Raw genomic sequence first — 922746 nt, forward strand, 5'->3', positions numbered from 1 at the left:
TGCCGGTGCGGGATTCCCAGGGCGCGCGCGGTGAGCACGTACGGCTTGGTCAGCTCGGTGCGCAGCGCCTCGGTGAGGAACCGGGTCAGCGCCGCGGTCACCGGCAGCGCCAGGCAGATCGCCGGTAGCAGCAAGTACTGCACGGTGATGTCCGGCGCCGCGAGGAAGCCGTCCGGCGGAATGCCCCCCGCGGGCAGCACCGGGATCGCGACGGCGAACAACAGCACCAGCAGCACGCTGGTCACGAAGGCCGGCACCGCGACCGCGACCGTATTGGCCAGGGCCACCACGGTATTCAGCCATCGCCTGTCCCACAGCACCGCGGCGATGCTGACCGACAGGCTCACCACCACGGCCAGGAACAGCGCCGCGCCCGTGAGCACCAGGGTGTTGGTCAGCCCGCGGCCGATGAGGTCCGAGATCCGGCCGCCGATGAGGTAGGACCGGCCCAGGTCCCCGGTCACCAATCCGCGCAGCCAGCTGAGGTATTGGGCCGGCAGCGATCGATCCAGCCCGAGCTGGTGCCGGATGGCGGCGATCGTCGCGGGCGTGGCGTCGGGTCCGGCGAGGGTGGTGGCCGGATCGCCCGGTACCAGCCGGAGCAGCAGGAAGATCAGGACCGAGGCCGCGAACAGGATCGCGATCGCGGACGGCACCCGGCGCAGCAGGTAGCCGATCATGCGAGGAAAGCCTGCGTGAGCACTGTTTCCCGGCGCTTGGTCCAGTCGAGTCCGTGCAACTGCCGGGTCGCGCCGGCCTGGGCGAGCCGGACGCCGATCTCGATCAGGAAGAGGTTGTCCAGCAACTGATCGCTGAGGGCCTGGTAGGCGCGTACGGCGTCGGGTCCGGTGCCGTCGGGCAGCTGCCAGGCCGCGTCGGCCGCGGCCACGTAGGCGGGCGATTCGAAGTGGGAGGTGTTCTTGCGCGCGTTGAAGGGGTAGGCGCTGATGGTGAGCGTGGAGGGCAGGAACTGCGCCCACGAGTGGTCGGTCAGCCACAGGCCCGGGAATTGGCCGCCGATCAGCTGTTTCACGAAGGTGGCATTGTCCACGGGGGTGAGCTCCACCTCGATGCCGATCTCGGCGAGGTTGGCCTGCACGATCTGCGCGCTCTCCTCGTAACTCTTCAGCGCGGTGTTGTAGGTGAGCGGGAGTTTCGGCGGCTTGGGCAGGTCGGCCAGCGCCTGCTTCGCCTTGGCCACATCGCGCGTGTAGCGGGCGTTCCGGTCGGCGTCGAAGGCGGGAGAGCTCTTGGGCCACGGCAGGTTCAGCGGGTAGCCGACGCCGCGGAACACCTCGCTGACTATGCGGTCACGATCGATGGCGTACGCGATGGCCTGCCGCAGCCGTACCTCCGCGAGCGCCGGATGCTGCAGGTTGGCGCCGACATAGAACTGCACCTCGGCGCCGTCGTACCGGATGCTGCGGTAGCCGTCGGTCTTGGCCAGGTTCTCCAGATCGCGGTTGGCGATGGCGTCGGCGAGGTGGATCTGCCCGGTGCGCAGGGCGTTCAGCTGCGCCTGGCCGTCGGTGATGATGGTGAACTCGACCCGGTCCAGGTAGGGGCGCTCGGGCACCCAGTAGTTCTCGTTGCGTTCGAACACCAACTGCGAGTTGGGGATCCGCTGCGCGAACTTGAACGGCCCGGTGCCGACGATCTTGTCGCCGGTGCCCAGCTGGTCGATGGATTCGCTGTCCAGGATGGGTACGGTGTCGAGCAGGTCGAAGATATTGCCCAGCGGATGCTCGAAGTTCAGCACGATGCGATGCGGGTCGCCGGTGTCGAATCCGGTGATGGCCGCGGCCGTACTCTTCAGCTGCGCGGACCATTTCGGGTCGGCGTAGGTGCGCAGCGAGAACTCGACATCCTTCGAGGTGAAGGGGCGGCCGCTGTGGAATTTCACGTCATCGCGCAGGTCCAGGGCGATGGATCTGCCGTCCGGCGCGAGCGTCCACGACTTGGCCAGCAGTGGTTGCGGCACCAGTTTGTCGTGCGGATAACGCACCAGCGATTCGAAGACGAGCCCGACCACGTACGGCGTGGTGCCGGTATTGGTGAGGATGTTCGCGGGCACCAGGTCCAGTGCGACCCCGTACTTCAGGGTGCCGCCGCGCACCGGCTGCGCATTGTCGTCGCCGTTTCCGCGCTGCTGATGGACCGCCGAGGTGCACGCGGCCAGCGCTCCGCCGCCGAAGATGGCCAGGGCGGCGACCGCGGAGCCGCGCAGGAAGCGACGGCGATCGAGGCCGCCGGGGGACGAATTCATCTGGGGATCCTCGAGATTCACGCCGCGACAGGACGGCGGGGTGCGCGGCGCGCTGGGCCGGACCGAGCAACGCACCGGGGGGACTGATACGTGGTGGAGCAACGCTAACAGCGGATCCCGCGCCGATCAGCGGTTGCGCGCAACACGAATGAAACCCTGGCTCGGGCCCGGCCCGGACCCCTTTGCTGGGAGGATGCCTGTTCCACCGAATGCCCGTGGCTACGAGAACTTCTCCGGCGTCGCCGGCCGCACCACCGCCGACTCCACCCCGGAGTGGAGCTACCCGCCGTCCGCGCCCGCGGGGGCGCCCAACATCATCGTGGTGCTGGTCGACGATATGGGTTTCAGCGATATCGGCCCGTTCGGCTCGGAAATCGATACGCCGACGCTGGATCGGCTGGCGGCCGATGGATTGCGGCTCACCAACTTTCACACCACCCCCTTGTGCTCGCCGTCGCGGGCCGCGCTGCTGACCGGAATCAATTCGCACCGTGCGGGTTTCGGGTTCGTCGCCAATGCCGATCCGGGATATCCGGGGCTGCGGCTGGAATTGGCCGATGATGTGCTGACCTTGCCGGAAATCCTGCGCGCCAACGGGTATGCCACGTATGCGGTCGGGAAATGGCATCTGGTGCGGGATGCCACGCTGCATCCGGCGGCGGCCCGGGATTCCTGGCCGACGCAGCGCGGATTCGACCGGTATTACGGGTCGCTGGAGGGTTTGAACTCCTTCTACCATCCGAATCAGCTGGTCTCCGACAGTTCGCCGGTGCAGGTGGACGAGTATCCGGCGGACTACTACCTCACCGACGATTACACCGAGCGGGCCATCGGGTACCTCAAGGACCTGCGCGCGCACGATGCGGACAAACCGTTCTTCCTGTATTTCGCGCATACCGCCATGCACGGGCCGTTGCAGGCCAAGCCGGCGGATCAGGCCAAGTACCGGGGCCGGTACGCGGAGGGCTGGGATCGGCTGCGGCAGAGCCGGTTCGCCGCGCAGCTCGCGCAGGGCTTGTTCCCGGAGGGGACGCAGCAGAAGCCGCGCAATACCGAACCGGGTTACGAAGCGCAGGAATGGGATTCGCTGACGCCTGAACAGCAGTCACGGTTCGAGCGGTACATGGAGGTGTACGCGGGCATGGTCGACAGCATCGACCAGAGCCTGGGGCGCATCGTGGAGACGCTGGAGCGGTTCGGCGAACTGGACAACACCATCATCGTTTTCACCTCGGACAATGGCGGTACCGCCGAGGGCGGACCGGAGGGCACACGCACCTACTTCGCGCAGTTCGCGCAGGTGGACGAGCCGGACTGGGAGCGCGACGTACCACACGACGACGAACTCATCGGCACCGCGAAACTCGGCGTGCACTACCCGCGCGGGTGGGGGCAGGCCTCCAATACGCCGTTCCGGTTCTACAAGGGCCAGACCTTCGCGGGCGGCGTTCGGGTGCCGTTCATCCTGTCCTGGCCCAAGGGACTCGCCCGCGCCGAGAATGATTCCGGCATCCGGCAGGAGTACGTCTACGCCACCGACCTCGCCCCGACCCTCCTGGAGCTCGCGGGCCTACAGCGGCCGCCGGTGCGTAACGGCCTGCCCGCCAAGGATTTCGACGGCGTCTCCGCGGTCGAGGTGCTACGCGACGCGACCGCCGTCTCCCGGCACGTCGAGCAGTATTCGGAAATGACCGGCCACCGCGGCTTCTACCGCGACGGCTGGAAGCTCCTCGCCCTGTACGAGCCCGAACGCGGCATCGACAACCCCCACTGGCAACTCTTCGACGTGCGCACCGACCCCACCGAACTACACGACCTCTCGGAACAACACCCGGAAAAGGTCGCGGAACTCGCCGCCGCCTGGGACGAATCCGCCTGGCACAATACGGTTTTCCCGCTGGTAACCCGCCAAGACCTGGCCAAGCGCCGCCCGGAGGAGGCCCGCTACGGCGAACGCGTCCGCATCCTCGCCGGCACCCCACCCCTGGAGCGCTACCGCTCCCAACGCCTGATCGCCTACCGCGACTTCACCATCGCCGTCGAACTGGACGGCTACCGCCCCGGCGACGAGGGCGTCCTGGTAGCCCACGGCGACCCCCTCGGCGGCTACCTCCTCTACATAGAGGACAACCACCTCCACTTCGGCTACAACGCCTACGGCCGCTACACCACCGTCGAAGCGGGCGAAATCCCCACCGGCAGCAAACATTTGACGGTCTCCGCCATAGTCCGCCCCCACCTCCGCTGGGACTTCACCCTCGGCATAGACGGCGTCCGGGCCGCCCACCTCCCGGACCAGGTCCAACTGGTAGGCATGTCCCCCTGGACCGGCATCTCCATCGGCCTCGACGCCCGCGGCCCCGTCTCCTGGGACCTCCGCGACCGCCACGGCGTCTACCGCTACACCGGCACCCTCCACTCCGTCACCTACCGCCCGGGCGCCATCGGCGTCGACGAAGAAACCCAGCGTGCCTTGGACTCCGAGGCCGAACTGGTCGCCGAATAGGTCAGCCGCCGAGGGAGGTGATGATCTTTTCGATGCGGCGGGTGCGGGTTTCGGGGCGTTTGGCGTCGGTTACGGAGAGGGAGTGTTCCTTGCGGGTGGTGTAGCCGAGTTTGTCGAAGGCTGGGCGGAGGCCCTTTTGGTTCAGGGCCTCCGCCAGGTCGGTGGGGACTTCGACGGTGCGTTCGGCGGTGTCGCGTTCGACGGTGACGGTGACCTTGTCGCCGGGGGACTTGTTCAGTTCGGTTTGGACGGCTTTGAGGATGCCGAGGCAGGGGCCGTTGCCCATGTTGGCTATGGAGCCGGTGTAGGGGATGCCGTCGAAGGTGGCGCGGACGGGGATGCGGCCGCCGCCACCCAGCGCCTCGAGAACGGGAGGCGGAACGGGGATGTACGCGCCACCGCGGTCTGCTTCCTGGATCGTGCCTTCGAATTGCTGCATGAAAGCATGCTATTCCGCGCGGACCTGGGGAGATGGCCCGGCGCCACCGCCGCGGACGTTGCGCAGTCGTTCGGTGTGCTGCTCCTGGATGGCGGTGTTGGTGCGCAGGAAATCGATGACGAGTTGTAGTTGCGCCACATCGTATTTCGCGCCGATGGTGGCCGAGCCCTCCTCGATGAGGGGGCCGATCAGCTCGTAGATGCGTTGTTCGGCGGTGTCGGTCAGCCGGACCACGACCTTGCGGCGGTCCACCGGGTGGGGGCTGCGGACGAGGAGGTCCAGCTTTGCCAGGCGGTCGAGCATGGCGGTGACGCTGCCGGTGGTGAGGGCCAGTTTGATGCTGAGTTCGCGGGGTGACTGCTCGCCCTCGGTGGTGAGGAGTTCCAGGCAGCGCAGGTCCGTCTCGTTGACGCCGAGCAGGCGGGCGGACTCGCGGTCGTAGTCGTCGACCGAGGCCTGGTATGCCTGTACGGCGACGCCCAGGTCAGCCAGCGTCTTTTCCATTTCACTTGACATTCGAGACACTTCCTCGGATTCTCTAGAACTAGCTTGAACATCAAGATACACGGTCTTCAAGAATCATCATAGTCCAGAGAACTCGGGAGCTTCCGCATGTCCGCCACCGCACCCGCCGCCTTCGACGCGGCACCGCCGACCACGCCATATCCGAAGCGCTGGGCGGCGGCGACCGTCATGATCGTGGCCGCCCTGCTCGACATGATCGACGGCTCGATCGTCAATACCGCGCTACCCGCCATCGGGCACGGACTATCGGCCACGCCCACACAGTTGCAGTGGATCGTGTCGGCCTATCTGCTCGGTTTCGCCTCGACGCTGATCATTGCCGGACACCTCGGCGATCGGTTCGGGCGTAAGACACTGTTCCTGACCGGCGTCGGCGGATTCGCCGCCGCCAGCCTGGCCAGCGCGCTCGCCGGCGGGGCCGCGGAACTCGTTGCCGCGCGCGCGATCCAGGGGGTCGCGGCGGCCGTGATCATGCCGCAGGTACTCGGCTCGTTCCGGACCATGTTCGGCGGCGAGGAACGCGGCAAGGTTTTCGCGGTCTACGGCGCGATCGCCGGATCGGCCGTTGCCGCAGGCGTACTGCTGGGTGGCGTACTCACGGACTTGGATCTCTTCGGGTGGGGCTGGCGGACGATCTTCGCGGTCAATATTCCGCTGGCGGTAGTGGTGATCGCGCTCGGCGCGCTGTGGATTCCGGGTGGCGGGGAGCGCACTCCGGGGCGGATCGGGTTGCCGGGCAACATCATTCTCGCCGCATCCCTGGTCGCCGTGGTGCTGCCGCTGGTCGAGGGGCGGGCGCACGGGTGGCCACTGCGGGGCTGGATCTGCCTCGGCGCAGGCGTTTTCGGGTTGATCGCTTTGAGCATCACGCAGTCGGTGCGCGGGACCGAGCATCCGCTGCTGCCGCTCGGCCTGTTCCGGTCCCGGGCGTTCGGTGCGGGGCTGGCCATCCAATTGCTGTTCTACGGTGCCATGTCGGGATTCATGCTGGCCTTCACCATCTGGCTGCAGACGGGCCAGGGCTATTCGCCCGCGCAGGCCGGGCTGCTCATGGTCGCCTTCAGTGGCGGCACTTTTCTGACCGCACCCATGGTCGACGGACTGCTGGCCAAGTACGGCCGCGCTGTTCTGATCTTCGGTGGCCTGGCGTTGGCCGGGGGTTTCTACCGGGTGCAGATCGCCGCCCGGCATGCCGCCGAAATCCACACTGCCGCATGGCCACTCGTCCCCGGACTGCTGGTCGCGGGTGGCGGGCTCGGGCTGCTGATCGTGCCGCTGGCGAACATCGTGCTGAGCGCGGTGCCCGCCGAGAGCGCCGGTGGCGCTTCGGGATTGTTCACCACCGCCCAGCAGTTCGGCGGCGCGCTCGGCGTGGCGGTGATCGGGAATGCGTTCTTCGCGCACGCCGGTAGTGGATTGACGAACGGTATCGCGCACGCCGGGCCGTGGGCGGTCGGGGCACTGCTGGCGTGCGCAGCGCTGTGCCTGGTACTGCCGCGGATCACCGCAGGTCAGCAGGCATCCGAGATTTAGCTTGACAATCGAGTTACTTGTAGTTCAAGATATAAATAGCTCGAAGAGCAAGATACACAACTTTCAAGGGAAGTGGTTCACATGCGAGTCCTCATCATCGGCGGCGGCACCGGCGGCATGTGCCTGGCACACGGACTGAAGCAGGCCGGCATCGAGGTCGCGGTCTACGAGCGCTACGGCTCCCGCCGCGACGGCCTCTACGGCTACCGCGTCGGCATCGACCCCACCGGCAACCGGGCACTCAAGGAATGCCTGCCCGCCGAGCTCTTCGAAACCTTCGTCGCCACCTGCGCCAATACGCCCCGGCACTTCAATGTGCTGACGCAGTCCATGCACGCCACCGCGAGCATCCCGCTGCGCGACGACAGCGACGACGTCAACAGTGAACGCTCGGTCTCCCGCTCCACACTGCGGCAGGTGCTGTTCACCGGCATGGACGACGTGGTGCGCTTCGGCAAGGAGTTCACCCATTACGAACAGCACGAGAACGGCACCGTCACAGCGTTTTTCAGCGACGGCACCAGCGACACCGGTGATGTCCTGATCGCCGCCGACGGCACCCGCTCGGCCGTGCGGCAGCAGTTCCTGCCGCACGCCACGATCGAGGACTCCGGCATCACCGCCATCGCCACCAAGACCGCCCTCACCCCCGAAACCCGCGCCCTGCTCACCGACGAAATGCTCAGCGGCATCAACCTGATCTTCGCCACCAAGGGCCTGATCGGCATGCTGCACGTCATGGAGTTCAAGTGGGACGCCGACGGCAACCCCAAGAACCCCGCCGACGCCGCCCTCCTGGACAGCTGGTCCGGCCTGCAGTTCGACAACACCCGCGACTACATCAACCTCTCGGTGTGGAGCTCCCACAACCACTTCCCCGCCGGCATCGTCGACCAGCGCGGCAAGGAACTCATCGCCTCGCTCCTCGAAGTGACCCGCAACTGGCACCCCGACCTGCGCCGCATCTTCGAACTCTCCGACCCCGAAGCCGCCTTCCCCCTGCGGATCTCGACCTCGGTACCCGTCGAGCCCTGGAAAACCACCACCATCACCCTGCTGGGCGACGCCATCCACACCATGACCCCCGGCCAGGGCGTCGGCGCCAACACCGCTCTCCGCGACGCCGCCCTCCTCGCCCGCGAACTCATCGCCGCCGCCAACGGCGAAAAGACCCTCCTCGCCGCCCTCGCCGACTACGAAGCCGAAATGCTCCCCTACGGCTTCGCCCGAGTAGCCGACTCCCTCGACAACAACGGCACCAGCGGCAAAGACCCCCTCTACAACCCCGCCACCGGCCGCCTGGCCCTCTTCGCCGCCCGCACCTACTTCAGCCTCACCAGCAAAATCCCCGCCCTCCGCCGCAAATTCCTGGAAGACCTCTACACCTACCGCGGCTCCGAGGCCGCCTGAACTTCAGCCATATCTCCACCGCTTCTACCATTCGAATCTAGAATGGTAGAAGCGGTGTCGTTCGTGGCACAGGAGGAGGAATTATGAGCCTGAACATCAAGAACGAACACGTCCATGCCCTCGTCCGCGAGGCGGCACGACGCACCGGCCTGTCCCAGACCGGCGTGGTGGAGGAAGCGATGACCCGGATGCTGCGAGACCTCGACGCCCTCGATCGAAAGGGAACCGATCCGCGCATCGACATACAGCGGCAGGAGATCGCAGTCATCCTCGCCGACCTCGATTCCCGTATGACACCCGAGTTCCGGGCGAGCCTGTCCACCGACGACCTCTACGACGAGGAGGGCATGCCGGCGTGATCGTCGACGCCTCAGCCGTGATCGCGATCCTGCAACGCGAGCCCGAACGTCCCGCGTTCCTGGAGGCGATCACCTCGGCAGAACAGCCGATGATGTCGGTCGTCAACCATCTCGAGGTGGCCATCAAGGTTGACCGCAACCCCGACCCGATCGTCGCCCGCCGCGCGGACGACCTGATCAAGCGCCTTCGCATCGATCTACAACCGGTCACCGCGGAACAGGCCGCCATAGCCCGCGCCGCCTACCGCGACTTCGGCAAAGGCAGCGGTCACCGCGCCCAGCTGAACTTCGGCGACTGCTTCGCCTACGCCCTGGCCATCACCACCGATAAACCCTTGCTCTACAAGGGAAACGACTTCATCCACACCGACATCCGCTCGGCCCTCCGCGAGTGAGGTCAACGGATTTCGCCTGGTCGAAACGTACGCGCAGTTAGGATGAGCGTCATGTCGATAGGGCATGACTGCGAGCCACCCGGACTTCCCGAGTTCATGACGTGGGAGGAACTCGAACAACTACCCGAAGAGGTAGCGGGCCAGATCGAGTTGTGGAATGGACGGGTCGTCTGGGTGCGGCGTGGTCCGGCCGAGCATCAGGACTACACGAACACAATATGGAACGCATTGCGGCGTCATGCTCGAGCATCGATGTCGGAAGATCGCGACCAATGCTGGCGTGCTTCAACCGAGACCAATATCTTCTTCGGGCCCACCGGCAAGTCCGACTTCGTTACTCCCGACTTCCTGATCTACCGGTGCCTGGCCAACCGATACCAGGACATTCGCGGCGACGATGTCCTGCTCGTCGGTGAAGTCCTGTCCCCCAGCAATCGATACAGCGATATCGAGGCGAAGAAGGCTCGCTACGCCGAGGCACGGATTCCCTGGTACTGGGAGGTCACACTCTCACGCGGTGCCGAACCGATCCACGGAATCGACGTCATCCGCGCCTATGCGCTGGAAACCGGAGCCGGACCCCTGCCACCAGGAGTCCGGCCACTGTATCCCGCCAACTACATCCTCATCGACGAGTGGAATCCGAAGAACACCAACGGAATTCGCACAGTCTTCCCGTTCCCGATCGACATCCCGTGGGCGGAACTCGAACCCTGAGCGGGACGTGCCGCCTTCGGTTTCAGGCGGAGTAGTTCATGACGGGGATAGTTCGGGCGACCTTCTGCGGGGCGCCGCCGATGAGGCCGCGCCAGGGGAGGTAGGGCAGGAGGCGGACGTTGAGGTTGCGGAAGCGGATCATGGCTTTGCTGGCGGGGGCGTACCAGGCGCCGGTGCCCTCCGCGAACTGCTGGCAGGCGTCGACCATGGGGCGCAGCTGTCGTTCGTAGGCGGCGAAGGCAACAGCGTGATCGCCTGCGGCAGCGCCTAGTTCGCCGGCCAGGATGTAGGCGCCGACCAAGGATAGGTCGGCGCCCTGACCCGATAGCGGGGAGGCGCAGTAGCCGGCGTCGCCAACCAGGGCGACACGGCCGGTAGACCAGGTGTCCATGTGGATCTGGACCATCGCATCGAAGTAGAAGTCCGGCGAATCATCCAGGTGAGCAAGCAGGTTCGGGACCTCCCAGCCCTGACCGCCATAGGTTTCCGCGAGGATCTTCTTCTGCTGCGGGAGATCCCGGTAGTCGTAGTCGATCGGGTCGGAAGCCCAGGCGAAAACCGCTTTCGCTTCGGTGTTCTCGCGAGCACTGTAGGCCCCGGCGATCTTGCCGGGCGTGTTGTAGTCCAGCTCCCACCGGTCGAGCCCGAGGAAGTTCGGGATCGTGTAGATCGAGATGTAGTAGCCCATATGCTTCGCGAACCGCGATTCCGGCCCGAAAGCCAGTGTGCGCGTGTGGGAGTGGGCACCATCAGCGCCGATGACCAGGTCGAAGGTACGCGGCGCGCCGCGCTCGAAGGTCACCCGCACCCCATCCTCGGCCTTGTCTGAACCCTATAACCGATTTGGGAAACCGTGCAAGACAAGCGTCTAAGGCATATGCGCTACCGAGGGTCGAGCTCTTGGTCGAAGGCTTGCTCGACTCGGGTGAGGAAGTCGGCGATGAGGGTCAGTTCTTCGGGGGTGTAGGTCGAGAGGGCGCGCCGCCAGGTGCCGAGGAGGGGGCCGTAGAGGGGAGCGATTTCGGTGCGGGCCCGGGAGTCGTTGAGGTGGATGAGGATTCGGCGGCGGTCGGACTCGTCGCGGACGCGGGTGACGAAGTGGGCCTTTTCGAGGCGGTCGATGAGGCCGGTCATGGATGCTGTGGTGAGGCCGGTGAGTTTGGCGAGGTCGGTGGAGGTACGGGGGGCGGATTGGAGGAGTTGGAGGACCTGCATGTCGGTGGGGTTGATGCCGAGGCGGGCGGCGGCACGTTGGTTCATGCGCATGGCGCGTTCGGCGGTGCGGCCGATGCCGGACAGGGCGGCATCGATCAAATCGGCCTTCTTCGTTGACATCTCGCTGACCTCTCGGCATCCTGATTACTAGGAAAACTAGTTATTTGGTTTTCCGCAAAGTCAGGATAGTTAATCGAAGGACGGCGGAAGCCATGGTCCGATCACTGATTCCCGCATTTGTTCTGATCAGCGCCGCGCTCATGGGCGGCATACCCACTGCCACCGCGGATTCCGGGAGGGGCGACGCCTATCTCGGGCGGTGGAACTACGACTTCCCCGACCGGGCGAGCATGATCAATTACGCCACCGAGGACATACCGGGCGCTGCGCCCGGGCCGCAGATCGGGGACATCGTCTTCACATCATCGGCCGCGGGGCGGATCACCGGGCGCACCGATGTCGGGTGTACCTGGGAATTCAAGACCACCGTGGACGAGCTGACATTGGATCCGCCCGGACAGACCTGCCACAACCCCACGTATGGATACGCGTACACGACCACGGCTTGGACCGTGCGGGTGCGGGACGACAAGGAGACCGAATCCATTACGGCCGTGAGCCATCACGCGGACAAGGACTACACCTTCGATCTCGCGCACGGAGCACGCACAAAAGCGCGCGAGGATGATCCGGGCGCGGCACAGGCGTTCGAGGGTGCCTGGGGGTATGACGGCCCGCAGCCGGGAAACATCACTGTCGCAAAGAATTACGATGATCGGCTGATTGCCCGGACCGGCGATGGATGCAGCTGGACGTTGATCTCGCGGGGCGATACCGCCAAGCTCGACCCGCCTATCCAGACCTGCACGCAGGGCGATTCCGCTGTGACACTGCGGTTCTGGACCATCGCGGTGGCGGGTGACCACGAACTCTCGACGATGACCGGCACCGATGCCAAGGGTGCGGCCATCGCGATCAGCGGTGATCTCACCCGCCACTGACAGTGGATCAGCCTGCGAGTTTTGCCAGGTTGGGGAAGTTGCTCAGTTCCCAGCCGCCGTCTACGACCATGTCTATGCCGGTGATGTAGGAGGCTTCGTCGGAGGCCAGGAAGAGGGCGGGGGCGGCTATTTGTTCCGGGGTGGCGGCTGCGCCCATGGGGATGCGGTCCAGGAACATTTGTTTGGCTGGTTCGTAGCCCATTACCGCTGCTACCAGGGGCGTGTCGACGAGGCCCGGGAGGACGGAGTTGACGCGGATCTTGTATTGGGCCAGCTCCAATGCCGCGTTCTTGGTGAACATGACTACTCCGGCCTTGCCGGTGGCATACGGGCTGCCGCCCGGCATGGGGACTCGGCCGTCGAGGGAGGAGATGTTGACGATCGCGCCGGCGCCGCGCTCCTTCATATGCCGCGCTTCGTGTTTGGTGCAGAGGAAAACGCTTTTCTGAACCAGATTTACGGTGAAATCCCAGTCGGCTTCGGTCAATTCGGTGATGGCGCCGATGCGGGAACCGCCCGCTGCGTTGAAGGCCGCGTCGAGGCCGCCGAAACGGGTTGCGGCGGTGGCTATTCCGGCTTCCACCTGGGATTCGACCGTCACATCGGTGACTACAGGGATGAAGGAGTCGCCCCATTCGGCGGCTCGTTTCTGGAGGCCGGGCTCGTCGATGTCGAGGCCGACCACCGATGCGCCCTCGGCCAGTAGCGCAGCCGTGATGGCTGCGCCTATGCCGGAGGCGGCGCCGGTCACGACCGCGGATTTGCCTTCGAATCGTCCTGTCATTGCTGAACTTCCGTTCCGTGTCGGCCCGCGCGCAGGAACTCGCCGGTGCGCTCGGTGCCGAGGGTTGCCGCCTTCTTGCCGTTGCCGAAGACGTATTCGCCGTTCACCAGGACCGCGGTGACGGTGGCGTCATTGCGGTTGACCATGCGGGAGAGGCCGTCGAACTCGGGGATGGGGTTTTCCGCGTAGGCGTCCAGGGATTCGTCCAGGTGTTCCGGGTCGATGATCAGGACGTCGGCGCGGTCGCCTACGCGCAGGTGGCCGGTGTCGATGTCGTACCAGTCGGCGAGTTCGCCGGTGAGGCGGTGCACCGCGTGTTCGATTGTCATGAACGGGGTTCCGGCCTGCTGGGCGTCGCGGACTCGGCGGAGCAGGCGGAGGCCGAAGTTGTAGAAGGCCATATTGCGGAGGTGCGCGCCCGCGTCCGAGAAGCCCAGTTGCAGGCCGGGATCGGCGGCCAGCTTGTTCAGGACTTCGGGGCGGTGGTTGGAGATGGTGGTGCGCCAGCGGACCTTCGAGCCGTACTCGACGACCAGATCCAGGAAGGCGTCCACGGGGTGCGCGCCACGCTCCTGGCCGACCTGGCCGAAGCTCTTACCGATCACGCTCGCGTCGGGGCATTCGGTGATCTCGGCGTCGAAGAGGTCACGGTGCCAGACCCGCGGGCCCCACTTCTTCTCGTAGTCCCTGCGGAACCAGCGCCGATACTCCTGATCGGCGAGCAGTTCGCGGCGCTGCTCCAGCTCGTTCGAGAGGTGCAGAGCCGCTGCGCCGGAACCGAATTCCTCGAATACCGGCAGATCGATGCCGTCGGAGTACACCTCGAACGGTACCGGCAGATGCTGGAAGCGGAAATCGCCGCCCAGCCGGTTCAGCACCCGGGCGATACCGGACAGCAGGAACACCACACCCGGAATCGCCTTGATATCGGCGGCCGAGAGCAGGCTCACCTTCAACTTCGGGCGGAAGAAACCGAGCGTGCTCGCCGCCATGGCGATGAGGCTCTGGGGCCGCGCCACATCCGGGCCACCCTGCAGTGCCCGGCCGCGATCCCGCAGAATCCGGTTGAGCCGCCGCCGTTCCCGCGTGGCGGCATAGGTGGACGGCAGCGTGCGCGACCGGCACACCTCACCGTCCAGCTTGTCGAACATGAGCTGCTGCGAGGACATGCCGACGAAACCGGCGTCGAGGGCCTCGATCAGCTTGTGCTCCATGGCCTTCAGCTCGGCGGCGGTCGGCTGCACATCCGGGGTGGTGGCCCGCTCCAGACCCAGCTGCGCCGCCCGGATATCCGAATGGCCGATGAAGGCGGCCAGATTCGGGCCCAGCGGCAGCGACTCCAGCGCCTGCACATAACCGTGCGCGCTGGTCCACGACTTGGTGTCGTCGACCGCGGCCACCACGTGCTTCCGCGGAATCGCCTCGACTCGCCCGAACAGATCCCCCGCATCCTGGCCGGTCACATGGACCGTCGACAGTGAGCAGGATCCGAGCAGGATGGTGGTCATGCCGTGCCGCAGCGATTCCGACAGCGTCGGATCCAGCAGCACCTCGACGTCGTAATGGGTGTGGATATCGATCATGCCGGGCAGCACCCACTGCCCGATCGCGTCGATGATACGCGCGCAATCGGTTTCGTCCAGCGGCTCCGCGCTCACCGCCGCGACCCGCCCGTGCCGCAGGCCCAGATGCCGGATCGCGGACGGCGCGCCCGTGCCGTCGAACCAGCGGCCACCCTTGATAATGGTGTCGTACATGGGTTTTCAATCCCCCAGAGCGAGTTGTCGGCGCAACACCTTGCCGGTCGCATTGCGCGGCAAGGGTTCCGCCGTGATGAGCCAGCGGGCCGGCACCTTGAAGTAGGCCAGCTGTTTGGCCACATGATCGCGCAGTTCGTCCGCGGTCAGCGAATCCGGGGCGTCGACCACGACGATCGCCGCCACTTCCTGCCCGAGATCCTCGTGCGGGACACCGATGACGGCCGATTCCCGCACCGCCGGATGCTCGTCGAGGACATTCTCGATCTCCTGCGGATAGACGTTCTCGCCACCACGCAGAATGAGATCCGACCGGCGACCGGAGATATAGAGCCGGCCGTCCCGCAGTACCCCGAAATCGCCGGTGCGCAACCACCGGTCCGCATCGATGGACGCCGCGGTGGCGGCCTCGTCGTTCCAGTAGCCGAGCATCACATACGGGCTGCGCACACAGATCTCGCCCTCGACGCCGTCCGGCACCGCCTTGCCGTCGGGATCCCGGACCTCGATGGAGACGCCGATCACCGCGCGCCCCACCGTCTCCGCATCCGCGGCCAGCTCGGGCGGTGTCGCCACGGTCGCGGCGGTACCGCTCTCGGTGCAGCCGTAACTGGTGGTCAGGCCCTGCAAGGCCACGGGGAAGTTCTCCCGCAACCGCTGCAGCAGGGCGGGCGAGGACGGCGCCGAATTCAGCGAGAACGCCGTCAGCGAGGACAGGTCGTACTGCGAGATATCCAGGCTCAGCAGGCGATTGGCCAAGGTCGGCACCGCCGCCCAGTTGGTCACCCGCTCGGCCTCCACCAGCCGCAGCACCGAATCGGCATCGTAGGAACCGGACGGGAAGACCACCGCGTCACCGGTGGTGATCCGCGGCACCGCCAGATTGTGCAGGCTGGCGATGTGGAACAACGGCATGGTCGCCAGGAAGCGGCGGCCCGCCGGTGAACCGTCCCACGCGAGACCCCGGAAACCGGCCGCCATCGCGTCGTTGAAACGGTGATAGTCACTGACCGCCACCAGGTTCCGCTGCGTGTGCACGACACCCTTGGGGCGTCCCGTGGTGCCGCTGGTGTACAGGATGATCGCCGGATCATCCTCGCCCACGGTCGCTTCCGGATTGCCGCCCGCGAACTCGGTCAGCAGCGCGGGCAGGTCGCCGTCCATGGTGAGCACCGGAATCCCGGTCCCGGTCTCGGCCAGTAGCGCCGCCCGCTTGGCATCGGCGATCACCACCTTCGGCGCGGTGTGCTCCAGCCCGTAGGCGATCTCGCGGGGCGCCCACCAGGCGTTGTACCCGACCGGGATGGCGCCCAGCCGTTGCGCCGCCCAGAAGGTGAGCACCCATTCCGGCGCATTGGCGGCCAGAATGCCGACCCGATCACCCTTGCCGACGCCGTACCGCTCCCGCAACGCCGCTGCCAGCGCGCCCGCCGCCGCATAGTGTGCGGCGAAGGTGAGACGCCGGCCCGCGGACACCAGATAGTCGCGGTCACCCAGCTCACGCGACCCCTCGAGCAGTTCCAGCAGCGAGCCGGCGCGGTTCCGGAAGACCGGGATGGGCGCGCCCAGCACCTGCTCGACCGTCAGCTCGAACGGCCCGCCCGGCCCGGTCAGGCCCGCGGCGACCTTCGCCGCGAGCGCCTGGAGGTCAACGGCATTCGTCATGAATCAAATCCTCGCGATTCGTCAGGGAATCTTCGCAGCTTGCCCGAGCAAGCCGTGCCCGTGGGCGTGAACGGCCGAAAATCTGGCGCAGGCGTGCAACTTTTCCCGGACATCAGGACTGTCCCCGCACGACGTCGAAAGTGGCCTTCAGATAGGCATCCGCGCGATCGGAGCCGATGAGGCCCGCCGCCATCCGATTCATGGCATAGGCGAACGTGACCCGATGATCCAGATCGTTCACCACCATCGCGCCGCCCAGTCCCGCCCACCAGCACACCCGGCCGTCCGGGACATGCGGGGCCGTCTGCGACTGCGGCAGGCCGTAACCGATCCCGAACCGCAACGGCAGCATGATCGCCAGATCCACGCCGTCGGACTGCTGTTCGAAGATCAGGTCGATGGTCTTGCCCGACAGGAACCGGCGGCCACTCAGCTCACCGCCATTGCTGATCAGCGACTGCAAGCGGGCGATGGAACGCGCATTGCCGTGACCGCCCATGCCGCCCAGCTCCGCGCTCCGCCACTCCGGCGTACCGACCTCCGCGAAATCCAGCAGCGGCTGGAACAGCGTCTTGAACATGACACTGTCCTGCGGCAGCAGCGACTGATCGAACTCCGGCAGCTCCGGCGGGATCAAGGTGGCGATACGGCCGAAATCCTCGGCATCGGTGCCGATATGGAAATCCGCGCCCAACGGCTCGGCCAGCTCCTCCGCGAAGAAGCGGCGCAGCGAGCGGCCCGTGATGCGCTGGATCAGGGCGCCGATGAGATGGCCGTAGTTCATGGCGTGATAGCCCGACGCGGTGCCCGGCTCCCACCACGGGGCCTGCGCCGCAAGGCGATCGGCGGCGGCCTCCGCGTCATAGATATCGGCCAGCACGATCGGGGCTTCCCAGCCGGAGACGCCCGACGTATGCGAAAGCAGATGCCGCACTTCGATATCGGCCTTGCCATTGGCCGCGAACTCCGGCCAATAGTGCGACACCTTCTGATGCACATCCAGTTCACCGCGATCGACCAGCAGCAGCGCACACAATGCCACCATGGTCTTGGTGATCGAGAAGGTATTCACCAGGGTGTCCGCACCCCAGCGCCGCGTCTGCTCCGGATCGGCGTAACCGCCCCACAGATCCAGCACCGGAGCGCCGTCCACCGTAATGGCCAGTGACGCGCCCAGTTCGGCGCCGGAGTCCACCTGCTCCTCGAAAGCCGCACGCACTCCCGCGAATTCGTCGGTACAGAAACCCGCGACGGTGCTCATGCCACGCCCTCGCGCATCTCGGCGGCCACCGCGCGGGCCGGCACCGGCAGCGTATAGCCGTGGTTGGCCGCGCGTTTCGCGCCCCGCGCCATCTCACGCTCCAGATCCCTTACGTACGGCTCGAATTCGAGCTGAATAGTGTGCCGCGGGGAATCGTAGTAGCGGCCCGAACGGGCCGCTTCCGCCTCGCGCATGCTCTCCTTCATCTCCGTCTCCGACGGCAGGCGGTAATTGCCGGTCAGGTAGGCGGCGATCAGCTTCGACTGCTGCTCGGCGAAGTTCACCAGCGTCGGCATCGGCTGGGCCAGACCCAGGAAGAACAGGTTGTCGATACCCGGCTTGATCATCTGCCGGTACAGCGGGAACATATTGCGCTCGTCGGGCAGCAGCTCGGATTCGGCGAAGAACGGGAAGTTGATGTGATACCCGGTGGCGCACACCACCACATCGACCTCCTCGGCACTCCCGTCCGCGAAATGCACCTTGTCGCCGTCCAATCGGGTGATGGCGGGCTTGAAGGTGATATCGCCGCAGCCGGCGCGGTGCAGGAATTCCTCGCTCGCGGAGGGATGCGCCTCGAACGGCAGGTGATCCGGCTTGGGCAGGCCGTAATCCTCCATCTGCCCGCGGTTCTTCACCACGAAGCGCTGCTTCATCTTCAATGCCATCTTGGGCGGAATCCAGGCCGGCATCGACCGCTTGTCGCCGACCTGGCCGTTCACATACTTGGGCAGCACCCAGACGCCGCGGCGAGCGGACAGGTAGAACTTCGAGGCGATGAAGCGCTGGGACAGCTCGGTGGCGATATCCAGGCCCGAATTGCCCATGCCCACCACCACGATCCGCTTGCCGCGCATATCGATCGGATCGAACGGGTCGTTGTAGGCGTGCGAATGCAGGAGGACGCCGTCGAATTCACCCGGATAGTCGGGCAGGCGCGGGTCCCAGTGGTGGCCGTTGCAGACCAGCAGCACGTCATAGGTCTCGGTGCGGCCGGCGTCGGTGGTGACCACCCACAGGCCGTCCGCATCGCGTTCGGCGGAGATCACCTTGTTGCCGAAGATGATTCGATCGCGGATGCCGAAATGATCGACGTAATCCTTGAAGTACTGGTGCAACTGGGTGTGATGCGGGAAGTCCGGCCACTCGTCCGGAGCCGGGTAGTCCTCGAATTGCAGCCGGAATTTCGAGGTGTCGATGTGCAGGCTCTGATAGCAGGCCGACATTCCGTTCGGGTTCTTGAAGTACCAGTTTCCGCCCACCTCGTCCGACGCTTCATAGCAGTCGAAGGGAATCCCGTACTCGGCCAGTCGTTTTGCGACGGTGATTCCGGACGGGCCGGCGCCGATGACGCACACCCGGGGCAACTCACGTGTTTCCAATGTCACTCAATCCTTCTCCGGACGTGATGTGACACACACGCTAACACTCACTAGACAGTGTGTCTAGTGAGTGAACTTCCGTCTATTATTCAAGCGTGACCCGGACCGACGAAGACCAGAACACCCCGCGCCGCACCTCGCTGCGCGACGAACAGAAACGCCTCACCCGCAGCCGGCTCATCGAAGCCGCCACCCAGCTGTTCACCACGCAGGGCTACGCCACCGTGCGCGTCGACGACATCGCCGCCGCCGTCGGCTGCAGCCGCGCCACCTTCTACCTGCACTTCACCGGCAAGCCGGATGTCCTGCGCGCCATCGCCGAACAAGGCACCCTGCCCAGCGTCCAGCACTTCTACGAAGACCTCGACCACGTACTCGACAGCGGATCCCGCACCGAATTCGCGGCCTGGATGCGGCGCGCCATCGACTGGTTCCAGGAATACAAGGACCTGCTCCCCGCCTGGGACGAGGCCACCGCCCTCGAACCCGAATTCCGCGAAGTCGCCCGCGAAGGGATCCTCGCGCTCCCCAATGTCATGACCTCGTACCTGTCCCGGTGGCCCGCCGACCGCCAGGACGAGGCGCGATTGCGGATAGAACTGCTCGTCGCGCAGCTGGAACGGTTCTTCACGCGCTGGGCGATGCAGGGCACCATCGACGTCTCCGCCGACGAGGCCGCCAATGTCCTCACCGACATCTGGTTCCCGGCCCTGCAATCCCCCGGCGCCTGATCAGTGCAGTCCGACCAGCTCCGCCGAGCGGTCGAACATGCTGGTGCGCAAGGCATCATCGCGCCGGGCGGGCACGGCGGGCAGGAAGCGCAGGCCCGGGGTCGAGGTGTAGAACCGGCCGGTGGTGCCGGTGAGCCCCGCGTCCAAGGCCAGCCGGATCCCCATCTGCGCACCCTGCTCCGGCGTGCGGATCAGCGGGGTGTGCGAAAACGTCCGGGCCGCAGCGGAAATGACGCGGCTGCCGCGGATCAGTCCCGAGGCGACCACGCCCGGGCAGAAGCTGTTCACGGTGACGCCGGTCCCGGCGAGCCGGTGCGCCAGCTCCTCGGTGAACAGGATGTTCAGCAGTTTGGAGCGGCCGTAGATCGGCTGGGAGCCGATGGCGCTGTGGCGCAACGGTTCCGCGAAATCCTCGGGGCGCAGGCGCGCGGCGGCGCGATGCGCTTCGGAGGCCGTCACCACGATCCGGGACGGTGCGGCCGCGATCAGCGGGTCGAGCAGCAGGTGGGTGAGCAGGAAGGGGCCCAGGTGATTGGTCGCGGCCATCAACTCGTAGCCGTCGCGGGTCGTGCCGCCCTCGAAACTGTGGACGCCCGCATTGTCGAACAGGATGTCGATCTTCGGGGTGCTCGCCACGATTCGCGCCGCCGCCGTGCGCACCGAGGAGAGATCCGCCAGGTCGGCGAGCACATAGTCCAGGCGACCCGCGGCGCCCGGTTCGGCCGATAGTTCCGCGACGGTGGCCCGGGCCTTCGATTCGGTGCGCGCCACGATCGTGAGATCCGCGCCGCGCCGCGCCATGGCACGGGCGATTTCCTTGCCGATGCCATTGGTGGCACCGGTGATCACTATCTGCTTACCGATGATCGAGCGTTCTTCGTAGCTGGGCACGGTGTGCTCCTCAGTCTGCTGGCCGGACCGGCTTAGATGTCAGTGACATTCAAATGTCGCTGACATCTGAAGCAGTCTAGGCCACCTCACCGGTCGAATCGAGCCCGATAAACTTCCCGGATGCCCACACGGATGAGCCGCCCGCAGTCCCAGGCGCAGACCCGTGCCCGGCTCATCGAATCGGCGGCCACGCTGTACCTGCGCGACGGCTACGCCGCCACCTCGAACAACCAGGTCGCCGAGGCCGCCGGCTACAGCCGCGGCGCGGTCTACTCGAACTTCGCGAGCAAGGAAGACCTCGCACTCGCCGTACTCGACAAACACACCGCCGAGGAATTCGAGGCCGTCCGCCACATCATGGCCACCGGAACCGTCGCCGAACGCATCACCGGACTACGGACCTGGATGGCCGCGACGATCCAGGATCCGCAATGGGCGCTGTTCAAGGCCGAACTCGCCTTCGCCGCCCGGCACAGCCGGACCCTGCCCGCACAACTCGCGGAACGCGATCGGAACGCCCGCCGCGAACTCACCGAACTGATCGAACAGGTCACCGCCGAACTCGAAGTCGCGGTACCCATCCGCCCGCAGGTGCTCGCGGGCTTGATCCTCGCGCTGGGCAAGGGCATAGCGATCGACTGCCTGGTCGAACCGGCGGAACCGCAGAACTGGCTCGACGAGATCTTCACCCTCGTCGAGCCACTACTGACCCTGCTCGCGATCGATCCTTCGGCCGAGCGGCAGCCCTGAGCTCGGCTCAGGCGACGCGCACCGTCGCCAAAGCGCCTGCGGCGGTTCGATACCGATCGGCCAGCAACCGCACCACCGCGGGGTGCGTACCGATCGGATCGGCCACACCATCCGCACCGGCCTCGTGCAGACGCTGATGAAACAGACCGTGCGCCAGCAGATAAGACGCGAGGAAAACCCGCCGCGCACCGGACTTCCGCACGGACGCAACGACTTCCGGAACCCGAGGCGCACCGGTGGCAATGTAGGCAACCTGAACCGGCGCCCCGATCTGCTCGGCCAGCATGGCCGCCGCACACCGGACATCATGCCGCGCACGGGCATCCGAGGACCCCGCCGCCGCGAAGACCACCGCATCCCCCGGCCGCCAGCCCGCGGCCCGCAAGCGCACCCGCATGACCATCGCCAGCATCGGATCGGGCCCCATGGCCGGGGTCACCGCCACCGCCGGATGCGCACTCGCCGCCACTTCCCGCGGCACATCCTGATACACGTGATATCCCGACGCCAGAAACGCCGGAACCACCACCGCCGGAACCGAACCCAGATCACCCAGCACCTCGGCGGGCGCCGGCCCCAGCACATCCACGAAGGCCGTGCGGACCAGCGGCGCCGAACGTAACGATGCCGGTGCTGCCCCGAAAACGGCACCGGCACCCGTCTGTGAACCCTCCGACGTGCGACCCCGCGCGGGAACCGGCACACCCAGTTCCCGAGCCACGGCCTCCGCCAGCTCGGCAATCATCTCCACACCCTTCGCACTCCTGGTGCCATGCGCCACCAGCACCAGCGCCGGCCCGCTCACCACTCCCCCGAACCACGACCACGCACCGGCCCGCCGGGCTGACCCGCCGGCCGCAACGAAACCTCGGGCCGTGCAGCAGAACTGACGACCGGCGAACGGGTCACACCCTGGCCGGACATCGGCAGCGGTGCGGGGAGGACGTGGCGCTGGCCGCTGGGCGGCGTCTGCGGGGGAAGCGGGTGGGTCCCGGGAATAACGGGGGCGTCGAGGGTCGGCGGGCGAGTGCCCGGGGTGCGTGCCGGGTATTCGCGGCGCATACCGGGGACCTGGGGCCGGACCGGAACAGGTTGGCGCGCAGGGGGGCTCGCGAGGGTCGGGCGGGGGTTGTCCATGCACTCGGCGGGGTCGAGGGCCAGGCGGTAGCCGCGTTTGACGACGGTTTGGATGGCTTTGGGAGCGCCCAGGCCGGCGCGCAGGCGGGCGATGGCGGTTTCGACGGCGTGGGTGTCGTCGCCACCGCCGGGGAGGGCGGCCAGGAGGTCTTCACGGGAGACGACGCGGCCGGGCTGGCGGGCCAAGGAGCGCATCAATGCCATTGGCGCCGGGGCGAGTTGGCGGACCTGGCCGTCGACCACGACGCAGGCGCCGCGGACGCTGAGGAGGTGACCCGCGGCGGGGATGCGGTTGGCGCGGCGCGGGAGTTCCTCGGCCACGTGGCGGGCCAGGGCGCCCAGGCGGGCGCGGGCGGGCATGGAGGTGGCGACGCCGAGTTCTTCCAGCGGGGCGGCCGTGATGGGGCCGACGCAGGCGGGGAGGACGCGGGTGCGGAAGGCGTGCAGGACGGCCTCCAGCAGGCCGGTTTCCTTGGCGCGCATGAGAAGTGACGCCACGGCGGGCGCGCTGGTGAAGGTCACGCAGTCGATGGCGGCGGTGACGATGGCCTCGAGCATGCGGTCCATGGGGACACGGTCGTCGGGCGGCACCCAGCGGTAGACCGGGACCGGCACGACATCCGCACCGGCGCAACGCAGTACCTCGCAGAAGTCCGGCACCGGCTCCCATTCGGTGGTCGCACCGTGCAACTGCACCGCGATGCGGACACCCTCGACCCCCTGGGCCAGTAGATGATCCAGCACCTCGGCACTGGATTCCGAAGCGGGAGACCATTCCTCGCGCAGCTCCGCCGCACGGATGGCGCCCTTGGCCTTGGGACCACGCGCCAGCAGGCGGGTGGAAGCCAGTGCGGTGTGCAGCCCTTCGGCCAGCCCCCAGCCCTCCGCGGCCTCCATCCAGCCACGGAAACCGATACCGGTAGTGGCCACACTGATCTGCGGCGGATCCGCCACCAGCCGGCGCGTCACCCGCTCCAGCTCGGTGTCGTCGGACAGCGGAATGATCCGGATCGCCGGCGCCGCCTGAATCGTCGCGCCCCGGCGGGCGAGCAGGGTGCCGAGCTCGTCGGCGCGTCGTGCGGCGGTGATTCCGACCGTGAATCCGGCCAGCGGGGTGCCCGCGTCGACCTCGGTCATGCCGTACCGCCGGTGATCTGCAACGGGTCGTTGGACACCGCGACCACGCCGTCCACCACCCGGACCCCGTACACCGGCAGCGACTGGCTCGCATCATCCAGGCAACGTCCGTCGACGAGCGAGAAAACCTGCTTGAGCAGCGGGGAGGCGATCACCGGCACACCGCCGCGATCACCCACGATGCCGCGCGACATGACCGCCGCCCGGCCGAACGGATCGATATTGCCGACAGCGAAGAGCGTGCCGTCGGTCAGGAGGAAGAGCGCCGCCTGGCGGCCGCCCTTCAGCAGGACCGCCACGCCGCGGCCGGGAATCAGATAATCCAACCGGCAGGCCTGCGTCCAGCCGGTGATGCTGGTGGCGGTGCTTGGTGTGTCGATCACGGTCATCGGTAACTCTCCTCCGAACGCCTTACTTATTGGTACCGACGGCCTGTTTCCAGGCGGTTAAGCCGTCATTTCTCCTGCGTGGCCGGAACCGCGGGCTGCGCCACATCAACGCCACCGGCGTGGACCACGCCGACCGGGATATCCGGAATGCCGAGCAGCACCGGCACCTTGCGCTCGCCGCTCTCGTCGAAACCGATGGTCGGATCGGCCTCCTCGGGCGCGTTCACGAAGGACACGAAGCGCGACAGCTTCTCCTCGTCCTCGAGGACGGCGGCCCATTCGTCCCGGTAGCCCGCGACATGCTCGGCCATGGCGGCCTCCAGCTCCCCGGCGATGCCGAGGCTGTCCTCGCACACGACCGCCTTCAGGTAGTCGATGCCGCCCTCGAGGGCCTCCTGCCACGGCGCGGTGCGCTGCAACCGGTCCGCGGTGCGGATGTAGAACATGAGGTACCGGTCGATGTACTTGATCAGCGTCTCGTCGTCCAGCTCACCGGCCAGCAGCACCGCGTGCTTCGGGCTGAGACCGCCATTGCCGCCCACATACAGGTTCCACCCGTTCTCGGTGGCGATGACGCCGACATCCTTGCCGCGCGCCTCCGCGCACTCGCGCGCGCAACCCGACACCGCCAGCTTCAGCTTGTGCGGGGAACGCAAACCGCGGTAACGCTTTTCGAGCAGCACCGCCATGCCCACCGAATCCTGCTGCCCGTACCGGCACCAGGTGGAGCCGACGCAGGACTTCACCGTGCGCAGCGACTTGCCGTACGCGTGACCGGATTCCATGCCCACATCGACCAGACGCTGCCAGATCAGCGGCAGCTGCTCCACCCGCGCGCCGAACAGGTCGATGCGCTGACCGCCGGTGACCTTCACGTAAAGACCGAAGTCCTTGGCGATCTGGCCGATGGTGATCAGCTGATCCGCCGTCACCTCACCGCCGGGCATGCGCGGCACCACCGAATAGGTGCCGTTCTTCTGCAGATTCGCCAGGAAGTGATCGTTGGTGTCCTGCAGCGCCGCCTGCTCGCCGTCCAGAATGTGATCGCTGGAGGTGGAGGCCAGAATCGACGCGACGGTCGGCTTGCAGATATCGCAGCCGGATCCCTTGCCGTACTTGGCGATCAACGCCGAGAAGGTGCGGATACCGGTCGACTGGATGATGTGGAACAGCTCGGCGCGCGACTGCCCGAAGTGCTCGCACAGCGCCTTCGACAGCTCCACACCGGACTGCTCCAGCAGTTTCTTGAGCATGGGAACGCAACCGCCGCAGGAGGTTCCGGCATTGGTGCAGCCCTTGACCGCGGCGATATCGCACGCGCCATCCGCGATGGCCCCGCAGATCGCGCCCTTGGAAACATTGTTGCAGGAGCAGATCTGCGCATCGTCGGGCAGCGCGTCCGCGCCCAGTTCCGCACCGGCCGGCGAGATGAGCGCGGCCGGCTCGGCGGGCAGCGGACGGCCGACCAGCGGGCGCAGCGCCGAATACTGGGTGGCGTCGCCGACCAGGATGCCGCCCAGCAGGGTCTCGGCATCATCGGAGACAACGAGTTTCGCGTAGGTGCCCTTGGCGGCATCGTGCAGCACCACCGACAGCGCGCCCTCGGTGACGCCGTGCGCGTCACCGAAGCTGGCCACATCCACGCCCAGCAGCTTCAGCTTGGTGGACAGGTCCGCGCCCGGAAACTCACCCGCGCCGCCCACCAGCCGGTCGGCCACCACCTCGGCGGTGGTGTAACCAGGAGCGACCAGGCCGTAGCAGACACCCTCCACCGCGGCGACCTCGCCGACCGCGTAGATATTCGGGTCCGAGGTGCGCAGGCCCAGGTCGGTGACCACACCGCCGCGCGCGCCGATCTCCAGTCCGGCATCCCGGGCGAGCTGGTCCCGCGGGCGGATACCGGCCGCGAAAACGACCAGGGCGGCGCGGATTTCGCTCCCATCGGACAAGCTGACCCGCAGCTGCTCGGCAGCCGGTGCGTCCGTGACGGTTTCGATGGCCGAGGTGCCGACACCGGTGTGCACGTGCAGCCCCAGCCCGGTGACCAGCTGCTCCAGGATGGCGCCACCGCCCGCGTCCACCTGGGCGGGCATCAGCCGCGGGCTGAACTCGACCACGTGCGGCGTCATGCCCAGCAGGCGCAGCGCATTCGCGGCCTCCAGGCCGAGCAGGCCGCCGCCGACCACGATGCCGTGCGCACCCGGCCCGGCCGCCTCGGCCGCGGCGCGAATGCCGTCCAGGTCCTCCAGCGTGCGGTAGACGAAGCAGCCGTCGGCGTCGTGACCCGGCACCGGCGGCACGAAGGCGTACGACCCGGTCGCGAGAATCAGTGCGTCGTAACCGATCACGTCACCGGCGGAGGTGGTCACCTTGCGGGCGGCGCGGTCGATGCTGTCGGCGCGCACGCCCAGCCGGAGATCCACCAGGTCGTCGCCGGTGTATTCGTTGCCCGGCAGCGCGAGCCGCGCGTCATCCCAGACACCCACGTAGGAGGAGAGTCCGACCCGGTCGTAGGCAGGCAGCCGCTCCTCGCCGAGCACGACCACCTGCCAGGCGCCGGCCTCGTCACGGGAGCGCAGCGCCTCGACGAAGCGGTGCCCCACCATGCCGTGGCCGATGACAACCGCGGTCCTGTGTTCGATCGAGTGGGTCATGACGGTCCCTTTCGGAGTGGTCGGGTCAGGCTCGCGCCGACGAAGTATCCACAGTGCCAAGGCTTTCGCCCGCGGCCCGCAATACCAAGGTCTCGGCTTCGACAATGACGAACGTCTCATCGGCGCCGGCGGCCGTCTGATCGGCCGGCCGCGCGCTCGGACGGCGCAGGAACACCATCCAGCAGACCACCGCGCACAGCACATAGAAGGCCGTGAAGACCCAGAAAGCCGTGGTAGCGGACTTGGTGGAGGCGTAGGAGGACCGCAGCACCAGGTTGATGCCGACGCCGCCGAGCGCACCGACCGCGCCGACGAAACCGATGAGCGCACCGGAGGTATTGCGCGCCCAGGCCGCCCTGTCTATCGAATCACCCACCAGCCCACGTGATTCGGCCTCGAACACCGACGGGATGATCTTGGTGACGGCGCCGTTGCCGATACCCGAGATCACGAACAGCAGCGTGAAGCCGACGATCATGGCGACCAGCACCCCGCCCTTCGGGCTGCCCGTACGATCACCCATGGTGCTCGCCAGCGCCACCACCACGGCCGCGGAAGTCATTGCGGCGAAGGTATACAGCGTCACCTTGCTGCCGCCGATGCGGTCCGCCCACTTGCCGCCGTACGGGCGGGACAGCGACCCCAGCAGCGGGCCGATGAACGCGATCTGCGCGGCGTGCAGGGTGGCCGCCGCGACGCTCTCGCCGCCGGCCTTGAAACCGATCTGCAGCACCTGACCGAACGCGAACCCGTAACCGATGAACGAACCGAAGGTGCCGATGTAGAGGAACGCGATGGCCCAGGACCGCGGCACCCGCAACGCCTTCAGCATGAAGGACAGGTCCGCCTGCTGGTTCCGGACATTGTCCATATAGAGCGCCGCGGCGAGCGCGGCCACCACGATCAGCGCCAGATACACGAGGCACACCACCGAGGCATTGCCGTACGCATTGCCCAGCGTCGCGATGACCGCGAGCCCGACCAGCTGCACCAGCGGCACACCGAGATTGCCGCCGCCCGCATTGATGCCCAGCGCCCAGCCCTTGAGCCGCTGCGGATAGAAGACATTGATATTGGCCATCGACGAGGAGAAGTTGCCGCCGCCCAGACCCGCGAATGCCGCCACGATCATGAACGTCGTGTAGGAGGTGCCCGGCTGATTCATGAAGTACAGCGTCAGCAGCGTCGGAATCAGCAGCAGCAAGGCGCTCACGATGGTCCAGTTGCGGCCGCCGAACCGGGCCGTGGCCACGGTGTACGGAATCCGCATGAAACCGCCGACCAGCGTCGGCATCGCGCCCAGGAAGAATTTCCCGGCCGGATCGATATGGAAGGTGGCGACCGGCATGAACAGCACCATGACCGACCAGATCGACCACACCGAGAACCCGACGTGCTCGGCGAACACCGACCAGATCAGATTGCGGCGGGCAATCTCCTTACCGCCGTTCTCCCAGGCCACGACGTCTTCCGCATCCCAGTGTTCGATGTCGCGATTGCGCTTCGGCAGCTGCACGGCGGGCCTCCTGGATTTCGGATGCCCCTAACGTAGGAAACGGGTATTGCCGCAATGCTGCGACCGATGACCGTTTGATCAATGGTTGCTCACCTGCGCCGAACAGGTCCGGTGAGAAGGAAGAAACCTCACCGGACCTGCGCGGGAATTGTGAACTGTGTGATCAGTTCCAGGTGTCTTCGAGCAGCTGCGGCTTGCACGCCAGCCAGCCGCCGGCGAGCAGCACCAATACCGCCACCACCAGGAAGGCGAAGGGCGCCAGCCACCCGCCGGTCATCGAGTGCAGCGCACCGAACAGCAGCGGCCCGACACATGCCACGGTGTAACCGACACCCTGGGTGAAGCCGGACAGGGCGGCCGATCCGGCGCCGGTACGGCTGCGCAGGTTGATCAGCGTCAAGGCCATCGGGAAGGTCGACGGGCCCAGGCCGAGGAACAACACCCACAGCAGCGGCACGCTCATGGGCGCGATGAGCAGACCCGCGAAGCCGGCGAGAAAGAAGACGGCGCAACCGATCACGATCGGGAACGGATTCTTCATGCGGCCCACCACCATCGGCGCGGTGAGCGCCGCGCCCAGGCCGAAGAGCGCGAACAGGCCGACCATGCTGCCGCCGAAGCCCGCGCTCGCGCCCGCCTCGGTGAAGATCGTCGGCATCCACGCGAACAGCGAGTAGGTGATCAGCGAGGTCATGCCGAACATGAGGGCCATGCCCCACGCCAGCGGCGACTTCCACACCTTGCCGGTGGATTCCGGTGCGTCCGCGGGCATTTCGGTGGTGTCCGCCAGGGCGGCGTGCCGCCGCACCCGGAGTACGCCCAGCCAGGGCAGCGCGGCCGCGAAGGCCAGCAGCGCCCACATGCCCAGCGAGATCCGCCAGCCGTGCGCCTGCGCGACCGGCACCGTGATCATGGCCGGCAGCACGGTGCCCAGCTGTACCGCCACGATGTAGAGCGAGGACAGCAGCGCCAGCTTGTCCGAGAAGTACCGCTTGACCAGCGGCGGGATCACCACATTGCCGATGCCCATGCCGGACAGCGCCAGTGCGGAGAAGACCAGCAGTTCCCAGGTGTCGGGGACGATCGCGCGCACGGCCGAGCCGACGCCGGTCAGCAGCATGGCGGTCAGCGCGGTGGCCTCCAGGCCGAGGCGGCTGGTCAGGATCGGGGTGAGCAGGCCCGCCAGGGCGAACATGGCGGTCGGGATCATGCCGAACACGCCGACGACGGCGGTGGAGTAGCCGATGTCCTGGCCGATCTGCTTGGCCAGCGGGGTGAAGGCGGTGACGGCGACACGCAGGGTGAGTGCGGACATGAGGATGGCGGCGAGCACGAGCAGCCGCCCCTCGACGAGGGCGCGCTTGGATCGGATGTGCCCACCGGCCGGGGTTTGTCCGGGGGTAGCGGAGCGGTCCCGCTCGGGGGCCGTCATCGAATTCAGCGTCGCAGTCACCCGAAAATCATAGGATGACCCGATGATGTGATGCAAAGAATGTGAGGCACGGTACGCTGTCTTCCGTGCAACCAGTCCGGCGTACGAGCCTCATCGCACAGGTGACCGAGCAACTTCGAGACGAAATCCGTTCCGGCCGTTGGGCCGTCGGATCGCGTATCCCCACCGAGCCGGAACTCACCGAGCTCACCGGCACCGGCCGGAATACCGTCCGCGAGGCCGTCCAGGCCCTCGTACACGCGGGCATGGTGGAACGCCGGCAAGGCTCGGGCACCTATGTCATCTCCACCTCCACCCTCGGCGGCACCCTCACCGAGTACTTCGCCGACGCCCAGCAACACGACGTCCTCGAACTGCGCCGCGCCCTCGACACCACCGCCGCCGCCCTCGCCGCCCGCCGCCGCGACGAGGCCGATGTCGCCGAACTGGAACGGCTGCTCGAAGAGCGCCGGGTCAACTGGGACACCGACATCGAAGCCGCCATCGAAGCCGACGTGCAACTGCACCGCGCCATCGTGGTCGCCAGCCACAACGCGGTATACCTGGAGTTCTACGATTCGCTGCTACCGGTCATCGAGGCCGTCATCCGCTCCCGCTCCACCCGCGCGGGCGAGGCGTACCACGAGGAACACGAGGAACTGGTGCGCACCATCGTCGACGGTGACTCGGAAGGCGCTGCGCGAGCGGCCAATTGCTTCCTGGCCCGGCTCATCGGGGAATTCCCGGAGCCCCGCTGAAAACCCGGGGTAACCGAACGATCACCACGGCCCGAACCCAGACGTGAGCTGAATTTCCCGCAGCCTTCACGGTAAATCTTGCCGTTGTAAACCCGAGTTCGTAACGTTGACGCGACCGCAACGCCCCTCCCCCGGAATACTTTCCGTGACGAGTAGCAGCGATGAGGGCGGTCGAGGGCTCGAGAGGAAAGCTGCATATGTCAACCGTTGAGGCTCCACCGACGTCGATCACCTATCAGAGACGCGGGCGCTGGATCAACGATTGGAATCCCGACAATAATGAATTCTGGGAAAACGGGGGTAAACAAACAGCCCGCAAGAACCTGATCTTCTCCGTATTCGCGGAGAACCTGGGCTTCAGCATCTGGGTCATCTGGGCCAGCGTCGTCACCGCCATGGGCTCAGCGGGTTTCGACTTCCTGGCCGGACTGGGCAAGGGCAATGCCACCGCGGTCGACAACGCGCTCTGGCTATCCTCCACGCCGACCCTGGTCGGCGCGGCCCTGCGCATCCCCTACACCTTCGCGATCCCGCGCTTCGGCGGGCGCAACTTCACCATCTTCAGCGCGGGCATGCTGCTGCTCCCCACGCTCGGATTGGTCTGGTTCATCAATGAACCCGGCACCCCCATGTGGGTGTTCATGCTGCTGGCCGCGCTGGCCGGCTTCGGCGGCGGCAACTTCTCGTCGTCGATGGCCAATATCAACTTCTTCTACCCCGAAGGGAAGAAGGGCACGGCCCTCGGCATCAATGCCGCCGGCGGCAATCTCGGTGTGGCACAGACGCAGTTGTTCGTGCCGCTGATCATCACGCTCGGCACGCACATCATGGCCAAGGATGCGGGCGGCTACCGATTCGGCATCACACTGGCGGTGCTGGTGTGGATTCCGTTCATTCTCATCGCCATGTTCGGCGCCCTGCGCTACATGGATTCGCTCTCCGGCGCGAAATCCGATGGGACATCGTACAAACGCGCGCTGACCAACCAGCACACCTGGGTGATGGCCCTGCTCTACGTCGGCACCTTCGGCTCGTTCATCGGCTTCTCCTTCGCCTTCCCGACACTGATCAAGGCCGACTTCCCCAGCCTCGCCAAGATCGGCTGGATGGGCACGCTGGGTAACCTGGCCTTCCTCGGCGCCCTGGTGGGCTCGATGAGCCGGCCGTTCGGCGGCTGGGTCGCCGACAAGCTCAGCGGCGCCAAGATCACGCTGTACACGTTCGGCGGCATGGCGATCGCCACCCTGCTCATCATGGCCGGGTTGTCCGCCAAGAACTTCCCGCTGTTCCTGATCGCCTTCCTGTTGCTGTTCGTGCTCACCGGCATCGGCAACGGCTCCACCTACCGGATGATCCCGATGATCTTCACCGCCGAAGCACGACGCCGGGCCTCGGAGACCGGGGACGAGATCGGTGCGGCTCTGATCTCGGCGAAAAGGCAAGCGGGCGCGGCCATCGGCGTCATCGGCGCGGTCGGCGCGGCGGGCGGCTGGGTACTGCAGCAGGTGCTGCGCCTGTCCAACGAGAATTACCACTCGATGAGCCCGGCCTTCTGGGGCTACGCCGTGACCTACGTCGTCATGGGGGCGCTCACCTGGTGGTTCTACCTGCGGTCGTCGTTCGCGACCGACCGTGTGCCGTCACTGGCCCACGCCAACGTCTGACGGTCACCTGGACACGGGTATTCGAGGTCTCGCGCCCTCGGGTGCCCGGAAAGCTGTCGCGCCGAGCGAAACTCATCCGCTCGGCGCGACAGCGCTTTCACCAGCTTGCGAAACGCCTAGAGCGCCAACCGGATCATGTCCGCCGTATGCGCCAGGCCCGGAAAGGCCTCCGGCGTGGAGCGCGGGTGCAGGGCATGCACCGCCAGCCGGAACATGACCGCGCGCACCAGCATCTGCGACCATTCGGGCAGATCACCCCAGCGCTCGAGCAGACCCTCGTCCGCGCCGCCCCAGGACAGCGCATCCACCACGATCACCGCGGCCGCCCACGGCGCGGGACGCCAATACGGGGTGATATCGGTCAGACCCGGCGCGAAAGAGCCGGAGAACAACACGGTTCCGAACAGATCGCCGTGCACCAGCTGCGCGGGCGTCGTCACCGGCTTACGCAGCGTGGACAACTGGGTGATCAGATGCAGGCTGCGGTCACCGTCCGGTGAGGTGGCGGGCAGCATGCCGCCCATCTTGAGACTGCGCAGCGGAACCGCTTCCCACGCGGCCCGATCCGCCGCGGCGAACACATCCACATCCACCCACGGCGCGATCGGCGGCTGCGCCAGGAAGCGCGGGCGCTCCAGCTTCGCGGTCACCTGATGCAGGCGCAGCGAGAGCGACACCACCTCGTCGTGCCGGGGCTCGGGCACACCGTCGAGGTAAGTGTCCGCGCGCCAACCGGATACGACATAGCGGCCGTCCGTGGCCCGCACAGGGCGGGCCAAGCGTAGCCCGTCCACCCGTATACCTTCCCGGACCTTGGCCGACCACGCGGCCCGCGCGTGATCGGTCACCGGGCTCAGCACCACGTCACCGCAGCGCCACCCGCCGTCCCAGTTCCCGAGCGGAACCGGCACTTCCTCGCGCAGCCCGAAGGTCGCACGCACATGCTCCGGAGGTTCCACAGCAGTCATGGTCACGCGCGTCCTGTCCCGCCTCTCCGCGACTCGAGGCCAGACCCGTGTGCCGTGGCCATTTTCGCTGGCGACCGGCGGTTGAACTCGTACCCGATCTATCCGGTACCCGGTGAGTTACCCGAATCGTTACGAAATCAGTCGCCAACTCGGCAATCGTCGCTCAGTATTCGGTGCTCAGCCAGCTTTTCCGGCTTGCGGCGTGTCGTGATCGCCGCAGCCGGAATCAGTACACCGGTAGCGAGGAATCGACCTGGTTGGCCCAAGCGATGATGCCGCCCTGCAAATGCGTGGCATCGGAGAAACCGGCACGCTTGAGCGCGGCCAGCGCCTCGGCCGAGCGGATACCGGTCTTGCAGTGCAACACGATCGGACGGTTCTGCGGCAACTCCGCCAACGCCTCACCGGAGAGGATGCGGTCCTTGGGGATCAGTGTCGCCCCGTCTATACGGACGATGTCCCATTCGACGGGCTCGCGCACATCGATGATCGCGACATCCTTGCCCGCGTCGAGCATCTCCTTGAGCTCCCGTGCGGTGATGGTCGAACCGATCGCCGCGGCCTGACCCTCCTCGGAGACCACGCCGCAGAAGGCGTCGTAGTCGATGAGTTCGGTGATCGGCTGACGCGCCGGGTCGCGGCGCAGCTTGATGGTGCGGTAGGTCATGTCGAGTGCGTCGTAGACCATGAGACGGCCCAGCAGCGGGTCGCCGATACCGGTGATCAGCTTGATCGCCTCGGTCACCATGATCGAACCGATGGACGCGCACAACACGCCCAGTACGCCGCCCTCGGCGCAGGACGGGACCATGCCCGGCGGCGGGGCCTCCGGATAGAGGTCGCGGTAGTTGATGCCACGACCGTCGGGGGCGTCTTCCCAGAAGACCGAGACCTGGCCCTCGAACCGGTAGATCGAGCCCCACACATACGGCTTGTGCGCCAGCACGGCGGCATCGTTGACCAGGTAGCGGGTGGCGAAGTTGTCGGTGCCGTCCACGATCAGGTCGTACTGCTCGAACAGCTCGATCGCGTTCTCGGGTTCGAGGCGAATCTTGTGCAGCACCACATCGATTCCGGAGTTGATCTCCAGAATCGACTCGCGCGCACTGTCGGCCTTGGAGCGGCCGATATCGGATTCGCCGTGAATGATCTGCCGTTGCAGATTCGAGGCATCCACCTCGTCGAACTCGACGATGCCCAGGGTGCCCACTCCGGCGGCGGCCAGGTACAGCAGTGCCGGGGAACCCAGCCCGCCCGCACCGATCACCAGCACCTTGGCGTTCTTCAAACGTTTCTGCCCGTCCACCCCGAGATCCGGGATGATCAGGTGACGGCTGTAGCGGGCGACCTCGTCCCGGGTCAGCTCCGCGGCCGGCTCCACCAGGGGCGGCAGGGACTGATGCGATGACACGTCTGCGGACTCCTCAATCGAATTCGCCGAATACTCGCGGCAGATGTGTGCAACACCGCGGCTCGGGCCGTTCTTCCCCAGCCTATTCCGGCGGGCAGGCGGAATCCGGCCAGGGGTCAGGCGCGGGGGTAGGGCCAGGGGTTGAACTTGCAGGTCTTGCCGTCCATCGGGACGACGCCCTCCGGATCCAGTTTGGCGATGTCGTTGTTCCGGGTGCCGAAGGTCTGCTGCATCATCACCGGCGCCAGGCCGCCGTCGGTCTCACAGGGCTGATGCTGGTGGTAGCCGATGGCATGCCCCACCTCGTGATTGATCTGGTACTGCCGGTAGGAGCCGACATCGCCCTCGAAGGCCAATGCGCCACGCACCCAGCGCACTTCGGACAATACGACGCGGCCGATATCGGCATTGAAACACGAGGAGTCGATGGGGATTTCGAAGCCGCACGCCTTGCGGGTGCTGTCGCGGGAGGTCAGCGAGATCCGGAAGTCCGGATTGCCGTTGTCGATGCGGCGGAAGCCGAAGCGCGGATCATGCGTCCAGGACTTGGGATTCGCGAGGGTGGCGTCGACCATGCGGCCGATGGCGTCGTCCCCGCCGAGGCTGGACGTGTCCACCCCGTCCTCGACCTCGACGGTGTAGGAGAAGACGTGTTCGGTGCCCTGGCCGATCTGCCCGGTACCGCCGGGGACCACATGCCAAGTGCCGGCGGCGGTATCGGTGTAGGGGCCGCCGCCCGGGACCGCGCCCGCGGGCAGGTTCGCGGGGAAGACGCCGTCGCCCTTGGGTGGCAGACCGCCGACGATGCCGGTCGGTTTGTCCGTGTGGTCACTCAGGCGGCCGAAGCCGGGGACACCGGAACCGTTGCCGCCGTGGCCACTGAAGGCGTCCCAGGCCACCAGCACGGTGACCACCAGCAGGACGGGGAGGGCGTAGGCGCGCCAGCCGTAGGTGGAGACGAATCTGCCGAGCCCACTCTGTTTCTTGGTCTCGCGTTCCGGGCGCGGGCGGCCGTTGCCGCCTTCGGGGACCGCGGTCGGATCCCAGCTGGCCCGCAGTGGCTGATGCGGCAGGGGCATTCGATCATCTCCGGGAGGTGGATCCTCGACCAGAGAAGGAACCGACGGGCCGGTCTGCGGTGCGCTGTCCGCGGAATACATACCGAGCGGATCGTAGATCGGCCCGGTGGGTCTACCTCGGCGCTTCACGCCCATCAGACTCTCACAGAATGCCCGCCGCCACGTGGGGCGAGTGTCCGGTCCGGACACCCCTACTCCACTCCCTGCGAGATATCTCACGTGAATGGGGTACACCTCACAAATCGGCACATGTGCTACACAAGTGTGATCGGCCTCGCATAATCGATGCGGCAACCGCACTGTCGTATCAATGCGGATCGGCCACGGCATTGTGCGGATCGACAAGATCCAGCACATCAAATATTCGGAACCAGGATCGGCACCGGACCCCCGAGCGAGTATCGTTCGAGAGATACCCCCGGTGACCTCCTTCCTACCGGGAATCGACTGGGAGATCGGAATGACTGACCTCGTGGACCGGATGACTAGCCATCGCATGTCGTCCGAGGCCATGGCGCCGAGCAAGCGCGGCACCCGCCTGCCCCGCGAGGCGCGCCGCGCACAGCTACTCGCCGCCGCCAGCGAGGTTTTCGTGCTGCGCGGCTACCACGCCTCCGGTATGGACGAAATCTCCCAATGTGCGGGAGTCAGCAAACCCGTGCTGTACCAGCACTTCTCGAGCAAACTCGAGCTGTACCTGGCCGTGCTGCAGAACTACGTCGACGCCCTGGTGTCGAGCGTGCGCCAGGCGCTGCGCTCCACCACCGACAACAAGCAGCGCGTCCGCGCCGCCGTACAGGCCTACTTCGACTTCGTCGACCACGAAACCCAGGGTTTCCGACTGGTTTTCGAATCCGACCTCACCAATGAGCCGCAGGTGCAACGCCGCGTCGAACAGGCCACCGAGGCCTGCGTGGACGCCGTCTTCGACCTGGTCGCGCACGACTCCGGACTGGACCCCTACCGCGCCCGCGTGCTCGCCGTCGGGCTCGTCGGCGCGAGCCAGTTCAGTGCGCGCTACTGGCTGGAGGCCGATCGCCCGATCCCCAAGGAAGAGGCCGTCGACACCACCGTCTCGCTGTGCTGGGGCGGACTCAAGCATGTGCCGCTGCACCCGATCGATTGAGCGATAAGCACTCTCGCTGAATCGAATCGGACAGCGAATCGGACAAAAAGAATTGGCCCGCCGAGAACCTCGGCGGGCCAATCTTGTTCGTCTCTCAGACAGCCGCGAAGCCGACGCGACCCGAGGACGGAGTGCCGATCTCCACATAGGCGACCTTGGAAGCCTGGATCAGGTACTTGCGGCCCTTCTCGTCGGTGAGCGACACGACGCCGCCCTCACCCTGGAAAGCACCGGCGACGAGCGCCTCGACCTCGGCAGGGGTCTGCGAGCTGTTGATCACGAGCTCACGCGGGCTATCCGAAATACCGATCTTGACCTCCACGGCCAACCTCCGAACCTAGAGTCCTGTGCTGTCTTGATCAGGCTAGTCGAGCGTGCCGCGGTACCGGCACAGACGGCCGTGCGCTCTCAGCGAACGAACGGCCGGGAACGGCTAGCCGAGACCGAGCTGCCGCATGCGCTCGGCGTGACTGTCCTGCATGTGCTCGAACAGCGTCGCCACGCCGTTCAGATCACCGGTGGCGGTGAGCACCAGCTCGGTGAGGTCGTCGCGCTGCGCCATCACGTACTGGGCCTGGGTGATGGCCTCGCCCAGCAGGCGCCGGCCCCACAGGGTGAGGCGGTCCCGCTCGGAACGATTCAGGGAGACTGCGGTACGCACCTCCTCGATGACGAACTCGGAGTGACTGGTCTCGGCCAGCACATCCCGCACCACGTCGGCGACCTCGGGAGCCAGGGCGCCGGCGATCTCGGTGTAGAAGTCGGCGGCGATGCCGTCACCGACATAGAACTTGACCATCGACTCCAGCCAGGTGGAAGGGTCGGTGGAGGCGTGATAGGCGTCCAGGGCGCGCACGAACGGCGCCATGGCGTCGAACACGTCCGCGCCGCGATCCGCCAGCGCCTGCTCGAGCGTGTGGAAATGGGCCATCTCATTGGCGGCCATCTTGGCGACGGCCACCTTGCCGCGCAGTGAAGGCGAAAGCTTCGCCTCTTCGGCCAGACGGTAGAAGGCGGAGATCTCGCCATAGGCGAGCACCGCGAACAGATCGGTCACTCCGGGGTGCGCGGCGGCGATCTTGCCGTCAGCAGATTCCGGCTCGGCGCCCAGCGCGGTAGGCGAATTTGCTCCCATGGGTCCCACCCTAGTCCGCCCCGGACGTGCGCATTCACCCATCGGCGACGACACCCGCGGCCTGATCCGTAGGCGCACGGAAAGCCGTGCGCCACTGCGTTTTTCGTACGCGACTCAAGCCTGGTCGCGCAGGAACTTGTCCAGGTACGTCCAGGTGGTCTCCCGGGCCGTGAGAATGCCGAGATGCGAACCCCGGGCAGTCTCGTAGCGCACGTCCGGCGAACCGGTCAGCGTCTCGAGGCCGTGCCGGACCGCGGCGGCCGCGGTGATCACATCGTCGGGGCCGCCGACCAGCAGCACCGGGACCGTCACCTCGGCGACGGCGATCTCGCGCTCACCCAGGTGCACGACGCCCTTGCCGATGTCGTTCTCCAGCATGAAGCGGCTCCACAACTGGTTGTAGAACCGGCCCGGATAACCCGGCAGCGAATTCTGGAACCGGTCGATGGTCTCCATCCGGGCCAGCGTCGCCGTATCCGCGAGATTGCTCGCAATGAAGAAGGGGCGCTTGATTTCTCGCTCCCACGCGGTGGCGCGGTAGGCGATTCGGGTGAGGCGCGCCGAGACGCCGCCCGCGGCGCGGATCGCGGCCGTGGCGGTCCAGCCGCCGTCCAGCCAGGTGAGGGCGCGCAACTCACGCACGCCGACCATGTGGTCGTAGCTCAGCGGGGCGCCGACCGCGGTGATGGAACGAATCGGCAGGGTCTGATCCGCGGCCGCGGTCAGCAGGGCGAGCACGCCGCCGATGGACCAGCCCACCAGATCCACCGGCCGGCCATCGCGATCGGCGGAAACCTGGCGGATGGCCTCGGGCAGAATGTCGTCCACCCAGTCCTCGAAGCCCATGCGGCGGTCGTCGAAGGTGATGTCGCCGTAGTCGACCAGGTAGGGGGCGCGGCCCGTCTCGAGCAGGAAGCGGGCCAGGCTCTGATCGGGGCGCAGATCGAAGCAGAAGGCGGGCGCGGCCAGCGGCGGCACCAGCAGCACGGCCGGGGCGTCGGCGCTCGCGCCGTCGTAGCGGCGCAGCTCACGATGCGGCGCATCGTGCAGCACGGTCGAGGGAGTGGGTTCGGGGTCGGCGATGCCGTCGCCGAAGGTCAGAGCCCACGCGTTGCGTGCTGATGTCACAGCGTTGCGTGCGGCGGTGCTCACGGTGTCTGCCAAGCTCACCCGCACAACTTCGCACATACTGCTACACCTTGTAACACATATGTGAGCAACCCAACTCTCCACACACGCACCCAGCGTTCATCCTGATGCGAATTATGGTGCGCCGCAATCCTTAACGGAGATGCGAAGACCCACGCCCCACTCGCCCGAACGTTCGATTTCCACCCCTACCAGCGCAATAATGCCCGGCAATTACGGTGGCGGAAAACAGGGCGAAGTATGTATCACGCTACAATCTCCGCGGACAGCGAAAATTTCGCCCGAACGAGTTTGCCCTCAACACGGTGAACCCGGGCCGATGGCCGTAGTCCACGGAAAATGTGCGCGCACTCCGATCCGCAGCACTGCACGCCGCGCCAGGTCGATGCCCGGCCCAGGACGATCCCGGAAAGGCATCCCGCAGCGGCGCGAAAACGGATCAGTGGTCGTCGCGGACCGGCCGGTCCGCCCCACACCTCGTGCGCGCGAGATGCGAACACGAGGAAAGGCAAGAACCCTGAGCAAGATCACCGTAGAGCCGGAACCGGGCGTGGCGGACACGCTGCTCACCGCGGAGCTCGACGAAACCCACACCGCCCCCACCTTCGCCGAACTGAATGTGCGCCCCGAAATCGTGCGCGCACTCGCCGAAATGGGCATCGAACGCACCTTCGCGATTCAGGAACTCACCCTGCCGCTCGCACTGGCCGGTGAGGATCTCATCGGACAGGCCCGCACCGGCATGGGCAAGACCTTCGGATTCGGTGTGCCACTGCTGCATCGGATCAGCACCGGTAGCTCCGGCACCATCGCGCTGGACGGCACGCCGCGCGCGCTGGTCATCGTGCCCACCCGCGAGCTGTGCGTGCAGGTCACCTCCGACCTGGAGAACGCCGCCAAGCATGTGAAGGCCGCCGACGGCACGCCGCTGCGCGTCACCGCCATCTACGGCGGCCGGCCGTACGAGTCGCAGATCGAGGCGCTGCGCCGCGGCGTCGACGTCGTCGTCGGCACGCCCGGACGACTGCTGGACCTGGCCGAACAGCAGCATCTGATCCTGGGCAAGGTGCAGGTGCTGGTGCTCGACGAGGCCGACGAGATGCTCGACCTGGGCTTCCTGCCCGATATCGAGCGCATCCTCAATATGGTCCCCGATCAGCGGCAGACCATGCTGTTCTCGGCCACAATGCCGGGACCCATCATCACGCTGGCGCGCACATTCCTGAACCGGCCCACGCACATTCGCGCGGAAGAGCCGCACGATTCGGCGATCCACGACCGCATCGAGCAATTCGTCTATCGCGCACACGCATTGGACAAGAGCGAGCTCGTCGCCCGCATCCTGCAGGCCGAAACCCGCGGCGCCACCATGATTTTCGCGCGCACCAAGCGGACCGCACAGAAGGTCGCCGACGATCTCGCCGAACGCGGCTTCGCCGTCGGGGCGGTACACGGCGACCTCGGGCAGATCGCCCGTGAGAAGGCGCTCAAGAAGTTCCGCGAGGGCAAGATCGACGTGCTGGTCGCCACCGACGTGGCCGCCCGCGGCATCGATATCGACGACGTCACCCACGTCATCAACTACCAGTGCCCCGAGGACGAGAAGACCTACGTGCACCGCATCGGCCGCACCGGCCGCGCGGGCCGCGCCGGTGTCGCCATCACCCTGGTGGACTGGGACGAACTGAAGCGCTGGGCCTCCATCGACGCCGCCCTCGACCTGAAGATCCCCGAACCGGTCGAAACCTACTCCCGCTCCCCGCACCTCTACGCCGAACTCGGCATCCCCGAGGGCATCACCGGTGTGCTGCGCAAGCGCAAGCCGGAACGCGACGAGGACGCCGTCGTGGTCGAACGCGAATCCCGCGCCCCCCGCGACCGCGGCCGCCGCCGCACCCGCGGCGGACGCCCCCTCGACAACGAGGCCGTCGTCACCGAGACCACCGGAACCCCTGTCTCCGAAGGCGATTCGACCGACGAAGACAAGCCCGGCCGTCGCCGCCGCCGCCGTCGCCGCGGCAAGGGCGCCGGCGACAACACCGCCGCGGTCACCAACGGCAACACCGAGACCACCTCGAATACCGAAGCGGCACAGCCCGATCCGGCAATCGAGGACAGCGGCAACACCGAAGGCGGCCGTCGCCGCCGCCGCAACCGCCGTGGCGGCCGCGGCCAGGCCGACACCAACGGCTCTGTCGAGTCGCGCAACAGCGAGGCCGACTCTGCCGGGCAGGCCGAGGTCTCGGCCACCGCTCGCCAGGCCGAGGTCTCGACCGCGGACACGGCAGCGACCGAAATCCCGGCCGTGGCAGCCGATGCCGGTACCGCAGTGGCGAATGCCGCCGGCATCGCAGCGGTGAACTCCGGAAACGCTTCCGCCGAAACGGATTCCACCACCGAGGCCCCGCGCAAGCGCACCCGCCGCACCAGAGGCACGACCGACACCACGAACGGTTCCACCGTCGCGGTGAACGGCACCGACTCGAACGCCACCGGCGTGCAGACCGCACTCTTCTCGCATGCCCCGGACACCCACGCACCGAGCACGACCGCTGCGGCAGCAAACGGTTCGGCCGTCACCGATCCCACCGCAACCGCTGCACCGGCCACCGGCGATTCGGTCGCGACCGGCGAGGCGCCCCGCAAGCGCACCCGCCGAGCCAAGACCTCCGAGCCCACCGGAACGGAAGCCGCGAGCGGCACGGCCACCGAGGCAGCCACCACCGAGGCCGAGGCCCCGCGTAAGCGGACCCGCAGCAAGGCCACCGTCGGCGGTAACAGCACCGCGACCGAGGCGGCCGTCACCGAGGCCACCCCGGTGCCGGCCGGCGCCGAGGCGGTAAGCGCCGCCGAGATCGCAGGCGACGCCCCGAAGGCGGCTCCGCGCAAGCGCACCCGCAAGGCCACGACCGAAGCGAACGACGTCGCGGCCGGTGCTGCGAACGACGTCGCGGCCAAGGCCGCGGACAGCACAGCAAGCGAGGCCACGGCGAAGGCCGCGCCGCGCAAGCGCACTCGCGTCACCGAGGCAGCGGCCGAGACCGTGAACGGCACGGCCGACCTCGCGGCACCTGCCGCAGCCGAGGCCGCCGCACCGCGCAAACGCGCTCGCCGGGCCGCGGGAGCAGCAGATTCGACGACCACGGAAGCATCGGTCGAGGCCGGTGCGGCGGCTGACATCGCCGAAGCCCCGAAGGCCGCACCGCGCAAGCGCACCCGCGGCACCGCCGGGGAGGCCGAAGCTGTGAACGGCGCGGCCGACTCGGATGCGGCTACCGCCGGGCAGGCAGCCGTTGCCGCTGAGGTCGCACCGAAGAAGCGCGCCCGCCGCACCGCGGGGGCACCGGACGCGACGGCCGTTGCCACGGAAGCCTCGGCCACCGTGGATGCGCCGAAGGCCGCGCCGCGCAAGCGGACCCCCAAGGCCGCGACCTCTGCCGCGAGTGAGACGGCCGTGGTGGCGGACGCTGAGCAGGAAGCTGCCGCGGCCCCGCGGAAGCGCGCTCGGAGCACCAAAGCTTCCGCCGCCGCAGACACCGCGGTGAACGGAACTGCGGCCGTGGAGGTTACGGCCGAGGCAGCTCCGAAGAAGCGCGTGAGCCGGGCCAAGACTGCCGAAGCGTCCACCGCCGAGGTGGCGGAGGCCGTGCCGGCCGCTCCGAAGAAGCGCGCGACGCGCAGCGCCAAATCCGCTACCGCGGACGCGGCCCCCGCCGAGACCGTTGCCGAGAAGCCGAAGAAGCGGACTCGGAGCAAGGCCACGGTGAGTGCCGGTGTGACCGCCGACGACGCCGTCGCAGCCTCGGCATAGCGGAAACAATTCAGTCGCCCGCCGCCCCTGCTCCTCGAGCCGGTGCGGCGGGCGATTGCCGTCTCAGGGGTCTGCCGCCGGCGGCGCATCGAAGGGTGGATCGGCTAGTCTCGCTGTCGTGCTCGCACCCGAGCGGCGGACGCGCGCCGATATTCTCACCGCTGTCGCGATCGCTGCTCTGGTGGCTATCGCGATAGTGGTCATCGTGTGGGACAGCGATGTCCGGGGGACGGAGTCGGTGCCTGCGGCGCAGACGCTGGCGGCGCCTGCTCCTGCTACGGCGTTGCCTACCGAGTTGCACGAGTTGTGGCAGCAGGCGGATGGGGTGGCGGGGCGGGCGCTTTCGGTGGGGGCGGTGGCGGTTACCGCGGAGGGCGGGACCGTGACCGGGCGGGATCCGCGGACCGGGGAGCAGGTGTGGAAGTACGCGCGGAAGCTGCCGTTGTGTGCGGCGGAGGTGCAGTTCGGGACGGTTATCGCCACGTATCGGGATGAGCGGGGCTGTAGTCAGACGACGCTGTTGAATGCGGAGACCGGGACTCGGCTGGCCGCGCGATCCAGTTATATGGATGATCATGTGTCGCTGGCGCCGGATGGCACGTACATGCTGGCGCTCGGTGACAATCGGCTGGAGATGTGGCGGTCGGATCTGGTGCGCACGCTCGAATACGGGTATGTCGATGCGCCGGTGAACCCGCATACGCAACCGCGCACCGGATGCACGCTCTTGTCGGCGGCTTCGGCGCCGAGCCGGCTGGCGGTGCTGGAACGCTGCCCCAAGGAGAACGCGGACCGGCTCACCATCCAGAATCCGGCGCCCAAGGACGGCACCGTCCCGGAGGAATACAGTTCGCAGGTGCTCAACGAGCCCGGCGGCGCGGTGAACGGCGCGCGGGTGCTCGCGGCATCGGACAGCCGGACCCTGGTGTATCTGCCCGGAACATCCGGCACCCCACCGGAATTCGCGGTGTACGACGTGTCCGGGAATCTCGTTGCCACCCATGCGCTCACGGCGCCGATGGCCGACAACGCATTGGTCGCGCATATCGCGAACGCCTATTTCGTGTACACCGGCGACACCTTGATCGCGTTGAACTCCACCACTTTCGACCCACTGTGGGGTGTGCAGCATGTACTCGGCACCCCCGCCCTGATGGCCGGCAAGGTATTGGTCCCGGTGCCCGACGGGCTGGCCGCGCTGGATCCCGCCACCGGCACGCAGACCGCCCGAATCCCGGTGCAGCGCAGCAACTATCACAACGAGCCCATCACCCTCGCCACGGTCGGCTCGACCGTGCTGGAACGCCGCGGCCCCACCATGTACGCGCTGGGTTCCTAGCGGCACCACGGCACGCGGCAGGGGGCCGGGCAACGTATGTCACCGTCGTCCGGCATGATCCCTTGCATGAGCGGTGGCGAGTTCCGGTTGGTGTTGTTGCGGCACGGCGAGACGGAGTGGTCCGCGAACGGCAGGCATACCGGTCGTACCGATCTCCCCCTCACCGCGACCGGCGAAGCGCAGGCGCGCGAAGCCGGGAAGATCATCGCCGGCCTGCAATTGCGCGATCCGCTGGTGGTGTCGAGCCCCCGGCAGCGCGCCGTGCACACCGCGGAACTGGCCGGGATTCCCGCCGACCGCACCGACGAGGACCTCGCCGAATGGGATTACGGCGACTACGAGGGCCTCACCACCACCCAGATCCGCGAGCAGGATCCCGGCTGGACCATCTGGAAGGGCGTCGTCCCCGGCGGTGAATCCGCCGCGCAGGTGACCGCCCGCGCCGACCGGATGCTCGCGAAAGTCGAACCCGCACTGCGGGATCGGGATGTGGTGCTGGTCGGGCACGGGCACTTCTCCCGCGCCCTCATCGCCCGCTGGCTGGAATTCGACGTGTGCGAGGGACAGCGGTTCTTCATGTCCACCGCGGGCATCAGCCTGCTGGGCCACGAGCACGACGCCCGGACCCTGCGGGCGCACAACCTCATCGCCCATCTAGACGATCTCTGAAAGGACCCCGATGATCCGCCGCGCCACCCCCGCCGACATTCCCGCGCTCGTGCAACTCGTCTACGACCTCGCCGAATACGAGAAGGCCCGCGACGAATGCACCCTCACCGCGGAGCAGCTGGAGACGGCGTTGTTCGGGCCGCGCGCGGCGTTGTACGCGCATGTGGCCGAATCGGATCAGGGTGTGGTCGGCTGCGCCATCTGGTTCCTGAACTACAGCACCTGGAAGGGTGTGCACGGCATCTTCCTCGAGGATCTGTTCGTGCAGCCGGAGGCGCGTGGGCGCGGCCTGGGCCGGGATCTGCTGGCCGCGCTGGCCCGCGAGGCGGTCGAGCAGGGTTATGCGCGCGTCGACTGGTCGGTGCTCACCTGGAACACGCCGTCGATCGATTTCTACGAATCCATCGGCGCGGAGCATCAGCACGAGTGGACCGGATACCGGCTCTCCGGCGGCGCGCTCGCCCGCCTGGCTTCCCACGCCGACGACTGAGCCGGCGACCGAAAGGTCCGGACAGCCCCGAAAACGCGGCAGTGAGCCATTCAGCGGGCTTTACGAGCTACTGCAGAATCACTGCAGCGGGGCTGTCCCGAAATGATCTATTCGCCCGAGAATTCGTACCCGGCGGCCATCCAGCGGCTCGACGGCGGCGCGAAAAGGCACACCAGTCCGGCGATCGCGATCAGGCCCAGCGGAATCCCGAAGAACGGCTGATGCGAGGTGATCATGTACCAGGCCGGCGGCAGCAACAGCAGATTCGCGATAACGGCGATGGCGCGTCCCCACCGCTTGCCGAGGGACAGCCCGATACCCGCCGCGAGCACCGCGCCGCCGAGAATGGCCAGCCAGGCGGCGGTCCCATAACCGTTCACCACATGCTGGTCGGCGCCCGTCGCCGCGCGCACGATGAAGATGATCGCCACGACCACCCCGACCGCGCCTTCGAGCGCGGTCAGCGCGCCCGCCGCCCGGATGGTGTTCGGCACGACCGCCGCGACATCCTTGCCGCCGTCGTTTCCCTCGGCCACGCCATTCTCCTCAGCCACGCGGGACAGCCTACGACCGTGCGTAGTCGTGTGGTTCTACGAGGGGGAATCTGTGGCGGCCGCCGCGCCCATGATCACCCCGGAGATTCCCGGTCGTTGCGCCCGAACGGTTTACGCCCGACTCGGGCATTCGGGTCGCGGCGAACCTCAGTAGGCTGCTCCCGTGCGGACGTTGCTGATCGTGAACCCGAATGCCACCTCGACCACTCGGTCCACTCGCGATCTGCTTGCTCACGCGTTGGAAAGCCGGACCGAATTGACGGTCGTGCAGACCGAGCATCGGGGACATGCCGCGGAATTGGCGCAGTGGGCCGCGGACACGCGGATGGATTTGATCGTGGTGCACGGCGGCGACGGCACCGTGAACGAAACCATCAATGGTTTTCTGCCGCTGCCGGGTGCGCAACAGCGGGAATGGCTGCCGCGGCTGGGGATCATTCCGGGCGGTTCCGCGAATGTGTTCGCGCGCTCGCTCGGCATCGAGCCGGATCCGGTGACCGCCACCAATCAGCTCATCGATCTGCTGCGCGACGAGGCCGATCGCCGCATCGGACTGGGTGTCGCCGATGATCGCTGGTTCACCTTCAGTGCCGGTGTCGGCCTGGACGCGGATGTGTGCGAGGCCATCGACGCGAAGCGCGCGAACGGTAAGCCCGCGACGCCGACCCGCTATGTGCGCACCACGGTGAAACAGTTCTTCCGCACCAAACGGCATGCCCCGCAGGTACGTCTGACGATTCCCGGTCACGAACCGATCACGGATGTGCACTACGCGTTCGTGACCAACGCGAGTCCATGGACATACCTCGACAACACGCCCGTCGTCACCAACCCGGGGACCAGTTTCGAAACGGGTCTCGGAGTGTTTGCCATGCGCACCATGGGCATCCTGTCCACCCTGCTCCTCACCCGGCAGTTGCTGATCGCCAATGGAGATCCCCAGGGCCACAAATTGTTTCGCGAGGACGACGTTCCGGGCGTGTCGATCGAGTCCGAGCGGCCCATCGGGTTGCAAATCGACGGCGACTTCATCGGCCGGCGCAACATGGTGAATTTCACAGCCGTCCCGGATATCCTCGATGTGGTCGCGCCGAAGCCCTAGCAGGCTCGACACACCTGAGAAACATCGCTGTTGTGCTGCGAAAACCGGCTAGAGCGAGTACAAATGACACGGCAGACTCCCCATGTAGGGGTCTTACAGCGTGAGCTTCCCCACGGTGCACTGTGTATCTCTTGACATCTACGGTGTTCGTGAAAGCATTCACAAGCAACCGTGCGGAAACATTCGAGTCGCACAAGTGAACGGACCACAAACCCGAAGGGCCGCCGTATGCGCGCGCCCTAGCAAAGGAGCAGAGGAATGGACTGGCGCCACAAGGCCATCTGTCGTGACGAGGACCCCGAGCTGTTCTTCCCGGTGGGTAACAGTGGTCCGGCGCTCGCGCAGATTGCCGATGCCAAGCTGGTCTGCGCTCGCTGCCCTGTAACCGCCGACTGCCTGTCCTGGGCCCTGAAGTCCGGGCAGGATGCAGGCGTTTGGGGTGGTATGAGCGAAGACGAGCGTCGGGCGCTGAAGCGTCGCAACGCCCGCACCCGTACCCGTACCGTCGTCTAACACGCTGACGACAGGCGTTACGACCGAAACCCCAGCCTCTCGGTCGCAACGCAATTCGGCCCGGCACCACCACAGGTGCCGGGCTTCACTGTTTCCCGATCAGACCCGTTGCGCGAGGCGACCACTGATTTCGCGAGAATCGGGGTAACTCGTCGGGTACGACCGAAGGTGAGTCGGTGCGTATCCGCCGGTCCGCAACGTAAATGCCATGGACGTTTCTGGTCGGCAAGAGTCGCGGAGAGGCGGATAAGCCGCAGGTTTTCAGCGCACAAATCATTGCGCGGGAATATATTTCAGCGCGCGGACCTGCGACCCAATGGAACTCGCAGTACAGCATCCGTTCCGACATCGGCTCCGGGGTGCAGTCCGATGGAGCCGCCGAGTTCCGCGGTGACCAGGGTTCGGACAATTTGCAGGCCCAACCGGTCGGAAGCCTCGAGGCTGAATCCGTCGGGCAATCCGCGGCCATCGTCGCTGATGATGACGTCGAGCCAGCGCGCGGAACGTTCGGAACGGATTGTCACGGTGCCGTTTTCGCCGGCGTCGAATGCGTGCTCGATGGCGTTCTGCACGAGTTCGGTCAGCACCATTACCAGCGGTGTTGCGCGTTCCGCGGAGAAAACTCCCAGCGAACCGGAGCGGCGGACCTTGATGCGCGCGGTGTGCACGGTGGCGACGTCCGCCATGATCGGCAGCAGGCGGTCCACCACCTCGTCGAGGTCGACTTCCTCGTCAACCGACATGGACAACATTTCGTGCACGGAGGCGATGGAGGTCACCCGGCGAACCGATTCGGTCAACGCCAATCGCGCTTCCTCGTTCTCGGTGCGGCGGGCCTGCAAGCGCAGCAGCGCGGCCACCGTCTGCAGGTTGTTCTTCACGCGGTGGTGGATCTCGCGGATGGTCGCGTCCTTGGAGAGCAGGGCGCGGTCGCGGCGCTTCACCTCGGTCACATCGCGGACCAGCACTGCGGCACCGGCCAATTCGCCGTGCGGGCGCAGGACCAGGGTGCGCAGCAGCACCGTTGCGCCGCGCGCCTCGACTTCCATTCGGCGCCCGGCCTTTCCGGCCAGGGCCGCCTGGATATCGCCGACCACCTCCTGTGCGTCGAAGGGGTCGGTGATGAGGGAACGGGTGGTCAGCGCCAGATCCTGGCCGACCAGATCGTTCTGTAAACCCATGCGGTGGTAGGCGGACAGGGCGTTGGGGCTGGCGTAGACGACGGTGCCCTCGGTGTCGAGGCGGATGAACCCGTCACCGGCGCGCGGGCTGGAGTGCGCGCCGGTGCGGTCCTCCAGTGCGGGCCAGGTGCCGTCGGCGACCATCTGGCACAGGTCGTCCGCGCAGGACATGTACGCGATCTCCAAGCTGGAGCGCATTTTCCGGCGTTGTACATCGGTGTCGCGGCCGAGGATGGCGATCACATCGTCGCCGACGCGCACCGGGATGGCCTCGCGGATCGCGTGCACCGGATGCGGGTGGTAGACGCCGGTGGTCTCGGTGTCGGCGTCCGAGCGGACGATCTCACCGGTGAGCAGGGCCTCGTAGACCTGCGGGTGGGCTTCCTTCAGGGCGCTGGAGCCGACCAGGTCCTCCGGGTGCACGGTGGGTGCGGTGGTGGGGCGGCATTGCGCCACGCACACGATGTCCGCGCCGTCGGCGACCGGACCGGTTCCCACCCACAGCAGCAGATCCGCGAAGGACAGATCCGCCAGCAGTTGCCAATCCCCCACGACCCGCTGCAGATGATCGACGGCGGCACCCGGTAGGTCGGTGTGCTCGGCCAGTAGATCGCTCAGTGTCGACATGCACCCACGCTCCTCAGTTCCCAAGTCGAGGGTATGTTCCCACGGCCGGTGCCCGGAAACGGCCATGCACCGGTCAAGCGACCGGTGCATGGGGGCAAATGCGACAAACCGCTCAGATCAGGAGATGACGGCGATCAGATCCCCGGGCTGCAGGACGTCACCCGGCTTGACATTGATGGACGCCACCGTGCCCTCGGACTCCACGATCACCGGAATCTCCATCTTCATGGACTCCAGCATGACGACCGGGTCGTCGGCCTTCACGGCGTCACCGACGGCAACCAGGATCTCCTGGACCGTCGAGACCATCTCCGCCAGCACTTCCTCAGCCATGCACACCTCTCCGTTCGAGTGACCTGTAGCCCCTGAAGGTACAGCCAACCACACGTGAAAGAATGGCGACCGACTGAAGGGAGATTACCTATGGGTAAGCGTGGACGTAAGAAGCGTGGCCGCAAGAAGAACGCAGCCAATCACGGCAAGCGGCCGAACGCCTGAGCTATCGCTACAAGCTCGAAAACTGCTGAGCGGCACCACTTCCCACCGGGAAGGGTGCCGCTCAGCTGTATGTATACCGTTATTCGGCCGTTTCGATCCGGGTCTCGACGTAGCTCGTCCGGATCTCCATGGTCAGCCGCTTGCGCAAGGCCTCCGGCGCGCGATCGCCGCCGCACTTGCGGTTCAGCAGCGACTTCAGCTTCTCCTCCAGGCCGTAGGCCTCGATGCACGGCGAGCAGCGATCGATGTGCTCCCGCAGCCGCTCCTTGGCGGCTCCGTCGCACTCGTTGTCCAGGAGCAGCCAGACATCGGCGAGCACCGCCGAGCAGTCCAGATCATCCATCTCGTCGCTCACTGGGTTACCTCCTCACGCGCGCCGTTGCCCGACCGGTTGAATCCACGTTCCCGCGCCACGTCCGAAAGCAGGCCCTTGAGCTGCTTGCGGCCACGGTGCAGACGGGACATGACGGTACCGATGGGGGTTCCCATGATCTCGGCGATTTCCTTGTAGGGGAAGCCCTCCACGTCGGCGTAGTACACCGCCATCCGGAACTCCTCGGGCAGCTCCTGCAGAGCGGCCTTGATGTCGTCGTCGGGCAGCGCCTCGAGGGCTTCCATTTCGGCCGAGCGCAGACCGGTGGAGGTGTGCTCGGCGGTGGAGGCCAGCTGCCAGTCGGTGATCTCGTCGGTCGGATACTGCGCGGGCTGGCGCTGCTTCTTCCGATACGAGTTGATGTAGGTGTTGGTGAGGATGCGGTACAGCCAGGCCCGCAGGTTGGTGCCCTCCCGGAAGGAACGGAACCCCTGATACGCCTTGGCGAAGGTCTCCTGCACCAGATCCTCGGCATCGGCCGGGTTGCGCGTCATGCGCAAGGCGGCGCCGTAGAGCTGGTCCAGCAGCGGGAGCGCGTCACGCTCGAACCGCTGTGCCAGATCGACGGCGGATTCGGCGCTGCGCGCACCGTCCTCATCCGCTTCGCCGTGTTCGACTGCGCGATCGTCGCCGTCATCGATGACTTCGTCATCGCGCAGGCGATCGACATTGTCGTCGTCGCTCGTCACACTGATCCCTTCGATCGCCGTAGCAATTGAATCTACCGCGAACAGGGATTCGGCCAGGAAACCGGCCGGTAGCGTAACGAGAGGCTCTTCGACCAAGACGGTCACCGACTCCTCCTTCGTGATGGATGCTGCGCCGGCACGCCGTGGGCCCTGCGGTTGCTGCGAAGCGCGTAACGCATGCAACAGGTGTGGCCCGATCCCTGTTCCCACAGTGTGAAAATCCGCTTGCGGACGGTCTCTAAGGTGAAGGTCATGGCTGCTTCGACTCCGGCGATCAAGGGTTCCACCCCGGCGATCAAGGCGCTCGTGCAAGCGAAGGTAGATCATCGGGTGCACGCGTACGCGCATGATCCGCGAAATGATTCGTACGGCGTGGAAGCCGTCGAGGCGCTGGCCGGCGAGCTCGGAGTTACCGGCGAGCAGATTTTCAAAACCCTGGTGATCGAGCTGGGTTCGGGCGCGCTGGCGGTGGCCGTGCTGCCGGTGCCGACGACGCTGTCGCTGAAGGCGGCGGCCGCGGCGCTCGGCGGCGGTAAGGCCGCCATGGCGGACAAGGCGAAGGCCGAACGCACGACCGGCTATGTGCTGGGCGGTATTTCGCCGCTCGGGCAGAAGAAGCTGCTGCCGACCGTCGTCGACGAGTCCGCGCTGCAGTGGGATCGGGTGCTGTGCAGTGCCGGGAAGCGCGGGCTGGAGATCGAGCTGGCACCCGCCGACCTGGTACGACTCACGGGTGCGGTAACCTCCCCCGTCGCTGTCCGGTGATCACTTACCCGTGAGCTGAGACACCTCCTCCGGAAAAAACTTGCCCTGGGTCAACCATCTGGGAATACTTGCGGCGTACAACTAGTTGATTGCCGCAAGCAGTTGATTGAGACAAGAAGTTGAGATTTGCAAGGAGGTGGGACCGAGATGACCGATGACCCGGCGATCACGAACAGCGCCGACGAACTCGTCGACACCATCGGCTTCCAGATCGGCCGCCTGAGCAAGCTGCGCGACCGCACCAATGCGCAGATCGCCGCCGCCACCAACGGCGAGATCGAGCCCGCCGCGTTCGCCATCCTGTTCCAGCTGATCCACTGCGGCCCGATGCGCTCCGGCGCCGTCGCCGAGGCGCTCTACTCGGACGCCTCGACCATCAGCCGGCAGGTCGCCGCCCTGGTCAAGCGCGGACTCATCGAACGCCGCGCCGATCCCGCCGACGGCCGGGTCAGCGTGCTGGCGATCACCGCGGACGGACGCACCGTGGCGACCCAGATCCTGGTGCGCCGCAACGAATCCCTGAACCAGGTCATGCGCGACTGGTCACCCGCCGAACGGGAGACCTTCGCCGCGTTGCTGATCCGCTTCATCGACGGCTACGAGACCACCCGCCAGCAGATGCTGGCCGAGCTCTCGGCCCACAGAGACCTTCAGTCCTTTTACGCACCATCGGAGAAGAAGCAGTGAGTACAACAACGGAAGTCGCCGAGCCGGAAGTCAATTCCGCCGGCTTCACCCACAAGCAGATCCTGGTGATCATGAGCGGCCTGGTGCTGGGCATGCTGCTGGCCGCCCTGGATCAGACCATCGTCTCGACCTCGATCCGCACCATCGCCGATGAGCTGCACGGATATTCGGCGCAGGCCTGGGTCACCACCGCGTACCTGATCACCTCCACGCTGGCCACCCCGCTCTACGGCAAGCTCTCGGACATGTACGGCCGCAAGCCGTTCTACCTCGCGGCCATCACCATTTTCGTGGTCGGCTCACTGGCCTGTTCGATGGCCTCGTCCATGTACGAACTCGCCGCCTTCCGGGCCTTCCAGGGCCTCGGCGCGGGCGGTCTGATGTCGCTGGCGCTGACCATCATGGGTGACATCGTGTCGCCGCGGGAACGCGCCCGCTACCAGGGCTACTTCCTCGCCGTGTTCGGTACCTCCAGCGTCGTCGGCCCCGTCATCGGCGGCGTGCTGTCCGGCACCAACCAGATCCTGGGCGTCACCGGCTGGCGCTGGGTGTTCCTGGTGAACGTGCCGATCGGCCTGATCGCGCTGGCCGTGGTCACCAAGGTGCTGAAGCTGCCGAAGCGTCCCGCCAACAAGGTCGCCATCGACTGGGCCGGCATCCTCGCCCTGGCCGTCGGCCTGGTGCCGCTGCTGGTCGTGGCCGAACAGGGCCGCGAATGGGGTTGGACCAGTGGACACGCGCTGTTCTGCTACATCCTCGGCGCGCTGGGCATCCTCGCCTTCATCGCCGTGGAAGCCAAGCTGGGCGATGCCGCGCTGATCCCGCTGCGCATGTTCAAGAGCTCCACCTTCGCGCTCGGCGTGGTCATCTCGGTGGTCGTGGGTGCGGCCATGTTCGGCGGCATCACGCTGCTGCCGCAGTACCTGCAGGTGGTGCAGGGCGCCAGCCCGACCAAGGCGGGTCTGCTCATGCTGCCGCTGGTGGCGGGCATGATGTCCGGCTCGATCCTGGCCGGCCAGCTGATCGCCCGGACCGGTCGCTACAAGTGGTTCCCGCCCACCGGCGCGGCGCTGCTGACCATCGGACTGTTCCTGCTGCACTTCGTGTCCGCGGACACCGCGCTGTGGCAGACCATGATCTTCATGGCCATCACCGGCTTCGGTCTCGGCAACCTGATGCAGCCGCTGACCCTCGCCATCCAGAACGCGCTGCCGCCCAAGGACATGGGCGTGTCCACCGCGGCCGCGACCTTCTTCCGGCAGATCGGCGGCACCCTGGGCGTGGCGGTGTTCCTGTCCGTGCTGTTCACCCAGCTGACCGGCAATATCACCACCTCGTTGGAGCACGCCTCGCACGACAAGGAGTACTCCGTCGCCATCCAGAACGCCATGACCGGCAGCAACCCCGTCGACAAGGAAGTCGCCAACGGTCTGGTGAACAAGGATCCGGCGGTCGCGGGCCAGGTGCTCAACGACAGCTCGATCATCCAGAAGCTGGACCCGACGCTGGCGCACCCGTTCAAGGAGGGCTTCGCCAAGTCCATGGACACGGTGTTCCTGTCGGCGACCTTCGTGGCGCTGCTCGGCTTCATCCTGGTGCTGTTCTGGAAGGAAGTCCCGCTGCGTAGCGCGGGCGGCCTCCAGGCGCGCAAGGAAGAGGCGCCGATGGAGCCCGCGATCGGCTGACCAGGTCCGCCTGGCAAACACGGACAATGCCCCCGCTGCTGGTAAGCAGCGGGGGCATTGCTGTAGGTGGGCCACACGCCGGATCCGGGCACGTTTCACAATTCGGGCGATTTTCTGTGAGTTACTTGGGAACGGACAGGGAGTTCTTTGTGAGTCGGCGTGTCCTTCGACCCTAGGATGTGATGCGGTTTATGGCCTCTCATCGGCGTTTTCGCACTACCGTCATAGCCCTCTCCGGGGCACTGCTGATCGCGTCGGCCGCCGGGCCCATAACGGCAGCTACGGCCGCAGCTACACCGTTCGAGGTTGTGCCGGCGCTGAACCCGAGCTTCCCGGACCCGGGACAGGGCAGCGGGCAGCAGCCGAAGAAAGAGGAGCACCTCGACAAGGCCGAGAAGCTCGGTGGCGGTTTGACCACCAAGATTCTCGACCTGATCGCGGACACGTTGAAGTGCTCGCTCAATATCGCGTTGCCGACGGTCAAGTGCAGTTAGACGCTCGAAAGCGCTCGCGGGCCGGTCAGATCAGGGTGATCTGACCGGCCTGTTCGTCCACCGCGCCCAATAGTTCGGGGCCGTTGTTCTTCACGCTGTTCACCAGCGACGGCACCGCGCGCAGGAGAATCCCCGAAACCGCTTCGGCGTCAGGCGTTTCCAGCAGTTGCTCGGGCGCCGGATGATCGGGATCCAGCCAGGCGTCCCAATGCTCGCGCGGCATCGGTAGCGGCATGCGGTCGTGCACCTTGGTCAGTTCGCCGACCGCGTCCGTGGTCAGAATGGTGCAGGAGAGCAGGGGTTTCGCCTCGCCACCGAGGCTGCGGTCGCGCCAGACCGACCACAGGCCGGCCATATAGAGGCGGCCGCCGTCGGCGCGGGACATGAAATACGGCCGCTTGACGGCCTTTCCGAGGGAATCGGATTCGGTCACCCACTCGTACCAGCCGTCCATGGGGACCAGGCAGCGCCGCTTCTTCACCGCGTCGCGGAAGGACGCGGTGGTGGCGGCCTTGTCCGCGCGCGCATTGAACAGCGGCTTGCCCTTCGCCGGCAGGCCCGGTTCGGAGGCCTTGGTCCAGGGTGGGATCAGGCCCCAGCGCATGGCGCGGATCCGGAGCGTGGCCGGGTCGTCCGGGTGGTCGCGGTCGTGGCGTTCGACGACCGTGAGCACCTGGTTGGTGGGGGCCACGTTGTAGTTGGGGTTGAAGCCGGTATCGCCCGTCTCGTCGATGGCATCGAGTTCGACGGCCAGCTTCGCGGGATTCGTCGTGGTCGCATACCTACCGCACATATCGACCATGCTGCCACCGCGGACCGACAATGGAGCGAGATGCGCCGTCGTAAACTGTGACGTACGCATCTGATGGCAATTGACATCAATTGAACCGTGTGAGACGTTCGTCCCATCACACTCTCATCAAGGGACTGCCGCGAACCATGACTGCAACCGAAACCGCCCCGCTCGGTCAGGCCGACACGCTGACCTCCGTCAATCCCGCTACCGGCGAGACCCTCGCCACCTACAAGATCGACGATGAAGCGGCGGTGCGCGCGGCCGTCGCCAAGGCCCGCGGCGCCGCGGCCACCTGGGGTGCGCTCACCTACGCCGAGCGCAAGAAGCATCTGCTGCGCTGGGGCAGCAAATTGGTCGCCAAATCCGACGAGCTCAGCGAGCTCATCCACGCCGAGAACGGCAAGCCGCTGGACGACGCCTTCCTCGAACTCATGCTCGCGCTCGAGCACATCAAATGGGCGGCCGCCAATGCCGAGAAGGTACTGAAGCCGAAGAAGGTCGCGCCGGGCGCGTTCATGGCGAATTTCGCCGCGCACCTGGAATACCGGCCCGTCGGCGTCGTCGGCGTGATCGGACCGTGGAACTACCCGATCTACACACCCAACGGGTCCATCGCGTACGCGCTCGCCGCAGGCAATACCGTGGTGTTCAAGCCGTCCGAATTCTCCACGGGCATCGGCAATTTCTTCGCCGCGGCCTTCGCCGAGGCGAATCCCGAACTGCCGGACGGGGTTTTCGTCACCATCAACGGCTTCGGCGCGACAGGTGCGGCGCTGGTGCAGGCCGGCGTGGACAAGATCGCGTTCACCGGCTCCACCGCCACCGGTAAGAAGATCATGGCCGCCGCGGCCGACAAGCTGACCCCGGTACTGCTGGAATGCGGCGGCAAGGACGCGGTCATCGTGGCCGCCGACGCCGACATCAAGGCCGCCGCCGACGCGGTCGCCTGGGGCGCCACCTCCAACTCCGGGCAGACCTGCGCGGGTGTGGAGCGGGTGTACGTGGACAAGTCGATAGCCGACCAGTTCGTCACCGAGGTGAAGCGGATTCTCACCGATATCAAGCCGGGCTCGGGCGCGAAGGCCTCCTACGGGCCGATGACCATGCCCAGCCAGATCGATATCGTGCGCCGGCACATCGACGACGCGTTGAAGAACGGCGGCAAGGCGGTGCTCGGCGGGCCCGAATCCGTCAAGGGGCCGTTCATCGAACCCGTGGTGATCGTCGATGCCGACGAATCCTCGGATGCGGTGTCCGAGGAGACCTTCGGGCCGACCGTCACCATTCGCACGGTGAACGGTGTGGACGAGGCCGTGGAGCTGGCGAACAAGAGCAAGTACGGGCTCGGGTCGGCGGTGTACTCGAAGAAGCAGGGCATGGAGATCGCGCGGCGGCTGCACGTCGGGTGCACTTCGGTGAACTCGGTGCTCTCCTATGCCGCTATCTCCGGGCTGCCGTTCGGTGGCGTGGGCGATTCCGGTATCGGCCGCATTCACGGCGCGCCGGGGCTGCTGGAATTCTCGCGGCCGCATTCGATCGCGGTGCAGCGCTTCACGATTCCGGGGATGGCATTGCTGTCGTACAGCCGTACCGACCGGACCATGAGTCTGCTGCGCAAGCTGGTGCCGCTGATCCACGGCCGCGCAAAGTAATTCGGACTTTCAGGACACCGGCGGCAGCGTCGGTGGCGTGAAGAAGTCTTCGAGCGGAGTGGGGCCCGTGTAGCGGCGACAGCCGCAGCGGGCCCATTCCTTCAGGCCGTATCCGGTCTTGCGCATGGATTCGGAGTGGCAGTCACCGGATTCCCGGTCGTGGAGCGCCAGGTTGTGGCCGCAGCCGCACATGGCCTGGGCGGGCTGTGCGCTCTGCGCGGATCGGCGGCGGCTGATGCGGCCGGCCACCCAGCCGCCGCCGACGAGTCCGGCGCCGGCGATCAGTGAGATGGGATCGAACACGAGGCCCAGTATACGTACCTATATACGTATACGTCCAGGGTCTCGAATCGGCCCGAATAGGACTCGGAGCCCCAAACGCCCTCGATCGTTTGGGAAGATGGGCTGGTGACTTTCTGGCCCGCGCCCTCCGTCGAAGCTCCCGTCCACGCGACCGTGACCCTGCCCGGGTCCAAATCCATCACCAACCGGGCGCTGATCCTCGCCGCGCTGGCGGATCGGCCGTCCACCCTCACCGGTGCACTCCGCAGCCGGGACACCGACCTCATGATCAACGCGCTGCGGGCCATGGGGACCGGCATCGAAGGCGACGGCAATACGCTCACCGTCACCCCGCCCGCCGAATTCACCAGTGCCATGGTCGATTGCGGGCTGGCCGGCACCGTCATGCGATTCCTGCCGCCGGTCGCCGCACTGGCGCACGGCGATGTGGCGTTCGACGGCGACGAGCAGGCCCGGGTCCGGCCACTCGGCACCATCCTCGACGCCCTGCGCTCGCTCGGCCTCGACATCGACGGCAACACACTGCCTTTCGTGGTGCACGGCACCGGCACCCTGCGCGGCGGGCCGGTCACCATCGACGCGTCGGGCTCCTCGCAGTTCGTATCCGGGCTGCTGCTGTCGGCCGCACGCTTCGAACAGGGCGTCACCGTGAACCACGACGGCGCGCGACTGCCGTCCATGCCGCACATCGAGATGACCGTGCAGATGCTGCGGCAAGCAGACGTCCGCGTCGAGGCGCCGACCGATCCGCGCAAGGCGCAGACCTGGACCGTCTCCCCCGGACCCATCCGCGCCGTGGACTGGGAAGTGGAACCGGACCTCTCCAATGCCACCCCGTTCCTGGCCGCCGCCGCCATCACCGGCGGCGAGGTGAGCATTCCGCACTGGCCGCGGATCACCACCCAGCCCGGCGACGTCATCCGCGAGATCCTGGTACGGATGGGCGCGGAGGCGCGCTTCTTCGAGAACACGCTGACCGTGCGCGGGCCGGGGCGACTGGCGGGCATCGATATCGACCTGCACGATGTGGGTGAACTGACGCCGACCGTGGCCGCCCTTGCGGCGCTGGCGGATTCGCCGTCGCGGCTGCGCGGCATCGCGCACCTGCGCGGGCACGAGACCGACCGGCTGGCGGCGCTGGCCACCGAGCTGAATCGGCTGGGCGGCAAGGTCACCGAGACCGACGACGGGCTGCAGATCGTGCCCGCCCCGCTCACCGGCGGCCAGTGGCATTCCTACGCGGACCATCGGATGGCGACGGCGGGCGCGATCATCGGGCTGAAGGTGCCGGGCGTACGGATCGAGGACATCGGCACCACCGCCAAGACGCTGCCGAACTTCGTGGTGCTGTGGCACGGGATGCTCGCGGGCACCGATGCGGGTCACGCCGGCGGGGCCGGGCAGGCCGGCGGGCCGGGAGCGGGACGCTGAGCCGCAGGGAGTACGACGAGTCCGACGTCCGGGTGCGGCCGGGGAAGAGTTCCCGGCCCCGGACCAAGACCCGGCCGCAACATCTGGATGCCGAAGCGGCCATGGTGGTTTCGGTGGATCGCGGCCGCTGGGGCTGTGTGCTCGACAACGATCCGGACCGGCATCTGGTCGCCATGCGCGCCCGGGAACTCGGCCGTAATCCCATCGTGGTCGGCGATCAGGTGGATGTGGTCGGCGACCTGTCCGGTAAACCGGACACCCTGGCCCGCATCGTGCGGGTCTCCGAGCGGCGAACGGTATTGCGCCGCACCGCGGATGACACCGATCCGTTCGAGCGGGTGGTGGTCGCCAACGCGGAGCAGTTGTTCATCGTGGTGGCGCTGGCGGATCCGCCGCCGCGCACCGGTTTCGTGGAGCGCGCCATGGTGGCCGCGTATGTCGGTGGGCTGCAACCGATTCTGTGTCTGACCAAACACGATCTGGCGGCGGAATCCGAATTCGCCGCCACCTTCGAGGATTTGGATCTCATCATCGTGTACGGCGGGGTCGAGGATCCGGTCGAACCGGTGCTGGAATTGCTGGACGACAAGCTGACCGCGCTCATCGGGCATTCCGGGGTGGGTAAGTCCACGTTGGTGAATCGTCTTGTGCCGGACGCGGATCGGGCGGTCGGCGTGGTGTCCGGGGTGGGTAAGGGCCGGCACACCTCCACCCAGTCGGTGGCGTTGCCGCTGCCCGAGGGCGGCTGGGTCGTCGATACTCCGGGCGTGCGGTCGTTCGGGCTGGCGCACATCACGCCCGACGATGTCATTCAGGCGTTCTCGGATCTGGCCGATGCCATCGAGAACTGCCCGCGCGGCTGCACCCATCTGGGTCCGCCCGCCGATCCGGAATGCGCGCTCGACAATCTTCCGGGTAAGGAATTGCGGGTGGCCGCGATTCGCCGCCTGCTGGTGGCCTTGAATTCCAATGACCCCTGGTTCCGGGGAAACTCCGACGCTTAAGCTAGCTACGAAATAGCTCATTCGATACCTTTTGTGCATAACCGGCACAGAGGGAGGAAATGGGCGCGTTGGCCACGGTGTCCCAGGTACGTGCGACCGACCCGGCGAAACTCCTCGCCGTGGCCACGGCGCTGACCGATCTCAGCGCCGCCCGGCAGACGGTCGTCTCGATTGCCGACGCGGCCACGGCCAATGGCTGCCTGGTTGCCGAGGACGGTCACGTCCGGGCTCCCGACATGGGCGATCCCACACTGCAGTCCGTCGCGAACGACCGCGCCCGCACCTACGATGTCCAACTGATCGCGGCGCTGGCCGCCTTCGACGACCTCGATACCACGCAGGCCGCCACGCTCACCACGGCCGTCACCCGGCTCCGGGACCTCATCGCCCGGCCCGCGAGCGGCGACATCCGCAACAGGTGAATCCGCGGCTACCGGCCGACGACCGGGTGCCGGGGTATCGTCGCAGCCCTCGCCCCGACCACACGCGTACTCCCGAGGAGGATTTCGTGACCACGAGCAGTGCGGACGCGGCACTCACCGAATTGATGCTGCGGGCAGTGGTGATCGAGGAACGGGTGGAGCAGATCCGCGGCAGGGGCGAGGCGGCGGAAGGGCGGATCCGGGCGGAAGTGGATGTACGGGGGACGTTGACCGGCCTGTACATCGCGGACAGCCTGGCCGGATTCGCCATGGATGAGCTGGCGCAGTGGGTGACGCGGGCGCAGTCGGAGGCTTGTACTCGAGCACGAGCGGAGGCGGACGAAATGCAACGGGAGTTGACCGAGAGTTCGTATGCGGCTGCCCTTTTCCACGAGGCCGCCCAGGCCGGGCTACGCGAGGCGGAGACCAAGACCCGGGCAGTCGAGCGGGGCTGGCCGGGAAACACCGCGGGACCACACGACTGGCAGGACGAGTGGGAGCGGGCGCGGTGGCGGCCGTGAAAAATGCGCCGGCGGACCGGATCGTGACCTTGACAACTCGCACCCGGCCGCGCGCCGCGGTGTCGAGCGGTATGGACACATAATTGGGCATGGTTTCCGGCCGAGGTACACGCAAACAACGGAAGGTGCTGCCGGCGATCGGGCGCGCGATCGCGCGGCGGCCGTTCGCCATGCGTTCCGGCCCGGTGGTCAAGGTGCTGGAGCGGGTCAGCCGGCGGTTGACCAAGGGCCGCAAGGGGATTCTGGATGTGGCCGGGATTCCGGCCATGGAGATCACGGTGCCCGGCCGGCGCAGTGGCGTGCCGCGCACCGTGACGCTGTTGTACGTGCCGTTCTCGACGGACGACACGGCGTTCCTGCTGGTCGGGTCGAATTGGGGCAAACCGGACCATCCTTCGTGGTCGGCAAACCTGCTGCACGCGGAACGCGCCGACTTGCACATCCTCGGCGAACGATTCGAAGTGAAGGTGCGGCGGCTCACCGGAACCGAACGCGAACGGGCCTGGCAACGCGCCGTCGAATTCTGGCCCGGCTACGAGATGGAACAGCGATTGGCCGGTGACCGGGTATTCCGGCTGTTCGAACTCACCCGGGCCTGAACCGGGCGTACCGGATTCGGGTACGCCCGGAAATCGCTAGCCTTCCGGCGTGGAAGACCGTGAGCGCAAGCAATTTTCGCCGCTCCTCGACGATGATCTGGGGCCCGGCGCGCCCGTGACCCCCGAGGTGCGGGTGGGCCGCAACGATCCGGCACATGCGCTGCCCGACTGCGTGCGCTGTAATCGGCCCGCCGCCCTGCACCTGCACGCCGTCTGGCTCTCCACCCGCGCCGTCCTCGCCGGCGACACCGACGTCGACCACCTCATCCAGGTCGACGCCTGCGGCGCCTGCGCGGGCAGCGTGGCGGGCATGATCCTGATCAACTGGGACCCGCGCTACTGGGGCGAATCCGTCAACCTCGACTGACCGCCGCAGCGCGGCCGCCAGCGCGAGCACGGCCATCGCCTCAGCGCGGGCGCGGCCGACCACGTCGACGCGGGTGTGGGCGATCGCGTCAGCGCGGTGCGGGCGACCACGTCAGCGGGGCGCGGGCGACCACGCCAACGCGGTGTGGGCGATCGCGGCGGCGGAACCGCGGGGTCAGCGTGGGCGGACTATGCGCATGCCGTTGTCGAAGTCGATGTCCACCAACTCCGCTCGGCGGCTCAGGCCGAGTTTGCCGAAGATGCGGGACAGGTGGTGGCCGACGGTGCGGGGGCTGAGGAACAGTTCGGCGCCGATCTCACGGTTGGTGAGGCCCTGTGCCGCCAGGCGGGCGACGCGGGTCTCCTGGGCCGTGAGCACCGAACCCGCGCCCGGCGTCGCGGCGGGTGCGAGGCGGCGGCCGGTGAGTTCGAGTTCCTGCTGAGCGCGCAGCTCCCATTCGGTGGCGCCCATGCGCTCGAAGGATTCCCGCGCCGTACGCAGATGCTCGGCGGCGTCGCCGCGCCGGCGCATGCGGCGCAGCCACTTGCCGTACAGCAGGTGGATGCGGGCATTGTTCAGCTCCGGCGCGGCACGGCGCGGCGCCAGGGCGCGCTGGAACCAGTGGTCGGCGCGGTCGTCCGCGCTCAGCAGCGCGCGGCAGGCGTAGGCCATCGATATCGCCCAATCCGCGCGGGAGCGAATCGCCCACGCCTGGATGGTTTCCGCGTAGGCGGCCGCCTCCTCCATCCGCCCGACGCGACTGGCCGCCTCGACCATGTCCAGCGCGGCCAGCCGCGCATAGGTCGGATGCCGCGCATCGTGGCCGGGCTGCGCGAGCGTCCGCAGCCGCAGATACGCGGCCTCCGGATCGGATTTGCTCAAGGCGTGGAAGCCGAGATGCCAATGCACCGAGGCGATCAGCGCATGCGCGCGATGCGGCCGCGCGATGGCCAGCGCCCGCTCGGCGCTCTCCAGCACGGTGTCCGAATCACCGCGCAGCGCAGCGATCTTCGCGCGCAGCGTGTAGCACTGCGCCAGCACGTTCGCCGTCCCCACCGACCGCGCCAGCTCGAAGGCCTCGGCCAGCGTCTCCTCGGCCTCCGCCCACCGGCCGTTGGCGAACTGCACGATCGCCAGCTGCGGCAACAGGCACACCGTCGCCGGATGCGCCCCCGCCGCCCGCAACGCGGCCACCGCCGCCCCGAACGGCTCGATGGCCTGACCCCCCAGCCCCCACAACAACACCAGCGGCGCCGGCGGCAACCGCCGCAACACCGCATCGGCCGACCCCATCCCCCGCCACATATCGCCGGGCCCCTCCGGATCCGCCACCCGAGTCACCGTGCCGGACCGCACGATCCGAGCCTCGACGCCACCCGTGACAGCACCGGACGCCGGGACCGAGGCCTCCACGCCACGAATGCTGGTGCCCGGCACAGTGATCCGGGCGCCGACCGGCGTGTCGGAGACAACGGTGGATGCGGCGGCGGCTGTACCGCCGGCTACGGCGGCCACCGCGACGGCCCCGGCGGACACGGACAACTCGGAAACGGGGTTGGGCACACCCGTTTCGGCAGCCATCACGGGTGCCGCGGCCTGCGCGGCCATCTCGGCCACCGCCATCGGCACGGCGGTTTCAACTCCCAGGCCGGGCATCGAGACCGCCGCGGCGGTCTCGGCCGGCAGGGTGCGGCCGGAGGTGTCGGGGAGGTCGGGGCCGAGGGTGAGGTGGATGGGGGGTGGGGGTTCCTCGAGGCCGGCGGCCCAGCGGGCCTGGGCGGCGAATTCGAGGAGGAGGGCGGCGGTTTCGGGGTCGGTGACGAGGGCCGCGTCGCGGTGCAGGAGGGTGGCGGCGCGTTCCGGTTGGCCGGCAACGAATTCCAGCAGGCCGGCCAGGCCGCCGCCGGCGATGGCGAGGCCGGCCGGGGAGATGCGGTCGGCGGCGCGGCCGAGGAGGGAGTCGGCGGATTCGATATCGCCGCCCGCCCAGGCGAAACGGGCCGCGGCGGCCAGGCGGCCGGCGGCCGCGTCCGGTTCCGGGGTGATGGCGGCGGCCTGCCGGAGCATGGCCGCGGCCACCAGGGAGCCGTAGCGGGCGTGCTCGGCGCCTTCCGCGAGCGCGGCGGCCAGGGCTTCATCGGGGAATTCGGCGGCGACGGCGCGATGCCAGATGCGCAGGTCCTCCTCTCCGGGGGCGGTGAGGGCGGCGGCGATGGCGAGGTGGGCGGCGCGGCGTTCGGCGGGGGTGGCGGCATCGTGGACGGCCGCGCAGAGGAGGCGGTCGAGCATGTCGACGCAGCCGTCGCCGACCGCGAGCAAGCGCTCGCGGGCCACGAATTCCCATGCGGCGGTGGTGACTCCGAGCGCACCGGCCGACACCGATACCACGCGGTGGACGCCGCGGGTTTCGGCGGCGACCACGGTCAGCAGGGTGCGCACCGGGCCGGGTAGTCCGGCGACCCGGTCGTGGTAGACGGCGCGCAGGCGCGGCCCGAACAGCATGGATCCGCGGGTGGCGCCGGCGAGTTCCGCTGTCATGCTCGGCAATTCGCGCAGGGCCAGCGGGTTGCCCTGTGCCACTTCGAGGACGCGGGCCACCCGGAGGGCGCCCACCGGCCCGCACTGTTCCTCCACCAGGCGGCGCGCGTCCGCTTCGTCGAGGCCGGTGACGGGCAGTGCGGGGAGACCGCGCCAGACGGTGCCGGCGGGGTCGAAGCGCATGGCGCACAACAGGACCACGGGTGCGGCCGACAACCGCCGCAGCGCGAAGACGAGCGCGTGCGCGGTGGCGTCGTCGACCAGGTGCGCGTCATCGACGATGAGCAGCAGCGGCAGCTCGGCGGCCAGCGTGCTCAGCAGGGTGACCAGGGCCGCGCGGACGAGGAAGGGGTCCGCCGGTCCCGGATCGCTGCCGAGCGCGGCGCCCAGTGCGCGAGCCTGCGGGTCCGGCAGTGCGGCAACGCGTCCGGTGACGGGTAGCAGTAGTTCGTGCAGTGCGGCGAAACTCAGTTCGGACTCCGCGTGCGCGCCGCGACAGCGCAGGATTCGGAAATCGGTGGCTCGTTGTAGCGCATCCCCCAGAATTGTGGTCTTGCCCACTGCCGGTTCTCCGTAAAGGACTGCGGCCGAACCATTGCCGCAACGCGCTGCGGTGAGCATTCGATCCAGTTGGATCTGCTCCTGTTCCCGCCCGTACAGCGCTTCTCTCTCATGCACAAATGGCAATTTATCGCAGCTAACAAGCTGCAATCAAATAACAGGTTTGAAGTCCCCGAAAATGGGTTAATTCCAGGGGTTACACCCCGCCACCGGGGAGTGACCGATACGGTGACCGATTCACCGGCCGATACCGAATGTCACTGCCTCGCTTAATATCCCGGCCAGCAGCAACGGCTGCGATAGACCGGCCGGCGCACGGGACGGAAAAACGGGGAGTCACGCCGAAAGATCGGATCATACGTCGCTATTTGCGACGCACATCACAGCGAATCCACGAAATGCAATGTCGCACGCCGAATCACCGCGCGACCAATTTTGCATGTCCGCAAAGATATAGCAACACGAAATCTCCGGAAACTCCGGCGGTACAGATCGGGCGCCCGGGTGAAAATCACCCGGGCGCCCGAATTTCAGTTCGTACAGTCGGAAATCAGCGGCGGCGCTTCGTCTTCGGAGCCCGATCCTGCTTGCCCGCGGCCCGCGCCGCTTCCCGGCGCTCGCGACGGGTACCGGCATCATCGGAGTCGGCGCCGTACTCGTCACGATCACTGCGGACGGCGGCCTGACCACCCTCGTCCGGACCCGAGTAGGACAGGCCACGCGGACCCGACTCGTCGATGCCCTTGGCACGCAAGGCCGCCGGGGCCGCATTGCCATTGCCGTTGGCCGCGGCCTCATCCGTGGGCAGCGGACGATTACCGACCGGCGACTGCAGCCCGGCGCCCACGTTCACGCCCGCCGGCTGCGGCTGCTGCACCTCGACCTGCAGGTTGAACAGGAAGCCGACCGACTCCTCCTTCAGGCCCTCCAGCATCGCCGCGAACATGTCGAAGCCCTCGCGCTGGTACTCGACCAGCGGATCACGCTGCGCCATGGCCCGCAGGCCGATGCCCTCCTTGAGGTAGTCCATCTCGTAGAGGTGCTCACGCCACTTGCGGTCCAGCACCGACAGCAGGATCTGGCGTTCCAGGTTCCGCATGCTGCCTTCGCCCGCGAGACCGTCGATTTCGTTCTCGCGGTTCTCGTAGGCGGCGTGCGCGTCCTCGAGGATGGCTTCCAGGAGTTCCTCGCGGTCGAGGTCGCCGGGCTCGCCGGTCTGGGCCTCACCGGTGAGATCCTTGTACTCGATCCCGATGGGGTACAGCGTCTTCAGCGCGGTCCACAGCTTGGCGAGGTCCCAGTCCTCCACGTAGCCCTCGGCGGTGGCGCCGTTGACGTAGGCGGTGATCACGTCGGTGATCATCTCCTGGACCTGGCCCTCCATATCCTCGCCCTCGAGGATGCGGGCGCGCTCGGCGTAGATCACCTTGCGCTGCTGGTTCATGACCTCGTCGTACTTCAGAACGTTCTTGCGGATCTCGAAGTTCTGCTGCTCGACCTGGGTCTGCGCGGATTTGATCGCGCGCGAGACCATCTTGGCCTCGATCGGCACATCGTCGGGCAGGTTCAGGCGCGTCATGATGGTCTCGAGCGCCGCGCCGTTGAAGCGCCGCATGAGCTCGTCACCCAGCGACAGGTAGAACCGGGATTCGCCCGGATCGCCCTGGCGGCCGGAACGACCGCGCAACTGGTTGTCGATGCGCCGCGACTCGTGGCGTTCGGTGCCGAGCACGTACAGGCCGCCGGCCTCACGCACCGCCTCCGCGTCCTCCTCGGTCTGCTCCTTGACCCGTTCCAGGGTGGGCAGCCAGCGCGCCTCGTACTCGTCGACGGTCTCGACCGGGTCGAAGCCCTCGCGGCGCAGCAGGATGTCGGCGATGATGTCCGGGTTGCCGCCCAGCACGATGTCGGTACCACGACCGGCCATATTGGTGGCGACCGTGACCGCGCCCGGCCGGCCGGCCTCGGCCACGATCTGCGCTTCCTGCTCGTGGAACTTGGCGTTCAGCACGTTGTGCGGGATACCGCGCTTGGTGAGCTGCTTGGACAGGTACTCCGAGCGCTCGACCGAGGTGGTGCCGACCAGCACCGGCTGGCCCTTCTCGTGCCGCTCGACGATATCGTCGGCGACGGCCGAGTACTTGGCCTCTTCGGTCTTGTAGATGAGGTCCGACTGGTCGGCGCGGATCATCGGCTTGTTGGTCGGGATCGGCACCACGCCCAGACCGTAGGTCTGGTGCAGCTCGGCCGCCTCGGTCTCGGCGGTACCGGTCATGCCGGACAGCTTGTCGTAGAGACGGAAGTAGTTCTGCAGCGTGATGGTGGCGAGGGTCTGGTTCTCCGGCTGGATCTCCACGCCCTCTTTGGCCTCGATGGCCTGGTGCATGCCCTCGTTGTAGCGGCGGCCCACCAGGATTCGGCCGGTGAACTCGTCGACGATGATGACCTCGCCGTCGCGGACGATGTAATCCTTGTCGCGGGTGTACAGCTCCTTCGCCTTGATGGCGTTGTTCACGTAGCTGACCAGCGGCGAGTTCGCGGCCTCGTACAGGTTGTCGATACCGAGCTGATCCTCGATGAACTCGACGCCCGCCTCGTGCACACCGATGGTGCGCTTCTTGATGTCGACCTCGTAGTGCAGGTCCTTCTTCAGCAGCGGCGCGATGCGCGCGAACTCCGCGTACCACTTCGAGGAGGCATCGGCCGGGCCCGAGATGATGAGCGGGGTCCGGGCCTCGTCGATGAGGATGGAGTCGACCTCGTCGACGATCGCGAAGTTGTGCCCGCGCTGCACCAGATCGTCCAGCGAGTGGGTCATGTTGTCGCGCAGGTAGTCGAAGCCGAACTCGTTGTTGGTGCCGTAGGTGATCTCGGCGGCGTACGCCACGCGGCGCTCGGCCGGGCTCATACCGCCGAGGATCACACCGACCTCGAAGCCGAGGAAACGGTGCACGCGGCCCATCCACTCGGCATCGCGCTTGGCGAGGTAGTCGTTGACGGTGACCACGTGCACGCCCTCGCCGCTGATGGCATTGAGGTAGGCGGGCAGCACACAGGTGAGGGTCTTGCCCTCACCGGTCTTCATCTCCGACACATTGCCGATGTGCAGGGCGGCGCCGCCCATGATCTGCACCTTGTAGTGCTTCTGATTGAGGACTCGCCAGGAGGCTTCCCGCGCGGTGGCGAAGGCTTCGAGGAGCAGTTCGTCGAGGGACTCGCCGTCGGCGTAGCGCTCCTTGAACTCCTCGGTCTTGGCCCGGAGTTCGGCATCGGACAGTGCCGAGTACTCCTCGTCCAGGGCGATGACCTCATCGGCCAGGTTCGCAAGCCGCTTGACCGTGCGACCTTCACCAATCCGTAGCAACCTCGAAAGCGTCAGCGCAGGCACGGGTCTTGTAGTCCTCTGGTCGGTTTATTCGGTAGCCCCCACCAAGGCGGGGAACGTGCGCGCGAGCGCGCAACTCACTGCCATGGTAATCCGGAGCCCAGCATAGGTGCTGAAGTGCGCGGGGGATGCTCCGGGCGCTGAGCGGAACCTGTGAAGCCGGGTTCACCGCACGGTTGCCGGCGCGGCTTTGTGAGCTCCAGCGACAATGCAGCGAATGCTGTTGCGTCAGAGGCCGTTTCAGATCCACTGAAGTACCATGTAGGGGTTCGGCGTGCGGCGTCGCGAATGCGCACTCCGGAACAGCGGCCGCCGCGGGCGGCGCGAGGGCTCGGGCACTGGCGCCCATTCATTCCCCCAGGTCGATCGGGTTGCGATAGCTTGCCATCAGACCGGTGGACACCGCCGGAACGCCGACGCCTCGGCAGGGGGACAGACTGCGGGCGCAGGCAGGATTAGGGAGTAGCGGGCAGCGTGATCACCAGACTGACGCCGCAGGACGCGTCGTTCTACCGGCTCGAGTCGAGCAGCAACCCCATGCACATCGGTTCCCTGGCGATTCTGCGCAATGCCGCACCGGCCGGGAATTCGGGCCACGCGCCCCTCGATTACGACGGGCTCGTCAACCTGGTGGAGTCGCGGCTGCCGCTGGTCCCCTTGTATCGGCGCAAAGTGCGGGAGATCCCGTTCGCGCTGGGCCGCCCGGTCTGGGTGGACGACAGCCATTTCGACATCACCTATCACATCCGGCGGTCCGCACTGCCCGAACCGGGCACCGACGAACACCTGCTGGACCTGGTCGCCCGGCTGGCCTCCCGCCCGCTCGACCACACCCGCCCGCTGTGGGAGATGTATCTGGTCGAGGGCCTGTCGGAGGGCCGCACCGCGATCTTCACCAAGACGCATTCGGCGCTGGTGGACGGCGACTCGGCGCTGGAGATCGGGCATGTGATCCTGGACACGTCCGCCGCGCCGCGCGAGGTCGCCGACGACGCCTGGATCGCGCATCGCGAACCCGCCGATCTGGAACTGCTCTTCGGCGCGGTGCTGCACCTGGCCGCGCAACCGCGCGAGGGTCTCGAGGTGGCCCAGCACCATATGGCCGAGGCGTTCTCGATGATCGACGCCACCGGTAAGGCGGTGCGGAAGCTGGTGTCCATGGTGCGGACCGCGGCCATCGGCGCACCGGACAGCCCCCTGAACATCCACACCTCCCGCAATCGCCGCTTCGAGGTGGTGCGCACCGATCTGGAGGACTACCGCAAGATCCGCAAGCGCTACGACTGCTCGATCAACGATGTGATCCTGGCCGTCGTCACCGGCGCGCTGCGCAATTGGCTGCTCTCCCGCGGCCAGGTGCTCACCGAGGCCGACGCGCTGCGGGCCGTCGTCCCCATGTCGGTGTACGCCGAGGGCCCGCACGGCGAGCTGAAACCGGCCGGCGAGGTCACCTCACTGCTGCTGGATCTGCCGGTGGGTGAACCGAATCCGGCGATCCGGATGGAACACATCAAGCACGCCACCGAGGCGCACGCCCGGCATCAGCGCGGCGTGCGCGCCCGGACCCTGGTGCACATGGCCGGATTCGCTCCGGCGAGCCTGCATGCCATGAGCGTGCGCTCGGCGAGTACTTTTGCAGAGCACACGTTCAATCTGGTGATCACCAACGCGCCGGGTCCGCAGCAGCCCATGTACATCGGCGGCGCGCGGATGCTGGAGATGTACCCGGTGTCGCCACTGCTGCGCTTTCAGGCATTGAGTATCGGGCTCACGTCCTATGACGGGCGGGTCTTCTACGGCCTCAATGCCGATCGCGAGGCGATGGCGGATATCGCGGTGCTCGCCGCTTCGGTGCACGAGTCGATGGAGGAGATGCTCGGTGCCTGCGTCCAGTGAGTCGTCCGCCGTATCGAAGAAGCTGCGGGTGTACGTCCCGGCCACCATGCCGATGCTGCGGGAACTGGTCGCCGACCGGGAGCTCCGGGCGATCAACGACACCGCCTTCGCGGTGACGCCGGCACTGCGCGAGGCCTACGCCTCCGGGGACGACGAGGAACTGGCCGAGGTCGCGATGCAGGAGGCCGCGCGGGCCTCACTGCGGCTGCTGGCCGAGGATCAGGCCGCCGACAACAAGCCGATCTACCGGCGCGCGGTCATCGCCGCCGACGTGGACGGGGTGACCCTGAGACCGGATCTGGACGATGCGGTGGTGCGACTCTCGGCCGCCATCCCCTATGACCGGATCGCCTCGATCCATGTGGACCTGGCCGAGGCGGAGGCCGATGTGGCCAAGGCCGTCGATGTGATCGACGCCGCCGATATGGGCGATCCGGATGCCGAATTCGTGCTCGGCGATGCCGAGGATCACCAGCTCGCCTGGTACGCGGCGCAGGAGCTGCCGTTCCTGCTCGAGCTGCTCTGAACAGCGACAACCACGGGTTCCGGACCTCCGGAGCGCCATACCCAACCGCTACCGACGGCGCCGTAACCTACGATGCCGTAACCTGACTGTGACAGGATGCGGTACGACGATAGGAACGGGTTTCCGGATCATGGCTTCGAAGAGTGGCGGGTTCTCCGTGCGTAGCTTGCGCGAGTGGCTGGAGGCTCCGGTGGCCGAGGGCGCCACCGCCGGGCGTACACCCCTCGACGCGCTGCGGGGAGCCGCGGCACGTATCACCACTCCCCTGCTGCCCGACGATTACCTGCATTTGGTGAATCCCCTGTGGTCGGCGCGCGAGCTGCGCGGGCGGATCGTGGAGGTGCGCAAGGAGACCGCCGATTCCGCCACCCTGGTGATCAAGCCGGGCTGGGGTTTCGACTTCAAGTTCGAGCCGGGGCAGTACATCGGCATCGGCATTCTGGTGGACGGGCGCTGGCACTGGCGGTCCTATTCGCTGACCAGTCCGCCCGACTGGTCGGATCCGGAACACAAGGGCAAGCGGCTCATCTCGATCGCCGTGAAGGCGATGCCGGAGGGCTTCCTGTCCAGTCACATCGTGAGCGGTGTGCCGGAGGGCGCGGTCGTGCGCCTGGCGGCGCCGCAGGGCGGTTTCGTGCTGCCGCAGCCGATTCCGCCGAAGGTGCTGTTCGTGACGGCCGGTTCGGGCATCACCCCGGTGATGGGCATGCTGCGCACCATGGACCGCCGCGACGCGGTCACCGATGTGCTGCACATTCATTCGGCGCGCACGCCCGACGATGTCATGTTCGGTGACGAGTTGCGCGAAATGCACGACAAGCACCCGAGTTTCACCGCACATCTGCACCTGACCGGCGAGAACGGCAAGTTCGCGCTCGCCGATCTGGACGAGGTGTGCCCGGACTGGCGGGAACGCGAGACCTGGGCCTGCGGTCCGCTGGGCATGCTCGACGAGCTCGAGAAGCATTGGGCCGCAGCGGGCCTGGAACATCAGCTGCATGTGGAGCGGTTCGAGATCGAACGCTCCGCCACGGCCGAGGGCGGTAAGGTCACCTTCGCGAAGACCGGCCGCAGCATCGAGGTGGACGGCGCGACCACCCTCATGCAGGCGGGCGAGAGCGCGGGTGTCCAGATGCCGTTCGGCTGCCGCATGGGCATCTGCCAGACCTGCGTGCTGACCGTCACCGACGGCCATGTGCGAGATCTGCGCAACGGCAACGAACACCGGGCCGGCGACAAGGTGCAGACCTGCATCTCCGCCGCGGCCGGCGATTGCACCCTGGACGTGTGACACGCGACTCCGCCCGGCAACGGGATCGCGGGAACCACGTGACGCGCACCGGTCGTTGACCGGATACCCTCGATACCAGTCGAGCCCGCCGGAAGCGGCATCAGCGCTCTCACCTCGCGGCCCAATGTCGGGCTACCGCGAAACACGGAAGGACCTCCGGTGGCCATCACCGACATCAAGGCGTTCGCTCATCTCACGGCGGCGGATATAGAGGCACTGGGCCGCGAACTCGACACCGTTCGCCGCGATGTCGAGGTCTCGCTGGGCGAGCGGGATGCCAAGTACATCCGCTACACCATCGCCGCGCAGCGCATCCTCGAGGCGTCGGGTCGTGCCACGCTCTTCGCCTCCAAGAAGCGCTGGGCCTGGCTGACCGGTACCGCCCTGCTCTCGGTCGCGAAGATCATCGAGAACATGGAGCTCGGGCACAACATCAGCCACGGGCAATGGGATTGGATGAACGACCCGGAGATCCACTCCACCACGTGGGAGTGGGATATGACGGGGACGTCGGCGCAGTGGAAGGCCGCGCACAACTACTCGCATCACATGTACACCAACATCCTCGACATGGATGACGATCTGGGCTTCGGCATCCTGCGCATGACGCGCGACGAGGAATGGAAGCCGATCAATCTCGCGCAGCCGTTCGCCAATCTGGTGCTGGCCGCGCTGTTCGAGTGGGGTATCGCGATCCACGATCTGGCTGCCATCAAGGAGCAGATGGGTGTATCGCCCAAGGAGCTCTTCTCCGAGCCCAACAAGGCGTTCTGGCGCAAGGCCGGTAAGCAGGTGGCGAAGGACTTCGTCATCTACCCGGCATTGACGGGTCCGGCGTGGAAGTCGACCTTGAAGGCGAATGCCACCGCGAACCTGATCCGCAATCTCTGGGCATACGCCGTCATCTTCTGCGGCCATTTCCCGGACGGCGCCCAGAAATTCACCGTCGAGCAATTCGAGAACGAGACGCCGGGCGAGTGGTACCTGCGGCAGATGCTCGGCAGCGCCAATTTCCAGGCGGGCCCGGTGATGGCGTTCATGAGCGGCAATCTCAGCTTCCAGATCGAGCATCACCTGTTCCCGGATATTCCGAGCAACCGGTATGCGGAGGTCTCGGTGAAGGTGCGGGAGTTGTGCGACAAGTACGACCTGCCCTACACCACGGGTTCGCTGGGCAAGCAATACCTGCTGGCGTTCCGCACCATTCACAAGCTGGCGCTGCCGGACCGTTTCCTGCGCCGGACCTCGGACGATGCGCCGGAGACGTCTTCGGAGCGGAAATTCGCGGGCATCACGCTGCCGTCCCTGCCGTCGCTGCAGAACAACGAATGGCTGCAGAACAATGAATGGCTGGCCGAACATCACCTGAACGGTGTGGATCCGGTGACGGGTCAGCGGCGCGGGCTGCGGTCGGCGCTGCAGGAGGCCAAGGTGGCCCTGAAGGAGAAGGCGCAGCACGAGAAGGCCGTCCTGCGTGAGGCCAAGGTCGCGCTGCAGGAAAAGGCGCGTCAGGAAAAGGCGCTGCTGCAGGCGAAGGCCGGGCGGGAGCGGCGTTCGTCGCGTATTCTGCGTCGTAAGCGCTAGCAGAGTCGGGTCTCGAAAACAATGCGGTATTCGACACGTTAAAGATTCGATCGCCTGTAACCTACGGAGCCGTAACCTACGGTACTGTAACCTCCATGGCGATCTCGGATGTCAAGGAATACGCACACCTCACCCCGGAGGATGTCGAAGCGATCGGCGCGGAGCTAGATGTCATCCGCCGCGAGATCGAGGCATCCCGGGGTGAATCCGACGCAAAGTACATCCGCAATGTGATCCGCCTGCAGCGTGCGCTCGAAATCAGCGGTCGTGGAGTGCTTTTCTTCAGCCTGTTCCCGCCGGCGTGGCTCGCGGGTGTCGCATTGCTCGGCACGGCCAAGATCATCGAGAACATGGAGATCGGCCACAATGTCATGCACGGCCAATGGGATTGGATGAACGATCCCGAAATCCACTCCACCAAATGGGAGTGGGACAACGCCGGGCCGTCGGAGCACTGGAAGATCACCCACAACTTCCTGCACCACAAGTACACCAATGTGCTCGGCATGGACGACGACATCGGCTACGGCCTGCTGCGTGTCACCCGGGACCAGCGCTGGTCGCCGTTCTACCTGGGCCAGCCGGTGTACAACCTGCTGCTGCAGATGTTCTTCGAATACGGTGTGGCCATTCAGCATCTGGAACTCGGCAAGCTCGCCAAGAAGAAGTGGGCGCCGGGCTCGCCCGAGCGCGTCCAGTTCGAGAAGGACCGCAACCTGGTGCTGAAGAAGATCGGCAAGCAGGCCGCCAAGGACTACCTGATCTTCCCGCTGCTCACCGGTCCGGCTTTCCTGGGCACGCTGACCGCGAATCTGGCCGCGAACGTCGTCCGCAATGTGTGGACCAATGCGGTCATCTTCTGCGGCCACTTCCCCGACGGCGCCGAGAAGTTCACCAAGGGCGATGTGGAGAGCGAGACCCACGACGAGTGGTACCTGCGTCAGATGCTGGGCTCCGCCAATATTTCCGGCGGTCCGCTCATGCACTTCATGACCGGTAACCTCTCGCACCAGATCGAGCACCACCTGTTCCCGGATCTGCCGTCGAACCGCTTGGCCTCCATCGCCGTTCGCGTGCGCGCCATGTGCGATAAGTACGACCTGCCGTACACCACCGGCTCGCTGCCCGTGCAGTACGCGAAGTCGTGGCGCACCATCATGAAGCTGTCGCTGCCCAACAAGTACCTGCGCCGCAGCACCGATGACGCCCCGGAAACCAAGTCCGAGAAGGTCTTCGGCGGCGAGGGCTACATCGACCCGGTGACCGGCCGCTACAAGGGCCTGCGCACCGCGCTGAAGGAGGGCGGTCGCCGCCTGGCCCGCCGCAAGCAGCCGGCCCTGGCGGGCTGACCGCCCGCACCGGAACACGCCGGAAAAGGCTCCGCCGACCGGTCGGCGGAGCCTTTTCCGTACCTGGTTCACTAGGGGACGTGTTATCTGAAGGTCCCGCTGTACCCACCGAGTGTCTCAGCGTCTACGACGCCATCCGCCTGCGCCGCGACGTGCGCGCGGAATTCACCGGGGAAGTCGTAGACGATGCAACGCTGATGCGGATTCTCGAGGCCGCGCATCGCGCGCCGAGCGTGGGTAACTCCATGCCCTGGGATTTCGTGGTGATCCGCGAGCCGGCGATGTTGCAGAAGTTCGCCGATCACGTCGGGGACAAACGCCGCGAATTCCACGAGTCACTGCCCGCGGACCGCTCCGAGACCTTCAATCCGATCAAGATCGAGGGCATTGTCGAGTCCGGCACCGGCATTGTCGTGACCCACAATCAGTCCCGCGGCGGCACGCATGTGCTGGGCCGCGCCTCGGTCCCCGAGACCGGTATCTACTCCACGATTCTCGCCATTCAGAACCTGTGGCTGGCCGCCACCGCCGAGGGTGTCGGCGTCGGCTGGGTGAGCTTCTACGACGAGCCCGTGCTCGCCGATCTCCTGGACCTGCCCGCGCACGTGAAACCGGTCGCCTGGCTCTGCGTCGGCCCGGTCACCGAATTCCAGGCCGTCCCCGACCTGGAACGCTTCGGCTGGCGCAACCGCCGCCCACTCGAGGACGCCATCCACTGGGGTCGTTTCACCGACCGCGCGGACGACCTCATTCCGCGCGGCTGATCACTACGGATCGAACGTCCGCGATGAGCGGGCTCGGACAACCGCGCCGGCACGGCCGTGCCTCGTCGATCGCAGGTGACCGACGAGGCAGGAATTCCGGGGTAGCGGGGTGGTCAGACCCGTTCGAGCACCGCCGAGGCGCCGATGCCGCCGGCGGCGCAGATGCCGAGCAGGGCGGCGGACTTGCCGGTGCGGGCCAATTCATTGGCCATGGTGGTGACCATGCGGGCGCCGGTGGCGCCGAAGGGGTGGCCGAGGGAGACCGAGCCGCCGTGCACGTTGAGGATGGCCGGATCGATTTCGCCGACGGCGGTGTCGCGGTCCAGGCGCTGTTTGGCCCAGTCGGTGGAGGCCAGGGCGGAGACGACGGAGAGGGTCTGGGCGGCGAAGGCCTCGTGGATGTCGACGAAATCGATGTCGGACAGGGACATTCCGGCCTTGTCGAGGGCGCGGGGCATGGAAATGGCCGGGCCGATGAGGACCTGGTCGCGCGGGTCCACGCTGACGAAGCTCCAGGAGCGGAAGGCGGCGAGCGGTTGCAGGCCGAGTTCGCGGGCCTTGTCCTCGCTCATGAGCAGAACCGCGGCGGCGCCGTCGGTGAGCGGGCTGGCATTGCCGGCGGTCACGGTGCCGTGTTCGGCGAAAACCGGTGCCAGCTTGGACATCTTGGCCATGCTGGTATCGCGACGGACCAGGCCGTCGCGCTCGACGGTCACACCGTCCGGGGTGGTGACGGTCAGCACCTCGGCGTCGAAGCGGCCGGATTCGATGGCGTCGGCGGCGCGGTGATGCGAGGTGACGGCGAAGCGATCCTGTTCGACGCGCGAAATATTGTGGATGGCAGCCATTTTCTCGGCGGATTCGCCCATGACCTCGCCGGTGGTGCGCTCCTGGATCTTGGGGCGGCGCGGCATGAGGTCGTAGAAGGGCGCCAATTGGCTTGCGGCGCTCAGGTAGTCCCGGGCCTTGGGCTTGCCCAGCGCGAGCGGGGCGCCGACGTGCACCAGCTTCTGCGGCAGCTTCACCTCGGCATTGGAGGTGGAGTCGCTGCCGCCGGCGATCATGATGTCGTACTCGCCGCGTTCGATGGCGGCGGCCGCGGACACCACGGCCTGCAGGCCGGAAGCGCAGGCGCGGGTGACCGTATAGCCTTCGCAGCCCGGGTCGAGTTGGAGGTCGAGCGCGATTTCGCGGGCGATATTGGGCGCCGCGCTGGGCAGGATGACCCCGCCCCACACGATGGCCTGCACCGCCGCCTTGGCGAGTCCGGTGCGTTCCAGCAGGCCGCTCACCGCGCGATCGGCCAGGTCGATGGAATCCATCCGGGTGTAGTCGGTGAATGCCCGCACGAACGGAGTCCGTGCTCCGGCGACGATGACGGCTCGTTTACTCACGAGTCAGTTGTAACTGATACGCGCTGTCACAGCAAGTCTTCGCGCAGTGATCCGGCCGACCGCGGCCGCAGTGTGTCGAGCGACCGGGGCCTTGGGAAAGCCCCGGTCGGAAAGGTGATCGATCCTGTTCGGGCGCCTGCTTTATGCGAGCCGGATGAGGCCGTAGTCGAAAGCGTGGCGGCGATAGACGACCGACGGTCGGTCGGTCTCCTTGTCCATGAACATGAAGAAATCGTGGCCGACGAGCTCCATCTGGTAGAGGGCGTCATCGACCGTCATGGGGATCGCGGGATGGGTCTTGGTGCGCACCACGTGGCCGGGACCGGCATTCTCACCGTCCAGGTCATCGGGCGAGTGCTGGTGGGCAGCGACGGCTCCGTTCGGACCGAACAGGGCTTCGTCGATGAGTCCGGCCGTCGCTTCGGACACCGAGATCGGTGTCTTGTCCCCATGATGTACGCGACGGCGATCCTTGAGCCGGCGCAACCGGCTCTCCAGCTTCTCGACCGCCTGCTCGAGAGCGGCGTAGAAGCTGTCGGCGCACGCTTCGGCCCGGACGACAGGGCCCTTGCCGCGTGCGGTGATTTCTATCCGCTGGCAGTTCTTGCGTTGACGACGATTGCGTTCGTGCGTGAGTTCCACGTCGAAGAGGTAGATGGTGGGGTCGAAGCGTTCCAAGCGGGAAAGCTTGTCCGCGACATGGATTCGGAAATGGTCGGGGACACCTCCCTCGCCCAGGGTCCGCCCCTTGACCACGACGTCAGCGTGGTTGTCCGTAGTGGAATCGTCTTGGATGAACTCGTCATCCAGCAGCACCGCAGTCTCTGCGTTCTTCGCTGAAGGTCGTGAAGAAGTCGTCACGCGTACCTCCCGGATCTGGCCGCACAAGCCGCTCGTGCGGCGGGATTGAAACGTGTGCCGATCGATGAATTCGCTCGGCACTGATGGTCCGAGGCGCCACCTCCAAACTTGCGGTTCGGGTGTCTGATCGCGACGCTAGTACGCCAGCGACCTGTCCGCCAGTGTTCACGCAAATTTCGAAGAATCAAGCGACACAAGTAACCAGCACGGCACGAACCGTCACATTCGCCCCAGCCAGCGCACGCACCGATTCGCTCACTGTGGCACCGGTGGTCAACACGTCATCAATGAGTACTACCTCGGCATTTGCCGAAAACCGGGCGGTATCCGGACAGGGCGGGGCTACGATGATCCGCCCGCGCAGATTGTGCTGGCGGTCGCTCGCCCCGAGGCCGACCGAGTCCCTCACTCCTGGTCGCATGTGCAACATGCGTATCAGTCGGCAATCGACCAGCCAACTCGCCGCGACGTTCGCCGCACGCACCACCGGATCGCCGCCGCGCCGCCGTGCGGCCGCCTTCCGGCTCGGCGCCGGGACCAGAATCAACGGCCGCGCGGTATCGCGCAAACTTTCCAGCCCCCTGGCCAATGCGGCGCCCAATGGCCCGGCCAGATCGCGCCGCCACTGTTCCTTGGCGGCCAGCACCGCGCGCCGCGGCGCACCCCGATAGGCGGCCAGCGCCCAGCACGGCACCCCGGGATCGGCGCGCGGCCGCACCCGCCGCGGCGGACCCGCCAGTGCCCGAGCGCAATCCGCACACCACCCCGTGCCCGCCGCCCCGCACCCGCCGCAGGCGCGCGGCAAGATCAAATCCAGCAGCTCCCCCACGCCCCCGCTGCGGCTCCCCGCCCCTCTCGGCATGTCATCCCCCATGCCACTCAGTGTGCGCCCGCCTGCGGGTCAGTGGAATGGCAAAGCGCCCCAACACCGCAACCTCGCACCCCCGCACACATCGACAGCGCTGTGCGGGCAAGTCCGTTAACCCGGCAGCACCGGGATGGCGTTGGCGCCGAGGCCGGGGACCTCGCGCCAGTAGTATTCGCCGCCTTCGGGATTGCGGGTCAGTTCCAGGACCGCGCGGGAGTCGGCGACATACTCGCCGTCCGGTGAGGCGGTGACGATGCGGACCGGCGGGGTGAGGTTCTGCGTTGTCTGCGAGCGATATTCGGAGCCGTCCACCAGGACGCCGGCGACCGGGTCGACATTGCCGTCGCGGCCGATGATGACGCGTTCGTCGCTGAGCCAGTCGATGGAGACCGCGGGCGTGCTCAGCCCGATGGCGAGCGGGACCGGGGAGGTCAGCGAGTACTTGCCGTTGGGCTGCGGCGCGACCGTGGCGACGTACACCTTGCCGTTGGCGACCAGGGCGACGCGCGCGCCGGAGGGTGAGATGCGCAGTTCGGTGATGGGCCCGCGCGGTGTGCTGCTGTTGGCGGCGGCCGCGGTGAGGTCGGAGATGTCCACGTCCTGGACTGACACATTGCCGGTGCTGCGGTCGTGCACGGCCCGGATCACCTTGTCGCCGTCCACCACCGACCAGGCCGAACTGCCGTCGGCGGGCCAGGTCGGCCGGGTGAAGGTGCCGCCGGTGGCGACCGGGAAGCCCTGCCCGTCATAGGTTCCGATGATCAGGGTGCGTTCGGGTTCCGGATCCGGCCGGCCGGACCGGGCGACGGCGGCCACCAGCTGCCCGTCCGGTGAGAGCCCCACCGTCTGCAGCGTGTGGGTGGTGCCGAAGAAGCCGGGGGCGGCGGTGATTCCGGTATCGGTGATGGCGACCAGCGAGCCGTCCCGGATCGCGTGCAGTCCGGCCTTGTTGCTGGCGATGGCGTCGGGCCCCATCTGCTCGACGTCGGTGCGGTTGATGCCGCCGGGGAAGCGGTCGTCGAGGGGTTTGCCGTCACCCTGCAGGACGTAGGGCCCGAGCACCTCCGCCCCCGCGAGGGTGAGCACCACCTGGGTGGCGAGCAGTTCCCGGGTTTTCGGGTCCAGGGTGGCGGCGCCGGTGAAGTCGATGGCGACCCCGCCGCCGCCGACGCCGATATTGGCGGTCTCGCCATTGGCCTTGGTGACGGGTCCGTGCAGGGACACCGCTCCGGACAAGGGATTCCGTACGGCGGGCGCGAGTGCCGCGTTCGGGCCCTGGGCGAGCATGCCGAGCAGCTTGTCGGTCAGCTGTTCCTTGCCCGCGGAGATCCAGCGCAGGTCGGGGACCATGGCATTGCTGTTGAGGTTGGGGAAGAACAGCGAGAACCGCTTGTAGGACTTGGCGAATGCGGTCTGTTCGATGAGCACGCCGGCGGGCAGGTCGTCGACGCGCCACTGGCCGTCGACCTTCACCATCTCGACCTTGTTCTCCAGGGTGCCGTCGCTGGCCCGGTAGGAGCCGTCGGCGGAGAGTTCACCGATCTTGCGGGCGCGGATGACGAAGGTCGCGTTGTCGGAGCTCCGAGATTCGCGCAAGGTGTCGGGCGTGTCGACGATGGTGGTGCCGGCGGCGTCGTCCCAGCGCACATTGGCGGCGGGCGAGAGGTATTGGCGCGCCGCCTGATGCCGGTTGGTGGGGTCGGCGGTGGCGGCGAAGAAGTCCTGCAGCAGCTGTTCGGGTTCCCGCCCGGCGATGGGCGGGGTGGGGCCGAGGCTGGCCGGCTGCCGGTCGATGGTGCCGAGCGCCTGCGGAGCGGACGAATCGGGCAGGCTCGCGCAGGCGGTCAGCCCGAGCAGGCAGCAGACCACCGCCAGCGCCCGCGCCGGACGCGATACGGGAAGACTCATGGCTTCCCGTCCTCCGTGTCCGCGAGCACACTCTCGCCCGGAGATTCGTCGTCCGGCCCCGGTCCGTTGCCGGACCCGGTAGTGGCATGGCCGGATTCATCCGCTGCCGCGGATTCGGTGCTGTCACCGGTGCTTTCACCGGCGAGTTCGCCATTGGTCTCGCCCACGAGACCGCCGTGGTCCTCGCCGACAAGGCCGCCGTGATCCTCGCCCACGAGACCGCCGTGATTCTCGCCGACAAGGCCGCCGTGGTCTTCGCCGACGAGTCCGCCATAGCTCTCGCCGCCGAGATCACCGTTGTTCTCGGGCGCGAATACGCCGGTGCCGGAGATGAATCCGAGGGTCGGCGGATCGTAGGCGAGGGGCGGTTCGGGCGCGCCCTCCACGGTGGGGCCGGCCTCGAGGGCGGGCAGCTCGTTCGCGGCGGCGAGGGCCGCGAGGGCGTCGGCGCCGCCGATGTCGAGGGCCAGCTGTTCGGGTACGACCGCGCCGCGCTGCTTGGGCGGTTCCAGGGAGAGCGGGCTGGGTCCGAGTTTGCGGCCGCGGACCAGCGGCAGCGTGAGCCGGAAGCTGGCGCCCACCCCGATCTCGCCCCAGGCTTCGAGTTTGCCCTCGTGCAGGTTGGCGTCCTCGACACTGATGGACAGGCCGAGTCCGGTGCCGCCGGAGCGGCGCATGCGGGAGGGGTCGGAGCGCCAGAAGCGGTTGAAGACGAGTTTCTCTTCCCCAGGCCGCAGGCCCACGCCCTGGTCGCGCACCACGATGGCGACGGCATTGGCGTCCACGTCGCCGCGCATGCGCATGAGGACGGGTTTGCCTTCGCTGTGGTCGATGGCATTGGCGAGCAGGTTGCGCAGTACCCGTTCGACGCGGCGCGGATCCACCTCGGCGACAAGGGGTTCCTCGGGCAGGTCGACGACGAGTTCGACGCTGGATTCCTTGGCGAGGTGCCGCACGGTGGAGACGGCGGCCCGCGCGCACATGCGCACGTCGAGGGATTCGACCTGGAGTTCGGCGACACCCGCGTCGTGGCGGGAGATTTCGAGCAGGTCGTTGAGCAGTCCCTCGAAGCGGTCGAGTTCGTTGACGAGCAGTTCGGCGGAGCGCGCCAGCGCCGGGTCCAGGTCGTCGCTGGATCCGTGGATGAGGTCGGCCGCCATGCGCACGGTGGTCAATGGTGTGCGTAGTTCGTGGCTGACGTCGGAGGTGAAGCGGCGCTGCAGATTTCCGAACTCCTCCAATTGGGTGATCTGGTTGGAAAGACTTTCGGCCATCTCATTGAAAGACATGGCCAGCCTGGCCATGTCGTCCTCGCCGCGCACCAGCATGCGCTCTTTGAGTCGTCCGTCGGCGAAGCGACTCGCGATGCGGGCGGCGGATCGGATGGGCAGCACGACTTGCCGGGTCACCAGGGCGGTGATGGCGGCGAGCAGGACCAGTAGCACGATGCCGCCGATGAGCATGGTGCCGCGCATGAGCGAGAGGCTGCGCTGCTCGTTGGTGAGCGGGAAGATCAGGTAGATCTCGAGCGAGTCGATATCGGTGGCCGGGCTGCCGATGATGAGCGCGGGCCCGCGGTACCCGTCCGGATCGGAGACCGTCGCGAACTGGTAGCTGACCTGGCGTTCCTTCACGAAGTGCCGCAGTTCGGGCGGGACTTCCTGGATGGGCCCGGCGGTGATCTCCTGCTGGCTGTCGCCGATCATGGCCAGCGCGGAGTCGTAACTGCCTGCGGCGCCGCTGGATTGGGTCCCGCCGTTGCCGGCGAGGGCACGGCGGGCGTCCTCCAGGCGGCCCTGCTGGGTGCCGGAGTCGTGGACTCCGGTGAGGTTGTTCTGGACGGTATTCCGGGCGCGCGCCATCTCCTCGACGGCCGCGTTGATCTTCGCGTCGAGCAGCCTGTCGGTGATCTGACTCGTGAGCACGACGCCCAGAATCGTGATCACGATCAACGACAGGGTGAGGGTGGACACGACGACGCGCAGTTGCAGCGAACGCCGCCAGACGTGGCCCAGTTGTTCACCGACATTGCGGAACCAGGCCACCACTACCGCCAGCCACCGCTGAACGCGGTTTCTGGAACCAGCGATCACGGCGGTCCGGCCTTGTACCCAACACCTCGTACGGTAAGCACGATCTCAGGGTTCTCGGGATCCTTCTCCACCTTGGCGCGCAACCGCTGCACGTGCACGTTGACCAGGCGGGTATCGGCGGCATGCCGGTAGCCCCAGACCTGTTCGAGCAGCACTTCGCGGGTGAACACCTGGCGTGGCTTGCGGGCCAGCGCCACCAGTAGATCGAATTCCAGCGGGGTCAGCGAGATCTGCGCGCCGCCGCGGGTCACCTTGTGCGCCGGCACGTCGATGACGATGTCCGCGATGGACAGCAGTTCCTGTGGCTCCTCCTCGGTGCGGCGCAGGCGGGCCCGCACCCGAGCAACGAGTTCCTTCGGTTTGAACGGCTTGACGATGTAATCGTCGGCGCCACTTTCCAAACCCAGGACGACGTCGACCGTATCGGTCTTCGCCGTCAGCATCACGATGGGTACTCCCGAATCGGCTCGCAGCACCCGGCATACGTCGATGCCGTTCATGCCGGGCAGCATGAGGTCCAGCAACACGAGATCCGGACGCAGCTCCCGGACCGCGGTCAGCGCCTGCGTGCCGTCACCGACGACGTGGGGGTCGAAACCCTCACCGCGCAAGACGATCGTGAGCATCTCAGCGAGTGCCATATCGTCGTCGACGACCAGAATCTTCGGCTTCATAACTACTATGTTGTCACCTCTCGCGCTCCGATCGGGCCGCCACGCCAACAGTCGTGACCTGTCGGCGCACATCCAACCCTATCCGGCAACCAATTCCGCGAGCCGCGCCGCGAGTGTTGCCGGATCGTCACCGCCCATTTGCTTTTCTGCAGAGGACGCTGCCTTATCCGTAGTGGACCGATATATCCACCACGGTCCCCGCCAGTTCGTTTCGGCGAGTTCACGGTAGACGTTTCCGGTCCGCCGCTGTAGTCCCCCGTCTTTTTCGTAGGCGTCCAATGCGCGTGCGGTGTCGGCTGCTCCGCGTAGCCGCGCGCGTTCTTCCGCCACATCGACCGGGACATCCAGGAGGATCTGGACATCCGGGACGGGGAGCCCGAAACGTTCATACTCCAATTCCCCGACCCAGGACACTATTTCGCCGTGCGCGTCCTGCTCCAGCCGGGCGGCGGAGTAGGCGGCATTGGAGGCGACGTAGCGGTCGAGTAGCACGATGTCGTTGTCCGCCAGCAGTTTCGACAGGTGATCGCGCGCATCATATCTGTCGAGGGCGAACAGCAATGCCATGCCGTTGACCGAGGCGGCCACGTCGCCGTGTCCGCCGCGGAGCGCTTCGGCGGCGAGATCGGCATGCACCGAAACGCCGTAGCGTGGGAAAGCCAGGGTGGCCACGCGCAGGCCGCGGGCGCGCAGGGCGGTGACGACGGCCTCGGTGAGCGTGCGTTTGCCCGCGCCGTCGAGGCCCTCCACCGGAACCAGTACACCCATGCCCGCGAGGGTACCGAACGATACCCACAACCCGGCGCCGGGAGTCGGTATGTCACATACGTCCGGTTTTTCGTTGCCCTTGGATTGCTATAGTCCGGGCCATGACTTCCACAGGCGCTAAGTCTCGGCAGTTCAAGCGCGCTTTTGTGATACTCGGAACAGCAGTAGCTGTGGTCGGATTGGCCGCCTGCAGCAGCAATTCGAACGACAAGAGCTCCGCATCCACCCCCGATCCGACCCGCCCCTTCGATCTGCAGGCGCATCGCGGCGGCCGCGGCATGACCATCGAAGAGTCCCTGCCCGGTTTCGCGAAAGCCATCGAACTCGGCGTGTCGACCCTCGAACTGGATATCGTCCTGACCAAGGACAGTGTGCCGCTCATCTGGCACGATCCCAGGATCCAGACCGAGAAGTGCAGCGATACCGCCCCGGCCACGCCGGACGATCCGCAGTTCCCGTACGTGGGCAAGCTGGTGCACGACCTGACCTACGACCAGGTGCACACCCTCGACTGCGGCAAGAAGCTCACGGGATTCCCTGACGCGCAAGAACTTCCGGGCAACAAGATCGCCAAGCTACCCGAGCTGTTCGATCTGGTGAAGACCTACCCGAATGCCTTCGACACCCTCCGCTACAACGTGGAGACCAAGATCGAGGCCGCGCACCCGGAACAGTCCGCCGCCCCACAGGAGTTCGTGGACGTCATCCTCGGCGCGATCAGTGAGGCCGGCGCGACGGGCAAGGTGGAGATCCAGAGCTTCGACTGGAGCAGCCTGCCGCTGGTGAAGGCGAAGAACCCGAGCATTCCGACGGTGGCGCTGTACGACGATTCGACGTTCAAGGCGGGCAGTCCGTGGCTCGGCCCGATCCGCTACGAGGATCACGCCGATGACCCGCTGGGCGCGATCAAGGCGCTGGGCGCGAACATCTCCTCGCCGTCCTATGTGAATCCGTGGGACAGCGAAGCGAAGGTGGGCGACAAGGATTTCAAGCTCACCACCACTGTCGATTACGTGAAGAAGGCGCACGGCCTTGGCCTCCAGGTGATTCCCTGGACGGTGAACGACAAGCAGACCATCGGGCTGGTACTCGATCAGGGTGTGGACGGCATCATCACCGACTACCCGAACCGGGCCCGGGAGGTCATGCAGGAGAAGAATTACCCGCTGCCGAAGTCGTTCCACAAGTGAACTGATCGACCCCCGCCACAACGTCGGGGCCGGCCGCGTATCGCGGCCGGCCCCGATTTTCTTATTTGAAATACATCCACTTCAGTAGCTGTGTAGGGTGCGTTCCACCACTCCCCCTGCAAGGAGCGAACACCTGATGAAACACCTTCTCGCGCATCATCTCCCCCGCGTCGCAGTGGCAGGCGTCGCGGTGGCGGCGGGCCTCACGGTGGCCGGTACGGCCGACGCGGCGCCGGTCGCCCTGGATCCTGCGCCCGTCGCCGCCTCGACCCCGAGTTCGGGTTCCTCGAGCGGCGGCGGCTCCGGCTCGAGCGACCTGGCCACCCTGATCCCCGCCGCGCTCTGCGTGGTTCAGGGCGGCACCTGGGTTCCGGTCATCAATCTCTGCCTGAAGTAGCGCACCGGAGAACAAGATTCGGCCGGTCACGGCAGTGACCGGCCGAATCTTCTTGTATTACAGGCGTTCTCCGCTCAGTAGCGGTAGTGCTCCGGCTTGTACGGGCCCTCCACGTCCACGCCGATGTACTCGGCCTGGTCCTTGGTGAGCTTGGTCAGCGTGCCGCCGAGCGCCTCGACGTGGATGCGAGCGACCTTCTCGTCCAGGTGCTTCGGGAGGCGGTAGACCTCGTTGTCGTACTCGTCGGGCTTGGTCCACAGCTCGATCTGCGCGATCACCTGGTTGGAGAAGCTGTTCGACATCACGAACGAGGGGTGGCCGGTGGCGTTGCCCAGGTTCAGCAGGCGGCCTTCGGACAGCACGATGATGGACTTGCCGGACTCCTTGAACGTCCAGAGGTCCACCTGCGGCTTGATGTTCAGGCGCGAGGCGCCGGAACGCTCCAGGGCGGCCATGTCGATCTCGTTGTCGAAGTGGCCGATATTGCCCAGGATGGCCTGGTCCTTCATCGCCTTCATGTGGTCGAGAAGGATGATGTCCTTGTTGCCGGTGGAGGTGATGACGATATCGGCCTGGCCGATGGCGTCCTCCACGGTGACGACGTCGTAGCCGTCCATGAGCGCCTGCAGCGCGTTGATCGGGTCGATCTCGGTGACCTGGACGCGTGCGCCCTGGCCCGCGAGGGATTCCGCGCAGCCCTTGCCGACATCGCCGTAGCCACAGATCAGCACCTTCTTGCCGCCGATGAGCACATCGGTGCCGCGGTTGATGCCGTCGATGAGGGAGTGGCGGGTGCCGTACTTGTTGTCGAACTTCGACTTGGTGACCGAGTCGTTGACGTTGATGGCCGGGAACACCAGCTCACCCGCGGCGGCGAACTGGTAGAGCCGCAGCACGCCGGTGGTGGTCTCCTCGGTGACGCCCTGGACCGAGTCGGCGATCTTGGTCCACTTGCCCTTGTCGGCTTCCAGGCTGGCGCGCAACAGGTTCAGGAAGACGGTGTACTCGGCCGAGTTGTGCTCGTCGTCCGGCGGGACCACGCCGGCCTTCTCGAACTGCGCGCCGCGCAGCACCAGCATGGTGGCGTCGCCGCCGTCGTCGAGGATCATGTTGGCCGGCTCGCCGGGCCAGGTGAGCATCTGCTCGGCGGCCCACCAGTACTCCTCGAGGGTCTCGCCCTTCCACGCGAAGACCGGGGTGCCCTGCGGCTCTTCCTCGGTGCCGTGCGGGCCGACCACGATCGCGGCGGCGGCGTGGTCCTGGGTGGAGAAGATATTGCAGGAGGCCCAGCGCACTTCGGCGCCGAGCGATACCAGGGTCTCGATGAGCACCGCGGTCTGCACGGTCATATGCAGCGAGCCGGAGATGCGCGCGCCCTTGAGCGGCTGCACCTCGTGGTATTCGCGGCGCAGGGCCATCAGGCCGGGCATCTCGTGCTCGGCGAGCCGAATTTCCTTGCGGCCGAACTCGGCCAGTGACAGGTCCGCCACCTTGAAATCGATCCCGTTGCGGACGTCAGGGGTCATCTTGCTGGACACAGCGGTCGTCATCTGCCTCTCCTGGTCGGCTTTTGCCCGTAAGGCTAGTAGGTGCCGCCCGGGTTCGGGCACGCACGTCTAACGTGCGTACAGCGTACGCACGTTGGACGGTATTTGTCGATCAGGCAGTGGCACCCGTCGGTCAAGCGGCGGCGTCGAGGTTTCCACTGCCGGCCAGGATCCGTTCGCGCTTGCGCGGCTGGATATTGGCCTGGCTGAGATCGCCGCGGTAGTGGTCGAGCAGGCGCGCGTCCATGACGTACCGCCACAGCGGCGGAATCAACGCCAGCAGAATCATGGTCGCGTAGCCCGCCGGTAGTTGCGGTGACTCCTCCGAGGACCGCAGCGTCTGATAGCGGCGCCCCGGGTTGGCGTGATGGTCGCTGTGCCGCTGCAGATGGAACAGGAAGATATTGGTGACCAACCGGTCGCTGTTCCAGCTGTCGCGCGGCGAGCAGCGCGCCCAATTGCCGTTGGGCCGCTTACGCCGTAGCAACCCGTAATGCTCGACGTAATTGACCGTCTCGAGCAGCGCCGCACCGATCACGGCCTGCAGCAACAGATACGGCAGGATCCGCACGCCGAACAGACCCACCAGCACCCCGAACAACACCACGGTCATAGACCACGCCTGCAGGATGTGGTTCTGGACACTGAACCAGCCTTTGCCCCGCCGGCGCAGCCGGTCGTGCTCCAGATGGATAGCGGACCGGAAGCCACCGATCACACTGCGCGGCAGGAACTCCCACAGCGACTCACCCATGCGCGCGCTGGCCGGATCGTCCGGCGTCGCCACCCGCGCGTGGTGCCCCTTGTTGTGCTCGACGAAGAAATGCCCGTAAGCCGACTGCGCCAGTGCAAGTTTCGACAGCCAGCGTTCCATGCTCTCGACGCGGTGGCCGAGTTCGTGGGCGGCGTTGATGCCGATGCCGCTGACGAACCCCAGGGTGGCCGCGAGCCCGAGCTTGTCCAGGACGGACAGGTCATCGCCGGCCCACATGACGGCCGCGATCATCAGGCCGATCAGTTGGATCGGCAGGAAAAGGTATGTACACCAGCGGTAATACCGATCGTTGGTGAGTTGTTCGTAATCCTCGTCGCGCGGATTGGTGCCGTCTTCCCCGACGACCCAGTCCAGCACCGGAATGACGATCAGGACGATGATCGGACCGATCCACCAGAACACCTTGCAATGGGTATGCAACACCAGCTGTGAGGGCAGCAACGCACAGCCCGGAGCGATGAGACCCAACATCCACAGGTGACGTTTGGGATCCGGCGAACCAGATCGTTTGCCAACCTTTTGCACGTTTGCCCCGCTAATTAGAAACCACTACAACTTCGCAGGTAGATATGTACAGACTTTATCGTCGTTACAACACCGATTGAGCGAGCAAGGTGGCGGCCGTTACAAGATGAGCGGTCGGTTCCTGCGTCACCGACCGTGTGGCCCCAATCACCCCACCTCACAGGCAAACCGGTGGCTTACCCCAAATCAGCGCAACCACACGTAGCGCACCTGCGGCCGCCCGGTTCGACCGTAGTCCGTTCTGCGATCCACCACGCCGTCTTCCGCCATACGTTCCAGGTATCGCCAGGCGGTTACTCGCGAAACGCCGACGGCGCGCCCGGCCTCGCCCGCGGACAAGCCGCCCGGCGCCGCGCGCACCGCCCGCGACACCTCCTCCATCGTCTGCGGCGCAATACCTTTCGGCGAGGTCACGCGCGGGTCCGGCGTGCGCAGCATCCCGAACGCGCGATCGATCTCCTGTTGTGACACCGCCGTCTCCCCCGCCGGCAGCGCCGTCCGGTACTCGAGATAGCGCTCCAGCTTGTCGCGGAACGCCGAAAAGGTGAACGGCTTCAGCAGATACAGCACCACGCCGTGCGCGACGGCGGAACGCACCATGGCCAGATCCCGCGCGGAGGTGACCGCGATGAGATCCGGCCGGGGCCGCAGGCCCGCCAGCGCGGCCGCCACCGCGAGGCCGCTCATATCCGGCAAGCCGATATCCATCAGTACCAAATCGATGGGCGCACCCGAAGATTGTGACCTTTTTGCGACCGCAATTGCGTCTCGTCCGGTGTGGACCACTCCGATCACCTCGAAACCGGTCAGTCGATTTACATAGGATCGATGTGCCGCGGCAATCTTCGGCTCATCCTCCACGATCAGCACTCGGATCATCTCGAAAACCTCACGATCACCGCGGATTCCGGTTCCCGCTGCGCCAGCAGTTCGCCGCCGTGCCGGGCAACCAGGCGGCGCACCAGCGCCAGCCCCAGCCCGTGATGGTCGGTCTTGGTGGAATAGCCGCGCTCCGTGGCCCGGGTGAACACCTCCTGCGACATGCCCGAACCACTGTCGGCCACCCGCACATACAGATCCACGCCACCGCTCGCACCCTCGGTCCGGCGGACCGTCACCTCCACCCAGGCATCCTCGTCGTGCCCGACCGCGTCGAGCGCGTTGTCGATGAGATTGCCCAGCAGCGTGACCATTTCGTGCGGGGTCAGCGGATCGGTGGAATCCACCACGGTGTCCCCCGTGACGGTCAGCTCCACGCCGTACTCGGCCGCCTGCTCCACCTTGCCCAGCAACAGCGCCACCACCGCCGGCTCGGCCACCACCCCGGTGAGCCGGTCGATGAGCGCCTGGGAGAGCTCGAGTTCCGCCGTCGCGAAGTTCACCGCCTCCCGCGGCCGGCCCAGCTCCACCATGGTGACCACGGTGTGCAACCGATTGGCGGCCTCGTGCGCCTGCGCGCGCAGCGACTCCGCGAACCCGCGCACCGAATCCAATTCGCCGAGCACATCCCGCAATTCGGTGTGATCGCGCAGGGTGAGCACGGTGCCGATGCGCCGGCCGTCGTGCTCCACCACGTCCTGGTTCACCACCAGCACCCGGTCCGCGGTCACATGCATCTCGTCGCGCACCACCTCGGTTCCCATGCCCTGCAACGACACCGGCAGCTCCGCGCGCGTCACCGGGCCGTCCGGCAGGTCCAGCAGGACGCGCGCCGGATCGTTGACCAGCTCCGCTTTCTCGCCGCTGCGGTCGAACACGATCAGGCCCTCGTGCACGGAATGCAGGACGGCGTCGTGATGCTCGTAGAGCGCGCGCAGTTCGGCGGTGCCCAGCCCGTGCGTCTGCCGCAGCAGCCGGCGCCGCAGCAGCATCGAACTCAGCGTCGCCACCGCCAGGCCGATGGCCGAGGCGATGAGAATGGCCGGCAACTGCTGCCACACCTGATCGCCGATGTGCGGCAGCGTGACCCCCGCCGACACCAGCGCCACGATCTTCCCGTTCGCGTCCCGCACCGGCGTCACGGCGCGAATGGAGGGACCCAGTGTGCCCGTGTAGGTCTCGGTGAAGGTCTGCCCGGCCAGCGCGCGATCGATATTGCCGCTGAAGGACTTTCCGATTCGATCCACATCGGTGTGCGTGAAGCGCGTCCGGTCCGGGGCCATCACCACGATGAAGTCCACATCGGCGGCCTTGCGGATGGCCTCGGTCACCGGTTGCAGCGCGGCGGTCGGATTCGGGCTCTGCACGCCCGCGAGCGTCCCGGGCGTCTGCGCGACGGCCAGCGCGATATCGGTGACCAGCACCCGGGTGGCGTCGTCCTGCACCCGGCGGGTCTGCCACACCGCCAGACCGGCCCCGGCGATGATCACCACCGCCAGCACCAGGACCTGCACCAGGAACACCTGCCCTGCCAACGTCCGCCGGGCGCGCGTTCTCCGACCTAGCAACTAACCCTCCATGAACAAAACTTACGTAACAGTGACCCGCGTCACCCTGCCAGACATTATTTCCCGGACAGCAAGAAGTTCCGGAGGCAAACCCACGATGAGCGAAACAAACAAGCGGCGTGACCGTACCCATTGGCTGTACCTGGCCGTCATAGTGGCCGTGGTAGCCGGTGTACTGGTCGGCTGGCTCGCTCCCGGGTTCGGTAAATCCGTCGGTGATCTCGGCACGCTGTTCGTGAACCTGATCAAGATGATGATCTCCCCGGTCATCTTCTGCACCATCGTGCTGGGCATCGGCTCGGTCCGCGCCGCTGCCAAGGTCGGCAAGGTCGGCGGCCTCGCCATCGGCTACTTCCTGATCATGTCCACCGTGGCCCTGGGCATCGGCCTGGTGGTCGGCAATCTGCTGCACCCCGGCACCGGCCTGAACGTGGCCGCGCACGCCAAGGAGATCAGCAAGTACGCCAGCGACGCCAAGGCGGCCGGCGGCAGCTGGCAGTTCCTGCAGGACATCGTGCCGACCTCCATGCTGTCCGCGCTCACCTCCGGCAAGGTGTTGCAGACCCTCTTCGTGGCGCTGCTGGTCGGCTTCGGCATCCAGGCCATGGGCAGGACCGGCGAACCACTGCTGCGCGGCATCGGGCTCGTGCAGAAGCTGGTGTTCCGGGTGCTCACCATGATCCTGTGGCTGGCGCCGATCGGCGCGTTCGGCGCCATGGCGAATGTGGTGGCCCGCACCGGACTCGACGCGGTGAAGCAGCTGGCGTTGCTCATGGTGGCCTTCTACCTGACCTGCATCGTGTTCATCTTCGGTGTGCTGGGCGCGCTGCTGCGGGCGGTGACCGGGTTCTCGATCTTCAAGCTGTCCCGGTACCTGGCCCGCGAGTACCTGCTCATCGTGGCCACCTCGTCCTCGGAATCCGCACTGCCGCGGCTCATCGCGAAGATGGAGCACGCCGGCGTGGAACGCACCACCGTGGGTGTCGTTGTGCCGACCGGGTATTCGTTCAACCTGGACGGCACCGCCATCTACCTGACCATGGCGACCCTGTTCGTCGCCGACGCCATGGGCAAGCCGCTGGCATGGACCGAGCAGATCGGACTACTGCTGTTCATGATCGTGGCGTCCAAGGGCGCCGCCGGGGTGACGGGTGCCGGCCTGGCCACCCTGGCGGGCGGCCTGCAGAGCCACCGGCCGGACCTGCTGGACGGCGTCGGGCTGATCGTGGGCATCGACCGGTTCATGTCGGAGGCCCGCGCGCTCACCAACTTCGCCGGGAACTCGGTCGCGACGCTGCTGATCGGCACCTGGACCAAGACCATCGACGCCGAACGGGTGCACGCGGTGCTCGACCGCAAGATCCCGTTCGACGAGACCAGCATGGTCGATGAGCACGCCACCGAACCCGAGACCGATACGGCCGAACCCGTGCAGGAGGCGGCCGCCAAGAACTTGGTTCCAGCCTGAACCCGCACAACCACCCCCAGGCTGGGACCGATCCCTCGGCATGTTCCCCCCGTCATGCCGGCGGATGAAGGAAACCCTGCTCGGCCCTGCGCCGAGCAGGGTTTCCACTTTTCTGCACAGGCGCCGATCTACACCGGCACGGCGTCGTAATTCAGCGTCGCGGCAATGGCATTCGCCAGTTCCGTCCCCTTCACCTCGAAGTGACGGGAGAAGTAGCCGAGATGCTCACCGTGCTCATGGAAGTGATGCGGGGTGAGCACGGCCGAGAACACCGGCACATCGGTGTCGAGCTGCACCCGCATGAGCGCGTCGACCACCGTCGAGGCCACGAAGTCGTGCCGGTAGATGCCGCCGTCCACCACCAGCGCGCAGCCGGCGATGGCGGCGTACTCGCCGCTGGTCGCCAATCGCTTGACGCGCAAGGGGATTTCGAAGGCGCCGGGCACCTCGATGACATCGACTTCGGTGAAACCGCGCTCCGCGAGTTCCGCGCGGCAGGCCGTGACGGCCTTGTCCACGATGTCGGAGTGCCAGCGCGCGGCGACGAGAGCGATGCGATTCGACGTGGGTGACATGGGAATTCCTCCTGTTCGCTATGTCACCCAGGGCAACGCGAACAGGTGCACCTCACCGTGGTGGGTGCACCGGTGCCGCATTCTCTTTCATCCGGACTGTGACCGTCGGCTCCGGGATCACACCGGAATCTGCTCGACCCATGGCGTGCACGGTCGTCTTACGACAGCCGTGCGTACCGTGGCGCTCGCGGGCTCGTGCCCCCGGAATCGGTCCGGGCGCCATTACCGCCGGTGGGGAATTCCACCCCGCCCTGAGAACGTGTACAGGCCGGACTTTACACCGTCGAGCAGAACCGCGTAACCCGCGCCGGAGTCAGCGCAGCAGCACATCGGAGTCGGCGGGCAAGCCGTCGACCGGCCACCACCGCAGGTCGGTGGACTCCGAACTGCGCACCGGCACAGCGCCTTCCGGAGCCTTGATCTTGAACAGCAGATCCAGATGCCGCGTCGCCACCCCGAGCGAGCAGGTGATGGGATGCGCCTGCGCCCCGTACAAACCCGGCTCCAGCGTGAGCCCCTCGATCCCGGACTCCTCCGTCGCCTCCCGGAAGGCCGCCGCCGCAACGGAATCATCCGATTCCTCGCAATGCCCACCGAGCTGGATCCACCGCCCGACCCGCGGATGCAGCGTCAGCAATACCTCCGACTCGTCGTGCGACAACACGATCGCCGAAGCCGTAATATGCCCCGCCGCGTGCTCCCGCAGGCACCCACGCGGCGCCGACCCCAGAAACGCCAGCATGGCCTCCCGAATCGACTGCTCGAAACCCATTGCCGGATCCCACGTTTCGAGCAACTCCGTAGCCGACTTGTGCAACGACTCCGCGCTCACGCCGATACCCCCGCTCCAGTCGGCGCGCCACGCCGCAGGCCGCGGCCCGGCAGCGGCCGGGCCCGGCCGCTGCCGGAAGCGAAAGCGTCCACGGAGGTCCGCCGACTCACGGCAGCGCGCTTCACAGTTCGACCAGCCCGAAGGCGGAGTCACGCGGCTCGCGCGGAGCCAGCTCCTCCATCGGGTAGCCGATTGCTATGGCACCCAAGGGGTTCCAGTCGGCCTCGAGACCCAGGACCTCGCGGGTGAGCTCCGGGGCGAAGATGGTGGAGCCGATCCAGCAGCTGCCGACGCCCCGCACCGCGAGGGAGACCAGCAGGCCCTGCACGGCGGCGCCGACCGCGACGGTGAACATGGTCTTCTCCGCGGCCTGGCGACGCTCGTCGGGATAGTCGTGCGCGCCGTCGGGGACGCAGAACGGAATGATCACTTCGGGAGCGTCGAAGAGGATGCGGCCGCGGGTGATCCGGCGTTCCACGCTCTCCGGGGTGCGGCCGTCGCCGGTGAGGTCGGTGCGCCACTTGTCGGCCATGGCCTCGAGGAGCTGGTCACGCAGGGCGCGGTCGCGCACCCAGACGAAGCGGACCGGGCGGGTGTGGTGCGGGGCCGGCGCGGTGAGGGCGGCGGCGACCGCGTCCCGGATCAGCTCGGGTTCGACCGGGGTATCGGCGAATTGGCGCACCGAGCGTCGCACCAGCAGCGCCTGTTTCCGGCCGAGGTCGATCGACTCCTCGGTGCCCAGCCAGAACAGGTCGTCCTCGCCGCGGCGCAACAGGTCAGCGGCGGTCGAACCGTCGTCGGTGTATTCCAGGCCGCGCACCACCGCGACCGGGACCCCGCCGAGTTTGCCCTTCACCAGGTCCGCGGCGGCGGCGAGTTCGTCGGCGACGGCGACGAGGGTGACGTGCAGTTCGTTGCCCTGGGCGTCGACCGCGCCGTTGTAGTCGTGCATGGCGCGCAGGCCGGAAGAGCCGATGGCGGCGTCGATCTGGCCGTTGCGCCAGGCGCGGCCCATGGTGTCGGTGATGACGACGGCGACGTTCACACCGAGCCGGTCGGCCAGCGCCAGCCGCAGCGCCTTGGCGGAGCCGTCCGGATCCTCCGGCAGCAGGACGAGTTCGCCCTGCTCCACATTGGAGCCGTCCACGCCGGCCGCGGCCTGCACGATGCCGAGCCGGTTCTCGGTGATGAGGGTGCGGTTCTTGCGCGCGAGTACGCGCACCGACTCCTGCAGCACGAGTTCGCGGCGGGCCGCGTCGCGTTCGTCCGGGTCGGTGGGCGCGGTGACAATGCGGCCCTCGACCTTGCTGACGATCTTGCTGGTCACCACCAGGATGTCGCCGTCCTGCAGCCAGGGAGCCTGTGTCGCAAGGGCTTCGGCGAGGTCGTCGCCGGGCCGGAATTCCGGCAACCCGGGCACGGGCAGAATCCGCAACTCACCCGGGGACGCGTGATCGCCCAGTGTCGTTGTGTCGCTCACGGTTTCACTCCTGCGATATCGAGCGCGGCGCGCACCATCTCGGCGGTGGTGGCCGGGTCGGTCATGAGCAGCGGCACGGCCCGCACCTCGACGCCGGGGATATCGGCGGTGTCACCGGTGTGGACGAGCCAGCCGTCGAGGATACCGGTGCCCGAGCGGCCGCCGAAGTGATTTCCGACGGCCTCGGCGGTGGTCTCCACGCCGATCACCGACAGGCATTCATCGGCCATGCCGCGCAAGGGCTTTCCGCCGATCACCGGGGACAGGCCGATCACCTTGGCGTCGGTGGTGCGCAGGGCGCCCCGAATTCCGGGTACGGAGAGGATGGATCCGACGCTCACGACGGGGTTGGAAGGGGCGAGCAGAACCACGTCCGCGGACTCTATGATTTCGGTCACACCTGGGCCCGGTTTCGCAGCATCTGCCCCAATAGTCACGAATCCATGGGTCTCGACGTTCGCACGATAGCGAACCCACCACTCCTGGAAATGGATCGCGCGACGTTCGCCAGGGTTCTCCGGGTCACCGATAACGACATGCGTTTCGCACCTGTCGTCGGTTGCCGGAAGCAGTTTCACGCCCGGTTGCCACCGATTGCAGAGCGCCTCGGTGACCTGGGAGAGCGGGAATCCCTGACGCAGCATTTCGGTGCGGATGAGGTGGGTGGCGATATCACGATCACCGAGTCCGAACCAGTCGGGCTGAGCCTGATAAGCGGCCAGTTCTTCCTTGGCATTCCAAGTCTCGTTCGCGTGTCCCCAGCCGCGTTCCGGATCGATGCCACCACCCAGGGTGTACATGCAGGTGTCCAGGTCAGGGCAGATACGCAGCCCGTGCATCCAGACGTCGTCGCCCACGTTCACGATGGCCGTGGTGTCGGCGCCGGGGAGAAGTTCGCGCACGCCCAGCAGGAACCGCGCGCCACCTACTCCACCGACCAGTACCGCGATCCGGAGTCCGGTTCCGGGTGCGGTGTCCGCTTGTTCTCGAGTCACATCCGCACAGCCTATGCGGTTCATGCCGGGAGATGCCCGCTGCGTTATTTGCTGCAAATTTGCTGTTTGATCTGCGACAACACTCCCAACAGGGGCCCGAGATGGTAACGGAATAGCTTCGGCAGCTTGACCATCGCCGCTCCCGGCGTGTCTAATCACAGGCATGTCATTCCGGGTCCGCGTGAGAGTGCAAGGCGCGGACGGGTTTTCGAACACGCGTTCGCATCTCCGGGTGACGTGTTCGGGGATGTCCGCGGGACTACATCGCGGTGTTGGGCCGTCGGTGGGATCGGCTCCGACGGAGTAATCATTCTGCGCTAACACACAGTGAGGAGGCGGAGCGATGGCCGATGAGCTGGCCCCGTCAGGCATTCCGGGCGGTGTATCGCAAACCGATTCCACAGCTGGCGCAGCACCTGGCTTCTGCGCCGATGGAAATGGAATCGAGGGGGGTGAACCGATGACGACAGCGCGACCGGGGGGCGGGCAGTGGGCACGCGCCCAATACCAGCCCGAACCACCGCGGCTGAGCTTGATCGTCACCGGTCAGGATGAGATGTTCGACGGATTTTCGCGCGGCAAGGCCATGACCGAAGCCGAGCAGTGGCAAGAACGGGCGCTCTGCGCCCAGACCGACCCGGAGGCGTTCTTCCCCGAGAAGGGCGGCTCCACCCGCGAGGCCAAGCGGATCTGCCTCGGTTGCGAGGTCCGCGACGAATGCCTCGAATACGCACTCGCGAACGACGAACGCTTCGGAATCTGGGGCGGCCTGTCGGAGCGCGAGCGCCGCCGCCTCAAGCGCGGCATCATCTGATGCGGCTTGCTGCGCGCACCGCGCAGCAAGCTGGAACACCAACGGGCACTTACTCTTCGGGCTCGGGGTCGATCACGTCGGGGTCGACGCCGAGGTACGTCGCGAGCTGCTGAACCAGAACTTCGCGCAGCAGATCGACCAAGTCGTCCGGATCTCCCGCCCGCAGCTCCAAAGGCTTGCGGAACAACACAACTCGGGCCCGAGTCGCCATCCCGTAACGGTCCACCCCGGCCGGGATGAGGCGGGACAGCGGCACCGGCCCATCGGCGACGACCTCTTCCGGCCAGGACACCGAATCCAGGTGCAGCGGACGGATTTTCGGCACATCGTCGACCGCGATATCCAGCTTCGTGAGCTGATCGTGCCAGCGCTGTTCGAGGGGCGCGAAGGCCTCCAGCACCAGCCGGTCGAACTGCTGGCCGCGGGTGCGCCGGGCCGGCACCGTCGGCGGCAGCATGGGCCCGCGCACACCCCGCCCGCGGCGGATGACCGACCGCGCGGTGGGCGGCCGCCTCTTACGTGAACGGGTCATACCTTGAATCTAACCCTTACCCCTGGAGGGTGTGCGAACCCAGGGTTGCGGCCCGGTCTCCGAACGGCCGCACCTCGCTCCGGCGGTTGCCTCGCCGTCGCTCCGGCGATCCGGGCGGGGCGGGCCGGGCGGACTCCCGGCCGCTCGGAGCGGGGAATCGCGCGCGTCCCGCGGGCCTTTTCGAGCGTGTCCCGCTACCTCGGAGGCGTCCGTGGGGTTACCCTGCATGGCGTGATTCCCATGCGTCGTTGCTGCCGTCCAGGCTGCAAGAACCCGGCCGTTGCGACGCTGACCTACGTCTACGCCGAGTCGACCGCCGTCGTCGGTCCGCTCGCCACGGTCGCGGAACCCCATTCCTGGGATTTGTGTGAAACACACGCTTCCAGGATCACCGCGCCGAAGGGTTGGGAGATGGTCCGTCACGAGGGCGGGTTTTCCACCTCCACCCCGGACGACGACGATCTCACCGCCCTCGCCGAGGCCGTCCGCGAGGCCGGATTACGCCGCCGCCCACCGGAACCCGACCCGCGCGGCTACACCGACTACAACCCCGCCCCCCAGCGCCCGGCCCGGCCCGGACGCACCGGAAGACGCGGCCACCTACGGGTCCTCCCCGACCCCCCGAGCTGACCGATCGCAGATCGGACAACCACCGTGGATACGTTTCCCGAACCAGTGATTTCGTGAGATGCGGGTAACTCACCGGGTACGTCCGAAATCGGTTCGGCACCCGGCCGCCGGCACGCGAATGGGAGTCTCGACGGCTCTCCGTCCGGCGCAGAAGACACGGAGAGGCGGGACGGCATGCGATGCCCGGAGGCCAGCTATTAGGGTGGTGGCCATGACAGTCGCCCGGTCTGCCGAGTCGGTCCATGCAGTTATCAAGGCGTACGACGTTCGTGGGGTGGTGGGCGAGCAGATCGATGCGGGGTTCGTGCGCGATGTCGCGGGTTCCTTCGCACGGTTGATGCGCGGCGAGGGTGCGCGGCGGGTCGTCATCGGTCACGACATGCGCGATTCCTCGCCCGAGCTGGCCGCCGCCTTCGCCGAGGGCGTCACCGCGCAGGGCTTGGATGTGGTGCACATCGGCCTGGCCTCCACCGACGAGTTGTACTTCGCCTCGGGTCATTTGGACTGCCCCGGCGCGATGTTCACCGCCTCCCACAATCCGGCGAAGTACAACGGCATCAAGCTGTGCCGGGCGAAGGCGCTGCCGGTCGGGCAGGACACCGGGCTGGGCACCATCACCGACGAGGTCATCGCCGGTGTCCCGGCCTTCGACGGCCCGCAGGGCTCGGAGACCGAAGAGGATCTGCTGTCGGCCTACGCGGCCTTCCTGCACAAGCTGGTGGACCTGAGCGGTTCGCGGCCGCTGCGCATCGCGGTGGACGCCGGCAACGGCATGGGCGGCTTCACGGTGCCGGCGGTGCTGGGCACGCTGCCGCAGTACACGATCGAACCGCTGTTCTTCGACCTCGACGGCACCTTCCCCAATCACGAAGCGAATCCACTGGATCCGAAGAACCTGGTGGATCTGCAGGACTTCGTCCGCAAGACCGGCGCCGATATCGGCCTGGCCTTCGACGGCGACGCCGACCGCTGCTTCGTGGTGGACGAGAAGGGCGACCCGGTGTCGCCGTCCGCGGTGACCGCGCTGGTGGCCGAGCGCGAACTGGTCAAGGAACCGGGCGCGACGGTCATCCACAACCTGATCACCTCGAAGTCGGTGCCGGAGCTGGTGAACGAGCTCGGCGGCACCCCGGTGCGCACCCGGGTGGGTCACTCGTTCATCAAGCAGGAGATGGCCGCCACCGGCGCGATCTTCGGTGGCGAGCACTCCGCGCACTACTACTTCCGCGATTTCTGGGGCGCCGATTCGGGCATGCTCGCGGCCCTGCACGTGCTGGCCGCACTGGGTGAGAAGGACCGCCCGATGTCCGAGCTCGCGTCCGCGTATGTCACGTATGCGTCCTCCGGAGAGATCAACTCGACAGTGCCGGATGCGAAGGAGCGAACCATGGCGGTGCTCGAAGCGTTCAACAAGCGAGCGGTCTCGGTGGATCGGCTCGACGGTGTGACAGTGCAACTGCCCGAGGGCGCCTGGTTCAATCTGCGTGCCTCGAATACCGAACCGCTGCTGCGACTCAACGTCGAAGCACGATCGCAGGACGAAGTAGACGCACTCGTAACCGAGATCCTGAGCATCGTCCGCGCCTGACTGGAATAGTGGAATCACAGAGCTTGGATTCGCCAGCGCCTGGTGACCCGATGAGGGGAGGTGGCAACGCCCGATGATCGCTGGGACACCGGTACTCGACCTCGATGACGTCGCCTCGCTGGAGGCGGCGGACGCCGGGGGTATTTTGCGCTCCGCCGCGTCCGGCGGCGCCCTGGTACGGGCGACCGCCGCGGCCGTGGCCGAGAACGCGTTGCACCGTCTGGCCGATCTGCGCCCGCGCAGTCTGGTCCTGATCTCCGGCAGTGGCCGCGCCGCGCGCGCGGCCGGATTGCTGATCGCCGCGCTCGGCGATCGCACCAGCATGCCGGTGGTGTCGGCCACGTCCATCCCGCCGTGGGTGGGCCCGCTGGACGTGGTGCTGGTGGCCGGGGACGACTCCGGCGATCCGCGCCTGGCCGAAGCCGTCGACAGCGCGCTGCGCCGCGGCGCCGAAGTGGTCGTGGCCGCGCCGGACGAGGGTCCGATGCGGGCCGCCGGTGCGGGGCGGGCGATCATGCTGCCGCCGCGCGTGCCGGTGCTCGATCACAATCGCCTGCTGCGTTATGTGGCCGTCGGCATTGCCGTACTGACCGCGCTGGACCCGCATCGCATGGGTCCGCTGGTGCCCGAATTGAGTGCGCTGGCAGACCTGCTCGATGCCGAAGCCCTCCGGGACGGACCGCAGAACGAGGCGTTCCACAATCCCGCCAAGACGCTCGCCACCCGCATGCAGCAACGCAAGCGGCTGGTGCTGTCCGGTGATTCGCCCGCCGCCACGCAGGTGGCGACGCATGCCGCCGAGGTGCTGCTGGCGGCGACCGGGCAGATCGTGACGGCCGCCAACCTGGCGGAAACCATTGCGGCGCATGCTCGTCTGGTGGCAGCCGCGGGAGTGGCGGCGCCGGGCTACGATCCGCTGTTCCATGACGAACAACTGGACGGCCCCGCGCCGGTCGAGCAGGTACGGATCTTCGTGGTGACCGCCGATCCGGACGAGATGGCGGCCCGCCGCCGGCTCGCGGTGTTCGGCGCGGACGCCGGCATGGTGGACGCCGATCTGGTGAACGTGGACGCGGAGGTCGCCGGCACGGCCGCCTTGTCGGGCGCCGCGCAGCCCGGTGAAGAGGGCCGGGTCACCGTGCCGGTCCGTGGCAGTGAACTGGAACAGCTTGCGGTGCTGACGCTTCGGCTGGAGATGGCCGCGGCCTATCTACGACTACTCGGTTCCCGCCCGGCGACGACGCCGGGACGATTCGACGGGGGACACTACTAGTGCACGAACTCGTTGGTGCGCTGCGTTCCTATGCATGGGGTTCGCGCACCGCGCTCGCTCAGCTGTGCGGGCGACCGGTTCCCTCCGCGCATCCGGAGGCCGAACTCTGGTTCGGCGCCCACCCCGCCGACCCGGCCCAGCTACGGATCAACGGCCACGCCAAGTCCCTGCTGGACGTGGTCAATGCCGATCCGCAGCACGAACTCGGCTCGGTCGCGGGCGAATTCGGCGGACGGCTGCCCTTCCTGCTGAAGATCCTGGCCGCCGAGGAACCACTCTCGCTGCAGGCGCATCCCAGCATCGAACAGGCGCGGGCCGGTTTCGCGCGGGAGAACCAGAGCGGGGTCGCCATCGACTCCCCCATGCGCAACTACCGCGACGAGAACCACAAGCCCGAACTGGTGGTGGCCCTGGATCGTTTCGAGGCCCTCGCCGGTTTCCGGGATCCGCGCCAGACCGTGCGCCTGCTGAACGCGCTGGAAGTGCCGGAACTCGGCTCGTACGCGGAACTGCTCGCCGCCCAGCCGGATTCGGCCGGCCTGCGCACGCTGTTCACCACCTGGATCGCGCTGCCGCAGAACACGCTGAGCATCCTGCTGCCCAAGGTGCTCGACGGCTGCGTGCGCTACCTGTCGGAGAAGGACGCCGATGGCGCGCGCAAGAAATGCGATGGCGCGCGCAAGGAATTCATCGCCGAGGTGCGCACCGCGCTGGAACTGGCCGAGGCCTATCCGGGCGATGCCGGTGTCCTGGCCGCACTGCTGCTCAACCGCATCACCCTGGAACCCGGCGAGGGCCTGTTCCTGGCCGCCGGAAACCTGCACGCCTACCTGCGCGGCGTGGGCGTCGAGATCATGGCGAACTCCGACAATGTGCTGCGCGGCGGCCTCACCCCCAAGCACGTGGACGTCCCGGAACTGCTCCGCGTCCTGGACTTCGAACCCCTGGACCTCCCGGTGATCCAGCCGGAAACCCTGGGCGACGGCGTCTTCCGCTACCGCACCCCCGCCCCCGAATTCGTCCTGACCCGTTTCGAACTGCCCGAAGACGCCGCCCCCGTCCCGGTCCTGTCCAACGGCCCCGGCATCGCCCTGTGCACCCACGGCACAGTCCGCCTCTTTCAGGGCGGCCGCCCACTCCGCGTCGAATGCGGCCACGCCGGCTGGATCTCCGCCGCCGACACCGAAATCCACGCCCAATCCATCAACGGCGCAGCCCAACTCTTCACGGCAACGGTCGACAACTAGGTCCCAATCGTCGAGTGGCACACCAGGGACGCTCCTTCTCGATGTTTGCGATCCTCATGTGCCACTCGGCGCCCGGGTCGGGGGGTTTGGGGTGGGAGTGTTTAGGGTCGGTGGGGCGCTTCGGGGTCCGATAGGCTCCCGGCCGGAGTAGTTCGGGCAAAACGGACATCGATGGGTGAAGGAGCGGCATGTCTGCGGGCGGCGGTAAGAAGGCGATCCTGGCGGCGCTCAGTGCGAATGCCGGGATCGCGGTGGCGAAATTCGTCGGCGCGGCGATCACCGGTTCGGCATCCATGCTGGCCGAGGCGGTGCACTCGGTGGCTGATACCGCCAATCAGGGACTGCTGCTGCTCGGGCAGCGGCGGGCGGCGCGGGAGGCGGATCAGCTGCACCCGTTCGGGTACGGGCGCAATCGCTACTTCTACTCGTTCGTGGTTGCGCTGGTGATCTTCGCGCTCGGCTCGCTGTACGCGATCTGGGAGGGCATCCACAAGATCGAGCATCCGGAGCACCTGTCCAACCCCATCGTGGCGATCGTCATCCTCGGTATCGCCATCTGCCTGGAGGGCTACAGCTTCACCACCGCCATGCGGGAATCCGCGCCGCTGCGCGGGAACGCGAGCTGGTGGCGGTTCATCCGCAATTCGCGCAATCCGGAACTGCCGGTGGTACTCCTGGAGGATTCGGGCGCCCTGATCGGCCTCATCCTGGCCTTCGCCGCCATCGCGCTGACCATGATCACCGGGGATCCGGTGTGGGACGGCATCGGCACGCTGTCCATCGGCATCCTGCTCGGCTGCATCGCGGTCATCCTGATCGTCGAGATGCAGAGCCTGCTCATCGGCGAGGGCGCGACGCCCGAGGAGGACAAGGCGATTCGCGAACAGCTGGTGGACGACACCCGCATCGACCGCGTCATCCATCTCCGCACCCAGTACCTGGGTCCGGAGGAGATGCTGGTCGGCGCCAAGGTGTCGATCGTGCCCGGGCTGCAGATCGCGGATATCGCGACCGCCATCGACGACGCGGAAGCCCGAGTGCGACAAGCGGTACCCGCGGCTCGCGTGATCTACATCGAGCCGGATCTGTACCGCACGCCCGCCACGCAAACCCCGTAGGGCTCGCGCGGCGAACCGGGTTACTCCACGCCGAGGGAGACCTCGGTGGACTTGATCAGGACCTTGACGGGCGAGCCGTCATTGAGGCCGAGATCCTCCGCCGCGTCGCGGGTGATGGAGGACGTGATCTCGTCACCGCCGGTCAGGCGGATACGCACCACGGCCATGGCTTCACCCTTGGTGACCGATACAACCGTTCCGTCGAGTTGATTTCGTGTAGACAGTCGCATGGGTTGCACCCTACCGCGACAAACCCGGCAGTCCCGGTCAACGATCAGCAAGGCGGATGACGAAGCGGAGACCCGACCAGACCTCGTCCACGGCGGCGGTCTTGTTGTCGACCAGGCCCTGCGCCAGCCCGTATTCGCGCACCGCGGTATCGCTCAGATCGGTGGGCACCCCGCTCGCCTTCTTCGGCCAGGCCAGCCAGAGTCCGGCGTCGACGGCCATGCGGGCACGCCAGTCCGCGAACCTGCGCGACAGGGTCGCGCGGTCCGGGCAGAAACCGAGGATCACGTCGTACGGGCTCGCACCCGCGCGGCGGTGCAGGGTCGCACCGGGTGGCAGGGCGCCGAGATCGAAATCGGCGGGCGCGCCGGACAACAGCACCAGGCTGCCCTCTTTGATGCCGAGCTTGCGGGGTAGCGGCGTACCCGAGTATCCGGCCATACGCGCAGCGTAACAATCGGATTCGGTGACGGGCCGTCAGATTCGCCAGTGATCGGTGAGCAGTTCGAGCGGGTCGGTGCGGACGTCGAATTCGTGGCGCAGGGCGTGCCGGGCGGCGTGATAACCGTTCATGCCGTGCACGCCGGGGCCGGGCGGGGTGGCCGCGGAACACAGGTAGACGCCGGGCAGCGGGGTGCTGTACGGGTTCCAGCGCGGGGCCGGGCGGAAGACGGTCTGGCGCAGGGTCATCGCGCCCGCGGAGATATCGCCGCCCACATAGTTCGCATTGTGCATGGGCATGGTGGCGGCGGTGTTCACATGCGTGGCGAGGATCAGATCCCGGAAGCCGGGGGCGAAACGTTCGACCTGGGCGGTGACCGCCTCGGTCATGTCCTGCGCCGAGCCGTTGGGGACGTGCGCGTAGGTGTAGAGCGTGTGTTTGCCCTCGGGTGCGCGGGAGCCGTCCACCACGCCGGGCTGGATGGCGAGGACGTACGGGCGGTCCGCGTGCCGGCCTGCGGCCACGGCCTTTTCGGCTGCCACCGCTTCGGCGCGGGAACCGATCAGGTGCAGCGTGCCGGCGCGGTCACAGCCGCGCGCCTGCCAGGGCACCGGACCGGAGAGCGCGAAATCGACCTTGCAGGCGGCGCCGCCGTAGCGGAAGCGATCGAGCAGGAAGTTGTAGCGGGCGGGCAGGGTGGCGATGCGCTGGAATTCGGCGGGCGCGATATCGAGGAGAACGGCTCGCACATCGTCGAATTCGCCGAGCGAGTCCACCCGGTGGCCGGTGATGACCCGTCCGCCATGGGTTTTCAGATCGTCGACCAGCGCGTCGATGATGCTCTGGCTGCCGCCGCGCGGAATCGGCCAGCCGCGCACGTGCGCGAGCGTGCCGAGCAGCATGGACACCCCGGCCCCCGGGAAACTGCGCGGCGGCCGGATGGCATGGGCGGCAACGCCGGTCAGCAGGGCGGGCGCGATGTCCTCGCGGAAGCGCAGATTCCACAGTGGCGTCGCCTGTTCCACGATCCGGCGCAGTACCCGTAGTTCGACGCCCTGGTCCGGGCGCAGCAGGCCGGCGGGATCGATGGGCGGATGTCGCAGATCCGACATGATCAGCCCGACCAGGTCCTCCCACCTGCGCACCAGCGGTCCGAACAAGCGTTGCCAGGCCCGGCCGTCACGGCCAAGTCCGTCCGCGGTGTCCTGTAGATCCCGCCAGGCCAGCCCGGCCCGGCCGCCGTCCAGCGGATGCGCGTAGGACACCTGCGGCGCAAGCAGTTCCACCCCGTGTGCCCGCAGATCGAAGGCGCGGAAGAAAGGAGACGCCACGGCCATCGGGTGGGCGCCGGCGCAGAGGTCGTGCCGGAAGCCCGGCAGGGTCACCTCGGCGGTGCGGCAGCCGCCGCCGATCTGCTCCTCGGCCTCGTATACTTCGACCTCGAGCCCGGCCCGCGCCAGGATCACCGCCGCCGCAAGCCCATTCGGCCCCGATCCGACCACCACCGCGTCCGCCATGAGCCCCAGGGTATGCGGAGTTCCGGGCGGGGCGCCCAAATGATTCCGGGCGGGGCGGCCGAATGATTACAGGCGGGCGCGCAGAAGTCTTGCTTGGAGTGCACTCCAGGTGGCTAGCGTGGTTGGGGTGCGTGGTCCAGTCGGGCCATTACCGATCAAACTCTGAGGAAGGGCCTTATGAGCAAGGTCTGGTTCATTACCGGTGTGTCGCGCGGCTTCGGGCGGGAGTGGGCGCTCGCCGCGCTGGAGCGGGGTGATCGGGTGGCCGGCACGGCCCGCGATCTCACCACGGTGGATGATCTGGTCGCGAAGTATCCGGAGACTTTCCTGCCGCTGCGGCTGGATGTCACCGATCGCGCCGCCGATTTCGCGGCGGTCGAGCAGGCGGCCGGGCATTTCGGGCGGCTCGACGTGGTCGTCAACAATGCGGGCTACGGGCATTTCGGCGCCATCGAGGAGTTGACCGAGGCGGAGGTCCGGGCACAGCTCGAGACCAATGTGTTCGGCGCCCTGTGGGTCACCCAGGCCGCGCTGCCGATCCTGCGCGCGCAGGGCAGCGGGCACATCATCCAGGTGTCCAGCATCGGCGGCATCAGCGCCTTCCCGACGCTCGGCGCGTACCACGCCTCGAAGTGGGCGCTGGAAGGGTTCTCGCAGTCGCTCGCCGCGGAGGTGGCGCCGTTCGGGATTCATGTGACGCTGATCGAGCCGGGCGGTTTCAGCACCGACTGGTCCGGTCCGTCGGCCGTGCACAGCGCCCCGAATCCGGCCTACGAGTCCATTCGTCAAGCTCGTGCGCAGGGCCGTATCAGCCAGCGCCGTGGCGAGCCGACCGCCACCCGCGCGGCCATCCTGGCCGTGGTCGACGCGCCGAAGCCGCCGCTGCGCGTCTTCCTGGGCGCATTGCCGCTGCAGATCGCGACCGCGGATTACGAATCCCGCCTGGCCACTTGGCGTGAATGGGATGCGATCTCCCAGGCCGCACAGGGCGAGTAGCCGCATACGACGAATCATGGTGCGGCGCAGTGCATGTCACTGCGCCGCACCATTGTTTTCAGCGGCCGATGCGGGCCGTCCAGCCACGAACAAGGAGGTCGGCGCGCTGGGCGCGAAAGTCGGGCCGCAGCCGACCTCCCCGGTCGAGGGTGGCGAGGCCGTGCAGGGCGCTCCAGGCGACCTCGGTGAAGGTTTCCGCATCGTCGGGCGGCGCGAAGGGCGCGAAGGTCCGCGCCAGGACGGCGAACGCGTCCTTGAGGGCTTGCGGCGCGTCCGGGCCGAATTTCAGCTCGGTGGGCAGCACGAAGATCGCGTCGTAGAGGGCGGCGCTGTCGCGCGCGAAGGCGAGATAGGCGTCCACGACGATGGCCAGCGCGGCTTCGGGGGTGTCCGCCGTGTCCACGAGTTCACCCAGGGCCGCGGCCAGTTCGGCGCAGCCCTGCTCCGCGACGGCGGACACGATGGCGTCCTTGCCGGCGAAGTGGCTGTACAGCACGGGCTGGCTGTATTCGATGCGTTCGGCGAGTTTGCGCACGGTCACCGCGTCCCAGCCGTCGGTCTCGGCGATCTCGCGTGCGGTGTCGATGATGCGTTGCCGGCGTTCGAAGCGCTCGCGTTCCTTGCGTGTCTGGGTGACTTTCATGAGAAAACTCTAGCACCGCTAGACAAACTATCTATGCATCAGTTAGCGTTGCTTCATCAGTTAGCACCGCTAGATTCTGGAGCACAGCAATGAAGACCTCGCGCATCGCCAATGTCCTCGCTCTCGCCGGCGCCGGTTTCATCACCTACATCGGCGTCCGCTACCTCGCCGACCCGCAGGGCATGGCCCCCGGCATGGGCTTCAAGGCCTACCCGACCGGGCAGGCCGCCGACTTCCTGAACGTGAAGGGCGTCCGCGACGTGGTCTCCGGCCTCGCCGTCGTCGCCCTGCTCGCGGCCCGCGAACGCCGCGCCCTCGGCATTCTGCTGCTGGTGGAGTCCGTCATCCCGGTCGGCGACATGCTCTCCGTCCTGCGCCACGACGGTTCCACCGCAACGGCTTTCGGGGTGCACGGCCTGACCGCGGCGCTGGTCGCGGCCACCGGACTGCTGGTGCTCGGCGAACGCCGCACGGCCGCAGCCGAATCCCCGGCCGTGACCTCCGTCGCAGTGGGATGAATTTCCTTTCGTCCGGCCTGCCCGCACACGAAATGGGCCGCTCCCCATCGGGAGCGGCCCATTCGTCGGTCGGTCTGCTGCTACACGTCGGTGGAGAAGCGGATGCCGCCGTCCGGGATGTCCACTCCCGGCCATACTCGTGCGCCGCGTAGTAGTTCGCACCGGGCGCCGACGATCGCGCCGTCGCCGATCACCGCGTCGCGGACCAGGGCGCGGGGGCCGATCTTGGCGCCGAAACCGATGATCGAACGTTCCACGGTGGCGCCGGCTTCCACGCAGGCGCCGTCGAAGAGGATGGCGCCGTCGAGACGGGCGCCCGCGCCGACCTCGGCGCCGCGGCCGACGACCGTGCCGCCGATGAGCAGTGCGCCCGGCGCCACGCCCGCGCCCGGGTGGACGAGGGATTCGCCGCGCTGGCCGGGCAGGGCCGGGGAGGGCGCGATGCCGCGGACCAGATCGGCCGAGCCGCGGACGAAGTCCTCGGGCGTGCCCATGTCCCGCCAGTACGACATGTCGACGTGGCCCTGGATGTGGGCGCCCTCGGCGAGCAGCGACGGGAAGACCTCGCGTTCCACCGAGACCGGGCGGCCCGCGGGGATCTTCTCGATGTATTCGCGCCGGAAGACGTAGCAGCCGGCATTGATCTGGTCGGTCGGCGGATCCTGGGTCTTCTCCAGGAAGTCGGTGACCCGGCCGGTCTCGTCGGTGGGCACGCAGCCGAAGGAGCGTGGATCGCTGACCCGCACCAGGTGCAGGGTGACGTCGGCCTTGGAGGTGTGGTGCGTCTCCAGGACCGCGTTGAGGTCGGTGCCGCCGAGTACGTCGCCGTTGAACACCATGACGGTGTCGGCGCGCAGTTTGGGCAGCACATTGCGGATGCCGCCGCCGGTGCCCAGGGCCTGGGCCTCGGTGACGTATTCGATGTCGAGTCCGAGTTCGGACCCGTCGCCGAAGTGGTCCTCGAAGACCTCGGCCTTGTACGAGGTGCCGAGGACGACGTGGGTGATGCCGGCGTCCGCGATGCGGGCCAGCAGGTGTTGCAGGAACGGCAGTCCGGCCGTGGGCAGCATCGGCTTGGGGGCGGACAGGGTCAGTGGACGCAGTCGGGTGCCCTGGCCTCCGACCAGGATCACCGCGTCCGTAGACCCGGCGGTACTACCGCTGTTCGCCATCTTCTCCCCTGTGGTCAGGTGTCGGTGAGCCTCAAAGAGACTAATCGGTCGCGTTCCCGCGGCTCAGCCGACAGCCTTGTCGCGTTCACGCAGCGCAGATCGAACCGCAAGCCTGCAACGGATCGCAAGTCCAGCCTTGAGCGCGAGCCGCAGCGGAGCCTGCCACCAGTGCGGGTGCCGGTCGGCCTGGAAGCGGTACGCGCTCGCGTGGTGCGCGGGGAGCATCGTCTCGGGGTGGCGTCCCGCGGCGTGTCCCTTGGCGTGCGTGACCTCGGCCGATGGCACGAACACATTGTGCCAGCCCGCCTTGCCCATGCGGTCACCGAAGTCCACATCTTCCATGTACATGAAATAACGGGAGTCGAATCCGTCGATGGAATCGAAGGCGGCGCGGCGCACCAGCAGGCAGGAACCGGACAGCCAGCCGACCGGACGCTCGGAGGGTTCGGCACTGTCCTGGCGGTAGCGCTGGGTCCACGGGTTGCCGGGCCAGACCGAGCCGAGGATGGCATGCCCGGCGCCGTCGGCGATGCCGGGCACCGAACGCGCGGACGGGTACATGCTGCCGTCCGGTTCGAGGACCATCGGGCCGAGCGCGCCGGCGCGCGGCCAGCGGCGCGCGGCCGCCAGCAGGGTATCGATGGAATCGGTGCCCCAGCGCACGTCCGGGTTGGCGATGATGACGAATTCGATATCGGGGTCGATCTCGGCGACCGCGCGGTTGATGGCGCCGCCGTAGCCGATATTGCCGCCGGTGCGCAGCAGCCGGACATGGGCATTGGCCTCGGCGGCCAGTTCGGGTGAACCGTCCACCGAGCCGTTGTCGGCGAGGATGACCTGTGGTTTCTCGCTGGTTGCGGTGGCCAGGGTGCTGATGAAGTGCTCGAGGTGCTCACCGGGCGAGTAGGTCACCGTGACGACGGCGATGGTCGGCCGTCCGACTTGATCCGAGGGGCTCACGGGGGGCCAGCCTAGTCGGAGATGCCGTGCAGTGCGTCACTCAGTGCAAGTCGCCAATCACGCAGGGGGGCAAGTCCGGCGGCAACCCAGGATTTGCCCGAAAGGACCGAATATGCCGGGCGCGGAGCGGGTCTCGGGAAATCTTCGGTGCCACAGGGCAGTACGCGCTCCGGATCGGCGCCGAGGCCGGCGAAGACCGCGCGGGCCAGCTCGAACCAGCTGCCCTGCCCGCCATTGGTGGCGTGCAGGATCCGGTGCGCGCCCGGAGTCGCCGCCGGGTCCGGGCGGGCCGCCAGTTCCAGCAGGCCCGCCGCGAGATCGAGTGTGTAAGTGGGCGAACCGATTTGGTCGTTCACCACCCGTACGGTGTCGCGCTCACCCTCCAGCCGCCGCATGGTGGCGACGAAATCCGAACCCTGCCCCGAGTACACCCACGCGGTCCGCACGATGTGCGCCGCGGGCGCGATCCGCAGCACCGCTTGCTCCCCCGCGAGCTTGGAGCGGCCGTAGACGGTCGCGGGCCCGGTCGGGTCGTCGGGCTCATACGGATGGTCGGCCGTGCCGGGGAACACATAGTCGGTGGAGACCTGAATCAATCGCGCCCCGGCCGCGGTACACACGCCGGCCAGCACCTCGGGCCCGGTGGCGTTCACCGCGAACGCCCGATCCTCATCCGTCTCCGCCTGATCGACGGCGGTGTATGCCGCGCAATTGATCACGACGGCACCGGGTTTCACCACGTCACGCACGGCGTCGGCATCGGTGATGTCGAGTTCGGCGCGGCCGAGGCCCTGGGCGCCGGGTGCGAGGTGCAGCAGTGCGCGGCCGAGCTGTCCGTGTGCTCCGGTCACCACGAGCGGCGTGGTGATGGGAGTCACGGGGGAAGCGGAAGTCACGGCCGACAGTCTGGCACGACTTCGCGACTCCGCGACTCACGGAGCCTGAGCTACAGCGACATCCTGGCTACCGCGTCTAGCCTGCACCCAGGGGTGGTTCGCGGCGCGTCTCGGTCTGGACTGAGTGGAGCGGGGGAGCGAAGCGGAGGAGCGGAAGGAGGGAAGACCGAGACTTACAGCGCCGCGAACCCGCCCGGAGCGAAGCGGAGGGCAAATAGGCACAGAAAGGACAGTGGAGTTGCCAGAGACCACAAGGGCATCGGTGCCGCTACCGTCACGCCCACCCGCCTCCGGTGGCTCCCGCATGTCCCTCGGCGGCTCGCGGACGCCCTTCGGCGGCCGTCGCACACCCTGGCATCGCAAGTACCCGCGGCGGACGCTGGCGGCGCTGCTCTCCGTGCTGGCGCTGGTGCTCACCGGATTGGGCTGGCACAGCGTGGATCAGCTGATCTCGGGCATCGAGCGGATCGGCAATCTGGGGCTGGGCGGTGAGTCCGACGGCGCGACCGACATCCTCATGGTGGGTATCGACGCGCGGGCCGACGCGCACGGCAATCCGCTGACCGCGGACGAGTTGGCCATGCTGCACGCCGGTGACGATGACGAGGGCGGCCTCAATACCGACACCATCATTCTCATCCGGGTGCCCAATGACGGGCAGTCGGCGACGGCCATCTCGATTCCGCGCGACGCGTATGTGGACATTCCGGGAATCGGCATGGGCAAGATCAATTCGGCCTACGGCGTGACCAAGGCGACTCAGCAGCAGAAGCTCATCGATCAGGGCGTCGTCCCCGCCGAGGCCGACCGCCGGTCCACGCTGGCGGGCCGGCAGGCGCTCATCAAGACCGTGGGCAATCTGACCGGTATCACCGTGGACCATTACGCCGAGGTCGGGCTGCTCGGCTTCGTGCTGCTCACCGACGCCGTCGGCGGGGTGGAGGTATGCCTGAACAATGCGGTGGACGAACCGCTTTCGGGCGCGGACTTCCCCGCCGGTCAGCAGCAGCTCAATGGCGCGCAGGCGCTGAGCTTCGTGCGGCAGCGGCACGAACTGCCGCGTGGCGATCTGGATCGTATTGTGCGGCAGCAGGTTTACATGGCGCAGCTGGTGCATCAGGTGCTGAGCGCCAAGATGCTGACCAGTCCGGGCCGGTTGCGTGATCTCAGCGATGCGCTGGGCCGCACGGTGGTGCTGGACGACGGCTGGGATGTGCTGAGCTTCCTGCACGAGCTGAAGGATCTCTCCGGTGGCCTGGTGAAGTTCGAGACCATCCCGGTGAAGGATCTGGCCGGCTGGACGGACAACGGCGAATCGGTGGTGAAGGTCGATCCGGCCGATGTGCACAAGTTCGTGGCGAAGGCGGTGGGCGACGACTCCGGCGATTCGGGCGTCGACACCACCAGTTTCGCGGTGGACGTCTACAACGCCAGCGGCACCGGCGGCCTGGCCGGGCAGGCGGCGACGGCGCTGGCGGCCAAGGGTTTCCGCACCGGCACGGTGGACAACTGGATCGGCGGCCCGATCCAGACCAGCCGGGTGCTGGCCGGGTCCGGCGGCGACCCCAAGGCGCGCGCGGTGGCGCAGGCGCTCGGCGGGCTGCCGGTGATCTCGGAATCAGGTATGGCGGAGGGGTCGATCCGGGTGGTTCTCGCGAGTGACTACTCTGGTCCGGGTTCGGCGACGGGCAGCGGTACCTTCGATTTCTCCGGTGGCGCCGCGACCGCGATCCCCGTAGCGCCCGCCGCACCCATCGATGCCGGCCAGAACGGACCGAAATGCGTCAACTGACAGAGACCCTCACCGACGCGGTGCTCGACCCCATCCTCGCCCGCGATCCGGCGGGCCCGCGCATCACCTATTACGACGACGCCACCGGCGCCCGGATCGAACTGTCCGCGCTGACGCTGGCCAACTGGGCGGCCAAGACCGCCAATATGATTCGTGACGAGTTCGGGCTGTCCTCCGGCAGCCGGGTGGCGGTGCTGCTGCCCGCGCACTGGCAGACCGCGGCCGTCCTGCTCGGTTGCTGGTGGGCCGGGGTGGAGGTGGTGCTGCACGCCGATCCGGACGCCGAGCTGGCGCTGGTCACCGCGGATCGCATCGCGGAGGCCGGGGATATTCCGGAGGTGGCGGCGCTGTCCCTGGATCCGATGGGCATGCCGGTGCGGGATCTGCCGATCGGCGTGACCGACTATGCGTCGTCGGTGCGGGTGCACGGCGATCAGTTCCATCCGGGCGGCGTGGGGTGCGCGCTGGACGGCGAGTCGGTATCCGAGGTGCTGGACAAGGCTCGCAAATCGGCCGCGCGGCAGGGCTTCACGGCCGGTGATCGGGTGCTGTCGTCGAGTTCGTGGCAGACGCCCGCCGAGGTGATCGACGGTTTCGTGGCGGTGCTGGTCTCGGGTGCGTCGCTGGTCCAGGTCGCCAATCCGGATCCGGCCGCCGAGGAGCGGCGCATCGGCACCGAGCGGATCACCGCGCGGCGGCAAGCCTGAGGTTGGTTTACGAACCTCCTGAGAACCCGATGTGGGGCTGCGGGCACCTACCCAGGTAGGAGCCCTGTTTCCCGCCACGGGATGTTTTTTACCGCAAGGACTTTCCGTACCGTGGAGTTATCCGACGACGAGGGAGTCAGCGATGATGAGCCCGCGATACTGGTTGCGGTGGCTCGCCGAACAGGGCGCGCCCCGATACGTCCTGCGACTCCAGGCTCGCCGCGGCGACCCGTTCGCGGCGCTCATCGGCAGCGCCGCCGGCCTGCAGAACCCCTACCCGCACATCGAGGACCTGCGGGGGCGGGGGCGGCTGTTCCGCAGTCCGCTCGGCTGGGCGACCGCCGACTACGAGCTGACCCGGGCCGTCCTGCGCGACACCACCTGGGGTTCGTACGGGCTCAGCGGTTTCGCCGAGCGCAGCCCGATGCGGCGGGTCTTCGAGGCCGCGCCGCTGCCGGCCAATCCGGTGGAGAAACCGTCCATGCTGGTGAGCGATCCGCCGGAGCACACGCGGCTACGCAAGTCGGTGTCGGCGGCCTTCACGCCGCGCGCGATCGGCCGCTTGCGGGATCGGGTGGAGTCGGTGACCACCGAACTGCTGGACGGGATGCCGTCGGGCGGATCCATCGATCTGGTCGAGGGTTTCGCCGCGCAGGTGCCGATCGCCATCATCTCCGAAATGCTCGGTTTCCCGTACGAGACCCGGGACGAGTTCCTGGCCTGGGGTGACGACATCAGCCCGATGCTGGACATCGGCATCCGCTGGCGGGTGTGGCGGGATGCGGTGCGGTCCATGCAGGCCATGGACGGTTACGCCGATGGGCATATCGAGCAGTTGCGGCGCGAGCCCGGCGAGGACATCCTCAGCGCCCTGGTGTCGGCGGGCGATATGGACGATCAGGAGCTGAAGGCCACCGCGGTCCTGTTGATGGGCGCGGGTTTCGAGACCACAGTGAATCTCATCGGCAACGGCGTGGTGCAGTTGCTGTCGCATCCGGAGCAACTGGACCTGTTGCGCGCCGATCCCGACCTGTGGCCGCAGGCCGTCGAGGAGGTGCTGCGTTTCGACTCGCCGGTGCAGACCACCGCGCGAATGGCCTTGCGCGACACCGAACTGGACGGCAGGCGCATGCGCAAGGGCACCGTCGTGCTGATGTCGCTGGCCGGCGCGAACCGCGACCCGAAGGTGTTCGAGGACCCGAACCGCTTCGATATCACGCGGCCGAATGCCAAGGACCACTTGAGTTTTTCGAGCGGCATCCACGTCTGTCTCGGTGCGGCGCTGGCCCGCATGGAGGGCACCTACGCGCTGCGGTCACTGTTCGACGAGTTCCCGGATCTGCGTCTCGCGGGAGCACCGCGGCGCCGCAGTCTGTTCACTCTGCACGGTTATGCCGCGATGCCGGTGCATCTCGGTGACCGCGCGCACGCCACGGCCGAGCGGTTGTCGGAGCCGAGGGTGTGACGGCATACCGGCGGCCCTTGATCGGCACCGGCCGATAACGCACGGCCGGGTCGGTCACCACGATCCAGTCGGCGGGCGTCCCCGCGGGCATCGTGATACGGCTGGAAATAAATATCATTCGCTTTCCTATTCGCCCAGGTGGACGATCGAGCCGAATTGCTGCTCGTAATTGCTCATGCTGTCGTTGAGGGTCTGCATGAGCCGGAAGATCATGGACGGTGGAAATTTCACCCGCGATACGACTTGTACCGGTTGACGCACTACAGATTTCCCACCGTCGTCGACCGATTGTTCGGTCGGCAGGTAGACGACGAAATCGATGGTGAAATCCGTTCGGTTGTACCAGCAGGTGAATCCGTTGGCATACACTCCTACGTTCATCGCCTCGGGAACGATCACTTCGACATTCACCGGAGGCGGCGGCTCTTCGCTCATCGGTACATCGTCGCTTCGCTTATAGGCACATCGTCGCCTATGGCCGAAAGGGCCACCATCGGTGACCCTTTCGGTACCGTTACGGTTGACTACCGGTTCTGGAGATGCCGGGTCTGCTGCCGCAGCTGGTTCAGCTGCAGCTCCCACTGACCGACGCGATCCTGGGTGCGGGTCGCCTGATCCTCGGCCTGCTGGGCCAGCTGACCGGCCTGATCGGCCTGATCCTGCGCCGACTGGGCCCGCTGCTGTGAGGAATTGGCCTCGGTCTGGGCCTGCTGCGCCTGGTTCTGCGCCCGGTCGGCGTCGTTCTGGGCCTGCTGCGCCTGGTTCTGCGCCTGCAGCGCCTGCTGGCGCGCCTGCTGCGCCTGCTGGTTGGCCTGGTTGGCCTCGCTCTGCGCCAGGTTCGCCTGGTGCTGGACCTGCCGGGACTGTTGCTGGGACTGTCGCGCAAGATTCTGCGCCTGCTGGGCGAATTGACGCGCGCTCTGGGATTCCTGACGCGCTTCGTTCATCTGCATTTGCAACGCATCGATGTCGCGGGTGGTCGGGGCCTGCTCACGCGTGGTTTCGTTGCTCTCTTGTGCCATCTCGAATTCCTTTATCCCGCTGGATATTTCACATCCTCTGCATCAGTGAAGCGGACATGTCCATCCTCCGCTCGACACAAGATCGATGGCAACGAATACGAAACATCGACGAAATACTCCGGAAAATTTACACCGCTGATTCCGTTACAGCTCAGTAGAACCCGACGATTTGATCTCCCCAGACCGAGTTGCGGTCATGATCCGGGTCCACCTCCACGCGGTCGATATTGTCGATGACAAGCGTCTTGCGATCGGCGGCGGAGTAGGGCGGCCAATGCTTGGAACCGTCGATGGCAGCGGGCACGCCGTAGCGGGCGAAGGCCAGCCAGCGGCGCATCATGCGGCCCGAAACATCCTGTGCCGCTTTGCGTCCGCCGAGCCAGAAGCTCGGGTCGTAGTCGAAGGAGCCGAAATTGCCGAAGACATAAGGCAATTCGGTGGCGTGGCCCGCGCCGACACGGGCGGCCTTGAGCATCGGTGTGGCATGGTCGAAGCGATACACCCAGGTCGGCGAGTGCGCCGAATGCGCGTCCGCCACCCAGTGCGAGGGCATGCGGAAGGCCGCGTCGGTGGACATGGTGAGCGCGCCGCGCGGCGTGCTGACCTCGTAGGCGGAGGCGATGTCGGCGATCCGCTCCGGCGACAGGCCGGGATGTTCGGCCGCCACGCCACGCAACATGGCGTTCACCGCATCCGGGGTGACCGGCATGATCGGCGAGCGGAACAGCCGGAACAGGGACGCCTCGTCCTTGTTGGTGCCGATGATGAGCGGCATCCGATGCGAACGGCCCTGCTGGAAACGCTCACTCGGGTATGCGGGCAGCAGTTCGCCGTCCACCACGGGCGCGGCGGCCAGCCGGCCGGGCTCCCGGGTGGGCACCTCGTCGAGCAGCACACCGGCCGCGGACACGATGCGTTCGATCGGCATGTCCAGCAGATCGGCCGCGCGTTCCGGGGGCAGTTCCAGCAGATCGAGGTATCGCTTGGCCACGCCCGCCGCGCGCTCCGGTCCGAAAACCGTTGTGGCGGGCGGGGATTGGGCGATGGCCTGCTGGAACAGGCCCGCCGACAGCGGCGAGGTGAGCAGTGCGGTCACACACCCGGCGCCGGAGGACTCCCCGAAGAGCGTGACCTTGTCCGGGTCGCCGCCGAAGTTGGCGATGTTCTCGCGCACCCAGTGCAGGGCGGCGATCTGATCGTGCAGGCCGAGGTTCGGGGTGAACTCGGCGCCGAGCGCGGACAGGTCCAGGAAGCCGAGGGCGCCGAGCCGGTAGTTCACCGCGACCACGATCACGTCGCCGGTCTCGGCCAGCCGCCGGCCGTCGTAGATCGCCTGGGCGGCGGTACCCAGGCAGAACGCGCCGCCGTGGATCCACACCATGACCGGGCGCGGTTCGTCGGCGGAGGCGGTGGGGGCCCAGACGTTCACCCAGAGGCAGTCCTCGCCCATGACCAGTCCGGAGTCGACGGGTACGAAGCCGGCGCTCTGCGGTGCGATATCGCCGAAGGTCACGCAGTCGCGGACGCCGTCCCAGGGTTCGGCCGGCCGGGGGCGCCGGTAGCGGTTCGGGCCGCCGGTGCTCGCGCCGTAGGGAATGCCCTTCCAGACGCTGACCGCGCCCTCGATACGGCCGCGGACCTCGCCGTATTCCGTCCGGGCGACCGGCCCGCTGTCCTGATCCGACAACATGTCGAAGACTCGAGTGCTCACGCCGACCTCCTCGTACTCCGTAAATCGAGAGTACCGAGTCCATCGGTTCCGGCACTGTGATCGTGATCAGCGCGCCGTTACGGGTCAGTATCGGGTTTGTCGGCGTGGCCGAGCGAGCGACCGGGGGCCACCCGGTCGCGCACCCGCTGTTTGAGGACGGCGATTTCGGGAAAACCGCCGTCCGCCTTGCGTTCCCAGATCTGCTCGCCGTCGACCGTGATGCGGAAGACGCCGCCCTCGCCGGGCACCAGCGCCACTTCCGTAAGGTCGGTGGCGAAGGTGGACAGCAACTCCTGGGCCATCCAGCTCGCCCGGAGCAGCCAACGGCACTGGGTGCAGTATTCGATCGCGACGCGGGCCATGACGGCACCTTATCGCGGGGTGTTCCTACTGGAAGTAGGTGAGTAGACCGAGCACACCGGAGAGCATTCCGAAGGCGTCGGAGACTACGGCCGAACCTGTGCTCATGATGTTCAGGATGTTGAGGGGATTCACTGTCAGCTCCTTCGATCGCGCGATGTCGGGGCCGAGACTGTGGTGCTGACTCCACGGTAGCTCCAGACAAACCTTTCGGTTCGTCGAATTCACCTTGTTACACAAGCCTTTTCACATCGAGTGATCTTGTTTCACATTACGACACAGCGAATTTCCGGCTGTTACCGCTCGCCACGCACTTGTCGGTCCTCTCCGATACAACTTCGAGGGAACCGAGGAAGGGGGAACCGATGACCATCACCGCCTGGACCGCCGAGCAGATCGCGGCCCTCGCACCCGATGCCTCCGCGCTCGCCGCCGCCCGGAAACTGCGCGGCAAGTGGAGCGCGAGCGGGCAGCACGATACCGCGCTGTGGGGGCTGTGCCAGGGCAGTGGGAGCCGCCCGTATCAAACCATCGTCGATCTCTCCGGCCCGGCGTACAAATGCTCCTGCCCGAGCCGCAAGTTTCCGTGCAAGCATGCGCTGTCGCTACTGCTGTGCTGGTCCAGCGGAGAAATCGCACCCGCGGACGCGATCGCCGACTTCGCCGCGGACTGGCTGGGCGGCCGCGCCGTCCGTGCCGCGAAAAAGGCCGCACCCGAAACGGAGTCGCCGCGCACGACCGCGAGCGCGACGGCCGATCAGCGCCGGGCGCGGGTCGCGGCCGGGCTCGCCGATCTCGACACCTGGCTCACCGATCAGATCCGTACCGGCCTCGCCCAGGCGGACCGCTCGCTGACCGCCTTCGAATCCGTCGCCGCCCGCATGGTCGACGCGCAGGCCCCCGGCGTGGCCGGCACCCTGCGCCAATTGTCCAGCGTCGCCTACCATTCCGAATGGCCGCAGCTACTGCTGCGCGAATACGCCCGCCTGCACCTGCTCGCCACGGCCCATCGCCGCCTCGATGCCCTCTCCCCCGCCCTGCAATCCACGGTGCGCGCCCACCTCGGCTACCAAACTCCGGCCGAGTCGGTCCGCACCGAACCCGCCGTCCGCGACACCTGGCTCGTCCTCGGCATCCGCACCACCACCGAAGACAGTCTCTACACCCGCCGGATCTACCTGCGCGGCCGCACCACCGCCCGCTGGGCGCTCCTGGTGGACCACCACTACGGCAGCCCCACCTTCCCCATGGACACTCCACCCGCCGGCTTCCAGCTCGAAGCCGACCTCCACTACTACCCGGGCGCCGCGCCCCTGCGTGCCCTCTGGGGCACCCGCCACACCATCTCGGAACCCTTCACCACCATCCCCCGCCCGGTGTTCGGGAACACCGGCCACAACCCCACCGACTTCGCCGCCTCGACCGGAATCGATACGGCGAGCGAGGCCGGGCGGTCCGGCGGTATCGAGGCGGGGCTGCACGACTACGCGGTCGCCGTGGGGGCCGACCCGTTTCTGCGGTCCTGGCCGGTACTGCTGCCCGATGTCGTGCCGGTGCGGACCGAAAGCGGTTGGTACGTAGCGGAATCCGATGGCGCCGCACTGCCGGTGGCGGTGGCGGACGGGGAGCCGTGGCGGCTGCTGGGGCTCTCGGGCGGGCATCCCGTCACGGTGATCGGTGAGTGGGGCATCGACGGACTGCTGCCGGTCGCGGCCTTCGCTAATGGAGTCGCCGTGAACATCACCGCGACGGAAGGCATGACGGGTCGCTTGCCTGCCGCGGCCGCCGCCGGATCACCCGGCGCGAGTGCCGAACTGGTCTCGGCTGCACTGCTCGGTACGGGCCGGCGCGCGCCCGAGTACTCGGGATTGCCGGTACCGGTCGCCGCAGCAGCCGCACGACTCGGCGCGGGAGCAGAGCCCAGCCCCAGTACACCGCAGCCCCATGGCCCAGCGGCGGAGCCCCATGACGCAGCGGCGGAGCCCCATGACGCAGCGGCGGAGCCCGATGACATTGCCGCCGAGCCCAACGGGGTCGCTGCCGAGTCCGGCGGCGGTGCGGCGGAACAGACAAAGGGCTCCGGCTCCGGCTCCGGCTCCAGCTCCGGCTCCGGCTCCGGCTCCGGCTCCGGCTCCGGCTCCGGACTGCAGGCTGCGGCCGGGGCCCAGGAGGTACAAGCCGATTCCGTCGACGCGGGCGCGGGTACTCGGGCAAATCGGCGGGACACCGCGGCGGTACTGCTTGAATCCGTTGCGCTGCAACACTGTTTCACTCGCGGCGGGATGGTGGCCGGGACGGCGGAGCTGGCTGCGGCGGCCGAGGATGATGGGCGGCTGCTGTTGCCGGAGGCGGCGGCGGGGCGGTTGGGCGCGTTGCTGGCGGATAATTCGCCGTTCCTGGATGAATGGTTCGCGGCCGCGGGCAGGCGGGATTACCGGGCGCCGGATGGTCTGGTGAGCGTGCTGCTGGAGCGGGCCAAGGCGCTCGCCGGGCATCGGGAGGCGTTGTTGCGGCTGGCGGGGGCGCGGGGGCGGTGGCTGGCGGGGCAGCATCCCGGATGGCGGACGCTGGTGCGGGCCGCGGTGGAGGATCAGTCGGTGTGGTCGCACGGGCGGGCCACCGAGCGGCGGATGTGGCTGGCGCAGTTGCGGCGCCGGAATCCGGGGGCGGCGTGGCTGGCGTTGAGCAGTTCGTGGAGCAGTGAGGCGGGGGCGGGGAAGGCCGAACTGCTGGGGGTGCTGGCGGACGGGCTCTCGCTCGAGGATGAGGGATTGCTGGAGGCGGCGCTGGAGGATCGGCGGGCCGAGGTGCGGCGGATGGCCGCGGATCTGCTGGGGCGGCTGCCGGATTCGGCGTTCGCGGGGCGGATGGCGGAGCGGGCGGGGGCGTGGGTGAGCTTCGGGCGGCGGTTGACGCGGCTCGAGCTGACCACCACCGGACCGGGCGTCCTCGACGATGCCGCGCGGCGCGATGGGGTGGGAGATTCGTTCGGGTACACCGCTTACCGGGCCGACGGCGCACCGGATCTGTCGGGTGAATGGCTGCACCGGGTGGCCGCCGCGACACCGCTGACGCATTGGGAGCGCGTGCTCGGCCCGGCGGACAAGGCGGTGCAGGCCGCCATGGCCGAGGGCGTGCGCGGGCCCATGTTCGCGGGCTGGTCGGACGCCGCACTGGCACAGCGGAATCCGGTGTGGGCGCGGGCCCTGTTCGGCGCCTATGCCGCACAGCAGGCGGGCGAGGCGGACAGCGAGAAGTTGCGCGAGCTCTTCGCCATGCAGCCCCTCGAAGATCAGATCCGGCATCTGCGACGCCTGGACTCCAGCTGGCTGGCCGAGATCGAATCGCTGCTCCGCGCCCTGCCGCGGCCGTGGCCGATTCCCATGGCCGAACACGTGTTACGACTACTGCTGGAGCGGGCAGAGCTGTGCGCCGACCGCCCCGGCGCGCCGAGCCTGGTGCCCGGCTCGTACCGGACGCTGTTCCGCGCCGCGTCCGCGCACTTCCCGGTGAGCGTGGCCGGCACCGTCACCGGCATCGCCCGCAAATGCGGAGATCCCTACTGGGAGCAGGCTTTCGACCAGCTCGCCCATGACCTTATCGAACGCAAGACGATGCTCGAGGAGCTGCAATGACCACCGTTCAGGAGCAGGACGCGCTGCTGCGCCCGCACGCCGAACAGGCCTTCGCCGAGGAACTCGCGGCCCTGGCGGCCGCCGATGACCGCCCGCGCCCGCCGTCCTGGCGGCTGTCCCCGTGGGCGGTGGTCACCTATCTGCTGGGCGGCGCCCTGCCGGACGGCACCGTGATCACCCCGAAGTACGTGGGCCCGCGCCGCCTCATGGAGGTCGCGGTCGCCACCCTGGCCACCGACCGGGCGCTGCTGCTCATCGGCGTGCCCGGCACCGCCAAGACCTGGGTGTCCGAGCATCTCGCGGCCGCGATCTCCGGGCAGTCCACCCTGCTGGTGCAGGGCACCTCGGGCACCGCCGAGGAAGCCATCCGCTACGGCTGGAACTACGCCCGCCTACTGGCCGAGGGCCCGAGCGAGGCCGCCCTGGTGGCCTCGCCGATCATGACCGCCATGCGCCGGGGTTCCATCGCCCGGCTGGAGGAGCTGACCCGCATCCCGTCGGATGTGCAGGACGCGCTGATCACCGTGCTGTCCGAAAAGACGCTCCCGGTACCGGAACTCGGCTCCGAGGTGCAGGCGGCCAAGGGCTTCAATCTGATCGCCACCGCTAATGACCGCGACCGCGGCGTCAACGAACTCTCCTCCGCGCTGCGCCGCCGCTTCAATACGGTGGTGCTGCCGCTGCCGGCGGGCGAGGACGAAGAGGTCGCCATCGTGACCCGCCGCGTCGAACAGCTCGGCGCCGCACTGGAACTGCCCGCCGTCCCGGCCGCCGCCGAGGAGGTGCGCCGGGTGGTGCGGGTCTTCCGCGAATTGCGTTCGGGCATGACCGAGGACGGCCGCACCAAGCTGAAGTCGCCGTCCGGCACGCTCTCCACGGCCGAGGCCATCTCGGTCATCACCAATGGCCTCGCCCTGGCAGCGCATTTCGGCGACGGCGTACTGCGCGCACCGGATATCGCGGGCGCGGTGCTGGGCGCGGTCGTCAAGGATCCGGTGGCCGACCAGGTGGTGTGGACCGAGTACCTGGAGGCCGTGGTGCGACAGCGCCCGGACTGGGCCGACTTCTACCGCGCCTGCCGTGAGGTGCACCGATGACCGTGCCGGCCGCGGCGCGGGAGACGAGCGCGGCAGTGGGGGCGGAGACCCGGGTCTTCGGTATCCGCCATCACGGCCCCGGCTCGGCGCGTTCACTGCGCCTGGCGCTCGAGAAGTTCTCTCCCGACGCCATTCTCATCGAGGGACCGGCGGACGCCGATCCACTGATCGGCTACCTCGCGGCCGAAGACATGCGGCCGCCGGTGGCGGTGCTGGGCTATCAGCCGGATCGGCCATCGCACGCGGCCATGTGGCCGTTCGCGGTGTTCTCCCCGGAGTGGCAGGCGCTGTCCTACGCGGTGGAAAACGAGGTGCGCGTGGGCTTCTGCGATCTGCCCGCCGCCACCACCCTGGCCCTGGAGAACGAGCCGGGCGACGGCACCGACCCGCTGGGCATCCTGGCCGCCGCCGGCGGTTACGACGATGCCGAGCGCTGGTGGGACGCCATTGTCGAATCCACCTCGGACGCCGATATTTTCACCGCCGTGAACGAGGCCATGGCGGCGCTCCGCGAGGAGGCCGAACACCAGGCCGAGCCGGCAACGCAGGCCGTACCGGCGGCAGAATCGGAATCCGAGCACACGGCCCCGCCGGAAGGGTCCGGGGCCGGGGCGCAGCAGGATTCGGAGCCGGAGTTGGCGCGGTTGCGGATCGTGGTCGACTCGCACACGCTGCGGCGTGAGGCGCATATGCGGCAGGTCATGCGAAAGGTGTTGAAGGAGGGCGCGCAACGGCTCGCGGTGGTGTGCGGCGCCTGGCATGCGCCGGCCCTGGAGGGCAAACTCGGCCCGGCTGTCGCGGATGCCCGCATCCTGAAGGGCCTGCCGAAGGGGAAGGCCACCCTGACGTGGGTGCCGTGGACGCATTCCCGGCTGGCCGGCTCCTCCGGCTACGGCGCGGGCATCACCTCGCCCGGCTGGTACCACCACCTGTTCACCGAGACCGAGCAGCCGATCGCGCGCTGGCTCACCAAGGTGGCGGGCATCCTGCGCGCCCATGATCTACCCGTATCCAGCGCGCACATCATCGAAGCCGTGCGCCTCGCCGACACGCTCGCGGTGCTGCGCGGACGCCCGCTGGCCGGACTCTCGGAGGTCACCGAGGCCACCCGGGCCGTGCTCTGCGACGGCGACGAGACCATGCTGCGGCTGGTCAGCACCGAACTCGTGGTCGGGGAGGCCATGGGCACGGTGCCGGACGGCACGCCGACGGTCCCGCTGGAGGCGGACCTGCGGGCGCAGATCAAGACGCTGCGCCTGAAACAGCAGGCCCTCGAACGCATCGTGGATCTGGACCTGCGCACCGACGGCGGCGTCGCGAGATCCCGCCTGCTGCACCGGCTCCGGCTGCTGGGTATCGGCTGGGGCCGGCTCACCGACAGTCAGGTGCGCAATACCGGAACGTTCCGGGAGACCTGGTCGCTGCAATGGCGGCCGGAGCTGGCCATTGCCGTGGTGGAGGCGGCCCGCTGGGGCACCACCCTGCAGACCGCCGCGGAGGCGAAAGTCCTGGACACCGTGGCGAATCCGGACGCCACCGTGAGCATCGTGTCCGCGGCCCTGGAATCGGCCCTGCTCGCCGATCTGGGCGGCGCGACCGACGGCCTCATCGCGCGCCTGGAATCCGTTGCGGCCCTGGACCACGACGTCACCCATCTGCTTTCGGCGCTACCGGGCCTGCTGCGCACCCTGCGCTACGGCGATGTGCGCGGCACCGATACCGCCGCCCTCACCCGGGTGGCCGACAGTCTCCTGGTCCGCAGCTGCGCGGGCCTCCCGAGCGCCGTCACCGGTCTGGACGCCGACTCCGCGAATCAGCTGCGTGCCCTGATGGACGCCGCGCACCTGGCCCTTTCGGCCCGCGACAACGAGTGGGCGACCGCGACCTGGCTGGCCGCGCTGCATACGCTCGCCGACCGCGACGACGTGCACGGCGGCCTGGTCGGCCGAGCGGTCCGCCTGCTGTGCGACGCCGAACTCATCGATTCGGAGGAGTCGGCTCGCCGACTATCCGCGGCCCTGTCGGTGGGCCGCACCGCCGCCGACAAGGCGGGCTGGATCGACGGGTTCCTGGGCGGCCGCGGCCTGCTACTGGTTCATGATCGAAACCTGCTGGGCCTCATCGATTCCTGGCTGTGCGGCCTGGAGGAAGATCAGTTCGTCGCGACCCTGCCGTTGCTGCGCCGCACCTTCGGCGCCTTCGACACCGGCGAACGCCAGGCCATCGCACAGTCCGTCCGCCACGGCGGCGCACCCGCGAACACCGGCACGGCGACCACCGGATACGACACCGCGCGCGGCGAACTGGCCTTGTCCGCCGCACTCGAAATCCTGGGAGTGACAGCATGAACGACGACGGCATGAGCGAGGTCGGCGAAAGCCGGTCGCGGCGTTGGCGGTTGGTGCTGGGGGCGCCGGCCGAGGGGGCGCACGGGGGCGGGCTGGGGGCGGCCGATGATGTGGCGATGGATCGGGCGCTGGGGGCGTTGTACGACTCGGATGGGCGGAGCGGCAACAGTGGCCGGCGGTCGGGTGGGCTGGGCGGGTCCGCGCCATCGGTGGCGCGGTGGCTCGGGGATATCCGGAATTACTTCCCGTCCACGGTGATCGAGGTGATGCAGCGGGATGCGGTGGAGCGGCTGAATCTGACCGAGCTGCTGCTGGAGCCGGAACTACTGGAAGCCGTCCAACCCGATGTGCATCTGGTGGGCACGCTGCTGAGCCTGAACCGGGTGATGCCGGAGACCACCAAGGCCACCGCGCGGACGGTGGTGGAGAAGGTGGTGCGGGAGATCGAGCGGCGGATCGCGGCGCGGACCGTGGCCGCGGTGGGCGGGGCGCTGAATCGGGCGGCCCGGGTCTCGCGGCCGAAACTGCGAGACATCGACTGGGACCGGACCATTCGCAAGAATCTCGCGAACTATCTGCCGGAGCATCGCACCGTGGTGCCGGAACGACTGGTCGGTTACGGCCGTAAGGCGCAGGCCGTGCGCCGCGATGTGGTGCTCGCCATCGACCAGTCCGGATCCATGGCGTCCAGCGTGGTTTACGCCTCGGTCTTCGGCGCGGTGCTGGCCACCATGCGGTCGCTGAAGACCTCCCTGGTCGTGTTCGACACCGCGGTGGTCGATCTCACCGAGAAGCTGGCCGATCCGGTCGACGTGCTGTTCGGCACCCAATTGGGCGGCGGCACCGATATCAATCGCGCCATCGCCTATTCGCAATCGCTCATCACCCGCCCGGCCGACACCCTGTTCGTCCTCATCTCGGACCTCTACGAAGGCGGCGTGCGCGCCGAAATGCTGCGCCGCGTGCGCGCGATGAAGGAGGCGGGCGTCCAAGTGGTGGTGCTGCTCGCACTCTCCGACGACGGCGCCCCGGCCTACGATCGCGACAATGCCACCGCGCTCACGGCGCTCGGCGTCCCCGCCTTCGCCTGCACCCCCGACCGCTTCCCAGATCTGCTCGCAGTCGCCCTGGATAGAGGAGACGTCCAGACCTGGGCTCACACCAACGCTGGCCGACCATGACAAAGCTGGCAGAATGTGCCCCTGGTGCTGCCCACTCCGAGAGTTCGCGGCGCGTCTCGTTCTGGACTGCGGCTTGATAGGCCTCCGCCTTGGAGCGGGGGAGCGCAGCGGAGGAGCGGAGGGAGGGAAGAACGAGACCTCCAGCGCCGCGAACACGCCCGGAGCGAAGCGAAGGGCAGATTGAACACAGAACGGGGGCTCGGTTTTGCGCTCTGGTGATGTTTTTGCTGGTTACGTCATCGAACGTGAGCTCGGTCGTGGCGGTATGGGCTCGGTGTACCTGGCCAAGCATCCGCGGCTGCCGCGGCTGACGGCGCTGAAGCTACTGAATCAGGAGATGTTCTCCGACGACGAGATTCGCGCCCGGTTCATCCGGGAAGCCGATCTGGTCGCGCAGCTGGATCATCCGAACATCGTCACGGTCTACGACCGCGGCACCGAGGATGAGCAGCTATGGATCTCCATGCAGTACATCGACGGCGTGAACGCCTCGGCGGTGCCGGCCACCGCCCTGCCACCGCAGCGGGCCGCGCAGATCATCGGTGAGACCGCCAAGGCCCTGGACTACGCGCACGGGCGCAATGTCCTGCATCGCGATGTGAAGCCCGCCAATATCCTGCTGGCCCGTTCCAGCAAGACCGGCGGCGAGCGCGTCTATCTCACCGACTTCGGCATCGCCCGGCTGCGCGACGACACCGGTCACCTCACCCAGACCGGCACGGTCACCGCGACCCTCGCCTACGCGTCACCCGAACAGCTCACCGGCGCCACCCTGGACGGCCGCTCCGACCAGTACTCACTGGCCTGCACCCTGTTCCAATTGCTGACGGGCACTGTCCCGTTCGAGGGCACCAGCCCGGCCGCGGTGATCCGCGGTCATCTGCAGCAGCCGCCGCCCCCGGTCAGTCCGCTGCGGCAGGGCCTGCCGCGCGCCCTCGACGGTGTGCTGGCCCGCGCGCTGGCGAAGCGGCCGGCGGATCGATACCGCTCCTGCGTCGAATTCGCCGCGGCCGTGGAACGCGCCCTGTCGACTCCACCGGTCCCGCCGCGCCCGCCGACTCCCGTACGCCCGCAGCCCATCGTGGCTCAGCAGCCGGTGGTGGCCCCGCGCCCGCCCACCCCGGTGCATCCGCAGCCGGTGATCCAGCAGCAGCCGCCCGCGCGCCAGCCCACGCCGGCGACGCCCCGGCCGCAGGTGGCGCCCAGCCAGCGGCCGGCTTACGGGCCCGCCTACACGAATCAGATACCTGCCACGAATCAGATGCCGTCTGCGAATCAGATGCCGTCGTATCAGGCGCCGACCTATTCGCCCCGCCCCACGCCGCCGGGTTACCCGGTGCCGCAGCGCAAGTCGGGGGCGCCGATCGGCTGGATCGTCTTCGGCATCGTCGCGGTGCTGATCGTGCTGATCATCGTGGTGGCCGTGATCGTCAAGGCCAGTAAGTCGAAGGCCGACGGGCAGCCCGCGCCCGGCGTGGTGACGCTGTCGTTCGAGAGCTACCTGAACCACGACAACGCGTTGGGCGACAAGCCTTTCCGTATCACGCTCTGACGCTCACGCTCCGAAAGCAACAGGGGCCCCACCTTTCCGGCGGGGCCCCTGTTCGCTCTCCTACAGATCCGCGATGGCCGCCAGCGGCGGCGTATGCGCCGCCCGCACCGCCGGCCACAATGCCGCGAGTACGCCCACGACGCCCGAAGCCAGCACCATGATCACGATCTGCCCCCACGGCACGGCAATGGTGGCGATCCCGAGATCCTTGAGCGTGCGCAGGAATCCCTCGCCCAGCCCGATGCCGAGCAGTACCCCCACCAGCGCGCCGAACACGGCGATGAGCATGGACTCCAGATAGATGCTGCGCCGCACCTGTGGTCGTTGCATGCCGACCGCGCGCAGCATGCCGATCTCACGCCGCCGCTCCACCACCGACAGCGCGAGGGTGTTGACGATGCCGAGGATGGCGATGACCACCGCCAGCGCCAGCAGCCCGTAGAGGATGGCCAGCAGGGTGTCGATCTGCTTGCCCTGCGCGCCCTTGAAGTCGTTGCGGTCCTCCACCTGCACGATGACGTACTTCTCGGTGGCCTTCACCAGGTCACCGCGCATGGTGGTCAGGTTCGCGCCCGGCTTCGCCTTCAGCAGCACCAGGAAACTGCTCTGGTAGCTGGGCGGAACGGTCTTCTCGTACAAGGCCATCGGCGCGACCAGCGAACCGAGCAGCTGGGTGTCCTTGTACACGCCCGCGACCGTGACCTGATACTTCTTGAAGTCCAGGCTGGTCACGTCGACCTGCTGCCCGACCTTCCAATTATGTTCGGCGGCATAGGTTTCCGACACCATGATGTCGTTGTCGCCGAGCTGGTCGGTGCCGTGCCGGACGTCGTAGTTCAGCACATCCTTCATCGGCCCCTCGGGCACGGTGCCGGTCACCTGCTTGTCGCCGACCTTCAACGCGATTCCGTGGAACGCCACCACATCCTGCACGCCGGGCACCTGTTGTACCGCCGGTGTGGCGGCCAGCGGGACGCCGATGAGCTGGCCGGGCGGCCCGGCCAGGATGTAATCGGCCGTGACGCCCTTGTCCACCAGATCACTGATGCTGGCCTTGGCCGAGGAACCCAGCATGCCGATGGCGGTCACCAGCATCAGGCCGAGGGTGAGCGCGAAGGCGGTGGCGGCGGTGCGCCGCGGATTGCGGATCGCATTGTTCTTGGCCATCCGCCCGATCGGCCCGAACGGCCGCACCAGGAATCCGAGCCCGGTCAGCACCGGCCGGGACAGCGCCGGCGAAGCGAGCAGTACCGCGAAGATCAGTGCCGCCGCGCCGATTCCGACCACGGTCGCCGCGCCGCCGCCGGTGCCGCGCGCGCCGACCACCACCAGCGCCACACCCGCCACCGCGAGCGCGGCGCCGATCATCGTGCGCAGCCGCAGGGATTCTCCGGCCGAGGCGAACTCCTCGCGCATGGCCTCCACCGGCGGTACCCGGGACGCCCGCCGGGCCGGCGCGTAGGCGCTGGCCACGGTCACCACCACGCCGACGCCCAGCGCCACCAGTACGGTGCGCGGCTCCAGCTGCATGGTGCCGGTCGGCAGGCCCAGTTTGAACGCATTGAGCAGGCCGGACAGCCCGAAGGCCAGGCCCACGCCGGCCGCGAGACCCAGTGCGCTGCCGATCAATCCGACGATCAGCGACTCGCCCACCACGGAACGGGATATCTGCCCGCGGCTGGCGCCGATGGCGCGCAGCAGCGCGAGTTCCCGCAGCCGCTGCGCCACCAGCATGGAGAAGGTGTTGTAGATGATGAACGTACCCACCAGCAGCGCAATGGATCCGAACGCGAGCAGGAAGTAGTTGATGAACTTCAGCGCATTGCCGAGCTGGGCCTTCATGTCCGCACGGACCTGATCGCCGTCCTGCACCTTGTAGTCGGGCAGGGCCTTCTTCAGGGTGTCGCGCAGATCATCGGCTTTCACACCAGGTTTCGCGGCAATGTCGACGTAGGCGACGTGCTGGCCGTCGGTGAACAGCTGGCGGGCCTGCGAGTCGTCGAATTCGAGTGCGATGAATCCGCCGGTATTGGAGGAGATGTCGTAGATGCCGCTGACGGTGACGTCGATATTGCCCTTGGACGGCACCAGCACGGTCGTCTTGTCGCCGACGTGCAGCCCGGCCCGGTCCGCGCCGCCCTTGTTGATGGCGATCTCACCCGGCTCGGTGGGTGGCCCGCCCAGGAGGAACTTGTCCGGCTGGGCGACCGCCTTGTCCGGCGGCAGATACGACTGGCCGATGGTGGGTGCGCCGCCGGTCTGGACGGCGTGCCCGTCCTTCAGCAGCACGACGGGCCCGTTCACCGCCGGTGCGGCGGTGCGCACGCCGGGCGTGGCGACGATCTTGTTCACCACATCCTGCGGAATACCCAGGGACTGCACCTCTTTGGGTGAGACGCGTACGTCGACACCCTTGGCTTGATCGGCGAAGATGCCGTTGAAGGTGTTCTGCAGGGTGTCGGTGAAGATGAACGAGCCGGAGATGAAGGCGGTGCCCAGCACCACCGACAGCACCGTGAGGAACAACCGCACTTTGTGCGCGGCAAGATTGCGCAAGGCAACCTTGCGCATGGGGCTTGCGGCCATCAGATGGTCTCCAGCGATTTCATCTTGTCGAGCACGGAATCGGCCGTAGGGTCACGCAATTCGTCGACGACGGACCCGTCGGCGAGGAACACCACGCGGTCGGCGTAGGAGGCGGCGCGCGGATCGTGCGTCACGATCACTACGGTCTGCCCGAATTCGCTGACGGCCGCGCGCAGGATGGACAGCACCTCACCGGAGGAGTGCGAATCCAGGTTGCCGGTCGGCTCGTCGCCGAAGATGATGTCCGGCTTGCCCGCCAGCGCACGCGCACAGGCCACGCGTTGCTGCTGGCCGCCGGAGAGTTCGCTGGGGCGGTGGGTGAGCCGGTCCCCCAGGCCGAGCCGTTTCACCACCGTGGACAGCCACTCCTCGTCGTGCTTGCGGCCCGCGATGTCCAGCGGCAGCGTGATGTTCTCCAGCGCGGTCAGCGTCGGCACCAGATTGAACGCCTGGAAGACGAAGCCGATGCGGTCGCGCCGCAACTGGGTCATCTCCTTGTCCGAGAGCCGGGTGAGATCGGTATCACCTATGTGGACGCTGCCGCCGGAGGCGGAATCGAGTCCGGCGAGGCAGTGCATGAGGGTGGACTTGCCGGAGCCCGACGGACCCATGATCGCGGTGAACTCCCCCTTCGCGAACTCGGCCGTCACCCCGGCCAGTGCGCGGACCTGCGTATCGCCGGATCCGTAGGTCTTCACCAGATCGGTGGCGCGGGCGGCGACGCCGCCGGCGTCCTGCTCCTGGACGACGGATTCCGAGACGTTCGAAGTCATGGTGTCCAGTGTGTCGAGAACACGCAGGCCGCGCCATCCGGAAAAACCCGGACCGCTGCCCTCAATTCACGGGGGCGCCCTTCCACCAGTTGACGAGGTCGTCGTCGGTGGCGATGAAGCCGGCGCTGTACATGAGATAGCGCACATTCGTGCCGTCGTCGAATTCGGTCACCATGCGCGGCCGGAACAGCTGACTGCCCTGCAGCACATAGTTGGTGTAGTTGTGCCCGTTGGCCGTGACCGACGACTTGGTGTTCGCGGGCAGCGCGGCGATGGCGGCCTGCACATCGGCCGGCGACTCGTAGAGCACGAAACGATAGGCGGCACGGTTGCCGCCGCCGGCGCACTGCCACAGCAGCGTCCAGTCGCCGAGGTCGGGATCGTCGGCGCCGGTGGTCGGCGGCGGCGTGCTCTTGCCGTAGGTGGTGCAGTTCGCGCCCTGGTAGCCGGTTCCGGTGTTGACGTCCTTCTCCGGATCGGCGAGCGGCAGCATCGCCGGGAAGCGCTGGCTGAGGCGCTCGGCGTAGCCGCCGAGGTGGTCGGGTACGGCGGGGGTGGTCGTGGGTGGGGCGGTGGTGGTGTCCGTCTCGTCCGTGGTGGGGACCGGGGTCGCGGGGGCGCTGGGCGCCGCGGAGTTCGAGCGCTGGCCGCGCTCCAGGTAGATGGTCAGCGCGCCGAGGCCGACCACCATGATCGCCAGGATGGCGGCCGTGGTCATCAGGCAGCCACGCAGTTTCGAGCGTTTGCGGCGCGGCGGCGGGACCGGCCGGCGCCGGGTGGGTGTCCCCGCGGGCGGGAAGGGCGCGGTCGGCTGCGCGAATTGGGTTGGCACGGAACGGGATGCGCCCGGTGGCACCTGCTGCAGGCGCGGATCGGACACCGGGCGCGGGCTCATGACGGCGGTGGCGGCCGCGGGGTTCGTCAAGGCCTGTTGCGCGGCATTGGCGAAGTCCAGGCAGTTGGCGAAGCGGTCGTCGGGATGCTTGGCGAGGGCGCGCGCCAGGACCGGGTCCAGGGCCGGCGGCAGGCCGGGGCGCAGCGCGCTGACCGCCGGCGGGGGTGTGCTGAGGTGGCCGTGGATGATGCCGACCGGATGTTCGGCGGCGAAGGGCACGGTGCCGGTGAGCAGGCGGAACAGGGTGCAGGCCAGCGAATACTGGTCGGTCTTGGGATCCAGTGGCTGGCCCGAGAGCTGCTCCGGCGACGCATAGGTCAGCGTCGCGGTGAACGACCCCGTCTGGGTGAGCTTGGTCTGATCATCGCGTAGTCGCGCAATGCCGAAGTCGGCCAGGAACACCCGTTCCTCGCCGTCCATGCGCTCCAGCAGGATGTTCGCGGGCTTCACATCCCGGTGCAGCACGCCGCGGCGATGCGCGAAATCCAGCGCCCGCGCGGTCTCGCCGATGATCCGGATGGCGTGCTGCGGCGGCAGATTCGACGGCTCCAGCACGGACGCGTCCACGCCGTCGATATAGCGCATGGCGATCCACAGCTGGTCCTCATCGATGCCCCGGTCGTACACGGGCACGATATTCGGGTGCTCGAGCCGGGCCACCACATCGGCCTCACGCTCGAACCGCCGACGAACCTCGATGTCCCCGAACAGGTCCCGATTCAGCAGCTTGAGCGCGATCAACCGCGGCAGGCGGGGATGGCGGGCCAGATACACCGAACCCATACCGCCGCGCCCTAGTTCGCGCTCGATCTCGTAACCAGCGAAAACCTCTCCGGCGCGCAGCAAACAGCCAACCCTTTCATCGTGTCCCTCGGAGCGAACCTAGCCGCCTGCCGCGCCAATTGCCACAAGCTCAGTTCAGAGGGGCCGAACGCCACCATTTGAGGACATCGTCGATGCTGCCGACCACACCGTCGGTGTACATCAGGTACTGGGAGCGGCCGGCATCGCCGGTGAAGACGGTCACCATGCGGGGCCGGTTCTGATCGGTCAACTGGTAGTTGGTGTAGGTCTTACCACCATTGGTGTCCTGCGACTTCGTGGTGGGCTGCAGGGCGCTCACCACCGACTGCAGTTTCGCCGTCGACGGGTAGGCGTAGAGCCGGTAGAAGGGATCGCCGTTGCTGTTACCACCGAAGCAGCGCCACTGCACCGTCCAGCCGCCGAAATCGGGTTCGCCGTCGGTCTTGGCGGGCGGCGAGCTCGGGTCGACCAGCCAGCAGCTGGCGCTGTTGTAGCCCTTGTCGCCGTCCTTGGTCTGCGGGACCAGATTCGGGAAGGACTTGCTGACCGTGGACCAGTCGACCGCCGTGGTCGGGGTCTGCGGCGCGGAGGCCGGAGCCGTGGTCGTCGCCGGCTTCGTGGTACTCGAGGTCCCGCTGGAAGAATTACTGCTGCTCCCGCCCACCGCGACCACTACCACGGCAGCCACGACCACCAGCACCACCACCGCGACGATGATCCCGATGATCAGCCCGGCCCTGGACTTCTTCGGCGGCACCGGCGGCCGCCCACCCGCCCCGCCATAGTTGTAGGCGGGCGCCTGCGCGTACTGATTCGACGACGCGGCCTGGCTCGCCGGCGCACTGTACGGCCGCGCCTGCGGATTGGCGGCCGCACTGTACGGTTGCACCCCGCCGCTCTGCCCCGGGACATACTGCCCGGCAGCCGGATTGGAACCGGCACCGTACTGCCCGCCCGCGGAAACCTGTCCGGCAGCCGGGTTCTGGCCGCCGGCATATTGCCCGCCGACGACACTGTGACCTGACGAATACTGCCCGGCCACGGGGGTCTGACCCGGGGTGTACTGCCCCGCAGCCGGATTCACGCCCGGCGGGTACTGGCCCGCGGCCGGGGTCGGATCCGCGGCGGCGTGCCGGCCTCCCGGCGCACTCTGTCCCGCCGCAGGGCCCTGACCGGCAACGTACTGTCCCGCAGTCGGATTCGCCCCGGCGGGATATTGGCCCACCCCGGAAACCTGTCCGGCAGCCGGGTTCTGACCGGCTGCGTATTGCCCACCTGCCACGTTCTGGCCCGCGACGTATTGTCCCCCGGTCGGATTCGAGCCGGCCGGGAATTGCGCGGCGGCCGGGTTCTGCCCCGGTGTGTATTGGCCTCCGGCCACGTTCTGGCCCGCCGAATACTGGCCGGCCGCGGGGTTCTGGCCCGCGACGTATTGTCCGGCAGTCGGATTCGGGCCGGCGGTGTACGGCCCGGCGGTCGGGTTGGGGCCGGCGGTGTAGGGCTGGCCGTAGGTCGGCATGGGTGGAGTGGTGGGCGGGCGGCCGACCAAGGGGAGGGCGGGGGTGCTGGGGGCGGTGAGGGCCTGTTTGGCGGCGGCGGCGAAATCGCTGCAGGTGGCGAAGCGTTCCTCGGGGCGTTTGGCCATGGCCTTGGCGAGGACCATGTCGATGGCCGGGGGCAGGCCGGGGCGCGCGCTGCTGAGCGGGGGCGGAGGCTGCTGGAGGTGGCCCTGGATGACGGCGGCAGGGTTGGTGGCCTGGAACGGGCCCGCGCCGGTGAACAGCCAGAACAGGGTGCAGGCCAGCGAGTACTGGTCGGAGCGGCCGTCCAGGGCGGAGCCGGTGAGCTGTTCGGGCGAGGCGTAGGCCAGGGTGGCGGTGAAGGTGCCGGTCTGGGTGAGGTGGCCGCTGTCGTCGCGCAGCCGGGCGATGCCGAAGTCGGTGAGGTAGACGCGCTCGCCCTTACCGCCGGTGGAGCGGGCCAGCAGGATGTTGGCGGGCTTGACGTCGCGGTGCAGCACCTCGTTGCGGTGCGCGTAGTCCAGCGCCTCGGCGGTCTCGGCCACGATCTGCACGGCGCGTTCCGGCGGCAGCGCCTGCGGGCTCACGCTGGCGGCGTCGATGCCGTCGATGTACTGCATGGAGATCCACAGCTGCCCGTCTTCGAGCCCGCGATCGTAGACGGTGACGATATTGTGGTGGTCCAGCTGGGCGACCAGGTCGGCCTCGCGTTCGAAGCGGGCGCGGACCTCCTTGTCGAAGACCATTTCCCGGTTCAGCAGCTTGAGCGCCGTCAGCCGCGGCAAGCGTGGATGTTTGGCCAGGTACACCGAGCCCATGCCACCGCGGCCGAGTTGCCGCTCGATGACATAGCCGGCGAAGACGTCACCTTCGGACAGCATGACCAGCTCCCACTTCCCACCTCGAAAAACACCGAAACCATAGCAGCAGGCCACGATCCGGGTCCGAGCTCGAATTCTCCTACGTATCCCGCTATGGATCTATCTACGCAGGCCGCGCTTGCGCAACACTGAACGTTTGCTTACGGGGCTTACCTGTCGGGGGTCGGCGATAGGCTGTGGCCATGAAAATAGGTGCCCATGTCCGTTTGGACAGCGATCCGATCGGCTTCGGCGAGCGGCTCGGCGCCGATGTCATTCAGCTGTTCGTGGTGGATCCGCAGGGGTGGGACAAGCCCGCACCGCATCCGCGCGCGGCGGAGATCAAGGCCAGCCCCATCGATGTGGTGGTGCATTCGTCGTATCAGATCAATGTGGCGTCGGTGAACAACCGCCTGCGCATGCCCTCCCGCAACGCGGTGGCCCAGCAGGCGAAGGCCGCGGCGGAGCTGGGCGCGTTCGGCCTGGTGGTGCACGGCGGGCATGTCCGCTCCGACGCCGAGATGGTGGAGGGCTTCGTCAACTGGCGCAAGCTGTTCCAGCGTCAGGCGGAGAAGGGCGGGTTCCCGGTGCCGATCCTCATCGAGAACACCGCGGGCGGAAGTCACGCCATGGCACGGTATTTCGACGATATCGGGCGGCTGTGGGATGCGGTGGGCGAGTTCGGGGCCGGGTTCTGCCTGGACACCTGCCACGCGTGGGCGGGCGGTGAGGAACTGGTCGGCATTGTCGAGCGGATCAAGGCCATTACCGGCCGCATCGACCTGGTGCACCTGAACTCCTCGCGCGACGCCTTCGATTCCGGGGCCGACCGGCACGCCAATTTCGCCGACGGCACCATCGAACCGGAGCTACTGGCGGAGGTGTGCCGGACCGCCGATGCGCCGGTCATCCTGGAGACGCCCGCCGAGGGTGTGGCCGAGGATCTGAAGTATCTACGGGAGCATGTGGGATAGCACTTTTCGATCGGACTGATCCTGAACCTGTTTTGCAGCCTGCCTGCAGTGGTGTGCTCGGTAGGACCCGAAGGGGCGCGCAGCGGCACCCGCACGGGGCGAGCGAAAGGTTTTGTATGTCCGTCGAATACGCATCCGCCAACTCCACCGTCACGGCCGTCAAGCTCGGCAGCAAGATCGGCGCTCGAATCGACGGCGTCCGTCTCGGCGGCGACCTGGATTCGGTGACCGTGCAGGCCATTCAGGATGCGCTGCACGAGCACAAGGTCATCTTCTTCCGCGGCCAGGAGCATCTGACCGAGGACGCGCAGTACGAGTTCGCGCAGCTGCTGGGCGCCCCCACCACCCCGCACCCGACCGTCACCTCCAAGGGCGTCAAGACACTGCCCATCGATTCGGAGTACGGCCGCGCGAACAGCTGGCACACGGATGTGACCTTCGTGGACCGCGTTCCGAAGGCGTCCATCCTGCGCGCGGTGCACCTGCCGTCCTACGGCGGCTCCACCACCTGGGCCTCCACCGTGGCCGCCTACGAGGCGCTGCCCGCACCGCTGAAGGTGCTGGTGGAGAACCTGCGTGCGCGCCACACCAACTCCTACGACTACGCGGCCGACCGCACCGAGACCGAGCACACCGGCGATGCCGCGCTGAACGCCAATATCAAGGCGTACCGCGAGGAATTCCAGTCCACCTACTACGAGACCGAGCACCCGGTGGTGCGGGTGCACCCCGTCACCGGCGAACGCGCGCTGCTGCTCGGCCATTTCGTGAAGGGCTTCGTCGGCCTCACCCCGGCCGAATCGCAGTCGCTGTTCCAGCTGCTGCAGGCGCGCGTCACCCGGCTGGAGCACACCACCCGCTGGAACTGGCAGCTCGGCGATGTCGCGATCTGGGACAACCGCGCCACCCAGCACTACGCCGTCGACGACTACGACGGCCAGCCGCGCCGCCTCACCCGCATCACCCTGGCCGGCGATGTCCCGGTCGGCGTGCACGGCGATGCCAGCACCATCATCCAGGGCAATGCCGAGCACTACTCGATCATCGAGCAGGTCACCCCGAAGGCGGCCTGACCCGAACCCCGCCGCATCGTGCCGTCCTTGCGTGCGTCACGCGGCGGCGGCCCGGCCGGTGCGACGGCAGCCGCCACTCTCGACCGTCGCACCGGCCCTTTCTTCTCGTCCGGCAATCTCTATCGTTCAGACTGTGACCATGGAGATTCGGCCGCTCGACGGAGTGCGGGTACTGGAATTGGGTAATTACGTCGCGGCTCCCACCGCGGGGCGGATACTCGGGGATTTCGGGGCCGAGGTGATCAAGGTCGAGCGCCCGAAAACCGGTGACGAGCTGCGGAATTGGCGGTTGTACGGCGGGGATACCTCGATGCTGTACCGGACCGTGAACCGGAACAAGAAGTCGATCACCCTGGACCTGCGCACCGACGCCGGGCGGCAGATCGTGCTGGAGCTGCTGCAGCACTGCGATGTGCTGCTGGAGAACTTCCGGCCCGGCATGCTGGAGAAGTGGGGGCTCGGGCCCGACGTGCTGAACGAGATCAATCCCGATCTGGTGATCACCCGCATCTCGGCCTACGGGCAGACCGGACCGCTCTCGCAGCGGCCCGGATTCGCGGCGGTGGCCGAGGCGGTCGGCGGGCTGCGGGAACTCGTGGGCGACCCGGATCGGCCGCCGGTGCGGGTGGGCGTATCCATCGGCGATTCGATCGCCGGCATCTACGCCGCCTTCGGCACCGTGATGGCCTTGTTCCAGCGCGAGCGCCGCGACGGCCGAGTCCCGTTGGACCAGCGCATCATCGATGTGGCGCTGAACGAATCCATTCTCTCCGTGATGGAGTCGCTGGTACCCGACTACCTGGCCTACGGCATCAATCGGGAACGGGTCGGCGGGCGCATGGAGGGCATCGCCCCGAGCAATGCGTACCCGACCAGCGACGGCTACTCGATCATCATCGGCGGCAACGGCGATGCCATCTTCCAGCGGTACATGCAGGTCATCGAGCGGCCGGAGCTCGCGGCCGATCCGGAGCTCCAGGACAACGCCGGCCGTTGGCTGCATCGCGAACGGCTGGATGCCTCGATCGCCGAATGGACCCGCGAGCACACTCGTGACGAGGCATTGTGGATCCTGGAGGCGGCGGCCATCCCCTGCGGCCCCATCTATACCGCCGCCGATATCGTCGCGGACGAACAGTACAAGGCACGCAATATGATTCAGCCCTTCCGCGTGGACGTGGGCGAGCCGGAACCGAAGGAGGTCGGCTTCCCCGGCATCGTCCCGGTGATCGGCGGACAGTCGCTGAACATCCGCAATATCGGCCCGGATCTGGGTGAGCACACCCACGAGGTGCTGTCGGGCCTGCTCGGCATGACCGATACCGATATCGCTGCGCTGGAGGTGAAGTGATGGCCGGCGCGATCCTGCGGGATGTGACGTTGCGGGACGGTTTGCAGCTCACCGGGAAGGTGCTGCCCACCGAGCGCAAGGTGGAGATCGTGCGCGAGCTGCTCGCGCTGGGGGTGCCCGAACTGGAGATCGGCTCGATGGCGCGGCCCGATCTGGTTCCGCCCATGGCCAATACGCTCGAACTGGTCGCGGAGCTGACCCCGGAGGAGCTGGCGTGCTGCTGGCTGTGGGTGGCCACGCCGCGGCATGTGGAGAAGGCCGCCGCGGCCGGCGTGCGCAACTTCCAGTACTGCTTCTCGGTCTCGGACGCGCACAACAAGGCGAATATCGGCCGCACCACCGAGGACAGCCTGGCGGCCATGCCGGCCGCGATGCGGTTCGCGCAGGAGGTGGACGGCCGCCTTCAGCTCTGCCTGGCAACGGCTTTCACCTGCCCGTTCGATGGTCCGGTGGATCCGGAGCGGGTGCTGGCCATCGCGCACGATCCGCGAGCGGCGGGTGCGGCGGATATCGTGCTCGCGGATACGCTCGGCCAGGCGTACCCGGGTCAGGTGGGGGCGCTGTTGTCTTCCGTGGCGGCGGAAGGGCATTGGGGTACGCCGGAGCATCGGATCGTGTTCCACGGCCACGACACCTGGGGTATGGGTGTGGCGAATTCCCTTGCGGCCATTGCGGCGGGCGCGGGTGTGGTGGACGGTTCGCTGGGCGGGCTGGGCGGCTGCCCGTTCGCGCCGGGTGCGTCCGGGAACACGTCGAGTGAGGATCTGCTGTTCGCCACGCGCCCGGAGTGGTTCACGCCTGCGGAGCTGGCGGCCCTGGTGCGCATGTCGGAGCGATTGCTGTCGGAACTCGGGGAGCCCAATCGGTCGCGGGCGGCGGAGGGAAGCCGGTCGAAAGCGGCAGCTTTCGAGTGGGTTATCCCTGCACCCAAGTAATTCATCCGTTATTTGCTATCCGGTTGCTCCAATGAATTCGAGCAACCGGATCGTGATTGTCCGGATCAATGCCCGGAGGCGGCGGCGTCGGCTCGCAACTTCAACAGCACCAGACCGGCCGTGCACGCGAGAATCAACCCCGCGACCGTGATTTCGACACGTAGACCGGCGATGCCGAGGACGGCGCCGGTGAGTCCTCCGAGGAAGATCACCCAGGCGACAATGCGGGCCAGGATTGCCGACACCCGCGACGGCTGTGCGGCCGCGGTGGCTCCCCTGCGCGTCGCTGCGCGCAATGGAGTTGTCGAGAATGCACCCATCATCCACTCCTCGATGACGCTCTGCGAAGCACCAAATCGGCAGCGTGGCCGCGAATCGCGGCGCGTCCCTCGGCTATTTTCGAGCGTCTCCCGTGTAACTTTGGACACACATTACGGCTCGGCAACGAAAAGTCCATACGACACGTGGGCAAAACGCGCCGACTTTACTGATTCGATATCTGAATCAGCGCTGTTTGAGATATTTTCGAGGCTTGCGAGAACACCCCGTACGGACGTGATTATCGAACCGAGCATCCGTCTGGCCCCACACCGCAGCCTCCGTTAGGGTGAGCCCACTCGACACGAAACAGGAGTGCCCCCAATGGACGGCAGCAACGCCGCCGCGGATGAGCGCGGCGCCACCCCGCTGCGCCGCCTACCCAAGCCCGTGGTCGGTGTCATGGGTGCGATCGGCGCGGTGTCGCTCGGCCTCGTACTCATCGGCGCGTGCGGCCTGGGCCATCAGGACACCTACGTGGCGCCACCGCCCATGAACGCGGATCTGCAAGCGGCACCGGAGACTTCGAAGGCGACCAGCACGCCCGCCGTCGTCATCCCGCCCTCCCCCACCTGGCGCGTCGCCGCCGACCAGCCGCCCCGCCACAGCTACACCCCCTTCAGCAGCACCACCGCACTCCCCGGCGACCCCGGCGCCGACGACCCCCTGCTGACGACGGCCCCGCGCACCACCTGGACGCGCCCCACGGCCCCGCGCACCACCTCGCGCCCCGAAAGCACCTACCCCACATACCCCTTCACCCCGTCGGACGACGGCGCCGGCACCACCTCCGCGCCCCCGACCACCACCACCGACCAGCCCGCCGGCGACGACGCCCACGGCGGCTGAGCAACCCGCGCCGACGAGCGGCCGGCGATCCCCCGGCCACGGCGCCCTAGTAGGGACTGCGCCCGCGCGATCCGCGAACGGGGCCGGCGGACAAGAGGTTTCGGCCCTGGCGGCCGGTGCCGCCAGGGCCGGCGCTGCTAGAACTCGACGAGCGTGTAATCGCTTACGCGAGAGCTGAGTACGCGCAGGTGTTCCAGGTCGCCGCCGAGGGTGCGGCCGATGGCCGTGAGGCGGGCGACGTAGTGGCTCACCGGGTATTCGGCGGTGATGCCGATGCCGCCGTGCATCTGGATCGCCTCTTGGCCGATGTGGCGGGCGGAGCGGCCGACCTGGAGGCGGGCGCGGGCGGCGACCACCGGGTCGGTGACGTCGTCGGCCAGGGCGGCGGAGGCGTAGCGGCTCATGCTGCGGGCCAGTTCGAGGGACACGTACATGTTCGCGGCCCGCTGGGTGAGGGTCTGGAACTTGGACAGGGTGACGCCGAACTGCTTGCGGGTCTTCAGGTATTCGGTGGTGAGGCGGAGGGCCTCCTCCATGGCGCCGAGCGATTCGGCGCACAGGCTCGCCTGCGCCTGCGCGGTCGCCGCGGCGAGGGCCGCCCGCGCGTCCCCGCCGGAGAGGAGTTCGGCAGGTGCACCGGCGAATTCGAGCTGGGCGCCGCGGCGCTCGTCGAAGGTGCGGAAGGGGGTGCGGGTGACGCCCGCGGCGTCGGCGTCGACCAGGAAGAGGCCGAGGCTGCCGTCGGGGAGGGCGGCGCTCACCACGAACCGGTCGGCGCAGTCACCGTGCGGCACGGGGTTCTTGACGCCGGTGAGCGTGTAACCGTCACCGTTCGCAGCCGCCTTGGTCGCGAGTTCGATTGCGGGCCCGCGGGTTCCGGGTTCCTCGTCGGCGAAGGCCAGCAGCCGCTCGCCGCCGATCACCTCGGGCAGTACCCGCTGCCGCTGCGCAGCGGTCCCGGCTCCGGCGACGAGCAGTCCGGGCACCAGCACCGCGTCCAGAATCGGTTCCGGCGCGAGCCGCCGGCCGACCTCCTCGAGCACGACCATGGTCTCCACGGGTCCGGCGCCGACGCCGCCGTCCTCCTCGCCGAAGGCGAGTCCCAGCACGCCGAGTTCGGCGAGCTGCCGCCAGACGTCGCGCTTCCAGCCGAGTTCGGTGTCGACGGTCTTCAGCAGGCTCTCGGGGTCGTACGCCCGGCCCAGCAGGTCCCGGACCGTATCGCGCAGCATGACCTGTTCATCGGTGAGTTCGAAATCCATGGCGGCAGCTCACAATCCGAGGATGGTGGAGGCGATGATGGTGCGCTGCACCTCGCTGGAACCTCCGTAGATGGTTGTCTTGCGGTAGTTGAGGTACGAGGGTCCGCTGCGCTGCGCCCAGCCGGGCGAGGCGATGCCCTCCGTGTTCACCGGCAGCGCGTCCGGGCCCGCGATATCCAGGAGCAGTTCGGTGGCGGCCTGCTGCAGTTCGGATCCGCGCAGTTTCAGCACCGAGGAGGCCGGATTCGGTTTGCCGTCACTGGAATTCGACACCACACGCATGAGCGTGAGTTCCAGTGCGAGCAGCTCGTTCTCCAGTTCGGCGATACGGGACGCGAACACCGGATCCGCCAGCAGCGTGCCGGTACCCGATTTGATCTGCGCCGCATACTCTTTGGCGACACCCAGCTTGACCTTGGTGCGGCCGACGCCGGTGATGCCGGTGCGCTCGTTGCCGAGCAGGAACTTGGCGTAGGTCCAGCCCATGTTCTCCTCGCCCACCAGCTGGTCGGCGGGCACCCGCACGTTCTCGAAGAACACCTCGTTGACCTCGTGGTGCCCATCGATGAGCTTGATCGGGCGGATGGTGACGCCGGGAGTCTTCACATCGAAGAGCAGCAGCGAGATGCCCGCCTGCTTCTTGACGGTCGGGTCGGTGCGCACCAGGCAGAAGATCCAGTCGGCGTACTGGGCCAGGGTGGTCCAGATCTTCTGGCCGTTGACGATGTAGGAGTCGCCGTCGCGGACCGCGGTGGTGCGCAGCGAGGCCAGGTCGGAGCCGGCGTCGGGCTCGGAAAAGCCTTGGCACCACCAGATGTCGAGGTTGGCGGTGGGCGGCAGGAAGCGCTGTTTGAGTTCTTCGGAGCCGAACTGGGCGATCACGGGGCCGATCATCTGGGCGTTGAAGGTGAGCGGCTCCGGTACGGAGGCCAGCTGCATCTCGTCTTCCCAGAGGTGGCGCTGCATGGGGGTCCAGTCGCGGCCGCCCCACTGCACGGGCCATTTCGGGACGGCGTAACCGTTCTCGTTGAGGATGCGGTGGGTGGTGACGATGTCGTCGCGCGAGAGTTCGAGGCCGTATTTCACGCGGTCGCGGATCTCCGCCGGGATCTTGGTGCGGTAGAAATCGCGCAGTTCGTCGCGGAATTTCACCTCATCGGGTGACAGGGCAAGCTTCATTGCATCTCCCAGCGTTGCTGTGGTGTCGCCTACAAACTTACCCCCCGGTAATGCCCGGGTTGTCGGCCGGATCACACCGACCGGACGGCTCGCCCTCCCGGCTCTCGAGCAGAGCTGGTACGTTGCCGGGAAGCCCAAACCCCGGTATCCGAGTTCGCAGGAGCTGTACGAGTGAACGGCAGGACCCAGACCCGGCGCGCCGCATCGATCGCCGCCATCACCGCCGCCACCATCGTCGGTGTCGCCACAGCCGGCGCCGATGCGCCGAAGACGCCCGCCGAGACCGGCATCGAACAACTCACCCAGGCGGCGGGCGACAATCCGGACGCACAGGCGGCCGTGCAGGCCACCGCCAAGAGCGCCCAGCTGATCGCCGCGGCCAAGCTGCAGGACATCGGATTCACGCCGTTCTCCTATATGGCGCCCACCCTCGGCTGCGGCCATAACATGCCGTTCAGCCTGGCCGCCGCCAATGCCATCACCGCCGGCGGCCCGGACGGCGCGATCGCGGGCCCGCCCGGAACCATGATCGTCCAGGCCACCGTGCAGCAGGACGGTTTCCCGCTCGCCTCCGGGCTCAGTGTCGCCTGGCTGAACGTGAACAACGGCCGCAGCGGCATCACCGCCCTGGACGACCGGACCGACTACAACCTGCCCTCGCTGTCGAAGACCGTCGACTCCGGCCCCGGCACCGTCGTCGCCTCGCTCTGGGGCACCATCGACTACCCGGCCGCCCGCTGCGTGGTGCTCCCCACCGTCGGCCTGTTCACCGTGCCCGACGCCCCGGCAGCCGCCCCCGTGAACCCGGGCGACCCGAACCAGGGCAACCCCGTGAACCCCGGCGGCCCGGTCCAGACCACCACTCCTCCGGTGAACCCCGGCGGCCCGAACCAGCCCGCGGCCCCGACCACCACGAACCAGCCCCCGCTGATCGCGCCCGGCAACTAGCCGGTCACGGACCACCTCCGGTTGCGGACCGCTTCGGTCTCAACCGGAAACGGCCCGAACGATCCCGGCCCGGAAACGAGCAAGGCCCGCACCCTTCCAGTGGAAGTCGGTGCGGGCCTTTGCCATTGGCTGGGAGCCGAGCGATTTCAGCTCAGGAACGCGGCTTGCGGCGATCGAATCGCTTGTTCTCGCCCCGGAACTCCCGGCGCGGCGTGCGGGTCAGCGGGCGCTGTCCGGGCGGGCCCGAATCCAGCTGCAGCTGAATCAGCTGACCGCTGATCCGGGTGCGGCTCAACGCATTCAGCGTCTCCTGGGACAGGTCGGCGGGCAGCTCCACCAGGCTGTGGTCCGGGCGGATGCTGATATGCCCGAAGTCGCTGCGGCGCAGGCCACCCTCGTTGGCGATGGCGCCGACGATCGCACCGGGCGCGACCTTGTGCCGCTTGCCGACCGCGATCCGGTAGGTGGCCATCTCCGCGCCGGTCTGCCGGTGCTGCGAGGGTCCGCTGTCCCGGCGCTCGCGCGGCGCCCGATCACGGTCACGGTCTTCGTAGTCGCGTGAACTGCGTTCGCGGCGTACCGGTTCCGGATCCGGCTCCATGAAGAAGTTGTCGCCGTCGTAGGACCCGACGGCCAGCGCGGCCGCGATGTCCACCAGCGGGATGTCGTGTTCCTGCTCGTAGTCCTCGATGAGCTTGCGGAACAGCGCCAGGTTCGACGACTGCAGGTTCTCGGTGATGGCGTCGCCGAACTTCTGCACCCGCTGCGCGTTCACGTCCTCGACGCTGGGCAGCTGCATCTGGGTGACCGACTGGCGGGTGGCCCGCTCGATGGCGTCCAGCAGCCGGCGCTCGCGCGGGGCCACGAACAGCAGCGCGTCACCCGAGCGGCCCGCGCGGCCGGTACGGCCGATGCGGTGCACATAGGACTCGGTGTCGTGCGGGATGTCGTAGTTCACGACATGCGAGATGCGTTCCACGTCCAGGCCACGCGCCGCGACATCGGTGGCGACCAGGATGTCCAGCACACCCGACTTGAGCTGCCCGATGGTGCGCTCACGCTGCGCCTGCGCGATATCGCCGTTGATGGCGGCCGCGGAATACCCACGCGCGCGCAGCTTTTCGGCCAGTTCCTCGGTGGCCTGCTTGGTGCGCACGAACATGATGATGGCCTCGAAGGGCTCCACCTCGAGGATGCGGGTCAGCGCGTCCAGCTTGCGCTGATGCGACACCTGCACCCAGCGCTGGGTGATGTTGGTGTTGGTCGACGTCTTGGTCTTGACGGTGATCTCGACCGGGTCCTTCAGGTACTGCTTGGAGATCTTGCGGATCGCCGTCGGCATGGTGGCCGAGAACAGCGCGACCTGCTTCTCGGCGGGCGTGTCGCGCAGGATGCGTTCCACGTCCTCCTGGAAGCCCATCTTGAGCATCTCGTCGGCCTCGTCCAGCACGAGGTACTGCAGCTGCGTCAGGTCCAGCGTGCCGCGCTCGAGGTGATCGATGACGCGGCCCGGGGTGCCGACCACCACCTGGGCGCCACGCCGCAGACCCGACAGCTGCACCGCGTAGTTCTGCCCGCCGTAGATGGGCAGCACGTGCACGCCGGGCATGTGGGTGGCGTAGCGGCCGAACGCCTCGGCGACCTGAATGGCAAGTTCCCGGGTCGGCGCCAGCACCAGCGCCTTCGGCGCCTTACCGGTGTCGTGCATGCCCTGCAGCACCGGAATGGCGAACGCGGCCGTCTTACCGGTACCGGTCTGTGCGAGACCCACCACGTCATTGCCCGCGAGCAACGGCGGAATCGTGGCCGCCTGAATCGGCGACGGCGACTCGTAGCCGACATCGGCGATGGCCCGCAGGATGCGGTCATCGATGCCGAGATCTGCGAAGGACGGGCCGGAAACGTCCCTCTCGTCGTCGCTGGGAACGCTGTCGGCCGGTGAGGTACTCATATTGACCAGGAGTTTACTGCCTGCTAGGTGTCGCACCGACCATCGGGCCAATACCCTGGAGGTCGTGCAACCGGACAACCCGCCCGCGTCCCCTTCCGCGACGCCCGTCGGTTCGGCTTCCGGCCTGGGCCGCACCGAACCAGTTCCCGTCCGTAATTACGTCACCGGCGCCGTCACCACCGCCGAACCCGGCAGCTCGGGCGCGGTCACGACGGCGATCCACGAATCCGCGCCACGGGAAGTGGTGGCCGCCGGGATCGCGCCCGCCGGTGCGGTGGACGTGGCGGTGGTGCAGTTCGGTCCCTACACCGATACCGTGGCCAATCTCACCGCACTGCGGGCGGAAGTCAAGGCCGCCAGCGAACTGGGAGCGAAAGTGGTCGTCGCACCCGAGTACTCCATGTTCGCGACCAAGCGGCTGGATGAGCGGGTGGTGGCCGCGGCCGAGCCGCTGACCGGCCCGTTCGTCACCGGATTGCGCGGTATCGCAGCCGAATTCGGGGTGCATGTGGTGGCGGGCGTGGTGGAACTGCCGGGCGGGGACGAACCGCCGGGACGCATCTTCAACACCCTGGTGGCCGCTTCTCCCGCCGCCGAGTTCGCGGCGGTGTACCGGAAGGTGCACTGCTACGACGCCTTCGGCTTCAAGGAATCCGATTTCGTGGTTCCCGGTCCGCTCGACCAGACGCCCGTGTTCACCGTGGACGGTGTGGTGTTCGGCATGCAGACCTGTTTCGATCTGCGCTTCCCGGAAGGAATTCGGCGGCTCGCCGCGGCGGGCGCGCATGTGCTGCTGCTGCCCGCGCAGTGGATTCCGGGTCCCGGCAAGGTCGATCAGTGGACGACGCTGCTGCGCGCGCGGGCCATCGAGAACACCATGTACGTGGCGGCCGCCGACCATGCGGAGCCGCGGGGCTGCGGTGCGTCGATGATCGTGGCGCCGACCGGTGCGGTGCTGGCGGAGCTGGGCGATGCGCCCGGTATCGCGACCGCGCACCTGGATCTCGAGCATCTGGACGAGGTGCGCGCCACGAATCCGAGCCTGGCCCTGCGCCGCTACACGATCCGTGGCGAATAACGCGGGGCGCGGACGAGCCGGCGCGGAAAGCGGGTAAGTCCTGCGGAGATCGGGTCAGTCCGGTGAGTGGCCGGACTGCAGATATCGTTCGATATCCACCAGGGAGCCCCATTCGACCGTTTCGTCGTCCCGGACCAGTTCCCACCCATAGGGCGCCTCGTGCTTGCGGCGGAGCGACAGACCGGCTGCCTCGGCCTGCGCGGTCAGCTCCTTCAACCACGTTTCCCACGAACGGGATTCGCCGCCCGCCACACGTGTCTCCTCCCGCTCCGCAACCAAACCTTACGACGATGCCCGGTGATCAGGTACGAACTCCGGACAAGCAGGCACGAACTGGTTCCACCAACATAGCGACCCGGCGCGCCCCGCGCTCGCCGCACCGATCCGGCAACGGCCGGGCCCGCCCGCCCCGAACCCGCCGCGGCACCCCGCCGGACGCCCGCGGCAACTAGACTGAACTGCAGTGTTCTATCCGGACCGGGGGGTCGCCGGGCGCGCGCTGGGTGGGGTGCTGGGGCACCTGCGCGCGGCGGACCCGCTGCTGCTGGGACTGCCCCGCGGCGGCGTTCCGGTGGCCGCGGCGATACGAAATGTCATAGGCGGCGATCTCGATGTGCTGCTGGTGCGCAAGCTCGGCGTGCCGTGGCAGCCGGAACTCGCGATGGGCGCCATCGGCGAGGACGGGGTGCGGGTGCTGAACGTGGATGTCATGCGGCACACGGGGGTTACCGTCGAGCAGCTGGCCGACGTCGAGGCGCTCGAACGCGCCGAACTCGAGCGGCGGCGCGGCGTCCTGCGGGCCGACGCGCCCATCCCGCTGAAGGACCGCACGGTGGTGATCGCCGATGACGGCATGGCGACCGGCGCGACCATGGCGGCCGGTGTCGAGATCGCGCGGCTGCACGAACCGCGGCGGGTGGTGGTCGCGGTGCCGGTGTCCTCGGTGGAGGCGCTGCATCGCCTCCGGGCGCTCGCCGACCAGGTCGTCTGCCCGCTCGTCCCACGGTCCATGGGCGGCGTCGGCGCCGTGTATCAGGACTTCCATCAGCTGACCGACGAGGAGGTCGTCGGCTACCTGCGGCCGGGCGGGATCAGCGAATCTCGTTGAGGCCCTTCAGGTGCCGCTGCGCCAGCTCGGCATAGTAGGTGGGATTGGTTCGCACCCAGACCTCCGCCGGCGTACCCGCCAGGGCCTTCTTCACGACCGCGGGTGACCCCGCGGCCAGCACGCCGTCCGGGATCTCGGCGCCCGGCGAGACCAGGGAATGCGCGGCGACCATGGTGCCGCTGCCTATCTTCGCCATGTCCAGCACCGTGGTGCCGTTGCCCACAATGGATTCCGCGCCCAGCGTGGCGCCGTGGAACACCACCGAATGCGCGATGGTCGCGCCGGGGCCGATCTCCACGGGCACGTTCTCCGGCCCGTGGATCACCGAATTGTCCTGCACATTGGCGCCTTCGCGAATGATGATGGGCGCCAGGTCGGCCCGCAGCACCGCGCCGTACCAGACCGAGGCCCGCGCCTCGACCCGCACATCCCCGATGAGGACGGCCGTGGGCGCGATGAACGCGGTCGGATCGACGGTGGGCCGCTTGCCTTCGAATTCGTAGAGTGGCACGCCCTCCACCGTGCCATATCCGGCACGTCCCGCACCCGGCAGAGACGAATCAGTCGGTAACCAGTTCCCGCACCCACGCGGTGACATCCGCCGTGGCCCGGGCCTGCGCCGGCTCGTGCAGGATGTCGTGCCCGGTATCGGGGTATTCGTGGAATTCGGCCGATACCGCGCGGGCCCAGTCGCGCACCGGATCCAGCGGGGCGCGACGGTCGTCGCAGCCGTGCAGGATCAGCAGTGGGAAGCGTTCGGGGAGAATCGGTCCCGTCCAACCGGATTCACCGACCTCCGCGCCCAGCGCCCGGATCCGCGCCGCGCCGACACCCGCCGGAGCCATCGCCCCCGCGGGCGAAAGCCGCCCGGCGCGCACGGGATTCGCGCCGCGCGCCGACTTCGGTTCCCGGCCCTCCAGCGCCGCCTTCGGCGTACCGGACAGGATCAGTCCCGCATACCGCGGTTCCGGATGCGACGCGATCACCGCCAGCGCGGTGGCCGCGCCCAGCGAATGACCCATGAGGATCAGCGGCACCCCGGGGCGGATGGGATCGAGGAAGGTGTGCGCGTCGGCGGTGAGTTCGGCGAGCGTGCCGGGCCGGTCCGGGTCGCCCTCGCTGAGACCGTGGCCGGACGTGTCCAGGGTCCACAGTTCGATGTGTTCGGCATTCAGGGCGCGGGCGAAGCGGTGGTAGTGGGCGCTGTGCTGGCCGATCCCAGGCAGGAGGGCCAGTGCGGCCACCGGATGTTCGACCGGCCACCTGCGGTGGTGGAGCCGTCCGCGGGCGCCATCGAGATAAGGCATCCGGCGATTGTGGCAAATCGTCGCGTCAGATTGGGACCCTTCGTCGGGCGACCGGTGAGTAGTACGCGAATCCGCAGGTGCCCTCGGCCCCGTCAGATTCGTGACGCGGCCGGGGGCGGAATGTGGAACGGCCGGATCCGGATTCCGGGCGACCGCATCAGCCTTGCGGTGCCGCGACCACCGCCCGCACCAGGTGCGGGCCGGGCCGCTGCGCGGGACTCCAGTCGTCCAGATAGCGGGTGAGGAGCATGTCCGGAGCGACATCCTCGACCAGTTCCAGGCCCGCCTCGTGTAGTTCCGTCGCAATATCCTCGGGCGTGAAGAAGCTGACCCATTCCTCGCCGATCGCCGCCAGGCGGCGCATGCGCGCCTCCGCCCGGGCGCGCTCCTCCGGAGTCCCCGGCGTCCACGGCAGGCCGTAGTCGAAGACGAGTCCGGTGCCGGGCGCGAACCCGGCGATCGTGCGCAACGTGCCGGCGATGGCCGGGCGGGTGAGATAGACGGTGACACCCAGCCAGATGAAGAACGCCGGCGCCTCCACATCGAAACCCGTTGCGGGCAGCACATCTTCGAGCTTCTGACGTTCGAAATCGACCCCGGCATAGATCACCGACGCCGGGATCGGGATCTGTGCCTCGGCCAGCCGCTGCCGCTTCCACTCCTGGGTATCCGGGTGATCGACCTCGAAGACCCGCAGCTCCGGGTGCGGATTGCGGTAGGCGAAGGTATCCAGGCCCGCGCCCAGGAACACCACCTGGCGGACACCTGCCCGGTAGGCGTCGGCGAGCGCGTCCTCGGCGTAGCGGGAGCGCGACGCGATGAACATGCGCATCCGCGCCGCCACCGCCGGGTCCTGATCCACATGCCCCGGCGCGAGTCCCTCGGGTCCGCCGGCCGGTTCGGCCACCGCGACGGCGAGCGGATCCCGGAAGACGCTCGCGGCGTCCAGTACCTGATGTTCGGCGCGATACCGGGCAGCCCCGGAGGCGGTGCGGCTGGGTCCACCGTTCTGCATGAGCAATCCCTCTCGTCGTCACCACACTACGGCGACACGCCGAAATGGTCGATGGCGTTTCCCGCCCGCGACCGGCCGCGCGGGCCCGCCTCCGCCGCGCCGCACCCACGAGTCGCGTTGTCCCCCAACATCGCCCGCAAAACCCGCCCTGACGTGCGGCTGCACCTGCCCGCACCGGCGCACCCGCGGATCCTCCCCGGCGCCACATCCCACGGCCCGCAGTCATTACGCTGTTGCGCGACTCGGCCACGCAACGATGCTCCGGCCGGGGGCGGGTGTCACGCGGAGAGACACAGGAGGGCCGCGGTTGATTCTGTTCGGTGATCGTGTCGTGTGCAGCACCGGTGACCTGGTCGCGGCAGCGCGCTGCGAGTTCGCGCTGCTGCGCGCCCTCGACGCCGAATTGGGACTGGTGCCGCCGGTCGAATTCGAGGCCGCACCACATCCGCAACCCGCGCCCGAACCGGACGCCGCCGTGGAACAGCGCCTGGCCGATCTACGAGACCGCTACGGCACCGGCGCCGTCCGAATCCGCGTGCGGGATGCCGCCGCCGAGGCGGCAGCAACCCGCGCAACGGATGCGGCGGCAGCCCTCGCGGTGCTGCGGGCGGCGCACGAGCAGACGCTCGAGGCGCTCGGTGCGGGCGCCGATGCGGTGGCGGGCGCGGTGGCGGTGGACGGTGGGTTCGCCGCACGTTGCGATTTCCTGTTGCGTGATCACACTCCCGAGGCGCACGACTATCTGCCCGCGGCCGTCGCCACCCGGGCCACGAAGATCACCGCACTGCTCGGTCTCGCCGCCATGGCGGAGGCCCTGCGGCACAGCGGTTTCCGGCCCGCGCCGCATGCCCGGTTGTGGGTGGACGGGGCGCCGCGAACCTATCTGCTGTCCGATATCGCGGTCGTGCACCAGGCCCGGCGAGCACGCTTGGACCTGATCGTCGACACCAAACTCGGTGAACTGCTGCCCGTCCAGTGGGGCGACCGCCGCTTCCTGGCCTGCGGTGGCTGCGCTGTCTGCTCCGCCGAACTGCAGACCCGCCGCGATCTGCTGCTGGTCGCCGGCATGCGCCCCGCCACCCGCGCCCAGCTCCGCGACGCCGGCATCACCACCGTCGACCGCCTGGCCGCCGCCGAGGCCACGGTCGCGGGCGTCCCGGCCCCCGCCTTCGCCACCCTGCGCCGCCAGGCCGACCTACAACTCCAGCGCGAACGCACCGGCCACCCCACCCACACCCTCGCCGACGCCACCGCCCTCGCCGCCCTACCCCGCCCCACGGCCGCCGATCTTTTCCTGAGCGTGCGCCCGCTGACGGGCCCGCCGACCGCGGACCTCGGCGAACTCCCGGGTGATCTGATCATCACCATCCGATCCGCCAAGGCATCCGTCCGGCACCTGGAAACCGCTGCGCGAGTCGCCGATTCGCCCGCCCACCATCCAGCCGATGGCGTTGGGACCTCCGCTTCGAGGACGCATCCGGAGGCGGCGGGACGCGTAGCCGAGTCCGGATACCTCGACTCGATCGAAACCGGAGATATCGCGGCCGGGCACCCCGACGACCCGGCGGGTGGCGGTGCCTCACGAACCCGGGCGGATCGCGGTCAGTCGGGGCAGGAGGCGGAGGCGACCGATCGGGCGGCGGTCACGACCGCGGAGCTACCGGTGTTCGGGGCGGAGTTGCAGACTCGGGCATTGGGTTTCGAGCCCGCGCCCGCGGCGGAGTGGGCGGTTGCGGTGCGGCGGTTCGTGATTCGGGCCGAGTGTCGGGCGGATGCGGAGGGCGGCGGGGCCGGGCCGGGGGGCGGGGATGACGGGGATGCGCTGCTGGAGTTTCTGGTGGAGCGGCAGCGGGAGCGGCCGGAACTGCGGATACATCATTATCGCGGGGCGGTGCGGTGGCTGTTGAGCCTGCTGGGGGAACGACGGTCCGACGGTGAGGATCTGGTGGCGGAACTGCTGCCCACACTGGTCGATCTGTATCCGATCGTGCGGGCGGCGTTGATCGTCGGTGAGCGGTCCTATGACCTGCATCAGTTGCCGCCCAATCAGGGGGAATCCGAACAGGGCGCGGAAGCCGTACTGCGGCTGCGGGATTGGCTGCTGAGCCAGGGCGCGGAACACGGGGTGCAGCCGGTGCGGCGGTGGGCCTACGACTACGCCGAGACCGGGCCCGAGGAAATCGAGGCGGCGCTGCGGGAATTCGCGGAGAGCGAGCCGGAACCCTGCGAGGCGCAGGTGGCGGCGGCCTTCACGGCGGCGGCGCTCGGTTATCACCGGCGGGAGCGGCGGCCGCTGCGCTGGGCGCACGACGACCGGCTGGACCATCCGGTGGACGAATGGGCGGATACACCGGGCGTCCTCGTGGCCGACTGGAGCACCGTCGACACCGGCTGGCACAGCACCGGCCGGGGCATGCGCCGCTACCTGACGCTGACGGGCCGCCTCGGCACCGGAAACGCCCCCGCGCCGGGCACTCCCGTGCTCACCCTCTACGACCGTCCCGCGCCCGGCATGTCCGCCGCCCCCGGTCAGCGCGCCGTCGCCTACGCCACCGTCCTCGGCTGCACCCTGGACGGCAGCTTCGCGGACGCCGTGCGGCTGGTGGAATTCCTGCCCGGCGAGTGCGCGCCCTATGACGAACTGCCCACCGCCATCGCCCCCTGCCCGCCGGGCACGGACGTGTATCTCGAAGAGGCGCTGGAGGATACGGCGCACCACCTGCTGGTGACGCTGCCCCAGGTGCCGGAGACGGCGGTCTTCGACATTCTCTGCCGCCGCCCGCCCCGGCTGCTCGCCGGTGACGCGCTGCCCGAGGTGTTCGGCGATCACGCCGCCGCCGTCACCGCGGCCGTCCTGGATCTCGCCGATTCCTATGTGGCAGTGCAGGGTCCGCCCGGCACCGGCAAGACCGACACCACCGCACGCGTGGTGGAGCGACTCGTCACCCGCTACAAGTGGCGCGTGGGCGTGGTGACACGCGCGCACGCGGTGGTCGAGCACGTACTGGACGCGGTGGTCGAGGTGGGCGTGCTGCCCGAACTCGTGGCCAAAGCGGACGCGCGGTCGGTCGCGCCGGAATGGCTGCCCATCGAACCGGCCCGGTACGCGCGGTTCCTCGACAATGCGGTGAACGGCTGTGTGGTCGGCGGCCTGCCGCGCGATTTCACCGATACCGACCGCGTTCCCCGCGACAGCCTGGACCTGCTGGTGATCGTGGATGCCGGGAAGTTCCCGCTGGCCGACGCCGTCGCGGTGGCGGTGTGCGCCCGGAACCTGCTGCTGGTCGGCGATCCCGCACCGCTGGACGGGTACGGCGTGCATCCGGAGGCGGTCGACGAATCGGTGCTGGGCCGGGTGGTGGGCGCGCATCGCACCCTGCCCGCCGGCTACGGCTACTTCCTGGATCGCACCTGGCGCATGCATCCGCGCATGAGCGGCCCGGTCTCCCGGCTGCGGTACGACAATCGGCTGCGCTCCAATGAAACCGTCACCCTGGCAAGGGAACTCGACGGGATTCCACCGGGCGTGCGGACGGTGACCGTCGAACACCACGGCAACAGCACCGAATCCGCCGAGGAGGCGCGGGAGATCGTCCGCCAGGTGCGCACGCTGCTGGGCCTGCCGTGGCATACCGGCGCGGTGACCCGCCGGCTGCATCCGCACGACATTCTGGTGGTCGCGCCCTATCACGCACAGGTGGCGCGCATCCGAACCCTGTTGTCGCGGGCCCGGATCGAGGATGTGCTGGTCGGTACGCCCGATCACTTCCAGGGCCGGGAGGCCGCGGTGGTGCTGGTCTCCATGACCACCTCCGCGCCCAAGGACGCGCCGCACGGCATTGCGCCGCTACTGTCGCGGCATTGGCTGACCAGCGCCATTTCCCGGGCCATGTGGTCGGCGGTCATCGTCCGTTCGCCGCTGCTGACCGAATATCTCCCGGCCACGACCGCCGAACTCTCGGACCTGGCCGCCGTCCTCCAGCTCGACCGCGTCTAGCCACAGCCGGGCGGCCACCGCCCCGATCGGCTGCTAGCCGAAGCACTGCCCTTCGCCACGGTAGGTGGGAACCGTGGTGCGGCTGCCGTCGCCGTCGACCAGGTGCACCTTCGTGAAGCGTTCGCAGAGTTCCCCGGCCTTGGCGTGCCGGAACCAGACGCGGTCGCCGATGCGCAGTCCGTCCGCGCCGGTGAGCGGGGTCTGCACCTCCCCCGCGCCCTCGGTGCCGATGAGCTTCAAACCCAAGGGCCACACCGGTTTCGGCACGCGCGTGGCGCCGGTGGGCCCGGAGGCGATGTAGCCGCCGGCGAAGACCGTGGCAATGCCCGCGGCGGGCCGGCGCAGCACCGGCAGCGCGAAGTACATGGCGGGCCGATGCGCCAGATTGCGGTAGCCGTCGAAGAGGGTCGGCAGGTAGAGCCCGGATCCGGCGGTCACCTCGGTGACGTCCGGGTCGGCAATGCTGACCTCGATGGATCCGGTGCCGCCGCTGTTCACGATCTCCAGTTCGCCGATGGTGGCGCGCACGGCGTCCACCACCCGGCGGCGGCGCTTCAGGATTTCCATGGCGGACGCCTTCTTCACCAGGCGCACAGCCGGATTCGTATCGGGCAGGCCCGCGATCTGCGCCTCGTAGGTCATGACGCCGACGACCTTGAAACCGCGCCTGCGAGTTTCGGCCGCCAGTTGCGCCGCCTGTTCGGGGGTGCGGATCGGTGAACGGCGCACGCCCAGGTGCAGCGGGCCGATGCGCAGGGAGGCATCCACGTCGAGACATACACGGGGAGCGATGTTTTCGCTGCCGACGGCGGTGCGGATGAAGTCCAGCTGGTCGACGTCGTCGATCATGAGGGTGATGGAGTCGAGCAGTACCTGATCGCTCGCGAGTTCCGCGAGCGCCGCGCGGTCGGCGGTGGGGTAGCCGAGCAGGATGTCGCGGGCGCCTTCACGCACCAGCCAGATGGCTTCCCTGAGCGAATATCCCATGATGCCGGCGAAGCCGCCGGATGCGGTGAGCTTGTCCCCCAGTACTTCTTCCAGGACGGCGCGGCAGCGCACCGACTTGCTGGCCACCCGGATCGGCACGTTGCGGGCCCGCCGCACCAGATCGGCGGCGTTCGCGCGCAGGGCGGTCAGGTCGACCGCGGCCAGGGGCGGGTCGAGATCGGCGGTGGCCGTATTCAGCACCGCGATTGACGACGAGTCGGTCACCAGTTCATTCGACCACGAACTTGGTCAATCGTCCAGTATTTCCGCGCAGATCCCCGCCCTAAAGATCAACCGCTTTCGTGGACAGATACGACACCAGATCATCCATGACGACGAGTGAGATCTCGTCATCGCAATCGGCCAGCCACCGCAAAACCATGCCCTGAATGACCGCGACCAGATACGCCGCGATGGCATCCACCGGCTCCAGCCACTGTGTGGCCGACCGCTGGGCACACAACTCCAGGAACGCGGTCACCTCCGCGTCCAGGCCCCGGAATCCGGCCGCGGCCGCCGGATCCGGTACACAGACCGCCTCGTTCTCCCAACGCCGGCGCAGCATGCTCAGCGTGTTCTCATAAGCCCGGAGCTGCCGGTCCGGGGTGGACTTCAAGATCGGCCACAGCGTGCTCACTCCCGCGTGCAGCAGGATTCGCAACGCACGATTGCCGGTGAAATCCAGCGCCGACGCCGTCTTCTCGATGGCCTCGGTCATGGCCGGACGCACTCCGACCTGGATGATTTCTCCACTTGCGCTCAACGACGACTCCCTTTGGCGAAAAGAACTCGCGCACCTCGCTTGCGCGGCTCGCTCAACGGGTTGCAGATCGGCACTGATCCTCCGAGCAGGACCCGGCATACCCGTTCAACGGGTATCCACGATACGACCTTTTCTGGGTTGGTAACCAGCTTTGATAGCCGATTCCGTACCTAAGGATTGTTTTGTTACCTAATCGGAACAGGCCCGCGATCGAATGGGAATCGTCAGAATAGATCGTTTGCCTGGTAAACACTGCATTAGGACCGTTCGGTATTTTACGAACCAAGATCGCGCAAAACCAGCGACTGTGCCCGAGCGCACAGGGCAAGCCCCATTGCACCTCCGTCACTACCCGACAATTCGCCCGGTCATCGGTCCACTGTCACCCACGCGATACCGTCCCACCGATAGCCTGGGCGGGTGACTGCAGCCCGACCGGACCAATTCCTGATCTCCGGCACCTTCAATTTCCGTGATGTGGGCGGCGCCCGCACCAGCACCGGAGCCACCGTCCGCCACGGCATCCTGCTGCGATCGGCACAGCTCAGCCGGCTCGACGAGAACGGCCTCGCCACCCTCGTCCGGCTCGGCGTCACCGACGTGCACGACCTGCGCGGCCACGCCGAGATCGACTTCATCGGCGCCGACCAGCTCCCCGAATCCGCCCGGCTGCACGTGACGCCCTTCGACCTCAGCATGGGCGAGGCGCCGCCGCACGAGGCCCGCAATGCCGCAACCGCCCTCGGGCACATGCTCGAGGTGTACCGGACCTTCCCCGCCCTCCCCGAAGCCCACGACGCCATCCGCGCCCTCACGGCATCCGTGCTCACCGGCACCGCCCTCGTGCACTGCGCCGCCGGTAAGGACCGCACCGGCTGGGCCGTCGCCACCCTGTTGCGCGCCGTCGACGTCACCGAAGAGGACATCTACGCCGACTACCTGCTCAGCAATGACGCCGTCCCCGTCCTGCGCTCCTTCATGAGCGACGAGACCAACGAGGAACTGTCCGAGGACCTGCTCGGCGTGAAACCCGAATACCTGGCCGCCGCAACCGAATCCATGCAGGCCATGTACGGCGGCCTCGACGGCTACCTCGCCGAGATCGGCCTCACCCCGGACACCCGCGAGCGCCTGCGCGTCCGCCTCGTCGACTGAATCCCTCGTGCGGGCGGGTCACTCCGCCAGGGCGCGGCGGACCAGACCGTCCGGATCGATGCTCACCTGATTACCGGTATGGAACCAGGCTCCCGTGAAACGGGATTCGGTGGTCAGCGGATCGTTCCAATACCGGCGGGTCACATTCGGGCCGCGGCACAGCAGTTCACCCTGCCCCGCCGCGGCTTCCGGACCCCACAGGGCCAATTCGGTACCGCCGAAGGCGAATCCGAGCGCATCCCGGGCGGCGCCGTCCTCACGGGCCAGGCCGATGCCGCTGGTCTCGGTGGCGCCCCACACCGACCACTGCCGGGCCGCGGGGAACACTTCCCGGAGCGTGTCCGCGACCGACTCGGAGGTGGCCGGATCGGTGACGGCGAGTTCGGCGCGATGCCCGGCGCTGCAGACCTGCCGGACCTGCTCGACCCGCAGCCCGGCGAGCCCGGGCAGCAGTCCGGCGAAGATGCGAGGTGTCGCCGACACCATGTCTATTCGTTCCGCCACCAGGATTTCCGGCACCGCCGCGGGATCCGCTGTGAGCACCACGGTCCCGCCGACGGCGAAGGTCGGCAGCAGCTGATCCACACAGCCGCTCGCGTGCGCGAGCGGCAGCAGCACCAGATTGCGCAGGCCCTCGGTGGGCAGTTCCAGCGCGCCGACCACGGAACTGATGGCCGACAACAGGTTCTCGTTGGTGAGCTCCACCCCGCGCGGACCGAGATCGGCGCCGGGACTCGTGTAGCAGAGCAGCGCCAGCTCGCCCAGCGAAGCGCCGTCGTCGATGAAGGCCGCGGCATCCGGCATCGCCTCGCGGTAGCCGGCCGCGCTCCCGCCGCCGTCCAGCACGTAGTCGGCGCAGGCATCGCGAATCACCTGTGCCGCCAGCGCATCCGGCAGCCCGTCGTGCACCAGCACCGGCACCGCGCCGGACAGCAGGGCGCCCAGGAAGGCCTGCACCCAGCGCGCACCCACCGGCATGCGGACCGCCACCCGGTCGCCGTAGCCGATGCCGTGCTCCTGCAGGCCGCCGGCGATGCGGGAAGCGGAATACCAGAGTTCGCGGTAGGTCAGCCGCGGGCCGCCGATCTCGACCACGGCCTCCCGGCCGGCGAAGGTGTGCACCTGAATGTCCAATAGCTCGGTCAGCGCGGGCGTCAGGTTGCCATAGCGCAGGATGCCGTCGGCACCGCGCGCAAGCGGGTTGCCGCACCAGGCATTTCGCGAGTGCGGATACTCCACCAGTAACTGCGACATTCGTCCCTCCGAGTGCCTCGCTGCCTCCAGGCACAGTGACTATATGATGCAGATCACAGCCATGGGCGGATTGTCGGCAAACCGATGCCCGGGTTCACCCCTTCGAAACACAACACGGCCCGGTGCACACCCCTACCGTCGGACCGAATTCCGGTAAAGCCGCACGTAGAAGTGGTTCACCGTCGCTTCTCTCCCCTAACCCCCGCCCCTATGCGCGACACGCCGTAGGGGGTCGATAACGCGTTAGCCGACACGAAGCCCGACACTCCCGAAAACACGTCGGCGCACCAATTCCCCTGCGGCAATAAGAGCAGAATTGCGGTGCCACAGCGGAATTAGTACGCCTCGAACGTCACAGTTACATTGCCGCTTACTTTCCCGTGTAAGTGGCTTTTCCGGGGCCCACTTCCAGGAAACTGCGCACCGCGCCTTTCAGATCTTCGGTAGCGAAGAGTTGTCCGGAGACCTCCGGAGTCACCGAATCCGCATGCGCCACACCGCCCGAACGCCACGCGCCGATGATCTGCTTGGTGGCGGCGTGCGCCCGCGTCGGGCCATCGGCCAGCCGCGCCAGCAGGTCCCGGGCGGCGGTCTCGACCTCCTCGTGCACGGCGTTCACCACACCCCAGCCGGCCAGGGTGGCGGCGTCGTACAGGTCGCCGGTCATGACGAATTCGCGGGCGCGACCGGACCCGGCGCGCTCGGCCAGCCGCTGCGGGCCGCCCATGGACGGAGTCAGGCCGACCACCGTCTCCACCAGACCGAACTTGGCCCTGGGCGCCGCCAGGATGATGTCGCAGGCCAGGGAGATCTCGAAGGCCGCGGTCAGGGTCAGGCCGTGCGCCGCGAAGATCACCGGGCAGGGCAGCGCCTCCAGCGGATGGATGATGCGCGCGAACAGGGTCCGCCACAGCTCGGCGCCCTCGTCGATGGACAACCCGTCGAACACGTGCACGTCGACGCCGCCCGACACCACCTTGCCGTCCGCGCGGATCAGCAGCGCGCGCGGCGGCCGCGCCGACAGCTCCTCGATATCTACCGCGAGCGCCTCCAGCAGGGCCTTGTCGAAGAGATTCAAGGGCGGATGCGCGATGGTGAGGATCGCCGTATCCGCGCCACCAGCGGTGACGGCGCGTTCCAGCCGCGTGGGCTTCGAGTCAGTCATAAGCCCCGAATCTAGGCTGTATTTTTGCCCTCCGCTTCGCTCCGGGGCGTTCGCGGCCCCGAAGTCTCGGTCTTCCCTCCCTCCGCTCCTCCGCTTCGCTCCCCCGCTCCACTCAGTCCAGACCGAGACGGCCGCGAACCTTGCCAGATCTGACAGACTGGGCGGGTGACCACTGCGCAATCGCAACCTGGCAGCTACGTGGAGCCGGGGGAATTCAAGCGGGACACGAACTACATCACCACGCGGATCACCGCGGACGGGCACGACGGGTATCCCGTCGAGGCCGGGCGATATCGGCTGGTCGCGGCGCGGGCCTGCCCCTGGGCGAATCGGACGCTCATCGTGCGACGGCTGCTCGGGCTGGAAGCCGCGCTGTCGCTCGGACTGTGCGGGCCCACGCACGACAAGCGCAGCTGGACCTTCGATCTGGATCCGGGCGAGGTGGATCCGGTACTGGGCATCCACTTCCTGCAGGACGCCTACTTCAAGCGGTACCCGGACTATCCGCGCGGCATCACGGTGCCCGCCATCGTGGACGTGCCGACCGGTCAGGTCGTCACCAATGACTACGCCCGGATGACCCTCGACTTCTCCACCGAATGGGTGGAGTACCACCGGCCCGGCGCACCCGAGCTCTACCCGGAAGACCTTCGGCCCGAGATCGATTCGGTGAACCGCCGCGTCTACACCGAGGTCAACAACGGCGTCTACCGCTGCGGCTTCGCCGGCGACCAGCAGGCCTACGACGCCGCCTACGACCGGCTCTTCACCGCCCTGGACTGGCTGGAGGAACGGCTCCGCACCCAGCGCTACCTGGTCGGCGACACCCTCACCGAGGCCGACGTCCGGCTGTTCACCACCCTGGCCCGCTTCGATCCCGTCTACCACGGGCACTTCAAGTGCAACCGGCAGAAGCTCATCGAGTTCCCGGCGCTGTGGGCCTACGCCCGCGATCTCTACCAGACCCCGGGCTTCGGCGACACCATCGACTTCACCCAGATCAAACAGCACTACTACATCGTGCACACCGATATAAACCCGACGCGGATCGTGCCCAAGGGGCCCGAACTGTCGAACTGGCTCACGCCGCACGGCCGGGAAGCGTTGGGCGGCAGGCCCTTCGGCGACGGGACCCCGCCCCCGCCGCCGGCGCCCGCCGAGATCGTCCCCGCCTCGCACTCGGCGCTGAGCGCACCCGAGCACGCCGACTGAGGTCACTCCGCCTGCGCGCCCCCGTAGGTGCCGAAGCTCCAATAGACGCCTTCGGGGTCGCGGCAGACGAAACCCCTCGACTCGTAATCGGTTTCATCACGCAGTTCCCTGGTGATGTTCGCGCCCGCGGCCTTTGCGCGGGCATACGCCGCATCCGGATCGGCGACGACGATATAGATGGAACCGGCGCCGGGCGGCTGACACGACAGGGCCATATCCTCCCGGTATTCGCCGAGCATGACGCCGCCACCGCCCGGCCAGGACAGTTCGGCATGCACCACGGTGTCACCCTCGGAGTAGCGGGCGGCGGTGGTGAAACCGAACGCCTGCTCGAGGAAGGCGATGATGGCGCGCGCATCGCGATAGACCAGAGTCGGCCAGATCACGGCGCCCTGCTGCGTGAAACGGCCCGAAGGGCCGGTCTGTACTGAGGTTGTTTCGGTCATGCCTCCACCCTCGCTATTCGGCGGGCTCCAGGGCTTGGACGAATGGGAACTCCTCACGCTCCCGCCACACCGACGGCGGCATACCGGCCAGCTCCCGCCACTCGCGGGCCATATGCGCCTGGTCGTAATAGCCGGACCGCACCGCGATCTCGGACAGCGGCGGCAGCACCGGCGTGCGCAGCATGCGATGCGAACGCTCGAAACGGGCGATGCGCGCCGCATCCTTGGGGGTGACACCGAACTCGGCGGCGAAACGATTACCGAGATGCCTTCGGCTCCAGCCGATCTCGTCCGCGACAGCGGCCACCCGCACCGCCGGATCCGGACCCGACAACAGCTCCCAGGCCCGGGTCAGTTCATCGTCCCAGGGCACCGGATGCAGCTCACGCAACAGGATCTCGTCGAGAATGCCGAAGCGGCGCCGCCACTGCGGCGTCACCGACAGACGCTCCCGCAGTTCGCGGGCCCGCGCCCCCAGCACCTCCGGCAACTCCACGATCCACGAACCGAGCGCCGCGGACGGCACGCCGAACAGGGCCCGGCAGCCCGCCGGCGTCAGATTCAACTGGATGCCGTGCTGGAAACCGTTGTGCGCGACCGTCGCGGGGTGCACGGTCAGCCCGCTGGCCAGCATGTCCCAATGCCCGCCGGGCTGACCGGGCTGCGAGGACACCGGCACGTGGATCGGCTCGTCGATGGTGACGATCACGGTCAGCGTCGACGCCGGCATGCCCACATGCGTGCCTGGTTCGAAACCGTGCAGCCGATAGCCCTCGTACCCCTGTACGAAGGGCCGCAAGCGCGGATGCGGGAGACCCGACGCGCCCTCGGACACACCTGCCACGGGTTTCACCGTAGGCCGATCGGGCATCCGAGGGGAACCTGGTGGTCCGGAACCGCTGTCTGTCGCGGATCGTTGGCCGAGTGCCATAGAGTTTCGGTCGGAGGACCGCACTGAGTAAGGGGTGTCGCGATGTTCAAGGCCGGGCTCGAGAAGACGGTCGTCTCGCTGCTCGACAACGGTGCCCAGGTCCAAGGGCCTGCGGTCACCAGATACGTGGGCAAACTGCGGGACGCGCATCCGGACGAGACGCCCGCGCAGATCCTCACGCGCATCGAGAAGCTCTACCTCAACGCAGTCACCGGCAGCGGTACCGCCGTCGGCGCCACCGCGGCCGTACCCGGCGTCGGCACCATCACCTCGCTGGCCGCCATGAGCGCGGAAACCGCGTTCGTGCTGGAGGCGTCGGCCGTGTTCACGCTCGCCGTCGCGGCCGTGCACGGCGTCACCCCCGAGGACAAGGAACGCCGGCGCGCCCTCGTGCTGGCCGTGGTGCTCGGCGAGAGCGGCATGGACATCGTGGAGAAGAGCGTCGGCCACTCCGCCAAGAACTGGGGCACCCTGCTCAGCAGCAAGATCCCCGGCATCAGCAGCATGAACGACACCCTGCTCAAGCGCTTCCTGGTGCAGTTCCTCGCCAAACGCAGCGCCGTCATGATCGGCAGCGTGATTCCGGCCGGAATCGGCGCGGCCATCGGCGGATTCGGCAACCGCGCCCTGGGCCACCAGGTGGTCGACAATGCCCGCCGCGCCTTCGGCCCACCGCCGCCGTCCTGGCCACGACCACTGATCATCGACGCCGATCCGCTGCCCGCCGTGGAACCCGCGCCCCGGACGAGCCGCCCGTGACGGGCCCCCGGCCGCTCGCCTTCGCCGCCACCGGGCTGAGCAAGACCTTCGAGACCCGCACCGCGGTGGACGACGTGAGCTTCGTGGTCCCCACCCGGACGGTGGCCGCGCTGGTCGGCCCGCCCGGCGCGGGCAAGACCACCGTGCTGCGCCTACTGCTCGGCCAACTGCGACCCACCTCCGGCACCGCGACGGCTGCCCGCTTCACCAACACCGCACCCGCGACCAGCGACGCCGGCACCGCAGTGACCGGCCATGCTTCCAGCATCGCGGACAGCGGCGCGGCGGCCGGCACCCCGGGCACCGCAGGCGCGGGCCGGCCCTCGGGCACCGCGGCAGCCGAACGTATCTCGGGTGCTGCGGCTGCGAGCAGTGGCGCTGCCCTGGCGGGCGACAGCTACGGTGGCGGGCTCGGCTCGAGTAGCATGCCCGGTGCCGACACGGTGGGTGCCGTGCTGACCCCGCGCGGACTGCATTCGCGCCGGACGGTACGTGACCAGTTGCGCGTATATGCCGCTGCCGCAGGCGTTTCCGACGCCCGCGTGGACGAATTGCTCACCCGAACCCGGCTGGACGACGTCGCGGAACAGCGCATCGACCGCGTCACAGAAGGCGTGCGCACCCGGCTGGCGCTGGCCATCGCCCTGCTCGGCGATCCGCAACTGCTGCTCCTCGACGACCCCACCGTGGGCCTCGACGCGGCCGAAACCGCCTGGCTCTACGAGTATCTGAACGCGCACGCCCGCCGCGGCGGCACGGTCCTGCTCACCTCCCGCACCCTGAGCAGCGTCATCCCCGTCGCCGACGAGCTCATCGTCCTCGACACCGGCCGCATCGTCTATCAGGGCAGCCCCGCCCGCCTGCGCCGCAGCCACCCGGACCGTCTGCTGGTCAAGGCCTCCAGCCCGATCGCCCTGGCCACCATGCTCGCCGCCCGCGGCATCACCGACGCCGTCATGCGCCCCGACGGCCGCCTCGCCATCGCCGAAACCTCCGTCGCCCAAGTGGAATCGGCCGCCGCCGCGGTCCGCGTCCAGCTCACCGAGATCACCTCCGAACACATCCACCCCGACCAGGTCCTGGCCGCCCTCACCCGCCCCGCCGGCTCCGCCGTCCGCACCCCCGCGATCTACGGGGCGCCGCGTTGAGGGCCACCCCCGGACCCACAGCCGCTGAACTGCTTTCGACCGCCGCCGCGATGGCAGGACTCGGTGTTCGACGAAAGGATGCTCGATGATCGTCACGGTGCCGCCGGTGGTGGCTCGGGCCGGGAATTCCGAAGTGCGGAAGGTTACTTCGGTGCGGGTGAATCGGGTGGTAGCGCCGGTGGCCGTGCTGGTCGCGGTGGTGGTGTTCGGGGCGTTCGGGCTGGCTTATGAGCCCGGCGGGAAATCCGGGTTCGCACATGCGATCGGGTGGTCGTCGTGGCTGGTGTCGGCGGTGCTCGTGCTGGCCGTGGTGGGGGCCGGGGTTTTCGGAGCCATCGCCTCGGGGCAGGAGTATCGGGATGGGTCGCTGGCGCTGAGTTCGCTGTTCACGCCGGATCGGAATCTGCTGCTGGGCGCGAAACTGGCTGTCACGGGCGGGATTTCACTGGCCACCGTGGTGGTGATGGAAGTGTTCGGCGGGGCGGCCATGCTGCTGGCCGGGCGCAGTAAGCAGCCCGTGGACGGCGGGTTCTTCCTGGTGCTGCTCGGGGTGGCGCTGGCGGTGTTGTGCTGGGCGGTGATCGGCGCGTCGGCCGGATTCCTGTTGCGCTCGCCGATACTCGCGGTGGCCGCCGTGCTCGGCTGGACCATTGTGGAACCACTGGTGTGGATCACGGCCCGCGCCATCGGATTCGGCGGCTTCGCGACCATCCTGCCGGTGTCGGCCACGGTCGGCGCCATCAGTGGCGGCAAGTTCGCCGGCAACGTGTTCATCGCACCGACGCCGGCCGCCATGGTGCTGCTGGTGGTGTGGACCGGGGTGGCCGGTGGCGGCGCCTGGTGGTATTTCACCCGCCGGGACATCTGACCGCGGGATCTTCCCCACCGCAATCACTGACCGGGACTTTCCGCGTTCAGCTCACTCGGTGCGCCCGGCGAATCACTCGGTGCGGCCGGCGAACAGGCGCCGCCACACCTCGTGATCGGTACGCGGGCCGCCCGGGGTGTCCGCGCCGTACTTGCCGATGAGCGCGGGTAGGTCCAGCGGCAGCGAAGGCGCGGTGAGATTCCGTAGTTCTTCCTCGACGGCGTCATCGGGCACCAGCCAGCACACCTCGAACTCGATCCCGTCCGGATCGGCCGCGTACAACGCCTTCGTGGAGCCGTGATCGGAGGCGCCGGTGAGCGCGCCGGCCGCGGTCAATACCTCCCGGATGCGCTGCAGTTCGGCGAGCGTGTCCACTTCCCAAGCCAGGTGGTAGAGGCCGATCCGGCCCGTCCGATGCCCGGCCGACGGATCGGGAGACTTGAACAAACCCAGATCGTGGTCATTGGCCGAACCCGCGGCCTGGAGGAAGACCGCCCCGGGGAAGCCGCCCGGCAGGCGGCGGAAGCCGAGCACCTCGCCGTAGAAGGCGGCCGAGCGCTCCACATCCGAAACGAACAGGACGGCGTGATTGAGGCGCTGAATCGGCATGTGCGCGACTCCCTTCCAGACGGTGGTGATCCGACTTCAGCGGACCACGGCAGCGGGCCGGGGCACAAGGCGACACCCGCTCAGCGCGCACACTTCGCACCCCCGGACGGCCCGCAAGGGTTGTGTTCACGCCGCGCGGAAAGCTTGCGGCGCCGGCCGCGAGCCTTCCCGGTTGTCGTACCCAGGGAACAAACTGGGGTCGGAACGGTTGTAACCAGCTTGGATGATGTCGATTGAGGTGGGTGGGGAGATGAGGGTCCGGGTGCCGGAAAAAGAGGGGTCCGGCTGGCTTCGCCGATTGTGGGAGCGCTGTAGGGAACACCCGTGGATGCTGGCGGGCATCGCCGCCGCCGTGGTGCTGGGCGCGGTCGTCGAAGTGACCGGCCCGCTGCTGGCCAAGCGCGCCTTGGACGGCGCGACCGCCGGCGACACCGGCATCATCGCCGCCATGGCCGTGCTGCTGATCCTGCTCGCCGCCGGCCGCTTCCTGGCCTCCTTCGCCCGTCGCATGATCGCCGGGCGCCTCGCCCTGGACGTGCAGCACGAACTGCGCATCGATCTACTGGGCGCCCTGCAACGCCTCGACGGACCCGGCCAGGACACCCTGCGCACCGGGCAGGTGATCTCGCGATCCATCAGCGATCTGACCCTCGTGCAGGGACTGCTGTCCATGGGTCCCTGGTCCCTGGTCGCCGCACTGCAATTCGTCCTGGCCGCCGGCGTGATGCTGTGGCTCTCACCGCCTTTGGCGCTGGCCGCGCTGCTCGTGGTGCCGGTGCTGGCCGTCGTCGTCTACCGGGTGCGGCCGCGGCTGTACGCGGCCACCTGGTCGGCACAGCAGAGCGCCGCCGATCTGGCCCAGCACGTCGAGGAGACCGTCACCGGCGTGCGCGTGGTGAAGGGCTTCGGGCAGGAGGCCCGCATGGTCGACGTGCTGGAACGGCACGGCCGCAAGCTCTTCGCCGAGCGCATGCGCGCGGCCCGCATCGACGCCCGCTTCAGCCCCACCCTGGCCACCGTGCCGCAGGCCGGACTGGTCGCCGTCATCGCGGCGGGCGGGCTGCTGGCCCTGCACGGCGCCATCGGGCTGGGCACCTTCCTGGCCTTCACCGCCTACGTCAGCACCATGACCAACTCCACCCGCATCGTCTCGTACGTGGTGGTCATGGCGCAGCTGACCCGCGCCGCCGCCGAACGCGTGCATCAGGTCATCGACAGCGCGCCCGAACGCACCGATCCGGAGCAACCGGTCGCGCTGCCCACCGGGCCGCTCGGCATCGATATCGACTCGCTCACCTTCGGATTCGAGCCCGGCCGCCCGGTACTGCACGACTTCGACCTGAACATCGCCCCGGGCGAGACGGTCGCGATCATCGGCCCCGCCGGGTCCGGCAAGTCGACGCTGTCGTTGCTGCTGCCCCGCTTCTATGCCCCCGATGCGGGCCGGATCGCCCTGTACGGCAACGGTTCCCACACCGATATCGCCGATCTGCGCGCCGCGGACCTGCGCGCGGCCATCAGCGTGGTCTTCGACGAGGCGTTCCTGTTGTCGGACACCATCTCCGCCAATATCGCGCTGGCGCGCCCGGAGTCCACCGAGTCCGAGATCCGGGCCGCCGCCGAACAGGCCGCGGCCGACGATTTCATCAAGGCCCTGCCCGACGGCTACGACACCGTGGTCGGCGAACGCGGACTGACCCTTTCGGGCGGTCAGCGCCAGCGCATCGCCCTGGCGCGAGCGCTGCTGGCCGATCCCCGCATCCTCATCCTCGACGACGCCACCTCCGCCGTGGACGCCGTCACCGAGGCCGCCATCTTCCGCGCCCTCCCCGCCGACACCGGCCGCACCACCCTCATCCTGGCGCACCGCGAATCCACCCTCGCGCACGCCGATCGCGTGATCCGGCTCCCCGCACCGGCTTCCGGCCCCGGCGAGAGCGTGCTCACGCTGGACGCCCGCGCACTCGCGACGGAAGAAGCCGCGCTCACCGCGGACGCGGCACGATCGCTGCCCGCAGCCATGCGCGAGGAGCTGCCCGCGGCACTACCCGAGGGGCTCGCCGCGGCAGAGCGCGACGCAGGCCGCGACGCACAGCTCGCAGCAGGGCGCGACGGGCTGCCCGCGGCAACACGCGAAAGACAGCCCGCAGCAGGGCCGCATGCGCAGCCGGCGGCAGCGCGAGATGCGCAGCCGGCGGCCATGACGGATGTGCTGGACGAGCCGGATCGGGATACGCCCGAGGAGGTTCGGCGGGTGCTCGGCGATCTGCCGCCGGCCGCGGAGCAGCCCGGGCTGGCCTATGCCGAACTGCGGCAGCCGGATCCGGGGTTCCGGTTGCGGCGGGCACTGGGGTTGGTGAAGTGGCTGGTGGCGGGGACCATGCTGCTGCTGGCGCTGAGTGCCGTTGCGGGCGTGGTGTTCCCGTCCATCGTGCGGTACGCCATCGATGCCGGGGTGACCCGGCACGACGGGTGGGCGCTCACCCGGGCGACCGTGATCGGCGCGGTCGTCGTGGTGCTGGGCTGGCTGGTGTCGGCGGTCTCGGTGCTGTGGAGCAACCGGGCCGGGGAACGCATCCTGTACGGGCTGCGGGTGCGCAGCTACGCGCATCTGCAGCGGCTCGGACTCGACTTCTACGAGCGCGAACTGTCCGGCAAGATCATGACCCGGATGACCACGGACATCGACGCGCTGTCCACCTTCCTGCAGACCGGTGTGCCCGACGCCCTGGTCAGTCTCATCACCGTGTCCGGCATCGCGGTCGCCCTGCTGGTGATCGACGCCAAACTGGCGCTGGTGGTGCTGGTTTCGCTGCCGCTGCTCACGGTGGGCACCTGGTGGTTCAGCAAGGTGTCGGATTCCGCCTACAGCCAGGCGCGCGAGCGCGCGGCCACGGTGAACGCCGACTTCGCCGAGAATGTCGCGGGACTGCGTGTGGTGCAGGCGAATCGGCACGAGCAGCGCGCGGCCCGGCGGTTCGCGGAGTTCTCCGACCGGTACCGGGTCAGCCGCATGCGGGCGCAGCGCGCCATCGCCCTGTTCTTCGCCTCGGTGGGCGTCTGGGCCGATCTGTCGCTGGCCGCCGTCGTATTCGTCGGGGCGTGGGCGGTCGCGCATCACAGCACCACTCCGGGCACCCTGGTCGCCTTCGTGCTGTACCTGCAGCTGCTGTTCGGGCCCATCCAGCAGCTGTCGCAGTTGTTCGACGGATATCAGCAGGCGCGCGTCGGCCTGCGGCGCATCGGGGAACTGCTGCGCACGCCGTCGTCCATCTCCCCGGACCCGGAACAGCCCGCGGTCATCGACGGCCGGCTGCGCGGCGAGGTGGTCTTCGACAACGTGCGCTTCCGGTATCAGGGTGCGATCGAACCCGCCCTCGACGGAGTGAGCCTGCGCATCCCGGCCGGTTCCAGCCTGGCGCTGGTCGGTGCGACCGGTGCGGGCAAGTCGACCATCGTGAAGCTGCTGGCCCGGCTGTACGACATGCCGCGGCAGGAACCTGTTGCACGTGAGGGGAATCACGAAAAACCGGACAATGTCGAACTGCTCCCAATAGCGGAATCACATGAATCCGCCCACACCCAGGCATATACCGGGACGATCACCGTCGACGGCGTCGATATTCGCGACTACCGGCTCGCGGAGTTCCGCTCCCGGCTGGGCGTCGTACCTCAGGAAGCTCACCTGTTCACCGGCGACATCGCGAGCAACATTGCATTCGGCAAACCATTTGCCACCCCGGCGGAGATCGAAGCGGCCGCCGCGGCGGTCGGCGCGCTGCCGACAATCCAGGCGCTACCGCTGGGAATGCGGCAACCCGTGGGTGAACGCGGCCGCGGCCTGTCCGCCGGGCAGCGGCAGCTCATTGCACTGGCCCGCGCCGAACTCGTGCACCCGGATCTGCTGCTGCTCGACGAGGCCACGGCCGTGCTCGATCCGGCCGCCGAGGCATCGGTGCTGGTCGCGAGCGAATCCGTGACACGCGGCCGGACCTCGGTAATCGTCGCGCACCGCCTGGCCACGGCCGCGCAGGCCGACCGGATCGCGGTCGTGGAACACGGTGAGATCACCGAAATCGGCACTCATGAAGAACTGCTATCGGCGCGCGGCGCCTATGACCGGCTGTGGGCTGCGGCGCGGGCAACGGAAGGAATATTCTCGGCCGAGGACGAGTCGTCACGAGAGAATGTGTCCGCTCGGTGGTAGCCATGCCCATAGGTGAAGAGGGGTGGGCATATCCTCAGAGGGGGCGCATCGGCGCGCATCCGCCGATTACCCGTGCCGGGCACGTCACAAACGTCGCAGCGCGAAGAACGAAATGAGGCGAACACCTGCTGTGAGCAGCTCAACATCCCAGTTCGGACAGAACCAGTGGCTCGTTGACGAGATGTACCAGAAGTACAAGCAAGACCCCTCGTCCGTCGATGAGAGCTGGCACGAGTTCCTCGCGGACTACACGCCGGAGAACTCCGACGCGACTGGCAACAACAGCCAGTCCGCCGCTGCTCCCGCTGCTGCCGCCGGGTCTTCTGTCTCCGCAACGAACCAAGCCCCCGCCCCCACCCCCGCTCCGGTCGTCCGGCCCGCACCCGCCCCCGTCGCCGCCGCGCCCGCCCCGGCACCGGCTCCGGCCCCCGCGCAGGTGCGTGCCCCGCAGACCACCCCGGCCCCCGCCTCCAACGCGGCCCCCACCTCGGGTGGCCCGAAGCCGGCCGCCACCGACGAGACCAAGGTGCTGCGCGGGCCCGCCGCCGCCGTCGTGAAGAACATGTCGGCGTCGCTGGCCATCCCGACCGCCACCTCCGTGCGCGCCATTCCGGCCAAGCTGATGATCGACAACCGGCTGGTCATCAACAACCACCTGGCCCGTACCCGCGGCGGCAAGATCTCCTTCACCCACCTGCTGGGCTACGCCATCGTGCAGGCGATCAAGCCGTTCCCGAACATGAACCGGCACTTCGCCGAGATCGACGGCAAGCCGAACTCGGTGACCCCGGCGCACACCAATCTCGGTCTGGCCATCGATCTTCCGGGCAAGGACGGCAACCGTTCGCTCGTGGTCGCGGCCATCAAGAACACCGAGGACATGACCTTCGCGCAGTTCCACAATGCGTACGAGGACATCGTGCGCCGTGCCCGCGACGGCAAGCTCACCGCCGACGACTTCGCCGGTGTCACCATCTCGCTGACCAACCCCGGCACCATCGGCACCAACCATTCGGTGCCGCGCCTCATGCAGGGGCAGGGCGCCATCATCGGCGCGGGCGCGATGGAGTACCCGGCCGAGTTCCAGGGCATGAGCGACGAGCAGCTGGCCAATATCGGTATCGGCAAGCTGATGACGCTCACCTCCACCTACGACCATCGCATCATTCAGGGTGCGGAGTCCGGTGACTTCCTGCGCACCATCCACAACCTGCTGATCTCCGACGAGTTCTTCGACGAGATCTTCCACGGCATGGGTGTCCCCTACGAGCCGGTCCGCTGGCGCAAGGACATCAAGGAGCGCGGCGTCGACAAGAGCGTCCGCGTCCAGGAACTCATTGCGGCGTACCGCAACCGCGGTCACCTGATGGCCGACACCGACCCGCTGCGGCTGGTGAAGGACAAGTTCCGCTCGCACCCGGACCTGGATGTCACCCAGCACGGCCTGACCCTGTGGGACCTGGACCGCGAATTCAATGTCGCGGGCTTCCACGGCCAGGAGCGCATGAAGCTGCGCGACGTGCTGTCCGTGCTGCGCGACGCCTACTGCCGGCACGTGGGTGTCGAGTACACCCACATCCTGGATACCGAGCAGCTCAAGTGGATTCAGGATCGCGTGGAGCAGAAGCACGCGAAACCCACTGTGGCCGAGCAGAAGTACATCATGTCCCGGCTCAATGCGGCCGAGGCGTTCGAGACCTTCCTGGCCACCAAGTACGTCGGCCAGAAGCGCTTCTCGCTGGAGGGCGCGGAAGCCGTCATCCCGATGATGGACGGCGTCATCGACCAGTGCGCCGAGTACGCGCTGGACGAGGTCGTCATCGGCATGCCGCACCGCGGTCGCCTGAACGTGCTGGCGAACATCGTCGGCAAGCCGTACTCGAAGATCTTCACCGAGTTCGAGGGCAACATGAACCCGGCGGCCACCCACGGCTCCGGCGACGTGAAGTACCACCTCGGCGCGCGCGGCACCTACCTGCAGATGTTCGGCGACAACGAGATCGAGGTCTCGCTGACCGCCAACCCCTCGCACCTGGAGGCCGTCGACCCGGTGCTGGAGGGTCTGGTTCGCGCCAAGCAGGACCTGCTCACCAAGGAAGACATCGTCACCAAGGGTGAAGAGGCGCGCAACTTCTCGGTCGTGCCGCTCATGATGCACGGTGACGCGGCCTTCGCCGGTCAGGGTGTCGTCGCGGAGACGCTGAACCTGTCGGGTCTGCGCGGCTACCGCACCGGCGGCACCGTGCACATCGTGGTGAACAACCAGATCGGCTTCACCACCGCGCCGGAGTACTCGCGTTCCACCGAATACTCCACGGATATCGCGAAGTTCATCGGCGCGCCGATCTTCCACGTGAACGGCGACGACCCGGAAGCCTGTGTGTGGGTGGCGAAGATCGCCGTCGACTACCGCCAGCGGTTCCACCGCGACGTGGTGATCGACATGATCTGCTACCGCCGCCGCGGCCACAACGAGGGCGACGACCCGTCGATGACCCAGCCGTACATGTACGACGTCATCGATACCAAGCGCTCGGTCCGCAAGGCGTACACCGAGAGCCTGATCGGCCGTGGCGATATCTCGCTGAAGGAAGCCGAAGACGCCCTGCGCGACTACCAGGGTCAGCTGGAGCGGATCTTCAACGAGGTGCGCGAGCTGGAGAAGTTCCCGCCGGAGCCCTCCGAGTCGGTCGAGGACGAGCAGCAGCTGCCCGCGAATCTCGTTACCTCCGTGGACAAGACGGTGCTGCAGCGGATCGGCGACTCGTTCGTGAACGTGCCCGAGGGCTTCACCGTGCACCCGCGCGTCAAGCCGGTCATGGAGCGGCGCCGCGAGATGGCGTACGAGGGCAAGGTCGACTGGGCCATGGCCGAGTTGCTGGCCTTCGGCACGCTGATCGACGAGGGCAAGGCGGTGCGCCTGACCGGTCAGGACTCGCGCCGCGGCACCTTCTCGCAGCGGCATTCGGTCATCATCGACCGCAAGACCGGTGACGAGTACACGCCGCTGCACAACATCGGGTCCAAGAGCCCGGGCTGGTTCGCGGTGCACGATTCGGCGCTGTCCGAATATGCCGCTGTCGGTTTCGAATACGGCTACTCGCTGGGCAACCCGGACGCACTCGTGTTGTGGGAGGCGCAGTTCGGCGATTTCGTCAACGGCGCGCAGTCCATCATCGACGAGTTCATCTCCTCGGGTGAGGCCAAGTGGGGTCAGCTCTCCGAGGTCGTGCTGATGCTGCCGCACGGTCACGAGGGGCAGGGCCCGGACCACACTTCGGGTCGTATCGAGCGGTTCCTGCAGCTGTGTGCCGAGGGTTCGATGACGGTGGCGGTTCCGTCCACCCCGTCGAACTACTTCCACCTGCTGCGCCGGCATGCGCTGGACGGCATCCGCCGCCCGCTGGTGGTCTTCACGCCGAAGTCCATGCTGCGCAACAAGGCCGTGGTGTCGGAGGTCGAGGACTTCACGGACAACAAGTTCCGTACGGTCCTGGAAGAGCCGACCTACGAGTCGGGCAACGGTGACCGTTCCAAGGTCAAGCGGGTGCTGCTGACTTCCGGCAAGATCTACTACGAGCTGGTCGCCGAGAAGAACAAGCACAACCGCGACGACGTGGCCATCGTGCGCGTCGAGCAGCTGTACCCGATCCCGAAGTTCCGCCTGAACGAGGCGCTGGAGGGCTACGCCAACGCCACCGACCTCGTCTGGGTCCAGGAAGAGCCCGCCAACCAGGGCGCGTGGCCGTTCTTCGGCCTGAACCTCCCGGAGATCCTCCCGGCCCGGTTCGGCAAGCTGCGCCGCATCTCGCGTCGCGCCATGTCGGCCCCGTCCTCGGGTTCCTCCAAGGTGCACGCCGTCGAGCAGGCCGAGATCATCGAGGAAGCCTTCGCCCCCACCGCGTAGTCTCCCCCGAAACCGCCGCGAGGCCGGAACTCTCACCGAGTTCCGGCCTCGCGCCGTTTCCGGAATTCTTTCGGGCCGAGCGGTCGGGGCGGCGCGTATCCCCCCGCACAGGCCGGTTGCCGGGTGAGTGCTGGAATGGTGGGATGACTTCCGTTCCGCTCGCGCCGCGCCAGGCTCCGCCGCCCACTCGTCTGCGTTCGCTGTTGTTCACGCTGGGGCCGGTGTGGCATCGGTGGCGGTCCGGGGTGCGGTCGGCGGCGGCGTTCGCGATTCCGGCGGGAATGCTGGTGGCGGCGGGGCATTCGCGGTATGCGATGTTCGCGGCGTTCGGGGCGTTCGCGGTGATGTACGGGGACGGGCGGCCGGTGCGGACCCGGACGGGGTCGGTGGCGGCGGCGGGGATCGGGTTGCTCGCCTGCACCGGGACGGGAGCGTTGCTCGGGAAGGTGATGGGCGGGCGGGCCGGGGACGGGGTGGTCACGGTCGTCGTCCTGACGGTGGTCGCGATGGCCGCGGTGTACGGGATCAATGCGACACGGCCGGGGCCGCCGGGGGCGCTGTTCTTCATGATGACCTGCGGCGGCGGGATGGCCGCGGCGAAGGCCGGGGTCGCGCCCGCGACGATCGTGGGGTGTGCGGCGCTCGGTGTGACGGGGGCGGTCGTGGTGACGTCGATCAGCGCGGGCATCGATTACGCGCGGGGTGATCGGATGACGGGGCCGCGGGTGCCCGCGGTGTGGCGGCGGTTGCGGCGGTCGTGGTCGGCGCGGTCGCATGCGGTGACGACCACACTGCGGGTGGGTATTGCCTGTGCGATAGCGGGCGGCATCGCGGTATCGCTGCATTGGCTGCATCCGTATTGGGCGATGCTGACCGCGCTGGTGGTGCTGGCGCAGGGCCCGCATCGGACGGGTGGGCGGGCGCGGGCGATTCACCGGTTCGCGGGCACGGTGGCCGGGCTGGTGTTCTTCGCGGGGCTGTATCAGTTGTCGCCGTCCGGTTACTGGCTGGTGGCGCTGGTAGCGGGGCTCATGTTCGCGATCGAATTGTTCGTCGGGTCGAACTATGCGATCGCGGTCTTCTTCATCACGCCGACAGCGCTTTTCGCGGGCGGGGCGGGCGCCGGTAAGGGCGGCGCCGGGCCCATGATCCGGGATCGGTTCCTGGAGACCATGATCGGTGTGATCGTCGCCGTCATCGCGCTGAGTGTCGTTGCGCCGCGCGCACATCGGCGCACCTTGTATTCCGAGCAGCAGCGGATGCAAACGACCGCCCGGGAGTTGCTGGCGGCCCTGCACGAACCGATGAACGCGCGCGGCCGGTTGTTGTGCGACAAGCTGCGTTTCGATCTGAAGGGTTACGAGAACGCGGGCATCGATTGCGCCCACGACGATGCCCGCTGGATGCACTCGCGTTGGGCGGCGCACGCGGAGCTATTGCACGACGGCCACACCCTCCTCACGGCCGCGGAGGCGGTGCCGATGGGTGTGACGGCCATCGCCCCGGAGCAGGAAGAAACACACTTGCCCGCCGAGACTTCCGCGTCGTATATTCCACGTGGAATATTTGGTGCGGATGATGGAGGTTCACAGTGACCCGTAAGCAGGCGGTACCGGCGTTGACGTCTCTGGCGATCGCGGTACTCGCTCTGCTGGAGGAACGCCCCATGCATCCGTACGAGATGTATCAACTGCTCTCGAGCCGCCACGAAGACGAAATCATCAAGATCAGACCCGGCTCGCTCTACCACACCGTGACCCGGCTGGCAGAGCAGGAACTGGTCGTGGCCGAGGGCACCGATCGGGCCGGCAACCGGCCGGAACGCACCACATACCGGATCGAAACCGCTGGTAGCCAGGCATTGCGCAGCAGGGTGGCGGAAATCCTGCGAGAGCCGGTGAACGAGTACCCGATCTTCCCGGTCGCCTTGGCCGAAGCGCACAATCTGCCCAGAGACGAAGTGATCGCGCTGCTGACCGAGCGCATCACCTGGCTGGAGGGCCGGCTCACCGAACTCACCGCATTGCACGAGTGGGCGGCGAACCGACAAGTACCACGCAGGTACTGGACGAACCTCGACTTCATCCGCCACATCACCGATGCCGAAGTCGCCTGGCTGCGCGGCTTCATCGCCGAACTGGGCTCCGGCGAGCTGGAGTGGGAAGACATCGATCCACACACCGGTGACCGCATCCGCTGCCCCGAGGAAGGCATGGGCCACGACTGGGGCGCGGCGCTCACCGACGAGGACCTCGCCCGGGTCCGCACCGACCACCCGAGATAGGAAACCGAATCCATGTCCACACAACGCAATCCATGGCTGGCGCTGTACGCGCTGGTCGTCGGATTCTTCATGATCCTGCTGGACATGACCATCGTCGCGGTGGCCAACCCGGCGATCATGAAGGATCTGCACGCGGACGTCTCCCAGGTCATCTGGGTGACCTCCGCCTACCTGCTGGCCTACGCGGTCCCGCTGCTGGTGACCGGCCGGCTCGGTGACCGCTTCGGCCCCAAGAACATCTACCTGGGCGGCCTGATCGTCTTCACCCTGGCCTCGCTGTGGTGTGCGGAATCGACCAGCATCAACATGCTGATCGCGGCCCGCGCCGTGCAGGGCCTGGGCGCGGCGCTGATGACGCCGCAGACCATGGCCGTCATCACCCGCACCTTCCCGCCGGACAAGCGCGGCGCGGCCATGGGCCTGTGGGGCGGCGTGGCCGGCCTGGCCACCCTCGTCGGCCCGATCCTGGGCGGCGTGCTGGTGGACTGGAAGGGCTGGCAGTGGATCTTCTACGTGAACGTGCCGATCGGCATCATCGCGTTCGGGCTGGCCGCCTGGCTGGTTCCGGCCCTGCCGACGCATCGGCACAAGTTCGACTTCGTGGGTGTGGCGCTGTCCGGTATCGGCATGTTCCTGCTGGTGTTCGGCATCCAGGAGGGCAATACCCACCATTGGGATACCTGGATCTGGGGCATGATCGCGGCCGGCGTGGTGGTGCTGGGTCTGTTCGTGGTCAATCAGGCGCGCAACAAGGGTGAGCCGCTGGTGCCGCTGAGCCTGTTCAAGGACCGCAACTTCGCGGCCTCCAACCTGGCCATCGCGGCCATGGGCGCGGCGGTGACCGGCGTGTTCGTGCCCGCCTACTTCTACCTGCAGCAGGTGCGGGACATGTCGCCGACGCGATCGGCGCTGGTGTTCGCGCCGATGGCCATCCTGACCGGTGTGTTCGCGCCGTTCATCGGCAAGATCTCGGATCGGATGCCCCCGCGGGTGCTGCCGACCATCGGTTTCGCGGTGTTCTCGGCGACGCTGTTCGGTTTCGCGCAGCTGATGAAGCCGGACGGGTCGATCGCGCTGTTCCTGATCATCGGCGGCATCGCGGGTATCGCGAACGCGTGCATCTGGGCGCCGCTGGCCACCACGGCCACCCACAATCTGCCGGTGCAGCAGGCCGGTGCGGGCGCGGGCGTGTACAACACGACGCGGCAGGTGGGTTCGGTGCTGGGTTCGGCGGCGATCAGCGCGCTGATGTCGTCTCGCATTGCGGCGCAAGGCCTGCCGAGCGGGCCGATCGGTGAGGGCACCGGTTCCGGTGGGCTGAGTCATCTGCCACCGGAGGTCAAGGCAGGCATCCTGGAGAAGATCAGCACCGCGCTGAGCCAGTCCATGTACCTGCCCGCACTGATCCTGATCATCGGTGTCGCGGCCTCGGCCATGTTCGTGGGTCACGCCAAGTCGGCCGGTAAGCAGGACGCCGCGCCGGCCAAGGCCAACGCACTGCACTGAGTCCGGTTGCGCGGCAACCACTCCCGCTGAAAAGCGGACGCCCGCCCGGGTCGGCACCCGGGCGGGCGTTTTGCCGGTGCGGGTGGGCGACCGCGCGGACGTCTCTCGTCAGTGCGCGACGCCGAGTCCCCAGAGGCGGGTCCAGTCGATGCGGATCTCGATGGGCATGTCCATGACGGTCTCCGCGCCGACGGGGGTGAGCCGGCGGTGCGGGCGGTAGCGGTCGAGGACCAGGACGTGGGTCTGGATGGCGCTCACGCGGTCCCGATCGAGATAGATCAGCCAGTACCAAGGGATTCCGGCCAGCGCGTATTCGGCCTGTTTGTCGGTGGTGTCGACGCGTTCGGTCACCGGGGACACCACTTCGATGGCGATCTTCACCCGCGCGGCGGGGATGGGGCCGACATCCGCGGGCGCGCAGGAGAACAGCGCGATATCGGGGCGGCGCACGGTGACGCGCGGTCCGTCCCACAGCAGGATGTCCTGATCCAGGCCGACATACAGCCAGCCGTCGTTGTATCGCTCCATATGCGCCCCGGCGCCCGCCTCGAGCATGGAGGCAATGCGTTGTGCCGCGGTGCGATGCTGCTGCGCGGGCGCTTCGGCGCGCACCACGTCACCGTTCACCACCTCGACGAGACGGCAGAAGTCGCGGGGCAGCTTCTTCCAGACGTCGAGCGTGATCGGTTCGGGCTGCAGGTTTTCCGCCCGCGCCCATTCGAGTACTCCGGACATGCGCGCTCCCTCTGAGTGGGCGACTGCCGCGCCGATAGTAGACCGGGACCGTCGGCAAAACGGCCGTTCGGCACTTTTACTGCTTCTACCGCTGCCTGCCCGGCGTGTCAGCCGATCCGACTCAACTGACACGAACGGTCAGTGACGGATAACCCGACGCGCCATCCGGAACCACGTCCGCGACATCCGCCGTCTGCACCACGCCGGCGCCGTCGGTGGCCCGCACCCAGACCGTGTGCACGCCGGATCCGGTGGCCTCCCAGTCGAATGCCCACTGCCGCCAGGTGTCGATCGACGGTTCCGCGGCCAGCCGCGCGGGCTGCCACTCCCCCTGATCGATCCGCACCTCGACGGCGTTGATGCCGCGATGCTGCGCCCACGCCACACCGGCGATGGTGAGCTTGCTGCCGGCCGGGTAGGTGCCGTGCGCGCGAGGCGTGTCGATGCGGCATTCGGTCTTGATCGGGCCCTGCGGCGACCAGCCGCGCTCGGTCCAATACGACTGTGCGCGATCGAATCTGGTGACCTCCAGCTCGGTCACCCACTTGGTGGCGGACACATAGCCGTAGAGGCCGGGCACCACCAGGCGGGCGGGGTAGCCGTGTTCGGTGGGCAGCGGCTGACCGTTCATGCCGACCGCCAGCATGGCGTCGCGACCGTCGAGCAGCACCGCCAGCGGGCTGCCCGCGGTGAAACCGTCCACACTGCGCGACAGCACCATGTCCGCATCCGGGTGCGGGCCCGCCTCTTTCAGCAGATCGTCCAGCCGATAACCCAGCCAGCTGGCATTGCCGACCAGATCACCGCCGACCGGATTCGACACGCAGGTCAATGTCACCAGCCGTTCGAGGGCGGGACGGGCGGCGAGATCGCCGTACTTCAAATGGATTTCGCGATCCACCATGCCGTGGATGCGCAGCGACCAGTCGTCCTTGCTGACCTGCGGGACGGTCAGCTCGGTATCGATCCGGTAGAAATCGGAGTTGGGCGTGAGATACGAAGAGAGACCCGGAATCCGCAGATCGGCGCCCGCGGGCACCGGCGTGGCCGGAGTGGCCGGCGGCGGCAGCGTGACCTCGGCGCGCTCATTGGCCACCGACCGGGAGCGCAGGCCGATCACCCGGCCGACCAGGCCCACACCACCGCCGACGACGATCGCAATGGCTATGCCGCGCAGCAGTTGCCGGCGTTCGACCGCGAATTCGGTGACGTCCGAACTGCGATCGGCCCGCTCGATCAGGCTGCGCAGCAGGAGAATTCCCGCGATCACACCCAGTATCGAAGGGAAAGCCCACGTCCAGGTGGATTCCGGCCGGGTCAGGGCGGCGATCGTCGACAGCACGCCGAACACCGCGAACAACGCCGACCCGATGGGCCTGCGCGCCCGCTCCACCGCACCCGCGAGAGCGGACAGCAGGAACGCGACCACACCCATGCAGATGAACAACAGCAACTTGTCGTCGGTGCCGACGAGGCCGATGATCCATTCCCGGAACCCGGTGGGCGTGTGATCGATGATCCACCCGCCGACCGCCTGCAACGGAGTGCTGTCCGGGCTGATCAGCACGGACACTATCTCGGCGACGCCGATGACGACGACACCCACGGCGATGCCACTCGCAACCCGCACTCCACGATCGGCCACGAACCGACCCTACTGCCGGAATCGTCCCGTGGACCGGATCGAAGAGTGACAGATCTGTGACGGCACAAAACTCCCGGTCACAGGACCAGAGCAGGGTGTTCACAGCTCCGCGCGACCGGTCGAGTCGATCATCCAGTGCTAGGACGGGGTCCGGGCCGGGGAATCATCGCCGCGCAGGGCGACCAGCGCGACGACCGCCATCACCAACAGGCTGCACCCGGCCACCAGGAAGGCGTGGTGCAGGCCGCTGATGCCCAAGGCCGGACCGGAATAGGCGAGCGCGCCCAGCACCGCCACGCCGAGCACCTGGCCGAGCTGCCGCATCGCATTGTGGACCGACGAGGCCATGCCGGCGTAGTGATGTTCCACCGCCGCCACGGCGGTGGCGGTCATCGGGGTCAGGCAGAGTCCGATGCCGAAGCCGCCGAGGGCCAGCAGCCACCAGATCGAGCCGAGGCCGGTGTCCCGTTGCAGGGTCAGCAGTCCCAGCACCGCGAGGCCGCCGAGCGTCAATCCGGCGACCATCGGCGGCCGCGCGCCGAAGCGGCCGACCAACCGGCCGGAGATGGGTGCGGCACAGGCGAAGGCGATGCCGATGGCGCATACGTCGAAGCCCGCGCGGATGGGCGAATGTCCCTGTAGCTGCTGGAAATACGCACTGAGGTACACGACCAGGCCGACGAACGAGAAGAAGGCCACCATCCCGGCGACATTGGCGACCACGAAGCTCGGATGCCGGAACAGGGTGATATCCACCAGCGGATCGCCATGCCGCCGTTCCCATCCCGCGAACCCGGCCAGCGCGGCGGCCGCCAGGGCGAATGCACCCAGAATCCAGCCCGATGTCCAGCCGTAGTGCTGTGCTTCGATCAGCCCGAACGCCAGCGACGCGACCGCGGTGATCGTCAATGCCGCTCCCTGCCAGTCGAATCGGTCACGCGCCGGGGTGCGCGGCACTCTGGGCACCGCGATGGTGGCGACCACGCAGAACAGCGCCGCCAGCGGCACATTGATGAGCAGCACCCAGCGCCAGCCCGGGCCGTTCACGATGACGCCGCCCACTACCGGTCCGATCGCGAGGGCCAGCCCCGAACTGGTCGACCACAATCCGATCGCCGTCGCGCGTTGCTTCTCGTCGGCAAAGGTGTTGCGGATGATGGCGAGGCTGCTCGGCACCAGCAGGGCGGGGCCGATGCCCTGAATCACCCTGCCCGCCAGCAGTATCGGAATGCTCGGCGCGATCCCCGCGATGAGTGCGCCGACCGCGAAGATGACCAAGCCGGAAAGGAACATGCCCTTGCGTCCATATCGGTCGCCGAGCCCGCCGCCGAGCATGAGCAGACTCGCGAAGACCAGCACATAGGCGTTGACGATCCATTCGGCGGCGGTGGCGCCGGCGTGCAGGTCCCGTGTCATGGTCGGGAGAGCGACGCTGATGACGGTGGTGGACAGGACAGCCAGGAACTGGCCTCCGGCAATGGCGGCCAACGTGATCCACGGATTGCCGACTGTCGCCGTCTCGGTCCGGACCCGCGTTGCGAGAGTGGTCATGCATTGGACGTTAGGCTTGCGAACTCATGCACTCCATGACCAAAATAGTTATCTTCCTATGCCTCTGGAGTTATGAGCATGGACTTGCTACAGCTGCGCTACTTCCGGATGGTCGCGCGTGAAGAGAGCATCAGCCGCGTCGCCGAGCAGCTTCGGGTGGCACAACCCTCGCTGAGCCGCACCATCGCCCGGCTGGAAAACGAGCTCGGCGTACCACTTTTCGACCGGCAAGGCCGACGCATCCGGCTGAACCGGTTCGGCGCGTCCTTCCTGGCCCGCGTGGAACGGGCACTCGGCGAACTCGACGATGCGCGCCAGGAGCTGACCGATCTGGCCGGACTCGACAAGGGATCGGTCGCCATCGCCGCCGAAAACGTCACGTCCATCCGCGACGTGGTCGCCGAATTCCTGCATGCTCACCCCGGTGTCCGAGTGCGGCTGTTCCAGTCCACCGCTACGGTCATGGCGGAGCGGCTGGCCGCCGGAGAGATCGATTTCGGTGTGCTCTCGCAGCAGCCCGCACCCGGGCTCTCGGTACTCGAACTGATGAACGACCAAGTACTGCTTGGCGTTTCACTGGATCACCCGCTGGCCTCGAGGCAGTCCGTGACGCTCGCGGAAATGGCCGCACAGCCATTCCTCACGACCGGTCCGGAGTACTGGCAGCGCATCCTGCTGGAGCGCTTGTGCGCCAAGGTATGCCGCCGGCCCATCATCGCCTGCGAGGGTGACGACCCGACCTCACTGCGCGCCCTGGTGGCCACCGGCCTCGGCGTGGTCCTGCTTCCCACCATGGCCAGATCGATCGCGGGACCGGAGATCACCGGAGTCCCCATCGACGATCCGGATGCCCGGCGTCTGCTCCGGATCGCCTGGAGGGAAGACGCCTACCTGTCCATCGCCGCCCAGCGTTTCCGGGAAATGGCCATCGACCATTTCGCGCGCCGGGCGAGCACGGAAAAGGGCGCCGGTGCCGAAAGCACTGACGCCCTTCAGAACTCGGCTCAGGAGTAGATCGCGTCCACGTCGGCCGCGTATTCCTTCATCACCACATTGCGCTTGAGCGACAGCTTCGGGGTGAGCTCGCCGCCCTCCTGCGTCCAGTCGACCGGCAGGATCCGGATCTTCTTGATCGCCTCGGCGTGCGACACCAGCTTGTTGGTGCCGGCGACGGCGTCATTGATCTCCGCGACCAGAGCCGGGTTCTCGATGAGGTGCTCGATCGGGGTGTCGGCCGGAATGCCGTTGCGTTCCTTCCACTTCGGCAGCACTTCTTGGTCGAGGGTGATGAGCGCGCCGACGAACGGCTGTCCGTCACCGACCACCATGACCTGGCTGATGAGCGGGTTCTGGCGCAGCGAGTCCTCGAGCATGGCCGGGGAGACGTTCTTGCCGCCGGCGGTGACGATGATTTCCTTCTTGCGGCCGACGATGGAGATGAAGCCCTGGTCGTCGAGGGCGCCGAGGTCGCCGGTCTTGAACCAGCCGTCCTCGGTGAAGGCGTCGGCGGAGGCTTCCGGGTTGTTCCAGTAGCCGGCGAAGACGACCGGGCCCTTGATGAGCAGTTCGCCGTCGTCGGCGACCTTGGCGCCGTGGCCGGGCAGCGGGCGGCCGACCGAGCCGACCTTGATGAACTTGGGGGTGTTCACGCTGACGGCGGCGGTGGATTCGGTGAGGCCGTAGCCCTCGTAGATGGTGACGCCGGCGCCGCGGAAGTAGTGGCCCAGGCGGGATCCCAGCGGGCCGCCGCCGGAGACCGCGGAGGCGCACCGGCCGCCCATGGCCTCGCGCAGCTTCGAGTAGACCAGCTTGTCGAAGACCAGGTGCTGCAGCTTGAGCAGGATGTTCGGCCCGCCGTTCTGCAGCGATTCGCTGTACTGGACGGCAATGTCGGAGGCGTAGTCGAAGATCTTGCCCTTGCCGTCGTCGTGCGCCTTCTGCTTGGCGCCGTTGAACACCTTCTCGAACACGCGCGGCACCGAGAGGATGAAATCGGGCTTGTAGGCGCCGAACTGCTCGACCAGGGTGGACCAGTCGGCGGAGTGCGCGGTGGTGACGCCGGCGTCGAAGGCGGCCAGCGCGACCGCGCGGGCGAAGACGTGGGCCAGCGGCAGGAACAGCAGGGTCTTGCGGCCGGGCTGCAGGAATTCGGGCATGGCCGAACGGTCGGCGGCCGACTCCGCGTACAGGTTGGCATGCGAGAGCATGACGCCCTTGGGCCGTCCGGTGGTGCCGGAGGTGTAGATGAGGGTGGCCGGGGACGCGGCCTTCACCTGGGCGCGACGCTCGTGGATGACGCTCTCGTCGATGTCCTTACCGCGCGCGATGAGCGCGGCGACGGCGTCCTTGTCGATCTGCAGCACCTCGTTCAGCGCACCCAGTCCGCCTTCGATTTCGGCGATGGTGGCGCGGTGCTTGTCGTTCTGGACGACGATGAGCTTGGTGGCGGAGTCGGAGAGGATCCAGCGCACCTGCTCGGCCGAGGAGCTGTCGAAGATGGCGACGGTGCAGCCGCCCGCGGCCCAGATGGCGAAGTCCAGCACGACCCACTCGTAGCTGGTGGCGGCCATGATGCCCACGCGATCACCGAGCTCGATGCCGGCGGCCACCAGGCCCTTGGCCACGTCGGTCACTGTCGCGGCGAATTCCGCCGCCGTGACATCGTTCCAGCCGCCCTTACCGTCCGGGGTATTGAAGACCACCAGGTCGGGAGTCTTCTCCGCATGCCGGAACGCGCCGTCCGACATATTGGCGTTCTCCGGGATGGTGTAGGTAGCCGGGACTTCGAACTCTCGCATCGCTGCCCTTCCACAGTGGGTTTACTGGCGGGTAATTTACGCCACGCTCACAGCCAACTCCCGGCGGACCGCCCGAACAGGTGCGCGGGCGGCCCGGCGATAGTTTCCCCCTCTATCCTATTGACCGAGTTTGCGCAGGTCGAAGAGCCTGTCGAAGGAAACCTCCCAGTTCCTTCGTCACCTCGGCGGCAGGGCCGATGAGGGCAGCCTGCAATTGGGCGACATGCCAGAGGCCCTCGGTCTCACTGAACTGCACCGGCACCCCGGCCGCACGCAGTTTCGCGACGAACCGGGTGCACTGGCCGTGCAGCAGTTCGTCCACATCGGCCTGCACATATGTGGGCGGCAGCCCGCGCAGATCCGCGAGTCCGGGCGCGTACCCGGTGTCGTAGGAGTCGCCGTCACCCAGGTAGGCGGCGGCGCAGGCCCGCGACCAGGGCCTGGTGAGGACGAGATCGCTGTCCCGCTCCGGGATTTCGTTGGGATCGGTCCACGGCGCGATCAGGCCGAGCGCCGCGGGCACGAAACCGTGGACGTCCCTGAGCTTTTCGGCGAGCGCGACGGAGAGTCCGCCGCCCGCCGAATCACCGGCCACCGCAATGCGTTCCGGCCGGTAGCCGAAGGCCACCAGCTCCAGGAAGGCGGCCTCGGCGTCCTCGAGGGCCGCCGGGAACGGATGTTCGGGCGCCAGCCGATAGTCCAGAACCTGTACGGGACAACCGGTTTCGCGGGACAGATAACCCGCAAGCCCGCGATGCGTGGCCGGCGAGCCGACCGTGTAGCCGCCACCGTGCAGGTACAGCACGGTGGCGGAATCGGAAACCGGGCCGACCGTGACGCGTTCCGCCGGGCGACCGCCCAGCCGGACACGCTGCAGGTGCAGGCCGCGCGGGCCGCCCTGCGCGACCGCGCCCGCGTTCATCAGGGCCCGCTGCACCGGGAACGGCAACCGGCTGTTGAGCATTACCCGGAACACCGGCCCCAGTACGGTGCGCGCGAGCGGCAGGGGCAGTGTCAGCTGTACCATGACCGGTCCTTACGGCAGGATGCGCTGCTGCACCACGGCGGCGATGCGCTGATAGTAGGAGGCGGTGGTGCGCACGAACAGGTCGAGAGCCTTTGCCTCCCAGCCGATCAGCACGCGGCCGTGACCCTTGCGGACGCCCTCGGTGATGGTCTGCGCGGCCATCTCCGGGGTGTGCATGGCCAGCTTGCTGTCGAAGAGCGCGGCCAGGTTCTTCTGATCCAGGCCGTCGGTGACGGTGGCATTGCGGGCGACGGCCGTCTTGATGCCGCCGGGGTGCACGCAGGTGACCTGGACCGGCTTGCCGCTCATGATCATTTCCTGGCGCAGCGCCTCGGTGAACCCGCGCACCGCGAATTTCGCCGCGTTGTAGGCGCTCTGGCTCGGAACGGCGATCAGGCCGAAGAGGCTGGAGATGTTCACGACATGCCCCGAACCGGATTCGATCAGGTACGGCAGGAAGGCCTTGGTGCCGTTGACGACTCCCCAGAAGTCGACGTCCATGATGCGCTCGATGTCCTTGAACTGGGTATCGAGCACGGTGCCGTGGTGGGCGATGCCGGCATTGTTGTAGATCTGGTTGACCTTGCCGAAATGCTTCTTCACCTCGTCGGCGTAGAGCAGCACGGATTCCCGTTCGGCGACGTTCAGGCGATCGGATTTGATCTCGACGCCGTACTTTTCGCAGCGCCGCACGGTTTCCGCGAGGCCCTCGGTGTCGATGTCGGAGAGCGCGAGCTTGGCGCCGCGGCGGGCCAGGTTCTCCGCCAGGGCGCGCCCGATGCCGGAGCCGGCGCCGGTGATCACGCAGACCTTGTCCTTGAAGTAAGCATCGTTGCTCACGGTTACCACTTTCTGATTGGTCGGGTCAGGCCGAAACGGTTTGATAGGCCGATACATCGAATTTCTCGAGCAGGCTCCGGAATCGGAAGGTGAAATCCGGCCACAGTGTGGTGTTGTTGCCGTGCTTGTCGAGGTACCAGGAGGCGCAGCCGCCGGTGGACCATACCGCGCCCTGAAGCTTGCGCTGCAGTTCGGCATTGAAGGCGTCCTGCGCGTCCTGGCGGACCTCGACGGTGCGCAGGTTCAGCTTGTCGAACTGGTCGATGGCGTCGGCGATGTAGTTGATCTGCGATTCGATCATGTACACCATCGAGGTGTGGCCCAGGCCCACGTTCGGGCCCAGCATGAAGAACATGTTCGGGTAGTTGCGGATGGCCGCGCCCTTGTAACCCTGCTGGCCGACCGCGTCGAAGACCTCGGCGAGGGTGCGGCCGTCGCGGCCGGAAACGGTGTCGTACACCGGGGAATCGGTGACGTGGAAGCCGGTGGCCACGATGATGGCGTCGATCTCGCGCTCGGTGCCGTCCTTGGTGACGATCGAGCCGGGCGTGATCTCCTGGATGCCGTCGGTGACGACATCGACATTGTCGCGGCTCAGGGCCGGGTAGTAGTCGTTGGAGATGAGCATGCGCTTGCAGCCGATGCGGAAGTTCGGGGTGACCTTGCGGCGCAGTTCCGGATCCCGCACCTCGGCGAACAGTTTGGCGCGCGCGATGGTTTCGAGGATGCGCATGGCGGGCGGGAATTTGGCCAGGCCCACCACCTGGGTCTCGCGGGCCGCGTAGATGGCGGCGCGGGAGAGGGCCTGCACGCCCGGAATGTATTTGAACGCCAGCTTTTCCGGGGCGAGGTAGGGGCGGTCCATGCGCGGCAGCAGCCAGGGCGCGGTGCGCTGGTAGACGTCCAGGTGCGCGACCTGGGCGGCGATGTTCGGGACGATCTGGATGGCGGAGGCGCCGGTGCCGATGACGGCGACGCGCTTGCCGGTGAGGTCGGAGTCGTGGTTCCAGCGGGCGGAGTGGAAGATCTCGCCCTGGAAGTCGTTGATGCCCTTGATATCCGGCAGGTTCGGCTCGCAGAGGGCGCCGACGGCGGAGACCAGGATGTCCGCGGTGAACGGGCCCTGGCTGGTCCGGATCTCCCACTGCGAGGTCTCGGCGTTCCAGGTCGCGCCGGTCATATCGCAGTCGAAGATGTGCTTGTCGCGGACGCCGTACTTGTCGGCGACGCCCTGGATGTAGCGCTGGATCTCCGGCTGCTTGGAGAACGAGCGCGACCAGTCCGGGTTCAGGGCGAACGAGTACGAGTACAGCTGTGAGGGCACGTCGCAGGCCGCGCCGGGATAGGTGTTGTCGCGCCAGGTGCCGCCGACATCCTTCCCGCGCTCCAGCACGAGGTAGTCGTTGCGGCCCTGTTTGCTCAGGCGGATGGCCAGACCCAGCCCCGAGAACCCGCTGCCGACGATCACGATGTGGGAGTGCCGGGCAGGCTGGTTGCCGACAGCTTTGTCTGTAACCTTGCGACTCATACAATCGAGCCTAGGGTCTTATTGAGCAGGAGTCAACAGTATTGACTCGCGTTCAGTAAGATTGGGCAGATGACCAAGGAGCGCAGCGTGAGCAGCAGACCGGATGCCGGGGGCAAGCGCGTTCGCCTCACCCCCGAACAGCGCCGCGAGCAGTTGATCACACTCGGCGTCGACATGCTGCGCGAACGCGAACTCGACGACATCTCCATCACCGAGATCGCCGACCGCGCCGGCATCTCCCGCGGACTGCTCTTCCACTACTTCCCCACCAAACAGGACTTCCAGCTGGCCATCGTGCGGCAGGCCAATGCCGACTTCCTGGAACGCACCGCACCCGACCGCGGGCTCGACCTGTACGCCATGCTGCGCGACTCCGTCGAGCGGTACATCGACTATGTGAGCCAGAACAGCTTCGGGTACTACGCGCTGCTGCGCGGGCCCGTGAGCGCACGGCCCGAGATGGCCGAACTCGTCGCCGATGCGCGCAGCGCGACCGCCGACCGCATCCTCGCCGAAGCCCCCATCCCCGCGGACGACCCGGACCGGCCCCGGCTGGCGCTCGCCGTGCGCGGATGGATCGCCTTCGTCGAGGAGGTCGTACTCACCTGGCTGCGCGAAGAACCCGTCAGCCGTGAACAACTCGTCGACATGCTCGTCGACTCACTCCCGGCCCTGGCTCTCAACGCCGACCTCGCGACCGCTCTGCTCCGGCCCTGAGGCGCGGGCCTCGAACTCGTAGCCCGAACGGTCGCCGCGGGACGAGACCACGGTGATGACGGCCGCGGCCAGCATCATGATCGCCGAAACCAGCAGCGCCACATCGAGACCCCGATGGAACGCGGCATAGGTGGCATTGATGACCTTGTTGACGATCGGGCCGAACGTCGCCGACGCGGCGGCATCACCGCCATTGGGCACCTGACCCGTCTCGATGGCATTGATGACCAGCGCCTGGAAACTCGACGGCACGCCGAGCTGATTCAACCTGGTGCCCAGATCGGCATTCAGGAAGGAATTCACCAGCGAACCCAGCGCCGCGACGCCCACCACCGCGCCGACCTGGCGCATCGTATTCGTCGCTGCCGCGGCCATACCCGAATGCTCGGGCGGGACACCCGACAGCACCGCGGACGTCAACGGCACCACCGCGATACCGAAACCCAGTCCGGCCAGCATGAGCGATAGCGACAGCGGGCCGAAATCCGGTGACACACCGAGCATTGCCCGCGTCAGCAGGATCCCGCCCGCACCGAGCACGCACCCGGTGATCATGGGCGTGCGCGAACCACGCAGCGCCACCCAGAAACCCGCGAACAGCGATCCCACGATGATGGCGATCGCCATGGGCGCGAACACCGCCGCGGTACGCCAGCCCGAATAGCCCACCACCTCTTGCAGATACAGCGCCGTGAAGAAGAAGATCGAGAAGATCCCGAAGTAGACGGCGAACGCCACGATCAACGCGCTGCGCACCATCGGGCGTTTCAGGTAATGGAAGTCGAACATGGGGTTGCGCGCCCGGAACTCGGCGAACAGGAAGATCAGGAACGCGACGCCGCCGATCACGAACAAGGTGATCACCGAGACCGCGCCGTATCCCACCGTCTCGCCCGAAATGCCCGCGAAGATCACGCACGCGAGAAACGCCGAACCCGAAAGGAATCCGAGCAGATCCACCGGACCCGGCTGCGGGTCGGCGGATTCCGGCACATAGCGCAGCGCGGCCGCCAGCACCACGACGCCGACCGCGAGATTGAACCAGAAGATCGACCGCCAGTTGAACGCCCCGACCAGCAGGCCGCCGATCACCGGTCCCATCGCCAGCGCCAGCCCCGACACCGCCGCCCACGCCCCCAAGGCGCGCGCCCGCTGCGCCCGGTCCGGGTACACGTGCCGGATCACCGACAGCGTGCCGGGTTCCGAGGCCGCCGCCCCCAGCCCCATGACCGCGCGGCCGGCGATCAGCACCGCGACGGTCGGCGCCAGCGCCGACAGCACCGATCCCGCCGCGAACACCGCCAGCCCGGCGATCATCACCCGTTTACGCCCCCAGCGGTCGCCGAGCGATCCGGCCGTCAACATGAGGCTGGCGAACACCAGCGTGTACGCGTTCACCACCCACTGCAGCGACACCACGCCCGCATGCAGATCCGACTGCACATTCCCCAGCGTGACACTGACGATCGTGGTGTCCAGAAACGTCACGAACAGCACCGCGGTGACGGTGGCCAGCGCGATCCCCGACCGCTGCGCCCCCGTCTCCGAGCCGCGGCCCAACCCTGCGACCCGCATGTCAGCTGGTCGGTGTGGTCGAAGCAGAGCAGGGTGCGGGCGGTTTACCCTGCGTCTCCAGACTGAGCAGGGCGCAGAAGGTGGACGCCGCCACCTTCCAGCTCCCGGACACCTTCACGGCACTGCCCGGCTGATCCTGCAGCGCGGGAGTCCCGTTCAGCGACACGGTGAACACCACGTCCGCATTGTTCGGCCCCGCATCCTTCACGCTGGACACGGTGGCCTTCGTCCCCTTCGCGATAGGCGAATTCGCCTGCCCCCGAATGGTATCCGCGAACGCCTGCCCGTTCTCCAGCAGCGCGATCTTCTGATCCGCATTGGTGCCACCGTCGAAGAACCGCTGATAGGCATCGGTGATCGCAGCCGCCGAAGCACTCTGCGCGGTGGTGGCGAGGGTGGTGTTGTGCGTGGTCTCCGGCTCCTTGGCCGAAACCCCGCAAGCGGCCAACAGCGGCACCGTAAGTGCGCAGGCCGCAAGGGATTTGGATACGACGAACCTCGACATGCCCCGTCCTCCCTTGGTGACAGACCGGCATGAATGATCAACAAAACCCAGGTTACTCGCCCTTACCGACCGCTGGGCCTGGATCGGGCTTACCGTCGTCCCACCGCCACGACTTCGGTGTGGGCGTAGCTGTGCGGCCATTCCCCGGTAACCGACGCGGCCATGAGCGCCGCGGCCAGCGGGCTGTGCGCGCGAACCAGCGCGCGATACAGCCGATCGGTCGCCACCCACCCGTTTCGCGATTCGGACGTAATCATCTCGATCTCCTCCCGATGATGTCGAGGTGCAACCCGAGATTGCCATCCGGCGTAGCAGCCTTCGCCTGAAAAATCAGGTCCTTCAGCAACTTTCGATCAAATGGCCGTAATAATCAGTTAGGGCCCCCAAAGTTGCGTAGCCCCGGCAGGTCATGGACGACGATGTGGCGATTGTGCAGGCACGCCAGGCCCGCCGCGCGCATGTCCTTCATGGCCAGCCCGACCGCGTCGACCCCGGCGCCGACCAGATTGCCCAGCTCCTCATAGGAGAGCTGCACGGTGATCTCGCAGACCTCCGCCCTGCCGCGGCCATCCCGCTCGACCAGGATCTGCCGCCCGTACGACTCCGCGAACTCCACCAGCAGCCGCGCCAGCCGGACCGGCACCGAGCATTCGCCGAAATCGAGCCGCCGCAGATCCGACCACGCGAGCCGGTCCGCGATGGTGCGGCTCAGGATCTGCCAGCCGTCGGGGTGCGTGTTCAGGAAACTCAGGAAGGCCGGTCCCGGAATACTGTGCGCGATAGTCGCGGTGCACACGGTGACGGTGGCGGAGCGCGGGTTGGCCGGCGTGAGCGCGCCGAGCTCCCCCACCACCTCCCCACTGACGCGAATCGCCAAGAGCCGGCCCGTCTCCGAGGCGATCTTCGCGCAGGCCGACACGGTCCGGTCGCGCGAGCGCAGCAGGTAGACCGTCTCCCCGAAGTCCCCCTGCCGGATCAGTACCCGACCGGGCGGGCAGAACGTCTGGGTACCCAGTTTCAGTACGTCACGCCGGGACGCGGGACTCAGCCGAGCCATGAATGTGCGCTCCGGCCAAGCCCAGTCGTCGAGAGCAGGCAGCATCATGAATCCCCCCGCACGCAGTCACCTTCAAAAGTAACCGCCGCGCCGGCTGACCGTCAGAGGCCGTGGTCGTCGAGCCAGGTGCGGGCCACGGAGGAGGGGATGGCGTGGCTGTCCCGGACCTGGTGGATCATGTCGGCGAGGTCGGGGGTGGTGAGTTCGCCTGCCACATAGTCGAGTTTGCGGAGCTGGGTGTCGGACAGGGCGCCCTTGCGGATTACCGCCAGCACGTTGGCCGCACGGAAGGCGTAGTCGGAGTCGGCGATAGGCGTGAGGTCCACGCCGCCGTCCGGGAGGAAGGACGGGGGGCCGGAGAGGACGCCCAGTTGGACTTCGCCGGTGGCGAGGGCCTTCATGAGGTCGGCGTCGGTGGTGTAGGTGACGGGGTGGGTGATCTTGCAGCCGTAGACCGAATCGAGGGGGGAGCGGACGTCACGGTCCAGGTCGAGGGGTGCGCGCATGGCGTCCAGGGCGGGGGCGGTGGAGATGCCGAAGGTGAGGTCTTCGCAGCGCGGAGCGAGATCCTTCAGGGTGGCGGGGAATTCGGTGGTGCGGGTGGTGAGGGCGACGACCGTGGGGCGGAGGTCGGTGCCGTCGGCGGCGTCGGAGACGATGAGGCCCTCGGGGAGAGCGGCATTCAGGGCGCGGGTGACGCTGACCGCGGGGGTGTCGCCGTCGGGTTTGCGGGCGGTGGCAGTGGGGTCCAGGTAGGTGAGGAGGTCGCCGTTCACGTCGCCCGTGGCGACGACGGTGTCGGCGTCCAACGCGGCGAGCAGGTCCTTGCGATTGCCCATACCGGTTTTGACGACCGCGGTGGCGCCGGTGCGGGCCAGCGCTTGCGCGTAGATCTCGGCCAGCACATCGGATTGCGGAGTGCCGCCCGCGCCGACGGCCAGCACCGGGCCGGACTGGCCGCTGCCGCACGCCGCGGACAGCACCGCGACCGTCGCCAATACGACCGCGGACAGCGCGCGGCGCGACCACGCGGAGCCGGTCCGCCGGACATTGCGATCAGTGCGCGCGAAAGGGTCTGTTCTGCCGAACACGCGCAACAGTCTGCCGTCTCGCGGCTCGGAAACGCGAAACCGACCCACGGTAAGCCGCGCACACGGGACAGAACAGGCAGTATGGACAACTGGGTCCGCCGGGGTACATCCGCGCGCACCCGCAAGGCATCCCCGCTCGGAAGGACGACAGTGCACCACCTCATCACTACGCGCACCGAGGGCCGGCGCACCGCCCGCACCGTGCTGCGGATCCTGGCGGCCTCCGTCGCCCTGGCCGCCGCCATGGCGCTCACCGCCTGCGGCAACAGCTCCAACCCGCTGAGCAGCGGCAGCGGCACCTGTTCCGGTGACACCAATAAGCTCACCGTCGGCTCCGCCAACTTCCCGGAATCCGAGACCGTCGCCGACGTGTACGCGGAAGCCCTGCGCGCCAACGGATTCAGCATCGACACCAAACTCAATATCGGCAGCCGCGAAGCCTACATCCCGGCCGTCCGGTCCTGCGCCATCGACCTGATCCCCGACTACACCGGCAATCTGCTGCAGTACCTGGACAAGTCGGCCACCGCCGCCTCCTCCGCCGACGTGGACGCCGCCCTGACCAAGGCGCTCGGCGACCAGCTCGCCGTCTCCACCCCCGCGCCCGGTGAGGACTCCGACGCGGTCGTGGTCACCAAGGCCACCGCCGACAAGTGGAACCTGCACAGCATCGGCGACCTCGCCCCGCACTCGGCCGACGTGAAGCTCGCCGCCCCACCCGAATTCACCGGACGCCCCGGCGGCCTGCCCGGCCTGAAGAAGAACTACGGCCTCGACATCGCGGCCGCCGACTTCGTGCCGATCGACGACGGCGGCGGCCCCGCCACCGTGCGCGCCCTCACCGACGGCAAGGTGCAGGCCGCCGATATCTTCACCACCTCCCCCGCCATCGCGCAGAACAACCTGGTGGTGCTGACCGATCCCAAGCACAACTTCGCCGCCCAGCAGGTGGTGCCGCTGTTCAACACCGCCAAGAAGAGCGACAAGCTCACCAAGGTGCTGAACGCCGTCTCCGCGAAACTCACCACCGCCGAACTGATCTCGCTGAACACCGCCGTCTCCGGCGCGAGCAAGACCGAACCGGCCGCAGCGGCCGAGCAGTGGGTGCAGGCACAGGGACTCGACAAGCCGGTCGCGTAGGCAAGAGGGGAACCGAGCAAGAGGGGAACACGGTGTCCGACATCGAATTCAGCCATGTCACCAAGACGTACCCGGACGGCACCACCGCCGTCCACGATCTGAACCTGCGCATCGAATCGGGTTCGTTCACCGTGTTCGTCGGTCCGTCCGGCTGCGGCAAGACCACCTCCATGCGCATGATCAACCGCATGATCACGCCCACCGAGGGCGCCATCACCGTTGCCGGACAGGACATTTCCAAGGGTGACCCGGTCAAGCTGCGGCTGAACATCGGATACGTCATCCAGAACGCCGGACTGCTGCCGCACCGCACCGTCGTCGACAATGTCGCCACGGTGCCGGTGCTGCAGGGACGGTCACGGCGCGCGGCCCGCACGGCCGCCCTCGAAGTACTGGATCGGGTGGGCCTGGATCGCGGTCTGGCCACCCGCTATCCGGCGCAACTGTCCGGCGGGCAACAGCAGCGCGTGGGCGTGGCCCGGGCGCTGGCCGCCGACCCGCCCATCCTGCTCATGGACGAACCCTTCAGCGCGGTCGACCCGGTGGTACGCGCCGAACTGCAGAGCGAGATGCAGCGGCTGCAGGCGGAACTGCACAAGACCATCGTGTTCGTCACCCACGACATCGACGAGGCCATCAAACTCGGCGACCGGCTCGCCGTGTTCGGACCCGGCGGATATCTCCAGCAGTTCGATCTACCGCAGCGTGTACTCTCGCAGCCCGCAACGGATTTCGTGGCCGGATTCGTGGGGCGCGACCGCGGGTATCGGGAACTGTCCTTCCGGCCCGCGGCAGCCGTTCCCGTGCACGAGCTTCCGCTGATCACCGCCGAACAGGTACCCGGAATCCGTTTGGACAAGGGCGAATGGCGACTGGTCGTGGACGGTTCGAAGCATCCGGTGGGCTGGATCGACACCACCGGCGTGGAGGGCGTGCGGGCCGGGCATCGGCTCGCCGACAGCATCGCCGCGGGCGGATCACTGTTCCCGCCGGGCGGGGATCTGCGGCAGGCCCTGGACTCCGCCATCTCCTCCCCGTCGGAAATCGGTGTCGCCGTGGATGATTCCGGCGCCGTGATCGGCGGCGTCCTGGCCCGCGAGGTACTGCAGCAGCTGTCCCTGCAGCGCACCGCCGAGGACGAGCAACGCAATCGCGCGTTCTTCGAGGAAGCCGACCGATGAAGTATCTCCTCGACAACTTCGGCGCCATCGCGGGATACACCCGCACCCATTTGTATCTGGCGCTGCTGCCGCTGCTGATCGGACTGCTCATCGCCGTCCCGCTGGGCGCGCTGGCGCACCGCCTGCGCTGGCTGCGGCGCGGCACCACCACGCTCGCGAGCATCGCGTACACAATTCCCTCGCTGGCCTTGTTCGTGATCATTCCGCCGATCGTCGGCATCGCCACCATCGATCCGCTGAATGTCGTGATCGCGCTGACCGTCTACTCCGTCGCCCTGCTGGTGACCGCCGTCCCGAACGCCCTGGACTCGGTGCCCGACACCGTGCTGGACGCTTCCGACGCCATCGGCTTCACCCGGCTGCGGCGCGTGCTGACCGTCGAATTCCCGCTCGCCATCCCGGTTTTCATCGCCAACCTGCGGGTCGTGGCGGTCACCAATATCTCGACGGTGACCGTCGGCGCGGTGATCGGCGTGGGCGGGCTCGGCAAACTGTTCACGCAGGGCTATCAGCGCGACTATCCGGACGAGATCCTGGCCGGCATCATCGTGGTCCTGGTGCTGGCCCTGATCGTGGACCGGCTGCTGTACCTGCTCGGCCGCCTCGCCACCCCGTGGCTGCGCACCGGCGGCGCCCCCTGGTCGCGTTTCGGCCCTCGGCGGCTGAAAGGCGCTGCGGCATGAACCTTTTCGTGGATGCCTGGCATTTCCTCACCACCGCGGGCAACTGGTCCGGCCCCACCGGCATCGGCAAGCGGATACTCGAACACCTCTGGTACAGCCTGCTCACGGTGCTGCTCTCGGCGGCCATCGCCCTGCCCATCGGCCTGCCGATCGGCCACACCCGCCGCGGCTCGGCCCTCATCGTCGGCTTCGCCAACGCCATGCGCGCCCTGCCCACCCTGGGCGTCCTGACCTTCGTGGTGCTCGGCCTCGGCCTCGGCCTGTTCCCCCCGATCCTGGCCCTCATCACCGTCGGCATCCCCCCACTGCTGGCGGGCGCCTACGCCGGCATCGCGAACGTCGACCCGACCGTCGTGGACGCCTCCCGCGCGATGGGCATGAAGGAATGGCAGATCCTCCTCCGAGTCGAAGTCCCCAACGCCCTCCCGGTCCTGCTCACCGGCCTCCGTGCCGCCACCCTCCAGGTCATAGCCACCGCCACCATCGCCGCCTACACCAACCTCGGCGGCCTGGGCCGCTACATCTTCGACGGCATCAGCCTCTACCGCTACGACCAGGTCCTGGTGGGCGCCATCCTGGTCGCCGCCCTCGCCCTGGCACTCGACACCATGCTGGCGTTCGCGGTGTGGCTGAGCGCGCCCGGGACCGGCCGTCTGCAGCTCGCCCGCTCCCGGTGACCCGACCTTCAGGAAATCTTCAGCTCGGACGCAGCAGAATGGCCAGGTGCAGCCGGGACGGATACTTGTCATCGAAGACGCCGAAGCGATTCGGGCGGCGGTCGCCGCGGGGTTGAGTGCCGCGGGGCACGAGGTACTGGATCGGGCCCACGGCGGGCAGTTGGAACAGGATCTCGCGCAGTTCCGGCCGGATGTGGTTGTGCTCGATGTGATGCTGCCGGGACGGGATGGGTTCGCGCTGCTGGAGGCGGTGCGGGCGCGGTCGGCGGCCGGGGTGGTCATGCTGACGGCTCGGGACGGGGTCGAGGATCGGGTGCGAGGATTGCGCGCCGGGTCCGATGACTATGTGGTGAAGCCGTTCGAGCTGGTCGAGCTGGTGGCGCGGATCGATGCGCTGCTGCGCCGGATGGGACGGTTGCAGCAGCGGATCACGGTGGGAGACATGGAGATCGACGTGGACACCGGGACCGTGCACCGGGGGACGGCACCGATTCCCTTGACCGCCACCGAATTCAAGCTGCTCGCCTACCTCGCCGCGCATCGGGATCGAGTGGTGACCAAGACGCAGATTCTCACGGCCGTCTGGGGATACGAGAATTTCGACCCGAATCTGGTCGAGGTCAATGTGAGTGCGGTGCGGCGCAAGCTGGAGGAGCACGGGCCGCGGCTGCTGCACACCGTGCGCGGGCTGGGGTACACGCTGCGGATAGGTGACCGGTGAACACGGTTTCGCTGCGGCATCGCGTCACGTGGACATCGGTAGCGGTATCCGGTGCGGTGCTGGTATTGGTCGCGATCGTCGTGCACACCTTGTTCGGGGTGGTGGTGAACCGCAGTGAGACCACCCTGCTCAACGATCGCATCCAGCTCGCGAGACAGCTTGCACAGGAAGACATTTCACCAGCCGAGCTGATCCAGCGAGTGGACAACCGATCGGTGCGGGCGCGGCTCGTGCTCGCCGACAATCGGTCCTTCGGCAGTCTGTCCGTCGAACACGCCGACGAGACCGCGGTCAAGACCCGCCGGATCCAGCTCACCGGCCCGGGCGAAATCGACCACGCCAAACTCACGCTGCAGATCGACACACCCCTGCTGACCCGCGTGCAGCGCCGGCTCACCTGGCTGCTGGCCGCCGCCACCGGGACCGCCATAGTAGTGATCGCCGCGGCGCTCTGGATCGGCGTGCGCACCGCGCTCGCACCCCTGGACGGGATGACCCGGGTAGCCCGCGATATCGCCCGCGGCCGTCGCGGACAGCGACTGAACCCCTCCCGCACCGATACCGAATTGGGCCGCACCGCAGAAGCATTCGACGAAATGCTGGACGAACTGGAGGGCGCGCTCGACACCACCGCCGCCGCGCTGCACCAGGCCGAACAGGCCGAGGCCCGCGCCCGCTCCTCCGAACAACGCATCCGCAGCTTCGTCGGCGACGCCGCACACGAACTACGCACCCCCATCGCGGGCATCCGCGCCCTCGCCGAGGCCGTGGTGCAGCAACCCGCCGACGCCGACCCGGAGGAGATCCAGCGCATGCACCTGCTGCTGGTGCGGGAGGCGCATCGCGCCGGGCGGCTCGTCGACGACCTGCTCGACCTGGCCCGCATCGACTCCGGCCTGCAACTGCGCCGCGAACCCATCGGCCTCTACGACCTCGCCGCCGCGCAACTGGACCGCATGCGAATGCTGCACCCGGACCTCGAGTTCCGGCTCGACGGCACCACCGCCCCGGTGATCGCCGACGCCGAACGCCTCAACCAGATCCTGCTCAATCTGCTCTCCAACGCCTGCCAGGCCATGACCGACGGCGGCGCCGTCACCATCCGCGTCACCAGCGACGACGACCACGCCGAACTCGCCGTGGCCGATACCGGCCCCGGCGTACCGGAAGCCGACCGCGAACGCATCTTCGACCGCCTGGTCCGGCTGGATCAGGCCCGCGACCACCGCGCCGACGGCTCCGGCCTCGGCCTGTCCATCGCGCGCGGCCTGGCCCGCGCGCACGGCGGCGACCTCACCTGCGTGGAACCCCGGAACGGGCATGGTGGCGCATTGTTCGTCCTCCGCCTCCCGCTCACCACGGAACCGCTCTGACCTGGGACCCAGCCAATTGCCAGGCAATTGCTGAAGATCGGCTGAAGAAGCCCGCAGCTTCAGGGCATCTTCAGGTGACGCGGGCAGATTCGATGCGGACAACCCCGTCACGAAGGAGTGAGTAATGAAGCGCACCATCGCCGCCGTCCTGGCCGGCGCCGCCGGAATCGCCACCATCGCCCTGGCCGTGCCGGGCGTGGCGAACGCCGACGCACCGGACTGCAGCCCGGCGGCGCGGGCCGCCGCACGCGCCGACGCCAAGCCGAAGGTGCAGGCCTACCTTGCCGCCCACCCGGACCTGCAGGCCGAACTGGTCAAGATCCACGGCCTGCCGAAGGATCAGCGCAAGGCCGAACGACAGTCCTACAAGCAGGCCCACCCGGACGAATGGCAGGGCATGCGGGACGCCGCCTCCTCCCTGATCACCTTCCGCCAGGCCTGCCACAAGTAACCCGGCCTTCGCGGGCTGCCCCGGCCCAGACCTGCTCGGGCGGACCCGGCTCACCCGGTCTGCCCGCGGCCGATCCGGCCACCGCCCGCCCGGGCGCCGCGACGCACCTGCCGAGCCACCCCTCGCCTGCTCGGCACGCCGGTGCGACTGCCCTCGCAGCCGAGGGTGCGCGGAAACGACCGGCGGGCACCGATCTTCGTGATCGATGCCCGCCGGTCCCGTCTCCGCCGCTACCGGTCCGCCGGGCCGTTCACCAGACCGTGCTGGTGCGCGTACACCACCGCGTGAATCCGATCCCGCACGGACAACTTCGAAAGTACCCGGGAGACATGCGTTTTCACCGTCTCCTCCCCCACGCCGAGCGCGGCCGCGATCTCACTGTTGCTGCGCGCGTCCGCCACCAGTAGCAGCACCTCCCGCTCGCGTGCGGTGAGCTGCTCCAGCTCGGGCGGTTCGGTCGGCGGGGCGATCCCGACCGCCAGCCGCGACGCCAGCCGCCGCGTCATGGACGGATCGATCACCGCATCACCACGCACCGCCACCCGGATGGCGGCGACCAGCTCCTCCGGCGGCAGGCTCTTCAGCAGGAACCCGCTGGCTCCCGCCGACAGTGCGCGATACAGGTTCGCCTCACTGTCGTAGGTGGTGAGCACCAGTACCCGCGTACCACCCGCCGCCACAATGGCTTCCGTGGCGGCCAGCCCGTCCAGCTTCGGCATGCGCACATCCAGGATCGCGACATCCGGGCGCATGCGCGCCGCCGCCTCGATGGCCGCGCGGCCGTCGCCGACCTCCGCCACGCACTCCAGATCCGGATGCGCGTCCACCACCGCGCGCAGGCCGGAACGGAAAACCGTGTGGTCGTCCGCGATCAGGATCCGAATGCTCATGCCGCTCCGATCGGTACCGAAACCAGGATGTCCCAGCTGTTTCCGGTCCGGCCGGCACCGTACTCCACGGTGCCGCCGAACAATTCGACCCGCCGCCGGATACCCTCCAGGCCACGGTGCACGGTACCGCCCGGCGGTACGGTGCCGTTCCGCGCCGGGGCATCGTCCGGGGCCCCTGCGGCAACGGGATTGGTCTCCCGGATCTCGACCCGGGTCGCCCCGTAACCGATGGCCAGCCGCGCCGGTTCCAGCCCGTGCCGCAGCGCATTGGTGAGCATCTCCTGCACGACCCGGTAGAGCATGACGTCCAGCGATTCCGGCAGCACCGGCGGCTCGCCCGAGAACTCCACGCGCACCGGCAATCCCGCATCCCGTACCCGCTGCACCAGATCGTCGATATCGGCCAACCCGGGCTGCCGCTCCCCGGCCTGGTCGCGCCCGTGCAGCAGGTCCAGCTGCCGCCGCAGATCCACCATGGCGGCCCGGCTGCTGGTCTCCACCGCGGTGAGGGACCGCGTCGCCGCGTCGGTATCGATGCGGCCCAAGGCCATTCGCGCCACTCCCGCGTGAATCCCGATGGCGCTCACATGATGGGTGATCACATCGTGCAGATCCCGGGCGATGGCCTCGCGCTCGTCTGTCAGCGCCCGATCCAGCGCGGCCCGATGCTCCTGCTGCCGCAAGCGTTCCCGCTGCTCCAGCTCGGCGATGTAGGCGCCGCGCGCCGCCGTGTACCGGCCGACCAGCCAGGGCACCACACCCGTGCCCACCGTCATGAGCACCAGCCGCCAATCCTTCGACGGCGGACCGCCCATCAGCACGTTCGACGCCGCCGCCCCGGCGGCCAGCAGCACCACGGCCGACACCGACGGCAGGCCCGCCAGCCACGCACCCGCCCGATATCCGGCCACCAGGAAGCCCACATCCGAGACGCGGGCCTGCAATCCGTGCACGTATACGAAGATGCCCGCCGAGACCTTCACGGCCACCTGCAGCACGGTGACCACCAGCGTCGTCGAAGGCGCCGCCGCGAGGGCCAGATCCGCGCACACCACCGCGATCAGCAGTACCGCCGCCAGCACCGGTCCCGCGCCGAACGCCCCGCACATGACCAGCTGCGCGCCGTCCACCAGCGCCGCCGCCACCGCCACCACCATGGATTGGCGGGCGAGCGAGCGGGTGACATCCATGGCGCGACGGTACCTCGCGGGACCCCGCTCCCCCGTGTGGGGGACACGGATTCCGTGAATGCGAATTGCGGTGCGGCCTTCCCCATTCGAGACCGGATGTTCATCAAGGTGAACTACACCGAACTCGCGTGACTCGTCCGCGATGTCCTAATACGGAAATCCAGCGAGCGTGATCGAAATATATTTTCTCGCGGCACTAACCGCCGACCGACCGGAAGACTACGACACGCAGAAAAACTCGGCCCCCGCACGGATTTCCGTGCGGGGGCCGAGTCGGGATCAGCGAGAAATCAGGCGACGCCCTCGGCGCGGGCAGCCGCGCCCACCGCCTCGGCGACGGCCGGCGCCACCCGCGGGTCCAGCGGACTCGGGATGATCTTGTCGACGGACAGCTCGTGCGCCACCACACCGAAGATCGCCTCGGCCGCAGCCACCTTCATGCCCTCGGTGATGCGGCGCGCGCCCGCGTCCAGCGCGCCCTTGAACACGCCCGGGAAGGCCAGCACATTGTTGATCTGGTTCGGGAAGTCACTGCGGCCGGTCGCCACGATGGCGGCGTACTTGCGCGCCACCTCGGGGTGGATCTCCGGATCCGGGTTTGACATGGCGAACACGATGGACTCCGGCGCCATGGAGGCGATGAGCTCCTCGGCGATGGTGCCCGCCGAAAGACCCAGGAACACATCGGCGCCCGCCAGCGCCTCGGCCGCGCCGCCGGTCAGGTTGCGCGGGTTGGACCGCTGCGCCAACTCGACCTTCACCGAATTGAGGTCACCGCGATCCTTGCTCACGATGCCCTTCGAATCGAGCACCACGATGTCCGAAACACCCGCGGCCAGCAGGATGTTCGTGCACGCCACACCGGCCGCGCCGGCGCCCGACACCACGACCTTGAGACCGGACATGTCACGACCCTGCACCGCGGCCGCACCCTTGAGGGCGGCCAGCACCACGATGGCGGTGCCGTGCTGATCGTCGTGCATGACCGGGCAGTCCAGGGCCTCGATGACCCGCTTCTCGATCTCGAAACAACGCGGCGCGGAGATGTCCTCCAGGTTCACCGCACCGAAGCTCGGGCGCAGCCGGATCAGGGTCTCGACGATCTCGTCGACATCCTTGGTGTCCAGCACGATCGGGATCGAGTCCAGGCCGGCGAACTTCTTGAACAGCGCCGCCTTGCCCTCCATCACCGGCAGCGACGCGCGCGGGCCGATATCGCCGAGGCCCAGCACCGCGGTGCCGTCGGAGACGACGACCACCAGGCGCTCGGCCCAGGTGTAGGTCTTGGCCAGCGACTCGTCCTTGTGGATGCCGCGGCAGACCTGCGCCACACCCGGGGTGTAGGCGATGGACAGGTCGCGCTGGGTGTCCAGGGGTGCGGTGAGTTCGACCGAAAGCTTGCCGCCAAGATGACCGGCGAAAATTTCTTCCGTGGTGATGTCGGACAGGTTCGCGGACGGGGCCGTGGGGGCATTCACTGCTTCAGTCACGGATGACACGATTTCACTCCATCTCGGTGCGGACTCAACCGTTTGACGGTTACCGTTCGGTAATAGGAAATTAGGGTTTCAGTGCTCTATTCGGGCGCGCCGGACAACCTCACGACGAACCGTTTCCGTGAAACCCTTGCCACCACATCGTGGCTACGGGACAAAGTAATACGGATCGCGGAGAAGCGTAGCGCGGCACAGCTCGCCGAGCGTGAACCGGACGGGTGGGTCCTGTCGCCGGGGTGATGCGGATCGACCCCGCGAGTCGCGGATCGTGATCACCGAGTCTCCCAGGCCGGGCGGTGGCTGCGGCCGGGATCGAACCATTCTGCCAGTAGCTGCGACGGGGTGCCAAATCGCCCCTCGGGCCGTCTCGCCGCCGCACCATCATCGAAGGGTAGGCGACACGAATCACGCAGAGATGAACGGAAACTCCCCTGTCGGGGAGCCATTCCGGAGAACTGTCACAACACGGTCGCACCGGCCGCGGTGAGGTGTCAGGCAGGGTTGCGCCCGCGCCGGTGCGGCGCCGTCAGGCCGGGGCGGCCTCGGGCGCGGCCGACTCGACGGGGTCCGGGCGCACCCAGACCGTGTTCACGCCACCCGAGAGCAGCCGCAGGCGGAGATCGGTGGTCGCGTCCGGATGATCGGTGCGGCGGTGCATGCCGCGCGTCTCCGTGCGCGCCAGGGCCGAATACTTGGTCCAGCGCGCCACCGCCAGCAGGGCGGCGGCCTGGCGGGCCGGCAGGCGGTCCGCTCCGGAGCCGCCGAGATCGAATTCGGTAGCGGGCCACAGGCCGTCGAGTTCGGCGATGCTGTCGCGCAGGCTGCCGTCACTGCGCCAGTAACTGCGGCGTAGCGGCAGCGTGTGCTCCTGGACCAGGCCGACGACGGCCCGGGGATCGATCCGCGATTTGGCGCTCAGTCCCGCACCGGGCACCGGCCGGGGCTTGGCGAGCTTGCGCCGGGTACCGGCGAAGGCCGCGGCGCCCGCACCCGCCCACACGCCGGACGAGATGGCCCACGCGCCGTTCTGCCCGCCGAAACCACTGACCGCACCGGTGACCGGCTCACGAGTGGTGACGTCACCGGCGCCGTACAGGCCGGGAACCGTTGTCGCGCAATCCATTCCGGCCAACCGCAGACCGCCGGTACCGCGCACGGTGCCCTCCAGCACGGCACGCAGCGGTACCCGGCCGGTCGGGTTCGGGCCGTCGTGATGCAGCAGTTCGGCGCGCACCGCCTCGGGCAGCTCGTCGAATGCCGCGTACACCCGGCGGCCGTCCGCGATGGCGGCGAAAGCCTGTGTGCGCGAACCGGATCCGTGCCCGCACAGCACCGCGAGGGATTCGTCGTAGAGGGTCGCGAAGTGCATGATCTGATCGGAGGCGAACACCACGGGCCCGCGCGAACCGATCGGCCGCAGCGAATTCGCCGTGGGCGACAGCGAATACGCGTTGGAGAACTCCATGCCCGATAGTTCGGCCCCGGCCTCCGCGCCCATGAGCAGCCCGTCACCGGTGTCCACATCGGTGCCGGCGCCGCCGGACAGGAAGGCGCAGCCGCCGGTGGCCACCACCACCGCCTTGGCGCGCGCGGTCCAGTTGCGGAATCCGCCGCGCAGCGAGACCCCCGACGCGCCGGACACCACGCCGTCGCCATCGGTCACCAATTGCAGCGCGGGGTGATGATCCAGAATCCGCACCCCGGCGACCACCAGGCTGCGCCGCATCCGGCCCAGATATTTCGCGCCGTCCAGATAGACCCGCGTGGGCCGCTCGGCGCGTTCCCCTTGGAAGCGGAAGCCGCCCTGCACGAGTTGCCCGACCCGCCGGTGCGTCTCCTCCAGCACCCGGTACATCCATTCCGGGTCGCCCAGGCCGCCGCTGAGGACGAAGTTCCGGTGCACGGCCTCCTCCCGCGCCGCGCCCGCCGGAATGTTCCACAGCGTGACGCTGCCACGCGCGGTGGGCCCGCTGCAGCCGCAGCGCGCCTTGTCGACCACGAGCACCCGGGCTCCGGTCGCCGCCGCCGCGAGCGCCGCCCACGCTCCGGCCGGGCCACCACCCAGCACCAGCACATCCGCCTCTAATTCGGACACATCCGAAATGTTCGGCGAAAGTTCAACTGCTCGCAACCGTTATGCGTATTTCAATTCCACCACTGCGCCCACAGCAGACATCCGGCTATTGCGAAAACGACCACGCATCCACAAACAGTCCGGAAACCACGATGCCGATCCGCATAAACCTGGGCCAGCACCACCCCGATCGCCGCCGCCACATGCCACGCCGCATCCGCCCAGCCCGGCCCCGGGAAGCCCCGCCGCAAACCCATGATCGCCGCCCCGGCCACCACCAGCGCCAGTACCACCGTCCCGCCCGCGACCGCCCCGCTCACCCCGCGCAGCACCCTCATGCGGGCCGCCTCATGCGGTGATCACCGGCACTCCCGTCGCTTTGCCCACTATTTCCTCGAATTGCGTTGGATCGGTGGTGAATTCACCGAGCCTGATGGTCTTGTTCGCGCCGTGGTAGTCCGACGAGCCGGTCGTCAGCAGACCCAGTTCGGCCGCCAGACCCGCCAGCACCGCGCGATCCTCGGGACTGTGATCGATGTGGTCCACCTCGAGCCCGCCCAGACCGTGCTCGGCCAGTTCCCGAATGTGGTCCAGGGCCAGCAGGCGGCCACGCTTGCGGGCCCGCGCATGCGCCACCACGCTCACCCCGCCCGCCGCCGCCACCATCTCCACGGCCCGCCGCAACGGCGTGTCGGCCTTCTCCACGTAGTACCGGCCGTGCGGTGCGAGCAGATCCTGGAAGGCCGCGTCCACGCTCGGCACCACCCCGCCCTCGACCAGCGCCCGCGCCAGATGCGGGCGGCCCGCCGAGGGGCCCGCCGACGCCATCACCCGGTCGGGATCGACCGGCAGGCCGTCGGCGGCCATCTGCTCGGCCATGGACCGCAGCCGCACGATGCGCTCCGCCCGCAGGCGCTCCCGCTCCAGCGCGAACGACTCGTCCGCCGGATCGAACAGGTACGCCAGCAGGTGCACCGGGACCGGCGAGCCGTCATCCCCGTCGCCCACACACGACATCTCCATGCCCCGCACCAGCGTCAGCCCCGGCGGTAGCGCCTCGACCGCCTCGGCCCAGCCGGCGGTGGTGTCATGGTCGGTCAAAGCCACCACGTCGAGACCGGCGGCCGCGGCCTTGCCGATCAGCTCGGCCGGGGTGTCCGTGCCGTCCGAGGCGGTGGAATGGGTGTGGAGATCGATGCGCACACCGTCTATCTTGCCTGTGCCTCTTGTCATGTCGCGGAGGCTGTGCCTCTTGTCATGTCGCGGAGGCTGTGGCTCTTGTCGGGTCGCGGCTGTGCCTCTCGTCGGGTCGCGAGGCCGGGCCGGCGCTAGAGCGAGGCCGCGCCCCGAGCCGGATCGCAGATATCGATATCGGCCTCCCGCCACGCCTCCCGCAAGGCCGACGCCCCGCGCACCCGCACCCACGCCGCCTCGGTCGCGGTGATCGGCGTGACCGTCAGAAACCGCACGGGCTCAGCGGGTTCCGGCAACTCGACCTCCGGAATATCGGCGGCGCCCAGCAATACCGCCGTGAAGGACGCACCGGACCACAGGGGTTCCCCCAGATCCAGCAGCCCATCCGGTTGCAGCACAACACCTTCCACCGCGGGCGCGGCCGCCAGCACACCCAGCGCCCGGGTCAGGCCCGAGCCCGCGCCCACCCCGCCGAGCAGCGTCAGCACCAGCTCCGCGCGCGGCCCGCGCACCGGATCGGCCAGCGCCGCAGCCGGATCCGTCATCGGATGCCGGGAGCCGCCCAGCGTCACATAATGGACCAGTTCACCGTCCGGGATACGCAGGATGTCGATCGGCTCCAGCCCCAGGAAGGTCACCGACGCCACATCCGCGGAATTCACACCGAAATGCCCGAGCACGCCCGCCCGGACCTTGTCCAGCACGTCCATGGATCAGATGGCCAGCCGGGCCAGCATGTCCCGCGCCTGCTCGGCCGTCTTCGGATCGCACAGCACGTCGTATCGGCCCGCCACCAACTGCATGGTGGACGCGAAATCCCGCTGCCCGCGCGTGGCGGCGTACGGAATCGTCGCGGAGATGAGCCCGAAGATGATGCCGCCCACCAAGCCCACGATCAGCGGCCCGAAGGCGCCGCCGGAGGTGAACAGGCTCAGCAGCAGACCCAGGAACAGGCCCAGCCAGGCGCCCGAAACCATGCCGCCGCCAATGACTTTGCCCCAGGTCAAGCGATACAGCACACGCTCGACCTGCATCAGGTCGACGCCGACGATGGTCACGCCCTCCACCGGGAACTGGTTGTCGGCCAGGTAATCCACCGCCCGCTGCGCCTCCGCATAGGCCGGGTACGAGCCGATCGGCCAGCCCGACGGCGGCGTGGGCAGACCCGGACGGTTCCGGTTCGCGTTCCCCATGGGATTCGTCATGACTCCATCATGCTATTTCTCGTCGTCGGACGGGGGATCGAAACACGTGGTTCGCGCCATTCCCGCGGCCCGCCCCTTATCGGCTATGACCTGCGCCATTTTCGCACTGGCCTCGTCGATCATCTCGTCCCCCAGCATGACCGCGCCCCGCGCCCCGCCCGCCGCCGACGTGTGGAAGGCGTACGCGTCCAGAATCTCCTCGGCGCGATCGTAATCCGCCTGCCGCGGGCTGAAGATCTCGTTGCACGCGGTGATCTGGTCCGGGTGCAATACCCACTTGCCGTCGAAACCCAGTGCGGCCGTGCGCGCGGCATTGCGGCGGAAGCCGTCGATATCGCGCACCGCCAGGTACGGGCCGTCGATGGCCTGCAGGCCGTGGGCGCGCGCCGCCAGCAGAATGGCCATGTAGATGTGGTGATACGCGTCACCCGGCTCGTAGCCCTCCGGCTGTTCACCCACCACGAGGGTGCGCATATTGATGGACGCCATGAAATCGGCCGGGCCGAACACCAGCGTCTGCACGCGCGGGCTCGCCGTCGCAATGGCATCGATATTGCGCAACCCGATCGCATTCTCGATCTGCGGCTCGATACCGATCCGGCCGACCTCGAGTCCGTGCGCCTTCTCCAATTGCGTCAGCAGCAGATCCAGCGCCTGTACCTGACCGCCGTCGGTCACCTTCGGCAACAGCAGGGCATCGAGGTGCGCGCCCGCGCCCTCCACCACGGCGATCACATCCGCGTAGGTGTACTCGGTGCTCCAATCGTTGACCCGCACAACACGAATCTGCGAGCCCCAGCCGTCCGAGTTCAACGCCGCGACGATATTCGCGCGCGCGGCCGCCTTCGCCGCCGGCGCGACCGCGTCCTCCAGGTCCAGGAAGATCTCATCGGCGGCGAGGCCTTTGGCCTTCTCGATCATGCGCGGATTGCTGCCGGGGACGGCGAGCACCGAGCGGCGCGAAGTATTGGACGCCGAGCGGCGCGAAGTGTTGGACGCCGAGCGGCGCGAAGTGTTGGATACCGGGCGGCGCGATGTCATGGGTCACTCCTTCGGGGGTGAGAACACGTGGCGCGACATTACGGACGGACGCGACCACTAGCCTTATCACCCATGGCAGCGACGAAGGTATTCGCCGCCCGGGTAGCGGGCTTGGTGGTTTTGGGACCGGACGGCGAGTCCATCGGTCGACTCCGCGATCTGGTGGTCTCCATCCGATACGACCGGCAACAGCCGCGCACACTCGGCATTCTCGTCGAATTGCCCACGCGCAAAAGGATTTTCGTGCCCATGCTGCGGGTACAGAGCATCGAGCCGGGCGCGGTCACCCTCACCACCGGCACCATCAGCGTGCGCCGCTTCGAACAGCGCCCCGGCGAGGTGCTGGCCGTCGCGCAGCTGCTCGACTCCACGGTCCGGGTGGTCGACCCGGAACTGCCGCAGCTACTCGACACCGATGTGGTGGTGGTCGATCTCGGCATCGAGCAATCCCGCACCCGCGACTGGGTGGTGTCCCGGGTCGCCGTGCGTGAACGCCGGCGGCTCAGCGTCGGCTTCGGCCGGCGCGGCGCGGTGCACGTGGTCGACTGGGCACAGGTGCGCGGCCTCACCCAGAACGACCTGAACCTGCCCGGCCAGGACGTCACCTCCCTGCTGGCCCAGTTCGAGGGCATGCGGCCCGCCGACGTCGCACACCTGCTACGCGAACTACCGGGCAAGCGCCGCATCGAGGTCGCCGCCGCCCTCGACGACGAGCGCCTCGCCGACGTGGTGCAGGAACTCCCCGAGAACGACCAGGTGGAACTGCTCGAGCAGCTCGGCGTGGAACGCGCCGCCGACCTGCTCGAGGCCATGGATCCGGACGACGCCGCCGACCTGCTGGGCGAACTGCCCGAGACAGAAGCGGAATCACTGCTGGCGCTGATGGATCCGGAGGACTCCGAACCGGTGCGCCGCCTGCTCGAGCACGCGCCCTACACCGCCGGTGGCCTGATGACCCCGAAACCGGTGGTGCTCACCGCCTCCACCACGGTCGCGGAAGCCCTGGCCCGCATTCGCGACCCCGAGCTGACGCCGGCGCTGGCCTCCATGGCCTTCGTGGTGCGCCCGCCCACCGCCACCCCCACCGGCCGTTACCTGGGCTGCGTGCATTTCCAGCAGTTGCTGCGCGAACCGCCCGCGAGCCTGGTCGGCGGTATCGTCGACAACGATCTGGTGCAATTGCGGCCCGACGCGCCGCTCACCGCGGTGACCCGCTACTTCGCCACCTACAACCTGGTGTGCGGTCCGGTGGTGGACGCGGAGAATCATCTACTGGGCGCGGTCACCGTCGACGACGTGCTCGACCACCTGCTGCCCGAGGATTGGCGCGAGCAGGACGAGGATCAACACGATGTGCACGGCAAGCCCGTGATGGAGGGAACGGGAGGCCGCTCATGAGCGAGCGCATCGAGAAGCTCAGTGCCCGGCAGCGGCTGGAGACACCCGTCGAATCGCGCTTCCGCGGGTTCGACTGGGACGCCGAAGCACTCGCGGGCGCCAGCGAGAAGGTGGCCCGATTCCTCGGCACCGGCCGCTACCTGGTGATCCAGACCGTGATCGTGGTGGTCTGGATCCTGTTGAACGTCTTCGCACTCCGGCTGCAGTGGGACCCGTACCCGTTCATCCTGCTGAACCTGGCCTTCTCCACACAGGCCGCCTATGCCGCGCCGCTCATCCTGCTGGCGCAGAACCGGCAGGACAATCGCGATCGGGTCTCGCTGGACGAGGACCGGCGGCGGGCGGCCCAGACGAAGGCCGACACCGAATTCCTGGCGCGGGAACTCGCCTCGGTGCGCCTCGCGGTCGGCGAGGTGGCGACGCGCGATTATGTTCGGCGTGAGCTCGACGACATCAAGGAAGCGCTGTTCAGGCTGGAGAAGCTGGCGGCGGACGGCGAGGTCGCACGGGTGAAGAAGACCAAGAAGACTACCGAGCGAAAGCGCCCCGAGGTCGCGATTCTGTCGCAAGAAGATAGCGAGTGACCACACAAGTTCGTGACGAATGAGGTGACTGCTGGGTAACCTGGATCACGTTGTTCCGAGCGACCGACCCAGACACTGTCGCAGTATGAGTGTCGTCACCGGGATCCGGCCGCACGACCGAGGGGATTGTGTGGTGGCGAAGAGAATATCTGCACCGGTGACAGCGTCGGCGCTTTTGATTGCGGGCCTGGTCACCGCTGGTTCGGCCACCAACACGACAGTGCACACCGCCGCCGCGCCACAGGCCGCGCCGGAAGCGCTGCTGGCCGCCTCGGCCGCCGGAAACGGCGCGCAATCGGGCGCCGCGCCGTCCTCGGATCAGCTCGTGGGGCTGGTTCCGGCGGCTCCGGACGCCCCCCGCAAACTCAGCGCAATGACCCCGCCCGCCGACGGCGGGCTGCCCGGCAGCGTGCCGTTGCAGAACGTCGCCCTGCCCGGCGGCACCGGCGTCCTCGGTATTCCGGAACTGGTGCTGGCCGCGTATCGCAATGCCGAACTGGCCATGCAGACCTCCGAACCCAACTGCCACCTGCCCTGGTACCTGCTGGCCGGCATCGGGCGCATCGAGTCCAATCACGCGAACAACGGCCACACCGACGCCGCGGGCACCACCACCTCGCCGATCTACGGTCCGGCACTGGATGGGACGCTCGCCGGTAACGAGGTCATCAAGGCCACCGACGGCAGTTATGTGCGCGCCATCGGGCCGATGCAGTTCCTGCCCGGCACCTGGGCCGCCTACGCCGCCAACGGCAAGGGCAGCGGGACCCCCGACCCGAACAATGTCTTCGACGCCGCCCTGGCCGCGGGCAAGTACCTGTGCTCCGGCGGACTGGATCTGGCCGATCCGGCGCAGGAGCTGAAAGCCGTACTGCGCTACAACAATTCGATGGCGTACGCGTCGAACGTGCTCAGCTGGGCGAATGCGTACAAGACCGGCGCCGCGCCCACCCAGGTGAACATCTCGCCGGATCTGATCCCGCCCAACTCGTGGCCGGCCAACGGCGGCCCGGACATCACCGTGGCCTCCGGCAGCCTGCCCGCCGACACCACGACCACCACCACGCAAGCGCCGCAGCCCGCCGCCACCACCCAGCAGCCGACCCAGGTGATGATCACCATCCCGGGCCTGCCGCCCATCCCGTGCGGCATCTTCTGCCCGGCGCCCGCACCCGTGAATCCCTGCCAGCAGGCCACGATTCCGGCGCAACAGGACAAGCCGGACACCAAGCCCGAGGACGCCAAGCCGGCCGACGACGCGAACAAGGCCGCGAACGCCGACGCCGAGCCGCAGGACGGCGTGCAGCCGGGGCAGGCGCAGGAGCAGAAGTTCGGTCCCGACGGCAAGCCGGTCACCCCCGACCCGGCCACCGCCAACTGCACGGTCCAGAACCCGAACCAGCCGCAGAACCAGCCGCAGCCCGCGGTGCAGCCGAACCAGGGTCAGCCGGCCGCGCCCGATCAGCAGCAGCCCGTGAAGACCACCGATCCGGCGCCGATGGCGCCGGCTCCGCAGGCGAACCAGGCGCCCGAATCCGCGCCGACCACAACGGTTCCCGCGCCGGCCATCACGCTGCCGTTCGGTATCACCATCCCGGTTCCGGTGCTGCCCGCGCCGGCTCCGGCCCCGGCTCCGGCGAACTGACACCCTCCGCATCCGGCCCCACCTGCCCTTTCCGGGCGGTGGGGCCGGCCCGTCGGAGTACCTGCATCGCGGCCGCGTAAACGCTCCATCAAGGATTGTCACGGAGTCGTAACGGAAAGGTCTCGAATGCGGTAGCCTTGTTTCACTTGCAGCACCCGGCAACCACCGATGGCAATGGAGGGTCACCACAAAGTGGGACGTCACCGTAAACCCCCGGTCCTGAAAGTTCGACGCGGATCGGTCATCGCACTCGCCGGGCTCGTGCCCACCGGTCTCGCCACCGTCACCGGCGCATCGGACAGCAATCTCGTCGACGCTCTGACTTCGACTGTGCACCACCAGTTCTCGGGCGACTCCGACGAACAACTACCCAGATCGGAGGCGGCCGCCATGCCGGTCGCCGCCCCCGATCCCGTGTTGCACGAAGCGAAACAGGTTGTGCCCGTTGCGCCGCCGATCGTGAAGACCGTGGCCCAGCCCGCCGACCGTGAACGCGCGAACCTCCCCGCCGGCCCGCTCGGAGTGCCCGGCATCGCGATGTCCGCCTACAAGAACGCGGAAAGCATTCTGGCGGCGGAGAATCCGGAATGCCACATGTCGTGGTCCATGCTCGCCGGCATCGGCCGGGTGGAATCCACCCACGGCTACGGCGGCAATGCCGACAGCCAGGGCAATATGATCGAACCCGTCTACGGCCCCGTCCTGGACGGAAGTCTGGCCGGTAACAACGTGGTTCACGATTCCAGCGGCGGCGACCTGGACGGCCTGTCCGGCCCCTACCGCCGCGCGGTCGGCCCCATGCAGTTCCTCCCCGAAACCTGGCGCAAGTACGCCGCCGACGCCACCGGCAACGGCATCTCCGACCCGCAGAACCTGTACGACGCCGCACTCACCGCCGGCAAGTACCTCTGCGACGGCGGCCTCGACATGCGCAACCCGGCCCAGCAGACCCGCGCCATCCTCCGCTACAACAACTCCATGGCCTACGTAGCCAACGTCATGGCCTGGGAGTCCGCCTACGACACCGGCCAACTCCCCAAGCAGGCCGCCCTCCCCCGCATCTGACAACGACCCGGACCTTCGGGGTTTCAGGGGTTTACCCCTGAGAGCCCCGAGAGTCGGGCCAACCTAGACTGGCGTCATGCCAGTGGTTATGGAATCGGATGTGCGGGGCGCGCTCGCGAAGGTGAACGACCCGGAGATCCGGAAACCGATCACCGAGCTGGGCATGGTGAAGAGCGTCGAGATCGGCGACGACGGCAGCGTCCACGTCGTGATCTACCTGACGACCTCGGCCTGCCCGATGAAATCCGCTATCCAGGAACGGGTCACCAAAGCGGTGGCCGACGTGGCCGGGGTCGGCGCCATCACGGTCGGCCTCGACGTCATGAACGACGAGCAGCGCACCGAACTCCGCAAGAAACTGCGCGGCGATGCGGCCGAACCGGTCATCCCGTTCGCGCAGCCCGGCTCGCTGACCCGCGTGTACGCGGTCGCATCCGGTAAGGGCGGCGTCGGAAAGTCCAGTGTCACCGTGAATCTCGCGGCCGCCATGGCCGAACGCGGTCTCGCCGTGGGTGTCCTGGACGCCGATATCTACGGTCACTCCGTACCGCGCATGCTGGGCACCGATCAGCGCCCCACCCAGGTGGAGCGGATGATCATGCCGCCACAGGCCCACGATGTGAAGGTCATCTCGATCTCCATGTTCACCCAGGGCAATACGCCCGTGGTGTGGCGTGGCCCGATGCTGCACCGCGCGTTGCAGCAGTTCCTGGCCGACGTGTTCTGGGGCGACCTGGACATCCTGCTGCTGGATCTGCCGCCCGGTACCGGTGACGTGGCCATCTCGCTGGCGCAGTTGATCCCGAACGCGGAGATCCTGGTCGTCACCACCCCGCAGCTGGCCGCCGCCGAGGTGGCCGAGCGGGCCGGTTCCATCGCCCTGCAGACGCGGCAGCGCATCGCGGGCGTCATCGAGAACATGTCCTGGCTGGATCTGCCCGACGGGACGCGCATGGAGCTCTACGGCTCCGGCGGCGGCCAGACCGTAGCCGACAACCTGACCCGCGCGATCGGCGCGAATGTCCCCCTGCTGGGCCAGATCCCGATCGAACAGCAACTCCGCGAATCCGGCGACGAAGGCACGCCCATCGTCCTGCGCGCCCCGGATTCCGCCTCCGGCAAGGCCTTGCGCGAAATCGCCGACAAACTCGCCGTCCGCCGCCGCGGCCTGGCCGGCATGTCCCTGAACATCGACACCACCCGCCACCTCTGAAATGAACGAATCGGCCGGGCCCGCTGCCATCGCAGCGGGCCCGGTCCTTTTTCTCTCCGGGTTCAGTGCCCCTGTAGCAGGGGCGAATTCGAGGGCCGGTTTCCGCCGGGGTGCGGGGGCGTATCCGGGCGGGGTGCACCTAAGCTCGGGGCATGCTCACGATGCTTCTGTACGTGCTGATCGTCGGTCTCGTGGCGGCGCTGCTGTTCCTCGTGGCGAGCGCGCTGTTCGGCCGCTCGGAGGAGCTGGGGCCGCTGCCGGAGGGCACCACGGTCACCGTGCTACCGGCCGAGGCCATCGACGGGAGTGATGTGCGGGCGCTCCGGTTCCAGCAGGTGTTCCGGGGATACAAGGCGGGCGAGGTGGATTGGGCGCTCACCCGGCTGGCTGCCCGCATCGATGAGCTGGAGCGGGAGCTGGCCGGCGCCCAGGTGCATACGGTGGCGGGTGCGGAGCGGTCGGAGGACGGGGACGGGCCCGAGGGCGATAGCCCGGTGCCGCGGCCGCTGGAGGGGCTGGCGGGGCCGGATCCGGCGCCGCGGCCCGCGGTGGCCGAGCCGGGTGAATCCACCCCTGCTCCGGTCCCCCGGGTCCTGACGGGTGAACCGGAATTGAGCGAGGAGCCGAGCGAGAAATGAGCGCGCCGGATTCGATTGCGGATGGCAAGGTCCGATGTGGTTGGTCGGAGGGTTCGCTGCTTTATCGCGATTACCACGACAGTGAATGGGGACGCCCGTTGCATGGTGATGACGCGTTGTTCGAGCGGATGTGCCTGGAGGCATTCCAGTCGGGTTTGGCGTGGATCACTATTCTGCGCAAGCGCCCCGCCTTCCGCGCCGCATTCGACGGCTTCGTCATCGAGAAGGTGGCGGCGTATGACGAGCGGGATGCGGAACGCCTCATGGCGGATGCGGGCATAGTTCGCAATCGCGCCAAAATCGAGGCCAGCATCCATAACGCGCGGGTTGCCCGCGACCTCGGCGCGAGCCTCGACGACCTGCTCTGGTCCTTCGCCCCGGCCGCCCGGAAACGCCCCCGCAGCATGTCCGATGTGCCCGCTGTCACAGCCGAATCCACCGCTCTCGCAAAAGAACTCAAGCGGCGCGGATTCAAGTTCGTGGGACCAACGACGGCCTATGCGCTCATGCAGGCGACCGGGATGGTAGACGATCACGTGGCCGATTGCTGGGTGAATGTGACTACTTCGTAGACGGCACGACGGTCGGTTTTTGGAACTCAGGTACCCGCCCCGATCCGCGATAGGGAAGAATGGGCGTGGTGTAGCCCGCCACATGCCGGCGGGCTGCCTGGTTGGTGACAACTGGAGTTCCATGAAAGTGCGCAGCAGACCGCGCAGATCTGGAGGGAGCAGAGGATGGCGGCCATGAAGCCCCGCACCGGGGACGGTCCCCTCGAGGCAACCAAGGAAGGGCGTGGAATCGTCATGCGGGTTCCACTCGAGGGTGGCGGGCGTCTGGTCGTCGAGCTGACTCCGGAGGAAGCCGCAGCGCTGGGTGAAGAACTGAAGAGTGTCACCAGCTAGTACCCGAACGTGCCCGTGCCGGTGAGCCTCGACGACCCTCCGGGACGGAGGCTCACCGGCACCGGGTTCACCGGCACCGGACCCACCGGCGCCTCGGTGAATACCCGAGACCCCATCGGTGCAGCCGAGCCGTCCCCTGCGGACGGACTTCTCACCTGCGCCGATCTATTGGCCTGCCCGGAATGCGCCCGGCCCCTCACTCCCGAGGCCCGGACCCTGCGCTGCCCCGCCGGCCACACTTTCGACCTCGCGAAACAGGGCTACGTCAGCCTCCTGACCGGCGCCGCCACCAAGATGACCGGCGATACCCCGGCCATGCTCGACGCCCGCGCCGCCTTCCAATCCGCCGGCCACTTCGCCCCGCTGGCCGAGGCGATCACCCGAACCCTCACCACCGCCCTCGCCGCCGGGCGAATCGACCCGGCCGCCGAGCCGCGTGCGCACCGGCCGTTGCCCGGCCGGGCCGAGTCCGACTCGGCGACGCGGAAATCCATCGCAGCAGGGCCGGCCGATCGTGCTTCGGCGATGCGCGCCACCGGTATCGCCAGGCCCGGCGGCGCGGTGGTCGCGACGTCGGCGGCACGACTGGCTACCGCACTGCTGGCGGCGCAGCGTTCCGACGATGGAGCTTCGACGAGCGGCGCCGGCCATAGCGGTGGCACCGCCGTGCTGGAGATCGGGGCGGGGACGGGGTATTACCTTGCTGCCGTGCTTGATTCGCTACCGCGGGCGCGAGGGATTGCCCTGGATGTTTCGAAGGCGGCGGCGCGGCGGGCGGCACGGGCGCATACGCGCGCCGGGGCGGTGCTCGCGGATGCTTGGCGGGGGCTGCCGGTGCGCGATGGTGTGATGGACGCGGTGGTGTGTGTTTTCGCGCCGCGCAATGCCGAGGAGGTGGCGCGGGTGCTGGGCCGGGGCGGGGTTTTCGTCGTGGTCACGCCGACGCCGCGGCATCTGGGGGAGATCGTCGGACCGCTGGGCATGGTGAGTGTGGATGCGGCCAAACAGGATCGGCTGGCGGAGTCGCTGGGTGCGTGGTTCGAGGCGGTCGAGCAGGTTGCGGTCGAGTATTCGATGTCGCTCACGCATGCGGATATCGCGAATGTCGCGGGCATGGGGCCGTCGGCGCATCATGCGGCGCGGGACCGCGCGGATCGGATTGCGGCGCTGCCGGATCTCATGCCGGTGACGGCGTCGGTGACCGTCGCGGTCTACCGGCCGAGGGCCTGAAACGGCATCAGGTCCAGCAGGTTGCGGACCAGGGGACGTTCGTCGCCGGCCCGGTTGGCTATATATATGGTCGTTTCCGCGTCGCAGTCGGCGAGCGGGATGATGCGGGCCGAAACCGGGGCGGTGAAGGTGGCGCTGCGCGGGGCGACCGTGACCCCGAGACCGGCCGCCACCAGGTACAGGATGATGGTCCAGTTGGTGGCCTCCTGGACGATGCGGGGGCGGCGGCCCGATTTCAGCAGGGGCGACAGGTTCTTCTCGTAGGCGAGTTCGCCTGCGGCGCGCGGAAAGAACACCATCGGATAATCGGCGAGTTCCGCGCCCGAGATGCTGCTGCGGCCCGCGTCGGGATGATCGGCGGGTAGCACGGCGACGAAGGGTTCGGTCATGAGCGGCGCGGTCACGGTGCCGGGCCGGGGATCGGGATCGCGGACGATGGCCAGATCGAGGCCGCCGGTGGCGAGCCGTTCCATGAGGTGGCTGGTGAACCCTTCCACCAGTTCGACCTGGACGAGCGGGAACTGCTCCCGGAAGGCGCGCACGCCGCGCAATGGTTCGAGCGGCAGCACCGACGGCACGAAGCCGAGATAGAGCGTGCCCTGACTGCCCTCCCCGATGCGGGTGATCTCGGCGAGGTCGCGCTCGGCGTGCCCGAGCAGCGCGATGGCGCGTTCCCGCAGCACCGCGCCGGCCGGGGTGAGGGCGACGGTGCGGGAGGTGCGGTCGAGCAGTTTGGCGCCGAGCAGGGTTTCCAGTCGCTGGATCTGCTGGGTGAGGGCGGGCTGGGCGATGTGCAGCCGGGCGGCGGCGCGCCCGAAGTGCAGTTCGTCGGCGACCGCCAGAAAGTATCGGAGGTGCCGTAGCTCCACACCATCAACCATAAGTTGAACATATCAATCCGAGCTATCAAGTATTGGACGTTATGGTTGCAGGCAAGTGATGCTTGTCGGGTGACTCTGATCGAACCGATGTCCACGGCCGCCGATGCTCGCGCCTTCAAGACCCTCAATCTGGAGTGGATCGATGCCCTGTTCGGCGTCGAGCCCGCCGACCTGGTCACCCTCGACCATCCGGAGCGGATCGTCGCGGCGGGCGGGCAGGTGCTGGTGGCCCGCGACGGCGGCGATGTCGTCGGCTGCGTCGCCCTGGTCGCCGAGGAGCCGGGCGTCTTCGAAATCTCGAAGATGGCGGTGACACCGCGGGTCCGGGGGCGCGGGATCGGACGACTGCTGCTGAACGCGGCCGTCGAATACGCCCGCGAGCACGGCGCCACTTCCTTGTTCCTGGCGAGCAATGCCCGTCTGGCCGATGCGGTTCACCTGTACGAATCGGTGGGTTTCGTGCATGTGCCGCCGACGGAGCTGCGGCCCATCCCCTACGACCGCGCCGATGTATTCATGAAATTCGAGCTGCGGGACCGAGTTCCGACCGCCTAGCTCTTACGCACCGAGTCGTAGATCTGCGCGGTGCGGGCCGCGACCTGATTCCAATCGAATTCGGCAATGGCCCGCGCCCGCCCCGCGACACCCATACCCGCGGCCGAAACCTGGTCGGCGGCAACCCGGTTGACGGCGCGGGCCAGGCTCTGCCGGTACTCGCCGGGTGCGTTCTCGTCGTAGTGCACGAGCCGCCCGGTCTCGCCTTCGGCGACGACCTCGGGAATCCCGCCCACATCGGAGGCCACCACCGCGGTGCCGCAGGCCATGGCCTCCAGGTTCACAATACCCAGCGGCTCGTACACCGAGGGACAGACGAAAACCGTTGCGGCCGCGAGTACTTGGCGTACCAGCTCGGTGGGCAACATTTCCTTCACCCAGTACACGCCGTCGCGGGTAGCGCACAGTTCGCGGACGGCGGCGGCGACCTCGGCCTCCATGGCGGGCGTGTCGGCGGCCCCGGCCAGCAGTACGAGCTGGATGTCCGGATCGAAATGCCGTGCGGCGGCCAGTAAGTGGGCGACGCCCTTCTGCCGGGTGATGCGCCCGACGAACGCGGCGATGGGCCGGTCCATGCGCACGCCGAGTTCGCCGAGAATGTCGCGGGAGCCGATCTTGGGCCCGCCGGGATGCCATACGCCGGCGTCGATGCCATTGCGGACCACGTGCACCTTGCCGGGGTCGATGTCCGGGTAGGCGGCGAGTACATCGGCGCGCATGCCGGCGCTGACCGCGATGACGGCGTCGGCGTAGGTGACGGCATTGAGTTCGGACCAGGAGGACAGCCGGTATCCCCCGCCCAGCTGTTCGGCCTTCCAGGGCCGGCGCGGTTCCAGCGAATGCGCGGTCAGCACATGCGGAATCCCGTAGAGCTCGGCGGCGAGGTGCCCGGCGAGCCCGGTGTACCAGGTGTGCGAATGCACGACGTCGGCCGTGCCCGCGGCATCGGCCATGCGGAGCTGTGCGGACATCATCTGCAGGACGGAGTTGGCGGCGTACAACATCGGATCGGGCATATGCACGACCGCATCGGCGCGCGGCACTCCCATACAGTGCACGGTGACATCGCACAGCGCGCGTAGTCGCGGAACCAGCTCGGTGACATGCACCCCCGCCCCGCCGTACACCTCGGGCGGGTACTCGCGGGTCATCATCGCAACGCGTAGTCCGCGCGCTGCCTCCGCGCCGTAACTCACCGGTTCAAACTAGACGCTTGCTCGTCGCGTCTCCAATCGCCACGACGCGCCGCGGGCGACACCCCGCTGAAAGTAAGCGAACACGGGACCCAGCGGACATTCCACGTTCGATTAGTACCGGTAGTTTTGGCGGTGTGAGGAGCCAGCCGCACGTACTCGGGATCGTGCTCGCCGGTGGCGAGGGCAAGCGACTCTTCCCGCTCACCAAGGACCGCGCCAAGCCGGCGGTCCCGTTCGGTGGCGCGTACCGGCTCATCGATTTCGTGTTGTCGAATCTGGTGAATGCCGGTTACCTGCGGATTTGTGTGCTGACGCAGTACAAGTCGCATTCGCTGGATCGGCATATCTCGCAGACCTGGCGGCTGTCGGGATTCGGCGGCGAGTACATCACTCCGGTGCCGGCGCAGCAGCGGCTGGGTCCGCGCTGGTACACGGGGTCGGCGGACGCGATCATGCAGTCGCTGAACCTGATCTACGACGAGGACCCGGAGTACATCGTGGTGTTCGGCGCCGATCACGTGTACCGGATGGATCCGGAGCAGATGGTGCAGGCGCACATCGAATCCGGTGCGGGCGTGACGGTGGCCGGCATCCGGGTGCCGCGCAGCACGGCGAGCGCGTTCGGCTGCATCGATTCCGATGAATCCGGCCGCATCATCGGTTTTCTGGAGAAACCGGCGCATCCGCCCGGCACTCCCGACGATCCGAATGTCACCTTCGCGTCCATGGGCAATTACGTGTTCACCACGAAGGTACTGGTGGACGCGATCCGCGCGGACGCGGACGACGGCGATTCCGACCACGATATGGGTGGCGACATCATTCCGGGCCTGGTGCGTTCGGGTGCGGCCGCGGTCTACGACTTCAACGGCAATGTGGTGCCCGGCGCGACCGACCGCAGTCGCGGCTATTGGCGTGATGTCGGCACCCTGGACGCTTTCTACGAGGCGCATATGGATCTGGTGTCGGTGGATCCGGTGTTCGATCTGTACAACAAGCATTGGCCGATTCGCGGTGCGGCGGAGAATCTGCCGCCGGCCAAGTTCGGGCGCGGCGGGCTGGCGCAGGAGTCGATCGTGGGTGCGGGCAGCATTCTGTCGGCGGCCACGGTCCGTAATTCGGTGTTGTTCTCGAATGTGTTCGTGGAGGACGGCGCGACGGTGGAGGGCAGTGTGCTCATGCCGGGTGTGCGGATCGGGCGCGGCGCGGTGGTGCGGCACGCGATTCTGGACAAGAACGTGGTGGTTTCGGAGGGCGAGATCATCGGCGTGGATCTGGACCGGGACCGGGATCGTTTCGCGGTGAGCAATGGTGGCGTGGTGACCGTCGGCAAGGGCGTCTGGGTCTGATACCTCGCGTTTCGGAGTGGACAGCGCACAGTCCGGGCCCGAAAATCGGTGAGGGAGTGCCGCCTCGAGGCGCGCGGGAGGGATCGATATGAGCCGCAGAGCACGGATCGCAGCGGGCATCGCCTGCTTGGCATTGACGGCGCTGGTGGCGGGCTGCGGGCAGCAGGGTCATGCGGTGCCCGGCGAATTGGATGTCCGCAAGCTGGATACCGGGACCTACCCGGTGAATCGCTATACCTACGACAAGAATTCGGGCGGTAAGGGCGCGTTGCTGGAGGGCATGCGCATGGCCGATGCCGTGGTGCCGACCCTGAAGGTCGATTCCAGCCTGAATGTGGGCCGCGACGGCCAGGTGCTGAGCTCCGTCGACGATGTGGTGAGCGTGAGCCGGCTGTCGTCGTCCGCGCGGCCGATCCTGCAGAATCGCGGCTTCATCGTCGGATTCGCGGCCGGCGGTTCGGATCGGGAGGACATCAATGGCGATCCGGATCCGAACGGCACCACCGTCACGCTGCGGCTGCTGCGTTTCCCCTCGCCCGATAATGCGAAGCTGGCGGCGAAGGAGCTGGAGGACGCCGATTTCAGTGTGGCGCTGAACCAGAACCAGAAGCTGACGCTGCCCGACTACCCGGACGCCTTCTCGCATTGGCGGCCGGGTGTGCCGACCATCGGCGTGACCATGCCGCGCGGTCAGTTCGTCGTCTCGGTGTTCGCGTCGCGGCCGACGGCCGATCAGTCCGATCTGCTGTCGTGGGCGAAGAAGTCGCTGGACGCGGAGGTGCCGGCGGTGGACGCCTTCCAGCCGACCCCGTCGGACAAGCTCGATCAGTTGCCGGTGGATCCGGATCGGATGCTGGCGCGCACCCTGGTCGCCGACCGCGACAACCGCTCCCCGGATCCGGACAAGTTCGCGGTGTACGGCCCGAACTTCCTGATCATGCTGGACGACAATATGGCCCTGCGGTCCCGTCTGGTCTCCGATACCGGCATGGACGAATTGAGCGAAGCGGACGACAGCTTCCTCTTCCGCGTGCGGGATGCCAAGGGCGGCCAGGATCTGGTCGCCGGCCTCATCGGCAGCCTCGGTGAAACCTCCGGAAACGCACCGGACGGGGTGCCCGACACGAAATGCGTGCATCATCCGACGGGTTCCGAACCGTACCGCTGCTATGTCGTCTACAAACGCTATGTCGGCGTGGTGAACAGCGCGACCGAGGCCGATGCGCAGAAGCGGGCGGCAGCGCAATACGCACTGCTCGCCAATAGTCTGTGACCCGGGCCATGATTCGAAAGCCCTGACATGCCCGCGTATTCGGCAGACAATCGGAGGGTCTGTTTCGCGGGGAGGGATCGTCATGGGCCGAAATGCCAGGGCGACAAGGATTGTCGGGCTCATCTGCTTGGGAGCATTATCGGCGGTGGTGAGCGGTTGCGGCGCGCAAGGGCATCCGGTCGCGGGTGAGATCGATGTCCGCACACTGGATGTCGGGAACTATCCGGTGAACGGGTTCCACTACGACCAGGACGCGCAGGGTCACGGTGCCCTGCTGGAGGGCATGCGAATGTCGGCGGCCCTGGTGCCGTCCGTCCGTATCGACCCGTCGTTGAACATCGGTTTCACCCCGACCGTGCACACCAAGGACCAACTCGACGACGTGGTCAAGGTGGACGGGCTGGCCGGCGTGTCCATTCCGGTGCTGCAGAACCGGGGTTTCCTCGTGGATTACTCGGCCGGCGGCTCCGATCGGCCGGAGAGCGATGTATCGCAGCCGAATTCGAACGGGGTCACCATGGTGTTACTGCGGTTTCCCACGACGGATGCCGCCACGCTGGCCTCGCACGAGCTGGAGGACGCCGATTATTCGGTCGCGCGGCAACAGAATCAGCGGCTGTCGATCGATGCCTATCCGGACGCCCTGATCCATTGGCGGCCGGGCGTCAACAACATCGGTGCGTGGATGGCGCGCAAGGACTTCGTCCTCACGCTTTTCGTCAGCACGCTCAGCGCGGATCAGCAAACGCTGCTGTCCATGGTGCGCAAGACCCTGGATGCCGAGGTGCCGGCCATCGACGCCTTCCAGGAAACGCCCACGGACAAACTCGATTCGCTGCGGGTCGATCCCGATAATCTGCTGGCGCGCACGGTGGTGGCGCAACGCAATCCGGCGCGGGCCCCGGATCCATCGAATTTCGCCGTCTATCACGCGAACGACTTCGTCGACGATTCGCAGGACGAGGCGACGCGGCAGCAGCTGGTCGATACCGGCAAGGTCGACGAGGTCGGCGTGGTCGACAACGATGTCCTGCTGCGCACCGGCGATCAGGCGGCGAGCGTGGCCTTGGTGTCGGATCTCGTGGGCCACCTGGGTGATTCGTATGTGGCGGCCGCCGCGCCGCCGAAGGTGCCCGACGCGAAGTGCGTGCAGAACACCGGCGGATCCGCCACGGCCTACCGCTGTTACGTCGCGTACAAGCGCTATGTGGCGGTGCTGAACAGTACTACCGCGTCGGATGCGCAGCAGCAGGCCGCCGCCGAGTACGCGCTGCTGGCCAACAGCATGTAGGCGTTCCGGCGAAATCCGTTGCCGTGGTGCGCGATTTCGCCGGATCAGAAGCGGATGACGTCGGAATCCAATGCGCGCCAGGCGGCGGGCCGGGCGGTGTGGTGGGCGTCGTGGGTGCAGTGCCCGGATTCGTCGCCGGTGCACCCGGTGCAGCCGGAATCCTTTGCGGCTTCGGCGCGTCCGCTCTTCTCGTGTGTGTGGCGGACGGGTTCGTGGGCGTTGCGGCCGGCGCGGCGCAGGCCGGGGCTGTCGTCGCGGAAGCGGTAATCGCGGAAACCGAACGGCTGCAGCAGTGCTCGCAGGAAGTCGGCGCCGTCTTCGGGCATGACCGTGCGGTCCGCACCGGGCAGGTCGACGCCTTGGTGGAACCAGACGCGCGCGACGAGTCCTTCGACGGGGTCCACCGCCCGGAAGGTGGCGCGGCCGGTGGCGGTCAGCCGGAATTCGGCGATCCGGCGCCATTGCCCGGCTTCCTGGAGATACAGGCCTACCACGGCCGGAGTCCGCTGCCCCATGGGAAAACCTTCGATCCTCGAACTGTTCTCGTGGAGTATCCGTGCAGCCCGAGTGGAAACCTCGTTGTGGCCCCGAATCACACCGGGCAGTCGTTACTGCGGGTAGCCGGGAGTCGGGGGTGTGCTGGAAATGCAGAACGGTGCGCAGGGTCCCGGGGTCGGGGAGACCGCGGGCGAGTGCTCATCGAACCGGGCTCCGCTGACCAGCAACAACACCAGCAGGCCTACGGCCAGGATCAGACCGCCGAACACCAGGGCGCCCCACAACCAACCGGCGGGCAGATGCACGCCGAGCATCACGCCTTCGAACATGTCGTCCATTCCTAAACTCATTGCGAATCGTTCCCCTCTGTGGGTACCACCCGGCCAGGGCCGAAATCCAGACCCCAACGCTGCCTTTGCACTGCCCGGGCGGGCGTTTTCGAGTGCACCGTACCGCCGTCGGAGATGCACTGCAGCGCAGGCAAATCGCCAGGAAACGACGCACGGCGCCACCGGATTTCCGGTGACGCCGTGCGAGTGCCCGCGAACGTGATCGACTAACGGAGATCGCGCCGGCGGAATCCGATGAGCCCGGCCGCGATCAGGATCGCGTCGATGATCAGCAGGATGATCAATGGTGTCGCGGTGAACGCCGAACCGGGGATGTGCGGCGCGTGCTCGAACGGATCGAGATCACGGAACCATTGGGGAGAACCGGAAATCGACCCCAGCAGATACACCGCGATGGCGGCCGAAAGCACTCCCCACGCCACCGTGGTCCAGCGCGGCAGCAGCCCGAACAGCAGCAGCGTGGCGGCGGGGAAGAACCACACCGCGGGCAGCTGAACCATTGCGGCGCCCATGGTTTCGCTGAGCTTGCCGGGCACGTCCCCGGCGGCCCGGCCGTAGAGCAGCCCGGCCAGCAGCCCGGTGACCGCCATGGCCAGTGCGGATCCGAGCAGTGCGAAACTCAGATGTGAAGTGGCCCAGCGGATTCGGGATATCGAGCCGGTGAGCACGATCTCGGCGCGATCGGAGGTCTCCTCCGCGTGCAGCCGCAGCGCCGCCGACACCGCGTAGGCCGCCGCACCGATCCCGATGAACACGAACGCGAAAGAGACGAGCGCCTGCTCGAGCGCGGCATTGCCGCCCATGCGCGTGATGACATCCCGGATGCCCTGACTGCTGCCGAGCTCGTTGCCGATCCCGTGCACCACGCTGCCGAGCAGCAGGCCGTACAGTCCGAGCCCGACCGTCCAGGCCAGCAGCGTGCCGCGCTGCAGCCGCCAGGCCAGTCCGAACGGTCCGCCGAGCGCCGGTCCCGCGGCGGCCGCGCCGGGTCGTTCGGCGATCAGGCCCGCGCCCAGACCCCGGTGCGCCAGCAGGTAGTACGCGACTCCGGCGAGTACCACCGCCAGCGCCAGCTGCAGCAGCAGGACCGCGAAATGATCACCGGCATAGGGCCGTACCTGCAGCGCCCACCCCAGCGGGGAGAGCCAGGTGAAGACATTGGTGGGCCCGGCTCCCGCACGCACGTCACCGATGGCGCGCAGCGTGTAGGTCACGGCCAGCACCGCGAAGGCGATACCGCGGGCCAGCCGGGCGCCGGTGCTCAGCTGGGCCGCGACGGCCGCCACCGAGGCGTACACCGCACCGGACCCGGCCAGCGCCAGCCCGAAGGCCAGCGAACCCGAAGCGGGCACATTGCTTTTCGCGAGACTCACGAAGGCGAGCAATCCGATCAGCAGGCAAGCCCCGTAGACCAGCAGCAGCGTCGCGGTCAGGCCCGCGAACCGCCCGATGCGGGTCGAGGCGACCAATTCCTCACGGCCGGTCTCCTCTTCGGCGCGGGTGTGCCGGATGACGGTCAGGATGGTGGCGACGGCGACGAGCACATGGAACATGCCCGCCTTCCAGATGCCGGCCGCACCCAGGCTGGTGTTGTAGATGGGCCCGTACATGGCCAGCTGCGCCGGGCTGGCGAGCACGGTGGCGACGAAATGCGCCAGGTCGGCGGGGGTGTGATAGACCTTCGAGATGCTCTTGATGTAGACCGAGCCCAGCGGCAGCGACAGCACGATGACCCACAGCGGTAGCACCACCCGGTCACGGCGCAGGTACAGCCGCAGCAGCTGGCCGGTGCCCGTGAAATCCGTTGAACGCAGCGGTGATTCGATGACCTGCGGGGCGGCGGCGGTGGCGGCGGTCATTTCGCGGCCTGCTGCAATGCGGATGTCGATGCCGTTCCGGCGGCGGACGCCGGCGCCGCCTGATCGGCGGACGCGTCACCGTTGAGCGAATAGTGCCGCAGGAACAGCTCTTCCAGCGTCGGCGGCTGGCTGACGAGGCTGCGCACGCCGGCGTCGCCGAGCACGCGGATGAGTTCGCCGAGGTGTTCGGCGTCCACCTGGCAGTGCAGGGTGTTGCCCTCGATGTCGATATCGCTGACGCCGGGGATCCGGCCGAGATCGCCCGGGCTGCCGGTCAATTCGGCGGTGATGGAGGTGCGGGACAGGTGCCGCATATCGGCCAGGGCGCCGGTCTCCACGGTCTTGCCGGCGCGAATGATGGTGACCCGCTTACACAGCTTCTCCACCTCGGAGAGGATATGGCTGGACAGCAGCACGGTGGTGCCGCGCGTGACGGCCTCGGCCACGCATTCGTTGAAGGTCTGTTCCATCAGCGGGTCCAGGCCGGAGGTGGGTTCGTCGAGCAGCAGCAGCCGCGCGTTGGACGAGAACGCCGAGACCAGCGCGACCTTCTGCCGGTTGCCCTTGGAGTAGGTGCGCGCCTTCTTCTTCGGGTCGAGTTCGAAGCGGTCGATCAGTTCGGCGCGGCGGCCCTTGTCGATGCCGCCGCGCATACGGGCCAGCAGGTCGATGGTCTCGCCACCGGACAGTGACGGCCACAGCGTGACATCGCCGGGGACGTAGGCGAGGTCGCGGTGCAGTGCGACCGCATCGGTCCACGGATCCCGCCCGAAGACCCGGGCCGCACCCGAGGTGCGGGACAGGATGCCGAGCAGGACACGGATGGTGGTGGATTTCCCGGCGCCGTTGGGCCCCAGGAATCCGTGCACCTCACCTTCGGCGACCTCGAGGTCGAGGCCGTCGAGCGCGTGCACCTGCCCGAAGTTCTTGTGCAGGTCCCGGACTTCGATCACCGGGGCGGCGGGGACGTTCATCGAATCTCCTTGTAGGAAAACGACGTTGGATGGGTTCTTGCCGTGGATGGGTCAATGCCGCTCGTGCTGGATCATGGCCTCCAGCGCGGACGAGTCGGTGAGCAGGCCGTTGGTGTAGATCTCCAGTGCGGGCACCATCATGCGATCGGCGTACTCGCGCAGGGCCTTCCGGAAGTCGACGGGGCCCTCGTGCTCGGCGGTATAGAGCTGCAGGAACATCATCATGCCGCCGCCGTTGTTGGTGGCGATGAAGCGCGCCATGGCCGGGATGTCGCGTTGCGGCTTGATGCTGCCGCCGGCGATGCCCGCGCGCAGGTACTGCTCGGTGTCCTCGACCATGTGCTCGAAGAAGGTCCGGGTGAGCGGGCCGCCCACCTGGAAGCTGCGGACCAGGTAGGCCATCAGCGGTGCGAAGTCCTCGATCTGTCCCAGCTGCTGCATGAGGCTGCCGGGTGTGGGGTTCTCGATGTACTGCATCTTGGCGGTCCGGACCGTCTCACGGACCCAGGCGTCGCAGGCCTCACGCAGACCGTCCTTGGACCCGAAGTGATGCATGACCAGGCCCGGGGAGACGCCCGCCGCGGCGGCGATGGCACGGACCCCCACCCCGAACCCCTCCTGCCCGAACACGGTGATCGCCGCATCGCGAATCCGGGCCCGGGTGGTGAGATCGTCGGTTGAACGCATGTTCAAGATGCTAAACAGTCGTTCAATCGATTGGCAATAGCCAGCCGGGCGTGTCGAAGTGGAATTTATGAATTCCTGACCGCCCGCGGCATCGCGCAGCACGACCCGCGGCACGCGCGGCACGAACAGCCCTGCGAAGCGCGGCATGACGGCCGCGCGGCACCGGGTCGATCAGCCCCGCGCAGCGCGGCACGAACGGCCGCGCATCACCGGGTGGTCAGCCGCGCGAGGCGCAGAGCAGTCCGTCGCCGACGGGGATGAGCACGCTGGTCAGGTCCGGATCCTCGGCGATGGCGCGGGTGGCGGCGCGCACGGCCTGGGTCTGCGGATCACGCTGGGCCGGGTCCGGTACCCGGCCGCCTAGTAAAGCGTTGTGCAGCAGGATCGCTCCGCCCTCGCGCAGCAGCCGCACGGCCTGCGCCACGTACTGCGGGTGCTCCAGCGGTGCGGCATCGATGAATACGAGGTCGTAGGCCCCATCGGCCAAGCGCGGCAGCACATCCAGGGCGCGCCCGTTGATGAGCCGGGTGCGGGCGGGCGTGATCTCCGCGGAGCGGAAGGCCTCGCGAGCCGCGCGCTGATGCTCGGGTTCGGAGTCGATGGTGGTGAGGGTGCCGTCCTCGCGCATGCCGTCCAGCAGCCAGAGCCCGCTGACGCCGGCGCCGGTGCCGACCTCGACCACGGCCCGCGCGCCCAGCAGCTGGGCGTACATGCTCAGCAGCGCGCCGACCGCGGGTGGCACCGGCGCCGCGCCGAGTTCGACGGCGCGTTCGCGCGCGCCGACGAGGATCTCGTCCTCGGCGACGGATTCCTCCACGTAGGCGAGGTTGCGCTGCAGGTTCTGTGCCGCGGGAGTCTGGCTCACGCCCTAGAGGCTAACGGCGCGGGGGCATGATCGCGTGGCAGCGACCGGACGGGCCCGCGATTTTTCTCAGGTGTCCCTCAGCCTCCACATACTGCGGCCTCATCACGACCGACCAGAGTAAGCGTCACGCCAGGCCAGCGATCGTGAATTCGGGCCGGGAAGAACTGATCCAACCGATCGGTTGTAACCGGAACGACGTTCACGGTCCCGAGTAGGAGGTAATCCCATCCACATGGTCGACGCGGCGCGTGAACACGCCAACACTCTGCACCCGCAGATTCAGCCGCTTGCCGGTGACACCGCGCTGAGCGGCGACTTCATCCTGTCCGCCGATTCCGGCGAGACCCTGCCCGCCGCCGAGGCCGGGCCCACGGAAAGCACGGCCGACCTGAGCGGTACCGCGGCCTTCGACGCCAGCGGCGATCGCACCAAGATGCCCACCTGGGACGAACTGGTCCGGGAGCACGCCGACCGCGTGTACCGCCTGGCCTACCGGCTCACCGGTGATCCGCAGGACGCCGAGGATCTGACGCAGGAGACCTTCATCCGCGTCTTCCGATCCCTGCAGAACTATCAGCCCGGCACCTTCGAGGGCTGGCTGCACCGCATCACCACGAACTTGTTCCTGGATATGGTCCGCCGCCGCAATCGCATCCGGATGGAAGCGTTGCCGGAGGACTACGACCGGGTGCCGTCCGACGGTCCCGGCCCGGAGCAGCTCTATCACGACGCCAATCTGGACCCGGACCTGCAGTCGGCGCTGGACGCGCTGGCTCCGGAGTTCCGTGCCGCGGTGGTGTTGTGTGACATCGAAGGTCTGTCGTACGAGGAGATCGGCGCGACGCTGGGCGTCAAGCTGGGCACCGTGCGCAGCCGTATCCACCGAGGACGTCAGGCACTGCGCGAGCACCTCGAGCATAATGGAGTGGAGCGGCGTTTCGCCGCCACCGAAGAGGTCGGGTGAGGGCGGGCCCTGAGCCCGCGCCTCGGCATTCCCGACACAGCTCGAATCGTCCGAAAGGGTGTGTGCAGCGTATGAGTGGCGAGGACAGACCGCCCCGTCGTCCGCCTCGTTTCGCTCCCACCGAGCACCTGGCCAGCGAGGCCATCGTGGCTTATGTGGACGGCGAGCTACGAATGAACGCGTATCTGCGTGCCGCCCATCATCTTTCCGTGTGCGTGGAGTGCGCGGCCGAGGTGGAGGCGCAGCAGCAGGCGCGGATTGCGCTGCGGCAGTCCTCCGATCAGATTTCGGCGCCGCTGCGGCTGCACGACACGTTGAGCCGGATTCCGATGTCCGAGCTCCCGGGCGCGACGCCCGAGCCCGACCGGTCCGCCGATCGCGGCGTGCTGTCGTGGGGCGCGACTTCCTTCGGGCTGCGCCAAGATTCGTTCGACAGCAGACGGTGGACCGCGTGGTGGCGCAAGTAGAGTTCATCGCGTGACCACCGAATCGAAGAACACGGGCCCGGTACCGGGTGAGGGGCCCGACGATACTGCGCAGCGGTCGACCGAGACTGCCGCGACTTCTGATTCGGCGGCCGATCGGGGGAACCTGAGGCCGTCGGACGCACCGGTCCTGGGACCGCGGCCGGTTTATCGGCCGCATGTCGACACGCATACCGCGCGCGCCTTCCGCCGCCCGAGTGGGCAGAGCGGATCGTTCGCGGCGCGACCCAATGGTGTCGCGCCCGCCAAGGCGCCCGAACCGCTCGAGATTCAGAATCGTCCGCCGGATGCCGTGCTGGCCGAGGCGTTCGGCCGGCCGGAGGGTTCCACCGAGCTGCTGGGCCGGGATCCGGAGGCGCAGGCCGAGCAGGCCGCGGCGGCCGGGCCGGCCGATCCGTGGCGGGATCCGAATTCCGCGGTCCGCCTGGGCACTCCGGCCGTCGGTGCGCCCGCTCCGGAACCGCTGGTGCCGGGCCGCAGGCTGGGCGCCCGCGAGGTGTTGTTCGGCCGCGGGGTGGCGTGGCAGGCGCTGGCGGTCCTGGGTGTGGTGGCCCTGGTCATCGGTGTGGCCGGTGGTCTGGTCGGGCGGCTCACCGCCGAATCCACCACCTCCCTGACCTCGCACAAGGTGTCGCTGGCCTCCGCGCCGGCCGGGAACGCCTCGCACAACCAGATCAGCAAGGTGGTCGATACGGTCATGCCGACCGTGGTGACCGTGCGGAACTGGGTCGGCGACACCGGATCCACCGGGTCCGGCGTGGTGATCGACGGCGCGGGCTACATCATCACCAACAATCACGTGATCTCGCTGTTCGCCAATGACAAGACCGGTAAGGCCAAATTGCAGGTGGTCTTCTCCGATGGCAATCGGGTGCCGGCCACCATCGTGGGCCGCGATATCAAGACCGACCTGGCGGTACTGAAGGTCGATGTGAAGAACCTGTCCGTCATCCAGCTCGGCAATTCGAGCGATGTGCAGGTCGGTGACGACGTGCTGGCCATCGGTTCGCCACTGGGCCTGGACAAGACGGTCACCTCCGGCATCGTGTCCGCGCTGCACCGCCCGGTGAAGGTGGGCGGCGAGGGCACCGACACCGACGCCACCCTGGACGCCGTGCAGACCGACGCGGCCATCAACCACGGCAATTCCGGTGGCGCACTGGTGGATATGCAGGGCCGGCTGATCGGCATCAACTCGGCCATCAAGTCCGAGTCGGGCGGTTCGGTGGGTCTGGGCTTCGCGATTCCGATCGATCAGGTCAAGCGCATCTCGCAGACCTTGATCAACGACCCCAGCCACACGGTCCAGCACGCGGTGCTCGGAGTCAGCGCAAAGACCCAGATCGTCTCCAACGACGTGATGAGCGGCGCCGCGGTGGCCGATGTGCAGGCGGGTAGCTCGGCGGCCCAGGCGGGCATCGTGGAGGGCGATGTCATCGTGAAGGTCGGCGACCGTGACGTGACGGGCCCGGAGGAGCTGACGGTGGCCGTGCAGTCGCATCAGCCCGGTGAAACGGTGACCATCAAGCTCATTCGCGACGGACGCGAAGTGGACGTGCCGGTGAAACTCCAGTCGGACCAGAAGTAAACATGTTCCCGCAGGGGTGCGGCGGCGAAAACGCCGGAATCGGGCACAGGTAATCTGGTCCCGTGTTCGGCAATATCAGCTGGGGCGAGATGCTCGTTCTCCTCGTCGCCGCACTCGTGATTCTCGGCCCGGAGCGTTTGCCCGGCGCTGTGCGCTGGACCGCGCATACCCTCCGGCAGGTTCGTGATTACGCGACGGGTGCGACGAACCAATTGCGCGAGGAGCTCGGGCCGGAATTCGACGAGATCCGGAAACCGCTCGAGCAGCTGAACGAACTGCGCAGTATGAATCCCAAATCGATGGTCACCAAACACCTTCTGGATGGCGACGATTCATTCTTGACGGGTAATTTCGACAAGCCTGTCACGCCCCCCAGCAGCGGTTATTCGGATGTTTCCATGCCGAAACCGCAGAAACCGCTGGAGCGCAACGAACGTCCGCCGGTGGATCCGGACGCCACCTGAGATCGAATCCGTCCAGTGGACTTGACGCCAGATCCTGTCCAGCTATCTAGACTGCGCACATGTCGGCCGACGAGGTGGCACGGGTATTCGCGATCGAAGACAAGGTCGAACGCCTGAAAGCCGCCACCGAAGGCGTGGCTGCCGCGCAACAGCAGATCAATGAGCTGACCCGGATACGCCGCGCCGTCATTCGCGAACTGCATGCCGAGGGCTGGACGTTCGCCAGAATCGGTGCGGCCGCGGGACTCTCGCGGGCGCGCATCCATCAGGTCAGCACGCAGGGTCCGGTACCGGAGGGCCTGTTCTTCGGCCACGGTCCGCTCACCATCCTGACCCCGGACGTGCGCAGCACCACGCGATCCATCGCCCTGGTGGGCGCGCCCGATCCGGCGGCGCCGCACCGATTGGTCGAGCTACTGCGGGAATTGGGCTTCCAGGCCCAGGTGCAGCGGTTCCTGCCGGGGCGGCCACTGGACCTGGATCGGGAGGGCCTGATCGTGCTCGGCGGGCCCGAATTGTCGCCCAGCCTGCGCTATCTGGTGGCGGCGGACCCGCGCCTGCGCCGCACCGTGGCCCGCGCCGGGAGAGTGCGCCGCGGTATCGAAGATCGCGCCGCCCGCCGCGTCTACCGGCCGGGCGGTACCGAACCGTACGACATCGCCTATCTGGCGCGGGTCCCACGCCCGGACGGCAAGGGCACGGTCCTGGTCATCGACGGCTTGCACCCGCCGGCCTCGCTGGGCGCAATCCGGCTGCTGGCAACGAGACTCGCGACCCTGCACGAGCGGGCGGGCACCCATCCGTTCTCGGCGGTGGTCGGCGTCCGCTACGACCGGAACACCGGCGAGCCGATCGAGGCCGATCTGCTCACGCCGATCTATCGGCACGACCGCTGAAAAGCAGAGTGGACGGAATGCTGAAAAGCATTCCGTCCACTCTTCTGGAAAGCGATCGGTGAAAAGCCCTCAGGCCGCGGCCGATTCGGGCCGCAGCGTGTTCATGGGCGGCCGGTCCGCGAGTGACACCTCGGTGGACTGCGCCGTGAATTCCCCCGAGACGAGCGGGAACTGGGTCAGCGCCGCACCGGAGTCCGGCACGCCGCTGCGGCCCAGCACGGTGCCCAGGATCTGGCGGCTCATGACGCCCAGGTCCGAGAGCGGGCGGTTGCGGTGCTGCCGCACACCGAGATTCACCTGGCCGATGGCGGGCAGGCCGAGCATGTCGTAGGTGTCGAGCAGCAGCCCGATCTCCACGCCGTAACCCGGTGCGAACGGCACCGAGGTGAGCAGTTCGCGGGTACCCGCGTACTCGCCGCCCAAGGGCTGCAGCACATTCGACAGTTCCGGGCGCAGCGCGGCGAGCAGCGGCCGGGCGACCAGTTCGGTGACGCGGCCGCCGCCGTGGTCGTCCACCGTGGCGCCCTGCCGCAGCGGACGGCGGTAGTACGCCTTGACCAGATGCATGCCGTCCACGGTGAGCAGCGGGCCGAGCAGTTTCGGCACGAACCGCGGATCCGGGTCGATGAGGTCGGAGTCGACGAAGGCGATGAGATCCCCGGAGGTGACGGCCAGCGACCGCCACAGGCATTCGCCCTTGCCGGGGACCGGCTCGAGTTCGGGCACCGCCTCCTCGCGGCTGACCACGGTGGCTCCGGCGGCCGCTGCGCGCTCGGCGGTGGCGTCGGTGGAGCCGGAGTCCAGCACCACGAGTTCGTCCACCAGCGTGCCGAGCAGGGGCCGGATGCTGGCCACCACGTCGGCGACGGTCTCTTCCTCGTCGAGTGCGGGCAACACGACGGAGACCGTACGGTCGCCCTTGGCCTCGACGAGTGCGTCGATGGACCAGTCGGGGCGGTCGAAGGTGTGGGTGCTCGCCCAGTCGGTGGGCAGATGTTTCTTGCTCATGCGAGACCTCGCAGAGTTCGGGCGGGTGGGCGGAGACCCTGGATCGCGGCGATCATGTCCACCACCCGGCGTGTTGCGGCCACCTCGTGCACCCGGAAAACGCGGGCGCCCGCGGCGGCCGACCAAGCAGTCGCTGCCAATGTGCCCTCCAATCGCTCGGACAGGCCGACACCAAGAGTCTCTCCGATGAAATCCTTATTACTCAGCGCCATCAAGACGGGCCATCCGGTTTTCACAAGAACGTCTACTGCACGCAACAATTCGAGCCCGTGGTACGTGTTCTTGCCGAAATCGTGCGTCGGATCGATGAGAATCGAGTCCTTCGCCACACCCGCCGCCGCGGCGTTCTCGGCGGCCGCCACGACCGTCTCGACGACCTCCCCCACCACATCCGCGTACCGCACCCGATGCGGCCGGGTCCGCGGCATCGCGCCCCCGGTGTGGCTGCACACGATGCCCACCCCGAGTTCCGCCGCCACGCCCACCAGATCCGGGTCCGCGCCCGCCCAGGTGTCGTTGATCAGATCCGCGCCCGCGGCCACCGCCGCCCGCGCCACCTCCGCCCGCCAGGTGTCGATGCTGATCAATAGCTCCGGGAAACGCTCGCGGATAGCGGCCACGAACGGCACCGTGCGGCGCGCCTCCTCGGCGGCGTCCACCTCGGCGCCCGGCCCGGCCTTCACCCCGCCGATATCGACCAGGTCCGCGCCCTCGGCCACCGCCCGCGCGACCGCGGCCATGGCGGCCTCGTCGCTGAAGGTCGCGCCCTTGTCATAGAAAGAATCCGGCGTCCGGTTCACGATCGCCATCACCAGCGCCCGATCCGTCGCCACCGGCTTCCCGCACAATGTCGGCAACGGCGCACACATAACTCTCGACTGTACCTACCCCTGTCCCACCCCTGCTGGGCAGCCGACCGGAACCGGGCGCTGACCGGCTAGGAGCCCGTACCGGCCTTGGTGAGCAGTTCCCGGACGCGTTGTTTGTAGATCTTGCCGTTGTCGTCCCGGGGCAGCTCAGCGACGATTTCGAGGTGCGACGGGATCTTGTAGGAGGCGAGCTGCCCGCGCAGGGCGGCGGTGATGCCCGCGGCGGTGAGCTCCGCACCCGGCCGGGGCAGGATGTGCGCGGCCACGGTTTCCCCGAGATCGCCTGTGGTGTCCGGGATTCCGACCACCGCGGCGTCCTCGATGCCGTCCACCGCCAGCAGCGCGGCCTCGATCTCGGCGGGATAGATGTTCACGCCGCCGCGGATCACCACCTCGGAATCGCGGCCGGTCAGGTACAGATAGCCGTCCTCGTCGAAGCGGCCCAGGTCGCCGACCCAGATCATGCCGTCGACCGCGCTGCCGGGCGCGCCCAGGCCGAGATATTCGAAGGCGGGCCAGTATTCGGGGCCGCGCACGTACACGCGGCCGATCTCGCCGGCCGGGAGTTCCTTGCCGTCCGCATCGGCGACGAGCACCGCGGAGCCGTCGGCGGGACGGCCCACACTGCCCGGATGCGCGAGCCATTCGGAGCCGCGGATCCAGGTCAGCGGCCCCGATTCACTGGAACCGTAGAACTCGGAGAGGGCATCGCCGAACCAGTCGATGGCGGCGCGTTTGATGGCCGGCGGGCAGGGTGCGGCAGAGTGGATCAGGTGGGTGAGGCTGCTGGTGTCGTAGCGCTCGCGCACGTCGGCGGGCAGGCTCAGCAACCGGGACAGCATGGTCGGCACGATCTTCGCCTGCTGCACGCGCTGTTCGTGGATGTGCCGCAGGAATCGGGCGGAATCCCAGCGCGGCATGATGGTGATATTGGTGCCCATCCGAAGCGCAAGCACCGCAACGGCATTCGGCGACGCGTGATAGAGCGGCCCGGCCACCAGCATCTCCCCGCCGGGCGTGAGCCCCATGCGCTGCGCGGTCGCTCCCGCGATGGCGAGCAGTTGCTGCGGCGTCATGCGTTCGCGGACAACGCCTTTCGGCCGGCCCGTGGTGCCGGAGGTGTAGATCAGCCCCATGCTGTCCGAGATCGCGCCCTCGAGGTGACCGAGCGGTTCCGCCTGGGCCGCTATCCACTCCTCGAGCAACGGGTGGCGACCGGTCGGCTCGCCCAACTCCCCCGCCAGCCCCGATTCCCCGAGAAGCCCTGCCGGCATACCGATTTCGACGATCAACGGCGCGACCCCCGCCGCCGCGCTCGCCGCCTCCGCGACCGGCACGAACTCGGTGTGCGCGAAAACCAGCCGCACCTTCGCATCGGCGAGCACATGCGCGACCTCGGGCGCCGTCCACCGGGTGTTGACCGGCACCGGATTCCCGCCCGCCGTCGCAATCGCGAGCGAAGCCTCCAGGAACTCGATGTCGTTGCGCGCCATGACCGCAACCCGATCCCCGCGCCCGATCCCCGCCGCCGCGACGGCCGCCGCCAGCCGCCCGGCCCGCTGCTGCGCCTCGGGCTGACTGCGCACCCTCCCCCCGCAGCGGATGACGGGCACGGGCGCGATCGCTGCGTCGTTCATGCCCGCAGTCTTCCACCGCCGCCCCGGGAAGGCCACGCCGCGCCCGGCCCCGTCCCCCTCTACCCGAGGATCCGCCCGGCCGGGCATGCTCGGCCGGGTCGATCCGGAGTTCAGCGTCGAAGTCATATGGCGCCGGGATCGCACACTGCTCGGCCGGTTTTCGGCCGCCTCAGGGCCGGGCCGGCACCGGCAACCGGGACGAAACCGGGCGACCGGGCACGGCGGACCGGACCGACGTGCCGGCGCGGGGCCTAGCCGGTCAAGCCGAAGAAGCCGGAAATCGCTGCGGTGGCGTCGAAGTGGGGTGCGGGGGCGCCGAAGGTCAGGCGGTTGCCGGTGGACGCGCCCGGGATGTGGTGGCCGCCGCCGTCGACGGTGTAGAAGGCGACGGGGGCGGCGCCCGCATAGTCGGTGCGGTGCACGGGTTTTCCGGTGGTGTCGAGGCGGCTGTCCGTCGGCGCGGTGGTGATGCCGTTGCGGCGGGCGAAGTAGGCGGCGGTGTCGGCGGCGGAGAGGTGCTCGCCCTTGGGGAAGAGGCCGCGGAGGCTGATGACGCCGCCGGTGTAGGGGGCGAGGGGATCGGCGGTCCCGTGAATGGTGAGGACGGGGACGGGGCGTCGCGGCGGTTCGGTGGTGGCGACGGTGAGATTGCCCGGGGCGGGCTGGTTCACGGCGATGAGGGCGGCGCCCGCGAGCAGTTCGGGCGCGTCGTGCAGCAGGCGGATGGTCATCTGGCCGCCGAGGCTGTAGCCGATGGCGTAGACGCGGGCCGGGTCGATCGGCTGCCGGGCCGCGATCTCGTCGATCAGGGCGCCGAGGAAGCCGACATCGTCGACGCTCTTGGCGCTCGGGTAGAGGATGGCCGCGGTGCGGGCGCCGTTCCATTCGCGCACGGCGTCCGGATAGGCGAGCACGGCGCGGCCGTCGCGGGCGAGGGTGTCGAAAGCGCCGCGGGTGAAGCGGTGGAAGGATTGCGCGTTCTCGAAACTGCCGTGCAGGGCCAGAATCAGCGGTGCACCCTCCTGGACCGGGTCGGTGTGCAGGAGGGTGTAGGTGCGGTGGCGGCCGTCGTGCACGAACTGCCGGCGGGTGATGATCTGCCCGAATCGCTGCGATTGCCCCGGTTTCCGATCCGCTGCCTGTCTGATTTTCCGCACGCCTGCGAGTCTGACGGCTCCGGTCCACCGGGTCCAGCCGTGCAACCGGTGCGCGCCCGGGACAATGACCGCCATGTGGTTCTTGATCGATGCCGCCGAACCGGCCGCCGTGATCCGGTACGTGCCGGAGGACGGAACCGCGCGGTCGCGTTCCCTGCATCGGGCCTTGCGACCCACTTCCCTTGCGACACTGGCGGGTTCCGCGGTCGCCGCGACCCTGAGCTCCAACGCCCCCGGTGACCGCGAGGTGCCGGTGCGCGGCGAACGCTACCGGGTGAGCACCCGCCCCTTGCCGGGCCCGGACGGCGCGGCGCTCGGCGTGCTGCTGTGGGCGGGCAGCGGCGACGACCCCATGACCGAACCGCCCGCGGTGGACGCGTTCCTGTGGGACGGCAGGCAGTGGACGCTGCGCAATCACGGTGACGGCGGTGCGGTGCTGCCCGCGGGTTTCCCACTGCTGCACGGCGCGTGGTTCCTGAGCCGCATCGTGGAATGCGAGGAACGCGATCGGCTGATCACGGCCGCATTGAACGGGCAGCCGGGTACGCGCTGGTCGGGGCCCATGCGAGTGCTCACCGCGGATGACAAGAAGACCACCCGGGTATTCGGTTTCTTCGCGCATCACGCCGAGCACATGCTGCGCGGTCTGCTGCTGTGCGTCGGGGAGGATCGCGAACCCGGCATCGTGCAGCCGACCTATCACGCGGATGCCGCGGTGGCCCTGCTCGGCGGCACCACCGCGCTCATCGACACGGTGACCATGCAGATCATCGACTGGCTGACGCCGCCTCTGGCGGGTATCGCCTGGCGCCATCATCCGATCGCGCGCGGGACCGAACCGACCGGTTCACGCGAGTTCAATCTGACGACAACACATCTCATCCATCCCGATGACATGAAGTTCTATCTGCAGGTGATGCTGGAATTCCGGGAACAGCGGATCAAAACCGCCCGCGCCATCGTGCGCCTGCTGCGGGTGGACCGTTCCTGGCAACCGGTGGAGCTGTACACCCGTCCCCTGCCGAATGCCGATCCGCGCTTCGTCATCACGCTGTTCCGCCCGGTGGACGACGGCAGCGAGCCCGGTCTGCTCGCTCCGTGAACGCCGGCCGTGCCGTCCTGGTGGACGCCTTGCGATTGCCGGGCGCCCGCGCGGTGTACTAACCTCGGCGCTGCACTCCCTCCAGGGAGTTACGCGAGATGTGCCTGCTCCATTTCGCGTCGCTGGACCGCTCCGCGCGGCTGCCTCGTGCTGCCCGCGCGCAGCGAGGCGCCTGGAGGCGAAGCACCTCGTCGTTCCCCTTCAGGCACGCCGGCCGCGGCCGCCGGAGGGGTGCGGCCGCGGCCAGGTCTTGCGCGCGGGTACTGCCGGAACGCGATTCAGTTGCGCGGCACGCGTCCCGCGGCGACCTCCGCCGCATAGTCCGCGTAGGCCGGGACATAGCCGTCGCCGTGCCCGGCGAGCACGTACAGCGTGCTCCGGTCGTCGGGTGCGAAGCCCTGCTTGCGCAGTTCGACCTTGCGGCTCTTGAACGTCGAGGTCTGTTCCAGTGCGGGCACCACCCGGATGAACAGCGGCACAGCGTAAGTGGGCAGTTGTTCGAAAAGCGCCTTGGCGGTGAGCTTCCCGTCGAACTCGGCGCCCTCGCCGAGGGTGACGGCGGCCATGCCCGCCTTGCCGTCGGCGCCCGGCACGTCCACGCCGTAGACGACTGCCTGGGTGACGGTGTCGATGCCGTCGAAGGCGGCCTCCACCTCGGTGGTGGCCACGTTCTCGCCCTTCCAGCGGAAGGTGTCGCCGAGCCGGTCCACGAAGGCGATATGACCGAATCGCTGGTCGCGCACCAGATCTCCGGTGTCGAACCAGCAGTCGCCGGCCTTGAATCCGTCGCGCACGAGTTTGGCCTCGGTGGCGGCGGAGTCGGTGTAGCCGTCGAACGGGGAGCGGGTGGTGACCTTGGCCAGCAGCAGCCCGACGCCGCCGGGCCGCACCCGGCGCAGCCGTCCGTCCGGATGGCGCAGGGCTTTGCCGGTGGCGTCGTCGTATTCGACGATGGCGAAGGGCAGCGGCGTGAACCCGGCGGTCCTGTCGAGGCTGAAGGCGTTGATGAAGGCGACGTTTCCTTCACTGGCGCCGTAGAACTCGACGATCCGCTTGATACCGAACCGGTTCTTGAATTCGTCCCAGAGTTCGGGCCGCAGGCCGTTGCCGACGCAGAGCCGCACCTTGTGCATGCGGTCGGTGCGCTTGGGCGGCTGGTTGATCAGGTAGCGGCAGAGTTCGCCGATGTAGACGAACGCGGTGGCCTGGTTGGCGATGGCCTCCTCCCAGAAGCGGGAGGCCGAGAATTTGCGGCCCAGTGCGAAAGTCGCGCCGCCGGCGATGACCGAGGACAACGCCACGGTGAGGGCATTGTTGTGATAGAGCGGCAGGCAGCAGTAGAGCGTGTCGCCGCCCTCCAGCCGGACGCCGAGGCCGCCGATGCCGGCCATGGATTTGGTCCAGCGCAGATGGGTCATGACGCTGGCCTTGGGCAGGCCGGTGGTGCCGGAGGTGAAGATCAGGTAGGCGCGTTCGCGGGCCGTGATCTGTTCGGTGACAGCGGGATTCGAGGCGTCGGCGGCGCGGGCCGCGGTGTGCAGTTCCTCGCTCCACAGCACGTTCGGCCGGGGCTCGGTGAGTGTCTCGAGCGCCTCGGCGCATTCCTCGCCGACGACGTCGAGTACCGAGTTCAGCAGTCCGAAGCTGTGCTGCAGCACCGCGTCTCGCTGGTTGTTGTTCAACTGTCCCGCCGTGGCGCCGAGTTTCACGGTGGCGAGCACGGTGAACAGCGTCTCGGGCCGGTTGGTCATGAGGATGCCGACGACGTCGCCGCGTCGCACCCCGCGCTCCTCCAGCACGCGGGCGTAGCGGTTGACCTCGGAATTGGCTTCGCCCCAGGTGTATTCGCGGCCTTCGAAGCGCAGGAACGGCCGGTCCGGATGGCGGGCCGCGCCGCGCTGGAAGTACAGGCCGATGGAGGCCCGGTCGCCGGATTTCACCAGCATGTGCCCGACATTGCGGAGCATGCCCGGAGCTTGCAGGGCCATGCCGGGCAGACTCCGGGCCAGATCGAAAAGGCTCACTGTCGTACGGGCATCCGTGTTCACTGCTGTGCGCTCCTCACCGGGTCGTTCCATGCGACGCTCATCACACCCTTACGGATGCGAACGAGATTGTCGAGTGAGACTAACCGGTTTCAATTCAGCGGCGCAGTGCTCAGCTCGACAAGGCCGCGAAAGCCGCGTCCATTTCGGCGGTGACGACCACCTTGTCCATGGCCTGCCGACCCACGAATCCACTGCCCCGCAGGGTCTCTATCCACTCGAACAAGCCGCGGTAGCGGCCCGCCGGATCCAGCACCACCACCGGCTTCTCGTGCACCCCCAGGTAGGCCCCGGTCCAGGCTTCGAAGAACTCTTCGAGGGTGCCGATGCCACCGGGCAGGGTCAGGAAGGCGTCGGAGCGATCCTCCATGATCTGCTTCCGCTCGCGCATGGAGTCGGTGACAATGAGCTCGTCGGCATCCACATCGGCCACCTCGCGGTGCACCAGCTTCTTCGGGATGACGCCGACGGTCTTGGCTCCCGCCTCGCGCGCCGCCTGCGCGACCGCGCCCATCATCGACACGTGCCCGCCGCCGGACACCAATTGCCAACCGCGGCGGCCGATCTCGGCGCCGACCGCGGCGGCCAGCTCCAGGTCGCGCGGGTCGGTGACGCTGGCCGAACAGTACACACAGACCGAATACGCCTCGCGCTCACTCACCACTGATCCTCCACCGCACCCTCTTCGCGCGCGCGGGCCTCGGCGGCCTGCACGATGATGTTCACAACCTCGTCCACACTGTCGGTCACGTGCAGCAGCCCCAGATCGCCGGGCGCGATCTTGGCGGAGCCGAGCAGCGAGTCCCGCATCCAATCCATCAGGCCGGACCAGTATTTGGTGCCGAACAGGATGATCGGGAAGCGAGTGATCTTGCGGGTCTGCACCAGCGTGACCGCTTCGAAGAGCTCGTCCAGGGTGCCGAAACCGCCGGGCAGGCAGACGAACGCCTGCGCGTACTTCACGAACATGGTCTTGCGCGCGAAGAAGTACCGGAAGTTGATGCCGAGGTCGACCCACTCGTTGAGGTGCTGTTCGAACGGCAGCTCGATACCCAGGCCGATGGAGAAACCGCCCGCCTCGGACGCACCCCGGTTCGCGGCCTCCATGGCGCCCGGCCCGCCACCGGTGATGACGGCGAAGCCGGCATTGGCGAGCGCGCCGCCGATGGCCACACCGGCCTGATACTCCGGCGAATCGGCGGCCGTGCGGGCCGAACCGAAGACGGCGACCGCCCGCGGGATTTCCGCCAGCGCCCCGAAGCCCTCGATGAACTCGGCCTGGATGCGCAGCACGCGCCAGGGATCGGTGTGCAACCAGTCCGCGGGCCCCCGCTCGTCCAGCAGACGAGCATCGGTGGTCCCGATCCCCACCTTGCGATCACGCCGCAGCATTATCGGACCGCGAAACTGCGGCGTCTTGGGCGAACGCGCGCCACCAACCTCGGGCTCAGCAGACATGCTCTACATACTGCCCTTCGCTCCGCTGCGGGCGGGATCGCGGCCCTGAAAGTCGCGTTCTTCCCTCCCTCCGCTCCTCCGCTTCGCTCCCCCGCTCCACTCAGTCCAGAACGCGACGGGCCGCGATCTCCATGGTCAGCTCTTCGCCCCGGTCAGGTAACTGCGCAGCATCGACGTGACCTGGGTGATCTGATCGACCGGTAGGTGCTCGTCGCGCTTGTGCGCGAGGTTGGGGTCGCCGGGGCCGAAGTTGACCGCGGGGATGCCGCGGGCGGCGAAGCGGGAGACATCGGTCCAGCCGTATTTGGCGCGCACACCGCCGCTTCCGTGCGCATGCACGATCTCGATGAGGTCCTTGGCGGCCGGGTTGGACAGGCCGGGCAGCGCGCCGGGGGCGCCGTCGGTGCGCTCGAATTCCAGGTCGAGACCCGAGAAGACTTCGCGCACATGCTCGGTCGCCTGATCCAGGGTGCGGTCGGGGGCGAAGCGGAAGTTCACGTCCACGGTGGCCACGTCCGGGACCACATTGCCGGCGACGCCGCCCTCGACGCGGACGGCGGACAGGCCCTCGCGGTAGGTGCAGCCGTCGATCTCGACCTCGCGCGCCCGATAGTTCTCCAGTCGTTCCAGCACGGGTGCGAGATCGTGAATGGCATTGTCGCCCAGCCAGGCTCGCGCGGTGTGCGCGCGGACGCCGGTGGTGGTGAGCCGGACCCGCAGGGTGCCCTGGCAGCCGGCTTCGATCCAGCCGCCGGAGGGTTCGCCGAGTACGGCGAGGTCGCCTTCCAGCCAGTCCGGGAGTTCGCGTTCGATGCGGCCGAGGCCGTTGAACTCGGCGGCGATCTCCTCGCAGTCGTAGAAGATGAGCGTCAGGTCGTGCACCGGTTCGGCGATGGTGGCGGCCAGGTGCAGGAAGACGGCGTCACCGGATTTCATGTCGACGGTGCCGCAGCCCCACAGCTGTCGTTCCCCGTTCTCGCCGGTCTCGAATCGGCTGGGGACATTGTCGGCGATGGGGACGGTGTCGAGGTGCCCGGCGAGGATGACGCGGGTGGGCAGCCCGCGGTCGGTGCGCGCCAGCACGGTGTTGCCGTGCCGGACGATCTCGAACCCCGTGGTCTGTTCCTGCAGTGCCCGCTGGACGATGTCCGCGATGAGCTGTTCATCGCGGGACACGCTCGGAATGTCCACCAGAGCTGCGGTGAGTGATACGGGGTCGGCGCTCAGATCGATGGTCACTCGATCCACACTAAAGGAGGTATGTCCTCCGTTCTCTCCGCAGTCGTGCAACGGCACGAATCGGCACCGCATGCGGTATTTATTCACAGCCCGGTAACCTGGGGAGCCGTGAGTACTCAGGGAGCATCAGCAGTCGGACTGGCCACCATCACCGCGAACGGGACCGTTCTGGACACCTGGTACCCGTATCCCGAGTTGGGTGAATTCTCCGATACCGGCACCAAGCCGCTGGATCCCGCCGACCTCGAGTACGCCAAGTTCGCCGAGCAGTCCGGCGAGGATGTGGCCCGCCGCGTCTCGGTCGTGGTGGTGCGCACCACCATCGCGGACCTGTCCGCCGCGCCGGTCGACACCCACGACGCCTACCTGCGCCTGCACCTGCTCTCACACCGTCTGATCCAGCCGCACGGCGCCAACCTGGACGGCATCTTCGGCCTGCTGGCCAATGTGGTGTGGACCAACCACGGCCCCTGCTCCACCGAGGAATTCGAGCTGACCCGCCTGAAGCTCCGCGCCCGCGGCCCGGTCACCGTCTACGGCGTCGACAAGTTCCCCCGCCTGGTCGACTACGTACTGCCGTCCGGCGTCCGCATCGCCGACGCCGACCGCGTCCGCCTGGGCGCCCACCTGGCCTCCGGCACCACCGTCATGCACGAGGGCTTCGTCAACTTCAATGCCGGCACCCTCGGCAACTCCATGGTGGAAGGCCGCATCTCGGCCGGTGTGGTGGTCGGCGACGGCTCCGACGTCGGCGGCGGCGCCTCCATCATGGGCACCCTCTCCGGCGGCGGCAAGCAGGTCATCTCCCTCGGCGAACGCTGCCTGCTCGGCGCCAACGCCGGCGTCGGCATCTCCCTCGGCGACGACTGCGTCGTCGAAGCGGGCCTCTACATCACCGCCGGCACCAAGGTGAAGCTCCCCGACGGCAATATCGTCAAGGCCGCGGACCTTTCTGGCAGCTCCAACCTCCTCTTCATCCGCAACTCCCAGACCGGCGCGGTCGAGGTGCGGGCACGCAAGGGCACGGGCGTCGAACTCAACGCCGCCCTGCACGCGAACGACTGACCTCGAAGACCTCGAAACCCCCTGTGCGCCTTGCGCCACAGGGGGTTTCGCTTATGTGAACCGCCGCCCGAACGCCGGACTCGGAGCAGCACCGGAGTCGGCGGAAAACTCACCCTCCAGATACTCGGCGGCAGTCTGCTTCCTCGGACAGGCCGGTCGGCACGGAGCGTGAATCCGCATAATGCCTTCCGCGCGTCCACGATCCAACGGAAAAACGTACCCCCGCTCGCAATCATCATGTATCCAAGCGGCTTTGCCGCTCTCCGGTGTCATGCCAGTACCCACATGGAATCCATCGGGCCCAAAGACCCACGTGGTACAGGGTCGGCGAGTCGTCTCCTCAGACCAGCGGGCGGCCGAAGCGGCGGCGCAGCCGCATATCGGCGAGGTAGAAGTTGTAGGGGAACAAGCGGATCGGGCCGGGCAGCCGGGTCCACACCGCCGAGATGAGGCGCAGCATGCCGGTGAAGAAGCGTTCGTCGCGCGCGCTCCAGGTCATGCTCATCTCGTCGCGCAGGTGCGGGGGCAGCAGCGCGGTGACGATGAACCGGTGCAGGCCACCGAGGGCGAGCGACAGCGGGCGCGGCAGCATCTTCAGATCGGTGAGGTCATTGAAGTATCTGCGGGTGGGCTCGTCGATGGTCTTGGTGGCGAGGTTCTCTTCCCAGTACGCGTAGAACCGGTCGCGCGTGGCCGGCCACATCTCCTCGCGCATCTGCAGGGTGGTGCCGAGCCGCGCACAGTAGCGGTAGAAGGCTTCCGCCATATCGGGATCCATGGGCCCGCGGAGCCGGTGGTAGAGATCGTCGATGCCCCAGTAGAGGCAAGCGGCCACCCACAGTTGGAGTTTCGGGTCGAAGGCGTTGTACTTCACCGGGCTGCCCGGCTTGGTGTGGACCGTGCGGTGCGATTCGTTGACGGCCTCGCGATACGAACGCCGATCCTCTTCATCACCGAGCATCGCGACGGCGATATAGGTGAGGGTGGTCCGCAGCCGCTTGATCGGATGCAGCATGACCTTGCCGCTGTCGACGTCGCTCTCCATGACCCCGTAGCCGACCGGCTTCAGCGACAACTGCATGATCACGTTGGCCGCGCCGCCGAGGAAGGCGGCGACCCCGTCGATGTGTTCGCGGACGGTTTCCGGCGTCAACTCGATGGGCGAGATGCCGACCGGCTGGTACTCATCGGACTTGCGCAGGGGTGCGGTCATCGTTGACACGGCTCCTCGTGGTCACTCCTCACCGCGAGGAGAGTGTGAGAAAGTTCTCGACTCACCTTCTCATCAGGGTCCGCCACTGTCAATGTGCGAAGATTAGTGCCTCACCTTATCGCCGCGACCGGAAAGGGCCCGGAACATGGCCAAGCTGGCCAAACTGCTGCCGCTCGTCCGGGGCTCCGGACCCGAGGACCGCAATCAGGCCAAGGTGCTCGATGCCGCGATGCTCGCCTTCCTCGACTTCGGGATCAAACGCACCAGCATGGTCGAGGTCGCCCGCCGCGGCGGACTCTCCCTCGCCACCCTCTACCGACGCTTCGCCGGCAAGAACGACCTCATCCAGGCCGTCGCCCTACGCCAGGCCCGGCAGTTCATCGAGGACGCCGACACGGCGGTGCAGAGCCAGATCGCCCGCGACGCCAGCGCCGAGGACCAGATCGTCGCCCTGTTCGTCGCCTTCATCGAGGGCCTGCGCGGTAACAAGCTGCTCGACCGGCTGCTCAAGACCGAACCCGAAATGGTGCTGCCGTACCTCACCGTGCAGGGCGCGCCCGTCATCGAACTCGGCCGCGACTACCTGGCCGAATTCATCGCGGGCCTGCAGGCCGAAGGCAAACTGCCGGAATACGATCCGCTGCCCCTGGCCGAGATGATCGCGCGCGCCGCACTGTCACTCGCGCTCACCCCGCAGACCGTGATCCCCATCGACGATGACGCCGCCCTGCGGCGATTCGCCCGCGACCACGTCCTGCCGGGCTTCCGAATCTTCTGACCGGCAGCGGATTTCACACCAGCCGCAGACCCAGCCGGCGCCGCAGGCGCATATCCAGCAGATAGGCATTGAGCGGGAAACTCCGTACGGGTGCCGGCAGCACGCCCTCCGCCGCGCCCACGGTGCGGAGAATGCGAGCGAGCAGCCGATCCTGTCGCGGCGACCAGGTCATGCCCATCTCATCCCGAAGATGTTGCGGCAGTAGCCCGATGACGAAGAACCGGTGAATGCCGCCGAAGGCCGGCCGGAACGGTTTCGGGAGCATCTTCAGATCGATGAGGTCCTCGAAGTACGCCTTGATCTTCGGATCGATGGAGGTTTTCGCGAGGTTCTCCGCCCAATACCGGTCGAAGGCATCGCGATCCGCGGGCCACTGCCCGGGGCGTACCTGCAAGGTGGTGCCGAGCCGGGCGGCGTGGTGGTAGAAGGCGTCCGCGTCGGCCTCGGCCATGGGGCCGTGCATGCGCTCGTACAGATCACGCGCACCCCAATACAGGCAGGCGGCCACCCAGAGCTGCAGGTTCGGATCGAAAGCGTTGTACTTCACCGTACTTCCCGCATGCGAGCGCACGAACTTGTGCACGCTGTCGACAGCTTCGCGGTAGGCGGCGCGGTCTTCGTCATTACCGAGGAGTGCGACGGCCAGATAGGTGATGGTCGTCCGCAGTCGCTTGAGGGGGTGGACCATGACGTTCCCGGTCGCCACGGGGCTCTCCACAACGCCGTAGCCGACCGGTGGCTTCGACAGCTGCATGATCACGTTCGCCGCGGCGCCGAACAATCCGGCCGAACCGTCGAGGAAGCGGCGGGGATCGATCGGCTGTTCGGTCTCGGTGGTTCCGTAGGACTGTGTACCAAAGGACTGTGCACCAAGCGGTCTGGTCATCGTTGACCACTCCCTCGCGTGAGAAGGTTGTACACAGACTTTCTTACCCACTCACCTCGCCTGTCAACCGACTTGGCAACTTCGCATTCGATTCGTGTCCCGCCGCCTCCGGTAGCGTGAACTCGTGTCATACGGGTCGCCACTCCTGCTGAGCTCACTGAATCCGGCCGCCGTCGCCGCCGGTGACGATATTCCGGACGCCGTCACCATCGACGGGGAAACCCTGTCGCGCAGCGATCTGCTCGGCGCGGCCACCTCCGTCGCCGAACGCGTCGCCCAGGCCGAGCGGGTGGCCGTCCTCGCCGAACCGACGGTCACCACCGTGCTCGCGGTGGTCGGCTGCCTGATCGCGGGCGTCACCGTGGTGCCGGTCCCGCCGGACGCCGGAACCGCGGAATTGGCGCACATCCTGCGGGATTCGGGCGCGCAGGCCTGGCTGGGCAAGGCCCCCGAGGGCTCGGAGCTGCCCGTGGTGCCGGTGCGCAAGCATGCGCGCTCCTGGCATCGTTACGCCGAACCCGACGGGAAGACAACGGCTTTCATCCTCTACACCTCCGGCACCACCGGTGCGCCGAAGGGTGTTCTGCTCAGCCGCAATGCCATTGCCGCCGGGCTGGACGGACTGGCGCAGGCTTGGCAGTGGACCTGGAAAGATGTGCTGGTGCACGGACTTCCGCTGTTCCATGTGCACGGGCTGATTCTCGGTCTGCTGGGGCCGTTGCGGATCGGCAGCCCGCTCATCCACACCGGGAAGCCGACCCCGCAGGCCTATGCGGCGGCGCACGGCACCATGTACTTCGGGGTGCCCACCGTATGGTCGCGCGTGACCGAAGATCCCGAAGCCGCACGCGAATTGGCCACGGCGCGCATCCTCATCTCGGGCAGTGCGCCGCTGCCGGTGCCGGTCTTCGAACGGCTCACCGAACTCACCGGGCAGGCGCCGATCGAGCGCTACGGCATGAGCGAAACCATGATCACCCTGTCCACCCGGCCGGATGGCGAACGGCGGCCGGGCTGGGTCGGGACGCCTGTCGCGGGCGTCGAGACCCGGCTGCGGGATGAAGCGGGCCGGCCCGTGCCGCACGACGGCGAGAGTGTCGGCGCACTGCAATTGCGCGGGCCCATGCTGTTCGACGGTTACCTGAACAAGCCCGAGGTCACCGCCGAGAACTGGACCGAGGACGGCTGGTTCAAGACCGGCGATGTGGCGGTCATCGACGCGGGCGGCTTCCATCGCATCGTCGGCCGGGAATCGGTGGACCTCATCAAATCCGGTGGCTACCGGATCGGCGCGGGCGAGATCGAGACGGCGCTGCTGGGGCATCCGGCCGTCGCCGAGACCGCGGTCGTCGGCCTGCCGGATGTGGATCTGGGGCAGCGCATCGTCGCCTACGTCGTACTGCGGGACGGGGCAGGCGATTCCATCGCGCAGCAGTTGATCGACCATGTGGCGAGCGAACTCTCGGTGCACAAGCGGCCGCGCGAGGTGCGGGTCGTGGAGTCACTGCCGCGCAATGCCATGGGCAAGGTCCAGAAGAAACTTCTGGCTTGACCTGAAGCGGGCTCGAGGTTCTACGGTTCTGGCATGATCGCAACACTGAGCGCTGCCCAGATCGACTACTTGAACAGCCAGCGGCTCGGGCGGCTGGCCACCATTCGTCCCGACGGGTCCCCGCAGAACAACCCCGTCGGGTTCCGCTACAACGCCGCCCTCGGCACCATCGACATCGGCGGCCGTGACCTCGGCGCCAGCCAGAAGTTCCGCAACCTGGCCAAGGACGAACGGGTGGCCTTCGTCGTCGACGACATCGCCTCCCTCGACCCGTGGACGGTCCGCTGCCTCGAAATCCGCGGCATCGCCCAAGGGCTGAAGGATGTCGAGCCCTGGTACCCCGGTCTGTCGCCCGAGCTCATCCGCGTCACGCCGGAGCGTGTCATCGCCTTCGGCATGTGACCCGGCCCGCGGCCGATCAGCGTCGCTCGGCCAGGGCTCGGAGGAAGAAGGCGAGGTTGGCGGGGCGTTCGGCGATGCGGCGCATGAGGTAGCCGTACCACTGGGTGCCGTAGGGGAGGTAGACGCGGAGGGTGTGGCCCTCGTCGACGAGGCGGCGTTGTTCCGGGTCGCGGATGCCGTAGAGCATCCGGAATTCGAAATCGCCCGGGCTGCGGCGGCTTCCGGCGGCTTCCACGAGGGCGGAGCGCTTCACCGAGACCTCCACCGCGGGCACCAGGGTGTGCGGTGCTTCCAGGGCCGCCAGGTCGTCGATGAGCGACATGTATTCGGCCACCGCGGCATTCGCCGTGGATTGCTCGGTGGTGTACTCGCCGAGGAAGTCGACGCTGATCATGCGGCCGCTCGCCAGCAGGTCACGCGCGACCGGCGCCGGCTCGCCGCGCGTCTCCCCCGCCACGAACCGTCGCACCACGGCCGCGGTGAGCGGTACGCGGGTGACGGCGTTCTTCATCCGGCCGGATCCCGCCGCGGCGAGGATGACCGGTCGCAGCGGGTTCATCGCGTCTCCATGTGGGGGTAGCGGTAATCCGTTGGCGGGACGAAGGTTTCCTTCAGGGTGCGCGGGGCGACCCAGCGCAGCAGGTTCAGGTAGGAGCCGGCCTTGTCGTCGGTGCCGGAGGCGCGGGCGCCGCCGAAGGGCTGCTGGCCGACCACCGCGCCGGTGGGTTTGTCATTGATGTAGAAGTTGCCGGCGGCGAAGCGCAGTGCGGTGGCGGCCTGTTCGACGGCGTGGCGGTCGCGGGCGAAGATGGCGCCGGTCAGGGCGTACGGGGAAGTGGCGTCGACGGTGGTGAGGATGTCGGCGGAGATTTCCGCGATTCTGCCTTGCAGCAGCGCGCGTTCGCGGCTGCCGGGTGCGTAGGTGTGCACGGGCTCGTTGCCGGGAACCGGGACAACCGTGACAGCGTCCATAACCCAGGCTATCGCGGAGAGTGTCCCGTGGACCGGGACGGACACGCCGGAAACCGGCGGTCCGATTCATACCAAGCGACCCTGACGGGACTCGAACCCGCGACCTCCGCCGTGACAGGGCGGCGCGCTAACCAACTGCGCCACAGGGCCTTACATGAAGAAACGAGGCCCTACGGCCTCGCAACCTCGTAAAAGATAGCACAACCTCGGGTTAACCGAAAATCAGCTGGTCAGGCGTTCAGCCGCGGCCGCGATGCGCTCATCGGTGGCGGTCAGCGCAATACGCACGTGCTCATTGCCGCGCGGACCGTAGAACTCGCCCGGAGCGGCGAGAATGCCGCGCTCGGCCAGCCAGTCCAGGGTGGTCCGGCAGGCTTCGCCGCGCGTCGACCACAGGTACAGGCCCGCCTCGGAGTCGTCGACGCGGAAACCGGCCTCCGCCAACGCCTTCCTCAGCACCTCGCGCCGGGCGCGGTAGCGCTCCTTCTGCTGCGCCTCGTGCACGTCATCGCGCAGCGCGGCGGTCATGGCGGCCTGGATCGGGTAGGGCAGCATCATGCCGGAGTGCTTGCGCACCTCCAGCAGTTCGGCCACCAGCGCCGGGTCACCGGTCACGAAACCGGCCCGGTAACTCGCCAGATTCGAAGTCTTGGACAGCGAGTGGATGGCCAGCAGGCCGGTATGGTCGCCGTCGCACACCTCGGGATCGAGGATGGACACCGCGCGGCCCTCCCAGGCCAGGCCCAGGTAGCACTCGTCGGAGGCGAGCACCGCGCCGCGTTCGCGCGCGAATTCCACCATCTTGCGCAGGTGCTCGACGCCGAGCACCTTGCCGGTCGGATTGGACGGCGAGTTGATGAAGATCAACGCCGGCCGCTCCGGACCCAGCTGGGTGGTGCCGTCCGCGCGCACATACCGCGAACCCGAGAGCAGCGCGCCCACCTCGTAGGTCGGGTACGCGACTTCCGGGATCACGACCAGATCGTCCGCGCCGAGACCGAGCAGTCGCGGCAGTCCGGCGATCAGCTCCTTGGTGCCGATCGCGGGCAGCACGGCCGCCGCATCGATCCCGGTGATCCCGAACCGGCGGCGCAGTGCGTCCACGACGGCCGCGCGCAGTTCGGGTGTGCCGTGCGTGGTCGGATACCCCGGCACCGCCGCCACCGACGAGAGTGCTTCGCGGATCAGCGGATCCACCGGATCGACCGGCGTCCCGACGGACAGATCCACGAGACCGCCGGAGTGCGAAGCGGCCTTCGCTTTCACGGAAGCGATGGTGTCCCAGGGGAAATCGGGTAGGAGACTGCTCACTCGGCCACGCGTGGTCAAAGCGATTCCCTTACTCGCCTTCGGCCATCGGCGGCAGTGCGGCGATGAACGGCGGGTCGTAGTCGACCTTGCCGACCTTGGTGGCGCCGCCCGGCGATCCCAGGTCGTCGAAGAAGTCGACGTTCGCGTTCACGTAGCCGCTCCACTGGTCCGGGGTGTCGTCTTCGTAGAAGATGGCCTCCACCGGGCAGACCGGCTCACATGCACCACAGTCCACGCACTCGTCCGGATGGATGTACAGCATGCGTCCACCCTCGTAGATGCAGTCCACGGGGCATTCCTCGATGCACGCCTTGTCCTTCACGTCAACGCACGGTTCAGCGATGATGTACGGCACTGCCGCTCTCCTAGTCTGTCCTCACACGCGGGATGCTCCGCCCCGCGAAACAGTATCCCGGCTACCCAACGTTACTACCGGTCAGCCTCACCTAACTTCTGGATCGGTGCAGGCTATCCAACCACTAGAGAAACCGGTGGGCGATGCGGCGGCACACCATAGGTGGTAGTGCGCTGCCGGACCGGCCGCCCGATGCCGGTGGCGATCTCCGTCAGTTCCCCGACCGTCTTCGCCGATCCGTGTTCGGAACCGGCCATGCGCGAGATGGTCTCCTCCATCAAGGTGCCGCCGAGGTCGTTGGCACCGCCGTTCAGCATCAACTGGGTTCCCTTGGTACCGAGTTTCACCCAGCTGGTCTGAATATTGTCGATGCGCCCGTGCAGCATGATGCGGGAGAGCGCATGCGCCGCACGATTATCGCGGACCGTCGGGCCGGGACGCGAGGCGCCCGCCAGATACAGCGGTGCGCTCTGGTGCACGAACGGCAGCAGCACGAATTCGGTGAAACCACCTGTCTCGTCCTGAATTCCGCGCAGCACCCGCAGGTGACCGACCCAATGCTTGGGATTGTCCACGTGCCCGTACATCATGGTCGAACTGGATCGGATGCCCACCTTGTGCGCGGTGGTGATGACATCGATCCAGGCCGAGGTGGGCAGTTTGCCCTTGGTGAGCACCCAGCGCACCTCGTCGTCGAGGATTTCGGCGGCCGTGCCCGGAATGGTGTCCAGGCCCGCTTCCTTCAGCGCCGACAGCCAGTCGTGCACGCTCTGCCCACCGCGGGAAGCCCCATTGACGACCTCCATCGGGCTGAACGCGTGCACATGCATCTGCGGGACGCGTTCCTTGATGGCGCGCACCAGATCCGCGTACCCGGTGACCGGTAGCTCCGGATCGATGCCGCCCTGCATGCAGATCTCGGTGGCGCCCTCCACCCAGGCCTCCCAGGCGCGGTCGGCGACATCCTGCGGGCTCAGGCTGAAGGCGTCCGCATCACCCTTGCGCTGCGCGAACGCGCAGAAACGGCAGCCGGTGTAGCAGATATTGGTGAAGTTGATGTTCCGGTTGACGATGTAGGTGACATCGTCGCCGACGGTGTCGCGGCGCAGCTGATCGGCGAGCGCGGCGACGGCCTCCAGCGCCGGGCCGTCGGCGGTGGCCAGCGCCAGGTACTGGTCGTCGGTGAGGCCCGCCGGATCCTGCTCCGCCGCGCGCAGGGCGGACAGCACATCGGAGTCGAACCGCTCCGGTGCGGCGACGGCCAGCTCGTGCACCTGCTCGCGAATGCTCTCCCAGTCGCCGAAGGCACCGAGCGAATCATCGGAAAGGCCGGAGTCGCTGCGGGATTCGGTATTGCGGCCCTCACTGTCGATGGCCGTGTTGAGGTCGATGCGGCCGACGGATTCCCAGTCGTGGTCCGGTTCCTGCCAGGGCAGGCCGGACGGGTTCACGTCGCGGGCCAGACCGGTCGCCGGATCCGTCAGGGCGGCAACATGTTTCGACACGCGCGGGTCGATCCAGGGATGACCGGCCAGCACATACTTCGGGTGCGCGGTGAGCCGCTGGGTCAGCACGTAGCCGGCGTCCGCGGTGACCTGCGCCAGCACTTCCAGATTCGGCCACGGACGTTCCGGGTTCACGTGATCCGGGGTGAGCGGCGAAACGCCGCCCCAGTCGTCCACACCGGCCTCGATGAGCCGGCGGCACTCCTCGAGCGAGACCAGGTTCGGCGGGGCCTGTATGCGCATCTTGGGGCCCAGCAACAGCCGTGCCACGGCGACGGTGGCGAGGAACTCCTCGATATCGGCGTCCGGGGTGTCGCGCATGGCGGTGTTCTGCTTGGCCAGGAAGTTCTGGATGATGACTTCCTGCACATGCCCGAAGGCCTTGTGCACCTTGCGGATCGCCAGGATGGACTCGGCGCGCTCGGTGATGTTCTCGCCGATGCCGACCAGGATGCCGGTGGTGAACGGCACCGACAGCCGGCCCGCGTCGGTGAGCGCGCGCAACCGGACGGCGGGATCCTTGTCCGGCGAACCGTAATGCGCCGCACCGGGTTCGGTGAACAGGCGGGTGGAGGTGGTCTCCAGCATCATGCCCATGGACGGGGCCACCGGCTTCAGCCGCGACAGCTCCTCCCAGGTCATGACGCCCGGATTCAGGTGCGGTAGCAGGCCGGTCTCCTCCAGCACCCGGATGGCCATGGCGCGCACGTAATCCAGGGTGGAGTCGTAGCCGCGCTCGTCCAGCCACTGCCGGGCCTCCGGCCAGCGCTCCTCCGGGCGGTCGCCGAGGGTGAAAAGCGCTTCCTTGCAACCCAGTTCGGCGCCGCGGCGCGCGACGTCCAGGATCTCGTCGGGCTCCATGTAGAGACCCTTGCCCTCGGCGCGCAGCTTGCCGGGCACGGTCACGAAGGTGCAGTAGTGACAGCGGTCGCGGCACAGGTGCGTGAGGGGGATGAACACCTTGCGCGAATAGGTAATGGGCAGAACCTCATCCGCGTATCCGGTGGCCCGCAGTCCGGCGTCGCGTACCCGGCCGGCCGAGGCGCTCAGATCCGCCAGATCGGCGCCGCGCGCCTGCAGCAGCACCACCGCCTCGTCGAGGTTCAGCGTCGCCCCGTCGCGGGCCCGGCGCAGGGCGCGTCGCATGCCGGCGGGCGATGGCGCGCTGGGCGGGACGGGAGGCAGGCTCGGGTTCGGTAGATCCGTCACGCCCTCGATCATGCGCCATCCATCCGGTTGTTCCGACTCGGGTGCCATAGAACGGGCCAACCGGGCGCCGAGGCAAGCTATTCCATCCCGCCTCCCCGAATATTCAGCGGGCGGCTGAGAGCCGCCCACAGTATCGCATCCGCGCGGGTGTAAGAGCCGAACCAATTCTGGGGGTACCCCAGGAGTTACCCCGATTCTCCCGAGATCAGTTGTCGAGTTCCGTTGGGTTCCAGTATTTGAATTTCAGTCGGGATGCAATAGCCTCGCCGGGGACCCATCGCAGACCAGAGGGGAAATTCGTGCTCGCGAAACTCCGGCGCGCCGCCGTCATCGCAGGATTGGGCGGCACCCTCGTGCTCACCCTGGCCACCGGCACCGCCGCGGCCGGCTTCGGGCCGCTGCCGCCGGAGAACCCGGCGCTGGGTCCCACCGGGACCGCGACCATGCACGGAGATTCGGAGAGTTCCGATACGACACCGTTCGCCGGGCCCGGCGCCGGCCCGGTCGACGCCGACTTCCACGAGATGGGCGCGGCCTGCCCGACCATCCTGCAAGGCGCGGACGGGCTGCCGCAGGCGCTGTGCACAAAGATCACCAACCGGGCGCCGACCGTCTTCCTGCTCGACCCGAACACCGGAAACCCGCTCGCCTCCCTCGAACTCACCAAGGGCAGCCTGCTCGGCGGCGTCTACGCCTACCTCGACGACCACGACCGCCTGGTGACCGCCGACGGCAGCCAGAAACTGCTGCGCGTCGGCCACGACCACGGCGGCCCGGGCGGCAGTTGGCGACTCTTCGTGGACACCGCCACCGATATCTCCGACGCGGTCGCCGGCCACTGCGGCGGCGGCGCCTGCGATCACGCCGACTCGGTGTCGCCCGACTATCAGGGGCGGGTCTGGTTCGCCACCGACGAGGCCGCCGCCGGCTTCGTCGATCCCGCCACCGGCACCGCCCGCTCGATCCTGCTCGCACCCGGCGAGATCGTGGCCAACAGCATCTCCACCGCACCCCGGGGCATGGTCGTCGCCACCGACCACGCGCTCTACCTGCTGAACGTGGACGGCGACGGCAACCCGCGGATCGTGTGGCGGCAGGCCTACGACCGCGGCCCCTACCGCAAACCCGGCCGGCTCAGCTGGGGCACCGGCGCCACCCCCGTCTTCTTCGGACCCGGCGACGGCACCGAATACGTGACCATCACCGACAATGCCGTCCCCGACGACAACCTGCTGGTCTACGACACCGCCACCGGACGGCAGATCTGCAAGGTCCCCGCGGTCGACGGCACCGAGAACGCGCCCATCGGCTCCGGCGACAGCGTGTTCGTCGCCAGCACCTACGGCTACCCGTACCCGCAACTCCCGCCGAGCGCCGGACCCAGCGTGCCGCCCAGCGCACCCATCACCGGCGGCATGACCCGCATCGATGTCGACGCGGGCGGCAGCGGATGCCATGTGGTGTGGACCGATACCGTCCCGTCCTCGGCGGTACCGCGACTGTCCCTCGCCGACGGCAAGCTCTACACCTTCACCCGGCACGCCACCGTCCCCGGCGGCATCGCGGAGGTGCTCGACAACTACAGCTACGCCGTCCTCGATCCCGCCACCGGCACGCTGGAATCCGAGCAACTCGTCGGCGCGACCACCGCGCAGGACACCCTCCAGATGGTCGGCGTCATCGCACCGGGCCGAATCCAGTACCAGGGCACCACGACCGGGTTCTTCCGCATCACCCCACGCTGACGGGCACCGGACCGGCGACCACAACTATTGCCGGACACCGGCGATGGTTCGTGAAAGCATGGCAGCCATGTCCCAGCCCCAAGCCCCCGGCGGCATCCTGGCCGAGCCCGCCCGGCGGCCCAGCCCCCGCGCCAAACTGCTGTGGGCATTGACCGCGGCGCTGTCCTGGGTGATACCCGTGCTGGCACTGCTGGTGTGGATGATCGTCGACGCGGACCGGCGCACCGTACAGCTGATCGTGCTCGTAGTCGTGGTCGTGGCAGCGGCATTCAGCATCGGGGTGGTGCCGCTGTGGCGATACGCGGTGCACCGCTGGGAAATCACCGATGAAGCTGTTTACACCCGCACCGGATGGTTCACCCAGGAGAGCCGGGTCGCACCGATCACCCGGGTGCAGACCGTGGACACCTACCGGGGGCCGGTGGAACGCCTGCTGGGACTGGCCACCGTCACCGTCACCACGGCGTCTTCGGCGGGGGCCGTGCACATCAGCGCACTGAACCTCGACGACGCCCGGCGCACGGTCGCACAATTGACGGAGATCGCGGCACAGCATCGGGGGGATGCGACATGAACCAGCAGACTCCGGATCCGACTCTGCGACAGCCGGATATGACACTGCGCCCGCCCGATCCGGCGCTGCCACGGCAGGCACCGGAGGGCCCGCCGCCCACCGGGCCGGACGGGGACGGCTGGCAGCGGCTGGATCGCCGCATGCTGCTGGTGCACCCCATCAACGAGCTCATCCGGTTCATCCCGGTCCTGCTGGCTTCCCTGATCGCCGGTGCGCGCAGCGACAATCCGTCGTGGAGCCTCGCGGTGATCGCGGTGATCATCGTGCTGGCGATCACCCGCTGGTTCACCACCACCTACCGCATCACGCCCGACAATCTCGAACTGCGCACGGGATTGATTCAGCGCAAACGACTCTCGGTCCCCCGCAACCGCGTCAGATCCGTGGACGTCGAAGCCGACCTGCTGCACCGCGCCCTCGGCCTGGCCGTCCTGTCCATCGGCACCGGCCAGCACGCCGACCGGCGAGAACAGTTCAAACTCAACGCCCTCGACGCCGCACTGGTGCCGGGCCTGCGCGCGGAACTGCTCGCCCACACCACGGGCGCGACGGAAAACCCGGAGCCCCAGCCGATCCCGGATTCCGGAACTGCGGGCCCGCATGCCGCCCCGGCAGCACGCGTCGACGGCGCAACCGGCGAAGCGGCCCACCCGCCCGTGGAAATCGCTCACTGGCAACCGAAATGGGTGCGCTACGCCCCACTCTCCCTGACCGGATTCGCCCTGCTCGCACCGATAGTCGGCCTGGCCTTCCAATACGGCATCGCCCAGGTCCTCTTCAAATCCGGCACCGTCCGCGAGGTCGGCGAGAGCGGCGCGGTAGCCATCGCGGGCACGGTGGCCCTCCTGATCATCGGCCTGATCGCGATAGTGAGCCTCGCCGCCTGCGCGCGATACCTGGCCACCTGGTTCGGCCTCCAGGTCCAGGACAACGGCACCACCCTGCATATCCGCCACGGCCTCTTGACAACCCGCCAGACCACCCTCGACCTGGCCCGCCTCCGCGGCGCCACGGTCAACGAGCCCCTCCTCCTCCGCCTGGCCGGCGCCGCCGAACTCGAAGCCATCATGACCGGCACCAGCCCCCGCCAGAAAATCCTCCCCCAAGCCCCGCGCGCCGCCGTCGAACACACCCTCACCCACCTCCTCGACGACACCGCACACGCCGACGCCGCAACCGATTCCGGTCATGGGGCGCGTGTCGCACCGGCGGCGATCACTACCGCATTGGCGCCGCACGGCGCGGCGGCCATGCGGCGGCGGTTCACTCGAACGCTCGTCCCCGTCGCGGTGGTCGCGCTGCTGATGGTGGCAGGAAGTCTTGCGGGAGTGGATATTCCGGTATGGGCCTGGGTTCTCGTGGTGGTGGTCGCGGGTGTGGCGGCGGCGCTGGCCCGGGATCGTTACCGCGGGCTCGGGCATGCCGTGATTCCGGCGACCGCCTCCGGTCCGGCCTGGCTGGTCACCCGCAGCGGATCACTCGATCGGGACCGGGACTGCCTGGAAGCACCGGGCGTCATCGGCTGGACGGTGCGGCAGACCTTCTTCCAGCGGCGAGCCGGGCTGGCGACGGTCATCGCCGCCTCGGCCGCCGGCAAGAAGCGCTACCACGTGATCGATATCCCCCTGGCCGAGGCGTGGCCCCTCATCGAGGCGGTCACCCCCGGCCAATTGGGTTCCACCCCAAGGTGAAACACCGCCGACCGGGAAATGGTGGTGGCTGTCCGCGGCGTGTCCCCACCACCATCTCCCGGTGGTCTTGAAACTGGGTCAGCCCAGGACGGGGAAGTTGGCGCGGATCACGTTCCGGGGGTCGCGGGACTGTTTGATGGCGCGCAGGCGGTCCAGGGTGGCGGCGGGGAAGGCGGCGGCGGCCGATTCGCCGGGGGCCAGGAAGGTGTAGGGCTTGGCGCCGGTGATGTGGTCGGCGAGGGACTCCACCATGGCGGTTTGCTTGGCGCGCACGGCATCCCGGAGGTGCGGGAGGCCGATACCGAGCAGGTAGACCAGGTAGGGCTCGGTGAGTGCGCCGCGGGCGCCGGCGGCGGGCCGGGCCAGGGCGCCGCCGAGGTGGCGGACCTGGATATTGGCCAGGGGTGCGACCGGTTCGCCGGCAAGGACTTTCACGGCCTCGTCGTCGAGGTCGGTGAGCGCCTCGGCGCGGGAGATGGCGGGACTGGGATTGGTGGGCTCGGTGGTGATATCGCCGAGGGCGGCCGGGGACATGGGTGCGCGCTTGTCGGCGATCGCGCCGCCGATGCGATCCAGGGCGGCGGTCAGGGCGCGGCCCTCGGCCGGGTCACCGAGGTAGGCGAGGTCCAGGGCCACCATTTCGGGGGCTTCCGGGAACTGGAAGCGCTGGAACCATACGGACAGCTCGTCCGGTGCCTGAGACGTCAACTCGCGGAAGGCATCCCACACCTCGGGCAGCCGGTCGCCGGGCCACATGATCCGACCGCCGTACAGCGCCGGGGCCGGGAAAAGGTCGAATTCCAGCGCGGTCACGACGGCGAAATCGCCGCCGCCACCGCACAGCGCCCAGAACAGTTCCGGATCGGAGTCGAAGGTGACGCGCAGCGCCTCGCCCTCGGCATCCACGATCTCGAAGGCGCGCACCGCATTCGAGGCCCAGCCGTACTTGCGCCCGAACCAGCCCTTACCGCCGCCCAGCGTGTACCCGGTGACGCCGACGACCGGATTGCTGCCCGCCAGGCCCGTCAGACCGTGTTCGGCGGCCGCCGCCTGCACCTGCCCCCACTGCGCGCCCGCCCCGACCCGCGCCACCCGGGCCGGGGCATCGATGCCGACCGAGTTCAGGTGACCGGTACGCAGCAGGATGGCATTGCCGATATCACCGGTGGCGCCGTGCCCGGTGGGCTGCGCGACCACGGGACGCCCTGCCGCACGGGCGAACCGGACGACCGCCGCCACATCCGCGGCGTTCGCGGCCTCGACGACCGCGGCCACCGGCTGCACCACCGCGATATTCCACGGCTGCGCGGCCTGCTCGAAGCCGTCGTCGCCGGAGACGAGCACGCGGCCCTGGACCTGGCCGCGGAGCTGATCGAATTCCATTGTCCAACCTCGTAAATCGATGTGATGATCGTGATTCACAAGGTTGACGAGGCCCGCGACCCGAGTGTGACACCGTGTGACGGAGGTCTCGGGCGGAGCCTATCCGTGCAGGTCGATCACTTACCGCCGGCCGCGAGCCGCATGGTCGCCCGGTAGTACAGATACAACCCCGCCGGCAGCAGACCGCAGATGAGCAGCAGCATGGTCGGCCAGTCGCTCATCAGCACCACCGAGCCGCCCGGACCGGTACTCGCGCACAGCAGGAAGCCCAGCAGCCACACCGCCAGCGGAATGATCACCACCGGGACGCGATGCGACACCGTAGCCATCCCCAGCACCAGCAGCACATTGATCACCGCGGCGGCCAGCGCCGTCACCGGCACCGGGATGGCGCCCGACGTGATGCTCGAGGCCAGCGGCGCGGCGGCCCGGGCCAGCGTGGACCCGGTATCGCTCGCCATGTGCGCGTGGCCGGCGTAGATCGGCAGGAACAGCACCTCGAGCACCAGCGTCACGAAGGCGTCGACGGTCAGCACGATCCCGATCACCACGCTCAGCAGCCCGCTGAACGGGTTCGGCGCGGTCTCGGTCTTCTCCTGCGTCGCGACCGTCACCGTCACGGCACCGGAGGGAAGCCGAGGAGGGTCAGCAACTGACTCTGCATATCGACGAATCCGTACAGCACCGACAGGTAGAGGTCGTGCTGCGCCTGGAAGAACGGGCGCTGGCTCTCGACGAACGCCACGATGGCGTCCTGGACACTCCAGTTGTACATATCGTTCAGTCTCTCATTCCAGCCCGGCGAAAAGATCATGTTCACGACCGTCGGGACCTGCCGGGCCACGCTCGCCGCGCACCAGAATGTAATGCTCCTCCGGCAGCACAGGCTGCGCGACATCGTTCGACAGCACGAACTCGCGGCCGGACGGCGCCACCGTCACCTGCGTGGCATGCGCCCGCAGGGCGGCGCGTTTCGCGGCCAGCCCCGCCGAGACATCCACCGTCGTGGTCACCGATTCGGTGGGGACACAAGCCAATTCACCGGTGTGCGGCAGCCGCCAGCCGCGCGGCAGCGCACCCGGCAGCTGATCCACCGTGCGCCGCTTCAGGGCCTCGGTGTGCATGGCCAGCACCGCGCCGTCGGTGACGGTCCAGTACACCTTCGGCACCGTCCAGCCCCACTCCGCGGCCGCGTCGACGGCGGCCATGGTGACCTCGTGCGCGCGAATGTGATCCGGATGCCCGTAACCGCCACGCGGGTCGTAACCGACCACCACGCGCGGCCGCAGCTCCAGGATGATCTGCACCAGTGCGTCCACCGCGGCCGCGCCGGAATTCACGAAGGCCCGCGGATTCCGCGCGGACGGCGTGCCCGCCATGCCGGAGTCCCGCCAGCGGCCCGCGCCACCCAGGAAACGGGGGTCGGCGGCGTCCAATTCGGCCAGGGCCCTGGTCAATTCGGCGATCCGGTAGCCACCCAGCTGATCGGCCTGTCCGGCCACCAGCTGCGCGTACTCCGCGCCGATGACCTCGCCTTCCTCGCCGAGCGTGCAGGTCACGACGGTGACGGGCACACCCCGCTTGCGGTACAGCGCGATGGTGCCGCCGGTGGTGATGGATTCGTCATCGGGGTGGGCGTGCACCAGCAGCAGTCCGCCGGTCTCCTGCGGATCGGTCACGGCAGCCGCCGCCAGTTCGCGGCATCGCCGAAGATGCCGGTCTGCACCGCACCGCTCAGCGAGGCACCGTCCACTCGCGGACCGGCCGCGGCGACCTGGGTGTCCTGCATGATGGGCAGCGCCGTCGCCATCTCCCACAGCTTGGGTTCGGCATCGCCGATGGCCTTGGGCACGTCGATGCCCTTCAATGCCTGATCGATCTCCGGCTGCAGGGTCGGATCGCAGACGCCGGACAGATTGGACGGGGCCTTCTTCGCACCGTCCACCACCGTCGAATCATCCTTGCTGCCGGGCGGTTCCACCGGCGGGCAGCCGAAGCGCGAGGCCAGCACGGTCGCCGGATCGGAACCGGCCCGCTCCCAGCCGAGCACGGCGTCGATCCCGGCATCGGTCAGATCCTTGCCGTACAGCTCCGACGCCGACACACTGCGCACGATGACATCGATTCCGGCACTGCGCAATTGGTCCGCCGCGGTGTTCGCCACCGCCAGCGTGGTGACATCACTGTCCACCGTGCCGATGCGGACGGTCAGCGTCTTCCCGTTCTTCACGATCGGACGCGGTTGCGGCGCAGGCGAAGTCGTCGATCCGGAGGGCGGCGTCTCCGGCGCCCGGCCGAACCCGGCCTCGGCCAGCAGCCCGAACGCCTCGTCCGAGCTGATGCGCGGCGGCGCGGTCGGCGCGTAACCCGGATCCGAGGGCGACAACACCTGTGCCCGCGCGGGCTCCACCCAGCTACCGGTCTGCGCGCCGACCGTGGCCAGCAGCGTCGGATCCAGCAGTCCCAGTACGGCTTTGCGCACCCGGACATCGGCCAGGTCACCGGTGCGGCCGTTCAATACCAGCTGCATCTCCCGTGACTGCGCCATGATGGCCGTGCGCACCGACGGGATCGCGGCCAGCTGCGCCTGCAGGGCCACTCCGCCGTGCACGAGCGCCATCTGCGCGTCACCGACCCGCAGCGACTCCGCCACCTGCGCGGGAGTTCCGCCGCGGCGCAACAGGATCTGGTCCGGCACCGCCGGCTGACCCCAGTAGCGGTCATTGCGTTCCAGCAGCAGTTCCTCGCGGCCGCGGTCGGCCTGCTTGATCCGGAATTGGCCGCCGGACACCCGGATGGTGTCCATCAGGCCCTGTTCGAAACCGGAGTCCTTGATCAGATGCTGCGGCAGCAGATCCGTGAACAGTTGCCGCCACGCGGGATACGGCTCGCTCATGGTGACGACCACGGTCTTGCCGCCCGCCGAGGAGCTCACATCCGAGATCAGCCGGTATCCGGCCGGATCCACCACCCCGGGCTGCGTGATCATCTGCTGCCACAGGTATTTGAAGTCCTCGGCCGCGATCGGGGCGCCGTCGGACCAGGAGGCATCGTTCTTGATCTGGTAGGTGATGGTGAACGGTTCCTGCGCGGTCACATCCGCCGACACCATGAACGCCGGATCCATCACCCAATCGATCCCGCCGGGCACACCCGGCGTGGGCTGCGGGCGGAAGGGGCTCGGCAACACCATGGATGCCACCGCCGAGGACGTGGGCGACTGCTGCGACCGCAGATGCGGATTGAACCCGATCCCGATGTCGTCCACCGCCACCGTCACCGACGTCTTACTCGGTTTGGCGGGTGTCGTCTTCGGACTGTCGGTGCTTTCGATGGGCGGCGGCGGGTTCGCGGTGCACCCGGTGGCGACACCCAGCAGCATCGCAACCATAAGCAGCACCGCACGCATCGTCGCGCGCAGCTGTATCATCTGCCCTCCGCTTCGCTCCGGGCGGGTTCGCGGCCCTGGAAGTCTCGTTCTTCCCTCCCTCCGCTCCTCCGCTGCGCTCCCCCGCTCCACTCAGTCCAGAACGAGACGGGCCGCGAACCATCAGCGTGATGGACCCCGGCTGATGGTATGCGAGCCGGGGTGGAAACGGCAGGGAGGGCCCGGCCAGCGGGCCGGACCCTCTCGCGTGTTCCCTACTGAACGGCGCGGTCGCGCGCCTTGCGGCGCGAGAGCTCGCGGCCGCGTTCGGTGGCGCCCAGGATGAGCTTGCGCACGCGCACGATCTGCGGGGTGACCTCGACGCACTCGTCGTCGGTGCAGAACTCCATTGCCGCTTCCAGATCGAGCTGCAGCGGCTTGGCCAGCGTCTCGAACACGTCGGCCGTGGCGGACCGCATATTGGTCAACTTCTTCTCACGGGTGACGTTGATGTCGAGGTCCTCCGAGCGCGGGTTGATGCCCACGACGTGGCCCTCGTAGGTGTCGGCGCCCGGCTCCACGAAGAACTGGCCGCGGTCGGCGAGCTGGATCATGGCGAACGGCGTCACCGAGCCCGCGCGGTCGGAGACCAGCGAGCCGGTGTGGCGGGCGCGGATCTCGCCGGCCCACGGCGCGTACCCGTTGAACACGGCGTTGGCGATACCGGTGCCGCGGGTATCGGTGAGGAAGTCGGTGCGGAAACCGATCAGGCCGCGCGACGGGACGATGAACTCCATGCGCACCCACCCCGCGGAGTGGTTGCTCATCTGCACCATCTTGCCCTTGCGGGCGGCCAGCAGCTGGGTAACCGAACCCAGGTACTCGTCCGGGCAGTCGACGGTCAGCTCTTCGAAGGGCTCGTGGATCTTGCCGTCGACGGTCCTGGTGACCACCTGCGGCTTGCCGACGGTCAGCTCGAAGCCTTCGCGGCGCATCTGCTCGACCAGGATGGCGAGCGCGAGCTCACCACGACCCTGGACCTCCCAGGCGTCCGGGCGGCCGATGTCGAGCACGCGCAGCGACACGTTGCCGACCAGTTCCTGGTCGAGGCGCGACTTCACCATGCGGGCGGTGAGCTTGTGGCCCTGCACCCGGCCGACCAGCGGCGAGGTGTTGGTGCCGATGGTCACCGAGATGGCCGGCTCGTCGACGGTGATGCGCGGCAGGGCGACCGGGTTCTCGACGTCGGCGAGGGTGTCGCCGATCATGATCTCCGGGATGCCGGCGATGGCGACGATGTCGCCGGCGACGGCCTCCTCGCCGGGCTGACGCTCGACGCCGATGGTCTTGAGCAGCTCGGTGATCTTCACGGTCTTGACGCCGTCACCGTGCATCCAGGCCACGTTCTGGCCCTTCTTCAGGGTGCCGTTGTGGATGCGCACCAGGCCGATACGGCCCAGGAACGGGGAGGCGTCGAGGTTGGTGACGTGCGCCTGCAGCGGCTTGGTGGCGTCGCCCTTGGGGGCGGGCACGTACTTCATGAGGACCTCGAACAGCTCGTCGAGGTTCTCGGCGTCCGGCACGTTACCGTTCTCGGGACGCTTGGTGGAGGCCACGCCGGCACGGCCGGAGGCGTAGAGGACGGGCAGGTCGAGGGCCAGTTCGGCGGCCTCGGAGGCTTCGTCGTCGAGGTCGGAGGCGAGGTCCAGCAGCAGGTCGTGGCTCTCCTCGACGACCTCCTCGATGCGGGCGTCGGGGCGGTCGGTCTTGTTGACCACCAGGATCACCGGCAGCGAGGCGGCGAGGGCCTTGCGCAGCACGAAGCGGGTCTGCGGCAGCGGTCCCTCGGACGCGTCCACCAGCAGCACGACGCCGTCGACCATGGAGAGGCCGCGCTCGACCTCACCGCCGAAGTCGGCGTGGCCGGGGGTGTCGATGACATTGATGACGGTGACCGAACCATCGGCGTTGTGCCGGTGGACGGCCGTGTTCTTTGCGAGAATGGTGATGCCCTTCTCGCGCTCCAGATCACCGGAGTCCATCACTCGGTCGACGAGTTCGGCGCGTTCGGCGAACGCTCCGGATTGCCTGAGCATCGCGTCGACCAGTGTTGTCTTGCCGTGGTCGACGTGCGCCACGATGGCGACGTTGCGGAACTCGACAGACGACACGTTAGATTCCTCCTGGTACAGAGTTTGGGAGCCGGCCCGGGCGGTGAACCCGAATACATGCGAGGCGCGTCTCGTCCTTGAGACATGGCGGATCCCACCGGGCATGCGGCCTGTTACACATTACCCGTCGTCCGAAGTCACAGGTTTTGCCCCCTTGAGTTAGGTTAAGCTAACCAACATGGGCAAGGTGAAGGCGAAGCACGTCGCGCGGCTGAAGCCGAAGAAAAAGTGCTGCCGCAAGAAGACGCGCTGCATCAAATGCCCCGTGGTGATCATGCGTATGCAGAAACTCGAGGCCACGGGCTGCTGTGGCAAAGAACTCAAGAAGGGCCTCAAAGCCGCACGCGCCGCGTGAATCCGGAGTAAACCGGCAGCATGAGTAGCGCGCCGTTCTCCGAAGAAGAAATCGCCAAGGCCCTCACCGATCTGCCCGAATGGACCCGCACCGGCGACAGCATCAGCCGCACCGTGCAGGCGCCGTCATTCCTCGCCGGAATCGAATTGGTGCGCCGGGTCGCCGAGGCCGCGGAAGCCGCCGATCATCATCCCGATATCGACATTCGCTGGCGGCGAATCACTTTCACCCTGTCCACGCATTCCGCCGGTGGTCTCACCGGACTGGATGCGGCACTGGCTCGGGAGATCGATCGGCTGTCCGCGCAGAGCTGAGCCTGCCGATGTAGATCAACCACGCGAAGGTCACCAGTACACCGAACACGTCCACCGCGCCCAGCCAGGACAGGATGGCCGGGCGCGGAATGGTCCAGATGGACGATTGCGCGAACCCCAGCACCCACGGCACCCCGATCACCGTGTCGACCAGCCAGAAGCCGGTCAGCACGCGGGCGCCGGGCGCCTTCCGCAGCGGGCCGTACACCAGCCACAGCATCAGCGGCAGCAGCCAGATCCAGTGGTGCGACCAGGAGATCGGCGACAGCATCAGCCCGAACAACTGCACGATGAGCAGGGTGCCGAGCCGATCGTCGGATCGCAGTGTGCGCCAGGCGAAGTACGCGAGCACCGCCGTCACCAGCACGGCCACCAGCCACACCGGCCCGGATTTCACATCGTGGCCGGCGAAGCGGCTGAGCGCGCCGCGCAGTGACTGATTGGTCGCCGAGCCGACCGGGCCGATCCGATTGGCGTCGCCGAGCAGCTCCTCGAAGTACTTGCGGGTCTCCCCCGGCGAGATCAGGTAGGTGAGCCCGATGGTGCCGAAGAAGACCACACCCGACCAGATCGCGCTCGCCCAGCGCCGCCAGGCCAGGAAGGCCAGTCCGGTCACGGCGGGGGTGAGTTTGACGCCGGCGGCCGCGCCGACCAGCGTGCCGGATACCCACCATTTCGTGCTGCGCACCGCGAGCAGGGCCAGCAATACGAGGAAGACATTGACCTGGCCGTAGTCGAGCGTCGAGCGCACCGGTTCCAGCCACAGGCCCAGCGCCGACCACGAGACCGCCACGGTGCGCCAACCCTGTTCGCGCAGAGCGTCTTTCCCGACGATCATCTCCAGCGTCAGCCACACCACGGCACACAGCGCGGCCACGGTCGCCAGCACCCAGCCGACGGCCACCACCGAGAAGGGCAGGAAGTGCAGTGGATAGAAGACGAAGGCCGCGAACGGCGGATAGGTGAACGGGAGCGGGAAGTCGGGGGTCTTGCTCGAATCCGTGTAGTCGTAGAGGTGCCCGCTGCCGAGATTCGCCGAACCGTCCACGTAGACATGGAGATCCACGAAGTTCATGCCATTGGGCAACAGCAGTACCCACGCCAGGCGGGCCAGCACCGAAATGCCGAGAGCCCAGGCGGCCAGACGGAGGTGTCGATTCACGGCGCGGACTTTCAGAGAGGCGGCGGAGGAACCGGCCGGATTTCCGGCGGGCGAGCGGAACGCGTATCAGGGTAATAGCACCGGCGAGTGCGCGAGGCGGCGCGGACCCGCGGCTGTAACATTTGCATCACTGACCACAGTGGTAACACCAATTCCGGTCGACCGTTCGATAGCGTGACGCGATGGAGGACTGCAAGATCACACTGTGGCTGTACAACAGGGCAGCCCGGTCCCTAGAGTGGCGCGGAGCGATGACTCCATCGCCACTAGATGTACCCGAATGGTAAGGACGGCTACACCAGTGCTTCGCACCCGAGGATCGCGGATCGCAATGTCCGCGCTGGCCATGGCAGCCTGCGCCACCGTCGTCGTGCCCACTGCGGCGAACGCCAATCCCGCGCCGGCACAGCAGGTCTCGTCGTCCATCCCACTCGTGCCCGAGGGCGTTCCGGTCGATGCGCTCGCATCCCTGATCCCCGCCATCGTGGGTGCGGCCGCCGGCCCCGCCGATATCGCGGCGCCCGGTCCCGGCCAGACCATTCTCGATCAGGCCAAGCAGATCCTCTCCACTCTGAACCTGCCCCCGCAGGTGAAGACGACGCTGAACGCGATCATCGCCTTCCTCGACGGCAGCAACGGCGGCGGCCCGGACCTCCCCAAGAACGGACCGGTCATCGCCCAGTTCCTGTGGCCGACCATCGGCAAGGGCTGCATCAGCCCGACCGCCGACTCGGTGGGCACCGCGCTCGCGGTCCCCGGTCCGGCCACCCTGCCGCCGCCCGGGCCCGCCGCCGGACAGGCCGGATTCGTGTTCACCGCACTGGGCACCAAGAGCCCGACGCCGGTGCAGAACCCGACCATGACAGTGCAGTGGCTGAACCTGGACACGCGCGCGACCGGCACCATGGACCTCACCGACGCCGCCCACATCAACCCGGGCGGACCGGCCACCCTGTCGGCCATCGCCAATACCGGGTCCGGCCGGGTCGTCGCGCTGGTCTCGGGGTCGCTGACCACGCAGGCGGACGAGGCTTCGCAGCCGATCACCTGCTCGTTCCTGCCGACCATGGGCTTCTTCACCGTCGCCTGACGGTAACCAGGATTTCCGGCCCCCATCCACCCGGCGACAGGCCGGGATGGATGGGGGCCAAATCATTTCCCCGCCCCGGTTCCTGTGGTAGACCGGGAACCATGGCCGCTGTGAAGAATTCTTGGCGGGGACTGCAATCGCGCCGATCGATCCTCTCGATCCGCTCGGAGGGTTCGATTCTGTCTATCGGCTCGGCCTATTCGATCCTGTCCATCGGCAGCGTCGGTTCGGTGCTGTCGATCGGGTCCGCGGGCTCGTTCGGCTCGATCATCTCCTCGGCCTCGTTCGCCAGTCTGGGCTCGGCCTTCTCGGGGCTGTCCCGCTGGTCCATGTTCTCGTGGGCCGGTGACCGCCAGGCCTTCGGCGAGGGCCGCGACTACGACGATCCCGACGACCGCATGCCGCGCCTCACCCTCCGCGTCGTCCCCGAGGAACCCGACCTCGTGAACGACCCGACCTGCCACTGCCAGACCTGATCTCCTTTTTCTACATTCGAGCCCGCTGCCCATCGGGCAGCGGGCTCGAGAGTTCCGAGAGGTCGGCTTACCACCACTGGCCGTACTGGGGCGCCAGTACGGCGTTCACGTCTACGCCGACGCCGTCGAGGGAGCGCTTGTCGATCTCGAACTGGTGCAGGTGGGCGTCGGGGTGGACATAGCCCTTGGGCGAGCCCCAATTGTGTTGCCAGAAGTACGAACACAGGCCCGCATCGCGGATCGAGTCGATGGTGGGCGAGTTGGCGTACACGCCGGTGCGTCCATGTCCGATGACCGTCTCCCAGCCCCGCAGGTAGGGCTCGATCATGGAGTCGAAGTCGTCGTCGCCGGGGTTGTCGTCGATGGAGGCGTAGATCGGTGCGCTGTCCGGTCCGCCGGCCGTCTTGTGCAGCAGCAGACCGCGTGTCGCGTGTTTGACGCCGGCTTCGAAGCCGCCGCGCCAGTCCGCGGTCGGCCCCTTGCCGAACTGGTAGCAGGAGACGACGCTCAGCCCGGCCGCGCGCAGCGCGTCGACTTCCCTTGCGAGCAGCGGTTTTCCCTCCATCCATTCCGCGCCCGGCCGCCGGTCGGAGACGTAGCGGATGACGCCCATATGGCCGTCGCCGCTGATGGATTGGGCGCTGGGCACGCCTTGCGCGTAGTCGAGCAGGGTGCCGAGAGTCTGTTTGGCGGAGGCGGTTCCGGCCGGCAGCGTGAGCCCGGCGCCGACACCGGCTGCGACAGCGGCGGTGCCGGTGAGGAACGCCCGCCGGCTGACATGGGAAATACGCACTACGGAACTCCTTCGCACACTCGCTTGGTCGAACTTGCCGGTCGAGAGACGACGAGGTGAAAACCTCGCGCAACCGGTTGGATCTACATGCGGCGTGCCCGGCGCACCTTCCCCGATGATCAAGATCAGCTACGGGACAGCAGGATCATCAGTGCGCCGGGAGCCCTAACGCGTCCCCATTTCACCACATTCACATTGGAATCGCCAGGCTCACAGGGCCCACAGTCACCACGAGTCCCACAGAGACGCAATCGGACGAACCGAAATGTCAGCGAATGCCGGGCAAGTGACCGGGCGCGGACGCCCCGGACCCCGGTCTCCCGTGCTCTAGACCCGCGTGCCGTTGAGGCGCGCCGCGACGTCGATGGTGCGCCGGGACGGGTCGGCAACCTCGCGCCGCACCACCGCCGCCACCTGCGCCGCGATCTGCTTGCGCATCCCGGCGACCTTGCCGAGGGTGGCGGCCCGCCAGCCCTCCGCGGTCATCTCGAGCGCGATATCCTCGGCCCGCGGCGGCACCGCGTCGATCACGATGAGCAGCGGATCCGCCGCCCGCGCGGTCAGGGCCACCGGCACCTCCACCTCGGCCTTGTACCGATTCGACTGCAGCACATCGACGGTGATGTCGAGGCTCACCGGAATCGTCAGATCGAACCGCACCAGCCCGGCGTCCGCGGCCGCGTCGGCATCGATCGCGGCTGCGCCCTGGTTGCCGGCCTGCCCCGCGGCACCGGCCGATCCACTCGCCGCGGTGCCCACTTGCTCCCCCGCATTGCCGGACTCTGCGGTCCGCGCTGCCGGTGCGGCCGCAAGGCCCGGTCGCGTGGCAGCGGAATCGCCGCCGCCCGGAACGGCATTCACGCCGGCCTGCCGATCCGCTGCCGGTCGCACCTCCGCAATCCGGGGCGGCGCAGGGGTTTCCGGCTTCGACTTCGCCGGGCCGGATTCGGTGATCCGGGGTAGTCGCACGGCGCCCTGCACGGACACCTGCGCCTTGTTACCGGGTCCGGTGCGCAGCGGTCCGACCTCGATCGGCTTGCCCGCCAGGGATTCCACGACTTCCTGCACGCGGTCGACGGTCACGATGCGGCGGAAGAAGCGGTGCCCGAACTCGTCGTAGCCGATCCATTCGTGGGTGGGCCGGCCGCGGTAGGGCGACTCGGTGCCGTTCAGGATGGCTTCCACGTCGAAGGTGCGTCCGCGCTGCGAATCCGGGTCCGCCAGAATGGCATTGATGCGATTGGCGACCTCGCGCTGCACCAGGACGGCGATGGGGTCGAGCAGCAGTTCCCAGGCGGTGCCGATGGCCTGCGCTCGCATGACGAAGCTGACGTCACGGCCGGTGACCGGGGGAATGTCGATGACGATGAGCAGTGGGTCCGCGGTGCGCGCGTGCATGGTGAGGTCGATTTCCACGACCGCTTCCAGGCGTAATCGCTGTCCGCCGAGGGTGACGTCCACGCGTAGCTTGACCGGCAGCATGACATCGAAGTGCACGTGTGGCCCGCGCCTGATCACGGTGGGTTTCCCGATACTGCCCTTGGCCACGAAGCGGGCCAGGCCCGCGGGGCCGATACCGAACGGGCCGATGGTCATACCGCGTCCGGCGACGCCGGCGACCGCCTGTTCGATGCGTGATTCGGTGACCGCCGCCGCCACGAAACGCTCGCCGAATTCGGCGTAGTCGATCCAGGTCGGATGGTCGGACGACGTCATCAGCTACTTTCGTCGGGCGGGAGACCCCTGTCCTGCCGATGAGGGGGCAGCAGGACAGGGATCGATCGGCGATGCTGCCGGGCACCGCCGAAACCCATCGTAGGCGGAAGATCGGCTGAGTCCCACCCTCCACCCCGCGTGTTTCCAGAATGTGGAATCAGCGTGTTCCCAAAACGCCGTAGCCGGCCAGTCCGGAAATGTCGGCGATCCGGTACTTGTGGATCCTGACCTCGCCCATTTCATTCCCACCCACGGTAGTGAGGGTGTTCCCGTCATCTGCCACAACGATATTCGTGTGCTGATGGAACGGACTGGCGTCACCGTACAGCACAACATCCCCTACGCGCGGCTGATATCCGGAGTTCGCTTCCTGCAAACGATTCTGTCCCCGGAAGTACGTCTCCAGCGTGTAGACACCGGGAATCCGCCATGAGCCGGAATTCGGATTGGACAGCGGCTGCCCGGCGTCCCGCATGACCCAGCTGACGAAGTCGGCGCACCAGGCTTCGGCATTGCCCTCGGCGTATTTCGTACCGGGCGGTTGCGCCTGGAATTCGCGCTTCAGTGTGTCGACAATACGAATCTGAGTGTCGTTCAGCCGTGACTCGTCCACGGCCGGAAAGCTGCGTTCCCGCTCCCCCACAATGGCTGCCGACCTGCTTTGCCACCAGCGCATTCCCACCACGCCGCCGACCGCTACCGCCGCAATGACCACGATCAGCGCGGTCCAGCGCAAACGGTGGCGTCGGCGCGGTCTCTCCCGCTGGGTCTCCTGTTCCAGCACGCTCATCCGGTTCCTCCCCGTTCTCCCGGCCGCACGTCGGCCCCCACTCATTCGACGTTCGAGCGCGGTCGCGAGTTCCCGGGCCGCCGCCCACGACCGGATACGGGCAGGCAGCGGCTTGGAACACGGGCGGTTCAGAGCCGCCGGATCAGCCGGGCGCGACCCGCGGGCCCGAGCTGGCCGGCGTCGATCAGGACCGGGCCGGCGGTGAGCCGGGTGAGGTCCTCCCGCAACCGCTCCCGCAGTCGCTGTGCGGCCTCCCGATGGACCGCGGCCCGGCCCGGGTCGCCGAGGTAGTCGGCGAGTTCGGCCAGGATCTCGTCCATCGGGCCCAGCGACGAGGCACCGGTCTCCAGCCCGCATACGGTGCCCGCATAAGGCAGCAGGTCCGCGTAGATGGCGCGGGCGTCCTCGGGTTCGTTGAGAGTGATCGCCAGGCGGGCGCGCACCCCGGTGAACGTGGACCAGAACTGCGGGGCGATCGGCGGCGCCGCGGCCAGTACCTGGCGGGCCGTATCCGGTTGTCCCGCATGCACGAGGGACAGGGCGTAGCCGAAGACGAACAGTTCGGGTTTGAGCGCGACGCGTTCGCGCAGGTCCTCGGCGAACGGCGAGAGGTCGTTCCGCAGCCAGCCCAGCGAGATGGCGACGCCGATGTGCAGCGCATCGGGATTGCGTGACGGTTCGGCCGCGCCCTCCTCCGAATGGGCGACGATCCCGGCGGCGTCCCGCGATCCGCGGTCCAGCAGTCGCAGCACTTCATCGGTATTGCCGCGCAACAGTTCCAGCACCATCCCGAACGGCGCGATGGCGTCGAGCAGGTGCCGGAGCTGACCGTCGGTGGCGTATTCGCCTGCGCAGCGGGCGTGTTCGGCGGCCGCGGTCAGATCGGCGTCGGCCAGGGTGGCGCGGAACAGCAGATAGTGTGCGAGCGCCCGGAATTCGTCGAGCCCGGCCTCGGTGGCCAGGCGCAGCAGGCGACCGGCATGACCGCGCAGCTCGTGCGCGCGCAGGAACCCGCGCGCCGCGAAGTCCGCGAAGGCCTGCGCATTGACGGCCGTGCACAACAGATCCGGGTCACCGAGCGGTTCGGCCAGTTCCACGGCCAGGTCCGCGGCGGCGCGCGCACCCGCCGGATCGTCGAGCGCCCGATCGAAAACCCTCGTGACCTGCACGCGAATCCTTGTGGTCAAGGGCAGTTCGGGATCGGCCAGCGCGATCCGCAAGGGCTCCCGGATCCGCGGATCCGGTGTGTGCCAGTCGTGCACCGACCAGATCAGCGGCGTCGGCCAGCAGGTGGCCGCCTGCGCCAGCAGCGTTGTGCCCCCGAGTGATTCGGCCAGATCGAGGGCCTGCTCCCGCGCGGCCCGGGCTGCGAAATGCTGCCCGTCGTAAGCCAGCGCGGTCACCAACTCACACCGCGCCTCCAGCAGGGCGATGCGATCCGCCCGCTCGGCCGTCGCCGCGGTATGCCCGGCCATATCGTGCAAGGCCAGTACCGACCGCCACCGCCGCACGGCATCCGCCCGCATCCGGCGCTCCACACACCGCCACGCCGCCGCGCGCACGAATCGCAAGGCCACCACGGCGGTTCCGGCATCCGCCCCGAGCGCCGCATGGTGCGCCATGGCGTCGATATCCCGTCCTCGCACCGAGATTCCCACCGCTTCGCCTGTCCTCCGCGCGACCGCGGGCGCATGGGCCTGCTGCCGTACGGCTTCCGGCTCATCCGGCGGGATCACCGCGTCGATCGTCGAGAGACTCGCACTGCGAGGGCCGTTCGGGTCACCGGCCACCGTGTCCGGTTCGCCCAGCGTGTGCCACCCCGCCGGCGACGAAAGACTCGCACTGCGAGGGCCATTCGGGTCACCGGCCACCATGTCCAGCCCGCCCAGCGGGTGCCATCCCGCCGGCGCGGTGGATGCGCCATCCGGTGACGGTGCGGCGGTATCCGAGGCCGCGGTGGCGGGTTCGAACGGGTCGGCCGCGACTTCATCGGCTCCGCGCAGCGCGGCAACGATCTGGTTCCGCCCGCTGGAAACATTCGACGGCGCGGTGCCGGTGGCCGCGGCGACCTCGTCCGCGCCGCGCAGCGCGGCGACGACGCGGTCGCTACCGGGTGGCGTGCCCGCGGGGTCGGTGGCCACCGGCGTGGTGTCCCCCATTGTGCGGCAGAGGAATTCGAAGGCGGACCAGTGCATGCGGGTGCGGCGGAGGAGGGGGATGTCGTAGTAGACGGCTTCGCGGACGAGGGCGTGGTCGAAGGTGATGCGGCCGCTGCGTTCGGCGCGGAGCAGGCGGGCGGTTTCGGCGGTGGCGATGAGGTCGATGACGGTGTCGGGGGTGTGGCCGGCGGAGGCGGCGAGGGTGGTGATGTCGGTGTCCTCGCCCCAGACGGACATTTCGCGGAGGAGTTCGATCACCGGGGCGGGGAGGGCGGCGATGCGGCGGCCGAGTAGGTCGCGGACGCTGTCGGGGAGGCCGTCGGTGGTGCCCTGGCTGGCAACGAGTTTGGCGAGTTCGCGGACGAACAGCGGATTGCCGCCGGTGCGGCGGCGCAGCAGTGCCACGGTGCGGTCGTCGACCTCGGTGAGTCCGGCGGCCATGGCGGCGCGGCGGGTGCCGGCCAGGTCCAGGCCGTCGAGTTCGATGCGGTCGGCGGTGAACAGGGCCAGGGCGGCGGCCGTATCGCGCACGCCGGGTGCGGCTTCGCTGCCGCGCAGGGTGGCGATGATGAGGATGGGCCGGTCCCGCAGCCAGTTCACCACCTGCCGCAGGACCTGCAGGGTGGCGGTGTCGGCGCCGTGCACGTCCTCGAGCACGATGACGATGGGCGCGTCGGCGGAGCGTTCCCGGCAGGACCGCACCACGCGGCGTGCGAGGGTGAACGCGTCTGCGGCGGTGAAGGTTTCCGGATCGGCGGCGTCGAGCCCGGTGAGCACTTCGGCCCAGGCCCAGGCGGGCGGTGCGCCCTCGACCTCCGGGCAGCGCCCGAACACCGTGGTCCAGGACCTTTCGGCGAGTTGTCCCGTAATCGATGCGGCCAGTGTGGTTTTCCCGGCTCCGGCTTCCCCGGCCAGCCATACCAGTCGGGCTTGGCCGGCCGCGGCGCCCTCGGCGGCGGCCAGCAGGGCGGCGCGCTGGGCGGCGTATCCGGTGTCCGGCACGGGATCCGGGGTGTGCGCGGGTTCGGGTCGGCGGATCTCGACCGGGATGGGCACGGAGACGACGGGGGCCTCGGTGTCCACGGAGTGGGTGAGGATGGCGTGTTCGAGGTCGCGCAGTCCGGGTCCGGGGTCGACGCCGAATTCGAGGGTGAGGAATTCCCGGCTGTGCCGCACGGTGGCGAGCGCGTCGAGGGACTGCCCGAGCCGATACTGGGCGACGGCCAGCAGCCGGGCGCATTCCTCGCGTCCGGGGTACTCCTCGAAGATGGGCCGCAGGGCCAGCACCACTTCGGCGGGCCGGTTCATCTCCAGTGCGGCCTGGGCGCGCAGTTCGGCGGCGGTGAGCCCGAGCGCCATCAGGCGTGCGGCCTCCTGTGCCGCCCAGGGCATTCCGGCGAAGGATTCGAAGGCGGTGCCGTGCCAGCAGGCGAGGGCGGCGTCCAGTACCCGGCATTGCTCGATCGGGTCGGGTCGCCCGGCGGGGTCGCGCATGGTGGCCTCGTGCCCGTGCAGGAGCTGCTCGAAGTGCCAGGCGTCGACCTGTTCGGGTTCGAGATTCAGGGCGTACCCGTGGGATTCGGACACGATGACGCGGGAGCGGGCGCGCCGGGGCCGGTCGGGTTCGAAGACCCGCCGCAGGTTGTGGATGTAGACCTGGAGGGCGGCAACGGCTTTGGTGGGCGGATCGCCGTGCCAGAGATCGTCGATGAGTCGTTCGGTGGGCACGACCCGCCCGCCCGCCGCAACCAGCCTGCCGAGCACCGCACACTGCATCGGAGCTCCGGGCGGCACGCGCTGCCCGTCGATACTGATGTGCAGCGGGCCCAGCACCCCGATCCGTGTGACCGCCATGGCGCCGTACGACCCCCGAACCACTTTCGAACCAAACCGAACAGGATCAATATGGCAGAAATTCTGCGAGAGCGACCACACTTGTGATCCGGCTTAACTCGATACGAAGTCGATCCGAAGAGAAATACAGCACACTGCACAGGGTGTTCGACCCCTCCGCTCCACCGGCTGCCGATCTCGCGGTGCTGCACAGCCTTCCGCATCCGGCCTGCCTGCACGATGCGGCCTTCGACGTGGTGGCCGCGAACAGGGCGTTCGTGGAGATCTTCCCGGGTACCGGCGCGGGTGCGAACCTGATGACCGGCATCATGCTCGATCCGATGGCCCGATATCGGCTGGGCGACTGGGAATTCGAGGCGCAGCTGATGGTCTCGACGTTCCGGCATCTGGCGCCGGGCCGGGTCGCGCCGGCGCGGATCGAGGAGATCCTCAACCTGTGCCGCCGCTCCCCCGAATGGGATCGGCTGTGGAACGAGAACGAGGGCGCGGAGGCCCCGCGGGAGCGGACCGTGCTCATGCACGAGCCGGAGACGCGCCGGGAAGTGCGGCTGTACGTGCAGACCTTCCTGTTCGAGTCTCCGCAGCGGCCGTGGTGGCTGCTGACCCTCGTGCCCTTCGAATAGCGAGTGATCAGGCCTGCGCCGCAGGCACTTCGAACCAGCCGTCCTCCGGTTCGGCGTAGCCGTGGTACATGAGCGGTATCCGCCGGTCCACCCCGAAGTGCCGGTAGACGGCGAGCATGGCGGCGCGTACGGCGTGGTCGTGGAAGTCGTCGATCCGGCGGGCGCCGAGCCAGTGTTCGGGCAGCAGCGCGAGCCGCGTCATCTCGTCGGGGTCGTCGGTGTCCAGGCCGAGTGGTTCGGTGTCCGCGATGTAGTGGTCGTGCAGGATCGCGTGCGCCCGATGCGGGTCGTGCAGGCCCGGCCGGAAGGCGAGATACCGGGTGCGAATCGCCGGTGAGGTGTGCTGCGCCTGCAGCCACGAGACGAGGGCGGGATCGGCGCGCGGCGTCCGGCGGGCCGACAGCGGGACCTGCTCGAGCAGGTGCAGCACGCTGCCGCCGCGGACGCGTGGTTCGGGGACGAGGAACAGGCTGAGGACCGGGGATCCGGACATGATGTTCGCGAGGCAGACCTTGGTGTGCATGGGGTCGGGCATGCGGCTGATCCTTCGAGGAAGGGTTGCTGGCTTCATATCCGAGGTCATGCCGGCCGCCGAGTCACCCGACTCGGATCGATCTCCTCGGCGCCGACCTGTGCAACATCGGGAATTATAGTCGCCGAACATGAGTGGGACCGATCGGTCTTCCCCGATCGGTCCGTCGGCCCGCCCGTCGATCGGCGCGCCGCTAGGCGTCGATCAAGCGATCGGCGGTGCCGGCCGGGAGGGCCGCCAGTTGTCCTTCGATGGTGACCCGGACGGCCGGCCATTCCTCGTCGAGGATGGAGTAGAAGGCCGTGCTGCGGACCTCGCCGTCGAGGCCGCGGGAGTGGGCCCGGCGGACCCCGTCGCTGGTGGCGCCGAGGCGTTCGATTGCCATGCGAGAACGGACATTACGGACATCGGCCCGCATGGCAATGCGACGCACGCGCCACACATCGAACGCGTGCTGCAGCAGCAGGAGCTTGGACTCCAGGTTTATGCCCGCCCCACGCGCCCCACGGGACAGCCAGCTATTTCCGATTTCGGCCGCATCCGGGACCGCGAGCAATGGATCCTCGGCCGGCATTCCGTGCACCAGCGGCCACACCACGGGCCCCTGCCAATAGTCGAATCGGGTGAACCGGGTGGACCCCAGCACCCGCCCGCTGGCGACGGCGATGATGGCGAAGGCCAGCGACGTGCCGGCGGCATGGCCGGCCAGCGCTTGCGCCACATAGTCCAGCGCCTCGTCCACTCCGTGCGGGACGGGCGTGAACGCATAATCGTCACGATTCCCGGCCGCTGCCTCCGCGAGACCCGAAGCATGCTGCGGCGCAAGGGGTTCCAGTCGCACCAGGCGACCGGCGAGAGTTACGGGTACAGGCACGATCCCTCGATCTTTCGGAGACGGTCGGGGGCCCGCGTCAGGCATTTGCCGCCCGGCTACCTACTCCGGATTCGACGAACCAGCCCTGGCGCGCCAGTAGCAGCATCGGATAGATGGATGAACGATAGCGGAACAGCACCGCACCGCACCGCAGGCGGAATGTTAATTTCATGCTCCACGCCGCGCGTCGCGATGGCGTGTTTCAGAAGGTCATTCGCCCCGGTCGGGGATGGGTTCCAGCAAATGCATGGCAATCGCCACGCGGGGGTGTACGAACCCGGCGGCGCTACGTGCCGGCGGTATCCGAGACGGGCAGGCTCGCGGTCAGATGATCGAGTATCGGAGCGAGACGGCCCAGCTCCGCGAGATGCAGTTCACTGAGTGCCTCCAGGCGCTGTTCGCCGAGGGGGGTTACCGCCAATCTGACCACGCGCGAATCATATTCGTCCCGGACGCGTTCGACCAGACCCGCTTCGACGGCGCGATCCACCAGACCCACCGCGCTGTGATGCCGCACCGAGAGATGGTCGGCGATCTCGCCGATGGTGGGCTCCCGCTCGTCCGGATGACCCGTGATGGCCAGCAGCAGTTGATGTTGCGCGGGCGTGAGACCGACCCGACGCGCCTGTTCCTCACTCCAGCGCTCGAACCGGCGCAGCGCGGTCCGGAACGTCAGGAGCGTGGTGTAGTCGCGTGGGGTCAGCTTTGACACGGACGAAACCTTACTTGCTCGTATCGCACTACGATATTTAAGTATCGTAGTGCGATATTCGCCCGGAGGAGTGAAGTTCCATGGTCTTGGACGTTCTGGCTTTCTCCGCGGCCGCGGTGGCCCTGGCCGCCGTGGTCGCCATGCTGGCAATCGGCCTGTCCGACCTCTCCAGCCCGCCGACCACCACCGTGTGCCGGCGCTGCTCGCGATGGATGATCGATACCCGCCACCAGCCCGAACCACTCTGCTCCCGCTGCCGCGAACGCCATGTACCCATCCCGGGCTTCGATATCACCGTGCGCCGCAAGGATCCTCACCACGCGCCACAGGGCTGACCCTGCCGCGAGCACCGAACCCGGCACACCCGGCATCCGGAAACTAGGGTGTGGCCATGCGGATTCGACGGTGGCGGCGGGTTTACCTCGCCGCCGAGTATGCGGCCCTGTTCTTCGGCGGCACCACCGCATACAACGCCTACATGCGCGGGAAGCCGCCGATTCCGATACTGCTCGCGCTGGCCGCGGGCGCCACCGTGTACCTGCGGCGGTCGGACGGCTTCGACCGCCAGTCGCTGTGGCGGCCGAAAGCCCTGCGGCCGCAGGCGCGATCGATGGCGGTCACCGCGGTATCGAACGGGCTGGCGCTGACCGCGGCGACCGCGCTGCTGCGCCGGGAGGACCTGTTCGACCTGCCGCGGCGGAATCCGTGGCTGTGGCTGGCGGTCATGGTGCTGTATCCGATGCTGAGCGTGTACCCGCAGGAGCTGGTCTTCCGGTCGTTCCTGTTCCACCGGTACGCACCGGTTTTCGGGGACGGCGCCGGGCTGGTGGCGGCCAGCGCGGCGGCCTTCGGCTACGTGCACATCATCTTCGGCAGCTGGGTCTCGGTCGCGGCCAGCGGCGTCGGGGGCTGGATCTTCGCGGCGCGATACCTGACCAGCCAGTCGCTGTTCACCGCGTCCGTGGAGCATTCGGTGTACGGGATGCTGATCTTCTCGATCGGATTGGGGCGGTACTTCTATCACGGCGCGGTGCCCGCGCGCGGTGCGATTCCGCAGTTGCCCCGGGCCGCCCGGTAATCACCGAGCGCACCTGTCACAAACGGGCGCCGGGCGGCGTCCAATGGCCGACACAGTAGCGATGCGAGAGACGGAGTGCAGTGATGAGCGATGACCACCGGCCGGACCCCGCCACCGAAGCCTTTGTCACGCACCGCAATCTGCTGTTCACCGTCGCCTACGAGATGCTCGGCTCGGCCGCCGACGCCGAGGACGTGCTGCAGGAGACCTGGCTGCGGTGGATGGGCGTCGAGCAGGATACCGTGCGCGATCAGCGGGCCTATCTGGTGCAGATCACCACCCGCCAGGCGCTGAGCCGGTTGCGCTCGCTGGGCCGGCGCCGGGAGTCCTATGTCGGGTCCTGGCTGCCCGAACCGCTGCTGACCACTCCCGATGTGGCCGAGGACATCGAGCTCGCCGAGAACGTCTCGATGGCCATGCTGCTCGTGCTCGAGACCCTCGCACCGACCGAACGAGCGGTGTTCGTGCTGCGCGAGGTCTTCGCACTCGAATACGACGAAATCGCCGCGGCCGTCGACAAGACGCCCGCCGCGGTCCGCCAGATCGCGCACCGCGCCCGCGCGCATATCGCCGCCCGCCGGCCGCGCGGACTCCCCTCCCAGGCCGAAACCCAGGGCGCGCTCGAAGCCTTCCAGCGGGCCGTGCAAACCGGCGACATGCAGGGCCTGCTCGATATCCTCGCACCCGATGTGGTGCTGCTCGGCGACGGCGGCGGCATCAAACAGGCGCTGCTGCGGCCGGTTTCGGGCGCGACCCGGATCGCCCGCCTGCTCACCGTCCAGCAGAGCCGGATGGCCGCCCTGCCCATGGAACCGGCCCTGGTCAACGGCTACCCGGCCCTGGTCCTCCGCGAGGACGGCGAGGTCGACACCGTTATCGCGCTCCGCATCGACGACGGCCTCATCACCGGGCTCTACGCCGTCCGCAATCCGGAGAAGCTGTCGCACATGGACTTCGAAACCACCCTGCACCGCTGAGCCGGATCCCGGTCCTAGGCGGTCAGCGCCGCCTCGACGGTCGCCCGGACCCGGGCCCGCAACCAGCTGTGCGCGGTATCCGCGTGATGCCGGGGATGCCAGGCCATGGCCATCTCGGCGGACGGCAGGTCGAGCGGGATCCGGAAGATGCCGGTACCGGCCGAGATCGAGGCATCCGGAAATCCGGGCGTATGGCAGACCAGTTCGCTGTCCCGCACGGCGATCATCGCCTCCGCGTAGTTCGGGACGGTGGCGACCACCCGCCGGGAGAGCCCGAGTTCGGCGAGCCGCTCATCGATGGGCCCGCGTAGCCGGCCCCGCCGGGACACACTGAGATGCGCTGCCGCAGCATACGTTTCGGGCGTGACCGGCCCGGTCGTGAACGGATGCCCGGCGGCCGCTATCCCGAGCATGGCCACCTCGGCCAGCGGTTCGACGATCGTCTCGGGGTCGGCATGGTCGATGACGCCGATCTCCAGATCGACCCGGCCGTCGCGCAAGGCCGGGGTGCCCTCCAGACTGTCGGGCAGGAATCGCAGCACGATGCTCGGCGCCTCCGCGCGCACCGTGGCGAGCAGCGGGCCCACGATGCCGGCGAGCACCGTATCCGCGGCCTGGATCGCGAAAACCCGTTCCAGCGCGGCCGGATCGGGCCCGCCGTGCGGGGTCAGCAGCGTGCGAGCGTGTTGCAGCAGACCCGCGACCTCACCGCGCAATTCGACTGCGCGCGGCGTCAATACGAGATTCCGGCCCGCCCGTACGAGTAGCGGATCGCCGAGCACCCGGCGTAATCGGCCGAGGGACCGGCTCATGGCGGGCGGCGAGGAATGCAGGCGTTCCGCGGCCAGCGTGACGCTGCCGGTGTCCAGCAGGGCATCCAGGGCGACCAGCAGGTTCAGGTCGAGATTCTCCACGACGGCGTCCCTTCCCGATTCCATCTACTGGAAAGTATCGTGCCCGATCTTGGCATTGCCGATCATCGGGTCGGCTCGCAGAATCGTCTCATGACAACTTCCACATCCGGAACCCAGCTGGCGGTCTTGAGTCAGAGTGGTTGCACCGTAAGCTTTTTCGACCTTGCCACCGGCGAGCGCACCCACCTGATCGACGTGCTGCCCGAGGGTCACGAACTGTGCTTCGACCCGGACCGCCGCATGCTCTACGCCAGCCACACCTACAGCAACGGCTACTACCTCGTACACGAGGCGAAGGGCCACCAGATCTCGGTGATCGACGTCGACACCCATGAAATCGCCGACGTCATCGATATCGGCCCCGAGCACGCACCGCACGCAATGCACCTGGATACGGCCACCGGAACGCTGTTCGTCAGCGTCGAGGAAGGCCCCGCCGGTCCCGGCGGCATCCTCGCACTGGACCCGAAGACGGGGCAGATCACCGCCCGGTTCTCCGCCGAAGCACCGGTCCCGCACTCGGCGGCTCTCACCCCGGACGGCCGGAAGGCGTACACCGCCAACAAGCAGACGCCCTACGTCTCCGTGATCGATACGGCCAGCGGCGAAACGCGCCGAATCGCGGTGCCGGGCAGCGAGGGAATCGCGGTCTCCCCCGATGGCACTCGCGTATTCGTCGCCACTCCAACAATTTTCGCCGAGGGCGCCCACACCATTGAGGTCATCGACACCGCCACGGACGAGATCGTCCACAGTATCCCGCTGACCGCCGCGGCCGGCCCGGTCCACGTCACCAGCGACGGCAAGCTGCTCGTAGGCCAATGGGGCACAACCGATCCCACCGTCTGGGGGAGCTTCGATTCCACCGGCGAGCCGCGTAGTCGAGGTGGATCCCTCGCGATCTTCGACGCGAACTCTTACCAGCCGCTGGGCGAAGTGCCGATCGATTTGGGCCCCATCAATGTCACGGCCACCGCGGACGCCGCCACCGCCTTCGTCGCCAACCTGCAATCAGGCACCGTGACCGTCGCCGACCTGCACACCTACGAGGTGATCACCACCCTGGTGGTCGACCGCGGCGAGCACCTCTCCCCCGACCGCACGATCCCCAACCAGGGCGCGCACGGCCTCGCCCTCATCCCACCCGCACCGGTGGCGAAACCAGCGCGAGGATAGCGTCGGAGAGGTTGGCGAGGCTGCGGTCCGTCAGGGCGGAATCGGGATTCACCAAGTGATCCAACAGGATTCCGTCCATCACGCAGTTGATCAGGTGGGCGAGTTCCCGGGCGGGGCGCGGGGACTCGTGGCCGGTGTGCTCCATGGTCCGGTCGACGATCTGCTCGGTGGCGTCCAGGTGATAGTTGTTCAGGTCGCGCCCCAGGTGTGCGGCTTCGGGAGTGCGCAGGGCGTAGAGGGTGAGTTCGTGCTCGACGCGAGCCAGTGCGGGATCGGCGCTCGCCACGTCCCAGGCGGTCCGGACGAGTTGGTGGATCACCTCGGGCAGGGTCAGCCGCTGAGTGTCCACGGAGGTGTCGAGGTGCGCGGTGATGGTGGCGTTGCCGCGCTGATCGTCCTCGATCAGCGAGGCCAGTACCGCGGCGAGGATCTCGTCCTTGGTGCTGAACACGTAATGCAGGGTGGCCAGGGACAGCCCCGCCTCGGCGGCAATGCGGCGGGTGGTCGCGCCGGCGACGCCATCGCGGGCGATCACGGTGGTCGCGGCCCGGATGATCTGGGCTCGTCGTACGGCCGCCGGTGTGTGGGCCACGAGGGTTCCTTTCGCTGACTGAGTCGGTCGATTGACCGAATACTAACGGCAGGTCAGGGCATACACAAAAGTCGACAGTGATCCACATCACTACTTGGTCATTTGACTTAGTCGATCGACCGACTTTAGGTTGGTGGCATCGCAAGAACCCCACAGACGAGGGAGCCACCGATGACCACCATCAACGCCGCCACCGCCGCCTACGACGCCCACCGCGAACCGGCCGAGCCCGCCAACGGTCCCTTGGTCGCCCGCTGGATCCGCCGCGCCGGCCGCGGCGAACTGAGCATCCGCTGGACCCGCCTCGTCCGCCGAGTCCGGCGCTGACCCCCACCGACATCGAAAACATCGAGCAGACAAGGAAAGCCATGACCTCGCCGACCTACTCCCCCGCGCAGCACGCAGTCCCCGCCTGCTTCTTCGACCCCACCCACGGCGCCGCCTTCGCCATGGCGGCCTGGCAGCCCCCGTACGGCGTCACCCGCCCCATCCCCGTCTGCCCCGGCTGCCAGCAGCGACTGCTCGCCCAATCCCAGCCCGTACCCCCGCAGCCCGCACCCGACCGCCGGGCGGGCGGCTCCGGAATGGGCGACGTAGTCCTCGGCGCCGCAGGAGGATTGGCCGGCGGTATGCTCCTCGGCTCCCTCTTCGACGACAGCGGCTCCGAGGACGACGACTGGCTCTGACCGAGCCCCCGCTCACGCTTCGAGCGACGACCGCCTCTGCTCCAGGAGGACAGCCACGAAGCGGTACAGGGCGAGCAGCGAGATGAATCCGAACATGAACAGGATGACGCTGCCGACGGACTTGTTCACCGGATTCAGGTACAGCGCAAAGGCATAGGACCCGATGACCACGATCGGGGCCGCGTCCACCCAGCTCAGCGGACGCGTCCCCGCTCGGGCGAGCGCGCCCTTGCCGAGGACCGGGATGAGCACGAACGAGATGACGAGGGTGATCAGGAATCCCCAGATCGCCCAGCCGATCGGCAGTTTGGGGTCGCCGAAGAACGAGTCCTGCGCGGGCAGGGCCTTGGACCTGCCGACCCATTCGTAGACCCCGAACTTCGTGCAGAAACCATTGGCGAGGAACGCGATCCAGGCGTGCAGCATGCCGTAGAGCACGCAGTGCCACACCACCTGCCACGGCCGCAGGGAGCGCGGGTCCACCACGATCTTCCCGTCGAGCACCACATTGATGATCACGTAGACCGGCCACAACAGGGCCACCATCCCCAGCGGCACCAGCAGCGGAACGCTGCCGATATGGGGACCCATCATCGCCAGATCGCCGTAGCGCAGATCGCCCCAGATGAACCCGCCGAACGAGATATTGGTCTGCTCGAAGGACCACTCCACGATGGCGGCGATCACGAAGTAGGCCGCGGCGAGCTTCACCCCCAAGTGTTTGAGCATGTGCCCGAACACGGCCACCACCAGCGCCAGCGAGGTGATCGTCTGCGGGATCACCGGCAGGCCCTTGCCGCCGGTCTGGATCCCCGACCAGAGCGTCATCACCACCCACACCACGCAGGCGACGCCGAGGGCCACATCGACCGGATTCACCCGCCGCACTTCACCACTCGTGCGGTTCTCGGTACTCGTGCTCATTCGCCACAGTCCTTCGTTCAGCGGGTCACGTCGAACTAGAAAATTATTCTAGAAGATTTTTCTAGTCAATGGCCGATTCGGTACGGTTCAGGAGTGACCACTGCCCCTACCGCCGGCGTCGCGCGCCGCCGCGCCATCCTCGACGCAGCACTGACGGTCTTCCTGAAGAGCGGAGTGGCCGGTGCCACGGTCGAGGCCCTGCACCGCGCCTCCGGCGCCAGCGTGGGCAGCATCTACCACTTCTTCGGCAGCAAGGACGGCGTGGCCGCCGAGCTCTACCTCGAAACCCTCCGCGACTACTACGACACCTACCTCACCGTCCTGCAAGGCAATTCGACCGCCCGCGGCGGCATCGAAAGCACCGTCCGCACCCACCTGGAATGGGTAGCCGCCAACGAACTACGCGCCCGCTTCCTCTTCCACCACCGCGAATTCGAGATCATCGAAGAATCCCGCCCCGAAATCACCACCCTGAACGACCACTTCTACAGCGAAGCCACCACCTGGCTACACCCCCACATAACCCAGTCCCGCATCAAACCCCTACCCCCACGACTCTGCCAAGCCCTCTGGATGGGCCCCTGCGTCGAATACGCCCGCCTATGGCTGGCCCGCACAACAGATTTCGACATCCTCGGCCCCGCCCCGGTCCTCGGCCAAGCAGCATGGGACGCCGTCAAAGCCTGACCTTGCCCCGAAAACAACCGAGCCCCACCCGGAATCCGGATGGGGCTCAGTGTAATTCGCTGGCGTGCGGGCGAATCCCTATACGTTGAAGCGGAATTCGACTACGTCGCCGTCGACCATGACGTAGTCCTTGCCTTCCATGCGGACCTTGCCGGCGGACTTGGCTGCGGCCATGGAGCCGGCGGCTACCAGGTCGTTGAAGGCTACGATTTCGGCCTTGATGAAGCCGCGTTCGAAGTCGGTGTGGATGACGCCGGCGGCCTTGGGGGCGGTGTCGCCCTGGTGGATGGTCCAGGCTCGGGATTCCTTGGGGCCTGCGGTGAGGTAGGTCTGGAGGCCGAGGGTGTGGAAGCCGGCTCGGGCCAGGGCGTGCAGGCCGGGTTCGGTCTGGCCGATGGATTCGAGGAGTTCGAGGGCGGACTCCTCGTCGAGTTCGAGGAGTTCGGCTTCGACCTTGGCGTCGAGGAAGACGGCGTCGGCGGGGGCGACGGCGGCCTTCAGTTCGGCCTTCTTGGCCTCGTCGGTGAGGACCGACTCGTCGGCGTTGAAGACGTAGAGGAAGGGCTTGGTGGTGAGGAGGGTGAGTTCGCGGAGGAGGTCGGTGTCGATCTCCTTGCGAGCCGCGAAGAGGGTGCGGCCGGCATTGAGGATGTCCTGCGCCTGCTTGGCGGCGTCGGCGACCGGCTTGCGATCCTTCTTGACCTTGGCTTCCTTCTCGAGGCGGACGACCGCCTTCTCGAGGGTCTGCAGGTCGGCCAGGATCAGCTCGGTCTCGATGACCTCGATATCGGAGGTCGGGTCGACCTTCCCGTCGACGTGGATGACGTCGTCGTCGGCGAAGACGCGCACCACCTGGCAGATGGCATCGGCCTCACGGATATTGGCGAGGAACTTGTTGCCCAGGCCCGCGCCCTCGGACGCGCCCTTCACGATGCCGGCGATATCCACGAAGGAGACCACGGCGGGCACGATGCGCTCGGATCCGAAGATCTCGGCCAGCTTGCTCAACCGGGAATCGGGCAGCGGCACCACGCCGACGTTCGGCTCGATGGTGGCGAACGGGTAGTTCGCCGCGAGCACGTCATTGCGGGTCAGCGCATTGAAGAGGGTCGACTTTCCGACATTGGGCAGGCCGACGATTCCGAGGGTGAGACTCACGAGGAAGGGAGTCTACCTGGACCGTCGGCCCGCTCCGTCAGGCCGGTACCGCCCAGAGCGGTCACGGGGATGCTCCCCGGCGGCCGCCGCGAGCGGATTCAGGCGCGCGGGTCGCGGCCCAGGTAAGTCAGCAGTTCGTCGACGACCGGGGTGTCGCTCGCGGGCACGCCCTCGACGATCGCCGCGTAGACGCCGTAATCCCGCAGCGGCTCGATGAGTCCGCGGGCGGCGGTGAGCAGGTGGCCGGCGAGCTCGTCGGTGAGCGGCGCGGGCTGGCCGGTGCCGATCGCGATATCCCAGGCGTGGACGGCGGCGTCGAGGGCGCAGAGCACGCCGGCGATCGGGGTGGGGAGGGCGCCGAACGGCAGTGGGGTGGGGACGGTTTCGGTGTGATCGCCGACGGTGGCCCAGGCGGTGACGGTGGGTTCTATTGCGGCGGTGAGCAATTCGTCAGCGCTGCGGTCGAGTTGGCCGGAGGGTTCGAAGGGGTTCGCGGCGGGACCGTTGCCGATGCCGAGGACCTTGGCGTAGGCGAGCTGATCACCGGCGGCATGCTGCACCACCTGCGTGACAGTCCATTCCGAGCACGGAGTGGTGTTGTCCCACTGGTCGGCGCGAACGCCGGCGACCACGCCGGTCAGGGCGCGATGCGAGGTGGCGAGGACATCACGCCAGACGGGGGCGAGGCGGGCGGCGGGGTCGAGGGTGGCCTGCGGTTCGGTGCTCATTGTGCTTGCCTCTCAGGTGGTTTCGTTTCCCTTGAAACCAAGGTATGCCGCTATTAGGCTAGATTTCTTCCTAATCATCCGGCAGCAGGAAAGGCTGAAATGTGACCTCCACCACAACCAGACTGCTGCGTCTGCTCTCCCTACTGCAGGAACACCCTTACTGCGGTCGCGAGCTGGCCGAACGCCTGGACGTCACCGGCCGCACCCTGCGCCAGGACATCGCCCGGCTGCGCGAACTCGGCTATCCGGTGCACGCCGAACGCGGCCCGATCGGCGGTTACCGCCTCGGCCAGGGCACGACCATGCCGCCCCTGCTGCTCGACGACGACGAGGCCGTGGCCGTCGCGGTCGCCATGGATCAGGCCGCCGACGGCAGCACCGGAATCGCCGGCATCCAGGACAACCTGGAACGGGCACACGCGAAACTGGCGCGCATCCTCCCGAAACGCTTACAGCGCAAGGTGACAGCACTGCGGTCGGTAACCGATGTGGGCCCCGCCGTCACCGGTTCCTGCGAACCCGACGCCCCGATCCCCGCCGAAACCCTCGCCACCCTGGCCGCCGCCATCCGCGCGACGACCACCGTGCACGCGGGCGACCTCGAATGCGAGCCCTACCGCCTGATCAGCTGGCAACGCCGCTGGTACCTGGTGGCCTACAAGCTCGAAACCCATTCCTGGCGTGCGATTCCCGTGGCCGGACTGCCCGCGGTCGTCCTCGGCGACCGGCATTTCGCCGCGCGCCCGCTGCCGGACGAGGATCTGGTCGCCTTCGTGCTGCGCGAGATCGCGAGCATCGGCTGGCTGGTGCACGCCCGGGTCACCGTGCTGGCGCCCGCGGAAACGGTGATCGCGCGCATCAACCCCACGGTGGGCGTGGTCGAACCGCTCGACGACAACTCCTGCCTCCTGCTGACCGGCGCCGACCGCCTGGAGACCATCGCCATCTACCTGAGCATGCTCATGATGGATTTCCGCGTGGACGACCCGCCCGAACTGGTCGCCCACATCCGCACGCTGGCGCGCCGCTATACCGAGGCCACGCCTCAGAGTTCGTCGTAGATGGCGGCCAGATGCTCGAGTACGGACGTCGCGGATTCCAGTGCGGCGGAGTCGTATTCGGTCAGGGAGTCCCGCAGCGCCGCGGTGAGTTTCCGCTGCCGCTGGTGATGCAGTTCGCGTCCCGCATCGGTCAATGACACCTGGACCGAACGCTTGTCGCCGGGCGACGGCGTGCGGGTGACATACCCGGCCGTCACGAGCCCGTTCACGAGCTGAGTCGTTGCGGCGCCGGTGGTTTCGGTGCCGGCGGCGAGCTGCCCGATCGTCATCGGCCCGCCTTCGGCGAGGATGCGCAGTGCGCGTGCGTGAGTCATCGATACCGCGCCGGGCACCCGGGTGGCCCGGCCGCGCAGTCGCGCGTCGGCGGCACTGAGCCGGTAGGCGGCGCGCGCCAACCGGTCGAGCGATTCGCCGCGGGCGGCGTCCGGTCGGGGTTTCGGCATGTGACTCTCTCTCGGCGCACGGGTCTGACTTGACAGCAGCTTATCCTAAGTACTTAATAGATAAGTACTTAGCTAATTGAGAGGAAGCATCATGACCAACCGTTCGACCGCCCAGAGCTGGACCCTGGACATCGCCCTCGCCCAAGGCGGTTTCGATGCCCTGCACCCCGAAGCCAAAGGCACGATGGAGCAACTCGGCCACGACCACACCGATTTCGACAAGGTGTTCGCCCTGGTCAAGAGCGGTGCCATGCTGCCCAAGGCCTGGGCCACCATTGCCGCCCAGGCCGAGGAACGCGCCACCCACCACGAGCGGAACGGCTTCCGCCGCACCGCCTCCGACCTCTACGAACGCGCCGCCGTCATGTGGGGCCGGGCGCAGTATTCGATCCTCGACGCCGCGGATCCCCGCAAAGCGGCCTTCCGCGAGCGGACCGGCCACTGCGTCACCCGGCTGGCCGCACTACGCGACGATCGCGTCCGGCGAGTCGTGCTCGACTTCGAAGGCGGCCACATCTACGGCCTGCTGCACCTCCCGGCGGGCGCGGTGCAGGGCGCGCCCGCGGTGATCCTCGGCCCCGGCATGGACATGATCAAAGAGGACTACATCCACGCCGCCGAGCGCTACTACACCAGCCGCGGCATGGTCGCGCTCTCCATCGAAGGCCCGGGTCAGGGCGAGACCCGAACCGGCGGTCTCACCGTCGATCTCACCAACTACGAGCGCGCCATCGGCCGCTACCTCGACTACCTGACCGAACTGCCCGAGGTCGATCCGCAGCGCATCGGCATGTTCGGCATCAGCATGAGCGGTTACTGGGGCTCCCGCGCCGCCGCCACCGACCGCCGCCTGGCCGCGCTCGCCGCCTTCGAAGCGGTCACCGGCGACTTCCACACCATCTTCGACCGCGCCCAGCCCAGCTTCAAGAACAACTACATGTACATGGCCGGCTACACCGACGAGGAAGCCTTCGATCGGGAACTGACCACCCACCTCCCGCTCGGTGACCTGGTCGAGCACATCACCTGCCCCGTCCTCTACGGCATCGGCGAATTCGACGAACTCACCCGGCTGGAACAGGCCATCGCCAGTTTCGACCGCATCCGCGCCCCCAAGGAACTCCGCGTCTACGAAAACGAATTCCACCCCCTCGGTGGTGTGGCCGCCGAAGCCTTCCGCTTCGCCGCCGAATGGCTGGAGCGGGCGCTGCACGGCGAATTCGCCGAATCCGGCCGCGACATCCGGCATTACGTGCACCGCGACGGCCGCACCACGGACGGCACCGCCCGCCCGATCTGGTGGCTCGACGCCGCTGACGGCCGCTGAACCCCGGCTACCCGATCACAGCGAGGTCTTCGCCGTAGAACGCCATCAACCCGGCCGCCGCGGAAATGGCTGCGACCAGCCAGAATCGGGTGGTCACCATGGTTTCCGGCCAGTGGCCGAGTTCGAAGTGGTGATGCACCGGGGCCATTCGGAAGAATCGGCGCCCTGTCGTGCGAAACACTGCGATCTGCAACAGGACCGAGAAGATCTCCGCGCAGAACAGGGCGCCGACGAGCACCATCAGCAGTTCGGTGCGAGTGGTGATCGACAGCCCTGCCAGCAGTCCACCGAGGGCCAGCGAGCCGGTGTCCCCCATGATGATCTTCGCGGGGGCGGCATTCCACCACAGAAATCCGACGCAGGCCGCGCCGGCTGACGCACACACGACTGCGAGATCCAGCGGATCCCGCACCAGGTAGCAGCCGGCGTGGGCGCGGGTACTGCAGGCATTCGTGTACTGCCAGAACGTGATCAGCACGTACGCGCCCAGGGTCAGCCCCATCGAGCCCGCGGCCAATCCGTCGAGTCCGTCGGTGATGTTCACCGCGTTGGACCAGGCCACCACCAGAAAACACACCAGCAGCAGAAACAGCACCGGTATGAACGACAGCCAGCCCAGATCGCGGACGATAGAAAAGTGCCTGCTTCCCGGCGTCAGCCCGGTGCTGTCTGGAAACCGCAGCGCCAGCACACCGAAAATGATTGCGGCGCCGAGCTGTCCGACATATTTCCCGCGCGCCCTCAACCCGAGGTTCCGTCGCTTGTACAGCTTGATGAAGTCGTCCAGAAACCCGACCACCCCCAGCGCGGTAGCCAGCCCGAGCACCAGCAGCCCGGACGCCGTCACCCCGGGCGCCCCGTACCGCAGCCCGATCAGATGCGACCCGAGGTATCCGGCCCACATACCGGCCACGATGGCGATACCGCCCATGGTGGGTGTCCCCCGCTTGGCGCGGTGGCTCAGCGGCCCTTCTTCGCGGATCTCCTGTCCCAGATGCTTGCGGGCGAACAGCCGAATGAGCATCGGCGTCACCGTGATCGACACCGCGAGCGCAATCATCGCAGCGAACAGAATCTGTCTCATCACTCTCCCCAGAACCCGCCCACCGGCTCCCCCGGCGCGCCTCATCACCCCGATGCATGACTGCACTGGACCGCTGCCAGCCAAGCACATGCTTCGGAGAGTGGCGAACGAGCCGGAAGTGACTAGCCCCTACCGAGATCCCGCGTGATGCCTTCCAGCAGCCATCCCAGCCCGATCTCGAAGCTCTCGTCGGCATCGGGGAAGTCGGCCGGATCCTGCTGCAGGAGTTGGACGAACCGTTCGTGGCCGGCGGCGGTCGCGGCCTCGCGTACATAGGCGGCGCCGGGTGAATCCGGTCCGAGATCACGGCGGGTAGCCGCGTGGGATTCCCGCAGTACGAATCCGGTCGTGTACTGGTCGACCGCATTGATGATCTGCGAGGCGATCGGGATCGGCACGTCCAGTCCATCCAGCGCTTTGTACGACTGCTCGATGTGCAGCAGCGCATTCGGCCCGAGCGCGCCGCGTTTGCCGACGAGTTCGGTGGCCCACGGATGTCGTTTGATCATGGCGCGCTCCCGCCGGGCCACCCGGGAGATCGATTCGCGCCAGTCCTCGGAGAACTCGTTCTCATCGAGGATGATCTCGCCCGCCAGTTCGTCGGCGATCAGATCGATGAGGTCGTCCTTGCTGTCGATATGGGTGTAGAGCGCCATGGGCCCGATACCCAGCCGCGCGGCGACGCGGCGCATGGACACCGCATCGCTGCCCTCTTCACCGGCGATATCCATTGCCGCGGTGACAATTTCATCTCTGGTCACCGCGGGCCGCCGCCGGGGCGCGGAGCGCGCCCAGATCGGGACGGCACGGTTCGCGTCGGCTCCGGATTGCTGCTGGTCCACGGGCCGGAGTCTACCCGCTACAGCGTATGACTTGACAATACATCGTATCGTTTATCCATACAGTGTATCGATAAGGCAGAACAGGGGGCACCGCCATGACAGCAACACGGCCGACACCGGCGGAAACACCGGAAGCACCAACAGAATTCGATCCCGCCCTGCGCAACCTCGTGATCGTGGTGGTCCTGGGCGCGATCATGACCATCCTCGACACCACCATCACCAATGTCGCCGTTCACACCCTCGGCACGCAGTTCCACACCCCGCTGTCCACGATCCAATGGGTGCTGACCGGCTACACGCTCGCGCTGTCCGTGAGCATCCCGCTGTCCGGATGGGCGATCGGACGGTTCGGACCCAAGACCATGTGGATCACATCGCTACTGCTGTTCATCACCGGATCGGTGCTGTGCGGAACGGCCTGGAGCATTGCGAGTCTCATCGGATTCCGCCTGCTGCAAGGTCTCGGCGCGGGCATGATTCTGCCGATCGGGCAGACCATGCTGGCCCGCGCGGCCGGTCCGGCCAGAATGGGCCGCGTCATGAGCGCAGTCTCGTTCCCCGCCCTGATCGCGCCGGTGCTCGGCCCCACAGTGGGCGGGTTGATCCTCGGTCACCTGTCATGGCGATGGATGTTCTTCATCAATGTCCCGCTCTGCGCCATCGCCTTGCTCGCCGCGATCCAGCTGCTCCCGCGCGATGTCGTCGGTGACCGCGCCGGCCGACTCGATGTACTCGGAATGGCCTTGCTGTCACCGGGTTTGGGTGCACTCGTGTACGGTGCCTCGCTCGCGGGCAGCGGCATCGGCCTCACCGATACCCCGGTCCTCGCAAGCGTTCTCGCCGGAATCGCGCTCATCGCCGGGTATGTCGTGCACGCCACCAGGAAGGGCGACGCGGCACTGATCGATATCCGGCTGCTGCGGCGCCGGAATTTCACCGCGGTCAATGCGCTGCTGTTCGTCTACATCGGCGCGCAAGTCGGCCTGATGGCCCTGCTGCCCTTGTACTTTCAGACGGTCGACGGCGAAACGCCGCTGCGCTCCGGAATCATGGTCGCGCCCATGGGGCTCGGCGCGATGGCGACCACGCTGATCGCCGGCAAGCTGACCGACAGGTTCTCGCCGAAACTACTCGTCCGTGGCGGACTGGCACTCGTACTGGCAGGCATGGCGGCCCTCACCCAAACGCACGCGGATACCGGCCCCGCCGTGCTGATCGCCACCTTGTTCGTGATCGGGCTCGGCCACGGCATGCTCATGCCCTCGGCCATGGCGGCCTCCTACCGAGCCCTGCAACCGGCCGAAATCCCGGCCGCCACCACGGCCACCAATGTCGCCATCCGCACCGCGAGCTCCTTCGGCGTCGCCGCGCTGCTCGTACTACTCCAGCGCAATCTCGAACACCACCCGCTCGCCGAGTCCTTCACCCAAACCTATTGGTGGGCATTCGCGATCGCGGCAGTCGCGGTCGTGCCCGCGCTCCTGATCAGGGCAGACCGGCTGCGTGGCGCATTGCGGAGCGGCCGCGTTGGGGTGCGGAGTCGTCGTTGAGGAGTTGGATTTCCTGGTTGATGGACATGGAGATGCCTATGAGGGTGGTGGCTATCTCGTCGGCGGGGCGGTGGGGGGCGGGGGATTCCGCTTGGGCGGCGGTGATTTCGGTGGTGAGGAGGGTGCGCCAGGAGAAGACTGTGGCGCGGAGGTGGTCTCGGATGGGGCCGGGGCGGCCGTCGAATTCGGTGGAGGTGGAGGTTACGAAGCAGCCGCCCGGGAAGGGGCAGTCGGCTAGGTAGGCGATCCAGGCGTCGATGAGGCGGGAGAGGCGGAGGGCGCCGGGCGGGAGGTCGGCGAGGGGGGTCAGGACGGCGGTGCGGAAGATGTGGCTTGCTTGCTCGAGGGCAGCTTGCTGGAGATTCTCGCGGGAGCCGAAGGGGCCTATGACGCCGGCTTTGCTCATGGAGAGGCGGTCGGCGAGGGAGCCGATGGTGAGGCTGTCCAGGCCGATTCGGGAAGCTTCGGCTATGGCGGCTCGGACTATGCGTTCGCGGGTGCGGGCCGCTTCGGCGAAGGAGCTTCTGGGGGACACATGACTATCTTAGCGGTCGGTCGTTCGCTATTCTTTTGGCGAACGACCGGATGCTATCAAGTGGGTGCACTATGAACGATCTGCAGAGACTCGACGCAATGGCCCTGGCGCTGCTCGCGCACGATGTGGTCACTGTTTCCGACGAAGAGCTGAATGCCGCTACACCTTGTACGGGCTGGGCGGTCACGGATCTCATCGATCACATGAATACGCGGCACGAGGCCGTCGTCTCGGCCATCCTCTCGCCGCTCGACGACCATTCGGACAGTCCGCGTGAGGATTTCGCTCGCACGGCCGCGCGCTGGGTGGTCGCGATGGATCAGGCCGGCGAGGTCGTGCACCTCCCGGATCGGGGTCCCATCCCCACCGAGACCGTGCTGGCGGTGCATTTCGTCGACATGCTCATCCACCGCTGGGACCTCGCACACGCGGTGGGCCGGCCTTACCCGGTCCCGGAACGGCTCGCCGAACGCGCACTGCCTATCGCACAGTCGATCACCGGACCGGGCAGTGTGCTCAACGGGCCTGGCGGCGTCTATCAGCCTCCGGTACAAGCGGGTTCGTCACTGCCGGTGATGGACGCCATTGCGGCACTGCTCGGCCGAGATCCGCAATGGGAGCCGCCGAAGTAGACCTCAGCGGCCGCCGAGACCGGACATGGCGATCCCCCGGACGAAGGCGCGCTGGGCCACCGCATAGAGCAGCAGCAGAGGCAGCAGGAGGATTACCGAGGTGGCCATGAGTAGGGGCCAGTTGGTGTTGTATTGGCCCTGTAGGCGGACGAGACCGAGGGTGGCGGTGGCGTATTCGTTGCGTTGGATCATGATCAGGGGCCAGAGGAAGTCGTTCCATACGGTGATCCAGGTCAGGACGGCCAGCACCATCAGGGCGGGGCGCGTGTGGGGTAACAGGACGCGCCAATAGATTTGCCATGAAGTGCAGCCGTCCAGGATGGCCGCCTCCTCCAATTCCGCTGGGAGCGTGGCGAAGAATTGACGCATGAGGTAGGTGCCGAAGGCGCTGCCGAAGAGGCCGGGGACGATCATGGCCCAGGGGGTGTCCATCCAGCCGAAGGCTCGCATGAGGAGGAACTGTGGGATGACGGTGACGGTGAGGGGGACCATCAGGGTTGCGAGGTAGCCGAGGAAGAGGGCCTCGCGGCCCGGAAAACGTAAGCGCGCGAACGCGTATCCGGCCAGGGAGCAGAAGAAGACCTGGCCTGCTGTTACACAGGCCGCGTAGACGACGGTGTTGAGCAGCATGCGCCCGAGCGGGATGAGGTCGAATGCAGCGCGGTAGTTCGACCATTGCGGGTGAGTGGGTAGCGGCGCGAGATCCGTGATGGTGCCGTCGGTTTTCAGCGAGGCCGATACCGCCCACAGAATCGGCGTCAGCGCACACCAGGCCACGACGATCAGGGCCAGATAGACGCCGAACCCGCCCGCCAGGCGACGCCAGGCGGTCGCCCGCCTCACAGCTCCGCCTCCGCCCGCCGCGAGAACCGCAACTGCACCAGCGTGAGCAGCAAGAGGATCGCGAAGATCACCCAGGCCAGCGCCGACGCATACCCGACCTCGTAGAACCGGAAAGCGTTCTGGAACATCATGATTCCCAGCACATAGGTGCCGGTCTCCGGCCCGCCGCTACTGCCGGTCAACGCGTACGCCTGATCGAACGCCTGCACCGAATTGATGACCGTGATCACGAAAACGAACGACAAGGCACCCCGGATCAACGGCACCGTAATGGACCGGAACCGCCGGAACGCCCCGGCCCCATCGATTTTCGCCGCCTCGTACAGATTCTCGGGCACCCCCTGCATGGCGGCCAGCAGGATCACGGTGGCGAACGGCACGCTCTTCCACACGGTTACCAGACTCAAGGACACCAGCGCCCAATCCGGATCGGTCAGCCACGGCACCGGCCCGATCCCTGCCCAGCCCAGCACCACATTCACCAGCCCGTCATCCCCGGCGAGCAGGAACCGGAACACCACCGCCATGGCCACGGTCGACGCCACCAGCGGCAGGAACACCACGACCCGGAAAACCGCCATCCCCGCCAGCTTCCGATTCAGCAGCCCCGCCACCAGCAGACTGATCACCACCGTCGGCGCCAAGGTCAGCACCGTGAACACCGCACTGTTCCGCAAGGCGATATAGAACAGCGGATCATCCGCCACCAGCCGCCGATAGTTCTGCACCCCGACGAACCGCGGCGGACTGAACAGATCCCACGAATGGAAACTCAGATACAACGAGAACCCCAGCGGAAACAACATGAACACCGCCACCGCCGCCACATTCGGCGCGACGAACCCCATCCCGTCCCGCGCCCGCCGCCGCGCCAGCGCCGAGCCCGCGCGGCTCATACCGCCGCCCTGAGCAGCGCATCGATATCGCGGGCGGTCACCCCACCCAGCGAATCCGCCTGCGCCGCACCACGAAGCACCCGATTACAGCCACGTTCGAGCAACGACTCGACCTTCCCCCACACCGGGGTGACAGCCAGCTGACGGGAATTCGCGGGTCCTTCGGTGAAGACATCCAGATTGCGGATATTCCGGTGCGCCGCCGCGAAACCCGGTGACTGCATGGCGGATTCGAGCACCGGCACGAACAGCCCCGACGCCGCGATGATGGCCTGCCCCTCCGGCCCGGTAGCGAACTTGACGAATTCCCAAGCCTGTTCGCGCCGCGGACTGTGCGCCGCAATGGCCAAACCGGTGCTACCCACATCGGTGATCGATCCCGGCCCGCCGTGCGGCCCCACCGGCAGCACGGTCACATCGAAGTCCAGATCATCCAGCCCGGTGAATTCCGAGTACAGCCAGTGCCCGCCCATGAGCATGGCGGCACGGCCACCGCGGAACAGGTCCTGCGCCGAAACCGATTGCTGATTACCGACATTGGGTGCCACCCGGTGCCGGACGGCGAGGTCGGCGTAGAACTGCAATCCTTCCGCGAACCGCGGATCGCCGAGATTGGTGCGGGTCGGCCGCACCGGCGGGCTGAACCACTCCGCGCCATTGTTCATGCCGAAGCAGGCGGCCGAGAAGTACGGCACCCAGGCGTCGCAGAACCCCCACTGCCGGATACGGCCGTCACTGCCGCGGTGGGTGAGCGCCTGGGCGGCGGCCAGGAATTCGGCGAAGGTCCACGCCGCGGCCCACGTGTCCGGGGGCCGGATTCCGGCCTGGTCGAACAGTTTCCGGTTGTAGTACAGGAAGACGCCCGACCATTGCTCGGGTAGCGCATACTGCCCGCCGTCCCATTGGAAGGTCTCGCGCAGCGTGGCGTACCCGTCCTCACGCAGCTCGGCGTCGTATCCGGGTTCGCGGCCCAGGAACTCCCGCAGGTCCACCAGGACACCGCGATCCGCCAGCCCGGCGTACAGCAGCTCCCACGCCATCATCACGTCCGGGCATTTGCCGCCCGCGCAATAGGTGAGCATCTGCTGCAGCGGATCCGGCCCGGACATTATGGTGCGGATCTTGATATCCGGTCGCCGCCTGCGGAATTCGTCGATGATGCGCAGCCGCGCCCGCGCCTCCTCCGGCCGGGCCTGGAAGAAGAAGGTGACGGCATCATCGTCCTCGCCCGCGCACCCGCCGGCCGCCAGCAGACCCGCCGCCGCCGCGGAGCGCAGCAGGGTACGCCGATCGAAGCCGGTGCGCATCGCTTCTCCTCTGGTCGCGGCAGGCTGAGCGGGGCCGATATAGGGGAGCGCGCCCGGAAGATATATCTCCGTGAACTAAACGAACTAATGAGGGCACCGTGACGCAGATCTCCGACCAGCATGGCAGCATACGGGGAGCAACCTGCGACACACGGAAAACACGCGAAGTCGCGGCGATGCCACCACCGGGCGGCACCCACCCCAGTCGCCCGGCGCAACTCCCTCCGGGCCACCCGTACCCGCCGGCCGCGCGATGACACATCGATGAAGGACCGGGCAAAGCCGTTCCAAGCCATGTGACTTCCGCTACGTTCAATCCAAAGTAAAACCCGCAGTACCGCACGGGAGACCTGCCGCATGGCGACCATCGAATATCTCCGGACGGACCCCGACCTACCCCCGGTAGGCGTCGTGGACCGGACGCCCCTGAGTCCCACGAAGAAGGGCATCTTCCTCGTCATTGCCATCCTCGGCGCCATAGCGTGGGCAATCCTCGCGTTCATGCGCGGTGAGAACGTGAACGCGGTATGGATCGTCATCGCCGCAGTCTGCACCTACGTGCTGGCGTATCAGTTCTACGCGCGCATCATCGAATACAAGATCACCAAGCCGCGCGACGACGTCGCCACTCCGGCCGAGGCCCTGGAGAACGGCAAGGACTACATGCCGATGGACCGCCGGGTCCTGTTCGGCCACCACTTCGCCGCCATCGCCGGCGCCGGCCCGCTGGTCGGACCCGTCCTCGCAGCGCAGATGGGCTACCTGCCCGGCACCATCTGGATCATCGTCGGCGTCGTGCTCGCGGGCGCGGTGCAGGACTACCTGGTGCTGTGGGCGTCGGTGAAACGCCGCGGCCGCTCGCTCGGGCAGATGGCCCGCGAAGAACTCGGCGTGGTCGGCGGCATCGCTGCCATTATCGCGGTGCTGGTCATCATGATGATCCTGCTCGCGGTGCTCGGCATCATCGTCGTGAATGCGCTTGCGGCGACGCCGAATCCGAAGACCGGCGTGCTCCAGGGCGGCAGCCCGTGGGGCGTCTTCTCCATCTCCATGACCATCCCGATCGCCCTGCTCATGGGCCTGTACCTGCGCTTCGTGCGACCGGGCAAGGTCGGCGAGGTGTCCATCGTCGGGTTCGCACTGCTGCTGCTGGCCATCATCTCCGGCAACTGGGTGGCCGGATCGGCCTGGGGCAAGGACTGGTTCACGCTGTCCGGCACCAATATCGCCTGGCTGCTGATCATCTACGGTTTCATCGCCTCGGTGCTGCCGGTGTGGCTGCTGCTCGCACCGCGCGACTACCTGTCCACCTTCATGAAGATCGGCACCATCGTGCTGCTGGCGCTCGGCGTCGTGGTCACCATGCCGGTGCTGAAGGCCCCCGCCGTCTCGCAGTTCGCGGGCAACTCGAACGGTCCCGCCTTCGCGGGCAGCCTCTTCCCGTTCCTGTTCATCACCATCGCCTGCGGCGCGCTGTCCGGGTTCCACGCGCTCGTCTCCTCCGGCACCACGCCGAAACTGCTCGAAAAGCAGTCGCAGGCAAGGATGATCGGCTACGGCGGCATGCTCATGGAGTCGTTCGTAGCGGTCATGGCCATCATCGCGGCGTCGATCCTGGACCAGCACCTGTACTTCGCCATCAATACCGGCGGGCTCACCAGCGCGCAGGCCGCGGCCGACAAGGTGAATCACCTGGGCCTGGGCGGCACCCCGATCGACGCCGGCTACTTGAACCAGCAGGCGCACGATGTCGGCGAGACCCAGGTCTACTCCCGCGCCGGCGGCGCGCCGACCCTGGCGATAGGCATGGCGGAGATCATGCACAAGTTCATCGGCGGCACCGCGCTGAAGGCGTTCTGGTACCACTTCGCGATCATGTTCGAGGCGCTGTTCATCCTCACCACCATCGACGCGGGCACCCGCGTCGCGCGGTTCATGCTCTCCGATTCCCTCGGCAACCTGGGCGGCCCGGCCAAGAAGTTCAAGGACCCGTCGTGGTGGCCGGGCGTGCTCGTCTGCTCGGCGATCGTGGTCGCGGCCTGGGGTTCGGTGCTGCTCATGGGCGTCACCGACCCGCTCGGCGGCATCTACACGCTGTATCCGCTGTTCGGCATCTCCAACCAGTTGCTGGCCGCGGTCGCACTGACCGTGGTGCTGGTGATCCTGGTGAAGAAGGGCCTGGTGAAGTGGGCCTGGATTCCCTTGATCCCGTTGCTGTGGGACCTCATCGTCACCATGACCGCATCCTGGCAGAAGATCTTCTCGCAGGACAAGAACATCGGGTATTGGAAGTCGCACGACATCTACGTGACCGCACGCGACGCCGGGAAGGTGCTGGCACCGGCGAAGAACATGCACGATATGGACAAGATCGTCTTCAATACGGCCGTGCAGGGCACGCTGTCCATCGTGTTCGCGGTGCTCGTGCTGATCGTGGCGGTGGTCGGCGTGTGGGTCTGCATCCGGGCCCTGCGCAACGGCGGCGAACCGACCTCCGAGACGCCCGACGAGCCGTCGAAGATCTTCGCGCCCAGCGGCTTCATCGCCTCCAAGGCGGAACGGGAAGTGCAGCAGCAATGGGATGAACTCATTGCCGAGGGCAAGGTCCGCGCACCCGGCGCCCGGGTGGCCGCACACTGATGTCCGACCAGCACGCCCCGCCGACCGCAGACCTGCGGTCGGCGGGGCGCACCCTTTTCCGCGCCCTCCGCGCCGTGATCTGGTGGTTCAACTCGATCCTCGGCGGCAACGACTATCGGCGCTACGTCGAGCACCTGCGACTGCGGCACCCCGGCAGCCACATCCCCACCGAGCGCGAATATTGGCGGGAACGGCATGCCGCCGCGGCGAAGAATCCGGCCAATAGATGCTGCTGAATGGCAGCATGACCGTTTCCCGCGAACATTGATGGCAGATTCCCGCTAGCACGAGAGCCCGGGGGCTGCGATTGTGGAGTCCGTGAGTTCGAACGATCTGGATTTCGAGCGTTGCTACCGCGCCGTGGCAACCCGGGATGCCCGGTTCGACGGGCAATTCGTGACCGCGGTGCGCACCACTGGAATCTATTGCCGCCCTTCGTGTCCCGCCATCACCCCGAAACGAGCCAACGTCACCTTCCTGCCCACCGCGGCAGCGGCCCAGCAGTGCGGATTCCGCGCCTGCCGCCGCTGCCTGCCCGACGCGGCCCCCGGGTCGCCCCTCTGGAACACCCGCGCCGACCTCGCCTCCCGCGCCATGCGGCTGATCGCCGACGGCGTCATCGAACGCGGCGGCGTCCCCGCCCTCGCCGACGCCCTCGGCTACTCCCAGCGCCAACTGACCCGCGTACTGACCAGCGAACTCGGCGCGGGCCCCCTCTCCCTGGCCCGCGCACACCGGGCCCACACCGCCCGGCTGCTCATCCAGACCACCCGACTGCCCATGTCGGACATCGCCTTCGCGGCCGGGTTCGCCAGCATCCGCCAATTCAACGACACCGTGCGCGAGGTCTTCGCGGTCAGCCCGACCACCCTCCGCGACGAATCCCGCCGCCGCAACGGCGACACCCTCCCCGCCACCAACGGCCTGCTCACCCTGCGACTCCCCTACCGGGAACCACTCGATCGAGCCTGGCTGGAATGGTTCCTGTCCGCGCATACCGTGCCCGGCCTGGAACTCTGGGAGCACGACAGCTACACGCGGAGTCTGCGCACGCCGCACGGGCACACCACCGTCCGGCTCTCCGTCCAGCCCGGGCACGTCCGAGCCACCCTCGCCCTGCAGGACATGCGCGACCTCGCCCCCACCGTCGCCCGGCTGCGGCACTTCCTCGACCTCGACGCCGACCCGATCGGCATCGACGAAGCGCTGGCCGCCGCCATGTCGGCACCGCACGGCCCGGTGCCGGGCAATGGGCTGCCCGCTGCCCTGCGCAATGGAATCGCGGCCACGGGCAATGGATTCGCGGCCACGGGCAATGGATTCGCGGCGGGCGCCAATGGGCTCGGAAGTCGTGACAACGGCGCCGCGGGCAATGGGCCGACTGGTACGGAAAGCCGTTCCGCCACCGGGGAACTCGCCGTCATCGGCCAGGCGTCCGGTATATACCGCAACGGCATCCCGCTCGCCGGCGGCATCCGGGTGCCCGGCTGCCTCGACGGACCGGAACTGTTGCTGCGCACCATGATCGGGCAGCAGATCTCCGTGGCCGCCGCCAATACCCACACCGCGCGGCTGGTGCAGGCGCTCGGCGAATCCATCACCGGGCCCATCCCGTACCTGTTCCCCACCCCCGCCGCCATCGCCGAGCACGGGGCCGAGGTACTCACCGGACCGGCGAAACGCATCGACGCCATCGTCGGCGCGGCCCGGGCGCTGGCCAACGGCGAACTGGTACTGCACTCCGGCCGCACCGCCGCCGAACTGCGCCGCGACCTGCTCGCCCTGGACGGGGTCGGCCCGTGGACCGCCGACTACGTCACCATGCGGCTGCTCGCCGATCCCGACATCCTGTTGCACACCGACCTCATCGTGCGCCGTGGCGCCGCCCTGCTCGGCATCGATCTCGCCGACACCGCCCGCTGGTCCCCCTGGCGCTCCTACCTGACCATGCACCTGTGGAAACACGCACTGGCCAACCCCACCTCCGTCCCCGACGGCGCCCCCGGCGCCCGGAAAGCAAGGACAAGCCCGTGACCACCGAAACCCGCACCGGCACCGCAGATTTCAGCACCGTCACCACCCCGGCCGGACCGTTCACCGCCCTCGTCGACCCCGACGGCGCCGTCCTCGCCTCCGGCTGGGTCGCCGACGCCGACTACCTCCGCCAACTCGTCCACCCGACCCTGCGGCCCGCCACCCTGCGCGAACACGGCGACCTCGGACCGATCAGCAAGGCCGTCGAGGCCTACCACGCCGGTGACCTGACGGCCATCGACGCCGTCACCGTCCGCCAGCAATCCGGGCCCTTCCTGGTGCACGCCTGGGAAGTGCTGCGCAAGATCCCCGCCGGCGAACCCGTCACCTACACCGACTTCGCCACCGTCAGCGGCCGCCCCGCCGCCACCCGCGCCGCCGCCAACGCCTGCGCCCGCAATGCCGCGGCCCTCTTCGTCCCCTGCCACCGCATCATCCGCACCGACGGCACCCTCGGCGGCTTCCGCTACGGCCTCCCCATCAAACGCTGGCTCCTCGACCACGAAGCCGACTGACCAGCGCCGACCGACCACATCCCGGCGGAACTGCGGCCCGGCGGAACCACGGCCCGACGGAACTGCGGCCCGACGGAACTGCGGCCCGGCGGGCGAGCACTCGGTCGGCCCGCTACACCGGACCCCCGACCCGCAATCCCGGAATCACGCCGGACTTCCTGGTCGGTGGCCCGGCGTACGCTCGGCAGCATGTGCCGCAACATCCACACCCTGCACAACTTCGAGCCGCCGGCCACCGAGGACGAGGTGCACGCGGCGGCCCTGCAATATGTCCGCAAGATCAGCGGAACCGCCAAACCCTCCCAGGCCAACCAGGAGATCTTCGACCGAGCGGTCGCCGAGGTAGCCGCCGCCACCAGCCGCCTCCTGGGCGGTCTCACCACCACCGCACCCCCGAAAGACCGCGAAGCCGAAGCGGCCAAGGCCCGCGCCCGCGCCGAAGTCCGCTTCGGCCCCCGCTGAACGATCGAGCCGGAGCCCAGACCCGCACTGCGCAGCCCGGCACGCCGGCCGCGCTGTCCAGACCCGCCGTACTCGGAGCCGCCGCGGCGTCCGGGACCCGCTGTACTCTCCGAGCCCCCCGCAACGTCCGGACCCTCGGCCCTGCCAGACCGGTCGGCCCCGGTATCGGCTCTCCCCGCGGCGGCTACCGGACTCGACGCCCACAGCGCTGACCGGTTCGGCTGCCGCGTCGAATGCTCAAGCGCTGAGGGAGGTTTCGAGGTGGGAGCCGGTACGGCCGCGGATGACGTGGAGGCGACTGGGGATGCGCTGGCGCATTTCGTCGACGTGGCTTACTACGCCTACTACGCGGCCGCCGGAACGGAGTTCGTCGAGGACGCCCATCACGGCGTCGAGGGTATCGGCGTCCAGGCTGCCGAAGCCCTCGTCGATGAACAGGGTGTCGAGGACCAGGCCGCCGGATTCGGCCGCCACCACATCGGCCAGGCCGAGGGCCAGAGCCAGTGAGGCCATGAAGGTTTCGCCGCCGGAGAGGGTCTTGGCGGGGCGGATGGCGCCGGTGTAGTCGTCTCGGATGTCCAGGCCCAGGCCGCCGCGGCGACCGCGTGGGCCGGCGGCGTCGGTGTGGACGAATTCGTAACGGCCACCGGACATCCGGCGCAGGCGCACCGAACCGGCCAGCGCCACCTCCTCCAGCCGGGCGGCCAGCACATAGGAGCGCAGGGACATGCGGCGGTTGTTCTCGCCGCGACCGGAGACCACCTCGGCCAGGCCCGCCAGCTCCTCGTAGGCCCGCTGTACCGGGGCGATGCGGTCCACGGCCGCCCACAACTGCGAACACAGTTCCTCGAGCTGCTCGACCCGGCGGGCAGCCTCGGCGTGCGCGGCCACGGCGCGGTTCAGCGTCGCTTCCGCCTGCGCCACAGCGGCTTCCGACTCCTGCAGATCGCCGGGTTCGGTGTCCGCGATGGCTCGGATCTCGGGTTCGGCCAGCACTGCTTCCGCGTGCGCGCGGGCACGATCGGCAGCCACCAGCTCGGCCTCGATATCGGCCTGCTGCTGCGCGGTGCGAGAGGCGGCGTCCACCGCGCGGGCGTACTCGGCGAGCACGGCGTAATCGGGGCCCGACGGGCCCATGACCGGCGCGGCGGATTCCACCAGACCGGCCTCGTAGGAAAGCTTCTCGACTCGGACGGCCGAAACCGCCACCTGTTCACGCGCGCCGATCGCCTCGGCCCGCGCGGTGCGAACGGCGGTAGCGCCGTCCACCAGCTCCGCCAACCGGGCCCGGCGGCGGTCCACGGTGCCGTCCGCGCCCGCGGCGGCGCGGAGTCGCTCGGTGAGCTCGGCCAGGCGGCGATCGGTGGCGACAATGCGTTCCATGGTTGCGCTGCTGCGGCTTTCACTGTCGCGCAGCTCGTCCTGCAACCGCGCATCCTCCGCACGCAGGCGATCCAGTTCAGCGGTAAGACCGTCGACCTGCCCGGCCAACCGGCTCGCCTCCTGGCATCGCGTGGTCGAAGCATCCAGCGCCACAGCCAATTCCGCGATGTCGGCATCGCCGCCCCGCTCCACCAGCACCTCGACGGCCCGCTCCAGCTCGGTCACGAGCCTCCCCCGCTGCTCCCGCGCGGCCTCGGCCTTCCGCTCCGCCGCCAGCGCCGTTTCCTCGGCATCGCGAGACACCGCCTGCTCCGCCGGCTGGGCAGGCTCAGGATGCTCCGCCGATCCACAGACCGCACACGGCTGCCCATCGACCAGCGCACCCGCCAGTTCCGCGGCCATCCCCGCCAGCCGCTGCGCACGCAATGTCAGCGTGTGCTCCCGCGCATCCAGATGCGCCACCCGAGCCGCCTCGAACGCGGAATTGGCCTGCACCAGCTTCTTCCGCTGCTGCTCCAACTCCACGGCGGCCGCCGCAGCCGCCTGCAACCGCCCCCGCTCGGCCTCGATACCCGGCAGCCCCGCCGCCGCGTCCGCGGCCGCACGCAACCGAACCTCCACCCCGGCAATGGCTTCCGGCAACTCCCCGCGCCGCTTGCCGAGCGCGGCCGCCCGCTCCGACAGCTTCCGCTGCTCCTCCCGCAGCCGCCCGAGCTCCCCCGTCAACCGTGTCGCCGACTCCGCATCCGCCCGCACCTCATCCAAGGCCCCGATCTGCGCACTCCACCGCTGCACCGCGGCCTCCAGCCCGCGCGCAGCCGAACCCTCGCCCTCGTGCCGATTCCCGCCTCCGCGCCCCGCGGTTCGCGGGCCCGCGACGGGATTACTTCCGCCCGCGCCGGTTGCACTCGCTGTCGCGGCGGTCCGATCGCCGGAGTTGTCTTCCACGCCCCGGAGGTCGCCGGGAGCGGCGGGTTCCGAATCGGTGAGATGCCACTCGCCTCCGTTCGGCGCCACCGCCGAAGGCGATTCAGCTGCCGGGTCCGGCGGTTCGATGCTCGCGAGGTCGGCGCCAAGGTCCGTGCCGGCGAGTTCTTCTGCGGCGAGATCGCGTGCGGCCCAATGGGTTCCGGGGAGTTCGGCGCCTGCGGGGTGCAAGAGCTGGTCGGCGAGTTGCTCGGCGGCGCGGGTGGCTTCGTCGGTGCGGCGGCGGAGGGCGACGGCGGCGGTGCGGGCCTCGGTGAGGGCGGCGGCCACCGGTTCGGCGCGGCGGGCCAGGTCCAGTTCGGCTTGGCGGGTGGTGCGGTGGGGGGTGGTGGAGGCGTAGTCGTCGAGTTGGGTGCGGGCGGCGGTGCGGCGGCGGTGCAGGTCGTGGAGGCGGCGTTGTTGTTCGGCGGCGGCGCGGAGGGTGGCCGAATCCTTTTGCTGCTGTTCACGTTCGGCAGCCGTCGCGGTGACCGCGGTGCGGGCGCCGGTGAGCAGGCGCTGGGACCAGTCGACGGATTCGAGGGGGCCCGCGGTCTCGGTGGCGGGGAGGCCGGCGGCGACGCCGACCTGGGCGATGAGGCGGTCGATGCTCTGCTTGCGGGAGTCGAGATCGGCGCCGGCGGCGCGGCGCTTGTCGATGAGCCATTGCTCGGCGGTGCCGAATCGTTCGGTGTCGAAGAGCTTTTCGAGCAGCTTTTCGCGCTCCTCGTTGTCGGCGCGCAGGAAGCGTGCGAAGTCGCCCTGCGGGAGCAGCACGACCTGGAAGAACTGGTCGGCGCTCATGCCCAGCAGGCGGATCACCTCGTCCCCGATATCGGGAATCCGGGACAGATGCTGCCCGCGCCCGTCCAGCCATTCCAGCGTGGCGGCCGCGTTCTCCTTCACCCAACCGGTTTTCGCCCGTTTGCTGGGCCGCTGGAACTCCGGCGACCGGGTCAGCCGCAGGCGGCGACCGCCGATGGTGGCCTCCAGCAGCACGCGCGGCGGCGTCTGCTCATCGGCATGATCCGAATGCAGCCACTTGCTCTCGCCGCGCGCCCCCGGCACGCTGCCGTACAGCGCGAACGCGATGGCGTCCAGCACCGTCGTCTTGCCCGCGCCGGTCTGCCCGTGCAGCAGGAACAACCCGTCGGCCCCGAGCTCGTCGAAATCCACCACCGCGGTCTCGGCGAACGGACCGAATGCGCTCAGTTCCAATCGATGCAGCCGCACCCGTCACCCCGTTCCTCATCCACCGACACCCATCCAACAACCGCCGCTACCCCGGCCCGCTGACGACACGCCGACGCACCCCGCCGGGCACCCATTCCCGTCACGCGGATAGCTCGGTGCTGTCCTCGCCCGGCCCGGTCTCCACCGGAACGCGCACCGGGCCGTCCTTTTCGCGCACGGCAGCCGATAGCGCGCGTTCGAGCCAGGTCATTTCGGCCGGGCTCGGAGCGCCGCGGACATCGGTGAGGAAGCTCTGGGCGATCTCGGTATCGCGGCGGCCCTGCACGCGCTCGCGATAGCGCAATTCCGGATTGCCCTCGGGCCGCGCCCATTCCACGTGAACGGCGTGCGGGAAACGATCCCGGAGTTTGCGCAGCGCATCGACCGGGCGGGTGGCGTCGGTGAGAATCACGGATACGTAATCGGATTCGGCGGCGGCGTGCACGGCCTCGGTGAGCAGGTCTTCGAGGGTGCCGGTCAACTGGCTGAGGCCGCGCACCACGGGAAGTTCACGGCGTTCGACCGCGGCGAGACCCGACGAATCCAGATCGACGATCCACACCGCCTTGCGATGCGAACGCTCACCGAACGAATACGGCAGCGGCGAACCGGAATAACGCACCGAATCGGACAGCGTTTGCGGTGAATGCAAATGCCCCAGCGCCACATAATCGATACCGTCGAAAGCCCCCAGCGGCACCGTCTCCACCCCGCCCACGGAAATCGACCGCTCCGAACCGGTGGCCTCACCACCCACCACGAAAGCGTGCGCCAGCACCACCGATCGCACCCCCGGGCGCCCCGCCAGCTCGGCCCGCACCAATCCCATGGCCGCGTCCAGGATCTCGGCATGCGAACGCGCCTGCGGCACACCCAGTTCGGCGCGCGTGATCTCCGGCTCCAGATACGGAATGCCGTAGAAGGCCACCGCACCGTGGTCGTCCGGCACGATCACCGGCCGCGCCACATCGCCGATCCGGCAGCGCAGATGCAAACCGCCCGCCGCCGCGAAACTCCCCAGCGCGCCCAGCCGGGTCGGCGAATCGTGATTGCCGGAGGTAGCCACAATGGTCGCCCCGGCCGCGCGGATCGCCTCGAAACCGCTATTGCACACCGCGATCGCATCCGCACTCGGAATGGACCGGTCGTACACATCCCCCGGCAGCACCACCACATCGACCCGCTCCGCCGCCACCAGTTCCGCAATGGCCGCGAGCGAACACTCCTGATCGGCCAGCAGATCGACGCCATGAAAGGTGCGGCCGATATGCCAGTCGGAGGTGTGCAGGATCCGCATGCCGCAGAACGCTAGGCGATCCCTCCGACAAGCCGCGCCATACCCTGGCGCGTCGCCCGAAACCCGCCGGTGTATTGCGGACCGCCTGCGCTGCAATTCCGACGGATTGTGCCGGGCAGTTGCTCAATTCACTACTTTGTCGGTGCGGTAGGGCACTATCGGCAGCCATGACCGCACCGATGCTGTTCGCGCTGCTTTTGGTGTTCGTTTCGGGCCTCGCCCTGGGCTGGCTGGGCCATGCCGCGCGGGCGGGTCAGCGCGCGGCGGTGGCGGAGGCCCGGCTGGCCGCCCTGCGGGACAACGAACGGCTGCTACGGCAGTCGCTGGGCGCGGCCAGCGAGGATGCGGCGCGCCGGCAGTCGCATGCCATCGGCACCCTGGTGGAACCCCTGCGCGAGGCGGTCGGCTCGCTGGACCGCCACATCCGGGAGGTCGAGCACAATCGCATCAACGCGTATTCCGGCCTGCGCGAACAGGTTGCGGGCATGCAGCGCATGTCACATCAATTGTCCACGCAGACCGGGCATTTGGTGGCCGCCCTGCGCGCGCCGCAGGTGCGCGGCCGCTGGGGCGAGATCCAGCTGGAGCGCGTGGTCGAACTGGCGGGCATGGCCAAACACTGTGATTTCGACACCCAGGTCACTCGCCGCGGCGACACCGTGGTGCGCCCAGACATGGTGGTGCGGCTCTCCGGCGGCCGCCAGATCGTGGTCGACGCCAAGGTGCCCTGCACCGCCTACCTCGACGCCGCGGGCACCGAGGATCCCCGCGAACGCGACGGCTACCTCGCCCGCCACGCCCGCCACCTGCGCAACCACATCGACCAGCTCTCCGCCAAGGAGTACTGGGCCGCCTTCGACCCCTCCCCCGAATTCGTGGTGCTGTTCGTCCCCGGCGATCCGTTCCTGGACGCGGCCCTCACCACCGATTCGGCGCTCCTCGAATACGCCTTCGGCCGCAATGTCATCCTCGCGACCCCCACCACCCTGGTGGCCCTGCTCCGCACCATCGCGCTGGGCTGGCGACAGGAAGCACTGTCGGAGGACATGGCACTGATCCAGCAGCTCGGCCGCGAGCTCTACACCCGCCTCGGCACCACCGCCCGCCACTTCGACCGGCTCGGCTCTCAACTCGGCAAGGCGGTGGACGCCTTCAACCACACCGTCGCCTCGGTCGAGTCCCGCGTCCTCGTGACGGCTCGCAAACTTCACGAACTGGATATCGCCGACCAACCCGTCCCCGATGTCCGCCGCGTCGAATCCTGGCCGCGCGCGGTCGGCTTCACAGATTCCACCGACCACACAGCATGATGTTGCACACAACCGCCGGCCATTGCACAGCTAGCGTCTACAAACACCTGATGGCTCGCGGCCGGCTCGGTCTGGACTGAGTGGAGCGGAGGAGCGAAGCGGGGGAGCGGAGGGAGGGAAGACCGAGACTTCAGGGCCGCGAGCCCGCCCAGAGCGAAGCGGAGGGCAATTAGGCAGAGCGTCGCCTGCCTCGTGAAACAGCGATATGCCTTAGTGTGCTTGACGTGGCAGTTACCCAACGCGAGCGAGACGAGGTGCCTCCGTCGCACCGTTCGATCGTGCCGTCGGTTCCCGGAGTACCCGCCTGGGCCGCGGTGCTGATCGCTGTGACGTGCACCTTCATCGGTTTCCTGCTCGACAATCACAGCGGTAACGAGCTGCACGGAACCTTCGCGACCGGGTATGTGGTGGGCTGCGTACTGGCCGTCCTGGTGGTCCGGTACCGGGCCCTGTTCACCACGATGGTGCTGCCGCCGCTCCTACTTTTCGTAGCGATACCGGTATGCCAGCAGATCATGCTGGGCTCCTCGTCGAGCCTGAAGATCAAGGACATCGTGCTGGATCTGGCCGTCCCGCTGGTGAAGCGATTCCCCACCATGGCACTGGCCACCGTGCTGATTCTGGTCATCGGCGCCGTGCGCATCCTGCTGGACCGCCGCGGCCGCGGCGCCGGCGAGGAAGCCCGCAAACCACGCACCCGCAGCACCCGGCCCGGCAGCACCGCCCGCGGCGCCCGCACCCGTGCTGCCGATCCCAAGGATCCGGCCAGACGACGCTTCCGCGCCGCCGCCGCCGAGGACGACAGCACACCGGACACCGAGACCACCCGCGGCCGCCGCCCCGCCGGCCGGACCGCCGCCGGTCCGCCACGCGTGGGCGCGAACAGCCGCCAGGGCGCCCGTACCGGCCAGTCCGCCGCCGCCCGGCCGTCCGGTACCGACCGGACCCCGCCCGCCGCCGAGGGCGGCCGTCGGCGCCGCCCCGACAGCGCCGAGTCCCAGCCCCTCAACCGCGTCGCGAATCCGCCCGCCGAGGGCGGGCGCCGCCGCCGGCCGGACAGCGCCGACTCGCAGCCGATCAGCCGGGCCAATCCGGCCGTCGAGGGCGGCCGCCGCCGCGCCGAGAACACCGACTCCCAGCCCATCGGCCGGGCCGCCCCCAGCGAAGGCGGCCGGCGCCGCCGCCCGGACAATGCCGCCGGACCCGTCCCCGACTACCCGGGCAGCGTGCCCCAGGAAGGCGGCCGCCGCCGCAAGCCCGACAATGCCGATGGCCAGGTTCCCGGCCGCGGCGCCACCCCGCCCGCCGAGGGCGGCCGCCGGCGCAAGCCCGACAACCCGGACCCGCCACTACCCGGGCGCGCATCGGCCGACCGCAATCCACCCGCCGAGGGTGGCCGCCGCAGGCGCGCCCAGCCCGCCAGCGACCTCCCCCCGCACCCCCGCCCGAATGTCCGCTACCGCGAACGCGATTCGGGCCGCATCGAGCGCTGAAGGCCGCCACTGCGGTGGCAACGGGCCCGCGACCCGGCTATCCCGCCATCCTGCGGCCGCGCCGGGCGATCAACCCGCCACCCCAGTTCCCAGCCCGAAACGACTGCGCCCCTTGCGGATTCCGCAAGGGGCGCAGTCGTGCTTCCGGCCGGAAGCGTTCGTCTCGTGAATCAGGCGCGTGCGGCGCGCAGTTCGCGCGGCAGCGAGAAGACCAGGGTCTCGTTGGCGGTGGTCACCGGCAGCACCTCGCCGAAACCGTGCTCGCCCAGCAGTTCCAGGACACCCTGGACCAGGATCTCCGGCACCGACGCACCCGAGGTGACACCGATCGTGCGCGCGCCCTCGAGCCAGGCCGGATCCAATTCCCGGGCGTAGTCGATCAGGTAGGCCGCCTTGGCGCCCGCACCCAGCGCCACCTCGACCAGGCGGACCGAGTTGGAGGAGTTGCGGGAGCCGACCACGATCACCAGATCGCATTCGGGCGCCATGGCTTTCACCGCGGTCTGGCGGTTGGAGGTGGCGTAGCAGATGTCGTCGCTCGGCGGATCCTGCAGCTTCGGGAACTTCAGCCGCAGCCGGTTCACCGTCTCCATGGTCTCGTCGACCGAGAGGGTGGTCTGCGACAGCCAGATCACCTTGTTCTCGTCGCGCACGGTGACGCTGTCGACGGCGTCCGGGCCGTCCACCAGCTGTACGTGATCGGGGGCCTCACCCGCGGTGCCCTCGACCTCCTCGTGCCCCTCGTGACCGATGAGCAGGATGTCGAAGTCGTCGCGGGCGAAGCGCTTGGCCTCCTGGTGCACCTTGGTGACCAGCGGGCAGGTGGCGTCGATGGTGTGCAGGCTGCGTTCGGCGGCGGCCTCGTGCACGGCCGGCGAGACGCCGTGCGCGGAGAACACCACGAGCGCGCCCTCGGGCACCTCGGCGGTGTCGTCCACGAAGATCACGCCGCGGTCCCGCAGTGTCTCCACAACGTGCCGGTTGTGCACGATCTCCTTGCGCACATAGATCGGGGCGCCGTGCTTCTCGAGCGCCTTCTCCACCGTTTCGACGGCGCGATCGACGCCGGCGCAGTAGCCGCGTGGTTCGGCGAGCAGTACTCGTTTCGGCGCGTCGGCAGCACCCGCCGCGGACCGGACGATTCCGACGTTCAAAGGGATAGCCGAAGACATGACCCCAACAATACTGGGACGCCCCGAAGGTCTGCGGCGCGTCTCCGTTCAACGGGCCCGGTGCGATCCGGAATGCGAACTACGCACAAAATCACATTCCGTGAGATCTCACCTTTGCATCACACGGCATTTCGGGCAGGCTAGGGGCATGTTCCGACCTCCGTTCCTGGCCCGGGTCGCCGCCGGGGCTGCCGTCTATGCCCTCGAGGAAACTCGCCGGCTACCGACCAACGCAATCAATTTCCCGATCACCGCGGTCAGCCAGCTGCTGCAGACCACGATGCACCTGCAGCAGTTCGTGACCAGCCTTGCGCTCAAAGGTGACGCTGTTTTCGACCGTTTGATCAACCAGCCCGAAGAACAGCCCGAGTGGGCCACATTCGACGAGGACGACGTTGACGAGCAAACCCCCAGCGCCGCCCCGCAATCGGTGCGCAATAGCCGTTTCGACCTCTTTACTCCCGAAGAGCCGGTAGCCGAAACTCCGGCTCCGGCGGTTTTCGAACCGGTCGCCGAACCCATTGCGGCCGAACCCGAACCGGTTGCCGAATCGGCCGCGCAGGAGGCTGCCGAATCGGAGACCGCCGAAACCCCGGCCCCCGCAATCACTTCCAAGGCGGCCACCAACGGCCACAACGGCAGTGCCGCGGTCGCGGAGAGCAGTGCCGGGGTGACCGAGCCGGAAGTCGCGGCCCGCTTCGATTACTCCAATATGACCATCGCCCAGCTGCGTGCCCGGCTGCGTCAGCTGAGCGTCGACGATCTGGCCACCCTCCTCGAATACGAGCAGGGCACCCTCGATCGTGCGCCGTTCGTCACCATGCTGACGAACCGCATCGCGACCGTGACGGCCAAGTAGGAAATATCGCCCCGCGGGGCCGGATCGATGGGCACCGATCCGGCCTCGTTTTTCTTTGGCGAGGCGTTGCCCGGGGTGTTCCGCCGACGCTGACACAATCGGGTCGGTGGGCACTGACACAATCGGTGCGGTGAGCACCGAGCAAGGGAGCGGCGAGCAGAACAGCGCTGCGCGTCCCGACAATTCCCCCGAGCATCCCTGGCCCGTCCGCAGTATCGCGGTGAAGGTGGCGCAGTGGATCGATCGGCTCGGCGCGATCTGGGTCGAGGGGCAGATCACCCAGATGAATCTGCGGCCGGGCACCCGGACCGCGTTTCTGGTGCTGCGGGATACGGCCGCCGATATGTCGTTGTCGGTGACCTGCGATCCGGACCTGCTCCGCAATTCGGCGGTGCCGCTGCAAGAGGGCAGCCGCGTCATCGTGTACGGCAAGCTGTCGTTCTTCACCGGCCGCGGCACGATCTCGTTGCGCGTCACCGAGATTCGCCCGGTCGGCATCGGTGAACTGCTCGCCCGCATCGAACGGCTGAAGGCGCTGCTGGCGGCCGAGGGCCTGTTCGATCCGCGGCTGAAGCGCCCGATTCCCTTCCTGCCCAACCGGATCGGCCTCATTACCGGCCGCGCCAGCGCCGCCGAGCACGATGTGGTGAAGGTCGCGACGCAACGCTGGCCCGCCGTGCGCTTCGAGATCCGCAATACCGCGGTGCAGGGCCCGACCGCGGTGCCGCAGATCCTGGAGGCGCTCACCGCGCTCGACGCGCATCCGGAGGTGGATGTCATCGTGCTGGCGCGCGGTGGCGGCAGCGTCGAGGACCTGCTCCCGTTCTCCGACGAGACCCTCTGCCGCGCAATCGTTTCCGCCAAGACCCCGATCGTCAGCGCCATCGGTCACGAGCCCGACAATCCGCTCTCCGACTATGTGGCCGACCTGCGCGCGGCCACCCCGACCGATGCCGCGAAACGCATCGTCCCCGACGCCGCCGCCGAAGCCGCGCTGCTGCAGGAACTCCGGGCGCGCGCCGCCGCCGCCCTGCGCGGCTGGGTGGAGCGCGAATCCCGGGCCCTGGAGCAGCTGCGCTCCCGTCCGGTCCTCGCCGACCCGCTGCGCACGCTGGAGCAGAAGCACGACGAGGTGGAACGGCTGCGCACCGCGGCCCGCCGCGCCATCGACCATGCCCTCACCGCCGAGTCCACCGCCACCCGGCATCTCCGCGAGAAGCTGTCCGCCGTCGGCCCCGCCGCGACCCTGGCTCGCGGTTACGCGGTCGTGCAGAAGGTCATCGGCAAGGACCGCGAGGTGGTCCGTTCCATCGACGACGCACCGCCCGGCACCCAGCTCCGCATCCGCGTGGCCGATGGCGCCGTCAGCGCCGCCGCCCTGGGCTCGCAATCCGCGGCGCCCCGATCCCGTGCTCCCCGAAAGGAATCCACCCCGAATGACTGACGACGATCGCACCGAAATCGCCGCCTTCGGTTACGAACGCGCCCGCGACGAACTCGTCAATGTGGTCAAGATGCTCGAACAGGGCGGCATGGACCTCGACGATTCGCTGGCACTGTGGGAGCGTGGCGAGGCCCTCGCCAACCGCTGTGAGGAGCACCTGGCCGGCGCCCGGAAGCGCGTCGAGGACGCGCTGTCCCATCGTTCCGCGGAGAAGTAGCGGTTACTGCTGCGCCTTCTTGGGCAGCGGCTGAGCGTTGTCGACGGCGGTGGCGAGGGTGGTGAAGATGTCGTGGTTGCCGGCGCCCTTGATGAGTACGCGGACATCGCCGAAGTCGGTGATCCACGCGGGCTCGCTGCCCGGGTCGCCGTAGACGACCCACTTGCGGTCACCGACCTGCTCGGTGCCGCTGGCGTATTGGTTGCCCATGATCTTCTTGGCCAGCGCGTCTTCGGTGGCGTTGGTCTGGGTCAGCTGCATATAGGTGCCCTGCGGGCTGATGAAGCCGACCGTGCTCACGGCGCCGCCGCCCGCGCCGACGATGGTGTCGTGGCTGCCCGAGTTGGGGGTCCATTTGCCGGGCCCGTTGTCCGGCAGGGCGGGCAGGCGTACCGGGAACGACAGCGTCCGCGCATCGTCGGTGAGCGCGGCTTTCGCGTCGAAGTTCGGAATCTGGCCCTGGGTCGGACCTTTCGCCGAGAAGGTGCACTGGCTGGCGATGCCCGCGATGACGAGGCAGATCAGCACCAGGGGTAGCAGCGACCAGAAGAGGTCCTTGTAGTCGTGCTGGGTCCGCGGCTTTTGGTACGACACCCGCTCAGTATCCACTGCCGCCCTCTGCGATCCCGCTCACAGGGCGTACTTCGACTACATCGCGTCGTAAAAGATGGAGTACCAGGGCGGAAGTGAAACGTCAGTACTTGCAGGAGCCCCGAAACCGCAATGCGACAATTTACGCAGCAGTAGACAACCAAGGAGGCACCGTAATGACGGCACCCACACCCGCAACCAGCCGCCGCGAGGCCCCGGACCGCAACCTCGCACTGGAATTGGTCCGGGTGACCGAGGCCGGCGCCATGGCCGCGGGCCGCTGGGTCGGCCGCGGCGACAAGGAAGGTGGCGACGGTGCGGCCGTGGATGCGATGCGGCAGCTGGTGGCGACCGTTTCGATGCGCGGCATCGTGGTGATCGGCGAGGGCGAGAAGGATGAGGCGCCCATGCTCTACAACGGTGAGCTCGTGGGCGACGGCACCGGCCCGGAACTCGACTTCGCCGTCGACCCGATCGACGGCACCACCCTGATGGCCAAGGGCTCGCCGGGCGCCATCGCGGTCCTCGCGGTCGCCGAACGCGGCGCCATGTTCGACCCGTCGGCCGTGTTCTACATGGAGAAGATCGCCGTCGGCCCGGACGCCGCCGATGTCATCGATCTCGGCGCCCCGATCGCGGAGAACCTACGCCGGGTCGCCAAGGCCAAGAACTCGTCGGTCTCCGACCTGACCGTCTGCGTCCTGGACCGGCCGCGCCACGAGCGCCACATCCGTGAGGTCCGCGACGCCGGCGCCCGCATCCGCCTCATCTCCGACGGTGACGTGGCCGGCGCCATCGCCTGTGCCCGCCCCGAGTCCGGCGTTGACGTGCTCATCGGCATCGGCGGCACCCCCGAGGGCATCATCGCCGCGGCCGCCATGCGCTGCCTGGGCGGCGCGCTGCAGGCCCGGCTGGCCCCGAAGGACGAGGCCGAGAAGGAGAAGGCCATCGCCGCCGGCCACGATCTGGACCGCATCCTGTCCACCGAGGATCTGGTCGGCGGTGAGGACGTCTTCTTCAGCGCCACCGGCGTCACCGACGGCGATCTGCTCGAGGGCGTGCGCTACTACGGCGGCGGCGCTTACACCCAGTCGATCGTGATGCGCGCCAAGTCCGGCACGGTCCGCATGATCGACGCCTACCACCGTCTCACCAAGCTGCGCGAGTACGCGTCGGTGGACTTCGTCGGCGACGAGCACGCCACCCCGCCGCTGCCCTGATCGGCGAAAACCTTTGTGTGGCCGGGCAGTCGAGGAGACTGCCCGGCCACACCGCTATTCCCCGGCCGAGTGTGCGGATTGCCTCAGGCGTGGCACCCCCACGCCACCCGGTGCGGGCATAGGGTCGGATTCATGACCGAGTACCGCATCGAACACGACACCATGGGTGAGGTCCGCGTCCCCGTCGACGCGCTGTGGCGCGCGCAGACGCAGCGCGCGGTGGAGAACTTCCCGATCAGCGGACGTGGCCTGGAGCGCGCCCAGATTCGCGCGCTCGGCCTGCTGAAGGCGGCCTGCGCCGAGGTGAACCGCGATCTGGGGCTGCTGGACCAGGACAAGGCCGCCGCCATCATCGCCGCCGCGGCGGAGATCGCCGCCGGTGAGCATGACGAGCAGTTCCCCATCGATGTGTTCCAGACCGGCTCCGGCACCAGCTCGAACATGAACGCCAACGAGGTGATCGCGAGCATCGCCGCCGCGCACGGCGTCACCGTGCATCCCAACGACGATGTGAACATGTCGCAGTCGTCGAACGACACCTTCCCCACCGCAACGCATCTCGCGGCCACCGAGGCCGTGGTCAAGGATCTGGTGCCGGCGCTGGATCATCTGCGGCTGGCCCTGCTGGACAAGTCGACCGAGTGGAAGTACGTGGTGAAGTCCGGCCGCACGCATCTCATGGACGCGGTGCCGGTGACGCTGGGCCAGGAGTTCGGCGGCTACACCCGCCAGGTCACCGCCGGTATCGAGCGCCTGATCGCCACCCTGCCGCGGGTGGGCGAGCTGGCGATCGGCGGTACCGCGGTCGGCACCGGCCTGAACGCGCCGGTGGGTTTCGGCGCGAAAGTCGTTGCGGAACTGGTGAAAGCGACCGGCCTGGACGAATTGTCCGAGGCGCGTGACCATTTCGAGGCGCAGGCCGCCCGGGACGCACTGGTGGAGTTGTCCGGCGCGCTGCGCACGGTGGCGATCAGTCTCACCAAGATTGCCAATGATATTCGCTGGATGGGTTCCGGCCCGCTCACCGGTCTCGCCGAAATCCAGCTGCCCGATTTGCAACCCGGTTCGTCCATCATGCCCGGCAAGGTGAATCCCGTTCTCCCGGAGGCGGTTACCCAGGTGGCCGCACAGGTCATCGGAAATGACGCCGCAATTGCGTGGGGCGGCGGTAACGGCGCATTCGAATTGAATGTCTACATTCCGGTGATGGCACGGAATGTCCTCGAGTCGGTGCGCCTGCTCGCCAATGTTTCCCGGCTGTTCGCCGACCGCTGTGTCAGCGGATTGGTGGCCGATATCGACCGGCTGCGTCAGCTCGCGGAATCCTCTCCGTCAATTGTGACTCCACTCAATTCCGCGATCGGTTACGAGGAGGCCGCCGCGGTTGCCAAGCAGGCGTTGAAGGAGAAGAAGACGATCCGGCAGACGGTCATCGATCGGGGCCTGATCAGCGACAAGCTGCCCGTCGAGGAGCTCGATCGCCGACTGGACGTCCTGTCCATGGCGAAGGTCGACGACCCGAAGAAGTAAACACGGAACAGATTCCCGGTCAGCAATCTATTTTTTTCTTTTCGAAACAGACTGTGAAACGGATCACTGCCGACTCGCGATTTATCCAGTGTCCGTAACACGCGGATGTTCCACGAAAGGAAAGAACCATGTTGCTAGCACTCGCGGGTTTCCTCGCCGCCCTCGGTCTCGCCGGCGCAGCCGGAACAATCTTTACGATCCTTGGGATTCTCTGACGATCATGCGTGGATATGGCGGCCATGGGCCGCCATATCCACGCATGCATGTCCCGGACGCCACCTCGCGGATTACCGCGCACCGGCCATTTCCGGGTAATCGATCAGATCGATATCGTTCTTGGCGTTCTCGGCGTACTTCACCATCAGACCGAAGGCGCGTGAGCCCAGGAACCAGTTGCGCATCTTGATTCCACGAGCAGTCCTCGGGGCCATGAAACGGCCCGGGCTCGCGTCATCGGATTTGCGGGTGTAGCGCTTCATGATCTGCTCGTACCGGGCGAAGGCCGCGGTGTGATCACCGTTCGCGGCGGCCAGTTCACCGGCCAGCACGTACGCGCCGACGACGGCCAGGCCGGTGCCGAATCCGGCCAGGGTGGCGCCGTACGCGGCGTCACCGACCAACGCGACGCGACCGTTCGTGTAATGCTTCATCGACACCTTGGCGAGCGCGTCCAGGTAGAAGCCGTCCAGCTGCGGCAACTCGGCCAGCATGCGCGGCACCTCCCAGCCCATACCGGTGAACTTCTCGGCGACGATACGGCGTTGCGCGTCGAAATCGTCCCGCTCGAAGTCGAGTTCGGGCGAGCTGAACACGTACATCTGCGCCGCCTTCGGGCCACCGGCCATGGCGAACCGCCCGGGGGTGTTGCAGCCCAGCATCTCCGCGCGTTCCCGTACGCCCTCCCGCGCGCCTTCCCAGCGCGAGCCACCGGCGAGGGCGTAGTAGTAGCCCTCGTGCTTCACGTAGTCCGATTCCGGGCCGAAAGCCAGCTTGCGCACCCGTGAGTGGATGCCGTCGCAGCCGAACACGAGGTCGAAGTGGCGGGCGGGTGCGTGCTGGAACTCGACGTAGACCCCGTCCGCGCTGTCGGTGAGCGCGGTGATCGTGTCGCCGAAGAGGTATTCGCAGTCGTTCGCGGTGCGGCTGTAGAGGATCTCGGACAGGTCGCCGCGCACGATCTCGATATCGCCGCCGAGGAAGTCGCCGGTGATCACGCCCTGCCGGGCGCCGGATTCGTCGACCAGAACCCAGTCGGTCTTGCCGGTCTGGCGGCGCTCGATGTCGTCCAGGATGCCCATGCGCTCGAGCACGGTCTTGTGGGTCGTACCGGTGAAGTCGACGGCCTGGCCGCCGGGCCGCAGGCCGGGCGTCTTCTCCACGACGGTGACCTCGAAGCCGTAGCGGTTCAGCCAGTAGGCGAGGGCCGGCCCGGCGATGCTGGCGCCGGAGACGAGGGCGGTGGTCTTGCGCATGTCAGGTGCTCCTTCGACTAACTGCGTCCCAAGGACGCTTTTGATGATTAAAAGAGTATGGTGGACGCAGTTACCTGTCAACTCCCTTATCCGGAAAGATGGCGACCATGCCGGCACCGACCACCCTCGAACTGCTGTGGGGCACCCCGAATCGACCCCGGCGTGGGCCGAAGCCTTCGCTCACCCTGGAGCGCATCGTCGGCGAGGCCATCGACCTCGCCGATGCCGAAGGGCTCGCCAACCTGTCCATGCAGCGCCTGGCCGAACGCCTCGGCTGCGCCAAGATGGGGCTGTACCGCTATGTGCCCGGCAAGGGTGAGCTGCAGGCGCTCATGCTCGACACCACGCTCGGCACACCACCGAAACCCGATGCGGTCCAAGCGATTCCGGGCGTCGACGACTGGCGCACCTATCTGCGCGCGTGGGCGGAACTCTTCTTCGAGCGGGCGCGGTCGCATCCGTGGATGAACGAGCTCGCGGTCGGCATCCGGCCCATGGGACCGAACGAGATCGCCTGGCTGGACTCGGCGGTGGCGGCGATGGCTGGGACCGGGCTCACCGCCGCCGAATGCTTCGACACCGTGGTGCTGCTGCTGGGCCATGCCCGGGGGCTGGCGCTGCAGACCGCCACGGAGCTCGGCGACGATACGGAGGGTCAGCTGGCGCGGGAGCTCGGCACGGTGCTGGCGGCCCAGGCCGAGCGCTTCCCGCACGCGGTCGCGGCCTTCGCCGAGACGATGGGCGGCGACGCCGAGGAGACCGGGCGCGGTAAGGCCCTGGACTTCGGGATCGACCGCATTCTGGACGGTCTGGGCGTGCTGATCGCCGAGCGCGGCGCCGGGGGTGCGAAGTAGGCCGATCCCTATGCCCGGGCGGCGAATCGGCTTAGTCTCGGATCATGTCGGAGCTACCCGAGTTGCAGCAGGACGCCATCACCACCGTCCGGGAGTTCTTCGCGGCCCTCGAAATGATGATCACGGACGAGGCGCTGGAACTGGCCGATCCCGGCCTGGTCTGGAAGAACACCACCCTGCCGGACGTGCGCGGCCGCAAGAACGTGCGCAAGGTGCTGAAGATGCTCGAGCGACCGAGTTTCGGCTTCCGCGCCGATTTCCACCACATCGCCGCGGACGGCGACACGGTCCTCACCGACCGCACCGACTACCTCCGCTGGGGCCCGGTCGAAATACCCTTCTGGGTCTGCGGCACCTTCGTCCTCCGCGACGGCAAGATCGTCCTCTGGCACGACCACTTCTCCTGGGAGGATTTCCTCCGCGGCACCGTCCTGGGCCTCTTCCGCGCCGTCACCGGCCGCTGACCCGACTCGCAGCCACCGAGCAAGGCCGCCGGAGCAAGGCCGCCGGCACCGGGGAGCCGCGGACGGCGTTGGGGCCCAGTACCTCTGAGCAGGCGGGCGGCGATGCCGGCACCGACCACCCTCGAACTGCTGTGGGGCACCCGCGGTCTGGGCTACATCGCCTTCCGCGCTGTGGGACACATCGTCTTCCGCGCTGTGGGGCAGGGCGGTCGGCCGTCGCACACTCTCTGGTCGGTCAGGGGCGCCGTGGGCCGGTGTTCGATGGGCGTTTCGCGCGGTTCGATGGGCGTTTTGCGCGGCGGACGAGGGCGTAGGCGGAGCCGAGGAGCGCGAGGCCGGCCATTGCGCGGGCGGGGGTCAGATAGGTGGGGTTCGGTTGTGGGGCAATGCCTTCGCGGGCACGGCGGCGTTCGGCGGGCAGGTCCCGGTAGCGGGTCGGGAAGAAGCCGTCCAGGTATTCGGTGAGGATATTGCCGGTGCGGCGGGTCGGCAGGCGCATGTCGCGCATGAGGTCGTCGATGTGGTGAGAGAGGTAGGGGCCGAGGAAGTAGCCCTCGGAGCGGGCGGGCAGCACCTTCGCGAGCCATGTTGCTACGCGCAGGGTTTCGCGTTGCATCTCGGGCACCGGCGGAAGGTCGAGTTCGCCGCGGAAGGCCTGTGACAGCCAGTGCGCGGAGATCTCGGCGCCGAGCTGGCAGGCCGTCGAAGAGGCGTAACCGATGAAGCCGAGGCGCTGTTCGGTCGGGGGCAGGATGTGCCGGTAGAGCCGGAAGCGGCCATCGGTACGCACTGCCGCTTCCAATTCCGGTGACAGGAACGACAGCGATTGCCGCCAGCCGGTGGCGAAGACGAGGACATCGGCCGCCATGCGCGCCCCGCTCTCCAGCACGATCTCGGACCCGCCGGGTGTGGCCGCAATGGCATCGCGCCGCAGATCGACCCGCCCGCGCTGCACCATGCGAAAGAACTCGTGCCCCAGCCCGACATTCTCTATCCCGGCCGGCATCGGGTGCTCTGGCACCAGAATTCGCGGAATCGGCAGCAGGATCCGGCACGCGAAGCCGACGAACAGCCAGAGCAGCCGCGGCACGATACGACCCGGACCGTGCAGAAACCGCTCGACCCGATTCATCCGGTGATACGGCAGCAGCATCTCACCGAACCGGCTCACCAGCAGGACGTCCGCCGGACTCCCGCCCGGCAGATAGCGTGGCACCATCCAATGCGGTTGCCGGAAAACCAAGGTGCAGTCGGCCGCGTGCTCGGCGGCCCAAGCGGCACAGTCCAGCGCGGACTTACCCGCGCCGACCACCACGACCCGCTTGCCTGCGAACAGCTCCGGATCGCTGGCCGCACTCGAATGCAACCGCGCGCCGGCGAACCGTTCGGCGCCCGCGATCACCGGCACCCGCGGTTCGGAGAACACCCCCGCACACACCACGACGAAGTCACACCGCAATATCGCCCGCCCGGCCGGTCCTATCACCTCGACCTCGAAGCCCTCGCCCCCATCATCGAAGTCCGCGGGCACGCCGTCAGGTGCTGTCCTCATGCGATCGGATCCCGCACCCGCGCTATCGGACTCGGCGCCCGTGCGGGCGGATTCCACCGCGGTGTCATCGACGCTTGTTCCTGCGCTGCCGACGCTCTTCTCCGCGCGGCCGGAGCCGGCGTCCGGGCCGTCGACTCCGTTGCCGGCGTGCGAGACGCGGACGACTTCGGTGCGGAGCCGGAGCAGCGGTTCCAGATCGAAGCGGTCCATGTAGGAAGCGAGGTAGGCCCGGACGTCGGGTGCGGTCGGGAAGAGCGGTGCGGAGGGCGGGTAGGGGTGGTCGGAGAAGGCGTAGGTGTGGCGGGAGTTGTTGGTGCGGAGGCCCGGATAGGTGCGTGACTCGATCCAGACGCCGCCCGGATGCGCGGCCTTGTCGAGGACGAGGACGTCGAATCCGTCCTCGTGCAGCACTTTCGCGGTCACCAGCCCGGCGATGTCGGCGCCGATGACGATCACATGTTTGCCGCCCGCCATGGCCCACCCCTCCCGGGACCGCATCCGTCGGCGTCAACGCTACGGCACGCGGTCCGGGTGCGGGGTGGTTCGGCTGATCAGCCGCGCAGGTGCTCCAGTTCGGCGCGGGCCTTCTCGCCGTCCTCACCGAAGTCGGTGCGGGAGAAGATATTCCACTGCTCGAGCAGTGGCTTGAATACCAGTTCGGGTTCCTGCTCGGCATCGTAGATGCCGGCCGCGGCGAGTACTTCGTCGCTGGTGCGGCCGTCGGCGAGCTGCACGACCGGCACATGGAAGTCGGCGATGCGGTCGGCGATGGCGCGCACGGTCTGGTCGGGCGCCAGGTCGAGGGCGGCCTCGATCAGGTTGGCGAAGAAGACGGCCTGCAGTTCGTCGTCGGCGGCGAGCCGGTCGGCGATGGCGGCGACGATGACATTGTCGGCGCGGGCGGCGGTATTGCGATGCCGGACGGCGGCGGCGAGCTCCTCGAAGGCGCAGGCGGCGAGCACGTCGAGCAGGTGCATGGCCGGGCGGCGGAAGCCGAGCGTCATGTGCTCCATGCGCATCCGCTCGAGCGCGACCGGGTCCACACCGCGACCGACCATGAGGAAGTTGCGGATCAGGATCTCGTGCCGGTTCTCTTCGGCGGTCCAGCGGCCGACCCAGCGCCACCAGTGTCCGGTGCGCAGGTACTTGCCGAGCTCACGATGGTAGGAGGGCAGGTTGTCGGCGATGAGCACGCTGACGGTGAGCGCCAGTTTCGCGGTCTCGCTGAGCTCGGATTGCCCGGGGTCCCAATCGGTTCCGCCGAGGAACTCGAAGTTACGGCCGTCGCTCCACGGCACATAGTCGTGTGGCTGCCATTCGGCGGCCGCGGCGATATGCCGGGTCAGGTTCGACTCCACCTCCGCCGAGAGCGCTTCCAGCAACTCGCGGTCGGCCAAAACGTTCTGCACGGGAGACAACCTAGCGGCTGCGCGGCAAACGTGGGGACCTTCGATTCGTATTCGCGGTTGCTATGGTCGCGGCCACTGTCCCGCGGTACGGGCAAATCCCGTGGTCGTGCGCGCCTCCGCGGCATGCGGATCCGGGCGCTGTGATTCGGCTGTGAGTATGGTCCGGGACGGCGCGGCGCGGCGTCCCGGACCCGTGCGGGCTACTTCTGAGTGACGGTGGTTTCGCCGTTGACCCAGGTGATGGAGCCGCCGCTGAAGTCGCTCTGCTTGCCACCGGGGATGTCGTATTCGTCGCTGGTCGGGAAGCCGAGCTTCCCGCCGGCGCCGCCGTCGGCCTCCCAGGCCTTGCGAATTTCGCCCCACACCACGTGGGTGCCGTGGGCCGGGCTGCTGTAGATGGCGCCACCGTCGAATTCCTGCACCTTGCCGCCGTCGGGCGCGTCCGTGGCGGGTCCGGTGGGCAGGCCGAGCGGGCTGGTGACGCCGCCCATCTGGTTGTACTTGTCGAGAATGCCGCCGGCGACGGCGATTTCGCCGCCACCGGGGGTGGCGATCTTGGTTTCGGTGGCGCCGCCCGCCTCAGCGCTGGTGGTGGGTGCTTCGGTGGTGCTGTTGGCGGTCATGGAGGTGCTGGTCGCGCTGGACTTGTTGTCCTTGTTGTCCTTGTCCTTGTCGCAGGCCGCGCCGAGCGCGGTCACGAGCGCGAGGGCAGCGATGATGCCTGCGGTGCGTCGAGCGAAGTGGTGCATTTCCATCTCCTCGGGTACTCAGGCGACTACCGGCAAATCTCCGGCGAAGGATACCCCGGGACCCGCGTGAGGAAACGCATCCGCCAACGCAATTCGACCGGGCGGCACGCAGCCACCCGGTCGAATCAGGGCCTATCGGTTAAGCGTTGGGCCCGAACTCCTCCAGCATCTCGGTCACGAGCGCCGCGATCGGCGACCGCTCACTACGGGTCAACGTGACGTGAGCAAACAACGGGTGACCCTTGAGCTTCTCGATCACGGCGGCCACGCCGTCGTGCCGGCCCACCCGCAGGTTGTCGCGCTGCGCCACATCGTGGGTGAGCACCACCCGCGAACCACTGCCCAACCGCGAGAGCACGGTGAGCAGCACATTGCGTTCCAGCGACTGCGCCTCGTCCACGATCACGAAGGAGTCGTGCAGGGAGCGGCCGCGAATGTGGGTGAGCGGCAGCACTTCCAGCATGCCGCGCGCCTGCACCTCCTCCATCACCTCCGGGCTGGCGAGCCCTTCGAGGGTGTCGAAGACGGCCTGCGCCCACGGCCCCATCTTGTCGCTCTCGCTGCCGGGCAGGTAGCCGAGCTCCTGGCCGCCGACCGCGTACAGCGGGCGGAAGACCACCACCTTGCGGTGCGAGCGGCGTTCCAGCACGGCCTCGAGTCCGGCGGTCAGCGCGAGCGCCGACTTACCGGTACCGGCCCGGCCGCCGAGCGACACGATGCCGATGCTCTCGTCCAGCAACAGATCCAGCGCGATGCGCTGTTCGGCCGAGCGGCCGTGCAGCCCGAAGGCCTCCCGGTCGCCGCGCACCAACTGCAGCCGCTTGTCCGGCGTCACCCGGGCCAGTGCGCTGGTGCGCGGGCCGAGCAGCCGGATCCCGGTGTGGCAGGGCAGTTCCCGGGCCTCGTCCAGGTCGATGATGCTGTCGCTGTACAGCTTGTCGACCAGTTCGACGCCGACCTCGAGTTCCACCATGCCGGTCCACCCGGAGGTGACGACATCCTGGGCGTGGTACTCGTCGGCGGCCAGGCCGACCGCGCTCGCCTTGACCCGGAGCGGAATGTCCTTGGACACCAGCACGACCTGCTGTCCCTCGGCCGCCAGATTGAGGGCGCAGGCGAGGATGCGGGAATCGTTTGTGTCCGTGCGGAATCCGACCGGAAGGACGCTGGGGTCGGTGTGGTTCAACTCCACCTGGAGCGTCCCGCCCGCGGTGCCGACCGACACCTGTTCATCGAGCCGACCGTGTGCCAGACGCATGTCGTCCAGCATGCGCAGTGCCTCGCGGGCAAACCATCCCAGTTCGTGGTGGTGTCGTTTGGCCTCGAGCTCGCTGATCACCACCAGCGGCAGCACCACATGGTGTTCGCCGAAGCGGGTCAGGGCCCAAGGGTCGGAGAGCAGTACCGACGTATCCACAACGAAGGTTTTCAGTCCGGAATCTGTGCCGTGCTGGCGAGAAATCGCGGACGACTGCGAGGCGCGAACTCCCGGAGCTGTGGACCGCGGGCTCCCGGTGGAGCGGGCGTCCCTGCTGGGAGCGTTGACGGAGCGTGCATCAGTCACGGTGGGCTCCTTTGCCACCCGCGCGACACCGCGCGAGCGTTCTCGCTGGGCCGGTCAGCCTTGGGGTCGTATGACCCGAGGGCCGGGTGCCGGCCCCCTCGCACTGAGTTGCTCAGTCACGATCAGGACCTCCCGTACGAACCACACCTACGCGGCCCGCACTCCCGACGCTACCGCCGTTTTCGTGATCCGGCTTCCCGACTGGCAGGCGGACTGGTGAAGATCCCGTTAACGGCCATCACCTCTGGGTGTTTCGCCCAATTCACCGGGCCGTTCCGTCACCCGGCTGTGTTGCGGATCACCGGTGGCCGTGACCAGCGACAACGCCCCCGGGGCAGTCGATTCGGGCAGCCGGGCAAGGCCTTCCCGGCGCGCTGCGGCGATGAGTTCGATTCGATACCCCGGCGCAAATCCGACACGGCGTGTCTGCCGATCGGCGTGGTCCGACTCGTGTGGTTCGCGACCGGGTCGCCCGCCCTGCCATTCGCCCATGGCCGCTTGGTGTTTGCTGATGCCGCGCGGCCCCGCGCTCCACTAGAGTCGAGTCCATGGCCGAAACTCAGGATCTCGAGAAGCTCTCCACCAAGGAGCTGCACGACCGCGCCGTGAAACTGGCCGTTCGCCGCGGTGACGTCAAGTTCCTCTGGGAGCTGCTGAAATCGATCCCGGCCGCCGAGGCCGCCGCCGGCGATCTGGGCGAGAGCCAGGCCGACATCAAATACGTGCTGCCCATGCTCGACGACTACGTGCACGCCGGCGAGGGCGAGATCGGCGAGGTGCTACGCCCGATGTACGTCGACTATCTCGGCAAGCACTCCTGAACCTGTTCTGCCCCTGGGCCATCGACGCCCCGCCGGCCCGGCCGCGACGCACCTAGACTCGTGCCATGAACGCCGAATCGCCTGCGGAGCTGGTCGTCTATCGACGGCCAGGTTGCCCGTACTGCGCGCGCCTGCGGAACACGCTCAACCGCCACGGCATCGTGCACCGGGAAGTGAACATCTGGGAGGACCCGGAGGCCGCGGCCTTCGTGCGCTCGGTGGCCGACGGCAACGAGACCGTACCCACGGTCGTGCTGCGCGACGGCGCCACCGAGCGGCACTGGGTGAACCCGGCGCCGAAGGAGCTCATCGCCACCGTGCGCGCCGATACGCCGGCGCTGACCGGTGGTAAGCGCCGGTTTCTCACCTTCTGATCGGTACGACGGTCAGCGCACCGCCGAAGCGATTGCGGCATCACTGATTTCGAGCAGGCGCCGACGCGCCTTCGGATCATCCGCTTACCGCGCGGAGCCGCCTCAGGGCAGCAGCACGATCTTGCCGCGGGTGTGGCCGCGTTCCAGGTCGCGGTAGGCGGCCCGCACCTCGGTGAGGGGGTAGGTCGCGGCGATCGGAACCTCGAGGGTGCCGGCGGCCACCAGGTCCGCGAGTTCGGCGAGCACGTCGATGGTGTCGGCGGCGCCGTTGCCCTCAGCCTTCACCCCGTACTTCGCCACCGCGGCGAAGTCGGCGATGGTGTCGATGCGATCGGGCTTCACACCGAGTTCGATCGCCAGTTCCACGTACCCGACGCCGTGGGTGTCGATGAAGGCGTCCAGTCCGCCCGGTGCGGCGGCCCGGAGACGCTCCGCGAGCCCGTCGCCGTACTCGACGGCGTCGAATCCTTTCTCGCGCAGCCATTCCTGATTCGCCGGACCCGCGATCCCGATCGCGCGCGCACCCCGCGCCCGCAGCAGCTGCACCACCAGATACCCGACCCCACCGGCCGCACCGGATACCCCGACCGTATCGCCCGGCCCGGCATCCACCGCGCGTACTGCCGCGAAAGCCGTTGTCCCGGCGACGAACAGCGCCCCCGCCACTTCCCACGGGACCGCGGCGGGCTTGGGCGTCACCTGATCGGCCGGTACCACGACACGGGTGGCCTGCGACGCACGATCATTGGTGAACCCGAGAACCTCGTCCCCGACAGCGACGCCACCGACTCCCGCACCGACGGCGGCAATCCGCCCGGCGAAGTCGCTCCCCTGCCCGGACGGGAAGTTCGCCGGCCACCGGTCGTGCAGCGCCCCGCCGCGGATCTTGCCTTCACCCGGATTGATCCCCGCCGCGACCACCGTCACGGCCACCTGCCCCGGCCCCGGTTCCACATCCGGAACCTCGACCACATTCAAGACATCGGCATCGCCGTACTCGTCGAACCTGACCGCCTGTGCCATCACGCACCTCTTCCGTTGGGGGTTCCTGTGCAGGGCGAACCCGGATCGCTCGGCACTTATTTCCGGTTTCCGGGCGTATCTTCACCCCGCGAACGCACGAGAGCCCGCCGCGATCGTGAGATCGTGGCGGGCTCTGCGGCTTTCGCGGCGGTATCAGCCGAGCAGCTTCCAGTCCTCCAGGCCGTCGTACAGCGGGAAGGCCTGGGCCAGCTTGGAGACACGCTGACGCAGCGAGTCCAGGTCGGCGGACCCGGTGAGGGCGGCGGCGATGATCTCGGCGACCTCGGTGAACTCGGTGTCGCCGAAGCCGCGGGTGGCCAGCGCGGGGGTGCCGATGCGCAGGCCGGAGGTGACCATCGGCGGGCGCGGGTCGAACGGAACGGCATTGCGGTTCACGGTGATTCCGATTTCGTGCAGCAGATCCTCGCCCTGCTGGCCGTCGAGCTCGGAGTTGCGCAGGTCGACCAGGACCAGGTGTACATCGGTGCCGCCGGTGAGGACGGTGATGCCCTTGGCCTTGGCGTCGGCCTGGGTCAGCCGCTCGGCGATGATCTTGGCGCCGGACAGGGTGCGCTCCTGCCGTTCCTTGAACTCCGGGCTGCCGGCGATCTTGAACGACACGGCCTTGGCGGCGATGGCGTGCATGAGCGGACCGCCCTGCTGCCCGGGGAACACGGCCGAGTTCAGCTTCTTGGCGAACTCCTCCTTGGCCAGGATCAGGCCGGAGCGCGGGCCGCCGAGGGTCTTGTGCACGGTGGAGGACACCACGTGCGCGTGCGGCACCGGCGACGGATGCAGGTCCGCCGCAACGAGTCCCGCGAAGTGGGCCATATCGACCCACAGGTACGCGCCGACCTCGTCCGCGATCTCACGGAAGGCGGCGAAGTCCAGCTGCCGCGGGTACGCCGACCAGCCGGCCACGATCACCTTCGGCTGCGACTCGCGGGCGAGCTTGCGCACCTCGTCCATGTCGACGCGGTGGTCTTCCTTCGACACGCCGTAGGCATGCACCTCGTACAGCTTGCCGGAGAAGTTCAGCCGCATGCCGTGGGTGAGGTGACCGCCGTGCGCCAGGTTCAGACCGAGCAGCTTCTCGCCCGGATTCATCAGCGCCATCAGCACCGCCGCATTGGCCTGCGCACCCGAATGCGGCTGCACGTTCGCGTATTCCGCGCCGAACAGCTCGGTGACGCGGGCCCGCGCCAGATCCTCGACGATATCGACGTTCTCGCAGCCGCCGTAGTAGCGGCGACCCGGATAGCCCTCGGCGTACTTGTTGGTGAGCACGCTGCCCTGCGCCTGCAGCACGGCGCGCGGCACGAAGTTCTCCGAGGCGATCATCTCGAGGGTGTCGCGCTGACGAGCGAGCTCCCCGCCCATCGCGGCGGCGACCTCGGGGTCTAGTTCGGCGAGGGACTGGCTGTTCACAGAAGCGCTCGTCTGGGTCACGCCGCCGAGTGTATTGGCCGCCGGCGTGGACTCGCCGACCAGGGGGTTCTGTATCTCCTGTTGCATCGCAACCTCCGTGCTCCGAGGGCCCGTGAAAACCCAGGGCAGTGCCCGGGGTAGCCAAAGGCTGGGGCCCGGCACCCAGGCGCGCGGTGCGGGGCTTCGGTGCTTCCCGGTGGTCGCTTCCACCTCGAGTACGCCAGTCGCGGTGCAGCCATCCTACATTCGCGCCGCACCGCGCCTGTCGCGGCCGGCGGCTCAGTCCATGCGGCGAACCGCTCCGGGGGTGAGCGGTTCGTCGAGGAGGCGGCGGAAACGCTCGGAACGGTCCTCGGGGTCGGCGGCCCGGTTCAGCCAGTCACCGAGCAGGCGGTAGCCCTCCACGTAGGTGGAGATGTAGGCCCGCCACAGCGGTGAGGAGAGGAAGCGCAGCGACTGCCGCGCCCGGTCCGGAGTGGTGAGACCCCAGCGCTGCAGGAAGTCGGCGACCGTATCGGCATCCTTCCCGCGATCGTGCAGCAGCAGCGCGGCATCCTGGCGCACGCCCAGCAGATTCGCCGAGGCGGTCGAAATCCGTTCCGCGCGTTCCCCGTCGAAGCGCAGGCCGAGGTCCGCGTAGATCTCCTGCGCCCACGCGCCCCAGCCGGGACCCACGATCGATTTCAGGGCCAGGTCCGCCAGCCCCTCAGCCATCAGGCACTGCGGGGTGTTGACCACGAACAGCGTCTGCTCGTCCTGCCCGGCGCCGACAAGTCCGGCTTCCTTGCGGCAGTGCTCGGTGTGGTGGCCGGGATAGGACTCGTGCGCGATCAGGTGCGGCAGCATCGACATGTGCTGCTTCAGATCGGAATTGATGGCCACCTTCGACTGGTAGTCGCCCAGGTAGTAGTTGAACCCGGACCACGGCTTGTCGCCGACCACCTCGTAATGCACCTGCTCGGTCTCGGGCAGCGGGTAGCGCTGCCGGACCAGATCCCGTAGCGCGCTGGAGAATGCGTCCACGCACTCCCGCAGGCGTTCGGGCGGGATCTCGTCGCCGCGCCGGTGCGCGGTCATGCGGTCGAGCAGCGGGCCGTCGCCGGGCAGCACCTCGTTCAGCTGCCGGTGCGCCTCGCGGTAGTCGTCCTCGTCGCCGGGCGCGATGTCGACGTCGAAGTACGCGCTCACCTCCTCGACGAAGCCGATGTCGTCGCCGGCGAACTTGCGGCCGGAACATTCCAGTGCGCGCAGGTGCGCATCCAGGAATTCGGTACGCGGCTCGGGCAATCCGGCCTCGGGCAGTTCCTTGCGCAGGGCGGCGGCCTTGTTCGCGAGATCGCGCGGCTCCGGTTTCGGCGCGTTCTCGATTTCGCGGCGCAGGGCGGGATCGCCGGTGAAGGCGTCGACGAAGCCTTCCTCCAGACGGTCGAAGGCCAGTCCCAGTCGCAGGTATTCGGTGACGAGTGGATGCGCTGCCATGAGAAACGACCCTATGGGATAGGGCCGATCCGGGTATCGGATGGCGTGGAGCACAGTGTGCTGTGCCATATCTCACTCCGGTTACCGGCGAGTAGCAACACCTGGTGTTCACCGCCCCGACGGCCCCGAGCACAATTCGGCTATGGAAGGTGCGTCGACTCGAGGACGTGGATAGTGGCACGGATGAGCGAGCCGAGTCCCTATGTGGAATTCGACCGGAAACAGTGGCGCACCCTGCGCAAGTCGACTCCCCTGGTACTCACCGAGGAAGAACTGACGGGCCTGCGCGGCCTGGGCGAGCAGATCGACCTCGAAGAGGTCGCCGAGGTCTATCTCCCGCTCGCGCGACTCATCCATCTACAGGTGGCCGCCCGGCAGCGACTGTTCGCCGCCACCGCCACCTTTCTCGGAGAAACCCATCCGGACCGCCAGGTGCCGTTCGTGATCGGCGTCGCCGGGTCGGTGGCGGTCGGCAAATCCACCACGGCCCGTGTGCTGCAGGCGCTCCTGGCCCGCTGGGATCACCATCCGCGGGTGGATCTGGTCACCACGGACGGATTCCTGTACCCCACAGCCGAACTCACCCGGCGCGGCATCATGCACCGTAAAGGCTTCCCGGAGTCCTATGACCGGCGCAAACTGCTGCGTTTCGTCACCGAGGTGAAATCCGGTGCGGGCGAGGTCTGCGCGCCCGTGTACTCGCACATCGCCTACGACATCGTGCCGGGCGAATTCCACTGCGTGCGACAGCCCGACATTCTGATCGTCGAGGGCCTCAATGTGCTGCAGACCGGACCGCGGCTGATGGTGTCGGACCTGTTCGACTTCTCCATCTACGTGGACGCCCGCATCGAGGACATCGAAAACTGGTATGTGCAGCGCTTTCTCGCCCTGCGCAAGACCTCGTTCTCGGAACCGGATTCGGCGTTCCACCACTACGCCGTGTTCGACGATTCGCAGGCGGTGAGCGCCGCCAAGGAGATCTGGAACAACACCAACCGGCCGAATCTGGTGGAGAACATCCTGCCCACCCGCCCACGCGCGACCCTGGTGCTACGCAAGGACGCCGACCACACCATCAATCGCCTGCGCCTGCGCAAGCTTTAACCGCTCGCGGCCGCGCAAACTTCGGCCGCTCGCGGCCGCGCAAACTTCAGCCGCTCGCGGCCGCGCAAACCCTAGAGCTTCCAGGCAGCATCCAGCCGGGCCGCCACATCGATATCGGTGGCGGCCTGAATGTTGGGTTTGCAGATCTCGTTCGCAATATAGCGAGCGACGAAACGGCGGATCTCGTGATCCACACTGGCGATGATGCGCAACACCTCACCGCGCCGGGAAGCGCTGGCGACATTGATACGCACATTGCTGGGCTGCGGCTCGTCGATATCGATGATGACCCGCAAAGGGGTTGCGGTGCGGACGGTCAGATGTAGGTGAATCGTGCCGTCCACCCGGAACGGATAGCGGTCCACGGACAGGTCGACCAGCAGATCCACCTGCAGCGGAATCACCAGATCGAACGAGATGAGCTCCAGCGCTTCGCGATTCAATCGGGGCTGCCCGAGCCGCACGGTGGCGGAGAGTTTCGCGAGCTTCCCCGGCCCGGCCGCGATCGGCCCGAATTCGAAGGCCTCCCCGGTGAGTTTCTCGAATGCCCCCGCTATCCGCTCGGGCGAGGCCGCGTATTCGAGGAAACGGCGGCCGAACTCCTCATAGCTGATATACGGCTCAGCGGCCTCATCACGCAGCTCGGTCATACGATCCGACGCTACGGTAGCGACAGCCCCGCGAACCCGGAAGCCATTGCACTGCAACGGAACCGTTGGTATGCCGTGTTCTCGATGATGCGCTATACGCCGAAACGACGGTGCCGCGCCGCGTAATCACGCAGGGCGCGCAGGAAATCCACCCGCCGGAACTCCGGCCAGTAGGCCTCCGTGAACCAGATCTCGGAATACGCGCTCTGCCACAACAGGAAGCCGGAAAGCCGCTGCTCACCCGAGGTGCGAATGACGAGATCCGGATCCGGCTGACCGGAGGTGTAGAGATGCTGGCTGATGGCGTCCACGGTGATGGACTGCACCAGGTCCTCGCCGTGCTCCCCGGCCTCGATCTCCTGCCGGACGAGGGATTGCACCGCGTCGGCGATCTCCTGCCGCCCGCCGTAGCCGATGGCCACGTTCACGTGCACACCGGTGCGACCGCGGGTGCTGTCGGCCGCGTACTTGAGTCGCTTGGCCATGTCCTCGGGCAGCTGACCCAGCGCCCCGACGATGCGGACACTCCAATTCTGTTCGGGCGCAGCCAGTTCGTCGACCACATCGGTGATCACCTCGAGCAGGGTCTCCAGCTCGTCGGCATCGCGCCCGAGATTCTCGGTGGACAGCAGGTAGAGCGTCACCATCTCGATGCCCGCTTCACCGCACCAGCCGACCAGTTCGGCGATCTTGAGCGCGCCGACCCGATGGCCGTGGCTCACATCGGTGAAGCCGTTCTCCCGCGCCCACCGGCGATTGCCGTCGCACATGACGGCCACGTGCCGGGGATGTTGTTTGTCGGCCAGCTGCTTCGACAGCCGGGCCTCATAAATGCGATATGGGAGCCCACGCACTTGACCCACAAGCTTCACGGTCGCCAACCCTACGCTGTTCCGCCTCCCCGAAACTTTGGCGCCCAGCCAAGGAGCGTCGACCGACGGACACGCGTGCCGGCGGTTGGGAGCCGAACCGATCTCGGGCGTACCCGGGGAGTTACCCCGACCGTCGGCAAATCAGTTGTCACCTTCCGCATCGAAAGCCAACCTACGGTACCGTAGGTTACTCAGGAGGTAAGTCTTGTCCGACACCGTGCTCGAAGAACTCACGCCGATCAAGCCCCGCATGCGCGGGTGGATCCACGCGTGGGCCGTGGGCGTCGCCGCCATCGCGGTGATCGTGCTGGTCTCGGTCTCGGCCACGGTGTCCGCGACAGCGGCCTGGTCGACGCTGGTCTACGGCATCACCGTATGCGGCGTGTTCGGCGTCAGCGCCACCTATCACCGGGTGAACTGGCGCACCGCCCGCGCCCGCCTTGCAATGAAACGTGCTGATCACAGCATGATCTTTTTGTTCATCGCGGGCAGCTACACCCCCTTCGCGCTCCTGGGCGTGCGCGGCAGCGCGGGCACCATCCTGCTGTCCATCGTGTGGGCGGGCGCGCTGGCCGGCGTCGCCCTGAAGATGTTGTGGCCCACCGCGCCCCGCTGGGTCGGCGTGCCGCTGTACCTGCTGCTGGGCTGGGCCATCGTGCCGGTCGCGCCGACCCTCATCCACCATGTGGGCTGGGCGCCGGTGCTTTTGCTGCTCGCGGGCGGCATCGCCTACAGCGTGGGCGGCATCCTGTATGCGTCGCGCTGGCCGGACCCGTGGCCGGAGGTGTTCGGGCATCACGAGTTCTTCCATGCCGCAACGGTGGTCGCGGCGCTGTGCCACTACATCGCGATCTGGATGGTCGTGCTGACCTGATCGGCCGCCGTCACCGCGGCCCGATCGGAGCAATAACTCACAAACCTGCCATTCGGTTGGCCACAAACGTGCACTCGGCGCCGAAGAGTCTCTAAAGTCCTGAGCAAAGAGCCGGACGACACACGAGGCACGCGACCGCTATGACCGCACCGACCGTCGCCGCCGCGACGCCCGTCGCCACGCGCGGAGCGGCAGAGCGGTGAGCAGACTCATCCTCTGGGCGCTACGCGCACACTGGGGGCTGTCCGTCGTCGTCATGGCCTGCAATCTCGGCGGCCTCGCGGTCATCACCACCGAACTGTGGCTGATCGGCTTCTTCGGCCGGCTCGGACCCGACTGGCTCACCACCTTCCTGCAAGTGGCCATCTACCCGGCGATCGGCGCACTGGCGGGCATCGTGCTCGCGGTACGGGACCGCGGACACTACTTCGGCTGGCTGGATCAGCGGCGCCCGCCCAGCGAAGCAGAGGCGGAACGGCTGCTGCGGCTGCCGATCTCGATCACCGTGCGCGCCTTGGCCATCTGGATACCCGGCGTGATCATCGCGGCCGCACTGTTCGCGCATGCCACGCAGCCGCGCAACTTCACGGTCGTGCTGTTCATGTTCACCTTCGGCGCGCTGGAATCGGCGGCACTCACCTACCTGATCGTGGACCGGCTCATCCGGCCCACGATTCCGGTGGTGTCCGAGGTGCTGGACGGGACCACGCACTGGAGTTCTTCCGTGCTGACCCGCGTACTGGTGACCTTCGCGGTGACCGGTGCGGTGCCGCTGTTCATGCTGATCACCGTGCTGTCCGATCCCGGCACCGACAGCACCCACCGCATCCGCACCGGCATCTATCTCGCGCTGGTCGGATTGTCGGCGGGCGCGGTCGCCACCGCCACCCTGGCCCGCGCCGTGGCCACGCCCATGCACACGCTGCGCGATGCGCTGGACCGCATCGCGCGCGGCGATCTCGACGTGCGGGTACCGATCGGCAGCACCAGCGAGATCGGCCGGCTCGAACTCTCGGTGAACGAGCTGGCGGTGAATCTCCGTGAGCGCGAACGCATGCGGACCGTCTTCGGCCGGCACGTGGGCACCGAGGTGGCCGAACGCGCGCTGTCCGGAACCGCCAACCTCACCGGCGATACCCGAGTGGTGACAGCGCTTTTCGTGGATGTGACCGGATCGGTGGCGCTGTCCACCGAACTCGCCCCGCACGACTTCGTGGCCAAGCTGAACCGGCTGCTCACCATCGTGGTGGCGGCCACCGAAGAGAATCAGGGCCTGGTCAACAAGTTCGAAGGCGATGCGGCACTGTGCATCTTCGGCGCGCCGATCGCCTTGGACGACAACGCGACTCCGGCCCTGCGCGCCGCCCGCCGCATCCGCGACGCGGTCGCCGCCACCGGCGAACTGGATATCGGCATCGGCCTGGCCCGCGGGCTGGTCTTCGCCGGCGATGTCGGCACCGACTCACGCCTGGAATTCACCGTCATCGGCGACGCCGTCAACGAGGCCGCGCGCCTCACCACCGAGGCCAAGAAGGTGCAGCGCCGCATCCTGGCCAGTCAGGCCGTCATCGATGCCGCCTGCGCGCACGAACGCGATAAGTGGATCCTCCACGACACCATCCACCTCCGGGGTCGCAAGGAGCCCACTCCGTGCTGGACGGACCTGCCGGCCCCCACGCCACCCCGCCACAACGGCACCGCCCCGCCGGCCGCGGCATCCCCGCCGGCCGCGATCCGGGCCCCCGGACCCGGCGCCGATCGGGCTGCCGATCGCTGATCATGCGGCCCGCGCGGACACTGTTGTACTCGGATACGACAACGAAAAATTCAAGGTGAACACAGTTTTCCGACTCTAGAACCGCCCGCATCCGGCGGCAACGGATTAAGCCGCCGAGTCGATCATCAGGGTCACGTCACCCTCGAGGACGAGAACGAGATGGTACCCGCGGGTGATCCGCGACCACGCCCTCCGGCGGGACAGTCACGGTATGACCGATATCGGACTGCACCGAAACCGATCGGAGTCGCCCGCCCTCCGCCCACCCCTGGTGACCCTGGCCTACCGCGCCATCCTCGCCGCCCTGCTGGCCGGCGTCGCCGAAACCATCCTGCACACCGCAATCGCCCTGCGCCACAACGAAACCCACATGGGCGCCCTCACTTCCGGCCTGCTCGCCCGCGCCGCCCTCTACACCCTGGTGCTACTCATCGCCATGCGCATGGCGGGCGGAAACCTCGGTGCCCGAAACCTTCTCGTCTACGGCCTCGGCATCGTCGGCACCGCCTCCCTGATAGCCGAACCCCTCCGAGCCATCGCCACGGCGGACCACCCCACCCACCTCTTCACCGGCTGGACGGCCGAGGGCCTGCTGATCGTCCTGCTCCGCATCGCCCACCTCGTAGCGGTCTGGATCGCGATCCCCGCAATGCTCCGGGCAGGCGACTACTTCCACCCCGAATCGGCTCGTGCCCACACCACGGCCGAAGCACAACCGCAGACGGACCGCGCTACACCCGGCGGGCAGTGACCAGCCCGCCGGAGCGCATGCGGGCCGGTATCCGAGCCCGGCGAGCAGGCCGATCCCGGCGGCCGAAGATCCTGCGCCGCGGTGGTTTTGCAGTCGTCAGCCCCGGCCGGGCGGTAGCAGTGCGGTACGGACATCCGCGGCGTCGGTGACGGGGAGGTCGCAGACCGATCCGCGGCAGACGTAGGCGGCCGACTTGCCTTGTACCGGTGGGCGATCCGCCAGTAGCGGCTGGGAATCCACTGCGCCGGAGACGATCACCGAACCACCCGGGGCGGTCACACGGGCGGCTGCGACGAGGCCGGCCGCTCCGCGCACCGCGTTGTCCTCGTCCACCGAATCGCCATCGCCTGCCGCATCGCCGCTGCCGGTGACGACGGCGACCTGAATGGGGCCGCGCAGAGCGGCTTCCGCGACGGCCAGCCAGTGGCCTGCCGAACGCGGGGCGCGGGCGAGCAGGATGGCGCCGCGTTCGAGAGTTCGATCGGACAGGTCGCGGTAGCGGAGGGACCGGTCGGTGGCGGTCAGGGCGGCAGCGGTGAGGAGGGCGTCGGCCAGGACGGAGGCGCCGGCGGGGGTTGCACCGTCGACGGGGTCGCGGGGGCGGGTGACGAGGGTTTCGGCGTCGTCGGCGGTATCGAACCAGCTGCCGGGCGCTTCCGGATCGGCGAAGCGCGCGATGGCCGTGTCCAGGATCTGCTGCGCGGGTGTGAGCCAATCACGCTCGTTCGAGGCGGACTGGTGCAAGGCCAGCAATCCCAGTGCAAGCCACCCGTAATCCTCCAGCACACCCGGCGCGGCGCCCGCCACCCCGCCGAGCGAGGCCCGGCACACCCGGCCGTCGGCGACGTGCGCGTCCAGCAGGAATTCGGCGCACCGCACGGCCGCCGCCGTCCAGTCCGGACGCAGGTGGGCCGCACCGGCCTCCGCCAGCGCGACGATGGCCATCCCGTTCCAGGCGGTCACCACCTTGTCGTCGCGGCCGGGCTGCGGGCGCAGTTCGCGCGCCGCGGACAGTTCGGACCGAACCCGTTCGAGCCGTTCGTGATTCGCGTCGTCCGGGTCGCGGTATCGGGTCAGCACCGAGGTGCCGTGCTCGAAGGTGCCCGCCGTGGTGACGCCGAAAACCTCTGCCGCCCACGCCCCGTCGTGCGCACCGAGGATCCCGTTGAGCTCCGCGGGCGTCCACACGTAGGTCGCGCCCTCGACTCCGGGAGCGCCCGGCTCCAGATGGGTGTCGGCGTCCAGCGCGGAGGCGAACCCGCCCTGTTCGGTGCCCAGGTCATCGATCAGGAATTGCGCGGTCTCCCGGGTGATCCGGTGCGCCAGCGCCTCCCCCGGCCCACTCGCGGCGGCCCGCTGGGCGTCCTGCCCGCGCCGCGCCAGATGCGAATACACCCGCAGCAATTGCGCATTGTCATAAAGCATCTTCTCGAAATGTGGCACCACCCACGCGGCGTCCACCGAGTAGCGCGCGAACCCACCCCGCAATTGGTCGTAGATCCCGCCCCGCGCCATTGCTTCCGCGGTGAAGGAAACCGCCTGCAGTACACCGTCATCGCCGGTGCGCTCGTACCCCCGCAGCAATCCCTCCAGCAAGGCCGACGGCGGAAACTTGGGTGCACCGCCGAATCCGCCGTACTGCGAATCGATATCCTTCAGCACCGCCCCCACCGCGTGATCGAGCAGCTCCGCACCGATCTCCACCTGCGCATCCGGCAACCCGGCCGCCTGCTGCCGCAACGCCTCCGAAACCTGCGTCGCAGCGGTATCGACTTCCTCCCGCCGGTTCTGCCAAGTGTCGGAAACAGCGCTCAACAATTGCGTGAACGACGGCATCCCGTGCCGGGGCGTCTTCGGGTAATAGGTCCCGCAATAGAACGGCGCCCCCGCCGGCGTGAGGAAGCAGGTCATCGGCCACCCGCCCTGGCCGGTCATGGCCACGGTCGCATTCATATAGACCGCGTCCAGATCGGGCCGCTCCTCCCGATCCGCTTTGATACACACGTAGTTCGCATTCATGAGCGCCGCGGTGCTCTCGTCCTCGAACGATTCGTGCGCCATGACATGACACCAATGACAACTCGCGTATCCGATGGACAGCAGAATCGGGACATCCCGCTCGGCCGCCTCCGCCAGCGCCTCGGCATCCCACTCCCGCCAATCCACCGGATTCCCGGCGTGCTGACGGAGATAAGGCGAAGTGGCGCTGCCCAATCGGTTCATGTCGTCCAGCCTTCCACACCCGGCGGGCACGAACTCCGGTGTGGCGGAATGGAACCCTTTTCTTGACATCGGCCGTCGCAGCGAGCCGGAGAACCTACCACGCAGAGGCAAGCCGAGCAAAGCGCCGTGGTTGTTTTCCATCGATTTTCTCAGTATTCATCTTCGCAACAAGAGCAAACGTGCAGCGTATCGGGGGTGAGCCGACAGCCTGTAAATGCTGAGAGAAAAGCGCTGACAGCTTGTCTATATGTAGAGCCATCCGGGCAGGTCAGGATCAGTCCCGCTGCTGCGCATGAGCCCTACGTACGCAGCTATCCGAAAGAAGAAAGCATGAGGTCGCTCTAGATGAGGAAGATCACCGCGTGCGCAGCACTGGTCGTCGGTGCTGTCAGCATCGCCGCCGCGCCCGCTTACGCCGATCCCGCCGATGCCCCGGCGGCGACTCCGGGAATCGCGACGGTCCCCACCACCGCGTTTTCCAACGTCCCGGCGGAACAGTCCGTCTCGATCAACGGTGTCGACTACACCGTCGACAAGGGCACCGACAGCATGACCTTGAACGCGCCGAACGGCACGTTCAAGACGGTCGGTGACACCCTGGTCATCTCCAACGCCAACGGCGACGCGGTGGACTCCATTCCGTTGTCCTACCGCAAGGACAACACCCAGTTCCCGATCGCGGCCCAGATTGCCGACCACTCGGTAACCCTGACCCCGAACACGGACCCCACCGCCGGCGTTCCGTCCGCACAGCCGGTTTCCACCTCGGTCCTGCAGGGCCTGGTCCCGGTCGCCCAGGCCCAGCCGAAGGACATCACCGAGTCCTTCACTCCGCGTGACCAGCAGGAGCTGTCGGCGTTCGGTTCCCGCGCCACCATCTCCAGCCTGACCGGCGCCGTGGTCGGCGCCCTGATCGGTGCGAGCGTCGGCTGCATCGGCGGCGGTTTGGTCGGTGCCGGCCTCTCGGCTCCGCTCTCCCTGATGCTTGCTGCCCTGCCGGGCGCGGTCATCGGCTGTGTCGCCGGTATCGCCCTCGTCGGTTCCGTCGGTTCGCTGCTGGGCACCATTCTGGTCGGTGGCCCGATGGTGCTGTGGTCCGCGTACCAGTACTTCAGCACCATCTCCTCGCCGTGCTACGGCCCGGGCGCTTACTGCGTCGACCCGGCCGCCCCGGCCGCGCCGAAGTAAATCCCGCAAGAGAAGTACAAACGGGCGGTCCTGCCGATTTCGGCAGGACCGCCCGTCTTCGTATGTTCAGGATGTTCGTGGCCGGGATAAGGGATCCGGTGGGCGAGAATCGCTCAGCGATCCGTTCCGGCCGACAGTTCGTCGGCAATCAGCGCCAGGTGCAGCGAAACTCGGATATCCGGATCGTCCAGGTCCGCGTCCAGCAGTTTCGAGATCCGGTTCAACCGGTCGTAGAACGCCGGCCGCGACATGTTCAGGCTGGCCGCGGCGTCGGACTTGTTGCCCGGGAATCGCAGCAGCGCCCACAACGTGCCGATCAGGCCGGCCTTGTAGCGCTCGTCATATTCCTTGAGCGGCCGCAGTTCTCGATCCACGAACAGCCGCAACCGCTCGTCATCACCGAGCATGGTCAGCAACCCGCGCACGTGCACATCCTCGACGCGGTGCACGACCCGCTCGCGCGAGTCCTGCGGGACCGATTCGGCCACGTGCTGGGCCTCTTTGAGGGTCCGGTCGGCCATTTGCAGGCGCGCTACCGGCCGGCCCGCGGCCAGCAGGATCGGGTATCGCTTGTCGATGGCCTCGGCGAGCTCGTCGATCACCGCGCGATGATCGGCGTCGACCGGCAGCGACAGCAGCGCGCGGATATCGCCGTTCACATTCGCGACCAGCGTCGTCACCCCGAGCTCGTCGGCGGCGCGGACCAGGGCCGCGATCACGTCGTCGGTGAGTGACGCCGGGGGTCCGCCGGGGGAATCGAGCGGGAGTACCGGGCGCACGGTGGCGCCTACGAAGCTACGGCCGAACACGCTCAGCCCGAGCAGCTCACAGTGCTGCGGTAGTCGGGGTGCGTCCGGATCGGCCAGGATTCCGACCAGCGCCTCCTGATGGGCCCGCCGGATCATGCCGCTGCGGTTCTGGTCGTGCATGCGATACATGGCCAGGGCGGCCGCGGCCCGTTCGGCCACCGCGATCGTGCGCGGGCTCGGCGGTTCGGGCGAGGCGATCACCAGCCGGCCCCAGCCGCGATCCCGCCGGCCGAGCCGGGTGAGCAGCCAGCCGTTGGTCTCGTCCCAGCTGGTGCGCCCGGCGAGTTCGACCACGCGGGATCGCACCTGCCAGCGATGCAGGAAGACCGCGCTGTCGTCGGGGCCGGGCCGGTAGTCGACGATGCGGTGCCCGGTGTCCTCCAGTACCACCGCCACGCCCGATAGCTGGGCCACGGCATCGAGAATCTGCCGGGAACCGGCCTCGGCGATGGTCAACTCGGTGAAGGTGTCGTGTACGTGTTGGGTCTCGCGCAGCTCTGCGAGCTGGCGCAGGACATCGGCGGTGACCGGTGTCGGAGTTTCGATCATGAGCGGCAATCCGGGAGCTGGCTGTCTGCGAGTGGCAATACTAACCGGGCGCGGACGCGGCGCGCCCGGTGAGTGTGATCAGGCAGACGATCTTCCGGTGACGGAAACAACACTCTTGATATGGTTACCGTCATGGAGGTGGCGGTCCTCGCGTGTGACGGTGTTTTCGACTCCGGGCTGGCGGCGATCCTGGATGTGCTCGACCATGCGAATGCGGTGAGCGCGCAGAACTCCGGGTCTCCGTCCTGGAATGTCCGGACGATCGGTGTCGGCGCCATGGCGCGGACCGGAGCCGGACATCTGGTGCCCACCGAGCCGCTCGCCCGGGCCGAGACGGTGGATCTGCTGATCGTGCCCGCCCGGGCGGCCCGCGGCCCCGCGGAAGTGCTCGACTTCCTCGATCGGGACGAGTCGATTCCGGTGCGTGAGCTGATCGCCCGAACTCGGCTGCGCGGCATCACGATTGCCTCGGCGTGCGCCGGGACCTTCCTGCTGGCCGAGGCGGGGATCCTCGACGGCCGGCGCGCGACGACGACCTGGTGGCTCGCGCCGGCCTTCCGCGCCAGATACCCCGAGGTCGACCTGGATGAAGGCCGCATGGTCGTCAGTTCCGACGGAATCGTCACCGCGGGTGCGGCTTTCGGGCATGTCGACCTGGCACTGGCGGTCGTCCGGGCGAGCAGTCCCGCGCTGGCCGACGAGGTGGCCCGCTATCTGGTGATCGACGAACGGCCCTCGCAAGCCGTCTACGCCATCCCCAGCGCCTTGGCGCAGAGCGACCCGCTGATCGCGGCTTTCGAGCGCTGGGTCCGGGAACGATTGGCCGAGCCGTTCACCATTCCCCTTGCCGCACAGTCCATCGGGGTCAGTGAACGGACATTGCAACGTGCGCTGCAGCGCACCTTGGGAACCTCGCCTGTGCGTTTCGTGCAGGCGTTGCGGGTCGAGCGGGCTTCCCACCTGCTGCGCACGACCGACATGTCGCTGGAAGTCATTGCGCGGCAAGTAGGTTACGAGCATCCCCACACGCTGCGACTGCTCCTGCGCGAGCGAACCGGTAAGACGACGAGCGCCCTGCGCGGCACCTGATCGGCCGCCGATCGCGGCCCGGCAACCGCATAGCAATCCCGGGACGGCCGCGCCGGCTTTCCGATCCGCCCTGCGTGTACCGGACTCCAGGCCCGTGACCAGCGGTTTCATCAGCGGCGGAAACGGCATCTTCGATATGGATTCCGACAGCCGAAACTGTTTCGTGATTCGTTTCGGGTAGCCGTTCGGAAAACGAAGTGCACACCGTAGTGTGAGCGGTAGTAGAAAGTCGGCCCGAGTCATTCGGATTCGGTAATCCGGCCCACCGGCGGGAAGTGTTCCTATGACCTCTGCACGACAGACCACCCTCCGTCACGAGCAGAGTGAATTCAGCGCGGCACGCGCGGCGGAAAAGGCCGCCTGCGAAAAGCAGAACGCCATGGCCGCCCTCACCGTCGCGAGTCACGCCCTGGATGTCGAGGATTGCGCCTACTTGCTCCGCATGCTCGGCCTGGACGCCTCGAGCGAAGACGAAGAGTAGTACCGCGCCCTCTTCGTGAGGGCGCTCACACCCTGTCACGGGCGCGTGGTGGCCGGCGTCTTGTGGCCATGACGATCACGGAACAGACCACAGTGTTGATCACCGGCGCGAACAAGGGCCTCGGGCGCGAAACGGCCCGGCGACTCGGAGCGCAAGGGTGGACGGTTTTCCTCGGTGCGCGGGATGACGCTCGCGGACAGGCGGCCGCGGCCGAGCTGGCCGCCGACGGGGTGAAGGTGGTCCCGGTCTCCTTGGATGTGACCTCCGACGAGTCGGTGGCCGCCGCGGTGCGACTGGTCCGGGACCACACCGACCGGCTCGACGTCCTGATCAACAATGCGGGCGCACCCGGCACGGCGGTGCCGCCCGCGAACGCGACGGCCGAGGACGTGCATTCCGTCTACGACACCAATGTGTACGGCCCGATCCGGGTCACCCATGCCTTCCTCCCCCTGCTGCAGGTGGCAGACAATCCGCGCGTGGTGATGGTCTCCAGCGCCGGCGGATCTTTCGCTGTCGTCACCGATCCCGGTCAGCCCGTCTCGAAAATGCATGAGCTGGCGTACAGCTCGTCGAAGGCGGCCCTGAACATGTTGACTCTCCGCTACGCGCAGGCCCTCCCGAACATCAAGTTCAATGCCGCCACCCCGGGCGAGGTCGTCAACCACACCTTCGCCGCGACCGATATGAACAACCATATGGGCCGGCTGACCGTCACCGAGGGCACCGACTCGATCATTCGCCTCGCCACCCTCGGCTCCGACGGCCCGACCGGCACCTTCACCGACCGCCTCGGCCTCATCGCCTGGTAATCGCCGGCTCCAGCTACGCCCTCGAGTTAATCCTTGGCAATCCATCAAAGTGAACTGTACTATCAGTTCAGTTAGCCTCACCGATGGTAGCCACTTGGAGACTTGGAGGGCGTGCGATGAGTGTGATCGACCTGGAGCTCGACCCCTTCTACGGGGCGTTTATCGATGGCAAGTTCGATACCGATGCCCGGAATCGTGCGGCTGCGTCGGACCCGGCTACCGGCGAGCATCTCGCCGACGTGGCCAGTTGCGATGCCGCCGATGTCGATCGGGCGGTGTCGGCGGCCGCAGCGGCATTCGAATCATGGGGGCGGACGCTGCCCGAGGAGAGATCCCGGGCGCTGCACCGGCTCGCGGACCTCATCGAAGCCGACGCGGAACGCCTGGCGCGGATAGACAGCCGCGATGTGGGCCGCCATATCCGGGAGATGCGCGAGGACTATCGGATGGCGGTCGAGCAATTCCGGTACTTCGCGTCGATCGTGCTGGCGCACGAGGACTTCGGGCGTCCGATCCCCGGTGGGTACAGCATTGCCAAGCGGGTGCCGCTCGGCGTGTGCGGTCAGATCATTCCGTGGAACGATCCGGTCGTGATGCTGGCGTTCAAGCTGGCGCCGGCGCTCGCTGCCGGAAACACCGTCGTGCTGAAGCCGGATGTGAATGCCTCGCTGGCCACGCTGGAGATCTGCAAGCATCTGTCGGCCGTACTACCGCCGGGTGTGGTGAATGTGGTGCCCGGTACCGGTACCGAAGTGGGGACCGCGATCAGTGGCCATCCGGGCGTGCGGAAGCTGGCGTTCACCGGTAGCACCGAAGTCGGTCGCCTCATTGCCGAGGCCGCGGCGCAGCGGCTGATTCCGGCGACGCTGGAATTGGGTGGCAAGAGCCCGAACATCGTCTTTCCCGATATCGACGACCTCGACGCGGTGGTCGCGGACGCGACGGCGGCGGTGGTGGTGTGCAACGGTCAATCGTGTCTGGCGGGCACCAGATTGTTTGTGCACGAAGACATCTACGACGAATTCGTCCGCAGGCTGGTCGAGCATTTCGCGGGACTGGTCGTCGGCGCACCTCTCGACGAGGACACCGATGTCAGCTGCATGATCTCGGCGCGACAGGGCGAGCGCGTGCTCGCCTATATCGAGACCGGCCGCGCGGAGGGCGCCCGATTGCTGCACGGCGGCAAACGACTGGCGGTGGACGGCTGTCCCACCGGATATTTCATCGAGCCAACGATTTTCGAGGCGACCGCCACGATGCGGATCGCGCAGGAGGAGATTTTCGGGCCGGTGCTCACCGTCATCAGGTGGAACGACTACGAGACGATGATCGCCGAGGCCAACGGTACGAGATACGGGCTCGCCTCCGGCATCTACACCTCGAATCTCAACTCTGCGCTGGAGACCGCCGATCGGCTGGAAGCCGGTTCGGTGTGGATCAACCATTACGCGAATCTGCACGGCGGAACCCCGTTCGGCGGGTTCAAGGACAGCGGCCTGGGCCGGGAGTATTGCCGCGAGACCTTGAACGCGTACTCCCAGCTCAAGTCCATCACCATTCACACTGCGGCGGAAAAGGATTCGTGATGACTTCGACAATTACCCTGGGTGGCGATCTGCGCGTGAATCGGATCGGCTACGGAACCATGCGCCTGGCGGACCCGACGGTCTGGCACGGTCCGGCGGACCGGGACGCGGCCATCGCGGTGCTGCGCGGCGCGGTCGAACTCGGCGTGAATTTCATCGACACGTCCGATGCCTACGCCCTGGGCGACAGCGAGCAGTTGATCGCCGAGGCGCTGCACCCGTATCGCGAGGGTCTGGTGATCGCCACCAAGGTCGGCGTGACCCGCCCGTCTCCGGCGGAGTGGACACCGGTGGGGCATCCCGCTTACCTGCGTCAGCAGGCCGAATTGAGCCTGCGCCGGCTGCGACTCGATCATATCGATCTGCTGCAGTTGCACCGGATCGATCCGCAGGTGCCGCTGGCGGATCAGATCGGTGCGCTGCGCCGGCTCCTGGACGAGGGCAAGGTCCGCCATATCGGCCTGTCCGAGGCCACGGTCGAGCAGTTGCGCGAGGCCGCCGGGATCGCGCCCATCACCAGCGTGCAGAACCAGTACAGTCTCGCTGTCCGCGACCATGAAGCGGTGCTGGATTATGCTGCGGCGCACGGGATCACCTTCATTCCGTTCTACCCCGTGGCCATGGTCGACACGACCGCCGGTAGCCCCGTCGCCACCGTCGCCGCCGAACTCGGCGCCACCCCGACCCGGATAGCGCTGGCGTGGCTGCTGCACAGATCCCCGGCCATCCTGCCCATCCCCGGCACGACCTCGCTCCCCCATCTCCGGGATAACATCACGGCAGCAGATCTGGTCCTGTCCGAGGAGCAGTTCGAACGGCTGTCGGCCTCGTGAACTCCGTGGTCGGCGCGGCCGAGCGGTGGCGGCGGCCGTCGGGTCTCCGTTCGGTCGGATTGGGCGGCATCCGAGTGTCTTTCGTGCCGGACGGGGCGCTGCAGTTGCCGCCGCGCGGCTGGCTTCCCGACAGCACCGACGAGTTCTGGGCGGCCCGGCCGGAATACCTGGATTCCGCCGGCTATCTGGTGGCGGGTATCGGCGGCCTGCTGGTGGAGTGCGGTGACCGCGCGCTGCTGATCGATGCCGGGTTCGGACCCGATTCGCTGCCGCCGGATCCGGGCACTCCGCGCGGCCGGATCTATGGCGGCGCGCTGCTGGACAGCCTGGCAGAGCTGGGCCGCGGGCCGGAGCAGATCGAGGCGGTGGCCTTCACCCACCTGCATCCCGATCATGTGGGCTGGGCCTGGCATCCGGTTCCCGGCCGGGATCGCCCGGCGTTCGACCGGGCCGAATACCTTGTGGCCGAACCGGAATGGGCACGACAGGACCTGCTACCGGCCGCGGGCATCGGGGCCGGTATCGTGGCCGCACTCGCGCCACGCGTCCGCACGGTGACCGATGGCCAGGAGATCTTTCCCGGCGTCCGGGCCCGCATCAGCGCCGGCCACACCGTGGGCCATACCGAGTACGTCGTCACCGGCGCCGAGCGACGGCTGATCGCCTTCGGCGACGCCATGCACTCACCGGTCCAGGTCGGCCATCCCGAATGGTCCGCGGCCGTCGATTACGACCCCGCCGGGTCGGCCGAGCACCGCCGCGGCCTCGGCGCCGAACTGGCGCAGCCGAATACGATCGGATTCGGCGTCCATTTCGCCGATGTGGTGTTCGGCCGGGTCCGACACGACGACACCGGTCCGGCCTGGCAGCCGCTGAACTGAACACTCGGTTCGCTATCGTCGGGGCCGCGGATGAACCGACAGGTATCGAATGGGAGGCCACCGATGGCACGGAAGGTTTCAGCGGCTGCCGCCGAGCACCGGCCACCGGACAGCCCCCGCAGTGCGCGCCTGCACCAGCAGGCGATCGTCGCTACCCAGGAACTCCTCACCGAGGGCGGTTACGGCGCCGCCACGATCGATGCCATCGCCGCCCGCGCGGGCATGAGCAAGGTGACGCTCTACAACCACTGGCCTTCACGCACCGCCGTCATCGCGAATTCGTTCGGCCTCATGATGATCGACGCGCTGCCCATTCCCGACACCGGCGACTTCACCCAGGACCTGACGATCTATCTGAAGAGCATCGTCCGCTTCTACCGCAGCGACCTCGGCACGGTATTCGCCCAGTTGCTCGCCTCCTGCGTGCAGGATCCCGTCGCCTCCGCCTATTTCAACAAATACTTCCTCGACGAGCGCCGGAATACCTTCTCCGCCATCTGGCGTCGCGCCGTCCTCCGTGGCGAAGCAGACGAATCCGTCGATGTGGACGACATGATCGACCTCTTCTTCGGTCCTCTCGTCTACCGCTTGATATCCGGCCACACCGAACTTCTCGAATCGAGCGTCGAGGGACTCGTCCGGGCCGCCGTCGACGGGCTGGGCAAGCGGCGAGACAGTGTGAGCGGCTAGCGACTTCAGGGTGCGGTCGTGTCGTCGAGGGCTTGGTGGGCGGCGTTGTAGCCGGGGATGAAGGAGACTGCCGGGCCGCCGTGGCAGCCGGCGCTGCCCAGGTAGAGGCCGGTGAGTGGGAGGGGGTGGTCGCGGAAACCGGTGGGGCCGGGGCGGTTCGGGCCCATGTACTCGGGGTGGACGAGGCCGTGGCAGTAGTCGCCGCCGGGGGCGCCGAACATGCTGTGCATGTGACGGGGGGTGAAGGTGATGTGGCGGGAGACAACGCGGCGGAAGTCGGGGGCGATGGTGGAGATGCGGTCGATTACCCGTTGGGCCATTTCGGATTTCAGGCGGCCGTAGTCGGCGGGGTCGCCTTCGATGGGGAACCAGAGGGCGAAGGCGGAGGCGGCGTGTTTGCCGGGTGGGGCCACGTCGGGGTCGTTGACCGAGGTGAGTTGCAGGACTACCGCGGGTTCCGCGGGGACGATGCCGCGGCGGGAGTCCTCCCATTGGCGTTGGAGTTGTTCGGGGGTGCTGAAGAGGCCTATCGCCGATTGCATGACGGGGTCGTTCAGTACGCCGTAGGGTTCGGCGAATTCGGGGAGGCCGTCGAGGGCGAAATGCATCTGCAGGTAGCTGCCGCGGTGGTCGGTGCGGGCGAAGCGGGATCGGAGGTCGCCGGGGACGGTGGCCTGGTCCAGTAGTTCACCGACGGTGAGATCCGGTGCGATGCAGGACACCACGATCGGCGCGGTGAGGGTGTCGCCGTGCTCGGTGGTCACGCCGGTGACGCGACCGTCCTCGGTGTCGATGTGCGTGACCTTTGTTCGTAGCCGCACTTCGCCGCCGGCGGCTTCGAACCGCTCGCGGAGGTGGGTGGTGAGTGCTCCGATGCCGCCGCGGATCTTCCGCATCAGGGTGCCGTCGCCCTCGGGCATGGCCAGTCCGAAGGCGAGAGCCATGGCGCTGCCCGGGGTTTCGGGGCCGCGGTAGGTGGTGTTGAGGGCGAGGAAGGACATCATTCCGCGGAGGGCGCCGGTTTTCTCGTTGTCGGGGACGTAGCGGTCGAGCACGTCGGACAGGGAGCCGAAGAGCATGTCGGAGATGGCGGCGCGCTCGAATTCGGTGGTGGCGCAGGCGAACATCTCGTCGTAGGTGCGGGCCGGCCGGCGCACCTCGAAGCGGCCGAGGGCGCGGGCGGGGGCTTGTGCCCAGGTCATCAGTCCGGCCATGCCGGTGAGGACGTCCATGCCGTGGACCGTGGTGACGTGGTCCATCAGTTTCATCGGGTCGGTGTAGTAGATGAACGGCGGATCGCCCTTGCCGAGCATCGAGACCGACATGACCTCGAGGGGGATGGCGGGGACCGCGTCCAATTCCAGTTCGTCGCCGAGTTGCCGCGAGGTGGGGAATTGTTCGGAGCCGGCGATTTCGAATCGATAGCCGTCGATGAGCTCGACGGTGGACGCCATTCCGCCCGAATAATGGTTCGCTTCCAGGCATAGCGTCCGTAAACCGGCGCGCTGCAACACCATTGCGGCCGCAAGCCCATTGTGCCCGGCCCCGATTATTATCGCGTCATACTCGGCCATGAGCGAAGAGTCGCACGTCACACTCGGGATGTCAGGCGAATGCGCACCTTCTCCGTACAGGACCGGCCATGTACCTCATCAGCCTCATCGTCCACGCCGTACTCGGCCTCGCGGTGACCCTCTGGATTCTCGCCGAGAACCGCGGTTTGCTCGGCGCTTATCCCGACGGGAAACGCATCGGCGCACTGGAACTCGCCTACTGGGTGATCGGCCTCGCGTCGGTGATCCTGGGCTGGTATTTCAACGTGCGGTTCGTACTCGAGTACCACCACGACGGGCTCAATCCGCTGTGGGGGGAAGGCGCCAGCTGGGCGCAGTACATCTACCTGATGTTCCCGAACTGGGCGGCCGATTCCGCCGCCCAGGACTACACCATCCTCAATGTGCTGATCCTGCCGGTCATGTCGATCACCGGCGGTTACCGCAAGGGGCTGCCCAAGCCGTGGCTCTTCTTCGTCAGCAGCCTGTTCACCAGCGCCGCATTCGGATTCGTCCTCTACCTGATCATCGCCGAACGGCATCGCCGGATGAACGCCAGTGTCACCAGCCCGGTTGTCCTCCCACCGGCACATTGATCCAGCTGGGTGCGCCGGGGTCGAGCTGAATGTGCTGTGGCCGCAGACCACTTTCGTTGAGCAGCGGCCGCAGCGGCAATCCGCGCGGGAAGTTGCTCGCGAAGACGTCGACGCGGAGCCGATGTCCCGGCTGCAGGACCGCGTCGGTGGCCATGAGGCCCAGATCCAGCTGGGTGGGCTGCCCCGGCACGAGCGGTTCGCGGTCGGTGAGCGTCAGGTACGGGTACGGGTCGGTGTAGTCGCCGCTGGCCGAGCGAGTCGCCTTGTCCTCGTCCACTTTCCGCAGTGAGGCGGTCAGCTGGCCGGAGGTGAGGACGGTGGACGTCCCGTCCGGCCCGACATCGTTGAGAGTGGCGGTCCAGTAACCGTCGGTGGCATCGAGGACGGTGTTCAGGTGCAGGTTCACCGGCCCGGAGATGGTGGTCGGCGCGCCGACCGGGGCGCTGGTGAAGGTCAGGCCGTTGAGCTCCATCGGCCGGGCGTCCTTGGCGCAGAAGTCGAACAGCGCGGTCACGCCCGCGGTGATCTGGGCGGTGTCCCGGGAGCACAGGCTCATCACGCCGGGTGCGACCGTCAGCTGCGCATTGTCGCTGGGCGTGGCGGTGAGGCTGCCGTCGTGAACGCTGAACGCGGTGGTGCCGCTGGGCACGGACGAGAGGTACATGCGGCGGTAATCGACCTCGGCGCGCGGGAATCGGCCGGTGCTGGTCCAGCCACCGCCCTGCTGCCACAGGGTCACCGGGCCGTAGCCGTCGATGCCGTTGTCGATGCCCTTGAGCCACTTGTCGAACCAGGCGCGCTGCAGCACATCGAGTCGCGGCGGGGCGCCGGGCGAACCGAAGCCGCTGCCCGGGTCACCGTGGTAGGTGTCGCCCATGACGAGCTGTTTCTGCCCGGGCGGCAAGGGGATCGCGTCGTAGACGCGCGGTTCGGAGTAGGTGAAGATGTCGTGCCAGCCGCCGGTGATGAAGGTGGGCACCCGAATCCGATCCGGATGCCCGAGCCACGCGGTGCGCAGTGGACTGTCGGTCTCCAGCAGGGTTTTCAGGTTGTCCGGGATCTCCGGGATGCTGTTGATGGTGAGCGCCTCGATGACGTAATCGAAGAACGTCAATGGACTCTGCAACCGATCCGCGAGCCATTTCCAATCGAAATTGCCGCCGAAGATCGAGACGAGATCGGGCGCCATTTTGGTGATGTTCACCGCGAGCAGCCACGGCGGAATGAAGCCGAATCCCAGTGCGCCACCGGTGGCGAGCACATCACGCAGCAGATCGCTGCCGGGTTCCACGGGGAAGATGGCCTTCAGTGCGTCGGGGTGATGCTCGGCGGCCTGCAATTGGTTGATGGCCGAATACGAGATGCCGCTCATGCCGATCTTGCCGTTCGACCAGGACTGTTTACTCGCCCAGTCGATCACCTCCACGGTGTCCTGCTGTTCACGCTCCTGGAAGACCTGCCAGACGCCCTCGGAGAAGCCGGTGCCGCGCACGTCCACCACGATCTGCGTGTAACCGCTCTGGATGAGCTTGCGGTCGGCGGTGAAGAGGCGGGCCGCGCCGCCCGGCAGGGCCTTCAGCAGGTCGCTGAGCCCGCTCATCCCGACGCCGGAAAGGTCGAAGCCGCGCAGGAAGTCGCTCAGCACATCCGGCAGCACCGGTAGCGACAGCGCCGAATCCGCGATGTTGGACACGAGTTTCGTGTACGGCGTCATATTGACGATGGTCGGTGTCGGGGTGTCCACGATATGACCGGCCGCGTCCATGGGCCGGTACACATTGGCCTTCAGCACGGTGCCGTCACTCATGGTGATGGGCACGTCCCAGTCGATGTGCACGCCCGGGTACTGCGGAGCGGCGTCTTCGGTGGCAGTCCAGGACCGGCCCACGTCGCCGCCATCGATCGGTGATTCCGCCGAGGCCACCGGAATCACCGGTAGCAATCCCATGGCGACGGTGACTCCCAGCACCGTTGAGCGCCGTAGCGCCCGGCCGATCCTGCGCAGCGACATTGCCTACTCCCCGGTTGAAAACACTCGCGTACCCATGCTGGCCCAGACAGTAGCCCAGATCACTTTGAGTGCACAACTGTGCTCGGGCACACGAGCACCGGTTCGTTCACGACAGCGGGCGTCGCCGGTGAAATGACCGGGACGGCTTACCGATCCAGGAGCAGCTCAGCGAAACCGGTTGCCCAATCCTGCGCATTCGCATCGTCGTAGAGCTCGAAGGTCTTACCGCGAGCCGCCGGGTGCAGCAGTGCGGCGACGGCCGCCCGCGCCACGGTTTCACGGCTGACCTTGCCGTCGCCGCGGTCACCCTGCTCGAGCCGGTGGCCGGTCGCAGGCGCATCGGTGAGCCAGGCGGGCCGCACGATGGTGTACGGCGCGCCACTGTCCCGCACGGCCTGTTCCCCGGCGGCGCGGGCACGAATGATCCCGGCCAGCTCGGGATGCTGTTCCGCGCGGGTGATGTAGATCTGCGAGAGCAGCACCAACTGGATCTGCCGCGCGCCCGCGAGGCCCGCCAGCCGGGCGATGCCCCGGTTCATCACCGCATCCGCCCCGGCCGCGTCGACCGGTGGTTCGACCGAAACCACCACGCCCGCAATGTCATCAAGCACGCCGACGGGCAGCGGCTGGGCCAGATCGACCGCGACAGCATCGTCACCGCGTGGGCGGCGCGTGCCGATGACGACCGCGTGCCCCTGTGCACGCAGCTGGTCCACGACCTGACGACCGGTCCGGCCGGTGCCGCCGATCACGAGATAAGACATGGTGAAAAACCCTTCCGCACAGTTGATTTCGGATTCGAGCTACCAGGGAATGGGGCGGCCATCCCGGAAGAAGCCGCCGGACGGGCCGGAGTCGGGCAGGGTGGCCGCCCAGACGACGCTCGCGGCGCCCTCCGCGACCGGGCGGCCGCCGGGACCGCCCATATCGGTGGCGACCCAGCCCGGGCAGACGGCATTGACGAGTATCCGGTCCGCGCGCAGTTCGGCGGCGAGCATGCGGGTCAGGGCATTCAGCGCCACCTTCGTGCTGGTGTAGGCGGGTGTGCCGGCGCCCATGGAGGCCAGCGAGGCGATCTCGCTGGAGACGTTCACGATTCGCGGATGGTCGCTGTGCCGCAGCAGCGGCAGAAAACGCTGCACCATTCGCCACGGGCCGTACAGGTTCGTCTCCGCCGCCGTCCGCACGACATCGAGGTCCGCCGTGGACGCCCGCTGCCAGGTGTCGTAGGTGATCGCGGCATTGTTGACCAGTACATCGAGGCGGCCGTACCGCTCTTCGACGAATTTCGCTGCCGCGGCGATGCTTTCGTTACCGGTGACATCCAAGGGCAGCGGCGTCGCCGCCACCGCGTCCGCGGCCTCGCGTGCGGCGTCGGCCGAGCGTGCGGTCAGCAGCACGGTGTGGCCGAGCCGAACCAGTTGCGCGCAGACCTCCCGGCCGATGCCGCGATTGCCGCCGGTGACCAAGGCCACCGCACTGTCTCCGCCCGTAGCAGTCACAGGTGCTTCCTTCCCGGAAAATCGTGCGTCCGTACTCGATTACAGCGTCACAGGCGCCGCGGCCGGGAGCAACGACGGAACCGGACAGCAGCGTGTACCGATTCTCGATGATCGGGCTGGCATCGGCTGACAGTCCGGTGCCAGCGCGACCGGGCACAGTGCGCGCATGACCGGCACAACCGAATGCTCAGCAGCGGCCGCACCCGCCCTGTCGGAACTGGTGACCGACTTCCTGGACCAGGTGTGGAATCAGGGCCGCACCGATCTCGCCGATCGCTATGTGGCCGCCGATCTGATCCAGCACAATCCGTGCCTGCCCGACGGCCGCGAGCCGCTGATCCAGCTCATCGACGGCCTGCGGCAACGTTTCCCGCTGGCCCGCTTCCTGATCCGGCGGATGGCCGCCCAGGGCGATCTGGTCTTCGCGCACAGCCTCTTCACCACCGGACCCGATGATCGCGGGATCGCCGTGATCGATGTGTTCCGCATCGAGCACGGGTTGATCGCCGAGCATTGGGACCTCAGGGAGAGCGTGCCCGATGCGACGGTGGGCGGCCGGGACATCCTCTGAATCACGTCCCGGCCGGGTCAGTTCAGCCGGCGCTGCACGAATTCGGCTATGTCCCTGGTGGATTCAGCGGCCTCGGGGGTGTCGCGCATGATGGGGTAGACGTGCGGGAGACCCTCACCGACGCGGAGGGTCACGTCCACGCCCGCCGCACGGGCCGCCTCGGCGAAGCGCTCCGAGTCGCTGAGCAGCGTCTCGGCGGTACCGACCTGGATCAGCACGGGCGGCAGGCCGGTCAGGTCGGCGAACAGGGGCGAGGCGAGCGGATTCCGGGGGTCGCCGCCCGCCATGTAGGCGCCCCAGGCAGCGCGCAATGCGGCAGCCGTGAAAATGGGGTCCTCGTCTTCGCGTTCGGTGACGGAAGCGCCGGAGACGGTCATATCGAGCGCCGGGGACAGCAGCACGGTGGCGGCGGGGAGCTCCTCGCCCGCGTCGCGCAGCGCGACCGTCAGCGCGGTGATCAGATTGCCGCCCGCCGAATCACCCGCCAGCACAATCGAATTCGCGGGCACGCCCTGATCCTCACGCAGCCAGCGCCAGACCGCGCGCACATCGTCGAGCGGGGCCGGGAACGGATGTTCCGGTACGAGACGGTATTCCGGGAACAGCACCCGCACCCCGGCGGCGCGGCCCAGACGGGCGACGAGCTCGCCGTGACTGTGCAGGGAACCCAGCGAGAACCCGCCGCCGTGGACGTACACGAGGACCCGGTCGGACTTCACGTCGGGCGCATCGACCCAGTAGGCCGGTACTCCCCCGGCCGAAACCTCGCTCACCCGAACGTCTTCCGGGATCTCGTACTCCTTGTCGGCGGGCAGGAAGTTCGCGCGCATCACCGCCAGCGGCACGGGTGTGGCAGGGCGGGCGGCGCTCCGGCGCAGCAGCCCCTCGATCACCTCGCGCATTTCCGGACTCGGCATTTCGTTCCTCCCTCGCGCCGGGGCGTTCGCCGGCCTGTCCGCACCAACCGATACATGCCTGGGAATGTTCCCCGGAATGCGAACGACCCCCGGACCTTTCGGATCCGGGGGTCGCACGAGCAGCGCAGCTAAGCGGAGCCGGAGTTCTCGGCCTTCGGGGCATCTTCCTCGCGCTTGGTGATGCCGTGTTCGGTCCCCTCGTCCGCCTCCTGGTCCGGTTCCGGATTCTCCGGGGAGAAGGTGGCGGGCAGGCCCTTGATGTGCTTGTTCATATTGCGGATGAGCAGCACGGTGCCGGCCAGCAGGACCAGGATGATGACCAGGCCCAGGGGTGAGGCCTTACCGAATTCGGGTCCGGTGGGCGAATTGCTGTCGGCTAAGAGACTGATGATCATCGGTCGGCGTCCTCGGTGTCGGCACTTGCATAGCCCGGAATGACGGCAAAGTCCGGGGTATCGGCGTCGTCGATGCCCGCGAACAGGTCCGTTTCCGGGATGGCGGTCCGGACCCGGGTCTTGACCAGTTCGAATTCCTCGGTGGGCCACAGTCGCTGCTGCATCTCCGTCGGAATGGCGAAGAAGGCCCCGTTGGGGTCGATCTGGGTGGCGTGCGCGCGCAGCGCGTCGTCCCGCTGCGGGAAGTACTTGGCGCATTCGACCTGGGTGGTGACGCGGCCCATGATGTCGCCACGCTCGGTGGCGTAGCGGCGCATGCGGTCCATCCAGTCCTGCATGGGGAACGGTTCGCCGATGCGCTCGTACTCGTCGGCGAAGACCTCGAGCCGGGTGAGGCTGAAACCGTGGTTGTAGTACAGCTTCAGCGGCGTCCACGGTGCACCCGCGTCGGGGAACTTGTCCGGGTCACCGGCCGCTTCGAAGGCGGCCACCGAAACCTTGTGGCACATGATGTGATCCGGGTGCGGGTAGCCGCCCTGCTCGTCATAGGTGGTCATGACGTGTGGCCGGAATTCGCGCACCACGCGCACCAGCCGCTCGGTGGCCTCCTCGAGCGGGACCAGCGCGAAGGAGCCTTCCGGCAGCGGCGGCAGCGGATCGCCTTCGGGCAGGCCGGAATCCACGTAGCCGAGCCAGGTCTGCTGCACGCCGAGCGCCTCGGCGGCCGCGGCCATCTCCTCGCGGCGCACCTCGGAGATGCGGTCCTTGATGCCCGGGGTGTCCATGGCGGGATTCAGGATGTCGCCGCGTTCGCCACCGGTCAGGGTGACGACCAGGACGTCGTTGCCTTCCGCGGCATAGCGCGCGGCGGTCGCCGCACCCTTGCTGGATTCGTCGTCCGGGTGGGCGTGTACCGCCATGAGGCGAAGACCACTCACTTCTCAGTCACCTCACCGATCACAGTGTTCACCTCATGCCGTTTGCCGCGCTTGTTTGAAGTGACAGCCAGGGGATGGCGTCAGATCTGCATTCCCTATAGTTCCATCCGTTCGATGTTTGTTCCGACCTACCCCCCGGGAGCGTCCGCCATGAGCGAAAGACCGGCCGACCGGTACGGTATCGCGCCGCGACGCAACCGCCGCTGGCTGCCGTACGCGCTGGGCCTGGTCGTGATCCTCGCGGGCCTCGGAGTCGCCTATGTGGGCTACAAGAACTTCGGACCACAGGACATCGAACCCGACCGCGTCGGCTACGACATCATCGACGACCACACCATGAGCGTCGACTTCAAGGTGACCCGCAAGGATCCCGGTAAGCCCGTAGTCTGCTGGGTACGCGCCATGAGTGGCGACACCGACGAGGTCGGCCGGCGCGAAGTGCTGGTCCCGGCATCCACCAGCGGCACGGTCCGCATCAACACCACACTGCGCACCACGGCACGGGCCGGCGCGGGCAATGTCTACGGCTGTAGCGATAAGGTTCCCGCCTACTTGCGCGCCGAGTGAAAAGTCCGTTCCGCAACCCGCTTTGATGCTTCTACCAGCACCTTTGCAAATCGTGCTAAAATGGCGCGATACACGGTTCCGGAGTTCGGAGCCGTGTTTGCTGCATTGACGGCCCGGCCTGTCGGAAGCTTCCCCAGGATCGCTCTAGCCGTCCACTGTTGCTGTGCCCATTTCCGGGTGGGACCGGTGACGGGCAAGAGGGAATCCCGGCCTGCCGGGGACAACTACTAGGGAGTGATCGAGATGACTGAGAACGTGACCTGGCTGACACCGGAGTCGCACGAGAGGCTCAAGAGCGAACTCGACGCGCTCATCGCCAACCGTCCGGTCATCGCGGCCGAAATCAACGAACGACGCGAAGAGGGCGACCTCAAGGAGAACGGCGGCTACCACGCCGCGCGTGACGAGCAGGGCCAGCAGGAAGCGCGTATCCGCTCGCTGCAGGAACTGCTGAACAACGCCAAGGTGGGCGTCGCGCCGACCAAGTCCGGCATCGCACTGCCGGGTTCCGTCGTCAAGGTCTATTACGACGGCGACGAAACCGATACCGAAACCTTCCTCATCGCCACCCGCGAAGAGGGCCTGGGCAACGGCAAGATCGAGACCTACTCGCCCAACTCCCCGCTGGGCGGCGCACTCCTCGACGCCAAGGTCGGCGATACCCGCGAATACACCTTGCCCAACGGCAAATCCATGAAGGTGACACTGGTCTCCGCCGAGCCGTACCAGAGCTAGGCTCCCCCGCCTCTCCGCGACTTCAGCGCCCGGCTCAGAGCCGTAGCCCGTTGGGCACGCGTGCCGGCGGCCGCGAACGACACCGATTTCAGTGGTACCCGGTGAGTTACCCGGATCTTGCGAAATCAGTTGTCGCGTACCGAACAAGAACAAAGCGCCGCACCGTTTCCGGTGCGGCGCTTTGTTTTTCATCGGCTGGTGCTAGGCCAGGGCCCGCTCCACGTCGGCGAGGAGGTCGCTGATGTCCTCGATACCGACCGACAGGCGAACCAGGTTGTCGGGGACCTCGAGGGCGGAACCCGCGGTCGAGGCGTGGGTCATGGCGCCCGGGTGCTCGATGAGGGATTCGACGCCGCCCAGGGATTCGGCCAGGGTGAAGATCTTCGTCTTGGCGCAGAAGTCCAGCGCCGCCTGCTTGCCACCGTGCACGCGCACCGAGATCATGCCGCCGAAGCGGCGCATCTGCTTCTGCGCGACGGTGTGGCCCGGGTGTTCGGGCAGGCCGGGGTAGATGACCTGCGCGATCTTCGGGTGATTCGAGAGGAACTCGGCCAGGGTCTCGGCATTGTCGCAATGCCGATCCATGCGCAGTGCGAGGGTCTTGATGCCGCGCATGGTGAGGAACGCGTCGGTCGGGCCCGGTACCGCGCCGGCGCCGTTCTGCAGGAACGCGAACTTCGTGTCCAGTTCCTGATCGTTCGTGATGAGCGCGCCGCCGACCACATCCGAATGCCCACCCAGGTATTTGGTGGTCGAGTGCAGCACGATGTCGGCGCCGAGCAGCAGCGGCTGCTGCAGGTACGGGGAGGCGAAGGTGTTGTCCACCACCAGCTTCGCGCCGCCATTGTGCGCGACCGCGGCGAGCGCGGCGATATCGCCGATGTTCAGCAGCGGGTTGGTCGGGGTCTCGATCCACACCAGCTTGGTGTTCGGCCGCATGGCCGCCGCCACCGCATCCGGATCCGATACCGGCGCCACCGAGTACTCGATCCCCCACTGCGTGAAGACCTTGTCGATGAGCCGGAACGTGCCGCCGTACGCATCGTTCGGAATCACCAGATGATCGCCCGGACGCAGATTCGAGCGCAGCGCACAGTCCGTGGCCGCCATGCCCGAGGCGAAAGCGCGGCCGTACGTACCGGATTCGATGGCGGCCAGATTGGCCTCCAGCGCGGTGCGGGTCGGATTCCCGGTGCGCGCGTATTCGTATCCGCCGCGCATCCCGCCCACGCCGTCCTGGGCGAACGTCGAACTCGCATAGATCGGCACATTCACCGCGCCGGTCTGAGGGTCCGGATCGAACCCGGCGTGCACGGCGCGAGTGGAGAAACCAAGCTGATCGCTCATGCGCACAGCCTAAGGATGTGCTCTTCGAGCTCCTCCGCCGGGGCCGCACCCGGGGATATGGTGAGGCCATGGTCACCGTAGAGGAGCTCTTCGCCATCGATTCCCTGCTCGACGATGAGGAGCGGGATATCCGCGCCACCGTCCGCGCATTCGCGGCGGACCGGTTACGGCCGCATATGGCGGAATGGTTCGAGGCGGGGACCTTCCCGGCCCGGGAACTCGCGCCGGAGCTGGGGAAACTGGGGCTGCTCGGCATGCATCTCGAGGGATACGGATGCGCCGGCACCTCGGCCACAGCGTACGGACTGGCCTGTATGGAGCTGGAGGCCGTGGATTCCGGTGTGCGGAGCATGGTTTCGGTGCAGGGGTCGCTCGCCATGACCGCGATCCACAAATACGGGTCCGAGGAACAGAAGCTGCGCTGGCTGCCGGAGATGGCGGCGGGACGGCTGCTCGGCTGCTTCGGGCTCACCGAACCGGATTTCGGCTCCAACCCGGGCGGGATGCGGACGCGGGCGCGACGCGATGGGGACGACTGGATCCTGGACGGGTCCAAGATGTGGATCACCAACGGGTCGGTCGCCGATGTGGCGGTGGTGTGGGCGCAGTCGCGCGAAGGTGAGCGCGATGTCATCCGCGGGTTCGTGGTTTCCACGGACACACCGGGTTTCAGTGCGCGGGAGATGCATCACAAGCTGTCGCTGCGCGCGTCCATCACCGCGGAACTCTCGCTAGACGGCGTGCGGCTGCCCGCGGACGCCCGGCTGCCCGAGGCGCGCGGACTGGCGGCGCCGCTCGGATGTCTCAGCGAAGCGCGCTTCGGCATCATCTTCGGCGCGCTCGGCGCGGCACGCGATTGTCTTTCCGCCACAATCGATTACGCCCGCACCCGCGAAGTGTTCGACAAGCCGCTGGCCGCCTACCAGCTGACCCAGGCCAAGCTGGCCGATATGGCGCTCGAACTCGGCAAGGGCGAACTGCTGGCGCTGCAGCTCGGCCGGCTCAAGGACCGGCACGAGATCCGGCCGGAGCAGATCAGCGCGGGCAAACTCAACAGCACGCGGGAGGCGATAAAGATCGCCCGCGAATGCCGGACCATCCTCGGCGCCAACGGCATCACGCTCGAATACCCGGTGCTGCGGCACGCGAACAATCTCGAATCCGTCCTCACCTATGAGGGGACGGCCGAGGTACATCAGCTCGTGCTCGGCGAGGCTCTCACGGGTTCCAAGGCCTTCCGCTGACCATCCGGAAGTCCTTACAACGGACCGGCGGCGCAGGCACAACGGCCGCCGGTCCGTGACCGATCCGAACGATCCACGGGCAGGTATGCGCGATATCTCACAGCGGGTCCCTCACGCACGCCCCAAGAGCTAGCATGACCAGGTGTTTTTGCCCGGCTCCGCACTGCTCGTCGTCTCGGCGCGCAAGACCCTGAACCGTCTGCAGCGCACGCACGGAGCCGCGGCCCTGTTGGCCGCCAACGAGTTTCCGGGCCTGGCCGCAGCGATCGACCAGCATGCCGCCGCCATCCGCGACATCCTCGACCTCGGCGTCGAGAACTCCAGCCAGGTCCCGGTCAGCGTCCTGCTAGCCGGCTACGCCCGCGGCCTCCTGGAAACCCTCCACGACACCACCCCCACCCCCCAATCCCCCACCGACTGGCAACAAGCCGACTGGACCCACCTTCGCCTCGCCGCCGTCTGCTCCCTCGCCCGCGGATAGGCACGACTCCGTAACGCGCTGCTCCGCCGCCACACACCGGGCAATCAGCCGCGGAACCTGAGCCCCGGACCGAGCGCCGATCCTGCTCAACGCCACCGGCATTGAGCACTGCGGCCGCGAAAGCCCCACCCACCCCACACCGGCTGACATTCGGACGCAGCCGAACCTCGAGGCATAGGCCCGGCGCAACGGTGCGGCCCGTAATACGGAAGCGCCCCGCGCACGAAAGTGCGCGGGCCGCTTCACTTCTCACCACCCAGCCGCGGGCGTCGAGTGGCACATGAGGGTCGGGGTACTCGCGGTTTACGACCCTGGTGTGCCACTCGGCGGGCGGGGTCAGGGGATGCCGGGGTGGTCGCCTCGATCGCGGGGGTCGCGGTCGCCTCGATCTCGGGGGTCACGGGGGTCGCGGTCGCCTCGGTCACGGGGGTCGCGTTCCGGCGGTTGGGGTTGCATGCCCGGCTGGGATTGCATGCCGGGTTGGGGTTGGACGGGCATCTGGCCGGTGGAGTAGCCGCCGGGTTGGCGGAGGTAGGGCTGCTGGGCGTAGCCGGTGGCGGAGGCCACGGGCTGGTCGGCCCATTTGCCGGGGGGCATCTGCTGGCCGGGCATGGGGTATTGGCCGGGGGGCATGTTCTGCTGGGCCATCATTTGCTGTTGCATCATGGCGCGCTGGCGGGCGGCGTCTTCGCGGCCGCGCTGGTAGGCCTGGGCGTGGCCCTTCACTTCGGGCATCTCGCCTTCGATGGTGTCGAGCCAGCCTTCCCAGCGTTGCTGCATGGGCCGGATGAGGCCGCCGCCGATGCCGATGATGAGGACGCCGGCGATGGTGGCGAGCACCGTGATGAGGATGGGCATCGTCACCGAGGTACCCACGCCGATCTGGTTGAGTGCCGCGATAATGCCTACGCCCCAGATGAATACGGCGGCGACCCGGCCGAGCATGCGGCCGTATTCCAGGCCGCTGAGCATGTTCGCGATCAGGTCCATGACCACCTTGGCGATGGCCCCGGCAATGCAGACGATGACGATGGCCACCGCCAATCGCGGCAACCATGCCACGATGCCGTTCAGCATGGTGCTCACCGGGTTCGGCCCGAAGATGCCGAAGCCGAGCTGCAGGGTGATCAGCAGAACCGTGTAGTACGCCAGCTTCGCGATGAGCGTGGTGGCGTCGTAGCGGCCGCGGGCCAGCATTTCCTTGATGCCGGCGCGTTCCACCAGGCGGTCGAAGCCGAGCCGGTTCAGGATGCGGGACACCAGCCTGGCGACGATCTTCGCCACGAACCACCCGATGACCAGAATCGCCAGGAATCCGACGAACTTCGGCACGAACTGCGCGACGGAACTCCACGCGTCCGAGAGCCCCTGCTGGAAGTCGATAGCCAAACTCGAGGTGTGCATGTACCCCGTCCCTTCGCTATCTGCTCCGGCCGAGTTGCCGGAACTGTGTCCAAGGGCGTTATACCGCTAGTCGATCACCGTTTGCAGCTGTTTGCGAAATAGTTGCCAAATCGCGTGCTCAGAAATTGCCAGCAGGCTCGGCAGCGTCGTCGAGCAAACTCAGTACGCGCTGTTGACGTTATCCATCGAGCCGTAGCGGTGGGCCGCGTAGTTGCAGGCCGCGACGATATTGGCGACCGGATCCCAGATATTCGTGGAGGTGCCGTCGACGTGGTACGCGTTGAACGTCGGATCGATCACCTGCAGCAGGCCCTTGGACGGGATGCCCATGGCCGCATTGGAGTCGTACAGGTTGATCGCCTGAGGGTTGCCACTGGACTCACGCAGCACGTTGCGGAGGATGCCGTCATAGCTGCCCGGGATGCCGCGCTGGGACATGATGTCCAGCGCCTGGCGGATCCAGCCGTCGAGGTTGTCGGCGTAGACCGGCGCGGGCGGCGGGGCCACCGGCGGCGCGGGGGCCGGCATCGGGGCGGGCACGGGGGCCTGGGCGGGGACCAGGACGCGGGGCAGTTGCGCCTTCGCGGGTGCGGCGACGGGCGCCGCGGCCGCCAGGGTCTCTTTCAGCGCCGCGGGGCGCACATCACCCTCGGCGGTGCCGGCGGCGGTGATGATGGAGCCGAGAACTCCGAGAGCCAGAGCGGCGGTGCCGGCAGTACGGGCGGCGGCAACCACCTTGCTACGTCTGGCAGGGTCACGCAGGGCAGTCATGGCGTTCGTGGGCATGGCGAATTCGGATTCCTGTTCGGTTTCGGTGGCTCGCAGGCCGTGAGAAGGCAGCATTCGAGTACGCGGGCACCGGGTGGCGCCCACCTGAGAGCTGATGCTGTTATGCGATATTTTTGTGAGACCCGTTACGGGCCAATGGAATCAGACGCTCCATGGAGGTCAGCGGGTACGCACGCGGCCATCCCGGCCACGCGGCCTCATCGCACCTATGTGGTGATGACGTTCCGCATGTGAAATTCACATCTCCTTGCGCCTTGCAGACTTGTGGTCTGTTTCCGACAAGGTCACAGCTTGATTGCGCAAAGTTAACGCCGTCTGAACCAAAGTTGAACAGACGGTGAACCGGTCCGTTAGGCAACTCCGGGACCTGCATTAATACAAGCGCTGACCTGGCCGTTCAATTGAAACCACGAAGTGTTTCAGATCACAGATGAATTTAGCCCGCCCGCGACGATATACAGAGATTTGCCCGATTTATCGACGTGTAATCGGCGTTTCGCACCCGTTTCACACTGGTCTGGTGATCATTTAGCAAATCCCAAGGGTTAAATGCAGCCCCATTAGTAACATCCGTAACGCTGAATAAAGAATCGGCAACGTAACTCGGCCCCGTATCCGTCTACGTGGCACAAATCCAGTCGTCAGAAACCTCCCTACGAGCCCGGCGACAGCTGCTCGCCGTACCCGTCCTGCTCGCCGGAGCGGCCGTGGCGGTCGTGCTCGGCGTCGTGGCCAAGCACTACGGACCGGGCACCACCGCCCTGCCGACCTGGGGATTCTCCGGGCCGTCCGTGTTCAAGGCCTACCTCAGCAGCGTGATCCTGGTGCTCGTGATCGGCCAATTGCTCACGGCCGTATGGATCTACCGCTTCCGCGCACCCCGCTTCGTGCACCGATACCACCGGCTCAGCGGCGCACTGGCTTTCGCGCTCAGCCTGCCGGTCGGCTTCTATTGCCTGTACACCTTCGGCTTCCAGTTCGGGCCGCAGGTGCCGACCCGCACCTGGGTGCATTCCCTTGCGGGACTTACCTTCTACGGCGCCTTCGCCGCGAAGATGCTCACGCTGCGGCTGCGCAACGCGCCGGGCTGGCTGTTACCCGTGCTGGGCGGCCTCGTGTTCACGAGCTTCGTGCTGGCGTGGACGCTGACCGCCGCCTGGTGGTTCCGCACCATCGGCTTCGGAACCTGATGCGGGCCCGTCGAATCGGCGCAGTACCCGCATGAGCAGCGGCAGCAGCAGCATCATCCCGAGCAGCCGGACGGTCTGCACGCTGGTGATCAGGGGCAGGTTCGCACCCATCTTGTCGGCCGTCGCCAGCACCGCGTTGATACCGCCGGGAGTCGTCGCCAGGTACAGATCCGACAGTGCGAAGTTCACGAAATAGGCCAGCCCCAAGGCCATTCCCGCGACCAGCACGGACAACGCCACGATGGCGACGGCCATACCCGGGATCATGCGCGCCATCTCCCGCACCACCTGGCGGGTGAACCGGGCGCCCACGTCGAAACCGATGAGCACGAACAGCAGATCCTTGAACAGATGCGTGGGCGCGTACCCGTGACTCAGCCCCAGTGCGGTGACCACCGCCGTGACCAGCATCGGGCCCAGCAGCGCGGCATTGGGCATCCGCAACCAGCCGCCGAGCCGAACGCCTATGAGGCACAATGCGATCGCGATCGCCAGGCCGGCGAGCTGGTCACTGCGGCCCATGATCATCCAGTACGGCAGGTCCGGATCGGTGACGGAACCGCCGAGAGTGGCCGAGCTGTAAGAGATTCCGGCCTGATCATCGAGCAGCGCGGCAATGGCCGGGGCGCTCAGCGCGACCAGGGCGACGCGTAGGTATTGCATGAAGGCCACTCGCCGCGGATCGGCGCCGAGATCGTCGGCGGCCGACACCACGGCGGCCGAGCCACCCGCCAGCATCCCCAGCGTCGCGGTCCGGACATCCATTTTCACGGCCCGCGCGAAGATCAATGCGACGACAATGCTGACCACCACCGTGGCGGCCGTGATGGCCAGCACCGGCAGTAGATCCAGGCCCAGCGAAGTCAGCAGCGAGACCTGCAGATAGCTGCCCATGAGCACGCCCAGCATGGCCTGCACACCCGTATTGACCTGCCGCGGAAGCGGCTTCGGCAGGGTGCCCGTTAGCGCGAGCACCGCACCTGTCACGATCGCCAGAATCATCTGCGGCGCGGGCACCCCCACCCGGCCCAGCAGGGCCGCGCCGCCCAGCACGGCGGCTGACAACGCTATCCATGAGATCGCTTGCCGGGGGTTCATGCCTATCGATCTTGCCCGGCGCTCATGAACATTCAGTAACGACGCAGTTATCCTGCCGAACCTGGCCTGTGACGACACCGACCCCCATGCGCCCGGGGCGGCAGAAGTGGCCTGGATCAACATCACTGGACCGGCAGACCCGAATCACTCGGCCGACATGTATCTGGTCACTCGAGCGACAGCGCCGGGCCGGTAATGCGGACCGCCCGCCGGACCATGAGGTCCGGCGGGCGGTTGCGCCGTAGCGGTCGGGAACTAGCCCAGCACGCCGGTGCTGAGGAAGCCCAGCAGGTCGTGGCGGGTGATGACGCCCACCGGCTTGCCGTCCTCGATGACCATGAGGGCGTCGGTGGACTCCAGCAGCTTGGTGGCGGCCGAGATGGGCTCGCCGGCGCCGATCAGCGGGAAGGCCACGCTCATGTGCTTGGAGACCGGATCGGTGAGCTTGGCGCGGCCCTCGAAGACGGCGGACAGCAGGTCCCGCTCGGAGACCGAGCCGGCGACCTCGCCCGCCATGATCGGCGGTTCCGCGCCGACCACAGGCATCTGGGAGACGCCGTACTCGCGCAGGATCTCGATGGCGTCGCGCAGGGTCTCCTGCGGGTGCGTGTGCACCAGGTCCGGCAGTTCACCGGACTTGCCGCGCAGCACATCTCCGACGTGTGGGTCGGCGTTCTTGCCGTCCAGGCGCGAGCGCAGGAAGCCGTAGGAGCTCATCCACTGGTCGTTGAAGATCTTGGACAGGTAGCCGCGGCCGCCGTCCGGCAGCAGCACGACCACGACCGCGTCCGGATCGCGCTCGGCGACCTTCAGCGCCGCCACCACGGCCATCCCGCAGGAGCCGCCGACCAGCAGGCCCTCCTCGCGGGCCAGGCGGCGGGTCATCTCGAAGGAGTCGGCGTCGGAGACGGCGATGATCTCGTCCGGGACGGCCGGGTCGTAGGCGGTCGGCCAGAAGTCCTCACCGACGCCCTCGACCAGGTAGGGGCGGCCGGTGCCGCCGGAGTAGACCGAGCCCTCGGGATCCGCGCCGACGATCTTGACCGTGCCGCCGGAGATCTCCTTCAGGTAGCGCCCGGTGCCGGTGATGGTGCCGCCGGTGCCGACGCCGGCCACGAAATGCGTGACCTTGCCCTCGGTATCGCGCCAGATCTCCGGACCGGTGGTCTCGTAATGCGATTCGGGGCCACCCGGGTTGGAGTACTGGTTCGGCTTCCACGCGCCCGGGATCTCCCGGACCAGGCGGTCGGAGACGTTGTAGTAGCTCTGCGGGTCCTCCGGCGCGACGGCCGTCGGGCACACCACGACCTCGGCTCCGTAGGCGCGCAGCACATTTCGCTTGTCCTCGCTGACCTTGTCAGGGCAGACGAACACGCACTTGTAGCCGCGCTGCTGCGCGACCAGGGCCAGGCCCACACCGGTGTTGCCGGAGGTCGGTTCGACGATGGTGCCGCCCGGCTTCAATAAGCCGTCCTTCTCGGCGGCATCGATCATCTTGACGGCGATGCGGTCCTTCGAGCTACCGCCCGGGTTCAGGTACTCGACCTTCGCGGCCACCAGTCCCGAGTTCGGACCGACGACGGAGTTCAACCGTACGAGCGGGGTGTTTCCGATCAAGTCGACGACATGGTCAGCAATACGCATGCCACACATCGTTGCAGAAAGGTGACGCGAGCCTTCGCGCACGTCGGAGATATCACGATCGCCCGGTTTACCATCGCGGGTATGAGGACGCCGAAAACCGCGTGCACAGCCTTACTACTCGGAACCCTCACGGCCGCGGCCATGATCGCCGCGAGCCCGCCCGCGGGTGCGCAGACCTTCGAATTTCCTTCCGTGCCAAGCCTGCTCCGGGATGGCCTGTGCGGCACGAACATCCGCACCTGGGCAAATACCGATCCGCAGTGGCCGGGCCGGGCGATCATCAATATGCAGGCGCTGCCGGTGATCGGAATCGGGCCCGGGGACTACAGTTTCGCACCGCAGTGCGAGGCTCTGACCACCGTCGCCTGGCGAAATCTGGACACCGGCGCGCAGGGCCGGTACGTGGAGAACATCGTGGCCGGCTTCTACGGCAGCATCCAGTACTCCCTCTTCCAGGACACCGGGCCGGGCCGCATCGATGTGACGGTCTTCACCGACAACGCCAACGTGCCTGCACACAGCAGCTTCGTCGTCCCCCAGTGAGCGATATCCCACAGTTCATCCACTGGGATGTGCCCATACCTGATGTTTGAGGCTCGACACACTCGTCGTAAATTCGAAGTTGGTTCACCCCTGCAAGTAAGGAGTCCTCAATGGCTGAGGCCGTCATCGTTTCGTACGCCCGCTCGCCCATCGGCCGCGCCGGCAAGGGTTCTCTGGTGAGCATTCGGCCGGACGACCTCACGGCTCAGATGGTCCGTGCGGCGCTGGACAAGGTGCCCGCGCTCGATCCCGCCACCATCGACGATCTCATCCTGGGCTGCGGTCAGCCCGCCGGTGAGGCCGGATTCAATATGGCCCGTTCGGTCGCCGTGCAGCTCGGCTACGACACCCTGCCGGGCGTCACGCTGAACCGCTACTGCTCGTCCTCGCTGCAGACCACCCGGATGGCCTTCCACGCCATCAAGGCCGGCGAGGGCGACGTGTTCATCTCCGCCGGTGTGGAGACCGTCTCGCGCTTCCCGAAGGGCACCTCCGACGGCTGGCCGGACACCCACAACGAGAAGTTCGCCGACGCCGAGGCCCGCACCGTCGAGACCGCGGAGACCAACGCCACCTGGACCGATCCGCGCGAGAACAACCTGCTGCCGGACGTCTACATCGCCATGGGCCAGACCGCGGAGAATGTCGCCACCTACACCGGCATCTCCCGCGAGGAGCAGGACCACTGGGGTGTGCGTTCGCAGAACCGCGCCGAGGAGGCCATCAAGTCCGGCTTCTTCGAGCGGGAGATCACCCCGGTCACCCTGCCCGACGGCACCATCGTCACCACCGACGACGGCCCGCGCGCCGGCACCACCTACGAGAAGATCTCGCAGCTGAAGCCGGTCTTCCGCCCGGACGGCACCATCACCGCGGGTAATGCCTGTCCGCTCAACGACGGTGCGGCCGCGCTGGTCGTCATGAGCGACACCAAGGCCAAGGCGCTGGGCCTGACCCCGCTGGCGCGCGTCGTCGCCACCGGTGTTTCCGGCCTGTCGCCGGAGATCATGGGCCTGGGCCCGATCGAGGCGGTCCGCAAGGTGCTGAAGAACGCGAACATGACCATCAACGATCTCGATCTGTACGAGATCAACGAGGCGTTCGCCGTGCAGGTCCTGGGTTCGGCCCGCGAGCTGAACATGGATCACGACAAGCTGAACATCTCCGGCGGCGCCATCGCCCTCGGCCACCCGTTCGGCATGACCGGCGCCCGCATCACCGCCACCCTCATCAACAACCTGCAGACCCAGGACAAGCAGTTCGGTCTGGAGACCATGTGTGTCGGTGGTGGCCAGGGCATGGCGATGATCATCGAGCGCCTGAGCTGATGCGTTTTACCTGAGACGTAATCGACTTCTTTCCCCTCGCACGGAAACATCAAGGGCAGCAAGCCATCCCTGATTTTTCCCGCGAGGGGAGGTGGTGTCCAACGGTCGATCGGTCTCAGGCTCGGCTACAAAAAAGAACGGGCGGGCATCGGAATCCGATGCCCGCCCGTTCTCTTGTCGCGTTGCGATTACCTGTTCTGGAAGTAGGACAGGAGACGCAGGATCTCGATGTACAGCCAGACCAGGGTGACGGTGAGGCCGAAAGCCACGCCCCAGGCGGCCTTTTCGGGCACCTGCGCGCGGATCATCTGATCGGCGGCGTCGAAGTCCAGCAGGAAGCTGAAGGCCGCGACACCGATCACCACGAGGCTGAAGATGATGGAGAAGGTGCCACCGTCGCGCAGGCCGAATCCGCCCGGGGTGAAGAAGGCGGCGACCAGGTTGCCGAGCATGAGCACCAGCACGCCGATCATGGCGCCGACGATCATGCGGGTGAGGCGCGGGGTGACGCGGATGGCGCCGGTCTTGTAGACCACGAGCATGCCGATGAACACGCCGAAGGTGGCGAGCACCGCCTGTGCGATCAGGCCGGAACCGCCGACGCCGCCGAACTTCACATTGGTGAACATGAACGACAGCGCGCCGAGGAACAGGCCTTCGAGCGCCGCGTAGCTGAGCACGATGGCCGGGTTGTTCTGCTTGCGGCCGAAGGACGCGATCATGGCCAGGGCGAAGCCGCCGAGGCCGCCGACGAGTACGAACAGCACGGCCAGCGAGTTGTTGGCCGAGGTGACCGCGTAGGAGATGATCGCGCCGAGGGTCACCACACCGAGCGTGATGCCGGTCTTGGTGACGACGTCGTCGATGGTCATCGGGCGGGTGGTCGGGACCGCGGGCTGGTACGGCTGCTGGCCGTAGCCGGGGTACTGCGGCGGCTGCTGACCGTACTGCTGGTTCGGGAATTGTCCGGCTCCAGGCCCGCCGAAGCCGGCGTAGCCGCCTTGCTGTGGCGTCAGGTTCCGGAAGACCGGGTTCGATGTGGAGCGCACTTGCGGTCCCTTTCTGGAGTCGCGGCGCACGTCGGTCGTGGCCTTTACTGCTACTCGTCCAACGCGCCGTGAACTGCGGGAGTTCCCGAATCACGTGCACACCGGACCTACCGGACTTTACCCGAGCTTTACCGTCGGTGCCCGCCTGTTGACGGCTTGCTAACCGAGGTGCGGCAGCACCTCGTCGGCGATGAGCTCGAGGTGCGCGAGATCACCGAGATCCAGGATCTGCAGGTAGACGCGGCTGGTGCCCGCGACTTCCTCGTAGTGCCGGATCTTCTCGACGACCTGTTGCGGGCTGCCGGCCAGGCCGTTGGCCTTCAATTCCTCGACGTCACGCCCGATGGCCGCGGCGCGGCGCGCGATATCGGCATCGCTCGCGCCGACACAGGCGACCAGGGCGCTCGAGAAGACGATGTCCTGCGGATCCCGGCCCGCGTCGACGGCGGCCTTGCGCACCCGGCCGAACTGGGCGGCGGTGTCCTCGGGCGACTGGAAGGGCAGGTTGAACTCGTCGGCGTACCGCGCGGCCAGGCGCGGGGTGCGCTTGGGACCGGTGCCGCCGATGATCACCGGAATCTTCGGCTGGGTGGGCTTGGGCAGCGCCGGGGAATCCGTGAGCGTGAAGTGCTGCCCCGCGAAGTTGAAGGTCTCCCCCGGCGGGGTGGACCACAGGCCGGTGACGATGGCCAGCTGTTCCTCGTAGCGCGGGAACTTGTCCGCCGGGAACGGGATGCCGTAGGCCTGGTGCTCGGCCTCGAACCAGCCTGCGCCGAAACCGAATTCGACGCGGCCGCCGGACATGTTGTCGACCTGTGCGACCTCGATGGCCAGCACGCCGGGGTGCCGGAAGGTGGCGGCGGTGACCAGGGTGCCAAGCCGGATGCGATGCGTCTCGCGGGCCAGGCCGGCCAGGGTGATCCAGGCGTCGGTCGGGCCCGGCAGGCCGTCGGCGTCACCCATCTTCAGGTAGTGGTCGGAGCGGAAGAAGGCGTCGAAGCCGAGATCTTCGGCGGTCTTGGCGACGGTCAGGAGAGTGTCATAGCTCGCGCCCTGCTGGGGTTCGGTGAAGATACGAAGGTCGATTCGTCCCATGCACCCATTGTTCAGGTCCGGTCGTGCAGCCCGCGCACCGACCGGGTCACCGTGAATTTCTTGTTGCGTCCGAGCACATCGGTGCGGCCGACCATCCGCTCCATGACGCCGCGGTAGTTGAGGTGGGTGTTGTAGACGGTCCACAGCTCCCCGCCGGGCCGCAGGACCCGGCCGGCCTGCTGGAACATCTTGATGGCCGATCCGGTGTGCACGGCCGCGCCGACGTGGAAGGGCGGATTGCAGAGCACGAGATCGGTGCTGTGGTCGGGTATCCCGGACATGGCGTCGTCGCGCAGCACGGTCACCCGGTCGGCAACCTCGTTGGCGACGGCGGTGGCGCGGGTGGAGGCGACCGCGGCGGCGGATTGGTCGGTGGCGGTGACCCGGATGCCGGGCCGCGCCTTGGCCAGGGCGACCGCGAGAATGCCGGTGCCGCAACCCAGATCGATGGCCTCGCGGGCGTCGGGTTTCATGCGCTTGAGGTAGTCGAGCAGGAAGCGGGTGCCGATGTCGAGGCGCGGGCCGGAGAAGGCGGCGCCGTGGGCGACCACTTCCAGGTCGAAGTCGTCGAGCCGGTTGCGTACCGGAAAGCGGGGCTCGCCAACGGTTTCGGGTTCGGCGGCGAGCAGGATGCGGGATTTCTGCCGGCCGCGGCTGGCGCGGACGGCGGCAAAGGATTCGGCGAGTACCTCGTTCATGGCGGGGGTGAGGTATTTGTCGCGGCCGCCGGCGAATACCTCGACGTCCGGCGCCGCGTATCGGGCAATGGCGTCGGCGGTTTCGGAAAGACCGGCGAGGGCGCGGGGCAGGCGCCACAGGACGACGCGCGCATTGTCGAGGAGTTTCGGGCCGAGGTCGTGCACGGTGAATCGATCGGATAAGCCGACAATTCGGGCGTTATTCGCCAATGCCAGCTCGCCGGTGAGTAAATCCTGATGCACGCGTACGCCGGACAGGTCATGTGCGGCAATGGCGCCCAGGGTCAGCGCGCCATAACCGTCGTCGATCACCACGACCCGATCGCCGCCCGCCGCGGCGAGCGACTCCGCTGCCGTATCCAGCAGTAACCGGTCGGCGGCGTCCACCGCGTAGAGGTTCACCGCCTCCACATCCGGATAGCGCCGCAACCGGCTCAGCACGTCTTCCATCTCGAGCACGCCATACAGTGTGCTAGATCATTGCCGCATCATCCTATTCGGCCGGTAATTGACAGCAGATTCTGCGCTGAGCGGGCCCGGCGTTATTCTGCGCCTTCGCAAACCATATGCCGACCTTGAACGGCGCGACCGAATAGCCGGATTGCTAACCCTTCGCCGGAATCTCGGCCGCCGCCTCTTCCGGCGCCCGGACATCCCGCGCGGGCATCATGGCCGAGGCCGCCACCATGATCAGCGCCATTACCGCCACCCCGATGAAGACCAGATGCACCGCCGAGGTCAGCGCCGCCGGCGCCGGATGATCGCCATGACCGATGCGGGAGTTCACCACCGCGCCGAACACCGCCACACCCACCGCGCTACCGATATTGCGGGCGAACATGTTCGTGGAGGTCACCACCCCACGCTCGGACCATTCCGCGCTGGACTGGGCCGCGATCAGCGTCGGACTCGCCACCAGGCCCATACCCAGGCCCACCACGAAACATCCGGCCGCCACCTGCAACAGCGTGGAATCCCGGTCCACCAGCAACAGGGTGGCCGCACCCAGGGTCGCCACCACGCTGCCGATCAGCGCGGTCTTGCGGAAACCTATGCGCAGGTACACCTTCCCGGCCTGCGAGGCCGAGACCGGCCAGCCGAGCGTCAGCGCGCCCACGGTGAGCCCCGCCAGCAGCGCCCCGCTGCCGAGCACGCCCTGCGCGAAGGTCGGCACATACGAGGTGAGCCCCAAGAGCACCGCACCCACCAGCAGCGACACCAGACTGCTCGCCACGATCACGCGGCGCGAGAAGATCCACAGCGGCAGAATCGGATTCGCCGCATGCTGCTCCACCCAGCCGAACACCACCAGTACCGCCGCGCCGGCCACGAACAGGCCGATGCTGATCCCCGAGGTCCAGCCCCAGGCCTGCCCGCCCTCCAGCAGCGCCAGAATGAGCGCGCCCGCGCCGGCGGTGAGCAGTCCCGCGCCGAGGTAGTCGATCCGATGCCGCTGCCGCGGCGCGCTTTCGGTGAACTTGCGCAGGATCATCCAGGCCGCCACCGCCGCCAGCGGCAGGTTGATCAGGAAAATCCAACGCCAGCTGACGTATTCGGAGAAGACGCCGCCGAGCAGCGGGCCCAGCACCGAGGAGGCGGCCCACACGCTGGCGAGATACGCCTGCACCTTCGCGCGCTCCTTGATCGTGTACAGGTCACCGGCGATGGTCATGGACATGGGGCCGACCGCGCCGGCGCCGATGCCCTGCACCGCACGGAAGATGATGAGCCCGACCATGCCGGTGGCGAGCCCGCACAGCAGCGAGCCGAGCGCGAACACCGCGATACCGAAGAGCATCACCGGCTTTCGGCCCAGCATGTCGGCGAGCTTGCCGTAGATCGGGACGGTCACCGCCTGCGCCAGCAGGTAGATGCTGAACAGCCAGGGGAACTGCGCGAAGCCGCCGAGCTGATCGGTGATGGTCAGCACGGCGGTCGCGATGATGGTGGAATCCAGCGCCACCAGCGAGGTGGCCAGCATGAGGGCGATGAGGACCGGCCCGCGCTCGGAGCGCAGGCCGATCGACGATTTCACTTCTGTTGCCGGCACGGCGATCCCTTCATCAGCACGACTCACTCGTTTGAGTCGAACGCCGGGAACGGATCTAAATTCCTGGGACGATCTACGGCCGGATCAGAGTGTGCCTCGCGTTGCGGATCAGAGAGTGGCGGCCAGCTCCCGCAGCACCGGCAGGCTCACCGAGCCCGAGCCCAGCACCACATCGTGAAATGCCTTGATATCGAAGGCCGCACCGAGCCGCTGCTGCGCCTGCGCCCGCTGCCGGCGGATCTCCTGCTGCCCCACCTTGTAGGCGACGGCCTGGCCCGGCATGGCGATATAGCGGTCCACCTCGGTGCGAATCTCGTCCAGCCCCACCGGCGCATTGGTCACCATGAAATCGATGGCCTGCTGCCGGCTCCAGCCCTTCGCGTGCAGCCCGGTATCGACGACCAGGCGGCAGGACCGCCACGAGTCGGCGGCCAGCATGCCGATGCGAGCGAGATCGTCCGGGTACAAACCCATTTCGTCCGCCAGCCGCTCGGTGTAGAGCGCCCAGCCCTCCACGAAGGCGGTATTGGCGAAGGACATGCGCTGGAAGCTGGGCAGCTGGTCCAGCTCGTTCGCGATGGTGAGCTGCAGGTGATGCCCCGGAATGGCCTCGTGATAGGCGACCGCGGCCGTCTCGTACCGATTGCGGCCCTTGGGTTCGTGCTGATTCACGAAGTAGGCGCCCGGCCGGGAACCGTCGGCGGCGGGCGGGAAGTAGTACGCGGCAGGCGCATCCGCGGCCAGGAACTCCGGCACCGGCAGAATGTCGCAGGATTGCCGCGGCAGCCGCCCGAACCAGTTGCCCATCTCCGCCTGTGCCGCGGCCAGATAGCGCCGCGCGTCGACCATGATCTCCTCACCGTCGCCGTAGCGCAGCGCGGAATCCTCCCGCAGCCGGGCGAAGATCTCGGTCAGGTCGGTGAGACCGAACAGCCGGCCGCCGACCTCCGCGTATTCGGCGCGCAGCTTGTCGAGTTCGTCGAGGCCGAGCTGGTGGATCTCGTCCGCGCCGAGATCCGGCAGGGTGGTGTGGGTACGCAGCAGGCGGCGGTAGATGTCCGCGCCGTCCTCGCCCAGCCAGCCCAGGCCCGGCTTGTCGTCGGGGCGGGCGGCGGGCAGCAGTTCGTCGCGCAGCACATTCCGGTAGGCGGTGAAGGCGGGGCGGATGACCTCGCGGGCGACCTCGGCCAGCTCTGCGCGCCACGCGGTTTCACCGTCCCAGTCCGCCGGGCCGGGGAAGGTGACGAAGGGGTCGGTGGCGATGTCGGAGGCCAGGTAGCCGTCCAGCTGATTGAGCGAGCGCTCGATGGCGATGCGGGCCGGGGTGCGCCCGGCGGCCAGCCCGGCGCGGAAACGCTCGGCCGCCTGCGTCAGCAGCGTGCCGAACTGCCGGAAGCGCAGCACCAGCTTCTCGGCGTTCTCGGGTGCGGGGGCGTTCAATTGCGGGGCCGCGGTGAGCAGCTCGGCGTGCACGCCCGTCATCTGATCGGAGGCAAGCTCCACCGGCCGCCATTCCAGATGTGCGACGGCGCCGGACAATTCATTGCGCAGCAGGCTGCGGGTGGTGCGGTCCTGCGCGTTCAACACTGCCGGATCGAGGGCGTCGACCTCGGCGAGCAGGGCCCGGTACTTGCCCAGCTGTCGCTCCTCGGCCTCGACCGACAGATCCTCGATGCGATCGTCGAACCGCCTGTCCCCCAACAGCGTTGCCAAACTAGGCGCGGACTCCAGCAGGGCGTCCCAATACCGATCTGCGAGTGTGATGAGTTCCTCGTGCGCGTCCATGGACTCAATCATGCCCGGGACCACCGACGCCTGCGCGGGACCAGCGCCGCGGCGGCATCGGAATTCGCATGAGGTCCTCGGCCACCACGATCTCGCCGTCGAAGAAGGTCCGGGCCTCCTCCAGGTGATCGTCGAGTGTCCGGTAGCGCTGCGAGAAGTGGGTGAGGACCAGGGTCCGGGCGCCGGCCCGCGCGGCCACCAGGCCCGCCTCGCCGGCGGTCAGGTGGCCGAATTCGGTGGCCAGGTGGCCGTCGGCATCGAGGAAGGTGGCCTCGATGACGAGCATGTCGACGCCGCGGGCCAGTTCGTGCACGCCGTCGCAGAGCCGGGTGTCCATCACGAAGGCGAAGCTCTGGCCGCGCCGCGGTTCGCTCACCTCGTCGAGGGTGATGACGCGGCCGTCCACCTCGACCTCGCCGTCGCGCTGCAATCGGCCCACCACCGGACCGGACAGCCCGAGCTCGCGCAGGCGTTCGGGCAGGATGCGCCGGCCGTCCGGTTCGGTCAGCCGATAGCCGAAGGCCTCGACCGGATGCGAGAGCCGCTCGGTGCGGAGGGTGAACGGCGCGGCGGGCGCCTCGAGCTCGCCCGGCTCGGCGATGGGGTGCGGGCGCAGCTCGCCGGTCTGGTGATAGGCCGTGGAATGGCACAGGCGCTGATAGAACTGTTCCCCTGAGGCCGGGTAGTAGACGTCCACCGGATGCGGTACCCGGTCGAGGCTGATGCGCTGGACGACTCCGGCCAGGCCGAGACTGTGGTCACCGTGGAAGTGGGTGATGCCGATGCGGGTGATGTCGGTCGCCGACACACCCGCGTAGATCATCTGCCGCTGCGTGCCTTCCCCCGGGTCGAAGAGCATCCCTTCGCCATCCCAGCGCAGCAGGTAGCCATTGTGATTGCGCTGCTTGGTCGGTACTTGGCTGGCCGTTCCGAGGATGACCAGTTCGCGCTGTGACACGGCCGTCAGGCTACCGCCCGGTGGTGAGCGCCCGCGTCGGCGAGCCGGGCGCGTCGATAGAATGACCGCCGTGGTCGGACAACAGGCAGCTGGCACCCGGTATCTCCGGGCCCTGGGCCTGTTCGCGCTGCTGGCCGGTTTGGTGGCCATGCACTCGCTGGTCATCGGCATGAATCACGAAGGCTCCGGCCATCGGGAAATGAGCTCGCAGACCGTTGTCGCGGCGGTCATGAGTGAGCATCGGGACATGTCCGCACCGGCGTGTGCGGGCAGCGACTGCGGCAGTGGGCACGCCGGCATGCACGGCTGCCTGTTCGTGCTCTCGGCGCTGCTGTTCCTGCTCGGCCTGGCGCTGCTGGCGTGGGTCGGCCTGCGGCGCGGCGATCGTCCCCTGATGAAGGTTCGGCAGGCACGGCCGCATCGTGCCCGGCCACCTCCGTGGACCGTGCTCACGCTCTCCGAATTGGCGATTCTCCGAATCTGATGGGTCGCGGGTTTCCGCATGCCCTTTTCACGATTCCGATCAATTACCAAGGAGTACAAGCATGTTCAACAGCCGTACGAAAATTGCCCTGGTGGCACTCACGTCTCTCTTCGCGGTGCTCGTCGCGGGATGTAGTAGCAGCAAAAGCGATTCGCCGACCTACAACGACGCCGATGTGAGCTTCCTGCAGATGATGTATCCACATCACGCCCAGGCCGTCGATATGGCGAAGATGGTGCCGAGCCGCTCCCGGAACCAGGAACTCATCACCTTGGCCAAGAGTGTCGAGAACGCTCAGGCGCCCGAAATGCAGCAGATCGCGAAACTGCTGGAATCCTTCGGCAAGCCCGCGCCCAGCGCGACCATGGATCACGCTATGGCGGGCATCATGACGCAGGATCAGATGACGAAGCTGGCGAGCCTGTCCGGCCCGGATTTCGACAAGATGTGGATGCAGATGATGATCGAGCATCATCAGGGCGCGATCGATATGTCGAACACCGAGTCGAAGAACGGCACGAATGCCGATGCGAAGGCTCTCGCGCAGTCCATCGTGACCGCGCAGCAGGGTGAGATCGATCAGATGAACAAGATGCTCGCCCAGAGCTAGGCCCCGAAATGTGAAGGGGGTGCGCCGAATCCGGCGCACCCCCTTTTCGCATACAGCGCTAGCTGCCGATCACCGCGTTCATGATCGTGCCAGCGCTGGTGGCGGTCGCGCCGCCGATCATGGCTCCCGCCACCATCTTCGGCGACTCGAGCCCGCCACCACTCCACTTCTCCCAGGCGAAGCGGCCACCGCCGTAGGTGATGGCGGTGACGCCGGAAAGCATGGTGAACCAGGTGAAGTAGCGGACCAGCTTCATCAGTTTGTCGGCCACCGGAGGCGTCTCCGGGGTCGGGTTGCCGATCTGCGCGAGAACGTGGGTATACGCATCGTGCACGGCGAGGAGCATGCTCACGATCGGTTCCTCTCGGATGCTGAAACGGTGCTGACGGGGCGGAACTTGTGGCACAACTCTCACTATTCAGAGCAATTGAACACCAGTCCGCGGTGTGTCATAGCGAAGACACACCACCAGCACCGAACTCGAGCAGCCGATCAGCTACCTGTTTTGGCCAGTTTCGAATGCCGCCGGCCGTAGGCGAAGTACACCAGGAACCCGATCAGCATCCAGATGACGAACCGCAGCCAGGTCTCCACCGCCAGGTTGAACATGAGCCAGGCACAGGCCAGCACCGACAGGATCGGGACGAAGGGCACCAGCGGCACCCGGAAGCCGCGCTTCAGATCCGGCCGCGACCTGCGCAGGATGATCACGCCGATGGACACCAGCACGAACGCGAACAGCGTGCCGATATTGACCATCTCTTCGAGCGTGCCGAAGTCGACGAAACCGGCCAGCACCGCGCAGATGACGCCGACGATGGCGGTGATGCGCACCGGCGTGCCCTTGGATCCGGTGTGCGCCAGCTGCCGCGGCAGCAGTCCGTCGCGGGACATGGCGAACAGCACGCGGGTCTGCCCCAGGAACAGCACCATGACGACCGTGGTCAAACCGGCCAGCGCGCCGATGGAGATGAGGTTCTTGGCCCATGTGACGCCGTGAATGGCGAAAGCCGTTGCGAGCGTGGCATTGTCGCCCTGCAGATCGGTGTAGGGCACCATGCCGGTGAGCACCAGCGACACCACCACGTAGAGCACGGTCACGATGGCCAGTGAACCCAGAATGCCGCGCGGCACATTGCGCTGCGGGTCCTTGGTCTCCTCGGCGGCGGTGGCGACCACGTCGAAACCGATGAACGCGAAGAACACGATGGACGCCGCGGCGAGCAGGCCGTACCAGCCGAAGTGGCTGTTACCGCCACCGGTCACCAGCTGGAACAGGGTCTGCTGCAAGGTGTGTGACCCGCCGCTCCCGGCATTCGGCTCCGACGGCGGAATGAACGGCTTCAGGTTGGACGCCTTGAAGTAGGTCGCGCCGACCACGACCACCAGCACGATGACCGCCAGCTTGATGGCGACCGCGACGGCCGACACCCGCGAGGACAACTTGGTGCCCAGCGCCAGCAGCACGCCCAGAATCACGATGAGCCCGGACGCGCCCCAGTCGAAGGAGTGCGATCCGAAGTGCCACAGCGGCTGATGCCCGTTCAGCAGCGTGCCCAGATACTGCGACCAGCCCTTGGCGACAACCGAAGCGCCGAGCGCGAATTCGAGGATCAGGTCCCAGCCGATGATCCACGCGATCAGTTCACCGAAGGTGGCATAGGAGAAGGTGTAGGCGCTGCCCGCGACCGGCACGGTCGAGGCGAACTCGGCGTAGCAGAGGGCGGCCAGCCCGCAGGCGATGGCGGCGAAGACGAAAGCCAGCGACACCGCGGGTCCCGCGGTATTGCCGGCCGTTCGCGCGGTGAGGGTGAAGATACCCGCGCCGACCACGACGGCGACGCCGAAGATGGTCAGGTCCCAGGACGTCAGGTCTTTACGAAGTTTGGTGTCCGGCTCGTCGGTATCGCGGATGGACTGCTCGACGCTTTTGGTGCGGAACAGTCCGGTGGTGCGTGCGGGAGGAGGTGCGACGGCTTCCCGCTGGGAGTCCGATGGCGCCACGGTTTCTCCTATGTCTGGCTCTCGGCAACAATGCAGTTCAGCGCCGGTCGGTCACCGTCGGGCTACCGATCGGTACGCCGTCGCTGGTGGCCGGCAGACAGACTCGCTGGTTCCAGCCCCGTCACTGCGCGCGGGCCCCTTGTGGGGTCCGAGTTGTCGGCGTCACACCGAACCGTATCACCCAACTGGTACGAACCAGTCAGCTACTGGATGGACAACATTCACCCGGAGGTCCACGGCGGAAGGTATGCCGAGGATCTCCCGGTCACCACAGGGTTCCCGTTAGGGTTCAAGGTATGCCCTTCGGGGGAGAGCGCACCGGACATGATCCGCAGGCTCTGGATCGCATGCTGGCGCGTGCCCACTGGGTCCGGGTCCGGGAGATGCGCGGCGATTCCACCCCGCTGCTCGAGGAACGCGACCCGGTTGCCGTGCAGGCGCTGCGCGCGGCCCTGCGCATCGCGGATCTGCCTGGGTTCGTCTGTATGTGCTGGGGCGATGTGGCCCTCGACTTCCTGGCCGCCGACGGCCGGCCGGTCACCACCGTGACCCTGCACCACGGATATTCACTGCGCTGGGACGGCTGGCCGCAGGACGCCGTGCTCGCCGACGGCGTGCGTTCCCTGGAGTGGCTCGCGGTCCGCGGCGTCACCGGACCGCTGCGGGAATTCCACGCCGCCGCGCACCGCCAAGCCGAATCCGACCGCATCACCCGCCGCTGGGTGACCGAGATTCCCGAACCCCTCGCGATCTACGCAAACCTGTTCCTGGACACCACCAAATCCGGCAACGGCCTGACAGAAGCCGACCTGATCGAGATCCGCGAACACCTGGCAACCGCCTACCCCGACCCGATCACCCGCATCCTCACCCTCTTCACCTGGTCCGCGGCCGGCACCGGCGCCTACACGGGTTACCCTGTCCACGAACGCATTCCGGGCCAATTCCTCGACCTCGAGGACCGCGCCGACTTCGCCCGCGCCGTAGACCTGGCCGACGATCGAGCCACCACCGGCGCAGTCCGCTACTTGATCAGCTGGCACACCAGAAACCGCATAGCCCACCTACTGACGGCCCTCTCCCCCACCTCCCAGCGCAAAATCCTGCTGCACGCCCGAGACGCCGAATCCCGCCGCTGGCTCCAACGCCGCATCGCCCGACTACGGTGAGATCAGCGATTGGAAAGTCCCTTGCGGGCATCCCCGACTCCGCGGATTAGCCTTAGGGCATGGTCGACTTTCCCCAGCACAATGTGGGCGCGAAGTTCAAGGGCAAGCGGATCGGATACTTCCGGGAGGCAGCCGGGTACGAGCGCTACCGGAGCGCCTATGTGGACGGCTTCGGGCTGTTGCCCGCGGTGCGTGAGTCCGTCGACATTCCCACGCGTTTCGGGACGGTGCGGGCCTATCGGTTCGGGGAGGGGGACGGGACGCCGCTGGTGTTGTTGCCGGGGCGGCAGGCGGCCACGCCCCTGTGGGCGTCGAATCTGCCCTCGTTGATCGGGGTGCGGCCGGTGATCACGCTGGATCTGCTGGGTGAGCCGGGTGCGAGTGTGCAGTCGGAGCCGCTGACCGATGCGGCGGATCAGGCGGCTTGGCTGGATGAGGCGTTGCGGGCGCTGGAGTCGCGGCCGGTGCATGTGCTGGGTGTGTCGATCGGTGGCTGGGCGGCGGTGAATCTCGTTGTGCGGCATCCGCAGCGGGTGGCGTCGGTGGCGATTCTGGATTCGCCGTTCGTGTTCGGCGGCGTGACGTGGAAGATGATCGTGGTGTCGCTGGGTTCGGTGCTGCCGGGCATGCCGGACAAGTGGCGGAATCGGCTGCTGAGCTGGATCGCCGGTGGCGTGCAGGCGCCCGCGGAGCTGCCCGAGGGCCGGCTGATCGCCTCGGGCATGCGGGATTTCGCGGCGTACCTGCCGATGACGGATCGGCCCGCCAAGGACCAGCTCGCCGCGATCGCGGTGCCGTTCCTCGGGATCTTCGCCGGGCGCAGCATCGTGCATCGGGCGAAGAAGATTGCGAAGGTGGCGCGGAAACTGGTGCCGGGTGCGCAGATCGAGGTGTGGCCGGAGGCCTCGCACGCCATCAATGGCGAGTTCCCGGAGGAGATCGCGGCGCGCATGAAGCAGTTCCTCGACGAGGCCGACACCGCGAAGGGCGCCTAGGGCACGAGCACCGCGCGACCGCGGATCTGCCCCTTGTCCAAGCGGGCGAAGGCTTCCGGGCCTTCGGTGAGGTCGTAGCGTTCGACCTCCAGGTGGATTTTGCCCGCCTGCGCGAGTGCGACGCAGGCGTGCAGGTCACTGCGGGTGCCGCCCAGCGACTTTCGCACGGTCGCACCCCAGGGCAGGCCGGGTCCGCCGGCCGGTCCGGCATTGATCTCGGGCGGGGTGCCGCCGCCGATGCCGACCATGCAGTAAGCCCCGTTGGGCGCAACGGATTCCACGGCCAGTTTCGCGGTGGAGTCGATGCCGACGAAGTCGAAGACGGCGTCCGCGCCGCGGCCGCCGGTCAGGTCGAGCAGCTGTTTCGCGGTGTCGTCGCCGGCGAGCATGCCGAGGTCCGCGCCGCAGGCGGTGGCCAGGTCCAGTTTCTCCCGGGTCACGTCGACGGCGATCACGCGCACGCCGCTGATGGCGCGCAGGATCTGCACCGCGACATGCCCGAGCCCGCCGATGCCGATGGCGAGCGCGGTTCCTCCGGGCCGCAATTGCTTCTTGGCCCCGCGAATGGCGTGGTAGGCGGTGAGGGCGGCGTCGGCGACGGGTGCGGCCTGCAGGAAGTCGAGGTCGCCGACCGGCACGAAGGTGGTGGCCGGGATGCGTACGTATTCGGCCATACCGCCTTCGATGGTGAGGCCCGGGCAGGGCGGCATGGCGACGCGTCCTGCTGCGAGGCAGACGTTTTCATTGCCGCTGACGCATTCGCGGCAGACGCCGCAGGTCCAGAAGAGGTAGACCAGTCCGCGTTCGCCGACCTCGCGTCCGCTCACGTCGGAGCCGACCGCGGCGATGGTGCCGGCGATCTCGTGGCCGAGGGTCAGCGGATCGTCGCGCAGTTTGTACGGGAAGTTGACCAGGGTGAGGTCGGAGTGGCAGACGCCGGCGGCGCCGACCTGGATGAGGAGGTCATTGGGCCCGATGTCCGGGACCGGAATGTCGTTGACGGCAATGGTTTCCGGACCGGTCCACTGGAGTGCTCGCATACTGGATTTCCTCACGAGAAATTGTGATCTGCCGCACACCGTAGCATTCGCTATACACTACGTCCAGCGAGTGACGGAATGTCTATCGATCTTCCCGAAAGCTACCCCCAGGACCGAGACTCGAATCTAGGCTGGCGTCCCATGAGTGCTGCTGTACCGCACCAACCACGCATCGCCATCGTGGGCGCCGGCATCTCCGGCATCGCCACCGGCGTCGCGCTGCAACGGGCGGGCTTCACCGAATTCACCATCTACGAGAAGGCCGGCGACTACGGCGGCACCTGGCGCGACAACACCTATCCCGGCCTGTTCTGCGATGTGCCGTCGCGCTATTACCAGTTCACCTTCGCGCTGAATCCCGAATGGTCCCAGCTGTATTCACCGGGCTCGGAAATCAAGGACTATCTGGCCGGGGTCGCCCGCCGGCACGGCCTGCACCACCGCACCCGCTTCCACGCCGAGATCGTCGCGGCCGAATTCGAGGACGACGGCTGGCGCATCACCACCGGCGACGGCGCCGTCGACCACGTCGATTTCCTCCTGTGCGCCACCGGTTTCCTGCATCACCCGAATCGGCCGGATATACCGGGGCTGGACGAATTCGGTGGCACCGTCATGCATTCCGCGCGCTGGGATCACAGCGTGGACCTGACCGGGCAGCGGGTCGGCGTGATCGGCACCGGTTCCACGGGCACCCAGCTGGTGTGCGCGCTCGCCGGTGCGGTGCCGGAACTGGTGCTGTTCCAGCGCACTCCGCAGTGGATCCTGCCGACCGTCAATCGCGCCTATTCGCGCGTCGCCAAGAGCGTGTACCGGTGGCTGCCCGCCCTCGGGCGTCTCCCCTACGCCCTGAATCGCGCCTTCTTCGCGGCGTTTTCGCAGGGTCTGGTGCATCCCGGGCGGATCCGCAGGTTCATCCAGTGGGTGGTGGAACGCAACCTCGCCTCCGTCGAGGATCCGGAGCTGCGGCGCAAACTCACCCCGGACTATCAGGCCATGTGCAAGCGGCTGGTGGTGTCGGACCGGTTCTACACCGCGATCCAGCGACCGGATGTCGACCTGGTCACCAGCGGTATCGAGCGGGTCGAAAAGGATGCCGTGCGCACCGCGGACGGCGTCCGGCACGAGCTCGACATCCTGATACTGGCAACGGGTTTCGACGCGCACGCCTATATGCGGCCGATGGCCGTCACCGGGACGGGCGGCCACACCCTCGACGAGGCGTGGGCGGACGGCCCGCGCGCCTTCGAGGGCTCCATGATGCCGGCCTTCCCGAACCTGTTCATGCTGGTCGGACCGCATTCACCGGTCGCCAATCATCCGCTCACCGCGGTGGCGGAGGCCCAGTCCGCGCGCATCGTGGAATGGTTGCGGCGCTGGCGCGCGGGAGAATTCACCACGATCGAGCCGACCCGGGCCGCCGCCGACCGCTACAACGCCCGCATGCGCGCCGCCGCGCCCGACACCATCTGGAGCACGGGCTGCCGCAGCTGGTACCTGGGCAAGGACGGGCTGCCCGAACTGTGGCCGTGGAGTCCCCGCCGCTTCGAGCAGATGGTCCGGAGCACACCCGAGCTGGTGGATTACCGACTGGGTCAGCGCGTATCGAGCGAGAAGTGAGAAAGCTTTGCTGATTTCCCTGTGGCGCTTCCTGTCCCGGCTGACCGGAACCTGGTGGTTCGCACCCGCGCCGGACTGGCCGCAGGTGCGGCGGCGCGTGGTGACCACCGTCCGCTTCTCGCGCGCCCCACGGGGTGTGACCGTGGCGAACGCGAGCCTGGGCGGCGTCCCCGTCGAAACCCTCACGCCCATCGGCGCACCCGCGGACGCGGCGGTGCTGTACCTGCACGGCAGTGGATTCGTGATCGGCGCGCCGGAGATGGTGCGGCCGCTCACCGGCGCGCTGGCGGCGGCCATGCGGACCACGGTGTACGCGGTGGATTACCGGCTGGCTCCGGAGCATCCGCATCCGGCCGCCGTCGACGACACCCTCGCCGCCTATCGGGCGCTGCTGGATCGCGGCATTCCGGCGGAACGCATTGCGGTGGCCGGTGATTCGGCGGGCGGCACCCTCGCGCTGGATCTGGCGCTGCTGCTGCGCGATCGGGGGCTGCCCGCCCCGGCGGTGCTGGGGCTGATCTGCCCGGTGCTGGATCTGTCCTCGGATTCCGAGGCGCTGCACTGTGATCCGAGCCGGGAGCCGCTGCTCACCCCGGAACTCATGATGATGTTCATGGACGCCTATCTGCCCGGCCGGTCCGAGGAGCAGCGCCGTGCCCTGTCCCCGCTCTATCGGGATATCACCGGACTGCCGCCCATGCTGCTGCACTCGGCGGGGGACGATCTGCTCGCCGGGGATGCTCGCCGCTTCGCTGCCTATGCGGCGAAATCCGGTGCCCCACTGCGGCATCACGAGTATCGCGGGCTCTGGCATGTCTTCCACGCCCTCCCGATCCCGCAGGCCCGGGAGGCGGTCGCGGATCTCGCGCAGGGGCTGAGCGACCGCGTCTACGGTCACCGCACGGGATATCGCGCCACGCCCTGAAGTCAGAGGGTCCCGATGCCGGCGAGGATGAGGTCGATGCCGGCGCGGAATTGCTCGCGGTCGTCGTGCTCGGCCAGCTGCGCGGCCACCCGATGCAGGAACGGGTACTTCGCCGGGCCGAGCCGCGTCCACTGTTCCGCGACACCCGCGAGGAAGGCCGATCGATCGGTCTCGCGGCCGAGCAGCCGGGCGCCCGCGGCGTACTGGCCCGCGAGCCCGAGGATGTAGTTGACGAGCGCGGAGGCCGCGTCGAACTGCGCCGGTTCGGGGACGCCGAGCGCCTGGAGCTGCCCGCCGATGCCGTCGAAGATCCGCAGCACCGCGGGTTGCCATGGCTCGCCGGAGAGTTGGGCGCCCACCCACGGATGTGCGTCGATCGCGTCGAACACCCCGAGGGCGATGGCCCGGATCGCCGCCCGGGGTTCGGCGCCGCCGACGACCCCGGCCAGGGCGCGGGCGATGACCTCCTCGGCGACCGTGGCGAGTAGGTCATTCTTGTTATCGACGTGCCAGTAGATCGCTCCGGCGCCCGTTGCCAGGCGGGCCGCGAGCGCCCGGAAGGTGAGGGCGCTCTCACCCTCGGTATCGAGGATCTCCATCGCGGTCTCGACGATCCGCTGCTTGGACAGCGCGTCCGAGCGTCGTTCGGTGCGCTGTGTCCTGTTCGCCATGAAATCCATCTTGACATGCCTGGAACGTTGTTCCAAACTGGATTCATGGAACGTCGTTCCAGTAATTCTTCGAGAGGAGCAGGACCATGCAGACACCCGTCACGATCGTCGGCGCCGGCCTGGGCGGACTCACCCTCGCCCGCGTCCTCCACGTCCACGGCATCCCCGCGACCATCTACGAGGCCGAGCCCTCCGCCGCCGCCCGCACGCAGGGCGGCCAGCTCGACATCCACGAATACAACGGTCAGCTTGCCCTCGCGGCGGCCGGGCTCACCGAGGAATTCCGCGCACTCATCCACGAAGGCGCCGAGGCGTCACGCATTGTCGACGAGCACGGAAAGGTGCTGCTCGACGACCAGACGGCCGGCAGCCACGGACGCCCCGAGATACTCCGGGGCGATCTGCGGCGCATCCTCATCGACTCCCTGCCCGACGGGACGATCCAGTGGGGGAAGAAGCTCGCCGGTGTCGCGTCCCTCGGAAACGGCCGCCACGAACTGACATTCGCGGACGGCACGACCGTGCGGACCGAACTCCTGGTGGGCGCGGACGGCGCCTGGTCGAAGGTCCGCCCGCTGCTGTCGGATGCGAAACCCGAATACGTCGGCATCACCTTCATCGAGACCTACCTGCACGACGCCGATGAGCGGCACCCCGCGACGGCCGCGATGGTCGGCGCTGGCGCGCTGTACGCGGGCGCCCCCGGCAAGGCGATCAACGCACACCGCGAGGCGGGCGGCATCCTGCACACCTACATCCAGCTGCAGCGCCCCGCCGCATGGATCGACGCCATCGACTTCACCGACTCCGTCGCCGCGAAGGCGCGCATCGCCGCCGAATTCGACGGCTGGGCACCGGAACTCACCGACTTGATCACCGCCGGCGACACCCCGTTGACCCCGCGCCCGATCCACACCCTCCCGAACGAACACCGCTGGACCCGCGTCCCCGGCGTCACCCTCCTCGGCGATGCCGCACACCTGATGCCCCCGTCCGGCGAGGGCGCCAACCTCGCCATGTTCGACGGCTCCCGACTCGCCGAGGCCCTCGCCGCCCACCCGGACGACCTGGAGGCAGCCCTCACCGCCTACGAGGAGCCGATGTTCCTCCGCGCCGCGACCGAGGCCGTCGACGCCCACGAAGTCCTGGACCTCCTGCTCGGCGACCACGCTCCCTTCTCCCTCGTCGACTTCTTCGCCGCCGCCGTGTGAATCCTTGCGAGCGAACGGTGAAGGGCAGCGAGCGGCGGGCGATCACCGGCGGTCAGCCCGAGCGCTCCTGTGCGACGCGGTCATTGCGGGAAGCGCGGCGGTAACTGCCCGGGGCGATGCCGTATTCGCGTTTGAACGCCTTGGCGAAGGCGAATTCCGAGCTGTAGCCGGAACGTTCGGCCACGGCGGCCAGGGGCGCGTCGGTTTCGCGGAGCAGCCGCCCGGCCGCGGTCATGCGCCAGGCGGTGAGGTAGCTCAGGGGCGGTTCGCCCACCACGGTGGTGAAGCGTTTGGCGAAGGCCGCGCGCGAGAGGCCGGCCACGCTGCTGAGTTCGTCGACGGTCCAGGGGTGGGCCGGGTCGGCGTGGATGGCGCGCAGGGCGGGTGCGAGGTTGGGGTCGGTGACCGCGGCGCTCCAGCCCTTGGCGCGGTCGGCGGTCATGCCCTGGTACCAGGCGCGCATGATCTGCAGCAGGAGCAGATCGGTGAGCGCGGCGATGATGCTGTCGCTGCCGGGCCCCGGATCGTCCATCTCGGCGGTCAGCTGGCCGACCGCGATCCGCAGCGCGGGCTGCTGATCGGCCACGGCCAGGCAGATGATCTCCGGCATGCCGGCCAGTAGCGGATGCTGCCGCGTGATGTCGAGTTTGTATGCGCCGCAGGCCAGCACGGTGCGCGGGCCCGGACCGTCCTTGAACAAGCCACAGCCCTCGACGAATTCGTCCCGCGGGCTGTCCACGGACACCCGCTGGTCCACCGATTTCCCGGCGATCGACAGTTGCCGGATGTAAGAGCTGCCGTCGATCCGGTTCTCGTCGAAATCCTCCGGGGCCAGCCGGGCATCACTGCCCAGGGTGTGGCCGCTGCCCTGCCGCAGGAAGACGATATCGCCGGTATCGAGATGCACGGGCGCGCCGCCGTCGTGCGGAACCAGCAGGCAACTGCCGTGCAGCACCACGTGGAATCCGGCGCCCGAGATGGTCGGGAAGCGCATGCTCCAGGGCGCGCGAGCGTCGGTGCGGGTGGACACGGCGGTGCCGGTGCGCAGGGCGGTCAGGGCGTCACTGAATACATCCACGAGGTACCTCGCGCATCGGAAGACGGTGGGACAGAAAGGCGAGCTCTTCGAGCATTCAACAACGTCGGCCGCAAATCTAACGTTGCTCGAAGTTGCACCGGATCGCTCGCAGAAGGAAACGAAACATCATGTCTCTCAACGGAAAGAACGTCATCGTCATCGGCGGCACCTCGGGCATCGGGCTGGCCGTCGCGGCCCGCGCCGCCGCCGACGGCGCCGTGGTCACCGTCGCGTCCAGCAGTCAGGATCGGATCGACGCCGCCTTGAAAGAACTCCCGGACACCGCCCGGGGAGCCCGGCTCGACGTGACCGATGAGGCCGCTATCGCCGAATTCTTCGGCACGCAAGGCGAATTCGACCATCTCGTCTATACCGCCGGTGAGGCGCTGCTGCTCGCACCGATCGATGCGATCAGCGCCGCGCAGGCGGACGCGTTCTTCGGCATCCGCTACCGGGGCGCGTTCCTGGCCGCCAAATACGCTGCGGCACACGTGCGCAGCGGCGGCTCCATCACCTTCACCTCGGGCACCGTGGCCACTCGCCCCGGTCCGGGCACCGCCCTGCCCGCCAGTGTCACCGCGGCCGTGGAGGGACTCACCCGCGCGCTGGCGGTCGAGCTGGCGCCGGTGCGGGTCAATGCGGTGCGGCCGGGTCCGGTGCGGACCACCCTGTGGGATGGCACGGTGCCGGATCCGCAGGCCGTGTACGACGATTTCTCGGGCCGAATCCCGGTGGGGCGCATTGCCGATCCCGATGAGATCGCCGCCGCCTACGCGTATCTGATCGGGAATCACTTCACCACCGGCACCGTGCTCACCGTGGACGGTGGCACCGTACTGGCGTGAGGTGTCCGGCAGCCGGTCAGGCGAAAGCGCGGACGACGAGCGGGACCACGAATTCCTCCAGCATGGTCCGCTCCTCGTCCTCGTCGCGTCCGGGGGAGGACAGCAGGGACACGATGATGCGGGTCAGCCACCGCGCCAGCCGGCCGCGCTCGGCCTCGGTGAGTTCGGTGGAGGTGAACAACGCTGCCGCAATGGATTCGATGACCTCGGAGTCCTGGCTGATGCGGCCCGCCGGTCCGGCCTCACCGGCGCGGAACCAGGCGATGAGCATGGGGTCGGCGCGCACCGCGCGCACCGCGCCGAGCATGGCCGCCACCACCCGCTCCCCCGGATCCGCGATCTCCCCGACGGCGCCGAAGAGCTGCGCGGCGATGCGGCGGGTCTCGCGGTGCACGAAGGCCACCCGCACCGCCTGCCGGTTCTCGAAGTAGCGGTAGAGGGTGGCGCGGGAGCAGCCGGCCGCCTTGGCGATATCGGCCATGCCGACGGCGGTCACGCCGTGTTCGGCGAAGAGCCGGGCCGCCGCGTCGAGGATGCGTTCGGCGGCGAGATCGGCGCGATCGTCGGCCAGCCAGTCCCGGCTCATGGCTGCTCCCTTCGGTTCCGGGCGAGCCTAGGCCACGGCCCGGAACGGGACGGAGACGGGCCAGCGCACGTAGTTGCCGTGCGTCCAGGTGACCAGGTCGAGGTCGACGGTGAAGTCGGGGCAGCGGGCGAGCAGTTCCTCGAGCGCGACCCGGGCCTGCATGCGGGCGGCGGCCGCGCCCAGGCAGTGGTGGTGGCCGTGACTGAAGGTCATGATGCGCTTGGGGTTGCGGCGCACGTCGAGTTCGGCCGCGGTGGGCCCGAATTCGCGTTCGTCGCGGTTGGCTGATCCGTAACAGAGCAGGACGCGGCGGCCCGCGGGGATGGTGACGCCGTGTAGTTCGACATCGCGGGTGGCGGTGCGCGCCAGGCCCTGCACCGGTGAGGTCATGCGCAGGAATTCCTCGACCGCGTCCGGAATGAGCTGCGGGTTCTCGATGAGGATGCGGCGCTGGTCCGGGTCGGCGGTGAGCAGTTGCACCGCGCCGCCGAGGTTTCCGGTGGTGGTGTCGTTGCCGCCGGTGATCATGGTGAAGGCGAAGCCGAGGATGGCGACGAGCCCGTCATTGTCACCGTCCGCGCCCAGGCCGGAGGCCAGCAGGTGCGAGATGGTGTCGTCGCCGGGTTCGGCGCGGCGGCGGGCGATCAGTTCCGAGAAGTAGCCGACCAGTTCGCCGACGGCCGTGAGCGCCTCCTGGCCGCCCGATTGGATGCCGGCTCCGGCGACCGCGCCGCCCACGATGGCCTCGGTCCACTTGTCGAAGTGGCCCCGATCCCGTTCCGGCACACCGAGATAGTGCGCGACCACCATGGTGGGCAGCGGCTTGAACAGTTCGGCGACGATGTCGCCGGTGCCGGCGGACCGCAGTCGTTCGATGCGTTCGATGACGAACTCGCGCACGGCGGGTTCCACCGAATTCACCTGTCGCGGCGTGAATCCCGGGGCGACGCGGCGGCGGAAGTCGGTGTGCTCGGGCGGGTCCATGAAGACGAAGGGCCGGTGCTGGCCGACGCCCGCGGCCTCGAGGCCGATGTAGTCGACGGTCAATCCGGCGGCGGAGGAGAAGGTCCCGGGGTCGCGGGCGGCCGCGTAGACGTCGGCGTGCCTGGTCAGCACGTAGAAGTCGTCGGATTCCCGGCCTTCCGGGACGGCCCGGTGTACCGGGTCGTGGTCGCGCAGTGCGGAATACATGGGCCAGGGGTCGCGCCAGGTCTCGCCGGACCGTAGCTCGAATCGGACCGCATGAGACGCCATTGAACTCATGAACCGACGGTAAGACAAAAGTACTGAAGTGTCTAGAACCTGTTTCAGGTCAGATCTTGCGATACCCCGGATGCACACCGACCGCGAGCCCCTGATCTGCGGCGATACGAGCGAGCAGGGTGGAGAGCTGGCGATGCTCCTCCTCGGTCAGCGACCGGGTGAGGTGCGCTTCATGCTCTTTGGCCACCGCGCCGACCTTGCCCAGCTGTTCCCGCCCCTGTTGCGTCAGATACAGCGCGTGCAGGCGGCGATCGTCGGGATTGGGCCTGCGTTCGATCAGCCCGCGCCGCTCCAGCTCGTCGGCGAATTTCACGAACCGGCTGGGCGGCATGCCGAGCTCGTCGGCGAGCTCCCGCTGACTGCGACCGGGCTGCACGATCAGGATCCGCAGCAGTCCGGCTTGCGCCGGGTTCAGGTCCAGAGCGGCCATCCGCTCCCCGAACCGCATGGCGGCATGCGCTCCGACCTGCGTCAACAGGAATCCGACCGCGTCCGGCATCCGGCGGGGCCCCTCGTTCATATCCACGGCGCAATCGTATCACCGGGTAAACGATAGACACTTGACAATCGTTACAAGTTGTAATCATTATTTGAGCAGTACGGTTCATCGAAACCAAGGATCGCCACCATGAGCACCGCCACCGTCAGCCCCGGCACCAAGCGGCTCGACACCGCCGCCCTCTTCCCCACCGCCGCCTTCGCCGTCCTCACCATCGCCTACGTCGCACTCAATGCCGGCACCCCGCATCCGGACGCCACCGGCGCCGAGGTGCTGGCCTACACCACCGCGCACCACGGGGTCATCGACGCCGGCGCGCTGCTCATCCTGCTGGCGGGCGCGCCGCTGGCCATTGCGACCGCACTGCTGCACCGGGTGCTGGAGACGCCGCCGATCGCGGTCATCGGCGGGGCGCTGGCCTCGGCGGCGCTCACCCTCAGCGCGCTGTTCGCCTGGACCGGCGCCCGACTCCCCGCCACCGCCGCACCGGAACTGGCGCGCAGCATCGCCGATATGGGCTACATGACCGGCGGGCCCGCCTTCGCCGCCGGATTCGGGCTACTGGCCGTGGGCATTTCGATTCCGGTGCTCTTCGGCCGCAACCTGCCCCGCTGGGTCGGCTGGTTCGGACTGGTCATCGCCGTCGCGGCCTTCGTCTCCGGGCTGGCGCTGGTCGCCTCCCCGTTCGGGTTCCTGTTGCCGGTCGTCCGCTTCGGCGGCCTGATCTGGCTGGTCGCCACCGCGATTGCCGCCGCACGGCGCTGAATCTCCGCCGGCCCGGCTCGATTTCCTCCCGCATCACCGAATCTCCACCCGCACTCCATTTTTCGAAAGGTTCACTCCCATGAGCAGCAACTACTCCGACCTGGCCGGCAAGGTCGCCGTCATCACCGGCGGTTCCCGCGGCATCGGCGCCCGGACCGCACGCCTGCTGGCCGCCAACGGGACGAAGGTCTGCGTGGTCGGCCGGGACAAGGTCGCGCTGGACGAAGTGGTCACCGGCATCACCACCGCGGGCGGCACCGCGGTCGCCGCGGTCGCGGATGTCACCTCCGCCGCCGAACTGGCCGCGGCGCGCGAACTGGTCGCGCGGGAGCTGGGACCGGTCGATGTGGTCGCGGCGTTCGCCGGCGGTCAGGGGCATCCGATTCCCAGCGTGCAACTGCCCGAGGAGCGCTGGCGTCAGGTGCTCGACTCGGACCTGACCTCCGTCTTCCTCACCGTGCAGACCTTCCTGCCCAGCCTGATCGAGCGCGGCAGCGGCAGCATCATCACCATGTCCTCGTCCGCGGGACGGCAACCCTCCCAGGCGAATCTGGCCTACGGCGCCGCCAAGGCGGGCGTCATCATGCTGACCCGGCAGCTGGCCGGCGAACTCGGGCCACAGGGTATTCGCGTCAATGCCCTCGCGCCGAGCTCGATCCTGACCGAGAAACTGGCGGCGAACATGCCGGAGGCGGTGCAGCAGCAGGTGGCGGCCATGCATCCGCTGCGCCGGCTGGGGCGGACCGACGATGTGGCCGAGGCCGCGCTGTTCCTGGCCTCGGACGCGTCGTCGTACCTGACGGGCATCACCATCGATGTCGCGGGCGGGCGCATCACCAACTAGACCTGATTACCTTCGAGGACAGATGAATTCGCAGCTCCGGCCCATCATAGGATCGGAGCTGTGTTGTCACAGCACCCGGAAGCGAACCGGATGCACCAGTGGCTTGCCCGAATCATCCAGGTGATGCAGCAGGTACGAACCGGACGGCAGCTGACCCGCCTCGCCCGCTTCCCCGGTCCCGACGGCGGATCCGGCTGCGGCCGAATGTACTTCGGCCGCCGATCCCGCACCGACCGCATGCACCGTCGCCGACTTGCGAGCGGGACCCGCCATGGGCACGACGATCTGATCCCGGGCCGCTCCCGCGGCGAGCGTCACCACACTCAGTGGCGGACCGGAAGGCACGGAGCCGCCGAGGTCGCCGGTATCGGGGTAGAAGGCGAGCCGATGCCTCGGCACCGGCTGCGCCAGCGCGTAACTCACCACCAGATCGCGGCCGGGCTCGTAGATCGCGCGGTCCAGCAGCAGCCGGTCGTACGGCGCGGCATCGTCGGCGGTGCGGCCGGGGGCTCCGGTCTCCACGAAACCTCGTGCGCGCCGCAGGAATCCGGCGTCGGCGTCCACGGTGACGGTCAGGTCGTACCAGCCCGCACCCTCGGTATCGCGCTCACAGGACATATCCCGGCGGGCGGTCTGCCCGGCGCCGACCTCGATCGTCCAGGGTCCGTCCTGCCGGTAGGCATTGGCCACGACGAGGAAGGTGACCGGCCTGGGGCTGCGATTCTCGAACTGCCACAGCAGTTTCCGCTTCGACCCGGTGGCCGGCTCGGCGATCACTTCGAGCGCGCCGCCCGTGGTGGCGAGGTCACCGGTGAAGCGGCGCTGGAAGCCGTCGGGGCCGTAGACGCTGTAGTCGTAGCGCCCCGAGGTGATCGGGAGATCCTGATCCACCGTGCCGCCGCCGGGGATGTCGAGGCGGGTAGGGGTGTAGTCACCGGCGAAGGCATTGGGGTGGATCGAGCACTGCACCGCGCCGGTCCCGGTATTGCGCACCGTGAGCGTGACGGCCTTGGCCCAGCTCGCCCGGCAGCGGGCGTCGAGCCGGTACGGCAATGGCACCCGCGGTTTACTGCCGGACTGCTGCACGGGCAGCCGCTGCAATGCCGGAACCGGTTGCGTCGCACCGATATCCGGCTGGGTGGCGGCCGGCGGCGTGGTAGGCAGGATCAGGGTGCGCCGCGCCCCGAAGTCGAACAGTGACGAGAGGTCGCCGCACATGGCGCGCCGCCACGGGCTGATATTCGGTTCGGCCACACCGGTGACGCGTTCCAGGAACTTCAATACCGAGGTGTGGTCGAACAATTCGGAGCTCACCGCCTGCTTGCTCCACGGCGAGACCACGATGGCCGGGGTGCGGGCGCCCAATCCGATGTTGTGGCCGTAGAAGTATTCGCCCTCCGCACCGCGCGGCGGGGTGGGTGCGGGGATGTGGTCGAAGTAGCCGTCGTTCTCGTCGTAGTTGAGGATGAAGACGGTCTTGTTCCAGACATCCGGGTGTTCGGCCAGCGCCTCGAGCACGCCGCGCACCAGGGCCTGCCCATTGCGCGGGCCCATGACCGGATGTTCGCAATCGACGTACGGCGCCACGATCCAGGAGACCGTCGGGAGCGTCCCGGCCGCCACGTCGGCGCGGAAGGAATCGACCAGGGTGCCGGTGCGCGAGCGCAGCAGGCCGCGTTCCACCAGCGTGCGATCGGAGGGCGCCAGCTCCGCCAGGCCACGCTGCAGGTCTGCGGCGTAAGCGTTTTCGAGGCTCGGGTCGCGTTGCAGGTCGCTGTAGTAGCGGAAGAAGTTCTCGAAGGCGTGATTGCCGCCGCCGTTGGTGTACTTCAGCGCCGTGCGGGCCGCGGTGCGGAAGGGCAGGAAGAAGTCGAGGGTGTTATCGGTGTAGTTGTCCCATTCCTGGTAGACGCGCCAGCCGAGCCCGCGTTCCTGCAGGCGTTCGGCGTAGGTGGTCCAGGGCAGTCCGAAGATGACCTCGTTGAGGTACCGCCCGCCGTCGGGCCCGAGCAGGGCGTCGTAGCGGAACAGGTCCCGGGAGCGGCCGACCATGCCGAGGGCCGCCTGCACCACGGGTTCCGGGACCACGCTGGTCACGCCGTGCACGAAATTGAGGACGGTGTCGATGATCTCGGAGGTCGGCAGGCTGCGGATCCAGGCGAGTTTGGCATCGGAGTCGAACAGTGATGTCTGCAGGTTCTCGGCGAAGTTGTCCAGCGCCAAGGGGTTTCGGACGGTGCCGGTGAACAGGTACATGCGATTGGGGTCGGTGGGCCCGTTGACCGAGCAGTGGTAGCCGTCGAGGAGGGTGAACGCCTCGGCCAGCTGGTAGTAGAACTCCAGGCTGCCGCGTTCGTAGCCGACCATGCAGCCCGCGGTCTTGGCGGCGATCCAGCCGTCGTGGCGGCCGGCGGCGAAGGCGTCGTGGCCGGTGCCGGTGCCGTGATCGGTCCCGTCGATGTTCTCCAGCGCGGTCGTATAGGGCAGCACGTGGCCCGCGCCGTCGGGCTGATGGAAAACCGAGCGGCCACCGGACAGTTGCAGCGCATTGAGATCCGCGTAGCCGCGCACGCCGGCCATGCCGCCGTAGTAGTGGTCGAAGGCGCGGTTCTCCTGCATGAGGATGACGACGTGTTCGATATCGTCCCAGCCGCCCGGCCGGGCCGGTTCGGCCCACGCCTGCACCAGGCTCGGCGGCAGCATCGACATGGCGCCCGCCGCGCCACCCAGCATCGCGGCCTGTTTCAGAAAACGCCTCCGGTCCATGACTCCCCCGGCTTCGAGTCGTGAGCACAAGAACGGCTGATGCCAGGATCGCCGAAGAAACTTGCAGCTCATGACGCCGAGGGGATTCGACAATGAAGCCTCAGTTAATCATTGGCTCCGGGATTTGTGTGTCTGACATGTCCGATTAACTCCCGGTCGCCACTGTTCATTCTCAGCCAGGTTTGAAACGCGGATGGCCGCCCCGAGTACGAACTCGGGACGGCCACCGGTGTCCGGTCGAGGCTACGGATTCAGGTTGTAGACATCGATGCTGCCGATCTTGGTGGAGGTGAAGTTGCCCTTCACCCACGCCGTGATCTTGGCCGCGTCGTTGTCATCGTCATTGCCCATGTGCCAGCCGCCGTTGTCGTCCCGGTTGTGGACCAGGAAATAGCCGATCTCGTGGTCGGCCACGTACTGCTTGAACTGGTCCAGGCTCAATGACGGATCCCGGCCACTGAAACCGCCCACCGCGAGCAGCGCCTTGTCGGTGGTCAATTCGAGCGGGGTGACGTCCTGCGAACCGGATGCGGCCGCGGCCCAGCGGTTACCGGTCGCCGAGATCAGCGCCGCCAGCTGCGGGTCCGGGGCGCCGCCCCGGCCGAAACCGCCACCCTCGTGTTCGGGATTGGGCGGACCGGCGATCGGGCTGCCGCCGATATGCACCTGCGAGATCGTCTCCACCGTGTAGATGGTCGATCCGAGCAGACCGGAAACCAGTGCGAAGAGGCCGATTCCGAGGGCGAAGCGACGGAAGTTGTGCACCGCCAGCAGGAGTACGGCCGCCACGATCGAGATACCGAGCAGCGTCCAGCGCAGCCACGGCAACCAGTCGGGCGTCCGGTTCAACAGCACGACCGTCCACACACCGGTGCCGACGACCATGACGGCGAGGGTGACCCGGGCCGCCCAGTGCTCGCGGCGCTGCCACAACTGGGTCGCGCCGAGGGCGGCCAGCGCCGCCACCGCGGGGCTCAGCTCCATCACGTAGTACGAGTGGAATCCGTGATCCATCGTGCTGAGCACGGCGGCCGTGCTCAACAACCAACCGCCCCACAGCAGGAACGAAGCCCGCACCCGATCGGTGCGCGGCGCGCGGCGGGTCAGCCACAGCCCCGCGATCAGCGCGATGAGCGCGGCGATCAGCAGCCACGAGAACTCGGTCGCGAGTTCACCTTTGAAGAGCCGGGTGAGACCCGGATCGCTGCCGAAACCACCCCAGCCGCCCTTGGGGCCGTGCTGTTGCGGATCGGGCACGGCGGTCGGATCGGGCACGGCCTTCGGCGCCGGATGTCCGCCACCGTTCTTGTTGCCCATGATGCGGCCCAGGCCGTTGTAGTCGACGGCCAGCTGCCAGAGGCTGTTACTGGTCGAACCGCCGATCCACGGCCGCGAGTTCGCGGGCCACAGCGCGACCAGCGCCACGAACCAGCCCGCGGAGAGCACGAGAGTGAGCCCGGCGGTGAGCAATCGGTAGACGCGCATCAGCCAGCCGCCCGCACCGGCCACCAGCACCACCAGGGCCAGGCCCGGCAGCACCAGGAACGCCTGCATCATCTTGGCCAGAAAGCCGAAGCCCATGAGCACGCCCGCCGCGGCCAGCCAGCCGGTGCTCGCCGACCAATACCGCTCACCGGGCGAATCGATCGAGCGCACAGTGCAATACGCGGCCGCGACGATCAGCAGCACCATGAGCGCGTCCGGGTTGTTGAACCGGAACATCATGGCCGCCACCGGAGTCAGTGCCAGCGCGGTGGCCGCGATCAGACCGGCCGCCGGGCCCGCCCAGCGCTTGACCGCGAGGAACAGCAGGCCGACGGAGAGCACGCCCATGATCGCCTGCGGCGCCATCATCGACCACGAGTTGAAGCCGAAGATGCGGCCCGACAGGGCCATGACCCACATGGACGCCGGCGGCTTGTCCACCGTGATGGCGTTCTGCGGGTCCATCGACGCGAACAGCAGCGCCTTCCAGCTCTTGGTCCCCGACTGCACGGCCGCCGCATAGAACGGATTGCCCCAGCCGACTCCACCCAGTCCCCACAGGTAGAGCACCGTTGTCGCACCCAGCAGCCCGAGGATTCCGGGCCGCTCCCAGCGCGGCCGCTCCGGCGGGCCGTCGAGCGCGGCCGCTTGTGGCGGCTCGCCCGGTCCCGCCGGGACCGCCTCTTCCGCGACGCTGGTCATGGTGGTCATCCACAGCCCTTTCCCTTAGTCCGCAGGATTACCCATTCAACCGGCGGAGCGTATGGGCCCGACCTGGCCCGTCACTCCACACCGGCTGGGAGTCGGCTGTGAACCCGCAAGGGTGCTGTGGAAACCAGATATTCAGCGATCCGCCGCCGGCCCGACGCCGGCGAGGTCCGATCGCATCGACGACCCGGATCACGGTGACGGATCGGAATGCACGCCGACCGGTCCGGATGATGCGGCGGGATTCGGATCACGGTGACGGCAATTGTGGTGGCGGGGAGCGTGTTCGACGATCGTCGAACGTATGGCGATCGAGCACGAGTATCGGACGAGGCTGTTCGCGGTGGGAATCGAACTCGACGGGGAGGGCTGGCATCCCGCCGCATGGCGGCGCGCCGGGCACGAACCCGCACGACTGCTCGAATCCCGCACGCTGCGGGAGCGGGTGGCCGCGGCCGAGAATGCCGGATTCACCTTCGCGACCTTCGACGATTCGCTCGCACCACCCGCACACGGACCGGGTGGCAGGCTCGACGCCACCACCCGCGCCGCCTTCGTCGCGGCTACGACGAGCACCCTCGGCCTGGTCCCGGTGGTGGCGGCGACCTACGCCGAGCCGTTCCACGTTTCCTCGCAACTGGCCACCCTCGACTACGCCTCGCGCGGCCGGGCTGGCTGGCTGGTCACCGACGAACCACGGGCGGCGCGCGCCTGGGGGCGGGAGCCACGCGTACTGGAGCCCGAAATCCGCCGCGAGCGCACCGATTCGGTCGAAGTCGCACGGCGACTGTGGGATTCGTGGGAGGACGACGCGGTGGTCCGCGACTACGCCACGGGCAGATTCCTGAACCGCGACAAGCTGCACTACGCCGACTTCATCGGCGAGACCTTCTCGGTGAAGGGCCCCGCCATCGTGCCCCGGCCGCCGCAAGGCCAGGTGGTCGTATTCGGCGACGCCACAACCGGTTCCGACCGCCTCGATGTCGCCGTGGTCACCGCGCCGACCGTACCCGCCGCCTTGGACGCCGCGCGCCGCGCCCGCGCAGCCGGTGTGCCACGGGTAGTGATCGACCTTCGCGTCACGCTGGACACACCCGCCGCGACCGCGGCCGAGCGCCTGGCCGCCCTCCGGACCGGAACGGACAACCACCCCTCCGGCAATCGGCCCGAGACGACAGCGGCCCGCGCCGAGGCCGACGTCCCCTCATCGGGTGCGGTGGCGAATGCCGGGAACGGCAACACGTCCTCCGGCGGCGGGCCTGCCACCGGGGCGCGCGGCACGGTGAACGGCGTGAGTCCCGACGCGCCCGGCGAGCCCGAATCGGGCGTGCGCCTGAACTTTTCGGGCTCGGCGGCAGAGCTCGTCGCGGTCCTCACGGAGCTGGCCACCGAGGCCGACGGTGTGCGCCTGCATCCCGCCGTTCTGGACGAGGACCTGCCCGTGCTGGCGCGCTACGTATTGCCCGCGCTGCTGCGTTCGGGTCTCGCGCATCGTCCCGTGCCGGGTTCCACCCTGCGCGCGAATCTCGGACTGTCCCGGCCCGCCAACCGCTATGTGAAGGAAGCCACCCGATGACCGAGGTCCCCTTCCCCGACGCCACCGTGCATTTCGGCGTCTTCCTGCAGGGCGTCAACCACTCCACCATCTGGTCCGATCCGAGCAGCGGCTCGCAGATCGACTTCGAGACCTTCCGCCGCGTCGCCACCACGGCCGAGCGCGGGCTGTTCGACGCCTTCTTCCTCGGCGAGGGCCTGCGCCTGCGGGAGCAGGACGGGCAGTTGCTCGACACCGATATCGCGGGCCGCCCGGACGCCATCACACAGTTGGCGGCGCTGGCCGGGGTCACCGATCGGATCGGGCTGGTGGCCACGCAGAACACCACCTACAACGAGCCCGCGGATCTGGCCCGGCGGCTCGCCTCGCTGGATGTGCTGTCCGGCGGCCGTGCGGGCTGGAACGCGGTCACCACCGACAATGCCTGGACGGGTGAGAATTTCCGGCGCGGCGGGTTCCTGGATCATGCGCTGCGCTACGAGCGGGCCGCCGAATTCCTGCGTACCGCAAAGGAAATCTGGGATTCCTGGTCGGATACCGCGATCGCCACCGCACGGCGCAGCGGGTCCTGGGCCGAGCCCGGCGCGGTCCGCACGGTCGAGCGGGACAACGAGCATTTCCGGGTCGCCATCACGCCGACGGTGCCGCGCAGCCCGCAGGGTCATCCGGTGATCTTCCAGGCCGGCGTCTCGCCCACCGGACGGGATTTCGCCGCGGCGCATGCCGAAGTCATCTTCTCCCCCTTCGGAACTCACTTCGATCCGGCGCTGGATTTCGCGAACGATATCCGCGCCCGCCTGGTCGCCGCGGGGCGTCCGGCGGATGACATCCGCATCCTGCCGGGCACGCAGATCGTGCTCGCCGAGCAGGAATCCGAGGTCGAGGAGAAGAAACGCTGGGTGCTGGAACAGCAGATCACCGGTGCGACCGCGTTGTCACTGGCCGGACAAGTGTGGGGCCGGGATCTGTCGCATCTGGATCCGGACGGTCCCTTGCCGGCGGAAGAGCCGGAGTCCTCGGTGATTTCGGGAACGCGGGGTGCGCAGCGGGACGGTCACGATCGGTCCGAGGTGGCGCGGCAGTGGCGGGCGCTGGCCGAGTCGAAGCAGCTGACGCTGCGGCAGGTGGCCATCGAGACCACCGCTCGTTTCGGTTTCGCGGGCACGCCGGGTCAGGTGGCCGATGAGCTGACGCGGTGGGTGCGGCACGGGGCGAGTGACGGTTTCAATATCACGCCGTACCTGGTGCCGACCGGTCTCGACGAGATCGTGGCATGGCTCGTCCCCGAGCTTCAGGACCGCGGCTCCTACCGCACCGAATACGCGGGGCGAACGCTGCGCGAACATCTGGGCCTGCGCCCGCCGCTCACCCGGCGCTGATTCGAACCACGCGTCCGCCGCTGGTGAAAAACTGCCACCTATCCGGTGTCATACCGCGCGGTTTGTGTCGGCACCGCGTTCAATGAGCCTGTGGTGGAGACGCTGGAGACCCCGAACCCGCAACCCCGCGTGGCCGACCGCCGAGTGCGGAGAGCCCTGCGCGGCGACGCCTTCCGGCTGACCGCGCTGGGCGGGCTCGCCGCCCTGTCCCTGGACGCCCTGTCCAGCGTCGCCTACGGCCCCGAATCGATTGTGCTGGCGCTCATTCCGGCCGGTATCGCCGCGGTCTCCTGGACATTGCCGATCTCCCTGGCCATCACGGCGCTGCTGCTGGTGCTGGTGCTGTCCTATCGGCAGGTCATCGCCGTGCACCCGGACGGCGGCGGCGCGTACGCGGTGGCCAAGAAGGATCTCGGGCGCTGGCCCAGCCTGCTGGCGGCGGCCAGCCTGGTGGTGGACTACACCCTCACCGTGGCCGTCAGCCTGGCGGCGGGCGCGGCCAGCCTGGCCAGCGCCTTCCCGGTGCTCGCGGATCATCTGCTGCTGGTCACGCTGATCGGGCTGGTGGTGCTGACCGCCATCAACCTGGTCGGCATCGCGGAATCGGCCAAGGTGCTGATGGGCCCGACCATCGTGTTCGTGCTCGCCATCTTCGCGGTCATCGTGGGCGGCTTCCTGCATCACGATCCGCTCGCCACCGTGGGCACCGACCTGGGTCCGGTGGAACCCACCGAGGCGGTCGGAATCGTCTTGATACTCAAGGCCTTCTCCGCCGGTTGCTCCTCACTGACCGGTGTCGAGGCCATCGCCAATGCGGTGCCCGCCTTCCGCACACCCGCGGTGAAACGCGCCCAGCACACCGAGATCGCGCTCGGCCTGCTGCTCGGCGTCATGCTGGTCGGCCTCGCGCTGCTGATCCGCCAGTACGACATGGTGCCGCGCGGGGATGTCACCATCCTGGCGCAGCTGACGGCCGCGGCCTTCGGCAAGGGCTGGATGTTCTACGTCACCAATATCGCGGTCACGCTGGTCCTGGTGCTGGCCGCCAACACCAGTTTCGGCGGCCTGCCGGTACTGCTGTCGCTGCTGGCGAAGGATCATCGGGTGGCGCACGCCTTCGCCATGCGGTCGGAACGGCCGGTATTCCGCTACGGCGTGGGCGCTTTGGCGATCCTGTCGCTGATCGTGCTGCTCATCGTGAACGCCGATACGCATCGATTGCTGCCGGTCTTCGCCATCGGCGTGTTCATCGGCTTCACCATCAGTCAGGTCGGCCTGGTGCTGCACTGGCGGCGGGAACGTAGTCCGGGCTGGGTGTGGCGGTCGCTGCTCAATGGTTTCGGCGCGATATTGACCGCCATCGCGGGCGTGGTGCTGCTGGTCGAGAAGTTCACGGAGGGCGCGTGGCTGCTGCTGATCATCGTGCCCGGCCTGGTGGTGCTGTTCGGGCGGACCGAGAACTACTACGGGAGTGTGGCGAAACTGCTGAAGCAGGGCCAGATTCCGCCCAGCCCGGCCCCGGGCACCCGGACCAGTCTCATCGTGGTGCCGGTGGTGACGGTCAACCTGCTCACCGAACAGGCCATCAGCGCCGCGCTGCGGATGGGCGGCGAGGTGGTCGCGGTCGCCGTGGCGATCGAACCCTCCTCCTCGAAACGCCTTGGCGCGCTGTGGAAGAAATGGGATCCGGGGGTGCCGCTGGTGGTGCTGCCCAGTCCCAATCGGAGCCTGGTTGCCACCCTCGTTGGTTATGTCCGCAAACAAACGGACAAGGGCCATCAGGTGACCGTGCTGCTCACCCAGATCGAAACCCGCCGATGGTGGCATCGGTTGCTGCACAATCCCCGCGGCCCCGTACTGACCGCGCAACTGCGGGCCCGCACCGATGCCGTGGTGGCGACGCTGGCAGTGCGCCTGGACTGAACACCCGCTACCCCTCGAGCCATTCGGGCACCCGCCCGGTGGAGTAGCGGGCGTAGGTGTTCTCCGGTGACACCGTGATGATGTCGGCCACCGCGACCAGCTCGGCCGGCACCTCACCACCGTCGAAATGCTCGATGCTGGGCACGATCACGGCCTCCAGCGCGAGGCTGGACACCAGCATGCGCAGCCGATGCAGCGGGCGATCGGTGCGCGGGCCGAACACCACCGTCTTGCGCAGGTCGTAGCCGAGCCGATGCGCCAGCCCCCGGATCCGAGCCTCATCCCATTGCTGCCGCTCACCCGATACGTCGCTCCGCAACCATCCGATGGCATTGGGTTCGGTTGTCATGGCTATCCCTCGGGGCCTTCCACTGCCACTGTCCGTGACGACTTCAACGTTCGTCCGCCCTACCGGATTGATCGAGGCCGGGCAATGGGGAAAGTAATGGGCAAACGCGGGTCATGACAGCACGGCAAATCCGTGGAAGACCTATTCTCGACTGTGGGGTCAGCAGAGAGGCCGCACGCCGTGACCGGACGCAACGAGCTGCTCATCGAGGCTCGCCTGCGCATGGAATCACCAGGGGCGCCCGGACAATCGATGACTCGCCGGGAATTGGCCGACGCCGTCAACGACCAGGTCTTCCGGGTCACCAACAAGCGCGGGGCCGTCGACGAACGGCACGTCGGCAAGTGGGAGCGAGGCGAAACTACATGGCCGAGAAAGCATTATCGAGCGGCATTGCGGGCGGTGCTGAATGTTGCCACGGACGCCGAACTCGGCTTCCGCACGCCGCGCCGGGCAGCGGATGACGAGAGCGTGAACCGCAAGCAGTTTCTCACCAGCGCACTCGCCCTGACCGCGGGCGCGGTGCTGGCGAACAGCGCGCCCACCGAGGGCGAGCTCGTCGAAACCATGGCCGGGCCCACCGCTAACTATCGGCGCATGGAATCCTCGGTGCCCTCGGATCGGCTGGCGCCGGTGGTGGATGCGCATCTGAACCTGGTCGCCGGAGTAGTCCGGGATCGGCTGCGCACCTCCAGCGGCTTCCGCGCCCTGTCCGAAATCGCCGGGCTCGCCGCCTGGCTGGCCGCCGACCGCGGCGACGACGCGGCGGCCCGGCGGCGCTATGTCGAGGCCATCCGGCATGCGGAGCGCACGCATCACCCGCTGCTCGTCTCCTACATGACGGCCAGTCTCGGGCACTATGCGGTCGAAATGGGTGACGGGCGAGCCGGATTGACCTTGCTGCGCACCGCCGCAGCGCAACTCGGGCCCGGCACGCCCGACAGTGCGGGGGCCTGGCTGTCCTCACTGCTCGCGGTCGCCTATGCCGCCACCGGTGACCGCGGCAATGCGCTCGCCGCACTGCGCAAGGCCGAACGATTGGTGGAGCGGCAGCGCGGAGAACCGCAGTGGCCCTGGGTCTTCGCCTTCGACGGACCCAAGGCCGCGCGGTATCAGGCGAGTGCGCTCACCCGGCTCGGCGACCACCGCGCCGCGGCGCTCGCCTTCGCGGCCGCCGACTCCGCGCTCACCGCCGAGAAACCGCGGGCACTGGCCAAGGTGGAGCACGCGCAGGTGCTGGCGCGCAGCGGCGACATCGAGGCCGGGTGCACGCTCGCGGCCGAGGCGCTGATGGTCGGGCTCACCTATCGCAGTGAGCGAATCACCCGCCTGGCCAGGACTTTCCGCGCCGGGCTGCCCGCGCGTACCGTCGAGGCGAGGGCACTGGACGACGCCCTCGCGACCCTCTACGGACGAGACGATCAATGACTCGTGTCGCCATCACCGGGCATCGGGGACTGCCGCCGCCGACGCTCACACTGGTGGAGCACGCGCTCCGCATCGAGGTCGCCCTGCGCCTGCTGCCCGACGGCTCCGGCGTCCCGCTGATCGGCGTGAGCTGCCTTGCGGACGGCCCGGATTCACTGTTCGCGCGCGCCATCCTCGATGCCGGCGGGCAGCTGATCGCGGTCGTGCCCGCCCGCCGATATCGGGAAAGCCTGCCCGCCGACCATCATTCGGCCTACGACCGGCTACTCGCCGCCGCCACCCTGGTCATCGAACTGGATCGTGAGGAGTCGGATTCGCAAGCGCACCAGGCGGGCAGCCTGCGCATGCTCGAAGACGCCGACGAACTGCTCGCCGTATGGGACGGCCGACCGGCCCGCGGCTTCGGCGGCACCGCCGACGTGGTCGCGGCAGCCCGCGAGCGCCGGCTCCCGGTCACCGTCCTCTGGCCCGCCGGCGCCGAGCGCTCCTGAACCACGGCCGCCAGGCGACCTGCGGCCCGAATGTCTCACCGTTGCCTGGCATCCGGTCCGGCGGATGTCCCGCCGATGCCCGACATCTGGGCCCGGCGAATGCCTCGCCGCTCCTGACATCCGGCCCCGCGGATGCCACCGCCCGATCGACCAGGGCGATGGCGATTCGGCTCGACCGGACCGGAAGATCGCCCCCTCGGCCGTTCAGCACCGGATCTTCCGGCTCAGCGCAGTTCGGCGGCGGCCAGCCAGTCCATGATGATGCCCATGGCCTGCGGCAGTTTCGCGCCACCGCAGTGGCCGGCGTCGGGGAGCAGGATCGTCTCGGTGTCGCGGCGGCCCTCGAAGACGAGGGTGTCGTGTTGCGGGACGTGGACATCGTCGGCGCCGTTGATCACCAGCATGGGGGCGTTCCGGTCGCGGTCGAGCAATTCGCGCAGGCCGAAGCCCGACATATGCTGGGACAGTTCGGTGTCGGTGGGTTCGTGGTCGAATCCCAGTGCGTTGCCGATGATTCCCCGCATGCCGAAGGCCCAGGTGCGGTCGGCGGCGAAGCTCTGTTCGACGGGTCCGCCGAGCACGACCGCGGCGTCCACGTCCCCGGCCAGGCCGGAGCGGGCCGAGTAGTAGCCGCCCATGGAGATGCCCAGGTGCGCAACCTTTCCGCTGCCGAGGCCGCGGGCCGTCTCGATGAGCGCGCCGATCACGCCGTAGCCGTCGACGGACATGGGCACGGTGGTCTCGCCGGTGCCGGGGATGTCGAAGGCCAGCACCCGGAGTCCGGTGCGCAGCGCGGTGGCCACGAACAGGTTGTGCAGATCCATCTTCCAGCTGTCGACGCCGCCGCTGGCCAGCAGGACGGGGTCGGCGGCGGTCCAGCCGGGCGGGGTGAGCAGGTGCACCGGCAGGTCGATCTGCTCGCCGCGCCGCGGGATCGCAATGCTGCGCCGTTCGAAGGCGATGCCGAAATCCGGTGCGGCGAGCAGGTATTGCGCGACCTGGGCGGTCTGGGCGGCGCGCTTCGCTGCATCGGCGAGGGTGGGGAATTTGGCCCAGCCGTAGGCGGTGGCGGCCCGCAGGTGAGCGCCGGACGCCGCGTATCCGGCGGCCAGGCGGGACCATTCGTACACCCAGCCGCCGGGCCGGTCGGGCCACATGTCGGTGATCGCGGCGCGCATGGCGTCGGCATCCGCGGCGGCGACGCCGGTGTTCACCATCTGCGGGTATCTCTCGAGGAACAGATCGTGCGGGTCGACGGGCCATTCGTATGCCATCGGATCCTCCTGCGAAGATTTAACGCAATTCAACTTGCGTTAAATCACGGTAGACCCGGGCGGTCGATAACGCAAGAGATCTTGCGTTAATATGAATCGGGTGACCGAGCCCGAGATCCGCCGCCGCACCGGCGGCCGCTCCGCCCGCGTCCGCGCGGCCGTACTGGACGCGACCCTGACGGCCCTGGCCGACAACGGTTTCGACCAGTTGAACATCGCCGAGGTCGCCGCCCGCTCCGGCGTGCACGAGACCACTATCTACCGCCGCTGGAAGACTCGCGAGCAGCTCATGTTCGACGCGCTGCTGGAACACAGCTGGCAGCAGTTACCCATCCCCGACACCGGCGCGCTGCGCTCGGACCTCATCACCTTCGCCCGGTCGATGGACGAGATGGTGAAAACCCCGCTCGGCGCCGCGCTCTCGCGCGCCTGGACCGCCAGCCCGGATAACCCCGCGCTCGACGAATCCCGGGACCGGTTCTGGCGCGACCGGTTACGCGCCGCCTCGGCCATGATCGATCGCGCCATCGCCCGCGGCGAGCTGACCGCGGCAGCCGATCACCAGCTGATCCTCGAAACCGTCACCGCGCCGGTGCATTTCCGAGCCTTGTTCACCCGGCAAGTGATCGACGAGGACTATCTGGAACGGCTCGTCGACCTGCTCTTGAAAGGGCTGCTGTCGCAATGATCCCGAAGCTGGCGCATTCAGGCCTTTGACCAGTTCAACGCGGCGGGTCCGGGCGCCGGTCTGTCGCAGCCGGTCCGACGCCACGTAAGGTCGATAGCGACCGCTTGGCTATCGATCCGGGCGTGCAATACCGCCCTGCGCGACCGATGGTTCCGGAGTCGAAAGCAGGAGAGGACACAAGCATGTCGAACGGTGCGCCCATTGTCGCCGCCATCGATGAATCCGCCGGTTCGGCGGTCGACTGGGCCGCGCAGGCCGCGGCCCTGCACCACGCGCCGCTGCATCTGCTGCGCGTCCTGGAACTCACCCCCGATGACGGCCTCGGCCTCGGCACCGTCCTCACCACCGACGATTACACCCGCCTCGAACAGCACGGCGGCTGGCTCCTCGACGACGCCCAGCGGCAGGCCGCGAAGGCCGCCCCCGGCATAGAGATCACCACCGAACTGGCGCACGGCGCGGTGGCCCCCACCCTCCTCGAGCGCACCCGCACCGCCCGCATGCTGGTGGCGGGTTCGCGTGGCGGCGGCAGCCTGCGCCGCGCCCTCCTCGGTTCGGTCAGCTCGCTCCTGGCCCGGCGCTCCCACTGCCCGCTGGTCATCGCGCGGGACGGCGTGGATCTGCCACCCGACATGCATACGCGCCCCATCCTGGTAGGCGTGGACGGCACCAAAGTCAGCGAACCCGCCATCGCCGCGGCCCTGGACGAGGCATCCGCCCGCGGCGTGAGCCTGATCGCCCTGCACGCCTGGACCGACCCCGAAGACCACCAGGACCCCGAAATGGACGCCCTCGACGACTACGTCCTGGCCGAGAGCCTCGCGGGTTGGCAGGAGCGCTACCCCAACGTCCGCATCGACCGCGAGGTGGTCCGCGACCGCCCCGAACGCTCCCTCCTCGACTGGTCCACCGGCACCCAACTCCTGGTGGTCGGCACCCGGGGCCGAGGCGGCTTCGCCGGCAAGGTCTTCGGCTCCACCAGCCAATCCTTACTGCTCTCCGTCTCCACCCCGATCATGATCGCCCCCACCAAATAGCCTCTCCCCAAAACCGAATTCCGCAGGGACCGTACCCATCGGTACGCTGACCCAGACGCCCCCGTAGCCCAACTGGCAGAGGCAGTGGACTTAAAATCCACCAAGTGTCGGTTCGAACCCGACCGGGGGCACCGACCACTCCGGCGAACGCCCGGGCCGACGGCACCCACTCAGCAACAATCCACGTTGTGCGACAACAGATTTCGGCCCGCGGCGTCGCGAACCCCCAGCGTTACTGATAGCTGTAGAAGCCGCGGCCCGTCTTGCGGCCCAGGTAGCCGGCATCGACCATGCGGCGCAACAGGACCGGCGGTGCGTACTGGGGCTCGCCGAATTCGGCGTGGAGGGATTCGGCGACGGCGAGGGTGACGTCGAGGCCGACGGTGTCGGTCAGGCGCAGCGGGCCCATGGGGTGGGCGCAGCCGCTGACCATGCCCTCATCGATGTCCTCGGCGCTCGCGAAACCGGTCTCGAACATGCGGATCGCACTGCACAGGTAGGGGATCAACAGCGCGTTGACGATGAATCCGGCCTGATCCTTGGACTCGATCGTGCGCTTGCCCAGCACGTCACGGGCATAGGCGGTGACCTTGTCGACGACCTCCCGGTCGGTCTTGAGGGTCACCACGACCTCGACCAGGGGCAGCACCGGCACCGGGTTGAAGAAGTGCACGCCGACCACCCGGCCCGGGTTGGCAGTGGCATTGGCCAGGCGAATGACAGGGATCGACGAGGTATTCGTAGCCAGAATGGCGTCCGCGGCGACGATGCCGTCCAGCTTGGTGAAGAAATCGGTCTTGAGCGACTCGATCTCCGGCGCCGCCTCGATCACCAGCTCGCGATCGGCGAAGTCGTCGATGGACGTGGTGAGCGTGACCCGCGCCCGCGCCTCGTCGGCCGCCGCCTGTTCCAGCCGTCCGGACTTCACGGCCCGCGCGAGCGACTTCTCGATGCGCAGCGTCGCGGCGTCGGCCGCCTCCTGATCCCGCTCGAGCACCAGCACCGAACCCCCGGCCCGGGCGGCCACCTCCGCGATTCCCGCACCCATCGTGCCGCCACCGATTACGCCGATCCGTTCCACAATCTCTCCTCATCCGTCCGACAGCCGTCAGCCCAGCACCGTACCGCCTCGACATGTCGCGGCCGCTGCGGAATCCACCCCGGCTGCCGGCGCGGGGCTACGCCGGTGTGACCGCGCGGACCAGGAGCATGTGCTGCGGGCTCGGGCAGATCAGGCTGTCCCAGGGCAGCCAGAACGATTGGGTGTTGTCGGGCGGGTAGACGCGAAGGGTGCTGGTGCGCAGCGCGGCGCAGTCATTGACCTGCTTGGGATAGGTGATGAATTCGAACTGGGCGGCCCCTCCGGGAGCGAGCGTGACCGGGGCCGGTTCGGGAGCTCCGGAGCCCCGGTCCCGGTCGGCGGGCTCGCCGACCGGGTCGCCGATCGGATCATTGGTTTGCGAGACGCCCGGGAACCCCTGCATGACGCAGGCCCGGGAGCTGTTGTTGATGAACTTCAGGAACCAGTCACCACCCACCGGGCCGCCGTGCCCCTTGTCTAGAATGAGCTGGGCGGACACGCATTCCGGCGGGGCGGTATCGGCGGGAGTCGCCGGATCGGCCACAGCGGGCCCGGTGGTCACGGGAGCTGTGATGGCCACGCCCGCCGCGAATGCGACGACCACCATTCTCTTGAGCCGCATGAGATTCCCCTCGAGTTCGGTACTGCCAAACGTTTCGTATGCAAGCAGCACATCGACCCCTCCGAGCCCCCGTTACGGGTCAGCATCAGCTGAGATCCGCGTAATCGCCTGCATTCCATGGCAATTCGTCACGACCCTGCCTGAAATGCCCTGTTCGCGGTACCTTCGGGCAAAGTGTTAACACCGCCCCTGCCCCTGAAAGTAATGGCCGATCGGATCAGCGGCGCGGTCGTTCGTCTCGTCGGATACGGCGGTCTATCGGGCGGGTACGCGCTGGTCTCGGCGGCGCAGGAGGTCAGCGGTAGCCGTGTCGGCGGGGAGTAAGGCTTTCAAGCGCAGTTCGGAGAGGGAGACGTCGGTGGAGGACGCGAAGGCGGTGAGGGTGGTGATCAGGCATAACTCACCGTCGTCGGTGTGCAGGCGCAGGGGGATCGCGAATCCGTGCAGGCCGGCGTCCAATTCGGTCGGCTGGAGGTAGGTCTCGAGCTCTGCGATGAGCGCATCGAGACCTGGGTCGGGGCTGATACGGGCACGGGAGCGGATCGCCTCGAGTATGTGGCCGCCCCATTCGGGCAGGTTCATCACGCGTTTGGCCACGCCGTCGGGATGCAGGGCGAGGCGGTGCACGTTCACCGGTGGGACCAGGAGTTCGGGTGCGCAGCCCTCGAGGATGATGTCGAATGCGGCATTGTGCTCGATCAGGGTGCCGTAGCCGTCCACTATCAGTGCTGGATAGGGCAGGTGGCCGTCCAGCACGATACGCAGGGCTTCGCGCAATGGGGCCAATTCCGGTGCGTCCAGAGCCAACTCGGTGAAGGCCGGGGTGTATCCGGCAGCCAGGAGCAGTGCGTTGCGTTCGCGGAGCGACAAATCGAGTGATTCCGCGAGGCGCACCACCAGCTCTCGGCCGGGCCGGGAGCGGCCCTGTTCCAGGTAGCTCAGATAACGCTGGGTGGTGTTGGCGCGAATCGCGAGTTCCAGCTGGCTCACTCGCCGCAGCGTGCGCCAGCGGCGTAGTTCGCTGGAGAAGGCACTGAGCGCCGGCGCTGTCGTCATCGAATCATCCTGCCATCCCAGCCTGATCCCGGTTTGCTGCGCGGGCCGGCACGGGTCACCGGGGCGGTGGCGGTGGGTGCTGTGATCCGCGTTTGATTCAGGCTTGATTCACGGTGTGACCGGGTGCATCTTGACTCCGCTGAATCAAGATGATTCGATCTGAATCATCATGTTTCCAGTGAATCAACCGGCTGAGGGCGCGACCGGCGCGGCGATGAGCGCCGCGAATTCGGTTGCGCAGCAGTCGCGCCCGCGCCAGCAGTTGGGTGCGGAGCTGCGCCGGTTGCGGGACCTGGCGGGAATCTCCGGACGGGAGCTGGCCAAACGGGTCGGGATCAGCCAGTCGACGTTGTCGCGGATCGAGGCCGGCCATGTGGTGCCGCCGCTACCGCAGGTGCTCGACTGGGCCGAAGCGGTTGGGGCGGAACAAGATTGTCAGCAATCGTTGCGCGCGCTCACCGAGGCCGCGCACTCCCCCGAGGTGCAGGACTGGGCGGCTTCGCTGGCGGATCGCCCGCATTTGCAGGACGACGTAAGGGCTTTCGAGGAAGACGCGCAAGTGGTGCGGAACTTCCAGCCCTCGCTGGTACCGGGTTTACTGCAGACCGCCGACTATGCGCGCCGGGTGTTCGCCACGTTCGATCCGCCGTACGCGCCCGATGCGCTGGCCGCCGCGCTCGCCGCGCGGCTGGATCGCCAGCGGGTGCTGTACGACCCCGCCAAGCGTTTCGAGTTCTTGATTACCGAAGCGGCCCTGCGGTTTCGGCCCGGACCGCATCGCGTGCTGCTCGCCCAGCTGGACCGGATCATTTCGATCGAGACCCTCGATTCGGTCGGTATCGGGGTGATTCCGCAGGATATCGAGGCGAGCACCACGATTCCGCACGGTTTCGTCATTTACGAGAACGAGGACCACGCGATCGCCTCCGCGGAACCGATCCCGGGAAACATGGTCACGCGTGGCCCCGAACTCGTCGATGCTCATCGCCGCCGCTGGGCGGCGCTGACACGAATGGCCGTGTTCGACACCGATGCTCGCGCATTTCTCGCCGATCTCCGGGACGAAATCCACGGCATCACAACCGATTGACTTGATTCCAGCGGCCGCACGAGGGGTCGGCCGCATGTGGGGGTGGTGGTGTCGCAGCGAACCCGCTGCGACACCACCAGCACATTACTCGCCGAAATCGAATTCGCCGGCCCGCACACCCGAGGTGAACGCTCGCCACTCGGATTTGGTGAACCACAGTTCCGGGCTGTTCCGGTCCTTGGAATCACGGACCGCGATCCGGCCTTCGTAGTACGCGACCTCTACACAATCGCCGCCGCCGTAGCTGAAACTGCTCTTGGCGAACCTCGGGCCGCGACGCTCCCCGCGAATCATATTGCAGCTCATGACATTCATTCCTTCCCCCCGAGGGTCACTCCCCATGACCCTTCATGTGTATCGCTTACGACCAACACAGTGCTATCCGAACCACCAGCTGCGCAACTGAATTCATCCGGTCCTGCTCGCCGGTGCATCGAACTGCTCATACCCGAAATCCTACGGTGACCCACCGACAAACCGAGGTGGTCCGGGAGCCGTCCAGGAGCCGTGGACGACGGTCCGGTCGCGGCCGCCCGGGGTCCGGCGTCCGGCCCCCGAGCGGCGTGCCCGCGGCAAGGTCGTGATCACGGTCCGACCCGAGACGGCCGGATCAGTACTCGCCCTTGATGACGAAGTAGGAGCCGCGGATGGTTCCGGCCAGTTTCGATTTCTGCCGCGCGAACTTGAACTTCGAGGCGAGTTCCGGCGGCACTTCCATCCCGTCGGAGAGTTTGAATCCCACCGCCCGCTTCGAGTCGTCGTCGATGGTATACATCACATTGATCGACAACCCGTTCTCGTAGAACACATACGCCATCCGAATGTTCTCGACCTGAAAGGCCGTGGCCTCCAATGGCTGCGACGCGATGACGATATCCCGTTCCGCAAGAATCCGATTCACCCACTCGATCGTCGACTTCTCTTTGCTCGCCGGCTCCACCGTGAACACATGGTCGTATTTGTTCTTGAAATACCGCGCCTCGTTCGCCCGCAATCCGGCGAGCGCATCGGCGACCGGCGACGATTCCAGTCCCACGGTCGAAACGGTCTTGAAGTCCACGGCATAAGTCATGGCGAACTCCTCAGGGTGTTTGTCCGTTGCTCGAGCATTCGGATACCACTCGGTCTGAAACAGAGTATGCACGTCCGCTTCCTCGATCACCCGCCAGGCGGCACCGGTTAGGGTCGGAGCATGAGTCTCGAACCGCTTGTGCTTCCGTCGAGTGATTGGCCGGATTGGCTTGCCGTGCATGTACTCAGCAGGCTGCAGACCGTGGGAGAGACGCTGGAGCGGCTCGCGAGGGATGCGCCTGGCGACACGCGCGAGGTGCTGACCTTGTGGAACGATGCCGATATCGCGCTGCGTGGGGCGGACACCGCCGCGGGATTGCTGGCTGAGGTGCATCCGGATTCCGAGGTGCGGGCGCTGGCCGAGAAGCTGGTGCAGGATATCGATCGGGTCAGGACTGACCGTAATCTCGACCGTGGGCTGTTCGACGTCGTCGCGGCTACCGACGCGGCCGGGCTGGACGCGGTGACGCTGCGGATGCGTGAGCAGGTGTTGCGGGACTTCCGGCGTAGTGGGGTGGATCGGGACGAAGAGGTCCGGGGGCGGCTGCGGGAGATCTCCGAGCGGCTCACGGTGCTGGAGCAGGAATTCGGGCGGACCATCCGCGACGATGTGCGGACGGTGCGGCTCACGCCGGCGGAGCTCGACGGGTTGCCGGAGGACTTCGTCGCGGCGCATCCGCCGGCGGACGATGGGCTGGTCTCGGTGACCACCGATTACCCGGATTATCTGCCGTTCCGGACTTTCGCCCGCGACGCGGATGCCCGGCGGCGGCTGACGATCGAGTTCGACAGCCGCGGCTGGCCGGCCAATGATGTTGTGCTGCACGAGATGCTGGACCTCCGGGACGAGAAGGCCCGGCTGCTCGGCTTCGACAGCTGGCCGGATTACGACGCGGCCGTGAAGATGATCGGCTCGGGCCGGGCCATCGCCGAGTTCATCGATCGGATCTCGGCCGCCGCCGATACCGCGGGCCGGCGGGATCTGGACGTGCTGCTGGCGCGCCGCCGCGCGGACGAGCCCGCCGCGACCACGGTCGATCGCTCCGAGATCGGCTACTACACCGAGCTGATCCGGCGCGAACAGTACGACGTCGATGCCCGGGAAGTGCGCCGCTACTTCGACTTTCCCCGAGTGCGAGCGGGCCTGCTCGAGGTGACGGGCCGGCTGTTCGGTCTCGAATACCGGCAGGTCGATGTGCCGAGCTGGCATGCCGACGTCACGGCGTACGACGTCTTCGCCGAGGGTGAGCGCCGTGGCCGGATCTATCTCGACCTGCATCCGCGCGAGGGCAAGTACAAGCATGCCGCGCAGTTCGATCTGGTCGGTGGCATCACCGACCGACTACTGCCCGAGGGCGTGCTGGTGTGTAACTTCTCGCGCGGGCTGATGGAGCATCAGCACGTGGTCACGTTGTTCCACGAGTTCGGGCACCTGATCCATCACGTGCTCGGTGGCCGCCAGGACTGGGCAAGGTTCTCCGGCGTGGCCACCGAATGGGATTTCGTCGAGGCCCCTTCCCAATTGCTCGAGGAATGGGCTTGGGACGCAAAGATTCTGAGCACCTTCGCCGTCGACGAGACCGGGACACCCATTCCGGCCGATTTGGTGGCGCGAATGCGGGCCGCGAAGGATTTCGGCAAGGGTATCAACGTCCTCACCCAGATCGCTTACACCGCGGTGTCGTATCTACTACACCGCGATCGGCCCGCGGACCACACCGCCGCGGTTTCCGGCGCCTTGTCCCGCTACGGCCTCATCGCCGATCTGCCGGAGACCCATTTCCAGTCCTCGTTCGGCCATCTGGCGGGCTACACCTCCGCGTACTACACCTACATGTGGAGTCTGGTCATCGCGAAGGATCTCTTCTCGGCCTTCGATCCCGATGATCTCTTCGATTCCGCTGTGGCGCACCGCTATCGAGATCGCATCCTGGCGCCCGGCGGCTCTCGCGATGCCGCCGATTCGGTGACCGATTTCCTCGGCCGCCCCTTCACCTTCGACGCCTTCGCAACCTGGTTGAACGCTATTCGATAATGCCGTTCTGCCGCAGCCCGTTCAGTTCCAGAAGCCATCGTGGACGGTTCGGGCTTCGGGGAGGTCGACCGGGCCCAGGACGGGGAGGGGGCGCTGTCCGGCGGCGAAGACTTGGCGGCACGGGAGAGACATGGTGGGGTTTTCGGGGTCGGCGCCGGTGAGGACGAGGAGTTCGTCTTCGCCGAGGGCGTAGACGACTCGCCCGATATTGCTCCAATAGATGGCGCCGGCGCACATGGCACAGGGTTCGGTGCTGGTGTAGAGGGTGCAGTCGCGGAGGAAGCCGGCGTCGTGGGCGGCGGTGGCGAGGCGGACAAGGTTGGTTTCGGCGTGGCCGGTGGCGTCGCGGGCGGTGGTGACGGTGTTCTCGGCTTCGAGGAGGACTTCACCCGTGGGGCCGGCGAGGAGGGCGCCGAAGGGGTGGTTGCCGTTGCGGCGCGAGCGGGCGGCGATGGCGATAGCGGTGTGCAGGTGGGCGGTGTCGCGGTCGGTCAAGACGGTCGCGGCCGGGGTGCCGGTCATGCGGTGATCTCCTGGTCGAGTGCGGTGGTGCTGGTTGCCGGTGAGTCCGGCCCTCCCACAAGGTAAGTCAGCCGGTGGGCATGCCGATCTGATCGCGTTCGAGGGTGGTGCGCAGGAGCGCGAAGGTTTGCATGGCGGTGGATGTCCGGGTGGTGCCGAGGGTGGGTTCGATCAGTTCGGTGACGCGTTCGGTGAAGGTCTGTTCGGCGGCGTCGGTGAGGCGGCGGCCCTCGTCGGTGAGGACCAGGAGTGAGGAGCGGCGGTCGGCCGGGTTCGGCCGGCGGGCCACCCAGCCCTGACGTTCCAGGCGGTCCATGCCTTTGCTGGTGGCGCCGATGCCGATGGCGAATTCGGTGGCGAGGTCGGCCACCCGGGAGCCGGGGTGCTCGCGGAGGTAGTGGAGGAATTCGTATTGCGAGGTGACGATGCCGTGGCGGTCGCGGAGGCGGTCGTTGAGGGCGTTGTAGAGGCGGGTTTCGCAGCGGACGAGGTCGGTGAAGAGGGTCACCGGGTCGGGGACGCTTGACTTAGATGCCACGGAATATACTGTAGCGGCATCTACTTGCGAAGGGAGCGGCTATGAGCAAAGAACAGCGCGCGAAGATCAATGGGATGTTGCAGCGCACGCCGGCCGATGGGCCGCGCTCGGTGGAATCCATCCGGTCGGGATTCGCGGACATGATGGCCACCATGATCGTCCCGGAGGACATCCGGACCACGGAGACGACGCTCGGAACGCGCCGGACCCTGCTGGTCGAGCCGGTCGGCCCGCAACGAGCCGGGACCGTCCTCTACTTCCACGGCGGCAGCTTCGTGTTCGGCTCACCCGAGACCGCCTTGTCGCTGACGGGAAACCTGGTGGCCAGAACCGGATTCCGGGCATTGTCGGTTGATTATCGGCTCGCCCCCGAGCATCCGTTTCCGGCCGCGATCGAGGACACCGTCGCCGCCTACCGCGCCCTGCTGGACAGCGGCGAGGACCCGGAAACCATTGCGTTCGCGGGGGATTCCGCCGGCGGCGGCCTCACCATCACGACCTGTCTGGCGGCGCGCGCCGCGGGCCTGCCGCTGCCCGCGGCGATCGTGGCCTTCTCCCCCGGCCTCGACCACACCCGGTCGGGCGAGAGCATGGCGACCAAGGACGGCATCGACCCGTTCTTCACGCGCGACGGCCTGCAGGGCACCGGCGAGATGTATCTGGCGGGTCAGGACCCGCATCAGGAGCTGCTCAGTCCCGCGGTGTTCGCGGATCCGACCGGTTTCCCGCCGATGCTGCTCCAGGTCGGCACGAACGAAATCCTCCTTGACGACTCGACCCGCATGGCCGTCCGTGCCAGGGCCGCCGAAGTCGACGTGATCCTCGACGTCACCGCCGATGTACCGCACGTATTCCAGGCGTTCGCGGGCATTCTCGACGAAGCCGATCAGGCCCTGGACCGCGCGGCCCTCTTCCTCACGCAGCACGTGCGGGCATAGATCCGTTTCAGCGGTGGCCGCCGAGCACGCCGTCGAGCAATCGGCGTAGCGCCCATTCGAATTCGGCCGCCGGGTCGGCCGAAACGAGGTGCGGGCGGGCGGCGGTGAGGGCCGGGTGCCGGGCGGGGTCGAGGTCGAAGCCGGGGTGGCCGAGGGGGTGTTCGTTGATTACGTGGCCGATCAGCAGGTGCCAGGTGGCGCGGTAGGCGTGGGCGGCGGTTTCGGGGGTCAGACCGGCCTCGGCGAAAGTGGCCATGGCCGCTTCCGCGAAAGGTATGGCGCTCTCGGTCGCCGACGACGCGTCCACGATCACCTTTGCGGCCCAGGGGTGTTCGAGCAGCAGTCGATGGGCGCCGAGCCATTGGGCGAGCAATCGCTCACGGGGTGTACCGCCGGTCGGCACCGGGAAGGCTTGCGCCAGATCGTCGTTCAGCAGGGCGAGCAGTTCGCGGCGGTCGGTGATGTGCCGGTAGAGCGAGGCTTGGCCGGTGTTCAGTTCCTGCGCCACTCGACGCAGGGTGATCGCGCTCAGGCCGTCGGCGTCCGCGATGCGCCGGGCGGCGATGACTATCGCCTCGCGGCTCAGCGGTTGATCGCGCACCTCACGTCCTTTCTGTCGCCAAGAGCCTAGCCAATCGGCCCGGGAGCTCTTGCGAACGGCGTTCGCATCAAGTTAGGGTGACCTAACGCGAACGTTGTTCGCATCCAAGGAGGTCCCCGTGACGGCTCGAACGGCATCCACCAACCGCGTCGGCGCCATGACGGCACTCGCCCTCGGCGTGCTGTCGTACGGGCTGATGCAGACCATGCTGGTGCCGGCCATCGGCGCGTTGCAGCACGCATTGCATACCGATGCGAACGGCGCCACCTGGGCGGTCATGAGCGCACCACTGCTGGCCAGCGCGATCCTCACCCCGCTGGTGGGGCGGCTGGGCGACCGGTTCGGCCGGCGCCGGATGCTGCTGCTCGTGCTGGCGATCTATCTGATCGCCACGCTCGCCGCAGCCCTCGCGCCGGGCATCGGCGTGCTGATCGCGGCCCGTGCGGCACAAGGGATCAGCATGGCGATCCTGCCGCTGGCGTTCGGTTCGGTGCCGGATGTCCTTGCGCCGGAACGGGTGCACGCGGGGCTGGGCCTGCTGTCCGGCCTGGTCGGTGGCGCGGCCGGCATCGCGCTGGTGTGCGGTGGCCTGCTGGTGGATCACGCGTCGTGGCGATGGCTGTTCGTGGTCGGCGCGGTATTGATCACGGCCGCACTGGTTTTCACCTACCTGTTCGTACCCGAGAGCGCGACCCGCGCACCCGGACGGCTCGATCCGGCGGGCATTGCACTGCTCACCGGCGGATTGTGCGGCATCCTGCTGGCGCTCACGGTCGCTCCGACCGCCGGGTGGCTCTCGATGCCCGTGGCGGCCCTGGCCGTCGCCGGCGTCGCACTGCTGATCGGATTCGCCTATGTGGAGCGGCGTTTGCGGTTTCCGCTCATCGATATGGACCTGGTGCTGGACCGCCGCGCCGGCATCGTCCACCTGGCGGCCGGCACGCTCGGCGCCATCCAGTTCGCCTACTATGTGCTGGTTCCGAAGCTGGTCGAACTGCCCGTCACCGCAGGCGGATTCGGCCGGTCCGTGACCATGGCGGGATTGGTGATGCTCCCATCCACCCTGGTGGTGCTGCCGGCGAGCGCCGCCGCCGGTCGCCTCGTGACGCGCCGTGGCGCACACCTCCCGCTGATCGCGGGGCTGCTGGCCACCGCCGCCGGGGCCGGACTACTGGCGGCCGCGCATTCGGCCCTGTGGCAGCTCGCCGTGTGCGCACTGCCGATCGGCCTCGGTATGGGCCTCGTAATGGCCGCTCTCCCAGCGGAATTGCACCGCACGGTCGATCCCGCCCGCGCGGCGACCGCCAATGGCATCAATACGGTGTCGCGCACCGTCGGTGGCGCGGTCGGCAGCCAGTTCGGCGCCGCCCTGACCATCGGGTCGATCACCACGGGTTTGCCGATCACCTTCTGGGTCGCGGCCGCCACCGGAATCGCCGGAGCCGCAGCCACGCTCACCCTCCGACCGAGACGGTCACCGGCCGGAGCAGGCGCGCACCCTGTCAAATTGGTTGAATCGGCAATGAATTCGGCGCGAGGCGGTCGATGAGCCGGTCGACCGCGGCGAGTGACGACCAGTGGTCGGAACACGTGATCGCGGGGCACTGTTCCGACCAGGCCACGTAGGCGGATTCGGTATCCGACCACCACACGTGAATAGAGGACAGAGATACTCTGGGCAGCTTCGCCATATCGGCCTCCGCGGTAGCGGAACAGAGGAGCGAGCCGCACTACGGGACTCTGGAGGATTCGTGTAAAACAGTGTAGTCTCCGGACGCCCCGATAAGGGCCGCCATACGGAATTCGCACGGCGGCAAGCGGATCGGGCTGTTCAACAACGTGAACCTGTTCAAGTGTAGAATCCTCTGAGAGTCCCGAAGCGCGGCTCGGCCCCCTCCACCTACCCCGGAGCAGCCGACGATCATGACGCATCAGGTGTACGACGACGGCGATGACGCCGCCATCCAGGACTATGAACTGCTCTGCCGGACACTGTCTTTCGCCGATCTCGGCGATCGGCTGGTGCGGCTCATGTTCGATACCGGACCGCGGCTGGACAGCCTTCGCGCGGTATTCGAGCGCGCCTCGGCAACGCCCGAGGAACTACGCGCGGCCGGATCCGCCGCAGGTAGGGTGCTCGGCGACCTCGACAGCGCCATCCGGGAGACCGGTGTGTCCATGTTGGCGATCACCTCTACCGCGCCCGTGGAGGAGCTCACGCGAAAACGGCGGGGAGCGTACCGATTGGACTCGTGAACCGTGGTGCCGGAACCGAATTCGGCCCGGTTTCCGACGTCGGGCTCGGTTTCCGGTGCAAGCGACAGCGATTTCGATGGAGAGGGTAGCGCGGATGCTTCGTGGTCCGGTGCCGCCACGATAGGCTGAGGGAGTGCCCGGATGTCCTTCCCCCAACCCGCGCGTCACACATCGCCGCGACCCGGCCCGGAACTCATCGTGACCGAGCCCGGCTCGCGGCCCCATGACGCATTCGCCGTCGTCGCGATCGCCTCGTCCGCCGGCGGGATCACCGCGCTGAGCGAGGTGCTCGGCGGACTGCCCGCCGAGCTACCGGTGCCGGTGCTGATCGTCCAGCACCTGGATCCCCGGCACAAAACCGTCATCGCCGAGATAATGGCCCGGCGCACCAAGCTGCCGGTGCAGCTCGCCCGCGAGGGCGACCGGGCCGAGGCCGGCACCGTGTACATCGCGCCGCCGAACTACCACCTGCTCATCGGCCCCGATCATGTGCTGTCCCTGTCCAGCAGCGAACTGGTGCATTTCGTCCGGCCCTCCGCGGATCTACTGTTCGAGTCGGTGGCGGGCGCCTACGGCCCGCAGGCCATCGCCTGTGTCCTGACCGGTTCGGGCAGCGACGGCGGCATGGGCGTGAGCGCGGTGAAGGCGCGCGGGGGCACGGTCATCGTGCAGGATCCACAGACCGCGGAATTCCGGAGTATGCCGGATACCGCCGTGCGCGCCGGCGCGGTGGATTTCATCCTTCCGCTCGATGAGATAGCTCATGTCATTGCCGGCCTCGTGCAGGCCGATCAACCGTGACCGAGACGAATCAGGAGCCGATGAGCGAGCCGCTGGGTGAAGCCGAGAACGCCGGACTCGAGGATCTCCTGATCTTCATCCGCGACGCCCGGGGATTCGATTTCACCGGATACAAGCGCTCCTCGCTGGCCCGGCGCATCTCCAAGCGCATGCACGAGGTCGGCATCACCGACCACGCGGACTACCAGGACCGGCTGGAGACCAGCGCGGAAGAATTCCGGTTCCTGTTCAATACGATTCTGATCAATGTCACCAGCTTCGTGCGTGATGTCGACGCCTGGCAGTTCCTGCAGCGCGAGGTCGTGCCGGAACTGATCGCGCAGGTCCCAGCGGATGAGGAGATCCGGATCTGGAGCGCCGGCTGTTCCAGCGGCGAGGAGGCGTATTCGCTGGCGATCGTCTTCGCCGAGGCGCTCGGCATCGACGAATGCATGAAGCGGGTCAAGATCTACGGCACCGATGTGGACGAGGAGGCGCTGCGCGAGGCTCGCTCCGGGCTCTACACCGCCCGCGCCCTCGAACCGCTGTCGACCGAATTGCGCGATCGGTATTTCGAGCCGAGCGGCAACAAGTTCCTTTTTCGTTCCGACCTGCGCCGCCGCGTGATCTTCGGCCGCCACGACATCACCCGCGACGCCCCCATCTCCCGGCTGGATCTGCTGATCTGCCGCAATACGCTGATGTACTTCAATGTCGAAGCGCAGCAACAGATCCTGGACCGATTCCATTTCGCGCTGCGCGAGAACGGCTTCCTGTTCCTCGGCAAGGCGGAGATGCTGCTCTCGGACAGCGAACGGTTCGAGGTCGCCAATATGCGCCAGCGCATATTCCGCCGGCGCGCGGGCCTGGCGCCGCTGCCGCATCAGCCCGCGCCGCTCCGCCTCGATATCGGGGCGGGCCAGGAAGTGCAGGGCGTGGTCCGGAAGCGGCAGCTCAACGAACTGGCTTTGGAGACAGCGCCGTTCGGCATCGTAGCCATCGAGTACGACGGCCGCGTCGCGGTGCTCAACAGCCAGATACGCAGCCAGTTCGGCCTGACGCCGCATGATGTCGGCCGGCCGCTCAGCGAGCTGGAGATCTCCTATCGTCCGCTGGAACTTCGGTCGCTGATCGAACAGGCCACCACCGAACACCGCACCATCCGGGTTGCCGGCGTCGAGCGCCGGCTCGGCCCGGACGAATCCCAGTACTTCGACGTCTCCGTGCAGCCGTTGCGCAGCAGCGACGGCGCCGATATCGGCGTGGTCGTGAATTTCGTCGACACCACCATGACGACGCGGTTGTCCTCGGAGCTGAAGGTGAAGCGCGAAGAACTCGAAACCGCTTACGAGGAACTGCAATCCACGAACGAGGAACTCGAGACCACCAACGAAGAACTGCAATCCAGCATCGAGGAACTCGAGACCACCAACGAGGAACTCCAGTCCACGAACGAGGAACTCGAGACCACCAACGAAGAACTCCAGTCGGGCAACGAGGAACTGGAGACCATGAACGAGGAGATGCGGATACGCAGCAACGAACTCGACGAGACCAGAACGTTTCTCGAGGGTGTGCTGTCCAGCATCGCGGCTGGCGTGGTGGTGCTCGATGGTGAGCTACGGGTGCGCAGCTGGAATCGGGGCGCCGAGGAGCTGTGGGGATTGCGCGCCGACGAGGTACGCCAGCAAGGCTTCTTCACACTGGACTTCGGGCTGCCGACCGGGCCGCTGCGGGAGAGCATCGCGACCGCGCTGACGACCGGCAAGCGGGACGGCCCGGTGGACATTCCGGCCATCAACCGCATCGGCAGGTCCATCACCTGCACGGTCACCTGCTCACCACTGGACGGTACACGCGACGGTGTGGTGCTCCTGATGGAGGAGGTGCAGCCGAACTCCCCGGCTGCGCAGGGGAATTGACCGCTGGACCGCAATCGGACGGGTAGGGTGAATGTTGTGCCGTCGCATCGAGACGTTCACGCAGAGATCGCTCGCGAATGGCAGGAATTCGCCGCAGAAACGCAACGCGCCGCCCGGGCGGCGGAAATCGCCGTGCGTTATGAATCGGATACGCAACACCCGCCGGAATCGATGCGTTTGTTCCGTGAACGAATGGCAGCGTTGCATCGCAGGATTCAGGCCAGGCATCTGGCCTGCGCCAGCTTGCACCGCCGCCACGCCGTGCGCATGCAGGGGTGGCAGGCCGCGGATGACGCCACCCTGCGGCCGGTCTTCATGACCACCGTCGCGGAGGAGCTCGGCATCACCAGCGCCGCGCTGACGCTGTTCGGGCACCGGCACGAGACGCTGCTGGCCTCCGCCTCGGACGCGATCGCGCGGGCCGCGCGCGACCTCGAATTCGTGGTGGGCGAGGGACCGGCGATGGATGCCGCCGAGAGTCGCGAGCCGGTGTTCGCGGCCGGTGCGGAGCTGATCGGCCGCTGGCCGCGCTATGGTCCCGCCATCACCGATCTCGGTGTACACGCGGTGGCGGCCGTCCCATTGATGCCGGACCTGGATCAGCCCGGCGCGCTGTGCGTGTACACGGCGCAGGCCGAGGAATGCCGGAACGTGGTCCCCGCGGCCAGGCTCATCGTGGCGGCGCTGGTGTGCACGCTGCTGGATTCACTCTCCACCCTCGATGACGAAATGCCCAGGCAGGGTGCACTATTCGATGACGCCGAATTCCTCACCTCGATCAATCAGGCGTGCGGGCGGGTGGCGGTGCGCTGCCGATGCGACGCCGATACCGCGCTGGCGCTGATGCGTGCGCGGGCCTTCTCCACCGACACCGCACTCGAGGAGATCGCCCGACAAGTCTTGGAGGACGAATGCCCACTGTGCTGACCGAGCGGCTTGATCCGACGGAGCGGCGAGGCACGTGACCGACGCCCTCGCCGTCGGGATGTCGAAACTGACGACGGCGCTGTTGTCCATAGCCGACCTCACCGATTCACTCGCCCCCGTCTCGGACATCCTCAGCCGGATGCTGCCGGGGCATCCGATCGTCGTCGTCAGGCTCGCCTTCGGCGACGAGCGGCTCATCGGCGTCTCATACGACGGCCGCACGCAGCTCGTCGGCCACACGTCGCTGGGCTATTCCCATCCACTGACGGTCGGGGGCGAGCATATCGGCGCCATAGAGGTGCATCGGAACGACAGCGATGCGGCCGACGAACCCTTGCGGGAAGCCGTCGCTCTGGCGGCCGATCACATGAGCGTGCTCATCACGGTTGCCCTGGACAATCTTCGGCAGACTCGGCTCACGGACCAGCTGCGCGGCGCACTCGCCTCCAGGTCCACGATCGACCAGGCGCTCGGAATCCTCATGGAGCGCAATCGTTGTTCCCGGGATGCCGCGTTCGACACGCTGCGCAATGCCTCACAGCAGCACAACACCAAGGTGGCCGAACTGGCCGCGAGCCTCATCGAAACGGTCACGGGCGCACAGCCCGCCGCCACCCACTTCAACGAACCCGAACCGACCGTGCGCCTGAATCGCGCGAACCGGGGAAAATAGTGGCGTGAAGCGTGACGTCTCCGCCTATCTCGACATCGCGGTACACGCACCGGCCGCACTGCAGCTACAGCTGGCGGTCGCCCGGCAGCCGGGGCTCGAGCTGAACGAATCGCTGGCGCTCACGCTCGACGGGTCCGAGGTGGTGCCGCGCGAGGTGACCGGCCCGAACGGCGGCCGGATTCATGTATTCGACTCCGGTGCAGGCAATTTGCGGGTCCGGTATCGGGCGACGGTGCTGGGCGCGGCGCAACCGGAGCCGGTCGCCGCATACGACCTCGCGGCGTATCTGCGACCGAGCCGATTCGCCGAATCCGATAAACTGCTCGGTTTCGCGTGGAGCGAATTCGGTTGCGGTATAGGTGATCCGGAGATGCCCGCCCGCATCTCGGCCTGGGTCGGCCGGCGCATCCGTTATGCGCCGGGCAGCAGCGGCCCGATGGACGGCGCGGTGGAGACCCTGTTGTCCGGAACGGGGGTGTGCCGAGACTTCTCGCATCTGGTGGTGGCATTGCTGCGGGCGGTCGGGGTGCCGGCGCGGGTGACGTCGGTCTATGCGCCCGGGTGTTTTCCGATGGATTTCCACTCGGTCCCGGAGGTCTACGTGGACGGTGTGTGGCGGGCATTCGACCCCACCGGGCTCGCTCCACGTTCGGCGTATGTGCGAATAGCTACCGGCCGGGATGCTTCCGACATCGCTTTTCTCGCGAACCACGGCAGCGATATCACGGTCAATTGCCTGTCGGTCACCGCATTTATCGACGGCCCCCTCCCGTTCGACGACTTCCGGCTGCCGACTTCGATCCAGTGAGCCGTCTCGAATTACAGTGGGGCGTCGAGGAACTGCGAACGAGGGGCTGAACAGTTGACCATCGGTAATCGCGTGATCGAGCTGCGGGAATCGCCCGTGGCGTTGGCCGACGAGCAGGTCGGCGTGAACGATGCCGTCGCGGCCACGGTGACCCGCGGGGTGGGATCGATGCCCGCCCTGTACGCGATACTGGTGATATTCGGCGTATATGTGACGCTGGCGAACTGGTGGGGCCCGCTGCATCGGCTGGATCCTTATCCCTTCCCGTTTCTGTTGTTCCTCAACAATGTCGCGCAACTCGTCCTGTGCCTGATCATTCTGGTCGGCCAGCGCGTGCTCAGTGCCGCGGCCGACCGGCGCGCGATGCAGACCTACGAGAACACCGAGGCGATATTCCGGCAGGTCGCCGATCTGCAGGCGCATCTGGACCGGCAGGACCGGGTGCTGAGCCGCGGGCTGAGCCTGCTGGAGACCAGCCCGCATCCGTGGATCGAGCAGCATCATGTGCAGGATCCGCCGCTGGCGGCCGACCAGGCGGTCACCCGCAATGACCGGATCGCGGCCTGGCTGACCACGCGGCTGGGCAGCGTGTGGGCGTTCTATCTGGCCGCGGGGACGCAGGTGGTGTGGATCCTGTTGGCCGAGGCCGGGATCCAGCGGTTCGACCCGTACCCGTTCCTGTTCATGTCGTTCCTGTCCACGCTGGCCCAGCTGGTGTTCATGATCGTGATCATGGTGGGTCAGGATGTGCTGGGCCGCACCGGTGACCGCCGGTCCGAACAGACCTTCCTCGACGCGCAGGCGGTGCTGCACGAGTGCCGGCGCATGAAGGTGCGATTGAACGCCCAGGATCGGGTGCTGGACAGCCTCACCGGATACGTCACCGCCCAGGTCACCGAGCAACTGGCGCGGGCGGTGCACGATACGAACGAGCGGGTGGCTCATCAGGCCCGGGTGCACGCCGCCATGACCAGTGGTGCGGCGCCGCCCGATGCCGATGTGCTGCGCGAATGGGAGGAAATCCCGCACGAGTCCCGCGAGACCATTCGGGTGCAGGCCCGCCGGATCGGTGAAAACCTCGCCGTGATCGGTTGTTTCATGGTTCCTGCCGTCGACCCGGACCTGGAGGTCGACTTCGAGGACGCCGAGGTGCGGTTGCTGGCGCGACTCGAATACGACCGCTGGATGGACGAGCGCATCGCCGCGCGGCTCGCGGATGCGCACGAACATCACGACGATGCCGTGCCCCTGCCGTGGGACGAACTACCGGAGGCCGCGCGGGTGCGGCATCTGCAGGCGGCGCGCCGCATTCCGATCATGGTCTCGCGCGCGAGTTTCCAGGTCCTGCGCGGTACGCCGGGCGGTCATACGACCCGGAAGAAGTCAGGCGCTGTCAGGAAGTAACAGTCGACTGCCAGAGCGGGATTACAGACTTGTGGGTCGGAACCGGAACTACCCAGGAGTCGCACCATGATCGGCCTGCTCTTCGTGGTCTTCCTCTGGCTCGTCCTCGGCGTGCCCGCCGTGGGCCTGTTCGGCTACCGGCTGTACCGGCGCGCGGTCGATGCCCGAGGGCTGCGCATCACCGATCCGGCCGGTATCGACGAGTCCGGGTACGTGCACATCGGCGGGCTCAGCCAGTGGATCTCGGTACGCGGTGACGACCGGAGCAATCCCGTCATCGTCGAGATCCCGGGCGGCCCGGGCGCGTCCAGCCATCTCTTCTTGACCCGGACCCGCACGTGGGAACGGCATTTCACCATCGTGCGCTGGGATGTCCGCGGCTCCGGCCGGACCTACGCCGCCGCACCGCACCGCCAGGGCGCGATGACCCTGAACCAGATCTACCGGGACGCACTGGAAGTCGTCGAGGATGTGCGCGATCGGCTGGGCGTGGATCGAGTGATCCTGCTGGCCAACTCCTTCGGCACCAATGTCGGGCTGCGGCTGGCACGCGATCATCCCGAACTGTTCCACGCCTACGTCGGCACCGACCAGCACATCAATGCGGGCGGGCGGGAGCGGACGGCCTACCGGGCGATGCTGACGCGGCTGGGGCGAGCGGGCCGGAAGCAGGAGCTGGCGGCCGCCGTCGCCATGGGACCGGACCGGTCCGCGTGGACGGCTCGCGACTGGTCCCTGTTCAGCAAGCTCGTCATCACCAGCGACTCACTGTCCTACGACACCCTGCGATCCGTGCTGATCCGGTCGCTCTGGTTCTGCCCGCGGCTCGGCCTGCGTGGCCTGCACCGGAATCTGCGCGGCATCGCGTTCTCCGAGCAGCTGCACCCGCAGGCCGTGGCCATCGACGAATGGGCCGAGGGCACCAGTTTCGAACTGCCGGTCTTCGTCTTCCAGGGCGACGGCGACACCATGACCCCGCCCGCCCCGGCGCGCGCCTTCCTGAATGTCGTCACCGCGCCGCACAAGGAGTTCGTGCTGCTCGAGAACGCCGGTCACTTCGCGGTTTTCCGGCAGCCCGAACAGTTCCTGCACCTGCTCCGCACCAAGGTGCGGCCCCTCACCATCGGCGAAAACGCCTGCCTCTGAACCTCAGCGGTCCACGAAACCGGATTCGTAGGCGAGGATCACGGCCTGGGTGCGGTCGCGGGTACCGAGTTTGGCGAGGACGCCGCTGACATGGGTCTTGACGGTCTGCGCGCCGATGAACAACTGATCGGCGATCTCGGTGTTCGAGAGACCACGAGTCATCAACAGCAGCACGGTTTCCTCGCGCTCGGTCAGTCCGGCGCGTTCCAGGGTGGCGCGGGCCCGTGGATTGCCGCGCCCGGTGGCCAGGGCCCGGACGGCGGCCGGGTAGAGCAGTGAATCGCCGGCCGCGACGGTGCGCACGGCATTGGCGATCTCGGCGGGGCGGGCGCGTTTGAGGAGGAAGCCGTCGGCGCCGGCGCGCAGGGCGGCGTAGACGTAGTCGTCGTTCTCGTAGGTCGTGATCATCAGGATCTTCGGCGGCTGCGGGATGGAATGCAGGATGGCGCGGGTGGTTTCGATGCCGTCCAGCAGCGGCATGCGCACGTCCATGGCGATCACATCGGGCCGGAGTTGCCGGATCAGCGGGACGACCGCGACGCCGTCGGCGGCCTCGCCGACGACCTCGATATCGTGCTGGGCGTCCAGGATCGCGCGCAGACCCATGCGTGCGAGCGGCTCGTCGTCGACGAGCAGGACGGTCACGGTCACGCCATCACCTCGCGGATCACCGCACAGCCCGGAAGGGCAGTTCCACCCGCACCTGCCAGCTGTCGTCGCGGGCGCCAGCGTGAGCGGATCCACCGAGGAGTTCGGCACGTTCACGCATACCCCGGAGTCCTGTTCCGGCGCCGGCGGATACGGGCGCGGTCACCTGGTTGACGATGTCGAGGTCGAGCCGGTCCGCGCCGACCCGGACCCGGACGCGTATCGGCACCCGGCCCGCGTGCCGCATGGCATTGGTGAGCGCCTCCTGCAGAATCCGGTAACCCTCCCGCGAGACCGGGCCCGGAAGTTGTTCCAGCGAACCGGAAATGGCCGCGTCGACCGCCGCACCGGCCGAGCGGGCCGATTCGAAGAGCCGCGGCGCCTGTGCCAGGGTGGGCCGTTCGTGCAGCGGCCGATGCGGTTCGCGCAGCACCAGCAGGACCCGATCCAGATCCTCCAGCGCGGCACGGCCGGTGTCCTCGATGGCGGCCAGCGCGCGCTCGGTGAACCGCGGATCGCCGGTCGCCCGCGCGGCCCCGGCCTGCAATACGGCGGCGGTGAGCGCGTGGCCGATGGAATCGTGGAGTTCGCGCGCGATCCGATTGTGTTCCAGCAGTTGCTCGGTGCGTTCTTCGAGGGCCCGCAGCCGGTGCGCCGCCGACGGTCCGAGCAGGGCGCGCGCCGCGGCGGTGACCAGGTCGCCCAGACCGAGGAGCAGCGCGGGGAGCACCGCGATGACCGCCGGGATGAACAAGGCGAACCACCAGTGCGGCTGCTGGATTCGAATGATCGCGTCGTGGGCGGGCAGGTTCCCGGTCGCGGCGCGCAGCAGATCCCGCACGATCAGCGGCACGGGCACACAGGTTCCCAGCAGGAGCGCACTCACGCCGAGCCGCAACTCCAGCCAGAGGACCGTCCGCCACCGATCCGACCAGTCCGCGGACCGCGCGGCCGCGATCGAACCGCCGGGCGCCCCGTGTTCACCGGGCGTCAGGAACAGTTGCGCCTGCAGGCCTTCGGCCAGCCGCACGGCGGGGATCAGGCCGACCGGGATGGCCAGCAGGGCCGGCACGTACCAATGGGTCCGGTCGATGAACATCCACACCGCGACGATCGCGAGCGGCAATACCAGATGCAGCCCGCGGGTATACGTCACCGGACTGCCCAGGCGACGGGTCAGGGAGCTGATCATGACCTCATCGTGCCAGCCGGGCCGGCGGGCGCGGCTCCCCCATTCGGGGGAGACGATCCACCCCGCAGCGGGAGGCCCCGCCGCGATCATTCGGCCAGCCTGGGGGCCATGACCACGATCGAGCTCCGCGAACTGACCAAGGACTACGGCGCGAAACGCGTGGTGGACCGGATCACCTGCACGGTCCGGCCGGGCCGGGTGACCGGCTTCCTCGGACCCAACGGCGCCGGCAAATCGACGACCATGCGGCTCGTCCTCGGATTGGACCGGCCGACCTCCGGTCATGCGACCGTGGGCGGCGAGCCCTTCACCGCCGCGCGCCGGCCGCTGTGCGTCGCCGGTGCCTTGCTGGATCCTTTTGCCGCGCATCCGGGCCGGACCGCCCGCGATCATCTACTGGCGCTGGCCGCCGGAAATCGGATTCCGGCGCGCCGGGCCGAGGAGGCACTGGCCGAGGTCGGTCTCGCCACGGTAGGCGGTAAGCGGATCCGGACATTCTCGCTCGGGATGCGGCAGCGGCTGGGTATCGCCGCCGCCTTGCTGGGCGATCCGCCGGTGCTGATGCTGGACGAGCCGTCCAACGGGCTCGACCCGGAGGGCATCATCTGGCTGCGCACCATGCTGCGCCGGCTGGCGGACGAAGGGCGGACGGTGTTCGTCTCCAGTCATCTGATGTCCGAGACCGCGGCCTTCGCCGACCATCTGGTGGTGCTCGGGCGCGGAAAGATCCTCGCCGACACCGGGATCGGCGCCTTCATCGACCGCTATGCCCAGCCCAGCGTGCGATTGCGGACCAGCGAGAACGGGCTGCTGCGCACGGTGCTGACGGACGCGGGATTCGAGGTGCGCGCCGGTGAGCAAGGACGCTGGCAGGTGCCGGGCGCGCGCGTCGACACCATCGGCCCGCTGCTGGCGCAGGCCGGAGTTCCGATTCTCGAACTCGCCGATGAGGAAGGCACTTTGGAGCGCGCCTATCTCACCTTGACCGCCGGCGCCGCGGAATTCGCCGCACTCGACGCCGAAACGGTGGTGTGACAATGTCTTTCACAGCGGTACTCCGATCCGAATGGATCAAGGCGCGTTCGCTGCCGGTACCGGCGGGCCTGCTCCTGCTGATGCTCGCGGCCACGATCGGGTTCTCACTGATCGGGGCGGCCACCCTCGGCAAGCAGAACGCGGGGAAACCCGATTTCGATCCGCTGCTGATCTCGTTCTACGGCATCAACTTCGGGCAACTCGCCGCCATCTGTTTCGGCGCCGTCTGTGCCGCGGCACAGTTCCGCCACAATGGAACTCGCATCTGGTTCGCGGCGGTGCCGCGCCGCGGCCTGGTGTACGCCGCCACGCTGGTGGTGATCGGCGGCGTCACCCTGCTCGCCGGTCTCGTGGCCGCGGTCGCGTGCTTCCTCGGCGGGCAACCATTGCTGGGCGAACATCGTGTGCCACTGGACGATTCGACGGCCTGGCGTGCGATGGCGGGTTGCGCCGTCTACCTCGCGCTCATGGCATTGTTCGCCGCCGGGCTCGCGACCCTCGCACGCAACGCGACCGCTGCCATGGGCATTCTGGTGCCGATCGTGCTGCTGCTGTCGTTCACGCTCGGGGATGTGTCCCACCACGGTGGTTTCACCGAATTCCTGCCCGACCGAGCGGGACGGCAGGCCCTGGTCCACGCGCCTACCGGCACGCTCGGACCATGGAGCGGCCTGGCCGTCACCGCCCTCTGGGCCGGCGCCGCGGTCTGGGCCGGATGGGAGGGCCTGCGCCGCCGCGACGCCTGATCCGGTCAGTGGTTCGCGCGCAGGTAGATCGGCCGGGGTCCCAGCTTGGTGTTGTTCCACACCAGCGGTTCCGGCTCTACCGCGGGGTGGTCCCGTCGCAGCCAGCCGACCTGCCATTCGGTGCCGGCAATGTCGTAGATGTAGGCATCGGGCCGCTCCGGCACCGTGATTCGCTCGACCGCCTTGGCCCCGTCGAGGCGGAAGGCCAGCTCGGTGAACGCGCTCGCGCAGGGGTAGCGCACGGGACGCCGGTCCTCGTCATAGCCGAAGAGCGCGAACTTCAGGAACAGCAGGCCCAGGAACGAGTACCACTCGCTGGGTTCCGGAGTATCGGGTCCGAGCTGCCAGCAGAAGGTGCGATCGATGCCGCACGACAGGGCGAGGATATTGCGGATCACGATGTCGTCGGCATTGAGCCGGTGGCGTTCGGCTTCCGCCTCGGGCGGGCAGCCGTGCATGAACATCTGCAGCGCGGAAGGCAATTCGGGCATGCGCTCGTACAGCCGCTCCATGGCCGCACGGGCCTCGGGGGTGGTGGTCCGCTGCGCGCGGAAGTCCGCGACGGTCATGGCGTGCCAGGGCCGCATGGGGTCGGTGGCGAGCACATCGGTCAGCTGCCCGAACAGTTCCGGAAACTCGATGAGCAGCGGGCCGTTGTATTCGCCTACCACGACGGGCTTTTCGTAGCCGGCGGCGCGCAGGGCGGCGCGGGCGTTCCCGATCATGACGGGCACCAGGTAGGGGTCGCCGTAGAGGTGGAGGTCGAACAGGTCGTAGTGCTCGCCGCAGGTGCTGATCACGTGCCGGAAGAAGTCGCGCTCGGGATCCGGCTCGTCGAGATCCGCGAAAACGCCCGGCGCGCAGCCACCCAGGACGACCTCCGCCAACGGGTCGGCGGCCTTGACCGCCGCGTGGAAGCGGATGAGATGCCGGACGTAGTCCGCGGCCGAGTCCGCCCAGAACAGCCTGTTGGAGGGCTCGTTCTCGCATTGCCAGTACCGGACCCGGCCGCCGCAGTGCTCGACGAGCGCACGCACCAGCGCGGCGTACCCGGCGGGGTCGTGCGGTGTCGAGGCGGGGAGGAAGTCGGTGGAGCGTGTGGAGCCCCACGGCGAGGCCGCCGTGATGGTGAACCACAGTTCGGTGTCCGCATCGCTCTGCTCGAGTACCGCGTCCACCACCGACCAGTCGTATCGCCCCGGTTCGGGTTCGAGCTGTGACCAGTAGAAGAACACCCGGACCCCGCCGGCCCCGAGCTTGCGCACCAGCGGCGTGAAGTTGTCGGCTTCCTCGACGAGCCCGTACTGGATGCCCCGGACGACGCCCACTCGAATGTCTGAATTCCCACTCATGACAACCGATCCTGGCGACCTCCACTTGCTGCGCTCTTGCACGCCGCTGACACGGCCGTCCGGGCGGGGTGATGGTGTGCGGGCGCTGACACTTGCCAAGCGTTACTCAGGTAGGTAATTTTTTACTCATGCGAGTAACGAGCGACGGGCCCAGCCCGGCCGCCGCAGCCCGGCGAGCACAGATCGTCTCCGCGGCGATCGACACGATCGCCGAATACGGCTATATGGGGTCCTCGTTCGCGAAGATCGCGAAGACGGCGGGAATCAGCAGTACCCGGCTGATCTCCTACCATTTCGACAACAAGAACGATCTGATGCTGGCGGTCATCGACCACATCATCGCCGCGGCCGAGGAATACATGAATCCGCGGATCATGGCCGAATCCGATTACTGGGCCCGGATTTCCGTCTATATCCGATCCAATATGGAGTACCTCGTCGAGCACACCGTACAACTGCGGGCACTGCTCGAAATCAACAACAACGCCCAGACACCGGACGGGGAACCCCTGCTGGCCATGGCATACGCCGACCCGGCGGTGGAGGTGCTGGAGGATGTGCTGCGCGCGGGTCAGGCGGCCGGTGAATTCGCCGAATTCGATCCACACGTCATGGCGGTGACCATGCGGGCCGCCATAGACACCGCGGGAATCCGCTATGCCAAAGGGCTGGAACCCGATCCGGCCGCGTACACCAACCGACTCGTCGAACTCTTCGGCCGCTCGATGCTCCCGCACGGCGATCCGCGGAACGGCGAATCATTCAATCCAGAAGCTCGACAGTAGGAGAGAACCGTGCTCGAGATGCGTGAGATCGAGGCGTTCATCGCGGTCGCGGAGGAACTGCATTTCGGACGGGCGGCGGATCGGCTGCACCGATCGCCGTCGAATGTCAGTCAGGCGGTGCGCGCCCTGGAACGGCGAGTGGGCGCCGAATTGTTCCAGCGCACCAGCCGATCCGTGCGCCTCAGCCCGATCGGCGAGCAGTTGCTGGCCGAGTGGCGGCCCGCGATGCGAAGTCTCTCGATGGGTTTGCTGGAGGCGCGCCGCGCGATCGATCCGGTCGCCCGGCCGCTACGGATCGGCTGTTCGGTCAGCATGCCCGAGGACGTGCGCAGTGCACTGTCGGAGCAGTATCGAATGATCAAGCCGGGCCGCCCCGTGGTCTGGGTGCGCGACCGGGTCTACGACATGTACATGTGGAACGAGGATTCCGGGCACGACCTCGACCTCGCACTGCTGTTGCTGCCGCCCGGCCACACCTCGGTCGACAATCCCTACCTGATCACCGGCCCGGTCATCCGGTACTGCGAGGCCGCGGTGCTGGTGCCGAACGGGCATCCGCTCAGCGGCCGGCCCAGCGTCGACGTCGAAGAACTGGCCGACCACGACATGGCGAATCCCGATGTGGCAGCCTCCCTTTACACCGACTGGGTGCCCGAACGCACCCCGCAGGGCCGGCCGATCACCAGCACCGTCATCGCGACACGTCACCTGGACTGCCTGTTCGAAACCGTGATCAGCCGGTCCGCCGCCCATCTGACCGCGCGCTGGCTCTCGGCCAGCCCGGCCTGGGAACCGATCCGCGACCGCGTCACCCTGGTGCCGCTGACCGGGCTGCCGCCCTTCACCTTGCGCGCCTTCTGGCCCGACAACGAATCCGCGCGGGCCGCAGCGGAATTCGCACGCGTGATCGGGATCGGCGAGCCGGATCTCATCGGCAGCATGCGCTGACCGCCGTCCCGCCCGCGGTGCAGGCGTGCAGTTCGGCCGCCACCGCGGCGACATTCCGCTGCGGCAGGTCGGGCAGCGAGGCGACCGAAGGATAGCCCGGATACCGTTGGCCGATCTCGGTCACCACCGCCTGCTCGGCATCGGGTGACAGAGTGCCGTCCGGCGCGGTGGCGGCGCCGACGAGGCCGCGGACATCGTTCAAATACGTTCGCTGCTGGTCGATCAGGGTCTTCGGGTTCCCGGGCGCACCGTGCCCCGGATAGAGCGTGCTCGCCTCGGGGAACAGTCCGGGCAGCTGATCGAGGTTGCCGAGCATGCCGCAGCAGTGGCCCTCCAGCAGCGCCACGGTGGCGTGATTGCTCACCAGATCACCGCAGAACAACGCGCCGCGCGCGGGCACGTAGAAGGCGTCGGCGGCCTCGGATTCGCCGGGGCCGAAGTGTGCGGTGCGGATGGCGACGCCGTCGACGGTCAGCGCGTCGCCCGGCGCGAAAACCTGGTCGGGCTGGGTGATGGTGTCCGGATAGTCGGCGCCGAGCTGGCTTTTCGTCAATGCGTAGAAGCCGAGCGGGTCGGTGCGCATCAGTGTGGCGGTCGGTGCGGAGGCATACACCGCGGCGGCCGGAAAGGCCTGGCGCAGTGTGCCGATGCCGCCGACGTGGTCCGGATGCGAATGGGTGAGCAGGATCGCGACGACCGGGCGACCGGCGCCCTCGAGCCGAGCGAGCACCTGCCGTGCATCCGACAGCGTCCGCTGCGCATCCACCAGGATCAACCCGGTAGCGGAAGGCAACCAGAAGGTGTTGACCGAACCCGAGCCCGGCGAGGCGTAGTAGCCGATATCCCCGGATTCCGGTGCGGCCGAGGCGGTTCGCCGGTCGCCGGTGCCGCAACCGGCTACCAGCGCGCTTCCGGCCAGCCCCAGCAGGAAGGTCCGTCGCGAATGCATGATTGAAATCGTCGTGTGCCGCGCCATCCGGAACAAGGGTCGATTTCGCGGGAATCGTTCGATGAGACTGCAGGATCCGGCACGAACCGGTCCTTGATCGCGCGCCCGCGAGGCCGGAGGCTGATATATGGCAGGGCTTCTCGCCGTGCTGATATGCAGGATCGATGACCGGAATGAGTAGTTCATGCAGGTAGGACTATTAGGGCCGACGACCGTGGCGATGCCCGGCACGACCTCGGCGGTATTGGTCAGGGGCCCGAAGGTGCGGGCATTGTTCGTCCTGCTGGCCTTGGACGCCGGTCGCGCGGTATCGATATCGCGTCTGATCGACCGCATCTGGGACGAGTGCCCGCCCCGCGCCGCGGACAATGCCCTGCACACCCTGGTCCGGCGGCTGCGCGCGATCGTGCCCGGCGACCTGGTCGAATACACACCCGGCGGTTACCGTCTGGCAATCGATCCGGACGCCGTCGACCTGCACCGCTTCGGCCGCCTGCTCGACGACGGCCGCCGCCACCTCGGTGCCGGCCGCACCCGCGCCGCCGCCGCGCACGCCGACGAGGCCCTGCGACTCTGGCGCGGCCCCGCCCTCTGCGACGTGAACGACACCGCGCACCTCCGCGTCATCTCCGACGCGGCCGCCGACCAGCGCCTGGACGCCATCGAACTTCGGGCCCAGGCCTATCTGGCCCTCGGTCGCGGCGCCGAAGTGCTCCGCGAACTCACCGTGGAGGCGTCCGCCCACCCCTTCCGCGAGATCCTGCACGCCCACCTGATCACCGCGCTGGCCGTCGCCGGCAGAAAACCCGAAGCACTCCAGGCGTACCGCCGCGCCGAGGCCATGCTGCACGACGAACTCGGCATCGCCCCGTCCCCGGTACTGCGGAACGCTGCCGAGCGACTGTCAACGCCGGAACACGAATCGAATATCGTTGAACTGTACGATGATTGGCGCATCGGCCGAGTCGGCTGACACCGGACTTGACACGGTCGGCTAGCCTGGATTCCATGTTCATCTCATGGAAGGGCGGTTTCCGCCCGGGCTGTTGAGCCCCTTCGCGCCGGTGCAGGCACTGGCCTTCGATGAAACTCTCACCTACTCCCAGCGCATGCGGGAATTGGCTCTCGCTGCCCGGCGGGCGGCCGGGGAATCCGAATTGGCAGCGGTGCTGTCGCAATTCGAGGCCGGCGGCGGGGACGGCCCGCGCATCGCACTACACATGGCAATGGCGGCGCATGACGTCGCGTACGTCGAACGGGCGCTCGCCGGTCCGGACATGACCTTACGGCGGGCCGCCCTGCGAGCGGCGCGAACGCTGCCGATCTCCGATGCGGCCATCGTGGCCGCGCTGGCGGACGCGCCGACCGAACTGCGGCGCGCGGTCTACCGGACACTGCGGCACACCGGACGCACCGCGGCAGCCGACGAAATACTCCCTGAAGTGCGCGAACATTGGGGCGATCGGGAGGCGACGGCACTCTTGCCGGCCTGTTCGGCGGCGGTCGTGGCGCGACTGCTGCCGGAGCTGCTGCACTGCGTCGCGGCCTGGCGCGCGATCGGGCGCAGGCACCCGCGCGCACTGCTGACCGCGATCGACCAGGCGCCGCAGGCCGCGAACGACTATCGCTGGTGGCGGCACTATCGGGGCGGTCTCGCGGAGGCCGCGCCACTCGAGCCGGAACATGCGCTGAATGTGCTGGACCGGCACCGGAACTCACAGTGGTGCGGCGAGCTGCCCGCCGTAGCCCTCCGGGCACTGCTCCGCTGCGATGCGGTCCGCACCGCGCGCCTGGCCGCGGTCAATCCCCGCTATCACTCCGACGACGGTCCCACCCTGCTACTGACCCATCGACCCGCGCTACCTGTGGCAACCATCGCGGAATTCATTACCCTGTGGCATTTGCCGCAGGCCCTGCCGAAAGTGCCGCCGAGCCTGCGGGAGCAGGTATTCGACGCGGTAGCGGCCCGGGATTCCCGCCGCGCCGGCGATCTCACGACCATGCCCGCACTGGGCTGGCTGCCGCCGCGGCGAGCGGCTACGGAGGCCGGGCGAGCGCTGGAATGGTATGGGTCCGTATGGCATTCCTCGCGCAGACGGCTCGATGATCCGACAATTCCGCTGACGCTGACCTCGTATCTGCCGTTCGCCGAGGCGGTGGGGCCGCTGCGTGAGGCGGCCTATGGGGGCGACGCCCGGTATCGCGGGCGGGCGCGGGTGCTGCTCATCGAATGCGCTTCTCGCACCGGCGATCCCGCGATACTGCGCGATGTTCTCACCGAGATCGCCGGGCGCACGCGCCAGGATCAGGATCCGCTCCGGGCGGAAGTGCTGGAAGCGCTCTGCTCGCTGCGCATCCGGCTGCTGGAGGACGGTCTCGTTCCGGCGTTCACCGTACTGACCGAGGCCGTGGTACAGGCGCACGACACGTCGGACCGCGGCATGTTCGCGCTGCGGCGGCTCGCCTCGCGGGTCGTGCAGCACGCGGATACGAATACCGTTCCGCTACTGATGGATTGGGCCTTCGATTGCTTTGCGAAGTTGATCGCCCGATTCGAGACCGCCGCCCTGGAGCGCAATCCGGATGAACCGGGTCGCAGTGCGCGGCGACGCCGGCGCCGGGCACAGGCCCGGCCCATTCCGTGGTTCCGGTTCCGACTCGATCGTGTACTGCCACGTGGGGCCGAAACTCGGCTGCTGGCCGCGCTGGAACCGCAGTTGCGGGCACAGCGGGAACGACAGGACACCGCACTCGCCTCGGCGTTGATCCATTCACTGGGGCCACGGGCCGCACGGCTGACCGAGCTGCAGGCGGATCTCCGTGCGGAGGAGGAACGCACGCTCGAACTACGCCGAAGTCATTGGGAACGAGCCTGGTTCGCGGAAACGGCCCGGTGCGACGAGCGCCTGTCACGGCTGCTCATCGAGGACCCACAGGCCGCGTCCTCGCCGGGCAGCCTGTGGCGATCGGTCACCCGGGAACGCAGCGATCTGCTCCTCGTGACACTCGCGGCCTTGCGCCGAACCGAGCCGGGATGGACGCCCACGGTTACCGGGACGCAAGCCGCCCGCTGGACCGTGTCGCAACGTGACGCGGTGCGCAGCGCCGTGACCGATACGGCGAATGATACTGCGCGACCGGTGAATACGCGACTGCACGCGGTGCGGGCGCTTGGCCGGATTCCGGGCAGTCTGCCATCGCTGCACGAATTGGCGGAGCACGAGGACATCGTGATCGCCGAAGCGGCGCTGGACGCCATGGCGCGCATCGGCGGCGCGGAGGTCATGGCGGCACTGCTCGATCATGCCGGCGGATCGATGTCGGCGGCGGCCGTCGCCGCCATGGCCCGCTGCGCCGGCTCCGTGCCGCCGTCGCGGCTCGGGCCACTGCTGGTGGCGGCGGCCGAGCCCGGGCACAAGATCACGGTGCGCAAGCAGTCGGTGCGGCTGCTCGAACGGCATCGCGCGGCGCCCGTGGATGTCCTGCTGCGCCAATGGGATCAGCCGGATCTGCACCGCGATGTGCGGGTCGCGATCGCCGCCGCGCTGCAACGCCGGCCGGAGGATCCGCGCACCCTCGACGCCCTCCTGGAGGCCGCCGTTCCCGGCGCTCCCGAGCTGCTCATCCGCACCCTGTGCCAGACGGGGCCGTCGAACTACGCTCCAGCCGATCGGCCCCGCTATGCGGTGCTAGCGCGCCGGCTGCTCACCGCCTCCACCGATCCGGGCGTCCGCTTCCGCACCACCTGTTCCTTCGCGGTCTGGGCGCACTGGTACGACGGCGGATTCGCCGATCTCATTGCCGCCGTGGGTGATCCGGCCGACCCACGAGGCGAGGACAACCTGACGGTACTGCTGGCACTGCTGGATTCCGGCGTCATCGGCGAAGAGATCCTGCCGGTGCTCGATCGGCTGCTGACCGCGCCGCGCGACGATACGGCGCGATATCGGGTGCGGGCCATCGTCACTCGCGTCACCCGGCCCATCGCAGATCGGCAACGGCAGTTCAGCCCCCGTCAGCAGCCGGCGGACTCGGCGCGCCGGCGCCTGGCCGAGGCGGTGCGGCGGCGGCTCGCCGCGCATCCGCTCTACCTCGAGGATTCGGCGGCCATCGCCCTGGCACTGCTGCCGACGCCCACCGACGCGGCCTCGGCACGGGAGCTGGCGGCCGGGCTGATCGCGCTGGCCGGTGTTCTCGCCGACCGGCCGGTCCACGTCGGGGATCTGGTGCGGAACGGCCTGCACAGGCATTTCACCTGGGGCCGGAGCCTGAGCGACGCCGACCTGATACTCCCGTCCGCTACGGCCCTCACCGACGACCGACTGCTCTCCGCGCAACTGATGGCGATATACCTGATCGAGACATGTGGCCCGACGACCGACTGGGCACCGCCGTGGCGGCGACTACTCGACCGGCTGCGCGACTCCGGCCACATCGAGGTGGAGCAACGCGCCTGGGACGTGCATCCGCGCGCATGAGAGGTGCATCCGCGCGCCCGGCCGGGCGTGACGGTGATGTCTGTTTGCCGCCAGCCGGTGGGGTGGGGTGGTTCCTAGCGTCGTAGGTATGGAAACCGAACTGGCCGAAGAGACCCGGACGACGGGACTGCGGACATCCGTGGTGTGGTTCATGGCGGTCGCGGCCGCATTGGGGACCGCCAGCATCTATCCGTTGCAACCGGCCATCGCGGGAGTGGCGCACTCGTTCGGGGTCTCCACCGCGGCGGTGGGTGCCGCACTGGCCTGCGGGCCGATCGGGTACATGGTGGGGCTCGCACTGCTGGTGCCATTGGTGGATCGGGCCGCGCCGCGGGATGTGCTCGCGGCGCAGTTCGCCGCGCTGGCAGTGGCTTTGGCCTGCTGCGCCGCGGTCGGGGCGCCGTGGGCGCTGGGGCTGGGTGTCGGGATGATCGGGGCGGCATCCTCGGTGGGCGCGCAATTGAGTTCGGTCGCAGGGCGATTCGCCGCGCCGAAGCGGCGGGCGACCACACTGGGGATCGTGACGGCGGGGATCTCGGCGGGAATTCTGGCCGGACGCATTGTGGGTGGCTGGCTGGCCGAGGTGATCGGCTGGCGGCCGATGCTGCTCACCTTCGCCGCCGGATGTCTCGCCATTGCCGTCGCGGCTCGATTCGTGCTGCCCGCCGCGCCGGGGACGGCCGGGACGAGTTACCTTGCGACACTGCGCGGTCTGCCCGGTTTGTATGCCCGGCATCCTGCACTGCGAGTGGCGGCGAGCCGGGGGGCGCTGTGGTTCTTCGCCTTCTGCACGGTGTGGGCCGGTTTGGCGGTGGCCTTGTCACAACCGCCGTTCTCGTACTCCTCGGAGCGAATCGGCATGTACGCCTTCGCCGGACTGCTCGGCATCATCGCCACCCGGATCGCAGGAATATGGACCGATCGGGTCGGTGCGCGGCGGGTCATTCTGGCGGGACTCACGCTCGCGACGGTGTCGACCGCGGTACTGACCAGCTGTTTGTCCAGCGCTCCGGTCACCTTCGTATGCCTCGGACTGTTCGATGCGGGCCTGTTCACGGCCCAGGTGGCGAATCAGAGCACGGTGCTCGCGCTGGACCCGGGCTCGCCCGCGCGCTTCAACAGCGCTTACATGCTCGTCTACTTCGCGGGCGGCAGTCTCGGTACCGCGTTCGGTGCGGCCGCCGTCGGATGGTTCGGCTGGTCCGCGACGGCGGTGATCGCTTTGTGCGCAATAGCTCTCGCGCTGGCCGGCACGGGAGTGGCCGGGCGGGTTCAGGAATCGGTGCGGGTGTAGCGGACGTCGAAGTCGTGCTCCCAGGTGACGCCGCTGTCGTAGGACTTCTGCCATTCGCCGTCGACGGTCGTGCCGTCGGCGGCGACCTCGGCGCGGAACCGCTGGGTGAATTCCGGTGTGGTGCGCGAGATCTGCCAGTGGCGCTCGGCGAAGGTCATGTCGTAGACGCGGGAGAAACCGCGGTCGTCGGTGTACAGGACGGTGTACTCCGGGTGCGCTTCGTCGCGGCCGATGATCCACGTAGCGGTCGGGGTCGATGCATCACCCATGCGCATGACCACCGCCGCACCGGGATCCACCCACTCGACGGCGAGCTTCCCGTGCGCGACCGCGTCGGGGGTGGGCAGGAACGAGGTGCGGGACAGTTCCATATCCCAGTCGCCGATCAGGATTTGCAGATCGGCCAGGGCGGGGTTGGTGGTCATCGTCGGCTCCTTGACGGGTGTTGGAGGATGTACCACTTACGACGGTCTGGGGGCGGGCGATTCATCGGGTCCGCGGTCGTGCAGGTAGGCGAGCACGGCCAGTACCCGGCGGTTGGTGTCGTCGGATTGGGTGAGGCCGAGTTTGGTGAAGATATTGGCGGTGTGCTTGCCGATGGCGCCTTCGCTGATGAACAGGCGGGCGCCGATGGCGGTATTGGAACAGCCTTCGGCCATGAGGGCCAGCACTTCCCGCTCGCGCGGCGACAGGGCGGCGAGGGGTTCGTTGCGGGTGGTGGTAGCCAGCAGTTTGGCGATCACCTCGGGATCCATGGCGGTGCCGCCGGTGGCCACCCGGCGGATGGCGTCGACGAACTGCTCGGCATTGAACACCCGATCCTTGAGCAGGTAGCCGACCCCGCCCAGACCGTCGGCCAGCAGCTCACGGGCATACAGCTGTTCGACATGCTGGGACAACACCAGCACGGGCAGGCCCGGACGATCACGGCGCGCCTGCAAGGCGGCCTGCAAACCCTCATCGGTGAAGGTCGGGGGCAGGCGGACATCCACGATGGCCACCTCGAGGTCCGTATCGCGGAGGGCGCGCTGCAGTTCCGGGCCGGTGGCCACGGCGGCGACCACCTCGAAACCGTGCGCCGTCAATAGGTGCGTCATGCCGTCTCGCAGCAGGAAGAGGTCCTCCGCGAGGACGATTCGCACGGCCGCTCCCCTGTACGCATCACCGATCGGACCTGTCGCACCTCAGGTTACCGGGCCTGCACGGTCGGCAATTCCATGGTCACCAAGGTGGGGCCGCCGGGCGGGCTGTCGACGCCGACCCGGCCGTCGAAACTGCCGAGCCGGCGTTCGATGCCGTACAGGCCGCTGCCGCGGGTGGCGTCGGCGCCACCGGCGCCATTGTCCTGAACGGTGATCCGGAGCAGGGCGTCGGTGCGGCGCAGCTCGATCCGGATCCGGTCGGCGCCGGAATGCCGCACCGCATTGGTGAGCGCCTCCGCGACCGCGAAATACAGGGCCGATTCCACCGGCGCCGCCACCGGCCCGCCCACATCGGCGTCTACCTGCACGGGTATCGGGCTGTCCAATGCCAGGGCGCGTACCGCGTCGACCAGTCCACGCTCGGCCAGCACCGGCGGGTGAATGCCGCGCACCAATCCGCGGAGCTCGGACAGCGCCGCCTCCGACGCGTTCTTGGCCTGCGCCACCAGTGTTTTCGCCGCCGCCGGATCACTGTCGATCAGGGCCTCGGCCGCGCCCAGCGTCATGCCGACCGCGACCATGCGGGCCTGCGCGCCGTCGTGCAGATCGCGTTCGATGCGGCGCAGTTCGGCGGTGAGTGTATCGGTTGCGGCCGTGCGGGTTTCGGTGAGCTGCTCGACCCGGGCCGTCAGCTGTTCCCGCTCGGCCAGCAGGCTCGCGCGCGCGGTCGGGCGCAACAGCAGGGTCAGCCAGCGGCCGTGCAACCGCAGCAAGGGCGGCGCCAGGGCCAGACCCGCCGCCGTCAGGGCCGGGCCGACCAGCAGGGCCGCCCACCCGGATCCGAACGCCTCCCCGTACCACGGCGAGCTCGAACTCCCCAGCGGCACTTCGAGAGCCGGCAGGGTGAGTCCCCAGATGCCGTAGCCGATCATCACCACGGGCAGGAACAACGGCGCCCCGGCGAACGGCTGACAGGCCAGCCACAGCAGATCCCGCCACGTCGACGGATCGAACCACATGGTGCGTGCGCGGGCCGCGAACCCGGCCCACCAGGTCGTCGAGGACACCGCCCGCTGATCCCCGCTGATATCGGACATGCGCGGCGTGGACAGATACGGTTCCGGCAGCTCGATGCCGGACCAGATGGTAGCCAACTGCCGGAACAGATTCGGCAGCCAGCGCGCCCACGCCAGCACCCACATGGCGACCACCGGACCGGCCGCCACCACCGCCACGAAACAGGTCAGGAACTGCGGCACCGCGAGCGCCGAGAGCACGCCCAGGGTCATACAGCGGAACGCCGCCAGCAGTCCCGCCCCGAACCAGCGCCGCCGATCCGCACCGCGTTCGGCCGCGGCCGGCGAGGCCGGAGCCAGCAGCAGACGCGTCCAACGGCCGTGCCACAGCAGCATTTTCGGTGCGATCGCGATACCCGCCAGCACGCCCAGCACACCCAGCGGCATGAGCCATGACCACGGCCGCAGGACGATCGTCACGGCTCCGGAAGCCATCAGCGCGGCCGGCGCGACCGCGAGCGCGCCGCCCGCGAACGGGTCGATCGCCGACCACAGCAAGTCACGCCAGGTGGCCGGATCCGTCCAGATCCAGCGTGAATGCATACCCAGCGAGGCGGTCCGCGCGGTCGGATACGTGGAACCGTCGGGCGCGTGAAACCGCTCGTCCGGGCCCCGGACCGCCTGCGGCCGCAGGCGATACGGTGCGGCGACCGGCACCCCCGACCAGGACAGCGCCAACCGCCGCGCCAGCCCGGCCACCACGCGACCGCGCTCGACGACCAGCGGGAACAGGAAGATCAGCCCGATACATGTCACGCCGATACCCAGCAATTGGGCGGCGCAGGCCAGCAATTCGACCGGGCCCAGCGCGAACCGGGCCAGTCCGCGCCCGGCCGCCCGCACTCCCGTACGCAGCCAGCCCACTCCTACCTCCTCATCCGGCTCCAGTCTGGCGCACCCGGACCCACACCCGCAGTGCCTCTGGGCCCCGGGCAGGGGTGGGGCCAACCCCACCCGAGTGGAGAGCCAAGCGCATACCGGCGGGCGACCGCGGTTCGTAACTTCAGTGGTGCAAGCGATATCCGCCGATCTCCGAGGGGAAACCGATGAACGTGTCCACACCCGCCACCACACCGCAGACCGAGACCGCGGCACCGGATCCACGGCGCGCGCAGATCGCCGATCTCGGGATCAATATGGTCGCTCCGATCGCGCTGTACTACATCCTCCGCGCGGCGGGCATCGACCAATGGCTGGCCGTCACATTGGGCGTGGTCCCGCCCGCGGTCCGCATGGTCTGGACGATCACCACCCAGCGGCGCATCGACATGCTGGCCATATTCACCGCCAGCATCCTGGCCTTGAGCGTGGCCGCGTCCTTCATTACCGGCAGTCCGAGATTCGTGCTCGCCAAGGACGGCTGGATCACCGGGATCGTCGGACTGTGGATGTGCGGGACCCTGCTGCGCACACCGTTCTATTACAAGATGGCGCAGGCCATGACCACCGGCGCGATCCACGAGCGGGTCGAAATCCTGTGGCAGCGTTCGGCCACCTTCCGCCGCGCCATCGCCATCGCCTCGGCGATCTGGGGCGTCGGCCTCATCGCCGACGCGATCATTCGAGTGGTGCTCGCCTATACCCTCCCCGTCGACGACGTCCCGCTGATCAGCGGCCTGCAGTACATCGTGATGTTCGTGGTCCTGCAGGTCAGCAGCACCTGGGTGGTCCGCAATCGGAGGACCAGCGCCAAGGCGGCCGCCGAAGCCGGTATCGAAATCAAGTGACGTCGTCCCGCCACCGCACGCGATATCGTTCCGGCAATCCCCGGAAACCGATCGAAAGGTGCGTCGAGCCAATGGAAGTACGTCGCGTCGTACCGAATGTGCGGTCACACGCCGTCGGCGAGAGCCGGGAGTTCTATGGGCTCCTGGGTTTCGAGGAGGTCATGAATCATGGCTGGATCATGACCCTCGCCGACCGGAACAGCGGGCAGGCGCAGATCAGTTTCATGGCGCGCGACGAGACCGCGCCCGTCATCCCCGATATGAGTATCGAAGTGGATGACGTGGACGCGGCCTATCGGGTGATGTGCGAGAGCGGAGCAGAGATCGTGCACCCGTTGCAGGATGAGGAGTGGGGCGTGCGGCGATTCTTCGTCCGCGATCCGAACGGCAAGGTCGTCAATGTGCTGGGGCATCGGTAGCGCCCGCCGAAAACGGGGGTCGATGACTCGACCGGACTGCGTTAATGTCGTGGCCGAGCGCGGCCTATCTGGCAGCACCGGATCTTAGGGGTCGGCTTTGGGACGCCATCTATTCAGGCGTGCAGCATCTTTCGTGGTTGCCGGGACAGTTTTGGCCACCTGTATGGCGGCCTTCGGGGCGGGGAACGGTCTCGCCGACACCGGTGATCCGATCATCGACTCGAAGAAACTGCTCGGCGATCCCGTGGCCCCGGACGGGTCGAAACTCGTCTCCGGGACCATCGACGGCCGCAATCTGGTGTTGCAGGTGCATTCGGCCGCCATGGACAAGAACATCACCGTCCGGGTGACGCGGCCCAATGACGCCTCCCAGCCGCGGCCGGTGCTTTATCTGCTCAATGGCGCCGGCGGCGGCGAGGACAAGGCCACCTGGTGGCACAACACCGATGTCGGTGACTTCCTCGCCACCAAGGACGTCAATGTCGTGATGCCGATCGGTGGCGCGTTCGCCTATTACACCGATTGGCGGCAGGACGATCCGACGCTCGGCCGCAACAAATGGCGCACCTTCCTCCTCGACGAACTGCCGCCGCTGGTCGATGCGTCGCTGGGCACCAATGGCGTCAATGCCATTGCCGCGAACTCGATGACCGCCACCGCGGTACTGCAACTCGCGGAAACCAAACCCGGCTTCTATCAGACGGTCGCCGGTTACAGCGGCTGCGCGCAGATCGCCGATCCCATCGGGCAGCAGTTCACCAAACTGGTGGTCGAAACCTACGGCGGCGGCGACGTCCGCAATATGTACGGCGATGACAACGATCCCGCCTGGGCCGCCAACGACCCCGTCATCAATGCCGAAAAGCTGCGCGGCACCCGGCTTTTCATCTCCGACAGCAGCGGCCTGCCCGGCCCCCACGACCGCACCGACGACGCCTACATGATGGTTCCCACCCAATCCGGACTGGCCAACCAGCTCATCGTCGGCGGTGTGATCGAAGCGGCGGTCAACTACTGCACCCACAACCTCCAGAACCGCCTCGACGACCTGCAGATCCCCGCCACCTACGACCTCGAACCCACCGGTACCCACTCCTGGGGCTACTGGCGCGACGCCTTCTACCACTCCTGGCCCGTCCTCGCCCAGGGCCTCGGCCTCCCCGAATAACCCACTCCCGCTAGGACTCGGATTCGCCTTGAGACGCCAATCGATCAGGCGTGCACTGTCATTCGTGGTGACCGGCACGATATTCGCCGCATCCGTCGCGGCCGCCGGAGCGGGAAACAGCGCCGCCGATACCGCTGATCCGATCATCGCCGCCAGGAAAGCGCTCGCGGATCCCGTCTCCGCCGACGGCTCGAAGATCGACAGGGTCCTGGTGCACGACGACCAGCACCTCACGCTGCGGGTGTATTCGGCGGCGATGGGCCGCGACATCGCGGTCGAAGTGCAACGTCCCGCCGATACGTCGGCGCCGCGCCCGGTGCTGTATCTGCTCAGTGGAGCGGATGGCAATGAGGGCTCGGCGAATTGGGATGCGGCCAGCAATGTGCTGCCGTTCCTGGCCGGCAAGAACGTCAATGTGGTCCAGCCGGTCGGCGGGGCGTGGAGCTACTACACCGACTGGATCGCCGACGACCCGGTGCAGGGCCGCGCCCCGAAATGGAAAACCTTCCTGGGCGAGGAATTGCCGCCACTGATCGACGCGGGCCTGGGCACCAATGGAATTCACTCCATCGTGGGCATGTCGATGAGCGCCACCTCGGTCCTCGCACTGGCCATCGCCCACCCCGACCTCTACCGCGGCGTCGCCTCCTACAGCGGCTGCAACCAAACCAGCGACCCCCTCGGCCGCGAAGCCATCAAATCCGTCCTGCACTACGGCGACGGCGGCGACCCCCGCAACATGTGGGGCCCCGACGACAACCCCGCCTGGACCGACAACGACGCCGTCCTGCACGCGGACCGCCTGCGCGGCAAGGACCTCTACATCTACTCCGGCAGCGGCCTCCCCGGCCGCTGGGACACAGTAGACAGCCCCTTCCTCCAAAAACCCGGCCCCGCAGGCGTAGCCAACGAAGACATAGTCGGCGGAGCCATAGAAGCAGTAGCCAACACCTGCACCCACAACCTCCAATCCCGCCTGAACAACCTGGGCATCCCAGCAACCTTCAACTTCGCCCCCACCGGCACCCACTCCTGGGGCTACTGGCAAGACGCCTTCTACGACTCCTGGCCAACCCTGTCCCACAGCCTCGACCTGTAAGAGCGCCTAATGCCGGCGCATGCGCGCCGCCTCGATGCGGGCGGCGAGTTCCACCAGGTCGGCGGCGGGGCCGTTGGGAGGTGTGCGGCGATGCCAGATAGCGCGGAATTTCCTTGTCAGGATGAGGGATTCAGCCAGGGGTACTTCACGGAGGGTCCCCGCGCGTAGTTCGTGAGCCACGATCAGGCGGCTGACCACGGCGGGCGCGGCGCCGCTGCGGGCGGTGGTGAGAATCGCCGCGGCCGAGCCGAGTTCGGCCGCGGGGCGGGCGGGGGTGCCGTGCATCTCGAGGGTTTCCCAGATGGTGTCACGGGTTCCGGACCCCTTTTCCCGCCACAGTAGCGGTGTGTCGGCGAGTTCACGCGCGGTCAGGGCACGGCGACGGGTGGCCCAGGGGTGGGTCGGTGCGACGACTACGACGAGTTCGTCGGCGGCCAGCACGCGGCTGCCCAATCCTTGTGGCGGGTGGGGCAATTCGACGAAGCCGAGACCGGCCTCCCGGTTGCGCACCGCGACGGTCACCTGCTGGGAGTTGGCAACGTCGAGCGTCACCGCCAGTTCCGGATGGAGCTTCCGCAATGCGGTGAGCCAATGCGGAATGCGATGGTCGGCAATGGTCGTCGACGCCAGGATCCGCAGCCCCGGCCGCTCGGCGCGGTGCAACTTCTCGATACCGTCATTCAATGCCACCGCCGCCCCCAGCACCGGCCGCGCGAGCTCGACCACGACATGCCCCGAATCGGTCAGCACCGACCCACTGCGCCCACGATCCAGCAGCCGCAGACTCAACCGCCGCTCCAGCGCACTGATCCGCATGCTCGCAGCCGGCTGACTGATGCCGTGCCGTCTCGCTGCCGCCCCGAGGCTGCCCAGCTCCGCCACGGAAACGAGCAGAGCGAGCACCTCCAAATCCGGCGTTCCCGGCGGCAAGAGCATAAGCCCAGCTTATGACGTGGTCGCCACAAGATCACTACCCGCCTACCCGAGCCGCCACCAGGATCATCAATATCCGCCCGTAGCGGACGGAAAACAGCAGAGGAGTACACCGTGACGTTCGTGATAGGCGCCGCCTGCGTAGATGTCCTGGACAAAGCCTGCATCGAAGAATGCCCCATCGACTGCATCTTCATCGGCAACCGCATGGCCTATATCCAACCCGACGAATGCATCGACTGCGGCGCCTGCGAACCAGTCTGCCCAGTCGACGCAATCCACTACGAGGACGACCTCCCCTCGGACCAAGAACAATTCCTCATTGAAAACGCCCGCTTCTTTGCCGAACCTCTGCCGGGACACACCACTCCGCTCGGACATCCCGGTAGCGGAACAAGGCTCGGGGCTGTGGGCGTGGATACGGCCTACGTACGCGACTATCAGTTGTGACGGAGGATTGTGCGCGGAGTCGGGTGCATGGGGATCGGGGCGTCGGGGCCGCCGGTGAAAGAGAATTGGGGGTGGATCGGGGTGGTGGTGGCGTGGGTCAGGTCTAGGTGTTGGGCGAGGGTGGCCAGGGATAGGGCGGCTTCGGTGTTGGCGAAGGCCTGGGCTACGCAGGTGCGTTTGCCGGCGCCGAAGGGGAGGGTGGATTGGCGTTGGGTGGGGGTCAGGTTTTCGGGGAGGTAGCGGGCGGGGTTGTAGATTTCGGGGTTGGGCCAGGATGGGCCGTGGTGGAGGGCGTGCAGGGAGATGGTGAGGGTGGTGCCCGCTTTTATGGGGAAATCGCCCAGGAGGTCATCGGATTTCGCTACACGGCCCAGGCCGACTACGGGTGGGTAGAGGCGCATGGTTTCGGCTATTACGGCTTTCGTCCAGGGGAGGGAATCCAGGTCGGCGGCAGTGGGGGTGCGACCGGCGAGGACGGTGGCCAGTTCGGTGTGGAGTCGGGTGCGGGCTTCGGGGTGTTCGGACAGGAGTTTCCAGGTCCAGGTGAGGGCGGTGGCCGTGGTTTCCATGCCGGCGCCGATGAAAGTCATCAGCTCGTCGTGGATTTCGGCGTCCGTGTAGCGGTGGCCGGTTTCGGGGTCGTGGGCCGCCATGAGGAGGGCCAGGAGGTTGTCGCGGTGGGTGATCGCGCCGCTGCGGTGGTCGGCGATGAGTTGGTCGATGACCTGCTCCACGTGGCGGAGGTCGGCGATCATGCCGGGGGCGATGATTCGGCTGACGGCGCGCATGACGCGCATGGGGAGGTCGTAGCGATCGGTGAGTTCCGCGAGGGCGTGCAGGGGACGAGAGGTGCCTGCGATGAACCCGAAGCCGAAGAGGCCCAGCATCCGGGAGAAGCGGATCTCCGACATGGGCCCCGTCAACTCGACGCCGAACATGGTGCGGGCGACGATATCCAGTGTGAGCCTGTTCATTTCGGCGTTCACGTCGACCGGGTCTCCGTCGGCGCCCATGCGGAGGATGCGGTCGGCGCAGTCGCGGGCCGCGTCGGTGATCGGGCCGGCGAGGGTGGCGATATTGCGTTTGCCGAACACGGGTTGGACCAGGCGGCGATTTCGTTGCCAGCGTTGCTCGTTCGGCTCGGTGACCAGGCCGCGGCCGAATGCCACGGCGAGCATGTCGTATTCGGCGCTCTTGGTGTAGTTGTCCTGGTTGGTGACCAGGACATACCGGGCCAGCTCGGGACTGCGGATCACCACGTAGCGCTGGAACGGCATGCGGGCCACCATGATGTCGTCCTCGCCGGGGAGGCCGGTGCCGTAGAAGTCCGCCAGGGTGCGGTCGCGCCAGCGCGGCACCACCTGGGCGGCGAGCCGCCACGACTGCCACCACGACACACGAGTGCGATGCCAGCGCATCGGCGCGGGCTGCCAACGCGGCGGGTAGAGCGTCCGGTCGGGCGCGATCGACGCTGTCACCATGACGAATCCCCCTTGTTTACATGGGCTTTTGTCGCAGCGTAGGCCGCGGCCACGGGGGCGCACGTCCACCGTTCGAAGGACACCCGGACGGCCGCACCGGGGCTATCGTCGAGACATGACAGCACGCGGCCCGGCGCCCGTGGGGTGGGAATTCTGGTACCGGATCTGGGGCGGCTACGTGGTGGGCGGCCTCATCGCCAGCGCCGTTCTCGCAATCTTGTTGCGGCACGCCTATACCGGCCGTATCTGGCCCGCACTGGCGGCCTTGGCAGCACTGCTGGCCTGGTCCGCGCAGCTCGCGCCCCGCCGCAACAACCCGGACGCGTTCTACTACCGTTCGGTGAACCGGAGATCGGTGACGTTCGTGGCCGGAGCCCTGGTGCTCTATATCGCCGCCGCCTGGTGGTCGGCGGGAGCCATCGCGGCGGTGCTGGTGGTGTACGCGCTGATCTACATGTCGCTACCGGTACGACCGGCGATGCTGGTCGCCGGGGCAATCAGCCTCACACCCCTGATCTGCTCGCTCATCGCACACACGGATATACCGATGGGACTGACGATTTCGCTGGTCGCGGTGGTGTTCAACCCGGCCATCGGAGCGACGATCGCCCTGGCCATCGACCGCGGTGAACAACTGGCCGCACTACTGCACCAGCTGGAAGGCAGCCGCGCCGACGTCGCACGACTGTCCCGGGAAGCGGGTTCGGCGGCCGAACGCACCCGTCTGGCAAGGGAAATCCACGACACCCTCACCCAGGGCTTCACCGGCATCGCGACACTGGCCCAGGCCGTCGAATCGGAGATCGACGCCGACCCCGGGCTCGCGCGGCGGCATATCGCGCTCATCGCGGCCACGGCGCAGGAGAACCTGATCGAAGCCCGCGCCATGGTCGAGTCCTTGACACCACCCGAGCTGGGCGTCGGCCCGCTGGCCGAATCCGTGCGGCGGCGCTGCCGCAAGCTCGCCGACGAGACCGGCATCGACGTAGAGGTGCAGGTGGATTCGACTGTGCCGCAACTCGATACCGCCACTGAAGTGGTTCTGCTGCGTACCGTGCAGGAGGCATTGACCAATGTGCGCAAGCACTCCCGAGCCGACAGTGTGACCGTCGCGCTCATCCGGACCGCTCATGGCGTGCAACTATCGGTGTCGGACAACGGAATCGGCTTCGACCTCGACCACACCGACGGCTTCGGCCTCCCCGGCCTCCGCAGCCGCGCACAGGAGGTCGGCGCCACGGTCACGGTCACAACCGCCCCCGGCACCGGCACCCGGGTGGATATCGTGGCACCCGCATGATCACCGTCCTGCTCGTCGACGACCACCCCGTTGTCCGCGAGGGCATGCACGGAATGCTTTCCCGGGAAACAGATCTCACCGTTATCGGCGAGGCGGCCGGCGGAGCGGAGGCGATCACGGTGGCCACCGCCCTGCGCCCCGACGTCGTACTGATGGACCTGCGCATGCCCGAAGTCGACGGCGCCACCGCGACCGAGCAGATCCTGGCCGCCTGCCCCGGCACCCGGGTGGTCATCCTCACCACCTACGAGACCCACGCCGACATCGTGCGCGCGGTCGAGGCCGGCGCCTCCGGTTACCTGTTGAAGGGCAGCTCACGCGCCGAACTCGCCGCGGCCATCCGCGCCGCCGCCCGGGGCGAGACCGTGCTGACCCCTGCGGTCAGCGCCCGGCTGCGTCACCGGCAGCCACCTCCGCGCGTGGCACTGTCGGCCCGTGAGGTGCAGGTGCTCGGCCATGTCGCGCACGGACTGACCAATGCGGAGATCGGCCGGCTCCTGCACATCAGCGAAACGACCGTCAAAACGCACCTGCAGCGCGCATTCACGAAACTCGACGTCTCGGATCGCACCGCCGCCGTCACGGCAGCCTTGGCACACGGACTGCTAACCACGCCCTGACCAGCGTTTTTGCCACGTCAGGTGGCGTGTCAGGTTGGTGTCAGGCCCGTATCAGGCCGGCTGGCGAAAGTACTCCACATGAACAACACAGCAATCGCAGCCTCGGGGTTGCGGAAAGCCTACGGGGACAAGGTCGTTCTCGACGGTATCGATCTGAATGTCGAGGCCGGCACCATCTTCTCCCTGCTCGGCCCGAACGGAGCCGGCAAGACCACCGCGGTCAACGTCCTGACCACCCTGCTGAAAGCCGATGGCGGCACCGCCTACGTCGCCGGTCACGATATCGCCACCGAGACCAAGGCCGTGCGCAAGGCGATCGGCGTCACCGGACAGTTCGCCGCGGTCGACGACCTGCTGACCGGCGAAGAAAACCTGCGATTGATGGCGGACCTGCACCGCCTGCGGGGTGCGGAGAGCAAGCGAGTCGTCACCAACCTGCTGGAACGCTTCGATCTGGTGGAGTCGGCGGGGAAGATGGCGTCGACCTACTCCGGCGGGATGCGGCGCAAGCTGGATCTGGCGATGACGCTGGTCACCCGCCCCGAGATCGTGTTCCTCGACGAGCCGACCACCGGCCTGGACCCGCGCAGCCGCCGCACCATGTGGGATATCGTCCGCGACCTGACCGCCGACGGCGTCACCATCCTCCTCACCACCCAGTACCTGGAGGAAGCCGATCAGCTGGCCGATCGGATCGCGGTCCTCGACCAGGGCCATATCGTCGCCGAAGGCACCCCCGATGAGCTCAAGCGGCGGATCCCCGGCAGCCACATTCGGCTGCGGTTCACCGCCGGCGCCGAACTGGAAGCGGCGGAACGGATCCTGCCCGGTTCCAGCCGCGACGACGACCCGCTGACCTTGCAGGTCCCCGGCAACGGCGGCACGAAGTCGTTGCGGGACTTGCTGAATCGACTGGACGACCACGGGATCGATGCCGCGGACGTTTCCATCCACACCCCTGATCTCGATGATGTTTTCTTCGCCCTGACCGGCCACGCCACCACCTCCGAGGAAGTCGCACAATGAGCACCGTCACCGCCCCCGCCACCGTCTCCACCTCGAGCGCCCTGTCCACGTCGCTGGCCGATTCGTCGATCATGTTGCGGCGCAACTTCAAACACACCGCCCGCACACCCGTCACCATCTTCAATGCCGCGCTGATGCCGGTCGTGATGATGCTGATCTTCGTCTACGTGTTCGGCAATGCCTTCAATGTCGGCGAGAAGTACATCGATTACGCTCTGCCCGGCATGATCCTGCTCGCCGTCAGCTACGGGCTCTCGTCCACCGCCGTCGCCGTCAACTCCGATATGACCCGGGGCATCATCAATCGCTTCAAGGTCATGGACGTCTCCCGCGGTGCCGTCCTCACCGGGCACGTCATCGCCACCATGGTGACCATCGCGATCTCCGCCGCGACCGTCATCGGCGTCGGCTTCGCCCTCGGATTCCGTTCCCCGGCAACGCTGCTGGACTGGGCCGGCGCGATCGGCATCATCGCCGCCACCGCCTTCGCCACCTCCTGGCTGACCGTCGCCATGGGCCTGTTCGCCAAGACTCCGGAATCCGCGGGCCTGACCACCGTGCCGCTCATCATGCTGCCCTTCGTCAGCAGCGCGGTGGTTCCGGCGCACCAGATGGGCCAGGGCATCCGGCAGTTCGCCGAATACCAGCCCTTCACCCCGATCATCGAATCCCTGCGCGGACTGCTGACCGGGAACCCGTCGGGCGGCTACACCGCCGCCGCGCTGGCCTGGTGCGCCGGTATCGCCCTGGTCGGATACCTGTGGTCGCGGGCCACGTTCAACAAGCGAGCGTGATCGAGACCAATTCATGCCAGCTCGACTGCGCACCCGCCCGCATCGCCTCGGTGAACTCCGGTTCCCCGAGGCGATTTCGCGTTTCCCGCTCGATACGAGCGATATCCGGCTGCGACCGATCCGGCAGGCCCCGCGCCACATCGGCGGCCGCGAGCAGTTGCGCGGCCCGCTCGTACTGTTCCTCCCGCAAGGCCAGATCCGCGATCCCGACGATCATCCGCGCGATCAAGGGCGCATGCCCCGCCTCGGACGCCGCTTCGAAGGCGGCGACACGATGCTCGCGAGCCGTTTCGACACTCTCGGCGAGATAGCCGAGCAGATCATGGTTCATCGCCCGGATATTCGGCCACTTCAAATCCAGCAGGCCGGTCGCGATGCCGAGTTGCCGATGGGCCTCCGCATTGTCGCCCTGCCAGCGCGCCAGCTCCGCCTTCGCAAGAGCCAACTCGGCCAAGGTATTCGGCCAGGCGACCCGTTCCGCACAGCGCTGCGCCTCGGCCATGGTGGCGGCGCTCGACTCCGCGTCACCCAGCAGCCAGTGCAGCTGCGCCTGCCGCGACCGCATGCGGATCAGGTCCTCGATCGCGCCGACCTCGGTGACCACCGCGACCGCCTGCTCGAAAAGCTCGACGGCGGCGGCGAACTCGCCGCGCACGGCAATCCGGTCCGCGGTCTCGGTCAGCGCGAACGAAATCCCCCACCGCTCACCCAGTCCCCGGAATTCGGCGAGCGCCGATTCGAGATAGTCGTCCGCATCCCGCCCCTGCTGACCGAGCACGATCCGCATCTTGCCGAGCAGCAACCGGGCCAGCGCCCGCACCCACGGGTCCTCGTCGGTGAGCATCGGTTCGAACGCGGGCAGCACCGCGTCCGGCCCCTGCATCATGTCCTTCAGCGCGACCACGAACAGCTGCGCCGGGTGCCGGGACCGGCTGTGCAGGCTGAATCCGTACGCCTTTTCGATCCACTCCCCCACCTGGTGCTCGTCACTCGGCCCGGTGGACAGGAAATGCACGACTAACCCGTAGACCGTGGCCAGGGAGTCGTCGTCCGCTTCGCCGGGTGCCTCGGTGGCCGCGGTGATCAACTCCATGCCCTCGGCCTTGCGCCCGCCGAGCCACCAGTACCAGCCGGCCTGCGCCGCGAGCCGCATAGCCCCGGCGCCGTCGCCCGCCGCGACCGCGCCGCGCATTGCCGCGGCGATATTGTCGTGCTCGACCTCGAGCGCGGCGAGCCACTCCAGCTGTTCGGCGCGACGCAGGCGCGGTTCCGCGGTCGCGGCGAATCCGGTGAAGTACGCGAGATGCGCGGCGCGCGCGGCCTCCGATTCGCCCGCCTCAGCCAGCCGATCCCGGGAGTACTCCTTGATCGTCTCCAGCATCCGGAAGCGCGGCCCGCTGTCGCCCACGATGGACAGCAGCGATTTCTCGGTCAGCGAGGTCAGCAGCTCGAGCACCTCCCACTGCTCGACCGGCGTGTCGTCCCCATAGCCCGCCCCCGCGCAGACCTGCTCGGCGGCATCCAGGCCCGCACCGCCGGAGAACACCGAAAGCCGGCGCAGCACAATCTTTTCCGGCTCGGTGAGCAGCTCCCAGCTCCAGTCCACCACCGCGCGCAGGGTCCGGTGCTGCGGCAGCGCGGTCCGGCTGCCGCCGGTGAGCAACCGGAACCGGTCGTCGAGGCGATTGGCCAGCTGATCCAGGGACATGGTGCGCAAGCGCGCCGCGGCGAGTTCGATGGCCAGCGGTATCCCGTCCAGCGCCCGGCAGATCCGCGCCATGCTCGACAGGGTCTGCGCATCGGCCACCAGATCCTTGCGCACCGCACCGGCCCGATCCCGCAGCAGCTGCACCGCCGGCGAGGACTCGATCTCACCCGGATCGGCGGCCGCCGCCGGCAAGGCCAGCGGCTCGACCTGCCACAGCGCCTCACCGGTGATGCCGAGCGGTTCCCGGCTCGTCGCGAGAATTCGCAGCTGCCGGCACTCACCGAGCACCCGATGCGCGAACGCCGCCGCGGACTCGATCACATGCTCACAGTTGTCCAGGATCAACAGCATTTCGCGCTCGCGGATCGCGGCGACCAGCCGGTCGATCGGTTCCGCATCCGCCGTGCCACCGAGCAGCGCATCCCGCAGCCCGAGCGCGGCGAGCGCCGACTGCGCGATATCGGCGCTCGCACCGACGGACGACAGTTCCACCAGCCACGCCCCGTCCGGCAGCTCGCCGAGCAGGGTGCGCGCGGTCTCCAGCGCCAGCCGGGTCTTCCCCGAACCGCCGGGCCCGCTCACCGTGGTGAGCCGATGCTCCCCGACGAGTTTCCGCACGGCGGCGACATCGTCCTGCTTGCCGACGAAGGTGGTCAGCTCGGCCCGCAGATTGGTCTTGCGGTCCTCCTGCTGCTGCACACCCAATTCACCACGCAACAGCGAAACATGCAGTGCCGACAGCTCCGGCGACGGATCCACGCCCAGTTCATCGGCGAGCGCCTCGCGGGCACGCTGGTACACCGTGAGCGCCTCGGTGCCCCGGCCCGCGGCGGCGAGCGCCCGGATCAGCGCGGCGACGAGCCGTTCCCGGACCGGATGCCGGGCCACCAATTCGGTCAGCTCGGTGACCATCTGCGGGCCGCGGCCGAGGCGGATCTCCACCTCGTAGCGGTCCTCCAGCGCGGTCAGGTGCAGGGCCTCGAACCGGGTGACCACCGCCTCGAAGGCGGCGTTCTCCGGCAGCTCGAGGTCCTGCATGGCGGCGCCGCGCCACAATTCCAGGGCCGCGCGCAGCAGCCGGACCCGTTGCAGGTCGTCACTGTCGCGGGCCTGGTCGACGAGCTGTTCGAACCGCACCGCATCGACCGCCTCGGGCGCCACCGTCAGCCGGTAGCCGCCGGCCTGCACCTCGATCGATCCCGCGGGCAGCACCCGCCGCAGCCGGGAGACCAAGGCCTGCAAGGCGTTCGCCGCGTCGGCGGGCGGCTGCTCGCCCCAAATCCAGTCGACCAGCTTCGCTTTCGACACCGCGCGGCCGGGTTCGAGCCCGAGCGCGATCACCAAGGCGCGGAGCCGGGTGCCCGGTACCTCTACCGAACCGCCGTCATCCGCACGAATCTCCAACGGCCCAAGCATCCCGATCTGCACCTGGACCATTCTGCCGTGCACGAGCGCGACTCGTCAGACCGACCGGTCTGCGGATCACCGCCAGAGCAGATCACCGACGACCGCGGCCTCCGAACCCCCATCGGCGAAGATGACCTGACCGGTCACGAAACGGTTTTCGGCACTGCTCAACCAGCAGATGAGTTCGGCCACCCATTCCGGGCGCCCCGGGAAACCGCCGAACGGTTGCGGGGCAGCGGCTTCCACCTGCTTACGAATGTTCTCGTCGGCGAGGAGCGCAGCCGCGGCAGGCGTATCGACGACACCCGGGGCAACGATATTCAGGGCGATACCGGAACCACCCCATTCGGGCGTCGGAGCCTGCCTGCGCACCCAGCGGTTCAAGGCGCGCTTCGCGATGCCGTAGCCACCGGTCGGGCCGCCGGCCGCAGGATTCGCTTCGAGCAGACCGACAGCGACGGCCTCGTCACCGTCGAGGCAGGCCTGCACAATGGGTTCACCCACCGGCTCCAGCGAGGCGGTCGAGGAGACCGCCACCGCGCGGGGCGCTGAACTCTGGGCCAGCAGCGGACGCAGACCCGCCAAGGTGGCGACGGCGCCGAAGTAGTTCGTCTGCAGCGGAGCGGTTTTGCCGCCGCCGGCGATGGCCAGTACCGCGTCGATCGGCCCGTACGCGGTCACCTGGTCCACCAATGACTGCCGGCCCTCCGGCGTGGACAGATCGGCCCGGATATCGGCATTGTCGAGATCGCAGCCGATGACCTTCGCGCCGCGCTCCTGTAGCAGCGCGGCGGTCGCCGCACCGATGCCGGAGGCGGAACCGGTAACCACATATGTCCGGCCGGCAAAACCTGCGTGCGATGTCATCGCATCCTCTCTCTTTCTTGCTATCGCTGGTCGGGGACGTTCCAGAAGTCCAGTTCGTGGCGCATGCCTTGCAGGAAAAGGGTTTCCGCGCGAACCGGCTCGGGAGCCGACTCGTCGAGCATATGTGCGCAGCGACGGGTGAGCGCCGCGAAGGCCGGGTCGGAATAGGTTTCGATCCACCGCCGATACCGAGGATCCGGGGGCATGTTCTCGGCGAGAATTGCGCCGAGGGTCGAATAACCCCACATGCAGGGATAGAGAGCGGCCAGTCCGTCGGCATAAGAAGCGGCCGAATCCAACAGGAAGGCCGTATACGCCCGGCACGGAGCACCTTTCACCGCGCCGTCGAGATCGGCGCCGAATTCCGCGGCGAGCGAACGATGCAACGAGAGTTCATCGTGATAGGTGGCGTGCGCGAGATCCACCAGATCGGCCAGATGCGCATCGGGAGCCTGCCAGGCCAGGCGGGAGAACACCCGGACATAGTCGAGCAGGAACAGGTAATCCTGTTCCAGCCAGGAGCGGAAGACCGGTTCGGGCAGGTCACCGCGCGCGATCCCGGCCACCGTGGGATGGGCCAGCTGCTGCTCGATCAGTGGTCGGCCGGCCTGCTCCAGCCGCGACGAAAGGCTCATGCCTACAGTCAATCAGCAGGCCCCCGGCGATTGCCGGGGGCCTGCGTCGGTTTCGGAATCGCTGATCCCGCAACGGGATCCGTGGTCTCAGTCCTTCACGAGCTCCGGGAGCTCATCCGCCACGACCACCGCCGCCTCGGGCGACTCGGACCGGCTGGGCAGCAGGATCGCCATGGCGATCACCAGCAGCGCCAGCACCGCCGACACCGCGAAGGCGAGCCGCATACCGGTGAGGTTCGCGCTGAGCGGATCCACACCGTGCCGCTCCAGCGTGTTCGCGCGCGAGGACATGATCGTCACCACCAGCGCGGTACCGAGCGCCGCGGCCACCTGCTGCAGCGTGGCCAGCATCGAACTGCCGTGGGAGTACAGATGCATCGGCAGCGCACCCAGGCCCAGCGTGAACACCGGGGTGAAGGCCGCGGCCAGCGAGATCATCAGCAGCACATGCAGCGCCACCAGCTGCCAGTACGGCATGGTCAGCGTGATCTGGGTGAATCCGGCCAGCGCGGCGGCAATGCCGATCGCACCGGGAATCACCAGCACCCGCCCGCCGAAGCGGTCGAACAGCCGGCCGACCGTCGGACCCAGCAGACCCATGGCCAGACCGCCCGGCATGACCAGCAGACCGGTCTGCAATGGCGAGAGGCCGCGCAGATTCTGCAGATACAGCGGCAGCAGGATCATCGAGCCGAGCATGGCCAGGAAGGCCACGGCCATCAGCACCAGCGCCTTGGCGTACGTGGAGGACAGCAGCACCCGCAGATCCAGCAGCGGTGAATCGGTGCGCTGCAAGCGGATCTGCCGCAGCGCGAAGGCGGCGATCAGGATGACGCCCGCGACCACGATCGCCACCGGAGTGGTGATGCTGCCGTCGCCGAAGCGGCTCAGGCCGAACACCAGGCCACCGAAGCCGAGCGCCGAGAGCACCACGCTCAACCAGTCGATCGAACCGGTCTGCGGCTCCCCGATGTTCTCCAGATTGCGCAGGCCGAACCAGGTGACGCCGGCGGCGATGGGCAGCACGAACACGAACAGCCAACGCCACGAACCCAGTTGCAGCACCAGCCCGGAAATGACCGGGCCCATGGCCGGCGCGACCGAGATGGCGAGGGTGACATTGCCCATGACCCGGCCGCGATCGTGCTCGGGCACCACCGTCATGAGCGTGGTCATGAGCAGCGGCATCATCACCGCGGTACCGCAGGCCTGCACCACGCGGCCCGCCAGCAGCACCTCGAACGACGGCGCGATGGCGGCCAATGCGGTGCCCGCCAGGAACACGCACATGGCGAGCGCGTAGGCGCGGCGGGTGGTCACCCGCTGCAGGAACCAGCCGGTAATCGGAATGACCGCCGCCATGGTCAGCATGAACGCGGTCGAAACCCATTGCGCCGTGCGGTCGGTGACGTGCAGATCGACCATCAGGCGCGGGATCGCATTGATCATGATGGTCTCGTTGAGGATCACCACGAAGGTTGCTAGCACCAGCAGCCGGATGACTGTCGGAGTCCGCCGCCCGGTAGGCGCGGCGGATAGTTCGGCGGACATCGGATACCTCCGGGGCGAGAAAGATCGGACTACGAGCGACGCGATGACCGAAGCGCCACATCACATGAGACGGGGATGCCGCGGTCAACTCATCGGTCGCGCGACAGTATTCCCTGTCCCGCAGTAGGAGGGCCATCCGATATTCCGCCCCGGACGGGGCGGTATCCGAGCGAAACCACCTGGTCACCGGCCGGTCCCACCGACCGGGTACACCGGCGGTGAGCCTGGTCACAGACTTCCGGATGGAAAGAATTCTCCTTATATATGGGCGCCGTGCACGATGCATATATGGGTGCCATGCACAATGCGGCCGCCGATGATGGTGCAGACGGGCTGCAAATCGGCCAGCTCGCCCGGTGACGCGGTGGTCGGATCGACGTCCCACAGGGTGAGGTCCGCCAGGCGACCGGGCGTGAGCGCACCACGCAGCTCCGATTCGCCCAGCAGAGCAACGGAATTGGTGGTGTGCAGCGCGATCGCCTCGAGCACGGTGATCGCGTGCTCGAGCCCGCGCACGCCGGTCACGGTCTGCCGGGTGACCATGCCCCACACCGAGCGCATCGCCCCGTACGACCCCACCGGATAATCGGACCCGCCCGTGACCAGCGCGCCCGCATCGATCCACTGCCGCGCCGGGAACAGCGAGCTCACCCGCTCCGGCCCCCAGTAGGTGTCCTCGATGCGGGCGACATCGTGCAGCAGCGGCTGCTGAATGGTGACCGGAATATCCAGGCGCACAGCGCGTTCCCGCAGCGCGGCATCGGTGAGGCCGCCGTGCTCCATCACCAGCGCCCCGGCGGGCAGGGCCGGATGCCGTTGCCGGAGTTCGGCATAGATATCGAGCAGCGTTTCCACCGCGCGGTCACCGTAGGCGTGGGTGCCGATCCGCCAGCCGCGCCGCAGCACGCGGTCCATGGCCTCGGTGAGTTCATCCGGCTTCCAGGTGAGATAGCCGAAGAAGCTGTGATCGCAGGCGTACGGGTCGCGGGTCGCGCCCGCCTCGATACCGCCGTCCAGACCGAACTTCACGCCCCACACCGACAGCCACGGCCCCGGCAGGTACCGCCACTGTTCGAGCCGGTCGAGCAGGGCATCGACGCTGTCCGCGGCGCTGAGGCCGAGGGCCGAGGCCATGGCCCGCACCCGCACCCCGAGCGCGCCCTGCTGCAGCGCCCGGTGCAGGATGTCGAGATCCTCGATCGGCACCATGGCATCCCGTACCAGGCCGATGCCCTTGGCCGCGTAATCCGCGGTGGCGGCGCGCAATCCGTCGATGCGCTGCTCCGGGGTGGCCGCGGGCAGCAGCCGGGCCACCAGTGGAATCGCATTGTCCTGCAACAGTCCGGTGAGTCCGTCGGCGTCGCGGCCGAGGTGCCCGCCCGCCGGATCGGGGGTATCGGCCGTGAGCCCGGCCAATTCGAGCGCCCGATGATTTACGACCACATTGTGGCCGCCGCGCATCAGGTACACCGGGTGATCGACGGTGGCGGTATCGAGTTCGGCCGCGGTCGGGAAACGCCGTTCCGGCAGGTTGATCTCCTGCCAGTTGGCGGTGGTGCGAATCCACTCTCCCGGCGGCGTGCGCCCGGCGCGCTCCCGGATCATGCCGAGCAGTTCCGGAATATCGCGCGCCAGATGCACCGGCACGTCGTGCGCGCTGTTCCCGGCGATGATCAGATGCGTATGCGTGTCGTCGAAGGCCGGCAGCGCCGCGGCCGCCGGGCGGTCGATCACCTCCGTGCCGGCCCCGATCAGCTCGTCGAGTCCGTTCGGTGCGGCCGCCACCGCCACGATCCGGTCGCCGCGCACGGCCAGCGCCCGCTGCGCCGGCTGCCCGGGCATCAGCGTGTGAATCGCGCCCGCGCGCACCACCAGATCGGCTGCCCCGCTCGTCATGGACCACTCCTTCGCTGTCGGATACCGACCCGACGTTACGGACGGCGGCGGGCGCCCGCCAGCATCCGGACGGCCCCTTCTTCCTGCCCCATCGGCCCCGAATCGGCCCGCGGCCGCGCACACCCGGGCAGGCGCCCCGAATGGCCTGATGCCCAGCGCATTCCGGTGCGAGGATGGACAGCGATACGCGAAGAGGAGCAGCCGTGAAAGCGATCATCCAGCACACCGTGGGCGGACCCGAGGTCCTCGAACTCGCCGAGGTCGAGCGACCCACACCGATTCCGTCCGAAGTACTGGTGCGGGTGCACGCCGCCGGAGTCAATCCCATCGATGTCGGGGTGCGTTCCGGGCAGGCGCGATTCCTGGGCGCGCCGCCGTTCATCGTCGGCTGGGACGTCTCCGGGGTGGTCGAGGAGATCGTGCCGGGCGTGACCCGGTTCGAGGTCGGCGACGAGGTCTACGGCATGCCGTTCTTTCCCCGCGCGGCGAGCGCGTACGCCGAATACGTGACCGCGCCGTCCCGGCACCTGGCCCGCAAGCCGCGCAATATCAGCCACATCCAGTCCGCCGCACTGCCATTGGCCGGATTGACGGCCTGGCAGGGCCTGGTCGACACCGCGCGACTCGAACCCGGGCAGCGGGTGCTCATCCACGGCGGTGGCGGCGGCGTCGGGCATCTGGCGGTGCAGATCGCGAAAGCGCTGGGCGCACAGGTCATCACGACGGCGAGCGCCGGAAAGCGGGAGTTCGTCGCCGGACTCGGCGCCGACGAGATCATCGACTATCACATCACGGATTTCACCGAGGTCCTGCGCGACCTGGACGTCGTGTTCGATACGGTCGGCGGCGACAACGGCCCGCGCTCGATCGAGGTGCTGCGACCGGGCGGCATGCTGGTATCCACGGTGGGCCGCAATGACTTCGCGCTGCGCGACCGCACCCTCGCGGCCGGCCGCCGGTTCGCCGGCCTCACGGTGGAACCCGATCGCGTCGGCCTGGAGGCGATGACCGAACTGGCCGAGGCGGGCAAGCTGATACCGCACGTCGAGCAGGTGCTGCCGCTGAACGAGGCCGCCAAGGCCCACGAACTGCTCGAATCCCGCAGCGGGCGCGGCAAGATCGTGCTCACCCTCTGAGCGCGGCGGGTCAGGCCGGGGCGGAGAACGAGCGCCGGAGCAGGTCACGCGCGGCGTCGTCGAAGGCGCGGATGCGAGGTGATTCGGCGGCGGTGCGCCAGACGAGGCCCCACTTCAGCGGCGGCGCATCGCGAATCGGCACATAGACGATATCGGGCCGGACGTGATAGCGCCGCGCCTGCGCGCCCACCGGGAAGACGCCGTGACCGGTCCCCACCAGGGTGAGTATCTCGTCGAAGGTATCCGCGGACCGCCCGAGCCGGACCGGATGACCCGCCGGAGTCGTGCTCGGAGTGCGGTCGGCGCGTAGCGATTCCGGCAGTGTGCCGGGCAATTGGAGCACCGTCATCCGGGCCAGATCCTCGAGCGAAATCGAATGTTCCTGCGCGAAGGGATGATCCGCGGCCACTGCCAGCAGCCGGGGCTCCGAGACGAGCACCGAGCCCTGCGTGAACCCCGGCTCCTCGATCGGCAGGGTACTGAGCGCGATATCCAGTTCGCCCCCGAGCAGCCAGAGCGTGAGCTCACGGAGCCGGACCTCACGCAACTGGACATCACAGTCCGGCAGCCGTTTCCGGAAGAAATCGGAGATCCGGGTCAGCAGCAGTCCACTCGCCGGGCCGTCGAAAGCGACCCGCACCGTTCCGGTCAGCACATGTGCGGCGCCCATGGCGCGTTGCACGACGACACCCACCTGATCCCAAGCGGGCTTCAGCTCCAGGTACAGCTGCTTGCCGATAGAAGTGAGTTCGACCCGGCGAACAGTGCGATCGAACAGCGGAACCCCTATCCGCTGTTCGAGTCTCGTAATGATCTGTCCGACCCTGGCCGTCGATACCTGCAATCGCTCGGCCGTCCGGCCGAAGTGCAACTCCGCAGCCAGGGTCAGGAACGTCTCGATCTCGTACCGCTCCAGCATGCCGTCCCTCCCTTACCGACAGCTCCGCCCGACCGCACTGCGGTCGGGCGGTGTTGCTCGAGACTAGTTGACCAGGGGTCGGTTAGTGCACGCCTTCCATCTGGCGGCTCACGAACGGCGCCAGCAGCCAGACGATCACGCCGACCACGATGGCCACCACACCGGTGATGCCGAAGTAGGCCAGCTCGTTCGACGGGTGATAGAACTTCGACAGCACACCCGACATCGAGGTGCCGATGCCGACGGAGAAGAAGTAGAGCGCCATCATCTGCGCGCGGAAGGCGTTGGGGGCCAGCTTGGTCGTGACGGCCAGGCCGATCGGCGACAGCAGCAGTTCGGAGATGGCGAACCCGCCGAGCACCACGAACACGAACAGGATCGGCACCGACTTGCCGTGCGAGCCCGAGAAGATGGTGAACAGCAGGAAGGCCGCGCCCATGCCGACCACGCCCAGCGCGAACTTGCGCGGCGTGCTCGGCGCACGATTGCCCAACCGGGTCCACAGAATGGCGAACAGCGGCGACAGCGCGATAATCCACACCGGCTCCATGGAACCGATCCAGTTGGACGGTGCGGTCCAGCCGAACACATCCCAGTCGATGCGCTCGTCGGAGTACACCGCGAGCACGGTGAACATCTGCTGGAACAGCGACCAGAACACGGCATTCGCGATGAACAGCGGAATGAAGGCGCGCACCCGGGTGCGTTCCAGGGCATCGACCTTGGGGCTGGTCAGCATGACGGCGAAGTAGGCGATGGAGGCCACCACGATCACGCCGGTGGTGACGTTCGGCAGGCTGGCCAGGGTCAGCAGTTTGGTCGCCCAGGCGGCCGCGACCAGCACGATGACGCCCGCCAGCGCGGCGACGGCCTTGGGGGCCGCGGTGCGCGGCAACGGGTTCGGCACCTCACGGCCGTGCGTGCCGAGATTGCGGCGGAACATCACGTACTGGGTCAGGCCCAGCGCCATACCGACGGCCGCCGCGCCGAAGCCCCAGTGGAAGCCCACATTCGACTGCAGCACGCCGGTGATCAGCGGGCCGGCGAAGGCGCCGGTATTGATGCCCAGATAGAAGAGGGTGAAGCCGCCGTCCGCGCGGGCGTCGTCCTTGTTGTAGAGGGTGCCCAGCAGCGAGGAGGCGTTCGCCTTGAGTGCGCCGGAGCCCAGCGCGATGGCGACCAGGCCTACCGCGACGCCGGCCAGCCCGGGGATCAATGCCAAGGCGATATGACCGGCCATGACCACCACGCCGCCGTACAGCACGGTGCGTTCCATCCCGAGCACGCGGTCGGCAATCCAGCCGCCGAGCACCGTGGACAGATAGACCAGGCCACCGTACGCACCGACGATGCCGGTGGCGGTGGCCTTGTCCATCGCCAGGCCGCCCTCGGTGACCGAGTAGTACAGGTAGTAGCCGAGGATGGTGAGCATGCCGTAGAACGAGAACCGTTCCCACAACTCGACGCCGAACAGATTCGCGAGGCCGATGGGATGTCCGAACAGTGTGCGTTCGGTGCTCGGTTTCGCGTCGTGTGCTACTCCTGACATAACGGAGACCTTCCCATAAGGCGCAATCCGACAGCAACCTCAGAAGTTGACTCTCGTCACATTCCGGGGTGCACGGTTCAGATGTAATGCACCAAACAAGACCGCTCAGTTTGCCACAGGTTCACCACCGGGGGTTCCGGCGATGGAAAGAGCGATACCGTCCAGGATGTCGTGCTCACTCACGATCAGCTCGGAGATACCGGCCCGACGAGCCAATTCATCGGCCAGCACCTCGGTGATCACCGCACCGCCGCCGATCACATCCACCCGGCCCGGATGCATGGGACCGAGCGCGGCCCGCTCGTCGTGGTTCATGGCGATGAGCCGGTCACAGACGGCACGGACCTCGCTCAGCGGAAAACGGGTGAGATGCACCTTCTCCGAATCGTATTCGGGCAGGTCGAGCGCGACCGCCGCCAGCGTGGTCATGGTGCCGGCCACACCGACCCAGGTGCGGGCACGTTCCACCGCCACCACGCCGAAGGCCTGCGCCAGGCGTTCGGAGGCGAAGAAACGCGCGGACGCGACCTCCTCGCGGCTGGGCGGATTGCCGTGCAGATAGCGCTCGGTAATGCGGACACAGCCGATATCGGCCGAGTACGCCGACTGCACACCTGTGCTGTCGCCCAGCACCACCTCGGTGGAACCGCCACCCAGGTCCACGACCACGAAAGGCCCCGCCTCGCTGGCCAATTCGCCGACCGCGCCGGCGAAGGACAACCGCGCCTCCTCGTCACCGGTGATGACCTCGGCCTGCGCGCCCGGCACCACCCGGCCCAGCTCCACGCCGGTCATGGTGAAGAAGTCCTCGCGATTGCTCGCATCGCGGGTGGCCGAGGTGGCGACCATGCGGACCCTGGTCACGCCGTGCTCGATCATGAGATCCACGTAGTCGTGCAGCGCGAGCCGGGTGCGCTCGATGGCCTCGGGATTGAACGCCCCGGTGGCGTCCACGCCCTGACCCAGCCGCACGATCCGCATCTCACGATGCACATCGGTGAGACGCGGTGCACCCGAAGCACTCTCGGCAACATCGGCGATCAGCAGCCGGATGGAGTTGGTGCCGCAGTCGACGCCCGCGATCCGCTCGCTCATTGGAAGCTTCCCTCGTATTTCGGCCAATCGGCCGGGATGGCCTTGCCGCGCAGGCCGTGCTCGGCGGCCAGCGCCACCGCCTCGTCGCCGAGCGGGTTCACCCCCGGGCCCTTGGCCAGCGCGTGCGCGATGAGCACGTGCAGGCACTTCACCCGGTCGGGCATGCCGCCGCCCGCGAAATCGGTGCCCAGATCCTCGATCTCATTGCGCTCGGCCAGGTAGCCCTCGTAGGCGGCGCGGTAGGCGGCGGCCAATTCGGCGTCCTGGGCGAGCCTTTCGGTCATGTCCTTCATGATGCCCGTGGTCTCCAACCGGCTGGCCTCGGCGGTGAGCCGGGGATCGGTCAGGTAGAACAGGGTCGGGAAGGGCGTGCCGTCAGGCAGTTTGGGGGCGGTCTTCACAACGGCGGGGAGGCCGTCGGGGGTGCGGTAGGCAATGGCGAGAACGCCTCGGGGAGCCCGGCCGAGTTGTTCGGCGACGATCTCGAGATCCCGTTCGGTGGGTTGCTCGGGGGCTGTCACCGGGGTGTTCCTTCCTGATTGGGGGCGGGGGCGGGGGCCGGCTGGGGCGCCGGGTTCGCGGGCGGCTCTGCTACAGACTGCGGCGCGGAGATGCTGCGCCACAGTTCCGTGTACCAGGAGTCGGGCGCTCGCGGCTTGGGGGTCTGGGCCGGAATGGCGGCCTGCTCCATACCGGGAACCTGCACGATATAGGGCGTCTCGCCGGGCATCACCAGCCGCAAACGGTCTCGCGCCTCCGCCTTGATGTACTGCGGATCCTGTTGCTGGGCGCGGCGATCGCGCAGACTCGCGACCTCGGATTCCAGCTCGTGCTTCTGCTCGGCCAGGGCGTGGGCGTCGGCGCGCTGCGTGAAATACGTGCGCAGCGGGACGGCCAGCGTGAGCGCGAGACCGCACAGCACGGCGGCCAGCAGCACCGCGCGGCCGGTGGAGAGGCCGAGGATCTTGTGTTCGTGCCGTTCCGTTTTCGCGGCCGGCTTCGACTTGGTCGTGCGGCGCTTGGCGGTCTTGGTCCCGGCGGCGGTCGTTTCCTTCTTGCCGCTGGCCGACCGCGATTTGGATACCGCGGTCGCCTTGGACTTGGCGGACCGCGACGGGCGGCGGTCACTTCGTCCGGCCGGACTCGTACCGCGCGCTCGTCGCTCCGTCATTCACACACCTCGAAACTCAGCCGATCGTTTGACCTTTCGAGTTACCGATTATTCAGCCTTCGACGGCGAAACGGGGGAAGGCCACGTCACCGGCGTAGCGCGCCGAGTCGCCCAGGGCATCCTCGATGCGCAGCAGCTGGTTGTACTTGGCGACACGCTCGGAACGAGCGGGCGCACCGGTCTTGATCTGACCCGAGCCCACGGCGACCGCGAGGTCGGCGATGGTGGTGTCCTCGGTCTCGCCGGAACGGTGGCTCATCATGGTCTTGTAACCGTTGCGGTGGGCCAGGTCGACCGCGTCCAGGGTCTCGGTCAGGGTGCCGATCTGGTTGACCTTCACCAGGAGTGCGTTGGCGGCGCCCTTGGCGATGCCCTCCTCCAGGCGCTCCGGGTTGGTGACGAACAGGTCGTCGCCGACGATCTGTACCTTGTCGCCGATCTGGTCGGTCAGCGAAACCCAGCCGTCCCAGTCGTCCTCGGACAGCGGGTCCTCGATGGAAACCAGCGGGTACTGGCCGAGCAGCTCGGCGTAGAACGCGGTCATCTCGGCGGCGGTGCGCACCGAACCCTCGAACTTGTAACCCTGTCCGGCGGTGTAGAACTCGGTGGCGGCCACGTCGAGGGCCAGCGCGATATCGCTGCCCACCTTGTAACCGGCCTTCTCGATGGCCGAGGAGATCAGGTCCAGCGCGGCACGGGTGCCCGCGACGGCCGGCGCGAAACCGCCCTCGTCACCGAGACCGGTGGACAGGCCCTGAGACTTCAGCACCGACTTCAGCGTGTGGTAGACCTCGGCGCCCCAGCGCAGCGCCTCCTTGAAGGTGGGCGCGCCGATGGGGGCGATCATGAATTCCTGGACGTCCACGCCACTGTCGGCGTGCGCGCCACCATTGAGGATGTTCATCATCGGGACGGGCAGCACATGGGCGTTCGGCCCGCCGACATAACGGAAAAGCTCCAGGCCCGAGGACTCGGCGGCCGCGCGGGCCACCGCCAGCGAAACACCCAGCAGGGCATTCGCGCCCAGGCGCGACTTGTCCGGGGTGCCGTCCAGATCCAGCAGGGTCTGGTCGACGGTGCGCTGCTCCACGGCGTCCAGGCCGATGACGGCCGGCGCGATCTCGTCGAGGACGCCCTCGACGGCCTTCAGCACACCCTTGCCCTGGTAGCGGTCGCCACCGTCACGCAGCTCGACGGCTTCGTGCTCACCGGTGGACGCGCCGGAGGGCACGGCCGCGCGGGTGAGGGTGCCGTCGTCGAGAGCGATCTCGACCTCGACGGTGGGGTTGCCGCGCGAATCCAGGATCTCGCGAGCTCCGACCTGTTCGATGATGGCCACGAAACGACACTCCTTCGGCTGCTGACACGGCAGGTCGCACGGTGAACCCGTGCGCCACCGAGCCTAGCAGTGCCTATTTGGCCCTCCGCTCCGCTCCGGGCGTGTCCGCGGCCCTGCAGCTCGGTCTTCCCTCCTCCGCTTCGCTCCCCCGCTCCAAGGCGGAGGTCTATCAAGCCGCAGTCCAGACCGAGCCGGGCCGCGGACTTGAAGGTTGTGTTCAGGCAAAAGGATCGGCGAGATTCGGCGAAGTGCGTCAGGCGCGCCGCCCCACGCTATAAGCGGCCGCTCGGTAGCGGACCGTGTTCATATATTCTTGCGACTGGTTGTAGGTGAGCAGCGCCTTCTGCCAGCCGGGCGCACCGGTCAGGTCCCCGCCCATGGCGCAGAGATAGCGCGCCGCGGTCAAAGCCGCATCGTCGATATTGTCCGGGTCGACGACGCCGTCGCCGTTCGCGTCCACGCCCCAGCGCTTCCAGGTTTCCGGAATGAACTGGAACGGGCCCATGGCGCGGACGTAGACCGTATTGTCCGGCGTGGACGCATCGGTATCGACGATCTTCGCGCGACCGGGCGAACCATCCAGTGCCAGACCACGAATCGGCGGCGTGACCTCACCGTCGTCGTTCAGATGCGAGCCGCCGTGCGAACCGTGATGGCTCTCGACGCTGGCGATTCCCGCCAAAGTGGTCCAGCGGATACCGCATTCGGGTTTGCTCTGCGCCATGACCGCGGCCGCATACCCGTAGGCCTCCAGGGCGGTGACCGGAATGCCCGTCGAGTCGGATTGCGCCTCGGCCCACGGTTTCAGTTGCAGCGCCGCGCGTCCCGGCGCATCGATATCGATCGGCGGCAGCGGCGCACCCGCGGGCGGCGGCATATCGTCGGGGACGGGGGTGAGATGCATTGTGCCGCAACCCGTCAGCAGCAGTAGCACGGCCGCCGCGCCCAAGAGGCCGGCGCGAGTCTCGGCGCCGCGTAGGCCGGCCGTCATGGAACGCATCACTTCATCATCCAGATAGAACGGCCCGGCATCCACCAGGCGAACGCCGAACGCCGCGAGTCGCCGCGGGGGCCGGGCTCGAGCTAATCTCCGGACTCGCTATCCGATACCTATCGGCTATCAACCGGACACACCATTAGGTAAGCCTTGCCAAACGTCTGCGGACGAACTAGTTTCGCTCAGCGAGCCTGAAATCCCCACGTCACCTCCGAGCCCGGGAAGGCACTCCCTTGGCGAAAAGCGTTCTCTTCGAACGTAAGACGCTTCACCCTTCGGAACTCGAACGACGCACCCTCCCCGACGACGCCGCACACGCGGTCCGCGCCCTCGCCGATGAGATTGCGGTCACAGTCGGCGCGAGCGCCGCGACCGCGGCCACGCTGACGGATCCGGCCCTGCTGCACCACATCGGCGTGCGCGCCGCCGAACTGCCCGCCGCGGTCCGCGAGGCGCTGCGACCGCCGGCGACCAGCGCGGGCGTCACCATCATCGGCCGGTTACCGCTGAGCGACGCGGAACTCGGCCGCACGCCACGGGATTGGCGCACCGCCGCCGCACAGGCCGGGGACGCGACCTACCCCTCCAGCTCGTTCGCACTCGACCTCACCATGCTGCTGCTGGCCCGCTGCGCCGGCGAACCGTTCGGCTGGGAGGGGCAACAGGCCGGACGACTGGTCAACAACATCCTGCCCACCGCCGGGCACGAGCACGAACAGTCCGGCGCCAGCAGTACCACCCTGCTCTGCCCGCACACCGAGGACGCCTTCCATCCCCGGCGCGCCAACCTGCTCATGCTCGGCTGCCTGCGCAATCCCGACCGGGTCGGCACCACCGTCTCCTCGGTACGGCGAGTGGAACTCGATGCGGCACAACGCGATCGGCTCGGCCGCGCCGAACTGCCCATCCTGCCCGACGTCTCCTACGGCAGCGACTTCCCGGACGCCGCAGCGCCGCCCGTCGCCACCCTCGGCGACGACGACGGGCAACTCACCCTGCGCTTCGACCCCGCGTACACCCCACTGGACGACACCGATCACGAATTCCGCGCCGCCTACGACCATTTGCGCGCCGAACTCGAAAGGGTGTGCATCACCGCCGCTTTGACCCCGGGAGAACTGCTGCTGGTGGACAATGACGTTGTGGTGCACGGGCGGGTGCCGTTCACCCCCCGCTACGACGGCACCGACCGCTGGCTCAAACGGGTCAACATCCGGTTGCCACACCGTCGCCGCGCCGCGGCCGAGGCGGCCGAGAACGGGTACGGCCAGCGTGTGGTGGCGCCCTTCCGCACGACCCGAGGTAGTCAACCGTGAATGCCCGACCCACTCCGCTGCGCGTGCTCAGCCGCAGCGACCTCGCCGACGTACCCATCGGACCGGCAGAGGTGATCCGCGCCGTCGAAGAGGCGTATCTCGCGCTGGCGGCCGGAGATTCGGATAACCCGCGCAAACTCAGCGTCGCCCATCCGGACGGATGGTCGGTCGCCTACGCCATGCTCGGCCGCGACGGCCACCGCCGGGTGGTCGCCATGAAGACGTCCTACAAGTTCGACCCGCACCACGACCGCAGCACCAAGCGCTACTACACCACCATCACGCTCTACGACGACGCCACCGGCATGCCCGTCGCCATGATGGACTGCGCCCGCGTCGGCGCCCTGCGCACACCCGCGGTCTCGGCGCTGCTGGTCCGCGAGACGGCGCGCCCCGGGGCGCGCAGCGTGCTGCTCATCGGCACCGGCACCCAGGGCCGCAATGCGCTACCCCATCTGCTGGCCGCCAACCCGCAGCTCAACCGGCTGATGCTGTACGGGACGCATCCGGAGGGACTGGAAGCGGTCTCTCGCGAACTGCGGCACCATCATCCGCGCGCGGAACTGGAGATCGTCGGCGATCCGCAGGCCGCCGCCCGCACCGCCGACGTCATCCTCGCCACCGCCGGCCCCGGCACCAAGGTCGCCATCGAAGCCGAGGACCTGCAACCCGGCGCGACCGTCGTCCTGGTCGGCTACGGACTGGCCCCCTCCACCCTGACCGCGGCCGATCGCGTCATCGCCACCAGCGCCGAGCAGATGGCCCTCACCGGCACCGATATGGCCGGCCCCGACGGCCGATTACGCAGGGTCGACGCCGAGCTACCCCAAATCCTCAGCCGCCGCGCCGTAGGCCGCCTCGGCGCGGACGAACGCCTCTTCGTCTACAACAGCGGCCTCGTCCTCACCGACATCGCCGTCGCCCACGCCCTCGCCACCCGCGCGATCGAACAGGGCCGCGGCACCGAAGTACCGCTCTGGGATTGACCCGCGCCGCCTCGCCCGACGAAAGGAGACCGTCCTGACAGCAATCGTAAGAGCGCTCCCCGCGCCGGGGCCCGATCGCTCGGCGATCACGGCCCGTCCGATGCCGGCCTACCGCGACCCGTGGGAGGAACGCCTACTCGCGGACCCCTGGGCACTGCCCGCCATCGCCGCCGAGATCGGCGGCCCCTTCCATCTCGTCAATCCGGACCGCGTCCGCTCCAATATCCGTGCCTTTCAGGATGTCTTCGTACAGCACCGCCTCGACGGCGCCATCTATTACGGGAAGAAGGCCAACAAGGCCCGCTGCGCGGTGCACGCCTGCGCGGAAACCGGTGCCGGCGTGGACGTCTCCAGCGGCGGTGAGCTCGAAGCGGCGCTCGCGGGCGGTGTGCGCGGTGCCGATCTGGTGATCACCGGCCCCGCCAAATCGACCGAACTGCTGCGGCAGGCCGCGGCGCACAATGCCCTGATCGCCATCGACGACCCGGAGGAACTCGAACGACTCAGCGCCACAGGGGTTTCCGCCCGGATTCTGCTGCGGGTGCTGCCGCCCGGCTCTGCCAGCCGATTCGGCATGACCGACGACGAGCTGCGCAAGGCGCTCACGCTGCTCGCCGGCACCCGGATACGGCTGCAGGGCTACAGCTTCCATCTCACCGGCTACGAGATCGCCGACCGCGCCGAACTCGCCACCGCGCTGATCGGCCGGGTGCTCGAAGCCCGCCGCCTCGGCCACGCCGCCGACATCATCTCCATCGGAGGCGGATTCGGCGTCGACTACGTCCCCGAACAGGCCTGGCACACCTTCCTCGAGGAGGTCAATCCGCTCTGGTTCCACGGCGACCGCGGCTTCGACGCCTCGACCTGCTACCCCTATCACTTCAGTACGCCCGGCCCGGCCATGCTGGCCGCCGTCCTCCGGCACGGCGGTCTCGGTAAGAGGTTGCGGGACCACCACATTCGCCTCGCGATCGAGCCGGGCCGCGCCCTGCTGGATCGCGCCGGCAGCACCGTCTTCACCGTGCAGGGCGTCAAGACCCGCGACGTCGGCGGCACGGCCTACGACATCGTCACCGTCAACGGCAGCAGCCTGAGCCTGTCCGAGCAGTGGTTCGACAGCGAATATCTGCCGGACCCCGTCCTGTGGCCCCGACGCCCCGCGGCCGAGGGCGACGAGGTCACGCCCACCTGTGTCGGCGGCGCCACCTGCCTGGACGACGACATGCTGAGCCGGCGCCGCATTCCGCTCCCGCGCGCCGCGAAGATCGGCGACCTGCTGATCTATCCGAACACCGCCGGATATCAGATGGACAGCAACGAAAGTCGTTTCCACGAGTTGCCCATTCCCCCCAAGATCATCTTGCGAGTGGCCGAAAATGGACGACAATTCCTTTGGGAGCCGGACGCCATCGCGCCTCGCATCTGACAGAATCCGATGGGCTGTACCGAACCCGCCACATCCATGCTCCAAATCCCCGAGGAGAATCCTTAGATGCCGGTTATTGCCAGGCGCGTGTCGGAGTTGATCGGACAGACCCCGCTGTTCGAACTCGCCGTCAGCCCCGAGACCGGATCGAGGTTATTTCTGAAACTCGAGACGATGAACCCGACCGGCGCCGCCAAGATTCGGATGGCACGCGCGATGGTCTTGCATGCGGAACGGAGCAAACTGCTCGAACCGGGCGGGCACATTATCGAATCGACCTCCGGGAATACCGGACTCGGGCTCGCCGTGGTCGCCCGGGAACGCGGATATCGGTTCACCGCGGTCGTCGATCACCACGCGTGCCCGGCCAAGTTGAATGCCATGCACGCCATGGGGGCCGAACTGGTTTTCGTCGATGATGACGGGGACGAGAGTCTGTCCACCTCGGCGCGTGAGGAGCTGGCCGAGCAGATGGCGAAGGATGCGGGGGCGTATTTTCCTGCGCAGCATGACAACCTCGCCAATGGGGTCGGGTATTACTCGCTGGCGGAGGAACTGCTGGCGGATCTCGGCAAAATAGACATTCTGGTTGGGGCGGTGGGGACCGGGGGGTCGCTGTTCGGAACGGCGCGGGGGTTGAAGGAACTCGGGTGTGTGCCGCGGCTGGTGGGGGTGGAGCCGGAAGGGTCGATCGCATTCGGCGGTCCGGCGCACGACTATTGGCAGTCGGGGACGGGGACGCCCGAGGGGGCGGTGCCGGGGGTGCATGTCGATCAGGATCTGTGCCTGATCGATCAAGAGGACCGGATCAAGGTTTCCGACGTGGATGCCTTCGCGACCGCTCGCACCCTGGCCGGCGAGATCGGGCTCATGATCGGCGGTTCTTCGGGTAGTTCCGTCTATGCGGCGCTTACGCGGATCGACGAGTATCCGGACTACTCCACGATTGTCGTGATCATCAACGATGACGGGGAGAAGTACCTGGATACCGTGTTCGACGAGGAATGGATGAGCGATCGGGATCTGATCGACAAGGGCAAGCAGTGGGAGGTGGCGCGGATGCTCGACACGCTGCGGCCGCCGCAGCGGCCCGATCCGCGGGAGATTGCCGTGCTGCGGCACCTGCACTATGCGCTGCCGGACACGTTCGCCATCGAGAACGGGCTGACCGGCGCGACGCTGCACGACTATGCCGATGGTCAAGTGCCGCAGGCCAAGTTGATCCAGCTGCTGCATGTGGTGGATATGCCGATCCACGAGATCAGTGAGGTGCTGGCGGACGAGACCGGGGACGGCGTACGGCAGGCGCTCAAGGCGCACCACGAGCGGCTCGCGGACCAGGCGAGCATGGTGGAGCGGATCATCGCGCAGTTGGAGGGGGCTGCTGTCGAATGATCGGTGCGCTCCGGCAATCCGATGGGCGGCAGCTGACCGCCCTGGCCACGCCCATCGCCTTGACGCAGTTGGCTCAGGTTGCGGTGTCCACCACCAATATTGCGCTGATGGGAACGCTGGGCGTGCGGCAGGTGGCGGCCGGCGGGCTGGCGCTGGTGCTGTTCAACCAGATTCGGACCATGTGCGTCGGATTGATCACGGGCACCGGCAATCAGGTTGCGACAGTGGTCAGCCGGGCGGAGAAGCAAGGAGACACCGTCGAGCGCGAGGTGCGGGAGGTGGTGCGATCCAGTTTCCTGATCGCCACCCTCGCCGGATTGCTCGGCGGCGCACTGCTCATCGGGCTGGGCTGGTCGCTGCACTGGCTGGGCCAGGACGCCGCCGTACTGGCCGAGGCGCGCCCCATGATGGTCGCGCTCGCGCCGGGACTGCTGCCGTGCCTGTGGTTCCAGGTGCTGCGCCAGTACACCGTCGGCATGCAACGGCCACAGGCGCTGCTGTTCGTCACGGTCGGCTCGGTGGCGCTGAATCTGGCTCTCGCACTGGCGTTCATGCACGGCTGGGCCGGACTGCCGGAACTGGGACTCACCGGGATCGGCGTCGCCACCTCACTGGTCTTCCTGATCACCTTCGCGGTGTTCTGGACCATGGTGCGGCGCGACACCAGACTCGGCGCCACCCTGCCGCTCCGGATGTGGCCGGTGCAGCTGAGCACCGTCACGGCGGAACTGAAACTCGGCACTCCCATCGCCCTCACCTACGGGTCCGAGGCCGGCATGTTCTCGGTGCTGGCGCTGGTCATGGGCAGTATCGGCGCGGCCGCGCTGGCCGCGCACAATATCGTCTATCAGATCGTGTACATCGTGTTCCAGGTCGCCATCGGGCTCTCGCACGGCGCCTCGATCCTGGTCAGCAAGGCGGTGGCGCGCGACGAATTCGCGCACGCGCGCTCGGTCGCGTGGCTGGCGCTGCGCAGCGTGGCCCTGGTCGCGGCCGTCACCGGCCTCGCCTACGTGCTCGCCCCGGACTGGGTGTTGCGGCCCTTCCTGATGGACTCCGACAGCGCCACCGCGGACCTCGCGCACGGGCTGCTGATCATCGCCATCGTGCTGCAGTTCTTCGACGCGGCACAGAACATCGGGGTCGGTCTGCTGCGCGGGCTGAAGGACACCAGGGCCGGCTTCCGGCTGTCACTGGTCGGCTACTGGGGTGTGGGATTGCCCACTGCTTTGCTGCTCGCCTTCCCCGCGCGCCTGGGCGCGGCGGGCGTCTGGTGGGGGCTGACGGCGGGTCTCGCCACCACCGCTGTCCTGATGCTGCGCCGTTACTTCACCCTGCTGCATGCGCGTGAGCAGGAACATCCCCGAGTGCTGGCCGGTAGCCTCGGCCACTAGGCCGACACGCAAAACTCACCTACTCGCAAGCATGTCGTCACTGGGCGTGGGCAACCTGAAAGAAACGGGCTTCGCTATTCTGGCGACGGAATCGGCAAGACCGTTGGCTATCAGTAGCAGCAAGGGCGCACTACACACGCCGGGGAGAGATCCGTGCACATCACGCGAGTCGCCGAGTACCCACGAGCAGACCATGTGCTGTTCCATTTCAGCGACACCCACCTGATCGCCGCCGACGCCGAACTGTACGGCGACGTCGATGCCGTCCAGCGGCTCCGCGAGCTGCTCGGGCAGGCAGAGGACAGCGATATCAATCCGACCGCCATCGTGTTCACCGGCGACCTCACCGACAAGGGTGAGCCCGGCGCGTATCGCAAGCTACGCGAACTGGTGGAACCCTGGGCCGCCCGCATCGGGGCGCCCGTGGTCTGGGTGGCGGGCAATCACGACGACCGCTCGGTCCTACGCGAGGAACTACTCGGCGAAAACGGTTCCGGCGCACCGCTCGACTCGGTGCACATGATCGACGGGCTACGCATCGTCTCGCTCGACACCACCGTGCCGGGACACCACTGGGGCGAGATCACCGACGCCCAATTGGACTGGCTGCGCGAGGTTCTCGCCGAACCCGCGCCCTTCGGCACCGTCCTCGGCATGCACCACCCGCCCATCCCCTGCGTGCAGGACCTCGCCGTCACGGTCGAGCTCCGCGATCAGCGCCGCCTCGCCGACGTGCTGGACGGCTCCGACGTGCGCGCCATTCTGGCCGGGCACCTGCACTTCTCGACCAGCGCGAGCTTCGCCGGAATCCCGGTGTCGGTGGCGTCCGCGACCTGCTACAGCCAGGATCTGGCGGTCCGCAACGGCGGCCAGCGCGGCCGGGACGGGGCGCAGTCGTTCAATTACGTGCACATCTACCCCGACACGGTGGTGCACTCCGTGGTGCCACTGGGACACGGCCGCACCGTGGGTGAACCCGCCACCCCGGAAGAGGCCGCGAAACGGCTGGCGGACGCCGGGATCGTCATACCGCCCGCCGCCCGCATCCCGCACGTCCTTCGCCGTCGCACCTCCACTCCGGAGGAGGCCGACGGCGAAGCCGTCTACTAGGGGTCAGGCCGCGCCGGATTCGAACGCCGCCACGGTATCCGGCTTCTCCCACGGGGCGGGTTCGGGGAAATAGGTTTCCAGGAATTCCGAAACCGCCCGTACCCGTTCGACTTCCGGGACTTCCGGAAAACTGCCGTCGTTGAGGCAGAAGAAATCCACATTGCGGCGCTTGGCAAGTCCCTCCAGCAGCGCCAGGCCGGTGTACATGGTGGTGTCCACATACCGCATCTTGGCGGCCTCCTGCGGCACCGCGCGGCCGGTCAGCAGGGCGTAGTAGTGGTACAGCGAATTCGTCACCGAGATATCGGTGGCGGCGCGGAAGCGGCTCGCCCGGGTGCGGGCGAAATCCTCGGCGAAGACCTGCTCCATTTCCAGCAGCACACTGCGCCGCAAGGGAACCGGCGTATGTTCCAGATGCCGGGTGATGACATGCCCGAAGCGTTCGGCCAGCAGCTGCCGATTCATCCGCGCGGCATTCTCGAAACCGCTGCGCCGTTCATTGTTCGCGCCCGGTCCCACCCGCGTGCCCGCCTCGATGTAGCGGCTGATCCCGGCCGGCGTGAAGAACATGGACGGCCGCACCGGGCGCGCGAAGAACATGTCGTCGTTGGAGTACAGGAAATGCTCCGACAACCCGTCGATGTGCTGCAATTGGCATTCCACCGCATGGGAATTGAACACCGGCAGCCCGCTGGTGTCCGAGAAATGGTCCACCGCACGCACAATGGTGACCTTCGGGTCCTCGGCCAGCCAATCCGGCACCCGGGAATCGGTGGCGATGAAGATCCGGCGCAGCCACGGCGCGTTCTTGTGCGCCGAGCGCAGCGCATACCGCAGTTCGTCGATCTGCCGGATGCGGGCATCCGCGTCATCGCCCTCGCCGACCACCACCTGCGCGAGCATTCCCGCACGGCGGGCCCGGAATTCGGGATCGGCGCCGTCCACCCACGAGTACACCAGGTCGATGTCGAAGCCGACATCGGTGGGATGCCGGGTGAACATGCCGGCCAGGGTGGGCCAGCTGGCGTCGTACAGCAGCACCGTGGTGAATTCGACATCTGCGAGATCGAAGACGGTGCGGGTCAAGGCATTCGGGCGCGGGCACTCCACGGTGTCACCGTGGTACTTCCACAGTTCGATCTCCACGTGATGCGCCGGATCCCAGTCGCGGCCGAGCCGGAACACATTGTGCTGCTTCTCATTGCAGGAGAACCCCGCCGCCATGGCCGCGCCCAGCACCCGCCGCACCGCCGCCGCGTGCATACCGTCCACCGCCAGCACCAACCGGTGGTCGCCGTCCCGCACCAGCAGGTAGGGCACCTCCGCCAGCGTCAATTCCCCCCGCAGGTAGCGCAGATCATCGATAACCGCCGCCGACACCATCAAATTCACACTCACCATCACCGTTCTCCGCTCTGTTCGCGCTCTTCACCTCACATCTGACGTTCGCGGTGACACGGCCTCGTTTACCATCAAGCGAAGGCAAGGGCGCCGGCCCACGCAGCGGGACCGGCGGTAGCCGTGAAAACCGTTGCGCGCATTCAGCGGAACGGGGCGGAGAGAGCGGGGCGAGATGCGGGAAGACCGGTGACCATCGTCATCGGTCGGGTCGGATACGGCCGGAAACCCATTCGCACTCACCTCACTCGTTCACATGGCGCCCACTGCGCCAGGGTTTGATACTGCTGCGTTCGCCCGCACCGGAGGCGGTGTGACGACCTTCACCGGACGGTCATCGGCCGGTTACTCGCATGACCTCGATTAGACGAGGGACTGTAACGAATGATGCAACTGTAACCGCTTCTCGTCAATCCATTACCCTGCAGGTCCGCCGGTGTTTTCACACTCGTAACCGACAAAGCGGACGCCGCTCGCGATCCGGGTACCCACCGTGGAGGCCAGCGAGCCACGGCGGCAACGGCATACACTTCATGGCAACACAGTCCAGCCCGCTGTGTGAGACCCGATGGTGAGGTGTGCAGATGGTAGCCGAAGCGCGGGAACGTCAGGAGCCCTCTACGGTGTCCGATCACCCCGAACTGGATGCCCTCCCCGAATGGCCGCTCGACACGATCGCGGTTCTCGTCACCACCGACCCGGCCCCGCACGCCATCCCCGTGTCCTGGCCGGTGCGCGCCGGCGATCGCCGAATCCTGCTGAGCCTCAAGTCCGATCGCGGTTCGCTGGCCCGGTTACGGGAGCGGCCGGAGGTGGCCCTGCTGATCCTCGGCGGCGGCAATGTGGCGCTCGCCGCCCGCGGCACGGCGACCGTACTCGCCGATCCCATGCCGGGCGCCGACGACTACACCGCGGTGGCCATCGATGTCGAGGTGATCGACGATCATCGGCAGTCGGCGTTCGCGGTGACCACCGGAATTCAACGTTCCGTCCTCGACGACAGCGAGCTGCGTTACCTCGAGAAGCGTGTCGCCACGCTGAAAGCCATGGCAGCCGAACGCAACTGACAACTCTCCCGGCCCCGCCCCGGTTTCGACCATAATCGGTAGCGGAACCGGCGCCGACGCGCCGTCGGGAAGGGAGTTCACCCATGTCTGTCAGCCTGGCCAAGGGCGGCAATGTTTCGCTATCCAAGCAAGCCCCGGACCTGACCAAGGTCGCCGTCGGGCTCGGCTGGGATGTGCGCACCACCACGGGCGCCGACTACGACCTGGACGCCAGCGCGCTGGCCTGCGGAACGAACCAGCGGGTGCTGTCCGATCAGCACTTCATCTTCTACAACAACCTGCGCTCGCCCGAAGGCACCATCGAGCACACCGGTGACAATCTCACCGGCGCGGGCGACGGCGACGACGAGGTGATCAATGTCGACCTCGCCAACACCCCGCCGACCATCACCAATATCTTCTTCCCGGTCTCCATCCACGAGGCCGACCTGCGCCGCCAATCCTTCGGCCAGATCCGCAATGCCTACATCCGCGTCGTCGACGCCGTAACCAGCAGCGAACTCGCCCGCTTCGACCTCACCGAGGACGCCTCCACCGAAACCGCCATGGTGTTCGGCGAGCTCTACCGGCACGGCCCCGAATGGAAGTTCCGCGCCATCGGCCAGGGCTATGCCTCCGGCCTCGCCGGCATCGCCCGCGACTACGGTGTGAACGTATGATCATCGCCTTCTCGGTCTCCCCCCTCGGCACCGGCGCGGACGTGGGCCGCGCGGTCGCCGAAGCAGTACGCGTGGTCCGGGCCAGCGGCCTCCCCAACGAAACCAGCGCCATGTTCACGACGATCGAAGGCGAATGGGACGAGGTGATGGCCGTGGTCAAACAGGCCACCGACGCCATCGTCGCCGTGGCCCCGCGCTGCAGCCTCGTACTGAAGGCCGACATCCGCCCCGGCGTCACCGATGCCATCACTGCCAAGGTGGCGACCGTCGAACGCTACCTCGCCGAAAACTGAGCTGTACCAGTCGAAATCGAAGACCGGGACGAAATCGGGGACCGGGCGACAGCCGTCAGGATTGCTGCTGGATCTTGGCGGCTATGCGGTCGGCGATGACCGCCGCCGTGCGGGCATCGGAATTGGCGCAGCTGGAGACTTCGATGACCACATTGCCTTCGGTGCGCATGGTGTCGGAGCAGACCCAGGAATCGCCGGTGGCGCCGGTGGTCCAGTCGACCGAATCGGCGGAGGGATCGCTGTTGTGGGCCACCTGGGTGATGTGCAGGGTGCTGGGCGAGCCGTCCTTCGGATCCTTGGGGGTGTTCAGGACGTCCTTGTTCTGGCACTGGGCGAGAATGTCGCGATATTTGGCCACCAGATCCTCGGCGACCAGGAAGTTCGCGAACGTGGTCACCGTCTGGAAGATGGCGTGGTTGTAGTTGTCGCCGGGCTCCCGGTAGGAGCGCAGGCGATAACCGTTCCATTGATTGCCGTAGGTGTCCGCATCACCGGTGTAGACCATCGGGCCGCAGGTGGGCTGGTCGTAGGTGAAGTTCGGCGTCGTCGGAGACGTGTTCTCGAACTTCTGCGTCAGGCTGCTGGAGGAGACCAGCGGATTCATCTCGCCGGTGGTCAGCAGCACGTTCGGGATCTGATCGGGCGTCATCCGCGGAATCTTCGCGACCACCGGATCCGGGGCGGGCGTACCGCTCACCACCTGGCTGCACCCCCCGGCCGAGAGCGGAACCAGCACCATCAAACCCAGACAACCGGCAAAACTGCGCCCCCGCATTGGCCCTCCTACAAACCCGAAACCACACAGAGCATAGCCGGGTAAGGGGACGAACCGCCCGGGCTCGGTCAGGAGATCCGCTCGCGCAACCATTCCGGTATCTCGTCACCGGCCCGCGGATACGCGGCCAGTTCGCGGCGGCATTCATCGGCGTCGGGCACCGGGAGCCAATCCGGAATCTCCTTGAACGACAACTTGAACTGGGCCTCGTCGACATCGGCCTTGAGCGCGATCTGGCCGCTCAGCCAGGTACCCGTCATCTGGTCGTAGCAGACTTCCTTGAGGCGGTTCAGCAGCGTGAGCACCTCCTCGTCGGGCTTGATGTCATCGGTGTCGTCGCCGTCGAGCTGCACCTGGATGCCCGCATGACCCTCATCGCCGACCAGCGAGAACCACAGCACCGAGAACTGCCAGCCGACCGGCAGCATATCGGTGAACGCACTCACCAGCGCGCTCTCCACCATGTCGCGATCCGCGGACCGCGGCGGCGCGGACGGGAACTGCGGCTCATTCCCGGCCTCGGCCACCAGCAACCCCGCATGATGGCGGCGCATGGCCTCCAGCACCTCGTCGAGCGGCACGGGCAGCCGCTCCGGCACGATCAGCAACGATCGGGGCGCCGCCCGTTTCGCCGCCGCGTCACCCAGGGCGAGGACCCGCGCGCGGAAGTCCTCCGGATCCCGCATGACGACCTCGGCGATCCGCTCCTCGCGGCCGCCGCTGCGCAGCCGGCCCACCCGCAACCGCAGCTTCTCCACCTCGTTCCAGGCCACGTGCGGATAGCCGTGATAGGTGAAACCGTGCTCGTTGAGCACCAGTGTCGGCTCGGGCCGGAACACCTCTCGCGCCATGGCACAAACACCGAAACCGAAGAGCAGCATGGTGAATCCGGCCATCGCCCGCCAGGGCGGCGTTTCACCGTTATCGAAGACCACCACCGCGGGCAGGGCCGTCATGAGCAGACAGAAGGCTAGAGCACCGATCGTTCCCGACTTCGAGGGGTAGTACTCGGTCACCTGCTCACGGCCCTCATCATGCACACGTGAGACGCTAGCCGATTCCGGCCCGAGGCAACACTGCCGCAATCCCACCAAATGCGCTGTGGCCCAACTCAGGGGGTCAGCCGCGCGGCCAGTACCGCAGCCAGTCCGCCGAGGTCAGGGGACGCCGTTCGGCACGATCGTTTTCCGCCGCATCCTCGGCGGCACGAATCTTCACCGCGAATGCCAGGGTGGCCTTGCGCAGCTGTTCCTCGGCGCTGTCCGGGCCACCGAGGTGGACGACACGTAATTCGTGCGGGATCAACTCTTCCGGTAAACCCCCCTTGCTGCTGCGGGAGCGAACCTTCTCGGCGAGGGCCAGGGCGGGCTGGGCCATGGCGATGCCGTCCAGGCAGGAGCGGCGGGACTTCTCCGCGGACTTCCGCTCCTCCCAGGCGCGTTCCTGCGCGGCGACCTTCTCCTCGATACTCGCGGCCGGATCGATGCCGTTGTCCACCAGGTGCGGACTGCGGTGCACCAGCTTCGCGACCAGCGCCGCCGCCACATCGGCGACGGTGAATTCGCCTGCGGCCTCGGCGATCCGGGAGTGGAACAGCACCTGGAGCAGCAGGTCGCCCAGCTCCTCCCTGATGGTCTCCGCATCGCCGTCCTGGATGGCGTCGAGGAGTTCGTAGGTCTCCTCGAGCAGGTACGGCCGCAGCGAATCATGGGTCTGGGTGATCTCCCAGCCGCCGAAACGCCACAACCGATCCATGACGTCGACGGCCTCCGCCAGACCCTCGGTGAGCTGAGCCGTCGCCTGTGCGCGGTCCAGGGTCATCGAGCTACCTCCGGGGTCATCGAACTACCTCCCGGGTCATCGAGCCGCCGTGGCCTCGGTCGCGACCCGGACGTCCACGGCCCCGGGCGCTTTGCCGTCCAGCGCCAGCAGCAGATCCGCGACGAACTGCAGCACCTGCACATCGCGCACCCGCGCCGCGCCCACGCTGTCCTCGACGCGCGGCAACGGCAGCTGCACGATGCCGGTCGCGGCACGGTAGGTGGCATTCGGGTACAGCCGCTTGAGCCGCAACTGCTTGGAGTCGGGTAGCTGCAGCGGCGACACCTTGAGACTGGTTCCGGTGACACCGATTTCGGCGATCGAGTACTCGCGGGCCAGCAGGCGCAGCTTCGCCACCGACACCAGGCGGCCCACCTCCACCGGCAACGGCCCGTACCGGTCGACCAATTCCTCCACCACCGCGGCGAGGGCCGAATCGTCCTGAGCGGCAGCGAGTTTGCGGTACGCCTCCAGACGCAACCGGTCCGACGCGATGTAGTCGGGCGGGATGTGCGCGTCCACCGGCAGATCGATGCGCACCTCCTTGGTCTCCTCGTCCACCGTGATGGGCCGGCCGTCGGCGGCGGCGCGGTACGCCTCCACCGCCTCGCCCACCAGGCGCACGTACAGGTCGAAACCGACACCGGCCACATGCCCGGACTGCTCCGCGCCGAGCACATTGCCCGCACCGCGAATCTCCAGGTCCTTCATGGCCACCGCCATACCCGCGCCCAGATCCGAGTTCTGCGAAATGGTCGCCAGCCGGTCGTAGGCGGTCTCGGTGAGCGGCTTCTCCGGCGGGTACAGGAAGTACGCGTACCCGCGCTCCCGCGAGCGGCCCACCCGGCCACGCAGCTGGTGCAGCTGCGAAAGACCCAGGGCGTCCGCGCGTTCCACGATCAGGGTGTTGGCATTGGAGATGTCCAGACCGGTTTCGATGATGGTGGTGCACACCAGCACATCGAATTCCCGCTCCCAGAAGCCCTGCACGGTCTTCTCCAGCATGTCCTCGTGCATCTGCCCGTGCGCGACGGCTACCCGCGCCTCCGGCACCAGATCGCGAATCCGCTTGGCCGCCTTGTCGATCGACGACACCCGATTGTGCACGTAGAACACCTGGCCGTCGCGCAGCAGCTCGCGGCGCAGGGCGGCCGCCACCTGCTTGTCGTTGTACGCGCCGACATAGGTGAGCACCGGATGCCGCTCCTCCGGCGGGGTGAGGATGGTCGACATCTCGCGGATGCCGGCCAGGCTCATCTCCAGGGTGCGCGGAATCGGGGTGGCGGACATGGTGAGTACGTCCACATGCGTGCGCAGCGCCTTGATGTGTTCCTTGTGCTCGACGCCGAACCGCTGCTCCTCGTCGATGACGACCAGGCCCAGATCCTTCCAGCGCACCCCGGTCTGGATGAGCCGGTGCGTGCCGACCACGACATCCACCTCACCGACCGCCATGCCGTCGATGATCTCGCGGGATTCCGCGGCATCGGTGAAGCGGGACAGGCCCTTCACGTTCACCGGGAAACCGGCCATCCGCTCGGTGAAGGTCTGCAGATGCTGTTGCGCCAGCAGGGTTGTCGGCACCAGCACCGCGACCTGCTTACCGTCCTGCACCGCCTTGAAGGCGGCGCGCACCGCGATCTCGGTCTTGCCGTAGCCGACATCACCGCAGACCACCCGGTCCATGGGGACCGACTTCTCCATATCCGACTTCACCTCGGCGATGGCGGTGAGCTGATCGACGGTCTCGGTGAACGCGAACGCGTCCTCCATCTCCTGCTGCCACGGCGTGTCCGGGCCGAAGGCGTGGCCGGGCGCGGCCTGCCGGGCGGCATACAACTGCACCAGCTCGGTGGCGATCTCGCGAACCGCCTTGCGCGCCTTGCGTTTCGTATTCGCCCAGTCCGAGCCGCCGAGCTTGGACAGGCTCGGCATCTCGCCGCCCACGTAGCGGGACAGCTGGTCCAGGGAATCCATCGGCACGAACAACCGGTCACCGGGCTGGCCGCGCTTGCTGGGGGCGTATTCGATGACGAGGTACTCGCGGCGGGCGCCGCCGACGGTGCGCTCGATCATCTCCACGAAGCGGCCGATGCCGTGCTGGTCGTGCACCACCATATCGCCGGCGCTGAGGGCCAGCGGGTCCACCTGATTGCGGCGGCGGGCCGCGAGTTTCTTGCCCTCGCCGGGGGCGGTGACCCGGTTGCCGGTGAGGTCGGATTCCGCGATCACCACCAGTTTGGCGTCGTCGAAGATGATGCCGTCGTGCAGCGAACCGCACAGCACACCAACCAGTCCGCGGACCGGTTCCGCACCCGCCTCGAGCGCTGCGGCGGGCACCTCGGCATCGGACAGCCGCTCCAGAATGCGTTGCGCGGTACCGTGACCCGCCACCACGATGACCGCCCGGCCGCCGGTCGCCACATGCGCGCGCAGCGACGCGAAGATGGTCGCGACCAGTTCCTCGGAACCGCGCGCCGACGCCGCCGACAGCACCGGCAGCACGATCTCGTTCGGATCATCGGCGATCAGCGGGCTCAGCGTCCACCACGGCAGGCCACGCTGCTCGGCATCCGCGTGCACCACATCGAGCCCGCGGTAGGAGGAGGCCGCCAGATCCAGGCCGTGCGCGCCCAGCGGGGCCGCCCCGCCGAACGAGGCCGCCGTCCACGACGCCTCCAGGAACTCCTGACCGGTGCGCACCAGATCGGCGGCGCGGGTGCGCACCTTCTCCGGATCGCACAGCAGCACATGGGTTCCCGCGGGCAGCGCCGCGGTGAGCAGCCGCAGCTCGCCGGGCTGCAGCACCGGCAGCAGCGCCTCCATCCCCTCCACGGGGATGCCCTGCGAGATCTTCTCCAGCATTTCCACCAGCGCCGCGTCCGCCGGATTCTCGGCCGCCACCTCGGCGGCCCGCGCCCGCAGTTCATCGCTGAGCAGCAACTCCCGGCACGGCTGCGCCACCACCAGTTCCACCGGAACCTCCGGCAGCGACCGCTGATCGGCGATCGAGAAGGCGCGCACCTCCGACACCTCGTCGCCCCAGAACTCCACGCGCACCGGATGATCCGCCGTGGACGGGAACAGGTCCAGAATGCCGCCGCGCACCGCGAACTCGCCGCGCTTGCCGACCATGTCCACCCGCTCGTAGGCGAATTCCACCAGCCGCGTGAGCAATTCGTCGAAGTCGAGTTCCGCGCCCCGGCGCAGCACGATCGGCTCGATATCACCGAGCCCGGCCGCCATGGGCTGCATGAGCGAACGCACCGTGGTGACCACCACACGCAGCGGTTCGGTGAACCCCGGATCGTCCGGATGCGCGAGCCGGCGCAGCACCTGCAGCCGGCGGCCCACCGTATCGGCGCCCGGCGACAACCGCTCGTGCGGCAGCGTCTCCCAGGAGGGGAACACCGCGACGCCGGCGCCGAGCATCTCCGACAGCTCGGCGGTCAGATCGTCGGCCTCGCGCCCGGTCGCCGTCACCACCACCAGGGGGCGGTGCCCGGCAATGGTCGCGGCCACGAACGGCCGCACCGCCGAGGGCGCCACCAGCATGGCCGAGTCCCGCCCGATCAGGCTCTCGACCTGCTGCAGGGCGGTATCGGCACCGGCCACCGCGGCAAGGCCGGCCAGGGGCGGACGATGGGTCGACATGAGGCAGACTCCTGGGCGCAGATCAGCGTTTCAGACGGCCAGCCGAGTCTAGTAGTTGTCACCGACAGCGGGTGATCCGCCGCAGGTGCAAACAGGACGAGCCGAATCGGCTGTGATACCAATTGTCCGCGGGGCAGGAGATTTCGGGGCCCTGTCCGGATCGCCTCGACACACCCCGGAAGTTCGGGGACGCCATGACGACACCGCCGCAGGATCCACGCTACGGGCACCAGGGTTACGGGCAGCCCGCGTACGGCCGGCCGCAGTCGCCACCACCGCAGCAACTTCCGGCGCAGTCTCCACCACCGCAACAGCTCCCGCCGCAGCAACAGTTCCTGCGGCAGTTCACCCGGCAGCCGTCGCCGCCCCCGCCCCGGAAGAGCCGGCTGATCCTGCTGGCCATCCTCGGCGCGGTCGTGATCCTGGCGCTCGGCGCGGTGGTGGCGATCGTGGCGACCCTGTCCGACGACGGGATCAAGCGCGCGAGCCCCGCCACCCGGACGAGCAGCCCGGCGACTCCCATCGCCCCGGCTCCCGCCGCGGAGACCACCTCGGCCGCGCCGGCCGCCGCGCCGAGCACCGCGGACCTCACGGCACTCCTGTTGTCCGAGTCCGATGTCCCGAGCACCTGGGCGGAGACGCCCGACCGGGAGAACTGGGACGATCCGGACGACGCGAACAAGGTCTCCGGTGAGACGCCGGACTGCACCACGCTGCTCCGCCAGTACTCGACCCCGGGCGCGCCGGCGCTGGCGAAGGCGAAGACCGCGTTCGCGCGGACCGGCAATGTCTCCGGGCCCACCGTGAAGACGTCGGTGCAGTACGAAACCGACGATCAGGCCGAAGCCGATTTCCAGCAGGAGAAGTCCGTCTTCGAGAAGTGCCCGGCCGTCATCTACGACGGCCTCCGCATCAACTACACGAAGACCGGCGGAACACCCAGTGCCGGAGACGAAATCGTCGGCTGGCAACTGGACGCGACCACCGACGGCGGCGGCCGGGCCAAGGGCCTGCACTACGCCGCCCGGTCCGGCAACAAGCTCTGGATCTTCGACTACAACGCGAACAGCAACGACTACGTCGACAACGAGGCCACCACGGTCCTGAACAAGGCGCTGGACAAGTGGAAGGCCGGCGTCAAATAGCAGCCGGGACGGGGGTTTCAGGGGCTTGCCCCCGAAGCCCCCGGGGGAGTGGCTCAGTTCATTGGACGTAGCGGCGCAGGCGGCGCGCCGCGAATTCCCTGAAGTACGCGACCTTTTCGTCCGGAACGATCGACGGCAGCAGGAAGAACCACGCGCGCTCCATGCGCGTCGCCATCTGGTCGATGGACTCGGTGCTGACCGCGACGATGTGCACGCCGGTCGTCATCTCCTGCAGCAGCAGGCCGATGGTCTCCGGATCCAGGCCCGCCTCCAGATCGCCTTGGGCGATGGCCCTTTCGGCGAGCAGCCGGTGCGTCTCGCCCCAGGTCTTGGCGATGTTCTCGCCACCCGCGCCGCGATAGTCGCCGATCTGGTGGGTGAGCTTGAGCATGGCCCCGACCATCGGGTCGTTCATGGTGAGATCGGCGACCACGTAGGTGATTCCGATGCAGGCTTCCAGCGCGGGCACCCGCGGATCGAAGAAACCCTGACAGGCGCTGACCAGTCGCTCGTTGCCCTGATCGACCACGGCGCGGGCCAGCTCCTCCTTGGAGCCGAAGTGAAAGTACAAGGCGCCCTTGGTCACATTCGACTGCGCGATGATCTCGGACAGGGACGCGTTCGCGTAGCCCAGCCGCAGAAAGACATCGGCCGCGCCCGCGAGGACGGAATCGCGAGTGATCTCCGCACGCGCTTGCCTAGCCATCAGATCCGCCTGTCATCAAACCAGCCATCCTGAAGTAGACCGACATCCCGAAGTTGACCGACATCACAGTTCGAACAGCACTCGTAGGATGGGTGAACCGTACCACCCGGCTGCCGGATGCCAGCCGATTCGAGCATTCGACCCGTCCTCCTTCGCAATTCGCTGGTTAACTGTCCAGTTCCGCCCCGGTACCGACGGATTATCAGACCGAGGGGTTCTTCAACCCTTTGCCGCTGGGCCATTCCGAGCCCAGCTTCGGGTCCGCCTCCAGATGGGTCAGACCGTTCCAGCAGAGGTTCACCAGATGCGCAGCTACCACTTCCTTGGACGGATGTCGCTCGTCCAGCCACCAGGTGGCGGCGGTCGCGACCATGCCTACCAGCGCTTGCGCATAGAGGGTGGCCAAACTCGTATCGAAGCCGCGGCGTTCGAAATCGCCGGCGAGGATGTGCGCCACCTGATTCACCGCTTCGTTCAGCAGACTCGAGTAGGTGCCCTCGGCGGCGGACACCGGCTGGTCCCGCATGAGGATCCGGAACCCGTCGGTGCGCTCCTCCATATATGTCAGCAACGCCAACGCCACCTGTTCCAGGCGCACCCGCGACCGGTTCTCGATGAGCGATTCGGTGATCATGGCGAGCAGCGTGGACATCTCGCGATCCACCACCACCGCGTACAAACCTTCCTTGCCCCCGAAGTGCTCGTATACCACCGGTTTCGACACCTGCGCCCGCGCCGCGATCTCCTCTATCGACGTAGCGTCGTAGCCACGCTCCGCGAACAGCGCCCGCCCGATCTCGATGAGCTGCTGACGCCGCTGAGTACCGGTCATGCGCGCCCGCGCAGGCCGGCTGCCCTCACCCGTCGTCATCGCTCACCCGTCCCTTTCACCCTGTCCCCGAGCAATTCTGCCCCGTAGGCGGAGGCGCGGCCTCCGTAGCTTCGTACGTACCCTATCGACACGGACGTCCGAAACTTCGTAAGCGGTTCGACGTTCGGGGGTGGTTCATGCGAGGATTGGCCCCGCATGACGCTGCAATCCGCCGTGGTGTAATGGCAGCACAACTGATTTTGGTTCAGTTTGTCCAGGTTCGAGTCCTGGCGGCGGAGCTCGCGAGCAGGGTCACTATCGTTGGCCCCGCACATCGCTGACCCACCACTGTGGCCCAGCAACGACAAGAACTCAGCACGATGACCGGCAGCCGAGGGAGATCCATGCCACAGCAGACCGCCGTCGTCGTTCTCGCCGCCGGAGCCGGAACCCGAATGCGGTCCAAGACCCCCAAGGTGTTGCACCCGCTGGCCGGCCGCAGCATGCTCGCGCACGCGCTGCATGCGGCGAACGAGATCGATCCGACGCACCTCATCACCGTGATCGGGCACGACCGCGAACAGGTCGGCGACGCGGTGGGCAAGGTGGGAGCAGAAATCGGCCGCCAGATCGTGTTGGCGGTCCAGGAAGAACAACGCGGCACCGGGCACGCCGTGCAGTGCGCGCTCACCGCACTGCCCGCCGGCTACCAGGGCAATGTCCTGGTCACCTACGCGGATGTGCCACTGCTGGATGGGCACACGCTGAACGCCCTGCTCGACGAGCACAACTCCTATTCTGACGGTTCCGCGGTCACGGTGCTGACCTTCGTGCCCGAAGATCCGAACGGTTACGGCCGCATCGTCCGCGATGCCGAGGGTCATCTGCTGGAGATCGTCGAGCACGCCGACGCCACTCCGCAGCAGGCCGCCATCACCGAGGTCAACTCCGGCGTCTACGTCTTCGACGCCGCTGTGCTGCGCGTCATGATCTCGCGCATCGATACCGCCAATGCCCGCCACGAGCTGTATCTCACCGATGTGCTGAAGCTCGCCCGCGAGGCCGGGCATCCGGTTCACGGTGCGCGACTGCTGGACTGGGCCAAGGTGACCGGCGTCAACGACCGGGTGCAACTGGCCGGCGCGGCCCGCACCCTGAATCGCTACATCCTGGAACGGCATATGCGGGCCGGGGTCACCATCATCGATCCGGCCACCACCTGGATCGACGGCAATGTGGTCATCGGCCGCGACGCGGTCATCCGGCCGGGCGTACAACTGTTGGGCGACACCGTCATTGGCGAGGACGCCGAGATCGGCCCGGATACCACCCTCACCGACGTCACGGTCGGCGACGGCGCCAAGGTGATCCGCACGCACGGCGAGAAGTCCAAGATCGGCCCGGACGCCAGCGTGGGCCCGTTCGCCTATCTGCGGCCCGGCACCTCGCTCGGCGAGGCCGGCAAGATCGGCACCTTCGTGGAGACCAAGAACGCCACCATCGGCGAGCACTCCAAGGTCCCGCATCTGACCTACGTGGGCGACGCCACCATCGGCGAGTACAGCAACATCGGCGCGTCGAGCGTGTTCGTCAACTACGACGGGGTGAAGAAACACCACACCACCGTCGGTTCACATGTGCGAACGGGAAGCGACACGATGTTTGTCGCTCCGATAACGGTGGGTGACGGCGCGTACTCGGCAGCGGGTACTGTACTGCGCAGAAATGTTCCTCCGGGTGCCCTCGCGGTATCGGGTGGAGCACAGCGCAATATCGAGGGCTGGGTGCAACGGAATCGACCGGGCACCGGTGCGGCGGAAGCCGCCGAAAAGGCCAACCGTGAAGACGGCGATGACGGCCAATGAGATTACCGACGAGCAAAAGGATGGCGAACGTCAGTGACCGCGTTCTCTACCGATAACCAGAAGAACCTGATGCTGTTCTCCGGACGCGCTCATCCCGAGCTCGCCGAGGCGGTGGCCAAGGAACTCAACGTCCACGTCACCCCCCAGACCGCCCGCGATTTCGCGAACGGAGAGACCTTCGTCCGGTTCGAGGAATCGGTACGTGGCTCCGACGCCTTCGTGCTGCAGAGCTTCCCCGCCCCGCTGAACCAGTGGGTCATGGAGCACCTCATCATGATCGACGCGCTCAAGCGCGGGTCGGCCAAGCGCATCACCTCGGTGCTGCCCTTCTATCCGTACGCGCGGCAGGACAAGAAGCACCGCGGCCGCGAGCCCATCTCCGCGCGCCTCATCGCCGACCTGCTCAAGACCGCGGGCGCGGATCGCATCATCACCATCGACCTGCACACCGATCAGATCCAGGGCTTCTTCGACGGCCCGGTCGATCACATGCACGCCCAGGTGCAGCTGGCCGAGCACGTCCGCAACAACTACGACCTGTCCAACATCACGGTCGTCTCGCCCGACGCGGGCCGCGTGAAGGTCGCCGAGAAGTGGGCCAACTCGCTCGCGGACGCGCCGCTGGCCTTCATCCACAAGACGCGAGACCCGCTGGTGCCCAACCAGACCGTGGCCAACCGCGTGGTCGGTGAGGTCGAAGGCCGCACCTGCGTGCTGATCGACGACATGATCGACACCGGCGGCACCATCGCCGGCGCGGTCCGGGTACTCAAGGAGGCCGGCGCGGGCGACGTGATCATCGCCGCCACCCACGGCATCCTGTCCCACCCGGCCGCCGAGCGCCTCGCGAGCTGCGGCGCCAAGGAGGTCGTGGTCACCAACACGCTGCCCATCGACGAGGACAAGAAGTTCCCGACGCTGACCGTGCTGTCGATCGCCCCGCTGCTGGCCATGACCATCCGCGAGGTCTTCGAAAACGGTTCCGTCACCGGCCTTTTCAACGGGAACGCCTGACCCGCGCGCAGTACCGGAACACGAGAGCCCTCCCGCGACCGCGGGAGGGCTTTTCCGTTCGCGGAGACCCGCTGCGAGTTTGAAACGGGCTCGTATGAATCGGGCGGGTCAGGCGGTAGCGTTGAACGCGGACTCAGGGTTTGCTACTGGTGCGCTGCAAGGCGCGGAGAGGTGGTGCCGAATGGCCGACCGGCCCGATGAGGACGACGCCCGGCTGATGGACGAGGTCTTCGACACCGACCAGGTCTTCGACAGCGACGTCGACAATGTCGACTACGACCTCGGCGACGACGATCAAGAGGACGAGATCCGCGAATACGAGCGGTACATCACCGATCCGCCCCGGGATCTCGTCATCACCAATCGCGAAAGCGACGACGAGGGGCGGCTGGGCATCGGCGCCGAACTCGACCAGGAGTGGACCCGCCGTCGCCGGCGCGAGGAGAACGCCGCCGAGGATGACCGGCCCGCCGAGTTGGCCGCTATGGACATAGTGGACGAACCGGGCGACTGAATCGTGTTGCGCGGAAGGCCCCACACTGTGATACCCATGTGAAGGCTTGACACCATCACGAGGAAGGGCGCGATATGAGCACGCCGCCGAACGAACCCGGTACGGGACCGGACGACATGTTCAAGAAGCCCGAAACCCCGGCCACGCCCGAAGGCGCGACCCCGGCCGGCGAAACGTTCCAGTACCCGCCCACCGATCAGCCGCCGAGCGGATACCCGACCTACCCGGCCGGGCCCGAAGCGCAGCAGCCGTACGGGCAACAGCCCTATGGTCAGCAGCCTTACGGCCAGCCGGCGGAACCTTACGGGCAGCCGCCCTACGGTCAGCCCGCGCAGCCCTACGGCCAGCAGCCGTACGGGCAGCCGCAGCCGTACGGTCAGCAGCCCTACCAGCCGTATCCGTCGCAGCCCTACGGTGAGGTGCCGCCCCCGCCGCGGACCGGTGCGCAGACCTACTCCATCATCGGATTCGTCTGTGCCGCTATCGCACTGCTGTTCTGCCCGCCGGGCTTCGGTATCGCCGGCATCGTGCTCGGCATCGTCGGCAACAAGAAGGGCGAGCCGCTGGGTAAGTGGGCCGCCATCGCCGCGGGCGTGTGCATGGTGATCGGTTTCGGTATCGGCCTGGCGATCTACGGTTCCGGGGTCATGCCCAAGAATAAGTAGCCATGGCGCAATTCACCGGGTTCCCGCTGACGGGACTCGACTTCTACGAGGACTTGGAAGCCGACAACTCGAAGGCCTTCTGGAATGCGAACAAGAAGGTCTGGGAGGAGTCGGTCCGCGACCCGATGAAAGCCCTTGCGGCCGAATTGGCGAACGATTTCGGCGAGGCCAAGATTTTCCGGCCGCACCGGGATGTCCGCTTCTCCAAGGACAAGTCACCCTATAAGGATCATCAGGGCGCGGTCGTGCACTCCTCGGCCGGGGCGGGCTGGTACGTCCAGATCGGCGCGGCCGGTCTGTTCGTGGCGGGCGGCATCTACGCCCCCTCCCCCGACCAGCTGGCCACCCTCCGCACCACCATCGACAATGACGTGCGCGGGCCCGAGCTGGAAGCCCTACTGTCCCAGCTGAACTCGAAGGGCTATCACATCGGCGGGGACAAGTTGAAGACGAAGCCCAAGGGCTACGACCTCGACCATCCGCGCATCGAACTGCTGCGGCACCGATCCCTCGTCGCCAGCCGGGAATTCGGCGCACCCGAGTGGCTGAATACGCCACGCGCCGGCAAAGAGATCCGCAAGGCCTGGCAGCAGCTGCGCCCGCTCATCGAGTGGCTGGCGGCCGTGACGGGATGACCCGGGCGCCGCTCACGATCATGATCGCGAGCGATCCGGTGGTGATGATCGCGATGGTCTGCCAGCGCGCGGTGCGGTTCTCGGCGCATTGCAGGTGGAAATCGGGGTTGCTGCAGTTCGATTCGGCGGCGCACAGGGATTGACCGGTCCAGGTGTGCCGGGGCGCGAACACGGTGCCGCAGTCGACCGGGCCGGCCGGATGCGGGAGGGGCACCAGAATCAGGGCGACAGCGCCGAGCAGGAGCAGGCCGCCGCCGCCGAACCACAGGCGTTCTCGGCTCCAGCCCAGCAGCAGCGGCAGGGCCAGGCAGAATGCGACGACGCCCAGGGCGAGGCCGAATATCTCCCACGGCTTCACTGCCTCCGATACTAAATCGGAGGCAGTGCGCCGGTGCCGTGAATGCCTGTTTCTAGCGACGTTCGGCCAGCAAAAGTGCGAACCGGTCGTCTGCATCCGTCCAGACTCGTTCGGTGGCGAAACCGGCTGCGGCCAGCTCGCTTTCGAGACCCTCACGGCGGAACTTGGCGGAGATCTCGGTGCGCAGCTGTTCACCCTTTTCGAACTGGACGGTCAGTTCCAGCTCCGGGATTTCGACCGTCATGGATTCGGTTGCCTCCAGGCGCATCTCGATCCACTCCTGCTCGGCATCCCACACCGCGATATGCGCGAATTTCTCCGGGTCGAAGTTCGCAGCCAGCCGGGCATTCAGTACATGCAGCACATTCCGATTGAATTCGGCGGTGACACCGGCGGCATCGTCGTATGCGGGCACCAGCACCGCGGGGTCGATGACCAGACCCGCGCCCAGCAGCAACTGCTCACCCGGTTCCAGCACATCGTGAATGGCGCCGAGGAAATCCGCCCGCTCCGCCGGCACCAGATTGCCGATGGTGCCACCGAGGAAGGCGACCATGCGGCGGCCGCCGCGCGGCAGATTGTCCAGCGTGGCCGTGAAATCACTGACCACACCGTGCACATTCAGCTGCGGGAACTCCTCCGCCACCTCCGCCGCCGACGCGCTCAGCGCCGCACCGGAAACATCCTGCGGCACATATGTCCGCAACGGCCCACCGGCGGTCAGCGCCTGCAACAGCAGCCGGGTCTTGGCCGCCGACCCCGCCCCCAGCTCGACGAGTATCTCCGCCTGCGCGACCTGCGCGATCTCCCCCACCACGCGTTCCAGCAGCGCCCGCTCGGTCCGGGTCGGGTAGTACTCCGGCAGCTCGGTGATCTTCTCGAACAGCTCACTCCCCCGCGCGTCATAGAACCACTTGGGCGGCAGCCACTTCGGCTCCGCCGTGAGCCCGCGCCGCACGTCCTCGCGCAGCGCGGCCGTGAGATCTTCGTCGGTCAAATGAACTTCCAGCGTTGCCGAACTCATGAAAAAGCCTTTCCACTCCGGTTTTCCAGCGGCTCCACACTCAGCCGCCCAGGCCGCGCCACCACCGACTGCCCCTCGGCAATCGCCTGCCAGCGCGGATCATCGTCATAAGCTTCCGAAGCCACCACCACGAACCCCTCACCGGCCAGTACCGCCAACGAGTGATGTCTTGTAGTGGCCCAAATCGATTCGCCATCCCCCAACAGCAAATTCAGCCGCGCCCCCGGCGCCTCCCGCAGCACCGCGGCGGTCACCAGCCGCAAAGCGACCTCGGGCGGTAAGCCGCCACCGGCCGCCGCGACCCCGGGGCCGGAGACGTTCGCGCCGCCCGCCGCCGAGGTCCGGCTCCACGCCGTCACCCGCGGCGCGCTCCCCGACATCGCGGACACACTCGCGCTCGAGCCGAAAGCCACCGACGAGGCGGACGAAAATGACTGCGCCGCGCCGTCACCCGCTGATATGGGCCGCTCAGCCGCACCGTCCGGAGGCTGCCCGCCGGTGAGCAACCCGTGCAGGATCACCCACAAGGCGGCCGAGTCTGTCAGCGATTCCGCTTCGAGCAGCGATGACGAGCCGAATTGCGCCGCAACGGCGGTCAGGACTCGCCGCCAGTCCGGAATCGCGCCATTGTGGCTGAAGGCCCAGCGGCCGTGGGTGAACGGGGCGCACGCGGCCCGTTCCACCGGCATGCCGACCGTCGCCGAACGGATGGCCGCCAGGATGGCGGTCGAATGTAGTTGCGGCAGCACCTCATCGACGGCCGGATCGGTCCAGATAGGTGCGGCATTCCGATACCGGCTCACCGCCGGTGGGCCCGCGGTCCCGGCGCGGCGGGGATCATCGCCGACCGGCCCGGGACCGGCGTTCTGGGCGCCGGCGGGGTCGGGGGTCAGGCCGCCGTGCCAGCGGGCGCCGGGGCCGCGGTCGATGTCCGACGGGTCGGGGCGGTGCCACCAGGCGACGCCGAAGCCGTCGGCGTTTATCGTTCCGCCGCCGCGCATTTCGCGCGGGGCCCAGGATTGGGTGCGGAGGGAGTGGGGGCCGCGCGTGAGGAGGTCGCCGACCGCGGTCGGGGGACCGAGGTAGGCGAGGTGGCGGCACATCAGCGTTCGTCCGATCTCAGGTCTCTGGCGAGGCGGAAGCCGGAGAAGATCTGACGGCGGATGGGGTGGTCCCAGTTGCGGAAGGTGCCGCGGCTGGCGACCTGGTCGGCGCCGAAGGAGCCGCCGCGCAACACTTTGTAATCGCCGCCGTAGAAGACCTCGGAGTATTCGCGGTACGGGAAGGCATGGAAACCGGGATACGGGTCGAAGCCCGAAGCGGTCCACTCCCAGACATCGCCGATCAGTTGATGCACGCCCGCCGGGGAGGCTCCGGACGGGTAGGCGCCGATATCCGCCGGTTCCAGGTGCGCCTGACCGAGATTCGCCAGCGAGTCGTCCGGATCGGTGTCGCCCCAGGGGTAGCGGCGGGTGCGGCCGGTGGCCGGGTCGAACCGCGCGGCCTTCTCCCATTCGGCTTCGGTGGGCAGGCGTTTGCCAGCCCAGTTCGCGTAGGCCTCGGCCTCGAACCAGCAGACATGGACCACCGGCTGGTGCGGTCGCAACTGCTGCATGGTGCCGAAAACGCGCCGCCACCAATGGCCACCGCCGTCCTGCTGCCAGCACTCCGGGGACACCAGACCGGCCTCGACGCGGTGCGCCCAGCCGCGTTCGGACCACAGTTCGGGGCGCTCGTAGCCGCCGTCGGCGAGGAAGGCCAGGTACTGCTCGTTGGTGATCGGTGCGGCGTCGATGGCGAAGCCGGGCACGTGCACCGGATGCGCGGGCCGCTCATTGTCCAGCGCCCACGGGTCGGTATCGGTGCCCATGACGAATTCGCCCGCGGGAATGACGACTTCACCGCCGACCCGCACCCGCGCGACCGGGGCGGCCGGGGCGGACAGCACGGCCTCGCCGGTGCGCAGCTGGTGGGTGGCCAGCATGGTTTCGTCGTGCTGCTGCTCGTGCTGGGCGATCATGCCGAAGGCGAAACCGTCCGACACCAGGTCGTTGCCGCGTAAGGGGCTGCGTTCCAGCACATCCCAGACCTTCTCCCGCACGGTGCCGACATAGGCGCGGGCCTCCTGCGGATTCAGCAGTGGCAGGGCGGGCCGGTCCGCCCGCGCGTGCTTGAACGCGTCGTAGAGCTGGTCGATGTCGGCGCGCACGGGTTCGCGCCCGCCCACGTCCCGCACCAGCCAGAGTTCTTCCTGATTTCCGATATGCGCCAGATCCCAGACCAGGGGGCTCATGATGCGCGAATGTTGTGCCACCAGTTCGGCTTCGTCCAAGGCGGTGAGCCCCGCCGTGCGGGCGCGGGCCCGTTCCAGGGTGGTGGCGATCCGTTCCCGTAACCGCTCGGTCTCGGCCCGGTCGGTGCCGGGCAACTGAATACTCATGACAGCACACCTCGTGGTTCGGAATCGTCGAGCGGAGTGCGGCCGCTGCGACATCGTTCGGCGGCGGCGGCCAATTGCCGTGCCGCGCCGGGGGTCGCGGCACGCGCGGCGGCCAGTTCGAGCAGATCGGTTGCGGTGGAACGCAATTCGGAATCGGCCAGCCCGTGGTATGCGGCCTCGGACCAGCGGCCGGCCGTGCCGGCGGCGAGCGTGCTCACCTCGGCGACGGTCGCGGGGGTCGACATGAGCGCGTCGACGGCGTGCACCGGGACCGCCCAGTCCGCCTCCGGCTGGGCGTCGATATACCGGACCTCGAGGTACCCGGCGGCGCGCACCGGCGGGAACAGCGTGGTCAGGTGATAGTCGAGATCGGCGCGGTCCGGCCGGCGGTCGAGCTCCCCGTCGAGCGCGCCGCACAGCCAGTCGGCGAAGGTCGCCCCGGCCGGGGCGGTCCAGTCCGAGCCGTCCGAGCGGACGCACAGTAGCGGCACGTCCAGCGCCCAGCGGGCGTATCCGGCGATGGGATCGGCCCAATCGTGCACCGGCGGCCGGGTGCGGAGGTGGTCCAGCCGCAACCACGCCCGCATGCGCTGTGAGGCCCAGGTGCCCGGCGGCGCGCCCTGCAGCACGGGTGAACAGGCGAAGGCCGCCACCAGGGCCGGTCCGGCGGCATAGAGGGCCCGCCAGCGCGTGGCGATCTCCCCGCGATCGTTGCCGGCGTCGACACTCACCTGGGTGGCGGCGGTATTGCACATCATGAGCGCGCCGTAGGGCCCGATACCGGCGAAGGATTGCTCCATGCTGCGGTAACGCGGCAACTGCAGGACCCGCCGGGAAGGCCGGTGCGCGTCGGCGGCGGCGGAAAAGGTTCGGATGGTGCGGGATTCGAGCAGCTCCCGCAGGCGGGCCGTATCGGACCGCAGGCGCTCACACAGTTCGGCGGCACTGCCGAAGGGGGCACTGGACAATTCGATCTGACCGCCGGGTTCGATGGTGACCCGGCTGCCTCCCGGCAATGGCACGGCCGGGGAATCAGGGGAAATGGACCTTGGCGCATACGGTCCGAGTGCGTCCGCCAGTACTTCCAGGTCGGGACGCGGGTCGGACGCCGAAGACTCACCTTGCGCGGTGAGCCACTCCAGTTCGGCGCCGATGAGTGCCGGTGGGCCCTGCTTGAAACAGATCTTCTCGACATACGCTTCGGCGGCGGCACGTGAACTGAACTCACCGTCGGGCGTCTGTAAGGCAAGACCGTTTCGCAGGGCGTCGGCAGGGGAAGCCGTGAAGGCCATGACCAACCTCCGCTCAACGGATAGTCGCCGTGGGGATCGACAGCGACCCAAACCAGGGTAGCGAGCACCCATGACAAAAAATCTGACGAATTGGGGAACAGCCCGGCCGCCCCGATGGATTCCGGGGTGCGCACCGATAGGCGGAAAATGTCGGTATCGACCGAATCCGCCCAGTTCAGACGGTGAGCGCGAGCGCACCGATGGACGCGGGCGACGCCGGATCACAATGTGCGTCCCAGGCGCGTTCCAGCGGATATCGGCCATGGATCAGCGGCGTCGCCGCACGCCGAGTGATCGGACCGGACGGTCGAACCGGCGGTGGGATCGTTGACTATCGTCGAAGGAGTGCTGGATCTGACTCGCCTCCGGGCCGACATCCCCGCCTTCGACGACACCGCGAAGCCGTCACGGGTATTTCTGGACAGTGCTGGATCGTCGCTGCCGCCACGGGTCGTGCTGGACACCATGATCGAGCACCTGCGCCGGGAGACCGAGATCGGCGGGTACGCCGCGGCGAACGAGCGGCTCGACGATCTGCATGCGGTGAAGACGGCCATCGGCGAACTCATCAATGCCGATCCCGGGGCGATCGCGCTCGGCGACAGCGCAAGTCGCGCGTGGAGTGATTTCTTCTATTCGGTGCCGCTGGCCGCGGGCGATCGGATTTTGATCTCCGGCGCGGATTACGCGAGCAATGCCATCGCGGCATTGCAGCGGGCCCGGCAGACCGGTGCCGTGGTGGAGACGATTCCGAGCGACAGCAGCGGGCAGCTGGATCTCGACGCACTCGAGTCGATGCTCGACGAGCGTGTGAAACTCGTATCGCTGCTGCATGTTCCGACCAACGGCGGGCTGGTGAACCCGGTCGCCGAGGCCGCGCGCATCGCGCATCGGGTCGGGGCGCTGGTGTTGCTGGACGCCTGCCAGTCCGCCGGGCAGTTGCCGTTGGACGTGGCCGAACTGGATGTGGACGCCTTGTCGGCCACCGGGCGTAAATGGCTGCGCGGGCCGCGCGGCACCGGATTCCTGTATGTGCGGCCGGAATTGGCCATGTCCATGGAACCGGGCCGCCTCGATCTGCACAGCGCAGAATGGACCGCGCCCGACGATTACACGCTGGCCCCCGATGCAAGCCGGTTCGAATTCTGGGAATGCGATGTGGCCGCCCGCCTCGGTCTCGGCGCCGCCGTGCGCTACCTCCTGGATCTGGGCCCGGCGCAGGTGTACGAGGCCATTGCGGAACGCGCGGCATACCTGCGCAAGACGCTGCCCGAGATTCCGGGCGTGACCGTGCGGGACCGCGGCACCCAGCATGCGGGCATCGTGTCCTTCACCGTCGGCGAGCTGGATCCGATCGAGGTCCGCGACCGCCTGAGCGCACAGCGCATCACCGTCACGGTGAGCCACCGCTCCTCGACGTTGCTGGACATGACCGATCGCGGACTGGCGTCGGTGGTGCGGGCCTCGCCGCACTGCTTTGTCGGATTCGACGAGCTGGATCGCTTCGTGGAAGCGGTCAAAGCACTCACGTAACGCCGAAACGGTTAACGGGCCTACGCGGACGCGGGATATTGGGGTGAGCCGACGCCGTCTCTAGGAGCCGATCGTGAGCCGCTTCACCGACGAAATGTATGCCACCGCACGCCTGTCCGAACGCGGCCTCGTCACCGGGGAACCGGACGCGCCGCGCCGCCAGGGCTGGGGCGAGATCCATCGCATCGCCCGCCGCATGGCGGGTGGACTGGCCGCGGCCGGGATCGGCCACGGCGACGCGGTCGGCGTGCTGGCCGGCATGCCGGTGGATATCGCGCCCGCCTGCCAGGCGATCTGGATGCGCGGCGCGTCCATCACCATGCTGCATCAGCCGACCCCGCGCACCGATCTGGCGCTGTGGGCGCGCGATACCGAAACCGTGCTGCGGATGATCGAGGCGCGGGCGGTGATCCTGGGCGCGCCTTTCGAAGCGGCGGAACCGATTCTGCGCGAACGCGGCATCACCGTGGTGACCATCGACAGCATGCGCGCGGGCACGCCGATCGATCCGCTGCCCACCACGGAATCCGATATCGCGCTGCAGCAGCTGACCTCCGGCTCGACGGGGTCGCCGAAGGCCGTGCGGATCACGCACGGCAATTTCTTCGTCAATGCCTACGCCATGTTCGATCGGGTGAAATTCCAGCTCACCGAAGATGTGATGATCAGCTGGCTGCCGTTGTTCCACGATATGGGCATGGTCGGATTCCTCAGTGTGCCCATGCAATTCGGCGCCGAGGTGGTGTGCGTGACGCCGCTGGACTTCCTGACCCGGCCGCTGCTGTGGGCCGAGCTGATCTCCAAATACCGGGGCACCGTCACCGCGGCACCGAATTTCGCGTACTCGCTGCTGGCCCGCAGACTGCGCAATGCCGAGGACGGGGCGCTGGATCTGAGCAGTATCCGGTACATGTGGAACGGCGCGGAACCGGTCGATCCGGACACCATGGAGGCCATGGCCGAGGCCGGAAAACGGTTCGGGCTCAACCCGATGGCGCTGACCCCCGTGTACGGGATGGCCGAGACCACCCTGGCCGTATCCGTCCCCGATCCGGGCCTCGGGCAGGTACTCGACGTCGTCGACGCGGACCTGCTGGAGGCGCTCGGCAAGGCGGTGCCGGTGAAGAATCCGGAACACCATCAGAGTGCGATCCGCCGCCTGCCCACGCTCGGCCACCTGGTCGACAATCTGGAGGGCCGCGTCGTCGACGACGAGCGGCAACCGTTGCCGGTGCGCAGTGTCGGCGTGATCGAATTGCGCGGTCCCGCGGTCACTTCCGGCTATGTGACGGTGTCCGGTTTCCGCCCCACCCAGGATGCCGAGGGCTGGCTCGACACCGGCGATATCGGCTATTTCACCGATGAGGGCCTGATCGTGGTGTGTGGCCGCATCAAGGACGTCATCATCATGGGCGGCCGCAATATCTTCCCCACCGATATCGAACGCGCCGCGCTGCGCATCCACGGCGTGCGCCCCGGTAATGCGGTGGCTGTGCGGCTGGACGCCGGCCAGAAACGCGAGAGTTTCGCGATCGTGGTGGAAAGCAACGACTTTCAGAATCCGGACGAGGTGAAACGCATCGAACACGAGATCGTGCACGCCGTCTTCGCCGATGTGGGCGCGCGGCCGCGCAGTGTCACGGTGCTGGGCCCGGGCGCGCTGCCGAAGACCTCGTCGGGCAAGCTACGCCGGGCGGCGACCGCCGATCGGCTTGCCTGACAAAGGTTTTCAGTGCAGCTGGTTCTGGGCCGTTTCCAGGTCGACGCGGAGCAACAGCTCGACGGCGTCGGCCGCCTGTTCCACGATCACCGGAACTTCCTTGCGTTCCGGAGCCGAGAACGGCTTCAGGACGAAATCGGCGGGATCCTGGCGGCCCGGCGGACGGCCGATACCGAAGCGGACCCGTAGATAGTCCTTGGTGGTGAGCGCCTGCGACATGGAACGCAGGCCGTTGTGGCCGCCCTCGCCGCCACCGCGCTTGAGGCGGATGGTGCCGAAGGGCAGGTCCAGCTCGTCGTGCACGGCGATCACATCGGTGGCGGGCACGGAGAAGAACTTGGCCAGCGCCGCGACCGGGCGCCCGGACAGGTTCATGAAGGATCGCGGCTTGGCGATGAGCACCTTGCGGCCGTCCAAGCGCGCCTCGAGCAGGTCCGCGCCGGACTTCTTGTGCACGGTGAAGCGACCGCCGACGCGCTCCGCGAGCACGTCGGCGACCATGAAGCCGACATTGTGCCGGGTGCGCTCGTATTCGGTTCCGGGGTTACCCAGTCCGACCACGAGCACGGGCCCGGCCGTTGTCTCGGTCATCGAGAACCGTTGTGCGAGACCGAATTACTCGGCGGCAGCCTCGTCGGCGCCCTCGGCCGACTCACCCTCGGCGGCCTCGGCGGCCGGGGCGGCGATGATGTTGACGATCAGCGCCTCCGGGTCACCGGCCAGGGTGACGCCCTTCGGCAGCGCGATCTGGCCCGCGAGGATCTGGGTGCCGGCCTCGACGCCCTCGATGGAGACCTCGATGGACTCGGGGATGTGCAGGGCCTCGGCCTCGATGGACAGCACGGTGGCGTCCTGGGTGACCAGGGTGCCGGACGCGGCATCGCCGACCAGGGCGACGTTCACGTCGGTGGTGACCTTCTCGCCCCGGCGCACGATCAGCAGGTCGGCGTGCTCGATGTAGCGGCGGATCGGGTGCACGACGACCGACTTGGTCATCGCGAGCTGCTTCTTGCCCTCGATCTCCAGGTTCAGGATGGCGTTGGTGCCGTTCTGACGCAGGATGGCGGCGAAGGCCTGGGCGTTCACGGCGAGGTGCTTCGGCTCCTCGTTGTGCCCGTACAGCACGGCCGGGACGTTGCCGTCACGGCGGGTACGGCGAGCGGCGCCCTTGCCGAATTCGGTGCGAACGGTGGCTTCGAGAATGGAAACGTCGGACATGACGATTGGCTCCTACGGCTGTCGGCTTCGGTCTGCATGCGCGTCAGGAGACGGTGGCGTCCTGACTCGTATTGGTCTGCTCGTCGGGCGAAATGGAACGAACACAGACGGCGCGATAACCGAGCCGCGTCGATCACGGTGGGCAGCTGGTGCCGCACCCTCGCCGAGACAACCCGAGAACTCTAACACGCAGCCCCGAAACCCCTTGCAACGGGGGCCCCTGATGCACTATCAGGCGCTCGCCTTGAAAGTCGTGGCGTAGCAGTCCACATACGGGCGCCCGGACCGCCGCACGATATCAGCCATCAGCTCGTCGGTGGCGGTGCGCACGCCGTGTTGATCGGCGGGCAGGAAATAACGGGGGCGCCCGAAGGAGACACGCACTTTCGCCGGGCGCAGGAAACGCCGGTTGCGCGGGTTCACGCGGTCGGTGCCGGACAGGACGACGGGGATGACGGGCGCGCCCGTTTCCATGGCGACGCGGATGACGCCGGTGCGGCCACGGTAGATACGGCCGTCGGGGGAACGGGTGCCCTCGGGGTGAATACCCCAGATGCCGCCCTGTTCGAGAATGCGGACCGCGGCCGCGAGCGAATCGGAGCCTTTACCGCCGCCGGTGCGGTCGACCGGGACCTGCCCGGTGGCCTTCATGACCCAGCGGTTGATCCGACCCCGGAAGCCGCCTTCGGTGAAGTACTCCTGCTTGGCGATGAAGGTGACCCGGCGCGGCAGCACCAGGCAGAGGTACAGCGAGTCGACGACGGCCAGGTGATTGGCGGCGATGATGACCGGACCATCCGCCGGAACATGCTGCAGCCCTTCGACTTTCGGCCGCCCCAGCAGCCGCAGCAGCGGACCGACCAGCACATGTTTCAGCAGCCAGTACGACATGGAAAACCTCCCCGGATCGATTCCGGACCACTTCTACCCGAGCTTGCGGACCGTGTCGACCGTTAGGCTGAGTCCAGGAGACCACTGCAGCAGCCAGTCAGGAACGGACGCCAGATGACCGCAACGCTACCGGCATGGATGTACCCGCCGCGGCCTACCGGCTGGGAAGCGGACGACCTGGATCGCATTCCCGAACTGCCCCGCCACACCGAACTGATCGATGGAGCGCTGATCTTCATGATGTCTCCGCAACGGTCGTGGCACGACCGGGTGATCCGGCGGCTCACCGCGGCATTGGAAGGGCAAGTGCCGGAGGGGCATACCGTCGAGGCACAGATGACCGTGCGGCTGAGCAAGACCAGCCGGCCCGAGCCGGACGTGCTCATCGCCAACGTTCCGTACGACCCCGATCGCACCCAGTTCCTGCCGGAGCAAGTGCTCCTCCTCGTCGAGGTGGTCTCCGACGAGTCGATGGAGCGCGACCGCGAGACGAAACCGTTCAAGTACGCACGTGCCGGCATCCCGCACTACTGGCGCGTCGAGGACGAGAACGGCAAACCGGCGATTCACTCGTACGAGCTCGACGACACCACGCGCTTCTACGTACCCACCGGGGTACACCGTGGCACCCTGACCGTCACCGTCCCTCTCACCATCGAGATCGATCTCCCCGGCCTCGCGCGCTGACCGGCCGAGCCGACCAGTACCCTGGAACGGCTGCCATCGTCTGCGCAAAAGGAGTCCCCCGTGAGTTCGCCGAACACCGATGCGACCACCGCACCCAGCACCGGGCGGCTGGCCGATCAGGTGGCGCGGCGGCGCACCTTCGCGGTGATCTCGCATCCGGACGCGGGTAAATCGACGCTCACCGAGGCGCTGGCGCTGCACGCCAAGGTCATCTCGGAGGCGGGCGCGATCCACGGCAAGGCCGGGCGCAAGTCGACCGTCTCCGACTGGATGGAGATGGAGAAGGCGCGCGGTATCTCGGTCAGTTCGACCGCGCTGCAGTTCGAGTACGGGGACTGCGTCATCAACCTGGTGGATACGCCCGGTCACTCCGACTTCTCGGAGGACACCTACCGGGTGCTCACCGCGGTCGACGCGGCGGTCATGCTCATCGATGCCGCCAAGGGCCTGGAACCGCAGACGCTCAAGCTCTTTCAGGTCGCACGCGACCGCGGCATTCCGGTGATCACCGTCATCAACAAGTGGGACCGGCCGGGCCGCGCGCCGCTGGAACTGCTGGACGAGATCCTCGAGCGCATCGGCCTCACCCCGACCCCGCTGTTCCTGCCGGTCGGCATCGCCGGTGACTTCCGCGGCCTGTTACGCCGCGGCGAAGAGGGCGCGGCCACCGAGTACATCCACTTCACCCGCACCGCCGGCGGCGCGACCATCGCCCCCGAAGAGCACTACACCCCCGAGCAGGCCGCCGAACGCGAGACCGATGTGTGGGAGACCGCCGCCGAGGAGAGCGAACTGCTCTCCGCGGCCGGGCAGGACCACGATCAGGAGATGTTCCTGGCCGGGCAGACCTCCCCGGTCATCTACGCCTCCGCCATGCTGAATTTCGGAGTGCGCCAGATCCTGGAGACGCTGATCGAACTCGCGCCCGCACCGCGCGCCCGCAAGGACGTGAACGGCGGCGAACGCGGGACCGGTGATCCGTTCAGCGCCGTCATCTTCAAGGTGCAGGCCGGTATGGACACCGCGCACCGCGACCGGCTGGCCTTCATGCGCATCGTGTCCGGCGAATTCGAGCGCGGCATGGTGGTGACGCACGCACAGACCGGCCGCCCGTTCGCCACCAAGTACGCGCTCACCGTCTTCGGCCGCGAACGCACCACCGTCGACACCGCCTACCCCGGCGATGTGGTGGGTCTGGTCAACGCGACCGCGCTGGCCCCCGGCCACACCCTGTTCGTGGACAAGAAGGTGGAATTCCCGCCCATCCCGTCCTTCTCCCCCGAGCACTTCGCGGTGCTGCGCGCGCAGAGCGCCGGCAAGTACAAGCAGTTCCGCAAGGCCATCGACCAGCTGGATTCCGAAGGCGTGGTGCAGGTGCTGCGCAATGACGCCCGCGGCGACGCCGCGCCCGTGCTGGCCGCGGTCGGCCCCATGCAGTTCGAAGTGGTCTCCGCCCGCATGATCGGCGAATACAACGTCGAAACCACCATGGACCACCTGCCGTACCAGATCGCCCGGCGCACCGACGCCGAGTCGGCGCCGGAGCTCTCGCGCCAGCGTGGTGTCGAGGTGTTCACCCGCACCGACGGTGTGCTGCTGGCCCTGTTCGGCGACAAGTGGAAGCTCGCCTACGTCCAGAAGGAACACCCGACCCTGACCCTCGAAACACTGGTCGCCGGCGCCGAATAGCCGAAAATGGGTCGACGCGTCACCGGGACCCTTGTTAGCCTCGGTGACGTGCTACTGCCCTTCTTCCTCTGAGATACCTCGATGCCCTGACGCGCCCCGAGCGCGTCCTTCATCGAGTCACGGCACACCACACCCTTTCCCGCTGTCGCGGATGACGTGTGCCCGGAGGAAGAAACATGACCATCTGGACCCACCCTGCCCGTGAGCGGGCACAACTGACCTGTTCGAACATTCAGGTGCAGCGCGGCGACCGCACGGTCCTCACCGGCGTCGACATGCGGGTGACACCGAACTCGCGCTGGGGCATCGTCGGCGAGAACGGGCGCGGCAAATCGACGCTGCTGCACGTCCTTTCGGGTGAGCTCGCGCCGGACGCGGGCAGCGTGCAGCGCGTCGGCACGCTGGCCCTCGCCACCCAGGAGATGCCCGGCCACGACGACCGCACCATCGGCGATGTCATCGACGAGCAGCTCGCCGCCACCCGCGCCGCCCTGCACCGGCTCGACACGGCAACCCTGGCCCTCGCCGCGGAACAGCCCGGCGCGGGCGAAGAGTACAGCGCCGCACTGGATCTGGTGCAACTGCTGGACGGCTGGGACGCCGACCGGCGCATCGATATCGCGCTGGCGGGACTCGGCGCGCACACCGATCGGGCGCGGACGCTGTCGAGTCTGTCCGTGGGACAACGCTATCGGGTGCGACTGGCCGTATTGCTGGCCGGCGGTGACGATTTCCTGCTACTGGACGAGCCGACCAATCATCTCGACCGGGGTGCACTGGATTTCCTCACCGCCCGGCTGCGGGTCCATCCGGGCGGCGTGGTGGTCGTGAGCCACGACCGGGCGCTGCTCACGGATGTCGCCGAGACGATCCTCGATCTGGATCCGACACCGGACGGCGCCCCGCGCGTCTACGGCGGCGGTTACCCCGGCTACCGGGACGGCCGCCGCGCCGAAATCGAGCGCTGGGAAGCCGAATACGCCGAGCAGCAGGCCGAGCGCGCCCGCCTGGCGCAGGATCTGTCGAAGGCACAGAATCGCCTGGTCACCGGCTGGCGGCCGGACAAGGGCACCGCCAAACATCAGCGCGCCACCCGGGCGGGGGCGCTGACCCGCGCGGTGCACCGCCGGCAGGACGAGCTGGAACGCCATCGCCTCACCGCACCCGTTCCGCCGCAGCGGTTCACCATGCCGGAGCTGCCGGTCCGCCCGGGCGTGCTCCTGGTCCGGGCCGAAAACGTGACTGTCGCACGGCGATTGCCGCGGCCGGTCGATCTCGCAGTGGCTTCCGGCGATCATCTCCTGGTCACCGGCGGCAATGGTGCGGGCAAGTCCACGCTGCTGGCGGCCTTGGCCGGCGTGCTGACCCCCACCGGCGGCACGGTGCAGCGGGCACGGCGGGCACGGGTGCGGCTGCTGCGGCAGGAGTCGGCACAACCGCCGCACCGTACGGCCCGGGACGTCTTCGCCGAGCAGATCGCGGAACTGACGACGCTGGGCCTGCTCGCCGAGGGCGAAGCGGCCGGGCTCTCGGCGCTGGGCCTGCTCTCGGCCCGCGATGCGAACAAGCGGATCGGCGAGCTGTCGATGGGCCAGCAGCGCAGGCTCGACCTGGCGTGCGCCCTCGCGACCCGGCCGCATGTGCTGCTGCTGGACGAGCCGACCAATCACCTGTCCATCGCCCTGGTCGACGAACTGACCGAGGCGCTGCGGGCGACCGGCGCCGCCGTCGTGGTCGCCAGCCACGATCGGCAGTTGCATCGTGATGTCACGGATTGGCCACGACTGTCGTTATCGGCGCCCGCGGCCGCGCCGACCGGCCGGGAGAAGCCCTCCGGGGCTCGCTGATGAAGAGTTCTGATAGCGATCCGATACAAATACGTACCAATCCCCTAAGGATCCCGATACCGGATGGGATTGTGGAGGGCATGGATTCCGATGCCGTCGCGGCGATCAGCCGGCTGAAGTTCCGCTACCTGCGCGCACTGGACACCAAGGCGTGGGACGAGTTCGCCGACACCATGATTCCGGAGGCCACCGCCACCTACAGCGAGTACCTCCAGTTCGAATCGCGCGACGCGTTTCTGGCCTTCATGCGCAACACGCTGGGGCCGCACGTCATCACCGAGCACCGCTGCGATCACCCCGAGATCGATGTGGCCGGCGATACCGCGACCGGAACCTGGTATCTGGCCGATACGGTGCTGATCCCGGGGCACAATATGCTGCTGCGCGGGGCGGCCTTCTACAGCGATCAGTACGTGAAATGCGAAGACGGGCAATGGCGCATCGCGCACACCGGGTACGAGCGCACGTACGAGGTGGTGCTGTCGCTATCGGACCTACCCAGCCTCAGACTGACTTCCAGCCGCTGGGGCCTGATCGCCCGCGACCCGGCCGACACCCCGCGCACCGAGCCGTCGAGTACGGACGGCACCGCCACCATGGGTTGATCAGGCGATCGAGAAGCAGGTGTTGCAGAAGTCCTCACCGAATTCGGTCAGGCGCAGGCTCTTTCGGACGATCTTGGGTACCCGCCCGGCCTTCTTGAGAGCCTGCTCCACCACCGGCTGGACCTCCAGCACCATGTAGCGGGAGAGCACGACGGGATCTTCGGAGATCATCGTCAGCCCGAGCCGGTTGAGGTTGATCAGGTAGTGGCGGGCCCGGTCGGGGTACCGCACGCCGGCCTGTTCCGGCACGGAAGTCAGATCGCCCGCAACCAGTTCGGAGCCGATGCCCAGCGGCCGGTTGGTGCGCACATCCACGGTGGGCTGCGCCCCGTTCTGCGCCATGAACCGCAGGATCCGCGCCTCGTCCGGCGCGAGCTGGTCGAGGATCCGGTCGTAGGCGGGGTGCACGTCCTCGGTGAAGTAGACGTCGGCCGACCGGGCGAGCAAGGCATCCCCGCGGCGGCGCAGGTCCTCGTTGGTGCCCGAGCGCAGCAGTCCATTGGTGAGGGTGGGTTGCGGCGCGCCCACGGGAGTCGGCACGTAGCTGACGATTTCGCGCACCGACCCCTCGGTGACGCCGAGTGCGCTGCGCGCGATGGACCGGAGCGCGGCCCCCGTGCGCTCGGCGATATCGGCGGAGGATTCGCCGTCCAGTGCCGCCTGGGTCAGTTGCTTGGTGATCTCGAAGCTGGTGCCGACGGCCCATTGACTACCGCGTACCGCGGTGCCGGCCACCAGGCCGGCCGCCCGGAACGCGCCGCGGATCAGTCGCGCCTCATTACTGATCTGACGCTGCTCCGCATCCGAGCTGCGTTCCACGGCGCGCGAACCCGGACGGACCACGTCCCGCCCGGTCCTGTCCTCTGCCACGTCATCTCCGAATATCGCCAGGTGAACCCATCGTCCACAGATTATTGCCGCCACCGGACGGCCGAGCATGTCGAACCCGGCAAACCATGCGAAAGGTTACTCGTTCACGCGAGGCCCCCGACGCCCAACATGCGATCCCCTCCCGGCGCCCTACCCCGCTCGCACGCCCGACCCGTGTCCGATTCGACTGTGGTCCCCGTCATTCTCGTGGTCCTATGGAGAGGAAGGAACCCGAGAGCGGCCAGTGTGACCGAGATCTCCGACTCAGACACTCCACCGCTGGACTCGATTCGTAAATAGACAGTAAGGTCCGAATCGCCGATGGGGTCCAGACGCCGGCGGCGGTTCCGGTGTGGGTCGGCAGGAGGGTGTCGTGCTAGAGAGTCTCTTCGGGGTACGTCCGACAATCCTGCTCGAACTTATAACCATCCCCCTCTTTACCGGCGTGATCGGTTACATCACTAACTGGACCGGCGTCCTGATGCTGTTCCGTCCGATCAAGTTCCACGGCTTCCGGATGCCCGGCCTCTCCGCGGTGTTTCCCTTGCTTCCCAAACGGATTCAGGTCCTGCCATTGCTGCAGTACGACGGGCGTGTCGGCTGGCAGGGGATCGTGCCGTCGCGGGCCGACAAGATGGCCAGCATCGCCGTGGACAAAGGACTCGCGAAACTCGGGAGCGTCGCCGATTTCTATCGCGAGTTGGAACCGGACAAGCTCGCCGAGCACTTTGTCGAAATTGCGGATCTGCAGATTCGCGACATTGTCGAAGACATCCTGAAACGCGACCATCCGCAGCTTTGGTACAACCTGCCCAATGGCGTCCGCGAGATGGTCCACGCCCGCGTGCGCGAGCAACTCCCCGAGGTGCTGCACGAACTCACCGATGAACTCGGCGCGAACATCGATCAGCTGCTCGACGTCAAGCAGATGTGCATCCGTTACTTCCAGGCGCGCCCGCAGATGCTGAACAACGTCTTCCAGGTGCTCGGCGCCAAGGAACTGCGGTTCATGCAGAACTTCGGCTTCTACTTCGGCGCACCCATGGGTCTGGTGCTGGTCGGGCTGCTGCACTGGACCGGCTGGTCGCCGCTGGTGGTGCTGCCGCTGGGCGGTGTGATCATCGGCTGGGTGGTCAACTGGTTCGGCATCAACCTCATCTTCGAGCCGGCGTACCCGAAGTGGTGGTGCCCGTGGCGGCAGGGCCTGCTCATCAAGCGGCAGCCCGAGATCACCGAGGGCTACGCCGAGATGGTGGCCTCGCAGATCATGACCGTCGCCAATATCGGCGACGAGCTGCTCAACGGCCCGCGCTCGGACCGCACCATGCAGATGCTGGAGGACACCCTGCGGCCCGCCGCCGACCGCGCGCTGGGCCCGGCCAAGTCGGTGGTCAAGTTCGCCCTGGGCAGCCGCGAATACGACTCGCTGCAGGACAGTTTCACCTCCGAGGCCATGGCGCTCGCCCCGGTCGCCTTCGCGGACCCGGCATTCAACGCGCAACAGGGCCGGCAGGTGCAGGAGTACATCGCCAAACAAATGTCGGCGCTCTCGCCTCCCGAGTTCGTGGACATGCTGCGATCGGCCATCAAACAAGACGAATGGCTTTTGTTCGTGCATGGCGGCGTGTTGGGTCTCATCGCCGGTTACGCTCACCTCCTGATCTTCGGAACAGGAGTGGCTACGACATGGATATGACCGAAACCGGCACGGGCGAGGACGATCACGCGGAAACCTCCACCGAGGTGGCCTTGCGCGAACCCGCCGGGCTGCCGGCGGCGGTCGATCCGCGCAGGTCGGCCGGGGCGCCCGTGCGGGCGGCGACCGGCATTGTGCGCGTGGCCGTCTCGGCAGCGGTGGAGGCGAGTGCGTGGAGCCTGAGCACCGCGCTCGGCGTCACCGCCGTGGTGTTGCGGGGCAGTATCGCCGGGCAGGCGCCGCGCGAGATCCTGTCCGAAGCCGGTGCGCAGGTGCGGAATTCGGTCCGCGACGCGCTGGGGGTACCAGCGCCCGAGGTGGCCGAGGTGGCGGCGCCGGAGCAATGTACGTCGACCGTGCTGCGTGCACGGGGCGCGGAATTGATTCATCGGTCGGCCGATATCCATGCCGAGGACGACAATCACCACTACACCGCGTATGCGCGGATTCTCAGCGAGCTCGCGCCCGATGAGGCGCGCGTCGTGCGGCATCTGTACCTCGACGGGCCGCAGCCTTCGGTATCGGTGCGGACTGGACGGCGTTCTCACAGTGGGGATTTCTGCCTGCTCGGCGATGACGCGGCGCTGCGCTACCCGAATCGGGTGAGCGAGTACCTGGTCAATCTGGACCGGCTCGGCCTGATCGATGTCACGCGCGAGCAGCTGGGCAATCCCAACCGGTACCAGCTGCTGGAAGCATTGCCGGAGGTTCGGCGCATGCTGAAGCGCACCGCGTTCGGCACCAAGGTCTTCTACCGCACCATCGAATTGACTTCGTTCGGTGCGGGTTTCGTCCGGACCTGCCTACCCGTGCCGTTATTGGACGCTCAGGTCCTGGAACAGCACGGGTAGAACCCGCTTTTCGAACTCAGGCGTTATCGGCCAGTTCGAGCCAGCGCTCTTCGGTGGCGTCCTTTTCGGACTGGACCTGCTTGAGTTCCGTGCCCAACGTGACGAGTTTGTCGGGGTCGGTGGCGGCCTCGGCGAGAGCGGTGTGGAGTTTCGCCTCGCGTTCGGTGAGCTTTTCCAGCGCACGCTCCAGGCGCGCCAATTCCTTGCGGGCGGCGCGGTAGGCGGCCGAATCCGTGGCCGTGGCAGCGGAACTCGCGGGGGCGGGAGCCGAGGCGGCGGTCTTGGCGGCCAGGAGGGCGGCGCGCTTGCGCAGGTACTCCTCGATGCCGCCGGGGAGGTTGGTGAGTTTGCCGTCGCCGAACAGGGCCCAGGTGGAGTCGCAGATGCGCTCGATCAGGTAGCGGTCGTGGGAGATGACCACCATGGTGCCGGCCCAGCCGTCGAGGATGTCCTCCAGCTGCTGCAGGGTGTCGATATCGAGGTCGTTGGTGGGCTCGTCGAGCAGCAGGACGTTGGGCTCGCTCATCAGGATTCGGGTCAGCTGCAGGCGGCGGCGTTCACCACCGGACAGATCGCCGACCGGAGTGCGCTGCTTGGCGGGGGTGAAGCCGAGACGTTCGGCCAGCTGGCCGGCGGAGATCTCCTTGTCGCCCAGCATGGTTCGCTGCGCCACGTCCTGAACCGCTTCCAGCACGCGCATGTTCAGCGGCAGATCGTCGAGTTCCTGCCGCAGCCACCCGATCTTCACGGTCTGGCCTTGAATCCGCTTGCCCGACTTCAATTCGCCGTCGCCCGCGAGCGCGCGCAGCAGCGTGGTCTTGCCGGATCCGTTCACACCGACCAGGCCCACGCGCTCGCCGGGTGCGAGCCGCCAGGTCAGGTCCTGCACCAGTGCCCGGCCGTCCGGGGTGGCGAGGGTGATGTCCTCGAGTTCGATCACCACACGGCCCAGGCGCTTTCGCGCGAAGGAGGCCAGCTCCACGGAGTCGCGCGGCTGCGGCACATTGGCGATCAGGGCCTCGGCGGCCTCGATGCGGTAACGCGGCTTGGAGGTCCGGGCGGGCGCGCCGCGGCGCAGCCAGGCCAGTTCCTTGCGGGCCAGGTTCTGCCGGCGCTGTTCGCTGGCGTCGGCCTGCCGGACCCGTTCGGCGCGCGCGAAAATCCAGTCGTTGTAACCGCCTTCGTAGGTTTCGACGCCGCCGCCCTGCACCTCCCAGGTGCGGGTGGCCACGGTGTCGAGGAACCAGCGGTCGTGGGTGACGACCACGAGGGCGCTGCGGCGGGAGAGCAGATGCTCGGCCAGCCACTGCACGCCCTCGACGTCGAGGTGGTTGGTGGGCTCGTCCAGCACCAGCAGGTCCAGGTCGCGCACCAGGGCGGCGGCCAGCGCGGTGCGGCGGCGTTCGCCACCGGAGAGGTTGGCGACGGGGGTGTCCAGGCCGAGGTCGGCGATGCCGATGCCCTCGACCACATTGCGGATGCGGGTGTTGGCGGCCCACTCGTGTTCGGCGACGCCGTCGGTGCGCTGATCCTCGGCCAGACCGGCCAGCACGACCTCGCCGACGGTGGCGCCCTCGGGCAGCACACCGCGCTGGGTGACCACGGCCATCCGCAGATCGCCACGCCGCGAGACGCGCCCGGTGTCAGGGGGCTCGAGACCGGTCAGCACCTCCAGCAAGGTGGTTTTGCCGCCACCGTTCAAACCGACCACCCCGATCCGCTCACCCTCCTGCACGCCGAGTGAGACGTTGTCGAGCAGCGGTGTGATGCCGAAGCTCTTGGTGACCGCTTCGAGGTTGATCAGGTTGGCCATTGGTCCTCTGTCGTAGATGCTTTACCCCGGGCAAGCCTACCGATGCGCGTCTTGCGAATTTTCCGGCGGACGTCGTAAGGTGGGCGGCAATCCGATCGGCTCTCCAGAAGTACTGTCGCAGTGAGGGAGCCCAGCCTCTGTCCATGAGGTGAGGAGTGGGCGACGTGATCATGCACACCCACTTCCATGGAGGATTCCATGCACATCGGCCTCGGCCTTCCCATTGCCGATCCTGCTGTTCTGCCCGATTGGGCCCGCCGCGCGGACGCGGCCGGGTTCTCCACCCTCGGTCTGCTCGACCGGCTGGTCTTCCACAATCCCGAACCGCTGGTCACGCTCGCCGTGCTCGCGGGCGCTACGTCCCGGATCCGGTTGCAGACCGAGGTGCTGCTCGCACCCCTGCGTGATCCGGCCCTGCTCGCCAAGCAGGCCGCCACCCTGGACCGGCTGTCCGGCGGCCGTTTCGTGCTCGGTCTCGGCGTCGGCGGGCGCGAGGATGATCACGAGGCCACCGGCACCGATATCCGCACCCGCGGTCGCCGCCTCGACGAGCAGATGACGATCATGCGCAACCTCTGGTCCGGTGCGCCGTTCAGCGACACCTGCGGCCCGATCGGCCCCTCCCCCCTCGCGCCCGCAGGCCCCGAACTGCTGTTCGGCGGCTTCCAGCCCGCGGCCATCGACCGGGTCGGCCGCTGGGGTGGCGGCCTGCTCGCGGCCGCCGCACCCGACTGGGCCGGCAACCTGTTCGACCTGGCCCGCCGCTCCTGGACCGACCACGGCCGCCCCGGCTCACCACGCATCGTCGCTCAGGTCAACGCCGTCCTCGGTCCGCAACCCCTGGTGGATCAGGCCCGCGCCTCCATTCTCGAGTACTACGAATTCAGCGGCCGCGCCGACCGGATGGCGGCGGGCATGCTCACCACCGTCGACGAGATGCGCACCGCCATAAAACAATTCGAGGATCTCGGCGCCGACGAAGTCATGTTCTACTGCTACGGCACCGACCCCGGCCAGGTGGACCGCTTCGCCGACGCCCTGCTCTGATCGGGATTCAGCCCGGCACGACCGCGCCTGGCCGCTGCACAGCGGCCGCGCGCCGGTTGCGCCGGGCCGGCCGAAACGCCGATGCCCCAGGACAATCGACACGGCGACGGTCAGGCTCTGCCGGTGCTCAGCGCTTGATCGCGTCCGGGGTGTCGCTGATGACGCGGGCGCCGGGGACCGGGCCGTAGGCGGTGCGGACGCTGCGGCAGACGCCGGCGCCGGAGAGTTCGGCGGCGACCGCGACCGCGGATTCCTCACTGTCGCAGAGGAAGGCGCAGGTGGGGCCGGAGCCGGAGACCATGCCGGCCAGGGCGCCGGCGCCGACTCCGGCCCGGAGGGTGCGGCGCAGTTCGGGTTTCAGGGAGAGGGCCGCCGCCTGGAGGTCGTTGCCGAGCAGCGGAGCGAGTTGGGCGGGGGCGCCGGAGGCGAGGGCCTGCAGCAGGTCTTCGGGGTTACCGAGGCGGGGCGGGTCGCCGGCCTCGCGGAGGCGATCCAGTTCGCGGAAGACGTCCGGGGTGGAGAGGCCACCCTTGGCCAGGGCGAGTACCCAGTGGAAGGTGTTGCGGGACAACACCGGAAGCAGCTTCTCGCCGCGGCCGCGGCCGAGGGCGGTGCCGCCGTGCAGGGCGAAGGGGACGTCGCTGCCGAGTTCGGCTGCGATATCGGACAATTCGGCGCGGCCCAGGCCGAGTTCCCACAGGTCGTTCAGGCCGACCAGGGTGGCGGCGCAGTCGGCGCTGCCACCGGCCATGCCGCCCGCCACCGGAATCCCCTTGGCAATGGCGATATCCAGCAGCGGTGGCTTGCCCGCGACCTCGCCCAGTCGCACGGCCGCGCGCCACACCAGGTTGGTGCGGTCGGTGGGCACCTGGTCGGCGCTCTCGCCGGTCACCTTCACCGTGAGCGAGGTGGCCGGCGAGAGCTGCACATCGTCGCTGAGCGACAGCGCCTGGAAAACGGTGGTGAGGTCGTGATACCCGTCCTCACGGAGATCGCCCACCCCGAGGTGCAGGTTCACCTTGGACGGCGCGCGCACGACGACGGGACTGGGCACAACTGACAGCACGGCGCCCAGCCTAACGGGCGTCAGAGCAAGGCACCGCCTGTGGCGTCGATCCATTGGCCGGTGATCCAGCGGGCGTCGTCGGAGGCGAGGAAGGCGACGATGTCCGCGATGTCGGTGGGGTGGCCCACGCGATTCAGGGGGGAGAGGTTGCTTACCGCGGCCCGGGCTTCGTCGTTGCGGAGCCAGTCGGCGTTCATGTCGGTGTCGACCACGCCGGGGGCTACCGCGTTGACGGTGATGCCGCGGGAGCCGACACCCTTGGCGAGGACGCTGGTGAGGGAGTCGATCGCGCCCTTGGTCATGGTGTAGGCGATCAACTCCGGCATGTGGGCGCCGCGGGTGAGGCCGGTGGAGACGTTGATGATGCGGCCGCCGTCGCGGAGGCGGTCGAGGCCGAGTTTGGTGACGAAGAAGGGGGCCTTGGTGTTGACGGCGAAGACGCGGTCGAAGGCCTCCTCGTCGGTACCCCCGATGGGTTCCCGGATGCCGTCGGTGCCGGCGTTGTTGACGAGGATGTCGAGGCCGTCGGCGTGGGCGTCGAAGGCCGTCCAGAGGGCCTCGGCGTCACCGGGGACGCCGAGGGGTGCCTGGATGGCGAAGGCCGCGCCGCCCGCGGCCTCGATCGCTGCGACGGTTTCCTTTGCAGCCGTGGCATTTCCGTTGTAGTGCACCGCGACGCGTGCCCCGTCGCGTCCGAGTCGTTCCGCGATGGCGCGTCCGATGCCCCGTGCGCTGCCGGTGACCAGTGCCGTCTTGCCAGTGAGTGCGCCCACGACGCTCTCCCCTTTCTCTAACGATCGTTACAGAATGGGACCGTAGCACATTAAATAGTGATCGCTATAAAATGCCTGGCATGGCCACAGCAGCGCGGGGCCGCCCCCGCTCCTTCGATCGAGAATCCGCACTGGACAAGGCCTTACGCCTGTTCTGGGATCGCGGCTTCGAGGCCACCTCGATCAGCGACCTCACCAAGGAGCTCGGCATCGGCGCCCCGAGCCTGTACGCCGCCTTCGGCGACAAGGTGCAGCTCTTCAACGAGGCCGTCGAGACCTACGGCCTGCGCTACGGCGGTTTCGCCGCGACGGCCCTGGCCGAGGAACCGACCGCCCGCGAAGCCATCACGCGCACCCTGCACGAGGCCGCGCGCGAGTACACCCTGCCCGGCCGCCCGCCCGGCTGCATGGTGATCAGCGCCGCGGTGAACACCGGCAATTCCGCTGTCGTGCAATTACTGGCGACGCTGCGCAAGGCGAACGTCGAGGCCTTCGAGGCGGCCATCCGCGCGGATGTGACGGCGGGAATCCTGCCCGCGGAGACCGACGCGCCGGGCCTGGCCCGCTACTTCGGTGCCGTCCTGCAGGGCATGTCACAGTCTTCGCAGGACGGTGCGACCCGGGCTGAACTGGAGAAAGTCGCGGACTTGGCATTGCGCGCCTGGACGGCCTGATTCCGCGCTTGCGCCGGGTACCCATGGGGGGTATGTTCGAACACGTGCCGGGGATACCCCCTCACCGTATGAAGCGCAATCGAAGGAGTCGAACAATGGCCACCAGCACCTACACCGTCACCGGGATGACCTGCGGCCACTGCGTCGGATCGGTCCAGAAGGAGATCGGCAAGATCGACGGCGTCACCGATGTCGACGTGGATCTCGCCACCGGACTGGTCAAGGTCGAATCGGCCGCTCCGCTCGCGGAGTCCGATGTGGTGGCGGCCGTCGACGAGGCGGGCTACGAGGTGGCGGTCTAAGTGAACGATCGACGCAGGTTCGCCGCCTTCGGTGGCGGACTGGTCGTCTTGTTCGGAGCCGCGCTCGGCCTCGGCGCCCTACTGGGCACGCCGGCCGAGCCGGCCTCCGCGACGACCGCCCCGGACCGGCCCGCCGGCCTCCAGGACAGCCTCTCCGGCTACACCCTGACCGACCTCACCGCCCCCGCCGAACCGAATCGGCAAGGCGCACTGCGCTTCCGGATCACCGGACCGCAGGGCACCGTCAGCCGGTACAACAGCCTGCACGAAAAGGACCTGCACCTGATCGTGGTCCGCTCGGACACCACGAACTACCGCCACGTCCACCCGCAACTGAACGCCGACGGCACCTGGTCCATCGACTGGACGTGGGCCGAACCCGGCACCTATCGGATCTTCACCGACTTCTCCCCCGCCGGCGGCCCCGGCGAACTGGTCCTCAGCCGGACCGTGAATGTCGCGGGCAAGACCGCCGACACCCCGCTGCCGCCCGCCTCGAAGACCGCTCTGGTCGACGGCTACCAGGTAACTCTGACCGGCGACTTGTCCACCGCCGGTAGCGAATTGAAGTTCACCGTCACCCGAGACGGCCGATCGGTCAACGATCTGCAGCCCTACCTGGGCGCCTACGGCCACCTGGTCGCGTTGCGCGCGAACGATCTGGCCTATCTGCACGTACACCCGCAAGGCGAGGTCGGCTCGACGGTCCCAGGACCCGACATAGCCTTCCACGCAGAAGCCCCCAGCACCGGGGAATACCGCCTCTACCTGGACTTCCAGCACGACGGTACGGTGCACACCGCCGAGTTCACGAACGAAACATCAACCGCCGCATCCATGCCGGATGCGCCCGCGCGGCACGGAGGAGGTCACTGACATGAGCGCACCCGCACCGGAGCGTTCCATAGAGCTCGATATCGGTGGCATGACCTGCGCCTCCTGCGCCTCGCGGATCGAGAAGAAGCTCAACCGGATGGACGGCGTCACCGCCACCGTCAACTACGCCACCGAGAAGGCGAAGGTGCACTTCGCCGAGTCGGTGACGCCCGACGAGCTCATCGCCAAGGTGATCGACACCGGCTACACCGCCACCGTGCACGACCCGGAGCCGGTGAAAACCGCCGACTCCGGCGAGCATTCGGCGCCCTCGGCCGCGCAACAGCTGCGGCAACGGCTGCTGGTGACGCTGTCGCTGGCCGTGCCGGTGATCGCCATGGGCATGATTCCCGCGCTGCAGTTCACCAATTGGCAGTGGCTGTCGCTGACGCTGACCGCACCCATCGTGGTGTGGGGCGGCGCGCAGTTCCACCGGGCCGCGTGGATCAATGCCCGGCACGGCGCGGCGACCATGGACACCCTCATCTCACTGGGCTCCCTCGCCGCCTTCGCCTGGTCGGTGTACGCGCTGTTCTTCGGCGATGCCGGCATGCCGGGCATGAAGCATCCGTTCAGCTTCGCCATCGAACGCGGAAACTCCTCCTCGGCACTGTATTTCGAGGTGGCGGCCACACTGATCACGGCGATCCTGGCGGGCCGCTACTTCGAGACCCGTTCGAAGGAGAAGGCCGGTTCGGCCCTGCGCGCCCTGCTGGAACTGGGCGCCAAGGATGTCTCGGTGCTGCGTGACGGCGTCGAATCCCGCATCCCCGTGGGCGAGCTGCGGGTGGGTGACCGATTCCTGGTGCGGCCCGGCGAGAAGATCGCCACCGACGGTGTGGTGACGCACGGTAGTTCGGCGCTCGATATGAGCATGCTGACCGGTGAATCGGTGCCGGTCGAGGTGTCCCCCGGCGATCAGGTGGTGGGCGCGACCGTGAATGCGGGCGGCCTGCTGACCGTGCGCGCCACCCGGGTCGGCTCGGATACCCAGCTGGCGCAGATGGCGGCGCTGGTCGAGGAGGCACAGAACGGTAAGGCGCCGGTGCAACGGCTGGCGGATCGGGTCGCGGGCGTATTCGTGCCGATCGTGATCGCGATCTCGGTTGCGGCGCTGGGCTTCTGGCTCGGCACCGGGGCGGCGGCCTCGACCGCGTTCGGTGCGGCGGTGGCCGTGCTGATCATCGCCTGCCCGTGCGCGCTCGGCTTGGCCACGCCCACCGCGCTACTGGTCGGCACCGGCCGCGGGGCGCAGCTGGGCATCCTGATCAAGGGCCCGCAGGTACTGGAGTCGACCCGCCGGATCGACACCGTGGTGCTGGACAAGACCGGCACCGTCACCACCGGCCGCATGACCCTCGCGGAGACGATTCCGGCCGACGGCGTGGACGCCGACGAACTGCTCACGGTGGCGGCCGCGGTCGAGCACGGCTCCGAACATCCGGTCGCCAAGGCCGTGGTGGCGGTCGCGCACCAGCGCGAACTGCCCGTCGAGCGGGTCGAACAGTTCGTCAGCCACGGCGGTAAGGGCGTCCAGGGCCTGGTGGGTCAGCGGGCGGTCGTCATCGGGCGCACCGAGCTGCTGGAGGACTGGTCCATCACGCTGCCGGAGTCCTTGGCGGAGGCCAAGATCCGGGCGGAACGCGCCGGGCAGACGGCGATCGTGGTGGCCTGGGACGGGGTCGCGCGGGGCGTGCTGGTGATCGCCGACGCGGTCAAACCCACCAGCGCCCGGGCGATCTCAGAGATGCGGGCGCTCGGCCTCACCCCCGTGCTGCTCACCGGCGACAATGCCGCCACCGCCCGCACCGTCGCGGACGCGGTCGGCATCGACGAGGTGATCGCCGAGGTGCTGCCCAGCGACAAGCTGGATGTGGTGAAGCAGCTGCAGGATCGGGGCAAGGTGGTGGCCATGGTGGGCGATGGCGTCAATGACGCTGCCGCACTGGCCCAGGCGGATCTGGGGCTGGCCATGGGCGCCGGCACCGATGTGGCCATCCAGGCCGCGGACATCACGCTGGTGCGTGACGATCTGCGATCGGTGCCCACCTCGATCCGGTTGTCCCGCGCCACCCTGCGCACCATCAAGGGCAATCTGTTCTGGGCCTTCGGCTACAACGTGGCGGCCATTCCGCTGGCCGCGGCGGGCCTGCTGAACCCGATGCTCGCGGGGGCCGCCATGGCGCTGTCCAGCGTCTTCGTGGTCAGCAACAGCCTGCGGCTGCGCCGGTTCGAGGGTTGAGGACGCGCTGCGCGGCAGTCATAGGGCCGTCCGGATCGTGTGATCCGGGCGGCCCTTTCGCCATGCCGTTGCCCGGCCCGCGTAGGGTTCTCCCGGCTGTCACGAAACCTTGAGGAGGAGAGTTCATGACCAGCACTGATGGTGCGCCGAGCATTCCCGAGTACCTGATCGCGCAGGGCGTGCAGGTCGAGCCGGTGGAGCCGGGTTCGGCCGGGGCTCCGGAGGTTTCGATCGCCGTCCCCGCGGGCTGGCAGCAGGTGCCGCCCGGCATGTTCCCAGGCTCGTACGGCGTGTGGACGACCCCGCCCGCGGACGGGTGGGCCGACAATGCGGTACTGCTGGTGGCGAAGTTCTCGCAGACGGTGGACCCGCGCGGGCTGCTGACCTGCGCGTTCACCGATGCGCGGCGGCTGCCCGAGTGGACCGACCAGGGCACCGACGACGAGGACTTCCAGGGCTTCCCGTCGGCCGGCATCACCGGCACCTACGTGGTCGCGCCCCAGACCCTCTGGGCCTACAACCGCTACACCATCGTGACGCACGGCGCGGACCAGTTCCTGGTGCAGCTGACCGTCACCATCCGCGACGATCACGACGGCGCGGACGCCGCCACGATCATCCAGGGCCTGAAGGTCTCCTGACACGCGATTCATCCGAGTCGCCCTGTCCTACAGGGCGACTCGATCCCGTCGCGCCCCGCTCAATTCTGTTGGGCGAGGCGGACGAAGGCGGCGGTATCGAGGGTTTCACCGCGGGCGGTCGGCGCGATGCCCGCTGCCACCAGGCGGCGTTCGGCTTCGGCCGGTGACCCGGCCCAGCCGCTGAGGGCTGCCCGTAAGGTCTTGCGGCGCTGGGCGAATGCGGCGTCGACGACCGCCCAGACACGCTGCCGGAACTCGATGTCCTGCGGCCACGGGGATTCGGCGAAGCGATCGATGCGCACCAGGCCGGACTCGACCTGCGGTACGGGCCAGAAGATCTGGCGGCCGACGGTCCCCGCGCGGCGGACCGGGCCGAAGAAGCCGGCCTTCACGCTGGGGACGCCGTAGATGCGGCCGCCGGGTTCGGCGGCCAGGCGGTCGGCGACTTCCAGCTGCACCATCACCAGAGCGGTTCGGATGGTGGGCAATTCGGCCATGAGGCTCAGCAGGACCGGGACCGCCACGTTGTAGGGCAGGTTGGCGACCAGTGCGGTGGGCTGGGCGGGGAGGTCGGCGCGGGTGACCTTCATGGCGTCCATGCCGACCACGCTCAGCCGTCCGGCGAGTTCGGGGGCGCGGTCCGCGACGGTCTCCGGCAGATGCCCGGCCAGGCTCGGATCGATTTCGACGGCGACGACCTTGTCCACCACGTCCAGCAGCGCGAGGGTCAGCGAACCCAGCCCGGGCCCGACCTCGAGGACCACATCGTCTCGGCCCACGCCCGCGGTGGCGACGATCCGCCGCATGGTGTTGGCGTCGTGCACGAAGTTCTGTCCGAGCTGTTTGGTCGGGCGGATGCCGAATCGTTCGGCGAGCTCACGCACTTCGGCCGGGCCCAGCAGGGCGGCTTTCCCACGACCGGCGACATCGGTTTCGGACATTCTGCGAAACCTATCAACCTGCCCGCTGAGACCCGGCCGACACCCCGGTCACCGCACGGTCGGGGTGGCCAGGAACCGATCGGTGAACTGCGCGATGCCCGCCCACATCGCCTCGTTGAGCACGACGTGCTCGCCCAGGCCCGGGATGGCCCGGAAGTCGACGCCATTGGCGGCGAACTGCGCGACCAGGGCGGCGTGCAGCGGCGAGGGCACGGTGGTGTCGGTGGCATTGAGCAGCAACAGGATCGGTGCGTTGTAGCCGCTGGTGGGGACGGTCAGGTAGTCGCTCAGCACCCCGGGCAGCGGTCCCTCGGACAGCGGCCGGGCAAGCATATCGCCGAGGGCGACCTTGCTGACGATGTCCTTGATCTCCGGCAGGCACAGGGTGCCGATGCGGTCGAGGACCTGCCGTCCCTGGTCGGTGAGGTAGCTGTCGACCTGTGCGTCGGGCCGTGCGGCGCGCAGTCCGGCCAGGATGCTGGTGAAGAACCCGCCGACGTCGGCGCCCGCGCTGCCGGGCAGAGCCGGCAGCCAGGGACCGGCGACCGGGGGCAGCACCTTCTCGACATCGGATTCCGGGTCGACGGCGATGGTGCCGCGGAAGTCGAGCTCGGGTGCGGCGCCGACCTGCCAGTGCGCCGTGCCCAAGGCGGCCTGGCCGCCTTGGGATTCGCCGGTGACGGCCCAGGTGCGGGACAAGGCCGGTTCGGCTTCGCGGGCGGCGCGCACCATGTCGAGGGTGGATGTGGCTTCGGTGCGGAGTTCCAGGTACGGGTGCGGCCCGGTGTCGTCGAGGCCGAGGCCGAGGTAATCCGGTGCGGCGACGGCGATTCCGCGGCTCAGGAAGTACCGCATGACCTCGTTCTCCATGGCCCGGTATTCGGGCTGGGGGCCGATCTCCGGCTGGGATTGGCCGCCGCAGCCGGCGCCGAGTCCGGTGGTGCCGTGGTCCCAGGCCATGATCGGCCAGCCGCCGGGCGGGGGCGTGCCCTGCGGGACGAACAGCGCACCGCTCTCGCGCACGGGTTCCCCGTTGGAGCGGGTGGACCAGTACTCCACGAGCGACCCACCGGTCTGGTCGTGCCAGCCGTCGGGCTGTGCGGTGGCCGAGATCAGCACGCCGGTGGGTGCGGCGTGGACCGGGCTCTCGGGGAGGACGAACAGCGCGGCGGTGGCGCTGAGGGTGATCGCGAGCTGGGTAGCAAAGATGCCGTTCGGTCGCATTGACGGATTCTATCGACCGAACGGCATCTTTATTTGCCAGGGAATTGCGGTGAGCTACGACACGGTCGGCGTGGACAGGATCCGATCACTGAATTTGCCGATGGCATCCCACATCTGCGGATTCACCTGAGTATGCGTACCGGTACCCACCACGGTCTGGAAATCCTGACCATTGGCGGCCAGCTGCGCGGCCAGGGCGGCATGCAGCGGGGACGGGACCGTGGTGTCATTCGTATTGAGCAGCAACAGGATCGGCTCGTGGTAACCGCTGACCGGCACGGTCATGTACTGGTCGACCGCATTCCGGAAGGGCGCGTCGTTCAGCGGCTTCGACAGCATGTCGCCGATGGAGACACCGTCGACCTGCTTCATGATGTCGGGGAAGCAGAGGCTCTGGGTCTTGTCCAGCAGCTGCCGCCCGAGCGGGCTGAGGTGACCGTCGACATCGGCCTCCGGATGGGTGGCGCGCAGCCCGGCCAGCATGCTGACCACGAACCCGTTCATCCCGGCGCCCGCCTGCCCCGGCACCGCCGGCACATACGGACCGACGACCGGCGCGACCTTCTCGATATCGGAGGCGGGATCGACCGCGATCACACCCCGGAAGTCCAGATCAGGAGCCAGATCCTGCTGGAAGTTGGCCGTGCCCAAGGCCGCATGACCGCCCTGGGAGAAGCCGGTGACGGCCCAGGTGCGCGACAGGTCGGGCCGCGCCTGGCGGGCGGCCTTGACCAGGTCGATGGTGGCGGTCGCCTCGGTGCGGATCTCCAGGTAGGGGTGCGGCCCGGTGTCGAAGTGGCCGAGGCCCAGGTAGTCGGGGGCGACCACGGCGAAGCCCTTGTTCAGGAAGTACTGCAGCACATGGTCTTCGCCGGGGCGGCTGAAGACATCGGTCTCGGATTGGCCGCCGCAGCCGGGGCCCATACCGGAGGTGCCGTGGTCGTAGGCCATGATCGGCCAGCCGCCCGGCGGGGGCGTGCCCTGCGGAACGAACAGGGCGCCGCTGGCTTTCACCTGTTCACCGTTGGAGCGGGTGGTCCAGTAGTCGACGGCGAAACCGTTGTTCATGCCGCGGAAGCCGTCGGGTTTCGCGGTGGTGCCGATCAGGGTGCCCGCCGGGTCGGCTTGCGCTGGAGTTCCGGGAATGACGAGCAGTGCTCCCGCCGACGCTACGGCCGCGGTGAATATCCGCGTCCGCCAACCCAACAACCGCATTGATCCTCCATCAGGGTTCCCGACCGTTTTCGACTGTGCGGGGCCGAGCCTATCGACTCGAGCGGGCGACCAGTATGAGAAAGCTCTGGCAATTAGCTGACCGGATGCGGTGGGACTCCCCATTGACGCCTCTGATAACTTGTTCTAGTTTCGCGCCATGTTGCGCAGATACGACGGACGTCGAGTACTGGTCACCGGAGCAGGGTCGGGCATCGGGCAGGGCGTGGCCCTCCGCCTGCTCGAAGAGGGAGCCCGGCTGGTCGCCGCGGACATCAGCGAGAGCGGTCTGGCCGCCACGGTCGACGCCGTCCCCGCCGATCAGCGCGACCGGCTGCGCACCCTCACGGTCGACATCGCGAATCCGGAATCCGTGCGCGCCACCGTGTCCGACGCCATCGAATTCCTCGGCGGGCTGGACGTTCTCGTGAACGCCGCGGGCATCCTGCGCGCCGCCCACACCCACGAAATGCCGTTCGAGGACTGGAACAAGGTCATCGGCGTCAATCTCACCGGCACCTTCCTGATGATCCAGTCGGGCCTGCCGCACCTGATCGATTCCGGGCACGGCGTGATCGTGAACTTCTCCTCCACTTCGGCTTTCGGGTCCAACCCCTACATGGCCGCGTACTCCGCCTCCAAGGCCGGCGTGAACGCCCTCACCCACTCGATCGCCCTCGAATACGTGAAGAAGGGCCTGCGCGCGGTCAATATCGTGCCCGGCGGCATCAGCACCGGCATCACCTCCGGCCTGGAACTCCCCGCCGACGCCGACTGGACCCTGATGGCCCGCCTGCCCGGCTGGATCGAGGGCGGCGCACTCGGCAAGCCCGAGGACATCGCCGGCGTCGTCGCCATGGCCGCCTCCGACGACGGCCGCTACATGACCGGCACGGAACTCCGCGTCGACGGCGGCGCCCTGATGTGACCGGCTGTGCCTCCGGGCAATCGGGGGCACACCGCATTACCGAGGTTCTAACTGATCCCGAGCCGCGAGGTGCAGGCCGGCCAGGCGCCCCAGCCCTGGCGGGAGCGCGTCACCTCGGCGATGGCGATCTGCTCTTCGCGGGTCGCGAGATCCGCGCGCGGGGCGTAGCGCAGGCCGCCCTGGCGTTCCCAGGTGCCCTGGTCGAATTGGATGCCGCCGAAGTAGCCGTTGCCGGTATTGATGCCCCAGTTGCCACCGGACTCGCAACTGGCGAGGGCGTCCCAGGTGGTGCCGTCGCGCACGTCGGGCACTTCGGTGCCGGGCTTGGCGCCCTTGCGGATGGTCTTGGGGGTGGCGGGGACGATCACGGTGGAGTGGATCGGATCCTTGCCCGCCTCTTGACCGTTGATGAACGAGACCGCGAAGGTGACGTCCTGCACGCCGGCGGTGCCGGGGTCCTCGACGACGGTGCGGCTCATATTGAGCGTCACGTCCTGAATCACGTTCTCCGGCGGGTCGAGTGGCACGCGTTCGGTGCGGTTCTGGACCTTCTTGCGCGTGACGGTGATCTTCATCCCGTCCGTGAGCGGCGTGTTCGAGGGCGGGTCCACGAAGTCCTGATCCTTCAGCGGAACGCCCTGCACATCGAGCAACTCGCCGACGGTCGGCGCGGCCAGCCGCACCAGGGAGAGCGCTTCACCGTTGTCGGAGAACTGCACCGTGCGCGGGTTGGTGACCAGCAGCTGCGCGCCCTCGAGGGGTAGCGGGGTCGGGCGCGAGGGTGAAGTGAACACATCCCCGGGCAGTTTCAACTGCACGATGGCCTCGGCGACGGTGAGCGCGGTGGTCCAGGCCGTGGAGGGCCGGCCGTCCACGATGAGGTTGACCTGGCGGGCCCGGTTCAGCGTGATGGTGGCGCCGTCCGCGATATGCGAACCGGCCGAAGGGGATACGTCATCGCGCGAATCGACCTTGTAACCAGCGTCTTTCAGCGCTCCGCGGACATCCCCGCGCATGGTGCTCTCGGAGATCCTGGCGCCGTCGACCACCAGGACGACCTGTTTCTTGCTCATGATGGCCAGGCCGGCACCGGCGATGAGCGTGACGAGCATCGCCGCGATGGCGCCGTACAGGAGCGGCGATCGCGACGAGTTGATCTTCGCCAGAGCGTGCATCGGAAATCCCGGCATGGTCACAGTACGATAACGAGGGGGTCTGGAATTCACAACCGATCCACGCCGAACAGCAGATTCGAGAATTACGACCCGATATCGAACCGCAGGTGAATCACGATCGTCCGTGATGATAGTGACCGACGCCACAGGACGCCAACTCGGGCGGCCCGCACAAATTCTGCGAGAAACGTTCTGATTGTGGCGTTTTGGGTTTCAGGGCGAAGCCCTGAGAGCTACGAGAGTTGTCATATCCCGTAGACACGCCGGGCGTTCGCTGTAGTGATCTTGGCGAGTTGCACCGGATCCTGTTCTCGCAGTTCAGCGAGCGCGCGCAGGGTGTACGGCAACATGTACGACTCGTTGGGTGCGCCGCGGAACGGATGCGGTGTCAAGAAAGGCGCGTCCGTTTCGACCAGAATCAGCTCATCCGGAACGATTTTCGCCGCTTCGCGCAATTCATGCGCATTCTTGAAACTCACAGTTCCCGAAAAGCTCAGCACATAGCCCTCTTCCACACAAGCCTGCGCCATGTTCGCATCCGAGGAGAAGCAATGGAAGATCACGGTTTCCGGTGCGCCCTCGTCCAGCAGCACGGTGAGCAGGTCGTGATCGGCCTCGCGATTGTGGATCATGAGCGGCTTACCGAGGCGTTTCGCGAGTTCGATGTGCCAGCGGAAACCCTCCACCTGATCCTCGATCTCCGCGCACCCGTCGAGCTTGCCGGGCCAGTAGTAGTCGAGCCCGGTCTCGCCGACCGCCACCACGCGCGGATCGGCGGCCAGTTGCTCGAGCTCTGCCTTGGTGGCGTCGTCGAGGTGGTTGGCGCGCGTCGGATGCAGTGCGACCGCGGCGTACACCCGGTCGTCCCAGTTCGCGGCCCGCACCGCGAAACGCGCGGCCTCCAGGTCGTCGGCCACGGTCACGATCTCCCGGACCCCCACCGCGCGGGCCCGGTCGACCAGGGCCGCAACCGATTCCGGGTCGGTGGCGCCGCACGCGTCGATATGCGTGTGGGCGTCGATCAGCGGCGACAAGGGCTCCGGCGGTTCCGGTGCAGGTCGGCGGCTACTCATGGCCGACACCTGCCAGGGGGATATTCACGCGAGCGTCTGCGGGCACGCAGATAGAGTAGACACACCATGAGCGCATCCGAACGCCCCGCCTTTTACCTCACCACGGCCATCGCGTACCCGAACGGTGCGCCGCATATCGGGCACGCCTACGAGTACATCTCGTCCGATGCCCTGGCCCGGTTCAAACGGCTGGACGGGTTCGACGTGTTCTATATGACGGGCACCGACGAGCACGGTCAGAAGGTGCAGCAGGCGGCCAAGGCCGCGGGCCTGCCGGAGCTGGAGTACGCCTCCCGCAACTCGGACGTGTTCGAGCGCATGGACAAGGCCCTCGACATCTCCTACGACCGGTTCATCCGCACCACCGACGAGGATCACCAGGCGGCGTCCATCGCCATCTGGGAGAAGATGGCCGCCAACGGCGATATCTACCTGGACACCTACTCGGGCTGGTACTCGGTGCGCGACGAGGCCTTCTACACCGAGGAGGAGACCACCGTCCTCGAGGACGGCACTCGCATCTCCACCGATACCAAGACACCGGTCGAGTGGACCGAGGAGTCCAACTACTTCTTCCGCCTGTCCAACTACCAGGACAAACTGCTCGAACTGTACGAGACCAAGCCGGAATTCATCGCGCCCGCGACGCGGCGCAACGAGATCGTCTCGTATGTGAAGGCGGGCCTGAAGGATCTGTCCATCTCCCGCACCACCTTCGACTGGGGTGTGCCGGTGCCGGGCGATCCGGCGCACGTCATGTACGTGTGGGTGGACGCGCTCACCAACTATCTGACCGGTGCGGGCTTCCCGGACACGAATTCGGCTGCGTTCCAGCAGTTCTGGCCGGCGGATCTGCACATCATCGGCAAGGACATCACCCGCTTCCACACCGTGTACTGGCCGGCGTTCCTGATGTCGGCCGGAATCGAGCTGCCCAAGCGCGTTTTCGTGCACGGGTTCCTCTACAACAAGGGCGAGAAGATGTCGAAGTCGGTCGGCAATGTCGTCGACCCGATGGAGCTGGTGGAGACCTACGGCCTCGACGCCGTGCGGTTCTTCCTGCTGCGCGAGATCTCCTACGGCCAGGACGGTTCCTATTCGCACGAGGCGATCGTCGGCCGCATCAACTCGGATCTGGCCAACGAGTACGGCAATCTGGCGCAGCGCACCCTGAAGATGGTCGCCCGCGACTTCGGCAGCGTCGTCCCGGTGCCCGGCGACTTCACCGACGAGGACAAGGCCCTGCTCGACCGGGCCAACGGCCTCATGGAGAAGGTCCGGGCCGAATTCGACCAGCAGCAGATCCATCTGGCCCTGGAGCACCTGTGGCTCACCCTCGGTGAGACCAACCGCTACTTCTCCGCCCAGGCCCCCTGGACGCTCGCCAAGGCCGGCACTCCCGAGGACATCACCCGTGAAGGCACCATCCTCTACGTGACGATGGAAGTCCTCCGCATCGTCACGTTGCTGGTCCAGCCGATCATCCCCGGCTCGTCGGGCAAGATCCTGGACCTGCTCGCCCAGACGGGCCGCACCTACGCGGATATCGCCATCCCGCTCGCCCCCGGCACCGCGCTGCCGGAGCCGCAGGTGGTATTCCCGAAGTTCGTCGAGCCCAAGTAGCACCGGATATCGAAGTGGCGGCGCCGGGACCTCGGGTGAGGTCCCGGCGCCGCCATTCGGTTGGGTGCGGGTTTCCGTGCGGGGCATTGCCCGGAAACCCGCTCGGCGACCGCGTTTCGGTCGCCGAACTCTTGGACATGTACTGCTCAGTACTTGAGACATACAGGAAGGTACCCGACTCGGACGGAAAGTGATAGAGAATCGATGACATGATTCGCACCGACTTCTCCGAGCGGCAGCACGCCGCCCGCGACGCGGTTTTCGCCTCCCAGCGCGGCCGCCTGCTCGAGGGCATCAGCGAATGCGTGGAGCTGAAGGGCTATGCCGCAACCACACTCACCGATATCGTCGGCCGGGCGCGCGTCTCCCGCAGCACCTTCTACGAGCATTTCGCCAACAAGGAGGAGTGCTTCGTCGCCGCGGTGGAGGCGGGCGCGGGCTACGTGTTCACCCGCATCTCCGAGGAGATGGCCCGGCTCGATCACACGGATGTGCGCACGCTGGTGGAGAATTCGCTGAGCACCTACTGCACGACCATCGTGTCCGAACCGCAGCTGTCGCGTCTGGTGCTGGCCGAAACCATCAAGGCGGGTGGCGCGGCCGCGGCCCGGCACGACGCCGCGCTGGACATGTTCACCGAGCTCTACCGCGAGTTCCATCTGCGAGCGCGCGAGGAATTCCCCGACGTGCCCGCGGTCGGGGACGGGCAGCTGGCACTGATCATCGATGCCATCGCCGAACGCACGCGCCGGCTGATCGAGCGCGGCGAACTGGAACAACTGCTCGACTTCATACCGGAGCTGCGCTCCTTCGCCTTCGGTGTGCTGCGGCTGCCACCGTTCTGACATCTGCCGCCAAATCCGCGGCGCACCGGCACCTTCGGCGATGGAGCCATTGCCGCCCAAGTGTGACGCCTGCTACATTCGTCGCTCGTACTCATCAGTACATCTCGTGTACGTCCGAGTTCTTGGGGGACCCGTGCGACGACTTCCCTTCCTGCTACCGCTCCTCGCGACCACCGCCGTACTGGCCCCCACCTGCTTCCAGGTGCTCGCCCATGCGGACGACGACACCGGCATCCGGCACGAGATCGTGCTCGACACCCGCGACGGCATCACCAGGAGTGTCGTCCTCTACGACGACCCCCTGAGCCCGAACGCGCTGCCGCACAGCCCGAAATGCGATCAGGTGCGGTACATGCGCTGGCGGCTCAGCAATGGTCCGGCGGACGCTCAGGACGCGGACGCGGTACTGGCCGCGCATCCCGGCACGGTCGAGGACGGGGCCGCGTTCGACTCCGTGGCCCGGAACACGCTGCACCAGTTGGCAGCTCGCGGCAAGAAGGCCGAATTCTGGGGGCTGGACCGGCGCGAGGTCTGCGCCACAGATACGGTCGGCATGGAAGCCGCTGTGGCACAACGTGATTACCGCGTCGCCATCGATTACTACTACAACGGCAAAGAGATCGACGGGCACCGGTTCCGCGGTTACTCCGACTCGAACGAGCCCGCGCTGGCGGATATGGGCTTGGCGCAGATCGCCGAGGACTACCAGTTCGTGGCGAGTCACGAGATTCCACTGGCGGCCGACCGCAAGCGGAAGATATTCCTGGGCGGGCATTCCCAGGGCGGCATCCTCGCCGGGCACAATGCCGCGTGGGACTTCGGCGGGGATCCCACGACCGACGGCGGCGCCGTCGAGGATCAGTTGGCCGGGGTGTTCACCTTCGACGGGCCCGCCCCGGCCGACTACCAGGTCGCAGGGCAGATTCCGATCGTCGAGGAGGCCATGAACATTGTGGCCGGAATGCCCTACGACCTGGTGGTGGCCGGCTTGCGCAGCGGCATCCTCCCGCGCGCCATCGGGCTCGGGGAGCTCGGCTTCCCGGCCGTCGCGCAGCTCGCCAAGATCATCGGCCTGGCGGCGCGATTCGAGCCGGACGCGAATTCCGAAGTACTGCAGCGGATTCCCATGGGCCTGCTGCAAAATCTGCCCAGCGGACTCCTCGACAATGTGGCCGCCCGGTTCTTCACCACACCCGACTATCTCGGTTATCTCACCGGATTGTTCGGCGGGAATCCGGATCCACAGCAGCTGTGCGCCACCAATATGGCGCTGCTCGGGCTGATCCTGGATGACAATTCCTCACCGATCGTGGCCATTCAGTCCAGCTTCGGCGGCTTCACCGGCGGGCCCGTCGTGATCAAGAACCAGCCGTTTCCCGATGTGCTGCGGCAGATTCCGCTGCTCGGCACGCTCGTGGACTTCGGCGGCGGCGGATCCACCAAGGTGGCGCCCGGCGACTTCAGCGGGAAGAGCTGCTACGACTGGGTCGACTACGACAAGCTGCCGGCGCAGGGGCTGTACACGGTGGACGGGCGCCGCTACACCGGACCCGAATCCGAGATCACCTCGGCCACCGAATTCGCCGACAGTGTCGGAACCGAGGCCGGCGGAATGAGTTTCATCGACTCCTACGAGAATCTGCGGCATCTGCTGGACATCGGCTTCCTGGCCACCGGTTACCGCGGCGGCGAACTGGCCGGATTCCAGCATCCACACTGGCACGATCAGCTACCGCTGATCAACTTTCTCGGCGAGAAGTCGTTCGGCCTGTTCCGCGGAATTCCGAACTGGCTCAGCGCCGATGAGACCTACATCGTGCCGGCCGCCAGCCATCTCGACGGGCTCACCGCCGCCGCGCAACAGAACGATGGCCGGCCGAGCGTGCCCGCCACGAAGCTCGCCGATTTCGTCGTTCAGCACCTCGGCTGAACCGCCCGGAAGGACACCGCCGTGGATCCGTTCATACAACATCTGATGCCGCCGACGGACAGCCCCGATTACGGGATTCCGCCCATGATCCGCAGCCTGCTGGAGGCCGGGTGGCGGTGGCTCCGGAGTGTGCTGCCGTGAATCTCCGGAGCCCGCTCGGGTGAACTGAGGTCGGCTGCCCGCAACTCCGCTCGGCGACAATGCTCGATGTCCTCGGATAATGGACATCTGAAGCAAGCGTGGTTCAGCGACGGAGGATACGGATGCGCGACAAGCGGGCAGCGGCGGCGATCTTGCAGCGCACCAGTTTCGACGAGCGGCATCTGGCCGCGCGCGAGGCCGTGCTCTCCTCGCAGCGTGGGCGGCTCATCGAAGCCATGGCGGAGTGCGTCGAGGCCAAGGGCTACACCTCGACCACCCTCACCGACATCGTCGCCCGCGCCCGCGTCTCGCGCAGCACCTTCTACGAGCACTTCGCCAACAAAGAGGAATGCTTCGTGGAGACGGTACGCACCGGCACCGACATAATCGCCGACCTGATCACCCAGGAATTGACCCAACTGCCGGCCGAGGCCGGGTTCCACACGCGCGTCGAATGCGTCGTCACCACCTTCTGCCAGGCGATCGCCGCCGAACCGGATCTGGCCCGGCTCATCCTGTCCGAATCGTTCAAGGTGGATCAGGAATCCGTGGACCTGCGCAATCAAGCGGTGGACCGGTTCGCGGATCTCTACCGACACTTCTATGCCGAAGCCCGCACGGCGGATCCAGCGCTCCCCGCACTTTCGGATGACCTCTTCATGCTCATCCCCGACGCCATCGGCGAACGCACCCGCCGAATCATCGTCGCCGAAGGCGCCGATCGTGTCCCGGCCGCGGCGCCACTCTTCATCGAATTCGTCTGCGCGGTCCTCGGAATGGCGTAGTCGACGGAGTCCCGCCCCGGCAGGGAGGGCCCACCCCGAAGGGTTAGCCCTCCCGCACCGCGGTGGCGATTCCCCTCCGAACTCCACCTTCCCCAGCACGAGCCCAGCCCTCACACCCAGCCGAAAAAACGCAACCGCCCGATCCGATTCGACACTGAACCGGGCTCGGGCGGCGGCGAAACTCGCCGAACCAGCATCCGGCCGGAACACCATCAAGGTCAATCCGGTGAAGTGGCACAGATTGGGGCGCATATCCCTCGGGACTCAGTCCGGACGCGGCGTGAGAATGAACAACTGGTAGTCACAGTCATCGGGGTGGGAGGCGTTGTAAGAGCGCATGGTGAGCCGGATCTGCCCGCCCGTCTCCGGGTTCCGGACCAGCACGAGCGAGTTGTTGTACTGCTGCTCGGTCATATCGGTTGCCCACATCCACTCGAAGTCCGGATTCACCCGGCAGGTTTCGATGATCTGGGCCAGCCGTTCAGGCTCGACCGTGCCGGGCGAGGTCACGCGCAGGATGAACAGCAGCCGGTGGACGATCTCCTCCCAATTGATGAGCACCTCGCGCGCGATGGGGACGGTCATCATCCGCTCGATGACATTCGCCGGGCGCTCCGCGTCGGCATCCGCGGGCAGCAACCACGGAAACGCCTCCCGCGCCGCCTGATTCGCGGCGAGAATCTCGTATTCGGGGAAGCGGTGATAGAACGCCGGAAACGGCAGGGCCTCCAGGTGATCGCGATCTTCCTGGCGCAATGTATGCGGCCACGTGCCGATCGCGAGCGAGGACAGGCCGGGCAGGGCCAGCGACACCATCTTCCGGAGCAACCAGACGGGAGCATCCACGGCAGCACACCAGTCCGCGAGCCGGTTCGCCGAGAGCGGCCGTTCCCCCTTCTCCAGTTTGCGATACAGCGAGACGCTGACGAACATCCGCCGCGCCACGTCTTCCTGTGTCAGACCCAGGTTCTCACGCCGATGGCGCATGTACATGCCGAGCAGCGGTTGTTCGGGCACCTGGTCGATCGAAACGATCGCCATTACGCCACGCCGGGGTCGCGGCGAGGGGTGAGCATGAAGAGTTGGTAGGGGCAGTTGTAGGGGTGCATGGCATTGTAGGAGCGCATGGTGAAGGCCATGCGGCCGCCGGTTTCCGGGTTCTTGGCCAGTACGAGGGAGTCGTTGAATTCATCCTCACTGAGGTCGGTGTTCCACATCCACTCGAACTCCGGGTTGGTGCTGCAGGTTTCGATGATCTGGGCCAGGCGCTCCGGCTTCACCACACCGGGACCCATGGTGCGCAGGCTGAAAACCATCCGGTGGACAATTGCCTCCCAGTTGATGAGGACCTCGCGCGCGATGGGGACGGTCATCATCTGTTCGATGACATTGGTGGGGCGGTCGGCATCGGGGGCGGCGGGGGCCAGCCACGGAAACGCCATACCGGCAATGCTGTTGGCGGCGAGGACTTCCATTTCGGGAAAGCGGTGGAAATAGGCGGGGAGAGGGATGGCTTCGAGGTGCTCCAGATCCTCTTCGCGGAGATTCGGTGGCCATTCGCCGACCACGATCGTCGAGTGGCCGATGTCCGGAAGGGCAAGTGAGACCAGCTTCTTCAGCAGCCACCGCGGCGCTTCCACTGCCCGGCACCAGTCTTCGAGGCGGCTGCCCGAGGGCGGACGGTCGCCGCTCTCCAGCTTCCGATACAGGGACAGGCTGATGAACATCCGGGCGGCGACCTCCTCCTGGGTGAGGCCGAGCCCTTCCCGGCGGAGTCGCATGTACTTGCCGAGCAGGGGTTGCTCTGGGACGGGATCGATCGAGCCGATCACTTTCCGACTACCTCCACAGGTTGTTCGTCGCGCATGCCAGATGGTAGCTGTGGCATATTGCCGTGCCCTCAGCCAACCTCAGTCGGGGCGCGAAATCCACTGACGCTCAGACAGTTTCGAAGGGGAGTGTGTGTTACTCACTGTTACACTTCATGGCCCCAGCGGGCCGGGTGAGGTCCCTCACAGAGGTTGGGAACACACCAGTGCCTTAACCGGCGGAAACCGTTGCGGGCGGGGATGTCTCAGACAATTTGGGCGGACTTTCGAGTCGCACTGATTGTTACTGTCCGGTAGCCTCGGATCGGTCACTGCTTCGGATGCAAATTCTTCGCACTTTCAGGAGTCCCTGTGCCGCATTCTCGATTCGAGTCGATCGGCGCGTACCTGCCGGCGAAACGCGTCACCACCGCCGAGCTCGTCGCGCAATTGAAAGAAGTTCCCGAGTTCGATCTCGAACGGATCACGGGCGTCAAAGAACGCCGCTTCCGTGACACTACCCCCGAAAACCACGAAGACTCCTTCACCCTCGCGATGAACGCGGTGCAGGATTGTTTGTCCAGGTCATCGTATGCTGCGGAAGACCTCGACATCATCATCTCGACGTCCATCACGCGGAGCAAGAATGGCACGCGGATGTACATGGAACCGTCATTCGCCGGCACCATCGCCCGCGAAATCGGCGCCCGCGAGGACACTATTCATTTCGATCTGTCGAATGCCTGCGCCGGCATGATGAGCGGCGTCTACATTCTCGACAGAATGATTCGCTCCGGTGCGGTACGCCGTGGAATCGTGGTGAGCGGCGAAGCCATCACCCCCATTGCGGAAACCGCAGTAAATGAAATTTCGAGCAAATACGATCTGCAATTCGCGTCCCTGACAGTCGGTGACTCGGGCGCCGCGGTGATCCTCGACGAAGCCGTCGACGACAACGACAAGATCCACTACATCGAACTGACCACCGCGTCGGAGTTCTCACACCTGTGCCTGGGCATGCCCAGCGACAAGACGCCGGGTGTGGCGCTGTACACCGACAACCGGAAGATGCACAACGAGGCGCGGTTCCTGCTCTGGACCGACACCCAGCGCAACTTCATGGAGGAGCAGGGCGTCACCTTCGCCGAAGAAGGCTTCGACTACATCATTCACCACCAGTTCGGCGCCGCCGCGATCCCGTTCATGAACGCCATTGCCGAGCGCGAGTTCGGGCACCCCATGCCGCCGGACCTGAACGTCATCGAGAAGTACGGAAATACCTCCAGCACTTCGCATTTCATCGTTCTGCACGATCAGCTGAGTCAGCAGAACCTGCCGACCGGGTCCAAGATCCTGATGATCCCGGCCGCCTCCGGCGTCGTCGGCGGCTTCCTGTCCACCACCATCTCTTCGCTGAAGGTCTGAGGTCCGACATGGGCGTGCGCATCAAATCCACCGGAATCAGCCGGGACACCGACACTTTCAGCATCGTGGAGCTCAGCGGCCGCGCGGCGCGGCGCGCCATGGAGAACGCGGGCGTGCAGCCGGGTCAGGTCGGCGTGCTGATCAATGCGGGCATCTTCCGTGACTCCAACACCGTCGAACCGGCCGTGTCGGCGCTCATCCAGAAGGCCGCCGGCATCGGGCTGGACTACGTCAAGGAGGACCCGCGGTCGTTCTCCTTCGACCTCATGAACGCCGGTTCGGGCGTGCTGAATGCCGTGCAGGTGGCCCAGGCGGTACTGGCCACCGGCAGCACCGAGCACGTGCTGATCGTGTCCGGTGACACCCACCCCTCGCTGGAGCGGTCGGCGGGTGACAGCGAATTCCCGTACGCCACAGCGGGTGCCGCGCTGCTGCTGGAGTTCACCGACGAGCCGGACGGCTTCGGCCGGGTGCACACCGTCGCGGGCACCGGCACGCCCGTCGTGGAGTCCTATGTCGACGTCGCGACCATGGGCGACAAGGGCCGCGGACTGATGACCGTGGAGCGGGACGCCGACTTCGAGGACCGGCTGCTTGCGGTCGCCTCCGACGCCGCCCGCAAGGCGCTCGCCGACGCGGACCGGGAGCACGCCACCATCGCGCTCATCGCCTCCACCCCGGCCCCGGGCTTCCCGGAGCGGCTGGCGGCCGAGCTCGGTCTGGCGGCGGACGCGGTGCGGACTCCCGATCTGTCCCAGGGTGATCCGCACACCGCCGCGCTGCCGCTCGCGTATGACGCCGCGGTGCAGGACGATTCGCTGAACGCGTTCAGTCACGTCCTGTTCGTGGCGGCGGGCGCCGGCCCCTCCGCCGCCGCCGTCCTGTACCGGCTCCCGGCGGTGGTCGGAGCCCTGGCGTGACCGACGCAACCTATTGGCAGGCCATCGACCGCTTCCGGGCGGTCGTGGCCGCCGATCCGGACCGTGAGGCGGTGATCTTCCCGCACGGGAAGACCGCCTCCGGCCTCCCGGACTACCGCGGGCTCACCTACCGGGAGCTCGACGACTGGTCCGACAATATCGCCGTACACCTGCTCGCCTCCGGCGTGGGCCGCGGCACCCGCACCATCGTGCTGGTCCTGCCCAGCCCGGACCTGTACGCGATCATGCTGGGCCTGTTGAAGATCGGCGCCGTCCCGGTCGCCATCGATCCGGGCATGGGCCTGAAGAAGATGCTCAACTGCCTGCGCGCCGCCAATGCCGAAGCCTTCATCGGCATTCCGCAGGCGCACGCCGCACGCGTGTTGTTCCGCAAGTACTTCCGCGATGTCCGCGTCCCCGTCACGGTCGGGCCCCGCTGGTTCTGGGGCGGCCGAACCTTGCAGAGCTGGGGCGCACCCGACGCCGCCACCCGCCCCGCCGCGGCCGAAAAGGCCGCCGCGCGAATCGGAAAGCTGCGCGCCGCCCTGACCCCGGACTCGCAATCCGGCACGGGCGCGACCGCCGCACTGCGCCGCACCGGTGTCGCTGCCGCCGCGAGTGTCGAAGCGCTGCTGACCACCCTCGCCCCCGCGACCCCATCCGCTATCGCGCCCGGCACCGCGCTCTCCGCCCGCGTACCCGCGCCGGCGGATGAGCTGCTGCTCATCGCGTATACGACGGGTAGCACCGGGCCGGCGAAGGCCGTGGAGATGACGCACGGGAATCTCAGTGCCATGGTCGACCAGGTGGATGCCGCTCGCGGGCGGGTCGCACCCGATACCTCGCTGATCACGTTGCCGCTGGTGGGGATTCTGGATCTGCTGCTGGGGGCGCGGTGTGTGCTGCCGCCGCTGGTGCCGAGCAAGGTCGGGTCGACCGAACCGGCGCATGTGGTGGATGCGATCAACCGGTTCGGGGTGAAGACGATGTTCGCGTCGCCCGCCGTGTTGATTCCGTTGCTGCGGCATCTCGAACGGCACAAGACGCTGGTGCCGACGCTGCACAGCATCTTCTCCGGCGGTGCGCCGGTACCGGATTGGTGCATTGCGGGCCTGCGGCGCGTGCTGCCGGAGGATGCCGAGGTGTACGCGGGTTACGGGTCCACCGAGGCGCTGCCCATGTCGACCATCGAATCGCGGGAGCTGCTGGACGGCCTGTTCGAGCGCGCGCACCGCGGTGACGGCACCTGCATCGGCCGGCCCGCCGAAGGGGTGCGGGCACAGCTGGTCGCCATCACCGATGACGCGCTCCGCACCTGGGCCGAGGCCGAGGCCCGCGCCGGCGAGCTGGCGGGCACCCGCGGCATCGGCGAACTGGTCGTGTCCGGGCCGAATGTCAGCACCCGCTACTACTGGCCGGAATCGGCGACCATCGCGGGCAAGATCCACGACGGTGACGTGATCTGGCATCGCACCGGCGATCTGGCGTGGATCGACGAGCAGGGCCGGATCTGGTTCTGCGGCCGCAAGAGTCAGCGCGTGCAGACGGTGAAGGGTCCGGTGTTCACCGTGCAGGTGGAGCAGGTCTTCAATACCGTTGCGGGCGTGGCGCGTACCGCGCTGGTCGGTGTCGGCCCGCGCGATGCGAAGGAACCCGTGCTGTGCGTCGAGATCGAGCCGGGCGCGAGCGCCACGGCCGTCGCGACGGCGCTGCGGCAGCGGGCGGCCGAATTCGAGGTCACCGCGGCGGTTTCGGAATTCCTCTTCCATCCGAAGTTCCCGGTCGACATCCGACACAATGCCAAGATCGGCCGCGAACAGCTCGCGGTCTGGGCGTCGGAACGCCTCGGAAAGGATGAGCAACGATGAAAGTGACTCTGCTGCGGGCGGTTCCGGTACTCGGCTGGCTGTATGTGGCGCTCGGCGTGCTCGCCGCGCTGACCGATCGCACACCGGCCAACCGGCTGCTGCGCGCCGTGTTCTGGATCGACGTGTTCCTGAGCGTCGTGGTGCATGCCGCGCAGATCCCGGCGGCCCTGCGCGCGGCGAAGGACTCCGGCCGTTCCCCCGTGGAGACGGCCGTGCTGACCCAGATCTTCGGGCTCACGTGGTGGAAAACTCAGGAGGCGGCGTGAAGGCACTGGTCACCGGCGGATCCGGCTTCCTCGGCGGGGCGCTCGTGCGCCGCCTGGCGGAGGACGGCCGGTACGACGTCGCGATCCTGGCCCGCCCCACCAGCAATCTGCGCGACCTCGCCGAGGTGATCGACCGGGTGGAGGTGATCACCGGCGATCTCACCGATCAGGCGTCGCTGGAACGCGCCACCAAGGGCGTGGACGTGATCTTCCACAGCGCCGCCCGCGTCGACGAGCGCGGCACCCGCGACCAGTTCGTGGCCGAGAACATCACGGCCACCGAGAATCTGGTGCAGGCGGCGAAGCGCAATGGCGCGAGCAAGTTCGTGTTCATCTCCAGCCCGAGCGCCCTCATGGACCGCGACGGCGGCGATCAGGTGAACGTCGACGAGTCGATCCCCTACCCGCACCGCTACCTGAACCTGTACTCGGAGACCAAGGCCGCCGCCGAGCGCTTCGTCCTGGCCTCGAACACACCGGAATTCAGCACCTGCGCCCTGCGCCCGCGCGCCATCTGGGGTGCGGGCGACCGCTCCGGGCCGATCGTGCGCCTGCTGAGCCGGGCCGCGGCGGGCAGCCTGCCGGACCTGTCGTTCGGCAAGCAGGTGAATGCCTCGCTGTGCCACGTCGAGAACATCGTCGAGGCGAGCGTCAAGGCCGCGGACTCCGAGAATGTCGGCGGCAAGGCGTATTTCGTCGCCGATGCCGAGCAGACCGATGTGTGGGGCTTCCTCGGTGAAGTGGCCACCGATCTCGGCTATGAGAAGCCCTCGCGGCAGCCGAATCCCGCCGTGCTGAACGCCGCGGTGAACGTGATCGAGGCCGTCTGGCGTATCCCGTATGTCGCGACCCGCTGGTCGCCGCCGCTGTCGCGGTACGTGGTGGCGCTGATGACCCGCACCGCCACCTACGACACCTCGGCCGCGGCACGCGATTTCGGCTATGTGCCGGTCGTCGATCGCGATACCGGGCTCGCGACCTTCCTGGCGTGGCTCGAAACGCAGGGTGGCGTCGTGAAATTGACCGAGAACATCCGATAGCGGAGCCGCAATGTCCCTCTTCCGTCGCCCCATCTCCCCTACCGAACTCATCTACTTCCCCATGCGGGATATGGCCCCGCCGTTCCTCATGCAGCTGGCGGTCGAGGGTGCAGGCACGATCGACCCGGAGCAGCTGCGCAAGGCGGTAGCCATTGCCGCCGAAGCGATTCCGGGCGCTCGGTTGGTGCGCGACGGCAAGTATTGGGTGGATTCGGGTGTGGCCCCGGCGGTCCGCGTGATCGACCATGCGCTGCAATACGAAGCGCTGGAGGCGGATCCGGTGCTCACCAGCCCGATCGGGCCGACCCCGGAATCCACGGTGGAGGTGCTGCTGCTCACCGCGGCGCCGACCACCCTGGTGTTCCGGGTCTTCCACGGCGTCATGGACGGCATGGGCATGATCATGTGGGCCACCGACGTGCTGCGGGTGCTGCGCGGTCAGGAGCCGCTCGGCGCGGCCGACCCGATCGCGGACGCCGAACTGGTGCGCAAGGTGGGCGCGCCCGGCCGGCCGACGCTGATGCTGCCGCGTTTCCGTTCCGCGGTCGGCCACGGCCGCCAGGATCCGGGTGCGCACCGGCACCTGTTGCGCACCCGCACCATTCACGCCACCGGTCCGGGCGCGCTCATGCGGGTGGCGGCGCTGCTCGCCGACGAGGGCGGCCCGCGATCGCGCATCATGATCCCGGTCGATATCCGGCGGCACGATCCGGAACTCCGCTCCACCGGCAATCTGGCCCTGCCGCTGTTCCTGGACGTGCGCCCCGGCATGGATTGGAAGCAGCTCAACGAGATCAAGAAGGCGGGCCTGCGGGAGAACCGCGAGCTCAACCAGATGGACAATGGCGGCCTCAAATACCTGCCGCCCGCCGCGGGCCGCGGACTGCTCCGCACCCTCAATGTGCTCGGCGCCCGCTACGGCCGGAATCTGGCCTCCGCCACCGTCTCCCACATGGGCCGCTACGACCTGGACGAACTCGCGATCCCGGGCTTCGCGCCCACCGCCATCCGGGTACTCCCCCAGCACAGCGTCGCCATGCCCCTGCTCTTCGGCATGACCGAAGGCGGCGGCCGCACCGAACTCACCGTCTCCGCCCGCAGCGGCCGCGGCATCCCGGAACGCCTGGACGCCCTGCTCGACCGCATCGTCCGCACCTTGGAAACCGAACTGACCCCGGCGGATCCGGCCCGGAAGTAACCGCCCCTCCTCGCGACGATCGCGAATACGGTTACAGCACAGGATGATTCCGGCACCGCCGGACGAGACCCGCAGGGGTGAACAGCATGATCGTGGCATGGGCGCGAGTGGTGGTGGCGTGGCCGAAGACCGTGCTCGCGGTGGCCGTGCTCTTCGCACTGGCCTGCGGGTTGTTCGCGGCGGGACTGCAACAGCGGGTCAGCGCGGCGGGGTTCACTGCCCCCGGCATGGAATCCAGTGCAGTCGATTCCTGGGTGAAGGCGCAGCTGGGGCCGCAGAATCCGGATGTGGTGGCCGTCTACACCGCGCCCGATGGGCAGACACTGGCCGATATCGGGCCCAAGGTGGAACAGGCCATCGGGACAATCGATCCCGCGCTGCTGAATCGGCCGGTCGAAAGCTATTGGAACTCTCCGCGATCGCAGTTCCTGCACTCCAAGGATGGGCGGCAGGCGGTCGCGATCGTGTTCGCCGCCGGTGACGACAACCATCGCATCGCCGTGTATCCCGAACTGGCCGAGTCACTTCGCGTGCCCGGTGTCGAGACGAAACTGACCGGGTACAGCGCACTGGCCGACGCCATCAGCAATCAATCCCGCCACGATCTGGTGGTCGCCGAATCGATTTCGATTCCCCTCACCGCGATCGTGCTGGTGCTGGTGTTCGGCGGTGTGGTGGCGGCCGCGCTGCCCGTCGCGGTCGGCTCGCTGGCGGTGGTGGGCGCGCTCGGCGCGGTCGGCGTACTGTCGCGATTCACCGAGGTCAGCGTGTTCGCCATGAATGTGGTGTCGCTGCTCGGGCTCGGATTGGCCATCGACTACGGGCTTTTCATCGTCGGCAGGTTCCGGGAGGAATTGGGCGAGGGCCGCAGCGTCGAGGAGGCGGTGACGCGGACCCTCGGCACGGCGGGCCGGACCGTACTGTTCTCGGCGCTGCTGCTGGTGTGCGCGTTCGCGGGCACCTTCGTCTTCCCGCTGGCCGTACTGCGTTCCCTGGGCTTCGGGGCCATTGCCGCCGTGGCGCTGGCGGCCCTGCTGTCGGTGTCCGCACTGCCCGCGGCGCTCACCCTGCTGGGCCCGCGCATCTCCAAATGGAGTTGGCGCGCCGACGCTTTCGAGCATTCGGAAGCTCGCGCGCAACGATTCTGGGGTCAGGTGGTGACCGCGGTCATGCGACGGCCCGGCATGGTCGCGATCGCCGTCGGCGCGATCCTGCTGGTCCTGGCCACGCCGCTGGCCGGTATCCGGCTGGGCGATATCGACCAGACCGCCCTGCCCAAGGGCAATGAAACCCGCGTCGCCGTCGAGGAATTGGCGGCCAACTTCCCCGCCGCCAACAGTGGCGCGACCATCCTGCTGCGCGAAAGCGACGGCAGCGCACCGCCGACGGCCGCCATCGGCACCGCGCTGCGGGAAATCGGCGGCGTACCAGGCGTTCTGCAGGCGCTCAGCCTCGAGACCCGGGACAATACGGCCATCATCCACGCCTCCCTGGCCGCACCGGATCGTTCACCGAAGGCGCAGGAGATCGTGCAGGGTATTCGCGCCCTGCGGATCAACGGCCTCGACCTGCGAGTCGGCGGGGAGAGCGCGGCGACGGTGGACAGCGTGCACTCGGTGCTCACACGCATGCCGTTGATGATCGTGGTCATGGTGGCGGTGACCCTGCTCATGCTGGCCCTCGCGTTCCGGTCCATCGTGCTGCCGGTGAAGGCCGTACTCATGGCATTCCTCAGTCTCACAGCAACTTTCGGCATTCTGACCTGGATCTTCGACCGCGGGCACCTGGCCGGCGTACTCGGGGTGAGCGTCGGGCCGCTGTCGGCGGGCATGGTGGTGCTCATCATCGCGGTCGTCTTCGGCCTGTCCACCGACTACGAGGTATTCCTGTTGTCCCGCATGGTCGAAGCGCACAACGCCGGCGCGGACACCGAGGAAGCGGTGCACACCGGAACCGTGCGGACCGCGCGCATCATCACCGCCGCCGCCACCCTGCTCGTGCTCATCACCGGCGCGTTCACCCTCTCGCCACTGACGCCCATGCGGTTCCTCGGACTCGGCATGGTGATCGCGCTGATCATCGACGCCACCCTGGTCCGCATGCTGCTGGTCCCGGCGCTGGTCAAGCTGATGGGGCCCGCCAACTGGTGGACCCCGGGCCGCCGCCGGACCACGCCATCGCGGCCCCCGATCGCCGCGGAGACCACGGCCGACGTCCTCACCGGGTGAGCTCCGGCGGGGCCACGCGTCGACGGTCCCGGCAGTGCCGGGATAATGATCGTTCGAGGTGGCCCCCAGTTCATCGACGAAAGGGTGCGGATGCGCGACCAGCAGATCCGACCGGCAGATGTCCAGCACGCCGCACTCGACGACCCCCACCCCGCCTTCGCCGAACGCCATCGGGCGACCCGCGCCGCCGCACTCGACACACCGCGCGGGCGGCTGCTCGATGCCCTGGTGGAGTGCGCGGCCACCGACGGCTACGCCGGGCTCACCGCGGCCGCGGTCGCCCAGCGTGCGGGCGCCACGCTCGAGAGCTTCCTCGAATACTTCCCCGACGTGCAGCACTGCTTCATCGAGGCGGTGCGGACCGGAACCGACATCATGGCGACCCGGCTCGCCGAGGAGCTGGCACAGTTACCGCCCGGGGCGGGTTTCCACGCCCGGGTCGAATCGATCGTGACCACGTTCTGCCTGCAGGTCGCCATCGAGCCGGCCTTCGCGAGGGTGGTACTGGCCGAGTCCTTCCAGGCCGGGCCGCAGGCGGTGCACCTGCGCGATATGGCCGTGGACCGGTTCGCGGAGCTGTACCGGTACTTCTACGCCGAGGCCCGCGCCTCCGACCCCACCCTGCCGGCGCTGCCGGACGAGAGGTTCATGCTCATTCCCGATGCCGTCGGGGAACGCACCCGGCGCGTCATCCTCGCCGAGGGTGCGCATCGAGTACCCGAATTGGCCACGGAATTCATCGATTTCGCGTGTACCGTCCTGGAGCTACCCAACCGGCCGTGAACCCGCCGCCGCGCGCGAGCGACCATTCCGGTGTGCGCGAGCGACCATTCCGGTGTGCTCAGGCGGCCAGTACGGTGTGCGCGAGCCGCCAGTACGGTTGCACAACCGGCTATTCCGGTTGGGCGAGCGGCTATTCCGGTGTGCGGCAGCCATTCCCGCCGCGTGAGCGGCTATTCGGCGGTGCGGGCGGCCAGCACGGCATCGTAGAGTTCGCGGCGAGACGCACCGGTAGCCGCGGACACCTCCGCGCACGCGTCCTTGAGGCGCAGGCCCGACGCCGTCAGCGTCTCCACCTGACTCACCAGATCGGCGGGATCCGCCGAAACCGGTTGCGCGCCTTCGAGAACCACGGTGATCTCACCCCGCGCGCCCTCCACCGCCCAGGCCGCCAGCTCGGCGAGCGTGCCGCGCACGACCTCCTCGTAAGTCTTGGTGAGTTCCCGGCACACCGCGGCACGCCGATCCGGGCCGAGGATCTCGACCGCATCGGCCAGGCAGTCCGCCAGGCGGTGCGGGGCCTCGAAGAACACACAGGCCCGCGGCTCCGAAGCGAGAGTCCGCAGCCATTCCTTGCGCTGACCACCCTTCCGCGGCGGAAACCCGTCGAAGCAGAACCGTTCGACCGGCAGCCCCGACAGGGCCAGCGCGGTCGTCACCGCCGACGGACCCGGCAGACAGGTGATCGGCAAACCCTTCTCGACGCACGCCGCCACCATCCGATACCCGGGATCACTGACCGAAGGCATCCCCGCATCGGTCACCAGCAGCACGGTATGCCCCGACTCGATCTCCCCCAGCAGCATCGGAATCCGGGCGGTCTCCACATGGTCATAAAAACTCACCACCCGCCCCCCGATCTCCACCCCCATGGCCTTGGCCAGCGCCCGCGTCCGCCGCGTATCCTCGGCCGCCACCACCTCCGCCGCCGCCAGCGCATCGCGCAGCCGCTGCGAAGCATCCCCGATGTCCCCCATCGGCGTCGCCGCCAGCACCAGCCGCCCGCCGCTGGTCGGCACCCCACTCATCTCGCTCCCGTCGTCGGCCGAATTCCTGCACAAACCTGCCCACGACTGTAGCCACCGCGGCCCGGCCCGCCTGGTACCGGCCAGCTCGCGGCGACGAGACGGCGAACCCGATCCGATCCTGTGGGACAGGCCGCCGCACCGGGCCTCTTGCCGGGCGGGACGCGTGGGCGGGCACCGCATACGATCGACGGCGTGACCCAGGCGACCGACGCGCGACCCGCGACACTCGAGGCGGGGACGGCCGGTCCGCCGCCGCTGTCCAGTCCGGCGCCATTACGGCCCTCGCCCGATTTCGGGCCGACCGACTGGGCGCGCGGATGGGCCGTGACGCTGTTTCTGACGTTGGTGGCCGGGCTGACGCGGTTCATCATGCTCGGGTATCCGACCGATGCGCACACGCCGGTATTCGATGAGAAGCATTACGCGCCGCAAGGGTGGCAGGTGCTCACCGGCGGCGGGGTGGAGGACAACCCGGGGTACGGGCTGGTGGTGCATCCGCCGGTCGGTAAGCAGATGATCGCGCTCGGGGAGTGGATCTTCGGGTACAGCGGGTGGGGGTGGCGGTTCACGGCCGCGGTGTCCGGAACCCTGATGGTGCTCTTGGTGATTCGCATCGTGCGGCGGATGACCCGGTCCACGCTCATCGGGGCGTTCGCGGGGATTCTGCTGATCTGCGACGGGCTCACCTTCGTCTCGTCGCGGCTGGGGATGCTGGATATCTTCCAGGCGCTGTTCGTGCTGGCGGCCTTCGGCTGTCTCATCGTGGATCGCGACGAGATGCGGGAGCGCATCGCCCTCGTCGATGTCCAAGGGCGTTTGTACGACAGTGAATTCGGGCCGCGCTTCGGTGTGCGCTGGTGGCGGTTCGGCGCGGGCGTACTGCTCGGGCTGGCCTGCGGCACCAAATGGTCCGGCGCGTACTGGGTGATCGGGTTCGCCGCCATGAGCCTCGCCTTCGATCTGGCCGCGCGGCGCGGCTATCGAGTGCGGCGGCCGTGGGCGGGCGTCGCGGTCCGCGACCTCGGGCCCACCGTCTACAGCCTGGTGCTCATCCCCTTCCTGGTCTACATGGCCTCCTTCTGGGGCTGGTTCGCCAACGAGGACAGCTACGACCGGTATGCCGTCGGTGTCAAGGTCGGGCATGGTGGCGACTTTTCCTGGGTGCCACCGGCATTGCGCGGCCTCTGGTATTACGGCGGCGAGGTCCTCACCTTCCACGAGGGGCTCACCAATTCGGCGGGCAATCACCATCCGTGGGAATCCAAGCCGTGGACCTGGTTCATGGGGCTGCGGCCGATGCTCTACTACTACGCCGACGGCAATGTCACCGGCTGCGGGCAATCCCAGTGCGTGAAGGCCGTCATGGCGATCGGCACGCCCGCCCTGTGGTGGCTGGCCTTCCCTGTGCTCGGCTGGGCCCTCTGGCGCAGCTTCGTGCGCCGCGACTGGCGGTACGCGGCCGTACTGGTCGGATACGTGTTCGGGATCGCGCCCTGGTTCCTGAACCTGGACCGGCAGATGTACTTCTTCTACGCGGTGCCGCTGGCCCCGTTCCTGGCCATGGCCATGGCGCTGGTGCTCGGCGACATCCTCGGGCACGCGCCGCCGAGCGGCCGCCGGCTGTCCGGCGCGCCGGAAATGCAGAACTTCCTGCCACCGGTCAGTGAGCGACAGGGCCTCGGGCTGCTGCTGGTCAGCATCTACCTGGCCCTGGTGATCGCCAACTTCATCTGGCTGTGGCCGATTCTCACGGCCATGCCCATCACCGTCGGCAGCTGGCACGACCATCTCTGGCTGCCCAGCTGGCGCTGACGATCAACCCACGGAACGGGTTTCGCCGAGCGCCGCACGCAGGTAGCGGAGCGCGGCGTCATCGTCGAGGCCGAGGCGGCGGATGACCGCCACATACTCGGTGGCGGCCCGCCCGGCCAGATCACGCGTGGGATCACCGGACGAGGCGATGAAAGACCCCAGCCGGCCACGGGTTTCGAGCACCCCGTCCTGTTCCAGCTCCCGGTAGGCGCGCGCCACGGTATTGGGGGCGAGCCGCAGCTCGGCGGCGAGGGCGCGGACGGTGGGGATCTTCGTCCCGGCGGCCAGTTCACCAGAGCGCACCCGGGCGATGATGCCCTGCCGCAGCTGCTCGTAGGGCGGGACCGTCGAGTGGTGGTCAACCGGGATGTCCAGCATGGCTTTTCACACCTCGTCACGCGCTAGCGGGCAGGACAGGCAGCGCGGACCGCCTCGGCCGGAACCCAATTCCGACCCGGGGATGGGCAGTACCTCGATTCCGGCGTCGGCGAGCCGCGCATTGGTCATCTCGTTGCGTTCATAGGCGACCACGACTCCGGGCGCCAGGGCAAGGGTGTTGTTACCGTCGTCCCACTGCTCGCGCTCGGCGGCGACCCCGTCCTTGCCGGTGTCGATCACCCGTAAGGTGCTGATCCCCATGGCCTTCGCCGCCGCGGGCAGGAACGGATCCGGGCCCAGCATGGACACCGAACCGTCGTCCTCCTTGCGAATGGTGAAGGCGCACAACGAATCCTGCACCGCCGGGTACATGACCAGGGCATCGGTGTCGACCATGGTGCAGACCGTGTCGAGATGCATGGTGGCGCGGGTCTGCGCGATCGGCACCACCAGCACGGTATGCGCCAGATCGTCCTCGAACAGGCTGCGCGCCAGGGCTTCCGCGCCCGCGGGCGTGGTGCGCTCCCCCACTCCGACCGCCACCACGCCCTTCGCCAGCAGCAGTACGTCACCGCCCTCGATGGGCGCGGTGTGGGATTCGTAGGCGCGGCGCACGCCCAGGAAGCGCGGATGGAAGGCGTAGATGAGGTCCGTGAGCGAGGTTTCCCGCGCCCGCGCCGGCAAGGCCAGCGAGGTGATGGCCACCCGCGGACCCACCCAGAACGAGGAATCGCGGGTGAACAGCAGATTCGGCAGCGGATCGATGACGAAATCGTGTCCATGATGCATGCGCCGCACCAGTGAGGTGGCGTCCTCGCCGAAGGGCAGTTCGTCGAAGGTCATGCCGGACATGAGGATCTGCGCCAACTCCGGGGCGGGCACGGTGCGCAGGTGGGCGGCCAGCTGATCGGCGAGCGAATGCCCGAGCCGCCGCGCATCCACCGAACCGGAAATACCCTGGATTCTGGCGGCGCCGCTGACCTGCAGCGTCTGGGTCAGCAGATCGGACAGCAGCAACACCTCCACCCCGCGGTTCCGCAACACCTCGGCGAATATGTCGTGCTCCTGCTGCGCTCGCTCCACCCAGGGGATGGCGTCGAACAGCAGCTGGTCGTTGTTGCGCGGGGTGAGACGACGCAACTCGTCGCCGGGGCGGTGCAGCAGCACCGTGCGTAAGGCGCCGACCTCCGAGGTCACGGAAAACGGTCGCGCCGTGGGTGCGGCCTCTGTTCCCATGACACGACGGTAGTTCCCCGGGGCAAAGATGGCATGCAATTCGCACCGGGGAAAAACCTCGACTACTGTTGAGGTATGCAGACCGCGTCCTGGCAGGCGAAGGAGCTGACGCCCGGTCAGCTGGCCCAGCGGGCCGGAGTTTCCGTGTCCGCGTTGCACTTCTACGAACGTGAGGGCTTGATCACAGCCCGCCGAACCAGCGGCAACCAACGCCGCTATCCCAGGGAAACCCTGCGCCGGGTCGCGTTCATCCGCATCTCACAGCGTGTCGGAATTCCCCTCAGCGAAATCCGCAATGCCCTCGACAACCTCCCCGAGGGCCGCACCCCCACCCGCCGCGACTGGGAAACCCTCTCCACCACCTGGCGCACCGACCTCGACGAGCGCATCGAACAACTGATCCGCCTGCGCGACAACCTCACCGGCTGCATCGGCTGCGGCTGCCTCTCCCTCGGCACCTGCAAACTCGTCAACGCCCACGACCACCTCGGCGACGAAGGCCCGGGCGCCCGCGTCCTCGACCTGCACGCCGCCGAGAACTGCGCCGACCACAAAACCTGCAACGCCCCGACCGCCTGACCGGATAACAGCAGCTAGACCGCGCAGTGCGTACCGGGTGGGGGCGTGGTCAGGTGGATCAGGTAGCGGTCACCGGTGGTCGTCGTACAGGGGTTGCGGCCGTAGATGCCGTGGCCCCAGCCGTCATAGGTGAGCAGGACCGCGCCCGGGAGGTGCGCGGTCACCGCGGTGGCCCACTCGTACGGGGTTGCGGGGTCGTGGATGCTGTTCATGACCAGGATCGGGGGTGCGCCGGCCACGGTGGGAAGATGCGGCGGATTGCCGGGTGGGGTGGGCCAGCCGGAGCACAGACTGCCTGCGGCCCAGGCGAAATAGGCGCGCAGGGTGCCCGCGTTGGTGTTCTGGTCTGCCCAGAGTTGCTGCCAGCGTGCTTGATCGGGGATGTCGAAGGACCAGTCGGAGCAGGCGATGAGCTCGGACATCACCGTCGGCACGCCGGTCGGCTCCGGTTGCGGGAAGGGCAGATTCGGCTGCTGCGGTTGATCGCCGAGGGTGCGGAGGTCATCGGCAAGGGCGGGCCATTCGGGTTGGTAGAGGCGGGCCGTGACATTGCGGCTCAAAACCAGCGGGGCCAGCGGGCGATCCGGATGCTGCGGATCGCGCAGGCCGCCGCGTTCGGCGCGATCGAACAGGGCGGTGTAGCGGGCGCGAATATCCGTGCCGTGCAGGGAGCATGCGGTGTCCCGGTCACACCAGGAGACGAATTCGCCGAAGGTGTCCCGGCCGGCGCGCGCTTCGGCCGCGAGAAAGGCGGGGCCGTCGAGGCTGTGGTCGTCGACGCTGTCGATGACCATGGCGCGCAGGTGATCCGGGAACCGCTCGGCATACGCCTGACCTGCCATGGTGCCGTACGACCGGCCGTACAAGGTGATCTTGTCCTCGCCCAGCGCATGCCGCAGCGCATCGACATCGCGGGCGACACCGGCGCTGTCCAGGTGATCCAGCAGCGGGCCCGTGTCGCGGCGGCAGCTGTCGGCGAGTCGCCTTGCGTAGGAATGCACATCGTCGATCGACCCGCCGGCGTCCGGCAGCAGATTCGGCCAGGCGCTCAGGCCCGCATCGCAGCGCAGCGGGTGACTGCGCCGCACGCCGCGCGGATCGAAACTCACGATGTCGAAGCGCGCGTGCAGGTCCGGTGAGAATCGGTCACCGTGCAGCAGTGTGTCCACACCCGAGGTGCCGGGCCCGCCGGGGAGTTCGATCAGCGTCCCGATGCGATCCTCGCTCCAGGTGCTCTTGCGCGCCACCGCGATATCGATGGTGTCGCCGGCCGGATGCGACCAGTCGATCGGGACGGTCAGGCTCGCGCATTCCGTCCCGGCATCCTCCGGACAGGCGTGCCAGTCCAGGCTGGTGGCCGCGCGCACGGGCGCGAACCAGAGGGTCCCGGCAATGAGGGTGACCGCCCCGGCGGCCAGGGCGAGCTGAAAAGCGGTGACGCGCATTCGCATACCACCGATGCTCGGCCGAGCCGGCCGAGCGGCCCATCACTCCCGGGTATCAGCCCGCGCTCACCCCCGGGTATCGGCGCGCTCGCGCTCTTCCCGCGGCAGGAACGTGGTGAACAGATCATTGGCGCGGCGCATGGCGAACTCGTACGGCCAGGCGAACTTGCGGGCCCACCAGTAGCCGAAGCGGATATCGAACTGCGTGTGAATGAGGAAGGTGCCCTTCTCCACACCGCGCAGAATGCTGTCCGCGACATCGTCCGCCGACTTCGCATGCCGCCGGAAACGACTGATCCAGGCCTGGATCCGCGGATCGTCCCGGTCCACGCCGACCACGTCGACGGTCTGCACCAGCGGGGTGTCCACCGCGCCGGGCACCACCAGGTGCACGCTGATGTCGTGCCGGGCGAGGTCGAACCGCAGCACCTCGGACACGCCGCGCAGGCCGAACTTGCTGGCGCTGTAGGCGGCATGCCACGGGAAGGCCATCAGCCCGGCCGATGAGGACACGTTCACCAGTGCGCCACCGTGTTTCGCCTCGATCATGGGCGGGATGAAGTTCTCGATCACGTGGATCGGGCCCATGAGATTGACGTCCACCATGCGCTTCCAGTGCCGGTGCTCCAGGTTCTCGACGGTGCCCCAGGTGGAGACGCCGGCGATGTTCATGACCACGTCGAGCGGGCCGAGCAGCTCGTGCACCTGCTTCGCGAAGCCGGTGACGGCGTCGTAGTCGCTGATATCGAAGGCCTGCGCGAATTCCACCACCCCACCGCCGGACCGCACCTCCTCGACGGTGGCCTCAAGTCCGTCGGCGTTCACGTCCGTGAGCACCAGCCGCGCGCCCTTGCGCGCCGCCGCCAGCGCGGTAGCCCGGCCGATGCCGCTGGCCGCGCCGGTTATCAAAGTCTTCTTGCCGCTCAGGCCACGATCACGCACGCCGAACCCCGTCCCTCCATCGACAACCCTGTCTGCACGCACGCTACTACGCGAACACAAGTGTTCGCGACGCGAGAGCACACCGATTCGGCTCCTGTTTCTCGAGGATGCGGGAAGTTTCCGGTGCACCCGAAAAGCTCAAACGTTCGAGGTAGACGCATCTTCAAGGATGTGCGGGCCGGCCACCCGAACCCGGCAGATCCAGATCCAGGGCGATGCGCCCGGCCGCCAGATGCGGCTCGACCTCCTCGGCCGGCATGGGCCGCGCGATCAGGAAGCCCTGCGCGCGATAGCAGCCCAGCGCCACCAGCGTGCGCGCCGCCACCGTCGTCTCCACGCCCTCGCCCACCACGCCGAGACCGAACGAACCCGCCAGCCCGACAATGGATTTCACGATCGCCAGATCATCCGCGCTGGCGCCCAGCCGCTGCACGAACCCGCGGTCGATCTTCACCGCGTCCACCGGCAGCGCCTTCAGATGCGACAGCGACGAATACCCGGTCCCGAAGTCGTCGATGGCGATCTGCACGCCCATCCGCTTCAGGCCACGCAAGGTCACCTGCGTGCGCGCCAGATCCTGCACCACCACATGCTCGGTGATCTCCAGGCACACCGAACTGCCGTCGATCCCGAAACGGCGCAGTATCCCCTCCATGGTCTCCACGAAATCGAGACTCACCAACTGCACCGGCGACACATTGATCCGAATGACAACATTCGAGGCCAGCCCGCGCCGCCGCCACTGCGCGAACTGCTCACACGCCGAGCGAATCACCCAACGCCCCAGCTCACCAGCCAAATTGGTGGCCTCCGCGACGCCGACGAACGCGCCCGGCGGTAGTAGCCCCCGCGTCGGATGCTGCCACCGCACCAGCGCCTCCAGCGCCACCACCCGCCCCGTCCGCAAATCCACCTCGGGCTGATAGTGCAGCAGCAACGACCCGTCCGAAACCGCCCCCCGCAGATTCAGCTCCACATCATCCTGCAACTCGAACTGCGCCCGCATCGCATCGGTGAACACGGCAACCCCATTACCGCCGCTCGACTTCGCCGACAACAACGCATGATCCGCCCGCCGCAGCACATCCGCGACCGTGGTCTCCCCCGGAATCCCCAGGGAAACACCAACACTCGCCCCGCGACTCACACTCTCCTCCCCGACCGTGACCCGCTGACTGATCAACTGCTGAATCCGCGCCGCCTCCAACTCGGCCGCCGCCGCATCCATCGGCTTCGCCGGCACGATCACGAACTCGTCCCCACCCAGCCGCGCGATCACATCGCCCTCGTCAAGGTTATCCCGCAACCGCGCAGCCAGCGTCCGGATGAAATTGTCACCCGCCGTATGCCCCAGGAAGTCGTTCAGCGCTTTGAGCCGATCGAGGTCCAGGAAGAACGCCGCGACCGGCCCTGGACTCCCGTGTTGTAGCCGTTCCTCCATATGCTCGAGCAGCGCCCGCCGATTCGCCAATCCGGTCAGGTCATCGTGCATAGCGATGTATCTGAGCCGCTCCTCGGCTTCCACACGCGCCTGCAACTGGGCGAACAGCGCGGCAATCGCCTTGAGCACATTGATTTCCCGGGTGCTCCACTCGCGGTCACCGACCTTGATGAACCCGAGTACCCCGGTAGATACATCACGCGATACCAGCGGAACCGCCGCCGCGGAAACATCGGAGAATCCGGTGGATTCCTCGATGAACCGCTGGTAATCGGGGTACTCGGGGCTGTGCCGGACGATCATCGGCTCGGTCGCGTGTTCGAGCAGCGCGAAGACCGAGTTGGTCTTGTCGAAGTACGTCACCCGCAGCAGTTCCGGATCGGCGGCGGCTGGTCGCGGCGGCCATTCCGCGATCAGGATCGACGCGCGCTTCGCCAGGTCGGTGAACCGCAGAAAGCTGAAATCGACATCGAAATGCGTGACCAGCCAGGAGAGCACCCGCTCACTCGCCGCCGCCATGGTCGTGACGTCGACCGCCATCAACTCGGAGGCGACCTGGGTCACCAGTGAGTCGAGCGTTCGCCGAGGCACCCTAATCTCCGATCGCGTTAGCCGCGGGTGTCCGCGTCCGGGGTCGGAAGTCGCCTACTCCGAACCGTGACGGCCGCCGCATAGCTGAGGCGAAGTACCACTGCCACTGTCTGGTTCTCAGGCACTCCCAACAGGTTCAGGAAGCGGCCCTGAACTGACGTTAGTGTATCGGCGAACTCCGGGGAAACCGTATCCAGTTCCTCGGGACGTCGCACGTACAAGAAGGCGGGAGAAACGGGCTGCACCGCAAGCCCATGCCGTTCGGCCTCGATCCACACTTGCTCTACCGCCGCCCCGGCCTGCGCATACGCGACCAATTCGGCCGAACCGTCCAGCGGGGGCGCAGGAAACGTCACGGCGACCACCGCCGAACTCGTACGCACCCGTCCACGGGTCGACTCGCCCAGCGCGTTACCGCCCGACCACGCACGAACCAGCGCCATCACATCGGCGCGGCGGCTGATCTCGAGTTTGGCCAGTTCGTCGGGAGCGAGGTCCACCCCACGCAGATCCATCCCGGTCCTGGAATCGTCACCCGGCCACCGCAGTTCGGAGAGCATCTCCCGATGCATGCGGGGAGTCAGGTAGCGAGCCCGGTCGGACTCTCCGAGCAGCAAGGCAAGTTCGTCGATATCGGCGCGTTCGGTCACTGTCCGGAGTTCCGCGCCTGCGGTTGTGGCAATGCCGGACAAGGATTCGAGAACCTGAGCCGGAACCGGCGCACCGGTCCCGAAACGCCGATTGGTGTGCCGCGCGAGCACCGCCGGATAGTCACGAGCCAGGGCCGGATCCGAACCGGCACCCAGCCGCAGGACCGCCTCCAGCTGCCCCGCACCTTCGGAACGCAACGTACTCTCGCCGAGCATGCCCAACGCGGAAGCAGCGGCCCGTGCGTTGTACAGCGCCGCCCCCACCGCCAGCGCGCTACCACGACCTGCGACGTCCAAGAGGGAAGAGCGTTCCAGCGCAAGGGAAATCGTGATGGCCGCACCATCGACACCGAGGGTCCATGGTTGCGCGTTGCCCACCGAGGGTGCGCGCTGAGCGCAGAACAACACGGCCTCGATGCCGGACGCCGGAACGGGTTCATCGAGCACGGGCTCGGTCCACACCAGCTCCTCGGCGTGATCCGGTTCGGCGATCTCGTCCAGGCTGCGTTCCAGATCCATGCGGGTACGCCCGGACGGCAACTTCTGACCCAGGCCGATCCGCCGAACCGCTGTCGCGACCGCGGCGCCGCCGAGCAGTACCTCGGACCCGAGTTGTGGCCAGCTGTTGAGGCTTTCGCCGATCTCCACCATGCTGGCCGCGGCACGGCTGGAGAGATTGCGGCCATCCAGGATGCGAATCAGGTACGGTGCCTTCTCCCTGATGGACAGTCCACGCAGTTCGGCGACGCTGGTGTCACCGATCAGCCCGTGGAACGGCAGCCGAGAAGGCTCCAAGTCGAACCGTTCCACATCGAGCAGGCCTCGGTCGCTGGTCTGCATCAGCAACGGCAGCCGGTAACGGCGAGCACCCTCGCGCACCGCCAGCTTGATGTCGAACGAGTCGCATTCCTCCACGACGACCGACAGATTCGCAAGGAAGACATCGAGGTTCTCGTCGTCGATGCCTGCGGGGAAAACCTCCACCGGCAAATACGGATCCAGCTCGGCTATACGCCGGGCAGTGACCACCGCCTTGTTCGAGCCGATATCGAACAGTGTGCCCGGGATGCGATTCAGATTGGCGAGCTCGATGGTATCGAAGTCCGCCAGCCGCAGCCGCCCGCAAATACCTTCGAGCGCAAGGGCATACGCAACGGAATGACCGACGCTCTGCCCGACCACCCCGACGCACAGCGTGCTCAACTGCTCCTGTTCGGAGTAGGTGAGGTTGTTTCGATTGCGGTCGAGCCGGACGATGCGCAGTAGTTGCGGGCCGGGCAACCCGAGGACTGCACGCCGCCACGGATAATAGGCCCAGCGTTCGGCTTCCACTCCTTCCGACAATTCGGGCGGAGCGACCAGACCGGCGAATTCCGCGCGCAGCAAATCTCGCAAATCGGAAAACTCTATGGCCGAATCATTGCGCAATACCGCAAGCTGCGCGGCATCCTCGGGATTCGACTCATCGAGCAGTATCGGGCGGTATTCACCAGCTCTGGAGGGATCGTCGGCCATTGTTACGCTAGTTCCTCGCTCCGGTTCCAGCCGGTCGAGAGCCTCCGGTCGCCTGCCATGAATTCCGCAAATTCCGCATCCATAAGCCGCACTTGCGATTCCGTCGCGACCGACCGATAGCTCTGGAGGTCGTACCAGAGCGGCACGGTGCGGTAGCGCTCATCCGGGTAGGACGACGCCGGTATCCACCACGCCACATTCGCGCCGCTGCTGCGGTAACACCGCATCGCATGCTCAGGCGCCACGCCGACCTCGTACCGCACGCCGAGTAGAGCCATGGAATGGACGTAGGCCCGGGCGATCCAGTCGGCCAGCACCGAGCGATTCTCGGCGTCGCGTGCGGTCCACCCCGCCTTGCCTTCGATCACGCCTTCCGGAATCTGGTCGGCGACCAACCGCCGGAACGCGCCTTCACCGGGTAGACCTGCCCAGCTCGCTACCGCGTGCACCTCGTCGATGTGCTTGTAAGGTCCCGAGACACGCATCCCGGCCATCGCCCTGCCGTCCGCGTCCAGCGCGATGCCGAACAGAGTCGTCGATCGGCCGTCGATCACGTCGTCGTACTCGAGCGCGTCCTCGGTACCGAATTGCCGGTAAACCTCGAGGGCCCCGTCCATGCACATGTGCCACAGTCGGGGATCCGCCTGCGGCGGGCCGATCAAGAATGTGTAGCCGGACTGCGGATCCCGAGATTGAAACATGCCGTCACCAGGCCCTTCCGCCGGGACGTGCGTGATCGGTTCGACTGCCATAAATTTCCACTCCACTACAGCGGCTGCGCACTATTTACCGCGTTCCTCACCCGATACGGTCATGCATCGGCCGTGCTGGGCTTGGCACCTAGGGGAGTATCCGTCAGGTGACACAAATTGTCCAGGTATCCGGCAAATCCCTCGAAACCCGGATAGCCCTCCGGAAAGTGCCCCAGGTCAAACCATTACTAACGGGCATGAAACATACTGACAAGACCGGTTGGTTCTCGTTCAGCAACCGGTCAGCAATCACACCAGGATCGAGATGAAGAGCTCCAACTCCGACGGTCCGGACCAGATCTCGATCTCCTCGCGGTAGGCGCGGGTGATCTCGGCGGAGGCGGTGGCGTCGTCGACTTGGGCCCAGACGTCCTCGGCGGGGTCGTGGTAGTCGCCGTTGGGGCGGAAGCGGGCGTAGACGCCCTTGGGGACGCGGATGAGGACGTCGCCGACGGGGGCGTCGTGGGGGGATTTGTACTCGTAGGAGACGAGGACGTTGTAGTTGCCCGCGGGGTCGGGGACGTAGACGGTGGCGAGGGGGAGGTCGGATTCGCCGCGGTCGCGCAGGCGGTCGCGGAGGAACTCGATGAGCTCGCTGTTGCTGACCTTGAAGCTGGGGCGCACGCGGGGCACGACCAGGCCGCCGTAGACGCCGCCGGAGCGGACCACGATCGAATAGGTCATGAGGGCTCTACCGCCAGGTACAGGTCGATCTTGTAGGCGTGGGGGTAGCACTCGAAGTCGCCGCTGTAGGTGCGCCGGATGTGGTTGTGCTCTTCGGCGTAGGCGATCTGGGTCCACAGATCGGTCATCACCTGCGGGAAGTTACCGACCGAGGAGAACTTGGCGTAGGTGCCGCGCGGGAGGCGGGCCACCACGTGCCCGCGGGTGACGCGGTCGAAGGAGCCGCACTGGTAGCCGACGATCTGGGTGTTGTAGGTGCCCAGTTCGGCCGCGTAGTCGGTGTAGGCCGAGGCCAGCGGGCCGCCGAGTTCCTGATGCAGGACCGCGGCCCAGGCCACTTCGAGTTCGTGATCGCGCAGTTCCCCGAGGGCACGCTTGGGGCTGCGCACGGGCAACCCGGCAACCCACGTCTCGTCCCGCTCGACGATCTCGAACTGCATGGAAGGAACTCTCTCGAGGTGTGATTCACGGCCTGTCCGTCCGGCCTTCGCAATGCTATCAATCGCCCCCTACCGTGCCGGGCGACACGACTGCCGCCGCACCGGACCGGATATGACCGGGACTACACCGGATCCGGCCGGAGCAATCCGGACTATGCGGGCGGGGCCTGATCGGAGTCGGAGTCGCGGCGGCGGTGCGGGCGGGCCATCGGGGCGTGCCAGTGCCGGCGGAGTGCGATCAGGCGCAGCAGGACCGCGCCCGCACCCGCCAAACCGCCTGTCCAGTACGTGTATTGACCATTGGCGAGCAGGATCGCCGTGACCGCGGAACCCAGCAGGGCCGGAACCGCGTAGAGCTCACCGTCACTCAGCACGCTCGGCGTCACACCCGCCAGCACATCGCGGATGACACCGCCGCCCACCGCGGTCACCACCCCCAGCGCCGCCGCGGACGTGGCCTGCATGCCGTGCTGATAGGCGGTGACGGTGCCGGTGACACAGAAGATTCCGAGGCCGATGGCGTCGGCGATATTCAAGGGCGTGCGGATCACCCGGGCCGGCGGATGCCAGAAGAAGATGAGCGCCGCGGACAGCAGCGCGACCCCGCCGTAGGAGAGCCGCACGAACGCCTGCGGTGGCGTGCTGCCGATGACGAGATCGCGGATGATGCCGCCGCCGGTGGCGGTCGCGACGGCCAGCACCGCGATGCCGACCACGTCGAAACGACGCCGCACGGCGAGCAGCGCACCGGACACGCCGAATGCGAACACACCCACCATATTTCCGATGCGCTGGGCCGCGTCGACGGCGGTGCCGAGCTCGACCAGATCACTCATCCGGGCCGGTTCCCTTCGTAATTGCAAACTCTCGGCTACCGGCGCTCAGTATGCTCTCCCACCGACACCCGGCCGCATCAGGCCGGGAAGTCGGCCCGTGTGGTTGAGTCGAAGCGTGTGCCGCACAATTGCCGAGCTGAATGCCCAGCTCATCGCGTGTCGCGCGTGTCCGCGCCTGGTCGAATGGCGGGAACAGGTCGCGCACGACAAGCGCGCCGCGTTTCGTGACGAAAATTACTGGGGCAAACCGGTTCCCGGATTCGGTCCGGACGACGCCCGGCTGCTCGTGGTGGGGCTCGCTCCGGCCGCGCACGGCGGCAACCGGACCGGGCGCATGTTCACCGGCGACCGCAGCGCGGACGTGCTCATCGCCTGCATGCACGCGGCGGGACTGGCCAGCCGGCCGACCAGCCTGAGCGCCGACGACGGCCTGCGCCTGCTCGGCACCCGGATGACCGCGCCCGTGCACTGCGCCCCGCCCGACAACAAACCCACACCCGCCGAACGCGACAACTGCCGGCACTGGCTGGTCACCGAACTCGACCTGCTGGCCCCCACCCTGCGCGCGATCGTGGTGCTCGGCGGCTGGGGCTGGCAGGCCTTGCTCCCCGTCCTCGCCGAATCCGGCTGGGAAATACCGAAACCCAGGCCGCGCTTCACCCACGGCGCACAATACGACCTCGCTCCCATTCGGCCCGACCGCAGGCCACTCCACCTTTTCGGCACCTACCATCCCAGCCAGCAGAACACCTTCACCGGCCGTCTCACCCCCGCCATGCTGGAGGCCGTGCTGGTGGACGCCAAAGTGGCCGCCGGTCTGGATCACGCCTGACCGAGAAGAGCAGCGATGACCTTCGCGGCGCGGCCGTCGCATCCGGTGGGGCGGGGGACCGGATACGATGCGGTCGTGAGCAGGGCCGATAACTCCACCAATGGCGGTAGCGTCGGCTCGGGCGACGCGCTCGCTCCGAGTCTGCCGTCCGGTGACGGCGCGGCCGCCGGTCAGGCGCGAGTGAAGCGGCGGCGGGCCGCAACTCGGGAACGATTGCTGGAGGCCGCATTCGACGCGTTCGCGGAGGACGGGCTGGGGCGGACGACGGTCGAACAGATCTGCGAACGGGCGGGATTCACGCGTGGAGCGTTCTATTCGAACTTCACCACCCTGGAAGAACTGTTCCTTGCCATGTGGGAGCAGCGGTCGGCGCGCATGCTGGAACAGCTGACAGCGGTGCTGGACGCGGACCTCGAGATCCGGGATGCCCGGCAGGGCGTGGAGCATGTGCTCGACGCGGTTCCGGTGGACGACAAATGGTTTCGCATCACCTCCGAATTCACCGCGCACGCATTACGCAATCCGACGCTGCGACGAGTGATGGTGGCACGCGAGGAGTCCATCAGCGGCGCGCTCACCCCGGTAGTGGTGTCGTTGCTGCGGCGCGCGGGCCGGCGGGTGCCGGATCCGGTGGCATTGGGGCGGGCGCTGATCGCCGTTCACGACGGAACGCTGACCCAATGCCTGATGGAACCGGACAGTACCGCGGCCCGAGTGCAACGCGTGGACCTGTTTCTACGCGTGGTCGAGTCCTACAGCGAACCGGCCTGATCGCCGAACGTTTCCAAAGCCGCGCGCACCCGTCGTACCGCGGCCTCCCAAAATTCGGACGTCTCGTTCTCCAGGGCATGCAGCCCACCCCAGCTCCGGCCACGGCGAACCCCGCCAACATCCTCGTACCAGCCCCTCCCACTCCCCCGTCAACTCCGAATACCCCGTCGCATCCACGGCCCGACCCTGCAAAAACCGCCCATAACCAGCCGATTCGGCGACTCCCCCGCCCACCTGATAAGGTTTTCGAGCGCAGCCGGAAACGGACTACGCGGGGCTATAGCGCAGTTGGTAGCGCGTCTCGTTCGCATCGAGAAGGTCAGGGGTTCGATTCCCCTTAGCTCCACATCCGAAGAACTGCCCGTGACCTCAGCCGAGGTCACGGGCGGTTCTCGTTTCGGGGACGCCCTGAAATAACGAATTCTCGTGATGTGGGGACCTGGGCTTTATCGGAAGTATTCAGGTCATGAGCAGCACAGAGATTCGCACCGCCCGCCCGATCGTTCTCGTCACCGGCGCTACCGGCGCCGTCGGACGCCACCTCGTCGATACCCTTCTCGCCCGCGGAGCCTCGGTTCGGGCGCTGACCCGTAAGCCTGAGGATGCGAACCTGCCCGAGGGGGTCGATGTCGTCGTGGGTGATCTTGCCGATGCGTCGACTCTCGGAGCGGAGGTGTTCGAGGGTGTCGACCGGGTGTTCGTGTTCCCGGCACGCGGGATCGACGTTTTCCTCGACGCGGCCGTTGCCGCCGGCGTACACCGGTTCACGGTCCTGTCCTCGCTCGCCGCGGCAATGGAATTCCCCCGAGACCACGGCTCGGCGAGTCAGTTGCACCACAGCGCCATCGAAGCCGCCGTCACCGATCGCAGCGACGCGTGGACGATCCTGCGGCCCGGCACTTTTGCCAACAACCTGCTCGAATGGCGCTGGCAGATCAGCTCGGGCGCACCCATCCGAGCGCCGTACCTGGCATCGGCGCAGGCGCCGGTCCATGAATACGACGTGGCCGAGGCCGCCGCGGAGACGCTGCTCTCCCACGAGTACCTCGGGCAGATCATCGCCATCACCGGCCCCCAGGCGCTCACTCGCGCCGAGCAGGTCACCACACTCGCGGCGGCGATCGGCCGGGAGATCCCCCTGATCGAGATCACCGCCGACGAATTCCGCAGCGAGATGGCGCAATTCATCCCCCAGCCGATCATGAAGATGCTCCTCGACTACTGGAGCGACACCGCCACCACCCCCGACCGCGTACGCCCCGCCACCACCGTGACCGGCAAGCCCGGCCGCACCCTGGCCGAATGGGCCGCCGATCACCGAAAGGACTTCGGCGCCTGACCATTCCGGCAACCGTGAGATCGCCCCGTGCCTTCGGAGGAAGCCACGGGGCGATTTCGAACGACTCGGTGGACTTCGAGACTTCAGGTCTATGCAGACGGTGCGTACTTCTCGATGTATGCGGTACTCCGGCTATTCCCGCCGCGCTTTGTCCCGAGCGGCGTTCAACTGCTGCTGCAGCATGGTGCGATGCTGCTTCAGCCACGTCCGGTCCTCCCCCGAGACATCGGGGTGCAGGCACTTTGTGAGAGCTTTGAAGACGGACTCACGCAGGGCTGGCCCGACAGTGGCTAACAGCATTTCCGCCCAGCCCTCCACCACCGTCGACTGCATCGTTGCCACCCTCAGCCGCTCCTCGAGACCATCGCGCTCGTCTTCGAGTTCCTGGATCCGCCCATGCTGCCAGCGGGCGGCTTCTTCCATGGATCGGTACTTTCGTTCCCAGTATTCGGCGGAACTATGACCGTCGTCGTCGGGACGACGTTGGGACAGTATGTCCGGCTTGGCAACAGATGCCCCGAGCTGCTCCAATGCCGTACATAGGTCCACCATGACCTGGACGTCGGCAGTGATCCGCCAGTGGGAATCGGCTCTTTCCCAGCGCCGACTGGATCCCGGAACCGCCTTCTTCATCACGTCCAGAAGCTCGTGATCAGCTCGACTGAAGGCAATGGTCCACTCGCTGTCCGCGCCGTCGACTGTGACATTCACCCGCACCAAATCCCCCGTTTCGGTCACGTTCGGCGTTGCCTCACCCACTCCAACAATGCCCGAATTTTCCTCACTTGCAGTCGCTTTCATGGCCTTCAACGGACCCATCCTCGGATCAGCGAGCAATTGACACGACCGGCGCCGATCCCTAAAGGTGCAGTGCCACAATGGAAGACGCCGCAGGCAATCGCTCTGTACGCTTCTTGTGGCAGTAGCGGCAGGGAGGGGACGCGATGCTCGATCCACGGTTTGTGGCGGTCATCATCCGCCGGAAGGGGGACGCGGTTCCCGAGGACAAGACGCTGGAGATCAGCGCCTTCGAACCACGATCGACGCAGGCGCGGGTACGGTTCGGGAAGCCCAAGGACTACTGGTTCGGGTGGGACCGACTGGCAGTCCTCGAACGGCCGGCGCCGGTTCCGCTGGGACCGAATGTGTTGTTGTTCGTGGACGGATCCGCGGCGAACGCGACCGAGGCGCACCTTTTCACCGGGCCACCGGAGGTCGGATCGTGGTGGCATGTGATGAACAGCAAGGGCGAATGGAGCGCTTACGAAGCCGATCGAGTGCAGGCATTGCCGAACGCAGTGATCACCTCGCACTCCCGTGATGTCCTGGCGTACTGGCGTACGGTGGCCGAGAAGCTGACCGGCGATTCCGGTGTGCTACTCCGAAATCATAGGAACCTGAACTTCATTCACGCTGAAAGCGCGTTGGCCCACATCCTCGAACAGGCCCCGATCGAGCCCAGGCCGGACGACGCGATGCCGCTACCGGTATATCCGTTCCGCACCAACATCAGTCAGAGTGCGGCAGTGCTCAATGCGTTGCGGTATCCGATCTCGGTGATCGACGGCCCGCCCGGGACCGGGAAGACGCAGACGATCCTCAACATCATTGCCTCGGTGATCTGCCGGCCCGGCACGACCGTGGGGGTGGTGTCGTTCAGTAACTCCGCTGTCGACAATGTTTTCGAGAAGCTGACCAAGGAAGGCTTCGGGATGGTGGCGGCCAACCTGGGACGCGCCGACAAGCGGGACGAGTTCTTTGCCGCACAGGGACCGCGCAATGGTGTGGTCGACGCGATGTTGCGTGCCGGTTCGGCACCCGTTCGGGATGCCGCGGAACAGCTCGGCAAGGTGAATCGGCGGCTTTCCGCGCTACAGGAGCAGGATCGGCTGCGCGCCGAGCTACGGCATCAGCTGCACGGATATCAGTTGGAGCAGAGGCACTTTCAGTCGTTCTTCGAACGCGGTGAGGTACCAGAAGTCGACGATCTGCCGCTGTTGCGTCGCTACAGTGCGGGAAAACTGCTCGACTTCATCGATGCCACTGATCCGCGTTGGGCCCGTGATGGCGGCTGGGGCCGGGTGGTCGACGTGATGAACCGCTACTTCAAGTACCGGGCGCTCCGCAAGGTCGATGCCGGCGATATCGACGTCGTGCTACGGATCGAGCGGCTGTACTACGAGAAGAAGATCGATGAGCTCGAGCGGCGAGTCGAGCAGCTGAGCAAAACATTGGAGGGCAAAAGGTTCGACGAATTGTCGGCAGACCAGGCCCAGCTGTCCAAACAGCTGCTTCACGATGCGTTGTGTGCCAGGTATGGCTCAACGACCCGAATCATCTACGACCGGCGGTATCGGCAGAAGTTCGGACAGTTCACCCACGACTATCCGCTCATCCTGAGCACCTGCCATTCACTGCAGAACAGCATCGGACGCTCGGCCTTCCTGGACTATCTGATCATCGACGAAGCATCACAGGTGGATCTGGTGACGGTGGGCCCGGTCCTGGCATGTGCGCGGAACCTCATCGTTGTCGGTGATCTCGAACAGCTCCCGCCGGTCACGAAGGAGCTCGCCGATGCGCCGCCGGCACCCGATCCGGTTTTCGACTACCGGCGCAGCGTCCTGTCCTCGATCATCGATCGTTACGGCGATCAGGTGCCCCGGGTGATGCTGCGGGAACACTATCGGTGCGATCCGGACATCATCGAGTTCTGCAATCGGAAGTTCTACGACGGCAAGCTGATTCCGTATACGCGCAGCGCCACGAAGTTCGCTCCGATGACCGTGGTGCGGACCGCCTCCGGTAACCACATGCGCCGCATCCACGGCGATGACGACCCGAAGTCGAAGGGACGCAGCAACGAACGCGAGATCGACGTGATCCGGCATGAGGTCCTCCCTTGGCTATCCGCCGACATACCGCCACATGAGGTCGGGGTCACCACTCCGTACCGCCGTCAGGCCGACAAGGCGACCGATGCCCTGATCGATTCCATCGAATCCGATACCGTGCACAAATTCCAAGGGAGGGAAAAGAACGCGGTCGTCATGACCACGGTGCTGGACGACACCCCGAGCAGCCGGGCAGCTCTGGAATTCGCCGACGATCCTAAATTGATCAATGTGGCCGTATCCCGGGCAATGCGCTTGTTCGTCCTGGTGACCCACCCTTCCGAACTGCCGAAGAGCCGGCACCTGCGCGATCTGATCGGCTACATCCGATATCGGGATCCGAACAACGCCGTCGTCGACAGCGATGTGGTATCGATCTTCGACCTGCTGTATACCGACCGCGAGGAGCGGCAGCGTGCGCACCCGCATATCGGTTGGGGGCGTACCGAGTTTCCATCGGAGGACATCGCACTCACGATGCTGCAGAGCGTGCTCACCGAACCCGGCTACAACCATCTGGCGATACATCCACAGGTTTTCCTGCAGCATGTGTTCCCGCGCGGCCTGGACCAGCTCGACGACCGACACCGCGAATTCGTCCGGCGCCGAGCGTCATTCGATTTCGTCCTCTACAACCGGATCACCAACGCCAATATCTGTGCCATCGAGGTGGACGGCTTCCGCACCCACGAGGCGGATCCGAAGCAGCTCGCACGTGATGCAATGAAGAACGAGATCTGTCGGCGCTACCACTTCTCATTGCTGCGCTTGGCAACCACCGGAAGCAACGAAGCCGCACGGGTCCGCTACTTCCTCGACCGACTGCCCTGAAACCGCAGTCAGGGCACCTTGATTCGAGCAACGTCGCATCAGGTCCACAGTATGAGAACCGCCCGGGGCTTCGGATAAAGCTGCGGGCGGTTTCGGCGAGCGGTGGGTCAGGCGGGGGATTCGAGGTCGGTTTCTATTTGGGTGAGGATGCCGGGGTGACGGCGGGTGGAGAGGTAGAGCCAGGCGGCGCCGAGGAGGAGGTAGGTGAGGAAGAGGTAGGGGAAGAGGTTTATCGGCCAGGGTGGGAGGGGGTAGAAGCTGCCGATGGTGGGGACCAGGAGGAAGACGAAGGCCAGGGCGGAGATCAGCGTCGCGCGGCGGGTGAGGTCGCCCAGTTTTCGGAGGTACATCGGGGCGGCGACCGCGATCATGAAGTAGGCCAGGAGGAAACCGAAGGCTGCCAGGGTGCCGGCGTCGTTGAAGATGGTGAGGACGTCGGTTTGAGAGGACGAGATGGCGGGGACTGCCACCATCAGCACGATGTAGGCGGTCAGCGCGGGGGCGGGGGTTGCGTTGGCGGCGTGGGCTTTTCCGAGGGGGGCGGGGAAGAGCGAGTGGCGGGCCATGGGGTAGATGAGGCGGGCGCCGGCGTTGAGGCAGGACAGGGAGAGGGCGAAGAAGCTGATGGTGGCGCCCAGGTCGATAGGGAATTTGAAGTAGCCGACGCTTTCCAGGTCGGCGAGGGTGTTCAGGGGCATGGCCAGGGTGTCGAGGGTGGCGCTGGAGTTGCGGGTGCCGTAGACCTCGACGTAGCTCATCACCACGAAGAAGAGTCCGGCGATGACCAGGCTCCAGACCACGGCGCGCGGAATATTGCGCAGCGGATTGCGGGCCTCGCCGCCGAGGGCGGTGGCGCTCTCGAATCCGACGAGGCTGAAGATGCAGGCGACGACGGCGAGGCTCATGCCGCGCGCCGAGGTGCCGTGCAGTGACAATTGGGCGGTATCGACGTGAATTCCGTGGGCGAAGACCACCACGACGGCGAGCGCGAGAATGCACAGTACGGAGATGCCCTCCAGGGCCAGCGTGAGCATCGAGGACAGTCGGACATCCTTGACCGCCAGCGCCCATGCGATCGCCCCGAGTACGACGAAGAAGACGACCGACGGAATAGCGGTGTGAATTCCCATGAGGCTCAATAGTTCCCGGCCGAATATGGTGAATCCCGTCATTCCGGCGATGCCGATGAACAGATAACACCAGAGCAGCGTCCACCCCGACAGCACCCCGCTGACCGGTCCCAGACCGCGTCCGACGTAGGCGTACATCGAGCCGGGCGAGGTGGAACGCCGGGCGAACTGGTTGAGATTGAAGGCGACGAACAGCAGCATGCCGGTGCCGAAAAGGTACGCCATCCAGGTTCCCGAACCGGCGGAGGCGAAGGCGAGCGGGATGATGAGGGCCGCGGTCATGGTCGGTGAGATCAGTGCCACCGACTGGGCCAGCAGCGCCGGGAATCCCAGTGCTCCGGCCCGCAATCCGGCAGGGGGTGGGGCCGCCGCGGCCGCCGGCTGAATTTCTGTGTAGCTCATGCGATTTCCTTGCTCATTCCCCCGGAATATCTGGCACACACGAGTGTGGCGATATCGCATTTCACGCAGGCAGCCAGCCGTTAAAGAATGGTAAATAGGATCTCACGCAGCATTTTTCGTTATTCGATCGAATATGAACATGCCGAAAGGCCGCCGTTGCGTGGAGCGAATTCGCAACGGCGGGCCATATTTTCGATCTTCGGGCCGCGCGATCAGTCGCGCACGGCCTCGACGAGGATCTCCAATTCTTCGGCGAGTCCGGTCTCCAGCGCCAGCAGCGGCGGCCGCGGATCGCCCGCCTCGTAGCCGAGCGAGCGCAGACCGGCCTTCACCGTCGCGGGCAAGGGACGGCTGACCAGCATGCGCAACAGTGGCTCGAGCCGGGCGAACAGCTCATCGGCGCGCTCGATCTCACCGTCCCGCAGCAACTTCCAGAACCGGACCACCTGATCCGGCACCAGACAGGGTGCGGCCGTGCACCAGCCCGCAGCGCCGGCTTGGAAGGCACTGCGCGCCAGCGGATTACTGCCGTTGAAGAACGGAATTTCCCCGCCACCCAATTCGACGATGCGGTGCATGCGCGCGATATCGCCGGTCGATTCCTTGATCATGGTGATGTTCTCGACCTCGGCGACCAGCCCGACCAGGAATTCCGGTGACATGTCGATGCCGGTGGTGCCCGGGTTGTTGTAGGCCATCACCGGAATCCCCACCGATTCCGCCACCGCGGTGAAGTGCTGCCGCAGTTCGTTTTCGGTGAGTTTCCAGTACGAGATGGGCAGCACCATGATCGCGGTGGCCCCGCAGCTCTCGGCGATCCGGGCGCGCTTGATGGTGCCCGCGGTGGTCAGCTCGGACACGCCGACCACGGTCGGGACCCGCCCGGCGGTGTGCCCGACGGCTTCGCTCGCCACCGCGGTCCATTCGTCGTCGTCCAGATACGCACTCTCACCGGTGCTGCCGAGCGGTGCGATGGCCTCGACCCCGGCGTCGATCATTCGATCGATCAGGATGCGCAGGGCCGCGGCGTCGATCTTGTCCCCGTCGCCTGAGAACGGCGTCACCGGGTACGCCACGATTCCAGAAACAGTTGCAGGCATTGCTCACTCCGAATTGTCTTGCGCGAACACATCTGGATGACGCCGGAGTACCCGGCGCGCGTAGTAGGCGAAGTTCGCCGCACTCCGTTTGGGCCGCAGGGTCCAGTCGTGCGCCTCTTCGGCCAGCCGGGGCGGCAGCGGCTTGATCTCGCCCGCCGCCATGGCGAGCAGTTGGAGTTGCGCGGCGCGCTCGATGAGATGCGCCAGCGAGCACGCCTCTTCGATGGTCGAGCCGGCCACCAGCTGCCCGTGATGGGCGAGCAGGATGGCCCGCTTGCCGCCCAGGGCCGCGGAGATGATCTCGCCCTCCTCGTTGCCGACCGGCACGCCGGGCCAGTCGGGCAGGAACGCGCAGTCGTCGTAGAGGGGCGCGATGTCCATTTGCGAGACCTGTAAGGGGATTTCGAGCATCGACAGTGCCGCGGCGTGCAGCGGGTGGGTGTGCACGATGCAGTTCACGTCGGGCCGGGCCCGGTAGATCCAGCTGTGGAAGCGGTTGGCCGGGTTGGCCATTCCCGCGCCTTCCAGGACCGTCAGGTCCTCGTCGACGAGCAGCAGGTTGGCGTCGGTGATCTCGTCGAAGCCCAGTCCGAGCCGCTGGGTGAGGAAGGTGCCGGGCGCCTGCCCGCGCGCCGAGATCTGGCCGGCCAGCCCCGAGTCATGTCCGGCGTCGGAGAGCGCGCGGCAGGTCAGTGCGATCTTCTGCCGATCGGTCCAGTCGTCGGTGCGGAATTCGGTGCGCATGGCTTGCTCCGCGGCCGCCATCAGTTCGGATTTGCCCAGGTTCATCGTGGTAGCCAACGGCCCAGCTCCTTTGAAGACACGAAGTACTCGATAGGAAACCTTGTGTCATCAAGATACCCTGAGTTTCCTGACGCGCAACCCCGGCGCACAACGACAAGGAGTGAATGTGGCCGCGTTCCTGAGATCGCATCGCCGCCGAGCGGGCCTGTCGCTCGACGCCCTGGCCGAGCGCACGGGCCTGACAAAGAGCTATCTCTCGAAAATCGAACGCGGACTGAGCACCCCGTCCATCGCGGTGGCGCTGCGCATCTCACACGTGCTGAACGCCGATGTCGGCCAGCTCTTCTCGGACAATCCCGATCGCAGCGAGCTGATGGCCGTCGAGCGCAGCGCCGACCGCCCCGAACTCGCGCCCACCGGACCGGCGCACTATCAGCTGCTCGCCACCCAGATCGTCGGAAAGGCGATGCAGCCCTTCATCGTCACGCCCAGCACCGAGCCGGTCGCCGACCACACCGAGCATCACGGCGACGAGTTCGTCTTCGTCCACAAGGGCGCCGTCGAAGTCTCCATCCCCGGCAATGTCATCACCCTGAACGAGGGCGACAGCCTCTACTTCGACGCCGACACACCACACCGCCTGCGGTCCATCTCACCGCAGCGCGCGGAGGTGCTGATCGTCGTCCACGACCGCGACGGCGTGACCGGTGGACAGCAGGGAGGCCATCCGTAAGGCCTTTCAAGGTGCGTCCATCTTGGCGATCATTCGGTGGCCGAGGGTGTGGAAGGGTTTCTCGATCGCGTAGTAGGTCAACGTGGCGAGGGCGATCGCGGCGATCATCCAGCTGGACCAGGTGAGCCAGGTGGCGGGTATGCCGGCGAACGGCACTGTCCAGTGCGGCACGGCCTTCAGGATGAGGGGGTGGATCAGGTACAGCGAGAAGCTGATTCGGCCCAGGAAAAGCAGGGGGCGTGGGAAGGAGTGCCGGCGCAGTTGCAGTGCCGCCGCGAAGAGCAGGTAGGCGGCGATCAGAGTGAAGGCTTCCTTACGCCAGGTGACCGAGGCGCCGGTTGCCGGATCCACAGTGGGGTGTAGTTGGAGAAGTTTGAGGCCGAGGATCACGAATACGGCGAGCCAGAAGACTCGCCAGCCGAGCTTGGGAGTGATTTCGCCGGCCGTCATCCGGTAGAGCACCGTGCCGACGAACATCGTGGCGAAGATGACCGCGGAGTATCCCGACGGGCCGGGCTGGTTGAGGACCAACGGGATTGCGATGGCGGCGAGCAGGACCGCGGTGATGGCCGAGCGTCTGGTGGCCGCCCGGCGCGCGAAGAAGACCGCGACCGCCACTGTCGCGAGCGCCACCAGCAGGCGAGTGATGAGGTTCGCGTCGGCGCCGTTGACCATCGCGATGGGCAGGCCGATTCCGGCGAAGAGAATCGACCCGAGGGCGAGCACGGCCAGCGGCACCGATCGGCGGTTGAGCCCGCCGATCAACAGCAGTGATACGAACAGGTAGAACACCAGCTCGTAAGAGAGTGTCCAGCCGGGGATGAGCACCTGGGTATCGGGCGTGCCCAGGAAGAACTGCGCCATAGTGAAGTTCGTGGCCAGGTGCCAGCCGAAATTGGCCGTGAAGGCCGGTGGCAGGCTGTACCGGCCTACGGAATGCAGGATCATCGCCGCGATCAGGGCAATCCAGAACAGCGGGAACAGCCGGAAGAACCGGCCTACCCAGAACGCGCCCAGCGACCGGCCCCGCTCCAATGATGCGGGGATGATGAAGCCGCTGACGAGGAAGAAGACGAAAACGCCGAACTGGCCGGCCCCGAAGTCCGCCGCCGAGAACCGTGCGTAGCCCGGCCACACCAACTCCGCGCAATGCCCGATCACTACCGCCACGGCTGCCAACCCTCGAAGCGCATCCAGAAACTCGAACCGGCCGCCACTGGTGCGTGCCCTTTCTTCGACCGGCGCGATCGGATCCGCCACAGCCTCATCAGATTTCGTCACGCCAGGCCGCCGAGAGTTCGACCGATCTCCACAAAACACATAACTAGCGATCGTAGCCAGAGTCGACCCGTGACCACCGCCCGAAGGTTAGTCAGGATCGTCGGTCACCTGGAGCGACGATGGAACGCGTATCGGAACATTCGCCGTCGTCACAGGGCTTGCGGCTGGGATCGTTGCCGGGCTCGGACCCGCGGTGCTTCAGCACCACCAAGAAGCTGATCGAACCGCACGGCGTCACCGCCGCGAGCATCCACCACCAGCTCGTACTCAGCTGCTCCCCCAAACCCATTCGACCAGCTTCGCTCTCGAAACCACCCACCCGGACTCCAGCGCTAGCGCAATTTACAGCGCTCGCAGCCGAACTCGCCGAGCATCGGAACATCTGACACCCTCAGGTCCACGGCATGCATGAATCTCGCGGCGCCGAGCAACGGCGAAAACCGCCCGCAGCATTCGTGGACGCTGCGGGCAGTTACGACTGGTCCCGATTGGTTCAGCTGATAAAAATCGAGACCATCAGGCCGGAGGTGAGAGCTTGGCCGGTGCCGTTCTGATGCATCAGGACATCGAGGATGTCGCCGGGCTGCAGGATCGGTTGGGGGCCAACGGGAATGGGGACGGCTGTCTCAGGGGACAGCGTTGTACCCGCACCGACGGTCAGCGTTCCGAGAATGGCGATGGCCGTCCCGTTTCGCAGTTGCCGGACGCTGAAGGTGACATTGTTGGTCACCGCACCGGTGACCGTCTGATAGCTTGCCGGCGTGACGAGCTGGATATCGGTGACGGTGTCGCCGCTGTAGAAGGCCTGCGAGTACACGCCCGCCACGACCGCCGTATCCTGGCTCGCGGTGGCCAGCGCAGGCAGCGTCGCTGTGTAGATCATGGAGTCCTCGCTCGGGGGGTTACGTGATGGTCAACGCGCCGGAAGTCAAGGTTGCTTGATACAAGCTGTTGTAACTCTGCGTGTCTTGGATCTCGACCGTGAAAGTGTCATTGTTCGATACCAGCACCCCTACAGCACTGGTAGCCGCCGGGCTGGCGGTGGAATTGTTGCTGGTGGCAATCGGATTCGGATTGCCGTTTTGCTTGATTCGCACGGAGATCTGGCTCCCGAAGACCGAGTTGCCCGACGTGAACGAGATAGTGACCGCGACCGTGGCATTGCGTTTGGTTCCCTGCGCCACAAGCGCATTCGAGTTGACAACCGAGCCGGGATAGGTCGTCGTATTAGCCGTCCATCCGCCGATCTGTACCCAATTGCCGTTGTTCGGGCCGGGCTGGTTGCCATTCAGGATCATTCCCGACGGAGCCCACAGACTCGCCGCGAGCGCGCCGGTGGTGCCGTAGCCGGCGACGACACCGGTCGTCGCAGACAGGGCGCCCGTGCCGGTGGCCGCGAAATTGATATTCGGCGGCGGCGTCCACTGGGTAGCCAGCAATCCGTTGCCGCCGAAGGCAGCCGACACGGGTGCGCTCACCACGTTCGCCAGGACCGAGAGCGCGGCCGTGCAGCCATATGCCGCATCGGTGGCGGCCGCGGCGCCCGTGGCCGCGAACTGCGCGGAGACGACCGGGATGGCACCGGTCCCGAAGGCCAGCCCACAGCCCAGCGCGCCGGTTCCGGAGGAGGCGGCCGCCAGTTGCTGCTGAACGGTCATGGCGGCACTCAGGACACCGGTGGCGCCGCCCAGGGCGGTCACCAGGCCGGTGCTCGTGTAGGACGCGGCCGATGCACCGCTACCACCGAAGCTCGCGCGGATGAAGGGGAGAATAACCGGGACCGTGGACCCGTCGATGACGATGAGGGGGGTCGCCGGCGCGGACCGGATGATCGTCGCCGCGCTCGGCGCCGCGACGACGTTGGTGGGCGGCGCGGGCAGCGTTGCCACGATCGCCGCGGATGCAGAGCTCAACTGTGCCTCCGATGGTGGTTGTTGCGAGAGCCGGAAAAGCGCGCGACGCCGGCCATCTCGGCGAACACGAGATGGCCGACGCCGCGGCTCGGTCCCGGCGCCGGGCGCCTGTCAGCTGATGGAGAAGCTGGGGGTGACCAGCAGGGTGCCCGCGTTGGAGAGCTGGGTCGAGGCGATCTGGACGCGGTCGATGATGTTGCCGCCGGTGGCCGCGTTCCAGAGCGCGGCGTAGGTCCAGGTGCCGGCGGGCACGGTCATCGTCACCTGCTGGGCGGTCGCGTTGCCGCCCAGCGGCACCGGGTTCCACTTGACCGGCTGGCGGGCGTAGCCACTGCCGTTGGCTTCGGCGGTGAGGATGCCGGTCGGGCCGGGATCGGCGCTGTGGATCGAGAGGAACATGCCGGTGGGTGCGTTGATGTTGGTGTAGGCCTGGGCCAGAGTCTGCTGAGTCGAGGGGACGACGACGGACATGGATCGCTCCTTGTATGTGGTGGGTGAATTGACGTGACGACGGGCTACGTACGGATGACGGTGCCCTCGTACCAGGCATAACTGGCCGGCTGCGGGGTCTGGTAGGTGACCACCATGGTGTAGCGCGAGTTCGTCGGGATCGCGTCGCACGTGGTGTTGGGGATGTTCCAGCCGGCCTGAGCCGGGGTCACCGTCGCAGGCCACGACCAGGTGGCGCCGCTCGGTGAGGTGATGGTCAGGGAGACCTGGGTCCCTGCGGGGAACGTCGCCCCGCCGGACGGCTGGATCGTCTGTACGAAGCTGGCGCCGGTGGTCAGCTTCAGCGGTTCGATGGTCGGCTGATACCCGAGGAATCCCGGGTCGAATGGTGCGGTCACGTACTTCCTTTGGCTACTTCACCTGCTCGATGAGGCCGTTCAGCAGCACGGTGGCCGCTGCCGTCCCAGTGATGTCGACACCCAGATAGGCCTGGGCGCCGGCGGTATTCAGGGCGGTCGCCTGATTGACGGCCACGGGTGTGCCCGCGACGTTGTGGAATCCGGTGGTGCCGGTGCCGAGCGCTCGCGTCAGCGTCGCCAGTGAGGTAATCGCCCCGGCGGCAGCATCTTTCGCGTCGATCTGAACTTCGAAGACGACCTTGGCCACGTCGGCGGCGCCGGTCCCGATGAAGATCGCCGATTGGACCACCGGGTCCGCCGAGCCGCCGTTCGCGCCAAAGCGGACGTTGACGGTCGTGGTGCTCGCGGTCGCGGGGTTGGCGAAGTCCAGGGTGATCCGGAATCTCGACCCGCCTGCGAGGAGCGACGGTTTCAACGGCATGCTGCCGAGGTAAGCCGTTGCTGCGGGCAAGGTCTGGCGAGGGAAGGTCACGGCGGCCAGCGGCCCGGCGTTGGGGGCGATACCCGCATTCCCGGGCACTGCACGTCCCGTCGCGGCGAGGAAGTGCGACCACTTCGCAACCGCGTCGGAGGACGATGCCGTGGAATTCTCGCAGAACGCGAAATTGCCTGCGTACTTGGCGATCCGGGCATCCGCCACGGTGGTGATGGAACCGTCGGGAAGTCGCAGCGTCGCGGTCGAGCCGACGATCCATGCCTGCATCTCGTACTGAGTTCCCGGGATCATTCCGCCGGGGAGAGCGAGGCTTCCGCTCGCCAGTACCACCTGCCCGGTATTCCCGTTGTCCACACCCGCCGACACGGCGAACGCCCAGGTGGTCGGGGTACAGAAGAAGCGCATTGCCATCGACGGCATCGACTTGAAGTTGATCGGTCGATTGCAGATCCCCAGCGCGGCAACACCGTTCGGACCGGTAGTGGTGAAGGTGAACCGACCGCCGACCTGGGTCACGATCGAGCCGAGGTTCGGGGTGCCGAAGTAGCAGTCCGACACACCGGCGGGTGGCGTGCTCGACAGAGTCAAGTAACCGCCCGAGACCCGCCAGGAACCGCCGGTCGTCGCCGTCAGCACCTCCTGTCCCGAGGACAGCGCGCCGGGCGATCCTGCCGAATCCGGCAGATCTGCGAAGTAGGAAAAAGCTTGCGGCAGTGGATGAGCCGAGTCGCGGGAATTGATCGCGAGCGCGCCGGCGGTGAGCTGGCCAAGCAGCGTCGGCGAGCTCGACAGCGGCCCCGTCACGAGTTCACCGCACCGGTCACGACCATGTCGACGCAACCCGGGAACGACGCGAACGCGGCCAGTCCGTCGCCGGGACCGAGCATCGCGTTGCCGATGTAGGGCGCCAGTGACAGGGTGTCGTTCATGTTGAGGTTGTAGGCGTTGATGACCCGGTGGGTGCCGTCGGTGACGGTGCCACCGCTCTTCACAAGCGAGACATACACCTTCACCGCCTGCCCGAACGCTGACGCCGTGGGCGGAACCTGGGCAGCGCCCGCCGCACCGGTGTCGATGAAGGAGGTGCCGGTGGCGGTGAACTTGATGTTCTCACCACCTGCCGCGGTGCCGCGGTAGATGTTGTAGCTGACCGCGCCGCCGACCGGCGCCCACGACAGCTGCACCGACGACACACTGCTGCCGACTACCGCCGAAACCTCGTTGGAGGCAAGGGATTCACCAGCGGCCGACACCGCGGTGACGACCCAGAAGTAGGTGCCGGCGGCGAGTGTGCCGCCGCCGCTGAGCGAGCCGAGCGTCAGCGTCGGCGTCAGCTGGTTGGATACGTTGGTCAGCGTGCCCTGGGTGATCTTCGCCGATGCGGTGACAGTCGGCGAGTACAGCACGGTCTCGATGTTGGAAAGCTGCTGGGAGACCAGCACCTGCGGCGCGATCGACGACGCAGTGAGCAAGTTGTTGCCGGACACGGTTCAGACTCCTAGGACCATAGCGAGAGCGAGAGCGGAAGAATTGACTGTGGGAGTGACGGACGGCGTCGGGGCTGTCTGCGTCGGCAGGCCCAGGCGCACGACCGTGCCCATGTACCAGGGGTAGGTCGTGACCGGCGTCCCTGGGTAGCCGACCATGATGCTGTAGCGGGAATTGCCGGGGATCGCGTCACACGTGGCGTTCGGGACGTTCCACGATGCACCCGCCGAAGTGACTGTGGCGGGCCAGCTTCCGAGCGGAATCCCGCTCGGGTCGGTGAACTGCAGCGTCACCGTGGTGCCGGCAGCGAAGGCCGGACCCAATGGCTGGATCGTCTGCACGAAACTCGCGCCCGTCGTGAGAGTGAGTGGTTCGATGATCGGTTGATAACCCAGGTAGCCCGGGTCGGTTGGTGAGGTCATGGCGATGTCTCCGTCAGCCAGCGTTGTGTTGTACTTCGTCCATCAGTTCGCGCGACATGTTCAGATCCGGAATGCGGCCCGCGCGGGCCGCGTCGATCACGCCACGCAGCACTCCCAGCGCTTCGCGGAAAAGCCCGGTGACACGGTTCAATTCGCGAATCGATGCCTCCTGCGCCGCCTCCACCGCGTCGAGACGTACGGTGACGTCCTTCAGGTCGGAGGAAACCCGCGACAGCGTCGTCAGCGCCATCTCGTTGACGTCCTTCGCCGCCGCCACCTCGTAACGCATGTTCTCGATGGGCTGGAACTTGCGCGCCCGCATCCAAGCGAACAGCGCCGAAACACCTGTGCCACCTAGAAACAGCGCCCCGGTGAGCACCGTGTGGATATCGAAGAATGCCATCAGGCCGCTCCCGAACCCGACATACCGGCGAGCTCAGCGGCTTCCGCTTCGAGTGCGGGTTCGTTGTGCACGATCCACACGTTCAGGGTGCGAAGCGCTTCCATGGCGGTCAGCAGGGCCGCTCCCACTCCCGCAACATCGGCCGGAGCGAACTGGAACAGCGCCACGGATACCGCGAGGATATTGGTTATGCCCCCGAGCAGCGAAACGACAGCTTTCGCATTGCGAGCCACGAATACGCCCGCAGCGTTCTGTCTCTGAATACTCGTGCTGTGCTGCGCATCAGTCGGCGCCATGAAAACTCCTGGATAATAAGGTCATACGGCGGTCATGGCGCCATGACTGAAGTGAAAGAATGGCCGGAACATGGAACCGGCGAGGCTGAAAAGCATTTATCGGCAGCTATTCTCGACTACATCGATCGTAACGACGTGTGCATGACATCCCGGTGGAAACGACCAACAGTCGAGATGTGCTCGCCGGCAGCGTTGTTACGCTGCCGGCGGCGGCGCGGCGGCTGTGGTGCCGCTCGGCGCATTGCCGCTGATGTCACCCCGCAGCCCGGCGATCGCATCGACGAGGGTCAGGCTCTGCCCCTGGGCGTTCTTGCCCAGCTGCGGCCAGCCCTGCCCATCGGGACCGCGCAGCTGCTCCCAGATCTCCTGGACTTTTTCGAGCAGGTCCGCCTGCTGCACATCGGTCAGTGCCATGAGAACTCCCTGAGTAGTGGATAGTGTCAGGCCCAACATCGCCCTCAGCCGGTCGAATGTGCCCGCGAAGGCATTCACGTCGATGAGATTTCCCGCGACAGATGCCTGATCGGTGAATTGCAGAATGTCGACGTTCTTGCCGCCGAACCCGGTCCAGTAGCCGGTCCCGTCGCCCGGGTACAGCGCCGCCGCCGGTCCCGAACCCGCGACATAGCTGGACTGGATCAGCCCCGGCACTCGCGACAGGTCGGGGGATCCGATCTGCTGCCAGTACCAATGGGGGATATAGGACAGGTTGATCGTCCGCCCGAGCGCGTTGACCGCGTCGACGAACGCCCAGAAGGTATCGATGTCACCGGATCCGGCCTCGAAGTCGATCATGGTCGCCGCGTCGCCGAGGTGCGAGACAAACAGCTCCGCTTGCGCATTCACATCGCAATCGGCGCGAAGGTAGTGGTACCCCGCGACGAGCAGCCCATTGGCATGTGCCGCATCGCGATAGTCCGGCCAGGTGTAGTCGACGAACCCGTCGCCTTCGGAGACCTTGGCGAACACGAATTGAAAACCCTCGCGGGCGACTTCGGCCAAATCGATATTCGGTCCATTATTGTTGGAGATGTCGATACCGAAGATCGTCACGCTCGCCTCCAAAAGAAATTGCACATACGTGGGATTCGGCAATAGTTCGCGTCAACGCCATCGGATCACATGAGGGCGATCCGGAAATTTGTTGTGACGCAATAAATTACCAACGCTGCCGAGCGTAGCAACGAGCGCGTTGCAGACCCGCTCGAACGACCAACAGCCGCCTGGGCGCAGACGATCAGTAACTGATGAACGCGCCGTCGAAGTAGGTGTTCGGGCCGATGATCGTGGCGTTGGCCGAGAGGAAATAGCCCGGGCAGACAACCGACCCCGCTGCGAGGTAGACGATGAACGTCTCGGCGGCCGAATAGCTGAGCGCGCCCGAGTTGTATCCCGACCGCAGATTCGTCCACGGCCCGGCCGTGCTGGGAGCCCACCACAGGTCAGCGCCGGCAATGGCGGCAGCGACGACGTCCGTGGCCGAGGCCTTCAGGTTGTACACGACCGATATGGCGTACCAACCGGCCTTGTTCACCTGGACTTGGCCGAGACCCAGATCGATGATCGTCACGTTGCTCGGCGGCACCGCGTTCGTATCGAATGTCTTTGCCGGAAAACGGACTTCACCGCTGGGTGCGCTGACCGACGAGGACAGGCACCGCAGGCTCCAGCCGGTTCCCGACACGGTCGGCGCGGCCAGGTCGGCGGCGGTCAATCCGACGAGATTGAACGAGAACGACCAGCGCAGGCCGGTCCAGGAATACTGGCTGCCGAACCCGAAACAACGATTCGCCTGTCCGACCGGGCTCACCTTCTGAATGTCGTTCGCCGAGGCCACGGACGCGCCGTTCACCAGCACCTGGTAGGTGGTACCGACGCAATCGAGCGTCACCGTGTCACCGGTGTGCACCGAGGCCGGGACCGCCGCCCAATTCGCGTAGGTGAAGTTACTACCGGAACGAGTACCGCACCCGAGCGACACTTGGGAGCGGGTGACCGTAGCGAATACGAAGGTCGACAGATCCGAGGCCGCACGTGCGATGAGAACCGCGCCTGCAAGATCGGAGTTGCGGTCGGTACCCATGACCGCCGAAATCGCTTGATCGTCGGTTTGTGTTGTGTGAGCGGTGTTTACGGCGAGTACGTAGCCGGTGTTCTGGTCGCCGTTCTGGTTCAGTCCCACCTCGCCGTTGGCGACCACCAGATCTGCGACGGGGCCGTTTTTGAAGGTTTGGTAGTCGGGCCCGAGCGTGGATCTGTTGAAGCTGTCGGTGAAGACGCTGCCGCCGTTGGCCTGCGCCTTCTGGCCCGCCAACAAGCCGCTGATCGCGGTGGAGTTGGCGGCCGTCGAGCCCTGCGCCGCGCCGGCCGTCGAATTCGCGGTACTCGCACCGGACTGCGCATTGGTGGCGGCGTTCAAGGCATTCTGCGTGGCCGCGTTCATGCTGCCGCCCCCGCTGGAGGCGCCGGCGTAGGCGTTCGTGACGCTCGAGACCACCGATGCCTGTGCTGACGCGACGGTCACGGCCTGCAATGCCGAGATATTGCCGCCCCCAGTGCCGGTGTATGCGCCTGCCGGAACGGATTTGTCGGGTGATGTCATGGGTTCTCCGCCCTAGAGCCAGTTCAGCAGTGCGCCGTCGAAACAGATGAACGGACCGATCAGCGAATTGGATGTATTGGTGGACAGGCCCGGCGCGACGACAGCCCCCTTCGGGAGGTAGACGACGAATGAGCCGGCCGTGCAGGAGCTGTTGGGGAGCCCGCCGCCGTTGCCGTCGGTGTCCCAAGGAATGCCCAAGGCGCCCGGCCGCAGCATGTTCCATGTGCCGCCGAGACTCGGCACACTCCATAGTTCGGTGCGCATCGCGTAGTCGAGATTGGCGAAGTTGAACGTGGCGGAGATCAGGTACCACCCCGCGCGGTTCACCTGGACCTGCCCGGCACCGACACTGATGATGGTCACGTTGGCGGCCTGGCGAACGGTGTCGAATACCCCGTTTAGCCGCTGCAGCGCACCAGCGGGCTGAGTGACACCCGTGGTGCTGCCTCGGACGAGGCTCCATCCGATGCCGGTAGCGGCAGCGGGTTGCTGGTCGGCCGCGGCCATGGATGCGAAGGAGAACGAGAATTTCCCCGAGCCGAACGAGCAGCCGAAACCCACGGATCGGTGGCCGACGCCGGTGGGGACAGTCCCGGCGGTATCGGAAAAACCGAGGACGGGAACATTGTTCACCAGCACCTGGTAGTTGCTGCCGACGGCGGTGAGGGTCACGGTGTCGCCGGAATTGACGGTCGTCGAAGTCGAGGTCCAGGTGTTGTAGGTAGCGGTGCCGCCACTCAACGTTCCGGAGCCGATGCCGATCGTGCCCGAGAGGACCGCGGCGTAGACGAAAGTGGCGAGAGCAGGGTCCGAGCGCAGGACGATCGCGCTGCCGACTGTGGCGGCATTGTTGGCCGCGCCCATCACCATCGAGACCGACTGATCGTCTGTCTGCAAGGGGGTGGTATTCAGCGCGAATGCGGTGCCCGTGTTCTGGTTGCTGCCATTGGGATCCAGATTGACCTGGTTATTGGCGATAGTCAGATTCGCTACCGTGCCGGACTTGATCTGGTTGTAGTTGGGTCCCAGCGTCGTCCGGGCGAAGTTGTCACTGAGCGAGATGCCGGGCGTACTGGGCGGTGCGGGCGGCGGTAACAGCGCGGAGACGGACGCGGAGTTGGCCGCGGCCGTTTTCTGCGCGGCCGATGCCGTCGACTGCGCAGTGCCCGAACCGGAGGCCGCGGCCTGAGCCTGCGCCGAGGAGGTCGCGTTGGCACCGCTCATGTTCTGGGTCGCGTTGCTCGCACCCTGGTACGAACTCAGGAGATTGGCGATGGTCGACTGCTGGATTCCGCCCCAGTTCACGGACTGCAGGTTGGCGACGTTGTTCGGCGCCGACGACCCGACATACGCGCCGGAGGGAACCTTCCCGTCGGGTGAGGTCATCGAATGTCCTTAGGATTCAGTAACTGAGCAGAGCACCGTCGAAAAAGGTCTGAGAACCAGTGATATTGGCGCTGCTTTGGATGTAGTACCCGGGCGCCACCACGGAACCCGCTGGTAAATAGAGCGCGAATGTCGCGCCGGTACAGTAGCTCTGGTCCGGTGCCGGGGTGAGGGGTCCTTCGCGCACGATGCTCAAGGGGACACTAGGGCCGGAAGCCGCGAACAGGTAGGAACGGAAGGCCGTAAGAGCCTTGTCCACCTGGTATTTCACGCTGATGCCGTACCATCCCGACTTCTGGATCTGGACGTGTCCCGCGCCCGGATCGAGCACGGTGACATTGTTGGACGTGACCGGGGCACTGAAGGTGCCCGCGGGGAAAACGTACGGATTACCGACCTGCGCAGCGACTACGGCCTGATTGGCCATCTGAAACGACCATCCGGTGCCGACCATCGGCGGCGCCTTCATGTCCACCGCGGTCAACCCGGCCGCGTTGTACGAGAAGTTACCGCCGCCGAAATTTCCGGCCGTGTACGAGACTCCGAACCCGAAGGACCGATTGGGCTGACCGATCGGCGTCAGCTGCCCGGTATCGGCCCACTGCAGAATCTCGAGCCCGTTCACGAACAACGTGTACAGGGAGTCGATCGCCTCGAGCACAACCGTGTCGCCCGTATTCACGCGCGCGCCAGTCCATCCCATCTCGGTGATGGTGGTGGCCATTCCCTGCCGGGTTCCGTACCCCAGGGCCACGCGACCCGCGGCGATCTTCGCGCACGCGAAGGTTGCGAGACTCGCCGCAGCTCGAGCGATGAGGAACGTCTCGGGGCTGCCCCAGCCACCGCCGCTACCCATCACAACCGATACGGCTTGATAGTCCGTCTGTGTCTGGGTGGTCGAAAGCACGATCACATTCCCGGACCCCTGGTTACCCGCGACGGGCAGTCCGCACTCCTGGTTGGTGATGACCAGGCTCGCGACCGGACCGGTCGCGAACGATTGGTAGCCGGGCTGCAGCGTCTGACGGTTGAAGATGTCTGTGAATACGGTGCCGCCGTAGCTCAATCCCTGTTGCGAAGCGGTCATTCCAGCCACTACGGAGGCGTTCGACGCCGTTGAGGTCTGCACCCCCACGGCGGTCTGCTGCGCATTGCCAGCGATTTGGGCAGCACTGCCGGCCGCGTTCAGGGCGGCGTGCGCATTGCCCATCAGATCCGAGTTCGCCGTGCCGGCTCCGTTGAACGCGCCGAAGACGTTGGCGATCACCGCATCTCGCGCACCGGCCCAGGTAACGGCTTGCAGATTAGCGACATTGTTGCCCGACGACGCCGAACCGCCGTAGGCGCCGGACGGTACGTGCCTATCGGGAGAGGTCATGACTCCTCGCCCTCCCCCTCGGCACGGTGGTGCTCGGCATTGTTTTCCGAAGCCGTGCTGACCGGCAGCTCACGGAGATCGATCAAATGCGAGAGATCGCCATTGGCGTACAGCTGCTCGATGATCCGGGCCCGCTCATGCCTGGTCAGTTCCGCCATGTTCGGCGCGGTCACATGCGCGGCCTTCGGAGTGCCCACCGGCACCCACTGCCCGGCACCGTTGAGCCACTGGTCGGCGCCCCGCGCCGGCGGATGGTATTCCGTCGTCTGCAGGTCCGGGTAGTGCCGGAAACCGAGCTCCCACAGATGCTTCGACCATTTCCGGAGCACGTCCGGATGGACCATCAGCGGCGCCTGCTGTTGGCCTGGTAGACCAACCAACGCCCACAGCAGGGCCTCCTCGGGCTTGTTCGGGTCGCAGTTCTCTTGCACGGGAATAGCCATGGAACACTCCGGTTTCGAAGGAAGAAGTTGAGTCAGGCAGCGGCGGGCCGGTCGCTGCGCGCGGCGGTGTGATGTTCGACGTCCAGACGTGCGGAAAGGCGGGACACCAGAACGGGATTCGTCGACACCACGAGAGTGTTGGCCTGCGCCCGGAAGCCTTGGACCGCACGACCTTTGAGGTCGATTCCGATGCCTTCGCCGCTGGCAGACCAGTTGGTGCTGCCTTCGAGAGCGATACTCTGTCCGGCCAGCACACCGCCCTTGGTGTGCAGGATCTGATGGGTCGGCGAATCGGTCACCACGACGGAGTTCGCGAAACCCGCCGGGTCCAGCCTGCGGTCGGCGTCGAGGATCTTGCGCTCGTGCACGCAGTTGGCCTGCGACCGGTCAAGGCTGACCTGGACATGAACCCCGCGATCGTGGAGTTTGGCCATCAGGATCTCGTTGAGTTCGTCGTCGTCGTAGCCGAACATGGACAGCTTGATCTGCAAAGTTTCCTGGCCGATCAGGGTTTTCAGCACGCTGTGCACATCGTCGCGGCCGACGAGGAACAGGTAGGTGTCCCCGTAGCCCGGCATAAGCGCGCCCTCGGGCGTGAACCTGCCGAGCCGGGCCAGCCGGGGATCATCTGTCACGGCCGCGCCCCGGAATCCTCTGCTATGGAACCCGCTACGTGCCCGGGGAGATCTTCCCGATCCACCAAATGCCGCAAATCGCCGGAATCGCGTAGCTGCTGCACTACGTGCGCGCGCTCCTCGGCGGTCATCTGGGTGATGTCGGGCAGATCGGGCACCTCCACCCGAGGCCGTCCCTTCGGCAGCCACTGGCCGGTGCCGTTGAGCCAGTGCTCGTGGCCTCGCGCCGGCGGATGAAATTCCTTGGTCTTGTCTTCAGTAGAGTGCCGAATTCCCAGATCCCACAGGTGTTTCGACCATTCGCCCAGTGTGATCGGGTGGATCATCAGCGGTGAATTGCGCGGCCCGGGAAGACCGATCAGGGCCCAGACGAACGCCTCTTCGGGCTTGTCCTGGTCGCAGTGCTCGTGCAATGGAATAGACATGGATTTCTCCAAAAGTGAAGTGGGGCAGCCGCGATAGCCGAGGCGATGACTGGTCGAAGGCGCCCCGTTCTCACTGGGAGCGCCTTCGACGGGGACTGTGCGGATCACATCTGCACGGCGAGCGACATGATCTCGTCGACGATGTCGGCCATGACGCGCATCGACTGCGCGAACGGCATGTCGTGATCCTTGTCGGTGCCGAGCGTGATCTGCCACTGTGGGCTGGCATTTCGCGACCAGGCGAGTTCCAGCTCGGTGACCTGGTCCACGTAGATCGAGCCCGCCGGCATGCCCTTGACGGTCGAGCCGACACGGTCGCCGAGGAAGAAGTGGCCCTGCCCGGCGTCGCCGATGAGGTACGGCTGGCCGTTGGCGACGGTGAGCTTATGGGTGTGGTGGGTGCGCGTCTTCCACATACCTTCGCCCAGCGACAGCAGCGCACCGAGGGTGTAGGCGCGGTCGGCGCTGGTTTCGAAATGCTCGAAGTAGTGTGACCAACCCGACGCCTGCGCCCGGTCGGCGGCGTAGTGCCGCTGCCAAGCGAGAATCGTATCGGTGAAGAGCGCCATCACGATCGTGTTCACGACCTCGGTCGCGCCTTCGGTCAAGGCGGCCGCGACCGGTCCGATGAAGGGCACCTCGCCCAGGATGCCGCCCATCAGGAAGCCCACGAACTGGACCGCGGACGAAATCGCCTCGTTCACGCCGGGAGCCGAGTGACCACCGGTGACGACCTGCACCGCGTTGGACGGCTGCACGATGAACTGCGAGGTCTGGATGCCGCAGTGGTCGTTCTGCCGATACACCACCCACGGGTTGGTCGGCAAGCTACCCATATAGCCCGGCTGCTGGTAGAGGGCAGGCATATTCGGGTCCGGCAGCGGGACCTCATCGTAGAAGACGCCGTCGGCATCCAGCTGATAGCTCTCCATCATGCCCGCCAAGCCACTCCACACGTCATTGCTCTGTGTGGGCTGGCTGGGGAACCCGGACTTGTCGAGAATGTCGACGACCAGGCACCCGGAGCGCAGGTTGGCGCCCGGCCACGGCGGCGGATCACCCTGTAGCCAGCGCCGGGTCTGCACCATCAGCTCAGCGGTCTGCAGTGTGCCCGACGCGCAGTCGTGCCAGTTCTTGAAGCGGGAACCGAAGATCGTCCACACCGTGTGGTCGGTGGCGTACGGGGTCGGTTTCACCGCGATCAGCCACTGGGACATGTCCAGATTGCCCCACTGACTCGAGTCCATCGGGTCGGACGGCACTGCCCACGAGCTGTTGTGCAGCCGAAGCAGATTCATCATCAGCGCGGTTTTGAGCACCCAGATGCTGGGGCCGGCGAGCATGAATTCGCGCGGGAACTGGATCTGCTCGATCAGGAACGGATTGGACCAGCAGATGATGTGCTTGAGCTCCTCGTACGAATGCAGGAAGCTCAATTCGACCGTGGTGACGCCTTGATCGTCGGACTTGAGGACCGCCTTCTCCAGCCGGCCGTCCCAGCGTGCGCCGTCCTTGTCGACGGTGATGTGGACGTTCTGCGTGGTGCGACCCGAGCGGGGATCCTGGTTGTAGATATCCATGGCCCAGCTGGCCAGGTAGTAGTCGTACGGCAGCACCAGGACGCCGACACCGGTGTCGTTGAGCGTCCAGTGGAAATCCGCGCTGATCTCCGCACCGCACACGCCGCGCAGCACCCAGTTGCCATCCCACAGCCGGACCAGCGGGCGGGCATATCGCTCGGCCTTGCGCTGCGCCTTTGCCGCCTGAGCGGCGCTGTAGATTCCAGGAAGGTCGGTCACGAAGGTCGTCACTGCAGCCCCCACGGACGCGACCAGTTACGCGGCTGCACCACCATCACCGACGCGCCCACCGGCGCGCCCGTCACCGAAACCGGCACGGCGGTCGCCGGGGTATACGGCGGCACCGCGAACATAAAACTCACACCACCCATCTGCGCCCAGATCGGCGTCCCGTCTTTGGAGACGACCATCTCCTCCATCGGGTCGGTATCGATGGTCAGATCCTGGCCGGAAACGGTCTGCGGCAGCGTGATCGTTCGCGCGGCGTAGGCATCGCCGGCCCACGAGAAGTCCGGCAGCGTCCACTTGCCGGGCGCGGAACACACCCAGCGCAACCACATCGGCTGATCCGTCGGATTCGCCACCGTCACGGTGCCCGACTGCGAGCCGTTGCTTCCGGTGGTATCCGCCGGCGACACCCAGGTCGCCGTCACATTGTTCTCCACCCACCACGGATTGCCGGCAGTGCAGGTCATCACGACCTTCGCCCACTGCTTGAGATGCGGATCCTTCACCGGCTTGAAGTCCGGCTGTTCCGACAGCCGCAGCGCCAGCGAGCGCGCACCGAAGTCGGTCGTGACCGTCAGTGTGCAGTCACGGTCGTACGCCCACGCCTTACGCCAGGAGCTGTCGACGGCTTCCCATGTACGCCCGGCAGTTTCGTAGATGTTCACCCCGAACACCAAGTCGCGCTTATTGGTCCGGTATCCACCGAACGACGACCCGGTCTGAAACGCCGACTGATTCCAAATCGTAGTCACCGGCGCGTCGTACAACCCGCTCGGCGCCGTCCCGAGCTCCACTCCTTCGCGACCACGCCCCGGCCCGGCAAGAGTCCACGTCGACCCGTCGACTCCCGTCAACGCGATCATGGCACCATTATGCGCCACAAGTTCACCTCTGTTTCTGTAGGAAATTCGACTGAAGCGACCAGTCGACGGATACGCTGATCTACGCGGAGCCCGCGCCCGGAAAGTTCGAAATGACCATGGCGGCAACAGGACTCGCTGACGTATTAAGCGTATCCAGCCGCCCGCTACCGCTCCCGCGAAATGCCCAACAGACTCAGGCGTCGATCAACGCGCGCCGCTGCTCCCAGAGCTTCGCCTTGGCGAACGCCCCATGCACGTCATACGCCGAAATATGCACAGTCATCGACTGATCCACATGATCGCCGGCTCCCTGATTCGGCGCAGCCTTCACCTTCGTCAACGCCGCGGCCACCATCTGCTCCATATGCTGCACATACTTGTTCATGTACAGCGGATCATCATTGATCGCCTTCAACAACGGCCGGTTCGCATTCGCCGACGCGGCATTGACCACGAACTCACCATCGGACAGGAACGCCGGAATCTTGTCACCGATCGACGAACCGGGACCCTTCACGTCACCGGCCGAAATCGGCCCACCTGTCGCGTAGTGCTGCTGCATCGTCATCGTGTGCTGTTGATGTTCCGGGTCGTCACGAAACGAGTAATTGATGTCGCTGCTACCTGCCACACCACTGGCGTCGATATCGCCTGTCGAACCGTAGTCGATATAGTTCTCGGCCACGCCGACCGAGTGCGCCAATCGCATGAACTCATTTGCAGTCAAGTTCACGAAGTGACCGATGTCCCTCTTTCCATTATTGTCGAAAGTGATTGGTTGATCGTCGAATTTATAGTGATCCCACTCCTTCGCCTGAAAATGAACCTCGTACGTGTCAGGCTGACCAGGAGCACCCTTGTTCACTTGAATATAACCGTCGGCGCCTTCGTGAAAATGCCCTAGAGCAAACTGGACATCTTGGTTATCTTTGTTGTCGGCATCCGCCGGCGTACGTAACCAGCCGACAACCATAGGAATATGGTCGCCGTAGTTGTACTTTCCATCATGGACGTCCTGTATCGCCTTGTTGGCGTCGTCCAGGATGCCAGCCTGATGGGGGTACATATCACTGGGTGCAGGCGCAGTCCACAGCTCTGGTTCATGCCGCGGGTCATGATCGTTGCTCGGATCCCACCGGACGTTCTGGCCGTAGAACAGCGCACTTCTCCCCCATCTGGTATCGAACACCGCTTCCTGGGTTTCATTATTCGTGAGCTGAAGAGCACTCGAATTGTTATTCATGAACGAATGCATAAGCCTGGCGGCCATGTGCCAGCCTTCCGCTGCCATTCTGTCCTGAATCGCACTGCCCGCAATTTTGAGGTCCGCATAAAGCGATGGATCGACTAGCAATTGATACTTATCCGTGCCGTGTTTCGGTTGGCCATGAATGTAGTCTCCACCGGGTTCCTCATATCCAGGATGGAGGGGATCCATCTTGCGCGTGGCATCGTCGGGAACCTGCGGAAGCCGGCCCAGAACACTTTGATCTGGCAGATCCGGATTGTCGCCGCCGTCATCATCGATGAACCTTATTGTCGGCCGGTTCCTCTCACCGAGAATCTGCTTCAAGATCGTGGAGCCGACGGAACCGATCATCGACCACGGATCCGTACGAGGTTGTACGGGAGCCGTAAGACCGCGGACCGTCGGTTGCACGATGTCACGATGAATGTCATTGTTTGGCATTGTGGCTCCCTAACTTTCGACGTGCACACACCTGTGACGTCTGTGGTATCAATAAGTTCTGGTCGCCGCTGACCGGTTGTCAGCGCGGAAGGAGAGCGATGAGGAGCCGACTGTTCGAGGCGGGCGCGGTGTGCGTCACCGCGGCAGTGCTGGCATCCGTTACCGCATGCGCATCGGCGCCGGGAGTCAACGACTTCGAGCCGACATCCGTATCGTTTGTGTCCGACCACGAGGGCTGGGCGATCGGAGTCACCAGTCGGCGATGCCCGTTCCAGACCTGCGCAACCCTCGAGCACTCTGTGGACGGCGGCCGGACGTGGCTGGCGACTTCACCCCCCCAGCTGTCTGTGGACACCCGGGGCAACCCGCAGATACGCTTCGCTGACTCCACCTCTGGCTGGGCAACGATCGGCTCTAGCAAATGGTCGACCCACGACGGCGGCTCAACCTGGGTTCAGGCCGCTTTCCCCGGAAACGAATTCGATTCCTTCCGGCCACTCCCGATGTCCGCGGTCGGCTCCGGCGAGGTCCTATCCGTTTCGGATTCCCGTCCGTCCGGCACGTCCGATATTCTCATTAGTCCTGGAGTGCAAGAGAATTGGGCGCCACGCTTTGCACTCAGTGCGGCCCTGGGCACCACACATGAGTCCAGGTCGTCAGTCACTTTGATCCGGCAAGGTTCATCCGCATGGGCGATGCTCGACCGATGGATAGGGTCCGACCATGGCGATGTCACAGGACCCTCCACCGGTGCTCGTTCGATCGCCGGAGAGTGGTCGTCGTGGACGTCTCCGTGCCCAGCCGTAGTGGGAGGACTCGCCGGAATGGCTGCACCGTCACCCACCGATCTGGTCGTGCTATGTCATTCGGAGCCGACGACAGCTACAGGCAACTGGCGGCTGTTCGCCTCCAGCGACGGTGGGCTGACTTTCCAGAACCGTGGCACCATTGGTGGCAACCGCCGGGTTCAGCTCATCGGCGCACCGACACCCGACGACATCGCTATCGCCGCAGACGATACCGACGGCTATTCCTGGATACTCACTTCGCACGACGGCGGCCGCAGCTGGGCCCGGACCTACCAGTCTCCGTATTACGGTTCGACTGACTACGGCGCGCTTGGAAATGCCGGATTCACCAGTGCCACAGTCGGTTACGTCCTCGAAACCAAGAGCGGAGCCGAGCCATCGGGGTCAGCCACTGAAGATCGACACCTACTGGTCACCCGCGATGGGGGCAAGACTTGGACTCGAGTGTCGTTTGCCTCACCGCCGAACAAGTGAGGGGTGTACGAGAGCGGTGCAGGATTTCGAATTTTATGTCGACATGTCAAACAATCCTTAACGTAGAATGCGCCAGTTCTCACCAGCGCCCGAAGGCCAGAGCCTTGCTGTTATCGGATTTGGCAGAGGGCGCCTGGTTCGAAGTGTCAACCTGTAGATCGAGTCGCCGGTTGACATTCTTGCGAACACTATCGGCCAACGGTCCGAAACTCATTTGCACCTTGGCCACCAGATCCGATACGGCCAGGGGTTTCGGGCCTGTCAGAGTGGCATCGGATCCGACAGCTCCCGTGCCGGTGAGGAGTGAAGTGATCAGGTCCGCGGATTGCCCAATGCCGACCTTGCCACTGATATCCACTTTTGGAGGTGTATCGTATAAATCCCCCGTGAGCGGGCGACTCTGCGTCGGATCATTCGGCGTGGGTTGATTGTTAGGCGTCGAGGTTGCCGGATTAAGGGGCGGCAGCCCGATAGCCTGCCGGAAGTCATCGATATTGCCTTTGAAAGCGTCAGCGTCCGCGGCATTGGGCGAACCGGGCTCGTGCGTCCACGGCCCGACGGCATTTTCGGTGTACTGCCAGATTGCGGGCGATCCATTGGGCAAGGGGTCGCCGTTGTCCTGTTTGTACCAGTTCTGGTTGGAATCGCCCCCGAAATTCTTATACAGCCCGTCAACGGACCCCTGTTGACCTGGCTGCCAATAAGCAGGTCGGTCCCAGATCGGCGGTTTGTCACCAGGAGCGTGCGCATTTGCGATCTTGGCGACGGTGTTCATATCCGCGAACCCTGTCCCGACATAGGCGATCTTGACCGGATGCCCTTTGGAACTCATGTAGTTCACGAAGTTCTGATAGTCAGTCATATTGAAGGATCTACCCTCATCTTCGACGTCAACCATGAACGGCACGCCGTCGCCGATATCACCGAGAATCAGATCGGCCTGACTTTTATAATCCTTCGTAGGATAGTAAGGGGCATATGCGGCGAACGTCAGGCCATTCTTTTCCGCCTGCGCTCTGTTCTTGGAATAACTGGAGTCATGAATGTGACCTTGCGGGTCCTCGATGTTGGCAACTCTCGAGATAACGAATTGCATGCCTTCATTCTTGAAATCCCCCATGTCGACGCCATCAACGCCGTTATTAGCTGATAGGTCAGTACCTAGAATAGTCAAGAGACTCTTCCTGTCATCGCAAGATCGGGCGCATTTCGACCGTTCGACCCCAGCGAGTTTTCAACTCGAAATATAGCCCACCAGCTGTCACATACGTCGCCCGTGTGCCAATGCGGCATTCCTGTCGTTTTGCGACGCACGCTGGGTCGAGGCCGGCTGCGAAAGGAGAACACGGACGGATTCATCCTGGTGGAGGGGAGTTTTGTGGCCGAACAGTCTCGAGCCCGAGTTCAATGCCGACGTCGGTGCTGCGGTCAGTTTGTCGCCAGAGGGTAGTCCGCTGGAGATCGGTGACAGTCCATGTGAAATATCGCCGCCCGCAGCGTGCTGCTGCGGCTGGATGTACGGGTTGCTCGGGTCGCCGAGTGCGAGCGGCGGGCGGGCGGCGGTATACATGCCGAACGACTTCTCGAATGCGGCTTGGTCCATCGTGACTTCACGGATCTTCTGACCTGATTCGGGAGCTTCGACATACGTCGGATTATGGTTCCCGTCGTAACCCGCAAAGATCACGACATGTGCGGGAGCGCCGATGGATTTGCCATTCGATCCGGTCACGTACCCTTGCTTGGTATCGGGCTCGGACCACAGGATGTCACCCGGCTTTAGATTATTAAGATCCGGGTGCTGCCAACCCATTTGATTGACCTTGTTGTACTGGCTGACCGTGTACGCACCGATGTCTATCTTGTGACCAGACCCCTGATAAATCGCGAACTCGACGAGGTGCGCACAGTCGAATCCCGTTACCGTGCTGTCATGGTATATCCGCGAGCCGTCGCCGGGGTCATCGGTCTCAACGCCGCGCGTTGGGCCGTCGATACTTCCGCCACCCCATGAGTATTGCGTTCCAGGAGTTCCATTGACGGGAGTCCAGGTCGGTCGCCCGGTTCTTGGCAGATCCGTGACGTTCGGTCCGGTCCAGACTCTGCCATCCATGCTGTGCGTCATCCAGTATTCGGCAGCGTTGACAATATGCTGCCCCATGATATTACGAGCCGCATCGGCAAAAACCGTGGCCGCCGGCGCCTCCTGCTGGTGATTCTTCATGTCAACGCCGTTGGCCGACTTGGCATCGTCCGGCATTGCCGGACTGACGAATACCGGCATCCCCTTGAAGAAGGGATCCTGCGATATATCGGGATGTCCGTACGGGCTGTTCAAGTCCGGATCAGAATTATTCGGAGCCGGGGCCTGATGCACAGGGTTGTCTACGAAGTTGAGCAGCGGTTGCCTGCTGCCGGTCAGCAGCGAGAGAATATTATTGATCGGGTTGACGAACCCGAGTAAATTGTTCGCGCCAGATCGGTTCCGATCCATATGCTCCTCCTGGAACTAGGCTTGTCCCCCGACAGATATCCGGTCGGTTGGCGGGAGAGCACTGGTCGCCCGCGAATCTGTGTGACGGTAGACAGCGGTGGTGGAGCAGCATTCGTGCTCCACCACCGCTGATTACCAGGAGTTACCCACTTCGACATCCTCGAGAGCGCCGATGCCGGCGGCACCGCTCCCCCGATTGGTGGTCCGGTGCCGCCGGGGCGGTGAAGAGGTCGATCAGCGCCTGCATAGACGTAGTACGACGTTCCTCGCGGATGGATTCCACGACGGACTACGAACCCGAGGGCATGACGGGCGTGGCGGTGTAATAGACGTGGCGCCACCCGAACTGCGGCGAGGTGACGGTGCCCAACTGGACCCCGTGCACGCCGCTCACGTTGACGGGGTCGAGATCGCCGCTCAGGAACCGCATCGACGAAACCGTCACCGGCGCGGCGGTCGTGCCGGTCGGGTTGTAGGTGATGTAGATCGCGACCTTGAAATACTCATCGACCGGCACGATCTGGTCCACCGACACCAGACCCGGTACGAAGGCGTCGATTTCACCGGCGAGCTGACTCGTGAGCACGAGGGTGCGCGGCTGATCTGTGATGGGGGCGGTGGAGGTGGTGTAGCCGACGTACCAGGGCTGCCAGCCGCCCACCATGATGGTGCCCAGCCAGCTGAGGCCAGGGGCAGGCTGGATCGGGCTGTAATTGCCGGTGAAGGTGACGGTCGTGACGGTGGTGGCCTGGGTGTCCTCATACAGGATGTCCAACTCGGCCATGCCGAAGTCGCTGACCTGGCGCAAGGCCTGAACGGTGATGAAACCCGGGATGTGCAGGGGCTTCTGAGTCCACATCGGCGAGTACAGGACGGTGGTGATGCGCTGCATGAGCGGAGATATCCCTTTTCGATAGGTGAAAGGCAGGGCGCCGGACCGCGGCGCGGGGTGAATGTCCGCGGCACAACACCGCAGTAGATCGGGTGGTATTCACCAGGTCGGCCGAGGTGGTCGCAACCCGTGGTCGGCTGATTACCAACCCACGCCGGTTTCGGCCTCGTCCAGCCCCTCGACCAGCTGCTCAGGTGTTTCCGGTGCCGACGGAGCGGTGAAGAGGTCGATCAGCGCCTGCATCGATGTGGTGCGACGTTCCTCGCGGATGGTTTCCACTGCCGACATCGGCCGTGGCATGGAGCGCACCGCGGGTGGGTCGGCGCCGGCGGCGGCGATGATGGTGGCCTGGACGCCCTGGAGGGCGTCGATGATCGCCATGAGCAGGTAGGTGTCGAGGGTGTAGCCCTCCGGACGGGGGCCGGAGGGCTCGGTCTCGTCGACGTCGTTGTCGCCGAGCGCTTCCTCGACCGCGATGTGCTGCTCGGCGATTTCGCGGTCCATCATCACGGCGCTGCGGAAGTGGCTCCCGGTGGGCAGGCGATCCTTGAACGCCATGATGGTGCGCCAGTCCCGGGTGCGAATATCGTTGGGCCCGAAGCAGTCCCGGACGTCGATGCCGCGCTCGAGCAGGTCGTAGTCGAGCGCGGCACCGAAACGTTCCCAGAACTCTACGAGCCCACGGATCCCCCCGGCAGCTCCGCTGAGCCCTGACCGAACAGGTGGGCGTAGAGGTCACGCTGGAAGACGAACCATTCGTCGGCCGGGCGGTCGGCGAAGAGCTCCTCCACCGCGTCGGCGTGCTCGCCGAGCACGATCGCCATCTGCGCGTCGTCGTCGCGGGTCGACCGCAGGGCCTTCAACTGGCCACGGGTGACGGGCGGGATGGCGATGTCCTCGGTAAGCCGGTACGGGGTCCGGCGGCTGGGCGAAAGCTCCTGCTGGAGCTGGTGAAACCTGCCTACGCCGTCGGTTGCGGGAGACTGCTTGTCGGGGGTTGCCACTTCTTACTCTTCTCCGGTTGAGTTGGTATTACAGGGATTTCAGGCGCGCTTGCGCGGCTTCGCCGCGACGACGGCCTCTTCGGCCCGCTCGACGAGGCGGTGGCCGCGCGAGAACACGGCGTTGATGTAGGCGGTGGCGTTCGGCACGAGGTACTCGTGCTCGCCGTCGGTCATGGTGACGGGGAAATGGGCGGGGATAGCGGACATGGTGACCGGCTCCTTCTTCTCCGGATGAAGTACAGGGAAAGGGTGGATGCGTGCCGCGACCGGAGACGCACGGCACGCATCCACGTTCAGGCGTCGCTACGCGACGGTGATGGCGGGCGTGTTGACCGGGGTGGTCACGCCCGAGGCCGGCCAGCCCGTAGGCAGGGCGAGGGCCACGCCGATGGTGCCGGTGCCGGCGGTCGCCGGGATCGTGGGGGTCACGATGCCGGTCGCGCTGATGTTCACGGCGGGGGCCAGGCCGCTCACCGCGGTGTAGGTCAGCAGGTTCGGCGCCACGACGCCGCCCCACTGGTCGGTGACCGTGATCTGGGTGGACGCCGCGCTGCCCTTGGCCAGGTTGACCGGGCCGGTGATGGTGGCGGTCAGCGAGGAGATGACATAGGGCATGCCGGTCTGAGCCAGCACCTTCTGCCAGCCCTTGCCCGCGTAGGTGTGGGCCACGGCGAAGCCGGAGACATCGTCCTTGAAGGCGACCATGGTCAGCTTCTGCGACAGCACGCCGGTCGGAACCCACTGCTCGCCACCGAACTTGGAGACGGCGACCTTCGGCAGAATCTTGATGACGTAGATCGGCGCGGCGTCGGTGCCGTCCTTGCCGATGACAACGGCGGAGTAGTAGGTGATGTTCTCGGCGGACGGCTGAGCGAAGAACACCTCACCGTTGGCGGCGGCCTGCATCGAGGCGACGGTGGCGCTGGTGGTCAGCTGCAGGTTCAGCGCGGTGGCGTTCTGCTGCGCCTCGAACTCGATGGCGGTGATGTCGCTGGTGATGTCATTGCGCACCGCCTGCAACTCACCGTAGGACTCGATCGGGGCGGCGGTGATGCCGCGCGAGAACGCGATGCCGGACTTCTTGTCGATCAGACCGACCGACTGGAAGCCGGCGGGCAGGGTCTGCAGGGTGCCGGTGGAATCGGTGAAAGCGCCCATCGGGGCGGCGGTGCCGTAAGGCGCCAGGAACACTGCGGCGTCGAGCGGCTTGAGCAGCAGCGAGCGCTGGGCAGCCTTCAACGCCGACAAGGTTGTGGCAGTCAATGTGTCTCCATTTCGAGGGCCCGGCGAGCCGGGCGGGATTGCGAAGAAGGCACCCGGAGTGGATGCCGTGAAACTGCCCCCGGCGAAGCTGCGGGGGACGACCGAGCCCGCCGGAGGCGGGCACGGTGAGTAGCGAACGCGGCCGACGGTCCGGTCACGAAACAGATTGTTCGGTAGAGGAATTCAGCCCTGCCGAGGCAGAAAGGCGAGAGCCGCGTCGTTGCGCCGATCCCGCTTGATCAGCGGATCGCTCACGGGCCATTCGGTAGTGATGGTGAATGACTTGTCCACTTGTGTGTGTGAGCCGAGCGGCCCCGTAGGCACCGTGAGTTTGGGGGTGCTGAAGGTGGAGACGTCGCGTACGGCGTTCTTCCACGCCGTCGAGGCAAGCTGTCCGATATCCGGCAAGGAGTCCCCAGCCGTGGCGGGATCCGCCGCTGGCTGCTCGCTCTGCGCAGCGTCTGGAGTGCCGTCGGAGTCGCCGACTCCGCTTCCATTGTCGTTCTGATTGTCCGAGTTGTCCTTGGGCTTCAACCCGAGCTGCTCGGCCACTCCGGGGAAGACCTGGTTGCCGACATACTGCTTCAGCGGCTCCGCGAAGTTGAACAATTGCCCGGTGCGCGCGGTGGACAGCGGACCGTCGTCACCGTAGACATGCGGATCCAAATTCGGCAACCGACCCCGGATGCGCAGTATTTTCCCCAGGGTCGAGCTGACGTTCGTGAACTGTTCGGAGAGTTTCTGGGCGCCGGCCCACGCCGCACCCGCCTCCGGATTGATGATCGAGACGGCCTTCTGGACAAACTGGACGGCGCTCTGGCCGATCGCACCGGCCATGGAGTTCACGAACTGCGATCCGGACACATGGTCCAGCGCGAACATGCCGTCGTAGATGGATTCGCCGGGCATCTCCTGTTGATCCGAGTCCGCATCGCCGCCGTCGGCGAGGTAGGCGGGCCGATTCCAGGGCATGGGGCCGGTCATATTGTCTGTCACGTCTTGCGACCTTTCGTATGCGGGCATCGGCCCCGACCACAAGCGAAAAAGCCACGCACAGTGACGATCTCGTTCCTACTGGCGCCGGGCTTCGAGGCTGAAGGCGAGTTCGACCATCTGGTTGAGGGGGTCGAGGTCGGGGACTTCCGAGAGGCCGCGGCTGCGGCGGAGGATCGGAGCGTGGAACTTCGGCTCGGTGGAGGTGATTTCCTCGACGTAGTCGATGAGGACGCCGTCGGAGACGGTGGTTGCGGGGGCGGCGAGGACAGCGTCGCGGACCTGGTAGGCCAGGGCCTGGGCCTGCTGGCGGGTGTTGTGGAAGATGACGGTATCGACCTGGGCCTTGTAGGTGATGCCGTTGACGTCGAGGGTCCCGCCGGTCTTGCGGACCCAGATCAGCGGCAGCGCGGCGGAAATGGCTGCCGCGGTGGACGGGAGGACGGACATCGGGGTGGCGAACGGGGTGAGCAGGTCCATGAGGAACTGTTCGAAGTCCGGGAATTCACCCGGCACTGAGGCGGTCACTTCGTCTCCTCGGGTGCGGCCACGACACGGACCTCGCAGGTCAGCGTGCCCGTGGGGCCGGCGTGGACGGGTTCGGACGACGGCGTGGGCTCGATGGCCTCATCGGCGTGATCGTCGTTGTGCGTCATGGGTTCTCCGGTGTGGGTTGTCGAATGGCAGTGACTGCCGCACGCACAGGTGTGGGGCCGGGGAAGTACCCCACCCCTGGCGCCGGGTGAGTGATCGTGTCGTGCGGAGCCGATTACAGGCCCAGCAGCGGCAGAACCAGCGGGATGAGGTCGCCGATCAGCTTGATGACGTCTTCAGCAACGGTGAGCACCCAGATCACCCCCTTTCGGTCGCATGTGGTGAATCAGCAACCTTCACCGACGGTCGGACGGCAGAAGGGGCTATGGAAGGGATCAGCGCCGTCGGCCCAATATTGCTTGGGCACAACCATTTTCGCTGCACTCAGCTTATCCTCGGCACTGTGACCGACCGCGGTAAGTGACCAACAATCTCGATTCCCGGTCAGCCACGGCCGGCTTCGTGCACGCGCAACACATCGCCGATGCGATAGACGGTTTCTCCGCCCACCACTCGGCCGGTGAGCTTTCCGCGTGCGGCCCACTGACGAATAGCGTTGGCCGTCACCGGCTTCCCCGAGAACCACGGGAGGATTCGCGCGAGTTCGACGGCGGTGCCGACCATGTCGCGCGCCTGAGACAGCAGAACCGTGCGGCGTTCCGCGACGGAATGCTCGCGGCCGCAGCCCGCGCATGACACCTCGGACTGTTCTTCTATTGCGTAAAGCCGTGCGCCACAGTCACAGAGGCCGATGCAGAACCGCTCGGCGGGCCGGTCGATGATGGCCCGTGCCGCATCGACGGCCGAGGGCAGCGCGGGGTGGATCCCGGCCAGCGCCGGCGCGTCACCGGGAATGCGCGGGAGGTGTGCGCGCAAGTAGACAGCATGGTCACGGGGCGCGCGGGGCGCCTGTCGGCGAGTCAGGACGGCTACGCGCAACGCGTAGTACCGCAGTACGCGTGCGAGCGCGTCGTGGGCGTCGGACGCGCCCTTGTGATACGGCAGGGCGCGCTGCCGGGTTGCCGCGGCACCGCCCGCTTTGGCGACCCCGATGGCATCGCTGCGGGCCAGAGTCGTGTCGAGCTCGACCAGCAGACCCGGAACGGCGGCCAGGGCGCGCATGACTTCATCGCGCCGCGTCTGGTCGAGGTGGCCGCCGGTCATGCCGCGGTCCGACGTGCCGACCCGGGGCCACAGTCGGTGGCAGCCACGGATAACGCCGACTCGGCTGTGCCGCAATCGATTCCGCTCACGCGGCCGATGAGGAGAGGAAGGGGCATGGCGAAAACCTAACATTCACTACATATGATTGCAACCAACATAACTCAATTGTTCGTAAATGGGCGCAACAGATTCCCTGCTCATGTATGCAATTAAAAGAATTGGTTGTACTCTCTGCTGCATGTCAATTCCTCCCGCCGATTCCACACTGTCCGCCGAGCCCCCGTGCCTGGGTCTGCCCGGTTTCATCGAGCCCGCCCATGAATTCGACTGGGATCGACTGCCCGCCACTGCCGCAGCTCAGCGAGTGTGCCGCGAGCGTTGTCCCCGTGAGCTTTTCCGCACCTGCGCGCAGCGCGCTCTCACCGCCGGGACACTGCTGGACGACGAAACCCCTTTGGTCGCTGATGGTGTAGTCATGGCCGGGGTGGTCTGCCGCGGCGATTCGATTACCGTCCGCCGCCTGCAGGCGGCACTCGACCAGGACTGCGCCGGGCAAGTTCGCCCCGACCGCTGCCTGTCGTGCCACCGGCCGATGACCACTCGCCGGCGCAAACGCCCCGGCTATGTGGTGCACGAATCCAATGGCCGCTGCAGCGGTTGCAAGCGCGCCGAGCAGCGCGCGGCGTGAGCGCCGGCCCTTCTCGGGAGACGAAGAAGCCCCGGCCTCGGACCCACGCGGGGTTCCGAGGCCGGGGCGCGCCCCTGCTACCGGGCCGCTGCAACCGCGAGGGGTGGCTGAGAGGGCGGGAGATCGGAACGGGAGGGGCGGGCCGGCAGGCGGAAGGGACCGCCGAATCCACACCAATGAATTTGCTAATTCATTGCTGAATAGGTACGAATTATGTTGTACCCGAGGATGCTATTTGTTTACCGGACGTTCGGAGCCTATCCCCCGTCGAGCATCGATCGGGAAAAGATGACCAACACCTCGACTCGGCACCGGCAATACCGAACCGACCGCTCGGGCTTGATCTGAGTATTTCGGCCCGCCGAACACACCCCCGATGGGCGTCCGATACCCGAATAGGGGAGCCGCTGCGACCGCCGAGTCATGCATCGTGAATGATGTTGGTGTGTCCGGCTGTTCGTGTGTGTTCGCACCGGTGGTTCACACCGGGGCGGACGATTCAACACTCGGGGAATCAACGCACCGCAGCGCGTTGAACTGCGGCCGGACCTGTTAGCCGAAGCGAGAGACGGGGAACCCGCGTGCCTGAGGAGTTCGATGAAGCGCTGGAGGCAGCTCGGGCCGAATGGGCTTCCGAGCATGATTCACCCGCCGAATACCATGACCACACCGAACCGGAAGCCCCGATGATGCCGGGCTACCGATGCATCGACCTGTCCCAGTTGTCGAGCCACGATCTTCGCGTGGTCGACGAGGCCCTCGCTCGGTACCGGTCGAAACACCGTGCGCCACAGTCTCGTCTGCGGTGGCTTGTCTGGTGATCGGGTGAATCAGCCGTGGGCGTCGAGGATGGCGGCGAGCCGGTCGCAGTAGCCGTCGCGCTGGTACACCAGCGTGTGTTGGCCGCCGCGCAGATATCCGTCCATCAGTCCGGCGGCCTGGGCCCAGAGCTCCCAGGTCCGCACCGGACTCAGCCACCAGCCCAGCCGAGCCGGCTGCCACCGGTGGGCGCGAAGCCGGTCGGCCAGTGCCAGCGTCCAGCCGCCGAGTTGCGCGAAACCGAAGGCGGACACCGTGTCGGCCAGCGTTCGCAGCGGCGAGTCCGCCGGGCACGAGGTGATGCCATCGTTCGGATTGGCAGCCTCCCAGGTCGGAATGCCGGCGGGCCAGGGACCGTGCGGGCCGTTGATGCCGTACCCGACAGGGCGCGGGTCGATCGAGTCGCCCTCGCGGCGTAGCGGATTCGCGACGTTGGCGGCCCAGGCGATCTCGCAGTCGGCATACTCACCGCGCGCCTTGGCCTCGAGGAATCTCGTGACGACCTCCGCCCCCAGGCTGTAGCCGAGCAGCCCGACCCGGTTCGGTGTGGCGCGAATCGCATCCACCAGGGCGTGGATGCCGTCGGAGATGGATTGTTCCTCCGAGCAACCGCCGAGAACCGCCTGCGGATTGGCCGGGCCGATACTCGCGGGATAGTCGACGTCGGGTCCGATCACGTACTTCGCGGGATCGAGTCTGCCCGTCACCGCAGCGAGCATATTGCCGGGCGAGTTCCGTTGCTCGCCGGTGCCGCGACAGGTCAGAACGGTAATCATGATGCGCACCTTCGGCTCGGATGAATACGGTTGGCGTACCAATTGCTGGTGACGACGCGTGAATCTCGAATTGCCGGATAGAATCGGCCGGAGAAGTAGTCCGGGTCCCGCCCCGGCGCAGGCGCGGGGGCGGGACCCGGGAACCGGGACCCGCCGATTCGCGGCCTGCTACCGCGGGTGGACGCAGAGGGAGGCGGGAGGCCGCGAATCGGCGTAGTACTGCGGCAGGCTCGTCCCGCGAGTCCTATTGGTTAGCCGGGGGCGTGCCGCAATTCGATTCCGGCGGCACGTGAATGCCCCGGGAGTAGTTGAATTCGATTGCGGGACAAAGCTATCACGGTGTCCGGAGCCGCCTTCGAAAGCGACCAACAGGGGATCCGCAGCGAGATCGCGCACCGGACGCCGGCGGGATCGGAGCTGTCTGGGCAATGCGGACGGCCGACTACAGCCGAGATGTTCGGTGAGATCCGCACGAGTCCGGCGCCAGTATTCGCCCCTGCGCAGGGGACCACGGGTGGCGAGTATCTCGGCAACGGCCTGCGACCGCCTGGCCGCGCCTCGCAAATCAGATAGATGAGAGGGCCGGGCACTATGCGGGGCGCAGCGGCTCATCGGAGCATGCTGACGCTCCCGGGCGGTCGTCCATCCCCCCGGTGGACGAGTCCGAGCCTCGGCGGAGCGAATCCAGTTGTGTCAGAAGGCGGGTCGATCAACCATCTCACGCCCGGTGACACGATCACAAGCGGCGGACTTGCGGCGCTCGGTGTACAGATCGACTTCCGGGCAGCCCCTCGAAATGCGCAGCGGCAGCGCATGATTCCTCGGATAAATCGGGCAATGCGCCGGGATCTGCCGTCGCGCTCGATGTGCGGGCGAACCGGAATTTCCTCGGTGCCGACATCGATGACCACGAAGTGCTTCTCCACCAATTCCGCTGCGGCCGTGAGCCTGAGCAGATTCGCTCAGGTCGCTCCAGTCTTCGTCGGCCTGGATGCCGACGCGAAGCTTGGCACACTTACGCGGCATGACCGCGGCCCCGCGCGGCATCGGGATTGAAACGGACCAGAACAACCCCGCCACGCACTTCGGCCTCGAACCCGGAACCGAAGGCCGCCGCGTGGCCGTGCCGGATCCGATGCTTGGTGGAATGCGGATAACGCGTAGGCCATGGATACCGTGCCCACCGGCCTGGATTTGCGCGTAACTCATCAGCGAACTCACGGTTCGCCCGTTCCCGGGCGCGGGTTACCGGTGCCGGCACGTCGTCGACAAACACAACCATGGAAATGACTCTCTGTGAAGGGGATGGCGGGCGCAGCGAAAAGCCGTCCCACCCGCGAACTCAGCGAGCTGATCTCTCCGAGAACGGTCCAGACGCTACATATAATTGCAAGTAGTTGCAACCAGCGAGGAAAGAAATTAGTGTGCATGCGTGGCCAATCGAGACCTAGAGAGCGAAATCTTGCATACATCTGCAAACACCGGTGCGACATCAGGGGATCCAGTGTTGCAGACAGGCTTATACATGCGGGAGGGTGCACGGTAGAGGCCACATGAGCCGCCTAGCCAGGATGCTCCCAAGAGCGCTGGTCAGGAGCTCGCGAACCGCTCACTACCACTGGTCAATCGACCAGCAAGGCCATGCCCGACCATGGGTGCAATCGTGTTATAGTGCGTGCAGAAGGGGTTAAGTTACAACCAACTATCAAGCATCGGATCAAGCCCATGAGCAGACGACGTAGCGCGCCGGTCCCACCGGAGGTGAGCGAGGCGCTGCGGGAAGCCCGCGAACGACAGATCCTGTCGCGAGAGAAGGCGGCACAACTTGCCAACATCAGTACGAGCCTGTGGACTCAGGTCGAAAATGGAGTTCAGTACAAGAAGGACCGCAAGGTCCAGACCAGCACCACGGCCGACACCCTGCAATCCATGGCCGAGGCGGTAGGGCTCGATCCACAGGCGGTCCTGGTACAGGCCGGCCTGGAATCATTCACGGAGACAACACAAGCCACACCACCGCCGCCCGTCGGCGGCATCATCGATCTATCCGGACTGTCCGAGAACGATCTGCATCTCGTGGCGGGCTACGTGGCGGGTCTCAAGGCTCGCTACACGCGCTGAGCGTAAGCCGAGAAACACCGGGGCACAGCAACTGCTCGGCTCACACACGACGACGTGGCAGCCGCGGCAGAATGGGCGCGGGTTGCGCTTCGACCCACACACAGGTGATGCCACCCGAGATAGTCTCCGCCCCGGCCCACGACAAGCGATCCAGCAGACCGGGTTGAATGAGCCGCCGCTCAGTGGCTTTGAGCTTGAGCAAACGGTGCGTCAGGATCGATACGCTCACTCCCAGCCAGGTGGCGCAACGCTGGATCGAGTCGAAGCGGGAGACGCCTTCTTGCAAGTCCGCGACGGGGATCAGCCGACGCGCAACCAGATCATGCACGGCGAGCTCCACAGTGATCCTCGGCACCCGGCCAAGGCGGGCCCGGCGCACCAGCCAGCTGTTTTCCAGCACGGCGTGGGCGACACCGTGTGCGACTGCCTCGTTGTGCCTGGTCGGATCGAGGTCGGCCTGTACAATGACCGATCGGATGTCGGGTACCCACATCACAATTGGCTCCGCCGACGGCAGGGTTCGCACATGTATGCCGAGGTCGACGGCATCATCACCGGCGTTATAGCCTAGCGGTTGAGACATCCCTGCGTTCCACCCACTCCACTCAAAGCACGCATGCCACAACAGTATTGGTGTGTGTCCTTCCCCCGGTCTGTCGAATTCCCAACAGACTCACAGCCCCTTCCCAACAGACTCACAGCAGTTTTGCCATCACAAATCGTACATGCGACCAACAATCGATGTCCTGCACGGGAGCCCATTGCACGACGTCATACACTCGTTGCAATCCGTGATAGATGATGCACGATGTGGCTCCGAAATATGAAACGGCCCCATAGACTCTCAGTAGCCGACAGTTTGTTCGCGCCGAATGAGCCGTGACAGTAGATGATCACGTTGAGCGGAACATCCACCCCGATAGGAATCGCCGGGGAGGGTAGCCCCGAGGTAGGCCGCCGCCACCGGTTCCTCGCGATCGGGCTCGTCGCGGTGTGATCGTAACCAGAATCGATTCGCGGCCGGCTATGGCCATTACGAGGGCTTCACCCGGACCCTGCACCTGCGAGCCGGTGCCCTGTTGCCAATCCATGTCGGTTGCGTAGAAATGCAATCCGCGTGTTCGGCGACCGGTACGGAGGAATGGGTCGGGACAGCGGTGGCTCGCACTGGCCTCCCGGCTCGGTATCGACGTCCCCGGCCCGTTCTGGCTTCCGCCCCCGGTCGATCATCGATCGGCGGCGCCGACTGGGCAATTTCCTCCGTTTCCGCCTCACCTGAACTGCGTCAGCGGGGGTGTCAGGGCCGCGTCAGGGCGGTATCAGGCGGGTTGGCGATAGTAGTCACGTGAACAGCACAGAGTTCACGGAACGAAAACGATTCGTGCACTGAAGGACTGACTGTCATGACTGTTTTGCTACCCCGAACCCGATCGCCCTGACCGTCGACGTGCTGTCGGCCGATGTCACCGTGATCGCTTCCGACCGGGCCGACACCGTTGTGCGGATCCGGCCGAGCAATGAATCCAAGACCGCTGATGTGCGTGCCGCCGAGCACACTCAGATCGAATTCGTCGATGGCGCTGTGAGTGTCAAGACGCCGAAGAGCTGGCGGGCGCGGAGCCCGTTCGGCGGGAACCCGTCGATCGAGGTGATCGTCGAGGTGCCGATCGGGTCACAGGTGAAGGCCACCGCGGGGATGGGGCGCGTGGTGGGTGCGGGGCCGCTGGGTGAGTGCGAATTGAAGGTTTCGGCGGGCGACATCATTGTCGAGCGGCCGCTGGGGGCGGTGAACGCGAAGACCGCCAAGGGCAATATCCGGATCGGGGAGGGTGTGCGGGGTGTGCTGCAGTTGCAGACCTCGGTGGGTGAGCTGGAGGTCGGCATCCGGCCGGGCAGCACGGCGCGGCTGGAGTCCAACTCCCCCAACGGCGCGGTCTACAACCAGCTGGCAGCGGCCGAGACGCACGACGACGAGAACGTGGTCCAGGTGTTCGCGCGAAACTCCTTCGGCAACATCATCATCGGGCACGCCAGCGCGGTATGACACGGCCGGTGGCGCAGTGTTGGTTCGACCAACCAAATATACCGATAACATGACAGGGATCCCTCTGACGCAACACGATCGGAGTCACGGTGCGATTCTTGATTCTGGGACCCAATGGGTCGGGCAAGGGCACTCAGGCGGAGATGTTGAAGGATGAGCTCGGGGTGCCGCACATATCGACCGGGGAGATGTTGCGGGCCGCCGTTGCGGCGGGGACGCCGGCGGGGGTGGAGGCGGCGCCGATCATGGCGGCGGGCGGGCTGGTGCCGGACGAGTTGATGTTGCGGACGCTGGAGGAGCGGCTCGGGGAGCCCGATGCGAAGGACGGGTGGATTCTCGACGGGTATCCGCGGAATGTGGCGCAGGCGCATGCGCTGGATCGGCTGCTCGGCGCGAGCGATCGGGCGGTCGACCGGGTGATCGTGCTGGAGGTCCCGGACGAGGTCATTCTGGAGCGGTGCCGGGTGCGGTTCGCGGCGGAACATCGGCCCGATGACGATCCGGAGATCGTGCGGGAGCGATTGGCCTTGTTCCACAACCGGACCCAGCCGGTGATCGAGCTCTACACCGGCCGCGGGATCGTGGCGGCGGTGGACGGCGTGGGCGAGGTGAACGAGGTGTTCGGGCGCATTCTGGCGGGATTGCCGAAGTAGCTTCCGCCCGGCCCGCAACGGCCCGCAGCCGTCCGGTTCGTGATCGCCGCCGCGGCAATAGGATTCGTTTCCCGATGGTCGCGGCAGCGGGGCCGGGGGCGGTGCATGGTTTCGTGTCGGCGGGCGGGGCTACTCTTACCTACATCTGGGCCGCTTTTCCGCTACAGCCGGAGGACGGTGGGGATCCGGGCATCGGTTTGCTCGGTAATGTCGTCTTCGGCGCCCTCGGTGTGACCATCCTGGTGCTCGCCGCTCGCCGAGTCGATTCGCTGTCACCGCAAGTCAGGAGCAGGATATGGGAATGAACGAGTATTTGCCGTCGCCGAATCTGTTCAGTCACAGCGACGCACCCATTGCCACTCCCGCCTCCGGCGAGGCCGCAATGAGCCGTCCGGTCTTCAGCAGCCCCGATGTGGCCGATGCGGTTCCGCCGGCGGCTCCGGCCGCCACAGCGGGTGGCGAGCAGGGGCAGTAGCGGCACGACCAGACGACACAGGGCGGGAGACCCGAGGGCTTCCTCGGAGGTAATCGTGTGGAGGGACCGGTCAGTAGGCTCGCCGTGTGGGAGAACGCAGCGAATTACCGGCCCATGAACCGATCGAGTTCGTCGCCGATCTGATCGGCGATCTGGAAATACCGCAGCCCGAGTTGCGGATCATGAGTGATCCCGGGGTGGTCGCGGAGCTCATTACCGCGGAATCGCGGGCCCGGCTGGGGGCGGTGCTCGAGCATTTCGGGCGGACGCCGGTCATCTTGCTTTCCGGCGGTGTGGATTCCATTCATGTCGCGGCGGTGGCGGTGCGGCTCGGATACCGGCCGCACGCGATCACGGTGATCACCGACGGGCAGTCCGATGCGGTGAATGCCACCGCGGCGGCCGCCGCATTGGGGTTGCCGCACACCATTGTCCGGCTCTCGCCGGACGAGGTGGTCGAGCTGGCCCGGGCGGCGATGCCCCGGCTCGGCACCGCCGAATTGTGGGAGGTGACGGCCGCGATACCGATGCTCGCCGCACGGCGGGTACTCGAGGAGATCGGCGAAGTCGGCGCGATTCTCACCGGTGGCGGCGCGGATGTGATCCTGGCGGGCGGGTGCACGCTCACCGCGCCGCTCGAATCCGAGGCGGCCCGAACAGAACTCGATGAACTGGTCCGTTCCGAGGCGGCCGTGAATTTCCGCCGGGAACGGCTGGTGACGCACTTCTATCCGGCCCTGCTGGAGGAATTCGCGGATCGCATGGTGCAGCCCTTCCAGACCGTGCGCTGGTGGCGCCTGGCCGAAACCTTCGCGCCCCCGGCGCTTTTCGGTGAACACGACGGACGGAGCGTGGACAAGCTCGCATTGCGCATGGCCTGTGCTGCGCAATTGCCCGCGGGCGCCGGTCAGCTCGCGTGGGCGCCGAAGGTCGCGATTCAGCGTTCCTCGGGGTTGATGGGTGTGCTGGCGCAGGCGGCGCGCGGCTATGCGGCGGGCCTGCCGGGCGCGCGGACGTATACGGATCCGCGCACCGAGGATCCCGAGGCCGTGGCCACTCGCCTGTACCTGGAAATCCTGCACCGGAGCTGATTGCGAGCCGGGTCACACTCGTGGCATAGTGAGCCCCGCAATACTGAGACCACTGAGTCTCAGACGGGGATCAGAGGATGGGGTCGATGAGGACCAGGCGTTTCCACGGCCGCGCGCTGCGGCTGACCGCACTGTCGATCAGTGCACTGACAGCCGCGCTCGCGCTGGCCGCCCCCGTCGGGGCGGAGCCCGAGCCGCCCGCCGCTCCGGCGATCCAACCGGCATCGATACTGCCGCTGCCGCCGGAACTGGATCCGGGCTTCTACCACCCGCCCGCGGATGTGGTGGCGAATACCGCCCCCGGCGGCATCATCGCGGCCCGGCAGGTGAATGTCGCGAACTTCGGGCTGATCCCGCTGAACGTGGACGCCTGGCAGGTGTCGTTCCGATCCAATAACGGCCGCGACGAGGCGATTCCGGCGGTGGCGACGCTGCTGAAGCCGCGGGGCACCGCGCCGGCCCCGCGCAAGCTGCTGTCGGTGCAGATCGCCGAGGATTCGACCGCGGGCTACTGCAGTCCTTCCTATGCGGTGCAACAGTTCTCGGCCTCGGCGCTGGTCGGTCAGATCGTCGCGCCGGCCGAATTCCTGTTCGCGCAGGCCGCCCTGCAGAAGGGCTACGCCGTCGTGATCCCCGATCACGAGGGACCCGACTCGGCGTATGCGGCGGGTCCGCTGGGCGGGCGCATCACGCTCGACGGCATCCGCGCCGCGACCGGCTTCGCGCCGCTCGGGGTGGGCGCGGGCGCACCGGTCGCCATGTACGGGTACTCGGGTGGTTCCATTCCCACCGGGCATGCCGCGGAGCTGCACAAAACCTATGCGCCGGAACTGAATATCGTCGGCGCGGCCATGGGTGGCGTCGGTGCGGATCTGGGTGCGGCGCTGCTGATGGCCAATAATCAGGCGACTTCGGGCCTGGTACTGGGCGCGGTGCTGGGTCTGGCCCGCGAGTACCCGGACTTCAGTGCGCTGCTCGATCAGAAACTCAATCCGCTGGGGCAGTTGCTGCGCACGGTGAAGGGGCCACTGTGCGTGCAGTACCAGTCCGCTTTGCTGCCGTTCCTGAATATCACCGGAATGATCAACTCGCCGAATCCGCTACAGGAACCGGCGGTGCAGGCCATGCTCGACGACACCCGGCTGGGCAAGACCGATCCGGATATGCCGCTGTTCATCTGGCATTCGCGCTGGGACGAGATCCTGCCGCTGCCGTCCACCAATCAGCTGGTGGACACCTATTGCCAGGATCCGAACGCGCAGGTCACCTACACCCGCGACTGGGCCAGTGAGCATGTGATCGGTGAGGTCGTCGGCGGCCCGGCCGGACTCATGTGGCTGTTCGATCGGCTGAACGGGGTTCCGGCGCAACAGGGTTGTTCCACCCAGGATGTGCCGTCCATGCTCGGCACTCCGGGTGAGCTGCAGACGCTCGGGGACACGCTGGGTGAGACCCTGGCATCGTTCTTCGGCAAGCCCATCGGCGCCTAGCCCCCGATGCGAAAACGAGAGCGGCTCCCGGCGATCTACGCCGGGAGCCGCTCTCGTCGGCGGTGTTTCAGCCCTTGATGGTGAAGAAGGCGAGACTGCCGATTCCGGCCACCAGGCAGTAGATGGCGAACGGCGTCAGGGTCTTGGTCTCGAAGTACTTCACCAGGAACCGGACCGAGATATAGGCCAGCACGCCCGCGGCCACGGACCCGGCGAGCGCGGGCCCGAGGATGTCGTGGTTCTCCGGCTTGAGCAGTTCGGGCGTCTTGAGCACGCCGGCGGCGAGGATGACCGGGGTGGCGAGCAGGAACGCGAAGCGCGCCGAATCCTCGTGCTTCATCCCCTTGAACAGGCCGGCCACAATGGTGCTGCCGGAGCGGCTGATGCCGGGGAAAAGCGCTGCGATCTGCGCGGATCCGATGATCAAGGCATCCTTGATGCTGAGCCGCGACAGCCGCACATCCGAGGCGCGGTCATAGTCGAAGTCGACCACGGGCAGTACCACGGTGTCCTGCGCGGACAGGTCGGCGGCGCGGCCGGAGGGGGTGCGCACGAATTCGCGCTTCTCCTCGCGATTGCGCAGCAGTTCGGCCGACAACAGCACGAAACCGTTGAGCGCCAGGAAGATCGAGGTCGGGATCGGGTTGCCGAGGTAGTTGCGGACCGCCTTCTCGAGTATCAGTCCGGCGAGGCCGACGGGAATCGTGGCGAGTACCAGCAGTACACCCAATCGCGCCTCGGGCGTGCGGATCTGACGGGTGGTCACGACCTCCCAGAGGCCGCGCAGAATGCGTACCCAGTCCCGCCAGAAGAAGATGACCAGCGCGAGTGCGGTGGCGACGTGCATCGCCACCAGGAGCGCCAGGTAGGGCGAGTCCTTGGCGGACATGTCGAGGTCCTTGCCCCACTGCCCGCCGATCCAGGCGGGCAACAGGATGCTGTGACCGAGACTGGACACGGGGAACAGCTCGCTCACCCCTTGCAGTGCCCCGACGACGATCGATTCCAGATAGGTGATGGCCATGCGCTTTCCTGTCGAGGGTCGGAGCTTGCTCGATTGGCGAGGCTACTCGATCCGCGGAGGGGGCGCGCACAGGCGGTGGACGGGACAGGCCCGGGGCGCGCAGTATTCAATGCGGCGCACGCATTCCTGCGATCGGCGAATTACGGCTGGACGCAATCCAATTGCGACACGGGATTGACGTGTGCGTGGAATACTTCCGCGATATGCAGTACAGGGGATTCGACAATCCCGCCGCCGATGATGATCCAGAGTTAGCCCAGGCTCGCATCTTCCTGGATGAGTTGGAAAAACATGTCGTCAAGTTGACCCGGCGGTTGCAGACCGCGCCCACCCCCGAAGCCCGGCAGACGATCGGCGCCGAACTCTCCGCGGTGCGGCGTTACGTCGATCGCCTCCATCACAGATTCCCGGGAATCGCCCCCGCCCATCCGTTCCGGGGCAGTCCGCCCGGCGCCTCCGCGCTCTGAAACGGTCCTGATCAGGCCTTCAGCATGCCCCCGACCAGCACCAGCAGGGCCTGCTGTGCCTGCGCCCCGGCCGTTTCCGGGTCCTCGGCGTGCGCGACGATGAGCGCCGCCTCGCTGATCGCGCTGATCAATAATTGCGCCAGCACCGGAATGGCGACATCCGGGATCAATCCGGCGGCCCGGACACTTTCCAGCTGCGCGGTGATGAGCCCGAGGCTGTGCGCGGTCTCGAATTCGCGCCAGGCGCTCCAGCCGAGCACCGCGGGCGCATCGGTCAGCATGATGCGCAGTACGTCGGGGCGGCGGCAGATTTCCATGAACACATTCAGGCCCACCGCCATCACCGTCAGCAGTTCATCGGGATCGACTGCCGCGATGGCGTTTTCGATCTCCGTGGTGATCTCGACCTCGATCTGCTCCAGCACCGCCAGGAACAGGCCGCGCTTGTCGGCGTAATGATGGTGCAGCGCCCCGCGGGTCACCCCGGCGGCGGCGACCAGATCCTCGGCCGAGGTACCGGCGAAACCGCGCTCGGTGAACAGCCGGCGTCCGGCGTCCTCGAGCGCGGTCCGGGTGCTGCGCGAACGATCCTCCTGGCTACGGCGTGGCATGCAGCCGAGTGAACTCCAGGATCGCGCTGGTGAGCAACTCGGGCTGGTCCTCGGACAGGAACGCGTAGGAATCGTCGATGAGCTGCAGCGTGGCATTCGGGAGGTCCGCGGTGAGCCGGCGCGCATTGTCGAGCGCGAAGATCTGGTCCTCGGCGGCCCAGACGATATGGATCGGCAGGTCGATCTCCGCGAAATGCTTCGCCGCCTCCAGCGTGTACTGCCGCTTCAAGGTGAGCAGCACCCGGCGCAGGTCCTTGCGGATGGCGCCCGAACGGCGGGTGGGCAGCAGATAGGAGTCCGCGATCTGCGGCGGGATCGGATGCTTGGCGACCAGGCCGAAGCCGAGGGGCGAACGCTGCAGGGCGCGAATCCGCATGGCGTCGACGATCGGCCGCACGATGCCGGGCACCTTCGCCAGCACGGGCAGCACCGACAAAGGCTTGGGCAGGAAGTCGGCGTAGGAGTCGCAGGAGGTCAGCACCACGCGGCCGATGCGAGCGCGATTGCGCGCCAGCAACACCTGGGTGATCGCGCCGCCGGTGTCATTGGCGACGAGGGTGACGTCCTCGAGATCGAGGCGGTCCAGGAAGGCCGCGATGAGGTCCGCCACGCCGGTGGGCGTCAGATCGGCGGTGGGGACCGGGATTTCGTGGGATCCGAGCGGCAGGTCCGGGGCGATGCAGCGGTATCCGGCGGCGGCTATGCCCGGCACCACCTTTCGCCACAGATCCGCGTTGACGAGCAGGCCGTGCAGGAACACGACCGGCGAACCCTCCCCTGATTCGTAGTACCGGATGCGGCCGCCGGGCAGATCCACCTCGTGTGCGTGGCCGAGTGATGTGCTGATTGCCATCGTGTCTCCCCAATATCGGTGATGTGAGACCACTCTTACATACATACGGTTTGTATGTAAATACTCCGACCCGAAGACCCGCTCGCCGACCGGCGCGAAAGCGTCGGTCGGCGTGGCACAGTGAGTCAGGAGGAGAGTTGCAGTTTCCAGCGCTCGGCCGAGTGCATCAGGTCGAGACCGACCTTGTCCAGGTATTCACTCATGCCGAGGAGACGGGTACCGGCCGGCGTGGCAGGACCCAGGGAGTCCGCGGCGGCCCGAGCCCGTGCGGCCAGTAGTTCATTGGCGTGCGCGGTCGCGAGAGTGGCTCGATACCAGGCGAATTCGTCGATGAAGTAGCGGTCCCGGCGGGTGCCGGGTTCGCGGCCGCGGCGGATGAGTTCCCGGCTCTCCAGGCAGGCGACGGCGGCGGAGACGGTGGCCGGGCTCACCCGCAGGCGGGCAACGAGTTCGGCGGCGGTGACACTGCCGGAGTCGGCGGCATAGAGGTGGGCCAGGACGGCGGCGGCCATGCGGGGCAGGCCGGTCTGGGTGAGGAGGTCCGCGAAATGCACGCCGAACTCGGCGACCTGCTGCGGGGTGCGGCCGTATTCGTCGGCGCCGGAAGGTCTTTCGGGGCGTTTGGGCCGGGATTGGCGGCGGCGGGAGCGCACGGCGGTGGCCGCCTGGGCGAGATCGGCGCGATAGCGTCCCGGCCCGCCGTTGCGGGTGACCTCCCGGCTCACCGTGGAGGTGGGGCGCCCCAGCTGCCGGGCGATCTCCGCGTACCCGAACCCCCGGGCCAGACCCGAGGCGATGAACCGCCGATCCTCCGGCGTGAGTCTTCCTCCCGGCATCAGGCGCATCTCCCTCGTTCACGGCGCGGTCGCGAGGTCGTCACGGTGTGGGCGTGGAATCGCAACCGGCCCACTTATTGCAACACACCACCTGCGCAATTGCATTAGGCTGCACAGTCGTTGCACGGAATAATTACGGATTTACCTGGAAAAATTACTGTTTCGAATACGTTCGCCAATTTCCAGGAATGTGAACGCAACGTAGCGTTCGCCATCATTCGAACGACCGGTCCGGCCGCGCACTATAGTGTCCCGGTGACCAGCCCTGATGCCCGGGAACTCATCCTGCTCGCCGGCGAACGCGCCATCGCCGAACGCGGCCCGGACGTGGCCCTGCGCGATATCGCGGTGGCCGCCGGACAGCGCAACAACTCGGCCGTGCACTACCACTTCGGATCTCGCGACGGGCTCATCGCGGCCATTCTCGAACGCCATCAGCCCGCGCTGGAATCGCAGCGTACCGCCCTGCTCGCCGCGCACGAGGCGAGCGGGCGGCCGGACAGCGTGGCCGCGCTGATCGGAATCCTGGTGCGCCCCATGTTCGATGTGCCCTATGCCGAGGGGTCCACGCATTACGCCCGCTTCCTGGAGCAGGCGCGGGCACATCCCGCCGTCGCCGGGCCCGACCTGCACGAGCAGCGCTGGCACACCACCCGGATACTGATCACGCGGTTGTACCGGGCCATGCCGGAGCTGTCCGCGGCGCTGCGGCGCTACCGGCTGCGGTCCATGAGCACCGTCATGTTCGCACTGCTCGCCGACTACGAGCGCCTCGAGTTCCAGGCCGCCGATGAGCGAATCCAGGTGCAGGACAACATCATTGCCATGCTCATCGGACTGCTCAGCGAGCCGGTCCCGGCCCGGATGGAGGGGCGCCGCAGCGGATAGGCCGGCGGAAACGCCCGCGGCGCGAACCCCGCGCACTACACCCACAGAAATTATGCTGGCGATTTGCTGGTTCGTTGAGCCCTGCGCCCGTCCGGGCCATCGGCGCAGCGGGCGGATTCGGCCGATCCGGCACCAAACCCCGGTCAAGACAGGGCCTTTCGCGAACAAATAGCGCAAATGCACCATTTGTTATGACACGAAGTCTCAGATGTCTGACAATTCGCTGCAATAGCCACGAGTTGGCCGCGCACCGGAGAAACGGTCGCTACCGTTGTGGAGTCGGCACTGGGTGGACACACGCTCTCCGCCGATGCGGTGCGAAGGTCTCGTTCGAGGGGTGGTAGCCCGACGAGGGCGAGACCTTTGCCCCGGCAAGCCGATTCCCGAGCCCGAGGGGACATGTCCGCGACCATCACCATCGCCGCCTCGAGGGTCGTCATCCACGACAACACCACCGCCGAACCGGTCATCATGCAGGTCGATCGCGACATGCTCCGGGAACGCAGCGGACTCGACGAAGACAGCTTCCACCGGCTGTCCCGCACGCCCCTGGTACTCGCCGAGAACGGCGCGGCTGCCGTTGTGGCACAGTTCTTCCGGGCCATCGCCGCCATCCAGCACGAGCATCCGATCGATGCCGCCGCACTCACCGTGCACGCCGTCGACCTGCTCGCCACGGTACTCAGCCTGGCCTCCGGCAAACACGGCCTCGACGGCATCGCCTCGCTGCACGCGCGCGAACGAGTGCTCACCTTCCTGAATCACAACTTCACCGACCCCACCCTCACCGTGGAACGGGTCGCGCGGTCCTGCGCCATCTCGCGAAGCACGCTCTACCGGCTGATGGAAACCGACGGAGGCGTCGGAGCGCTCCTGCGCCGCATGAGAATCGCGCATGCCCGGCGGCTGCTGACCACCGGGCGCACCCGGTCCATCGCGGCCATCGCCGTGGAATGCGGGTTCACCACGGATCGCCAGTTCTACCGCGCCTTCCGGGCCGAGACCGGCCAGACCCCGGGCGAGTACCGCACCACACGGATCGGGTGAGGGGCGCCGGCCCACACCGGAACGGACCGGTCCGAATGGCGAATTGGGTACCTTGTCCGGGTGAACTCAGCCGGGATCATCACGGGGTGCCTCACGACCGCCCTGGCGTGCGCCTTCCTGTCCACACCGGACGCAGCAGCGAATTCTGTTGCTGCACAACAACTTCCGGTATCAGTGCCGAGCATCGAGCAGTGGCGCCCGGACCGGGAGGGCGAGTTCGCACTCCGGGACGGCGCCCGCATCGTCGCCGACGGCGCACTGCGGGAACCCGCCGCACTACTGGCCGAGGACCTCGCCCGGGCGGGCCGGGCGGTCACCGTGACATCCGGTGCGGCGGACGCCGGAGACATCGTGCTCGAGGAAAGCGCCGATGCCCCCTCGCCTGCCGAGTCGTATCGCATCACCAGCGGAGACCGGCTCACCATCACCGCACGCGACACCGCGGGAATCCTGCACGGCACCCAGACCGTCCTGCAATGGCTGCGGCAGACCACCACCCTGCCCGCCGGCACCGCCGAGGACCGGCCCCACTATTCCGAACGCGGGCTCATGCTCGACACGGGCCGCGAATTCCTCCCCGTCGACTGGGTGAAGGCGCGCATTCGCGACGCCGCCTACCTGCGGATGAACCTGGTGCAGTTGCATCTCTCCGATATCCAGGGCTTCCGGCTGGAGAGCCGAACCCACCCGGAGATCACCTCACCGCAGCACTACAGCGCCGCGGAGCTGCGCGAAATCCTGGACTACGCACGGTCCTACGGCATCGAGATCATTCCCGAGATCGATATGCCCGGCCATATGAACGCCATCCTCGCGCAGCATCCGGATCTGGTGCTGCGGCCCGGGCGCACCACACCGCTGGACGCCGTCCAGGACAAGCTGACCGGCGGGAGCAACGACGGCAAGATCGATCTCACCGATCCCGCTGCCTACCAGCTCATCAGCGACATCCTGCACGAGTTCCTGCCGCAATTCCCCGGCCGCTACTGGCATATCGGATGCGACGAATACGTCTCCGACTACTCCCGATATCCGCAACTGGCCGACTATGCCGTGCGCACCTACGGACCCGGGGCAGCGCCCGGCGACGTCATCATCGGCTTCGCCAACTGGGCCGCGGACATCGTCGAATCCTTCGGCAAGACGGCGCGGGTCTGGAACGACGGGTTCGACCATCCCGGCGTGCTGAGCCCGAAACCCGAACTCGTGGTGCAGTACTGGTCCGCCAGTGCGGGCGGGCTACCTTGGCTGCCCGGCGGTCGCACCCCGGCGGACTTCGCCGCGGCCGCCCATCCCCTGCTCAATGCGGCCTTCACGCCCACGTACTTCACCACCGGCGGTCCGTCGGCGGCCCTGAACGCACCACCCGAACTGCTGTGGGCCTGGGATCCGGGGCTCTTCGTCGACGGGCAGCGACTGCCCGAGGCCGATCGTCCCCTGTTGCGCGGTTCCATGTTGTTCCTCTGGTGCGATGATCCGAATGCCTTGTCGCCGGAGCAGATCGTGGCACCCGTTCGCGAGCGGCTGCCGATCATGGCCCAGCAGTTGTGGTCCGGCACCGGCGGCATCTCCTATCCCGACTTCCGGTCGCGGACCGGAACTGTCGGCTGGCCGTAACTCTTCGCTCAGCGATCGGAAACACTTTTCGCTCAGTGGTCAGAAGCGGCGTGCACCCGTCACCGGCATGCGGTCCATCGAGGAGACGGTGACGCCCGTGCCGTAGGTCGACGCGTGGATCACCTTGCCGTCACCGGCATACAGGGCCGAGTGCCCGCCGCCGTAGAACGACACCAGATCGCCGGGCTGCAATTCGTCCAGCGGCACCTCGGTGCCGGCGGCCAGCTGCGAGTAGCTGGTGCGCGGCACGTCGACACCCGCCTGGGCGTAGGACCACTGCACCAGACCCGAGCAGTCGAATCCGTCCGGATTCGTACCACCCGACCGATAGGCCGCGCCGAGCTGGGACTCCGCCGCCTCCAGCGCCCGCGCACCGGCCGACCGCTTCGGCGTGGCCGCCGGCAGCATCTCGGGCAATGCGGCACTGTCGGTGACGCCCGGGATTCCGGTCAGCATCGGCAATCCGGCCGGGATCGCGAAACTACCGAGACCGGCGATCGTCACCGACCGCGATTCCGGGTAGGCGCCCGCCGGAGCGGTATCGGGGGAAACCGCCTGCGCCGGAACGGTGTCGTACGCGGTGACCGGAATCGCTTCCTGATGCACCGACGGCATGACCTCAGGAGTTCCGGCCGGAATCACCCGATCCGGAATGGAAGTCGAGCGGGGGTCGCCCACCTCGCCCACACCGGGAATCGTCACGGGACGGAATTCGAATTCCGCCAGTTCCGCGGGCACGGCGGTGAGATTGTCCGCGGGCACGGGTTCCGGTGTCACCACCGGAATTCCGAGCTGCGCCACGATCTCGTTCGGAATATCGAATTCTCCGATGCCGGGCACACTCACCGGGGCGGCATGGGCCTCACCTGCGGTGAAGAGCAGGGCCGCGCCGACGGCGGCTGCACCCAGCACGCCCGTGGTCACCGCCCGCCAGTTCACGCGGGAGAAGAGCCTGACCTTCTGTCTATCACCGATGCTATCCATGTTGCGGTCGTCCTCCGATCAAGCCGTGAAAGCTATCCGGTTTCCGTCCATCACACTCGAACATTTCGGTATTGCCAGCAGATCCAAGAATGCATAGTTCGCCCGATCAGGGTGCGGCGCAAGGAATGACATGCGTGTTATTCATAACGGAATTGTAAACATCGGTGACTGTGTCCAATTGGACACAAGCGATTTTCGCCGCGCGTGTGAGACTGAGCGGCAGTAAAAGTGCCCTCCCCAATCAACGGAGGATGTCCATGACCAAATCTGTTGCGTCGGCAAATCTTCCCGAACCACTGGTCGTCACCCTGGGGAATCTCAAAGGCGGAGTCGGCAAAACGACCTCGGCCTTCTTCCTCGCCTCGTATTTCACCACCGTGCACGAACTTCGAGTACTCGTCATCGACGCCGACCCGCTCAGCCAGACCGGCTACTCCTGGTACCGGCGGCTGCTCAAGGCGAACGTCACCGTGCCCTTCGAACTCATCGCCTTCCCCTCCCGGCACGTGCACGACTGCATCACCGACAATGCCGGGAAATACGACGTCATCATCGTCGACGCCGGCGGCGAATCCGCCGACATCTTCAAGGCCGCGGTACCGAGCAGCGACGAACTGCTGCTCGTCACCAGCGTCAGCCCCTCCGAGGTCAAACGCGTACCCAGTACCTACCGGGCCGCCGAGGAAGCCGCCGCCGAGAGCGACAAGGCCATCCGCGTGCGCGTACTCATGACCAAGGTGCCGGTCACCATGAAGAACGGCGTCAATGTCTCCACCGAATACCGTTCCCAGCGCGGCAATCTCGAAGACGCCGGATACGACGTGTTCGAGGCCTACGTCAGCGCCTGGAAGTGGTACCGGGAGGCCGCCGACGGCGAAGTCGGCGACGGCGCCGAGAACCCCCTCGAAGACCTCGGCGAATACCGCCAGGTCGGCGAGGAACTCATCCAGCCCTACCTGGACGCCGCACTCGCCCCGCGGATTCCGCTGGAGGTGCCGGCCTGATGCCACCCCAGCGCCGCAAAGGCTCCATCGGCGGGAGCAACCCCCTCCCCCACAATCCCCTCGCCGACGACGCCGAGCACACACCCCCGGTCTCCCCGCTCCGCGATGCCGAATGGCACGGCACCGCAATCGAGGAGCCCGCCCCACCGGCGCCCGCACCGGAACAGATCGCTACGGCTCCCATGAAACCGGAAGTCCCGCAGCCGGATACGGCGGCGGTGGTGCTGGGTATGCCGCTGCCGACCACCGGCGGGGAAGGCCCGCTGAGTCGCAGTGAGCAGGAACAGCTGGATCTGTGCGAATCCGCCGTCGACGCGCTGCGCGTCGCCTTCTGGACGGCGGGACGGGCCTTGCAGATCGTGCGCGACGGCCGCCTCTACCGGGCCGACCACGCCACCTTCGACGACTACGTGGAGAAGCGCTGGGATATGCAGCGGTCCTACGCGCACAAGCTGATCCGCGCCTGGCCGCTCGCCGCCCGGCTGCATCCCTTCGCCTCGTCGATCAACGAGGGGCAGATCCGCGAACTCCTCCCCGTCGCCGCGGCGCACGGGGAGGAAGCGGCCGTCACCGTCTACACCACGCTGGCCGCCGATGCGAAGGTCACCGCGGGCAAGCTGCGGGACGCGATAGCGGTCCTGCCCGCCGCCTACGACGAAGCCGAAGCGGTGGCCCGGCTGCAAGCCTGGCTCCGCGGCGATCTCCCCGAGGACAACCCGCGCGCCGCGGATCTCTTCACCACGGCCGAGTCCCGGCTGACCGCGCTGACCCAGCGAGTCGTCAAGGGCTCCACCGACGATCCCGTCGCGGCCCGCGAATTCGCCGCCAAACTCCGCACTCTCGCGGAACTCATCGAGAACCAGATCCCCACCCGCATCGCCTGATCGATCCGGCCGCGAAACCGGAAGGGGCCCGGCATCCGCCGGGCCCCTTCTTCGTGCCGTGAAATTCCTGTCGATCGAACGTTATTCGCCTACCGCGCGGCGGTCCCTGGTACCCGCGACCCGCTGCCGGGTGGCGCGAGCGGTAGCGGCGTCGAAGAGTTCCAGGTGCTCGAACATGGGATCCTCGTCATCGGGTTCCACCAGGACGGCGCGGCGGAGTTGCGTGCGGGTCTCCACGATGTCGGGGCGCGGACGGTCGTCGTCGCCGGTGTCCTCGTCGGACTCCTCGCGGGAGCGCTGGAGACGCGTGATGCGGCGACGGCGAATGTCCTCCTCGAGCCGAACCTGGCGGCGTAGGTAGGCCAGGTAGGCGACCAGCACGGTGCCGGAGAGCGCACACAGCCACCAGAGGATCGGGGCGATGGCGAGGCCGGCGCCGCCGAGGATCAGGGTGCTGAGGATGCCGCCCAGCACGGCGCGCTGCCGGAAGGAGTAGCGGGCCCTGCGGGCGACGGCGTCGGCCTCGGGGTCGTAGCCGCCGCGACCACGCCGCGAGGGCACGAAATCCTCGTCGCCGGGCAATGATTCGGGCTCGGACTCCGGGTCGCGCAGGGCCGGGACCCGGGCGCGCGCCGGGGCCTCCGGCCGCTTGCGCCGCGGTGCGGCGGTCGCGGCGAGGGGTTCCTCGTCCTCGTCCGCCTCCTCGGCGGGGTCGTCCGTGGTCTCGCGTTCGGCCACGGCCGGTGCGGGATCGGTCTCGGATTCCGCTGTCTCACGCTCGGATTCGCCGGCGGCATCATCCACCGCATCATTGTGGGCCGAATCGGTCTCGGGTTCGGGCACTTCGGTGGTGGTGGCGGTGGTGTCGAAATCCTCGTCGTCCGATCCAGCTGTGGTGCTGTCGTCCGATCTGGTCATCCGATCCTCCGGATCATCGCTGTGGTGATGCTTCCTGCGAACCGGCACGTAGTCCGGGTCGGTGTCGTGTCCGGAGGCCGGACCCTTCTTGCGTCGCTCGGCATCTCCGCGGTGCAGCACCCGGGTGGCCAGCGCGGCGTCCGTGTGCTGGCGGATCCGCGGGTGCCGGTTGGCGAGCATCGGGAAGAGCACGAAGACCCAGAGCACGACCAGGCCGATCCACAAGATCGAATTCGGCATCGCACTCACACCTCCATCCCGACCTGGTCTTGTTCCCTTCACGCCGGCTCGTCGACCACATGTTCTGCTCACGGGCTTACAACCGCGAACATTCCACAGGCTCGACGATGCTATGGACGCACCACCGACGTCCGTAGGCTAATTCCACACCACAGGAATCCCCCGAAGGCGCGCCGACCTCACCCGCCACAGTAGTCACACAAATCCCGTAGCGAACGCCCAGTACGCCAGTACACAGCCAGTTATCAGGCTTTGGCGGCGCGACCTGCACGAATCAGGCGATCCACCACCGTGCCCGAGACCTCTTCCACCGTCATCGCCACCAGCAGATGATCCCGCCACGCGCCATCGACATCAAGATAGCGCTGCAGCAGGCCCTCCTCACGAAACCCCACATTGCGCAGAACCGCTTGACTGGCAAGGTTTTCCGGGCGCACCGTGGCCTCCACCCGATGCAACCCCACCTCGGTGAAGCAGTGATCCAGGCCCAGCGCCAGCGCCGCGGTCGCCACCCCCTGACCGCTCAGCTCCTTCGACACCCAGTAGCCGATCCACGCCGAACGCAACGCGCCCCGCACGATATTGCCCACCGTGAGCTGACCGCTGAACGTCCCGTCCACCTCGATCACCAGCGGAATCATCGCGCCCCGCCGCGCCTCCGCCTTCAACGACGACCACAGCGACGGCCAGTTCCCGGCGTGATTACGCGCCTCCCACGACCCCCGCCCGGTCGGCTCCCACTTCTCCAGATAATCCCGGTCCCGGGTGCGAATCCGGCTCCACGCCGACGCATCCCGCAAACGGATCGGCCGTAACGTCACCGTGCCCGCGGCCACCCGCACCGGGCCCAGATGCGCGGGCCAGCCCGGATGCTGGGCGGCCCGGAAGACATTCATGTCCACGCCTCACCCGCGCTGTGCCAGGAAGGCGACCCGCACCTCGTCACCCGTACGCACCTCGGTGACATCCGGATCGATCACGATGAGACTGTTGGCCTCCGCCATAGTGGCCAGCAGATGCGAAGAAGAACCATTGGGCCCGCCCAGCGGCTGCACCAGATAGTCACCGGTCTGCTCGTCCCGCATGAGTTGCGCGCGCAGATAACCGCGGCGGCCCGGAATCGACGCGATCGGCAGGATGGTGCGCGCTCGCACCATGCGCCGCATGGGATGCCGCCGGCCCAGCGCGATCCGGATCAACGGCCGCACCATCACCTCGAAAACCACCAGTGCGCCAACCGGATTCGACGGCAACAGGAAGGTCGGCACCTCGTCCCGGCCCAGCAGGCCGAAACCCTGCACCGAACCCGGATGCATGCCGACCCGGGTGATCTCCAGCTCGCCGAGACCCTCCAGCGCCTCCCGCACCTGCTCGGACGCCCAGCCGCCCACCGCACCCGCGATCACCACGACCTCGGAGCGAACCAGCTGGCCCTCCACCACATCCCGCAGCCGCTTCGGATCCGCGCTCACGATGCCGACCCGGTTCACATCCGCGCCCGCATCCCGCGCGGCCGCGGCCAGCGAGTAGGAGTTCACGTCGTACACCTGACCCGGCCCCGGCGTGCGATCGATATCGACCAGCTCACCGCCCACCGACAGCACCGACAGCCGCGGCCGCGGATGCACCAGCACCTTGTCCCGGCCCACCGCCGCCAGCAGACCCACCTGCGCCGGGCCGATGATCGTGCCCGCCCGCACCGCCAGATCACCCGGCTGCACATCGTCGCCGATGCGGCGCACGTAATCGCCGGAACGCACCGGCTCGAACACCTTCACCCGCGCGCGGCCGCCATCGGTGTGCTCCAGCGGCAGCACCGCGTCCGCGAGCGTCGGCAACGGGGCGCCCGTGTCCACGCGCACGGTTTGCCTGGGCTGCAAGCGAATCGGCTGCCGGGACCCGGCCGCCACCTCACCCACCACCGGCAGGCTCAGGTCGACCGCGTTCCCTTCCTCGTCGCGAATGTCGGCGCCCGCACCCGAAACATCCACGCTCCGGACGGCATAACCGTCGATCGCGGCCTGGTCGAAACCCGGCAACGGCCGCTCGGTGACGACATCCTCGGCGCACAGCAGTCCCTGGGCCTCCGAAATCGCGACCCGAACCGGCCGCGGCGCCACTGCCGCAGCGGTCACCTTGATCTGCTGATCCTCAACCGAGCGCATTCAGCCCTTCCCTGGTCTCGCGCAGTACTCACCTACGGTGCGGGCTGTTCCGTCACTCGTACGAGGTGAGCTGCGGATTCCAGCCTGGCCCGAGCCGCTGCTCGAGCCACTCGCGCAGGGCGGGGCCGTATTCCTCTCGTTCCAAAGCGAAATCGACCGCAGCACGAAGATAGCCGCCCGGGTTACCGAGATCGTGGCGCGACCCACGATGAACCACCACGTGGACCGGGTGACCCTCCGCGATCAGCAGCGCGATGGCATCGGTCAACTGCAGCTCACCACCCGCGCCCGGGGTGATCCGGCGCAACGCGTCGAAGATGGCGCGGTCCAGCAGATAACGGCCCGCAGCCGCATAGGTGGACGGCGCATCCGCCAGCGACGGCTTCTCCACCATGCCGTTGACCTTCAGCACATCCGCGGACGCGCCCGGCTCCACCTCGACATCGAACACGCCGTACGCGCTCACCTGATCCTTCGGCACATCGATGGCGCACAGCACCGAACCGCCGTAGGTCTCACGCACCTTCGCCATCACCGACAGCACTCCACTGGGCAGCACCAGGTCATCCGGCAACAACACCGCGACCGCGTGCTCGTCCGGGTCCAGCGCCGATTCCGCCTGCGCCACCGCATGACCCAGACCCAGCGGCTCGTCCTGCACCACCGATGTCACATCCAGCAGAGCCGGCGCCTTGCGCACCTTCTCCAGCAGATGGAATTTGCCGCGTTCCGCCAGCGTGCCCTCCAGCACCAGATCCTCGACGAAATGCGCGACCACACCGTCTTTTCCGGGCGAGGTCACGATCACCAGCCGAGTGGCGCCCGAATCGGCGGCCTCGGCGGCCACCAACTCGATACCGGGGGTGTCCACGACCGGCAGCAGCTCCTTGGGCACCGTCTTGGTCGCCGGCAGGAATCTCGTACCGAGTCCCGCCGCGGGCACGACCGCGGTGCGGAAGCACGATTCGGCTCCCACGCCATTTGCTGTCATGAATTCACCCTATCCATCCGTCTATTGCACGAGAGCGGCCCGCACGACCGCCCCGATATCCACGAGAGCCTAAGGGCAACTCTCGATCCACTCAGGGGTAAACCCCTGAAACCCTAGGAAGACCGGGTGAGCTGAATACCGTCAGCTAACGGAAACGCGGCACCGCGCTGTGCCTGCACAACTACACAACACTGTGGGGTCGTTTCCCGACACGCTCGCGCGCAAACCTTTTACCGGCAATGACGCCCGTCACGCCCCCGGGGTTGTTCAACTGGAGTTCGCCGTGTCGTGGCGCTCGCAGCACCTGACGGCGCTTAGCTGGGGCTATGAGCGACCGTGAGGATTCCCACAGCAACGATCCGGCCCCCGCCACCCCGGCACCCGAGAAAAGTGGCGTGAGCCGGCGCGGACTGTTCGGTGTGTCCGCCGCCACCGCGCTCGCCGGACTCGCCGTCGGCGCGGGCGGCGCGGTCGCACTGCGCGGCAGCACCTCCTCCAGCGCCGCGGCCTGGCCCCGCTCGGCGGAACTCGTCACCACCCTGGATCGGGCTGGGGCGCCGCGGGTTTCGGGCGTACACCTGCAATTCGGGGCGGACCCCACCAGCGAAGTGGTCGTCACCTGGCACACCGTCGGATCCGTCACCAAGCCCGTCGTGCGCTACGGCACCGCCACCGACGGCTTCGGCAAGACCGCGCAGGCCGAGACCCGCACCTACCGGGACGCCAAGTCCAGCATCGAGATTCAGGTCCACCACGCCCGGCTCACCGGCCTGACCCCCGACACCGACTACGTGTACGCCGCCGGGCACGACGGCGCGCCACCGGAACTCGGCACCCTCCGCACCGCACCCGGCGGGCGCGCGAAATTCCGGTTCACCAGCTTCGGCGACCAGGGCACCCCCACCCTCGGCAAAATGGTGAACGGGCAGGCCCTCAACGACAATCTCGGCTCGCAATACGCCGGCGACGTCACGGCGGCCGTCGAATCCCTCGCGCCGCTGTTCAACCTCGTCAACGGCGACCTCTGCTACGCCAACCTGTCCACCGACCGCGTCCGCACCTGGAACGACTGGTGGGCCAACAACTCTCGCTCGGCCCGCTACCGGCCCTGGATGCCCGCACCCGGCAATCACGAGAACGAACTCGGCAACGGGCCCATCGGATATCAGGCCTTCCAAACGTATTTCACCGTGCCCGACTCCGGCAGCGAGGACCTCGCCAAGGGCCTCTGGTACGCCTTCACCGTCGGCGGCGTGCGCGTGCTCGCCGTCGCCAACGACGACATCTGCTACCAGGACGCCGGCAACAGCTACGTGAAGGGTTACTCCGGCGGGGCGCAGAAACGCTGGCTGGAAAGCGAATTGGCCAAGGCGCGCGGCGACAAAGGGATCGACTGGATCGTGGTGTTCATGCACCAGACCGCCATTTCCTCCGCCGACAAGTTCAACGGCGCCGATCTCGGCATCCGGCAGGAATGGCTGCCACTGTTCGACAAATACCAGGTCGATCTGGTGTTGTGCGGGCACGAACACCATTACGAGCGTTCGCATCCGGTACGCGGGGTGGTCGGCGGCTCGGCGACGCTCACGCCGAATCCGGTGGACACTCGCACCGATGTGGTCGACACCAGCAAGGGGACGGTGCATCTCGTCATCGGCGGCGGCGGGACCTCGGCGCCGTCCAATCAGCTGTTCTTTCCCGGGAATCACTGCCGCGTGATCACCGAGGTCGGCCCGGCCGACCCGGCAACGGGGAAGAAGGCGCCGGTCTACGTGCTGGAGGACGCGCCCTGGTCCGCGTTCAAGGACGCCGAACACGCGTACGGCTTCTGCGCTTTCGATGTCGACCCCGGGCAGCCCGGTGGGAATACCACCATCACCGGCACCTATTGGGCGCTCGAAGGACCCACCAGCGAGCTGAAGGCCGTCGACAAGTTCACCCTTACCCGACCGCGGTCGGACAAATAACAACTCCCGGAACTCGCCTATCGTGAGCGCATGAACGACGGCGAGCGGACCAAGCAGGGGTGGCGGGCGGAGATCCTCGCCCGCCGCAAGGCCCTGCCCGAGGACGTCCGCGAGCAGGAGGCGGCCGCGCTCGCCGAAGGGGTCACGCAGCTCGGGGCGGCCACCTGGGTGTGCGCGTACGTGCCCGTCGGGCGGGAGCCCGGGTCGGTCGCCATGCTCGACGCGTTGCGCGCCACCGGGTCGCGGGTCCTGCTGCCGCTCACCGGGGAACCGGGGCCGCTGACGTGGGGCGAATACCTGGGGCCGAATCGGTTGCGGCGCGGGCGGTTCGGGCTGCGCGAACCCGACGGGGAACCGCTGCGCTACGCCCTCGAACGGGCCGAGATCCTGCTGATCCCGGCGCTGGCGGTCGATCGGAGCGGCGTGCGATTGGGGCGCGGCGCGGGTTATTACGACCGGAGTCTGGGAGGATGCCGGACCGATGCGCGATTGACAGCCGTCGTGCGGGACGATGAACTCGTGGACCATTTGCCGGAGGAGCCGCACGACCACCGAATGGGGTGGGCGCTGACGCCCTTCGGCGGCTGGCAGCGGCTGGGCGAACGCGCCGGGAATTGACACCCGATTGGCAGCGTTGGCACTGCCAGCTGTAGAGTGCCAAACCGACGAAGAGCGTGGAGGGTTACCGATGCCTACTTACTCGTATGCATGCACCGAGTGCGACAACAAGTTCGACATCGTGCAGTCTTTCTCCGATGACGCACTGACCACCTGCCCCGAATGCTCGGGCAAGCTGCGCAAGCTCTTCAACTCGGTCGGCATCGTCTTCAAGGGCAGCGGCTTCTACCGCACCGACAGCCGCAACGGGTCCACCTCCTCGGAGCCGGCCAAGTCCGGATCGTCCGCCTCGGAGAGCAGCTCCACCTCGTCCGCGAGCAGCAGCTCGGCCACGCCGGCCGCTGCCACCACGCCGAGCACCTCGAGCACCTCCGCCGCCTGACGCAGCCCCTTCGGCGCGAACGGGGTAAGGCGGGGGCATTGCCCCCGAAACCCCAGGTCGGCGAAGTTATCCACAGCTTCTTCGTTATCCACAGCCAGGCCTTTTCCGGGGTCGGGACATGTGTGGCCGGCCTTAGGCTGCCGACATGGACCGACTCCGTACTCGTTTCGAGGTGCTCGCCGGATCGCGGCCGTCCTGGGCGGACGGCGTACTGATCCGACGGGTGCTCGCGGCGGTCCTGGTGGTGATCGCGGGGGCACTGGCCCTGCGGGCGGACCCGGCGGCCGGCCATACGGCGGTGCTGGTGGCGGCCCGGGATCTGGGGCCGGGACACGTGATCGGGGACGGGGATCTGCGTCGCGCACCCCGGGAAACCGCCTCATTGCCCGCTGGAGCGATCCGGGAGGGCGATCCCTTGCGCGGAGCCACCTTGACGGGAGCGGTCGCGCAGGGTGAGATTCTGACCGAGTTGCGAGTGGTGGGCCCGCGGCTGGCCGCCGTGGCCGCGCATGTACCGGATGCCCGGATCGTCCCGATCCGATTGGCGGACAACGCCGTTGCCGACATCCTGCGCGCCGGGGACCGAGTCGACGTGGTGGCCGGCGAGGAATCCGGTGCCGGCGGGCGGCCCGCCCGGCTGCTGGCCTCGGACGCGGCGGTCGTCCTGGTGTCCGGCGCGGACGGCCCGCGCGGCAAAGGCGATCGAGTGGTGCTGGTGGCCTTGGATTCCCGGCGCGCCACCGCCGTCGCGGCCGCGTCGCTACGCACCGCCCTCACCGTGGTGTTCCATTGAGGCACCGGTCACGCCGCCCTGCGTCACCGGTCGCCTTGCACGATCACAGCAGGTGAGTGAACTAGCATCGCGCATACCGCACAACTTCATGATCCGCCCACGGACCGAGCCGTCCGACTCGCTTTCCGGCCGCCCCCGCGGTCAAGACGCAGAGGAGTTTTCGGCAATGCTCAAGGGTTTCAAGGATTTCCTGCTTCGCGGCAATGTGGTCGATCTGGCCGTCGCCGTCGTCATGGGTACCGCATTCGTCGCCATTGTCACGGCATTCAGCGATGGCATCATCACCCCGCTATTGGCGCTGTTCGGCGGCACCAACAAACTCGGGCTCGGATTCCAGATGGTGGACGACAAACCCGCGACCTTCGTCGCCATCGGTCCCATCATCACCGCCGCGATCAACTTCGTGATCATTGCCGCGCTGTTGTACTTCGTGCTCGTACTGCCGACCACCAAGGCCAGGCAGCGGTTCGGCAAGGCGCCGGCCGCCGCCACCGAAGTCGAACTGCTGCAGGAGATCCGGGACCTGCTCGCCGAGGACCGTGGCGCCAGCCCCGGCGGTAAGCACGAAATCTGATGGCGGGCCCGGGCATCGGCTGATCGGCGCACGAAAGAGCCCGGCATCCAAGGGATACCGGGCTCTTGCACGCCCTACCGAGCGAGATCAGCGAACAGCATCAGCCGATGCTGAAGGGCTGGCCCCACAGGGTGACCCAGGCGGTCACATTCGGGGTATCGACCTCGACATTGATGAACGAACGCGCCTGGGCATAGCCGCCACAGCCGTTCAGGCCGATGGTCGAGTCGGACCAGTTGACCGAGCCGTCGCCGCTCGTGAACGGGTTGTAGTTCTTGTGCGCGTCCTGACCGAAGTCGTCCGGCAGCTCGCGGTCGAGGATATAGAACGAAGTGGCCTGACCGGGGCCCAGGGTCAGACCGCCACCGCCGGTGACGCCGGCTTGCGGGGTGACATTGCCCGAGCTGTCCCAGCTGGCGCCCACGCTCGGGCCGCCGTTGGCATTGGCGGAGTCGATCGCGACCTGGCAGCCGACCACGTAACCGGGAAAGATCTTGCCGCCGGAAGTTGCGTTGGTGCCGTCCAGGTGGACGGTCGCGGTGCCCGACACCCATGCGTTGCGGTGCAGCGGGGTGTCACCCAGGGACGGGTTGATGTTGGCCGACTCGCCGGTCATCGTGACGGTGACAACGGTTCCATCGGACAGGGTCCTGACAAGGGTGCCGCCCGGCAGCGGCACGAAGGCATCGGCATTGGCCGCACCGGTGGAGAACAGGCCCAGAGCGGCAGTGGCGACGGCGCCCGCACCGGCCACCCGTGCCACAGTCTTACGGATGTTCATATTGTTTCCCTCAAGGGTTGTATTCGCTTGCGCGAGAAAGGATTTGGCGGGTCCGACCGGCAATCAGCCAATGCTGAAGGGCTGCCCGTAGAGGGTGGTCTTCGAGTAGTTGTTGCCGATGATCTCGACGACGGTGTACGCCCGCGCCTGGGCGTAACCCCCACAACCCTGGATCTGCATCTCCGTGTCCTGGTACTCGACCGAGTAGGTGCCGGGCTTGGTGATATCCGTTGAGTCGATCTGGACAAACTTCACCTGGCCGGGGCCGACGTTCAGGCTGACGGAACCACCGATGTTCGCGCTGCTCAGGCTGACTCCACCGGAGAGGCCAGCGGTCAGTGCACCGTCGGAGATACCGACCTGGCACCCGACGATGTAGCCGGTGTTGATCTGCGACGCCCCGTGCGTGGACGAGTTGTTGGTTCCTGCGGCATTGTTCGGGCCGTTGTTCGGGCCGACCTGGCCGATCGGAGTGTCGGTGACATCGGCGGTCGCATTACCGCTGACCCACACGACACGACCGAGGCCGTTGTCCGCCATCGACGGCGAGACGACGGCATGCTCACCGGTGCGGGTGATGGTCACGCCGGGTGCTGTCTTCGTACCGTCCGGCAACTGTACGAAGGCATCGGCATTGGCAGCACCAGTGGAAAAAAGGCCGATGGCCACGGCCGCGGCAGCGCCGAGGCCCGCAATACGGGCTCCGGTGCGCAGACCGTTGGTGCGGTTCTCGCTCATACTTCCCCTCATCAGGTTTCTTGCGGTCAGCCTCGACCACCGAGGCTGAAAAGGGGCCCTGGCGAGGCCCCGGGTAAGTTTGTCGACACATTGTTGCCCTCGTGTTACTGAGGACAATTTCTTAATGTGGAGCGACGCAGGGCACTTTACATCACAGGTGTGATGTTTGAGACGCGAGAGAACGGAATCCCTCGAACTCGGTGTGCAACCGGGACCTATGTAGGGAATGCTATCGATAGCAAAAGAGCCCCGGTGCCAATAGCACCGGGGCCCTTGCAGTTCCGCTGAGCGGCGAGTATCAGCCGATACTGAACGGCTGACCCCACAACGTGATCCAACTGATCACATTGTCGGTCTGCACCTGGACGTTGACGAACGAGCGCGCCTGGGCATACCCACCGCAACCGTTCAGGCCGATGGTCTCGTCGGCCCAGGACACCGAACCGTCGTTGCCCTTGAACGCGTTGTAGGTGTTGTGCGAATCCTGGCCGAAGTCGTCCGGCGCTTCCTGGTCGAGCACGTAGAACGAGGTCGCCTGGCCCGGGCCCAGTGTCAGGTTGCCGCCGCTGGTGACACCGGTGCCGCCCTGGTTGATCGACGGACCGTTCTGGTCGACGTTGACTCCGCCGGTCGCACCGCCGTTGGCGCCGCCACCGGAGATGCTGACCTGGCAGCCCACCACATAGCCCGGGTAGATCCGGCCGCCGACGCTGGAGTTGTTGCCCGACAGCTGAACATGCGCGGTGCCCGAGACCCAGGCATTGCGGTGCAGCGGGGTGGAACCCATGGACGGGTTGATGGTGGCCGACTCACCGGTCATGGACACCGTGACCACCGTGCCGTCGGACAGGGTCTTGGTCAGGGTGCCGCCCGGCAGCGGCACGAAGGTGTCGGCATTGGCCGCACCGGTGGAGAACAGGCCGAGGGCGGCGGTGGCGACTACGCCGATGCCGGCGACCCGCGCCATTGTCTTACGAATACTCATGATTGATTCCCTCAGGGTCGAATTCGCTTATGCGAGAAGTGAATTGGCGGTCGCGACCGGGCGTCAGCCGATGCTGAACGGCTGCCCGTAGAGGGTGGTCTTGGAGTAGTGGTCGCCGATGATCTCGACGACGGTGTACGACCGGGCCTGGGCGTAACCCGCACAACCCTGAAGCTGGATCTCGGCATCCTGATACTCGACCGAGTAGCGGCCGGGCTTGGTGATGTCCTTGCTGTTGATCTGCACGAAGGCGACCTGACCGGGACCCAGATTGAGGCCCACCGAACCGCCGACATTGCCGCCGGAGAGGTTGATGCCGCCCGAGACGCCCGCCGAGATGGCGTTGCTGGCGATGCTCACCTGGCAGCCGACGATGTAGCCGGTGTTGACCTGCGAAGTGCCGTGCGTGGACGAATTGTTGGTGCCGGCGCCGTTGTTCGGGCCGTTGTTCGGGCCGACCTGGCCGACCGGAGTGTCGGTGACATCGGCGATCGCATTGCCCGAGACCCACACGACACGGCCGGCACCGTTCGCTGCGAGGGACGGGGAGACGACGGCGTGCTCGCCGTTGTGGGTGATGGTGACGCCCGGTCCGGCCTTCTGACCGTCCGGCAACGGCACGAAGGTGTCGGCGTTGGCGGCGCCGGTCGACAGTAGGCCCAAGGCCACGGAGGCAGTCGCGCCGACGCCCGCGAAACGGGCGGCGCGACGCAAACCGGCAGTGCGGTTCTCGCTCATGTATCCCTCATCAGTTTTTTTGCGGACAACCCCGACCACCGAGGTTGAAGGGGGCCACTACGGGCTCGAACTCCCACACGAGCAATGTGCAAGCACGCCACTCAAACTGATTTAGAGCCGTAGCTTTATTGACCCGCGGGAGACATTAGCCACAACAGCAACGATTTGGCAACAGCATGACTCGAGATGCGCAAAACCCACTGTCAGAGCAATAGGCGAATACATAGCAATCAATGAATTCGGCTGGGCCGAAATAAAACTGAGTGCGCTCAGCCGGACGGCGAGGCAGCAGGCTCAGCCGTGATGCGGGGGCACCTGCGAACGCAGCCACTCGTCGGCGGACCGATCGTCGGCGGGTTCGGGAGTGCGCTCGTCCTTGGTGGTGGACGGCAGTTCGTCACCGAAGACGGCGGCGAGTCGCGCCCGCTCGGCGGGCGTCAAACGACGAGACCCCGCCCGGCGCTCGGCCGGACGGGGCTGCTCATCGGAAATACCGTGGTCGGACGTCATTCCGCCAGGCCGGAGAGTTCATCGATGACCTTGCTGGCCAGTGGGCCCAGGGTGGCCATGCCATCCCGGATCGCGGCCCGCGAACCCGGCAGGTTCACCACCAGCGTGCTACCCGAAATGCCGGCAAGGCCCCTCGACAGGCCCGCGTCCAGCGAACCCGCCGACAGACCGGACGCGCGCAGCGCCTCACTGATGCCAGGAAGCACCCGATCCAGCACCTCCTCGGTGGCCTCGGCCGTCACATCGCGCGGCGACATGCCGGTGCCGCCCACCGAGATGACCAGGTCCACACCGCCGATCACGGCGGTGTTCAGCGCATTACGGATCTCCACCTCGTCGGCGGAGACCGACACCACGGCATCCACCAGGAAGCCGGCCTCGGTGAGTAGTTCGGTGACCAGCGGACCCGTCGAGTCCTGACCGCCGTGGGCGGTTCGATCGTCGACGACCACGACAAGAGCACGGCCCGCCACAGCGGCATCGATTTCCATGGTGCTCACCGTAGCGTCCTTGTCCGCCAACAGCTCCCAGCCCCCATCCTCGGTGACCTGGAGATCCGGCAGTGGTACGAGATGCGGTGAACCGCTTCCCTCGGTGTCCTGTTTCATCATCGGCCGCCCTCCACAGCTGCTTCGCCGAGGGTCACCTCGACGGTCTTGGGGTTGTTGCCCTGATCGTCGGTGAAGGTCACCTGAACCTTGTCTCCGGGCCGGTGCGAACGCACCGCCGCAATCAGCGAATTGCCCGAATCCACCGTCTGATCATCGATTTTCGTGATGATCGCGTTCTTCGGAATGCCCGCTTTGGCGGCCGGGCCGTCCGGACTGACATCCAGCACCTTCGCGCCGTTCACATCGTCCTGGCCCTTGACGGTGATGCCGATCTGCGCGTAGGTCGCCTTGCCGTTCTTGATCAGCTCATCGGCCACCCGCCGGGCGGTGTCGATCGGAATCGCGAAGCCCAGGCCGATGGAACCGCTCTGCGCACCCGCCGACTCCGCCGTACCGAGCGTGGCGATCGCGGTATTGATGCCGATCAGCTTGCCGTCCATGTTCACCAGCGCACCACCGGAGTTACCCGGGTTGATGGCGGCGTCGGTCTGGATCGCGTCGATGACCGTGCCCTGCGAGCCGGGCTCGCCACTCGTCGACACCGGGCGGTTCAGCGAGGAGACGATGCCACTGGTGACCGTGCCGGCCAGACCCAGCGGCGAGCCGATCGCCACCACCGGCTGACCGACCGCCAGACCCCCGGAGGAACCCATGTCGATCGGCTTCAGGCCGGACTTGTTCTGCACCCTGACGACCGCGATATCGGACACCGAATCCGCGCCCACCACCGTGGCGGGGACATCGGAACCGTCACTGAAGACGACGTCCATCTTGGCGTTCGGACCCGCGCCGCTGACCACGTGATTATTGGTGAGGATGAGCCCGTCGGTGGACAGGATCACGCCGGACCCCTCCCCCTCGGCCTTCGCGCCGGCCACCTTGATCATGACCACGCTCGGCAGCACCTTCTGTGCCACCGCCTGCACCGAACCCGCCGGAGCCGGGCCCGACTTACCGTTCTGCACGGGCTGATCGAGGGAATTGGTGACCGAGTTATCGGTATCCGACTTGTAGACCAGCGCGCCGACCGCGCCGCCGATGCCGCCGCTCACCAGCATCAGCGCCACCGCACCCGCGATCAGGCCGGTACGGATCGGGCGCTTCGGCGCCGGGGCCGCCGCATACGGCATCCCGGGACCGCCGGGCATGCCGGGTCCACCCGGGCCGGTGGGCATGCCGTAGATCGGCTCGGTCGGATTGCGGCCGGGCACCCCGGGGGCGTACCCGGCCCCCGACGCCGAATACGCCTGCCCGTATGCCCCCGTATGCTCCGCCCCGACGGGCGGAAACTGTTGGGTCGCATGGATTCCCGTGGGATCACCCGTACCGGGGCCGTAGCCGTACGGCTGCTGCGGGGCGCCGTACGGCTGCTGCGGCGGCCGGCCCCAAACCGATGCGGCCGGGGCGCCGTAGGGTGCGGCCTGCGGCGGCACCGGGGCGGTCGGCGGCACCTGGCCGGTCGGCTGGCCACCCGGATGCTGTTGTGCCGCAGCCGATTCGGAGAAGCCGTCGAAGGCGCCCATGGCGGTCGTCCCGGTGGCGTAGCTGTCGCCGCCCGGCCGGGCGGCCGGACCCTCGGCGGTACCGGGCTGCCGCACCGGGCCGCCATAGGACTGCGCCGCACCGGGTTCGCCGGAAGGCTGGGCCGCACCGGCGGACTGTGCGGAGGCGCTCGCCCCGAAAGGCTGTGCGCCACTGGAAGGCTGTGCGACCGGCCCGGCGCCGGGCTGGAATCCGCCCGCAGCGGGCTGCGCGGCGGCGGGATCACTGAAGGGGCGATCCGGGGTACCGCTCTGCGGCTGGGACGCACCGGAGGTGGGCCGGGCCTGCGCGAAGCCCTCGGTGGCTCCCGCGGAGCCCTGGGACGCTGCTCCCGCGGAGCCCTGGGACGAGCCGGCAGTGGCATCGGGTTGCTCGGGAGACCCGATCGGAGCGCCGTTCTCGGGGCGCGCGGCAGGGCCGCCGGTGACGCCTTCGGGTTCGGTGCCCGGCTTGTCCTTCGAATCCTCGGTCATATCTCGTTTTCTCCTCGAGTCTCCTGGCCATCCTGGCGGTGACGACTGAGAGCTGACTGAGACCGTGCTTGCGTTTCGCCGAACTTTTCCGCGATCCGTATTCAGTTCTCGGTAACGGCCGGCGGTGCACCCTCTCCCGGCAAGACGATACGGATCAAAGTGCCGCCGCGTTCGGAACCGTCGATGGTGATGGTGCCGCCGTGCTTGGTGACCACCTGCTTCACGATCGCCAGACCCAGGCCGGAGCCGGGCATGGAGCGGGACGCGGTGGTCCGGTAGAAGCGTTCGAACACCAGCTCGCGTTCGGCGGGCGGGATACCGGGGCCCGCGTCGTCGACCTGGAATTCGAGCAGGCCGCGGCCGGTCTCGCGCATGGTCACGAAGACCTTCGCACCCGCCGGACTCCATTTCGCCGCATTGTCCAGCACATTCAGCAGTGCGCGTTCCAGGCCCGCCTCGTCGCCGTAGACGAACCACGGGTGCAGCGTGGCCGCGAACTCGATGCCGGTGCGGCGGCGGCGGACTCGTTCCAGCGCGCGTTCGGCCACGTCGGCGATGTCGACCTGCTCGTACACCGTCTCGGGCGCGTCCTCGCGGGCCAGGTCCACCAGATCGCCCACCAGCGTGGACAATTCCTCGATCTGGGCCATGACGTCGGCGCGTAGCTCGGCCATGTCCTCGGCCGGGATGCGCGGCGCGCCCGGCCTCGACGAGGCGATGAGCAGTTCCATATTGGTGCGCAAAGAGGTCAGTGGCGTCTTCAGCTCATGGCCGGCGTCGGCCACCAATCGGCGCTGCCGTTCCCGGGATTCGGCCAGGGCGCGCAGCATGGTGTTGAAACTGTCTGTCAGTCTTGCCAGCTCGTCGTCGCCGGTGACGGGTATCGGGGTGAGGTCGTCGGTGCGGGCCACCCGTTCGGTGGCGGCGGTCAGGCGGGCGATGGGCCGCAAACCGGTGCGGCCCACCGCGGTTCCGGCCGCGGCGGCCAGCATCACCCCGCAGCCGCCGACCACGAACAGCAGCCACGCCAGCCGGTCCAGCACGTCCCGGGTGGGTTGCAGACGTTGCGAGACGACCAGGGTGGAGCCGGAGTGGGTGCGCCGGGCCAGCACTCGCTGATTGTCGACGGTGCGCAGCGAGAAGCCGATCTCGCCGCGCGCCACCGCGAGTTCCTGGGTGCCGATGGGCGGGTTCGTGCTCTGCGGCACCACGTACTGGGTGAGGTCCGGGAAGATCAGCGCCACCCCGACATCGTTCGAGTACAGCCCCGCCAGCACGATCGACTGGAAGCCGAGGCTGTCGAAGTTGTTGTCGATCATCAGCGAAGCGCGGGCGCGCAGCTGCGAATCCACGTCCGCGTACAGCGAGCGCGCCACCATCGCGTAGGCGGCGATGGAGGTGAAGGCCACGGCCACGGCCACCACCGAGGCAGCCAGCAGCGTCACCCGCCAGCGCAGTGACACCGATCGGGTGAGCGGGGTCGGCGGGCGCAGTTCGGCCGGCTCGGACCGGACCTGGGGAGTCGGTGCGAGACCGGCGACCACCGGCCGCCGTGGAACGGTTCTACCCACGAGCTCGACTCCTACGGAGGTGTTTCGCGCAGCACGTAGCCGACGCCGCGCACGGTATGGATGAGCCGGGGCTCACCGTCGGCTTCGGTCTTGCGGCGTAGGTAGCCGATGTACACCTCGAGCGCATTGCCGGAGGTCGGGAAGTCGTAGCCCCACACCTCCTCCAGGATGCGGCTGCGGGTGAGCACCCGGCGCGGGTTGGCCATCAGCATTTCCAGCAGCGAGAACTCGGTGCGGGTGAGGCTGATCTGGCGTTCGCCGCGCCAGACCTCGCGGGTGACCGGGTCCAGCGACAGGTCCGCGAATTTCATGGTCTCGGAATTGTCGGCGGCCTCGCCGGTGGTGCGGCGCAGCAGCGCGCGCAGGCGGGCGAGCAATTCCTCGAGCGCGAAGGGTTTGGGTAGGTAGTCGTCGGCGCCGGCGTCCAGGCCGGCGACGCGTTCGGAGACCGAATCCCGCGCGGTGAGTACCAGAATGGGCAGATCGTCGCCGGTACTGCGGAGGCGGCGGCACACTTCGAGGCCGTCCAGGCGCGGCATCATGACGTCGAGGACGAGGGCGTCGGGTCGCTGGCTGGCGGTCTTCTCGAGTGCGTCGAGACCGTCGACGGCGAGGTCGACGGTGTAGCCGTTGAAGGTCAGCGACCGGCGGAGCGATTCACGGACCGCCCGGTCGTCGTCGACTACCAGAATGCGCATGGGTCCAAGTCTGCCCATATCGACTGAGAGGTGACTGAGAAGGCCCTGTTAGACACGCCGAGTAGTGATGGACGTGTGACCTGCACCTTTTACGAGTCGCTTACGGAAAGTGGTTGCGCTGTCACCTATTCCGAGTCGAAACATGTTGCGGCAAGGCCGCATTCGGGGTCTTATACACGAAGTCGCCCGAATTGCCGTTACTCAGCCCACACGGTATGTTGCAGCCGGTAAAAGAAGACCTCTAGTTGGTTCCGCGCGGGCTCAACCCCAAAGCCGTACAACCGCATACGTACCCGGGGGTCCAATACGCGAAGCGGAGGCGACGGCAGCGGGATGGAAGCAGCACCCCGGTCCTGGCAATTCAGCCTGTCCAACTGGCCCGTAACCCGCAAGGTCGGCATCGTGCTGGTGCTCCCGGTGCTGCTCGCCGCGACCTTCGCGGTACTGCGCATCAACAGCGAATTGCAGACCATCGCAAAGTTGAACTCGGCCACGGAGCAGAGCGATGTGCTGCGCCCGACCGTCAAATTCGTCATCGCCGCCGACGAACTCGCCGTGCAGGCGGCCGCCGCCGGTAATCAGGACTCGGACCCCGCACTCGATACCGCGACAACGCAGTTCGATCAAGCGATCGCGGAAATGGACGCCGCCCTCAAAGCCAGTAGCGCCGAACCGGCGGTCACCAAGGAGATGGCGCAGGCGGTAGACGCGGCGCGCTCCATGAAGAACAGCCTGCGTTCCAGCTCCCCCGAGAGCCTCGGCGATCAGGCCGGTGAGATCCAGACCCGCGTGCAGAACGCCCTCGCCAACGCTCCCACCATCAGCGAGCAGGGCGCACAGCAGTCCTTCCTGCAGTTCGGCTCGATCCTGACCTGCTACCGCCTGCTCACCCAGGAACGCATCATGCTCGCGGTGCCGGCGGTGGCCAACAACCCGGGCATGCGCACGCGGCTGCTCACCGCGATCGGCGCCGAGGCCACCATGATCGAGGTGTACCGCGGACTGTCGCCCGCGCAGGCCGTGAACGCCGATACGCTGCGCGACAACGCACAGGCCCGCATCGGCATCCTGATGCAGAACGTGCCCGATCCGGGCAACCTGCCGGCCATGCAGGACTCGCTGAACAACAGCATGCAGGCCTACCAGAAGGAGGTCGTGACGGTCGCGGGCTCCATGGATTCCGCACTGTCGAAGCTGACCACCGACGCCCGCAACAATGTGCTCCGCGATACCTCGATCGTCATCGGCATGCTGCTTGCCGGTCTCGCCATCGCGCTGATGGTCGCGCGGTCGCTGGTCGTCCCCGTCCGCCGGCTGCGGCGAGACGCGTTGCAGGTGGCCCACATCGACCTGCCGCAGGAACTCGAGGTGGTGCGCACCGGCGGCGCTACCCCCGAGATCAGCCCGGTCGACGTGCACACCACCGAGGAGATCGGGCAGCTGGCCCGCGCCGTCGACGATATCCACGCGCAGGCGCTGCACCTCGCCGCCGACCAGGCGCGCCTGCGCCTGCAGATCGGCAATATGTTCGAGACCCTGTCCCGCCGTAGCCAATCCCTCGTCGAGCAGCAGCTGTCGCTCATCGAGGAACTGGAACGCGACGAGGACGATTCGGAACGCCTGCAGTCGCTGTTCCGCCTCGACCACCTCGCCACCCGCATGCGCCGTAACGGCGACAACCTGCTGGTGCTGGCCGGAACCGCCTTGCGGCGTGGCCATCTCGCGCCGGTGCCGCTGTCGGACATGCTGTGGTCCTCGGTGTCGCAGGTAGAGGACTATCAGCGCGTCGAGATCGGCACCGTGCCGGACGGCATCGTCTCGGGTGAGCCCGCCGTCGATATCGAGCATCTGCTGGCCGAGCTGATCGACAACGCACTGCGCTACTCGCCGCCGTCCACCCCGGTGGCGGTGTCGGTCGCGCGGGCCGTGGACGGCGGCTACATGATCGAGATCACCGACCGCGGTCTGGGCATGAACGCCGAGGATCTGCAGGGCATCAACGATCGCCTCGCCTCCGGTGGTGAGGTCAATGTCGAGACCGCGCGCCGCATGGGTCTTTTCGTCGTCGGCCGGCTGGCCAAGCGGCATCACATCACGGTGAGCCTGCGCCGCACCTCCGCGATGGTGCAGCAGCCGGGCATCACGTCGAGCGTGCATCTGCCGGGCAGCCTGGTCTCGCCGTCGCCGGAACGCAGCGGCGAACCCACCGGTCAGTATCCGCTCAGCGGGCCGCTGCCGGCCTCCGCCCTCACCGGGCCGCAGAGCCTGGTGCCCACGCCGGTCGTCACCCCGCCGCGGCTGATCCCGGTGCCGAATCCGCCGGAACCCGCGAACGCCACCGGCCAGTTCGTCACCAATTCCGGCCTGCCGCAGCGCAAGGCGCCGGGCGATACCGACGAACAGCCCATCGTCACGACGACGCCGCAGGCCGACCGCTTCTCGGACGGTTTCACCGACGCCTTCACCGAGCCCGCCGACGCCCGCGCCTACAGCGTGGGCGGCCCCCGCCCGGAACCGGTTGCGCCGCAGCCGCCGGCGAGTCCGTGGGGCCACCGGCCCGAGGCGGGCGCACCGGCTCCGAGCAGCTATCGCGGCGAGGGCGACAACGGCCCGGACACCGGCACCTACTTCGGCAACGGCTACAGCGCCTTCGGCGATCACTCGAGCGCCGCCGCCACCAAACATGAGGACGCCGAGCCGGACTACACCGAAACCGGCCGCTTCGACGGCGGTACCGGGGAATTCACCGATCTCGGCGCTGTCGGCGAACACGACGGCGGTTACGGCGATTACGAGGACACCGGCCGCGGCTTCGATGACCGCGGCGATGGTTTCGACGCCCGCGGCGATCGCTTCGACGCCCGCGGCGACGGCTTCGACGCGGGTAATGTCGAATTCGAGCACCAGACCACCCGATTCGAGCCGCAGTCCGGTGGGTTCGACGACCGCACCAGCCGGTTCGCCGACCGCTCCGCCGGGTTCTCCGACCGCTCGGCCGAATTCGGCGACCGGACCGGTGCGTACGCCGAGCCGGCCGCGGGATTCGCCGAGCCGACCGCCGCATTCACCGAACCGGCTCCGGAATTCACCGAACCGGCAGTGGGATTCGCCGAACCGGCCGCCGGATTCGCCGAACCGGCTCCGGAATTCACCGAGCGCTCCGGCGGATTCGGTGGACGCACCCCGGAATTCGGCAATGACACCGTCGATTTCGGCAGGGTCGATCTGGGCGGCAGCGGCACGGCCGAGCCCGCGCCCGCCGAGCCGCAGCGTTCGGCCCCGACGCAGACCGGCCTGCGCCCGGTCGGCGAGGCCCCGACCCCGATCTTCCAGCGGATGGTTTCCGAGTGGCTGGTGGAACCCGCCGCCGCCGAACAGCCGGACGACGAATGGACATCCAGCTCGGATGCGGGCTGGGCGGCCGCGGAGGAAGCCGCCAATCCCAGCAACAGCGGCCGCACGCAGGGCGGGCTGCCGATCCGGCGGCCGGGCGCCCAATTGGTCCCCGGCGCCGTGGCCCAGGAAGAAGAGGGCGACGCTCGTAATCCGGACGAGATTCGCAGCAGCCTCACCCGGCACCTGAGCGGTGTCCGCTCCGGGCGGGCCGACTCCCAGTACAACGACGGAGGGCATGTATGACCGACACACAGCGCACCACCACCGACGAGAATCTGAACTGGTTGGTCACCCGATTCACCCGGGAGGTTCCGGGTGTCTCGCACGCCGTTCTGGTTTCCGCCGATGGTCTGCTGCAAGCCACCAGCCCGCACCTGCCGTCCGACCGCGCCGAGCAGCTGGCCGCGGTGACCGCGGGTCTGGCGAGTCTCTCCGCGGGCGCGGCGCAGTTGTTCGAGGGCGGCAAGGTGATGCAGTCCATCGTCGAGATGCAGCGCGGGTATCTGCTCGTGATGAGCGTCGGCAATGGCTCGCATCTCGCGGTGCTGGCCAACAAGCAGCACGACATCGGCCGCATCGGCTATGAAATGGCCCTATTGGTGGACCGCGTCGGATCCGTGGTCTCCGCCACCGCACGCACTGCATGATGAGTCGCCGATGACCAATGCACATGGTGGCGGGAACCGTCCACCGACTACTCGTGTTCGTCCCTACGCACTGACTTCCGGCCGCACCGAACCGGCGGTCGATCTGCCGCTCGAGGCGGTCGTCGAAACCCTGTCCTATACCGCCCATTTCGATTGGCCGGCCGGTGACGTCCGCACCGAGATCCTGCGGCTGGGCACGTCCCGGCTCTCGGTCGCGGAGATCGCGGCCCATCTCCAGCGTCCGCTGGGGATGGTCCGGGTCGTGATCGGCGATCTCGTGGTCGCCGGAACTCTGCGCGTGCATTCGACCCTGAGCGACCAGGCGAGCTTCGACGAGCGCCGCTCTTTGATGGAGAGGACTCTGCATGGACTCCGCGCGCTTTGACGGCGGAGGCTACCCGGGTGCGCCGCGGCAGTCCGCGGGCGCGCCCCAGTCTCCCGCGGGCGCACCACAGTTCGCCGGCGGCGGATACAGCACGGGTCAGTTCCCGAAGCCGGGGAGCGGCGCGTACACCACCGGTCAGTTCCAGGTCGGCGCATATACGACCGGCCAGTTCCAGCTGCCCGGCGAGGATTTCCGCACGGCGTCGACCAAGATCGTCGTAGCGGGTGGCTTCGGCGCCGGTAAGACCACCTTCGTCGGCGCGGTCTCGGAGATCGTCCCGTTGCGGACCGAGGCCATGGTGACCGGCTACTCGGACGGCGTCGACGATCTGGCGGCCACGCCCGGTAAGGAAACCACCACGGTGGCCATGGATTTCGGGCGCATCATCCTGCCCGGGAACCTGGTGCTGTATCTGTTCGGCACGCCGGGACAGCGTCGTTTCTGGTTCATGTGGGACGACCTGATCCGCGGCGCCATCGGCGCGGTGGTGCTGGTCGACACCCGGCGCATCGAGGACAGCTTCGCGGCCGTGGACTTCTTCGAATCCAAGTCGCTGCCGTTTCTCATTGCGGTGAACCGTTTCCCGGACGCGCCCCGGTTCCCGGTGGCCGAACTGCGGGAGGCGCTGAGCGTGCGGGACAGCGTGCCGATCGTGGATATCGATGCCCGCGATCCGGTCGAGGTGCGGCGTTCGCTGGCGGCGGTGACCGAGTACGCCATCGAACGTCTGATGGCCGCGCAACGCGAAGACGCGCCGCGCGTCTAGACCTTCGGGTCGACGGCTGGACAGCAAGGCAAAGGGGTTCTGGTGATCTACTTTTCGATGGGCTACTGGGTCCTCGGGCTCGCGTTGATCGCGTCGTTCTCGGGGGCATCGTGCGGGTTGCAGTGCATCCGGCAGTCGACGAAGTCGGTCACCGCGCGGTTCCGGCTGATCTGGTTGTTCGTGGCGGCGTGCTCGATCGGCGGCGTCGGGGTGTCCATGCCGATCTTCGTGTCGATGCTCGGGCTCGAGGTGACCGGCAGCCAGTTGCGCTACGACACCACCCTGACTCCCCTGTGCGCCGCGCTGTCGGCCGTCACCGTGCTGGTCGCGCTGATCGTCGCGGGAAAGAAACTGAACTGGGTGCGACTGGGGATCGGCACGGTGATCATGGCGGCCGGAATCGGCACCATTCATCTGTTGCTGCTGTCGACGATCCGGGTGCAGGGCAGCGTCGATCGCGGTCTGGTGTCGATCGTCGCGGTGTATCTGATCGCGGCCGTGCTGTCGGGCCTGTTGCTCTGGTTCAGCTACTGGGCGCGGACGGTGCCGCTGGTGCTGGCCGGTTCGCTGGTGTACGCGGTCCTGGTGCTCGGCATGCATTACGCCGGTTTGACCGGTCTGCAGGTGCATGTGGATCCCGCCGCCAAGCGACCCGCGGGTGATGTCCTTTTCGACTTCTTCGTACCGTTCTTCATCGTGAGCACGCTGTCGTTGACGGTGCCGATCACCGCCATTCTGGTGGCGCCGGATCGTCGCGAGGCCCGGGTCGCGCCCGGGCAGCCGTCCGCGGCGCACAGTCCCTCCTTGGCCGTCGCGTCGGGAAGGGCTGCGCGCGGGTCGGTCTCGGGTCGCTGAGGTCGGTGCTCAGTCCGCGGTGTCGGGGTCGAGTAGGCCGAACAGTTCGCCCTGCGGGGCGGCCAGGATGGCCATGCGCCCGAACGGACTGTCCTGGGCCTCCATCAGCACGGTCGCGCCGAGCTCCGCGGCGCGGGTGAGACCGCCGTCTATACCGTCGAATTGGAACCAGGTCAGCCAGTACGGCCGGTCCGGCGCGTGCCCGTTGGCGCTGTCGTCGTTGATGCCGCCGACCGAATCCCGTTGTCCCGGCGGGGTGAAGCTGGCGTAGCGCATGCCGTCGGTGCCGAATTCGGTGAAGGTGAAGCCGAATACCTCGCCGTAGAACTTCTTCGCGGCCTCGAATTCCCCGGTGTGCAGGTCGTTCCAGACATAGCCGCCGTGCTCGTTGTGGACCGCCGCGCCATTGTGCGCCCGCGCTTCCCAGACCGCGAAGGGTGCGCCGGAGGCGTCGGCGGCCACGAACATGCGGCCGAATTCCATGACGTCGAAGGGCGGTACCAGCATGCGGCCCCCGGCCGCCGTGACCTGTTCGGCGCAGGCGTCGGCGGCGGCGACCGCGAAGTAGGTGGTCCACACCGACGGCACGCCCGTCTCGGGTTTGGGTCCGATGCCGGCGACGGCCTCGCCGTCGCGTAGCGCCATCAGGTAGCCCCCGGACTCTTCCCCGCCGCCTTGAACGTCCCAGCCGAACAGTTCCGAGTAGAACTCCCCGGCCTTTGCGGGATCATCGACCTGACAGTCGACCCAGCATGGTGTTCCGGGAGGCCAGGCTTCGTTGCGTACAGGCATCGGTTTCTCCGTTTCGGTTCTAGTGCAAGTGACGCCGATCACACAATCGCGTCCAGTCAACCACTACCGGCTGACAAAAAACCGAACTTCGAGGACCGGATGGAGGAGTCTCCGGGATTGGGGCACACCGGGCGTGTCGGGCGAATTACAGTGACAGGCATGCGTTTCGGGCTGGATTACGCCGCAGGTCGGCCCGCCGCGAGCGCCATCCGGGCGGCCGGGTACGACTTCGTGATCCGCTACCTGTCCGATGGCGGGCCTACGCTGCCCGGCAAGCTGCTCACCCCCGCTGAAGCGGACGATCTGCGCGCACAGGACATTTCGATCGTGTCGACCTGGGAGACCGCGGCGACCCGCATGCTGGACGGCTTCGGGGCGGGCGTCACCGACGCGCATGCCGCGCTGGCGCAGGTACTGCGATGCGGCGGAAGTACCGACCGACCTATTTATTTCGCCGCCGACTTCGATGCGACGGCGCCGCAGCAGACCGCCATCGATGCCTACCTGAACGGCGCGGCCACCGTGCTGGGCGCCGCGAATGTCGGTATCTACGGCGGATATCGGCCGGTGAGCCGAGCCCTGGACGGCGGGACCGCGGCCTGGGCGTGGCAGACGATCGCATGGTCGGGCGGGAATCTGGATCCACGCATCGCGATATTGCAGACCGGCGCCCAGGTGACCGTGGACGGTGTGAATTGCGATGTAAACCAAACCGACCGAACCGATTTCGGACAATGGGATGCGGAAGCGGAGGAACCGGACTTGACACCCGAACAAGACCAGATACTGCGGGACATCCAGACCCAGCTGCGCGGGCCCGGCCTGACCGGCTGGCCTCAGCTCGGCACCGATGCGCAGGGTCAGCACCGGACGCTGGTGGACGCGGTGGCCGCCGCGCTCACCGAACTGGACGAACTACGCACTGAGGTCAGCGATCTGGAAGCCACGACCGCCGAACTCTCCCAGGAGGTGGATCGGCTGTCCGGGCCGACCTGGCCCTTCCCGTTCTCCTTGATCGAGGGCCCGGCGTCGGCCTTCGCCGAGCGGTTGGCGCGCTTGGAGCAGCTGGTCGGCTCGGTGCCGCTGCCCGGCTGGGGAATCAGACCGAACGGGCATACGGCGAAAGCCGCTCAAAGCGGACAAAGTCCCGAATAATGCGCCGTATTACCGTACGAATCAGCCGAATTGGGCTGGAAAGTGAGCCGGGAAGCAAGCCCCGAAGCGCTCCCCCAACCGGCCGTAGAAGTGGCGATGAGCGGGTTCTTCTGTTGTCAGAAGAACCCGCCCTCAACGCATGAGGATAGCGCCCCCAGGCAACGAATTCACAACTTTGAGAAGACTTTTTCGAGGCCCCTGGTCAGCGCTTTCCAACCCACTGATCAGAGCTTCGCCGGATCGATCAGACCCCGCTCCACCGCGCGGGCCAGCCGCCGCGGGACCTGGTGCACGACCCCGCCGACCTTGACGGGCACCAGGTCGGGCGGGGTCGCCTTCCACTGGGAACGCCGGCTGTGGGTATTGGCCCGCGACATCCTCCGCTTTGGAACAGCCATTCTTCAGTCCTCCTCTCGCGCAGCGGAATTGCTACCGCCGCGAACACGCTTTCCGTAGCGGCGCTCGAACTTCTCGACCCGGCCCGCGGTATCCAATACCCGCTGGGAACCGGTCCAGAAGGGATGCGAGTCGGAAGTTACATCGACCACGAGCAATGGGTAGGTATTCCCGTCGGTCCACTCCACGGTGCGCAAGGAGACCGCGGTCGAGCGGGTCAGAAAACGCTTTCCGGTTCCGACGTCTTCGAAAACTACCGGATGGTAATCAGGATGGATTCCCGGTTTCATTGCTTCACCTTTCGTTCTGCCGGTTGGTGCCGTCCCCGGCCACCGGCGTGGATCGGGTTGTGTCGCAGGGCTCCTCGTGCTGGTCGCCGAACGGGTCCGCCCACAGCGCGACCCGTTCGGGCGCGAAGCGCACCTGCCGGAATTCGTCCTCGTCGACCAGCGCCCAGTGCAGGGCGTGCCGGATCTCGTCGGCATCGGCGTCCGCCACCAGGATCACCATCGAGGTGTGCCGGTCACCGGAGGTCTCGTCCCAGCGCAGCGTCGCCATGGCATGCCGCTCCGGATCCGTCTCCGCGACCGCCGCGAGCTCCTCGGGAGTCATTGCGGCCAGCCACTTTCCGGCGCCGCCGACCCGCAGCCCGCCGCCCGCCGACTCCAGCCACACCACCTCGTCCGGCTGCGTGGCCAGCCACACCCGGCCGCGCGCGCTGACCACCCCGTCCAGCAGGACATCGATGGCCGAGTGCAGGCGGTCGGGATGGAAAGGCCGTTCGGTCGCGAATTCCACCAGGGCCACACCGCAATCCGCTTGCAGCGGCGGCATTCCGCGCAGCAGCGGCGCATGCGGATCGAAGGGCGCGCCGCGGCGGGCGTCGGCGGGCACCCGCCGCCGCAGCCATGTGAGGTCGTCCGCGCCGAGCGCGCCCGGTTCGCTCACCCAGGCCACCGGGGCGGCCGGGGCCAGCCGGCCCAGCACGGCGGCCGTGCGCTCGCGGTCGAGCAGATCGGCGCCGCCGTCGAAAGCGATGAGGGCATCGGCGAATTCGACCTGGCCGACAGCCAGCTGGGCGATGGTGCGATCGTCCTCGGCGGTGGCGTGCCCGCGCTCGGCGAGGGTCTCGTCACCGGTGGCGTCGGCCAGCCAGTCCCGGGCGTCCAGGCAGGTGAGCACGGCGCCGATGCGGACGCTGCGGCTCGCCGGACCGTCCACGCGGCCCACCACATTCGCGACCACGGTGTGCTCGATGGCCCGGCAGACGGCCTCGGCCTCGAAGGCCGGGTCCAGGGCGAGCACGATGTGCCGCACCGAATCCCGCACGGCGAGCAGGCACAGGTAGGGCAGCAGGTCGGCGCGCAGGGTGCAGGAGACGCAACCGTGTGCGAGCTCCAGCACGGTGGTCGTCTCGCGGCCGTCCAGGTACACGATGCGGCGCACCACGCCCTGCCCCAGTTCGCCCAGATCGTGCCGGACCACGGCGGTGCCCGGTTCCGCGCCCAGGAGGCGCGCGGCTCGGTCCACACCGTCCGCGGCGCGGCCGGGCAGGCCCGCGACGACCAGGACTGGTTTGCGGCGATCGGTCACCACCGTCACCCCTTTCGACAATGATTTTCATTTAACGATCGGGAACAGTACACTCCCGTTCCGACGTTGTCGAAAATGATTGTCATGTACATCGAGGCTGGAAGGGAGTGCTCATGTCAGCGATCTGCCAGGTCACCGGACGTAAACCCGGATTCGGCAAGTCCGTGTCGCACTCGCACAAGCGGACCAATCGGCGCTGGGACCCCAACATCCAGCGCAAGACCTACTACCTGCCCAGCGAGGACCGGCGCATCACGCTGAACGTCTCCGCCAAGGGCATCAAGACCATCGACCGCGACGGCATCGAGGCGGTCGTCGCCCGCCTGCGCGCCCGCGGCGAGAAAATCTGAAGGAGCTGCCACCGATGGCATCCAAGTCCACCGACATCCGGCCGATCATCAAACTGAAGTCCACCGCGGGCACGGGGTACACATACGTGACCCGGAAGAACCGCCGCAACGATCCCGACCGGATGGTTCTGCGTAAATACGATCCCGTCGTACGCAAGCACGTCGACTTCCGCGAGGACCGCTGAAATGGCCAAGAAGTCGAAGATCGAAAAGAACGAAGCACGCAAAATCATCGTCGCCCGCTACGCCGAACGACGCGCTGAACTCAAGGAACTCATCCGCAAACCCACCACTTCCGAGGCCGATCGAGAAGCCGCGCAGAGCGCCCTGCAGAAACTCCCGCGCGATGCCAGTCCGGTACGATTGCGCAATCGGGACGCCGCGGACGGACGCCCGCGAGGTCATCTACGGAAATTCGGCCTTTCGCGAGTACGCGTTCGCGAGATGGCTCACCGCGGAGAGTTGCCCGGCGTACGCAAATCGAGCTGGTAAGCATCCACAGATCTCGTGAGTAAGGAACCGCAGACATGGCAGTGAAGCGAGCACCGTCGAAGAAGGTCCGCGCCGAGCAGGCCCGCCGCCCGAAGAAGAACCCCCTGATCGCCGCCGGTATCGAGACCGTCGACTACAAGGACGTGAACCTGCTCCGCACGTTCATCTCCGACCGCGGCAAGATCCGCAGCCGCCGCGTCACCGGCCTCACCCCGCAGCAACAGCGCCAGGTCGCCGTCGCGGTGAAGAACGCCCGAGAAATGGCGCTGCTCCCTTTCACCAGCCGCTAGCTGGTTACCCTTCCCGGGTGAAAAACATTGGGCCCCCGATGCTTACGCATCGGGGGCCCAAGCAATTGAAAGGTGAGAAGGCCGCATGCTCGGGACCCGCTCGGCACAGCCCCAACGCTAAATTACAAGGCGAGAAGGCCGCAGGCTCCGGGCCCGCTCGGCACAGCTCCGATGCTCAATTGCAAGGCGAGAAGGTCCTGGGATCGAGGCCCGATCGGCAACAGCCTCGATGCTTGGCCGAAAGGTGAGAAGGCCGCAGGCTCGGGGGACCCCGCTCGGCGCGGTCCCGATGTCTGGCGGAATGGAATGCCGCGGCCCCCGAGTGCAATTGCGCTCGGGGGCCGGGTTTTTCGTGGGGTTTCAGGGGCGACAGCCCCTGAGAGTCACGAGAGTTGTCTATTTACGGGATGGTCAGGACCTGGCCGACATTGATGGCGTCCGGGTTGGGGATGCCGTTGGCGTTGGCGATGTCCTGGTAGCGGTTGCCGTCGCCGTAGAAGCGCTCGGCAATGGCCCACAGGGTGTCACCCGGCTCGACCGTGTAGGTCTGGGCGGCCGGCGGCGGGGGCGGCGGCACCTCCTCGGCAACCGGGGCGGCGGCGGCCGGCTCCGGTGCGGGGAGCGGGTTGTCGGTGTTGGTTTCGGAGTTCCAGATCGCACTGCCGTCGCCGCCGTACAGCACGACATTGCGATCGGCCTGCACGACCAGGCGGTCGGCGGACTTGCCGCTGGTCTCGGTGGACCATTCGGCGCCACCGTCACCCTTGTAGAGCACGAAGTTGCCGTCGGGCTGCAGTACCGCGCGCTCGACGCCCTTGTCGTTGGTGCCGGACGCCCACACGACATTGCCGCTGGGTTCGGACAGCACCAGGTTGCCATCATTTTGCAGAGTGAGTGTGTAAGCGCCGCCTTGCAGCGACTCTCCACGACCGAGTTCTTCGCCGACCTTCAACGAGTCGCCCACGGTGCGTCCTTTCGGGAGGGGTGATCAGGGGGAAGCCGATGGCGCGGAACTGCATTCGCACATCTGATCCGACATTACCGACACCGCGCCGGTCACCGCAGGGTTACGCGCCGCATGACGCGAATTCTTTGGCGTGTCGTCGCCAGAAGTTCGCCGAAGTAACGGATCGGGCTATCGGAACCGGCCGTACGGTCGCTGGCGCTAGGGTGTTGCGCATGTACGGGACATGGGGACGCCGCATGATCGCTACCGCCGGCGTCGCACTCATCGGGCTGGCCGTGACCGCCTGCGGCAGCACGGAATCCAGTAGCGCCAAAACCACGACCACCACGCCCGCCACCACCACCGAAACCACCCCCACCGAAGCGCCGCAGGGCCGGTTCGGCCGCACCTTCACCGCCGACCCCAGCATCGTCAGCCCGCACCCGATCCCGTTCGACAGCTGGACCCGCATCGCCCCCGACAAGATCGCGATCAACTTCCAGACCGGCTCCCCCGACTGCTACGGCATCGACTACACCGCCACCGAAACCGACTCCGCGGTCACCGTCGAATTGAAGTCCGGCACCCTGCCCGCCGCGGTCGGCAAGATGTGCACCATGATCGCCGTCTTCGGCACCCTCGACATCCAGCTGAAGGCTCCCCTGGGCGACCGCCAGGTCCTCATGGCCAAGGTGAGCTAGGCATCGAAACAGTAAGGGCCGGTGCGCATTCCACGCACCGGCCCGTACTTCGCACCTACGTCAGTGGGTGAAGTGACGCGCACCCGTCAGGTAGAGGGTGACGCCCGCTTCCTTGCACAGCTCGATGGTGTCCTTGTCGCGGATCGACCCGCCCGGATGCACGATCGCCCGCACCCCGGCGGCCACCAGCACCTCCGGCCCGTCCGAGAACGGGAAGAACGCATCGGACGCGGCAACGGAACCCTTGGCGCGCTCGCCGGCCCGCTCGACCGCCAGCTTGCAGGAGTCCACCCGGTTGACCTGACCCATGCCGACGCCGGTGGCGGCGCCGTCATCGGCCAGCAGGATGGCGTTCGACTTCACCGAACGGCAGGCCCGCCAGGCGAACTCGAGATCACGCAGGGTCGCCTCGTCGGCCGGCTCACCGGCGGCCAAGGTCCAGTTGGCGGCGTCGTCACCGTCGGCCTGCAGGATGTCGCGGTCCTGCAGCAGCGCGCCGCCGCTCACCGGGCGCAGCTCCACGCCGCGGCGCTGGGCCGGCTCGGCCACCAGCACGCGCACATTCTTCTTGCGCTGCAACACTTCCACCGCACCGTTGGCGTACGAGGGCGCCACCACGACCTCGGTGAAAATCTCCGCGACCTGCTCGGCCATCTCGACCGACACCTCACGGTTGGCCGCGATCACGCCGCCGTACGCCGACACCGGATCGGTGGCGTGCGCCTTGCGGTGCGCCTCGGCGATATCCGCGCCGATCGCGATGCCGCACGGGTTGGCGTGCTTGATCACGGCCACCGCGGGCGCGTCGAAGTCGTAGGCGGCGCGCCAGGCGGCGTCGGCGTCGGTGTAGTTGTTGTACGACATTTCCTTGCCGTGCAGCTGCCGCGCCTGCGCCAGGCCCGCGGCACCCGCCTCGGCGGTGTACAGCGCGGCGCCCTGGTGCGGGTTCTCGCCGTAGCGCAGCACGTTCTCCCGGTTCCAGGTCGCACCGATCCACGCCGGGAACCGCTGCGCGCCTTCGGATTCCGGCTCCACGGCGGGGACGGCCACATTGGTCATCCAGCTCGCGACGGCCACATCGTAGGTGGCGGTGTGCTGGAAAGCCTTGGCGGCCAAGGCGGTCCGCTCGGGCAGCGTGAAGCCGCCCTGCTGCACGGCCGCGAGCACATTGCCGTAGTCACCGGTGTTGACGACCACCGCGACCGACGGATGATTCTTGGCGGCGGCACGCACCATGGACGGGCCGCCGATGTCGATCTGCTCCACGCATTCGTCGATGCTCGCGCCGGAGGCCACGGTCCGGGTGAACGGGTAGAGGTTCACCACGACCAGCTGGAAGGCTTCGACACCCAGCTCGACGAGCTGGTCGACGTGCTCCTCCTTGCGGGTGTCGGCGAGGATGCCGGCGTGCACGCGCGGGTGCAGGGTCTTGACGCGACCGTCCAGGGTCTCCGGGAAACCGGTCAGGTCCTCGACCTTGGTGACCGGGATGCCGGCATCGGCGATCTTGTTGGCGGTCGAGCCGGTCGAGACCAGCTCCACGCCCGCCTGGTGCAGACCGGTGGCCAGTTCGATCAGCCCGGTCTTGTCATAAACGCTTACGAGGGCCCGCTTGATCGGCTTGCGTTCAGCTGTGCCGGACTGTCGTTCGCTACGCTCACTCACCGGAGAACTCGCTCATCTGGGATAACTGCCTTTCGTCCATCGGAGACAATGCCTCGGGTCGCGACGGCCGCGACGACTTCCGCCAACAGCCGGCGCTCCACGACCTTGATGCGCTCGTGCAAGGAGTCCTCGTCATCGTCCGGGAGCACCGGGACCGGCTCCTGCGCCAGGATCGGCCCGGTATCGACACCCGAATCGACCAGGTGCACGGTCGAACCCGTCACCCGCACCCCGTAGGCGAGCGCATCCCGCACCCCGTGCGCGCCCGGGAAGGCCGGCAGCAGCGCGGGATGGGTATTGATGATGCGGCCACGGAACCGATCCATGAACACGGGACCCAGGATCTTCATGAACCCGGCGGACACCACCAGATCCGGCTGGAACACGGCGACCATCTCGGTCAGCGCGCTGTCCCATTCGGCGCGACTCGCGAAGTCACCGAGCGCGACCTTGAACGATGAGATGTCGAAGGCTTCCGCATGTTCGAGCGCGGCGCAATCACGGTCCACACCCACCGCGACCACCTGAGCCGGATAACCCGGCTCCCGGGTCGCTTCGAGCAGCGAACGCAGCAGGGAACCGGTGCCGGAAGCCAGCACGACGACGGTCGCGGGCGCGGTCGGCGGCAACAGCCGGGTGGGCGAGGACGTCAGCGCTCTACTCCCTGTGTCTCGGAGCGGGAAGAGGGGTACGGCCGGTAAGACCGCCGCCTAAAGCCTAGCCGGGGCGCTTGCACGAACTTTCAGCGGCTGTCCCGCCTCCCCGACCCCTCAGCGGGCGGCCGAGAGCCGTTGCCCGCCACGCATCCGTGCCGGCGGTCGGATGCCGAACCTATTCCGGGCGTCCCCGACGAGTTACCCCGATCCTTGCGAAATCAGTTGTCGGCTTCCGTTGCCTCGACTACCTCGGCGTCGACTATGTCGTCGGGGTCGGCGGGTTCCTGGCGGATGCGGGCGGTGAAGACGGGTTCGTCTTCTTCGAGGAGTTCGCCGTCGACGGTGTTGTCGTCGACGGGGTCTGCTTCGTAGTCGTCCGCGTAGTCCTCGTCGAATTCTTCGTCGTAGTCGTCGTATTCGTCGTAGTCGGACTCGGGGTCCTCGTAGTCGGACTCGTAGGCCGGGTCGTAATCGTCGTCGTATTCGAGGTCGTAGTCGTCGTATTCGTCATCGGCGACGGTTCCGGCGTATCCGGCGGCGGCCGCGGTCGCCGCTCCGGCCGGGGTGAACCAGCGGGCGCCGAGCATGCCCACGTAGCCGGCCACCGCCAGCCAGATGAAGGCGAGGGCCGCGGATAGGAGCAGGTTCGGGCCGATACGCCCGAAGGTTCCGAGTTCACCGCCGGCCACGACCCCGAGCAGGGTGATGACCATCGCCGCCACGGCGGCCGAGGTGAGGGTCGCCCAGGGCGCGGCCGGACGGTCGCGTGAGGTGCGCCCGCAGTCCAGGCCGCCGAGCACACCGACCGCCGCCGGCGCCACCAGCAAGGCCATCCACCAGGCCGCCACCGGCCCGGATGGCACGGCCGCCGCCAGCGGCACCGCGGGCAGCGGCGCGCCCTCGATGCCGAACAGGCTCAGCGAACCCGCGCCGATGTGCACCTGCCCGCCGAGTAATAGGCCCACCGCATCGATGAGCACGTTCGGCAGGTACGCCAGCGACAGCACCGTCAAACCCAGTCCGCCGAAGATGTTTCCGGCGGTGTGATAGGTGTCGCCGATCCGCGACCAGTGCCCGAGGAACGACACCACGGTGAGCGCCGCGGCCACCAGCAGCAGCCGCCACACCGACAGCAGACCGATCCGCAGGCCGGGAACGACCCAGTGCGGCAAGGGAATCGGCAGCAGATCGGTGAACTCGCGCCAGTTCCGCGCACCGATGCCGACGACCGCGGCCACCAGGTTCAGTCCGATCACCCAGGCGAAGGCGACCAGGGTCCGCGGCGGTTGCAGCGGCATGGTCGCCGACGCGTCGTCCGCCACCGCCAGGCAGACCGCGGTGATGAGCAGCGGCCCGCCCACCGCCGCGCCCACGATCCAAGCGAGATCGACTCGCGTGCAACCGGGTTCGGCGGCGAGGTCGCATTCGCGCGCGACCAGCCACAGCATCAGCGCGGTCGGCAGCAGCGGCCACAGCCCGATCCCGGTCTTACCGATCACCAGCGGAACCTGATGCACCGCAAGCCAGCTCGCGGCGATGGCTCCGGACGCCCCCGTGGTCCCGCTGTGCGCGGCGAACAGGGTGCCGAACACCAGCACGAAGATCACCAGCAGCACGATGGCCGCGGGCCGCGCCGCCACCAGCATCAGCACTCGCGCCCGCTCCGGCGTCAGCGACCCGAATCCGCCGTCGCCACGTGCCGGTTCGCGCGGCGGCGCCGGTTCCCGCGGCGGCATCTGCCGCGGTGCGTGGTCGCCCAGACGAGCCAGGGCGGTCTTCGGGGCACTCATGGACAACCAGCGTGACAGCTTCATGAAAACCTGAGGGTCAGGCGCGCCGCACGCCCCTGAACAGCGGGCATGCGGGATTGCGCGGAGGCTCGAGGGATCTGGCCGCGGGTTCGGGCAAGCGAACGGCCCCCGGGCGGAAAGCCCAGGGGCCGTTCATGTTCTGCTCCGAAGGCGCGGCGGGCTACTTGGCGTCGTCCTGACCGGGGCGGAAGGCGCGGGTGGCGTCGGCGGCCGGGTCGGCGGCCTGCTCGCCACCGAACGGCTGGCCCGGACGCTGACCGGCGGCGAAGTGCTGCGTCGCCGGATCCGCGCCGGCCGGCTGCTGCGGCGCACCGTAGGACTGCTGACCGAAACCGCCCGGCTGCTGACCGTAGGACGGCTGCTGCTGGCCGTAACCCGGCTGCGGCTGCGAGCCGGTGCCGTATCCGGCCGGCTGCTGCGGCTGCTGGCCCGCCTGGCCGTAGCCCTGCTGACCGTACGAAGGCTGCTGCGGCTGCTGACCGTAACCGGCCGGCTGACCGTAGGACGCCGGCTGCTGCTGGCCGTAACCGGCCTGCTGGCCGTAGCCCGGCTGCTGCTGGAACTGCGAGCCGGTCGAGCTGAACGGCTGCTGGCCGTAGCCCTGCGGCGTGGCCGGCTTCGGCGCGGGCGGCTTGATGATGCCCGCCTCGAACAGCAGGGCCAGCACCGCGAGCACGGCCTGCACGAACGAGAAGAACAGGATGACCCAGCCGCCCCACTTCAGCGTCACATTGTCATCGAGGTCGAAGGAGGTGAACAGGATCGCCAGGAACGCGGCGAAGGACGACGCGGCCACCACGGCGGTCCAGTTCTGCTTGGGCAGCAGCGAAAGCCCCGCGAGCACGCCCGCGAACAGCACGATGGTGATCAGCGCGGCGCCGCCGGGCGACTCGAACAGGCTCGAGGTGATCGTCGAGCCGACCGTCTGGCCGCCGATCTGCACCGGCTTGGACCCCAGATAGGGCGCGAAACCGAGCAGGAAGGTGATGACACCGAGGACGGCCACGCCGACGGTGAGGAAGAAAGGCAGGCCCTTGCCCGCTTCGGGCGTCGTACTCGACCCAGCGGGACTGCCCGTAGGCTGCGAGCCGTAGCCGGGTGCGTTGGAAGGCGTCGGCGCGGGCCCGTTGTATCCCGAGCCCCCGGTCGGGTATGACATGTCGTCGTCTCCTATCGAGTCGTTCACGAACTGCCACCGACGCTACTGCAACAGACCGCCGCGAGCACCATGTACCACCGGTGGCGCCCCTACCGCAATAGCGAATCGGCGCTTGACCGGCGATTGTCCGCGCCGTCGGCCGGACTGCCGAACGACGAAGGCCGCCCTCCGAAAACGGAAGGCGGCCTTTGCAATTCGGGCGGAGCCCGACACTGTTCAGCCTGTGTCCCGCTGCCGTCGGCAGCGGGACACGAGAACCATCAAGCGGTGATGCTGGCCTTTTCCAGGATCTCGCGCGCGAGGGCGGCGGTCTCGGACGGGGTCTTGCCGACCTTCACGCCCGCGGCCTCGAGGGCGTCCTTCTTGGCCTGGGCGGTGCCGGCGGAGCCGGAGACGATGGCGCCGGCGTGGCCCATGGTCTTGCCCTCGGGGGCGGTGAAGCCCGCGACGTAGCCGACGACCGGCTTGGTGACGTTGGCCTGGATGTAGGCCGCGGCCCGCTCCTCGGCGTCGCCGCCGATCTCGCCGATCATGACGATGAGCTTGGTCTCGGGATCCTTCTCGAACGCCTCGATGGCGTCGATGTGGGTGGTGCCGATGACCGGGTCGCCGCCGATGCCGATGGCGGTGGAGAAACCGAAGTCCCGCAGCTCGAACATCATCTGGTAGGTCAGGGTGCCCGACTTGGAGACCAGCCCGATCGGGCCCTTGCCCGCGATATTGGCCGGAGTGATGCCCACCAGCGACTCACCCGGAGTGATGATGCCCGGGCAGTTCGGGCCGATGATGCGGGTCTTGTTGCCCTTGTCGACGTTGTAGGCCCACGCGTAAGCGGAATCCTGCACCGGGATGCCCTCGGTGATGACCACCAGCAGCGGGATCTCCGCGTCGATCGCCTCGATGATGGCGTCCTTCGAGAAGGCCGGGGGCACGAACGCGATGGAGGTGTCCGCGCCGGTCTTCTCGATGGCCTCGGCGACGGTCGCGAAGACCGGCAGCTCGACGTCGTTGCCGTCCTTGTCGACGTGCTTGACGGTGGTGCCGGCCTTGCGCGCGTTCACGCCGCCGACGACGTTGGTGCCTGCCTTCAGCATCAGCGCGGTGTGCTTGGTGCCCTCACCGCCGGTGATGCCCTGGACGATGACCTTGTTGTCCTTGTTCAGGAAGATAGACATGTGGGTTCGTGTCCTTACTTGGCGGCGGCCAGTTCGGCGGCCTTGTCGGCGCCTTCGTCCATGGTCTGAGCGAGAGTCACCAGCGGGTGGTTGAAGTCGGCGAGGATCTGACGACCCTCCTCGACCTTGTTGCCGTCCAGGCGCACGACCAGCGGCTTGTTGGCCTCGGCGCCCAGGGTGTTCAGCGCGCCGACGATGCCGTTCGCGACCGCGTCACAGGCGGTGATGCCACCGAAGACGTTCACGAACACGGACTTGACCTGGGCGTCGCCCAGGATGACGTCCAGGCCGGCAGCCATGACGGCCGCCGAGGCGCCGCCACCGATGTCGAGGAAGTTCGCGGGCTTCACACCGTTGTGGTTCTCACCGGCGTAGGCGACGACGTCGAGGGTCGACATGACCAGACCCGCGCCGTTGCCGATGATGCCGACCTCACCGTCGAGCTTGACGTAGTTGAGGTCGTTCTCCTTGGCCTTGAGCTCGAGCGGATCGGTCGCGTCGATGTCGGCGAAGGCCGCGTGATCGGGGTGGCGGAACTCGGCGTTCTCGTCCAGGGTGACCTTGCCGTCGAGGGCCAGGATCTCGTCGTTGGGGGTGCGGACCAGCGGGTTGACCTCGACCAGGGTGGCGTCTTCGGAGATGAAGACCTCCCACAGCTTCTGGATGGTCACCGCGGCCGCGTCGAGGATGTCGGCGGGCAGGTGGCCTTGCTCGGCGATCGAGCGGGCGAACGCGAGGTCGACGCCCTTGACGGCGTCGACGGGCACCTTGGCGAGGCGCTCGGGCTTGGTGGCGGCGACCTCTTCGATCTCCATGCCGCCCTCGACCGAGCACATGGCCAGGTAGGTGCGGTTCGAGCGATCCAGCAGGAAGGAGATGTAGTACTCCGACGCGATGTCCTTGGCCTCGGCGACCAGGACCTTCTTGGTGATATGACCCTTGATGTCCAGACCCAGGATGTTCTGGGCGTGAGTGAAAGCATCCTCCGGGGTCGCGGCGTACTTCACGCCACCGGCCTTACCACGGCCACCGGCCTTGACCTGAGCCTTGACCATCACAGGCTTGCCGATTTCCTCCGCGATCACACGCGCTTCCTCGGCCGAGTCCGTGACCCGGCCCTCCGACGAAGGCACTCCGTGCTTCACGAAGAGTTCCTTCGCCTGATATTCGAAGAGATCCATGTACTCACCGTCTCGTCTGCGTTGTTGTGACAACGTCTTGGTTGGCGGCCCGTGGTCGAGCGGGTCGGATCGGACTCTAATCAGTCACATGGAGCGGAAATCAGCCGCATACAGCCTAAGTGGCGCAGGTCACGGTACTGTCTCTGAGCTCCGGAAAGCCCACGTCGATGCTACTCGCGGGTAGCTTGTTGACCACGCGCCAGGTAGGGCGCAAGAAGGCCGGAGATGATGCGGCGTACTACGCCGTGCTGTCGGGAAAGCTCATTTGTTTAGCCCCTGCACAGTGAGCCGATTCCCGTGAGGAACGTGAGGAATCTCACACACGCGCGACGAACCATGTCTGTCGCTTGCTGACCTGCAATCGTTTCGTTACCGTCGTTGCGTTCGATGTCACAACCCGGTCACGGCAGGAGGACGGCGAGCTTGACGCAGCACATCACTACGCAGGTAGACAGCTGCTCCCCAGGACACTTGCCGACCCGCCGACATTCATGCGGCCGGCTCCGATGAGCGACGGCCCGCTTCCCGCCGGTCACCGCGCCCGCCACGGCCACCGCTATCGCGAGGACTCCGAGCAGTGGGGCGCCACCACGCAATGGGACGCCACCGCACAGTGGCAGCCCGAGCCGCAATGGTCCGACGAGGCCGCCCCCGAACCGCAGTGGTCCGGCACGAGCGCTCCCGATGATGTCTGGTCCGCCGCCACCACGACCGTGAACGGCTGGGCCGCACCGAATCCGGACGTATGGGCGGCGCAGTCCCGCTCCAACTGGGACAGCACCGCCGACCCGACGCCCTCCGGCGATTACACGCCGGTCTACAGCTTCCGCACCGCGGACGGCGATCGCATCCAGTTCTCCGGCGACGGCGCGCGCGTGGATCATCGTGCGGCGGAACCGGATCGCGCGACCACGCCGAGCCCCGCGGCACCGGCTTCCACACCGGGTCCCGTGCGCGCCGGCGGTAAGCGCCGCGCGGGCGGCACGCACCGACTACCGGCACCGCCCTCCGCGCTGAAGGGCCGCGCCGCCGTGGTGGCGGTCGCGGCGGGTGCGGTGGTGGCGGCCGGGCAGGCCACCATCGAGGCCTCCGGGCACGCCGACGGCACCGAAATCCAGGCTTCCAATCAGGTGCGGGAGGTGGCCGCCACCCAGCAGGTCGGCGCCGCCGACACCACTTCCGGTGCACCGCAATTGGTGAACTCCGGCTCCCCGACGACGCTGGATCAGTTCAGCGACATCCTGCAGAAGGGCCAGAAGTTCGCGGCCGACCTGGCCAATGCCGAAGCCTCGAAGATGCGCCCGATGTGGACGAAGTTCGCGCAGGGCACCTTCACCTCCGGTTTCGGTATCCGCTGGGGCGTCGCGCATCAGGGCGTCGATATCGCGGGCCCGATCGGCACCCCGATCGTCGCGGTGGCCGACGGCACCGTGCTGGAGGCCGGTCCCGCTTCGGGTTTCGGCATGTGGGTGCGCCTGCTGCACGACGACGGCACGGTCACCATCTACGGCCACATCGATACCGCCACCGTCGCCGCGGGCCAGCGTGTGCTGGCCGGGGACCAGATCGCCACCATCGGCAATCGCGGCTTCTCCACCGGCCCGCACTGCCATTTCGAGGTCTGGCAGCACGGCGTCGACAAGATCGACCCCCTCCCCTGGCTCGCCTCCCGCGGCATCTCCCTCGGCCCCGAACGCGACTGACGCCGGACCCCAGGAACATTCGAGGGGCGCACCGTGAGAACGGTGCGCCCCTCGGCTTTTCGGCCCGGCCGCCCCCCGCACCTGGCCGGCACGGTCCGCCGATCGACGTGATCACCGCAGCGCTGCCTCACCTGTACGGCAGTCGACGGTAAGCGGCTGCGGGCCGCAGTTGCGGGCCGCAGTCGACGCCGGGCCCTCCACTCGGGCCACTCGGCCATCACCGGCGCTCGGCCATCACCGGCGCTCGGCCATCACCGATGCGCGGCCATCACCGGTGCGCGGCGGCCGAGACCGATGATCGCAGTGGCCGAACAGGTTCGCGCGGGCGCGAACACCTGTGGATGCCTGGTCAGGCGGTGGGTTCGGGGGCGAGTCGGCGGGCCGGACCGTTGGCGGTGGTGAGGTAGTCGCGGACGTGGTGGAGGTCCGGGAGGACGCGGTGGGCGAGGCGGGTGGTTTCGGGGGTGGCGGGGACGAGGTCGGGGATGAGGAGGCAGCGGAGGTTGGCGGCGTGCGCGGCGCGCAGGCCGTTGGGTGAGTCCTCGCAGGCGAGAGTGTATTTGGGGGCGGCGCCGAGGGCGGCGGTGGCGGTGCGGTAGGGCTCCGGATGGGGTTTGCCGTGGCGGACGTCCTGGCGGGTGACGATCACGTCGAAGCGATCCAGCAGACCGGCGGCGCTCAGGTGGTGACGGGTGCGGTCGCGGCCGGAGGAGGTGGCGATGGCGTGCGGGATGCCGCGGCGGTCGAGGTCGTCGAGGAGTTCGGTGACACCGGGTTTGGTGGTGAGGCGCCCGGCGTCGACGAGCCGGGCGATGGTGGCCTCGTGGCGGGTGTAGAACTCGTCGAGGGGAAAATCCGGTCCGAAGGCGGCGACAGCGAGTTCCCGGCAACGGTCGGCGGGCATGCCGATCAGGCTGTGGCGGAACTCCTCCGGCAGCTCGTACCCGAGTTCGGCGCCGGACAGCGCCAGCGATTCGACGGCCAGGCGTTCGGAGTCGAGCAGCAGCCCGTCCATATCGAAAACGACTGCGCGCACGGGGGTTTCGGTGATTGTCATGCGGCCTTCCCGGTGGGGTGTTCGAGCAGTCGCCGGCGGATCACGTCGGCGACATCGTCCTGGCTGAGTTCTACCAGTGCCGCGCCGACTTCCTGCTGCAACCGATCCAGCTGCGGCAGCTGTCCGAAGATGTCGGTGCGCCGCAGGAAGGCGCGGGCGCGCCGATAGGGGTCCGGGATAGCAGCGAGGGCCGCGAGGTCCTCCACGCGGGAGTCGATGACTTCCATGGTGGCGCCGCGGGTTCCGCACAGATCGAACCAGCGGATCCAGGCGGCGATGAGCAGTACCGCGCCCGGTGTCGGCCGGCCCGCGGCGAGGTTCTCGCGCATGGCGTCGGTGACGCGCGGCATCATCTTGCCGGAGCCGTTGCGGCCGACGCGGGTCATATCGTGCCGGATGGCGGGGTTGCGGAAGCGGTGCAGCAGATCGTCCACGGTGCGCCGCAATTCGGGCTCCGGCAGGGTCAGGGTGGGTCCCTGCTCGTGCAGCATGAACTGCCGGGCGAGGGCGGCCAGTTCCGGATCCGCGCTGGCCTCGGCGACGGTGGCATGCCCGGCGAGCGCGCCGAGGTAGGCGAGCAGCATGTGGGTTCCGTTGAGCAGCCGCAGTTTCGCGAGTTCGTGGTCGGTGACGTCGGTGACGAAGCGGGCGCCGGCCAGGTCCCAGCGCGGGCGTTCGCCCTCGAAATCCTCGATGGTCCAGGTGAGGAAGGGTTCGGCCGAGACGGGCGCGCGGTCGTCGATGCCGCCGAGCGAGTTGCGGGCCGCCGCCTCGTCGATGGCGGTGGCGGGCGCCACGATGCGGTCCACGACGCTGCACGGGAACTGCACATTGCGGGCGATCCAGTCGGCCAGCCGATCGTCCCGCAGGGCCGCGAAATCCAGTACCGCGCCGCGTAATTGGCGGCCGTTGGCGGTGAGGTTGTCGCAGCTGATCACGACGGGCGGGTTGCCGCCGCGGCGGCGCACGGCCGCGAGCGCGCCCACCAGCATGCCGATGGCGGTGCAGGGTTTGGCGGCGCAGCGCAGGTCGTGCCGGACCGGGTCGCTGCCCGCGTCGAGCCGCCCGGTGTCGGGTGAGACGCAGTAGCCGCCGGTGGTGACGGTAAGGGTCACGATGCGTACCCGGGGATCGGCGATGCGGCGCATCACCCCGATCCGGTCGGTGGGGGCGTGGACGGCGGCGGTGATCGTGCCGACCACCTCGGCCCGGATCTCACCGCCGTCCCGCAGCAGGGTGGTGTACAGGTTGTCCTGGGCGCGCAGGCTGTGCACGATATCGGGCCGGGACATGGCGACCGCCGCGATGCCCCAGCGCCGGTCGCCGGTGGCGGCAATGGTGTGCTGGGTGACGAGGGCCTGGTGCGCGCGGTGGAAGGCGCCGCAACCCAGGTGCACGATGCCGGTGCCGAGGTTGCGCGGGGTGAAGGCGGGCCGGGTGACGGTGTGCGGCAACCCGGTCAGCGTGCCCACGCCGAGCCGCCGCGAATTCGGGGACGAAATCGCCGGTGCGGGAACGGGGTTGGTGAGTGAATTCGGAAAAGCGCGCATGGCAAAGCCTTCCACAGCATTCGGGATAGACATTCGGGAGGGAATGTTCGAATGCGTCCGATCGACACTGAATCCGGCGCAGGCTTCCGAATCTAGAACACGATTTCCGAAATTTCGACCGGAAACCGGACGAGAGGTTTGTATTTTGCGCTACTCGATTGCCGAAGCGGGGCGTAGTCAATTCGTAAACGCGCACCTGGGCCGGGTCACAGCGCGGTCACAAGCCCCCCACCTGGGCAGACTTCGTGATACCGCTCACTGTTACCCAGCCCACGGATTTCATCCCATACACACACGCGAATTATCGATTTGATCGATCTGCTCGATTTACTTTTCGCCGTCGAGCACTGCACGCAGCCGCTGCGCGAATTCCTCCGGCTTACCCGCATAAGGGTTATCGCCGCCGACGAATCCACCGTGATGGCTGGGGAAAACGACCGGTTCCGCACCGAGCAGCGCCGCGGCGGCGACCGAGGTCCGGCCGGTGAGGACGCCGGTCGATTCCTCGCCGACCCCGATCACGATGCGCGTCGGCGCGGCGGTCAGCGCGGCCGCGTCGGGGCGATAGTCGGTGACGGCCCAGGAGAGATCGGAGAGCAGCGGATCGTCGCGGGTCCCGTCGTCCTCGCCGGGCATGCCGAACATGGCGGGATCGGGTGTGCCCTGGGCGAAGAGCTCGTCGGTGATCTCACCCTGCGCGGACGACCAGGCGATGAAGGCCGCCATGCCCGCACCGGACCCCTTGGCCTGGTACGCATCTCGCACCGCGGCGCGCGCGTGCTCGTGGGCGGCGGCGTCGGGCAGCAGTTCGAACAGCGGCGGCTCGTGCGCCACCAGCGTGGTGACGTCCTCAGGATGCGCGGTCACCAGCGCGAGCGAGGTGACCGCGCCGCCGCTGCTGGCGAAGATCTCGACCGGCCCGGCGCCGAGTTCGGCGATGAGATCGTGCAGATCCCCGGCCTGCACCTCGGGGTTGTTGTCGCTCCGGCCGTCCTTGCGCACACTGCGCCCGAGCCCGCGCGGGTCGTAGGTGACCACAGTGCGGTCGGGGAAGTGCGAGGCCAGGTCGCCGAAGCCGTCGGCGCACATGGGCTGGCCCACCATGAGCAGCGGTGGCCGGCCGTCGGCGGTGGGCAGCGGGCCCAGCACGTCGTAGACGAGATCGACTTCGGGTTTCCGGAGCGTGTGTGCAGTCATATCGGTATCGACTCCTTCCGTTCCGGAAACTCATCGGTCCGAATGATCGAAAGCAGAACCTTCGGGTCAGTGCTCCATCGTCAGAGCTTCATCAAGGTACGGCTGTACTGCGGGATGAGCCGGATCTTGCCCGCGGTACCGAAATCGATTGTGACCGTGGCCAATGCGCCGAAGCCCTCGGCGGCGACCACCCGGCCCAGCCCGTACTTGTCATCGCTGACCCGGTCGCCCACGGCGAGCACCAGCCCGCTGTTGTTGCGCTTGCCGCCGCCGCTCGCACCGGGTGCGGGCCGCCGCTCACCACGATCACGCAGACCGGGCCGCTGTTCGTTCCAGCCGTCGCCGCGGGTCCAATCCCGCTCCAGGCCGTCGTCCTCACCGCGCCGCCGCATGCCGCGCTGCAACTGCGAGGGCGCCGGTTCCAGCCGCCGCCAGTCCATGAGGTGACCCGGAATCTCCTGCAGGAAGCGAGATTCCGGGTTGGACACCGGCTGCCCCCAACCGGAGCGCACCACCGCGCGGGTGAGGTAGAGGCGCTTGCGCGCGCGGGTGATGCCCACGTAGGCGAGCCGGCGTTCCTCGGCGAGTTCGGTGGGGTCGCCGAGGGCCCGCATGTGCGGGAACTGCCCGTCCTCCCAGCCGGTGACGAATACGACGGGGAATTCCAGTCCCTTGGCGGTGTGCAGGGTCATGAGGGTGACCACGCCGGAACCCTCGTCGGGAATCTGATCGGTGTCGGCGACGAGGGAGACGCGTTCGAGGAAGGCGGCCAGTGAGCCCGGTTCCGGTTCGCCCTCGGCCGCCTCGGGGATGAGCCCCTCGGCGCGGGCGGCCTCCACATTGTTGCGCGCCTCGGAGCTGAATTCCCGTGCGACGCTGACCAATTCATTGAGGTTGTCGAGCCGCGCCCCGTCCTGCGGGTCGTCGGACATCTCGAGTTCGGTGCGGTAGCCGGTCCGGTCGAGCACGGCTTCGACGACACTGCCCACGTCCGGGAAGTCGAGATCCGCCTGCACCCCGGCCGCGCGGATCTCCTCGAGCAACTCCAGGAATCCGGCGATGGCGCGCTGCGCGCGCGTATTGAGCAGCGCTACATTGCCGGCGGCGGCATCCCGAAGCGCTTGCGCGAAGCCGATATTGCGCTGTTCGGCGTGCACGGCGACGCAGGCTTCGGCGCGGTCGCCGATGCCGCGGCGCGGCGTGTTGAGGACGCGGCGCAGGCTCACCGCATCGTCCGGGTTCTCCAGGACCCGCAGGTAGGCGACGATATCGCGGACTTCCTTGCGCTCGTAGAAGCGGACGCCGCCGACCACCTTGTAGGGCAACCCCATCCGGATGAAGATCTCTTCCAGCGCCCGGGAGTTGTTGTTGGTGCGGTAGAAGACGGCGACGTCGTTGTAGTTGAAGTCGCCGCCGTCGATCAGCCGGTCGATCTCCTTGGCCACGAAGGAGGCTTCGTCGTGCTCGTTGTCGGCGACGTAGCCGACGATGAGTTCACCGTCACCCTGATCGGTCCACAGCTTCTTGTCGCGGCGGTTCTCGTTGCGCGCGATGACGGCATTGGCGGCGGCCAGGATATGCTGGGTGGAGCGGTAGTTCTGTTCCAGCAGAATGGTTTCCGCGTCGGGGAAGTCACGTTCGAATTCCTCGATATTGCGGATGGTGGCGCCGCGGAAGGCGTAGATGGACTGGTCGGCGTCGCCGACCACGCAGAGTTCGGACGGCGGCACCCGGCCCTCGGCGTCCTCGGTCAGGTGGTGGCCGACCAGTTCGCGCACCAGGGTGTACTGCGCGTGGTTGGTGTCCTGGTATTCGTCGACCAGCACGTGCCGGAAGCGGCGCCGGTAGTACTCGGCCACCGGCGGGTGGTTCTGCAGCAGCGAAACGGTTTCACCGATGAGGTCGTCGAAGTCGAGGGCATTGGCCGCGCGCAGCCGCCGCTGGTACTCGTCGTAGACCTTGGCGACCAGGCGCGGCATTTCGGCGTCCTCGGTCGCGGCGGCGGTGGCGGCCTGGTCCGGATCGATGAGTTCGTTCTTGAGGTTCGAGATGGCGGTGGCGAGCAGCCGGGGCGTGTACTTCTTGGCGTCGATGTCGAGATCGCGCCCGATCATGGCGAGCAGGCGGCGGGAGTCGTCGGCGTCGTAGATGGAGAAGTTGGTATTGAGCCCGCGCACCAGGGAAGCCTGGGTTCGCAAGATTCGCACACAACTCGAGTGGAAGGTCGACACCCACATGCCGGCGGCGCGCGGGCCGACGAGTCCGGCAACTCGCTCGCGCATTTCGGCGGCGGCCTTGTTGGTGAAGGTGATGGCCAGGATTTCACCGGGCCGGACGCCGCGGGCGTCGAGTAGATAGGCGATGCGGCGAGTGAGTACGGCCGTCTTCCCGGAGCCGGCACCAGCCACGATCAGCAGCGGAGAGCCCGTGTGCACCACGGCGGCGCGCTGTTGTGGATTCAATCCCTCGAGCAACCGCTCGGTCTTCTGCTCATCCCGCGCCACCGTCGTATTCATCGCCCATCTACGCTACCGGCGAGCACCGACAAGTCGCAGCCCGGCCGCTCAGGTGTCCGATAAGCACCGATCCGGCGAACCCTCGGTGAACGAGTGTGACCCGCGAAGCTCAGGAAATTCTCAAACGATCTTGTTTTGCTCGATGCACCCTGCATGGCAAACTGGGCCTATGACCGGCTTTCAGGTAACACTCTGCACCTGACACCTCACGTTGGGGGACAATGTAAAGCTGAAGCATTGAGAGCCCGTGACCAACACAGGGGGTCGACGAGCCGGCATGGTCTTATTTTTCTTGGTTAGGAACCGATCGGTAACGAGTCGGGTTCGCCTGCCGATCGATGTTCGGGACCACGAGGAGAAAAAGTATGAGCATCTCGACGACGGGACAAACAGAGCCGGTGACCGGGCCGGACGCCGCCCTCCCCTCGGAGGCGGAGATCGAGAAGCTGCGTAAGGAGATCGACAAGCTCGACGCCGAGATCCTCGCCGCGATCAAGCGCCGCACCGAGGTTTCGCGAATGATCGGCCGGACCCGAATGGCCAACGGCGGACCCAAGCTCGTGCACTCCCGCGAGATGAAGGTGCTGGAGCGATTCAGTGAGCTGGGTCAGGAGGGTCACACCCTCGCCATGCTCCTGCTGCGTCTCGGCCGCGGGCGTCTCGGACACTGACGACGTCGCGGATTCCGACAACGCGGATTCCGACAACTCTGACAACTCTCAGGGGCACACCCCTGAAACGCTCAGGTTCGTGAAGTTCAGTAGTAGTTAACGCGCAGGCCCGCTCGGTGCGATAGACCGGGCGGTGCCGTGAAACGCGGCCAACCACAAGCCAAGTGACATCGACGCGAGCCGATGTCCTTCCCCCAGGCCGCCCCGGGTGTCTTATACCCCCGGGGCGGTTCTTTCATTTCCCACGATCTCCGCAGGTCAGGGGAGGGCGATGTACTTGGTGTTCAGGTACTCCTCGATGCCTTCGAACCCACCCTCGCGTCCGAAGCCGGACTCCTTCACGCCGCCGAAAGGCGCTGCGGGATCGGAGATGACGCCGCGGTTGACGCCGACCATGCCGGTTTCCAGTCCCTCGGCAACTCGCAGCGCACGGTCCAGGCTCTGTGTGTAAACGTATGCGACGAGCCCGAATTCGGTGTCGTTCGCGGCCGCCAGGCCCTCTTCCTCGGTCTCGAACCCGACAATCGGGGCAACCGGCCCGAAAACCTCCTCGCGCAGGATGCGGGCGTGCACGGGGATGTCGGTGAGGACGGTGGCCGGGTAGAACCAGCCTGGTCCGCCGGGCGCCTTGCCGCCCAGCTTCACCTGTGCGCCCGCGGAGACGGCGTCCTCGACGAGTTCGCTGACGGTGTCGAGCTGGTTCTCGTTTATGAGCGGTCCGAGCGTGGTGTCCGAGTCGGTGCCGGGACCGAGCTTGTACTCGGCCATGGCGGCGGTCAGCTTGTCGGTGAATTCCTGGCGAACCGGGTTCTGCACGTGGAAGCGGTTGGCCGCCGTGCACGCCTCGCCGCCGTTGCGCAGCTTGGCCAGCACCGCGCCCTGGACGGCGGCGTCGATATCGGCGTCGTCGAAGACCACGAAGGGCGCATTGCCGCCGAGTTCCATGGAGGTGCGCAGCAGGCCGTGTGCGGACTGCTCGACCAGCTTCTTACCGACCGGGGTGGACCCGGTGAAGGTGAGCTTGCGCAGCCGCGGATCGTTCAGCAGCGGCGCGGTGACGGCGCCGGACCGGCTGGTGGTGATGACCGACAGCACGCCGTCGGGCAGTCCGGCCTCGCTGCACAGCTGGGCGAGCAGCAGCATGGTGAGCGGGGTTTCGCCGGCGGGCTTCACGATCATGGTGCAGCCGGCGGCGAGGGCGGGCCCGATCTTGCGAGTTCCCATGGCCAGCGGGAAGTTCCACGGGGTGATGGCCAGGCAGGGGCCGACGGGCTGCTTGTGCACGAGGATGCGTCCGGTGCCGGCGGGCGCGGGCTGGTAGCGGCCGTGGATGCGGGAGGCTTCCTCGCTGAACCAGCGGAAGAATTCGGCGCCGTAGCGCACCTCGTTGCGGGATTCGGGCAGGGCCTTGCCCATTTCGAGGGTCATGAGCAGCGCGAACTCCTCGGTCCGCGCGGTGATGGCCTCGAAGACGGCGCGCAGGATCTCGCCGCGCTGCCGGGCGGGTGTCGCGGCCCAGCCGGCCTGTGCCGCCGCGGCGGCGTCGAGGGCGCGAACCGCATCCTCGGGACTGGCGTCGGCGACATTGGCCAGGGTCTCCCCATTGGCCGGGTTGAGCACCGGGAAGGTCTTGCGGCCGCTCGCGTCGACCGGTCCGCCGATCCATAGTTGCGTGGGAATGGACGTCAGTAATTGGCTTTCGGACACCATGGTCGCCAGCCTATGCCCGCACCTGTGGGCTACGGCCGAATTGGGCTCTGTGCTGGGAGAATCCCGCGAGTCATCGATTGTTACCTGCGCGTTGGTCCGGCAGGGTTGTAACCTCGGACTTCGTGAGCAGCGACATCACCGCGACGGCGGCCTGGCGGAAACTGCACGACCACCATGCGTCCCTGGCGGGACGCCACTTGCGCGAGTTCTTCGCCGAGGATCCCGAGCGCGGACGCGAGCTGACGGTTCAGGTGGCAGATCTCCACATCGATTACTCGAAGCATCGGGTGACGCGCGAGACCCTCGATCTGCTGGTCGAATTGGCGCATACGGCCGAGGTCGAGCAGCGCCGCGACGCCATGTTCGCGGGCGAGCACATCAATACTTCGGAGGATCGTGCGGTCGGCCATCCGTGGCTGCGCCTGCCCGCGGGCGGCGATCTGACCGTGGACGGTCAGGCCGTGGACACCGATGTGCACGAGGTGCTGCGCCGCATGGGCGAGTTCACCGATGCGCTGCGCTCGGGCGCCTGGCGCGGTGCGACGGGTGCGCGCATCACGACGGTGGTGAACATCGGCATCGGCGGTTCGGATCTGGGTCCGGCCATGGTGACGCTGGCGCTGCGGCATTACGCGGATGCGGGGATCTCGGCGCGCTTCGTGTCGAATGTCGATCCGGCGGACCTGGTTTCGAAGCTCGACGGCCTGGATCCGGCCTCGACCTTGTTCATCGTCGCCTCGAAGACCTTCTCCACGCTGGAGACCCTGACCAATGCGACGGCGGCCCGGCGCTGGCTGGTGGCGGCGCTCGGGGAGGACGCTGTCGCAAAGCATTTCGTGGCGGTGTCCACGAATGCGCAGCGGGTGTCGGACTTCGGTATCGATACCGCGAACATGTTCGGCTTCTGGGATTGGGTGGGCGGCCGCTACTCGGTGGATTCGGCCATCGGCCTGTCGGTGATGGCGGTGATCGGCAAGGCCGGTTTCGCCGAGTTCCTGGATGGAATGCACCGGGTGGACGAGCATTTCAAGTCCACGCCGCTGAGCGAGAACGGTCCGGCGCTGCTGGGCCTGCTGGGCGTCTGGTACTCGAACTTCTTCGGCGCGCAGTCGCGCGCGGTGCTGCCGTACTCCAATGACCTGGCGCGATTCCCGGCGTATCTGCAGCAGTTGACCATGGAGTCGAACGGGAAATCCGTGCGCGCGGACGGCACTCCGGTGTCGACCAGCACGGGTGAGATCTTCTGGGGCGAGCCGGGCACGAACGGCCAGCACGCCTTCTATCAGCTGCTGCATCAGGGCACCCGGCTGGTGCCGGCGGATTTCATCGGATTCGCCCGGCCCACCGACGATCTGCCGACCATCGACGGCACCGGCAGCATGCACGACATCCTGATGTCGAACCTGTTCGCGCAGACCAAGGTGCTGGCGTTCGGTAAGACGGCCGAGGAGATCACCGCGGAGGGCACGGACCCGAAGGTGGTGCCGCACAAGGTGATGCCGGGCAACCGGCCGACCACGGCGATTCTGGCGCAGCAGTTGACCCCGTCGGTGCTGGGTCAGCTGATCGCCCTGTACGAGCACATCGTGTTCACCGAGGGCGCGATCTGGGGTATCGACAGCTTCGACCAGTGGGGTGTGGAGCTCGGCAAGCAGCAGGCGCTGGCCTTGGCGCCGCTGCTGACGTCGGCGGAAGATCCGGCCCCGCAGTCGGATTCCTCCACCGACGCCCTGATCCGCTGGTACCGCGGCAACCGCCACTGAGGTGGTCGCCGCGGCCCGCCGCCTCAGGTGGTGTGGCGCGAGAGGACGTCGTACGCGCGGACGGCGTCCTCCGGGAAGACCAGGATCTTGAAACTGTCGCGGAGATTGCGCCAGCGATGGATACGCACGCGACCGGTGGTGGCCCGGACTCCGGAGGTGCGCAGCAGGTTTCGCACTTCGCGAGCGGAGCGCGCGTCGTAGACTGTGGCGGCCGCCACCAGTAGGCCGAAGTCGTCCTCGTGCCGTGTCGCGAGCTTCATGAGCGGCTCCCCGTGTCCTGCCGGTCCTTCAACATCTCGAGCTGCGCCTGCTCCTCGTGATGATGCTGTGCGGCAAGCATGTCACGTTCGGCCTCGGGATCGGCGCGCAGGAAGCTGCCCTGTCCGGGTTTGCCGGCCGCGCCGAGCTTGCTCATCTTCTTCGGTACCGGCGCCCCTTGGTATTCCGAGGATCCGAGCAATTGGTGCACTTCGATGTATTCACCGTGCGGCAGTCGCTTGATGATGCCGGTTTCGATGCCGTGTTCCAGTACCGCCCGGTCACCGCGTTGCAGCCCGAGGCAGAGCCGGTAGGTCACGAAGTAGGCCAGCGGCGGCGCGAGCAGCGCGGCGATGCGGAAGAGCCACGTGGTGGCATTGAGCGACACATCGAATTTCAGCGCGATGATGTCGTTCAGGCAGGCCAGCGTGAGCACCAGGTAGAACGCGATGGCCATGGCCCCGATGGCGGTGCGCACCGGCACGTCTCGCGGCCGTTGCAGCAGATTGTGGTGGGCGCGGTCCTTGCTGAGCCGCTTCTCGATCCACGGGTACATCGGGATCACCGCCAGCACCAGCCCCATCACCACGGCCACCCAGAAGGGTGCGGGAATGGTGTAGTTGCCGAGGTAGATCTCCCAGGGCGGCATGAGCCGGGCCAGTCCGTCGGTCCACATCATGTAGAAGTCGGGCTGCGAACCGGCCGAGATCTGAGCCGGGTTGTAGGGCCCCAGATTCCAGATGGGATTGATCTGGAACAGCCCGCCCATGAGGGCGATCACGGCCAGGGTGAAGGCGAAGAACGCACCCTGGTCCAGGGAGAACACCGGAATGATGCGCGCGCCGACCACATTCCGCTCGGTGCGGGCGGGTCCCGGGTACTGGGTGTGCTTCTGATACCAGACCTGTGCGATGTGCGTGGCCACCAGCGCGATCAGAATGCCGGGGATCAGCAGCACGTGAGCGATGAAGAGCCGCGGGATGATCGCGTTGCCGGGGAAGTCGCCGCCGAACATCAGCCAGTCCAGCCAGGTGCCGATCACCGGAATCGACATGGTGATGCCGTTGAATGCCGCCCGCAGTCCGGTGCCGGACAGCAGATCGTCGGGCAGCGAGTATCCGAAGAAGCCCTCGAACATGGACAGGATAAACATGAGCGAGCCGACCACCCAGGTGCCCTCGCGGGGGCGGCGGAAGGCGCCGGTGAAGAACACCCGGCACATGTGCACGATCATCGACGCCATGAAAAGCAGTGCGGCCCAATGGTGTACCTGCCGCACGAACAGTCCGCCGCGCACCTCGAAGGAGATGTCGAGCGAGCTGCGGTAGGCGGCGGACATCTGCACGCCGCGCAGGGGCTGGTAGGCGCCGTTGTAGGTGACCTCGGTCATGGAGGGGTCGTAGTACAGGGTCAGGTAGACGCCGGACAGCAGCAGGATGATGAAGCTGTACAGCGCGATCTCGCCGAGCAGGAACGACCAGTGCGTCGGGAAGACCTTGTTGATGGAGCGTTTGACGAAGGCCGCCGCCTGATACCGCTCGTCGGCGGCGTCGGCCTGTGCGGCGGCCGTGCTCATCTCGTGCCGCCGGGGAATCGAATCGGATAGCGGAACATGGTGATCCTCCTGTCGATCCGGAGCCGTCGTGGGCCCGCTGCCCATGAGACGCAGTAGCGGGCCGGATTGTGACGTCCCGGTGGAGTGATCCACGTCGCATCGCGGTGGCCGGCGCTAGTGGGCGATGACCAGGCCCAGCGAGGCGATGGCGAAGCCGAGGAAGGTAAGCGGGAACGCGATATTGAAGAGCACCCGCTTGTGGATGTGGAATGCCACGGCGAGCACGAAGAACAGGGTGAGCCCGGCGGCCGCGACAATGCCGAGCGGCCGCCAGCCCGCGAGTCCGGCGATCAGTCCCAGCGCGCCCGCGCCCTTGCACAGGCCGAGGAACGGCAGCATGGATTCGGGCAGGCCCATGGCGCCGATGTTCTGCCGCACGAACTTCGCGCGCACCAGATTGGCCACCGCCTCGAAGGCATTGGCCGCGATGGTGATCGCGGTGACGACGATGAAGGCGACGTACATCTCGCTGACTCCGATCCGTTGCTCCGCGGCGGATGCCGCCGCTGAGTTCAGGCTCGTCGCATCGGAATCAGGTCTCCAATACCTGTGGCCATAACCGATGGTTATGGCAGCAGGTCGCTGAGTGCCTCGTCGAGGGTCGGGTAGCGGAACCGGAATCCGGCCGCCCGCAGCACCTCCGAGGTGGCGTGCCGCCCGGTCAGGCCGAGCGCCGGATCGGTGCGCAGGAAGACCGCGCCGATGGTGAGCGCCGGTGCGGGGGTGGGCGGCGACCACGGCCGATGCAGCTGCCGGCGCAGTCCGGCCATGAGGTCGCGGTTGCGGACCGGGAAATCGGTTGCCGCGACAATGACACCGCCGTCCGGCAGCGTGACGGTGGCGTCGAGGCCGAGTGCGGCGCGGACGATGGCCAGCCAGTCGTCGAGGTGGATCCAGCTGAACCACTGGCGGCCGTTGCCGACGCTGCCGCCCAGTCCGGCCTTGGTCAGTCCGACCAGCCGTTTCATGGCCGGCGCATCCCGATCGAGCACGATGGAGGTGCGCAGGACGGTCCGGTGCGTGGCATCGGCGCCTTCGAATGCCCGCTCCCAGGGCGCGGCCACCCCGGTCATCTGCGGTAGGCCCGGTTCGGGCAGCGGAGTCGTTTCGGTGCAGCGGATTTCGCCCGCATCGGCCCAGATGGCGGTGGTGCTGGCCTGCACCCAGTAGTCGATGGGCCGATCCAGGGTCTTCGATGCTTCGACGAGCGCGTGGGTGGAATCGACGCGGCTGCGCCGCAATTCGGCGATATTGCGGTCGGTGGGCCGGCAGTCGACGAGTTTGCCGGCCAGATTGATCAGTGCCGTGGGACCCGGATTCCGCAGCGCCGCAACCCACTCCCCGACGGTGCGGCCGTCCCATTCGTACTGCTCGTAGGGCAGCTCGGTGGCCGTACGCCGGGTGATGATGCGAACCAGATGCCCGCGACAGGTCAGATCGGCGGCGATATTGCGGCCGAGTGCACCGGTGCCACCGGCGATCACGACGGTGAGCGCGTCCGCGGCCGGTCGCAGTCCGGCGAGCAGCGCCAGCCGCGCGAACGCGGTCCTGGTGTCCGCGAGCAGCAGGTCCCCGACCACCTTTCGCATAGCCGGGGCCGACGGGCCGCTGAAGGTGAGGCTCTGCGCGAGTTCGGTGCCACCGTTGCGCGGGGTGAGGGTCCACCGCATGCGCATGGTGCCGACGGGTTCGGGCTGTTCGATGGTGAGTTCGCGGTCCGGCACGAAAGTGGAGAGCGCGAACGGTTTCGCGAACCGGCCGTGCACCGCCTTGTTGGCTCGCCCGCGCGGCAGATAGTCGCCGGTGACGCCCACCGCGGGCGCGTCGTGCAGGATGACCGAGGTGACGGCCGGGTTCCATTCCGGCCAGCGCGCCGGATCGCCGAGGACGCTCCACACCTGCTGCGGCGTCAGGGCGATCCACTGGGTGTACGTCGTTGTACGAGGCATACCCAGACGCTATGCCTGCGAGGTAGGGGCCGGAAACGTGGCCTTCGTCGCACGCGAGCCGGGCGGCCCGGACCTTCGATCAGCCCCGCTTCTCGATACCGGGTGAATCTCGCATTGATCCCTCTTCGACTTCCACGCGAGGATTCCTTTGGGGGACGACGATATCGAGGTCGCCGTCCGGTGAGTTCCACAGAAGAGAGCCTGACATGTCCGAGAAGATCCGTGTCGAAGGCACCATCACGGTGCACAAGTACGAACCCGTCGCCTACGAGGAACCGGCCGAGGGCCCGGTGCTGACCCGAATTCATGTGGAGGAGAGCTTCTCCGGCGGTATCGAGGGCGAGGGCGTCGTCGAATTCCTGCAGTCCGCCGATGCGGACGGCAGCGCGAGCTTCGTCGGTATCGAGCGCGTGAACGGCACGCTGGGCGGCAGGACCGGCACCTTCCTGCTGCAGGATCAGGGCGGCGTGGCCGACAAGATCGTAACCGGTGCATGGTTCGTGGTGCCGGGTTCGGGCACCGCGGGTCTGGCCGGGTTACGCGGCACGGGCGGCTTCCGCGCGAATCTCGGTGAGAACGCGGAGATCTGGCTCGAATACTGGTTCGAGTGATGTCCGCTGTCACCGGCAAGGTGGCGCTGATCACCGGCGCCGCCACGGGTATCGGCCGATCCATCGCGGAAACACTTGCGGCGCAGGGCTTCCGGGTCGCGATCAATCATCCGCACACCCCCGAGCTCGCCGACAAGGTGGTCGCCGGGATCGAAGCCGACGGCGGGCAGGCCCTCGCCGTGGCCGCCGATGTGCGTGACCGCGGCGAATACGCCGCCATGATCGAACAGATCAAGTCGGCGTGGGGCAGCTGGGACGTGCTGGTGAACAATGCCGCCGTCGCCATTACCAAGCCGTTCCCGGAGATCACCTCCGAGGAGTTCGATCTCAGCTATGCCGTGAATGTCAAAGGCGTGTTCCACGGGATGCAGCTGGCCTGGGATCACCTGGCAGACAACGGCCGGATCATCACCATCTCCAGTTCCACCACCGCCCTGATGCTGCCCGGCTACGCCGTGTACGACTCCACCAAGGGCGCGGTGGAACAGTTCACCCACATCCTGTCCAAGGAGTTCGGCCCGCGCGGCATCACCGTGAACGCGGTGAGTCCGGGCGCCACCGAGACGGAGACCTACCGCCTCGGCAAGAGCCCGGAGTTCCTCGCCGGACTGGAGGCCCTGAGCGCCTTCGGGCGACTGGGCCGGCCCAGCGAAATCGCCGCCGTCGTAGCGTTTCTCGCCAGCGATGCGGCCAATTGGGTTACAGCCCAGAATATCCGGGTCAATGGCGGTACCGCTTAGGCCCAGATCTCGCCGATCGGGGTGAGTGTGGTGGGGGCGGGTTCCGGTACGGGTGGCGTACTGCGCGAGAAGCGCGGTGCGGGCGCGGGCTGGAGCACGCCACCCACCTCCACCAGTGAGCCACGGGCGAGCAGGTGTGCGTCGGTGGCGGCGTCGGTCCAGGTCCGGATGGGTGTCACGCAGGCGTCCACGCCGTCGAACAGCGCGGCCCATTCGTCCTGCGTCTTCGTGGCGAAGCGTTCGGTGAAGGTCTTGCGCAGTATGTCCTGCCCGGCCCGATCCATCTGGTGCGGAAGGCTTTCCGGGTCGAGTTCCAGCACGCGCAGCAGTTCGGCGTAGAACTGTGGTTCGAAGGCGCCGACGGCGAGGAACTTGTCGTCGGCCGTGCGGTAGGTGTCGTACCAGGCCATTCCGGTGTCGAGCAGGTTGGTGCCGCGTTCGTCGGACCAGACGCCGGCCTGGTGCAGGCTCCAGATCGAATGTGCCAGTGTCAGTGCACCGTCCACCATGGCGGCGTCCACGATCTGGCCCTGCCCGGACCGTTCCCGCTCGTACAGTGCGGCGAGGATGCCGAGCACCAGGAAGACCGAGCCGCCGCCGTAGTCGCCGAGCAGGTTGATGGGCGGCAGTGGCCGTTCGCCTTTGCGGCCGATGCCGTTGAGGGCGCCGGTGAGCCCGATGTAGTTGATGTCGTGCCCGGCCTGTTGCGCGCGCGGCCCGTCCTGACCCCATCCGGTCATGCGCCCGTAGATGAGGCGCGGATTGCGGGCTTGTGCCGCGTCGGGTCCGAGTCCGAGGCGCTCGGCGACGCCCGGCCGGAATCCTTCGATGAGGACGTCGGCCTTCTCGACGAGCCCGAGTACCGCGGCCACGTCGTCGGGATTCTTGAAGTCGGCCTGCACGATGGTGCGGCCGCGCAGTTGCGGGGCCATCGGCCCGACCGCGGACCCGTCGCCGGCGCGTTGCACGCGCACCACGTCGGCGCCCAGGTCGGCGAGCATCATGCCGGCGTGCGGCCCCGGGCCGATGCTCGCCAGTTCGATGATGCGGACCCCGTCCAGCGGACCCTTGTCAGTCAACGTGAACCCCCTCGGGTATCGGGCGAATACCCAAGAGTGAAACATGTTCCAGATTTCGCTGCCACCCGTTGCGCGGACTGCCCACCTAGGCTGTGCACATGGCCGAAACGACGCTGCCGCGGATCGGAGCGCCCGCCACCCGGGCCCTCGCCGCCGCGGGCTACCGCCACCTCGAGCAGCTCGCCGGGGTGCCCGAGCACGAACTCCTGGCCCTGCACGGCCTGGGCCCCAAGGCCATCGGCATCCTCCGCCGAGCCCTGACCGCCCAGGGCCTCGACCTCGGCTGACCACCCCCCACGGCGGGTTCTCCACCGCGAGCGGGGGCGTCCGGATCGGCCCGGTCGGGGCCGGAACTCAGTGCACGTAGGCGCGCTGCAGGATCGCCTCGGTGTCGACGCCGGTGGGCAAGGTACCGAAGGCGATGCCCCAGTCGCCGCCGAAACGGGTGGCGCAGAAGGCATCCGCGATGGCCGGGTGACCGTGGCGCACCAGTTGCGCGCCCTGCAGCACCAGCGCCATCAGCTCGACCACGCGCCGGGTCCGGTATTCGATATCGGACAGGTCGGTGAGTTCCTTGCCGAGGCGGTCGATGGCGGTATCGAGGTGATTGTTCGCGCCGCGCGCGAGGGACACCTCGTTGAAGAACGCCTCCACCGTCTCGGGCTGACGGCCCATGGCGCGCAAGGCATCCAGCGCCGCCACATTGCCGGAGCCTTCCCAGATGGACATGAGCGGCGCCTCCCGGTACAGCCGCGGCATGCCCGACTCCTCGACATAACCGTTGCCGCCCAGGCATTCCAGCGCCTCGGCCGCATGGACGGGCGCCCGCTTGCACACCCAGTACTTGGTGACGGCCAGCGCGATGCGGCGCAGCGCCGCCTCGGCCGGATCGGTGCCGGCGCGATCGGTGGCGCCCGCCAGCCGCATCATGACGGTGGTGGCGGCATCGGATTCGATCACCAGGTCCGCCAGCACATTCCGCATGGCGGGCTGGTCGATCAGGTGTTTGCCGAACGCCGACCGATGCCGGGCGTGGTGGGTGGCGAACACGACACCCGCCCGCATCCCGGTGGCCGACCCGATCACGCAGTCCAGGCGGGTCATATTGACCATCTCGATAATGGTCTTCACGCCCGCGCCCTCCGCGCCGACCAGCCAGCCGGTGGCGTTCTCGTATTCGATCTCGGAGGAGGCATTGGACTTGTTGCCCAGCTTGTCCTTCAGCCGCTGCAGGCGCAGCGGGTTACGCGAGCCGTCGGGCAGCACGCGCGGCAGCAGGAAACAGGACAGGCCGCCGGGCGCCTGCGCCAGCGTGAGGAACATGTCCGACATGGGCGCGGAGGTGAACCACTTGTGGCCCACGATGCGGTACGTGCCGTCGGATTGCGGTGTGGCCGTGGTGGTATTGGCGCGGACGTCGGAGCCGCCCTGCTTCTCGGTCATGGACATGCCGGCGATGAGACCGGCCTTCGAGGACGGTTCGCGCAGCCCGTAGTCGTAGACGCGGGAGGCCAGCAGCGGCTCGAAACGCGCGGACAGTTCCGGATTGTGGCGCAGCGCGGGAACTACCGCGTAGGTCATGGAGATCGGGCACATATGCCCGGCGTCGGCGATGCCCCAGGTGTAGAACTTGGCGGCGCGGGCGGTGTGCGCGGCCGGGCGGTCGTCGGTCCACGGCGAGCCGTGCAGGCCGTGCTCGACCGCGACGGTCATGAGATCGTGCCAGTACGGGTGGAATTCGACCTCGTCGACGCGATTGCCGTAGCGGTCGTGGGTGTGCAGGACGGGCGGGTTCTCATTGGCCACCCGGCCCCATTCCTGCGCCGCGAAACCGCCTGCGAGCGCGCCGAGTTCACGCACCTCGGCCTCGGCCCAGCCGGCGCCCTCGCGATGCAGGCCCTCGATGAGCGCGGGATTGCGGGAATTGTCGAAGGGCACGATGTCCGGGACCTGATTGAACACTTCATGCGTGGGCATTGAGGGGACTCCTATTCCTGGCCCTGCTGTTCCTGCGATCGGCCCTGATGTTCCTGAGGGACACCGAGCGCCCGCAGTGCGAATGCGACGAGTTCGGGCATGACCGATTCGCTTTCCAGCTCCTCGGCGAGCGGTCCTACCAGCACCTCACCGATCGCCCCGACGAGAGCGGTGGCGGAGGTACGCGGATCCTGCGGCGGCAGTTGCCCGGTGGCGACGCCCTCGGCCACCGCGGCTTCGAAGGTTTCGGCGAAGGCCCGCCGGAAGCGCAGGCGTTCGGCGTCAACGGCGGTATCCACCGGTTCGGCCAGCAGCACGTACGCGAGTTTCGGGTTCTTGAGCGCGCGCCCGGCAAAGGTCTCGACCGCGGCGGTGACGCGTTCCCTGGCGAGTTTGGCCGAGCCGGTCGCTTCCCCGGCCTCGGCGACGGCCGCCACCTCGCGGGTGACGACCTCGCGGAAAACGGCGGCTACCAGTTCGGATTTGCCGCTGAAGCTCTTGTAGACGGTGCCGGTGGCGACTCCGGCCTCGGCGGCGACGGCGGCCATGGACAATCCGGCGAAGCCGTCACGGGAGAGAACGGTCATGGCGGCCCGCACGATCGACCCCGCCTGGGCGTCCAGGCGGGCTTGCACAGCGGGGGTTCGGCGGTATGCCACCCAAGAAGTGAACCACTCATTCATTTCTTGACGCAACCCCGGATTTACGGCGTATGTTCATCCCGTGACCGTCAGAGTCGAACGCAACGGCCCAGTGACCACCGTGATCCTGCATCGTCCAGAGGCACGCAATGCGGTGGACGGCCCGACCGCCGCCGAACTGGCCGCCGCCTTCCGCGAATTCGACGCCGACCCCACCGCCTCGGTCGCCGTGCTGTGGGGCGACGGCGGCACCTTCTGCGCCGGCGCCGACCTGAAAGCCCTTGGCACCGAACGCTCCAACCAGGTCACCGAGGACGGCGACGGCCCGATGGGTCCCACCCGCATGCGCCTGTCCAAACCGGTGATCGCCGCCGTCTCCGGCTACGCCGTGGCGGGCGGCCTGGAGCTGGCGCTCTGGTGCGATCTGCGAGTCGCCGAGCAGGACAGCACCTTCGGCGTCTTCTGCCGCCGCTGGGGCGTCCCGCTCATCGACGGCGGCACGCTGCGGCTGCCGCGCATCATCGGCACCGGGCGCGCCATGGATCTGATTCTCACCGGCCGCGCGGTAGGTGCGGCCGAGGCGCTGCAGATCGGCCTGGTGAGCCGGGTGGTCCCGCCCGGTGAATCCCGGCGCGCCGCAGAGGAACTCGCCCGCGAATTGTCCGCTCTGCCGCAAACCTGCCTGCGCTCCGACCGCATGTCGGTGCTGGAACAGGATGGAATGGACGAAACCGCCGCTCTCGCCAATGAACTCCAGCACGGCATGAAAGCGCTCATGGATGGCGCCCTGGACGGTGCGCAGCGCTTCGCCTCCGGAGCCGGCCGCCACGGCACCCGTGCCTGATATGCGCGAGTCCCCCGCGCGCCGATGATCGAGCAGGTGAAGCCGTCCGGATATCCGGCAACAGATGTCGGTACCGCTCGGTACGCTAGCCGTTCGATGAATCGGCTCAGCGTGGTGGATGAGATCTTCCTGCGGGCGCACCGGGGCATGGGCACCCCGATCGCCCTGCAGGGACTCTGGCGTACCGCCGAACCGGTGCATCCCGCGCTGCTCTGGCGAGTACACGAGGAACTGCGCACCGGACCGCTCGGCCGCCGCGTGGTGCGCTCCCACGTACCCGGCGCCCGGCCGCGCTGGCAGCCGAACGCGCAGGCCCATCCCTTCACCATGACCGATCAGCCCATTCCGGCTGCCACCCTGCTGGATTGGGCCGACCGGCAGGGCACGGACCTGAATCCGGAAGAGGGTCCGGGCTGGCGGCTCTCCGCCGCCCGGCTCGACGACGGCGGCTGTGTGGTGACCCTGACCTGCTCGCACGCCCTCGCCGACGGACGCGCCCTGACCCTGGCCGTCGATCACGCCCTCACCGGCACGCCGCTGGCGGCGCCCATTGCGGAACAATCGGATTGGGCCGACGCCCGCAAACAATGGGGCACCGTACTCGGCGGCACCGCCCGTGCCCTGCGCCGCGGCATTCCGCGCCGCCCGGAACGCCCGGCGGATCGGAAGGCCCTGTCGGCGACCATGACCCGCGCCGTGCCCGTTTTCGTGCCCTCCCCCATCGGCCCCGGTGCGGCGAAGACGGACCAGAAGACGGCCAAGCGCAGACCGGACACCCTCACCCCCGGCGCGGTGCTGCAGTTCCCGGCCCGCGAATGGAATCGGGTGGCCGTCGAGCACGGCGGCACCGCCAACAGTCTTTTCGTGCATCTGGTCGCGACCATGCTGTGGGACAGCGGTTTCCGCGCCGAGACCATTGCCGCCAGCCTGCCCGTCGATACCCGCGACGAGCCCCGGGTGGACAACGATATGGCGATGACCGAGATCGCCATTGCCCGCGACGACGATCCGGCCACCATCCGCCGCAAGGCACGCAAGGCCTACGAGCACCGCATGACCAGTCCCGGCGGCATTCCGGAGGAACTGCTGCAGGTGATCCCGGATCGGCTGGCCTTCGCGCTCGCCAAGGGGGCGGGCGAACGAGACATCCTGTGCTCCAATATCGGAACGCTGCCCGATTCGCTGCTCAGCATCGGCCCGCATCCGTGCACCGGGGTGGCGGCCCGCGCCATTCATCCGGGCCTGCGCCCGGATCGCTTGCCCCGCACCCGCCTGTCCGCGTACCTCGCCCGCATCGCGGACAGCTATACGCTCTCGCTGGTCGGGCTGGACCCGGACACCATCCCGAGTTCGGCCGCCCTCATCGAATTGGCGACCGGCGCGATGACCCGGATCGGCCTGACCGCGACGGCCTGGTGACCGGCTAGCGCACTGTCGCGGGCGCCTCGAAACGCGCCCGGACGTGTTCGGGCACTTCGATTCCCGGCGCGAGATCCGCGGACGAGATCGCGGCCTCGAAGGATTGCCGCAGCGGCAGCACGCCCGCCCACACCCCGGGCGCGGTGAGATCGGATTCGTCGTCCCGGGGGTCGCCGGTGCGCACCTTCACCGAGGCCTCGGTGAGATCCAGCGCCAGCACCATGGTCGCCGCCATCTCCTTCTTGCTGGGCGAGCGCACCGCATCCCAGGCGCCGGGCGCGAGGTGTTCCACGATCACCCGCAGCCCGTGCATGCGCTCGGCCGCATCGGTGAGTTCCACCGGACGCGCGTGGATCACGGCGGACCGATAGTTCATGGAGAAGTGCATGGCCGACCGCGCGTACACGATCCCGTCCACGTGCGTCACCGCCACCGACACCGGACCGGTGATGGCGGCCCGCAGATTTCCCGCACCCGTCGACCCGTGCAGATACAAGGTGTCGCCGTCACGCCCGTACGTGGTGGGAATGACGACCGGCGCCCCGCCCAGCACCACACCCAAGTGGCAGATCATCCCGCTGTCCAGCACGGCATCCAGCTCCGCACGATCGGCCTGCGCCCGTTCCTTGGAACGGGTCACGGTGCTGCGCGGAGTGGGTGACAAGGGGGTCCGGTTCGATACTGCCTCGCTCATGTGACCAGCTTCGCCGGAGAAATGGCATTCCTGAATAGCCAATTCCACGCAAGATCGAAGGACCACTTCGAGGCCTTCCCTACCCGAAGTGGCATGCTGATACGGTCTACGGCTCACACGGCGAGAGGTCCAATTCCGTGGAAACAGCATCTCGGGGCACCGCATCGACGCGGTCCGGCTCGCAGGTCGCGGTCGAGGATCTGCCGCTCGGTCTCGATCGGGCCGCGGGGGTGCCGCTGGCGGTGCAATTGGCGGACGGGTTGCGGAGTGCGGCCACGGCGGGGGCATTGCGCGGCGGCGATCGGCTGCCGTCCTCGCGGGAACTGGCGAATCGGCTCGGAGTCAGCCGGACCGTCGTCACCGCCGCCTATGACCAGTTGCATGCCGAAGGATGGTTGAGCGGGAAGCACGGGTCGGGCACCTATCTGACCGCTTCGCCACAGCCGGTGGCCGAGCCGGCCACCACGGATGTGCGCGGGGATCCGGCGGACGGCCTGCTGGATCTGGCCGCGGGCGCGCCGTCGATCGAAACCCTGGATCCGGCGGCGTGGCGGCGGGCGTGGCGCGCAGCGTCCGATCGAATTCCGCTGGTGCGCAAGGACCGTCGTGGAGAGGCTGACTATCGAGCGGCGGTGGCCGAACATCTGCTGCGGCATCGCGGGCTCGGGGCGAGCAGTTCGAGCATGGTGCTGGCGACGGCCGGAACCAGTTCGGCCGTGGGGGAACTCGCGGCCGCGCTGCTCTCGCCCGGCGATGTGGTCGCCATCGAGGATCCCGGCTATGCGCGGGCCATCGGCGCGCTGCAAGCCGCCGGGGTGGACCTGGTGGGCGTCCCGGTCGATGCCGAGGGGCTCCGGGTGGATCTGATTCCGGAACAGGCGAAGGCGGTGTATTGCACACCCGCGCACCAGTTTCCGCTGGGCGCGCGGCTGCCCGCGGCCCGGCGGGTGGCGCTGGTGGAGTTCGCGCGGCGGACCGGCGCGGTCATTCTCGAGGACGACTACGACGGCGAATTGCGTTACGACACCGCGCCTTTACCGCTGCTCGCCACGCTCGCGCCGGACCTGGTGGTGCATCTGGGCACCACCAGCAAGATCCTGACCCCCAGCCTCGGCGTGGGCTGGCTGGTCGCCGCACCCGCCGTGGCCGCGGCCGTGCTGGCCTACCGGGAGCTGACCGGCACCGGCCCGGCGCCCGCCGGGCAGCAGGTGGTGTCGGAGCTGGCCCGGCACGGTGATCTGTCCCGGCACCTGCGCCGGCTGCGCCGCGAGATGCCGCCGCGGCGCGCGCTGGTGGTGGCGGAACTGCGCCGGCACGGGCTGCCGGTGCTCGGCGACGATGCCGGCTCGCATGTGGTGGTCCCGCTGGCCACCGCCGCCGCGGAGGATCGGGCGGTCGCCGAGGCGCGCGCGGCAGGGCTGCGACTGGACGGTCTGGGCCGCTATCACCTGGGCCCGCGCCACACCTTCGGCATCGCCATCGGCTATGCGGCGCTTTCCCGCGCCGACCTGCCGCGGGCGCTCGCGCTGGCTGGCCCGATCCTCGCCCGGGCGGCGGCGTTCGCCGCCGGCTGAACCGGCCGGACAAACCGCGGCACAAACCGGGCGGGGTCGTAGAGTGGACCCGGTGAGGAATGCGGGCCGGCAACCGGCCCGCGCCGACTACGAGAGTGGAGATTCCATGAGCGAACAGGACATCCTCGGCCGCATCAAGGACCTGGTGGATCGCGAGCACGAACTCCGCTCCCAGGCCACCAAGGGCGAGGTCGACCCGGAGACCGAACGCCGACAGCTCGCCGAACTCGAGGTCATGCTCGACCAGTGCTGGGACCTGCTGCGCCAGCGCCGCGCCCGCATCGACCAGGGCCGCAACCCCGAGGAAGCCGAAGCCTCCTCCGCCCGCCAGGTCGAGGGCTATCTGCAGTAGCCGATTGGCCGTCTCGGTCTGCCTGGGAGACGGCCGACGCCGCTACTCTTCTTGAATGGTGGCAACGACAGACATCACGACCGCTGACGGCACTGTTCGCGGTCTCCGGGGCCGCCGCGTATCACGCTGGCGGTCCATTCCTTTTGCTGCGCCGCCGGTCGGTGAGCTGAGATTCCGTGCGCCGCAACCCGTGCAGCCGTGGCGCGGGGTGCGGGATGCGACCCAATTCGGTTTCGCGGCAATGCAGCATCGCAATGGCGCCCGCATCGGCCCGCGGACGCAGCAGCCGACCGGCGAGGACTGCCTGACCCTGAATGTCACGGTCCCGAACGAACCGGCGGCGGGCCCGCGCCCGGTCATGGTATTCATCCACGGCGGCGGCTATTTCATCGGAACCTCCGCGCTGGGACTGTATTCCGGCGCCCGGCTGGCGGTGCGCGGCGATGTGATCGTGGTGTCGATCAACTATCGGCTCGGCGCCTTCGGGTACGTCGATTTCAGCGAATACTCCACGCCCGCAAACGCTTTCGACTCCAACCTCGGTCTGCGCGATCAGGTGGCGGCCCTGGAATGGGTGCGGCGCAATATCGCCGCCTTCGGTGGCGACCCCGGCAATGTCACCATCTTCGGCGAATCCGCCGGTGCGCATGCCGTTCTCGCCCTGTTCGCCACGCCCGCGGCGGCGGGATTGTTCCATCGCGGCATCTCGCAGAGTCCGCCCGCCGACTGGGCTTCGTCCCCGGCCGATGCGAAACTCTTCGCGCAGCGCTGTGTGACCGAGCTCGGCGCGACCGCCACAACGGCGGCGGAGCGGCTGCGCACGGCCTCCGCCAATGACATTCGCCGCGCGGTGGATCGCGCCATCAACCGGATCCTGCACGATCAGCCCGGCCTGTTCCCGGGTGCACCGCTGGTGGACGGCGAGTATCTGCCGCTCTCCCCCATCGACGCGTTCGCGAGCGGCGCCGCGCATCGGGTGCCGCTGATCATCGGCACGAATCAGGACGAGGCGACCCTCTTCACCCGCTTCGACGACACCCTCCCGACCACGCCCGAACGCATCCATTGGTTGTTGCGGCAGTCGGGCGCCGATGCCGAATCCCGGGTCACCGCCGCGTATCCCGGCTATCCAAGTCCGAAGGCGGCGGTCCGGGTGGGCGGCGATTTCACCTTCTGGCGGCCGTCGCTGCAGGTCATGGAATCGCACAGCCGATACGCCCCGACCTATGCCTATCGGTTCGACTTCGCCCCGCGCGCAATCCAACTGGCAGGTTTCGGCGCGACCCATGCCCTGGACCTGCTGCCGGTCTTCGGCGCCACCGATACCCCGATCGGACGCGCCATGACCATCGCCGGCGGTCAGCGCGGCCTCCGCGCGGTGACCAGGCAGTTCATGGACAACTGGCTGGCCTTCGCGCGCACGGGCAGCCCGCTCCCGTCGTGGCCCGCCTATACCGAGGACCGCCGGGCGACCTGGATCATCGACTACCCGCCGCACGTGGCGTACGACCCCGACAAGACCAAGCGTCTCGCCTGGCAGGGGGTCCGCATTCCCGCGCTGACCTGAGCCGGACGATCCACCGAAACGTGATATACATCACTCACCGGGTAATTCGTGCTGCCTATCACAACAGATCAGGCTGACCCGCGGCCCCGCGACGGTCCGCGCGGCCGCGGTCGGTGGCGGGCAATCGCAACTTCGATCGACTCGGCCCAACTCGCGACCGTGCGATTATCTCCGGTATGCCGAACCACAAACTCGTATGCCTTCCGTTCGCCGGTTCTGGCGCTTCGTTTTTTCGAAATGCACAATCGCCCGCCGGAATCGACATCCTGCCGATTCAACTGCCCGGCCGCGAGGAACGATTCGGCGATGCGCCCTCGGCGGATCTCCATGTGACGGTGGGCGATATAGCACGGCAGGTCCGCGCGGAGAATGCCCCGGAAACCCGGGTCCTGCTCTTCGGACACAGCTTCGGCGCAATTCTCGCATTCGAGCTGGCGCGGACCCTCGGGGACGTCGTCGACCATGTATTCGTGAGCGGTTCTCCGGATCCGTGGAATCCGCGTGCCGAGCGCGCGACGGGCCTCACCGACGAGCAATTCATTGCACAGGTGGAGACCTTCGCCGGGTATTCCCATCCGGCGCTTGCGCATACGGAGTTGCGCACCATCATTCTGCCGACCCTGCGCGGCGATGTGACGATGCACGAGTCGTATACGGCGGACGCGTCGGCGATCATCGAGGCGCCGATCACCGCGCTGCGCGGCAGCGACGACGTGCTGGTCTCCGAGCAGGATGTGCTCGGCTGGAGCAAGGCGACCACCGGCAAGTTCACGCTGCAGACGGTTCCCGGTGGGCACATGTACCTCACCGACCGGCTGAACGAGACCCTGGAACTCGTTGCCACCCTGGCGAACACCGCCGATGCCGAATAACGAGAACCTCGTCGCGCTGGTGACCGGCGCCGCCCGCGGCGTGGGCCGGGCGTGTGCGGTCCGGCTCGCCGAATCGAACGCGTCGCTGGTGCTGATGGACATCGGGCGGAACACCCCCGAGGTGCCGTACCCGCTGGGCTCGGAGAGCCAGCTCGAGCAGACGCGGCGCTTGTGCCTGGAGGCCGGCGCCGATACCGAGACCTTCCTCGGCGACGTCCGCGAGCGCGCTGATGTCGAGGCCGTCATGAAGCTGGCCACGGCACGGTTCGGCCGCCTGGATGTCGTGGTCAATTGCGCCGGGATCGTCGCGCCGTCCGGCGAGAGCATCGACCGTGTCTCGGAAGAGGACTGGGCGACCATGCTCGATATCAATCTGACCGGGCCGTTCCGGATCATGTCCGCGGCCGCGCGGATCATGAAGGAGCAGGGTTCGGGCAGCATCGTCAATATCGCGTCGACGGCCGGGCTGGTCGGCTATCGGAACTTCGCCGGGTATGTGGCCTCCAAGCACGGACTGGTCGGCCTGACGAAGGCCGCCGCACTGGATCTGGCCCCGCACGGTATCCGCGTCAATGCGATCTGCCCCGGATCCATCCACGACGCACCCGAACTCGAGGGCCGCATGCTCCGCGAGGTCGCCGATGCCCTCGACCTGGACGGCGATCACGAGCAGTTGTTCCTGCGTGATCAGCCCTCGAATGCCCTTGTCGCCGCGGCGGATATCGCCGAGACGGTGGCTTGGCTGGCATCGAGCCGGAGCCGCAGTGTGGTCGGCGCCGTCGTGACGGTCGACGGCGGATTCACTTCTCGATGATCGCACCACCACAGAGGCCCGGTATATGACAATGACCCAGGACACCGCGCTCGCGCAGCCGGTCGTCACCGCGCTCCCCGCCGCCGTCGCGGTGCGTTTCGATGCGCCCGCGCACAGTGCCGCCACCCTCGTCGAGCTGGTCGCCGCGGCCATCGGCGTCGATCCGGAAGCCATCGGAATCTGGTCGCGGAGCGTCCCTTTCGCGGCGTCCTCGGCCGCTGCCGCGCGCATTGTCCGGCAGCAACTGGGCCATTCCCTGGACGCGGGATCGCGCGCACGCCTGACATACACGCGGTATTCCGACGGGGTCGCGGATGTGGTGCTGTCGGCCGCTGCCGGATTGGGCACGATAGCCGCCGAATTCGACCGGCTCGGGGCGCTGCCGATCACTTGGCTTTCCGAAAGTCCAGGTGAGCGTGCGGGAGTCGGGAATATCGAACTCGCCGATCAGCTGCGGAGTGATGAATTCACCGCCGCCGTCGTTATCACGCTGGCGCGTTTTCTGGATACCGGCGCATTGTCGGTCGATCTGGTCGCGGCGGACAATGCGCTGAAATTGCTGTCCGTGAAATGCGAAGTCGATCCCCGGGGTTCCGTGAAGTCGGTGATGTCGCAGCTGAATTTCGTTGCGGTGGCCGCGCCGGATGGCGATCGCGAATTGCGGGCCGTCCGAGTCGTCGATTACACCGGCGCACCGGGAACCTTTCTCCCCGAATCGAATTCCGCATACGATTTCGATATCGCGATTCGACCGGTTACGCAGACAACGGCCCGGATCGAGGTGCACGGCCGGACGGGCGATTACCTCGATCAGCTCGCCGAGGTGACCGGGCTCGTCTACCAGCAGATTCGAGCGGCCGGTCCGGAGCTGACCATCCGGGACATCACGTATTCCACTGACTCCGCGACGATTCCGCTGGAGATCGGGCAGCACGCCACGGTATCCGGCCGGATAGAACAGCGCGTCGCCGCGCATGCCGCCGCCCGCCCGGAATCGATCGCCGTGCTGCACGGAACGGACGCGACGACGTTCCGGGCGCTGGATGAACTGTCCGATCGCATCGCGGCGGGATTGCTGACACTCGGTGTGCGCCCGGGCGATTTCGTGGTGACGGCGGCCGAGAAGTCCGCCGGCCTGTTCGCGCTGATGCTCGGCATCTGGAAGTGCGGCGGCGCGTATGTTCCGGTCGATATCGAGTTTCCGATCGACCGCCTGACCTACATCATCGAGGATTCCCGCGCGCGGGTGGCCGTCGTCGACGCGAAACTGCTGGATTCACTCCCGGATTCCGTGCGCGCGGTCGGCCTCTCGGCACTGATCGAAGCAGAGGCCCCGGCGGTCACCCTGCCCCGAGGTCTGTCCGGGCAGGCGCCCGCCTATGCCATCTATACCTCGGGCACCACCGGTCGCCCCAAGGGCACCGTGATCGCGCACGGTAGCGTGCTGGCGCTGATCGATGCGCTCGCCGTCGAATGCGCGCTGACCGAGAACGACGTGTGGAGCGTATTCCATTCGCCCGCATTCGATTTCTCGGTGTGGGAGATCTGGGGCGCGCTCATCACCGGCGGCACGGCCGCGGTGGTGGCCAAGGACACGGCGCGGGATCCCGCCCGATTCCATGCCTTGCTGCGCAGTGCGGGCGTGACCGTGCTCAGCCAAACCCCTTCGGCGTTCACGCATCTGGTCGACCATGATGCGTCGGCCCCGCTGCTGGACGAGCTCCGGCTGGTGATTCTGGGTGGCGAGGCCCTGCAGGCGGCGAGTGCTTCCGCCTGGCTGGACCGCTATCCCGAGCGGCGCTGCCGGCTGGTGAACATGTTCGGCATCACCGAGACCACCGTGCACGTGACCGTGCAGACGGTGAGCAAACACATTGCGCTGCACGCACCGCGGGCGGTCGGCCGTGCCATCCCGGGCTGGCACTACGCGGTCATGGGCCCCGATCTGCGGCCCGCCCCGCCGGGCTTCCCGGGCGAGATCCATGTGGCCGGAGCCGGTCTCGCGCTCTACTACTCGGGCAAACCGGCATTGACGGCGACCAAGTTCGTGGCCGGGAGCGACGGGCGGCGCTGGTATCGCAGTGGTGATCTGGGCCGGATCCGCGCCGACGGCACGCTGGAACATCTCGGGCGCATCGATCACCAGGTCAAGATCAATGGCTATCGCATCGAGCTGGACGAGATCCGCAACAGCATCATGCGCTACCCGGGTATCCGGGACGCGGCCGTGCTGTGCGCGGCGGGCGGCCGGTTCGGCACGCTCCGGCTGGACGCCTACGTGGTGGGCGCCGAGGCGAATACGGCCGAGCTGCGCGGCGCCATCGCCCGCACGCTGCCCTCGTACATGCATCCGGCGAGTTACACGGTGGTGGAGTCGATTCCGCTCACCACCAATGGCAAGGTCGATGTCGCGCGACTGCCGGTCCCGCAGCTCGGCGAGACCCCCGCCGACCCGAGCCCGGCCGACGAGCCGGTAGTGGCCGAAGTCTCCGCGACCCAGTCGATTCTGGCGGCCGCCTGGAGCGAGGTGCTGGGCAACGAGCCGCGGCCGGAGGACAACTTCTTCCTGTCCGGCGGTAACTCGCTGGCCGCCATCCATTTGAGCAACGAGCTCACCAAGAACGCGGTGACCATGCCGTTGACCACGCTGTACAAGTCACCGGTGTTCCAGGATCTGGTTGCCGCCCTGAGCGATTAGCGCACCGGCCGGCGAATGTCCGCGCGCTACTTGAGCAGGCGCGACATGCGCCGGTCGGCCAGGATCTTGCCGCCGGTCTGGCAGGTGGGGCAGTACTGGAAGGACTTGTCCGCGAAGGAGACCTCGCGCACCGTATCCCCGCAGACGGGGCACGGTAGCCCGGTGCGGGCGTGTACCTGCATGCCGGAACGCTTCTCGCCCTTGAGCCGGGCGGCATCCTGCCCCACCGACCGCTGAATGGCATCCGAGAGCGTCGCTCGCATGGCCGAATACAGCCGCGCGAGCTGCGCGGCGTCCAGGCCCGAGGCCGTGGCGAACGGCGACATCTTGGCCGTGTGCAGGATCTCGTCGGAGTAGGCGTTCCCGATGCCCGCGAGCACGGTCTGATCGGTGAGCGCGTTCTTGACCCGCTGCGAGGTGCCGCCCAGCAGTTCCGCGAACTCGGGCTCGCTCACCGCCATGGCGTCCGGTCCCAGTCGCGCGATCCCCGGCACGGTCAGCGGATCCGCCACCACCCACACCGCCAGCCGCTTCTTGGTCCCCGCCTCGGTCAGGTCGAAGGCCGGGGTGGCTCCTTCCGGGGTGAAGAAATGCACCCGCAAGGCCAGTGGTCCCTTCCCCGGCTTGGGCGGCGCCGCCCCGGGTTCATCGATCCACCGCAGCCACCCGCCCCGCGACAGATGCGTAATGAGCCAGAGCCCATCGCATTCCAGCCCGAGATGCTTCCCCCAATGCCCCGCCCCGGTCACGTCCCGCCCCGACAGCGCGGTGACCGGCGGATCGAAGGTCTTCAGCACACTCAGCGCCGCGACATCCACCCGCCCGACAACGGCACCCACCGCATGCTCGGCCAGAAACTGCTCGAGCGCCACGATCTCCGGCAATTCAGGCAAGGGGATCTCCTCCCGGTTCCCGAGTCATCCACCCCATACCCTCTGACCAGGGCGGATCTCACAACCCCACCCTAGCGTGGCCCGCCGACACCCGCTGGTTCCGAACGCCGCGAGCTGGACGATCACCTACGGCGCAGAGCGCGGCCCGCCGCGAGCCAGCGAATGGTCGGGGTGGTGGAGGCCGCACCGAGAGCCACGAGCGAGGCGACGAAGACGGCCTCATACTCGACGTCGTGCCACTGTGGGAAGAGGAATATGCCGACCGCGCAGAAGGTCAGCGCGGACAGGGCTCCGAAGATGGTCAGCCACCGGCCCAACCGGCGGCGGGCGAAGAGCAGCACCGAGCCCAGTCGTATTTGTGTCAAATGTGGTCTGCATCTGGTGACAACAAGGAGCTACCGCCGGGCGGTAGGTAGGTGCGTTCACGGCTAGGAGCTGTGTCAGATACGGCCTGTCGTCGCACTCTGCCTGCAGCTCACGCCGCCGCAGGTGGCACAGGCACGCCCTTCATTACTGTTGCGCCGCAGATCAAACCGTGTTGGGCGATCGACAATCCGGCTATGTCGGCGGTGATATTTTTCAGAAGTCGCGGCGCTGCCTGCCAGGCTCGCTCAGACCGTCTTTCTCAATGCGAACATCGCTCACCGGAAGTAGATATCGTGACCACGCCCAGAGCCTTCGGACTGATACCACACCTCAACAACATTCCCACGGGGCTCGTGCCGCACATCGGCGTCAACACGGCCATTGCTCGAGTACTCGACCGAACCATGCATGCCTTGGACGGGCGGGGATTCGACCCCGCCGGAATGATCCGTGCAGGTACACCCCAATTCACGAGGCAGATGGCGTCACCTGCGACTGCGGGTTCGATTGATGGACCGATGCATCAGGATGCGCCGAACGCGCCGCTACCGCCACTGTTCGATCCCAAAGACAACCGACCACACTCGCGTGATGTCATGCAGGGCAGTATCGGCGACTGTTATTTCGACGCCGCCGAGGCATCAGTCGCCGACACACTCGGAAAATCGGGGTACATCAACAACATGATTCACTCGGATGGCACCGGCGGTTATGACGTGAGTATCAACGACTTCAAAGGCCACAATCACGATGTGGATGTCTCGTTGGCTGACGTGCAGGCGATCTTGCAGCAGCATCCGCCGCAGACCGTTCTCTGGCCTGCAGTGCTCGAAGCCGCAGAGGCCAGGATCCAGAGCGGAACCGATGCCGACAGTCCGAAAGCCATGCAGGACGGCCTAAACGTGCTGAACCATGGCGGGTTTGGATGGGATGGACTTCGAGCTATGACGGGCCAAGCGACGGTGGCGTGGGACGCCGGTCCGATAAGCCAGGGCCTGTCAAGTGTGATGGCGCAGGTGGACGACGGGAAGCCCGTGGTGATGGACGTCGGCACGTCGACCACACCCGTCGGAGTGGATCCGCATAAATATGGTCTTTCGAACAACCATGTCTACGACGTGGTAAGCATGCACCGGGACGAAGACGGCACCTATTGGGCACTGGTGGACAACCCGTGGGGGTTCAACCTCAAAAACGGCGACGACCCCAATGGAGGCTCCGACCCTTCGCCATACCCAGACACCTATCCTGGCGGTAAGTGGCTCAACCTCGGTAAAGACGACAGATATGCCAGTACGCCCGCCGCTGAAGGCGTCGAGTACTTCACGGTTGGGGGGATATCCTGAATCGCAGGTCAGTGAACACGAGCAGGGCCATCAGCTGGACCAAGGTGGGTGTAACGGTGAGCGTAGTGGCGATCGTGGTCGGCATCGGGCTGGTCATTCATTTCATGGCGGAACGTCAATCTCCCCAGCCGTCCCCCAGCCCGCTCGCCCGTGTGCCATCGGCAAAAGCCCCCAGTGTGGTGGTTGCCCGAGGTGACAATTGCGGAGCCTTCGATCCCTCGGGCACCCCGGCCCAGCAATGGCTCGCGCTCTACGCTTCGGATTATCTGCCAACGGTCGTGCACGGTTCCATCACCTGCGGTGCTGCCGATGCGGCGTTGGCCGAGGCATACACCCAGGTGAAATCGTTCGACATCGAGTTCACGACCACTGGCGGATGGAACTGTTTCGTCGCCTCGCCCCTATCGAAGGACACGGAGTTGCCCAACCGCGCGATGGACTGCCGAAAGGACACCACCGAGTTGGCGTTGCAGAAGTTCGTAATACCGGTCCCCAAATGAGGTGACTGAGGGGCCGTGTACTGGGCAGCTCTCTCCATTGCATCGCCAGCCGCATACCCGTCGGACAATTTCGCGACCGCGCGACGGAGCTCACTCGACTGCGACAACAACTGCCCGCGCTTAGCTCTCCAGCTCGATCGGATCCTCCACCACGGGCTCCAGTTTGCATCAAGGTGTGATCGTCGGCCTGCTGGAATCCGCTGACGGCGGTGGATGAAACGCCCTCAACTCGGCTGTGCGGTGTCGGCGGTCAGGTGGCCACAGCGGGTTGATCTTCCGGTGAGCCGCACTGTCCGTCGAACAGCGCGACATGCGGCAGTTCCGGATGGCCACCCAGTACCGCTGATCTGAAGTGTCGCCGACCGGGAACTAGTGGAGGGCTGCACGGCGTTTCGCCACCACGAGTTCCCGGTCGCTGCTGTCTCACCGCGTTCGCAAGGCGCGTCCCGCGGCGAGCCAGCGAATGACCGGAGTGGTGGAGGCCGCGCCGAGGACTACCAGGGAGGCGACGAAAACAGCCCCGTATTCGGGGTCGTGCCACTGCGGGAAGACGAAGATGCCGACCGAGCAGAAGGTGAGCGCGGACAGGGATCCGAGGATGGACAGCCAACGGCCCAACCGGCGGCGAGCGAAGAGCAGCACCGCGCCCAGGATCAGCAAGGCCGCGGTGAGCGCCAGCAGGCCGGCGGGCACCAGCAGGTGGTTCGCGACCGGCGGATCGATGAGGCGCCCGGCACGGTTCTGCACGAACCAGCGCACCTCACTGAGCGGCTGCCGCGCTCGATAGGCGAAGTGCGCACCGAGCAGCAGCGACAGCAGGCCGGCGACCAGGGCGGCGCCGGCCCCGGCCGGCTTCACGGTCGGCTCTGCGGTCGGCCACCCGCGCTGCCGACCCGAATTCCCTTCCGCGAAGCCACCATCCATGGCAGTGGGCGCCGCCTCGCCGGAATATCCGCTTTGGCGCGGCCACGGCCCATCGGCTCGCGGCCACGGCATGTCCGCGCGTGCCGCCTGTGGCATATCCGCGCGCGCCGACTGTGGCGTATCCGCGCGCATCGACTGTGGCATATCCGCGCGCGCCGACTGCGGCATATCGGGTCGCATCGGCGGCAGCCCGCCGGGGCGGGAAACCTCGCCACGTACGGCTCTCCCATCCGGTGTCGAATTATCGGCCGCCCCGGGGCGCGGCGCATCCGTTCCGCCGGGCCTGGAACCGCTTGCTCGCGTGGACCACGCCGCGTTCGCGATGCCGGAACCGGTTCCGTCGGATCGATTGCGCCGCACCGAATCCGGCTTGTCAGGGAGGGCGTTCTCCGGCCGCGCGACTCGGGTCGGGCCGAGAACGCCGGCGCGCGGATCCAGGGCGCGGGTAGGCGGTTCGAGCGAACCGGGAGCAGGGCTGCGGGCGGGGTGGTGGAATGCGGTCAGGGCGGCCGTGGCGAATTCTCCACAGCCGCCGAATCTTTCGCCGGGCTGCTTGGCCATGGCGCGGACGAGGGCCGCCTCGAGGTTCGGGGGTACGTCCGGGCGGTGCAGGGGCGGAACGGGTTCGGTGAGGTGGCCCGCGACCACGCGGCCCGGATCGGGGGCGTCGAAGGGCGAGTGACCGGCGAGCAGCGTGTAGAGGGTGCAGGCCAGGGAGTATTGGTCGGAGCGGTGGTCGACCTGTGCACCGGAGAGTTGTTCGGGCGAGGCGTAAGCCAGGGTGGCGGCGAAGGTTCCGGTGGAGGTGAGGTGGGTGGTGGAGGCGAGCAGGCGGGCGATGCCGAAGTCGGTGAGGACGGCGCGTTCGGCGCGGCCGGCTTCGGGCGCGGCCAGCAGGATGTTCGCGGGTTTGACGTCGCGGTGCAGGACGCCCTGGCCGTGCGCGTAGTCCAGGGCCGCGGCGATCTCACCGATGATGCGCAGGGCCCGGCCCACGGTGAGGGCCCGGAAGTCCAGCCGGCTCAGGTCGGTGCCGTGGATGTACTGCATGGCGAGCCACAGCTGCCCGTCGTCGATGCCGCGGTCCTGCACCGCCACGATGCACGGATGGTCCAGGCGCGCGATGACCGTCGCCTCACGCTCGAAGCGCGCCCGTAGCTCCGGATCGGCCGAGACCTCCCGGTTGAGCAGTTTGATCGCCACCTGCCGCGGCAGCCGCGGATGCCGGGCCAGGTACACGGTGCCCATGCCGCCCCGGCCCAGCACATCCTCGATCAGGTATCCGGCAAAGGACTCACCGACCACGGCGTCCACCAGGCCACCCTCCGAAACCTCAGGGGCAACGCCACTGCCGGACCGATTACCCGTTCCTCGGCGACTGTAGAGACAATCGCCGAGGCCTGTCCAACGGGCGATATCAGTCCTTTTCAGCCGGGTCCATCCGGCGCCGCGCCAATTGGGTGACGCCGTTGTAGCCGTAGCTCTCGCCGTCGAGCTCGTAGAGCGCGACATACGCGGCGGCGGGCAGCGCCCCGAGCTGTTCGGCGAGCAACTCGTAGGCGTCTTCGATGAAGGCGGCCTTCTCCTGGGCGGTATTGGTGCCCGCGGTGATGCTGACCTCGAGATGCGCGCCGGTCACCTGTTCGATCCGGCTCGCGGCGACGAACCAGCGGTCGGCCGGAACCAGGTTCACGTGCACGACGGTGACTTCGGGTTCCTTGAGCAGATCTTTCTCCAGCAGTGCGGTGACGCCGGAGGCCAGGGCGGCCTGTACCTCGGGGGTGATGTCGGTGGCGGCGATGGTGAAGCGAGCGAAAGGCATTGGTATCGGCTCCGAATCGGATCGGTAATGATTCGTATCATTACTACCCCTCGATGATGTAATGTGTCAATCCATTACAGGAGGTAAGTTCATGACCGCTACCGAACGCCCCGGCCTGGCCCTGGTGGCGACCCTGCGCAAACGGCTCACCGACAGCCCGGTGGAGACCCTGACCGATCCCGGCGCACTCGGCGCCTGGCTGACGTCCCAGGGCCTGACCGCCGGGCAGTGCACCGAAGCCGATCTCGACGCCACTCGCACACTGCGCGAAGCGATCTACGAAGCGGTCGCGGCCGCCGCCACCGATCGGCGCCCCGCCGACGCCGCCCTGGGCACGCTGAACACCGCCGCGGCCCGATCGGCAACGCAGCGGAAACTACTGTGGGACAAGAAAACCGGCTACCACCTGGCAGCCGGTCCCGAAACCCGCAACGACGTCCTGGCCGAAATCGCCCGGGACACGGTGGATCTGCTCACCGGACCCGAGCGGGCCCGGTTGCATCAGTGCGAGGCCGATACCTGCGGCACGGTCTTCGTCACCTCCGGTGGCGGCCGCCCGCGCCGCTGGTGCTCATCGGCCACCTGCGGTAATCGCGAGCGGGTCCGCGCCTACCGGAACGAGAAGGCCCGGGCCTAGCAGGCTCAGACCTCCAGCGCCACCGCGGCTTCGGCGGTATAGACGAGGAAGGTCAGGCTCTCCTGGAAGTAGAGCTGGACGGATTCGGCGTCGTGCGAGAGGTAGCCGATGGACAGGTCCTGCCCGAGCTGCAGATCGAAATCGCCGCCGCGGGTGGAGAGTACGAAGGCGGCGTCGATGGCCGGGGCCCAGATGATCTCGCCGTCGGGGATGAGGCGCTCGATGTGGGTGCGGATCGGGTGGCCGTGGTCGGAGGTCTCGCTGACCGCGGTGTAGAGGTCGGCGGACAGCAGCACCGAATAGGGGCCGTCGACGCCGGCGAGCCGCAGCTCGGACAGGGCCTGCGCGACCGCCTCGGGTGCGAGGCGCGGGTCGCCGGGCTGCTTGATCGGCTGGTTGGAGCTGCTGCTGCGAATGCCCGCGATGCCCGCCGCCGCATAGCCTTCGAAGATGGCGCGGTCCTCGGCGAACGCGATCTTCTTGGCCGCGTCCTTCACCGCCTCCAGGTCCGCGTCCTGCGCGCCGCGCTCGATATTGTCGAGTTCATCGCGCGAGAGGGTGAACGGGACGCGCAATTCCACCAGCGGGACCACCACGCGCTGCCGGGCCTGCACGCCCTCGCCGGGCGCGGCGATGCTCTGCTGGCGGCCGGTGCCGACCGCGGAGTAGTCGGTGCCGTGCGGCCCGGACAGATCGACCACGCGCCGTCCGGCGATGTGCCGCTTGAAGGTTCGGGTGGCTTCCTCTTCGATGGCCGACCACGCCTCGGAGGTGATCGGCGCGAGTTCGCGATGGAGGTTGTTCATGCGTTAGCTCCTTTTCAACGTGCCGATGCCGAGCGAACCGTCCCCGGACGCGAGGCCGTTCGGGGACCCTGCGCCGTTCGCGGACGCAGTACCGTTCGTGGACACGGATTCCTGCGCCGCCGGCGCGGGCGCGGCCGGTAGTGCGTCGAAGAATCCCGCGGGCGGGGTGAAGAACTGGGTGCCGGTGACGGCGGTGGAGAAGTCCAGGATGCGGTCGTAGTCGGCCTCGCCGGTGCCGAGGAACATGCGCCGCAGCATCAGATCCGGAATGGACGGGCTCGCGGCGTAGGCGATGTAGTAGGTGCCGAACTCCTGGTCCGCGACGCTGCCGAAGGGCATATTGGCGCGCACGATGGTGCCGTTGTCGTCCTGATCGTTCACCGCGACATGGGAATTCGCGGGCTTGTCCGCATCGGAGAGTTCGTAGTCGTCGAGTTTGGTGCGGCCGATGACGCGCTGCTGTTCCTCCACCGAGATGCCGCGCCAGTCGCCGAGATTGTGCAGGTACTTCTGTACGACCACGTAACTGCCACCGGCGAATTCGGCGTCTTCTTCGCCGATGAGTCCCGAGGTGACGGCGAGCTGACCCTCCGGATTCTCGGTGCCGTCCACGAAGCCGAGCAGATCGCGCTGTTCGAAGTAGCGGAAGCCGACCGTCTGGTCGACGATGGTCGCCGCCCCCGCCAGCCGGTCGCCGATGGTCATGGCGAGTTCGAAGCAGGCGTCCTGGGTTTCGGCCTTGATGTGGAACAGCAGGTCGCCGGGCGTGACCGGCGCCTGGTGCTGCGGCCCCTGATAACCCGGAAACTCGTGGAGTTCAGCCGGTTTGGGTCCGGTGAAGAGGCGGTCCCAGGCCGTGGCGCCGATGCTGGTGATACAGACCAGTCCGGAGCCGGGTACCCGGAATCCGACCGAGCGGCGCAGGCCCGGCAGTTCGGCCAGCAGGTCGCGGACGGCTGCCTCACCGCCCTCGTCGATGGTGGCGACGAGAAAGATCGCGGCCGGCGTGAGGGGCTCGAGGATCGGCTGCGGCTCACCCATGGGCTCCAGCCTAGAGTGCGACGCAAGTGGACTGGACGCCCGGTCGCCCCGTGTCCACCGTCATCGCCGGGGACCTACTTGGCAACCGTCAGCAGGAACGCCACGTCATCGATGGCTTTCACACTGTGCCGGGCATTGGGGATCACGATCAGATCGCCCGCCGAGCCCTTCCACTCATTGGTGCCGCTGATCAGCACGAGCACACCGCTGAGCACCACCACGGTCGCCTCGCCCGGATTCTCGTGCTCGGCCAGCGTCTGACCCGCGGTCAGCGCGATCACGGTCTGCCGCAAGCTGTGCGTGTGACCCCCGTAGATGGTCAACGAACTACGCCCGCTCGAGGCGGTCGACGCTTGCTTCAGTTGCTGGCGAGCAACCGCGGTCAGCGATTTCTTGTCCATGGACTGCCTTTCGCCGGGGTATCCGTGAGTATGCCGGACACCTCCCGGCGGATCGGCCGTTTCGGGTGCGCGTGTGCAGGATTTACTGCAACGCGGAATGTCGGCGTTATCGCCCGCTCTTACCTCTAGCCCGGAGAGGCGCGGCGATAACGGAGGAAGCGGTAGCGGATACCCTTCGCGGACTCCCGCCACGGATCCCCATCGGCGCGCCATTCCGGGCCGATGGCCGGCGCGTGGCAATCCCCGTCGATGTCCGCGTCCACTTCGGTCACCATCAGCTCGGTGGCGAAAGTCATTGCGGCCCGGTAGATCTCACCGCCACCGGCGACCCACACCGTCCCGTCGCCGCTGAGTTCCAGCGCCTCTTCCAGCGAGCCCGCCCGTTCCGCCCCGTCGGCGGACCAGTCGGCCTGCCGGGTCACGACGATATTGCGGCGCCCCGCCAGCGGCCGGAACCGCGGCGGCAGCGAATCCCAGGTCCGCCGTCCCATCACCACCGGGTAGCCCCAGGTGACGTCCTTGAAATGCACCATATCCTCGGGCACCCGCCACGGAATGGTGTTGTCCCGCCCGATGATTCCGTCCGGTGTCTGCGCCCAGATCAGCCCTACGGTACGGCTCACACGGCCACCGGAGCCTTGATCGCCGGATGATGCTGGTAGCCACCGAGTTCCACGTCTTCGTACGCGTAGTCGAACAGCGAGGGCGCGGGCCGCAGATGCAGCTGCGGGAACGGATACGGCTCCCGGCTCAGCTGCTCGCGCACCTGTTGCACGTGATTGTCGTAGATGTGCACATCGCCGCCGGTCCAGATGAATTCGCCGGGCTGTAGCTCGGTCTGCTGCGCCACCATCAGGGTGAGCAGCGCATAGCTGGCGATATTGAACGGCACGCCCAGGAACAGGTCCGCGCTGCGCTGGTAGAGCTGGCAGGACAGCTTGCCGTCGGCCACATAGAACTGGAAGAAGGCGTGGCAGGGGGCCAGCGCCATCTTGTCGAGATCGGCCACGTTCCAGGCCGACACGATCATGCGGCGCGAATCCGGGTTGGTGCGCAGCGTCTGCAGCACCTGCGCGATCTGATCGATGTGCATGCCGTCGGGGGTCGGCCAGGAGCGCCACTGCACGCCGTAGACCGGTCCCAGCTCACCATTGGCGTCGGCCCATTCGTCCCAGATGGTGACGCCGTTGTCCTGCAGCCACTTCACATTGGAGTCGCCGCGCAGGAACCACAGCAGCTCGTACACGATCGATTTGAGGTGCACCTTCTTGGTGGTGATCAGCGGGAAGCTCTGCGACAGGTCGTAGCGCAGCTGATGACCGAAGATGCTGCGGGTGCCGGTGCCCGTCCGGTCCGCCTTCGGCGTGCCGGACTCCAGCACCAGTCGGAGCAGGTCCTCGTACTGGGTATCTCGGGCCGTATCCACGCCTGGCAAGCTTACGCACCGTGCGGAAGCTATATGTGATCGGAATCGGGGCGGGGGACCCGGACCAGCTGACGCTGCAGGCCGTCAAGGCATTGCAGCAGGTAGACACGTTCTTCGTAATCGGCAAGGGGGCCGAGAAACAGGAACTGGTGGATGTGCGCGCCGCGATTCTCGCCGCGCACGCCGGGCAACCGCACCAGGTGCTGGAGATCGCCGATCCGCCGCGCGATCGGACCGTCCCGGGCACCGGCGCGGATGCCGCATACCAATCGGTGGTCGAGGACTGGCACGAGCGGCGCGCCGCCCTGCTGGAACAGGCGTTCGCCGAAACCGAGGGTGTCGGCGGCATTCTCGTGTGGGGTGATCCGGCGCTGTACGACAGCACGCTGCGCGTCGTGGAGCGAGTGCTCGAACGCGAGCGGATCACCTTCGAATACCGGGTGATTCCGGGCATCACCAGCGTGCAGGCGCTGGCGGCCGCGCATCGCATGGTGCTGCACGAGATCGGCGAGCCGCTGCACATCACCACGGGCCGCAAGCTGCGCGAGGAAGGGCTGACCGCCGGGCAGTCGACGGTGGTGATGCTGGACGGGGATTGCTCGTTCACGGAAGTGCCCGGCGATGACGTCTACATCTGGTGGGGCGCCTACGTCGGGATGCCCGATGAGGTGATCGTCGAAGGCCCGTTGCGCGTGGTCGAACAGCGGATCGTGCGGCGCCGCGCCGCGCTGCGGGAGCGCAAGGGCTGGATCATGGATGTCTACCGCCTGAGCCGAGGCCACTGATTGCAAATCTCGAACCTCTTGACGCACTACTGACGAAGCGTCAATAGTCGGTCGCAGGTTGAGTGGAGGTATGCATGACGAGCCCGATCCAACGAGCCGAGCAACTGCGCGCCGAGTACGGTGCCGCCGACGCGAATGCGGCCGAGCTGCTGTGCGATCGACATCCGGCGGAGGCGGTGGCCTTCACCTTCATCCAGTCCGATCTGAGCAGCGCGGACCTCACCTTCGGTGAATTGCGTGAGCGCTCCGAGCGAGTCGCGGCCGCCCTGCTGGAACTCGGTGTGCGCGAGGGTGATCGCATCGCCACGCTGATGGGGAAGTCGCAGGAGCTGGTGGTGGCGCTGCTGGCCGTGTGGCGGATCGGGGCGGTGCATGTCCCGCTGTTCACCGCCTTCGCGCCCGGCGCGATTGCCATGCGGGTCACCGGGAACGGAACCAAGTTCGTCATCACCGATGCCGGGCAGCGGGCCAAGCTGGCCCCCGGCGCGGACCTGCCCGCGGACCGCGAGTGGCGGGTCATCACCACCGGCGCGGCGGACGGTGACGATATCGCCTTCGCCGAGCTGCTCGAAAACACCGGCCCGGCACCGGAATCGGTGGCCATCGGCGGGGACGGCGTGCTGGTGGAACTGTTCACCTCCGGCACCACCGGGACGCCCAAGGCGGTGCCCATGCGCTTGGGCGGCATGGCCGGGGTGGTCATGTATCTCGAGTACGGCATTCATTACGCCGACGGCGATGTGTTCTGGAATATCGCGGATCCCGGATGGGCGTACGGGCTCTATATGGCGATCCTCGCGCCCATGGCCGTGGGGCGGCGCAGCCTGCTGTTGTGCGCCCCGTTCGATCCGGCCTTGACCTGGCGGGTGCTGTGCGAGTTCGGGGTCACCAATTTCGCTGCCGCGCCGACGGTCTTCCGCGCACTGCGCCACAGCCCGAAACCGGAAGGCCTGGTGTTGCGGCGGCTGTCCTCGGCGGGTGAGCCGCTCACACCGGATGTGATCACCTGGTCGAAACAGGTACTGGGCGTGGAGATCCGGGATCACTACGGGCAGACCGAGACCGGTATGACGGTGGTCAATGCCTGGCATCCGGATCTGGTCGGCGAGCTCAAGACGGGGTCGATGGGCCGGCCCATGCCCGGGTACACGGTCGAGGTGCTGGGCCTGGAGTCCGATGCGCCCGCCGCGGTCGGCGAATCCGGCCGGGTGGCGATCGCGACGGACAGTCCGCTGCTCACCTTCCGCGGTTATCGCGATGCGCCCGAACGCAGTGCCGCGCGGTTCACCACCGACGGCCGCTGGTATGTCACCGGCGATGTGGCGGCCCGGGATGCCGAGGGCTACTTCACCTTCGCCTCCCGCGATGACGATGTGATTCTGATGGCCGGGTACCGCATCGGCCCGTTCGAGGTGGAAAGCGTTCTCACCAGCCATGATTCGATCTCGGAGGCGGCCGTCATCGGGGTGCCGGATCAATTGCGCGGCGAGGTGCTGATCGCGGTCGCGGTGGCCGCGCCGGGCACGACGCCGGACGATGCGCTGGTCGCGGACCTGCAGCAGCTGGTGAAGCAGAAGCTCGCCGCGCACGTCTATCCGCGGCGCGTTCATTTCCTGCCGGAGTTGCCCAAGACGCCGAGCGGGAAGGTGCAGCGTTTCGTGCTGCGCGAACAGTTCGGGACCGCGCGGGCCTAGCCCGGTCGGCGGCAATCCGGGCGCGGTAGCCGACCGGCGGGTACGGTGTCCGGCAGTCGCGTTGTGGAGGTCGGAGGACGATGGTTCGGGCAGGGGTGGTGCCGGGACGGCGAGCTGCTTGGTACGGCAGCGCCGGGCTGCTGCTGGCCGTGCTGATCGGCGGCGTGATCGTGGGTGTGTTCGGGCTGAACCGGATCTTCACGGGCATCGCGATCGGGGTGGTGGTAGGTATCGCGCTGATGTTCGCGCTGTTCGGGCGGGACGGAGTGCTGCTGTCGGAGCAGTCGATCGTGCGCCGGACGCCGTGGGCGACCTCGACCATCGCCTGGGATCGGGTGGTGGCGGGCCGGTTCGCGCTGGACGAGCACGCGCGGTGGTCGCTGGCGCTGGATCTCAACGGTGGCGACGAGCCGCATCAGGAGCTGGTGCTGCTGTCGATTCCGCCGGTGGTGCGCCCGATCGCCAATGCCTACGACCATCGCAAGCGCGAGCAGGTCAACGAGATCCGGACCATGCTGCGGCAGCAGCGCATTCCGGTGGTCATTCTCCCGGAGATAGCCGACGCCCTGCAGCGGCATTGGCGGATCGCTCCGCCCACCAGCTGAAAAGCCCCGGCGACCGGTGGACCGATAGTCCTGGCTAGGGTGGATCGGGTGATTCGCACCGCGGCGCTGGCACATATCCGGGATCGTCGTCTGCTCCAGACCCGGTCCACGGGCAAGGATGTCTTCTACATGGCGGGCGGCAAGATCGACCCGGGCGAGACCCCGGAAACCGCGCTGCACAGGGAGATTCGCGAGGAACTCGGCGTCGCGGCCACGGCCGTCACCGAACTCGGCGTGTTCGAGGCCGAGGCGTACGGGCATCCGGCGGGCACCCGCCTGCACATGACCTGCTATCTGGGCGAACTCGCCGACGAGCCCAGCGCCTCCGGCGAGATCGCCGAACTCCGCTGGTTCACGCTCGCCGAATACGCGGCCATGCCGCACGTTGCCCCCGGTTCGCTGCTGGTGTTCCAGCGGGTCCGGGACCTGGGCCTCATCGACTGACCGTCAGGACTCTTCGGCGGGGATGGCGGCACTGATCGGAATCCGCGTCGCCGCAGCCAATCCCAGCAGCAGGAAGATCGCGGCGGCCAGCAGGGTGGTCCGGGTGGCGTCGGTGAAACCGCGGCAGAGCGCGTCCACGACGGCGGTGGCGCCGTCGTGCCGGCGCACCACCGTGATGGTGCCACCGGCGGATTCCCGCGTGGCGGTGGCGATGGTGTCGGCATTCCGCGCGGAGAGGTCGTGCACCGACTGCAGCCGGTGCGGCAGCGCATGCCCCAGCGCCCCCGACAGCAGCGCACCGATCAGCGCGATGCCGAAGGCCGAACCGACCTGCCGCACGGTGCTCTGCGTCGCGGACGCCTGCCCGGACTGGGCGGGCGGGACATCGGCCAGGACCGTGCCTGTCAGTTGCGCGGACGCCATACCGAGCCCGATGCCGTAGCAGACCAGCACCAGCGCCAGCCACCATTCGGACATGTGCGGTGTCAGCACCAATGCGGCGATGGCCACCCCGACCGCCTCGAACGCGAGTCCGAGCTGCACCACCCGCACCGCGCCGATCTTCCGCACCAGGCCCTCGGCGATACCGGCGGCCAGGAAAGCGCCCAGCGCCATGGCCGCCAGCACCACGCCCGCGCGCAGTGTGGTCAGCCCGAGCACGTTCACCATGAACAGCGGCAGCACGAACAGCAGCCCGAACTCCCCCAGCGCGACCGCGAAGGCGGTGATATTGCCCCAGCGGAAACCCGGAATGGAGAACAACTTCGGATCCAGCAGCGCCGAGCGCTGCACCAGATTGCGGTGTATCTCCCAGCGCACGAAGGCGAACAAGGCCAGCACGCCGAGCAGCAGCAGTACCGGAATGGGCGATACCCACGCGGTGCGCGACCAGGTGAAGCCGGCGAACGGGAACTCCCGCAACGGTTTCCACCACCCGTAGGTCTGGCCTTCGATGAGCCCGAACACCAGCAATGCGAAACCCGCTGCGCTGAGCAGGAATCCGTCGATGTCGAGGCCCGGCGCGGTGACGCCCACCTTGGTCTCGGGCACGAAGAGCACCAGCCCGATCAGCACCACGATGCCCAGCGGCACATTGACCAGGAAGATCCAGGGCCAGGTATAGCTGGTGGTGAGCCAACCGCCGACCAGCGGGCCGATGGCCGCCACCCCGGAGATGACCGATCCCCACACCGCGAAGGCGATGACCCGATCCCGGCCCCGGAAGAGGGCATTGACGGTGGACAGGGTGCCCGGCAGCACGCACGCGCCGCCCAGGCCCTGCACCATGCGGCCCACGATCAACGGCCAGGCGCCGGTGGCCGCGGCGGAGAGCAGACTGCCGCCGATGAAGACGAGGACACCGATCGCGAACAGCAGCCGCCGCCCGAGCCGGTCTCCCAGGCGGCCGGCGGTGATCAGCAGGGCGGCCAGTACGACCGCGTAGATGCTGGTGATCCATTGCGCCTGAGTGAAATTCAGCTGCAGGTCGTCGATGATGACCGGCAGCGAGACCGAGACGATGGTGCCGTCCAGCACCACCATGGACAGGCCCAGGGCCAGTACGCCCAGGGCGAGCCACCGCTTGCGGCCGGTGATCGCGGGTTCCTGCTCCACTTCCGCCATCTATCGCTCCAAACCTGGTCGAGGACAGCTGCGCAAACCCATGGTGCTCGAGATTTGCTGTCACAAGGTGTAGGCACGCGGAACTCGACAGAGTCTAGCCGTTACCGGTGCAGGCCAGAAGGTTGCGCCAGGAAAGGACAGGGCCCGAAATGTCCGGATCGGCTACTTTGGGAACCGTGTCGATGATGAAGGGTTCCAACGTACCGGTAGGGGCTGCGACAGTTCGGGTCGAACTGGGGTGGCAAGCGGGGCCGGGAGTGCCGGACGCGGACGCCTCCACCCTGCTGCTGGTCGGCGGCAGGGTCCGATCCGACGGTGATTTCGTCTTCTACAATCAGCCGGCGCACGCCTCGGGCGCGGTCCGGCATCTGGGCAAGCAGTCCGGTGCACAGGTCACCGATGCGCTCGTCGTACAACTGCCGCGAGTGGAACCGCAGGTCGACACGATCGTGATCGCCGCGTCCACCGACGGCGGCACCTTCGCCCAGTTGCCCGGGCTGCACGTGCGATTGGTCGACGCCGACACCGGCGCCGAGGTGGCGCGCTTCGACAGCACCGACGCCACCTCCGAGACCGCGTTCGTGCTCGGCGAGCTCTACCGCCGTCAGGGCGCCTGGAAGTTCCGCGCCGTCGGCCAGGGCTACGCCTCCGGCCTGGCCGGTCTCGCAACCGATTTCGGTATCTCGGTCGACGAAACTCCTGCCCCGCAACCGATTCCGCAACCCGCACCGCAGCCCGTGCCGCCGGCGCCGGCGGTGAATCTGGCGAAGATCTCGCTGACCAAGGAGTCGCCCGCGGTCTCACTGACCAAGCACGGCGCCACCGGCGGCATCATGCGGGTGAATCTGAACTGGACCGCGCCGAGTTCCGGTGGCCTCTTCGGCCGTAAGCGCGGCGGCAAGGGTCTGGATCTGGACCTGTGCTGCTTCTGGGAGCTGACCGACGGCTCGAAGGGTTCGATCAGCCCCCTGGATACCTTCGGCTCATTGCACAAGCCGCCGTTCATCGAACTCGATCAGGACGACCGGACGGGTGCGAGCACGTCGGGCGAGAACCTGTCGGTCAATCTCGATCACACCGCGCGGTTCCGGCGCATCCTGGTATTCGCGTCCCTCTACGAGGGTGCGCAGGATTTCCGCGGCGTGCACGCGACCGCCACGCTGTACCCGCGCGATTCGGCGCCGATCGAGATGGAAGTGGGTGGCTGCACCGATGATTCGCGCGAGATGGTGCTGGCGCTGATCGAGAACATCAACGGCGAGTTGGTGGTTCGTCGCGAGGGCCGCTTCGTCCCGCCGCCGGAGGGTCGCCGCTTCTGGGGCAAGATGGCGGTCGATCAGGCCTACGGCTGGGGCTTGAAGTGGGGTACGTCGAAGGGGAAGTCCTAGCCGGCGGAGGTCTGCTGGTCGATCAGCGCGATGGCGGCGGTGCGGGCCGCCGCGAGGTCGCCGTCCCAGCCGAGCAGCCGCAGGATGGCATCCGGCATGAGCTGGGCGGCGTATTCGGGCGCCGTGCCCTCGTCGGAGCGGATATTGATGACCGATTCGACCAGCCGGAACGGTAGCTGTTCTGCCCGGGGGACGGCGGTGCCGCCGGTCTCGGCCATGAGTTCGAGGCTCAGTGTTTCGTAGTGCCCACGCAGTTTGTCGCGCCGCTCCCGGAATACCGCGAAGCGATCGCTGCGTAGCTCCGGGAGTAGGTACAGCGCACCGAGATTCCAGCGGGAAGCACATAGCTGGCCGACGTCGAACCAGGTCAGCGCATACAGCCGCACGACGGCGGGCGCCTCGACGCCTTCCAGTCGCTCCGCCAGTTCCAATGGTGTGGTGACGGTTTCGGCGAGCAGGGCATCGAGGATGTCGTCCTTGGCCGCGAAGTGGTGGTACAGCGAGGCCTGCCGGATGCCGACCGCATCGGCGATGCCGCGGGTGGAGGTATTGCCATAACCGTTCGCGGTGAACAGCTCCGCCGCCGCGTCGAGGATTTCGGCGCGCGGCGTCTGCCCCGCGCGGCGGCGGGGTTCGAGGCGGGGACGACCGGGTCCGGCATGGGTCACGGGCTTCATTCTGTCCTACCCGGCATTCCGGCGTATCGGGACATCGTGCCTGTTCGGCCCCGCCCGTGAGGTTTCTGTCATTCGATAGAAATACCGGCAACGCAGAAGTTACCCCCGGCCACGGGACCGATACATCGGCGTCACCGGCGAAGCGATCGCGCGCGGAAAACTTTCAAGCGATAGATATTCCACCGCTCGCCGAAAGATTCGCCATGGTTGCCACCGCCGACTCTTCAGCCCCCGACCGACCGCCGAGCATCTCCGATACCGCCGACAGCGCCGATCTGGCCCGCTTCGGCTACCAGCCCGTCCTGCATCGCAAGCTCGGCCGCTATGCCTCCTTCGCGGCCGGATTCTCCTTCGTCTCCATCCTGACCACGATTTTTCAGTTCTTCGGCTTCGGTTTCTCCTTCGGCGGCGCCGCCTTCTTCTGGACCTGGCCGGTCGTCTTCGCGGGCCAATTCCTGGTCGCGCTGAACTTCGCCGAACTGGCCGCGCGCTATCCGATCTCGGGCTGCATCTACCAGTGGTCGCGCCGGCTGGCCGGCGAACTGGTGGGCTGGTTCGCGGGCTGGATGATGATCATCGCCCAGATCGTCACCGCCGCGGCCGCGGCGATCGCCCTGCAAGTGGTACTGCCGACCATCTGGTCCGGCTTCCAGCTCATCGGCAGCAACAGCGATCTCACCTCGCGCAGCGGCGCCACCAATGCCGTCCTGCTGGGCAGCATCCTGCTGGTCATCACGACCGTCATCAATGTGATCGGCATCGACTGGATGGCACGCATCAACTCGCTCGGCGTGACCATCGAGATCGTCGGCGTATGCGCGGTGATCGCGGTGTTCTTCACGCATGCCGATCGCGGGCCGGGCGTGGTGCTGCACACCGCGGGCGCGGCGCCCGGACCGTATTGGGCCGCCTTCCTGGTCTCCGGCCTGATGGCCGCCTATGTGATGGTCGGATTCGATTCCGCCGGTGAGCTTTCCGAGGAGACCCGGAATCCGCGCCAGGTCGCGCCGCGCACCATCCTCACCGCCCTGACGGTGTCCGGACTGGGCGGCGGGCTCATCCTGCTGGGCGCGCTCATGGCCGCCCCGAGCCTGACCGACGGGTCGCTGAGCAGCGGCGGGCTGGCGTACGTGATCGAGGCCAAACTCGACAGTCCCGCCGGCAAGGTGGTGCTGGCCTGCGTGGCCTGCGCGATCACGGTGTGCACCTTGGCGATTCAGACCGCGGGCTCGCGGCTCATGTTCTCCATGGCGCGGGACCGGCGGCTGCCGTTCGCGAAGCAGCTCGCGGCCGTGCACCCGCGCTTCGGCACCCCGGTGTGGCCGTCGGTGACGATCGGCGTGCTGGGCATCGCGCTACTGGTGCTGAACCTCGGCAATGCGGCCATCTTCGCCACCCTGGCCAGCGTCTGCATCGTCATGCTGTACCTGGCCTATCTGCTGGTCACGGTGCCGCTGCTGCTGCGCCGCATCAAGGGCTGGCCCGCCGACGCCGCGAACACCGAGACCGGCGCGCCGCTGTTCGCGCTGGGCCGCTACGGGATTCCCATCAATGCCCTGGCCGTGGTGTGGGGCATCGCCATGGCGATCAACCTGGCCTGGCCGCGGGCCGCCGTCTACACCCCGACCGGCGGCGGCTGGTGGCTGCTCTGGGCCGCACCGCTCTTCGTCCTGGCGACGGTGCTGGTGGGCGTGGTGGTGCATCGGCTGGTGACCCCCGGCCGGGCACCGGCGGCCGAACTCGCGATCCAACCGGCCTGAATCGGCCCGCGGTGGCCTGCTCGCCGGGGCGCGCAGGCCACCGCGAATCCCTCTCGGCCACAACCAGGTCCACGACTCGAGGAGTATCGATGACCAGAACGGCAGACACCTCCGGTGCGCGAGCGCACGCCCGCTCCCAGGCCGCCGCGGCGATCGTCAGCGGGCCGGAACAGCCCGCCGGGGTCGAGGCCGCGGGCATTACCTTCGCCCAGCGCATTCCGGCGGGCGGCTATGCGAATGCGGTGCTGGCGCGCGGCACTCGGGTGCGGCTGTCCGATCCGTTCGGGTCGGCCTGTGCGCAGCTGCTGCTGTTCCGCGCCGAATCTCCTTGGGAGCGGCTGAATGTGGCCGATACGGTGAAGGTGCCGTGGCAGGCGTATCTCGGCGCCGGTCACCCGCTGCTGTCGGATCAGGGCCGGATCCTCGCGACCATCGTCGCCGATTCCTCCGCACACCATGACACCTTGTGCGGGCCATCCGAGGCGGGGCGCTTCCAGCTGCGGATGGCGGGCGCGAAGCACGGTCTGGAACCGCGCGATATCGGGCCTTCGGTGTCGTTCTTCCGCGGGGTGCGCGTCGAATCCGACGGCGGGCTGACCGCGACGGGCGGCGCCGGCGCGGGCGCAGTGGTGGATCTGCTCGTCCACCTGCCGGTGACGCTGCTCATCGCGAATGCCGCGCATCCGCTGGACCCCACTCCCCCAACGGATCTCGATGTGGTCGCCTGGTCCGCGCCCGGGGATCTCGGCGCCGTCCACAACACCGATCCGGAATACCTGCGCGCGGTGGAGAACACCGAGCGGGATTGGCACGCACGCACTTCGGAGGTCTTCGCATGATCGCGACCACTCGTACCGTCGTCCTGGATCAGACGGTTCCCGCCCGCGCGCCCTGGTCGGCCGTGGTACGGGCCGGGGAGCAGCTGGAGATCATCGACCTGCACGGCAATCAGGCGGTGGACTGCCTGTTGTACGCGGCCGCCGATCACACCGACCGCTACAGCGCCCAGGCCACCGTGACCGCGCAGCGCAATATCTTCCTGACCACCGGCAGCGTGCTGCTGACCGATAACGGCACGGCGCTCATGACCGTGGTGGCCGATGAGGTCGGCAATCACGACACCGTGGCGGGCGCGTGCTCGCAGGAATCCAATACCCTGCGCTACGGCCATCACACCCGGCACCAGCATGCCTGCGTGGAGAACTTTCTCGCCGAAGGCATGAAATGGGGGCTGGGCAAACGGGATCTGGTCTCGAACATCAACTGGTTCATGAATGTGCCGGTCGAAGCCGACGGCACCCTGGGCATCGTGGACGGGCTGTCGGCGCCGGGCAAGAAGATCACGCTCCACGCCGAGGCCGACACCCTGGTGCTGGTCTCCAACTGCCCGCAGATCAACAACCCCTGCAATGGTTTCGATCCCACCCCGGTGCGCATGGTGGTGACGCGATGACCGCCGTCCTGCCGCAGCCCGTGACGCTACCCGCACCCGCCGCCGATCCGGTGGTGCACGTGCTGCGGCCGGGTATGCAGACGACAGTGCAGGATTGGCCCGCGCGGGTCGGGTACTGGCATGTGGGCGTGCCGCCGTCGGGGCCGATGGACGATCTGTCGTTCCGGCTCGGGAACCGGGCGCTCGGTAATCCGGAGGGCGCCGCCGGGCTCGAATGCACGCTCGGCGGTCCGGCGCTGCGCTTCGAGCACGCGACCTGGGTGTGCGTCACGGGTGCGCCCACCCCGGTCACCGTGAACGGAAAACCGGTGCGGCAGTGGGGAACCACACTGGTGCCCGCCGGGGGCGTACTGGATGTCGGCGCGGTGCGCGGGCCCGGTATGCGGTGCTACATCCTGATCGCGGGCGGCCTGGACGTGCCCGAATATCTGGGCAGCCGTGCGACTTTCACGCTCGGCAAGTTCGGCGGCGGTACGGGCCGGGCGCTCGCCGCCGGTGACGGGTTCGCGCTCGGCGCGCCGGGCCGGGTGAGCGCCGGCGTTCCGGGTGACGATCAGCCGGTGCTGACCCGCCGCTGGGAACTGGCCGTCACCGAGGGCCCGCACGGTGCGCCGGAGTTCTTCACGCGCACCGACTTCGACACCATCATCGGGTCCGACTACGAGGTGCATTTCAACTCCGACCGCACCGGTGTGCGGCTCACCGGCCCGAAGCCGCAGTGGGCGCGCCCGGATGGCGGGGAGGCGGGCATGCATCCGTCGAATATCCACGACACCGCGTATTCCATCGGCGCACTGGACTTCACCGGCGACACCCCGATCCTGCTCGGCCCGGACGGCCCGAGCCTGGGTGGTTTCGTCTGCCCGGTCACGGTGGTGGCCGCGGAGCGCTGGAAGCTGGGGCAGCTCACCCCGGGCGATACGGTGCGCTTCGTCCCGGTGCGCGCGGATCGCGCGGCCTCGCTGCGCGCCCTCGGGCCGGAGCGGCGGGCGTCCTGGCCGGTGGTGCTGTCCTCCGGCGGTGACGGTGACGACGGCGTACTGGCCCGGCGCGATACCGCGGATACCGCGGTGACCTACCGACGCGCGGGCAATGACGGCCTGCTCGTCGAATACGGTGAGATGACACTGGATCTGGAGTTGCGCGCTCGCGTGCACGCCCTGCACCGGGCACTGCTGGACCGCGCCGAACCGGGTATCACCGAACTCACGCCCGGCGTCCGCTCGCTGCAGGTGCGGCATGACCCGGATCGTCTGCCGACCGCCCGACTGCTGGCTCTGCTGGCGGAGGTGGAGGCCGATCTGCCGGCCGCCGACGAACTCGTGGTGCCCAGCCGCACCGTGCGCCTGCCACTGTCCTGGGACGATCCGTCGACGCGGGAGGCCATCACCCGGTACATGCACGGGGTGCGCGCGGATGCGCCCTGGTGCCCGTGGAATATCGAATTCATCCGCCGCGCCAATGGTCTGGCCACGGTCGAGGAGGTCTTCGACATCGTGTACGCGGCCGAGTATCTGGTGCTGGGTCTCGGTGACGTCTACCTGGGCGCGCCGGTCGCGACGCCCACCGATCCGCGGCACCGCCTGGTCACCACGAAATACAACCCGGCCCGTACCTGGACGCCGGAGAACGCGGTCGGTATCGGCGGCGCGTATCTGTGCATCTACGGTATGGAAGGTCCCGGCGGCTATCAGTTCGTGGGCCGTACCACCCAGGTCTGGAATCACCGCTCCACCGGTCTCGGTGAAGATCCTTGGCTGCTGCGGTATTTCGATCGCATCAGCTGGTACCCGGTCAGCGCCGAGGAGCTGCTGGACCTGCGCGCCGACTGTGCTGCCGGCCGGGGCGAACTCTCGGCCGAGGACGGCGAGTTCCGGCTGGCGGACTACCGCCGCTTCCTCACCGACAATGCGGCGTCCATCGCGGATTTCCGCTCCGCCCAGTCCGATGCTTTTACCGCGGAACGCAATTCGTGGCGCGCGACCGGCGAACTCACCGTAACCCCGTAGCAGGAGGACCGAGCATGACCGTGTGGATCCACCGACGCCCCGCCGATGAGGTGGCCGCCGATGCCGCCCTCGCCACCGGTCCGCTGGCCGGGCTGCGGCTGGCGGTGAAAGACAATGTCGATGTGGCGGGCCTGCCGACCACGGCCGCCTGTCCCGCCTATGCCTATGTGCCGGAACAGGATGCGGGCGCGGTCGCCGCCTTGCGCGCCGCGGGCGCGGTGGTCGTGGGCAAGACCAATATGGATCAGTTCGCTACCGGCTTGGTCGGCACGCGCTCCCCGTACGGGGTGGTCGAGAACGCTGTCCGGCCCGGATACGTTTCCGGCGGTTCGAGTTCCGGATCGGCGGCCGCGGTCGCGCACGGCGAGGCCGATATCGCCATCGGCACCGATACCGCGGGCTCCGGCCGGGTGCCCGCGGCACTGCACGGCATAGTCGGCATCAAGCCGACCCTGGGCGTGGTCTCCACGGCAGGCGTGGTCCCCGCCTGCCGCTCCTACGACTGCGTCACCATCTTCGCCGCGGATCTCGACCTGGCCGGTCGCGCAATGGGAGTCATGGCGGCGGGCGCTCCCGCCCGCCCGTGGCCCGCCGACGTCCGGCTCGGCGCACCGCCGAATCCTACGGTGGCGATCTTCCGCGATCTCCCCGACCTGGATCCCGAGTGGCACAGCGTATTCGAACGCACCCTCGCCACTCTCCGAGCCCGCGGCGCCCGCATCGTCGAAATCGACCCGGCCCCCTTTCTCGCGGCCGCCACCCTCCTCTACGGTGGCGCTCTGGTGGCCGAAAGGTATTCGGCGGTAGGCGAATTCGTCGACGAGCACCCCGATTCGGTCGACCCCACGGTAGGCGCGATCATCAGCGCCGCCCGCGATCTCCCCGCCCACCGCCTGGCCACCGATCAAGCCGAACTCGCCCGCCTCCGTGCGACAGCCATGGCGAGCCTGGCAGGCGCGGACGCCCTCCTCACCCCCACCGTCCCCTGCCATCCGACGATCGCCGAGGTGGCCGCCGACCCGATAGGCGTCAATTCCCGCCTCGGCACCTACACCAACTTCTGCAACCTCTTCGACCTCTGCGCCGTAGCCGTCCCCGCAGGCACCGCAGCCGAAGCCCGATTCGGCATAACCGTCTTCGCCCGCCCCTTCGAAGATGCCGTCGCCTTCGACATAGCCACCCTCCTCACCGATTCGCCGTCCGCCCCGGATGCGGTGTGGCCCTTGACCATCGCCCCATTCCAGGAGTTGATCGTCTTCGGCGCCCACCTCCGCGGCCAGCCCTTGGAACACCAGCTCACCACCCTCGGCGCCCGCTGGGACGGCCCCGTCCGCACCTCCCCCCACTACCGCCTCGCAGCCCTCGACACGACCCCACCCAAACCCGCCGTAACCCGTTCCCCCGAAACCGAATCCGGCACCACCATCGAGGGCGAACGCTGGCTCCTCTCCCCCGCCGCCCTCGGCACCTTCCTCGCCGCCCTCCCCACCCCCATGCAACTGGGCGCGGTCGAACTCGAAGACGGCTCCTGGCGCACCGGTTTCGCCTGCACCGGTGCCGCCGCCGACACCGCCAAGGACATCAGCGAATACGGCGGCTGGCGCGCCGCCCTAGCCGCCGGCGCAATCAACTGACAGCGGGCGACGGCCCAGCGGTTATACGGGTCAGGCCGCTACGTCGAGTACCCAGGTGACGCCGAATCGGTCGGTCAGCATGCCGTAGAGGGGTGCCCAGCCGGCCGGTGCCAGCGGGACCACGACGGTGGAGTCGGTGCTGAGTGCGTGCCAGTAGGTGGTGATTTCGTCGGCGTCCTTGCCACGGACGGAGACGAAGTAGGACCCGATGCCCTGTTCCCAGGGGCGCGACGCGGGGACGTCGTAGGCCATGATGCGGAAGCCTTCCGGCGAGGTGACCTGGCCCCACATGACCTGATCGGACTCGGCCGGGTCCTGCACGCTGTGCGCGTCGGCGTAGGTGATCACGGTGAGGTCGCCGCCGAAGACGGATCGGTAGAACTCCAGTGCCGCGCGGGCGTTGCCGCGGAGGTTGATGTGAGTGACAGTGTCGATGGTCATGGTCGCTCCTGCGTTCGTAGCGTTGCTCGGCCTTGTGCCGTCACCGAGATTTCCAGTGGAAGAGGACAGGGTGTGTCCTCTTCTCCTGGCAGGATCGATCGGGTGCAGAAAACTTCGGCACGGCTGCTCGCATTGCTGTCCCTGCTTCAGGCTCGACGGGATTGGCCGGGTGCGCTGCTGGCCGAACGGCTCGAGATCAGCCCGCGCACCGTGCGCCGGGATGTCGATCGGTTGCGTGAACTCGGGTATCCGATTGCCGCGTACAAGGGGCCGGATGGCGGGTATCGCCTCGAAGCAGGTGCGGAACTGCCACCGCTGCTCTTCGACGACGATCAGGCCGTGGCGCTGGCCATCGCCCTCCAGATAGCAACCACGGCGGGCGCGGGCATCGAGGAATCGGCGGCCCGCGCACTGCACACGGTCCGCCAGGTAATGCCCGCCCGGCTTCGCCGCCGTATCGAGGCCGTCCATCTCACGGCCGTTGAAGCCCCAGCCGCACAAGCGAATCCACAGCTCGAAACCACCACACTCGTGACCCTGAGCGCTGCCGTCCGAGCCCGCGAGGTGCTCCGCTTCGACTACGCCCCCGCCGACGGCGGAGCCGAGTCCGGCAACCCCCGCACTCCGCCCCGGCGCGTCGAACCCCACCACCTCGTAACCTGGCGCGGCCGTTGGTATCTCGTCGCATGGGACCTCGACCGCAATGACTGGCGTCTCTTCCGCGCGGACCGGATAACCCCGCGCATACCGCCCGGCCCGCGCTTCACCCCGAGAGAACTGCCGTCCGCGGACCTGCAATCGTTCGTACTGAGCCGATTCCGCGGCTCCGGCACCTCCACCGATTGGCCATGCCGCGGCGAAGCGATCATCGACCTCCCCGCCGCAGACATCTCGCCCTACCTCGGTGACGGCCTGCTCGAAAGCGCAGGCCCGAACCGCAGCCGACTCTCCCTGGGCTCGTGGTCCTGGCCCGGCCTCGCGGCCGCCTTCGCCAAATTCGACGCCGATATCGAGGTGATCGGCCCCGAAGAACTACGAACAGCCTTCTCGGACCTGGCCACTCGTTTCGCGCGGGCAGCGATCAGAGCGGAACCGTCCGGAGCAGATCGGTGACGGCGTGCCGATTCCGATCGAGTGCATCGATGGTCGCGGTCAATTCGGCGTGCTGGGCCCGCAGGTGCGTCGCCATCTCCTGACAGGTGGCGGTGAGCTGCGCGTCCTCGATCTCCAGGCAGGGCAGCAGGGTAGCGATCGCGGACGTCCCGAAACCGGCGGCCAGCAAGGCCCGAATCTTGCGCACCTGCGGGATATCCGAACCCTCATAGGTGCGGTATCCGCCGGAAACACTCGACGCGATCACGGCCGACCAGGGCGTCCCCGACGTCCTCGTCTACAACGCCGCCATCATCCAGCGCGACCGCCCCGACGAACTCAGCATCGAGTCCCACCTCCAAGCCTGGTCCGTCAACGTCCTCGGCGCCCTGATCGCCGCCCGCCACCTGGCCCCCGCCATGATCGCCCGCGGCTCCGGCACCCTCATCCTCACCGGCGGCATGCCCGCCCCCGACCCCCGCTACACCAGCCTCTCCCTCGGCAAAGCCGGCGTCCGAGCCCTCACCACCATGCTCCACGAGACCTACGCCCCCCAAGGCCTCCACGCCGCCACCGTCACCATCGACTGCCCCATAATCCCCGGCACCGACTCCGCCCCGTCCCTCATCGCCGAGCACTACTGGACCCTGTACCGCCAGCCCCGCGAAGACTGGGACCTGGAGATCACCCACCACGGATCCGCCTCAGTGTGAGGGGTCGTCAGCGGTCGGCGGGCGTTCGAGGGTGCCGCGCGGGACTACCCAGCGGTGATTCAAGTCGATTACGGAGGCAACTGTTTCGAAGTCTGCGTCGTAGTGGATCAGGACGAGGCGGTGTTCAGCGGCGAGGACCGCGGTCAGGAGGTCCGGGATGCCGACCGATCGATGACGGCCTGTTCGCGCCAGCTCCCGTTGGATTGTGAAGGCGCGCTGCCAGTGTTCGTCATCGGTCGGGAGGTATTCGTAGGCGTCACGGCGACGGGTCTTGATCTGCTCGTATTCGATCGGGGTCTGGGCGCTGTACAGCGCCTCGGCATCCAATGTGGCACAGGTGGCTACCAGACCGTGCTCGATGAGGGGCGAAAGTTCTTGTGCCACCGCGGGATATCGCATGCGCGCCGCGGCGCTGGTGTCGATGAGGAAACGAGCCGTCAGCGCCACACCTCACCTCTCTGCTCGGGATCCTGCATCGATTCCAGACCGCCGCCGGTGAGCCATTCGATCTCGCGGGCGCGCGCGCCCATGGCCGAGGCGTTGCGGAGCGCGACCCGCACGGTGTCCGAAACGCCACTGGTGCCGAGTTCTCGCTGGGCGGCCTCGAGTAGTTCGTCATCGATCTCGATCAGGCGCTTGGTCATAACCCCTCCTATATACCCGATGGTTGATCAAGTATATATCGAAGGTGGCGTGGCTAGCCGAAGAAGTCGGCGAGGTGGGCGGCTACCAGGTCTGGTTGTTCTTCGGCCAGGTAGTGGCCGGAGTTGGGGATTTCGAAGGGGGTTACCGAGGTGGCTCGGGTGGCGAGGCTGGTGAGGACGTCCGTGTGGCCGGTGAAGTAGAGGGCGGCTACGGGCATTTCGAGGGGGGCGTATTTCTTGCCGTCCTCGATGTCCCGGGCGAAGTTCTGGTACCAGCCGTTGGCGGCTCGGATGCCTTCGCGGCGGGAGTAGGCGGCGGCGTAGATCTCGCGGGCCTGCTCGTCTATGGCCTCGGGGTTGCGGAGGTTGCGGGTGCAGAGGTAGTCGATGAGGACTCGGCCGCGGCCTTCCAGGAGGTCCTCGGGGACGTTGGCCACCTGGTTGAAGGCGAACCACCAGCGGTGTTTGGCACGTTGGTCGTCGGTGGGGAGGAGGCGGAAGTCGTAGAGGGCCTCGTCGGGGTGGGGTTCCTCGAGGAGGGCCAGTTTGCGGACGGATTCGGGGTGGTTGGCGGCGAGGCTGAAGGCGACCATCGAGCCGATGTCGTGGCCGGCGACGAAGGCGGAGGTGTAGCCGAGGTGGTGGATCAGCTGGTGGATGTCCTCGGCCATGGTCTTCTTGTCGTAGCCGTCCGCGGGGGTGTCCGAGGCGCCCATGCCGCGGAGTTCGGCCACGATCACCCGGTAGCGGCGGGCCAGCAGGGGCATGATCTTGCGGGCCTGCCACCAGGTTTGAGGCCAGCCGGGGAGGAGGATCAGCGGCTCTCCGGACCCGCCCGCGACGTAGTGGATCCGGGTTCCGCCGACCCGAGCGTGGTCGCTGCGGAAATCGCCTGAAAGTGATTCCGCGAGTTGCGCATCCGTGCTGGCTTCGTGCATGAGATCAACTTATCCGCGCCGCGGGACTCCCGCCACGAACGTGTGATCGAACCCGGACCCGTGGCTGAACCGTATGGTGACGTCAGAGCATCATGGTGATGCTGCGAGGAGGGGCAATGGCTTCCGACGAGGTGTGGGCACTTCGCTTGGAGGGGTTGTACAAGCGGTTCGGCGGACCCTGGGTGGTCGACGGGGTGGGTCTGGCGGTGCCCGCCGGATCGTTCTTCGGCCTGGTGGGGCCGAACGGCGCCGGTAAGACCACCACGCTGTCGATGGCCGTCGGATTGCTGCGGCCGGATCAGGGGACGGCGCGCATCTTCGGCACCGATGTCTGGGCCGATCCGGTGCGCGCCAAGACCGTGGTCGGCGTACTGCCGGACGGACTCTCGCTGCCCGAGCGCCTCACCGGACGCGAACTGCTCAACTACACGGGACTGCTGCGTGGCATGGACAAGGCCACCGTGGTGGCCCGCGCCGATGAGCTGCTGACCGTGCTGGAGCTGACCGACGCGGAAAACACTGTGGTGGTGGACTATTCGGCCGGTATGCGGAAGAAGATCGGCTTGGCCACCGCGCTGCTGCACGCGCCGAAGCTGCTGGTGCTGGACGAGCCCTTCGAGGCCGTGGATCCGGTGTCCGCGAGCACGATTCGCACCATCCTGCAGCGGTTCGTGGGCGCGGGCGGCTCGGTGGTGCTCTCCAGTCATGTGATGGCGCTGGTGGAGAACATGTGCGATCGAGTCGCCGTCATCAATCGCGGGCAGGTGGTGGCGGGCGGGACGATCGCCGAGGTGCGCGGGGACGGCACGCTGGAGCAGGCGTTCGTGCGGCTGGTGGGCGGGCACGTCGGTGGCGAGGAAGGACTCTCGTGGTTGGCGTCCTGATCCGGATGCGGGTGCAGATCACCCGCCGGTCCATGCGGGAAGGCCGGGCGGCGCTCAACTTCTGGCTGGGCACCGCCTTCGGACTGGCCGCGGCGGTGGTGACGGTCTACCTCATCGCGGCCGCGCACGACACCCTGCACGGTGGCGTCACGGTGGCGGCGGCCCTGTTCGCCGCCTGGACCCTGGGCTGGATCTGCGGCCCGGTATTGACCGGCAGCAGTGACGAAACCCTGCAGCCGGAACAGTTCCGGCTGCTGCCGCTGACCCCGAGGCAGCTGGCCTACGGATTGGGCGCGGCCGCCTTCGCGGGCCCCTCGGCCATCGTGAACCTCATCGCCTTCGGCGGACTGGTCCTGCTCGCGGCGCCGTATGGCCTGGGCGCCATGGCGATCGCGGCGCTCGGCGCCATCCTGCAACTGATCTTCGTCGTGCTGCTCTCGCGCGTCGTCATGGGCTGGCTGGGCGCCGCCATGCGCTCCCGCCGCGGCCGGGACCTGGGCGTGCTCTTCGCGGGCCTGATCGGCCTCGCCTACTACCCGCTGAATCTGCTCATCACGAATCTCGGCCCTTCCCTGGAGAGTTCGAACAGCACCCTGGCGGGCACGTTGCGCGCCGTGCCGTCCGGCTGGGCCCCGTACGCGGTGGAGTCGGCCACCCGGGGCCGGTGGCTGTTCGCGCTGCTGCCGCTCCTGGGACTGATCGCCGTCGCACTGGTGCTGTGGCAGATCTGGGCGCTGCTGCTGGAACGCCGTCTCACCCTCCCGCCCGCGCCCGCCGGGCAGGTCGTGGACGGGAAAGCCGGTGTGCTGGAACGTTTTATCCCCGCCACTCCGGTCGGCGCGGTCGTCACCAAGGAGCTGCGCACCTGGTGGCGGGACAGCCGCCGGCGCGCCACCCTGCTGCCGCTGCTGCTCATCGGATTCGTGCTGCCGATCTTCCTGTCCTTGAAGAACGGATCGCACGGAACCATTCCGCTGGCAGGCGCATTCGTGGTGTGGCTCGCCGCCATGGGCGCGACCAATCTGTACGGGCTGGACGGCACCGCGGTCTGGCAAACGCTGGTGATCCCGGGTGCGCCGCGCGCGGATGTCCGTGGCCGGGTGATCGCGTGGGCGCTCATCGTGGGACCGGTGGCGGTGCTCGCCGCGCTGATCCTGCCCGGCGCGCTCGGGCAGGCGCGGCTCTATCCATGGGCTTTGTCGACGCTGCCGGTCCTGCTGGGCGTCGGTGCGGCGGCGGCGATCTTCCTGTCCACGCACGCGGCGTATCCGCTGCCGCAGCAACGCGGTAACCCGTTCGCGGGTTCCGGCAATCCGGGCTGCGCGAAAATACTGCTGCAGTTCACGGTCGGTCTCGGGCAGTTGCTGGTTTCGGCGCCGGTGCTGGCGATTCTGGCGGTCGGCGCGGTCGTGCACAACGTTTTCGTGGAATGGCTCGCGCTACCGGTCGGTCTGCTGCTCGGCGGGTTTGCTGCAATGGTCGGAGTCCGCTTGGCCACCACCCGCTTGGAGACCCGCGGGCCGGAGCTACTGGCCATGGTGAAGCCGCGCTGACCTGCGACTTCCCCCGAGAACAAAGAAGATTCACGGCTACTCGCACCACACCTGCGCAGGCCGGGAAAGTCGGGTACCGGACTACTGCCGCAATTCACGCACCGAATCGTCACCCTGGAGCACACAACTTCTCCAACAGTCCTGGGAGACAGCGGAAGTGGATCAAATCCTGTATTGGAACGCGGTGGCGCTGGAATCGGACCGCCTGGCGCATACCGACCTCAATCCGGTCGAGCGGGGATCGTGCGGTCCGGCAGGGAGTTCCCGCGCGCTGGCCATCGTGCATCTCGCCATGCACGATGCGATCTTCAGTATTTTCGGTGCGCCACACGGCACCTGGCTGACCACGCCACCGGTGGCGGCCAATGGCTCGGCGCCCGCCGCGGCCATCGCGGTGGCCGCGCACTGCACGCTGACGACCCTGTACCCGGCGCAGACCGCACGGCTGGACCGGGCGCTGCGGGAATCCGGCCTGCACGGTCCGGGCACCGGGCGCGGCGGTACACACGGGCAGGCCATCGGCCGTGCGGTGCTCGCCGCCCGACGGGGCGATCCGGGCCTCGACGACTCCGGCCACAGGCCCGGCGCCGCCCCGCCCAGCCATCGGCCCGACCCGGTCAACCCGAAACAGGGTTACTACGCACCGGATTACGGCGCGCGCTCCGGTTGCTTCGCGGCGACCGACCGGTACACGCTGGACCCGCCGCCCAAGACCAACGGAGCCCGCTACCTCACCGCCCTGCGGGAGGCGCGGGCCAAGGGCATTGCGCCCGAACAACTCGCCACCATCCCGGCCGTCTATCCGCCGCGCACCCCGGCCGAAACCCTCGCGGGTATCTACTGGGCCTACGACGGCAGCCGGCGACTCGGCAGCCCGCCGCGGTTCTACAACCGCATCGCCCGCGAGATCGCGGTGGCCCGCGGCAATGACATCGAGCAGAACGCCCGGCTGTTCGCACTGGTGAACACGGCCATGGCGGATGCCGGAATCCTCTGCTGGGACGAGAAATACCGGCACGATCGCTGGCGGCCGATCCTCGGCATCCGCGAACACGATCCCGCCATGGGCCCCTGTGCCGCGCCCGGCCGGGAACTCGAACCGGGCTGCGATCCCGGCTGGCAGCCGCACGGCGCGCCCCGCAGCAATGAGATCGCCGCCAACTTCACCCCGCCCAGTCCCGCCTACCCGTCCGGGCATGCCGCACTCGGCGCCGCGGCCTTCCAGACCATCCGCCGGTTCTACGACAGCGCCGGCGACGGACCCGACTCCCTCACCGACGGAATGGCTTTCGTCTCCGAGGAGCTGGACGGTGAGACCACCGACCAGCACGGCGTGCAGCGTCCCCGGCATCTGCGCCGGTTCCCCGGCGGGCTGTGGCAGATGATGGAGGAGAACGGTCGCAGCCGGGTATTCCTCGGCGTGAACTGGTCCTCCGACGCCTTCGCCGTCGATGCGGACGGCGGAATGGACCTGTCCCGGAACATCGGCGGGGTGCGGCTGGGCCGGGATGTGGCCGACGATCTGTGGACGCACGGGCTCCGGCAGGCACAGGCCGCCGGCCCGCGCCTGCCGTGAGACTCAGGGGAGCTCGGTGAAATGCGGAAGCACAGTGGTATCCACCGCCGCGGCCATGGCCCGATGGCCGGCGTCGTTCAGATGCATGCCGTCACTGTCGAATTCGGGGCGGATGAAGCCCGGCCGCGCCGGATCCTCCACCGCCGCGGCGATATCGAAGACCGCGTCGAAAAGGTCTGTGGTGCGCAGCCATTCGTTGACCTCGTGCCGCACCGGCAGCCCGGTCTCGACGCTCAGCCCGGGATAGATTGCCCCGCCGAAGGGTCCGATGGTGTCGATGTAGATGGGCAGTCCCGCGGCATGGGCCAGCCGCGCCAGTTCGGTGTAACCTGCGATCAGTGCCGCCACGGCGGCGGTGCCGTCCAGGATCAGATCGTTGATGCCGAAGTTGGCCCACACGGCCGCCGCCCCCGGTACCGACAGCACGTCCCGCTCGAACCGGGCCAGGCCGTGCTCGCCGATCTGATCGGTCAGCAAACGGTTTCCGCTGATGCCCTGATTCACCGCCCATCCGGTGGTCAGTCGCTCGTTCACCACATCCACCGACCGGCGATGTCCGCCGTGGGTGGATCCGACGCCTTCGAACCAGGAGTCGCCGAAGGCGACGAGCACGGGAACTTCGGTATCGACAAGGACGTCGATACCGGTGAGGAAGAACCGCGATAGGGTCTCCTCGGCATCGGGCAGTGCAGCGTCGCCTGTCCGATCGCCCGCGACAATCCATCCGGAATCGCCGGGCAACTGCGCGAAGGCCGGGAATCCGGTCGGCTCGGGCAGATACAGGCTCACCGCGAGTTCGGCGCCTGTCTCCGTGCCCGTTTCGATGGGATCGCTGACCAGTTCACCGCCCGCGGGCACCCGCGCACTCTCGGCGCCGCCGAACCGCAGCACCGTATCCGTCTCGGCGACAATCTCGTTCCCGGCCTTGCGCACCGCGATGCGGGCCGCACCGATCACCAGCTCCTGCTCGGAGTAGCGATTGGTGAGCCGCACGCGCAGCTGCGCCCCGCCACCGGCGAGCCGCACGACCTGCCGAATCGTCTCCCCGGCGAACGCGCGCGGTTCGGCGAGCCGGATCTCCTCGGCCGGATTCACCAGCGGGGCACGGAAACTCGCCACCCAATGCCGTGTCGACATCGGAACCTCCATTTAGTTGCAGTGCGGAATATTGCTTGAGCAACAATCTACGCCAAATGTTCCGCGTGTCAACTATCCCCAGTGCAACCGTCTGGTTTAGGCTGGTCATCGTGGATCCCAAGCATCTCTTCGACGACCCCCGCCTCACCGCCGCCGGCCTCCTCTTCGAGGCCCACCACGGCCTCCTCGCCCGCCTCGAGGAGATCTGGAAGGCCAACGGACTCTCCGGTCTCGACCTGAATGCCCTGATCCGCCTGACCCGCTCCCCCGGCCGCAAACTCCGCATGACCGACCTCGCCACCCAGACCGCCCTCTCCACCAGCGGCGTCACCCGTCTGGTGGATCGCCTGGAGCGCAACGGTTTCGTCCGCCGCGAACCCGATCCGGCCGACCGCCGCAGCTCCTACGCCGTCCTCACCGCGGCCGGCGCCACCCGGGTGGCCCGCGTCCTACCGGCCTACCTCGAAGGCATAGACCGCTGGTTCACCGGCCTCCTCGACCCCGCCCAGCTGGCAGATCTCACGGCTTCCCTCCGGGTGGTCCGGGACGCCACCAACCCCGAGGCCACACACATCACCACCTGACACGCTGATCATCACGACGAAAGAGAACGGGCGCTGGAACCGAAAGGGTTCCAGCGCCCGTTGCCTGCGAGCGGAGCTACCTACTCACCATTGACGACCCGGACATCCTCTGCGGCGTCCGTGGATTCGCCGGGTGCGGCGAACCAGTGCGTCACTTCCCCACCCGCCAGATCCTCGGCGACATCATCGGTCGGAAGGACCGAGAGGGCGCCGGCGGTGGTGACGGCGAGGAACTCGTTCACGGCCGCCGAGCCGGTGGAAGCCGTGGTGTAGGTGGTGGATTCGTAGTCGATGTCGTTGGCCGTGCGCAGGTCGTTCGCGCGGTCGAGGGCTTCGACCTGGGTGAGGGTGGCCCAGGTGCCGGCGGCGACGCGGTAGACGAAGGCCGGGTCGGCCTCGGTCAGGGGGCGCAGGCGGTCGGCGTAGGTGACCGGGTGGGCCGGGCGCGCGGCCAGGTCCGCTCGGACCTTGGGGTCCGAGGGGACGAGCCAGCGGACGGAGCTGGCGGCGGGTTCCTTGGCGATGCCGAAATTGGCTCCGGCGGCCAGGATTTCACCGAAGGACAGGCACTCGGCGTAGAGCGCCGCGGCGCCCGCCTTGTGGATGGCCCACACCGCCACGACCGAGTCCACCGAATGCGGCAGGGCGACGGCGACGATGTCGCCGGGGCCCGCACCGCGGTCGATGAGCAACCGTGCCAGCTGGGAGCTGCGGCGGTCCAGGACGTGGTAGGCCAGTTCCTCGCCGTCGGCCAGCAGGGCGGGGGCCTGCGGGTCCTCCTCGACCACTTCGGCCAGCACATTGGCCATGGTGCGGCTGCCCAGGCGGGCCGCGTCCGCGGCGGAATCCACTGTGGTGACCGCGGATTCGGCGAGGATGCGGGCGCGTTCGGTCTCATCGAGGATGTCGATGTCGCCGACCGTGCGGGTGGGTTCGCCGAGCAGCGCGTCCAGCACCCGGTTCAGGCGCGCGGCGAGGGTGACCACCTCGTCGGCGGTGAAGCGGGAGTCCAGGTAGCGCATGGAGACCTCGATGGTCTCGTTGGCCATGACCACCAGCGTCATCGGGTAGTGGGTGTCGTCGTTGATGCCGACGCCGGTCACGCCCATGCCGTCGATGGAGCTGGCCGCCGCGATGGCGTCCTTGTCCACCGGGTACGACTCGAACACCACCAGGGTGTCGAATTCGGCTGCGGCGCCGACCAACTGCTGGATCTCGGTGAGCCCGATGTAGTGGTGGTCGAGCAGGTCGGCCTGCTCACCCTGCACCTTGCCGAGCAGCCCCTCGATGGTGGAGCGGTCGTCGACCTGGATGCGCACCGGCACCGTGTTGATGAACAGGCCCACCATGGATTCCACGCCGGGCAGGTCCGCCGGGCGGCCGGAGACGGTGGCGCCGAACACCACATCGGTGCGGCCGGTGAGCCGTCCGATGAGGATGGCCCACGCGGTCTGCATGAGCGTGTTCACCGTGACCCCGAGCTCCTGGGCCCGCTTGGTCAGCCGGCGGGTGCGCTCGGCGTCGATCTCCAGTGAGTAGCGGCCGATTCCGTACTGCTCGTCGTGCCGCGGCGCGGGTGCGAGCTGGGTCGGCTCGTTGACGCCGGCCAGCGCGCGGGTCCAGGCCCGCAGCGACTCGGCCCGGTTCTGCCCGGCCAGCCAGGCCAGGTAGTTCCGGTAGGAGACGACGCGCGGCAGCGCGGACATATCGCCGCGGACCGCGTACAGCACCAGCAGATCCCGCATGAGCAGCGGCATGGACCAGCCGTCCACCAGGATGTGGTGAGTGGTGATGACCAGATGCCACTTGTCCTCGGCGGTACGGAACAGGTTGAACCGCATGAGCGGCGCGACCGCGAGATCGAAGTGGTTCGCCCGATCCTCGTCGACCAGTTCCCGCATGCGCGGATTGCGTTCGGCCTCCGGCAGATCCGTGAGATCGACGACCCGCCACGGGGCTTCGACCTTGTCGAGCACGACCTGGTGGGCCTGCCCGTCGGAGTCGGTGACGAACGCGGTCCGCAGGCTCGGGTACCGGTCCACGATGGCCTGCGCGGCCCCGTGCAGCCGCTCGGCGTCCACCACACCGCTCAGGTCGAGCACGGCCTGAATGGTGTAGACGTCCACCGTGTTCTGGGTGAGCAGCGCGTGGAACAGCAGACCGGACTGCAGCGGCGACAGCGGCCACACCTCGGTCATGGCCGGGTAGGCCCGTTCCCACCCATCCAGATCCGGCTGGGTGACCTTGACCAGCGCCATATCCGACGGCGTGAAGCCGCCCGCATCGGTCCGCTGGGCGTGCCGGGCCAGCGCGGTGAGCGCGGCCACGAACAGGTCCGCGAACTCCTGCACCCGTTCCCGTTCCAGCAGGCCGGTCGGGAAGGCGAAGGCCGCGCCCAGTTGCGGGCCGTCCTCGCCGTCGGTGGCGATGGCATTGATGTCGAGGACGGCGTTCGCGGGCATGTCCGCGTCCATCTCGGCATCCAGGCGGCCCAGGTCGTCGGCCGGGGTCCAGCCGATCTCGGCCAGATGCTCCGGCACCTCGCCCGCGGAGACGCGGCCCAGGTAGTTGAAGCTGATCTGGCCCGCGTCGCCCAGCTGCGTGGCGGTTTCCGGGTTCAGGTAGCGCAGCAGACCGTAGCCGAGGCCCTTGTCGGGCACGGCGAGCAGCTGCTCCTTCACCGATTTGACGATGTCCCCCAGCGACTTTCCGCCGTCGAAGGCATCGGCCAGATCGGCCCCTTCCAGATCCACCCGCACCGGGAAGGCGGCGGTGAACCAGCCGACCGTGCGCGAGAGATCCGCGCCCGGCACGATTTCCTCTTCACGGCCGTGGCCCTCGAGCTTGACCAGCGCGGCGGAGCCGATGGTCTCGCCGCGCCAGCGCGCGACCGCCAGGGCGAGCGCCGCCAGCAGACCGTCGTTGACGCCGCCGCGGTAGAGCGCCGGAATCCTGGTCAGCACGGCTTCGGTCACGTCGGCGGGCAGCGAGACCTCGACCCGGTCGACGGTGGCGAAGGTGTCGATCTTCGGATCGAAGGCCCGGGCGCCGAGCAGCGGATCCGGCGTGGTGGTCACCTGCTGCCAGAACGGCAGTTCCGCAACGCGTTCCGGCGAGCTCGCCTGTTCGACGAGGGCGTGCGCCCAGCGCCGCATGGACGTGCCGGTCTCGGGCAGCGCGAGCGGCTGCCCGAAGGCCAGCTGCGACCAGGCCAGGCCCAGGTCCGGAATGAGGATGCGCCAGGAGACGCCGTCCACGACCATGTGGTGCGCCACAATGAGCAGCACATCGCGCCGGGTCCCGTCGAAGGCGAACCAGACGAACTCCACCATGGCGGCGTTCGCCGGATCCAAACGGCCCAGGGCGGCATCGAATTCGATGCTGCCGATACGGGACAGCTCCTCCTCGGAGATATCGCCCGGCAGTTCGACCCGGTGCACCAGCGCGTCCACGTCCACGGCCCCGCGTTCGAGCGCTTCGAAGACGAAGCCCTCGGAAGCGTTGCCGCGCAGGCGCGACCGCAGCACATCGTGGTGGTCGTAGACCGCGCCGATGGCGCCGACCAGGGCGGCCCGGTCGATGCCGTCGGGCAGGCGCAGCGCCATGGTCTGCGAGAACCGCTCGTAGGACGAGCCGCTGCCCAGGATGGCGTGCATGATCGGCGTCAGCGGGATGTCGCCCACGCCGCCGCCGGGCAGTTCGGCCAGCTTCTCGGCACGCGAATCCCCGCCCAGCGCCGCGACTTCGGCGAGTCCGGCCACGGTGCGGCGTTCGAACACGTCGCGCGGGCTGAACACGATGCCGCGCGCCTTGGCGCGGGACACCAGCTGGATGGACAGGATGGAGTCGCCGCCGAGGGAGAAGAACGAGTCGTCCGCGCCGACCTTGTCGAGGCCGAGCACGTCGGCGAACACCTCGGCGAGGGTCGCCTCGATCTCGGTCACCGGCGCGCGGAAATCGCGTGCGGTGAACACCGGTTCGGGCAGCGCCCGCCGGTCCAGCTTGCCGACCGGGGTGAGCGGAATGGCGTCCAAGACCGTAATGGCGGTCGGCACCATGTATTCCGGCAGTCGTCCGGCGACATGCTCTGTCACAGCGGCGATGTCGATGGAGCGACCGGCCACCGGGAGCACGTACGACGCCAGGATGGTCGCCCCTGCCTCGGTCTTGTGACCCACGGTAACCGCGAAGTCCACCGTCTCGTACGAGGCCAGCGCCGCGTCGATCTCACCGAGTTCGATACGGAAACCGCGCACCTTGACCTGGAAGTCGTTGCGGCCCACGTATTCCACCTCGCCGGTGGGGGTCCAGCGGACCACGTCACCGGTGCGGTACATGCGCTCGCCGTCGACGTACGGGTTGGCCACGAACCGCTCGGCGCTCAGGCCGGGCCGGTCGTGATAACCGCGGGAGAGCTGGATCCCGGACAGGTACAGCTCGCCCGCCACACCCACGGGTACCGGCCGCAGTCGCGCATCCAGGATGAGCGACTGCATGCCGCGCACCGGTCCGCCGATGGTCACCAGATCACCGGGCACCAGCGCGTCGCTGATGTTGGTCATGATGGTGGTCTCGGTCGGGCCGTAACCATTGTGGAAGGCGCGAGTGGTGCGGTCCGCCAGCGGAATCGCCCACTTCTCGACCAGATCGGCCGGTACGGCTTCACCACCGGCGACCAGCACCCGCAGCGAATCCAGGCCCTTCGGATCCAGGGTGGCGAGCGCCGCGGGCGTGATGAACGCGTGCGTGGCCCGCTCGTCCTGGATGATCCGCGCCAGTTCCTCGCCGCCGTAGACGCCCGGCGGCACGATCACCAGAGTGCCGCCCGCGCCGAGCGCGAGCAGGTACTCCAGCACCGACGCGTCGAACGACGGCGACGCGAAGTGCAGTGCGCGCGAACCGGAGTCGAGGTTGTAGCGCACGATCTGCTCGGTGCTGAAGTTGGCCAGACCGGCGTGCGTCACCTCGACGCCCTTCGGCATGCCGGTGGTGCCGGACGTGTAGATCACGTACGCCACGTGTTCCGGCCGGACCGGGGCCCAGCGTTCGGTATCGGTCACCGGTTCCGCGGAGTGCGAACCGATTTCGGCCTGCACCACCACATCGTCGAGCGAGATCCAGCCCGCCAGGCTCTTGACCGGCGGCAGCCCGTCGAGCTCGGCGTTCACCGTGAGGCCGAGCACCGAGCCGGAGTCGTCGACCATGTGCGCGATGCGGTCCGCCGGGTAGGACGGATCGACCGGAACGAAGGCCGCACCCGACTTGGCGACGGCCCAGATGGCCAGCACCGATTCGAACGAGCGCCGGATGGCCACGGCGACACGGGTTTCCGGTCCCGCACCGCGTTCGATGAGCACTCGCGCCAGGCGCGAGGAGGCGGCGTCGAGCTCGGCGTAACCGAGGGCCTGACCGTCGAGGGCAACGGCCTCGCCGAGCGCGTTGTTGGCCACGGCCTCGGCGAGCAGGTCCGGCAGCACGCGCGGCGTGATGGCGGGTCCGCCGCGGCGCGCGATGAGGTCGGCGCGCTCGGCGGCATCCAGGATCTCCAGATCGCCGACCGCCTTGCGCGGCATCGCGACGATCTCGCCCAGCAGTCGCACGAACCGCTCGGCGAACACCTGGATGGTGGATTCGTCGAACAGGTCACGGGCGTAACCGAACTCGGCGTACATGCCCGCGTTCGCCTCGGCCTCTGCTTCCTGAATGGTCAGCATGAGGTCGAACTTGGCGACCTCCACGTCGAAGTCGACGGCGGCCACGCTCAGTTCGGGCAGTTCGAAGTTGCCGCCGGGCAGGTTCTGGAAGGACAGCGCCACCTGGAACAGCGGGTGCCGCGACGTGGACCGTTCGGGCGCGAGCAGCTCGACGAGCCGCTCGAACGGAATGTCCGCGTGCGCGAACGCCTGCAGGTCCGCATCCTTGGCCTGGGCCAGCAGTTCCTGGAAGGTCTGCTGTCCGTCCACCTTGGTGCGCAGCGCCAGCGTATTGACGAACATGCCGATCAGGCCGTCGAGTTCGGCCTCGCCACGCCCCGCGATGGGGGCGCCGATGGCGATGTCGTCGGTGCCGGACAGGCGCGCCAGGAAGATCGCGAGCGCGGCGTGCACGACCATGAACATGGTCGCGCCCTGTTCGCGCGCGATCCGCTGCAGCCCGCGATGCAGGGTGGCATCGATCGGGAAGAGCACCTTGCCGCCCACGAAGGACTGCATGGTCGGGCGCGGCCGATCGGACGGCAGGTTCAGTTCGTCCGGCAGGTCCGCCAGCGCGGTCCGCCAGTAGTCGGCCTGCGCGGAGATCAGGCTGACCGGATCGTCCTCGGCGCCGAGGATCTCGCGCTGCCACAGCGCGTAATCCGCGTACTGCACCGGCAGCGGCTCCCACGCCGGCGCGGAGCCATTGGCCCGCGCGGCGTAGGCGATCATGACGTCCCGGGTGAGCGGGCCCATGGACCAGCCGTCGGCGCTGATGTGGTGAGCCACGAAAACCAGCACGTACTCGGCCTTCTCGGCATCCACGACCCGGAACAGCGTGGCCCGCAACGGCACCTCGGCGGTGACGTCGAAGCCGGCGGTGACCAGTGCGGTCACCCGGTGCTCGAGCTCGGCGGCCTCGATCGGGACCGGAGTCAGATCGGGCGCCGCCTGCTCCGCGGGCACGATCACCTGAATGGCCGCGCCGTCGCGCTGCGGGTAGACCGTGCGCAGGGTCTCGTGGCGCGAGACCACGTCGAGCACGGCCTGCTGCAGCGCGGTCACATCCAGTTCGCCGGTGAGGCGGACCGCGACGGGCACGTTGTACGCGGCCGAGGCGATGTCGAACTGGTTGAGGAACCACATGCGCTGCTGTGCGAGCGACAGCGGCAGCTGCTCCGGCCGCTGCTGCGCGACCAGCGGCTGACGGCCGCCCGCACCGGCTTCCGGCGCGAGGGTGGCGGCCAGTCCGGCGACGGTGGAGACCTCGAACAGGGTGCGCACCGGCACCCGGGTGTCGAGCGCCGCGCCGAGGCGCGCCGCGACCTGGGTGGCCAGCAGCGAGTTACCGCCGAGCGCGAAGAAGTCGTCGTCCGCGCCGATTCGTTCGACACCGAGGACATCGACGAAGACGCCCGCGATGGCGATCTCGACTTCGGTTTCGGGAGCGCGGAATTCGCGAGTCGCGAAGATCGGTTCCGGCAACGCCTTGCGGTCCAGCTTGCCGCTGGTGTTCAGCGGGAAGGCATCCAGCGCGACGACCGTGGCCGGAACCATGTAGGCGGGCAGCGTTTCCGCCGCCGCTTCCAGCAGCTGCTCCTGGTCGATGCCGTAACCCGGCGCGGGCACCGCGTAGGCGACCAGCTGATCACCGAGCGAGGTCGGCAGCACCAGCGCGACCGCCTGGCTGACGGCGGGCTGGGCCAGCAGCGCGGTCTCGATCTCGCCGAGCTCGATGCGCTGACCACGGAACTTCACCTGGAAGTCGGTGCGCCCGATGTACTCCAGGCGCTGCGGCGCATCGCGCCACACCACCAGGTCACCGGTGCGGTACATGCGCGCACCTGGTGCGAACGGGTTGGCCACGAACCGATCCGAGGTCAGGTCCGGCCGGCGCACGTAGCCGCGCGCCAGCTGGTCACCGGCCAGGTACAGCTCGCCCGGCACACCCGCCGGGACCGGCCGCAGCCGCGAATCCAGCACGTAGACCTGCGAGTTCCACTGCGGCAGGCCGATCGGGACGGTGCGGGTGTCGTGGCCTTCGGACGGCCAGTAGGTGATGGACACCGCGGCCTCGGTCGGGCCGTACAGGTTGTGCACCTTGATGCCCGAGCCCAGCGCGAGCACCGAGTTCACCGTCTCCGGCGGCAGCGCCTCACCGATGACGAACACATCGCGCAGGGTGGGCATGCTGCCCGCCGCGGTGTGCGCCGCGAACACGGTGAGCATGGACGGCACGAAGTCGGTGACCGTCACGCCCTGCGCCGCAATGGTTTCGGCGATGTAGTCGGTATCGCGGTGACCGTCGTGCGTGGCGACCACCAGGGTCGAGCCACTGCGCAGCGGCATGAAGTAGCCCCACAGCGACACGTCGAAGGTGGTGGCCGTCTTCTGGAAGTAGACGTCCTCCGGGCCCATCGGGTACTCGGCCAGCATCCAGGTGGTCTGGTTGTGGATGGCGCCGTGGCTGATCGCCACGCCCTTCGGGCGGCCGGTCGAACCGGACGTGAAGATCACGTAGGCCGGGTTCTCCGGGCGCACCGGGCCGGACAGCTCGGCGGCCGTGACCGGCTCGGCCGAGAACTCGTCCAGCGCAGCGGTATCCAGGTGCAGCACCTGAATGCCCTCGGGCACCTCGACCGCATCCACGGTGGTGGTCAGCACGCAGGCGGGCTGGGCCGTATCGAGGATGTGGGCGATGCGCTCGGCCGGGTGATCCGGATCCAGCGGCACCCACGCGCCACCGGCGGTGACGATCGCGTACATGCCGACGACCAGGTCCAGCGAGCGGCGAATCGCGAGGCCCACCAGGGACTCCGCGCCGACGCCCTGCGAGATGAGCAGGCGGGCAAGCTGGTTGACCCGCTGATCGAACTCGGCGTAGGTCAGCTGCCGGCCCTCGTAGACCACCGCGACCTGATCCGGGTGCGCGGCCACGGCCCGGCGGTAACCGTCGAGCAGCAGTTCCGGCGCGATCTCGTGCCGAGTCCGGTTCCAGTCCACCAGCATCCGCGAACGCTCGACCGTATCGAGCAGCTCGATCTCACCGACCGGCCGCTGCGGCTGCGTCGCCACCGCCGCCAGCACGCGATGCAGGCGTTCGGCGAAGCCGAGCACCGTGGACTCGTCGAACAGATCGGTCGCGTAGACCAGGCTGCCGACAATGCCGTTCGGGGTGCCGTCCGTGTCGTAGGTGTCGGTGACGATCAGGTTCAGGTCGAACTGTGCCGTGGTCTGCTCGGAGTCCACCCCGGACACGGTCAGGCCCGGCAGTTCCAGGCTGGTGAGACCCAGGTTCTGGAAGGACAGGCCCACCTGGAACAGCGGATGCCGCGCGGTGGAACGGACCGGGTTGAGCACCTCGACGAGGCGCTCGAACGGCACGTCCGCATTGGCGAAGGCCTGGATGTCGGTCTCGCGCTGGCGGGCCAGCAGTTCGGTGAACGCCTCGGCGGTGTTCACCCGGCTGCGGAATACCAGCGTGTTCACGAACATGCCGATGAGGTCGTCGAGGACGGCCTCGCCGCGGCCCGCCATCGGGGTGCCGATGGCGATGTCGTCGGTGGCGGACAGGCGGGCGAGCAGCACCGCGAGCGCGGTGTGCACGACCATGAACAGCGTCGCGCCCTCGGCGCGGGCCAGCGCGACCAGCGCCCGGTGCAGTTCGCCGTCGACGCGGACCTCGACCTTGCTACCCCGGAAGGACGGCGTCGCGGGCCGCGGGCGATCCGCGGGCAGGTCCAGCTGATCGGGCAGATCGGCCAGTTCCTGCTTCCAGTAGGCGACCTGCTTGGCGGACAGCGATTCCGGATCGTCCTCGCTGCCGAGCAGTTCGCGCTGCCAGATGGCGTAGTCGGCGTACTGCACCGCCAGCGGCGTCCAGCCCGGCTTCTGCCGGATGGAACGGGCCGCGTAGGCGGTCATGATGTCGCGGGTCAGCGGCGCCACCGAGGAGCCGTCACCGGAGATGTGGTGGATGACCAGCGCCAGCACGTATTCGTCTGCCGGAGCGGCGGTTTCGGTCGCGGCGGCCGTTTCGGCGACGGGGGCCTCGGGCTCGAAGCCCGGAACCTGTCCGTCCGCTCCGACCACCGGGAAGTAGCCGGTGTCGGCCGCGTCGGCGGCCGCGAAGGTGTACGCCTCCGCGTACACCGAAGCCGCAGGCTTCCGCGGACCGTAGTTGGCCGCCGGTGTGGCATCGCCCTGGCCGGACGTGGTCGCAGCCGCTTCGGACACGGTCGCGGCCGCATCGGAAGCGGTTGCGGGGCTTTCGATCTTGAACAGGCCGACCTTCAGCGGCACCTGGGTGGTGACGTCGAATGCGGTGGAGACGAGTCCCAGCACCGCGCCCGCGACCTCGTCGACGGCCACGGACAGCACCTCGAGCTCGGGCACGGCCTGCGCCGGCGGCAGGATGACCTGCACCGGGCCGCTATCGGTCTGCGGGTAGACGGTGCGCAGGATCTCATGGCGCGCAACGACATCGGTGATGGCGGCGCGCAGCGCGTCCACATCGAGCGCGCCGGACAGGCGCACCGCGACGGGCACGTTGTAGGCGGCCGAATCGGTGTCGAAGCGGTTGAGGAACCACATCCGCTGCTGCGCCAGCGACAGCGGCACCCGGTCCGGTCGCGGTGCGGCGACGAGCGCCTTGCGCCCGCCGGAGTGCGCGTCGCGTTCCACGCGGGCGGCGAGCGCGGCCACGGTGGACACCTCGAACAGCAGGCGCACCGGCACCCGGGTGTCGAGGGCCTCACCGAGGCGCGCGGCCACCTGGGTGGCGAGCAGCGAGTTGCCGCCCCAGGCGAAGAAGTCGTCGTCGAGGCCGATGCGGCCGGTCTCGACGCGCAGCACGTCCGCGAACACGCCGGCCACGATCTGCTCGATCGGGGTGACGGGCGCGCGGAAGACCGCCTTCTCGAAGGTGGGCTGCGGCAAGGCCTTGCGGTCCAGCTTGCCGTTGGCGTTGAGCGGCAGCCGCTCCAGCGGCATGAACACCGACGGCACCATGTACGACGGCAGTTCCGCGGCCAGCGCGGCCTGTAACTGCTGCTTGTCGATCTCGCCCATGGCCGGGACCACGTAGGCGACCAGGCGGTCACCCAGCACCGGATCGGTGTGCGCGAGGACGGCGGCCGAGGCCACCGCGTCCAGTCGCAGCAGCGCCGATTCGATATCGCCGAGCTCGATACGGAAGCCGCGGATCTTCACCTGGAAGTCGGTGCGGCCCCGGTACTCCAGCTCCCCGCGCTCGGTCCAGGCGACGAGGTCACCGGTGCGGTACATGCGAGTGCCGTTGTCCCCGAAGGGGTTCGCGACGAACCGGTCCGAGGTCAGGTCCGGTCGGCCGTGGTAGCCGCGCGCCAGCTGCGCACCGGCCAGGTACAGCTCACCGGAGACACCCACCGGCACCGGCCGCAGGCGCGAATCCAGCACGTACACCTGGCTGTTCCATTCGGGCGAACCGATGGACACCGACACCGCGTCGGCGGTACCGACCCGGTGGTTGGTGATGGACACCGCGGCCTCGGTCGGGCCGTAGAGGTTGAACAGCTCGGTGCGCGGACGTTCCCGCAGCACCCGCTGCGCCAGCGGGCCGGGCAGCGCCTCACCGATGGCGAGGATGCGCCACAGCGAATCCGGCAGACCGTCGGCGAGCAGGGCGTCGAGCATGGACGGCACCACGTGCAGGGTGGTCACCCATTCCCGCGCCATGAGCTCGTTGAGGTACGCCGGATCCTTGTGGCCGTCCGGCGCCGCGATGACCATGCGGCCACCGCAGGCCACGGCGGACCAGAACTCCCAGACCGAGAGGTCGAAGGTGGCGGCGGTCTTGAGCAGCACCGCATCGGCCGGATCGAGGCCGAATTCGGTGACCTTCCACAGCAACTGGTTGACCACCGCCGAGTGCGGCAGCGCCACACCCTTCGGACGGCCGGTCGAACCGGAGGTGAAGATGATGTACGCGGTGTTCGCCGACGTCAGCGGGCGCACCCGCTCGGCGGCCGTGATCGGCTTGTCCGAGTGGCCGGCGAGCTCGAGCTCGTCGATCCGCAGCACCTCGGCCGTGTCGGCGTCGAAACCGATTGCGGCCGTGGTCAGTACGACCTTGGGCGCGGCGGTCTCCAGGATGTAGCCGACGCGCTCCGCGGGCTGATCCGGATCGATCGGCACGTACGCCGCACCCGACTTGGCGACCGCGTACATGGCGACCACCAGGTCCACCGAGCGGCGCAGGGCCAGGGCGACCCGATCCTCCGCGCCGATGCCACGCGAAATCAGCTCGCGCGCCAAGCGGTTCACGCGGGCGTCGAGTTCGGCGTAGGTCAGCGAGACCGTCTCGCCGTCCGCGGTGTCGGCCACGATGGCCACCGACTTCGGGTCGTCGGCAACAGCCTCGTCGAGCAGCGAGACCAGCGTGGCCTCGGACGCACCGGACCGCACGTCCTCGAGATCGTGCGCGGTGTTGTTCCAGCGCTGCAGGATCCGCTCGTTCTCGGTCGCGTCGAGCAGGTCGATATCGCCGACCGGCACCGTGGTGTCGGCCAGGATGGCATCGAGGGTGCGCACGAACCGGTCGGCGAAGCCGCGGATGGTGGCCTCGTCGAACAGATCGCTGGCGTAACCGAATTCGGTGAGGATCTCGGCCGGGGCGCCGTCCTCGGTGTACCGGTCGTAGAGCGTCACGTGCAGGTCGGTCTTGGCCAGCTGTGCCTCGAACTGCACCGCGGCCACGTGCAGGCCCGGCAGTTCGAAGGCGGTCTCGGCCAGGTTCTGGAACGACAGGCCCACCTGGAACAGCGGGTTGCGCGCGGTGGAGCGGACCGGGTTGAGCACCTCGACCAGGCGCTCGAACGGCACCTCGGCATTGGCGAAGGCTTCCAGGTCGCGTTCGCGCACCTCGGCCAGCAGATCGGCGAAGGTCTTGGACCCGTCCACCTCGGTGCGGAACACCAGGGTGTTGACGAACATGCCGATCAGATCGTCGAGTTCGCGCTCGCCACGACCCGCGATCGGCGTGCCGACCGCGATATCGGTGGTACCGGACAGCCGGGCCAGCAGCACCGCGAGCGCGGCGTGCACGACCATGAACAGCGACGCGTTATTGGCGCGGGCCAGCTCGTGCAGCTTGGCGTGCCGTTCGGCGTCGATATCGAAGGTGATCGCCTTGCCGTGGAACGACTGCGCCGGCGGGCGCGGGCGATCGGTGGGCAACTCCAGCTGATCCGGCAGTGCGGCCAGCGCGCGGGTCCAGTACGAGACCTGCTGGGCGGCCAGCGATTCCGGATCGTCCTCGGAGCCGAGCACCTCGCGATGCCACAGCGCGTAGTCGGCGTACTGCACCGGCAGCGGAGCCCACTGCGGCGCATCACCATTGGCGCGGGCCGCGTAGGCGACCATGATGTCGCGCGCCATCGGGCCCATGGAGGAACCGTCGGCGGAGACGTGGTGCACCGTCATGGCGAGCACGTGCTCGACGGTGTCCTTGTCGCCGATGCGGAACACCTTGACCGCCAGCGGCACCTCGACGGTGACGTCGAAGGTGGTCATGGCGAATTCGATGACCTTGCCGAGCAGTTCGGCCTCGGCGATGGTCTCCGGCTCCAGCGTCAGATCGACCTTGGAGGCGGGCAGGATCACCTGGTGCGGGCCGTCCGCCGACCGCGGGTAGATGGTGCGCAGCGACTCGTGGCGGTTGATCACGTCACCGATGGCCAGGCGCAGCGCGTGCAGATCGAGCGCACCGGTGAGCCGGACCGCCAGCGGAATGTTGTCCACCGCGGAGGTACTCGTGTCGAACTGGTTCAGGAACCAGTACCGCTGCTGCGCCGGGGAGAGCGGCAGGTTCTCCGGCCGCTCACCGGCGGTCAGCCGCGGCCGGGTGCGACCCGATCCGGTCTGGTGCTCGGCCCGCGAGGCCAGCGCCGCGACGGTCGAGGCCTCGAACAGATCGCGCACGGCCAGATGGATATCCAGCGCCGCACCCAGTCGCGCGGTGACCTGGGTGGCGAGCAGCGAGTTGCCGCCCAGTTCGAAGAAGTCGTCGTCCAGACCCACGCGGCCGACCCCGAGCACATCGGAGAAGGTGCCCGCCACGATCTCCTCGATCGGGGTGACCGGGGCCCGGAAGACCTTGGTCTCGAACACCGGCGCGGGCAGCCGCTTGCGGTCCAGCTTGCCGGAGGCATTGAGCGGGAAGGCATCCAGCACCACGAAGGCGGACGGCACCATGTAGGCCGGCAGCCCGTCGTGCAGTTCGGCGCGCACGGTTTCGAGGTCGACGGCGTGCCCGGCGTCGGGGATGACGTAGCCGACCAGCTGATCGCCCAGGTGCTCGTCGGAGCGGACCACGACCACCGACTGGGCGATGCCCGCGACGGCGGTGAGCGCGGCCTCGATCTCGCCGAGCTCGATGCGCAGACCGCGCAGCTTCACCTGGAAGTCGGTGCGGCCCAGGTACTCCAGCTCACCCGCACCGATCCACTTCACCAGGTCACCGGTGCGGTACATACGCGCACCGGTCTGGAACGGGTCGGCCACGAACCGGTCGGCGGTCAGCTCCGGGCGGGCGACATAGCCGCGCGCCAGCTGGGTGCCGGCCAGATACAGCTCACCCGCGACACCCGGCGCGACCGGGTGCAGACGCGAATCCAGCACGTAGATCCGGGTATTGAAGACCGGCGCACCGATCGGCACCGAGACCGTGTCGCTGCCGTCCACCTCGTGGTAGGTGACGTCGACGGCGGCTTCGGTGGGGCCGTACAGGTTGTGCAGGCGGGCGCCGGTCAGCTCCAGCAGCTTCTGCGCGGTGGGCGCGGGCAGCGCCTCACCGGAGGCGAAGACATTGAGCAGCGTCGTGCATTCGGCCGCCTTCTCCTCGGCGACGAAGACCGAGAGCAGCGACGGCACGAAGTGTGCGGTGGTGACGCCGGTTTCCACGATCAGGTCGGCCAGGTAGGCCGGATCGCGGTGGCCGTCGGGCTTGGCCACGACCAGCTGTGCGCCGATCTGCAAGGGCCAGAAGAACTCCCATACCGATACGTCGAAGGTGGCCGGGGTCTTCTGCAATACGACATCGTCGGTGTACAGGCCGTATTCGGTCTGCATCCAGACGAGGCGGTTGACGATCGAGGTGTGGCTCACGGCCACACCCTTCGGGCGGCCGGTGGAACCGGACGTGAAGATCACGTACGCGGTGTTGTCGCCGCGCAGCGGGGCGACGCGGTCCGCATCGGTGATCGGGGCGTCCGAGTACTCGGATACATCCAGCTCATCGACGAGCAACTGGCGGCGGTGCGACTCGAAACCGTCACGCACCGTGGTCAATACCACCACCGGCTGCGCGGTGTCGAGCACGTACTGGTTGCGCTCCTCCGGGTGATCCGGGTCCAGCGGCACGTAGGCGCCACCCACGGTGATCACGGCGTACATGCCGATCACCAGGTCGAGTGAACGTCGCATGCCCAGGGCCACATAGGAATCCGGTCCTACGCCCTCGGCGATGAGGTGACGGGCCAGCCGGTGCACGCGAGACGCGAACTCGGCGTAAGAGAGAACTGTCCCCTCGAACCGGACGGCGGGCGCGTTCGGCGTCTGCGCAACCTGGGTTTCGAACATGGACGCAAGGGTGACCTCGGCGTTGGAGGTCTTACCGCCGAGCACCACGCGGCGCACGTCGTATTCGGTGGCGTTCCAGGTCTTGAGGACCTGGCGGCGCTCGGCCTCGTCCAGCAGCTCGACATCGCCGACCAGCGCGGCCGGCGCGGCGACCACGGCCGACAGCAGGCGCACCAGGCGATCCGCGAAGGCGGTGACCGTCCGGGCGTCGAACATATCGGTGGCGTAGGCAAACTCGGCCGCCATGCCCGAACCGTCGGGGCGTTCGGTCAGGTTCAGGTGCAGATCGAACTTGGCGGTGACCACGTCCAGGGGGACGCCGGTCACTTCCAGGCCGGGCAGCGCGAAGCTGGCCGCACCGGTGTTCTGGAAAGACAGCATCACCTGGAACAGCGGATGCCGGGCTTGGGAGCGGGCCGGGTTGAGGATCTCCACCAGGCGCTCGAACGGCAGATCGGCGTGGCCGAAGGCGGCCAGGTCGGCGTCCTTGGTGCGGGCGAGCAGCTCGGTGAAGCTCTCCCCCGCGGCCACCGGCGTGCGCAGCACCAGGGTGTTGACGAACATGCCGATGGCGTCGTCGAGCACCTGCTCACCACGGCCCGCGACGGCCGTGCCGATGGCGATGTCGTCGCCGCCGGACAGGCGCGCCAGCAAGGCCGCGAAGGCCGCGTGCACGACCATGAACAGGCTCGCGCCGTGTTCGCGGGCGAGCGCGTTCAGGCCGGACAGCAGGTCGGCGTCGATCGAGAACTCGTGCACGTCACCGCGGTTGGAGGCGACGGCCGGGCGCGGGCGGTCCGAGGGCAGGTCGATCTGGTCGGGCAGCCCGGCCAGGTTCGCCGACCAGTAGTTCACCTGCTGCGCGATGAGCGAGCCGGCGTCCTCCTCGGAGCCCAGGGTCTCGCGCTGCCACAGCGCGAAGTCGGCGTACTGCACCGGCAGCGGAGCCCACGCCGGCACCTCGCCGTTCGCCCGGGAGGCGTAGGCGACCATGACGTCGCGGGCCAGCGGGCGCACCGACCAGCCGTCGCCGGATATGTGGTGCACCACGAAAACCAGCACGTACGTGGGCACGACGGCGGAGCCGTCAATGGACGCCGTGGCATCGGTCACGCGGAACAGGCCCGCGCGCACCGGCGGTGCGACGGTCACATCGAAGCCGGTCAGCACCAACTCGGCGACCCGCTCACGCAGCTCGCTCTCGCCGACCTCGACGGCCGCGAGATCCAGGTGCTCCTTCGCGGTGGCCGCGGGCAGGATGACCTGCACGCCACGGCCTTCGGAGTCCTCCGGGTAGGCGGTGCGCAGCACCTCATGGCGCTCCAGCACATCGCCGACCGCGGCCAGCAGCGCATCCACATCGAGTTCGCCGGTGAGGCGGACCGCGAGCGGAATGTTGTTGACGGCCGAAGCGGTGTCGAAACGGTTGAGGAACCACATACGCTGCTGTGCCAGCGACAGCGGAATCTCGGCCGGGCGTTCCTGGGCCACCAGTTCGCGGCGGCGGCCGGTACCGGCCTGCCCCTCGACCCGGGCGGCCAGACCGGCGACGGTCGGCGCGTCGAACAGGGCGCGCACCGGCACCCGGGTATCGAGCGCCGCGCCGACGCGCGAGGCGACCTGGGTCGCGATGAGCGAGTTGCCGCCCAGCTCGAAGAAGTCGTCGTCCGCGCCGACCGGGTCCTCGAGGCCGAGCACCTCGGCGAAGACGCTCGCCACGATCTGTTCGGCCGGCGTTGCCGGAGTGCGGAATTCGCGGCCGGCGAACTCCGGCTCGGGCAGCGCGCGGCGATCGAGCTTGCCATTGGCATTGAGCGGGAAGGACTCCAGCGCCACGAAGGCAGCCGGAACCATGTACGACGGCAACTGGGCCCCGAGATGCGCGCGCAGCGCTTCGGTATCGATCGCGTCGGCACCGAGTGCTCCGGTGTTCGGCGCGATGCCCGCACCGGTCACCGGCACCACGTAAGCCACCAGCTGGTCGCCGGTGCGTGCGTCGGAGCGCAGCACCACGACCGCCTGCGAGACGGCGGCATGCGCGGTGAGCGCGGCCTCGATCTCGCCGAGCTCGATACGCAGACCACGCAGCTTCACCTGGAAGTCGGTGCGGCCCAGGTACCCCAACTCACCGGCGGCAGTCCAGGTGACGAGGTCACCCGTCCGGTACATGCGCTCGCCCGCGCTGAACGGGTTGGCCACGAAGCGATCCGAGCTCAGGTCCGGCCGCGCCACGTAGCCGCGCGCCAGCTGGACACCGGCCAGGTACAGCTCACCCGCCATACCCGGGGCGACCGGGTGCAGGCGCGAATCCAGCACGTACACCTCGGTGTTGAACACCGGGCGGCCGATCGGCACGGTATCGACATCGGCATCCACGACCTCGTGGAAGGTGACGTCGACGGCCGCTTCGGTCGGGCCGTACAGGTTGTGCAGCGCGGCGCCGGTCAGCTGCCGCAGCTGCTGCGCGGTGCCGCCGGGCAGCGCCTCACCGGAGGCGAAGACCAGTCGCAGGCTGGTGCAGCGCGCCGCGGCGACTGTATCCATTTGCTCGCCCGCGAGCGTGGCCACGAACACCGCGAGCATCGACGGCACGAAGTGCGCCGTCGTGATGCCCTCGGCCGCAATGAGTTCCGCCATGTACAGCGGGTCACGGTGACCGTCCGGCTTGGCGACGACCAGGCGGGCGCCGACCTGCAGCGGCCAGAAGAACTCCCACACCGACACGTCGAAGGTGGCCGGAGTCTTCTGCAGCACCACATCATCGGCGGTGAGGCCGTACTCGGCCTGCATCCACACCAGGCGGTTCACGATCGCGCCGTGGCTGACCGCGACACCCTTCGGGCGGCCCGTGGAACCGGACGTGAAGATGACGTAGGCGGTGTTCGAAGGCCGCAGTGCCGCAAGGCGATCCGCGTCGATGACCGGGGTGTCGGCGTAACCCGACAGGTCCACGGTGTCCACCACGATGACCGGCACGCTGTCGTGCGTGAACCCGTCCTGCGCGGTGGTCAGCACGGCCACCGGCCGCGCGGTCTCCAGCACGTAGTCGATGCGGTCGGCGGGCTGGTCCAGATCCAGCGGCACGTACGCGCCACCGGCCTCGACCACCGCGTACATGGCGACCACGAGGTCCAGCGAGCGGCGAATGCCCAGCCCCACCAGGCTCTCCGGGCCGACCCCGGCCTCGATGAGCTTGCGCGCCAGTCGATGCACGCGTCCGGCGAACTCGCCGTACGTCAGGCCCGTTCCCTCGAAGGTGAGGGCGGTGGCGTCCGGCGTGCGGGCGGCCTGCGCCTGGAACAGGTCCACCAGCGTGACGGTGTCGTCCACATCGGCGGCGGTGCTGTTCCAGCCGTCCACGACCTGTGCGTGTTCGGTGGCGTCGAGCAGGTCGATATCGCCAACGGCCCGGTCGGGCTGTGCGGCGATGGCTTGCAGCAGGCGGTCGAAGCGGGCGGCGAAGAGCCGCATGGTGTCCGCGTCGAACAGGTCGGTGGCGTAGACGAGTTCGGCGGTCAGCCCGGCCGCGCTGCCCTGGCCGTTGCCCGCGACATGCTGCGCGGCCAGCTTCTCGGTCAGCACCAGCTGCAGATCGAACTTGGCGGTATCGATCGGCAGGTCCACGCCGCTGACGGTCAGGCCGGGCAGTTCCAGTTCGGTGATACCGGTGTTCTGGAACGACAGCATGACCTGGAACAGCGGATGCCGGGCCTGCGAACGAGCCGGATTGAGGATCTCCACCAGGCGCTCGAACGGCAGATCGGCGTGCCCGAAGGCCTGAATGTCGGTGCCGCGCACCTGGTTCAGCAGCTCGGCGAAGCCCGCGCTGCCGTCGATCTCGGTCCGCAGCACCAGGGTGTTGACGAACATGCCGATCAGGTCATCGAGGGCGCGCTCACCACGACCGGCGACCGGGGTGCCGATGGCGATATCGGATTCACCCGACAGGCGCGACAGCAGCACCGCGAGCGCACCGTGCATGACCATGAACAGCGTGGTCCCGCGGCTGCGGGCCAGTTCGGCCAGCGCGGCGTGGGTGGCGGCATCGATATCGAAGACGTGGGTGGCGCCGCGGCCCGACGCGACCGCGGGACGCGGCCGATCCGACGGCAGGTCCAGCTGGTCCGGCAACCCGCGCAGGGCCTCACGCCAGTAGGAGACCTGCTGGGAGATCACCGATTCCGCGTCGTCCTCGCGGCCGAGCACCTCGCGCTGCCACAGCGCGTAGTCGGCGTACTGGACATTCAGCGGCTGCCAGGCCGGTTCGCCGCCGTCGACGCGCGCGCCGTAGGCGGTCATGATGTCGCGGGTCAGCGGGCCCATGGAGAAACCGTCGGCCGAGATGTGGTGCACCACCAGCGCGAGCACGTGCTCGGTGGGGCTGACCTCGAACAGGCGGGCGTGGAACGGCACCTCGGTGGTGACGTCGAAGCCGGTCAGCACCAGGTCCCGGACCGCCTGCGGCAGTTCGGCTTCGGTGACCTCCACCGGGGTCAGGTCCGGAATGACCTGCCCGGTCGGCACGATCTCCTGGAACGCGTGCGCTCCATAGACCTGCGCTTCATCGATCTCGGGGTATCGGGTGCGCAGCGACTCGTGCCGCGCCAGCACATCGGCGACGGCGATCTGCAACGCCTGGCGATCCACCAGACCCGACAGGCGCACGGCCGCCGGGATATTGTCCACGGCCGATTCGGGATTGAACCGGTTGAGGAACCACATCCGCTGCTGCGCCAGCGACAACGGCAGCCGCTCCGGGCGCTCCTGCGCGGTCAGCGCCTTGCGAGCGCCTGCACCGGAATGGGTTTCCGCGCGCGCGGCCAAAGCCGCCACGGTCGAGGCCTCGAAGATCTCGCGCACGCCCAGCTGGGCATCCAGCGCGACGGACAGCCGCGCCGCCACCTGGGTGGCGATGAGCGAGTTACCGCCCAGAGCGAAGAAGTCGTCGTCCAGGCCGACCCGCTGCAGGCCGAGGACCTCGGCGAAGATACCCGCCACGATCTGCTCCACCGGAGTGGCCGGGGCGCGGAACACCGCGGCCTCGAACACCGGCGCGGGCAGGGCCCGACGGTCCAGCTTGCCGGAGGCATTGAGCGGGAACTCCTCGAGCACCATCAGGATCGACGGCACCATGTACGCGGGCAGGCTGTCACCGAGCTCGGCGCGAACCGAGTCGGCATCGACCGTACGGTCCGGTGCCGCAACGACATAGCCGACCAGCTGATCACCGGCGTGCGGATCATTACGCACCACGACCACCGACTGCGCGATCGCATCCAGTGCGGTGAGCGCGGATTCGATCTCGCCGAGCTCGATGCGCAGACCGCGCAGCTTCACCTGGAAGTCGGTGCGGCCGATGTAGTCCAGCTCGCCGTCCGCGGTCCAGGTGACGAGGTCACCGGTGCGGTACATGCGCTCGCCCTCCCCGAAGGGGTTGGCGACGAAGCGATCCGAGGTGAGGTCGGGGCGCGCCACGTACGCGGTGGCGAGCTGATCGCCCGCCAGGTACAGCTCACCCGCGACGCCGACCGGAACCGGCCGCAGGCGCGAATCCAGCACGTACAGCTGGGTATTGAATACCGGGCGGCCGATCGGCACGAGATCGACGTCCGCGTCCACCACCCGGTGGTAGGTGACGTCGACCGCGGCTTCGGTCGGGCCGTAGAGGTTGTGCAGCTCGGCGCCGGTCAGCTCGCGCAGCTTGTGCGCGGGCTTCGGCGACAGCGCCTCGCCGGAGGCGAACACCTTGCGCAGGCTGGTGCACTGCGCGGCAGCGGTTTCCGCGACGAAGACCGCGAGCATGGACGGCACGAAGTGGGTGACCGTCACACCCTGGGCGGCAATGAGTTCGGCGAGGTAGGCCGGATCGCGGTGGCCGTCCGGCTTGGCCACGACCAGCTGCGCGCCGATCTGCAGCGGCCAGAAGAACTCCCACACCGACACGTCGAAGGTCGCCGGAGTCTTCTGCAGCACGACGTCATCGGCGGTCAGGCCGTATTCGGTCTGCATCCACACCAGGCGGTTCACGATCGCCGAGTGCGGTACGGCCACACCCTTCGGGCGGCCGGTCGAACCCGAGGTGAAGATGACGTACGCGGTGTTCGTCTCGCGCAACGGGATACGGCGGTCCGCATCGGTCAGCGGTGCGGCCGAGTAGTTGGACAGATCCAGCAGATCGATCCGGACCTGCGCGGTGTCGACCGGGAGGTCCGCACCCGAGGTCAGCACGGTCACCGGGTCGGCGGTGGCGAGGATGTACTCGATGCGGTCGGCCGGGTGATCCGGGTCCAGCGGCACGTACGCGCCACCGGCGGCGGTCACGGCGTACATGCCGATCACCAGATCGAGGGACCGGGGCATGCCCAGGGCCACGAAGGATTCCGCGCCGACGCCGCGTTCGATGAGCCAGCGCGCCAGGCGGTGGACCTGCGCGGAGAACTCGGCATAGGACAGAGCTGTGCCCTCGAAGCTGACCGCGGTCGCTTCGGGAGTGCGCGCTGCCTGCGCCTCGAACAGCGAGACCAGCGTGTTCGCGTCATCGCCGGTGGAGGTGACGACCCGCTCGTCCATGACGCCGTCGGTCAGTTCCAGCAGTACCGAGTCCACATCGAAGGTGGTCCGGTTCCAGGTGGTGACGACCTGTTCGCGCTCGGCGGCGTCGAGCAGTTCGATATCACCCACGGCCGCAGCGGGTTCGGTGGTGATGGCGGTGAGCACCCGCACCAGGCGGTCGGCGATGCGGTGGACGGTGTCCTCGTCGAACAGGTCGCGCAGGTAGCCGGCGCGAACGCGCAGGCGGGTGTCGAGCTGGGCGATGAGGGTCAGCGGGTAGTGAGTGGCGTCGGCGGCGTCCAGGCCGGTGACGGCCATGCCGTCGATATCGGCGGCCTGCGCCCGAATGCCCTCGGCGTCAACGGGATAGGACTCGAACACCACGAGGGTGTCGAAGAGTCCGCCGATGCCCGCAGCGGTCTGGATGTCCGCGAGGCCCACGTAGTGGTGGTCCAGCAGGTCGGCCTGCTCGCCCTGGGTGCGGGTGAGCAGCGCACGCGCCGATTCGGCCGGATCGAAGGCGACCCGCACCGGCACGGTGTTGATGAACAGACCCACCATGGACTCGACGCCGGACAGCTGCGCCGGGCGGCCCGACACGGTGGTGCCGAACAGCACGTCGTCGCGGCCGGTGAGCCGGCCCAGCAGGATGCCCCACGCCACCTGCAGCACGGTGTTCGGCGTGACGCCGATTTCCGCGGCCAGGGCGGTCATACGCGCGGTGGCGGTCTCGTCCAGCTCGAAGAAGTACTCGCCCGACAGTGCGGTGATCTCGCGACCCGCATCCGGGCGGGTGAGCAGGGTCGGCTCGGACACGCCGCGCAGCGACTGCTTCCAGGCTTCGATGGAGGCCGGGCGGTCCTGCTGCGCAACCCATTCCAGGAAGTACCGGTACGAGCGCACCGGCGGCAGCATGGAGGTGTCGGAGTGCGTGGCGTAGAGCACCAGCAGGTCCTGCATGAGCAGCGGCATGGACCAGCCGTCGAGCAGGATGTGATGGTTCGCCACGGCCAGCTGCCAGCGATCGGCAGCCGTCCGGACCAGGGTGAAGCGAATCAGCGGCGGCTCGGTGAGGTCGAAACGCTCGACCCGATCGGCCTCGATCAGGTCGGTCGCATCGCCCGTCTCGGTGCGGTCGTGCACGGTGAACACCGGGTGCACGCTGTCCAGCACCACCTGCACCGGATTGCCCGCGGCGTCGGAAACATAAGCGGTACGCAGGATCTCGTGCCGATCCAGCAGCGCCTGGGCCGCCGCGCGCAGGCGATCGGCGTCCACGCGGCCCTCGAGGGTGAGCACCGCCTGCGCGGTGTACACGTCCACGGAGCTGACGGCCAGCTGCGCGTGGAAGAGCAGACCGGCCTGCAGCGCGGACAGCGGCCACACCTGGTCCAGGGCGCCGAAACGCTGTTCCCAGCCGTCGATATCGCGCTGGGTGATGCGCACCAGCCCGAAGTCGGACGGAGTGTGACCGCCCGCGTTCGCGGATTCGGCATGCCGCGCAACGGCTTCCAGTGCCGCGATCCAGAGCGCACCGAATTCGGCGATCTCGGCGGCGCCGAGCAGCGTGCCCGGGTAGCCGATATTCGCGGTCAGCTTGTCGCCCATGACGATCGCGTTGATATCGATCGGGGCCATGGCCGGCATATCGCCGTCGTAGGCGCCCGCCAGGTCAGCCAGCTCGGGCGCGGGGATCCAGCCGAAACCACGCAGCGCCTCGGGCACATCGCCCTCGTTGACCCGGCCCAGGTAGTTGAAACTGACCTGGCCCGGCAGCTGCTTGGGCAGCTGACCCGCGGTATCGGAGTTCATGTAGCGCAGCAGGCCGTAACCGATGCCCTTGTCCGGCACCGCGAGCAGCTGCTCCTTGATGGACTTGATCGCCTTGCCCATGGCCGCACCGCCGGCGAGGGCGGCGTCCACATCGATGGCCGACAGATCGAAGCGCACCGGGAAGATCGCGGTGAACCAGCCGACCGTGCGCGACAGATCCGCGCCCGGCACGACCTCTTCCTCACGCCCGTGGCCCTCCAGCCGGACGAGGGCAGACTTCTCCCCTTGGCCCTTCGCGGCCCGGAACTTCGCGACCGCCAGAGCGAGCGCGGTGAGCAGACCATCGTTCACGCCGCCGTGGAACAGCGCGGGCACAGTGGTCAGTAGCGACTTGGTGACCTCGGCGGACAGCTCGACGCGATGCTTCTCGATGGTCGAGGTGACATCCACGGCCGGATCCATGGGCCGCTCGGTGAGCAGCGGATCCGGGCCCTCGACAATGCCGCGCCAGAAGGCGAGTTCGGCCACGCGTTCGTCGGTGGCGGCCTCGCGCTCGAGGGCGTGCGCCCAGGTGCGCATGCTGGTGGCCGGAGCGACCAGCTCGGGGGTCTGCCCGGCGGACAGCTGGCCCCACGCGGTCACGAAGTCGGGCACCAGGATTCGCCAGGTGACACCGTCGACCACCAAGTGGTGACCCACCACGACCAGACGACCGGCACGGGAGCCGTCGGACGGCTCCAGCCACACGAACCGGATGACCACGCCCGCAGCCGGATCCAGCTTGTCGAGGGTGGCATCCAGTGCGGCCGAAGCGATCTCGACCAGCTCGGCATCGCTCACCGCGGCGTCGAATTCGGTCCGGTCGATGAGCGCGTCCACGTCGATGGTGCCCGGCTCGACCGTCTCGATGATCCAGTCGGCGTCCGGCACCCGGCGCAGGCGAGCGCGCAGCATGTCGTGGCGGTCGATGACCGCGCCGACGGTCGCCGCGATCCCGGCCCGGTCGATGCCGATCGGCAACTCCAGAGCCATGGTCTGGTTGAACCGGCTGAACGAGCCCGGCCGGCCCACCATGAACCGCACCACCGGCGTCAGCGGCAGCACGCCCACGCCGCCACCCGGCAGCTCGGACAGCTGCGGCGCCGAATCATCCTGGCCCTCGGTGGTTTCGGCCACCGCGGCCAGACCCGACACCGTGCGCTGCTCGAACACATCGCGCGGGCTGAAGACGATGCCGCGCGCCTTGGCGCGCGACACCAGCTGGATGGAGACGATGGAGTCGCCGCCCAGCGCGAAGAACGAATCGTCGATGCCGACCCGCTCCAGGCCGAGCACCTCGGCGAAGACCTCGGCAATGGTGTGCTCGAGGGCATTGCGCGGGGCGCGGAAGACCACCTCGGTGGCGAATACCGGTTCGGGCAGCGCCTTGCGGTCGAGCTTGCCGGCTCCGGTCAGCGGCACCCGGTCGATCATCATGATCGAGGACGGCACCATGTACGCGGGCAGGCGCTGCTCGACGTGCGCGGTGATGGCCGCGACGTCGATCGAATGGCCCGGCGCGGCAACCAGGTACGAGACCAGTGAGGTCGCGCCCGCCGCGTTCTTGTGGCCCACGGTGACCGCGAAGTCCACGCTCTCGTGCGAGGCCAGCGCCGCGTCGATCTCACCGAGCTCGATACGGAAACCGCGCACCTTCACCTGGAAGTCGGAGCGGCCGACGTACTCGACCTCGCCGCCCGTGGTCCAGCGCACCACGTCACCGGTGCGATACATGCGCACGCCGTACCGGTACGGATGCGCGACGAAGCGATCCGCGGTCAGGCCCGGCCGCGCGTGGTAGCCGCGCGCCAGCTGGATGCCCGACAGGTACAGCTCACCCGCGACGCCCACCGGCACCGGACGCAGCTGGCTGTCCAGGATCAGCGACTGCGAGCCGCGGATCGGACCGCCGATGACGACCGTCTCGCCGGGCAGCATCGGGTTGCTGACATTGGTCATGACGGTGGCCTCGGTGGGGCCGTAACCGTTGTAGAAGGCGCGAATCGTGCCGTCCGCCAACGGCACCGCCCAGCGCTCCACCAGATCGGCGGGTACCGCTTCACCACCGGCGACCAGGACGCGCAGGGTGTCCAGCCCGGCCGGGCTGAAGGTGGCCAGCGCGGCCGGGGTGATGAACGCGTGCGTCACCCGCTCGCGGCGGATCAGCTCGGAGAGCTCGTCACCGCCGTAGACGCCGGTCGGGACGATCACCATGGTGCCCGCGCCGCCGATGGCGAGCAGGAACTCCAGCATGGACGCGTCGAACGAGGGCGACGCGAAATGCAGTGCGCGGGTGTCGGAGTCGAGGCTGTAGCGGTCGTTCTGCTCGGAGCAGAAGTTGGCCAGCCCGGCATGGCCGACCACGACGCCCTTGGGCACACCGGTCGAACCGGAGGTGTAGATGACGTAGGCCGGGTGATGCAGCCGCAGCGGGCGCACCCGATCGGCCTGGCCGATCGCCGTGTCCGCGAACGTCTTCAGATCCAGCTCGTCCAGCACCAGCCATTCCACCGAATCCGGCAGTTCGGCGCGCACGGACGCCACGGTCAGGCCGATCGGCGAACCGGAATCGGTGACCATGTGGGCGATGCGGTCGGCGGGGTAGGTCGGGTCGATCGGCACGAAGGCCGCACCGGACTTGGCGACCGCCCATTCGGCCAGGTACGAATCCGCGGAACGCGGTACCGCGACGGCGACCAGATCCTCCGGGCCGATGCCGCGCTGAATCAGCAGCCGCGCCAGGCGGTTCGAGCGCGCGTCGAACTCACCGTAGGAATACGTGACGCCTTCGAAGACCACCGCGGGGGCATTGCGATCGCGCTCCACGGCGAGGCCGATGAGCTCCGGCAGCGTGTGCACCGGCTTGGACGGCAAGCCGTACCGGGCCACCAGATCGGCCTTCTCGTCCTGATCCAGGATCTCGATCGAGCCGACCGGGAGTTCCGCATTCGCGGCGACCGCTTCCAGCACCCGCAGCCAGCGCTGCGCGAAGCCGGCGGCGGTGGCCTCGTCGAACAGGTCGACGGCGTAGGTCAGCGCCAGCGTCATGGCGGTGCCCGCGCCGGTCCGGCCGCCGAGCTGCTCGGACAGCGTGAACTGCAGATCGAAACGGGAGATGTTCTCGTCGAGGTCCAGCGCCGAGACGTTCAGGCCGGGCAGTTCCAGGGTGGTGCGGTCCAGGTTCTGGAAGGCCAGCACGACCTGGAACAGCGGGTTGCGGGCCTGCGAGCGCTCCGGCGCGAGCAGATCCACCAGCCGCTCGAACGGCACATCGGCATTGCCGAAGGCGTCGAGGTCGGTGTGGCGCACCCGATCCAGCAGATCGGAGAACGACTCCGCCGGATCGATCCCGGTGCGCAGCACCAGGGTGTTGACGAACATGCCGACCAGATCGTCCAGCGCGGCCTCGCCACGACCGGCGACCGGCGTGCCGATGGCGATGTCATCGCCGCCGGACATGCGTGCCAGCAGCACCGCGAGCGCGCTGTGCATGACCATGAACAGCGACGAACCACGCCGCCGCGCAACATCTTCCAGCGCACCGATGAGCTCGGGCGACAGCGTCCGCTGCAGCGTCGCACCGCGATGCGAGGCAATGGCCGGGCGCGGGCGGTCGATCGGCAGCGCCAGCTCGTCCGGCACCCCGTCCAGCACGCGCTGCCAGTAACCCACCTGCCGCGCCATGAGCGAGGCCGAATCCTCTTCCGACCCCAGCACTTCGCGCTGCCAGATGGCGAAATCGGCGTACTGCACGGCCAGCGGCGCCCAGCCGGGCACCGCGCCCTGCGTGCGCGCGGTGTAGGCCACCATGACATCCCGCGTCAGCGGCGCCATGGAGAATCCGTCACCCGCGATGTGGTGCACCACGACCACGAGCACATGCTCGACAGAATCCTCGCCGCCGACCCGGAACAGCCGGGCGCGCAGCGGAACCTGGTCCGCGACATTGAAGCCCAGCGTCGCGAAGGCGGTGACGGCGGCGGTCAGCTCGCCCGCGGCGACCGTGACCGGGCGCAGATCGAGGGCGATCTGCTCGGCCGGGACGACCACCTGCATCGGGGTGCCGCCGTGCTCCGGGTAGCGGGTGCGCAGCGACTCGTGGCGGCGGACCACGTCCGCGACCGCGAGTTCCAGTGCGGCGGTGTCCAATTCGCCGAAGCGCGGGTCGACGGAGCGTAGGCGAATGGCCAGCGGCAGGTTGTAGGCCGCCGAAGAAGTGTCGTACTGGTTCAGGAACCACATGCGCTGCTGCGCGAACGACAGCGGCACCAGGTCACCCGCGTTGCGCGGGCGGGCCACCAGCTTGGCACGGGAGGCGCCGTCGGCATGCGATTCGATGCGCGCCGCAAGGGCTTCCACGGTGGGCGCCTCGAAGAGCGTGCGCACCGCGACCGTGGTGTCCAGCGCCGAACCGATGCGCGAGACCACCCGGGTGGCGATGAGCGAGTTGCCGCCCAGTTCGAAGAAGTCGTCGTCGAGGCCGACCCGTTCCAGGCCGAGCACCTCGGCGAAGACGCCGGCCACGGTCTCCTGGACCGGGGTCTCCGGCGCGCGGAAGGCCCGGGCCTGCACCGCCGGCGCGGGCAGCGCACGACGGTCCAGCTTGCCGTTGACGGTCAGCGGAATCCGGTCCAGCAGCACGATGGACGACGGCACCATATAGGACGGCAGGCGCTCGGCCGCGCCGTCCCGGATGGTGTCGAGCAGCGGCGCCGCGCCGTCCTGCGGCACCACGTAGGCGACGATGCGCTGATCGCCCGGCTGGTCCTCGCGCACGATGACGGCGGCCTGGGCCACGCCCGGCTGCGCCAGCACCGCGGACTCGATCTCGCCGAGCTCGATGCGGAAACCGCGGACCTTCACCTGATCGTCTGCGCGGCCCAGGTATTCGAGCTCGCCGAAACGGTTCCAGCGGGCCACGTCACCCGAGCGATACAGACGCGAGCCCGGCGCACCGAAGGGGCTGGCCACGAAACGGCCCGCCGACAGGTCGGGACGGCCGAGGTAGCCGCGCGCCAACTGCGCACCGGCCACATACATTTCACCCGCGACACCGACCGGCACCGGATGCAGACGGTCATCGAGCACGTGCACGCGCAGGCCCGCGATGGCGCGGCCGACCACCGAACCCGTTGCGGCGGCAATGGTCTCGGCATCGAGCACTCGCACCGACACGTGCACGGTGGTCTCGGTTATGCCGTACATGTTCACCAGGTAGGGCGAGCTGTCACCGTGGCGCGCAACCCAATCCGACAGGCGGCGCAGCTCGAGGGCCTCACCGCCGAAGATCACGTAACGCAACGCCAGCGACTGATCGTCACCCGCCGCAGTGCCCAATTCTCGGCTCGCCGAGGAAGCAATACGCTCGGCCTCGGCCAGCTGGTAGAACGCAGACGGGGTCTGGTTGAGCACCGTGACCCGTTCCCGGCGCAGCAGTTCCAGGAACTGCTCCGGCGAACGCGACACGTAGTAGTCGACGACCACCAGGGTGCCGCCGTAGAGCAGCGGACCCCACAGCTCCCACACCGAGAAGTCGAAGGCGTAGGAGTGGAACAGCGTCCACACGTCATCGGCGCCGAAGCCGAACTCGCGATCGGTGTTCGCCATGAGCCGCACCACATTCCGGTGCGCCACGGCCACGCCCTTGGGGCGGCCGGTGGAGCCGGAGGTGTAGATGACGTAGGCGACGTGATCCGGGTGCAGCGGGGTCAGCCGGTCGGCATCGGTGATCGGCGAATCCGCCGCGTCCTCGATGTCCCCGGCCTCCAGCGAGTACCCGTCCAGCAGCACCTTGTGGAGCTCGGCGGGAAGATCCACCTGCACGGTGGAATCGAGGATGACGCTGGTCGGCTTCGCATCCGACAGCGTGAAGGCGATGCGATCCGCCGGGTAGGTCGGATCGATCGGCACATAACCCGCACCGGTCTTGATGACCGCGAGCAGCGCCACCACCAGATCGGCCGACCGCGGCAGCAGCACCGCGACCAGCGACTCCGGCCCGGCGCCCTCGGCGATCAGCCTGCGCGCCAGCACATTCGCACGCCGGTCCAGATCCGCGTAGGTCAGTTCCTCGTCGCCGAAGCGCACCGCCACCCGCTCGGGGTTGGCGGCCGCGGCGGCATCGAAAAGGCCGGACAGCGTCGCATCGGGCAGTACGAACGGGGTCGACAGCGTCGCCGCCGCGGCCGGGGACAGGCCCGCGCCACCGGCGAGCGCGACGCTCGCCGCGGTGTCCTCGCCCGCACCGGCGGCCCGCGCCGCGTCCGCGAGCGCGACGATATCGTCGCCCGCCGAGACCCAGCGTTCGGATACGTCGTGGCGCTCGTCCTCGCCCAGCAGGTCGATATCGCCGATCAGCGCGGCCGGATCCTCCGCGACGGCGCGCAGGATGCGGACCAGGCGCTCGGCGAAGGCGGTGACCGTCTCGGCGTCGAACAGATCGGTGGCGTAGTTCCAGGACAGGCCCAGGGCACCGTCGGCGCGCTCGCTGACGGTCAGCTGCACATCGAACTTGGCCGTGCCGGGATCGAATTCGACGAGCTCGACATCCAGCCCGGATAGCGAGACCGCGTCCGCGTCCTCGGCGCTGGCCGCTTCGAAGGTCAGCGCGACCTGGAACAGCGGGTGGTGCGCCTGCGAGCGGACCGGGCTGAGCACATCGACGAGCCGTTCGAACGGCACATCGGCGTGTGCGAAGGCGGCCAGATCGGTGCGGCGGGCCTGCGCGAGCAGATCGCGGAAGGCGGCCTCGGGCCGAACCTCGGTGCGCAGCACCAGGGTATTGACGAACATGCCGATCAGGTCGTCGAGCGCGCGTTCGCCGCGGCCCGCGATCGGGGTGCCGATGGCGATATCGGTGGACCGGGACAGTCGCGCCGCCCAGGTCGCCAGCGCCGCGTGCACCAGCATGAACAGGGTGACGTCGTGCTCGCGGGCCACACCGGTCAGGGCGCGGTGCAGCTCGGCGTCGACCGAGAAGTCATAGGTGCCACCGGCATTGGTGGCGACCTCCGGCCGCGGCCGGTCGGCGGGCAGCTCGATCTGCTCGGGCAGATCCCGCAACTGCTGCGACCAGTAGGAGATCTGCTGGGCGGCAAGGGATTCCGCATCGGATTCCGAGCCCAGCACCGCGCGCTGCCACAGCGCGTAGTCGGCGTACTGCACCGGCAGCGGCGCCCACGCCGGGGCCTCGCCGCGACTGCGATCCAGGTAGGCCGCCACCACATCGCTCAGCAGCGGACGCAGCGAGAAACCGTCGGCGCTGATGTGATGCAGCACCAGCACGACCACGTGCTCGGTCTCGCTCAGGCTGAGCACCGTTGCGCGGAAGGGCAGTTCGCGGGTCACATCGAAGAACACGCTCGCGAGTTCGACGATGCGCGCGGGGAGACCCGCGGCGGTCACCGTCTCGGTGCGGACCTCGAAGTCCACCTCGGACAGCGGCAGCACCTGCTGATAGCCATCACCCGAGACCTCGGGGTAGATGGTGCGCAGCGCCTCGTGCCGGGCCAGCACATCGCCGAGCGCGGCGGTGAAGGCCGCGGAGTCGACCGTGCCGGTCAGCTTCAGCGCCACCGGAATGTTGTTGACGGCGGTGCGGTTGTCGAAGCGGTTCAGGAACCACATGCGCTGCTGCGCCGGCGACAGCGGAATCAGCTGTGCCGTCTCGCCGGTTCGCAAGCTCACCGGCGCCGGGCGTTCCTGCGCGACCAGCGGTGCGCGGCGACCGGTACCGGCCCGCGATTCCAGCTGGGCCGCAAGGGAGGTCACCGTGGTGGCCTCGAACAGGGTGCGCAGCGGGATATCGGCGTCGAGCGCGGCGGACAGGCGCGCGATGACCTGGGTGGCGATCAGCGAGTTGCCGCCCAGTTCGAAGAAGTCGTCGTCCAGGCCGACCCGTTCCAGGCCGAGCACATCGGCGATGGTGCCGGCCACGGTCTGCTGCACCGGGGTCTCCGGGGCGCGGTAGGCCTTGACCGCGAAGGTCGGGGCGGGCAGCGCCCGGCGATCCAGCTTGCCGGAGGCATTGAGCGGGAAGGCGTCCAGCACCATGAAGGCGGCCGGCACCATGTAGGCCGGAAGGCCCTGTGCCAGAGCATCCTTCACGGCTTCGATATCGATGTGACCGTCGGCGGCCACCAAGTACGCCACCAGCTGATCGCCGGTGCGCTCATCCTGATGGACCACGACGACCGACTGCGCGACCGCCGGCAGCGCGGTCAGCGCCGACTCGATCTCGCCGAGCTCGATGCGCAGACCACGCAGCTTCACCTGGAAGTCGGTGCGGCCCAGGTACTCCAGCTCACCGGAGTTCGTCCACACCACCAGGTCGCCGGTGCGGTACATGCGCTCACCGGCGAAGCGCGGGGAGGAGGAGCGGAACGGGTTGGCGACGAAGCGATCCGAGGTGAGGTCCGGGCGCGCCACATACGCGGTGGCGAGCTGATCGCCCGCCAGATACAGCTCACCCGCGACACCGGCCGGAACCGGACGCAGCCGCGAATCCAGCACGTACACCTGGGTATTGAAGACCGGCGCACCGATCGGCACCGACGCCAGATCGGCATCGGTGACCTCGTGATAGGTCACGTCGACCGCGGCCTCGGTGGGGCCGTACAGGTTGTGCAGGCGGGCACCGGTGCGCTTGCGCAGCTGCTGCGCGGTCGGCGCGGGCAGGCCCTCACCGGAAGCGAAGACATTGCGCAGGCTGGTGCACTCGGCCACACCGTCCTCGGCGACGAACAACGCCAGCATGGACGGCACGAAGTGCACCGTGGTGACCTGCTCGGCCTGGATCAGGCGCACCAGGTACGCCGGATCGCGATGCCCGTCGGGCTTCGCCACGACCAGGCGCGCGCCGACCTGCAAGGGCCAGAAGAACTCCCACACCGACACGTCGAAGGTGGCCGGAGTCTTCTGCAGCACCACATCATCGGCGGCCAGCCCGTACTGGGCGTGCATCCACACCAGGCGGTTGACGATCGCGGCATGCGAGACGGCGACACCCTTGGGGCGGCCGGTCGAACCCGAGGTGAAGATCACGTATGCGGTGTTCGCCGGGTGCAGCGGTGAGCGGCGGTCGGCATCGGAGAGCGGAGCGCCCTCGAAGGCCGACAGATCCAGCTCGTCGATGCGAACCTGCTGTACCGCAATGTCTTCCAAGTCCTCGCCGGAGGTCAGCACGCATACGGGCTGCGCCGTCTCGAGGATGTACTGGGTGCGCTCGGCCGGGTGCTCGGGATCCAGCGGGACGTACGCGCCGCCCGCGACGGTGACGGCGTACATGCCGACCACCAGATCCAGCGAACGCCGCATGCCCAGGGCCACATACGATTCCGGGCCGACACCCTCGGCGATCAGCCAGCGGGCGAGCTTGCGGACGCGGTCCGCGAACTCGGCGTAGGACAGACTTGTAGCCGGTTGGGGGGTATCGGCGTGCTCGAACGTGACCGCGGTCGCGTCGGGAGTCAGCGCGACCTGCGCCTCGAACAGCGAAACCAGCGTGGCCGCGGCGCCTTCGGAGATCTCCGGCAGGGCGGCGTCCAGTTCGAACGCGGTCTCGTTCCAGGCGCGCAGGATGCGGTCCCGCTCGCAGTCGTGCAGCAGTTCGATATCGCCCACGCGCACCGACGGATCGGCGACCACCGCGGCGAGCACGCCCAGGAAGCGCTGCCCGAAGACATCGGCGAAGCCGGCGTCGAAAAGGTCGGTGGCGAAGACGAGTTCGGCATCCATGCCGGGATCGGCCGCGTCGGCGTCCAGAGCGTCGGCGCGCTCGCTCAGCGTCAGCTGCAGATCGAACTTGGCCGCCTGCTGATCGACCTCGAGCTGGGAGACCGACAGACCGGGCAGTTCCAGTGCGGTGCGGCCCAGGTTCTGGAACGACAGCATGACCTGGAACAGCGGATGCCGCGCCTGCGAGCGCGGCGGGTTCAGTACCTCGACCAGCCGCTCGAACGGCACGTGCGCGTGTGCGAAGGCCTGCAGGTCGCGCTCGCGCACCGACTTCAGCAGGTCGGCGAACGGCTCGCCGGTGTCGACGGTCGAACGCAGCACCAGGGTGTTGACGAACATGCCGACCAGATCGTCGAGCGCCTGCTCGCCACGGCCGGCCACCGGAATACCGACGGCAATGTCCTCGGTGCCGCTCAAACGGGCCAGCAGGGCAGCGAAGGCGCTGTGCACCACCATGAACAGCGTGGTGCCGTGCTGCTGCGCGACCCGGTTCAGCCCGGTGATCAGGTCACCCGGCACCTGGAAGCGGTGTGTCCCGGCATCGTAGGTGGCCACGGCCGGGCGCGGCTTGGTGGACAGCCGCAGCTCGTCGGGCAGCCCGGCCAGGGTGCGGCGCCAGTAATCCAGCTGCTCGGTGATGAGTGAGCGCGGATCCTCTTCGGAGCCGAGGGTTTCGCGCTGCCACAGCGCGTAATCGGCGTACTGCACCGGCAGTTCGCGCCAGCCCGGCGCGTCGCCGCCGCTGCGCGCCACGTAGGCGGTGATGAGATCCCGCACCAGCGGGTTCATCGAGAAACCGTCGGTGGCGATGTGATGTGCCACCAGCACCAGCACGACCTCGTCGGCGGCCAGGCGGAAGGCCCGCAGCCGCACCGGCGGTTCGGCGGTCACATCGAAGCCCTCCGCCACGAACGCGTAGATCGCGGCGAAGATCTCACCCTCGGTCACGTCCACGACATCGAGCGCCGGGACGGCCCGCGCGGTCGGCAGCACCAGCTGGTACGCCACGCCCTCGTGCGACGGGTAGACGGTGCGCAGCGACTCGTGGCGGCCGATCACATCCGCGACCGCGTCCTGCAGCGAGTCGAAATCGAGCGCGCCGACGAGGCGTACCGCCACCGGAATGTTGTTGGCCGAGGACTCGGTGTCGAAGCGGTTCAGGAACCACATGCGCTGCTGCGCCAGCGACAGCGGCGGGTACTCCGGCCGCGCCTGCGCCGTGAGCGCCTGGCGCACACCGGTTCCCGCGTGCGACTCCACCCGCGCGGCCAGCGCCGCCACGGTCGGGGCCTCGAAGAGCGCGCGCACGCCGATCTCGGCGTTCAGCGCGCCGGACAGCCGGGCCGCGACCTGGGTGCCGAGCAGCGAGTTGCCGCCCAGCTCGAAGAAGTCGTCGTCCACGCCCACGCGCGGAGCGCCGAGCAGATCGGCGAAGATCTGCGCGATGATCTCTTCGATCGGGGTGGACGGCGCGCGGAACACCCGGGTCTCGAAGACCGGGGTGGGCAGCGCGCGGCGATCCAGCTTGCCGGAAGCATTGAGCGGGAAGGCATCCAGCACCACGAGCGCGGCCGGAACCATGTAGGCGGGCAGCGAGTTGGCCAGTTCGGCCTTCATGGCGTCGACGTTCAGGACGGCGCCGGGCTCGTGCACCACATAACCGACGAGCTGATCACCGGCATTGGCATCGGACCGGACCACCACGACCGACTGCGCGACGCCGTACTGCGCCAGCAGCGCCGCCTCGATCTCGCCCAGCTCGATGCGCTGACCGCGCAGCTTCACCTGGAAGTCGGTGCGGCCCAGGTAGTTCACCTCACCGGCGGGCGTCCAGGTGACGAGGTCACCGGTGCGGTACATGCGCGCACCCGGCTCGCCGTACGGATTGGCGACGAAGCGGTCCGCCGACAGATCCGGGCGGCCCAGGTAACCACGCGCCAGCTGATGGCCCGCCAGGTACAGCTCACCCGCGACACCCGGCGCCACCGGATGCAGGCGGGCGTCCAGGATCAGGGTCTGGGTGTTCCACACCGGCCGGCCGATCGGCACGAAAACCGTGTCGGTGTCGACGACCTCGTGATAGGTCACCTCGACCGCGGCCTCGGTCGGGCCGTACAGGTTGTGCAGTTCGGCGCCGGTCAGCTCGCGCAGCTTCTGCGCGATCGGCGCGGGCAGCGCCTCACCGGAGGCGAACACCCGCTTCAGGTTCATGGCCGCGGCATCCGCGGCGCCGACGGTGGCGACGAAGACCGACATCATCGAGGGCACGAAGTGCGCTGTGGTGATGCCTTCATCGGCGATCAGGCGGGCCAGGTACAGCGGATCGCGGTGCCCGTCCGGCTTGGCCACCACGAGCCGGGCGCCGGTCTGCAAGGGCCAGAAGAACTCCCACACCGACACGTCGAAGGTGGCCGGAGTCTTCTGCAGCACAACGTCATCCGACCCGATCGGGTAGGTGTGCTGACCCCAGCGCAGGCGGTTCATGACCGAGCGATGCTCGACCGCGACACCCTTCGGGCGGCCCGTCGAACCGGACGTGAAGATCACGTACGCGCAGTGCTCGGGCTTGATGGGCCCGCCCCGCTCCTCGTCCGTGACCGGCGATTCCGGGTACATGTCGAGATTGATGGCGTCCACTTCGAGCACCGGCACATTGCGGCCGGTGATGAAGTCGTCGCGGCTGGTGGTCAGTACCGCCACCGGGCGCGCGGTGTCGAGCACATAATCGATGCGCTCGGCGGGCTGATCCGGATCCAGCGGCACGTACGCGCCACCGGCCGCCAGCACCGCGTACATGGCGACGACGAGATCTGTGGAACGCCGGATGGCCAGCGCCACCCGGGTTTCCGCCCCGACGCCCTGCGCGAGCAGCTTGCGGGCCAGCCGGTGCACGCGTCCGGCGAACTCGCCGTAGGACAGAGTCGTCCCCTCGAACGTGACCGCGGGTGCGTCCGGGCTGGTCAACGCCTGGAGTTCGAACAGCGACAGCAGCGTGGCGTTCGTGCCTTCGGGCAACTCGGTGGTGATATCGAAGGCGGTGTCGTTCCAGCCGGAAAGCACCTGCGCGCGCTCGCCGTTCACCAGCAGGTCGATATCACCGATGGGCTGCGCCGGGTCGGCCACCACGGCCGCCAGGATCAGATCCAGGCGGTGCGCGAAGGCCGCGATGGTGGACTCGTCGAAAAGGTCCAGCGCATAGGAGATCTCGGCGGACATGCCCGCGTTCTCACCGTGCGCGTCCTGCGCCTCCTGCAGGGTCAGCTGCAGGTCGAACTTGGCCAGGTTGGCGTCGTAGTCGATGCCGTTGACCGAGAGTCCGGGCAGCTCCAGGCTGGCCTGCCGCGTGTTCTGGAAGGTCAGCATGACCTGGAACAACGGGTGCCGGGCCTGCGAACGCGCCGGGTTCAGCACCTCGACGAGCCGCTCGAACGGCACATCGGCGTGCGCGAAGGCGTGCAGATCGGTGTCGCGGGCCCGCGCCAGCAGATCCGCGAAGGTCTCGGTGCCCTCCACCTCGGTGCGCAGCACCAAGGTGTTGACGAACATGCCGATCAGGTCATCCAGGGCCGCCTCACCACGACCGTGCACCGGGGTGCCGATCGCGATATCGGAGGTGCCGGACAAGCGTGCGAGCAGCACCGCCAGGGCGCTGTGCAGCACCATGAACAGTGAGGCATTGTGCGCGCGGCCCAGATCCACCAGCGCCTGCTGGGTTTCGGCCGAAATCGCGAACGGGTAGGTGCCGCCGCGGTAGCTCGCGACCGCGGGCCGCTGCCGATCCGCGGGCAGCACCAGCTCGTCGGGCAGATCCACCAGCGCATCGGTCCAATACCGGATCTGCTTGGCGATCAGCGATTCCGGGTTCTCCTCCGAACCCAGCACCTCGCGCTGCCACAGCGCGTAATCCGCGTACTGCACCGGCAGTTCGGCCCACGCCGGGGCCTCCCACGAGGTGCGCGCGGCATAGGCGACCATGACATCGCGCGCCAGCGGGCCCATGGACCAGCCGTCCGCGGAGATGTGGTGCACCACCATGCCGAGCACGTACTCGGTCTCGGAGATCTCGAAAAGCCTTGCGTGCAAAGGCACTTCGTCGGTCACGTCGAAGGCCATGGTGGCCAGCTCGACCAGGTGCTCGATGAGGTTGTCCTCGGTCACCGGCACCGGGGTCAGGTCCGGCACGATCTGCGCGGCGTCCAGCACCAGCTGCACCGGGCCGTGCGAGGTCTCCGGGAAGACCGTGCGCAGCGACTCGTGCCGGTCGATCACATCGATGACCGCGACCTGCAGGGCCGCGATGTCCAGCTCACCCGAGAGGCGAATCGCCACCGGGATGTTGTTGACCGCCGATGCGGTATCGAAGCGGTTGAGGAACCACATGCGCTGCTGCGCAAGGGAAAGCGGGATCTCGGTGGGCCGCTCCCGGGCCACCAGCGCCTTGCGGCCGCCGTCGCCGACATGCGATTCCACGCGGGCCGCGAGGGCTTCCACGGTCGCGGCCTCGAACAGCATGCGCACCGGGACACGGGTGTCCAGCGCGGTGCCCAGGCGGGTCGCCACCTGGGTGGCGATCAGCGAGTTGCCGCCGAGTTCGAAGAAGTCGTCGTCCACGCCGACGCGGGCGATGCCGAGCACCTCACCGAAGATCTGGGCGACGATCTCCTCGATCGGCGTTGTCGGCGCGCGGAATTCACGCACCTCGAAACGCGGCGAGGGTAGCGCCTTGCGATCCAGCTTGCCGGAGGCATTGAGCGGGAAGGCATCCAGCAGCATGAGCGAGCCCGGCACCATGTACGCGGGCAGCGTGCGCTGCAGGAAGGTCTTGACCCCGTCCAGATCCACCGGGCCGCGGGTGACGATGTAGGCGACCAGCTGATCGCCGGCCACGGTGTCGATGACCAGCACCACGGCCTGCTGCACCTTGGGGTGATCCAGCAGCGCGGTCTCGATCTCGCCGAGCTCGATGCGCTGACCGCGGAACTTCACCTGGAAGTCGGTGCGGCCGATGTAGTCGATGACGCCACGGTCGCTGGAGTTCCAGCGCACCAGGTCACCGGTGCGATACAGGCGGGAACCGGGCTCGCCGTACGGGTTGGCGACGAAGCGCTCCGCGCTCAGATCCGGGCGGCCGAAGTAGCCGCGCGCGACCTGCGCGCCACCCAGGTACAGCTCACCCGGGACACCGGCCGGAACCGGGCGCAGGCCCGCGTCCAGCACATAGGTCTGGGCATTCCACACCGGGCGGCCGATCGGCACCGAGGTGACCACCGGCGCGTCGATGGGCGCGTAGGTGGCGTGCACGGTGAACTCGGTCGGGCCGTACAGGTTGTGCACGGCGGCGGTGGAGAACTTGCGGAAGGCGGTCACGGTGGCCGGCGGCAACGCCTCACCGGCGACGAGAACCGCACGCAGGGACAGGCATTCGGCGGCCGAGGCGCTGGACGCGAACACGCTCAGCATGGACGGCACGAACGAGGTCAGGGTGACCCGGTGCCGGCCGATGACCTCCGAGAGGTACATGGGATCGCGATGCCCGTCGGGCGCGGCGATGACCTGCTGCGCGCCCACCACCAGGGAACCGAACAGCTCCCACACCGACACGTCGAAGGTGACCGGCGTCTTCTGCAGGATCACATCGGTGTCGTCGATGCCGTATTCGCTGGTGATCCAGGCGATCTGGTTCAGCACCCCGGCATGCGAGATGGCCACGCCCTTGGGGCGGCCGGTCGAGCCGGAGGTGAACAGCACATAGGCCGCATTGCCCGCGCGCAGCGGCGCGCGGCGGTCCGCATCGGTGACCGGGGCGTCGCTGAAATCGTCGAGATCCAGCGAATCCAGGTACAGCGTGGTGCAATCCGAGCCGTCCACCGCATCGTCGCGGGTGGTCAGCAGGACCACCGGCTGCGCGGTGCGGAGCACGTACTCGGTGCGCTCGGCCGGATGATCCGGATCGATCGGGACGTAGCCACCGCCCGCGGTGAGGGTGGCGTAGATGGCGACCAGCATGTCCACCGAGCGGCGAATACCCACCGCCACCAGGGACTCCGGGCCCACACCCTCGTCGATCAGCTTGCGGGCCAGGCGGTTCACCCGGGCCGAGAACTCGGCGTAGGTGAGTTCCCGCTCGGGACCGAAGATGCCGCCGCTGCGCTCACCCGGATCGAAGATCAGGGCGGTGGCGTGCGGGCGGAGGCGGACCTGCTCCTCGAACAGGTCCAGCACGGTGGTCGCGGCCGGCAGCGCGTGCGCGGTGTGGTTCCACTCGTGCAGCACGGTCTCGGACTCGTCGGCGTCCAGGACGTCGATATCGCGCACCACGGTTTCCGGTGCGGCGGCGGCGGTTTCGAGCACCCGCAGGTAGCGGCGGCCGAACTCGGTGACGGTGGCGGTGTCGAACAGATCGGTGGCATAGGACAGCACCACGGACAGGCCGTCCGGCTCGCCGCGCAGGCCACGCTGCTCGGTGAGGGTCCACTGCAGGTCGAACTTGGCGATATCGACTTCGAGCTCGTCCGCGGAAACAGTGAGGCCGGGCAGCTCCATGGAGCCGTGCGACATCTCCTGGAACGACAGCATGACCTGGAACAGCGGATGGCGCGCCTGCGAACGAGTCGGGTTGAGCACCTCGACCAGCCGCTCGAAGGGCACATCGGTATTGGCGAACGCCGCGAGATCGGATTCGCGGGTGCGCGTGAGGAAATCGGCGAACCGCTCGGCGCCGCTCACCTCGGAACGCAGCACCAAGGTGTTGACGAACATGCCGATCAGGTCATCCAGGGCCTGCTCGCCACGACCGGCCACCGGGGTGCCGATGGCGATATCGGTGGTGCCCGACAACCGCGCCAGCAGCACGGCCAGCGCCGAATGCATCACCATGAACAGCGAAACACCCTGGGCACGAGCCAGATTCGCCAGCTGCGCGTGCAGCTCGGCCGGAATCTCGAAGGTGACCCGGGAACCGTGGAACGACTGCACCGGCGGACGCGGACGATCGGCCGGCAGATCCAGCTGATCCGGCAGGCCCGCCAAAGCGCCACGCCAGTAGGCGATCTCGCGCGCGGCCATGGAATCGGCATCCGATTCCGAACCCAGCACCTCGCGCTGCCAGATGCTGAAGTCCTGGTACTGCACCGGCAGCGGGGCCCAGCCGGGCTCGGTACCGGCCACGCGTGCCAGGTAGGCGGCGGTCATGTCCCGAGAGAGCGGGCCGAACGAGAAACCGTCCGCGGCAATGTGATGCACCACGAACGCGACGGCCAGATCGAGGTCACCGGAGCCGGCGGCCTCGTTGGCGTCGGGGGCCTCGTTGGTGTCAGCGTCGGCGCGGTTGCCGTCGAGCACGCGGAAGACCCGTACCCGGATCGGCAGCTCCTGCGCCACATCGAAACCGGTGGACGCGAATTGCGCCAGCGCCGCGGACAGTTCAGCCTCGGCGATATCGTGCACCGTGATGCCCAGATCGACCTCGTCGATCGGCAGCACCTGCTGGAAACCGCCGTCCCCGGACTCGGGGAACACGGTGCGCAGCGATTCCTGCCGCGCCACCACATCGGTCAGCGCCAGCCGCAGCGCGTCCAGGTCCACCTGACCGCGCAGGCGGACCACGAACGGCAGGTTGTAGGTCGGGACGGTCGGATCGAACTGGTTCAGGAACCACATGCGCTGCTGCGCCAGCGACAGCGGCACCCGCTCCGGGCGCTGCTGCGCAACCAGCGGCGGCCGCGAAATGTCAGCGCCTTCGCCCCCGGACCCGCCCTCAACCGCGCTTTCCACGCGCGCCGCCAACCCGGCGACGGTCGGTGTCTCGAACAGCGCGCGCACACCCAGGCGGGTGCCGAACGCGGCCGAGATGCGCGCCACCACCTGGGTGGCGACCAGGGAGTTGCCGCCCAGGTCGAAGAAGTTGTCATCGGCGCCGACGCGCACATGCCCGAGCACGTCCGCGAACACGCCCGCCACGATCTCCTCGGCGACCGTGCGCGGGGCGCGGTAACCGGCGGCGTCCGCGCTGAACACCGGCTCGGGCAGGGCCTTGCGGTCCAGCTTGCCGGAGGTGTTGAGCGGGAAGGCATCCAGCACCACGATGGCGGCCGGGACCATGTAGGACGGCAGCTTCTCGGCCGCGAAGCGGGTCAGCTCGGCCGGATCAATGGTCTGTCCCGGCACCGGGACGACGTAGGCGACCAGCTGCTGACCGGTGGCGGTGTCCACCACCAGCACGGCGGCCTGCGAAACCGCCGGGTGCGCCAGCAGATCGGTCTCGATCTCGCCGAGCTCGATGCGCTGACCGCGGAACTTCACCTGGAAGTCGGTGCGGCCGATGTACTCCAGCGCGCCCTGCTCGTTCCAGCGCACCAGGTCGCCGGTGCGGTACATGCGATCGCCGTGCAGGCCGAACGGATTCGCGACGAAGCGATCCGAGGTCAGGTCCGGGCGGCCCTTGTAGCCGCGCGCCAGCTGCCGGCCGCCCAGGTAGAGCTCACCGTAGGCGCCGATGGGTGCGGGGCGCAGACGCGAATCCAGTACGTAGACTTCGACATTCCACTCGGGCACGCCGATCGGCACCGTGGTGGTGTCGGCGGCGGTGTTCTCCCAGTAAGTGACCGAGACCGCGGCCTCGGTGGGGCCGTACAGGTTGTGCAGACCCGCGTCGGTGATCGCGCGGAAGCCCGCGCCGGTCTCCGGCGGCAGCGCCTCACCGATCACGAAAACGTACTTCAGCGTGGCGCATTGGGCGCGGGTGGCGTGCGCGACGAAGACCGTCAGCATGGACGGCACGAAGTCGGTGACCGTGACGCCGTGGCGCTCGATCATCTCCGCCACGTACAGCGGATCCCGGTGTCCGTCCGGGGTCGCCACCAGCAGCTTCGCGCCCACCAGCAGGGGCATGAAGTAGCCCCACAGCGAGACGTCGAAGGTCTGCGCGGTCTTCTGCAGGTACACGTCGTCGGCGGTCATCGGATACTCGTCGAGCATCCAGAGTTCCTGATTGACGATGGCGTGATGGGTGACCGCGACGCCCTTGGGGCGGCCGGTCGAACCCGAGGTGTAGATGACGTAGGCGGTGTTGTCCGGGCGCAGCGGAGCGCGACGGTCCGCATCGGTCACCGGCTCGGCGGAGTGGCCGGAGAGGTCGAGGGTGTCGATCTCCAAGCGCCGCACGGATTCCGGCAGCTCCAGCTCGTCGCGCGAACTGGTCAATACACAGACCGGTGCCGCGGACTCGAGGATGTAGGCGGTGCGATCGGCCGGATGATCCGGGTCGATCGGCACGTACGCGCCACCGGCCCGCAGCACGGCGTGCATGCCGACGACCAGCTCCAGCGAACGCCGCATACCCAGGGCCACAAGGGATTCCGGGCCGACGCCGTCTTCGATCAGGAAGTGCGCCAGCCGGTTGACCCGCTCGCCGAACTCGGCGTAGGTCAGCTGCTCGCCCTCGAATTCGACGGCGACACGGTCCGAGGTGAGCGGAATCTGCTTGTCCAGCAAGGCCGGCAGCGTGGTGGCCGGAACCTCGTGGCCCGAATCGTTCCAGTCCAGCAGCGTGCGGGTGAGTTCGGCCGAGGTGGTGATGGGCAGGCCCCACACCGCCTGGTCCGCGCCCGCCGCCAGGAAGCTGTCGAAGAACTCCAGGAAACGCGCGTGGTGGCTGCGGGTCTCGTCGGCGGTGTAGAGGTTCGGGTTGGTCTCGAAGTCGATGTGCGTGCGCGCGCCGCCCTGCGATTGGTACAGGTTGACGCCGAGGTCCTCGATGGAACCGGTGGACAGCACGTTCATCCGGCCGACCATGTCGCCCAGCGCGATCTCGTCGTTGAACAACATGATGTTCACCCACGGACCGAAGAACTGCGAACCGATTCCGGTGGTGGCCGATTCGAGCTTGGCCGCGGAATCGCGGCGAATGTCCTCGTGCCGGTAGCGCTGATGACGCAGGGCGCCGGACACTTCCACGGTCACTGCCTTGAGCAGCTCCGGCACCGTGACACCGGCGCCGACATGCAGGCGCAGCGGCACGATGTTCGAGGCCACACCGCCTGAACGGCGCATGGGAGCGGTGGTGCGCGCGGTCACCGGGAGGCTCAGGATGACGTCCTCGGAGCCGGTCCACTGCGACAGATACGCGGCGAAGCCCGCGATCAGCAGGACCGCGGGCGAGGAGTCGTAGTTCTTGACCGCGGCGTCCAGCAGACTGCCCTGATCCTCGGTCAGGGCGGCGCTGACCACGGTGTTCAGCGGCGCGGGCGCGGCCGAGCGCCCGGCCAGGCTGGTGCCGTCCTCGAGCCCGGCGACGCGCTGCGCCCAGTGCTCACGGTCGGAGACGAAGCGGGTGGACTCGCGGTAGGCGAATTCGGCGTCGACCAGGGTGCGCAGGTCGGACACCTTGGAGGGCGTAGCCTCGGCGCCGTTGACCGCCGCAGTATAGAGCTCCGCCGCGCGATTGACGTAGTTCATCGCGCTGAAGCCGTCGAGGATGATGTGGTGCGCGCGCAGGTACCAGAACCAGTGGTCGTCGGCGAGCTGCAGCACGGCCAGCCGGATCAGGCGGTCGTTGATCAGATCGATCGGGCGCGCGTACTCGGCCTTCATCCAGGCCAGGGCCGCCGCTTCGGGATCCTCCGCGGTCCGCAGGTCCAGGTAGAGGATGTCGTCGCGGTCCGGAATGGTCGGGTCGATGTACTGCATCGGCTCGCCGTCGCGCTCGACGATGCAGAGGAAGCCGGAGCCGAACTCCTCCGAGGCGTCGATGGTGGCCTGCCGCAGCACCGCACGATCCAGCTTGCCGTGCAGGTCGACATACTGGGCGATATTGATCGGCACCTGCGGATCCAGATGCTGGGCGTACCAGATACCGAGTTGCGCGGGCGACAGCGGGAAAAGCTCGCCCGGCCCCGGTGCGATTTCGCTGCCAGCTCCTGCGTTGCTGCCGAAATCCAGCCGGTCCAACCCTAACCTCGCTTCCGGAACACCACAGAGCGCTCCCCGCCGAAAACCCCAACAGGACGCCACGCTTGGACTAGCGTGGCGTCCGATATTTGGGCCACTTCACGTAACAATGAGTCAAAAATGTTCTCTGGGCTAACCGTTTTGCCCTTGCAACTTGTTACATGGGCGCGCCCGCGCCCGCGGGCCGGACAGCGGCCCTAGTCGGAGTCTTGCTTGTGCACACTCGCTCCAATCTACCGGGAGCCAGCAACCCCCAACGCAGAAGTACCATAGCCCTTTGCTATCACCGCATTTCACCGTTCCAGCTAGTGAGATGCGACCTATTTCGAGTCGGATCGTAGAGGTGGGATTGGGCGCAATCCACCGATTCGGCCACGGCCGTACCCACCAGGATCACCGCCGCTTGCCGTAGTCCAGCCGCCTCGACACGGTCGGCGATGTCCGCGAGAGTGCCGCGCAGCACCTGCTGTTCGGGCTGGGTTGCACGGTAGACCACGGCGACCGGACATGCACTCCCGTAATCGATGACCAATTCCTCGGCCAGACCGCGGATTCGGGTGATAGCGAGATGCAATACCAAGGTCGCACGGGTGCGGGCGAAGTTCGCCAACGACTCCGATTCGGGCATAACGGTCGAACGTGCCTGCGTGCGCGTGAGCACCACCGACTGCACCTGCTCCGGAACCGTGAGCTCAGCGCCCAGAATCGCCGCCGCCGCCGCATACGCCGGGACCCCCGGGGTGACATCCCAGGCGATCCCGAGCGCATCCAGCCGGCGCTTCTGCTCGGTCAGTGCCGAATAGATCGACGGGTCACCGGAACACAGACGCGCCACATCCCTGCCCGCGAGGTGCGCCCGCTCACAGCATTCGATGATCTGATCCAGATCCAAGCCCTGCGTATCGATCAGCTCCGCATCGGGCGCACAGTGCGCGAGCACCTCCGGATCCAGATAGGTGCCCGCATACAGGCAGACCGGGGACGATCGCAGCAGCTGGACCGCGCGCACGGTCAGCAGATCCGCGGCCCCCGGCCCGGCCCCGATGAAGTGCACTGTCATGCCGCGAGTCTCGCACAGCGCCGGAACCGCCCGGTCTCGACGGGATCAGCCGGTGACGTTCAAGGCCGCCGTGATCTTGGTCGGCCGGAGGCGGACGACCAGCTCGCCGGGCACGCCATTGCGCTTGCCGAACTCCTCGGCCTTGTCCGCGCCCATGTAACGGGCCGCGATGGCGGTGGCCGTGGACACCAGATCGTCGAGGTCCTCGGAGACCTCGGCGACGCCCTGCAACTGGACGAAGCCGTAGGGCGGCGCTTCCAGATCCACGACCAGCGAGATGCGGCCGTCGGACGTGATCCACTTGCCCTTGGCGGTGTTCTTTCCGGTATTGAAGACGAGGGCGTCGTCCTCCAGCACGAACCAGATCGGCGCGACCAGCGGACGGCCGTCGGCCGCCGCGAAGGCGAGCTTGCCGGTTCGGGTGCCCTCGCCCAGGAACTCGCGTACACGGGGATCGGATAGTGAGGCCATAGATAGACGGTATTACTCGATCAGATCGCGCCGCGCTCGCGGGCCCGTGCCACGGCCGAAGTCCGCGACTTCACGCCCAGCTTCGAGTAGATGTGCACCAGGTGGGACTTGACCGTGGTCTCGCTCAGGAACAGGCGCTTGCCGATCTCCCGATTGGAGTGGCCGTCGGCGACCAGCCGCAGCACCTCGATCTCGCGGGCGCTGAGGGTGGTGTCCGGCTTGCGGACGCGGGTCATGAGACGCGAAGCGACCGAAGGGGAAAGCACGCTCTCCCCCTCCGCGGCGGAGCGCACCGCGGCCAGCAGTTCGGCGGGCGGCGTGTCCTTGAGGATGTAACCGCAGGCGCCGGCCTCGATGGCGCCGAGAATATCGGCGTCGGTGTCGTAGTTGGTGACCACCAGGATATTGGGGGGATCGGGCAATTCCCGCAGTGCCGCAGTCGCTTCCGCGCCCGATTTGCCGGGGCCGAAACGCAGATCCATGAGGACCAGATCCACCCGCGTGGTGGCGCAGAACGCCACCGCGTCCTCGGCGGTCGCCGCCTCGCCGATGACCTCCACGTCGCCGGCCGAATCACTTTCCGCCACACCGGAATCCAATAGGGCGCGCAGGCCCGCGCGGACGATGGCGTGATCGTCGGCGAGCAGAATGCGGATCATTTCTCCTCCTCCAGCGGGAAGGACACCGTGACGGCCGTGTGGCCGGGCTCGGATTCGACGTCCATGGTGCCGCCCTGCTGCTCCACCCGATTGCGCATGGCGTTGAGACCGAAACTGCCGGAAGGGGTTCGGGCCAAGACCGCGGGATCGATGCCGATGCCGTCGTCGACCACGTCCAGGTGCACGGCGTCGTCGGCGTAGGTGAGGGTGATGCGCATGCGCTCGGCGCGCGCGTGCCGCACCACATTCGACACGGCGCCCTGGGCGATGCGCACCAGCGCGGCCTCCATCGGCATGGGCAGGGCCTCCGGGTCGCCTTCCACCAGCACCTGCGCGTCCAGGTCCGGGGCGGCGGCGCGCTGCGCGATCCGGGTGAGCGCACCGGACAGGGACTGGCCCTCCAGGGCGGCGGGGGTGAGTTCCGCTATGAGATGGCGGGTTTCGACCAGGCTGTCGGCGGCGGTCTCGCGGGCCAGCCGAATCTTTTCCAGCGCAGGATGATCCGGGGCCGCGCGTTCCACCGCGTGCAGCAGCAGCTGAATGCTGCTGAGCCCCTGGGCGACCGTATCGTGGATCTCCTGCGCCAGGCGCTCGCGCTCGGCCATCTTGCCGGCGGTGCGTTCCTGCTCGGCGAGAGTGTTTCTGGTGGCGAGCAATTCGTCGATGAGCCGCTGGCGTTCGCCCGCCTCCCGGAAGAGCGCCTCGTAGCCGAGTCCGATGGCCACCGCCACCAGCGCGCCCAGCAGCGGGCCGATCACGCCGCCGAGCGTCCAGCCCCGATACAGCGCGAAGCCGACGACCGACACCGCGGTGGTGCCGATGACGGCCAGTACGCCCCAGCGGCGCGGCAGCAGATGGAGATAGAGGAAGAAGAGGCCGAACACCAGGTAGACGGCGTACGGCTCGAGGGCCACGAGCAGCAGCCAGAGCAGTGTGAGGACCAGCATCCAGACACGTGCGGCGATCAGATGCCGGCGGAACCTGCCGCCCATGAAGTAGACGCCCAGGAAGATGCCGGACACCACGATCACGGCCACCGGCCGGACATCGGCCACCACCGACCGCACCACCACCACTCCGGTGAGCAGCACCACCAGCACATGCAGCCCCTGCTGCAGGCCGGCGAAGACTGGGGTCAGGGGGTTGCGGTGCACGCCGAACAGCTTATGCCCGGCTATTGCGGCGGCATCCATCGAAAGTAGGAAACGCCGACCACCATCGGCACGCCCGGGATTCGTTCCGCGGCGCGATGGCCCGGGGCGATTGTGCCGACAGAGTGGAGGCATGTTCGTCGCACTCCGAGATCTGCGGGCCGCCCGGGGCCGATTCCTCCTCATCACGCTGGTGGTGACGCTGGTCGCGCTGCTGGTCAGCTTCCTGAGCGGACTGACCGCCGGTCTCGCGCACCAGAACATCTCCGCCATGCAGTCGCTGCGCACCGGCACGGTGGTGTTCTCCGATACCGGGTCCGCGCCTTCGTTCGATGCCTCGACCCTCAGCGATGAACAGGTGGCGGCGTGGCAGCGCGCCGGGGGCACCGTGGATCCGATCGGTATCAGCCGGGCGCGCGCCACGCTCAACGGTTCGGCGCCGACCCAGGTGGCCTTGTTCGGGGTCGGCGGTACGCCGTTCGGCAATCGCACCGCAACCTCACTCGGCAAAGTGGTGCTGAGCAGCGCCGCCGCCAAGGACCTGCACGCGCAGGCGGGCGACAATGTCGCGCTGGGCGATGGCAATTTCACCGTCGAAAGCGTCACCGGCGACGATTGGTACGCGCATACGCCGGTGGTGTGGATGACGCTGACCGACTGGCAGGCACTGAATCCGCGCTCCGGAGCGGCCACCATCCTCGCCGTCTCCGGGGTGCCCGATATGGCCACCGTGAACTTCGCCGCCCACACCACCACCACGACCACCAAGGGCGCGCTCTCGGCGATGCCCTCCTATCAGGCCGAGAACGGCTCGCTGACCCTCATGACGGTCATGCTCTTCGCCATCTCCGCGCTGGTGATCGGCGCCTTCTTCACGGTCTGGACGGTCCAGCGCCAGCCCGATATCGCCGTCCTGAAAGCCCTTGGCGCAACCACAGGTTCGCTGGTCCGCGACTCCCTGAGCCAGGCGCTCGTCGTCCTGCTATTGGGCGTAGGCATCGGCGTAGGCGCCACCGCCCTCGCCGCACTCTTCATCGGCGACGCGGTCCCCTTCATCCTCACCGCGAGCACCACCCTCTTCCCCGCCGCGGCCCTGATAGTGCTCGGCCTCCTGGGCGCGGCCTTCGCCCTCCGCTTCCTCTTCACCACCGACCCGCTCACCGCCCTCAATCAGGCGCGCTGACCACCCTTTCCGACTTATCCACAGGACTCACGCGATGCCCAACACCCTCACGGTCTCCGACCTGACCCTCACCTTCCCCGACGGCGCCGACCGCATAACCGCCCTCGACCACGTCGACCTCCAGGTGAACGGCGGCGAAATAGCCGCCATCACCGGCCCTTCCGGCTCCGGCAAATCCACCCTCCTGGCCACGATCTCCACCCTGCTACGCCCCGACTCCGGCCGCGTAGACCTGGAAACAGCCACCGGCACAACAACTCTCACGGACCTGAGCCGCCGCGAGGCCGCGACCCTGCGCCGCAATGCCATCGGCATCGTCTTCCAGCAGTCCAACCTCATCCCCGCCCTGACCGCCCTGGAACAACTGGAAGCCATGTCCCACCTGGGCCAATCCTTCCTCGTCTCCCCCGCCCGCCGCCGCGAAACCCGTTCCCGCGCCCGAGATCTCCTCTCCGCGGTAGGCCTCTCCGGCCACGAATCCAAACGCCCCGCCCAACTCTCCGGCGGCCAACGCCAACGCGTCAACATCGCCCGAGCCCTGATGAACAACCCCTCCCTCCTGGTCATCGACGAACCCACCTCCGCCCTCGACCAGGAACGAGGCGCCGCCATCATCAACCTCATAGTCGACATAGTCCACAACCACCAGGCCGCCACCCTCCTGGTAACCCACGACCGCACCCACCTCCACCAAATGACCTCCGTCCACCAAATGGTCGACGGCGTCCTGACCCCCACCCCCATACCCCTCGCCGCCTAATCCCCACCACCAGTTCCCGCTCGCGGGTAGGGGGTCAGTGGGTGCCGGGGAGGCGGCGGCGGCCGGTGGAGACTTCGGAGGCCAGGTCTTCGTAGCCGACTGCTAGTTCGGCCAGGTTTTCCCAGACCACTGCCAGTTCGTGGCCCGAGGCTTTGGACAGGGCCGCGTAGGCGTGGGCCGTCAGTAGGGCCAGGCGGTCTATTACGGCGCCCAGGGTTTCGGTGTGGACTCGGGCGGCGCCGTGGGAGGGGGGTAATTGGGCGGTGATCCAGCAGTCGATTTGGTGCACCAAATGTGTTCGGACGGCGTCGAGTTCGGTGAGCTGATCGGGCGGGGCGGCCAAACGGCGTTCGTGTAGCTCGGTCAGTGCATGGGCTGCGCTCAAAAGGGGATGTCGCGGGAATCCGGTCCCTCGGCATGCCTCGAGAACTTGGTTCTTGCTCGGCAGCGTATTAGCGATCACGACTGCTCCTACCCGGTGTTCTGCGAATTCCGAGCACATTAATCAGCTCAGATGACGAGAACGTGACTCCCGGTGCAACAGCCCACGGCCGTTCCGCGATTGCTGGATCCTTAGCGCCGCTTGGTAATTCGGGCGAAATCAGGCCGTAGCACCACCGTCAACTACCAAATCGTGGCCGACCACGAAGCTCGAGGCATCGGAAGCCAGCCAGACGACCGCCGCCGCGACCTCCGCCGGATCACTCACCCGACCGGCCGGAACCGCCGCCCCGATCCGCGCATCCCGATCCGCGCGTGATTCACCGGGCCGGAACGACATCGGAGTATCGCTGGCTCCGGGGCTCACCGCATTGATCCGCACACCCTCGGCAATATGGTCCCGCGCGGCGGTCTGCGTCAGTACGCTCACCGCCGCCTTCGACGCCGCATAAGCCGCCATTCCGGCTCGCCGCCCGTGCGCACCGATATTCGAAGCCATATTGACGATGACCCCACCGCCATTGGCGCGCATGTGCGTGATTTCGTGCTTCATGGAAAGAAACATCCCGGTCAGATTGGTATCCAGTACCGTCCGCCAGACCTCCTCGTCGAGATCCCCCACCGGCGAGGCCTTCCCGAAGATTCCCGCATTGTTGAACGCAATGTGTAATCCACCGTGCCGCCCAACCACCTCGGCAACCATGGCCGCCACCTGATCGCCATTCGCGACATCGACTGTCACCCAATCGATCTTGCTACCCTCGGCGCGAATCCCCGCCGCCGCCTCCGCAAGCCGCTCCCCATCCCGCCCCGCGAGCACCACCGTCGCACCCAGATCGGCGAACGCCTGCGCGGTCACCCGCGCCAGAGCCCCGGCCCCACCGGTGATGAGTACGACCTTCTCATCGAAACGCTCGTCCATGAAGCAAACCTACCGGGTGGCCGAATCAGACTCGAATGACCGAGAACTCAGCGGCCGGTGTCGGCCTGCCGGAGCACCTCGCTCACATGGTTCCGCAGCTCGCGCGCCGATACGCGCTCAGGCCGGCTCATGACACGAGTGTCGCCCATTTGCTACACGTTGCTACAGCTTCGTGAAGAAGGCCCGGATGTCGGAGGCGTGCTGGACGGGCCGATCCATGGCCACGAAGTGGTTGCCGGTGTTGCCCTCGGGCCAGTGGGTGATGCGGTTGTCGCGGTCGGCGAGGCGGCGCATGAGGGCGGAGCCGCCGGCGTAGACGCCGACCGGGACCAGTTTCTGGCCTGCGGGCCAGGCGAATCCGTCGTCGCCGAGGCCGTTGTACATAGGCCATGAAGAGGTAGCGGCCGTATTGGTGAACCAGTAGACGGCCGCGTTGGTGAGGAACTGGTCGCGGTCGTAGGCGTCGTCCAGATCGTCGGCCAGCGGAGCGAATTCGCTGAATTTGTGGGCCAGCCAGGCGAGTAGGCCGGCGGGGGAATCGGTCCAGGCGTGTGCGAAGGTCTGGGGCGCCTGACGGAGCAGGACGTGATGGTTCACCCCGGTTTGCCACTTCTGCATGAGATCCCATTCGGTGAGTTCATCGGCCGTCATGGCCGGGACGTCGGCGGCGGTCGGCAGGCCGATGCCACCGTCGATATGCACGCCCACGATGCGGTCGGGCGCGGCGATCGCCATCTCCTGCACCACGTATGCGCCGAGATCGCCGCCCTGTACGCCGTAGCGCTCGTATCCGAGGCGGGCCATGAGTTCCACCCACATGCGGGCGACCGTGCGGGGCTTCATACCGAGCTCGCGCGGTGCGGCCGAGAAACCGAAGCCGGGCACGGATGGAACGATCACGTGGAACGCCCGAGCCGATGGCATTCCGTGCGCGGTCGGATTCGTCAGCAGGGGAATGGTTTTGGCGAACTCCACGAAGGAGTTGGGCCAGCCGTGGGTGAGGATGAGCGGTAGCGCGTCCGGCTCGGGTGAACGTATGTGCAGGAAATGCACGTCCAGGTCATCGATCTCGGTGACGAACTGCGGGAACTCATCGAGTGCGTTTTCCTGTGCGCGCCAATCGAATTCGGTGCGCCAGTACTCGGCGAGCTCCCGTAGATAGTCCACCGGGACACCGCGTTCCCAACCGTGCCCGGGCAGCTGCGGCGACCAGCGAGTGCGGGCCAGCCGCTCGTTCAGGTCATCGAGATCGGGCTGCGGGACGGCGATGCGGAACGGGCGGACTGCGGTGCTCATTGCGGCTCCTGAGGTCGGTTATTCGATCCGAAACCCAAGGTAGAAGGCATCTAGGACTAGAGTGGTCCTAGATCGAGAGGAGAGTCGAGGCATGACCGACACACCGGCACGGCTGCTGCGCCTGCTGTCTCTTCTGCAGACACCCCGGGAATGGCCGGGCAGTGAGCTGGCCGAGCGGCTGGGCGTCACCGATCGCACCGTGCGCCGCGATATCGACCGGCTGCGCGAGCTCGGCTACCCGGTCGAGGCGACGCTGGGCGCGACCGGCGGTTACCGCCTCGTCGCGGGCGCGGCCATGCCGCCGCTGCTGGTCGACGATGACGAGGCCGTGGCCATCGCGATCGGCCTGCGAGCCGCGGCCGGCTCGGCCATCGCGGGGATCGAGGAAGCCTCGGTCCGCGCTCTGACCAAGCTGGAACAGGTGTTGCCCGCCAAGTTGCGCCGGCGGGTTCGGGTGCTCGGCGTCGCCACGGTCACGCCGAGACCGGGTGCGGACCCCATCGATCCGGAGATCCTCACCACTCTGGCCGCGGCGATAACCAACAGGGAGCGTGTGCGTTTCGCGTACTCGTCCGCGGACGGCGCTGAGACGCGGCGCAATGCCGAGCCGGTCGGATTGGTCCCGCATCGGCATCGCTGGTATCTGGTCGCCTTCGATATCGACCGTGACGACTGGCGTAGCTTCCGCGTCGATCGCTTGGCGCGTCCGCAGCCGACCGGAGCGCGTTTCACTCCCCGCGCCCTCCCGGCCGACGATCCGGCCGCCTATGTGACCGGCGGCAGAACCGACTGGGGCATACCGACATTGCATTTCGACGTCACGATTCACGCGCCGGCCGGCAATATCGCGCGACGGCTCGGCATCGGACCGGGCTGTGTCACCGCCCTGGACGACCACACCTGCCGGCTCACCATGGACCACGAGGATTCACCGGAATGGCTGGCCGCTCGCCTGGCCGATCTCGGCGCCGAATTCGAGGTGCGCGAACCGCCGGAGTTGCGGGCGGAATTGGCGAAGCTGCGGGCGCGAATCGATCGGTCCCTCGGCTCGCGCTAGCGGTCAGGGGTACCGCTGCGCGGCAAGTACCCGGGCCGCCTCCCGGGGTGCGTTCGAATTCGATTGCAGGCCACGGGAGCCCGCCAGCTTGGCGCGAATATGATCGGCCACGGTGACCGGCTCGTATCGGCTCCCCTCACCGACGCACGAAGGCAAAGTCTCGATGAGCGCATCGATATTGCCGTCATGGAAGTAGGCCGCACTACGCCGCCGCTGGATGGTGCCGTCCACGATCGGCGGCTTGACCCGGTGCAGGGTGGAAAGCCAGCGCTCATTGGTCCAGCGCGCCATGAGATCACCGAGATTCACCAGCAGTGCGCCGTCCGCGGGCTGCACATCGTGCCATGCGCCGTCCGCGCCCAGCACCTGCAGTCCGGGAGCCTGATCCGCCCACAGCACGGTCACGATGCCGTAGTCGGTGTGCTCGCCCATCCCGGTGAGATCGCCGTCCAGGTCCACGCTGCCGGGCGGGAGCGCGTAGTTGTTCATGCGCAGGACATCGAGGGAGTGGTCGGTGAAGCGGTCGAAGAAACCGGCGGGGAGATCGAGCGCGTCGGCGAAGACAGTGGTGAGAGTGCGGGCTACGCGGGCAGCCTCGGCGAAGTACGCGCCGACCGCGGCTTCGAACTCCGGAACCTCACGGGGCCAGAGGTTTTCGGCATAGTCGATCTCCGGTAGCTCGAGACCGGGATAGTCGGCGCCGGTGACACCGATATTGAAGGCCTCGAAGAAGTCGTTCATCCGAGTCGCGGATTCGACACCCAGGCTCAGGCTGAGACTCTCGCTCTTCGGCGGTGAGTAGCCGCGATTGATCTCGGGCGGCGTGCGGTATGCCTGCTTGATCTCCGGCCCCAGTGTGAAGAACGAGTCCAGGGCGGCCGCGAACCGGTCGATCACCTCATCCGGTACCGCATGCCCGGCGATCTGCATGAAACCGACTGTGCGAGCGGCCTCATCGATCTGCCGTGCCACCGCACCGCGCTGAGCGTCGTCACCACCACCGATGTAGGGCGTGATGTCGATGACTGGCACCTGGAACTCCATGACGGCTCCCGATCTTCCGGCAATACGAGCGATAGTTGGCACCAATCAGATTGACCGACCCAGATGGCGCCCAGGTTCGCTGCTGTCACATCCGAGTAAACGATGTTCCGCCGCCCCGCGGGCCGGAATCGTGCACACTGGCCACTGTGGATGCGGAAGAAGCGGTCTCCGAAAGAACCGAAGAGGCTGGTCTGGCAAGGCTCGTCGGCAGCGTGGTCCGCGAACTGCGTGAGAAGTCACAACTGTCAATGCGTGAACTGGCGAAACGCGCCGGCATCAGCCAGCCCTTCCTCAGCCAGATCGAACGCGGCGTCAGCGCCCCCTCGATGATCACCACCTACCGCCTGGCCGCCGCCCTCGGCGTAGCCCCCGGCGACCTACTCCCCGCCCCTATCACCGACCAGGTAACCATCGTCCGAGCCGACGAGGGCGTCCGCATCCCCGTAGCCGATCGCCCCGACGCCGCGGTAGGCCGAGCCCTCCACATGCGCCCCAACAGCCCTCTGGAAGTCATCGAATACCGCATCGAGCCAGGCCAACACATATCCGAATGGTTCGAATCCCAAGGCGTCACAGGCCTGTACATGATCTCCGGCCGCCTGAAAGTGGAACTCGCCGGCCTGGCCCCGATCCACCTGGGCCCCCAAGACTTCCTCACCCACCCAGCCACCCTCCGAGACCGCTGGCACCTGATCGACAACCACGCCGCCCACGTCCTCCTCGTCATCTCCCACCCCCGCTGAGCGCACAGGCGACTCAGTGCTCAGTCGGCAAAGATCTCCTCGATCCGGGAAGCAGTAACCGCGCGATCTATCCACACATCGATTTGGTCGAGGTCTCTGCATTCTGCGATGCGAGATCCGAGCTTCTCGGAGATCACGAATCCACGGCGCTCCAGCACGCGCAACAGAGCTTTGACCTCACCCTCGGCTTCTCCTTCGGCCTTACCGCGCGAGTAGTAGCGGCGGGCGAACTCGCTCTTGTACTCGTATGTGCCGGTCGACATAAGGCCCTCCAAGAAGTGCCGGGCCGCCTGCGGGAGCACGGCCATTACCAGGTCAATGTACATTTCGCCGTTCGGCGCGTCGACCACCTCCGCGGCAAGCGCCGTGAGGATGGCCTCCCGCTGCGGATGGTGCCGTTGGGTGATCGCCGACATGACGGCGAGCTCGGGGTTGTCGGCGGCGACCCTTCGGGTCGGTGATCGCCGGGATCTCGACCGGGCTCACGACCGTGGGAACGAGTACGAAGCCGGGAGCTACCAGGAGAGGTCTTCGGCAGTGCTCGGCGGTCCGAATACTCGGGCACACCACCAGCAGCATGGTCGGGCAACGCAGCCGTGAGCGCAGAGTTGTCACGTAAACGGGCCAGCTCCAGCCTTTGTCGGTGTCGGGCCTGAGTTGTATCTCGACAACGATTGCGAGGACCGGGCTGTCCGCGGCCACGAGAACCACGACGGTGTCGGCGCGGTACTCGGTCGGATCGATGTCCGGGAAATCCCCGCATTCCAGACGCGCGCAGTCGAATTCGGGTAGCGGAGCGCCCGCGGCCGTGACGAGCAGATCGGCGGCGAGGCGTGGGCGCTGCCGGAACAGGTCGACCAATGCTTCGTGCAGGATGCTCGGCATGGGGAGGACGCTACCGGCAGCCACCGACATGAAATATGCAGGTCAAGAGGCTGATTGGTTGGTTTTACGCGGGGCTAGGGCTTTTGGGTGGCGTACCAGTCGAGGAGGGCGGGGTTGTCTACTGCGGTGGGGGAGAGGACTTTTGCGGGGTCGGCGCCTTGGAAGAGTTTTTTGATGGGGACTTCGAGTTTTTTGCCGGTGCGGGTGTGGGGGATGCCGGGGGCCTCGATGATTTCGTCGGGGACGTGGCGGGGGGAGACTTCCTGGCGGATTTTGGTGTTGATGCGGGTTTTGAGGTCGTCGGTCAGGGAGATGCCGGGGGCCAGGGTGACGAACAACGGCATCCAGTAGGCGCCTTCGGGGAGTTCTACGCCGATTACCAGGGCCTCGGTGATTTCCGGGAGGGATTCGACGGCCTGGTAGATGTCGGCGCTGCCCATGCGGATGCCCTGGCGGTTGAGGGTGGAGTCGCTGCGGCCGTGGACGATGACGCTGCCGTGGGGGGTGAGGGTGATCCAGTCGCCGTGGCGCCAGACGCCGGGGAACATGTCGAAGTAGGCGTCGTGGTAGCGGGAGTTGTCGGGATCGTTCCAGAAGTGGATCGGCATGGAGGGCATGGGCTTGGTGATGACCAGTTCGCCCACCTCGCCGCGGACGGGGTTGCCGGACTCGTCCCAGGAGTCCAGGGCGACACCGAGATACGGGGCGGAGAGTTCGCCGGGCCAGACGGGGACGGTGCGGACGCCGCCGATGAAGGCGGAGACCACATCGGTGCCGCCGCTGATGGAGGCGACGGGGACGCCGACATTCTCGTGCAGCCAGAGGGAGGACGAGGGCGGCAGCGAGGAGCCGGTGATGCCGACCAGGCGCAGGGCGGACAGGTCGTGGTCGCGGCGCGGGACGGAGCCGGCCTTCATGCAGCCCAGGACGTAGCCGGGGCTGGTGCCGACGACCGTCGCGCGGGTGCGGGCGGCGATCTGCCACAACGCATCCGGGGTCGGGGCGGCGGGGCTGCCGTCGTAGGTGACGACGGTGGCGCCGACCAGCAGGCCGGCGACCTGGAAGTTCCACATCATCCAGCTCGGGCTGGTGTACCAGAGGAAGGTATCGTCGGGCCCGATATCGGATTGCAGCGCAACGGATTTCAGGTGCTCCAGCACGACACCGCCGTGCCCGTGCACGATGCCCTTGGGCTTACCCGTGGTGCCGGAGGAGTAGAGCACCCACAGCGGATGGTCGAAAGCGACCTGCTCGAGGTGGATTTCGGGATGCGCGGCGTCCACCGGCAGATCGGCCCAGGAGAGCGTGTCCGGCAATGCCGTGCCCGGAGCCGAGGCGCCGAGCCGCGGCACCACCACGGTGGCCGCCAGTGTCGGCAGTCCGGCGCGGAGCGTCGTGATGTCCGCGCTCTTATCGTGCGTCTTGCCGCCGAAGCGGTACCCGTCGGCGGTGACCAGGACCTTGGGCTCCAGCTGCCCGAGCCGGTCGAGCGCCGCCTGAGCGGAATAGTCCTGCCCGCAGGCGCTCCAGGTGGCGCCCAGGCTGGCGGTGCCGAGGAAGGCGATGATGGCCTCGGGGATGTTCGGCAGGTAACCGGCGACCCGATCCCCCGGCCCGACACCCAGCTCGCGCAGGGTCCGGGCGAAGGCGGCGGCGGTGGCGAGCATGGTGGCCCAGGAGATTTCGGCGATACTGCCGTCCTCGTCCACGCCGAGGATGGCGGGGCGGTCGGTGCGCGCCTGGCTCACCACCCGGTCGACGTAGTTCAGCCGGGTGCCCGGGAACCACTGTGCGCCGGGCATTTCCGAGGAGGCCAGCACCTCCCCCGCGCGGGCGCCGAGGTGGAAGTAGTCCCAGACCTCACCCCAGAACCCAGCCAGGTCGTCCACCGACCACTGCCAGAGCGCCTGGTAGTCCGGCACCGAGACCCCGGTCCGTTTCTCGACGAATCGGGCGAAATAGCTGACCTGCGCCTCGGCGATATCCTGCTCGCCCGGCACCCACTGTGGTTCCATCGCTCTACCTCCTACGACGCGAATCCGGTGTTCCCGGCCTGCTTCGCGCGCTGCACGATCCGTTCGGCATGCCGGATGACCGGCATGTCCACCATCCGTCCTTCGAAGGTGAATACTCCCCGATGGTTCGGCGCCTCCGCCAGCACCCGGTTCGCCCAGTCGACTTCCTCCGGCCGGGGGGCGTAGGCGCGGCGGATGACCGGCACCTGACTGGGGTGGATGGCGACCTTGGCGTCGAAGCCGATGGCGACGGCGTCCTCGGCCTCGTCGGCGAGGCCGTCCAGGTCGGTGATGTTCAGGAACACCGAGTCGAGAGCGAACTTGCCGTACGCCTTGGCGGCGAGCAGGGATTGCGAGCGCACGTGGCGGGCGATGTCCCGGTAGCTGGCGTCGGCGCGGCGGCTGGAATTGCCGCCGAGCGCGGCCACCAGATCCTCGGCGCCCCACATGACGCCGATGGCATTGCGCACCATGACCGCCCGGCCCACGGCGAGCGCGCCGAGCGGGGATTCGATGAGCGCGATCACCTCGTAGTCGGCGAGGCGCGTGATCTGTTCCGCCGATTCGCATTTGGGCAGCATGATGCGCCGGTATTCGGTGCGAATCAGGGCGTCGAGGTCGAGCATGTGCTCGAGGGTGCCCGCGGCATTGACGCGGATGACGGTGCGGTCCGGATCCAGCGGGGTCTCGATGAGAGCGGCGCGGGCCGCGGCCTTGTCGGCCTCGGCCACACCGTCTTCCAGATCGATGATCACCACATCCGCGGCGGCGAGCGCCTTGCCGTACCGCTCGGGCCGGTCGGCGGGGCAGAAAAGCCATGCGGGACCGGGCATTTCCCAGCTCATGAAGTTCGCTTCCGTACCAGGGTTTTGCGGACGGCGGTGGCGACTACATCGCCGTGCTGATTTCGTCCGGTGTGGGCGAAGGTGACGATCCCCTCCCCCGGCCGGCTCTTGGATTCCCGTAGCTCGGTCACTTCGGTCTCGGCGTATAGGGTGTCCCCGTGGAAAAGCGGCTTGGGGAAGGCGATTTCGGAGAACCCGAGGTTGGCGACGATCGTGCCCTGGGTGAGCTGCGCGACCGACAGACCCACCAGGGTCGACAGCGTGAACATGGAGTTCACCAGCCGCTGATGGAACGGCGGTAGCGCCTCGGCGAACGCCGCATCCAGGTGCAGCGCCTGGGTATTCATGGTGAGCGTCGTGAACAGCACATTGTCGGCCTCGGTGATGGTGCGGCCGGGCCGATGCTCGTACACCACGCCGATCTCGAACTCGTCGAACCAGAGTCCGCGTTGCACAACCCGCTTGGGGGTCACCTCAGTCACAAACCCAGCTCCCGCCCGATCAGCATCAACTGCACCTCAGTCGTGCCCTCACCGATTTCCAGGATCTTGCTGTCTCGATAGTGCCGCGCCACAGCATATTCGTTCATGAAGCCGTAGCCGCCGAAAACCTGGGTGGCGTCGCGAGCATTGTCCATGGCGGCCTCGCTGGCGACGAGTTTCGCGATGGCGGCCTGTTTCTTGAACGGTTTTCCGGCGAGCATGAGGGCGGCCGCGTCGTAGTAGGCGGTGCGGGCCATGTGGGCGCGCGCCTCCATGCGGGCGATCTTGAAGGCGACGGCCTGATTGCTGCCGATGGTGCGGCCGAAGGCCTCCCGCTCCTTGGCGTAGCGGACGCTCTCGTCCACACAGCCCTGCGCCGCGCCGACGGACAGCGCGGCAATGGCGATGCGGCCCTCGTCGAGGATGCGCAGGAAGTTGGCGTAGCCGCGACCGCGCTCGCCGAGCAGGTTCTCCGCGGGGACGCGGACGTCGTCGAAGCTCAGCGGATGGGTGTCGGAGGCGTGCCAGCCGACCTTGTTGTAGGCGGGCTCGGCGGTGAAGCCGGGGGTGTCGGTGGGCACCAGGATGGTCGAGATCTCCTTCTTGCCATCCGTCGTGCCGGTGACGGCGGTGACGGTGACCAGGCGGGTGATATCGGTGCCCGAGTTGGTGATGAACTGCTTGCTGCCATTGATGATCCAGCTGTCGCCGTCCCGCACCGCGGTGGTGCGGGTGCCGCCGGCATCGCTGCCCGCGCCCGGCTCGGTGAGGCCGAAGGCGCCCAGCGCGCGCCCGCTGGTGAGCAGCGGCAGCCATTCCTGCTTCTGCTTGTCATTGCCGAAGCGGTAGATGGGCATGGCGCCCAGCGAGACTCCGGCCTCCAGGGTGATGGCCACGCTCTGGTCGACCTTGCCGAGTTCCTCGAGCGCCAGGCACAGCGCGAAGTAGTCGCCGCCCATGCCGCCGAACTCCTCGGGGAAGGGCAGGCCGAACAGGCCCATGTCCGCCATGCCCGCGACCACCTCGTAGGGGAAGGTGTGCTCGGCATCGTGCTTCGCGGCGACCGGGGCCACCACCTGGTTGGCGAAATCCCGCACGGTGTGGGCGAGTTCGCGGTACTCGTCCGGAAGCGTTCCGGTGGACAGGAATTCGGTCATGACGCGATGTTCTCCTCGACGGTATCCGATGCGCGGCTCGCCGCGACAATGATGCGGGCCACCAGCTGATCCAAACGAACCTGGGCGCCGGGGCCGACCAGCAGTTCCACCCGGCCCGCGACGGGTGCGGTGAGGGTGTGCTCCATCTTCATGGCCTCCACCACCACGATCGGAGCGCCGGCGGCGACGACCGTGCCGGTGGCGACCGGGGTGGCGATCACCGAACCCGGCATGGGGCTCTGGATTTCGGCATCGCCGACATGGGCTTCGCCTGCGCGGACATCGGCCTCGGCGACCTCGCGCAGCAGGGCGACGCCGGTGCGGCCGCCCACCCAGATCTGCCCCGGCCGGGTGGCGATGCGGTAGTGCTCGCGCAGCCCGTCGAGCACGAGGGCGATCCCGTCCGCCTCCGAGCGCGCCGACAAGGTGTGCACAGCGCCACCCGCGACCGGCCCGGTTCGCCGATCGGCTGAGGTGGTCCGCGGATCGGCGGCGGCGGCACCGGATTGCGTTGTGGGCGCGGCCTTCTCGTCGGAGGCGAGCCAGGCGGTGGCCTGGTCGGGGGTGCCGCTCAGGAAGACGTGGACCGTGCGGTCGCCGCCTGCGAGGCGGAAGCCGGTGGGGGCGTGTGCGCCCACTCGCCAGCCGGTCGGGATCGCCCAGGGGTCGGCGGGGCCGTCCGGCCACTGCCGCAGCCAGAGCCGGGTTGCGGCGGCGATGAACTGGTCGTCGGTGACCGGCGCGGGCGTGAAGTCTCCGGCACGGCGGTCGAGGAGGCCGGTGTCGAGGTGGCCCGCCTGGACGTCCGGGTCGGCGAGGAGGAAGCGGAGGAAGTCGATATTGGCTCGGACACCGAGGATCTGGGTGTCCCGCAGGGCCGCATCGAGGCGCCTGATGGCCTCGGTGCGATCCGAGGCGTGCGCGATGACCTTGGACAGCATGGGGTCGTAGTCGGTGCCGACCACGGTGCCGGCGCGCAGGCCCGAATCCACGCGCACGCCTTTGCCTTCGGGCTCGCGCAGGGCCAGGACGGTGCCGCCGGTGGGCAGGAAGTCGCGGCCCGGATCCTCGGCGTAGACGCGCGCCTCGATGGCGTGGCCGGTGAGGCGGATGTCCTCCTGGCTCGCCGTCAGCTTCTGTCCGGCCGCGACGCGGACCTGGCATTCCACCAGGTCGACGCCGGTGACCAGTTCGGTCACCGGGTGTTCCACCTGGAGGCGGGTGTTCATCTCCATGAAGAAGAACTCGTCCGGCCGGTCCGCCGAGACGATGAATTCGACGGTGCCCGCGCCGACATAGTCCACGCTGCGTGCGGTATTGCAGGCCGCGGCGCCGATGCGGGCCCGGGTGCGGGCGTCCAGCAGCGGCGAGGGGGCCTCCTCGATCACCTTCTGATGGCGGCGCTGCAGGCTGCATTCGCGTTCGCCCAGATGCAGGACCTGGCCGAAACCGTCGGCGAGGATCTGCACCTCGATATGGCGGGGACGGTGGACGAAACGCTCCAGGAAGAGGGTGTCGTCACCGAAGGCCGAGGCAGCTTCGCGGCGGGCGCTGACCAGGGCGTCGGGGAGTTGCGCGGGGTCCTCGACCCGGCGCATGCCCTTGCCGCCGCCGCCCGCGGACGGCTTCACCAGTACCGGGTAGCCGATTTCCGTTGCGGCTTCGATCAATTCGGCATCGGTGAGGCCGGGCCGCGCGATACCGGGCACCACCGGTACGCCGTAGGCGGAGACCGCGTTCTTGGCCGCGATCTTGTCGCCCATGATCTCGATGGCGCGCGCGGGCGGGCCGAGGAAGACGATGCCGGCCTCGTCCAGGGCTGCCGCGAAGGCCGAATTCTCCGACAGGAAGCCGTATCCCGGGTGCACGGCCTGTGCACCGGAGCGTACGGCGGCGTCCACGACCTTGGCGATATCCAGGTAGGACTCGCGCGCCGGGGCCGGGCCGAGCCGTACGGCGGTGTCGGCCTCGTGCACATGACGGGCATCGACATCGGCATCGCTGTAGACCGCGACCGAGCGAATACCCATGGCGCGCAAGGTGCGGATCACCCGCACGGCGATCTCACCGCGGTTGGCGACCAGGACGGTATCGAAGGCGACGGGGTGCGCTTTGTTCATCATGTCGATCACATCCGGAAGACGCCGTAGGCGACGGGTTCGAGGGGCGCCTGCGCGCAGGCCGAGAGTGCCAGGCCGACAACGGTTCTGGTGTCGGCCGGATCGATCACGCCGTCGTCCCAGAGGCGGGCCGTGGAGTAGTAGGGATTGCCCTGGCGTTCGTACTGGTCGCGGATGGGGGTCTTGAAAGCCTCCTGATCCTCGTCCGACCAGGGCTTGCCATTGCTGTCCAGTTGCGCTCCACCTCCCTGCGCTTCGCCGCGGACGGTGGCCAGCACCGAGGCTGCTTGCTCGCCGCCCATAACCGAGATGCGGGCATTGGGCCACATCCACAGGAAGCGTGGCGAATACGCGCGGCCGCACATCGAGTAGTTGCCCGCACCGTAGGAACCGCCGATGACCACCGTCAGCTTCGGCACGCGGGCGCAGGCCACGGCGGTGACCATCTTGGCGCCGTGCTTGGCGATGCCGCCGGCCTCATAGTCGCGGCCGACCATGAAGCCGGTGATGTTCTGCAGGAACAGCAGCGGGATGACCCGCTTGTCGCAGAGTTCGATGAAATGCGCGCCCTTCATGGCGGATTCGCTGAACAGGACGCCGTTATTGGCGACGATGCCGACCGGGTGGCCGTGGATGCGCGCGAAACCGGTGACCAGGGTGCGGCCGTATTCGGCCTTGAACTCCTCGAATTCGCCGCCGTCGACCAGGCGGGTGATGACCTCGCGGACGTCGTAGGGGGTGCGGAGGTCGATGGGGACGATGTCGTACAGCTCGTCCTGCGGGGCAATGGGATCGACCGTGGGGGTGACCTCCCACGGGGTCGGGGTCTTCGGGCCCAGGGTGGCGACGATATTACGGACGATGCGCAGGGCGTCCTGATCGCTCTCGGCCAGGTGGTCGGTGACTCCCGAAGTGCGGGAATGCAATTCGCCGCCGCCCAGTTCCTCGGCGGTGACGATCTCGCCGGTGGCGGCCTTCACCAGCGGCGGGCCGCCCAGGAAGATGGTGCCCTGATTGCGGACGATGACATTCTCGTCGCTCATCGCGGGGACGTAGGCGCCGCCGGCGGTGCAGGAGCCCATGACCGCCGAGATCTGGGCGATGCCCTTGGCGCTCAGGTTCGCCTGGTTGTAGAAGATGCGGCCGAAGTGGTCGCGGTCGGGGAAGACCTCATCCTGGTGCGGCAGGTGGGCGCCGCCGGAGTCGACCAGGTAGATGCAGGGCAGGTGGTTCTGCAGCGCGACCTCTTGAGCGCGCAGGTGCTTCTTCACCGTCATCGGGTAGTAGGTGCCGCCCTTGACCGTCGCATCGTTCGCCACGATCACGCACTCGCGGCCGGATACCCGGCCGATGCCGCCGATCACGCCCGCGCCGGGGCACTCGTCGCCGTACATCCCGTCGGCCGCCAGGGGCGACAGTTCCAGGAATGGGCTGCCCGGATCCAACAGCTGATCCACCCGCTGCCGCGGCAGCAGCTTGCCCCTCGCCAGGTGCCGCTCCCGTGCCTTCGCGGGGCCGCCCAACGCGCTCGTCGCGAGCTTTTCTCGCAGCTCATCGACCAGTTCGAGGTGCGCGGCCCGGTTCCCGGTGCGCACATCCCCAGTGACCGTCATCCCGGCATCCCGTCCGCTCGGTTAATCACCAATAACTGGAAAATAAGATAATCTTCATTAACTGAGTTGTCCAGGGACCCAGGGTGCCAACTCTCGGAGCGCTCCGGGGCTTACGCCCCCGAACCCCCGGGGACACCCGTCAGCAAGCGAAGGGAGCATGCGGTGAACAGCACTGAAACCGTTGCCCCTACCCGGCGGGAGCAGCTCAAAGCGCAGCGGCGGGAGCAGTTGCTGGATGCGGGGGCGCGGCTGATCGCGGATCGCGGGTTCCTGGGGATGCGGCTCGATGATCTGGGCGCGGCGGTGGGCATCAGTGGGCCGGCCGTGTACCGGCACTTCCCCAATAAGGAAGCGCTGCTCGTCGAACTGCTCGTGGGTATCAGTCAGCGCCTGCTCGATGGCGGGCGCGCGGTGGTCGACGCGGCGGAGACGCCGAGCGCGGCCCTGGACGGATTGGTCGACTTCCACCTCGACTTCGCCTTCGGCAATCCCGAACTCATCCGCATCCAGGACCGCGATCTCGAGAACCTGCCGGAGTCGGCCAGGCGTCAAGTGCGGCGCACTCAGCGCCAATACGTCGAGCTCTGGGTCACCGTGCTGCGCGAGCTGCACGCCGATCTCCCCGAGCAGGTCGCCCGCACGCAGGCGCATGCCACCTTCGGGCTCATCAACTCCACGCCGCACAGCGCGCCGGCGACAACCGCCACCCGCGCGCGCCCGGTGCTGCGCCGTATGGCGCTCGCCGCATTGCTGTGAACCCTGCCTCGAGCTAGGTCCCGCTTTCGGGCTGTCGCCACCGGTGGTGGGGAGCCGAGCTCGGTTGTGGCGCTCGGCTTTTGGGCTCAGTGGGGCTGGGCGGCGCTGATCTGGGCCTGGATCGTGGCCAGGCGGGTGGCGAATTCCGGGGAGGCGAGGGATTCGAGTTGGGGGGTTACTTCGGCGTCCACGGCTTCGGCGTGGGCTGCCAGGGCGCGGGTGGCCCGCATGGTGCGTTTGGTGGAGATGAGGAGCTCTCGGGGGGTTTCGGCGGTGGCGGCGGCGAAATCGATTGCGGCGGCGAGGAGGGTCGCGTGGTCGCCTTCGATCACTCGGTGGACGAGGCCGGCGGAGTGGGCGGCGCGGGCGTCGAGGACCTCGTTGAAGAGGGTCATGGCGGCTGCCTGCTGCGGGCCCACCGCGCGCTGGAGCATCCAGGTCATGCCGCCGCCGGGGTGGATGCCGAGGCGGAGGAAGCGGGCATCGAAGCGGGCCTTCGGGTTTGCCAGGCGGACGTCGGCGGCGAGGGCCAGGTTGAGGCCGGCGCCTACGGCTTGGCCGCCTACCGCGGCGATGGTCGGGAGGGGGCAGCGGGACACGGCCAGGAAGCCTTCGTAGATGGCGCGCAGGCCTTGCTCCTGGGCTTCGCCGAGGGCGGTGAGGCTGGCGCCCGCGCAGAAGGCGGGGGGCGTGCCGGTGACCACGACGGCGTGGATGGCGGTGTCGTGCTGTGCTTCCGCGATGGCGTCGGCCAGGTCGGCGGAGAGGTCCAGGGTCAGGGCATTGCGCTTGTCGGGGTCATGGACGGTGACGACCGCGACCTTGCCGGTGCGTTCCAGTTTGATTTCGGCCACGCGCAGATCGTAGGCGGGCGACCGGGATTCGGGTCGGGGACCACCGGAACAGCGGCCCGGGGCCGCACGACGACGCGCCGCGGTGCGTCAGAAGGAGCGGCGTGCGGCGGACAGGAATTCGGCCACGGCCGGGTCCGCTTCGGCGGCTTCGGCCAGTGCGGCGGTGAGGGTTTCGTCGTAGGTGGGGCGGGCCTGCCGGTAGCGGGCGCGGCCGGCGTCGGTGAGGACGGTGTAGGCGCCGCGTTTGTCTTCGGGGCACAGGTCACGGTAGGTGAGGTCGGCGGAGTTGAGGCGGGCCACCAGGCGGGTGACCGAGCTCTGGTTCAGGCCGAGTCTGGCCGCGAGTTCCTGCATGCGGAGTTCGTTGTCCGGGGCGTCGTCCAGGAAGACGAGCGCCCGGTATTCGGACAGGCCCAGGCCGTGGCGGCGTTGCAGCGCGGTGGCAAGGCGGGTTTCCACGTGGGCGTACAGCGTGAGCATGTGGCTCCACATGGCGGCGTCGGTTCGAATCGGGGTTGACACAAAGTTATTTGTACATGCATGCTTTTGCGGCGCGCAAGAAATTTGCACATACATGCAACTACCTAGGAGCTCTCGATGGCTTGGGTCTATCTGCTCATTGCCTCCGTTTTCGAGGTCGTCTTCGCCCTCGCCACCGACGCGACACACGGATTCACCGAGCTGTGGCCGTCGCTGCTGACCGCGGCCGCCGCCTCCGGCGGCATCTTCTTCCTGAGCCTGGCGCTGAAGTCGCTGGATGTCGGGGTGGGCTACACGGTGTGGACCGGGATCGGGTCGGTGGGCACCGTGGTGTTCGCCTCGCTCGTCTTCCACGAGACCATCACGCCCGCGAAAGCCATTGCCTTCGTTCTGATCATCGGCGGCGTCCTCGGACTCAAGCTCGCCGACAAGATTTCCGCTACCGCATAACGTTCTTCGAGGAGTTCATCATGGCCTGGGGATATCTGTTGATAGCCGCCGTTTTCGAGGTCGCCTTCGCGCTCGGCACCAATGCCACCAAGGGTTTCACCCGCCTGTGGCCGTCGGTGTTCACGCTGATCGCGGCGGCCGCCGGGATTTTCACGCTGAGCCTCGCGCTCCGGACCTTGGATGTCAGCGTGGGGTACACCGTGTGGACCGGAATCGGCTCGATCGGCACCGTGGTGCTGGGCGCCTTGATCTACAAGGAGAAGATCACGCTGCCCAAGCTCATCTCGTTCGCCGCCATTATCGCGGGCGCGATCACGCTACGCCTGGCCGCCGGCTAGCGATCACGGATCTTGTTCACGCACCGCGGAGTTCACGCTCCGCGGTGCGCAGCACCAGCCGGAACCCCTCCCGCACCACGGGCAGGAACAGGCGGGTGCACAATGCGGGCAGAATCGGCGAGGCGATCTCGAAGGTCGTGGACCAGTGCACGCGGGTACCCGCCGAGCACTCACTGAAGGCCATATGACCTTCCTGATGACGCAGGGGCGGAACGGAATTCAGCAGGCTGTAGCGCATCAGCACGGGCGGGTCGTACTCGACGACCTCTTCGGTCAAACGGATGAGCGGGGTGACGATGAGCCGGACCGCGCCGACCCCGTGACCATTGGTATCACCCGGCCGGACCGGGGTGACCCGGCGGACGAACGGCGCCCGTTGATAATTGGTGGCATCGGTGAGCCAATCGAACACATCGATGAGTGGTGCCTGGATGGTGCGTTCAAGCTCCACCGTGCGCATGCCGGCTCCGTTTCGATTGTTGCTGCTGTCGCAGCCTACGAGATCGAAGACCCGTGATCGAGCCGATCACTCGAATCGCAAGATTGCATTCCGATTACTTCACCTTCCGGCCGGAATCAGATGAGCGCCTTGTGCTTTCGCACGCGCTGATCGGTCGCGAGGCCGCCCGGCGGACCCGGCAACAGCCTTGACGGGACAGGAGGACTCCGCAAACGACCAGGTCGCTACCATTGCTGACATGAGTGTCGAGGAGCGGGTGATCCGGCGCCGGCCGAAGAACCGGCGTGCCCAGATCGCCGCCACCTCGGCGGCGGCCTTCGGTTCGCTCGGGTACCACGGCGTCAGCATGGAGGACATCGCGACGCGCGTCGGGATCAGCTCCGCGGCTTTGTATCGGCACTATCCGAGCAAGTACGCGCTCTTCCGCGAGGAGCTGCTGCGGCTGGGCACGCTCACCGCCGACGCCGCCACCCTGCCGCCCGAGGCGCTGGAGCTGCCGGCGGCGCAGCGCCTTGCACAGGTGATCGACCGGCTCATCGGCGAGACCATTGCCAATCGGTCCACGGTGGCGCTGGCGCGCTGGGAGGGCCGCTATCTCGACGCCACCGACAAGCAGGGCCTGGACGAGCAATTCGCGTATGCCGGCGCCACCCTGCGGCGGCTGATCGGCGAGGTGCGGCCGGAACTCGACGGGCACGACCGGGTCGTGCGCGCGGTCACGCTGCTCAGCGTGATCTCCAGTATCGGCGACCATCACGCCGCGCTGCCCGCCAAAACCCTGACCGCCCTGCTGCATTCGGCCTGTGCGGCGGTGATCGCGACCGAGTTGCCGCCCGCCGGTATCGATCCCGAGCCGGCGCGCGCGGTGGAGATCCCGCTGTCCTTCAAACACGAACTGCTGCTGAAGAAGGCCGTGGAGCTGTTCCACGAGCGCGGCTATCCCAATGTGAGCGTGGAAGACATCGCGGCCGCGGCGGATCTGTCGGCGGCCTCGGCGGTGTACCGCTACTACCGCAGCAAGGGCGATCTGCTGGCCGCGGCCTTCCGCCGGGCGGCCGACCGGGTGTCGGGGGCGATCGGGCCGGCGGTGGCCTCCTCGCCGACACCCGCGGAAGCGCTGACCAAGCTGGTGGATCTCTACGTGGCCGGGTCGTTTGCCGAACGGGAACTGACCTTCGTCTATTACGCGGAATTCGGTCATGTCTCGGCCGAGGAACGCACCGTGCTGCGCAATGTGCAGCGGCTCATCGTGGCCGAATGGGTGCGGCTGCTGGTGGCGGTGCGACCGGAACTCTCGGAGGGGGAGGCCCGCATTCTGGTGCAGGCCGCCTTCGGACTGGTGGTCGATCTGGGCCGGGTATTCGACGATTCCGACGCCGAATCCCCGCGCCGGCAGATCTGCCCACCGCAGCGGGTCATCCGCCTGATGGAAACCGTGCTCTTCGGTTATCCGCCCGCCGCCGCAATGGGGGAAACCGGGGTGAAGGGCGCGTAATCGCGGACGTGCCCGGCATCCCACTCCCACACCGATATCGGGTCGACCGCGACGCCGCTCTGCAGAATGAGACGCCAGCCGACGTCCTCGCGCTGCCAGATGTCGCCGTCACGGTCCCAATAGAGCCCGGCGTGGTTCGGTTCGAACGTATCGGTCCTGCTCATGGCATTCCTCTCCGCACTTCCCGGACTATCACGGCAATTCGGTCCGCCTCCGACCAAATATATTTGCCGATCATTCGCTAATGCAGCAAGCAGAGGGCGCGAGTCGAATTTCGTGAATAATCGAGCCGCACTCGAACGACTCGAAAGGCTGTTCAACGCATGAGAATTGGGATGCGGCTCGCCGCCGTCCTGGTGGGGGCGATTTTCGCGAGCACGGCCACCGCGACGGCGGATCCCGGGCCGGCGACCACACCCGCGGCAGCGGCCCTGCCGGCCGGGACGACCATCGAACCGCCGATCGACTGCGGACCGACAGCGGCGCATCCGAATCCGGTGATCGTGCTGCCCGGCGGAGACGGAAACACTTCGGACACCGACGCGCAATGGGCAACCATGCTCGGGGCGCTGCGCGGGGCGGGCAATTGCACGCTGCTGTTCCAGGGCGGGATCGTGAACGGGAAACGGTGGGCCGGAGACATTCCCGCCGAGGGGCATCAACTGGCCGATTTCATCGCGAAAGTGCGGCAGGCCACCGGGGCGGAACAGGTCGATATCGTCGCGCATTCGGCGGGGACGATCGTCACCAACGACTACCTGAAGGTGCTCGGCGGGGCGCCGGCGGTGAACCACGCCGTGCTCATCACGCCCGAGGCGCGCGGGTGTGACGGCGCCGGGCTGCTCGCTCCGTTCGGCATCGAGAATCCGCCGATCACGCCGGTGCAGCTACTGACCGCGCTGCCGTTCCTGTCGTCGGTACTGGGATCGCTGTCGCCCGATATGGCGGTGGCCACCGAGATGGCGCCGAATTCCGATGTGTACAAGGCCATCTTCGACGGGAATGTCACGCAGCCCGGGGTGCGGTATTCGGTAATCGCCACGCGCAACGATCAACTCGCGACGCCGGCCGTCACCTGCTCGCTGATCGACGAGCCCGGGGTCACCAACGCGGTCTACGAGGATCTGTTCCCGGGCGCCGATCCCGTGGATCACTCGCTCATCCGGTCCAGCCCGCAGACCGGCGGTTGGGTGCTGGATCAGCTGCGGAGCTGAATTCTCCGACGCCGCCGATACCCCACCCGCCGACCGGCCGGGTGCTGGATACTCGACAGTGCCTGGACGCTGCGGCGCACCGGTCCGGCAGGGAAAGGTGGACGGCACGCCGCGGCGTGTATTCGGGTGCGGAATGGGGCCACCGGGGCGGAATGCTCCGGTGGCCCTGCACCTTTGCGATCAGCGGGTGGCGGTCACGTAACACATCAGGCGGGTCAGGTCGACCACCTCGGCGGGCAGATCGGCCATCGGACGGCCGTAGGCGACGGCCAGGTCGTACGGCGTGGTGGTGCGGACCGCCCAATCGTGTTCGGACAGCCAGGCTCCCGGCTCGGCCCGCGGGTCGTCGTACCAGAGGGCGCCGACGTCCAGATCACCGAAAGGGTTGGCGCCGAAGGCCTTTTCCGCCACGTTGACGAAATGGGCGGGGTCCAGGCCGCGGGCGAAATCATCCGTCGCGACGCTGCTGCCCGGCGCGGACAAGGCGTCTATGCGCTCGAACAAGGCGTCGTGCGCGGTGCCCGGCAGGAACGGGAGGAGACCCTCGGCGGACCAGGCCGTCGGGCGGGCGGGATCGAAGCCGGCCGCGATGAGCGCGGCGGGCCAATCGTCGCGCAGATCGATCGCCAGCACCCGCCGATCAGCCTTGGGCACGGCGTGGTTATCGGTGAGCACCTGATCCTTGAACTCCAGCACTTTGGGCTGATCGATCTCGAACACCACCATGCCGGGCGGCCAATCGAGCCGGTAGGCCCGGGCATCCAGGCCGGACGCCAGGATCACCGCCTGCCGCACGCCCCGCTGCCACGCCGTCTCGAAGAATTCGTCGAAGAATTTGGTGCGGACGCCCATGAAACGGCCGAAACGGCGGGCGCCGCCCATGGCGGCCTGATCGGCCAGCATGCTCACGAAATGCGGCTCCCCCGCGGCCTTCACGAACAAGGTCGCGTATTCGTCGCGAATCATCGGCACGTCTTCGGCCGACTCCAATGCCCGGAAGGTAGCAACTCCCAGGGCGGTCAGCCCCACACTCGTCACGATGTCCCAGCTGTCCCCGTCAGTTCGCATGTCCCACCTCACGGTTCGCCGACTATCACAGCAGAATTCGGTGCGGCCCCATCCACCGCACCACTCTCGATCTTCCCCCGCTGGTAACTACCCGGCAACCGCGCTCAGCCGGCCGGCGGGAATTGGCCGCTGGCCTGCACCTTGCCGCCGGACAGGGTGAAGGTCACCAGGCCGGGACCGCCGGACGGGCAGCACAGGGCATCCTGCGGCAGCGCCCAGCGGTAGCTCACCGACACCGTGTTCGCGGTCTTGCCGACCACCTCGGTGTAGCCGTACGGCTTGGCGGTCGCCGTGCCCAGATAGGTGCCATCGGCGAAGAAGAGGACATGGGTGTACGGGTGGATATTGCCCGATTCCACCGTCATCCACGAGAGCACGCCCTCGCAGCCGTCGGAGATGCGATCATTGCTCGCCGACGGGTTGGTCCACGCTCCGACGGGCGAGGCCGCCAGGCTCTTGATGGCGGAATTCGACAGGGCGGAATTGAGATCGAAGCAGAGTCCGTGCCCGCTGCCGTACGGCGCTGCCGAGGTCACCGGCGCCACCGTGGGCGGCTGCGGGGTTACCGCAGGCGGCTGCGGCGCAACCGGATTCGTCGTCGTGACCGGCGCCACCACCGTCGGGTCGGAGTCGCCCGGGGACGACGACTCGGCTTGCCCGGGCGGTGCGGGCTGCGTTGCCCGGGTGGCCTGGGTCGGCTGCGCTCCCTGCGACACGCTGCCGGGCGACGAAGTGGGCGTCACCGCCTGGTTCGAACCGGTCCCGCACGCGGTGACGGCGACCAGCACGCCCGCGGTGAGCGCAGCAAACAGCACAGAGTCGGCTTTCATGTGATCCCCTCGATTCGGCTTCCGTTCCGAACGGAAGGACACAATGATCATCGAGGCGGGCGGATGCGGTGTTACCCGGGGATTGCCGGGATCGATGCCCCAAAAGCCATGGGCACCAAGAAGATATGGGAGAGTCGATTCATGTCTCTGTATCGGAACGGCGAACTTCCGGCCGTGCGGATCGTGCATCTGAACGGCCCCACATTCGAGGCGCTCGTGCGCGGCGACCTCGAGGCGGCGAATGCCGTCAGCCCACTACCACTTCCGGCGCATTTCGTCGGTCCGGAGTGGCGCTCGCTGTGGGAGCGGCGCGACCGGCAGGTTCGGCAGGATCCGGCCAGTGCCGCTTGGGTTACCGGCGCCATTTGGGACGAACAACAGGATCTCGTCGTCGGCCGAGCCGGCTATCACGGCCCGCCCGACGAGTCGGGAACGGTGGAAATCGGGTATGCCGTCGAGGAGGTCTATCGGCGAAAGGGCTACGCGCGAGCGGCATTGGAGTCCCTCCTCCAACGCGCCGCCCGCGAGCCCGGGGTGCGGACGGTGCGCGTCAGTATTCGGCCCGACAATCTCGCCTCGTACCGGCTGGCGTCCCAGTACGGCTTCGTGGAAGTCGGCGAGGAGGTGGACGAGGAGGATGGGCTGGAGATCATCTACGAGGTTTCCGCAGCGAATCTTTAACGGGCGGTGGTGAGTTCGCGTACCGTCTCGGCGAGGGCGTGGAAGTCCTTGGCCAGCAACTTGGAATGGTTGCTGGGGACCTTGGCGCTGACCTTCAGGTTCGGGTTGACGGCGAGCACCGGGTCGAGAGAGGCGCGGACGGCTTCCATTTCCTCCGCGGCCGCACCGAGATTGGCGCCGGTGGCGAGGACATAGCGGACCTGGCAGGTGAGGCGCTCGAGGACCGGCGCGAGGGCGGCGCAGAGTTCGTTGAGTTCGATATTGATCTCGGCGTGCTGGTCGGCGCTCATGCGGGCGGCCATGCCGAGGGGGCGCAGCAGGGGCATGAAGTAGCGCATGCCGTGGAAGAGCTTGCGGATCCGCTCTTTTCCGGCCTCGTCGGTCAGGCCGTAGGGCTGGGCGCCGTCGGCGGAGACCACGCCGAGGACGCGGTCGGGGTTGCGGTCGGCGTAGTGCACAGCGACCAGGGCGCCGTAGGACCAGCCGACCAGGATGGCGCGCTCCACGCCGCGGGCGGCGAGGACGGCGTCCACGTCACGGAGGCAGGCCTCGAAGGAGTAGTCGGCCGAGCGGCCGGACTTGCCGCGGGCGCGCTCGTCGAAGGTGATGTGGCGGTAGCCGGGGCCGAGGTCGGCGATCATGCGCTTCCAGGAGGACTGGTCGGCGTAGGAGCCGTTCAGGTAGAGGACGGGGATGCCGGCGCCGCCGGTGTCGGTGACCGCCAGGGTGGTGTCCTCGACGGTGATCTTGCCGGTCCAGGCGGTGGTGAGCTGCGCGTTCATTGTTCTTCCTTGCTGTTGGCGTTGCTGATAGGAAGAACTTTCGCGAACCGGGCTGATATCGAGCTGACGCCGGCCTGATGCGTCCGCTGACGCGATATCCGGGCCGCGTGCAGCGATGAATTTCGGTGGCGGCGGGCGTCTCTTCTGGTGAGCGTCACAGGACGTCGTATGGCGCTGCCCGGCATCAGAAGACCTGGAGGACACCATGACGACCATTCCGAACGACCCGGACGTGCTGCCCGGCCACCCGCCGATCGTCGACCTCGCCGCCTGGCAGGCGGCTCGGGACGAGCTGCTGGTCCGCGAGAAGGCCCATACCCGCGCGGGTGATGCGCTCGCCGCCGAGCGGCGCCGGCTGCCCATGGTGGAGTTCGACGGGAAGACCGAGGTCGTCGGGCCCGACCGGGCGGTACCGTTCCTGGATCTGTTCCAGGGCCGCGACGAGCTCTTGGTCTACAAGCACATGTGGTGGGACGGTGCGCCGCATCAGGGGCAGTGCGAGGGCTGCACCAACGCGGCCTGGCATCTGAAGGACCTCGGCGCCTACCTCAATGCTCGCGGCATCTCACTCGCCATCGTCACGGTGGGAGAGTGGGACGAAGTGGCCGCGTTCACCGAATTCATGGGGTACACGCTGCCCTGGTACTCGGTGCGCGGAGTGGGCGAACCGGTCGGCGGGAGCATGGGTTACATGACCTCCTACCTGCGCGATGGTGACCGCGTGTTCCTCACCTACTCGACGACCGGTCGTGGCAACGAGGTATTCAGCGGCACCTTCGCCCTGCTCGATATGACACCGTACGGGCGGCGCGAGGCGTGGCAGGACAGCCCTGAAGGCTGGCCCGAGGGTAATCACGCGTGCTGGTATTGGCGCACGGATGCGGACGGCAATGCGGTGTGGGGTGAGACGAGTCGCCCTGTGCCGCAATGGACTCGGCCTGGCGCGGGGCCCGTGCAGACCCTCGGCCGGCAGGGAGAACACTGAGACTCCCAGGTATAACGCCTATTCGGAGGTATCAGTGGTGCGGACCAATGCGTCGTACAGCCAGTGGTGAGTCGGTCCCACGGTGACGCGTGGCCCTAGAAGCTGACCTGTGAGAGCCCAGTATCGATGAATTCGGTGGTCCGTATCGGTTGCGTCCATCAGCAATTGCCTGCGGAAACGAGGGGAATCGGATTCCCCTCGTGCACCGGCATGGGCGTTGACGAACCGATCGAGTTCGATGCCGGCGCGTGGCGGCACCCCTGCCGATACCAGTGGCACCACATCGGTCAATAGTTCGCCCACGGCGGCATACAGCCCACGGCGGTCGCGGATCGATTCCGGCCGGTGCCGCCAGTATTGTTGCCGTACAACGCTGTTCAAGCCGGGCGTATCGACGAGAGCCGCCAACTCGGCATACGCGACCACCTCGCCGACGGACGGATCAGCAGGCGGCTCAGGGACATTCCAGTACAACCAGATATCGAGATCACTCCGGGGTACCGGCGCGAGAATCCGCTGCCAGAACCGGACCAGGCAATCGTGTGCCGCACCACCGTCCTGTGCAGCGGCCAGTAACGCGAGCCGCTCCGCCCGCTGCGCCGGCCCGGCATTCTCGACGGCCCGCACCGAAGCCCGCCGCCACGCCAATGACCTGAATTCGATATCAAGCCGCGCACTTTCAGCAGCAATAACTTCCTCGATCGACCGCTCCCCACGCAGCACCGCGCTGATCGACCCCAATCCCAGCCCCAGCGCCCGCAACCGCCGCACCAGCACCAATCGCTCGGTGGCACTGGCGGAATCGAACATCCGATGCCCACCCGCACTCCGCCGCGATTCCAGAATTCCTTCATCGCAGTAAAACCGGATCGTCCGAACGGTGAGCCCGCTACGCCGCGCCAACTCCCCGATACTCACCAGCCCATCGCATGTGTCACCCATCACAACCCCTTGAACCTCCACCCCACTGGAGCTTTTAGCGTACTGGCGCACATCCGATCACACCGAGGAGAACCCCGTGGCCACCACGCAAGCAGAAATCGTCGCCGGCATCGCCGAAATCATCGAGGAGGTCACCGGCATAGACGCCGCCGAAGTAACGATCGACAAATCCTTCACAGCCGACCTCGAAATCGACTCACTGTCACTAGTGGAAATCGCCGTACAACTCGAGGACAAGTACAACGTGAAGGTCCCCGACCAGGACCTGGAGAACCTGCGAACCGTCGGGGACGCGGTCACTTATGTACAGCGGATGGAGAACGAAAAGCCACAGCTCGCAGCCGAAATGGAGGCAGCGTTCAGGGAGAGCCAACCGTGATCGCCGATTCACCACTGACGCCGCGGCGTTCCGGTCCGGCAGAGGGGAGGTGGACGGGGCGCCGCGGCGTGTATTCAGGTGGAAAGGGGGTTGCCGGGGTGGAATGCCCTGGTGGCCCTGTACCTTCCGGGGCTAGTGCGGGGGGAAGGTGAAGGAGGAACCTGTTTGGATGGTTTTGGCCAGTAGTTCCAGGAGGTTGTTGACTGCGCTGCCGCTGGTCATGCGGGGGTCAGCCGGGGACGATCGAGGTGGCGGAACCTGTGGTGATGAGGTGGGCCAGGGCCGCGAGAATGTCGGCGGCGCCGGAACCTGTGGTGGGCATGGGGACTCCTTACTTGGGGGTGTAGCTGGTGGTGGAGCCTGTCGCGAGGAAGGACAGGACCTGGGTGAGGATGGCGCCGTAGTCCACGGTGCCTGTGCCGCCAGTTGGCATTTGTTTGTTCTCTTTCTTCACTGTGCGGAACCTTTGTTCCGCAGTGCTATTCGGGATCGACGGCCATCGCTTCGATGAGCGACTTGGGGCGCATGTCGGTCCAGTGGGCTTCCACGTACTCGAGGCATTCCTGGCGGCCGGCGGGGCCGTGCGCGACGGTCCAGCCGCCAGGGACCGCGGCGAACACCGGCCACAGGGAATGCTGGGCCTCCTCGTTGACCAGGATGTAGAACTGGGCGTCTTCATCATCGAAGGGGTTGCTGCTCATGGCGAATCACCTTTCTAGGCATGGTCTTTCGGGGTGGCGGTGGCCGCTCCGGAGACGGGGGCGTCGAGCACCCGCGCGATCTGGGCCAGGGACTCCGGAGTTGCCATCTGCCAGTGGGTGGCGAACACGGCGTGGTTGTGCAGGGCGCCGTCTATGGCGTTCGCCCAGCCGGACACGCCCAGCGTGCCGGTCGGATCATCCAGGGCCGCAGTGAAATACAGCAGGTCGCCGTGGAACGGGCGCGGCCGGTAACGGTCGATCAGGGACAGGGAGGCGACACCGCTGTCCACGATGCGGGCCAGGCGTTCCGCGCCCACCGAAGCGAAGGGCTCGGGGAGTTCCGCCAGCTTGGCGGCCAGCGTCTGAGGATCCAGGCCGTCCAGTTCGGAGGCATCGCCGAGCAGACCGCCCAGCATTTCGCTGACCAGGATCTGCACCGAGGACGCCTCGTCGATCAACGGGCCGTCGCTGTCCAGTGAACTGTCCAGCATTGCCAGCGAGGCCACCCGCTGACCCTGATCCTGCAGGCGCACCGCGACCGCGTGCGCGATCACACCGCCCAGCGACCAGCCGAGCAGATGGTACGGGCCCTCGGGCTGGACGCGGCGGATCTCCTCGACATAGCGGGCCGCCCAGTCCTCGATCGAATCCGGCAGCGGGACAGCGCTGCCCAGCGTCGGCGACTGCAGACCATAGATGGGCCGGGACTCATCGAGATGCGCGGTCAGGCCCGCGAAGGACCAGGCCACACCGCCGACCGGATGGATGCAGAACAGCGGTGCGCCTGTGCCGCCGGTCCGCAGCGGCAGCAGCACGTCGAAGGCGCGCTGCACATCGAACTCCGCATTGCGCAGTCGCGCCGCCAATCCGCCGGGCGTGGGATCGGTGAACAGCAACAGCACCGGAATCTGCAGGCCGAGCTTGCCGCCCAGTTCCGCGGCCAGCTGCACGGCCAGCAGCGAATTGCCGCCGAGCTCGAAGAAGCTGTCGTCCAGGCCGACCCGCTCGACCCCGAGCACGCCGGCGAAGGCGGCGCAGGCCGCGATCTCCAGTTCGGTGACCGGAGCGCGGTATTCGCGCGCCGCGAACACCGGTTCCGGCAGCGCCGTGCGCTCGAGTTTGCCGTTGGCATTGAGGGGCAGATCGTCCAGGACCATCAAGGCCGAGGGCACCATGTAGGACGGCAGTGCGGCGCGCAACGCGGCTGCCACCCGCTCGGTATCGAGCGCGGTGTCCGAGGCCGGGACCAGGTAGGCCACCAGCATTCCACTCTCCTTGTTCGGTCCTTCGTGAACGAGCACGGCCGCCTGCGCGATCTCGGGCGACGCCAGCAGCGCCGACTCGATCTCGCCCAATTCGATGCGGAAGCCGCGCACCTTGACCTGGAAGTCGGTGCGGCCCAGGTACTCCAGCTCCCCGTCCGGGGTCCAGGCCACCAGATCGCCGGTGCGATACATGCGTTCGCCCGGTGCGAAGGGGCTGGCCACGAAGCGACCCGCGGTCAGGTCCGGACGCTCGAAATAGCCGCGGGCCAGCTGAGCGCCCGACAGGTAGAGCTCGCCCTCGACGCCGGCCGGGACGGGGCGCAGCCGGGCATCCAGCACATAGACCTGCGAGTTCCACTCCGGGGAACCGACCGGCACCGACAACCGATCCGCCGCGGTGACACGGTGATTGGTGATGGAGACCGCGGCCTCGGTGGGGCCGTACAGGTTGTAGAGCTCGATCTCCGGGTAGGTGCGGCGGAATCGTTGCGCCACCGCGGCCGGCAGCGCCTCACCGATGGCCAGCACGCGGCGCAGCGGCAAGGTGGGCAGGGCCGAACCGGCCGTGGCCGTGGTGAGCAGCGCGTGCAGCATGGACGGGACGGCGTGCAGGGTGGTGACGCCTTCGCGGGCCATGAGATCCGTCAGGTAGGCCGGGTCGCGATGACCGTCCGGGGTCGCGATGACCAGACGGCCGCCCGAGACCGCGGCGGACCAGAACTCCCAGACCGACAGGTCGAAGGTGGCGGCCGTCTTCAACAGCACCGCATCCTCCGCGCCGAGCCCGAATTCGGCGGTCTTCCAGAACAACTGGTTGACGATCGCCGAATGCGGCACCGCCACGCCCTTGGGCTTACCGGTGGAGCCGGACGTGAAGATCACGTAGGCGGTGTGGTCGGGACGCAGCGAGCCGCGGCGTTCGGCGGCCGTGATCGGCGCGTCGGAGTAGCCACTCAGATCCAGCCGGTCGATCGGCAGCTGCGCGGTGTCGACCTCCAGGTCGGCGCCCGCGGTCAACACGGTCACCGGATCGGCTGTGGCCAGGATGTATTCGATGCGGTCGGCGGGCTGATCCGGATCCACCGGCACGTAGACGCCGCCCGCGACGGACACCGCGTACATGGCCACCACCAGATCGACCGAACGCCGCAGCGCCAGCGCCACCCGGTCCTCCGGCCCGACACCGAGCGAAATCAGATGCCGGGCAAGGCGGTTCACCCGCTCGGCGAGTTCGCCGTAGGTCAGCGTCACGCGGGACGGTCCATCGCCGATCAGGGCGATGCGGTCCGGGTCGGCCGCCACCGTCCGATCCAGCAGGGTCGCCAGGGTGGCGGTGGCGTCGACCGCGTGCGCGGTGTCGTTCCACGACCGCAGGATTCGGGTCCGCTCGGGCGCGGCCAGGATCTCCAGATCGCCCACCGGCGCATCCGGGGTGAGCACCGCGGCATTGAGGACGCGGCGCAGGCGTTCGGCGAATCCGGTCGCGGTGTCCTTGTCGAACAGCGCGGTGGAGTAGGTGAGCGAGGCGGTCAGCCCGGCCGGGACGCCGTCGGCCGCGTAACGGTCGGCGATGACCAGGTGCAGGTCGAACTGGGAGATGGTGGTCTCGAAATCGGCCGCGCCGACCCGCAATCCGTCCAGTTCCAGTTCCGGCGTCTCCACATTGTTGAAGGAGAAGCCGACCTGGAACAGGGCGTGCCGGGCGGTGGAGCGGACCACGTCGAGCGACTCCACCAGGCGTTCGAACGGCACGTCGGCGTGTGAGAAGGCGGCCAGGTCGGATTCGCGCACCCCGGCGAGCAGGGTCACGAAATCGGCGGCCGGGTCCACCGCGGCGCGCAGCACCAGGGTGTTGACGAACATGCCGACCAGGTCGTCGAGTTCGTGCTCACCGCGACCCGCGATCGGGGTGCCGACCGCGATATCCGCGGTGCCCGACAACCGGGCCAGCAGCAGCGCCCACGCGGCGTGCAACACCATGAACAGCGTCGCGCCCTGGGAATGGCCCAGATCCACGAGCCGCTTGTGCAGATCGGCGTCCAGATCGAATTCGACCGAACCGCCCTCGGTGGACAGCACCGCCGGGCGGGGCCGATCCGAGGGCAGATCCAGCTGGTCGGGCAGTCCGGCCAGCGCGCCGCGCCAGGAGTCGAGCTGTCGCGCGAGCAGCGAGTTCGGATCGTCCTCGGCGCCCAGGCGGGCCCGCTGCCACAGCGCGTAATCGGCGTACTGCACCGGCAGCGGCTGCCACTGCGGGGCCAGGCCCGCATGCCGGGCCGCGTAGGCGGCCATCACATCCCGGGCCAGCGGCGCCATGGAGGCGCCGTCGGCAGCGATGTGGTGCACCACCACGACCAGCACGTACTCATCGGTCGTACCGGTGATGGAGTACAGCTGCCCGCGCAGCGGCACGCCGGTGGTGACGTCGAAGCCGGCCGATACGAATTCGGTGATGACACCGAACAATTCGTCGGCCGAGACCGGAATCGGTTGCAGTGACGGCAGTTCCACCTCCGACATGGGCAGGATGACCTGCACCGGGCCGGACTCGGTCAGCGGGTACACCGTGCGCAGCACCTCGTGCCGCGCCGCCACATCGGCCATGGCGGCCTCCAGGGCGGGGATGTCCAGCGCGCCGGTCAAGCGAATCGGCAGCGGCATGTTGTAGGCCGAGGAATCGCCGTCGAAGCGGTTCAGGAACCACATGCGTTGCTGCGGCAGCGACAACGGCACCGGGCCGTCGCCGGTGCGCGGCGCCAGCGCCGGGCCGTCGGAGAGCCGGACCGCGTCGGCGTCCACCGTGGCGGCCAGGGCGGCCACGGTCGGGTACTCGAAGACGGTCCGCATGGCCACATCGACGCCGAGTCGCGCCGACAGGCGGGCCGAAAGCTTCACCGCGCTCAGCGAATTGCCGCCGAGCAGGAAGAAGTTGTCGTCCAGGCCGACCCGGTCGGCGCCGAGCAGTTGTGCGATGGTGTCCGCCACCACCTGCTCGACCACGGTCTCCGGCGCGCGGAACTCCGCGGTGCGGAAGACCGGTTCGGGCAGCGCCTTCCGATCCAGTTTGGCCATCGGGGTGAGCGGGATGGCGTCGATCACCATGATCACGGCCGGGACCATGTAGGCGATGAGCGAGCGGCCGGCGAATTCGAGCAGCTGCTCGGTGTCCACCACCTGCCCGGCGGCGGGCACCACATAGGAGACCAGGGAGACGTCACCGCTGCGGCCGGTGTGGCCGACGGTGACCGCGAATTCCACGCTCTCATGCGCGATCAGCGCCGCGTCGATCTCACCGAGTTCGATGCGCAGGCCGCGCACCTTCACCTGATCGTCGGAGCGGCCCAGGTATTCGAGGGTCGGCTCGGCGCTGCCCGGGATCGGGCTGCGCACCCAGCGCACCAGGTCGCCGGTGCGGTAAAGCCGTCCGCCCGGTTCGCCGTACGGGTCGGCCACGAAGCGGTCGGCGCTCAGCGCCGCGCGCCCGTGATAGCCGCGGGCCAGGCCCGGGCCGCGCAGGTACAGTTCGCCCGCGGCCCCGTCCGGGACCGGGCGCAGCCGGGTATCGAGTACCACCGCGGACTGGCCGTCGACCAGATCACCGAGCACCACACGGCCGTTCGGCGGCAGCGGGTAGCTCATGTGGCTGATGATGGTGATCTCGGTGGGCCCGTAGCCGTTGTACAGCTCGCGGGTCGCGCCCCAGCGGTCCACCAGATCCTGGCCGAAGCCCTCACCGCCGACCGTCAGATACGGCATGCCGCGCAGGGTTTCCGGGTCGAGGGTGTTGATGACGGCCGGGGTGAACACGCCGTGCGTGACCCCCTCGGACTCGATGAGCTCCTTCAGCTCCACGCCGCCGATGATCTCCACCGGCGACACCACCAGCGCCGCGCCGACCGGGAAGGCCATCAGTATTTCCAGGATATTGGCGTCGAAGCTGGGCGAAGTACGGTGTAGCACACGGGAACTCGACGTGGTCGGGGAATGCCGGTGGTGCACGCCCGCGATGCCGATGATGCCGGCATTGCCGACCACCACGCCCTTGGGGCGGCCGGTGGAACCGGAGGTGTAGACCATCCACGCGGCATTGTCGATGTGCACGGGGCGCACGAGTTCCGCCGGGGCGATCCGCTCGCCGGACGCGTCCGCCAGCCGCAGCCGGGTCGCCGGATCGTCGATCACCAGCCAGGTGCAGGCGTCGGCGGGCAGCCGGTCGGCGTACTCGGCGACCGTGATACCCACGGGCGCACCGGAATCGGAGAGCATGAAGCCGATGCGGTCGGCCGGGTAGGTCGGGTCGACCGGCAGGAAGGCGGCCCCGGTCTTGGCGACCGCGAACAGCGCCACCACCGAGTACACCGAGCGCGGCACCGACAGGGCCACGAAATCCTCGGCGCCGACACCGTGTTCGATGAGCAGCCGGGCCAGGCGCGAGGACATCGCATCCAGCTCCGCGTAGCTCATCTGCTCGCCGCGGTAGATCAGCGCGGGCGCGGCCGGGTTCAGATCGACTGCCGCGCGCAGGATTTCGGCGAGCGACATGGGTTCCAGCGCCACCGGGCCGCGGCGGGCCAGGATACCGGCCCGTTCGCCCGGGGACAGCACCTCGACGCTGCCGATGGTGCGGGTGGCGTCCGCGGTGACCGCGCCCAGCACCCGGCCGAAGCGGCGCAGCAGATCCTGGGCGGTCGACTCGTCGTAAAGATCGGTGGCGTAGACCAGCTCCACCACCAGGTTGCCGTCCGCGTCGAGGTCCTGGCCGACGGAGAAGGTGAGATCGAACTTGGCGACACTGTCGTCGAAGTCGACCGGCTCCAGTACCAGGCCGGGCACGGCGTGCGTGCCATCGTCCAGATCGAGGTAGTTCAGCGAGACCGTGAACAGCGGGTGCCGGGCCTGCTCGGCCACCACACCCAGGGCGCTCACCACCCGCTCGAACGGGACGGCGGCGTGCGCGAAGGCAGCCAGGTCCGTCGTCCGGCTCTCCGCCAGCAGTTCGGCGAAGGTGCGGTCGGCGGCCGGGCGGGTGCGCAGTGCCAGGGTATTGACGAACATGCCGACCAGGCCGTCCAGCGCGGGCTCGTCACGGCCGAGCACCGGAGTGCCGATGGCGATGTCATCGCTGCCGGACAGGCGGGCCAGCAAGGTCGACAGGGCGGCGTGCAGCACCATGAACGGGGTGGCGTGATGCTGCTTGGCGAGCTCGCGAACCCGCTCGCCGATACCGCCGCCGATCCGGCCGCGCACCACCGCGCCGCGGAAGGAGGCGACCGGCGGGCGCGGGCGATCCGCGGGCAGGGTCAGCTCGTCCGGCAGTCCGGCGAGCGTCTCCCGCCAGTAGTCCAGTTCGGCTTCGCCAACGGTGTCGAGCACCTCGTGCCGCCACAGGGCGTAATCCGCGTACTGGACCGCGAGCGGTTCCCAGGCGGGTTCGACGCCCGCGGCGCGGGACAGGTAGGCCAGCACCACATCCCGCAGCAGCGGATCGGTGGAGGCGCCGTCACCGGCGATGTGGTGCAGGACGGCGACCAGTACGTGACTGGTTTCGGACTCGCGCAGCAGCATGGCGCGCAGCGGCACCTCGGTGGTGACATCGAAACCGGCGGAGGCGAATTCGTAGAAGCGCTCCACCACCGAACCGGTGATCGTCTCCAGCGGCAGGTCGATGACCGTGCCGGCGGGCAGGATCTCCTGGCGGCCCTCGCCATCGGCGTCCATCGGGTAGCGGGTGCGCAGCACCTCGTGCCGGGTCATGACATCGGCCATGGCCGCGCGCAGCGCCTCGAAGTCGATGTTGCCGATGAGCCGCACCGCGAACGGGATGTTGTAGGCCGGCGAGGCCGGATCCAGGCGGTTGAGCAGCCACATGCGAGTCTGCGCGGGCGAGAGCGGAATCCGCTCCGGGCGGGGGCCCGGCAGCAGCGGCGGCAGCGTGCGCTGATCGGCGCCCGTCACCACCGGCGCCAGCGTGGCGACGGTCGGGAACTCGAAGATGGTCCGGACACCGAGATCGCAGCCGAAGGTGGCATTGATCCGGGCGACGAGGCGCATGGCCAGCAGCGAATTGCCGCCGAGTCCGAAGAAGTCGTCGTCCGCGCCGATCGGCGCGGCGGCGCCGAGCAGTTCGCCGACGAGACCGGCCAGCACCGCCTCCGCGCCTTCGCGGGGTGCGCGGAAAGTGGTTGCGGCGGCGGTGAACTCGACCTTCGGCAGGGCGGCACGGTCCAGCTTGCCGACGCTGGTGCGCGGCATGTCCTTCAGGACCACCAGATGCGCGGGCACCATGTAGGCGGGCAGCAGTGCCCGCGCGTGTTCTAGGACGGCGTCCGCGGAAAGTCCTGCACCGGAGACGTATCCGACGAGGCAGTCGGTACCGGCGCTGTCGCGGTCCAGCAGGACCACGGCATTGGCGACGCCTTCGGCCGCCAGCAGTGCGGCCTCGATCTCACCGAGCTCGATGCGCTGGCCGCGCAACTTCACCTGGAAGTCATTGCGGCCCAGGTAGACCAGGTCACCGGCGCGGTTCCAGCGCACCAGATCGCCGGTGCGGTACATGCGCTTACCGGCCACGCCGAACGGGTCGGCGACGAAGCGCTCGGCGGTGAGGCCGCCGCGCGACTGGTAGCCGCGGGCCAGCTGGTCACCGGCCAGGTACAACTCGCCGATCACGCCGGTCGGGACCGGGCGCAGGCGGGCATCGAGGACATAGGCGCGGGTGTTCCAGTTCGGCAGGCCGATGGCGACCTCGTAATCCGGGTCGGCATCGGTGAATTCGTGGTAGACGGCCGAGATGGCCGCCTCGGTGGGGCCGTACGCATTGTGGACGGCGCCGCCCACCTGCTCGCGCAGCGCGCCCAGCAGTTCGGCCGGGAGGGCCTCGCCGCCGGTGTGCAGATGCCGGAACGAGCGCAGGGCATCCCCGTGGCCCTCGGCCAGCAGGGCGGCCAGCACCGACGGGACGTGCTCGGCGATAGTGACGCCGTGCTCGCGCATGCGGTCGGCCAGGTAGTTCAGATCCTGATGGCCGCCCGGGCGCAGCAATGCCAGCGGCGCGCCGGTGAGGGCGGGCAGGAAGCACTCCCACACCGAGACGTCGAAGGCCAGCGGCGCGCGCTGCATGATGCGGTCGGCGGCGGTGACCTCGTAACGGTGCTCCAGCCAGCGCAATTGGTTCATGATCGCGCGGTGATCGGTGCCGACGCCCTTGGGCTTACCGGTCGATCCGGAGGTGAACAGCACGTACGCCAGGTTCTCGGGCCGCAGCGGCCGCACGCGCTCGGCGTCGGTGATCGGCGCGGCTGTATCTTCTGCCCTCCGCTTCGCTCCGGGCGTGTTCGCGGCAGGCCCAGGGTGGTGGGTGCCGTGGAAGTCTCGATTCTTCCCTCCCTCCGCTCCCCCGCTTCGCTCCTCCGCTCCACTCAGTCCAGAATCGAGCCGGCCACGAACCACGAGGGTGCCGCTGCTCCAGTACTCCGCGATCAGCGGGGCGGGCGCGGTAAGCGGGCCGTCAGTCAGCACGCCGGACAAGTCCGGTAGCTGCGCTCCGCCCACCACCAGCACCAGACGGGCGTGGGAGGTTCCCAGGATGTGGGCGATGCGGTCGGCCGGGTGGTCCGGGTCGATCGGGACGTAGGCCGCACCCGCGTGGATGACGGCGTAGAGGGCGACCATCATGTCGAGGCTGCGGACGGCGGTGATGCCCACGATGTCGTCCGGGCCGACACCCTCGCGAATCAGCAGGCGGGCCAGGCGGTTCGAACGCTCGGCGAGCTCGGTCCAGGTGAGAGTGACACCGTCGAGTTCGACCGCGACGGCGTCGCCGGAGGTGGCGGCGCGGTGATCGAGGAGGTCCGCCAGGGTCTCGTCCGGCAGGGCGCGGACGGTGGCATTGCGGTCGGAGAGCAGCCGGCCGCGTTCGGCCACCGACATGAGCTCCAGCTCGCCCACGACCGTGCGGGGGTCGGTGATCAGGGTGCGGAGCACCCGCTCGTACCAGCGCAGGAAGTCGGTGGCGGTGTCGGCGTCGAAAAGGTCGGTGGCGTAGTGCAGATGGACGTCGATGCCGGTGGGGACGCCGTCCTCGTAGTGATCGCTGAGGGTCCAGTCCTGATCGAACTGGATCGGCAGCACGCCCGCATCCAGGCCGGTGATGGACAGCTCGCGCAGGTGGAAGTCCGGCTGCGCCAGGTTCTGCATGGTGAAGCCGACCTGGTAGAGCGGCGAATACGACTGGGAGCGGACCGGATTCAGCGCGTCCACCAGCGTCTCGAACGGGACCGCGGAGTGGTCGAAGGCGGCCAGATCGCTGTCGCGGACCTGCGCCATCACATCCGAGAGACGGGCGCGCGCCGCCACCGGGGTGCGCAACACCAGGGTGTTGACGAACATGCCGACCAGATCGTCCAGGGCCTGATCGCCGCGGCCCGCGATCGGGGTGCCGACCAGGATGTCATCGGTGCCCGACACTCGCGCCAGCAGCACGGCCAGTGCGGCGTGCAGCACCATGAACGGGGTGGCGCGGTGCTCGTTCGCGAATTCCACCACGGCGGCGTGCAATTCGGCGTCCAGTACCGCAGTGCGGGCGTCGGCGCGGCCCGAGGCCACGGCCGGGCGCGGGCGATCGGCAGGCAGGGCCAGCAGATCCGGGGCGCCGGTCAGTCGGCGCTGCCAGTACCGCAGCTGCCGGGCCAGCACCGAGGTGGCGTCCTCCGGCGTGCCCAGCGCATTCCGTTGCCAGATGGCGTAATCCGCGTACTGCACCGGCAGCGGGCGCCAGGTCGGCGCGACATTCGCACAGCGGGACACGTACGCCTGCGCCAGATCCCGGGCCAGCGGGGCCAGCGACCAGCCGTCGGAGGCGATGTGATGCACCACGATCAGCAGTACGTAGGTGTCGGGCTCATCGATCACCTGGAGCAGCTGCGCACGCAGCGGCACCTCGACGGTGACATCGAAGACCGTGTGCGCCAGACCCACCGCCAGCATCGGCAGTTCGGCCGAGGCGACCGGCTTCGGCTCCAGATCGACCAGGCGGGTGCCGGCGGGCAGCACCAACTGCCGTGCCACACCGTCCTGTTCGGGGTACAGGGTGCGCAGCGTCTCGTGACGGTCGATCACATCGTCCACCGCGGTGCGCAGGGCTTCCACGTTCAGCGCACCGGTGAGGCGCAGCGCGAACGGCATGTTGTAGCCGCCGGCCTCGGTGTCGAAGCGGTTGAGGAACCACATGCGCTGCTGCGAGATCGACAGCGGGACGACATCGCCGCGCTCCTGCCGCGTCACCGGCGGCAACGCCACCTTCTCCTCGGCGGCCAGCTCGGCAAGGCGGACGGCCAGGTCACGCACGGTCGACGCGTCGAAGATGGTGCGCAGCGGGATGGCCAGACCGGTGGCCTGGGACAGGCGCGCCACCAGCTGGGTGGCGATGAGCGAGTTGCCGCCGCGGATGAAGAAGTTGTCATCCGCGCCGACCTGATCGAGGCCGAGCAGATCACCCATCACGGCGGCGACCAGGATCTCCGAATCACCTGCCGGAGCGATGAATTCGTCGACCGGAGCAAGGACCGGCGCGGGCAGGGCCGCACGGTCCAGCTTGCCGTTGGGGGTCAGCGGCATGGCGGCGAGCACCACGAAGGCGCCCGGCACCATGTAGCCGGGTAGCTTCTCGGCGAGCCGCGCGGACAGGGCCTCGGTATCGATCACCTGTCCGGTCGCGGGCACCAGGTAGGCGGTCAGGATGTCGCCGGTCGAGACGGTGGCCAGCAGTACGGCGGCCTGCGCCACCGTGTTCTCGGCGGCCAGCGCCGCCTCGATCTCACCGAGCTCGATGCGCAGACCGCGCAACTTCACCTGGAAGTCGGTGCGGCCCAGGTACTCCAGCTCGCCAACCACGTTCCACTTGACCAGGTCGCCGGTCCGGTACATGCGCTCACCGGCGGTGAAGGGGCTGGCCACGAAGCGATCCGCGGTCAGGCCCGGCCGGGCGGTGTAGCCGGTGGCCAGCTGTGCGCCGGCCAGGTAGAGCTCGCCGGGCACGCCCGCCGGGACCGGCGTCAGCCGCGAATCCAGCACGTACACGCGGGTATTGAAGACGGGGCGGCCGATCGGGACGGTGACGGTGTCGGCATCGGTGACACGGTGGTAGGTGACATCCACGGCCGCCTCGGTGGGGCCGTACAGGTTGTGCAGTTCCGCACCGGTCAGGGCGCGGAGGCGCTGCGCGGACGGCGCGGACAGTGCCTCGCCGGAGGCGAACACGGTGCGCAGGGCGGATTTCCGCGCCTGCGCGTGGTCGGCCAGCTCGGCGACGTACACCTCCAGCGCGGAGGGCACGAAGTGCGCGACCGTGATGCCCTCGTGGGCGACGAGCCCGGCCAGGTACGCCGGATCGCGGTGGCCGTCCGGCCGGGCCAGGACCAGGCGCGCGCCGATCTGTAAGGGCCAGAAGAACTCCCACACCGACACGTCGAAGGTGGCGGGGGTCTTCTGCAGCACCACATCTGCGGCGGTCAGGCCGTATTCGGCCTGCATCCACTCCAGGCGGTTCACGATGGCGGCGTGGCCGACGGCCACACCCTTCGGCCGTCCGGTCGAACCCGAGGTGAAGATGATGTAGGCGGTCGCGGCCGAGTGCAGTGCGGACCGCCGGTCGGCATCGGTGAGAGGTGCGGACGAATAGCCGTCCAGCGCACCGCTCGCGACGAGTTCATCGATGCGCAGCTCCGGTACACCGAGGTCTTCCATGCCGGCAGCCGAGGTGAGAACGACTGCGGGAGCCGCAGTTTCGATGATGTAGCGGAGACGCTCGATCGGATGGTCGAGATCCAGCGGCACGTAAGCGCCGCCCGCCGCCACCACCGCGTACATGCCGATCACCAGATCCGGGCCGCGGCGCATGGCCAGCGCGACCGGCACATCCGGGCCGACGCCCTGCGCCACCAGGTGGCGGGCCAGCCGATGCACGCGGGCGGCGAACTCGCCGTAGGTGAGGCTCTCGTCCTCGAAACGCACGGCGACCGCGTCGGTTCCGGCCGCCACCTGCTCCTCGAAGCGGGTCAGCAGGGTGCGGGCCGGGTCCACCGCGACCGCGGTGTCGTTCCAGACCCGCAGCACGCGTTCGCGTTCCGCGTCCTCGAACAGGTCGATATCGCCGATCGGCGCGGTCGCGTCGAGGGCGACCGCGTGCAGCACCCGCTGCCAGCGCGCCACGAAGGAGGCGGCGGTGGCCGCGTCGAAGAGCTCGTCGGCGTAGCGCAAGGCTCCGCCCAGCGTCCCGTCCGCGCCGTCGTCGACCACCAGTTGCAGGTCGAAGCGCGCGCCCGGATCGGTGAGCGGGACCGGCTGGATGGTCAATCCGGGCAGCACCAGTTCCCCGGTGTCGCCATGGTTCTCGCCGAAGCTGAGCATGACCTGGAACAGCGGATGCCCGGTCTCGGTGCGGTCGGTGACCAGCTCGTCCACGATCTGCTCGAAGGGCAGATCGGCATTGGCGAAGGCGGCCAGATCGGTCTCGCGCACGCCGGACAGCAGCTCGAGGAACGAGGCGCCACCCTCCACCGCGGTACGCAGCACCACGGTATTGACGAACATGCCGATGAGACCGTCCAATTCGCGTTCACCGCGACCGCCGACCGGGGACCCGATGGCGATATCGCCGGTGCCGGTGAGCCGGGCCAGCGCGGCGGCGAAGGCCGCGTGCACCACCATGAACAGGCTCGCGCCGTGCTCGCGGGCCAGCGCCCGCAGGCCGGTCGCCACCTCGGCGGGAACGGTGAAATCGATTGCGGCGCCGGTGTTCCGCGGCTCCGCGGGGCGCGGTCGATCGACCGGCAGCGGCAGCTGCGCCGGAGTACCGGCCAGCGTGTCGCGCCAGAAGCCGAGCTGCTGGTGCGCCAGATCGCCCGGGGTTTCGGCAGAGCCGAGGATCTCGCGCTGCCACAGCGCGTAATCGGCGTACTGGACCGGCAGCGGCTCCCAGTCGGGGGCCGCACCGGCGGTCCGCGCGTGGAAGGCCGTCATCAGGTCGGTGACCAGCGGGCGCAGCGACAGCGCGTCACCGGCGATGTGGTGCACGACCAGCACCAGCACGTACTCGTCGGCGTTCACCGGGGCATCCGGGCCACGATCGACCACCAGCAGCGCGATACGAGAAGGCAGTTCCCGGGTGACATCGAAGGACGCCTGGACCACGGCGGCGACGGCGGCCGTCACCTCGTCCTGCAGCACCGGCACCGGAGTGAGGCTCAGCCCGACATCGGCGGCATCCAGCAGCTGCTGGTAAGGGCCGGAACCGTCGTCCGGGTACATGGTGCGCAGCGACTCGTGGCGGGCCAGCACATCCAGTGCGGCCTCCTCGAGCGCGGTCACGTCCAGCTTGCCGGACAGGCGCAGCACCAGCGGCAGGTTGTAGAGGCTCGGGCCCTCCTGCTCGTTCTCCAGCCGGTTGAGGAACCACAGCCGCTGCTGCGCGGGCGAGAGCGGCACCCGCTCGGGGCGCGGTCCGGCGACCAGCGCGGGACGCGGGGCGGTATCGGCCAGGCGGCCCACGGCCGCGGCGAACCCCGCCACGGTGGCGCTCTCGAACAGCAGACGGACCGGAATCCGCACGCCCAGTTCGGCGCCCGTGCGCGCGGTGATCTGGGTGGCCAGCAGCGAACTGCCGCCCAGCAGGAAGAAGTCGTCGTCCAGGCCGACGTGCCGGCTCCCCAGCACCTCGCCGAAGACGCGGGCGACCAGTCGTTGCGTGGCGTCCACCGGCGCGCGGAAACGCTTGGCGGCCAGCACCGGAACCGGCAGCGCGCCGCGATCCAGCTTGCCGCTGGTGCCCAGCGGGAACTCGGTCAGCTCGACCACCGTGGTCGGCACCATGTAGGGCGGCAGCAGTGCGGTCAGGCGATCCCGCACCGCGGTGGTATCGAGTTCGCTGCCCGCACTGCGGATCACGTATCCGGCGAGGTAGTCGCCGGTGTCGGCGGCGATCAGCCGCACGGCCGCCTGACCCACCTCGGGCAGGGTCAGCAGGGCGCTCTCGATATCGGCGAGTTCGATGCGCTGGCCGCGGAACTTGATCTGGAAGTCGATGCGGCCCAGGTAGGCCAGCTCGCCGTCCTGGGTCCACTTCACCAGGTCACCGGTGCGGTACATGCGCGCGCCCGGGAAACCGTAGGGGTTGGCCACGAACCGATCCGAGGTCAGATCGGCGCGGTCGTAGTAGCCGCGAGCCAGCTGCACACCGGCCAGATACAGCTCACCCGGCACACCGATCGGCGCGGGGCGCAGTCGCGAATCCAGCACGTAGACCTGGGTGTTCCACTCCGGCTCACCCATGGGGACGGCCGGGCTGAACTCGTCGGCCTCACGGTAGGTGACCGTGACGGCGGCCTCGGTGGGGCCGTACAGGTTGTGCAGCGTGGCGTCGGAGACGGCGCGGAAAGCCACCACGGTCTCCACCGGGAACGCCTCACCGGCGACGAAAACATCACGCAGCGAATCCAATTCACCCGGCTCCGCGTGCGCGGCGAACACCGAGAGCATGGACGGGACGAAGTCGGTCAGCGTGACACCGTGCGCGGCGACGGTTTCCGCCAGGTAGCGAGCATCGCGGTGACCGTCCGGGGAGGCGAGCACCAACGTCGCGCCGACCCGCAACGGCAGGAAATAGCCCCACAGCGAGACATCGAAGGTGCTCGGCGTCTTCTGCAGGTACACATCGGATCGGGAGATCCGGTATTCGGCCTGCATCCAGGCCATCTGGTTGGCGATGGACCGGTGGCTGACGGCCACGCCCTTGGGCGTGCCGGTCGAGCCGGAGGTGAACAGCACGTACGCCGGATGCTCCGGATACACGACGGCGCCGCGCTCGCGGTCACCGATCCGGGCCTCCGAATACCGGGACAGGTCCACCTCGTCGAGACGCAGCAGCGGCGCGGCATCGGTGTCGAAGGCATCCGCCGCGGTGGTCAGCACCAGCAGCGGGTGGGCGGTGCCCAGCACATTGGCGATGCGCTCGGCCGGATGACCCGGATCGATGGGCACGTAGGCCGCGCCGGCGCGCAACACGGCGTACATGGCGATCACCAGCTCCACCGACCGCGACATAGCCAGCACCACCAGCGATTCCGGTCCGGCGCCACGCTCGATGAGCAGCCGGGCCAGGCGATTCGCCTGCTCCGACAGCTCCGCGTAGGTCAGGGAGCGATCGCCCGCGATCACAGCGGTCGCAGTGGGGGTGCGCTGCACCTGGGCGTCGAAGCCGGCGTGCAGCAGGGTGTCGGCGACCTTCGCGCCGGTGGCGTTCCAGCTGTCGATCACGTAGTCGCGCTCACCCAGATCGAGCAGCTCGATATCGCCCACCGGGCGGTCGGCGTCGGCGGTGGCGGCGGTCAGCAGGCGCAGGAACTTGGCCGCGAACTCCCGGACGGTGTGCTCGTCGAAAAGATCCGTGGCATAGGTGAATTCGACTCGATAGCTCGACTCCTGCTCGAGCACCGTCAGATTCAGGTCGAACTTGGCGAAGGCCAGGTCGAAGTCCACCGGGGCGGCATCCATGCCCGGCAGCGACGGGATGGTCGCGCCCAGGTTCTGCATGAACAGGGCCACCTGGAACAGCGGGTGCCGGTTGCGGGCGCGCACCGGATTGAGCACCTCCACCAGGCGCTCGAAAGGCACATCACGGTGCGCGAAGGCGCGCAGATCGCGGTCGCGGGCATGACCGACCAGATCGGCGAAGGACCGACCGGCGCGGACATCGGTGCGCAGCACCAGGGTATTGACGAACATGCCGATCAGGTCGTCCAGGGCCGCCTCACCACGACCGGCGACCGGGGTACCGATGGCGATATCGGTGGTACCGGACAGCCGGGCCAGCAGCGCGGCCAGCGCGGCGTGCAGCACCATGAACGGCGTGGCCTGGCAGCGGGCCGCGACCGCGTCGACGGCGGCGCGCAGCTCGGCGGGGATGATCTCCTCGAAGGTGGCGCCGCGGTAGCTCGACTCGGCCGGGCGGGGACGATCGGCGGGCAGGTCCAGCTGCGCCGGGAGATCATCGAGTTCGTCGGTCCAGAAGGCGATTTCGCGGGCGGCGCGGGATTCCGGATCCTGCTCGTCGCCGAGCAGTTCCCGCTGCCAGAGTGCGTAGTCGGCGTACTGCACGGCCAGCGGCGGCCAGCCGGGGGCCACCCTCGCCTGACGGGAGGCATAGGCCACCACCAGATCGCGCAGCAGCGGGTTGAGCGAGAAGCCGTCCGCGGCAATGTGATGGACCACCAGCACCAGCACGTGATCATCGGCGCCCAAGCGCAGCAACCGGAGCCGCAGTGGCACCCCGGCAGCCACGTCGAATCCACGTCCGGCCTCCGCGTACACGGCGGCGAGCAACGCCTGCTCGTCGATTTCCACGGGGGTCAGGTCGAATTCGACTGCCTCACCGATGACCTGGACCGGGCCGGCGGGCGTCTGCGGGTAGTGGGTGCGCAGAATCTCGTGGCGCGCCACCAGATCGGTGACGGCGGCGGCCAGGGCCGCGGTATCGAGCACGCCGCGCAGCCGGAGTGCGGCCACCACGTTGTCGACCGCGGATGGGTCGTATCCCGCGGCGGAGTTCGAGGCCGCTGCGGCGGAATCCCCCGCCGCAGTACCCGCATCCGCGCCCGCACTTCCTGAATCCGCGTCGGCGGCATCCGAATTACCCACGGCAGCAGTGGCTTCAGGCTGCGCCAGCTGATTGAGGAACCACATGCGCTGCTGCGCGGGCGAGAGCGGCAGGGCATCCGGGCGTGGACCGGCCACCAGCGCCGGTGCGGAACCTGTTGTGGCAGGCGCGTTCTCGGCCAGCAAGGCGAGGGCGGCCACGGTCGGCCGGTCGAAGAAGTCGCGTACGTCCACGGCCGCGCCCAGCGAATCCCGCATGCGGGCGATGGCGCGGGTCGCGATGAGCGAGTTACCGCCCAGGCTGAAGAAATCGTCGTCGGCGCCGACGCGTTCCACGTCGAGCAGCTCGGCGAAGATCGCCGCGACCGCCTCCTCGGCGGGGGTGGCCGGGGCCCGGTAGGCGCCGGACAGGTCGGCGAACACCGGTTCGGGCAGGGCCCGTCGGTCCAGCTTGCCGTGCACGGTCAGCGGCATCTCCGCCATCGGCATCAGGACCGAGGGCACCATGTAGGCGGGCACATGCGCGCGGATGCCGGAAAGCACGGCGGCGGAGTCGATTTCGGCGCCGCGCTCCGGCACCGCATAGGCGACCAGCGCCTGCTCACCACCCTCGCGGGTGTGCAGCAGAACAGCGGCCTGCGCCACGGTGTCATCGCGCAGCAGGGCGGATTCGATCTCCCCCAGCTCGATGCGCTGACCGCGCAACTTCACCTGGAAGTCGCTGCGGCCCAGGTACTCCAGCTCGGCCGCGGCGCCGTCGACGCCGGGCACCCAGCGCACCAGGTCACCGGTGCGGTACATGCGATCCCCGGAGGGGCCGTCGGCATTGGCCACGAAACGTTCCGCGCTCAGGCCCGGCCGGCCGTAATAGCCACGGGCCAACTGCATTCCGACCAGGTACAGCTCGCCCACCACGCCCATCGGGACCGGGCGCAGATCCTCGTCCAGCACCAGCAGGTCGACATCGTCGCCGGGGAGACCCAGCGGCACCGAGGTGACATCGGCGGCCGTCACCTCGTGCGTGGTCACCAGCACGATGGCCTCGGTCGGGCCGTACATGTTGTAGAGGGTCGCGCCGGTGACACTGCGGAAGCCCGCAGCGACGGCGGGCTGCAACGCCTCGCCGCCCACGGAGACGAACCGCAGGGAATCGGTGATGCCCTCCGGATCCTGCGCGGCCTCGGCGACCAGCACAGCAAGCACCGACGGCACGAAAAAGGCCACGGTGACCTGGGATTCGCGCATGACGCGCAACAGGTACGCGGGATCGCGGTGACCGTCCGGCGTGGTCACCACCAGGCGACCGCCGGTCTGCAGCGTCCAGAAGATCTCCCACACCGACGCGTCGAAGGTGATCGGCGTCTTGAACAGCATGGCGTCCGCGGGCGACAGCGGATGCAGGCGCTGCTCGGACCGGAACAGGGTCTGAATGGCGCGGTGCGTGATCGCCACACCCTTGGGCCGGCCGGTGGAACCGGAGGTGAAGAGGACGCAGGCCAGGTTGTCGGCGCCCGGCTGCGGGTCCTCGACCGGAGAGCCCACCTGGCTCGGGTCGGCGGTGAATTCGCCCGTCGTGCGCTCGAATTCGTCGACGCGCAGCACCGGCACGGTCAGCTCCAGCTCCGGCTGATCGGCGGTCGTGGTGAGCAGCAGAGCCGGAGTGGACACCTCGAGCACGTAGGCGATGCGCTCGGCCGGATGATCCGGATCGATCGGCAGGTAGGCGCCGCCCGCCTCCAGGACCGCGTACATGCCGACCAGCAACTCCACCGAACGCCGCGCGGCCACGCCCACCAGCACGTCCGGGCCGACACCCAGCACCCGCAGGTGCCGGGCCAGCACCGTGATCCGGGCGGCGAATTCGGCGTAGGTCAAGCGGACGTCGCCGGACTCGATCGCCACCGCATCCGGGGTCTCGTCGACCTGCCGGCGGAACTCGGTGGTCAGCGTCTCGACCGGGGCCAGATTCGGTTCCAGCACTTCGGCGGCCACCGTGACCGCATCGTCGACCAGCGCCTCCAGCACGGTGGTCAGCTCGCCCTCCGCACCATCCATCAGCGCGGGCAGCTGACCGGACACCACCACCTGCACCAGCGCCTCGGGCTCCAGCGCACCGCCCATGGCCTCGGCGAGCATGGCGAGCTCGCCCGCCAGCACGCCGTACGAGACGGTGTCACCCTCGTAGCGCAGCGCGGGCCGCTCGGGATCCAGCTCCGCCACGGTCGCGATCAGATCGGGCAGATCCCCCACTCCGTAGGCTCGGCGCAACACCGAGACACGGCCGGTGCGGCTGGTAGCGATCGACTCTGCGTAGTGCATCAGAGGATTCCTTCCGACGAGCTTTCCGAGCGGAGAATCAGGTCCTGCGCCCGCGTTTTCAGCGTGCTCAGGACCTGACTGAGACCGGCCCCGCCGAGGGCCTTGAGGATGCCGGGCACCAGTCCGGCCAAAGCGACGTTCACCAGAGCCTCCGGCTTGGCCGCCGCGCCCATGGCGCGGGCGGTGACGCCGATCTTGTCGGCGAGGGCCCGGTAGGTGACGGTGTGGTCGCCATGGGTGAGCGCGATCGCCTCGGGGGCCGCCGCGGCGGCCGCGGCGATCAGCGTCGGCAGATCCGCTTGTCCGTCGATCGTATTCGATTGCGGTACATCATGATTCGAATTCCTGGCAGCAGATTCCGGGTGACCGGTGGCAGCCCGGGAATTCCGCTCGGCGGCGGTGCGGATGTCGATGGCGCGCACGGGTGCGGCCGGATCCGCCAGTACGGTGTCCACCACCAGCAGCAGGCGCTGCGCCAGCAGGCGCACCGTGTCCGCGCCGAAAATATCGGTGGCATAACCGAACCGGAGGCTCAGGCCCGTCGGGCGGCCGGCCTCGTCACGCTGTTCGACGACGGTGAGCTGCAGGTCGAACTTGGCTTCCCCGAGTTCGGCCTCCAGCAGTTCCACGGTCATACCGGGCAGGGTCACCGCGCCCGCGGAGATGTTCTGGAAGGCGAACATCACCTGGAACAGCGGAGTGATCGAGCTGGAGCGGGCCCGCCCGGTGGCCGCCGAGACCGCGTCCACCACTTGTTCGAAGGGCACATCGGCGTGCGCGAACGCGGTGAGATCGCGGTCGCGCACCTGCCGCAGCAGGTCCTGGAAGGACAGCTTGCCGTCCACCAGGGTGCGCAGCACCACGGTATTGACGAACATGCCGACCAGATCGTCCAGCGCCCGCTCACCGCGACCGGCGATCGGGACGCCGATCGAGATATCGCGCTGCCCGGACAGTTTCGCCAGCAGCACCGCGAAGCAGGCATGCACGACACCGAACAGGGTGGCGCCGTGCTCCCGCGCCAGCACGGTCAGCCGGTCGGTGGCCTCCCCGTCCAGCTCGACAGCGACGGTGGCGCCCTGCATATCGCGTCGCGCGGGCCGCGGGCGATCGGTGGGCAGCGTCAATTGTTCGGGGGCGGTCGACAATTCGTCGACCCAGAAACGCAGCTGCTGCGCGAGCAGGCTCTCCGGATCGGCGTCGGAGCCGAGCAGTTCGCGCTGCCAGGTCGCGAAATCGCCGTACTGAACATCCAGCGGCGCCCAGCCCGGGGCCTGTGCGCCGAGCCGGGAAGTGTAGGCCAGCACCAGATCCCGGGTCATCGGGATCACCGAGTAGCCGTCGGCGCTGATGTGGTGCACCACCACGACCAGCACGTGCTCCTGCGGCGCCAGTTCGAAGAGTCGCATGCGGACCGGCGGGGCGGCCGTGACATCGAAGCCGGCCGTGACTATCTCGGTCAGCCGCTCGTGCAACTCGTGCCGCGCCACCGGAGTCGGGGTGAGCCGGGCGTTCAGCTCATCGAGACCGAGCACCAACTGCACCGGTTCGCCGTCCTTCTCCGGGTAACGGGTGCGCAGAATCTCGTGCCGGTCCAGCACATCCCGCACCGCGCTCTCCAGCGCGGGCAGATCCAGCGCGCCGGTCAGGCGGATGGCCGCGGGCACGTTGTAGGCGCCCGACTCCGGATGCAGGCGATTGAGCACCCACATGCGCTGCTGCGCGAGAGACACCGGCGCGGGATCGGTACCGGCGCGCCGGACCAGCGCCGGACGCAGGCCCGCGGCCTCCGCGGTGGTCAGCCACCGCGCCAGCTCACCCACGGCCGGAGCCTCGAAGATCGCCGCCACCGGCACCCGCAGCCCCAGATCCGAACCCAGCCGGGCGGCCAGCCGGGTCGCCATGAGCGAATTGCCGCCCAGCGCAAAGAAGTCGGAGTCCAGTCCGATGAGCTCGGCGGCAGTCGCCTCAACGCCGACTCCGGCACCCACAACGCCGGCCCGCACGGCAGCGCCCGCCGCGATGGCGTCGGCCACTCCAGCAGTCCCCGCCACTCCAGAGCCGCCGACTATTCCGGCGGTGCCGATTACTTCCGCGAAGGCTGCCGCGACAGCGCGCTCGAGGTCGGTCTCCGGCGCGCGGTAGGCGGCCGTGATGAAGACGGGTTCGGGGAGGCGGGTTCGGTCCACCTTGCCATTGGCGTTGAGCGGCAGAGCTTCCAGCACCGTGATGGATGCCGGGATCATGTACTTGGGCAGGGCGGCCGTCAGGGCCGTGCGCAGGGCCGCCGAAACCTGGTCGCGGCCTGCGGCGGTGGCCTCCGGGACCGCCACGTAGGCGACCAGCCGGGCACCCGCGTCAGCGGTGGCATGTGCCACGGCTACGGCGGCGGTCACGCCAGGCTGGCGGCGCAGGGCGGTCTCGACCTCGCCGAGTTCGATGCGGAAGCCGCCGATCTTCACCTGGAAGTCGGCGCGCTCGACGTACTCGAGGGTGCCGTCGGCCAGCCAGCGCACGATATCGCCGGTGCGGTACATGCGGCCGGGGCCGTACGGGTCGGCCACGAAACGATCGGCGGTCAGGGCGGCGCGGCCGTGGTAGCCGCGGGCCAGCTGGGCGCCGGAGAGGTACAGCTCACCGGGCACGCCGACCGGAACCGGCTGCAGGCGGGCATCGAGCACATACACGCGGCTGTTCCAGGCGGGAGCGCCGATGGGCACGGCCCGCGGATGCGGTTCGCGCACCGCGAACGACGTGATGGACACCGCCGCCTCGGTGGGGCCGTACAGGTTGAAAAGCTGTGCGCCGGGAGCGCTCCGGTCCAGGAACTGCGCGGCGGTCGCCGCCGGCAACGCCTCACCGATAGCCAGCACCGCACGCACCGACGCGGGCAGCGCGCCACCCGTGAGCAGCATGCCCAGCAGCGACGGCACCGGATGCAGCACCGTGACGCCGCGCGCCTCGATCAGCGCGCGCAGCCGGTCCGGATCGCGCTCGTCACCGGGAGAGGTCACCACGAGGCTGCCGCCGCTGGTCAGCGGCGACCAGAACTCCCACACCGAGAGATCGAAGGTGGCGGGCGTCTTGAGCAGCGCCCGGTCGGCGGCGCCGAGATCGAAAGTGTCCTGCAGCCAATGCAACTGGTTGACGATGGCGGCATGCGGAACCGTCACGCCCTTCGGGCGGCCGGTGGAACCCGACGTGAAGATGACGTAGGCCGGATGCTGATCGAGCAGCGGCCGGATCCGATCCGCATCGGTGATCGGATCGGGCGAGAACACCGCGAGATCGAGGCGGTCCACCTCCAGCACCGGCGCATCGGACGCGAACGGGGCGCCATCGGCGGAGGTGGTGAGCACCACCGCCGGACGGGCGGTTTCGACAATGTAGGCAATGCGATCGGCCGGGTGATCCGGATCGATCGGCACGTACGCGCCACCCGCCTTCACCACCGCGTACATGGCCACCACCAGATCGATGCCGCGGCGCATGGCCAGCACCACCCCGGTCTCCGGGCCCACGCCGGCGAAAACCAGGCGACGGGCCAGGCGGTTGACCCGCGCATCGAATTCCGCGTAGGTGAGCGAGATTTCACCGGCGGCGTCCAGCAGGGCGAGCGCCCGCGGGGCCCGGGCCACCTGCGCATCGACCAGGTCTGCGAGCGTGGCGGGGACGAGCCGGCGTTCGGTGTCGTTCCAGTCGCCGAGGATCCGCCGCCGCAGTTCCGCGCCCAGCAGGTCGATATCGCCGACCACCGATTCCGGCTCGGCCGCAACGGTTTCCAGCAGCCGGGCCAGCGAATCGAGCACCTGCCGCGCGGTGGCCTCGGTGAACAGATCGGTGGCATAGCCGAGGGTGAGATCCACGCCCGCGGGCGCACCCGACTCGGTGTATCGATCGGTAGCGAACAGGTGCAGATCGAACTGCGCGATGTGATTGTCGAATTCGAGCTCGGACACGGTCAGGTCCGGTAGTCGTAGTTCGGCGTGCTCGTAGTTCTGGAAGGACAGGCCCACCTGGAACAACGGGTGCCGGGCCTGCGAGCGCACCGGATTCAGCACCTCGACCAGCCGCTCGAACGGCACATCCGCATGCGAGAAGGCCGCGATATCACCGGCCCGCACCCGCGCCAGCAGCGCGGTGAACGGCTCGTCGGCGGCCACCCGGGTACGCAGCGCCAGGGTGTTGACGAACATGCCGATCACATCGTCCAGGGCGGTGTCGCCACGCCCCGCGATCGGGGTGCCGACCGCGATATCGGCGGTACCCGACAGCCGCGCGAGCAGCGCGCTGAACGCGGCGTGCACCACCATGAACAGGGTCGCGCCGCGGCCACGGCCCAGCTCGACGAGCCGCGCATGCAGGGCGGCATCCACCGGCAGGTGAATCTGCCTGCCACGCAGGCTCTGTCGCGCCGGACGCGGGTGATCGGCGGGCAGGTCCAGCTGATCCGGCAACCCGGCCAGGGTCTCGCGCCAGAAGGCGAGCTGCTGGGCGGCCACCGAGGCGTCGTCGTCCTCCGCGCCGAGCAGCGCATGCTGCCACAAGGCGTAATCGGCGTACTGGACCGCCAGCGGCGTCCACGCCGGAGCGGCGCCGCTCATCCGGGCCGCGTAGGCCAGCATGAGGTCCCGCACGAACGGCACCACCGACGAGCCGTCCGCCGAAATATGGTGCAGCACACCGGCGAGCACGTGTTCGCCGGTGAACTCGCCGACCGGGTCCACCACCCGCAGCAGCTCCACCCGGATCGGGACCTGGGCCGTCACATCGAAGGTGGTGGTGAGGATCTCGGGAACCCGCACCGCCAGTTCGGCTTCCGTCACCTCGATCGGCGCCAGGCCCGGGAACGCCTGGGCGAGCGGCAGAATCACCTGCGCCGCGCCCTCCGCGGTCTCCGGGTAGACGGTGCGCAGCGTCTCGTGCCGCTCCAGCACATCACCGAACGCGGCGGCCAGCGCGGCCGCGTCCAGCGCACCGGACAGGCGCAGCGCGATCGGCAGATTGTAGGCCGTGGACTCGCGGTCGAAACGGTTGATGAACCACATGCGCTGCTGCGCGGGCGAGAGCGGCAGCAGGTCCGGGCGCTCCCCCGCGACCAGCGCGGGCCGTTGCGCCGCACCGGATTCCGCCGCCAGCCGGGCAGCCAGGCCACCCACCGTCGGATCCTCGAACAGCAGTCGCACGCCGACCGTGGTGTCCAGCGCCGCGCCCAGGCGCGCCACCGCCTTGGCCGCCAGCAGCGAACTGCCGCCCAGGCCGAAGAAATCGTCATCCGCGCCGACCCGCTCGACCCCGAGCAGTTCGGCGTACACCCCGGCCACCAGTTCCTCGGTGACGGTGCTCGGGCGGCGGTAGGCCGCGCTCTCGAACACCGGCTCCGGCAACGCCCGGCGATCCAGCTTGCCGTTGACCGTGAAGGGGATCTCATCGATCACCACGAAAGCGGCGGGCACCATGTACGGGGCAAGCCGACCGGCCAGGGCCGACTTGACCGCCGCCACATCCAGATTCGCGTCGGCCGACACCAGATAGGCGACCAGCTGATCGCCGCGCACCGGATGCGAGTACAACAGCACCACCGCGCGCCGCACCTGCGGCTGCTCCGCCAGCGCCGACTCGATCTCACCCAGCTCGATACGGTAACCGCGCAGTTTGACCTGGAAGTCATTGCGGCCCAGGCACTGCATCGAACCGGCCGGCGTCCAGCGCATGAGATCGCCGGTGCGATACATGAGTTCACCCGGCGCCCACGGGCAGGCCACGAAACGCCCCGCCGACAAACCGGCCTGGCCGCGGTAACCCCGCGCCACCTGCGGACCACCCACGTACAGCTCGCCGATGGTGCCCACCGGCACCGGCCGCAACCGCTCGTCCAGCACCCACTCGTACACGCCCGCGAACGGCGGGCCGATATGCAGGTCGTCGGTGACCGAGAACGGATTCGCCGCCTGCGTCACACAGGTGGTCTCGGTCGGTCCGTACACATTCACGAAGGAACGGCCGGCCTCGGCCCAGCGGCGCGCCAGCTCCAGCGGGCAGGGCTCGCCGCCCACGATCGCCACCCGCACCGACGGGGTGTCGAGAGGATCCACCGTGCCGAGTGCGGACGGGGTCATGAAGGCATGCGTAACCCCGTGCGTCCGAAGGATTTCGGTGAGCTCCGCGCCCATGGTGGCGTGCGGCGGCGCGATCACCAGCGTCGCGGCCGCATCGATCGCCATGGCCAGCTCGCCCACCGAGATGTCGAACGCGGGCGAGGCCACGTGCAGCACCCGGGCTTCCGGGGTGAGGAAGAAGTGCTCGGTCTGTCCCGCCGCGAAGGAGGGCAGACCTTTGTGGGTGACCATGACGCCCTTCGGCATACCGGTCGAACCCGAGGTGTAGATGACGTAGGCGACGTGCCCGGGACGCAGCGGGCGCACCCGATCCGCATCCGTCACCGCGTCCGCGGCGAATGCTGCTACGGCAGCAGCGAACTCGCCGTCGTCGAGCACCAGCCAATCCACCGAATCGGGCAGTCCGGGCCGGGCGGCGGCCACGGTCAAACCAAAACGAGCGCCCGAATCCGACACCATGCGCTCGATACGGTCGGCGGGGTAGGCGGGATCGACCGGCGCCCAACCGGCGCCCGACTTGGTGATCGCCCAGGTGGCCAGCACCGATTCCAGCGAACGCGGCATGCCGAGCGCCACCAGCTCCTCGGCGCCGACGCCACGCTCGATCAGCAGCCGCGCCAAGCGATTCGACCGCGCGTCCAGATCGCGATAGGTGATCTCACGATCGCCGTCGACGACCGCCACCCGATCCGGTTCCGCGGCCACCGCCGCCGCCAGCAGATCCGGCAGCACCGCGCCGGTCTCGACCGGACCACCGGAACGGGCGGTCAGATCGGCATATTCGGTTTCGGACAGGAAGGGCAGCGCATCGACCACGGCCGACGGGTCGGCGGTCACGGCGGCGAGCACCCGCGCGAAGCGCTCGGCGAGCACATCGACGGTACGGGAATCGAAGAGATCCTCGGCGAATTCGAATTCTGCGAGAATCCCCGCCGGTGCCGGACCTTCCCCGGGACCGGCACCGACGAAGCTTTCGGTGACCGCGACCGAAAGGTCGAATTTGGTCACTCCGGTATCCAGCGTACCCGTCGTGGCAAGCAATCCGGGCAGTTCGACACTGATATCACCGATGGCGGTGAAGGACAGGGCCACCTGGAACAGCGGATGCCGGGCCTGCGAGCGAGGCGGGTTCAGCGCCTCGACCAGCTGCTCGAATGGCACCTCGGCGTGCGCGAATGCCGCCAGATCCACCTCACGGACCTGCCGCACCAGCTCGCGGAAGGCCCGCGTGCCATCGATTTCGGTGCGCAGCGGCAGCGTGTTCACGAACATGCCGATCAGGTCATCGAGTTCGCGCGCGCCGCGGCCGCCCACCGGCGTGCCGATCACGATGTCGGACTCACCCGACATCCGCGACAGCAAGACCGCCAGCGCGGCGTGCACCAGCATGAAGGTCGAAACACCTTCGGCCCGCGCCGTTTCGACAATGCGGGCGTGCAGGTCCGCCGGCAGCTCGACGGCGCGCTTACCGCCCCGGCCGCTGGCCACCACGGGCCGCGGGCGATCGGAAGGCAGCTCCAGCACGTCCGGCGCACCCGCGAGGGTCTGCCGCCAGAAGTCGAGCTGGCGGGTCAGCAGCGAGTCCGGATCCGCGGCCTCACCCAGGCGATCCCGCTGCCAGAGTGTGTAATCGGCGTACTGCACCGGCAGCGCCGGCCACGCCGGGGTGGCGCCCGCGGCCCGCGCGCCGTAGGCGAGCAGCAGGTCCCGGGCCAGGATGGGCAGCGAAAGACCGTCGGCCGCAATGTGGTGCAGCACCATGGCCAGCGCGTAGCCGTTCTCCACCGGCGCCGCCGCTGAATTGGGACCGCTTGGTACGTAATTCGGGACGGCATCGGCATCCAGCACCGTGAAAACCCGCGCCCGGAACGGGATCTCCCCCTCCAGATCGAAACCCGTACCCGCCAGGCGAGCCAGCTCGGCCTCCAGCTCCGCGCCCGCACCCACCACCTCGTGCGGCACCAGCTCCGCCGCGCCGGGCAGCTCCGCGACCGGCAGCACCCGCTGCACGGCCAGACCGTCCTCGGCCACCGGGAACACCGTGCGCAACGCCTCGTGCCGGGTCAGCACATCCACCACGGCGGCCCGCAAGGCCGCCAGATCCGCCGTGCCGCGCAACCGCACCACGAACGGCATGTTGTAGGCGGCGACCGTGGTATCGAAACGATTCAGGAACCAGATGCGCTGCTGCGCCGGCGACAACGGCACCAGCGCCGGACGATCCGCGCCCGACCGCGGCAGCAACGGCAGCGCGGCGGAACCCGCGTCCTCGTCCAGGAATTGAGCCTCGATGACCTCCGCCAGCTCGGCCACATTGGTGGCCGCGAACATCTCGCGCACGGTCAACCGGCAGCCGAGCTCGGCATTCAGCCGCGCCGCCACCTGGGTCGCGATCAGGCTGTTGCCGCCGAGCGCGAAGAAATCGTCCGAACGCCCGACCCGCTCGGCGCCCAGCGTCTCACCGAAGACGCGCGCCACCGCACGCTCCACCACCGAGACCGGAGCGGTGTACACGGCGGCCACCCGCACCGGCTCGGGCAGCGCGGCACGATCCAGCTTGCCGGAAGCATTGACCGGCAACGCGTCCAGCACCACATACGCGCTGGGCACCATGTACGCCGGCAAGGCGCGCGCCGCCACCGCCCGCACCCGCGTCTCCTCCAGCGGCGCCGCGGCCACCACATAGGCGACCAACCGGTCGTCACGGACGATCACCACGGCCCGCGAAACCTCGTCCAATTCACCGAGAACGGCCTCGATCTCGCCGAGCTCGATGCGCAAACCACGCAACTTCACCTGGAAATCACTGCGGCCCAGGTACTCCAGCTCGCCGTCGGCGGTCCAGCACACCAGATCGCCGGTGCGGTACATGAGATTTCCCGCGCCGGGCGAGAACGGATCGGCCACGAAACGCTCGGCCGTCAGACCGGGACGCGCGACGTAGCCCCGGGCGAGCTGAACCCCCGACAGATACAGCTCGCCCGGAGTACCCACCGGAACCGGTCGCAGCCGTGCGTCGAGCACGTACAACCGGGTGTTGAACACCGGCGCGCCGATCGGCACGAACACGGTGTCCGTGGCCGACACCTCATGGAAGGTGACATCGACCGCGGCTTCGGTCGGGCCGTACAGATTGTGCAGCCTCGTACCCGTCACCGCACGCAGACGCTGCGCCGCCCGGGCGGGCAACGCCTCACCCGAAGCGAACACATGCCGCAGCGAACGCAGGCTGTGCCCAATTTGCCTCCGCTCCGCTCCGGCCGGTTCGCAGCCCTGCGAGTCTCGGTCTTCCCTCCTCCGCTCCTCCGCTTCGCTCCCCCGCTCCAAGCGCGGGGAGGCGGAGCGCGGTCCAGACCGAGACGGGCCGCGAACCCCTTGCGGATTGTCACCGCTGAGGGTGGTTTCGAGATCAGCTACGAAGATGTCGAGCATGGACGGCACGAAATGCGCGACCGTGACGCCGTACTCGGCGATCACCGCGCGCAGGGCGGCCGGATCGCGATGACCGTCCGGCTGCGCCAGCACCAGCGTGGCACCGATCTGCAACGGCCAGAAGAACTCCCACACCGAGACATCGAAGGTGGCCGGCGTCTTCTGCAGCACCACATCCGACGGCCGCAAACCGTACGCCTGCTGCATCCAGACCAGGCGATTGACGATCGCGGCATGACTCACCGCCACACCCTTGGGGCGACCGGTGGAACCGGAGGTGAAGATGACGTAGGCGGTGTTCGCCGGACGCAGCGCGGCCACCCGCTCGGCATCCGCGATCGGCGCGCCGGAATAGGACTCCAGGTTCAGCTCGTCCAGGCACAGCACCGTGAAGCCGCTCTCCGGACGCTCCGCCGACACACTCAATATCAGTGCCGGAGCGGCTGTTTCGAGAATGTGCGCGGTGCGCTCGGCCGGGTTGTCCGGGTCCACGGGAACGTAAGCCGCGCCCGCGGCCTGCGCCGCGTACATGGCGACAACGAGCTCCGGCGACCGGCGCAGATGCAAGGCCACCAGCGACTCCGGGCCGACACCGAGCGAAATCAGATGCCGGGCAAGCCTGTTCACCTGCCCGGCGAAGGTCGCGTAGTCCAGATCACGGTCCGGCGCACCGGCGAAACGCACCGCCGTCGCCTGCGGCGTCCGCGCGGCCTGCGCGTCGAACATCGACACCAGGGTCGCGGCGGCGTCCACCGGGTAATCGGTCTCGTTCCAGAAGCGCAGCACCACATCGCGTTCCAGCTCGGTGCCGACCTCCACGCCCGCGAGCGGAGTGGCCGGATCCAGGCCCGCCAGCCGCTCCAGGAAGCGCAGGAAACGCGCGTGATGACGGGAGATCTCGCCCGCCGTGTACAGGTTCGGGTTCACCTCGAGATCGAGATGCACACGATCGTTCTCGCCGTAGAAGACATTGAGGCTCATGTCCTCGATCGGGCCCGTCGACATCAGGCGCAGCTGCCCGGTGACATCACCGAACTGCAGCTGCGAGTGGAACAGCATGATGTTGACCATCGGGCCGAACAGGGCGCGCGAAGCCGGACTGCCCTGATTCTCGGCATCGCGGCGGATGTCCTCGTGCCGGTAGCGCTGATGACGCAGCGCACCGGAGACCTCCACCCGCGTGGCGGTCAGCAGCTCACCCCAGGTCGTGTCCGGCCGCACCGGCATGCGTAGCGGCACGATATTCGACAGCATGCCCGTGGAACGGCGCATGACCGCGGTGGTGCGCGCCGTCACCGGGAGGCTCAGCACCGCCTCGTCCTTACCGGTCAGCCGCGCCAGATAGGCCGCGAAGGCGGCCAGAATGACCACCGGCAGACCGGAATCCTGCTGCGCGCCAAGCTCTTCCATGCGCTGCTGCAGATCGGCGGGCAGCGCCCGGCCGAAGACCAGATTGCCGGCGCTGCGCGGCGCGGTCCGGCTGTTCAGGGAGGTGACGGCATCCAGGCCGCGGGTCCGCTCGGCCCAGTGCTCGCGGTCGGCGGCGAAACGCGTGCTGTCGCGGTACGCCAGCTCGTTCTCGACCAGCTCGCGCAGGTCGCCGACCTTCAGGTTCTCCGGCTCCTCGCCACGCTGAATCGCGGTGTAGCGCTTCGCCATCCATTGCATGACGTTCATCGCCGCGTAGCCGTCGCCCACGATGTGATGGGCGCGGATGAACCAGAAGTAACGCCGGTCCGCGATCCGGATGATGGTGGGGGCGAACAGCAGGTCGGTGCGCAGATTCACCGGGCGGACCAGTTCGGCGCGCATCCATTCGTGCGCCGCCGCAATGGGATCCGGCTCCGAGCGCAGATCGAGGAAGGTGCTGGGGTCCTCGGTGGCGGAGAGGTCCAGGTACTGGTGCGGACGCCCGTCGATCTCGGTGAAGCGCAGCTGGGAGGTCCGCCAGATCGGCACCATGTCGCGGCCGATGCGCGCGATCAGCTCGAGATCCCAATCGCCCTGGATATCGACGTACTGAGCCATATTGACCGGCACGTCCGGCTCCAGCAGCTGGGCGAACCAGACGCCCACCTGCGCGGGACCGAGCGGAAACGGTGTGGATCCCCCGACCGGCGAGTCTTCCGACCGCGAAACGTCGCGCGACTCGAAACCACCCAACTCCGTACCCTGCACCGGAGCCTCCCTTCTTATGGCGAATTGCTATGCCGCCGAACGCTTTCGGGCATCACGAAATAGACCTGGGGCGTCTCGTGGTGCGACGCCCAGGCCGCGGAAAACCGCACTGCCCTGGGTGATTCGACGAATGCGCGACGTCGTCCGTGACGCCTGCGCGCGTGATCCAACTAGTGCTCGAGACGGCCGGGTCCCCATGCCTCGGAAAGCATCTGCCGCCGGCCGGGATGCGGTTGCCTCCGGGTCATCCGCATCAGGGTTGTACTGCTGCCGATCTCCTCCAACTTCACCGCCGAGCGGTGCCGCTGTGGCCGGATCCCCAGCGGCGGGGATGCGGTCTCGAGCGTCGCTCTGTCGCCTGCGTCACATGGATGCCCTCCATGCATTGCGAACACTAGGCGGTGTACGAAAAAAACGGAACTTTTTCCCTGAAAAAAATTGGACGCCCGTCTAGTTCGGGCGCGACAAGGCCCGCCGAACGCGCCAAATGTGCGATCGGACACAGAACGAGCTCGAAGTGTGATCGACCACACTTTCGGATGCGAAGACTATGAGTCGAAACGTTGCAACTGCGTTGCATCGGCGCCCAGACGCCGATCCAGCACCCGAATCTTGGCCTCGATCTGCGCATACAGCGGAGAATCGCGATCCACGGTCGACCGATAAGCGGCCCAGGCGGCCGCATCGTCACGCCCCTCGGCGCCCGACGTCCATCGACTCAGAACACCCGTGTCACCCGAACGTAATACCGCGGTGCGCAGCCGCACCCGCAATTCATCGCGGATGTCTATAACTCCCGGAGCCGTCGATCGCGGCAGCGCCGGACCCGAATACAGGCGCACCGCCGAATCCACATCCCCCGAATCCAGCGCCGCCCGCAACGCCTCCACATCCGTGGCAATCGGAATACGCAACCGATACGGCCGCGACCCGAAGACATTCGGACCCACCACCGACCGCAACCGCGACATGGCGGCGCGAATGGTGGCATTGTCGAGATCCGCGTCATCGAGCAGCAAGGCCAGATGGTCCGCCGACAGCCCCTCGGCATGCTCGGCCAGCAACAGCAGAATCTCGGCATGCCGCTGCGACAACGGAACCCGGTCCCCCGCCACCGTCAACTGCGGCTGCCCCAGACCCAGCACCTCCAGACCCAGCCGCTCCGGCGCCGGCGCATCCGCACCCGACCGCCGATCATGACCCGAACGCACCGCCGCCAGCAGCAGATCCATCTCCGCCGCCGTCGCCGCCGCCTTCACCAGCGCCAGAATCTCCGGGCGCGCCACCCGCACCCCGCCCGCGATCATCAGCACACCCACCAGGCGGCCATCCGGATCATGAACGGGCGCAGCGGCTCCCGTGATCTGATGCATACGATGCAGGAAATGCTCCGGGCCGTGAATCCACGCCGCCCGGCCGGTGCGCACCACCAGACCCACCGCATTGGTGCCCACCCGGCGCTCGCTCAAGTCATTGCCTTCGCGCAGCCCCGCCTCCGAGGCGGCCTGCACCCGATCGGCGGTGCCGTGCACCGACAGCACGCGGCCGAACTGATCGGCGATCACCACGATCAAGCCCGTGCTGGTGGCGTCGCGCAGTAGTAGCTTGTCCACCAACGGCATTACCGCGGCGATCGGATGCGCGTCGCGATAGCGCTCGAGATCGGTTCCGCGCAGCCCGCGGCCGTCACCGTCGTCCATCGGATCCACGCCGCCGCGCAGACTGCGCAGCCATGACTCCAGGACCAAGGGTCGTAGTAGACCCGGCAGTTGAGCCAACTGCTCGCCGCCCACACTGAGGTATCCGTGGGCTTGGGCGGCGTACGCCTCCAGCGCCCCGAGCTGACTGCCCGGTTCGACGCCGTTCTGGGATTGCCCCCCACCTGCGAGATTGCTGACCATTTGCCTTTCTTTCCGACCCAAAGAGTACCGGCGGGGTCGGACACGGAAGGCAGAAGCCGGACGTTTGTCCGGCAGGTCACATCGCGACCGGAACCTCACGAAATGTGAGCTACACAGCATTTGTTAAATAGAACGTGTTCAGTTGGGTGCCCGACCTGGCCACCGTGCGACCGATGCCTGCTCCGCCCGGACCGGCGGAACACGTTCGGGCAGCGGCCCACGCATCGCGGGGCCCACCCGGCGGCCGAGCCGCCGGGGACCGCGCAGCCCGGCCGAAATCAGTTGGGTGGCAAGGTGGGACGCAGCGCCGCGGCATTGCGGGTACGCAGCGCACCCCACCACAGACCCGTACCGTAAGCCACATCCTCCACCCGCTTACACGCGATATAGCGGGTCGGATCCAGGCAACCCGGCTCACGATGCAGGAACCAATCCGCCAGACCGTCCGCCATCGCCAAGGTGATCGCGATATGCCGGATACGGCGCGAACACAGCATGCCCAGCAAGGTGACCGGCCAATAATGGCGGCACAACGCCGAAGCCAGCCGCCAGACACCGCCGGAGAAACCCCGCGCCATATATATCGCGGCCACCCGCGTCGGATTGTCCAGGCCCGCGAAGACCCGCCGCAGCCGGAACAACGTCGCGATCAACGTCAGCACGCCACCGAACACACCCCAGCCGGACATGGTCGCCAGCAGCATCGCCGTCACCGCCGTCCAGATCGGCATCGACAAGGGCGCCGCCATCCCCGCGTGCCGCTGCCCCAGCGGAGCCACACCCGTACCGTGAACCACCTTGTGCGCGAACCACTTCCGCAAGGTCACCGGATTGCTGTGCGCCACCCGCGCGGCCGGCTCGTAGCGCAACCGCCAACCCGCCCGATCCAGCCGCCAGCACAGGTCGATATCCCCGCCCGCCGGCATCGACTCGTCGAAACCGCCCTCCGCCAGGAGCGCATGCCTGCGCACCAGCAAGGCCGAACTCGGCACATACGGCACCGGGCCGTGCGCCTGCACCGCCGACTCCCGCCGGCCCCGATGCAGCGAACCGCGCGTGTGCTCATACCGGGCCAGCAAGGTCGAATCCGGATCCATCGCCAGAATGCGCGGCGCCACCAGCGCCACCTTCGGATCACTGAAATGGCCCAGCATCACCTCCAGCCAGCCCGCCCGCGGCACCACATCCGGATCCAGGAAGGCCACGAATTCGGTTGCCGCAGCCCGCAGGCCGAAATTGCGCGCGGCCGCCGCACCCTGACGGCGATCCCAGCGCAGCACCGTCACCCGGCGGCGGCTCCCCTGCGAATCCGGAATACGCACCGGCTGGTCCGAACCGTCGTCCACCACGATCACCGAATGCCCGCGCAGCGCCGACAACAGCCGATTCAATTCGGCGGTGTGATTGTGTACCGGCACGATGACCGTCACGTCTTCGAGAGACGGCAGTAAGCGCGGACGCGGATTCGCGACACCGGAATCCAGTAGCCGTCTGGCAACCCGAGCCGACGCAGGGTCGGTCACCTCGAGGTATCCGTCACCGATCATGGCCGCAGCTTCCGGCGCCAACCGCAGCAACCGGGTCGGCGTGCCGCCGACCAGGAGCCGTCCACCGGAATAAGTGCGCACCCTCGGATCGATTCGCACCCCGAAACCATCGGGAAGTCGATCATGGCGCATTCCTGGAATGCTAGGTCAGCACACCGTTAGCAATCATGATTGCCACGCCGCTCTCTATCCCGAACGACAAGTAACCTGCGGCGGCTCACCCGAGACCGACCGGTAAGGCACACCGACATCTAGACTGCGGGAGGAAAATCGGCAGATGAACAGGTCGGGGTCGGAAATCCGTTCCCGTGGTGGTCGAGGTGGTATGGGAGTCGGGCGCATGCAGACAAGCGGGGGCGGGAACACCCTCTCGGAATCCGAGATCGTCGAGGCCGCCCTGCGGGTGGTCCGGCAGGACGGCGTGGAGAAACTCTCCATGCGGCGACTGTCCCGCGAACTCGGCGTTTCCCCGATGGCGCCCTATTACTACGTCGCGGACAAGCGCGAGCTACTCGATCTCGTCGCCACCGCGGCGCTCACCGGAGTACGCAAGCCCCCACCGGAATTCGGCCCGTGGCAAATGCGGCTGCGCGATCTCATCGACCAGATCGACGAGAAATTGCGCAAGCACCCGGGTCTCGGCGACGTACTCATCGAGCAGATGCTGGGCAAACAGCTCGATCTCATCGCGGCCGTCATGGAAATCCTCTTCGACGCCGGATTCGACGATCGCAATGTGCTCGCCGCCTACGCCACCATCCACACCTATCTGTTCGGCCGCAGCAAGGTCAATCCGCGCGACCGCACCGCACTGCACGACCGAGTGCTCCCCGAGGCTGTGGAACGCGCCACAAAACACATGGCCGACCTGCGCGGAAAGTACTCCTACGACTTCTCGATGGAGGTCTTGATCGCCGGCCTGGAGGCTCAGCTTGTCCGCCAGCGTGACAGCCACGTATAGTCAAACTAGAACGTGTTCTAGTTTAGGTAGACTGCGAGGAGCCACATGACCACCGTCGACGTACCGCACAGCTCGCGCTCGGTCGTGCTGCGAGTCTCCGCGGTCATCAACGAGACGGCCGACTCCTGCTCGCTGGTATTCGACGTTCCCGAGGAACTGCACGAGCGATTCACCTACCAGCCAGGACAATTCCTGACCCTGCGCATCCCCAGCGAACGCACCGGCTCCGTCGCGCGCTGCTACTCGCTCGCCAGCTCACCGCACACCGACGACAAGCCCAAGGTCACCATCAAACGCACTGCCGACGGCTACGCCTCGAACTGGGTGTGCGACAACGTGAAAGCCGGCGACAACCTCGAAGTACTGCCGCCCTCCGGCGCATTCACCCCCAAGAACCTCGACGAGGACCTGCTGCTCTTCGCGGCCGGCAGCGGCATCACACCCGTCATGTCGATCCTCAAATCGGCACTCTCACGCGGCAACGGCCGAATCGTCGTGGTGTACGCCAACCGCGACCACGACTCCGTCATCTTCGCCCGCGAACTCCGCGAACTCGCGGACAAGCATCCGCAGCGACTCGTCATCGTGCACTGGCTCGAACACCTGCAGGGCCTGCCGACCACCGAAGCGCTCGCCGCACTCGTCTCGCCCTACAGCGGGCACGAGGCCTTCATGTGCGGGCCCAAACCGTTCATGGACCGCGTCCACGACGCCCTCGGCCAACTCGGAGTGCCGCGCAACCGGACGCACGCCGAAGTGTTCAACTCGCTCTCCGGCGACCCCTTCGCCGAAGTCGCACCCAGCGAGATCACCGAAGCAGAAGCCGCCGACGCGGCCACCGTCGAAGTCGAACTCGACGGCGAGACACACGAACTCCAATGGCCGCGCACCCAGACCCTGGTCGACATCATGCTCGCCAAGGGCATCGACGTGCCCTACAGCTGCCTCGAAGGCGAATGCGGGTCCTGCGCCTGCACCGTGCTCGAAGGCAATGTGGAAATGGCCAACGCCGAAATCCTCGACCCCGAGGACATCGCCAACGGCTACATCCTCGGCTGCCAGGCCCGGCCCGTCACGGACCACCTGAAGATCCAGTTCTAGCGCCCAGCGCCAGAGGCACAGTCGGCCGCCGCGTGAAACACGCGGCGGCCGAGACGTTCCCGAGGTGATCGCCGCGCGGCCGCCGGAGTTCGGGGGAACCCCCGAGGACTCCCCGAGAGGTGGGATTTATCAGTAGGCCGAATCGACGTTGTCGATCGAACCGTAGCGGTGGGCCGCGTAATTGCAGGCCGCCGCGATATTCGCCACCGGATCGTAGATATCCCACGAGGTTCCGTCGACGTGGTACGCCTGGAACGTCGGATCGATCACCTGGAGCAGGCCCTTGGAAGGAATGCCGGCGGCCGCATTCGAGTCGTACAGGTTGATCGCCTGCGGGTTGCCACCCGACTCCCGCATGACATTGCGGAAGATGCCGTCGTAGCTGCCCGGAATATTGTCCTGGCCCATCAAATACAGCGCGTGATGGATCCAGCCATCCAGATCATCCGGGAAAACCGGCGGCAGCAGCTGCGAGAACGGGCCCGGCAGACCCTGCACCAGCTGCTGCACCTGATCCTGCTGCGACTGCGGCAGGGTCTGGTCGAACTGCACGGCCTGCTGCTGCACCTGCTGAGCGGGCGCCTGCAGCTCGTTCGGCACGCCCGCGATCTCGGCGGCCGAGGCCTGACCCGAAGCGAACACGGCACACATGGTCAGCGCGAGCGCCGCGGTGCCCGAGGCGACGAACGCCCGGCCGGAGGAGACGGGGAAACGCGAGGAGATCAGTTTTCGTGAAGGCATAGACTTTTCGGCCAGCGCAAGCCACAGCGGACGCCCCGTTTGGCGCACGCTCATACGCTGTTGGTTCGTGATTGGCTTGTAAGGGAACGAGATTCGGGCATGCATACCCGAGATCACCGTTCCACCACGCTCTCGCCGGCAGAGGCGGCGGTCTTCGCATGTACGCCCGGGGGCGTGGTCACAGAATGATTGCGCTGAGTTAACGCAAACTGAACTGAAGATGAACAACTGTCGCCGGTTGTTCCGACGCCGCTGGTAGAGCACCCGGAACCATACGCTGACCTGGACATCTTCGGATAACGGGAAGGTCTCGAGCGCTCGGTCACAACGGCCTCGCGCCCGGTCAGCGGGACCCCGGACAGATCACAACGAACGGTAGTGCGCACGCTCCCCGGCCGTCAGATGCTCGGTCGCATAACTCAGCGCGGTCCGGCCCATCTCCGCCGCATGCGCGTCCAGAAACGCCGTCAACTGCGCACGATCCACCCGCTTACCGATTTCCCGCAACATCCAGCCGACCGCCTTCTGAATCAGATCACGCCGATCCGGCAGATATCGCTCACACAGTTCCAGCGTCGTCGACGGATCACCCGCCTTGATGAACGCGAAAGTGGCCAGCAATGCCACCCGCCGCTCCCACAGCGAATCCCCGCCCGCCAACTCGAACAAGACATCGCGCGGCCGCTCCAGCAACCACGGACCCAGCACGAACTCCGCCGAACCGTCCACCAGATCCCAGTTGTTCACCCGGCCCCGCGCCACCGCCGCGAGATATGCGCCGACAATCCGCTCCTGCGGCTCACGTTTCCGCATCGCCCGCGCCATCCGCTCATTCAGAATCAGCAAACCCGCCAACCGGAACTCGTGCACCTCACTGTCGAGCAGTTCATCGATCTGCTCCAACGGCAACTCCGCGAAACCCTTCACCACTTTCCGGGTCTGCGGCACCCGCACACCGATGAACACATCCCCCGCGCCGTACTCCCCCGGCCCGGTCTTGAAAAACCGCCGCAGATGCACCGCATCCGCGGGATCCGCCACCTTCGACAATTCCGCCCGCACCGCCGCGGCCGTCAGCTCCGGATTCGTCACCACACCATGATCAGGCACGGCACCGACAGCAATCCGAATTCACCGGCCGCGACGGGCGGGCGATTCACGACCCAGCTGTTTCGACCGCGGCCTGTAACAGCACCTCGCCGAACTTGCGCATATGATCCGCGCCGCCATACCAGGCGGCCACCAGATCCACCGCCGCCGAACGCGTCGCCCGAGCCGCCCGCGCCAGCTCCGCGACCGACACCTCGCCCGCCTCCGCCTGCTGCGCCACCACATCCAGCTCATGACTCGCCAGCAGCAGCCGCATGATGTCCTGCAAGCCGACCGCCGACGCGGCGACACCCGACGCCGCGGGTGTCACCCGCGGCGGCGTCACCGCGGGAACGCCCGGAACAGGCTGCGGCGCTTCCGGTTCCGGAGCCGCACGATGAGACGCCACCAGCGGATCCGGCGCGGCCCGACGCGGGGACGGCCCGGAATCCTGCACCGCACGCGGCAATACCGCATCGGTTTCCACTGCCGGAGCGACCGATTCGGCGGCCGCACGACGCGCGAACGACTCCGGATCCGCAATACGACGCGGCAACGCGGCCCCCTCCGCCGGCGAGCGGGACGGCTCCGGCGACACCTCCGGCTCGGCCCGGCGACGGCGACCCTCCGGCGCCACCTCGGCGGCAGCGACCCGCGGCATCGAACCGGTATCCAGCTCGGAACCCGCGAAACGCGACGATCGACCGGAATCGCCCGCCGTCGAAGGAGATCCGGCACCCCCCGCGGTGAACAGTGCCCCGGACGGTGCGCCCTGCTCGCTACCCGCATAACGCGGGGCGGGCGCGTATTCGGGCTCGTCCGAAACGAAACGCGGTAGCAAGGAATCCGATTCAGCAGTAGCGGAACGCGGCAACGGCGCGGGATCGGGCTCCGGCGGCGAATAACGCGGGAGCGACGCGGGATCCAACTCCGACGCCGAAAAACGCGGAAGCGACCCGGGATCCGACTCCGACGACGAATAACGCGAAGGAGACACGCGATCCAACTCCGACGCCGAAAAACGCGGAAGCGACCCAGGATCCGACTCCGACGACGAATAGCGTGGCAGTAAGCCCGAATCCGCTTCGGGAGACGAATAGCGCGGCAAGGAATCGGGTTCCGCGGGGACGGAACGCGGTAGCGAGACAGGATCCGGGTCGGCGGGAGCGGCCACCCGGGGATGTGCGGCGGGCTCCGGTTCCGGCGTCACGAAGCGGGACAGCGTCGTCTGCTCGGCCTCGGGGGCCACGAAGCGGGAGAGGGACGCCGGGTCCGGGTCGGCGGCCGCGCGACGGGCATCCGCCTCCGCGGCGATCCGGCGCGACAGGGACTCCGCGTCGGTAGCCCAGGACGATGCCGCGGACCGATCCTGTACGCGGGGCGACGCGACCTCGGGGGCCGGCATCCGGGTCGGCAGGGGATCGGGCGCACGGTTCAGCGGATACGCCGCTTCGGCTGCGCTGCCGGGGAACACGGTCGAATCCGTGGCGCCATTGGTGAGATACGCCGAACCGGACGAGCCGTTGGAAAGAGACATGGGATCGGAAGAACCGTTCGAAAGATAGGGGGAAGCGGTCGCGCCGTTCGAAAGATACGGCGCACCGTTCGAGAGCTGGACGGAATCCGCCGGGGGACCGGACGAATACGGGGAATCGGACGGAGGCGACGACAATCGCGGCGGCGACCATCGCTCCGCCTCCCCGCGCTCGGGCGGCTGCTCCCGCTGATCGGCGGCGCGGCCGTACCCACCGCTGTCGGCGCCGGTCAGCAGCGGAGCCGAGCCCGGATCGCTGCTGCCCGACCGAGTGAGGCGATAACCCCGGCGCTCGTCCGGGGATTCGCCCCGCGAGGCGGTGTAGTCGGCATCCATGGGCGACATTGTTACCCCGACCGGCGCTCGGGTGCGAGTCGGGTCGCCGCGAAAGCTATTCACGAGCAAAGGTATTGGGGCATTGACGCCGGTCGGCAATTCAGCCCATGTGCGCCATACCCGCGGCAACCACCTGGGCCACATTGAAAATCTCATCCGCCGTCGGCAACGTCATGCCGTCCAGCGCGTGCAAACGGTCCGTACTCGCGATCGTGAACATGGCCGAAACCCAGGCCGCCGCACAAGCGCGCAAGGTGCCCGGCTGCACCGGGGACGGGGCGCTCGCCTGCAAAACCCGCACCGTCACATCCAGCAACTGATCACGCATGCGACGCAATTGCTTCCGCACATCCGGATGCGTATCCGCCTCCCGCCACATGATCACCCGCAGCACCGACGAATGATGATCACGCAGATTCAGCGCCGCATCCAGATTCACCAGACTCTTCACCGGATCACCCGGCGCCACCAGCGAATCGATGTCATCGATCGGCTCCGGCGGGACGCGCTCGGCCATCAGCGCCGACAGAATCGCGTCCTTGGCGGGAAAATAATAGAAAACCAGGCCTTTGGGGACACCGGCCGCCGCCGCGATGGCGGCGGTCGGCGTCGCGTCGAATCCTTTTGCCGCGAACAATTTCTCCGCGGCATCCAGGATGAGCTGACGGGCGTCGCCGTCCTCTTTCTTGGACCGGCGACGCCCCGCCCGAGGTCGTGGCATCTGCATCAGTGATGCGTCACCGAGTTCAGACGACCCGACACCGCCGGCATAGCCGCGGCCGCGGTGGCCACGGTCAGCGCGCCGACGATCCACGCGGTCCACGAAGCACCGCTGTAGTCGTGGAAATTCATCACCCACGGCGAGATGAACAACAGCACGCCCAGCACGCCCATGGCGTAATCGGCGGTGGTGCCGGCCATCTTGGCCAGGTGACCGAGCCCGCTCAGCGCGATCAGCACGCCGAGCACGATCAGGGTCCACAGAGCGCGGTCGCTGTGCGCCACCCAGATGGGCGACAACGCGGCGACGACGCCGAGAACGACGGCGACGGCGTCCTGTGCGCGGCCTTCGGTGAACATGAGGGGCCTCCTTAAGGCTGAGGATATGTCCTGATACCGGTATATTCCTGATTGACCGCCCGATCAATAAATGTTCAGCTACAATTCGGCGGCAGCTCGAGTGTGGCGCGGGACACATCGGCGCGGGACCCTGGGAACCGATAGGGTTTCCCCTATGTCGCAGGCGGTAGAACGCGTTCTAATTGTTGGTGCGGGGCTCGCGGGACTCCGCACCGCCGAAGAACTGCGAAAGACCGGATACGAGGGCGAACTCACCCTCCTCGGCGACGAGAACCGGGCACCCTACGACCGGCCGCCACTGTCCAAACAGTACGTTCGCGGCGAAACCGACGACACCACCTTGCGGCCCGCCGAATTCTTCGCCGAAAAGGGCATCGACCTGCGGCTCGGCACCACCGCAACCGGAGTCGACACCACCGCCCGGCAGGTCACCCTCGCCGACGGCAGCCGCCTCGGCTACGACCGGCTCATCATCGCCACCGGCCTGCGACCACGCCGCATACCCGGCTTTCCGGACGTCCACGGCGTCCATGTACTGCGCTCCCACGACGACGCGGCAAGACTCCGCGAACAACTCGCAAACACGGCCGAAGCGGTGGTCGTGGGAGCCGGTTTCATCGGCTGCGAACTCACGGCAAGCTTCCGGGCCCGCGGCGTGCACGTCACACTCGTCGAACCGCAGGCAACACCCCTTGCCGCCGCACTCGGCACCGAGGTCGGCGCACTCGTCGCACGCCTCCACACCGAAGAAGGCGTCGACGTCCGCTGCGGGATCGGCGTGGAATCACTTGTCACCGAAGGCGACACGGTCCGCGGCGTGCGACTCACCGACGGCACCGTCATCGACGCCGGTCTGGTCGTGATCGGCGTCGGATCCGTACCCGTCACCGACTGGCTCGCCGACTCCGGCATCCCCCTCGCCGCACCCGCCGACGGCGGCGGCGTACTCACCGACGACACCGGCCGGACCAGCGTCGACGGCGTCTGGGCCGTCGGCGACGTCGCCGCCTGGCCACACCACAGCGGACGCAACAAACGCGTCGAACACTGGACCAATGCCGGCGAACAGGCGCGACTGCTCGCCGCCGCACTACTCGGCGTCGAAGCGCCTGCGGGCGTACAGGTTCCCTACGTCTGGAGCGACCAGTACGAGCTGAAGATCCAGGTCCTCGGCACCCCCGGCAGCGCCGACGAGGTCCGCATCATCGACGATCAGGGACGTAAATTCCTCGCCCACTACTTCCGCGACGGTGTCCTCGTCGCCGTCGTCGGCGCGGGCATGACCGGCAAAGTGATGAAAATGCGCGGACAGCTCGCCGCCGCCACACAACCCCAGGCCGCCCACTAGCGACCGGACCCGGCTGCGCTAACCGCCGATCGGACGGCGGTAACGCACTATTTCGACCCGCAGTTCGCGAACAGCGGGGGTACTTCACTACCGTGACAGGTGTGATCGTCGCGCTCATCGACTCCGGATTTGGGCTGCTGCCCACTGCCGCCTGGTTGCGGAAGCTGCGGCCCGATCTCGACCTGCTGCTGCAGAACGACCCCGACGGGGCACCGTGGGGGCCGAAACCCGAGCAATGGGTCGTCGACCGGGTACTGGACACCGCCCGCGCCTCCCTCCGCGAGGGCGCGGAAGTCATTGTGCTGCCCTGCAATACGGCCAGCGTCACCGCACTCGAACACGTCCGCGCCATGGTCGGGCCGGACGTCCCCGTCATCGGCACCGTGCCGGCCATCAAACCCGCCACCGCCGCCTGCCGGAAAGTAGCGGTGTGGGCCACCGCGGCCACCACCGCCAGCGCCTACCAGGCCGACCTCATCGCGCGCTTCGCCGGCGATGCCGACGTCACCGGAGTCGCCTGCCACGGCCTCGCCGACGCCATCGACCGCGGCGACCTGCCCGGCGTGGCGCACGCCATTGCCGACGCCGCCGCGCGCACGCCCGCCGACACCGAAGGCATCGTGCTCGGCTGCACCCACTACCCCCTCGTCCTCGACGACATCCTCACCGCCCTCCCGCACGGCGTCCGCGTCTTCGACAGCGCCCAAGCCGTCGCCGCCCAAACCCTCCGCCGCATGGACGCCCTGGGCCGCCCCACCACCGGCGCCGGCACCGTCCGCGTTATCGCCTCCGGCCGCCCCGCCCGGCTCCCCACCGCCGCAGCCTCCTTCGACTCCGGCCGCATCCTCGGCGCCGTCCAGGCAGAACCCGCAGTTTGACCCCCCGCTCACCGGGCACGCCTCCCCTATGAGCACAGACGAAAAGATCCCACCGCCGCCGGACGGCGCAATACCCGAACCCGACATCACCGCCGCCCACCGCCGCGAAGCCCATCGCATGTCCGAGAACTACCGCGACGACCGCCCCACCACCGTCCTCCCCGGCAGCAACGGCATGATCTCGGGCACCGCCATCACCGACTGGCTCGACGAAAACGGCGACTCCCGCTTCGACCGATAGCTACCCGGCACTCGGAAACTGTTGACCAGCAATGCATATTCGGCGGCGGTGCGTTGCTGAGCGGTGGTTTTGTCGGCGTCATTGACGACGGAGACATAGCGGCCGAACGCGACATAGCATTTGTTCGCCCAATCGCCCGGTACCGGCCCCTTGGGAATCAGGCAACGAGCGCCGGGCACATGCGCGGGCGGGTCCTCGTCCACACAATCGGACCGATGCCTGGACAGCAACCAATCCGTCAGGGAGCCACCAGAGCTGGGGGCAGGAACGGCGAAAGGGCCGCTCCCCCTTGGGGGAACGGCCCTCTCAGCGATTCAGCGAATCACTCAGTGATTCAGGAAATCACTTGATGATCTTGGTGACGCGACCGGCACCGACGGTGCGGCCACCCTCACGGATCGCGAAACGCAGGCCCTCTTCCATGGCGATCGGCTGGATGAGCTTGACGCTCATCTCGGTGTTGTCGCCCGGCATGACCATCTCGGTGCCCTCGGGGAGGGTCACGACGCCGGTCACGTCCGTGGTGCGGAAGTAGAACTGCGGGCGGTAGTTGTTGAAGAACGGGGTGTGGCGGCCACCCTCGTCCTTCGACAGGATGTACGCCTGGCCCTCGAACTCGGTGTGCGGGGTCGTGGTGCCCGGCTTGATGACGACCTGGCCGCGCTCGACATCCTCACGCTTGATGCCACGAACCAGCAGACCGACGTTGTCGCCCGCCTGGCCGTTGTCGAGCAGCTTGCGGAACATCTCGATGCCGGTGATCGTGGTCTTGGTCGACTTCTCCTTGATGCCGACGATCTCGACCTCTTCGTTGACATTCACGATGCCACGCTCGATACGACCGGTGACGACGGTGCCACGACCGGTGATCGTGAAGACGTCCTCGATCGGCATCAGGAACGGCTTGTCGGTCTCACGGACCGGGTCCGGGATCGACTCGTCGACAGCGTTCATCAGCTCGATGATCGACTCGGTCCACTTCGGGTCGCCCTCGAGCGCCTTCAGACCGGAAACACGCACGACCGGCGCGTCCTCGTCGAACTCCTGGGTGGCCAGCAGTTCGCGGACCTCCATCTCGACGAGCTCGAGGATTTCCTCGTCGTCGACCATGTCGGACTTGTTCAGCGCGACCAGGATGTAAGGCACACCGACCTGACGGGCGAGCAGCACGTGCTCACGGGTCTGCGGCATCGGGCCGTCGGTAGCCGCCACGACCAGGATCGCGCCGTCCATCTGGGCGGCACCGGTGATCATGTTCTTGATGTAGTCGGCGTGACCGGGGGCGTCGACGTGCGCGTAGTGGCGCTTCTCGGTCTGGTACTCGACGTGGGAGATGTTGATCGTGATACCACGAGCCTTCTCCTCCGGAGCCTTGTCGATCTGGTCGAACGCGAAGGCCGCGTTCAGGTCCGGGTACTTGTCAGCCAGCACCTTGGTGATCGCCGCGGTCAGCGTGGTCTTGCCGTGGTCGACGTGACCAATGGTGCCGATGTTGACGTGGGGCTTCGTCCGCTCGAACTTCGCCTTCGCCACTGTTGTCCTCCTGGACTAGTTAGTGCGTGCTTTTTTGCAGCAGTGCGGTTTGTATTACAGGGGGTCGTTCGACGACCTGCTCGGGGCGAATTCTCGCAAACTCGCCCCGACGACGATTACTCGCCGGTCGCCTTGGCGATGATCTCCTTCGACACGTTGGCCGGAACCTCCGCGTACGAATCGAACACCATGGAGTAGTTCGCCCGGCCCTGGGTCTTCGACCGCAGGTCACCGATGTAACCGAACATCTCCGAGAGCGGAACCAGCGCCTTGACGACACGGGCACCACTGCGTTCCTCCATGGCCTGGATCTGGCCACGGCGGGAGTTCAGGTCGCCGATCACATCGCCCATGTACTCCTCGGGCGTGATGACCTCGACCGCCATCAGCGGCTCGAGGATCACCGGACCGGCCTTGCGGGCCGCTTCCTTGAGGGCCATCGCGCCGGCGATCTTGAACGCCATTTCCGAGGAGTCGACCTCGTGGTAGGCGCCGTCGAGCAGCGAGACCTTCAGGTTGACCAGCGGGTAGCCGGCCAGCACGCCGTACTGCATGGCATCCTGCGCACCGGCGTCGACCGACGGGATGTACTCACGCGGCACACGGCCACCACTGACCTTGTTGGCGAACTCGTACGTCGCACCGTCCTCGCCCACGAAGGGCTCCAGGGCGATGATGACGCGCGCGAACTGACCCGAGCCACCGGTCTGCTTCTTGTGGGTGTACTCGTGCTTCTCCACCGTCTTGGTGATGGTCTCGCGGTACGCCACCTGCGGCTTGCCGACGTTCGCCTCGACCTTGAACTCGCGGCGCATGCGGTCCACGAGGATGTCGAGGTGCAGCTCGCCCATACCGCCGATGACGGTCTGGCCGGTCTCGTCGTCCAGCTTCACCGAGAAGGTCGGATCCTCTTCGGCGAGCTTCTGGATCGCGGTGCCCAGCTTCTCCTGGTCGGACTTGGTCTTGGGCTCGATCGAGACCTCGATGACCGGATCCGGGAAGGTCATGGACTCCAGCACGATCTGGTTCTGCGGATCGCACAGGGTGTCGCCGGTGGTGGTGTCCTTCAGGCCGATGACCGCATAGATGTGGCCGGCGGTGGCGTTCGGAACCGAGTTCTCCTTGTTGGAGTGCATCTGGAACAGCTTGCCCAGACGCTCCTTCTTGCCCTTGGTCGAGTTGATGACCTGGGCGCCGGAGTCGACCTTGCCGGAGTACACGCGGATGTAGGTCAGCTTGCCGAAGAAGGGGTGCGACGCAATCTTGAACGCCAGGGCCGCGAACGGCTCGTCCGGGTTCGGGTTGCGGTGCAGGACTTCGTCTTCCTTGCCCGGCACGTGGCCATCGGCGCCACCGTCGTCCAGCGGGGACGGCAGGTAGTCGATGACGGCGTCGAGCATGGGCTGCACGCCCTTGTTCTTGAACGCCGAACCACACAGGATCGGGTAGGCCTCGGAGTTGACCGTCATCTTGCGGATGGCGCCCTTGATCTCCTCGATCGAGAGCTCCTCGCCACCGAAGAACTTCTCCAGGAGGGCCTCGTCGGACTCGGCGACGGCCTCCAGCAGTTCCTGGCGGTAGATCTCGGCCTGGTCCTTCAGATCCTCGGGGATCTCCACGACCTCGTACTGCTCACCGAGCTTGGTCTCGCCGCGCCAGACCTTGGCGTTGTTCTCGACCAGGTCGACGATGCCCTCGAAGGTATCCTCGGCGCCGATCGGCAGCTGGATCACCAGCGGGCGCGCGCCCAGGCGGTCCTTGATGGTCTGCACGGTGAAGTAGAAGTCCGCACCGAGCTTGTCCATCTTGTTGACGAAGCAGATGCGCGGGACGTCGTACTTGTCCGCCTGACGCCACACCTGCTCGGACTGCGGCTCGACACCTTCTTTGCCGTCGAACACCGCGACGGCGCCATCGAGCACGCGCAGCGAACGCTCCACCTCGACGGTGAAGTCGACGTGCCCGGGGGTGTCGATGATGTTGATCTGGTTGTCTTTCCAGAACGTGGTGGTCGCGGCCGACGTAATCGTGATGCCGCGCTCCTGCTCCTGCTCCATCCAGTCCATGGTGGCGGCGCCATCGTGAACTTCACCGATCTTGTAGGTGATACCGGTGTAGAAGAGGATGCGTTCGGTGGTCGTCGTCTTACCGGCATCGATGTGGGCCATGATGCCGATGTTGCGGACCTTGTTGAGGTCGGTGAGCACGTCCTGTGCCACGGAAATCTTCCCCGCTCGTAGCTAGTTGGGATTAACGGGAACGGCTCCGGATTTTCCGTGAGCCATCTCTGTCAACGTCTGGCGCGGCGGCTGAGTGCCCCTGGGGCGGCCCGGCCGCCGAATCAGACGTGTGACTCGCATCCCGGCACATCCGAACGGAGGGCCGGGCTGCAGGTCACCAGCGGTAGTGCGCGAACGCCCGGTTGGACTCGGCCATCTTGTGGGTGTCCTCGCGACGCTTCACCGAAGCGCCCAGGCCGTTGCTGGCATCCAGCAGCTCGTTGGCCAGACGCTCGACCATGGTCTTCTCGCGACGAGCGCGGGAGTAGTTGACCAGCCAGCGCAGCGCCAGGGTGTTGGCGCGGCCGGGACGAACCTCGACCGGCACCTGGTAGGTGGCGCCACCGACACGACGCGGCTTGACCTCGAGGGCCGGCTTCACGTTGTCCAGCGCGCGCTTCAGCGTGACGACCGGGTCGGTGCCGGTCTTCTCGCGAGCCTGCTCGAGGGCGCCGTAAACGATGCGCTCGGCAGTCGACTTCTTGCCGTCCAGCAGGATCTTGTTGACCAGCTGCGTCACCAGAGGGGAGCCGTAGACCGGGTCGTTGATCAGGGGACGCTTGGGAGCGGGACCCTTACGCGGCATTAGCTCTTCTCCTTCTTGGCGCCGTAGCGGCTGCGGGCCTGCTTGCGGTTCTTCACACCCTGGGTATCGAGGGAGCCGCGGATGATCTTGTAGCGCACACCCGGGAGGTCCTTCACACGACCACCGCGAACGAGCACCATCGAGTGCTCCTGCAGGTTGTGACCCTCACCGGGGATGTAAGCCGTGACCTCGACCGCGCTGGTCAGGCGAACACGCGCGACCTTACGCAGCGCGGAGTTCGGCTTCTTCGGGGTCGTGGTGTACACGCGGGTGCACACGCCACGACGCTGCGGGCTCCCCTTGAGGGCCGCAGTCTTGGTCTTGGCGACCTTGTCGCGGCGACCCTTGCGGACCAGCTGGTTGATGGTTGGCATAGACCGGCTTTCCTTATTAGTAACCAGGTGTCTGGAACTTCATGTCTTTGTCATTCGAGCTTTCCGCCCTGTTCTCGCGGCATTTCGCCTCCACGAGGTCGGGCGTGTCGCACGCAGCTCCGGGGCCTTTTATCGGGCACGCTGGAACGGTCAGCCGCTCTCGCTGGCCTACGTACTGCATACGAACCTGCCCGAATGCTTCCGGGCACAGCGATCCACGATACCCGGCGGCTCTATCAGGGGCAAAAAGGGGTCCGCCGACAGGGGCTGGTAGAGCGATTATTGAGCCAGATTGAGGGTCAGTTCAACCAGTTTCTTGGCTGCTGCGCAGGGGTCCGGATGGGCGGATCCGGGCCGGTAGTTGACCCACCAGCCGATGATCCCGGTGTCAGCGGCAGGTGCCATCACACCGCAGGCGTCGGCATCGTTCGGGCGCTGGGTCTGGATCGAGCGGCGACCCTGGACCGTTATGTCGTTGGTCACATAACCGAGTTTTCCGTTGTTCGTCTTCTCGTTGGCGATCGAGCCCTGCTCGTACCAGTTGAGGGTGACCAGGCCGCTGCCGGCGCTGCCACCGGTGATGTTCCACATGCAGACCGCGCCGTTGAAGGACGGTTCCAGGCTGGTCCCGTCGCCGACGGTCTTGGCGATGTCGTCGAGGGCGACGACATCGCATTCGCGGAGCAGTTTGTCGAAGTCGGTATTGATCTTGCCGGGGCTGCCGGTGCTCTTGCCGGCGGGCAGGGCGTTGCCGGAGATGGTCTTGCCGCAGCCGCCGACGGTGGCGGTGACCGCCAGCACGGCGAGGATCACGGCGGTCCGTGAGCGCCGCCCGGGGCGAAGTGTGCGCCGCATGTCCGTCCCCCTCATCCGAGCCGCTGCACGGTCAGTTCGGCCATCTGCCGGACGCGGTCGCAGGGGTTGCCGAGATTGCTGCCGCCGAACAGGCCGTAGGAGATGGACCATTCGAAGAAGTCGTCGTCCAGCTGTACGGCGAGGTCGCAGATGCTGTTGCCGGGGTCCAGGGCCTGGAAGCCGGGCTTGCCCTTCACGTCGATGGTGTCGGGGGCGCGGCCGACGCTGGATACCCAGGCCTTCTCGCGGTCGATGGGGCTGCCGCGGTAGGACGCGAAGGTGACGCTGGCGCCGCCGAGGCCGCCGGCCTGCCAGTTGCAGCCGACCGAGTTCTTGTAGGCCTGGGTGACCGCGCCGAGCGCGCCCAGCTTCGCTACCTCGTCGTCGGTGAGGTGTCCGCACTCACCGACGAAAGGGCCCAGGGTCGCCACCTTCGGCGGGGCCTGCACCGGGCCGTTGCCACCCGAATCGCTCTTCCCCCCGCACGCAGACAGCAGCACTACGAGGCTGAGCCCCGTAACGATCGCCGACGTGATCCGCATGCCCGAAACTCTACTGGTTTCGGGCCGCGGGGCATGTCGAGCCGGGTTCGCTGCGGTGTTGCTTTCGCGCGTGCCGCTGGGTTGCGGTGCTGCTCAGAGGTTTCCGCGTGCGTCCTGTTCGCGTTCGATGGCCTGGAACAACGCCTTGAAGTTGCCCTTGCCGAAGCCGAGTGAGCCGTGCCGTTCGATGAGTTCGAAGAAGACGGTGGGGCGGTCGGTGACGGGCTTGCAGAAGATCTGCAGCAGATAGCCGCCCTCGTCGCGGTCGACCAGGATGCCGCGGGACTTGAGCTCCTCGACGGGAACTCGGACGTGGCCGATGCGGGCGCGCAGTTCCGGGTCCTCGTAGTAGGTGTCGGGGGTGTCGAGGAATTCGATGCCCTCGCGGCGCAGGGTGTCGACGGCGGTGAGGATGTCGCCGGTGGCGAGCGCGATGTGCTGGACGCCGGGGCCGCGGTAGAACTCCAGGTATTCGTCGATCTGGGACTTCTTGCGGCTGACGGCCGGTTCGTTGAGCGGGAACTTGACGCGGTGATTGCCGTTGGCGACGACCTTGCTCATGAGGGCGGAGTAGTCGGTGGCGATGTCGTCGCCGACGAATTCGGCCATGTTCTCGAATCCCATGACGCGGCGGTAGAACTCGACCCATTCGTCCATCTGCCCGAGTTCCACATTGCCGACCACGTGGTCGATGGCCTGGAAGATGCGCTTGGGCGCGCCGTCGCGCGGGACGTAGGCGGAGCTGCGGGCCACGTAGCCGGGGAGGTAGGGGCCGTCGTAGCGGGAGCGGTCGATGAGGGTGTGCCGGGTTTCGCCGTAGGTGGCGATGGCGGCGGAGCGGACGGTGCCGTTTTCGTCGGTGTCGTCGTGCGGTTCGACGAGGATCTTGGCGCCGTGATTGCGGGCCCAGTCGATGCAGCGGTCCACGTCGGGGACCTCGAGGGCGATGTCGATGACGCCGTCGCCGTGCCGATCGTGGTGTGCGACAAGCGGACTGGCGGGGTCGACCGCGCCCTGAACGACGAAACGGGCGCCGCCGCTGCGCAGTACGAAGGACTTGTGATCGCGGTTGCCGGTTTCGGGGCCGCTGTAGGCTTCGAGCCGCATGCCGAAGGCGGATTCGAGGTAGTGGGCGGTCTGGGTGGCGTTGCCGACGGCCCAGACCAGGGCGTCCCAGCCGGAGACCGGGAACGGGTCCGCGGCGGCGTCGTGGTCGACGAGGCCGACGAGACGGCGCAGGTCATCGGGTTCCGGGCGGTCGGCGGAGGGCTGGGCTGCAACGTCGATGCTCATGAACTCAGCAAATCGCCATGGTTCCAATTGGGCAATATCGCCGAATTCGAGTAGACACCCTGGTGAATTGGGGCATCATTTGCTGCGTTGTGCTGGACAATTTGAATAGAAGCATCGTCCCCGAGCGGAAGGTCCACCATGGCGCGTACGCCGGCCAAGCTGGACGAACTGGATCTGGCCATCCTCACTGCCATGCACGAGTATCAGAAGGCCGGAATCCTGGAGTTGTCACGGCGCACGCGGGTCGCCCGCGCGACCGTGCAGTCGCGCATCGCGCGCATGGAGGAGGCGGGGGTGATCTCCTCCTATGATCCCCAGATCGATGTCACCGCAGCGGGTTTCGACGTGCAAGCGTTCGTGACGCTGGAGATCGCGCAGGGCGCGCTGGATGCGGTGGCGGCCGATCTGGACAACATTCCGGGGGTGCTGGAGGCCTATGCGACCACCGGTACCGGCGATGTGTTGTGCCGGATCGGCGCGGATTCGCATTCGGGGTTGCAGTCGGTGCTGCTGAGTATCGATCGGTCGGGTGCGGTGGTGCGGTCACACAGTGTGGTGGTGCTGTCCACGGTGGTGGAGCGGCGCGCGCTGCCGTTGCTGCGGACGCTGACGCCGGCGAGTTCGAGTAAGGCTCCGGCATACCGGAATACGCACTGAGCCGATGCCCGCCGGGCCGGTTCAGGCTCGGGTCAGGCGGGTGATCAGTCCGTGAACGTGCGCGTCGGCGGCGTCACGGGCGTCGGCGGCGTGGCCGGATTCGAGGGCGTCGAGGATGCGGCGGTGTTCGCGCAGTGCGATGCGCCGGTTGCGTGGGTGCTGCCAGAGGTCGCCGCGGTAGAGGTGGGCCTGGGCTTCTAGGCGCGCGAGTTCCTCGGTGAGCGTGCGGTTTCCGGAACGCTCCCGGATGAAGGTGTGGAATTCGAGGTCGAGTTCGGTGTCGCGGGCGGGGTCGGCGTTGTCGAGCAGGTTCTCTTCCTGTGCGGAGAGCATGGCCGCGAGTTTGCCGAGATCGAATTCGGTGAGGCGGGTGGCGGCGGCTTCCGCGGCGAGGCCGTCGAGGGCGGCGCGCACGGTGAGGACCTCGCGGATGCGGTCGTCGTCGACGACGGCGACACGGGCGCCGGCGTGCGGGACGGTCACCGCGAGGCCCTCGTAGATGAGCTGTTGCACGGCTTCCCGGACCGGACTGCGGCTCACGCCCAGCCGGGCGGACAGTGCGAGTACGGACAGCGGTGTGCCGGGGGCGAGTTCACCGGACAGCACGAGTTGCCGCAGTTGCCGATGTACCGAGGGGCCGAGCAGTTCGCTGTCCGTGTCGGTCATGGGTGTCCTTTCGTGATGGTGTCGAAACTACCGTTGCGGCCGGTAGTTGGCCTGCACGCGCTGGGTGAGGAAGTCGGCGGCGGTGACGGGCGGGTAGGCGCCGCCGGGTCCCTGGATGACGGCGTCGCGGTCGGCCTGGGCGAAGTAGGCGATGCTGTAGCGGTCGCCCTGGTATTCGTCGGGGCCGGGGCCGCGGACCCGGTGGAAGTTGGAGGGCAGGGCGTCATCGCTCCAACGCGTGAGCATGTCACCGATATTGCAGGTGATCAGGGTGGATGACGGTGTGATGGAGGTCCATTGCTGGTCGGCCATCTCCTTGCCGGGACAGACCTGCAGGCCGCCTTGTCCGTCGCGCTGGAAAAGCAGGGTGAGGCAGTCGAAGTCGGTGTGGGCGCCGGCGCGCCAGCGGCCGGGGACGGCGCGCAGTGCGGGCGGGACGGCGAAGTAGTGCAGCAGGCGCAGGGTGGATTGGTAGTGCGGGGAGGCGGGATCGTGTGCGGCGGTGAAGTGTTCGCGGGGGAAGCCGAGCCGGTCGGCGAAGCAGGAGAGGACGCGCACGGCGACGGTCCAGCAGGCGTGCTCGAATTCGAGGACGGCTGCGGTGAATCCAGGGAGTTCGGTGTCGGCGGGCCAGAGTCCGGTCATGTGCGGGCGGGTGATCTGGTAGGACTCCTTCTGGTCCGGGACGCCGATGGAGGGGCGGACCTGGGTGAGGCTCTCCCATCCGGCATTGTTCGCTTTGACCAGGGGGTATTGGGCCTTGACGGGTTCGGGGAGGGCGAAAAGGTCTGCGGTGCGGGCGAAGATGTCGTCGATCTGCGGTTGCGGGATGCCGTGGCCGGAGAGCTGGAAGAAGCCGATCTCGGTGGCGGCGGTCCAGAGTTGGTCGGTGATCTCGGTGCGGCGGGCGTCGAAATCGGTGAGGTCGATGACATGGATCTCGCGGGTGTCGGTTTCGGAGCCGAGGCCGCCCATGCGCTGTTCGCGGGCGACTTCGGACAGGTCGTAGCTGGAGGTCATGGGGTTTCCTTGTGTGGTCAGGGTTTTCAGCCGGTGACGGTCTTGTCGAGGAATTCGGTGGTGACGAGGTCGCGGGCCGTGAGGTGGTCGGGGACGGCCGCGCCGCTCTTGCGCAGGATGGGGGCGAAGCCGTCGATGACGCGCTGCACCCGGGCCAGGTCGAAGCTGCCGATCACGCCGTCGGTATCGGGGCCGAGGAGACCCTTGTCGATGAGAGTCTTCGAGCCGTAGGCCGCGAGGGCGGCGCTGTAGGGCGTGAACTTCGGGGTCTTGGCGACGACGTCGACCACGATGTCGTTCACGTGGCTCGGGTCGGCGCGGAATTGCGCGGTGGCCCTTTGGATCATGGGGACGAGGCGTTGCAGGCACGGTCGCAACTCGTTCAACTTGTCGGCGCGCACGTTGACGGTGCGGGCGTAACCCTCGTAGCCGACGTCGCGCAGTAGTTGATACGCGACCGGTTTCTGCCAGGCCGAGACCTCGTGCTCGTAGACGTAGGGCTCGGAGTTGGCGAAGCCCTGTTGCGCGAGGGTGGGATCGGCGACGAAGCGGGACGGGGAATTGTCGTACGAGGTGTCGATCTGCTTGCTGTTCAGCAGGCCCTTGGACACCAGCCAGTCGGGGTAGAGCTGCCCCTGCGAGACCACCACGGGTGCACCGGTTTTCCCGATGTCGGCGATGCCGTGCCAGTCCGGATGGCTCTTCGGGTCCCACATGATCATCTGCGGGCTGTCGCGCAACAGGGTGGTGACGGCGATCAGCGGTTGTTTCGCGGCGGCGGCCACGGCCTGTTCGGAGTGGCTGAGCCCCAGCGTGATCGAGGGGTCGACATACATCTGGGAGGGGACGGTCTGGAAGCCGATGGCGGGGCCGCCGGCCCGGATCTCCAGTTTCACGCCGGTGTCCTTGCCGTCCACCACGAGGGGACCGGTGACCTTGCCATTGTCGGCGTCTACGCGGTAGCCGGGACCGAGCAGCCCGAAGAGCGGACCGGAATCGGTTTCGGGTTCCCATTGCAGCTGGACGACGACGGTGGCGGGACAGACACCCGAAAGCTGTTGCGCGGCAGGCGCGGCGGGCAGGCTGACCGGGGCGGAATCGGTGGTACCGGAGGACGAGCAGGCGGCGGTGGCGACGGTGAGTGCGGCGACGGCGGCCACGCCGAGTCCGCGCAGGCGGGGGTGCATGATTCTCTCTTTCAGCGGCCGGAGGGGTGCCAGCGGCCGACGGTGAGCCGCTGAGCGGCGGTGAAGACGGCGAAGACGGCGACGCCGAACAGGGCGGCGAGGACGAGGGCGGCCAGTAGATCCTCGGATTGCAGCCGGGCGCGGTACATGTCGAGCAGGGTGCCGATGCCGGGTTGGCCCTTGGCGAAGAACATGTCGCCGATGACGGCGCCGGTGACGGAAAGTCCGGCGGCGGTGCGCAGCCCGGCCATGATGGACGGCAGCGCGGCAGGTAGTTCCAGAGAGATCAAGCGGCGCAATCGGTTCGCGCGGCCGAGGGTGAAGAGCTCCCGCAGGTTGCGGTCGACGGATTGGATACCGAACAGGGTCATGGCGATGATCGGATGCACCGCGATGAGCACGCACACGATGGTGCGAGCGGTCGAGCCGTAACCGAACCAGAGGCCGATGAGCGGCACCACCGCCAGCACCGGAATGGCTTGCAGGACCACCGCGTACGGATACACGACGCGCTCGACCACCTTGGCCTGGCTCATCAGCACCCCGATGGCGATACCGAGGACGGCGGCCACCGCCAGTCCGGTGACCGCCACGCGCGCGGTGACGGCCAGCGCCCGCAGCATGACCTCCAATTTGGCCGGGTTACTGAGGGATTGGGTGAATACCCGGTCCGGTGTCGGCAGTAGGAACCGCCGGTCGGGTGCGAGCAGTAGCAGGGAGACGGCGTACCAGGCCGCGAGCGCCAGGCCGACGCAGACGACCGGCACGGCCAGCCGCGCGAGCAGGCGCTGCGGCCGGAAACGCAGGGCCGGGCGGGTACGGACAGGTGCGGCGGGTAAGGCGAGACCGACCATCAGGAGGCTTCTTTCAGGGATCGGGACACGCGGGACACCAGTGCGGTGAAGGCGGGTTCGAAGCGCAGTTCGCGGCCGCGCGGGTACGGCAGATCGATATCGATGACCTCGTGCACGCGGCCCGGCCGGGCCGACATGACCACCACGCGTCCAGCCAGGAACACCGCTTCGGAGACCGAGTGCGTGATGAACAGGGCGGTGAAGGCGTTGTCGCGGTACAGCCGCAGCAGTTCCTCCTGCATGCTCAGCCGGGTGATCTCGTCGAGCGCGCCGAAGGGCTCATCGAGCAGCAGTAGTCGCGGTTCCAGGGTCAGGGCGCGGGCCAGCGACACGCGCATGCGCATGCCGCCCGAGAGCTGACCCGGCAGTTTGGTCGCGAAGTCGGCCAGGCCGACCGCCGCCAGGGCGCGGGTGGCACGAGCGCGGCGGGTCGGGCGGTCGATGCCGCGCAGTTCGGCGCCGAGTTCGACATTGCGCTGCACTTTGCGCCAGGGCAGCAGGGTGGCTTCCTGGAAGATGAAGCCGACCGAATCCGCCTCGACCACCACCCTTCCCGCCGTGGCCTGCTCCAATCCGGCTGCGACGCGAAGCAGGGTGGACTTGCCGCAGCCGGAAGGCCCTACGACGGCGACGAATTCGCCATTGCCGATGCGCAGGTCGATATCGGCGAGGGCCACGACCTCGCCGGTGCCCGTGCCGTCGTAGCGCTTGCCGACGCCGGCGAAGGAGATCTCGCCCACCGCACTCACCTTCTCTCCTGTATTGCGTGCAACATGTGCGTGAGATCAGTGTTGCCGAGTTGAATTACATGCAATCGATGTGCTGTTTCGAAATCATTAACAGCTACTGCATGTCACTTAGCTGCTTCGTGAGCGTCCGCTCGTCAGTGCGGCTACTGCGGCCGTCGCGGAGTACGGCTTCGCCGTCGACCCACACGGTGTCCACCACGCGCGGCGATGCGGTGGTCAGCAGGGCCGCACCCGGATCACGCACCGGCAGGCAGGCGAAGTCGCGATCGAAGCGGAGCAGGACCAGATCGGCCGGATCGCCGACGGTCACGCCGGCCGGGCCCGCGGGCAGGCCGAGGGCGCGGGCAGCGCCGCGGGTCGCCATGTGCAGCATGTCGGGAAAGCCCAGCAGGTCGGCCTGCCGATGGGCGGCGCGCTGCAGGTACGCGCCCATGCGCAGGGCCAGCAGCATGTCCTGGGTGTCATTGCTGGCCGCACCGTCCACACCGAGGCCGATATCGATTCCGGCGGCCCGCATTTCGGGGATGGGAGCGATACCGCTGCCGAGCCGCATATTGCTCAGCGGGTTGTAGGAGACGGCGACCCCACGCTCGGCGAACACTTGCCGGCCGTGTTCGTCGAGGTGGCAGCAGTGCACGGCCAGTGTGCGCGGTCCGAGCAGGCCGCCGCGGTCCAGGTAGTCGACGGCCGAGCAGGCTGCATGCAATCGGCACATGTCATCGTCGGTGGTCGTCTCCGACAAGTGGATGGAAATGGTTTTGCCGGTGCGCCCGGCGTATTCGCGCACGGCGGCCATGCCGTCGGGGGTGAGGCAGCGCGGGTTGGGCACGGCCAGTGCGGTGGTGATGCGGGAATCCGCCAGGCGCGCATCGAGATCGTCGATATGAGCGAGGACTTCCGGAAGTGGTTGCAGCAGTCTGGGATCCATGCCCCAGCGCCGGGAGGCGTCGGCCCGATCGGCGATGCCGCGCCCGAACACCACACGCAGGCCGAGTTCGTCCAGCGCCCGCAGTGCCGCATCGTGCACGGCCTCCGAAGGATTCGGCCACATGTGCTCCACCACCGTGGTGACGCCGCTGCGCAGCAGTTCGAGCCCACCGGCCAGCGCGGCGAGATAGGTCTGCTCGGGTGTGGCCGCCACCGTGAATTCGCCGACGCAGTGCAGCCATTCGAGCAGCGGCAGCCCCTCCCCCGCCCCGCGCAGTACGGATTGCTGCAGGTGAGTATGGGTGTTCACGAATCCTGGAATCAGATGACCGCCGCTACCGTCGACCCGCGGCAGGTCGAGACCTGTTCCCGCACCGGCTCCGACAGCGGTTATGCGTCCGTCCTCGACAACCACATCCTGTCCTGCCAGCCAGGCGGGACCGGTAGGTGTGGCGGCGTAGACGGTGACGTCGCGAATGACGGTGGACAAGGGCGTAATGCGCACCATGCGGCATTCCTCCGGGAAATGCGGCTGGTTCGCCCGCTCGGTGCCGAACGGTGCCCGTACGCCCGTTGCAGCCGGTGAGCGCCGTGCGGGAGAGCCTAACCGGACCGTATTTCATTGCGGTTAAACCACACCGGGCCGCTCGCGCCGAGGCCACAACCCGGGACGTACTCCGGACGAGCCGGACTCACTGGAGCGGACACCCGGCCCGGGACTGCGTAGCGCCGAGCCGGCCCGAAAGAATCGCCCGCCGGTGGTAGCCGGCGCGACGGCCGGCCTCCGTTCGGCGTGGTGCCGGTCAGGGACGGAGATTCGCTCCCGGGTCGAGGATCTCGACGCTCGGGGTGCGGTCCGGCTCCAGGAAGCCCAGTAGCGCATGGGCTTCCGCTTCGACGGCGGCGCGTTCGGCCCTCGACCAGGTGGTGTGAGGACTGATGCGGAGGCGAGCGGTGTCGCGTTCAGGGAAGATCTTGTAGATGCCGGATAGGTAGCCGTCCACCAGGATCGAGGAGACCTGGGCGGCGAAGGCTTGCAGGGGTGGAGCGGAGCCGTCGGGGATGATGCGGGTGCGGTCCTGGTGGGAGAGCAGGGCATTGTCGTACCAGCCGAGGAAGCGGACGGGAGCCGGCAGCTCCGGGTCGGCGAGGCCGGTGTCGGCGGCGTCGTAGAGGGTGCGGCCGCGGTCGTCGGTGTAGAGGCGGACGCGGTCGCCGAGGCTTTCGACGGCCTTCTTGATGCCGGTGAGCTTGGACCAGGTCTGCATGTCCATGGTGGTGGCGGGGCCGAAGGCGCGCAGGTAGCGCAGCAGCAGTTCCGCCAGCGGGTAGCCGGGATCCAGTGGTGTGCCGAGCCAGGGTTCGACGCGGGACCAGACGGGCCGGCTGCTGTCGCCCCAGCGGCCGCGGGGCGGGGTCTGCAGGACGGGGAGCTGGTAGAGCCAGGTTTGCAGGACCGCGCCGGGATCGCGGTCCGGGTAGCGGGCGGCGGCGTGGGTGCGGAGGTCGGCGGCGGGCATGGGTTCGTCGCCGAGGACGGAGTCGCCGTGGGCGCGGACTTCTTCCGGGTCGAGGCCGACCATGGCGCCGTAGTTGAAACCCTTACGGAAGGGGATCTTTTCGAGTTCCGGCTGGATGTGCGGTGCGATGCGCAGCGCGTCCGGCGGGGTGACCAGGTGAATGGTGCCGCGCATCAAGGTGATTCGCACCAGCGAGCGATCGTCGAGTCCTTTCGACACCGCCTCCGGGTCGAAATCCCTTATGCGGCTCCAGGATGCGACGAACGGCGGCAGCATGTCCTGCGCCTGCAACCCGATCAGGTGATCGCAGAGCTCCGGAACCGTCAGCGCCGAACGCTCCAGCAGATACTGGCGCTCCAGCAGTGTCCGGTTCAGAATCCGGTTGGACAGCTTCACCATTCGCTCACGGTAGCCGAACCGTCCGACATTCAGCGGAGGGTGACGACGACCTTGCCGGTGGCGGTGCGCTTGTCCAGGGCGGACACGGCCTCGGCGGTGTGCGCGAGGGTGTAGATCGCCGGATCGGGCGGGTTGATCTTGCCGTTGGCGAGCAGCGGTTCCACTTCTGCCCACTGTTCCTGCAGGTACCCCGGGTGGCTCATGACCCATTCACCCCAGGCCGCGCCGACCACTTCGACGTTCTTGAGCAGCAGGCGGTTCACCTTGACGGTGGGGATGTCGCCGGCGGTGAAGCCGACCACCAGCAAACGGCCGCCGCCCGCGAGGGAGCGGACGCTATCGGTGAAGCGGTCGCCGCCCACCGGGTCGAGGACGATGTCGACGCCGCGGCCACCGGTGATCTCCTTGACCGCGTCCAGCCAGCCGTCGGTGAGCACCACATCGGTGGCGCCGTTGGCGCGGGCGACCTCGGCCTTCTCGTCGGTGCTGACGACGGCGATGACCCGCCCGGCGCCGAGGGCCTGCGCCATGCGCAGGGTGGAGGTGCCGATACCACCGGCGGCGCCGTGCACGAGAACGGTTTCGCCGTCCGCGATGCGGCCGCGGTTGCGCAGGCAGAAGTGCACGGTGAGGTCGTTGAACAGCACGCCCGCACCCGCCTCCAGCGAGACGTTGTCGGGCAGTTTGAAGACCATGTCGGCGGGCGTCACCGCGACATCGGCGACGGCATTGCCGAGCAGGGTGAGGGCGACGACGCGGTCACCGGCCCGCACGTGGGCGCCTTCGGGCGCCTCGCGCACGATGCCCGCGATCTCGCAGCCGACGACGTAGGGCAGCGCCGGTTTCATCTGGTAGAGCCCGCGCGTCATGAGGACGTCCGGGAAGGCGATGCCGGCGGCGTGCACGTCGATGACGACGCCGCCGGGATAGGCCGCCGGTTCGGGGATGTCGAGGACCTCGATGGCTTCCGGGCCTTCCAGCTTGCCCACCACTGCTGCTCGCATACTCGATCAACTCCGATCCATCCGACTGCGGATACAGCGAACTTAGTCCATTGAACTGTGAATTGTCCCGGTCGCCCGGTTTCCGGTGTCAGTGCGGCCCGTATTCATCAGCGATGCTCGTATTCCTGCATCGGCTCATTGGCGGCGACCTGACCGTTGCTGGTGATCACCAGGGCGCTCGCGGTGATGCGGTACATGGTGCCGTCGCCGGGATTGGTGACCGTGTAGCCGCCGGACCCGTCCGGCACCGGATCGTCGATCGAGATGGTCGCGCCATCGCTGATGCGCACGCCCTTGTAGTAGTAGCGGCCGGTGCTGGTGCGGCAGATGGCAATTCGCGAGGCGGTGCTGCGGCCGACGGCCATGGCCGGATCGTCGGCATTGCACCGCGGTCCGCCGGCGGTGGTGAAGCCCTGCGTATCCGTGCCCGCGACGGTGCCGACGTAGGGGGCGAGGGTGGTGGTGACGACCGCGGGGGTGGTGTAGCCCGGCCCGCTGCCGGCAGTGGGCGGCGCGGTGGTGGCGGGCTCGCCGGCGGTGCCGCCGTTTCCGTTGTGCGACACGATCATCCAGCCGACCACGCCCGCCAGCAGCAGCACCACGACGATGAGCGCGCCGACCAGGTAGGGCAGTGAACCGCGTTCGCGGGGCGGCAGCGGCAGCGGGGCGGAGGGGTGGTCGTACAAGGGTTGCGGGCGCGAGAAATCCGAGGTTCCGGAGGGGCGGGCGCCCACCGGATAGCCGTACCCGGCGGGCGGGACCGACTGCTCGCCCGAGCCCGGCCGCTGCGGCTGGTACGTATAACGGGGCGGGACGCCCTGTTCGTTCGAAATGTTCTGCGGTCCAGCGGAAATGCCCGGTGCACCCGGCCCGTACGCGGCGGGCGGATACCCCTGGCCCGGGATCGGCTGCGATCCGGATCCGTACGGTCCGGACGCGCGCCCGGCGTGCATGGTCGGGTCCACGCGACTCTGATCATAGCCGACGGGTATCGCCCCGCCGGGCGAGTGCTGCTGTCCCGCATCGGGATACGGCTGCCACGTCGGCGGGTGGGTGACCGCGGGCGGCACGGAGGTGCGGGTGGGCTCCCCGGGCAGGGTGAGCGCCGTGCGGGCGGCGCGGGCGAGCTGCCCCGCGGTGGCGTAGCGGCGGGCCGGGTCCTTGGCCATGCCGGCGGCCACCACCTGGTCGAGGGTGACGGGTACGCCCGGCCGGGTGCTGGGCCGCGGTGGCGGGGTCATCATGTGTGCGCGGATGGTGGCGAAATTGCTGTCGCTGGGGAACGGCACGCCGCCGGTGAGGGATTCGTAGAGCACGCAGGCGAGGGCGTAGACGTCGGCGGCCGGGGAGACGGCGGCGCCGTGTTCGAAGCGTTCGGGCGCCATGTAGGCGAAGGAGCCGATGGCGCTGCCGGTGCCGGTCAGCTGCACGTCGGATTCGGCGTGCGCGATACCGAAATCGACCAGGTAGGCGAACAATTCGCCGGTGAGCAGGATATTGGCGGGCTTGACGTCGCGGTGCACGAGGCCGCTGTCGTGGGCGGCGTCGAGTGCGGCGGCGATCTGTTCCACCACCTGGACGGCCTGCTCGGGCGGCAGTGGTCCTTCGTCGTGGACGTAGGCCTTGAGGTCGCGGCCGCGGACCAGCCGCATGTCGATGTAGAGGACGCCGTCCACTTCGCCCCAGTCGTGGACCGGGATGACGTGCGGTTCCTGGAGTTTGGCGGCGGTGCGGGATTCGCGGCGGAAGCGTTCGACATAGGTGGGCTGCCCGGCGAGGGTTTCGTCGAGCAGTTTGAGCGCCACCACCCGGTCGCGGCCGGTGTCGTAGGCCTCGTACACCTCGCCCATGCCGCCGACGCCGAGCAGTTTGCGCAACTCGTACTGCCCGAACCGCGAACCGGCCCTCGCACCTGCGGCCACCCGCGTCGCCTCCCCGTGTTGTATCTGCAACAAGGCAAGGCTACGGGGTGGGTCCGGACGGTGTCATGCTCTGCGTAGCAGGAGTACAGACGACTCGACGCGAGTGGGTCGCGTCCGCCCCGTAGAGTCGTGTCACGGACTTCGGTCAGCAAGCGTCGGACAAGGCGCTTATTGAGAAGAAACGCGGCACACCGTGCAGCGCGAGGAGCACAAGTGTCACTCGATCAGCCACTCGCCCCGCTTCCCCAGGAGGGCATGGGTTTCGCTGCGGCGTGGCCCGTCCGGGCTGGCGATGTGGATCCTTATCAGCGGCTGCGATTCGATGCGGTGGCGCGCTATCTGCAGGACATCGCCTGGGAGGAAATGCAATCCGGATTCTTCCATCGCACGGATCCGGCGTGGATCGTGCGGCGGACGGTGGTGGATGTGATCCGGCCGATCCATTGGCCGGATCGGGTGCAATTGCAGCGCTGGTGTTCGGCGATGTCGACGCGGTGGACGAATATGCGGGTGCGGATCACCAGTGCGGACGGCGGATTGATCGAGACCGAGGGGTTCTGGATCAATATCAACGAGTTCACCAATATGCCGACCCGGATCAGTGACGAGGGCCTGGCGGAATTGTCGAAGACGACGGCGGAGCATCGTTTGCGGTGGCGGCCGTGGCTGACGGATGCGACGCCGCCGGAATCCGATGTGGATCTGACATTTCCGGTGCGTGCCACGGATATCGATCAGTACAACCATGTCAACAATGCCGCGTATTGGCAGGCTGTCGAGCAGTATCTGGTTGACTATCCGAAGCTGGTGGCTGGTCCGCATCGGGCGGTGATCGAGTACATCGCGCCGGTGTGGGCGCGACAGCACATCAGTGTGCGCAGCCGGTTCGAATCCGGCGACCGTACCGGGCATCCGGTATTGAGGTTGTGGTTCATGGTGGAGGGATTGACGACGACGGCGGTGCGGATCGGCCCACTGCCGGGTTGATTCGCGACAGGAGGTCGCCTGTGAAGCTCTCTTCCTCGGCGTTGCTCGTTGCACTACCCGCGGTGGCCGTCACGCTGACCGCGTGTGACCAATCCACGAATTCGACACCCGGCACTTCCAGCAAACCAGCGGCAAGCACCACCGTCGCACCCAGCACCACCGCGGCCGGCAGCACGGCCCCGAAGCCGGTGCCGCCCAGCCCGACCCGGCCGCCCATGCCCACCGCGCCCTCTCCCGCGGACGTCGACTGCGGCCCGATCACCGGATCCAACGGCCGGAGCGCGAACGTCATCGCCTACGCACGGCAGGTCGGCATCGCCGGCTGCACCGAAGCCGTCACCGTCGCCCACGACTACGTGAACGCGACCCGCACCGACGACGCCGTCCAGGTCGACAACTGGACCTGTGAACCGCAGCCGGACACCAATGTTCCGCACATCTGCTTCAAGGACGGCCTGCTGCTCGGACTGCGCGGCGGCGCCTCCTACCTGCTGCCGCCACCCCCGCCGCCCACCACGACCCCACCGCCGACCACCACCTCGACGGCGCCCATCGCGGATGCCAACTGCGGCACCGTCACCGACGCGGGCGGCGGCACGCGCACGGTGATCGCGGTCGGGACCCCGGCCGGCCGCGTCGGCTGCACCGAAGCCATCAACGTCGCAACGCAATACGCGCAAACCATCAGCAATACCGACGTGGCCACCATCGACGGCTGGAGCTGCAATGCCCAGCCCGACCCCGAGGCCCCCTCCATGTGCGCCAAGGACGGCCTCCAGATCAGCCTCCTCGCCCACTGAGAGGGCCGTGCGGCGACCAACGAAACGCGGCCCCGCCCCGGGAAAAGGGCGGGGCCGCGGCACCTTCGAAGGCGCGAGGGCAGGCCGCAAGCCCCGAGGAGCTCACGCTTTCGAACGCGCGGGGGTCAGGAGCGTCAGCCCTGAGTGCTTACGCATTCGGAGGCATGAGGGGTTTCAGGGGCGTCAGCCCCTGAGAGTCACGAGAGTTGTTCTACCCTTTGGCGGCCTTCAGCAGATCTTCGAGGCTGGTGAACTTCACCCGGGGGCGGCCGGCGGACTTGCCGGCGTTCTTCTCCGCCTGGTCGATGGCCTTCCAGCCGTCGCGGCCGATCTGGTCGGGCCGGCGTTCGGCGAGGAGGGCGGTGAGGGCGGCGCGGTTGCCTTGCGGCGCGGCCAGTTTGCCGCCGACGAAGTCCTCGATGAGCTGGTCGACGGTTTCCTGGGAGTCGATGCGGTTGGTGCCGATGACGCCGCGCGGGCCGCGCTTGATCCAGCCGGAGACGTAGACGCCGGGAACGGGTGTGCCGTCGGCGCCGAGGACGCGGCCCTTGGCGTTCGGGATGACGCCGCGGGTCTCGTCGAACGGGATGTCCGCGACCGGTTCACCCTTGTAGCCGATGGACCGCAGGACCAGTCCGGTTTCCAGCACGCCGGTGCGGTCGGAGCCGCGGGCCATGAGGACGCCGTTCTCCTCGACCAGATCGTTCTCCTGGTATTCGAGGGCCTGCACCTTGCCGTCGCCGGTGAGGGCGGTCGGAGACACCAGGTAGCGGAACACGATTCGCTTGTTGCCCGGGGTGGGCTTCGCGGCCGCGTACTCCTCCGCGAGGGTGTACTTGAGCCGCAGCGACGGTTCCACTTCGGGATCGTCCAGCTGCGCCTGCGAGGACGGATCGAGCGTCAGTTCGGCGGGATCGATGATGACGTCCACGCCCTTCAGGTGCGCGAGCGCCAGGAATTCCGGTGAGGTGTAGGCGGCCTGCAGCGGGCCACGGCGGCCCAGCACCACGACCTCCCGGATATTGCTGCGGCGCAGCGCATCCAGGGCATGGTCGGCAATGTCCGTCTTGGCCAGTTCATCCGGATTGACAGTGAGCACGCGGGCCACGTCGAGCGCGACATTGCCATTGCCGACAATGACGGCCCGTTCGCCGCTCAGATCGAATTCGCGGTCGGCGAAGTCCGGATGCCCGTTGTACCAGGCCACGAATTCGGTGGCGGAGTGGCTGCCGGGCAGGTCTTCCCCGGGCACCCCGAGCTTGCGGTCGGTGGCGGCGCCGACGGCGTACAGCACGGCGTGGTGGTGGGCGAGCAGTTCGTCGTGCGAAATATGCTTGCCGACCTCGACATTCAGCCGATATTGCAGGGCGTCGCGGCGGAAGGCCGATTCGAACAGTCCCGCAACGGACTTGGTGCCCGGGTGGTCGGGTGCGACGCCCGCGCGCACCAGGCCGTACGGCGTGGGGAGCCGGTCGAACAGTTCCACCTCGACATCGGCACGGCGCAGCAGTTCCTCGGCGGCGTAGCAGGCGGCCGGGCCGGCGCCGATGATGGCGACGCGCAGCGTGCCGAGTTCCTTGGGCGCGCGGTTGGGCGCCACGAGCGGCTCGAAGTTGGATTCGAGCGGGTGCCGCTGGAAGTAGGCGGCATTGATGTCGCGGAACCGGGCCAGCGACGCGAGCAGGTCGTCCTCGGAGAAGATGGCGTCGACCGGGCAGGCGTCGACGCAGGCACCGCAGTCGATGCAGGTGTCGGGGTCGATGTAGAGCATCTCGGTGGTCGCGAATTCGCGTTGCTCGGGGGTGGGGCGAATGCAATCGACCGGACACTCAGGTACGCAGCTGGCGTCGTTGCAACAACGCTGCGTGATCACATATGCCATATCTCGCTGATCCTCGAAACTGTCGCGTGCTGGTGCTTCTCCGCCCGGGATCGAGCGGGTTCGGTAGAACACGTTCTAATATAAACGGCGTTCACCAACTGTCGGCACTGCGGTGTGACGCCACTTTCAGTGTGCCTCGAGTGTGAGCGCGGTCTCCAATCGACACCGCATACCGTAGTGCGCATGGTGCGGACTCTCATCTTGATGCGGCATGGCAAATCCGGCTACCCGGACGGCGTGCCGGACCACGACCGGCCGCTGGCGCCCCGCGGTGAACGAGAAGCGGCGCTGGCCGGGGCATGGCTGCGCGAGACCCAGCCGCCGATCGATCACGTGCTGTGCTCGACGTCGGTGCGCACGCGGGAGACCTTGTTCCGCACCGGGATCACCGCGCCCGTCTCGTACGAGAAATCCATCTACGAGGCGTCGCCGCACACGCTGATCGAAATGATCCAGCTCGCGGACGAACAGGTGCGGACGCTGCTGCTGGTCGGGCACTCCCCCGGAATGCCGTGGACGGCATGGGAGTTGGCGGCCAACCGAAGCTCGGCCGCGGCCGAGGAGATGAGTCGCAAATTCCCCACGTCGGCGCTGGCGGTGATCGAATTCGATCGCCCGTGGGCCGACGCGGATCCGGGCACCGGAGAGCTGGTCCGCTTCCACGTGCCCCGCTGACCCGCGGGTCAGGACTTCAGGACGCGCCAGGCCAGTACGCCGCCGCCGATCAGCAGCAGCAACAGCGCCCAGCCGAATCCGGCGAGCGCCCAGACCACTCCGAACACCACCAGAACGGGCAGGGCCGCGATAGCCGTGATGACCGGTTGGTCCTTGATGGTCTCGAGGGCAGACCTGGCCCGCATCCGATCGATGTCTTTAGGCATGAACCCCAGGGTAGGCGCGAAAGCCAGGGGTTTCATCGGGGAAATCCCCGGTTTTACGAGACTCCCCCGATTCGGCAGAATCGGACTTGCTTGGAGTGCACTCCAGGTGGCTAGCGTCGTCGATGTTCCAGAGGGAAGGGGCGAGACCGATGAGCGCGGTTCCGGAGCCGGTACAGCACGGCGAAGACTTCGAACGACCCCGGTATTCGATCGGAGAGGTCTCCGAACGATGCGGACTCACGCGCGACACACTGCGCTGGTACGAGCGGATCGGCCTGATGGACTACGTCGGCCGCGACCACACCGGCCAGCGCCGATTCAGCGACCGCGACCTGGGCTGGCTGGATCTCATCGGGAAACTACGGCGCACCGGCATGTCGGTCGCCGACATGGTGCGGTACGCGGAACTCGTCCGCGCGGGGGAACACACCTTCCCGCAGCGGCTGGACATGTTCCGCAAAACCCGCGCCGAAGTGCTCACCCAGATCGAGGAACTGCAGGCCACGGTGGCCGTACTCGACCGGAAGATCGCCATCTACGAGGGCAGGCCGAGCGATTGCGAGATCAGCGTGGTGGAAAGTATTGCTACCGAGAGGATTCAGGCATGACCGGCAACCTCCCCACCACCGCACTGGGGAACGCGGGCGTGGAGGTCGGTGCGCAGGGCTACGGCGCCATGGGCATCAGCGAGTTCTACGGCCCGACCGATGCGGTCGAGGCCCGGGCCACGCTGGAGCGGGCACTGGAACTGGGCGTGACGCTGTTCGACACCGCGGACATGTACGGCAGCGGGCACAATGAGGAATTCGTCGGCGAATTCGTGCGGGCGCATCGCGAGAACGTGGTGCTGGCAACGAAATTCGGCCTGGTCCGCAAGGCGGACGACCCGGCCTACCGCGGCATCGACAACTCCCCCGCCTACATTCGGCAGGCCGTCGACGCCAGCCTGCGGCGGCTCGGCATCGACGTCATCGACCTGTACTACATGCACCGCAAGCAGGACGGCGTCCCCGTCGAGGACACCGTCGGCGCGATGGCGGAACTGGTGGCGCAGGGCAAGGTTCGGCAACTGGGCCTGTCCGAGGTGACCGGTCCCGAACTGCGGGCCGCGCACGCCGTGCATCCGATCGCGGCCGTGCAGTCGGAATGGTCGGTGTTCTCCCGGGATGTGGAGAACACGGTGGTCCCGGCCGCCGCGGAGCTCGGCGTGACCTTCGTGCCGTACTCACCGCTCGGCCGCGGCTTCCTGTCCGGGGCGATCACCGCGACCGGCGAACTGGCGGAAGGCGATACGCGCCGCCGCTTCCCGCGTTTCTCCGGCGAGAATGCGGTGACCAATGACGAACTGCTGGCCCCGCTGCGGACCATCGCCACCGCGCGCGGCCTCACCCAGGCGCAGGTGGCGCTGGCGTGGGTGCATGCGCGCGGGCGCGTGCACGGGCTGCCGGTGGTGCCGATTCCGGGGACGCGCAGCAGGATTCGCGTCGCGGAGAATATCGCGGCGGCGACCGTCGAACTGACGGCGGACGAACTCGCGCCCCTGGACGCCATCGCGGGCCGGGTGACCGGAGAACGCTACGCGGACATGGCATTCACCTCCGCCGGTCGCGAATAGCGTTCGGATCGAGTAGCGAAAGGTCCCCGGTCCGTTCAGGGCCGGGGACCTTTCTCATCGGAAGCCGTCCCGATCAGCCGGCGAGACTGATGGTGTGGCCGGTGTGCTCGGCCTTTGCGCGCAGGTAGCGGAGGTTGTTCTCGTTGGCATGGACGCCGGTGGGGAGGGTGTCGCGGACGGTGACGCCGAGCGCGGTCAGCTGCCGGACCTTGTCGGGATTGTTGGTGAGCAGGTCGATTTCGGCGAGGCCGAGGGCGGCCAGCATCTGGGCGGCGGCGGTGTAGTCGCGGGCGTCCTCGTCGAAGCCGAGTTCGGTATTGGCCTGGTAGGTGTCGAGGCCGGAATCCTGCAGGGCGTAGGCGTCGAGCTTGTTGTAGAGCCCGATATCGCGGCCCTCCTGCCGCAGGTAGAGCAGCACGCCGCCGGTGTCGCTGATGCGTTCCACCGCTTCGCGCAGCTGGGGTCCGCAGTCGCAGCGGGCGGAGCCGAAGACGTCGCCGGTGAGACATTCCGAATGCAGGCGCACGAGCGGGGTGCCGGTGGGCTCGCCGAGCACGAAGGCGACGTGTTCGCGGCCGTCGGACAGACCGTCGAAGGTGACGGCCTGCGCGATGGTCGTGTACCCGTCACCGAAGGCCAGCGGAATCTGCACGCGGGTGCGCACAGTGGCGCCGACAGGCGTAGTCACGCGCCCGCCCGTCGCCCGACCACCACCCCTCACCGAATCGCTGCGCGATGCTGTACTCATTTTGCTCCTGGTCTCAGGGCGTAGGGGTCGTTCCGTTCAAATTTGAACCGGTGCATCCCGGTTGTTATTCCTCCTCCGGCGAACGGCGGTAACCTCGCCGTATGGGTCCGGCGTGGCTGAGCGATGAGGAACAACGCGCCTGGCTGGCCTTTCTCGCCGCCGCCAGCCTGCTGGAACGCCGCATCGGCCGGCAGCTGGAATTCGATGCGGACCTGTCCCACCTGCAATTCGAGATCCTGGTCCGGCTGAGCGAGTCCCCGGACCGCGAACTGCGTATGAGCGAACTCGCCTCGGCCCTGTTCAATTCGAAGTCGAAGCTCACCTATCAGATCGATCAGCTGGAGAAGGCGGGCCTGGTCAGCCGCCGCACCTGTCACAGCGACCTACGCGCGGTGTGGGCGCGTCTCACCGATGCCGGCCTGCGCAAATTGGAGCAGGCCGCGCCCGGCCACGTCGCGGCGGTGCGCGAGTATTTCGTGGATGTGCTGACCCCGGAACAGCTCTCGGCCATCGCGGACGGCCTGACCGCGGTCACGCGGCGCCTGCGTCCTACGACCGAATAGCCTGCCGCTCCAGCAGCGCCCGGCGTCGGGTGAGGTCGGCGATGCGGTCGTCGAGCCGGGCGAGGCCGTCGCTCAGGATCTTTCGCGTGATATCGCAGGGCTGGACTTCGGTGGCGGTCACGCACGGCAGGAGTTCGCGGATGTCCCGCGTGGGCAGGCCCGCGTCGAGGAGTTCGCGAATGCGCGCCACGAATGCGGGGGCGGATTCCGGGTAGTGCCGATAGCCATTCGAATCACGCTGCGGAACAAGCAGTCCCTGTTCTTCGTAATAGCGCAGCAAACGCGCGGGCACGCCCGTCGCCCGGGCCAGTTCACCGATCAGCATGTGACGCCCGCCACATCGAATTGACCTTCACATCCATGTGAATCCTTAACGTCGCCGCCATGACGAACATTTCGCTCAGCACCACCGTCACCGGATCCGGACCCGCGGTCGTGCTCGCGCACGGTGCGGGCGGCGGGATCGCGGCCAATTTCGGCGGGCTGATTCCCCTACTGGCCCGCGATCACCTGGTTATCGGGTCCGATTATCCGGCCGACGACACCGTGCTGGACCTGGACGAACTGGCCGATGCCCTGGTGGCCGCGGCGGCCGGGCACGGCGCGGAGACGTTCACGCTGATCGGTTTCTCGCTGGGTACGGCGGTCGCCGTCCGGGCGGCGGTGCGGTATCCGGAGCGGGTGCGCGGACTGGTGCTCACCGGCGGGTTCGCGCGGGCCGACAATCGGGCGCGGCTGAATGTCGAACTGTGGCAGCGGGCGCTGGCGCTGGGTGATCGAGAATTGTTCGCGCACCTCTGCCTGCTTGCCGGATTCGGTGCCGACTATGTGAATTCGCTGTCGGAGCAGCAGCTTTCGGAGGCCCTCGCGGTGACGGCGGCGAATGTCCCGGGTGGCACGGCGGCGCAGGCGGCCTTGGTGGCGGTCGCGGATGTGCGGGCGGATCTGCCGCGGATCGAGGTTCCGGCGCTGGTCATCGGGCTGGCCGGGGATCTGCTGTGTGATCCGGCGGGTGCGCGTGAGCAGGCGGCGGGTATCCGGGGGGCGGAGTATCTGGAATTGCCGGGTGGTCATGTCGCAATGGTCGAGCAACCCGCGGCTTGGCATGCCGCGGTCCTGGAGTTCCTGGCTCGGTCACGAGTGGAGACTGGGCGTGTGACCAGCTGAGCGACAGGCCAAATTGCAAACCGGAGGGCACGGTTCAACTTCTCGTTTTACGATGCGGGCACTATGCAGTCGTCAGTAGCTCACGACCGGGTCTGGATCGACAAACAGACACCCGGGGTCTATCACGCGCTCGAGTCCGTCGCGATAGCCGTGCGGAATGCCGCAGCCGCAGTCGATCTGGGGCGGGCGGTGATGGAACTGGTGAATGTGCGGGTGTCGCAGCTCAATGGCTGCCCCTTCTGCCTGGACCTGCATGCGCGGGCCGCGCGCGAGGCCGGAGTCACCGCACAGCAACTGGATGTTCTGGACGCTTGGCGACGAGCCCCCTACTTGTTCTCCGAACAAGAACAGGCGGCTCTCATCCTCGCGGAAACTGTGACCTCGCTGCCGGATGAGGGAATCGTCGAACGTGAGTATGCTGCTGCGCGGCAACATTTGTCGGATGACCAGATATCGGTCCTGATCTGGGCTGCTACCACGATCGGCGCGTTCAATCGCGTGTCGATCTTGAGCAAACATCCGGTGCGGGTGCGGAAGGAGAACTGAACAATGAGCGAACAGGCCGTGGCAGCCGCAGTCGTTCGTAACGACGCGCAACACCGGTACGAGGTGTGGTACGGGAATTCGCTCGCCGGGTTCAGCGAATACCGCGAACGCGACGACGAGGACACCGTCTTCATCCACACCGAGGTGGACGGTGAATACAGCGGTAAGGGGCTCGGCAATCTGCTCGCCCAGGAAGCCGTCAAGGATGTGATCGCCCGCGGCCGTAGCATCGTGCCGCGCTGCCCGTTCATCAAGAGCTGGCTGGACAAACACCCCGAATACGATGAACACGTGGTCGGAAAGGGCATAAAACGATGAGTGACCTGGAGCCGAAACCAGAGGAAACGCGCTGCGAATCTTCCGGGCGGCCCGGGCCGCGCGCGGAATTCTTTCCCGCACGGGAAGTCCCGCTCGGCGGAGTGCGCGGCGTGACCGTGCACCGGACGCTGCCGCAGCGCGACCTGCCCACCGTGGGCGCCTGGTGTTTCCTGGACAACTTCGGCTCCGGGTCCCCCACGCTGCCCGAGGGCAATGACATCGACCCGCATCCGCACATCGGATTGCAGACGGTCACCTGGCCGCTGAACGGGCGTATCCGGCATCGCGACAGCATCGGCTCCGATGTGGAGATCGAGCCGGGACAGTTGAATCTCATGACCTCCGGACGCGGTATCGCGCACTCGGAATACCGGGTGCCCGGCCATATCTCGGGCGCGGGCCTGCAATTGTGGATCGCCCTGCCGGACGAATCGAGGTTCATCGCACCGCATTTCGAACAGCATCGCGAACTGCCCGTCTTCGAACTGCCGGGCCTGAACGGCAGCGTCCTGATCGGCACGCTCGGCGGGGTCACCTCACCGGCCACCGCGTACACGCCCATCGTGGGCGCGGACCTGCGCATTGCGGCGGGTAATTCCGTTGCGCTGCCGCTGAATCCGGAGTTCGAGCACGCCCTGCTGGTCATCGAGGGTGAACTCGTCGCGGACGGCGTCACCACCGGTCCCGGGCAACTGCTCTACCTGGGCAGTGACCGGAAAACACTGCCGCTCAGCAGCTTCCAGGGCGCGCAGCTGCTGCTCATCGGCGGGGAACCGTTCGGCGAGGACCTGGTCATGTGGTGGAACTTCGTGGCCCGCAGCCACGAGGAGATCGAAGCGGCCCGCGACGATTGGGAGAACCACGATGTCGAACGCTTCGCCGATATCGCCGGGCATACTCCCGAGCAGCGCATCCCGGCGCCACCACTGCCGGGCCTGCATCTGAAACCGCGTAAGCGTCGCTGCGGCGTACCGCACGACTGACAAGCGGCGGAAACATTTCGGCCCCGGACCGATCGGTCCGGGGCCGAATTCCGTTCCGGCACAGCATCAGTACGTACTCATGGACTGCGTTCCGATGACCCGGAGCAGATCCAGCTTCTCCTGAGTATCCGTACCCGGCGCCGGGTAATAAACCAGCACCTGCCGCGTCGCACTCGGCGTCAGCAGCGGCTCGCACACCAGCTCGAACATCCCGATATCGGGATGAATCATGCGCTTCACATGACCGTGCCCCGTGCCGACCTCGTGCGCATTCCACAATCGCTCGAATTCCGGGCTCTCCGCCCGCAATCGAGCCACCAGATCCGTCACATCCGCATCGCCCGCCCGCCGCGCGGCCGTAGCCCGCAAATCGGCAACATGCTTATGACTCATGCCATCCCAGTCGGCTTCCGGAAACCGCCGGCGCCCTTCCGGCCGCGTGAACCACAACCACGAAACACACCGCTCCAGCCCCCGAGCCTGCGAATAGTCTCCGCTCAACAATGTGTGTATCCGGTTCTGCACCAGCACTTCACCGAGATCGGAGATGACGCACGCGGGAGTGTCGTCCAATTTCGTCAGCACATGCAGAATGGCCGGCCCCACATGCGTATCCCCACCGCGAGCCGGCGGCTGCTGCCCCGCCAGGTGATACAGGTGATCCCGCTCGCTGTCGGTGAACCGCAACGCCCGGGCCAGCGCCGCCAGCACCTGGGTGGAGGGCCGCGGTCCCCGGGCCTGTTCGAGCCGCGTGTAGTAATCGGTCGACATCCCGGCCAGCATGGCCACCTCGTCCCGCCGCAAGCCGGGCGTACGACGGCGGGCCCCCGGTGACAGCCCCACGGCGGCGGGCTGCAAGCCCTCCCGGCGGCGGCGGAGGAAATCTGCGAGTTCTTCGCGGTTCACCCCATCACTCTCCCCCGTCCCGGTCCCGCTATCCAGGTATCAGCAATCCCCCTCACGTGACCCGGGGAGAGCCGGCCGCGGTAGGGCTGGCCCCAGGGTGCAGTCGGCGGCTACCGCCAGGGCGCGACCGGGCATCGGCCGATAACTCTTCTTGCGAGGTTGCAGCACACGAGAAGAGGGATACAGCGATGGCCGAGAAACGGAAACATGTCAGCCGACGAGGACGGGCGGCCGTGGCGGTGATCGCGGTGGGCGCGATTGCCGGGCTCACGGCGTGCCATTCGGCGCCGGCCGGGCCGCAGGACCCGGTGGTGTCGGCATTGGCACAGGCGGCGCACCCGCTGCGGTCGACCGAGCCCGGGGCCGATACGGGAGATCTGCGGGAACTGGGGGCGATGGCCGGCGAGGCGACGGTGGTCGGGCTCGGGGAGGCCACGCACGGCTCCCATGAGTTCTTCACGATGAAGCAGCGCGTCTTCCGATATCTGGTGCAGGAGAAGGGTTTCACCACTTTCGCCCTGGAACTGAGCTGGTCGGCGGGACTGGAGATCGACGACTATCTGCAGACCGGGAAGGGCGACGCCCGGACGGTCGCGAAGGACACGCTCACCGGATCACCGTGGGATCGTGAGGAATTCGTCGAACTCATCCAATGGATGCGGGATTACAACAGTCAGCATCCCGGGCATACCGTCCATTTCATGGGCGATGACATCGGCGCGCCCTCGCTCGATGACGAGTTCTTCGGCCGCGTAACCGATTACGTGCAGCGGAACCATCCGGAATCACTGACGAAACTCGACGAGCTCTACACGGGACTGCGACCGATCGACGATGCCATCGCCTTCCTCGGCAGGCCGCTGCCGGAACGACAGCGGCTGGCCACCCAGGCGCAACAGGCCCTGGATTTGATCAGCGGCCTGAAGGGCTCGGGCGGAGACGAATTCGACCGGGCCGAGCAGAATGCCCGGAACATTGCCCAGACCGCCGAATTCCTCACCGTGGACACGAACGATCAGGGTTCGCTGGCCGATTCCGAGCGGTTCCGCGATCAGGTGATGGCCGGGAACGTCACCTGGTGGCAGCAGCACAACGGCGGCAAGGTCCTGTTGTCGGCGCACGACGATCATGTCGGCTATGTCGCCGGGGATCCGAAGACCTATCCGAAGACGCAGGGATCCTTCCTGCGCGACACGATGGGGGCGGGGTATCTCGCGATCGGGTCGACCTTCGATCGGGGGTCGTTCCTGTCCAAGGACACCGCTCTCGGCGGCGAATGGAAGAAGTTCACCGTGGGTGCGGCGGCATCCGGCAGCAACGAGTACACGCTCGACCAGGTCCACTACCCGGATTACTACCTCGACATGCGGACCGCTCCGGCCGCCGCGCGCAGCTGGCTGGATGTCCCCCGGCCCACACGACAGATCGGTACCGAGTTTCCCGTCGATCCCGAGGAGGTCGCGCTCGGCCGCTCCTATGACGTCCTCGTACAGCTGCACGAGGTGCACGAGGCCGAGCAACGCAAGCCGTGAGACCGGCGGCCGTCCGGGGGTAGGGATAGCCCCACCATGGGCGGGCCGGCCCCCCGGATGGAACGCCGGACGCCGGACCGGGATCGTTATCGGCATGTTCGATTTCGTACAGGCCCGGCGTGACCTCGTTTACCTGTTGCCCGGCCTCGCCGTCGGACTGGCCAGTTTCATCCCCCTGATCTGCGGATTGCTGCTCGGCCTCGGCACGGTGGTGATCTGGGTCGGGCTGCCGCTCCTGGTCCTCACGCTGGGGCTGGCCAGAGGGTTCGCGACCATCGAGCGATTCCGGGTGGCGGCCGTGACCGGGCACCGGTTGCCGCCGGCGCAGTACACCGGCGGCAGCGGGCGCGGACCGCAGCGGATCTGGACGATCCTGAAGGGCCGGCAGTACTGGCGCGATCTCGCGCACGGGGTGCTGGTCATGCCGCTGTCGGTGTTCACCTGGAGTGTCACGGTGGTCTGGGTGTGCGCGGCGGTGACCGGGACCCTGTACCCGCTCTACGGCTGGGCGATTCCCCGATACCCCGACAGCAAGGGCCTCTCAGACCTGGTGGGCGTGCACGGCCTGCCGGCCAATATTCTCGCGAATACGCTGCTGGGACTGGTGTTCCTGGCCACCGGGCCCCGCGTGCTGCGCGCCCTCACCTCGCTGCACACCGGTCTCGCCCGTCTGCTGCTGACCGATGAGACCGCCGCCCTGCGCGCCCGGACCGAACAGCTCACCGCGAGCCGCAGCGCCGCCGTCCAGGCCGAGGCCCAGACCTTGCGCCGGGTGGAACGCGATATCCACGACGGCCCCCAGCAGCGCCTCGTCCGGTTGACCATGGATCTCGAGGCGGCGCGCCGCCGCATGAACGACAATCCCGAAGCCGCAAGGACATTGGTCGACGAGGCGCTCACGCAGAGCCGGGAGGCCCTGACCGAACTGCGCGCGGTGTCCCGCGGTATCGCACCGCCGATTCTGATCGATCGCGGGCTCCCCGCGGCGCTCACCGCGGCTGCCGCCCGCTGCCCGGTGCCCGCCATGCTCGAATGCGATCTGGCCGACGGTCAGCGTCTGCCCGAATCCGTCGAGAACGCGGCATATTTCGTGGTCAGCGAGGCCCTCACCAATGTCGCCAAGCATGCGCGGGCCGACAGCTGCGTCATCCGGGTCACCGCCGATGCGACGAGCCTGTGGCTGCGCGTCACCGATTACGGCGTGGGTGGCGCGCATATCGGGAAGGGGCACGGGCTGGCCGGGCTCGCCGATCGGCTCGCCGGGGTGGACGGCCGGCTCGACGTACACAGCCCGGCGGGCGGACCGACGGTGCTGACCGCCGAGATCCCGTTCCCCGGTTAGGCTCACGGGCGTGCGTGTTGTGCTGGCCGAGGATTCGCTGCTGTTGCGTGAGGGTCTCGTTCGACTGCTCGACGAGGTGGGCGCCACCGTCGTCGAGGCGGTCGGCGATGGCGAGGAACTGATTCGCGCGGTGGTCGAACACCGCCCCGATATCGCGGTCACCGATGTCCGGATGCCACCGGCGTTCAGCACCGAGGGACTGCGGGCCGCCCTGGAGGCGCGGCGCCGGGTGCCCGGCACCGCGGTGCTGGTGCTGTCCCAATACGTCGAGCAGACCTACGCTTCCGAACTGCTCGCCGAGGCGGGCCTCGGCGGCGTCGGCTACCTGCTCAAGGACCGGATCTCCAAACTGGAGGAACTCTCCGACGCCCTGCACCGCGTGAGCGAAGGCGGCACCGTCCTCGACCCCGAGGTGGTCGCCGCCCTGTTCGCCCGCCGGCAACGCGGCCCCTTGGACGAACTCACCCCGCGCGAGCGGGAGGTGCTCGCCCTGATGGCGGAGGGCCGCACCAACCGGGCGATCAGCAAGCACATGGTGGTCACCGAAGGCGCGGTGGAGAAACACATTTCGTCGATCTTCACCAAACTGCACCTGCCACCCTCCGACGACGACCACCGCCGCGTCCTGGCCGTCGTCACCTGGCTGCAGTCCTAGCCGCGCGGGCGGACCCGATCGCGGCAGCCAGGGATCGCCGATCCCTGGATATGCCGTCCTCTCCCGGGATGCCGGACAGGCGCGCAGAGTTACAGGCATGACGAAGAACCTCAGCACAGTGCAGCTCGGCAAGACCGGTCCCGTCACCGCCCGCATCGGCCTCGGCGCCATGGGCATGTCCGGCGCGTACGGGGATTCCGACGAGGCCACCTCCCTCGCCACCATCCACGCCGCCCTCGACTCGGGCGCGAACCTGATCGACACCGGCGACTTCTACGGCATGGGCCACAACGAACTGCTCATCGGGAAGGCACTGACCGGCGTCAAGCGCGAGGATGTCCTGCTCAGCGTGAAGTACGGCGCCCTGCGTGGTCCGGACAACAGCTTCGGCGGCGTCGACACCCGGCCCGCGGCCACCAAGAACTTCCTGGCCTACTCACTGCAGCGGCTCGGCACCGACTACATCGACATCTACCGGCCCGCGCGGCTGGACCCGAACGTGCCCATCGAGGAGACCATCGGCGGCCTCGCGGAGCTGGTGCAGGCCGGGTACATCCGGCACATCGGCCTGTCCGAGGTGGGCGCGGAGACGCTGCGCCGCGCCGCCGCCGTGCACCCGATCGCGGACCTGCAGATCGAATACTCGCTCATCACCCGCGGCATCGAAGCCGAAATCCTGCCCACCGCACGGGAACTCGGCATCGGCATCACCGCCTACGGCGTGCTGTCGCGCGGCCTGCTCAGCGATTCGGTGAAGGCCGGACAGCAGTTCGCGCCCACCGACTTCCGGGCGCACTCCCCGCGCTTCCAGGGCGAGAACCTGGCAGCCAACCTGCGACTGGTGGATGCGCTCGGCAAGATCGCGGCCGACCATCAGGTGAGCGTGGCCCAGCTGGCCATCGCCTGGGCGCTGTCGCGCGGCGAGGACATCGTGCCGATCCTCGGCGCCCGCCGGCCCGAGCGCTGGACGGAAGCCCTTGCCGCGGTGGACATCCAGCTGTCCGCGGCCGAACTCGCGGCCATCGAAGCCGCCGCACCGGCCGACCAGGTGGTCGGCGGCCGCTACGCCGAGGCGCAGATGGCGATGCTCGACAGCGAGCGCTGACCGGCTGACGCGCAGGGGATCCCGGCTCCGGCCGGGATCCCCTGCGGCCGTTCACTTCCGGCGCTGCCGGATGGTTCTACTTCCGGCGCGGGCGAATAACGGCGGTGAATGCGGCTGCCGCCACGGCTTTTCCGGTGTCGTCGGTGATGGAGACCGGCACCTCGAGCTCGATTTCCGTGCGCGCCTGGATGTTCGCGCGCGTCTCGGCGAGCGTCTCCGCGGTCAGTTCCGAGGTGGCGGTGAAGGGGCCCGCTTCGCCCTTGGCGCGGGCCAGGTATTCGATGCGGCCGTTGCGGGCGACGATGAAGGTCTCGCCGAGCAGGTCGACGATGCCGGAGATGGAGGCGCCCATGGCGGCGGTTTCCGCGAGTCCGAAGAGCAGCGCGGCGTGCACGTCGCCATTGTGGTTGAAGTGTTCCGGGCGGGCGGCCATGCGGACCACATTGCGGCCCGGCGCGTAGTCGACTCCCTCGATCCCGGTGAACTGGATGAAGCCGAGCTTCTGGAAGCCCGCCATCACCTGTTCGCCCATGGTGGCGCTGTCCATCGCATCTCCTGCCGGTATTGAAACGTGTTCTAATTTCATACCAGGCGGCGGGTCAGCCGACGAGCGGCGGTTCCAATCCCAGGATCTCGGCCGTGCGGTTCATCGTTCCCCGGGCCAGGCCGGGCTCCTTGCCGAGGCTCACGCCCAGCGTCGGCATGAGCTGCCGCAGCCGCGGCTCCCACAAATGGTGATAGCGCGGGAAGCAGCGATCCAGCACCTGCAACAGAATCGCGGGCGCGGTCGACGCGCCGGGTGACGCACCCAGCACCGCCGCGATCGAACCATCGTGCGAGGCCACGACTTCCGTCCCGAACTGCAGCACGCCACCGCGCCCGGGATCGGCCTTGACGAGCTGCGCCAGCTGCCCCGCGCCGACCAGGGTCCAGTCGTCCGACTCGGCGCCGGGAGCGAATTCGCGCAGACTCGCCAGCCTGCGCTTCCGGGTCGAGGTGACCTGCGAGGCCAGCATCCGGACCAGGTCACCATTGTTCTTCAGCACGCCGGCCACCGGCTGCAGATTGTGCGGATTCAACGCCGCGGTGGCGTCGAACAGCGAACCCTTGTTCAGGAACCGGGGATTCGCGCCCGCGAACGGCCCGAACAACAGCGCCCGCTTGCCCGCCACGACGCGAGTGTCCAAGTGCGGCATGGAGATCGGCGGCGCCCCGGCCGGCGCGCGACCGTACACCTTGGCGTCGTGCCGGGCGATGATCTCCGGAATATCGCACCGCAGGAATCGCGCACTCACGGGCAGCAGACCGTACCCGCGCGCCTCCGGAATCCCCGCCTTCTGCAACAGTTTCAACGCCCAGCCGCCCGCGCCCGCGAACACGAAGCGGGCGTCCACCTTCCGGGTGAGGTGATCGTTGCCGGTGTTCCAGTCCACCTTCAATTGCCAGGTGCCGTCATTGTTGCGGCGCATCCCCCGCACCTCGCAATTGCGATGGATTTCGACATCCCGCGACCGCAGATAATGGAACAACTGCTGCGTCAGCTCACCGAAATCGACGTCACTGCCGGTGATATCGCGAGTGGCGGCAATCGGTTCAGTCCCTTCGCGGCCCGCCGTGAGCAGCGGCGCCCACTCCCCGATGGTCGCCGGATCGGCACTGAACCGCATGGACGCGAAAAGCGGATGCGCGGACATGACCTCGAATCGGCGGCGCAGGAAATCCACCTCGGCCCTACCGCGCGCGAAGGTCATGTGCGGCACCGGATTCACGAAAGTGTCCGGCTTACCGAGAATCCGCTCCTCCACCAGCGCGGCCCAGAATTCCCGCGTCAACCGGAAGTGCTCGCCGACCTCGACCGCCGCACCGATATCGACACTGCCGTCCGGATTCCCGATCGTATAGTCCGGTTCACACAGTCCCGCATGGCCGGTGCCGGAATTGTGCCAGGCCGCGGAGGCCTCGGCCCCCACCTGTGGCAGGCGCTCGAACACCGCGATCGACCAGCTCGGTTCCAGATGCTGCAGCAGCATTCCGAGCGTGGCGCTCATGATGCCGCCGCCGACCAGCGCCACATCATAGGGACGCAGCGCCTCGGGCGTTCTGATGGTCATGACGTGGAGACCCCCATAGGACTCGTACAGCTAGGGGCACGCTAGCACCGAGGTATATCGGTGCGCCGCGCGAGCACTAACGCCGGCGGGCGCGATACGCGGCCACGGCATTGCGATTGCCGCAGGCCGTGCTGCAGTACAGGCGGGAACGATTGCGGGACAGGTCCAGGACTATGCCTTCGCAGGTCTCGTCGGCGCAGATGGAAAGGCGGGACAGGTCGTCCGCGCGGATCAGGTCGATCATCGCCATCGCGGTTTCCACGGCTATCCGGACATCCAGCGGAGCATCGGGCGGCACGGCGTGAATGTGGTAGTCGAGGTTGTCGTGGCGGACCAGACGGGGGACGGCGCGATGCTCGGCGAGGATGTCGTTCACGAGGGCGACGGCGGTGTCACGGTCGCCGGTGAGCAGGCGCCGGAGGGGGGCGCGCTGGGCGCGGACTGCGGCCAGTTCGGCGGACGTGCGGGCGTGGGCGCCGGTGTAGGCGTGCTTGGCGAAGAAGGCGTCGAGCTGGGCGATCTCGGTCATGGTGTCCGGGTCCTCGGCGGAATTCACCAGGTCTGCCGCCGCGGCCAGCGCGGCGCCCGTGTCATCAGCAAAAAGCACGTTGACATATTACACACGCGCACCCTAGCGTCATTAGCCATGGCGGCTTTGACTAATGACATGGCGGTGGCGCATCGGAGCCGGCTGCGCTCGGGACTACTGGTGGCGGCGCTGTCGGCGGCGTCGTTCGGACTGTCCGGATCGCTCGCCCGCGGACTCATGAACGCGGGCTGGAGTCCCGCCTCGGTGGTGATCGTGCGGGTACTGCTCGGCGCGGCCGTCCTACTGCCCGCGGCCGTCCTCCAATTACGCGGGGACTGGGAACTCTTGCGCCGCAATGCCGGACTGTTCGCCGGATACGGACTGCTCGCCGTCGCCGGCGCGCAACTCGCGTATTTCAATGCGGTCGACCACATGGCGGTCGGCGCGGCCCTGCTCATCGAATACACCGCACCCATCGCCGTGGTGCTGTATTTCTGGCTGCGGCACAGCCAGCGGCCCACCCGCGCAACCGTGCTCGGCGCCGTCATCGGCATCGCCGGACTGGTATCGGTACTCGACCTGCGATCCGGCGTCGGCACCAGCTGGATCGGCATCGCCTGGGCATTGGGCGCAATGGTCGGCGCGGCAGGATATTTCGTGCTCTCCGCACACGGCGGCGACGCGGTGCCCGGCACCGTACTCGCCACCGGCGGACTGCTCATCGGCGGATTCGGCATTCTGCTGGCCGGACTCATCGGCATCGTGCCCCTGCACGCGACCACCAGGACCGTGGCATTCGACGGATTCACGACGCAATGGTGGACACCACTGCTCGCCCTCGGTGTCATCACCGCCGCGATTTCCTACGTGACCGGAATTGCCGCAACGCGTTTGCTCGGTTCCCGCCTCGCCTCCTTCGCCGCACTCACCGAGGTGCTCGCCGCTATTGTCTTCGCCTGGCTGCTGCTCGGTGAAACTCCGCATCCCATTCAATTCGCGGGCGGCGCACTGATTCTCATCGGCGTGGTGATCGTGCGACTCGGCGAACCGCGACCGGCCGGTGATGTAGCTGCGAGTTTGTCCTAAATGCGTCGCCGGGCTTCCGGTTACGAGCAGATAACGGGTAGGTTCATGCACGAGTCGGGTCCGCAACGTGAGAGAGCCAGAATGGGTATCACCAAAATCCTTGCACCAGTGCTGCTTTGCGCCACCGTCATCGCCGCCGCGGGAAACGCGGTCGCCGATCCGGCGCCGGCTCCCGCGCCGGAACCGCAGCCTGCTCTGCAAGTGAAGGGCACCGACCACAATGTGGCCTACCAGGTGGCTCTCTCCGATGACAAGCGCGCCGCCGTCAGCACCCTGCAGGCCGGGCGCTTCATCGCCAGCTGGGACGGCGACGCGGTCGTCGTCACCGACGACAACGGCATCCTGGTGGGCACCGTGCCGCTGAAGTACGACATCGCGGGCAAGACCCTCGAGGTCACCCCCAAGATCGAGGACGACAACCGCAAGCTCACCCTCACCCCGGTCGCCGAATCCGCGACCCCGCTGCGCGATATCGACGCCCAGCAGCAGTTCTTCGATGTCGTCCAGGCCAATATGCCGGCGGTCGCCACCGGCGCGGTCATCGGCGGCGCCATCGGCTTCATCCTCGGCTTCCCGGCGGGCCTGTTCGTACTGGACTTCATCACCGCGCCGCTCATGGGCATCGCCGGTGCGCTGATCGGCGGCGCGATCGGGCTGCAGGCGTCCGGCGGGCAGCCGGCCATCGAGGCGGCGCTGCAGTACGCGAACACCATCGTGCCCAACGCCTCCCAGGCGCTGGCCCCGGTCTTCGGCGTCCCGCAACCGGACCCGTCGACCAACTGACTTCCGGCTCGAAAACCGTTCGGCCCCGGCTCCTTTCGGAGTCGGGGCCGTCGCTTTCCCACCCGGCCGAACTTCCGGGTATTGCGGCCCCGGCGAGAGTGAGTGTACAGTCACTCACATGGCACGACGCGGAATAGCACTCTCCACCTCGGACGTCCGGCGCGAAGCCGTCGTCGACTCGGCGATCACCGAATTCGCCCGCACCGGCTACCACGGGACACCGATCAACACGGTCGCGGCGAACGCGGGCATCTCCCCCGCCTACGTGTTCAAGCTCTTCCCCAGCAAGGTCGAACTGTTCGTGGCCGCCCTGGACCGTTGCTTCGAACTCGTCGAACAGGCCATGACCACCGGCGCCGCCCGCGCCACCGGACGCGAACCCGAAGCCGTGCTGCACGAAATGGGCGGCGCCTACGCCGAACTCATCACCGACAAGCGCCTGCTCATGCTGCAGGTACACGCCCAGTCCGCCACCGACATCCCGGCCATCGCCGACGCGGTACGCGCCGGGCTCGCCCGCATCACCACCTACGCGAAGACCCGCTCCGGCGCACCCGACGACCGGGTGCAGAACTTCATCGCCTACGGCCAGCTCTGCCACCTCATCACCACCCTGGAACTCGACGGCCACGACAGCGACTGGGCCGCCATCCTCACCGCCGGCATCCGGCACCCGCACGCCCACGACCTTCCGGAAAGCAAGTAGCCGGCCACCCGGCGAATACACCGGCCCCGACCTCGGGGCTTTTTCTTCAACCTTCAGGTGATTGACCAGTCACTCACGCCAGATCGAAACGAAAGCGAGCAAGACCATGAACACCACCGCCGCCAAGACCACCACCGCCCTCGAAATCGTCCTCCCCGGCCGCGTCGAGCCCCGCGACCTGCAGGTCACCCACCGCGAACTGCCGCCACCCGCCGCCGGACAGGCCCTGGTCCGCGTCGAGGCCACCGGCGTCTCCTTCGCCGAACAGCAGATGCGCCGCGGCAAGTACTACGACCAGCCGCCCTTCCCCTTCGTCCCCGGCTACGACCTCGTCGGCACCGTCGAAGCCGTCGGCGCGGACCTCGACCCGGCCCTCATCGGCCGCCGCGTCGCCGCCCTCACCAAGACGGGAGGCTGGAGCAGCCATCTCCTGCTCCCCGCCGACAGCCTGGTCCCCGTCCCCGCCGCCCTCGACCCGGCCGAAGCCGAAACCTTCGTCGTCAACGGCATCACCGCCTGGCAGATGCTGCACCGCTTCGCGAAAATCCGTGCCGGACAGACCATCCTGGTACACGGCGCCAACGGCGGCGTCGGCTCCACCCTCGTCCAGCTGGCGCGCGTCGCCGGCGTCCGGGTCATCGGCAGCGCCTCCGCCCGCAATGCCGACGCCGTCCGCGCCCTCGGCGCCCTCCCCATCGACTACCGCGGCGACATCACCGCACAGGTCCGCGCCATCAGCCCCGACGGCGTGGACGCCGTCTTCGACCACGTCGGCGGCCCCGGCATCATCGATTCCTTCCGGCTGCTCGCCCCCGGCGGCACGCTCGTCGCCTACGGCAGCGCCGCCACCAAGGACGATGCAGGCAACTCCCGCCTCCCCGTCCTCGCCCTCTTCGCCCGCCTCATGCTGTGGAACCTGCTGCCCAACAAGCGGAATGCCCACTTCTACAACATCTGGACCGGCGCCCGGCGCCGCACCCGCTTCCTGAACCGCCAGGCCGAAGACCTCGCCGCCGTGCTCGAGCTCGCCGCCAACGGCAACCTGCACCCGCAGGTCGCCGCCCGATTCCCCTTGAGCGAGGCCGGATCCGCGCTCGAGCTCGCCGAATCCCACACCGTCACAGGCAAAGTCGTCCTCGTCGCCGACGAGAACTGATCACTCCATGAACGACGCCGACCTGACCGGCATGGTGGTGTCCAGGTGATACCACTGTGCCGTCATATCGGTTTCCAAGGCCAGTCGCAGCGTATGCCCGCTCGCCGGTCCGTCCGTAATCGTCCACAGCTCATTGGGATACCCGATCGCCGTGGACACACTGCCATCCGACCAGGTGATCCGCGCCGATGCGTTGTCGATGGTGATCCACGATTCCTCCGCCGTGAAATGGCCGGAAACGATCCCCGGCAACAGCGGACTCGCACACTCCCACAGCTCCGCCTCGCGGTGAATCCCTTGTCCCGCACTGCCCGTCCCCGGCACCATCTGCGCCGTCAAGACACCCCCGCGCGCACATCCACCCAACTCCGGCGAATCCGCCCGAGCCACAACCGGAACCGACAGCATCACCCCGCACACCGCCGCCACCAACGCTCCACGCCGAACGGTCACGCCAACTCCTCCCCGGATCGAAAAGCAGTCAAAACGTTCCGACCAGCATAAACCCCCCATATACGAGTCCGGCCCCCGCTCCGAAAAGGAGCGGGGGCCGAATTGTTCCGGCTTACCTAGCAGTTCAGCGGTAGTCGCTGAAACCGTAGTCGTCCAGCGGCACCGCGGCACCGGTGGAGGTGCCGAAGCCGTCCGGGCTGTAGTAGCTGTCGTCGTAGGACGGGACAGCGTACGCGGCCTGACGCGCTTCCTCGGTGGGCTGCACCTGGATGTTGCGGTAACGGTTGATACCGGTACCGGCCGGGATCAGCTTGCCGATGATCACGTTCTCCTTCAAGCCGATCAGCTTGTCGGAGCGGCAGTTGATCGCGGCATCCGTGAGCACGCGGGTGGTCTCCTGGAAGGAGGCCGCCGACAGCCACGAATCCGTCGCCAGCGACGCCTTGGTGATACCCATCAGCACCGGGCGACCCGCGGCGGGCTCGGCGCCCTCCGCGACCACGCGACGGTTCGACGACTCGAACTCGGCGCGCTCCACCAGCGAACCCGGGAGGAACTCGGTCGCACCCGAATCGATGATGGTGACGCGGCGCAGCATCTGGCGGACGATCACCTCGATGTGCTTGTCGTGGATGGACACACCCTGCGAGCGGTACACCTCCTGGACCTCGTGGACCAGGTGGATCTGCACCTGACGCGGACCCATCACGCGGAGCACCTCGTGCGGATCGGCAGAGCCCTCGAGCAGCTGCTGACCGACCTCGACGTGGTCACCGTCGGCGAGCAGACGCTCGGAGCCGTCGTCATGCTTGAACACCCGCAGACGCTGACGCTTCGACAGCTTGTCGTACACGACTTCATCCGAACCGTCGTCCGGAATGATCGTGATCTTGTAGAAGCGATCGTCGTCCTCGAGCCGGATCCGGCCCGACACCTCGGCGATGGGCGCCTTGCCCTTGGGCACACGAGCCTCGAAAAGCTCCTGCACTCGGGGCAGACCACCCGTGATGTCATCACCCGCGACACCACCCTGGTGGAAGGTACGCATGGTCAGCTGGGTACCCGGCTCACCGATCGACTGCGCGGCGACGATACCGACGGCCTCACCGATGTCCACCAGCTTGCCGGTCGCCATCGAGCGGCCGTAGCAGGTGGCACACACGCCGGTGCCGGTGGTGCAGGTCAGCACGGAACGGACCTTCACCTCCGTGATACCGGCGTCGAGCAGCGCCTCCAGGGCGGGATCGCCCAGGTCGTGACCCTTCTCGACAATGACATTGCCCTTGGCGTCGACCGCGTCGGTGGCCAGCGTACGAGCGTAGGTGCTGGTCTCCACGTGGGCGTCCCGGATCAGCGAGCCATCGGCCTGCTTCTCCGCGATCGGCACCACGATGCCGCGCTCGGTGCCACAGTCGGTCTCGCGCACGATGACGTCCTGCGACACATCCACCAGACGACGGGTCAGGTAACCCGAGTCCGCGGTACGAAGCGCGGTGTCGGCCAGACCCTTTCGCGCACCGTGGGTGTTGATGAAGTACTCGAGAACGGTCAGGCCCTCACGGAACGAGGACTTGATCGGCCGCGGGATGAACTCACCCTTCGGGTTGGTAACCAGGCCCTTCATACCGGCGAGGGTACGAGTCTGGGTGAAGTTACCGGTCGCGCCCGAGTCGACGATCGTGATGATCGGGTTGTCGGCCGGGTAGTGCGCGCGCAGCGCCTTACCGACCTCTTCGGTCGCTTCCTGCCAGATCTTGACCAGGGCGTTGTTACGCTCCGAGTGATCCAGAGCACCACGCTGGTACTTCTTCTCGATCTGATCCGACTGCGCCTCGTAGCGCTCCATGATCTCCGCCTTCTCCGGCGGAACGAGCACGTCCGACATGGCGACGGTGACACCGGACCGGGTGGCCCAGTAGAAGCCGGCATCCTTCAGCTTGTCGACGGTCTGCGCCACGACGATCATCGGGTACCGCTCGGCGAGATCGTTGATGATCGCCGCCTGACGCTTCTTCGGCATCGGCTCGTCGATGAACGCGTAGTCCGCCGGGAGCAGATCGTTGAAGATGACGCGACCCAGCGTGGTCTTGGTGAGCCACGCGTCGCCACGCTGCCAGCCGTTCGGGAACAGCTCGGTCTCGACATCCCGCGGCGGACGCTGCTCGGTCAGACGCATCTTGATCAGCGAACGCACGGTCAGCTCACCGCGATCCACCGCCATCTGCGCCTCGGCGGGCGAGGAGTAGACGCCGAACTCGGCCTCGTCCTTGGCCGCCGCGCGGTACTGGCCCTTCGCCTTCTCGTCCAGGCGAGTCAGGTAGTACAGACCCGTCACCATGTCCAGACGCGGCATGGCGAGCGGACGACCCGACGCCGGCGACAGGATGTTGTTCGAGGACAGCATCAGGATGCGGGCCTCGGCCTGCGCCTCCGCCGACAGCGGCAGGTGCACGGCCATCTGGTCACCGTCGAAGTCGGCGTTGAACGCCTCACACACGAGCGGGTGCAGCTGGATGGCCTTACCTTCGACCAGCAGCGGCTCGAAGGCCTGGATACCCAGGCGGTGCAGGGTGGGCGCACGGTTCAGCAGCACCGGGTGCTCGGCGATGACCTCTTCGAGGACATCCCACACCTGGGGACGCTGACGCTCGACCATCCGCTTGGCGGACTTGATGTTCTGCGCGTGGTTCAGATCCACCAGACGCTTCATGACGAACGGCTTGAACAGCTCGAGCGCCATCAGCTTCGGCAGACCACACTGGTGCAGCTTCAGCTGCGGACCGACCACGATGACCGAACGGCCCGAGTAGTCGACACGCTTACCGAGCAGGTTCTGACGGAAACGACCCTGCTTGCCCTTGAGCAGATCGCTCAGCGACTTCAGCGGGCGGTTACCCGGACCGGTGACCGGACGGCCACGACGACCGTTGTCGAACAACGCGTCGACCGACTCCTGAAGCATGCGCTTCTCGTTGTTCACGATGATCTCGGGCGCACCCAGATCGATCAGTCGCTTCAAACGGTTGTTGCGGTTGATGACTCGGCGGTACAGGTCGTTCAGGTCGGAGGTCGCGAAGCGGCCACCGTCCAGCTGCACCATCGGACGCAGCTCCGGCGGGATCACCGGCACGGCGTCGAGGACCATGCCCATCGGCGAATTGCCGTTGGTCTGGAACGCGGCGACGACCTTCAGACGCTTCAGCGCGCGAAGCTTCTTCTGGCCCTTGCCCGTACGAATGGTCTCGCGCAGGTTCTCGGCCTCGGCCGGGATGTCGAACTGCTCCATCAGCTTCTGGATGGCTTCCGCACCCATTGCGCCGGTGAAGTATTCGCCGTAACGGTCCTGCAGCTCGCGGTAGAGGACCTCGTCCACGATCAGCTGCTTGATCGACAGCTTGGTGAAGGTGGTCCAGATCTCCTCGAGCCGGTCCAGCTCACGCTGGGCCCGGTCGCGCAGCTGACGCATCTCGCGCTCGCCGCCGTCCTTGACCTTGCGGCGCACGTCGGACTTGGCGCCCTCCGCCTCCAGCTCGGCCATATCGGCTTCCAGCTTCTGGGCGCGGGCCTCGAGGTCGGCGTCGCGCTGATCCGCGACCGACTTCTTCTCGACCTCCATCTCCGCCTCGAGCGTGGACAGCTCGTTGTGACGCAGCTCGTCGTCGACACCGACGATCACGTACGCGGCGAAGTAGATGATCTTCTCGAGATCCTTCGGCGCCAGGTCCAGCAGGTAGCCCAGACGCGACGGCACACCCTTGAAGTACCAGATGTGCGTGACCGGGGCGGCCAGCTCGATATGACCCATGCGCTCACGACGCACCTTGGCGCGAGTCACCTCGACGCCACAGCGCTCGCAGATGATGCCCTTGAAGCGGACGCGCTTGTACTTACCGCAGTAGCACTCCCAGTCCCGGGTGGGACCGAAGATCTTCTCGCAGAACAAGCCGTCCTTCTCCGGCTTGAGCGTGCGGTAGTTGATGGTCTCCGGCTTCTTGACCTCGCCAAACGACCAGTTGCGAATGTCTTCGGCGGTCGCCAGGCCGATCCGGAGTTCATCGAAGAAGTTGACGTCTAGCACGTAACTTCCTTTCCCCTGTTCGGGTTGAGTATGAGCAAAAGTTCGCTAAATCCGGTGCCCGGGAACGCTTTTCGTTTTAACCGGAAAAGCGTTCCCGGACCGATCGCTCTTACTGCGCCAGGTCGTCGACCGTCGCAGCCTCGTTGCGGGACAGGTTGATACCCAGGTTCGCCGCGGCGCGCTCCAGGTCCTCGTCATCGCCGTCGCGCATCTCGATGGCGGCGCCGTCCGAGGACAGCACCTCCACGTTGAGGCACAGCGACTGGAGTTCCTTCAAGAGCACCTTGAACGACTCCGGAATACCGGGCTCCGGAATGTTCTCGCCCTTGACGATCGCCTCGTACACCTTCACGCGACCCACCACGTCATCGGACTTGATGGTGAGCAACTCCTGCAGCGTGTACGCGGCGCCGTAGGCCTGCATGGCCCAGCACTCCATCTCACCGAAACGCTGACCACCGAACTGCGCCTTACCACCCAGCGGCTGCTGCGTGATCATCGAGTACGGACCGGTCGAACGCGCGTGAATCTTGTCATCCACCAGGTGGTGCAACTTCAGGATGTACATGTAGCCGACCGCGACCGGATACGGGAACGGCTCACCGGAGCGGCCGTCCAGCAGGATCGCCTTGCCGTCGTCGTTGATCATCTTCTCGCCGTCGCGGTTCGGCAGAGTCGAACCGAGCAGGCCGGTCAGCTCTTCCTCACGCGCGCCGTCGAACACCGGGGTGGCGATATTCGTGTCGGCGGGCTGTCCGATCATCTCCTCGGGCAGGGCCTTCGCCCAGTCCGGGGTGCCCTCGACCTGCCAGCCGGTCTTGGCGATGTAACCCAGGTGGGTTTCCAGCACCTGACCGATGTTCATACGACGCGGCACACCGTGGGTGTTCAGGATGATGTCGACCGGAGTGCCGTCCGGCAGGAACGGCATGTCCTCCACCGGCAGGATCTTGCCGATGACACCCTTGTTACCGTGACGGCCGGCCAGCTTGTCGCCGTCCTGGATCTTGCGCTTCTGCGCAACATAAACGCGCACAAGCTCATTCACACCCGGCGGCAGATCATCATCGTCGTCACGCGAGAACACGCGCACACCGATGACCTTGCCCGACTCACCGTGGGGCACCTTCAGCGAGGTGTCGCGGACCTCGCGGGCCTTCTCACCGAAGATCGCGCGCAGCAGGCGCTCCTCGGGGGTCAGCTCGGTCTCACCCTTCGGGGTGACCTTACCGACCAGGATGTCACCGTCACGGACCTCCGCGCCGATGCGCACGATGCCACGCTCGTCGAGGTCCGCGAGGACCTCATCGGAGACATTCGGGATATCACGGGTGATCTCCTCGGCACCGAGCTTGGTGTCACGAGCATCGATCTCGTGCTCCTCGATGTGAATCGAGGTCAGCACATCCTCTTCCACGAGACGCTGCGACAAGATGATCGCGTCCTCGTAGTTGTGGCCCTCCCACGGCATGATCGCCACCAGCAGGTTCTTGCCCAGCGCCATCTCACCGTTCTCGGTGCACGGACCATCGGCCAGCACGTGACCGGCCTCCACCCGCATGCCCTCGTCCACGATCGGACGCTGGTTGGCACACGTGCCCTGGTTCGAACGCTCGAACTTGCGCATGCGGTACGAGCGGCGGGTGCCGTCGTCGTGCATGACGGTGATGAAGTCGGCCGAAACCTCTTCCACCACACCGGGCTTCTGGTTCACGACCACGTCACCGGCGTCGACCGCGGCACGCAGTTCCATACCGGTGCCGACCAGCGGCGACTCGGAACGGATCAGCGGCACGGCCTGACGCTGCATGTTCGCGCCCATGAGGGCACGGTTGGCGTCGTCGTGCTCGAGGAACGGGATCATGGCGGTCGCGACCGACACCATCTGGCGCGGCGAGACATCCATGAAGGTCACCTCGGACGGGGCGACGTACTCCATCTCCTCGTTGCCGCGGCGCGCGAGCACCTTGTCCTCGAGGAAGTTGCCCTCGAGGTCGACGGGCGAGTTGGCCTGGGCGCGGACCTCGCGGTCCTCCTCGTCGGCGGTGAGGTACTTGACCTCATCGGTGACGCGGCCGTTCTCGACCTTGCGGTACGGGGTCTCGATGAAGCCGAACGGGTTGACCCGCGCGTACACCGACAGCGAACCGATCAGGCCGATGTTCGGGCCTTCCGGGGTCTCGATCGGGCACATGCGGCCGTAGTGCGACGGGTGGACGTCACGGACTTCCAGGCCGGCGCGCTCACGGGACAGACCACCCGGGCCCAGCGCCGACAGGCGGCGCTTGTGGGTCAGACCCGACAGCGGGTTGTTCTGGTCCATGAACTGCGACAGCTGCGAGGTGCCGAAGAACTCCTTGATCGCCGCCACGACGGGACGGATGTTGATCAGGGTCTGCGGCGTGATCGCCTCGACGTCCTGGGTGGTCATGCGCTCACGCACGACACGTTCCATACGCGAGAGGCCGACGCGGATCTGGTTCTGGATCAGCTCGCCAACCGTCCGCAGACGACGGTTGCCGAAGTGGTCGATGTCGTCGACCTCGACCGGAACCTCGGCGCCGCCGGGCGCCGTCATCAGCTTGTCGCCCTGGTGCAGGCGCACCAGGTACTCGATGGTGGTGACGATGTCGTCCTTGGTCAGCACCGAACCCGTGACCGGCTTGTCCAGGTTCAGGCCCAGCTTCTTGTTGACCTTGTAGCGGCCGACGCGAGCCAGGTCGTAGCGCTTCTCCTTGAAGAACAGGTTCTCCAGCAGGGTCTGCGCGGACTCCTTGGTCGGCGGCTCGCCCGGACGCAGCTTGCGGTAGATGTCGAGCAGCGCCTCGTCCTGCCCCGGCGTGCTGTCCTTCTCCAGGGTGGACATCATGATCTCGGAGAAACCGAAACGCTCGGTGATCTCCTCGGCGGTGAGGCCCAGCGCCTTCAGCAGCACGGTGACCGGCTGGCGGCGCTTGCGGTCGATACGCACGCCGACGGTGTCGCGCTTGTCGACGTCGAACTCGAGCCAGGCACCACGCGAGGGGATGACGCGCACGGAGTGCAGCGTCTTCTCGGTGGACTTGTCGATGCTGTCGTCGAAGTACACGCCCGGCGAACGGACCAGCTGCGACACGACGACGCGCTCGGTGCCGTTGATGATGAACGTGCCCTTGTCGGTCATCATCGGGAAATCGCCCATGAAGACCGTCTGAGACTTGATCTCACCGGTGTTGTTGTTGATGAACTCCGCGGTGACGAACAACGGCGCCGCGTAGGTCATGTCCTTGTCCTTGCACTCTTCGATGGAGGCTTTGTGCTCCTCGAAGCGCGGGTCGGAGAAGGACAGGGACATCGAACCCGAGAAATCCTCGATCGGCGAGAGCTCCTCGAGCACCTCCTCGAGCCCACCCACCGGGTTGACGTCGCCGCGCGCGGTCGCACGCTCACGCCAGTCCGGTGAACCGATCAGCCAGTTGAAAGAGTCGGTTTGTAGATCGAGAAGACCCGGTACCTCGAGAGGCTCACGAATCTTCGCGAAAGACACCCGCTTAGGGGCTCCGGGGATACCGGCCTTGGTCTGGGTGGAGACTGCCAAGATGCGTCCTTCCAGCACCTCACGCGCGTCGCGTGGTGGTCCGCGACCGTCGCTTGTCTGCTACGAATTCCGCTGGTTACAACCCGAACGAAACCCGAACAGCAAACAGCGGAAGTAACACCGGAAGGTGGAACTTTCGACGATGCGATCAAGGTATGGACAGGAGGCAGCCAGCGCAACGTCCAAAACTACACCCAAACCTACGGGGGTGTCAAAGTACCACCCGTGGCGATCCGCGGCGGGCAACCGCGCCCCGGTGTGTCCACTGTGTGACCCACAGTGTGCTGCGGTGCCGCTCACAAGTCGCTGCCGACGGGATCCCGGCGTTCGCTGGCTGCGTTCCATGGGAGCCGCATCGGCGTCTGACCCCTGTGACAGCCGCCGCTGTTGTGAATAGCGTGACGGGTCGGACGAAAACCGTCAAGTGGCGGCCCGAGTTGACAAACGCCGAGATCGCCTGTCCCGCTACAAGATCACCTTGCGACGTCGCGGAATGGGGCGAGCGCGCCGACCAGCGGCGACACCCGCGGCACGATCTGACGGCATTATTTGTCAGTGATCGCGGATGTCAGCCAGTGACCGTTGACCTTCTGCAGCCGGACCACGATGGGCCCGGACGCCAGCGGTTCGGGCTTACCGTTCTGTACGGCGGCGACATTGAGGTTGACCAGCAGTTCCGCGTGGTCATCGGTGAGAAGGGTCACGCCGACCGGGTCGGTGGTGACCTTCGTGTCCGTTTGGGCCTGTTTGACCGCGTCGTAGGTGGTGTCGATGTATTTGTCGAAGTCCTGGCGCATCGAATCGGTGAGCACGCCGGCGACGGCGGCCTTCCACTTGTCCTTGTCGAGATCCTTGGCCGAATAGCCGTAGAGCGTCGTCAGGGCATTGCCGGCGGCGGCCTTCACCTCTTCGGTGGACTTGTTGTCCACGTAGGCCTTGTTGCCGTCGTCCACGCCGGGACGCAGGTAGCCCACGATGGCGAAGGCGGCGAGCAGCACGGTGGCGATGCCGCAGCCGACCGCAACGCCCCAGGTGCGCCGGAAACCGCCCGCTCCGGCCGATTTCGGTTTCGACTGGGCAGCAGGATATTTCGGCGCTACCGGACCGCGCTGGGCGGTCTTGCCGGGGCGCGAACCGGCGGTCCGGGCGCCCGAGGGCGAAGTGCCGCGGGCGGTTTCGCCGCCGCGCACGTCGGCGGCGGTGGTGCGGGACGCCGAACCGCGCTGTGCGGCCGGACGGCGTTGCGGGGTGACGCGATTGACGGGTCGTTTGCTGGCCATGGGTCACTCCCTCCTAGTTGCCCGGCTGCGGGTTGTTCGCGGTGGTTTGCGGGGCGGCCGGTTGTGGCGCGCCGCTCGGTTGTGGCGCATCGCCGGGTTGCGGCGCCGCGTTCTGCTGCGGCGCACCGCTGCCCAGTGGGACCGGTTCGCCGAGGTTCTGCGCCTTCTCGGCTTTCCAGGTGCTGCCTTGCTTCACCATGTCGAGAGTCCAGAGCTGGCGGAAGGAGGCGGGCTGACCGCCGGGCCAGGTGCGAGTGATCTTCAGGACCGCGAAGGCGGAGGCGTGGTCGCGTTCGCTGTTGAGCGAGGTGACGGTGATGCCCTCCACCGTGGCGACGATGCGGGTCTTGGAGTCCGTGGCGGTCTGCTTCAGCTGATCCTGGCCCTGCTCCTGCTGTTTCAGCAGGTCACCGGTCATGGACGAGCGGATGTTGGCGAGCGAACCGTCGATGTCGTCCGGGTTGAACGACATCAGGTTGATCGCGGCCTGCCGGGCATCGGTCAGAACGTGTTCGCGGGCATCGGCGCGCGGCTTGTCCTGCACGAGCCCGCCGAAGATCCAGGTGCCGCCGAGCCAGCCGGCGAAGATCAGTGCCACGACGAGCAGCACGACCGAGGTGAGGGTCACGGCCTTGGGTAGGTCGAAACCGGACGACTCGGAATCGGCGGATGTCGGATTGGAATCGACTGCGGCCGAGGATGATTCGATCTCGGCAGTCGGATTCACCGTGGGTGCGGCGGGGATTTTCACCGTCGCGACGTCGTCGCTCAGAGGCGCGGTCGCCGCCATATCGGGGGTTTCCGCTGTGGCGTCCGGGTAGTCGCCGGAAGATTCGGAAATTTCGGCGGCCGCGGGGGCGGCCTGCGGGGAGTCAGCTGGGGCGGCCGACTCGGGGGTGGGCTCGGGGACCGATGGGTCGGTCGGCTCGGCCCGGTTTGCCCCCTGGTCGCTGTCCTTTTGCTGGCTCACGCCGCCACCATACTTTCCTCTCTGCACGACGCCACCACGGTGTCGTACATCACAATGCTTCCCCGCGGCGCAGCGGGATGCGCGCCGCGGGCGTAGTCGCCACCGCTGTTGCGGTCAGTGCTTGGGCGTCACGCCCATGAGCGTGGCCAGCTGGGTGGCGACGGGGTTCAGGTTGAGCTTCTCCGGGTCGGTCTTGGGCTTGTCGTCCCAGGGCTGGGCGACGCTGGGATCGGCCAGCTCGGCCCGGGCGCCGCCGCGGACGTCGGTGTCGCTGCCCTGTGGGGCAGTGCATTTCGCGTCCGTGTTGAACGGGAAGTCGTCGCGCGTGTCGTCGAAGTTCGGGTTCTGCGCCTTCTGCTGCGCGATGATCGCCTGCGTGCCTTCGTAACCGACGGTGCAGGCGGGCGGGTTGTTGGTTTCCAGCACCAGGCCGAAGTGGGTGGTGCCGTCGCCGGGGACGGTGGAGGTGCCGCCGAGCGGCAGCAGCGGCAGCATGGACAGCACCGGGCCGAGGGCGTAGAACTTCGGCGAGATGGCGGCCAGCAGGACGCGCAGGTTGGTCAGGTCCTTGGTGAGGGCCGGGCCGCTCTCCTGCAGCAGGTGCTGGATGGCGCTGCCGGCGCTGGTGCCGGTGCCGATGAGCCGGCGGATATCCGGATCGTTCGACTTCAGCTGCGCGGTCAGCTGATCCAGGCCGTCGCTGAACTGCCGGATGGCGCTGGACTGGTCGGCCTGGGTGCCGAGCGCGGTCTTGGCGCGGCGGATCAGGTCCATGGTCTGGGGCAGGGCGTCGATGCCGGTGGCGGTGAACTTGTTGAGCGAGTCCACCAGCACCTTGAGGTCGTCGCCGCGGCCGTCGAAGGCCTTGCCGAGTTCGGTGACGGTGGTGCTGAGCGCGGCCAGGTCGGTGGTGCTGGCGAAACTGTCCACGCTGGACAGCAGCGTCTCCACCGGAATCGGCAGCGTCGCACCGGTGATCACGGATCCGTCGCGCAGGTAGGGCGAGCCGTTGGCGGTCGGCTGCAGGTCCACGTATTGCTCACCGATGGCGGAACGGTCGGCCACAACGGCTTTCGCGTTGGCGGGGACCTTCGGTGCGCCGGAATCCATTTCGAGGTCGATGACCACGCCGTCGGGCGTGATGTCGGTGCTGCCGACCCGGCCGACCGGGACGCCACGGTAGGTGACCTCGGCGCCCTTGGACAGGTTGCCGGTGTTGGCGGCCTGCTTGTCGGTGTTGTCGATCTCCAATTTGACGTGGTACAGCCCGATTCCGAGCATGTTGTCGAGTCGCACGTACTTGGCGCCGACGAAGGCGACGCCGAGCACCGCGATGACCACGAACGCGACCAGCTGGTTACGTACCAGACGGCTCACTTGGGACCACCCACTCCCAGCTGCTGAAGGATCGATCCCAGTGGATCGGTCGGACCGGGCTGCCCGGTGGGCCGCACCACGGTCGGCGGCAGCGGCAGCAGGGAGACGGTCGGCCAGCCGGGGCGGGGGCCGTTGCCGTTGTAGTACGGGTTGGTCGGATCCACGTACACCGGCCGGCCCTGCGGCGGGATGTACTGCGGATCCTGTTTGCCCACACCGAGATTCGACAGCAGGGTGCCGATCTGCAGGTCCACCGACAGCCAGGTGTTGACCTGACCGCCGAACGCCGACTTGATCGCCTCGTCGGGGAACGGATAGGTGGGGATGAGCGGGAAGGCGTCGACCAGATCGTTGGAGCCCTTGCCGAGTTCCTGCAGTGTGGGCCGCAGCGCGTTCAGGTCGGTGATCAGGTTGTCCTTGGAGTGGTCCAGCACGTCGAAACCGGCCTGGCCCACCCGATCCAGCTGGGTGAGCAGCTGGATCAGCTGCGGCCGTTGCTCGTTGAGGATCTTGATGCCGGCGGGCAGTTCGTCGAGCACCTTGGTGATCTGGTCGGTCTGCGTCGCCACCCGGCTGCTGAGCTTGTCCAGCCCGTCGAGGGCGCGGGTGATGTCGTCGACCTGCTGGTCGAGACCGTGGATCAGGGTGTTGGCCTGCTGCAGCAGGTCCCGGGTCTTGGTCTCGCGGCCGTCGAGGGCCTTGTTGAGTTCGGACACGATGGGCTGCAGTTCGGCCACGCCGCCGCCGTTGAGCAGCAGGGACAGGGCGCCGAGCACCTGTTCCACCTCGGTGGAGGTGGTGGTGTTCTGCACCGGGATCTTCGAATTGTCCTTGAGCCGTGCGGCATCGGCGCCGTTGGCGGGCGCGGACAGGTCGACGTACTTCTCACCCAGCAGGTTGGTCTGCTTGACCGCGGCGAGGGCGTTGTCGGGCAGGTTCACGCTCGGGTTCACGAGTACCCGGACGCTGGCTTCCCAGGCGTTGTCGGGGGCGATCTCGATCTTGTCCACGCGGCCGACGGCGACACCGTCCACCTTGACCGCGGACTGTGGCACCAGGTCCAGCACGTCCTTGAACCGGATGTCGAGGTGCATCGGGTGATCACCGACACTCGCACCGCCGGGCAGCGGAATGCTGTACGCGCCATTGCCGCAGCCGGCCGCGATCACGGTGACCGCGCCCAGCGTGGCAGCGATCGCCGCGGTGCGGATTGTCTTGACGCTCATCGCTGTCCACCCTCCTGCTGCGACGGCGGCTGCTGATCGGACGGGTTGCCGGGGACGGTGCCCGGGGCCACGTTGCGCTGCTCGTTGTCACCGCTGAGGATGCCGAAGGGCAGCACCAGCGTGGGCGTCTTCACGCCCGCCGCGAGCTGATCGGTGATCACCTTGCAGCTGTCCAGGATCGGCTTCATCTGGCGGGCGATGGCGTCGAACTTGGGGTCGCCGGGTCGCAGCTTGCCGAGGTCGATGAGCTCGCAGATGGTGCCGAACGGGTTCTGCAGGTCGGTGAAGTTGGGGCGCATGTTCAGCGTGCCGGTCTCGGCGTCGTGCACGTTGATCAGGTTGCTGAGCGCGGTCGGAATGAGCGGCAGCGCCTTCGCCAGATCGTCGCGCTGATCGGCGAGGGTCTGGGTGAGCTTGGTCAGCGCGTCCGCGTTGGACTGCACCAGCGACCGGTTGTTGTCGATGAACCGGGCCACATCGCCGAGCGCGACGGACAGCAGGTTCAGCGCCTCACCGAGGGTCTGGCGTTCGTCGGCGAGGAAGCCGGCCAGCGAGGCCAGCTGCGTGTTGAACTGCCGCACCTGGTCGTCGTTGTCGGCCAGCATCTGCACGAACACCTGCAGGTTCTTCACCGTGTCGAAGATGTCGGTGCGCGAATCCGAGAGCGCCTTGGCCGCTTTGGACAGCTGGGTGAAGCTGTTGCCGAGCGCGTCGCCGTTGCCGGCCAGGTTCTGGGCGCCGGTGCGCGCCAGCTCGTTCAGCGCGCCGTCCTTGTTGGCGCCGTTGGGGCCCAGGGCATCCGAGAGGTCGGTGATGGACTTGTAGAGGCGGTCCACCTCGACCGGGGTCGCGGTGCGGTCCTTCGGGATGGTGGCATTGCGCCCCATCTTCGGGCCGCCCTTGTAGGCGGGCGCCAGCTGGATGTAGCGGTCGGACACCACCGACGGCGTGATCTGGGCGGCCTTGACGTCGGCGGGGATGTCGTATTTGCGGTCCACCTTCAGGACGACCTTCACCAGGTCGCCCTGCGGGGTCACCGAATCCACGTGTCCCACCGGCACACCCAGGATGCGCACATCGGATCCGGAGTAGATGCCGATGGACTTGTCGAAGTAGGCGGTGATGGTGGTGGTGTTGTATCGCACGAAACCCCACCAGCCCAGGCCGCCGGCCACGAGAGCCAGGATCACCACGCCGGCGATGAGCTTGCTCTTACGGCTGGTCGCCCTGAGGGCGTTCAGCGGATTGCTCGCCACGAGTTAACCTCCCAACTTCCGGATCGGCGGACGGTCGCCCGGAATATCGGGCAGGGCGGGCGGAATCAGGTTGGTGATGACCGCGTCGAACCAGCGGCCGTTGCCGAGCACATTGGAGTACAGCCCGTAGAAGGGTGCGGCCAAGGTCAGCGTCTTGGAGATGTCGGCCTGATGGTTGTTCAGGATGTCGATGGTCTTGTTCAGATTGGTCAGCGCCGGGCCGATCTGTTCTTCGTTGTCCTTGACCAGCGCGGACAGCTGCGCCGCAACGGCTTTCGCACCGGACAGCAGCTGTGCGATGGACTGCTGGCGCACGTTCAGCTCCGCCAGCAACTGCCCGCCGTTGGAGATGAGCCGCTGGAATTCCTGATTGCGGTCGGCGAGCACCTGGGTGGTCTTCTTGGTGGCGGCGAACAGCTTCACCAGCTGGTCGTCGCGCTTGGCCAGGGACTCCGACAGGCGGCTCACGCCGTCGATGGAGCTGCGCAGTTCCGGCGGGGTCGTCGAGAAGGCATCCGACAGCACCCGCATGGACTGCGCGAGCTGATCGGTATTGGTCTCCTCGATGTCCTTGGCGGCGTCGCTGAACGCGTCCACCACGTCGTACGGGGATACGGTGCGCGACAACGGAATCCGCTTTGCCGGATCGGCGACCTTGGAGCCCTTCGGGTCCAGCGCCAGGAACTTCTGGCCCAGCAGCGTCTTGATCTGGATCGACGCGGTGGTCTGATCCCCGATCCAGGCGTCCTGGGTGCGGAAGGACACCAGCACCTTGTCGCCGTCCAGGCCGACGTCGGAGACGGTGCCGACCTTCACGCCGGCGATACGCACCTCATTGCCCGATTTCAGGCCGGCGGCCTCGGAGAATTCGGCGGTGTACTTGGTGCCGGCGGCGAGGATCGGCAGCTTGTCCAGGCTGAAAGCGGACATGGTCACGAGCAGTACCATGACCAGTCCCAGGCCACCCATGAACGCGGGGCTGCGCTTACCGAGCACGATGCGGTCGTCCATCAGCGGCCACTACCCTTCCCGTGACAACGCGGCGCCGGATTCGTGTAGATCGGCTGATTGACGGTCGGCAGGTTCGCGATGGCGGGCGGGATGTTCAGTTGCGGTGCATCCTTCAGGCCCGGTCCGGCGACGATGTCGATGCCGCACAGATAGAACTGGAACCAGGAGCCGTACGAGGCGGCGCGACCCAGCTTGTCCATCTTGATCGGCAGGTTGGTGAGGGCCTGGTCGACATCGTCCTTGCGGCTGTCGAGGGTCCCGGTGAGCTGGTTCAGGCCCGCGATGGCGCCCTGCAGATTCGGGACGGTCGGCACCAGCAGATCGGCGGTGGCCGAGGCCAGATTGCCGAGCGAGGTGACGGCCGAGCCGATGGTGCCGCGGTCGTTGTTCAGGCCGGTGACCAGCGCCTCGGTATTCACGACCAGCTGATCCAGCTGGCCGTCGTGGGCGTTGACCGCGTCCAGGACCGCGTTCAGGTTCTTGATGACCGCGCCGATCACCGCGTCCTTGTCGGCGATCTTGTTGGTCAGGGCCGCGGTATTGGAGACCAGATCCGCGATGGTGCCCGACTCGCCCTGGAAGACCTGAATGATCTCGTAGGACAGCTTGTTCACGTCATCCGGTGTGAGCGTCACGAACAGCGGCCGGAAACCGTTGAACAGTTCGGTCAGGTTCAGTGCGGGCTTGGTCCGCTCCAGCGGGATGGTCGAGCCCTTGCCGAGCTTGCGGCCCTGCTCGCCGGTGCCCTGTTCCAGCGCGATGTAGCGCTGGCCCACCAGGTTCCGGTACTTGATGGTCGCGGTGGTGGAGGCGGGCAGCCAATTCCGGTCCGCCAGTTGGAATTGCACCTCGGCGAGACGCTTGTCCTTGATCGAGATGTCGGTGACCTTGCCGACCCGCACACCCGCGATCCGCACCTCGTCGCCCTTGTTCAGCGACGTGACATCGGTGAAGTCGGCCTTGAACTCGGTGCCGCCGCCGCTGTAGTTCGCGATGGTCAGCGCCAGCATGCCGGTGGCGAAGATGGTCACGATGATGAAGACGATGAGCTTGGTCAGGGTCGGCCAGAGGCCGCGCAGCAGATCCTTCACTTGACGGTCACCTCGCTGCCGCGGAAGGCCGGTGCCCCGATCCTGGTCACCCAGCTCGGCACCTGATCCGGTGAAACACCCTGTGCCGCACCGTAGATGGTGCCCAGCGTGCGCTGCTCGGCGGGCGAGCCGATGGTGGTCGCCGGGACGGGGCCCATGACTATCAACTGCGGCGCCTGCTGAATACCGACGGACTGGTCACCCGGATTGCGGCTGGGCGGCTGATAGGAGCCGTCATTGGCGGAACCGTTGGTGTACTGACCCGGATCCGTGCCCAGCGGGTAGTTCGGGATACAGGCCGGCGGGCGGGTGTCGAACCAGCGCGGCTCATCCTGATTCGGCAGGTAGCGGCCGCGCGGGTTCACGATGGACACGCTCACGCGGGAACCCGGCAGATCCGTGCCCTTACCGAAGAGCTCGTCGATGCGCGGCTTGAGTTCCGCGAAATCCTTGAGCGCGCAGGTGTAGCCGGGCGAGTACTTCGCCAGCGCCTCCAGCGCGGGCCGCGAATCCGCGGCCACGTCGATGATGTTGTCGCGGTTGGCCAGCAGGAAGTCCGCGGTGGTCGAGGCGCTCGGGGTCAGGGTCGCCAGCAGCGTGTCGACCTGCGAACGCTTCTGCACCACCGTCGCATTCGTGGTGCGGAAGTTGTCCAGCGCGTCCACCAGCTGCGGCAGCGCGTCCGAGTAGGTGTCGGCCACATCCGCGAGGCTGCGCAAATCCTGCTGCAGCGTGGGCATTTCCGTGTTCACCTGCGTGAAGATCTCGTCCAGCCGATCGATGGTCTTCCCCAGTTCCGCGCCCTGACCCTGCAGGGCATTGGACAGCGCGCCCAGGGTGGAGGACAGGTACTGCGGCGGCAGCGCCTGCAGCAACGGCAGAATATGGTCCAGCAGCTGGCTCACCTCGATGGCATTGCCGCTGCTGTCCTGATGCAGGGTGTCCCCCGCCTTCAGCTGGCCCTGCGGCTGCTCCGGCCACACCAGATCGACGTAGCGCTCACCGAACAAGGTCTTGGGCAGCAGGCGCGCGGTCACGTTCGCCGGGATGCGATCGGCCTTGTCCGGGTCGATGGCCAGGTGCAGGGTGACGTTCTTGCCGTCGTAATCGCTGGACCGGACCTCGCCGACCAGCGCGCCGCGCACCTTCACATCCGCGTCGCGGGTCAGGGCGTTGCCGACCGTGTCGGTGATCAGGTTGACCTTCACCACCGACGTGAACTGCTTGTTGTAGATGGCGATGGTCGTCCACAGGAACGCCACCACCACCACGAAGAACAGCACGCCCAGGGTGCGGCTGCGCAGTTTCTCGGTGGAACGCCAGAACTGCACGCGATCCGGGTTGCTCATCCGGCCACCCGCACCGTCGTCGTCGTGCCCCAGATCGCCAGGGACAGGAAGAAGTCCAGCACGTTGATGAGCACGATCGCGGAACGCACCGCCCGGCCCACGGCCACACCCACACCGGCGGGACCGCCGGAGGCGTTGAAGCCGTAGTAGCAGTGCACGAGGATGATCACGAACGCGAATATGAGCACTTTCGCGAACGAATAGAGCACGTCTTCGGGTGGCAGGAACAAATAGAAGTAGTGGTCATAGGAACCACTCGATTGCCCGTTGAAATAGATACTGATCAACCGCGATGCCACATACGTGCCCAGCAGGCCGACGATGTACAGCGGGATCACCGCCACGAAGCCCGCGATCACGCGGCTGGTCACCAGGAACGGCACCGACGGCACCGCCATCACCTCGAGCGCGTCGATCTCCTCGGAGATCCGCATGGCGCCCAGCTGCGCGGTGAAACCACAACCGACCGTGGCCGAAAGGGCCAGCGCCGCAACCAGGGGCGCGAGCTCACGGGTATTGATGTACCCGGTCAGGAAGCCGGTGAGGACACCGGAACCCAGCGAGTCGAGGGCCTTGAAGCCCTGCAGGCCGACGACCACACCCACCGACGCGGACATGAACACGATGACGCCGATGGTGCCGCCGATGACCGCCAGCGCACCCGAGCCGAAGGTCACCTCGGCCAGCAGCCGCATGACCTCCTTGCGGTAGTGCACAACGGTTTTCGGGATCCAGGCGATGGCCCGCGAATAGAACGACATCTGGTCGCCGGCCTTGTCGACCACGGCGACGGGGGCCTTGAGCACGCCGGTGACCCGGCGCGCCGACCTCGAGAAAACGGTGGAGCGCTGCGAAACGACCATGGATCACGCGCCCTTGGCCGGGACGACCTGAAGGTAGATCAGGGTCAGCACGAGATTGAGGAAGAACAGCACCAGGAACGTGATAACCACGGACTGGTTCACGGCGTCACCCACTCCTTTCGGTCCCCCTTTGGGATGCAGACCCTTGTAGGCGGCGATCACGCCCGCCACGACACCGAAGATCAGCGCCTTGATCTCGCCGATCACCAGGTCCTGAATCTGAGCGAGCGCGGAGAAGGACGCCAGGTACGCGCCCGGCGTGCCGCCCTGCAGCTCGACATTGAAGAAATAGCCGCCGCAGATGCCGACGACCGAGACCAGGCCGTTGAGCAGGAAGGCGACCAGCATCATGCCCAGCACGCGCGGAACCACCAGGCGCTGAATGGGATCGATGCCCAGCACCTCCATGGCGTCGATCTCCTCGCGGATGGTGCGCGAGCCGAGATCGGCGGCCACGGCGGAACCTGCCGCACCGGCGATGATGAGAGCGGTAACGACGGGGGCGGCCTGCTGCACTGTTGCCAGCACGCTGGTCGCGCCCGTGAAGTTCTCCGCACCGAGCTGCTTGATGAGCGAGCCCGTCTGGAGGGCCACGACAGCGCCGAAGGGGATTGCCACCAGGGCCGCCGGGAGGATCGAGACACTCGCGATGAACCACGACTGTTCGATGAACTCCCGGACCTGGAAGGGCCGGCGGAACGTCTTACGGACGACGTCCAGAAGTAGTGCGAATATGTTGCCGGCCTGGGCAAGACCCGACTCGACCGGGGTACGCAGCCGCGTCAGGGTAGGGTTCACGCCGCGTATGTTACCCGTTAGTCAGGTTCTGTCGAACCGTGGTGTCGTACGCGCCCTGATATGCGGGAAGGACCGTCGTCTCGGCATCGCCGTTCTGCTCCAGCGACTCCCGGATGGCCTCCTGCGCGGCCGGCGGCAGGGTGTGCAGAATCTGCCTGACCCGCTCACGCCGGCGGTAAACTGCCTGCCGCACCGGCATACCCGGCTGCGCCTTCATCTGCGGGATGATGCCCTCGACCTCTTCGGCGCCGCCGTCCAGGTGACCCGAATCGAACATGGCCTGCTCGCGGGCCATCTGGGCTTCGTCCTTCTCCTCGGACATGCCGATCGGACCCTGCATGCGGCCGTTGAGGAACTGCTTGACGACCGGCTCCTCCGAGGTGAGCAGCACCTCGCGCGGGCCGAACATGACCAGATTGCGGCGGAACAGCATGCCGATGTTGTCCGGCACCGTACGAGCCAGGTTGATGTTGTGCGTGACGATCAGGATCGTCGCATCGATCTGCGCGTTGATATCGATCAACAGCTGCGAGAGATACGTGGTACGAACCGGATCCAGACCGGAGTCGGGCTCGTCGACGAGGATGATCTGCGGGTCCAGCACCAGGGCGCGGGCCAGGCCGGCACGCTTGCGCATACCACCCGAGATCTCGCCCGGGAGTTTGCCTTCCGCGCCGAGCAGACCGGTCAGCTCGAGCTTCTCCATGACGATCTTCTTGATCTCGGCCTCGCTCTTCTTCGTGTGCTCACGAAGCGGGAAGGCCACATTGTCGAAGAGGTTCATGGAACCGAACAGCGCGCCGTCCTGGAAGAGGACGCCGAACAGCTTGCGGATCTCGTAGAGCTCCTTGTTGGAGCACGTGGTGATGTCGGTGCCGTCGATATAGATCGAGCCCTTCTCCGGGCGCAGCAACCCGATCAGGGACTTCAGGAAGACCGACTTACCGGTACCGGAGGGGCCGAGCAACGCGCTGACTTCCCCCGGAGGCAGCGTCAGGGTGACATCCTGCCAAATACGTTGCGAACCGAACGACTTGGTGATGCCTTCGGTCCTGACCTCGACGCCCACGCCTACCTCCACATTCTCAGACGAGCGACCCACTGGTGCTTTCCACGAAAATTCTGCGCGGGTGTGGCGCATCACAGTAGGTTCGGCCACTGTATCGCATCCGTGCCGTCTCGGACACCGAGACCTGACTGGCGAGTAGAAAACACCGGACGGAATTTTCCGACCCGGCCGAATTACGCCCGCAGAATACGCTGAAAGGGCGGTCCCCCAAAGGGAACCGCCCTTTCCGAGCGTTGTCGCTGCGTCTTACTTGACGGAGACCTTGGCGCCGGCCTCTTCCAGCTTCGCCTTGGCGGCCTCGGCGGCATCCTTGGCGACCTTCTCCAGGATCGGCTTCGGGGCGCCCTCGACCAGGTCCTTGGCTTCCTTCAGGCCCAGGCCGGAGACGATCTCACGCACGACCTTGATGACCTGGATCTTCTTGTCGCCGGCACCCTCGAGGATGACGTCGAACTCGTCCTGCTCTTCGGCGGCCTCGGCCGGGGCAGCAGCGCCACCCGCGGCGGCGATGGCGACCGGAGCGGCAGCGGTGACCTCGAACTTGTCCTCGAACGCCTTCACGAACTCGGACAGCTCCAGCAGGGTCATGCCGGCGAAGGTCTCGAGCAGCTCATCAACGTTGGCCATTGATATTTCCTTTCGGTGGGTTCGTCACCGCGCGAGCGGCGAACGAAAAGGTTTGGGTAAGTGACTTATTCGGCGTCGGCCGGAGCAGCGTCGGCGACCGGAGCGGCAGCGCCACCCTCGGCCTGCTTCTTCTCCTGCAGGGCCGCCAGCAGGCGGGCGACCTGGTTGCCGGGGGCGGCGAACAGGCCCGCAGCCTTCGACAGGTTGCCCTTCATGGCGCCGGCCAGCTTGGCCAGCAGCACCTCGCGCGACTCCAGGTCGGCGATGCGCTCGACCTCGGACACGGACAGCGCAGTGCCGTCCATGTAGCCGCCCTTGATGATGAGCGCCTTGTTGTCCTTGGCGAACGCCTTCAGCGCCTTCGCGGCGTCGACCGGCTCACCCGTAATGAAGGTGATGGCGGTCGGACCGACGAACAAGTCATCCAGGCCTTCCACGCCCGCCTCGGCGGCGGCACGCTTGACCAGGGTGTTCTTGGCGACGGAGTAAGTAGCGTTCGCACCGAGCGCACGACGCAGTTCGGTGATCTTGCCAACGGACAGGCCACGGTACTCCGTGACAACAGTCGCCGTGGAGGACTTGAACTGCTCGGTGATCTCCGCAACCGCGGTGACCTTCTCAGCCTTTGCCATACTTCGCCTCCTCTCTGGATGGTCGGTTCTCGTATGAACTACCGAGTTCCGCCACAGGGGCCGGCGACAAAGCTAACGCCCCGGTCGCAGAGCGAACCCGGGGCGCACAAGAAACGATCGCGATTTCTCGCGGGTTTCCCTACCTCGGCTCTCCCTGCGTGGGCCGCCGGCAATATCGCCGGACCTTCAGCCGCCTGACGGCAGCAACCAACGGTCTTCGGTAGAACGATTTGGGGTGATCATCGGCAGAATCTCCGAGGAGTGTCGCGATGACCGTTGTCCAATATAGCGGACGCGCATCTATCTGCCAAAACGGGGTCGGCGGTGGTACGAATCCGGGGTGACCCAAGAGCCCGAGCGCACAATCCGCCTCGTCGCCGGCGACGACCGCTGGTATGTGGACGCTCGCCTAGCCTCCTCCGGCAACCTCGTCTTCGACGGCCGAGACCTCGGCGGCCCCTACGCCGAATACGAATGGGGATGGACGTTTACGCCTTCGTCCTTCCCCCTGATCCGTTTCGCCCTCGGCGGAGAACCCGGGGACGACGTCCTGGACTTGGTTCAGGAAGCCTTCGCAGACAAGGGATTTCGCGATCCAGGCGCCTGGCTCCACAAAGAAAAGGGCGTTCCCGCTGAATTCTGGAGCCGGATAGAACCATGAAAAGCGAAGGGCCGGTACGGAGATCCGTACCGGCCCTTCGGGCTTCTTGCGTTGCTACGCGTTACCGCGCCGGCGAGGTCAGTCCTCTTCGGCGAAGTTGCGGGTGCGGTTCGGGTCCACCGGGATGCCCGGTCCGGTGTTCGTCGAGAAGGTCACCTTTTTGACGTAGCGGCCCTTCGCAGTGGAGGGCTTCACACGCAGGATCTCGTCGAGGGCGGCGCCGTAGTTCTCGGCCAGCTTCTTGTCGTCGAAGGAAGCCTTGCCGATGACGAAGTGCAGGTTGGCCTGCTTGTCGACGCGGAAGTTGATCTTGCCGCCCTTGATGTCGTTGACAGCCTTGGTGACATCGGGGGTGACGGTGCCGGTCTTCGGGTTCGGCATCAGGCCACGCGGGCCCAGCACACGCGCGATACGACCGACCTTGGCCATCTGGTCCGGGGTCGCGATCGCGGCGTCGAAGTCCAGCCAGCCGCCCTGGATGCGCTCGATCAGATCCTCGGCGCCCACGGCGTCCGCACCGGCGGCCTCGGCCTCGGCGGCCTTGTCGCCGACCGCGAACACGATGACGCGCGCGGTCTTGCCGGTGCCGTGCGGCAGGTTGACGGTGCCACGGACCATCTGGTCCGCCTTGCGCGGGTCGACGCCCAGACGGACGGCAACCTCGACGGTCGCGTCGGTCTTGGTGGTCGCGGTCTCCTTCGCCAGGCGCGCGGCGGCCAGCGGAGCGTAGAGCGCGGCGCGGTCGACCTTGGCGGCCGCCTCGAGATAAGCCTTGCTTCGTTTTGCCATGATTATCTGTCCTTGTCTAAGTCAGAAGTGGTGCGGGACAGGCGGTCCCTCCCACAAGAGCTCAGTAACTACTGCGGCGATCGCGGGCCCTGCGTGGTTACGCAGGCTTCCGCCTCCGGGCCTGACGCGCTCGCCGCGGAGCCCTACTCCGCGATGGTGATACCCATCGAGCGGGCGGTGCCTGCGATGATCTTCGCCGCGGCGTCGACGTCGTTGGCGTTCAGGTCGGTCTGCTTGGTCTTGGCGATCTCCCGGACCTGGTCCATGGTGATCTGCGCGACCTTCAGGCGGTGCGGCTCGGCCGAACCCTTCTGGATTCCGGCGGCCTTCAGCAGCAGACGCGCGGCGGGCGGCGTCTTCAGCTTGAAGTCGAACGAGCGGTCTTCGTAGACCGTGATCTCGACCGGGACGACGTCGCCGCGCTGCGACTCGGTCGCCGCGTTGTACGCCTTGCAGAACTCCATGATGTTGACGCCGTGCTGACCCAGCGCCGGACCGACCGGCGGAGCCGGGTTGGCCATACCAGCCTTGATCTGGAGCTTGATGAGCCCAGAGACCTTCTTCTTCTTCGGGGGCATCTTTCTTCCTTGGTTAGGTTCCTTACGGATTCCCGTAAGCCTCTTCCGGGACATGCGCCCGGCCCGCTCGAAGATCGAGCATGGGCACAGGCACAACCCCACAAGTCTATGCGAACGCGAAAAAGGCGGTGACACCGGGGCGAACCCGGGCCACCGCCTCTTCGCGATTAAATCTTGGCGACCTGCGTGAACCCGAGTTCGACCGGGGTCTCGCGACCGAAGATCGAGACCAGCACCTTCAGCTTCTGCTGTTCGGCATTGACCTCGGAGATGCTGGCCGGGAGCGTCGCGAACGGGCCGTCCATGACGGTGACCGACTCGCCGACCTCGAAGTCGACCTCGATGATCGGCTTGGCGACCGCGGTCTCGCCCGATCCGCCGGCGGCAGCGGCAGCGGTGGCCGGCGCGGCCTTCTTCTGCTGCGCGGCCGGGACCAGGAACTTCACCACATCGGAGATGGACAGCGGCGACGGGCGCGAGGTCGCGCCGACGAAACCGGTGACACCGGGGGTGTTGCGGACCGCGCCCCAGGACTCGTCGTTCAGGTCCATGCGGACCAGGATGTAGCCCGGCAGCACCTTGCGGTTGACGTTCTTCTTCTGGCCGTTCTTGATCTCGGTGACCTCTTCGGTCGGGACCTCGACCTGGAAGATGTAGTCCTCGAGACCGAGGTTCTGCACGCGGGTCTCGAGATTGGTCTTCACCTTGTTCTCGTAACCGGCATAGGAGTGGATGACGTACCAGTCGCCGGGCGCGCGGCGCAGCGCGGCGGTCATCTCGGCCACGGGATCGGCCGGTTCGTCGTCGGCAGGATCGGCGAGCTCGGCGGCAGGCTGCTCCGGAGCGGTCTCGTCGTCGGCGTCCGCGAAGTCGACGTCGTCGACGATGGTCTCTTCCACCGTCTCCGTCTCGTCAACCTGGAATTCCTCGGTTGTACCGTTCTCCGGGGTGCTCACTGGGGCACTCGCTTCCTTAGTCGTCACGTAATCCTCTGCGCGCCGGGTGTTATGGATGAACCCGGCGGATGGCCCCGCCCCCGCTTCCGGCGGGGACCGGTTATCCGGCGCCGACCGTCAGCTAGCCGAAGAGCCAGTTGACACCCTTGATGAACGCCAGATCCAACCCGCTGATGAACGCGACCATGAAGACCACGAACACCAGGACAACGCTCGTATAGGTGACCATCTGCTTGCGGTTGGGCCAGATGACCTTGCGTAGCTCCGCAACAACTTCCTTGAGGAACTTCACCAGGCGCTTGAAGGGATTGCCCGTACCGCTCCGACCGGCCTTCTTGTCTTTGCCGGACTTGGTGGTTGCCTTGTCCGACGCAGAGGGTCGTTCGATCGTCGCGACGGCGCTGGACGACGCGGCGCGCGAACGCCGCGCGGACCGTTTGCCGCTCGGCCGAGCCACTGCGGCGGTGTCGTCGCCATCTTCGTGGCGAGTGTCCCGCTCGTCGCTCACGTCGATCCTCTCTTCGTAGGCATCCAGGGCAGGGGCGACAGGACTTGAACCTGCAACCTGCGGTTTTGGAGACCGCTGCTCTGCCAGTTGAGCTACGCCCCTTCGGCTGGACGCTGTATGTATCCAGCCACTGTTCTATTCAGTTGTACACGGGTTTTCACACAACATACGCGCCGCTCCTCGGAGCAGCGCGCATTGGCTGGTGACCCCAGATTCCCGAGTCTACGTTACCGCGCGCGGCGATCGCCAATCGGGGCGTCGCCGCGCGGTAGCGGGATACCGGGGTTGTGTGATCCGGTGCGGGGTCAGGCCAGCTGGACTGTTGCGGTGGCACGGCCGAAGATCTTGCGGCCCGCCGACTTCGCCACGATGGCGATCACGGCGGTGCGGGTCTCCGGGTCGACGGACTTCACCTTGCCGGTGTATTCGATCTCCGCGGGGCGTTCGGCGGGCACGTAGACGGGGCTGGTGAAGCGGACGTTGTATTCCTTCACCGCGCCCGGGTCGCCGAGCCAGGAGGTGACGAAGCCGCCGCCCAGGCCCATGGTCAGCATGCCGTGTGCCACAACGTTTTCCAGGCCGACCAGCTTCACGACATCGTCGCTCCAGTGGATCGGGTTGGCGTCGCCGGAGACGCCGGCGTAGTTCACCAGATCGCCGCGGGTGAGGCTGACGAGGCGCGGGGGGAGTTCGTCGCCGGCGGCGATGTCCTCGAAGCGGAGCGCGGCGCGCGGGCTCGCGACGATCTTGCCGGTGACCGCGACCTCGATCGCGGGCGGCGCCGGGGGCACCTCGATGCTGCCCGGCTGGTGTTCGGGGCGCTCGTCCGGGCCGATGCCGTGCATGAGCACATTGCGTACGGCGTCACCGATATTGGGGTCGATGTCACCGCCGCTGCGGCCGATGAGGGTGGTGTAGGTGGTGAGGACGAGCTCGTCGTTCTGCGCGACCACGTCGTTCTTGGTGACGATGATGTCGCCGCCGAAGGCCTGCCGGAAGGAGTGCAGGTAGACGATGCAGGAGAGCTGGTCGCCGGCCTTGATGGGCCGGTGGAATTCCAGGATCTGATCGGTCTGCATGATCTGGCTCAGGTCGTAGCCGGTGATCATCTGCTCGAAGAGCTTGCGCTGGGCCAGGATTCCGACCAGGGAGATGAAAGTGAGCGGGGCGACCAGTCCGTCGTGGCCGTGGGCACGCGCGGTGTCCTCGTCCCAGTGGACGGGGTGGTAGTCCTGCACGGCGCGGGCGTACTCACGCACCTTCTCGCGGCCGACCTCGTAGTAGTCGTCGACGCGGTAGTGATGGCCGACCATGGCGGCGGCGTGGGCAGCGGGGTCGAAGCCCTCGCTTGTTTCGACCTGATCGGTCTCGGTGTTGATCGTCACGGAGGAAGTCCCTTATCTGATCCCGGAGGGGATCGGGCGGAGCGCTGAACCACCGCTATATACACCAAGTGCCGAATCGGGGCCACTGTCCCCTTGTATGGGGGACGAAGCAGCTTGCCGATCCGGCACTTCTTCCACGCGGTAGATCGCGCGGGGTTGTTTTAGCGAGACTCGCGGTGCGCCCGGTGGGTACCGCAGTTCGGGCAGAATTTCTTCAGCTCGAGGCGGTCCGGGTCGTTACGCCGGTTCTTCTTGGTGATGTAGTTACGGTGCTTGCACTGCTCGCAGGCCAAGGTGATCTTTGGCCGGATATCAGTGGACTTCGCGGCCACGATTGCCTTCCCTTCCGGACAGCCTGATTGGAATATCAGATATGTAGCGATGGCCGGACTTGAACCGGCGACACAACGATTATGAGTCGTTTGCTCTACCGACTGAGCTACACCGCCATCATGTGCGGGCTGACGGCGGGGATGTCCCGGGTCCTGCACGAGAAGCCGAGTCGGTCACCACCGGCAATCCGGCGAGCCCCCTAACGGAATCGAACCGTTGACCTTTTCCTTACCATGGAAACGCTCTGCCGACTGAGCTAAGGGGGCATGTCTACTTCGCTCCGGAACTTCGCCGGGGCGCTGACGACTTGAACGAGATTACACAACACCCGACCCGGACTCCAAACCGGCTGGTCAGAGTCATCTTTCGGCGTTGACCGACCGGTTCGGCACGCGATCGGCACCCGGAAATGCAAGAACCCCCCGAAGATGATCTCCAGGGGGTTCTCGGTGGCAGATGTAGGATTCGAACCTACGTAGGCTTTCGCCGACGGATTTACAGTCCGCTCCCATTGGCCGCTCGGGCAATCTGCCGTGGGACGCCTTGCGGCGCGGTGACGAGAATACATCGAACCCCCGCCCGCAATGCAAACCAGCTGGCCAAGGCCATGCCGGACGAGCTAGCGTCGGCGTTCGAACCCCCCTACTTTCCGATCTCGGACAGGAGCATGAGCGTGGCCGATTCGTCGTTCGATGTCGTCAGCAAGATCGATCGCCAGGAGGTGGACAACGCGTTGCACCAAGCCTCCAAGGAGCTGAGCCAGCGCTATGACTTCCGCGGCACCGACGCCAGCATCGAATGGTCGGGCGAGGAGAAGATCATCCTCACCGCCAATGCCGAGGAGCGCGTGAAGGCGGCGCTGGACGTGTTCAAGGAGAAGCTGATTCGCCGCGACATCTCGCTGAAGGCGTTCGACGCCGGCGACCCGCAGGCCTCCGGCAAGGTGTACAAGATCACAGGCACCCTGGTGCAGGGCATCACTTCGGAGAATGCGAAGAAGATCTCCAAGAAGATCCGCGATGAGGGCCCGAAGAGCGTGAAAGCGCAGATTCAGGGCGAGGAGCTGCGGGTTTCCAGCAAGAGCCGCGACGATCTGCAGGCCGTCATCTCGCTGCTCAAGGGCGCGGACTTCGAGATCGCGCTGCAGTTCGTCAACTACCGCTAGCCGCGGAAGGGTCGGTGGGGCCGCGCCCCACATCCCGGAACGAGGGGTCGGGGGCCATGCCCCCGGACCCCCTTATTTTTGGTTCAGTAGCGGCGGTTGCCGCCCGCCATCTCCTCCAGGCGGGCGATGCGATCCGCCATCGGGGGGTGGGTGGAGAACCAGCGCGCCATCTTGTCGCCGTTGCGGAACGGGTTGGCGATCATCAGGTGCGACTGTGCGGTCAGCTGCGGCTCCGGGGGCAGCGGGGCGGCCTGGGTGCCGCGTTCCAGCTTGCGCAGCGCGGACGCGAGCGCCAGCGGGTCGCCGGTGAGCTCCGCGCCGTCCTGGTCGGCCTGGTATTCGCGGGAGCGGGAGACGGCCAGTTTGATGAGCGTGGCCGCGATCGGTCCCAGCAGCGAAACCAGCAGGATGCCAATGATATTCGGGCCTTCGCCATTGCGATTGCCGCCGCCGAAGGCGCCCGCGAAGAAGGCCAGGTTGGCGAGACCGGAGATGACCGACGCCAGCGCGCCCGCGACCGAGGAGATCAGGATGTCGCGGTTGTAGACGTGCGACAGTTCGTGCCCCAGCACCGCGCGCAGTTCCCGCTCGTCGAGGATCTGCAGGATGCCGGAGGTGCAGCAGACCGCGGCATTGCGCGGATTGCGGCCGGTGGCAAACGCATTGGGGGCGTTGGTGGGGCTGATGTAGAGCCGCGGCATGGGTTGGCGTGCGGCCGTGGCCAACTCGCGCACGATGCGGTACATGACCGGGGCTTCCAGCTCGCTCACCGGTTGCGCGTGCATGGCCTTCAAGGCCAGCTTGTCGCTGTTGAAGTAGGCGTAGGCGTTCATGCCGACGGCCAGCACGATCGACAGGATCAGGATCGTGGGATTGCGGAACAGCGCACCCGCGAACACGATCAACGCCGACATGCCGACCAGCAACCCGAACGTCTTGAACCCGTTCGCATAGCTGTGCATATTGCCCTCCGCTTCGCTCCGGGCGTGTTCGCGGCAGGCCCAGGGTGGTGGGTGCCGTGGAAGTCTCGATTCTTCCCTCCCTCCGCTCCTCCGCTTCGCTCCTCCGCTCCACTCAGTCCAGAATCGAGACGGCCGCGAACCTCGAAGGTGTTTCCTTGAGGGTGTTACACCAGGTCAACGATAGACATGCGGGCGGAAGTTCCCGAGGATCTCTACCCGACGCGTTCGATGGTGTAGCGGACCAGCTGTTCGAGGGCTTCGTTGGCGGGGCCGCTCGGCAGGGCCGAGAGTTCGGCGTGCGCGATGTCCGCGTAGCCGTGCAGCTTCTCCTTGGCCAGCACCATGCCGCGGGAGCGGGACAGCAGGTCCAGGGCCTCTTCCACCTCGGCGTCGGTCTGCAGCGGGTGCGCGAGCAGCTTGCGCAGGCGGTCGCCCTCGGAGCCCTCGTCGCGCAGCGCGTACAGGACGGGCAGGGTGTGCACGCCCTCGCGCAGGTCGGTGCCGGGGGTCTTGCCGGACTGCTCGGACACCGAGGAGATGTCGATGATGTCGTCGGAGATCTGGAAGGCGGTGCCGACCGCGTCGCCGAGCCGGGCCAGGCGTTCCACATGGTCGAGGCTCGCGCCCGAGAAGGTGCCGCCGAAACGGCCCGAGGCGGCGATCAGCGAACCCGTCTTCTCCCACACCACGCGCAGGTAGTGCTCGACCGGATCCTGGGACTGCTTGGCGCCGATGGTCTCCCGCATCTGGCCGGTGACCAGTTCGGCGAAGGTTTCGGCGATGATGCGCACCGCGTCCGGGCCGAGGGTGGACACCAGGCGGGAGGCGTGCGCGAACAGGTAGTCGCCGGCCAGGATGGCGACGCTGTTGCCCCAGCGGGAGTTCACGCTGGGGGCGCCGCGGCGCAGCGAGGCCTCGTCCATGACGTCGTCGTGGTAGAGGGTGGCCAGGTGCACGAGTTCGACGACGGTGCCCGCGGTGATCAGGTCGGGGCTGGTCGGGTCGGGACCGAGCTGGCCGGTGAGGATGGTGAACAGCGGGCGGAACCGCTTGCCGCCGGCCTTGGCGAGATGCAGGGCCGCTTCCTGGAGGAATTCCTCGCCGTCGGACAGTTCGGTGATCAGCAGGTCTTCGACTTCGACCAGGCCTTTACGCACGGTGGCGGCGAGATCGGGGTCGCCAAGATCGACCCCCGCAACCACGGTGCTCTCATCGCTCACAGCCGATGCGCTCATTCCATCTCCCAGTGCCGCGTCCGACCCCACGCAAAGAACCTAGCGTGTGGGGCACTCACCCCCTATGCACACCACCGTAGTGCGACGGAGAGAACAGTGGCGTGTTCGATTCCCCACTGGGTGGCGTGAGGTGATCCGCGTCGACACCGATCGTGATGTGCTGCAAGTATTGAAGCCATGGGTTCACCGGATGGCGCGGCCGAGCAGGGGAAATCGTCGGATGTGTTGCCCGCGCACGCTGACGTGCTGGTCGTGGGGGCCGGACCGGCCGGATCGGCGGCGGCGGCCTGGGCCGCACGCGCCGGGCGGGACGTGCTGCTGACGGACTCCGCCGTCTTTCCTCGCGACAAGACTTGCGGTGACGGGCTGACACCGCGTGCGACCGCCGAGCTCGAGCATCTCGGGCTCGGGGATTGGGTGCGGCTGCACACGGTGAACAGGGGCCTGCGGATGGCCGGGTTCGGGCGGGAGGCGCTGCTGCCCTGGCCGGACGGGTCGTTCCCGGCGTACGGAAGTGCCGTGCCGCGTACCGAACTCGACGACAAGCTGCGGGAGACCGCGGTGAAGTCGGGGGCACACATGGTGGAGGGCGCCAAGGTGGTGGAGGTCGCGCGGGACGGCGGCCGGGTCACCGGGGTCAGCGTCAAGACCGAGTCCGGGCTGCGTGCGGTGTCCTGCAATACGCTGATCGTGGCGGACGGGGTGCGGTCGCCGGTCGGGAAACTGCTGGGCCGCACCTGGCATCGGCAGTACGCGTACGGGACCGCGGCGCGCGCCTACATCAGGTCGGAGCGCTCCGATGATCAGTGGATCACCTCACACCTCGAATTGCGGGATGCCGCAGGCGAATTGGTGCCCGGCTACGGCTGGGTGTTCCCGCTCGGCAATGGCGAGGTGAACATCGGCGTCGGTTCGCTGGCCACCGAGAAGCGGCCCTCGCACATCGCGTTGAAACCGCTGCTGCAGCACTATGTCTCGGAGCGCCGCCGGGAGTGGGGTTTCGAGGGTGAGGCGCGGGCGGTGGCGTCGGCGTTGCTGCCCATGGGGGGCGCGGTGTCGAATGTGGCCGGGCGCAACTGGGTCCTGGTCGGCGATGCGGCGGGCTGCGTGAATCCGCTGAACGGCGAGGGCATCGACTACGGCTTGGAGGGCGGGCACATGCTGGCCGGTATCCTCGACGAGCCGGATCTCACCCGCATCTGGCCGGAAATGCTGCGCGCCCGCTACGGCCGCACCTATTCGGTGGCGCGCCGGCTGGCGGCGCTGGCCACGCATCCGCGCGCGGTACCGCTGGGCGGCCCGCCGGTGATGCGTTCGAAGCTCCTGCAGCGCACCGCGGTTCGCGTCATGGGCAATCTGGTGACCGACGAGGACCTCGATCTGACCGCCAAACTGTGGCGGGGCGCGGGCCGCGCGTCCATGCGTTTCGACAAACTGCAGCCCTTCTCATGAGCGGCGGCGAGGCGGGGCCGGTTCCGGGTTCGAGCACCCGGGCCGCCCGCCGCGCCCCCGCCACACCCCGGCCGGTGCCGGAAGATCTGCTGCCGCATCTGCGGCGGGCCCGCGATCTGGCGGACCGGCATTACGCGGAACCGCTGGACCTGGACGAGCTCGCGGCCGCGGCGGGAGTGTCGAAATATCACTTCCTGCGCTGTTTCGCGGCGACCTACGGAAAGACTCCGGCCGTGTATCTGGCCGAGCGGCGCATCGAACGCGCACAGGATCTGTTGCGCGCCACCAATATCACGGTGACCGAGACCTGCATGCTGGTCGGTTACAGCAGCCTCGGTTCGTTCAGCCGGAAATTCACCGAGCTGGTGGGGATGTCGCCCTCGGAGTATCAAGCGAAGTTCGTCTCCGAGGGCGCGCCCCATATTCCTGGTTGCTACGTTTTCATGCACGGTCTCTCGGATCGGAAACCGTTGCTGTAGCGATTATTTCGGCGGCAGGACGTGCAGGCCGCTCTTGTCGGTCGAGAGCGCCAGTGACGAGATGTACTGGATTTCGCCCTCCGGCCCGGGGACCGGGGAGGCGATCATGTCCGGCCGTTCGAAGTCGAGTCCGGTGACCGCGCAGGTCAGTGTCTCCCCCGACGGGTTGCCGTGCTCGTCGAACATGGGCAGGTCGATGCCGTCGTGGTCGCGGCGCAGGTAGTACTTGCCCTTGGTGAGAACGGCGGTCAGCGGGGTGGCGACGAACGACACCACCACGGCGACGATCGGCGAGTACGGCTTCAGGGTGTCACCGAAGAGCCCGAAGAAGGTCATGATCGACAGCGCCGCCGACAGGCCGAAGCCGACCAGGCCGACCGGGTTGAAGTCGTAGAGCATGCCGCGCCGGAATTCCGGCTGCTTGGGCGAGATCTTCAACGCGTACTTGTTGACCGCGATATCCGTTGCGACGGTGACGATCCAGGCGATACCGCAGTTGGCGTAGAAGCCGAGAATATTGTTCAGGAAGTCGAACATATTGGCTTCCATCAGGATCAGCGCGATGACCAGATTCAACGCCAGGAACACCAGCCGGCCCGGGTAGGTCTTGGTGACGCGGGTGAAGGAGTTGGTCCACGCCAGCGAACCCGAATACGCATTGGTCACATTGATCTTGATCTGGCTGATGACGACAAGCGCCACGGCGAGGGTCATGGCCAGCCAGGACGGCATCATGTCGCGGTAGATCTCGAGGAACTGGTGCACCGGCTGGTTCGCGATGTCCTGAGCGCCGGGCAGATTCGCGATCAGGTAGACGGCGAGGAACAGGCCGACCACCTGCTTGATGGCGCCGAACAGCACCCATCCGGGTCCGGCCAGCAGCATCCAGCCCCACCACTTGCGCTTGTTCTCCGGGGTTTTCGGCGGCATGAAACGCAGGTAGTCGATCTGTTCGGCGATCTGCGCGATGAGCGAGAGACAGACGCCGGCCGCCAGCAGCGCACCGGCCAGGCTCACGCCCTGCCCGTCCTTACCGCCGTAGGCCAGGAAGGAGCTCACCGAATCCGGGTGCCGCACCAGCAGGAACGCGAACGGCAGCACCATCAGCACGAGCCACAGCGGGGTGGTCCACACCTGCAGTTTGGCGAGCGTGTTCATGCCGTAGATGACCAGCGGGAAGATCATCAGCGTCGACACCAGGTAGCCGATCGGAAGCGGCACGTGCAGGCCGAGTTTCAGGCCCTGCGCCATGATGGAGCCCTCGAGCGCGAAGAAGATGAAGGTGAACGAGGCGAACACGATATTGGTGATGACCGACCCGTAGTAGCCGAATCCGCTGCCGCGGGTGATCAGGTCCAGGTCGATGTTGTAGCGCGCGGCGTAATAGGCCAGCGGGAAACCGGTGAGCATCACCACGATCGCGAAGATGCCGATGCCGAGCAGCGCGTTGCCGGTGCCGTTGGCGATGCCGATGTTCGCGCCGATGGAGAAGTCGGCGAGGTAGGCGATGCCGCCCAGGGCGGAGACGCCGACCACGGCGGGGCTCCATTTGCGGTAACTGCGCGGGGCGAACCGGAGGGTGTAGTCCTCCAGCGTCTCCTTGGTCGCGGCGACGGTATTCGCCGCGCGGGTATCCACTTCGACCACCAAAACTCCTCGATCCGGCTTCGCGAGCTGTTTGCTGCAGTCGAGACTGGTGGTTGATTGTTGATCTCGGCTTTCCGAGCCGTTTCGTGCGGGTTACGTCACACTCACGACGGGATCGGTCAAGGCAATCTTCGACACAGCCGTGGCATGGCAAATGCGACACAGCCGGGGCACGGCAAATACGACACAGCAATTTCGGAGAAGCATCCGGGCGGCGCACGTTCATAGCCTGGAGCCATGCCGATCATCAAGAATGTCTCGCTCGTAACCGTCTACGTGACCGATCAGACCGCCGCCAAGGAGTGGTACGTCGACAAGCTCGGCTTCGTCGAAACCACCGATGTGACCATGGGCGACAATGGTTTCCGCTGGGTGACCGTGGCGCACCCCGATCATCCGGAGCTGGAGGTGACCCTCATGGTTCCCGGTCCCCCGCTGGACGAGGCGCTGTCCGAGGCCATCCGGCGTTCCATGGCCAATGGCACGCACGGTGCGCTGGGGTTGAGCACCGACGACTGTCACAAGGCCTACGAGGAACTCACCGCGAAGGGCGTGGATTTCGTGCAGCCGCCGTCGGAGCGCCCGTACGGCGTGGAGGCGATCCTGCGCGACAACTCCGGCAACTGGCTGGTGCTGGTGGAGCAGCGGCCTTACGAGGGCGGCGATTTCGGCCCGCAGTAGCGTGCCGGGCCGCTCGAGGGTCCGGGGTGTCGCCCCCGGACCCCACGGCGGGTACTACGCGTTCTGTGCGGCGAACCAGTTTTCGACGGACTTGCGCTCGCTGTTCATGACCTTCTTGAGCAGGTTCTCGACCAGCGGTTCGATGGCGCCGCCGACCAGCGGGACCTTCACGTCCACGGTGCCGGTGGCCTCGAGTTCGGAACCCTCGGCGGCGGGCCGCAATTCGAAGGTGCCCTGCATTTCGGTGGTGATGCCGCCGGACTTGCCGTGGAAGCTGCCCTTGGCGGTGTCGCCGTCGAGCGGGCCCCAGGTGTCGGTGCGCTCCAGCTGGAGTTCGCTCTTGAGCACCTTCTTGACGATGCCGGGAATCTGGTCTTCGGGAGCTTTTTCGGTCATATGGATACAAATGGTGCCGGGCCCGTCCGGGTGGGAGAGGTCCAGCGTTGCGGTGGACGCGCCTTCGAAGCGGGCCTGCCACATCTCGTCGTTGGTAAGTGCCCGGTGAAGCTCTTCGACCGGGACGCTGTACTGCACGGTGAAGCTGAATTTACGGGACATGGCGGCAACGGTAGCCGAGTCGTGGAATAGCCTGGTGAAGTGTCGGAAACTAGCCAGTCTGCCAGCATCGTGCAGCAGGCCGAGGATCCCGCGCGACGACGGGCCGTACGGCTGCGGCGTGCCCGGATCTCGGTGATCGTCGCCGCGGTGGCGGTGAGTGTGCTCGCGGTGCTGTTGGTGCTGGCCGCCTGGCGCGATGACCACCTGATCTCCTCCGACGAGGGCGTGACCAGCGCGGAAGTGCTGTCGGCGGGACGTTTGCGGTCCGCGGTCATCTTCGTCACGCCGGACGGGGAGACGCACAATCCGAAAACCGGTGTGCTGTACCCGACCAAGCTGACGGTCGGGGAACGCATCAATGTCGAATACCGGCGCAGCGATCCCGATCTCGTACGCGTGGCGGGTCGCGATGCGCGTGTCGCCATCATCCCGGCCGCGTCGGTGATCGTGGTGGCGTGGCTGCTCGCCATCCCCGCATTGTGGCTGCTGGGTTCGCCGCCGCAGCTGTGGCTGGCCGCGGTGCGGACGCGCGTGGATCGCGCCCGGACGCGATGGTCGCGTGCTCGCACCGGCCAGTAGTGTTCGACTCGTGGCGAAAACAGAGCGGCGGGAATTGGTTCGGGCCTCGCTGGACAAGCAACCGCACGAGGTTGCGTCCATGTTCGATGGAGTCGCGAAGCGATACGACATCACGAACACGGTGCTCTCGGCCGGGCAGGACTATTACTGGCGGCGGGTGACGCGTAAGGCGCTGGCCCTGCGTCCCGGCGAGCGGGTCCTGGATCTGGCCGCGGGGACCGGGGTTTCGACGGTCGAGCTCGCCAAATCCGGTGCGTGGTGTGTGGCCGCGGACTTCTCGCAGGGCATGCTCTCCGCCGGCCGCTTCCGCAATGTGCCGATGGTCGCCGGGGACGCCATGGCGCTGCCGTTCGCCGACGACTCCTTCGACGCGGTGACCATCTCGTACGGCCTGCGCAATGTGTCCGACCCGGATCTCGCGCTGCGCGAGATGCTGCGGGTCACCAAGCCGGGCGGCCGGCTGGTGGTGGCGGAGTTCTCGACGCCGACCCTCGCGCCCTTCCGCACGGTGTACATGGAATACCTGATGAAGGCGCTGCCCTGGGTGGCGGAACGGGTCAGCTCGAATCCGGACGCCTACGTCTATCTGGCCGAGTCCATCCGGGCCTGGCCGACGCAGCCGCAGCTGGCCCTGCGCATCGCCGATGCGGGCTGGTCAGCGGTGCGGTGGCGCAATCTCACCGGCGGCATCGTCGCGCTGCACCGGGGGTACAAGCTCGGTTAGGATGTTGTCCGGCCCGCGATCGGGCGTTCCTCACCGTTGCGGAAACCAGATGTGAGGCGGAATGTCACCTCGCGATAACGTTCGGTAAATCCGGCGCAACCAGGGGTGACGAAGATCGGAACCATGCCCGATTCGACTGCCTCGCACAGCACCCGGACCGTGTGCTCGTACTGCGGGGT

The 922746-nt window shown here is 67.6% G+C and carries 800 protein-coding genes, 8 tRNA genes, 6 pseudogenes and 2 riboswitches (2 of these 816 running past the window's edge); of the genes and pseudogenes, 368 read left to right on the forward strand and 446 right to left on the reverse strand.

The window, feature by feature from the left end:
• On the reverse strand, positions 1–680 hold the 5' portion of the coding sequence (locus tag ACIP5Y_RS12930; protein ID WP_400349949.1) for an ABC transporter permease. Its footprint begins 280 nt before the window's first position; the window shows 680 of its 960 coding nt (coding positions 1–680); the start codon lies at positions 678–680; its stop codon lies off the left edge, out of view.
• Entirely contained in the window at positions 677–2266 is a 1590-nt protein-coding gene (locus ACIP5Y_RS12935) for an ABC transporter substrate-binding protein (protein WP_400349950.1), read from the reverse strand. The genes ACIP5Y_RS12930 and ACIP5Y_RS12935 overlap by 4 nt, the downstream gene beginning before the upstream one ends.
• 193 nt (positions 2267–2459) lie before the next feature.
• On the opposite strand from ACIP5Y_RS12935, the gene ACIP5Y_RS12940 reads away from it, so the two are divergent.
• Positions 2460–4772, forward strand: coding sequence for an arylsulfatase (locus ACIP5Y_RS12940; protein WP_400349951.1), 2313 nt, complete (start codon positions 2460–2462; stop codon positions 4770–4772).
• Position 4773: 1 nt separating this feature from the next.
• On the opposite strand, the gene ACIP5Y_RS12945 is transcribed toward ACIP5Y_RS12940, so the two are convergent.
• Positions 4774–5211 (reverse strand): YdeI/OmpD-associated family protein, encoded by a 438-nt coding sequence (locus tag ACIP5Y_RS12945; protein ID WP_400349952.1) that lies wholly within the window; start codon positions 5209–5211, stop codon positions 4774–4776.
• Positions 5212–5220: 9 nt separating this feature from the next.
• Positions 5221–5727: a MarR family winged helix-turn-helix transcriptional regulator gene (locus tag ACIP5Y_RS12950; protein WP_400349953.1), complete on the reverse strand. Its 507-nt coding sequence runs from the start codon at positions 5725–5727 to the stop codon at positions 5221–5223.
• A 96-nt stretch (positions 5728–5823) separates the two neighbouring features.
• Between ACIP5Y_RS12950 and ACIP5Y_RS12955 the strand changes: the two genes are divergently transcribed.
• From ACIP5Y_RS12955 to ACIP5Y_RS12975, 5 genes are all read left to right on the forward strand, one after another.
• Positions 5824–7269: an MFS transporter gene (locus tag ACIP5Y_RS12955; RefSeq protein WP_400349954.1), complete on the forward strand. Its 1446-nt coding sequence runs from the start codon at positions 5824–5826 to the stop codon at positions 7267–7269.
• Between the two features lie 81 nt (positions 7270–7350).
• Positions 7351–8679 carry an FAD-dependent oxidoreductase gene (locus ACIP5Y_RS12960; RefSeq protein ID WP_400349955.1) on the forward strand — a complete coding sequence of 443 codons (1329 nt, stop codon included), beginning with the start codon at positions 7351–7353 and terminating at the stop codon, positions 8677–8679.
• A gap of 83 nt (positions 8680–8762) precedes the next feature.
• Positions 8763–9038, forward strand: coding sequence for a type II toxin-antitoxin system VapB family antitoxin (locus ACIP5Y_RS12965; RefSeq protein WP_400349956.1), 276 nt, complete (start codon positions 8763–8765; stop codon positions 9036–9038).
• Complete coding sequence (locus ACIP5Y_RS12970; RefSeq protein WP_400349957.1) at positions 9035–9433, forward strand: type II toxin-antitoxin system VapC family toxin; 399 nt, start codon at positions 9035–9037, stop codon at positions 9431–9433. The genes ACIP5Y_RS12965 and ACIP5Y_RS12970 overlap by 4 nt, the downstream gene beginning before the upstream one ends.
• A 51-nt stretch (positions 9434–9484) precedes the next feature.
• Positions 9485–10150, forward strand: coding sequence for a Uma2 family endonuclease (locus ACIP5Y_RS12975; protein ID WP_400349958.1), 666 nt, complete (start codon positions 9485–9487; stop codon positions 10148–10150).
• A gap of 22 nt (positions 10151–10172) precedes the next feature.
• Here the strand turns inward: ACIP5Y_RS12975 and ACIP5Y_RS12980 are convergent, their stop codons facing one another.
• On the reverse strand, positions 10173–10952 hold the full coding sequence (locus tag ACIP5Y_RS12980; protein ID WP_400349959.1) for an FAD-dependent monooxygenase: 780 nt from the start codon (positions 10950–10952) through the stop codon (positions 10173–10175).
• A gap of 80 nt (positions 10953–11032) precedes the next feature.
• The gene (locus ACIP5Y_RS12985) at positions 11033–11485 is read right to left on the reverse strand and encodes a MarR family winged helix-turn-helix transcriptional regulator (RefSeq protein WP_400349960.1); all 453 of its coding nucleotides are present in this window, start codon (positions 11483–11485) and stop codon (positions 11033–11035) included.
• Between the two features lie 92 nt (positions 11486–11577).
• On the opposite strand from ACIP5Y_RS12985, the gene ACIP5Y_RS12990 reads away from it, so the two are divergent.
• Positions 11578–12366, forward strand: coding sequence for a hypothetical protein (locus ACIP5Y_RS12990; RefSeq protein WP_400349961.1), 789 nt, complete (start codon positions 11578–11580; stop codon positions 12364–12366).
• Positions 12367–12373: 7 nt separating this feature from the next.
• On the opposite strand, the gene ACIP5Y_RS12995 is transcribed toward ACIP5Y_RS12990, so the two are convergent.
• The 5 genes from ACIP5Y_RS12995 to ACIP5Y_RS13015 all read right to left on the reverse strand — a co-directional run bounded on the left by ACIP5Y_RS12995 (position 12374) and on the right by ACIP5Y_RS13015 (position 19215).
• The gene (locus tag ACIP5Y_RS12995) at positions 12374–13150 is read right to left on the reverse strand and encodes an SDR family NAD(P)-dependent oxidoreductase (RefSeq protein ID WP_400349962.1); all 777 of its coding nucleotides are present in this window, start codon (positions 13148–13150) and stop codon (positions 12374–12376) included.
• Positions 13147–14907 carry an amidohydrolase family protein gene (locus ACIP5Y_RS13000; RefSeq protein ID WP_400349963.1) on the reverse strand — a complete coding sequence of 587 codons (1761 nt, stop codon included), beginning with the start codon at positions 14905–14907 and terminating at the stop codon, positions 13147–13149. Before ACIP5Y_RS13000 ends, ACIP5Y_RS12995 begins: the two co-directional genes overlap by 4 nt.
• A gap of 6 nt (positions 14908–14913) precedes the next feature.
• The gene (locus ACIP5Y_RS13005) at positions 14914–16572 is read right to left on the reverse strand and encodes a class I adenylate-forming enzyme family protein (protein ID WP_400349964.1); all 1659 of its coding nucleotides are present in this window, start codon (positions 16570–16572) and stop codon (positions 14914–14916) included.
• A gap of 112 nt (positions 16573–16684) precedes the next feature.
• Positions 16685–17833: a serine hydrolase domain-containing protein gene (locus ACIP5Y_RS13010; protein WP_400349965.1), complete on the reverse strand. Its 1149-nt coding sequence runs from the start codon at positions 17831–17833 to the stop codon at positions 16685–16687.
• A complete protein-coding gene (locus ACIP5Y_RS13015) occupies positions 17830–19215 on the reverse strand; it encodes a flavin-containing monooxygenase (protein ID WP_400351254.1) in 1386 nt (461 codons plus the stop codon). The genes ACIP5Y_RS13010 and ACIP5Y_RS13015 overlap by 4 nt, the downstream gene beginning before the upstream one ends.
• 95 nt (positions 19216–19310) lie before the next feature.
• Here ACIP5Y_RS13015 and ACIP5Y_RS13020 point away from each other — a divergent pair, with 95 nt between their 5' ends.
• The gene (locus ACIP5Y_RS13020; RefSeq protein ID WP_400349966.1) at positions 19311–19946 is read left to right on the forward strand and encodes a TetR/AcrR family transcriptional regulator; all 636 of its coding nucleotides are present in this window, start codon (positions 19311–19313) and stop codon (positions 19944–19946) included.
• On the opposite strand, the gene ACIP5Y_RS13025 is transcribed toward ACIP5Y_RS13020, so the two are convergent.
• Positions 19947–20837: an SDR family NAD(P)-dependent oxidoreductase gene (locus tag ACIP5Y_RS13025; RefSeq protein WP_400349967.1), complete on the reverse strand. Its 891-nt coding sequence runs from the start codon at positions 20835–20837 to the stop codon at positions 19947–19949.
• Between the two features lie 120 nt (positions 20838–20957).
• Here ACIP5Y_RS13025 and ACIP5Y_RS13030 point away from each other — a divergent pair, with 120 nt between their 5' ends.
• Entirely contained in the window at positions 20958–21587 is a 630-nt protein-coding gene (locus tag ACIP5Y_RS13030; RefSeq protein WP_400349968.1) for a TetR/AcrR family transcriptional regulator, read from the forward strand.
• Between the two features lie 7 nt (positions 21588–21594).
• Here ACIP5Y_RS13030 and ACIP5Y_RS13035 read toward each other — a convergent pair whose 3' ends face one another.
• The 6 genes and pseudogenes from ACIP5Y_RS13035 to ACIP5Y_RS13060 form a co-directional block, all read right to left on the reverse strand.
• Positions 21595–22392 carry a sirohydrochlorin chelatase gene (locus ACIP5Y_RS13035; protein ID WP_400349969.1) on the reverse strand — a complete coding sequence of 266 codons (798 nt, stop codon included), beginning with the start codon at positions 22390–22392 and terminating at the stop codon, positions 21595–21597.
• A 323-nt stretch (positions 22393–22715) separates the two neighbouring features.
• Positions 22716–23861: pseudogene (locus tag ACIP5Y_RS13040) on the reverse strand (uroporphyrinogen-III synthase); the annotation flags it as partial.
• Complete coding sequence (gene nirD / locus ACIP5Y_RS13045; RefSeq protein WP_400349970.1) at positions 23858–24250, reverse strand: nitrite reductase small subunit NirD; 393 nt, start codon at positions 24248–24250, stop codon at positions 23858–23860. The gene nirD and the pseudogene ACIP5Y_RS13040, both read right to left, overlap by 4 nt.
• 65 nt (positions 24251–24315) lie before the next feature.
• The gene (nirB, locus tag ACIP5Y_RS13050; protein ID WP_400349971.1) at positions 24316–26904 is read right to left on the reverse strand and encodes a nitrite reductase large subunit NirB; all 2589 of its coding nucleotides are present in this window, start codon (positions 26902–26904) and stop codon (positions 24316–24318) included.
• A gap of 25 nt (positions 26905–26929) precedes the next feature.
• Entirely contained in the window at positions 26930–28420 is a 1491-nt protein-coding gene (locus ACIP5Y_RS13055; RefSeq protein WP_400349972.1) for an MFS transporter, read from the reverse strand.
• 163 nt (positions 28421–28583) lie between these two features.
• Positions 28584–29852: a CynX/NimT family MFS transporter gene (locus ACIP5Y_RS13060; RefSeq protein ID WP_400351255.1), complete on the reverse strand. Its 1269-nt coding sequence runs from the start codon at positions 29850–29852 to the stop codon at positions 28584–28586.
• Positions 29853–29938: 86 nt separating this feature from the next.
• Between ACIP5Y_RS13060 and ACIP5Y_RS13065 the strand changes: the two genes are divergently transcribed.
• The gene (locus ACIP5Y_RS13065) at positions 29939–30610 is read left to right on the forward strand and encodes a FadR/GntR family transcriptional regulator (protein ID WP_400349973.1); all 672 of its coding nucleotides are present in this window, start codon (positions 29939–29941) and stop codon (positions 30608–30610) included.
• 197 nt (positions 30611–30807) lie between these two features.
• Complete coding sequence (locus ACIP5Y_RS13070) at positions 30808–32274, forward strand: MFS transporter (RefSeq protein WP_400349974.1); 1467 nt, start codon at positions 30808–30810, stop codon at positions 32272–32274.
• A 116-nt stretch (positions 32275–32390) separates the two neighbouring features.
• Here ACIP5Y_RS13070 and ACIP5Y_RS13075 read toward each other — a convergent pair whose 3' ends face one another.
• The 3 genes from ACIP5Y_RS13075 to ACIP5Y_RS13085 form a co-directional block, all read right to left on the reverse strand.
• Positions 32391–33242, reverse strand: a complete 852-nt coding sequence (locus ACIP5Y_RS13075; protein ID WP_400349975.1) for a TIGR02569 family protein — start codon at positions 33240–33242, stop codon at positions 32391–32393.
• A 226-nt stretch (positions 33243–33468) separates the two neighbouring features.
• Entirely contained in the window at positions 33469–34653 is a 1185-nt protein-coding gene (gene moeZ / locus ACIP5Y_RS13080; RefSeq protein ID WP_400349976.1) for an adenylyltransferase/sulfurtransferase MoeZ, read from the reverse strand.
• Between the two features lie 116 nt (positions 34654–34769).
• Positions 34770–35732, reverse strand: a complete 963-nt coding sequence (locus ACIP5Y_RS13085; RefSeq protein ID WP_400349977.1) for a DUF3152 domain-containing protein — start codon at positions 35730–35732, stop codon at positions 34770–34772.
• Between the two features lie 460 nt (positions 35733–36192).
• Between ACIP5Y_RS13085 and ACIP5Y_RS13090 the strand changes: the two genes are divergently transcribed.
• Positions 36193–36858, forward strand: a complete 666-nt coding sequence (locus ACIP5Y_RS13090; RefSeq protein WP_400349978.1) for a TetR/AcrR family transcriptional regulator — start codon at positions 36193–36195, stop codon at positions 36856–36858.
• Between the two features lie 94 nt (positions 36859–36952).
• On the opposite strand, the gene ACIP5Y_RS13095 is transcribed toward ACIP5Y_RS13090, so the two are convergent.
• The 3 genes from ACIP5Y_RS13095 to ACIP5Y_RS13105 form a co-directional block, all read right to left on the reverse strand.
• A complete protein-coding gene (locus tag ACIP5Y_RS13095; RefSeq protein WP_396999441.1) occupies positions 36953–37180 on the reverse strand; it encodes a DUF3107 domain-containing protein in 228 nt (75 codons plus the stop codon).
• A gap of 111 nt (positions 37181–37291) precedes the next feature.
• On the reverse strand, positions 37292–37993 hold the full coding sequence (locus ACIP5Y_RS13100; RefSeq protein WP_400349979.1) for a ferritin-like fold-containing protein: 702 nt from the start codon (positions 37991–37993) through the stop codon (positions 37292–37294).
• A 114-nt stretch (positions 37994–38107) separates the two neighbouring features.
• Positions 38108–39163 carry an alpha/beta fold hydrolase gene (locus ACIP5Y_RS13105; protein ID WP_400349980.1) on the reverse strand — a complete coding sequence of 352 codons (1056 nt, stop codon included), beginning with the start codon at positions 39161–39163 and terminating at the stop codon, positions 38108–38110.
• Between the two features lie 469 nt (positions 39164–39632).
• Between ACIP5Y_RS13105 and ACIP5Y_RS13110 the strand changes: the two are divergent.
• The 4 genes and pseudogenes from ACIP5Y_RS13110 to ACIP5Y_RS13125 form a co-directional block, all read left to right on the forward strand.
• A pseudogene (locus tag ACIP5Y_RS13110) lies at positions 39633–40941 on the forward strand (DEAD/DEAH box helicase); the annotation flags it as partial.
• A 2130-nt stretch (positions 40942–43071) separates the two neighbouring features.
• Positions 43072–44292, forward strand: coding sequence for a PQQ-binding-like beta-propeller repeat protein (locus tag ACIP5Y_RS13115; protein WP_400349981.1), 1221 nt, complete (start codon positions 43072–43074; stop codon positions 44290–44292).
• A gap of 66 nt (positions 44293–44358) precedes the next feature.
• Entirely contained in the window at positions 44359–44961 is a 603-nt protein-coding gene (locus tag ACIP5Y_RS13120) for an acid phosphatase (RefSeq protein ID WP_400349982.1), read from the forward strand.
• A 10-nt stretch (positions 44962–44971) separates the two neighbouring features.
• Positions 44972–45451, forward strand: a complete 480-nt coding sequence (locus ACIP5Y_RS13125; RefSeq protein WP_400349983.1) for a GNAT family N-acetyltransferase — start codon at positions 44972–44974, stop codon at positions 45449–45451.
• 107 nt (positions 45452–45558) lie between these two features.
• Here ACIP5Y_RS13125 and ACIP5Y_RS13130 read toward each other — a convergent pair whose 3' ends face one another.
• Positions 45559–45945, reverse strand: a complete 387-nt coding sequence (locus ACIP5Y_RS13130) for a hypothetical protein (RefSeq protein ID WP_400351256.1) — start codon at positions 45943–45945, stop codon at positions 45559–45561.
• Between the two features lie 223 nt (positions 45946–46168).
• On the opposite strand from ACIP5Y_RS13130, the gene ACIP5Y_RS13135 reads away from it, so the two are divergent.
• Positions 46169–47107 (forward strand): diacylglycerol/lipid kinase family protein, encoded by a 939-nt coding sequence (locus ACIP5Y_RS13135; RefSeq protein WP_400349984.1) that lies wholly within the window; start codon positions 46169–46171, stop codon positions 47105–47107.
• A gap of 258 nt (positions 47108–47365) precedes the next feature.
• Positions 47366–47620: a WhiB family transcriptional regulator gene (locus ACIP5Y_RS13140; RefSeq protein ID WP_011211115.1), complete on the forward strand. Its 255-nt coding sequence runs from the start codon at positions 47366–47368 to the stop codon at positions 47618–47620.
• Between the two features lie 293 nt (positions 47621–47913).
• Here the strand turns inward: ACIP5Y_RS13140 and ACIP5Y_RS13145 are convergent, their stop codons facing one another.
• On the reverse strand, positions 47914–49428 hold the full coding sequence (locus ACIP5Y_RS13145) for a sensor histidine kinase (protein WP_400349985.1): 1515 nt from the start codon (positions 49426–49428) through the stop codon (positions 47914–47916).
• 117 nt (positions 49429–49545) lie between these two features.
• Positions 49546–49761, reverse strand: a complete 216-nt coding sequence (locus ACIP5Y_RS13150; protein ID WP_400349986.1) for a biotin/lipoyl-binding carrier protein — start codon at positions 49759–49761, stop codon at positions 49546–49548.
• Between the two features lie 90 nt (positions 49762–49851).
• Here ACIP5Y_RS13150 and ACIP5Y_RS13155 point away from each other — a divergent pair, with 90 nt between their 5' ends.
• Positions 49852–49926 (forward strand): 50S ribosomal protein bL37, encoded by a 75-nt coding sequence (locus ACIP5Y_RS13155; protein WP_153805149.1) that lies wholly within the window; start codon positions 49852–49854, stop codon positions 49924–49926.
• 79 nt (positions 49927–50005) lie between these two features.
• On the opposite strand, the gene rsrA is transcribed toward ACIP5Y_RS13155, so the two are convergent.
• Positions 50006–50269, reverse strand: a complete 264-nt coding sequence (gene rsrA / locus ACIP5Y_RS13160; RefSeq protein WP_400351257.1) for a mycothiol system anti-sigma-R factor — start codon at positions 50267–50269, stop codon at positions 50006–50008.
• An 8-nt stretch (positions 50270–50277) separates the two neighbouring features.
• Positions 50278–51093, reverse strand: a complete 816-nt coding sequence (locus ACIP5Y_RS13165) for a sigma-70 family RNA polymerase sigma factor (protein WP_400349987.1) — start codon at positions 51091–51093, stop codon at positions 50278–50280.
• Positions 51094–51240: 147 nt separating this feature from the next.
• Here ACIP5Y_RS13165 and ybaK point away from each other — a divergent pair, with 147 nt between their 5' ends.
• The 4 genes from ybaK to ACIP5Y_RS13185 all read left to right on the forward strand — a co-directional run bounded on the left by ybaK (position 51241) and on the right by ACIP5Y_RS13185 (position 54619).
• On the forward strand, positions 51241–51753 hold the full coding sequence (gene ybaK / locus ACIP5Y_RS13170; protein ID WP_400349988.1) for a Cys-tRNA(Pro) deacylase: 513 nt from the start codon (positions 51241–51243) through the stop codon (positions 51751–51753).
• Between the two features lie 147 nt (positions 51754–51900).
• Positions 51901–52440, forward strand: coding sequence for a MarR family winged helix-turn-helix transcriptional regulator (locus ACIP5Y_RS13175; RefSeq protein WP_400349989.1), 540 nt, complete (start codon positions 51901–51903; stop codon positions 52438–52440).
• A gap of 71 nt (positions 52441–52511) precedes the next feature.
• Positions 52512–54125: an MDR family MFS transporter gene (locus ACIP5Y_RS13180; protein WP_400351258.1), complete on the forward strand. Its 1614-nt coding sequence runs from the start codon at positions 52512–52514 to the stop codon at positions 54123–54125.
• A 191-nt stretch (positions 54126–54316) separates the two neighbouring features.
• The gene (locus ACIP5Y_RS13185; RefSeq protein WP_400349990.1) at positions 54317–54619 is read left to right on the forward strand and encodes a hypothetical protein; all 303 of its coding nucleotides are present in this window, start codon (positions 54317–54319) and stop codon (positions 54617–54619) included.
• A gap of 25 nt (positions 54620–54644) precedes the next feature.
• Here ACIP5Y_RS13185 and ACIP5Y_RS13190 read toward each other — a convergent pair whose 3' ends face one another.
• The gene (locus ACIP5Y_RS13190; RefSeq protein ID WP_400351259.1) at positions 54645–55412 is read right to left on the reverse strand and encodes an SOS response-associated peptidase; all 768 of its coding nucleotides are present in this window, start codon (positions 55410–55412) and stop codon (positions 54645–54647) included.
• Between the two features lie 146 nt (positions 55413–55558).
• On the opposite strand from ACIP5Y_RS13190, the gene ACIP5Y_RS13195 reads away from it, so the two are divergent.
• A complete protein-coding gene (locus tag ACIP5Y_RS13195) occupies positions 55559–57067 on the forward strand; it encodes an aldehyde dehydrogenase family protein (RefSeq protein ID WP_400349991.1) in 1509 nt (502 codons plus the stop codon).
• Positions 57068–57076: 9 nt separating this feature from the next.
• On the opposite strand, the gene ACIP5Y_RS13200 is transcribed toward ACIP5Y_RS13195, so the two are convergent.
• Positions 57077–57370 (reverse strand): hypothetical protein, encoded by a 294-nt coding sequence (locus ACIP5Y_RS13200; protein ID WP_400349992.1) that lies wholly within the window; start codon positions 57368–57370, stop codon positions 57077–57079.
• 105 nt (positions 57371–57475) lie between these two features.
• On the opposite strand from ACIP5Y_RS13200, the gene aroA reads away from it, so the two are divergent.
• From aroA to ACIP5Y_RS13230, 6 genes are all read left to right on the forward strand, one after another.
• The gene (gene aroA, locus ACIP5Y_RS13205) at positions 57476–58801 is read left to right on the forward strand and encodes a 3-phosphoshikimate 1-carboxyvinyltransferase (protein ID WP_400349993.1); all 1326 of its coding nucleotides are present in this window, start codon (positions 57476–57478) and stop codon (positions 58799–58801) included.
• Positions 58798–59805, forward strand: a complete 1008-nt coding sequence (rsgA, locus tag ACIP5Y_RS13210) for a ribosome small subunit-dependent GTPase A (RefSeq protein WP_400351260.1) — start codon at positions 58798–58800, stop codon at positions 59803–59805. The genes aroA and rsgA overlap by 4 nt, the downstream gene beginning before the upstream one ends.
• Before the next feature lie 59 nt (positions 59806–59864).
• Positions 59865–60227 carry a hypothetical protein gene (locus ACIP5Y_RS13215; protein ID WP_400349994.1) on the forward strand — a complete coding sequence of 121 codons (363 nt, stop codon included), beginning with the start codon at positions 59865–59867 and terminating at the stop codon, positions 60225–60227.
• Between the two features lie 86 nt (positions 60228–60313).
• On the forward strand, positions 60314–60748 hold the full coding sequence (locus ACIP5Y_RS13220; protein ID WP_400349995.1) for a YbaB/EbfC family nucleoid-associated protein: 435 nt from the start codon (positions 60314–60316) through the stop codon (positions 60746–60748).
• 89 nt (positions 60749–60837) lie between these two features.
• The gene (locus tag ACIP5Y_RS13225) at positions 60838–61347 is read left to right on the forward strand and encodes a nitroreductase family deazaflavin-dependent oxidoreductase (protein ID WP_400349996.1); all 510 of its coding nucleotides are present in this window, start codon (positions 60838–60840) and stop codon (positions 61345–61347) included.
• 49 nt (positions 61348–61396) lie between these two features.
• The gene (locus ACIP5Y_RS13230) at positions 61397–61714 is read left to right on the forward strand and encodes a hypothetical protein (RefSeq protein ID WP_400349997.1); all 318 of its coding nucleotides are present in this window, start codon (positions 61397–61399) and stop codon (positions 61712–61714) included.
• A 174-nt stretch (positions 61715–61888) separates the two neighbouring features.
• Here ACIP5Y_RS13230 and ACIP5Y_RS13235 read toward each other — a convergent pair whose 3' ends face one another.
• Entirely contained in the window at positions 61889–64930 is a 3042-nt protein-coding gene (locus ACIP5Y_RS13235; protein WP_400349998.1) for an AAA family ATPase, read from the reverse strand.
• A gap of 433 nt (positions 64931–65363) precedes the next feature.
• Positions 65364–68201 carry a preprotein translocase subunit SecA gene (gene secA, locus ACIP5Y_RS13240; RefSeq protein WP_400349999.1) on the reverse strand — a complete coding sequence of 946 codons (2838 nt, stop codon included), beginning with the start codon at positions 68199–68201 and terminating at the stop codon, positions 65364–65366.
• 471 nt (positions 68202–68672) lie between these two features.
• On the opposite strand from secA, the gene ACIP5Y_RS13245 reads away from it, so the two are divergent.
• The 6 genes from ACIP5Y_RS13245 (at position 68673) to bluB (ending at position 75608) form a co-directional block, all read left to right on the forward strand.
• A complete protein-coding gene (locus ACIP5Y_RS13245) occupies positions 68673–70094 on the forward strand; it encodes a wax ester/triacylglycerol synthase family O-acyltransferase (RefSeq protein ID WP_400350000.1) in 1422 nt (473 codons plus the stop codon).
• Between the two features lie 22 nt (positions 70095–70116).
• Positions 70117–70620 (forward strand): DUF6912 family protein, encoded by a 504-nt coding sequence (locus tag ACIP5Y_RS13250; protein ID WP_400351261.1) that lies wholly within the window; start codon positions 70117–70119, stop codon positions 70618–70620.
• Between the two features lie 130 nt (positions 70621–70750).
• A complete protein-coding gene (locus tag ACIP5Y_RS13255; protein ID WP_400350001.1) occupies positions 70751–71911 on the forward strand; it encodes a ferredoxin reductase in 1161 nt (386 codons plus the stop codon).
• A gap of 159 nt (positions 71912–72070) precedes the next feature.
• Complete coding sequence (locus ACIP5Y_RS13260) at positions 72071–73495, forward strand: fatty acid desaturase family protein (RefSeq protein WP_400350002.1); 1425 nt, start codon at positions 72071–72073, stop codon at positions 73493–73495.
• A 95-nt stretch (positions 73496–73590) separates the two neighbouring features.
• Positions 73591–74844 carry a fatty acid desaturase family protein gene (locus ACIP5Y_RS13265; protein ID WP_400350003.1) on the forward strand — a complete coding sequence of 418 codons (1254 nt, stop codon included), beginning with the start codon at positions 73591–73593 and terminating at the stop codon, positions 74842–74844.
• An 80-nt stretch (positions 74845–74924) separates the two neighbouring features.
• The gene (gene bluB / locus ACIP5Y_RS13270) at positions 74925–75608 is read left to right on the forward strand and encodes a 5,6-dimethylbenzimidazole synthase (RefSeq protein WP_400350004.1); all 684 of its coding nucleotides are present in this window, start codon (positions 74925–74927) and stop codon (positions 75606–75608) included.
• 113 nt (positions 75609–75721) lie between these two features.
• Here the strand turns inward: bluB and ACIP5Y_RS13275 are convergent, their stop codons facing one another.
• The 7 genes from ACIP5Y_RS13275 to ACIP5Y_RS13305 all read right to left on the reverse strand — a co-directional run bounded on the left by ACIP5Y_RS13275 (position 75722) and on the right by ACIP5Y_RS13305 (position 84174).
• On the reverse strand, positions 75722–77002 hold the full coding sequence (locus ACIP5Y_RS13275; RefSeq protein ID WP_400350005.1) for an acetyl-CoA C-acyltransferase: 1281 nt from the start codon (positions 77000–77002) through the stop codon (positions 75722–75724).
• Positions 77003–77143: 141 nt separating this feature from the next.
• Positions 77144–77815 (reverse strand): ribosome hibernation-promoting factor, HPF/YfiA family, encoded by a 672-nt coding sequence (gene hpf / locus ACIP5Y_RS13280; RefSeq protein ID WP_400351262.1) that lies wholly within the window; start codon positions 77813–77815, stop codon positions 77144–77146.
• Between the two features lie 232 nt (positions 77816–78047).
• Entirely contained in the window at positions 78048–78509 is a 462-nt protein-coding gene (locus tag ACIP5Y_RS13285) for a ComF family protein (RefSeq protein WP_400350006.1), read from the reverse strand.
• Between the two features lie 333 nt (positions 78510–78842).
• Positions 78843–80639 (reverse strand): MtrAB system accessory lipoprotein LpqB, encoded by a 1797-nt coding sequence (lpqB, locus tag ACIP5Y_RS13290; protein ID WP_400350007.1) that lies wholly within the window; start codon positions 80637–80639, stop codon positions 78843–78845.
• Positions 80636–82732 carry an MtrAB system histidine kinase MtrB gene (gene mtrB, locus ACIP5Y_RS13295; protein WP_400350008.1) on the reverse strand — a complete coding sequence of 699 codons (2097 nt, stop codon included), beginning with the start codon at positions 82730–82732 and terminating at the stop codon, positions 80636–80638. The genes lpqB and mtrB overlap by 4 nt, the downstream gene beginning before the upstream one ends.
• A complete protein-coding gene (gene mtrA, locus ACIP5Y_RS13300; RefSeq protein WP_033090495.1) occupies positions 82729–83406 on the reverse strand; it encodes an MtrAB system response regulator MtrA in 678 nt (225 codons plus the stop codon). Before mtrA ends, mtrB begins: the two co-directional genes overlap by 4 nt.
• Before the next feature lie 78 nt (positions 83407–83484).
• On the reverse strand, positions 83485–84174 hold the full coding sequence (locus ACIP5Y_RS13305) for a dTMP kinase (protein WP_400350009.1): 690 nt from the start codon (positions 84172–84174) through the stop codon (positions 83485–83487).
• 101 nt (positions 84175–84275) lie between these two features.
• On the opposite strand from ACIP5Y_RS13305, the gene ACIP5Y_RS13310 reads away from it, so the two are divergent.
• Together ACIP5Y_RS13310 and ACIP5Y_RS13315 are read left to right on the forward strand one after the other, a co-directional pair.
• Positions 84276–85364: a glycerophosphodiester phosphodiesterase gene (locus tag ACIP5Y_RS13310; protein ID WP_400350010.1), complete on the forward strand. Its 1089-nt coding sequence runs from the start codon at positions 84276–84278 to the stop codon at positions 85362–85364.
• A gap of 136 nt (positions 85365–85500) precedes the next feature.
• A complete protein-coding gene (locus ACIP5Y_RS13315; protein WP_400350011.1) occupies positions 85501–85761 on the forward strand; it encodes a hypothetical protein in 261 nt (86 codons plus the stop codon).
• Positions 85762–85835: 74 nt separating this feature from the next.
• On the opposite strand, the gene ahcY is transcribed toward ACIP5Y_RS13315, so the two are convergent.
• The 4 genes from ahcY to ACIP5Y_RS13335 form a co-directional block, all read right to left on the reverse strand.
• The gene (ahcY, locus tag ACIP5Y_RS13320) at positions 85836–87311 is read right to left on the reverse strand and encodes an adenosylhomocysteinase (RefSeq protein WP_400350012.1); all 1476 of its coding nucleotides are present in this window, start codon (positions 87309–87311) and stop codon (positions 85836–85838) included.
• 130 nt (positions 87312–87441) lie between these two features.
• Positions 87442–88554, reverse strand: a complete 1113-nt coding sequence (locus ACIP5Y_RS13325) for an alkane 1-monooxygenase (protein ID WP_400350013.1) — start codon at positions 88552–88554, stop codon at positions 87442–87444.
• Positions 88555–88794: 240 nt separating this feature from the next.
• Positions 88795–89487, reverse strand: a complete 693-nt coding sequence (locus tag ACIP5Y_RS13330; protein ID WP_400350014.1) for a response regulator — start codon at positions 89485–89487, stop codon at positions 88795–88797.
• Positions 89484–91055, reverse strand: a complete 1572-nt coding sequence (locus tag ACIP5Y_RS13335) for an ATP-binding protein (RefSeq protein ID WP_400350015.1) — start codon at positions 91053–91055, stop codon at positions 89484–89486. Before ACIP5Y_RS13335 ends, ACIP5Y_RS13330 begins: the two co-directional genes overlap by 4 nt.
• Before the next feature lie 97 nt (positions 91056–91152).
• Here ACIP5Y_RS13335 and ACIP5Y_RS13340 point away from each other — a divergent pair, with 97 nt between their 5' ends.
• Positions 91153–92523, forward strand: a complete 1371-nt coding sequence (locus tag ACIP5Y_RS13340; protein WP_400350016.1) for a cation:dicarboxylate symporter family transporter — start codon at positions 91153–91155, stop codon at positions 92521–92523.
• A 128-nt stretch (positions 92524–92651) separates the two neighbouring features.
• Here ACIP5Y_RS13340 and ACIP5Y_RS13345 read toward each other — a convergent pair whose 3' ends face one another.
• From ACIP5Y_RS13345 to cofD, 4 genes are all read right to left on the reverse strand, one after another.
• Positions 92652–93098, reverse strand: coding sequence for a 6,7-dimethyl-8-ribityllumazine synthase (locus ACIP5Y_RS13345; RefSeq protein ID WP_400350017.1), 447 nt, complete (start codon positions 93096–93098; stop codon positions 92652–92654).
• Positions 93099–93173: 75 nt separating this feature from the next.
• A riboswitch (FMN riboswitch) is annotated at positions 93174–93361 on the reverse strand.
• Between the two features lie 50 nt (positions 93362–93411).
• Entirely contained in the window at positions 93412–93930 is a 519-nt protein-coding gene (locus ACIP5Y_RS13350) for an NUDIX hydrolase (protein WP_400350018.1), read from the reverse strand.
• 121 nt (positions 93931–94051) lie between these two features.
• Positions 94052–95410 (reverse strand): coenzyme F420-0:L-glutamate ligase, encoded by a 1359-nt coding sequence (locus ACIP5Y_RS13355; protein ID WP_400350019.1) that lies wholly within the window; start codon positions 95408–95410, stop codon positions 94052–94054.
• The gene (cofD, locus tag ACIP5Y_RS13360; protein ID WP_400350020.1) at positions 95407–96405 is read right to left on the reverse strand and encodes a 2-phospho-L-lactate transferase; all 999 of its coding nucleotides are present in this window, start codon (positions 96403–96405) and stop codon (positions 95407–95409) included. Before cofD ends, ACIP5Y_RS13355 begins: the two co-directional genes overlap by 4 nt.
• A gap of 556 nt (positions 96406–96961) precedes the next feature.
• On the opposite strand from cofD, the gene ACIP5Y_RS13365 reads away from it, so the two are divergent.
• A complete protein-coding gene (locus tag ACIP5Y_RS13365) occupies positions 96962–97219 on the forward strand; it encodes a WhiB family transcriptional regulator (protein WP_397000690.1) in 258 nt (85 codons plus the stop codon).
• A gap of 49 nt (positions 97220–97268) precedes the next feature.
• Here ACIP5Y_RS13365 and ACIP5Y_RS13370 read toward each other — a convergent pair whose 3' ends face one another.
• Positions 97269–97751, reverse strand: coding sequence for a metallopeptidase family protein (locus tag ACIP5Y_RS13370; protein ID WP_400350021.1), 483 nt, complete (start codon positions 97749–97751; stop codon positions 97269–97271).
• A 240-nt stretch (positions 97752–97991) separates the two neighbouring features.
• On the opposite strand from ACIP5Y_RS13370, the gene ACIP5Y_RS13375 reads away from it, so the two are divergent.
• From ACIP5Y_RS13375 to ACIP5Y_RS13395, 5 genes are all read left to right on the forward strand, one after another.
• A complete protein-coding gene (locus ACIP5Y_RS13375) occupies positions 97992–98381 on the forward strand; it encodes a DUF3499 domain-containing protein (RefSeq protein WP_400351263.1) in 390 nt (129 codons plus the stop codon).
• A 211-nt stretch (positions 98382–98592) separates the two neighbouring features.
• The gene (locus tag ACIP5Y_RS13380) at positions 98593–99969 is read left to right on the forward strand and encodes a phosphomannomutase/phosphoglucomutase (RefSeq protein ID WP_400350022.1); all 1377 of its coding nucleotides are present in this window, start codon (positions 98593–98595) and stop codon (positions 99967–99969) included.
• A gap of 73 nt (positions 99970–100042) precedes the next feature.
• Complete coding sequence (locus ACIP5Y_RS13385) at positions 100043–101242, forward strand: tobH protein (protein WP_400350023.1); 1200 nt, start codon at positions 100043–100045, stop codon at positions 101240–101242.
• Positions 101242–102489: a mannose-6-phosphate isomerase, class I gene (manA, locus tag ACIP5Y_RS13390; RefSeq protein ID WP_400350024.1), complete on the forward strand. Its 1248-nt coding sequence runs from the start codon at positions 101242–101244 to the stop codon at positions 102487–102489. The genes ACIP5Y_RS13385 and manA overlap by 1 nt, the downstream gene beginning before the upstream one ends.
• Before the next feature lie 188 nt (positions 102490–102677).
• A complete protein-coding gene (locus tag ACIP5Y_RS13395) occupies positions 102678–103607 on the forward strand; it encodes a cation diffusion facilitator family transporter (RefSeq protein WP_400350025.1) in 930 nt (309 codons plus the stop codon).
• Between the two features lie 20 nt (positions 103608–103627).
• Here the strand turns inward: ACIP5Y_RS13395 and ACIP5Y_RS13400 are convergent, their stop codons facing one another.
• From ACIP5Y_RS13400 to ACIP5Y_RS13410, 3 genes are read right to left on the reverse strand one after another with little or no spacing between them, the layout of a single operon-like run.
• Positions 103628–103837, reverse strand: coding sequence for a molybdopterin-binding protein (locus ACIP5Y_RS13400; protein ID WP_400350026.1), 210 nt, complete (start codon positions 103835–103837; stop codon positions 103628–103630).
• Positions 103838–103874: 37 nt separating this feature from the next.
• Positions 103875–104276, reverse strand: coding sequence for a DUF3052 domain-containing protein (locus ACIP5Y_RS13405; protein WP_400350027.1), 402 nt, complete (start codon positions 104274–104276; stop codon positions 103875–103877).
• 36 nt (positions 104277–104312) lie between these two features.
• Complete coding sequence (locus ACIP5Y_RS13410; protein ID WP_400350028.1) at positions 104313–105794, reverse strand: phytoene desaturase family protein; 1482 nt, start codon at positions 105792–105794, stop codon at positions 104313–104315.
• Between the two features lie 177 nt (positions 105795–105971).
• On the opposite strand from ACIP5Y_RS13410, the gene ACIP5Y_RS13415 reads away from it, so the two are divergent.
• Complete coding sequence (locus tag ACIP5Y_RS13415) at positions 105972–106790, forward strand: SDR family oxidoreductase (protein WP_400350029.1); 819 nt, start codon at positions 105972–105974, stop codon at positions 106788–106790.
• A gap of 58 nt (positions 106791–106848) precedes the next feature.
• On the opposite strand, the gene ACIP5Y_RS13420 is transcribed toward ACIP5Y_RS13415, so the two are convergent.
• Positions 106849–107433, reverse strand: coding sequence for a TetR/AcrR family transcriptional regulator (locus tag ACIP5Y_RS13420; protein ID WP_400350030.1), 585 nt, complete (start codon positions 107431–107433; stop codon positions 106849–106851).
• Between the two features lie 89 nt (positions 107434–107522).
• On the opposite strand from ACIP5Y_RS13420, the gene ACIP5Y_RS13425 reads away from it, so the two are divergent.
• Complete coding sequence (locus ACIP5Y_RS13425; RefSeq protein ID WP_400350031.1) at positions 107523–107951, forward strand: DUF4267 domain-containing protein; 429 nt, start codon at positions 107523–107525, stop codon at positions 107949–107951.
• Positions 107952–108031: 80 nt separating this feature from the next.
• Here ACIP5Y_RS13425 and ACIP5Y_RS13430 read toward each other — a convergent pair whose 3' ends face one another.
• From ACIP5Y_RS13430 to rfbD, 3 genes are all read right to left on the reverse strand, one after another.
• Entirely contained in the window at positions 108032–109123 is a 1092-nt protein-coding gene (locus tag ACIP5Y_RS13430; RefSeq protein ID WP_400350032.1) for a sugar phosphate nucleotidyltransferase, read from the reverse strand.
• A 63-nt stretch (positions 109124–109186) separates the two neighbouring features.
• Positions 109187–110083, reverse strand: a complete 897-nt coding sequence (locus ACIP5Y_RS13435; RefSeq protein WP_400350033.1) for a glycosyltransferase family 2 protein — start codon at positions 110081–110083, stop codon at positions 109187–109189.
• Between the two features lie 11 nt (positions 110084–110094).
• A complete protein-coding gene (rfbD, locus tag ACIP5Y_RS13440; protein WP_400350034.1) occupies positions 110095–110979 on the reverse strand; it encodes a dTDP-4-dehydrorhamnose reductase in 885 nt (294 codons plus the stop codon).
• A 304-nt stretch (positions 110980–111283) separates the two neighbouring features.
• Between rfbD and ACIP5Y_RS13445 the strand changes: the two genes are divergently transcribed.
• The 3 genes from ACIP5Y_RS13445 to ACIP5Y_RS13455 all read left to right on the forward strand — a co-directional run bounded on the left by ACIP5Y_RS13445 (position 111284) and on the right by ACIP5Y_RS13455 (position 114943).
• Positions 111284–112771, forward strand: a complete 1488-nt coding sequence (locus ACIP5Y_RS13445) for an LCP family protein (RefSeq protein ID WP_400351264.1) — start codon at positions 111284–111286, stop codon at positions 112769–112771.
• On the forward strand, positions 112759–113478 hold the full coding sequence (locus ACIP5Y_RS13450) for a TIGR03089 family protein (RefSeq protein WP_400350035.1): 720 nt from the start codon (positions 112759–112761) through the stop codon (positions 113476–113478). Before ACIP5Y_RS13445 ends, ACIP5Y_RS13450 begins: the two co-directional genes overlap by 13 nt.
• A gap of 142 nt (positions 113479–113620) precedes the next feature.
• Entirely contained in the window at positions 113621–114943 is a 1323-nt protein-coding gene (locus ACIP5Y_RS13455; RefSeq protein WP_400350036.1) for a cytochrome P450, read from the forward strand.
• 126 nt (positions 114944–115069) lie between these two features.
• Here ACIP5Y_RS13455 and ACIP5Y_RS13460 read toward each other — a convergent pair whose 3' ends face one another.
• The 4 genes from ACIP5Y_RS13460 to ACIP5Y_RS13475 form a co-directional block, all read right to left on the reverse strand.
• Entirely contained in the window at positions 115070–115378 is a 309-nt protein-coding gene (locus tag ACIP5Y_RS13460; protein ID WP_400350037.1) for a DUF3467 domain-containing protein, read from the reverse strand.
• An 89-nt stretch (positions 115379–115467) separates the two neighbouring features.
• On the reverse strand, positions 115468–115965 hold the full coding sequence (locus tag ACIP5Y_RS13465; protein WP_400350038.1) for a hypothetical protein: 498 nt from the start codon (positions 115963–115965) through the stop codon (positions 115468–115470).
• Positions 115966–116116: 151 nt separating this feature from the next.
• Positions 116117–117655, reverse strand: a complete 1539-nt coding sequence (locus tag ACIP5Y_RS13470) for a carboxylesterase/lipase family protein (protein ID WP_400351265.1) — start codon at positions 117653–117655, stop codon at positions 116117–116119.
• A gap of 98 nt (positions 117656–117753) precedes the next feature.
• Positions 117754–118038, reverse strand: coding sequence for a SelT/SelW/SelH family protein (locus ACIP5Y_RS13475; protein ID WP_400350039.1), 285 nt, complete (start codon positions 118036–118038; stop codon positions 117754–117756).
• A gap of 363 nt (positions 118039–118401) precedes the next feature.
• On the opposite strand from ACIP5Y_RS13475, the gene ACIP5Y_RS13480 reads away from it, so the two are divergent.
• The 5 genes from ACIP5Y_RS13480 to ACIP5Y_RS13500 all read left to right on the forward strand — a co-directional run bounded on the left by ACIP5Y_RS13480 (position 118402) and on the right by ACIP5Y_RS13500 (position 127849).
• A complete protein-coding gene (locus ACIP5Y_RS13480; RefSeq protein ID WP_400350040.1) occupies positions 118402–121671 on the forward strand; it encodes an SWIM zinc finger family protein in 3270 nt (1089 codons plus the stop codon).
• Positions 121668–122768 carry an AAA family ATPase gene (locus ACIP5Y_RS13485; protein ID WP_400350041.1) on the forward strand — a complete coding sequence of 367 codons (1101 nt, stop codon included), beginning with the start codon at positions 121668–121670 and terminating at the stop codon, positions 122766–122768. Before ACIP5Y_RS13480 ends, ACIP5Y_RS13485 begins: the two co-directional genes overlap by 4 nt.
• Positions 122765–125116: a DUF5682 family protein gene (locus ACIP5Y_RS13490; protein WP_400350042.1), complete on the forward strand. Its 2352-nt coding sequence runs from the start codon at positions 122765–122767 to the stop codon at positions 125114–125116. Before ACIP5Y_RS13485 ends, ACIP5Y_RS13490 begins: the two co-directional genes overlap by 4 nt.
• Before the next feature lie 11 nt (positions 125117–125127).
• A complete protein-coding gene (locus ACIP5Y_RS13495) occupies positions 125128–126297 on the forward strand; it encodes a VWA domain-containing protein (RefSeq protein ID WP_400351266.1) in 1170 nt (389 codons plus the stop codon).
• 205 nt (positions 126298–126502) lie between these two features.
• Positions 126503–127849 (forward strand): protein kinase, encoded by a 1347-nt coding sequence (locus ACIP5Y_RS13500; protein WP_400350043.1) that lies wholly within the window; start codon positions 126503–126505, stop codon positions 127847–127849.
• 60 nt (positions 127850–127909) lie between these two features.
• On the opposite strand, the gene ACIP5Y_RS13505 is transcribed toward ACIP5Y_RS13500, so the two are convergent.
• The 4 genes from ACIP5Y_RS13505 to ACIP5Y_RS13520 all read right to left on the reverse strand — a co-directional run bounded on the left by ACIP5Y_RS13505 (position 127910) and on the right by ACIP5Y_RS13520 (position 135308).
• The gene (locus ACIP5Y_RS13505; RefSeq protein WP_400350044.1) at positions 127910–130435 is read right to left on the reverse strand and encodes an ABC transporter permease; all 2526 of its coding nucleotides are present in this window, start codon (positions 130433–130435) and stop codon (positions 127910–127912) included.
• Positions 130435–131208 carry an ABC transporter ATP-binding protein gene (locus ACIP5Y_RS13510; protein WP_400350045.1) on the reverse strand — a complete coding sequence of 258 codons (774 nt, stop codon included), beginning with the start codon at positions 131206–131208 and terminating at the stop codon, positions 130435–130437. The genes ACIP5Y_RS13505 and ACIP5Y_RS13510 overlap by 1 nt, the downstream gene beginning before the upstream one ends.
• 61 nt (positions 131209–131269) lie before the next feature.
• The gene (locus tag ACIP5Y_RS13515) at positions 131270–132949 is read right to left on the reverse strand and encodes a serine/threonine-protein kinase (RefSeq protein ID WP_400350046.1); all 1680 of its coding nucleotides are present in this window, start codon (positions 132947–132949) and stop codon (positions 131270–131272) included.
• Between the two features lie 67 nt (positions 132950–133016).
• Positions 133017–135308, reverse strand: coding sequence for a serine/threonine protein kinase (locus ACIP5Y_RS13520; protein ID WP_400350047.1), 2292 nt, complete (start codon positions 135306–135308; stop codon positions 133017–133019).
• A 182-nt stretch (positions 135309–135490) separates the two neighbouring features.
• On the opposite strand from ACIP5Y_RS13520, the gene ACIP5Y_RS13525 reads away from it, so the two are divergent.
• From ACIP5Y_RS13525 to ACIP5Y_RS13540, 4 genes are all read left to right on the forward strand, one after another.
• Positions 135491–136261, forward strand: coding sequence for a deoxyribonuclease IV (locus ACIP5Y_RS13525; protein WP_400350048.1), 771 nt, complete (start codon positions 135491–135493; stop codon positions 136259–136261).
• A 116-nt stretch (positions 136262–136377) separates the two neighbouring features.
• Positions 136378–137334, forward strand: a complete 957-nt coding sequence (locus tag ACIP5Y_RS13530; RefSeq protein ID WP_400350049.1) for a TauD/TfdA dioxygenase family protein — start codon at positions 136378–136380, stop codon at positions 137332–137334.
• Between the two features lie 139 nt (positions 137335–137473).
• Complete coding sequence (locus ACIP5Y_RS13535; RefSeq protein ID WP_400351267.1) at positions 137474–138685, forward strand: CaiB/BaiF CoA transferase family protein; 1212 nt, start codon at positions 137474–137476, stop codon at positions 138683–138685.
• A complete protein-coding gene (locus tag ACIP5Y_RS13540) occupies positions 138685–139620 on the forward strand; it encodes a hydroxymethylglutaryl-CoA lyase (protein WP_400350050.1) in 936 nt (311 codons plus the stop codon). Before ACIP5Y_RS13535 ends, ACIP5Y_RS13540 begins: the two co-directional genes overlap by 1 nt.
• Positions 139621–139685: 65 nt before the next feature.
• On the opposite strand, the gene ACIP5Y_RS13545 is transcribed toward ACIP5Y_RS13540, so the two are convergent.
• A complete protein-coding gene (locus ACIP5Y_RS13545; RefSeq protein WP_400350051.1) occupies positions 139686–139943 on the reverse strand; it encodes a hypothetical protein in 258 nt (85 codons plus the stop codon).
• Positions 139944–140262: 319 nt separating this feature from the next.
• Between ACIP5Y_RS13545 and ACIP5Y_RS13550 the strand changes: the two genes are divergently transcribed.
• Positions 140263–140787, forward strand: coding sequence for a hypothetical protein (locus tag ACIP5Y_RS13550; protein WP_400350052.1), 525 nt, complete (start codon positions 140263–140265; stop codon positions 140785–140787).
• 137 nt (positions 140788–140924) lie between these two features.
• Here ACIP5Y_RS13550 and ACIP5Y_RS13555 read toward each other — a convergent pair whose 3' ends face one another.
• On the reverse strand, positions 140925–142049 hold the full coding sequence (locus ACIP5Y_RS13555) for an acyl-CoA dehydrogenase family protein (RefSeq protein ID WP_400350053.1): 1125 nt from the start codon (positions 142047–142049) through the stop codon (positions 140925–140927).
• A gap of 9 nt (positions 142050–142058) precedes the next feature.
• Positions 142059–143228, reverse strand: coding sequence for an acyl-CoA dehydrogenase family protein (locus ACIP5Y_RS13560; protein ID WP_400350054.1), 1170 nt, complete (start codon positions 143226–143228; stop codon positions 142059–142061).
• A gap of 171 nt (positions 143229–143399) precedes the next feature.
• Here ACIP5Y_RS13560 and ACIP5Y_RS13565 point away from each other — a divergent pair, with 171 nt between their 5' ends.
• Positions 143400–144176 (forward strand): hypothetical protein, encoded by a 777-nt coding sequence (locus tag ACIP5Y_RS13565; RefSeq protein WP_400350055.1) that lies wholly within the window; start codon positions 143400–143402, stop codon positions 144174–144176.
• A gap of 151 nt (positions 144177–144327) precedes the next feature.
• On the opposite strand, the gene ACIP5Y_RS13570 is transcribed toward ACIP5Y_RS13565, so the two are convergent.
• Entirely contained in the window at positions 144328–146127 is a 1800-nt protein-coding gene (locus tag ACIP5Y_RS13570) for a DEAD/DEAH box helicase (protein ID WP_400350056.1), read from the reverse strand.
• 256 nt (positions 146128–146383) lie between these two features.
• Between ACIP5Y_RS13570 and ACIP5Y_RS13575 the strand changes: the two genes are divergently transcribed.
• The gene (locus ACIP5Y_RS13575) at positions 146384–147205 is read left to right on the forward strand and encodes a carbon-nitrogen hydrolase family protein (RefSeq protein ID WP_400351268.1); all 822 of its coding nucleotides are present in this window, start codon (positions 146384–146386) and stop codon (positions 147203–147205) included.
• Positions 147206–147259: 54 nt separating this feature from the next.
• Here the strand turns inward: ACIP5Y_RS13575 and ACIP5Y_RS13580 are convergent, their stop codons facing one another.
• On the reverse strand, positions 147260–147457 hold the full coding sequence (locus ACIP5Y_RS13580; protein ID WP_400350057.1) for a hypothetical protein: 198 nt from the start codon (positions 147455–147457) through the stop codon (positions 147260–147262).
• Positions 147458–147668: 211 nt separating this feature from the next.
• On the opposite strand from ACIP5Y_RS13580, the gene ACIP5Y_RS13585 reads away from it, so the two are divergent.
• Positions 147669–148313 carry a phosphoribosyltransferase gene (locus ACIP5Y_RS13585; protein WP_400350058.1) on the forward strand — a complete coding sequence of 215 codons (645 nt, stop codon included), beginning with the start codon at positions 147669–147671 and terminating at the stop codon, positions 148311–148313.
• On the opposite strand, the gene ACIP5Y_RS13590 is transcribed toward ACIP5Y_RS13585, so the two are convergent.
• The 3 genes from ACIP5Y_RS13590 to ACIP5Y_RS13600 form a co-directional block, all read right to left on the reverse strand.
• Positions 148297–148824 (reverse strand): gamma carbonic anhydrase family protein, encoded by a 528-nt coding sequence (locus ACIP5Y_RS13590; protein WP_400350059.1) that lies wholly within the window; start codon positions 148822–148824, stop codon positions 148297–148299. The two genes, ACIP5Y_RS13585 and ACIP5Y_RS13590, sit on opposite strands and share 17 nt — an antisense overlap.
• A 49-nt stretch (positions 148825–148873) precedes the next feature.
• Complete coding sequence (locus ACIP5Y_RS13595) at positions 148874–149620, reverse strand: alpha/beta hydrolase (RefSeq protein WP_400350060.1); 747 nt, start codon at positions 149618–149620, stop codon at positions 148874–148876.
• A 157-nt stretch (positions 149621–149777) separates the two neighbouring features.
• The gene (locus ACIP5Y_RS13600) at positions 149778–150635 is read right to left on the reverse strand and encodes a class I SAM-dependent methyltransferase (protein WP_400350061.1); all 858 of its coding nucleotides are present in this window, start codon (positions 150633–150635) and stop codon (positions 149778–149780) included.
• 307 nt (positions 150636–150942) lie between these two features.
• Between ACIP5Y_RS13600 and ACIP5Y_RS13605 the strand changes: the two genes are divergently transcribed.
• On the forward strand, positions 150943–154632 hold the full coding sequence (locus ACIP5Y_RS13605; RefSeq protein WP_400350062.1) for an AAA domain-containing protein: 3690 nt from the start codon (positions 150943–150945) through the stop codon (positions 154630–154632).
• 33 nt (positions 154633–154665) lie between these two features.
• Here ACIP5Y_RS13605 and ACIP5Y_RS13610 read toward each other — a convergent pair whose 3' ends face one another.
• Positions 154666–155844: an amino acid deaminase/aldolase gene (locus ACIP5Y_RS13610; protein ID WP_400350063.1), complete on the reverse strand. Its 1179-nt coding sequence runs from the start codon at positions 155842–155844 to the stop codon at positions 154666–154668.
• Positions 155845–155902: 58 nt separating this feature from the next.
• Positions 155903–156382, reverse strand: coding sequence for a TetR family transcriptional regulator (locus ACIP5Y_RS13615; protein ID WP_400350064.1), 480 nt, complete (start codon positions 156380–156382; stop codon positions 155903–155905).
• A gap of 420 nt (positions 156383–156802) precedes the next feature.
• Between ACIP5Y_RS13615 and ACIP5Y_RS13620 the strand changes: the two genes are divergently transcribed.
• The gene (locus tag ACIP5Y_RS13620) at positions 156803–157537 is read left to right on the forward strand and encodes a tyrosine-protein phosphatase (RefSeq protein ID WP_400350065.1); all 735 of its coding nucleotides are present in this window, start codon (positions 156803–156805) and stop codon (positions 157535–157537) included.
• Positions 157538–157555: 18 nt separating this feature from the next.
• On the opposite strand, the gene ACIP5Y_RS13625 is transcribed toward ACIP5Y_RS13620, so the two are convergent.
• Together ACIP5Y_RS13625 and ACIP5Y_RS13630 are read right to left on the reverse strand one after the other, a co-directional pair.
• A complete protein-coding gene (locus tag ACIP5Y_RS13625) occupies positions 157556–158791 on the reverse strand; it encodes a class I adenylate-forming enzyme family protein (RefSeq protein WP_400350066.1) in 1236 nt (411 codons plus the stop codon).
• A 370-nt stretch (positions 158792–159161) separates the two neighbouring features.
• Positions 159162–159956 carry an enoyl-CoA hydratase/isomerase family protein gene (locus tag ACIP5Y_RS13630; RefSeq protein WP_400350067.1) on the reverse strand — a complete coding sequence of 265 codons (795 nt, stop codon included), beginning with the start codon at positions 159954–159956 and terminating at the stop codon, positions 159162–159164.
• A 165-nt stretch (positions 159957–160121) separates the two neighbouring features.
• Between ACIP5Y_RS13630 and ACIP5Y_RS13635 the strand changes: the two genes are divergently transcribed.
• Positions 160122–161168 carry a glutathione S-transferase family protein gene (locus tag ACIP5Y_RS13635; protein ID WP_400350068.1) on the forward strand — a complete coding sequence of 349 codons (1047 nt, stop codon included), beginning with the start codon at positions 160122–160124 and terminating at the stop codon, positions 161166–161168.
• A gap of 2 nt (positions 161169–161170) precedes the next feature.
• Here the strand turns inward: ACIP5Y_RS13635 and ACIP5Y_RS13640 are convergent, their stop codons facing one another.
• Positions 161171–161614 (reverse strand): VOC family protein, encoded by a 444-nt coding sequence (locus ACIP5Y_RS13640; protein ID WP_400350069.1) that lies wholly within the window; start codon positions 161612–161614, stop codon positions 161171–161173.
• 13 nt (positions 161615–161627) lie between these two features.
• Complete coding sequence (locus ACIP5Y_RS13645; protein WP_400350070.1) at positions 161628–162458, reverse strand: helix-turn-helix domain-containing protein; 831 nt, start codon at positions 162456–162458, stop codon at positions 161628–161630.
• Positions 162459–162587: 129 nt separating this feature from the next.
• Here ACIP5Y_RS13645 and ACIP5Y_RS13650 point away from each other — a divergent pair, with 129 nt between their 5' ends.
• The 3 genes from ACIP5Y_RS13650 to ACIP5Y_RS13660 all read left to right on the forward strand — a co-directional run bounded on the left by ACIP5Y_RS13650 (position 162588) and on the right by ACIP5Y_RS13660 (position 165320).
• On the forward strand, positions 162588–163304 hold the full coding sequence (locus ACIP5Y_RS13650) for a hypothetical protein (RefSeq protein ID WP_400350071.1): 717 nt from the start codon (positions 162588–162590) through the stop codon (positions 163302–163304).
• Positions 163301–164452 (forward strand): ATP-binding cassette domain-containing protein, encoded by a 1152-nt coding sequence (locus tag ACIP5Y_RS13655; RefSeq protein ID WP_400350072.1) that lies wholly within the window; start codon positions 163301–163303, stop codon positions 164450–164452. Before ACIP5Y_RS13650 ends, ACIP5Y_RS13655 begins: the two co-directional genes overlap by 4 nt.
• 85 nt (positions 164453–164537) lie before the next feature.
• Positions 164538–165320, forward strand: coding sequence for an ABC transporter permease (locus tag ACIP5Y_RS13660; RefSeq protein ID WP_400350073.1), 783 nt, complete (start codon positions 164538–164540; stop codon positions 165318–165320).
• Positions 165321–165392: 72 nt separating this feature from the next.
• On the opposite strand, the gene ACIP5Y_RS13665 is transcribed toward ACIP5Y_RS13660, so the two are convergent.
• Positions 165393–165929, reverse strand: a complete 537-nt coding sequence (locus ACIP5Y_RS13665) for a VOC family protein (RefSeq protein WP_400350074.1) — start codon at positions 165927–165929, stop codon at positions 165393–165395.
• A 328-nt stretch (positions 165930–166257) separates the two neighbouring features.
• Between ACIP5Y_RS13665 and ACIP5Y_RS13670 the strand changes: the two genes are divergently transcribed.
• From ACIP5Y_RS13670 to ACIP5Y_RS13690, 5 genes are all read left to right on the forward strand, one after another.
• Positions 166258–170136 (forward strand): ABC transporter transmembrane domain-containing protein, encoded by a 3879-nt coding sequence (locus ACIP5Y_RS13670; RefSeq protein WP_400350075.1) that lies wholly within the window; start codon positions 166258–166260, stop codon positions 170134–170136.
• A gap of 112 nt (positions 170137–170248) precedes the next feature.
• Positions 170249–174043 (forward strand): multifunctional oxoglutarate decarboxylase/oxoglutarate dehydrogenase thiamine pyrophosphate-binding subunit/dihydrolipoyllysine-residue succinyltransferase subunit, encoded by a 3795-nt coding sequence (locus ACIP5Y_RS13675; protein WP_400350077.1) that lies wholly within the window; start codon positions 170249–170251, stop codon positions 174041–174043.
• A 143-nt stretch (positions 174044–174186) separates the two neighbouring features.
• Complete coding sequence (locus tag ACIP5Y_RS13680) at positions 174187–175638, forward strand: FUSC family protein (RefSeq protein ID WP_400350079.1); 1452 nt, start codon at positions 174187–174189, stop codon at positions 175636–175638.
• Positions 175635–176327 (forward strand): PadR family transcriptional regulator, encoded by a 693-nt coding sequence (locus ACIP5Y_RS13685; protein ID WP_400350080.1) that lies wholly within the window; start codon positions 175635–175637, stop codon positions 176325–176327. Before ACIP5Y_RS13680 ends, ACIP5Y_RS13685 begins: the two co-directional genes overlap by 4 nt.
• Before the next feature lie 12 nt (positions 176328–176339).
• On the forward strand, positions 176340–177833 hold the full coding sequence (locus ACIP5Y_RS13690; RefSeq protein ID WP_400350082.1) for a DHA2 family efflux MFS transporter permease subunit: 1494 nt from the start codon (positions 176340–176342) through the stop codon (positions 177831–177833).
• A 108-nt stretch (positions 177834–177941) separates the two neighbouring features.
• Here ACIP5Y_RS13690 and ACIP5Y_RS13695 read toward each other — a convergent pair whose 3' ends face one another.
• The 3 genes from ACIP5Y_RS13695 to ACIP5Y_RS13705 all read right to left on the reverse strand — a co-directional run bounded on the left by ACIP5Y_RS13695 (position 177942) and on the right by ACIP5Y_RS13705 (position 181764).
• The gene (locus tag ACIP5Y_RS13695) at positions 177942–178568 is read right to left on the reverse strand and encodes a Uma2 family endonuclease (RefSeq protein ID WP_400350084.1); all 627 of its coding nucleotides are present in this window, start codon (positions 178566–178568) and stop codon (positions 177942–177944) included.
• A 121-nt stretch (positions 178569–178689) separates the two neighbouring features.
• Positions 178690–180213 (reverse strand): molybdopterin-dependent oxidoreductase, encoded by a 1524-nt coding sequence (locus tag ACIP5Y_RS13700; protein WP_400350085.1) that lies wholly within the window; start codon positions 180211–180213, stop codon positions 178690–178692.
• Positions 180214–180351: 138 nt separating this feature from the next.
• Complete coding sequence (locus ACIP5Y_RS13705) at positions 180352–181764, reverse strand: MFS transporter (RefSeq protein WP_400350087.1); 1413 nt, start codon at positions 181762–181764, stop codon at positions 180352–180354.
• A gap of 78 nt (positions 181765–181842) precedes the next feature.
• On the opposite strand from ACIP5Y_RS13705, the gene ACIP5Y_RS13710 reads away from it, so the two are divergent.
• Positions 181843–182778: a LysR family transcriptional regulator gene (locus ACIP5Y_RS13710; RefSeq protein WP_400350089.1), complete on the forward strand. Its 936-nt coding sequence runs from the start codon at positions 181843–181845 to the stop codon at positions 182776–182778.
• Here the strand turns inward: ACIP5Y_RS13710 and ACIP5Y_RS13715 are convergent.
• The 4 genes from ACIP5Y_RS13715 to ACIP5Y_RS13730 all read right to left on the reverse strand — a co-directional run bounded on the left by ACIP5Y_RS13715 (position 182769) and on the right by ACIP5Y_RS13730 (position 187957).
• Entirely contained in the window at positions 182769–184562 is a 1794-nt protein-coding gene (locus tag ACIP5Y_RS13715) for an AMP-dependent synthetase/ligase (protein WP_400350090.1), read from the reverse strand. The two genes, ACIP5Y_RS13710 and ACIP5Y_RS13715, sit on opposite strands and share 10 nt — an antisense overlap.
• Positions 184563–184674: 112 nt before the next feature.
• Positions 184675–185589: an alpha/beta hydrolase gene (locus tag ACIP5Y_RS13720; RefSeq protein WP_400350092.1), complete on the reverse strand. Its 915-nt coding sequence runs from the start codon at positions 185587–185589 to the stop codon at positions 184675–184677.
• Between the two features lie 9 nt (positions 185590–185598).
• Entirely contained in the window at positions 185599–186429 is an 831-nt protein-coding gene (locus tag ACIP5Y_RS13725; RefSeq protein WP_400350094.1) for an SDR family NAD(P)-dependent oxidoreductase, read from the reverse strand.
• 25 nt (positions 186430–186454) lie between these two features.
• Entirely contained in the window at positions 186455–187957 is a 1503-nt protein-coding gene (locus tag ACIP5Y_RS13730) for a flavin-containing monooxygenase (protein ID WP_400350096.1), read from the reverse strand.
• An 87-nt stretch (positions 187958–188044) separates the two neighbouring features.
• Here ACIP5Y_RS13730 and ACIP5Y_RS13735 point away from each other — a divergent pair, with 87 nt between their 5' ends.
• The gene (locus ACIP5Y_RS13735; RefSeq protein WP_400350098.1) at positions 188045–188674 is read left to right on the forward strand and encodes a TetR/AcrR family transcriptional regulator; all 630 of its coding nucleotides are present in this window, start codon (positions 188045–188047) and stop codon (positions 188672–188674) included.
• Here the strand turns inward: ACIP5Y_RS13735 and ACIP5Y_RS13740 are convergent.
• From ACIP5Y_RS13740 to ACIP5Y_RS13760, 5 genes are all read right to left on the reverse strand, one after another.
• Positions 188618–190249 (reverse strand): MFS transporter, encoded by a 1632-nt coding sequence (locus ACIP5Y_RS13740; protein WP_400350099.1) that lies wholly within the window; start codon positions 190247–190249, stop codon positions 188618–188620. The genes ACIP5Y_RS13735 and ACIP5Y_RS13740 overlap by 57 nt on opposite strands.
• 1 nt (position 190250) lies before the next feature.
• Positions 190251–190754 (reverse strand): hypothetical protein, encoded by a 504-nt coding sequence (locus ACIP5Y_RS13745; protein WP_400350101.1) that lies wholly within the window; start codon positions 190752–190754, stop codon positions 190251–190253.
• An 89-nt stretch (positions 190755–190843) separates the two neighbouring features.
• A complete protein-coding gene (locus tag ACIP5Y_RS13750; RefSeq protein WP_400350103.1) occupies positions 190844–191011 on the reverse strand; it encodes a hypothetical protein in 168 nt (55 codons plus the stop codon).
• 113 nt (positions 191012–191124) lie between these two features.
• Positions 191125–191859, reverse strand: coding sequence for a Crp/Fnr family transcriptional regulator (locus ACIP5Y_RS13755; protein ID WP_400350105.1), 735 nt, complete (start codon positions 191857–191859; stop codon positions 191125–191127).
• A gap of 53 nt (positions 191860–191912) precedes the next feature.
• Complete coding sequence (locus tag ACIP5Y_RS13760; protein ID WP_400350106.1) at positions 191913–192902, reverse strand: glycine betaine ABC transporter substrate-binding protein; 990 nt, start codon at positions 192900–192902, stop codon at positions 191913–191915.
• A 243-nt stretch (positions 192903–193145) separates the two neighbouring features.
• Between ACIP5Y_RS13760 and ACIP5Y_RS13765 the strand changes: the two genes are divergently transcribed.
• From ACIP5Y_RS13765 to ACIP5Y_RS13795, 7 genes are all read left to right on the forward strand, one after another.
• A complete protein-coding gene (locus tag ACIP5Y_RS13765; protein ID WP_400351269.1) occupies positions 193146–194042 on the forward strand; it encodes an ABC transporter substrate-binding protein in 897 nt (298 codons plus the stop codon).
• Between the two features lie 32 nt (positions 194043–194074).
• Positions 194075–195223 carry an ABC transporter ATP-binding protein gene (locus ACIP5Y_RS13770; RefSeq protein WP_400350108.1) on the forward strand — a complete coding sequence of 383 codons (1149 nt, stop codon included), beginning with the start codon at positions 194075–194077 and terminating at the stop codon, positions 195221–195223.
• A complete protein-coding gene (locus ACIP5Y_RS13775) occupies positions 195220–195906 on the forward strand; it encodes an ABC transporter permease (protein WP_400350110.1) in 687 nt (228 codons plus the stop codon). Before ACIP5Y_RS13770 ends, ACIP5Y_RS13775 begins: the two co-directional genes overlap by 4 nt.
• Complete coding sequence (locus ACIP5Y_RS13780; RefSeq protein WP_400350112.1) at positions 195903–196583, forward strand: ABC transporter permease; 681 nt, start codon at positions 195903–195905, stop codon at positions 196581–196583. Before ACIP5Y_RS13775 ends, ACIP5Y_RS13780 begins: the two co-directional genes overlap by 4 nt.
• A 46-nt stretch (positions 196584–196629) precedes the next feature.
• Positions 196630–197304 carry a response regulator transcription factor gene (locus ACIP5Y_RS13785; RefSeq protein WP_400350114.1) on the forward strand — a complete coding sequence of 225 codons (675 nt, stop codon included), beginning with the start codon at positions 196630–196632 and terminating at the stop codon, positions 197302–197304.
• On the forward strand, positions 197301–198677 hold the full coding sequence (locus ACIP5Y_RS13790) for a sensor histidine kinase (RefSeq protein WP_400350116.1): 1377 nt from the start codon (positions 197301–197303) through the stop codon (positions 198675–198677). The genes ACIP5Y_RS13785 and ACIP5Y_RS13790 overlap by 4 nt, the downstream gene beginning before the upstream one ends.
• Positions 198678–198801: 124 nt before the next feature.
• Positions 198802–199128 (forward strand): hemophore-related protein, encoded by a 327-nt coding sequence (locus tag ACIP5Y_RS13795; protein ID WP_400350118.1) that lies wholly within the window; start codon positions 198802–198804, stop codon positions 199126–199128.
• Positions 199129–199358: 230 nt separating this feature from the next.
• On the opposite strand, the gene ACIP5Y_RS13800 is transcribed toward ACIP5Y_RS13795, so the two are convergent.
• The 9 genes from ACIP5Y_RS13800 to ACIP5Y_RS13840 all read right to left on the reverse strand — a co-directional run bounded on the left by ACIP5Y_RS13800 (position 199359) and on the right by ACIP5Y_RS13840 (position 208218).
• Entirely contained in the window at positions 199359–200018 is a 660-nt protein-coding gene (locus ACIP5Y_RS13800) for a response regulator (protein WP_400350120.1), read from the reverse strand.
• Positions 200015–201208: a sensor histidine kinase gene (locus tag ACIP5Y_RS13805; protein WP_400350122.1), complete on the reverse strand. Its 1194-nt coding sequence runs from the start codon at positions 201206–201208 to the stop codon at positions 200015–200017. Before ACIP5Y_RS13805 ends, ACIP5Y_RS13800 begins: the two co-directional genes overlap by 4 nt.
• A 290-nt stretch (positions 201209–201498) precedes the next feature.
• Positions 201499–202707 (reverse strand): NADP-dependent malic enzyme, encoded by a 1209-nt coding sequence (locus ACIP5Y_RS13810; RefSeq protein ID WP_400350123.1) that lies wholly within the window; start codon positions 202705–202707, stop codon positions 201499–201501.
• 523 nt (positions 202708–203230) lie between these two features.
• Entirely contained in the window at positions 203231–204799 is a 1569-nt protein-coding gene (locus ACIP5Y_RS13815) for an FAD-binding protein (protein WP_400350125.1), read from the reverse strand.
• A gap of 50 nt (positions 204800–204849) precedes the next feature.
• Positions 204850–205116 (reverse strand): hypothetical protein, encoded by a 267-nt coding sequence (locus ACIP5Y_RS13820; protein ID WP_400350126.1) that lies wholly within the window; start codon positions 205114–205116, stop codon positions 204850–204852.
• 10 nt (positions 205117–205126) lie between these two features.
• Positions 205127–205981: a PHP domain-containing protein gene (locus ACIP5Y_RS13825; RefSeq protein ID WP_400351270.1), complete on the reverse strand. Its 855-nt coding sequence runs from the start codon at positions 205979–205981 to the stop codon at positions 205127–205129.
• Positions 205982–206106: 125 nt separating this feature from the next.
• Positions 206107–206682, reverse strand: a complete 576-nt coding sequence (locus tag ACIP5Y_RS13830) for a suppressor of fused domain protein (protein WP_400350127.1) — start codon at positions 206680–206682, stop codon at positions 206107–206109.
• A gap of 3 nt (positions 206683–206685) precedes the next feature.
• Positions 206686–207177 (reverse strand): general stress protein, encoded by a 492-nt coding sequence (locus tag ACIP5Y_RS13835; protein WP_400350128.1) that lies wholly within the window; start codon positions 207175–207177, stop codon positions 206686–206688.
• Positions 207178–207189: 12 nt separating this feature from the next.
• Positions 207190–208218, reverse strand: a complete 1029-nt coding sequence (locus ACIP5Y_RS13840) for an HpcH/HpaI aldolase/citrate lyase family protein (RefSeq protein WP_400350129.1) — start codon at positions 208216–208218, stop codon at positions 207190–207192.
• A 72-nt stretch (positions 208219–208290) separates the two neighbouring features.
• On the opposite strand from ACIP5Y_RS13840, the gene ACIP5Y_RS13845 reads away from it, so the two are divergent.
• The 9 genes and pseudogenes from ACIP5Y_RS13845 (at position 208291) to ACIP5Y_RS13885 (ending at position 216896) form a co-directional block, all read left to right on the forward strand.
• Positions 208291–209616: a magnesium transporter MgtE N-terminal domain-containing protein gene (locus ACIP5Y_RS13845; RefSeq protein ID WP_400350131.1), complete on the forward strand. Its 1326-nt coding sequence runs from the start codon at positions 208291–208293 to the stop codon at positions 209614–209616.
• Positions 209613–210200: a DUF1003 domain-containing protein gene (locus tag ACIP5Y_RS13850; protein ID WP_400350134.1), complete on the forward strand. Its 588-nt coding sequence runs from the start codon at positions 209613–209615 to the stop codon at positions 210198–210200. Before ACIP5Y_RS13845 ends, ACIP5Y_RS13850 begins: the two co-directional genes overlap by 4 nt.
• Positions 210201–210357: 157 nt before the next feature.
• Positions 210358–211845 (forward strand): lytic transglycosylase domain-containing protein, encoded by a 1488-nt coding sequence (locus tag ACIP5Y_RS13855; protein ID WP_400350137.1) that lies wholly within the window; start codon positions 210358–210360, stop codon positions 211843–211845.
• A 192-nt stretch (positions 211846–212037) separates the two neighbouring features.
• Entirely contained in the window at positions 212038–212910 is an 873-nt protein-coding gene (locus tag ACIP5Y_RS13860) for a lytic transglycosylase domain-containing protein (protein WP_400350139.1), read from the forward strand.
• 76 nt (positions 212911–212986) lie between these two features.
• The gene (locus tag ACIP5Y_RS13865) at positions 212987–214123 is read left to right on the forward strand and encodes an Mrp/NBP35 family ATP-binding protein (protein ID WP_400350140.1); all 1137 of its coding nucleotides are present in this window, start codon (positions 212987–212989) and stop codon (positions 214121–214123) included.
• 152 nt (positions 214124–214275) lie between these two features.
• A pseudogene (locus tag ACIP5Y_RS13870) lies at positions 214276–214590 on the forward strand (DivIVA domain-containing protein); the annotation flags it as partial.
• Between the two features lie 167 nt (positions 214591–214757).
• Positions 214758–215333: a DNA-3-methyladenine glycosylase I gene (locus ACIP5Y_RS13875; RefSeq protein ID WP_400350141.1), complete on the forward strand. Its 576-nt coding sequence runs from the start codon at positions 214758–214760 to the stop codon at positions 215331–215333.
• Positions 215334–215498: 165 nt separating this feature from the next.
• Positions 215499–215666, forward strand: a complete 168-nt coding sequence (locus ACIP5Y_RS13880; RefSeq protein WP_396999725.1) for a DUF3117 domain-containing protein — start codon at positions 215499–215501, stop codon at positions 215664–215666.
• A gap of 9 nt (positions 215667–215675) precedes the next feature.
• Entirely contained in the window at positions 215676–216896 is a 1221-nt protein-coding gene (locus ACIP5Y_RS13885) for a putative RNA methyltransferase (RefSeq protein WP_400350143.1), read from the forward strand.
• Here the strand turns inward: ACIP5Y_RS13885 and ACIP5Y_RS13890 are convergent.
• Complete coding sequence (locus tag ACIP5Y_RS13890; protein ID WP_400350144.1) at positions 216878–217777, reverse strand: LysR family transcriptional regulator; 900 nt, start codon at positions 217775–217777, stop codon at positions 216878–216880. The two genes, ACIP5Y_RS13885 and ACIP5Y_RS13890, sit on opposite strands and share 19 nt — an antisense overlap.
• Before the next feature lie 69 nt (positions 217778–217846).
• Between ACIP5Y_RS13890 and ACIP5Y_RS13895 the strand changes: the two genes are divergently transcribed.
• Complete coding sequence (locus tag ACIP5Y_RS13895; RefSeq protein WP_400350145.1) at positions 217847–218332, forward strand: GNAT family N-acetyltransferase; 486 nt, start codon at positions 217847–217849, stop codon at positions 218330–218332.
• On the opposite strand, the gene glgA is transcribed toward ACIP5Y_RS13895, so the two are convergent.
• On the reverse strand, positions 218329–219486 hold the full coding sequence (glgA, locus tag ACIP5Y_RS13900) for a glycogen synthase (protein WP_400351271.1): 1158 nt from the start codon (positions 219484–219486) through the stop codon (positions 218329–218331). The two genes, ACIP5Y_RS13895 and glgA, sit on opposite strands and share 4 nt — an antisense overlap.
• Before the next feature lie 176 nt (positions 219487–219662).
• Between glgA and glgC the strand changes: the two genes are divergently transcribed.
• The 3 genes from glgC (at position 219663) to ACIP5Y_RS13915 (ending at position 223441) form a co-directional block, all read left to right on the forward strand.
• A complete protein-coding gene (gene glgC / locus ACIP5Y_RS13905) occupies positions 219663–220877 on the forward strand; it encodes a glucose-1-phosphate adenylyltransferase (RefSeq protein WP_400350146.1) in 1215 nt (404 codons plus the stop codon).
• A gap of 88 nt (positions 220878–220965) precedes the next feature.
• The gene (locus ACIP5Y_RS13910) at positions 220966–222150 is read left to right on the forward strand and encodes a hypothetical protein (protein ID WP_400350148.1); all 1185 of its coding nucleotides are present in this window, start codon (positions 220966–220968) and stop codon (positions 222148–222150) included.
• Between the two features lie 145 nt (positions 222151–222295).
• A complete protein-coding gene (locus tag ACIP5Y_RS13915) occupies positions 222296–223441 on the forward strand; it encodes a hypothetical protein (RefSeq protein WP_400350150.1) in 1146 nt (381 codons plus the stop codon).
• Between the two features lie 44 nt (positions 223442–223485).
• Here ACIP5Y_RS13915 and ACIP5Y_RS13920 read toward each other — a convergent pair whose 3' ends face one another.
• The 6 genes from ACIP5Y_RS13920 to ACIP5Y_RS13945 form a co-directional block, all read right to left on the reverse strand.
• The gene (locus tag ACIP5Y_RS13920; protein ID WP_400350152.1) at positions 223486–223956 is read right to left on the reverse strand and encodes a hypothetical protein; all 471 of its coding nucleotides are present in this window, start codon (positions 223954–223956) and stop codon (positions 223486–223488) included.
• Between the two features lie 93 nt (positions 223957–224049).
• Complete coding sequence (locus ACIP5Y_RS13925; RefSeq protein ID WP_400350154.1) at positions 224050–224277, reverse strand: hypothetical protein; 228 nt, start codon at positions 224275–224277, stop codon at positions 224050–224052.
• A gap of 218 nt (positions 224278–224495) precedes the next feature.
• Positions 224496–226148: an ABC transporter permease gene (locus tag ACIP5Y_RS13930; protein WP_400350157.1), complete on the reverse strand. Its 1653-nt coding sequence runs from the start codon at positions 226146–226148 to the stop codon at positions 224496–224498.
• On the reverse strand, positions 226145–227122 hold the full coding sequence (locus ACIP5Y_RS13935; RefSeq protein ID WP_400350159.1) for an ATP-binding cassette domain-containing protein: 978 nt from the start codon (positions 227120–227122) through the stop codon (positions 226145–226147). The genes ACIP5Y_RS13930 and ACIP5Y_RS13935 overlap by 4 nt, the downstream gene beginning before the upstream one ends.
• A gap of 51 nt (positions 227123–227173) precedes the next feature.
• Entirely contained in the window at positions 227174–227809 is a 636-nt protein-coding gene (locus ACIP5Y_RS13940) for a TetR family transcriptional regulator (protein ID WP_400350160.1), read from the reverse strand.
• A gap of 217 nt (positions 227810–228026) precedes the next feature.
• Positions 228027–228674, reverse strand: coding sequence for an O-methyltransferase (locus ACIP5Y_RS13945; protein WP_400350161.1), 648 nt, complete (start codon positions 228672–228674; stop codon positions 228027–228029).
• 232 nt (positions 228675–228906) lie between these two features.
• On the opposite strand from ACIP5Y_RS13945, the gene sigE reads away from it, so the two are divergent.
• The 5 genes from sigE (at position 228907) to ACIP5Y_RS13970 (ending at position 233071) form a co-directional block, all read left to right on the forward strand.
• Positions 228907–229638 (forward strand): RNA polymerase sigma factor SigE, encoded by a 732-nt coding sequence (sigE, locus tag ACIP5Y_RS13950; RefSeq protein ID WP_400350165.1) that lies wholly within the window; start codon positions 228907–228909, stop codon positions 229636–229638.
• Between the two features lie 71 nt (positions 229639–229709).
• Complete coding sequence (locus ACIP5Y_RS13955) at positions 229710–230105, forward strand: hypothetical protein (RefSeq protein ID WP_400350169.1); 396 nt, start codon at positions 229710–229712, stop codon at positions 230103–230105.
• 10 nt (positions 230106–230115) lie between these two features.
• The gene (locus tag ACIP5Y_RS13960) at positions 230116–231711 is read left to right on the forward strand and encodes a S1C family serine protease (protein WP_400350173.1); all 1596 of its coding nucleotides are present in this window, start codon (positions 230116–230118) and stop codon (positions 231709–231711) included.
• Between the two features lie 62 nt (positions 231712–231773).
• A complete protein-coding gene (tatB, locus tag ACIP5Y_RS13965) occupies positions 231774–232175 on the forward strand; it encodes a Sec-independent protein translocase protein TatB (protein WP_396999757.1) in 402 nt (133 codons plus the stop codon).
• A 59-nt stretch (positions 232176–232234) separates the two neighbouring features.
• Positions 232235–233071: a hypothetical protein gene (locus tag ACIP5Y_RS13970; protein ID WP_396999759.1), complete on the forward strand. Its 837-nt coding sequence runs from the start codon at positions 232235–232237 to the stop codon at positions 233069–233071.
• A 69-nt stretch (positions 233072–233140) separates the two neighbouring features.
• On the opposite strand, the gene ACIP5Y_RS13975 is transcribed toward ACIP5Y_RS13970, so the two are convergent.
• From ACIP5Y_RS13975 to ACIP5Y_RS13990, 4 genes are all read right to left on the reverse strand, one after another.
• Positions 233141–234079: a glucosyl-3-phosphoglycerate synthase gene (locus ACIP5Y_RS13975; protein ID WP_400350177.1), complete on the reverse strand. Its 939-nt coding sequence runs from the start codon at positions 234077–234079 to the stop codon at positions 233141–233143.
• The gene (folP, locus tag ACIP5Y_RS13980; protein WP_400350180.1) at positions 234076–234948 is read right to left on the reverse strand and encodes a dihydropteroate synthase; all 873 of its coding nucleotides are present in this window, start codon (positions 234946–234948) and stop codon (positions 234076–234078) included. Before folP ends, ACIP5Y_RS13975 begins: the two co-directional genes overlap by 4 nt.
• A gap of 68 nt (positions 234949–235016) precedes the next feature.
• Positions 235017–236585 (reverse strand): AMP-binding protein, encoded by a 1569-nt coding sequence (locus ACIP5Y_RS13985; protein ID WP_400350182.1) that lies wholly within the window; start codon positions 236583–236585, stop codon positions 235017–235019.
• A 251-nt stretch (positions 236586–236836) separates the two neighbouring features.
• On the reverse strand, positions 236837–237742 hold the full coding sequence (locus tag ACIP5Y_RS13990) for an alpha/beta hydrolase family esterase (protein WP_400350184.1): 906 nt from the start codon (positions 237740–237742) through the stop codon (positions 236837–236839).
• 73 nt (positions 237743–237815) lie between these two features.
• Between ACIP5Y_RS13990 and ACIP5Y_RS13995 the strand changes: the two genes are divergently transcribed.
• On the forward strand, positions 237816–238844 hold the full coding sequence (locus ACIP5Y_RS13995) for a GAF domain-containing protein (RefSeq protein ID WP_400350186.1): 1029 nt from the start codon (positions 237816–237818) through the stop codon (positions 238842–238844).
• A gap of 278 nt (positions 238845–239122) precedes the next feature.
• On the opposite strand, the gene ACIP5Y_RS14000 is transcribed toward ACIP5Y_RS13995, so the two are convergent.
• From ACIP5Y_RS14000 to dapE, 4 genes are all read right to left on the reverse strand, one after another.
• Positions 239123–240922, reverse strand: a complete 1800-nt coding sequence (locus tag ACIP5Y_RS14000; RefSeq protein ID WP_400350187.1) for a long-chain-acyl-CoA synthetase — start codon at positions 240920–240922, stop codon at positions 239123–239125.
• 79 nt (positions 240923–241001) lie between these two features.
• Positions 241002–241553, reverse strand: coding sequence for a TIGR00730 family Rossman fold protein (locus ACIP5Y_RS14005; RefSeq protein ID WP_400350190.1), 552 nt, complete (start codon positions 241551–241553; stop codon positions 241002–241004).
• Positions 241547–242347: a TIGR00730 family Rossman fold protein gene (locus tag ACIP5Y_RS14010; protein ID WP_400350193.1), complete on the reverse strand. Its 801-nt coding sequence runs from the start codon at positions 242345–242347 to the stop codon at positions 241547–241549. The genes ACIP5Y_RS14005 and ACIP5Y_RS14010 overlap by 7 nt, the downstream gene beginning before the upstream one ends.
• A gap of 135 nt (positions 242348–242482) precedes the next feature.
• Entirely contained in the window at positions 242483–243586 is a 1104-nt protein-coding gene (gene dapE / locus ACIP5Y_RS14015; RefSeq protein ID WP_400350197.1) for a succinyl-diaminopimelate desuccinylase, read from the reverse strand.
• Between the two features lie 108 nt (positions 243587–243694).
• Here dapE and dapD point away from each other — a divergent pair, with 108 nt between their 5' ends.
• Positions 243695–244651 carry a 2,3,4,5-tetrahydropyridine-2,6-dicarboxylate N-succinyltransferase gene (dapD, locus tag ACIP5Y_RS14020; RefSeq protein ID WP_400350199.1) on the forward strand — a complete coding sequence of 319 codons (957 nt, stop codon included), beginning with the start codon at positions 243695–243697 and terminating at the stop codon, positions 244649–244651.
• A 340-nt stretch (positions 244652–244991) separates the two neighbouring features.
• Here the strand turns inward: dapD and ACIP5Y_RS14025 are convergent, their stop codons facing one another.
• Positions 244992–245864 (reverse strand): oxygenase MpaB family protein, encoded by an 873-nt coding sequence (locus ACIP5Y_RS14025; RefSeq protein WP_400350201.1) that lies wholly within the window; start codon positions 245862–245864, stop codon positions 244992–244994.
• 145 nt (positions 245865–246009) lie between these two features.
• Here ACIP5Y_RS14025 and ACIP5Y_RS14030 point away from each other — a divergent pair, with 145 nt between their 5' ends.
• On the forward strand, positions 246010–246642 hold the full coding sequence (locus tag ACIP5Y_RS14030; RefSeq protein ID WP_400350202.1) for a TetR/AcrR family transcriptional regulator: 633 nt from the start codon (positions 246010–246012) through the stop codon (positions 246640–246642).
• A gap of 13 nt (positions 246643–246655) precedes the next feature.
• Here ACIP5Y_RS14030 and ACIP5Y_RS14035 read toward each other — a convergent pair whose 3' ends face one another.
• Complete coding sequence (locus ACIP5Y_RS14035; RefSeq protein ID WP_400350203.1) at positions 246656–247528, reverse strand: oxygenase MpaB family protein; 873 nt, start codon at positions 247526–247528, stop codon at positions 246656–246658.
• Between the two features lie 124 nt (positions 247529–247652).
• On the opposite strand from ACIP5Y_RS14035, the gene ACIP5Y_RS14040 reads away from it, so the two are divergent.
• A complete protein-coding gene (locus tag ACIP5Y_RS14040) occupies positions 247653–249080 on the forward strand; it encodes an acyl-CoA synthetase (protein ID WP_400350205.1) in 1428 nt (475 codons plus the stop codon).
• Positions 249081–249113: 33 nt separating this feature from the next.
• On the forward strand, positions 249114–249482 hold the full coding sequence (locus tag ACIP5Y_RS14045; RefSeq protein ID WP_400350207.1) for a PPOX class F420-dependent oxidoreductase: 369 nt from the start codon (positions 249114–249116) through the stop codon (positions 249480–249482).
• A gap of 16 nt (positions 249483–249498) precedes the next feature.
• Here ACIP5Y_RS14045 and ACIP5Y_RS14050 read toward each other — a convergent pair whose 3' ends face one another.
• The 6 genes and pseudogenes from ACIP5Y_RS14050 to ACIP5Y_RS14075 form a co-directional block, all read right to left on the reverse strand.
• The gene (locus ACIP5Y_RS14050; protein ID WP_400350210.1) at positions 249499–250041 is read right to left on the reverse strand and encodes a proline dehydrogenase family protein; all 543 of its coding nucleotides are present in this window, start codon (positions 250039–250041) and stop codon (positions 249499–249501) included.
• A pseudogene (locus tag ACIP5Y_RS14055) lies at positions 250038–250346 on the reverse strand (aldehyde dehydrogenase family protein); the annotation flags it as partial. The gene ACIP5Y_RS14050 and the pseudogene ACIP5Y_RS14055, both read right to left, overlap by 4 nt.
• A 184-nt stretch (positions 250347–250530) precedes the next feature.
• Positions 250531–250604: transfer RNA gene (locus ACIP5Y_RS14060), tRNA-Asp, on the reverse strand.
• 72 nt (positions 250605–250676) lie between these two features.
• Complete coding sequence (dapC, locus tag ACIP5Y_RS14065) at positions 250677–251783, reverse strand: succinyldiaminopimelate transaminase (protein ID WP_400350212.1); 1107 nt, start codon at positions 251781–251783, stop codon at positions 250677–250679.
• Between the two features lie 10 nt (positions 251784–251793).
• Entirely contained in the window at positions 251794–252120 is a 327-nt protein-coding gene (gene fdxA, locus ACIP5Y_RS14070; RefSeq protein WP_396999799.1) for a ferredoxin, read from the reverse strand.
• Positions 252121–252233: 113 nt separating this feature from the next.
• A complete protein-coding gene (locus ACIP5Y_RS14075; protein ID WP_400350214.1) occupies positions 252234–254846 on the reverse strand; it encodes a bifunctional FO biosynthesis protein CofGH in 2613 nt (870 codons plus the stop codon).
• A 287-nt stretch (positions 254847–255133) separates the two neighbouring features.
• Here ACIP5Y_RS14075 and ACIP5Y_RS14080 point away from each other — a divergent pair, with 287 nt between their 5' ends.
• Genes ACIP5Y_RS14080 through ACIP5Y_RS14090 form a run of 3 tightly spaced genes read left to right on the forward strand, consistent with a single transcriptional unit; the run spans position 255134 to position 258844 of the window.
• Positions 255134–256579, forward strand: coding sequence for a hypothetical protein (locus ACIP5Y_RS14080; RefSeq protein WP_400350217.1), 1446 nt, complete (start codon positions 255134–255136; stop codon positions 256577–256579).
• Positions 256580–256637: 58 nt separating this feature from the next.
• Positions 256638–257153 carry a PH domain-containing protein gene (locus ACIP5Y_RS14085; RefSeq protein WP_400350218.1) on the forward strand — a complete coding sequence of 172 codons (516 nt, stop codon included), beginning with the start codon at positions 256638–256640 and terminating at the stop codon, positions 257151–257153.
• A complete protein-coding gene (locus ACIP5Y_RS14090) occupies positions 257150–258844 on the forward strand; it encodes a PH domain-containing protein (RefSeq protein ID WP_400350219.1) in 1695 nt (564 codons plus the stop codon). Before ACIP5Y_RS14085 ends, ACIP5Y_RS14090 begins: the two co-directional genes overlap by 4 nt.
• 78 nt (positions 258845–258922) lie before the next feature.
• On the opposite strand, the gene ACIP5Y_RS14095 is transcribed toward ACIP5Y_RS14090, so the two are convergent.
• From ACIP5Y_RS14095 to typA, 6 genes are all read right to left on the reverse strand, one after another.
• Positions 258923–260227, reverse strand: coding sequence for an FAD-binding protein (locus ACIP5Y_RS14095; RefSeq protein ID WP_400350221.1), 1305 nt, complete (start codon positions 260225–260227; stop codon positions 258923–258925).
• Positions 260228–260343: 116 nt separating this feature from the next.
• Positions 260344–260847, reverse strand: a complete 504-nt coding sequence (locus ACIP5Y_RS14100; RefSeq protein ID WP_400350222.1) for a hypothetical protein — start codon at positions 260845–260847, stop codon at positions 260344–260346.
• The gene (locus ACIP5Y_RS14105) at positions 260844–261002 is read right to left on the reverse strand and encodes a hypothetical protein (RefSeq protein ID WP_400350224.1); all 159 of its coding nucleotides are present in this window, start codon (positions 261000–261002) and stop codon (positions 260844–260846) included. Before ACIP5Y_RS14105 ends, ACIP5Y_RS14100 begins: the two co-directional genes overlap by 4 nt.
• A 13-nt stretch (positions 261003–261015) precedes the next feature.
• Positions 261016–261906 carry an N-acetyl-1-D-myo-inositol-2-amino-2-deoxy-alpha-D-glucopyranoside deacetylase gene (gene mshB, locus ACIP5Y_RS14110; RefSeq protein ID WP_400350225.1) on the reverse strand — a complete coding sequence of 297 codons (891 nt, stop codon included), beginning with the start codon at positions 261904–261906 and terminating at the stop codon, positions 261016–261018.
• On the reverse strand, positions 261903–263636 hold the full coding sequence (locus ACIP5Y_RS14115) for an ABC transporter family substrate-binding protein (RefSeq protein ID WP_400351272.1): 1734 nt from the start codon (positions 263634–263636) through the stop codon (positions 261903–261905). The genes mshB and ACIP5Y_RS14115 overlap by 4 nt, the downstream gene beginning before the upstream one ends.
• Positions 263637–263869: 233 nt before the next feature.
• Positions 263870–265765 carry a translational GTPase TypA gene (typA, locus tag ACIP5Y_RS14120; protein ID WP_400350227.1) on the reverse strand — a complete coding sequence of 632 codons (1896 nt, stop codon included), beginning with the start codon at positions 265763–265765 and terminating at the stop codon, positions 263870–263872.
• Between the two features lie 178 nt (positions 265766–265943).
• Here typA and ACIP5Y_RS14125 point away from each other — a divergent pair, with 178 nt between their 5' ends.
• A complete protein-coding gene (locus ACIP5Y_RS14125; RefSeq protein ID WP_396999819.1) occupies positions 265944–266120 on the forward strand; it encodes a hypothetical protein in 177 nt (58 codons plus the stop codon).
• 20 nt (positions 266121–266140) lie between these two features.
• A complete protein-coding gene (locus ACIP5Y_RS14130) occupies positions 266141–266434 on the forward strand; it encodes a 4a-hydroxytetrahydrobiopterin dehydratase (RefSeq protein ID WP_400350229.1) in 294 nt (97 codons plus the stop codon).
• Here the strand turns inward: ACIP5Y_RS14130 and ACIP5Y_RS14135 are convergent.
• On the reverse strand, positions 266376–267596 hold the full coding sequence (locus ACIP5Y_RS14135; RefSeq protein WP_400350231.1) for a mannosyltransferase: 1221 nt from the start codon (positions 267594–267596) through the stop codon (positions 266376–266378). The genes ACIP5Y_RS14130 and ACIP5Y_RS14135 overlap by 59 nt on opposite strands.
• Positions 267597–267927: 331 nt before the next feature.
• Here ACIP5Y_RS14135 and ACIP5Y_RS14140 point away from each other — a divergent pair, with 331 nt between their 5' ends.
• Positions 267928–268686, forward strand: coding sequence for a hypothetical protein (locus ACIP5Y_RS14140; protein WP_400350233.1), 759 nt, complete (start codon positions 267928–267930; stop codon positions 268684–268686).
• Between the two features lie 101 nt (positions 268687–268787).
• Positions 268788–269162: a hypothetical protein gene (locus ACIP5Y_RS14145; protein ID WP_400350234.1), complete on the forward strand. Its 375-nt coding sequence runs from the start codon at positions 268788–268790 to the stop codon at positions 269160–269162.
• Between the two features lie 67 nt (positions 269163–269229).
• Here the strand turns inward: ACIP5Y_RS14145 and ACIP5Y_RS14150 are convergent, their stop codons facing one another.
• The 4 genes from ACIP5Y_RS14150 to ACIP5Y_RS14165 form a co-directional block, all read right to left on the reverse strand.
• Positions 269230–269955, reverse strand: coding sequence for a DUF1906 domain-containing protein (locus ACIP5Y_RS14150; protein WP_400350236.1), 726 nt, complete (start codon positions 269953–269955; stop codon positions 269230–269232).
• 327 nt (positions 269956–270282) lie between these two features.
• Entirely contained in the window at positions 270283–271671 is a 1389-nt protein-coding gene (locus ACIP5Y_RS14155) for a hypothetical protein (RefSeq protein ID WP_400350237.1), read from the reverse strand.
• Between the two features lie 157 nt (positions 271672–271828).
• Positions 271829–272461 carry a CHAP domain-containing protein gene (locus tag ACIP5Y_RS14160; RefSeq protein ID WP_400350239.1) on the reverse strand — a complete coding sequence of 211 codons (633 nt, stop codon included), beginning with the start codon at positions 272459–272461 and terminating at the stop codon, positions 271829–271831.
• 128 nt (positions 272462–272589) lie between these two features.
• Positions 272590–276474, reverse strand: coding sequence for a BTAD domain-containing putative transcriptional regulator (locus ACIP5Y_RS14165; RefSeq protein WP_400350241.1), 3885 nt, complete (start codon positions 276472–276474; stop codon positions 272590–272592).
• A 143-nt stretch (positions 276475–276617) separates the two neighbouring features.
• Here ACIP5Y_RS14165 and ACIP5Y_RS14170 point away from each other — a divergent pair, with 143 nt between their 5' ends.
• Entirely contained in the window at positions 276618–277097 is a 480-nt protein-coding gene (locus tag ACIP5Y_RS14170) for a hypothetical protein (protein ID WP_400350243.1), read from the forward strand.
• Positions 277098–277104: 7 nt separating this feature from the next.
• Here ACIP5Y_RS14170 and ACIP5Y_RS14175 read toward each other — a convergent pair whose 3' ends face one another.
• From ACIP5Y_RS14175 to ACIP5Y_RS14185, 3 genes are all read right to left on the reverse strand, one after another.
• Entirely contained in the window at positions 277105–277632 is a 528-nt protein-coding gene (locus ACIP5Y_RS14175) for a hypothetical protein (protein WP_400350245.1), read from the reverse strand.
• A gap of 190 nt (positions 277633–277822) precedes the next feature.
• Positions 277823–278503 carry a GNAT family N-acetyltransferase gene (locus ACIP5Y_RS14180; RefSeq protein ID WP_400350246.1) on the reverse strand — a complete coding sequence of 227 codons (681 nt, stop codon included), beginning with the start codon at positions 278501–278503 and terminating at the stop codon, positions 277823–277825.
• A gap of 286 nt (positions 278504–278789) precedes the next feature.
• Positions 278790–279215 carry a MarR family winged helix-turn-helix transcriptional regulator gene (locus ACIP5Y_RS14185; protein WP_400350247.1) on the reverse strand — a complete coding sequence of 142 codons (426 nt, stop codon included), beginning with the start codon at positions 279213–279215 and terminating at the stop codon, positions 278790–278792.
• Positions 279216–279295: 80 nt separating this feature from the next.
• Between ACIP5Y_RS14185 and ACIP5Y_RS14190 the strand changes: the two genes are divergently transcribed.
• The 3 genes from ACIP5Y_RS14190 (at position 279296) to ACIP5Y_RS14200 (ending at position 281270) form a co-directional block, all read left to right on the forward strand.
• Positions 279296–279550: a hypothetical protein gene (locus ACIP5Y_RS14190; protein ID WP_400350250.1), complete on the forward strand. Its 255-nt coding sequence runs from the start codon at positions 279296–279298 to the stop codon at positions 279548–279550.
• 56 nt (positions 279551–279606) lie between these two features.
• On the forward strand, positions 279607–280293 hold the full coding sequence (locus ACIP5Y_RS14195; protein WP_400350251.1) for a CPBP family intramembrane glutamic endopeptidase: 687 nt from the start codon (positions 279607–279609) through the stop codon (positions 280291–280293).
• An 83-nt stretch (positions 280294–280376) separates the two neighbouring features.
• On the forward strand, positions 280377–281270 hold the full coding sequence (locus tag ACIP5Y_RS14200; protein ID WP_400350253.1) for an RNA polymerase sigma-70 factor: 894 nt from the start codon (positions 280377–280379) through the stop codon (positions 281268–281270).
• A 14-nt stretch (positions 281271–281284) separates the two neighbouring features.
• On the opposite strand, the gene ACIP5Y_RS14205 is transcribed toward ACIP5Y_RS14200, so the two are convergent.
• Entirely contained in the window at positions 281285–282208 is a 924-nt protein-coding gene (locus tag ACIP5Y_RS14205; protein WP_400350255.1) for a LysR family transcriptional regulator, read from the reverse strand.
• A 66-nt stretch (positions 282209–282274) separates the two neighbouring features.
• Between ACIP5Y_RS14205 and ACIP5Y_RS14210 the strand changes: the two genes are divergently transcribed.
• A complete protein-coding gene (locus tag ACIP5Y_RS14210; RefSeq protein WP_400350256.1) occupies positions 282275–283360 on the forward strand; it encodes a YncE family protein in 1086 nt (361 codons plus the stop codon).
• On the opposite strand, the gene ACIP5Y_RS14215 is transcribed toward ACIP5Y_RS14210, so the two are convergent.
• Entirely contained in the window at positions 283320–283952 is a 633-nt protein-coding gene (locus tag ACIP5Y_RS14215; protein ID WP_400350258.1) for a TetR/AcrR family transcriptional regulator, read from the reverse strand. The genes ACIP5Y_RS14210 and ACIP5Y_RS14215 overlap by 41 nt on opposite strands.
• Before the next feature lie 171 nt (positions 283953–284123).
• Here ACIP5Y_RS14215 and ACIP5Y_RS14220 point away from each other — a divergent pair, with 171 nt between their 5' ends.
• The gene (locus ACIP5Y_RS14220) at positions 284124–284279 is read left to right on the forward strand and encodes a hypothetical protein (protein ID WP_400350259.1); all 156 of its coding nucleotides are present in this window, start codon (positions 284124–284126) and stop codon (positions 284277–284279) included.
• A gap of 41 nt (positions 284280–284320) precedes the next feature.
• Positions 284321–284638 carry a hypothetical protein gene (locus tag ACIP5Y_RS14225; protein WP_400350261.1) on the forward strand — a complete coding sequence of 106 codons (318 nt, stop codon included), beginning with the start codon at positions 284321–284323 and terminating at the stop codon, positions 284636–284638.
• A 12-nt stretch (positions 284639–284650) separates the two neighbouring features.
• On the opposite strand, the gene ACIP5Y_RS14230 is transcribed toward ACIP5Y_RS14225, so the two are convergent.
• Positions 284651–285562: a hypothetical protein gene (locus tag ACIP5Y_RS14230; RefSeq protein ID WP_400350262.1), complete on the reverse strand. Its 912-nt coding sequence runs from the start codon at positions 285560–285562 to the stop codon at positions 284651–284653.
• Between the two features lie 93 nt (positions 285563–285655).
• On the opposite strand from ACIP5Y_RS14230, the gene ACIP5Y_RS14235 reads away from it, so the two are divergent.
• Complete coding sequence (locus ACIP5Y_RS14235; protein ID WP_400350264.1) at positions 285656–286249, forward strand: TetR/AcrR family transcriptional regulator; 594 nt, start codon at positions 285656–285658, stop codon at positions 286247–286249.
• A gap of 78 nt (positions 286250–286327) precedes the next feature.
• Here ACIP5Y_RS14235 and ychF read toward each other — a convergent pair whose 3' ends face one another.
• Entirely contained in the window at positions 286328–287407 is a 1080-nt protein-coding gene (gene ychF, locus ACIP5Y_RS14240; protein ID WP_400350265.1) for a redox-regulated ATPase YchF, read from the reverse strand.
• A 98-nt stretch (positions 287408–287505) separates the two neighbouring features.
• Positions 287506–288135: a TIGR03086 family metal-binding protein gene (locus tag ACIP5Y_RS14245; RefSeq protein WP_400350267.1), complete on the reverse strand. Its 630-nt coding sequence runs from the start codon at positions 288133–288135 to the stop codon at positions 287506–287508.
• Between the two features lie 101 nt (positions 288136–288236).
• Between ACIP5Y_RS14245 and ACIP5Y_RS14250 the strand changes: the two genes are divergently transcribed.
• A complete protein-coding gene (locus ACIP5Y_RS14250; protein WP_400350269.1) occupies positions 288237–289196 on the forward strand; it encodes a helix-turn-helix transcriptional regulator in 960 nt (319 codons plus the stop codon).
• On the opposite strand, the gene ACIP5Y_RS14255 is transcribed toward ACIP5Y_RS14250, so the two are convergent.
• Positions 289181–289639, reverse strand: coding sequence for a MarR family winged helix-turn-helix transcriptional regulator (locus ACIP5Y_RS14255; protein ID WP_400350271.1), 459 nt, complete (start codon positions 289637–289639; stop codon positions 289181–289183). The two genes, ACIP5Y_RS14250 and ACIP5Y_RS14255, sit on opposite strands and share 16 nt — an antisense overlap.
• A gap of 91 nt (positions 289640–289730) precedes the next feature.
• Between ACIP5Y_RS14255 and ACIP5Y_RS14260 the strand changes: the two genes are divergently transcribed.
• Positions 289731–290966, forward strand: a complete 1236-nt coding sequence (locus tag ACIP5Y_RS14260; RefSeq protein ID WP_400350273.1) for an alpha/beta hydrolase — start codon at positions 289731–289733, stop codon at positions 290964–290966.
• Positions 290967–290973: 7 nt separating this feature from the next.
• On the opposite strand, the gene mraY is transcribed toward ACIP5Y_RS14260, so the two are convergent.
• Together mraY and ACIP5Y_RS14270 are read right to left on the reverse strand one after the other, a co-directional pair.
• Entirely contained in the window at positions 290974–292050 is a 1077-nt protein-coding gene (gene mraY / locus ACIP5Y_RS14265) for a phospho-N-acetylmuramoyl-pentapeptide-transferase (RefSeq protein WP_400350274.1), read from the reverse strand.
• A 122-nt stretch (positions 292051–292172) separates the two neighbouring features.
• A complete protein-coding gene (locus ACIP5Y_RS14270) occupies positions 292173–292892 on the reverse strand; it encodes a TetR/AcrR family transcriptional regulator (RefSeq protein WP_400350276.1) in 720 nt (239 codons plus the stop codon).
• A gap of 95 nt (positions 292893–292987) precedes the next feature.
• Here ACIP5Y_RS14270 and ACIP5Y_RS14275 point away from each other — a divergent pair, with 95 nt between their 5' ends.
• Entirely contained in the window at positions 292988–294445 is a 1458-nt protein-coding gene (locus tag ACIP5Y_RS14275; RefSeq protein ID WP_400350278.1) for an MDR family MFS transporter, read from the forward strand.
• Here the strand turns inward: ACIP5Y_RS14275 and ACIP5Y_RS14280 are convergent.
• Positions 294381–294980 (reverse strand): TetR/AcrR family transcriptional regulator, encoded by a 600-nt coding sequence (locus tag ACIP5Y_RS14280; RefSeq protein ID WP_400350280.1) that lies wholly within the window; start codon positions 294978–294980, stop codon positions 294381–294383. The two genes, ACIP5Y_RS14275 and ACIP5Y_RS14280, sit on opposite strands and share 65 nt — an antisense overlap.
• 71 nt (positions 294981–295051) lie before the next feature.
• Here ACIP5Y_RS14280 and ACIP5Y_RS14285 point away from each other — a divergent pair, with 71 nt between their 5' ends.
• The gene (locus tag ACIP5Y_RS14285) at positions 295052–295612 is read left to right on the forward strand and encodes a TIGR03086 family metal-binding protein (protein WP_400350282.1); all 561 of its coding nucleotides are present in this window, start codon (positions 295052–295054) and stop codon (positions 295610–295612) included.
• A gap of 3 nt (positions 295613–295615) precedes the next feature.
• Here the strand turns inward: ACIP5Y_RS14285 and ACIP5Y_RS14290 are convergent, their stop codons facing one another.
• From ACIP5Y_RS14290 to ACIP5Y_RS14300, 3 genes are read right to left on the reverse strand one after another with little or no spacing between them, the layout of a single operon-like run.
• Complete coding sequence (locus ACIP5Y_RS14290) at positions 295616–296455, reverse strand: carbohydrate ABC transporter permease (RefSeq protein ID WP_400350283.1); 840 nt, start codon at positions 296453–296455, stop codon at positions 295616–295618.
• On the reverse strand, positions 296452–297351 hold the full coding sequence (locus ACIP5Y_RS14295) for a carbohydrate ABC transporter permease (protein ID WP_400350284.1): 900 nt from the start codon (positions 297349–297351) through the stop codon (positions 296452–296454). The genes ACIP5Y_RS14290 and ACIP5Y_RS14295 overlap by 4 nt, the downstream gene beginning before the upstream one ends.
• Positions 297348–298658 (reverse strand): ABC transporter substrate-binding protein, encoded by a 1311-nt coding sequence (locus tag ACIP5Y_RS14300; protein WP_400350286.1) that lies wholly within the window; start codon positions 298656–298658, stop codon positions 297348–297350. The genes ACIP5Y_RS14295 and ACIP5Y_RS14300 overlap by 4 nt, the downstream gene beginning before the upstream one ends.
• Before the next feature lie 357 nt (positions 298659–299015).
• Between ACIP5Y_RS14300 and ACIP5Y_RS14305 the strand changes: the two genes are divergently transcribed.
• From ACIP5Y_RS14305 to ACIP5Y_RS14325, 5 genes are all read left to right on the forward strand, one after another.
• Complete coding sequence (locus tag ACIP5Y_RS14305) at positions 299016–301298, forward strand: carbon starvation CstA family protein (RefSeq protein ID WP_400350287.1); 2283 nt, start codon at positions 299016–299018, stop codon at positions 301296–301298.
• 32 nt (positions 301299–301330) lie between these two features.
• Entirely contained in the window at positions 301331–301534 is a 204-nt protein-coding gene (locus ACIP5Y_RS14310; RefSeq protein WP_400351273.1) for a YbdD/YjiX family protein, read from the forward strand.
• A gap of 82 nt (positions 301535–301616) precedes the next feature.
• The gene (locus ACIP5Y_RS14315; protein ID WP_400350289.1) at positions 301617–303332 is read left to right on the forward strand and encodes a DNA-3-methyladenine glycosylase 2 family protein; all 1716 of its coding nucleotides are present in this window, start codon (positions 301617–301619) and stop codon (positions 303330–303332) included.
• Positions 303329–303847: a methylated-DNA--[protein]-cysteine S-methyltransferase gene (locus ACIP5Y_RS14320; RefSeq protein ID WP_400350290.1), complete on the forward strand. Its 519-nt coding sequence runs from the start codon at positions 303329–303331 to the stop codon at positions 303845–303847. Before ACIP5Y_RS14315 ends, ACIP5Y_RS14320 begins: the two co-directional genes overlap by 4 nt.
• 189 nt (positions 303848–304036) lie before the next feature.
• Positions 304037–304309, forward strand: a complete 273-nt coding sequence (locus tag ACIP5Y_RS14325; RefSeq protein ID WP_400350292.1) for a DUF2277 domain-containing protein — start codon at positions 304037–304039, stop codon at positions 304307–304309.
• A gap of 237 nt (positions 304310–304546) precedes the next feature.
• Here the strand turns inward: ACIP5Y_RS14325 and ACIP5Y_RS14330 are convergent, their stop codons facing one another.
• On the reverse strand, positions 304547–307891 hold the full coding sequence (locus ACIP5Y_RS14330) for an AAA family ATPase (protein ID WP_400350294.1): 3345 nt from the start codon (positions 307889–307891) through the stop codon (positions 304547–304549).
• A 100-nt stretch (positions 307892–307991) separates the two neighbouring features.
• A complete protein-coding gene (locus ACIP5Y_RS14335; protein ID WP_400350296.1) occupies positions 307992–309188 on the reverse strand; it encodes an exonuclease SbcCD subunit D in 1197 nt (398 codons plus the stop codon).
• Between the two features lie 167 nt (positions 309189–309355).
• Here ACIP5Y_RS14335 and ACIP5Y_RS14340 point away from each other — a divergent pair, with 167 nt between their 5' ends.
• Positions 309356–310498, forward strand: coding sequence for a DNA recombination protein RmuC (locus tag ACIP5Y_RS14340; protein WP_400350298.1), 1143 nt, complete (start codon positions 309356–309358; stop codon positions 310496–310498).
• Positions 310499–310776: 278 nt separating this feature from the next.
• A complete protein-coding gene (locus tag ACIP5Y_RS14345) occupies positions 310777–311991 on the forward strand; it encodes a DUF6542 domain-containing protein (RefSeq protein ID WP_400350300.1) in 1215 nt (404 codons plus the stop codon).
• Positions 311992–312161: 170 nt separating this feature from the next.
• On the opposite strand, the gene ACIP5Y_RS14350 is transcribed toward ACIP5Y_RS14345, so the two are convergent.
• Positions 312162–313163: a 4-hydroxy-3-methylbut-2-enyl diphosphate reductase gene (locus ACIP5Y_RS14350; protein ID WP_400350301.1), complete on the reverse strand. Its 1002-nt coding sequence runs from the start codon at positions 313161–313163 to the stop codon at positions 312162–312164.
• A 148-nt stretch (positions 313164–313311) separates the two neighbouring features.
• On the opposite strand from ACIP5Y_RS14350, the gene ACIP5Y_RS14355 reads away from it, so the two are divergent.
• The 3 genes from ACIP5Y_RS14355 (at position 313312) to ACIP5Y_RS14365 (ending at position 315683) form a co-directional block, all read left to right on the forward strand.
• Positions 313312–314022 carry a lipid droplet-associated protein gene (locus tag ACIP5Y_RS14355; protein WP_400350303.1) on the forward strand — a complete coding sequence of 237 codons (711 nt, stop codon included), beginning with the start codon at positions 313312–313314 and terminating at the stop codon, positions 314020–314022.
• Positions 314023–314152: 130 nt separating this feature from the next.
• Positions 314153–315466, forward strand: coding sequence for an exodeoxyribonuclease VII large subunit (gene xseA, locus ACIP5Y_RS14360; protein WP_400351274.1), 1314 nt, complete (start codon positions 314153–314155; stop codon positions 315464–315466).
• Positions 315459–315683 (forward strand): exodeoxyribonuclease VII small subunit, encoded by a 225-nt coding sequence (locus ACIP5Y_RS14365; protein WP_400350305.1) that lies wholly within the window; start codon positions 315459–315461, stop codon positions 315681–315683. The genes xseA and ACIP5Y_RS14365 overlap by 8 nt, the downstream gene beginning before the upstream one ends.
• 3 nt (positions 315684–315686) lie before the next feature.
• On the opposite strand, the gene ACIP5Y_RS14370 is transcribed toward ACIP5Y_RS14365, so the two are convergent.
• A complete protein-coding gene (locus ACIP5Y_RS14370) occupies positions 315687–316277 on the reverse strand; it encodes a DUF4245 domain-containing protein (RefSeq protein WP_400350307.1) in 591 nt (196 codons plus the stop codon).
• 173 nt (positions 316278–316450) lie between these two features.
• Here ACIP5Y_RS14370 and glpX point away from each other — a divergent pair, with 173 nt between their 5' ends.
• Positions 316451–317494, forward strand: a complete 1044-nt coding sequence (glpX, locus tag ACIP5Y_RS14375; RefSeq protein ID WP_400350308.1) for a class II fructose-bisphosphatase — start codon at positions 316451–316453, stop codon at positions 317492–317494.
• 132 nt (positions 317495–317626) lie between these two features.
• On the forward strand, positions 317627–319024 hold the full coding sequence (locus tag ACIP5Y_RS14380) for a class II fumarate hydratase (protein ID WP_400350310.1): 1398 nt from the start codon (positions 317627–317629) through the stop codon (positions 319022–319024).
• Between the two features lie 287 nt (positions 319025–319311).
• Here ACIP5Y_RS14380 and ACIP5Y_RS14385 read toward each other — a convergent pair whose 3' ends face one another.
• The gene (locus tag ACIP5Y_RS14385; RefSeq protein ID WP_400350311.1) at positions 319312–320496 is read right to left on the reverse strand and encodes an FAD-dependent monooxygenase; all 1185 of its coding nucleotides are present in this window, start codon (positions 320494–320496) and stop codon (positions 319312–319314) included.
• Between the two features lie 107 nt (positions 320497–320603).
• On the opposite strand from ACIP5Y_RS14385, the gene ACIP5Y_RS14390 reads away from it, so the two are divergent.
• The gene (locus ACIP5Y_RS14390; RefSeq protein WP_400350312.1) at positions 320604–321350 is read left to right on the forward strand and encodes a TetR/AcrR family transcriptional regulator; all 747 of its coding nucleotides are present in this window, start codon (positions 320604–320606) and stop codon (positions 321348–321350) included.
• A 44-nt stretch (positions 321351–321394) separates the two neighbouring features.
• Positions 321395–321814: a limonene-1,2-epoxide hydrolase family protein gene (locus ACIP5Y_RS14395; protein WP_400350313.1), complete on the forward strand. Its 420-nt coding sequence runs from the start codon at positions 321395–321397 to the stop codon at positions 321812–321814.
• Between the two features lie 235 nt (positions 321815–322049).
• Here ACIP5Y_RS14395 and ACIP5Y_RS14400 read toward each other — a convergent pair whose 3' ends face one another.
• The 4 genes from ACIP5Y_RS14400 to ACIP5Y_RS14415 form a co-directional block, all read right to left on the reverse strand.
• The gene (locus ACIP5Y_RS14400; RefSeq protein WP_400350315.1) at positions 322050–323840 is read right to left on the reverse strand and encodes a flavin-containing monooxygenase; all 1791 of its coding nucleotides are present in this window, start codon (positions 323838–323840) and stop codon (positions 322050–322052) included.
• A gap of 77 nt (positions 323841–323917) precedes the next feature.
• Positions 323918–324775 (reverse strand): acyl-ACP desaturase, encoded by an 858-nt coding sequence (locus ACIP5Y_RS14405; RefSeq protein ID WP_400350317.1) that lies wholly within the window; start codon positions 324773–324775, stop codon positions 323918–323920.
• A gap of 200 nt (positions 324776–324975) precedes the next feature.
• A complete protein-coding gene (locus ACIP5Y_RS14410; protein ID WP_400350319.1) occupies positions 324976–325524 on the reverse strand; it encodes an LGFP repeat-containing protein in 549 nt (182 codons plus the stop codon).
• A gap of 139 nt (positions 325525–325663) precedes the next feature.
• Positions 325664–326986, reverse strand: coding sequence for a PhoH family protein (locus ACIP5Y_RS14415; protein WP_400351275.1), 1323 nt, complete (start codon positions 326984–326986; stop codon positions 325664–325666).
• A gap of 650 nt (positions 326987–327636) precedes the next feature.
• On the opposite strand from ACIP5Y_RS14415, the gene ACIP5Y_RS14420 reads away from it, so the two are divergent.
• Both ACIP5Y_RS14420 and ACIP5Y_RS14425 read left to right on the forward strand, forming a co-directional pair.
• Positions 327637–327909, forward strand: coding sequence for a hypothetical protein (locus tag ACIP5Y_RS14420; RefSeq protein ID WP_396999930.1), 273 nt, complete (start codon positions 327637–327639; stop codon positions 327907–327909).
• A gap of 65 nt (positions 327910–327974) precedes the next feature.
• On the forward strand, positions 327975–328283 hold the full coding sequence (locus ACIP5Y_RS14425; RefSeq protein ID WP_400350321.1) for a glutaredoxin domain-containing protein: 309 nt from the start codon (positions 327975–327977) through the stop codon (positions 328281–328283).
• 102 nt (positions 328284–328385) lie between these two features.
• Here the strand turns inward: ACIP5Y_RS14425 and ACIP5Y_RS14430 are convergent, their stop codons facing one another.
• The 3 genes from ACIP5Y_RS14430 to ACIP5Y_RS14440 form a co-directional block, all read right to left on the reverse strand.
• The gene (locus ACIP5Y_RS14430; RefSeq protein ID WP_400350323.1) at positions 328386–329306 is read right to left on the reverse strand and encodes an NADP-dependent oxidoreductase; all 921 of its coding nucleotides are present in this window, start codon (positions 329304–329306) and stop codon (positions 328386–328388) included.
• 153 nt (positions 329307–329459) lie between these two features.
• Positions 329460–330755: a serine hydroxymethyltransferase gene (glyA, locus tag ACIP5Y_RS14435; protein WP_400350325.1), complete on the reverse strand. Its 1296-nt coding sequence runs from the start codon at positions 330753–330755 to the stop codon at positions 329460–329462.
• A gap of 132 nt (positions 330756–330887) precedes the next feature.
• Positions 330888–330972: riboswitch (ZMP/ZTP riboswitch) on the reverse strand.
• A gap of 41 nt (positions 330973–331013) precedes the next feature.
• Positions 331014–332213 carry a DUF885 domain-containing protein gene (locus ACIP5Y_RS14440; RefSeq protein ID WP_400350326.1) on the reverse strand — a complete coding sequence of 400 codons (1200 nt, stop codon included), beginning with the start codon at positions 332211–332213 and terminating at the stop codon, positions 331014–331016.
• Positions 332214–332387: 174 nt separating this feature from the next.
• Between ACIP5Y_RS14440 and coaA the strand changes: the two genes are divergently transcribed.
• Positions 332388–333320, forward strand: coding sequence for a type I pantothenate kinase (gene coaA / locus ACIP5Y_RS14445; protein WP_400350328.1), 933 nt, complete (start codon positions 332388–332390; stop codon positions 333318–333320).
• A gap of 71 nt (positions 333321–333391) precedes the next feature.
• On the opposite strand, the gene ACIP5Y_RS14450 is transcribed toward coaA, so the two are convergent.
• Entirely contained in the window at positions 333392–333970 is a 579-nt protein-coding gene (locus ACIP5Y_RS14450; protein ID WP_400350329.1) for a hypothetical protein, read from the reverse strand.
• Between the two features lie 92 nt (positions 333971–334062).
• Entirely contained in the window at positions 334063–334851 is a 789-nt protein-coding gene (locus ACIP5Y_RS14455; RefSeq protein ID WP_400350330.1) for an isoprenyl transferase, read from the reverse strand.
• A gap of 241 nt (positions 334852–335092) precedes the next feature.
• On the opposite strand from ACIP5Y_RS14455, the gene ACIP5Y_RS14460 reads away from it, so the two are divergent.
• From ACIP5Y_RS14460 to ACIP5Y_RS14470, 3 genes are all read left to right on the forward strand, one after another.
• Entirely contained in the window at positions 335093–335716 is a 624-nt protein-coding gene (locus tag ACIP5Y_RS14460; RefSeq protein WP_400351276.1) for a hemolysin III family protein, read from the forward strand.
• A 199-nt stretch (positions 335717–335915) separates the two neighbouring features.
• Positions 335916–337493, forward strand: a complete 1578-nt coding sequence (locus tag ACIP5Y_RS14465; protein WP_400350332.1) for an adenylate/guanylate cyclase domain-containing protein — start codon at positions 335916–335918, stop codon at positions 337491–337493.
• Between the two features lie 211 nt (positions 337494–337704).
• Entirely contained in the window at positions 337705–338244 is a 540-nt protein-coding gene (locus ACIP5Y_RS14470) for a hypothetical protein (protein ID WP_400350333.1), read from the forward strand.
• 96 nt (positions 338245–338340) lie between these two features.
• Here ACIP5Y_RS14470 and ACIP5Y_RS14475 read toward each other — a convergent pair whose 3' ends face one another.
• Entirely contained in the window at positions 338341–340467 is a 2127-nt protein-coding gene (locus tag ACIP5Y_RS14475) for a thioredoxin domain-containing protein (protein ID WP_400350335.1), read from the reverse strand.
• Between the two features lie 345 nt (positions 340468–340812).
• Here ACIP5Y_RS14475 and ACIP5Y_RS14480 point away from each other — a divergent pair, with 345 nt between their 5' ends.
• A complete protein-coding gene (locus tag ACIP5Y_RS14480; RefSeq protein WP_400350336.1) occupies positions 340813–341655 on the forward strand; it encodes a hypothetical protein in 843 nt (280 codons plus the stop codon).
• Positions 341656–341768: 113 nt separating this feature from the next.
• On the opposite strand, the gene ACIP5Y_RS14485 is transcribed toward ACIP5Y_RS14480, so the two are convergent.
• Entirely contained in the window at positions 341769–343013 is a 1245-nt protein-coding gene (locus ACIP5Y_RS14485) for a PucR family transcriptional regulator (protein WP_400350338.1), read from the reverse strand.
• 120 nt (positions 343014–343133) lie between these two features.
• Between ACIP5Y_RS14485 and ACIP5Y_RS14490 the strand changes: the two genes are divergently transcribed.
• The 7 genes from ACIP5Y_RS14490 (at position 343134) to ACIP5Y_RS14520 (ending at position 349385) form a co-directional block, all read left to right on the forward strand.
• Positions 343134–344102 (forward strand): GlxA family transcriptional regulator, encoded by a 969-nt coding sequence (locus tag ACIP5Y_RS14490; protein ID WP_400350339.1) that lies wholly within the window; start codon positions 343134–343136, stop codon positions 344100–344102.
• A gap of 283 nt (positions 344103–344385) precedes the next feature.
• Complete coding sequence (locus ACIP5Y_RS14495) at positions 344386–344583, forward strand: hypothetical protein (RefSeq protein WP_400350341.1); 198 nt, start codon at positions 344386–344388, stop codon at positions 344581–344583.
• 68 nt (positions 344584–344651) lie between these two features.
• Positions 344652–345395, forward strand: coding sequence for an SDR family NAD(P)-dependent oxidoreductase (locus tag ACIP5Y_RS14500; RefSeq protein WP_400350342.1), 744 nt, complete (start codon positions 344652–344654; stop codon positions 345393–345395).
• A gap of 116 nt (positions 345396–345511) precedes the next feature.
• Positions 345512–346981 (forward strand): aldehyde dehydrogenase family protein, encoded by a 1470-nt coding sequence (locus ACIP5Y_RS14505; RefSeq protein WP_400350344.1) that lies wholly within the window; start codon positions 345512–345514, stop codon positions 346979–346981.
• Positions 346981–347814, forward strand: coding sequence for an aldo/keto reductase (locus tag ACIP5Y_RS14510; RefSeq protein WP_400350346.1), 834 nt, complete (start codon positions 346981–346983; stop codon positions 347812–347814). The genes ACIP5Y_RS14505 and ACIP5Y_RS14510 overlap by 1 nt, the downstream gene beginning before the upstream one ends.
• Positions 347811–348695 carry an MBL fold metallo-hydrolase gene (locus ACIP5Y_RS14515; RefSeq protein ID WP_400350348.1) on the forward strand — a complete coding sequence of 295 codons (885 nt, stop codon included), beginning with the start codon at positions 347811–347813 and terminating at the stop codon, positions 348693–348695. Before ACIP5Y_RS14510 ends, ACIP5Y_RS14515 begins: the two co-directional genes overlap by 4 nt.
• A gap of 63 nt (positions 348696–348758) precedes the next feature.
• Entirely contained in the window at positions 348759–349385 is a 627-nt protein-coding gene (locus tag ACIP5Y_RS14520; protein WP_400350350.1) for a TetR/AcrR family transcriptional regulator, read from the forward strand.
• Positions 349386–349390: 5 nt separating this feature from the next.
• On the opposite strand, the gene ACIP5Y_RS14525 is transcribed toward ACIP5Y_RS14520, so the two are convergent.
• Complete coding sequence (locus ACIP5Y_RS14525; protein WP_400350351.1) at positions 349391–350959, reverse strand: phytoene desaturase family protein; 1569 nt, start codon at positions 350957–350959, stop codon at positions 349391–349393.
• A gap of 68 nt (positions 350960–351027) precedes the next feature.
• Between ACIP5Y_RS14525 and ACIP5Y_RS14530 the strand changes: the two genes are divergently transcribed.
• Positions 351028–351534: a DUF2834 domain-containing protein gene (locus ACIP5Y_RS14530; RefSeq protein WP_400350353.1), complete on the forward strand. Its 507-nt coding sequence runs from the start codon at positions 351028–351030 to the stop codon at positions 351532–351534.
• On the opposite strand, the gene ACIP5Y_RS14535 is transcribed toward ACIP5Y_RS14530, so the two are convergent.
• The 3 genes from ACIP5Y_RS14535 to ACIP5Y_RS14545 all read right to left on the reverse strand — a co-directional run bounded on the left by ACIP5Y_RS14535 (position 351500) and on the right by ACIP5Y_RS14545 (position 355047).
• Positions 351500–353545 (reverse strand): CocE/NonD family hydrolase, encoded by a 2046-nt coding sequence (locus ACIP5Y_RS14535; RefSeq protein ID WP_400350355.1) that lies wholly within the window; start codon positions 353543–353545, stop codon positions 351500–351502. The two genes, ACIP5Y_RS14530 and ACIP5Y_RS14535, sit on opposite strands and share 35 nt — an antisense overlap.
• Positions 353546–353691: 146 nt before the next feature.
• Positions 353692–354309 (reverse strand): SDR family oxidoreductase, encoded by a 618-nt coding sequence (locus ACIP5Y_RS14540; RefSeq protein ID WP_400350357.1) that lies wholly within the window; start codon positions 354307–354309, stop codon positions 353692–353694.
• 39 nt (positions 354310–354348) lie between these two features.
• Positions 354349–355047, reverse strand: a complete 699-nt coding sequence (locus tag ACIP5Y_RS14545; RefSeq protein ID WP_400350358.1) for an SDR family NAD(P)-dependent oxidoreductase — start codon at positions 355045–355047, stop codon at positions 354349–354351.
• Between the two features lie 166 nt (positions 355048–355213).
• Between ACIP5Y_RS14545 and ACIP5Y_RS14550 the strand changes: the two genes are divergently transcribed.
• A complete protein-coding gene (locus ACIP5Y_RS14550) occupies positions 355214–355618 on the forward strand; it encodes a nuclear transport factor 2 family protein (protein WP_400350360.1) in 405 nt (134 codons plus the stop codon).
• A gap of 17 nt (positions 355619–355635) precedes the next feature.
• Here the strand turns inward: ACIP5Y_RS14550 and ACIP5Y_RS14555 are convergent, their stop codons facing one another.
• The 3 genes from ACIP5Y_RS14555 to mca form a co-directional block, all read right to left on the reverse strand.
• On the reverse strand, positions 355636–356535 hold the full coding sequence (locus ACIP5Y_RS14555) for an alpha/beta hydrolase (RefSeq protein ID WP_400350361.1): 900 nt from the start codon (positions 356533–356535) through the stop codon (positions 355636–355638).
• 128 nt (positions 356536–356663) lie between these two features.
• Positions 356664–356930 carry a hypothetical protein gene (locus ACIP5Y_RS14560; RefSeq protein WP_400350363.1) on the reverse strand — a complete coding sequence of 89 codons (267 nt, stop codon included), beginning with the start codon at positions 356928–356930 and terminating at the stop codon, positions 356664–356666.
• The gene (mca, locus tag ACIP5Y_RS14565) at positions 356927–357850 is read right to left on the reverse strand and encodes a mycothiol conjugate amidase Mca (RefSeq protein WP_400351277.1); all 924 of its coding nucleotides are present in this window, start codon (positions 357848–357850) and stop codon (positions 356927–356929) included. Before mca ends, ACIP5Y_RS14560 begins: the two co-directional genes overlap by 4 nt.
• A gap of 168 nt (positions 357851–358018) precedes the next feature.
• On the opposite strand from mca, the gene ACIP5Y_RS14570 reads away from it, so the two are divergent.
• A complete protein-coding gene (locus ACIP5Y_RS14570; RefSeq protein ID WP_400350365.1) occupies positions 358019–358435 on the forward strand; it encodes a DUF4307 domain-containing protein in 417 nt (138 codons plus the stop codon).
• Between the two features lie 243 nt (positions 358436–358678).
• Positions 358679–359170 (forward strand): transcription elongation factor GreA, encoded by a 492-nt coding sequence (greA, locus tag ACIP5Y_RS14575; protein WP_396999984.1) that lies wholly within the window; start codon positions 358679–358681, stop codon positions 359168–359170.
• Between the two features lie 201 nt (positions 359171–359371).
• Here greA and ACIP5Y_RS14580 read toward each other — a convergent pair whose 3' ends face one another.
• Positions 359372–360517, reverse strand: a complete 1146-nt coding sequence (locus tag ACIP5Y_RS14580; RefSeq protein ID WP_400350367.1) for a cystathionine gamma-synthase — start codon at positions 360515–360517, stop codon at positions 359372–359374.
• Positions 360518–360585: 68 nt separating this feature from the next.
• Between ACIP5Y_RS14580 and ACIP5Y_RS14585 the strand changes: the two genes are divergently transcribed.
• Together ACIP5Y_RS14585 and ACIP5Y_RS14590 are read left to right on the forward strand one after the other, a co-directional pair.
• Positions 360586–361761 carry an acyl-CoA dehydrogenase family protein gene (locus tag ACIP5Y_RS14585; protein WP_400350369.1) on the forward strand — a complete coding sequence of 392 codons (1176 nt, stop codon included), beginning with the start codon at positions 360586–360588 and terminating at the stop codon, positions 361759–361761.
• A 142-nt stretch (positions 361762–361903) separates the two neighbouring features.
• Positions 361904–362242 carry a DUF6401 family natural product biosynthesis protein gene (locus ACIP5Y_RS14590; protein WP_400350371.1) on the forward strand — a complete coding sequence of 113 codons (339 nt, stop codon included), beginning with the start codon at positions 361904–361906 and terminating at the stop codon, positions 362240–362242.
• Positions 362243–362578: 336 nt separating this feature from the next.
• On the opposite strand, the gene ACIP5Y_RS14595 is transcribed toward ACIP5Y_RS14590, so the two are convergent.
• A complete protein-coding gene (locus ACIP5Y_RS14595) occupies positions 362579–363646 on the reverse strand; it encodes a hypothetical protein (RefSeq protein ID WP_400350373.1) in 1068 nt (355 codons plus the stop codon).
• A gap of 159 nt (positions 363647–363805) precedes the next feature.
• Positions 363806–364432, reverse strand: a complete 627-nt coding sequence (locus ACIP5Y_RS14600) for a transglycosylase SLT domain-containing protein (RefSeq protein ID WP_400351278.1) — start codon at positions 364430–364432, stop codon at positions 363806–363808.
• A 626-nt stretch (positions 364433–365058) separates the two neighbouring features.
• Between ACIP5Y_RS14600 and ACIP5Y_RS14605 the strand changes: the two genes are divergently transcribed.
• Positions 365059–365625: a DUF6529 family protein gene (locus ACIP5Y_RS14605; RefSeq protein ID WP_400350375.1), complete on the forward strand. Its 567-nt coding sequence runs from the start codon at positions 365059–365061 to the stop codon at positions 365623–365625.
• Here the strand turns inward: ACIP5Y_RS14605 and ACIP5Y_RS14610 are convergent.
• Positions 365530–366723 (reverse strand): AbrB family transcriptional regulator, encoded by a 1194-nt coding sequence (locus ACIP5Y_RS14610; RefSeq protein WP_400350377.1) that lies wholly within the window; start codon positions 366721–366723, stop codon positions 365530–365532. The two genes, ACIP5Y_RS14605 and ACIP5Y_RS14610, sit on opposite strands and share 96 nt — an antisense overlap.
• Before the next feature lie 255 nt (positions 366724–366978).
• Positions 366979–368367, reverse strand: a complete 1389-nt coding sequence (locus ACIP5Y_RS14615; protein ID WP_400350379.1) for a cystathionine beta-synthase — start codon at positions 368365–368367, stop codon at positions 366979–366981.
• Between the two features lie 81 nt (positions 368368–368448).
• Between ACIP5Y_RS14615 and ACIP5Y_RS14620 the strand changes: the two genes are divergently transcribed.
• Both ACIP5Y_RS14620 and ACIP5Y_RS14625 read left to right on the forward strand, forming a co-directional pair.
• Positions 368449–368910: a hypothetical protein gene (locus ACIP5Y_RS14620; protein ID WP_400350380.1), complete on the forward strand. Its 462-nt coding sequence runs from the start codon at positions 368449–368451 to the stop codon at positions 368908–368910.
• 110 nt (positions 368911–369020) lie between these two features.
• Entirely contained in the window at positions 369021–370238 is a 1218-nt protein-coding gene (locus ACIP5Y_RS14625) for an acetyl-CoA C-acetyltransferase (protein WP_400350381.1), read from the forward strand.
• 188 nt (positions 370239–370426) lie between these two features.
• Here the strand turns inward: ACIP5Y_RS14625 and ACIP5Y_RS14630 are convergent, their stop codons facing one another.
• The 6 genes from ACIP5Y_RS14630 to ACIP5Y_RS14655 form a co-directional block, all read right to left on the reverse strand.
• Positions 370427–371287, reverse strand: coding sequence for a Bax inhibitor-1/YccA family protein (locus ACIP5Y_RS14630; RefSeq protein WP_400350383.1), 861 nt, complete (start codon positions 371285–371287; stop codon positions 370427–370429).
• 159 nt (positions 371288–371446) lie between these two features.
• Positions 371447–372373: an LLM class F420-dependent oxidoreductase gene (locus tag ACIP5Y_RS14635; protein WP_400351279.1), complete on the reverse strand. Its 927-nt coding sequence runs from the start codon at positions 372371–372373 to the stop codon at positions 371447–371449.
• Between the two features lie 20 nt (positions 372374–372393).
• Positions 372394–373539, reverse strand: coding sequence for a class I SAM-dependent methyltransferase (locus ACIP5Y_RS14640; RefSeq protein ID WP_400350385.1), 1146 nt, complete (start codon positions 373537–373539; stop codon positions 372394–372396).
• A gap of 145 nt (positions 373540–373684) precedes the next feature.
• Positions 373685–375136, reverse strand: coding sequence for an MDR family MFS transporter (locus tag ACIP5Y_RS14645; protein WP_400351280.1), 1452 nt, complete (start codon positions 375134–375136; stop codon positions 373685–373687).
• 102 nt (positions 375137–375238) lie between these two features.
• Positions 375239–376915, reverse strand: coding sequence for a DUF885 domain-containing protein (locus ACIP5Y_RS14650; RefSeq protein ID WP_400350387.1), 1677 nt, complete (start codon positions 376913–376915; stop codon positions 375239–375241).
• A 4-nt stretch (positions 376916–376919) separates the two neighbouring features.
• A complete protein-coding gene (locus ACIP5Y_RS14655) occupies positions 376920–377873 on the reverse strand; it encodes a ribonuclease Z (RefSeq protein ID WP_400350389.1) in 954 nt (317 codons plus the stop codon).
• 70 nt (positions 377874–377943) lie between these two features.
• Between ACIP5Y_RS14655 and ACIP5Y_RS14660 the strand changes: the two genes are divergently transcribed.
• A complete protein-coding gene (locus tag ACIP5Y_RS14660; protein ID WP_400350391.1) occupies positions 377944–378357 on the forward strand; it encodes a DUF6153 family protein in 414 nt (137 codons plus the stop codon).
• 91 nt (positions 378358–378448) lie between these two features.
• Complete coding sequence (locus ACIP5Y_RS14665; RefSeq protein ID WP_400350393.1) at positions 378449–378967, forward strand: DUF305 domain-containing protein; 519 nt, start codon at positions 378449–378451, stop codon at positions 378965–378967.
• Positions 378968–379025: 58 nt separating this feature from the next.
• Here the strand turns inward: ACIP5Y_RS14665 and ACIP5Y_RS14670 are convergent, their stop codons facing one another.
• Together ACIP5Y_RS14670 and ACIP5Y_RS14675 are read right to left on the reverse strand one after the other, a co-directional pair.
• Positions 379026–379313: a hypothetical protein gene (locus tag ACIP5Y_RS14670; protein ID WP_400351281.1), complete on the reverse strand. Its 288-nt coding sequence runs from the start codon at positions 379311–379313 to the stop codon at positions 379026–379028.
• A 146-nt stretch (positions 379314–379459) separates the two neighbouring features.
• The gene (locus ACIP5Y_RS14675; protein WP_400350395.1) at positions 379460–380971 is read right to left on the reverse strand and encodes an APC family permease; all 1512 of its coding nucleotides are present in this window, start codon (positions 380969–380971) and stop codon (positions 379460–379462) included.
• A gap of 296 nt (positions 380972–381267) precedes the next feature.
• Between ACIP5Y_RS14675 and ACIP5Y_RS14680 the strand changes: the two genes are divergently transcribed.
• On the forward strand, positions 381268–382140 hold the full coding sequence (locus ACIP5Y_RS14680) for a hypothetical protein (protein WP_400350396.1): 873 nt from the start codon (positions 381268–381270) through the stop codon (positions 382138–382140).
• 59 nt (positions 382141–382199) lie between these two features.
• Positions 382200–383135, forward strand: a complete 936-nt coding sequence (locus ACIP5Y_RS14685; RefSeq protein ID WP_400350397.1) for an alpha/beta fold hydrolase — start codon at positions 382200–382202, stop codon at positions 383133–383135.
• On the opposite strand, the gene ACIP5Y_RS14690 is transcribed toward ACIP5Y_RS14685, so the two are convergent.
• The gene (locus ACIP5Y_RS14690; RefSeq protein ID WP_400350399.1) at positions 383132–384175 is read right to left on the reverse strand and encodes an NAD(P)-dependent alcohol dehydrogenase; all 1044 of its coding nucleotides are present in this window, start codon (positions 384173–384175) and stop codon (positions 383132–383134) included. The two genes, ACIP5Y_RS14685 and ACIP5Y_RS14690, sit on opposite strands and share 4 nt — an antisense overlap.
• A 141-nt stretch (positions 384176–384316) precedes the next feature.
• Here ACIP5Y_RS14690 and ACIP5Y_RS14695 point away from each other — a divergent pair, with 141 nt between their 5' ends.
• Complete coding sequence (locus ACIP5Y_RS14695) at positions 384317–385795, forward strand: flavin-containing monooxygenase (RefSeq protein WP_400350401.1); 1479 nt, start codon at positions 384317–384319, stop codon at positions 385793–385795.
• A 7-nt stretch (positions 385796–385802) separates the two neighbouring features.
• Positions 385803–386720, forward strand: coding sequence for an alpha/beta hydrolase (locus tag ACIP5Y_RS14700; RefSeq protein WP_400350403.1), 918 nt, complete (start codon positions 385803–385805; stop codon positions 386718–386720).
• Positions 386721–386722: 2 nt separating this feature from the next.
• On the opposite strand, the gene ACIP5Y_RS14705 is transcribed toward ACIP5Y_RS14700, so the two are convergent.
• Positions 386723–387391: a TetR/AcrR family transcriptional regulator gene (locus ACIP5Y_RS14705; RefSeq protein ID WP_400350405.1), complete on the reverse strand. Its 669-nt coding sequence runs from the start codon at positions 387389–387391 to the stop codon at positions 386723–386725.
• Positions 387392–387477: 86 nt separating this feature from the next.
• On the opposite strand from ACIP5Y_RS14705, the gene ACIP5Y_RS14710 reads away from it, so the two are divergent.
• Entirely contained in the window at positions 387478–388602 is a 1125-nt protein-coding gene (locus ACIP5Y_RS14710; protein WP_400350406.1) for an FAD-dependent oxidoreductase, read from the forward strand.
• A gap of 52 nt (positions 388603–388654) precedes the next feature.
• Here the strand turns inward: ACIP5Y_RS14710 and ACIP5Y_RS14715 are convergent, their stop codons facing one another.
• Positions 388655–389680, reverse strand: a complete 1026-nt coding sequence (locus ACIP5Y_RS14715; RefSeq protein WP_400350408.1) for an AraC family transcriptional regulator — start codon at positions 389678–389680, stop codon at positions 388655–388657.
• Positions 389681–389808: 128 nt separating this feature from the next.
• Between ACIP5Y_RS14715 and ACIP5Y_RS14720 the strand changes: the two genes are divergently transcribed.
• A complete protein-coding gene (locus tag ACIP5Y_RS14720) occupies positions 389809–390525 on the forward strand; it encodes an SDR family oxidoreductase (protein WP_400350409.1) in 717 nt (238 codons plus the stop codon).
• Positions 390526–390541: 16 nt separating this feature from the next.
• Here the strand turns inward: ACIP5Y_RS14720 and ACIP5Y_RS14725 are convergent, their stop codons facing one another.
• From ACIP5Y_RS14725 to ACIP5Y_RS14735, 3 genes are read right to left on the reverse strand one after another with little or no spacing between them, the layout of a single operon-like run.
• Positions 390542–391111 (reverse strand): TetR/AcrR family transcriptional regulator, encoded by a 570-nt coding sequence (locus tag ACIP5Y_RS14725; protein ID WP_400350411.1) that lies wholly within the window; start codon positions 391109–391111, stop codon positions 390542–390544.
• Positions 391112–391138: 27 nt separating this feature from the next.
• Entirely contained in the window at positions 391139–392374 is a 1236-nt protein-coding gene (locus ACIP5Y_RS14730) for a cytochrome P450 (protein WP_400350413.1), read from the reverse strand.
• 49 nt (positions 392375–392423) lie between these two features.
• Positions 392424–392894: a MarR family winged helix-turn-helix transcriptional regulator gene (locus tag ACIP5Y_RS14735; RefSeq protein ID WP_400351282.1), complete on the reverse strand. Its 471-nt coding sequence runs from the start codon at positions 392892–392894 to the stop codon at positions 392424–392426.
• Positions 392895–393002: 108 nt separating this feature from the next.
• On the opposite strand from ACIP5Y_RS14735, the gene ACIP5Y_RS14740 reads away from it, so the two are divergent.
• Both ACIP5Y_RS14740 and ACIP5Y_RS14745 read left to right on the forward strand, forming a co-directional pair.
• Positions 393003–393638 (forward strand): DUF4386 domain-containing protein, encoded by a 636-nt coding sequence (locus ACIP5Y_RS14740; protein WP_400350415.1) that lies wholly within the window; start codon positions 393003–393005, stop codon positions 393636–393638.
• A gap of 79 nt (positions 393639–393717) precedes the next feature.
• Complete coding sequence (locus ACIP5Y_RS14745; RefSeq protein WP_400350416.1) at positions 393718–394482, forward strand: SDR family NAD(P)-dependent oxidoreductase; 765 nt, start codon at positions 393718–393720, stop codon at positions 394480–394482.
• Between the two features lie 66 nt (positions 394483–394548).
• Here the strand turns inward: ACIP5Y_RS14745 and ACIP5Y_RS14750 are convergent, their stop codons facing one another.
• Both ACIP5Y_RS14750 and ACIP5Y_RS14755 read right to left on the reverse strand, forming a co-directional pair.
• Entirely contained in the window at positions 394549–397248 is a 2700-nt protein-coding gene (locus ACIP5Y_RS14750; protein WP_400350418.1) for an alkaline phosphatase family protein, read from the reverse strand.
• A 243-nt stretch (positions 397249–397491) separates the two neighbouring features.
• The gene (locus ACIP5Y_RS14755; RefSeq protein WP_400350420.1) at positions 397492–399444 is read right to left on the reverse strand and encodes an ArnT family glycosyltransferase; all 1953 of its coding nucleotides are present in this window, start codon (positions 399442–399444) and stop codon (positions 397492–397494) included.
• A 301-nt stretch (positions 399445–399745) separates the two neighbouring features.
• On the opposite strand from ACIP5Y_RS14755, the gene ACIP5Y_RS14760 reads away from it, so the two are divergent.
• The 3 genes from ACIP5Y_RS14760 (at position 399746) to ACIP5Y_RS14770 (ending at position 404298) form a co-directional block, all read left to right on the forward strand.
• Positions 399746–401017 carry an LLM class flavin-dependent oxidoreductase gene (locus ACIP5Y_RS14760; RefSeq protein WP_400350422.1) on the forward strand — a complete coding sequence of 424 codons (1272 nt, stop codon included), beginning with the start codon at positions 399746–399748 and terminating at the stop codon, positions 401015–401017.
• Positions 401014–402375 carry an NtaA/DmoA family FMN-dependent monooxygenase gene (locus tag ACIP5Y_RS14765; protein WP_400350424.1) on the forward strand — a complete coding sequence of 454 codons (1362 nt, stop codon included), beginning with the start codon at positions 401014–401016 and terminating at the stop codon, positions 402373–402375. The genes ACIP5Y_RS14760 and ACIP5Y_RS14765 overlap by 4 nt, the downstream gene beginning before the upstream one ends.
• Positions 402376–402465: 90 nt before the next feature.
• The gene (locus ACIP5Y_RS14770) at positions 402466–404298 is read left to right on the forward strand and encodes an APC family permease (protein WP_400350426.1); all 1833 of its coding nucleotides are present in this window, start codon (positions 402466–402468) and stop codon (positions 404296–404298) included.
• A gap of 7 nt (positions 404299–404305) precedes the next feature.
• On the opposite strand, the gene ACIP5Y_RS14775 is transcribed toward ACIP5Y_RS14770, so the two are convergent.
• On the reverse strand, positions 404306–404647 hold the full coding sequence (locus tag ACIP5Y_RS14775) for a hypothetical protein (RefSeq protein WP_400350428.1): 342 nt from the start codon (positions 404645–404647) through the stop codon (positions 404306–404308).
• 180 nt (positions 404648–404827) lie between these two features.
• Between ACIP5Y_RS14775 and ACIP5Y_RS14780 the strand changes: the two genes are divergently transcribed.
• Both ACIP5Y_RS14780 and ACIP5Y_RS14785 read left to right on the forward strand, forming a co-directional pair.
• Positions 404828–406075 (forward strand): hypothetical protein, encoded by a 1248-nt coding sequence (locus ACIP5Y_RS14780; RefSeq protein WP_400350430.1) that lies wholly within the window; start codon positions 404828–404830, stop codon positions 406073–406075.
• Positions 406072–406566 (forward strand): hypothetical protein, encoded by a 495-nt coding sequence (locus tag ACIP5Y_RS14785; RefSeq protein WP_400350432.1) that lies wholly within the window; start codon positions 406072–406074, stop codon positions 406564–406566. The genes ACIP5Y_RS14780 and ACIP5Y_RS14785 overlap by 4 nt, the downstream gene beginning before the upstream one ends.
• A gap of 224 nt (positions 406567–406790) precedes the next feature.
• Here the strand turns inward: ACIP5Y_RS14785 and ACIP5Y_RS14790 are convergent, their stop codons facing one another.
• Positions 406791–407840 carry an alpha/beta fold hydrolase gene (locus ACIP5Y_RS14790; protein ID WP_400350434.1) on the reverse strand — a complete coding sequence of 350 codons (1050 nt, stop codon included), beginning with the start codon at positions 407838–407840 and terminating at the stop codon, positions 406791–406793.
• Between the two features lie 100 nt (positions 407841–407940).
• Here ACIP5Y_RS14790 and ACIP5Y_RS14795 point away from each other — a divergent pair, with 100 nt between their 5' ends.
• The 3 genes from ACIP5Y_RS14795 to ACIP5Y_RS14805 all read left to right on the forward strand — a co-directional run bounded on the left by ACIP5Y_RS14795 (position 407941) and on the right by ACIP5Y_RS14805 (position 409696).
• Positions 407941–408528: a TetR/AcrR family transcriptional regulator gene (locus ACIP5Y_RS14795; RefSeq protein WP_400350435.1), complete on the forward strand. Its 588-nt coding sequence runs from the start codon at positions 407941–407943 to the stop codon at positions 408526–408528.
• Between the two features lie 182 nt (positions 408529–408710).
• Positions 408711–409565, forward strand: coding sequence for a universal stress protein (locus ACIP5Y_RS14800; protein WP_400350437.1), 855 nt, complete (start codon positions 408711–408713; stop codon positions 409563–409565).
• 57 nt (positions 409566–409622) lie between these two features.
• Positions 409623–409696 (forward strand) — tRNA-Leu (locus tag ACIP5Y_RS14805).
• A 101-nt stretch (positions 409697–409797) separates the two neighbouring features.
• Here ACIP5Y_RS14805 and ACIP5Y_RS14810 read toward each other — a convergent pair.
• The 3 genes from ACIP5Y_RS14810 to ACIP5Y_RS14820 form a co-directional block, all read right to left on the reverse strand.
• Positions 409798–410646 (reverse strand): 3-hydroxybutyryl-CoA dehydrogenase, encoded by an 849-nt coding sequence (locus ACIP5Y_RS14810; protein WP_400350438.1) that lies wholly within the window; start codon positions 410644–410646, stop codon positions 409798–409800.
• Between the two features lie 97 nt (positions 410647–410743).
• A complete protein-coding gene (locus tag ACIP5Y_RS14815) occupies positions 410744–411268 on the reverse strand; it encodes a DUF4232 domain-containing protein (protein ID WP_400350440.1) in 525 nt (174 codons plus the stop codon).
• Positions 411269–411523: 255 nt separating this feature from the next.
• Complete coding sequence (locus ACIP5Y_RS14820) at positions 411524–412324, reverse strand: helix-turn-helix domain-containing protein (RefSeq protein ID WP_400350442.1); 801 nt, start codon at positions 412322–412324, stop codon at positions 411524–411526.
• Positions 412325–412502: 178 nt separating this feature from the next.
• On the opposite strand from ACIP5Y_RS14820, the gene ACIP5Y_RS14825 reads away from it, so the two are divergent.
• The gene (locus ACIP5Y_RS14825) at positions 412503–413414 is read left to right on the forward strand and encodes a helix-turn-helix domain-containing protein (protein ID WP_400350443.1); all 912 of its coding nucleotides are present in this window, start codon (positions 412503–412505) and stop codon (positions 413412–413414) included.
• A gap of 84 nt (positions 413415–413498) precedes the next feature.
• On the opposite strand, the gene ACIP5Y_RS14830 is transcribed toward ACIP5Y_RS14825, so the two are convergent.
• Together ACIP5Y_RS14830 and ACIP5Y_RS14835 are read right to left on the reverse strand one after the other, a co-directional pair.
• Complete coding sequence (locus ACIP5Y_RS14830; protein WP_400350445.1) at positions 413499–413720, reverse strand: DUF397 domain-containing protein; 222 nt, start codon at positions 413718–413720, stop codon at positions 413499–413501.
• A 304-nt stretch (positions 413721–414024) separates the two neighbouring features.
• Positions 414025–414486 carry a phage tail protein gene (locus ACIP5Y_RS14835; protein ID WP_400351283.1) on the reverse strand — a complete coding sequence of 154 codons (462 nt, stop codon included), beginning with the start codon at positions 414484–414486 and terminating at the stop codon, positions 414025–414027.
• A gap of 201 nt (positions 414487–414687) precedes the next feature.
• Here ACIP5Y_RS14835 and ACIP5Y_RS14840 point away from each other — a divergent pair, with 201 nt between their 5' ends.
• Positions 414688–416520, forward strand: coding sequence for a M3 family metallopeptidase (locus ACIP5Y_RS14840; protein ID WP_400350446.1), 1833 nt, complete (start codon positions 414688–414690; stop codon positions 416518–416520).
• A gap of 21 nt (positions 416521–416541) precedes the next feature.
• Here ACIP5Y_RS14840 and ACIP5Y_RS14845 read toward each other — a convergent pair whose 3' ends face one another.
• On the reverse strand, positions 416542–417042 hold the full coding sequence (locus tag ACIP5Y_RS14845) for a nucleoside deaminase (RefSeq protein ID WP_400350447.1): 501 nt from the start codon (positions 417040–417042) through the stop codon (positions 416542–416544).
• A 67-nt stretch (positions 417043–417109) separates the two neighbouring features.
• Entirely contained in the window at positions 417110–417580 is a 471-nt protein-coding gene (locus tag ACIP5Y_RS14850) for a MarR family winged helix-turn-helix transcriptional regulator (protein ID WP_400350449.1), read from the reverse strand.
• 41 nt (positions 417581–417621) lie between these two features.
• Between ACIP5Y_RS14850 and ACIP5Y_RS14855 the strand changes: the two genes are divergently transcribed.
• Positions 417622–418518: an alpha/beta hydrolase gene (locus tag ACIP5Y_RS14855; RefSeq protein ID WP_400350451.1), complete on the forward strand. Its 897-nt coding sequence runs from the start codon at positions 417622–417624 to the stop codon at positions 418516–418518.
• A gap of 7 nt (positions 418519–418525) precedes the next feature.
• Here the strand turns inward: ACIP5Y_RS14855 and ACIP5Y_RS14860 are convergent, their stop codons facing one another.
• Positions 418526–419119 (reverse strand): TetR/AcrR family transcriptional regulator, encoded by a 594-nt coding sequence (locus ACIP5Y_RS14860; RefSeq protein ID WP_400350453.1) that lies wholly within the window; start codon positions 419117–419119, stop codon positions 418526–418528.
• 118 nt (positions 419120–419237) lie between these two features.
• On the opposite strand from ACIP5Y_RS14860, the gene ACIP5Y_RS14865 reads away from it, so the two are divergent.
• The 9 genes from ACIP5Y_RS14865 (at position 419238) to ACIP5Y_RS14905 (ending at position 429035) form a co-directional block, all read left to right on the forward strand.
• Positions 419238–420668 carry an MFS transporter gene (locus ACIP5Y_RS14865; RefSeq protein ID WP_400350455.1) on the forward strand — a complete coding sequence of 477 codons (1431 nt, stop codon included), beginning with the start codon at positions 419238–419240 and terminating at the stop codon, positions 420666–420668.
• Between the two features lie 374 nt (positions 420669–421042).
• Positions 421043–421375: a hypothetical protein gene (locus ACIP5Y_RS14870; protein ID WP_400350457.1), complete on the forward strand. Its 333-nt coding sequence runs from the start codon at positions 421043–421045 to the stop codon at positions 421373–421375.
• A 141-nt stretch (positions 421376–421516) separates the two neighbouring features.
• Positions 421517–422176, forward strand: a complete 660-nt coding sequence (locus ACIP5Y_RS14875; protein ID WP_400350458.1) for a chemotaxis protein CheB — start codon at positions 421517–421519, stop codon at positions 422174–422176.
• Between the two features lie 20 nt (positions 422177–422196).
• Positions 422197–424077, forward strand: a complete 1881-nt coding sequence (locus ACIP5Y_RS14880) for a CheR family methyltransferase (RefSeq protein WP_400350460.1) — start codon at positions 422197–422199, stop codon at positions 424075–424077.
• 192 nt (positions 424078–424269) lie between these two features.
• Positions 424270–425004, forward strand: a complete 735-nt coding sequence (locus ACIP5Y_RS14885) for a GAF and ANTAR domain-containing protein (RefSeq protein ID WP_400350462.1) — start codon at positions 424270–424272, stop codon at positions 425002–425004.
• A gap of 34 nt (positions 425005–425038) precedes the next feature.
• Positions 425039–425677, forward strand: a complete 639-nt coding sequence (locus ACIP5Y_RS14890) for an ANTAR domain-containing protein (protein WP_400350463.1) — start codon at positions 425039–425041, stop codon at positions 425675–425677.
• Positions 425678–425681: 4 nt separating this feature from the next.
• Positions 425682–426485, forward strand: a complete 804-nt coding sequence (locus ACIP5Y_RS14895) for a transglutaminase family protein (RefSeq protein WP_400350465.1) — start codon at positions 425682–425684, stop codon at positions 426483–426485.
• Between the two features lie 54 nt (positions 426486–426539).
• Positions 426540–427889 carry a DUF1003 domain-containing protein gene (locus ACIP5Y_RS14900; RefSeq protein WP_400350466.1) on the forward strand — a complete coding sequence of 450 codons (1350 nt, stop codon included), beginning with the start codon at positions 426540–426542 and terminating at the stop codon, positions 427887–427889.
• Positions 427890–427955: 66 nt separating this feature from the next.
• Complete coding sequence (locus ACIP5Y_RS14905; protein ID WP_400350468.1) at positions 427956–429035, forward strand: alpha/beta fold hydrolase; 1080 nt, start codon at positions 427956–427958, stop codon at positions 429033–429035.
• A gap of 3 nt (positions 429036–429038) precedes the next feature.
• Here the strand turns inward: ACIP5Y_RS14905 and ACIP5Y_RS14910 are convergent, their stop codons facing one another.
• Both ACIP5Y_RS14910 and ACIP5Y_RS14915 read right to left on the reverse strand, forming a co-directional pair.
• The gene (locus tag ACIP5Y_RS14910; protein ID WP_400350469.1) at positions 429039–429686 is read right to left on the reverse strand and encodes a response regulator; all 648 of its coding nucleotides are present in this window, start codon (positions 429684–429686) and stop codon (positions 429039–429041) included.
• 16 nt (positions 429687–429702) lie between these two features.
• Positions 429703–430965, reverse strand: coding sequence for a sensor histidine kinase (locus tag ACIP5Y_RS14915; protein WP_400350471.1), 1263 nt, complete (start codon positions 430963–430965; stop codon positions 429703–429705).
• Positions 430966–430983: 18 nt separating this feature from the next.
• Here ACIP5Y_RS14915 and ACIP5Y_RS14920 point away from each other — a divergent pair, with 18 nt between their 5' ends.
• Both ACIP5Y_RS14920 and ACIP5Y_RS14925 read left to right on the forward strand, forming a co-directional pair.
• The gene (locus tag ACIP5Y_RS14920) at positions 430984–431910 is read left to right on the forward strand and encodes an ATP-binding cassette domain-containing protein (protein ID WP_400350472.1); all 927 of its coding nucleotides are present in this window, start codon (positions 430984–430986) and stop codon (positions 431908–431910) included.
• 2 nt (positions 431911–431912) lie between these two features.
• Complete coding sequence (locus tag ACIP5Y_RS14925; RefSeq protein ID WP_400350474.1) at positions 431913–432656, forward strand: hypothetical protein; 744 nt, start codon at positions 431913–431915, stop codon at positions 432654–432656.
• Positions 432657–432661: 5 nt separating this feature from the next.
• Here ACIP5Y_RS14925 and ACIP5Y_RS14930 read toward each other — a convergent pair whose 3' ends face one another.
• Positions 432662–434008 (reverse strand): hypothetical protein, encoded by a 1347-nt coding sequence (locus ACIP5Y_RS14930; protein ID WP_400350475.1) that lies wholly within the window; start codon positions 434006–434008, stop codon positions 432662–432664.
• Positions 434009–434136: 128 nt separating this feature from the next.
• Between ACIP5Y_RS14930 and ACIP5Y_RS14935 the strand changes: the two genes are divergently transcribed.
• Positions 434137–434793: a TetR/AcrR family transcriptional regulator gene (locus ACIP5Y_RS14935; protein ID WP_400350477.1), complete on the forward strand. Its 657-nt coding sequence runs from the start codon at positions 434137–434139 to the stop codon at positions 434791–434793.
• An 18-nt stretch (positions 434794–434811) separates the two neighbouring features.
• A complete protein-coding gene (locus tag ACIP5Y_RS14940) occupies positions 434812–435741 on the forward strand; it encodes a LysR family transcriptional regulator (RefSeq protein ID WP_400351284.1) in 930 nt (309 codons plus the stop codon).
• On the opposite strand, the gene ACIP5Y_RS14945 is transcribed toward ACIP5Y_RS14940, so the two are convergent.
• Complete coding sequence (locus ACIP5Y_RS14945; RefSeq protein ID WP_400350479.1) at positions 435722–436690, reverse strand: MBL fold metallo-hydrolase; 969 nt, start codon at positions 436688–436690, stop codon at positions 435722–435724. The genes ACIP5Y_RS14940 and ACIP5Y_RS14945 overlap by 20 nt on opposite strands.
• Positions 436691–436874: 184 nt before the next feature.
• Here ACIP5Y_RS14945 and ACIP5Y_RS14950 point away from each other — a divergent pair, with 184 nt between their 5' ends.
• The 3 genes from ACIP5Y_RS14950 to ACIP5Y_RS14960 all read left to right on the forward strand — a co-directional run bounded on the left by ACIP5Y_RS14950 (position 436875) and on the right by ACIP5Y_RS14960 (position 442462).
• Positions 436875–437663, forward strand: a complete 789-nt coding sequence (locus tag ACIP5Y_RS14950) for a BTAD domain-containing putative transcriptional regulator (protein ID WP_400350481.1) — start codon at positions 436875–436877, stop codon at positions 437661–437663.
• A gap of 46 nt (positions 437664–437709) precedes the next feature.
• A complete protein-coding gene (locus ACIP5Y_RS14955) occupies positions 437710–441168 on the forward strand; it encodes a hypothetical protein (RefSeq protein WP_400350483.1) in 3459 nt (1152 codons plus the stop codon).
• Between the two features lie 88 nt (positions 441169–441256).
• Entirely contained in the window at positions 441257–442462 is a 1206-nt protein-coding gene (locus tag ACIP5Y_RS14960; protein ID WP_400350485.1) for an MFS transporter, read from the forward strand.
• Here ACIP5Y_RS14960 and ACIP5Y_RS14965 read toward each other — a convergent pair.
• From ACIP5Y_RS14965 to ACIP5Y_RS14975, 3 genes are read right to left on the reverse strand one after another with little or no spacing between them, the layout of a single operon-like run.
• Entirely contained in the window at positions 442441–442887 is a 447-nt protein-coding gene (locus ACIP5Y_RS14965; RefSeq protein ID WP_400350486.1) for a hypothetical protein, read from the reverse strand. The two genes, ACIP5Y_RS14960 and ACIP5Y_RS14965, sit on opposite strands and share 22 nt — an antisense overlap.
• A 36-nt stretch (positions 442888–442923) precedes the next feature.
• Positions 442924–443604, reverse strand: coding sequence for a LuxR C-terminal-related transcriptional regulator (locus ACIP5Y_RS14970; RefSeq protein ID WP_400350488.1), 681 nt, complete (start codon positions 443602–443604; stop codon positions 442924–442926).
• A gap of 47 nt (positions 443605–443651) precedes the next feature.
• Positions 443652–445544 (reverse strand): sensor domain-containing protein, encoded by a 1893-nt coding sequence (locus tag ACIP5Y_RS14975; protein WP_400350489.1) that lies wholly within the window; start codon positions 445542–445544, stop codon positions 443652–443654.
• A 182-nt stretch (positions 445545–445726) separates the two neighbouring features.
• Here ACIP5Y_RS14975 and ACIP5Y_RS14980 point away from each other — a divergent pair, with 182 nt between their 5' ends.
• From ACIP5Y_RS14980 to ACIP5Y_RS14995, 4 genes are all read left to right on the forward strand, one after another.
• The gene (locus ACIP5Y_RS14980; RefSeq protein ID WP_400350490.1) at positions 445727–446407 is read left to right on the forward strand and encodes a VC0807 family protein; all 681 of its coding nucleotides are present in this window, start codon (positions 445727–445729) and stop codon (positions 446405–446407) included.
• A gap of 71 nt (positions 446408–446478) precedes the next feature.
• Positions 446479–446826 carry a VOC family protein gene (locus ACIP5Y_RS14985; protein ID WP_400350492.1) on the forward strand — a complete coding sequence of 116 codons (348 nt, stop codon included), beginning with the start codon at positions 446479–446481 and terminating at the stop codon, positions 446824–446826.
• A gap of 163 nt (positions 446827–446989) precedes the next feature.
• A complete protein-coding gene (locus ACIP5Y_RS14990; protein ID WP_400351285.1) occupies positions 446990–447994 on the forward strand; it encodes an alpha/beta hydrolase in 1005 nt (334 codons plus the stop codon).
• Positions 447995–448061: 67 nt separating this feature from the next.
• Positions 448062–449093, forward strand: coding sequence for an alpha/beta hydrolase (locus tag ACIP5Y_RS14995; RefSeq protein ID WP_400350494.1), 1032 nt, complete (start codon positions 448062–448064; stop codon positions 449091–449093).
• A 6-nt stretch (positions 449094–449099) separates the two neighbouring features.
• Here the strand turns inward: ACIP5Y_RS14995 and ACIP5Y_RS15000 are convergent, their stop codons facing one another.
• Positions 449100–450029: a LysR family transcriptional regulator gene (locus ACIP5Y_RS15000; protein ID WP_400350496.1), complete on the reverse strand. Its 930-nt coding sequence runs from the start codon at positions 450027–450029 to the stop codon at positions 449100–449102.
• 111 nt (positions 450030–450140) lie between these two features.
• Between ACIP5Y_RS15000 and fdxA (ACIP5Y_RS15005) the strand changes: the two genes are divergently transcribed.
• The gene (gene fdxA / locus ACIP5Y_RS15005) at positions 450141–450476 is read left to right on the forward strand and encodes a ferredoxin (RefSeq protein ID WP_400350498.1); all 336 of its coding nucleotides are present in this window, start codon (positions 450141–450143) and stop codon (positions 450474–450476) included.
• Here fdxA (ACIP5Y_RS15005) and ACIP5Y_RS15010 read toward each other — a convergent pair.
• Complete coding sequence (locus ACIP5Y_RS15010) at positions 450467–451957, reverse strand: cytochrome P450 (RefSeq protein WP_400350499.1); 1491 nt, start codon at positions 451955–451957, stop codon at positions 450467–450469. The two genes, fdxA (ACIP5Y_RS15005) and ACIP5Y_RS15010, sit on opposite strands and share 10 nt — an antisense overlap.
• Positions 451958–452072: 115 nt before the next feature.
• Here ACIP5Y_RS15010 and ACIP5Y_RS15015 point away from each other — a divergent pair, with 115 nt between their 5' ends.
• The 4 genes from ACIP5Y_RS15015 to ACIP5Y_RS15030 all read left to right on the forward strand — a co-directional run bounded on the left by ACIP5Y_RS15015 (position 452073) and on the right by ACIP5Y_RS15030 (position 455697).
• Entirely contained in the window at positions 452073–453257 is a 1185-nt protein-coding gene (locus ACIP5Y_RS15015) for a sensor histidine kinase (protein WP_400350501.1), read from the forward strand.
• Positions 453254–453877, forward strand: coding sequence for a response regulator (locus tag ACIP5Y_RS15020; protein ID WP_400350503.1), 624 nt, complete (start codon positions 453254–453256; stop codon positions 453875–453877). The genes ACIP5Y_RS15015 and ACIP5Y_RS15020 overlap by 4 nt, the downstream gene beginning before the upstream one ends.
• A gap of 78 nt (positions 453878–453955) precedes the next feature.
• Positions 453956–454903, forward strand: a complete 948-nt coding sequence (locus ACIP5Y_RS15025) for an ATP-binding cassette domain-containing protein (RefSeq protein WP_400350504.1) — start codon at positions 453956–453958, stop codon at positions 454901–454903.
• Positions 454900–455697, forward strand: a complete 798-nt coding sequence (locus tag ACIP5Y_RS15030) for an ABC transporter permease (RefSeq protein WP_400350506.1) — start codon at positions 454900–454902, stop codon at positions 455695–455697. The genes ACIP5Y_RS15025 and ACIP5Y_RS15030 overlap by 4 nt, the downstream gene beginning before the upstream one ends.
• Here ACIP5Y_RS15030 and ACIP5Y_RS15035 read toward each other — a convergent pair.
• The 5 genes from ACIP5Y_RS15035 to ACIP5Y_RS15055 form a co-directional block, all read right to left on the reverse strand.
• Complete coding sequence (locus tag ACIP5Y_RS15035; protein WP_400350508.1) at positions 455681–458809, reverse strand: BTAD domain-containing putative transcriptional regulator; 3129 nt, start codon at positions 458807–458809, stop codon at positions 455681–455683. The two genes, ACIP5Y_RS15030 and ACIP5Y_RS15035, sit on opposite strands and share 17 nt — an antisense overlap.
• A 78-nt stretch (positions 458810–458887) precedes the next feature.
• Positions 458888–459679 carry an SDR family oxidoreductase gene (locus ACIP5Y_RS15040; RefSeq protein ID WP_400350510.1) on the reverse strand — a complete coding sequence of 264 codons (792 nt, stop codon included), beginning with the start codon at positions 459677–459679 and terminating at the stop codon, positions 458888–458890.
• Positions 459680–459699: 20 nt separating this feature from the next.
• The gene (locus tag ACIP5Y_RS15045; RefSeq protein WP_400350512.1) at positions 459700–460314 is read right to left on the reverse strand and encodes a TenA family protein; all 615 of its coding nucleotides are present in this window, start codon (positions 460312–460314) and stop codon (positions 459700–459702) included.
• An 87-nt stretch (positions 460315–460401) separates the two neighbouring features.
• On the reverse strand, positions 460402–461865 hold the full coding sequence (locus tag ACIP5Y_RS15050; RefSeq protein WP_400350514.1) for an MDR family MFS transporter: 1464 nt from the start codon (positions 461863–461865) through the stop codon (positions 460402–460404).
• Positions 461866–462123: 258 nt separating this feature from the next.
• A complete protein-coding gene (locus ACIP5Y_RS15055; protein WP_400350515.1) occupies positions 462124–463761 on the reverse strand; it encodes an amidohydrolase in 1638 nt (545 codons plus the stop codon).
• A gap of 203 nt (positions 463762–463964) precedes the next feature.
• Between ACIP5Y_RS15055 and ACIP5Y_RS15060 the strand changes: the two genes are divergently transcribed.
• A complete protein-coding gene (locus ACIP5Y_RS15060; protein WP_400350517.1) occupies positions 463965–464897 on the forward strand; it encodes an NADP-dependent oxidoreductase in 933 nt (310 codons plus the stop codon).
• A 10-nt stretch (positions 464898–464907) separates the two neighbouring features.
• On the opposite strand, the gene ACIP5Y_RS15065 is transcribed toward ACIP5Y_RS15060, so the two are convergent.
• The 7 genes from ACIP5Y_RS15065 to ACIP5Y_RS15095 form a co-directional block, all read right to left on the reverse strand.
• A complete protein-coding gene (locus ACIP5Y_RS15065) occupies positions 464908–465816 on the reverse strand; it encodes a LysR family transcriptional regulator (protein ID WP_400350519.1) in 909 nt (302 codons plus the stop codon).
• An 82-nt stretch (positions 465817–465898) separates the two neighbouring features.
• A complete protein-coding gene (locus ACIP5Y_RS15070) occupies positions 465899–467365 on the reverse strand; it encodes a peptide MFS transporter (RefSeq protein WP_400350521.1) in 1467 nt (488 codons plus the stop codon).
• 105 nt (positions 467366–467470) lie between these two features.
• The gene (locus ACIP5Y_RS15075; RefSeq protein ID WP_400350523.1) at positions 467471–468460 is read right to left on the reverse strand and encodes an exopolyphosphatase; all 990 of its coding nucleotides are present in this window, start codon (positions 468458–468460) and stop codon (positions 467471–467473) included.
• Entirely contained in the window at positions 468457–468981 is a 525-nt protein-coding gene (locus ACIP5Y_RS15080) for a DUF501 domain-containing protein (RefSeq protein WP_400350525.1), read from the reverse strand. The genes ACIP5Y_RS15075 and ACIP5Y_RS15080 overlap by 4 nt, the downstream gene beginning before the upstream one ends.
• Positions 468978–469631, reverse strand: coding sequence for a septum formation initiator family protein (locus tag ACIP5Y_RS15085; protein ID WP_400350526.1), 654 nt, complete (start codon positions 469629–469631; stop codon positions 468978–468980). Before ACIP5Y_RS15085 ends, ACIP5Y_RS15080 begins: the two co-directional genes overlap by 4 nt.
• A gap of 52 nt (positions 469632–469683) precedes the next feature.
• Positions 469684–470970, reverse strand: a complete 1287-nt coding sequence (gene eno / locus ACIP5Y_RS15090) for a phosphopyruvate hydratase (RefSeq protein WP_400350528.1) — start codon at positions 470968–470970, stop codon at positions 469684–469686.
• A 253-nt stretch (positions 470971–471223) separates the two neighbouring features.
• Positions 471224–471970 (reverse strand): lytic transglycosylase domain-containing protein, encoded by a 747-nt coding sequence (locus ACIP5Y_RS15095; RefSeq protein WP_400350530.1) that lies wholly within the window; start codon positions 471968–471970, stop codon positions 471224–471226.
• A gap of 230 nt (positions 471971–472200) precedes the next feature.
• Here ACIP5Y_RS15095 and ACIP5Y_RS15100 point away from each other — a divergent pair, with 230 nt between their 5' ends.
• The 6 genes and pseudogenes from ACIP5Y_RS15100 to ACIP5Y_RS15125 all read left to right on the forward strand — a co-directional run bounded on the left by ACIP5Y_RS15100 (position 472201) and on the right by ACIP5Y_RS15125 (position 479594).
• Positions 472201–473283 (forward strand): TauD/TfdA family dioxygenase, encoded by a 1083-nt coding sequence (locus tag ACIP5Y_RS15100; protein ID WP_400350532.1) that lies wholly within the window; start codon positions 472201–472203, stop codon positions 473281–473283.
• A 23-nt stretch (positions 473284–473306) separates the two neighbouring features.
• Positions 473307–474269: an ornithine cyclodeaminase family protein gene (locus ACIP5Y_RS15105; protein ID WP_400351286.1), complete on the forward strand. Its 963-nt coding sequence runs from the start codon at positions 473307–473309 to the stop codon at positions 474267–474269.
• A gap of 100 nt (positions 474270–474369) precedes the next feature.
• Positions 474370–475695 carry an alanine racemase gene (locus ACIP5Y_RS15110; protein WP_400350533.1) on the forward strand — a complete coding sequence of 442 codons (1326 nt, stop codon included), beginning with the start codon at positions 474370–474372 and terminating at the stop codon, positions 475693–475695.
• Positions 475696–475761: 66 nt separating this feature from the next.
• Positions 475762–476802, forward strand: a pseudogene (locus ACIP5Y_RS15115) (PLP-dependent cysteine synthase family protein); the annotation flags it as partial.
• Positions 476803–477086: 284 nt separating this feature from the next.
• Positions 477087–478484, forward strand: coding sequence for an MATE family efflux transporter (locus ACIP5Y_RS15120; protein WP_400350535.1), 1398 nt, complete (start codon positions 477087–477089; stop codon positions 478482–478484).
• A gap of 153 nt (positions 478485–478637) precedes the next feature.
• Complete coding sequence (locus tag ACIP5Y_RS15125) at positions 478638–479594, forward strand: phosphodiesterase (protein ID WP_400350537.1); 957 nt, start codon at positions 478638–478640, stop codon at positions 479592–479594.
• Between the two features lie 3 nt (positions 479595–479597).
• Here the strand turns inward: ACIP5Y_RS15125 and ACIP5Y_RS15130 are convergent, their stop codons facing one another.
• Positions 479598–480995 carry a stealth family protein gene (locus ACIP5Y_RS15130; RefSeq protein WP_400350539.1) on the reverse strand — a complete coding sequence of 466 codons (1398 nt, stop codon included), beginning with the start codon at positions 480993–480995 and terminating at the stop codon, positions 479598–479600.
• Between the two features lie 581 nt (positions 480996–481576).
• Here ACIP5Y_RS15130 and ACIP5Y_RS15135 point away from each other — a divergent pair.
• The 3 genes from ACIP5Y_RS15135 to ACIP5Y_RS15145 all read left to right on the forward strand — a co-directional run bounded on the left by ACIP5Y_RS15135 (position 481577) and on the right by ACIP5Y_RS15145 (position 483011).
• Positions 481577–482059 carry a hypothetical protein gene (locus ACIP5Y_RS15135; RefSeq protein WP_400350541.1) on the forward strand — a complete coding sequence of 161 codons (483 nt, stop codon included), beginning with the start codon at positions 481577–481579 and terminating at the stop codon, positions 482057–482059.
• Between the two features lie 83 nt (positions 482060–482142).
• Entirely contained in the window at positions 482143–482718 is a 576-nt protein-coding gene (locus tag ACIP5Y_RS15140) for a TerD family protein (RefSeq protein WP_400350543.1), read from the forward strand.
• Positions 482715–483011, forward strand: coding sequence for an MTH1187 family thiamine-binding protein (locus tag ACIP5Y_RS15145; RefSeq protein WP_400350545.1), 297 nt, complete (start codon positions 482715–482717; stop codon positions 483009–483011). Before ACIP5Y_RS15140 ends, ACIP5Y_RS15145 begins: the two co-directional genes overlap by 4 nt.
• Positions 483012–483066: 55 nt before the next feature.
• Here ACIP5Y_RS15145 and ACIP5Y_RS15150 read toward each other — a convergent pair whose 3' ends face one another.
• From ACIP5Y_RS15150 to mfd, 4 genes are all read right to left on the reverse strand, one after another.
• A complete protein-coding gene (locus ACIP5Y_RS15150; protein WP_400350547.1) occupies positions 483067–483786 on the reverse strand; it encodes a sensor domain-containing protein in 720 nt (239 codons plus the stop codon).
• Between the two features lie 68 nt (positions 483787–483854).
• Positions 483855–484826 carry a hypothetical protein gene (locus ACIP5Y_RS15155; protein ID WP_400350548.1) on the reverse strand — a complete coding sequence of 324 codons (972 nt, stop codon included), beginning with the start codon at positions 484824–484826 and terminating at the stop codon, positions 483855–483857.
• Positions 484827–484905: 79 nt separating this feature from the next.
• Positions 484906–485607 (reverse strand): MazG family protein, encoded by a 702-nt coding sequence (locus ACIP5Y_RS15160; protein ID WP_400350550.1) that lies wholly within the window; start codon positions 485605–485607, stop codon positions 484906–484908.
• 36 nt (positions 485608–485643) lie between these two features.
• A complete protein-coding gene (gene mfd, locus ACIP5Y_RS15165) occupies positions 485644–489261 on the reverse strand; it encodes a transcription-repair coupling factor (protein ID WP_400350552.1) in 3618 nt (1205 codons plus the stop codon).
• 194 nt (positions 489262–489455) lie between these two features.
• Here mfd and ACIP5Y_RS15170 point away from each other — a divergent pair, with 194 nt between their 5' ends.
• Positions 489456–490406 (forward strand): hypothetical protein, encoded by a 951-nt coding sequence (locus ACIP5Y_RS15170; protein ID WP_400350554.1) that lies wholly within the window; start codon positions 489456–489458, stop codon positions 490404–490406.
• Positions 490407–490464: 58 nt separating this feature from the next.
• Here ACIP5Y_RS15170 and ACIP5Y_RS15175 read toward each other — a convergent pair whose 3' ends face one another.
• Both ACIP5Y_RS15175 and ACIP5Y_RS15180 read right to left on the reverse strand, forming a co-directional pair.
• Positions 490465–491112, reverse strand: a complete 648-nt coding sequence (locus ACIP5Y_RS15175; RefSeq protein WP_400350556.1) for a TetR family transcriptional regulator — start codon at positions 491110–491112, stop codon at positions 490465–490467.
• A gap of 202 nt (positions 491113–491314) precedes the next feature.
• Complete coding sequence (locus tag ACIP5Y_RS15180) at positions 491315–491944, reverse strand: TetR/AcrR family transcriptional regulator (protein ID WP_400351287.1); 630 nt, start codon at positions 491942–491944, stop codon at positions 491315–491317.
• Positions 491945–492151: 207 nt separating this feature from the next.
• Between ACIP5Y_RS15180 and ACIP5Y_RS15185 the strand changes: the two genes are divergently transcribed.
• The 6 genes from ACIP5Y_RS15185 (at position 492152) to ACIP5Y_RS15210 (ending at position 496616) form a co-directional block, all read left to right on the forward strand.
• A tRNA-Gln gene (locus ACIP5Y_RS15185) sits at positions 492152–492222 on the forward strand.
• Positions 492223–492327: 105 nt separating this feature from the next.
• Positions 492328–493788 (forward strand): bifunctional UDP-N-acetylglucosamine diphosphorylase/glucosamine-1-phosphate N-acetyltransferase GlmU, encoded by a 1461-nt coding sequence (gene glmU / locus ACIP5Y_RS15190; protein WP_400350557.1) that lies wholly within the window; start codon positions 492328–492330, stop codon positions 493786–493788.
• Between the two features lie 33 nt (positions 493789–493821).
• A complete protein-coding gene (locus tag ACIP5Y_RS15195; protein WP_400350559.1) occupies positions 493822–494802 on the forward strand; it encodes a ribose-phosphate pyrophosphokinase in 981 nt (326 codons plus the stop codon).
• Between the two features lie 181 nt (positions 494803–494983).
• Complete coding sequence (locus ACIP5Y_RS15200; protein WP_397000219.1) at positions 494984–495316, forward strand: hypothetical protein; 333 nt, start codon at positions 494984–494986, stop codon at positions 495314–495316.
• Between the two features lie 74 nt (positions 495317–495390).
• Positions 495391–495981 carry a hypothetical protein gene (locus tag ACIP5Y_RS15205; RefSeq protein ID WP_400350560.1) on the forward strand — a complete coding sequence of 197 codons (591 nt, stop codon included), beginning with the start codon at positions 495391–495393 and terminating at the stop codon, positions 495979–495981.
• Between the two features lie 2 nt (positions 495982–495983).
• Positions 495984–496616 (forward strand): DUF2461 domain-containing protein, encoded by a 633-nt coding sequence (locus ACIP5Y_RS15210; RefSeq protein WP_400350562.1) that lies wholly within the window; start codon positions 495984–495986, stop codon positions 496614–496616.
• Here ACIP5Y_RS15210 and ACIP5Y_RS15215 read toward each other — a convergent pair.
• The 5 genes and pseudogenes from ACIP5Y_RS15215 to egtA form a co-directional block, all read right to left on the reverse strand.
• Positions 496585–496974: a hypothetical protein gene (locus tag ACIP5Y_RS15215; protein WP_400350563.1), complete on the reverse strand. Its 390-nt coding sequence runs from the start codon at positions 496972–496974 to the stop codon at positions 496585–496587. The two genes, ACIP5Y_RS15210 and ACIP5Y_RS15215, sit on opposite strands and share 32 nt — an antisense overlap.
• Before the next feature lie 52 nt (positions 496975–497026).
• The gene (gene egtD, locus ACIP5Y_RS15220; RefSeq protein WP_400350564.1) at positions 497027–497998 is read right to left on the reverse strand and encodes an L-histidine N(alpha)-methyltransferase; all 972 of its coding nucleotides are present in this window, start codon (positions 497996–497998) and stop codon (positions 497027–497029) included.
• Between the two features lie 616 nt (positions 497999–498614).
• A pseudogene (locus tag ACIP5Y_RS15225) lies at positions 498615–499101 on the reverse strand (hypothetical protein); the annotation flags it as partial.
• Entirely contained in the window at positions 499101–500438 is a 1338-nt protein-coding gene (gene egtB, locus ACIP5Y_RS15230) for an ergothioneine biosynthesis protein EgtB (protein ID WP_400350566.1), read from the reverse strand. The pseudogene ACIP5Y_RS15225 and the gene egtB, both read right to left, overlap by 1 nt.
• Entirely contained in the window at positions 500435–501730 is a 1296-nt protein-coding gene (egtA, locus tag ACIP5Y_RS15235; protein ID WP_400350568.1) for an ergothioneine biosynthesis glutamate--cysteine ligase EgtA, read from the reverse strand. The genes egtB and egtA overlap by 4 nt, the downstream gene beginning before the upstream one ends.
• 345 nt (positions 501731–502075) lie before the next feature.
• On the opposite strand from egtA, the gene ACIP5Y_RS15240 reads away from it, so the two are divergent.
• Both ACIP5Y_RS15240 and ACIP5Y_RS15245 read left to right on the forward strand, forming a co-directional pair.
• A complete protein-coding gene (locus tag ACIP5Y_RS15240) occupies positions 502076–503263 on the forward strand; it encodes an aminotransferase class V-fold PLP-dependent enzyme (protein ID WP_400351288.1) in 1188 nt (395 codons plus the stop codon).
• A gap of 73 nt (positions 503264–503336) precedes the next feature.
• Positions 503337–504983, forward strand: a complete 1647-nt coding sequence (locus tag ACIP5Y_RS15245; protein ID WP_400350570.1) for a fatty acyl-AMP ligase — start codon at positions 503337–503339, stop codon at positions 504981–504983.
• A 9-nt stretch (positions 504984–504992) separates the two neighbouring features.
• On the opposite strand, the gene pth is transcribed toward ACIP5Y_RS15245, so the two are convergent.
• The 3 genes from pth to ACIP5Y_RS15260 all read right to left on the reverse strand — a co-directional run bounded on the left by pth (position 504993) and on the right by ACIP5Y_RS15260 (position 507092).
• Positions 504993–505574 carry an aminoacyl-tRNA hydrolase gene (gene pth, locus ACIP5Y_RS15250; protein WP_400350572.1) on the reverse strand — a complete coding sequence of 194 codons (582 nt, stop codon included), beginning with the start codon at positions 505572–505574 and terminating at the stop codon, positions 504993–504995.
• A gap of 24 nt (positions 505575–505598) precedes the next feature.
• On the reverse strand, positions 505599–506201 hold the full coding sequence (locus tag ACIP5Y_RS15255; RefSeq protein WP_400350574.1) for a 50S ribosomal protein L25/general stress protein Ctc: 603 nt from the start codon (positions 506199–506201) through the stop codon (positions 505599–505601).
• Positions 506202–506432: 231 nt separating this feature from the next.
• Positions 506433–507092, reverse strand: coding sequence for a lysophospholipid acyltransferase family protein (locus tag ACIP5Y_RS15260; protein ID WP_400350576.1), 660 nt, complete (start codon positions 507090–507092; stop codon positions 506433–506435).
• Between the two features lie 114 nt (positions 507093–507206).
• Here ACIP5Y_RS15260 and ACIP5Y_RS15265 point away from each other — a divergent pair, with 114 nt between their 5' ends.
• The 4 genes from ACIP5Y_RS15265 (at position 507207) to ACIP5Y_RS15280 (ending at position 511920) form a co-directional block, all read left to right on the forward strand.
• Entirely contained in the window at positions 507207–507779 is a 573-nt protein-coding gene (locus tag ACIP5Y_RS15265) for a Uma2 family endonuclease (protein ID WP_400350578.1), read from the forward strand.
• 108 nt (positions 507780–507887) lie between these two features.
• A complete protein-coding gene (locus ACIP5Y_RS15270; protein ID WP_400351289.1) occupies positions 507888–509468 on the forward strand; it encodes a peptide chain release factor 3 in 1581 nt (526 codons plus the stop codon).
• Positions 509469–509644: 176 nt separating this feature from the next.
• Positions 509645–511315 (forward strand): ABC-F family ATP-binding cassette domain-containing protein, encoded by a 1671-nt coding sequence (locus tag ACIP5Y_RS15275; protein ID WP_400350579.1) that lies wholly within the window; start codon positions 509645–509647, stop codon positions 511313–511315.
• 80 nt (positions 511316–511395) lie between these two features.
• Positions 511396–511920, forward strand: coding sequence for a nuclear transport factor 2 family protein (locus ACIP5Y_RS15280; RefSeq protein ID WP_400350581.1), 525 nt, complete (start codon positions 511396–511398; stop codon positions 511918–511920).
• Here the strand turns inward: ACIP5Y_RS15280 and ACIP5Y_RS15285 are convergent, their stop codons facing one another.
• On the reverse strand, positions 511921–512790 hold the full coding sequence (locus tag ACIP5Y_RS15285; protein WP_400350582.1) for a DUF4393 domain-containing protein: 870 nt from the start codon (positions 512788–512790) through the stop codon (positions 511921–511923). It lies immediately after the preceding gene.
• Between the two features lie 373 nt (positions 512791–513163).
• Here ACIP5Y_RS15285 and ACIP5Y_RS15290 point away from each other — a divergent pair, with 373 nt between their 5' ends.
• The gene (locus tag ACIP5Y_RS15290; protein WP_400350583.1) at positions 513164–514486 is read left to right on the forward strand and encodes a hypothetical protein; all 1323 of its coding nucleotides are present in this window, start codon (positions 513164–513166) and stop codon (positions 514484–514486) included.
• Positions 514477–515337: an Abi-alpha family protein gene (locus ACIP5Y_RS15295; RefSeq protein ID WP_400350585.1), complete on the forward strand. Its 861-nt coding sequence runs from the start codon at positions 514477–514479 to the stop codon at positions 515335–515337. The genes ACIP5Y_RS15290 and ACIP5Y_RS15295 overlap by 10 nt, the downstream gene beginning before the upstream one ends.
• A 16-nt stretch (positions 515338–515353) precedes the next feature.
• On the opposite strand, the gene ACIP5Y_RS15300 is transcribed toward ACIP5Y_RS15295, so the two are convergent.
• Positions 515354–517150, reverse strand: a complete 1797-nt coding sequence (locus ACIP5Y_RS15300) for an ABC-F family ATP-binding cassette domain-containing protein (protein ID WP_400350587.1) — start codon at positions 517148–517150, stop codon at positions 515354–515356.
• A gap of 198 nt (positions 517151–517348) precedes the next feature.
• On the opposite strand from ACIP5Y_RS15300, the gene ACIP5Y_RS15305 reads away from it, so the two are divergent.
• Complete coding sequence (locus ACIP5Y_RS15305) at positions 517349–518197, forward strand: LLM class flavin-dependent oxidoreductase (RefSeq protein WP_400350588.1); 849 nt, start codon at positions 517349–517351, stop codon at positions 518195–518197.
• Positions 518198–518324: 127 nt separating this feature from the next.
• Here ACIP5Y_RS15305 and ACIP5Y_RS15310 read toward each other — a convergent pair whose 3' ends face one another.
• Positions 518325–519263, reverse strand: a complete 939-nt coding sequence (locus ACIP5Y_RS15310; RefSeq protein WP_400350589.1) for a 4-(cytidine 5'-diphospho)-2-C-methyl-D-erythritol kinase — start codon at positions 519261–519263, stop codon at positions 518325–518327.
• A gap of 20 nt (positions 519264–519283) precedes the next feature.
• Entirely contained in the window at positions 519284–520036 is a 753-nt protein-coding gene (locus ACIP5Y_RS15315; RefSeq protein ID WP_400350591.1) for an SDR family oxidoreductase, read from the reverse strand.
• Positions 520037–520116: 80 nt separating this feature from the next.
• Between ACIP5Y_RS15315 and ACIP5Y_RS15320 the strand changes: the two genes are divergently transcribed.
• From ACIP5Y_RS15320 to ACIP5Y_RS15340, 5 genes are all read left to right on the forward strand, one after another.
• The gene (locus tag ACIP5Y_RS15320; protein WP_400350592.1) at positions 520117–520710 is read left to right on the forward strand and encodes a TetR/AcrR family transcriptional regulator; all 594 of its coding nucleotides are present in this window, start codon (positions 520117–520119) and stop codon (positions 520708–520710) included.
• 95 nt (positions 520711–520805) lie between these two features.
• A complete protein-coding gene (locus ACIP5Y_RS15325) occupies positions 520806–521012 on the forward strand; it encodes a heavy-metal-associated domain-containing protein (protein WP_400350593.1) in 207 nt (68 codons plus the stop codon).
• The gene (locus ACIP5Y_RS15330; RefSeq protein ID WP_400350594.1) at positions 521013–521888 is read left to right on the forward strand and encodes a hypothetical protein; all 876 of its coding nucleotides are present in this window, start codon (positions 521013–521015) and stop codon (positions 521886–521888) included.
• A gap of 1 nt (position 521889) precedes the next feature.
• On the forward strand, positions 521890–524130 hold the full coding sequence (locus tag ACIP5Y_RS15335) for a heavy metal translocating P-type ATPase (protein ID WP_400350596.1): 2241 nt from the start codon (positions 521890–521892) through the stop codon (positions 524128–524130).
• A gap of 125 nt (positions 524131–524255) precedes the next feature.
• Positions 524256–524771, forward strand: coding sequence for an LpqN/LpqT family lipoprotein (locus ACIP5Y_RS15340; protein ID WP_400350598.1), 516 nt, complete (start codon positions 524256–524258; stop codon positions 524769–524771).
• A 59-nt stretch (positions 524772–524830) separates the two neighbouring features.
• On the opposite strand, the gene rsmA is transcribed toward ACIP5Y_RS15340, so the two are convergent.
• The 3 genes from rsmA to ACIP5Y_RS15355 are packed head-to-tail and all read right to left on the reverse strand — an operon-like array spanning position 524831 to position 528151.
• The gene (rsmA, locus tag ACIP5Y_RS15345) at positions 524831–525712 is read right to left on the reverse strand and encodes a 16S rRNA (adenine(1518)-N(6)/adenine(1519)-N(6))-dimethyltransferase RsmA (RefSeq protein WP_400350599.1); all 882 of its coding nucleotides are present in this window, start codon (positions 525710–525712) and stop codon (positions 524831–524833) included.
• Between the two features lie 48 nt (positions 525713–525760).
• Positions 525761–526936, reverse strand: coding sequence for a lipase family protein (locus ACIP5Y_RS15350; protein WP_400350601.1), 1176 nt, complete (start codon positions 526934–526936; stop codon positions 525761–525763).
• Between the two features lie 54 nt (positions 526937–526990).
• Positions 526991–528151: an alpha/beta hydrolase family protein gene (locus ACIP5Y_RS15355; RefSeq protein WP_400350603.1), complete on the reverse strand. Its 1161-nt coding sequence runs from the start codon at positions 528149–528151 to the stop codon at positions 526991–526993.
• Between the two features lie 160 nt (positions 528152–528311).
• Between ACIP5Y_RS15355 and ACIP5Y_RS15360 the strand changes: the two genes are divergently transcribed.
• Entirely contained in the window at positions 528312–529076 is a 765-nt protein-coding gene (locus ACIP5Y_RS15360) for an SDR family NAD(P)-dependent oxidoreductase (protein ID WP_400351290.1), read from the forward strand.
• A gap of 47 nt (positions 529077–529123) precedes the next feature.
• Here the strand turns inward: ACIP5Y_RS15360 and ACIP5Y_RS15365 are convergent, their stop codons facing one another.
• Positions 529124–530251, reverse strand: a complete 1128-nt coding sequence (locus tag ACIP5Y_RS15365; RefSeq protein WP_400350605.1) for a transglycosylase family protein — start codon at positions 530249–530251, stop codon at positions 529124–529126.
• A 245-nt stretch (positions 530252–530496) separates the two neighbouring features.
• Positions 530497–531324, reverse strand: a complete 828-nt coding sequence (locus tag ACIP5Y_RS15370; RefSeq protein WP_400350606.1) for a TatD family hydrolase — start codon at positions 531322–531324, stop codon at positions 530497–530499.
• 66 nt (positions 531325–531390) lie between these two features.
• On the opposite strand from ACIP5Y_RS15370, the gene metG reads away from it, so the two are divergent.
• The 4 genes from metG to ACIP5Y_RS15390 all read left to right on the forward strand — a co-directional run bounded on the left by metG (position 531391) and on the right by ACIP5Y_RS15390 (position 536648).
• Positions 531391–532947, forward strand: coding sequence for a methionine--tRNA ligase (gene metG, locus ACIP5Y_RS15375; protein ID WP_400350607.1), 1557 nt, complete (start codon positions 531391–531393; stop codon positions 532945–532947).
• A gap of 209 nt (positions 532948–533156) precedes the next feature.
• The gene (locus tag ACIP5Y_RS15380; RefSeq protein WP_400350609.1) at positions 533157–533792 is read left to right on the forward strand and encodes a TetR/AcrR family transcriptional regulator; all 636 of its coding nucleotides are present in this window, start codon (positions 533157–533159) and stop codon (positions 533790–533792) included.
• Positions 533793–533925: 133 nt separating this feature from the next.
• Complete coding sequence (locus tag ACIP5Y_RS15385) at positions 533926–535722, forward strand: hypothetical protein (RefSeq protein WP_400350610.1); 1797 nt, start codon at positions 533926–533928, stop codon at positions 535720–535722.
• Positions 535723–535985: 263 nt separating this feature from the next.
• Positions 535986–536648 carry a TetR/AcrR family transcriptional regulator gene (locus ACIP5Y_RS15390; protein ID WP_400350611.1) on the forward strand — a complete coding sequence of 221 codons (663 nt, stop codon included), beginning with the start codon at positions 535986–535988 and terminating at the stop codon, positions 536646–536648.
• A gap of 264 nt (positions 536649–536912) precedes the next feature.
• Here the strand turns inward: ACIP5Y_RS15390 and ACIP5Y_RS15395 are convergent, their stop codons facing one another.
• Both ACIP5Y_RS15395 and ACIP5Y_RS15400 read right to left on the reverse strand, forming a co-directional pair.
• The gene (locus ACIP5Y_RS15395; RefSeq protein WP_400350612.1) at positions 536913–537689 is read right to left on the reverse strand and encodes a helix-turn-helix domain-containing protein; all 777 of its coding nucleotides are present in this window, start codon (positions 537687–537689) and stop codon (positions 536913–536915) included.
• Positions 537689–538480: a helix-turn-helix domain-containing protein gene (locus ACIP5Y_RS15400; protein ID WP_400350614.1), complete on the reverse strand. Its 792-nt coding sequence runs from the start codon at positions 538478–538480 to the stop codon at positions 537689–537691. The genes ACIP5Y_RS15395 and ACIP5Y_RS15400 overlap by 1 nt, the downstream gene beginning before the upstream one ends.
• Before the next feature lie 348 nt (positions 538481–538828).
• Here ACIP5Y_RS15400 and ACIP5Y_RS15405 point away from each other — a divergent pair, with 348 nt between their 5' ends.
• The 8 genes from ACIP5Y_RS15405 (at position 538829) to ACIP5Y_RS15440 (ending at position 548184) form a co-directional block, all read left to right on the forward strand.
• Positions 538829–539881, forward strand: coding sequence for a 3-oxoacyl-ACP synthase III family protein (locus ACIP5Y_RS15405; RefSeq protein WP_400350616.1), 1053 nt, complete (start codon positions 538829–538831; stop codon positions 539879–539881).
• Between the two features lie 8 nt (positions 539882–539889).
• A complete protein-coding gene (locus tag ACIP5Y_RS15410; protein WP_400350617.1) occupies positions 539890–540801 on the forward strand; it encodes a hypothetical protein in 912 nt (303 codons plus the stop codon).
• Positions 540798–542669 carry an AMP-binding protein gene (locus ACIP5Y_RS15415; protein WP_400350619.1) on the forward strand — a complete coding sequence of 624 codons (1872 nt, stop codon included), beginning with the start codon at positions 540798–540800 and terminating at the stop codon, positions 542667–542669. Before ACIP5Y_RS15410 ends, ACIP5Y_RS15415 begins: the two co-directional genes overlap by 4 nt.
• Positions 542666–542935 carry a hypothetical protein gene (locus ACIP5Y_RS15420; protein WP_400350620.1) on the forward strand — a complete coding sequence of 90 codons (270 nt, stop codon included), beginning with the start codon at positions 542666–542668 and terminating at the stop codon, positions 542933–542935. Before ACIP5Y_RS15415 ends, ACIP5Y_RS15420 begins: the two co-directional genes overlap by 4 nt.
• Positions 542932–543975, forward strand: a complete 1044-nt coding sequence (locus tag ACIP5Y_RS15425) for an SDR family NAD(P)-dependent oxidoreductase (RefSeq protein ID WP_400350621.1) — start codon at positions 542932–542934, stop codon at positions 543973–543975. Before ACIP5Y_RS15420 ends, ACIP5Y_RS15425 begins: the two co-directional genes overlap by 4 nt.
• A 10-nt stretch (positions 543976–543985) precedes the next feature.
• A complete protein-coding gene (locus ACIP5Y_RS15430; protein WP_400350622.1) occupies positions 543986–545173 on the forward strand; it encodes a peptide synthetase in 1188 nt (395 codons plus the stop codon).
• A gap of 89 nt (positions 545174–545262) precedes the next feature.
• Positions 545263–547401 (forward strand): MMPL family transporter, encoded by a 2139-nt coding sequence (locus tag ACIP5Y_RS15435; RefSeq protein ID WP_400351291.1) that lies wholly within the window; start codon positions 545263–545265, stop codon positions 547399–547401.
• 45 nt (positions 547402–547446) lie between these two features.
• Positions 547447–548184: a TetR family transcriptional regulator gene (locus ACIP5Y_RS15440; RefSeq protein ID WP_400350624.1), complete on the forward strand. Its 738-nt coding sequence runs from the start codon at positions 547447–547449 to the stop codon at positions 548182–548184.
• Positions 548185–548354: 170 nt separating this feature from the next.
• On the opposite strand, the gene rsmI is transcribed toward ACIP5Y_RS15440, so the two are convergent.
• On the reverse strand, positions 548355–549209 hold the full coding sequence (gene rsmI, locus ACIP5Y_RS15445) for a 16S rRNA (cytidine(1402)-2'-O)-methyltransferase (RefSeq protein WP_400350626.1): 855 nt from the start codon (positions 549207–549209) through the stop codon (positions 548355–548357).
• A gap of 192 nt (positions 549210–549401) precedes the next feature.
• On the opposite strand from rsmI, the gene ACIP5Y_RS15450 reads away from it, so the two are divergent.
• Positions 549402–551021 (forward strand): dolichyl-phosphate-mannose--protein mannosyltransferase, encoded by a 1620-nt coding sequence (locus tag ACIP5Y_RS15450; protein ID WP_400350628.1) that lies wholly within the window; start codon positions 549402–549404, stop codon positions 551019–551021.
• Positions 551022–551024: 3 nt separating this feature from the next.
• Here ACIP5Y_RS15450 and ACIP5Y_RS15455 read toward each other — a convergent pair whose 3' ends face one another.
• Entirely contained in the window at positions 551025–551399 is a 375-nt protein-coding gene (locus ACIP5Y_RS15455; RefSeq protein ID WP_400350629.1) for a GntR family transcriptional regulator, read from the reverse strand.
• 6 nt (positions 551400–551405) lie between these two features.
• Complete coding sequence (gene arcA, locus ACIP5Y_RS15460; RefSeq protein WP_400350631.1) at positions 551406–552635, reverse strand: arginine deiminase; 1230 nt, start codon at positions 552633–552635, stop codon at positions 551406–551408.
• A 75-nt stretch (positions 552636–552710) separates the two neighbouring features.
• Here arcA and soxR point away from each other — a divergent pair, with 75 nt between their 5' ends.
• Positions 552711–553214: a redox-sensitive transcriptional activator SoxR gene (gene soxR, locus ACIP5Y_RS15465; protein WP_400350632.1), complete on the forward strand. Its 504-nt coding sequence runs from the start codon at positions 552711–552713 to the stop codon at positions 553212–553214.
• A 14-nt stretch (positions 553215–553228) separates the two neighbouring features.
• Here the strand turns inward: soxR and ACIP5Y_RS15470 are convergent, their stop codons facing one another.
• The 8 genes from ACIP5Y_RS15470 to ACIP5Y_RS15505 form a co-directional block, all read right to left on the reverse strand.
• A complete protein-coding gene (locus ACIP5Y_RS15470) occupies positions 553229–554665 on the reverse strand; it encodes an alpha/beta hydrolase (protein WP_400350634.1) in 1437 nt (478 codons plus the stop codon).
• A gap of 60 nt (positions 554666–554725) precedes the next feature.
• Positions 554726–555601 (reverse strand): SDR family oxidoreductase, encoded by an 876-nt coding sequence (locus ACIP5Y_RS15475; protein WP_400350636.1) that lies wholly within the window; start codon positions 555599–555601, stop codon positions 554726–554728.
• Positions 555602–555764: 163 nt separating this feature from the next.
• Positions 555765–557582 (reverse strand): putative bifunctional diguanylate cyclase/phosphodiesterase, encoded by a 1818-nt coding sequence (locus ACIP5Y_RS15480; RefSeq protein ID WP_400351292.1) that lies wholly within the window; start codon positions 557580–557582, stop codon positions 555765–555767.
• Positions 557583–557650: 68 nt separating this feature from the next.
• On the reverse strand, positions 557651–559798 hold the full coding sequence (locus tag ACIP5Y_RS15485) for an Rv1355c family protein (RefSeq protein WP_400350637.1): 2148 nt from the start codon (positions 559796–559798) through the stop codon (positions 557651–557653).
• A 2-nt stretch (positions 559799–559800) separates the two neighbouring features.
• The gene (locus ACIP5Y_RS15490; RefSeq protein ID WP_400350638.1) at positions 559801–560415 is read right to left on the reverse strand and encodes a hypothetical protein; all 615 of its coding nucleotides are present in this window, start codon (positions 560413–560415) and stop codon (positions 559801–559803) included.
• Positions 560416–560799: 384 nt separating this feature from the next.
• Positions 560800–561234 (reverse strand): effector binding domain-containing protein, encoded by a 435-nt coding sequence (locus ACIP5Y_RS15495; protein ID WP_400350640.1) that lies wholly within the window; start codon positions 561232–561234, stop codon positions 560800–560802.
• Positions 561231–561674, reverse strand: coding sequence for a GyrI-like domain-containing protein (locus ACIP5Y_RS15500; RefSeq protein WP_400350642.1), 444 nt, complete (start codon positions 561672–561674; stop codon positions 561231–561233). The genes ACIP5Y_RS15495 and ACIP5Y_RS15500 overlap by 4 nt, the downstream gene beginning before the upstream one ends.
• 152 nt (positions 561675–561826) lie before the next feature.
• Positions 561827–562510, reverse strand: coding sequence for a trimeric intracellular cation channel family protein (locus tag ACIP5Y_RS15505; RefSeq protein WP_400350643.1), 684 nt, complete (start codon positions 562508–562510; stop codon positions 561827–561829).
• 115 nt (positions 562511–562625) lie between these two features.
• Between ACIP5Y_RS15505 and ACIP5Y_RS15510 the strand changes: the two genes are divergently transcribed.
• The 4 genes from ACIP5Y_RS15510 to ACIP5Y_RS15525 all read left to right on the forward strand — a co-directional run bounded on the left by ACIP5Y_RS15510 (position 562626) and on the right by ACIP5Y_RS15525 (position 565452).
• Positions 562626–563342 (forward strand): uracil-DNA glycosylase, encoded by a 717-nt coding sequence (locus ACIP5Y_RS15510; RefSeq protein WP_400350645.1) that lies wholly within the window; start codon positions 562626–562628, stop codon positions 563340–563342.
• Positions 563343–563522: 180 nt separating this feature from the next.
• Entirely contained in the window at positions 563523–564113 is a 591-nt protein-coding gene (locus tag ACIP5Y_RS15515) for a TetR/AcrR family transcriptional regulator (RefSeq protein ID WP_400351293.1), read from the forward strand.
• Between the two features lie 273 nt (positions 564114–564386).
• Positions 564387–564459 (forward strand) — tRNA-Ala (locus ACIP5Y_RS15520).
• 120 nt (positions 564460–564579) lie between these two features.
• The gene (locus tag ACIP5Y_RS15525; RefSeq protein ID WP_400350646.1) at positions 564580–565452 is read left to right on the forward strand and encodes an SDR family oxidoreductase; all 873 of its coding nucleotides are present in this window, start codon (positions 564580–564582) and stop codon (positions 565450–565452) included.
• A 132-nt stretch (positions 565453–565584) separates the two neighbouring features.
• Here the strand turns inward: ACIP5Y_RS15525 and ACIP5Y_RS15530 are convergent, their stop codons facing one another.
• A complete protein-coding gene (locus ACIP5Y_RS15530; protein WP_400350647.1) occupies positions 565585–566262 on the reverse strand; it encodes a hypothetical protein in 678 nt (225 codons plus the stop codon).
• Positions 566263–566396: 134 nt separating this feature from the next.
• On the opposite strand from ACIP5Y_RS15530, the gene ACIP5Y_RS15535 reads away from it, so the two are divergent.
• A complete protein-coding gene (locus tag ACIP5Y_RS15535) occupies positions 566397–569177 on the forward strand; it encodes an AAA domain-containing protein (RefSeq protein ID WP_400350648.1) in 2781 nt (926 codons plus the stop codon).
• Between the two features lie 107 nt (positions 569178–569284).
• Here the strand turns inward: ACIP5Y_RS15535 and ACIP5Y_RS15540 are convergent, their stop codons facing one another.
• The 3 genes from ACIP5Y_RS15540 to ACIP5Y_RS15550 all read right to left on the reverse strand — a co-directional run bounded on the left by ACIP5Y_RS15540 (position 569285) and on the right by ACIP5Y_RS15550 (position 572610).
• Positions 569285–570709, reverse strand: a complete 1425-nt coding sequence (locus tag ACIP5Y_RS15540) for an APC family permease (protein WP_400350650.1) — start codon at positions 570707–570709, stop codon at positions 569285–569287.
• A gap of 212 nt (positions 570710–570921) precedes the next feature.
• Complete coding sequence (locus tag ACIP5Y_RS15545) at positions 570922–571809, reverse strand: dihydrodipicolinate synthase family protein (protein WP_400350652.1); 888 nt, start codon at positions 571807–571809, stop codon at positions 570922–570924.
• Between the two features lie 3 nt (positions 571810–571812).
• Positions 571813–572610, reverse strand: a complete 798-nt coding sequence (locus ACIP5Y_RS15550) for an aldolase (RefSeq protein ID WP_400350653.1) — start codon at positions 572608–572610, stop codon at positions 571813–571815.
• A 109-nt stretch (positions 572611–572719) separates the two neighbouring features.
• On the opposite strand from ACIP5Y_RS15550, the gene ACIP5Y_RS15555 reads away from it, so the two are divergent.
• Entirely contained in the window at positions 572720–573286 is a 567-nt protein-coding gene (locus ACIP5Y_RS15555; protein WP_400350655.1) for a helix-turn-helix domain-containing protein, read from the forward strand.
• 6 nt (positions 573287–573292) lie between these two features.
• On the opposite strand, the gene ACIP5Y_RS15560 is transcribed toward ACIP5Y_RS15555, so the two are convergent.
• The 20 genes from ACIP5Y_RS15560 to ACIP5Y_RS15655 all read right to left on the reverse strand — a co-directional run bounded on the left by ACIP5Y_RS15560 (position 573293) and on the right by ACIP5Y_RS15655 (position 591624).
• A complete protein-coding gene (locus ACIP5Y_RS15560) occupies positions 573293–574606 on the reverse strand; it encodes an acyltransferase family protein (RefSeq protein ID WP_400350657.1) in 1314 nt (437 codons plus the stop codon).
• Between the two features lie 454 nt (positions 574607–575060).
• On the reverse strand, positions 575061–575450 hold the full coding sequence (locus ACIP5Y_RS15565) for a hypothetical protein (protein WP_400350658.1): 390 nt from the start codon (positions 575448–575450) through the stop codon (positions 575061–575063).
• 19 nt (positions 575451–575469) lie between these two features.
• Positions 575470–576456, reverse strand: coding sequence for a hypothetical protein (locus ACIP5Y_RS15570; protein ID WP_400350660.1), 987 nt, complete (start codon positions 576454–576456; stop codon positions 575470–575472).
• 135 nt (positions 576457–576591) lie between these two features.
• The gene (locus ACIP5Y_RS15575; RefSeq protein ID WP_400350662.1) at positions 576592–576951 is read right to left on the reverse strand and encodes a hypothetical protein; all 360 of its coding nucleotides are present in this window, start codon (positions 576949–576951) and stop codon (positions 576592–576594) included.
• Positions 576952–576995: 44 nt separating this feature from the next.
• On the reverse strand, positions 576996–577328 hold the full coding sequence (locus ACIP5Y_RS15580) for a hypothetical protein (protein WP_400350664.1): 333 nt from the start codon (positions 577326–577328) through the stop codon (positions 576996–576998).
• Positions 577329–577341: 13 nt separating this feature from the next.
• Positions 577342–578589 carry a hypothetical protein gene (locus tag ACIP5Y_RS15585; protein WP_400350666.1) on the reverse strand — a complete coding sequence of 416 codons (1248 nt, stop codon included), beginning with the start codon at positions 578587–578589 and terminating at the stop codon, positions 577342–577344.
• The gene (locus ACIP5Y_RS15590) at positions 578586–579272 is read right to left on the reverse strand and encodes a hypothetical protein (RefSeq protein ID WP_400350667.1); all 687 of its coding nucleotides are present in this window, start codon (positions 579270–579272) and stop codon (positions 578586–578588) included. Before ACIP5Y_RS15590 ends, ACIP5Y_RS15585 begins: the two co-directional genes overlap by 4 nt.
• Positions 579273–579275: 3 nt before the next feature.
• Positions 579276–579695, reverse strand: a complete 420-nt coding sequence (locus ACIP5Y_RS15595) for a hypothetical protein (protein ID WP_400350669.1) — start codon at positions 579693–579695, stop codon at positions 579276–579278.
• Between the two features lie 13 nt (positions 579696–579708).
• A complete protein-coding gene (locus ACIP5Y_RS15600; protein WP_400350671.1) occupies positions 579709–580098 on the reverse strand; it encodes a hypothetical protein in 390 nt (129 codons plus the stop codon).
• Complete coding sequence (locus ACIP5Y_RS15605) at positions 580098–580394, reverse strand: hypothetical protein (RefSeq protein WP_400350672.1); 297 nt, start codon at positions 580392–580394, stop codon at positions 580098–580100. The genes ACIP5Y_RS15600 and ACIP5Y_RS15605 overlap by 1 nt, the downstream gene beginning before the upstream one ends.
• Before the next feature lie 195 nt (positions 580395–580589).
• Positions 580590–581447, reverse strand: a complete 858-nt coding sequence (locus ACIP5Y_RS15610; protein ID WP_400350674.1) for a GH25 family lysozyme — start codon at positions 581445–581447, stop codon at positions 580590–580592.
• A 184-nt stretch (positions 581448–581631) separates the two neighbouring features.
• Positions 581632–582996 carry a hypothetical protein gene (locus ACIP5Y_RS15615; RefSeq protein ID WP_400350676.1) on the reverse strand — a complete coding sequence of 455 codons (1365 nt, stop codon included), beginning with the start codon at positions 582994–582996 and terminating at the stop codon, positions 581632–581634.
• 12 nt (positions 582997–583008) lie between these two features.
• Entirely contained in the window at positions 583009–584382 is a 1374-nt protein-coding gene (locus ACIP5Y_RS15620) for a hypothetical protein (RefSeq protein WP_400350677.1), read from the reverse strand.
• Between the two features lie 16 nt (positions 584383–584398).
• Entirely contained in the window at positions 584399–585760 is a 1362-nt protein-coding gene (locus ACIP5Y_RS15625) for a hypothetical protein (protein ID WP_400350679.1), read from the reverse strand.
• Positions 585757–586203: a DUF2744 domain-containing protein gene (locus ACIP5Y_RS15630; protein WP_400350681.1), complete on the reverse strand. Its 447-nt coding sequence runs from the start codon at positions 586201–586203 to the stop codon at positions 585757–585759. The genes ACIP5Y_RS15625 and ACIP5Y_RS15630 overlap by 4 nt, the downstream gene beginning before the upstream one ends.
• A 32-nt stretch (positions 586204–586235) precedes the next feature.
• Positions 586236–586838, reverse strand: a complete 603-nt coding sequence (locus ACIP5Y_RS15635) for a phospholipase D-like domain-containing protein (RefSeq protein ID WP_400350683.1) — start codon at positions 586836–586838, stop codon at positions 586236–586238.
• Complete coding sequence (locus ACIP5Y_RS15640; RefSeq protein ID WP_400350684.1) at positions 586835–587263, reverse strand: DUF2744 domain-containing protein; 429 nt, start codon at positions 587261–587263, stop codon at positions 586835–586837. Before ACIP5Y_RS15640 ends, ACIP5Y_RS15635 begins: the two co-directional genes overlap by 4 nt.
• Before the next feature lie 104 nt (positions 587264–587367).
• On the reverse strand, positions 587368–589074 hold the full coding sequence (locus ACIP5Y_RS15645) for a phage tail protein (RefSeq protein ID WP_400350686.1): 1707 nt from the start codon (positions 589072–589074) through the stop codon (positions 587368–587370).
• Positions 589071–589823, reverse strand: coding sequence for a phage tail protein (locus tag ACIP5Y_RS15650; RefSeq protein ID WP_400350688.1), 753 nt, complete (start codon positions 589821–589823; stop codon positions 589071–589073). The genes ACIP5Y_RS15645 and ACIP5Y_RS15650 overlap by 4 nt, the downstream gene beginning before the upstream one ends.
• A 304-nt stretch (positions 589824–590127) precedes the next feature.
• Complete coding sequence (locus ACIP5Y_RS15655) at positions 590128–591624, reverse strand: hypothetical protein (RefSeq protein ID WP_400350689.1); 1497 nt, start codon at positions 591622–591624, stop codon at positions 590128–590130.
• Positions 591625–592448: 824 nt separating this feature from the next.
• On the opposite strand from ACIP5Y_RS15655, the gene ACIP5Y_RS15660 reads away from it, so the two are divergent.
• A complete protein-coding gene (locus ACIP5Y_RS15660; RefSeq protein WP_400350690.1) occupies positions 592449–592907 on the forward strand; it encodes a WD40/YVTN/BNR-like repeat-containing protein in 459 nt (152 codons plus the stop codon).
• Positions 592908–592986: 79 nt separating this feature from the next.
• Here the strand turns inward: ACIP5Y_RS15660 and ACIP5Y_RS15665 are convergent, their stop codons facing one another.
• The 11 genes from ACIP5Y_RS15665 to ACIP5Y_RS15715 form a co-directional block, all read right to left on the reverse strand.
• A complete protein-coding gene (locus ACIP5Y_RS15665) occupies positions 592987–594081 on the reverse strand; it encodes a GH25 family lysozyme (RefSeq protein ID WP_400350691.1) in 1095 nt (364 codons plus the stop codon).
• 87 nt (positions 594082–594168) lie between these two features.
• Positions 594169–595401 (reverse strand): hypothetical protein, encoded by a 1233-nt coding sequence (locus ACIP5Y_RS15670; protein ID WP_400350693.1) that lies wholly within the window; start codon positions 595399–595401, stop codon positions 594169–594171.
• A gap of 289 nt (positions 595402–595690) precedes the next feature.
• Positions 595691–596293, reverse strand: a complete 603-nt coding sequence (locus ACIP5Y_RS15675; protein WP_400350695.1) for a hypothetical protein — start codon at positions 596291–596293, stop codon at positions 595691–595693.
• Between the two features lie 141 nt (positions 596294–596434).
• Entirely contained in the window at positions 596435–596851 is a 417-nt protein-coding gene (locus ACIP5Y_RS15680) for a hypothetical protein (protein ID WP_400350697.1), read from the reverse strand.
• Between the two features lie 113 nt (positions 596852–596964).
• Positions 596965–597297: a hypothetical protein gene (locus tag ACIP5Y_RS15685; protein ID WP_400350699.1), complete on the reverse strand. Its 333-nt coding sequence runs from the start codon at positions 597295–597297 to the stop codon at positions 596965–596967.
• 39 nt (positions 597298–597336) lie between these two features.
• Positions 597337–597504: a hypothetical protein gene (locus tag ACIP5Y_RS15690; protein WP_400350700.1), complete on the reverse strand. Its 168-nt coding sequence runs from the start codon at positions 597502–597504 to the stop codon at positions 597337–597339.
• Between the two features lie 96 nt (positions 597505–597600).
• Complete coding sequence (locus tag ACIP5Y_RS15695; RefSeq protein ID WP_400350701.1) at positions 597601–598560, reverse strand: hypothetical protein; 960 nt, start codon at positions 598558–598560, stop codon at positions 597601–597603.
• A 183-nt stretch (positions 598561–598743) separates the two neighbouring features.
• Positions 598744–599556, reverse strand: coding sequence for a hypothetical protein (locus tag ACIP5Y_RS15700; RefSeq protein ID WP_400350703.1), 813 nt, complete (start codon positions 599554–599556; stop codon positions 598744–598746).
• Between the two features lie 75 nt (positions 599557–599631).
• Positions 599632–600081: a hypothetical protein gene (locus ACIP5Y_RS15705; protein ID WP_400350704.1), complete on the reverse strand. Its 450-nt coding sequence runs from the start codon at positions 600079–600081 to the stop codon at positions 599632–599634.
• Positions 600078–600209: a hypothetical protein gene (locus ACIP5Y_RS15710; protein WP_400350706.1), complete on the reverse strand. Its 132-nt coding sequence runs from the start codon at positions 600207–600209 to the stop codon at positions 600078–600080. The genes ACIP5Y_RS15705 and ACIP5Y_RS15710 overlap by 4 nt, the downstream gene beginning before the upstream one ends.
• 382 nt (positions 600210–600591) lie before the next feature.
• Complete coding sequence (locus tag ACIP5Y_RS15715; protein ID WP_400350708.1) at positions 600592–601311, reverse strand: hypothetical protein; 720 nt, start codon at positions 601309–601311, stop codon at positions 600592–600594.
• Between the two features lie 238 nt (positions 601312–601549).
• Here ACIP5Y_RS15715 and ACIP5Y_RS15720 point away from each other — a divergent pair, with 238 nt between their 5' ends.
• Positions 601550–601999 (forward strand): hypothetical protein, encoded by a 450-nt coding sequence (locus ACIP5Y_RS15720; RefSeq protein ID WP_400350709.1) that lies wholly within the window; start codon positions 601550–601552, stop codon positions 601997–601999.
• A gap of 830 nt (positions 602000–602829) precedes the next feature.
• Here the strand turns inward: ACIP5Y_RS15720 and ACIP5Y_RS15725 are convergent.
• Positions 602830–603594, reverse strand: a complete 765-nt coding sequence (locus ACIP5Y_RS15725) for a PE-PPE domain-containing protein (RefSeq protein WP_400350711.1) — start codon at positions 603592–603594, stop codon at positions 602830–602832.
• 1725 nt (positions 603595–605319) lie between these two features.
• On the opposite strand from ACIP5Y_RS15725, the gene ACIP5Y_RS15730 reads away from it, so the two are divergent.
• Complete coding sequence (locus ACIP5Y_RS15730) at positions 605320–605715, forward strand: helix-turn-helix domain-containing protein (RefSeq protein ID WP_400350713.1); 396 nt, start codon at positions 605320–605322, stop codon at positions 605713–605715.
• Positions 605716–605755: 40 nt separating this feature from the next.
• Here the strand turns inward: ACIP5Y_RS15730 and ACIP5Y_RS15735 are convergent, their stop codons facing one another.
• The gene (locus ACIP5Y_RS15735; RefSeq protein WP_400350715.1) at positions 605756–606298 is read right to left on the reverse strand and encodes a hypothetical protein; all 543 of its coding nucleotides are present in this window, start codon (positions 606296–606298) and stop codon (positions 605756–605758) included.
• An 864-nt stretch (positions 606299–607162) separates the two neighbouring features.
• Here ACIP5Y_RS15735 and ACIP5Y_RS15740 point away from each other — a divergent pair.
• The 6 genes from ACIP5Y_RS15740 to ACIP5Y_RS15765 all read left to right on the forward strand — a co-directional run bounded on the left by ACIP5Y_RS15740 (position 607163) and on the right by ACIP5Y_RS15765 (position 611468).
• On the forward strand, positions 607163–607759 hold the full coding sequence (locus ACIP5Y_RS15740) for a hypothetical protein (RefSeq protein ID WP_400350717.1): 597 nt from the start codon (positions 607163–607165) through the stop codon (positions 607757–607759).
• A gap of 89 nt (positions 607760–607848) precedes the next feature.
• Positions 607849–608412 (forward strand): adenylate kinase, encoded by a 564-nt coding sequence (locus ACIP5Y_RS15745; RefSeq protein ID WP_400350719.1) that lies wholly within the window; start codon positions 607849–607851, stop codon positions 608410–608412.
• Positions 608413–608486: 74 nt separating this feature from the next.
• Positions 608487–608717 carry a hypothetical protein gene (locus tag ACIP5Y_RS15750; RefSeq protein WP_400350721.1) on the forward strand — a complete coding sequence of 77 codons (231 nt, stop codon included), beginning with the start codon at positions 608487–608489 and terminating at the stop codon, positions 608715–608717.
• Positions 608714–608887: a hypothetical protein gene (locus ACIP5Y_RS15755; RefSeq protein WP_400350723.1), complete on the forward strand. Its 174-nt coding sequence runs from the start codon at positions 608714–608716 to the stop codon at positions 608885–608887. Before ACIP5Y_RS15750 ends, ACIP5Y_RS15755 begins: the two co-directional genes overlap by 4 nt.
• A gap of 86 nt (positions 608888–608973) precedes the next feature.
• Positions 608974–609978, forward strand: coding sequence for an asparagine synthase C-terminal domain-containing protein (locus ACIP5Y_RS15760; protein WP_400350725.1), 1005 nt, complete (start codon positions 608974–608976; stop codon positions 609976–609978).
• A gap of 86 nt (positions 609979–610064) precedes the next feature.
• Positions 610065–611468 (forward strand): lipase family protein, encoded by a 1404-nt coding sequence (locus ACIP5Y_RS15765; protein ID WP_400350727.1) that lies wholly within the window; start codon positions 610065–610067, stop codon positions 611466–611468.
• Between the two features lie 67 nt (positions 611469–611535).
• On the opposite strand, the gene ACIP5Y_RS15770 is transcribed toward ACIP5Y_RS15765, so the two are convergent.
• Positions 611536–612492: an undecaprenyl-diphosphate phosphatase gene (locus tag ACIP5Y_RS15770; RefSeq protein ID WP_400350728.1), complete on the reverse strand. Its 957-nt coding sequence runs from the start codon at positions 612490–612492 to the stop codon at positions 611536–611538.
• Positions 612493–612695: 203 nt separating this feature from the next.
• On the opposite strand from ACIP5Y_RS15770, the gene ACIP5Y_RS15775 reads away from it, so the two are divergent.
• Positions 612696–612959 (forward strand): hypothetical protein, encoded by a 264-nt coding sequence (locus ACIP5Y_RS15775; RefSeq protein ID WP_400350730.1) that lies wholly within the window; start codon positions 612696–612698, stop codon positions 612957–612959.
• An 11-nt stretch (positions 612960–612970) separates the two neighbouring features.
• Here ACIP5Y_RS15775 and ACIP5Y_RS15780 read toward each other — a convergent pair whose 3' ends face one another.
• From ACIP5Y_RS15780 to ACIP5Y_RS15790, 3 genes are all read right to left on the reverse strand, one after another.
• Positions 612971–613570 carry a TetR/AcrR family transcriptional regulator gene (locus ACIP5Y_RS15780; RefSeq protein WP_400350731.1) on the reverse strand — a complete coding sequence of 200 codons (600 nt, stop codon included), beginning with the start codon at positions 613568–613570 and terminating at the stop codon, positions 612971–612973.
• The gene (locus ACIP5Y_RS15785) at positions 613557–614423 is read right to left on the reverse strand and encodes an alpha/beta fold hydrolase (protein WP_400350733.1); all 867 of its coding nucleotides are present in this window, start codon (positions 614421–614423) and stop codon (positions 613557–613559) included. Before ACIP5Y_RS15785 ends, ACIP5Y_RS15780 begins: the two co-directional genes overlap by 14 nt.
• 125 nt (positions 614424–614548) lie before the next feature.
• On the reverse strand, positions 614549–615259 hold the full coding sequence (locus tag ACIP5Y_RS15790) for a MarR family transcriptional regulator (RefSeq protein WP_400350735.1): 711 nt from the start codon (positions 615257–615259) through the stop codon (positions 614549–614551).
• Between the two features lie 255 nt (positions 615260–615514).
• Here ACIP5Y_RS15790 and ACIP5Y_RS15795 point away from each other — a divergent pair, with 255 nt between their 5' ends.
• The 3 genes from ACIP5Y_RS15795 (at position 615515) to ACIP5Y_RS15805 (ending at position 618811) form a co-directional block, all read left to right on the forward strand.
• Entirely contained in the window at positions 615515–616147 is a 633-nt protein-coding gene (locus ACIP5Y_RS15795; protein ID WP_400350737.1) for a TetR family transcriptional regulator, read from the forward strand.
• Between the two features lie 399 nt (positions 616148–616546).
• Positions 616547–617194 carry a helix-turn-helix transcriptional regulator gene (locus ACIP5Y_RS15800; protein WP_400350738.1) on the forward strand — a complete coding sequence of 216 codons (648 nt, stop codon included), beginning with the start codon at positions 616547–616549 and terminating at the stop codon, positions 617192–617194.
• A 60-nt stretch (positions 617195–617254) separates the two neighbouring features.
• On the forward strand, positions 617255–618811 hold the full coding sequence (locus ACIP5Y_RS15805) for a family 20 glycosylhydrolase (protein WP_400350739.1): 1557 nt from the start codon (positions 617255–617257) through the stop codon (positions 618809–618811).
• A gap of 39 nt (positions 618812–618850) precedes the next feature.
• Here ACIP5Y_RS15805 and ACIP5Y_RS15810 read toward each other — a convergent pair whose 3' ends face one another.
• Entirely contained in the window at positions 618851–619795 is a 945-nt protein-coding gene (locus tag ACIP5Y_RS15810) for a C40 family peptidase (protein ID WP_400350741.1), read from the reverse strand.
• 257 nt (positions 619796–620052) lie between these two features.
• Between ACIP5Y_RS15810 and ACIP5Y_RS15815 the strand changes: the two genes are divergently transcribed.
• A complete protein-coding gene (locus tag ACIP5Y_RS15815) occupies positions 620053–620799 on the forward strand; it encodes a ParA family protein (protein WP_400350743.1) in 747 nt (248 codons plus the stop codon).
• Positions 620799–621683 carry a hypothetical protein gene (locus ACIP5Y_RS15820; protein WP_400350745.1) on the forward strand — a complete coding sequence of 295 codons (885 nt, stop codon included), beginning with the start codon at positions 620799–620801 and terminating at the stop codon, positions 621681–621683. The genes ACIP5Y_RS15815 and ACIP5Y_RS15820 overlap by 1 nt, the downstream gene beginning before the upstream one ends.
• 81 nt (positions 621684–621764) lie before the next feature.
• Here the strand turns inward: ACIP5Y_RS15820 and glpR are convergent, their stop codons facing one another.
• From glpR to ACIP5Y_RS15840, 4 genes are all read right to left on the reverse strand, one after another.
• Positions 621765–622841 carry a gephyrin-like molybdotransferase receptor GlpR gene (gene glpR, locus ACIP5Y_RS15825; protein WP_400350746.1) on the reverse strand — a complete coding sequence of 359 codons (1077 nt, stop codon included), beginning with the start codon at positions 622839–622841 and terminating at the stop codon, positions 621765–621767.
• Between the two features lie 245 nt (positions 622842–623086).
• Positions 623087–623737, reverse strand: a complete 651-nt coding sequence (locus ACIP5Y_RS15830) for a GNAT family N-acetyltransferase (RefSeq protein WP_397000391.1) — start codon at positions 623735–623737, stop codon at positions 623087–623089.
• A gap of 9 nt (positions 623738–623746) precedes the next feature.
• Positions 623747–625006, reverse strand: a complete 1260-nt coding sequence (glp, locus tag ACIP5Y_RS15835; protein WP_400350748.1) for a gephyrin-like molybdotransferase Glp — start codon at positions 625004–625006, stop codon at positions 623747–623749.
• A gap of 52 nt (positions 625007–625058) precedes the next feature.
• Positions 625059–625997, reverse strand: a complete 939-nt coding sequence (locus tag ACIP5Y_RS15840; RefSeq protein ID WP_400350750.1) for a UTP--glucose-1-phosphate uridylyltransferase — start codon at positions 625995–625997, stop codon at positions 625059–625061.
• Positions 625998–626323: 326 nt separating this feature from the next.
• Between ACIP5Y_RS15840 and ACIP5Y_RS15845 the strand changes: the two genes are divergently transcribed.
• The 5 genes from ACIP5Y_RS15845 (at position 626324) to mscL (ending at position 630331) form a co-directional block, all read left to right on the forward strand.
• Entirely contained in the window at positions 626324–627964 is a 1641-nt protein-coding gene (locus ACIP5Y_RS15845; RefSeq protein ID WP_400350752.1) for a purple acid phosphatase family protein, read from the forward strand.
• Positions 627965–627994: 30 nt separating this feature from the next.
• A complete protein-coding gene (locus ACIP5Y_RS15850; protein WP_400350753.1) occupies positions 627995–628582 on the forward strand; it encodes a 5-formyltetrahydrofolate cyclo-ligase in 588 nt (195 codons plus the stop codon).
• A 70-nt stretch (positions 628583–628652) separates the two neighbouring features.
• Positions 628653–628964 carry an FmdB family zinc ribbon protein gene (locus ACIP5Y_RS15855; protein WP_400350755.1) on the forward strand — a complete coding sequence of 104 codons (312 nt, stop codon included), beginning with the start codon at positions 628653–628655 and terminating at the stop codon, positions 628962–628964.
• Between the two features lie 145 nt (positions 628965–629109).
• Positions 629110–629757, forward strand: coding sequence for an SAF domain-containing protein (locus ACIP5Y_RS15860; RefSeq protein ID WP_400350757.1), 648 nt, complete (start codon positions 629110–629112; stop codon positions 629755–629757).
• Positions 629758–629923: 166 nt separating this feature from the next.
• On the forward strand, positions 629924–630331 hold the full coding sequence (gene mscL / locus ACIP5Y_RS15865; RefSeq protein ID WP_400350759.1) for a large conductance mechanosensitive channel protein MscL: 408 nt from the start codon (positions 629924–629926) through the stop codon (positions 630329–630331).
• A gap of 100 nt (positions 630332–630431) precedes the next feature.
• Here the strand turns inward: mscL and ACIP5Y_RS15870 are convergent, their stop codons facing one another.
• From ACIP5Y_RS15870 to ACIP5Y_RS15910, 9 genes are all read right to left on the reverse strand, one after another.
• Positions 630432–631112 carry an MspA family porin gene (locus tag ACIP5Y_RS15870; RefSeq protein WP_400350760.1) on the reverse strand — a complete coding sequence of 227 codons (681 nt, stop codon included), beginning with the start codon at positions 631110–631112 and terminating at the stop codon, positions 630432–630434.
• 63 nt (positions 631113–631175) lie between these two features.
• On the reverse strand, positions 631176–631850 hold the full coding sequence (locus tag ACIP5Y_RS15875) for an MspA family porin (protein WP_400350762.1): 675 nt from the start codon (positions 631848–631850) through the stop codon (positions 631176–631178).
• 298 nt (positions 631851–632148) lie between these two features.
• Entirely contained in the window at positions 632149–632835 is a 687-nt protein-coding gene (locus ACIP5Y_RS15880; RefSeq protein ID WP_400350763.1) for an MspA family porin, read from the reverse strand.
• Positions 632836–632898: 63 nt separating this feature from the next.
• The gene (locus ACIP5Y_RS15885) at positions 632899–633573 is read right to left on the reverse strand and encodes an MspA family porin (protein ID WP_400350765.1); all 675 of its coding nucleotides are present in this window, start codon (positions 633571–633573) and stop codon (positions 632899–632901) included.
• 294 nt (positions 633574–633867) lie between these two features.
• Complete coding sequence (locus ACIP5Y_RS15890; RefSeq protein WP_400350766.1) at positions 633868–634083, reverse strand: hypothetical protein; 216 nt, start codon at positions 634081–634083, stop codon at positions 633868–633870.
• A complete protein-coding gene (locus ACIP5Y_RS15895; protein WP_397000749.1) occupies positions 634080–634574 on the reverse strand; it encodes a molybdenum cofactor biosynthesis protein B in 495 nt (164 codons plus the stop codon). Before ACIP5Y_RS15895 ends, ACIP5Y_RS15890 begins: the two co-directional genes overlap by 4 nt.
• A gap of 116 nt (positions 634575–634690) precedes the next feature.
• The gene (locus tag ACIP5Y_RS15900; RefSeq protein WP_400351294.1) at positions 634691–636217 is read right to left on the reverse strand and encodes a trypsin-like peptidase domain-containing protein; all 1527 of its coding nucleotides are present in this window, start codon (positions 636215–636217) and stop codon (positions 634691–634693) included.
• Between the two features lie 593 nt (positions 636218–636810).
• A complete protein-coding gene (locus ACIP5Y_RS15905) occupies positions 636811–638253 on the reverse strand; it encodes an ATP-binding protein (RefSeq protein WP_400351295.1) in 1443 nt (480 codons plus the stop codon).
• 38 nt (positions 638254–638291) lie between these two features.
• A complete protein-coding gene (locus tag ACIP5Y_RS15910) occupies positions 638292–638978 on the reverse strand; it encodes a response regulator transcription factor (protein ID WP_400350767.1) in 687 nt (228 codons plus the stop codon).
• A 333-nt stretch (positions 638979–639311) separates the two neighbouring features.
• Between ACIP5Y_RS15910 and ACIP5Y_RS15915 the strand changes: the two genes are divergently transcribed.
• The 5 genes from ACIP5Y_RS15915 (at position 639312) to ACIP5Y_RS15935 (ending at position 645027) form a co-directional block, all read left to right on the forward strand.
• On the forward strand, positions 639312–642617 hold the full coding sequence (locus tag ACIP5Y_RS15915) for an ATP-binding protein (protein WP_400350769.1): 3306 nt from the start codon (positions 639312–639314) through the stop codon (positions 642615–642617).
• Positions 642614–643021, forward strand: a complete 408-nt coding sequence (locus ACIP5Y_RS15920) for a roadblock/LC7 domain-containing protein (RefSeq protein WP_397000420.1) — start codon at positions 642614–642616, stop codon at positions 643019–643021. The genes ACIP5Y_RS15915 and ACIP5Y_RS15920 overlap by 4 nt, the downstream gene beginning before the upstream one ends.
• A gap of 10 nt (positions 643022–643031) precedes the next feature.
• Positions 643032–643406, forward strand: a complete 375-nt coding sequence (locus ACIP5Y_RS15925) for a DUF742 domain-containing protein (protein WP_400350771.1) — start codon at positions 643032–643034, stop codon at positions 643404–643406.
• 175 nt (positions 643407–643581) lie between these two features.
• Complete coding sequence (locus ACIP5Y_RS15930; protein WP_400351296.1) at positions 643582–644172, forward strand: GTP-binding protein; 591 nt, start codon at positions 643582–643584, stop codon at positions 644170–644172.
• Positions 644173–644214: 42 nt separating this feature from the next.
• A complete protein-coding gene (locus ACIP5Y_RS15935) occupies positions 644215–645027 on the forward strand; it encodes a hypothetical protein (RefSeq protein WP_400350773.1) in 813 nt (270 codons plus the stop codon).
• Positions 645028–645036: 9 nt separating this feature from the next.
• Here ACIP5Y_RS15935 and ACIP5Y_RS15940 read toward each other — a convergent pair whose 3' ends face one another.
• Positions 645037–645819, reverse strand: a complete 783-nt coding sequence (locus ACIP5Y_RS15940; protein WP_400350775.1) for a VOC family protein — start codon at positions 645817–645819, stop codon at positions 645037–645039.
• Positions 645820–645978: 159 nt separating this feature from the next.
• Between ACIP5Y_RS15940 and ACIP5Y_RS15945 the strand changes: the two genes are divergently transcribed.
• Positions 645979–646974, forward strand: coding sequence for a DUF1906 domain-containing protein (locus ACIP5Y_RS15945; RefSeq protein ID WP_400350776.1), 996 nt, complete (start codon positions 645979–645981; stop codon positions 646972–646974).
• A gap of 224 nt (positions 646975–647198) precedes the next feature.
• Here the strand turns inward: ACIP5Y_RS15945 and rpmF are convergent, their stop codons facing one another.
• From rpmF to mrf, 3 genes are read right to left on the reverse strand one after another with little or no spacing between them, the layout of a single operon-like run.
• The gene (gene rpmF / locus ACIP5Y_RS15950) at positions 647199–647372 is read right to left on the reverse strand and encodes a 50S ribosomal protein L32 (protein ID WP_400350778.1); all 174 of its coding nucleotides are present in this window, start codon (positions 647370–647372) and stop codon (positions 647199–647201) included.
• 3 nt (positions 647373–647375) lie between these two features.
• Positions 647376–647660: a type B 50S ribosomal protein L31 gene (locus ACIP5Y_RS15955; RefSeq protein ID WP_397000432.1), complete on the reverse strand. Its 285-nt coding sequence runs from the start codon at positions 647658–647660 to the stop codon at positions 647376–647378.
• Between the two features lie 4 nt (positions 647661–647664).
• Positions 647665–648966 (reverse strand): ribosome hibernation factor-recruiting GTPase MRF, encoded by a 1302-nt coding sequence (gene mrf, locus ACIP5Y_RS15960; RefSeq protein WP_400351297.1) that lies wholly within the window; start codon positions 648964–648966, stop codon positions 647665–647667.
• A gap of 110 nt (positions 648967–649076) precedes the next feature.
• Between mrf and rpmB the strand changes: the two genes are divergently transcribed.
• From rpmB to rpsR, 4 genes are read left to right on the forward strand one after another with little or no spacing between them, the layout of a single operon-like run.
• Entirely contained in the window at positions 649077–649313 is a 237-nt protein-coding gene (gene rpmB / locus ACIP5Y_RS15965) for a 50S ribosomal protein L28 (protein ID WP_397000434.1), read from the forward strand.
• A 14-nt stretch (positions 649314–649327) separates the two neighbouring features.
• Positions 649328–649498, forward strand: a complete 171-nt coding sequence (rpmG, locus tag ACIP5Y_RS15970) for a 50S ribosomal protein L33 (RefSeq protein WP_067533445.1) — start codon at positions 649328–649330, stop codon at positions 649496–649498.
• A gap of 1 nt (position 649499) precedes the next feature.
• Positions 649500–649805 (forward strand): 30S ribosomal protein S14, encoded by a 306-nt coding sequence (rpsN, locus tag ACIP5Y_RS15975; protein WP_400350780.1) that lies wholly within the window; start codon positions 649500–649502, stop codon positions 649803–649805.
• 35 nt (positions 649806–649840) lie between these two features.
• A complete protein-coding gene (gene rpsR, locus ACIP5Y_RS15980; protein ID WP_011211513.1) occupies positions 649841–650095 on the forward strand; it encodes a 30S ribosomal protein S18 in 255 nt (84 codons plus the stop codon).
• Positions 650096–650495: 400 nt separating this feature from the next.
• On the opposite strand, the gene ACIP5Y_RS15985 is transcribed toward rpsR, so the two are convergent.
• Positions 650496–651059, reverse strand: a complete 564-nt coding sequence (locus ACIP5Y_RS15985; RefSeq protein WP_400350783.1) for a LysM peptidoglycan-binding domain-containing protein — start codon at positions 651057–651059, stop codon at positions 650496–650498.
• 215 nt (positions 651060–651274) lie between these two features.
• On the opposite strand from ACIP5Y_RS15985, the gene ACIP5Y_RS15990 reads away from it, so the two are divergent.
• Positions 651275–651742 (forward strand): hypothetical protein, encoded by a 468-nt coding sequence (locus ACIP5Y_RS15990; protein ID WP_400350784.1) that lies wholly within the window; start codon positions 651275–651277, stop codon positions 651740–651742.
• 60 nt (positions 651743–651802) lie between these two features.
• Here ACIP5Y_RS15990 and purH read toward each other — a convergent pair whose 3' ends face one another.
• From purH to sucC, 6 genes are all read right to left on the reverse strand, one after another.
• Complete coding sequence (gene purH / locus ACIP5Y_RS15995; RefSeq protein ID WP_400350786.1) at positions 651803–653407, reverse strand: bifunctional phosphoribosylaminoimidazolecarboxamide formyltransferase/IMP cyclohydrolase; 1605 nt, start codon at positions 653405–653407, stop codon at positions 651803–651805.
• On the reverse strand, positions 653404–654036 hold the full coding sequence (purN, locus tag ACIP5Y_RS16000) for a phosphoribosylglycinamide formyltransferase (protein WP_400350788.1): 633 nt from the start codon (positions 654034–654036) through the stop codon (positions 653404–653406). Before purN ends, purH begins: the two co-directional genes overlap by 4 nt.
• 245 nt (positions 654037–654281) lie before the next feature.
• The gene (locus ACIP5Y_RS16005; RefSeq protein WP_400350790.1) at positions 654282–655853 is read right to left on the reverse strand and encodes a DUF6350 family protein; all 1572 of its coding nucleotides are present in this window, start codon (positions 655851–655853) and stop codon (positions 654282–654284) included.
• Positions 655854–656034: 181 nt separating this feature from the next.
• Positions 656035–657033: a DUF5336 domain-containing protein gene (locus tag ACIP5Y_RS16010; RefSeq protein ID WP_400350792.1), complete on the reverse strand. Its 999-nt coding sequence runs from the start codon at positions 657031–657033 to the stop codon at positions 656035–656037.
• A 260-nt stretch (positions 657034–657293) separates the two neighbouring features.
• Positions 657294–658208, reverse strand: coding sequence for a succinate--CoA ligase subunit alpha (gene sucD / locus ACIP5Y_RS16015; protein WP_400350794.1), 915 nt, complete (start codon positions 658206–658208; stop codon positions 657294–657296).
• A 14-nt stretch (positions 658209–658222) separates the two neighbouring features.
• Positions 658223–659389: an ADP-forming succinate--CoA ligase subunit beta gene (sucC, locus tag ACIP5Y_RS16020; RefSeq protein ID WP_400350796.1), complete on the reverse strand. Its 1167-nt coding sequence runs from the start codon at positions 659387–659389 to the stop codon at positions 658223–658225.
• 506 nt (positions 659390–659895) lie between these two features.
• On the opposite strand from sucC, the gene ACIP5Y_RS16025 reads away from it, so the two are divergent.
• A complete protein-coding gene (locus ACIP5Y_RS16025) occupies positions 659896–661092 on the forward strand; it encodes a M23 family metallopeptidase (RefSeq protein WP_400350798.1) in 1197 nt (398 codons plus the stop codon).
• A gap of 349 nt (positions 661093–661441) precedes the next feature.
• Here the strand turns inward: ACIP5Y_RS16025 and ACIP5Y_RS16030 are convergent, their stop codons facing one another.
• From ACIP5Y_RS16030 to pcrA, 4 genes are all read right to left on the reverse strand, one after another.
• A complete protein-coding gene (locus tag ACIP5Y_RS16030) occupies positions 661442–662149 on the reverse strand; it encodes an HAD family hydrolase (protein WP_400350799.1) in 708 nt (235 codons plus the stop codon).
• Positions 662146–663699 (reverse strand): mannitol dehydrogenase family protein, encoded by a 1554-nt coding sequence (locus ACIP5Y_RS16035; protein WP_400350801.1) that lies wholly within the window; start codon positions 663697–663699, stop codon positions 662146–662148. Before ACIP5Y_RS16035 ends, ACIP5Y_RS16030 begins: the two co-directional genes overlap by 4 nt.
• A gap of 327 nt (positions 663700–664026) precedes the next feature.
• A complete protein-coding gene (locus ACIP5Y_RS16040; protein ID WP_400350803.1) occupies positions 664027–664896 on the reverse strand; it encodes an alpha/beta fold hydrolase in 870 nt (289 codons plus the stop codon).
• 80 nt (positions 664897–664976) lie between these two features.
• Positions 664977–667412 carry a DNA helicase PcrA gene (gene pcrA / locus ACIP5Y_RS16045; protein ID WP_400350805.1) on the reverse strand — a complete coding sequence of 812 codons (2436 nt, stop codon included), beginning with the start codon at positions 667410–667412 and terminating at the stop codon, positions 664977–664979.
• Between the two features lie 365 nt (positions 667413–667777).
• Here pcrA and ACIP5Y_RS16050 point away from each other — a divergent pair, with 365 nt between their 5' ends.
• The gene (locus tag ACIP5Y_RS16050; RefSeq protein WP_397000467.1) at positions 667778–668083 is read left to right on the forward strand and encodes a chorismate mutase; all 306 of its coding nucleotides are present in this window, start codon (positions 667778–667780) and stop codon (positions 668081–668083) included.
• A 258-nt stretch (positions 668084–668341) separates the two neighbouring features.
• On the opposite strand, the gene ACIP5Y_RS16055 is transcribed toward ACIP5Y_RS16050, so the two are convergent.
• Complete coding sequence (locus ACIP5Y_RS16055) at positions 668342–669793, reverse strand: NAD-dependent succinate-semialdehyde dehydrogenase (protein WP_400350806.1); 1452 nt, start codon at positions 669791–669793, stop codon at positions 668342–668344.
• Positions 669794–669915: 122 nt separating this feature from the next.
• On the opposite strand from ACIP5Y_RS16055, the gene pgi reads away from it, so the two are divergent.
• Positions 669916–671556 carry a glucose-6-phosphate isomerase gene (gene pgi, locus ACIP5Y_RS16060; protein ID WP_400350808.1) on the forward strand — a complete coding sequence of 547 codons (1641 nt, stop codon included), beginning with the start codon at positions 669916–669918 and terminating at the stop codon, positions 671554–671556.
• A 23-nt stretch (positions 671557–671579) separates the two neighbouring features.
• Here the strand turns inward: pgi and ACIP5Y_RS16065 are convergent, their stop codons facing one another.
• The 4 genes from ACIP5Y_RS16065 to ACIP5Y_RS16080 form a co-directional block, all read right to left on the reverse strand.
• A complete protein-coding gene (locus ACIP5Y_RS16065) occupies positions 671580–671816 on the reverse strand; it encodes a hypothetical protein (RefSeq protein ID WP_400350810.1) in 237 nt (78 codons plus the stop codon).
• On the reverse strand, positions 671813–673390 hold the full coding sequence (locus ACIP5Y_RS16070; protein WP_400350812.1) for a cytochrome bc complex cytochrome b subunit: 1578 nt from the start codon (positions 673388–673390) through the stop codon (positions 671813–671815). Before ACIP5Y_RS16070 ends, ACIP5Y_RS16065 begins: the two co-directional genes overlap by 4 nt.
• Before the next feature lie 153 nt (positions 673391–673543).
• Entirely contained in the window at positions 673544–673894 is a 351-nt protein-coding gene (locus ACIP5Y_RS16075) for a DoxX family protein (protein WP_400350814.1), read from the reverse strand.
• 101 nt (positions 673895–673995) lie between these two features.
• Entirely contained in the window at positions 673996–675378 is a 1383-nt protein-coding gene (locus ACIP5Y_RS16080) for a DUF1731 domain-containing protein (protein WP_400350816.1), read from the reverse strand.
• A 206-nt stretch (positions 675379–675584) separates the two neighbouring features.
• On the opposite strand from ACIP5Y_RS16080, the gene ACIP5Y_RS16085 reads away from it, so the two are divergent.
• A complete protein-coding gene (locus tag ACIP5Y_RS16085; protein ID WP_400350817.1) occupies positions 675585–675989 on the forward strand; it encodes a DUF3224 domain-containing protein in 405 nt (134 codons plus the stop codon).
• A complete protein-coding gene (locus ACIP5Y_RS16090; protein WP_400350819.1) occupies positions 675989–676729 on the forward strand; it encodes an SDR family NAD(P)-dependent oxidoreductase in 741 nt (246 codons plus the stop codon). The genes ACIP5Y_RS16085 and ACIP5Y_RS16090 overlap by 1 nt, the downstream gene beginning before the upstream one ends.
• Here the strand turns inward: ACIP5Y_RS16090 and ACIP5Y_RS16095 are convergent.
• Positions 676726–677853 carry a CaiB/BaiF CoA transferase family protein gene (locus ACIP5Y_RS16095; protein ID WP_400350821.1) on the reverse strand — a complete coding sequence of 376 codons (1128 nt, stop codon included), beginning with the start codon at positions 677851–677853 and terminating at the stop codon, positions 676726–676728. The two genes, ACIP5Y_RS16090 and ACIP5Y_RS16095, sit on opposite strands and share 4 nt — an antisense overlap.
• Positions 677854–677906: 53 nt before the next feature.
• Here ACIP5Y_RS16095 and ACIP5Y_RS16100 point away from each other — a divergent pair, with 53 nt between their 5' ends.
• Positions 677907–678095 (forward strand): DNA-binding protein, encoded by a 189-nt coding sequence (locus ACIP5Y_RS16100; RefSeq protein ID WP_400350823.1) that lies wholly within the window; start codon positions 677907–677909, stop codon positions 678093–678095.
• Positions 678096–678162: 67 nt separating this feature from the next.
• On the opposite strand, the gene ACIP5Y_RS16105 is transcribed toward ACIP5Y_RS16100, so the two are convergent.
• Both ACIP5Y_RS16105 and ACIP5Y_RS16110 read right to left on the reverse strand, forming a co-directional pair.
• Positions 678163–679785: an acyl-CoA dehydrogenase family protein gene (locus tag ACIP5Y_RS16105; RefSeq protein WP_400350825.1), complete on the reverse strand. Its 1623-nt coding sequence runs from the start codon at positions 679783–679785 to the stop codon at positions 678163–678165.
• Between the two features lie 11 nt (positions 679786–679796).
• Positions 679797–680444 (reverse strand): TetR/AcrR family transcriptional regulator, encoded by a 648-nt coding sequence (locus ACIP5Y_RS16110; RefSeq protein WP_400350827.1) that lies wholly within the window; start codon positions 680442–680444, stop codon positions 679797–679799.
• Between the two features lie 64 nt (positions 680445–680508).
• Between ACIP5Y_RS16110 and ACIP5Y_RS16115 the strand changes: the two genes are divergently transcribed.
• Positions 680509–681270, forward strand: coding sequence for a crotonase/enoyl-CoA hydratase family protein (locus ACIP5Y_RS16115; protein ID WP_400350829.1), 762 nt, complete (start codon positions 680509–680511; stop codon positions 681268–681270).
• A gap of 96 nt (positions 681271–681366) precedes the next feature.
• Positions 681367–682689 (forward strand): hypothetical protein, encoded by a 1323-nt coding sequence (locus ACIP5Y_RS16120; RefSeq protein ID WP_400350831.1) that lies wholly within the window; start codon positions 681367–681369, stop codon positions 682687–682689.
• A 4-nt stretch (positions 682690–682693) separates the two neighbouring features.
• Here the strand turns inward: ACIP5Y_RS16120 and ACIP5Y_RS16125 are convergent, their stop codons facing one another.
• Positions 682694–683383, reverse strand: a complete 690-nt coding sequence (locus tag ACIP5Y_RS16125) for a pyridoxamine 5'-phosphate oxidase family protein (RefSeq protein WP_400350833.1) — start codon at positions 683381–683383, stop codon at positions 682694–682696.
• 137 nt (positions 683384–683520) lie between these two features.
• Between ACIP5Y_RS16125 and ACIP5Y_RS16130 the strand changes: the two genes are divergently transcribed.
• From ACIP5Y_RS16130 to ACIP5Y_RS16155, 6 genes are all read left to right on the forward strand, one after another.
• Entirely contained in the window at positions 683521–684957 is a 1437-nt protein-coding gene (locus ACIP5Y_RS16130; RefSeq protein ID WP_400350835.1) for a PLP-dependent aminotransferase family protein, read from the forward strand.
• 106 nt (positions 684958–685063) lie between these two features.
• A complete protein-coding gene (locus tag ACIP5Y_RS16135; protein WP_397000759.1) occupies positions 685064–685309 on the forward strand; it encodes a DUF2630 family protein in 246 nt (81 codons plus the stop codon).
• Positions 685310–685364: 55 nt separating this feature from the next.
• On the forward strand, positions 685365–686876 hold the full coding sequence (locus ACIP5Y_RS16140) for a carboxylesterase/lipase family protein (RefSeq protein ID WP_400350837.1): 1512 nt from the start codon (positions 685365–685367) through the stop codon (positions 686874–686876).
• Positions 686877–687052: 176 nt separating this feature from the next.
• Positions 687053–687748 (forward strand): thioesterase II family protein, encoded by a 696-nt coding sequence (locus ACIP5Y_RS16145; protein WP_400350839.1) that lies wholly within the window; start codon positions 687053–687055, stop codon positions 687746–687748.
• Entirely contained in the window at positions 687738–688562 is an 825-nt protein-coding gene (locus ACIP5Y_RS16150; RefSeq protein WP_400350841.1) for an SDR family oxidoreductase, read from the forward strand. The genes ACIP5Y_RS16145 and ACIP5Y_RS16150 overlap by 11 nt, the downstream gene beginning before the upstream one ends.
• A 25-nt stretch (positions 688563–688587) precedes the next feature.
• Complete coding sequence (locus tag ACIP5Y_RS16155) at positions 688588–691260, forward strand: non-ribosomal peptide synthetase (protein WP_400350843.1); 2673 nt, start codon at positions 688588–688590, stop codon at positions 691258–691260.
• 26 nt (positions 691261–691286) lie between these two features.
• On the opposite strand, the gene ACIP5Y_RS16160 is transcribed toward ACIP5Y_RS16155, so the two are convergent.
• Entirely contained in the window at positions 691287–692153 is an 867-nt protein-coding gene (locus ACIP5Y_RS16160; RefSeq protein ID WP_400350845.1) for an Fpg/Nei family DNA glycosylase, read from the reverse strand.
• Between the two features lie 122 nt (positions 692154–692275).
• Positions 692276–692518: a hypothetical protein gene (locus tag ACIP5Y_RS16165; RefSeq protein ID WP_400350847.1), complete on the reverse strand. Its 243-nt coding sequence runs from the start codon at positions 692516–692518 to the stop codon at positions 692276–692278.
• 294 nt (positions 692519–692812) lie between these two features.
• Here ACIP5Y_RS16165 and ACIP5Y_RS16170 point away from each other — a divergent pair, with 294 nt between their 5' ends.
• Together ACIP5Y_RS16170 and ACIP5Y_RS16175 are read left to right on the forward strand one after the other, a co-directional pair.
• Entirely contained in the window at positions 692813–693865 is a 1053-nt protein-coding gene (locus tag ACIP5Y_RS16170) for a C2 family cysteine protease (protein ID WP_400350849.1), read from the forward strand.
• 65 nt (positions 693866–693930) lie between these two features.
• Positions 693931–694365 carry a hypothetical protein gene (locus tag ACIP5Y_RS16175; protein WP_400350851.1) on the forward strand — a complete coding sequence of 145 codons (435 nt, stop codon included), beginning with the start codon at positions 693931–693933 and terminating at the stop codon, positions 694363–694365.
• 423 nt (positions 694366–694788) lie between these two features.
• On the opposite strand, the gene ACIP5Y_RS16180 is transcribed toward ACIP5Y_RS16175, so the two are convergent.
• A complete protein-coding gene (locus tag ACIP5Y_RS16180) occupies positions 694789–696603 on the reverse strand; it encodes a protein kinase (RefSeq protein WP_400350853.1) in 1815 nt (604 codons plus the stop codon).
• 103 nt (positions 696604–696706) lie between these two features.
• Positions 696707–697111: a 4-oxalocrotonate tautomerase family protein gene (locus ACIP5Y_RS16185; protein ID WP_400350855.1), complete on the reverse strand. Its 405-nt coding sequence runs from the start codon at positions 697109–697111 to the stop codon at positions 696707–696709.
• A gap of 91 nt (positions 697112–697202) precedes the next feature.
• On the opposite strand from ACIP5Y_RS16185, the gene ACIP5Y_RS16190 reads away from it, so the two are divergent.
• Positions 697203–697748: a CGNR zinc finger domain-containing protein gene (locus ACIP5Y_RS16190; RefSeq protein WP_400350857.1), complete on the forward strand. Its 546-nt coding sequence runs from the start codon at positions 697203–697205 to the stop codon at positions 697746–697748.
• A gap of 5 nt (positions 697749–697753) precedes the next feature.
• On the opposite strand, the gene ACIP5Y_RS16195 is transcribed toward ACIP5Y_RS16190, so the two are convergent.
• The 5 genes from ACIP5Y_RS16195 to ACIP5Y_RS16215 all read right to left on the reverse strand — a co-directional run bounded on the left by ACIP5Y_RS16195 (position 697754) and on the right by ACIP5Y_RS16215 (position 701422).
• Positions 697754–698554, reverse strand: a complete 801-nt coding sequence (locus ACIP5Y_RS16195) for a family 1 encapsulin nanocompartment shell protein (RefSeq protein ID WP_400350859.1) — start codon at positions 698552–698554, stop codon at positions 697754–697756.
• A 3-nt stretch (positions 698555–698557) separates the two neighbouring features.
• On the reverse strand, positions 698558–699595 hold the full coding sequence (locus tag ACIP5Y_RS16200) for a Dyp-type peroxidase (protein WP_400350862.1): 1038 nt from the start codon (positions 699593–699595) through the stop codon (positions 698558–698560).
• Between the two features lie 74 nt (positions 699596–699669).
• Positions 699670–699996: a cupin domain-containing protein gene (locus ACIP5Y_RS16205; protein ID WP_400350864.1), complete on the reverse strand. Its 327-nt coding sequence runs from the start codon at positions 699994–699996 to the stop codon at positions 699670–699672.
• A 125-nt stretch (positions 699997–700121) separates the two neighbouring features.
• Positions 700122–700619 (reverse strand): dihydrofolate reductase, encoded by a 498-nt coding sequence (locus tag ACIP5Y_RS16210; RefSeq protein ID WP_400350866.1) that lies wholly within the window; start codon positions 700617–700619, stop codon positions 700122–700124.
• Positions 700616–701422: a thymidylate synthase gene (locus tag ACIP5Y_RS16215; RefSeq protein ID WP_400350867.1), complete on the reverse strand. Its 807-nt coding sequence runs from the start codon at positions 701420–701422 to the stop codon at positions 700616–700618. Before ACIP5Y_RS16215 ends, ACIP5Y_RS16210 begins: the two co-directional genes overlap by 4 nt.
• Before the next feature lie 20 nt (positions 701423–701442).
• On the opposite strand from ACIP5Y_RS16215, the gene cobF reads away from it, so the two are divergent.
• From cobF to ACIP5Y_RS16235, 4 genes are all read left to right on the forward strand, one after another.
• Entirely contained in the window at positions 701443–702207 is a 765-nt protein-coding gene (gene cobF / locus ACIP5Y_RS16220) for a precorrin-6A synthase (deacetylating) (protein WP_400350868.1), read from the forward strand.
• A 74-nt stretch (positions 702208–702281) separates the two neighbouring features.
• The gene (locus tag ACIP5Y_RS16225; RefSeq protein ID WP_400350869.1) at positions 702282–703901 is read left to right on the forward strand and encodes an AMP-binding protein; all 1620 of its coding nucleotides are present in this window, start codon (positions 702282–702284) and stop codon (positions 703899–703901) included.
• Positions 703902–703981: 80 nt separating this feature from the next.
• Positions 703982–704506 carry a hypothetical protein gene (locus ACIP5Y_RS16230; protein ID WP_400350871.1) on the forward strand — a complete coding sequence of 175 codons (525 nt, stop codon included), beginning with the start codon at positions 703982–703984 and terminating at the stop codon, positions 704504–704506.
• 48 nt (positions 704507–704554) lie between these two features.
• On the forward strand, positions 704555–704950 hold the full coding sequence (locus ACIP5Y_RS16235; RefSeq protein ID WP_400350873.1) for an NUDIX domain-containing protein: 396 nt from the start codon (positions 704555–704557) through the stop codon (positions 704948–704950).
• A 3-nt stretch (positions 704951–704953) separates the two neighbouring features.
• Here the strand turns inward: ACIP5Y_RS16235 and ACIP5Y_RS16240 are convergent, their stop codons facing one another.
• Positions 704954–706573, reverse strand: a complete 1620-nt coding sequence (locus ACIP5Y_RS16240) for an MFS transporter (protein ID WP_400350875.1) — start codon at positions 706571–706573, stop codon at positions 704954–704956.
• Positions 706574–706755: 182 nt separating this feature from the next.
• On the opposite strand from ACIP5Y_RS16240, the gene ACIP5Y_RS16245 reads away from it, so the two are divergent.
• Complete coding sequence (locus ACIP5Y_RS16245) at positions 706756–707961, forward strand: TerD family protein (RefSeq protein WP_400351298.1); 1206 nt, start codon at positions 706756–706758, stop codon at positions 707959–707961.
• Here ACIP5Y_RS16245 and ACIP5Y_RS16250 read toward each other — a convergent pair.
• Entirely contained in the window at positions 707958–708638 is a 681-nt protein-coding gene (locus ACIP5Y_RS16250) for a TetR/AcrR family transcriptional regulator (protein WP_400350877.1), read from the reverse strand. The genes ACIP5Y_RS16245 and ACIP5Y_RS16250 overlap by 4 nt on opposite strands.
• A gap of 203 nt (positions 708639–708841) precedes the next feature.
• Between ACIP5Y_RS16250 and ACIP5Y_RS16255 the strand changes: the two genes are divergently transcribed.
• From ACIP5Y_RS16255 to atzF, 5 genes are all read left to right on the forward strand, one after another.
• Positions 708842–710398, forward strand: coding sequence for an amino acid permease (locus tag ACIP5Y_RS16255; RefSeq protein ID WP_400350879.1), 1557 nt, complete (start codon positions 708842–708844; stop codon positions 710396–710398).
• A gap of 89 nt (positions 710399–710487) precedes the next feature.
• The gene (locus ACIP5Y_RS16260) at positions 710488–711237 is read left to right on the forward strand and encodes a DUF1989 domain-containing protein (protein ID WP_400350881.1); all 750 of its coding nucleotides are present in this window, start codon (positions 710488–710490) and stop codon (positions 711235–711237) included.
• Complete coding sequence (locus tag ACIP5Y_RS16265) at positions 711234–711851, forward strand: urea amidolyase associated protein UAAP2 (RefSeq protein WP_400350882.1); 618 nt, start codon at positions 711234–711236, stop codon at positions 711849–711851. The genes ACIP5Y_RS16260 and ACIP5Y_RS16265 overlap by 4 nt, the downstream gene beginning before the upstream one ends.
• A complete protein-coding gene (locus ACIP5Y_RS16270; protein WP_400350883.1) occupies positions 711848–713860 on the forward strand; it encodes a 5-oxoprolinase/urea amidolyase family protein in 2013 nt (670 codons plus the stop codon). Before ACIP5Y_RS16265 ends, ACIP5Y_RS16270 begins: the two co-directional genes overlap by 4 nt.
• 14 nt (positions 713861–713874) lie before the next feature.
• On the forward strand, positions 713875–715494 hold the full coding sequence (atzF, locus tag ACIP5Y_RS16275) for an allophanate hydrolase (protein ID WP_400350885.1): 1620 nt from the start codon (positions 713875–713877) through the stop codon (positions 715492–715494).
• Between the two features lie 30 nt (positions 715495–715524).
• Here atzF and ACIP5Y_RS16280 read toward each other — a convergent pair whose 3' ends face one another.
• Positions 715525–715935, reverse strand: coding sequence for a VOC family protein (locus ACIP5Y_RS16280; RefSeq protein WP_400350887.1), 411 nt, complete (start codon positions 715933–715935; stop codon positions 715525–715527).
• 102 nt (positions 715936–716037) lie between these two features.
• On the opposite strand from ACIP5Y_RS16280, the gene ACIP5Y_RS16285 reads away from it, so the two are divergent.
• Complete coding sequence (locus ACIP5Y_RS16285; protein WP_400350888.1) at positions 716038–717048, forward strand: helix-turn-helix transcriptional regulator; 1011 nt, start codon at positions 716038–716040, stop codon at positions 717046–717048.
• On the opposite strand, the gene ACIP5Y_RS16290 is transcribed toward ACIP5Y_RS16285, so the two are convergent.
• The gene (locus tag ACIP5Y_RS16290) at positions 717017–717235 is read right to left on the reverse strand and encodes a MerR family DNA-binding protein (protein ID WP_400350890.1); all 219 of its coding nucleotides are present in this window, start codon (positions 717233–717235) and stop codon (positions 717017–717019) included. The two genes, ACIP5Y_RS16285 and ACIP5Y_RS16290, sit on opposite strands and share 32 nt — an antisense overlap.
• A gap of 25 nt (positions 717236–717260) precedes the next feature.
• Between ACIP5Y_RS16290 and ACIP5Y_RS16295 the strand changes: the two genes are divergently transcribed.
• Complete coding sequence (locus ACIP5Y_RS16295) at positions 717261–717740, forward strand: SDR family NAD(P)-dependent oxidoreductase (protein ID WP_400350892.1); 480 nt, start codon at positions 717261–717263, stop codon at positions 717738–717740.
• Here the strand turns inward: ACIP5Y_RS16295 and ACIP5Y_RS16300 are convergent.
• From ACIP5Y_RS16300 to ACIP5Y_RS16310, 3 genes are read right to left on the reverse strand one after another with little or no spacing between them, the layout of a single operon-like run.
• Positions 717732–718187, reverse strand: coding sequence for a PIN domain nuclease (locus ACIP5Y_RS16300; RefSeq protein ID WP_400350893.1), 456 nt, complete (start codon positions 718185–718187; stop codon positions 717732–717734). The two genes, ACIP5Y_RS16295 and ACIP5Y_RS16300, sit on opposite strands and share 9 nt — an antisense overlap.
• Positions 718178–718384 carry a DUF2191 domain-containing protein gene (locus ACIP5Y_RS16305; protein ID WP_400350895.1) on the reverse strand — a complete coding sequence of 69 codons (207 nt, stop codon included), beginning with the start codon at positions 718382–718384 and terminating at the stop codon, positions 718178–718180. Before ACIP5Y_RS16305 ends, ACIP5Y_RS16300 begins: the two co-directional genes overlap by 10 nt.
• A gap of 53 nt (positions 718385–718437) precedes the next feature.
• Positions 718438–719322 carry an alpha/beta fold hydrolase gene (locus ACIP5Y_RS16310; RefSeq protein WP_400350897.1) on the reverse strand — a complete coding sequence of 295 codons (885 nt, stop codon included), beginning with the start codon at positions 719320–719322 and terminating at the stop codon, positions 718438–718440.
• A 116-nt stretch (positions 719323–719438) separates the two neighbouring features.
• Between ACIP5Y_RS16310 and ACIP5Y_RS16315 the strand changes: the two genes are divergently transcribed.
• The 3 genes from ACIP5Y_RS16315 to ACIP5Y_RS16325 all read left to right on the forward strand — a co-directional run bounded on the left by ACIP5Y_RS16315 (position 719439) and on the right by ACIP5Y_RS16325 (position 723335).
• Positions 719439–720206 (forward strand): ABC transporter ATP-binding protein, encoded by a 768-nt coding sequence (locus ACIP5Y_RS16315; RefSeq protein WP_400350899.1) that lies wholly within the window; start codon positions 719439–719441, stop codon positions 720204–720206.
• The gene (locus tag ACIP5Y_RS16320) at positions 720191–721759 is read left to right on the forward strand and encodes a hypothetical protein (RefSeq protein WP_400350900.1); all 1569 of its coding nucleotides are present in this window, start codon (positions 720191–720193) and stop codon (positions 721757–721759) included. Before ACIP5Y_RS16315 ends, ACIP5Y_RS16320 begins: the two co-directional genes overlap by 16 nt.
• A 157-nt stretch (positions 721760–721916) precedes the next feature.
• Complete coding sequence (locus ACIP5Y_RS16325; protein WP_400350902.1) at positions 721917–723335, forward strand: hypothetical protein; 1419 nt, start codon at positions 721917–721919, stop codon at positions 723333–723335.
• A 3-nt stretch (positions 723336–723338) separates the two neighbouring features.
• On the opposite strand, the gene ACIP5Y_RS16330 is transcribed toward ACIP5Y_RS16325, so the two are convergent.
• Positions 723339–724472, reverse strand: coding sequence for a GDSL-type esterase/lipase family protein (locus ACIP5Y_RS16330; RefSeq protein WP_400350904.1), 1134 nt, complete (start codon positions 724470–724472; stop codon positions 723339–723341).
• Between the two features lie 110 nt (positions 724473–724582).
• On the opposite strand from ACIP5Y_RS16330, the gene ACIP5Y_RS16335 reads away from it, so the two are divergent.
• Positions 724583–725056: a MarR family winged helix-turn-helix transcriptional regulator gene (locus tag ACIP5Y_RS16335; protein ID WP_400350906.1), complete on the forward strand. Its 474-nt coding sequence runs from the start codon at positions 724583–724585 to the stop codon at positions 725054–725056.
• An 80-nt stretch (positions 725057–725136) separates the two neighbouring features.
• Here the strand turns inward: ACIP5Y_RS16335 and ACIP5Y_RS16340 are convergent, their stop codons facing one another.
• The 5 genes from ACIP5Y_RS16340 to ACIP5Y_RS16360 all read right to left on the reverse strand — a co-directional run bounded on the left by ACIP5Y_RS16340 (position 725137) and on the right by ACIP5Y_RS16360 (position 772757).
• Positions 725137–769413, reverse strand: a complete 44277-nt coding sequence (locus ACIP5Y_RS16340; RefSeq protein ID WP_400350908.1) for a non-ribosomal peptide synthase/polyketide synthase — start codon at positions 769411–769413, stop codon at positions 725137–725139.
• A gap of 283 nt (positions 769414–769696) precedes the next feature.
• Entirely contained in the window at positions 769697–770473 is a 777-nt protein-coding gene (gene cobM, locus ACIP5Y_RS16345) for a precorrin-4 C(11)-methyltransferase (protein WP_400350909.1), read from the reverse strand.
• Positions 770474–770518: 45 nt separating this feature from the next.
• On the reverse strand, positions 770519–770944 hold the full coding sequence (locus ACIP5Y_RS16350; protein ID WP_400350911.1) for a PPOX class F420-dependent oxidoreductase: 426 nt from the start codon (positions 770942–770944) through the stop codon (positions 770519–770521).
• 20 nt (positions 770945–770964) lie between these two features.
• Entirely contained in the window at positions 770965–771603 is a 639-nt protein-coding gene (locus ACIP5Y_RS16355; RefSeq protein ID WP_400350913.1) for a LuxR C-terminal-related transcriptional regulator, read from the reverse strand.
• On the reverse strand, positions 771600–772757 hold the full coding sequence (locus ACIP5Y_RS16360) for a sensor histidine kinase (RefSeq protein ID WP_400350915.1): 1158 nt from the start codon (positions 772755–772757) through the stop codon (positions 771600–771602). Before ACIP5Y_RS16360 ends, ACIP5Y_RS16355 begins: the two co-directional genes overlap by 4 nt.
• A 130-nt stretch (positions 772758–772887) precedes the next feature.
• On the opposite strand from ACIP5Y_RS16360, the gene ACIP5Y_RS16365 reads away from it, so the two are divergent.
• Positions 772888–773937, forward strand: coding sequence for an ABC transporter permease (locus ACIP5Y_RS16365; RefSeq protein WP_400350916.1), 1050 nt, complete (start codon positions 772888–772890; stop codon positions 773935–773937).
• Between the two features lie 34 nt (positions 773938–773971).
• Complete coding sequence (locus ACIP5Y_RS16370) at positions 773972–774697, forward strand: ABC transporter ATP-binding protein (protein ID WP_400350918.1); 726 nt, start codon at positions 773972–773974, stop codon at positions 774695–774697.
• 34 nt (positions 774698–774731) lie between these two features.
• Here ACIP5Y_RS16370 and ACIP5Y_RS16375 read toward each other — a convergent pair whose 3' ends face one another.
• The 3 genes from ACIP5Y_RS16375 to ACIP5Y_RS16385 all read right to left on the reverse strand — a co-directional run bounded on the left by ACIP5Y_RS16375 (position 774732) and on the right by ACIP5Y_RS16385 (position 777356).
• A complete protein-coding gene (locus ACIP5Y_RS16375; RefSeq protein WP_400350920.1) occupies positions 774732–775082 on the reverse strand; it encodes a DUF4254 domain-containing protein in 351 nt (116 codons plus the stop codon).
• 216 nt (positions 775083–775298) lie between these two features.
• Positions 775299–776060, reverse strand: coding sequence for an SDR family NAD(P)-dependent oxidoreductase (locus tag ACIP5Y_RS16380; protein WP_400350922.1), 762 nt, complete (start codon positions 776058–776060; stop codon positions 775299–775301).
• A gap of 162 nt (positions 776061–776222) precedes the next feature.
• Positions 776223–777356, reverse strand: coding sequence for an epoxide hydrolase family protein (locus ACIP5Y_RS16385; protein ID WP_400350923.1), 1134 nt, complete (start codon positions 777354–777356; stop codon positions 776223–776225).
• A gap of 91 nt (positions 777357–777447) precedes the next feature.
• Here ACIP5Y_RS16385 and ACIP5Y_RS16390 point away from each other — a divergent pair, with 91 nt between their 5' ends.
• Positions 777448–778413: a helix-turn-helix transcriptional regulator gene (locus ACIP5Y_RS16390; RefSeq protein ID WP_400350925.1), complete on the forward strand. Its 966-nt coding sequence runs from the start codon at positions 777448–777450 to the stop codon at positions 778411–778413.
• A 3-nt stretch (positions 778414–778416) separates the two neighbouring features.
• On the opposite strand, the gene ACIP5Y_RS16395 is transcribed toward ACIP5Y_RS16390, so the two are convergent.
• Complete coding sequence (locus tag ACIP5Y_RS16395; RefSeq protein WP_400350926.1) at positions 778417–779457, reverse strand: isopenicillin N synthase family dioxygenase; 1041 nt, start codon at positions 779455–779457, stop codon at positions 778417–778419.
• A 146-nt stretch (positions 779458–779603) separates the two neighbouring features.
• On the opposite strand from ACIP5Y_RS16395, the gene ACIP5Y_RS16400 reads away from it, so the two are divergent.
• Positions 779604–780200, forward strand: a complete 597-nt coding sequence (locus ACIP5Y_RS16400) for a helix-turn-helix domain-containing protein (protein WP_400350928.1) — start codon at positions 779604–779606, stop codon at positions 780198–780200.
• Positions 780201–780220: 20 nt separating this feature from the next.
• Here ACIP5Y_RS16400 and ACIP5Y_RS16405 read toward each other — a convergent pair whose 3' ends face one another.
• The 7 genes from ACIP5Y_RS16405 to ACIP5Y_RS16435 form a co-directional block, all read right to left on the reverse strand.
• Positions 780221–780616 carry a hypothetical protein gene (locus tag ACIP5Y_RS16405; RefSeq protein WP_400350930.1) on the reverse strand — a complete coding sequence of 132 codons (396 nt, stop codon included), beginning with the start codon at positions 780614–780616 and terminating at the stop codon, positions 780221–780223.
• Between the two features lie 543 nt (positions 780617–781159).
• Complete coding sequence (locus ACIP5Y_RS16410) at positions 781160–783100, reverse strand: acetoacetate--CoA ligase (RefSeq protein ID WP_400350932.1); 1941 nt, start codon at positions 783098–783100, stop codon at positions 781160–781162.
• Positions 783101–783111: 11 nt separating this feature from the next.
• Positions 783112–783945 carry an HpcH/HpaI aldolase/citrate lyase family protein gene (locus ACIP5Y_RS16415; RefSeq protein ID WP_400350934.1) on the reverse strand — a complete coding sequence of 278 codons (834 nt, stop codon included), beginning with the start codon at positions 783943–783945 and terminating at the stop codon, positions 783112–783114.
• On the reverse strand, positions 783942–784418 hold the full coding sequence (locus tag ACIP5Y_RS16420; RefSeq protein ID WP_400351299.1) for a MaoC family dehydratase: 477 nt from the start codon (positions 784416–784418) through the stop codon (positions 783942–783944). Before ACIP5Y_RS16420 ends, ACIP5Y_RS16415 begins: the two co-directional genes overlap by 4 nt.
• A gap of 5 nt (positions 784419–784423) precedes the next feature.
• Entirely contained in the window at positions 784424–785584 is a 1161-nt protein-coding gene (locus tag ACIP5Y_RS16425; RefSeq protein WP_400350936.1) for an acyl-CoA dehydrogenase family protein, read from the reverse strand.
• Entirely contained in the window at positions 785581–787707 is a 2127-nt protein-coding gene (locus tag ACIP5Y_RS16430; RefSeq protein WP_400350938.1) for a biotin carboxylase N-terminal domain-containing protein, read from the reverse strand. Before ACIP5Y_RS16430 ends, ACIP5Y_RS16425 begins: the two co-directional genes overlap by 4 nt.
• A gap of 5 nt (positions 787708–787712) precedes the next feature.
• A complete protein-coding gene (locus ACIP5Y_RS16435) occupies positions 787713–789317 on the reverse strand; it encodes a carboxyl transferase domain-containing protein (RefSeq protein ID WP_400350940.1) in 1605 nt (534 codons plus the stop codon).
• A gap of 162 nt (positions 789318–789479) precedes the next feature.
• On the opposite strand from ACIP5Y_RS16435, the gene ACIP5Y_RS16440 reads away from it, so the two are divergent.
• Entirely contained in the window at positions 789480–790073 is a 594-nt protein-coding gene (locus ACIP5Y_RS16440) for a TetR/AcrR family transcriptional regulator (protein ID WP_400350942.1), read from the forward strand.
• An 86-nt stretch (positions 790074–790159) separates the two neighbouring features.
• On the opposite strand, the gene ACIP5Y_RS16445 is transcribed toward ACIP5Y_RS16440, so the two are convergent.
• Both ACIP5Y_RS16445 and ACIP5Y_RS16450 read right to left on the reverse strand, forming a co-directional pair.
• Positions 790160–790927 carry an enoyl-CoA hydratase gene (locus tag ACIP5Y_RS16445; RefSeq protein WP_400350944.1) on the reverse strand — a complete coding sequence of 256 codons (768 nt, stop codon included), beginning with the start codon at positions 790925–790927 and terminating at the stop codon, positions 790160–790162.
• A gap of 87 nt (positions 790928–791014) precedes the next feature.
• Complete coding sequence (locus ACIP5Y_RS16450; RefSeq protein WP_400350946.1) at positions 791015–791449, reverse strand: MarR family winged helix-turn-helix transcriptional regulator; 435 nt, start codon at positions 791447–791449, stop codon at positions 791015–791017.
• Between the two features lie 75 nt (positions 791450–791524).
• Here ACIP5Y_RS16450 and ACIP5Y_RS16455 point away from each other — a divergent pair, with 75 nt between their 5' ends.
• Both ACIP5Y_RS16455 and ACIP5Y_RS16460 read left to right on the forward strand, forming a co-directional pair.
• Positions 791525–791857, forward strand: a complete 333-nt coding sequence (locus tag ACIP5Y_RS16455) for a DMT family transporter (RefSeq protein ID WP_400350947.1) — start codon at positions 791525–791527, stop codon at positions 791855–791857.
• Positions 791858–791877: 20 nt separating this feature from the next.
• Positions 791878–792195 (forward strand): DMT family transporter, encoded by a 318-nt coding sequence (locus ACIP5Y_RS16460; RefSeq protein ID WP_400350949.1) that lies wholly within the window; start codon positions 791878–791880, stop codon positions 792193–792195.
• A gap of 16 nt (positions 792196–792211) precedes the next feature.
• Here ACIP5Y_RS16460 and ACIP5Y_RS16465 read toward each other — a convergent pair whose 3' ends face one another.
• On the reverse strand, positions 792212–792655 hold the full coding sequence (locus tag ACIP5Y_RS16465; protein ID WP_400350951.1) for an SRPBCC family protein: 444 nt from the start codon (positions 792653–792655) through the stop codon (positions 792212–792214).
• A gap of 238 nt (positions 792656–792893) precedes the next feature.
• Between ACIP5Y_RS16465 and ACIP5Y_RS16470 the strand changes: the two genes are divergently transcribed.
• The gene (locus ACIP5Y_RS16470; protein ID WP_400350953.1) at positions 792894–794150 is read left to right on the forward strand and encodes a TetR/AcrR family transcriptional regulator; all 1257 of its coding nucleotides are present in this window, start codon (positions 792894–792896) and stop codon (positions 794148–794150) included.
• Here ACIP5Y_RS16470 and ACIP5Y_RS16475 read toward each other — a convergent pair.
• Entirely contained in the window at positions 794102–794314 is a 213-nt protein-coding gene (locus tag ACIP5Y_RS16475) for a hypothetical protein (protein WP_400350955.1), read from the reverse strand. The genes ACIP5Y_RS16470 and ACIP5Y_RS16475 overlap by 49 nt on opposite strands.
• Before the next feature lie 159 nt (positions 794315–794473).
• Between ACIP5Y_RS16475 and ACIP5Y_RS16480 the strand changes: the two genes are divergently transcribed.
• Positions 794474–795364: an esterase/lipase family protein gene (locus tag ACIP5Y_RS16480; protein WP_400350957.1), complete on the forward strand. Its 891-nt coding sequence runs from the start codon at positions 794474–794476 to the stop codon at positions 795362–795364.
• A gap of 180 nt (positions 795365–795544) precedes the next feature.
• Here the strand turns inward: ACIP5Y_RS16480 and ACIP5Y_RS16485 are convergent, their stop codons facing one another.
• Positions 795545–796432 (reverse strand): class I SAM-dependent methyltransferase, encoded by an 888-nt coding sequence (locus ACIP5Y_RS16485; RefSeq protein ID WP_400350959.1) that lies wholly within the window; start codon positions 796430–796432, stop codon positions 795545–795547.
• Between the two features lie 104 nt (positions 796433–796536).
• Positions 796537–797262, reverse strand: a complete 726-nt coding sequence (locus ACIP5Y_RS16490) for an LppP/LprE family lipoprotein (protein WP_400350961.1) — start codon at positions 797260–797262, stop codon at positions 796537–796539.
• A gap of 141 nt (positions 797263–797403) precedes the next feature.
• Between ACIP5Y_RS16490 and ACIP5Y_RS16495 the strand changes: the two genes are divergently transcribed.
• A complete protein-coding gene (locus ACIP5Y_RS16495) occupies positions 797404–797943 on the forward strand; it encodes a GNAT family N-acetyltransferase (protein WP_400350962.1) in 540 nt (179 codons plus the stop codon).
• Here the strand turns inward: ACIP5Y_RS16495 and ACIP5Y_RS16500 are convergent.
• Entirely contained in the window at positions 797940–798725 is a 786-nt protein-coding gene (locus tag ACIP5Y_RS16500) for an alpha/beta fold hydrolase (RefSeq protein WP_400350964.1), read from the reverse strand. The two genes, ACIP5Y_RS16495 and ACIP5Y_RS16500, sit on opposite strands and share 4 nt — an antisense overlap.
• A gap of 205 nt (positions 798726–798930) precedes the next feature.
• Here ACIP5Y_RS16500 and ACIP5Y_RS16505 point away from each other — a divergent pair, with 205 nt between their 5' ends.
• Complete coding sequence (locus tag ACIP5Y_RS16505; protein ID WP_400350966.1) at positions 798931–799710, forward strand: DUF899 family protein; 780 nt, start codon at positions 798931–798933, stop codon at positions 799708–799710.
• A gap of 18 nt (positions 799711–799728) precedes the next feature.
• On the opposite strand, the gene ACIP5Y_RS16510 is transcribed toward ACIP5Y_RS16505, so the two are convergent.
• On the reverse strand, positions 799729–800652 hold the full coding sequence (locus tag ACIP5Y_RS16510) for a MerR family transcriptional regulator (RefSeq protein ID WP_400350968.1): 924 nt from the start codon (positions 800650–800652) through the stop codon (positions 799729–799731).
• Between the two features lie 76 nt (positions 800653–800728).
• On the opposite strand from ACIP5Y_RS16510, the gene acpM reads away from it, so the two are divergent.
• Positions 800729–801031 (forward strand): meromycolate extension acyl carrier protein AcpM, encoded by a 303-nt coding sequence (acpM, locus tag ACIP5Y_RS16515; protein WP_400350970.1) that lies wholly within the window; start codon positions 800729–800731, stop codon positions 801029–801031.
• A gap of 479 nt (positions 801032–801510) precedes the next feature.
• Here acpM and ACIP5Y_RS16520 read toward each other — a convergent pair whose 3' ends face one another.
• From ACIP5Y_RS16520 to mftF, 5 genes are all read right to left on the reverse strand, one after another.
• Positions 801511–801732 carry an MbtH family protein gene (locus ACIP5Y_RS16520; protein ID WP_397017153.1) on the reverse strand — a complete coding sequence of 74 codons (222 nt, stop codon included), beginning with the start codon at positions 801730–801732 and terminating at the stop codon, positions 801511–801513.
• A gap of 14 nt (positions 801733–801746) precedes the next feature.
• Positions 801747–820964 carry a non-ribosomal peptide synthase/polyketide synthase gene (locus tag ACIP5Y_RS16525; protein ID WP_400350972.1) on the reverse strand — a complete coding sequence of 6406 codons (19218 nt, stop codon included), beginning with the start codon at positions 820962–820964 and terminating at the stop codon, positions 801747–801749.
• Complete coding sequence (locus ACIP5Y_RS16530; RefSeq protein ID WP_400350974.1) at positions 820964–832693, reverse strand: amino acid adenylation domain-containing protein; 11730 nt, start codon at positions 832691–832693, stop codon at positions 820964–820966. Before ACIP5Y_RS16530 ends, ACIP5Y_RS16525 begins: the two co-directional genes overlap by 1 nt.
• Positions 832694–833241: 548 nt before the next feature.
• The gene (locus tag ACIP5Y_RS16535) at positions 833242–834594 is read right to left on the reverse strand and encodes a GAF domain-containing protein (RefSeq protein WP_400350975.1); all 1353 of its coding nucleotides are present in this window, start codon (positions 834592–834594) and stop codon (positions 833242–833244) included.
• A gap of 278 nt (positions 834595–834872) precedes the next feature.
• Positions 834873–836273 carry a mycofactocin biosynthesis glycosyltransferase MftF gene (gene mftF, locus ACIP5Y_RS16540; protein WP_400350977.1) on the reverse strand — a complete coding sequence of 467 codons (1401 nt, stop codon included), beginning with the start codon at positions 836271–836273 and terminating at the stop codon, positions 834873–834875.
• A 208-nt stretch (positions 836274–836481) separates the two neighbouring features.
• Between mftF and mftR2 the strand changes: the two genes are divergently transcribed.
• Together mftR2 and ACIP5Y_RS16550 are read left to right on the forward strand one after the other, a co-directional pair.
• Positions 836482–837102: a mycofactocin system transcriptional regulator MftR2 gene (gene mftR2 / locus ACIP5Y_RS16545; protein ID WP_397017143.1), complete on the forward strand. Its 621-nt coding sequence runs from the start codon at positions 836482–836484 to the stop codon at positions 837100–837102.
• Positions 837103–837147: 45 nt separating this feature from the next.
• Positions 837148–838203, forward strand: a complete 1056-nt coding sequence (locus tag ACIP5Y_RS16550; RefSeq protein ID WP_400350979.1) for a 2Fe-2S iron-sulfur cluster-binding protein — start codon at positions 837148–837150, stop codon at positions 838201–838203.
• A gap of 129 nt (positions 838204–838332) precedes the next feature.
• On the opposite strand, the gene ACIP5Y_RS16555 is transcribed toward ACIP5Y_RS16550, so the two are convergent.
• From ACIP5Y_RS16555 to ACIP5Y_RS16575, 5 genes are all read right to left on the reverse strand, one after another.
• Entirely contained in the window at positions 838333–839061 is a 729-nt protein-coding gene (locus ACIP5Y_RS16555; protein WP_400350981.1) for a transglycosylase SLT domain-containing protein, read from the reverse strand.
• Positions 839062–839307: 246 nt separating this feature from the next.
• Positions 839308–840036 carry a DNA alkylation repair protein gene (locus ACIP5Y_RS16560; protein WP_400350983.1) on the reverse strand — a complete coding sequence of 243 codons (729 nt, stop codon included), beginning with the start codon at positions 840034–840036 and terminating at the stop codon, positions 839308–839310.
• 64 nt (positions 840037–840100) lie between these two features.
• Positions 840101–841903 (reverse strand): hypothetical protein, encoded by a 1803-nt coding sequence (locus ACIP5Y_RS16565; protein WP_400350985.1) that lies wholly within the window; start codon positions 841901–841903, stop codon positions 840101–840103.
• Positions 841904–842003: 100 nt separating this feature from the next.
• Positions 842004–842630, reverse strand: coding sequence for a TetR/AcrR family transcriptional regulator (locus tag ACIP5Y_RS16570; RefSeq protein ID WP_400350987.1), 627 nt, complete (start codon positions 842628–842630; stop codon positions 842004–842006).
• The gene (locus tag ACIP5Y_RS16575) at positions 842630–842983 is read right to left on the reverse strand and encodes an SPW repeat protein (protein ID WP_400350988.1); all 354 of its coding nucleotides are present in this window, start codon (positions 842981–842983) and stop codon (positions 842630–842632) included. Before ACIP5Y_RS16575 ends, ACIP5Y_RS16570 begins: the two co-directional genes overlap by 1 nt.
• 154 nt (positions 842984–843137) lie before the next feature.
• Here ACIP5Y_RS16575 and ACIP5Y_RS16580 point away from each other — a divergent pair, with 154 nt between their 5' ends.
• The 3 genes from ACIP5Y_RS16580 to ACIP5Y_RS16590 all read left to right on the forward strand — a co-directional run bounded on the left by ACIP5Y_RS16580 (position 843138) and on the right by ACIP5Y_RS16590 (position 845450).
• Positions 843138–844331 carry an NAD(P)/FAD-dependent oxidoreductase gene (locus ACIP5Y_RS16580; RefSeq protein ID WP_400350989.1) on the forward strand — a complete coding sequence of 398 codons (1194 nt, stop codon included), beginning with the start codon at positions 843138–843140 and terminating at the stop codon, positions 844329–844331.
• 101 nt (positions 844332–844432) lie between these two features.
• Positions 844433–845209 carry a glutamate racemase gene (locus tag ACIP5Y_RS16585; protein ID WP_400350990.1) on the forward strand — a complete coding sequence of 259 codons (777 nt, stop codon included), beginning with the start codon at positions 844433–844435 and terminating at the stop codon, positions 845207–845209.
• Positions 845210–845237: 28 nt separating this feature from the next.
• Positions 845238–845450, forward strand: a complete 213-nt coding sequence (locus ACIP5Y_RS16590) for a hypothetical protein (RefSeq protein WP_400350991.1) — start codon at positions 845238–845240, stop codon at positions 845448–845450.
• Positions 845451–845792: 342 nt separating this feature from the next.
• On the opposite strand, the gene tuf is transcribed toward ACIP5Y_RS16590, so the two are convergent.
• From tuf to hppD, 7 genes are all read right to left on the reverse strand, one after another.
• Positions 845793–846983 (reverse strand): elongation factor Tu, encoded by a 1191-nt coding sequence (tuf, locus tag ACIP5Y_RS16595; protein WP_397017127.1) that lies wholly within the window; start codon positions 846981–846983, stop codon positions 845793–845795.
• A gap of 116 nt (positions 846984–847099) precedes the next feature.
• Complete coding sequence (gene fusA / locus ACIP5Y_RS16600; RefSeq protein ID WP_400350992.1) at positions 847100–849202, reverse strand: elongation factor G; 2103 nt, start codon at positions 849200–849202, stop codon at positions 847100–847102.
• Positions 849203–849377: 175 nt separating this feature from the next.
• The gene (rpsG, locus tag ACIP5Y_RS16605; protein ID WP_040813378.1) at positions 849378–849848 is read right to left on the reverse strand and encodes a 30S ribosomal protein S7; all 471 of its coding nucleotides are present in this window, start codon (positions 849846–849848) and stop codon (positions 849378–849380) included.
• The gene (gene rpsL / locus ACIP5Y_RS16610; RefSeq protein ID WP_014353064.1) at positions 849848–850222 is read right to left on the reverse strand and encodes a 30S ribosomal protein S12; all 375 of its coding nucleotides are present in this window, start codon (positions 850220–850222) and stop codon (positions 849848–849850) included. Before rpsL ends, rpsG begins: the two co-directional genes overlap by 1 nt.
• A 279-nt stretch (positions 850223–850501) precedes the next feature.
• Entirely contained in the window at positions 850502–851077 is a 576-nt protein-coding gene (locus ACIP5Y_RS16615) for a DUF3558 domain-containing protein (protein WP_400350993.1), read from the reverse strand.
• Between the two features lie 11 nt (positions 851078–851088).
• A complete protein-coding gene (locus ACIP5Y_RS16620) occupies positions 851089–851619 on the reverse strand; it encodes a DUF3558 domain-containing protein (protein WP_400350994.1) in 531 nt (176 codons plus the stop codon).
• Between the two features lie 93 nt (positions 851620–851712).
• Entirely contained in the window at positions 851713–852912 is a 1200-nt protein-coding gene (hppD, locus tag ACIP5Y_RS16625; RefSeq protein WP_400350995.1) for a 4-hydroxyphenylpyruvate dioxygenase, read from the reverse strand.
• A 138-nt stretch (positions 852913–853050) separates the two neighbouring features.
• On the opposite strand from hppD, the gene ACIP5Y_RS16630 reads away from it, so the two are divergent.
• Positions 853051–853569 carry an Lrp/AsnC family transcriptional regulator gene (locus tag ACIP5Y_RS16630; protein WP_400350996.1) on the forward strand — a complete coding sequence of 173 codons (519 nt, stop codon included), beginning with the start codon at positions 853051–853053 and terminating at the stop codon, positions 853567–853569.
• A 21-nt stretch (positions 853570–853590) separates the two neighbouring features.
• Here the strand turns inward: ACIP5Y_RS16630 and ACIP5Y_RS16635 are convergent, their stop codons facing one another.
• The 9 genes from ACIP5Y_RS16635 to ACIP5Y_RS16675 form a co-directional block, all read right to left on the reverse strand.
• Entirely contained in the window at positions 853591–854235 is a 645-nt protein-coding gene (locus ACIP5Y_RS16635; protein WP_400350997.1) for a GntR family transcriptional regulator, read from the reverse strand.
• Between the two features lie 27 nt (positions 854236–854262).
• On the reverse strand, positions 854263–855255 hold the full coding sequence (locus ACIP5Y_RS16640; RefSeq protein WP_400350998.1) for an isopenicillin N synthase family dioxygenase: 993 nt from the start codon (positions 855253–855255) through the stop codon (positions 854263–854265).
• Between the two features lie 26 nt (positions 855256–855281).
• Positions 855282–856442, reverse strand: coding sequence for a nitrate ABC transporter substrate-binding protein (locus tag ACIP5Y_RS16645; protein ID WP_400350999.1), 1161 nt, complete (start codon positions 856440–856442; stop codon positions 855282–855284).
• Between the two features lie 11 nt (positions 856443–856453).
• Positions 856454–857296: an ABC transporter permease gene (locus ACIP5Y_RS16650; RefSeq protein WP_400351000.1), complete on the reverse strand. Its 843-nt coding sequence runs from the start codon at positions 857294–857296 to the stop codon at positions 856454–856456.
• Positions 857296–858045, reverse strand: coding sequence for an ABC transporter ATP-binding protein (locus ACIP5Y_RS16655; protein ID WP_400351001.1), 750 nt, complete (start codon positions 858043–858045; stop codon positions 857296–857298). The genes ACIP5Y_RS16650 and ACIP5Y_RS16655 overlap by 1 nt, the downstream gene beginning before the upstream one ends.
• A gap of 94 nt (positions 858046–858139) precedes the next feature.
• Positions 858140–859480 carry an amidohydrolase family protein gene (locus tag ACIP5Y_RS16660; RefSeq protein WP_400351002.1) on the reverse strand — a complete coding sequence of 447 codons (1341 nt, stop codon included), beginning with the start codon at positions 859478–859480 and terminating at the stop codon, positions 858140–858142.
• Between the two features lie 295 nt (positions 859481–859775).
• Positions 859776–860891, reverse strand: a complete 1116-nt coding sequence (locus ACIP5Y_RS16665; RefSeq protein ID WP_400351003.1) for a winged helix DNA-binding domain-containing protein — start codon at positions 860889–860891, stop codon at positions 859776–859778.
• A gap of 29 nt (positions 860892–860920) precedes the next feature.
• Positions 860921–861895, reverse strand: coding sequence for an NADPH:quinone oxidoreductase family protein (locus tag ACIP5Y_RS16670; protein ID WP_397017099.1), 975 nt, complete (start codon positions 861893–861895; stop codon positions 860921–860923).
• A 107-nt stretch (positions 861896–862002) separates the two neighbouring features.
• Positions 862003–863847 (reverse strand): protein kinase, encoded by a 1845-nt coding sequence (locus tag ACIP5Y_RS16675; RefSeq protein WP_400351004.1) that lies wholly within the window; start codon positions 863845–863847, stop codon positions 862003–862005.
• Between the two features lie 183 nt (positions 863848–864030).
• On the opposite strand from ACIP5Y_RS16675, the gene ACIP5Y_RS16680 reads away from it, so the two are divergent.
• A complete protein-coding gene (locus ACIP5Y_RS16680) occupies positions 864031–864804 on the forward strand; it encodes an acyl-[acyl-carrier-protein] thioesterase (RefSeq protein WP_397017094.1) in 774 nt (257 codons plus the stop codon).
• A 20-nt stretch (positions 864805–864824) separates the two neighbouring features.
• Positions 864825–865604, forward strand: coding sequence for a hypothetical protein (locus ACIP5Y_RS16685; protein ID WP_400351005.1), 780 nt, complete (start codon positions 864825–864827; stop codon positions 865602–865604).
• A gap of 211 nt (positions 865605–865815) precedes the next feature.
• Here ACIP5Y_RS16685 and ACIP5Y_RS16690 read toward each other — a convergent pair whose 3' ends face one another.
• On the reverse strand, positions 865816–867486 hold the full coding sequence (locus tag ACIP5Y_RS16690; RefSeq protein WP_400351006.1) for an FAD-dependent oxidoreductase: 1671 nt from the start codon (positions 867484–867486) through the stop codon (positions 865816–865818).
• Positions 867487–867669: 183 nt separating this feature from the next.
• Between ACIP5Y_RS16690 and ACIP5Y_RS16695 the strand changes: the two genes are divergently transcribed.
• Positions 867670–868161, forward strand: a complete 492-nt coding sequence (locus ACIP5Y_RS16695) for a SixA phosphatase family protein (protein WP_400351007.1) — start codon at positions 867670–867672, stop codon at positions 868159–868161.
• 8 nt (positions 868162–868169) lie between these two features.
• Here the strand turns inward: ACIP5Y_RS16695 and ACIP5Y_RS16700 are convergent, their stop codons facing one another.
• The gene (locus ACIP5Y_RS16700; protein ID WP_397017086.1) at positions 868170–868367 is read right to left on the reverse strand and encodes a hypothetical protein; all 198 of its coding nucleotides are present in this window, start codon (positions 868365–868367) and stop codon (positions 868170–868172) included.
• A 149-nt stretch (positions 868368–868516) separates the two neighbouring features.
• On the opposite strand from ACIP5Y_RS16700, the gene ACIP5Y_RS16705 reads away from it, so the two are divergent.
• Together ACIP5Y_RS16705 and ACIP5Y_RS16710 are read left to right on the forward strand one after the other, a co-directional pair.
• Positions 868517–868975 carry a MerR family transcriptional regulator gene (locus ACIP5Y_RS16705; protein WP_400351008.1) on the forward strand — a complete coding sequence of 153 codons (459 nt, stop codon included), beginning with the start codon at positions 868517–868519 and terminating at the stop codon, positions 868973–868975.
• Positions 868972–869982, forward strand: a complete 1011-nt coding sequence (locus ACIP5Y_RS16710) for an aldo/keto reductase (RefSeq protein ID WP_400351009.1) — start codon at positions 868972–868974, stop codon at positions 869980–869982. Before ACIP5Y_RS16705 ends, ACIP5Y_RS16710 begins: the two co-directional genes overlap by 4 nt.
• Before the next feature lie 73 nt (positions 869983–870055).
• Here the strand turns inward: ACIP5Y_RS16710 and ribA are convergent, their stop codons facing one another.
• The gene (gene ribA / locus ACIP5Y_RS16715; RefSeq protein ID WP_400351010.1) at positions 870056–870670 is read right to left on the reverse strand and encodes a GTP cyclohydrolase II; all 615 of its coding nucleotides are present in this window, start codon (positions 870668–870670) and stop codon (positions 870056–870058) included.
• Positions 870671–870831: 161 nt separating this feature from the next.
• Between ribA and ACIP5Y_RS16720 the strand changes: the two genes are divergently transcribed.
• Positions 870832–871293 carry a MarR family winged helix-turn-helix transcriptional regulator gene (locus tag ACIP5Y_RS16720; RefSeq protein WP_400351011.1) on the forward strand — a complete coding sequence of 154 codons (462 nt, stop codon included), beginning with the start codon at positions 870832–870834 and terminating at the stop codon, positions 871291–871293.
• Here the strand turns inward: ACIP5Y_RS16720 and ACIP5Y_RS16725 are convergent.
• Positions 871280–871618, reverse strand: coding sequence for a MerR family transcriptional regulator (locus ACIP5Y_RS16725; RefSeq protein ID WP_400351012.1), 339 nt, complete (start codon positions 871616–871618; stop codon positions 871280–871282). The two genes, ACIP5Y_RS16720 and ACIP5Y_RS16725, sit on opposite strands and share 14 nt — an antisense overlap.
• Positions 871619–871677: 59 nt before the next feature.
• Here ACIP5Y_RS16725 and ACIP5Y_RS16730 point away from each other — a divergent pair, with 59 nt between their 5' ends.
• The 4 genes from ACIP5Y_RS16730 (at position 871678) to ACIP5Y_RS16745 (ending at position 874307) form a co-directional block, all read left to right on the forward strand.
• Positions 871678–872460: an alpha/beta fold hydrolase gene (locus tag ACIP5Y_RS16730; RefSeq protein WP_400351013.1), complete on the forward strand. Its 783-nt coding sequence runs from the start codon at positions 871678–871680 to the stop codon at positions 872458–872460.
• Between the two features lie 63 nt (positions 872461–872523).
• Entirely contained in the window at positions 872524–873006 is a 483-nt protein-coding gene (locus tag ACIP5Y_RS16735) for a carboxymuconolactone decarboxylase family protein (protein ID WP_400351014.1), read from the forward strand.
• A gap of 3 nt (positions 873007–873009) precedes the next feature.
• The gene (locus tag ACIP5Y_RS16740) at positions 873010–873324 is read left to right on the forward strand and encodes a GNAT family N-acetyltransferase (RefSeq protein ID WP_400351015.1); all 315 of its coding nucleotides are present in this window, start codon (positions 873010–873012) and stop codon (positions 873322–873324) included.
• Positions 873325–873434: 110 nt separating this feature from the next.
• A complete protein-coding gene (locus tag ACIP5Y_RS16745; protein ID WP_400351016.1) occupies positions 873435–874307 on the forward strand; it encodes a pirin family protein in 873 nt (290 codons plus the stop codon).
• A 66-nt stretch (positions 874308–874373) separates the two neighbouring features.
• Here ACIP5Y_RS16745 and ACIP5Y_RS16750 read toward each other — a convergent pair whose 3' ends face one another.
• Entirely contained in the window at positions 874374–875213 is an 840-nt protein-coding gene (locus ACIP5Y_RS16750) for a helix-turn-helix transcriptional regulator (protein WP_400351017.1), read from the reverse strand.
• 188 nt (positions 875214–875401) lie between these two features.
• On the opposite strand from ACIP5Y_RS16750, the gene ACIP5Y_RS16755 reads away from it, so the two are divergent.
• From ACIP5Y_RS16755 to ACIP5Y_RS16770, 4 genes are all read left to right on the forward strand, one after another.
• The gene (locus ACIP5Y_RS16755) at positions 875402–876745 is read left to right on the forward strand and encodes an erythromycin esterase family protein (protein ID WP_400351018.1); all 1344 of its coding nucleotides are present in this window, start codon (positions 875402–875404) and stop codon (positions 876743–876745) included.
• Between the two features lie 94 nt (positions 876746–876839).
• Positions 876840–878087: a sensor histidine kinase gene (locus tag ACIP5Y_RS16760; protein ID WP_400351019.1), complete on the forward strand. Its 1248-nt coding sequence runs from the start codon at positions 876840–876842 to the stop codon at positions 878085–878087.
• Positions 878088–878097: 10 nt separating this feature from the next.
• The gene (locus ACIP5Y_RS16765) at positions 878098–878742 is read left to right on the forward strand and encodes a response regulator (protein WP_400351020.1); all 645 of its coding nucleotides are present in this window, start codon (positions 878098–878100) and stop codon (positions 878740–878742) included.
• A 97-nt stretch (positions 878743–878839) separates the two neighbouring features.
• Positions 878840–879847, forward strand: a complete 1008-nt coding sequence (locus tag ACIP5Y_RS16770) for an aldo/keto reductase (RefSeq protein ID WP_400351021.1) — start codon at positions 878840–878842, stop codon at positions 879845–879847.
• A gap of 76 nt (positions 879848–879923) precedes the next feature.
• On the opposite strand, the gene ACIP5Y_RS16775 is transcribed toward ACIP5Y_RS16770, so the two are convergent.
• From ACIP5Y_RS16775 to ACIP5Y_RS16785, 3 genes are all read right to left on the reverse strand, one after another.
• A complete protein-coding gene (locus ACIP5Y_RS16775; RefSeq protein ID WP_400351022.1) occupies positions 879924–880394 on the reverse strand; it encodes a PaaI family thioesterase in 471 nt (156 codons plus the stop codon).
• Positions 880395–880446: 52 nt separating this feature from the next.
• Positions 880447–881958: a malate dehydrogenase (quinone) gene (mqo, locus tag ACIP5Y_RS16780; protein WP_400351023.1), complete on the reverse strand. Its 1512-nt coding sequence runs from the start codon at positions 881956–881958 to the stop codon at positions 880447–880449.
• Positions 881959–882034: 76 nt separating this feature from the next.
• Positions 882035–882565, reverse strand: a complete 531-nt coding sequence (locus ACIP5Y_RS16785) for a CGNR zinc finger domain-containing protein (protein ID WP_400351024.1) — start codon at positions 882563–882565, stop codon at positions 882035–882037.
• A 39-nt stretch (positions 882566–882604) separates the two neighbouring features.
• Between ACIP5Y_RS16785 and ACIP5Y_RS16790 the strand changes: the two genes are divergently transcribed.
• The 4 genes from ACIP5Y_RS16790 to ACIP5Y_RS16805 all read left to right on the forward strand — a co-directional run bounded on the left by ACIP5Y_RS16790 (position 882605) and on the right by ACIP5Y_RS16805 (position 886218).
• Entirely contained in the window at positions 882605–883573 is a 969-nt protein-coding gene (locus ACIP5Y_RS16790) for an EamA family transporter (protein WP_400351025.1), read from the forward strand.
• Positions 883574–883654: 81 nt separating this feature from the next.
• The gene (locus tag ACIP5Y_RS16795; protein ID WP_400351026.1) at positions 883655–884356 is read left to right on the forward strand and encodes a hypothetical protein; all 702 of its coding nucleotides are present in this window, start codon (positions 883655–883657) and stop codon (positions 884354–884356) included.
• Positions 884357–884474: 118 nt separating this feature from the next.
• Complete coding sequence (locus ACIP5Y_RS16800) at positions 884475–885062, forward strand: TetR/AcrR family transcriptional regulator (RefSeq protein WP_400351027.1); 588 nt, start codon at positions 884475–884477, stop codon at positions 885060–885062.
• Positions 885063–885123: 61 nt separating this feature from the next.
• Positions 885124–886218 carry a medium chain dehydrogenase/reductase family protein gene (locus tag ACIP5Y_RS16805; protein WP_400351028.1) on the forward strand — a complete coding sequence of 365 codons (1095 nt, stop codon included), beginning with the start codon at positions 885124–885126 and terminating at the stop codon, positions 886216–886218.
• On the opposite strand, the gene ACIP5Y_RS16810 is transcribed toward ACIP5Y_RS16805, so the two are convergent.
• The 16 genes from ACIP5Y_RS16810 to rplJ all read right to left on the reverse strand — a co-directional run bounded on the left by ACIP5Y_RS16810 (position 886219) and on the right by rplJ (position 907875).
• Positions 886219–886671: a hypothetical protein gene (locus ACIP5Y_RS16810; RefSeq protein WP_400351029.1), complete on the reverse strand. Its 453-nt coding sequence runs from the start codon at positions 886669–886671 to the stop codon at positions 886219–886221.
• A gap of 124 nt (positions 886672–886795) precedes the next feature.
• Positions 886796–890749 (reverse strand): DNA-directed RNA polymerase subunit beta', encoded by a 3954-nt coding sequence (locus tag ACIP5Y_RS16815; RefSeq protein WP_400351030.1) that lies wholly within the window; start codon positions 890747–890749, stop codon positions 886796–886798.
• 109 nt (positions 890750–890858) lie between these two features.
• Positions 890859–894344, reverse strand: coding sequence for a DNA-directed RNA polymerase subunit beta (locus tag ACIP5Y_RS16820; RefSeq protein ID WP_400351031.1), 3486 nt, complete (start codon positions 894342–894344; stop codon positions 890859–890861).
• Positions 894345–894871: 527 nt separating this feature from the next.
• Complete coding sequence (locus tag ACIP5Y_RS16825; RefSeq protein ID WP_400351032.1) at positions 894872–895606, reverse strand: hypothetical protein; 735 nt, start codon at positions 895604–895606, stop codon at positions 894872–894874.
• A gap of 13 nt (positions 895607–895619) precedes the next feature.
• A complete protein-coding gene (locus tag ACIP5Y_RS16830; protein WP_400351033.1) occupies positions 895620–896576 on the reverse strand; it encodes a hypothetical protein in 957 nt (318 codons plus the stop codon).
• 114 nt (positions 896577–896690) lie between these two features.
• Positions 896691–897953, reverse strand: a complete 1263-nt coding sequence (locus ACIP5Y_RS16835; protein ID WP_400351034.1) for an MCE family protein — start codon at positions 897951–897953, stop codon at positions 896691–896693.
• Positions 897950–899179: an MCE family protein gene (locus tag ACIP5Y_RS16840; protein WP_400351035.1), complete on the reverse strand. Its 1230-nt coding sequence runs from the start codon at positions 899177–899179 to the stop codon at positions 897950–897952. The genes ACIP5Y_RS16835 and ACIP5Y_RS16840 overlap by 4 nt, the downstream gene beginning before the upstream one ends.
• Positions 899176–900435, reverse strand: coding sequence for an MCE family protein (locus ACIP5Y_RS16845; RefSeq protein WP_400351036.1), 1260 nt, complete (start codon positions 900433–900435; stop codon positions 899176–899178). The genes ACIP5Y_RS16840 and ACIP5Y_RS16845 overlap by 4 nt, the downstream gene beginning before the upstream one ends.
• 3 nt (positions 900436–900438) lie before the next feature.
• A complete protein-coding gene (locus ACIP5Y_RS16850) occupies positions 900439–901446 on the reverse strand; it encodes an MCE family protein (protein ID WP_400351037.1) in 1008 nt (335 codons plus the stop codon).
• Positions 901446–902525, reverse strand: a complete 1080-nt coding sequence (locus tag ACIP5Y_RS16855; protein WP_400351300.1) for an MCE family protein — start codon at positions 902523–902525, stop codon at positions 901446–901448. The genes ACIP5Y_RS16850 and ACIP5Y_RS16855 overlap by 1 nt, the downstream gene beginning before the upstream one ends.
• Before the next feature lie 8 nt (positions 902526–902533).
• Positions 902534–903886: an MCE family protein gene (locus ACIP5Y_RS16860; RefSeq protein WP_400351038.1), complete on the reverse strand. Its 1353-nt coding sequence runs from the start codon at positions 903884–903886 to the stop codon at positions 902534–902536.
• The gene (locus ACIP5Y_RS16865; protein ID WP_397014658.1) at positions 903883–904749 is read right to left on the reverse strand and encodes an MlaE family ABC transporter permease; all 867 of its coding nucleotides are present in this window, start codon (positions 904747–904749) and stop codon (positions 903883–903885) included. Before ACIP5Y_RS16865 ends, ACIP5Y_RS16860 begins: the two co-directional genes overlap by 4 nt.
• A gap of 3 nt (positions 904750–904752) precedes the next feature.
• Complete coding sequence (locus ACIP5Y_RS16870) at positions 904753–905547, reverse strand: MlaE family ABC transporter permease (RefSeq protein ID WP_397014656.1); 795 nt, start codon at positions 905545–905547, stop codon at positions 904753–904755.
• Positions 905548–905557: 10 nt separating this feature from the next.
• A complete protein-coding gene (locus ACIP5Y_RS16875) occupies positions 905558–906616 on the reverse strand; it encodes an ABC transporter ATP-binding protein (RefSeq protein WP_400351039.1) in 1059 nt (352 codons plus the stop codon).
• A gap of 246 nt (positions 906617–906862) precedes the next feature.
• On the reverse strand, positions 906863–907243 hold the full coding sequence (rplL, locus tag ACIP5Y_RS16880) for a 50S ribosomal protein L7/L12 (RefSeq protein ID WP_400351040.1): 381 nt from the start codon (positions 907241–907243) through the stop codon (positions 906863–906865).
• Between the two features lie 65 nt (positions 907244–907308).
• On the reverse strand, positions 907309–907875 hold the full coding sequence (gene rplJ, locus ACIP5Y_RS16885) for a 50S ribosomal protein L10 (RefSeq protein WP_400351041.1): 567 nt from the start codon (positions 907873–907875) through the stop codon (positions 907309–907311).
• Between the two features lie 340 nt (positions 907876–908215).
• On the opposite strand from rplJ, the gene ACIP5Y_RS16890 reads away from it, so the two are divergent.
• Positions 908216–908536 carry a hypothetical protein gene (locus ACIP5Y_RS16890; protein WP_400351042.1) on the forward strand — a complete coding sequence of 107 codons (321 nt, stop codon included), beginning with the start codon at positions 908216–908218 and terminating at the stop codon, positions 908534–908536.
• Between the two features lie 78 nt (positions 908537–908614).
• Here the strand turns inward: ACIP5Y_RS16890 and rplA are convergent, their stop codons facing one another.
• From rplA to ACIP5Y_RS16940, 10 genes are all read right to left on the reverse strand, one after another.
• The gene (rplA, locus tag ACIP5Y_RS16895; RefSeq protein ID WP_400351043.1) at positions 908615–909325 is read right to left on the reverse strand and encodes a 50S ribosomal protein L1; all 711 of its coding nucleotides are present in this window, start codon (positions 909323–909325) and stop codon (positions 908615–908617) included.
• Positions 909326–909468: 143 nt separating this feature from the next.
• A complete protein-coding gene (gene rplK / locus ACIP5Y_RS16900; protein WP_400351044.1) occupies positions 909469–909903 on the reverse strand; it encodes a 50S ribosomal protein L11 in 435 nt (144 codons plus the stop codon).
• Positions 909904–910070: 167 nt separating this feature from the next.
• Complete coding sequence (gene nusG / locus ACIP5Y_RS16905) at positions 910071–910859, reverse strand: transcription termination/antitermination protein NusG (protein ID WP_400351045.1); 789 nt, start codon at positions 910857–910859, stop codon at positions 910071–910073.
• Positions 910860–910980: 121 nt separating this feature from the next.
• Complete coding sequence (secE, locus tag ACIP5Y_RS16910; RefSeq protein ID WP_400351046.1) at positions 910981–911367, reverse strand: preprotein translocase subunit SecE; 387 nt, start codon at positions 911365–911367, stop codon at positions 910981–910983.
• 29 nt (positions 911368–911396) lie between these two features.
• Positions 911397–911469: transfer RNA gene (locus ACIP5Y_RS16915), tRNA-Trp, on the reverse strand.
• 203 nt (positions 911470–911672) lie between these two features.
• Positions 911673–912746, reverse strand: coding sequence for a fused (3R)-hydroxyacyl-ACP dehydratase subunits HadA/HadB (locus ACIP5Y_RS16920; protein WP_400351301.1), 1074 nt, complete (start codon positions 912744–912746; stop codon positions 911673–911675).
• Positions 912747–912913: 167 nt separating this feature from the next.
• The gene (rpmG, locus tag ACIP5Y_RS16925) at positions 912914–913084 is read right to left on the reverse strand and encodes a 50S ribosomal protein L33 (RefSeq protein WP_029925945.1); all 171 of its coding nucleotides are present in this window, start codon (positions 913082–913084) and stop codon (positions 912914–912916) included.
• A gap of 44 nt (positions 913085–913128) precedes the next feature.
• Positions 913129–913201: transfer RNA gene (locus ACIP5Y_RS16930), tRNA-Met, on the reverse strand.
• Between the two features lie 77 nt (positions 913202–913278).
• Positions 913279–913351, reverse strand: a tRNA-Thr gene (locus ACIP5Y_RS16935).
• A 184-nt stretch (positions 913352–913535) separates the two neighbouring features.
• Positions 913536–913618: transfer RNA gene (locus tag ACIP5Y_RS16940), tRNA-Tyr, on the reverse strand.
• Between the two features lie 140 nt (positions 913619–913758).
• Between ACIP5Y_RS16940 and ACIP5Y_RS16945 the strand changes: the two genes are divergently transcribed.
• Positions 913759–914250 carry a YajQ family cyclic di-GMP-binding protein gene (locus ACIP5Y_RS16945; RefSeq protein ID WP_400351302.1) on the forward strand — a complete coding sequence of 164 codons (492 nt, stop codon included), beginning with the start codon at positions 913759–913761 and terminating at the stop codon, positions 914248–914250.
• An 83-nt stretch (positions 914251–914333) separates the two neighbouring features.
• Here the strand turns inward: ACIP5Y_RS16945 and htpX are convergent, their stop codons facing one another.
• Together htpX and ACIP5Y_RS16955 are read right to left on the reverse strand one after the other, a co-directional pair.
• Entirely contained in the window at positions 914334–915212 is an 879-nt protein-coding gene (gene htpX / locus ACIP5Y_RS16950; protein ID WP_400351047.1) for a zinc metalloprotease HtpX, read from the reverse strand.
• 212 nt (positions 915213–915424) lie between these two features.
• On the reverse strand, positions 915425–916447 hold the full coding sequence (locus tag ACIP5Y_RS16955) for a polyprenyl synthetase family protein (protein WP_400351048.1): 1023 nt from the start codon (positions 916445–916447) through the stop codon (positions 915425–915427).
• 177 nt (positions 916448–916624) lie between these two features.
• Between ACIP5Y_RS16955 and ACIP5Y_RS16960 the strand changes: the two genes are divergently transcribed.
• Complete coding sequence (locus ACIP5Y_RS16960; RefSeq protein WP_400351049.1) at positions 916625–917899, forward strand: geranylgeranyl reductase family protein; 1275 nt, start codon at positions 916625–916627, stop codon at positions 917897–917899.
• 74 nt (positions 917900–917973) lie between these two features.
• Positions 917974–918378 carry a helix-turn-helix transcriptional regulator gene (locus tag ACIP5Y_RS16965; RefSeq protein WP_400351303.1) on the forward strand — a complete coding sequence of 135 codons (405 nt, stop codon included), beginning with the start codon at positions 917974–917976 and terminating at the stop codon, positions 918376–918378.
• A gap of 3 nt (positions 918379–918381) precedes the next feature.
• Here the strand turns inward: ACIP5Y_RS16965 and ACIP5Y_RS16970 are convergent, their stop codons facing one another.
• Entirely contained in the window at positions 918382–920025 is a 1644-nt protein-coding gene (locus ACIP5Y_RS16970; RefSeq protein ID WP_400351050.1) for a purine-cytosine permease family protein, read from the reverse strand.
• A gap of 243 nt (positions 920026–920268) precedes the next feature.
• Between ACIP5Y_RS16970 and ACIP5Y_RS16975 the strand changes: the two genes are divergently transcribed.
• Positions 920269–920706 (forward strand): VOC family protein, encoded by a 438-nt coding sequence (locus ACIP5Y_RS16975; protein WP_400351304.1) that lies wholly within the window; start codon positions 920269–920271, stop codon positions 920704–920706.
• A 54-nt stretch (positions 920707–920760) separates the two neighbouring features.
• Here the strand turns inward: ACIP5Y_RS16975 and ACIP5Y_RS16980 are convergent, their stop codons facing one another.
• Positions 920761–921264, reverse strand: a complete 504-nt coding sequence (locus ACIP5Y_RS16980; RefSeq protein ID WP_400351051.1) for a DUF2505 domain-containing protein — start codon at positions 921262–921264, stop codon at positions 920761–920763.
• Positions 921265–921333: 69 nt separating this feature from the next.
• Here ACIP5Y_RS16980 and ACIP5Y_RS16985 point away from each other — a divergent pair, with 69 nt between their 5' ends.
• From ACIP5Y_RS16985 to ACIP5Y_RS16995, 3 genes are all read left to right on the forward strand, one after another.
• Positions 921334–921843 (forward strand): DUF3592 domain-containing protein, encoded by a 510-nt coding sequence (locus tag ACIP5Y_RS16985; RefSeq protein ID WP_400351305.1) that lies wholly within the window; start codon positions 921334–921336, stop codon positions 921841–921843.
• 10 nt (positions 921844–921853) lie between these two features.
• Positions 921854–922567: a demethylmenaquinone methyltransferase gene (locus ACIP5Y_RS16990; protein ID WP_400351052.1), complete on the forward strand. Its 714-nt coding sequence runs from the start codon at positions 921854–921856 to the stop codon at positions 922565–922567.
• A gap of 123 nt (positions 922568–922690) precedes the next feature.
• Positions 922691–922746, forward strand: partial view of a molybdopterin-dependent oxidoreductase gene (locus tag ACIP5Y_RS16995; RefSeq protein ID WP_400351053.1) — the 5' end (the start) only. The gene runs 4651 nt beyond the window's last position; only the first 56 of its 4707 coding nucleotides appear in the window; it begins with the start codon at positions 922691–922693; the stop codon falls past the right edge of the window.

Origin of the sequence: Nocardia sp. NPDC088792, assembly GCF_044750615.1 — a bacterium.
Lineage (GTDB): Bacteria > Actinomycetota > Actinomycetes > Mycobacteriales > Mycobacteriaceae > Nocardia.

Coding starts and splice junctions, on each gene's coding strand:
- ACIP5Y_RS12935 (WP_400349950.1), bottom strand. CDS start 2,266: ATGAATTCGTCCCCCGGCGGCCTCGATCGCCGTCGCTTCCTGCGCGGC.
- ACIP5Y_RS12940 (WP_400349951.1), top strand. CDS start 2,460: ATGCCTGTTCCACCGAATGCCCGTGGCTACGAGAACTTCTCCGGCGTC.
- ACIP5Y_RS12945 (WP_400349952.1), bottom strand. CDS start 5,211: ATGCAGCAATTCGAAGGCACGATCCAGGAAGCAGACCGCGGTGGCGCG.
- ACIP5Y_RS12950 (WP_400349953.1), bottom strand. CDS start 5,727: ATGTCAAGTGAAATGGAAAAGACGCTGGCTGACCTGGGCGTCGCCGTA.
- ACIP5Y_RS12955 (WP_400349954.1), top strand. CDS start 5,824: ATGTCCGCCACCGCACCCGCCGCCTTCGACGCGGCACCGCCGACCACG.
- ACIP5Y_RS12960 (WP_400349955.1), top strand. CDS start 7,351: ATGCGAGTCCTCATCATCGGCGGCGGCACCGGCGGCATGTGCCTGGCA.
- ACIP5Y_RS12965 (WP_400349956.1), top strand. CDS start 8,763: ATGAGCCTGAACATCAAGAACGAACACGTCCATGCCCTCGTCCGCGAG.
- ACIP5Y_RS12975 (WP_400349958.1), top strand. CDS start 9,485: ATGTCGATAGGGCATGACTGCGAGCCACCCGGACTTCCCGAGTTCATG.
- ACIP5Y_RS12985 (WP_400349960.1), bottom strand. CDS start 11,485: ATGTCAACGAAGAAGGCCGATTTGATCGATGCCGCCCTGTCCGGCATC.
- ACIP5Y_RS12990 (WP_400349961.1), top strand. CDS start 11,578: ATGGTCCGATCACTGATTCCCGCATTTGTTCTGATCAGCGCCGCGCTC.
- ACIP5Y_RS12995 (WP_400349962.1), bottom strand. CDS start 13,150: ATGACAGGACGATTCGAAGGCAAATCCGCGGTCGTGACCGGCGCCGCC.
- ACIP5Y_RS13000 (WP_400349963.1), bottom strand. CDS start 14,907: ATGTACGACACCATTATCAAGGGTGGCCGCTGGTTCGACGGCACGGGC.
- ACIP5Y_RS13005 (WP_400349964.1), bottom strand. CDS start 16,572: ATGACGAATGCCGTTGACCTCCAGGCGCTCGCGGCGAAGGTCGCCGCG.
- ACIP5Y_RS13010 (WP_400349965.1), bottom strand. CDS start 17,833: ATGAGCACCGTCGCGGGTTTCTGTACCGACGAATTCGCGGGAGTGCGT.
- ACIP5Y_RS13030 (WP_400349968.1), top strand. CDS start 20,958: ATGCCCACACGGATGAGCCGCCCGCAGTCCCAGGCGCAGACCCGTGCC.
- nirD (WP_400349970.1), bottom strand. CDS start 24,250: ATGACCGTGATCGACACACCAAGCACCGCCACCAGCATCACCGGCTGG.
- nirB (WP_400349971.1), bottom strand. CDS start 26,904: ATGACCCACTCGATCGAACACAGGACCGCGGTTGTCATCGGCCACGGC.
- ACIP5Y_RS13060 (WP_400351255.1), bottom strand. CDS start 29,852: ATGACGGCCCCCGAGCGGGACCGCTCCGCTACCCCCGGACAAACCCCG.
- ACIP5Y_RS13070 (WP_400349974.1), top strand. CDS start 30,808: ATGTCAACCGTTGAGGCTCCACCGACGTCGATCACCTATCAGAGACGC.
- ACIP5Y_RS13075 (WP_400349975.1), bottom strand. CDS start 33,242: ATGACTGCTGTGGAACCTCCGGAGCATGTGCGTGCGACCTTCGGGCTG.
- ACIP5Y_RS13085 (WP_400349977.1), bottom strand. CDS start 35,732: ATGCCCCTGCCGCATCAGCCACTGCGGGCCAGCTGGGATCCGACCGCG.
- ACIP5Y_RS13090 (WP_400349978.1), top strand. CDS start 36,193: ATGACTGACCTCGTGGACCGGATGACTAGCCATCGCATGTCGTCCGAG.
- ACIP5Y_RS13100 (WP_400349979.1), bottom strand. CDS start 37,993: ATGGGAGCAAATTCGCCTACCGCGCTGGGCGCCGAGCCGGAATCTGCT.
- ACIP5Y_RS13120 (WP_400349982.1), top strand. CDS start 44,359: ATGAGCGGTGGCGAGTTCCGGTTGGTGTTGTTGCGGCACGGCGAGACG.
- ACIP5Y_RS13125 (WP_400349983.1), top strand. CDS start 44,972: ATGATCCGCCGCGCCACCCCCGCCGACATTCCCGCGCTCGTGCAACTC.
- ACIP5Y_RS13140 (WP_011211115.1), top strand. CDS start 47,366: ATGGACTGGCGCCACAAGGCCATCTGTCGTGACGAGGACCCCGAGCTG.
- ACIP5Y_RS13145 (WP_400349985.1), bottom strand. CDS start 49,428: ATGTCGACACTGAGCGATCTACTGGCCGAGCACACCGACCTACCGGGT.
- ACIP5Y_RS13150 (WP_400349986.1), bottom strand. CDS start 49,761: ATGGCTGAGGAAGTGCTGGCGGAGATGGTCTCGACGGTCCAGGAGATC.
- rsrA (WP_400351257.1), bottom strand. CDS start 50,269: ATGGATGATCTGGACTGCTCGGCGGTGCTCGCCGATGTCTGGCTGCTC.
- ybaK (WP_400349988.1), top strand. CDS start 51,241: ATGGCTGCTTCGACTCCGGCGATCAAGGGTTCCACCCCGGCGATCAAG.
- ACIP5Y_RS13175 (WP_400349989.1), top strand. CDS start 51,901: ATGACCGATGACCCGGCGATCACGAACAGCGCCGACGAACTCGTCGAC.
- ACIP5Y_RS13180 (WP_400351258.1), top strand. CDS start 52,512: ATGAGCGGCCTGGTGCTGGGCATGCTGCTGGCCGCCCTGGATCAGACC.
- ACIP5Y_RS13185 (WP_400349990.1), top strand. CDS start 54,317: ATGGCCTCTCATCGGCGTTTTCGCACTACCGTCATAGCCCTCTCCGGG.
- ACIP5Y_RS13190 (WP_400351259.1), bottom strand. CDS start 55,412: ATGTGCGGTAGGTATGCGACCACGACGAATCCCGCGAAGCTGGCCGTC.
- ACIP5Y_RS13195 (WP_400349991.1), top strand. CDS start 55,559: ATGACTGCAACCGAAACCGCCCCGCTCGGTCAGGCCGACACGCTGACC.
- ACIP5Y_RS13215 (WP_400349994.1), top strand. CDS start 59,865: ATGGGCGCGTTGGCCACGGTGTCCCAGGTACGTGCGACCGACCCGGCG.
- ACIP5Y_RS13225 (WP_400349996.1), top strand. CDS start 60,838: ATGGTTTCCGGCCGAGGTACACGCAAACAACGGAAGGTGCTGCCGGCG.
- ACIP5Y_RS13255 (WP_400350001.1), top strand. CDS start 70,751: ATGGCTTCGAAGAGTGGCGGGTTCTCCGTGCGTAGCTTGCGCGAGTGG.
- ACIP5Y_RS13265 (WP_400350003.1), top strand. CDS start 73,591: ATGGCGATCTCGGATGTCAAGGAATACGCACACCTCACCCCGGAGGAT.
- lpqB (WP_400350007.1), bottom strand. CDS start 80,639: ATGAGTCTTCCCGTATCGCGTCCGGCGCGGGCGCTGGCGGTGGTCTGC.
- mtrA (WP_033090495.1), bottom strand. CDS start 83,406: ATGAAGCCGAAGATTCTGGTCGTCGACGACGATATGGCACTCGCTGAG.
- ACIP5Y_RS13305 (WP_400350009.1), bottom strand. CDS start 84,174: ATGGGTGTACTGGTTCCGGTGGAGGGCCTCGACGGCGCGGGCAAACGC.
- ACIP5Y_RS13310 (WP_400350010.1), top strand. CDS start 84,276: ATGACTTCCACAGGCGCTAAGTCTCGGCAGTTCAAGCGCGCTTTTGTG.
- ACIP5Y_RS13315 (WP_400350011.1), top strand. CDS start 85,501: ATGAAACACCTTCTCGCGCATCATCTCCCCCGCGTCGCAGTGGCAGGC.
- ahcY (WP_400350012.1), bottom strand. CDS start 87,311: ATGACGACCGCTGTGTCCAGCAAGATGACCCCTGACGTCCGCAACGGG.
- ACIP5Y_RS13325 (WP_400350013.1), bottom strand. CDS start 88,554: ATGTTGGGTCTCATCGCTCCGGGCTGTGCGTTGCTGCCCTCACAGCTG.
- ACIP5Y_RS13330 (WP_400350014.1), bottom strand. CDS start 89,487: ATGATCCGAGTGCTGATCGTGGAGGATGAGCCGAAGATTGCCGCGGCA.
- ACIP5Y_RS13340 (WP_400350016.1), top strand. CDS start 91,153: ATGAGCGAAACAAACAAGCGGCGTGACCGTACCCATTGGCTGTACCTG.
- ACIP5Y_RS13345 (WP_400350017.1), bottom strand. CDS start 93,098: ATGTCACCCACGTCGAATCGCATCGCTCTCGTCGCCGCGCGCTGGCAC.
- ACIP5Y_RS13365 (WP_397000690.1), top strand. CDS start 96,962: ATGTTCGACGGATTTTCGCGCGGCAAGGCCATGACCGAAGCCGAGCAG.
- ACIP5Y_RS13370 (WP_400350021.1), bottom strand. CDS start 97,751: ATGACCCGTTCACGTAAGAGGCGGCCGCCCACCGCGCGGTCGGTCATC.
- ACIP5Y_RS13375 (WP_400351263.1), top strand. CDS start 97,992: ATGCGTCGTTGCTGCCGTCCAGGCTGCAAGAACCCGGCCGTTGCGACG.
- ACIP5Y_RS13380 (WP_400350022.1), top strand. CDS start 98,593: ATGACAGTCGCCCGGTCTGCCGAGTCGGTCCATGCAGTTATCAAGGCG.
- ACIP5Y_RS13385 (WP_400350023.1), top strand. CDS start 100,043: ATGATCGCTGGGACACCGGTACTCGACCTCGATGACGTCGCCTCGCTG.
- ACIP5Y_RS13395 (WP_400350025.1), top strand. CDS start 102,678: ATGTCTGCGGGCGGCGGTAAGAAGGCGATCCTGGCGGCGCTCAGTGCG.
- ACIP5Y_RS13400 (WP_400350026.1), bottom strand. CDS start 103,837: ATGCGACTGTCTACACGAAATCAACTCGACGGAACGGTTGTATCGGTC.
- ACIP5Y_RS13405 (WP_400350027.1), bottom strand. CDS start 104,276: ATGGCCGGATACTCGGGTACGCCGCTACCCCGCAAGCTCGGCATCAAA.
- ACIP5Y_RS13410 (WP_400350028.1), bottom strand. CDS start 105,794: ATGGCGGACGCGGTGGTGGTCGGATCGGGGCCGAATGGGCTTGCGGCG.
- ACIP5Y_RS13415 (WP_400350029.1), top strand. CDS start 105,972: ATGAGCAAGGTCTGGTTCATTACCGGTGTGTCGCGCGGCTTCGGGCGG.
- ACIP5Y_RS13420 (WP_400350030.1), bottom strand. CDS start 107,433: ATGAAAGTCACCCAGACACGCAAGGAACGCGAGCGCTTCGAACGCCGG.
- ACIP5Y_RS13425 (WP_400350031.1), top strand. CDS start 107,523: ATGAAGACCTCGCGCATCGCCAATGTCCTCGCTCTCGCCGGCGCCGGT.
- ACIP5Y_RS13430 (WP_400350032.1), bottom strand. CDS start 109,123: ATGGCGAACAGCGGTAGTACCGCCGGGTCTACGGACGCGGTGATCCTG.
- ACIP5Y_RS13445 (WP_400351264.1), top strand. CDS start 111,284: ATGTCCCTCGGCGGCTCGCGGACGCCCTTCGGCGGCCGTCGCACACCC.
- ACIP5Y_RS13450 (WP_400350035.1), top strand. CDS start 112,759: ATGCGTCAACTGACAGAGACCCTCACCGACGCGGTGCTCGACCCCATC.
- ACIP5Y_RS13455 (WP_400350036.1), top strand. CDS start 113,621: ATGATGAGCCCGCGATACTGGTTGCGGTGGCTCGCCGAACAGGGCGCG.
- ACIP5Y_RS13460 (WP_400350037.1), bottom strand. CDS start 115,378: ATGAGCGAAGAGCCGCCGCCTCCGGTGAATGTCGAAGTGATCGTTCCC.
- ACIP5Y_RS13465 (WP_400350038.1), bottom strand. CDS start 115,965: ATGGCACAAGAGAGCAACGAAACCACGCGTGAGCAGGCCCCGACCACC.
- ACIP5Y_RS13470 (WP_400351265.1), bottom strand. CDS start 117,655: ATGTTGTCGGATCAGGACAGCGGGCCGGTCGCCCGGACGGAATACGGC.
- ACIP5Y_RS13475 (WP_400350039.1), bottom strand. CDS start 118,038: ATGGCCCGCGTCGCGATCGAATACTGCACCCAGTGCCGTTGGCTGCTC.
- ACIP5Y_RS13480 (WP_400350040.1), top strand. CDS start 118,402: ATGACCATCACCGCCTGGACCGCCGAGCAGATCGCGGCCCTCGCACCC.
- ACIP5Y_RS13485 (WP_400350041.1), top strand. CDS start 121,668: ATGACCACCGTTCAGGAGCAGGACGCGCTGCTGCGCCCGCACGCCGAA.
- ACIP5Y_RS13490 (WP_400350042.1), top strand. CDS start 122,765: ATGACCGTGCCGGCCGCGGCGCGGGAGACGAGCGCGGCAGTGGGGGCG.
- ACIP5Y_RS13495 (WP_400351266.1), top strand. CDS start 125,128: ATGAGCGAGGTCGGCGAAAGCCGGTCGCGGCGTTGGCGGTTGGTGCTG.
- ACIP5Y_RS13505 (WP_400350044.1), bottom strand. CDS start 130,435: ATGGCCGCAAGCCCCATGCGCAAGGTTGCCTTGCGCAATCTTGCCGCG.
- ACIP5Y_RS13510 (WP_400350045.1), bottom strand. CDS start 131,208: ATGACTTCGAACGTCTCGGAATCCGTCGTCCAGGAGCAGGACGCCGGC.
- ACIP5Y_RS13520 (WP_400350047.1), bottom strand. CDS start 135,308: ATGCTGTCCGAAGGTGACGTCTTCGCCGGCTATGTCATCGAGCGGCAA.
- ACIP5Y_RS13525 (WP_400350048.1), top strand. CDS start 135,491: ATGAAAATAGGTGCCCATGTCCGTTTGGACAGCGATCCGATCGGCTTC.
- ACIP5Y_RS13530 (WP_400350049.1), top strand. CDS start 136,378: ATGTCCGTCGAATACGCATCCGCCAACTCCACCGTCACGGCCGTCAAG.
- ACIP5Y_RS13535 (WP_400351267.1), top strand. CDS start 137,474: ATGGAGATTCGGCCGCTCGACGGAGTGCGGGTACTGGAATTGGGTAAT.
- ACIP5Y_RS13540 (WP_400350050.1), top strand. CDS start 138,685: ATGGCCGGCGCGATCCTGCGGGATGTGACGTTGCGGGACGGTTTGCAG.
- ACIP5Y_RS13545 (WP_400350051.1), bottom strand. CDS start 139,943: ATGATGGGTGCATTCTCGACAACTCCATTGCGCGCAGCGACGCGCAGG.
- ACIP5Y_RS13550 (WP_400350052.1), top strand. CDS start 140,263: ATGGACGGCAGCAACGCCGCCGCGGATGAGCGCGGCGCCACCCCGCTG.
- ACIP5Y_RS13555 (WP_400350053.1), bottom strand. CDS start 142,049: ATGGATTTCGAACTCACCGATGAACAGGTCATGCTGCGCGATACGGTC.
- ACIP5Y_RS13560 (WP_400350054.1), bottom strand. CDS start 143,228: ATGAAGCTTGCCCTGTCACCCGATGAGGTGAAATTCCGCGACGAACTG.
- ACIP5Y_RS13570 (WP_400350056.1), bottom strand. CDS start 146,127: ATGAGTACCTCACCGGCCGACAGCGTTCCCAGCGACGACGAGAGGGAC.
- ACIP5Y_RS13595 (WP_400350060.1), bottom strand. CDS start 149,620: ATGCCTTATCTCGATGGCGCCCGCGGACGGCTCCACCACCGCAGGTGG.
- ACIP5Y_RS13600 (WP_400350061.1), bottom strand. CDS start 150,635: ATGCAGAACGGTGGACCCAGCCGCACCGCCTCCGGGGCTGCCCGGTAT.
- ACIP5Y_RS13625 (WP_400350066.1), bottom strand. CDS start 158,791: ATGTCGCAGTTACTGGTGGAGTATCCGCACTCGCGAAATGCCTGGTGC.
- ACIP5Y_RS13630 (WP_400350067.1), bottom strand. CDS start 159,956: ATGACTGACTCGAAGCCCACGCGGCTGGAACGCGCCGTCACCGCTGGT.
- ACIP5Y_RS13640 (WP_400350069.1), bottom strand. CDS start 161,614: ATGACCGAAACAACCTCAGTACAGACCGGCCCTTCGGGCCGTTTCACG.
- ACIP5Y_RS13650 (WP_400350071.1), top strand. CDS start 162,588: ATGTTCAAGGCCGGGCTCGAGAAGACGGTCGTCTCGCTGCTCGACAAC.
- ACIP5Y_RS13660 (WP_400350073.1), top strand. CDS start 164,538: ATGATCGTCACGGTGCCGCCGGTGGTGGCTCGGGCCGGGAATTCCGAA.
- ACIP5Y_RS13665 (WP_400350074.1), bottom strand. CDS start 165,929: ATGCCGATTCAGCGCCTCAATCACGCCGTCCTGTTCGTTTCGGATGTG.
- ACIP5Y_RS13670 (WP_400350075.1), top strand. CDS start 166,258: ATGCTGGCGGGCATCGCCGCCGCCGTGGTGCTGGGCGCGGTCGTCGAA.
- ACIP5Y_RS13675 (WP_400350077.1), top strand. CDS start 170,249: ATGAGGCGAACACCTGCTGTGAGCAGCTCAACATCCCAGTTCGGACAG.
- ACIP5Y_RS13680 (WP_400350079.1), top strand. CDS start 174,187: ATGACTTCCGTTCCGCTCGCGCCGCGCCAGGCTCCGCCGCCCACTCGT.
- ACIP5Y_RS13690 (WP_400350082.1), top strand. CDS start 176,340: ATGTCCACACAACGCAATCCATGGCTGGCGCTGTACGCGCTGGTCGTC.
- ACIP5Y_RS13695 (WP_400350084.1), bottom strand. CDS start 178,568: ATGTCCGGAGTACTCGAATGGGCGCGGGCGGAAAACCTGCAGCCCGAA.
- ACIP5Y_RS13705 (WP_400350087.1), bottom strand. CDS start 181,764: ATGACCACTCTCGCAACGCGGGTCCGGACCGAGACGGCGACAGTCGGC.
- ACIP5Y_RS13710 (WP_400350089.1), top strand. CDS start 181,843: ATGGACTTGCTACAGCTGCGCTACTTCCGGATGGTCGCGCGTGAAGAG.
- ACIP5Y_RS13715 (WP_400350090.1), bottom strand. CDS start 184,562: ATGCGAGAGTTCGAAGTCCCGGCTACCTACACCATCCCGGAGAACGCC.
- ACIP5Y_RS13720 (WP_400350092.1), bottom strand. CDS start 185,589: ATGGTACAGCTGACACTGCCCCTGCCGCTCGCGCGCACCGTACTGGGG.
- ACIP5Y_RS13730 (WP_400350096.1), bottom strand. CDS start 187,957: ATGAGTCGCAAGGTTACAGACAAAGCTGTCGGCAACCAGCCTGCCCGG.
- ACIP5Y_RS13740 (WP_400350099.1), bottom strand. CDS start 190,249: ATGCGGGTCGCAGGGTTGGGCCGCGGCTCGGAGACGGGGGCGCAGCGG.
- ACIP5Y_RS13745 (WP_400350101.1), bottom strand. CDS start 190,754: ATGTCGAGGTTCGTCGTATCCAAATCCCTTGCGGCCTGCGCACTTACG.
- ACIP5Y_RS13750 (WP_400350103.1), bottom strand. CDS start 191,011: ATGATTACGTCCGAATCGCGAAACGGGTGGGTGGCGACCGATCGGCTG.
- ACIP5Y_RS13755 (WP_400350105.1), bottom strand. CDS start 191,859: ATGATGCTGCCTGCTCTCGACGACTGGGCTTGGCCGGAGCGCACATTC.
- ACIP5Y_RS13765 (WP_400351269.1), top strand. CDS start 193,146: ATGGCGCTCACCGCCTGCGGCAACAGCTCCAACCCGCTGAGCAGCGGC.
- ACIP5Y_RS13775 (WP_400350110.1), top strand. CDS start 195,220: ATGAAGTATCTCCTCGACAACTTCGGCGCCATCGCGGGATACACCCGC.
- ACIP5Y_RS13780 (WP_400350112.1), top strand. CDS start 195,903: ATGAACCTTTTCGTGGATGCCTGGCATTTCCTCACCACCGCGGGCAAC.
- ACIP5Y_RS13795 (WP_400350118.1), top strand. CDS start 198,802: ATGAAGCGCACCATCGCCGCCGTCCTGGCCGGCGCCGCCGGAATCGCC.
- ACIP5Y_RS13800 (WP_400350120.1), bottom strand. CDS start 200,018: ATGAGCATTCGGATCCTGATCGCGGACGACCACACGGTTTTCCGTTCC.
- ACIP5Y_RS13805 (WP_400350122.1), bottom strand. CDS start 201,208: ATGGATGTCACCCGCTCGCTCGCCCGCCAATCCATGGTGGTGGCGGTG.
- ACIP5Y_RS13820 (WP_400350126.1), bottom strand. CDS start 205,116: ATGAGGGTGCTGCGCGGGGTGAGCGGGGCGGTCGCGGGCGGGACGGTG.
- ACIP5Y_RS13830 (WP_400350127.1), bottom strand. CDS start 206,682: ATGGACGTGCTGGACAAGGTCCGGGCGGGCGTGCTCGGGCATTTCGGT.
- ACIP5Y_RS13835 (WP_400350128.1), bottom strand. CDS start 207,177: ATGACGAATCCCATGGGGAACGCGAACCGGAACCGTCCGGGTCTGCCC.
- ACIP5Y_RS13840 (WP_400350129.1), bottom strand. CDS start 208,218: ATGACATCGCGCCGCCCGGTATCCAACACTTCGCGCCGCTCGGCGTCC.
- ACIP5Y_RS13845 (WP_400350131.1), top strand. CDS start 208,291: ATGGCAGCGACGAAGGTATTCGCCGCCCGGGTAGCGGGCTTGGTGGTT.
- ACIP5Y_RS13850 (WP_400350134.1), top strand. CDS start 209,613: ATGAGCGAGCGCATCGAGAAGCTCAGTGCCCGGCAGCGGCTGGAGACA.
- ACIP5Y_RS13865 (WP_400350140.1), top strand. CDS start 212,987: ATGCCAGTGGTTATGGAATCGGATGTGCGGGGCGCGCTCGCGAAGGTG.
- ACIP5Y_RS13875 (WP_400350141.1), top strand. CDS start 214,758: ATGAGCGCGCCGGATTCGATTGCGGATGGCAAGGTCCGATGTGGTTGG.
- ACIP5Y_RS13880 (WP_396999725.1), top strand. CDS start 215,499: ATGGCGGCCATGAAGCCCCGCACCGGGGACGGTCCCCTCGAGGCAACC.
- ACIP5Y_RS13890 (WP_400350144.1), bottom strand. CDS start 217,777: ATGGTTGATGGTGTGGAGCTACGGCACCTCCGATACTTTCTGGCGGTC.
- glgA (WP_400351271.1), bottom strand. CDS start 219,486: ATGATGACCCGCGAGTACCCGCCCGAGGTGTACGGCGGGGCGGGGGTG.
- ACIP5Y_RS13910 (WP_400350148.1), top strand. CDS start 220,966: ATGAGCCGCAGAGCACGGATCGCAGCGGGCATCGCCTGCTTGGCATTG.
- ACIP5Y_RS13920 (WP_400350152.1), bottom strand. CDS start 223,956: ATGGGGCAGCGGACTCCGGCCGTGGTAGGCCTGTATCTCCAGGAAGCC.
- ACIP5Y_RS13925 (WP_400350154.1), bottom strand. CDS start 224,277: ATGGACGACATGTTCGAAGGCGTGATGCTCGGCGTGCATCTGCCCGCC.
- ACIP5Y_RS13930 (WP_400350157.1), bottom strand. CDS start 226,148: ATGACCGCCGCCACCGCCGCCGCCCCGCAGGTCATCGAATCACCGCTG.
- ACIP5Y_RS13935 (WP_400350159.1), bottom strand. CDS start 227,122: ATGAACGTCCCCGCCGCCCCGGTGATCGAAGTCCGGGACCTGCACAAG.
- ACIP5Y_RS13940 (WP_400350160.1), bottom strand. CDS start 227,809: ATGCGTTCAACCGACGATCTCACCACCCGGGCCCGGATTCGCGATGCG.
- sigE (WP_400350165.1), top strand. CDS start 228,907: ATGGTCGACGCGGCGCGTGAACACGCCAACACTCTGCACCCGCAGATT.
- ACIP5Y_RS13955 (WP_400350169.1), top strand. CDS start 229,710: ATGAGTGGCGAGGACAGACCGCCCCGTCGTCCGCCTCGTTTCGCTCCC.
- ACIP5Y_RS13970 (WP_396999759.1), top strand. CDS start 232,235: ATGTCGGCCGACGAGGTGGCACGGGTATTCGCGATCGAAGACAAGGTC.
- ACIP5Y_RS13975 (WP_400350177.1), bottom strand. CDS start 234,079: ATGAGCAAGAAACATCTGCCCACCGACTGGGCGAGCACCCACACCTTC.
- folP (WP_400350180.1), bottom strand. CDS start 234,948: ATGTGTGCGCCGTTGCCGACATTGTGCGGGAAGCCGGTGGCGACGGAT.
- ACIP5Y_RS13985 (WP_400350182.1), bottom strand. CDS start 236,585: ATGAACGACGCAGCGATCGCGCCCGTGCCCGTCATCCGCTGCGGGGGG.
- ACIP5Y_RS13995 (WP_400350186.1), top strand. CDS start 237,816: ATGTGGTTCTTGATCGATGCCGCCGAACCGGCCGCCGTGATCCGGTAC.
- ACIP5Y_RS14000 (WP_400350187.1), bottom strand. CDS start 240,922: ATGGAACGACCCGGTGAGGAGCGCACAGCAGTGAACACGGATGCCCGT.
- ACIP5Y_RS14010 (WP_400350193.1), bottom strand. CDS start 242,347: ATGTCTGCTGAGCCCGAGGTTGGTGGCGCGCGTTCGCCCAAGACGCCG.
- ACIP5Y_RS14025 (WP_400350201.1), bottom strand. CDS start 245,864: ATGACCGCACCCCTGCGCAAGTCCGATGAGTACCAGCCGGTCGGCATC.
- ACIP5Y_RS14030 (WP_400350202.1), top strand. CDS start 246,010: ATGGCCAAGCTGGCCAAACTGCTGCCGCTCGTCCGGGGCTCCGGACCC.
- ACIP5Y_RS14035 (WP_400350203.1), bottom strand. CDS start 247,528: ATGACCAGACCGCTTGGTGCACAGTCCTTTGGTACACAGTCCTACGGA.
- ACIP5Y_RS14045 (WP_400350207.1), top strand. CDS start 249,114: ATGATCGCAACACTGAGCGCTGCCCAGATCGACTACTTGAACAGCCAG.
- ACIP5Y_RS14050 (WP_400350210.1), bottom strand. CDS start 250,041: ATGAACCCGCTGCGACCGGTCATCCTCGCCGCGGCGGGATCCGGCCGG.
- ACIP5Y_RS14075 (WP_400350214.1), bottom strand. CDS start 254,846: ATGATCGAGGGCGTGACGGATCTACCGAACCCGAGCCTGCCTCCCGTC.
- ACIP5Y_RS14085 (WP_400350218.1), top strand. CDS start 256,638: ATGGCAGCCATGTCCCAGCCCCAAGCCCCCGGCGGCATCCTGGCCGAG.
- ACIP5Y_RS14090 (WP_400350219.1), top strand. CDS start 257,150: ATGAACCAGCAGACTCCGGATCCGACTCTGCGACAGCCGGATATGACA.
- ACIP5Y_RS14095 (WP_400350221.1), bottom strand. CDS start 260,227: ATGGAATTCGATCAGCTCCGCGGCCAGGTCCAGGGCCGCGTGCTCGTC.
- ACIP5Y_RS14105 (WP_400350224.1), bottom strand. CDS start 261,002: ATGTACAACTGGAGTGTCCAGGACGCCATCGTGGCGTTCGTCGAGAGC.
- ACIP5Y_RS14115 (WP_400351272.1), bottom strand. CDS start 263,636: ATGCGTGCGGTGCTGCTTATGGTTGCGATGCTGCTGGGTGTCGCCACC.
- ACIP5Y_RS14125 (WP_396999819.1), top strand. CDS start 265,944: ATGGGCAAGGTGAAGGCGAAGCACGTCGCGCGGCTGAAGCCGAAGAAA.
- ACIP5Y_RS14130 (WP_400350229.1), top strand. CDS start 266,141: ATGAGTAGCGCGCCGTTCTCCGAAGAAGAAATCGCCAAGGCCCTCACC.
- ACIP5Y_RS14140 (WP_400350233.1), top strand. CDS start 267,928: ATGTCCGCGCTGGCCATGGCAGCCTGCGCCACCGTCGTCGTGCCCACT.
- ACIP5Y_RS14145 (WP_400350234.1), top strand. CDS start 268,788: ATGGCCGCTGTGAAGAATTCTTGGCGGGGACTGCAATCGCGCCGATCG.
- ACIP5Y_RS14155 (WP_400350237.1), bottom strand. CDS start 271,671: ATGACGTCGTCCGACCATCCGACCTGGATCGACTACGCCGAATTCGGC.
- ACIP5Y_RS14160 (WP_400350239.1), bottom strand. CDS start 272,461: ATGAGCGTGCTGGAACAGGAGACCCAGCGGGAGAGACCGCGCCGACGC.
- ACIP5Y_RS14165 (WP_400350241.1), bottom strand. CDS start 276,474: ATGGCGGTCACACGGATCGGGGTGCTGGGCCCGCTGCACATCAGTATC.
- ACIP5Y_RS14175 (WP_400350245.1), bottom strand. CDS start 277,632: ATGCCCGACCCCATGCACACCAAGGTCTGCCTCGCGAACATCATGTCC.
- ACIP5Y_RS14190 (WP_400350250.1), top strand. CDS start 279,296: ATGGTCTTGGACGTTCTGGCTTTCTCCGCGGCCGCGGTGGCCCTGGCC.
- ACIP5Y_RS14195 (WP_400350251.1), top strand. CDS start 279,607: ATGCGGATTCGACGGTGGCGGCGGGTTTACCTCGCCGCCGAGTATGCG.
- ACIP5Y_RS14200 (WP_400350253.1), top strand. CDS start 280,377: ATGAGCGATGACCACCGGCCGGACCCCGCCACCGAAGCCTTTGTCACG.
- ACIP5Y_RS14205 (WP_400350255.1), bottom strand. CDS start 282,208: ATGGAATCGGGAAGGGACGCCGTCGTGGAGAATCTCGACCTGAACCTG.
- ACIP5Y_RS14210 (WP_400350256.1), top strand. CDS start 282,275: ATGACAACTTCCACATCCGGAACCCAGCTGGCGGTCTTGAGTCAGAGT.
- ACIP5Y_RS14220 (WP_400350259.1), top strand. CDS start 284,124: ATGACCACCATCAACGCCGCCACCGCCGCCTACGACGCCCACCGCGAA.
- ACIP5Y_RS14225 (WP_400350261.1), top strand. CDS start 284,321: ATGACCTCGCCGACCTACTCCCCCGCGCAGCACGCAGTCCCCGCCTGC.
- ACIP5Y_RS14230 (WP_400350262.1), bottom strand. CDS start 285,562: ATGAGCACGAGTACCGAGAACCGCACGAGTGGTGAAGTGCGGCGGGTG.
- ACIP5Y_RS14245 (WP_400350267.1), bottom strand. CDS start 288,135: ATGAGCACCGAACCGCAGGCCACCCTCGACCCCGCCGCCCGCCTCGCC.
- ACIP5Y_RS14255 (WP_400350271.1), bottom strand. CDS start 289,639: ATGCCGAAACCCCGACCGGACGCCGCCCGCGGCGAATCGCTCGACCGG.
- ACIP5Y_RS14260 (WP_400350273.1), top strand. CDS start 289,731: ATGACCAACCGTTCGACCGCCCAGAGCTGGACCCTGGACATCGCCCTC.
- mraY (WP_400350274.1), bottom strand. CDS start 292,050: ATGAGACAGATTCTGTTCGCTGCGATGATTGCGCTCGCGGTGTCGATC.
- ACIP5Y_RS14275 (WP_400350278.1), top strand. CDS start 292,988: ATGACAGCAACACGGCCGACACCGGCGGAAACACCGGAAGCACCAACA.
- ACIP5Y_RS14285 (WP_400350282.1), top strand. CDS start 295,052: ATGAACGATCTGCAGAGACTCGACGCAATGGCCCTGGCGCTGCTCGCG.
- ACIP5Y_RS14295 (WP_400350284.1), bottom strand. CDS start 297,351: ATGAGCCGCGCGGGCTCGGCGCTGGCGCGGCGGCGGGCGCGGGACGGG.
- ACIP5Y_RS14300 (WP_400350286.1), bottom strand. CDS start 298,658: ATGCGCACCGGCTTCGATCGGCGTACCCTGCTGCGCTCCGCGGCGGCG.
- ACIP5Y_RS14305 (WP_400350287.1), top strand. CDS start 299,016: ATGGCGACCATCGAATATCTCCGGACGGACCCCGACCTACCCCCGGTA.
- ACIP5Y_RS14325 (WP_400350292.1), top strand. CDS start 304,037: ATGTGCCGCAACATCCACACCCTGCACAACTTCGAGCCGCCGGCCACC.
- ACIP5Y_RS14335 (WP_400350296.1), bottom strand. CDS start 309,188: ATGCGGATCCTGCACACCTCCGACTGGCATATCGGCCGCACCTTTCAT.
- ACIP5Y_RS14340 (WP_400350298.1), top strand. CDS start 309,356: ATGACCGCACCGATGCTGTTCGCGCTGCTTTTGGTGTTCGTTTCGGGC.
- ACIP5Y_RS14350 (WP_400350301.1), bottom strand. CDS start 313,163: ATGTCTTCGGCTATCCCTTTGAACGTCGGAATCGTCCGGTCCGCGGCG.
- ACIP5Y_RS14355 (WP_400350303.1), top strand. CDS start 313,312: ATGTTCCGACCTCCGTTCCTGGCCCGGGTCGCCGCCGGGGCTGCCGTC.
- ACIP5Y_RS14365 (WP_400350305.1), top strand. CDS start 315,459: ATGACTGACGACGATCGCACCGAAATCGCCGCCTTCGGTTACGAACGC.
- glpX (WP_400350308.1), top strand. CDS start 316,451: ATGACGGCACCCACACCCGCAACCAGCCGCCGCGAGGCCCCGGACCGC.
- ACIP5Y_RS14380 (WP_400350310.1), top strand. CDS start 317,627: ATGACCGAGTACCGCATCGAACACGACACCATGGGTGAGGTCCGCGTC.
- ACIP5Y_RS14385 (WP_400350311.1), bottom strand. CDS start 320,496: ATGCGCAAGACCACCGCCCTCGTCTCCGGCGCCAGCATCGCCGGGCCG.
- ACIP5Y_RS14390 (WP_400350312.1), top strand. CDS start 320,604: ATGCCGGCACCGACCACCCTCGAACTGCTGTGGGGCACCCCGAATCGA.
- ACIP5Y_RS14395 (WP_400350313.1), top strand. CDS start 321,395: ATGTCGGAGCTACCCGAGTTGCAGCAGGACGCCATCACCACCGTCCGG.
- ACIP5Y_RS14400 (WP_400350315.1), bottom strand. CDS start 323,840: ATGGCGGGCGGCAAACATGTGATCGTCATCGGCGCCGACATCGCCGGG.
- ACIP5Y_RS14410 (WP_400350319.1), bottom strand. CDS start 325,524: ATGCACCACTTCGCTCGACGCACCGCAGGCATCATCGCTGCCCTCGCG.
- ACIP5Y_RS14420 (WP_396999930.1), top strand. CDS start 327,637: ATGGCCGAAACTCAGGATCTCGAGAAGCTCTCCACCAAGGAGCTGCAC.
- ACIP5Y_RS14425 (WP_400350321.1), top strand. CDS start 327,975: ATGAACGCCGAATCGCCTGCGGAGCTGGTCGTCTATCGACGGCCAGGT.
- ACIP5Y_RS14430 (WP_400350323.1), bottom strand. CDS start 329,306: ATGGCACAGGCGGTCAGGTTCGACGAGTACGGCGATGCCGATGTCTTG.
- ACIP5Y_RS14440 (WP_400350326.1), bottom strand. CDS start 332,213: ATGGCAGCGCATCCACTCGTCACCGAATACCTGCGACTGGGACTGGCC.
- ACIP5Y_RS14450 (WP_400350329.1), bottom strand. CDS start 333,970: ATGACCGAGCTGCGTGATGAGGCCGCTGAGCCGTATATCAGCTATGAG.
- ACIP5Y_RS14460 (WP_400351276.1), top strand. CDS start 335,093: ATGCGCGGGTGGATCCACGCGTGGGCCGTGGGCGTCGCCGCCATCGCG.
- ACIP5Y_RS14470 (WP_400350333.1), top strand. CDS start 337,705: ATGACCGATATCGGACTGCACCGAAACCGATCGGAGTCGCCCGCCCTC.
- ACIP5Y_RS14475 (WP_400350335.1), bottom strand. CDS start 340,467: ATGAACCGATTGGGCAGCGCCACTTCGCCTTATCTCCGTCAGCACGCC.
- ACIP5Y_RS14480 (WP_400350336.1), top strand. CDS start 340,813: ATGAGGAAGATCACCGCGTGCGCAGCACTGGTCGTCGGTGCTGTCAGC.
- ACIP5Y_RS14485 (WP_400350338.1), bottom strand. CDS start 343,013: ATGATCGAAACTCCGACACCGGTCACCGCCGATGTCCTGCGCCAGCTC.
- ACIP5Y_RS14490 (WP_400350339.1), top strand. CDS start 343,134: ATGGTTACCGTCATGGAGGTGGCGGTCCTCGCGTGTGACGGTGTTTTC.
- ACIP5Y_RS14495 (WP_400350341.1), top strand. CDS start 344,386: ATGACCTCTGCACGACAGACCACCCTCCGTCACGAGCAGAGTGAATTC.
- ACIP5Y_RS14500 (WP_400350342.1), top strand. CDS start 344,652: ATGACGATCACGGAACAGACCACAGTGTTGATCACCGGCGCGAACAAG.
- ACIP5Y_RS14505 (WP_400350344.1), top strand. CDS start 345,512: ATGAGTGTGATCGACCTGGAGCTCGACCCCTTCTACGGGGCGTTTATC.
- ACIP5Y_RS14510 (WP_400350346.1), top strand. CDS start 346,981: ATGACTTCGACAATTACCCTGGGTGGCGATCTGCGCGTGAATCGGATC.
- ACIP5Y_RS14520 (WP_400350350.1), top strand. CDS start 348,759: ATGGCACGGAAGGTTTCAGCGGCTGCCGCCGAGCACCGGCCACCGGAC.
- ACIP5Y_RS14525 (WP_400350351.1), bottom strand. CDS start 350,959: ATGGCCGAGTATGACGCGATAATAATCGGGGCCGGGCACAATGGGCTT.
- ACIP5Y_RS14530 (WP_400350353.1), top strand. CDS start 351,028: ATGTACCTCATCAGCCTCATCGTCCACGCCGTACTCGGCCTCGCGGTG.
- ACIP5Y_RS14535 (WP_400350355.1), bottom strand. CDS start 353,545: ATGTCGCTGCGCAGGATCGGCCGGGCGCTACGGCGCTCAACGGTGCTG.
- ACIP5Y_RS14540 (WP_400350357.1), bottom strand. CDS start 354,309: ATGTCTTATCTCGTGATCGGCGGCACCGGCCGGACCGGTCGTCAGGTC.
- ACIP5Y_RS14550 (WP_400350360.1), top strand. CDS start 355,214: ATGACCGGCACAACCGAATGCTCAGCAGCGGCCGCACCCGCCCTGTCG.
- ACIP5Y_RS14555 (WP_400350361.1), bottom strand. CDS start 356,535: ATGCCGAGTCCGGAAATGCGCGAGGTGATCGAGGGGCTGCTGCGCCGG.
- ACIP5Y_RS14560 (WP_400350363.1), bottom strand. CDS start 356,930: ATGATCATCAGTCTCTTAGCCGACAGCAATTCGCCCACCGGACCCGAA.
- mca (WP_400351277.1), bottom strand. CDS start 357,850: ATGGCGGTACACGCCCACCCGGACGACGAATCCAGCAAGGGTGCGGCG.
- ACIP5Y_RS14570 (WP_400350365.1), top strand. CDS start 358,019: ATGAGCGAAAGACCGGCCGACCGGTACGGTATCGCGCCGCGACGCAAC.
- greA (WP_396999984.1), top strand. CDS start 358,679: ATGACTGAGAACGTGACCTGGCTGACACCGGAGTCGCACGAGAGGCTC.
- ACIP5Y_RS14580 (WP_400350367.1), bottom strand. CDS start 360,517: ATGAGCGATCAGCTTGGTTTCTCCACTCGCGCCGTGCACGCCGGGTTC.
- ACIP5Y_RS14585 (WP_400350369.1), top strand. CDS start 360,586: ATGGTCACCGTAGAGGAGCTCTTCGCCATCGATTCCCTGCTCGACGAT.
- ACIP5Y_RS14595 (WP_400350373.1), bottom strand. CDS start 363,646: ATGCACACCTCGAGTTTGGCTATCGACTTCCAGCAGGGGCTCTCGGAC.
- ACIP5Y_RS14600 (WP_400351278.1), bottom strand. CDS start 364,432: ATGCCCACGAACGCCATGACTGCCCTGCGTGACCCTGCCAGACGTAGC.
- ACIP5Y_RS14610 (WP_400350377.1), bottom strand. CDS start 366,723: ATGAACCCCCGGCAAGCGATCTCATGGATAGCGTTGTCAGCCGCCGTG.
- ACIP5Y_RS14615 (WP_400350379.1), bottom strand. CDS start 368,367: ATGCGTATTGCTGACCATGTCGTCGACTTGATCGGAAACACCCCGCTC.
- ACIP5Y_RS14620 (WP_400350380.1), top strand. CDS start 368,449: ATGAGGACGCCGAAAACCGCGTGCACAGCCTTACTACTCGGAACCCTC.
- ACIP5Y_RS14625 (WP_400350381.1), top strand. CDS start 369,021: ATGGCTGAGGCCGTCATCGTTTCGTACGCCCGCTCGCCCATCGGCCGC.
- ACIP5Y_RS14650 (WP_400350387.1), bottom strand. CDS start 376,915: ATGGACGCGCACGAGGAACTCATCACACTCGCAGATCGGTATTGGGAC.
- ACIP5Y_RS14670 (WP_400351281.1), bottom strand. CDS start 379,313: ATGCTCCTCGCCGTGCACGATGCGTATACCCACGTTCTCGCGCAGATC.
- ACIP5Y_RS14680 (WP_400350396.1), top strand. CDS start 381,268: ATGCCCTTCGGGGGAGAGCGCACCGGACATGATCCGCAGGCTCTGGAT.
- ACIP5Y_RS14685 (WP_400350397.1), top strand. CDS start 382,200: ATGGTCGACTTTCCCCAGCACAATGTGGGCGCGAAGTTCAAGGGCAAG.
- ACIP5Y_RS14690 (WP_400350399.1), bottom strand. CDS start 384,175: ATGCGAGCACTCCAGTGGACCGGTCCGGAAACCATTGCCGTCAACGAC.
- ACIP5Y_RS14695 (WP_400350401.1), top strand. CDS start 384,317: ATGAGTGCTGCTGTACCGCACCAACCACGCATCGCCATCGTGGGCGCC.
- ACIP5Y_RS14705 (WP_400350405.1), bottom strand. CDS start 387,391: ATGGCGAACAGGACACAGCGCACCGAACGACGCTCGGACGCGCTGTCC.
- ACIP5Y_RS14710 (WP_400350406.1), top strand. CDS start 387,478: ATGCAGACACCCGTCACGATCGTCGGCGCCGGCCTGGGCGGACTCACC.
- ACIP5Y_RS14720 (WP_400350409.1), top strand. CDS start 389,809: ATGTCTCTCAACGGAAAGAACGTCATCGTCATCGGCGGCACCTCGGGC.
- ACIP5Y_RS14725 (WP_400350411.1), bottom strand. CDS start 391,111: ATGAGCCGGGACTGGCTGGCCGACGATCGCGCCGATCTCGCCGCCGAA.
- ACIP5Y_RS14730 (WP_400350413.1), bottom strand. CDS start 392,374: ATGAGTTCAATGGCGTCTCATGCGGTCCGATTCGAGCTACGGTCCGGC.
- ACIP5Y_RS14735 (WP_400351282.1), bottom strand. CDS start 392,894: ATGAACGAGGGGCCCCGCCGGATGCCGGACGCGGTCGGATTCCTGTTG.
- ACIP5Y_RS14740 (WP_400350415.1), top strand. CDS start 393,003: ATGAGCACCGCCACCGTCAGCCCCGGCACCAAGCGGCTCGACACCGCC.
- ACIP5Y_RS14745 (WP_400350416.1), top strand. CDS start 393,718: ATGAGCAGCAACTACTCCGACCTGGCCGGCAAGGTCGCCGTCATCACC.
- ACIP5Y_RS14750 (WP_400350418.1), bottom strand. CDS start 397,248: ATGGACCGGAGGCGTTTTCTGAAACAGGCCGCGATGCTGGGTGGCGCG.
- ACIP5Y_RS14755 (WP_400350420.1), bottom strand. CDS start 399,444: ATGACCACCATGACCAGCGTCGCGGAAGAGGCGGTCCCGGCGGGACCG.
- ACIP5Y_RS14760 (WP_400350422.1), top strand. CDS start 399,746: ATGGCGATCGAGCACGAGTATCGGACGAGGCTGTTCGCGGTGGGAATC.
- ACIP5Y_RS14765 (WP_400350424.1), top strand. CDS start 401,014: ATGACCGAGGTCCCCTTCCCCGACGCCACCGTGCATTTCGGCGTCTTC.
- ACIP5Y_RS14775 (WP_400350428.1), bottom strand. CDS start 404,647: ATGACAACCGAACCCAATGCCATCGGATGGTTGCGGAGCGACGTATCG.
- ACIP5Y_RS14785 (WP_400350432.1), top strand. CDS start 406,072: ATGACTCGTGTCGCCATCACCGGGCATCGGGGACTGCCGCCGCCGACG.
- ACIP5Y_RS14790 (WP_400350434.1), bottom strand. CDS start 407,840: ATGGCATACGAATGGCCCGTCGACCCGCACGATCTGTTCCTCGAGAGA.
- ACIP5Y_RS14800 (WP_400350437.1), top strand. CDS start 408,711: ATGTCGAACGGTGCGCCCATTGTCGCCGCCATCGATGAATCCGCCGGT.
- ACIP5Y_RS14815 (WP_400350440.1), bottom strand. CDS start 411,268: ATGCGGCTCAAGAGAATGGTGGTCGTCGCATTCGCGGCGGGCGTGGCC.
- ACIP5Y_RS14820 (WP_400350442.1), bottom strand. CDS start 412,324: ATGACGACAGCGCCGGCGCTCAGTGCCTTCTCCAGCGAACTACGCCGC.
- ACIP5Y_RS14830 (WP_400350445.1), bottom strand. CDS start 413,720: ATGAGCTGCAATATGATTCGCGGGGAGCGTCGCGGCCCGAGGTTCGCC.
- ACIP5Y_RS14835 (WP_400351283.1), bottom strand. CDS start 414,486: ATGACTTATGCCGTGGACTTCAAGACCGTTTCGACCGTGGGACTGGAA.
- ACIP5Y_RS14845 (WP_400350447.1), bottom strand. CDS start 417,042: ATGACCGGCACCCCGGCCGCGACCGTCTTGACCGACCGCGACACCGCC.
- ACIP5Y_RS14855 (WP_400350451.1), top strand. CDS start 417,622: ATGAGCAAAGAACAGCGCGCGAAGATCAATGGGATGTTGCAGCGCACG.
- ACIP5Y_RS14870 (WP_400350457.1), top strand. CDS start 421,043: ATGACGCATCAGGTGTACGACGACGGCGATGACGCCGCCATCCAGGAC.
- ACIP5Y_RS14875 (WP_400350458.1), top strand. CDS start 421,517: ATGTCCTTCCCCCAACCCGCGCGTCACACATCGCCGCGACCCGGCCCG.
- ACIP5Y_RS14880 (WP_400350460.1), top strand. CDS start 422,197: ATGAGCGAGCCGCTGGGTGAAGCCGAGAACGCCGGACTCGAGGATCTC.
- ACIP5Y_RS14885 (WP_400350462.1), top strand. CDS start 424,270: ATGGCAGCGTTGCATCGCAGGATTCAGGCCAGGCATCTGGCCTGCGCC.
- ACIP5Y_RS14905 (WP_400350468.1), top strand. CDS start 427,956: ATGATCGGCCTGCTCTTCGTGGTCTTCCTCTGGCTCGTCCTCGGCGTG.
- ACIP5Y_RS14915 (WP_400350471.1), bottom strand. CDS start 430,965: ATGATCGCGGCGGGGCCTCCCGCTGCGGGGTGGATCGTCTCCCCCGAA.
- ACIP5Y_RS14920 (WP_400350472.1), top strand. CDS start 430,984: ATGACCACGATCGAGCTCCGCGAACTGACCAAGGACTACGGCGCGAAA.
- ACIP5Y_RS14925 (WP_400350474.1), top strand. CDS start 431,913: ATGTCTTTCACAGCGGTACTCCGATCCGAATGGATCAAGGCGCGTTCG.
- ACIP5Y_RS14930 (WP_400350475.1), bottom strand. CDS start 434,008: ATGAGTGGGAATTCAGACATTCGAGTGGGCGTCGTCCGGGGCATCCAG.
- ACIP5Y_RS14935 (WP_400350477.1), top strand. CDS start 434,137: ATGCGAGTAACGAGCGACGGGCCCAGCCCGGCCGCCGCAGCCCGGCGA.
- ACIP5Y_RS14940 (WP_400351284.1), top strand. CDS start 434,812: ATGCGTGAGATCGAGGCGTTCATCGCGGTCGCGGAGGAACTGCATTTC.
- ACIP5Y_RS14945 (WP_400350479.1), bottom strand. CDS start 436,690: ATGCATTCGCGACGGACCTTCCTGCTGGGGCTGGCCGGAAGCGCGCTG.
- ACIP5Y_RS14950 (WP_400350481.1), top strand. CDS start 436,875: ATGCAGGTAGGACTATTAGGGCCGACGACCGTGGCGATGCCCGGCACG.
- ACIP5Y_RS14955 (WP_400350483.1), top strand. CDS start 437,710: ATGGAAGGGCGGTTTCCGCCCGGGCTGTTGAGCCCCTTCGCGCCGGTG.
- ACIP5Y_RS14960 (WP_400350485.1), top strand. CDS start 441,257: ATGGAAACCGAACTGGCCGAAGAGACCCGGACGACGGGACTGCGGACA.
- ACIP5Y_RS14965 (WP_400350486.1), bottom strand. CDS start 442,887: ATGACCACCAACCCCGCCCTGGCCGATCTGCAAATCCTGATCGGCGAC.
- ACIP5Y_RS14980 (WP_400350490.1), top strand. CDS start 445,727: ATGAACGTGTCCACACCCGCCACCACACCGCAGACCGAGACCGCGGCA.
- ACIP5Y_RS14985 (WP_400350492.1), top strand. CDS start 446,479: ATGGAAGTACGTCGCGTCGTACCGAATGTGCGGTCACACGCCGTCGGC.
- ACIP5Y_RS14990 (WP_400351285.1), top strand. CDS start 446,990: ATGGCGGCCTTCGGGGCGGGGAACGGTCTCGCCGACACCGGTGATCCG.
- ACIP5Y_RS15000 (WP_400350496.1), bottom strand. CDS start 450,029: ATGCTCTTGCCGCCGGGAACGCCGGATTTGGAGGTGCTCGCTCTGCTC.
- ACIP5Y_RS15010 (WP_400350499.1), bottom strand. CDS start 451,957: ATGGTGACAGCGTCGATCGCGCCCGACCGGACGCTCTACCCGCCGCGT.
- ACIP5Y_RS15015 (WP_400350501.1), top strand. CDS start 452,073: ATGACAGCACGCGGCCCGGCGCCCGTGGGGTGGGAATTCTGGTACCGG.
- ACIP5Y_RS15020 (WP_400350503.1), top strand. CDS start 453,254: ATGATCACCGTCCTGCTCGTCGACGACCACCCCGTTGTCCGCGAGGGC.
- ACIP5Y_RS15025 (WP_400350504.1), top strand. CDS start 453,956: ATGAACAACACAGCAATCGCAGCCTCGGGGTTGCGGAAAGCCTACGGG.
- ACIP5Y_RS15030 (WP_400350506.1), top strand. CDS start 454,900: ATGAGCACCGTCACCGCCCCCGCCACCGTCTCCACCTCGAGCGCCCTG.
- ACIP5Y_RS15040 (WP_400350510.1), bottom strand. CDS start 459,679: ATGACATCGCACGCAGGTTTTGCCGGCCGGACATATGTGGTTACCGGT.
- ACIP5Y_RS15045 (WP_400350512.1), bottom strand. CDS start 460,314: ATGAGCCTTTCGTCGCGGCTGGAGCAGGCCGGCCGACCACTGATCGAG.
- ACIP5Y_RS15050 (WP_400350514.1), bottom strand. CDS start 461,865: ATGTCCGCCGAACTATCCGCCGCGCCTACCGGGCGGCGGACTCCGACA.
- ACIP5Y_RS15055 (WP_400350515.1), bottom strand. CDS start 463,761: ATGACGAGCGGGGCAGCCGATCTGGTGGTGCGCGCGGGCGCGATTCAC.
- ACIP5Y_RS15065 (WP_400350519.1), bottom strand. CDS start 465,816: ATGCTGGAGCGGTACGAGATCGAGACGTTCCTGACCCTGGCTGCGGAG.
- ACIP5Y_RS15070 (WP_400350521.1), bottom strand. CDS start 467,365: ATGTCAGGAGTAGCACACGACGCGAAACCGAGCACCGAACGCACACTG.
- ACIP5Y_RS15075 (WP_400350523.1), bottom strand. CDS start 468,460: ATGAGCGAGCGGATCGCGGGCGTCGACTGCGGCACCAACTCCATCCGG.
- ACIP5Y_RS15085 (WP_400350526.1), bottom strand. CDS start 469,631: ATGACGGAGCGACGAGCGCGCGGTACGAGTCCGGCCGGACGAAGTGAC.
- ACIP5Y_RS15095 (WP_400350530.1), bottom strand. CDS start 471,970: ATGCGTTCCATGACGGCCGGCCTACGCGGCGCCGAGACTCGCGCCGGC.
- ACIP5Y_RS15110 (WP_400350533.1), top strand. CDS start 474,370: ATGCCGGCCTACCGCGACCCGTGGGAGGAACGCCTACTCGCGGACCCC.
- ACIP5Y_RS15120 (WP_400350535.1), top strand. CDS start 477,087: ATGATCGGTGCGCTCCGGCAATCCGATGGGCGGCAGCTGACCGCCCTG.
- ACIP5Y_RS15130 (WP_400350539.1), bottom strand. CDS start 480,995: ATGGTGAGTGTGAATTTGATGGTGTCGGCGGCGGTTATCGATGATCTG.
- ACIP5Y_RS15135 (WP_400350541.1), top strand. CDS start 481,577: ATGGTAGCCGAAGCGCGGGAACGTCAGGAGCCCTCTACGGTGTCCGAT.
- ACIP5Y_RS15140 (WP_400350543.1), top strand. CDS start 482,143: ATGTCTGTCAGCCTGGCCAAGGGCGGCAATGTTTCGCTATCCAAGCAA.
- ACIP5Y_RS15145 (WP_400350545.1), top strand. CDS start 482,715: ATGATCATCGCCTTCTCGGTCTCCCCCCTCGGCACCGGCGCGGACGTG.
- ACIP5Y_RS15150 (WP_400350547.1), bottom strand. CDS start 483,786: ATGCGGGGGCGCAGTTTTGCCGGTTGTCTGGGTTTGATGGTGCTGGTT.
- ACIP5Y_RS15160 (WP_400350550.1), bottom strand. CDS start 485,607: ATGACCCTGGACCGCGCACAGGCGACGGCTCAGCTCACCGAGGGTCTG.
- mfd (WP_400350552.1), bottom strand. CDS start 489,261: ATGTCGACCCATCGTCCGCCCCTGGCCGGCCTTGCCGCGGTGGCCGGT.
- ACIP5Y_RS15170 (WP_400350554.1), top strand. CDS start 489,456: ATGACGACACCGCCGCAGGATCCACGCTACGGGCACCAGGGTTACGGG.
- ACIP5Y_RS15175 (WP_400350556.1), bottom strand. CDS start 491,112: ATGGCTAGGCAAGCGCGTGCGGAGATCACTCGCGATTCCGTCCTCGCG.
- ACIP5Y_RS15180 (WP_400351287.1), bottom strand. CDS start 491,944: ATGACCGGTACTCAGCGGCGTCAGCAGCTCATCGAGATCGGGCGGGCG.
- glmU (WP_400350557.1), top strand. CDS start 492,328: ATGCCACAGCAGACCGCCGTCGTCGTTCTCGCCGCCGGAGCCGGAACC.
- ACIP5Y_RS15200 (WP_397000219.1), top strand. CDS start 494,984: ATGGCCGACCGGCCCGATGAGGACGACGCCCGGCTGATGGACGAGGTC.
- ACIP5Y_RS15205 (WP_400350560.1), top strand. CDS start 495,391: ATGAGCACGCCGCCGAACGAACCCGGTACGGGACCGGACGACATGTTC.
- ACIP5Y_RS15210 (WP_400350562.1), top strand. CDS start 495,984: ATGGCGCAATTCACCGGGTTCCCGCTGACGGGACTCGACTTCTACGAG.
- egtD (WP_400350564.1), bottom strand. CDS start 497,998: ATGAGTTCGGCAACGCTGGAAGTTCATTTGACCGACGAAGATCTCACG.
- egtB (WP_400350566.1), bottom strand. CDS start 500,438: ATGAGTATTCAGTTGCCCGGCACCGACCGGGCCGAGACCGAGCGGTTA.
- egtA (WP_400350568.1), bottom strand. CDS start 501,730: ATGGCCTTCACGGCTTCCCCTGCCGACGCCCTGCGAAACGGTCTTGCC.
- pth (WP_400350572.1), bottom strand. CDS start 505,574: ATGACCGAGACAACGGCCGGGCCCGTGCTCGTGGTCGGACTGGGTAAC.
- ACIP5Y_RS15255 (WP_400350574.1), bottom strand. CDS start 506,201: ATGTCCGACGTTTCCATTCTCGAAGCCACCGTTCGCACCGAATTCGGC.
- ACIP5Y_RS15260 (WP_400350576.1), bottom strand. CDS start 507,092: ATGTCGTACTGGCTGCTGAAACATGTGCTGGTCGGTCCGCTGCTGCGG.
- ACIP5Y_RS15265 (WP_400350578.1), top strand. CDS start 507,207: ATGACCGCAACGCTACCGGCATGGATGTACCCGCCGCGGCCTACCGGC.
- ACIP5Y_RS15275 (WP_400350579.1), top strand. CDS start 509,645: ATGACCATCTGGACCCACCCTGCCCGTGAGCGGGCACAACTGACCTGT.
- ACIP5Y_RS15280 (WP_400350581.1), top strand. CDS start 511,396: ATGGATTCCGATGCCGTCGCGGCGATCAGCCGGCTGAAGTTCCGCTAC.
- ACIP5Y_RS15295 (WP_400350585.1), top strand. CDS start 514,477: ATGGATATGACCGAAACCGGCACGGGCGAGGACGATCACGCGGAAACC.
- ACIP5Y_RS15300 (WP_400350587.1), bottom strand. CDS start 517,150: ATGGCCAACCTGATCAACCTCGAAGCGGTCACCAAGAGCTTCGGCATC.
- ACIP5Y_RS15305 (WP_400350588.1), top strand. CDS start 517,349: ATGCACATCGGCCTCGGCCTTCCCATTGCCGATCCTGCTGTTCTGCCC.
- ACIP5Y_RS15320 (WP_400350592.1), top strand. CDS start 520,117: ATGGCCACAGCAGCGCGGGGCCGCCCCCGCTCCTTCGATCGAGAATCC.
- ACIP5Y_RS15325 (WP_400350593.1), top strand. CDS start 520,806: ATGGCCACCAGCACCTACACCGTCACCGGGATGACCTGCGGCCACTGC.
- ACIP5Y_RS15335 (WP_400350596.1), top strand. CDS start 521,890: ATGAGCGCACCCGCACCGGAGCGTTCCATAGAGCTCGATATCGGTGGC.
- ACIP5Y_RS15340 (WP_400350598.1), top strand. CDS start 524,256: ATGACCAGCACTGATGGTGCGCCGAGCATTCCCGAGTACCTGATCGCG.
- rsmA (WP_400350599.1), bottom strand. CDS start 525,712: ATGTCCGAAACCGATGTCGCCGGTCGTGGGAAAGCCGCCCTGCTGGGC.
- ACIP5Y_RS15350 (WP_400350601.1), bottom strand. CDS start 526,936: ATGCGACCGAACGGCATCTTTGCTACCCAGCTCGCGATCACCCTCAGC.
- ACIP5Y_RS15355 (WP_400350603.1), bottom strand. CDS start 528,151: ATGCGGTTGTTGGGTTGGCGGACGCGGATATTCACCGCGGCCGTAGCG.
- ACIP5Y_RS15365 (WP_400350605.1), bottom strand. CDS start 530,251: ATGCACGCTCTGGCGAAGATCAACTCGTCGCGATCGCCGCTCCTGTAC.
- ACIP5Y_RS15370 (WP_400350606.1), bottom strand. CDS start 531,324: ATGAGTAGCCGCCGACCTGCACCGGAACCGCCGGAGCCCTTGTCGCCG.
- metG (WP_400350607.1), top strand. CDS start 531,391: ATGAGCGCATCCGAACGCCCCGCCTTTTACCTCACCACGGCCATCGCG.
- ACIP5Y_RS15380 (WP_400350609.1), top strand. CDS start 533,157: ATGATTCGCACCGACTTCTCCGAGCGGCAGCACGCCGCCCGCGACGCG.
- ACIP5Y_RS15390 (WP_400350611.1), top strand. CDS start 535,986: ATGCGCGACAAGCGGGCAGCGGCGGCGATCTTGCAGCGCACCAGTTTC.
- ACIP5Y_RS15395 (WP_400350612.1), bottom strand. CDS start 537,689: ATGGCGATCGTTTCGATCGACCAGGTGCCCGAACAACCGCTGCTCGGC.
- ACIP5Y_RS15410 (WP_400350617.1), top strand. CDS start 539,890: ATGGGCGTGCGCATCAAATCCACCGGAATCAGCCGGGACACCGACACT.
- ACIP5Y_RS15420 (WP_400350620.1), top strand. CDS start 542,666: ATGAAAGTGACTCTGCTGCGGGCGGTTCCGGTACTCGGCTGGCTGTAT.
- ACIP5Y_RS15430 (WP_400350622.1), top strand. CDS start 543,986: ATGTCCCTCTTCCGTCGCCCCATCTCCCCTACCGAACTCATCTACTTC.
- ACIP5Y_RS15440 (WP_400350624.1), top strand. CDS start 547,447: ATGATCGTTCGAGGTGGCCCCCAGTTCATCGACGAAAGGGTGCGGATG.
- rsmI (WP_400350626.1), bottom strand. CDS start 549,209: ATGAGTGGGGTGCCGACCAGCGGCGGGCGGCTGGTGCTGGCGGCGACG.
- ACIP5Y_RS15455 (WP_400350629.1), bottom strand. CDS start 551,399: ATGCTGGACATCCCGGTTGACCACCACTCGACGGTCCCGCCCTACGAG.
- arcA (WP_400350631.1), bottom strand. CDS start 552,635: ATGGGAACAGAGGCCGCACCCACGGCGCGACCGTTTTCCGTGACCTCG.
- soxR (WP_400350632.1), top strand. CDS start 552,711: ATGCAGACCGCGTCCTGGCAGGCGAAGGAGCTGACGCCCGGTCAGCTG.
- ACIP5Y_RS15470 (WP_400350634.1), bottom strand. CDS start 554,665: ATGCGAATGCGCGTCACCGCTTTTCAGCTCGCCCTGGCCGCCGGGGCG.
- ACIP5Y_RS15480 (WP_400351292.1), bottom strand. CDS start 557,582: ATGGCGGTCGACGTCACGACCATGGCGGCGGCGAGTGAGCGGGTGCTC.
- ACIP5Y_RS15485 (WP_400350637.1), bottom strand. CDS start 559,798: ATGGCCGACGATCCCTCCAGAGCTGGTGAATACCGCCCGATACTGCTC.
- ACIP5Y_RS15490 (WP_400350638.1), bottom strand. CDS start 560,415: ATGGACGGGGCCCTCGAGGTTTACCGGCAATTCGGTACCGAGGACGCG.
- ACIP5Y_RS15495 (WP_400350640.1), bottom strand. CDS start 561,234: ATGACCTATTCGATCGTGGTCCGCTCCGGCGGCGTCTACGGCGGCCTG.
- ACIP5Y_RS15500 (WP_400350642.1), bottom strand. CDS start 561,674: ATGCAGTTCGAGATCGTCGAGCGGGACGAGACGTGGGTTGCCGGGTTG.
- ACIP5Y_RS15505 (WP_400350643.1), bottom strand. CDS start 562,510: ATGAGTGATCTGGTCGAGCTCGGCACCGCCGTCGACGCGGCCCAGCGC.
- ACIP5Y_RS15525 (WP_400350646.1), top strand. CDS start 564,580: ATGAGCAGCACAGAGATTCGCACCGCCCGCCCGATCGTTCTCGTCACC.
- ACIP5Y_RS15535 (WP_400350648.1), top strand. CDS start 566,397: ATGCTCGATCCACGGTTTGTGGCGGTCATCATCCGCCGGAAGGGGGAC.
- ACIP5Y_RS15540 (WP_400350650.1), bottom strand. CDS start 570,709: ATGAGCTACACAGAAATTCAGCCGGCGGCCGCGGCGGCCCCACCCCCT.
- ACIP5Y_RS15545 (WP_400350652.1), bottom strand. CDS start 571,809: ATGCCTGCAACTGTTTCTGGAATCGTGGCGTACCCGGTGACGCCGTTC.
- ACIP5Y_RS15565 (WP_400350658.1), bottom strand. CDS start 575,450: ATGATCTACACAGCGACGCTGCCTGCGCTGGCCACCGCGAGCCAGGAT.
- ACIP5Y_RS15575 (WP_400350662.1), bottom strand. CDS start 576,951: ATGTCCGTCGTCGTCCCCTCGACTCAGCAGACTCTGGCCCAGGCCTAC.
- ACIP5Y_RS15595 (WP_400350669.1), bottom strand. CDS start 579,695: ATGACCTCACCAACCGACCCGGGCTACCTGGGTTATCAACCGATCATC.
- ACIP5Y_RS15600 (WP_400350671.1), bottom strand. CDS start 580,098: ATGGCATTCTTCGATATCCACACGGTGCTCACCGGGGCGCTGTTTCTA.
- ACIP5Y_RS15605 (WP_400350672.1), bottom strand. CDS start 580,394: ATGGCGCCGACTGATGCGCAGCACAGCACGAGTATTCAGAGACAGAAC.
- ACIP5Y_RS15615 (WP_400350676.1), bottom strand. CDS start 582,996: ATGACATCACCCGACAAATCCGTTCCGGCAGGCGCATACACCGGCACT.
- ACIP5Y_RS15620 (WP_400350677.1), bottom strand. CDS start 584,382: ATGACCTCACCCGACGGGAAGGTTCCCTCCGGCGCGTATGTCGGGTCG.
- ACIP5Y_RS15625 (WP_400350679.1), bottom strand. CDS start 585,760: ATGACCTCTCCCGATAGGCACGTACCGTCCGGCGCCTACGGCGGTTCG.
- ACIP5Y_RS15630 (WP_400350681.1), bottom strand. CDS start 586,203: ATGGCTATTCCCGTGCAAGAGAACTGCGACCCGAACAAGCCCGAGGAG.
- ACIP5Y_RS15640 (WP_400350684.1), bottom strand. CDS start 587,263: ATGTCTATTCCATTGCACGAGCACTGCGACCAGGACAAGCCCGAAGAG.
- ACIP5Y_RS15655 (WP_400350689.1), bottom strand. CDS start 591,624: ATGCCAAACAATGACATTCATCGTGACATCGTGCAACCGACGGTCCGC.
- ACIP5Y_RS15660 (WP_400350690.1), top strand. CDS start 592,449: ATGGCTGCACCGTCACCCACCGATCTGGTCGTGCTATGTCATTCGGAG.
- ACIP5Y_RS15670 (WP_400350693.1), bottom strand. CDS start 595,401: ATGGATCGGAACCGATCTGGCGCGAACAATTTACTCGGGTTCGTCAAC.
- ACIP5Y_RS15675 (WP_400350695.1), bottom strand. CDS start 596,293: ATGCAGCGCATCACCACCGTCCTGTACTCGCCGATGTGGACTCAGAAG.
- ACIP5Y_RS15680 (WP_400350697.1), bottom strand. CDS start 596,851: ATGGCGTTCAAGGATCGCCTGCCCACCGGGAGCCACTTCCGCAGCGCC.
- ACIP5Y_RS15690 (WP_400350700.1), bottom strand. CDS start 597,504: ATGTCCGCTATCCCCGCCCATTTCCCCGTCACCATGACCGACGGCGAG.
- ACIP5Y_RS15710 (WP_400350706.1), bottom strand. CDS start 600,209: ATGACGCACAACGACGATCACGCCGATGAGGCCATCGAGCCCACGCCG.
- ACIP5Y_RS15715 (WP_400350708.1), bottom strand. CDS start 601,311: ATGACCGGCGGCCACCTCGACCAGACGCGGCGCGATGAAGTCATGCGC.
- ACIP5Y_RS15720 (WP_400350709.1), top strand. CDS start 601,550: ATGTCAATTCCTCCCGCCGATTCCACACTGTCCGCCGAGCCCCCGTGC.
- ACIP5Y_RS15725 (WP_400350711.1), bottom strand. CDS start 603,594: ATGATTACCGTTCTGACCTGTCGCGGCACCGGCGAGCAACGGAACTCG.
- ACIP5Y_RS15730 (WP_400350713.1), top strand. CDS start 605,320: ATGAGCAGACGACGTAGCGCGCCGGTCCCACCGGAGGTGAGCGAGGCG.
- ACIP5Y_RS15735 (WP_400350715.1), bottom strand. CDS start 606,298: ATGTCTCAACCGCTAGGCTATAACGCCGGTGATGATGCCGTCGACCTC.
- ACIP5Y_RS15750 (WP_400350721.1), top strand. CDS start 608,487: ATGGTCGCGGCAGCGGGGCCGGGGGCGGTGCATGGTTTCGTGTCGGCG.
- ACIP5Y_RS15755 (WP_400350723.1), top strand. CDS start 608,714: ATGAACGAGTATTTGCCGTCGCCGAATCTGTTCAGTCACAGCGACGCA.
- ACIP5Y_RS15765 (WP_400350727.1), top strand. CDS start 610,065: ATGAGGACCAGGCGTTTCCACGGCCGCGCGCTGCGGCTGACCGCACTG.
- ACIP5Y_RS15770 (WP_400350728.1), bottom strand. CDS start 612,492: ATGGCCATCACCTATCTGGAATCGATCGTCGTCGGGGCACTGCAAGGG.
- ACIP5Y_RS15775 (WP_400350730.1), top strand. CDS start 612,696: ATGCAGTACAGGGGATTCGACAATCCCGCCGCCGATGATGATCCAGAG.
- ACIP5Y_RS15780 (WP_400350731.1), bottom strand. CDS start 613,570: ATGCCACGCCGTAGCCAGGAGGATCGTTCGCGCAGCACCCGGACCGCG.
- ACIP5Y_RS15785 (WP_400350733.1), bottom strand. CDS start 614,423: ATGGCAATCAGCACATCACTCGGCCACGCACACGAGGTGGATCTGCCC.
- ACIP5Y_RS15790 (WP_400350735.1), bottom strand. CDS start 615,259: ATGCCGGGAGGAAGACTCACGCCGGAGGATCGGCGGTTCATCGCCTCG.
- ACIP5Y_RS15800 (WP_400350738.1), top strand. CDS start 616,547: ATGTCCGCGACCATCACCATCGCCGCCTCGAGGGTCGTCATCCACGAC.
- ACIP5Y_RS15810 (WP_400350741.1), bottom strand. CDS start 619,795: ATGGATAGCATCGGTGATAGACAGAAGGTCAGGCTCTTCTCCCGCGTG.
- ACIP5Y_RS15815 (WP_400350743.1), top strand. CDS start 620,053: ATGACCAAATCTGTTGCGTCGGCAAATCTTCCCGAACCACTGGTCGTC.
- ACIP5Y_RS15820 (WP_400350745.1), top strand. CDS start 620,799: ATGCCACCCCAGCGCCGCAAAGGCTCCATCGGCGGGAGCAACCCCCTC.
- glpR (WP_400350746.1), bottom strand. CDS start 622,841: ATGCCGAATTCGATCTTGTGGATCGGCCTGGTCGTGCTCTGGGTCTTC.
- ACIP5Y_RS15830 (WP_397000391.1), bottom strand. CDS start 623,737: ATGAATGTCTTCCGGGCCGCCCAGCATCCGGGCTGGCCCGCGCATCTG.
- glp (WP_400350748.1), bottom strand. CDS start 625,006: ATGCGCTCGGTTGAGGATCAGCAGATCAAGGTGACCGCTGCGGCAGTG.
- ACIP5Y_RS15840 (WP_400350750.1), bottom strand. CDS start 625,997: ATGACAGCAAATGGCGTGGGAGCCGAATCGTGCTTCCGCACCGCGGTC.
- ACIP5Y_RS15845 (WP_400350752.1), top strand. CDS start 626,324: ATGAGCGACCGTGAGGATTCCCACAGCAACGATCCGGCCCCCGCCACC.
- ACIP5Y_RS15850 (WP_400350753.1), top strand. CDS start 627,995: ATGAACGACGGCGAGCGGACCAAGCAGGGGTGGCGGGCGGAGATCCTC.
- ACIP5Y_RS15855 (WP_400350755.1), top strand. CDS start 628,653: ATGCCTACTTACTCGTATGCATGCACCGAGTGCGACAACAAGTTCGAC.
- ACIP5Y_RS15860 (WP_400350757.1), top strand. CDS start 629,110: ATGGACCGACTCCGTACTCGTTTCGAGGTGCTCGCCGGATCGCGGCCG.
- mscL (WP_400350759.1), top strand. CDS start 629,924: ATGCTCAAGGGTTTCAAGGATTTCCTGCTTCGCGGCAATGTGGTCGAT.
- ACIP5Y_RS15870 (WP_400350760.1), bottom strand. CDS start 631,112: ATGAACATCCGTAAGACTGTGGCACGGGTGGCCGGTGCGGGCGCCGTC.
- ACIP5Y_RS15875 (WP_400350762.1), bottom strand. CDS start 631,850: ATGAGCGAGAACCGCACCAACGGTCTGCGCACCGGAGCCCGTATTGCG.
- ACIP5Y_RS15880 (WP_400350763.1), bottom strand. CDS start 632,835: ATGAGTATTCGTAAGACAATGGCGCGGGTCGCCGGCATCGGCGTAGTC.
- ACIP5Y_RS15885 (WP_400350765.1), bottom strand. CDS start 633,573: ATGAGCGAGAACCGCACTGCCGGTTTGCGTCGCGCCGCCCGTTTCGCG.
- ACIP5Y_RS15890 (WP_400350766.1), bottom strand. CDS start 634,083: ATGACGTCCGACCACGGTATTTCCGATGAGCAGCCCCGTCCGGCCGAG.
- ACIP5Y_RS15895 (WP_397000749.1), bottom strand. CDS start 634,574: ATGGAAATCGATGCCGCTGTGGCGGGCCGTGCTCTTGTCGTGGTCGTC.
- ACIP5Y_RS15900 (WP_400351294.1), bottom strand. CDS start 636,217: ATGGGCGCCTTCGACGGCTTCTCCGAATCGGCTGCGGCACAACAGCAT.
- ACIP5Y_RS15910 (WP_400350767.1), bottom strand. CDS start 638,978: ATGCGCATTCTGGTAGTCGACGACGACCGGGCGGTCCGTGAATCGCTC.
- ACIP5Y_RS15915 (WP_400350769.1), top strand. CDS start 639,312: ATGGAAGCAGCACCCCGGTCCTGGCAATTCAGCCTGTCCAACTGGCCC.
- ACIP5Y_RS15920 (WP_397000420.1), top strand. CDS start 642,614: ATGACCGACACACAGCGCACCACCACCGACGAGAATCTGAACTGGTTG.
- ACIP5Y_RS15925 (WP_400350771.1), top strand. CDS start 643,032: ATGACCAATGCACATGGTGGCGGGAACCGTCCACCGACTACTCGTGTT.
- ACIP5Y_RS15940 (WP_400350775.1), bottom strand. CDS start 645,819: ATGCCTGTACGCAACGAAGCCTGGCCTCCCGGAACACCATGCTGGGTC.
- ACIP5Y_RS15945 (WP_400350776.1), top strand. CDS start 645,979: ATGCGTTTCGGGCTGGATTACGCCGCAGGTCGGCCCGCCGCGAGCGCC.
- rpmF (WP_400350778.1), bottom strand. CDS start 647,372: ATGGCTGTTCCAAAGCGGAGGATGTCGCGGGCCAATACCCACAGCCGG.
- ACIP5Y_RS15955 (WP_397000432.1), bottom strand. CDS start 647,660: ATGAAACCGGGAATCCATCCTGATTACCATCCGGTAGTTTTCGAAGAC.
- rpmB (WP_397000434.1), top strand. CDS start 649,077: ATGTCAGCGATCTGCCAGGTCACCGGACGTAAACCCGGATTCGGCAAG.
- rpmG (WP_067533445.1), top strand. CDS start 649,328: ATGGCATCCAAGTCCACCGACATCCGGCCGATCATCAAACTGAAGTCC.
- rpsN (WP_400350780.1), top strand. CDS start 649,500: ATGGCCAAGAAGTCGAAGATCGAAAAGAACGAAGCACGCAAAATCATC.
- rpsR (WP_011211513.1), top strand. CDS start 649,841: ATGGCAGTGAAGCGAGCACCGTCGAAGAAGGTCCGCGCCGAGCAGGCC.
- ACIP5Y_RS15990 (WP_400350784.1), top strand. CDS start 651,275: ATGTACGGGACATGGGGACGCCGCATGATCGCTACCGCCGGCGTCGCA.
- ACIP5Y_RS16005 (WP_400350790.1), bottom strand. CDS start 655,853: ATGAGTGCCCCGAAGACCGCCCTGGCTCGTCTGGGCGACCACGCACCG.
- ACIP5Y_RS16010 (WP_400350792.1), bottom strand. CDS start 657,033: ATGTCATACCCGACCGGGGGCTCGGGATACAACGGGCCCGCGCCGACG.
- sucD (WP_400350794.1), bottom strand. CDS start 658,208: ATGTCTATCTTCCTGAACAAGGACAACAAGGTCATCGTCCAGGGCATC.
- sucC (WP_400350796.1), bottom strand. CDS start 659,389: ATGGATCTCTTCGAATATCAGGCGAAGGAACTCTTCGTGAAGCACGGA.
- ACIP5Y_RS16025 (WP_400350798.1), top strand. CDS start 659,896: ATGAGCGACGGCCCGCTTCCCGCCGGTCACCGCGCCCGCCACGGCCAC.
- ACIP5Y_RS16030 (WP_400350799.1), bottom strand. CDS start 662,149: ATGACAATCACCGAAACCCCCGTGCGCGCAGTCGTTTTCGATATGGAC.
- ACIP5Y_RS16035 (WP_400350801.1), bottom strand. CDS start 663,699: ATGCGCGCTTTTCCGAATTCACTCACCAACCCCGTTCCCGCACCGGCG.
- ACIP5Y_RS16040 (WP_400350803.1), bottom strand. CDS start 664,896: ATGACTGCACACACGCTCCGGAAACCCGAAGTCGATCTCGTCTACGAC.
- pcrA (WP_400350805.1), bottom strand. CDS start 667,412: ATGAATACGACGGTGGCGCGGGATGAGCAGAAGACCGAGCGGTTGCTC.
- ACIP5Y_RS16050 (WP_397000467.1), top strand. CDS start 667,778: ATGAGCATCTCGACGACGGGACAAACAGAGCCGGTGACCGGGCCGGAC.
- ACIP5Y_RS16055 (WP_400350806.1), bottom strand. CDS start 669,793: ATGGTGTCCGAAAGCCAATTACTGACGTCCATTCCCACGCAACTATGG.
- ACIP5Y_RS16065 (WP_400350810.1), bottom strand. CDS start 671,816: ATGAAGCTCGCGACACGGCACGAGGACGACTTCGGCCTACTGGTGGCG.
- ACIP5Y_RS16070 (WP_400350812.1), bottom strand. CDS start 673,390: ATGAGCACGGCCGCCGCACAGGCCGACGCCGCCGACGAGCGGTATCAG.
- ACIP5Y_RS16075 (WP_400350814.1), bottom strand. CDS start 673,894: ATGTACGTCGCCTTCATCGTCGTCACCGCGATCACCATCGCGGCCAAT.
- ACIP5Y_RS16080 (WP_400350816.1), bottom strand. CDS start 675,378: ATGCCTCGTACAACGACGTACACCCAGTGGATCGCCCTGACGCCGCAG.
- ACIP5Y_RS16085 (WP_400350817.1), top strand. CDS start 675,585: ATGTCCGAGAAGATCCGTGTCGAAGGCACCATCACGGTGCACAAGTAC.
- ACIP5Y_RS16090 (WP_400350819.1), top strand. CDS start 675,989: ATGTCCGCTGTCACCGGCAAGGTGGCGCTGATCACCGGCGCCGCCACG.
- ACIP5Y_RS16095 (WP_400350821.1), bottom strand. CDS start 677,853: ATGTTTCACTCTTGGGTATTCGCCCGATACCCGAGGGGGTTCACGTTG.
- ACIP5Y_RS16100 (WP_400350823.1), top strand. CDS start 677,907: ATGGCCGAAACGACGCTGCCGCGGATCGGAGCGCCCGCCACCCGGGCC.
- ACIP5Y_RS16105 (WP_400350825.1), bottom strand. CDS start 679,785: ATGCCCACGCATGAAGTGTTCAATCAGGTCCCGGACATCGTGCCCTTC.
- ACIP5Y_RS16120 (WP_400350831.1), top strand. CDS start 681,367: ATGAATCGGCTCAGCGTGGTGGATGAGATCTTCCTGCGGGCGCACCGG.
- ACIP5Y_RS16125 (WP_400350833.1), bottom strand. CDS start 683,383: ATGAGCGAGGCAGTATCGAACCGGACCCCCTTGTCACCCACTCCGCGC.
- ACIP5Y_RS16135 (WP_397000759.1), top strand. CDS start 685,064: ATGAGCGAACAGGACATCCTCGGCCGCATCAAGGACCTGGTGGATCGC.
- ACIP5Y_RS16140 (WP_400350837.1), top strand. CDS start 685,365: ATGGTGGCAACGACAGACATCACGACCGCTGACGGCACTGTTCGCGGT.
- ACIP5Y_RS16145 (WP_400350839.1), top strand. CDS start 687,053: ATGCCGAACCACAAACTCGTATGCCTTCCGTTCGCCGGTTCTGGCGCT.
- ACIP5Y_RS16150 (WP_400350841.1), top strand. CDS start 687,738: ATGCCGAATAACGAGAACCTCGTCGCGCTGGTGACCGGCGCCGCCCGC.
- ACIP5Y_RS16155 (WP_400350843.1), top strand. CDS start 688,588: ATGACAATGACCCAGGACACCGCGCTCGCGCAGCCGGTCGTCACCGCG.
- ACIP5Y_RS16185 (WP_400350855.1), bottom strand. CDS start 697,111: ATGCCTTTCGCTCGCTTCACCATCGCCGCCACCGACATCACCCCCGAG.
- ACIP5Y_RS16190 (WP_400350857.1), top strand. CDS start 697,203: ATGACCGCTACCGAACGCCCCGGCCTGGCCCTGGTGGCGACCCTGCGC.
- ACIP5Y_RS16195 (WP_400350859.1), bottom strand. CDS start 698,554: ATGAACAACCTCCATCGCGAACTCGCGCCGATCACCTCCGAGGCGTGG.
- ACIP5Y_RS16200 (WP_400350862.1), bottom strand. CDS start 699,595: ATGGGTGAGCCGCAGCCGATCCTCGAGCCCCTCACGCCGGCCGCGATC.
- ACIP5Y_RS16205 (WP_400350864.1), bottom strand. CDS start 699,996: ATGGACAAGAAATCGCTGACCGCGGTTGCTCGCCAGCAACTGAAGCAA.
- ACIP5Y_RS16225 (WP_400350869.1), top strand. CDS start 702,282: ATGACGAGCCCGATCCAACGAGCCGAGCAACTGCGCGCCGAGTACGGT.
- ACIP5Y_RS16230 (WP_400350871.1), top strand. CDS start 703,982: ATGGTTCGGGCAGGGGTGGTGCCGGGACGGCGAGCTGCTTGGTACGGC.
- ACIP5Y_RS16240 (WP_400350875.1), bottom strand. CDS start 706,573: ATGGCGGAAGTGGAGCAGGAACCCGCGATCACCGGCCGCAAGCGGTGG.
- ACIP5Y_RS16245 (WP_400351298.1), top strand. CDS start 706,756: ATGATGAAGGGTTCCAACGTACCGGTAGGGGCTGCGACAGTTCGGGTC.
- ACIP5Y_RS16250 (WP_400350877.1), bottom strand. CDS start 708,638: ATGAAGCCCGTGACCCATGCCGGACCCGGTCGTCCCCGCCTCGAACCC.
- ACIP5Y_RS16255 (WP_400350879.1), top strand. CDS start 708,842: ATGGTTGCCACCGCCGACTCTTCAGCCCCCGACCGACCGCCGAGCATC.
- ACIP5Y_RS16260 (WP_400350881.1), top strand. CDS start 710,488: ATGACCAGAACGGCAGACACCTCCGGTGCGCGAGCGCACGCCCGCTCC.
- ACIP5Y_RS16265 (WP_400350882.1), top strand. CDS start 711,234: ATGATCGCGACCACTCGTACCGTCGTCCTGGATCAGACGGTTCCCGCC.
- ACIP5Y_RS16270 (WP_400350883.1), top strand. CDS start 711,848: ATGACCGCCGTCCTGCCGCAGCCCGTGACGCTACCCGCACCCGCCGCC.
- atzF (WP_400350885.1), top strand. CDS start 713,875: ATGACCGTGTGGATCCACCGACGCCCCGCCGATGAGGTGGCCGCCGAT.
- ACIP5Y_RS16280 (WP_400350887.1), bottom strand. CDS start 715,935: ATGACCATCGACACTGTCACTCACATCAACCTCCGCGGCAACGCCCGC.
- ACIP5Y_RS16305 (WP_400350895.1), bottom strand. CDS start 718,384: ATGACCAAGCGCCTGATCGAGATCGATGACGAACTACTCGAGGCCGCC.
- ACIP5Y_RS16310 (WP_400350897.1), bottom strand. CDS start 719,322: ATGCACGAAGCCAGCACGGATGCGCAACTCGCGGAATCACTTTCAGGC.
- ACIP5Y_RS16315 (WP_400350899.1), top strand. CDS start 719,439: ATGGCTTCCGACGAGGTGTGGGCACTTCGCTTGGAGGGGTTGTACAAG.
- ACIP5Y_RS16330 (WP_400350904.1), bottom strand. CDS start 724,472: ATGTCGACACGGCATTGGGTGGCGAGTTTCCGTGCCCCGCTGGTGAAT.
- cobM (WP_400350909.1), bottom strand. CDS start 770,473: ATGACAGTGCACTTCATCGGGGCCGGGCCGGGGGCCGCGGATCTGCTG.
- ACIP5Y_RS16350 (WP_400350911.1), bottom strand. CDS start 770,944: ATGGCCTCACTATCCGATCCCCGTGTACGCGAGTTCCTGGGCGAGGGC.
- ACIP5Y_RS16355 (WP_400350913.1), bottom strand. CDS start 771,603: ATGATCCGCATTCTGCTCGCCGACGATCACGCCATCGTCCGCGCGGGC.
- ACIP5Y_RS16365 (WP_400350916.1), top strand. CDS start 772,888: ATGTTCGTCGCACTCCGAGATCTGCGGGCCGCCCGGGGCCGATTCCTC.
- ACIP5Y_RS16370 (WP_400350918.1), top strand. CDS start 773,972: ATGCCCAACACCCTCACGGTCTCCGACCTGACCCTCACCTTCCCCGAC.
- ACIP5Y_RS16380 (WP_400350922.1), bottom strand. CDS start 776,060: ATGGACGAGCGTTTCGATGAGAAGGTCGTACTCATCACCGGTGGGGCC.
- ACIP5Y_RS16385 (WP_400350923.1), bottom strand. CDS start 777,356: ATGAGCACCGCAGTCCGCCCGTTCCGCATCGCCGTCCCGCAGCCCGAT.
- ACIP5Y_RS16390 (WP_400350925.1), top strand. CDS start 777,448: ATGACCGACACACCGGCACGGCTGCTGCGCCTGCTGTCTCTTCTGCAG.
- ACIP5Y_RS16395 (WP_400350926.1), bottom strand. CDS start 779,457: ATGGAGTTCCAGGTGCCAGTCATCGACATCACGCCCTACATCGGTGGT.
- ACIP5Y_RS16405 (WP_400350930.1), bottom strand. CDS start 780,616: ATGTCGGCGATCACCCAACGGCACCATCCGCAGCGGGAGGCCATCCTC.
- ACIP5Y_RS16410 (WP_400350932.1), bottom strand. CDS start 783,100: ATGGAACCACAGTGGGTGCCGGGCGAGCAGGATATCGCCGAGGCGCAG.
- ACIP5Y_RS16415 (WP_400350934.1), bottom strand. CDS start 783,945: ATGAGCTGGGAAATGCCCGGTCCCGCATGGCTTTTCTGCCCCGCCGAC.
- ACIP5Y_RS16425 (WP_400350936.1), bottom strand. CDS start 785,584: ATGACCGAATTCCTGTCCACCGGAACGCTTCCGGACGAGTACCGCGAA.
- ACIP5Y_RS16430 (WP_400350938.1), bottom strand. CDS start 787,707: ATGATGAACAAAGCGCACCCCGTCGCCTTCGATACCGTCCTGGTCGCC.
- ACIP5Y_RS16435 (WP_400350940.1), bottom strand. CDS start 789,317: ATGACGGTCACTGGGGATGTGCGCACCGGGAACCGGGCCGCGCACCTC.
- ACIP5Y_RS16455 (WP_400350947.1), top strand. CDS start 791,525: ATGGCTTGGGTCTATCTGCTCATTGCCTCCGTTTTCGAGGTCGTCTTC.
- ACIP5Y_RS16460 (WP_400350949.1), top strand. CDS start 791,878: ATGGCCTGGGGATATCTGTTGATAGCCGCCGTTTTCGAGGTCGCCTTC.
- ACIP5Y_RS16465 (WP_400350951.1), bottom strand. CDS start 792,655: ATGCGCACGGTGGAGCTTGAACGCACCATCCAGGCACCACTCATCGAT.
- ACIP5Y_RS16470 (WP_400350953.1), top strand. CDS start 792,894: ATGAGTGTCGAGGAGCGGGTGATCCGGCGCCGGCCGAAGAACCGGCGT.
- ACIP5Y_RS16475 (WP_400350955.1), bottom strand. CDS start 794,314: ATGAGCAGGACCGATACGTTCGAACCGAACCACGCCGGGCTCTATTGG.
- ACIP5Y_RS16480 (WP_400350957.1), top strand. CDS start 794,474: ATGAGAATTGGGATGCGGCTCGCCGCCGTCCTGGTGGGGGCGATTTTC.
- ACIP5Y_RS16485 (WP_400350959.1), bottom strand. CDS start 796,432: ATGCGAACTGACGGGGACAGCTGGGACATCGTGACGAGTGTGGGGCTG.
- ACIP5Y_RS16490 (WP_400350961.1), bottom strand. CDS start 797,262: ATGAAAGCCGACTCTGTGCTGTTTGCTGCGCTCACCGCGGGCGTGCTG.
- ACIP5Y_RS16495 (WP_400350962.1), top strand. CDS start 797,404: ATGTCTCTGTATCGGAACGGCGAACTTCCGGCCGTGCGGATCGTGCAT.
- ACIP5Y_RS16500 (WP_400350964.1), bottom strand. CDS start 798,725: ATGAACGCGCAGCTCACCACCGCCTGGACCGGCAAGATCACCGTCGAG.
- ACIP5Y_RS16505 (WP_400350966.1), top strand. CDS start 798,931: ATGACGACCATTCCGAACGACCCGGACGTGCTGCCCGGCCACCCGCCG.
- ACIP5Y_RS16510 (WP_400350968.1), bottom strand. CDS start 800,652: ATGGGTGACACATGCGATGGGCTGGTGAGTATCGGGGAGTTGGCGCGG.
- ACIP5Y_RS16520 (WP_397017153.1), bottom strand. CDS start 801,732: ATGAGCAGCAACCCCTTCGATGATGAAGACGCCCAGTTCTACATCCTG.
- ACIP5Y_RS16525 (WP_400350972.1), bottom strand. CDS start 820,964: ATGCACTACGCAGAGTCGATCGCTACCAGCCGCACCGGCCGTGTCTCG.
- ACIP5Y_RS16535 (WP_400350975.1), bottom strand. CDS start 834,594: ATGGTCAGCAATCTCGCAGGTGGGGGGCAATCCCAGAACGGCGTCGAA.
- mftF (WP_400350977.1), bottom strand. CDS start 836,273: ATGCGCCATGATCGACTTCCCGATGGTTTCGGGGTGCGAATCGATCCG.
- mftR2 (WP_397017143.1), top strand. CDS start 836,482: ATGCAGACAAGCGGGGGCGGGAACACCCTCTCGGAATCCGAGATCGTC.
- ACIP5Y_RS16550 (WP_400350979.1), top strand. CDS start 837,148: ATGACCACCGTCGACGTACCGCACAGCTCGCGCTCGGTCGTGCTGCGA.
- ACIP5Y_RS16565 (WP_400350985.1), bottom strand. CDS start 841,903: ATGGATGCCGACTACACCGCCTCGCGGGGCGAATCCCCGGACGAGCGC.
- ACIP5Y_RS16570 (WP_400350987.1), bottom strand. CDS start 842,630: ATGCAGATGCCACGACCTCGGGCGGGGCGTCGCCGGTCCAAGAAAGAG.
- ACIP5Y_RS16575 (WP_400350988.1), bottom strand. CDS start 842,983: ATGTTCACCGAAGGCCGCGCACAGGACGCCGTCGCCGTCGTTCTCGGC.
- ACIP5Y_RS16580 (WP_400350989.1), top strand. CDS start 843,138: ATGTCGCAGGCGGTAGAACGCGTTCTAATTGTTGGTGCGGGGCTCGCG.
- ACIP5Y_RS16590 (WP_400350991.1), top strand. CDS start 845,238: ATGAGCACAGACGAAAAGATCCCACCGCCGCCGGACGGCGCAATACCC.
- rpsG (WP_040813378.1), bottom strand. CDS start 849,848: ATGCCGCGTAAGGGTCCCGCTCCCAAGCGTCCCCTGATCAACGACCCG.
- rpsL (WP_014353064.1), bottom strand. CDS start 850,222: ATGCCAACCATCAACCAGCTGGTCCGCAAGGGTCGCCGCGACAAGGTC.
- ACIP5Y_RS16615 (WP_400350993.1), bottom strand. CDS start 851,077: ATGCGGCGCACACTTCGCCCCGGGCGGCGCTCACGGACCGCCGTGATC.
- ACIP5Y_RS16620 (WP_400350994.1), bottom strand. CDS start 851,619: ATGCGGATCACGTCGGCGATCGTTACGGGGCTCAGCCTCGTAGTGCTG.
- hppD (WP_400350995.1), bottom strand. CDS start 852,912: ATGAGCATCGACGTTGCAGCCCAGCCCTCCGCCGACCGCCCGGAACCC.
- ACIP5Y_RS16630 (WP_400350996.1), top strand. CDS start 853,051: ATGGCGCGTACGCCGGCCAAGCTGGACGAACTGGATCTGGCCATCCTC.
- ACIP5Y_RS16635 (WP_400350997.1), bottom strand. CDS start 854,235: ATGACCGACACGGACAGCGAACTGCTCGGCCCCTCGGTACATCGGCAA.
- ACIP5Y_RS16640 (WP_400350998.1), bottom strand. CDS start 855,255: ATGACCTCCAGCTACGACCTGTCCGAAGTCGCCCGCGAACAGCGCATG.
- ACIP5Y_RS16645 (WP_400350999.1), bottom strand. CDS start 856,442: ATGCACCCCCGCCTGCGCGGACTCGGCGTGGCCGCCGTCGCCGCACTC.
- ACIP5Y_RS16650 (WP_400351000.1), bottom strand. CDS start 857,296: ATGGTCGGTCTCGCCTTACCCGCCGCACCTGTCCGTACCCGCCCGGCC.
- ACIP5Y_RS16660 (WP_400351002.1), bottom strand. CDS start 859,480: ATGGTGCGCATTACGCCCTTGTCCACCGTCATTCGCGACGTCACCGTC.
- ACIP5Y_RS16665 (WP_400351003.1), bottom strand. CDS start 860,891: ATGGTGAAGCTGTCCAACCGGATTCTGAACCGGACACTGCTGGAGCGC.
- ACIP5Y_RS16670 (WP_397017099.1), bottom strand. CDS start 861,895: ATGCGAGCAGCAGTGGTGGGCAAGCTGGAAGGCCCGGAAGCCATCGAG.
- ACIP5Y_RS16690 (WP_400351006.1), bottom strand. CDS start 867,486: ATGGCATATGTGATCACGCAGCGTTGTTGCAACGACGCCAGCTGCGTA.
- ACIP5Y_RS16695 (WP_400351007.1), top strand. CDS start 867,670: ATGGTGCGGACTCTCATCTTGATGCGGCATGGCAAATCCGGCTACCCG.
- ACIP5Y_RS16700 (WP_397017086.1), bottom strand. CDS start 868,367: ATGCCTAAAGACATCGATCGGATGCGGGCCAGGTCTGCCCTCGAGACC.
- ACIP5Y_RS16705 (WP_400351008.1), top strand. CDS start 868,517: ATGAGCGCGGTTCCGGAGCCGGTACAGCACGGCGAAGACTTCGAACGA.
- ACIP5Y_RS16710 (WP_400351009.1), top strand. CDS start 868,972: ATGACCGGCAACCTCCCCACCACCGCACTGGGGAACGCGGGCGTGGAG.
- ACIP5Y_RS16720 (WP_400351011.1), top strand. CDS start 870,832: ATGGGTCCGGCGTGGCTGAGCGATGAGGAACAACGCGCCTGGCTGGCC.
- ACIP5Y_RS16725 (WP_400351012.1), bottom strand. CDS start 871,618: ATGCTGATCGGTGAACTGGCCCGGGCGACGGGCGTGCCCGCGCGTTTG.
- ACIP5Y_RS16730 (WP_400351013.1), top strand. CDS start 871,678: ATGACGAACATTTCGCTCAGCACCACCGTCACCGGATCCGGACCCGCG.
- ACIP5Y_RS16735 (WP_400351014.1), top strand. CDS start 872,524: ATGCAGTCGTCAGTAGCTCACGACCGGGTCTGGATCGACAAACAGACA.
- ACIP5Y_RS16740 (WP_400351015.1), top strand. CDS start 873,010: ATGAGCGAACAGGCCGTGGCAGCCGCAGTCGTTCGTAACGACGCGCAA.
- ACIP5Y_RS16755 (WP_400351018.1), top strand. CDS start 875,402: ATGGCCGAGAAACGGAAACATGTCAGCCGACGAGGACGGGCGGCCGTG.
- ACIP5Y_RS16760 (WP_400351019.1), top strand. CDS start 876,840: ATGTTCGATTTCGTACAGGCCCGGCGTGACCTCGTTTACCTGTTGCCC.
- ACIP5Y_RS16770 (WP_400351021.1), top strand. CDS start 878,840: ATGACGAAGAACCTCAGCACAGTGCAGCTCGGCAAGACCGGTCCCGTC.
- ACIP5Y_RS16775 (WP_400351022.1), bottom strand. CDS start 880,394: ATGGACAGCGCCACCATGGGCGAACAGGTGATGGCGGGCTTCCAGAAG.
- mqo (WP_400351023.1), bottom strand. CDS start 881,958: ATGACCATCAGAACGCCCGAGGCGCTGCGTCCCTATGATGTGGCGCTG.
- ACIP5Y_RS16790 (WP_400351025.1), top strand. CDS start 882,605: ATGGCGGCTTTGACTAATGACATGGCGGTGGCGCATCGGAGCCGGCTG.
- ACIP5Y_RS16795 (WP_400351026.1), top strand. CDS start 883,655: ATGGGTATCACCAAAATCCTTGCACCAGTGCTGCTTTGCGCCACCGTC.
- ACIP5Y_RS16800 (WP_400351027.1), top strand. CDS start 884,475: ATGGCACGACGCGGAATAGCACTCTCCACCTCGGACGTCCGGCGCGAA.
- ACIP5Y_RS16825 (WP_400351032.1), bottom strand. CDS start 895,606: ATGGCCAGCAAACGACCCGTCAATCGCGTCACCCCGCAACGCCGTCCG.
- ACIP5Y_RS16840 (WP_400351035.1), bottom strand. CDS start 899,179: ATGAGCGTCAAGACAATCCGCACCGCGGCGATCGCTGCCACGCTGGGC.
- ACIP5Y_RS16850 (WP_400351037.1), bottom strand. CDS start 901,446: ATGGACGACCGCATCGTGCTCGGTAAGCGCAGCCCCGCGTTCATGGGT.
- ACIP5Y_RS16860 (WP_400351038.1), bottom strand. CDS start 903,886: ATGAGCAACCCGGATCGCGTGCAGTTCTGGCGTTCCACCGAGAAACTG.
- ACIP5Y_RS16865 (WP_397014658.1), bottom strand. CDS start 904,749: ATGGTCGTTTCGCAGCGCTCCACCGTTTTCTCGAGGTCGGCGCGCCGG.
- rplL (WP_400351040.1), bottom strand. CDS start 907,243: ATGGCCAACGTTGATGAGCTGCTCGAGACCTTCGCCGGCATGACCCTG.
- rplJ (WP_400351041.1), bottom strand. CDS start 907,875: ATGGCAAAGGCTGAGAAGGTCACCGCGGTTGCGGAGATCACCGAGCAG.
- rplA (WP_400351043.1), bottom strand. CDS start 909,325: ATGGCAAAACGAAGCAAGGCTTATCTCGAGGCGGCCGCCAAGGTCGAC.
- rplK (WP_400351044.1), bottom strand. CDS start 909,903: ATGCCCCCGAAGAAGAAGAAGGTCTCTGGGCTCATCAAGCTCCAGATC.
- htpX (WP_400351047.1), bottom strand. CDS start 915,212: ATGCACAGCTATGCGAACGGGTTCAAGACGTTCGGGTTGCTGGTCGGC.
- ACIP5Y_RS16955 (WP_400351048.1), bottom strand. CDS start 916,447: ATGAGCGCATCGGCTGTGAGCGATGAGAGCACCGTGGTTGCGGGGGTC.
- ACIP5Y_RS16960 (WP_400351049.1), top strand. CDS start 916,625: ATGGGTTCACCGGATGGCGCGGCCGAGCAGGGGAAATCGTCGGATGTG.
- ACIP5Y_RS16980 (WP_400351051.1), bottom strand. CDS start 921,264: ATGTCCCGTAAATTCAGCTTCACCGTGCAGTACAGCGTCCCGGTCGAA.